This is a genomic window from Nonlabens spongiae, assembly GCF_002117125.1.
Taxonomy (GTDB): domain Bacteria; phylum Bacteroidota; class Bacteroidia; order Flavobacteriales; family Flavobacteriaceae; genus Nonlabens; species Nonlabens spongiae.
On record NZ_CP019344.1, the window covers coordinates 2162175 to 3084920 of the forward strand.

Sequence of the window (922746 nt, forward strand, 5' to 3'; positions counted from 1 at the left end):
AGGGATTCAGCTCTTATGTGGGCGAAAGCCAAGACAGCATCATAAAATTTGAGCACAGCGGTAATTTCGCATTGGTCGATCGCGAAGGTTACATACGTTCCCGTAAAGATGAATACGGCAACTGGATCATGGTATATCGAGCCGTGCAAGAAAACGTAAATGATCTCGAGCCATTGCTGCCTGAGCTTATCGCAGATGCAAAAACACTTTTAAATAAATAACTATGTTAGAAAAAAGAGGGCCAGCCATCATTCTAGCAATTTCAATCGTCGTTCCTATTGTTGTACTTATTTTGATGTATTTGCCCGAGCGTTACAATTTCTTGAATCTCGATGCCGGTACGCTCCCTTTGTTTCATGCGGTTCTCAATGGAGCGACTGCCTTATTATTACTAGCGGGTATAACATTTATCAAGTCAGGCAAGAAAGAAAAGCACAGAGCTGTCATGACATCAGCTTTTGTGATCAGTGCTGTGTTTTTAGTGAGCTACGTGATCTCAAAGATTAGCAATGATCCTACACCGTATCCAGAAGACGCGCCCCTACGTGGTTTATACCTCTTTATTTTGATTTCCCATATTGTTTTGTCAGGGATCATCTTACCCCTGGTTCTGTATACGATGTATTTTGCATGGAATAAAAAATTTGCGAAACATCGTAAAATTGCGAGATGGACCTTCCCGATTTGGCTCTATGTGGCTGTGACAGGTGTGGCAGTTTATCTTTTCATGCAGCCCTATTATTAAGTGTAAGTTGAAGTACATGATTAAGTCTAAGAAGATAGACCTCAAGACAACATTGTCGATATGAAAAAGCTATTTTGTTTTTTATTGCTGGTAATTTTTTCCGCTTTCGCGAAAGCGCAATGTGCCATGTGCCGCGCCGTCATAGAGAGCAGTGGAGACAACGCAACTGCTGAAGGTCTCAACAACGGTATCACCTATCTTATGGCATTTCCTTATATCATCGTAGGCGGAATCATCTACATGATCTACCGAAGCACGCAAAAACCAGCAAAAGAGGTTACTGAGTAGCGATAAATTTTTGAAAAAAAATCTCTCTAAAAATTTTCTTAACATAGTTTTAAGGTAGGTAGGTGTAACATGGTAGCAATTTTGAGGTCTGTTTAACATGCAGTCTTCGGACAATTCAATGCACTAACCATGATTGAAATAAAAAACCTGCACAAATCCTATAAAACAGGGAACAATTCATTGCACGTACTTAAAGGGATCGACTTCTCTGTTAAGGAAGGTGAGCTGGTTTCCATCATGGGTTCATCTGGATCAGGAAAATCCACATTATTAAATATTTTAGGAATGCTTGATGAAGCAGATGAAGGTAGCTACGTACTCGATAATGTCCCTATCAAAAATCTGAATGAGAAAATTGCCGCAAAATACCGCAATAAATTTTTGGGGTTCATTTTCCAATCTTTCAACCTGATCAGTTACAAAACTGCAATTGATAACGTTGCCCTACCTCTGTACTATCAGGGCGTAAGTCGTAAAGAGCGTGATGAGAAATCCCTACACTATCTTGAAAAAGTAGGACTGGCAGACTGGGCAGACCATTTACCCAATCAACTTTCTGGTGGACAGAAACAACGTGTTGCCATCGCGCGAGCACTTGCTAGTGACCCAAAAGTCCTTCTTGCCGATGAGCCTACCGGAGCTCTAGATACCAAAACATCTTATGAAGTCATGGACTTGATTCAGGGTATTAACGATGAAGGGCGCACCATTCTAATCGTGACACATGAGCCTGACATTGCAGAAATGACCAAGCGCATCGTAAACCTAAAAGATGGTCGAATTATCGATGACACTTTAGTCAATCAGATCAAAGCTGCCGCTCATGTTTAATCTAGAGCGCTGGCAAGAAATATTTGAGACCATACGCAAGAATAAATTGCGTACTTTTTTAACCAGCCTCTCAGTAGCCTCAGGGATATTCATTCTTGTAATCCTACTTGGGGTTTCTACAGGTATTGAAACGGGTGTACGCACCGAGTTTGAGCAAGATGCTACCAACAGAATTCAGGTAAGTGTACGCAGTACTACAAAAGAATATAAGGGACTTAATCCAGGCAGGAGACTACAGTTGCGCAATTCAGACTATGAAAATCTAAATGCTAAATATGCGGAACAAATCGAGTACAAAACTCCGCTTTACAACATCTGGTCTGGACAGGTTAATTATAAAAACCAACAAGGGAACTATCGCATAGAAGGAGCATCTCCAGATCAGCAATGGATTGAAAATGCTACCATGACCAGTGGCCGCTACCTAAATCAAAGCGACATAGATAATTCTAGAAAAGTAGCCGTGATAGGTTACCAGATGAAAGAAGATCTTTTTAAAGATGAAGACGCTATAGGAAAAACTATCATCCTTAACAACACTGTAAACTTTACGGTAGTAGGTGTTTACACAGATCCTGGAGGAACTAGAGAGGAAACAAGACTTTTTATACCCATTACTACCGCACAAAAAGTTTTCAACGCCGGAGAAAATCTCAATAGAATTGCATACACCATTAAAATGGCAGACACCTTTGACGAGACAGTCGCGCTAAGCGCTGCAATGCGAGAAGCTATTGAACAAGATTTGAGAACGCGTTTTCAAGTTGCTCCTGACGATCGTGTTGCCATAGGGGTTTATGACACTCTAGAAGAAGCAGAAAAGGTATTTGGATTGATCGCTACGATACGATCGGTTTTCTGGTTTATAGGAATTGGTACTATCATAGCTGGTGTAGTGGGCGTGGGTAACATCATGCTTATTGTAGTTAAAGAACGGACTAAGGAAATAGGAATAAGAAAAGCGCTAGGTGCATTGCCCAGTGAAATCATCTGGATGGTGTTGCATGAATCTATTTTCATAACAAGTATTGCCGGTCTTATAGGTCTGTTCCTGGGAGTCGGTTTATTAGAAATCGTATCTCCACTTGTGGAGACTGATTTTATCAAGTATCCTAAGGTAGATTTCAATACGGCAATCACCACTGTAATCATACTGGTTGTAGCTGGTGCACTAGCTGGATTCTTCCCGGCTCGTAGAGCCGCTCACATTAAACCCATAGAAGCTTTAAGAGACGAATAATATGTTTGGTAGAGATCGATGGAACGAGATACTAGAGGCGCTCAATTCAAATAAATTGAGAACCATACTTACGGCGTTTGGGGTTTTCTGGGGAATATTTATCCTTGTGATTCTACTCGCCTTAACTAATGGGTTGAGGAATGGTGTTTCTGCAGACTTTGGTGATCGCGCCACAAATACTATGTTTATGTGGGGACAAAGTACCTCTATGGCTTATAAAGGGATGAACAAAGGTCGCCGTGTTCAATTCAAGCTCGCCGATGTAAAAGCGTTAAAAAACGAGATTCCCGATCTTAGAATTGTTTCACCACGCTTACAATTAGGTGGCTTCCGTGGAGCAAATAATGTCACCAGAGGTGACAAGACAGGAGCTTTTCAGGTGAATGGAGATTATCCAGAGTTTAAACAACAGCAGCCCATGGATATTCTCAAAGGCCGCTGGATTAATTACTCTGATATTGACAAGGTCATGAAGACCGCTGTAATAGGCACTGGAGTTGAAAAAGGCTTATTTGATATAGGTGAAGACCCTATAGGCCAGTACATCAGTATTCAAGGAGTGAATTTCAAGGTGGTGGGCGTTTTTGATAACCCAAACAGTCAGGGAGACAGCGAGGAAGAAGCTAACAATATCTTTGTGCCATTCACCACTTTTGGAAAAGCGTTTAATTCTGGGGACAACGTGGGGTGGATGGCGATAACTGCTCATGACCACGTAAGTATGACAGATTTGAAATCGCAAGTACTTTCTATAATGCGTGAACAGCGTGGTGTCCATCCTGATGACCAGAGAGCTATAGGAAACTTTGACCTTGCAGAACAATTTGCAAAATTCACCGGATTGTTTGACATTTTAGGTTTTGTGGGATTCTTCGTGGGTGGTTTGGTCTTGCTTTCTGGCGGTATTGGGATTAGTAATATTATGCTCATTGTTGTAAAGGAAAGAACTAACGAGATAGGTGTAAGAAGAGCTCTTGGGGCAACTCCTTGGAATATTAAAGCTCAGATATTGCAAGAATCTATCGTATTGACACTCATCTCTGGACTAGCTGGGATCGCATTTGCCGCTGGAATGATTTGGATCATGAATTACTTACTAGCTCAAGCAGGAGACGTGGACAACTTTGCAAACCCCACGGTTAACATTAACGTGGTTTTTATTGCTTTATGCATATTGATTTTAGCTGGATTACTGGCCGGCTTTATCCCCTCTTCTCGTGCAACTAAAATGAAACCAGTAGACGCTTTAAGAACTGAATAACACAAGTAACTACCATTAATACATGAAACGTACAGGAACCATCATCACGTTGTTGATCATTTTTACGGCCGCAGCCGTAGGAATCTGGTATATATATTCTAAAGATCTAGAAGATCCAGAAGTATATCAAACTGAAACCGCTAGCGAGCAAACCATCATTAAGGAAACGGTCGCAACCGGTAACATAGTACCCAAAGAAGAAATTAACATCAAGCCCAATATCTCAGGAGTTATTGATAAAATTCACGTGGAGGCAGGTGAATTTGTTGAGGCAGGAGATCTAATTGCAGAAATCAAGGTTGTTCCTAATATCAACTCTTTGACGAGCGCTAAGAACAGCATTGCGGCGCAGCAAACATCTGTGGAAACGGCGCGCCTTGCCATGGAAAATCAAAAAGCGATTTATGACCGTCAGAAAACGCTTTTTGACAAAGGAGTGATTTCTGCAAACGATTTTGATCTTGCCCAAAATAATTACAATAATGCCGTACAGCGGTATAAGCAAGAACAAGTCGCTCTGAGGGGGAACCAACAGAATTTTGATATTATAAAGACCGGTACCACCTCTGGTTTAAGCGAGTATGCAAACACAAATGTTCGTGCCACCGTTTCTGGAATGGTTCTGGACGTACCGGTAAAAGAAGGTAATCAGGTCATTGAAGCAAATAACTTTAATGAAGGTACTTCTATCGCAACCATTGCAGATGTTACCAAAATGATTTTTGAGGGTAAGGTAGACGAGAGTGAGGTAGGTAAGATCAAAGAAGGTCTCCCGCTTGAAATTACCGTAGGCGCTTACGATAACCGCAAGTATGAAGCAATTCTAGATTACATCGCACCTAAAGGTGTTGCAGAAAATGGTGCCATTCAGTTTTCTATAAAAGGAACGCTTAAAGAGATAGAAAAAGACAGCGCTTTTGTAAGAGCTGGTTTGAGTGCAAACGCAAGCATCATTCTCGATAAGGCAGACAGTGTACTTTCTGTTAAAGAAGGGCTTATACAGTACGATCCTGAAACTAAACAACCCTATGTAGAAATTGCAATTGGCGACCAGACCTTTGAGCGCCGCGATGTAACTTTAGGATTGAGCGATGGTATTTACGTAGAAATCAAGGATGGGATTTCTAAGGAGGATAAGCTCAAAATCTGGAATCCACTTAAGGCTCCACAGGGCCGTGGTGGATATGGTGGCTAATTTTGTAACAAAAAATAATTTCTCGACACAAACAACCAGAGTACGATTATGAAAAACTATATAATTTACGGATTAGCTTTTTTGGGTCTCGCTTTCACGCCTGTCCGCCGGAGCAAGCACAACAGCTATTACTATCTCGCTTTCGCGAAAGCGTGCCTATTCATACTATTTTTAGGAATTAGCGTAGGAGGAAAAGCGCAAACCACACAAACCATTGAAAGCAACGCCAAGAAGTGGACGTTGAGAGAATGTGTAGAATATGCTCTTGACAACAATATCTCAATCAAGCAAAGTGAACTGGATCTAGAAGCTGCAGATGCTGACAAACTTGATGCGTTAGGAGGTTTATTGCCTACTCTTAACGGTAGCGCGAGTGTTTCAGAAAATACTGGTTTGAGTTTCAACCCGGTTACTAACAATGCTCAAACTACCACATTTTTATCGGTAACTGGTAGGGTTAATGTAGGTTATAATGTTTTTGATGGTTTAAGAAATATCAGACAAGTGCAAAGGGCTGACATCGCTAAGCTTGCGAGTCAGTACCGCCTTGATAAAATGAAGGATGACATTTCTTTGTTTGTGGCAAATAATTATCTCCAGATACTTACTAACAAGGCTAATCTTAAAACCCTCGTAGCTCAAAATGAGGTAACTCTTCAACAAATAGATCAAACGCAAGAATTAGTTGATGCTGGGCAGTTGCCTCAGGGTGATTTACTGGAAATCCAAGCTCAAGATGCCACGGAACAGCAGCAGATCATTGCCGCAGAAAATGCTGTGACTATAAGTAAAGTAAGCCTGGCCCAGCTTCTATTACTGGATGACTATGCAAGTTTTGACATAGTGGATAGCGATTTTGAAATCATCGACGAGAGTTTTTCAGAAAAACCAGTGAATGAATTAATTAATGCAGCCGAAGAAAATCGCTCTGAAGTCATCATCGCCGAAAAAAATGTCGAGCTCGCAGAAAAAGATCTTCAAATTGCCAGAGGAGCTTATTACCCTACAATTAGCGCATTCTTTGGATATGATACGAGATATACAGACGCCACCTCTTTTGATACACGCCTGGCTGATCCTGATAATCCTACCACTACACGTGAGATAGGATTCGTAGAAGGTACAGGCCAGAGCGTTTTAAGTGAAGTTCCTAACACTGAAACTGTAGTAGTAGGTGCAGATCCATTTGTAGAACAATTGTATCTCAACGATGGTATAGGATATGGCTTTTCTCTCAATGTACCTATTTTTAATGGTTTTAGTGTACGCAGTCGAGTGCAACGCAGTAAAGTAAATCTAGAACGTACCAGATACCAGCTGGAGCAAGCAAAGTTAGATCTGGAAAGCAATGTGTATCAAGCTTATGTTGACGCTCAAGGTTCAAAAAAGGCATATGAGGCAGCACAAAAAGCACTGGAATCTCAAGAATTAGCATATGATTATGCTGAGGAGCGCTATAATGTAGGCCTTACTAATGCGTTTGACTTCAGTCAGAGTAAACTCCGTTACAACAACGCAAAAATCAGCTTGAACCAGGCTAAGTTTGACTACTTATTTAGACTTAAAGTTTTGGAACTTTATTTTGGGGTAGAACCAAGTGAATTGAAATTATAAAATTATGAAAAAAACGGTAATCATTCTAGCAATTATAGCAGTGCTTGCAGTAGCTGCCTATTTTGTATTCTCCTCAGGGAATAAAGAAGATGGGACGCTGGTGGAAGTAATGCCGGTAGAAACAATGAATGTAACCGAAACGGTAAGTGCGACCGGTAAAATTAAACCTGAAGTTGAGGTAAGCATCTCTCCTGAGGTTCCAGGTGAGATCATTGAATTACCTATCAAAGAAGGTCAAAAAGTGGAAAAGGGTGATATTCTCGCCCGTATCAATCCTGATTTATTACAATCCAGCGTGAGCAGGTCTCGGGCAGGATTGGCAAACGCACAAGCTGGCTACCAGCAGGCACGCGCTTCTCTTGCCGAAGCAAAAGCTAATTACCAGCGCAGCACCAAACTTTTTGAAAAAGGTGTTATTTCGCAAGCAGATTATGACACGGCTACCGCAAACTACGAGCGCGCTCAAGCCGCTGAACGTTCTGCTTACTATTCTGTACAAAGCGCTGGGGCAACGGTAAATGAATCTACTGATAATTTGGGCCGTACCACAATATACGCTCCCATGACTGGAATCATTTCCCTTCTAGCGGTAGAATTAGGTGAACGCGTTGTAGGAACCCAGCAAATGGCAGGAACTGAATTGCTCAGAGTAGCAGATCTTTCTCGCATGGAGGTGGAAGTAGATGTCAATGAAAATGATATTGTAAAGATAGAGGTAGGTGACGAGGCCATTGTAGAAGTAGATGCCTACTTGAAAAAACAATTCAGAGGCCAGGTTACTGAAATCGCAAACACCGCTAGTGGACAACTGACGGCTGACCAAGTAACAAACTTCAAAGTAAAGGTGCGCATTTTACCAGAAAGCTATCAAGACCTGCTTGAAGGTAAAGGTGAAAATTACAGCCCATTCAAGCCAGGTATGACCGCAACCGTGGACATCATCACAGAAGTAGCTGAAAATGCTATTGCAGTGCCCATCAGCTCTATTGTGGTAAAAAATGATACGACTGAGAAGAAACGCAGAAAAGATATCAGCATAAACGCAGAGAAGTTTGAATGTGTCTATCTCGCAAAAGATGGAAAAGCTGATTTACAAGTGGTCACTACAGGTATTCAAGATGATAAAAACATCGTAGTACTTTCAGGACTTGAGAAAGGTGATCAAGTCATCACTGGACCATATCGTACTGTTACAAACATCCTAAAATCTGGGAAGAAAGTACGCAGCAAAAAAGATCGCTCCTCACGCGATGTAGAAACTGATCAAGAAGAGGTATCAGAAGAAGATTAAGCATGCACATTCTTTGTATAGAAACTACATCTACTAACTGTAGTGTTGCGCTCGCTGGCGAAAGCGGGAACTTTTCAAACTCCCTCGGTATTTCTAATTGCATCGATCTCATAGAAGATCAGAGTGACAATTACTCTCACGGTGAAAGGCTGCATGTTTTCATAGAGCAGATTTTAAACCGCAATGAAATTCAGACTAAAGATTTGAGTGCTATAGCTGTGAGCGCTGGACCTGGCTCCTATACTGGATTGCGCATAGGCGTTTCAGCGGCAAAAGGTTTGTGCTACGCCCTAGACATACCATTAATCTCGATTGATACACTCACCGCCCTCTCTTTTCAGAACAATTCTGATATTGAAAAATGCATCACTTTTCTTGATGCCAGGCGTATGGAAGTATATGCGCGAGTATTTCAAAATAACCTACCGCAGACTGAAGTTGAGGCTGTTGTTTTAGATCAAAATAGTTTTTCAGAGTATTTTAACGAGCCAACGGTTATTCTAGGAACAGGAGTTTCCAAGTTTGAAGATATCATCGAAAATCAGAATGTACGTATTCAAACCTCTCGCCCTACAGCTTTAACCATGTGTGACCTTGCAGTGGAAAAATTCCGTAATCAAGAGTTTGAGAAAGATGTTGCCTACTTTGAACCCTTCTACCTGAAAGAGTTCAAAGCTGGTTGATTCATTCCACAATCTTATTCTTACGTAAAAATCTGTTAAGAACTAATTCTTTAGCGGATAACATTTCTCCCTATTGAGCGTTAAATTTATAGAAAAAAGCAGATCAAAACTCTTAACTATGAGCCCTAAAGTGCGCGTCTTTCTAATCTACGGGATCAGTTTCCTAGCAATTTTTCTGATCGTACGATTTATTACGGTTCAGTTTGTGGAAGAAAGCATCTGGACTACGATCATCCCTATAGGAGCAAGCATGATTTTTTCTCCAAAACCACACGTAGAGCAATCTCAAAGTGGTAAGGAGTACGGGTTAAAATCTATTTTTTCAAAAAAGATAATTAGGTTCTAACTATAAAAATTCAGGCTATGGATCTCAAAAAAAGAATTTTCAAAATCCGAATGATCAAATTGGTTGCTCTAGCTACGGTAATTATGACCAGCGCAGCTCTGATCTATTTTATATGGAAACATCAAGGAGCATCGTTCAGCCCTAATGACTGCCTGATTTTATTATCTCTAGCTGTATTTGTCTTATGCGGTTTGCTGGGAATCAATAACAGTGAACGCAAGCTGTACAATTTGAAAAACGATATGGATTATAAGATTTAGGAATTAAGGTCAATCCTGATATTCTTACCTAATTCAAATTTTTCGACACTTTTTAGATAAACTCTTTTTTCTTTATAATCAGCTGCTATCAAATAGTCTCTACCAGTCCAGAAACTTTTCTCAACCTCGACTTCTATCCCGCCTTTTTCAACTTCAACCAGTTGATGTGGATACAAAATCAGTGTCTCCTTTTTTCCAAAAAGTGATCCGTCCAACTCTGTGACCTCATCAAAAAGGGATGCACAATACACGTTTTTTGGATCAGAATACACCTTATGAGTTGAGCGGTAGTCTTCTATTTTTCCTGAGCGCAGGATCAATGTCTCATCTGTAAAAGAAAGCACATCATCTTTATCGTGAGTGGCGATGATGCAACTTATCTGATGCGCTTCAAGATATTCAAACAGTCTACGTCTCAAATCATTCTTTCTAAAATTGTCTATATGCGAGAAAGGCTCATCCAGCAGCCACAATTTGGGCTCTTGAGCTAAAGCCTTTGCGATGGCGACTCGCTGTTTCTGACCTCCTGATAGGTTCTTAACTTTACGAGAACCGTAAGCTGCAAGATCCACGACATTCAGCAATTCATGAATCCGAGATTCACGATCATCTGTTTGAATGGACAGGTGTTCACCTACGTTTTCAAATACAGTGGTATAGGGCATTAATTCAAATTCCTGTGGCACATATTTCATCATCTCATGACCTGCGATGAGCGTGTCCTCAGCTCCTTTCAATGGCTCACCGTTCCACATCACTTCTTGCCTATCATACGGCAATAAACCATAGATGAATTTAAGCAAGGTCGTTTTTCCACAACCGCTTTCTCCCATGATAGCGAGAGAATGACCTTGGTCTAAGTCTATGGAAATATTCTTGAGCAGCTCGATGCGTTTATCACCAGTTTTGGTAGCAACGCTATATGAAATATCTCTTACTTGCAGCATCACTAAACTATTTCCTCAGACCCCTTACGCATCTACAATTCCCATTTTACGCAATAGAAAACTGGCATTCATGTTTGTCGCCACGCCATCTTTAAACTTGTAGTCAAAAGTCAACTCATCGTTAGTGATATCTGCATCAAAGAAGTAATTGGAGATTTGATCGTACTCATTTGCTACTTCTGTAAGGCTCAAATCGTGTGTAGCTATGATTCCTGTGGCACGCTTTCGCGAAAGCTTCTCTATCAATCGCCGTGATCCGTTTGCTTTATCCTGGGAATTGGTTCCCTTAAGGATCTCATCGAGGACTATGAAATAGGCTTCTTGCTCAATCTTATCGACAATGTACTTCAATCTCTTCAGCTCGCTGAAGAAGTAGGATTCATCATCCGTCAGGGAATCGCTGGTACGCATGCTGGTGATCAATTTTGTAGGAGCGTAGGAAGCTGATTTTGCATAAATAGGTAAACCCACGTTAGCAAAAACGATTTGTGTGGAAACCGTTCGCAAGAAGGTACTTTTCCCAGCCATGTTTGCACCCGTGATAATAAAAAACTCGCCAGATGAAATATCAATTGTGTTACCGATTGCCTTCTGTGGATCAAGTAAAGGGTGGATGGCTTCCTCTGCTTTCAAGTGAAAATCGCCTGTTTCAATCTTTGGAAAAATGTAATTGGGATGGTTGAAGGCAAAATTGCCCAGGGAATTCATCGCATCGATTTCAGCGACGACTTCCAGCCATTGTGTAAGGTGTGTCTTATTCTCTTCCAGCCAGGATTCTATGGTTTGTACCTGTTTCAAATCCCACAACCCGAAGCCATTTGCCAAAATTCCAAACAGCATATTATTCCTCTGATCCAGCCTACCGATAGCAGCCGAGAGCTCTTTCAATCGAGCAGAAGCCGGCTTGCCATCAGTCAAAATTTGATCGCGTTGCTCCTTAAGCAATTCACTTGAAAATTCTTGTTGCTCGATCTGCCGCAGTAAACTGGAGTATTGATTGAAAAACAGTTCTAACTCACTAATTTCATTGCTGAATTGCGTTATTTTTTTAACATAACGACCTGTAATCGCTAGTCCTAGAAAAAAGCCTGTTGAAAAAATATAGCCGTTGACAAAGTCTAAAAAGTAAGCAGTAGCTAGAAGGATATTCAGTGTAAAAAACAGCCACGGCAACCAAGAAAATATATTCGGAACAAATGAGCGATGTTTCTTCAACCAGACGGCAATATCACTTGGACTTTGTTTGTTTTCCAGCAATGTTGCTGTAGCAGAATATTCCTGTCTGAAATCAAGCAATTGAGTCAACTCCTTGACGGCTTCCTGCTTTTTTGTAATTTCAAAGATGTCGTTGCTATTGAGCTTTCGCGCAAGCGTAATTATCCCTTCACGAGTGACGCTGCGATTAAGGTATTGAAAAATCGACCCTCTACCGAAAAGATCAATATCCCGATTGTATTCATGATCATCTTCAAGAAACCTGGAGCCGTCATCGCGGTGCAGAAAATCTCTTTTCCCGATTTTAATTTCTTCATTTTGAATGTCGATCAGAGCTTGTTTAAAATCACGATCGCGTTTTAAATCACTATGCCTAGAAACCAAAAAAAGAAAGATCGCCAGCGTTACAACCACCGCTATTACTACCAGTTGCCAGTTTTCCCATAAAAAATATACGGCAGCACCACCGGCAAGAAATACCAGCAGTCTTATAAGACTGGATACTCGTAACTGTTGCTGTAACTTGTTCTTTTCGAGCGTGAATTCTTCTGCTCGCTTTTGATATAATTGGATAAGGGTATCGTTCACTTAAAGGTTTTTGAGTAGATCGCGATCTTTTTTAGGCAATTTTGCAACGATGAGATCATAGGAATGATCGATCCATTTGAAAACGGCATCATCTTGCATATCGCGATTGATGCATATGGTATTCCAGTGTTTTTTGTGCATGTGATAGCCACCGGTAACGGTTTCTCCGTACTCGGCGCGCAATTCAATTGCTGTTTCTGGATCGCACTTGAGATTTACAGATGGCGCTCCGTTTTCCCATTTCTCGAGACTGGTCAGACAAAACATTTTGTTCATGACTTTATAAACCAACGTATCGTTATCAAATGGAAAATGAGAGGTCACACCTTTCTTAGACTCACAGTAGTCTTGAAGATCGGTTATGAACACTTTTTTTCTTTATTGCGTTCTTCAATAAGGACTTCAGGATCAATCTCTAAAATCTTCCCGTCCTTTTCAACTATTACAGGAGTTTTTTTGTATTTCTTGAATTCAAGCATTCTATCGAAAGCTAAATCGAGACCCTCAATAATCTTATCTAATTGGTTTGAATTATTAGTTTTCTTCATAATACTTTTCATATAAGAGCTCCCCAAGACTATAGTTTCTAATCTTCAACTTTTTTTCATGAGATCTGGCAATTTCATCAGCATTTACAAATTCATGACAATCCAAAATTTCCGGTAAAACTGTATAGGACGCGGTTGTCTTGCCCGAACCATTGCAGCTAGCTATGATGTATAAATTCTTATCCATCACTTTGACTTAGTTTTTTATAGTCACCAGCTCCATCAATCACCATCGCGCTGTAATCAAGTTTCCAGCCTATGGTTGCGGCAAGGCCTTCCATCATCTGGATCGCTCCCAGAGCTTCTTGCTGGGCGGCTTTCATAAGGCCGCTTTCTGGAATTTTATCTACAATATGCTGTTTTGCACTGCGGTTTGCTTCTGTAAGATCATCGCTGGTGAAGGAATTTGCCCAGCCTTCATACTTGTCGTAATAACTGAAGTCAGTCTCGATGCTCAAGACTTCAGGTTGCGGGAAATTTGTGAGCTTGATCGTTTTATTTTCTGTATCGCTGGACATCTCGATTTTTGATAGGTCAAAGCCTATATGCGCTTTGGCATTTACTAAAATGATTGCTTTTTTCTTACCGAGTAAAAAATTGGCAATCTTATCCTTGACATTCTGGTAATGGTAGATTTCAGAGAAGTCACCCTCGACCGTTATGAATTTACATACCGACCTGATTTTTTCCATGAGCACGACGCTCTGCTGGTGGCGGTCCTCTTTCTTACCAAGATTTCCAAAAAGCCTAAAAACAAAAAACGCAACAACAGCTCCGGCTGCAAGACCTATGAAGAGTAATTCCATGCCGCTAATTTACGATTAAACAGGATGTCTACTTTGCTGAGATCTCCGAGGTCTGGTCAATATCAAATTATTTGGTCGCATATAAAATAGGTCTTGATGGCACCGCATCATTTTCTATAGGCGCCAGCTGTAGATCCATCACATAAATGCCGTCCTCGACTTCTTCGGGCACGTAAACCAGCTCCGTGATGGTAGCGTCCAGACGCTGGTCTCCAGAATAATCCCAAAATGCCTTATGGGCCAATAGTTTACCATCGTCCTTCTCTTTGTCTACGCTGGGAAGGTCTATGAGAAGATGATGTATTCCGCTTTCGCGAAAGCGTAACGCCACCTCCTCCAGCAAATACGGCGGATTTGTATTTGAGTAATTGCGACTCAATTTTTCATCGCCATTGGGCAACGTGCGTATGATCACCGCCTGAACGCCATTTTCAAGCTCAGCTATCAAATCATTTGAAATGATCAAGTCATCACCTCTTTGTTCAGGCTGCACCGTGATCAATTGAGCTTTAAAAAAAGTACCAGATTTGAGCACATCGTGAACGCTGTGAAATTCCTCAGTTATGTGCCCAATGCACTCGGTATGCGTCCCATGGCTGTGCGGGTTAAAAAACACGTCATTAAAATTAGTCGAGCCACCTAGAGCGACTTTACCCACGTAACCGTCTACTTCAACGTGTGTGATTTTGGGCTGGTCTATGTACCACGCTCCCACTCCAGCATCGTGCTGAATGGTCGTACTGATGTCGATGGGTGCTGATAAATTTATATTCAGAGACTCATCGCCTAGTTGCAAAGACGTTTTCATAGGTTCATTATTACAGGAGATCATGCTTATTGTGGCAAGTATCAATATCAGATTTCTGGTATTCAAAAGTCGAATTTGCTCAAATTTAGGTTTTAAAATCGAAAGGTGTTTGAGGCTATGAAATGCTTCTGCCGATTTAATCTGATCGCTGGATCTTTGCAATTATTTATTAATGAGTAGTCACTTTCATTTGAGCGTTCATAAATAATTGATTGAGCGTAAGCGATTACCATAAAAAACAGCGTTATAATAATTAATTTGCGCTTCATGTTTCAATTTTCATGACTGACAGTCGCCGTACAAATTTTTTCTGGGCTCTAGTAGTGATTGCAGCGGGTGGAGGGCTATTTCTACTGGCGCAACCCTACCTACCCGAACGGCTGTTTTCTGAGAAAATGAGCGGAGCCGCAATTGTCATGGACAGCCTTATGCTGGAAGCCATGAACACCTCGCAAGTTGCTCAAAATGAGATCTCTGAGCAAGATTCTGTAGATGTTTCGACCCAAACTTCAGAAAATTCTACTGAACCCATCTTAAATCAACCTAAAGCTCAAGTTATCAAAAGACCGCCTTCTGAATTCTTGAGTGTCTATGATTATGATTTCAACAAGGAACTGGAGGTCGATAGTTTGGGGTTGAGAATGATTCCGCTTTCGCGAAAGCAAAAAAAATACACCGGCTACAACCACCTCAATTCGTTTTTTGAGAAGTTAAATGCCCTAGAACAAGACAGCATCTCAAATGTACGAATCGCATATTATGGTGATAGTATGATCGATGGGGACTTGATTGTGCAAGATCTGCGTAGTGCGCTACAGGAAAAATTTGGCGGTCGTGGTGTAGGCCTCGTTCCCATGCAATCAGAAAGTGCTCGCTCACGATATTCGGTAAAACATAAAACTACCGGATCTTGGAAGGATATAAGCTTCATGAAAACGCGATCAGATAGTTTGGATTTTGGGGTGAGCGGAGCAGTTTTTAATGCAGTCGATTCTACTTCGGCAGTTAGTTTCAAAGCCAGCGGCATCAAACATAGTTACCGACTCTACTCACCAAGATTGTACTACGGAAAAGGAAATGATAGCGCTGTGGTGTATGTGAAAAGTGAAAAAGACAGCGTTGCTCGATCCTTACCACTTAACAGATCTGGAAAACTCAATAAAATCCTCCTTGATCCCGCAGCAATCAAGAGTCTGGACATTAAATTTAAAAATGCCGAAACTGTTCCCCTTTATGCTGTAGACTTTTTTGACGGTCAGGGAATCACTATAGACGGTTTTTCACACCGTGGAAATTCAGGAATGCCGCTGAGTCTATTGAAGAAAGACTTGATGCGAAAATTCCAGAATGAGCTGGATTACGATCTGATTGTGCTTCAATTTGGAGCCAATGTTTTGAGTACCTCCACCTCACAATTCAACTGGTATGCGCGCCGCATGGAGCGCGTGATCCAGCACCTCAACGAGCTATTTCCAGACACGCCGGTACTGGTAATGGGAACTCTGGACAAAGGAACTAAAATTAAAGAAGAGGTTAAAACAGATTCCACCGTGGTACGACTTCTAAGCGCTCAACAGCGGTACGCGGCAAACACAAACAGTGCGTTTATGAACCTCTTTGACCTTATGGGAGGCGTTCATTCCATGACGGCATGGCGCGATCACAAACTTGCCAATGGAGACTACACGCACCTCAGCCCTAAAGGTTCCAGAAAAATGGGACGCATGATTTATGATGAATTGATGAAGGGGTATGCCGCTTTCGCGAAAGTTGAAAAAGAAGACGAAGTTGAAAGCGAATTTGAAATTGAAACTCAAAATCAAATTGATGACTAAAAGACGGTTTGAAGAGGCTCTCTGGTCAATGAGCATCTCGACTCCGCTCGATGACCACGGAGCCGAAATGCCCAGAGAGAAAATGAATAAAATGTGCTGTTTGATCATAGGGTTTTTAGCAAGCTTCTTGTCAATTGCACAAACTGAATTGCAAATCAATCCCAAACTGATCGATTCTACTTTTCTAGAGATAAAATATGATCGCGTGCTGCACCCATTTTTTAAAAAACTGGATTCACTTAAAAACGGTCAGATCACCCAGCTTACTGTGGTTCATATAGGCGACTCCCATGTACAAGGACCTTATTTCCCTCAATATACTCGCGAGGGATTGCAACAAGTTTTTGGAAATGCCGGTCGTGGCTTTGTATTTCCCTATCGTGTTGCAAATACAAATGGTAGCGTAGATGTCAAATTCAAAAGCGATGTGGACTGGAAATCTATGCGCAACGTAAAAAGTGATGGCAGCGATGATGTGGGATTGAGCGGGATTAATTTTGAAACAATTGAACCTGACTTTCTACTGGAAGTGAATCTGGATGAAAGCGTCGAGGATACACGTATCGTCAAAATACTATCTCAACACCCTGAGCGGTTCAAATTGAGTCTCGCCAGTGAAAAAGACATTATTAAAACAACAGTCCGATTCAAAAATTACACGGTCAAAAGTGGTGAGTATCTTGGGAAGATCGCAAGTAAGTTTGGTACCAGCGTTAGTGCGATCAAAAAGCTGAATGGGTTTAAAAATGACAATATCAATGCGGGTCAATCTATAAAAATTCCAGTTAAGCAAGGTGGTGAGAAAAATTCCAAAAACGTAAACTTTTCAGATCTCAAAAAACTCGTGGATAGTAGCTACTACCTGCCGCCAGGAAATAATCAATTTTACATAAGACCCGCTACAACTGCTGAAAGATATGTGCTGGATGGTCTCAGTTTTTCAAATAACGAAGTTGGGATTCTATATCATGCAATTGGTGTAAATGGATCTAAATTTAGTGACTATAATAAATTCCCTAGGTTTTTTGACCAGCTCGCCGCATTAAAACCAGACTTGATCATCATCTCTCTGGGAACTAACGAAAGTTTTTATACCAACTATTCTGTTGAAAAGCTCAGAAAAGATATGGATGCCTTTAACCGTAATTTGTTGAGGCGCAACATCACCGGAAATATTTTACTTACCAGCCCGCCTCCATCCATTAAAAATAAACGTACAGCAAATGAAACTGCTACCGAGTATGCTTATGAAATGGGAGTTTTTGCCAATTTAAATTCATGGGCATTTTACGATTTGCACTCAGTTTCAAGAGCCAGCAAAGCCATGGAAGATTGGTACAAAGCAGGCCTTACGGCAAGGGATAAAATCCATTTTTTAGAAAACGGTTATAAACTTCAGGCGCAATTGCTGGTGCAAACTTTGTTGGAATCATACAACGCTTATAAAAATTGAATGTAGTACAGGACATCTGGCAATGGTTGAGCTACGATCCGCAGCGACCGCTGCTGTTTAACAGTAGTGCTTTTCTGTATCTATTTCTAGGGTTCTACCTACTTTACATTCTTTTGCTGGACACCCGGCGTGCGCGTATTTTTTATGTGATCGGTTTCTCGCTGTTTTTCTATTATAAATGCAGCGGCCTTTACTTTTTCCTTCTCATATTTTCTTCGTTTGTTGATTATTACATCTCTGAACAGATTTATAGAAGTGATAACCCAACCCGTAGAAAAGGTTTATTGATTCTATCGTGCATCATCAACCTAGGACTGCTCGCCTACTTCAAATACACAGGCTTCTTAACCGAAAACTTCAACGCGATTTTCTCGGGAGATTTGAGCTTTGGAACCATTTTTCTGCCCATCGGGATCTCGTTCTACACGTTCCAGACCATGTCCTACACTATTGACATTTATCGCCGCAACATTCAGCCGGCTCGTAATGTTTGGGATTTTATGTTTTTCGTTTCGTTCTTCCCGCAATTGGTGGCTGGACCTATCGTACGTGCGGCAAATTTCATACCGCAGATCTATGAACGGGTTACGCTTTCGCGAAAGCAACTCTCCTACGCACTCTTCCTCATCATGGGTGGCCTGATTAAAAAAGCCGTGATTTCAGACTACATAAGCGTGAACTTCGTCGATCGCATCTTTGAATTCCCAGACAATTACAGTGCTTTTGAAAATCTGCTGGGTGTTTACGGTTACACACTGCAGATCTATTGTGATTTCTCGGGTTATTCTGACATCGCGATAGGTCTAGCGTTACTCATGGGATTTGAACTCCCACCTAATTTTAGAACACCATACCAAAGTGCGAGTGTTACAGAATTCTGGCGACGCTGGCATATCTCATTATCCAGCTGGTTGCGGGATTATCTATACATCTCTATGGGCGGCAACCGCAAGGGAAAAATCCGCACCTACTTCAATTTGTTCATGACGATGTTACTGGGAGGTTTGTGGCACGGCGCCTCATGGAAATTTGTGCTCTGGGGAGCTATGCACGGGACGGTCCTGGCGGTGGAAAAAGCATTTGGGATAACAAGGTTTACAACGGCAGGAGGCTTCGGCTCCGCTCAGCCACCTCTAAAACGAAGTATCAGAACGTTGAGCAGAGCCGAAACGCGACTATTAATCAACCGTTTCATTTTAGGAATCATCACCTTTCACTTTGTAGCGTTTTGCTGGATCTTTTTCAGGGCGAGCGATTTTGCCAATGCTATGGAAGTGATTCAAAATATAGGCGAGCTGCAATGGAATGCTTCTCAATTTTTAGAAATCCTGAAAGGCTACCAGAACATCACAATTTTATTGCTGCTGGGATTTGCGTGGCATTTTGTTCCACAAAAAGTCCAGGACTGGCAACTGAGAGTATATCATAAAACTCCGCTAGTGGGGAAAGTAGCGCTGTTTGCGGCTATCATTTGGTTGATCAGCGCAACGGCTACGAGTGGCGTGCAACCATTTATTTACTTTCAGTTTTAAGCGGGTTTTGGAAATCTTGCTATCAATAAAGCTGGCTAACGAAAATAGTTGTCATGTTCAGATTGAGAAGATTTTTGACATAGACGTGCCAACTATGTATGAGCTAATTTTTATTCACTCAAGTCACAAAACGAGTCTGAATTCAACTGTATTTATTTTCTAACTGATCAACCAGGCTCGATATTTCATGATCAATTTCATCCTTTTGAACATAAACGGGTGCTGCTTGTCTCACCCCACAATCTTGAATCGCACAGCGTTCACAGGTAACACCCACATTCTGTGTTTTCAAGTTATCGTCGTCCAGAAATTTTATTTTTTTACGCAGTTGGTTATTGATTAGAAGACCTAGACTTGTACTTCGGTAAGTGTCTTTTTTAAAAGGGTCAGCCGTAGCGGCAGATATGACTAGGTAACTTGACCCGTGATCTGGATAATGGGAGATTTGCGCATCAAAAACAATAGCATCCTCCTGTATAGCAATTTTTTGCAGTACTCTTAAGGATACCCAGCGACGGCAATAATGCTCGTCAGATTCATTAGATCTTGGGGAATGGTGATGGGTGAGGTGTAGTTCTTTGTTCAGTGAGAACTGACTACTCTCCTTTTCATGTGTAAATCTTAGAAAAAACAAGTTTTTAAGGTTGAATGAACTGGGTAAAATATTAGTCAATCGCTGGAAATAGGTTTCTGGCGAGGTACCGGTTTCAACAAGCGTGTTTTTAAAAAGTTCTAAATCAAATTCTTTCTGGCTAAAAAATGCTCCAAGTTCCTCAGTAATTTTCTCCTTGGGTAAAATCAGAGCTCCTGCAAAATAGCTGGCATAAAAATTATGGAGCACCTGGTCAAAACTCTCAAATTTTATCCAAGGAAAGGTGTTCAAACGATCCGCTATTTCTAGAAAATTATAAGCTAACTCTTTAGCATATATGAAATTAAGTTGGGAGCGATCTACTTCTTCAGTAAGTAATAGCGTTTTGGATTTAGGTATAAATACCGATCTGAGCTTCCCAAGCAATTTATACTTTTCAAGCTCATTCTTGATAATGCTGTAACCATATTCTTCAACAAGAATTTCCTCGAGTTCTGTAGATTTAATTACCCGATCAAGATCCAAATGATAAGACTTTGAGAAGTCCAAGACCTTCTTCTCCAGATCAGGAAAATAATTATTGTTTGCCTCTTGATAGGATCGCAAGGAAGCAAGGTAAAAGCTCTCCTTACTCAAATTGTAGGACTGTGCAATCTCAATAATTGTACTTATAAAAGCATTGACTTTAGCAGGCGCATTTGAGACAATATCAATAAGGGTAGATTCCTTAATCCCAAAAAGCTCCAGCGGTATTTCCTTGAGGATATTTGATTTGAGCAGATCGCCCACAGGAGCAAGGTTTTTATCCAGCTTAAGAGATACCATTTGATCATAAGGAACATCGAGTTTATCAGAAAGGATGGCGATCTTATCAGGTTTGGGATATTTTTTCCCGTTCTCTATCTCATTAAGATAGGACTTTGACATACCGGTCAGTTTAGACAATCCAAAAAGAGAAAGCTTACTCTCGTTCCTAATCTGACGGAGCTTCAGCCCAAAAATCAATTTTATGTATTCTTCGTCCATATCACAAATATAAGCCTATTGCGAACCAATTCAGATTTGAGAATTTATACATTTTTGCGAACGTTCGCTTGTAGAAAACGTTTTTATGATTTAATATTGAAGCCTAAATAACAAAGTCATGGTAGAAATGGTTGCACAAAAAGATTTACGCTTTCGCGAAAGCGTAACAAATCACTATCCCGAACTCTTGAACCCTCAGGCTCAAAAATTTCTGGTAGCGCTTCATAAAAAGTTCAACGGCGAGCGTCTTAGATTGTTAAACAACCGAAAGAAACAGCAAGAATATTTTGATGCAGGTAATTTCCCATCATTCCCGGCAGAGACTCAAGCAATAAGAAATGGAAACTGGACGGCTGCAACCACGCCAAATGATCTTCAGGACCGTAGAGTAGAAATCACAGGTCCTGTGGATCGTAAAATGGTAATCAATGCGCTTAACTCTGGCGCAAGAGCCTTCATGGCCGATTTTGAAGATAGTAATGCTCCCACTTGGGATAATTGCATGCAGGGTCAGATCAATTTACGAGATGCTAATTTGGGCACCATAAGACTCGAGGATGAGCGTAGAGGCAAAATTTATGAACTCAACAAGAAAACTGCCGTATTACTCGTAAGACCTAGAGGCTTACATCTAGATGAGGCTAATCTTGAGATCAATGGAACTAGCGCTAGTGGGAGTTTATTTGATTTTGGACTTTATGCCTTTCACAATACTAAAACATTGATGGAAAAGGGCTCAGCTCCCTATTTCTACCTACCCAAACTAGAGCACTATCTAGAAGCTAGATGGTGGAATGAGATTTTCACATTTACCGAAAAGTTCTTGTCCATACCTCATGGCACACTTAAGGCAACTGTATTAATTGAAACAATAACCGCTAGTTTTCAACTGGACGAGATCATTTATGAATTGCGCGATCATATCGTGGGACTCAATTGTGGACGCTGGGACTATATTTTTTCTTACATCAAAAAATTCCGTAACCATCATGATTTTGTAGTGCCCAATCGCGATCAAGTGACCATGACCAGTCCATTTATGGATGCTTATTCCAGGCTAGTCATCCAAAATTGTCACAAACGAGGAATTCATGCGATAGGCGGTATGGCTGCACAAATACCTATCAAAAATGACGAGCAGGCTAATAAAAATGCTTTTGAAAAAGTCAGATTAGATAAGGAACGTGAGGTGATGAATGGGCATGATGGAACCTGGGTAGCCCATCCTGCGCTGGTACAGGTTGCTCTCAATGAATTTGATAAGCACATGCCCAACCCAAACCAAAAAGAAATAACAAGAGAGCAAGACGTGATCACAGAATCAGATCTTGTTGCACTCCCAGAAGGAACAATAACTGAAGATGGGGTGCGTAAAAATATTAATGTAGGCATCCTTTATCTTGAAGCTTGGTTGAGAGGTTACGGTGCAGTAGCTCTATACAACCTCATGGAAGACGCAGCAACCGCAGAAATATCCAGGACTCAATTATGGCAATGGTTGCATAATCGAGTCAGGCTGGAAGATGGCAGAATATTCTCAACAGATCTTTATCAATCATTGTTTGATGATGAGCTGGAATCTATCAAGAAAATTTCTTTTTACCAGAGTTCAGAAAGCCGTATCGAGCTAGCGAGCAGGCTGTTTGATGAAATGATCCGTTCTCAAGAATTTGAAGAATTCCTAACGCTCAAAGCACAACCTTATCTATAAAAATCCCAAGCGTACTGGCATACGCCTGGGAGTTAACTATTAATTATCCATAACTAATAATCTAAACACAAAGAAATGAAAAATCTATCACAACCCGATTATGCAAGCGCAATATCAACCGTTCAGGCATTGAAAGAAAAGTTCGGGAGCAGCTGGAATAACTTAAATGCTGGAGATGCTGCGCGCATGATGTTGCAAAATCGATTTAAAACGGGATTAGACATTGCTCAACACACAGCAGCAATCATGCGTGAAGATATGGCTGCCTATGACGCTGATCCACTAAACTACACCCAATCACTAGGTTGCTGGCATGGTTTTGTGGCACAGCAAAAAATGATCGCTATTAAAAAGCACCACAAAACCACTCGCAAGAAATATCTGTACTTATCGGGATGGATGGTAGCGGCTTTGAGATCAGAATTTGGTCCACTGCCAGATCAATCGATGCATGAAAAAACAGCCGTACCTGCTTTGATTAAGGAGTTATACGACTTTCTCAAACAGGCAGATGCTATTGAGCTCAACGATTTGTTTAGAAGAAAAGACGCTGGAGAGGATGTACAAGACCTGATAGACAATTATGAAAGTCATGTTGTTCCCATAATTGCAGATATCGATGCAGGGTTTGGTAATGAAGAAGCTACTTACCTGCTCGCTAAAAAGATGATTGAAGCAGGAGCTTGTGCAATTCAAATAGAAAATCAAGTTTCTGATGCAAAGCAATGTGGGCATCAAGATGGAAAGGTCACAGTACCTCACGAAGATTTTATTGCAAAATTGAAAGCGGTACGGTATGCTTTTTTAGAATTAGGAATTGAAGATGGCGTGATAGTCGCGCGAACTGACTCAGAAGGTGCGGGCTTGACCCAAAAATTACCCGTGAGCCAGAATCCTGGAGACCTTGCTTCACAATATTTGGCTTTTGTAGAAACTGAAGACATCACTTTTGACTCTGTCAAGGAAGATGAGGTTTTATTGAAACGAGATGGGAAAATAGTACGCCCGGTGAGATTACCTAACGGCTTGTATAAATTCAAGCCGGGTTCTAACATAGACCGCGTAGTACTGGACTGTGTAACCAGTTTGAAAAACGGAGCTGACTTACTCTGGATTGAGACCCCCACTCCCGACCTCGAACAAATTGCATACATGGTAGATCGTGTACGGGCTCAAGTGCCTAATGCAAAACTAGTTTACAATAACAGCCCTTCCTTCAACTGGACATTGAATTTCCGTCAACAAATGTTCAAGAAAATGAAATCTGAAGGAGTGAACATGAGTAACTATGATGAAGATAATTTGATGAGTCCGTTATATGACAATACGGAGCTATGCAAGAGAGCAGATGAGAAAATCCAGTCGTTTCAAAAAGACGCAGCAGTAAAGGCGGGCGTTTTCCATCACCTCATCACATTGCCTACGTACCACACTACAGCCCTTCACATGAATGACTTATCCCAGGGATATTTTGGGAAAGAAGGAATGCTCGCCTACGTAAAGAATGTCCAGCGTCAAGAAATCAGAAAAGGTGTAGCCTGTGTAAAACATCAGCGCATGGCTGGATCAGATCTCGGTGATGATCATAAATCATTTTTTGCAGGTGACAAGGCTCTAAAGGCAGATGGGGCTAACAACACCTCAAAACAGTTTGATAATGAAGTAGATAAAGTACAGTTGTCGCAAGCTGTATAAGGAAGATAGTTTTTTGTATGAACCGTCATTATTTCTAGGAATAGTGGCGGTTCTTTATTGTGAGCATTTTCCCATTCATAATAATATTGCCCTGAATAAAATGAAGAACTTAAAACTCATCTAACCCTCACCACTAGTGTAATTCTTATTTTAGCCGTTTTATAATAGACTCAAACCACTAGAAAGAATATGAAAATTATAGTTCCCATGGCTGGTCGTGGCTCTCGATTGAGACCACACTCACTTACCGTTCCTAAACCACTTATTCCAATTGCAAATAAGCCTATCGTTCACAGATTAGTGACTGATATCGCTGCAATACTCGATGAACCGGTGGAAGAAATTGCTTTCATATTAGGAGATCCAGCGTTTTTTGGTGATGATGTAGTAGAAAGTCTCACGGAACTTGCGGAAGATTTAGGTGCTAAAGCCAGCATCTACCGCCAGCTGAATCCGCTGGGGACGGGACATGCGATCATGTGTGCAGAGCCATCACTCTCTGGAAAAGCGGTAGTAGCTTATGCTGACACCCTAATCAGAGCCGATTTTCAACTTGATCCAGCCGCAGATGCCGTGATCTGGACGAAACAAGTAGATCGTCCTGAGGCTTACGGTGTGGTAAAACTGAACGAGAAAGAAGAGATCGTAGAATTGGTCGAGAAACCGCAAACTTTTGTGAGTGATCAGGCCGTTATTGGAATCTATTATTTTAAAGAAATAGGCGATCTTAAAAAAGAATTGCAGTATGTAATCGATAATGACATCATTAACGGCGGTGAATATCAGATCAACGACGGTATCAAACGCATGATGGCAAACGGTAACATTTTCAAAACCGGAACCGTAGATGAGTGGATGGATTGTGGAAACAAGCAAGTTGCAATTGAGACCAACCAGCGCATTTTGGATTTCATGGTCAAGGATAAAAGTGATGAGCTAGAAACCAGTCCAGAAATTGATAATTCTACGATTATCCAACCTTGCGTGATTGATTCCAGCGCTGTCATCAAAAACAGTACGGTAGGTCCTCACGTCTCTATAGGTGCGGGAAGTCTTATCGAGAACTGCTCCATCAGCAACTCACTCATTCAAAACCACTCTACAGTTAAAAATGCCAAACTTGACGAGGCAATGATCGGTAATCACGTGAAATATGATGGTAATTTTTCCAAAATCAGCATAGGTGATTATACCACGATGGAATAAGAATTTTTACTGTGAAGATTTGACTAAAGACCGCTGCGCTTGATGACTTAGGACTAAAGACAGTGATAATTTGTCAAATCTTTGTAATTAACTGGTTACATTGATGTAGGCTTTATAACGGCATTGATTTTGAACCTTTAAAATCGTTAACTAATCTTGAAAACAAGAATGTTATCTTTATCCATTAATCTGCTATGATCAAAAACCTCATCCTACTTTCCTCGCTACTGCTTACCGCACCCCTTTTTGCGCAAGAAGAGGTCGCTGAGCAGGAGGTTAATGTGGATGATTTGGGTAATGTAAACGACGAGTTTAAGGAGACTTTCTTCAATGCATTGGCTGAGAAAGGCAAGCAAAACCACGATCGTGCCATCACCCTACTTGAGCGCTGCCTGGAGTTGCAGCCGTCAAATGCTGCGGTTTTGTTTGAATTGGGTAAGAATCATTTGAGTAATAACGCTTTCGCGAAAGCGGAAGATTACCTTCTACGTGCCATAGACAGCAAAGGAGAAAACGAGTGGCTGCTCGACACCTTGCTTGAGGTCTATCAAGAAAACAACGATCAGGATAAGGCGCTGGAAACGCTCAAAAAACTCGTCGCGATCAACGAGAATTATGAAGAACTCCTACCCTTGCAATACATTAAAACCGGCCAGCCTGACAAGGCACTGGAGGTACTGGAAGGTTTGGATAAACGCATAGGAGAAAGTGCAAATAGGAATTTACTTAAACGCCAGCTGCGATCCCAATTTCCCGGCAAAGAACCTATTCTGGATGAGCAGGCGCTTCTTGATCAAATCGAGCAACAACCAGAAAACGAAGAGGCTTATATAAAGCTGATCTATCTCTACGGGAAGCAGAATGAAAGCGACAAAATGTTGCAAATCGCTGCGCAAATGGAAGAAAATCTACCGCAAAGCGACAAGGCACAACTGGCGCTCTATAAAATTTATTTTGACCAGGGAATGGTTGAAAATGGCATGGAGAGCATGCAACGCATATTTGAGTCAGACGAGTTTGATCTAGAGACAAAAATCAAGGTGCTCAACGACTTCATCCAAGTTGAAAACGTGGACGCGACAGACAGCTCACTGCTTGAAAAAGCAATCACTAATTTTTCTGCCGAGGTGGATGACACACAGGCTATGAAGGTTTTGGGAGATTATTACTTAAAACGCAAAGATCCCAGCAACGCTATCGCCTTTTACGAAAAAGGATTAGAAACTAATCCTGACGATTACGACCTGATCAAGAACGTCGCCTTGTTATCCATAGATTTAAAGGATTATGATCGTGTAGAAAACCTTACTTCCAGCGCTCTGGAGCTTTATCCTGCTCAACCTTTACTTTATCTGCTCAATGCGATTGCACAAAATCATCTTGAGAATTATGATGACGCGATCATGCAATTGGAAATGGGCTTGAGCTACCTCATAGACGAGCCTAAAATGGAGCAAGATATCTACCAGCAACTCGCCAGAGCCTACGAGAAAAAGGGCAACACAACTAAAGCCGCAGAAATGCGTTCTAAAGCAGAGGCACTCAGCAAAACATGAACTTGAAGCGATTTTTTATATTCTTATTTTTTGGACTTCTCATTGCGAGTTGTAACCCAAATCTCAAACCCTCAAATAAAGCAAACGAGGCCGCAAAAAAAGCGCGCGTGGTAAAATCACACGAGGCCAGTTTTGCCGATTTTAAAACCCTCAAAGCACGAGTGGGAGTCGATTATCAGGACGATAAGCAGTCACGCTCCATCACCATGAGCTTGCGTATGGAAAAAGGTAAACACATCTGGATGAGTGCAAGTTTACTGGGTTTTACACTTGCAAAGGTTCATATCACTCCAGACCGTGTTCAGTTCTATGAAAAGCTCAACAAGCGTTACTTTGATGGAGATTTTAGGCTGATCAGCGATTTTTTAGGAGAGGAACTTGATTTTGAACAACTAGAAAAAGTGCTCATGGGTCAGGCGGTAGAACCCCTTTTGAATTACGATTACAGCATTGCGGAAAATAGCTACGTCTTCAGAGCTGACGGTGCTTTCAGCAAGTTGTTCAGGATACGCCCCAGCGATTTCAAACTCTCCCAGCAAGCGATTTCAAAGCCTCAAGAAAACAGTTTCTTGATGATTAAATATCCTGAATATCAAGAGGTGGGCAAGATTACCATTCCGCAGGTGATCAATATTGATGCAAAGCGCAACCAGCGGTTTTCAAAGGTAAATCTGGATTTCAATCGTGTGGAGCTGGATGAGGATTTGAGCTTCCCATTTGAGATCCCAGATGGTTATACAAAAATTGAGTTGTAGATGAAAAAAGCTGCGTTGTTTATCGGACTGATTTTGATGGTTTCCGCTTTCGCGAAAGCGCAGACCCGAGCAAGCCTCGAGAAAAGAAAAGCTGAAATACAGTCCGAAATCAATCAATTCTCACAACTGCTGAAAACCGTAAAAAAAGAGGAAGCCACGATGCAGTTGCGTGTGGAAACCACGAAGAAAAAGATCGCCAGCACTCAAGAAATCATCAATATCACTAACAAGCAGGCTAATCTAATCACGCGCAGTATTAATGAGAACAAAGCGCAGATCAAAAAACTAGACGAAGAGGTCAAGGAACTCAAGGCTGATTATGCTGAGATGGTGGTTAAGTCCTATAAACGCAACAATGAGCGCAGCCGGCTTATGTTCCTGCTGAGTTCAGAAAACTTTCTCCAAGCCTACAAGCGCATTCAGTATCTCAAGTCTTATGCAGATTATCGTAAGAAGCAAGCAACTGAAATCAAGGAAAAATCTGACTTGCTGGTTGAGAAAAACAAGCAGCTAGACGAGGAGCGCAAAGAAAAAGAAACGATTCTTGCTGCCAATAAAAAGCAAAGGGAAGAGCTCAAAGAGGACAAGAAAGAACAAGAAGCATTACTTGCTCAAGTGCGTGAGAACGAGTCCAATTATGTAGCCAGCATTGAGAAAAAAGCAAAAGAACGCGCTGATATAGACCGAGAAATCAAAAAGCTGATTGAAGCCGATATCGCGAGGTCTAATAAAGGAAAATCCACGACCACCGCAAAAGCGACAAAATTCTTCCTCTCACCTGAAGCAAAAGCACTTGCGGCAAACTTTAAAGGGAATCGCGGTAAACTCCCTTGGCCTGTGGAGCGAGGTTTTATAAGCATGCGCTATGGAACGCAGCCCAGCCCTATCGTCCCTCAGGTTAAAATCAAATCCAACGGCTTGAGGTTTCAAACTCCTGAAGGCGCAAAAGTGCGTGCCGTTTTTGATGGCGAGGTGGTTCATGTATTGAGAAACAAATATGGAATCCTTTCCATTCATGTGCGACACGGTAACTACACCAGCATCTACAATAACCTGAAATCAGCCACGGTGAGTAAAGGTGATAAAGTGTCCACCAGCGACACACTAGGAGAAGTCTTTACCGATCGCTCTGGCGTGACTGAACTCCAGTTTGTTTTACTAGAAGAAAGCCAGACGCTGGATCCAGCACGATGGATTTTGAAAGGGTAATTAACAAATCTGTACAATTTTTTGTACATATATTTGTACGTATTAAACATTCGTTATGCTGATCGCTTCCATTTCAGATTTTAGAAAAGACCTGAAGTCATATTTAGATCGAGTAGTTTCAAATTTTGAAACCTTGATTATAAATCGCGGAAAAGACAAGGGAATTGTCGTGATGTCTCTTGATGAATACAATTCTTTGATGGCTACAAATCACGAATTATCATCTAGAACTAATGAAAAACGTCTTGATCAGTCGATCCAGCAATTGAGAGAAGGGAAAGTAGTTGAGAAAAACCTGATTGAGGAGTAAAATGAGGTTAATTTTCAGTGAATTAGCTTGGGAGGATTACCTCTATTGGTTGAAGACAGATAAAAAGCGACTCAAGAAAATCAATGATCTGATCCGAGCCATAAAGCGTGAATCATTCACAGGTATAGGAAAGCCCGAACCTTTAAAACATAAATATAGCGGATTCTGGTCCAGAAGAATAGATCAAGAACACAGACTCATTTATCAAGTTACGGAGAATGAGTTGCTAATTGCAAAGTGTAGATTTCATTATGACTAATCCTCAAACAAAGCCCTTAACTCTGTAGCTTCTGAAGCCTTCATTTTTCCTGCAAGTACCAGACTCAATTGCTTTCTGCGCAGCGCGCCGTCATATCTATTTTTCTCTTCTTCAGATTCTGGATGGATCGCAGGAACCTGTACGGGCTGTCCCGTATCATCAACTGCGACAAAACTGTAGATTGCCTCATTTGCTTTAGTGCGCTCGCCACTCTCACGATCTTCTGTCCATACGTCCATGTGAACTTCCATAGAGGTTTTAAAGGCGCGTGTTACTTGAGCCTCAATCGTTACAACACTTCCCAGCGGCACCATCCTATTAAATGCCACGTGATTTACTGATGCCGTTACCACAATTCTTCTACAGTGTCTTCTCGCGGCGATACTAGCGGCACGATCCATACGAGCAAGCAATTCTCCCCCAAAAAGATTATTCAATGGGTTAGTCTCACTAGGCAGCACCATGTCTGTTACCGTTGTGAAAGATTGTTTTGGCGTTTTAGTCTCCATCAGGTTGAAAATTTTTGCAAAGGTAGAACGGTAAAAAAAGTCTTAAAAACTATTGGCAAAACATTGATAAGATAGCTTGCTATATCGATAGAGCTATAATATTTGAAGAGAAATCTTATGTGGTACGCTTTTGCGAAAGCGTAATAATTTAAAGACTTATTCAAAACTTCTAGCACTGAGAAGCAAATCAAAACATGAATATCTAGGTAAATAGCCGTAGCCCTTAGCTCCTACTTTATTGTATTTTTGAAAATCAATCTACCGTTGTTTGGGATCCATCAAAAGACTTTTTCAGCACACGTTTATTTATGGTCTTGCAACCGTACTGCCTAAGTTGCTGACGGTGTTGCTCACTAAACTATTGACCAAATACCTTCCTGGAGAAATTGAGTTTGGCGAGGTTTCCATCATCTTTTCTTATATCATTTTTGCCAATGTGATTCTGACCTACGGTATGGAAACGGCGTTTTTCAGGTTTCAGAACGATGAACGATATCGAGAGAAAACAACTTCTACCGCAATGGTTTCGCTGTTTGGGACCACGGTTTTGTTTGTTGTGCTGGCTTATTTATTTCTTGAGCCTATCTCTGGAAGCACGGAAATCGACGCCCGATATTTAAAATGGGTGATTCCGGTGATTGCCTTGGACACCTTAATGGTAATTCCATTTGCCAAGATGCGAGCAGATCAAAAGCCAAGAAAATATGCCCTGATCAAGATGCTGAACGTGGTGCTATCAGTAGGTACGACGGTTTTATTTTTTACCGCTTTGCCCAGCTTTCCAAGTGTTGCGCAATACCTGCCCGAAGATCGCATAGAATTGTTTTTTATCGCATTTCTCGCTGCTAATTTGATCACCTTCATACTTATTTGTGGTGTTTATTTCAGTTCTTGGGCCTTTGATCGTGTGTTGTGGAAGAGAATGTTGTCTTACGGCTGGCCTATTTTGATAGCAGGATTAGCCTTTGCGGTCAATGAAACGGTAGATAAAATCCTGCTCCAAAAATTCCTTCCTATGAGCGAAGCAGATGCTGAGGCTACCGTGGGGATCTATACCGCTGGATACCGGCTGGCGGTGGGAATGACGCTATTTGCCCAAGCTTTCAGATTGGGAGTCGAGCCTTTCTTTTTTAGCCAGTCTGGGGATAAAAATGCTCCTGCACAATATGCGTTAATTACTAAAGCCTATGTCGCTCTTGGAGTCATCGCATTGTTTGCCTATGTGTTGCTCGTAGATCTGATCCGACCACTTCTGGTGGATGATGGTTTTATTACCGCCATGGATATTGTACCTGTTATCTTGATTGCCTACCTATTTTCTGGGGTGTATCAAACTTTGAGTGTTTGGTATAAAATCAACGACAAGACTTATTACGGCGCGATCATTTCTTCTATTGCCGCGGTGCTGACTATCACTCTGAACATCATTTTCATACCCAAATACGGCTATTACATAAGTGCAGCAGCAACCTGTGCCGCTTACGGCTTGATGATGTTAATATCCTATTTATGGAGCCGCAAACACTTTCCCATACCGTATGAAGTGGGGAAACTAGTTGGGTTTCTCCTACTTGGAATCGGTGCGACGATCTTTTTCTTCTATTATATCAGAGCTGAATACGGCGTGGAAACCTTGGAAACCTATGGGATAGGCTCAGCCATGCTATTGCTCCTTGCAGGCATTGTGTTGTATGTTGAGCGTGGATCTATATATTCCCTAATCAAAAAACGAAGCTAATGAACGTAAAAATTATCAATAAATCAGATCACGCCCTACCACATTATGAAACAGAGGCAAGCGCTGGAATGGATCTGAGAGCGCATCTCGAAGAAGACGTTATATTAGAACCTCTTGAGCGTGCCATTGTAAAAACAGGACTGTTTATGGAACTGCCGGTGGGACTGGAAGCTCAAGTACGTCCGCGTAGCGGTTTGGCTGCAAAATCTGGTATTACTGTTTTGAATGCACCTGGAACCATCGATGCAGATTATCGTGGAGAAATAGGTGTGATTTTAGTCAATTTATCGAAAGAGCCATTTACTATTCAAAATGGAGATCGCATCGCTCAGATTGTCATCGCAAAACATGAGCGTATCAAGTGGCATAAAGTAAATGAATTAAACACAACGGACCGCGGAGAAGGCGGTTTTGGGAGTACGGGAGTAAAATAATATAATGATTATGAGTAAATACCTATTGATTATTTCGATTGTTTTGAGTTCTTTTTCAAACGCTCAAATTATCGAAAATGACAGCATCCCAAAACGATCAAAATTTGATATCTCTTGTGAATGTATATCAAAGATTGATCGCTCTGAAGAAAGAGAAAAGCAATTTGAGAGCGTAGGAGATTGTATAAGAGAAGCTATAACTCAAAAGCAAATGTCTGAAGGGCTTGCCGAAATAATGAAGAAAGTTTCAGACACTCTTAAGTCTTATGAAAAATCGGAAAAGGATATCGATACCCTCATCGTAAGTGATGATTCTCTAAGCGAAAAACTTATCATCGATGCATCAAAAGGCTACGATGAGTTAGAACGTCAACTCATCAATGATTGCGGAGCGATGAACAGTCTGTTGAATGACACAGCAGAAATAAGCAGTGAAAACTCAGTAAGTAAGGATAAAAAAGCATTGAAAGCTTATAATAAAGGTTTAGAATATTATCAAAAAGGAAATTTTGAGAAGGCTCTTGAACATTATAAAAAAGCGGTCAAAGAAGATAAAAAGTTTGCATTTGCTTGGGATATGGTAGGTATAAGTCATCGCCAGCTTGGGAATTACAAAGAGTCTGTAAAAGCTTATAAAAAATCCTTGAAGATCGATCCTAGAGGAAAAATGCCTCTTCAAAACCTTCCCATCGCATATAGGATGCTTGATGAGTGGGAAAAAGCAGCAGACTATTATAGAGAACTGATTAGATTTTATCCTGATGATCCAGAAGGTTATTATGGATTAGGTCAGTGCGGTAAAATTTTGAAAGATTATGATATGGCCTTAGATAATATGATTCAAGCGTATATCAAATATCAGGATACTGGTTCACCTTACGTGAAAGACGCCGGAACAGAACTCAACGCTATATACAGTTTACTTATTGATAGCGGTGAGGAAGATCTTTTCATGCGGTATGCTGAAAAGTACGGCATGACAGTAAACAAAGACTAAGTTCAACAGCAAGCAAACATTAACGCACTTAATTCTTGCCACTTATAAGCTTATCGTATCTTTGCCACTCAATAAAAGCGATTGTTATGTACGCAAATTATATCTTAGCTGTACCTGGAGTCTGGAGCATTATCCTTATTGTGGTGGTGGTACTTTTACTTTTTGGAGGTAAGAAAATCCCAGAATTGATGCGTGGTCTAGGTGGCGGTATCAAAGAATTTAAAGACGCTACTAAAGAAGATAGCGATAAATCAAATAAAAAAGTCGAGGAGTAAAATCCTCTTTTTACAAAACAAAAAAGGTGCTGAAATTTCAGCACCTTTTTTGTTTACCTGTCTTACGACTTTCAATTCTAGTTGTTAGCTTCATTAAGTTTTCCCTCGAGGGGAATGTCCGCAGGAGCAGGGGTGTTCAAAGCTTATTCTTTTGAAACTTCTCCTCCAAATCGCGCACTTCTCAATATCGCTTCCAGTTCAAAAAGATAATTTCTTTGAATACTGTTAGGCGCACTTACGTAACCTTCCAGAATAAGCCAGTTGTTTCTGTCTTTGTTATAGACCGTGTAATTGATAAAAGGTCCAGCCATAAACATATTTACGACCTCCCAATTTCCTCGGGTCTCAAAGGCAAATCTGCCATCGATCTGAGTCTCGTTGAGTAATGGAGTAAAATTCGCTTCGGTTTTGAACAAGCCGCCCTCATCTACGGGAATTTTTTCGCCACCTACTCGATCACGTACTTTAATAATATCTCTTATCGTATTACTGTCTCGTTTCACCTCAGCATAGTCCACCTCATAGATCATGATGTCCATAGTCCCGGCTTCAATACTCTTTCTCAACCAAAAGAAATCAGGGTCATCTTGAGCGGCATATCTATACGTGCGCGGTACCGTAATATCAATACCAAAACGCTCCTTGATTCGATCCGTGTTCAGCTTTGTTTTATTCATAAGGTAGTTTTTCCAGGCTACCTCGCCTCTTGAATAAACGTCCACGATGTTATCTCCATTCTCTGAAATCACCCGAGCGATTTCTTGACTATTTGAACCTTTGATTACAATACCTATTTGGGGATTGGCATATTTGTCCTTCTTCACAGAAACTCCAGCACTGTCTGACTGCTCTATGATCAAATAATTGCGGTTTTTTAGAAGCAGACCGTCAAAGGCTTTTGGTTTTATGTGATTCAGCGTGAAAAGTGGTTCCTCGCGCACGATACCGTCTATAGGACGTGCTAATACATTCCTTATACTATCTCCTACGACTCCTTCCCAATCTTTATTTGTGGCCACAACTAGAACATCATTGAGACGACCGGCACTATCTTTTAAAACAACAGGTTTGTCATCACAACTTATCATTAGAACAAATAAGGGGAGCAGCAGTAGTAATTTCTTCATGATCAGGTTATTTCAGTTTCAGCACCATGCCGGGCTGTAGGTCTTTTGATTTTTGCGGATTCAATTTCTTCAAGTTCGCAATACTTGTGCCATAAGCTTGTGAGATCTTCCAGAGGCTATCTCCTGTTTTTACGGTATGCGACGTGGCATCATCAGATTTTTTGATGGTTTGAGTTGCCACGGGCTTTCTGGGATGAATGTATAACCGCTGACCTATTCTCAAATTATTGCTGCGCAACCCATTCCATCGCTTGATCTGACTCACGCGCACTCCGTACTTTCGGGCTATTTTGCCCAGGTAATCACCCTTCCGCACGGTGTAGCGCACGCGGTCTGGCGCTTTGAGTAGCTCTGGTAGTGGTTTTTCCCTTTTTTCAAATTGCGCTTTCGCGAAAGCGTAAACACTATCCTCATTGCTTACAAATCGGCCGGCAGCATACAACGGCAATCGTAAATTATAGTTTTTACCCTTGATCACCGGAATGATGTCCAATTTGTAGCTGGGATTGTGGAACTGGATGACTTCCAGATCCTCATCAGTAAACTGGGCAACATGCTCCAAGGTAATCATTTGCTTCACGCGTATGGTATCTGTTGCAATACTTTTAACCGTGGGACGCGCAGGCTGGAAACCGTGTTCCTTAGCATATTTAAAAAGATACATGATCGACTGGAATGCAGGTACGTAGCCCGCTGTTTCACGCGGCAAATAAGGCCGCAAATTCCAGTAATTCTTATAACCGCCGCTGCGACGTATAGCTTTGTTCACATTTCCCGGCCCTGAGTTGTAGGCAGCAAGAGCAAGATCCCAGTCGCCGTAGATGTTATACAGACTGCGTAAATATTTACAGGCGGCCTCTGTCGCTTTGAGGGGATCCATGCGCTCGTCAACATAGCTGTTGACCTCCAGCCCATAATTGCGACCCGTGGTAAACATAAATTGCCAGAGGCCGGTGGCACCTACCCTGCTTTTAATACGTGGATCCAAGGCACTTTCTACCACCGCAAGGTATTTCATCTCAAGGGGTATGTCATACTTATCCAGATATTCCTCAAACATGGGAAAGTAGTAGTCGCTCAGCGTCATCAATCGCTCCAGATAAACTCGCTGATAGCCCAGTTTTTTATTGATCAGCTTCTCCAGAATAGGATTGTAATCGATTTGGAAAGGCGTTTCTGCATTAATTTGTTTCAATCTTGCTTTGAGCGTATCGGTAGGCAGTTTTTGAGTAACTATCTCGCTATAATCCATCTGCACGATTTCGTCGTGCATATAGTCGTACAGATCATTGTTGTAAAGCTCCGTGAGAAAATTTTCCTCATAAGCATCTACCTCGGGATAGGTGAAGCGTTTCCACGAGAGACTATCCACCACAAGTGAGTCTATTTCTGTTTTGAGAACGGGAAGTTCTCCACCCTGAGAATCTGTCGTGATATCGAGAACAGTATTCTCTTGCTGCTCAACCTGAACCGTATCTTGTTGTACTTGTGAAAAAACAACCGCACTAGCCCAAAGAGCAAGTGCGGCTGGAATCCATTTCTTTATTTTCAAATCTTGTTTTTTCTGTATCGATTTATAAGTTTTAAGTGGCTACAATATTTGAACCAATTTCACTATCTCTTGCTGCAATAATATTACTCGCCTTTAATCGCAGCAATCCCTGGCAGCGTCTTTCCTTCCAGCATTTCCAGCATGGCACCGCCACCGGTTGACACGTAGCTTACTTGATCGTCAAAACCAAATTGCTTCACCGCCGCAACAGAATCACCACCTCCCACTAGGGAAAAAGCTCCATTTTCAGTAGCCTTTGCAACGGAACGACCCAAGGCCTTAGTACCCTCAGCAAATTTTTCCATTTCAAATACTCCCGCAGGACCATTCCATAATATCGTTTTTGCACCGAGCAGAACACGGTCAAAATTGTCTCGCGACTTCTCGCCTATATCCAGTCCCATCCAGCCTTCAGGAATATTGTTTATCGGTGCTTTGTCAATCGTTGCCTGTTCTGAAAACGCGTTTGCCGTTACGACATCTACTGGCAGGTGGATTGCGGTATTGGTCTCTTTTGCCTTTTCTAGAATTTCTAGTGCCAGATCTTGTTTGTCATCTTCTACTAAGGAATCACCCACCTGGCCTCCTAGCGCCTTGATGAACGTGTAGGCCATACCGCCGGCAATGATCAAATCATCTACCTTTTCAAGAATATTCTCGATCACGGTAATTTTTGAAGACACTTTTGCACCACCCAATATCGCTACGAGTGGTCGCTCGGGAGTTTCCATGACTTTTTCAAGGCTGCTGATTTCCTTTTCCATGAGCTTCCCAAAACATTTCTGCTCGAAGTATTCTGCGATGATCGCCGTGCTGGCGTGAGCCCTATGTGCGGTCCCAAATGCGTCGTTGATGTACACGTCGCCTAGTTGAGATAACGCTTTCGCGAAAGCGTGGTCACCAGCAGTCTCCTCACTATGGTAACGCAGATTCTCTAATAAAAGAACCTCACCCGGCTGAAGGTTATCAGCGGCCTGTTGCGCTATTTCACCCGTACATTCAGAACAAAACTTGACCTCAACACCTAGAATATCACTTGCGGTAGACACCACATGCTGAAGGGAAAACTCTTGCTCTTTATTTTCAGGTCTTCCCAAGTGTGACATTAAGATGACAGCTCCACCATGCTCCAAAACGTGAATAATGGTATCTTTTGCAGCTTTGATACGCGTGATATCAGTCACTTCTTGCTGTTCATTTAACGGCACGTTGAAGTCAACTCTTATCAAAGCTTTTTTACCTTCAAAATTTATATTTTCTAGCGTCATTTTTATTGGTTATCGTGTTTTCAAGCAAATATAAAGCTTATATGGGTTCTTATATTTGCAGCATGCGCTACTCCCAGATCATAGGTCTCGATTATGTCAAAAAGCACTTGCAGACCACGGTCGAGAATGATCGTATTGCCCACGCCCAGCTTTTTGTAGGACGCACCGGTAGTGGAGTCTTACCACTCGCTATAGCTTATGCGCGCAACGTGCTTTGTTCTCAAGGCAATGAAAACTGCGATGTGCAAATGGATCGCATCATGCATCCAGATCTGCATTTTTCATTTCCCGTGGCATCTACTCCTGCTTCAGGTTCAAAACCTACTTCTGATCAGTTCATCGCAGAATGGCGCGAGTTCTTAACCGAGTCACCTTACGGTGCACTTCAAGACTGGTATGAAAAAAGTGGGATTGAGAAAAAAAATGCTGAAATAAGAGTTGTAGAAGCGCAGGCGATCATGAAAAAATTGAGCCTCAAATCTTATGAAGGCGGGAATAAAATCCTCATCGTTTGGGGCGCCGATAAAATGAATACAGAGGCTGCCAATAAATTACTCAAAATCATTGAAGAGCCGCCTACCGGTACTATTATCCTTTTGCTAGCAGAAGACGAGGAGCGCATATTGAATACCATTAAATCCCGTTGCCAGATTCTTCATGTTCCCAAATTAAGTACGGCAGACATTGCAAATGGACTGGTAGAGCGTCTAGGCATGAGTGCTTCAAGTGCTCAAACGGTAGCGCGTCAAAGTAATGGCGACTTTCAAAAAGCCCTCCAACTACATGAGCAAAGCAGTGAGGATCTTGAATTTGAAAAGTGGTTCATCACATGGGTGCGTACAGCGTTTCAAGCTAAGAAAAAACCGAGCGCCATAACCGAGTTACTCAACTGGGCAAATGACATCGCCAGCCTTAACCGAGAAACACAAAAACGTTTTTTGAATTATTGTTTAGAGTTCTTCCGCCAGGCAATGTTGCTGAATTATAAAGCTCATGAAGCGGTTTATTTAAAACCTGGAAATAATTTTGAGCTTGCCAAATTTGCACCTTTTGTATCTGGAAACAGAGCGGTAGAAGTATATGAGCAAATCAATACTGCTATTTATCACATAGACCGCAATGCTAGCGGGAAAGTAGTACTAAGCGATCTAGCGATAGGACTGACGAGAATTTTGCATAGTAGGGAGGTTTAGCTTTAAAGTTTTATTAATCAATTCCACAAATTAGAGTTTATTCCGAGAGAGGTTTAAACTCAATCTAGATATATTTGCACCGTGAAGTTTCTAGTATTTATCATATCTATTTTTCTACTAGGTCAAAGTTTAAGTTACTGTCAGGATGAATCTGCAGGCCAGGATGTGGTTATAGAACACTGTGGAGATCATGATGACAGTAACAAAAATGGCGATCCTTGCTCTTCTATCTGCGCTTGTAGTTGTTGCCTAATTGTTTCTTTCAGCACAACAGAAACTACGATTTCAAACCCCATAATTGAATTCTTTTTGCTTGAAAGGTCTGATGCCATCGAAATAGATTTACCCAGCCAATTTATTTCTGGCCTTCTTCAACCTCCCCAATTCGCATAGTTAAATTAACCGATTGCTCAATTTCTAGCTATTTCAAATTAAACTAGAGATTCATTCATTTTTTATTTCTTATTAAAAAAATGCCTTTGCAGGCATCTCAATCTATGCGATATTCTAAAATCATATGGATCAGCTTATGCATGTTTCACTTACTTATCAATGCAACTCCAGTTCATACTCAAGCTGATTCAAATCAATCTAACAACTTATATATCAGCGTTAAAGACGCTACTGATCAACAACCCATACTAGGAGCGAGTATTTATATTCCAGAACTAGAAACAGGAACAACAACTAATGTTTCTGGTGAAGCTACCTTTAGCAATCTAAACAAACAGACATTTGAGTTGCAAATAAGCTACATAGGTTATAAAACCTACATGACCGATGTAGATCTCTCACAAAAAAATCGGATTGAAATTCTACTCCAACCTGAGGAAAATGCGCTGTCCGAAATCGTCATTCAGTCCACTCGAGGCACTAGAACTTTTGCGAGAACTCCTACTAGGGTTGAGTTCATAGGTGGTGAGGAACTGATAGAAAAAGCATTGATGAACAGCACAAATATTTCTATGGTTTTAAGGGAAAGTACAGGAATTCAAATGCAACAAACCTCTCAAAGTAGTGCCAACCAAGTTATAAGGATTCAGGGGCTTGATGGCCGTTACACACAGTTGCTCAAAGATGGTTTTCCCTTATAAGGAGGCTTTGCAGGAGGTTTGAGTATTATGCAAATACCACCTCTTGATCTTGCCCAATTTGAAATTATCAAAGGAAGCTCTTCCACGCTTTATGGAGGTGGGGCCATTGCGGGACTTGTAAATATGCAGTCCAAACGACCACAAAGAGAGGCAGAACTTGATTTGATGCTGGTGGGAACACAGGCTTCTGGAGCTACAGTAAATACATTTTACTCTAAACGTAATGATCGCTGGGGAACGACTCTTTTTGCATCTGGAAACTTACAGAAAGCCTATGATCCCGATGATAATGGTTTTTCAAACCTACCAGAAACTAAGACGATTACCGTGAACCCACGCCTATTTTATTATCCATCAAATCGGACTACATTTTGGTTAGGTTTGAATGGAACTTTTGATGATCGATTAGGTGGAAGTATAGAAGCTATCGACAATGATGCTAACACCTACAAAGAACATAACATCTCTCGTAGATTGAGTTCTCAAGCAAGTTTCAGAACATCATTTTCAGACCGCTCATCGCTCGAAGTTAAAAACAGCATCAATCATTTTGATAGAGATCTTCATACCAGAAATTACCAATTTACTGGAACCCAGATTAATTCATTTACCGAAGCGAGCTACACACTTTCAACAAACCGCACCGACTGGGTTTTTGGAACTAATCTTTATACGAGCAGCTTTGACGAGCAAGACACACAATCACCTAGAGATCAAAACGATACCACCATCGGTGCGTTTATAAATAATGTGCATGATCTTAATGAGCATTTTATACTTGAAACGGGATTCAGAACTGATTACGCAGTAGATTGGGGCGTTTTTGCACTTCCAAGAGTTTCCCTACTTTACAAAAGCGATGGAGCTTTCACTAGTCGGTTAGGTGGTGGATTAGGGTATAAGATTCCTGATATTTTCACTGAAGATGCTGAGCGTGTCAATTTTCAAAACGTATTAGGTATTGATAAAAATCAGTTGGAAGCTGAAACAAGCTATGGAGTCAATTTGGATTTTGACTATAAATTTTCGCTAGGAGGTAGAACTACGCTTTCCATCAATCAATTGTTCTATTTAACAGCTATCGAAAACGGATTGACACTCAATAGCACAGATAATGGGTTTTTAGAATACAGAAACGCCCCAGATTTAACCATGAGCCGTGGAGCAGAAACTAATGTAAAGATCAAGTTTGGTGATTTTAAATGGTTTTTGAATTATGCCTTTATCGATACGCAGCTTAATTATTTAGATGGCAATCCTCAAATACCGCTCACGGCAAGACACAGTGCTGGAAATATCGTGATGTATGAAACTCCCGAGTGGCGTCTAGGATTTGAATCTTATTACTGGGGAAAACAGTTGCTTTTTAACGGAACAGAATCTGAGGATTTTATAACCCTAGGCTTTCTAGCCATGCGAAATTTTGAATGGGGTGGTCTTTACATCAACTTTGAAAACTTTACCGATCGCAGACAAGATCGGTTTTCACCAGTGGTAGAAGGCACATTAACAAATCCTCAATTTAATGAGCTCTATGCACCTAATGATGGTTTTATTTTTAGTGCTGGTATCATTTGGAAACCCTTTGGGAATGAGATGGAGCATCATGATGATTGAGACGTGAAAATTGGTCATACCTGACTAGCACTAAGCCAGCATAAATCTTCATTACATCTACCTTATTTTTGCACCAATTCTAAACAGCTATGGCAAGAATACTCACAGGGATACAATCTACAGGAACACCGCATCTAGGGAATTTATTAGGTGCGATCATTCCGGCAATTGAAATGTCTAAGAAAGCAGAAAACGACTCCTTTTTGTTCATTGCAGACTTGCATTCCCTTACCCAGATAAAAGATGGGAAAACGCTCAGAGAAAATACCTATTCTACTGCAGCGGCATGGCTTGCCTGTGGCCTTGATGTAGAAAAAAGTACTTTTTACAGACAAAGTGATGTGCCACAAGTGACAGAATTGAACTGGTATCTAGCTTGTTATTATCCTTACCAGCGATTGACGCTGGCACATAGTTTTAAGGATAAAAGCGATCGTTTGTCTGATGTAAATGCGGGATTATTTACCTATCCCATGCTCATGGCTGCAGATATTCTTTTGTATGATGCAGAGGTCGTTCCGGTCGGCAAGGATCAGCTTCAACATATTGAAATTACAAGAGATGTTGCGGGTCGCTTCAATCACCAGATGGGAGAAACTTTTGTTGAACCACAAGCAGAAATTCAGAAAAACACCATGCTCATTCCAGGTACTGATGGTGACAAAATGAGTAAGTCCAAAGGAAATATCATCGACATTTTCCAAACCGATAGAAAACTTCGCAGGCAATGTATGTCCATCGAGACCGACAGCACGCCGCTTGAAGAGCCTAAAAATCCAGACACCTGTAATGTTTTTGCACTCTACAAGATCATTGCATCAGCTGAAAAAGTGAATGAAATGCGATCCAATTACCTTGCTGGTAATTATGGATACGGGCATGCAAAACAAGCGTTATTTGAAGCCATAGTGGAACGTTTTTCAGAAGCCAGAAGCAAATACAACCACTTTATGGAAAATAAGCACGAGATCGATGAAGCACTTGCTCGAGGCGCTGAAAAGGCTTCTGGTATCGCAAATGAGGTTCTTAAGCGCGTGCGGAAAAAGGTTGGATACTAAGAATATTTGAGGTGACTTTGATTGCGCTCAGACACCCGGGTGAAATAACAAATCAAGCAAACGGCGCTTCGGCTCCGCTCAGCGACCATTTGTTTTCCAGAATAGACTAGGAAAAAAGCCCGCCCATCTCTGCATCGATCTTGTTGATGATACCACCCAGGTCTTCAGGGTTGTTCACAAAGTCGATGTTGTCCACATCAATGATGAGTAGATTCCCCTTATCGTACCCGTGAATCCAGGCTTCATAACGCTCATTAAGGCGACTCAGGTAGTCGATGCTGATCGTATTTTCATAATCACGACCGCGCTTGTGTATTTGGCTCACAAGATTGGCGATGGAACTGCGCAGGTAGATCAAAAGATCTGGAGCTGCTACGAGTTTTTCCATGAGTTCAAAAAGCGAACTATAATTATCAAAATCGCGCTGAGACAATAATCCCATCGCGTGTAGGTTAGGCGCAAAAATATTGGCATCCTCATAGATCGTGCGATCTTGAATGATCTTCTTGCCACTCTCACGTATTTCAAGCACCTGGCGGAAACGGCTGTTCAGAAAGTAGACTTGTAGATTAAAAGACCAGCGCTCCATGTCTGTGTAAAAATCCTCGAGGTAGGGATTTTCCAGCACGTCCTCAAATTGAGGACTCCATTTGTAGTGTTTGGCAAGTAGTTTTGTGAGGGTCGTCTTGCCAGCCCCTATATTTCCTGCAATGGCAACGTGCATATCTAGTCTTTCTCTGGATTAAGCGGGTAAATCGTGATTTTTTTACCGTCCCAAATATAAAGTTTTCCAGCCTTTAGATACAAGGATTTGACCTCTTGTGCATCGTTGAGGCTTGTTTTAGTTCCGCTTTCGCGAAAGCGGAAATCCTTTCCAAAAACATAACCTATAACCTCATCTTCATGAATGACTATAAGTTGCTCAAAATCATAAGCTACATGATCTGATTGATCAATGGCAAGAACTCCTGTACGGCTGCCGTAACTGTTGTAGCTATGCACCGCACCCGCCGATTTTACATGGCAAAAATTATAGTCTGTATGCAAGCGGTCCACGGTGACCTTCATGGTGGGCGTAGAAACGACAACCGTGTTGTTCACATAATTGAAGAGCTGCAACCTGTTCTGATCTAAGTCATGCAACCATAGCCGACGCTCACCCGCTAACCGCACGTGCTCAATGTAACGGTAGGGTTCCAAATCACTTAAGACAATGCGTTGGTTCTCGTTCATGCGATTGTCCAGAAGCACCACGGTTTGCGTGTCTTTATAAAACAATAAGATCTTCAAAGGATTGATCAAATCCACGGTAGTAAGATCGCCCAACTGAACGTCGTAGAACTGCAACCGCTGCTTGCCCACCTGCTTATACAATGTGTTGTTCACAGAGTAATAAAGCGCTTCAAAATCATCCACGCCGTAGAAATCATCTGCCTTTAAGGCAAAAAAGTTTGATTGAGCCCGGGTGCAGAAGCAGGTAAGTACGAGAAAAACTGAAATCCAACGCATCGCTGAAAAGTACAACGATTAAATCAGATGATTATTGAAATAATTAAAGTAAGTGGACATGCCAAGTATTTTTCTTGGGATGTTTCCAAAGAATCCGAGAGGAATAATAGTTTCAGTTAAACCTCCGAGGTTTGGTTCAATGTTACGAACCAGACTTGACCGGTAAAGCTCGCAGTCTCTTTAGGGCAAAACCTCGGAGGTTTGATCAGGGTTGAATCAAGCTTCCCCACTCCGTATTGAGACATACCAACACGGATAGTTGGCAAGTTAGCTATAACAAATTCTAAGGCACCATTAATTTATAGCCATACCCACGCACGTTGATGATCTCGATGCGGTCATCTTTGGCCAATTTTTTACGAAGGCGCGTAACAAAAACATCCATGCTGCGCCCAGAGAAGAAATCATCATTACCCCAGAGTTTTTTGAGGACGAAGCTGCGATCGAGTACTTTGTTTTTCTTTTGCAAGAGGTGGTACAGCAAATGCGATTCACGGTGGGTGAGTTTTACTTCTTCATCATCCTTGTAAGTTAGTCGTTGTTTGGGAAAGTTGAAGCTGTAATCTCCTATCGCATAAATGGCAGCCGTTTTTTGAACTTCTTGTCTGTTGAGTAGGTTTTTGATGCGCACGATCAACTCTTCCATGGAAAACGGCTTTTTGAGATAATCGTTCCCACCTACATCAAAGCCTTCCAAAACATCTTCGGTTTGGGATTTTGCAGTCAAGAAGATGATTGGGATCTGCTCATTTTCTAGTCTGATCTTTTTAGCGAGTGAAAAACCGTCCAGCTCTGGCATCATCACATCCAGTACCAGTGCATGCGGCTGGCTCTCTTCAAATGCTTTATAGGCCTTTGCCCCATCATTGCACAAGCGTACTTTAAAACCCCTGGTTTCAAGGCTTTCTTTTACGATCATACCTAGTGCCGGTTCATCTTCTGCGAGGATAATGTCTATTGCTTCATTATTCATAGGGCAAGGTTATTTTGAAATTGGTGTTAGGTTTAGTCTCCAGTTCTATGGTCCCGTTGTGTTTTTCAATAATGGCTTTAGTATAGAATAATCCGATACCAAAACCTTTCACATTATGCTGGTTACCGCTTCCTACACGGTAGAATTTATCAAAGATACGCTTAGCGTGTTTTGCGTCGAGACCAGATCCATTATCGGTCACGTTGATCAAAAATTGAGCATCTGATTGGGCTAGTGTGATGGTAATGCGGTCACCTCCATATTTAATCGCATTATCAACCAGATTGTTGATGGCGTTTTCAAGATGAAAAGCATCGGCCATGATGGAGGCTTCTTTTACAAGATGGTTAGAGAACGTAATTTCTTTTGTGGTCTGGCTGGAAAAGCGGTGCGTGATCAAAGTGAGTAACTCCTCAAGATCTGTATGGCTTTTTTGCAGGGCAAGATCCTTACTGTCCAGCGTTGCCGTTTCAAGCAATTTTTCTACCATGATGTTGAGTTTAGTCAACTGGTCGCGCCCCATGGCGAGATACCTATTTGTTTTCTCCACATCGCCACTGTCTGTAAAACTTTGCACTCCCTCAAGTGCAGCTCCAGCAGTTGCTATAGGCGTTTTGAACTCATGAGTGATGTTTGAGATCAAATCATTTTTCATGCGGCTCAGCTCCTTCTGATTGTTGATCACAACCAATAAATAAAACAAACAAAAAATAACACTCCCTACCAGCAAAAAGCTCAAGAGAATCCCAGTTAGATTTCGTTTTAAAATCTGCATGGTGAGATTTCCATAGTTTACAATGACCTCTTGATTTTTCTTTAGGAGGCTGCTATTTGCTTTGGCACTAAATGGAAGCTCGGTTAGAGGGTCTATTTTAAGATCGTTTTCGCTTTTTTCATCATTAGCAACCAGCGTGTAATCAAGATCAATTTTCTTACTTTTCAAATTGCTGTGAAAAATGCTATCAATAACTGCTAGATCGACGGTATCGTCGGTCATGCTAACCACGATACGACTGGTCAGGCTGGTCAGCTCTTCTTGAAGTCTGGCAGTCTGCTCTTGACTGGTCACCTCAGGTACAAAACTGGTAACAATAGTATCACCTGTTTCCTCGTTTATATCGGTTTTGGTGTACCCGAAACTTTCTAAAAAACTATCCCTTTTTACTTGAGAACTGTCTTCATTAATAATGGGTAGACCGAAACTCTCAAGCTCATTTTCTCTTGTTTGTTTAAACCGTTCCTGAAACTTTTTCAGAGAATCCATATCAGCTCCCTTTAAAACGGTCAGACCTTGTCTGCTTTCAAATCTTATACCTTTCAGCGTTGCAGCTTTACCGCCGTTTTCTTCATTTGCTAGATCGATTTGTTCAAAGACGTCATCTATTGCTCCTTCCTTAAGACTTCCCTCAAAAAAAATCCCAAGCGTATTGTCCTTTGCCTTTTTGGTGAAGTACTGATCCACGCTTTGATCTAGTGTAGACTGGACATCTGTGACCAGTTGCTGTTCAGATTCCCTATAAGTTTTATAATTCCAGTAAAGTTGTATGCATAACGTTGTCAAAATCACAAACGTGATCAAAACAAGCAAGTACATGTATTTACGGTCTCTCATATTTCAAAGGTGCGCCTATTTCAGCATTGTAAAAAACGGCTTAACAGATGTTAACCCTGCTTAACTCGTTTGTATTCAGAATCCTCTCATCTTTGAATCATCAAAAAACAAACATCATGAATAATTTACTACTTAGTTTGATTTGTTTTGTTCTCGCTTTCGCGAAAGCGGAAACAGCACAAGCACAACAAGACTTCAAAGGAGTTGCTACTTACCAAAGCAAAATGATCTTCAAAGAAAAAGAGAAAGATGGTGACAGCGAGGAAAAAGCCAAAGCCAATTCCAAAATGAGTCCAGAGATGCAGGCCGCCATGAAAAAAGCGCTGGAAAGTGCCGGACAAGCAGAATTCACCTTAAGCTTCACCAAAGACGAATCACTTTATGAGAAAGTGGAAGAGCTCGCAAAACCAAAGCCCAGTTCAGGAATAACCATCCAGATAACTGGCGGTGGTGGAACCTATGGAACTACCTATAAAAACCTAAAAGAAGGGGTTTTTAAGCGCGAGGACCAGATCATGACCAAAGAATTTCTCATTACTGATGAGCTGGAAGAATTCAACTGGGAAGTGACTGGCGAGACCAAGCAAATAGGAAATTATATGGCAATCAAAGCTGTGCTCAAACCTAAGCCTAAAACCGAAGAAGAACTCGCAGAGGAAAAGAAAAAGGAAGAAGAAGCCAAGAAAAAAGAAGAAAATGGAGAGAACGATGGACTCTTCAGTATGATCGAGGTAGAGGCAAAAGAAACTACAGCATGGTTCACACCCCAGATTCCAGTAAGCAATGGTCCTGGAAAATACCACGGGTTACCAGGTCTCATCTTAGAACTTAATGAAGGTAACACGGTGATTCTATGCAGCAAGATCGAGCTCAATCCAGAAAAATTCGAATTGAAAGAACCTAAATCAGGCAAGAAAATAGGTTTAGAAGAATTCAGAGAGCTACGTGACAAAAAGCAGAAAGAACTGATGGAGCGGTTCAAAAGCAAAAAAGGCGGTGGAGTATTCTTTGGCGGATAAGTTAAAATAAAGTTAACTAACGAAACTATTTACAGCTTAAACAGTCTCATAGGCGCATATGCAAATCATATTTTAAAGAAAATCAATTATGAGATTTCTAGTTTCAATTTTTGCCTTGATCGTGAGCTTGAGTGGAGTCGCTCAAGAATTTTATGGAGAGGCTACCTATATGTCAAAAACCACCATGGATACTAGCTGGTTACCAGAAGGTCGTGAGATGTCACCACAGCGCAGGAAACAAATTGAGGAGCGCATGAAAAAATTTGGTGAGAAAACCTACGTACTCAAATTCAATCGCAATGAGAGCATTTATAAAGAGGAGCGCGAGCTATCTGCACCAGGCGGTGGCGGTAGAGGCTGGGGAAACATGATGGGAACTGCCATGGGCGGTGACAAGTATAAAAACCTAGCTGATGGACAATGGGTGGAGCAAAGAGACATGTTTGGAAAAATGTTTCTTGTAAAAGACTCAATCCAGCAAATGGAATGGAAGATCACTGGAGAGACAAAGCAAATAGGTCAGTATCAAGTGATCAAAGCTTTAGGAACAAAGAAAAATGATGAGCTGGACTGGTCCTCTTTCAGACGCCGCCGCCCTAATAATAACGAAGAGAAAAAGAAAGACAGCGTTGCCCTGGCGGAAGGAAAAATGGACGAGGTCTTCAAACAAGATCCTACTACTCAAGTTACGGCGTGGTTTACACCACAAATACCAGTTCAGCATGGACCGGGAGAATATTCAGGATTACCAGGACTCATTCTGGAAGTAAATGCGGGTAGAACTACGCTACTCTGCAATAAGATCGTTGTCAATCCTGAAGAACAGGAAGAAATAGATCCAGCCGAAAAAGGTGAAGTGGTAAGCGAGGAAGAATACAATTCCATGTTCAAGAAAAAAATGGAAGAAATGAGCCAGCGATGGAGAGGTCGTGGTCGCGGCCGTAGATAAATTTAAAGACACACATTTGTGCGAGAACGTTTACCTAACCAAAGGTTCTCGCATTTTTTACATCCCAAAATCAAAATGAAAAAAACTCTACTCATTTTCCTTGCCTTGATTTGCCTTGTGGGCACTCTCAAAGCACAATCCGTCAAAATAACGGGTGTTGTTGTGGACAGCCTAGGGCAACCACTTCAGATGGCAAACGTAATTGCCTATCAAAAAGATAAGAATCTTGGTGCATTTGGTATCACAAATGATGCAGGCCGATACCAACTTTTGGACCTAAAAAAAGACAGTACCTACGTAGTGAAGGTTTCCTTTTTAGGCCTTAAAGCAGTTGAAGACACCATTAAAAATATTCAAACTGACCTAGAGCGCAACTATGTTCTGCTAGAGGGCCCTGATGAACTCGATGCGGTCAATATCGTTTATGAAATGCCCGTTTCCATTAAAGGAGATACCATCGTTTACAACAGTGATAGCTTCACTAATGGAACGGAGCGTAAACTGGGCGAGGTACTCCAAAAACTACCTGGTGTAGAAGTCAATGAGGATGGTGATGTACAAGTAGAAGGTAAAGCCGTGGAGAAGATTAAAGTAAATGGGAAGGATTTCTTTGAAGGGGATACTCGATTAGCCACTAAAAACATACCCGCAAATGCCATTGATAAAGTCGAAGTACTTAGAAACTACAACGACGTAGGTCAGTTAAAAGGCCTAGGTAATGATCAAGACCGTATTGCCATAAATATTAGACTCAAAGAAGGAAAGGAAAATTTCTGGTTTGGTGATGGAACTGCCGCGGTAGGTTACGGAGGATTAGACGAGCGTTACCTTATCCAGCCTAAAGCTTTTTATTACAGTGATAAACTTTCAGTTAACATCCTGACTGATCTAAATAATTTAGGACAACCTGCTTTTACCAGCAGAGACTATTTCAGATTTGTTGGATTCAGAAGAGGAAATACTCAAGATACAGGAGGCGGAATCAATGTAGGTACTGCCAGCGCTTTTTCCCCTATTCAGGTAAGTAATGCAACAAATGTAGAAACCAAGTTTGCTGCGGTCAACAGTATATGGAACGCTTCAAAAACTTTGGATATTAAGACGTTTGGTATTTTCAACCGAACAGATTCTGATGCCGCTTTCATCAATCAAAACATTTTTATCGATAGTGGACTCGAAGAAACGCGAACTCAAAGTACACAAGAGGAAGTAAATTCTGCATTATTTAAGCTAGGCGCAGACTTTAAGCCAAACGAAAATCTCACGCTGGACTACGACGGGCAATTCAGTATTACGAATGAGGAATCTATGACCCAAAGAATTTCTCAATCGCAGAGAGGAACTGAAGAAGTTGATGAATTGCGTAATCAAAATCCTTACACCTTTGATCAATCTTTGAATGGATATTACACTCTAGGTGAGAAGAATGTCTTTTCCTTAGAAACTCGATTTTTAAATCAAGAAGAAGATCCATTTTTCAATGCCTCAAGAGATTTATTGGGAATAGACGATCCTGCCCCTTTTAATGAACTAGGACTAGAAGAAGCCGACCCATATATCCTTAATCAAAACAGACTGGTACGCACAAATAAGTTTGATGCAAAACTGGACTACTGGTATGTGCTTAACAAAAAAAGCAATCTTAACGTCATTACTGGTACAACGATATCAAGTCAGGATTTCAATACCAGCATATTTCAAACGCTAAACGATGGCTCAACTAATTCACTAGACAGCGATACAGTAGGTAACGATGTTGATTTTGATTTCAGGGATTTGTATGCAGGTCTTAGATATAAGTTTATTACTGGAAAATTCACTTTTACACCAGGTCTTATTGCGCATAGCTTTCAGACAAAGGACTTTCAGAACAGTTCAGAGAATAAAATCAATACAGAGCGCGTCTTACCAGAGCTAAATATCAGATACGACCTACGTAGCTCGCAGTCTCTAACCTTAGATTATAATCAAACTGTTCAATTTAATGATGCAGATTCCTACGCTGAAGGTTTAATACTTTCAGGGTTCAACGGTTTGAGAGTTGGAAATAATCAACTAGAGGGCGTCATAAATGACCGTATTAGATTGCGTTACAACGACTTCAACATGTTCAACTACCAGTTTGTAAATGCTAACGTTACTTACACTAAAACTAGAGATGCTATTCAAAGCAATACGATTCTGAGAGGCATTAATACTGTGAGTCAAAGTATCAATTCTGTATTTGCAAATGAATCACTTTCTGGTGGTGGTACTTACAGCAGAGAGATCAAAAAAATTCAAACTGGCTTGTCTGCAAATGCTTCTTATAACATCTTTAATAACGTTATCAACGGTGACAATCAAGAATCTGTGAATTTTAATCATAGCTATTCCATATTCGGTAGATCTAACTTTCAAAAAGGAGTGAACTTTAATGTGCGATATACACTGGGATTTGCTGATAACGACAACGGTCAGTTTACCAATGAATCCACTACTAATACAATCAACTTAGATGCAGACTGGCAGATAGGTAAAAGATGGTTCCTTCAGGCAGATTATGATTATAACATTTTCAGAGCGACAGGAGATGTTGAAAACACATTTGATTTCTTGAACGCCACATTAAGATATCAGAAGCCTGAGTCAAAATGGGAATACTCTTTGATTGCAAGAAATATACTGGATCGTGATGCTCGAGTAAACAACTCGTTTGGTCAGATTGTTTCCAGTACTTCCAGCACATTTGTGCTACCACGATACGTGTACTTTCAAGTACGTTTTGATTTATAGAATTAGCCTTTTATCAAATCACATTAGAGCAGCCTTCGGGCTGCTTTTTTGATATAACAATTTTGATGGTTTCTGCTTTCGCGAAAGCGTACTAACTCAAATTCAACATAAACAGCTCACTTGCGATACCGTCACTTAAAAACTTCCCTTTGCGGGTGACTTGTAAAACATCGCCATCCAAAAATAGATAGTGATCTTTCAAATAGTTTTGTGCTTGGGACAAAAGATATTCCTTGAATTCTAAACCAAAATCCTGCTCGATTCTATCTAGGGAAACACCATAAATCGTACGCAGGCCTGTCATGATATATTCATTGTAACGATCTACGGTAGAAAGTTCTTCTATCTCAATAGGTAAAGTATCAGCCTCAATGGCCTTCATGTATTTGACATTATTGTTGATGTTCCAGCCTCTTCTTTTTCCATCAAAACTGTGCGCGCTGGGACCAATTCCCAAATAACTTTTACCGGTCCAGTACGCAGTGTTGTTTTTTGAAAAATATCCTGGCTTCCCAAAATTTGAAAATTCATAATTTGTAAAGCCTTTATCAGCCATCACTTCCAGCAAAATATCAAAATGACGCTGTGCTGTCTCATCCTTAACTTGAGGAATAATTCCTTTTTCGATAAAAGATTTTAACGGAGTATGATCCTCTACCGTTAATGCATAGCTGGAAATGTGAGGAACTCCTAATTCAATTGCTGTTTGGATATTTTCTCGCCACTCCTCATCGCTCAAACCAGGTATTCCATAAATGAGGTCGATTGAAATATTTTCAAAAGACTTTTTGGCGAGTTCAATGCATTCTCTAGCCTCATTTTGGTCATGCGCCCTGTTCATGAGCTTGAGATCCCGTTCATAAAAGCTCTGGACGCCTATGGACAATCGGTTTATGGAGGATCTTGAGAGGTTTTCAATTTTTTCAGGTGTCAAATCATCTGGATTTGCTTCTAGAGTAATTTCAGGATTTAAGACCACTTGATAATTATCGTAAACCGCGGCGATGATTCTCTCGACCTGTTCCACGGTAAGCACACTGGGTGTTCCCCCACCAAAATATATGGTCTCAACAGTTCCTGGCTGCTCATCTTTGCGCAATTTCAGTTCCTTAACTAGGGCATCTACCATACGTGATTTGTACTTATCACTCGTGCTGAAATGAAAATCGCAATAATGGCAAGCTTGTTTGCAAAAAGGTATGTGGATGTAAATTCCGCTCAAAAGTTCAATTTATCTAAGTGCAATATTAACAGTAAAATTTTTGGACTGCAGGATGTCAAAATGGTGGTAAAATGTAATTTTATACTTATACAATACGACTAGAGTTTTAACGTTATATGCTTGAGAATAAGCGACTAAATTTCGTATGTTGGCATCGTTTATGCACTATTGTGAATAAATTAAGAAATTTTATGAATCGATACATATCTGTTGTTTTTTGCATTGCTGTTTTTATGACTTGCATGCCTTTGAAATCCGCTTTCGCGAAAGCGAACTTAAAAACTACCCCCCTCAACCTTGAGACGAGCAATGATGATGGCGGTGAAGAACTTGCAGCAGAAGTAGTTACTTATCAAAATCCCGCCCTTCAGCTCGCCTTACAAGATCAGATCATGGCAAATCCTAGATGGAGCGCTCTTATCAAACAGAAAAGAATGTCTATAAGTCTTGTGGACCTCAACGACATGAGCGACATACATTATGCAGCCATAAATGGCGATCATATGATGTATGCGGCCAGCATGCCCAAGATTGCGGTACTCTATGCCGCTTTTGATGCTATTGAGGAAGGCGATCTACCGTTTACCAAAGAAATTCAGAAAGACATGTGGCTCATGATCTCAAAATCAAACAATGCTGCGTCTACTAGAATGATCGACCGAGTTGGTTTTCAACGCATTGAAGATTTAATGTGCAATCCTGAAAATCCATTTTATGATAAAGATGGCGTGGGTGGTTTATGGGTAGGTAAGCGCTATGCCGCTCAGGGTAAGCGTAATCCTGAACCCCTTAAAGGTTTAAGCCATGCTGCCACCACAAGTTCTGTCGCAAAATTATACTATCAACTAGCTACTGGCCAGCTGATTAACGAGAAGCGTAGTGAGCAGATGCTTAAATATCTTAAAGATCCTAGCTTACATCACAAGTTTGTAAATACGCTGGACCGTATCGCCCCAGAGGCGACGCTTTTTAGAAAAAGTGGCTCTTGGAGAAACTGGCACTGTGACTCGGTTATGGTTTATGATGAAGCTCGTAGCAAACACTATATTCTTGTAGCGATGGTAGAACACCCTAATGGCGAAAAGATTATAAGAAATTTAGTACGCCCTGCCGAACTTGCTCTGGATCAAAGTGCTATTTTGGCACCGACCCCAGACTCAAATGAAACAGTTATCACAGCAGGTACATAAGTTTTTTGATGTAAGAGAGGGAGAGCTTTCCATAAGTCTATGGATGTTCTTTTACATCTTTCTGGTCATTTGCGCATTACTGATAGTTAAACCTACAGTCAATGCGCTTTTTTTATCTGAACTGGGCGCTGACGCTCTCGCTGAAGCTTTCATAATTACTGCGGTTGTTGCGGTCATTTTAAGTTATATCTATAACAAGTCACTTGAACGTTATGCCCTGCGACATGTCATAAGGACTACATTATATACCTTCTCAGGAATATTTGTAATAATGGGTGGCCTGGTGGCTCTAGGTCTAGTAAGTGGACTAGTCGCTTACCTATTCTACATATTTGTAGGAATGTTTGCATTACTGGCTACGAGTCAGTTCTGGGTGCTGGCAAACGTTGTTTTTAATGTACGTGAAGCCAAGAGGCTTTTTGGTCTTATAGGATCAGGCGGAATTCTAGGCGGTATTGTGGGAGGCTACCTCACTTCATTGCTTGCGCAGAGTTTAGGGAACAGCGTTCTGATTGTTATGGCTGGTATCATGATCGCTTCTTGCGTTTTTATATTTAAAAAAATCTGGAAGGATCGGGTACAAAATCTGAGCAAGTACAAACGTAAAGAGCGCGCTACCGTTTCTACAGAGTCCAGTATCAATCTCATTTTCAAATCGCGGCACCTCTCCTTTCTCGCAGCAACCATAGGGCTAGGTGTGCTGGTAGCAAAATTGATCGATTATCAATTTAGTAATATCGCCTCCACACAAATACCTGATGCTAAGGATCTGGCGGCATTTTTTGGGTTTTGGTTTTCTACATTTAACATCGTTTCTCTGGGTATACAGCTATTTGTTACTCGGCATATTTTGGAACGTACAGACATAGGAATCAGTCTTGTGGTTTTGCCACTAGGGGTCATTGCTTGTTGCCTACTTTTATTGGTCTTCCCTGAATTATGGATTGTTATAATATTGAAAGGTCTGGATGGAAGCCTGAAACAATCGTTGCACAAAAGCTCCGTAGAACTTCTAGCCCTTCCCATTCCCAGCGATGTTAAAAACAAGACTAAAACCTTTATTGATGTGGTTGTGGACAGTCTTGCAACAGGTCTGGCGGGCTTGTTTCTCATTTTTATCATTAGAGGTTTACAACTACCCTCAGAGACCATTACCGCACTCATTATTTTCCTCGTGGTAGCTTGGGTATACATCGTCTATCGCGTGAGGGATACGTATCTAGGAACTTTCAGAGAAAGTATTATGAGTCGCGAGGCTTTGGATAAAAGAAAGCGATCCACTGCTCAGATCAGAAAAAACATGCGGTTAATATTTGAAACTGGTTCAGATCAGGATATTCTAAATATGCTAGAGCGTGTTCCAGAAGTTGCACATTCCAGCCTAGTTGATCCAGTCAGAGCTTTGCTGATGCATGACAATTTGAAAATCAAGGCAAAAGCCGTCGAACATATAGAATTCCTCACTAATAGACCTATTCCTGAAATTCAGGATTTGTTGAAATACCGTGATAATGATCTAATAATTGCGGTTATGGATTATCTCATCTCCCAAGATCGTATAGCCTATCACTTTTATGAGAACTATCTCAACGACGAGGATGATTTTACAGCCACGGCTGCTCTTCTCGCCCTCGCCAGAAACGCAAAAGACAATCCTAAACTTGCCGAAAAGTATAATCTTGAGCTAAGAGTCAATATTTATATCGATGAGCTGGAAAGCTCTGACAGCGACCTAAGAATTCCTGAGATCATACGATTGATTGAGACTTTGGGATTTGTAAAGGATTCTCGATATCACGGCATTATTGAGAGATATCTGAACCACCAGAATCCGCTGCTTAAAACTGCTGCGATTAATGCGGCTGGAACGCTAGCCCTAGATCGCTTCTTGCCTATTCTGTTCAGGGAGCTTGATGATTTCAGCTTTCGCGAAAGCGTAACAACAGCAATAGCTAAATATGGTAACCATATCATCCCGAGACTGGAAAGGAAATACTTGGATCAGAACGAATCGATTCAAGTCAAGCTTTTGATTCCTGAAATAGTTGCGTCCATTAAAACGGAAAGATCTTTTAGAACACTCGTTAGAATGTGTTTAAATGGTAATTTTAAAGCACGGACACGCTCTAGCCAATTGCTCTATGAATGGCGAGAGAGTGGTTGCCCTTATAAAATCCGGTCTAGAATATTACGTACGGCGGTGAATAAAGAGGTTAATCTTCACAAGCTGCTTTTGAACAATTATTTTTCTCTGAAAATTATAGAGCGTTCTGCCTTGAATCCAAATAAGGTTATCTCACTCCCAGAGAAAACGGCTCGTACTCATTTGATCAATCAAATCAAAGCAGCAATGGATGAAGGTTTGAAACGCATTTTTCACTTGCTGTCTCTTTTTTATGAACCAGAAGATGTATTTATCGCCTATCGTGGTCTTGTAAGCAATAGAAGGGAATCTAAATTAAATGCGCTGGAATACCTAGATGGACTGCTTGGACGTAATTTGAAAGGTTTGCTTTTCCCTATCATTGAAAGCGGTATCATCAATGCAGATCTGGATTCAGATGCCTACCACTCAAAGGTAGATCTGATGAACGAGGAAACATGTTTTAAGACTTTGGCAGATATAGGGGATCAATCTATCAACTTAAAATTGCTAGACCTTATTGAATTTGTGGAAAAGGATTACTCGATTACGGTACTCCGCGCTTTCAGATCTTCTGGCAATGAGGCTATAGCCGTAAGAGCCATGGAACTACTGGACGAGCGCAGACCCGATTCAAAAACTGCATAAAAAAACGGTCTCAAGTTTAATCTATAAAACTTGAGACCGTTTTCTTTTATTTAGTAACTCTATCTTCTAGTTAAGAAGAGAATCTAGTGCTTCTGTATAAGCGTTTTTAGGCGCTACACCTACTTGGCGGCCTACGACTTCACCGTTTTGGAAAATCAAAACCGTAGGTATGTTTCTTACGCCATACTTAGCGGCAAATTCTTGGTTTGCATCTACATCCATCTTACCTACGACTGCTTTTTCAGCATACTCGTCTGAGACCTCATCAATGATGGGACCTACCATTCTACATGGACCACACCATGCTGCCCAAAAGTCAACCATTACTGGTTTATCACTTTGCAAAACTGTTTCTTCAAAGTTTGCATCTGTTATTTCTAAAGCCATAATTTCTAATTATTAAAGTACAAAAATATCGAAAAAAGCAAGCATGACAGCCACCGCTTCATATAACTTACTTATATCTTCATAGATCAGGACACTCCATAATTAATCCCAAGATCATCTAGCATATTCAACAAATCTGTGGTGACATTTACTTTGGTAGATTTACTGTTCATATTGATCAGGATTTTTTCCTCGTGATCTTTTAAACAAAAGGAAAGATGATGATCGCCCTGATGCGATTCCATGGTCTGTTTTAAACGCTCAATAGTAGGTTCAAGTACTTCATTTACATGAAGCTCAATCTCTATTTTTTTTGCACTCGATGCCATGACATCTTGTAATTGTTGCATCTGTAAAAATTGGATGCGTGGATCACGTGGTTTGCCCGTTTTCTTATCCATCCAACCTTGTTGAATTTTCACTTTGCAGTATAGAAAGGTATTTGGAACCAAGAAATGCCTGAACTTCAAATAATCCTCACCAAACAGCCTGAACTCGTAAGTTTCTTCATAATCCTCTATTGTAAAAGCTCCCCAAGGCTTGTTTGACTTACTCACAAGATGCTTAGTTTCTGTAACTACACCACAAAAAGTCAACTCCCTGTTCACCAAACTTTGCAGATCATTCAGCGAGGCTAAGTTTGAATTGCAGAAGAACTCAATTTCTTTTTTATAATCATCCAGCGGGTGACCTGAAATATAGATTCCTACTACTTCTTTCTCTCGCTTGAGTTTCTCCATGGTTCCCCAGTCCTCGCACACCGGTAATTGTGGTTCTGGAATCTGAACCTCGCTGGCCTCACCAAAAAGACTTACTTGAGCACTGTTTTCATTCTCTTGAAACTTCTGAGCATATTTGATCACCTGTTCCAAGAAAATCTGACCGTTTTCAAATTGGTGGAAAAATTGCGCCCTATTCTCACCTCCTAAACCATCGAATCCACCACTCAACGCCAGGGCTTCAAATGACTTTTTGTTTGCCGCGCGTAGATCAATGCGTTTTGCCATATCAAAAATGCTGTGGTAAGGTGCTTCTTGCCTGTTTTCAATAATCGTCATCACCGCACCGTGACCCAAGCCTTTTACAGCACCCATCCCAAAACGAACGGCGCCTTGAGGGTTTACTGTAAATTTATAGTTGGATTCATTCACATCAGGACCTAATACATCAAGCCCCATACGTCGACACTCGTCCATGAACTTGGTTACGTCCTTGATGTTATTCATGTTATTAGATAGCGTCGCTGCCATGAATTCAGCAGGGTAATTGGCTTTCAAATAAGCAGTTTGATAGGCAATCCAAGCATAGCAAGTACTGTGTGACTTATTAAATGCATAAGCAGCAAAAGCTTCCCAGTCTTTCCAGATTTTCTCTAAAACCTCGCGTGGGTGACCGTTTGCCTCGCCACCGTCAAGGAATTGTGGTTTTAGTTTTTCTAGCAAGGCAAAGATTTTTTTACCCATCGCCTTACGCAAGACATCTGCATCACCTTTTGAGAAATTGGCTAATTTCTGGCTTAAAAGCATCACCTGCTCCTGATAGACCGTAATACCATAGGTTTCTTCAAGGTATTCTTCCATGGCGTCCAGATCATATACAATTTCCTTGCGGCCGTGTTTACGATCAATAAAATCTGGGATATATTCCAGCGGTCCCGGACGGTACAGCGCGTTCATCGCGATCAGGTCAGCAAACTGGGTGGGCTTGAGCTCGCGCATGTATTTTTGCATACCGGCACTCTCATACTGGAAGATCCCCACAGTTTCTCCTCTCTGGAACAGTTCATAGGTTTTGGCATCATCCAGCGGTATGGCCTCGATGTCCAATTCAATGTTGTGCCGCTCTTTAATAATTGCTATGGTATCCTTGATCTGACTCAACGTCTTCAATCCCAAGAAGTCCATCTTTAGAAGACCGGCACTTTCTACGACCTCATTGTCAAACTGGGTCACATAGAGCTCAGAGTTCTTTGCGGTGGCGATCGGGACAAAATTTGTCAGCGCATCTGGTGTGATGATTACTCCACAAGCATGTACTCCCGTATTCCTAACCGATCCTTCTAGAATTCTTGCTTGTTTGATCGTTTCTGCAGCGAGATCGTCACCTTCTGAAATTTGAACCAGCTCCTCCACCATGGATGAATCATCTCCACGAAATTTTGAACTAATCTCGTTAGGCGCTAGAGCGAAAATCTTTTTCAACTTGGCAAAATCAGGGATCAATTTCGCCACGTGGTCGGCCTCATTGAGCGGTAGATCGAGAACACGAGCGGTATCCCGAATAGATGACTTTGCCGCCATGGTGCCGTAGGTAATGATTTGCGCTACCTGATCAGAGCCGTATTTGTCGATCACGTAGTCCATGACCTTTCCACGGTTCTCATCGTCAAAGTCGATATCAATATCGGGCATGGACACACGATCAGGATTCAAGAAACGCTCAAAAAGTAGATCGTAATGAATAGGGTCTACATTAGTAATCCAAAGGCAATAGGCCACTGCACTTCCCGCAGCCGAACCACGACCGGGACCTACGGCAACTCCCATATTGCGTGCTGCTTTGATAAAGTCCCATACAATCAAAAAGTAACCAGGGTAACCTGTCTTTTGAATGGTGTCCAACTCAAAATCAAGTCGCTCTTTAATCTTTGGAGTAATTTCTCCATAGCGTTTTTTGGCACCTTCATAAGTGAGGTGACGCAAGTACGCATTCTCACCACGCTTCTTATCATCGATCTCATCTTGTGGATCGATAAATTGCTCGGGAATCTCAAAAGCCGGAAGCAAAACATCTCGCGCCAGTTCATAAGGCTCTACCTTATTAATTACTTCCTTGATGTTCAGTATAGCCTCTGGAAGATCCTTAAAAATCTCCTTCATCTCATCGCTGGACTTGAAGTAATATTCTTGATTGGGCAGTCCATAGCGATAGCCGCGACCGCGACCTATAGGTGTTGCCTGCTTCTCATTATCTTTTACACAAAGCAAAATATCGTGGGCATTAGCATCTGCCTTGTCTATGTAATACGTATTGTTTGAAGCGACCATTTTTATGTTATGCTTTCGCGAAAGCGTAATCAACACCTCATTTGCACGATCTTCATCTTCTTGACCGTGACGCATGATCTCTACATATAGATCTTCCCCAAACTGTTCTTTCCACCAAAGCAGCGCTTCTTCAGCCTGATTTTCACCTATGTTGAGGATCTTTGAAGGTACCTCGCCGTACATGTTACCAGTAAGAACAATCAGGTCTTCTTTGAACTGTTCAATGAGTTTTTTATCTATACGCGGCACGTAGTAAAAGCCGTCGGTATAGGCCTTGCTCGCCATTTTTGCGAGGTTGTGGTAGCCGTTTTTGTTTTTGGCAAGGATTACGATCTGATAACCATTATCCTTATGACTGCGATCGTGCATGTCTTCACAAACCTGAAACTCACAGCCTATGATGGGCTTGATCGGTTCTTTCTCACGACCTTCTTCTTGATCTGCAAGGCTCGCGTTATGCGCCTTTACCGCTTTAACAAAGTGGAAGGCACCCATCATGTTTGCATGGTCGGTCATCGCGACGGCGGGCATATCGTTTGCCGCAGCAGCCATGACCAAATCCTGAACGCTGGCGGTGGATTGTAGTATGGAAAACTGACTGTGATTATGAAGATGGGCAAAGGGCGCATCGCTGATCTCATTGAGGTTTTCCTTGATCTCAGCTTTGGAAATTGCGGGTGTGTCGTCCGTCTTGAGCTTTTCTGAGGCTTTTTTGAGATTGATATGCTCAATGCCTACGGGCTGGATGGTGGAGGGGTTGCTTTCGCGAAAGCGTGCAAAATAATCGGGCTGTACACCTAATTGCTGCGCAGTATATTGCTGCTTACGGATGAGTTCCAAAAAACAGCGAGTGGTCGCCTCAACGTCTGCCGTAGCGTTGTGCGCCTCATCAAAAGGCTCATTGAAAAGAAACTCGTGAAGCTCCGTAAGTGTAGGCAACTTGAATTTACCACCACGCCCGCCTGGAATCTGGCAGAGCTGTGCGGTATGCTCCGTACAGGTGTCCAGTACGGGAATTTCCTGGAGTTTATTGCCTATTTGGGTGCGTTCAAACTCGGCACCGGTAACATTGAGGTCAAACTTGAGGTTCTGACCTACGACAAATTTTGTTTTCTCGAGTGCCAGATTGAACTCGGCGAGCATTTCCTCGAGTGCGATACCTTCCTTCTCAGCAAGTGCGGTAGAAATTCCATGAATGCGCTCTGCGTCATAGGGAATGTCAAAACCATCTGGACGGATCAAATAATCCCGATGCTCGATCAAGCGCCCCATCTCATCGTGCAACTGCCATGCGATCTGTATAACGCGTGGCCAGTTATCGATGTCTTTATAGGATGCGTCCCAGCGTTTGGGTAGACCGGTAGTCTCGGTATCAAAAATGAGGTACATAGGCAAAGGGTTGTGGTGCAGACACTTGAAGCGAGACTAGATTTACATCTGTCTCGCTTCGAAATTATAAAATCTGATGGCCTTTGCCTAAATTTTTAACGCAGAGTAGTCTTATGGTTTTGAACAAATAATCCCACTCAATTTCTCGAGTGGGATCTTCATCAACTAAATCAACTTAACTAACCTATGCGATGTCTTCCATCTGCTCTACTTTGTTCAATGCAGATTGAATGTTGTCTCTATGTTTTGTTAGTACGTTACGCGTTGAAGCTGGTAGCGTGCTATCGTTAATTACTTCGTTATATTCCTCTACAGCAGCTTTTTCACCTCTGATAGCTTCTTCTAGAACAGACTCTTCATTATCAGTACTAAAAGTGGATTTAATATTCATCCATGCTCTATGTGCATCTCCAGCTACGGAAGTTCCTTTATCTGGTTCCTGACCAAAGCTTTTGATTTCGTCTTTCAATTCATGTCCAAAATTGTATCGTTCCTGCGCTTGAGATGCGAAAAAATCTTTAAGACGAGTACTTTTCACATTTTCCTTAGCGGTTTTGTAACCTGCTTCAGCGTCGTAATTTTTCTCAAGTAAATTGTTTAGTTTATTGGAAACTTCTTTTGTATAGCTCATTTTTTCTAGTTTTTTAAGTTACCCTAAAACTAAGAGTATAATGCAGTCCAATTTGGCTTGTTAATAGGATCTTCAAATAAGTTTAGCACGTTATTTACAGTTAAATACTAAATATTTGATTTGTGCTAAATTCCTTAACCAAGTCGACCTTGGTTTTAACAAAAAATGCCCGATGAAATTTAATCACCGGGCACTCTGATATTATCAAAACTTAGCACTACATTTTTATATCGCTGTTCTCTGGTAATTCCTCAAATCCCATATTGTACAGGGCAAATCCATAGATATCGGTCCATTCTTGAATTTGTTGCTCTGTTGACTTACCTGCTCCGTGACCTGCATCAGTTTCTATTCTTATAAGAGTAGGGTTCGATCCTTGCTGCTTTGACTGTAGCTCTGCAGCAAATTTGAACGAATGCGCTGGAACTACTCTATCATCATGGTCACCTGTTGTAATCATAGTTGCTGGATATTCCACTCCATCCTTGACATTGTGAATAGGAGAATAGCCTTTCAAGTATTCAAACATTTCCGGGCTTTCTTCAGCAGTTCCATAATCGTAAGCCCAACCCGCACCAGCGGTGAATTTGTTATATCGTAGCATATCCAAAACACCTACCGCTGGAAAAGCTACACCTGCAAGATCTGGTCTTTGAGTCATAGTAGCGCCTACCAGCAGCCCACCGTTTGAACCACCTTGAATGGCGAGGTAATCTGTCGAAGTATAATTATTTTCCTTTAACCACTCTCCTGCGGCGATAAAGTCATCAAATACATTTTGCTTTTGCATCTTAGTTCCGGCATCGTGCCATTTCTTACCATACTCACCACCACCACGTAAGTTAGCAACGGCATAAACACCTCCCATTTCCATCCACGCCGCTCTTGTAATCGAGAATGATGGATTCAGCGAAATATTGAAACCTCCATAACCATAAAGTATGGTGGGGTTTTTACCATTTAGTTCGAGTCCTTTTTTATGAGAAATGATCATAGGAATCTTGGTACCATCTTTTGATTTGTAGAAGACCTGCTTACTCTCATAGTTTTCGCTGTTGAACTTGATTTCTGGCTTTCTAAACAGTTTTGAACTCCCTTCTTCAATGCTATATTTATAAATGCTAGAAGGTGTAGTATAATTTGTGAAACTATAATACAATGAGGTATCATCCTCCTTAGCACTAAAACCACCTACATTGCCTATTCCAGGGAGTTCAACCTCACGTACTAAATTCCCCTCGTAATCATATTGCTTAACTTGAGAAACAGCGTCAACCATGTATTCAGCAAAAATGTAGCCTCCTCCCGTAGATGGTGATAAAACATGATCTGTTTCTGGGATCAAATCTTTCCAGTTAGCTGGACTAGGATCTTTTAGGTTAGTGGTTACAATTCTTTGATTGGGAGCATTGTAATCTGTTACTAACCACAGTTTATCACCCTCGTTGTGCAGTAAATAAGTATTAGTATCAAAATTATCTACCACGGGAATGAAGTCTCCCTTGCTATCCAGTTTCTTGATAAACATTTTATTACCATTTGTAGAAGTGCTGGCGGATATCACAAGATACTTTTGATCGTCTGTCACACCTCCACCTATGTAGCGGTATTTCTGGTCTGGTGTGCCACCAAAAACTACTTTATCCTCAGATTGCGGTGTGCCCAATTTATGATAATACAATTTATGCTGATCAGTCATGGCGCTCAACTCGCTCCCATCTGGTTTGTCATAACTGCTATAATAGAACCCGTCAGTGCCTTTCCAAGAAACCCCAGAGAACTTTACATCCATTATGGTGTCGCCCAGTTTTTGCATGGTTTTGGTATCGAGGGTAATAATCTTTCTCCAGTCGCTACCTCCCTCACTGATCATGTAGGCAAACAAAGAACCGTCTTTAGAAAAGCTAGACCCTCCTAGCGACGTGGTCCCTTTTTCACTAAAAGTATTTGGATCTAGAAAGACCTCCGCTTTTGAAACGTCTTCATCGTTTTTATGACGATAGATCACACTTTGGTTTTGGAGTCCATCATTCTTATAAAAATAGGTGTAGTCACCTTCTACAAATGGAGCGCTAACCTTTTCATAATTCCAGAGCTCGGTGAGTCGGTTTTTTATGCTTTCGCGAAAGCGTATATCTGACAAGTAATCTTGAGTCACGGCATTTTGTGATTTTACCCATGCTCCTGTTTCCTCACTCATGTCATCTTCAAGCCAGCGGTAGGGATCTGCGACCTCGTTGCCGTGATAGATATCTACCGTATCCACCATTTTAGTCTCTGGATACTTTATCATTTTATTTTCTGCTATTTGATTTTCTGACATTTCTTTGTCTTCATCTTTACAGGAAACGATTGCGAGAATTGCAAGCGCAGGTGCGATCCATTTTTTCATTCTTATCGATTTTAGAACTGGGTTTATTTGACCTTCTAAAGATAGGAAACTTGAACTAGCTCGTCACCAGCTCATTTGCTATCAAGTACGATGCTATCTGAACTGCATTTGTGGCGGCGCCTTTGCGTAGATTGTCTGCAACGATCCACATGTTTAATGTTTTTTCTTGTGAGTGATCACGTCTTATGCGACCCACAAAAACATCGTTCTTACCATGAGCAGTCAAGGGCATAGGGTACAAATTTACATCTGTATTATCTTGAACGGTTACCCCTGCAGTCTCAGAAAGAATTTTGCGCACTTCGTTTATTTCAAAATCCTGCTCAAACTCTACATTTACTGACTCTGAATGCCCTCCCATTACAGGGATACGCACAGCTGTTGCAGTTACGGCAATGGATCTATCTCCCAGAATTTTTTGTGTCTCGCGGACCAATTTCATTTCCTCCTTAGTGTACCCGTTTTCCTCAAAGACATCACAATGGGGCAATGCATTTTCATGTATGGGATAAGGATAGGCCATTTTATCTTTGATGCCGGCTGCCTCGTTTTGTAATTGCTGTACAGCGGCCACACCAGTTCCCGTGATAGATTGATAGGTAGAAATTACGAGCCTTTTAATTTGGTACTTTGTATGAAGACCAGAGAGAGCGAGCACCATCTGGATGGTACTGCAGTTTGGATTGGCTATAATTTTATCAGATGGTTTAAGTTGGTCGGCATTAATTTCAGGAATAACGAGAGGTTTGTCCTGGTCCATACGGAATGCAGATGAGTTGTCGATCACCGTAGTTCCAACTTCGGCAAACTTAGGAGCAAACTCTTTACTTACATCACCTCCTGCTGAGAAAAGAGCTATGTGTGGTTTTTTTGCGATAGCATCTTCCATCGAAACACATTTTAATGCCTTTTCTTTGAAAATTATTTCTTTACCTACGGATTTAGATGACGCGACTAGAATAAGTTCTGTCACGGGTAAATTTTCCTCCTCAAGGACTTTCAACATTACCTGACCCACCATACCAGTAACTCCTACAACTGCAATTTTCATGATCTTAGAATTAAGCTCACAAAAATATTATGGAGGGTCTAGTTCATAGGAGTCTTAAGAGGTTTTTATGAGATACTATTTTACGATGCGCATATCCTCTAACTTCACAATTTTACTGCTTCCATTCTTTGTTTTCAGCACAACCACAGCTTGTCGATCGCTGATACCAAACATGCTGTCATCAAGCATATGTTGAGACTCGTCAAATACTACCAAAATCTGAGGGTTCTTATTCCCAATTTTACTGATCATAGAGGACTTCATCTGCCTGAAATAAGCATAGTCAATCTCGACTCCCTCAAACATAAGTGCTGAGAGATACATTCTGTAGACCTTAGTATCTTCAGCAGCGGCGTCTTGTCCGGTCATGATGTATGGTTGCTCAAATCTCACTCCCCAATCACGACTATCAAAGACCAAGCCCTTACTGGTTTTATAATTTTGATTAGAACACGAAACAAAAAATATAGTTAGTACTGTAAACACTATGGTAGACGCTTTCATGACCTGGAGGAATTGATTCAATTAAAGATAAATAAAAAAGCGAGGGACTACCTCGCTCTTTATCGAATAAATAAGATTAATCGTTAAACGCCCGCTTTAGTATAGAATGGAACTCTTATGTCTTCTATTTTGATTATTTTCTGTGCTTGGAGAACCTTGATGATAATAACCGCTTGATCTGGTTCTAAATCGTAAGGAAAATCTGTGAGCTGATTCTCCATTATATCAAACCAGATTCTATAGCGAGGTTTCTCGCCATCTACAAACTCAACAGTTTGACTATGCATGCCATCAAAGTACACTTTTTCAATTTGAGAGTTTTTGAATAAATTGGCCGGGAGATAAAGTTTCTTTTGATTTTCACTACATGACTGACTCACTTCAGAAGTAATTAGAAAAGGTCGCTCTAACTTTTTATCCTTTAGCCAGTCAGTACTTTTAAATGTTAAACCTTTATGGTTTTGATAATTCCTTGCTGGAGCACAAGATCCCAATGTTAGTACTACCGAGATCATAAATAGAAAGGAGCGCATTACATATCAATTTAGGGACTGTGAAGATAGTAATTTCCTTTACAGAACCTAGTTAAATCCTTATATATCAGTTAAATTACATGAATCTTACTATTCAAAGAGTCCTAGTGTATTTTGTCGATATTCTAAGCATAACATCAAAAAAAAGCAGAACGATTGTTCTGCTTTTTAAATATTTCTTTGAATTAAAGTTAATCATTTAAGGCTTCAGCACCTCCTACGATTTCTAGAATTTCATTAGTAATTGCAGCCTGACGAGCTTTATTATATGTAAGCTTCAACTGATCTCTTAACTCGGTTGCATTATCAGTTGCCTTGTGCATAGCTGTCATACGTGCTCCATGTTCACTGGCCCATGAATCCCTTACAGCTTTATACAGTTGCATTTTGAGTGATTTAGGAATCAACTCTTCGATTATCTCAATCTTGGATGGCTCAAAGATGTAATCCATCTCTTTTTGCTTTTGCAAGGCCTCAGCATCTTGAGCTACTGGTTTAAGTGGTAAGAAATCCTCCGTACGGACGATCTGTGTAGCGGCATTCTTAAAACTATTGTATACGAGAATGATTTTATCAAATTCATTTGTCGCAAACAACTCCATTAATTCTTCAGCGATAACGGCAACATTTTCAAAGGAAATGTCATCAAACAGATCGCTTTTGTTAGATAGAACTGTTCCATCCTTACTCACGAAGTCGTTAGCCTTTTTACCTACGGTCATGTAGGATACCGCAACTCCCTTCAATTCATTTTGATTGAGACGGATCAATTCTTTAATAATATTAGAATTGAATGCACCCGCAAGACCTCTATTTGAGGTGACGGCCACAACAAGCGCTCTTTCCACATCTCTTTGCTCAGCATAAACGCTTCCAGCGTCCCCTTCAAGAGTTGAGCTTAAGCTCTGTAGTATTTCGGTAAGCTTATCAGAATACGGACGCATCGCTGTAATGGCATCTTGTGCCTTCTTGAGCTTTGCCGCACTCACCATCTTCATCGCAGATGTGATCTGCATAGTTGAAGATACTGAGGAGATTCTGTTTCGTATTTCTTTTAAATTAGCCATTTTTTCTAATTAAGAATTTAGAGTGCTGAATTAAGAATTGGTTGATTTAATAATACTAACGAGCAACCTGATAATTTCATCGAGCTGCTTATAGTAATTCTCAATTTTATAGTCTCTTGTAACATCTAAAACGTCCAACCAAAATTCTACTTCTTCAGCCTCCTTTAGTGCAATTTTTAACTTATTTGCAAAGTCTTTAGTACTCGAACCTCTTTGAGACTCTCTAGTATTGGCACCTATACTTGTCCCAGCCCTTAAAAGCTGAGACGCGAGTTCATAATCTTTGTTTTCTTTCAGTTTATCACTTAGAAATACAATCTGACAAGCAAACTCAAAAGTTTTATCAACTACGGCATTATTTCTTTTACGATATCCCATTTATAAATTCTGAATTCATAATTCAGCATTCATAATTAGTAACGTGAAGAAAGATCCTTTGCAACAGAAGTAAGCGTGTCTATTACTTCATCTGTCAATTTACCAGACTTGATGGTATCAAGAACACCTCTATGCTTAGCATTCAAAAGCTCTAGATAGTCCTTCTCAAACTCTTTTACTTTTTCAACTGGCACATTTCTCAACAAGTTCTTAGAACCAGCATAGATAATTGCCACCTGATCCTCTACTGTGTAAGGATTGTTTTGAGCTTGTTTCAAGATCTCAACGTTACGCTTACCTTTCTCGATGATGTTAAGTGTCGCAGCATCTAGATCACTACCAAATTTCGCGAAAGCTTCCAATTCACGATACTGAGCTTGATCAAGTTTCAATGTTCCCGATACCTTCTTCATGGACTTGATCTGAGCAGATCCACCTACACGAGATACAGAAATACCTACGTTAATCGCTGGACGCACACCCGAGTTAAATAAGTCAGACTCGAGGAAGATCTGTCCATCAGTAATCGAGATTACGTTAGTTGGGATATAAGCTGATACGTCACCCGCTTGTGTTTCAATAATGGGCAGAGCCGTTAGCGATCCACCTCCTTTAACTAATGGCTTCAAGCTCTCAGGCAGATCGTTCATATTTTGAGCAATAGCATCATCATCAATCACTTTTGCAGCACGCTCTAATAGTCTTGAGTGAAGGTAGAAAACGTCACCTGGATACGCTTCACGCCCTGGTGGACGGCGTAGCAATAATGACACCTCACGGTAAGCTACCGCTTGCTTAGATAAATCATCATACACAATAAGTGCAGGACGACCTGTATCACGGAAGTATTCCCCTATCGCCGCACCCGCAAATGGAGCATATACCTGCATAGGAGCTGGGTCAGATGCATTTGCAGCAACGATAGTAGTGTAGGCAAGAGCTCCAGCTTCTTCAAGAACTTTTGCAATGTTTGCCACGGTAGAAGCCTTTTGACCTATTGCAACATAGATACAGTAAACAGGCTCACCAGCGTCATAAAATTCTTTTTGGTTGATGATGGTATCAATACATACTGTAGACTTACCTGTCTGACGGTCACCGATAACCAACTCACGTTGTCCTCTACCTACTGGAATCATTGCGTCGATAGACTTGATACCGGTTTGCATAGGCTCTGTTACAGGCTGGCGATAGATTACTCCAGGAGCTTTACGCTCAAGTGGCATTTCATACAATTCTCCAGAGATAGCACCTTTCCCATCGATAGGCTCTCCTAGAGTATTTACAACACGACCTACGATACCTTCACCCACTTTAAGGGAAGCAATACGCTGGGTACGTTTTACGGTATCACCTTCTTTGATCTGTGTAGATGGTCCCAATAGAACGACACCCACATTATCTTCTTCAAGGTTCAGTACGATTCCCTCAAGACCGCTTTCAAAAGAAACCAGCTCACCATACTGGGCGTTAGAAAGACCGTAAACGCGAGCGATACCATCACCCACGGTAAGAACGGTTCCCACCTCGTCTAGAGAAGCGGTGGCGTCAAAACCTGATAATTGTTGCTTGAGTATTGCAGATACTTCTGCTGGATTTACCTCTGCCATCTTTTGTTTTTTATTCTCTTTATTGTTTTACGCTTTCTTATAGCTTCAAGCCCGGTAAGAGCTCATTAATAGTTTCGCTTTCGCGAAAGCGTAATTTTTTAATAATCTATTTAATAACTAGCAAATGTTCTTTTAAGCTCACCGAACTTATTCTGAACACTTGCATTAATTTCTTTATCACCTACGCGTAACACAAAACCACCTATGATGCTAGGATCAATCTTCTTTTGCAAAGTGATTTCTTTACCGGCTAGCTCTTTAGCCTTGGCCAAAACTTTCTTTTCTAACTCAGGCGTGATTTCTACAGCTGTAGTAACCGTTGCAATCTCACGTTTGTTCATCTCCTCAAAAAGCACCACGTAACTCATGGCAACGTCCTGAAGAATTTCTGATCTATTGTTCTCGACAAGAAGATTAAAAAGACCTTGAGTCAATGCATTTGAGCCCTTGAAAACTTCTTTGAGACCTGCCTTTCTTTTAGCGGCATTGATCAACGGACTAGTCAGGAAGTTTTGAAGATCCTTGCTTTTTGAGATGGTAACCATCACGTTTTTCATATCCTCGTTTACAGCAGCGGCTTCATTCTTGTCCACAGCAAGGGAAAGAATGGCTTTTGCATAACGAGAAGCTGCTCTGGATAGTCTCATGTTCTAGATATTTGCTTCAGCGAGCATTTTATCAATTAGCGCAAGTTGAGCATCTTTTTCAGACAGTTCCTTACGCGTCACTTTCTCTGCGATCTCCACAGAAAGTTCTGCTACTTGAGATTTGATATCTGCAAGGGCTGCTTTTTTCTCGGCCTCAATAGCTTCTTGAGCGTTTGCGATGATCTTGTCTGCTTTTTCTTGAGCCTGAGCAGATGCGTCTGCGATCATTTGCCCTTTGATCTCGCGTGCTTCCTTAAGCATCTCATCACGCTGCATTCTTGCTTCTTGAGCCGCAGCCTCATTTGACGCTTCTAAACGAGCCATTTCCACCTTTGCCTGCTCAGCAGATTTCAATGCGCTCTCGATTCCTTCTTCTCTTTCACTAAGAGCAGCAAGTATAGGCTTCCATGCAAACTTACCTAGCAACACGATCAAGATGATCAGTATGATCGCCTGCATGATAAACAGCCCTGGGGAAAAATCTTCTAACATAATAATTTTTGTAAATTAAAACTGAAAATGGAATAAAACACAACTTGCAACCAACCGTTACAAGTTGTGTTTCAAGATTACTGGCTCTTTCTTAAAGTACTTGACCTAAGATAAGTGCACCAAAACCAAGTCCTTCAAGAAGTGCTGCGATAATGATCATTGCAGTCTGGATTTTTCCAGCTGCTTCTGGTTGACGAGCGATAGCTTCCATCGCTTTTCCACCTATCATACCAAGACCGATTCCACCACCGATAACGACAAGACCTGCTCCAATTAGATTGTAATTTGCTACTACAGTTTCCATACTCAGATTTAAAAATTAATAAAAATTTACTAGATAAAACGTTCTCTTACTTCATCAACATCATCCTCTGGCATGTGCTCATGCTCCTCGTGATCATGCTCAGCAACCGCCATACCTATGAACAAGGCAGACAACATCGTGAAAATAAAGGCCTGTAGAAATGCAACAAGCAATTCAATGACCATGATAAATAATGATAAAAATAAGGATACTCCGGTTGATCCAACGGCTCCAAACTGGTCTTTAAGCGTGATCATCAAGGCGATCAAACTCATCAAAACAAAGTGTCCAGCGGTGATGTTTGCAAAAAGACGCATCAATAGTGAAAAAGGCTTGATCAATAAGAAACCTATCAATTCAATGACAGCTAGAACAGGCTTAAAGATCACGGGAATACCAGGCATCCATAGCATGTGCATCCAGAAGTCCTTGTTTCCACTTACCAGATAGATTACTAAAGTAAATACCGCTAAACAAGCCGTTACCGCAAGCTGTCCCGTAATATTGAATCCGAGTGGCGTCAATCCCAAAAGATTTGCAATCCATATTAAAAAGAAAACGGTCAATAGATAGGGCATGAACTTCTTATGCTTTTGCTCTCCTATATTAGGACGTGCGATCTCATCTCGTATATAGATAACCAATGGTTCTAACACACGGCCAAAACCAGTAGGAATCTGTTTCCTCTTATACTGATTTGCCAGTCGACCGAAAAGAAAAACTAACAACAAACCAATTACTAGCACTCCGAAAATGGATTTAGTGATAGAAAAGTCTAGAAGTTTTGCTGCATTAGTAGGATGATGCTCTGAGTCAAAAGCAACGCTTGTTGCACCGTCTTGCAGCTCATAAATCTTGCTGTGCAACTTCACCAAAGTCACTCCCCCAGCATCCACTTTAACTTCTCCCGCATCATCGTGATGAAATTCAGAAGACATAAAAACTCTTAAGCCCTCACTTGACCAAACAATAACTGGTAACGGAAAACCTACGTGCTTACGCTCCCCAGCATCGTTTGTATAAGAAAATAAATGAAAATCGTGAGAGTCTTTTAAGTGATGGGCAATGTATTCATTGATTTCCTTGCCTGTATTGATCTTGCCACCATCATTATCCATGACCTCTTCATGCGCTGGGCCAGCCTCGCCATCTGTTAAATCTTGAGCAGAAACACCTGCGAAAGAGAGAAATGCTACTGTAAAAAAAGCTAATTTAAAGTACGCTCTAAACATGAAATATACCTTATAAAGTTAGGTCTCCTAATTCGGGTGCAAATGTATGACAAAAAAGAATGTAAAAATCAGGCGGATACAGTTAAAATTTTAAGTGATGTCAAATCACACAAAATCCTATAATTAACTATCGTTAAGCCACTTGAGTACAATACCTATCTCAGCAAAAAGAAACAAGAAATAAGGGGCAAGAAAGCCTAAGACTTGGCGGAGGGTAAGTTCAAGTTCATTGTCGATCAATTCCGGAAAAAAAATCAAGATCGCACCAAACTTCATAAACACCAAACCTAGAAAAACATATCCTAAATTATTTGGAGAAATACGCGCTGTAAACTTGAGCGCAGAAACCGTTAAAAATGTAGCTATTCCTAAAAAGAGATAGGTATCAAAAATGCTGATCACAGCATTCTCCACAATTAAATTATGAACAAAATAACCAATACCTGTTAGAACTGCGGTAACCAGAAATGCTTTGAGGTAAAAATTCATAAACTAAGAACCTAAGCCGTTTTTCCAGCCTTCTTACCTCCCTTAGTTGTATCCAGTTTCTTAACACCCTGATTCATGGTACAACTACCATTAAATTCAGTCCCTGGTTCCACCATGAGTTTTCCTGTAACCACCTCTCCGTTCACTACAGCTGTTGCTTTTAGGGAAAGTAAGTTCTCAACGGTCATATCTCCCTCAAAAGCTCCCTCTATATCAGCATTACTGCAAACCAAAGTTCCTAATATCCTACCTTCCCTGCCTATAACAACTTTACCCGTTGTCTTAAGGCTACCTTTAAGCAACCCATCAATCCTGAAACCACCCTTACTGGTGATATCACCTTCTATTTCGGTGCCCTGACCTATCCTGTTTTGCGATGCGTTAGTAGCTTTTTTATCCACTTGATTTTTAGATTTAAGCATGGGTTTGGTTATTTGTTATTTACTAGATAATCGTCAAGCTTTTTGTAAGCTTGGATGACTTGATAGTTTTTTGTCGAGACGATCACGAAAGGTAAGTCAATTTTAAAATCGCTTTTTTCAAGCAATTCAGCGACTCCCTCAGCAGATAGTTGAGATCTCATATCGTGAATCAATAGAAGATTGTCTTTTTTATCATAGACATCAATAGAAACTGGAAAACTGTAATTGTTCATCACAAAAACACTGTCGATCTCACCTTTGATGCGTTTTAAATCGTCATTTTGTGCACGATCAAATCGATACATTAACTTGAAATCTGTAGATTTTGATGCGTCCACAAAGCCATTTGAAATGCTCAAGCTTTTAGATTCATTGACAAGTTTCTGAGCGGCCTTACCTTCTTCTGAATTGGGAAAACTCATGGCTACATAATCCAGATTCTTACGGTATTCTTCAACTCCATATAACCTACCCGAAGCATAAGCTTTTAATAATTGCATTTTTGGCAATATGGGGTTACCATTGAAAATAGTCTCGTAGCGATCTACTTCGGTGATGACAAAGTCGTAATTACTGCTCTCATATTGACGGTAAAGTCTACTATAGATAGCTTCTGGACTGCTTTCGTCATCGATTTGAGCATCTGGACTACGCAAGATTTCTGCATAGCGTGTATCAGGGTACTCAGTTAGTATTAGGTTTTTGAAATATTCCGCTTTCGCGAAAGCGTCATCACCACCTTCTTTATAGATCAAATAAAGATTATAGTATGTAGGGAGTTCAAGCTTTTCTTCTGGATCGTAGGTCAATAACTTGTCAAAGCGCTGAATCGCAAGATCATTACGTTTAAATTTCTCTTTATATATAACGCCGAGTTGGTAATAGGCAAAGTCCCGAGTCGCTGCAATACTATCGAGCGCCACGGGATCAGTAATGAGTTGATCGGTATAATAGGCGACGGTATGTTCTGGCTTGAGTTCTTCCTCTAGGATTTCTTCATCTAATACATCTTCCTCATCAGGCAGGTCGTTTTTTTGTCTTTTGCTGCGACGCCAGTTATCTGCCAGTTCCCGCCTTCCCCATTTTCTCTGGAAGGTTTGTTTTCCCTGCGCCACGGTTTGAGGATTGTAAAAATAGAAGCTGTTCCCTTTTGATCTCGTGTTATCAAAACTAGGCCCCAAAGATGGCGGTGCTGTTACAGACCGGCCGTTCTTCTTAGTGTTCTGAGACCTCATGCTATTGAAGTTCTGAACGCCAGCTTTATTCTGAGCCTCGTTTGCGGCTGCTATTTCTGCTTGCTCTTCCAGCCTCTTTTCTTCAGCTATGAACTCGTCTATGTAGGTTTGGTAATAAACAGTACGCTCTGCCTCGCTCATTGCGTTTACCGCAAAAATGCTATCTGCACTACGTCTTCTCAATTCATAGGTGATAACGTCTTCAAGGTTTTCACGCTTTTTTTTGACGCCTCTATGCTCCTTAGTACGCGGCTCGTAAAAGGTTAGTGCACTGTCATAATACTTCCCAGCTCGCACATATTCATCTTTATCAAAATTAATACTGCCTAAGGAAGAGTAATTATTTGCTATCAAATAACGATCCTTAGGACCATTGGATCGCAATGAGAGGTTATAAAATTCCTCGGCTGCCTGTGTATTCTCGAGCTGTTCATATAAAATTGCTTTGCGAGAATAGATGTCATCAAGCCAGGGACGGTTTTCTCTATTTTCTGCAAGCTCGTCCAGCAATGTAAGAAGTTGGTCCCTATTCAACGAATCTTGATCTTGTAACTTGACTTTTTCTATGAAAGCATTGAGATAATAATTGCGTGGAATCTTGCGGTGCATGTCAATAACACGATCAAAATAAACGAGCGCACTATCCTTTTCACCAGCTCTGGCATAAAGCTGTCCCGCAATAAATTTATAGCGACCCTCTGTATCCTTGTTTTCAGTCAAGTTTGCTGCTTTATACATGTAGACCAAGGCGCTATCCAACATTTTCATGTTGAGATAGGCCTGCGATAAAGTAGCATTGAGCGTTGCCAGATCTTCTTGCTCAATATCGCTGCGGCTGGAAGCAAGGATTTTATTTAGGTTGTAAATCGCAGTCTCGTTGTTGTCGAGTCGCATATTTACTTTTTCTCGCCAGATGTTTGCCGAAAGCGTTTGATCGCTTTCCGGCATGAATTGCAATATGTAGTTGAATGCTTCTAAAGCCGGAATGAACCGCTGATCGTAATATCTAGCTTTTCCAAGCAGCAGATAGGCTTCATCAATTTGTGGATTGTATTCCTCTTGATCGATGAGCATGCTGTGCTTTTGTACCGCTTTAATTGCTTTATCTTCTGCACGTTCAAAGCTGGAATTTTTAGGCTTGGCACCAGGAGCCTGCATTTCCTCGATGACTTCAAAACGCTCTACTGGCAAAACTTCCCAATAGTTGTCCTGGTAGGTCTGCTCAAGAGACTGCAAACCTTCTTCTAAGGCTAGTTTACCATTGTAGAGCACATTATATTTTGTGCTTAGGGCATGAAGATTACGACTCGTAAAACTATTGGATTTACGACTACACCCTACCACAACAAGTAGTAATGCCATCACAATACCGATATTTTTACAATAGATTTTCAAAATGATTACTTTATAATGACAAACTTAAACGTCCAGCGTTTATTGCGTAGCGGGTAAAAATACAGTTTTCTCAAGAGACAATCTTAACAGAAGATGTGATTAACAGATAACAAAAAAGGTTCTGAAACATCAGAACCTTTTTAAATAAGAGTTGATTTGAATTTATTTGACAACTATTTTCTCAGTGTGTTCTAAGTTTTCGCCTTTGAGCGTAACAAAGTAAACTCCATTGGACATTTCATTCATACCGGATAAGGTGATTCTAGCAGAGCTTCCCGTATTCTCGGAAACAGATCTGATCAACTGGCCTACACTATTATACACATTCAGCTGAACATCTTGATTGCTTAGAGCCGAACCTAGAGCTATATTTAATTCATTCCCGTTTACCGGGTTAGGGTAGAATGAAATCGAATCTGAAATTGCAGGCTCTAAACCTAAGGTTACTGTTTCAAATATAAGCTGGAAGCGGTCTGTTGCCACAGATTGAGAATTGTTAGGATCTACGGTAAAGTTGTAAGTAGTCGTCGTAGACGCACCCCCTTGAATAATTTCCGTCATGGTGTTGTTGAGATTGTCTTTGATATAAGCTTTTAAACCTGGTAGAAGGTCCAAAGTGACTTCAAATTGATAATCTGTGTTCCTATATTGAGTAAGGCTTAGGTTAACAACTTCATCAGCGATAGGTTGAGGTCTCCTTTCAATTGCTAACAATTCATTGTTTCCTTTGTCTATTGCGAGATTTTCATCAAGGTTTTGCCACTTACGAGCATCATCAAAATCAAGCGCAAGGTTCTCGGTAGCATCGAATTTCATCATCAAGCCATCTAGATTCGTAGGAGTTGATGATCCTGATGCCACGCCTAAAAGTCTAAGGTTTAGGTATGCAGCATTAGTGGGATTTGAGAAAATTCCAATGTTTTGAGTGCTTGCGGTAGTTTTATCATCTTCATTGAATTCAACCGAGGCAGATGCTCCTGACTCTAATAAAAATACAGCTTGTCCAGGGTGCAAAATATTTGCTGCATTACTTGCCGTACCATTAGTATTTGCTCCCGAAGAAATTTCTACATATGTATAAGCCCCTTGTGTCCCAAGGGTAGGATCATAATAATACATGTCTGCTGCTATAGAGTTCCTAGTTGTCGCACTCATGTCAACTTGAGCTTGATATGGGTTTCCAATTCCCAGATAATTACCTGTACCAGTTCCATTAATGGTTACTGGTCCTTCAATCAATGTACCAGTTGATCTCAAAGTTACATCTGTAACGGTACCAGTATTTGAAGAAAGGTCAAACGTTCTATTACCTCTTATCAGAAGGCGGTAGAATGTTCCAGCATCCAATATTTCAGCTCTTGTGTCCGAAATAGGTAACCAGCTGTTTGTAGAAGCTTCATATTCAAACATACTCGGATTTCCCGATATCGTTTCATCATGACCTGTTGTAGGGTTCACACTTCCCACAGATCCTATTGTACCTGTGATTTGAGTACCAAATCCGTTCGAATTATCTCCACTCTCCTGCCATGCGTCAAATACGCTTTGACCACTAACCGATGTAGTAAGAAATCTGTAAGCTCTATTACTCGCTGGTATATAGCGCTCTACGGTCACGTTTCCTGAAATAGAAGATGATAAAGGATTATGCTCCGCAAGTGCAGCGGTATTTTGAACCCTACTCCTAAATGTCAATCTATCATTTGTAGTAAAAACCCCAGAGGTTAAGAACAGCCTTCCAAATATTCCTTGATCACCGTTTAGTATCACCCCATTTGAATTATTGATTTCAAGATTTCCAATCTGACCTTCACCGGAAATTTCTGAGGTTGATGTACCAGACATTATCAATCTATTACCTCCACCACTAATTTGTCCTGAATTGTGCATATAACTCATAACAGTTACTGAACCACCTGCAATATCAAGGTTAGAACCAGAAGCGATAATTAGATCGCTCGTAACGAAGGCTCCGCTTTGTGTAGCAGTACCGTCCTTGATTATCACCGTACTAGAAGAGTCGCTGGCTCCTACAGGACTGTTGTTCCAAGCTCCACTTTCGTAAACAAAGGCTTCTCTAACTGTAACATCATCTACGAACCATCCGGCACGATTTTGAGAACTGTCTGAAGTCAACCTAAACCTCAATCTCATCGTAGAACTGGAATAACCAGATAAATCAAACGTCTCCCTTTTCCACCAGGTGGTATTATCTGGGGTTGTATCAGTTGTTCCCCATAATTCATAAGAATCCTCATGGAAATAACCTCTACTGTCGTAATCACTAGACTGACCTAAGTATGCAGATGCTGGTAAAGGACTGTATGTATTTCCTCCATCAGTAGAAATCTCAACAAAACCTTTGTCATATGTTCCTTCAAGTTTAGCAATATGCCAAAACTGTAGAACAGCATCTGGTGTACTTGATAAATCAAAAATCGACGTTTGCTGAAGAATATTGGTATTGCTCGATCCGTGGGCATTGGTAGCGCTTTGAGAACCAACTTTGAAATAAGAAGTGTTCACCACCCAATCGGTAGAGTTCCCTGGCGCATTATCAAACATTGTTAAACCAGATTCAAAACTCTCGTTAATTGGTAATGCAACCGTATTTGGACTTGTCATAAAGTCAAAGGGACCTACCCATGTACTCTCATCCCCTCCACCACAATCTGCTCTTACATAGAATTCATAATCGGTATTTGATGATAGGCCTGTCAGGTTATAAGGATTATCACTTGTATTGTTAATCATTGTTCCTGATCCCTGTGTAAATCCATCTGCTCCCCACTCAATATCCCATAAAGTCTCAGAATCTCCAGCAGTCCAGCCTAGATCCGCAGAAGTCGCGGTGATGTTTGAAACCGATAGAGCAGAAGGTGCAAGACACGAAGGTGGTGTCACACAATTTAAAGTTATACTAATAGGATCGATCGATGGATCACTTGAACATGTTACGCTACCATCAGAATTGATCGCTAATGATATCTGACCTGTTGTGCTCACTACTGGGTCTAGTCCAGCAGTATCGTAAACACCATTTGACGTTGTCCCAAAAATCAAATTACCCGTTCCATTCAGACCATCGTATACTAATATCTCGTCATAAGTATCTTCTGTATTTCCTGAATTAAAAACTATTTCTGCCCAGTCTCCAGAACTCGCCTCAAAACTTGCCAAGACTTCAATGGTACTGGTTTGTGAATAACAGAGTCCGGTTACTGTATCACCACAGGCGATATCAGTTGAAAAGCTAAAAGGTCCTGTCCAAGAGCTATCACTTCCTCCACAGTTGGCTCTTATGTAAAAATCATATGAAGTTCCTGAAGAAAGTCCAGAAAGAGTATATGGATTATCTGAGGTATCGTTAATCATCGTTCCCCCTCCTTGGGTAAAACCACTCACGCCCCATTCTATATCCCAAATCGTCTCAGAGTCGCCGGCTGTCCAGCCTAATTCTGCAGAAGTCGTAGTAGTGTTTGTTGCGGTTAGAGAAGTCGGTGGGAGACATGCAGGAACAGGTTCCATTTGAAGATTGTCAATTCCCAGATCATAGGAACTAAATCCTGCACTTGTGGTTCCTACTACAATGAAATAAACCGAAGAAGTTCCATTCAACGCAGCGGGCACGTTGTAGGTGTAGTTATACCAACCTGTACTAGGTACAGTTGGAGCAGTCGTAGTTAATGAAAATAAGGTTTGAACCAGAGTAGCACCAGTTAAAGAAGGTGAAGAGTTAAAATAAATCTCATATTTATCATCACTATCAGCACTGCCATGTCTGTGTAACCAAACATTAATTCTAAAATCATCAGTCTCTCCGCTCAAGTCATACTGCTCTGAGTAAAAGTTAGCCGTAGAACTAGAGAAATTCTTCTGCATCCAATAATCACCAGCGTAAGCACCAGTTATATCTCCACCACTTCCAAACTGTCTATTCCAATCAGTTGTGTCTGATGTAACCTCTGATGAATTGCAATTATTTGCGGTTTCAAAATCATCTAAACTTGGAAACGAAGTTGTCGGAACGCAGGTTGTAATAAAATTAAACGGCCCAGCCCATGAGCTTTCATCACCACCACAATCTGCCCGAACATAGAAGTCATATGAAGTTCCTGAAGAAAGTCCAGAAAGAGCGTATGGATTATCTGAGGTATCGTTGATCATAATTCCCCCTCCTTGGGTAAAACCGCTCACGCCCCATTCTATATCCCAAACAGTTTCTGTACCTCCTGCAGTCCAGCCTAGATCAGCACTTGTTGGTAGAACATTAGAGGCGGTTAATGCGGTAGGAATAGGGCAGGCCGGTGGAATAAAACTTACCTGTAACGAAGCATCAATAGTTACAGAATCGCCCGCAAAAAAGTTGTCATCATCTATTGATGTAATTGTAATAGCTGTTACGGTCGTTACATCTATAGTGGCTCCATTAAAACTAGAAATATCTAGACTTGTGACATTACAATTATCTGTTGTGGTTTCAGTACCTCCGGCGTGAGTCACGCTAATGTTGTAGGAGTACCAGTTATTACAATTAGCAGACGTATTTGTAGTAGTTAAAGAGAGACCCGTAATCTCACCTCCTCCAGCACAAGGGAAAGAGGTAAAACTCACAACTACTGGATCGTTATCTAAACCTGATTCTGATAAGGTTTCTGTACAAGTCTGAGCGTGTAATTGATAAATCGAGAAAAGTAAAACTAAACAAAAGAGTAGATTTCGTTTCATATTGGATACAATTTAGTCAACTAACCTACAACAATTAATTGACAAAACATTAACAATAGATTTTTGTTTCGTGATAAATTCGACGAGTGGTTTTCTCAGAACTAAGGTGTCTTAAATATTTTGAGAAGCTTTCCCGCTTTCGCGAAAGCGAGATTACAAAACCACTCACAATAAAAAAGGCGACCCAATCTGGTCGCCTTGATATGCTAAAAACTGGAGCAAGATCAACCCACTACAAAATTCACGATCTTGCCAGGTACCACAATCGTTTTACGGATCGTTTTGCCTTCCAGTTGCTCCTGAACTTTTTCATTTTCCAAAACCAATTTCTCTAATTCATCCTTAGAAACGTCTACTGGCAAGTCGAGGGTAAATTTCATCTTACCATTAAAAGAAATAGGATAGGTTTTGCTGCTCTCAACGAGATACTTTACCTCAAAGACTGGGAACTCAGCATAAGCGATGCTCTCCTCATGACCCAGCAGCGACCAGAGCTCTTCTGCAATATGCGGCGCGTAGGGAGAAACGAGTACAGCCAGCGGCTCCAGCACCTCCCGGTGGTTGCATTTTTGAGCGGTGAATTTGTTCACGGCAATCATAAAACTACTCACGCTGGTATTGAATGAAAAATTCTCGATGTCTTCACGAATTTTTTTGATGGTTTTGTGCAAAGTTTTCATGCTTTCTGGTGAAGCTTTTTTATCACTTACATTAAAACCATTCTCATTATGATACAGCTTCCATAGTTTTTTAATAAAACCGTAAACTCCAGTAATTCCTGCTGTGTTCCAAGGCTTAGCCTGCTCCAGCGGACCTAAAAACATCTCGTATAAACGCAAGGTATCAGCCCCATATTGATCGCATATATCGTCTGGGTTGACGACGTTGTATTTGGACTTGGACATTTTTTCTACCTCGCGGGAGACTTTGAAAACGCCCTCTTCATTAAGGATAAATTTCTTGTCTTGTGCATCTACTCTCCAAGTTTGAAAAGCTTTTACGTCAAGTTCGTTTGAATTGTTCACAAAAGAAACATCAGTATGCAGCTTTCTACCGGATTTAATTTTCCCATTGTATTTGATCCCTTGAGAGATAAAAACACTTTCAGTTTGATCTTCGATTTCGATTTCGAGTTCTTTCACAAAAGCACTCTCTCCCAAAATCATCCCCTGATTGATCAGCTTTTTAAAAGGCTCGTCCACAGTTACTTTTCCTATATCTTTTAAGAACTTCACCCAAAACCTAGAATACAACAAGTGACCCGTAGCATGCTCACTACCTCCTATATATAGATCTACATTTTGCCAATATTCCTGCGCTTCCTTAGAGAACATTTCACTATCGTTGCTGGCATCCATATACCTGAACATGTACCAAGAGCTTCCCGCCCAGCCAGGCATGGTGTTGAGCTCTAGGGGGTAGATCTCTGCAACCTCACCCCATCCCTCTCCGGCGGAGAGGGAGTTACTATCCATGTTTTTTAAACTTGGGCGTTGGGATAAGGTTTTTTTGATTTCACTAAGCACAGTTTCAGTATCATTAAGAACCTGATAATTAGAAAAACGAATCATCTTAAATCCTTTTTCAAGCTCTAACATATTAGTTCTCGCCTCATCTTCTTCTTTCTGATTTTCATGAATTTCACCGTCAACTTCAATAATCAAACGTCTATCCAAGCACACAAAATCTACGATAAATCGATCAATGGGATGCTGTCGTCTGAACTTATGATCAGCAAGTTTTCTGTTTCTGAGTTCTTGCCAAAGTTTATCTTCTGCTGCGGTCGGGCTTTTTCTATTCTGTCTAGCTTGAAGGGTATGCTTTGATTGTAGTTCTGGTATGGCGTGGTTGTACCTCTCCCCAGCCCTCTCCGAGGGAGAGGGAGTTTCGTCGTCATCAACCATCGGTTGCTGATGAGCTCCCCTCTCCGCCGGAGAGGGGCTGGGGGTGAGGTCTTCCGGGTTGTCCACCACCTTATTCTCTCTCGCATCCCAGTACCATTTCTTTGCTCTTCCCAGTGGCGGCGCACCGTCCTCAGTAGGTAAGTATTCATCAACTTCGGGCAATTCCAGCGGCAAATGCTGGCGGTCGATCATTTGCGGCAAACCGTCCATATAATATACTGGAAATGGCTCTCCCCAGTAACGCTGTCTGGAGAATACGGCATCGCGCAATCGGTAATTGGTTTTGCCTTTTCCAGCACCTACTTCTTCCAGCTTTGCGATAGCAGCCGCCATCGCCTCTTTATAGCTCATTCCGTCTAGGAAATCGCTGTTGGTTATCGTGATGTTTTCCTTAGAAGCATAAGCCTCCTCGCTCACATCCACATCTTTGAAAATGTTTTTGATCGGCAGCATGCCTTCCTGACCTGAAAAATAATTGGCAAATGCATGGTCGCGCTCATCACCGCAGGGAACGGCCATTACCGCTCCGGTTCCATAACCTGCCAAAACATAATCGCCTATCCACACCGGGATCTGCTCTCCGCTCAAAGGATGCGTCGCATAAGCTCCGGTAAATACTCCAGAGATGGTTTTCACATCGGCCATGCGCTCGCGTTCTGATCGGGCTGCAGTGGCTTTTTTGTAGGCTTCAACGGCCTCGCGTTGCGCATCGGTCGTGATTTGATCGACCAGCTCGTGTTCTGGAGCGAGCGTCATGAACGTGACACCATAAATGGTGTCTGGGCGGGTGGTGAATACGGAGATTTTTGGCCTCTCGGCTTCGGCTCCGCTCAGCCACCTATCATTTTGCTCACTATTTGGATTAAGTTCAAAATGAACCATAGCTCCTACAGATTTTCCGATCCAATTGCGCTGAATTTCTTTGATGCTTTCGCTCCAGTCCAGATCTTCCAGACCATTGAGCAATCGCTCTGCGTAAGCCGATATACGCATCATCCACTGACGCATTTTTTTACGCTCCACGGGATGCCCACCACGTTCTGAAACGCCGTTTACGATCTCGTCATTGGCAAGTACGGTTCCTAAGGCTGGACACCAGTTCACTTCAGTATCGGCGAGGTAGGTTAGGCGGTAATCGAGCAAAATTCTTTCTTGCTCTACTTCCGTCATGGCGTTCCACTCTTCAGCGGTAAATTGTCTCAGGTCATCGTCTGTGGCAGCGTTGATGGTGGTTGTTCCGCTTTCGCGAAAGCGAGATACTAACTCACTTATAGGAAGCGCACGGTCTGCATCCTTATCATACCAGCTCTCAAAAAGCTGAATAAATATCTCTTGAGTAAACTTATAATAATCTGGATCACTGGTCTTTACCTCACGGTCCCAATCAAAACTGAACCCGATGCGGTCCATCTGCTCCCGGTAGCGTGCAATATTGTCGCGCGTCGTGATCGCTGGGTGCTGACCGGTCTGGATGGCGTACTGCTCAGCCGGCAAGCCAAAACTATCGTAACCCATGGGGTGCAAGACGTTGTGGCCGGTATGGCGCTTGAAACGCGACACAATATCGCTGGCGATGTAGCCTAGCGGGTGACCCACGTGCAACCCGGCACCGCTGGGATAGGGAAACATATCGAGTGCGTAGAATTTTGGCTTATCAGAATGGTTGTGAGCCTTGAAAGTCTTGTTTTCGGCCCAGAATTTTTGCCATTTTTTCTCAATCTCCTTGTGGTCGTAAAGTAACATGTGCGCGTTTTGTGAGGTGCAAAAATAGAGGATTGAATTGTGGTTTACTAAAGATTAGTAAGTGTGTCATGCTGAACAAGTGAAGCGTAGATTCAGCATCTCAAAAATCAAGATGGAAAATAGAAAAACTATTAAGTTTTGTCTTGCTGAGGGAGTGAAACGACTCCCGTACAGCTGTCGGGACAGCATCTCAAGGATCGGGACCTTAGAAGTCAAATTTTGATTGTGAGGTCAAACAAGAGACTCTGTCCCGATAGCTATCGGGACCCTATTTGTCGCGTTCAGAGTGACAGATCAATAACTAATACACGTTGTCATGCTGGACAAGCATAGCGCAGATTCAGCATCTCATAGATAGGGACCTCCAAATTAAAATTTTATTCTAGAGATTAACAATCAGACCCTGAATCCCTCATTTTTCGGGTTCAGGGTGACAAATAAAATTTTGAATGAGGACTTTAGTACATTTGTTTTTCATTTAAGCATAAGACTTTATGGCTTCACAGTCCAGTTATCAGAAACGCCGGGTATTCAGTTCCTACTTTTGGGTGGTCATCAGTCTGTTTCTCGTGCTTTTTATGCTGGGTATTTTGGGACTGTTCTTACTCAACAGTCAGAAACTCGCCGATTATTTCAGGGAGCAAGTTCCTATGTCCATCTATTTTAAGGACACTGCCAAACAGGTAGAAATGGAGCAGCTGGAGAAAACACTTCAGATGGCTGATTATACTAAAAGTGCCGTATTTGTAAGTGCTGAAGAAGGTGCGCGCCGTACTCAAGAAGACCTGGGCGAGGATTTTGTCGCCACACTTGACGGTTTTAATCCGATTCCAAATTCCATAGACCTGCGTCTCAATGCCAGTTTTGTCACCGCCAGCGAGGTCCAGCAAATCGCAGATGACCTGGCTGAAAAAGAATTTGTCCAAGAAGTGATTTTTGACAAACCGCTGGTAAGTTTGCTTAATGACAATGTGAAGCGCGTCACGTTCTGGATGCTGGTCGTCGCCGGAATCTTTGTTTTGATTGCCTTTTTACTCATCAATAGCTCGATTAGATTGAGCGTTTATGCCAAACGATTTACGATCAAAACCATGCAAATGGTGGGCGCCACCAAGGGTTTTATCAGGAGACCGTTTATTGGCACGAGTGTCAAACTGGGACTGATCGCTGCATTTCTAGCTTTAGGACTTCTAGCCGTAGTGATTTACTATGCAGACCAATACATCCCAGAATTAAATATATTATCTGACTATCAAACCCTAGGGATTTTATTTGCTGGAGTACTGACGTTTGGAATCCTCATCAGTCTATTGAGTACCTTTTTTGCTACCACACGCTACCTGAACTTGAGGACTGACGAATTGTATTATTAACCAATCATAACGTGCGCCAGACAATTAATTAGCTATTTAATTGTTTACTTTGCAAATCCCTTCTGAATCAAGAGGTCATGAAAAAAAGCAATCAGAACACCGAAGCTCAAAACAAGCCCGAAGAACAAAATCTAGAGCCAAGATTTGAATTTTTGTTCAAAAAGAAAAATTACACATGGATGATTATAGGTCTCGTAGTCATCGCTGTAGGTTTTACACTTATGGCTGGCGGTGGAACTGATGATCCCAATGTCTTTAATGAAGATATTTTCTCATGGAGACGCATTAGGCTCGCACCTACTCTGGTGCTGATAGGCTTTGGGATTGAAGCTTATGCCATTTTATTGAATCCGGATAAATAGACTGATTTCTTGGAAACTCTAGATGCCTTTATTTTAGGTTGCATTCAAGGACTTACTGAATTCCTACCCGTATCCTCCAGCGGGCATATTGAACTGGGAAAAGCAGTTTTGGGAACTGAAATTGCTTCTCAAGAAGAAAATTTACTTTTTACCGTTGTCGTTCACTTTGCCACCGCGCTCAGTACAATCATTGTCTTTAGAAAAGATATTATAGAGCTTTTAAAAGGTTTATTATCCTTTCAATGGAATGAGGAGAGCCAGTTTGCCTTTAAAATTGCGCTTTCCATGATCCCGGCGGTTTTTATAGGTCTTTTCTTTGAGGACTACCTAGAATCTTTATTTGAAGGTCGCGTGATTTTAGTTGGCTTTATGCTGATCGTCACTGGTCTCCTGCTTTTTCTAGCGGGTCGCGCAAAACTGACCGGAAAAGATGTAGGTTGGAAAGATGCCGTAATTATAGGGGTATCTCAAGCGATCGCCATGTTACCAGGTGTTTCCAGAAGTGGAGCGACTATTTCTACCTCGGTTCTATTAGGTAACGATCGTACTAAAGCCGCACGTTTTTCCTTTTTAATGGTGGTACCGCTCATTTTTGGAAAAATCGCTAAGGATATTTTAAGCGGAGATATTGTAATGGAATCGCAATCTAGCATACCGCTTGTTATAGGTTTTGCGGCAGCTTTTGTGACCGGATTATTGGCTTGTACCTGGATGATCGCGCTGGTCAAAAAGGCAAAACTTCACTATTTTTCCTACTACTGCTTTGCGGTGGGATTGATCGCAATCGTTGCTGGATTGATGCAGTAGGAGGTCCTCACCCTAATTGCCTTCCTCTCACTTCATTTCTCTTCGTTCGTCGGAGGCAGAACCGAAGGAGAGGGAGTTGACTTTAACCCAAGGTTGAAGATCATATACTTATTATAAATTACATGCTTAAATTATCTGCTTATTCAAAAGAATATTTCAGCATCGATGAAAAAAGCTCCCTCTCCCTTGGAGAGGGCTGGGGTGAGGTACATCATTCAATCACTCCACTCGCCATCATATAATTTACGATAGCCTCTTTCATAAGTAGCGATTGCTCGCCTGCCTTAAGCGATGGCAAATTTTCTTTGAGTTCGTAGTGGGGCCATTTTTCATCGTCAAAATGCGAGAACTCATAATAGCCATAAGGTTCCAGCACTCTGCAAATGGCGATGTGCATCAATTGTAGTTTTTCATCTTTCTTGAACTTACGGTGCAACTGTCCCAACTCTTGAACACCTATGATGAAAAGAATTGCATCAAGATCCATCTCCTCACCGTCACCAAACCGCTCCTGAAAAAACGCCACCGTGTGCACCCAGCGTTCTTTTAATTTTTCATCTCTAGTCATGGGGCAAAGTTAGCAAACTAGGTTGTTGACCTATAGAAAACGACCACTTTCCGTACAGAACAAATTATCTTTGTTTTAAAGCGACTCCATGAAACTCTACCTCGTCCCCACACCCATCGGTAATCTTGCAGATATGACCTACCGCGCGGTAACTACGCTTATGGAGGTAGAGCTCATACTGGCCGAGGATACGCGCAACAGCGCGAAGCTCTTACAACACTACGAGATCCAGACGCCCATGCTATCGTACCACATGCACAACGAGCATAAAATAAGCGACTCCATTGTCCAGCGTATTCTAAATGGAGAAACCATGGCACTCATCACAGATGCCGGATCACCAGGAATAAGTGATCCTGGGTTTTTGCTTTCGCGAAAGCTTCTAGAACACAACATCGCGATAGAGGCGCTTCCTGGCGCCACGGCTTTTGTGCCAGCACTGACTGTGTCAGGTTTACCTTGCGATAAGTTCGTTTTTGAAGGATTCCTTCCCGTCAAAAAGGGTCGAAAGAAAAGGCTGGATTTTCTTAAGGAAGAACCACGATCTATGGTGTTTTATGAGTCGCCACACAAGCTGCTCAAAACTTTAAAAGATTTCCAAGACACCTTTGGCGCTGACCGACATATTAGCATTTCGAGAGAAATTACCAAAATGTTTGAAGAGCATTTCAGAGGCTCTATAGCTGAAGCAATCTCACATTTTAATGCAAAAAAGCCCAAAGGTGAGTTTGTTATTACGCTTCAGGGATTGACTTAGAAAATCGTTATTGAATCGATTTGATCACCGCAATCATATCTTTTTCAATAGTCTTTCCTTTATCTTTATTGTACCATTTTTGAAGCTCTTGTTTGAATTCTGGTGACAAAGCTCCTTTAGCAGCCTTTTCATCGGCAACCATTTGCGTGGCTGTGGAGGGTCGAGGTCCCCAAGATGCGATAGGCTCAAAACTCTCTGAATTGTAAATGATCAATTTTGCAATGGACTTGCTTCCGTTAGTCAAAAACTCGTTCATCAGAGCTTCATTTTCATCCCTTAGAACCAGCTTCAAATCGATCGAACCAGCCTCAGCAATTTTATTGAGAACGGGAATCACATGAGCCGCATCTCCACACCAGCTTTCAGTAATTACCAAGAAAGAAAAGTTAGGCGATAAACTTTCTAAAAAATCTTGCGTTTCAGGCGACAGCTCTACTTTCTTATCCAGTCGTTTCATACGCTGGTGGTTGAGTGCCGTGTAATTTGCTAGCGCTTCAGTCACCTCAGCGCCCGTATTTGAATTATTCAGCACGTGACCTTCTACAAGAGCTCGGTATTGTGAGTATGGAATGGCATCTTTAAGTGCTTCTTTAATAATGTTCTCTATCTTCATATTACAAAGATAGTTTGCAAGATAAATTGGTTCCTGTAACAAAAATCACAAAGTCAAATTATTGTTTCAGGTGATTACTTCTAATCTCAGAATCTACATGGGGCACAAAGGGGGAGGCCAAAAATGAATCACCAATTATTTGAGTGATCACTAACCATCTAAATCAAAAAAACCGGTGCAAAACACCGGCTTGATAAAAATTTATAAAGGCATATTAGTCTTCAAAAGCCTCATAGCTGAACTTCTGCCCTCCAACGCTCGCATCAGCCATGATACCTGCTTTCGGTTTAGCAAAAACAGCCACACCGTCTTTATATTTAGCATTCACCGCTTTTCCTGATTTCAAAACAACGGCAGAAACTCCAGCAGCAAATTCAAAATTCCCGTCTTTAAAGTTTTTCAGGCTTTCCTCATCCTCAAAGAAGATAACTTCCATGATCGCTTGACCACCAGCCTGCAAACCGACGCTCAATTTCTTGAGTCCAGCTTTTCCAATTGCCACACCATTTTCATAAACGATCCCATTTCCTGATGCTCCACCTATGATCAGACCACCTTTACCTACATTTGGGAAAATGACATATCCTGCTGAATCATCAAAAAACGGAACCAGTTTCTCATACGACGCTATCAATTCTGATTTGGCCTCAGCAGCGTCCTTCGTCAACTCCTGTTCTTTTTCTGTCTGTGCAAATGCTGTTACTCCGATCATCATCAGTAACATCAAGCTTACTTTTTTCATTCGTTTCATAGTTTTTCAATTTTCTTTTGCCCAAAACTAGAATTGTATTTAGGGATTCCCTCTCAAGGAAGTAGTAAAGTTCTCTTTATAAAATGCGAAAGATTATCTATCACATTACCGATCGAATATTTCCCTAAACTTAATGGTGAAACGGTCGAGCAGTCTTAGATTTTGAATGCTGATATTTGCGATGTCAAGCGTCAATAAAATTCAACACACACTGCACCACCTGTCTTAAGTCAGCGGGTAAATGATCTTTATCCCAAGGGTGCGATGCTCCAAAAACATGGTCAGTGCCCCTTAAAATTCTCAGTTCGCTTTTAAGGCTTGCTGCCTTTAAATCATGAGAATCTTGTACTGCTACTGTGGGGTCTGCATCGCCATGAATGATGAGATGAGGTACTTTAAGGTTTCTCGCAGCTTTGATGATATTTAGCTGATCGCTGTTCCTTTGAAAATCTTCATAAAATTGATAGTAAAGCGGCATTTCTTGCTGCGTGCGGCCATTTTTAATGTAATACACACCGTTTTGCTTCCATTTTTGCAACTCTTCCCCTTGCGGAAATCGCTGGTCATAATGTGCCACAGAAGCCATGGTGACTAATCTCGTCACGCGATGATCTTTTGAAGCAACTATTGTCGCTATCCCGCCGGCACGAGAATGACCGATTAACGTAATATCGTTGGTTGCTGGCAAATCAGATTGTTTCAACCAATCCAGCACTCTTTTTGTATCCCGCAATTCAATGCTGTAGTTGTTATTCCCGAATGCCTCGAGATCTGGAAAATCAATAGGTTGCTCTTTAGTGCCGCCATTGTGCGAATAATTGAATTTTATGAAAAGATATCCCGCTTTCCCTTCGACTCCGTGGTCATTGAGCGGAGTCGAAATGCTCAGGGATCGCGCGAAAGCGAGACCCATCAGATCCCATGCTCCCCAATCTTTAAATCCTTTGAAACCATGACAGAAAATAATCACAGGCAGATTTTCAGAAGTTTCCTGATATAAAGTGTCAATTAAAATGGGCCGACCATTTTCTCCCTCTATCTCTATATTTCTAGTAACATTCATTTTCATTTAATTTTTTAATTTTTATGTCAGTTCGAGTTTGTGAAATTCGACGACAGGAGAATTTCACAAGTATCGAGAACCAACTTAATCGAAAACTTCAATACTTCTCGATACAGTTCAAAGCCTGCTTAGGGCAGACTTTGATCCACTCGAAGTGACAATATCCGAATTTATCTCTGTCAGTTCGAGTTTGTGAAATTCGACGACAGGAGGATTTCACAAGTATCGAGAACCGAAACGATCTAGAAATCAGTACTTCTCGAAGAGACAGTTGTCAAACCTCTTTTTCTTCAAGAGGCTTTTCAGGATCAAAAAGTTCTATCAACAAGTTTTGCAACTGCTCTTGAAATTTCTCAAGAATATCACGTGTCACGGGCTCATCATGATATCTATTCTTATGTTTTAACGAAAAGGACAAAAAACCACTCTGAAAATTCTTGAAGCTGATCATCCCTGCCGTCACCTCATCTTGATCTGGTTCATTCGTTAAATAAAGATAAGAGTACATAAGAATCTGGAAAGCCTTGGACTTACCATAATCTTCAAGCAATAAATCATACCCACCTGGATCCAGACCTAAGTTCCCTTTCTCAACCTTACCTGATTTATAGTCGATAATACGAAGCACACCATCTAGTTTATCAATACGATCTACGGTACCGTGTAGTTTAACAACACCTATTTGTGACACTTCAATTTGAGTGGATAGATGGCGTTCTGTACTCAAAATGATCAGCTCTCGACCTTCTTTTACCAGATCGTGGTCCATTGTGATCATTTTGGAAAGAAACGAATCTGAAACCTCATAGATAATACGGTTACGACCTGTAAGCTTTCCCTTAGATGGATAGATCTTTTTATAAGCGAGATCAAGCTCAGCCTTTTTGCGCTGTCGCATCTCTTTGAAATCATTTTCACGAAGCGGTTTATTTAGATGCTGTGCGTAAAGTTTATCCAAAGCCTCGTGAATGATAGACCCCATAGTGTTCAACGCCATATTTTCTTCGACTTCTTCAACTTCGTTGATGCTGAGAATCTTTTGCCTATAAAAATCCAGCGGATTGCGCACATAGCTGGTGAGCGCGCTGGGACTAAAACCCTTCTGAGCAATGTCTTCTAATCTGGTAAAATAGGCTGGGGTTTTATTGAGCGTTATCAATTCAGAAGTAATGGCTTCATTTTTATAAATGTAATTGACTTCCTTAATTTCATGTGCCGTATCCTGTCCTGTAATCAATTGGGTCAAAAACCTGCTTTTTTCTGAAGAACCCAAGCCACCAGTTTCTGTATTATAAATAAATGTGGCATTTTCTGATCGATGAAGCAACCTATAAAAGTGATAGGCATAAACGCTGTCCTTATCTGAATAGGTAGGCAGACCAAAACGCTTTTTCATATCAAAAGGAATGTATGAAGCCGTGCTTTTTCCCGCAGGCAAGGTTCCCTCATTAACGGAAAGCATGATCTGATTTTTATAATCCAGCGCTCTGGTTTCCAGCAGACCCATGATCTGGAGCCCTTTGACGGGTTCTCCTATAAAATCAAGTTTTTTAAGAGGAAGCAACTGCCTAAACACAAAGCTCAAGATGCGCACATCTTCAATCTTGTGTCCGGACTGCAGTAAGTTTTCAACGCCTCCCAAAACTTCTCTTAAACCCTGCAATTGCTCAAGCTCTAAGGAGCGATTACCTTCTTTAAAATAGAGCTCCTTTAACTCAAGTATCATGTTCTCTAAAGTCTCAAGAATAGATGGTATATCGTTTTTAGTTTTTAATACGTTGAAGAGCGCATTCCCTTCATTCAGCTCCAAGTCTTCAGGCGTTACGTAAACTAGGTTGCCTTTTCTGATCTGTGCCTTGTAATTCTTTTTATCTTTTTCAATAAGAGAATGAGTATATGGAGATTCTAGAAACCGAATGAAACTTTTGAAGTAAAAACCTGCTTCATTTTTCTCTACGATGAGCTTTATAAAGTCTAAAACAAATGCTGCAATGGGCAACTTATCCAAACTCACACCCATGGTTACGTTATAAGCGGGAATGTTGTCAGGAAGTGATGTGAGCAAAGGCAGTAACAAATTTTCATCGGCTAGGACGACGATTGTATTCTCAATTTCTTCGGGTGGTAATTCAGCAAGTTTTCTAGCAGCGACTTGAACCATACCTATAGTTCCATTTATACCAGCGATCTCAATTTTTTTAGGCACTTCAAACTGATTAGAAACCATGTTTAGAGGGTTGTTTTTATAGTATTTCCAATTCTTTTTGAATGAAGAAATAAATTTTCCCGCGTCGTGATACGGTCGGTTCAAAAAATAATCATCTGTATCCCAATAAATGAGAGCTTTCTGATCCTTTAGCAATTGCTGGATGATCTCTGATTCTGCTGTATTTAAAGCATTTAAACCGAAAAACACTATCGGGTATTCATTAAAAACAGTGTTTAGTTCCCTGGGAAGTTGGCTTGAATTTGATAGGTTTTCATAAGCCATGCGATAAGCCAGGCCTTGATAGAGCGTGCCTTTTGTGAGGCAGCTTTCGCGAAAGCGAGAATAATACCCACCCAGTCTTTTCCAAAATTTTAAATAACTAGAAATCATGGTTGTGGGCTCACCACCTAGCGACCAGTGCCAATCTTCCAATTCTTTAACGTTACCTAGATAGTTGAAGAAATCATCAGGAGCAACCAGATAGCGATCCAATTCATTAAAATCCTTGATAATGGTAGGTGCCCAACCTAAGAAATCGTCGTAAGTTACCTGTTCGTCTTGAGGCTGTACTTCTAGATAACTTTCATAAAATAAAGGCATCAAATCCAGGTCAGGAACAATTTCCATACCTGAAAGCTCAGCGATAAATTCTTCCACACTATAGATCGCCGGCAGAAAAATGGGCTTGGAAATCATCGTTGCCAGTGCTTTTGTCAAGAAGGTCGCCACCCTGCGCGAGGGTACGACATAAGTAAGCCGGGTTACGTCTAGATTATTTTGGTTTAAGTCGTTAAGAACTTGGCTGATGAAAGAGTTGTCGGTCATTGATTAGAAACTAATGACCTTAAATATAAGACAGAAAAAACCCACCGCTACGGGTGGGTTTCTTAAAAGATATGTTGAGAAATATTATTTCAACTTGAATGTGAATTCAGATCTACGAGAAGCTTGGTACTGCTCTTCTGTACAGTCATTGTTAGCACAGTCAAATACTGAATTTTCCTCACCGCGGCCTACTCCGTTCAACCTAGAAGCGTCAATACCTTGTTCTGTAAGGTACTTCACGATCGATTGAGCTCTACGCTCAGTAAGGTCTAAGTTATATTCCTTGCTACCACGTACATCAGCATAAGCCTCTGCTGTAAGTTGCATGTTAGAATATTGCTTCAACAAGTCTGCAATCTTGTCCAGTTCAAGTGCGGCATCTGGACGTATGTTGTCTTTGTCAAAGTCAAATAAGATATTTTCTAGAACGATTTTAGGTAGTGCAGGCTCGATAGGTGTCAACATAACTTCTACCATTGCATCACCATTCTTCATTACGTCAAGTTGAGCCTCTCCGCTTTCAAACTTCACTTTTGTACCTCGTGCGGTAATCATTTGTTCTCCTACGATCATAAACATAGCCTGACCATCTTCATCTGCTGTCTGGCTAGGCATGCTGTTGCCTTCTGAATCGGCCACGCTTAGAATAGCCGCTGGAATAGGCTCTCCAGTTTCAGCATTTATAGCTACCACAGTAACCTCGATTTCAGGAATGATTTTCTTAAGGGTATAGATATCATCACTTCCTTTTCCACCTTCACGGTTTGATGAGAAATAACCTTTATCATTTTCTACGTCATAAGTGTAGGCTATATCATCAAGATTTGAATTTACAGGCGCACCTAAATTAGACACTACGCCATCTTTATACATGAAGATATCCATACCACCTATTCCTAAGTGACCGTTACTTGAGAAGTAGAGTGTTCCATCATCTGCAATAAATGGGAAGCTATCTTTCCCAGAAGTGTTTACTTCAGGCCCTAAGTTTTCTGGTTCATAAATGATTCCGTCAACAAGTGTAGCCTTATAAATATCTGACTCACCGTAACCTCCTGGTGCCTCGCTGGCAAAGTAGATGGTTTTACCATCTTTAGAAATGGAAGGGTGACCCACACTGTACTCTTTAGAATCTAATTCTGTAACTTGGATATCTCTCCACTCGCCATTAGCATTCAAGGCACGATAGATGTTCAATTTACTCTGACCGTCTTTTGCTTTATTGAAATCACCATCAAAGTAATCTACTCTAGTAAAAAACATGAAACGCTGATCAGGAGTCATATCTAGTGTACCTTCATGGTATTTAGTGTTGACATCACCTTTCAAAAGCTGTGGTTCTCCTAAGCTATCATTTTCTTGAATCTGAACTTCGTAAATATCTAAATATGGCTGCTCGTTCCAGCCGTATTTTTTACGCTCTTGGTTACGAGCACTTGAAAAGTAGACCTTGTCACCGATGATTATGGAAGCAAAATCACTAGCCTCAGAGTTAATATCAAAAGTCACTGCCTCGTATCCAGGCTCCATACTCAAGATATCGTCGATGTAATTTTTGTTAGATAAATACAATTTTGCACGTTTATCGTCTGGAGCCGTAGCAGCAAATTGATCCATGATCGTATTTGAAGTATCATATTTTTGATTAGACTTCAAAGTTTGTGCATAGCGGTACAAAGTTTCTGCATCAGAATTTTCCTTTACTGCACGTGCGTAATATTGTTCAGCACTTTTATAGTCGCTATTGTAGTAGTATGAGTTTGCAAGATTTGTGTAAACGTGTTGTGTACGCTCCCCTCGCTCTATCAATTTTTCATACTCTTCAGCGGCATCTACATAACGTAATTGAGAGTATAGCCTATCTGCTTTTTTAGTCGATTTGCTTTGTGCGTTCAAGCTACCTACAGTAGCAATCAAAGCAAAAATTAAAACATATATTTTTTTCATGATGGAAGTGCTGTATTATTAGAAGAATCGTGGAGATTGCATAACCTTACGTGGGAATGAAAGATCGAAGCTTAAGAAAACCTCATGAGAGCTTTGAGACGCAAACGAGATGTCAGAAACTACACGGTCATAAGCATAGCCCATTCTGATATTCCTCGTGAGGTAAAAGCCTATCAAACCACTGAATGAGTCTTCATAACGATATGAAACACCCAGTTCAACTCTTTGACTGAACAGAAAGTTTGTATTAAGATCAAAACTTACAGGTGATTCAAAGGCACCTTTCACTAAGAAGTGAGGTTTAAACTTGACACTTTCTGAAAGGTCAAAAACATATCCACCAGTAAGGAAATAATGCTGTGTTTCATTACCGATGTTTCTACCATTGTCATCTAGGTGAGTTGCGTTAAGCATATTAGGTACAGAAAATCCTACATAGTAATTATCACTGTAGAAAAAAGCACCAGCTCCTAGATTCAAACTATTCTCACTAAAGGTTTCATTCAACGGATCGCTAGGCTCTAGCAATTGAACATCCCCTAGTTGATAGAAGCTTACCCCTGCCTTTAAACCCAGGGCAAGCGTGGTAGATTTACCTGTTCTCAATCGATAAGAAAAATCTCCGTAGACATTTTGCTCTTTAAATGGTCCTAATTGATCTGATATAAAAGACAATCCTACACCCACATTTTCTCCAATGGGGCTACTACCCGCAAGAGTGAAGGTCTCTGGAGCACCATTTACACCAGACCACTGCTGGCGATAGAGTGAAGTTACTGTGAGTAGATCATTAGTCCCTGCATAGGCAGGATTGATCACATTTTGATTGTACATGTACTGGGTATACTGAGGGTCTTGCTGCGCTTGCATCGTAAGCGAGCCCACCAGCATTGCCGCCACTACTGAGAGTAAAAGTTTTTTCATCCTCAAAATCGGGATTAAGGGGTTAATTACATAGTCAACTTACATTTTAAACCTATTATCAAGTTCAGGGAATAAAAGTTTGAACAAGGATAACAACTTTCTTAAAAATAAGCTAAACAATCTTTGATTATTTCATAGCAGTTTTCTTAAAAGATCTTAAATTTTACCACATTGACATCGATACTTTCAATCAACCCTCAGTTTCTGCGCAAGATCATATAGACCGGAAAATGATCGCTATAGCCGCCTTTATACCTGTTTCCTACAAAAGTGCGGGCAGGTTGACCGCGATAGCGACCTTTCCACTGACGCAGCGTAATATCGTCAAAAATGTTTGCTTTGTAAAAATACAGATGATCGGGATTATCATTTTCAAGACCAGCAGATATGAGAATCTGATCAAATAGATACCATTTGAATTTATGGCTGACTGTTCCACGACGTAAATTTTTTAAAGATTGCGTTACATTTTTGAAACCCGCAGCACATAATTCTTGTAGACTCTCATCTTCTGGCTCGTCATTAAAGTCTCCCATGATCACCGTCTGTCCCTGTGCAGCGGTTGTAGAAATTTTTTGCAGCAACTGGCGGGCTACTTCTACCCGTTTTGAATTAGTACAATCTGCTCCGTCGCGTCTTGACGGCCAGTGATTGACGTAAATATTTATAGAAAATCCCGCCAAAGCACCTCTTACATATAAAATGTCCCTGGTAGTGTCCTTTACACCTCTGTCATCTTCTAGGTAAACATGCAGAGCTTCTGACCGCTCGACCTTGAAATAGCGTCTATCATAAAGTAATGCCGTATCGATTCCGCGCTCATCGGGACTGTCGTAATGCACATATCCGTAATCTCGCCCCTTAAATGCGGGCTGCCTCAACAAGTCTTCTATCACATTATTGTTTTCAACCTCTGCAACGCCTATAATGTGAGGCAGTCTACCTATTTCATTATAGCCTATTTTTCCTATGGCTCTCGCCATGCGATCTAGCTTTTTACTGTATCGGGAGCGAGTCCACTGCAGCCTACCATCTTCGGTAAAATCTGCATCCAGTATGCGCTTGTTGCGTGTGTAATCAAAGAGATTCTCTAAATTATAAAACGCAAGGGTGTATTGCTCAAAAGCCTGTGAACTCAGCATAAATGTTTAAGATTGGAATAGAGCACCACAATATATAATAGAACTGTTATTCAGTAGTTGTTTTCTCAAATTACTTAATACTCACGCGCATAATTGCCTTGAATCAAGATACATTTGCTATTGAGTTGGTTTTTGATTTTTACGCTTTCGCGAAAGCGTACTTAATTCAAACCCTTTTCAAAAAACTGAAATTTCTACAATGAACCGTCCATTAGTTGTTTTAATTCACGGATTTCTAGGCAGTGCGCACCAATGGGATGTGATTGGGGACGAACTCTCTAATCATTTTGAGGTGGTAAGATATGAGCTACCCGGTCACGGCAATCGCTTTGCTGAAGTTTTTGAATACTCTATTGAAGATCTTGCCGATGAAGTTTACGCAAAAATTGAAAACCACCTCTCAGAATCTATTCATGTAATAGGCCATAGCATGGGTGGCTATATTGCCGCGGCACTCACGGGTCGACATCCAGAAGTCCTCTCAAACACTGTTTTAATCAATAGTATCACCGGTCCAGATTCATCAGTTAGGATTAAAAATCGCAATAGATCATTACGTATGATCGATCGTTATCACAAAGCATTTGTAAGTATGGCGATCAGTAATTTGTTCAATGCTAGTGAACATAATAGTCACTCTGAATCGATCGAATTAATGAAAAATCAGGCTGCCCAAATTCCCGAAACAGCCGTCAGAAATGCCATCATAGCTATGCGGGATCGCAAAGGCTGCACAAATGAATGGCCAGACTCTATACGATTAACGTATATTTTTAGCAAAAACGATCCTATCATCGATGACGAGATCATTTCAAATGAGGCTCGATTTTTAAACGCAGATCTTCATGAGCTCGATTCTGGACACATGGGAATCATAACCCACCCGAAACAAATCATTGAGATTTTAAAACCTATTCTCCAGTTTCATTAAAACTGTTCCAGCCCAGAGCCTTGATTTCTACTTGCTCACCACCGCGCGTCACGAGATGCATACCGCTCGAGGCAGGCAATGCATGACCTATGACGGTTAGGTTGGGATTGCCTTTGATCTTTTCATAATCGTTTTGAGAAATGGTGAAGAGCAGTTCATAATCCTCACCACCACTTAAAGCAATAGTCGTGCTGTCCAGATTAAATTCTTCACACGCATTGATCACCGTGGGATCTAGAGGGATCTTCTCTTCATAAATAGTCATTCCCACCTCTGAACTTTTACATAAATGTATGATCTCAGAGCTCAAACCGTCTGAAAGATCAATCATAGCGGTAGGTTTAACATCGAGTTTCCTGAGCAACTCTGGTATATCCTTACGAGCTTCAGGCTTGAGTTGACGCTCAATAAGGTAAGTGTAAGCCTCGATGTCTGGCTGGTTTTGAGGATTTTCTTTAAAAACCGCTTTTTCTCTTTCTAGGATCTGCAATCCCATGTAAGCAGCGCCCAGATCTCCAGAAACCACGAGTAGATCGCCATCCTGAACTCCTGATCTTTTAGCGATGTCTTCCTTCTTTTGCTCGCCCAGTGCGGTTATAGAAATTATGAGACCAGAAGTAGACGCTGTGGTGTCTCCACCTATCAAGTCCACCCCATAAATCTTACAAGCCAGTTTCACACCCTCATACAACTCCTGAACTGCTTCTACAGGAAATCTATTAGAAATTGCGATAGAAACGGTAATCTGTTTTGCAACGGCGTTCATGGCATAAACGTCAGATAGATTTACGATGACCGCCTTATAACCTAAATGTTTGAGAGGTACATAGCTCAAATCAAAGTGTACGCCTTCCACCAGCATATCAGTGGTGATCACGGTGGCCTCGTTATGATGGATCACTGCAGCGTCATCACCTATGCCCGTAAGTGTACTTTCATTACCGATCTCAAGGTTTTGGGTAATATGGTCGATCAGCCCAAATTCTCCCAATTGCTCCACGGGAGTGCGTTGTGGATTTTTGTCTTCTATCATACTGCAAAAATAAAAGTCTTAGGGCGCACTCTCTTTAAAATCAAGCCAAGAAAATAGTATTGCAGTGATCTATAACTAAATACAATATACTCATTTAAGAATACCATTAATCAATCGACTAAGCCCTAAGCTGTATTGTATATTTGTATTTATTCAAATTATTATGATGATAAGTGTTTCAGAAACTGCAAAAAGTAAGCTTGCCCAACTCATGAGTGAGGAGGGATATGCAATAGATACAGATTTTGTGCGCGTGGGAGTTAAAAGTGGCGGTTGCAGCGGTCTATCTTATGATTTGAAATTTGACCGTGAATCAACTGATACTGATAAGATTTTTGAAGCTAACGAGGTGAAAATCGCAGTCGACAAAAAGAGTTTTCTTTATCTAGTAGGCACCACCCTAGAATACAGTGGCGGCCTTAATGGAAAAGGATTTGTCTTTAACAATCCCAACGCTCAGCGCACATGTGGCTGTGGAGAGAGCTTCAGTTTATAATAAAGTTTTAGGATTGTCACGCTTTCGCGAAAGCGGAAACAAAAACTAAGAAAAGAAATGTCAAAATATACAGAAGAAGAATTACAGAAAGAACTGGAGACTAAAGAATATGAGTATGGTTTCTATACTGATATCGAGTCAGACACGATCCCAGTGGGGTTGAGCGAAGACGTCATCAGGGCAATATCTGCAAAAAAAGATGAGCCAGAGTGGATGCTGGAATGGCGACTTGAATCCTACAGGCACTTTGTTTCCATGCACGAGCCAGAATGGGCAAACGTGCATTATGAAAAGCCAGATCTTCAGTCCATATCTTACTATTCTGCTCCAAATAAAAAACCGAAATACGACAGTCTAGATGAAGTTGATCCAGAATTATTGGAAACCTTTAACAAGCTGGGTATCTCACTAGACGAGCAAAAGAAACTTGCCGGAGTAGCTGTTGATATCGTGATGGATTCTGTTTCTGTAGCGACAACATTTAAGGAAACGCTCGCTGAGAAGGGGATCATCTTTTGCCCCATTTCTGAAGCCATTCAAAAGCATCAAGAGCTGGTTAAGAAATATCTGGGAACGGTAATTCCACAACGGGATAATTATTATGCAGCGTTGAACAGTGCCGTTTTTTCAGACGGTTCTTTTTGCTATATTCCAAAAGGTGTGCGTTGCCCTATGGAACTAAGCACCTACTTCAGAATCAATCAAGCCGGTACCGGACAGTTTGAACGTACCCTAGTCATTGCAGATGAAGGTAGTTATGTGAGTTACCTTGAAGGTTGTACGGCACCCATGAGAGATGAAAATCAGCTGCACGCAGCTTGTGTGGAACTGATTGCTCTAGATGGTGCCGAGATTAAGTATTCAACGGTACAGAACTGGTATCCTGGAAACAAAGAAGGTAAAGGAGGCGTCTACAACTTTGTAACAAAAAGAGGACTTTGCGAGAAAGATGCAAAAATCTCTTGGACCCAAGTAGAAACCGGTAGTGCGGTAACATGGAAATACCCCAGTTGTGTGCTCAAGGGAGATAATTCAGTAGGTGAGTTTTATTCTATCGCTGTAACTAACAACTTTCAGCAGGCTGATACGGGAACTAAAATGGTGCACTTAGGTAAAAACACTAAGTCTACTATTATTTCTAAAGGTATAAGTGCTGGAAAGTCTCAAAACAGTTATCGTGGGCTGGTTCAAATACAACCTCGTGCTAAAAATGCACGTAATTTTTCACAGTGCGATAGTTTATTGATGGGTAACGAGTGTGGGGCGCATACGTTCCCGTACATTGAAACAAAGAACAACAGCGCCAAAGTCGAGCATGAGGCCACTACCAGTAAGATTGGTGAAGACCAGATATTTTACTGTAATCAACGTGGGATCGATACGGAGAAGGCCATTGCATTGATCGTAAATGGTTTTTCAAAGGAAGTCTTGAATAAGCTACCTATGGAATTTGCAGTGGAGGCCCAAAAGCTTCTTGAAATCAGCCTAGAGGGATCAGTAGGATAAATCACAAGTCATTATCATGAAAAAGTTATTTTCTGTTTTGCTGGTGCTATTAATACTAGCCAGTTGTAAAAACAACTCCTCAAAACAATCAGATGAAGAAATAACCGAAATTCAAGAAGTCAAAGAAATTCCAGTTCCTGAAGGTCAGCAACGCTATGAAGGAGATTTTGTTTATGCGGTAGACGCAGCTGTGCTCACGGCAAACAATAATTTCTATGCCGTGAAGATCGATTCCATGATGAAGAAACTTAACAGCATAGCTGAAGCTCTCAAGGAAAATGAATATGATGCCGTTAACGTGGTCATACACGGTATCGAAGAACCTAATCCCATGCGAGTGGAAACCGGAGAGGGTTGGGAAAAAATGATCACCATCAAAAAAATTATTGAAGTAACGCCTGCAATCAACTCGCAGGTAATCACTACAGGAAACCGTAAACTTCCTAAAAACGACACAAAGTAATTATGTTAAGGATAAAGAATCTACACGCCTCTATCGAGGACAAGGATATTTTAAAAGGTATCAATCTTGAAGTCAACCCGGGTGAGGTTCACGCGATCATGGGACCTAATGGCTCAGGAAAATCCACTCTTGCGAGTGTGATCGCAGGTCGCGAGGATTATGAAATGACACAAGGAGAGATTGTACTTGAAGGTGAGGACATCAGCGAGATGGATCCCGATGAACGTGCCCACAAAGGTGTTTTCCTTTCATTTCAATACCCGGTAGAGATTCCTGGGGTGAGCGTGACTAACTTCATGAAAACTGCCATCAATGAGACCCGCAAGGCTCAAGGCAAGGAAGAAATGACCGCAAAGGATATGCTCAAGTTGATACGCGAGAAATCTGAGATGCTTGAGATAGACCGTAAATTCTTATCACGTTCACTTAATGAGGGATTCTCTGGCGGTGAAAAGAAGCGTAACGAGATCTTTCAGATGGCCATGCTGGAACCTAAGCTTTCTATTCTGGATGAAACAGACTCAGGTCTGGATATAGACGCATTGCGTATCGTTGCAAATGGTGTTAACAAGCTTCGTAGTGAGGATAATGCGACGATTGTGATCACGCATTACCAGAGACTTTTGGACTACATTGTTCCTGATTACGTACACGTTCTCTACAATGGGAAGATCGTTAAATCTGGCGGCAAGGAGCTAGCTCTTGAGTTGGAAAAACGTGGATACGACTGGATCAAGGAAGAGGCTGCGACAGTTTAGAAAATAGGCAGTAAGGATTAAATGGAGTACGCTTTCGCGCCTGCCTGCCTGGCGAAAAATACAGGCACGACAGGCAGGAAAGCGTAACAAAAATCAACAGTATGAGTTTCAAAGAAAACGTTCTTTCCTCTTTTATGGCGCTTGAAAATCAAGTGGATACGGAAAGTTATGTACACGGTATAAGAAATAGAGCTCTGGGGGAGTTTGAGAAAAAAGGCCTTCCACAGAAGAAGGACGAAGCTTATAAATACACCTCACTGAAATCACTCTTCAATAAAGAGTACACCATGTTCCCCAAACATGAGAGCTCTCTAGAATATTCAGACATACAGAAGTATCTAGTTCATAACATTGATACCTACCGGGTGGTATTTATCGATGGAGTTTACAGCTCTTACCTTTCTCAAACTACGCACGATAAATATGATGTTTGCTTGATGTCCAGCGCATTGACAAATCCTAAGTATGCGGAGGTCATAGAAAAATATTACGACAAGATTGCTGGTAAAGATGGGGTAGCCTCCCTTAATACGGCTTTTGCTAAAGAAGGAGCTTATATCAAAATAGGCGATGACATTTCGGTACGCAAGCCTATTGAAGTGGTTTATTTCACAACTGGTAAAGAGAACAATCTCATTGTCCAGCCGCGTAATCTAGTGGTTGTGGGTAGAAATTCTCAAGTACAGATTGTTGAACGCCACCAGAGCTTAACGAGCAATGCTGTATTTACCAACTCTGTAACTGAGATTTTTGCTGATCGAGATGCCGTAGTTGATTATTACAAAATCCAGAACGACAAGCTGGAAGCTTCCTTAATAGATCATACAAGCGCTGAGCAACAACATGGAAGTGAAGTTAGGCTTCACACCTTTTCATTTGGTGGTGCGCTTACGCGAAATAACCTCAACTTCTATCAAAAAGGGCAGCATTGCAACTCTCTTTTAAATGGTGTTACTATTATTGAAGGCAAGCAGCATGTGGATCACAGTACACTTGTTCACCACACTGCAGAAAACTGCACAAGCTATCAAGAGTACAAGCAAATCTTTGATGATAAATCTGTAGGTGTATTTAATGGAAAGGTGCTTGTAGATAAAGTTGCCCAAAAAATTAATGCCTTCCAGCAAAATAATAACGTTTTAATAAGTGATAAAGCAACCATCAACGCAAAGCCGCAATTAGAAATTTTTGCTGATGATGTAAGCTGCTCGCATGGTTGTACTATAGGACAACTGGACGAGGACGCTTTATTCTACATGCAATCTCGTGGCATACCGCTTAAAGAGGCCAGAGCTTTACTCATGTTTGCATTTGCAAATAGCGTTTTGGAAAGCGTGAGAATTCCCGAAATCAAAACTAAGGTGACAAAATTGATCGCTAAGAAGTTGGGAGTGGACATTGGGTTTGACTTATAATTAATTTTATCGTTGAACAACGTTTTCATTAAGGTATTTACCTTAATTTTAATACTCATTGTATAAATATTATCATTTTTACTTGCCTATTATGGTTTTTGAACTAATATTTGACCCGTTAATCAACAATTAATATTATGAAAAAACTATTACTTACAGCAGTTATCGCGCTTTGTGGACTAGGTCTAACTAATGCGCAAGAAATTGATTTTGGAGTTCAAGCAGGTGTGAACTTTGCAACTTTTAACGGAGATGATATTGAAGATGCAGATGGTAGAACAGGAATCAACGTTGGTGTTACTGGAGAGTACATGTTCAACGATTCTTTTGCTTTATTTTCTGGTGTTATCTACTCCATGCAAGGATTACAGGCTGAAGAAAATGGGTTTGAGGAAAAAATTAAGTTGGACTATTTAAATGTTCCTATTTTAGGAAAATTCTATCTTGGAGGATCTGGTTTCTCTATTGATGCTGGTCCACAAGTGGGCTTCTTAATCAATGATGAATATACTCTTGAAGGCAACGGTGAGGAAGTTTCTGAAGAGACTGATGCTGAAAGTATAGATTTAAGCGTTGGTGGTGGTCTTTCTTACAAATTTTTGGAAGGCACTACTCTAGAAGGCCTTTCTGTAGGAGCGAGATACATGCAAGGACTATCCGGAATAGGTGAAGATGTAGACATATTTAACTCTGTTTTGTCGATCAACCTCGGATATAGATTTTAATACGAATCAAACTGATTTCAAAACGCTTGATCAAATGATCAAGCGTTTTTTTATTGTGATAATTTAAAGTACTTCCCTCAACCGCTTTACAACTCGTGATATTTTAATCGAATTGGTCACTTTCAAATAGCCTTTGACTTTCTCGTTCCCAAAAACAGAAGTCGGCAGTAAAGGAAACTTTTCTCTGTCTGCACAAATTTGATTCTCATCAGGTTGAGCATAAGGAGCAAAACCTGCGTAGGGATGTGTATTTCCCCATAACGTTATCGTAGGTACATTAAATAGTGCAGCAAGATGGCCGTTCCCGCTATCCATGGCAATCATGGCGTCGAGATTAGAAATAACATCCAGCTCTTCTTCAAAGGTAAATTTCCCAGCCATGTTAAAGACCTGAGAAGTGGTAGCCGCAACAAGGTCTAGTTTTCTCTCTTCTTGTTTTCCGCCACCTATCAAAATGATCTTCACATCAAATTCACTGGCAATACGTTGTGTAATTTTACGAGCGCGCTTGACTGTTAGAGCCTTTGTTTTATGCGCTGCAAATGGAGCAAAACCGATCCATTTAGTCGACTTCTCTCCCAGGACTTCCTTTATTTTTTGAGATAGATCCCGTCTAGATAAAAATGCATTTTTCTCTAGCTGAAATTGAAATCCAGCTTTATGGAATACCTGCAGGTAACGTTCTGTTGTATGGGCTAAAGGTTGGAAAAAATTGGGGTCTTTGACAAGTCTTTTTTTCTCTGAACGGCCCTTATCGATGGTAAATATTCTTGCTTTTTTGGTTAGACCTCGCACAACCTTAGTTCGCAAAACATTATGCAGATCTAGAAAAGTTTCTATTTCCAGCGCATTGATCTCTCGAGATAATCTTACTAATCCAGGCAAGCCCTTATGACGTCCCTTTAAATCTGCTTCTATGAGATTTACCTGTTCCAAATCTCTAAAAAGCGCAAAAAATCGCTTTTGTGTCAGTAGAAAAACCTCAATTGATGGATACGATTTATTCAGTGCCAGAAGCACAGGCACCACCATGGCTACATCTCCCATTGCGCTAAGACGGGAGACTAAAATCCTTCTAGGAACAACTGGCATTTACTCGCTACTTGCTGTTGCGCAATACTGGATTTAGCTCGTCGTCATTGTACATTTTCATCTGCTTATAGACTTTCATGTGCTTTTCACCATTTGAGATATCTTCCAGCAATTGATCGAGAGCAGAGCTCAAATCTTTACGTTGTTCCAGTAAAACCTGAAGTTTTGCATCACACGCAATTCTATGGTCCTCACTAGCATCTTGCCGAGTTGCCTCCAGATGCATGTGATAAATCTTCAAGGCAAGAATGGACAAGCGATCTACAGCCCAGGCGGGACTTTCTGTGTTAATGGTCGCATCATCCTTAACCGCGACATCGCTATATTTTTTGAGAAAATAGCTATCTATATATTCTACCGTATCGGTTCTGTCTTGATTGCTAGCGTCAATTTTCCTTTTGAGTTTCAGAGCTGCTTCAGGCTTAATATTAGGATCCCTTATGATGTCTTCATAGGCCCACTGGACCGTATCAATCCAGCATTTACGATACAATAAATGCTCGATGAGCTCTGAATTACGATCGTAGGGATTGTTGAATTCCTGATCGACAGAGTCAATCTCCTTGTATTTTTTAATAACCTCCTGAAAGATAGTATTTGCCTTCTCTGAAAACATAAGTCATTTTTAGATTACAAATATAAAGAGATCTTGACCGGCTTTCAGGCACCGCAACACTTTAGGGGTTGATTAAGTTTTCCTAAAAACTTTTGGCAAATCCCAAAAAATGATTAATTCCATTTATTATGTATTATTTTTGCCGTTCCAATAAGAATTTGAAACAAGATGAAAGAAGTTTTTGAGGCAATTGCATGGTTTCACGAGGAGGTTCTCTTCGTTCCTTTTGATGCGTTGAGAGAATTGGAAAATGATAACTGGTGGCTGGCAAATACAATAACCTGGATATCTATTATCATACTATGTGTTGCTGTAGGCTACTGGATGAAGCAGCTTCGCATCTTTGAGCAAAATGGTGAAGAGGACAAAACTCAAACTGCTCACTCCTTCCTAGGAAAGAATCAGCAGTAAGATTTACAGAATTGAAATAACGAGTTTATAGGTCAAAACCTATATCCTTGCGATAATAGATCCTATCGTAATGCAATTTTGAGGCATTGTGATAGGATTTTTTTAGTGCCTCCTTGAAATCATCTGCAAAGCTGGTAATAGCTAAAACGCGACCACCGCTGGTAACTACTTTGCCTTCATCTGCCAGAGTGGTTCCCGCGTGAAAAACGATTGATCCTTCCACCTTTTCAAGCCCACTGATCTCCTTACCTTTTTCATAAGCCTCTGGATAACCGCCTGAGACGCACATTACGGTTGTTGCAGATCGTGGATCGATTTCTAGATGTTGTTTGGAGAGTTCCGCTTTCGCGAAAGCGTGCAAATGTTCCAGCAAATCACTTTTTATACGCGGTAAGACCACTTCAGTCTCTGGGTCGCCCATGCGCACGTTGTATTCAATCACATAGGGATTTTTGTTCACGATCATGAGTCCTATAAAAATGAAGCCTTTGTATTCTAAATCATCTGTTTTCAGACCGTCCACCGTAGGTTTTACAATATTATCCTCAATTTTTTGCATGAGCTCATCATCTGCAAACGGGACGGGTGATACCGCTCCCATACCGCCCGTATTGAGGCCTGTATCTCCCTCACCTATTCTTTTATAATCTTTTGCGGTAGGAAGGATTTTATAGCTATTTCCATCTGTCATGACGAAGACGCTCATCTCAATACCATCTAGATATTCCTCAATCACAACCTTATTAGACGCAGCGCCAAATTTTCCAGAAACCAGCATGTCTTCCAGAGCTTGCTTAGCTTCTTCTCTATCTTGAATAATCAAGACGCCTTTACCTCCCGCGAGGCCATCAGCCTTGAGCACGTAAGGGGGCGTAAGTCGATCAATGAACTCCATACCTTGCTTAAGAGTCGAGGCGGTGAAGCTTTCATAGGCGGCGGTAGGAATGCCGTGCTTTACCATAAATTGCTTTGCATACTCTTTAGAACCTTCTAGGTGCGCGGCTTCTCTTGAGGGACCTATGACATTTACGTGATGGAGCTCCTTATCTGACTTGAAGAAATCATAAATGCCTTCAACAAGTGGTGCTTCTGGTCCAACAACGACCATTTCAATTTTAGATTCTATACAGAATTTTTTAATGCTGGGGAAGTCAGTTACGGAAAGGTTGATGTTTTCAGCAATTTTTGCGGTTCCGGCATTTCCCGGAGCCACATAAAGCTGGGTCAATAGCGGACTATTGTTTATAGAATGAGCAAATGCGTGTTCTCTACCTCCCGCACCCAGTATCAAAACGTTCATAAAGCAATGGTTTAATGAGTAACAAAAATAGCAGTTCCCGTTAGCAGAATTGGTACATTTGTCCACAAACCTTGTGGTAATTTGGACTTATTTAAAAGCGTTTTAAAACTTAAAGGGTTCCCTATAGATCAAGCGACTGAACGACTTCAGGAGATCCAATCCATCCCTGATAGCGCATACGCCGAATATCTTGAAAATAGAAAAAACGACATTCTCAAGTTTCATTTTGAAAATAACGCCTATTACAAGAATATTTTAGGCGGACAGCTTCCTAAAATCTGGAACGATGTCCCCATTCTGACCAAAAAAGATCTACAAGCTCCTTTATCAAATAGGCTATCTAAAGGATACGAAAAAGGGGTTTATGTGAATAAAACTTCTGGCTCTAGTGGTACACCATTCATTTTTGCCAAGGACAAGTTTTCACATGCCTTGACTTGGGCCTACATTTTAGATCGTTACAATAATTACGATATTGATTTTGGGAAGGCTTTACAAGCTCGATTTTATGGAATCCCTCTTGATTTTGTAGGTTATAGAAAGGAAAGGCTGAAGGATTTTCTAAGTCATAGATATCGCTTTCCTGTTTTTGATCTATCTGATAATGTCCTGGATGAATATGTCAAGACCTTTGCGAAGAAGTCCTTTCAATATGTTTATGGATACACCAGTTCTCTTGTACTTTTTGCTAAATACTTGAAATCAAAAAATCTTGTTCTAAATGAAGTTTGCCCAAGTCTTAAGAGCTGCATCGTGACTAGTGAGATGTTGTTTCCCGAGGACAAAAAATTGCTGGAGGAGAGCTTCGGTGTATTTGTAATCAATGAATATGGTGCGAGCGAACTGGACCTGATCGCCTTCACTAATAAAGATGATGAATTTGAACTGAATAACCAGACGTTGTTTATTGAGATCGTAGATGATGATCATCAGCCCGTGCCTCACGGTACGACTGGAAATATTATTGTGACCTCTTTATATAACAAGGCACATTCTATGATACGATATGCCATAGGAGATTTAGGAATAATAGACCCTGCAAGTACCGCCAAAAACCAAATTTTGAAAAAATTAGTAGGTCGCACTAACGATGTTGCCGTTCTCGCTAAAGATAAAAAAGTCCCGGGACTCACTTTTTATTATGTCACCAAAAGTGTCATAGACGACACAGCAAACATTAAAGAATTTATTGTTGAGCAGTTAGCTGTCGATGAATTTAAGGTGACCTATACGGCAGACCAAATTATAGGATCCGGAAAAGAAAAAGCGATCAAAGAGGCTTTGGAGAAATATGTCGGCACTGGTTTGAAGATCTCAATAGTAAAAGTAGATCAACTTGATCGTGGGGCTCGAGGCAAGCTAAAACAATTTATTTCTCATTTGTAATGGAAAGGAGAGAAATACTCATCATTTCAAATTACTACCCTCCAGAGAGTGGTGCAGCTGCCAATAGAATTCAAACGCTGGCTCAGTCTCTTAGAGATCATGGTATTGATACTCAGATAGTCTGTCCGTTACCTAATTATCCTACTGGGCAAGTCTTCAGAGAATTTAGAGGCAAATTATGCACAAAAACTACAGAAGATTCTATCACTGTAAACCGACTATGGTTGTGGCCCAGTAAGTCTGAAAATAAGTTAGTGCGCTTGTTTAGCATGCTATCATTTGCTCTCAGCCTCAGTTTGTATTTGATTTTCTCAAAAACTCCCAAAAAAGTTATTATTCAATACTCACCTGTTTTTGTAGGATTTGCTGGTGTTTTTTGGTGCTGGATTCTAGGTAAGAGGATCATTTTGAATGTTTCGGACTTATGGCCATTGGCGGGTCTTGAAATGGGATTATTGAATAAAGGAACTTATTATACCCTGCTTGAAAAGATGGAATCTTTCTGCTATCAAAAAAGTGATCTAATTTTAGGACAGTCAGAAGAAATCTTAGAGCACGTTAAGAAACAAACAAAAGAAAAAGAACTTTTTCTCTATCGTAACTACCCCACTTTTGCACCACCTCAACCGGTTGACAAACCGATCAAAAAACCTATTAAAATAGTTTATGCTGGACTGGTAGGTGTTGCTCAAGGACTCTCTAAGATATTTTCACAGATAACAATTCCGGATCATGTTGAATTTCATATCTATGGTGATGGACCAGATATGAGTTCCTTAGAGAATCTCAAAAAAACACAAATTACGTTTCACGGATCAGTATCTCGAGATGTTCTACATCAAGAACTGCAAAATTATGATCTTGCGTTTGTCCCGCTTATAACACGCATTTACGGATCAGTGCCTTCTAAAATCTTCGAATATTCTAGGTTGGGTTTGCCATTACTTTACATGGGCGGTGGAGAAGGTGGTGATGTTGTGAAAAATAATGAAATAGGTTGGGTTATTGAGGTAGGCAACTATAAACAATTGGAGCGCTTTTTAGAGCAGCTTGATCAGAAATCATTTGAAGGGATGGCTAAAAGTCAAATTCAAAAAAGAGCAGTAGGAAGTTTTGATTTTAATGATCAATTCAAAAATCTAGTAGAGAAGCTTTAGTAGGCTTTATCCTCTCCGGTAAACACATTTGAGACAGTCTTGAAAATAATCTTTAGATCCATACCCAGGCTCCAGTTCTCGATGTAGAATATATCATTGCGTACCCGACCTTTAATATCTTCCTCTGTTTCAACCTCACCTCTGTAACCACTTACTTGGGCTAAACCTGTAATTCCAGGCTTAACAAAGTGCCTTACCATGAATTTATCGATGCGTTGTGCGTACATATTTGTGTGGCTTACCATATGAGGTCGTGGGCCTACCACGCTCATGTCGCCTATTAAAACATTGAAAAATTGAGGTAGTTCATCGATACTGGATTTTCTTAAAAACCTCCCGATTTTGGTAATGCGTTTATCTCCTCTAGTCACCTGATTAAGGTGCGCAATTTTATTGGGTACCATAGATCGAAACTTGTAACAAGTAAACTCACGGTAGTCCAATCCATTTCTTTTCTGCTTGAAAAAGACAGGTCCTTTAGATTCAAGTTTGATGATTAGTGCAATAATAGGAATCAACCACGAGAGTAAACCTAAAATGACTAAGACCGAGAATAAAATATCAAAAGAACGCTTAAAAATTTTATTAGCGAGATCATCTAAAGGTATTTCTCTTAGACTCAGGACTGGAGTCAATCCGTAATAGTCATAATTCAATTGCTTGGACATGACTGCCTCAGTGTCTGGAATAAACTTTAGCGTGCGTAGATTATTGTCTGCAAAGTCGGTAAGGTCCAGAAGTTGATTATTGCTCAACTCCTTCACACTACAGAATATCTCATCAATGTTCTGTTCCAATACAGTTTCCATAAAACTCATTAGATCAAAATCACCTTGCTTGACATCGATGAAATCTTTAGAACGATAACCTAAATCATCATGAGTGGTAAAGAATTTATGAAGACGTTCTGTTTCTGAGTTTTTACCCAGTATGACCACCGTACGGTAATTACCCCCTAGAGCACTTCTATAATTTTTCAGAAAGAAAAACAACGATAATTTAATGAGGGCAATAGCACCCATGGTTGTACCGAAATAATTGAAAATGAAAACACTTTCTTGATCGATCTTATAGAAATAACCAAAAAATGCAAAGACCACAAATAAGAAAAATAAGCCTTGTTTCACGATTTTAATGAGTAAGGTACTCAGCTCCGTATTACGCCTGATTTTATAGAAGTCGATCTGCATGGAGATCACTACCCAGCAAATTCCTACAAACAAACCGAACGTGAAAATTTCAACATCTTCATGAAAGAAAAAGTAGGCTAGGGTAATAATTACTGCAAGATCAACAACGTAGGAAATGGGTTTGATAAAACCCGAAAACCGCTTGTTGCTGTATGCAATCTTATCTTCTGATATGTTTAGCAAAGTCCTTGTGCTCACGTTTTCCCAGTTCTTCCTTTGAAAGGGATTTAAAATATTCAAAGGTTTTCTTCATTCCCTCCTCACGAGATGTCTTAGGTTCCCAGCCCAGCAGTTGCTTAGCTACTGATATATCCGGTCGCCTTCTTAAGGGATCATCTTGTGGTAAGTCTTTAAAAATGATTTTTTGATCTGTCCCGGTCAGTTTTACAATCTCTTTGGCAAAGTCTAAAATAGTAATCTCATGTGGATTACCTATGTTCACGGGATCTGAATAATCGCTGTGCAATAAACGATAGATTCCTTCTACCTGATCATCTACAAAACAAAAGGATCTCGTTTGACTTCCATCTCCAAAAACCGTTAAATCCTCACCTCTCAAGGCTTGTCCCATAAAAGCCGGGATTACACGACCGTCATTGAGTCTCATGCGCGGTCCATACGTATTAAAAATACGCACGATACGAGTTTCTAACCCGTGAAACCTATGATAGGCCATAGTCATGGACTCTTGAAAACGCTTTGCCTCATCATAAACGCCGCGAGGTCCTATAGTATTTACATTACCGTAGTATTCTTCACTTTGTGGATGCACTAATGGGTCACCATAGACCTCACTCGTGCTAGCAATGAGCAGCCGCGCATTCTTGTTCATGGCAAGGCCCAACAAGTTATGCGTACCCAATGAGCCTACTTTAAGCGTCTGAATGGGAATTTTCAGATAATCTATAGGGCTTGCTGGACTGGCAAAATGCAAGATGTAATCCAGCTCTCCAGCAACATGTACAAAATTGGACACATCGTGGTGGTAAAATTCAAATTGCTCGAGAGCAAAAAGGTGTTCAATATTCTTAAGGTCTCCCGTGATGAGATTATCCATTCCTACAACACGATAACCTTCACCTATGAATCGATCACAAAGGTGCGATCCCAAGAAACCAGCCGCTCCAGTGATTAAAATCCTTTTGCTCATAGCATATCTTTAGGCTGCAAATATACTGGATAAACCGCTGTCTTAGGATTTGGTTAACAACCTGCTCGCCGGTAAATCTTGAGGAGCGTTTGAGGGAGTACGCTTTCGCGAAAGCGTAACAATTAAAAGCATATTTCTTACTAAAACCTAAACAATTTCTAACCCGCAACATTTAACTTCGGAAACCAATATCTTTGTTTCAATCTAACACTATTTATGCTAGAACAGGACGATCACAATTACGAGAAGGCTATACTCATAGGGGTGGTAACCCAGCAACAAACTGAGGAAAAACTCGAAGAATACCTCGACGAACTTGAGTTTCTTGCCTATACCGCAGGAGCGACAGTTTTAAAGCGATTCACGCAGAAAATGCAGCATCCCAATCCCAAAACCTTTATTGGTTCTGGTAAAATGGAAGAAGTAGCCGCTTATGTGGAAACGCATGATGTAGGGACAGTGATTTTTGATGATGAGCTCACTCCTGCTCAGCAGAAAAACATCGAGAAGATCCTGAAATCAAAGATCATCGATCGTACTTATTTGATTTTGGACATTTTTGCCCAGCGTGCTCAAACCAGTTATGCGCGTACACAGGTGGAACTGGCGCAGTACGAGTATCTGTTACCCAGACTTGTAGGTTTATGGACACACCTTGAGCGCCAAAAAGGAGGAATCGGGATGCGTGGTCCTGGAGAAACCGAGATCGAGACTGACCGTCGTATCGTGCGCGATCGTATAAGCCTGCTCAAGAAAAAATTGGTCACGATCGATAAACAAATGGCGACTCAGCGTGGCAATCGTGGCAAGTTGGTGCGTGTAGCGCTTGTGGGTTATACTAACGTGGGGAAGTCCACACTCATGAACGTGGTCTCAAAAAGCGATGTTTTTGCGGAAAACAAATTATTTGCGACACTTGACACCACGGTGCGTAAAGTAGTAGTAGGCAACCTGCCTTTTTTGCTGACTGATACGGTAGGATTTATCAGAAAACTACCTACCCAACTCGTAGAATCTTTCAAATCAACGCTCGATGAGGTTCGTGAGGCCGATTTATTATTACACGTCGTGGATATTTCCCACGAGTCTTTTGAAGACCACATCGCGTCAGTAAATGGAATTCTGGAAGAAATTGAAGCGCTGAGTAAACCTACGGTTATGGTTTTCAATAAAATCGATCAGTACAAAGCGGAAGCTTATGACGAGACCGACCTAATGACCGAGCGAACCACAGCGCATTACTCGCTGGAAGAATGGCAAAAAACCTGGATGGCCCGCGATGTCGATGCGATTTTCATCTCGGCTATCGAGAAGGAAAATATGGAAGACTTCAGAAAACTGGTCTACGACAAGGTGCGCGAGATTCATGTACAGCGCTTCCCATACAATTCATTCTTGTATCCTGATTATAGCGAGGAGGAGTAACGCAACCTTTTGTGGATTAAGGCATCTTGATGGAAACTTTATCCATGAAAGCCACACTACTTTTCTATAGATTTCTATATCTCACCCTGCCTTTATGTGCATCTATGTGTTGTCCTGAAGAGGATCAGATTTTTTATGAACGATTCTCAAAGGAAACTGATCCAGTCAGCATTATTGAAAATCAACAAGCGACTTACAATGTAGGAGATACGCTCTTTGTAAACACTTCAATAGCTTTTGAACAAGATTTTGATGGTCAGCAGTTCAATTTATTGGAGATGAACTCTACGCAGGAGGAAAGATACGGTTACTTCAATCTAGTTCTTTATTGGCAAAATGATTTTGGAACCTCAACACCCATAAACATTTTAGATGAAAACTTGGTTACTTCTTCAGGTTCTTCAGAAGTTTATGACGATCGTATTTTCAACACGATGACGATTGATCCTAATGGTTTTAATCACAGAATAGGAATTATTTTGAGAGAGACGGGAACGTATAAACTCGGCGGATTTATCAACGGGAATAATGAACCTTTACTTATAAGCTACAACTTTGACACTACGGACAAAATTTTTCAGATCTACGCGCCGCTAGACGCATCATCTGTAGATGGATTTTATGAGTTTAGGGTGGAATAGTTCAGAGTGAATGATATTTATAGTTATTGATTTTTACAAAATATTATTAATACGTTAAGTTGTATATCTTTATCACTTATAAAAATCAATCAAAATGAAGTTCGCAAAAACTATTCTCTTTCCCATTATCTTATTGTTTACTATTTACTCTTATTCACAATTTCCACCTAAATCATTTGATGGTAAAGTGATTTTTAATGATGGTACTGAAAAAAATGGTAAAGTTAGATTCCCTATCATGGAAACTGATGTAGTGATAGTCTTGAAATACGTCGATGGTGATAAAGATAGAATCCCAATTGAAGAAGTTAAGTTTATTGAGGTGTCTTATGGTAAAGGAAACAAAGCCCTTCTTTCAATAGGAAAATCCACTAAGTATTCTAAAAGAAAAAAAGACTTTGTTTGGCATAAACCTGGATATGGTGGTAAAAGTTGGAGAAATGTTGGTCATGTTTTTGGTATTCATGATGATTTAGTTCTTACTAGGCATGGAGCATCATATGAAATAAAGAGGAAAAGAGGCGAGGAACAATTTTTTACCGTCTATAATGCTGGATATTTCTCATTTATATCCCACATGGATGACGAGAAAATGATTCCATTGTCTGATATTCAATCGAAGAAAGAAAAGATTAGATTAAGAGCAATAAATTATTTTTTCACTTCAGAGGAATGTAGATCCATTATCATTGAAAAACTGACCAAAGATGTAACTACCCTAGATGGAATTAATGAAATAATTCAAGAGTATGCAGATTGTAAAAACTCTAAAAATGATTAGAAATTTGAAAGCTCTCTCGTTTCTGATTTTCGTTCTATTGACTTCAAGTGTATATGGACAATTTGGTGAACTTTGCGTAGACTGTTACCCTAGTGTTGAGGTGGGAGGGGTTAATTCCAGTATAAACGGTTTTGATAATACCAGTTCCAAAACAGGGTTTTATATCGGCTATTTTAATTATAGGTGGATAAGTGATTCTTTCGCTTTGAGAGCTGGTGGAACTTATCAAAATCTAGGTGTACAAATAGATGATGCTGAAGACAATTTTATTATCCATTCTATAAATTTTCCGGTAAGTCTGCATTATACCTATCAAAATAAGTTCCAAGGTTTCATAGGTGGTGAGCTTGGTACAAACCTGTTCGGCTCTTATCCTGAATCTAACGAGCCGTCTAATATTACAGGTGCTAATGATGTCGACATACGAGAAGTTGTTTCTTTTCTGGATGCCAGCATATTCCTTGGGGTTGGTGTGATTATATCTGATAACATTGACATCAACCTAAGATACAACCTAGGCGTGACCGATGTCAGAAGTCAAGAATTCAACACAGAAGGTGAGGAATGGAATGAAAACTGGTTGACTTTAAGCATAGCTTATACTTGGAGGGATTGATCTGTGACGGTCAGGTCGTAGATTCCAAAACCTTTGTCAAATATTAAATCATCTCATCATGAAAAATTTTAAATACTATTTCTCGCTACTGGTTTTACCATTGTTTCTTGCATGCAATACTGATGACGATAACAATTCTGAACCTGAACCGGAGCCCATTGTTGCCAATGCCAGGGTGTTGTATAGAGGTTTTTGTGGAGCAGGTCATTACTATGTTGAAATGAATGACGTTCCTCTAGACAGCTTGCCTAATGGCCAGAGATACCCCTTCTATACTTTTCTCGATTGGCCAGAAGAATTTTGGATTGATGACCTTGAGGTATTTGTCGATTATAGAAATAAACTCTCTGGAGAGGAACGAGCTTGTCCCGCCGTAGGTCCCCAACCTCATAGATTTGTTGCTAGAGAAGTCTTGCTGCCTACAGCCACAGAATAAATCACCCCACCCTCAACTCCACCACAAAGCCCTCGTGGCTGCGCACGTTCATGACGTGACCGTCTTCAAAAATGAGGTACTGCCCTTTGATTCCTTTTAAGATGCCGCTGTGTTCAGGGGTTTTTGTAAGGTTGACAGATTTGACCTTTTTTGGGTATTGCTCTACCGGGAAATGGATGAGCGTTTCTTCGTTGACTTCGACGATGTGCTCTTGAGCCTCTTTGGGAATGTGGGGGAGTATGCTTTCGCGAAAGCGTAACAAATCCACATCTTCAATTTTATTGGTCAGCATCGTGCGCCAGTTGGTTTTATCGGCTACATAGTCTTTTAGGGCAACTTCTGTGATTCCAGCGAGATAACGGTTAGGCGTTTCGGCGATGATGACAGCCTCGTGTGCGCCTTGATCAATCCAGCGTGTGGGAATCTGGGACTTGCGGGTCACGCCTACTTTTACATTGCTGCTGTTTGCGAGATAAACGATGTGCGGTTGCAGCTGCACGCGTTTTTCATATTCCAGATCGCGATCTTCTTCATCGAGATGGGCGCGGCTCAGTTCTGGTTTCATAATCCAGTCACCCGCTTGCGGAATCTGGGAAAAGCAATCATAACAAAACCCCTGTCGCCAGATCTTTTTATCCAGACCGCAGTTAAGACACTCATTTGCCACGTGTTTGAGGCTAATTTTTTGATTCAATAGGGCGTTGACATGCACAAAATCATCCCTGAAAACCTCGTAATATTGGACGGTTTCCTTAAGTTCTGTTTGCATCTTGCGCAGCGTGCCCGTTATAACCATTTTAGTATCTTTATCTTTTACAGAATTTAACTTAGCTCAAAAATACCACTAACCCCTCACCTAAATGGCAAATGCCCTGCTCAATTCCGTCGTATCATGGTTTCTCAAGAAACGCATACACGATATGGAGCTTTTTATGAAACACCCACAAGAGCTGCAGTTTAATGTGCTCTATGATCTGGTGTATTTTGCTCGGTACACAGAATACGGTAGAAAATACGGTTTCTCAAGCATCAGATCCTACAAGGATTTTACGGAGCGCGTCCCACTGACGGACTATGAAGGCTCCCGTGCCGATATAGAACGCAGCAAAAATGGCGAGGGAAATATCTTTTGGCCTACCGACATTCGCTGGTTTGCCATGAGCAGTGGAACCACAAATACCAAAAGTAAATTCATACCTGTAAGTCAGGAATCGCTGGAAGATTGCCATTATGCCGCAGCAAAAGACCTGCTGTGTATGTACCTCAACAACAATCCTGACTCTAAACTCTTCAAAGGTAAAGGACTGCGGCTGGGTGGAAGTAAAAAACTAGACAAACGCGCCGGCACCGCCGCTGGGGATCTGAGCAGCATTTTGATAGATAACATGCCCTTCTGGGCAGATTATAGTTCCACGCCCGGCAATGAGATTGCTCTTCTTGCCGACTGGGAAGTAAAAATGCCAGCGATCGTTCAGGAAACGATTCATGAAAACGTGACCAGTCTGGCAGGCGTACCTTCTTGGATGATGGTTCTGCTCAACAATGTTTTGGAGACCACTGGCTACGACCATATTCTTGAAGTGTGGCCGGCGATGGAAGTATTCTTTCATGGTGGCGTGAGCTTTGAGCCCTATGCCGCACCTTTTAAAAAGCTACTACCAGCAGACCACATCAAATATTACGAGACCTACAACGCCAGTGAGGGTTTCTTTGCGATTCAAGATACTAACGACAGTAAAGAGCTGTTGCTCATGCTGGACTACGGGATTTTCTATGAGTTCATTCCCATAGACACTTATGGAACTCCGCAAGAGAAGGTGATTCCGCTGGACGAGGTTGAGCTGGGTAAAAACTATGCAGTGATTATTACCACAAACGCTGGTTTATGGCGCTACAACGTGGGTGATACGGTGCGGTTTACCAGCCGCGATCCCTATCGCATCAAGGTCACCGGTCGTACTAAACATCACATTAATGTTTTTGGTGAGGAGCTGGTGATTGAGAATGCAGAGAACGCTTTAAAAATGACCATCAAAGACTATCCTTGCACCATTAAGGACTATACTGTTGCTCCCATTTTTATGGAAGGCAAGGAAAAGGGTGCTCATGAGTGGATGCTGGAATTTGGCGAGGAGCCCGATGATTTTTACGCTTTCGCGAAAGCGCTAGACCTCAACCTGCAACACGTCAATAGCGACTACGAGGCAAAAAGATATAACAATACCACACTGCGGGAACCCGTGATCCACAAAGCGGAACAAAACGTTTTTTACAACTGGCTCAAGGAAAAAGGCAAGCTGGGCGGTCAGCACAAAATACCTAGATTAAGCAACAGTCGCGAGTATCTGGAAGAACTACTCGTGATACATCGTAAACAAAACGACCAAGTCACTTTTTAAAATAAACATCATGGCTATTCAAGCACCTTTCAACCTCAACAAATGGATCGATGATAATCGAGAATTGCTCAAACCACCCGTAGGCAATAAAAATCTTTATGTAGACTCTGGCGATTATATTGTTATGATCGTGGCGGGCCCTAATGCGCGGAAAGATTACCATTATAACGAGACGGAGGAACTTTTTTATCAGCTTGAAGGTGAGATTGAAGTTCATGTGCAAGATGAAGGTGAAAAGCGCACCATGAAATTAGGTCCTGGAGATATGTATCTGCACCCAGCAAAAGTGCCGCACTCACCGGTACGTCATAAAAACAGCATAGGACTTGTGATAGAACGCAAGCGCGTGTCAGAAGATGCGGTAGATGGGCTTCTGTGGTTTTGTGACAATTGCAACCATAAGCTTCATGAGACGTATTTCAAACTGAATGATATCGAGAAGGACTTTTTACCGAGGTTTAAAGAGTTTTATGGCTCAAAGGAACTGCGCACCTGTAATAATTGCGGAACGGTGATGGAAGTGGATGAGCGGTTTGTGAGTTAGGCAATTCAGAATGACGAATTCTGAATTCTGAATTAAACATGAATATAATATGTCTCTTGAGCGTAGATTTTTAGAGTTGATATCCAAATACTCTACGGATTCTGTTTATAATCAATCACTCTGGGACCTGATTGTCGAGAAATACAGTGACTCTTCCAGACACTATCACGATCTGACACACCTTGAAAACATGTTCTATCATCTTGAACCTGTTCAAAGCCAAGTAGATGACCTCGATTGTTTGAGTTTTACCATTTTTTATCACGACATCATTTATAAAGCAACGACATCAGATAACGAGCATAAAAGTGCTAATTTTCTAGAAAAAACACTCGGGAAAACCAATTTTGCTGACATTGCTCATTGCAAATGTCAAATTGAAGCTACCAAAAATCACGAATTGTCTGGAAATGCAGATACAAATATCCTTTTAGACTTGGATTTGAGTATTCTTGGAGCTAGGCAGCAGGATTATGAATGCTACACTACAAACGTGCGCAAAGAATTCAAGATCTATCCTGATTTCATGTACCGAAGAGGGCGCGCCAAGTTTCTGAAAGCTATGCTAGGCAAACAGAATATTTATAAGACAAAATTTTTCATTGAGCGATTTGAGTCTAAAGCTAGAGAAAACCTGAAGCGAGAACTGGAAATTCTAAATTCATAATTCAGCATTCTCAATTGAAACCATGAACCTCAACCAAGTCACTATACCGGTCAGCAACGTAGGAAAATCCATCGTGTTTTATCAAACATTAGGGTTAAAACTGATTGTGCAAGGGTTACCAAGATACGCGAGGTTTGAATGTCCTGATGGTAATGCTTCTTTTCCCTACATAAAGTAGATCATAAGATAAAGCCTATCGGAACTTACATATAATATGAATGTGATGATCTGGATTCAAAAGTGAAAGATCTAATGAAAAAAGGAATTGTATTTCACGAAGATCCTGAAGATTGCAGCTGGTTTTGGCGAGAGGCAAGATCGCGCGATCCAGATGACAATCAGATCATTATATATTTTGCCGGTGAAAACGGTTTGAACCCACCTTGGAGAATTGAGAATTAAATTTGAATAATTAAGTTTTTGGATCTCGTTTGAAAATGCGGATCAAATTAAAAATCATTGCACAAAAAACAACCCACAAAAATCCAGCTATAAATCCGCCTGCGATATCGGTTGGGTAATGAACGCCCAGGTAAATTCTGCTTATTCCTATACTCAAAATTAAGATTGTGAGAACAACGGCGCTGATCCATTTTACGGTTTTAGACAGCTTGAAGTGAAAGATCAAATAAATTATAAACCCATAAAAAGCCATCGCCATCATTGCGTGGCCACTTGGGTAGCTGAGCGTCTTGACCTCTACAAGATGTTCTACAGAGGGTCTCGCACGGTTAATCATTTGCTTTAAGATCAAATTGGAGCTCAGCGCTAGGATCAAAACTGCAGAAATCTGAATCACATATTTCCAGTTCTTGAAAACCACGTAAAATAAGATCGTACAGATCACAAATACTATCAAATAGCCCAGCGCATCACCTACCTCTGTCACAAACGTAAAATAATCCGTGAGCCACGGTGAGCGGTATGATGTGATGAATTCACTGATCGACTGATCATAATGTGCAACCGCATCATCACGTACTGAATCTGTAAGATTTACAAAAAGATGAATTCCTCCCACAAAAACAACAAGCGCCACGATACCGATCAGGATATACGGCAGCTGCTCAGAGTATCTTCCAGAGGTTTTCTTGAAAAACTCTTTAAGGTATCTAAGAACTTGGATCAAACTTTTAATCATAACTTATTTTCAGAGCGTTGAACACCTACTGGCGATCACCCTCATTACGTAAAATCAGGGATTTAATACAACCGCTTCAATATCCATAACCGGAGCGTTAGTCGCTGACTCTTCGTTGATAGAATGTGGTGGTGCTGTAAAAACGGTGTCGTACAGCTTTCCGTTCTGGAAGTAGGTAAGAATGAACTCGTTCTCAAATCCAAAAACCTCTGGCATGATCAATTCTACCTTGATTGATGATTTTGCAGCTACCACTTTGAAAGCGTGTCTAAAGGTTGCTGTCTTGCGTCCATCATCGTGTTTCCCACGGCTCATGATCATCACAGACTCCATCGCTTCTCTTGAATCATTGACGAGGTAGACGTTCCAATCGTTTGACGAGAAGTCCTCGTTCCATTCCTTAGCAATGGCTATATAAACATTTTTAACCTTGGGAATTTCAATGTCTTTTTTCATGATTTTATCCTTTGAACTTAGCGTAGATATAAAGTACAACAGCTGCTAGAACTCCAAAACCAATGAGCATCACACCCATAAAAAATTCAAGAACTTCAGCTATAATAGAAATCGCTCCAACTACAATGAAGACAATAAAAAGAACAAAACCCCATAGATATTTTTTCATAATTTCAATTTTTTGGTGATGGAATCGATGAGCGCATGGGTGTTATCTATTCTATTCATTTCTTCTTGACTCATAAAAACATCAAGCCCAGAGTTGGTTCCAAACCCATCGTTGTAATCCTGCGGCTGCTCACTTTTTTCTAAGATGCAGGGATACTGATATTTAGGCAGCCACTTGGACCAGTACTTTTTCTCAAACTCGTCTATATGAAGAAATTCCAACTGTAGATCAGGGTTTGATTTAATTACGCTTTCGCGAAAGCGTGCCCAGTCTTCATTCTCCTTAAATATTCCGTAAGTCAGATCACATAAACGGCACTGGTAGGTTTTGGGACTCAAAATTTTGTGAGCACTATCCAGCCAAGCGTTGAACTTCCCGGAATTTGCGTTATACACAAAAATGAGCCGGCGTGCCAACCTAGATCGCGTTTGAAAACTGCTTGAGGAAGCGCACGTCGTTTTCAAAAAACATGCGTATGTCTCCTATTTGATACAAAAGCATGGCGATGCGCTCCACGCCCATACCAAAGGCAAAACCACTGTATTCTTCTGGATCGATCTTACAATTCGTCAAAACCGCGGGATCTACCATACCACAACCGCCTATTTCTAGCCAGCCCGTACCTTTTGTGATGCGGTAATCAGTCTCGGTTTCCAGTCCCCAGTAAATATCTATTTCTGCACTAGGCTCCGTAAACGGGAAATAAGATGGGCGTAATCTGATCTTACTTTTCCCAAACATCTGCTCGGTAAAATAAAGCAAGGTTTGCTTCATATCTGCAAAGCTCACGCCTTTATCAATATAAAGACCTTCCACCTGATGAAAAATACAGTGCGATCGTGCACTAATTGCCTCATTACGGAACACACGGCCAGGCGATATAGTCCTGATAGGCGGCTGGTTGTTCTCCATGTACCTCACCTGAACGCTGCTGGTGTGCGTGCGCAGCAAAATATCTGGATCAGTCTGGATAAAAAATGTATCCTGCATGTCGCGCGCCGGGTGGTGCTCTGGCAAATTAAGAGCGGTAAAGTTGTGCCAGTCGTCTTCAATCTCCGGTCCCTCGCTTATATTGAAACCTATGCGGGAGAACACATCGATCATTTGGTTTTTCACGATGCTTATAGGGTGTCTGGATCCTACTTTAATAGGGTTGCCAGGTCGTGTGAGGTCATTGATCAGTTTTTGATCTTGACCGCTGTCCTCTACCTGATCTTTGAGCTGTGCTAACTTATCGCTTGCTTTTTGCTTAAGCTCGTTGATCGCCTGCCCAAAAGCTTTTTTCTGCTCTGCAGGAACTTCCCTGAATTTGGTAAACAAATCCTTGATAGTTCCCTTACTGCCCAAAAACTCGATACGGAACTGCTCCACAGCCTCCTTTGAGTCGGCTGTAAACTGCTCAACGCGTTCTAATTGCTCTTTTACCTTATCTAACATGCAAAAAAATATAGGGGGACAAATTTAAACCAATTTACGCTGTTCACGTGATTCTGCACCCACCGATTTCTCTTGATCCAGATAGATGTACCGCATCAGGAAAAAGACGGCAACTCCTCCCAGTGTATGCCATAACCAGTGGGTTCCCATCCAGAACATATCGAGATCCTGTAATCGATCCAGCGTACGGAAGCTCACCGCCGCAATAAAGGACAAAATTGACAAAATGATATTTCCAAAATACCTCCATTTAATACTCTTGCCATAAAAGACAAGCGGTAACACTACTGCAGCTCCAGTTCCCACATATCCCAGCGATGTACTGAACCGTGCAGGAAAATCCAGCCAGCGCGGCAAAATATTAAGCAAGATCACCACAAAGAGCAAAACAATCTTGCTGAGTAGCGTAGTTTTGGCACGAATCAAGAAATAAATACTACACGCCAGACAGAGTAACACGATAGGTACCCAGTCCATGAGCAGCCATATTTCTGCGCTGCGGGTCGCATGATACACCGTTCCACCTATAAAACCGATGAGGTACACCGGCATACAAATCGTAAGAAACAAATGTTTTTTATCGCTCTTGTAAATGAGGTAGGAGAAATATAAGATGGTCGCAAGAAAAATAAAATTACTGACCGTATTGAAAGGTTCCACGGGAAAACGATTCATCACTGTTTCCTTATAAATAGGACCGCTGTCTTGTATTTCTTGAAACCAGTTATTCATCATGATTTTGGGATGACTCAAAGTTCGCGAGTTACAATTCTATTTTGAGTTAAAATGTTTTTAAATAGGTACGCTTTCGCGAAAGCGGAACAATTTGAAGTTCTGTCATGCTGGACAAGCGTAGCGGTTCCCGTACAGCTGTCGGGACACCATCTTTTTGTACAAGACTTCTGATGCTCAACAAATCGAAACATGTATTAAGAGACCCTGTCCCGATAGCTATCGGGAATCACATAGCGTCGCATTCAGAGTGACAAGATGAATTTGCTCATTTTTGATAACTTCTAGTCGCAGTCACTTTGATCAAAGCCGTAAATTTTTATGTTTGTAGCGATGAATATTGCTGAATACATCTCAGAATTGCTGTATCGCCATGAGTGTGTGGTGATTCCAGGTTTTGGCGCGTTGATAACACGACGTGTTCCCGCGCAGTATTTTCAAAGTACGCACACCATTTACCCGCCTAAAAAAGGTTTGAGCCTTAACGCTCAGATCACACAAAGCGATGGTCTGCTAGAAAACTACATCGCCAGCGACTTGAGTATCCCATTTTCTGATGCGCGCCTTGAGGTGGAAAGAGCCGTTCAATCGCTCAAGAATCAAATGGACGAGGACGGCAGTGCCACACTTTATAAGATCGGTCGCTTTACCCTTAATGCTGATCAAGGGATTTCATTCACGCCTATGTATGTGTTGAACTACTTGCCCGAAGCTTTTGGGTTGAGTACGCAAGAATTGATCGCAATTCAAAGTGAAGTTGTCCCGCAATCTGAAACACAAGTTGAGGAGCAAGAAGATCAAGTTCCCGTAATCCCCATGCCGATTCAGGAAAAGGATCAAGAAGAAACCACTGAAAAATCTACGCCTTGGTTGCGTTATGCTGCCGCTGGTGCGGTGCTTTTAGGTTTGAGTTATATAGGTTTTAGAGGATACGAGAACCAAAAGCAGCAAGAAGCCCTCGCCATCGAGCAAAAGGCTGACAAACACCTTCGTACCAGAATTCAGGAAGCTAACATTTTTATAAGCGATCCTTTACCGAGTATTGAGCTTACCGCGGCGCCTCAGATCAAGAATTTCCACATTATCGCAGGAGCTTTTAGAGAACCTGCAAACGCTGCAAAGCGCGTGCGCCAACTCAAAAACAAAGGGTACAACGCAAAAGTAATAGGCGTGAACTCTTATGGATTGCACAATGTCGCTTTTGACAGCTACGCCACCCGTGAAGAAGCTTCAAACGCTCTTACCGAAATCAAAAATTTGGGCTATGATTCGGCTTGGATGTTTGTAGGGGAGTTGCCGGAGGAGTGAATTTTCCCATTAGTTTCTGCTTAAACCGAAAAATCATTTCTAACGTTAAAATTCTCACTTACGCCTTATAATTTGCATATATGCAAATTATAAGGCATATTTGCAAACACAAAGTTAGTTATCTGTGGCAAACTGGAATGATAAGGTGAAAAGGTTGCTCAAATCAGAATTGGTTAAACGAGGGGTTTCTCATGCTGAACTAGCCGATCTTTTGCATAATTTAGGAGTTAAAGAATCTAAATCAAGCATTGACAGTAAGATAAGCAGAGGGAGTTTTAGTGCAACATTTTTAATTCAATGTTTAATTGCGATAGGTTGTGATAAGATTGAAATTACCAGTTACGAGACAGAAATACTTATGGCAGCAGAGCCAGAATCAAAATACAAAATCGAAGCATAGATCATGACAAAAGTTAAGTTTATTGATTTGTTTGCCGGAATGGGAGGAATTAGGATAGGGTTTGAAAACGCATTCAAAAGTTTGGGGTACGAAACAGAATGTGTTTTAACCTCTGAAATCAAATCATATGCGGTTAAAACGCTTGAACACAACTTTGATAACGATTTCTTTGGTGGAAACATTTTTGATATTCCAAATGAATTCATACCAGATTTTGATTTTCTTCTTGCTGGCTTCCCTTGTCAGCCATTTAGTGCGGGTGGGAAACGTCAAGGGTTTTTGGATACCCGCGGCACTTTGTTTTTCGAAATAGAAAGAATTTTAAAGGAAAAAAAACCTCACGGCTTTATTTTGGAAAATGTTGAGGGTCTTGTTAAACATGACCTAGAGGACAAGAATGATAAAATTGGACGTACATTAAAAACAATTCTATTTAAACTTGAGAACGAATTAGGATATCAGGTTTCTTGGAAAGTTTTAGACTCTTTAGATTTCGGATTGCCACAGTCCAGAAAAAGAATTTTTATAGTAGGGACAAGAGGCGAAAAAGTATCATTGAGTGTTGAAAGTGTTAATTATAAGCCTTTGAAGTCCATATTGGAGAAAGGATTAGAACCTTTAGATACAAATTTTACCCAGAAATTGCTCAGCAATTTTGAATTGGAAGATTTGTATGGAAAGTCAATTAAGGATAAAAGAGGAGGTGAAAACAATATTCATAGCTGGGACATTGGTTTAAGAGGGCCCGTTTCTGATGACCAGATTATTTTATTGAACCAATTATTTAAAGAGCGAAGGAAAAAACATTGGGCGGAAGAAATTGGTATAGATTGGATGGATGGTATGGCATTGACCTTAGATCAGATTGCAACATTTTCTAATTTCAAACACCTAGAAGAAATGTTAGAGGACTTGGTTAGAAAAGGATATTTACGCTTTGAACATCCTAAAAAATTAGTGAAAGAGCAAACTTCGCAAGGTTTTAGAAAGTACCGTGTTTATGACGAGACCAAACCTAAAGGTTATAACATAGTAACAGGTAAACTAAGTTTTGAGATAAATAAGATACTTGACCCAGAGGACATCGCACCGACTATCGTGGCAACTGACGCTTCCAGACTTGCTGTTCCTGATAATGGAGGACTAAGAAGACTTACAGTAAGAGAAGGTCTCAGACTATTCGGTTATCCTGAATGGTATGAGCTCCCTGTAAAGAAAAATGAAGCTTTTGACCTTTTAGGCAACACAGTAGCAGTACCCGTAGTGGAACATGTTGCCAGCAGATTAGCTATAAAATTTCAAAGTTCATTAGACTATTCTACAACAAGCATTTCACCTGTATATTCTTCGTAATTTTTTAGTACTTTATTCAACCAATGTCCATTTTTGAAACGTGTTTGTGGATATTGATATCTTGTATTGTTTAACGCAGAAAGAAATTCTTCTTTTGAATTGAAGGGCTTAAATTTAGAACGCGTTGAATACCAGACGCTGGGTCTGATGTTATAAATTACATTTTTCTTCTCCTGTACCTTCAATGGGTATGTACTACTTGGACACGCTAACTCCCATATTTTTTTCAACCATACATTCTTGATTCCGATTTGTCCATCAATCATTTGATAAGATAGGATTAAGTAATCTGAATCTAGACGATACGCATGAGTCAGTAAAGAGTTGCAATAAGAATCGAAATTTGCAAGATCAAAACCTGGACCTCTATCAAAGTCGAAAGACTTAACCTCAAGAAGGCCTTTTGTAAAATCATCTGGGTTCAATAAAAAGTCAGGAAAGGATTGAGAATTATTGTTTTCAACAAAATCAATAGAATTCTCAGTAAACCAAGCTTTAAGCCATTCCTGAAGTAAATTTCCAACAGAATCTTTAGTCTTGATCAAGATGCTTAAGTCTTTTACCGTAAACTTGATGTTTCCAGTTTCTCCAATAATTCCATAGTCATTTACCAGAGCGTCATAAAGCTGTGAGGCAGATAATTTCATACTTTACAGTCTTTCTACAAAGTCCCCCTCCTCGCCTGCTCGCGCTCAATCGCCTCAAACAACGCCTTGAAATTCCCAACGCCAAAAGACTGCGCTCCCTTGCGCTGGATTACCTCAATAAACATGGTGGGGCGGTCCACTACGGTTTTAGTGAAGAGTTGGAGTAAGTAACCTTCTTCATCGCGGTCTATAAGAATACCGTGCTTTTTAAGCACTTCAACGTCTTCATCAATGTCGCCTACGCGCTCTAATAAATCATCGTAATACGCATCTGGCACGTAGAGAAATTCTACACCACGATCGCGCATCGCGCTTACAGTTGCGACGATATCATCGGTGGCTACGGCGATGTGTTGCACGCCAGGACCATTGTAAAAATCAAGGTATTCCTCGATTTGTGATTTTTTCTTTCCTTCGGCGGGTTCATTGATGGGGAATTTGACGCGGCCGTTACCGTTACTCATTACTTTACTCATGAGTGCGGTGTAGTCCGTAGAAATGTCATCGTCGACAAAAGAAATGATTTGTGCAAAACCCATAACCTCGCCATAGAACTTACACCAAGTGTTCATCTCATTCCAACCAACATTTCCTACCATGTGATCGATGAACTTCAAGCCTACTGGCTCTGGATTGTAGTGTGATTCCCATTTTTCAAATCCGGGAAGGAAAATTCCATTGTACTCATCACGTTGTACAAACATGTGAACGGTCTCACCATAAGTATAAATTCCTGAGGTGATCACTTTTCCGTTTTCATCTTCGTGAGTTTGTGGTTCTTGGTAAGGTTTTGCTCCTCGTTTGGTGGTTTCTTCAAAGGCTTTGACTGCATCTTCTACCCATAAGGCGACCACTTTTACCCCATCACCGTGCTCATTAATGTGTCTGTTTAATTCTCCATCTTTCTGAAGAGGCGTTGTTAGGACCAATCGTATTTTACCCTGACGCAACACGTAAGAAACCCGATCCTTCAAACCAGTTTCAAGACCTGCGTAGGCCTCAGACTGGAAACCAAAAGCCGTTTTATAGAAATGGGCACTTTGCTTTGCATTACCCACATAGAGTTCTACATAATCCGTTCCCAAAAGCGGTAAAAAATCTTCGGCTTCTTGAAACAGTTTTTTGAGTCCGTATTCAGTGTTTTTTAAATCGCGTAAGTTTTTTATTTCTGCAGGCATGAATGCTGTTTTTTGTTAAGATACTAAATTTAATTGTCAAAAATAACTTCTTCGGGTGGTTCTGGAGTGGAGAGGGTATCAGGTTCCGCATCAATGTCTTCTATATCATCTTCATAGATCCAGTCATCAGTACTTTCTTCTAGAACGCCATCATCTTCACCATAAATTCGTTGCTCAAATTGGTCTGGATTTCCTATGTTCTCCCAATCTCCATCCATTATAGAATAGAATATGCTTCCAAAAAATAGAGCCAGAATAAGAAAGCCGATTGTTACCAATGATGAGAGAACTACACTTATTATATTCAAGATACGCCCATTCTGGACGCTTCTAAAAGTGGCTTGACTGTACTTATCTGGATTAGATCGATAAATTTTAAGACTTCGATTTGCTTGTACAAGTCCTATAATACCTAGAATTAGAGTAATGATAGCGATAACTCCGTAACACCAGCATAAAACTAGAAAAATAACTAATGATACTATGCCCAGCGTAAGCGCCAGAGGATCTGCTGGTAATTTTTGACCTTCATACGGATGCTTGTTTCCGTAATTATTGCCTTGGGAAGTGGGGTTTTCCATGAATATGATTAAATCTTAATTTAAAATAGAATCCGTTTCTATGGATTCTGGTTCTGGATCTTCCTCGTACTCCCAATCATCTTCTGTAGTTTGATAAGTATCTTCAGAAGCATCTTCAGAATCGTACTCTTCCATAGAGTCCATTTCAATACCTTGTTGCTCCATTATTTCTTCCAGAAGATCACGATCCAAGAAAGCAAAATTCATGATCATACTCAAAATACCTAAGACAACTACAACTGCACTAACGATCAACATCACTAGGTTGAAGGTTTTTGCGCTTTGGACTTTTCTCAAACTATTTGGATCAAAATCTTGAGGTGATTCATTGTATCTACGGATCGAACTGTTTGCCAATACCAAACCAATTATACTCAGAATCAATGAGATGTAGTAACCACCTACACAACAACATATTACAAAAAGACATAGCGCTATAATTGCCAGCGTCATAGAGGTGGGATCTGCAGGTAGTTTTGCATTAAGATGATCATTCCCGAATCCACCTTGATTAGATTGCATCCTTTCAGGATTGTTAGAGTTTGCATTATCAAACCCAGAATTAGTAGAATTTTCCAATGTTTTATTGATTTAGTAAGTAAATATTAATCTTTTTATTCCAGCCAGCTCTTATGATAGCTGTCATCAGCAATCGCGAGTCCGTCTTTTGTCACTTTGAGCGGTTTAAAGGTATCTACCATTACCGCAAGTTCCTCGGTTTCTGTTTGACCTATACTGCGCTCTACCGCTCCAGGATGTGGCCCATGGGGGATTCCTGCCGGGTGTAGACTTATGTGTCCCGCTTCTATATCATTACGGCTCATAAAGTCTCCATCTACATAATAGAGTACCTCATCGCTATCAATGTTACTGTGATTGTAGGGTGCCGGTATACTTTCTGGATGGTAATCGTACAACCTAGGTACAAAACTGCATACTACAAACGCATCAGTCTCAAAGGTTTGATGCACTGGTGGCGGCTGGTGTATGCGACCCGTTATGGGCTCAAAATCATGAATGGAAAAAGCGTATGGAAAATTATAACCGTCGTAACCTACCACATCAAATGGATGGGAGGCATAAACCATGTCAAAAATCTCGTCTTGCTTTTTTACCTTCATCAAGAAATCGCCCTTTTCATCGTGCGTTTCAAGTGTTTCCGGTCTGCGCAAATCGCGCTCACAAAAGGGCGAGTGCTCCAGCAACTGACCGAACCAATTGCGGTAACGCTTAGGTGTGTAGATCGGTCTGCGGCTTTCTACGATGAAAAATCGGTTCACCTCTGTATCAAAATCGATCTTGTAAATAATCCCGCGCGGGATTAATAAATAGTCTCCATATTTAAACTCGAGATTCCCAAGATGGGTACGCAAGACGCCAGATCCTTTATGCACAAAAATCAGCTCATCTGCATCTGAGTTTTTATAGAAATAATCTTTTGTGGATTCTTGTGGTGCAGCCAGAATGATGCTCACATCACTATTAGTCAATACTGTTTTGCGGCTCTCCAGATAATCTGGAGCTGGCGTGATTTGAAAGCCCTTTAATCGATAGGATTTCAAGTGGTTTTCAAGTGCAATTTCAGGCGCAACGCTGTAAGAACCTTTGATTTCCTTCACCATTGTGGGGCGGTGCATGTGATAGGAATTTGTGGACATTCCATCAAATCCTATAGTCCCAAAGAGCTGCTCGTAATAGAGCGATCCATCAGGTTTCTTAAAAATCGTGTGTCGTTTGGGTGGAATTTTCCCCAGCTTATGGTAAAAAGGCATCTTCAGGTTTTGCTATTCTGTAAATTTCGTAAAATTCTACAAATGCACCCAGTTAGTTAGAAGTATTTCTTTTGTGAACTACTTATTTTAGATAGTACGCTTTCGCGAAAGCGAGATCTCAACAAACCGTATCAATCTTTTGAAGTTAGAACCTAAATCCTATTACCACAAAAACCTCAGCATCATCACGCTGTGGAGAAAAGCTGTACTTCAATTCTACCGGACCTAGAAAAGTCTCTATTCCATAACCCAGAGCATAGCCCGTATATCGCGCATTTGTAAACCAGTCGTCTTGTTCAAAAAGCTCATCTTGCACACTGGCGAGATTGACATGAAAAGAAAGGTGGTTTTTTGGAAAAAGCTCGTAATCCAACTCTCCCAAAAATTTAATCATAGTGTCACCACTTATGTCAATAAAATCATAGCCATAGAAAGGGACGTAATTTGAAAAACGCTGATTCCCATAACCTCCAAGGTAAAAATTTAAGGAGGGTCGCTCTGGATAACCTATAGTCACTCCCACATGTCCCTCAGTACGCAAACTGAATTTCCCATAACTGAAGGCACGTCCCACCTGTAATTCTGCGATAGAGAACTTATTAAAATCCTCTTTGAATTCTGTATTCAGGAAATAAAAGTTAAAACCTCCTTTTATAAACCATCCGGAACTCGCATAAATGGGATGATTATAACTATCGTATTCCAAGTCTCCAAAGATGCTGGTTGAACTGCTCCTGTCAAAGATCGTACGCTGCTCTTCTGGATCATTTGTGGCTAGCGTTTCTGTGAAAAGGTTAAAAGACTTGAGTTCCAGTCCGGAGGTGAGGTTAAACCGGCGATCAATTTTTGTACGGAAAAACAATCGCTGATTGTACTCGCGGTACCTCAGGTCTATATTATTGACATTGGGAAATTCAGCAGGGGTTAGACCCTCAATGAGTTCAGTGCTCACATCTTTTGTGAACCTGTGGGAATCGCTGTTAAAACCTATAGACCAGTAAATGTCCAGATTCACATCGTAATTAAAATTGTACCTAAGATTATCTCCCACGATGAAGTCTATCGAGCCCATATCTTGATTGAATAAGATATTTTTACGAGTGAGATTAATGAGGGCTCCACTTTTAAAAAGCTCATCATAATGCAGGCTCAAATTCAGTGAATTTTTTACATCTGTCTCAATAACGTTAATCTGTAATTGATTTCCTCTATTAGTCAGATTTATAGAATAATTGATTTTGGTAAAGTTTTGAGTGGCCTGCAAATTGTTGATCCCGTTGCGCAAATCCTCAAAATAGATGTATCCAGGAGCCTTCAGTTTGAGCCTACTGGTCACGTAATTGTCTGAATAGTTTGAATTACCACTTACTGAAACAGAATTGATATAAATGCCCTCACGTCCAGTACCTAAAAGTAGTTCTTTTTTATATCCCGTACTCAATTTCTTTAGATCATCTGCATGATCAATGGTGGCCTTCTCACCTGAAGTAATGATATCACGTCCCTCATCAAATGATACTACCGTAAACTTTTTAATATCTGGATGAATGTATATGTCTGTTTTAGGACGTTTCTTTTCCATGTCTTGAATCGTACGGAAATTGTTGATCTGTGTCAAAATATCGAGAGCACCTGAAAGCTCATTACGGCTTTTATAATCGTCTTGTACGTCGACTCCTATGATAAAGTCCATTCCTTTTTCTCGAAGCTTCTCAACAGGATAGTTATCTGTCACGCCACCGTCAGTCAGCAGCCGTCCATCAATTTCTACGGGAGCAAAAATACTGGGCAGCGCGCCACTGGCATTTACTACTCTAGGCAGGTAACCGTTTTCTAAAACGATCTCCTGACCGTTCTCAATATCTGTAGCGATGCAAAAAAATGGGATAGGTAATTTGCTGAAATCCTGCTCATCTCTAACGTGTACTAACAACCTTGAAAGAAAATTATAGACGTTCTGACCCTTACTCAAGCTGCTAGGCAATTCCACCTTAAAATCCTTAAAAGGTAAAGTCACGGCATAACGCTCAGATCTCAAGCGCTCTTTAAGTGTCCTAGCTCCTCTAGGAATATCGTCTGAGATGAGATCGTCAAAATTGGTTTTTTCAAAAATCGAGTCCAACTGCTTACCTGTGTAGCCGCTAGCATATAAGGAACCTATAATCGCTCCCATGCTCGTTCCAGCAATGTAGTCGATCTCGATACCCAGCGAGTCAATAACCTTCAATGCACCGATGTGTGCTAAACCCTTTGCGCCACCTCCCGATAACACTAAACCAACCTTGGGATCTTTTGATGCTTTCTTGACATCATCTTGAGAAAAAGATAAAATCCCCATCAATAGAAACGATATAAAGAAGGCTTTCTTCATCAGGTAGTAGTGGTATTGTAGTGATCTATGATTTTTTGGGCACGAGAAGTTCCTACCACTTCTTCTAGTTCTTTGAAAGGTGCTTTTTTGATGCGTTTTACACTTCTGAAATGCTGTAATAACTGAATGGTCGTTTTTTCACCTATTCCTGGAATGTTATCTAGTTCCGTCTCAATGGATTGCTTACTGCGTTTGTTTCTGTGGTGGGTAATCCCAAAACGGTGCGCCTCGTTACGCATTTGCTGAATCACCTTTAGGCTCTCAGAGCGTTTATCTAGATATAAAGGGACGGGATCATTTGGATAAAAGAGTTCTTCTAATCTTTTTGCAATACCAATGATGGGAACTTTTCCTCTCAGACCCAATCGATCGAGCGCTTTAACGCCACTTGAGAGCTGACCTTTCCCTCCATCTACGATGACAAGTTGTGGTAATGGCTGGTCTTCCTCGAGCAGCCTTCTGTAGCGTCGGTACACCACTTCTTCCATGCTGGCAAAATCATCGGGACCTTCTACGGTTTTAATGTTGAAATGCCTGTAATCGCTTTTGCTGGGTTTACCGTCTTTGAAAACCACGCAAGCCGCGACAGGATTAGTTCCCTGAATGTTTGAATTGTCAAAACACTCCATGTGTCTGGGCTCTTCATCCAGTCGTAGATCTGCTTTCATTTGGGCCATGAGACGGTTTACGTGTCTGTCTGGATCAACGATTTTGATCGTTTTAAATTGTTCTTGACGGTAGTATTTTGCATTACGCTCTGAAAGCTCGATGATGCGTTTTTTATCTCCTAATTTAGGAACAGTAACTTTGAGCTCTTCACCTAGATCTACCTCAAAAGGTGTATAGATTTCTCTAGACTGAGAATCAAATCTATTGCGCAACTCAATAATTGCTAGCTCTAACAACTCTTGATCTGATTCATCAAGTTGTTTTTTCAGTTCCAGGGTATGTGATCTGGTTATTGCTCCATGATTGATCTGGAGGTAGTTCACATAACCAGCGCCTTCATCACTTACAATAGTAAATACATCCACATTTGAAATGTTGGGATTCACTACGGTTGACTTGGCCTGGTATCTCGTAAGAATATCCAACTTCTCTTTGATGCGTTGAGCATCTTCAAACTCCATTTTTTCTGCATGCTCTTGCATGAGTTCTGTAAAGTACTGGACAGCTTGTTTGAAATCTCCTTTTACGATCCCTCTTATAGCCTCGATACTGCGATTGTAGGCAGCCTCGCTTTGTAGTCCCACACAAGGCCCTTTACAGTTTCCTATGTGATACTCAAGACACAATTTGAATTTACCTGCATCGATTTTTTCTTGTTGCAAGTCATATTTACAGGTGCGTATGGGATAAAGCGATTTTACAAGTTCTAGCAGCGTTCTTACCGTTCTTACACTCGTGTACGGGCCAAAATACTCACTACCATCCTTAATCATTTTACGCGTAAGGAAAACTCTGGGGAAACGCTCGTTTTTAATGCAAAGCCACGGATAGGTCTTGTCATCTCGCAACATGATATTGTACCGTGGGTTGCGACTTTTGATCAAACTATTCTCCAGTAACAGGGCGTCAGTTTCTGTGTTTACCACAATATGTTCAATGCGATGGATGTTTTTAACCATCGTACGTATCCTGAAACTATCGTGACTTTTTGTGAAATAGGACTGAACGCGCTTCTTCAGCTTCTTTGCTTTCCCTACATAAAGCAACCGATCTTTTTTATCATAATAGAGATACACGCCAGGAGAGAGCGGGAGCGTTTTGATCTGTATGTCGATAGGCGGTTGTTTCATAGCCTTTCAAAGGTAGTCAAGATGATTGAGATAATCACGTTAATGCCCCCAAACCCCCAAAAGGGGCTTCGCTCATGAGAAATGGTTCAAGAATAATCTCAGTAATGCACAACATCTCTCGCTTTCGCGAAAGCGTAACAACAAAAAAGCCCTGAACAATACATCCAGGGCTTCCTAATCAATTTGAATTATGCTTAAACGTACATCACAATAGGATTCTCGATATACGACTTGAATGTCTGTAGGAACGCTGCTCCCGTTGCACCGTCCACCGTTCTGTGATCGCAGGCAAGAGTTACTTTCATAACGTTTCCTATCACCATCTGACCGTCCTTAACCACAGGTTTCTGTACGATCGCACCTACTGACATGATTGCCGAGTTAGGCTGATTGATAATGGAGGTAAATTCAGTAATTCCAAACATTCCCAAGTTAGAAATGGTGAATGTACTGCCTTCCATTTCCTTGGGCTGTAGCTTTTTGTTACGAGCTTTACCGGCAAGCTCCTTCACTTTTGCGCCTATTTGCTGCATGCTCATTTGATCTGCAAACGGCAATACAGGAACCAGAAGACCATCTTCAACTGCGACAGCAACCCCTACGTGAATGTGCTTAGCAACAATTGTATTTTTATCAGTCCATTGCGTGTTTACCTTAGGGTGTTTTCTAAGTGCCATCGCCGCTGCCTTGATCACCATGTCATTAAAACTGATCTTGGTATCTGGAAGCTCGTTGATCGCCTTGCGGCTGGCAATAGCATTATCCATATCCAGATCGAGTCCCAAATAATAATGAGGCGCTGTAAATTTAGACTGACCCAATCGCTTGGCGATGGTTTTACGCATTTGGGAATTAGGTATCTCCTCAAACGATTCTTCTCCCACTGGCTGGTATGAAGGTGCACCAGCGGCTGAACCTGAATTAGCAGAAGGTGTATAGTTTTCAATATCGCTTTTTACGATACGCCCATTCTCACCAGAACCTTGTACATCGCTCAGTTTGATGCCTTTTTCTTCAGCCATTTTCTTAGCAAGAGGCGAGGCAAAAACACGACCGGAATCGTTGCTTGAACTTTGCTTTTGGGCAGGTTCCGTAGTTTTCTTTGGTTCTGATTTTTGAGCTTTAGGCTCTTCTTTCTTCTCCTCTTTATTTTTTTCTTTAGGCTCCGATTTTCTGGATTCTTTCTTTTCTGTTTTGGCAGGTTTATCGGCAGAATCAGTATTGATGTTTGAGACATCAGTTCCTTCTGGACCCAGAATGGCTAGCAAGGCATCCACCTTTGCGGTTTCACCTTCTTGAATTCCTATCTTAAGCAGTGTACCACTTTCAAAAGACTCAAATTCCATGGTGGCTTTATCGGTCTCAATTTCAGCGAGAATATCGCCTTCTTCAACTTGATCACCTTCTTGTTTTAACCAGGTGGCCACCGTACCTTCTTCCATGGTATCGCTCAAGCGTGGCATGGTAACAATTACAACACCTTCTGGCAAGTCCTCACTCCCGCTTGCATCATCATTTGATTCTTCAGATTCAGATTCTTTCTCTGAATCGTCTTCATCTGACTCCTGATCTTCTGAGTCATCTTCAGAGTCAGAGTCGGTGTTCTCTTTCTTGTTCTCTGAATCATCATTAGAATCAGATCCCTTACCATCCAGCAAGTTAGAAATGTCTTCTCCCTCTTCTCCGATTATGCAGAGTAATTGATCTACGGGAGCCGTCTCACCTTCTTGAACACCTATGTGAAGAAGCGTTCCCTCAGAAAAGGACTCAAACTCCATAGTTGCTTTGTCAGTCTCGATTTCGGCAAGGATATCGCCTTCTTCAACTTTATCTCCTACTTGCTTTAACCAAGTTGCCACCACACCTTCTTCCATGGTGTCGCTCAGCCTGGGCATGTTTATGATTTCTGCCATCTAATTAAAGTTTTGCGGGTAAAAATGGGTAATCTTCTTGCTCGTATACTGCATCGTACATCACAGAAGTTTCTGGGAATGGTGACTCCTCTGCAAACTTCTCACATTCTGCGACGCGTGATTTTACTCTCTTATCGATCTCCTTGATATCAGCTTCTGCAACATCGTGCTCGCTCATCAAGCGTTCTTTCACCTGCGTGATAGGATCAATTTTTTGATACTCAGCCACCTCATCTTTAGTACGGTATTTTTGAGCGTCACTCATGGAGTGCCCTCTATACCTATAAGTCTTCAATTCTAAGAATGTAGGACCTCCACCGTTACGCGCTCTCTCGATGGCTTCATGCATCGCTTCAGCCACCTTTTCAGGATCCATGGCGTCTACTGGTCCACATGGCATCTCATAACCCAGACCCAGCTTCCATATATCAGTATGGTTTGCAGTACGAGCCACACTGGTACCCATGGCATAACCGTTATTTTCTACACAAAATACAACCGGTAGATTCCATAACATGGCGAGGTTGAATGTCTCATGTAAAGAACCCTGACGCGCCGCACCATCACCAAAGAAGGTAAGTGTAACATTGTCACGATCGTGATACTTGTCACCAAAAGCGATACCCGCTCCCAGAGGAATTTGTCCTCCCACGATTCCATGCCCTCCGTAAAAACGGTGCTCTTTTGAGAAAATATGCATGGAACCACCCAGACCTTGAGAGGTCCCGGTAGCTTTACCGTAGAGCTCAGCCATTACACGCTTGGGGTCTTCTCCCATTCCTATAGGCTGTACGTGGTTACGGTAGGCCGTGATCATTCTATCTTTAGTAAGGTCCATGGCGTGGAGCGCTCCTGCTAGAATCGCCTCCTGACCATTATAAAGGTGTAAAAAACCTCTTACTTTTTGTTGAATGTAAACCTGTGCGAGCTTGTCCTCAAACTTTCTCCAGAAGAGCATCTCTTCGTACCAGTTGAGCAAAACGTCTTTTGTGACTTTTTTCATTGATCGTATTATTTGTAATCAAGAGCCTTCTCAGTGCCATTTTTCAGGAAGCGGTGGTCTTTTAGGTTACGCTTTCGCGAAAGCGAGAACCCATCAACCACTAACAGCCTACAAACACGTACCGTTCAGGCAAAAAACGAATAACAAAAGTAGACCAAAATAAGAGAAACAAAAACACCTATTGCCTTAAAAAGCTCTTATAGTTTGAGCTGAAATGCAGGTAATTGCGTAAGAAAACGTTTGCGTATTACAAATAATCCCTGTCAAAAATCAGTGGCAGCAGATCACTGATCGAGCCTGCACGCATGACAGCGCCTTGAGTTCCCATGAAAAGAATTTCAATAGGTTGTTGTTGATTATTCTCAAATTCAGCAATGGATTGACGGCAAGAGCCGCAAGGCGGTACGGGTTTGTCAAAGCTTCCATCAAGCGGTCCAGCTGTGATAGCCAGCTTCTTGATAATCTTACCTGGATGGTTTGCTCCTACCGCAAAAATAGCCACTCGTTCGGCACATAATCCTGAGGGATAAGCGGCGTTTTCTTGATTATTTCCTTCTACGACCGTTCCGTCTTCAAGTAATATGGCACAACCAACGCCAAAATTTGAATAAGGCGCATAAGCTCGTAATCTCGCCTCTAGGGCTTGACGTAACAATAATTGATCGTTTTGAGGAAGCTCTTCTATACCCTCAAAGTGATCCAGCGTAGTATGTAGGTTTATTTTTTTGATACTAGTACTCTAAATACTCATCACCAAACTTGAACGTGAGTCCAAATCTCAAAGTTCCTTCAAGTGGGCTTTTGATGCGGCTAGTCGAGAATAGATAGGAAAGATCAATACCTATGCTTGAAAATTCAAAGCCCGTTCCCAGGGCAAGAAATTTACGCGCCCCCTTTTCATCAGACTCGTTGAAGTAGCCCGTGCGCAATGCAAATACGTCATCATAAGTGTACTCTGCACTCAGTGCCCAGGTGAACTCCTTTAATTCTTCAGAAAATCCTCCTGGCGCATCGCCAAAAGATTGGAAAATTCCATTGATGAAGGTCACATCATCATCTTCACCCTCAATGATTTCACCATTTTCATCTCTGATAGGTGGCGTGGGAACAAGTAGCTTATTAACCTCAGCAGTAACGCCTATTTTACTGTAGCCGTCATTAAGAATGAAATCAAAACCACCTCCCAATGCTAAGTTAGTTGGTAAGAAGTTTTCTTGACCACCTTCATCATATTGAATCTTAGGTCCTATGTTGCTAAGATTAAATCCACCCCTCCAGCGACCATTAAAATCTGCGTAAGCTGTTTCTTCAGATTGATAATAACCTGAAATATCCACGGCAAAGCTATTTGCTGCACTGGCATCGTTATCTACTCCTTGAATGCGTAAATCAGATCTTAAAAAACGACCCGTTACAGCCATACTAAATTGCTCAGCCAGTTTCAAAGAATAAGTTGCGTCGAGTATGAACTCATTAGGATTTTCTGTTCTGCCTGGATCATCCGGTCCAGTTGTTAGATTAATTTCCCCTAGGCTAAAATACCTAAGACTTGCAGCGAAAGCTCCTTGTTCATTGATACGGTTTGAGTAAACTAATTGAGCAATCGCGATATCGTCCACAAGATTCCCTAGATAAGGCGTATAGGCAACACCGAAATTCTGTTGTCTTAGCGAGAAACTATATTTAGCTGGATTCCATTGTTGAGACCAAGCGTCTGAGCTAGTTGCTACCCCCATATCACCTAGACCCGCTGCTCGAGGATCTCCGGCGATTCGCAAAAATGGCAGAGCTGTGGTAATTACTCTAGTATCATTGTTAGTCTGTGCATTGCTACGTCCCACAAAGGCAAATGCCGCTGCGATGCTTAGTACTAAAATCTTCTTCATCGATGATTTTTAAGGGTTGCAAATATAATTAAAGGATGACCAACTTCTCGATCTTGCTAGCGCTTTGGTTTGTTAACGTGGATTTTACGTGAATCTTATACACATAAACTCCTTTTCCCAGTCGTTGTCCAAAATCATCTCTGCCATCCCAAGTGATTTCTCTTGAAGTGAAACCTGTGGTGGTCACATTTTGAACTGTACTCCATACGACCTTTCCAGAAATGGTCATCACCTGAACCTGCACGTCCAGTGGCTCAAATGGTCTATTATGATTGAACCAGAACTCAGTGTAATTATTAAATGGATTTGGATAATTTAGAACTTTCGTAAGCTCTACGCCTTCAGACTCAGACACTACAAATTGAATATCTGACTCGACACTATTATTATGAGTATCCCACGCTTTTACCGTAAGTGTGTGAAGACCCGGCTCAATGTCTCGTAATGGGAAATAAACCTGTCCACTGGTAAAGTCATCTACTGCAGCCTCGTAATAATCATTCAGAATAAATGGATTTGCATCATCACCATCAAGAACTCCAGTAATATCGTGGCCTATGCCGCTAGAGGTATTGATTCCATTATCATCATTGAGCAGTGCAAGTAAAAAAGGACTGTCATCTGTAATTCCACCATTCACAAAATTAGTATCGTTCATATAAAGCTGGATTTCTGGCCCTACATTATCCTCTGGAGCGTTCCTATCGATTCCCCCTATAAGGATGTCTTGAGAGAAACCATTCTGGTCTTCTGCAACATTATTACGCTTTGCATAAAAAGACACCCTACCATTTCCTACTGGTATTTGAGTATCTCTGGGCATCACAAAGCTGACTTCAAAGCTTCCATCTTCAACCGTCGCCTGACCTCTAAACAAAACCTCCCCTTGTTGTTCAAAATCAATTTTAATCAAGTCACCCGCGTCGTCTCTTATATTATCATTTGCAAGGGTTTCACGATCTATAGCTTTATCAAACAGGGTAATGTTTGCAATACCTTGGTAATTTTGAATACGGTTACCATCCAGACCACGCACCTCACCGCCTAACGTCACATTAGCTAAAGCCTGTAAAACATCAGTGTTAGAATCTATCGGGTTTCCATTGATGGTTGTTAGAACTATTTCAGGTTTTGGTAAGGCAATCTTTAGTGCTGGATCCCCTATAAAGGCGATGACTCGCTTATTGCTGTCGCTGGCTAGACTCGGATCGACCTTGGCCAGCCGTAAAGCCTCTGCCATGGACACGGGCTCAACGTTATCATAAGCAAAAAGATACTCATCCAGAACCTGATTAAGCCCTGCACCGGTACTGATAAAAATCAATCGATTTGTCGCGACCGTCCCGATTGATCCACCTCGTGGATTTAAATAAAGTTTTTCCCCACCACTTACTCTGAGTGGATTATCATATCGACTGAAGTCACAGGTTACAGCGATCATCAAGGGTAGCCTGTCGGGATGGCGGTAATCCTCAACTCCAGACTGGGTAATAATAAATTCCCTTGCCAGTCCATCTTCATTCCCGTGTCCGAAATAATTGATTACTAAAGAGCCTAATTCAAAAGCATTTTCAATATCTTCTACCGCATCTGGATAGCGTGGCCCGCCAGCGCTTGAGACTTGATCATAACTGTCCAGTAAGATTTTCTGAACGTTGTAAACAGGACGATTTCGTGTAATCTCATCTCCCAGTTCATTCACATTTACCTGGAGAATTGCATCACCACTTTCATCCACATCATCTCCTATAAGCGTGACTCTGTTTCTCCACGCATCAAAAGCAGGTTCACTAGTGTATCTAACGATCTTGTCCACCATCTCCCTAGCTTCAGTCTGATTGCTTACAATCATTCTACCCACGGCTAGATCCATGAGACTGTTAGATAGTCTTCCCTCACCATCATCCATCATTACAAAAAAATCATCTGTACAATAGCTGCTTACTAATGAAGAACTATTTGATGACAAGAAGGTAGGAACGATATTATCTCTTATAGTAATACGGTTCTTGTAGTCAAAGCTCGCATCACCAAACATATTTAAATATCTTACTCTACGCGATGGATCAGAAGCGTTGTCGTAGATATATTTAATAAAATTTCTAATAGCTGCAATATCTTGAACACCTTCTGAGAACTCTCTGTAAATGTCTGAGAGCAATACCACCTTTGTATTTAAGTTATTGTTCTCGATGTGATAGTTTGCAAGGCGCTGAGCTTCTGATCTCAAAAAGCTTGGCGTAACAATTATGTAGTCCAAGTCTTTGAAGTCTCCATTGCGATCTAGAAAAATAGTTCCTTTAAGATTAGAATTTGACACTCTTGCATCAGCCGGAACTGATGGCGTAATGAAGTCATTGTTTGCTACGGTGTGAAATAGATTTTGACTCTCTGGATCTACTTTGATTATAAAATTACTCTCAGCATCGTTGTTGGGATACGTAGTAATATTCCAGCGATCTGTAATGTCCCAGATTTCATTTATGACTGCTGCATTTGTGATTTCAAACTCCACAGGACCAGCAGAACTAGCCACATCGAGGTTTCTGAATTGAAATTGACCTAGGCTACCATCAAGGCGCTGCGGGACATCCAGCCAAATATAATCCAGATAAGCTCTTGAACTGGGGTTTCCATTATTTTCATAAGATACCTCAACGGTCAGCTCACCATTAGATGTCGTTAGATTATTATTTACAACAACAGTATGACTTCCAGCTATATTCCTAGAAGATCCATTCAAATTTCTTAAGCCCAGTAAATTTCCTGAACCTATAGCTTGACCATTTAAATTTGAACTGAAAGATGTAGTAACATCACTTACCGCAGCAAAAGCTACTCGAGCTCTGGTAGGCTGTTCAGCGACCACATTTTCTGCATTAAAAGTGAAACTTTGTTCTGGTTCAAAACCAAAACTTTCCCCTACCCAGCGACGTCCCAGCTGTCCATAATTCACCTGATCGATTTCATGGTGTTTTCTTGAGTGGTAATAGTCATAACTAGCTACCGCATTTGCTGATGGCAACGGACTGTTAGATATTCTTTTGCCTTCTGCTCCTTGAATGTTTATGTAATAATAAGACTCGTCAGTATAGGGGTTTATGAAACTATCGTTCTCACTTACGTATTCAGAATCAGTAGCTGTTCCGTAAAATAAAACCGCATCACCGCTGTCAAAATTACCGTCCTCTTCCCCTATAACCCTTATGGCAAGTTCTGGTGGATCAAAGAATTGATCCTCACCATTGATCAAGGATAGCGAGGTTCCTCCATGCCCATATACTTTTATACGACGTGGGTCTAAACTGCCTACATCAATACCTAAATTAGAAAGAAAACTACGGGTCATGCGTTGCACTCCAGTTTCAGTAACTCTCACGCGATACCACTCACCTATAGCCAGCACCGAGTTTCCATATTCTCCACCTCTCTTAAAATTTTTGGTTTGCAAGAGAGCTTCGTAGGAATAGTCAAACGACAATAACCGGCGATAAGAGTTTCCGTCCTTATATATAGGAGTAGCCGTAATGATTTTATAGTTACGCTTTCGCGAAAGCGTGTTCCTCACAGAAATCTGTAACGAAGAAGGAATATTGTTCAACGCCAAGTCCCTCAACTCAGATTTTATTATCCGTTCAGACTGTACATTCTTAACCTCAAACGTTGAGGGATCAACTAACCCTCCTTTTTCTATCACCTTAGAAAATTCCAAAGTCTCGCCATTAAAAATCATCCCATTTCTGAAGCCAGGAACAACTGTTGTATTAGAACCTATGGTATAGGACTTAGCCTCAGTCCAGTCTAGTCTCACTGTACCATTTTGTGCGCAAATGTAGAGTGATGATAATAGCGATATTAAAACAAGGTAGGATCTCATAAATAAGGTAACGAGAATAGCTCTGTGTTATTATGGGTATGGATAGATGTTAAAGTTCAAATCTATGATAATATCACAGGAGACAAACCGTTTATCTATTTGAAATAGTAAAATTTTAGGTAATTATCAACAGATAAAGTTTTGATTTATACCGAAAATATTATATTGCACCTCTTTTTACAAACATTTTCAAGATGAACAAATTCACAGCCTTGAGATCTTTATCAGCCGTTCTAGCAGCAATCGCGCTAGTTGCATGCGGTGGCGGTAATGATTACACGACCACTTCCAGAGGAACAGGATGGGATGTAACTGGTAGAGATGGTGGTTTTGAGCTTAAGACTAAATATAAAGAACAGGAGACAGGTCCTGGACTTGTTTTTGTTGAAGGCGGAACTTTCACCATGGGTAGAGTCAAAGACGACCCAATGCACGACTGGAATAACACTCCTAATCAGCAGCACGTACAGTCATTCTATATGGATGAGACTGAGGTGACTAATGGGATGTACGCTGAGATGTTATATTGGATCAAGGAAACTTTCCCACCAGAGGATGAAGAATATAGAAATATTTACAATGGAGCCGTTCCAGATACATTAGTTTGGAGAAATAGATTAGGTTTTAACGAGCAACTTGTAAAAGACTATCTGAGACATCCAGCTTATCAAAACTATCCTGTAGTAGGTGTAACTTGGATCCAGGCGGTTGAATACGCTTCTTGGAGAACTGATCGTGTGAACGAGAAAATATTAAACCGTGAGGGTTATACATCTAAAGACGCCCTAACTAATCAAGAGCCAGGTTCTACTTTCAATACTGAAACTTATTTGAACGCACCTACATTAACTTATGGTGGTGACGAAGAAAAGATCAAAGGAGGGAAACGTTCTGAGCAATTACAAAAGCAAAGAGAAAAACGCGTTGCAAAGAGTGGTGATGGCACGGGAGAAGCAACTGGACTTTATGTTACCCGTTCAGAAGGAATTATTCTACCAGACTACCGCCTTCCTACAGAGGCTGAGTGGGAATATGCAGCACTTGCTCTTGTAAGCGTTAGAGAATACAATTCTTACAGAGGACGTAAGAAATTTCCATGGGATGGTCAATATACGCGCAGTGGTAGCCGTAGAAATCTAGGTGAACTTGTTGCTAACTTCAAACAAGGTGATGGTGATTATGGTGGTATCGCTGGATGGAGTGATGATGGGGCAGACATTACAGCTGAGGTTAAAACGTACAAACCAAATGATTTTGGTATTTATGAAATGGCAGGTAACGTTTCAGAATGGGTAGCAGATGTGTATCGCCCAATCATAGATGATGATTTCAGTGACTTTAACTACTATAGAGGTAATGTCTATACTAAAAATAAAATAGGTCCTGATGGAATGATAGCTGTTGTAAGCGCTGACTCTATTCCTTACGATACTTTATCAAATGGAAAAGTAATAGCTAGAGCTTTACCAGGTGAGATTCAAGAAATTCCTATCACAGAAGAGGAGTCTCGTTTTAGAACCAACTATAACCGTAGTGACAACGTAAACTTCAGAGATGGAGATATCGAGTCTAGTAGATACTTCGGTGATTCTAATAAGGCTCTAGCTGAAGAAAACAGAATGTACGACAGTCCAGTGAGACAAGTTGAGGTGGATTCTCTAGGAATTAACGCTAAAATTGATCCTTCTGCAAAAAGAACTACCCTCATTGACAATCAAGTAAGAGTTTACAAAGGTGGTTCATGGAGAGATAGAGTTTACTGGTTAGACCCAGCTCAAAGAAGGTTTTACCCTCAAGACATGGCTCGTGATGATTTAGGCTTCCGTTGTGCTATGTCTAGAGTAGGATCAAAATCTCAAAAAGGCAAACGCCCAAGAGGATAAATTCTATTAAACAATTTTTAAATGCCCTTCTTTTTTCAGAAGGGCATTTTTTTTACATTTCATTTATGAAAAAGCTATACGACCTATTCATCAATTCTAAAGGCATAAGCACAGATACTCGGTCGCTTGAAAAGGGGCAATTCTTTTTTGCGTTGTCAGGAGAAAATTTTAATGCAGATGCTTTTGTTAACGAAGCTTTGAGCAAAGGAGCTTCACATGTGGTGTGCACAGATCCCAATTTTAATAATAACCCTCAAGTTACGGTGGTAGAAAACGCTCTGACAACACTGCAAGAACTAGCAGGTTACCATCGCCAGAATTTCAGCTTTCCGATAATTGCGTTGACTGGTAGTAATGGGAAAACAACAACTAAAGAGCTGATCCTAAATGTACTTTCCCAAAAACTAAAGGTCAAAGCCACTATAGGTAATTTCAACAACCATATAGGAGTACCTTTAACGCTTCTAAGTTTTCCAACCGATCTTGACGCAGGAATCGTAGAGATGGGCGCTAATCATCAAAAAGAAATAGCAGAGCTGTGCAAGATCGCTAAACCTGACATCGGGATGATAACAAACTACGGTAAAGCACATATGGAAGGCTTTGAAGGCATTGAGGGAATTAAGAAAGGAAAAAGTGAGATGTATGATTTCTTACGCGAGAATTCTGGCAAAGCGATTGTTGCAACTTGGGATCAAGAGCAAGAGATGAGGTCTCAAGGTATAGACAGATATTTTACCACCTCAAAAGCAAATCTCAACAAGATTGATCCCTTTATCAATTTGGACTATGAAGATATAAATGTCTCAACCCACCTTACCGGTGCTTATAATTACCATAATATTCTATTTGCCATCACCATAGGTGAATACTTCGGATTATCATCTGAACAAATTAAAGACGGTATAGAAGGTTATATACCATCAAATAACAGGTCTCAAATTATCAATAAAACTGATCTCAAAATCATACTGGATGCTTACAACGCTAACCCTAGCAGCATGAGTGTCGCATTAGAAAACCTTGCTAAACAGGATGTCGATCATAAAATTGCTATTCTCGGCGACATGTTTGAATTAGGAGAATATAGTCAGGAAGAGCATCAAAAAATAGCCGATCTTTCTGAGACTCTTTCTATAGATCGTACTATTTTGATTGGTCAGCAATTCTACAAGACCATAGGAAACCAAGAAAGATTTGAAAACTTTGAAGATTATTCTAAGAGGTATAGAAACCATAAACTAAAAGGCTTAATTTTAATAAAGGGCTCACGAGGCATGAAGCTCGAGAGATGTCTTGAATTATTTGATTAAAAAAATCGGTTTTTTAATGTTTGAATTCTATAAAATTGTTACATTTGCAACCGCTTTAGAGCAAAAGGTACCTTAGCTCAGTTGGTAGAGCAAAGGACTGAAAATCCTTGTGTCCCTGGTTCGATTCCTGGAGGTACCACAAAAACCCGATCACTTGATCGGGTTTTTTGTTCAAAGCAATAAAAATGTGGGATTAGCTCAGTTGGTTTAGAGCGTTACGTTGACATCGTAGAGGTCGCTGGTTCGAATCCAGTATCCCACACTATCTAGAAAAAATGATTCTAGCCATAGACATAGGCAACACCCGCAGCAAAATTGCCTTGATGGATTCTGAAAATCCTTTAGGAGTCCTAACCCTACCGCATCAAGAACTTATTGAGCAAATAGAAAACTTATGCTCAGAGAAGAAAATTCACACGGTCGCTCTATGCTCAGTAAATATGATCGATGCTACGCTTTTAGATAGACTGGCAACTATAGCTGATATTTTCCAAGTGAGTATAGATAACAAAATGCCATTTTCCAATAATTACAAGAGTAACACTTTAGGAAATGACCGCATTGCTTTAGTCTCTGGAGCGATGGGAATGAGCCAACCTCATGAGCCATTACTGATCATTGACGCAGGAACCTGCATCACCTATGACTACTTAGACACAGAACAAGTGTATCAAGGAGGTGCGATATCTCCAGGACTATCAATGCGATACAAAGCCCTACATACTTTTACAGCTAAACTGCCGTTAGTAGAAGCAACAAATAAACCATCAACCATCGGTACAACAACTATTGAATCGATTCAAAGCGGTGTTCAAAACGGAGCAGCCATGGAAATAGACTCGATGATAGATTTCTATTTGAGTAGAGATCCAAATCTTAAGATTTTCCTAACAGGAGGCGACGCTCCGCTATTGTCCGAACAGTTAAAAAATCGTTTCTTTGCCGCTCCTAATTTGACACTTAGCGGGATATATAATTTGTACCAGATCAACAAGAACACATGATTAGAAGTTTTCTTTTTACGATAGCCATTATGATAGGATTTCTAGGCTACTCGCAATCTCGTACATCCTCACCCTACTCATTTTACGGTATAGGTCAGCAAACCTTCAAAGGGACTATTGAAAATAGAGCTATGGGAGGTTTGAGCACTTTTACAGACAGTATTCATGTCAACCTGAGAAACCCAGCAGGTTACGGTAAACTCAGGCTTACCACCTATACTGTGGGAGCTGTACATACAGAAACCTGGGCGTCAACTGATGATCTCAATGGTACTTATGACGCGACAAGTATTGAGTATGTAAGCATAGGTATACCGCTGGGGAAGAAATTTGGTATGGGCTTCGGTGTCATTCCTTTCAAATCAGTAGGATACGAAATAGGTGACCGCACTGAAGACACGTACACTAACTTCTTTGGTGAGGGAAGTGTCAATAGAGCCTATTTCGGATTAGGTTATACTCTTTCTGATGAGATAACCCTAGGTGGTGAATTTAGGTACAACTTTGGAACAGAGCGCAATTCATCAAGCGTTGCTTTGTCAAACGTTCAGTTTGGGACTAATCAGACTAACGAGGTTGATTTCTCAGGTGCATCTTTCAATTTTGGCTTGCATTATCAAAAAATGCTCAACGATAAATACGAGATTCAAGCCAGTGCCATTTACAGTCCTTCAAATGACTTAACCGCTGAAGGGAACAGAAATACAGGCCTTTTTAGACTGAACAGTGATTTCTCTGAAACCTTATTCAATGTGCGCGAGGGAGAGAGCTTCCGCGAGAAGCTAGAGCTGCCATCGAGCCTGACGGTAGGTTTTAATTTTGGGAAGCCATTAAAATGGTCTCTAGGTGCAGAGTACAGCTTTCAAGAGGAAAGCTCATTATCCTCTCGCAGCTTTGTGCCTAACGGCGCAAACTTTACCTCGGCAAGTTCTTACCGTTTGGGTGGATTTCTTGTACCTGATTACAACAGCATCACAAGCTACTGGGATCGTGTTACTTATAGAGCTGGTTTACGTTATGAAGAGAATGGCCTAAACATCAATGGTCAAGACATCAATGAATTTGGCATATCTTTTGGGATGAGTCTACCCGTGGGACGCAGATCTGGTTTTTCAAATGCGACTTTCGGCCTTGAATATGGGCAAAGAGGAACAACCAGTGGCGGGCTGATCAAGGAAGATTTTTTATCTCTAAGTATAGGTCTCTCGTTAAACGATCGCTGGTTCCAAAAAAGAAAATATAACTAAGAAATAAATTGACATGAAATTCAAGAATTCTATAGTTCTCGTTGTAGCTGTTTTTAGTTTCGCTTTCGCGAAAGCGCAAGACGATATGCAATGCCGACAAATGTTGAGCATCTACGCAGAAAACGCAAAAGCTAAGCTGTACGATGAAGCATATAAACAACTTCCCCAACTAGTAGAAAACTGCCCAAAATTGAGTGCAGCGATCTACCAGTACGGCGAGCGTATCTATGAACACCGTTTGAAAAAGAAGGTAGGTACTGAAAAGGAAAATGCTGACGGCTTAATCAAAATGCTTGATGCACAAATCACCATGTTTCCTGACAAGGTAAACGATGCTAAAAAGACCATAGAAAAAGCTATGGCTATGTATAAATACAACATCGGCACGCACGATGAGGTATTTAATATTTTAGATGGTGTCTTTAAAAATGACCGTGAGAACTTTACAGATCCACGAGGAATGATGACGTACTTCAAACTTGCTGAGGAGCGTTACAATGAAGGTAAAATGACCCTTCAGGAACTGTTTGACATTTATGATGCATTAACTGAGCAAATTGATTCTTTACTAAACGAGCGTTCTGAAGTCATTCAAAAATTGAATGAAAAAGAAGCAGAAAGTGAACTCACTGATAAAGAAAAGAAAGAAATCAAGAATCAGGAAATCAACCTCAAAAACTATGGAATCGTAAAAGGCTCAGTAAATGGAACGTTAGGCGCTCTAGCTGACTGTGACAAATTAATACCTCTTTATGATGTAGAATTTGAAAACAAAAAAACAGATAAAAACTGGTTGAGTAATGTACTGGTAAGACTTCAAAAGAAAGATTGTACTGATGACCCACTTTACATCAAGTCTGTAAAAGCTCTTCATGACATCAATCCTAGTGCAAAAACAGCTTATGGTCTAGGTAACATTGCTGAGTCAACTGCTGAGAAATTCAAATACTGGGATCAAGCAATTGAACTAGGTGTGGATAACGATTTAAAATCTGCTATTCACTACAAAAAAGGTAACGTTTATAAAGGTCAAGGTGCCTATTCAAAAGCAAAGAGAGAATATATTCTTTCTAATCAGGCTAAGCCTTCTTTTGGGATGCCTTACCTGAAAATTGCTGAAATGATCGCAAAAAGTGGAAATAACTGTGGAGCTACACCTTTTGAAAAGAGAGCGATCAACTGGTTGGCGGCTCGTTATGCGCGTAAAGCAGCAGCGGTAGATCCATCAATAAGAAGCACAGCAAACAAATATGCTGAAAGTTATAATGGTACTGCTCCAAATACGAGCGAAATCTTCATGGATAAAAAATATAACCAAGGAGACACCATTACCTTTAACTGCTGGGTAGGAGAATCAGTACGTATACCATAAGATGAATTTTACAAAACATCCAAGTTTTATCATGATCACGGCACTAGCCGTGATCTGTTTTTTGGCATCTTGTGAGGGCAACCTCAAAGAAGTCCAGAAGATGGAGCTTTCTTCAAACGAGCCTATCGGAGAAGCAGAAAACATGCTGTTGAAGTATTCTGATAGCGGCTCAATCAAAATGACTTTGAAAGGAAAAAAAATGCTAGACTTTAGCAATGACGCTTTTCCCTACACGCATTTTCCAGAAGGTATCTACGTAGAGCTGTTCAATAAAAAAGACACTACAAAAACCACTATCGTCGCAGATATCGCAACTGTATATGACATGACAGACATCATCGACCTTCAAGGCAACGTGATTGTAAAAGATAGTGACGGTAATACCTTGATGGGAGAACAGTTGTTTTTTAATCAAAGCGATAAATGGATTTTCACAAACGATAGATTCCGTACCTTTCTTGTAAATAATGACACGGGTGGGGAATTTGGTAAAACCTCAGGAATACGATTTGATGCAGATCAGGATCTCAATAATGCACAAGTAGGTGAACCAGACGATCAGTTCATTAACAACAATACAAATGAGTAAGTTTTTTAAATATTTTGAGTACGCATACATCGTTTTTGCACTAATTTTCATCGGTACAGCGATATATGAGTATAATATCTCTCCCAACAGATCCTACATGCTTTTTGCGATGGGGATCGTGGCAATACTTATGTTTTTCTTCAAAAGACGTTTTAGACGTAGATTTGAGGAGCGTAACAAATAAACTCGCGTGACCGAGCAAATCATCACCATTATTGCGATGCTCATATTGAGCGCTTTTTTTTCTGGTATGGAGATCGCTTATGTGTCTTCAAACAAGATTCATATTGAGCTGGAAAAACGCCAGGGAGATATTATAGGTCGTATATTAGGTAGACTTACGGCCAGACCGTCCAAGTTTATCATTACCATGCTTATAGGGAACAGCATTGCACTGGTAATCTACGGCTTTGCTATGGGTGATTTGCTCACGCACCAACTGGCTCAGCATTATCCCTCTCTCGCATACGGTTTTGAAGGTTTACTTACCCAAACCGTAATTTCAACTCTGGTAATTTTGCTAACGGCAGAATTCCTGCCCAAGGTGTTCTTTCAAATCTACTCAAACGAGCTGCTCAAGTTCTTTGCTTTACCAGCATATCTGTTTTACATATTGTTCTCGAGTTTATCGTGGTTATGCATTAAGATTTCAGACTTTTTCTTGAAGACCTTTTTTAAGACTGATGGAGACCCCATTCAGCTCACATTTTCCAAGATGGAACTGGGGAACTACATCACAGAACAAATGGAAAGCGCCCAAGAGCAGAAGGAAGTGGACAGCGAGATCCAGATTTTTCAGAATGCTCTCGACTTTGGTGGGTTGAAGGCTCGTGAGGTTATGGTGCCGCGTACTGAGATTGTGTCGGTTTTACTGGAAACCAGTATTAAGGATTTAAGCAAAAAGTTTGTCGCAACGGGTCTGTCTAAAATTGTAGTACACAACGAGACCATTGACGATATTGTAGGTTATGTGCACAGCTTTGATCTGTTCAAAAGTCCAGAAGAAATCAAGGATATTCAGCGTACGGTAATCAATGTCCCAGAAACCATGCTTGCAAAAGATGTGCTGAATCTATTGATCAAACGTCACAAAAGCATCGCGATCGTGCTGGACGAGTATGGAGGTACCAGTGGGTTAATCACCGTTGAGGATATCGTTGAAGAATTACTCGGAGAGATTGAAGATGAGCATGACTCAGACATCTTTATCGATTCTCAAATCTCTGAAACAGAGTACAAGTTCAGCGCCCGATTAGAAGTAGATCAGGTAAATGAGAACCACAAACTAGACCTTCCAGAAAGTGAGCATTATGAGACTATAGGTGGTTTAATTGTTCATGAAACCGAAGGAATTCCTAAGGAAGGCGAGGAAGTCAGTATAGAAAACTACACCTTTACCATTCTCGAGACTTCTAACAATAAGATCGATTTGGTACATCTTAAAATCGAGGAACCCGATTAAATTATAGCGACCTGTTCTAGTGAAAAGATTTTTGAGGATCTCGCTTTCGCGAAAGCGTAAAAGCCACTCGCAACAGTTCATAATTTGTACTTAAGCTCTTGATTGAGGCGCTCGCTTCATACCAGAAGCAGATACCTATCGTTAAAATCAAACAGAGTGGGTTCATGAACCTTTAATAATTAGGCGGAAAGGGTTATTTTCGCCGTCTTAAAATTTCTTAAAAAATGGCAGTATTAGGCAAAATCAGAAGTCAAGGAGCGATCTTGATCCTAGTGATCGCGCTTGCCCTATTTGCATTCATAATTCAAGGAGTACTTACCAGCAGTGGTCAGTCGCAAAGTGATGCGATAGGATATGTGGGTGATGCTGAAATCAACCAGAGGACCTTTGCACGCATGGTGGATAACACTCAACGTCAAAGAGGCGGTCAAATGACCACTATTCAAGCTGTAAACAGTGTTTGGGAACAAATGGTGCGTAGTGCCGTGCTTGACGAGCAAATGGAAGCCGCCGGTATCGAGGTGACTGATGAAGAAGTTGCTGAAAGAGTGAAAGCTTCCTACCGCAACAATCCACAGTATCAAAACGCTGATGGTAACTTTTCTGAATCCAAGTTTGCTGCATTTGTAAAGCAAATGGAAACCGGAAATGCTGATGTATGGAATGATTACATCCAGCAAATGGCTGATGCCGCTAGACAAGAAAAGTTCTTCAATCTATTGAAATCGGGAATCGTAGGAACAAATGCTGAAGGTGAGATGGATTACCGCATGGCAAACGACAATCGCAGTTTCCAGTACGTACAGATTCCATATTCTTCTATTCCAGACTCAACGGTTGAAGTAACTTCTGGAGAGATACAGAAGTACATGAACGATCACAAAGAACAGTTTAAAACTGATGCACAACGTGACATCGAGTATGTTCTTTTTAAAGATGAGGCTTCAACTGAGGATCTAGCTGAAATGAGAAAGCAACTTTCCCTAAGAAAGTCCATGGACAACTCAACTTATAACGTTAACACAAATCAAGCTGAGGAAATCCCTTCTATACAAGATGCAGAGGACAAGCAAAATTATGTGAACAGGTTCTCAGATGTTCCTTACGATGGAACGTGGATGGTGGAGAGCAAATTATCCGCTGCACAAAAGAATGTAGGAGGCGATTTTGAGAAGGGAAGCGTTTTTGGTCCCTACCAGGATAATGGTTACATGAAATTATCCCTTGTTGAAGACAAGAGAACCATCATGGACAGCGTGTACAACCGTCACATTCTTGTTGCTTATGCTGGTGCACAAAGATCTACGGCAACACGTACAAAAGAAGAGGCTCAAGCAACTGCTGATAGTATATTTGATCTGATAGGTCAGAGTAAATCTAAGTTTGACTCTAAGTTTGAGTATTTTGAAGAAAATACGGAGCTTGCAAAAGGTGAAGATCTTGGCTGGACAGTGTATACTAAAAATGCCAATTCACTTGCCGAAGGTTACCGCAACTTCTTATATGAAAATGAAGAAGGAACGATCGGTATTGCAGAATCTACTTTTGGTTACCACATCATCAGACTGGATGAGACTACCAGCCCAATTGATCAGATCAAGCTTGCTACGATTGCTAATAAGATCGGTTCTTCTAAAGAAACCGGGAAGAAATTATTTACCAAGTCTGTGAAGTTTCAACAAGCTGCTGAGTCAGGTGACTTTAATGCTCTAGCTGAGGAAAATGAAGTTATTGTAAAGCCGGTAAAAAACTTGAAGCCGCTGGATGAATCTCTGCCAGGAGTAAAGAAAAACCGTCAGATTGTAAAGTGGGCTTTTGATGGTGAGCGTGAAATAGGTGACATAGAGCGTTTTGAAACTACTGAAGGATACATTATCGTAAAACTTACCGCTAAGCGCAAAGAAGGTATCAAAACGACCCAAGAGGCTAGCTCAACTGTTACTCCTATTCTTAGAAAAGAAAAGAAGGCAAAAATGATCATGGATAAGATCACTAACACTGAACTTCAAGCCATCGCAACTGCTCAAGGGCAAACGGTTAAAAGTGCCAGCAAAGTAAACCGCAAGAATCCAGACATTCCAGGTCCAGGTTCTGAGCCTATGGTTGTGGGAACTGTTTTTGGTTTGGATCAAGATGAGACTTCTAAACCTATCGCAGGTGAGAGCGGTGTATTTGTAGTAAAAGTTACAGCTATAGAAGATGCACCAGACCTACAGAACTACAGTTCTAATGCTAAGCAAATCGCTACAAGAACAGCAAACCAGTCTACAACGCAACTCGTTGAAGCCTTGAAAAAGTCAGCTGAAATTGAAGACAATCGCGATGAGTTCTATTAGAATTTACAACCTCTAGAATACATGAGCCTCATAATTAATTTATGGGGCTTTTTTATTGAATTTTTTAGGTAAAAATCTGTTAATCAGATTAAATACACTCTAAAGTATAATACTTTTCACCCAAATTAATTCATTATGAAAAAGTCAATTTTAAGCATTCTATTTCTTTCATTAACCCTTGTTTTTGCTGTAAGCTGCCGAGACGTGGATGATAAAGAAACCGCTCAAGAAGAGGAAGTTGAAGCGCTTATCGAAGATGCTGATAACGTAGAGGTAAAAGAAGATAAGCTAAAACTTGAAAGCCCAGACGGATCTGAAATTAAAGTAAAATACGATGAAAACGGAGAAATTGAAAAGGTAAAGACTGACGATAACTCGTAATCTTCAACATTTTATTTAAACATCTGACGTTCCAGTAGAAAAGTGGTCAAGACTACATTGAAGTTTTGATTAATATCTACTGGAACGTATTTTATTCTATACTGACCACAGCGCACTTTTAATTCGTTGAAATAACGAGTTACCGCTTCTCTGTAAGCATCTTTTACATTATCTGCATAAAGATTGATCTGCTCTCCAGTCTCGACATCAGTATACTTTGTAGGTTTGTTTGAGAAATCAAAATCAATTTCAGTAAACTTGTCGTAAGTGTGAAACAATACCACATCGTGTTTGTTATACTTTAAATGCCGCAACGCCTCAAACATCTCGTCTTGAGCTTTATCGCTTTGAAACATATCTGTGAATAGAAAGACGAGAGATCTGCGTTTTAAATTTTCAGCGATCTGATGAATATAGGCATAGGTATCGGTATTGGATTGTTTTTTTTCATCGTTCAAAACCGCGCTCAGTTCGTGCAGTAACATATTATGATGGCGATCGCTACCTTTTTCTGGAGCAAAATACTCGTAGGAATCTGAATAGATACTGAGTCCCACCGCATCACGCTGCTTTTTTAATAAGTTCATAACTGCAGCACATGCCAAAGCGCTAAAACCTATCTTATTTAGCTTATCTAAACTTTGTGTTTTGAGTTTGGGATAATGCATGGAGGCACTATTGTCTAAAATGAGATGACACCTAAGATTAGTCTCCTCATCATAACGCTTTGTGTATAGTTTATCTGTTTTGGCGTAAAGCTTCCAATCGATGTGACGCGTACTCTCGCCCGGATTGTAGATTTTATGTTCTGCAAACTCGGCACTGAAACCATGGAACGGCGACTTATGCATACCGCTTATAAAACCTTCTACTACTTGGCTTGCAAGTAGGGCGAGATTTTGAAAACCTGTGGTATTGTTGAGTTGCTTATTGAAATCCATGATCTGGATAGATTAATTTGAATGGTTACGCTTTCGCGCCGTGCCGTCGGCAAGCCTATGGCGGCCGATGGAAAGCGGAATAAATCAAAAGCTAAGACCCTTGAGAAGGCTCTTGAATGTTCTGACGTTTAGCGCGTTTTTCCCAATTCTTACGAGCCAATAACTGCATATCTTCTACATTATCGCTCTCATCCATGATCTCAAGTCCCAACATGGTTTCTATAATGTCCTCCATAGTAGCTACCCCTTGAACATTTCCATACTCATCTACCACTAGGGACAAATGCTCCTTTGTAGCGATCATTTTTTCAAAAAGCTTTGGTATGGGCATATCAATCGGCGCAATGGCAATCTCTCGTTTAAGGTCTTTGAGCGTTTCTGCAGGCTTATCATGAATGATATCTTCTAGGATATGGTCTTTGAGAACATACCCCTTTACATCATCTCTATTGTCGCCATATATAGGAATGCGAGAGAATCTAAGTTCCTTGTTCTGCTCAAAAAACTCTTTGATCTTAGTATCTTGTTGTGCCATAAACATTACCGATCGTGGTGTCATCACATCCTGCACTAGAATATTATTGAAATTCATCAAACTCTTGATGTACTGCCCCTCACTAGGTTCAAAAACACCATCTTGGTGGGCGGTTTCAGTAATAGCGACAAAATCCTCGCGTGTCATTGTATTCATGTGAGCGCTTTTTCCTATTGCTTTAGTGGTGAGCTGCAGCAACCATAATATCCCGGAGTACTTAAGAAACACTACCATGATTTGCAACACTCTCGTGGAAAATCCAGCAAGCGATTGCCAGTAGGTGGCGCCTATCGTTTTAGGGATGATTTCTGAAAGTACCAAAATTAAGACCGTCATGATTCCAGAAACGACACCTACCATAGGAATTCCCCATAAATAATCAGGATAGCCTTCCTGAACGATCGCTTCTGCTTGAACACCCACGAGAATCGCACCTACCGTGTGTGCGAGCGTATTGAGGGTAAGAATCGCGATAAGAGGCTTATCTACATCTTCTTTAAGGCTTCGCAACGTGTCTACATAACTGGCACCTTCTTGTTCTTTTACTTTGATGAACGTGGGATTGATACTTAGAAGAACTGCCTCAAGGATGGAACACAAAAAGGAAAAAAATATCGATATGATCGCATAGATGATCAGTAAGCCCATGGGTTGTTTTTTTGTAAAAATAGGGAAATGGCTGTGAGAATACTCACACCTTAATGTTTCTTGAACATTTTAGGGATCAGTTCATTCCACGTTCCTTCTGGATGGTCTCGTAAGCCTCTTGGACTTTTTGGAATTTTTGCTGCGCACCTTTTCTATAGGCTTCATCCATATCCATCAACTTATCGGGATGGTATTTCTTAGCCATGCGGCGGTAGGCTTTTTTGACTTCGTGATCAGGAACGGTCTTGTCAATTTCCAGGATTTTGTAGGCATTGTCCTGATCTTTGACAAACATGGCCTTAATGGAAATAAAATCCCTTTGAGCCAGTCGTAAATAACCCGCTATGTTTTCCAGAACCCGTACCTCTGGATCGCTTACGTGTCCATCAGCTTGAGCAATGCCAAATAGGAAGTGTAATATCTGAAGACGCGACTCGTATCTGGTTCTGGCGTTTAAATATTGGCAGATTCTAGCGGCATTTACCTCACGCTTTTTTACAACGTCATTAAACGTTCTAAAGATAGCATTGGCTCTTTCTCTACCGTACGAACTCACAAAATACTGACGTACGTAATTCAGTTCTGTCTGGCTCACCTTACCATCGGCCTTTATGACGACTGAGGTGAGAGAAAGTAGATTCAGCTCAAAATCTTGCGGACTCACATTTACACTACGCCTATACCTGTCCTGCCCCATAGATTGATAGGTGTCACGTGGTGAGCTATCTATAAAAGAAGTGTATATCCAGCGCAGGATAAAAAACAGAACGATGTAACCTAGAAAAGACATGAATTAATTTACAGAATGTGGATAGTCAATAGGTATGCCGAGATGGGGACATGACATTCAAACAAACAATATTCTTTTTATATCAAACAATTCTTCAATTGCAATCACTTAACACCCCTTGTCCTGCGGACATTCCCCTCGAGGGGAAAGAGAGGTTTGGTTGATACGAGAACCCTGACTTAAACGTGACACTTTGTCTAATTTTTCTTCTTTTTAAACACGGGAACGCTGGAACAAGCTTCTCCATACATGACTGAGCGCGCCACTTTCTGCAGTTTTTCCGTAATCATCATGTACGCCGATATGGGAACCGGTTTGTTAGAACAACCTTTGATGATTACAGGCAATCCTTCAAATTCAGAAACGTCCAGATCGTTGATGATCTCTTGATGCAAAATGGTTTCTAAATCTTCAAGGGAGCCATAAACTACTTTTTTAGCAACACCGGTAAGTTGTGATTGGAGCAACATCCACGCCCACTGCGGGATGATCGCATCTGTACTGCAATTTATGGCAACGTAATGATCTTGATATGCAGTGAAGTCTGTTGTTTTTATGCTTTCGCGAAAGCGGGATTCTACCAGCACTATTCCCTCCATCAACCATTGAGATATATCAATGACCGAGCGCTGACCTGCAGGATAAAAATCCTCTAGATCAAAGGTTTTGAGTTTGGAACTCGCTACACGATTAATGATTTCTTCTGCCATGATGCCTACAGCATTCCTAATTCTAGTTTTGCCTCCTCACTCATCAAATCTTTGTTCCAAGGCGGGTCAAAGGTGATTTCTACTTCAGCATCATTTACTTCTTTAAGACTTTTTACCTTTTCCTCAACTTCCAGCGGTAGGGTTTCAGCCACGGGACAGTTAGGTGAGGTAAGCGTCATGAGTATCTTCACGTCTGCATCGCTGCTGACCATGACGTCATAAATCAAGCCCAGTTCATAAATATCTACGGGAATTTCAGGGTCAAAAATGGATTTGAGCACCTTTACAACCTTTTCCCCTATTACTTGTCCATCTACTTCTTCCATAATGTTTTAGTTAAGCTGTGCTTGATAAGCCACAGCGTACATTTTAAGTTGTTTGATCATTGACACCAATCCGTTTGCTCGGGTGGGTGACAAATGCTCCTTCAAACCGATCTCATCTATAAAACCGGTATCAGCGGCGATGATATCAGCAGGTTTTTGTCCCGACCATGCGCGTACCAAAATTGCGATGATTCCTTTAGTAATGATCGCATCACTATCTGCCGTAAAAACGACTTTTTCATCTTCTAATTCTGCGTTTACCCAGACTTTAGACTGGCAACCCTTGATGATTTTATCTTCTGTTTTGTATTGCTCATCAATTAGTGGCAAGCTCTTGCCTAGATCAATCATGTATTCATAGCGCTGCATCCAGTCGTCAAACATGGTAAACTCATCGATGATTTCTTCTTGTATTTCTTGAATACTCGCCATAGTTATTTGTCTTCTGCTTTTGTAGCCTTGATGATGATCTTTCCAGACTCATTCATCATATGGAGTTCACCTTGTGAAAATCTGTAGCTTTTTACATTGGCTAATTGTTCCATATAGGCTCTCTCGATGTCACGTTTTTCTTGGCAGTACATTTTTGTGGACATGATAGGTCCTACCTCGATATTGTTGCTGCCAGCGTTTGTAATATCTGCGCCATAGGTGTTGCAAGAGTTGTTACCTCCTACTCTCAAACCCTCTTGATTCTCTATGTTCAAGGTGATGCCGTGACCTGACATGTCCTCACCAGAAACCTCGATCACATTATAATTCCCTTCAAGATTTTTCTCCTCGCAGGAAATTAGGCTTAAGCTTAGTATCAAAACAAGACTCTTAATTGCATTTTTCATAATGATGTTATTTAGGACAACATGATAACTGCTCGTTGCAAAGCCTGTACCATGACGTCTATTTCTTCTTTGGTATTGTAAAAGGCAAAACTGGCTCGTATGGTTCCCGGAATCTGATAACGATCCATAACCGGTTGGGCACAATGATGCCCAGTGCGTACAGCTATTCCTAGTTTATCCACGATAGTCCCCAAATCATAAGGATGGATATTACCCACATTAAAACTGATTACCGCTGCCTTCTTGTCTACATCGCCATAAATTACCGCACCGTCAATCTCTTTGATTTTTTGGGTTCCGTATTTTAGGAGCTCATCTTCATAAGCCGCGATATTTTCCATCCCTACTGATTCTAGATAATCGACCGCTGCTCCAAGGGCAATACCTCCAGCGATATTAGGGGTTCCCGCTTCAAATTTATGAGGCAAACCCGCATAAGTGGTATGTTCAAAAGTGACTTGATCGATCATCTCACCACCGCCTTGATAAGGAGGCAATCTATCCAACAGTTCTTCTTTACCGTATAAGATACCGATTCCCGTAGGACCACACATTTTGTGACCTGCCATAGTGTAAAAATCGGCGTCCAAGGCTAGAACATCTACTTTCATGTGCCCGCAGGATTGCGCGCCGTCGATCAATACTAAAGCTTTGTGTTCATGAGCCTTCTCTATGATTTCCTCAATGGGATTTTGAACACCGAGCGCATTGGAAATATGGTTTACGACCACGAAAGCGGTTTTTGAGTTCAAGATTTTCGCGAAAGCGTCCATATCCAACTCGCCATTATCCAGAACGGGAATCACTTTAAGCGTTGCTCCCACCCGCTCGCACAACATTTGCCAAGGAACAATATTTGAGTGATGTTCTACCGCGCTCACAATAACCTCATCGCCTTCTTTTACAAAAACGTGTGCGCCAGAGGCAACCGCATTTATACTGTGCGTATTCCCTGAAGTAAAAAGCGTTTGCTTGGTTTCAGGAATATTGAAAAAAGCCCTCACTTTCTCACGAGCCTCCTCAAAAAGATCTGTCGCCTCCTGACTGAGTGCATGAACGCCACGATGGATATTTGCGTTGTATTGCGTGTAATACTCGGTGATTTTATCGATTACCTGTCGCGGTTTTTGCGAGGTTGCTGCGTTATCAAAATAAACCAATGGATGACCATTCACCTTGCGGTTGAGTATGGGAAAATCGGCTCGTATTTTATTGATATCTAGCATAGGTACAAAGGTAGGGAATGGGGATGAGGGATAGGATTTTAGTTTATTAAGAATTTGGTTTTTATAATTTTTCCGTGGCTTGATTCAGATTGAGATACAAATAGGCTAGATCTCCTTTTAGTTCAATAAATTTTCCAGTATTGAAACCGATATTTAAGGTGGTTCCGTTACTTTGAGAAGTGGACACATTTCCACTACCTAATGCATAAAAAATAACAGGTTGATCTTGCACCCATTGATGATATACTGTCATACCCGTGAAGCCACCCTTATTGATTTTAATTTTCTCACCTTTTGGGATCTCATATCTGAAAAATTTATCGGATTCTAAAATGATTTTTTCTCGATTGATTTTAAACTTTTGAGTTCTAGAATCGTTTCCTAAAAAATAGAGAACATTTGTTTCTCCATGTGAGTTGTTTTGCTCCAAATCTTTTAAACTAACTGCATAGAGGTCCATTGTAACAGATATACTCTCATTTTTGTTTGTAAAGTTTTTCAGTTTGAAGGCATTTGCTGAAAAATCATTTGCAGATGATTGCAAACCATTCACTACCTCATTGAAATTAGAGGCGACAACTTGCACCGTGCCAACAAGGTGATAGCTATCCAGATCGGTTTTCTCATGAATAAACGAGAGTCCGCGTTCTTTTATATTCGGAATACTATCTGATTTGTGGATTATTTTTATTTCTTGTCCCGAGGCAAATGCCATCAAAAAACAAAATATAGTGGAGTGAAATAGTTTCATATTATTAATATTTTAAGCCTCATCAAAATTCAACCGCACCTTAGCCGATTTAGGGTAAGCCTGGCATGCCAGGGAATAGCCTTCTTCGAGCTCGCCGTCTGTGAGTATTGAGTTTTTCGCCAACATCACATCACCTTCTTCGATCAGACAAATACAAGAGCTGCAAATACCGCCCTGGCAAGAGTAAGGCGCGTCTATATCGTTGCGGAGCATGACGTCGAGCAAGTTCTCGTCCCTTTTCATGGTAAATGACATCTCTTCATCGTCCAGAACGACTTCTATTTCAGACAGGTGACTGTCCTCGGTGATTTCAACTTTTGCGTCGCTTGCTGAAAATAACTCAAACTTGATTTCATCTTTCGGCAGATACTCTTTTTCAACCAGATTATCAGTTACCTCATGAATCATTTCTTCTGGTCCGCACAAAAAAGCAGTATCAAATTCCCAGCCTTTGCAGTCTTGCTTTAAAAAGAAATTGAGGTTCCCTCTATTGATTCTCCCAAATAACGCTTCGTCCCGTTCTTCTCGACTAAAACAGTATTTGAGAATAAACCGATCTGGATAAGCATCTTTTAGATCATTGAGTTGCTCGTAATATATGGTTTGCGCAACGCTTTGATTTCCGTAAATCAACGCAACTTTATGTTCTGCCGAACTCTTTAGGGCACTCTTTACAATAGAAATTATCGGAGTAATACCGCTTCCAGCAGCAACGGCAAGAAAGGTTTTTGATTCAGCTGATTCTTCTAAGACAAACAAGCCCTCAGGAGCGGCAACAGCCAGCATTTCACCAGCTTTCAATTTCATCGCGTAATTTGAAAACACTCCGTGCTCCACCTGTTTTACCACCACGCTAATCCCAGCATCACCACTGGTACTCGAGATGCTGTAGGCTCTGCGTACTTCGCTACCGTTGATGTCTGCTTTTAGAGTTAGATACTGACCTGAGGTGTACTTGAACTCGTCAGCTAGTTCTGACGGAATATCAAACCAGATTTCTACGGCTTGAGGTGTGACTCTGGTAACTTCTTTTATTGTAAGGTTATGGAAAATCATATCGCTTTTTCAATGGTTGCAAAAATAAAGAACCTATAGCGAGTAGGTCGTAATAGCAGCAGACAAGGTCTTAAAATGATCTTAAAGATTCTTTTAGTAACAAGTTCAATTCTTCAACAAAAAACATAATTTTAGTTTTTTGTAACATTTTATGAATCAAGATCACTAACCTAAAAACTACCCGATCCATGTTCAAATATTTCATCAGTCTAGAGTGGAAGAGTTTTTTTAGATCTGCCGCTTTCAAGCAAAACCTATTCTTTAAAATTTTTATTGGATTTTTTGCCGTTCTATTTTTAATAGAATTTGCCTTCATAGGCGCTGGAAGCTATTATCTAATTGAAAATGGAATAGAAGACGGCGATCTCGTGGCACGTAATCCGTTTAGGTTGGTCAATCGGTTTTTAATCTACTGGTTTGCTACAGATCTTATCATGCGATATTTCTTTCAAAAAATGCCGGTGACCAATATTAAGCCGCTTCTTTATTTGCCGTTTTCTAAAAGCAAGATCGTAAAATATGCACTTGCCAAAACCAGTATTTCCTTCTTCAACATTTTACCGGCTTTCTTTTTTGTGCCGTTCAGCGTCGTGTTGCTCATAGAGGGATATGATCCCATAGGCGTTTTAGGCTGGCATCTTGCTGCGTTGGGTATTACCTATTCCTTCAATTTCCTGAACATTTTCCTTAACAATTCAGACAAGATCTTTTACCCCATCGCTGCGATTGTGGTGGCAGCAGCTTTTGCGCAGTATCAAGGCTATTTTGATATCACCGTCTATACGGCACCTATTTTTGACTTTTTCTTTGATCAGCCGTGGAGCTGTTTGATCCCGCTGGGGATTGCAGTAGTATTCTGTGCAGTGGCTTACCGCTATTTCCTAGGTGAGCTTTATCTGGACGGCGGTTTAAGCATCAAAGCCGAAGAAGCCAGCTCTGAAAACCTCGATTTTCTAGATCGCTTCGGAAAAATTTCTACCTATTTAAAGAACGACATCAAGCTCATCAAGCGTAATAAAAGGGCTCGTACGACTTTTATCATGGGTTTCTTTTTTATCCTATATGGACTACTCTTTACAACCGGACTTTACGGTGACAGTAGCTTTGGGAAAATTTTTGCTGCGCTGTTCTGTACGGGAGGATTTCTGTTCAGTTTTGGTGGGCTGGTTCCATCGTGGGACAGCAGCTATTTCAAGCTCATGATGTCCCAAAACATTCCCTATCGAGAATATTTGCTGAGCAAGTGGTGGCTCATGGTTATTGTAACAGCCATCAGTACGGTTTTGAGCGTGTGGTACGTATATTTTGGGATCGAGTGGTTGTATGCGATACTCGCAGGATCCATTTACAACATCGGGCTCAATGCGTCTGTTGTTTTGCTCAGTGGCGCATTTGTCAAGACTCCTATAGACTTGACCAGCAACAAGAAAGCCTTTGGTGATTCTAAAGCTTTTAACGTCAAGACTCTCTTGCTAGTCATCCCTAAAATGGTGCTGCCGATCGGGATTTACTACGCATTTGCGCTTCCGTTCAACAGCGAGGCTGGTTTCATCGCCATTGCAGCTACGGGTTTACTGGGGCTTGCTTTCAGGAACTTGATGTTTAAATGGATTGAGAATATTTACAAAAATGAAAAGTACGATACCATAGCGGCTTACGCACAGAAGGATTGATAGTGCTACTCTGTAAAGAAACAAGAGTCAAGAAACAAGAAATAAGACGATAGCATATTTGCTTGATTAATTAAATAAAAATCTCGCTTTCGCGAAAGCGGGAACACAACAGAAACAATACAAGATATGATCACGATTAAAAATCTTAGCAAACAATACACGGATGTGAAAGTTCTGGACATCGATCATCTGGAGATCAATACGGGTGGAGCGATAGGTCTGGTAGGAAATAATGGTGCGGGTAAAACGACCCTATTTTCCCTACTGCTTGATCTTATTGAGCCCACAACGGGTCATATCGTTTCAAACGGAGTACGTGTGGATGAGAGCGAAGACTGGAAACCGTTTACCAGCGCATTTGTGGATGAGAGCTTTCTCATAGGCTACCTCACGCCAGAAGAATACCTCTATTTTATAGGAGAGCTGCGCAACATGGATAAGGCAGCCGTGGATCAAGTCATTGCCGATTTCTCTGATTTCTTCAACGGTGAGGCGCTGGGGCAAAAGAAATACCTGCGCGATCTTTCTAAAGGAAACCAGAAAAAGGTAGGGATCGTTGCGGCGCTTTTGGGAAATCCCAGCGTAGTGATTCTTGATGAGCCATTTGCCAATCTTGATCCTTCCACACAAATACGCCTCAAAAAAATCATCAAGCAACTTGCTGATGATCCTAAAGTCACCGTACTCGTTTCCAGCCACGACCTCGTCCACGTTACTGAAGTCGCACAACGCGTCGTGTTGTTAGAAAAGGGCAAAGTAGTTAAAGACATCGTCAAGACTGAAGGTACATTCCATGAGCTGGAGACCTACTTTAAGGGAATTTCTGAATCTTATGCGCCGGTGATGGCTGAGGAAGAGTGATGGCGTAACTGCTTCATTTAAAAACATCTCATATCAGTAAGGGCAGATTTAAATCTGCCCTTACTGATATAAAAACCCTCCACCGATACGTTAAAGCTTCAGTAGGCCCGCATGTGCTTGCCTCGACTACCCTCGGCATAAACTTCTTGCCAAGCTGGGAATATTAATTTGACTGTAAATTTCTTGGAAATAAAAAAGACCCTAGCTTTTGCTAAGGTCTTCGTTGTGGGCCCACCTGGGCTCGAACCAGGGACTTTCTGTCCCGATAGCTATCGGGAGAGTCAGATATCTCTTGTTTGTTTAATTACTCTTTGTCTCATATCTTCATACTTAAGAAGATTCTGAATGTATTTTCTGCTCTTCATGCTCTTGATTTTTCGTTCTAGCCTAATGGAATGGGCATAGTCTTCGCATTCCAAACGCAGGATCAACTTCCAGTCGCTTGTTTGAGATGTAAATCTTTGAGATCCATATTTGCCTGAATTATGAGCAAGAACTCTATCGTTCAGTTTTTTATGACAAGCACCTATATAATATTTATTCAATTTTTCACTTTCTAGAATGTAAGTCCATGCCATTGGGTAAAAATAAAAAAAGCTCCAACAATACGTTGAAGCTTTTGTGGGCCCACCTGGGCTCGAACCAGGGACTTTCTGATTATGAGTCAGATACTCTAACCAACTGAGTTATAGGCCCTATTCTATAATCTCATTTATTTAGTGACCGAAAATTAAAAGCAGCCAAGTATTTTAAACCTAAACATCAAAGAAATCACTATAGCGTTTCTTAATTAGTTCCGTTAGGACTTTCTGTCCCGATAGCTATCGGGAGAGTCAGATACTCTAACCAACTGAATTATAGGCCCGATAAGAGATTCCTACAGGATGCTCTCATCTAAAAAGTCTGCAAATTTAAGATTTAAATGCTCACCCGCAAATTATTCAGCGATTTCCTGACATAATTCTACCAGAACTCCGTTACTAGACTTAGGATGAACAAAGGCGATAAGTTTATTATCAGCGCCTTTTTTGGGTTGCTCGTTTAGAATCTGGAACCCTTCTTTTTTGAGTCGCTCCAGCTCTGCATGGATGTCCTCCACAGCAAATGCCACATGGTGAATCCCCTCGCCCTTTTTCTCAATAAACTTGGCGATCGCGCTGTCATCGCTTGTGGCAGCTAAGAGTTCGATTTTGTTTTCACCACTTTTAAAAAAACTGGTGGTGACGTTTTCGCTCGTGACCGCTTCTTCTTTATAAGGTGGCCTGCCCAAAAGTTTTGTATAGGTCTCGTTTGCCCGCGCCAGATCACGCACCGCGATTCCCAAGTGCTCTATTTTCCCAAACATAAGAAGTCTTTAGTTTCAAAAATAATAGGAAACTGCCGCCCGCCCAATCGATTATTGAGATAAAGCCCAAACGGCAACAACCTTCCTTTTAGTAACTTTGCACCATGGAAGAAAGCAACAGACAGAAGAAAATTGCAGGGATATTGCAAGAAGATATGAGCTCCGTCATCCAAGAGGTGATGCGTAAAAACGGTGTCAAAAACCTGATCATATCTGTCACAAAGGTAACCGTGACACCTGATCTGGGCTATGCAAAAGTCTTCCTTTCTGTTTTTCCGGCTGATAAAGCCAAGCAAATCGTCCAAGAAATCAAGGATATGAGCGGTCAGATCAGGCATGAGATCGCCAGCCGTGTGCGCCATCAGTTCCGTCGCATGCCAGAGCTACAATTTCACAACGATGACTCGCTGGAATACATGGACACCATCGACCGGGAGCTCAAAGGCGAAAACAATCCTATCGTGAATCCAGACATTCTACCCAGACGCAAAAAATCTTAGTGAATTTTTCCCTCTACATCGCTAGGCGCTACCTGGTTTCAAAAAATGGTCGCAACGCGATCAACATCATCAATATCCTCAGTTTCATCATCACGATCATCGGCACGACGGCGCTGTTTATCGTGCTTTCGGGATTTTCTGGACTCAAGGATTTCAGCACCAGTTTTTCCAGTTACTTTGATCCGGATCTCAGAGTATCCAGCTATGAGGGAAAGAGTGTGGAGGTTCCGCTTTCGCGAAAGCGAGATCTTCAACAAATACCGGGAGTCGAAGCGGTCAGTCTGACCATAGAAGAAAAGGTGTTCTTGAGTTATGAGGATAAAAATGAGATTGCATTCATAAAAGGAGTGGATGAGAGTTTTTCTCAAATCATCCCAACCGATTCTATTTTGCTCTATGGTACCTGGCTTACTGATAGTGATATGCAGATCGTAGCCGGTAGCGCGATTGCTTCAAAATTATCACTCACAGTCAGTAATTATGGATCGTTCTTACAAGTCATGGTTCCCAAACCGGGTCGTGGTGCCATTAACGAGCTGAACATTAACCGAGCTTTCATCTCAATGGATATGGTCGCTACGGGAATTTTCACGGTCAACGTGGAAAGCATCGATAGCAAATACATTTTTACCCGTCTCGACGCAGCGCAGAACCTGCTCAACTACCCTGAAGAAAAAGCTACTGCCGTAGAAATCAAACTCCTCCCAACAGCCAATGAGGATAAAGTGCGTGAGGAAATTGAAAAGTTATTTGACGAGCAAGTCGTGATCAAGAATAAATACCAAATGAACGACGCGCTCTACAAGATGCTGAATTCTGAAAATCTTGCGGTGTATCTGATTTTTACTTTGGTATTGATTATTGCTTTGTTCAATGTCGTCGGGAGTATCATCATGATGATTTTGGACAAGAAAAAGAACCTCAAAACCCTGCTCGATCTAGGTGCAGAGGTTACTACCCTACGGAAGGTCTTCTTCATTCAAGGATCACTCATGACCGTTACTGGCGGAATCATAGGAATCGTGATAGGAACCTTTTTTGTGTATTCTCAGATCGAGTACCAGTACATCTATATTGCGCCAGGAATTCCCTATCCTTTTGCGTTGCAATGGGAAAACTTTGTCATCTCATTCATGACGATTGCCGTATTAGGAATCATTGCTAGTTATATAGGCTCACGACGTATCAACGATCGCTTGCTGGCTCAGGCAAAACTATAATCACCAAATTCCTGTAGCACCTCATCAAAAGCAGCGAAAACTCCCTCAGGATCATCGCTGGTGACCATTTTCATGCGGTATTGTTTGAAGTTGGGAATACCTTTAAAGTAATTGGTATAATGGCGACGAGTTTCAAAAACGCCTAGTTGCTCACCTTTCCAGTCGATAGCCATTTGTAAGTGCCTACGGGCTACTTCTACACGTTCTTTCATCGTAGGTTTTTCCATGTGTGTGCCATTTTCAAAGAAGTGCTTCACCTCTCTAAAAAACCAGGGATAGCCTATACTGGCTCTACCTATCATCGCTCCATTCAGGCCATATTTGTCACGCATCTCGACAGCACGTTCAGGCGTGTTCACATCACCATTCCCAAAAACTGGAATGTGCATGCGTGGATTGTTCTTGACTTCGGCAATAGGTGCCCAATCGGCATCGCCTTTATACATCTGTGCGCGAGTACGACCATGAATGGAAATCGCTTTGATTCCTACATCCTGAAGGCGCTCGGCCACCTCAACGATTCTGATGTTATCGTGATCCCATCCAAGACGTGTTTTTACGGTTATGGGAAGTTTTGTGTGCTTTACCATGGCTTCGGTAAGAGAAACCATCAAATCAACATCCTTGAGAATTCCTGCACCGGCACCTTTAGAAACTACCTTTTTAACGGGACAACCAAAATTGATATCAATGATATCTGGATTAGTACGCTCCACAATCTCCACAGACTGCAGCATAGAATCGAGATTCGCACCAAAAATTTGAATTCCCACAGGACGCTCCGTCTCGTAGATATCGAGCTTCATTGTGCTTTTTGCCGCATCGCGTATGAGTCCTTCACTAGAGATAAATTCTGTGTAAACGACGTCAGCACCATTTTCCTTACACAACGTACGGAAAGGTGGATCGCTCACATCTTCCATAGGCGCAAGCAAAAGCGGGAAATCAGGCAATTCTATATCGGCAATCTTTACCATTTTGCAAAGGTAGCTTATGATTTGAATTTAAAATAAAGAGTTTCTGTATCCCAAAAAAAGCTTCAGGGCTTTTCTCTTACTCCATCGAGAAGCTTCTCATTTAATCGTTCATCAGAATCTGCTGAAGATTTATGCAACACAGATATGTCACCCGTGGATTCTAGAACCACCGCAAACACCTGATCGAAATTCAGCACATTTGCCTCGCGCAGTTTGGCAATAAGCTGAGTTCTTTCAATGCGGCCATGTGCAAGATTGTCTTCGAGAATTTCATTTCCTTTCATCAATAAAAGAGGTTTGTTTGATATAGCACTGCTCAATGCTGGTATTTTGCGTTGAAGAAATGAGAAAATCCAAGTAAGAAGTAATAAACTGCCTATCGCCACACTTCCATAAACTATGGATGTTTTACTCGTTAATGTAGAGGATATAATGCTACCTATCGCAACAGTAAAGGCAAAATCATAAGCGGTAAACTTTGCAAATGACCTTAATCCAATAATTCTTGTAAAAACAATTACAACAATAAATATTAAGAAACTGCCCACTAAGGTTTCCCACAACGGGTCACCACTTTTGTATATCCAATCCATGTTTTTTGATTTAGAACCCTAAACTAGTTTAAATCAAAATGGATTAGTTATAAGACTATGGTAAATAGTGTGTTCTGAAAACAGAACTTCATGTAAAGAAAATCGCATTTTCTTATCACGTTTCGATAACGTGTAAAGATTTTTCAATTTTCTTTACACGTTGTGTGATGATTTGAGGAGTCGCTGTGAACTTAAGGTCGTAATTGCAAAGGTTTTGAATCAGAGATCAGAAACGACAAAGTTTTAATTCTATCTCGATTGTGCCACTGTGTGCTACTGGTCCATTTAAACTAGAGCTTATTTTCCTTAGAAAAGTCCGCCAGTCATCGTGCAACCCACGGTTGGTGAAAAGCGGTTAAAACAAACGGTCAAGAGCTATTCTGAATTCAACTTTCTGAATTCTAAATTCGCTGGAGCCATTCCTTCATACTTACTCGACTTTCCAGATAGTTTCTGAGATCTTTAATCGCAACGCGCTCCTGCGTCATGCTATCTCGATCACGTACGGTAACCGCTTGATCTTCTTTGGTATCGTGATCGATTGTAACACAGTAAGGCGTTCCAGCCGCATCTTGTCTACGGTAGCGACGGCCTATAGCGTCTTTTTCATCGTACTGAACCTTGAGAGACCACTTGAGATCGTCTATAATTTCTTGAGCGATTTCTGGGAGTCCATCTTTCTTTAGCAAGGGTAAGATTGCTGCTTTTACCGGTGCTAACACCGCAGGAATTTTCAGAACGGTACGCTCGCTCCCATCTTCTAACTGCTCATCTTCCAGAGCGCTTGAGAAAACGGCAAGGAACATCCTATCCAAACCTATAGAAGTCTCGATCACGTAAGGAACGTAGTTTTTATTTTCCTCATGATCAAAAAACTGCAACTTTTTGCCACTGTGCTCCTCGTGTGCCTTGAGGTCAAAATCAGTTCTAGAGTGAATTCCTTCCAGCTCTTTAAAACCAAACGGGAAATCAAACTCAATATCTGTCGCGGCGTTTGCGTAGTGGGCAAGCTTCTCATGATCGTGGAAACGATACAGTTTTTCATCGATTCCCAGCGATTTGTGCCATGCCATGCGCTTTTCCTTCCATACCTCAAACCATTCCAACTCTGTACCAGGTTTTACAAAGTATTGCATCTCCATCTGTTCAAACTCCCGCTGGCGGAAGATAAACTGACGCGCTACGATCTCATTCCTGAACGCCTTACCAGTTTGAGCGATCCCAAATGGAATCTTCATCCTACCCGTTTTCTGAACATTCAAGAAATTGACAAAAATTCCTTGGGCCGTTTCTGGTCTCAAATAAAGATCTGTTGCGGTATCTGCGCTGGCACCTAGTTTTGTACCAAACATGAGATTAAACTGGCGCACATCGGTCCAGTTTTTTGATCCAGTTTCTGGATCTGCAATTCCCAGTTCTTCGATGAGTGCCTTCACTCCTGCTAGATCTTCTGCCTCCAGCAAACGAGCGAGTCGCTCCACAGGTTCCTGAGCTTTTTTGAGATATCCCATCACTCGCGGATTAGTCTCACGATACATATCTGCATCAAAAGAGTCGCCAAATCGCTTTGCAGCCTTTGCCACTTCTTTTTCGGCTTTTTGACGGTATTTTTCTGCGTAGTCTTCTACCAGCACATCAGCGCGGTAGCGTTTTTTACTGTCTTTATTATCGATCAAAGGATCATTGAAGGCATCCACGTGACCGCTCGCCTTCCAGGTCGTAGGATGCATAAAGATGGCTGCATCTATTCCCACAATATCCTGGTTGAGCTGTGTCATCGCGCGCCACCAGTATTCACGTATGTTGCGCTTGAGCTCAGCACCATTCTGACCGTAGTCATAGACCGCTTGTAATCCATCGTAGATTTCGCTGGACTGGAACACATAACCGTATTCCTTTGCGTGTGAGAGTACCTTCTTGAACTTGTCTTGATTGTTATTTGCCATAGCCGCAAAAATAGAAAAAGCTGTTGCTTGAGAAGATGATTATTGAATATTTCGCTTTCGCGAAAGCGAGATATCTCTACCTAAGCGATACCACTTGAGTGGCTAGTCTTTCACTATCCCTAAAAAGGTTGATGCGGTAATTTCCTGACTCTCGCATTTCTTTAGGCAGATCGATCATTTCACAAATCTTAAGTTCCTCACCTTTATAGTTGAACTGGACTTCTTTTGAATAAGTGAGTTCTTGATCGCCAAATTTGATCTTCTTCCTTGCACCTACCACATTGTTTTCTGGATTGATGATTTGAAGATAAAGGGTCTGAACTCCTTGTTCTGCAAGAGTGTTGTTTGGCAAGGTGAAGCAAGTGTTCAAAGCATCCACTCTACGTGCGCGGTCGTTTTCTACCTGTCTTCCCGAGCTGCGTACAATATAGGATTTGGTCTCAAAGTTTACCGGCATCAGTACTGCCGCTTTATTCATGTTGTCTGTGAGCATGTTAATGGAATCGCTCTTTTTGATACTGGTAATGACCTCTGTGTTGAGAACTTGAAGTGTACTGTCGTTTTTAGCAACCAGCTGGGCATTTTCACTTTTTAGAACGGCAAGTTCTTCTCTCAACTCGTCCCTTTCCACCTTGATTTTGGCAAACTCACGACGCAGTTTTGCGAGTAATTCAACGCTTCCCTCAAGCCTGTCCACACTGTCGACTAATCTATTGATGCGCTCGCGGGCGTCTTCAAGATCGTTTGAAAGTAATGTTCCTTTTTCAAGCTCTAGGGCATATTCATTTGAAATATTGTCCAGCTCCTTTTGAATTTCCATCTTCTCGTCAGTCAGCGCTTCCATGATATCCTCATTTTCATTAAATGTGGAATAGCTCCAGATGGCAAGAGCGGCGAGCATAAGAATAAGTACCACTACAAGAACTTTGTAAATACGATTATCGCTGGAAGATGTCATGCGTGATCTTTTTATATTTATACAAAAGTAAGAATTTTGATCGCGCTCATAAAGAACTCATTCAGTGACCTGATGCACCTCTTTTATCCTGAGGTTTGTCAAGGTTGCAGCACTTCGCTTTTTAAAGGTGAAAATGTGTTGTGTTTTACTTGTAAGGCTCAGCTGCCTATCGCATATCAACATCTAGATGCAGATGACAAGGTCAAGGAACTTTTTTATGGGCGTACTGAAATTGCTCATGCTCGTAGTTTGTTTTTCTATGAAAAAATCGGGATTGTCCAGCAGCTGACCCATGCGTTAAAATATCAGGGACAAGAACAAATAAGCAGCTACTTGGGTAAAATGATGTCTGAACACATGAAAACTGACCCGGGATTTCAAAAAGTGACTCATGTGCTCCCAGTTCCTGTGCACCCCAAACGCTTGAAGAAACGCGGCTATAATCAGGTGGATGGTTTTGGAAAAGAGATCGCAAAAGCCCTTAATGCCAAATATTTACCGAACCTACTCGTTAAGACTAAAAATACAATCAATCAGGCCAAGCTGGGTCAGGTGAAACGTAGTGATGAAACTAAATCTATCTACACTTTGAATGAACCGGAACGAATTCCTGAAGGTACGCACCTTCTCATCGTAGATGACGTTATCACAACGGGAACTACTTTAAGCTTATGTACTCGCGAGCTGCAAAACATTCAAGGTATCAAACTTTACGTAGCCACTATGTCAATATCTATTTAAGCCAGCTAACCGCAATTAAATTCAAGACCTTAACTTGCACTTGAAATGAAAAATGTGAAAAAGAATCTAGCTTTTCTATCCAGCGTTGCATTAATGATGCTCCTGCTGGTGCAATGTGCCAAAAGAGGTAGTCCCAGCGGCGGTCCCATAGATGAATTGCCGCCTATAATTGTGAGTGTTTATCCTGAAAACTATTCTACCAATTTTGAAGCAAAGGAAATCACCATTAGATTTAACGAGTACATTAAATTTAAAGATCTGCGCAAGCAACTGGTCATTTCTCCCCCCATGGAATATCCGCCTATTATTTTGCCTCAAGGTGGTGTAGGAAAAGAAATTACGATACGTATTCAAGATACCTTACTAGAAAATACAACGTATGTGATCAATTTTGGCCAAAGCGTGGTGGATAATAATGAAGGAAATCCCTATCCGTTTTTGAAATATGTATTTAGTACGGGTGATTATGTAGATTCCTTGAAACTCAAAGGACAAATCAAAAATGTACTTGAATTTGAAACCGACGAATTTGTAAATGTATTGCTTTACGAGTTGGACTCTACCTACACTGACAGTGCCGTCTTCAAAGAGCAGCCGCGCTACATTCTTAATACGCTGGATAGCTTGACCACATTCACCATGGAAAACCTCAAAGAGGGAACTTATCAAATGGTGGCACTCAAAGAGGAAAACAGCGATTATAGATACGATCCTTCTAGAGAGAAAATAGGTTTCTATCCAGAACCTATTACACTACCTTCTGATGAAACCTACGTTATCAATTTGTACAAACAAAATTTAGATGCAGAAATTGAAAATGCCAAGCATGTTTCTGAATTTAGAATCGACGTAGGTTATAAAGGGTACTTAGATAGTTTGAAAATCGAGCCGGTCGATAAAAATTTACTTTATGAAAGCCGTATCACCAAACTAGACGCCACTGACACTTTGCAATATTGGTTAAAGCCAATACCTCAAGTCGACACCTTGAGACTTAATGCGTCTCTGGGAAATTTTCAAGAAGAGTTCAAGGTCACGATTAAAGACAGTTTAAAAATCGACACTCTGAGTATCAATTCAAAAGCAAACGATTATCAAAAAAAGTTTTTCAAGAATGGGTCTATAATTTCAGCTACCACACCTATTGAATCTGTAAATGAAAATTTATTTGAGGTGATTGATAAAGACAGTACAGCTGTTCCTTTTACTTTGAAAATCGACAGTTTGAGAAATTTTGTACAAATCGATTACAAAGAAGAAGAGAGCCAGCGCTACCAGATGAAAGTCTTCCCAGGCGCCATCACCGATTTTTACGGATCAACCAATAAAGACACTTTAAGCCTGAATCAAGTCACCAAGGCAAATAAAGAATTTGGAAATATTTATATCCAGACAACTAATGGAGAAGAATTTCCCGTCATTGTCCAAATCGTCACCAAAGATTTAAAAGTCGTTGCGCAGGAAGTGATTTCTACTAACAAAGAAATCGCTTTTGAATTGATGAACCCCAATACCTATTATATCAGGTGGATTTATGATACCAATAAAAATGGACGCTACGACCCTGGGAATATTCTCAACCGCGAGCAACCAGAACGGATTCAATATTTAAGGAAGGAAATCAATTTAAAGCCAAATTGGGACGTAAATGAGATTATAAGTCTAGAGTAAATGCGTCACGATCTCCCAGAAAACGTAACTTCTCACGGTATTTTTCAATTTCCGATTTTTTAAGAATTACTGTTTTTACCCCATCGGTTTCCCAAGGGTGATCGATCATCTCTTTACCTAATATATTGTAAACTTGAGAGTGACCGTTATAATTCATACCCGTTCCATCAGTCCCCACACGATTAACGCCTATGCTGTAAGCCATGTTCTCAATGGCGCGGGCTTTTAACAATGCGTCCCAAGCATTTACACGAAGCACGGGCCAGTTTGCTACGTAGATCACCACATCATAATCTTGAGTGTTTCGTGCGTAAACTGGAAATCTCAGATCGTAGCAAATTTGCAGATTGAACTTCCAGCCCAGGTATTCTGCCATGACAGGTTTGCCACCTTTGTCATAAACCTTTTGCTCGCCCGCTAGTGTAAAAGTGTGTCGTTTATCGTAGATAAATAAATCTCCCTCAGGCGTTGCAAATAGGCCTCTGTTGACAAAACTGCCATCGCTTTTTTTAAGCATGGAGCTTCCGTAGATCGCAAAGTTTCCTTCGGCAGCTCGGGTTTTTAGATACGTGTAAATTTTTTCATCACTTGCAATACCTTGCGGCTTCATAGAGAATCCCGTGGTGAACATTTCAGGGATGATTACTAGATCGGTCTTTCCCTTAAGCTGCTTGAATTTATCTGAAAAAGCAGCAAGATTTGCCTGAGGATTCTCCCATTCTAAGGAAGTTTGTATCAGACTTACTCGCAGCTCGTTTTTACCCTTCATAGCGGTAGTTTCTATTGTTTTTTTTCTCGCTTTTTCTCCTTTTAGCCTCCAGTCTCTTGCGTTTTACGGCTTTGGGAATTCCTGTTTTCTTGCGGGCCTTTATAGGTTTTCTCGCTTCTTCCAGTAAGGCAAACAGCGATTGGATCACGCGTTCTTTATTGGTGGCCTGGCTGCGTGAACTCTGATCAGAAAGGATCAACACGCCATCATTTGTGAGCCGGTTGTTTAATCTGGCGATGATTCTTGAGTGTTCCGCTTTCGCGAAAGCGAGACTATTCAAAACATCAAAGTACAGTTGCACCTTTGTCGCCACTTTATTCACATGATGACCACCAGCACCGCTGCTGGCAACCGCTTTAAAATGGAACTCTTTTTGAATTTGATCTCTATCCATTCAACTGGTGTGCGGGTTTGAGCAGATCGTTCACCGTCTTGACCGGATTGAAAGTTTTGAGCGGCATCTCTAAGAAAATGCTGTTCCACTCAGACATGCCACCGTTCCAAAGACCTGGAAGTTCCTGCGCCTTGATCTCTTTACCCTTGCTTGATTTATAGGTGATAAACCCAGTGTCTGGATCGCTGTACTCGTGTAAATTGTATTTATTTCCTTTATGGTCACGCACGCTGCACACAATATCCACCGGATTGAAGTGCGTACCGCTGCGAGCAATTTTTTGCTGCGAGCTGCTGTTCTTGTCGACTTGAACGCCCTCGACAATCTCGATGGAAATCTCACCAAATTTATCCTCAACCCAGAACGGGCCGCCACCAGGTTCCCCCTCATTTTTTACCATCCCGCAAACCCGTAATGGGCGGTTGAGCTTGTCAAATAGGTATTTGTGCTGGTACTCCGTTTTGTATTTAAAGTAATCTCGAGGAAAAACGGTACAGAGGTCATTTTCTAGAAATTTCTCCATTTCTTTTTGTAGCTCGTCGCTAACATTGCTATTATCCAGTTTTTCCAGATAATCAAAAACCTTTGAACGCTTTTTCAAAAGATAGCCGGCAAGGATTTTTTTATAATCGCAGATCTCCTTTTCCAAACTGGAAACCGTAACATTATCAATATTCTTTACAAAAATGAGGTCAGCATCTTGTTTATCCAGATTATCGAGCAGCGCCCCATGGCCAGCGGGCCTAAAAAATAGGGTGCCATCATCCAGCACGATGGGATTGTTTTCCTCATCTACCGCGACTGTATCGGTATGCGGTTGCTGGAAGGAATAGGTCACATCAAAACTGATTCCCGTTTTTTGTTCCACGTGTTCCTCAATGCGCTTAAATTCTTCCTTGAAGTCTGATTTAAACGCGGGAGCAATTGTGAAGTGGAGGCGCGCCTTTCCCGTACATGAGGCGTAAATCGCAGCCTCAAAAAGATGCTCTTCAAAAGCCGTGGCGATGTGGTCTTTGTATTTGTGAAATGGAACAAGACCTTTGGGCATCCCGCCGTAATTGAAGCCGTTTTTTTCCATCATTTCACGTACAAACAAAAACTTTTGCTCTCCTTCATCCTTTGACCCCCAATCAGAATATTTCTGCTCGAGGGATTTTTTCACCTCAGCATAAAAGGGAAATTTTTCCAGCGCCGTGAAGAAAGTGAAAAGCTGATCTACCTTATTCTTATTGATATACGAGTTAACCGATTCTTTTTTAGGATCATAATTAGAAAGAAACTCATGTAAGAATTTGAACATGCGCGTGGCGGCACCGCTGGCTGGAACAAATTTTAAGATGTCTAGATCATCTTTCTGGCTGTCATATTGATCTTTGAGCGCCTCAATGTCAACTGACCTGAGACTCACGATTCCATCATCGATGATTGCTGCCCGATTCAGTCGTAAAGTGGGGAAGCCCTCTTGAAATCGGCGTATCTGTTCCTTGAGTTTTTCTTGAGAGATTCCTTTATCTTCAAGTTGTTTTTGCTGGGTGTCAGTTAGTTTCATTTAAAAGTTTGTTCTATGATTTGGATAGCGTTTTCCAGTCGCTGTTCTCCAGTTCCGGTAACGATTCCATAGTTTTTGTCAAATTTCTTGAGCGCGTCCTCAAATTGGTTAAAAATATACGCTCGATCATCGGGTCGGTCCCTAATGTCGTCTTTCTGCCAAGGTATGTCAACCTGCATAAGTAAATACAGGTCGTACTCAGATAATGCTATGACCTGCTCCAATTCTTCAGGTGCCACGTTGAAATAAATATGACTGTAAACCCAAGTTTCCAAAGCATCTGTATCGCAAAATAAGAATTTGTGGGCTTTTTTTGCAGCCTCATTTTCTAAACGTCGCTGACCACGCGTAATAGGCATTAAATCCTCTAGAGCGCAAACGGTGCCGGTTTGATCCATTTTTTCTTGCAGATATTCCCTAGCAAATTCTGGAATGTAGGTGGTGTGGTAGTGTTTTGCAAGCTTTCGCGAAAGCGTACTCTTACCTGTACTCTCTGGTCCAAAAAGTACTACTCGCTTGCCACTAAATTCCTTCTGAGGTGGTGTTTTTTCCATTCAACGAAGCCTACGTAAGCCATATAAGCGAGAAAAATATAGAGAATAGCGCTAAAACTGTAACCTTTAATAAAATATAAGGGAATCGTGATTATATTTCCTACCAATAAAACCAGCCAATGTTCCAGCTTGCGCAGAGCCATTTGCCACATTCCCACAAAGAAAATTCCCGTGGTAAAAATGTCTATGTAATTGAGATAGGAACTGAGCATACCTAAAAGCTGGTACACGACATAAACACCTATCACTGCACCTAGGAAGATCATCAGGGATTGCAGCCATTGCTCTTGAGAAACTCGTGTCACGGGAATCGCTTCCTCACCCAAATCGCTGCTCCAGTTGTACCAGCCGTACAGACTCATGATGAAATAATAAGCGTTAATAATCATATCGCCTGGCAGTTCCCATTGAAATAATAAATAAACATAAATTCCTGTCCCTAAAATACCAAATGGATATACCAAGACACTATTTCGTGCAGAAAATATTACGCTAACAATGGAGCAAATAACTGTCAATATCTCCAAAACAATATGCAGAGTAGAATACTCCTTATATTGTCCAAAAATGTAATCGATTATTTCCATGTCTGTTTATGCCCACCAACCCCCTGAAGGGGGCTTTAATTTGTGTTATGAACTTTCCTGTTAAGATCTTGAGCGGCTAGCGATTAGCAAGCGGCTTGTTGCGTACAGCTTAATGCCTAGAACCTAAAGCCTAAGTCAAAAATGCGGCTCGTAATCATGACGGTCAGTTTTGACCACTTTCATGTAAAAAAGAACGGCTTGTGTTTCCCTCATGCTCTCCTCCATTGCCTCGCTCAAAAATTGCATCATGGGTTTAAAGTCGCCATAAATCTGCGTGCTTAGTGGGTTTTCAAGTATCTTAAATTCAGAGTCGCGCAGTTTCTTGATGAATTTTATAATGTGTTCTTCATAATCTCCTTGGAGCGGAGACATGGTTAATTCTATGGATGCTTTCATGGGTTTAGTTAATGAGTTTATGAGTCTTTGAGTTTGTGAGGTCTAAGGTTCTTCTGTTTTGTAAAGGATCAATCTTCTTTCTTGTAGCCCTCGTAATAGTAAGATTGCTCGATTCCTTTGAAAATGATTTCTCTATCGTTGACTTTTGATGTCAGGTTCTCAGATAGTAACGTTCTTAATTCCAGATCATTTATAGGGCTGCGCTCCATGGCTTGCAAATACAAGATTTTATCTACAAACTGCCAGTTAACGACTTTTCTAAGTTTCTTTTTCAACATCATATCCAACCAAATTCTCATGGATCTCCCATTACCGTCCATAAAGGGATGGGCAATATTCATCTCAACGTATTTAGCAATGATGGTTTTAAAATCATTTTCAGGCATCTGTTCAATCTTCAATAAAATTTCCTTGAGGTACAAAGCATTCGCAAACCGGAAACCACCTTTAGAAATATTCTTCTCTCGGATGACGCCGGCATGATCATACAGGTCATTAAATAGATAGCTATGGATTTCTTGTAAACCTCGTGTAGATCCTACTTCAATGCGGTCTATTTTACCCGACTCAAATAAATCATAAGCCTTCTGCAAGCTTTGTTTATCGATGTTTTTCATACTGATTAAACTACTTAGTTGACGGGATTGTATTCTACCGGCATGAATACATCAATGCTAAAATCCAAATAGTAAAAGTGAATCGAGTCTTTTACATCAAAATCACCATTTTTATTTGAATCCTCGATAGTTCTATAATAAAGACGATTATTTACATCCCATATTTGATAATCAATAAGTTCATGGTTAGGTGGGCTAATTTTTTCAAAGCCAGTACCATCTATATCACTAATGTATAGAGATTCAACATCATTATAATTCAGTACCTCGTCTTGATTAGTGTCTTGGTCATTGATTTTATAAATTAAAAACTGCTTCTGAATGTTGTTATTAATTTCACTAGCGTAACGAATTGAATTAATATTTATATAGGCGTCTGTTAATGGATACAAGTCCTCTGTTCCGAGCTTCTGAAATTTAATATTATTTATATCGCCAGTTATCTCAAGCCCGTTGAAATTTGAAATTTTGAACTGTCCATAGCCATAACTAGACTTACTTAACCCATATCGGGTTTGACTTTTCGGTATTCTAAATTCGCCTATTAGATGCATCAAATACTCAGTACTGTCAATATGAATAGGATTTGATGCTAGAGGTACATAGGTTGAGTCTATGCCTAAGGTCTGCTCCTTGTTTTCATCCTCATAGGATATTTTCGGCTTTTTTTCAGATTCACATGAGATGATGGAGAAAATTATAAGTACAGAGTACAAAAATTTGATTGATGGTCTCATTCTAGAACTATTTATTTAGTCTTAATCAAATCTACCTGTTCATAATTTAAATATCAAGCCAACTCAGATTTTCTTCAATCGCTGTGCCCACCACGACCATTCTGGCGCCGGCATCAAATTTTGATTTAATGGCTTGCTTAGTGCGCAAGCCACCGCCTACGATTGTAGGTGTGTTCACTCGCTGTTGTACCGCCTTTACAATTTCATCGGTAACTGGTTGTTTTGCGCCGCTGCCCGCCTCGAGATAAATCAATTTATTACCCATAAACTGACCTGCCAAAGCCGTTTTAACCACCTCATCAATATCTTGCTGACTCATGGGAGTTGTATTAGAAACACGCGCCACCGCCGACTCATTTTTGCCATCAAGCAACAAATACGCGGTGGGTATTACCTCAATCCTTGCCTCTTGAACCTTATAAGCTGCGGCCACCTGTTCACCGATGAGGTAGTCTGGATTGCGACCAGAGATCAAGTTGAGGTACAGGATCGCATCTGCGGCGCTGGAAACTTGTTTGTGCGAGCCTGGGAAAAGTATAATAGGTAGTTTAGTCGATCCTCTCAGGTGTTGTGTCCACTTGTCAAAATCCACGTTTTCCATGGTACTGCCGCCTACCAGCAAAACTATTTGGTCTACGTCAAACTTCTTGATAATTCTGGAGCTGTTAAGAGATAACGCTTTCGCGAAAGCGGAAACCTCTTCAAATCCCATCTTTTCAGGATCTACCAAAATCCCTAACGTGCGCTCAACTGAAGTGATTAGGTCGTAGATTTTATGCATCTTTAGGGAGGATATAAACCATGGTGAAGCCTTTCATTTCAAGAAAAAAACCGTCAAAATCCAAACGGTCCTCTTCAAAATGGAGCGAGCAAGCTATAGTTTCTTGATCTATATTAAACCGATCCACTTTGCAGTGTGCCTTAAATCCAAGGCCTTTTGTGCCGTATAATTTATACATGGATTCTTTTGCACCCCAAATAACAGTCAACTCGCGGGTGGGATCCTCAATAGCGTTGAGATATTGACTCTCGTGATCAATAAATTTAATCGCAATTCGCTGAATCTTGTCCCGTTGCTTCTCAATATCAATTCCGGTAGGTGAATCACTTATCACAATCCCTGTAAAAGTAAAACTATGCGTAATGGAAATGTGGCGGCCGTCTTTGAGATAGGGTTTCCCATTCTCTGAATAATATAGATCGTTATCAGCGTAGCCCGCCTCCCGCAACAAATGCCTGATGCTTAAAAACCCCCTGCGGTGCAGTTCAGAACTCATGGTAAGCAACCGATTCATGGAGTTTTGAGACAACTCAATGTCTGTTCTAAGCCATGCTTCACTCTCCACAATCTCCCAGATGTATACCGCGGTATTACTCCTGTTGTTAAGTGTTTTGTAAAGCGGCATAAGAAGGCTTGTTTTTTCGTAGCTTTGCAACCGCAATTTAACAAATAATTAATGCCTCAACGACTTGATAGTGAGGGTTCACTTGAGGTCAGGCGTATTAAAACAAGCAAATGAGCACAGAAACGATTCCTTACGTTCCTTACAAAGTAAAAGATATTTCCCTAGCCGAATACGGCCGCCTGGAAATTGAACTTGCCGAAGCAGAAATGCCCGGTCTAATGTCCCTAAGGGAAGAATATAAAGACGAGCAGCCACTTAAAGGCGCTCGCATCGCTGGTTGCCTTCACATGACTATACAAACTGCGGTTCTAATTGAAACTCTCGTTGCTCTGGGAGCCGATGTAACCTGGTCTTCTTGTAACATTTTTTCTACACAAGATCATGCAGCAGCAGCAATTGCAGCAGCTGGAATACCGGTTTATGCATGGAAGGGAATGAGTGAGGAAGAGTTTAACTGGTGTATCGAGCAGACATTGTTTTTTGGGGAAGAGCGCCAGCCGCTTAACATGATCCTAGATGATGGTGGAGACTTGACTAACATGGTTTTTGATGAATATCCAGAACTTGCCAAAGGCATCAAAGGTCTTTCTGAAGAAACAACTACTGGAGTTCACAGATTGTACGAGCGCATGAAAAACGGTACGCTAGTTATGCCAGCGATCAACGTAAACGACTCAGTAACCAAGTCTAAGTTTGACAATAAATACGGTTGTAGAGAAAGTGCAGTAGATGCCGTACGTCGCGCTACAGACACTATGCTTGCCGGTAAGCGTGTGGTAGTTTGTGGCTATGGTGATGTAGGTAAAGGTACTGCAGCTTCTTTTAGAGGTGCTGGATCTATCGTAACGGTTACTGAAATCGATCCTATCTGTGCCCTTCAAGCAGCTATGGATGGTTATGAAGTTAAGAAGCTGGAGACTGTCGTAGGAAATGCAGATGTAGTGATCACTACTACAGGTAATAAAGACATCATAAGAGGTGAGCACTTTAAAGCGATGCGCGACAAAGTGATCGTTTGTAACATAGGACACTTTGATAACGAGATCGACGTAGCTTTCTTGAACAAAAACTACGGAGATACTAAAGTTGAAATCAAGCCTCAGGTTGACAAATACACGATCGACGGGAAGGACATTATCCTTCTTGCAGAAGGTCGTTTAGTGAATTTAGGTTGTGCAACGGGTCACCCGAGTTTTGTAATGAGTAATTCATTTACGAACCAAACGCTTGCTCAAATAGAGTTGTGGAACCACTCTGACAAGTACAAGAATGAAGTATACATGCTTCCTAAGCACCTTGATGAAAAGGTTGCAGCGCTTCACCTTGAGCGTATAGGAGCAGAACTTACTGAACTGAAAGAATATCAAGCTGACTACATAGGTGTTAAAGTTGAAGGACCTTTCAAGCCAGAATATTACAGATACTAGAACAGTAGGGCTGGAGAGGATGACAGACCGCTGGGCTTCGACTCCGCTCAGCCACCAGCTGAAAGACAAAAGACGAAAGACAATTTTATGGTGTTCAGATTTTGGTCTCTGCCAAAGTTGAAATTTTTATAAAGTTAAAGCATTCAGGTTTTCTGTCACTTTCTAAAAGCTAAATATTAGATCGCCGCTTTTTTAAAGAGCGGCGATTTTATTCACAACCTCTTTAATTTAACTGATTTTTAATTGGTTGTGTGAGAATTTTAGCCTATTATGCCAAAATTATTAATTTGCTAATTTATTAGCGGATAATTATAGAATTAATGAAAGATAAAAAACAATGGGTAGAAGAAGCTAATGAATGGTTGAATGCCAGCATGAGCAACATGTCCACCAGTGATCGTGTACATTCTTCTAGACGCGGTAAAGAGCTCATTTTGGGCATTAACGAAATCTATAAAGAAACTAAGGATCCAGAGTTAATGGAACTTATGAAAGAACTGACTGCAAAGAAGCAGAAAGTTGAAAAGAGACTGAAGGGAATCAGAATGTAGATTTGGTAACCTTTTTTGAAAAACCCCTCAAGTTGAAAACTTTGAGGGGTTTTTTTAATGAATAGATCAACTTCAAATCATTGAATTACGATCTGTACCGTTTCCATTTGATTAGAGCCATGTGAAATCTGCATAAAATAGTTTCCTGGACTTAGACCTGAAACGTCTAACGTATCACCTAATCTATGGCTCACATTCATTACCGTATTTGATGAATCGTCATAAATTACTACCCAAACATAATAGTTGCAATAGGGTTCTCCACTTGGATCTAATATTTGATCGTTGCACAATCCCATAAAAGTCCATAGGGATTCATCTTTTTTATCAATAAACATATCGTCATCAGCTGGATTTGGGAAAATCCTAAAATTGATACTGTCAGCTCCAGATGGTGGGGGTGGAGCACAATTGGTCCCGCATACATCTAAATTAACTGTATATTCTGTCCATTCTCCTGGTCCACAGTCGTTCACATATCGTATTCTAAATCTAACGGTCTCGTCACATTCAGGGAAAAATACCACTTCTCTCAAGGAGGTACCTGATCTTGCATTACCATCCCAAGCAGCGTTACCTTCCAGATACTCCCACTCTAAATAATCCACTTGTTCTGGAAAAGGAACGTTGATCAATGAAAATGCCTGAACATCGCAATAGGTATGTGATGGAGGATACAAACCTAATACCGCAAACCCATGAGTGACCTCAATAAGATCACCACCACTTTTGGGAACTCCCGCCCATACATTTTTACTGATTCTAGTATCAGCAGCTGTGACCCCACAATCAGGATAGTCTCCAAAATTAACGGATAAAGTATGGTTACCGTTCAACCATTCTTGTACCTCCACAACGTTAGGCAGGCTGGGGTCTGGAGTCGTGATAATGCCTGGATAATTCCAATTGTATTCTGGAGCGCCGGCTGGTACCGAGAAGATGGCTCTATCACAGAATTCATCTGGGCCAGTTATTTCCCAATCTTTTATTTCACATGCTAGAGCACAGGATTCTACAGAAGGATTATCTGATAACTCATCTATAAGCCAATTACCGTTTTGTAGGGTAAACTGTGTATGAGCTTGACTTATTAAAGGGTTAGCATGGAAGTTATCAAAAGGAATGTTCTTTGGTGCTGGCGGCGGCATTGTTGCGTCATATCGTTTGAACAAATCTATTGGATCAATAACAACATTCCCTTCTCCTACATCAAGACTGCTGTAAACAGGAATAAAACTAAATCTGGTTTGTAAAACATAATCATCTAGTTCTGCTGGTAATGTAGCAAAAGCATTAATATCATAAATACCACCATTTGAACTATCTAAAGCTAACATGTCATTAGTAGAATAAAATGCGCCTTGATCGATAAAATGTTCCTCAACTGTAAACAATCCCAATATCGTTTTCTTGATAAATACTTTTCCTTTATATATTCTTTCTATTTGTTGTGAAGGAAGAGCCTTACATGTAAATTCTGCCTTTATATCTGTATTGGTGGAAAGTAGAGACGATAAGACCCTGCCTGGATTTAGTGACAAGCCATTAGCGATGGCAAGTCCTATATTAGTCAGAAAAAATGGCAAATCAATCTTTTCATTTGCTTTAATTAAATCTGCTAAAGGTTCATAGTCTAATTGTGTACCACAGTCTGTTGAATTAGTAATTGCGATGTTACGGATGTTATCTTGCTGTGGGTAGCCTAAATTCTGATACTCTGTTAAAAAGCTATCGTGCAGCGTAGAACTAGGATGTGACAATCCCTGACCAGTACCATTTATCTGATAGATTAGCATCTGTTGAGCAGCTGGTGATTCAAGAATAGCAAGAGTCTCTGATAATTGATCATCGCTCAAATCGTCTAGATCTGCAATGTTTATATTTATCAAACTAAAGAAAACTGGTAAGGATATCTGCTCTCCTACTAAGTGACGAACTAGTGCTTGTACTGACAATGGAACATTTGCACCCTGATGAGGGCTATCATGGCTTATGTACAATTTAGTTTCATGAGTCTCACCATTGATCTCCATATCTCTTAATGCATATCGAGCAACCAGACCACCCATACTAATACCCAGTACCGCGTTTTTCTCTGTTCCTGTTTTTAAATCATTGACCTGCCGTATCACCTCTTCTACCATAAGCGCATTGCGCTGGATAAAATCTGTCCCATTTACATAATCAATAAAGACCAGATCATAATCTTCATCTTCAATGGCTTCATTTAACGCTGTTCCTGTGTCATCAATAGATATATCAAAACCTCCGACACCACTACCATTAATTAAATCATCATAAATGAAAGACCCTTCTGGATCAAAACCTTCAACTACTATTAAGGGTTTAGTGATTTGTGTGCGACCAGGAGCTAACTCTATAGTCACTCTACCGCTAGCACTTGCCCCTTGCCATGCTGCACCTGTAACCAGCTGTCGATTCCAGAACAATCCATTCCCATCAAAATCTAGGGTTGTATTTGGATTAACGTAATCTACTTTTAATTGTGAATGACTTTTTATACTAAGCCCATTGTCATAAATGAATTCTACTTTAATATCCTTTTCACCACCTGAGGAATAGTTTACTACTACATCTGCATCTAGTTCTATAGATCGGAAGCCTAGGCCATCATTAAAATCTATCTTAACGCCTTCAATAGATAGATTAATATTAGAGTAAATCAAAGCACTAGGTAACCTGAATGTAAAAAAACTACCCCTAATATCATTATTTAAAACAGTACTGGCAAATACCTTTTTTACTTCATAGGGATTCCTACCATTGCGATCATAAATTTGTTCATTTATGACGGATACATCTCCATTTGAATATGCATTTTCTTTGTACTGCTGGTATTCATAATGTTGTACACCTAGTAGCACATCTACATTTGAATTATCTATTTGATCATTTAAATTAGATTTAAATGCCTGTGGTGATAGCATCCCTGCGGCGGTATTACCTACTCTCATAGTATATAAAGAATTATAAAGACCTATAAATTCGGATTTACTCACGGCATTTGTTGTATTAATAGACCCATCTGCCAGTTCCATATTTACAAATCGTATCCCAAAATCCTTTAAATATCCAGTAGTCACCTTATTGGGATCAATATTTTTGAAAATATGATCCATACGGCTGGCATAGTCATTGTTTTGTGCCATTAACAGCATAGCTGTCAATAACATGATAGTAGTCATTAGTTTTTTCATAGTTGTTTTAGTTTTTATTGATTAAGGTATGTATTGCAAATCAAAGCGGCCATCGGTTATCTGAACTTGTTCACAACCATCTGTAGAAGTTGTGAATTCAAATTTTCCTGAAATAATAAAGTTTGTTGAATCTATTTTCGAAAAAAATACATTTCCTGTAATTGTTTCTTCATAGTCATAAAAACAATTGGAAGAACTTATTATCTGAATACGTGAACGGTAATTTGAGAAGTCGGTTAAATCGTATTGAATATTTTCACCTAAAGGATTTAAAAGAATTAATTTTATTCTTATTTCGGTATTATTGAACTCTGGCTCTGCACCAAACTGAAGAAAACCACCTTGATAAATAGCAAATTGTTGTGTAGTATTCGTAACATTTATTGGCTCACCATTTAGAAGAAATCCAAAGGTGTTTTCCCCAGTCATAGTAGCTGGTGGTAGTTGTGAAATGGGGTCTTGTGAATTGTCATCGTCATTTTTATCACAGGATAAAAGCGCTAAACAGGAAATTAAAATTAGAAGTATGTTTTTCATGATGTAAATATTAGGCTTCTTACTTATTAAGATGTCAGTTAGACTTTAAGGTTGCGTTATTGTTTGTTTTCGCGCCTGCCTGCCAGCAGGCAGGAAAGCGATATTCAATTTGTAAGTTGTTGTTTAAGGTTCCATCAGTTCAAAAAAACTACATATGATTGGAATAATCATTGTTTTGTGCTATCAACAGCATAGCAGTCAATAACATGATAGTGGTAGTTAGTTTTTTCATAGCGTTTTTATTTTTTAGCTCTTATCGGGTGAATACGGTATCGAACCGACCGTTGGTTACTTGGTAAATCATACCTGTCTCGGAATTTGTGACAGTAAACTCAAACGTTGCGGAGACAATGTTTGAATTTAAATCCAATTTGTTGACTACTATTCTACCAGGGTTACTTGATTGCGTCTCAAAATTGTTTTGCGCATCAATAAACACATCAGCACTAAAATTGTTTGATCCAACTTCGACAAGCGAGTAAGAAGAGGATTCTTCAATTGAGATATTTAGGGATCCTATTCCAATGCCTTGTATTGACGATTCGAATTGAGCAGAAATGTTAAAAAAATACTCCCCATCTACGAGCTGGTAAAAACAGTTAAAATTGCCGCTATTGTCAACAAACGGCTCACCATTTACCAAGCAACCAAAAGTTCCAGCGCCGTTTTGAGTGATGGGTGGAAGACAGTCTATTCCCTGGCAGGCGTTGTCGTCATCACTGTCGCAAGAATTGAATAAAGTAATAAATGAAATGAAAAGGATAAGCTTTTTCATGATATAAAGATTGAGGTTATTTACCTAGTAGATGTGAATTTAAGGTTATGGTTGCTTTATTGTTTGCTTTCGCGAAAGCATAAATTTCATATACTAATCAAGTAGAATTCCAGAAGATATACTATTCTTTTATAGGTTATGAAAATAGGGTTGATTGAGTTCTTCCATTGGTTATCAACACTTATTTGAGCTAATGCTAAAAAAGGTAGAATTGCAAAAAGTAATAGTAGTTTTCTCATTGATGGTATTTTTTATTTGTGATTTCATCTAGTGAAGAAAGAGTCAAATCTTCCTTCGGTTATTCTGATAACTTCATTTTCTGGACTTAAAAGCGACCCTTCAAATTTTCCAGAAATTATTTGATTGTTTAAATCAATTTTAGTGATGCTAACCATTCCTGAACCTGGAATAGAAGTTATATTGTCCGTTAAATTCGAGCCGGTATAAAAGCTTATAAAATAAAATCCATTAGAGTTTGAATCATTGAAATCATAATCGAGATTATAAACTCCTTCAGTAATATTCAATTTGTCCGCGCCAACACCCATGGAAGAAACTATACCAACTTCATCATTACCCTGTATTCCAAAAAAATATTCTCCATCCACCAGTTGGTAAAAGCAATTAAAATTACCGCTGTTGTCTACAAATGGCTCACCGTTTACCAGACAACCAAAAGTACCTGCTCCTGTTTGTGTGGCTGGTGGTTGGCAGTCAATCCCCTGACAATTATTATAGTCATCGCTGTCACAGGAAGAAAAAAAAATAAATAATATAGAATATAGAGTATTTTCTTCATATCATTAAAATTTTATCGTGTCTGCTTGAATAGGGGCTGGCTGGCACGTTGTACTCACTTTTTTAAAGTGTCACAGGTTGTAAATCATTTCTAAAATTAAATCATTTACTCGATAAAACTAGTTATTAATCAGATTATTAACAGTTTCGTATTATTGGGCATCAATTTTCATAGATTAAAATTTCCAAATTATTTAATTGATATGAGTTAAAAAATGTAATCTTGACCATATTAAAGATGTAAATCAAAACGGTTGGGATTACTTAAAAGATAGAGTGTAGTGTATCTCATTAAAATACAGAAACCCTATCTTCGTTATCTAACAAACTACCTCGACCATGAAGCGATTGTGCCTTTTGATTTTTGCAGCTGTAACTCTTGCATCTTGCACGACTGATTTTCCTAAAAAATCAATCGAGACAGCGTCATTAAATGGTTTTATTGAAGGAGGTAATGCCGGTGGGGTTTATGGTGAGGCTGGTCTTAAAATTACAAAGGACAGCATCCAAATGACGGACTGGCCCATGTCACGACTCACTGATAACTTGAACACCATTCTAGATCGCGAATTTGAAGATCTATCTGAATTTCCCGGTTTTTATACCATCCAGATCGCCAATGTAGGAGAGCTGGAGCAAGTTGAGTTTTGTGATTCAATTGCAAGTATTCTAGTTGAAAACAAGCTGCTCAAATAGTGAGTGAAATCAAATCCGTAAGACCCTTCATTGGCGCTAAAAACTACAATGTATCGCGTGCATTTTATAGGAAATTAGGGTTTGAAGAGTATGTCACTTCTCCAAAGATGTCCTATTTCTCTAAACAACGTTTTGGATTTTACCTTCAAGATTATTTTGTGGAAGATTGGGTCAATAACTCCATGATCTTTCTAGAAGTAAGAGACGTTCAAAAAGAGTACAATCGCATTCTCGCACTCAACCTGCAAAATCAATTTCCTACAATCAAGCTAAAACCAATTGTAACCAACGATTGGGGCAGCGAGTTCTTTCTCCATGATCCCAGTAATATATTGTGGCATATAGGGAGTTTCAATTCTTAGTGCAGTTGTTTGAAAATTTAATTGGGTTTCGAGAGCGCTTCGACATCCCGATAGCTATCGGGACAGCATGACACCTCAGCAATCACAACTAGATCGAGCCCTGAGGTTCTCGAAGGGCGGCGTTGACATTCTCAATAACTAAAACGGGCTTCGAGTGCCTCAGCCCTCATATTAAGATCGAGCACTGAGGTACTCGAAGGGCAAATCCAAAAAATTTAAAAGATCACATAGGTAACTCCCCTCTCTCCTGCATCCGACGACTGAGGTAAGAAGGAGAGGAATGCAAGAAAGGGGATGGGGGTGAGGCATAAAAAATCCCAACCCGATCAAAAGATCAAGTTGGGATCAATAAGATTTAAGTGGAAGCTTTATTAAGCTTCTGCTGGAATGATGCTTACAAATGAGCGGTTGTTACGCTTTTTTGTGAATTGCACTTTTCCATCAACTCTTGCGTGTAATGTATAATCTTTTCCAGCATATACATTCTCACCTGGATGGTGCTCCATACCACGCTGGCGCACGATTATGTTACCAGCGATAGCCTCTTGACCACCAAAGATTTTTACACCCAGTCGTTTCGATTCTGATTCTCTTCCGTTCTTAGAACTACCTACTCCTTTTTTATGAGCCATGATATTTTATTTAGCTCCCACTCGAGGCGGGACAAATTGAACTTTTACTCTTCTTCACCTTTTGCAGGCTCTTTTGCAACCGCTTCTTTCTTGTCAGCTACTTTACCTTTGGGAGCGTCATCTGCTTTCTTTGCCTTAGGCTTAGCTGCAGATTTTTTTCCTCCACTAGTAATTCCAGTAATCTCTATTTGAGTAAGATACTGTCTATGACCGTTTTTCTTTTTGTAACCTTTACGTCGTTTCTTCTTAAAAACGATCACTTTGTCACCCTTAAGGTGTCCCAGAACTTTTGCTTCAGCAAATGCTCCTTCTATAGCTGGGGCGCCGAGGGTGATGTTGTCACCGTCACCTAAAAGAAGAACCTTGTCGATGTTAAAACTAGCACCTTCATCTTCTTTCAAGCGATGTACGTACAACTTCTGATCCTTCTCGATCTTGAACTGTTGCCCTGCTATCTCTACGATTGCATACATAACTTTGAATTAACTATTGATTTTAGGGCTGCAAATATACCTCTATTCCAAAACTCTACAAACTTATCAACAAATTTTCAATAAAAGTTTGTACGTTCATCTAGAGGCCACTCTTACAGTAGATTGAATTAAAACTTCTAGCATTCATTTTTATTGTTCCGCTTTCGTACTGCGCCGTCGGCAAGCCTATGGCGACCGATGGAAAGCGAGAACAGATAAACCTAAGCTTTATGATTCATGGGTTTTTGCTCTGCGCGCACCTGACGGGTATTCCATGATCTCTTATAAATGGGCAGGATGCACAGCGCGCTCACGATCGTAGTTGCAAGACCTGATAGGAATATGAATAACAAGATGGCAACATTTACACCACTACCAGCGATTTCTACCTGTTGTCTAATCTCGGCACCCAGGTCAGGGTTAATTTCGTAAAGGTAGATCGCCATAAAAACGGTAAATATGAGTGTGCCTATGAATCCTGAAACCAGCGCTGCCTGAAACCCTTCCATATATTTAAATTTTTCCTTCTCGTGTTTGTAAACGTCACGCACGGCTAGGAACAGACTCCCAGCGGTAAGAACGGCATTGAAAAACGAGAAATAGACATTATCTGCCAGTCCTAGAAGGTCGAGCAAAATAAAATATGCAATAAGGGTAATGGCTAGGTAGACTCCGTATTTAAAGGTATTCATTTGGTTATATTAAGTGTTTTCAAGTAAAAGTAGAATTTAGTGTCCTTATTTTCCCAATATTTGAAATTACTTTAACGGTATTGCGCTTTCGCGAAAGCTAACTTTACCAAAATAATTGTAACATCATCATAAATTTTCATACCTATGATGAATAATAAACAAATCTAAACCCAATGAAAAAATTAGTCTTGAGTCTGGCTGCCGTCTTAGCAACGGCAACCAGCTTTGCCCAAGAGGTGGAGTTTACCGAGTACGACCTTGATAACGGGCTACACGTGATCCTACATCAAGAAAATAGTGCTCCAGTGGTCACTACAGCAGTGATGTACCAGGTAGGAGCAAAAGATGAAGAGCCTGGAAGAACCGGTTTTGCCCACTTTTTTGAACACCTATTATTTGAAGGAACAGAAAACATCGAGCGCGGTGAGTGGTTTGATATCGTAGCGGCAAACGGTGGTAGCAACAACGCAAACACTACTCAAGACCGTACATACTATTACGAGACGTTCCCTTCTAATAAACTAGAAATGGGCTTATGGATGGAAAGTGAGCGTATGCTACATCCTAAAATCGAGCAAATAGGTGTAGATACCCAAAATGAGGTTGTCAAAGAAGAAAAGAGACAGCGCATCGATAATGCACCTTATGGGGCTATTATATATCGTACAGGAATTGACAAGCATTTGTTCAAAAAGCACCCGTATGGTCAGTCAGTAATAGGTTCTATGGAAGATTTAAATGCGGCGAAACTGGAGGAGTTTCAAGCGTTTAATGATAAATATTACAATCCTAACAACGCCGTGCTAGTTGTTGCAGGAGACATAGATATCGATGAAACTAAGAAGATGATCGAGGATTACTTTGGTCCTATTCCTAACAAGGCGCCAGTTCCACAACGTGTGAACATCAAAGAAGACCCGATTACTGAGACACGATATGAAACCGAGTATGACGCAAACATCCAGATTCCTGTAAAAGTCTTTTCATGGATTACACCTAAAAATACAAGTAAAGATGCCTACATCATGGACTATATAAGCTCTGTACTTACTGGTGGTAATAGCTCTAGAATGTATAAAAGAATGGTTGAAGAGGAGCAGTTCGCACTTCAAGTACTTGCCTTTAACCAAGCTAACCAAGATTATGGAACTTATACCATGGGTGCACTTGCTAAGGGCGATGTGGAATTAAGCAAACTTGCCGAGGTGATGGATGAGGAGATCGTAAAACTTCAAACTGAATTGATCTCTGAACGTGAATTCCAAAAACTACGCAACCAATTTGAAGCTCAATATGTAAGTTCTAACTCTCGTGTAGAAGGAATCGCTGCTTCGCTAGCAAGTTACTACATGCTTCAAGGAGATACTGATCGTATCAACAAAGAACTTGATATCTACAAAAGCATTACAAGAGAGGATATCAAACGTGCTGCTAATCAATACTTGAAGCCAAGCAAGCGCCTTGAGCTTGATTATCTAGCCGGTAGCGCTCCAGAAGAAGGTGCTGAAGGCGATGTAGAGGATATCGAGATCAAGGATATGAAAATGCAGGTTAACACGATTTACTTTGAGGACGACAAAGACGCTATTACTCCTAGTGCAGAGAAAGAATTGACTCGTGTAGCAAATATGATGATCAAGAATCCAGGAATGGAAATACTTGCAGAGACTTATACCGACACTCGTGGTAGTGCTGATTATAACAAAGACCTCTCTCAACGTAGGGCAAATAATGTGAAAGCATTTCTTACCATGAAAGGTGTCGAGGACAGCCGTATCAAGGCGGTAGGTCGTGGAGAAGACAATCCTGTAATAGACTGTGAGTCAAAAAAATGTACTGACGAAGAGTACGAGCAATCCAGAAGAACTGAATTTACCGTTACCAAACAATAATGATGATGAACAAGAAATTTATATATATGATCGCCTTACTCTTTATAGGAGTAACGGCAACAGCACAAATAGATCGATCGCAACCTCCTAAATCAGGTCCCACTCCTGAAATCAAATTAGGAAAGCCTTACACCTTTGAACTTAAGAATGGTATGCAGGTACTTGTGGTAGAAGATCGCAAGCTTCCTACCATCAGCTTTAGTTTGAGCCTAGACAATCCACCTATTGTTGAGGGAGAAAAAGCAGGTGTAGTTTCTCTTGCCAGCTCCATCATGGGTAAGGGAACTACTGAAATGTCTAAAGAAGAGTTCAATGAAAAAGTTGATTTTCTAGGAGCTAACCTATTTGTGAGTATGAGTGGTGGTTACGCAGGTACACTTTCAAAATATACTGAAGAAGTTTTTGAAATGTTTGCTGATGCGGCTTTGAAACCTAATTTTACTCAAGATGAACTAGACTTTGAAAAATCTCAACTTATTGAGAGCATCAAATCTGGAGAAAACAGCGCCGCTGCGATTGCAGGTCGTGTAAGAAGTGCTCTGGCTTACGGTAAAAATCACGCTGCTGGTGAGTTTGCGACAGAAGAAACCATCAATAATGTAACCCTTCAGGATGTAGAGAATTATTACAATAAGTATTTCTCTCCTTCAAATGCTTACATGGTGATAAGCGGTGATATCAAGGGTAAGCAGGCTAAGAAACTGGTCAAGAAATACTTCAAAGATTGGGAGGCAAAAGAAATTGCCATGCCACAATTACCTAGAGTAACCGATGTGGATCAAAGACAAATCAACTTTGTAGATGTGCCTAATGCGGTACAAACAGAGCTTGCGGTAATCATGGTTTCAGATCTAAAAATGAATGATCCAGATTATCACGCAGCAGTTGTTGCAAACTATATTTTGGGAGGTAGTTTTGGTTCGTACCTCAACATGAACCTGAGAGAAGAAAATGGGTACACTTATGGAGCTCGTACTTCCTTGGGAACTGGTAAAAATTACAAGTCTACGTTCAGAGCTACCGCAAAAGTACGTAACGAGGTTACTGACAGTGCAGTAGTGGAGACCATGAAGGAGATCAAACGAATCAGAGATGAGTACGTAGATGATGAAATGCTTGCTAATGCAAAAGCAAAATTCTTAGGGAACTTCATCATGCAGTCTGAAGATAAGTCAGTAGTGGCAGATCGTGCAGTGCGCATCAGGACTATGGATCTTCCTGAAGATTTCTACAAGAACTTTATCAAAAACATCAACGCGGTTACAAAAGAAGATGTGAAGCGTGTGGCTAACAAATATATCAAGCCTGAAAAAGCTCGTATCGTACTTGTAGGTAAAGCTGGAGATGTTCTTGAGAACCTAGAGAAAATGCAAATCGATGGCCGTCCCGTGCCTATCAAATTTTACGATAAGATGGCTGAGCCCACAGAGCGTCCGTCTACAGTTGAAATTCCAGCTGGTTTAACTGCTCAAGATGTTTTGGATAGTTATATCAAGGCAATAGGTGGTGAAGAGGCTGTGAGTAAGATCAAGTCGACTGATATGTTTGCCGTTTATACAAGCCCAATGGGAGAACTTGTTCTTGAAATGAAAAGAGCAAATAATGATAAGTTTTTACAAACCGTTCAAGTAGCTGGTAACGTAGTTCAAAAGCAGGTTTATAAAGACGGTAAAGCATTGATGAGCGCTCAAGGTCAGACAAGGGAATTAGAGGGTGATGAGAAAATGGCTGTAGCTGCTGAGGCTTTGATGTTCCCAGAGCTTACCGCTGCAGATAAAGCAGAGCTGGTTAAAGCAGAGCGCTTTGACGATAGCAACGTCTACATAATCAAATGGAGCGACACAAAAAATCGTTATTATGATATTCAGAGCGGCTTACTCTTAGCTGAAGAAAACATCATGAAAACTCCACAAGGAGAAATGTCAAATGTTTTGAGATTTGAGGATTATAAGGAAGTAGAGGGAGTTAAATTCCCAATGATGTTAAAACAAGATATGATGGGACAAACCCTTTCATTTGAAGTAAAGAAAATGGATGTGAATTCAGGTCTTTCAGATAAAGACTTTGAATAATTTATCCAAATTTTAATGATCAACCCGCTGCCTCAACGCAGCGGGTTTTTTATTTTGTTACGCTTTCGCGAAAGCGGAAAACCTAATCCACCATCTTTAAAGATTAGTTTTCAGCAGTCCTTATAAGCTCATAATAGAGTTTCAGCAATTGACTACTTTTAAGACAGGAATTCATAGTAGATTTCCTTTTTTAAAAAGATCATCCTGCGATTTTTAGTGCTCATTCTATTTTTTGTAAGCGGTTTAGTGACCGCTCAGCAACCTGTATCTATACATCTCACAGAAAAAGATGGTTTGCCTGACAAAGAATTCTATGGAATTGCAGAAGACAACAGTGGCTTTATATGGCTCGCGGGCAACAAAGGCTTAACACGTTTTGACGGTAAAAATTTCAAAACCTACTCCCATCCTAAAAAACGAGGACTATCTGTTTTTGAAATTAATATTGATGCCCAGAATCGAGTATGGTGCATTAATATCTCTGGACAGGTGTTCTACGTTGAGAACGGCAAGATGGTGCTCTTTAGGGATTTTAAAAATGAGTTGAAGGGACAGCTTCCTCAATTGACCGTTGCTAGCAATACAGTAGTTTTACGGACCTCACGTCAAGTTCTGGTGGTTGATATAGCTTCAAAAGAATTAAAATCCATTGATTACGATCTTTATGAATTGAACACTTACCCGTTTGTTTTTAATGATCAGATCATATTATCTAAGGATAAGAACCTACATTTTTCTACTGAAAAACATCAAAAGGTGTTTAGAGAAACTCCACCATTTTTTGAAAAACTCAATGGTCAGGGCTTAATCAATAGGTCTGTTGAAATTGATGATAATTTTATTTTGACCTGCTTTACATCACTTCGTGAGAGTCCGCAATTTTATAAGTTTTCTAAAAATAAAGTGATCAAGATCAATTCAGAAGTCCTAGATCATTTAAGAGTCATTCAAAAAATTAAATACATAAAGGATAAAATCTGGATCTGTACTACTGAAGGAATCTACTCTCTAAAAATCACAAATAAATCTATCGAGATAGAAGATGCTTTTTTTAAAAAAAATCATACTACAGATATTGTCATGGATCGTGATGAAAATTATTTTATCACTACACTAAATGATGGCGTTTATGTTATTCCTAACCTACATATAAACAAATTAGATCTACCAGAAAAAATTAATAAAACTACCGCCCTTGCGAGTATAGACTCCACTCTTTACATAGGTTCTAAGGGCGGTGCAGCTGCAAAGTATAAGACCTTAAGTAAGGCTGTAGAATTGATTGATTTTGAAAACAAAGAGCCTATTAATGATATAGCTGTTGATACATTTAAAAATCAAGTGAGCTTTGTAAAAAAATTGCAGACTGTAACTCTGGATGCTTATGGAAAAAAGGTGTTGCCTGTGACTAACCAAGGCTCCATTAAAAAATTAATCTTTTTAAATGCAGATAGTTTGATGCTTGCTTCCTCTGCCAGATCGAGTATCGCGCCTATCTATCATGAATTTAACAGAGACTCTACAACGTACAGTATATTTAAAAGAGGATACACTTGTATTTATGACCACACTACGCAAAGTAAATACTTCGGTCTGGTGGATGAACTGGTCAAGGTTGATCAAGAGTTCAAGATAAAAAAACTAGTGCGGCAAAATGGTCAGGATGTATTGACTAAATCCATGGCACTAGATAAAAACGGAAACTTATGGGTCGCCACTTTTACCCATGGACTGCTTAAATTCAATAACGACACGCTTATCAACTCCTGGGACATTTCTAACGGGCTGTTGTCAAATAATCTAAACGCCATCGCTATTAACAAGCCCTATTTATGGATTTCATCAGACGCTGGAATACAGCGCCTCCACACAGAAACAGGTGAATTTAAAAACTTGACTAAAGAAGATGGTGTGCCCTATTATTCTGTGCTGGATATAGAGCCCTTAAGTAACCAAATCTACTTCTCTGGCGGTGACTATATCTTTCACGTAGATCAAGAGAAAGTATTTAAGGAGTTTACGCCTGTGGATTATTATTTCACGGAAGTCTCTATTAATGGGAGCGTCGTGCCCATGAACACTACATATATTCTAGATGAAAAAGAAAGTGAGGTTGAAATATCCTATTCGGGTACTGGCTTACGTGCTATGTCTAGTGGTAGTTATGAGTACTGTCTCAAGGGACTTTCTAATGAATGGATTCAAATAAATCCTGGAGTAAATTCTGTATTCTTCAACTCATTGCCTGCGGGTGATTATGAGTTCAGATTGCGTCCTACCTCTGGTAATTCTAAACAGGCGACTTTCAAAACAATCAATCTTATCGTTACAGTCCCGTTTTACGAAACTTTTTGGTTCTGGGGACTTGTTGTTCTTAGTGCTGTACTGATCATTTTGTACTTGCAATTTCGTAGGGCTCGCTTTCGCGAAAGCGAGAAAAACAAACAGCTCCTATCTCTCAAAAGAGAAAAGGAATTTATCAACCTAAAACTGGAAAACCTGCGCTCACAAATGAATCCACATTTTGTATTCAACGCTCTCAATTCCATTCAAGAATATATCTTGAAAAACCAGCGTTCACAAGCCGGTGAATATCTAGGCAAATTTGCCGATCTTATAAGAACTTATTTAGATCACAGCGTCAAGGGCCGCATTTCATTGCAGGAAGAAATAGACAGTCTCAAAATGTATCTAGAACTGGAGCAATTGCGATTTGAAGATCGATTGTCTTACAAAATTGATATCAATGTCAATGAAGATGCCACCCGTATTTGCATCCCTACCATGTTAATTCAACCGTATGTTGAAAACGCTCTGAAACACGGACTGCTCCATGTGGAAGGTGAGCGTAGGCTTTCTATTCTCTTCTGCGATGCCGAAACCGATAAGGAGGCCATAATCTGTTCAATAGATGATAACGGTATAGGTAGAAAAAAGGCTAGAGAACTTCAAGAGAAAAAGCGCCACAAACCATTTGCCACAAAAGCAACTGGAGACCGCATTTCCTTGCTTAACTATGTACTGGAAAAGGAAGCCAGCGTACATATTACTGATAAATATGATGGAGAAAAACCTCAAGGGACTATCGTGTGTATCAAAATACCATATACCCTAGAAGTATGAAAGCACTCATAATAGACGACGAACCCAAAGCTCGGGAGGTATTGCAGATTTTACTGGAAGATTATTGTCCAGAAGTTACAGAGATTTTTAAGGCGCCCAATTTATTAGATGGCGTAGCAAAGATTAAAAGTGAACGACCACAACTGGTTTTTCTAGATATAGAGATGCCACAGCACAGCGGCCTAGAAATAGCAGATTTTATTGATAAAGAACACTTTGATTTTGAGATCATATTTACGACGGCCTATAGCGAGTATGCCCTCCAAGCTTTTAAGCTCAACGCAATAGATTATCTATTGAAGCCTTTGAGACCGGAAAAGCTTAAGGCTGCGCTTAAAAAGGCCATCGAGCATAGAGGTAAAACCCGACTGTCAGAACGGTTAATGGAACTCAAAAACAGTTTTAGGGAAGCTAACTTTTCTAAAATTGCGCTCCCTTATTCAGACGGGATCAAGTTTGTGGAATTTGACCGCATAATTGCAGTAAAAGCAGACGGGATGTATACCGAATTTCACCTGATGGATGAAGAGAGAATACTGGTCAGCAAGCCCCTCAAGCACTTTACCGATATTCTTGAAGGGGTCAAAATGTTCTACAAACCGCACCGTTCCTATCTTATTAATTTGAAGCATATCAAGGAGTATATACGTAAAGACGGTGGTTATATCTTGATGGAAGGCGGTATAGATGTACTGATTTCAAAGGATAAACGTGAAGAGTTTCTTTCCATTGTGCAAAGTATTTGATTCATTACTTGAGCTTTATAAGTTCAAAATGAAGATTCATAAGTTCTCGTAAAAATCGGCTGCTCTATTGCTACAGTTTTGTGATTGAATTAAAAAACCATTTCAATCATGAAAAAAACTTTACTAATTATCTCGTTCATACTGAGCATTTCAGCCAGTGCTCAGATCTATGTTAATGCCAGCGCAACTGGAGCAAATAATGGAACCAGCTGGACAGATGCTTATACAGATTTACAATCTGCACTGACAGCAGCAACAAATGGTGATAATATATGGATAGCAGCAGGCAGATACACACCAGGCACAACAACTACATCATTATTTAATCTTAATGTAACTGGAATAAATTTATATGGTGGTTTTAATGGAACAGAGTCTATTTTAGCTCAAAGGGATCCCGCGGTAAATCAAACCATTTTATCTGGTGATTTGAACGGTGATGATACCGGTGTTGATTTTACAGGTGCAAATAGATCAGAAAATGCTGCAAGAGTCTTAGTAGTAAATAATCCTAGCTGCTTGATTGACGGTCTTACAATTTCTGGTGGTCACGCGGTAGGTACAAATGGCTCATCTGAAGAGGGAGCCGCTCTATTCATAAACAATTCTAATTTTACTGTAAGGAACTGCTCTATCGTTGATAATGTTGTGTCTCGGGCTGGAGTGATAAGAGCCTTTGGTCAAGCGGGAGGCTTGTCTATTGAAAACACTATTATTTCTAACAATTTAGGTGATTTTGCAACGGTGTTATATTCTAGAGTTCCTGGAGGCACTATAAATCTTAAAATGGTGAATTGTTTAATTACAAATAATACTAAAAGAAATGTTACCACAGCTGCTCCTGCTCTCATGTGGTTTAGACAGAATGTAAGTGGTACTATAAACGCTACATTGACTAATTGTACTGTGGCAGATAACATATCTGAGACAGCTGCTAATACATTACTCATATCAGGTACGCGTACAGGAGGTAGCAATATGCGTTTAGTAGTGAATAACTCCATTTTTAAAGATAACATCCGCATTTCGGGAGGAAGTTCAACAATGATGAATTCAATAGGTAACGGCACAAGTCAGTTAAGTGCAACTTTGTATGCAGTAAGAAATTCTATTGATGAAAGCGCATTTAGTAACATAGTAAATAATGGATCAACCAGAATAAACAATAATAATTTAAGCAGTGATCCTCTATTTTTAGGTAGTGGAGACTATACATTAAGTCCTTCTTCGCCAGCCGTTGACGCAGGTGACAATACTCTTATACCTACTGGCACTACCTCAGATCTAGATGGAAATAGCAGAATAGCCGGTAACGCTGTGGACATGGGTGCTTACGAGAGCGCAGGACAAGCTGCTCCTGTTTACGTAGATATCAATGCAACTGGAACTAATGATGGTACCAGCTGGACAAATGCCTATACAGACCTTCTCACTGCCTTAAATAGCACACAAGGTAGTCGTGATTTCTGGATTGCTGCTGGTTCTTATATACCTGGAACGGCGAGAACAAATTCTTTTCAACTCAATAGAGATGGAACAAAACTCTATGGTGGTTTTAATGGAACGGAGACTATGCTATCTCAGCGTGATGTAGCAGCAAATGAAACCATTCTATCTGGCGACATTAATGGCAATGACGGGCAATTTACTTTATTTAACAGTGCAGATCGCAATGAAAATATCTTAAATATTCTCAACATAACTGCTGACAACTGTTTGATCGATGGCATCACTATATCTGGCGGGCAAGCAAATGATGCAGGTAGTAATGCCACCCAAGAAGGTGCAGCTATTAGGTTGATTACAGGGAACTTTACTATTGAAAATTGTAAAATTGAAAAAAATGCAGTACAGCGTGGTGGAGTTATTCAAGCTATCGATGTAAACGGTATTCTCTCTATTTCAAATACCATAATGTCCCAAAATCTAGGAAGATTTGCTCCATTACTTTATGCTCGTGCAGCAAATGCAGAATTTACCATAAATATAGAAAATTGTCTTTTTGTGGATAACCAAAAGCAAGGAATAGGTTCTCAAGACAACGTAGGTTTTTTCTGGTACAGACAAGATAACTCTAATACTATCAGGCTTACCTCAAATTTCCGCAATTGTACTATCGCAAATAACACGGCAAATCTTTCAAATGGTAACACCATGGTTATTTCAGCTTCAAGAAATGCAAGTGGAGGAGCAATTAATAATTTACGAATATTCAATACCGCTTTTCACAATAACACAAATATTACATCAGGGACAAATGATCTAACTTCGGTTGGTAATGGAACCACACAGGATGCCGCAAGTATTTATGAAATACGCAATAGCATCGATCACAATGCATTTAGCAACATAGGAAATAATGGGAGCTCAAGGATTAACACAAACAATTTAACAGGATCGCCTATGTTCACTAGCAGTACTGACTATACTTTACAGCCTGGATCTCCAGCGATAGATGCAGGAGACAATCAGTACGTAACAGTCACTTCAGACCTTGCAGGAAACAATCGTATTGCAAACAACGTAGTAGATATGGGGGTGTATGAGTTTGGATCCACCGCGGGAATTGAAGATGAGTTAATTAAAGAAGTCAAAATGAAAATCTACCCTAATCCCGTGAGTGATGTACTAAATGTGGGTGGTGATCTCGCTTTCGCGAAAGCGGAAATTTTTAACCTACAAGGTCAGCAAGTTGCCACTGCGATGTCTAGTCAAATATCTGTAGGACAACTTCATTCAGGCATTTATTTAATCAGGGTAACGACCGTGAGTGGTCAACAAGTTACACAGCGATTTATCAAAAAATAGGGGGTTTGATAGATCAATGTTAATTCTCAACATACTTTGAGATTCAGAAGCAACCGGTTCCTAGCTACTTGGAGTCGGTTGTTTTTTGTTGCTAGTTACGAGAATAACCGCAAAAATGATTACGGCGGTAGACAAGACTTGCCATACGTTGAATTCCTCACCATCCAGCATTCCCCAGCTCAATCCTACGACAGGCATCAAATAAGTGACGCTACTGGCAAAAACCGGTGAGGTAATTTGTACGAGTTTGTTGAACATGATTTTGGCAGCTACGGTTCCAAAAAGACAAAGCACTAAAATATAACCTAGGCTTTTAAGAACAAGCTCTGACTCAAACTCCAGATTCTGCCCATCGGCAAAAAAGAAAACTCCAGCAGCAAGTGGAACGATGAAAATAAAATTACCTGTTGCGATCGCAAGCGGCTTCACGTCTTGAAGATAACGCTTGATGATATTCACATTAGTCGCGTAGCAGGCACAAGCAATAAATACTAATCCCGCAAAAAGGTAATTCTGATCAGGATTATTCTCCATACCCGCTAAAACAAGACCTACCGCACCCAGCAAACCTATGATGACTCCTGTTAATTGTATTCTGGAAAACGCTATACCAAATATAACTGCACCCAAAATGAGGGTAATGAGTGGCACCGTGGAGTTGAGTATTGCACTTATGGCACTGTCTATTTCAGTTTGTGCATAGGCAAATAAAAACGCTGGAAAAAAGGTTCCCAAAAGACCAGAGACAAACAGCCAGCCGTAGTACTTTTTATCGGTTTTAAGAAAGGATTTGTAGCCTATCAATACTAAAATTATTCCAGAAATAATAGTTCTGATCGCGCCTACTTGCAAAGGTTGCAGGGTGAGTCCGTGCTCAGACTGACCTAAAGCTTTTTTTATAAGTATGAATGAGCTACCCCATATCAGGCTCAAAACGACGAGGTAGACGTACTTTAGTTTTGAAGAATCCAATGATCAAATTATAAGTTTTGCAAACTTATGACTGATTCACTGCGGAAAGTTGAAATCTGAGCATAAAAATCTAATTCTTCCACTCCTGCGATTCCAGCAAACGCACCATGTCTTGCTTTACGTAATCTACCGCTGCTCGCAACTAACCAGTGTAGACCGTTTAGTTCTAATGGATGCAGCCTGTGACTAACAAAGCTGTCCTTATTGAATAAGGATTTTTTGAGATTGCTGGCCTTTCTCTGTCTGAAGATTTACTATATAGATTCCAGCAGAAACAAGTGGTAAGGATATGTCTTCTGTACCCACGGTGTTGAATGAGTGGTGCACGATCTCTTTACCCAGTAAGCTATAGATCGCCACCGCTTTCTTGCCATCTTCTAGTCCCGTGATACGCAAGTTATTATCGTTTGTAGTAAAGATTTTAATATTTGCTGTGGTTGTACTACCCGTTCCTAGTGTAGTATTGCTCATCTGGATAAAGAACCTTCCCGTTGCGTTCATATCGCTGTCCAGCGCTACGGAATATCCCGCACCACCCTGTTCCAATAGGGTAAGGGTCTGATTTAGCCGATCTTCCAGGTAAACGTTGAGTCCCGTAGGTAAATTTTCCGTACCAATGGAGAATTCAAGTAGATCACCCGCACCCGCTATTACGCCCACGGGTATAACGTTGTTCTCCATATTATCTCTGGAAAGAGTCTGTATTGCCAGTCGCATGTCCTGATCGTTTGCGACCAGTCCCGTAAAGAGTTCAAGATGGTTTGTAGCGTCTGCAAATAGGGTAGAGTCATAGCCATTGTCAAAACCTGTAGTTCCTCTATTATCAAAAAACACTTTTGTGGCGACGTGCTCGCCAGCGCTACTCATAGTTAACTCAAAACTGGTGATCGCGTTGCCACTTTTGAATGTGTCTGTCGCATTATGACTCTGGTTGCTGGTGGCAAAACTGACATTACCATTACTTCCCGCCTCCACAAAAAACCCCTGTGCGGGCGCGATCTTTATACTGTTGATCAGATTAAAGGTTTCATAGTCCGTACCGTTCCATAACCATACAGTATTTTCACCCAGTACACTGGTATTGTTATTCAGGAATGTGGTGGCATCCAAATAACTGGTAAAAGGATTCCCCAGCAGGTTGAAACTGGTACGGGTACCCACGGTAACAGGGACGGTTACCGTGCTGGAATTGATCGTTCCCGTAATGTTTACATTGCTGGCTGCGGCCAGTTTAATAGATATGCCTCCTCCCGAGGGAATAGGGCCCGTACTGTCTTCATTAGCAAAGATATAAGCGGGACCCGTGTTGTTTGAGTAGAAACCCACGCCTATGTTAGACCCGGTTCCAGTAGCCAGGTTTGTACCTGCTATAATATCTTCCTGCGTCTCGCCGGCAACCGGAGCGGCTATAAGGTGCCAGTCAGTATCTGGTAGGTTTCTTGTGTATTTGACGCTGGCATTTACCGTGGCATTTGCGATAAGGGACGATCCCGACTGCATCACGATGCTGTCAACCGTTAATGGTGTATCGATAGTGGGATAATTGGTCACGCCGTTGCCTGGTATCACGATAACGTCTGTCGCTGCGGGCGCGGTATTGTTAAAATAGTTTCCGCCCGCAATACCATCGTTGCCATTAACTCCTGTCCATAGTTTAATATTGCCCTGGTTTTCTAAGGCTCCCATATCTACGGTGGTATCAAAAATACGGGTGTTTCCCGCAGCATCTGTCGTGATACCAACGGGTACGGCCGCATTGCTGGCGGTATTGATCACTGGAGAGCCGGGCAATAACCTAAAGTCGTCATTTGATGGATCGATAAATTTTGGATCCTGATTATTGATACCGTCGGTGCCCTGAAAGCTGCTGTTTTCTTGAGTAAGTGAATAAGTTACGGTAAAATTGGCAAAACCTAAAGAACTCCTACCCATATCAGCTCCTGCCACGTTGGTATTGCCCCTGAAAGAGTTGTTCCAGAAGACGCAGTTATCCACAGCTACGTCAGTACTGCGTATGGCTAGTGCGCCAGCATTCAGGCGTCCCTCGTTTCCATAAAAGGTACAATTTGAAAACGTAGAGTCATCGGCAAAATTAAATTGAATGCCCCCTCCACCTAATGTTCCAGCTCCGTTTGATCCTAAGTTTTTAGCAATTAGACAGTTCGTGGCATCAAGTCGACCTTCAACATAGATACCACCACCACTACGAGCAAAATTTTGAAGAACCTTACAGTTGGTAAGTTTGAGATCCATATCCTCAATATATATCCCGCCACCCATTCCTTTATCAACCTCTATACCATTGACCATGAAATCATCAAATAGATCTGCATTCCCACCGTTAATGGTCACTCCATCGATAATATTTGTGCCGGCGCCGCTCGTACCTACCACGATATGATAGGCGTTTTCTGCATTGTTTGCAAAACTGAGTGTACCACCTGCACCGGTCACTACATCATCGTTATTGAAGTCCCCACTCAAGACCGTTTCATGAGCCCTATTGCCTAGGTCTCTCTGTGCTAGGCTCTGCCCACTGGCAAAACCCCCATACAGTTCTACATAGTTGACTAGAAGAAAGGCGTTATCCCTGTCCTGATCCGTACCAAAATTTACACCGTCCTCTGGACTGTAAAGGGGTTTATAGGTTCCGCCCGCTATGTGGATCCTGAGTCTGTTTGAGTCGGTATAATTACTCTCGCTACCTTTTGCAAATAGCAGGGCATCAGCGAGTTCTGGTAGGGCGTTTGTCCAAGAATTCCCGGTTTCATTGCCTCCAGTCACTTTTTTATCCACATACAGGATATTATTTGCATCTGGAGCGATAGCCTCGGTAAACGTAAGCTGAAAGTCCTCCTCATCATAACAGGCCGCGTTTAAATAGCCGTAGATATAAAGTGTCACGGGATAGACTATAAACTGTGAAACCTGAATGGTCTGACCCGGTGCAAAGGCGGTACCCCTACCACGTGATGCCGTATAATACATTTCATTGCCAGTCAAATTAGATCCAGTAATGGCAGGAAAGGTAAAGGTGTTGGTTTCGGTCTGGTCTGCCAGGTCATCTACATCAACGGTGCACGGCGGGATTACGGCAAAATCATCAAAACCTATATCACCGTCAAAACTATTGCCTGTAGTACCCGTAAACCTGAACTGAACCGTCTCGCCTAGGTAAGAGTCCAGGTTGGTCTCACTGCGTTGCCATAGATCCACGTTGTCGCTGAAAGGCGCAATGATCTGCGTCCATGAGGGGTTTGAAAGGGTTCTGATATCCACTTCCAGACTACCTATATTTGAACCTAGCATATGGTACCAGAATATCATCTGTGAACCTGCCTGAGCGCCGTCCAGGCTTATGTAGGGGCTTGTCATAACGGCAGTCCTACCCGCAGATCCACCAGAAGCCTCCAGATAGAGGTAGGTGCCCTGTCCTGGCACTCCCGTGGTATTATCTGCACTGGGCCCAGTGCCACCAGAACCCGTATTGTCAGTATCAGTAGTCCAGTCAAAGCTGTCCCCACCCTCATTAGTCCAGTCCTCAGACAGGGCATAGGATGGTTCTGAACTTGTAGGGCCTGTGGGGAAATTATCAAAGTCTTGAATATAAGGTATGGTTTGAGGAGGTGGTGAATTAATCGTAAGATCAAGATTAACCCCTTCATTAGTGCAATCATTTTCGGTAGGCTTAACGTGTGGACGTTCATTTACCGCATTTGCCGTAAGGTTTATTGAAAAAATCAATAACAGGATTTGGATTAATTTCATTGTTTCTTAATTACTTGTTTGCATAAGCTACATCGTTGTTGCACGGTGTAGAAATTTTATTATGGATAGTGTTGATGTGCGTTACGCTTTCGCGAAAGCGTAAAAACCACAATATTTATCTCTCATACCCTGATAATCCACAAGATAACTAAGTCCTAGACAGAAAGATGTTAAAACCTCGTACTTCCCAAAAAATTGTGAAGTATGGGAAAATTCTTGCTTGCATAGTAGTATATCATTAAGGCAATAGGATTTTGTTTAAAATTGTAGTAGGGACTTTATTTTATGGTTCGATTGCTAGTTCTTGTTTGACTATTTTTTCTACCGGTAATTCTAACTGCGCAGGCAATAGATATTTTGCCTGTAATTTAAAACGAGCAGCAGTTTAAAAAGTCACCAATATTTTTGATAAACGTTTTGATCGATATCATGACCAAAAAGTCAAACTCAAGTCGAGTTTTAAAGATTCTATCTTTGCGGTACAGCAGTGGGCTAAGAAAAACGGTAGTCAAAAGCAGGGGCTCGATGCTGATTTCCAGGTGTTTCTTGCCTACAACCAGATGATTAAAAATGATAGTATCCTTGCCACGGGAAACCAGTTGCTGATCGACCAGAAGTTTCTAAAATTTCCGGAATCTGTGTACGTGGCAAAGGAAGTATCCAGTACTTGTGCGTAAAAGGGTTTTTTTATCGTAGACAATTGAAAACCTTTCCACTCATCAAGTCATTACTTGAAAAATATGAAGCAGAGAATCCAGAATATTATGATAGTGACCTTGCCCTGATTTATTATAACATAGGCGATTATGACAATGCAAGGAAAGTTTTAAAGAACAGTTAGCAAATTCTCAAGGGATTAATGACTTGTTCAGGACAGCAAGCACGTACAACAACATAACACAACCCATAAAAAAGAGAATCGCGATTCCCACGCCTTGAACAATTACCGTAAATCGCTGGAGCTGCTACGACATGATAATGCAGAAGATCACTTCTTCAACAAGGCCTATCGAGTTCATTTTACTTACGTTGTTACCTCAAATATCGCAAGCCTCAATCTTAAAAAAGACGAACGGGATGGAGTGGAAAAAGCTTTCAAGACCGAACTTGAGTTTGTCAAGGAGGCTTAAGAGCCCAGAATCGTATTGCAGGGCCATCTCAATATGGTCGAGCTGTATCCCTTTCAAAATGATGTTGAACGAGTTCAGGAGTCGCTGGATAGTGCATATAGCTATCTTAAACTCTATAAAATTCCCTCGCTCAGAGCTGATGTTATTAGGCTTGAGGGAAAATATCTTTTGATAATGGGCAGGATAAAAGAGTCGCAAAATCTTTTTTTACAGGCTTTTATCATTACAGACTCGATCTAGAGAGCGATAACCCTCAATAATTTTAAAGAGGCCGCGCTGGAATATGACCTTGTGACCACCCAAATAGAACTCCAGGATTTCGAGAAACTACCGGATCAGACCTCGAAGACCAACTTTTTACTTTGGATCATTACGGCCATAACCCTACTTGCATTTCTAATTTTTGTAAACCGCTGCGATGCAACAATTGATAAAGGTGAACAATGCTGTCAGTAGTGAATCAGGCCAAACATTTGTTTTCAAAAGCAAAAAGGACTTACATCATCTGGAAGTAGCTTAGATTTTCCATTTACAGTCTGAAAAAACTATGTTCACATTTACACCTAAGATCGCTATTTTTCTCACCGAGCAAAACTAGAAGCCGGGCTTAAATCTATTAATAACAGGTTTCTAATGCGATGTCACAGGCGCTAAGCTTTAAACGTCAAGAATATTGAAAAACTGTATGGATTCAATGCAATTCTCCTGAATGAGGCAATTATACCTCTGTCATCTTCGTACAGACAAAAAATCGTAGATAATTAAGATAGACCTCTTAATTCTTCCACTCCAGCGATTCCAGCAAACGCACCATGTCTTGCTTAACATAATCTACCGCTGGATAGATAGAGTCGTAATTTGGTTTTGAATAAAAATAAAGGGCTCCAGTAAGGAAATGCTTGGTGCTGTCGGTCACATAAAACTGAGCATTGCTGGCGGCATCACCTTCCACCTCATACATCATTCCGTAGGTTTTCTTTATAGGATTGACAAATGGAAATTCTGCAATAACATCTGCTTTGCGGTTGTGGTCGTAACTTAGTTTCTGACCGTCTATAAGCAGCTCCCTTAGATTGTCCTCAACCGGTTTATAGGTAATATAGATCGTAGCCTCCATTTGAGGATATTCAATCTTCATGGAACAGTCACGTTTAGAAAGTACGCGAGCATAATCATTTGCTTCAAATAAAAAAGGGCACTGCTCTCGAGAAACAGCTCCGTAATCACCCCTATTGTATTGCAAGGCGAGTTGGGCAGCTGGTTTAGGTAGAACATCTCCATCCTTGCAAGATGCGCAGAGTATTATTACCGACAAAGCAATCAAAACAAATCTCAAGGCAGGGTACATTTTACTTGTTTTATGCGTTTCTTATCCATGGCTTCAATGATAAACGTGTAACCATGAAAACTTATTTTATCAAGCTTTCGTGGAAACGAACCTGTCTGCTCCAGTAAAAATCCGGCGAGAGTTTCTGATTCCCCTCGATATTCATTAAATAGTGCTTCTTGTTCTTCTTCAAAATCTAGTACTCGATAAAAATCTTTAAGCGGAGTAATAGCTTCAAAAATAAAGTTCTTATCATCTAGTTTTGAGTAAATAATATCCTCCTCGTCAAACTCATCGCTTATATCGCCTACAATCTCTTCAATAATGTCCTCCATGGTGATCAAACCGCTGGTACCACCATATTCATCAACTACTATGGCAAGGTGTTTCTTTTCTTCTTGAAATTCCTGCAAGAGATCATCAAGCTTTTTGTTTTCTGGAACAAAATAGGTCTCGCGTAACAACTTAGTCCACTCATAATTCCTGCGATCTATATAAGGAAGAAGATCCTTTACGTAAAGTACACCGGTAATCTGATCAATGCTTTCTTTGTAGACGGGAATACGGGAATATCCATGCTCAATCACCAGAGGAATGATCTCTTTGAACTCCAGCGCTTCGTCCAGCGCAAAAACGTTAGTACGGTTACGCATCACATTTTTAGTATCTGTATTACCGAAGCTTACGATACCTTGTAAAAGCTGTTGCTCCTCATCGGTAGTGTCTTCATCGTCAGTAAGTTCTAAGGCCTGTGATAGATGGGATACGGTAATGTTTGAACTGCGATTACCCAGTCTGTCGTGAATCTTGAGCGTAACATAACGCATGGGCAAGCTCATAAAGCTGAACAACTTATCCAAAACATTAAGCGGTATCGCCATAAAATTGGCAAATCCCACTGGGTTACGATTGGCATACACCTTAGGAAATATCTCTCCGAATAGCAATATTAAAAAGGTGACTACCACCACTTCAAGGATGAATCTCAAGTCAATCTCCAAGATAAAACCAAGATCTAAGCTTACTGGTTCCAAACCAGCAAACCAAACTTCAGAAATGATCCCAAAAATCAGTACAGATGTAATATTGATCGCATTATTAGCAATAAGAATAGTCGCCAGCAACTTTTTAGGCCGATCCAATAATTTTTCAACCAGCGACCGCTGGCTGAATTCTAGATTTTCATCTTCTAGCTCATTGCTGGTGAGACTGAACATAGCGACCTCTGCACCACTTATTAAAGCACTACAGACCAGTAGAAGTATAAAAAATATGAGGTAAAGCAGCGTGCCGTCTGTAAGTATAGAAGGCATGAGCATCAATAAACTACTAGGGTCGGGATCCAAATTCTAATATATTAAAATGGCAGATCGTCCTCATCGTCATCACTAATGGGGGCGTTGTACGTCTTCTGCGGTTCTTGGCTCTGTTGCGGTTGTTGACCTTGCGGGCGCTGCTGGTTCTGTTGATACTGTCCAGAATTAGAGTTGCCTTGTTGCGGGCGACTGTTTTCATTTTTGGGAGTCAAAAAAGTAAATTCTTGGACCTGGATTTCTGTTGTGTAACGTTGCTGGCCGTCTTCCCCTTGCCACTGTCGGTTTTTAATACGGCCTTCTATGTAAACCTTATCACCTTTGCTCAAATATTTCTCACAAACTTCAGCTGCTTTATTGCGTACCACGCAGTTGTGCCACTCAGTATTTGACACGCGTTCTCCTGTAGTTCTGTTTACGTACTCCTCATTAGTCGCAAGTGGAAATCTACCTATGCAACCACCATTTTCAAAGTACTTCATCTTCACCTCGTCGCCCGTGTGGCCTATGAGAATGACCTTATTTACTGTTCCTGCCATGATTCGTCTGTTTGGTTAAAATTTGCTTTTAAAAAAGTGTGTAAATATACGTAATTGATCAGGCATGAATAAGAAACGGTTTTTTACAAAATTTATAGAATCTTACTCCTTAGTTATATTCCAGAACTCACGCATGAACCGCTCGATCAGTACGTGAACCGGTTTTTCTGCGGCTTCGTCACGGGTTATGGCATTGGGAATTTCTGTTTCTGTCTCGATCACCCAGAAGTAAGCGTGAACCTTTCTATGAGATAATTTATGAACGATGGGATCTTGATTGTATACGCTTTCGCGAAAGCGTACTCCACCTAACAACTCCTGAAAAACTTGATCTTCACGAAGTTCATGAAACAGAAGGTTGCCTATAGACTCAACAAAGGGAAATTCATAAAGTCCTGCCCAGATTCCAGATTGAGGCCTTTGCTGAAGAATGGTTTTGTTTTGTGGGGTGAGAACCACGAGATAGTGATGAAAGAGGTTCTTGACCTTTGTCTTTTTCACCTTTACGGGTAGTTCATCTACTTTACCCATATTAAAAGCAACACAATCAGTTTGGAAAGGACAGGAGTTACAAAGCGGATTCTTAGGTGTGCAATGCGTAGCGCCAAATTCCATGATCGCCTGATTATAGGTCGCAGGATCTTTTTTGGAAATTAGCATTGTGGCGAGTGCTCTGAATTCTTTTTGACCTGGAGTAGTATTTATGGGGCTACTGATTCCCATAAGCCGAGACAAAACTCTATAAACATTACCATCTACCACGGGAACTACCTCATCATAACAAAAACTGGCAATCGCAGCAGCCGTGTATGCCCCCACACCCTTTAATGTAAGCAAATCTTTGTAGCTGGTCGGAAATATACCACCGTCTTCAACTACTTGTTGAGCTGCTTTATGCAGGTTTCTTGCGCGGCTGTAATAGCCTAAACCCTGCCATAATTTGAGGACCTGTTCTTGTGGAGCCCTAGCGAGATCATCTACCGTAGGGAAGGTTTCTATGAAGTTCAAGTAGTATGGAAGTCCCTGATTAACACGAGTTTGTTGTAAAATAATCTCACTGAGCCAGATTTTATAGGGGTCCCTTGTTTTGCGCCAGGGAAGTGATCGATGGTGGTTTTTATACCATTCTAAAAGCCGTGCTGATATTTCCATGAAGAAGGCAAGATAAGGAACGACTTCTTATCTTATTAAATTTTAAACAATTAGGGATTTATGATATTGATGAAAAGACTATCTTTGCGCCCTGTTTAAAGAAAAAGAATAATTAAACTGTAATTTTAAAATGACTAAAGCAGATATCGTATCTAAGATTTCAGAGAAGCTGGGAATGGAGAAAACAGACGTGCAGGCAACTGTCGAGTCTTTTATGGATGAAGTGAAGGAATCTCTGGAAACTGGAGAGAATGTGTACTTGAGAGGTTTTGGGAGCTTTATCGTTAAAACGAGAGCAGAGAAGACAGGTCGCAACATTTCTAAAAACACGACTATTAAGATTCCAGCACACAACATACCAGCATTCAAACCTGCAAAAGTGTTTGTAGAAGGAGTAAAACAAAACGTAAAAGTTAAGTAAAATATAAGAGATATGCCAAGCGGTAAAAAAAGAAAAAGACATAAGGTAGCAACACACAAACGTAAAAAGCGTCGTCGCGCTAATCGTCACAAGAAGAAAAAGTAGTCCAGTACTACTTTTTCTTTTTGCACTGTTCTTTGAAATAGGGCTGCATGTACAGCTCGCTCGGGTTGCTCAAACAAATCAAGCAACACATTACATTCAATAGCTAGGTCACTGCCTTAAGCAGTAGTCCTATGCATAATAATACAGGAATTATGGATAAAGAAATTATTATCCGTTCCGGTGCTTCAAAGATTGATTATGCTATTACTAAAGGTAGCAGGTTAATTGAACTCTATCAGGATGAAGAAGAGAACAAGTTTGCGGTAAGCGATATTTTTCTAGCAAAGCCTAAAAAAGTCCTATCTGGTCTTAATGCAGCATTTGTAGATGTAGGTTACGTGAAAGATGGATTTTTGCATTATCACGACCTAGGCCCAGGTTTTCTTACCCAACAAAAATTTACCAAGCAAATCATAGCAGGCAGGCGCAAAAATTTTGCCCTCAAAGACATTAAATCTGAAAATCTACTGGACAAGGGAGGTTCTATCGATAAGGTGGTCGTACCCGGTCAACCAGTACTGGTTCAGGTAGTTAAAGAGCCTATATCTACTAAAGGCCCTCGCCTCAGTGCAGAGCTTTCCATACCCGGTAGGTATGTGGTACTAGTACCTTTCTCTGATCGGATCTCCATATCTCAAAAGATTGAAGATCGTGAAGAAAAAAGCCGGCTTAAAAGATTGGTAAAGAGTATCAAACCTGAAGGCTTCGGAGTAATCGTACGCACGGTGGCAAAGGGTAAACTGGTAGCAGAACTGGACAAGGATCTTCAAAATCTCGTTTCTAAATGGGAACAGATGTGTGCAAAAATCCACAAATCAAAGTTTCCCAATAAAGTCATGACTGAGTTAAGCAGGACTAACTCACTCATGAGAGATGTATTCAATAGTACATTCACTTCTATAGTAGTTGACGATCAAGAGGTTTTTAATGAACTCAAGGATTATTTGAGAAATATTGCTCCAGAGAAGGAGTCTATCGTGAAGTTTCATAATGCGCGTACACCCATTTTTGAGAAGTACGGAATTGAACGACAAATTAAGACATCTTTCGGTAAGACCGTCAGTATGAGCAAAGGTGCTTATCTCGTGATTGAGCATACTGAAGCGATGCACGTGGTAGACGTCAACTCAGGAAACAGATCAAACAAGGCGGACAGTCAAGAGGAAACCGCTCTTGAAACAAACTTAATTGCAGCTACAGAAATGGCTCGACAGTTGAGATTGCGAGATATGGGAGGTATCATAGTCATCGATTTCATAGACATGCGTAAGGCAGAGAACAGAAAAAAACTCTACGAGCATATGCGCAATGAGATGGCTGATGATCGTGCCAAACATAAAATTCTTCCACCTAGTAAATTCGGTCTGATACAGATCACAAGACAGCGAGTCAGACAAGAAGTAAACATCAAGACTAGAGAAGAAAATCCTAATGGTAATGGCGAGGAAATTCCAGCACCTATCACGGTAATTCAAAGAATTACTGAAGATTTAGAAAGACATATAAAGTCTGGTGTAAAGAGAATCACCTTAAATGCCCACCCTTTTGTGGCAGCATTCATTACCAAAGGTTATCCTTCAGTCAGATCCAAATGGTTTATGAAGCACCAGAAATGGATTAAAGTAATGCCAAGAGATGCCTATACCTATCTTGAATATAAATTTAAGGATAAAGACGGTAATGAGCTCTCTTAGATATAAACGCCTTCAGACGTCAAGTTTGTGGGCGTTTTTTGTTTAGTTTTTTGAATTATAAGTGCGTTCTCAAATTCTTATCTTAGCGTCACAATAACTCTCTATGAAAAAAATAGTTTTAGCCCTTACCACGGCTTTTATAGCAGCTAGCTGCAACACTTCTCAAACAGCCGTAAATAGCTCTCAAAAAAATAATACTCCACTTTCAACCTACTGGCAACAGCATGTCGATTATGAAATGGACGTTGATATGGATGTGAGTGATTTTAATTACACGGGATCTCAAAAGCTGGTGTATACAAATAACTCTCCAGAGACTTTGGACAGGGTTTATTACCACTTATTTTTCAATGCCTTCCAGCCTGATAGTGAAATGGATACCCGATCTAGAACCATCAAAGATCCAGATCGACGCGTACAATCTAGAATCAAGGCTTTAACGGAAGATGAGCAAGGACATCTTCACGTAATGAATATGAAGCAAGATGGAGTTGCTTTAAGCCCTCAAGAGGAGCGAACTATTTTAGTCGTACCACTTGCTAAATCTCTTGCCCCAGGAGAGTCAACTACTTTGACATTAGATTTTGAAGGACAAGTCCCTCTTCAGGTCAGAAGAAGCGGTCGAGACAATGCTGAAGGTGTAGCCCTCTCTATGACACAATGGTTTCCGAAAATGGCGGAATTTGACAAATATGGATGGAACACCAGTCCATATATTGCCAGAGAGTTCCATGGAGTTTGGGGAGATTTTGATGTAAAAATCACCATTGACAAAGAGTACACTATAGGTGGTACAGGATACCTTCAAAATCCTAAAGAAATAGGTCACGGATACGACACTCCTAATTCTGGTCCCGCTCAAGGCGAAAACGGGAAACTTACATGGCACTTCAAAGCTCCTATGGTTCACGACTTTGCATGGGGAGCTGATCCAGATTACGTACATGATATATACGAGGGCGCTAATGGAGTAAAGTTGCATTTCTTTTATAAAGATCAAGATGAAATCAGAGACAACTGGAAAAAACTCCAGCCCATAACTAATGAGTTTTTGATGTTTTTCAATAAAAACGTAGGTAACTATCCATACAAGCAGTATTCTGTTATTCAAGGTGGAGATGGAGGAATGGAATACGCTATGTGTACACTTATCACTGGTAAAAGATCATTTGGAAGTCTCGCAGGAGTTACGGCTCATGAATTTGCGCACTCTTGGTTCAATCATGTTTTGGCGACTAATGAATCTAAGGACGAGTGGATGGATGAAGGTTTTACAACTTACATTTCTACACTTGCGGAACAGGCCGCTGCTGGAGTTGAGAAGGAAAACCCGCATGAGCGTTCTTACCAGACCTATGTTTACTTAGCTAACTCAGGAAATGAACAACCTGCCACCACACACGCTGATCGTTATGACACTAATCAAACCTATGGTATTATTGCCTATTCTAAAGGAGCTGTATTCCTCGCTCAGCTAGGTTATGTAGTAGGAGATGATGTACGTGATCAGATTATAAAAGAGTACTACAACACCTGGAAGTTCAAACACCCAGACCCAAATGACTTTAAAAGAGTCGCAGAAAGAGTCAGTGGATTTGATCTTGAATGGTATCTGCGTGATTTTATGATGACCACAAACAAGATTGATTACAGTATAGAAGGTGCTGAAAAAGATGGGAACAATGTAGCTGTTACGCTGGAGCGAAAAGGTCTTATGCCAATGCCTCTAGATGTAGAAGTTACTATGAACAGTGGTAAAAAGATGATGTATTATATCCCGCTTGAGGAAATGAGAGGTGAGAAATCCGTCTCTTCAGATACTAAAATCCTAGCTGACTGGGCATGGGCTTATCCTACCTACGAGATGGTTTTAGATGGAATCAACTCAAACGACATTAAATCTATCAGTATCGATCCTAAAGGCATGATGGCTGATGTGGATAGGGAGAATAACAGCTGGGAAATGGGACAATAATTTCCCCAACCTAGATCTTCATTATAAATCTAATCATAAGCCGTCTTCAATTAATTTTGGAGCGGCTTTTATTTTACAGAATGAATCATAGCTTAGGAAAGTCAAAAAAACTCAAGGGTAAAACAACTATAGCCCGCGTTTTTAAAGATGGAAAAAGTGTCAGAAAAGGCCCTTTGAGGATGGTGTACGTGCTCAACCCAAACGGTAAAGAATCTTCTGAGCATCAAATAGGTTTTGTAGTACCTAAACGCTTTGTCAAAAAGGCCGTTGATCGCAATAAAATGAAAAGGCTCATGAGAGAAAGCTATCGATTGCAACAAGAAATCATTCAAACCTTAGACAGTCAATATATTCAGGGCATGATTATGTACCAATCATCTAAACCAATGGAGTTTGAAAAAATGTTCTCGCTCATGAGAAAATTGCTGAATGAACTAACAAAAAGAGCCTCCTGAGTTTTCGGCTTACTATTTGCAAATCCCTCAACCGATATCACTTAGATATTGGTTAACCTAATTTTTGCATTATCTTTAAGTACCCTTATTTTAATATGATGAAACATTCTCCTAAAAAATCTTCATCCAGAAGGATTTTTATTCCCGTACTTTTATCTGTTTTTTTTCTATCGCTAGCTAGTTTCAAGAACGACTTTTTTGAAATAGCAAAACAGATTGAGATCTTCACTGAGATGTATAAGCAGCTTAACATGAATTATGTGGACGATACCAATCCCGGAGAACTCATGGAAAGCGCCATAGATGGCATGCTCGATGACCTAGACCCCTACACGCGATACTGGACGGAACAAGAAGTGGAACGTTCAAAAATCAACCGTAGAGGTTCCTATACAGGTATAGGTGCAAACGTAAGTACAAGAGAGGATAAAGTAATCATTGTAGAACCGTGGAAAGATTATCCGGCAGACAAAGCTGGTTTAAAAGCAGGTGATGAAATAATCCAAATCGACGATCTGAAAATTACAGATTATAAAGAAAACGCCGGTGATCTGCTTAAAGGTTCTCCGGGCTCAGGAATACAGCTGATCTATAAGAGACAAGGCAAGGAATATCAAACATCTTTGAAACGAGCAGCGGTAGAGGTAAAAGCGGTTCCATTTTACTCTATGGCTACAGAAAAAATAGGTTATGTAGTACTTTCAAAATTTAATGAGAAAGCATCTACAGAAACCAGAAGAGCCATCAAAGAACTGAAATCTCAAGGAGCTGAGAAAATAATTTTGGATCTGAGAGGAAATCCTGGAGGTTTACTTAGTGAGGCTGTGAACGTTTCAAATCTTTTTATACCTAAAGGTAAGTTGATTACTAGTACACGTTCTGCAGTAGATAAATACAACAAAACCTATCTAACTAAAAAAGAGGAGGAATTTGAAGGTATGCCCATCGCAGTTTTAATCAATGGGCGTAGTGCCAGTGCCAGTGAGATCGTTAGTGGAAGCATTCAAGATTATGATCGAGGTGTGATCATAGGGGCAAGAAGTTTTGGCAAAGGACTGGTTCAGCGTCCTAAAGAACTATCCTATGGTACGCAAGTAAAAATAACAATTTCAAGATATTATACACCATCTGGTCGTTGTATTCAAGCGCTGGATTACTGGAATAGAGATGAAAATAATGAAGCGGTAAGAACCAAGGCAAAAGATTACAACGCCTTTGCCACGGTTACTAATAAACGTACGGTTTTTGACGGTGGTGGTATCAACCCTGACATAGAACTGGCCAGCACAGCTTATTCACCAGTCACTACAGCGCTCTTACAAGAGAATGCCATATTTGACTACGCGACGGAGTATTACTACAATCATCAACATGAGGATCTTTTAAAGTTTGAGTTTTCTGATTCTGATTTCAACGACTTCGTTAAATGGGTAGAAGATCGTGGATTTGACTTTGAGACGGTTACGGAGTCCGCTTTCGCGAAAGCGTACCAAACAGCAGTAGAAGAAGAGCTTGAGGACGACATTAAAGCTACTTATAGCGATATGGTTAAAGCAATCAATAAGGCCAAAAAACGGGACATAAAGGATAAACAACCTGAAATTCAAAGCTTGCTCAGCGATGAAATCGTTAAGCGATACTTTTACCGTGATGGCCTTTATAAGTACCAAATAGAAAACAATCCTGAGATCAGAGAAGCAATTAATGTATTGAGCGATTCCTCCAGATACAACAAAATATTAGGTTATGATTAGAGTCTTATCAGCAGTACTTACCATGCTGGTAATGCAAACCTGTTATGGCCAGCTTACAGAAACTCATTCAATCTATTTTGATCTAAATCAACATAGGTTTGAAAAATCAGAAGGGGTGGCGCTCAATGCATTTTTTGATGATTTGCTCTATAAACCAATCTTGGACGTTAAAATTTTTGGTTACTGCGATGATCGTGGTTCATATGACTACAATCTTAAGTTATCTAATAAACGTGTGGAAACCGTCTCAAAATGGTTGCAACAGCATAAAATAGCTTTAGATCATATCACAAAAACGATAGAGGGTCGTGGTGAAGTTGCGCTTCTGACCGATAGCGAAGACAGCATTTCTTCAGAAAGAGCACAAAATAGGCGAGTCGACGTGGTGTTTTACTTAAAGCAAGAAATCGCAAACCAACTGGCGGTAAAAAAGCTTAATAAAGAAGAGTTAAGTACTAAAGAACTCAAGGTAATCGACCGCTATGAGAAAGAGGTTGTTGATGCCGTTTTCAAAAAGAAGTCTATCGCCTCTATAGAATTACCGGAGATAGAGGAGAGCAACGAATCTTTATCTGAAGATGAATATTTAGTCATTCCCACTAAAATCGATCCGCCCATAGACAACTCTCAGGAGCCCTTCAAGTCTTTACTTAGTAAAAAACTGAAAAAAGGACAGATAATTAGGCTAGAAAATATATTGTTTAAAAAGGGTAGATCTACAATTTTGGCAGAATCTCAACCTCTTCTGGATCGCGTTGCCGAGATACTTAATGCTCGTAAGGATATTAAGTTTGAGATTCATGGCCATGTGTGTTGTATCAATCCAGTTTATAAAGATGCTTATAACAGGGATACTAAAAAATCCAATTTAAGCGAGGATCGAGCACGGGCAGTTTTTAAAATTCTTAGAAGTCGTGGAATCGATCACAAGAGAATGAAGTTTATGGGATTTGGAAGAACTAAACCTTTAGGAGGTATTGATAAACTCGATCGCCGCGTCGAACTTCTAATTACTGAGATAGACGAAACACGTCAATAGTACGAATTATAGATTTCATATATATGTTTAGCTGGTTTAATAGTATTTACCTATCAAATTCAGCCTTATTACAGTTAAATTTAGATCGAAAGTGGACTTTAATTAGGTAAGAGTACTTTTATCACGAGATCGTAGCTCTCAAGCCTTAAAATCGCGTTTTTTCAAGATATAGGCAATCGAGCTATATTCCTGATTGAATAAAGCACGCAAATTAGACCACAATCCTAAAATAATTCCGGTAATAAAAGGTAACGGCATTTTTTTATAACGTGCTGATAGAATACTTACGTACAAACTGTCAAACCAAAGTGGTTTTTCTTCAAGTAGCTCAAATTTGTCATTGAAGAAATTTGTTACTGCCTGTCGATTGAAGTGAAATAAATGCCTAGGCACGTCGTAGGCGGCCCAGTATTTTTTAAAGAATTTTGCGTCCCACGAGTCATAATTAGGTAACGCTAGAATTAAAATTCCATCAGGCATTAACAAATTTTCTATCTGGCGTTTCTGAGCGATAATGTCGGGAACGTGTTCTAATACGTGATACATGCTTATCAGCCCATACAAATCCTGCTCCTCGTTTTCAAGGCTTGATTTAAGATGGACGCCCTGATCAAGAGCGATTTTTCTTGCCTTTGAATTGGGCTCAAAACCCTCAGCATCTAGACCGGCAATCTTTAATTCTTTTACCAGATCTCCAACTCCAGCTCCAATATCCAGCACAGGTTTTCGACCAGCATATTGAGCAATAAGTTTTGACTTTGATTTGAGATTTACCGCTTTCGCGAAAGCGTAACAACGAGCAAAAAAGGAGTCCGTTTTCTTAGAGTGCGATAAATATTCATCGCTCTCATAGTAAGAATCTAGATTTTCTGGGACTGGCAAAGTCTTGAGAATTTGCGTATCAGAATCTTTCAATAGCTGAAAATCTTCACCAGAAAGAAAATAATCTCGAAGTTTGAGAATGGGTCGGTCGAAGTTCAAATTAATTTGTTTCACGTGAAACTATCTACCCATGTGAACCAAAAGCACCGAAATATCACTAGGCGTCACACCCGAAATACGAGAAGCTTGAGATACTGTTACCGGTTGAATTTTAGTTAGTTTTTCACGAGCTTCATAAGATAAAGAGGCTAGATTTTTGTAATTATAGTTAGGTGGAATTTTGACATTCTCTAGGCGATGAAGCTTATCAGCATTATTTTTCTCCTTTTCAATGTATCCAGCATATTTGACACGTATCTCCACTTGTTCCAAAATGTCCTCGTCTAGATCGTGTTCCTCGATATAATTCTGGAATTGAGGAAGCGTCTTCATATCCTCGGTTGTGATCTGTGGTCTAGAAAAGACTTTATATAACTTGTCGTTTTGTTTGACGGTAGCGGTTTTTTTGCGTTCCAGCAGTTCATTGATCTCTTTGAAATCATAACTAGTATCTTTGAGGAACTCAACCATATGATTCGCTTTTTCTTGCTTCTCCTCCACTCTTTTTAGGCGAGCTTCGGGTATAATTCCTAACTCAACCGCTCTGGGCGTGAGACGCAAATCTGCATTATCTTGGCGTAATAAGGTCCTATATTCTGCTCGGGAAGTGAACATGCGATAAGGTTCTTCGGTACCTTTTGTGATAAGATCATCGATTAGAACACCTATATAAGCCTCGTCACGGCCTAATATAAATTCTTCTTCTTCTCTAATTTTTCTGACGGCATTAATTCCTGCCATCAAACCTTGAGATGCAGCCTCCTCATAACCGGTGGTACCGTTTATTTGACCAGCGAAATACAGATTATCAACCGATTTGGTTTCAAGTGTGTGTTTTAACTGCGTAGGAGGAAAATAATCATACTCAATAGCATAACCAGGACGGAAAAATTTCACATTTTCAAAACCTGTTACAGATCTAAGCGCTTTAAATTGGACATCTTCTGGAAGTGATGTGCTAAAACCGTTGACGTATACTTCACATGTGTTCCAACCTTCGGGTTCTACAAAAATTTGGTGACGATCCTTATCTGCAAAACGGTCAATCTTATCTTCAATACTTGGACAATATCTTGGACCTATAGATTGAATACGACCATTGAACATAGGGCTGCGATCAAAACCTTCCCTCAGTAAATTGTGAACTTCAGGACTTGTGTAGGTCATGTGACAATCACGTTGCAGACTCAAAGGTGTAGTGATACTAGAATAACTAAATTTTGAAGTAATAACATCACCAGGCTGCGGAATCATTTTAGAATAATCTAGAGATCTACCATCAACGCGTGGAGGAGTTCCCGTCTTCATTCTGCCAGATTCAAAACCAAGGGCAATTAATTCTTCTGTGATTCCAGTAGAAGCTCTTTCACCGGCTCTACCACCTCCAAATTGTTTTTCTCCTATATGGATCAAACCATTTAAAAAGGTTCCATTAGTCAATATGACCGCCTTACTTCTTATTTCCAATCCTAAAGAAGTGCGCACACCTAGTAACTTATTATCGTCAACAATTAATCCAGAACACATTTCTTGATAGAAATCAAGATTCTCGATAGATTCTAGTTGCAGTCTCCATTCTTCGGCAAAACGCATGCGGTCGTTTTGAGTCCTAGGCGACCACATTGCAGGACCTTTAGATTTATTAAGCATTTTGAATTGAATAGCGCTCTTATCACTTACAATTCCTGAATACCCGCCAAGCGCATCAATTTCTCGCACAATCTGACCCTTAGCGATTCCACCCATTGCTGGATTGCAAGACATCTGTGCGATATTCTGTAGATTCATGGTAACCAAAAGCGTTTTGGCCCCCATATTGGCAGCAACAGCAGCAGCCTCACTACCAGCGTGACCTGCTCCTACTACTATTACATCATATTCCTTTTCAAACATAGCTATTGTTTCACGTGAAACATTTGCATCATTTCACTCTCCTTCTCGCGCATTAGATTCTTTTCGTGTAGAGTTTTATCCCCATAACCCATTAAGTGTAACAAGCCATGAACTATAACGCGACGCAACTCATCAGACTCATCCACATCAAACACAGCAGCATTATCTTTTACTCGATCTGTGCTGATATAAATCTCACCTTCAAGCATTCCTTCTGAGGAATAATCAAAAGTGATGATATCTGTGTAAGTGTCGTGATCAAGAAATTGCTGGTTTATTTCTAAAAGATAGTCATCTGAACAAAAAATGTAATCTAATTTTCGAATCACATTATTTTCTACTGAAGCTACTTCACATAACCAACGACGATAATTCCTAGCATCAATATGAGTAAAATCATTCTGATAGTGAAAACTAATCATCGTCCTTAAAATATTCCTTTACACGCTCTTTAAATTGCGGCTGCAAAGGTAATACTTGGCGGTTTAAAATCTCCTTGGTATTAAAGTACTTAGCAGGATCAACGTTGAGCTTGTTAATCGGATTTGAAAAGCTGTCGTTTCCACGTTCCGCTTCTCTCTGATCTTCTTTACCCTGAAACAATCCAGCATCTTTTAGTTTCAATAATTCGTGAGTGACCTGCATCATACGCTTTTCCACATCACGGTCATAGCCCCTATCGATCAATCTGCGCTCTACATCTTTCATGCGGTCCGTGATGTTACCCACTTTTCCTTCTAAACCTTCTTTACGGATCATATCTTCCAACTGATTCCGCAACTCTTGTTGTTGCTTATAGATCTCGTAAATGCGGGCGCTTTCCTCTTCAGACTCGCGGTAGGTATTCTCGTCAGAATCTGTATTTCCTTGACCACTACCGTTACCCGAACCGTTGCGGCTGTCCTTTCCACCTTGTTTTCCGTTCTCGCCCTGTTGACCTCCATCTTCTCCACTCTGACCAGACTGACCGGACATTCCAGATTGTCCTGACTGACCAGATTGTCCTTGCTGTCCTTGTTCTCCCTCCTGACCGGGCTGACCCGAACTACCAGGCTGCACGGCTTCACCTTCTTCACCAGGCTTCTTCCCATCCTTTCCTTGCTTGGAAAGAGATTCCTGCTTTTGAATAATATCAGATAATTGGAAACCGCCACCTTGACCCTGACCGGGCTTACCCATACCCTGACCGGACATACTCATGGCATTATTCATTTGATCTAATGAATTGCTAAGCATAGCAGCAAGCGTATTGGCACTTTTCAAGGCAAACTGTTGAGAGGCTGAACCTTGTTGCATTTCAAATTCACCAAGTTGAACAAGGGTTTTGTCTAAATAATAATAAATATCAGTAATCTCTTTATTGATATCTTGACTGATTTTGGGATTACGAGAAGCCAATGCAAACAAGCTGTCATCAACATGCTTGAAAGCCTTTTCTAAATCCTTTTGAACCCTCAATTTTTTTCCGAAACTCGGACTGCTCTTTGTGATTTCTTGAACTCCCTCTATAAGATTCTCTTGTTCTACAGAAAATGTTACAAGATTATCGAGAATCTGTCTGAGCATTTCCGCATCTTCTTGCTGACCCTGCATACTCATGCTTTGCGACTGTGCTGCCATTGCTTGGGCTTGCTTTTTCATCTTTTTGGCAGCGTTTTTCTGTTTTTTGCCCGCTTCTGATGACTTCTGTTCTTGCAAATCTTCACTAGCTCCCTGTTGATCTTCCTTAATCTCGTCACCATCCTCCGGATCAAATTCTAGATCCATGGGTTTTTTCAAGTCCTCATTTTCCTTACCTAGTTCTTCAAGTTCCTTTTCCCATTTCTTATACTCTTCGTTAAGTTTATCTTGATCTTCTTTTTTGTTATCTGAACCCTCCTTCTCTGATTGCTGTTCTTGTTTCTCAGCAATGTCCATGAGTTTACGGCCCAGTTGCTCAAACTTTTGCTCCACATAATAGCGCTTTGTGAGCTCCAGTAATTGCTCTAGCGTGCGCTTCTGTTGCTTGGACTTCTTCTGGGATTGCTCAATTTTATCCTTGAGTTCTTCCTTGCTGAGTTTATCCTGATATTTCTGAAGTTCTTTGAGAAGCTCCTCATTTTCTTTGATTTCTTCTATGCTTTTCTCCATGCGATCCTTCAGCTCATTTTTCATGGGATCATCTTCAGCATTGTATTTTTCAAGATTGTCTTTAACCCGCTCCATTTGCTGGCGCATGAGTTGCTCTTGCTTTTCTTGATTTTTTAAAGCATTCTCGAGCTTCTTCTGGTCGTTATAAGTTCTATTTTTCTTCTCGATCTGTTCCTTGGCCAGTTCTTCTAGCTGTCGATCTTGTTTTTCTTGCTCAGACAGCGCATTCTCAATATTGGAAAGGGATTCTCGTTGTTTTTGAAAAAGTTGGTCCTCTTCCTCACTTTTATCCACCTTACTGAAGGAAAATACTTCAGACCGTGCGGTTTTGAAATTATTTACCACATCATTATCAGTTGCCTCAAAATAGAATTGATAGGTGTTGCCGCCCTCTAACACTAACCGATCTGGAAAGGTGTAGAAGAATTGGTCAAAAATCCCCTTGTTAGACCGTAGCGTCAATCTTTTCTTACTGGCTTGATCATTTTGTTTATAATAAATAAGTGATATAGAGCGCAGACCATAATCATCTGCCGCTTGACCTTTGAAATACATAATGTTTGTATCGATCGAGTCTTGCTTCATGGCTACTTCAATCTCGGGATATTCATCACGGGTTACATCGAGCTTGAAAGACAGTCGTTCGTGATCTTTGATATTATCATTTGAGGTAGAAATGGCGTAACGAGTGGGTTGTAATACCGCTTTCGCGAAAGCGAACTCATCACCAGCCCTATCAAAAGCAATGACCGTATCCTTCTCAACAAAATCCACAGCCGTTGCGTTGCGAGCCGAAAGTTTCCAACTCACCCGCGTTCCCTGCGGTATCGTAGCATTACCGGTGCTGCGCACGACCTCATCCTTTTTGCCCGTATGCGCTGGATAGTCCAGAACGAGTTGGAAGTCTTCAATTACAGGAACAGCACCCACAGTCACTTGATAATCAGTACTGCGTACCTCGTTGCCCTCAAGATAGAATTCAAAATTCTCAGTAGGATTTTCAAAAACAAAGCTGTAGCGGTCTGCCGCCTCTTGATTCAGGTAAAAAGTTTTACCCTGATAGTGAATGCTGACATTTTCAGGTAGTTTCTCCCCTATTACCTGTACGTCCATTCTCAAATCCTTTTGCTCCAGCGTTTGAAGCTGTTCATTCATTACCTTGAAAGTAAAGGGTGCTGGCGGAGTGTACTCGGTTTTGTAGTCTGCAACACGGGTAGCGCTGCTGGTGATCACATCATTGTTTCCCGTGAAAAATAAAGCTGCGACAATTATCACGGGAATCGCCAAATATTTGAGATAAGAGCTGTTCTTTTTAAAATCAATAGCTCGTTTGAAGGGAATAGGTTTGAGTTCTGCGCTTTTTTGATTGATACTCGCCCAGGTGAGTTCGTTATCGCCACCTTGAGCGTGTAATTGTAGAATATTAGTTAGTTTATCGCTCACCTCTGGAAAGTGATTCCCGATCATGGAACTCGCCTGTCTGAAATCAATTCCAGAAAACAACCGATTCAACCGTAACAGCGGGATAGCAATAAATTTTATGAGCAAACCTAACTGTACACCTACAAACAAAAGCAGCAAAATCAATCTACCCGTGCTGTTGAACCAAATAAAATGTTCCAAAACCACCGTAAATAGAAAATACAATAAGCCCAAGGCAAGAAAAAGTATCACGCCTTTGATCAACTCGTTCTGATAATAACGGCTGATGAACTTCTTGAGTTTATGCTCTATGATCTGGTAGTCTGTCATGCAATTACAACTGTTATGTAAATATAATGGATAGGATGTATCTTTATTGACTCTGTTTTAGATTGTTCCTTAAACTTGCGCTGTGCTAAACGACCTCAAATACCTTACCGCTTATCTGGTTCCCGTCTTCTGCATCATCGGGATTGCTTTAAAAGGTGGGTTTTTATTTCTGACACCCGTAATCATTTTTGGTTTAGTGCCGCTGCTGGAACTGGTTATGCCTCAAGTAACAGATAATCTTGAAGAAGATGAACGGTCTAGGAAACTAAGCACCAAGTTCTTTGATGTGCTGCTTTGGTTGAACTTGCCTATTATCTATGGTGTTTTGTTCTACGGCATCTATAGTTATGCTTTCTCACCCTACTCTACAGCTGAAACAATTGGTTTGATCTTTTCTTTAGGTATCGTTACTGGTAGTAACGGCATTAACGTGGCGCATGAACTAGGCCATCGTCAAGAGAGTTGGGAACGGTTTTTAGGCAAGGCATTATTGCTACCCAGTCTTTACATGCACTTTTACATTGAGCATAACTACGGCCATCATCAGAAGGCTGCCACGGTGGACGATCCTGCGAGCGCCCGATATAATGAAAATATCTATGCATTCTGGCTACGATCCGTTCCCAATCAGTACATCAATGCGTGGAAGATTCAAAGACAAATACTCAAATCTCAAAACCAATCGTTTTTCTCTCTTAATAATGACATGTTCTGGTATCAAATCATTCAGTTCAATTACTTACTGATTGCTGGATTAATTTTTGGTTGGCAGGTCAGCTTGTTGCTGATCGCGGTGGCGATTGTGGGTTTCACGCTGCTGGAGATTATCAATTATCTCGAGCACTATGGATTGCAGCGCAAAAAGAAAAAATCTGGACGGTATGAAGTGGTGCGACCTGTTCATAGTTGGAATTCCAATCATGCCCTTGGTAGAATCCTCCTTTACGAACTCACCCGTCATAGTGACCATCACTTTAGAGCGAGCAAAAAATTCCAAGTACTTGATCATCATGAGATCAGCCCGCAGTTGCCTTACGGTTATCCTACAATGATGGTGATTGCACTGTTTCCACCATTGTGGTTTTCTTTAGTGAATAAGAGAGTGCCACGGGAGATGGTTTCTTTTTGAAGGGTTATGTTTAATTGCCGATTCCTAATTAGAATTTAGGTACCGTTTTTGTACCTTTGCAAAATAAGTCTGCGAAACACGAAAGTCGACTCCATGTCGTTATTTCATATACTTGAAATTAGTGTTTTGGTGGGCTTATTTTATTTTTGGAAGTTAAAGGATTCTTTTTATTATCGTAGTAGTTCATCCAATCTCCGTAATTTTCAGTATCGTACAAATCAACTACAAGGCTAATCTGATCCCTCAGGAAATTATAAAACCTCATTTCTCCTTTTTCAAAAACCCTTTGAACTGACCAGCAGTAATAGTCTGCTAGATTTAATAAAGGGTCTTTAGTAGGATAATTTACATTAAAAACAACGTTAGTTTTTACCTCTGTATTACCTTTTACTCTTGAAAACCTCTGTTTAGCTTTCAAGAAAGCTAATTCCAAATTATGATTTTTGGTGCTTTTGCCTCTTTCAGAAATATGCAATACAAGCTTTTGATGTTTAGTGAGTTTATTTTTAAGTAAATGAGACAATAGGTCTGCATAGAAATATTCTTCTTTGCCTTTGTGTTTAGTCTCATATCGTTCTATATTTTTTCTACCTACCACAGCCTCAAAACTACAATTGATAGTTTTCATTAAATCAAACATCTCTTTTCTTATTTCTCCTATATCGTCCGTGGCGTGCAAATAATAACCAGTTTTTTTAATCTTTTTCACAACACTAGGAACATGATAAAATTCATCATTAGTTATTTTATTTTGAAGAGAATTGATTTTATCTCTCACCTCATCTAACGGGTCTTTGATCTTCACCATGCCTAAAATAAAAACGTTTGAAACGCCGTTAGATCCAATAATATTTCTTTTACCTTTTCCATAAAATGTGGTATCACCTGCTTCATCTAAAAATCGGTGAAAATCCATTAACTTAGGCTGTTCCATCCTGAAATTTTACCTTTAAAATATCGATAATCTCTGTCGCATTTTTTTCTGTTTTTAGCTGCTTTGATATTTTATCTACATGCCAAGCTATGATTAAATCATTTATTTCCACCGCATACCGATCAGCTATTCTATTTATCAAATCCCATGGTGCAGATCTCCTTCCATTTTCGATTTTACTTAAAATAGCAACATCAATATTTAATAAGGAAGAAGCTTCACGAAGAAGTAAACCTTTATTGATTCTTAAAGATCGAATCATTTGACCGAAAGAATTTTCCATAAATTTATTTGACAATATTTGTCAAATATAGTGTTTTTCTAACAACATCTTACTCGATTAGCCCAAGCTGTCTTTTTATCTTTGCCGGCAAATAAAATAGCTATGAGTCAGCCCGTACGTGTAAGATTTGCTCCCAGTCCTACCGGTCCTTTGCATATAGGTGGTGTAAGAACCGCACTTTTCAATTATTTGTTTGCTAAAAAATATAACGGAACCTTCGTTTTACGAATCGAGGATACAGATCAAAACCGCTATGTAGAAGGAGCTGAAGATTACATCAAGGAAGCTCTGGACTGGTGCAACATTCCTTATGATGAAGGTCCTGGACGTGAGGGTGAATATGGCCCCTACCGTCAGAGCGAGCGTAAAAATCGCTACCGTAAGTACGCTGAAAAGCTAATTTTGAACGGTGCTGCCTATTATGCTTTTGATACTCCAGAAGAACTGGACGCAGCCCGTAAAAAAGCCGAAGGAAACAAACAAACCTTCATCTACAACCATAAAAATCGGGATGAGTTTAAGAACTCCCTGACGTTATCCCAAGAAGAGGTAGATCAACGTATCTCAGCAGGAGACGATTACGTTATACGCTTCAAGCCTGAACTTAAAATGCTGGGAATGTTTGATGAGATACGTAAGGGTATCGAGATCGACACCAGCCTTTTGGATGATAAGGTGCTTTTTAAAAGCGACGGCATGCCTACCTATCACTTGGCAAATGTGGTGGATGATCACGAGATGGAAATCACCCACGTGATACGTGGCGAGGAATGGCTGCCCAGTATGGCGCTGCACGTTTTGTTGTATGAAAGTTTTGGTTGGACCGCTCCTAAATTTGCGCACCTGCCACTTATTCTTAAACCTACAGGGAAAGGAAAACTCTCCAAGCGCGATGGAGATAAAATGGGCTTCTCCGTTTTTCCGCTGGACTGGGTAGATCCTAAATCAGGCGAGAAAAGCAGCGGATTCAGAGAAGATGGATTCTTACCAGAAGCGATGGTTAATATTCTAGCATTTTTAGGCTGGAATCCAGGAACGGATCAAGAAATTTTTACTCAGGATGAATTGGTTTCGGCATTTAACTTGGATAAAGTAAATAGTTCTGGAGCCAAGTATGATCCTGAAAAGGCAAAGTGGTTTCAGCAGCAATGGTTTGTGCAGCAAGATGATGCTGTTGTAGGTGCCGCTTTCGCGAAAGCGTTACAAGCTAAAGACATCTCCTACCCTTCTCAGGAATATGTTGACACAGTCTGTGGATTAGTAAAGGAAAGAGCCGTCTTTGTAGATGATTTGTTTGACCTCTCTTTATTTTTCTTTGTAGCACCATCTGAATATGATGTAAAGAATGTCAAAAAATGCTGGAAGGATGATACAGGAGAAATCATGACACAAGTTGCTGAACTTATCGAAAATTCTGAGGTGGAAACCGCGACAGAATACGCAGATCTCGTTAAAGGCTGGATCAAAGATCAAGATATGGGCTTTGGTAAAGTGATGATGCCTTTGCGATTGTCTTTAGTAGGAAGCCTCATGGGACCTGATGTATTTGAGATCGCGTCCATGATAGGGAAAGATGAAACGGTAGATCGCATTAAAAAAGCTGTTTCTGAGCTGTCTTAGAAATGTAAATGTCACTTTGAAATTTTCTTGTCACTCTTAAATCGAGAGCATCGAGATATTCAGAATCTCTATAAGATGACTCAATCTCAAAATTTTTAGGAGACTAAAAAGAGATTCTCAATCGTCGCAGAGCGCCGTTCAGAATGACAAATCACATTATAGTGAGTTTGAATTTGTAACAATTCTCATATCTTCCACACCTATAAACTGCTAATCATTAATTTATAAATTATGGGAGGATATTTAATAGTTCCAGTATTGTTGGTTCTAGGCTTCTTTTTATTGTTAGGAACCTTTTTCACCGTCAAACAACAAACGGCTGCGGTGGTGGAGCGTTTCGGTAAATTTACGAGTATGCGACACTCGGGCCTGCAGCTCAAGATTCCTTTAATAGATCGAGTTGCTGGGAGAATCAACCTTAAAATCCAACAGCTCGATGTGGTTGTTGAAACTAAGACTAAGGATGATGTATTTGTTCGTCTGAAAGTTTCTGTTCAGTTTGAGGTAATCAGATCAAAGGTGTATGATGCCTTTTACCGACTTCAAAATCCGCATGATCAGATCACGTCTTATGTTTTTGATGTGGTACGTGCAGAGGTCCCTAAAATGAAGCTTGATTATGTTTTTGAGAAAAAAGATGACATCGCTATCGCTGTAAAGCGTGAACTTAACGAAGCCATGCTGGATTACGGTTACGATATCATTAAAACGCTTGTAACAGACATTGATCCTGATGTACAGGTAAAGGCAGCGATGAACCGTATTAACGCCTCAGAACGCGAAAAAACCGCTGCAGAATACGAAGCTGAAGCAGAAAGGATCAAAATCGTTGCAAAAGCACGCGCTGAGGCAGAATCAAAAAGACTTCAAGGTCAAGGTATCGCTGATCAACGTCGTGAGATTGCAAGAGGTCTAGAAGAGTCAGTGGACGTATTGAATAATGTGGGGATCAACTCTCAAGAAGCAAGTGCTCTTATTGTGGTAACCCAACATTATGACACTCTACAATCTCTAGGTGAAGAAACAAGTTCTAATTTGATTCTACTACCTAACAGTCCACAGGCCGGTAGTGATATGCTCAACAACATGATTGCAAGCTTTACCGCTAGTGCTCAAATAGGTGAAGAAATGAAGCGCGCAAGAGCTGAAAAAGAGAAAAAGGAACGCCCCAGAAAACGGATCGATACCTCAAGAATTGATCTAGAAGAAAGCGAGGATACCGAAGATTTTGACGCATAGTAACCGCGTATTGATAGTATGAAAAAATCCGCTGGTGATTGCTCACCAGCGGATTTTCCTTTTTCCTAGCAATTTAATTTTATTTTCCTCCTTTTAAACCCACCATTTTATTTACAGCCTTTAGAATAACTGCCTTTTTAGCGATAGAACCTATAATGTTGGTAACAATAGAAATAGGGCTCAAACTCTCCTTAACTTCATTCAAATTGAGCTTCATGGTCTCCTTATGAACCTCTTGCTGAAGTTTTAAGTATTTAAGATCTCTCTCTACCTCTTCAAAATTACTATAAGTCCTCATACTGGGTTACGGTTAAATCTTCATTATTATTGAAGAATTGTTTACTCGTTTTTCTTAAAATAAGCGTTTCTAGTTTGCTCTTAAGCGTAAACGCTAATACGATGGTTACGATGATATAGAAACCACCTACTATTGCATATCCACCTGCAAGACTTCCTATAGCTTCTCCTATAACAATACTGCCAGCAACACTTAAGAAAAGTAAGGCGATCAATAAAAAAAAGGCCAAAACGAGGTTGTAGCTTATCGATACAGCTCCTTTTGTACCCTTTTTATAAAGATCTAGTTTATGGTAGTTAATGGTAGACTCAATGTAGTCTTGAGTGGCATTTGTAAATTCGGTAAAATTTTCAGTAATACTTTTTCCCAAGACGAAGTCTGTTTTATACGTTTACAGATGCAGATGTTGTTTGAGCAGCATCCTTAACTGATTTTGGTTTCTGTAATTTTGCATTTTGCTCACGCAATTGCTCTAATTTTTCTTCAAGAGCGACGATAGCGTCGTCAGCTTTGTAGCTTGCGCTTGAAAGTGCTGACTCAATGCGCTCACTTACCGTTCCTTTCCAGTCTGTCGCCTTGTGCTTAGCAGTATTGGAAAACTGATTAACCCTTTCTGATACATCAGCGTAGGTTTTACGAGCCTGGGCATCGATATCTCTCTGAGCTTTTTTAGCTTGTTTCTTAATTTTTTTTCTGGTCTTTTCCCCACTTTCTGGTGCGTAAAGAAGACCAAATGCAGCTCCTATTGCAGCTCCTGCCGCAAGCGCTACTATAGCATTTGATGATTTAGACATAATTCTTTCTTTAAATGGACTACAAAGATATTTTAATAGATCGCAGCTGTCGTTAAATACAGGTTAACCTTAAAAAAACTACTATTAATTCAATCTTAAAAAAAGAAACAATCTACCAAATAATGTTAAAATGAGCCGAGTATTGCAATTTGATAACACTATTGTGTTGATGTTAATCTCGCTTTCGCGAAAGCGGGATAATCACAAGCATCGAGACATCGATAATGAAACTCTGAATCGCTCCTACCATCGCGTTCAGAGTGACAGTTACATTTTTTGAACTTGTCATACTGGTCAAGCGCAGCGCGATCCAGTATCTCCTTAATCGGGTCTTTAATACACTATTAATTTGCTTCAATCTTTGCCCAAGTATCTCTCAACGTTACCGTGCGATTGAAAACCATTTTATCCTCAGTAGAATCTGGATCTACGCAGAAGTATCCCAAACGCTGAAATTGCACCGTTTCTCCTACTGGTAGATTTTTAAGTGATGGCTCTCCATAAGCTGTAATGATTTCTAGAGAGTCGGGATTAATGAATTCCATAAAATCCTTTTCCTTATCAGTATCAGGAGATGGGACTGTAAACAATCGATCATAAAGGCGTACTTCAACAGGCAAAGCGTGTTGAGCACTTACCCAATGGAGGGTTCCCTTAACACGGCGCATACTGGCCTCTGTACCGCTACCACTTTTTGAATCTGGATCATAAGTGGCGTGGATTTCAGTAATATTCCCATCCTCATCTTTGATACAGCTTTCACCTTTGATGATGTATGCATTTTTTAAACGCACTTCCTTGCCTATGGTTAAACGGAAGTATTTTTTATTTGCCGATTCCTTAAAGTCATCACGCTCTATGTATAATTCCCTCGAAAATGGCACTTCACGATAACCACGAGACTCATCCTCTTGACTATTTTCTGCCTGGAGCATTTCCTCCTGACCTTCAGGATAGTTTGTGATAACCAGCTTCACAGGATCAAGAACACACATCACCCTGTTTGCATTTTTGTTGAGATCATCGCGCAAATGGAATTCTAGGTGATTCATATCCACAAGATTGTCCCTTTTACCTATACCGATGCTTTTTGCGAAGTTTTTGATCGCATTAGCCGTATACCCGCGTCTTCTCAAACCAGAGATAGTCGTCATGCGAGGGTCATCCCAGCCAGAAACCACACCATCTTCTACCAGTCTTTGCAACTTACGCTTGCTGGTTACGGTATGAGAAACGTTTCTACGAGCAAATTCACGCTGTTTAGGGCGTACTTTACTCTCATCTACCACTTGATCCAAGAACCAATCATAAAGCTCTCTATGGGGCAAAAATTCTAGCGTACAGAAGGAATGAGAGATTTGTTCCAGATAATCACTCTCACCGTGAGTCCAGTCGTACATAGGATAGATTTTCCAATCTTCTCCCGTGCGGTGGTGGGCTTTATTAACTACTCGGTACATAATGGGATCACGCATGAGTAGATTGTTGGACTTCATGTCGATTTTAGCTCTCAGAACATGCTCACTGGCTCCATACTTTCCATTTTTCATTCCCTCCAGCAATTCTAGATTCTCTTCAACACTGCGGTCGCGGTAAGGACTTTCAGTTCCTGGTTCGGTGAGGGAACCCTTTTGTTCAGCTATTTGCTCGCTGGTTTGTGAATCGACATAAGCTTTTCCATTTTTGATCATTTCTACCGCCCAGTCATAAAGCTCTTGAAAATAATCTGAAGCATAGCAAAGGTTATCCCATTTATAACCCAACCATTCTACATCCTTTTTTATGGCTTCTACATATTTTGCCTCTTCCTTTGCAGGATTTGTATCATCAAATCTCAGGTTTACGGGTTTATTGTACTTCTCACCCAGTCCAAAGTTGAGACAGATGGCACTCGCGTGACCTATATGCAGATATCCATTAGGCTCTGGCGGAAAACGGAATCTCAATTTATCCTCAGCCAGACCATTTTTCAAGTCTTCATCTATGATTTCTTCAATGAAATTTTTGGGAGTTTTTTCCTCGCTCATCACAATCAATTTACGCGACAAATTTAGGGTTTATTTCATGGCTTGTCTCCATGCTTTTATCTTTGTAACATGCATAAAATACAACTCAATAACGTACGTGTCTTTACCAATCACGGTTGTCTTACTGAAGAAGAACTCATAGGAAGTGAATACCGTGTGGATCTCGAGGTAGAAACTGACTTAAGCAAAAGCGCTCAAACCGATAATCTAAGCGATACCGTAGACTACGTTTCTCTCAATAGGATCATCAAAGAGGAAATGGCGGTGCGCTCAAAACTATTGGAACAAGTCGCGCAGCGCATTCTCAATCGTATTTTTAAGGAAGAGTCCATGGTACAAACTGCCGAAGTAAAAGTGGCAAAAGTTAACCCTCCTATAGGTGGTGATGTGGAAAGTGTCGTGATCGTGATGAAACAAAATCGTTCCTAACAAATCTGAAGTCAAAAATCAGAAGATCCGTTGTTTTTGGAGTTAATAGCGCAACCTTTTTAAAAATCCTGCATCTAACTGATAACCAAAAGGCTATCAAAATGAAACACCTACTTTTTTTCATGTCACTTTGTATTGCGTTTGTAGGTTGTTCAGAAGGTGATGACAACCAGCGTCCTACTTCAAGTAATTGTGACATGAATGTTGTTTTAAGCAATGCTCAATTCCAAAATGCACCGGCAGACCAGATTTCAATTGATGAATTGATTATAGACGGTGATTGTTTAAAGATTAGTTTCAGCTCCAGTGGTTGTGATGGAAACAGTTGGGAGGTGAAATTGATAGATTCTGAGACCATCGCCGAATCATTTCCACCTCAACGTGATATTAGGCTATCCCTGAGAAATATCGAAGTTTGCCAAGCGATAATCTCAAAAGAAATTTCTTTTGATATCTCTAATTTACAAGTAGATGGTAACCAAGTGTTTTTGAATATTGCTAATAATGGCGCGCGTATTCTCTATGAATATTAAGCAATTCTTATCGCGTTAAGGATTGAGAGAAAAGCCCACAGTCCCGATGTGTCGGGACGAGGACTTGCAGCGAAAGCCTGACCGCAGGGAAAGCCCTAATCAAAAGCTTAAATTATCCTCAATACCACAGAATGTGATAAACCTGAATTTTTGCAAGGTAGATAGGCTATTTTTATTATTTTTGCGCTCCTTACAAGGTACCATGGCCGAGTGGCTAGGCATGGGTCTGCAAAACCTAGTACAGCGGTTCGAATCCGCTTGGTACCTCAAATGAACCTCTGTGAAAACAGGGGTTTTTTATTTTTCTGGATTTTGTGACTCCTCCCGATTAATTTCATCCAGTCCTTCTAGAGAAGGATCCACAGGTTCAACCTCAGGCATGATATGGATTTCCTTAGTCAGCTCATCTGTGGCATCAGGGAATACACCTTTGAAAATAAGAACACCTCCACATATTCCCATAATGATGGCGATGATGCGCTTCAACCAGAAAATTCTAAAGGGGGTTAGGTATCTATTGAGACTTTTGGCAAGTAAAACTTTACCTATATCAACAACTAAATAGGTAACTAAAACAGTGGAAAAGAATATGACTATACGGCTTTCATCATTATCAAGCTGCGGACTGAAAACCACTATAAGTCCCAGCCAAAAGCCCAAAACCCCAATATTTATAAAATTGAGCAGAAATCCTTTAATGAACAGCTGGGCGTAATTTGTTTTTTTTACTTCCAGCACCTCAGTTTCTACCTCTTTTAGATAAGTTTTTTTAGTGCGTACAAAAGATATTACACCGTAGATCGCCAGTATGGATCCTCCAAAAATGAAGAGGCTGGGATCGTCCTTAAGCTTGTCCAAAATACTGGCAGTCATAAAATAGGCTACCAGGAGAAAAATAATATCGGCTAGAATTACACCTAGATCAAGGGACAAGGCAGCTCTAAAACCTTTAATAGCAGCAGTCTCGAGTAATGCAAAAAATACCGGTCCTATCAAAAAGGCCATGATAAAACCTAAGGGGATCGCTTTTAAAATGTCTGCCAGCATTAAGGAAACTCTTGTTGCTCAAAGGTAGGCAAAGCATAAAGCAACTCACAAATTTGCTGAAGATCTATTTAATCCACAAAATCGATGTTTCCACCTAAAAAACGCTTTTTCTTTCTTTGAGAAGGATTGCCGTAAACTGTGACATTACCACCAGCTCTTACCGCAACATCTACAGATTTTGAAGCATATACTTCTACCTCGCCGCCTGCTTGTACCTTTACTGTAACATGATCTGATTCTAGGCGTTCATTTTCTGCAATACCGCCAGTGTTGACGATTAAATTTTGGTGTTGAGAAGTCCCTTTGAGTTCTAAAATACCGCCAGTTACCGCTCTTAATTCAAGATTTTCTACCTTGAGACCCGCCTCTACCCTTGCTCCCTCCTGTACCCTGATCTCAAGTCTGGACTGTTCAATGAGTTCGTTTGATAAAATCTGTGCGCCTTCATTCCCATCAATGATTTCTAAATCTGTGTAATAGACATAAACAAAAGTATCCTCACCGTGAAAAATCATGTCAGTCTCCATGCGTATTTTGAGCATTCCGTCTTTTTCTATAAATTCTACCTGATCAGCATCGCGTCCTTTGATTAGAATTTTAGGTGTTTCTGATTTTACAAGATTTACCGTTATGAGATCAAATACCTTAATGGTATGAAATGGTTTAAGATCGATTTCTCTATTTGATTGCGCTTGCGCGAAAGCGAGACCTGCAAAAACTAATGATAGGAAGAATAAACTCTTTTTCATAATGTAAGTTTGGCTTAAAGATGCTGAAAACTTGGGATTGTTACAAAAAGAAAGCGATGACTATTTCTAATCACCGCTTTCCCACTAACCAACCAAAAAACTTTATGAAAATTACTCTTAATCTTCGTTATTATACATTTCAAATCCCGTGCCAAAAACTATGCATGCATAGTTAATTTTAAGATTCTGAATCGACTGGGAGTAATTCTAAAGAATAGATACAGTAACATTAAAATGGTTGCGTCAGGAATTGAATTTAATGACGATATCCTTTCCAAGTACCGCCATATCTATATTCTGGAAGATTCATGAATTTCTCCGTGCAAGTTTTACAGCAAAAAATCCACTCCTTCCCTACTCGTATCTGAATGCGATAAAGTGTGGTATGTTCTTCTTTGCAATTATGACAGGTTTTTGTTTTCATGAATCATAGAAACCAAACTTCTTCTTCAATTTACCTTTTATCGTATTGGAATGCTTTATTGCATTTCTCAGAGTTTCTAAAAATGTCTGAGTTACATCTCCAACGTACGCATCTAAATTTGAATTTAGTTCTAACTCAAGGTCATAAATTTGTTCTTGCCTTAAATTAGAACAGTCTACAAACGAATCATAGTTTAAAAAGTCATGATCAGAAGCTGAAATTGGAACTTGTAAAGCCATTAGATCTACATGCCAATGGATTTTTCTATTCGGTTTTGAATTGATTAGAACAGATACACAAGATATCGATGATCTATCAACGCCTACGATAATAAGATACTTCAATTTTGGTGGATTTGTATCCACTAAAAAAAGCTTAAGAACCATGCCTATTTTAAGATGCACGAGTAATCAGACTGCTTTTTTGTAATTCTAAAAATTCTAATAAATACGAGATAGTATCATCGGTTGCACCCGCTGCCTTTGCTATTTCATAAGTACTCATGTTAGTATTTTTGTCAGCAGAATTCCAAGCTAAATCATGAGATTTTTCTGTAAGTTCAGTAAAGCTAAGGTGATAATTTTCATCAAAACTCTCTTCTAGGAACTGAATATCAGATTGTGATAATTCATCAGGATCATAATGAGACTTTGCCGATACCTTATGGTCATTCATTAACTCTAAATGAGAAGAAAGAAAAGGTATATAATCTGACATATAATTGTCGTTTCCTTCTAAGGTTTGGATAAAGCGATAAGCTATTGAGGGAACAGGACCATACTTCATAGCTACATACCGATCTGTAGTCAATGGTCTACCATACGTGGCTAAACTTTTCTTCTCAGCAAAGTACATCATCTTAAAAAGTTTGTGTCTGCCAATAGGTTTTTCAGCCCTGTTCAATAGAAATAAAAGTGAATGAAGAATTACTAAATGTTCTTCGATGATTGACTTCATAAGTGCAAAAGTAAATGTATTTCTTTCAATAACAATAATCTAGCACTAGTCTGGTTTCCCCACCATCCAGAAATCAAGATGTTTCTTTACTAAATCTGCATTTTTGACGCGTACATAGACCTCATCTCCTAGAGTGTAGGTATTTTTTGTACGACGGCCTACTACGGCAAAGTCCTCTTCTACGTACTCATAGCTATCATCATCCAGATCACCCAGTCGTACCATTCCCTCACATTTGTTAGAAATGATCTCCACGTAAATTCCCCAATCTGTCACACCAGAAATTACACCTAGGAAATCCTCGTCGGCGTGGTCTTTCATGAACTTGATCTGCATGTACTTGATCGAGTCACGCTCAGCCTTAGTAGCAAGGATTTCCATGTTTGTGGAATGATGGCATTTCTCTTCATATTCCTCTTCACTGCGGCTTTTACCACCGTCCAAATAATGTTGCAGTAGTCTATGCACCATAACGTCTGGATAACGTCTAATGGGACTGGTGAAATGAGAATAGTAATCAAACGCCAGCCCGTAATGTCCAATGTTTTGAGTAGAATACTCAGCTTTAGACATGGTTCTGATCGCAAGCGTGTCCACCATGTTTTGCTCTTTATTCCCTTGAACGTCTTTCAATAACTTATTTAAGGACTTCGTAACCGTTTTGCGATCTCGTAAGTCAAGTCTGTGACCAAATTTTGTTACCACCTTGGCCAGTGCACTCAATTTCTCGTCATTTGGCTCGTCGTGGATACGATAGACAAAAGTTTTCTTTGGCGACTGTTTTCCGATAAAAGCAGCCACTTTACGATTTGCCAATAACATGAATTCTTCAATCAACTTATTGGCGTCCTTGCTGGTCTTAAAGTAGACTCCGGTAGGTTCTGCATTTTCATTGAGTGTGAATTTAACCTCAGTTTTATCGAAACTCAAGGCTCCGTCACGCATGCGTTGCGAGCGCATTTTTTTGGCCAGCTCGTCTAGTTTTAAAGTAGCTTCTACGATCTCGGGTTTTATGGTGGTACGCTTTCGCGAAAGCGAGATCTCTTCAGGAATAATTCCCTCTTGAGTTTCTATGATATGTTGCGCTTCTTCATAGGCAAACCGCTGGTCTGAATGGATCACCGTGCGGCCGAACCATTCTTTATGAACCTTACATTTTTCATCCATTTCAAAAACCGCAGAAAAACACAACTTATCCTCATGCGGATTCAAACTACAAACGCCATTTGATAGTACCTCAGGCAGCATGGGAACCACACGATCTACCAGATAAACGGAAGTAGCTCGCTCATAAGCTTCCTCATCCAGAGGTGTGTCAGGCTGAACATAATGAGAAACATCAGCAATGTGAATCCCAATTTCGTAACGACCATTTTCCAACTTTTTGAAAGAAAGTGCGTCGTCAAAATCTTTTGCATCAGCCGGATCTATGGTATAAGTGAGTGTATCACGCATGTCACGACGCTTGCTGATCTCTTTTTCTGAAATAGTCTTGTCCAGTTTCTGGGTAAACTCCTCCACCCGCTCTGGAAATTCATAAGGTAGACCGTACTGAGCTAAAATTGCATGAATCTCTGTGTCATGTTCACCCGGATCACCCAGTATCTCTTTAACGCGACCATTAGGCGAGTCTTGTTTGTCATTCCATTCCACAAATTCTACAAGTACCACTTGACCATCTTTGGCACCATTGATCTGACGACCGGGAATAAAGAAATCTGTAGTGATTTTAGGGTCGGTTACTTTAACAAATGCAAATTTTTCAAGCACCTCGATCTCACCAACAAATTCTGTCTTGTTGCGCTTAATTACCTTAGTGATCTCTCCCTCTGGTTGCTGTCCCCTGCGGCGGTGGTACACATATACTTCTACTTCATCGCCATGCAATGCCTGGCCTACACTACGTTTAGGGACCATGATATCTTCCTGGAGCTCGTTTGTGATGACGTAACCAGTACCACGAGAACTTATATCTATAGTACCGGTGTAATAATCGATGGCTTTAATGATCTTGAACTTACCTCGATCAACTTCTTCAATTTTGCCTTTCGCTTTGAGCTGGTGTAACTTTTTTATTACTTGGTTCCGGCCACTGGAATCTGTGATCGATAGCTTGCCACAGACCTGTTTATAGTTGAAATTCTTATTTGGATCTTGTTTTAAAACGTTAAGTACACTCTGGGAGAGGTTCTTGAACTTAGTCTTAGACTTTCTATTTTTCTTTTTTTTCATATGAATCAAAGTTACAGGAAAGAAACCTGATAAAACACCTTAATAGGAAAGCTTAAGAATTTCAATTAGATTTACTTATGACCATATCAAAATTCAATAACGCAAAGAAAACATCTCGTTAACACAGTATTAAGAAAATAGTATAACTTTGTAGCCGTTATCTCGTCCTTTAGATAGATTGCTATGAAGGTTAAAAATTCCTACTACACGACACTTTTGTTCATGGTCATTTTTGCCGTGGGCATTCTGGTTTTGTATATTCTTACCCGAGATATTCTCAGCAATTCAAGTGCAGCTCTCGATGAGCTACCTTCCAGCGCTATAACTGCGATGGCTTAAGTTTTACTCCCTATTCAATTTTAAATAGCCTTACAAAATTTGAAAGCATAATTGCTTTTGATTACTTGCTAGGTGTTATCGTTATCAACACTTATAAACACATAATTTCTTTTCTTCTTTTTTAAAAAAAATAAAATGATGATTATGATATGCTGTGAATTGCGGTAAAAAATCTCGGTGAAAAATTTGGATTTCTTTAAGAATTGAAGTTATCCAATTTTATTGACATGTTATCTCAATGTTATATCACTGTAAAGTAGATTATTATCATTTTTACCTTGAGTTTCTCAACAGTTATTCAATTCTTCTATTCACAGTAGATTGTTCAGAAGCATCATGATCTGGTCATGTTAATTACAGTGTGAAACTACCTCATAACTTTTTTTCAAATAAGTGAGTTATTTTTTGGTGATCTTAAAGATTTGATCAATGGTAAAAAGCTTTCAATATTCAAAATCTTTTTTATGATCACTTATTCACACCTTATCGGCTACTCATAAAATGTAAAAAGTATGAGTTGTTAATAACCTAGTTTTACCGTTCAAACCCATTACTTTTGTGAAAAAGCAAAACTTATGAAGATAAGTCTAGGTAATGATCACGCCGGTCCAGATTACAAAAAAGCTATTGTAGAGACGTTAGAAAAAAGAGGCTATCAAGTAAACAATCATGGTACTGATTCTTCTGAAAGTGTAGATTATCCAGATTTTGCTCATCTTGTGGCTCAAGATGTAGAAAATGGAGTTGCTGATCTAGGCGTAGTTATATGTGGTAGCGCTCAAGGAGTTTCCATGACAGTAAATAAGTACTCTGAAGTACGTGGAGCTGTATGCTGGAACAAGGAGATTGCAGAACTTTCTAGAGAACACAATAATGCCAATGTTATTTGCATACCTGCACGATTTACATCAATTCCACAGGCTGTTAGTATGGTGGAAACTTTTTTAGATACTGATTTTGCAGGTGGTAGGCATGAACGCAGGGTAGGAAAAATTTCTCGTTAGTAAGTTGTATTTGTTCTCGCTTTCGCGAAAGCGGAATTATCAAATTCATGAACAGAAAGGAACTTGAACAGGAATATATAAATCTAGGGAACGTGTTGTCGACGTATTATCCCAATAAAAGTTTCCAAAACCACTGTTACTGGCGCATAGCACTAGATAATACTCTACATGAGCAATGGAATAAACAAATAAGCTCGCCAGCTTATAAGAATTTGACCGACGAGCAACTTGTAAATACTATAGATTTATTAAGACTATATATTAAGGACGAGGAATTACTTGAAAAACACAATCGACTGTCCTTGATATATAGAGGGAAAATTAGTGTTTCTTAAATTTAAGTTTTTCAGATCTTCCCTTTTTAAATATGTTATTGCTGTTATAATACCCGGCGCGCAATCTCTTTTGTTCTTCAGCGGGTAGTTTTATGATATCCTGACACTCGTTGCTGCAACAACTATCATATTGTTTTTTACATTCCTCACACTGTATGAAAAGTAAATGGCAAGCATCGTTCTCACAGTTTGTATGAGTATCGCATGGAGCGCCACACTGGTGACAGTTTGCTATAACCTCATCCCCTATGCGTTCTGAAAGACGGTGATCAAAGACGAAGTTTTTACCTCTGAATTTATTTTCAAGACCCTTTTCAGTCACCTGTCTGTGGTATTCAATAATTCCCCCTTCAAGCTGATATACATTTTCAAAACCGCGGTGCTTGTAGTAAGCACTAGCTTTCTCACATCGTATACCACCGGTACAGTACATAACCAGTTTTTTCCTAGATTTATGTTCTTCAATTTCCTTTTCAATGATAGGTAAGCTTTCGCGAAAGGTGTCTACATCAGGCGTCCAGGCATTTTTAAAATGACCGATTTCAGTTTCGTAGTGGTTGCGCATATCTACCAGTATGGTATCTGGATCGTCGATAAGATTATTGAACTCCATCGCATCTACGTGTTTACCTTTATTGGTCACATCAAAGGTGGAATCGTCAAGACCATCAGCGACAATTTTAGGTCTTACTTTGACTTTAAGTTTTAGGAAACTCTCATCATCTTGTTCTCGTGCTATGTTGAGACGAACATTTTTAAGGAAATGTATTCCGTCTAAAAATTCTTTGAATTCTTCAAAGCGATCAGCTGGTATGGAAAGCTGGGCATTGATACCTTCATGAGCGACATAAATACGGCCTAAAACTTCTAATTGATCAAAAGCAATAAAAAGATGGTTTCTAAAAAGTTCTGGATTACCTAAGTGCGTATACTGATAGAAGGAAATAGTAAGGCGCTCCTTACCTGATTCCCTTATTAATTCTCTACGTTCTTCAGCACTTAATTTATTATACAGTTGCATGCTATATGTAATTAAGATTTGAGGCGACAAAGATAGTTTGTTCTCATAAGTAACCAAAAGTGGTAATAGAAACACTTTAACGATGGAATATGTATTTTATCTAATAGTTAATAGCTAGTTAATAAAAGTTTAATGAAATACTTACATTCAGCATCTTAAAATCCTAACGTTAAACTTAAATCTCTCTTATATGAAAATTAGATTACTCTATTGTATGATGATTTGCACCGCCTATCTGGCAACAGGGCAAATCATAAATGAAGACTTCAATGGAAGCGCAATTCCCGCGGGATGGACTACCCAGCAAGTAGCTGGTACTGCAAACTGGGAATTTGGTTCGGGTGATATGCCTACCGGAGCAGACTTTGCGACAAATGCTGCGATAATCAATCCTGATGCAAATGGTGCAGCTGGACTAGATGAAGCATTTCTTTTAAGTCCGATTGTAGACACTACACCATTAGTAAATGGTATAGAAATCAACTTTGATTATGCCTTACAAGATTTTGCTGGTGATGGAGATCTCGATGCTGATGTATTTGACGGTACAGCTTGGGTAAATATTTTCACCACAACCGTTGATGAAGTTGGATCTTTAGGATTTACTGACATTACTCAATACTCCAACGCAAATTTTCAAGTTCGTTTTAGATATGATGATGATGCAGCAGGAACTTCAATTTGGGGAGCTGGTATTGACAATGTTGTCGTACGTGAGCTTCCTACATGTGTAAGTCCTTCTGCTGTTACAGCAGACAATGTTACTGGTACTTCGGTAGACTTAAGCTGGACTTCTAGTGAAACGGAGTGGGAGGTAGAGATTGTTGAACAAGGCACATCGCCTAATGGTACAGTTACTGTAGGTAATTTAACGACTACTTCTACAACAATAAATAGTGGTTTAGTTCCGGGAACAATTTATGAGGCTTACGTACGTGCCGTTTGTAGTGCTACAGACATAAGCTTCAATAGTCAACCAGCGACTTTTAGAGTGCCAGGACCTGGTGATGCATGTGCAGAACCTATTGCCTTAACGGTTAATGCTTTTGGAGATTGTAGTACTGTCTATAATCTAGATTTTGCTAATTCCGTGGATCTGGGAACATCTTCTGCGACTTGTGATGCTGTCGGAACAAACACAGGAAAATGGTTTGATTTTACCGCACCAGCATCTGCTTCAATCGTTATGACATCAACAGGTACTACTGTAGAATTCGCATTATTTGATGGTTGTGGAGGTACGCAATTAGAGTGTGTAAGTTCAGCAACAACTGACTCTGGGATTATAACTGGATTAACGCCTGGTAATAATTACAAATTAATGGTATGGAAAGATGGTACTCCTACAGTCACTACAGACATATGCCTTCAAGCAGGTCCCACTTGTCTAGAACCTACTGCTCTTGACGCTGCAAACGTTACGGATACTACAGCAGATTTAAGCTGGACTTCTGGTGGAAGTGGAGAAACTGCGTGGGATATTGAGGTAGTAAATATTACAGCTGGTCAAACAGTTACTGGAACTCCACAGTTCAATGGTGTTAACAACCCTTATCCTTTAACTGGATTAACACCAGCAACAGTTTATGAATATTATGTGAGAGCTAATTGTGGTGGTGGTGATACCAGTACTTTTGGTGGGCCTTTCCAGTTTAGAACGGATGGTCCGTTAGACAACTGTGCTACAGCTCAAACCTTAACAGTAGAAGCAGATTGCGCAACAGCAACGCCTTATTCACTTGATCTGGCAGCTGCAGGTGATCTTGGTCCAATTAGTGGATGTGATACCGCAGGTGTAAATACTGGTGGCTGGTTTGAATTTACTACAGGTACCGTAACTACCATTACTATCAATACTTCGGTGGCAATGGAAATCCAGATATTGGATGCTTGTGGAGGAACTGAAGTAGCTTGTGAATCTTCATCTTCTAGTCATATTATCTCTGGCTTAATGGCCAACACAAACTACAAAATGGCGATGTGGGTTGATGGTACAAATAGTAGTACCACTGATATTTGTATTGAAGAAGGTCCTACCTGTTTTGTACCTACAGATCTTGATGTTGCAAATGTTACACAAACAACGGCTGACCTTTCTTGGACTGCGCCTACACAAGGTACTACACCTGTAGGATATAATGTTGAAGTAGTAACTGCAGGAACTCCTCCTACAGGAACTCCTACAGATATTAATGTTGTTTCTGGATTTACAAAATCAGGATTGTCTTCAAATACGCAATACGATATTTACGTTTATGCTGATTGTGGCAATAATGACATAAGTGATGCTGCAGGGCCAGAGTCTTTTACAACTTCTGCCAGCTGTGGTGATACAGTTTATGATTCTGGAGGACCAAGTGGAGATTATTCAATTACGTCAGTAGAAACATATGTTTTCATACCAAATTCTGTAAATGACTTAGCTCAGCTTGAATTTCAGCTAGTTGACTTGGAGACATGCTGTGATGAAATATTAATCTATGATGGTTTGGATACTAATGCACCGCTAATTGATGGTGACGTACCTAATGTAGATGTATCTGCTGGGGATTCTCCGATCATTTATACGGCTACTAATGCCGATGGTGCTTTAACTCTAGTATTAGACTCTGACATCTCCATAGTAGGTGCTGGTTTTGAAGTTTTATTCAATTGTGTAGCTCGTCCTGCTTGTGAAAATCCATCAGATTTAGCTGTGACTGTTATTGATGGCACTTCAGCAGAATTTTCTTGGACAGCAGGATTAAGCGGTGAGACACAATGGGATCTTGCCATCGTACCAGAAGGTGCAACTGCCCCTACAAGTCCTACAATTAATGATGTAACGACAAATCCTTATACAGATAGCACACTTACACCTGGAACTCGTTATGATGTTTACTTGAGAGCTGATTGTGGGTCTTCTAACAGTGCATTTGTGGGACCAGTAAGCTTCAGAACTCCAGGTCCAGGTGATACAGCTGACACTTCCATAGGTCTGACAGTAGAAACTACTTGTGATGCTACTACTCAAACAGTACTTGATTTTACTAATGCTATTGATTTAGGAGATGTTGCATCTTGTGCATCGGCATTTGCTGAAAATAGAGGCGCTTGGTATCAATTCAGACCTAATAGAAATACTTCGGCAGTTTATTTAAACTCTTCAGAAGATGTTCAATATGCATTATTTACAGTGGACGGCTCTGGAAATGCAAATGTTGAATTTGCATGTGGAACTTTAACAGGGGGAACGCAATTAGAAGTTGGTCAGCTAAACTTTAGAGATGATTATAAGTTGGTGGTTTGGGATGACTCTGGAGCTCTAACCAGTACTAATATCTGTATTGAAGATGGACCTTCTTGTCCTACTCCGATTGACTTAGGAATAACTAACGTAACTCCTACAACGGCAGATTTTATATGGACTCCAGGTTCTTCAAATCAAACTTCGTTTGATGTTGTGGTTACAGTACCAGGTGGGGATCCAAGCGTTCCAGCTGACGTACTTCAATCAGGAACGGTTACGACAAACAGTTTTATGGCTACTGGTTTAGTAGTAGGTGATAGCTATGATTTCTATGTTACTGGAGATTGTGATCCAGCCAATGCTGGAACTGACGTAAGCATGATGGCAGGGCCATTGCAATATACTCAAGTAGGTCCAGGTGAATCTTGCGCAGCTGCAATTAGAATGACAGTAGAACCTGACTGCGCAACCGCAACTCCTTATACGGTTGATTTCTCAACTGCTGTAGATATAGGGACTAATGTAGCTGGCTGTGATACGGTAGGTGTTAATACAGGTGTATTTATAGATTTTGTGGTACCGGCTAATGGTGGAGTCATTGTAAATATGACAGGAGCCACTATGGAGTATGCGCTATTTGAAAGTTGTGGAGGAACAGAAGTTCTCTGTTCAGCAACTGCGAGAAATACTACTGGAATCATCTCAGGATTAATTCCTGGTGCAGTGTATAAAATGGCACTTTGGAAAGACGGAGCCACTTCAGGCACTTCCGACATTTGTGTTCAAGAAGCTCCCTCATGTCTACCAGTAACTGATCTTGATGTAACTAATATCACTTCAAGTGGTGGAGATGTAGAATGGAATTTAGGGGATTCTTCTCAAAATCTCTTTGAGATTGAGATCGTTGATGCTGGGCAGCCTCAAACAGGTGCCAACATCATTACTGGTGTGACTTCAAGCCCTTTCACGGTTAATACATTAATGCCATCTAGTTCATATGATGTCTATGTAAGAGCTGACTGTGGTGGTGGTGATTTCAGTGACTGGACAGGTCCTGTTAACTTCGACACAGCATGTGTGGCCATAACTCCAGATTACGCAGAGAATTTTGACAACTATGTTCCTCTTTGTTGGTCAGAGGCTGGTGATGGTGATCTTGCTAATGGACCAGATCCTAGTACTTCAACCTCTAACTGGATTGCAGATGGATTTGCAAATAATGGAACCTCAGGATCTGCTCGTATTGAAATTTGGTTAACAAATGATGTGGAGTGGTTAATCACTCCAGAATTTGATTTATCAGCTGGAGGATATGAGGTCAACTTTGATGTTGCATTAACACCGTGGTCTGGAACCGGTCCTGATGTTATTAATCCAGATGATCAAGTTCAATTTCTCATGAGTGAAAATGGTGGTCCTTGGACTGAACTGATAGTATGGGATGAAAACAATGTGCCTAGCAATACAGGTGATGTAGTTAACCTTCCAATTACTTCTACAAGCTCAAGTGTGAAGTTTGCATTCTTAGCTACTGAGGGTCCAACCTCTGGTGGAGATGTGAACTTTTATGTAGACAACTTCCAAGTTAGAACTCCACCGAGTTGTTTTGAGATTTCAAATCTAGTGGTATCAGGAACGACCACGACTACTGCTGATATCTCATTTGATTCTGGGAATATGAACTCATCAGGTAATTTTGAATATCAAGTTGTGCCTGCTGGTGATCCAGCGCCTACTGGTTCCGGTATCGCTATTTCAGATCCTGCTGTAACAAATGGAAGTTATTCATTCACTATAGGTGATGGTGTTACCACTGGACCGGCGTTAAACTCCTCAACTGCCTATGACCTATATGTTAGAGAAATATGTGGAGCTGGTGATGCAAGTATTTATAATTTTACAGCTGTAAGTTTTAATACAGAATGTGCTGCTATTCCTGCTCCTTATTTTACTGATTTTGAAAACTTTGCTGCTGATACAGAATTTACTGAACAAAATTGTTGGTCACAAAACTTACCTAATGATTTTGAATGGCAAATAGATACTAATGGAGGTACAACTTCTGGAAGTACTGGTCCATCTGGAGCATTTAGCGGTTCTGCATTCATGTATTCTGAGGCCTCTCTCCCTGCTGGAGATGGTGACATAGCAATAGTTAATAGCCCCTTGATAGATCTTGGTGCACTTTCAAATCCAGAGCTATCATTCCAATATCACATGTACGGAGAAACCATAGTCTCTTTAACTACTGAAGTGTCGACAGATGGCGGTTCCACATTTACTCAAGTGGATCAGTTAGTTGGAGAACAGCAAACCTCTAGTGCAGACCCATGGCAACTTAGGAGTATTGATTTATCTGGATTTTCAGGTCAGCAAATAATTGTTAGATTCTTAAGTGAAATTACAGTTAATGCTGCTGGAGATGCCTTCTATGGAGATGTTGCTATCGACGATTTCAGAATTGATACAACTGCTAGCACTCCTGGTCTTGACCAAGCTTCTAAAATCAGTTTGTATCCTAACCCGGTGTCAGGAGATATCTTGAACCTTGATATGGGAACTAATGTAACAGGAGACGTGAATATTATGATTCACAATGCACTTGGTCAAATGGTTCGCAGAGAGAACATGAGATCTTCATCTACTATTGAATTAGATGGAATGAGTACTTTAAGTGATGGAATGTACTTTATCACGGTTGATGCCGGTGGTAAGCAACAAACCATTAAATTCTTAAAAGAGTAATTCTAACTATTAATAACAGAAAGGGGATGATGAAAATCATCCCCTTTTTTATTGGCATTAATTATCATTTGAAGGTATTTACTGATAAACTTTTGTTAGTAAATGTCATTTTGGTATTTACCTAACATTTTTGACATTGATATGTGGGTAATTTTGAGTACTAAAATTCCGATAAATGGCTACAAAAATACTTACCTATATTCTGATTATTAGTACCTTAAGTGTATATGCTCAGAACTGCAACAATCCTATCGTACCGGATTATTTTGAAACTTTTGATAACTATTTACCTAATTGCTGGGAAGAAGCAGACGAAGGTAGTCTTACCAATGGGCCCATGTTTTTAGGACTGTCAGACTGGACTCAAGAAGAGTTTGCTCATGAACTTGACGCGGGATTAGGTGCTGTTAATATTAATATTAGAGATCTTGGCGTGAGTGACTGGTTATTGACTCCTACATTTGACCTCTCTGCTGGTGGTTATGAACTTCTAGTTGATGTTGCCTTAACTAATTTTGACACTACATCTGCAGATCAGATGGATTCTGATGATGAGGTCATTCTAGCCTATTCTTTAGATGGTACAACTTGGAATGCTTTAAAGACATGGAACAATACTAATCAGCCAGATGAGTTAGGAGAAATTTACTTTAATGAGCTTGTTAACCTTAATGGCCAGTCTCAGGTTAGATTTGCATTTTACGCATCCAGTGGGAGTATTGATGAAGGGCAGGATTACGACTTTCATATCGATAACTTTTCTGTAGCTCTTCCACCTACTTGTTTTGATATATCAAATTTGGTGGTTACAGATGTAACCAGTACCTCAGCAACTATAAATTTTGATAGTGGGAACGAATTCTCAAATGGTGACTTTCAATATGCAGTGACTCCTCGACTGCAAGGATTCCCATCAGCACCCACAGCAGATTTGACCGACCCATCGCTACCTCAAAATTTCCCAAATGCTACCTTTACCATAGGTAATGGATCTACTACGGGACCCGCTCTTGACCCGCATACAACTTATGATCTTTATGTCAGAGAGCAGTGTTCTACTGGTGATTTTGGTGATTGGTCTTTTCCCGTAGTTTTTACTACTAGATGTAATGATATCGCATCTTCTTATCCCGTAAACATAGATTTTGCTAATCATATTCCAAATGATTGCTGGTCAGAATCGCCCTCGGGTGATTTATCTACAGGTCCGGTAAACACAGGGAACTCAGACTGGAGAGGAGGAAGATCTTATACTGATATTTCAGGTACAGTTATTCCTAGTAACGCTATTAGACTATATCAATCTGATGATAATGAATGGCTCATGTCAGAGATTTATGATTTATCAGGTTCAGATAATGATTTTCTTACCGTAGATGTAGCTGTGACGAGTTATCAAATCAATGGTACTTCTTTTGAGTCCAATACTAGTAATATGGGGAGTGATGACCAGATTTATTTGTTGGTAACAGAAGATGGTGGTAACTCCTGGACCGTTTTAGATCTTTGGGATGTAAATAACAGACCACTTTCAACGGGATCTCGTAGCAGCTATAATATTTCTGCTTATAACGGTTTGACACAATTTGCGTTTTACGCTACTGATGGTGATGTAGATGACATAGGAATTGATTTGGATTTTCACATAGGTCAATTTATAATTGATGCAACAGCTAGTGTAGAGGCAGCCTCATTGGAAAATTCAATATCAATTTACCCTAATCCAGCTGAAACAGGCAGCATCTATATGGACATCAGTAATTTGAATAATCAAATTGACGCACAAATTTTTGATAATATGGGCAAATTAATTTCTGCGAACAGTTTTGAATCTGGATCAAGATTAGAGCTAATTAATGTTGACAACTTAGCTCAGGGAATGTACTTTGTGAAAGTAAGTAGTGGAGAGGAATCCCATACATTGAAATTTATTAAGGGCTAATCTTTGGATTTGACTCTCAAAAATTAGGGTTACTATCAGGGTAGCCCTTTTTTGTTACGCTTTCGCGAAAGCGGAATTGTTAGTACTTTATCGTACAACTAGAAGATATAAAAGCTAGGGATTATTATTTTTACGTAAAATTTAAAAGATGGCAGACGATAAGGAAAAAGCAGCAAAACAAAAGGCTCTTAAACTCACATTAGATAAGCTTGATAAGGCCTACGGTAAAGGAACCGTAATGAAGATGGGGGATCGTCAAGTTGTTGATGTAGATTCCATTTCTACTGGGTCCTTAGCTCTTGATGCAGCTTTGGGCGTAGGGGGTTACCCTAGAGGTAGAGTTGTAGAGATTTATGGTCCAGAATCGTCTGGTAAAACCACACTCACACTTCACGCGATCGCAGAATGCCAAAAGGAAGGAGGTATTGCTGCATTTATCGATGCAGAGCACGCTTTTGATCGTTTCTACGCAGAGAAATTAGGTATCGATCTTGATAATCTCATCATTTCACAGCCTGACAATGGTGAACAAGCGCTCGAGATTGCTGAAAACCTTATTAGATCGGGCGCTATAGATATTATAGTAATCGACTCTGTTGCAGCCCTGACTCCTAAGAGTGAGATAGAAGGGGAGATGGGAGACAGTAAAATGGGGCTCCATGCGAGGTTGATGTCTCAGGCTTTACGTAAAATGACTGCTACTATTTCAAAGACAAACTGTACGGTGATATTCATCAACCAGTTACGTGAAAAGATAGGAGTAATGTTTGGAAATCCAGAAACTACTACAGGTGGTAACGCACTGAAGTTTTATGCATCCGTAAGATTGGACATAAGAAGATCAACCCAGATCAAGGACAGCTCTGGAAATGTTTTAGGTAACAAAACACGGGTTAAGATTGTCAAAAACAAGGTGGCACCGCCATTCCGCACGGCAGAGTTTGATATCATGTACGGTGAAGGAGTCTCAAAACTAGGTGAGATCATCGACTTAGGTGTAAATTATGAGATCATCAACAAAGCAGGATCTTGGTTCTCTTATGAGGATACTAAGCTGGGTCAGGGACGTGATGCGGTGAAAGCTATTTTAAAAGACAATCCAGATCTAATGGATGAACTGGACAAGAAAATAGCAGAAGCTATGAAAGCTGTTGAATCTTAGTAGTTTAAGGGATTTAAAATGCTTAAAACACTCTTTTGGAGTGTTTTTTTGTTTCCAAACGCAACCATTTGCATGATCTAGCATCTTGGTAATATGAGTAGAAAAGTATTTTTGATTTTATTGATGGTCGTAGGGCTCGCAGGATGCAGTCTGGACGACGATAATCGTCCCAATGTAGTTTATGGCTATGTTGGGGTTGATGCGGTCGATGTACCTGATTCATTTGAACTGGGCGAGACCTACGAGATTGAGGTAGACCTTACCTTATCAAATCCCTGTCTTGATTTTGCCGGTTTTGACATGATCAGAGCTGAAGAAAACACTAGAATTGTAAGAACCGTGGTCGCTCAGTATGAAGGAACAGACTGTGATCAGGAGGAAGCTAGACAAATTACAGAGATATTTGAATTCCAAGTAATTTTTACTGAAGATTACACATTTAAATTTCTGAATGGTGTTGATGAAAATGGAGAAGAAACATTTTTGGAATTTGTAGTACCAGTTAATTCCTAATTTCCATGCGTGGCGCTTAAGCAGCTTATAGAAAATTGCAAGAAAAACGATAGAAAATCCCAGAAGGAAATTTATGAGCTGTACGCAGCTAGACTTTATGGGAGCTGCTTGAAGTATGCCGCAACTGAAGAGGATGCTCAAGACGTTTTGCAAGATTCTTTTATCACGATATTTAAAAAGATCGATCAGTATAAAGATAAAGGGTCATTTGAGGGTTGGTGCAGGAGGATCGTGATCAATAAGGCTCTAGGAAAGTATCGCAAGAATAAACTGCATACGGTAGGTGAGGAGCGTTTGATCAACATAGAGGCAGAGGTTGAGGTTAAGGAAGTAGATGATCTAGCTTTGGACGATCTCTTAAAATTTGTTAGGGATTTACCAGAGCGATACAGATTGGTTTTTTCGCTTTATGTTTTGGATGGCTATTCACATAAGGAAATAGCACAAATGATGGAAATAAGTGAGGGAACATCTAAGTCTAATTTGAGTAGGGCTCGAGGCCTGCTTCAGGATAAAATTATAGAGTGGCGAGATAGCAATCGCAGCAGCGCCATTTAGTTATGAGTGATAAAAAGAACATAGACCGTCTTTACCAAGAGAGGTTTAAGGAATTTGAACCTACTCCACCTGCTGACATGTGGAGTAAAATCGAGAAAGAACTTCCCAAGGAGAAAAAGCGCAGAATCACACCATTCTGGTATTATGGTGGTATCGCTGCCGGCTTAGCTCTTTTATTAAGTCTTTTTCTTTTTCAACAGGATAATGATCCTAATATTACAAAGGATCAATTTGTCAAAACTTCAAGTGCTACCGAAGAGCAATCTCAAGATAATTCCCAAACTGAGGCAGTTGCCTCTGAAGAAGATGTACCCTCTAATTCCAGCACGCCTTCACCACAGAACCTACGAGATGTGTCTCAGTCAGATGCCGGTGTAACGAATGCGAGTGTTGCGAGCCAAGAAAACAATCGCTCACAGAATTCAAATAATGTGGTTGGAACCGCTCAGGTCAACAAAAAACCTGCTCCTACCGGAAATCGATCAAATCCATCAACTAAAACAAACAAATCATCAACCATTAATTCAAGTACAGATTACGCGGCTTTTAACCTGCCTAAAACCAGCCGTGATAATCATAGGGAAACTAAAAATGAAATTGTAGAGACTCCCGTTGATGAGAGAACCAGTATATCGGCTACAACAAAGAATGAGCAGTTCAAAAAGTCAGATGTCGTTGGGAATAAAACTAAGATAGAGAAGGAAAATCAGGATGCATTAACGGTGTTTAATGAAAAGGAACAAGATTCATTGGCTAATGAATTGGTCAAGAACGCTGTTGCTTCAGAAGAAAGCAAGTCAGATTCTCTCGATGTTCAGCAAACCAACTCCAGAAAATTCACAGGAAGTACGCTCATTGCTCCAGTGTATTCAAATTCATTGTCTGGTAGCTCGATCAATACCGCCGTTGCAGATAATGCCACCCAAGCCGGTTATAACCTGAGCTACGGTGTTTCCTTAGCTTATGATCTTAATGACAGGTGGAGTTTGAGAACCGGAATTCATAAAACTGATGTATCCTATAATACCGGTGATGTGCGTTATGCGAGCAGTGACCCTACTATTGATGGACCGTTTGCAACAGCTTTTGACGCCTCAGCAGTTATGGATCAGGGTTCACTCCCTACGGTTACCAGCTCGATGCCTTTTGCTCCAGATCTTGTTTCAAATGCATTTTTGGGTCTTGATGGAGAGCTGTCACAGCAGCTGGGATATATAGAAGTACCACTTGAAATGCGCTACAAACTCATTAATTCTAGATTAAACCTAAGTGTTGCCGGTGGTTTTAGCGCTTTGTTCTTACAACAGAACCAAGTTCAGATTATAGGAGACAATCGTAGATTGGATCTGGGTAGCGATAATAACTTCAGAGACTTTAATCAGAGTGCAAACTTTGGTTTGGGATTGGATTATGGACTTACAGATCGATTGGGGATCATGCTGGAACCTATGTTCAAATACCAATTTAACGCGCTCTCAAACGATCCTACAGGCTTTAGGCCCTACACAATTGCTGTGTACAGTGGTCTGACCTATAAATTTTAACGGTGGCTGTCCAGCATTGCGGGCAGTAACTGTTCTTATGAAAAAGAAAGCATTGGGTTTACAAACTCGATATTGCAATGATGACGAAAAGCCGCTCCTGTGCCATGGGGCGGTTTTTTAATTCTAGCAACTTTGGTTTATTAAGTAGCGTTTTTCAGATCGTGAAGTATGATGTTTCTTACGCTTTCGCGAAAGCGTACTTTATCTTCTTGTAGATTCATACCTTTAGTGGGAACGCTCTTATGGACAATCGCTCGCATCCTACCCATGCTACCCTTAAAGAACGTGAACGGAAAACGCTTTTTATTATCCAGCAATGTGACCGGCAACACTGGTATCTGATGCTCAATCGCCAGTCTAAAAGCACCGTCCTTAAAAGTGTCGAGTAGAATATCTTCATCATCAGGTACACCGCCCTCGGGAAAAATGCAGATTCCTACACCATCGTGTAAGCGCTGTCGTGCACGATCAAATACAGCCTTCCTACTTCTCGCATTGTTGCGATCCACGAGTATGCAGGTACGTTTATAGAAAAAGCCAAAAATGGGAATCTTAGCCAGTTCAGCTTTGCCTACAAAAACGAATGGATTACGCGAAATCAGCAACATCATCATGATATCAGTCATGCTGGTATGGTTTGCCACGAGCATATAGCTCTGTTTAGGATCCATTTTCCCTAATCTTTTCACTTGAGGATAGAATCCCATCCCGTAGATAATGATTGCCGCCCAGAATCTAGCAATTGCAAAAAAGATATGATAGGTTTTCTCAGAAATGGTAAAAACAACAAGTATGGGAAATAAAACAATAATGGGAACGCCCATAAGCACATAAAACCACACACGGTATAAGGGCATCAAAATATATCGCAGCCAGCTCATAGGGCTTAAAAATAGGTTTTATAGGTGGGTTAATGGTTCAATTCAAGGGTCATTTCCTGATGCGGGATACCGTCCTCAAGATATTTTTTTCCTGTTTGTACAAAACCTAGGTCCTTATAAAATTGATCTAAATAACATTGAGCTGAAATATTTATAAGTTTATGACCTCTAGATTTCAAAACCTCGATGCTTTTTTGCATGATTTCAACACCTAGGCTTTGTTTTCTGAAATCTGGATGAACAACTACCCTACCTATACTAGCCTGTTCAGTATAAGTTTTTGGATCAAATACTCGTGTGTAGGCCACCAGTAGATTGTCCTTGAATCCTAGAATATGTAAAGCTTGTTGATCGTAATTATCTATATCTTGATACACACAATCTTGTTCCACAACAAAAACCTGTGAGCGCAATCTTAAACTCTGATATAATTGATTCAATGATAGCGCTTCAAATTCTAGAACTTTGATCTCCATACTAGAATTGTTTGGGAACATTCTTGAATTTAGGTGGCTCAACACCTATGCGTATGTCTGTGATTATTTTCTCTAACATCTCACCAAAATCCTCCTCACCCTTAGCCATACATTCTTGACGGTAGTCATCTAGATCGTTGAGAGTCTCATCTTTATCTTTCTGGTCATACTCATTGATTTCCCTCCATATTTCCATCAATTGCTTTTTGGGATCTATGGCAGTTTTGAGTTTATGAATGATGATGGAAGCTTCTTTTTTCATGCTAATTTGATTAGTTCGCTTTCGCGAAAGCGTAACAATATTACAAACTCATACTGATCACGAGCTTAAAATAAAAACAAATATCTACTGAAAAGAAATGCCCAGATGGAATATCTAGGCACTTTCTCATGTTTGATCAGTGAGCGATTTACATTCTCACATCTTCTGTCTCATAGTTGAAAAGGTAGTCCACATCAAGCTCTTGAACTTTCCCTAACATGCTCAAAGCCTTCATGTCTACATCTTCCTTATTACCTATAACCATTACGTTATAATCCTCACCGCTGATGTTTTTCTGAAAATATTCTCTCAGGTCAGCTAAGGTCATGTCCTTAATGGCATCGTACATTTTTTGACGATTGTCCTCAGAAATTCCTCTTTTCTTCAAGCCTTCATAAGTCCAGAAAATATTTGATTTAGTCACTCGATCTGCAGCAATTTGCTTTAGAGTACTTTCTTTTGCCTGATCAAATTGTTCTTGAGCTTCTGGCATCTCTGTCATGATTTCCATCATCGCATCAATGGCTTGGGGCATTTTGTTAGCCTGAGTTCCTATGTAGGCCATAACGTAATCGCTTTTCCCTTTTTCTGAAGCCTGTTGATAAGAAGAGTAAGCAGAGTAGGCAAGTGATTTAGACTCCCTGATCTCTTGAAATACGATGGATGAAAGTCCACTACCGAAGTAGGTATTGAACAATCTAGTTGCAGCCATTTGCTCAGCATCAAACTCTTCTCCTTTGGCAAGCAATACCATCTCGCTCTGAACCATGTCGTAGTCTACAAAGTATACGTTGCCACCTGTTTCTTGTTCTTGATATTCACGCTTTTCAGGATACGATTTGAGATCAGTAGGTATCTTATGATGGGTGTCTACAGCAGCTATGGCGCTTTCTTTATCTTTTCCATAATAGAAGATGCGGTGTTCATAATTTCTCAGATCTTTCACTTTTTGGACAAGATCAGCAGGATCCATGGCGCGCAGCTCAGCTTCGGTATATATGTTTCTCAATCTGGAATCTTCGCCATATTTTCCATAGTTCATCAAACCGTTAAAAAGAATGTTTCCTTTTTGAGTTTTACCATCCAATCGATTCTTCATGATTTGATCAACGTATTTATCGTAAGATTCTTGATTAGGAACAGCATTATCCCATAAGTGCTCTACTAATTCAAGACCTGGCTCAAGATTTTCCTTTAAACCTGACATACCGATCACGGTGCGGTCTGGACCTGCATTCACGTAAGAATTGATACCTAATTTGTAAAATTCCTGCTTTAGTTCTTCTGGAGAATACTTTTCAGTTCCCAAGAAATCCATGTAACCAGCAGCGAGGCTCATTTGCTTATCGTGGTCACTTCCCATATCTAAGATCATATATAAATTGAATAAGTCATTAGATGGATTCTCGATGTGGGCAAATTCAAGACCCGACTCTGTCTCAGTAGTCTTGATCTCTTTTTTATAATCTACAAATTGTGGTTTGAGAGATGGCGTTTCCATCGTGTTGAAGTTCTTCAACCACGCAGACTCTTTACCACGATTCAGCTCGATAGGTGTGATGCCAGGATTCTCGACTTTTGCGATATCAGGATCTGTTCCCTGAACTTTGTGAACTTCTACATAATTGTTTTTGTACGTTTCATTCGCAAATGCTACCACGTCTTCTTTAGTGATTTCCTTCATTTTGTCCAGCATTTCCAGACGGCTGGGCCAGTCTTGAAAACCTATAAATGCATCTAGATAAGCATAAGCCGTAGCTGATCCATTTTCATATTGCTGGATTTGTGACTTTCTGAGATCATTTACTACAGCCTCAATCAGCCAATCCTCAAACTCACCCTTTTTGATCTTTTCTATTTGCGCAAGTAATAAATCCCTAACCTCGTCGAGACTTTGATCTTTTTTAGGGTAGCCGTAAAGCAAGTGAAATCCATAATCGTTATCAAAGTTTGTAAATGATGATGCTTGCTGCACCATTTGCTTCTGGTTAAGATTCAAATCGATTAGTCCAGCTTGAGAGTTGGCAAGCATATAATCAATCAGGGTTACCATCACCTCGTCATCTGAACCTTTTCCTTCAGTTCTGAAGGCTACATAGATGTTTTCTGCTGTTGGCCCCTTTACTACCGTTTTAACTGGTGCAGTCAGCTCAGGTTGATCCTCAAAAGTAGGATGTGTTACTTCTTGATTTTCATAGTGACCGAAGGCCTCATCTACTTTCTTAATAGTTTGATCAAAATCGATATCTCCTACGAGTATTACAGCCATATTATTGGGTACATAATACTTATCAAAATAAGCGTTGATCGCTTCCATCGACGGATTCTTGAGATGCTCCGCAACGCCTATTGTGGATTGTGTTCCATATGGATGACTAGGGAATAAACCAGCTAGGACAGCTTCATATTGTTTGCGACCATCACTGTCTTGGCTTCGGTTGAATTCTTCAAAAACAGCTTCCAGTTCTGTGTGAAACAAACGCAACACCACTTGACTAAAACGCTCACTTTCAATAGACAACCACTTGTCCAACTCGTTACTAGGAATTTTGTTGACATAAACGGTTTGCTCGTTTGAGGTGAAGGCATTAGTACCCTCAGCACCTAAGGAACTAACCATTTTGTCATACTCATTGGCAATGGAGATTTTTGAGGCCTCGTAAGAAACACTGTCGATCTTGCGGTAAATTTTTTTCTTTGCTTCAGGATCTTGTGTCGCCTTGTGCTCCTCATAGAGATCAGAAATTTCCTGAATCAATACTTTTTCTTTCTCATAATCCGTCGTGCCTATTTCATCAGTTCCTTTAAAGACCATGTGCTCTAGGTAGTGCGCTAGTCCTGTATTATCTGCAGGGTCGTAAGTAGAGCCTGCGCGTACGGCGATAAGGGTCTGAATTTTAGGTTCTTCTTCGTTTTTACCCATGTAGACTTTCAAACCATTGTCCAGTGTGTAAAGTCTCAGACCAGTAGGATCGTCTCTGAAAGTCTCGTAGGAATAACCGTTAGAGTCCTCTTGAGTAGAAGCGGCATAAGCCATTTCTGGTTCAGCGGGCATTTCATCTTTACAGCCGGTCAGTACCGCAGCTGATAGAAAAAAAGCCGATAAGTGTCTTAGTTTCATTGATTTGGTTTTATCGTTTAAATCGCAACGTAAAGTACGTCACCATATTGTTAAATAAGAGTAGGTTTATTCCTCTTTGTTACATCGTATAGCAATAAATTCCAGAATGATTTCCTTTCTACCAAGGTGAACATAACAGTAGAATCAGGGTAGCTACATTGATAGCTAAACCAACATAGTTTCTCCAATTTTTGAGTTCTTTCCTATAGATAAAGGACATTACTAAATAACCTATGAAAACACAAGGAACGCTCAATATGGTAGGAATGGTAAACATTTCAAAGAAAACCCTAAATAACGCATGATCGATCCATATACTTGAGAATTGATGCGCTAAAGCGATATAGTAGAGATAAATACATTGCCACATGCTCAAATAAAACGCAACCTTCAACAGTAGTTTCTTAACCATCGTTTTTCTGTTGTTCAATAAATTTGACATCCCTGGTGTTTTTCTGAACGGCAATTGCAGCAAACAAACTCAACAAAAAGGACATCGCATAGAAGCCTTTCTCACTCAGCCATAAATCTGCATTCCATAAGCCTATAGTAAGCAATACAATCGATGCGAGCGTAGCAAACCAGCTTATACCATAGTATAAATCAGTCACGGCAAGACCCTCTTGTTTATCGCGTACCGATTTTTGTACAGAGATCACCGAAAACAGCCCAAATAACAAAATCGTAAAGTAGTACCCTTTTTCATTCAGTTCCATGGTGGCGTTCCACAACCCTATACAATAGGAGACCATTCCTGTTATTAATGCCACCCATGATGCACTGATGAACGCGGGTGTAGGCTTCCCGTCAAACGTTGATTTTACTTCCGGCTTGTTCTTTTCAAAAATTTCATGCGTTTCCATAATTTGAATTTTGAATTACGGTACAAACATCAGCGAGAACTTTGCATCATAAAAACCTAAATCCAGTAAATACTAACGACTTATTTACGTAAATAATTTTATAAATTGCTATTAATAAGATTGTTGAATGAATAAAAATGATGATTTAATCAGATTGATTCAAGGTTTGAATGAGGCAGAGGCGGTTGGGTATCTCGCTTTCGCGAAAGCGAGAACTAAAAGAACTGATGCCCGACAAATCAAATTATTCAACTATTTGAGAAAAGGTCCTCAGAGCGATTTGAGTACGAAACTCTATGGCAAAAAAGGTAATAATGCCTACTACGCTCTTAAAAGTCGCTTGCAACAAAACCTTGTGCAATACCTAGCCATTCAAGGTTTTGAAACCGATCAAAGAGCAGAAATGGAAACGTTGCGTTTGTTGCTGGCCGGTAGAAAGTTGCTTCAAAGAGAATGCTATAGCCTAGCCAGAAAGACCTTGAAAAAAGCCGAAAAACTTGCCAAAGATTCAGAAGAATTCAATTTGCTCCATGAGGTATATCTGACCATGATCAGCGCTGCACACTTAATGAAAATAGATGCAGGTAAGTTGAAGTCTGCCTGGGAGGCTAATCGGGTCTTAATCGATAAAAATGACCGGCTCGCTTTGCTTTTCATGAATTTTAAAACGAATCCAGACGCTCAGCGATTAAAGACATTAAGGAAATTATCCTCAGAGCTTGAGATAGAAATCAGTTCTGATCTGAGCGTTAAAAGCCTTTTTGAGATACTGGATTTGTATACAGACGCGGCATCTCGAGAAGGAAATTATCATCTTATAACTGCAGAATTAGAGATGGTGGAAAAAGCGTTGACCTCAAAACATCCATCGCTTTTGAACACCCATAATTATTATGATTTACTATTCTTACTTGCGTTATCTTTTTCAAGAATTACTCAATTTAATCGCGCACTTCACTACCTCTCTTTGTTACAAAAAAGTGACCAACAATCTAAGTCAAGAACTGAGGAAGTCATAATGCTTCAGGCGCTATGCAATAATTATTTAGGAAAGGCAATGGAGGCGATAAAATGTCTTGAGCATGCTGCACTCGATCGTTTAGATGCTAAATGTCTATTAGCATCATTTTATTTGCAACAAAGGCAACCAGAAAAAGCCTTGCGTCAACTGAATAAACTCAAACATCAAGACCTCTATTATGAACGACATTACACCGTACAGCTGGTTGTAAAGAAAAACCTTTTGTTGCTATTGATTTATGTAGATCTTAAAATGGAGAACCTTGTAGACTCACAGCATAGAAAGATTCAGCGCAAAAGAACAACTCTTGAAAAGATAGGGGAGGAGCGTATCTTGGATTTTCTCAGGCTTATTTTAATAAGTAATGAGAATAGGAATGCTTTATTAACTAAATCCTTCAGCGATAAGCTGGAAGAGTTAACTATTTCCGATTTTGCTGAAGATGTCTTTGCCATGAGTTTTTACGCTTGGCTCAAATCAAAAAGCGAAAACAGACCTCTTTATGAAGTAACACTAGAGCTTGTTCAAAATATGACTTAATCGTGAATTGTTAAGCCAGGGTAAAAAGTTTACCCGGCAGCGGCTTTACCACACCCTTGAGTTCCATTCCCATAAGCATGGAAGCTACTTTGTGGACCGGCATTTGCAAATCCATCGCGATGATGTCCAGCAGTTCCTTATCTGCCTTTTTTAGGTATTTGAAAACTTGTTTTTCCTCGTCGTTAAGTTCTACGAAGAGTTGTTTCTGGATAGCGATGTCTTGCTTTTTTTCCCAACCCAAGATATAGGCGATGTCTTCGGTTTTAGTGAGCATGTGGGCCTTGGCTTGTTTGATCAACTCATTGCAGCCTATGGAATATTTATCGTTTACCCGGCCTGGTACGGCAAAAACCTCGCGGTTGTAATCACTTGCTAGATCAGCCGTGACCAGTGAACCACCTTTTGACGCACTTTCTATGACCACAGTTGCTTCGCTTAAACCCGCGATGATGCGGTTGCGTCCCAAAAAGTTCTTGCGATCAAAGGAGTCAGAGTGCCAGAAGTCTGAGATAAAACCACCATTTTCCATCATCTGCTCATTGTAGGCCTCGTGATTGCGCGGGTAGGTTTGATTGAGACCGTGAGCCAAAACGGCAACAGTCTGTAGCTTATTTTCTATTGCTAGTTTATGAGCCAGGATGTCTACACCATAAGCGTAGCCACTCACGATAATGGGATTGAGAGGAGCGATCTCACTGATGAATTTCTCTAAGAAAGCCGCAGCGTTTGTGGTGATCTGGCGTGTGCCTACAATACTCAAGACATATGGATTGTCCAGCTCAATTTTCCCTTTCTCAAAATAGATGATGGGCCCGTCTGGACAGTATTGAAGTCTTTTAGAGTAGTCATCGTTATAATAAACTCTGTATTTTATGCGGTGCTTCTCAATGAATTCCAGTTCCTTTTCAGCTTTTTTAAATAGAAATGTCTTATTCTCAATGAACGAGGCTTTCTTATCGCCCATTCCCTCGAGCGCTGCGATGGATGGCTTGTCCTGTTCAAAAACAGCACTCGCACTCCCGAATTCCCTGATGAGCTTTTTAGCTAGAATGTCACCTACTAGTGGTGCTTTTTTCAGTGCGAGAAGGGAGAGGAGCTCGGTTGGGTTCATGTGATAGTAATAGCTTTTTTTGAGTTTCGCTTTCGAGAAAGCGTTATTCCTCCCTAAAGCTTCTAAGGACTTTTTCATGAGACAGAATCATATCATATTTTTTTGGAATCTTAAAATTGTTGAGAAACAGAAAGCCCAGAAACAACGCAAAGTAATAAACTCCTTGTTCTCGTTCGATAATATTTTCTGCCAACATGAAAATACCTATAAATATGAGAATACTTGTACCTAAGTGGTTTTTTTGAGTCAATCCAGTATAGAGTAAGGAAAAAAGGTATATTGCAAAGACAAGAAGACCTAAGAAGCCTATTTTGAGATAAAGCCCTATGTATTGATTATGTGAATTGTAGGAATTTAATGCCAGTGTTTGATTTTTACCTTTATAACAGTCTATAAGCTTCTGTTTTCCATCTCCCACACCATAACCGAATAGACCTGCCTCAGGAGCCAGTTCTATAGCACAGACCTGAATGGTCTTTTTGATTTCTGCATATTCAATTTCTGATGAGTCCTTAACAAAAAATAGATCAGCAAATCTTTGATTAAAATCTTTAGAAAATGAAATCAAGCCTACTATAATGGTTAAGGCAGCTGCAAATAGAGTCCAAACCTTATAATGATTAATTTTAAGTGAGTAAAGACCAAAGGCTACCAAGAAAGACAGAATTGCTGACTTAAAAGATAGAGAAATCAATATAGGTGCAAGGGCGCACATTAAAACAACCAATAAAAGCTGTCGCCAAAATTTAAGACTAGACCAAAATAAATGTACCAATACCATCAAAGCGAGGGCAAGATGAAAGCTATAGTACAAGGCCTCCATCCCAACGAAAAGATTGTTTTTAAGCAAGCTCTGTCTAAATAAATCTGTCGACCAGAGTGTATCTCTAAATTGATAGATAGTAATCAAGCTGAGTAACAGAACAGAAAGCACATAGACAAATAGAAACTTATTGATAAAAACTTTAAATGCTGCGATAAGTTTAGGCGTCCACAAGGATAAACTTAATGGTACAACAACTAGTGGCAAGCTGGTGGTTACCTTTTTGACGCCGTATTCAAAATCTTCTGTATATAATAAACTGAATGCGAGAAAAATAAAAATTGAGCATCCCAACAGCAAAAACCGTAGATTGACTACTCGATCTTTGTTTAATAAAAAGTTCAAAAAACTCAGAAGTAAAAAGATCGCTAGCAGAATATTACAAAATAACCTGGGAACGACTGGAGTGAAAAATAATAGAGCCGTGGCAATCAAAATAAATTTTTCTAAAGTGGAAAAATTCATCTTACCGGATAAAAATATCTTATTGAATAACTTGCTCATAGTTATAAAGGAGAGAACAAAGTAAAGCTAGTAACTTTGCTATCACAATTAATTAGGTGGAAAAATTAAAAGTACTTCACGTTATAGAAGCCTTGGGCGGCGGTGTATACAGCTATTTTACTGATCTTTCTCATGTTATGGGAGCTGACAATAGGCTGGAAGTATTCATTGCCTACAGTAACAAACGTAAGGAGATCAATCCTGATGATGTATCAAAAGACTTTCAACCTAATTGTAAGCTTATCTTACTCGATCTGGTCAAGGAAATCAATCCTTTAAAAGACTTGCAGGGGTACCTAGAAATAAAAAAGTGTATAAAGAGAGTCCGGCCGCATGTAGTACATTTTCATAGCAGCAAGGCAGGTATTTTAGGCCGCTTGGCCATAAGATCATTTAAAAGCACACCATCCTTTTACACACCTCATGGTTATGCATTTCTCAGAAAAGACGTGAGCGATAAAAAGAGTAAGTTTTTCAGAGCTCTTGAAAAGAACTTTGCAAAATTTTCAAAAACCAAGACTATCGCTTGTGGAGATACTGAGTTTGAAATAGCAAAAAAGTTTGAGGAGTCGCCATACTTAATAAGAAATGGCATCAGGCTGGAATTAATGCCTGAAAAGATTGAACGAACAAATTCAAAGCGTTTAATTGTTGGAACTTTGGGTCGTATTAGTCCCCAAAAAAACCCTAAACTTATTAATCAATATATTTCTTTATCCCCTGAAATCGATTTTTTATGGATTGGTGACGGTGAATTAAGTGGCTTACTTACATCTCCTAATATTAAAAAAACTGGGTGGTTTACTGATAGAACAAAAGCCTTACCTCACATGTTGAAACTCGATATATTTATACAAGTATCTCTGTGGGAAGGGTTACCTATAGCTATGATTGAGGCCATGGCCATGGGTCTGCCGGTCATTGCGTCTAATGTGATAGGCAATAAAGATCTGGTTGATCATGGTAAAACTGGGTTTTTAGTTGACAATGATAATGATTACCTTATAGCTTTGAATACTTTGAAGGATCAGAAGATTAGATTTGAGATGGGTAAAGCTGCTAAGAAAAAAGTTAGAGAGCTATATAATTGTAATAAAAACTTCAAGCAATTGGCTGATCTTTATATAGACGCTGTTTCAAATATATAGATGAGAAAATACTTAACCACAATGCACTAAAGGTTATACCGTCATATCTGATTAAAAAGTCATCAGTCAAATTAGATGCCGCAAAAAGGATAAAGAAAAATATGATCAGACTATTCTTAAGCTTAACACCTAAATATAAGATCAAAAGCATGAATGTTATAGTCCCCAGCAAACCCAAAACTCCAAATTTGAGTAGAAAATCTATATATTGATTGTGAGTAGGAAAACGGTATTTAGCCAGAAACTTTTGATTCGTATCTATATATGCTTGATTAAGTTCATCTTTCCCATCAGCCGCACCTACTCCTAGCCAAATATCTCTCTTAGCTCTCTCTAAAGCGGTATTCCATATACTTACACGTGTAACTAGACTACTATAAACTGTTATCTCCGGCCTATCAATTTCATCAAGCTTATTTACTTTATCCATATGAGCAAATGCAACTTGAGTAAATTTCTTCTCTGTGTACGGGAACGCTTTCGCGAAAGCGTAAAAACCTAATGCTGAAAATATAGTTACGCAAATGCTTGTAAAAGCAATCTTCCGAAGGGATGTTTTTTTTGATAACTCGAAAATAGTGCTGGAAAGCAGGCCTACAAAAGCCAAAACAATTGCAAGTCGTGTGTTGATTATAAGAAGTATAGCTATGGAATTTAAGAACATTACGACCTTAACCGCCAAAGAAAAAGTTACATTTCTTAATGAAGAAGTTATCAATAGATAAAATAGCGTACAGACGAGAAATGCGACATGCATATTCAATGCAGGAGCGTGAACGGTGGTGCTATTGGCAAATTCGTAGCCCATTTCCCACAGGTGTTTACCGTTGATGTATTTGTTTACATGATCTGTTTTGATTATTGTGAATCTTAAGAGAAGCACATTCAAGATAAGTAGGAAAATACAGGAATAATATTTGAGAATTCTACGTAATTTAATTTGCTTGAAGTAACCGAGGATCACGAGAGGTAACAACAGTAGACTCGAGCGTTTCTCTAAATGTTTAAAACCTTCTATAATACTATCGTTGTTCCAAATATACAGGATGTCGAGCAAAAAAGGTATTGAAATAATCAAGAGAAGCTTGAGATTCTCTCTTGTGAAAGCAAACTTTCTTATGAATAGCAAATGCATGGCTATGAACAAAATCAAAAGAGGTGTTCCTACCTTTCTGAAGACTAAAAGTGATGCAAGTACTGCAATTATAATATCATATCTGTCAGCCAGAAAGCTCCTTACTTTTTCAAGCATCTCTCCACTTTAATTTATAGATCTTGTGAGGTCGTTTGATAAATCCTTGATCATAATACACCGCTAGCCAAATGAGAGGAAGTATTCCTATCTTGTGTCTAATAGCACTTCCTAAATCAGGTTCAAATATACCTTGAGCAATGAAATATGCGAAAACTAAATGAAAAACCCATCGTTCATGTTTCAAGTCTTTGTTTCTAAGAACCTTGGAGTAGAAATAAATCAAAAGAATAGTAAGACTGAGCTGCCATATTAAGAAGGAAATAACTTGAGGCTTATTGATGAACCTGATTCCGTTAAAGGGTAGGTTTACCGTAAAAAAACCGTAGAATATACTGATCGATTCTCCCAAAGGATTTGTCGGATAAATAGGCGACTGAATCATGGTATCAGCATTCTCCTCTCCAGTGTTTAAGCGACTGAGATTATGTTCTTCTCGAGACATTTGAGAAATAAATTGACCTTTTAATAGGCCGTGTGATATTGAAATAAACGAGGCTATTAAAAGACCGGAAACTAGAACAGTCAAAACCTTACCTTTTATTTTAACATAACCTATTAAATTCAAGGCAAATGCTAATAGAGGTAGTAACATGTAATAAGGTCTAAAAAACACTCCGAAGATCACAAATAATAAGGAAGAAAATATAACTTTCTTAATAAGTGAAAAGTTCTTAGTAAAGATATTAGCGATAATAAAAATAAAAAGGAAGTTTATAAATTCTTTAGAAGGGAAAGAAATAAAAAAGGCTATCAAGAAAAGTCCAATCCACATGATTAGGTTGCGTAAATTGATCCTTTCAAAAGAATTATGAACCCCCAACTTGAACAAGCAGTATAGAAGTATTGGAATCTGAATTAACGCTACCAGATAATATTCTAATTTGCCCAAACCTGTGGCCGCGTAAAATTTCATTGATAGCGGGTATGACCCTATCCAACCTTCTTCGCCGTATGGGTCATTTGCAATTAAAAAAGCATCAGCAAAAAAATGCTGAGGAAGTAAAAAGGTCAATAAGATGCCGATTGAAGTTATTATGATCGAAAACGATACGAAATAGAAAAGACTAACTGAGCACTTCAATTTTTTAGTTTCTGCTGGCATTAATTCAATTACAAAGGAATATAGTTATAACGGTGGAAATATACGCTTTATCAAAATGAGATGTGTTTTCAATCAAATCCATCTACAAAAGGGGATAAATTGTCGTCTTTTATCTCGTAAGTTTAAAAGAGTCTTGAATACACAGAATTACCATGTCATTTCTTCTTTAGATTTGCTCATGAAAATATAAACGATTCAGCATGATTCAAAAGTTAGAATGGGATAGTGATTTTTTTGGGATTGATGTTGCAAATTGGCAAATTCCAGAAAATGCTAAATTGAGTAGTGCCGATATCGAATTCAATCTAAAGTCTTTTGATCTGATATATTTAATCTCTAGCAAACCTTTAGAGATGCTGAATAAACATCTAGTTGATGTAAAAACTACGTATACTCAGAAAATTGATACAAATGATCTAAATAAAAAAAATACAGGAAGACAGTTTATTGTTTTCGACAAGTTCAATCATAATGTTGATGATCTATTAAAAATAGTTTTGGAAAGTGGTGAATACTCAAGATTCAAAAGGGATGACAAGTTTGCTAAGGGTAAATTTGAAAGCATGTATTCGCAATGGATGCAAAATGGAATTGAAGAGAGAGAAAATTCAAGAATTTATGTTTTATTGAGCGATGAAAAGGATATCGATGGGTTTATACAAATTAAAGTTAAACCTAAAAAAAAGGTCATTATTGAATTAATTGCGGTTGCTCCACATGCCAGAGGGCAAGGCGTGGCAAGTCGCTTACTTCAAAACACAATAAAATTAACTCAGGATAAGAATCTTTCATCGCTAGAAGTCGTTACACAAGATCAGAATATAGCAGCAACTAATTTGTATGTTAAGAATGGCTTCAGGTTGCAGAAAAAAGAATATATATACCATCTATGGAAAAGCTAATACCATTCAATAAACCACATTTTACTGGGAATGAAACAGTTTACATTAAAAATGCGGTTGAATCTGGCAAAATTTCTGGAGATGGAATCTACACGAAGAAATGCCATGAATTTTTTGAAAGTTTGATGGAATTCAATAAGTCATTGCTGACCACATCTTGCACGGATGCTCTGGAGATGGCGGCAATTTTAATTGGTATCGAGCCAGGTGATGAGGTAATCATCCCATCTTACACTTTTGTCTCTACTGCTAATGCCTTTATATTAAGAGGAGCCATTATTAGGTTTATAGATAGTAGGGAAGATCAACCTGGCATGGATGAGCGCTCCATAGAGAGCCTCATAAATGAGAAAACTAAAGCCATTGTTCCCGTCCACTACGCTGGTGTGGCCTGTGATATGGATCTAATTATGGATATAGCAGAAAGGCACGATCTTTACGTAATAGAAGATGCGGCTCAAGCTATCGATAGTTTTTTTACCTACAGAAATGGTAAAAAAGCTAGACTAGGCTCAATCGGCCATCTTGCCGCATTTAGCTTTCATGAAACAAAAAATATTATCTCTGGTGAGGGAGGTTTACTTGTGGTTAATGATCAAAAATTTGCTACCCGAGCTGAAATAATCAGAGAAAAAGGAACCAATCGTTCTGCATTCTTCAGAGGAGAGGTGGATAAATACGGTTGGGTCGACAAGGGCAGCTCTTTCCTTCCATCAGATATAATTGCGGCTTTTTTATATGCACAGTTGGAAAACTTGGAATCGATTCAAAACAAACGTCTCGAAATTTGGAATAGATATGATCATTCATTCCATCACATGAAAGGTTTTGAAAGTATTTTTTCAAAACCAATTATTCCAAATTATGCGACAAACAATGGTCACATGTACTATTTGATTTGTCGTTGCAAAAGCATTAGAAAACGCTTATTAACGCACTTAAAGCGAAGAAATATTCTAGCAGTCTTTCATTATCTGTCTCTGCACAACAGCAAATTTTATAGAGCAAAACATGACGGAAGGGAGCTTCCCAACGCTGATAAATTCTCAGATTGTTTAGTTAGATTGCCCTTTTATCCCGACTTGACTAGAGAGCAGCAAAATAAGGTTATAGACGCTATAGGAGATTTCGTTAATGAATTTCATTAAATCCTCGATTTTATCTGGTATTTCTACCATCGTCAAGTTAATTAGCAATCTCGTTATAACTAAGCTTGTGGCCTTTTTATATGGTGCAAAAGGCATGTTTCTACTGGGCAATTTGGCAAATTTCTTAACTTTTGCCAGAGTTCTGGCTACGGGAGGTGTTGAACAGGGAGTAGTCAAATATGTAGCTCAAAACCAAGGTAAACCAGATCGTCAAAAACTGATCGTAGCTAATTCAGTTCATTTAGCCCTGATCAGTTCTACCGTCTTGGGTTTATTTTTAATTCTGTTTAGGGATAGTCTCAGTTCATATGTTATGATGAGCAGGGAATTTAATTATTTGTTTTTAGTTATCGGGTGCACTTCGGTGTTTTTTTCCATCAACCTTATTTTTTTAAGTATTCTCAATGGCTTGAAAGAATTAAAGAGATTTATAATTATCAACATAGCTGGTAATTTGTTTGGTTTAGCGATCACTCTAATTTTGTTGTATTTTTTTGATCTAGAGGGAATTTTACTAGGTTTTTGTATTAATCAATCCATTGTCATCGTTCCCACAATTTTTTATGTTTATCGAGATTGGTGGATCAGGGCCTCGTTAAAATTCAACTTTCAATGGTCCCTACAAAAAGATCTTTTCAGGTATTCAATAATGGCCATAACAAGTGCGATAACAGTTCCTCTCACTTTTTTTTTGATAAGAAGATTGATAAGCCTTGAATTGGGAAGTGAAGCTGCTGGCATGTGGGAGGCTCTGGTCCGGATATCTGCAGCATTTTTAATGGTTTTGGCGGCTTCTTACAGTACTTATCTCTTACCTACATTTTCTGCTTTGAAAGGGAAAAAATTGAAGCACGAATTGATGAATATCTATAAAATTGTTATACCTGTAAGTATGGTCGGAGCATCTATGCTATATATTTTTCGTGATTTTGTGATTATAATTCTTTATTCTGAAGATTTTTTACCTATTTCAAACGTTTTTATCTTCCAAATGTTAGGCGATGCAATCAAGGCAATTTCCTTGATCACGGGATATCTTATTTTATCCCGTGGTATGGTAAAAGCGTTTATCGCAAATGAGATTTTACAAATGGTAATTTACTTGGGACTCACTTACACATTGATAAATAATTTTAAAATTGAGGGTGCCACAATTGCTTATTTCGTCACGGCATTAAGCTGTTTCATCTATCAATTAGTTTTATTCAGAAAAGTTTTATGGCAGCAAAATTAAAAATCCTACTGTTAGGGGAATACAGTAATTACTTCAATAATTTAGCATTTGGGTTAAGAAAATTAGGACACAACGTCGTACTAGCTAATAATGGGGATTTATACAAGAACTATGATCGTCAAATAGACATTTCTGGTTTTAGTGATAACCTATACATCAATACCTTTACACGGATTATTAATGAAAATCTGAAAGTTAGACAGATGAAGGGTTTTGATATCGTTCAGATCATCAACCCTAACGTTTTTGCAGCCGTTGCAAACAATCTACAGTTGTATAAAAAAATTTTTAGAAACAATGGCAATATTTTTTTGAGTGCCGTGGGCGATGATTACTTCTGGTGGAAGGCTTATCGTGATGGTAAATTTAAAAAATCACCACATAGTGGGTTTCTACGCGACAGGAAAAAAGATAAAGCGCACTGGGAAACTCATATGGGACTAAGAGACGCTAATGTATTTCTTGCAGAGAATGCAAAGGCGATTATTCCAGGAAGTATCTCTTATGCTATACCCTATAAGCAGTTCGAAAACTGTGCACCCATAATACTTCAGCCAATTCCTTTGGAAGGAATAGAGCATAATACATTAGACCATACAAAAGAGGAGCGATTGAATGTTTATCATGGTGCACAACTTGGTAGGTACGGATTTAAGGGGACTGATCGAATTGACATAGCTTTTGAAAATCTTAGTAAACATGAGAGAGACGACCTTAACCTCATACGTACGGACAGTATTCCGTTTAAAGAATATTTGAAAATGCTAGCGTCTAGCCATATTTTAATAGACCAGACAAACTTCATCGAGCCCACTATGAATGCACTCACCACTATGTTGATGGGTAAAGTAGTATTGGGGGGTTGCGAACCCATATTTATGGACTACCATAGATTAAGAGAACCACCTCTCATCAATATAAACGATGATCCTGCTTCCATTGTAAATGCGGTATTAGATTTAGCAAATGACCGTAGTAAAATGAACACCATTTCCGACACGGCACGGGAGTATGTCATCAAAAATCATGATGCTGTACTCATCGCGAAGAAATTTATAAATTGCTGGGATAATTATTCCTAAGCTCATCAAAAAGCCAATAGATATGTTAAATACCGATAAAGACCCGATAAGCCATCCCAATTTTCTTGAAGATGAGTTTTCCTATGAATGGCATATGAGTCGTAACGAGAGATATGCTTTCATAAAGCTTTTAGAAAAGATTAAACCAAAAACAGCGATCGAAATAGGCTGTTTTAAAGGTGGAAGTCTCGAAGTCCTGAGCAAGTATTGTGAAAAGGTATATTCGTTTGACATTATGCCCTCTGTCAAGAAAAACCTTGATGCTGCTTTTCCCAATGTTGAAATTATGATTGGAGACTCAGCGAAGCTTGTTCCTGACGTTATAAAAAAGATCGATCAAGACCCTGAAGAACAATTAGAATTTGTTCTAATAGATGGCGATCATTCCTACAAAGGCGTTCAGCGAGATATAAGGGCGGTTTTAGAACATAAAATTAAAAATAGGGTTTTTGTAGTTTTTCATGATAGTTTTAATCCCATCTGTCGCAAAGCTATTTTGAACATCAACTATGACGAATATCCTCATGTTCAATATGTTGAGCTCGATTATATAAGTGGTCTGTTCTTAAAGAGCGAGAAAATTTATAGAGAGATGTGGGGCGGTCTTGCTCTCATGGTTTTGGACAAAAAACCCAGACAAGGGAAATTAAAAGTAAGCCAGTGCCAAAAATTGATGTTTGATGCAATTTACTGGAGATCTATCCATCCTGTGAGGGATAATTTGCTTTTCCTTAAACCTTTAATGAAAAAGATGCTAAAGCGTTGATCTAATGAATTTGTCTAGCAAAGACACGAATATTATCTGATGTAAGTTTTGTACATCATCCTAACCCCTTCCTCCAGCTCCACCTCATGCTTCCATCCCAGCTCATGAAGCTTTGTAACATCAGTAAGTTTTTTAGGTGTACCATCCGGTTTAGAGTCATCCCAGATTAGACTTCCTTTGTAACCTATTATGTTCTGTATTATTTCAGCTAGGTTTTTGATGGAAACGTCAACCCCTGTTCCTATGTTGATATGGGTATTGCGTACTTCTTTTTTGCCTTTTGAAACATCCACAAAGTTCACTTCATTCATAACGTGAATACAGGCACTCGCCATATCGTGTGACCAGAGGAACTCTCGCATAGGAGTACCACTGCCCCATAATGTGATGTGATTTTCTGTAATACCGTGTTTTTGTAATTCCGCTTTCGCGAAAGCGAGATCCACGACAGTATCATCTTTAGAAAAACGCTGAAAATCTGCTACTAAATCATCGTGCCGACCTTCCATCAATAATTTCCCCAGATGCATCTTACGTATCATAGCCGGCAATACATGCGACTTTTCAAGATCAAAATTATCGTTAGGCCCGTACAGATTAGTAGGCATAACCGATAGAAAGTTTGTACCATATTGCAGGTTGTAGCTCTCACACGTTTTGATCCCGGCGATTTTTGCAATCGCATAAGGCTCGTTAGTATATTCTAATTCACCAGTAAGAAGACTGTCTTCAGGCATGGGCTGCGGCGCCATTTTTGGGTAAATGCATGTACTACCTAAAAATAAAAGCTTTTTGACACCCGCTTTGTAGCTCTCATGAATCACATTATTCTGAATCATGAGGTTTTTATAGATAAAGTCTGCTCTATAGGTATTGTTGGCAACGATGCCTCCTACACTGGCTGCCGCCAGAAAAACGTAGTCTGGTTTCTCTTCTTCAAAAAAACACCTTGTAGCCGCTTGATCTGTTAGGTCAAGTTCTGCATGGGTGCGTTTTATGATGTTTGAATAGCCTAGCTTTTCAAGCTCTGTAGTAATAGCGCTTCCTACAAGGCCCCTATGACCAGCCACATAAATTTTAGATTCCAACTCCATTACTCAAAGTAATTGTTGATGCGGTACCCTCCTTCTTTAAGGTATTGCTCACGAGACATGAGTTTAAGATCGCTTTGCATCATGTCATCAACCAGTTCGTTCAGTTGGATTTGAGGTTCCCAGCCCAGCTTTTCTTTGGCTTTGGTAGGATCTCCTATAAGCAAGTCGACCTCAGTAGGTCTAAAATATCTGGGGTCTACGGCCACAACTTCCTTTCCAACCTCTAGCTCATATTGTTTGTTTGAACAGGACTTTACGTAACCTTTTTCTTCAACTCCAGTCCCTTTAAATTCAAGCTCTACACCTATATGGTTGAAAGCCATGCGTACAAAATCCCGCACGCTGGTAGTTTTACCTGTTGCAATAACCCAGTCTTCAGGCTGGTCGTGCTGGAGGATCATCCACATCATGCGCACGTAATCCTTTGCGTGACCCCAGTCGCGTTTTGCGTCAAGATTACCTAGATAGACTTTGTCTTGAAGGCCCTTGGCAATTTTTGCCGTCGCTCGAGTAATTTTTCTGGTAACAAAAGTTTCTCCTCTCACAGGTGACTCATGATTAAAGAGAATTCCGTTGCAGGCAAACATGCCATAAGCTTCACGGTAATTGACGGTCGCCCAGTAGGCGTACATTTTTGCTACTGCGTATGGTGAACGTGGATAGAATGGTGTGGTCTCGGTTTGAGGAATTTCTTGCACCTTTCCATAGAGTTCAGAGGTAGAAGCTTGATAGACCTTAGTTTTCTTTTCCATGCCCAGTAACCTAACAGATTCTAGAATCCTCAAAGAACCTATCCCATCTGCATTTGCAGTATACTCAGGCATCTCAAAGGAGACTTGCACATGTGACATCGCCGCAAGATTGTAGATCTCGTCTGGTTGTACTTCTTTAATGATTCGGGTCAAGTTAGTGGTGTCTGTAAGGTCACCGTAGTGCAACTTGAACTTCACTTCACTCTCATGTGGATCTTGGTACAGGTGGTCTATCCTATCAGTATTGAATAGGGAAGCCCTTCTTTTGATACCATGGACTTCATAGCCCTTTTTAAGAAGAAACTCACTTAAATAAGCTCCATCCTGACCGGTAACACCTGTAATTAAAGCTACTTTTTTACTCAAGTTTTTTAGTTTTTATAATGACTTACTACTTTATCAAGAGCCTCGTCAATAGTTCTGATTGTATAATTAAATACCTGACTCGTTCTAGACGTATCCATAACGCTGTACTCAGGTCGCTTTGCCGCAGTTTTAAATTCACTCACGGCACTAATTCTTTTATTTAGGTTGAGTTTCTCATTTATCGCTTTCGCGAAAGCGTACCATGTCCATTCACCCGTATTTGTGAAATGATAGATCCCGTAATGTTCAGGATCATTTGAAACCAGGTGTCGTACAAAATCAGCAACTGACAGAGCACTCGTGGGCGATCCAGTCTGTGTATCAACAATACTCAATTCTGATTGCTCAGATTCTGCTACCCACCTAAAAAAGTTCTTACCGTGGGGTGCGTATAACCAAGAAATTCGGAACACATAGAATTTACCGCTAATTCGTGTAATAGCTTTCTCACCAATCAATTTACTGTAGCCATAAGCATTGATAGGGTCAACTGTGGCATCAGTGGTATAAGGTTGAATAGCCGATCCATTAAAAACATAGTCTGTTGAAAAATGAATCAAAGTCGAGTTATACTGGTTACAGATTTGGGCTAGCTTCTCAACGCCAGACCCATTTACTGCTATAGACTTTTCTTTCTCTTTTTCTGCTAAATCAACAGCAGTGTATGCAGCGCAATTGATCACATAATCTGGTCGTAGATTTCTGAGAGTACGATCCATTTCATGAGGGCAGGTAAGGTCAAAATCTTTTTTTGAAACAGCTACTACCTCATGATCTGTAAGCGCTTGTCCAATCGCCTGACCCAGCATTCCTTGAGCGCCTGTGATCAAAATTTTCATATAGGGTTGGTTTTTAGCGCTTTTGATAATTATTCAAAGCTTTCCATAAAACGGGAACTAAGGCAATTAAAAGACCTAGGCCGAAGAATACTATTGCTAAAACAACTTTATGGTTAATATCCTTAATTTTACCACGCTTTACAAACTGTGAAACGATGTTTATAGTATTCTCATAATACTTCTTCTCCAACCTATTCTGATTAAGTCTTATTTGAATATCTTGTTTTTGCTCAAACAGATCCTTCAGAGAAGTAGTTGTTTTTTGATCGCCTAGATATAGGTTCGTATTTACACCGCCGTCATCTTTATCTTCTTTCCTAATAGCCTGTTGTACACTATTGATAATGCTGTCAAGCTCTGTAAGTTGATAGCGGAGCACTTTGATATCAAAATTTACGTTCTCAATCCTAGCTTCCTTTTCAGCTTTAATGGCACTATTTTCTCTTACTACAACTGCTTTTTCTGCAGCTGTCATTACCGTCTCTCGATCGGTACCTACAACATCTACAAGATAATACTCGTAATCGATCTCGCGCTTGGAATTTTTAAACCCTTCAAATGAATAATTCACTAGCGCAGTACTGTCCGTGTTTTTGGTAATCTTATCATACTCAATAAGAAGTTCATTGTCAGTATAGCTAGGATTAATTTCAAACTTTTTTATTTGAGCAGCCTGTTCAGCACTTATACCGAGCTCTTTACCTAGTTTTTCAAACTCTTCTTCGCCAACTAACGAATTATATAATTCCACGTTAGCTATAAGTTGAGAGGAGCTACTGAAGTAAGGCTTCACTCTGAGCTCTGCGGAATAAATTTCTTCAGATTTAGAGTCTAAATAATATCCCAGTCCAGCGCCTATGATAATCATAATCGCAAGTAAAATAATATTGTCTTTTATAAATATTAAAAACAACACGAAAAAATGGAAAATGGCGCCTAAGAACTTCCCGATGGAGCGGAAAATGTTCTTCACACCATCACCGAGGTATTTGAACACAGGAACTAAATCTACCTCTTGTTCCTGCTGCTGTTGTTGATTCTGATCCATTAAATATCAATATTTCTCAAGGGTTCAAAGATAACTAAGTCTAGGTAACGTTAAGCTTTTGCAAAAATTATCTAGAACTGTTCATGAGCTGGTTCGAGAATTTGCTCCAGGATCTTTTCAGTAATCACGTAGACGGGTTTCACTCCTGTGAGCCCCAGACCGCCGCTGGCGAGTGTATGTCCAGTCTTCATAGGGTTGTCACTTGCATAATAAGCATACCTTACCTCAACCTTTTTTCGTATGCTTCGGCGCACTCTGGAGGCTGCCTGTATGGCTTTTTGATAATGTGCACCTTCCATTTCTAGTCCTATAACCTTCCAGCTCGAGTCATAGAAAAACTTGAGTAAGTCTTTGTTTTGAAGTGAGGTTCCCAATACGGTCACCATACTTCCAGATACTACGCTTATCCCTTCTGTTTTAAGATCTTTTTTTGAGAGCTTGTTTTTAAATGGATAATTATCCGCCGTTCCTTCAAACACGTGGGCATTTGGAACCATTATATCACCTTTATCTCCTTCAAGAATTCCCGCCTTACCCATTATATTGATAGAATAAACGTTCATTTGTTCGGCTTTCTCATCAATGTAAAATGGTTTGAGTAACTCATCCATAGTCTCATAAGCCTGCTCCCCAAAGGCATAGTCCATTACGATTATAACAGGCTTTTTATGGTTCTCGCTTTCGCGAAAGCGTGCTCCCACAAATCCTACGTTTTTGAAATCGCATTTAGCGGTATCAAAAATCTGTACATCTATATTAGTCCCACTCTCGTCTAATAGCTCATACATGCCATTATTGAGAGCTGTTTTCTTGACCATATCTCTAGACTTCTTGCCGCTCGCTGTACTGAGTCCAGCAAAAACCTCCATGCGATCTTTCTTTGCCATTTGAGCTGCAAGCGCTTGAGGGCCATAGAAGGAGTTCATGACACTGTGCAGGTTTGCACTGATTATGTGAAGCGGTCTTTCAAAAAGGTCTTTCTCCCATAGAAACTTCTTGATACGCTCTGCCCAGCGCTCACCGTGGATATGGTGTCCCAGTCGCTCACGCAGCACAGGTGAGAATGTGACTAGGCGTTTTTCCTCATCAAGAATTTCCTTCCTGGCGAGAGCACCTAAGTGATAAATGACGCTTAGGAATCTATTGGGATTATCAGCTGTGGCAAACTTTGGATACACTTCCATGACCTCTTCATAAGTGCGTCCCAAGATATTAGCTACATGAATCACCGCGACTTCCTTTTCATTTTGGGTAAGCTTTTTCTTGGCTACAGAATCTTCTAAGCATTTCCAGTCGCGAGTAGTATTGCCATGATCACCTACAATTACCTGTTTCATGATTTTATGTGACTCGATCATAAGAAAGGTTAGGTGAGTGAGTATATCATAGATCTCAGAACGACCGCGCGTGATCTCGATGTTCATTTGATGCTTATCGATGCGATAGCAATTGCGACGTCTTTTTGCGGGAATAATGGGAGTGAAGTGCGATCTTGCGTACCCTTCATCGCTAGTAAGATTAATGTAGGTACACTCCTCGATGCCTGTAGGTAGTCGATCCATGACATACAGCAAACCGCTCAATTCAGATTTTGCCTCAGCGATAGAGCCATATATTTCTGGGCGTAATGCAAGTAGAGATTCTCTAAGACTTTCACCACTCACACCCATGGGTTTATAAAAACCCCTATTGAAAAGATGTCTCATAGTAATGTAGAGACGTTCTATGGCGCCTGTGCTTTCTTGCGCCCTGGTGCGTGGTTCCGGATTGATTATCGGCATACTGTTTTTAAAGCACAAAGATAATGAGATCGTAAACCATCTCAATAGTGGCTAGCTTTACCTATTCTTTAAGCTGAGATAACTCATGTAGTTTACCTGCAATCTTTCTGTCATTAGATAATCTTGGCAGTTTATTCTGCCCGCCCAGTTTTCCTACAGACTTCATATATTCCTTGAAACCACCTTTTTTGACTCTTGTGATGACAAGTGGTCGCAAGACTTTTCCAGCTATAAGATCGTCGTAATAACTATTCTGATTTCTCATTTCCAGATCAAGCAGTTCAGAAAAGCGATCGAGGTCATCTTGATCCTCAGCAAATTCTATGAACCACTCGTGATAGGGTAAGCCTTTCTCAGGTGAAAGTTGAGGCGCTACGGTAAACTCATTAATGCTAATTCCAGTTTCTTTTTGAGCTGCTTTCATGGCTTCTTCTACCTCTTTCCCAATAACGTGCTCACCACTCGCACTTATAAAATGTTTGATACGCCCTGTAACCACAACTCGGTAAGGGTCAGTTGAGGTAAAGGCAATTGTGTCTCCTATGTTATAGCTCCATAACCCAGCCGTTGTAGAGATGATCAAAACGTAATTGACACCTGTTTGCACTTCTGCAATGGTCAATCGTGGAGCATTTTCTTCAAAAAATCGATCTGCAGGTATAAACTCATAGAAAATTCCGGCATCGAGCAAAAGCAGCATACCTTTCTCCGTTCGAGAGTCTTGGTAAGCAAAAAAACCTTCACTTGCAGGGAAGAGTTCAATGCTATCTACATCGCGTCCTATGAGTTCTTTGAATTTGGCCCGGTATGGCTCAAAGTTGACACCGCCGTAAATAAATAGATTGAAGTTAGGGAACACTTCTCCCACCTTTCTACCGGTGCGCTGAATGATGCGTTCAAAATACATCTGGACCCAGCTTGGGATTCCAGAAATAACGCTCATGTTTTCTGGTAAGGTCTCGTCTATGACTGCTTCTACTTTAGATTCCCAATCTTCAATGCAGTTGGTTTCCCAACTAGGCATCCTGTTTTTCTGTAGATAATTAGGCACAAAATGAGCCACTATACCGCTGAGACGTCCTAGTTTGATCCCATTGATTTCTTCCATTTCTGGAGAGCCTTGCAGAAAAATCATCTTTCCGTCCACAAACTTTGCATTTCCAGTCTCATGGATATAGCTGAGTATCGCATTACGTGCAGCTTTTATGTGCTCAGGCATGGATTCTTTAGTCAGCGGTATATACTTGGCGCCACTTGTAGTTCCAGAGGTTTTGGCAAAATAGAGAGGCTTCCCAGGCCATAATATGTTCTTTTCACCTGCTACGACTCGATCTACATAGGGTTTGAGTTCTTCATAATCTCTAACAGGAACTTTTTGAACAAAGTCTTCGTGCGAGCTGATGGATGCGAAATCGTGATCTTGACCAAAAGTTGTATTCTGAGCCTTAGAAATAAGATCTTGAAAAACCTTTTCTTGGGCTCTCACAGGATTTTGAGCCCATTTTTGAGTCTGCTTGTGGACTATTTTGGCAAATATCCTTGCGGCAAAAGATTTAATAGACATTATTCAAAACTTATAAAATTAAGGGGATCAAGCGGGTAGCCGTCACTCCAGAGTTCAAAGTGCAGGTGTGGTCCCGTCGTCAAATCTCCCGTATTACCCACAATACCGATCACCTCTCCCGATAAGACTTGATCATTCTGTTCCTTGCTCAGAGAGGCTGCGTGTTTGTATACAGTGATCAAACCGTAGGAATGTTCTATTAAAATGGTATAACCCGTATCTGCCGTCCATCCAGAAAAAATTACCGTACCGTCAGCAGCGGCTTTTATGGGGGTTTTAGGAGGTGTCACCACATCTACTGCAAAATGTTTTATACTCTCGTCATAGACTTGGGTAACCTGACCTTTTACGGGTGGGAAGAAAACGAAATTTGTTTTTGCAGTTGCACCGGCAATCACATTAAACCGGTCAGCGGCTTCCACTTCTTTGCGCAAAAGACTGTCGGCAGCAATGGGAGTAAGGTCGGGATTTTCTTCTTGGGTCTCTACTCTGGCAACGCTATCGATTTTGCGGTATTCTTCTGATGTTATGTTTCCATTAAGTACCATTTTTATACGCTCATATTGAGCATCGTTAGCTTGAAGCTCCATTTTCAGAGAATCTGCCTCTTCATACAATTCTTGAGCCTGTCGTCTTAAATCTGCGCTGCTATAGCCAGGTATATACTCTCTAAGTGGAGTGTAGGCAATAAGCAAGGCTGTAAGGGCTATTAATACTGCAGCAATAAAAGTGATTACGATCACAACATTTAATTTACTGAGCTTAAGACTTATGCGCTCTTCAAATGTGTCATCGTTTAACACAACCATGCGATAACGGTGTGTCCAGCTTCCCTTTTTCTTCTTCTTTTTAGCCATTACTCTATTGACTTAACAAATATAGGATTTTGCACTCGAGCTGATAGTTCAACTCTATTTGAAGAAATTTGTTGCTTAAAATGAGTTTTAAAGGTTCTGAGGAGTTTGTAGTGGTTTACGCTTTCGCGAAAGCGTATCTATCTTCTAACATATCCCAGCTTTTTTAGATCTTCTATGTCATCTACTTTTGCAAGATTGCCACGATCTAGTAGAACACCCGTGTTTGAAATTTCCATCACATCTTCATAATAATGATCTGTGAGTATAATACCCTTAGTAGCAGACCATTCTAGGATTTTATCTTTTACAATTACCTTCATGGAAGGCTCCAGCATCGAGAAAGGCTCATCGAGTAGAAGAAAATCATGATCCAAGTTTGCGATGAGTAAAATCTCCAGATATCTAAATTGACCAGCGGAAAGATTTCCCACCTTTTCCATGTCAAATGAGGACACTTTGGGTGCGTAAAAAACTTTTTCCTGATCTTCTAGCCTAGTAAGACACATCGGGATTAAATCTCTTACCCTTAGGCTTTTTGGTAGGAAGGGCTCTTGTGGTAAGTAGGCGATTCTATTTGAACCAACTATCTTATTCCTTGATATAAACTTACCATCGATATGAACCGTTAAACAATCTGTCTTCAAAACACCAAAAACGCTTTTGAGCAAGGTAGACTTACCGACTCCATTTTTACCGTAAAGTCCTATCACATCACCTGTTTTACAAGATATTTCCACCTTATCCAATAACAGGTTTTTCCAAAACTATGGCTGAGGTTCTGAATTTCTAAGAGAGCCATATATCAATGAGTTTATATAGGATAAATACACTGAGAGCAATAACAATATTCATTAAAAATAAATTCAAGATAAGCTTAGAACGTGTCCAGCCCAGATTGCGGTACAAATTATACTGAGCTCTAAATAGGTATTGATAACATACAAGACCGAATACTGTTCCCAAAGTCCCAAAGCAAAAGATGGCGTAGCTAATATCTCCTATGGCTCCCAGAAAAAAACACAATGGTAAATTGAAGGCATTGATGTCCTTGAGAAAATTTTTGAATGCGGGATGTTTGAGCACCTTGAATTTTATTTAATGATACGTATTTTTTAGGAGGTATTAATGAGCAAATTTTTCATTTCTCATATAGGTTCTGGTTAAACAATCCTTAATGATCATAGAGCCTTTGATCAAAAATTTATCTTTGAGCGGTATGAAAAAGACATTTTCTTTTATTCTCTTAATCAGCACGCTAGTTAGTTTTTCACAAGAATTTTCTGACGATAAAATCAAGGATATGATCAGTTCCTATCGGGATCTGGATCGTGGTCCTTACAAGTCCATCAATTGGTTCTGTCCTGACGGAAGCATTCGCGATGCAAAAGATCCATGCCCCAAGGAAATAGGAGAAGGAATCCAACACGCGAGTTACCGTCCAGAAGTCAAAAAACTTGCCCAGCAAAGACACATTTATTTAAGTGAAATTTTAGCCTCCAATGATATTTGGGACTTTTGGGATGGTAATAACAACCATTCAAGAGTCAAACAATACCAACTTCAGAAATTTCTGGAAGCTAGTAATAACGGTTGGGTTCAAGAACGCTCTAAATTCTACCGAGGTGCCGTGCAGCGAGAAGATGAAGAAGAATGGGGTCGCAAGTTTTACTATACAGTACTGGGTGATAACGACTTGATCGAGCGTGACTTCTTTCTCCTCAGGGAAAGCCTCAGAGACTTACCGCACGATGGGGATACCAATCTAGCTCAGGAGATACGTAGTGACAGCAAGATACTAGCAGAGAAATATCCCAAGTTCATGGATTTGCGTATCAAGATTCATGGGAATCCACAAGCGCAAGATATCAAGGCGACTCAAGACTGGCTGAATGAGAATCGAGATAAATTAAAATCTGAGGACATTGGAACCTTTGAAAAACTCATAGCAAACATGCAGGAGTTTTTTGAACCCGTTTCCGTATCCAACCTCAAGGATATGGTTCAGGACTGGCCGGCAGAAAGCTACATAAGAACCCAAACCGAATACTTCTCATCCCGATACGATCAAGATACAGAACCCAGAATTCTCGTTCCTGCTGCGGCAAACCTCATGTGTGACATTCGCGAAAACATTAAGCAAGATCGCAGGGGAACGCGTCGTACCAGCGCCTTGGAGCTGAGCCTAAGATTGGAAGAGTTGATTTTTCAACAGTCCAGCAACTGGCAACCCCAAGATATCAGAGGCTATCTCGATAAGATTTTTGCTTTAAGCCAGGCGCTGGCAAGTGCCGGTTACACGGAGCGCTGGGAATGGGAACAGGTACAGCCCCAAATATTTTATACAGAAGGAAAACAAGCAGCTGCCTCAGAGCTGTTGAGAATTGTGAACTTGGGTCGCAGTCAGGTAGAGTGGGGAACCGGTATGGTTTACGCCATCTATGGAGATGTTGTTGAAGAGTATTCTCGTTTTGAGCCTTTGGCATATGGATTTTACGATGACCGCATTCGCTCCTCGTTATTGTTACCACTTGGTGACACAGTTGGTCAGGTGGGAGCACTTATCAATCGGCAGATTGATATGGTGAGCGATGTACAAGGTGTTGAGAATATCAGCACAGTACGTGGTCTTAACGCTGGGTATGTTAAAGGTGTTTTGCAAGTCGTTTCTGGAAATGCTGAGGACATGGAAGTCGATCCCAATAAGATCTACATTTTTGACCGACCGCCCAGCGATTTGAAGCCGGTCGCGGGTATCGCAACGGTTTCAGAAGGGAATCTTGTGTCGCACGTACAGCTTCTTGCCCGCAACTTGGGAATTCCTAACGCTGCCATCACCATTGACAACCTCAACGATCTCAAAGCTTATGACGGTAAGGAGGTCTTTTATGCCGTGAGTCCAAAGGGAACAGTGGTTTTGAAATCTGCTTCTAAGATGACTGACGATGAGAAAGAGCTTTTTGCGGTGTCTAAAAAGGAAAAGAAAACCATCCGCATACCAGAGGACAAATTAAAACTGGATGGTAAGCAGCCCATCGACATGAGCATTGTGGACAGTGGTGATAGCGGTATTTTGTGTGGCCCCAAAGCAGCAAACTTAGGTCAGCTTAAGAAGCTTTTTCCAGAGCACGTTGTGAACGGTATCGTTATTCCGTTTGGCGTTTTTAAGGATCACATGGATCAAAATATGCCGGGCGCTTCGGGTAGTTACTGGGATTTTTTAGTTTCCGCTTTCGCGAAAGCGGAACAAATGAGAGCCTCTTCCACTCCTGAAGATGAGGTGATCGCCTATCAGCTGGGTGAACTAGAAAAGTTACGGAACGCCATTGCCAAAATGCCGTTGAAAAACAGCTTGATTTCATCTCTAGAAGCTGACTTTAAACGCAATCTGGGAGGAAGCATGGGACAGGTACCTGTATTTCTACGCAGTGATACAAACATGGAAGACCTAGAGGAATTTACAGGAGCAGGCCTGAACCTTACAGTTTTTAATGCTGTAGACCGCGATAAGATCCTCAAGGGAATAAGGGATGTATGGGCGAGTCCCTACACGGAGCGCAGTTTCAAATGGCGCCAGGCTTATCTTGAGAACCCAGAAAATGTCTATCCATCCATTCTGATTATCCCGACCGTGGACGTGGATTACAGCGGTGTTTTGATCACTAAGGATTTTATCAATAACAATAACAAAAGTATTACCGTGGCGATGAGCCGTGGCGCGGGTGGCGCTGTAGATGGACAGAGTGCCGAGACTTACATCATAGATGAATCTGGAAATTCTAGATTGATATCGCCCGCTAGGGAAAACAAGATGCGCAAACTACCATCTACTGGTGGTTCTGTTATGGAACATGTAGATTTTGATCAGCGTGTGGTAAGTTCAGAAAACCTTGAGAAAATCCACGATTTTGCAAAAGAAGTCCATAAGATCATGCCGGGTTCAAAAGATGGATCTTATAAAGGCGCGTGGGATATTGAATTAGGTTTTAAAGACGACAAGCTGTACCTGTTTCAAATACGTCCTTTTGTAGAAAATTCCCAAGCTGCAAATTCTGAATACCTCAATTCCATTGACGCACAAGCTAAGCTTGACACCCAGTTATTACTCAACAAAAACATTTACGAGTGAAGATTTTTCGCAATTCCATAATTCTAATTTTTACCGCAGTGCTAGTCATGGCATTTTATCCCATCGACGGTTACGAGCGTACGGGAATCAAACGCCTTAAGAGATTAGAAAAAACGCTGGACAGCACCATCACTGAATATTACCTCAAAAAAGGAAGCTTTAAATCATATAAAGAAATCACCTTGTGGCTTTGTGAGCAGGAAGATAGCGTTCCTGAAATAATGACCGTTGATCAGGATTTTCAGAAAGAAATGATGCAGTTGTTTCCCAGCCGTGCAGGTTATGGAATCACGGTTCTCGACATGACTGATCCTGACAACATGCGCTATGCAGAAATGAATGAAGATCGAGGTTTCCAGCCGGGATCCGTGGGCAAGATTGTAGTTGCTACCGCTTTTTTCAACGAGATCAAAAATCTATGTCCCGAAGATATGAGTGTGCGCACGCGCTTGATGAAAGAAAAGGTTGTGCGATCTGGAAATTGGGGACTTTACGATCACCATACCATCCCGATTTACAATGTTGAGAAAGATTCTTACGTAAAACGTACTGTGGTAGCCAGCGATGAGTTTACCTTATATGAGTGGCTGGATCACATGTTGAGCGTGAGTAACAACGGTGCAGCCAGTATTGTGTGGAGAGAAGCCTTGCTCATGAACATCTTTGGTGATAAATATTTTGGTCTGACCCAAGAAGAAGCCGACAAATATTTTGAAACCGCAGATCGTCGGGAATTAACTGACCGTGCAATAAACCTAGTCAATCAACCCTTACGAGATCTAGGGATCACTCATGATGAGTGGCGCTTGGGAAGCTTTTTTACAAACGGTGCTGATAAATACGTGAGCAGTAAAGGAGGAAGTATAGGAACTCCTAAAGGATTGATGAAGTACTTCATAAAACTTGAAAAAGGCGAAGTAATCGACCGTCTCACGAGTCTAGAAATCAAAAGATTGTTGTACATGACTGATAGGCGTATTCGCTATGGTGCGAGCCCTCGACTTGATGAGGCATCCATCTATTTTAAATCTGGTAGTTTATATAGTTGCGATAAATCTAAGAGCACGCCTTGCGGCAAATATGCAGGAAACCGCTACAATTATATGAACAGCGTGTGCATAGTAGAACATCCTGATGGTACCAACTATATTGTGTGTCTTGAAAGCAATGTGTTAAGCAAAAACAGCGCAGGAGCCCACATGTATCTTGCCAGCGCGATTGATAAAGCGATACGAGCCAAATACGAAACCGAAGAGGAAAAAGAATAGATTCTTTTCTTTGATTACTCGCTTTTTAACACCTCGGCATCATTTTTTAGTATTCTTATGAGAGCTAGCCAGCCCTTGAGATAGTAACTTGAAAACAAAAAATGAATAAAGTAATATATCTTAAGAAAAGACCAGAAGGAAAGCCTCAATTATCTGATTTTGAGATTAAAGAAGATCAAAAGCCGGAGTGTGGCGATGGAGAATTATTACTTGAGACACTATATGTTTCTGTAGATCCTTATTTGAGAGGGCGCATGCGCGATGAAAAATCTTATATCGAGCCCTTCAAACTTGATCAACCTCTTGAATCTGCCGTGGTGGCTAAAGTAACTGAGAGCAAAAATGACGACTTCAATTCTGGTGATTATGTAATGGGAATGTTGCAATGGAAACAAATCCAGACTCATAGCGGCAAAGGTCTTCGCAAAGTAGATAAAGACTTGGCACCGTTGAGTGCTTATCTGGGAGTCTTAGGAATGACAGGTTTGACCGCTTACTTTGGACTTTTAGATATAGGGGAACCCAAAGAGGGAGAAACCGTTTTGGTTTCAGGTGCCGCTGGAGCGGTGGGTTCAATCGTTGGACAAATTGCAAAAATCAAAGGTTGCAAAGCGATAGGAATCGCAGGTAGTGATGAGAAAATAAATCTGATCACTGAGAAATTTGGCTTTGATTCTGGAATCAACTACAGTGAAACAGATAATATGACAGCTGCCATAGGCAATCATGCTCCAGATGGTGTGGATGTGTACTTTGATAACGTAGGAAGCTACACACTAGACGCGGCGATGAATAACATCAATCGTTTCGGAAGGGTGATCAACTGTGGAGCGATTTCTTTATACAATGAGACGGAGCAACCTACAGGACCTAGACTGGAAACCACTATCGTTAAGAAAAGTATTAAGATGCAGGGTTTCATCGTGAGAAATTACGAGGATCGTTTTGAAGAAGGTGTTCAACAGTTGGGTAAATGGCTCAAAGAAGGTAAACTAAAACATGAGGAAACCATTGTAGATGACTTTGACCAGATACCTCAAGCCTTTATCGATCTATTTGATGGTAAGAATAAAGGTAAAATGGTTGTTAAAGCTTAGGTTTTTGAACTAATCACAGCCTCGATTCCTTTCTTGTAATTCAAAAGATGGGTAGTCGAGGCTGTTTCAGTACTTAAAAGGTTCAAGCCTAATTTTTTCATCACAACAACAGCCCATAAAGAATAGGGACACGCTGTGCTTTTGACTTTGTGCTTAAGATGTTTAAGAGTGTCGCTTTCGCGAAAGCGAAACAAAATTCTCAATGGTTGTAACATATCAGCAATGATGCAGTCCAACTGTAAACCGTATTTTTACGGAGGACAAAGTCTGTGTTCACATGCTCATTTACCTAAGGGTTTTACAAGAGAGTTTCTTTTTTGCGCTTAATGCCTTGCGTACTAATATTTTGCGCACATTTCTGTCGTTGCTGGGAGTGAGCATAGGTATTTTTGCGATTATAGGCGTTCTGGCAGCTATCGACTCGCTGGAAAGTGAGATAAAAGACGGTTTGAGTTCACTGGATATAAGTACTATTTACGTGTTGCGATTTTCTTTTGGTCCAACTGATCTAGAACCTTATCAGTACGAAAATTTTCCTAACGTTTCCTACGATGAATTTGAGATGTTGCAGCGCAGTATGCCTGAAATGGGTGCGATAACCTACACCGTTTTTTCTGGTGCTGAGAATATCAAATACGATAATAAAACTGCAACTGGCGTCAACATCGTTCCCGCGACTGAAACCATGTATGAGCTGGATGGGCTGAAAATTGAAGAAGGTCGTTTCTACAATGAGTCTGAAGCAAACAGCGGAACACCCGTTGTGGTGATAGGGAGCGAGGTGGCCAATAGTCTTTTTGGAGATTCTTACCCTATTGGTCGCAAGGTGCGGCTTTACGGGAATAAGTTTACCGTGATAGGTGTCCTAAAAAAAGAAGGACAAGGAACGCTGGGTCCTTCAAAAGATGGTTCGGCTTACATACCGGTGAATTTTGTGAGAAAGATCTACGGTGATAATAATCGCTCCAGAGTTTCTGCATTGATCATGAAACCTAGAGAAGGAGCTGATCAAGATGAATTTATCGCTTCCATGGAGCAAAAGCTCAGAAATTATCGCGGTCTTAAAAATGACGAGATAAGTACCTTTTTTGTGAATCCGCTGAAGGGTTTCACTGATTTTCTGGACCAGGTTACCAGCACACTCACACTAATAGGTGCGGTAATCGCCAGTTTCTCGATGCTGGTAGGAGGATTTGGTATTGCAAACATCATGTTTGTGAGTGTGAAAGAGCGTACCAATTTAATCGGGATTCAAAAATCCCTGGGCGCAAAAAATAGGTTTATTTTATCACAGTTCTTATTTGAAGCCATCATATTAGCATTGTTTGGAGGGCTTTTCGGATTGTTGTTTGTCTGGTTGGGAACTATTGTTGCCAGTGGTCTCACAGAAGATTTTGAATTTGTTTTATCCACTCAAAACATTATCTACGGAGCGACCTTCAGCGCCTCTGTAGGCCTGATTGCCGGCTTGATTCCTGCGATAGTGGCTTCACGCTTGGATCCTGTGGAGGCGATTAGGACCGGGATGTGATAAGGCTTATTAGACCTCCGAGGTTTTCAAAACCTCGGAGGTCTGTGCATACAGATAAATTCAATTCCATTTTCTCTAACTAGATTTGTCACAAACAAATCCGCTCGTGTCCCTTTCTATAGAACGATTTTCTGCCAATGCAAAATTCCTGATCACGGGTGAGTATGCCGTACTTGCAAATATCACCGCGCTGGCCGTACCGCTTAAGAGGCAACAGCATCTTGAGATTTCCTCGCGTGACGATCAGAAGTTTACCTGGAAAAGCTATGATGCCGATGGGAGTTTATGGTTTGAAATAGAATCCGATCTTGGGAAAATTAAATCTTCTCAAAAATTTGACGACCCCACCGCTGATAAACTTTTGGCGATTCTCAGACACGCCTCATCAATGAGTTCCAGAGACATCCTTAATCAAGGTTTTGATGCAGTCACCACGCTAGATTTTAATCGCAAATATGGAATGGGCACCAGCTCCACACTTATCTCCCTGATCGCTCAATGGGCTGATTGCGATGCATATCAACTTCAGTTTGAACACTTTGGCGGTAGTGGTTTTGATATCGCCTGCGCCACCGCAAAAACTCCTATTCTTTACAATTACAACGATGCTGTTCCTATCGTGAAGCCAGTCATTTTTAATCCTGCAATTAAAGATCAGCTGTTCTTTGTATACCTGAATCAAAAACAAAACAGCCGCGATTCTATTGCCAAGTTTGACCCTCGTAAACTGACTCAAGAGTTGAAAAATGAGCTGAACCAAATGCCCAATCGATTTGTTCAGACGGCTGATTCCGTCGAGGATTTCAGTAAGACGATAGAAAGACATGAAGAAATCATCTCAAACCTCGTAGGATTGGAACCCGTCAAAAACCGCCTTTTTCCTGATTATAAAAAAACCATGAAATCGCTGGGCGGCTGGGGAGGTGATTTTATACTTGTAGTGGGGGATAGTGGTGATAGAGCACGCTTTCGCGAAAGCGGATACAGCCACATCTATTCTTGGGACGATCTAGTCCTAACAGATTAATTAAATTCCAATTAACGCCTATTTGGCAGAAATCCTCCGTTTCTAGCTGTTTCTTAGAACACTGAAATCATAACCAAAAAAGTTAGGTGAAAAAGGAATTTGAAGACCTTATTGGAAAAGCAGCAGAATCTGAAGAAGGCATCACGCTTACCCGCCGAGATATTTTACACAAATATGATGGCTATAAGCGTCGATCCAGCAAGGTAGTGTGGCGCATCAATGAAGAATTGGGCCGTCATGGATTGAAGGTAAAGCCCAGTTTGCAGGCTGGAGAAATGGACGATGAGGTCAAAGTGATGCCTACCAAAAAAGCACGCATCGACGACCAGCAAATTTCAAATCTGGGAAATGAAGAATTTGATCCCATCACAAGACTTTCTGAACTCAATGCCGCAAAAACGAATCCTGTATGTGTCCACCCAAACGATGAGCTGACTAAGGCTACTTACCTCATGTGGCACCATGGATTCTCCCAGCTCCCGGTAATGCTCAATCATAAAAACATAAGCGGAATCATCAACTGGGAAAGTATCGCAAAAGCTAAAATCACAAACCCTGATGCGGATAGGGTGGAAGACGTGATGAGTACCGATTTTACTTTGCTGGACCTTGACATGCCGCTGTTTCAAGCCATACGTGAGATCATTAAAAAAGACGTTGTGTTTGTTAAAACGGCGGATCGGGAAATAAAAGGGCCTATTACCGCCCATGATATCAACCTAGAATATTTGGATCAAATCGCTCCATTCATCCATCTAGAAGAAATTGAAAATATGCTGCGTATGTTGCTGGACGGTAAATTTGAAATGAAGTTCTTGAATAAATGTGCCAACTATGAAGGCAAGGAAATGCAACCTACCTCACTTAGCGATCTCAATTTTTCAGATTATGGATTTATTTTAGGAAATGAACAAGTCTGGGAAACCTTGAAATTACCCTTTCATCAAACCTCCTTTATCGCCGACTTGCACAAAGTGCGCGAGATCAGGAACAATGTAGTCCATTTCAGATCTGGAAAAATAGACGAGGAGCAGCTGGAACTGCTTGAAAAAACTTCCAGATGTTTGCAAGAGGTGATTGTGAAGCACGGGTAGGAATTTATAATTTTTTATATCTTGTAAAAAAGTCGTCATGGATATTCAAGCAACAAAACTTCAATTGATTGAAATGCTACTCAGAACCGAGAAACAAGAGGTTTTGAATCGTCTTTTATCTGTTTTCAAGGACAATCAAGCAGATTGGTGGGATGAATTATCTATAGAAGAACAGCATGTGGTTCAAAGAGGCATTGAACAAATGGAAAATAACCAGCTTGTTGATCATAAAGATGTCATGAAGAAGTTCGCTTAATGAAAATTAAATGGACCATTCAAGCATCAAATTCACTTGAGGATTTGATAGACTATCTTGAAATCCATTGGTCAACGCGTGAGATTAAAAATTTTGAAACAAAACTTGCAAAGACTATATCAACAATTACCGACCATCCAAAAGTTTTCCCTACAAGCAAAAGTTTTCCAAGACTATGAAGAGCCTTGATAGACAAGAACAACTATCTGATTTATCGCTTTGATCAAATTCATCAACAAATTATAATTGTTCATTTCAGAGGAACAAGGCAGAAACCTCTCTAAAAATGATAAAAAGCATCCTCGATATGCTCCGTTTTTGTACCCGCTTTGTTTTTGATAATGGCAAAAATATCAAAGCGAACTTCTAGGTCATCTTCGCCATACAACTCCATGAAATGATCAGCAGTTTTAACCAGTCTTTTGATTTGTGCGGGTTTCAAAAAATCCTGAGGCGCTCCAAAATCAGGAGTGGAACGGGTCTTAACTTCCACAATCACGATCGTATTTCCCTTACGAGCAATAATGTCGATTTCTCCTTTTTGAAACACGTAATTCTGGACCAGAATGTCATAGCCGTTTTTAAGTAAGTGCGCTACCGCAAGCTCTTCTCCTTCTTTTCCTAGATCGTTGTGTTGTGCCATTATTTTTTAATCTCTTTAGCTATATATGACTTTTCTGCACATTGAGGAGATGTCCACAGGTCGGTAGTTGTTTTATTGAGTAAAAATAATATCATTTGAATCAATTAGAATTTCCATCTCCATTCCCAACTTCAAGCTAACATTATTCTCCAAGTGCCCAGCTGGAAAATCAAAAATCACGGGATAGTCATAATCTGCTGTAAGATCTTGAATGATCTCGAGCGCATTTTTCCCAAATGGGATTTTATGATCATTCATATCAGTCATTCCACCTACTAATAAAGCTTTCAGACCGCTGAATTTCCCAGCTCTTTTTAGCGAAAACATCATCCTTTCTATGTGGTAGAGGTATTCATCGATTTCCTCAATGAAAAGAATACCGCCCGTAAGATCCGGCAAATCTTCTGAACCTAGCATACTGTAAAGAATGGAGAGGTTGCCGCCGTGCAACTTTCCCCTGATTTTTTGAGGTGAAAGGTTTTGGTTGTTTCTGAGTTCAACTCGGATTTCTTCATTGAAAAGAGCCTTTCTAAAGCTCGCTTTCGCGAAAGCGGTCCTCGTATCCACTTCCAGCGGCATAAAAGCATGAATGCTGGGCAACCCAGCTTTCTGCATTTTGCTGTGGATCAAAGTCACGTCTGAATAGCCGATGATGGGTTTGATATACTTTTTGTCTTTTTTACGGTGCGCTTCGACTCCGTGGTCGTTGAGCGAAGTCGAAATGCTCAGCGACCTTTTTCTCGTAAAATTCGTGCGGTGACTAAGTGGAGTCGAAGCCTCCGCCATTTGCACAAAATCCAATCCTTCCAAAATCTGAATACTCCCGTAACCACCACGCGCGATCCAGATTGCTGCTACTTCTGGGTCGTTCCACGCCTCGATAAAATCTTCCATCCGCTCCTGCGCCGTACCACCGAATTGATAATGTACCTTGCCAATGGTATTGCCATAATCTACTTTCAACCCGATGGATTGCAGATAGCTTTCGGCATTTTTAAGTTCAGACTTCTGAGCGCTACGTGCGATGCACAATATGCGCACTTTATCGCCTTTTTGTAAGGCGCGCAAATTAAATTGGTTGGGTGGGGTGATCAATTCAGTTCTTTTTGAAGCTCTTTGAGCAATTGGTCATATTGCCCCCTCAATTCCTGTTCTCTCAATACTACATCGGTCATTGAAATGGCGAGAAATCTAACCACACGGTCAATGTCTTGCAACGGATCCTGATTCATAAACCCGGTCATCATGTTGTCGTGGTAACCGTTATAGAATTTTTGCAAGGTGTAAACTTGGTTGATCTGCTGGATTTGTGGCAATGACAAACCGTTGATCAAGCCGGTTTGAGTCCCAGTTTCATAAGCGCTATCCATAAGTGGAAACATCCTGATGCCTTTGAAGAACTTAGGTTTTCTAGGCGTTTTTGAGGAATCAGCCTCGTAAGAACGAGCCACATAGCTCTGAACGCTGTCGCGCAGCATGATATGATAATCGTAGACGTTATCTAATCTTGATTTATTGGTTTCAACTTCAGCAATGAGGTTTTGTACGAATAGCTCCGTTTTTTCTTCGTTTCGTGAGCTTTCTGCCCAGCTGGAGACGAGAAAGCCTAAAAACACTCCTATCATCACAGGTATGATCTGGAAGAGGAGCTCGCCTATTTTACGTTTGGTTGAGTTTTTCATTCAAAATGGGTTTGGACTCTGTTATTGTTTAGACTTTTCAATCGGCATCCATTGATATTTGAAATAAACCTAGGATAAATATAGGTAACCTATAGAAATCACATTCAGCTAGATTTTAAACATCGTAAATTTGCAGCTTCAATTGAGTTTTCTATGAGCGATAACAAGCGATTTACCATAACAGCAGCGCTTCCATATACAAACGGTCCAGTACACATAGGCCACCTCGCCGGTGTGTACGTCCCAGCCGATATTTTTGCGCGCTACCAGCGTCTTAAAGGAAATGATGTAGCCTTTATGTGCGGTAGCGATGAGCATGGCGTACCTATCACGATCAAGGCAAAAAAGGAAGGAATCACGCCGCAAGAATTGGTAGATCGTTATCACAAAATCATAGGAGACAGTTTTGAGGAATTTGGGATCTCTTTTGACAATTACAGCCGTACCAGCGCACATATACATCATGATACAGCTCAAGATTTCTTTAAAAAACTAGAAGCTGATGGCAAATTTGTCGAGCAGGTAACTGAGCAACTCTACGATAAAGAAGCTGATCAGTTCCTCGCCGATCGTTTTGTGACAGGAACTTGTCCCAAATGCGGGAATCCTGACGCATACGGTGATCAGTGCGAGAACTGTGGTACCAGTCTCAATGCCACTGACCTAATCAATCCCAAAAGCGCCATAACCGGAAACACGCCAGAGCTGCGAGAAACCAAGCACTGGTTCCTGCCGCTAGATCAGTACAGCGATTGGCTCAATGAGTGGATTGTTGAAGGACATGCACAAGACTGGAAACCTAACGTGACCGGTCAGGTAAAAAGCTGGATTAACGATGGATTACAGCCGCGCGCGGTAACCCGCGACCTCGACTGGGGAATTCCCGTTCCCGTTAAAGGCGGCGAGGGCAAGGTGCTTTACGTTTGGTTTGATGCGCCCATCGGTTATATTTCTGCGACTAAGGAATGGGCAGCAAAAACTCATAAAAATTGGGAAGATTACTGGAAGGATGAGAATACCTCTCTGGTACATTTCATCGGGAAGGACAACATTGTTTTCCATTGCATCATTTTCCCAAGTATGTTGAAAGCACATGGCGATTACATCATGCCTGAAAACGTTCCAGCAAACGAGTTTCTGAATCTGGAGGATCAAAAAATTTCCACTTCACGTAACTGGGCGGTCTGGTTGCATGAATACTTAGAGGAATTCCCGGGTCAGCAAGATGTTTTACGCTATGTTCTCACGGCAAACGCACCAGAAACCAAAGACAACAATTTCACCTGGAAAGACTTTCAGGCGCGTAACAATAACGAGTTGGTTGCCATTTTCGGGAACTTCATCAACCGTACGCTGGTGCTCACCCACAAATATTACAATGGTGTCGTGCCAGAACCTAACGAGTTCAGCAGCGTAGATCTGGAAGTATTGAATGAGATCAATGCGTATCCCGCAAAACTGGAACAGAGCGTGGAGCGATACCGCTTTCGCGAAAGCGTAACAGAACTCATGAACCTCGCCCGTTTAGGAAACAAATACCTAGCCGATGAGGAGCCATGGAAACTTATGAAAACTGATCCCGAGCGCGTGAAGACGATCATGTTTGTAAGCCTACAGATCGCTGCATCGCTGTCGGTTTTAAGTGAGCCATTCCTACCACATGCTTCAGAGAAATTAAAATCAATGTTGTGTCATGCTGATCTTGAATCAGCATCTTTTCAATGGAACGAAGTAGCCAGTCAACAAACGCTCATTCCCACTGGACATAAAATCAACAAAGCCGAATTGCTATTCTCAAAAATTGAAGACGCCCAGATCGAGGCGCAACTAGAAAAACTCGAAGCCAGCAAAGCAACAAACGCTGCCGAAAAATCCCAAATCATGCCACAAAAAGACGAAACAACTTACGATGATTTCATGAAAATGGACCTGCGCGTGGGAGAGATCCTTACCGCAGAAAAAATGCCAAAAACCGATAAACTAATGGTCATGACCGTGGATACGGGAATTGATAATAGAACCATCGTTTCTGGTATCGCGCAACATTACACAGCTGAAGAGCTCGTGGGCAAAAAAGTAACTGTTTTGGTCAATCTTGCGCCAAGAAAACTACGCGGCACCGTTTCTCAAGGAATGATTTTACTAGCCGAGGATCCAGACGGGAAATTGGTTTTCGTAAATCCTGATGATGCGAGTGTTAATGGGGCGGTGATTGCTTAGAGGTATTAGAGACAAATATGAGACCTCCGAGGATTCAAAAACCTCGGAGGTCTAGAATAAAAAAGCAGGATCAATTAAAATGATCCTGCTTTTTCAATTTTAAAAATTACTTCTATTTATCCTTTTCTGAGTCGTTTGTTTCAATTGATTTAGGATTTCGGTTATCCTTGTTGGTAACGCCTTTTGCGTGTGGGATTGGGTGTTTACCTAATTTCTCTTCAAAATTGGGTGTCTTAATTGCCATAACTTTATTTTTTCTTTTCAAGATAGTGTAAAGACTATGTCTTAAACGAAACACTAACAATTCCTTGATGCAGTTCTGGCAAAAGTTTAAGGTATAACTTTGTGAAACAGATGTTTTGTTTAAAATCAACGAAATTGACGAGACCTCTGAGGTAATTCAAAACCTGATTGGTCCGGAAACTCACAAAAATGAAATTTTTAAAAACTCTAGCTGTTTTTCTATTCATGGTTACGGCAGTTCAGTCTCAGCCTAAAACCGCTCACCGGGAAGGGCAGTCGGTACAGGCTGGAAAATCCTATTTTTTATATGGGAACAATGTGAGTTTGCGTGAAGCTCCCGATCAAGAAGCAGATAAGATGGCCGCACTTGCCGCAAATGAATACATTGAAGTACTTGAAATAACTGATAAGACCTATTTCGTTTATGGAAAAGAGTCGCCGTGGATAAAAGTGAGAGCAGCCGGAGGATTAGAAGGCTACTTGGTCTCGGGACTTCTAGCGTTGGGCTCTCAAAACTTAGCCGATGGCAGCAGACTCCTCTACACCAGAGCAATCAGTGATGAAGCCCTCTACCATCAAATCAAAATACGTAGAATACGTAATAAAAAAATCTACGAATTGGGCACTTACAATCTCGCCAACGCTAGTTTTGATTTAAAGCTTCACGACAGCCGCGGACTCAAAAATGTAGATCATGTTATTGAAATCGACTTTCTGGCAGAAGCATGCGGCGAGCAAGGAGGACGTATGTACTTTACGATGAACCTAGACGAAGAAGAATTACTGCCTTTGGGCACATACAGCAGTGTAGGCGATGGAGGGGTTTTTCACTCAAATGAGAATCTCATCTTCCCAGCAGACTCACTAGGCATGGATGGCATGCTGATTTATGAGGGAGAACAAGGCGAGGAGAACGCTAATACTGAAGAGTATCGTACGGTTTCTAAGCGTAAAATGTATGTATGGGCAGAAGTAGAGTCTGGCAAGAAAATCACACCATTCACATACAACTAGGTTTACCTTCTACCTTACGCTGCTGATAACATTGAGGGAAAATCTTATTTGAGTTGGGAAAATTGAATCGGTTGGGCATCGTTCTTTCCAATTAGATTTGTTCAAAAGTAATTATTATGAAAAAGCAGGCACTGCTGGCAGCGGTTATCCTCTTGATAATCGCCTGCCAGAACAAGCCAAAAAATAAAGAAACTCTTGATGTAAGTTCAGAGCCAATAGAAAAAACGACAACCGTTGATCTTTCGAGATACCCTGAGCCACTTCAAAACGTATTTGAGGCGCACGGCGGTCTGGATCGCTGGAAATCCATGCAAACGATCACATTTACCATGGGTGAGGAAACCCACACCAGCGATTTGAACTCTCGCGATATAAAGGTTGAGAACCCTGATTATACCTTGGGAAGTGAGAAAGGAAACGTTTGGATTGCACAAGACAGCGCTATCATGTCACCGCAACGCGTAAAATTCTACCACAACCTCATGTTTTATTTCTACGCCATGCCTTTCCTACTGGCAGATGACGGAATCATTTATAGTGAGGCAGGTCCGCTTAATAAGGATGGAATCAGCTATCCCGCCATTAAAATAGGCTATGAGCAAAACGTGGGCGACTCTCCAGAAGATGAGTACATCTTGTACTACCATCCAGAGACCTATCAGATGACTTGGCTGGCTTACACTGTCACTTTTGGAAAAAATGAAAAGTCAGACGATTTTCATTACATCAAATACGATAAATGGCAAAAAGTCAATGGTCTCCTTCTGCCCAAAATGCTTGACTGGTACATCGTGGAAAATGGCTTGCCCACCACCTCCAGGGGTAATCCCAGAATCTTTGATAAAGTAGATGTGGATCAAGCGCCCATGGATGATGCATTCTATACAATACCTAAAAATGGTGAGCTAGTAGAATAAATCTGAGTGTTTGGTTTTAATCGTCCTGCAATTTTTGGCGTTCTGTTTTTGCATTCTTAACTTGCTCGATCTCGTGAGTAAAGTGTGATAAAGTGTTACGCTTTCGCGAAAGCGAGAACTCAAAAAATCATTGCATGAAATACGATCCCATAAATCCCAAATTGTTCATCAAGAACCGTAAAAATTTCATGGAGAAAATGAAGCCCTCCAGTCTTGCGGTTTTCAATTCAAATGACATTTTTACGACCGGAGCTGACAGCACCTTGCCGTTCAAACAGCATCGAGACATCTTTTATTTGAGCGGTGCAGATCAGGAAAATACGGTTTTGGTCCTTTTTCCAGATTGTCCAGACCCGGCGCACAGGGAAGTGCTTTTTGTCACAGAAACTAACGATCACATCGCGGTGTGGGAAGGGGAGAAGCTCACAAAGGAAAAAGCTACCGAGATCACGGGAATTGAGACCGTATACTGGCTCAAGGAATTTGACAAAAAGTTTTTTGAGATGATGACGCAATGCGATACGATTTATTTCAATACAAACGAGCATTACCGCCAGGCAGTGGAGCTGGAAAGCCGTGAAGACCGATTTATAAAGAAAACCAAAGCTCAATATCCAGCGCACAACTACGCAAAATCAGCGCCTATTTTACAGCGATTGCGTGCGGTAAAAGACCCTATTGAGATCGACTTGATCCAGCAGGCTTGTGATATCACCAATGCCGGTTTCAGGAGAGTGCTCAAGTTCTTAAAACCTGGCGTGATGGAATATGAGGTGGAGGCAGAATTTCTGCACGAATTTATAAGACGCCGCAGCGATGGATTTGCCTATACGCCCATTATCGCGAGTGGAAATAATGCTAATGTTCTGCACTATATTCAGAACAACCAAGAATGCAAAGACGGCGATTTGATGCTGATCGATGCGGGAGCAAGCTATGCCAATTATGCCAGCGACATGTCAAGAACCATACCCGTAAATGGTCGCTTTACAGAAAGACAAAAACAGGTTTACAACGCCGTACTGAAGGTTAAGGATGAAGCTACCAAAATGCTCGTGCCGGGAACGATCTGGAAGGATTATCACGTTGAGGTAGGAAAGTTAATGACCAGCGAGTTGCTAGATCTAGGACTGCTCGACAAAGCCGATGTTCAAAATGAAAACAAGGACTGGCCCGCTTATAAAAAATACTTCATGCATGGGACTTCACATCACATAGGTCTGGACACGCACGACTATGGAATTCTTTGGGAGCCTATGCAAGCTAGTAACGTTTTTACCGTAGAACCGGGAATCTACCTTCCTGATGGAGGCTTCGGAATACGACTGGAAGATGATGTAGTGATCCAAGAGCAAGGAGAACCCTTCAACTTAATGCGCGATATTCCTATTGAAGTGGAGGAGATTGAGGAGTTGATGAATAGGTAATTAAGCTCAAGACTAAGTTGAAGTTTAAGCTCAAGTAGATTCTTTCTCTTGATTATTAATCTCTCGTTCTTTTTTTTCGATTTCTCTTGCCTTAGATAGTGCTGAGGCTACAAGGCCTGCAGGTATGGTTACGATTCCCACTCCAATTAAGAGGATGAAGAACGTAAAGATCTTACCTCCAGCAGTTACAGGGTAGACATCTCCGTAGCCTACGGTAGTTAGAGTAACCACAGCCCACCATGCGCTATGCGGCACAGAAGAAAACACTTCTGGTTGTGCTTCATTTTCAAAATAATAAATTCCGGCTGATGCCAAGAATATAAAAATTGATGTCGTAATCAGAAAAAGTATGACCTCTTCTTTGACAAGCCTTGCTGCGATATTGAAGCGCCGCAGGGCTTTGTTGTAACGGATCAATTTTAAACTTCTGAAAACTCTAAATATCCTAAATGCACGTACGGCTCTGGCATCAATAAATCTTGACAAATAGAATGGTAGAATAGCAATCAAATCGATAATTCCATAAAAACTAAAAATATATCTCAAAGGATTTTTTGCTACCCAAATTCTTATCAAGTATTCCATTGAGAAAATTACAATACAAACTACTTCAAACGACTTGAGTAAAGAATTCAGCCAAATGGGATTATTAGGTAGTGTTTCAATACAGTAAGCTACAAGAGAAATAAGGATCAAAAATTGAATTGTGAAATCAAATATTTTACCCTTGCGAGTTGAGTTGTCCTCAACGATGGATCGTAGTTTCTCCCTCATTTTGAATCTTTATAAGTCGTAATAAGGATTTAAACTTAAGCTTAATTTTCAACTTCACCTTCTCAAACCCACTCCCTCGGCTCTCTCAAAACATTCAAAAGTTTCTCCTCTTCACTCCCAGCTTCGGGCTGGTGATCGTAAACCCATTGCACATGTGGTGGGAGGCTCATTAGAATGCTTTCAATACGTCCATTGGTTTTTAGACCAAACAATGTTCCTTTATCGTGAATTAAGTTGAATTCCACGTAGCGACCACGGCGTATTTCTTGCCAATCGCGGTGATCCTCGTTATAAGAGAGTTCTTTTCTTTTTTCAACAATAGGCACGTAGGCGTTTAGGAAATGTGCTCCCATATCTTTTTGAAATGCCAGCCAGTCGTGCATAGAAAATTCATCTGTAGCGCGGCGGTAGTCGTAGAAGAGTCCGCCGATGCCACGAGCCTCACCACGGTGTGCATTGTGAAAATATTGATCACATTTTTGCTTGAAATCGGCGTAGTCAGCGCAATCGTGACGGTCACAAGCATCCTTGCAAACCTGATGAAAATGCATGGCGTCTTCTTCAAACAAATAATAGGGCGTCAGGTCCAGCCCACCGCCAAACCAAGAATCTACCACAGTTCCATCTTTCTCGTACATCTCAAAGTAACGGAAATTGGCATGAACTGTAGGCACCATCGGGTTCTTTGGGTGAATCACCAGACTTATTCCCGTCGCATAAAAATCGACATCGCCCACCTTAAAATACTGCTGCATTGCCGGAGCAAGAGGCCCATGAACTTCACTAATATTGACTCCACCTTTTTCAAAAACGGCTCCATTCTCAATCACACGAGTACGCCCGCCACCGCCTTGCTCGCGCTCCCATAGATCTTCTTTGAAAACGGCTTTACCGTCTATATTTTCAAGGGTTTGGGTGATTTCATCTTGAAGGTCTCTAATAAATTGGTGGAAATCCTCTTTGATCATTTAAAGGTCTTTGCTGCAAATTTAAGGGGAAAGATGTTCTGAAAGCTATGATTTTAGTCAGGACTCATCCATTGCAGATGGTGAAGTTTAGGTGTTACGCTTTCGCGAAAGCGGACTACTTAAAGAAATCAAACAACTTCAGTAAGGGAGGATTTAAAACCGCCCTTACTTGACTATGAGGTTTTCTAGCTTAGAGATCTTTATCCTGATATACGGACTCGATTTTGATCTTCGGCCTTAAGGTTATCCCCTGTTTTTTCAAACAACCGCCGCTCCCGCAATAGCTCCAGAGTCGTCTTGCTAGCCGCAGTTGCAGAAATAGGCAAAACGATGATCACGCCCAGCACTGGAATTAGCGCCATCAACATAAAAACAATCCCGTTACCGATAGCGTAACCTCTGGATTTTTTCACAAAACGTACACTCTCCCGATAATTAAAATGACGCTCCAGCGTGTAATCCATATTACCAAATCCCGCATAATAGGATTGTACTAAGAAAATAAGCGGAGTGGTCACAAAATTGACCAGCGGTATCAACGATAGCAGCAGTAATGGAATGGTGATGAGCAGCTCGTAGATCAGGTTGCGCACGTTGATCCTTAGACCTCTCACCAGCTGTTGAGCATTACTGGTTTTACGCTGTTTGATCTCTTCATGAAATTCTGGAAAGAGATGCCGCTCCATTTTTTCTGAAACGGGAGACATAAACGGCGAACTCAACGCCATGACGATGTGTTTGTACAAAATCAAACCCAGCACCAGTATGGAAAGCCCACCTACAAAGGTTGCGATGGCTTCAACAGTTTCAGCACCAGTTTCAAAGGGATAAAAACTGGCCAGCCACCGTCCTATATTATCAGCTAGTTTATAGATACTGGCAAATACGGCAACAGCAATAAAAAAGCTTATCGCCATGGGAATGAGAAAATATTTCCAGAGCCCCAACTCAGATATTAGCGGAAACGCTCGCGAGTAGGCAGATAGTCCTTTAAAGATATTTTTGATCATGAGATAAACTTACAAAAGCGATCTGATAACTAAGGTAATAATCGTAAGGTCAAAAATATCCCTTCAGCCGCGGCGGAGAGAGGAAGGCGTTTTAAGCTATCTGGCAAGGCAAATGCAGCACTCAATATCTTTTTACGCCAGTTGCTGGTGCGATGTGTGCTTCATAATAGGACATAAGTGGTAAACGTAATAGAACCTATTCCACCTATTTGAAACAGCATCATAAGTACCAGCTGTCCGGGAACAGTGAAATAATCAGTAGTTCCCACGGTCAAAAGTCCCGTGGTGGAAATGGCTGATGTGGAAGCAAAAAGATTGTCGATCCAGCGGTTATCGCCATTATGAAACCAGGGTAGACAAAGCAGTAAAAAGCCTATAGTGTTATAAACGGTAAACCCGTAAACGAGATTTCGCTGAGGAGAAAGGCTCAACAAAAACTTGTTGTATTTTCTAAGATAGAGTATCATGAACCATATTCCTTCACGGCATCCACGAAGGCTTGAGCATTTTCAACGGGTATATTAGGCAGAATGCCATGTCCTAGATTAACGATATAACGATCCTTGCCAAAAGCATCAATCATCTCGTGAACCATTTTCTTGATCTCAGCCGGTGGGCTGAAAAGGCGCGACGGATCAAAGTTACCTTGCAGGGTGATCTCGCCACCACTCAAATAACGAGCGTTACGGGCGCTACACGTCCAGTCCACACCCAGCGCACTCGCACCACTTTTGGACATTTCGTTTAAAGCAAACCAGCAACCTTTTCCAAAAACGATAACTTCTGTATAAGCTTTTAAAGCATTCACAATTTGCTGTATGTATTTCCAAGAAAACTCCTGATAATCTACCGGACTCAACATACCGCCCCATGAGTCAAAAACCTGAACAGCGTTCACACCATGCTTTACCTTTAATTTAAGGTATGCAATGGTCGTATCTGTAATTTTTTGAAGCAGTTCATGAGCAGCTTCAGGTTGGGTAAAGCAAAATTCTTTGGCTTTATCAAAGTTCTTACTCCCTTGACCTTGAATACAATAACACAAAATGGTCCAGGGCGATCCCGCAAAACCTATTAAAGGCACGCGATCGTTCAATTCCCTCTTAGTCAGGTCAATAGCATCGTACACATAACTCAAAGCATCTGCTACGTCTGGAACATTAACACGATCCACATCTTTTTGAGAACGGATGGGATTAGGCAGCCATGGACCCACGCCTGGTTTCATCTCTACCTCTATATCCATCGCTTGAGGAATCACGAGAATATCAGAAAACAGTATCGCAGCGTCGGGACCTATTTGATCAATGGGCATGACGGTGATTTCGGTAGCCAGTTCTGGCGTGCGACAACGCGTGAAAAAATCATATTTTTCCTTCAGCTTCATGAAATCGGGCAAGTAGCGACCTGCTTGTCGCATCATCCACACCGGTGGTCGTTCTACACTTTCTCCTCTCAGGGCCTTAAGAAACAGGTCGTTCTTGATCATTTTTTAATGCATTTATCGCGGTTACCAGTACATTTTCTACCGTGGCTTTTTTGGCTACGATTACGTTTTTGAAATAGTCTTGCGCAGTTGCAGCCGTGGTATTGCCTATACAAACCGCAATGGTTGAAGGCTCTAAATTGTTTTTTGATGAGTTCGCTTTCGCGAAAGCGAGAACCCCACGAGGGCTGTAACACAAAACCGCTGCAAAAGTACGATCAAACGACTTTGAAACCGCAGCAGATCGATAGGCGACTTGCTCCTTTAACTCAATATTTTTAGACCGTAACAGATCGGGCAATTCGTCTCGTCGATGATCGCCACACAGGTAATCAAAACGGAGTTCAGAATGATGGTTGATAATGTGTTCCGCCAAATCCCTCGCATTATTTGCAACATGTTTGATATCAAACTCATTGAGCAGGCTGGCAGTTACCGTCCCTACCACAAACACGGGCTTCTTTTTTTCTATCTCATGCAACGCCGGAATCGCATTTTTGCTGGTGATGATAATCGCGTCACCAGTGAGATTTTGATCCAAGACTTGAGTGGTTATTTTAAGAATATCAAAATGAACCAGACCCACACCTGAATTGAGGACAAGCTCTTTCTGGGCTTCTGTCAATTTTTTTGTGGAAAGGATCGTGGGCAAAGCCGTTGTGGGTTTATAACAAAGTTAAACTTTCATTTTCAAATATTATTTTGAATCGGATTTAAGAGACCTCCTATTAAAATTAACCTTGAGACTGATAGTCTATCGTCTTCCAGCTTCTGTTTTTAAGTGGAGCAATCATTTCAATCGCTACTCAAGTCTTTCATCTTTTGCCTTTAAGCGGAGCGGTCTTCTGTCCATATTCTAGGTTCGTATCTTTGCAACTCAAATTCATTTTCATGATCTTATCCATGACGGGCTACGGTAAAAGTGTATCCCATCTAGACGACAAAAAAATCACGGTTGAGGTGCGTACCTTGAACTCTAAAAACCTGGACCTCAACCTAAGACTCTCCTCTGAACTCAAAGAACTGGAACTTCCCTTACGACAAATGGCTGCTCGTAATCTTAAAAGAGGAAAAGTGGATGTAGCAGTTCATTTTGAAAATACGGGTACGGCTGGAACACCTAAGTTGAACCTTGAGGTTTTGGTAAATTACATGGATCAGCTGGGAAATATTAAAGGGATTTTGAGAGGTAATCACAATCATGATATCGAGCTGCTGGAGATGGCTACGCGTTTTCCAGATGTTTTTGATTCTAGCGCTGAGGAACTTTCAGAGGATCATAAAAGCGAAATCGTTGATACGGTAGAAAAAGCCATAGAATTAGTCAATGAATTCAGAGCTCAAGAAGGTAACTCGCTCCAGTCTGACTTTCAGTCTCGCATCTCTAGTATAAAAAACCTGCTGGATCAGGTAAAGGAAATGGACAAAGAGCGTCTCGAGGATGTAAGAACAAGACTTGAAAAAGCGGTTCAAGAAATCAAGGAACGTGTAGACGAGAACAGGTTTGAGCAAGAACTCATCTACTATCTTGAGAAATACGATATTACTGAAGAAAAAGTGCGCCTTGCAAATCATCTAGACTATTTCACGGAAACCATGGAGCTCCCTGAATCCCAAGGTAAAAAGTTAGGTTTCATAAGTCAAGAAATAGGCAGGGAGATCAATACCATAGGGAGCAAGGCAAATCACGCAGCTATGCAACAGCTTGTTGTTCAAATGAAAGACGAGCTGGAAAAAATTAAAGAACAGCTATTAAATGTGCTTTAATGGAAGGATCTGGTAAACTCATCGTCTTTAGTGCTCCATCTGGTGCAGGAAAAACCACACTGGTGAGACATTTGTTAAAACAAGATGAATTGAATCTGGCATTTTCTATAAGTGCGGCATCCCGCTCGCCAAGAGCAGGTGAAACAGAGGGTATTGATTATTACTTTTTGGGGATTGAAGGGTTCAAGAAACGAATCAAAGCCAATGATTTCCTAGAGTTTGAAGAAGTATATAAAGATCAATTCTACGGAACTTTAAAAGCAGAAGTCGAGCGGCTCTGGGCTCTTGGTAAAAATGTGATTTTTGATATAGACGTAGTGGGAGGGCTGCGACTCAAGAAAAAATTTCCAGAGCAAACGCTGGCAATTTTTGTAAAGCCTCCTTCCATCAATGAGCTTCAGATACGTTTAAAAAATCGAAAAACGGAAAGCGCTGAAAAGATTGCCATGCGCGTTGCCAAAGCAAGTACAGAGATGGCGACAGCACCTCAATTTGATGTCATCATCAAGAATGATGATTTGAAACGCGCAAAAGCTGAGGCAATTGAGGTGGTGAAAAAGTTTATTCAGGATTAGAAATATGAAGATTGATAAAAAAACCGCTCTTTATTTCGGTACATTTAATCCTATACATATAGGTCATCTAGCTATTGCTAATTATCTGGTCGAGCATAGTGATCTGGATGAACTATGGATGGTGGTAACGCCTCACAATCCGCTTAAGAAAAAAAATACGCTTCTGGACGACTATCAAAGGTTACACATGGTAAATCTCGCCGTGGATGATTACGATAAGATCAAGGCGAGTAATATTGAATTTGGTTTGCCACAACCTAATTATACGGTAAACACCTTAGCGCATCTCTCTGAAAAATATCCTGATAGAAAATTTGTCTTGATTATGGGTGAGGACAACCTCAAAAATCTGCATAAGTGGAAAAACTACGAGGTGTTGCTTGAAGACTATGAGATCATCGTTTATCCTCGCGTCTCGACTGGAGAGGTACGGCCAGAATTTCAGAACCATCCTAAGATCACAAAGATAGATGCGCCTATCATGGAAATTTCTTCCACCATGATAAGAAAAGGAATCAAAGACGGTAAGGACTTAAGGTATTTTATGCATCAAGAAGTAGATCGTTATATTGACGAGATGCATTTCTATAAATAGGAGCAAAAAAAAACCGCCTCCAAACGAAGAATGTTTGCAAGGCGGCTTCCAACCAACCAAATTTTATATCGTTTAACCGATATTTGATATAGTGTTTCCAGAAAACTCTGGATAATTTCTTCAATTTGCAGGAAAGTATTTTTGATTTCTTTCCCAGAACGTTTGTTTGAGCTTTTTATTTAATTCTCTAACAACACTTCAAATATCACACTATTCTGTGATTTTGCAACAATTTGTGTGCGTTAAATCTTTGCTAATTGAGACATTTAATATAAGTCATTGAAATACAGCAATTTATTTACGTAACATCTACTGAATTCATCACCTCCATCATTGACCAAATACACTAACGTACTGAGATCAATGATTTTAGCTAATATGGTTTAAAGACATATTAGGAAAATTTTTGTAAGAAAAGGTAAGAATATATAATACTCGGCTACAGATTCTAAGTTTCGTCAGCTTCATTTTGCTCATCTCTCAAGCGTCTATCGATATTTTCAGCCTCCTCTAGAATTTTAGGAAGTATCAAAGGAGCCATGGGTTTAATGTGGGAATAAATCAAGCTATCCTCTTTAATTTCCTTGTCTATAATATGAAACTCACCACTTGCAGAATTGATAAACATCAGTATGACACTCGCAAGAAATGCCATTTTCAAGGTTCCAAAGGCGCCACCTGCCATTTTGTTCAAAAAACTGAGTTGAACAGTCTTGATAACTTTCGTTATCAGTTTACCCACGTAGGTTATGACAAAAATGATCACGATGAAGGTGATGATAAAACTAGCAATAGCGATATAGGTCTCCTCCCATTCAAATTGCTGGCGCAACCAGTCCCCAGCGTAATTTGAAAAGTAGAGAGATCCATACACTGCGGCAATAAGCGCGATAATCGAGGTCAACTCTACAAAAAAACCATTTAGGTAACCCTTCCACAGACCTATGAGCAGAAGTATACAAATTGCAATGTCTAGCCAGTTCATGCGGCTAAGATAAATATAACCTAAGGCTTCCCATGTTAGTAGCTATGAAATGCCTTCGTTATGTCCTAACTTTCGCTCAAAATCGTATCTAATGAGATTTCTATACATTATTGTATTTCTTGGCTTGATCGCCTGCAACGGCAAAAATGAACAACCTACAAATAGTCAGATTGATCACAAAGAGCTAACAAAGCATCCAGAAAAGGTAGCCGATTTTGCCATCGTAATACACGGCGGCGCTGGAACAATCAAGAAAGAGAACATGACGCCTGAGCTGGAAAAACAGTACAACCAGAAGCTTACCGAAGCCGTAGAAGCTGGTCACAAAATCTTGACCGATGGTGGCACTGCCATGGATGCCGTTGAAGAAAGCATCAGAATCATGGAAGACTCACCGCTTTTTAACTCAGGCAAAGGAGCCGTTTTTACTCATGATGGTGTGAATTCGCTCGACGCGAGTTTCATGGATGGTTCCACACTTAACGCTGGAGCCGTTGCAGGCGTAACCACGGTAAAAAATCCTATTTCGCTTGCACGAAAGGTCATGACCGATTCAAAACACGTTCTATTAAGCGGCTCTGGTGCTGAGGAATTTGCCGCCTCCCTAAAAGATGAGAAAATCGAGATTGTTGAGAATAAATATTTTTTCACCCAAAATAGATATGACGTTCTTCAAAGAGTGATCACTAGAGGAAAGAAGACTCAAAAGCAAAATCTAAAACAAGTATATAACTCTGAAATCAACCCTACTCAAACTAATTTTGTTGAGAATGAATATGAAAAAACCTCTTCTGATCTAGCTTCTCAAGATCCATTCATCAAAGATTCCAAGTATGGAACCGTGGGTTGTGTCGCACTTGACAAAAACGGCAACATCGCCGCTGGAACCAGTACGGGAGGTATGACAAACAAAAAATACGGTCGTATAGGTGACTCTCCTATCATTGGAAGTGGAACTTATGCAAATAATGCTACCTGCGGAGTTTCCAGCACGGGACATGGTGAGTATTTCATCCGCGCCCAGGTCGCCTACGACATCAGTGCACTTATGGAATATGGCGGCTTGACTTTAAAAGAAGCGACTGATGAGGTGATACAGAAAAAACTCGTAGATCTGGGCGGTACCGGCGGTATCGTTGCATTGGATCATTTGGGGAATATCTCCATGGAATTTAATACAGCAGGAATGTATCGAGCCTATAAAACGGACAATAATGAGACTGTAATAGGTATGTATCGAAATTGATTCATAAGATGAGAAAGAGACTTTCATTTCTTGTGGTACTTATTTTATCAACCCTAATCGGACTATTGATTCATTTTTGGGATTCATTTCTTTCAGATATAGAACGTATGGCATTTTGGATCTATCCAACGAACGAGGATAGAATCGGAGAGCTAATCAAATTAATTATAAGTATAGTAGGTGGCATTTTGGTAATCATTGGTTTGAAAGCTGCACTGATCCGAGCAAAAGCTAGTCAGGAAGCTATAATGGTTCAGTCAAAAAGCATCGTAAACCAGACGCATCAAATAGAATTAAGTAAAAACAACCAACTCAATGAGCAGTTCAAAAATGCGATTGAGCACTTGGGATCGAAAGAGGAGCCTATAGTTCTAGGAGGAATTTCCGAACTCTTTTTTCTCGCCAATGAAAGTCAGAAATTTCAAGCTGTAGTTTTCAACATCCTCTGTAGTAAACTTAGGAGTGAAGCAAGTACTACTAAACACGCAGAAAATATTAACTCTACAATTGTACGTACAATCTCAGATTACGTGCTTGATGATATTTTCAAAGGCTTAACGGGTGATTTGAGCTACAGTAACTTACATTCTGTGAGTTTCGATGATAAAAACCTGGTTGGTTGGGACTTTAGTTATTCTTATATGCCCATGTTTATTGACAAAGCAACTTTTGAAAATTGCTCATTTACGGTTGCTGATTTTGGATCAACTCGTGCTAGCGAAGTTGTTTTTAAATCTTGCATTTTGCATAAAACTCAAATAAGGAATGCAAAGTTTAGCAAAGTTCAAATTTTGGGAAACAGTACAAATATGCTGTCAACCACTATGATTGATTCTGAGTTTGATGAGCTTATTCTTTCTGGCAACTTTTACAAAGCAAAGTTTTTGTCCTGCCAATTCAGCGACTCAAATTTCATGAATTCGGATTTCATTGATGTTAAGTTTATCGCTTCGAGTTTTAAGTCTTCAATATTTGAAAAATGTAAGCTATACAAAATAAATTTTTCTGCTTGTGGATTTGTTGATACAGTCATTTCTAGCGACGTCCAAAACTGTAAATTAAGGGCATAAAAAATTCTTATAAATGGTATGTGTTAAATCTAGAAGAGCAAATCGCTAATTCCAAAAACTCCAAAAACGAGTTAAAGGGATTTACTCATGTTAATGGAGACTATTTTGACAACGAAGAAGGAATGTTTGATGCCGAAGATGCTGCGTATGTTCGACAAGTTTACAAAATTGCTCTAGAAGAATATGAAGAATTAATTTATAGAGATAGAAAATGAAGATTATATCCTATAATGTAAACGGCATACGTGCCGCGATGAAAAAAGACTTGATCGGTTGGTTAAAATCTGCTGATCCTGATGTTTTATGCCTGCAAGAGATTAAAGCTATGGAGGAGCAGGTGGATAAGGACGCTTTCGCGAAAGCGGGATATTCATACCAGTACTACTACCCAGCACAGAAAAAAGGCTATTCTGGCACCGCGATCCTTGCCAAAACCGAACCCGATCACGTAGAATACGGTACGGGAATCCACCTTATGGACAGCGAGGGCAGAAATATACGCGCCGATTATGGTGACCTATCCATCATGTCCATGTACCTACCCAGTGGTACCAACGATGCGCGCCTGTCCTTGAAGTTTGAGTACATGGAATTGTTTCTACAATATTCTAAAGAATTGCGGGTACAACGACCTAATCTTCTTGTTTGTGGTGACTATAATATTTGTCACAAGGCCATCGACATTCACGATCCCGTACGTCTTAAAAATACCTCAGGATTCTTGCCAGAAGAGCGCGAGTGGATGGATCGTCTAGTCGCTAGTGGTTTTGTGGACACCTTCAGAATGTTTAACGATCAGCCTGACCAGTACAGCTGGTGGAGTTATCGTGGCGGCTCGCGTGCAAGGAATAAAGGCTGGAGACTCGATTACCATATGGTGAACGACACGCTTAAAGACCGCGTTAAAAGATCAGTCATTTTAAGCGAAGCAGTTCACAGCGACCACTGTCCCGTGCTGGTGGAGATCGATTGAAATTCACGAAAAGAACTTGAAACTACCCTTGCGCTGGAAGGGACTGGGTTATGAGAAGTTTCAAAACGTTCTCGACTATCGCTATAACTGACATTTCTTGAACAGGTTTCTCGTAATTAAATCTAGACCTCCGAGGTTTTAAAAACCTATGAGGTCTTATACCACCTGCTGGTCTAAAACTTGTCTCTGACGAGCACAAGATTTAGGAGGAGAATGTATTCACTAAACTCTCATAGAATTAAATAGCTCCTCTTTCTACTTGAGAGGGGCTGATGGAGAGGTTAACATCGCCTCAAACTCCTCAATTCCCATTGCATTCTCAACTCGATAGCTTCCTATGGCGGTGCGTCGCAAAGCGCTAAGGTGACCGCCGCTGTTGACCGCTTTCCCAAAATCATTTGCCAGCGATCTGATGTAAGTTCCTTTACTGCAATTAACTTTGAAATCAACCTTTGGTAAATCGATGTTGGTTAGTTCAAAATCATGGATAGTTACTGTGCGCGCTTTGATTTCGGTCGTCTCACCGGCACGAGCAATGTCGTAGAGTCTTTTGCCGTCTTTTTTAATGGCTGAGAAGATAGGCGGCTTTTGCGGGATTTCACCAGTAAATTGCTCGGTTGAATTTTTCAAAAGCTCTTCAGTAATGTGATCTACGGGATAAGTCTGGTCGACTTCAGTTTCTAGATCGTAACTGGGAGTCGTAGCTCCGAGAGTGATGGTTCCTGTGTATTCTTTTTCTTGAGCTTGATAGGTGTTGATGTTTTTAGTTTCCTTACCGGTACAAATAATGAGCAATCCGCTTGCCAGTGGATCCAACGTGCCCGCGTGACCCACTTTAATTTTTTTGATATTGAACTGTTTACGGATCAGCCAGCGCACTTTATTGACTACCTGAAAAGAAGTCCAGTTCAGAGGTTTATCGATCAGTAAGACTTGACCGTCGAGGTAGTGGTTATTAGTCATCAAGAATTTTCTTGAGTTGGACTTCAAGATTGGGAATTATCTCTGTCACCATATTCCAAACAGAAAGCGCATTAACACCCTCATATTGATGTGCTACATAATTGCGCATATCCTTAGCGTCGCGATAAGGAATCTCATCATGCTTGTTTTTGAACTCAGGTGATATGCCTCCAAGTTTTTCGCCCAAATTGCCAAAGTGCATCAAAACAGCATCGATAATAACATCTTGGTTAGAAAACTCCTCATAATTTAATCCTGCCGTATACTTTTTGATCTTTTTAATCGACGCGACCGCGCTCTCTAATTTATGCAGATCTTTTGACATCACTATATATTTTAATCAAATCAGGGTGAATGGAATTCATAAATTTTGAGGAGGCTGCACCTGTATCGACGAGGTCGACTTTAATACCGATTAAAGATTCTAGTTTCCTGATTGCTCGCACAATCTCAAAAAAATTAACCGCATCGTGATAATCGATCAAGATATCAATATCACTTTCAGGATGTTCCTCACCACGCGCATAGGAACCAAATATGGCGATCTCCTTTGGGTTTAGTTCCTTCAGCGTTTCAATAATTGCAAGTTTGAGTTCTGGTGACATATTTCAAAGATAGGAATTTGCTTTGTTCTGGTTGAGCTTTTAGTTATTGCGCTTTCGCGAAAGCGAAACTATATCTAGGCAAACACAATTACTAGGTCCCATTAATTTTTCCCTACCGTATCTTTAAGCCTGCAAAGAAATTCTACATGAAACGTATTTTACTATCTACCTCTTTTTTGATCTCATTTATTGCTTTTGCTCAAGTCCCGCCAGCGACACCTGCACAAGACGTGCTAGACGGCTTGGATAAAATTGAGCAAATGAAAAAAGAGTCTCTGGTAAAGAATCTCGAGTTTATAAACATAGGCCCTACCATCATGTCGGGTAGAGTAGTGGATCTGGATGTGAATCCGCAAAATTCAGCGGAGTTTCTAGTCGCTTATGCCAGTGGCGGACTATTCCATACTACAAATAATGGAACCAGCTTTGAACCGCTTATGGATAATGCGGGTACGGTTAATCTGGGCGATATCGCCGTAGACTGGAACTCTAAAACCATCTGGGCGGGAACCGGAGAAAATAATAGTAGTCGCAGCAGTTATGCTGGAATAGGCCTACTCAAATCCACCGATTGGGGAAAATCCTGGAGCGCGCCCATGCTTCCTGAATCGCATCATATAGGCCGCATTTTAATCAATCCAAACAATATTGATCATGTCGTAGTTGCAGTAACAGGGCCTCTTTATTCAAAAAATGAGAATCGTGGTATTTACATTACAAAAGATGGCGGTAAGACATGGAACAAAACACTTTTTGCAACAGACATGGCTGGTTTCATTGATCTAGTTCAAGTTCCAGGCGATTTTAATACGCTTTTTGCCGCGAGCTGGGAAAAGGACCGTAAGGCCTGGAATTTTGATGGTGATGGAACCGCCAGTGCCATCTATAAAAGTACTGATGCTGGAGAGACCTGGAACAAGATCAGTACGGAGCAGAGTGGATTCCCTACGGGAACTGGTGTGGGGCGCATAGGTCTTGCTGCCTATGATGCCAATACCATTTATGCGATTCATGATTCACAATTTCGTAGAGACGCTTCGACTCCGCTCAGCGACCGTAAAGAAAAGGAGGCTGAGCGGAGCCGAAGCCTAAAGAAAGACGACTTCCAAGGCATGACCATGGATGCGTTTTTGAAACTGGATGATAAAACACTCAACGCCTTTTTGAAAGAAAATGGGTTCCAAGAAAAATACCGCGCCCAAAACGTCAAAAACATGGTGCGCAGCGGTGCCGCAAAACCAGCCGATCTCGCAAAATATCTAGAAGATGCAAATACCCAGCTGTTTGACACACCCGTAAAAGGAGCTGAGCTCTACCGCTCTGATGATGGAGGAAAGACCTGGAAAAAGACTCATGAGGGACAGATCGACGATCTGTTTTACAGCTACGGTTATTATTTTGCTCAGGTACGCGTAGATCCTAGCGACAAAGACCACATTTATGTAATGGGTGTACCAATCGTAAAATCTGATGATGGTGGTAAGACGTGGGAAAGCATCTCAAAAGAAAATGTTCATGCCGACCATCATGCGCTATGGGTGGATCCTAATATGCGTGGTCACTTAATCAATGGGAATGACGGTGGTGTGAACATCACTTATGACGATGGAGAAACCTGGATCAAAAACAATTCCACCAGCGTGGGGCAGTTTTATGCCATTAATTATGACCATGAGAAGCCTTATAATGTTTATGGTGGACTTCAGGATAATGGAGTTTGGGTAGGAGCACACACATCACGCAATGATCGAGGCTGGATGCAGAATGGTGGCTATCCCTGGGAATTTATCATGGGTGGCGATGGTATGCAGATCCAGATCGATTCCAGAAATTCAGATATCGTCTACACAGGATTCCAATTTGGAAATTATTACAGAATCAACCGTGAAACCGGCGATCGCATTTATATCCAGCCAAAACACGAATTGGGTGAAGCTCCCTACCGCTTTAACTGGCAAACACCTATCTTGTTGAGTCCGCACAATCAAGATATTTTGTATATAGGAGGAAATAAACTGCACCGATCGCTCAACCAAGGTGATGACTGGACGGCGATCTCTCCAGATTTGACACAAGGCGGGAAAAAAGGTAATGTCGCTTACGGCACATTGACAGCCATAAGCGAGTCGCCTTTTCAATTTGGAATGATTTACACAGGATCAGATGATGGACTCGTTCAACTTACCCAAGATGGCGGTGCAAGTTGGAATAAACTTAAAGGAAACTGGCCTGCAAATCTATGGGTGAGCCGAGTGGTGGCTTCAGCGCATGAAAAAGGGACTGTTTACGTTACATTTAACGGTTACCGCTGGGATGATTTTACTCCTTATATATATAGGAGTACAGATTACGGGAAGACTTGGAAGAATATAGGAGCCAACCTACCCGCTAGTCCGGTAAACGTTATTGTCGAGCATCCTAAAAACAAAAACGTTCTTTTTGTAGGAACTGATAATGCTTCTTACGTCTCGATGGATCAGGGTATAAGTTGGGAAATTCTCGACGGTGACATGCCCCCAGTTGCGGTACACGACATGAAGATTCAGCCAGAGGCCAATGATCTCTTGGTGGGAACGCACGGTCGCTCTATTTATTTGGCAAATCTTGATGCGATCGATTTATTTGAAGGCGTAAAAGCTGATCAATTTATGAGTGCTGAGAATTTCGCTTTCGCGAAAGCGGGAAAAATAAGAGCCTCGTCCAGCTACGGTAGCAAACGCACCTGGAGCAAAAATTATTACGAGCCGAGCGTGGAGGTTACCTTCTATAGCCCTAATGCAGGAACCATAACTATGGAAATACTTAATGAGGATGGAAAAGCTCTCAAAACCGAAAAGATTGAAGCCGATAAGGGCTTGAACTTTTATAAGTATAACGCTACGGTTGATGAATCAAATCTGAAACGTTTTGATAAAGACAGCAGACCAGAGGAAGCTCAAAATGGCAAATATTATTTACCCAAAGGCGAGTACACCATCAAGTTAAGTATGGGAAAAATGAGTAAAAGTCAAGAGCTGGTGGTTGAGTAGGTTTCTAAAACCAGCTTTATTGCTCCTCAATCACAAAAAAACCATCGTTGCCCTGACCTTGATAGAGCGGCATGAATATGCGAGCGTCCCAAATGCTTTTGACGTCTTCTCCATTATTGTGGGCAAGCAGTTCGCCTTTTGAAATTTTTTGAAAGTTTTCAAATCCAGGTATCATTTTAAAATCATCATCTGATTGGATCTCGTGTCGATGGATGATCTCAAAGGTTTTTTGGTTAGGAGGGTCGTTTTCAAGACTTTCAATACAATCTGGATAGGTCGCTATTTCTGTAAGATCGAGGTCGCAGGCATTTTTTAATATTAGCCAGATCATACTCTCATGATGACGCTTTGAATCCGGGTGGTCGTGTTGTCCTGCCTCAAAAGTGAAACCGGTCAGGCCTCGATCGGTAAAATAGTGATCGATGCTACCGTTTACCATATCGCTGAAACCACGCACAATGTAAGTGGGAAACTTATGAGCCCAGGGGTCATTATCACCCTTAACTTGAACGCTTATGTAGGGAACGCTTTGCGATGAAGTGGTGTGACAGTCAAGAAAGTAAGCTTCTTTGCCATTGTGGTTTTCCAGCTCTTTGTCTAGAATTTCAATAATTTCCATCATTTCAGTTTCCTCTCGCGTCTCGTGAAAGGTTTTTTCAATCTTCTCTTTTGTCCACGTGCGATTCAGATCCTCATCAATAAAGCGTCTGTCATTTGCCAGTGCGTTGAGATTACCGCGCAAACCGACTAATGTTCCTTTTATCTTTGGTTTAGCAGTTTGCAACTGAGTAAAAACTTCTTCCAGCGCCTGAACACCGCTAGGTTCATTACCGTGAACGGCAGCTGTTATAAAAACGAGTGGCCCAGCATCACCGCTGGTGTATTTGTTTATGATTCTTTCCATTAATTTGTTTGAATGATTTGTTTTGAAGATTTTTTGCTTACCCTTCGACGCCGCTCTCAGACCGCCGCATAGTGACCACGCAAAAGCGAACTAATCCATCGTAGCAAGTTGCTTGTTTGTTAAGGCACCTTGATATTGCTGACGGTAGTGGATTTTTCTTTCTATAGCTTCTACCACGTTTGAAGCGAAGTTGGGCATACCCACTTCTTCAAAATAGTCCATCCCACCGGGACTAAGCAAGTTGATCTCGATAAGCTTGTCATCAATAATATCCAGTCCTACAAAAAACAATCCGTCTTTGATAAGTTTTGGAGCAACGATGTCTACAATTTCTTGCATGGCAGGAGTAAGTTCTGTGGTAGCGGCACTTGCTCCCAGCGCGAGATTGCTGCGGAACTCACCCTCAGAAGGTACGCGTCTTAAAATTCCTTTTTGACCATCTTTTTCCATAATTCTACCATTGAGTAATAGCACTCGCACATCGCCATGTTTTACATCTGGTAAAAATTCTTGAGCAATAACATAACCTTCTCTGAGGATTGTTTCAATAATTTGATTGGTGTTTTTTTCATTCTTATCGATCATGTAAACATTCTGTCCTCCCGAGCCTTCCAGTGGTTTTAAAACCATTTTATTGCCCATTTGTTCATAAAATTCCATGAGTTTTTCACGATCACGGGTTACGATACTTTTAGGCTTAATGTATTCAGGCAGGCTTTCAAAATACAACTTGTCAATGAAAGCATTAGCTAGGGTATGGGCATCATTGAGGACGAGAACCCCTAAGTCTTGAACCATTTGCCCGAAGCCTATTCCAGAAAACTCTGCCCATTGCCGCTCATCAGGTTCCTCGGTAGGATTATTTCTTAGGAAAAGCACGTCTAGATCAGTTGCTGCGATAGTCTCAAAATCTTTTTTCTGAATGTACTCCAGCGTTTCTTGAGGATTACGCTTTTTAGCACCTTTAGATATCTTGACTGCTTCAATGTCTACATTCCCATCGCTATGCAGGGTAAATCCTCCCACATTGCAAATGTATACCTCATGTTTCCGGTCATGGGCTTCTGTAATAATTCTTACACTGGTGCCACAACCCTCTTGGTCTATGCGGCTTAATACAAAACATATTTTCATTTCTTGATCATTTGGGCGAGGTAGGTACCTGCATTAATTTCTTTCATTTGGTTTTTAAAACAATTCATTTCTAGATAGCGAGGCTTGATAGCTGGTTTAACGAGCACTTTGCGCTCCACTAGTTCTTTAATAATATTCACGTGATGAAGGGCAAACTTTCCAGCTAACAAAAGCTCGAGATCACCGCCTGTATTGAGGTAATGCCTTAGTTGTACAAAGCCTTTGAGATAAACAATATCCTTGAGAAAACCGCCACCTTGAAACATTCTGGAAACTATATTGAACGCCCTTTCCTTGCTAAAACCATGAGTGTTTTTAAGTAGGTCAAACATCTCAGTAAAACTACATCCTTGTACAAGAGCATCACCCGCAATTACGCGACCCGCAAGAGTACGAAGTCTATTGGCCGTGAGTGAGCCACATAAGAACTCAGCCATTACCGCAAGGCCTTCTTGCATCGTATCATAATCGGCAAGCCCGGTTCTTAGTTGGGATAGCGGTTGTTTAGATCCATTGTAATAAGTAAGTACGTGAGTACCTATCTCGTGCTGAAGCAAGGCATTGGCATCGAGTTGTGTCAATTTTGTATTTAAAGGAAGGTAGAATTCACCTTGAGATACCATCATAATATTGAGATCATCTTTCAAGTGAACCTTCCCCTCAAATTGAGGATCTTGTTTTTTGAAATAGTTAAACTCTTTAAAGGCGAGCTCTTTGAATTGTTGAGCGTTCATCAACTCGTCAGAGTTTCCTTCTGGCTCTTCTACAAGTACTGAGAGAATGTCTTCAGCCTCTTTTTTGAGATCTTTATCTACACCTTGAAAAAGCCTGATGCTGCTGTAGAAAAAATTGCGCGTTCCACGTTCCTTGAGCATGGACAGCTGTTTTTCCAGTTCTTCTCGCTTCTCATTATAGAGAAATGCCAGCGCGGGATCGTCGATCTCATCTATACGTAGATTGAATAATTTACGCTTGAGCTTATCGGGATCAATGGGGAGGAGTCTGTAATGATAATCAGGCACCTCTTTGAAGCCGCTTTCAAAAAATGTTTTTCTGATCTCATTAATATTTACAGGGGCTACCAGCATGAGTAGGCTGTAAGAAGACTCAATAGCGGTAAGTTCCTCATCTATTTTATAGAGTTCCTTATGCACGCTGCGCTTACCCAGTGCTGTATAACTGGGAATTCCCGAGGTAGTCTGCACCCTGACAAATTCAAATATTGCCTTTTGAAGCGCACGTGAAAAGTGGTCTCTAAATCTTCTGAAGAAAACCGGAAACAGGGTTCCATTTGCATTGCGATAAACGGGCGGCACTTCTACATGAATGAAGGCAGCACCGCACTTTAGAATATCGTCTTCATCACAGGGAATTACGTTAACGCCGTCAATGTGGACTTCATCACTGTCCACGGTAACTCCTAGATAAGGCGCATTTTCACTTACCTTAATTTTATGCAGCTCATGTTTTAAAGCCTCGATGGAAGCAGGTAAACCAGATTTGGGAGCGTGAATCTTAAAATCTGTCGAGCCTTTGATGCCGCTATAAATGTCTACAAGCAGAAAGGCATTGTGCTTTCTCGTCATTGTTTCGCTGAGCTTGTTGATCAGCACACCGTAGCTGTAAGCCTCCGTGTTGCCAATAATCAAAAAGGAGGCACCACTTTTCACCAGCCTTCTTGTACCGGCATCATTTGTCTTGTTACGATATATGTATAGAAATGGCAAGGATGGCTCAAAGTGAATGAAGCCCCCTTCAGGTATTTCATAGATACTTCTCAATCCATTCTCACAGTTGGCCACCAGATTATGTAGAAGCTTGCTGTCTGTTTCAGTAGTTGCGGTACTCAAATTTCCAAAACTTTAATCATGGAAGACAAAATAATGGGTTTGCAGAACTTCGGCTTTGTGTTTATAGATACTTTAGTATAATCCATGGCAACTGACTGTTGAATTTTACGCTTTCGCGAAAGCGTAAATAGCACACCTACACGATTGAAAGGTTTGCTCATCTACCACTACTAAATGCTTGTGGGCACATTTAAATTATGTAGATTTAATCCAAATAAGTTTGAGTGGGTTTGCTTTTAACTATTACGATTGAAATTCAAACGGTTGACCGCTATCTTTGCGACAAATTAAAAAAGGATACATGAGCGCATTAGTAAAATCATCGCTTGCACGTAAATGGGTCATGGCCCTCTCGGGTTTGTTTCTGGTCATCTTCTTGACGCAGCACTTTGTGATCAACATCACATCAGTCATAGCTCCAGACACTTTTAACGAGTGGTCTCATTTTATGGGTTATAATCCACTGGTGCAGTTTGTACTGCAGCCCATTCTATTAGGTGGCTTGATTGTACATTTTATAATGGGTATTGTACTTGAGATTCGCAATAACAGAGCACGGCCTATTAAATATGTTGATTTTAGAGGTAATGAAAATTCAACTTGGGTTTCCCGTAATATGATCATCACAGGACTGGTGGTTCTAGCATTTCTGGGACTTCATATGTATGATTTCTGGGCACATGAAATTGCTTATAAATTCATTTACGCAGAACCAGAATCACCTACACGTTACTATGCCGAGACCGTTCATAAGTTTGAGCCTATATGGAGAGTAGTACTTTATGTGTTATCATTTGTGTTACTCGCCATGCACCTATGGCACGGCTTTAATAGCTCGTTCCAATCCATGGGAGTGAAGAGTGTCAAGAGAGGCGATGGGCTCAAGAAATTTTGTTATGCGTGGTCGGTGGCGATCCCAGCAGGATTTATATTTATCGCGTTGTACCACCATTTTGTAGGACTACAATAAGAATATTATGGCAGTATTAGATTCTAAAGTACCTAAAGGACCACTTTCAGATAAGTGGACATTACATAAAAATACAATCAACTTAGTCAACCCTGCAAACAAGCGTAACATAGACGTGATTGTTGTAGGAACAGGTCTTGCTGGAGGTTCTGCCGCAGCGACACTTGCAGAGCTAGGTTATAATGTTAAGACATTTTGTTACAATGATTCTCCTAGACGTGCACACAGTATAGCGGCACAAGGAGGGATCAACGCTGCCAAGAACTATCAAGGTGATGGTGACTCAGACTACAGATTGTTTTACGACACTATTAAAGGAGGAGATTATAGATCTCGCGAAGCCAATGTTTACAGACTGGCTGAGGTTTCTTCAAACATTATAGACCAGTGTGTAGCTCAAGGAGTTCCTTTTGCTCGTGAGTATGGTGGGTTACTTGATAACCGCTCCTTTGGTGGGGTACTGGTTTCCAGAACGTTTTATGCTGCGGGTCAGACAGGACAGCAGCTGTTACTAGGAGCTTATTCGGCTTTGAACAGACAGATCAACCGTGGTAAAGTACAGCCGTTCAACCGTCATGAGATGCTTGATCTAGTGGTAGTAGACGGTAAGGCGCGAGGAATTATCGCTCGCAACCTGATAACAGGTGAGATTGAAAGACATGGCGCTCACGCTGTAGTTATTGCTTCTGGAGGTTATGGTAATGTATTTTTCCTATCAACTAATGCGATGGGAAGTAACGTAATGGCAGCCTGGAGAACCCACCGCCGTGGAGCTTTCTTTGCTAATCCATGTTACACGCAAATTCACCCGACTTGTATACCCGTTTCTGGAGAACACCAGTCTAAACTGACTTTGATGTCAGAGTCTCTAAGAAATGACGGGCGTATATGGGTGCCTAAGAAAAAAGAAGATGCAGAAGCAATACGCGCCGGTAAAAAACGCGGTGTTGATCTTCCAGAAGAAGATCGCGATTACTATCTAGAGCGTCGTTACCCAGCATTTGGTAACCTCGTTCCACGTGATGTTGCATCTCGTGCTGCAAAAGAGCGTTGCGATGCTGGTTATGGAGTAAACAAAACAGGTCAGGCGGTTTATCTAGACTTTGCCGAAGCCTTTGAGCGTTATGGAAAAGTGGAAGCTCTAACCAGTGGTAACAAAAATGCTAGTAAGGAGGAAATCATCGCTTTGGGTAAAAAAGTGATTGAGAAAAAATACGGTAACCTTTTTGATATGTATCAAAACATTACCGACGATAATCCCTACGAGGTTCCTATGAAGATTTTCCCAGCGGTGCACTACACTATGGGTGGTCTTTGGGTAGATTATAATTTACAAACTACCGTTCCCGGATGTTTTGCAGCTGGAGAGGCTAATTTCTCTGATCACGGTGCCAACCGCCTGGGAGCAAGTGCCTTGATGCAAGGCTTAGCCGATGGATATTTTGTTTTGCCTTATACAATAGGCGATTACCTAGCTGATGAAATCAGAACGGGTCCTATCCCTACAGATACGCCAGAATTTGAACAAGCTGAAAAGGAAACCAGAGCTCGCATCGAGAAATTGATGTCAGGTGAAGGCAAACATAGTGTAGATTACTACCACAAAAAGCTGGGTCTGATTATGTGGAACAAGTGTGGTATGTCCCGTAATGCACAGGATCTTCAGAAAGCCATGGATGAGATCAAGGCTTTACGTGAGGACTTCTGGCAAAATGTACGTGTCCCAGGAAGTCCAGATACTAAAAACCAAGAACTGGAAAAAGCAGGCCGTGTAGCAGATTTCCTTGAACTAGGAGAACTATTTGCAAAGGATGCTTTGACTAGAAATGAGAGCTGTGGAGGTCACTTCCGTGAGGAGTATCAGACTGAAGAGGGTGAGGCATTGAGAGATGACGAGAACTTCACGTTTGTAAGCGCATGGGAGTATAATGAGAACCCTCGTGATGCTAAGCTTCATAAAGAAGACTTGGTGTTTGAGAATGTGGAATTGAAGACAAGGAGCTATAAATAGTTAACAGGAAACTGTTAATGGTAAATGGTTATCACTCATGTATTGCTAGATTTTTTCGCTTTCGCGAAAGCAATGTTATTTGAATTGGAAAGCAAGTGAGATGGCTGGAATAAGTTCTTTTAAAGATCTAGAGTGTTGGAAGAAGGGAAGATTTTTGAGAATCAGAGTCAGCGAAGTGATTAAAACCTTTCCACTAATTGAAAAGTATGAATTGATCTCCCAAATGCGAAGAGCTAGTAGATCAGTTACACATAATATTGCTGAAGGCTATGGACGTTTCCATTATCAGGAAAACATTCAGTTTTGCAGAACAGCAAGAGGCTCATTGACCGAGCTTCAAGATCAAATAGACTGCGCTAGATGTGAAGGCTATATTGACGAGAAAATAGAAAACGAATTAAATGATATGGCTCTTGATACGCTCAAGATTTTGAATGGCTATATCAACTATTTGAAGAAAATAAAAGGTTAGTGGCGATTGACTATTAACAGTTAACCATTAACCAATAACTAGAAAGTTATGAAATTAACACTTAAAGTTTGGAGACAAGCCGGTCCAGAGGCCAAAGGAAAGATGGTTACCTACCCAATTGATGGAGTTGATGGTGATATGTCCTTTCTTGAAATGATGGATATTCTTAACGAAGATCTGATCGCTAAAGGTGATGAGCCGGTAGAATTTGATCATGACTGTCGTGAGGGAATTTGTGGATCGTGTAATATGATGATCAACGGTGAACCTCACGGTCCACAAAAGTTAATCACGACGTGCCAGCTCCACATGAGAAAATTCAATGATGGGGATACAATCACAATTGAACCATGGAGAGCAAAAGCGTTCCCAGTAATTAAGGATTTGATAGTAGATCGATCAGCATTTGACCGTATTCAGCAGGCTGGTGGTTATGTATCTGTCAATACTTCGGGAAATACTCAAGATGCTAATGCGATCCCGATCGAGAAAGAAAATGCTGACGAGGCATTCTGGTCAGCAACTTGTATAGGTTGTGGTGCTTGTGTAGCAGCTTGTAAGAATGCCAGTGCTATGTTGTTTACCAGTGCTAAGATTTCTCAGTATGCCCTACTCCCTCAAGGAGAAGTTGAGGCAACGCAACGTGTTCAAAACATGGTGCGCCAGATGGATGCAGAAGGATTCGGAAACTGTACAAATACCGGTGCATGTATGGTAGAGTGTCCTAAGGGTATTAAATTAGAAAACATAGCCCGCATGAACCGCGAGTACTTAAAAGCTGAAACGATAGGATAAATTCGTTTTTTTTTTACCTAAAATATTGAAACCCAGATCAAATTTGATTTGGGTTTTTTGTTTTATGATAAATCTTAGAACTTAAGAGATCAAAGCTTCTTAGATTGAAACATGACCGAGTACACTCCAGAAGAACCTATTAAAGTCCCCAAATTCTCTGAGGAGGCTGGCTTTTATACCACCAACCAACGATCTAAACAAATGAGCAAGATACGTGGCAAAGACACGAAACCTGAGATCAAGCTGCGTAAGGCGCTGTGGGCAAAAGGCTATCGCTATCGTAAAGACTTTAAAAAATTACCGGGTAAACCAGATATCGCTATGCCCATTCACAAGACAGTCATTTTTGTGGACGGCGAGTTTTGGCACGGATATGATTGGGAAAACCGCAAACACAACATTAAAAGCAATCGCGATTTTTGGATCCCCAAGATTGAACGCAACATGCAACGTGATGGAGAGGTCAATCACTTACTGGAGCAGAAAGGCTATAAGGTATTTCGGTTTTGGTCAAAGGAGATTTTGAAAAATCTAGATGCGGTGGTGCAGGAGATTGTAGCTCATATAGAGTTTCATAAATAAGGGCAGGATTTAACCTGCCCTTACTTATCACCAGGAGAAGTTCTCCTCTCCACCTTCATCCGACGAGCGAAACACCACGAGAGGAATGCAACTCGATCGCGAAGTCAATTATTTGCTAGAACAGAAAAGCTACAAGGTTTTTAGATTTTGGTCAAAGGAGGTTTTGAAAAATCTGGATGCGGTGGTGCAGGAGATTGTAGCTCATATAGAGCATCATAAGTAAGGGCAGGTTTAAACCTGCCCTTACTTATCACCGGAAGAAGTTCCCCTCTCCACCTGCATCCCACCAGCGAGAGAGATGCATTAAGGGCTAAGGAGTTTGGCTAATCCCTTAAATATTCCTGAGCATCTACCACATTATATAAAGGACTATATTTCATAAACTCATGGAAAAATGCAATGTGTGTAGCTCCTTGTAGTATTAGTATACGATCGTCAGGCTGGATGTCTAGTCTGTTGATGTTAGCAAACATGCGCAAGTTGCGTTTGTAGAAATCGGCGGCGACGTCTGCTCCTTCAAAGTTACCGTCCGTATTCACATAAGTAAGTAAATCAGCATTTGCGTGTTTTAAGAAACTGATGTATTCTGGAGTGTTGGTGAAGCGGTATAGTTGCTTGGTAGTCGCTTGTTTTTCCAGCTGGGCAGCTTTTTGCAAAAATGGCATAAGCTGACCGTAGTATTTTGATACCGCTGGTGTACCCATAGAATCGGCCATCTGACCTATGCGACCGTAATCATACCCCATTTTATGATCTATAGCGATCAACTCTGCCTCGCTGTGACGGGCAATTTGAAAAGCGAGTAAACCTACCTCACCGTGAAAGGTGCTGACTTTTTGCAGATTCTTAAGGTAAACTTGGTAAAGGGAGTCCATTTCAGCTTGTTGTTCTGGAACCACTTCTACGAGAATTTTTGTGGGTTTGAAGTTCTGAGCAATCTCTTTTGCAAGTTCTGCAATTTCTATTTGACGATGAGGGAGGCTAGCGTCATAGCGGCTTTTATTGGCGTCACTGGTTGCACCCATGTGCCAAGTTCCTAGCAGTAACACATCTGCTCCATCAAATTGAAAGGCTTTTTGAGTTTCTTCCAGAAGCTGTTGTTCATTAATGTTTTGAGCGTTAGTAAAGTAACTGATGAATTGTAAGGCGATAAATGTAGTTAGGATCGTTTTCATGATTTTAATTTTTGATTACGAGCCAAAACTAGAATCACGCCATCGCAGCAAAGACTCTAATCGATGAGTCCTGAAATTTCATCTATGAAATAAGAAGAGAATCTGGGAATCCATTTTACAGATAGAATCCCCTATTTCATCGATGGATCGACTTATAATCAAATTTGAGTTTATAAATTCACTGTATGAAATTAAAATTGGGACGTTTTATTGCCGCTTTTTATGCCTTCTTTCTTCTTATGGAAGTGCTGAGAGAGCTCTTGCGGTCCTCAAAATATGTAGATCAATTTGTGAGTGAGCCGTGGGATATGACACTGCTCGTTCTGCAATCCTCGGTTTTATTTTTGGCTTATGCGATTTGCACCTATTTGTATTTATACTATCAATATCAGAAACGAGCTAAGTGGTTCCATGTTTTGGCGGTGTTTGCGATCGCACTGGGAATCATAGGGCTCAGGTATCTGGTAGAAGAGGTGATTATTAAATCCATTACCGGTTACGGCAACTACTATGAAGGCACCACCGCTTATTACTACATCGCTGACAATCTGTATTATGCGATTCTTTATACGCTTTTTGGGGTCGCCTATTTTTTCATTTTTTATGGTCAGTTCAAGGAAAGACGACAGCGCCAACTGGAATTAGAGAACAAGAAAACCGAGCTTTCATTCTTGCGCTCTCAGGTGAATCCGCATTTCTTGTTCAACATGCTCAACAATATCTATTCCTTGATCAACATGGGTTCTGATAAAGCGCTTCTGGCGACTGATCGACTTAGCAAACTGTTGCGTTACAGCCTTTACGAGAGCGATGAGATGGTAACCGTGGAACATGAGGTGCAGTCCATTCATGACTATATAGCACTTCAGGAATTACGCTTTCGCGAAAGCGTACAAACCACCATCACCCTAGACCCGCAAAGCATTCACCACAAGATATTGCCGTTTGTACTCATGCCGCTGGTAGAAAATGCCTTCAAACATGGTGAAGTTACTGATGCCAATCATCCCGTAAGGATCGCTATCAAAGCGATGGGAGAATATCTTGATATCACGATCAGTAATAAAATTGCCGACAAAAATAAAGACGAAGTAGGCGGTATAGGCGTTGAGAATCTTGAGAAACGCCTACAACTTACCTATGGTGATCGGCATGTTTTTGAACGCAACATAGAAGATGGTCAGTTTATCATCCATATAAAATTACCTACGCAATGATCAAAGCTGTTTTACTCGATGATGAGCCGCTTGCGCTGGATTTATTAGAAAGTCATATTTCAAAAACCGATGGCATTAAGGTCGTGGGTGCTTTTACTAATCCTATCGAGGCGCTGCAAGAACTGGGAAAACTAAGTCCCGATGTGGTGTTTTCAGACATACAAATGCCTGAATTGAGTGGCGTTCAGTTTACTAAAATCATAGGTTCAAAAACCATGGTCGTTTTTACCACGGCTTACGATCAGTATGCGCTTGAAGGATATGATCTCAACGTGGTGGACTACCTGCTCAAGCCTATCAATCTAGAGCGTTTTCAAAAAGCGGTAGAGAAAATCAAGTCTAGATTACAGAAGGCTAGCACAGAACCTGAAAAGACTCCCGATTACATTTTTGTCAAAAGTGAGTACAAAACCCTCAAGATCAATCTAGCGGATATCCATTATATTAAGGGAATGGCAGATTATGTACAGATTGTCACAGCTGGAGATAAAATCATGACGCTGGAAAATCTCAAACATTTTGAAAAAACCCTGCCTTCAAGCAATTTTATGCGTGTTCACAAGAGTTACATAATCGCCATGGATAAAATTGAATTTATCGAGCGCAACCGTGCAGTACTTTTGGGAGATTACATTCCCGTGAGTGAGACTTATAAAAAAGTGTTTTTTGAGCGGGTAGGAGGGTGAGATTATTATTTAGCGCTTTAAAGTAGCCGAATTACATGTAATATGGCTAATTGTTAAAAATTTCTTGATGCAAAATTCAACCTAGTTACTGTCATATATTTGTAACCACATTACACATCTTTACACATGGTTACTAAAAATCATTACACTATAGGAGAAGCCGCGGAATATCTCGGTAAAAATCCAGAAACGTTACGCAGGTGGGATCAAGATGGTAAGCTAGTTGCACTTAGAGAGCCGAGTAGTAATTATAGGGTGTACAGCAAGGAACAACTAGAATCATTTAGTCCGTTCGAATCGAAAGAACAATTGGTTTCAAATTATGTAGAACCTAATAATGATTATCAAGTTCTTGAACTGTTTGCAGGTGCTGGCGGTTTTGCGATTGGGATGGAAAAAGCGGGTTTAAAATGTATGGCTCTCAATGAAGTCGATAAATGGGCTTGTCAAACTTTAAGAAAGAACAGACCAAACTGGAACGTGCTGGAGGGAGATATAAGGGACTTCAGCTTTAAAAAATATCGAGGTCAGGTTGATCTAGTAACAGGAGGATTTCCTTGTCAGGCATTTAGTTATATTGGAAAAAAATTAGGCTTTAAGGACGCACGCGGAACTCTTTTTTATGAGTTTGCAAGAGCGATAAAAGAAGTAATGCCTCCTATCTGTTTAGGAGAAAATGTAAAAGGACTAAAAAACCATGACGGAGGTAAGACGCTTGCTGGGATGGTTTCAATACTAGATGAGATCGGTTACGATGTTGTTGAGCCGCAAGTACTGAAAGCGATTAATTATAATGTTCCGCAAAAAAGAGAACGATTGATTTTAGTGGGAATTCGTAAGGATGTCTCTGCAATATATGAATATCCGTCGCCCAATGATAAAATTTTCAACCTTGAGGACGCTTTAAAAAAAGGGGATTTGTTTGATTCTGACGTCCCAATATCAAAAGGGTCTTCTTATCCCGAATCAAAGAAGAAGTTTCTCGATTTGGTTCCTCCAAAAGGTTATTGGAGGGACTTGCCTTTAGAGATGCAAAAAGAGTACATGCAAAAGAGTTTTTATCTCGGCGGCGGTAGGACTGGAATGGCAAGACGTATAGGCTGGGATGAACCATGTTTGACGCTTACATGCAGTCCTGCGCAAAAACAAACAGAACGCTGCCATCCGGATGAGACCAGACCCTTTACAACGCGAGAATACGCAAGGATTCAAACATTTCCTGATGACTGGGAATTTGCTGGGTCAATTTCTCAGATCTATAAACAAATAGGTAATGCCGTGCCCATAAATTTAGGCAAGGAGATAGGCTATTCTGTGGTACGTTTTTTAAATGAATATAATTCAAAGTGATCTATCGATATAAAACAATTAGGATTGTGTTGAACGATAGGATAAATGTTAGACTCCCATACGAGATAAAGATAAAGGACTATTTTTATCGAAGACTCATTTTACAACGTGATAACTTCGCGGTTGAAAACGTACGGAAATAGATGAAACAACAAGACGAGCAAAAGGTTAGAGACGGAATTAAAAAGGTAGTTTCTGAGTTAATGGACAGAGTCATGCATAAGGTTTTGATTAAGGACCCATTCATAAAGGAAAAACATCATTCCAGTAAACCACTATATGCTGCACTTGTTCCAGACGAAATTTTTAAAGGATCTCATTTTGAGAGACGTTTTGTAACACCGTTTGGGGGTGTTTGGGAAAAATTAGCGCATGTAGTCGCTAATGATTACCACGGTTGCTGTGAAATGGGAAAGATTATCAATGGGGAAATTGGAGCAGAAAGATTAAGAAGAATACAGGAAACCTTGAACAAGTTAGAACACAAGAAAAAAGGTAAGAGCAAAACAAAACCTAATTGGGATGCAGAACTTCATTATATACTAGAAGGTGGGGGTAATCTCATACCTACAAGTGTTGTGTGCGATGTTTACGTGCATAACATTAAAAACAATAAAAAATATGCTTTTGAGCTTAAAGGTCCCTTGCCTAATAGTGACCAGACAAAAGTGAGTAAAGAAAAAATGTTCAAGCTCCTAGCGATGAGTTCTCCCAAAGTAGATGCTGCATTCTACGCATTGCCATATAACCCTTATGGTAAAAAAGCAGACTACAATTGGAGTTTTCCAAAGAGGTGGTTCGATATGAACCATGACAGATCTGTGCTCATAGGCAATGAATTTTGGGATTTTATTGGTGGAAAGGACACTTACAAATACTTCATAAATGAAATAAACAGTCTAGGAATGAAATATAGGGAAAGGATTTATAGGGAGTTTTTAGGAATCGAACCACCAGAAGGTTATAAGGATATAAAACTTCAATAAAAAATGACTGCAATGAAAAACACGTTCACATTTATTGATTTATTTGCTGGAATTGGTGGCTTTAAAATGGCACTAAGTAATAACGGTGGAAGATGTATCAAGTATAGTGAGATAAACAAAGATGCTATCGATAGTTACTGTAAAAACTACGACGAGAGCCCAAGCAATAATTTAGGGGATATTACTAAAATCAAACAATTACCCACCCACGATGTTTTGACTGCGGGAGTTCCCTGCCAAAGTTGGTCAATAGCAGGAAAAAATCTGGGATTTGACGATGATCGCGGTCAATTATGGAATGACACGATATACCTTTTGAAAAAATCTCAACCAAAGGCCTTTATTTTTGAAAACGTAAAAGGTCTGGCGGATCCTCGAAACAAAGAATCATTTCTTTACATATTAAATAGAATAAAAGAGGCTGGATATTATGCGAAACATTTCATCATCAATTCCTATGATTATGGAGTTCCTCAAAACCGAAAGCGTGTTTTCATAGTAGGCTTTAGAAACAAGACTTATTCTGATAAATTTCAACTACCAAAACCTTTCAAAAGCAAAATAAAACTTTCCGATATTTTAGACGTTAAGCTACCCGATGTCGAAACTGGTACTCAAAAAGATTTATTTGGCAATGTGAATATGTCAAGACAAATGAGTCTTTCGAGCAAAAATGGGTTCAACGATTATTTTTTGTTCAACGATCTCAGAAATGGTCAGTCCACGATTCATTCATGGGACATTATTGAAACTTCTGATAGACAAAAGGAGATTTGTTTATTACTATTGAAAAACAGGCGCAAGAGTCAATATGGGATTTTAGATGGAAACCCACTATCCTTAGAGCAATTCAAGACTTTAGACGATTCTATTACCCAGAAAGAACTGTCCAGCTTAGTTGAATTGGGGATATTAAAAGAAGAAGAATATCGTTTTGAAATAAATGATTTCACAGAACAAGAGTTGACTTCCGATGAGAGTGAACTTCTTTCGAGAGAGCATAATGCTTGTCTGATCATAGTTGATTTGAAGACATTTAGACCATTCAAGGTCAAGAAAATTCCGATCAAGGATACCTTAGAGTCTTTGAAAGGAAAGGGCATAATCAAATGCTCTGAGATTCGATATGATTTTAAAAATTCAAAAATTAGTAGTGGTTTATTTGGAGTCAATAGGGTTTTTCTTCCAACTTCAGATGTATTTCCAACGCTAGTAGCGAGTGATACTAATGATTATGTAACTCTGACTCATTTAAACAAAGAGAATCATGAAAAATATAAGAAGGATTTTCTTGAAAAAATTTATTTCTCTGAGAATTATCGAAAGATAACCAAGGAAGAAGCTTGTGCGATACAAGGTTTTCCGAAAGACTTTAAACTTCCAGAATCTAGGGTGAGGTGGATGAAGTTAGTTGGAAATAGTGTTTCTGTTTCGGTAATAGATATGCTTGCTAAGGCAATTATTAATACAGGTATTTTTGAGGAAAATGAGGTTAGTGAAAATCAAAAAGTAAAATCTAAGACTAAGTTAGTCTTCACTAGAAATACGGGAGTCAGCGTAGCTGAATTAAGCTAAATGAAATAAAATTCACTCCATGCTCAAATCAAAACTCCCCCACCTCCCAGAATCCATATTTGCCAAAATGACCAAAATGGCGATCGATCACAACGCCATCAACATGTCACAAGGCTTCCCCAGTTTCTCGACAGATCAAGAGTTAAAAGATTTACTTAGCAAAGCGATTCAAGAGGATAACAATCAGTATGCTCCTATGACTGGCATACTGGATCTGAGAATCAAAATCTCAAACCTTGTGAGCAAACTCTACGGTGGCACTTACAAACCCGATGGCGAGATTTGCATCACCCCAGGAGCTACTCAAGGAATCTACACTGCCATTCAATCAGTAGTACAGAAGGGCGATGAGGTTATTATCATCACTCCAGCTTATGATTTATATGCACCCGCAATCAAGTTGGCTGGAGGCAGAGTAGTAGAAGTCGCCATGGAGTTACCCAGCTTCTCAGTCGACTGGAATAAAGTAGAAGCGGCAGTAAGTTCAAAAACAAAATTGATCATTGTAAACACACCCCATAATCCTTCTGGAGCTATTTTTTCAGAACACGATTGGAAGCAGCTAGAGCAAATTGTAAATAAACACGATTTGTACGTTCTGAGCGATGAAGTCTATGAGCACATGGTTTTTGATGGGAAAAAACACTTGAGTGCGGCTTCTAGACCTTTATTGCGGGATCGCACTTTTATCACGTGTAGTTTTGGTAAGACTTTTCATGTTACCGGTTGGAAATGTGGCTACTGTCTAGCGCCAGAACCATTGATGAAAGAGTTTCTAAAGATTCATCAACAAGTTGTTTTTTGTGTAAATAGACCCGTTCAACATGCCATGAGTGCTTATTTGACGGATTCTAAAAACTATCTAGAACTCGGAACTTTTTATCAGCACAAACGAGATTTATTTTTAGAACTGATTAAGGACAGTAAATTCAAATTTGTACCTACACCTTCGACTTATTTTCAGTTGCTGGACTTTTCTGAGATTACAGATGAATCCGACGTGAAATTTGCTGAGAGACTGACCCGCGAGTTCAAAGTAGCAAGCATTCCTATTTCTGTGTTTATGAATGGTACAGATCCACAAATGCTGCGCTTTTGTTTTGCCAAAAAAGATGAAGAGCTCATTGAAGGAGCTGAAATCTTATTGAGATTATAGAATACCTGCTCAATCTAACTATTGCTCGATCAATACATTGAAGCCTTAAAACATTTAAAACCTATTTATTTTTTGAGTTAAAAATTAATTGTTCGCTTGATTTTTAACACTTGATGAGTCAACTTTAATGTTCATATCTGCTAACTTTAAGTATTCTTAAAATCAATCCCCCATGATAAAATACTTTACGATCCCCCTATTTTGCTTGCTGGTATCATGTGCCTCACAAAAAACTGATGTTGATTCAGTTAAGGTTGATGATTCAGATTATAATATGAGTGATATCTATGCTCAAAACTGGATGGGTGGCGCGCCCGGCTCAAGTACTGGCACAGATTTATACATCCCTACCCGACTTCTAGGGGACCCAGTAGAGGTACATCAAGTAATTTACAAGGGTAAATCAACCACTCAAGCAGAATATACTGATATTTCAAGAGCAACCGTAGTTGCACATTTCAAAGATGGTCAGAAAGATTCTCAAATGACTGAAAATCCAGAGGGGGAATATGGCAATGAACTTCCCATTATGAATCCAAAAGCCAAAAATCTCAAAGACGATGAAGCACTTATCGTTTTTTCTAGAAATGGAAAACGATATGAGAAAGTTATAAAGAATGTAAAGCAGAAACCAGCTTTACCTTATCCTAGCATGCCTTCAAATCAATCTAATTAACATTTCAGACTTTGGAAACTACGATTGGGTAGATCGATTTTCTGAAAACTTACCTCATGCCTCACTTTTGAATCATCAAATTGTGAGGCATGAAACTTTTTACACTTTTTCCATTATTAATTCTAAGCTTTTTAAGTCAAGCTCAAACCACTATTTCTGGCGTCATAACAGACACAGATAAAAACCCATTGCTGGATGTCAACGTCTACCTAGACGGAACTTACGATGGCGCCACGACTGATATTGAGGGAAAATTTTCTTTTACCACAATTGAGACGGGAACGCAAGTTTTAGTTGCAAGTGCCGTAGGTTATGAAGAATACAGACTCGAGGCTGACGTAGCGGCGATGGGCTCTTTAAAGTTACGCTTTCGCGAAAGCTTAAACGAATTAAACACTGTCATACTAAGTGCAGGTTCCTTCAGCGCAGGTGATAGTTCTAAAGCCAGCGTTCTCAAACCTCTAGATGTGGTCACTACCGCAAGTGCAGTAGGTGATTTCGTAGGTGCTCTACAGACGCTTCCTGGAACTACGGCAAATCCAGATGATGGAAGACTGTTTGTAAGAGGTGGTCGTGCAGAAGAAACTCAAATATTCATAGACGGCAACCGCGTGTTTAGACCCTTTACACCTACCACGGGAAACCTGCCCACTCGAGGACGATTTTCACCATTTTTATTTGACGGAATCACTTTTTCTACAGGTGGTTACAGCGCTGAATACGGTGACGCACTTTCCAGTGTACTCTTGCTCAACACGACAGATTTTCCAGAAGAAGAAAAAACAGAAATAGGCATTATGACGGTAGGCGCTAGTTTGGGAAATACTCAAATTTGGGGTGATAATAGTGTGAGTGTTAATGCGGGTTACATCAATCTAGAACCTTATAATAATATCATTCCACAAAACAATAGGTTTACTGATGCTTTTGAGAGCCTCAATGCCGAAGCTGTGTACCGACACAAGTTCAAAAAAGGAATGTTCAAAGCCTACAGTGCATTTTCTTATAATGATTTTGCCATAATTCAAGACGACATCAATGTAGCCGATGGTTTTCCCGTGGCGATAACTAACAATAATTATTACGGGAATCTCAACTATTTAGGTGATTTATCAGACTCTTGGAAAATAGAAACTGGACTAAGCCTTGCACACGACACTAACGATTTGGAGTTTGGAGAAACGGGTATTGATGCGAGTGAGAACGCAATACACGCAAAATTACGTCTTCAGAAACGCTATAATAATTACTTCAAGTTCAATGTGGGAGCTGAGCAGTTTTTGATTAATTACAACGAAGACATCGCTTTTGAACAGAACAATTTTACCACCGGGATCGATTACGGACTCACCGGTACTTTTGCCGAGGCCGAGATATTCGCATCAAAAGATCTAGCGTTCAAGGCTGGAATACGTGGTGATTATTACTCTGCCAATGAGAAATTCAAGATTTCTCCACGTTTGAGCGCAGCGTTCAGTCTGTCTGAGAGCAGTCAGATCTCACTCGCTTACGGTAATTTTTACCAGATTGCCCAAAACAACATTCAGCAATACAGTCCAGACCTTGATACAGAAAACGCTCAGCATTTTATAGCCAATTTTCTATACAAGAAAAACAACCGTATGCTTCGTTTAGAAGGATATTACAAGTCTTATGATAACCTAATCACCTTTGACACGGCAGTACCTCAATTTGGTACCGAATTTTCAAATAATGGCGATGGGTATGCCAGTGGTCTGGATATCTTCTGGAGGGATGAGAAATCGGTTAAGAATCTGGATTACTGGGTGAGCTATTCTTATCTGGACACAGAGCGTTTGAGTCGCAATTTTACTGAAAGTGCCACTCCTAATTTTGCCACAGACCATAACTTGAGTGTAGTAGGAAAGTATTGGGTTGATGATTTGAAATCTCAGGTAGGGCTAGCATTCAACTACGCGAGCGGCAGACCGTTTACTAATGCTAATCAGGAGGGTTTTTTAAACGATAAAACAAAGTCCTTCCAAAGCCTCGACCTCAACTGGGCCTACTTGATCGATGATCAGAAGATTTTGTATCTATCGGTGAGCAATGTTCTGGGAAGGGATAATGTCTTCAACTACCAGTACAGCAATACACCTGATGCTCAAGGTAACTTTGACCGTCGTGCTATAGGTCAGGCTGCAGATCGTTTTTTCTTCGTCGGTTTTTTCTGGACCATAGGAGGGAGCGATAACCAATTGGATGATCTGTAGAAACAAAGTCACTAGTAACGGGAACTATTCAATTCTTACAGTCCATACTAAGAAAATAACAGTTCGGTATATCTCGCTTTCGCGAAAGCGTAACCACCCATAGTTTTACCTCAAACATTAAAAATCACGATCATGAAAACACTTACCACTCTTCTTCTAATCCTTATCGCAAACCCTGCAATGGCACAATCTAAATATGAAAAAGCCATGATGAAAGGAATGGAGCTCATGCAGCAAGACTTGACTCAAGCGGCAGCGCATTTTGAAAGAGTCTCAGCAGCAGAAAAGGACAACTGGCTACCTACTTATTATGCGGCGCTGGCCTATACAAACAGTTCCTGGGGGCAGCATTCAAAAGAACAGACGCTCAACTACATGAAAAAAGCTCAAGAATTGATAGACGAGGCTGAAATGCGTTCAGAAAACAATCCTGAGATCTTGGTACTTCAGGCTATGCTCAATACGTGCTGGATAACTTATGACGGCGCGGTGTACGGCATGAAATTATCGGCTCCCACGACAGCCATTTATGAAAAAGCACTCGCTATGGCTCCAGAAAATCCTCGAGTAGTGAGTAACCACGCACAATGGATGATGGGGTCTGCAAAATATTTTGGTAAAGATGTCACGCCTTATTGCGGGAAACTTCAAAAAGCGGTTGAGCTATTTCAAAAAGAAACTCAAAACGGTTTTGAGCCCTCATGGGGAAAAGAACGCGCCATTCAAGCACTGGAGCAGGATTGTAAAGGGTAAATAAGCTAATGTAGTGCTCCCTCTCCCTTGGAGAGGGTTGGGGTGAGGCCACCGCAAGAGTAAAAACACAAGATTGAGCAATTGCAAACAATCTTTAGTTCTCGTAACTTTAATGCGGATTTGTTTAACCAGCCGCGTCATGAGATATTTTTTAGCCCTACTCACCCTTTTTTTAACCATTACCTCTTGTTCTGAAAAGACTGAAGAAGAAAAAAAAGAGGAACAACGTAACGAGTTTTTTAAGTTTAGGGCTCATATCTCAGAAGTTACGGATAACCTAATTTCTACAAGCGAGCCCATCACCATACGACTCAATGAACCTGTAGAAGGTTGGATACCTGGACAAGAATTATCTGAAGATCTTTTTGAAACAGACCCTAGTGTGCTTGGAAAGGTTAAAGTGATGGACGCTAGGTCTCTTTCTTTTATACCATCAGAACCCTTAGAGCAAAACACGGAATATGAGGTAAAATTCCATCTGGGTGATATTATCGAGGTAGGAGAAGATCTACAAACTTTTACGTTTAGGGTCAGCACCATCAAACAAAATTTTATCGTTCGCACAGAAACAATCGCAGCTTACGATCGGGAGTTTCAATATCTGGATGGATCAATTTCAGCAAGTGATCTTATGGAATTGACAAACGCCAAAAAACTGGTTAAAGCTAAGCTCAATGGTAAGGACCTACCCATCAAATTCAACGAGAACCCAGATTTAAGCAAATATTTTTCATTCAAAATAGACAGCATTAGAAGGCCCGTTGATAACGATACATTGCTTATAGAGTGGAGTGGTGATGCTATCAAAGTTGATGATCGAGGCAGTTACAAAGTTCCCATAACGGGAAAAAACAACTTCTCCGTCACAAGCATTCAGACCGTCACCAGCGGTTCCAAACATATTCTCGTCACTTTTTCTGATCCCATAAAAAAAGGACAGAATCTGGATGGTCTGGTCAGCGTCTCAGGAGTTGAAAAATTACAGCTAGAAGTTGATGAGAACGAGCTTAAGGTTTTTCCCGCTACTTCCATAAAAGGGACAGTTCAAGTTGATGTTTTTAAGGGAATACAAAGTGTAGACGGCTACAAACTTAAAATGCCTTTCTCCCAGCAAATTGCATTTGAACAAATTGCACCTACGGTTTCTCTGGTAAAATCAGGAACCATTCTTCCCTCATCAAGCCGGTCAAAAATCAATTTCAAAGCTGTGAATCTCAACGCTGTTGAGGTCTGGGTGTATAAAGTATATGAGGATAATGTCTTGCAGTTTCTTCAGAATAACAATTTGGATTCAGACTCAAATTTGAGACAGGTGGGACGGCCCATCGCGAGGCAAGTCATTGACTTGAGAGAGTCTGGAAAAGATGTATCTGTCTACAACACTTATTCGTTAGATCTAAAGGATATTTTACAGGCTGATTCCGGAGCTTTATATCGCGTAGAATTCAAATATCATTATGAATACAGCGCCTATAATTGTGCAGGTAGTACGGCGGTTACCGTTGAGGAAAAGAAGAAAATAGATTTTGATGCTCCTTTAGAAACGACTAATTGGGATACTTATCAGAACTATTATTACTACTATAATGATTATGATTACGATTACAACTGGCGTGACCGAGAAGACCCTTGCACACCATCTTTCTATCGTGACAAATCGATTACTACTAATATTTTGGCGAGTGATCTTGGGATCATTGTAAAGAATGGAAGCAACGGTAGATACACTTTTGCCATAAGTAATATTGTCTCTACAGAGCCTATAGGGGGAGCAGAAGTTCAGCTTTTCAACTTCCAGCAGCAAGAAATTGCAAAAACCGCTTCTAATCAGCAGGGGATTGCCGAGATCAAAACGGACTCCAGAGCTTTTTTTGCCAAAGTAAGCCACGGCGGTCAGGTCAACTACGTTCGCCTTGACGACGGAAATTCTCTACCGGTAAGCAAGTTTGACACTTCAGGAAAGAAGCTGGAAAAAGGATTGAAAGGTTACGTTTATGGTGAACGAGGCGTATGGCGACCAGGAGATAATATTTATCTCACTTTCGTCTTGAACGATAAGGACAACCCACTGCCTAGTGACCATCCCGTAAAACTCAAGTTCAGGGACCCGAATGGCAAATTGATCAGCACAGAAACACTTAAGTCAGGTTTAAACGGCTTTTATCAGTTTGATCTGGGAACAGATGATACCGCACCTACTGGAAACTACAGCGCAAGCATTGAGGTAGGAGGTGTCACTTTCAATAAAACGATCAAAGTTGAAAATATAAAACCCAACCGTCTTAAAGTCGAGCTTGATTTTAAGGATGAGGTAATCAAGAGCGGCGGAAACAACTCGATTGATCTTTCCTCACGATGGCTGCATGGAGCTACGGCAAAATCGCTCAAGGCAGATGTAACGGTCAAGCTTTTACCTACCACTACAAATTTCAATAAATACGACAGCTACACCTTTGATGATCCGGGTAAGTTTTTGGATGTTCAAGAGCAAGAAGTCTTCAACGGCCGTCTCAATTCTGAAGGAAAAGCAACCCTGAATTTTGAGCCCAATATCAGCGGTGAAGCGCCAGGAATGCTGAAAGCTTATTTTTTGACTAAAGTGTATGAAAACGGTGGCGATTTCAGTACTAATGTGGCGACTCAAGAATACTCTCCGTTTGAATCCTATGTAGGTATCGACACGCCTCCTGGCGACAAACAACGCGGCATGCTGCAAACCGATACCAAACATAAAATAGACGTCGTAACACTTAATGAGGACGGATCGCCTAAAGCAGTTGAAAATCTAGAGGTTAAAGTCTATAAGGTGAACTGGAGATGGTGGTGGCAGAGCCAGTCGGGCAGCCTCTCACGCTACGAGGCGCGTAATTACCGCGATCAGGTTTTGAGCACTACGGTAAGTACCAGCAATAATGGAAAAGGTCAGTTTGAGTTTGAGCTGAAATATCCAGACTGGGGCAGGTATTATATACGCGTTTTGGATCCCAATTCAGGGCATTCTACAGGTAAAATTGTTTACGTGGACTGGCCCGGATGGGCAGGAAAGAGTAAAAAATTGGATCCAGAAATGGCCTCCATGCTTGTTTTCAATGCAGATAAGGAAAAATATACCGCTGGAGAAACGGCTCGCATCACATTCCCTTCGGCTGCTGGAGGTCGCGCCCTGGTAAGTGTTGAAAATGGAACTGAGGTTCTAGAAGCACAATGGGTGGACACATCAGCAAAACAAACCCAAGTCGATATCCAGACCAAAAAGAGTTTTGTTCCTAACGTTTTTGTGAACATTACCTATTTACAACCGCACGCCAATACCGCAAACGATTTACCCTTGCGTATGTATGGAGTCATTCCGCTTATGGTGGAGAACAAGAACACGCATCTAGAACCCGAGATCAAGATGCCGAAATCCTTGCGACCAGAAAGCGAAGTAAATATCACGGTGAGTGAGAAAAACAATCAATCCATGACCTACACGCTTGCTGTGGTAGATGACGGTTTGCTGGATTTAACTAATTTCAAGACACCTAACGCATGGAATTCCTTCTATGCCCGCGAGGCACTGGGTGTAAAAACCTGGGATATCTACGATGATGTGATCGGTGCTTACGGTGGGCGAATCGACGCGGCCTTTGCCATAGGTGGTGATGGCAGCGCAGATGCCGCAAAGGCTAAAAAAGCCAATCGTTTCAAACCCGTAGTTGTGCATTTGGGTCCTTTCTATCTCCCAGCTGGCGAGAGCAAAACCCACACGATTAAGATTCCTAAATATGTAGGGTCGGTGAGGACTATGGTTGTTGCTGGAAATGAAGACAGCGAGGCTTATGGAATGGCACAAGAAACCACGCCGGTGAAAAAACCCTTGATGATGCTGGCATCGCTTCCGCGAAAGCTGACTCCGGGAGAGACGGTGAAATTACCGGTAACTGTTTTTGCTATGGAAAAATCGGTTAGGGATGTTTCCATCAAACTCAAATCATCGCCCTATTTTGAATTGCTCAACGGTGATACCCAAATGCTTTCATTTATCGAAACCGGTGACCAGATGGCTTATTTTGAAGTCAAGGTAAAAGAGAAAATCGGTATTGCAAAAATTGATCTCAGCGCTTCCAGTGGCTCAGAAAAAGCCAGCTACAGTACGGAAATCGATGTGCTCAATCCTAATCCATTTACCACGGTTTCAAACCGCATTTCTGTAGAAGGCAACAGTTCTCAAGCATTGACTATTGAGCCTTTTGGCGTGCTGGGAAGCAACAGCGCCACGCTTACGTTCTCAAACATGCCTCCACTGGATTTGGGTAGACACTTGAATTATCTGATCCGGTATCCGCACGGTTGTGTGGAGCAGACCACGAGTGGTGCATTCCCACAGCTTTATCTGCCAGATTTTGTCGAGCTATCTTCTGAGAAGAAACAACGCATTTCCCAAAACATAAAAATGGCGATCAACCGCTTGAACAGTTTCCAGCAGCCCAATGGTGGTTTCTCCTACTGGCCGGGTTACGGTCGCGCAAACGACTGGGGAACAAGTTATGCCGGGCATTTCTTGATCGAGGCAGAGCGTGCGGGTTACAGCCTTCCGCTCTCTTTTAAGAGCAACTGGATCAGGTACCAGAAAAAAGCAGCAAAGGAATGGCGCAATGATAACGGCAACGACCTCATTCAGGCGTATCGTTTATATACCTTGGCGCTTGCTGGTGCCGCAGATCTTTCTTCTATGAACCGCTTTCGCGAAAGCGGAAACCTTTCCAACGACTCTAAACTACGACTGGCAGCCTGCTATGCGATCGTGGGGCAGAAAAAGGCAGCTGAGTCGCTTGTCCAAAGCGCTAACATTAATTTCTCGCCCAGTCGTAACGATTACCGCACGTACGGTAGTCCACAAAGAAACAGGGCGATGGCGCTGGAAACTTATATTTTGACTGACAACAGGGAAAAATCTAGAGATCTCATGGAGACGATTGCCAAGCGCCTCTCAGCAGACGATTACCTGAACACTCAGGCGATTTCTTACAGCCTGATTGCTGTGGCGCAATACGCTAAAAAATATGCCAAAGATCCTGTTGAGGTAAGCTACGAGCTCAACGGAAATAAAGAAACACTCAAAACCGATAAAAGCACAGCCCAGCGCGACCTTGAAATTGAAACGGACGATGTCCAAGTGAAAATTTCAAATGCCTCAAGCGAGATGGTTTTTGTCAATTATTCGGTGACCGGGAAATTACCTGTAGGTCGTGAACAGCCCGCTCAGAGCAATTTAAAGGCCGTTACCACTTATGCAGATCGAGATGGGAACCGAGTGGATATCAACCGCTTGAATCAATCTACCGAGTTCATCGCTACCACAACGATAACTAACAAATCCAGCCTGAATGTCAATGATTTGGCTTTTACGCGTTTTCTACCATCGGGTTGGGAAATTGTGAACACTCGCTTCACTGATTATGGAGATAACACTGGCACGACTGGAGTTGAATATACTGATATCAAAGACGATCGGGTGAACTACTACTTTGACCTGAATGCCGGCAAAAGCATCACACTCAAAACGGTCATCAACGCCAGTTACCTCGGTAAATATTACTTGCCGGGAACGCAATGCGAAGCCATGTATGACGAAGAGTACCTCGTACGTGAAGCTGGCCGCTGGGTGGTCGTGGAGCGGTAGGTGAGATAATAAACGTAAGAATTTTTATGGATGTAAGAAGTCAAGTCGCACAGGCATATTGAGAACGTAAAAGAATCAGTCTACTTCTTGAGTTTTCAAGAAGATATATTCTTTCTTTTTATCAGTATGGATAAAATTGACTTTGGAATTTAAGAACGCCGTGCTATGTTTTTTGACTTCCTTTTTCTTTTTAAGATCCTCATTCACCTCCTGCTTATCTACATAGGTAAAAGTAGTTTCTTGAGATTCATCATGTTGTTGTAGATTCAAATTTTTGTCTATGACAAATTTGATAGGCTCTAGATCTTTCTTGATCGTATAAATAAACTCATCGCTACCCGATGGGCCAAAACCATTCATGCTCCTGATCATGTTTTGTTGCTGCATCAGCATCATTTGATTTTGCATCATCCAGTGATGGTGCCACCACCAGTAATTATAATATTGATAAGTATTTTTGTTAACCGCACTCAAGCTTATTTCTACGTTTCCGTTTTTGAGTTGGTTTGCAGTCACGGTAGGTGCATTGCTTCCCCTTTTTGCCATTTTTAGAAGTTTATCGAGTCGATCGGAGTCCTTAATTAGACTGCGCAGATCTTGATCTAGGGACACTGACTTTAATCGCTGGCGACTTTTTAAGTCCATTATATTCACCTTCATATCTTCCTTACTGTTGGAAACATGAAATAGTTTCCCATCTCTTACAAAAGAATTAGTGTTACGGACTTCGTCTACAACGTCTATATTCAAATCGCTTGAAGAAAGTTTACCATCATTCGTTATGGTAATGAGCTCAATATTTTTGGAATCATCATCAGTTTGATGTACGATTAAAATATTTCCATTTATTAAATACGCTTGAGATTCCTTTATCGAACCATATTTGGAATAATCTTCTAGATCAACGACTTCCAGACCACCATTGATCATTTTTTTGTACTTCTTTTCATTCTTTTTGTCTATAGGAATAGAATTTACTTCAATCCCGCCACTCGCGCCTATGATCGTTTGATCAATCTCCTTAGTTTTTCTATTGTACCCCAGCATGATAGTAGAGCCATTATTCTTGAAAATGGAAAGCGGCTTGTCGGCAACGGCTATTTCGTTCTGCGCGATGATATTATCTTGATTGAAGGCGATGACCTTGAGTTTATCTTTCGCATAAAATGTTTGAACGACGGTACCATCTACAGCAGTGTGAACGGAGATACATTCTGCTTTGTCTTTAAATGAGAAAGAAGATAGGCTTGTAACACCACCATCTGCATCGACCTTAAAATTCATGAAATCAAAGTTTCCATCGTCCTTATTTTTTAAAATTGCTTGATGAAAGGAACTGCTTTGATCGAGTTTCGAAGAAAAAGTGGCTTGTAATTTTGTGTTTTCAGGAATTTTGATCTTGTCATTTTCGGTAGGTGGATTAATCAACATAACACACAATGCGATCAGGGAAAGGAAGGTTTTCATAAAATCATTTAAAGTTCAAATATAATGCTTAAAGGTTTGCTGTGTTTATTACGCTTTCGCGAAAGCGTAACTTCTAATTTTCATTATTCAGCCGATTATTTTTACACTTTCATTAACTGGACTAAACGTGTGCGCTTGCTAACTTCTCACAAACTTTAAGCTATGTCGATTTTCTCCAAGATAAAAGGAACCATGAACCTACTGAAGAAGGTGGATCTGGATCAACTTGCCGAACTCAACCAAAAGATTGATCTCTCAAAAGTCATGGAAACAGTAGGCAATCTGGACGATCGGCAGCTGGCAGGCCTGATGAAAATGCTGTCTACCAAAAAGAAAAAAGGACAAAGCAAACTACCTCCCATAGATGGTGATTTCTACGATCTGAGCTTAAAACTGAATGAAAAGCAGCGTGAAATCCAGCTCAAGGTGCGTAATTTTATGGAAGATGAGGTGCAACCCATAGCAAACGATTACTGGAACCGCGCCGAGTTTCCACACGACTTGATTCCTAAAATGGCGAAGCTCAACATCGCTGGAATCGCCTACAAAGGCTACGGTTGTCCGGATATGGACTTCATAACAGAAGGAATCATCGCCGAGGAAATCGCAAGAGTAGATGTTTCTATTTCCACATTTTTTGGCGTACACAGCGGCCTGGCAATGGGATCGATCTATCTATGTGGTAGCGAAGAGCAGAAGCAAGAATGGCTGCCACAAATGGCGCGTATGGAGAAGATAGGCGCCTTTGGACTTACAGAACCCGATACGGGCAGCGGAATCGCAGGCGGTATGGAAACGACCTGTCGTAAAGAAGGCGACAATTGGATCCTCAATGGTCAGAAAAAATGGATCGGTAACGCCACTTTTGCAGATGTGGTCGTGATCTGGGCACGTGATGAGGACAGCGGCAGAGTGAAAGGCTTTCTCGTCAGAAAAGGTAACCCCAATTTTCATGCAGAGAAAATGCCTGATAAAATGGCATTACGTACGGTTCAAAATGCCGTCATTACGCTAACTAATTGCGCTGTTCCCGAGAGCGATCGTCTTCAGGAAGCCAACTCCTTTAAAGACACTGCAAAAGTACTGCGCATGACGCGAGCCGGCGTAGCCTGGCAAGCGGTAGGATGCGCACGTGGTGCATATGAAAATGCATTGAAGTATACGAAGAAGCGAGAGCAGTTTGGTCGACCTATCGCCAGCTTTCAGTTGGTTCAAAACCATTTGGTCGAGATGATTTCTAACCTGACCAGTATGCAAACTTTGTGTTTTCGCTTGAGCGAAATGCAGGATGAAGGAATTCTCAAAGATGAACACGCCTCGCTTGCCAAGGTCATTTGTTCCATGCGCACTCGCGATATCGTTTCCCGCGCTCGCGAGGTCATGGGCGGTAATGGTATTTTACTGGAACACAACGTCGCTCGTTTCGTCGCCGATGCCGAGGCCATCTACAGCTATGAGGGTACCAAGGAAATCAATAGCCTGATCGTTGGAAGAGCAATCACGGGTTATAGTGCTTTTGTGAGTTGAGATTGAGAATAAAATTAAGCTACTTTCATGAATTGTTTTTCAATCAAGGACTTCATGATTTTTCTCTTGATTCTCTCTAATAAATCTACGGTCAAATTATATTTTGTCTCAAATACTTCTTTAGTAAGACCAGCTTTCGATTCACCATGAGCGATCTTATTTCTAATGTTTAACAGTTGATTGATTTGACCGTTCTCTTCTCTAAATAGATTATGATCCATTCCTAAGCTGTATAGTAATTTGCTTAATACTTTGGGTTTTAAATTTGATTCAGTATCAATAATATTCGGTGAGACAGTTACCTTAAGATTTAAGCATTCATCCAGCTTTTCAATAAACTCAACATTTCGAGCGAAACTGTGTAATTTAGAATCATCTGGAAGTAACTTTCTAAATATTCGAGATTTACTATTTGGATTCTTCAAAGCCTTAAAAATATCATTCAATGAACTTACCAAAATATTGGAATTAACTTCACGACATTCCAAATTCATATCGTTTATTGAACGAATGTAAAGATTAAAAGCGAACTTAAAAAACCCTTCAAAATGAGAATAAAGCATCAATACGGCTGATCTACGAAGGATCCTTCTATCTTTTTCTTCTGTTAAAAGAGAAATCTGATTTTTCAAAAATCTCAGCTCGCTTGTTCTCCAGCTCAATTCAGTTTCAATTTCCGTCCATAGTAAATCAGTATTCATATAATATTTTTACGAACAAAGTTTATACGATTCTCTAAAGGCCCTTTAGAGTTTTTTCCACCGCCAGAGGTATAAGAAATAAAATCATCGTCCATTTTTATTTTATTGATCCTATCAGCCAAAATGGAAGTGTCTTTTTGATTTATCCCTAGCAATTGCTCTAGCTTATTTTGAATACCCACAGAAAAAGCTTCAAACTGGTAAACTCCGACAGAACTAGTCACATCAGTTTTGTTCTTATTTGCATAGCCAAAGGCTTTTTCTGACATAGAATCATTCAATATTTTAAAAGTTCTCTCGAAATCTGATTTATTTTGATCGTAGTCAAATTCTATTTCACCAGAAGTTACACCCTCCATATATTCAGTTAAAAAATCCCTTACATCATGAACAAAGTTTTCTCTCCAATTCTTTAAAGCAAAAAATCGTAACACCAACTCATGATCAAATGATCCTAAAATTTGATCCTTGGTTAATCTTTTGGTTGTCCCTTTAAAATCTGAATTTTTAGCAAGTTCTATAATGAAGTCATTAAACTTTGAGTCTAACAAGCGAATAGTACAATTTCTCATTTGTTGATCAGTAAGAAGAACACCTCCAGTATTGAGCCTCTTAAACATATGGTATTTGAATTTAGGATTGCTGCCCTTTCTTACCACCTCTACTCGTACAAACGATCTTTTCAATCTAATTTGAAGTGCCGTGGGAAGATCTGCGTAGGATTTGCCGTTTAATTCCGTAACAATATCGCAGTCGATAAGTGTTAGAGCATCTCCCATCTTAATCTTAGGATCCAAGTGATCAGCCTCTAAATTTCCTCTAAAATGTAAGTAAGAGGATATTCTTTGTAGTCCATCGATTAGCACATAAGTACTATCCTCTTCTTCAACCACATAAATAGGAGGTACAGGCATCTCCAACAAAAGAGACTCGATAAATCTACTTTGCGATCCCTCGCTCCACCTAAAAAGTCTTTGATAATCAGGAGAGATATTCAATTCTCCAGCGACTTTCATATCAAGTATTTCATTTAGAGACAAATCAAGACTTTGAGTATGAACCTTATCTATTTTAGACTCAATTGCATCAATTAAATTTACAGGATTACACATTTTAAATCATTTTATAAAACATAATACACTTTCTACAACAGTTTTTTTGTTACGATACTTTTTCGAGGAGGTATGTAAATTTGCCATTGTTCTTGAACTGGGGAAATCAAATCTTTTTTTTAACGTTAAGCCATTGGATTCGGCTAACTCGACAATGTTTTCTTGCAAATCATTATGAATTTCTTTGTAGTAAGAATCTTGTACAACTAAAACCATTCCACCATTCTTTCGTAAAACTTTTTGCTGGTGTTTCAAGGATTGATTTACCGAACTATAATATTGCCGGTGGGTTTTATAGTAATATGAGCTGGAGGCTTTGGAAGGATGTTTCTTAAGTTGATCAAGAAAAAATTCAACTTTGTCACCTAAATATTCGTTATGGTGGAATGATTTTTTTGAAATAGTTGAACTACCAATCATATGGTTTCTCAATTCATTGAACATCAAATGTGTAAAATTCAAATAAGCTAATTCTATCTGAGTTGAAATTGCATAATCTATTCTCGTACAATACGGTGGCGAGGTGATAATCAAGTCAATTTTATTATCCTCAATACCAGTAGAGCTTGAGCTACCTACAGAAAGCTTAACTGATGCATTTGAGAATTTAGAGCTATCATAGTGAGATTTTTCAGTTACGTCATAAATGCTTTGTTCAAAGATTTTTATAATCCTGTTTGCAGATGGATTAATTCTTTGAAACTTGCTTTTAGGTTTTTTTATCCATGTTGGATTTGATGACTTAAATACGGTTGTCAAATTCCTTATAGATACAAGAACAGCAGTATGTATCAAAGCTGAATAACTAGAAATATTATTTACGAACTCATTAATATTCTCGTTAGAATGTAGCGATAAGAGATCATTTATAATTTTTTGCAAAAGTCTAAGGTGTCCAGTTGCTCTAGGCTGAAACCATATTAATAACGGGTCTTCATTCTCAATGCAATTAAGATAACTCTCTTTGTGAAAACGATTGATGATATTTTTAGTTAATGCTATAATTGAGTCTTTTTCGCTGCTCGGAACTAAATCAGCTTTCGCTAACATTATCATAACTGGGTTAATGTCTATTCCATAACAGTTAAAGCCTTTTTTGGATGCTTGGCTAGTTGTGGTTCCAGAACCGTTCCACGGATCTAATACAATACCATCATTTTGTATTAAGGTAGTATCAAGTACCGAATCCACAAACTTTGGATTATACCCTGCGTAATACGGGTAGATGGAATTGACTGAAGAGTCTAATTTAGGATTTTCGACATTGGTATTTTCAAACATGACTCAAAGATAAAATTTACTCAAATCTGAATGGATACTTATATGTAATAATTGTTATCAAACTTATCACCTCCCCAACCCCTTCCTCAAAACCTCTTTAATCCCTTCCAAGTTCTCCGTAAACTCCATCATCTGACTTAGGATTTGAGACATATTGTTGCCACCCAATCCTTTCAGCTTGTTGTTTTTCTGGAAGATGGTTTTGATCTCGTTCCAGCGTTGTTGCTCTGCGTCAGATAGGTTATTGATCAGCTCTTTGTACTTCAAAAGGTTCGCTTCTGCCGCGCTGGTAAGGGTTTGTGACTCGCTCTCGTAGTGAGATTGCAGTAGTGTTTGCAGTTCTTTATCATTCATGATGGGAACGACCTTAGCGACTAACTTATTCATATCGCGGTAAGATCCTTGCAGTTTAAAAGCTGGTTCTGTGCGGTATTCATCTTCCGTTCCCGCACTGTCTATGTAGGTTTCATTCACTTTAAGCACCGTATTCCTGATCTTGACCACTTTTTCCAAAACAGCCACATAATCTGCAATTTCCTGGGTACTATGATTGCCTTGTAGTTCATTATCAGAAGTTCCGTTCTCTACCCGATCCAGCAATGTATACACATCATCAAAATTCCTATTGCTTAACTGATGCAGCACAGGATTACTCGTCAGCGCGTTCTCGATCAAACTCAGTTCAAACAAGTGCGCAGTATCGCCTATGATATCTCCTAGGTTGTAGATGTCGGCTCGGTTAGCGAGCATGTCTGGGATCTGGAATTTGTCGCCACTCTCTGTGTAGGGATTTCCCGCCATAATGACGCAGAATTTCTTACTGCGCAGATCATAGGTTTTGGGTTTTCCATTAAACACTCCTTCAATCTTACGCGTACCATCAGACAAACTGATGAATTTTTGTAAAAACTCAGGATTACAATGCTGGATATCGTCCAGATATAACATCACGTTGTCACCCATCTCAAAAGCTAGATTCAACTTTTTCAACTCCTCACGAGTCGCAGCATTATTGGCCGCCTCTGGATCGACTGATGTTACTTCGTGCCCGATTGCTGGTCCATTGATTTTCATAAAAATCAAACCTAATCGGTTGGCGACATATTCCATCAAAGTGGTTTTACCGTAACCAGGAGGAGAAATCAGCAACAACAATCCCATACGGTCGGTACGTTTGTTATCACCCACGGTTCCTAATTGTTTCGCAAGGTTGTCCCCTATCAGCGGGAAATACACCTGATCGATCAACTTATTCCGCACAAAACTGCTCAAAACGCGTGGTCTGAATTCTTCCAGTCGCAATTGCTCTTTGAGTTCTTCCGTTACCTCGTGTTTTGCTTTTCTAAAGGCGTTGTAGGCGGGCACTTGTACGCTGGTAAAATGTTTCAATACTGCCACAAACTGGTGGTAGTGGAAAAGAAATGTTCCCTCGTCCAGTGTTGCATGCGCTCCTTTCAAATTCTTGATTTCTTCATCGGGCGATATAGCGATGTTCTCTGCGGCCACTTGCTCGCCATACAAGAGGTTTGCGACGCATTCGTCGATGTAAGCAAGCTTTGATTCTGCAATCGCTTCGACTCCGCTCAGCGACCGTAAGCTTGACATTTTCTTCTTGTCATCAGCAGTTGACTGAGCAGAGTCGAACTCACCCGAATTGGACGAGTTTTTTCTCGCTTTCCCTTCGACTCCGCTCAGGGACCGCGCGAAAGCGGAAACCCACAAACGCACCAGTTCCACTTTTGCAGCCTCTGACTTGCATTTTTCCAAACTAGCTTTAAAACGCTGCTCGGCATTTTGCTCAGTTATTCTTTTTTCAAAATCCTCACGTAATTTCTGAGCCTCATGACTCACCATGAAATGATCGTTGTCTTTGAGCTCGTAGAAGAGGTATTCTGCGATTTCACGGTAGCTTCGGCTCCGCTCAGCCACCTTAGTATTTTCCTTATCCGAAAGCTTAGGCAAATGAGACGGTCTCTGAGCGGAGTCGAAGAGCCCGTCGAACTGATCAGCTATCTTACTTATAACTACATCATACTCCTGACTCTCTGGAAAAACTTCCAAAACTTCTCCAGCACTTTTAATCATTTCATCGAACTCCTGCTGGGTTTCCTGCGATAAACCATTCCAAAAAATCTGAGCCGACGCTCGAACCTGTGGCGGATAAATCAACAAGCCCAAATCATGGTGCTTGTGCAAAAGCGTTTTCAAAATCAACATCGCATCGTGATCGTGAACTCCTTTCACGTATCCCGCGCTATAATTGCCGCCAGCGGTTTCTTGAACCACTTTCAACAAATCTTCATCTGATTTTGATCGCAAGACCTCCTTATCTGCCGACTCAAAAATGGAATAGGCGAGGTAGCTGGATCGATACACGCTATCATTTTCTGAAACCAGATCTTGGTTCCACAAATGCTTGCTGGCGGTTAAAACCTCATTATGTAATTCCTGATAAAAATCGGTTCCCGTGAGGTGGTAAAAAAGCGCATCATCTTTATAAACAATGGTCAGGTCTAGCTGCTGTTTATTGACACCAAATTTATGTTTCCCCAGCTTGATGATGTTATCGCCGTCCTCGTAAAGCTCGTTTTTGTCCTTGAGCTTGCGCAGCGCATCTTCTCTCGAAGTTTTCAAAGCAGTCTCGATCGCCTCAGCTTTTCCTGCGTCTTCCAGCTCACGCAGCTGCACGACGATGTCGCGCACTTTGTTGATCATCAGATCGCTGGCAAAATACCCATTGATTTCAGTAGCGGTTTCTAGGGATTGGGCGCGTTTTTGAACACCTTTGATGATACGCTCAGCGGCGTTTTGAAGAGCAATCGCCTTTTTGTTGCGCGCCTCGACCAGGCTGTTTTTGCGGTTGTCAAAAGCCGCATAAACTTCCTCGCGCTTCTCGATGATCTCGGTAATGTACTCGTCAAAATCGGCAAATCGTCCCTCCAGTTCTTCCAGCTGGATCGCGATCTTGTTCAGAAATTCATCGCACTTTTCGGGTGTATTAGCAATGTCCAGATAATTGATGATACTCTGGTCGATCAGCTTGAGTTGCGCGGCAAAATCGGCTTGAGCTTCTTTTTTACCTACGCTTTTGATCTTGTTCTTGATCGCTGCTTTCACCTGATTGATCGTGGCAAAAATCAGCGAGATATTCTCGACAATGCGAGTCGATTGAGAAGTGTCCTCAATATCCAGATTACTCACGATCTCGATAAGGAGTTCCAGATCCTCAGCAATTTGATTCACTTCTTTCTCCAGCGCCTTGATCTCAATCACCTTACCAGCTTCGGCAAGGGCTTTTTCTTTTTGGGCTATAGCCTCATGATACGGCGACAGCGCTTTCTCATCCAGCAAAAAGGTTACCGCACGCCTTGAAATGAGCTCGTTTTGTGCAATGATTTGCTCCTCAATTTCTTTGATAAAACTTTCATCCACATACCGCACCTCGTACAACCCGATCGCTTCGCCACGCAAGGTGCGCAGTTGCGTGAGTAATTGCACAAAGTCATTGATCGTCTTGAAGCTGGTGCTTTTTATTTTTGAGATTAAATCATCTCGCTTTCGCGAAAGCGTGCTCGTTTCCTGCGCTGCTTTTTTACGAAGTTGCTTGACCTTTTCAAACTCATCGATCGCAGCATTTGACGCTTTGTTGATCTCTTGCAACGGCAAGTTGAGTTTCTGGGTCTCGTCCTCGTTAAGCCAGTAATAAGCATCAAGAATATCCTTGCTGGCATCGGCAATATCGTCGTAAAGGCCCTCGTAGCTGTCTTGTTTGTTGAGCAGCGTGATGAGTTCCTGCGCCTCTGCCATCGCCTTTACGATATCCTTGTTGCCTATCTTATAAAGCATCGTGTCTTGGTGCTCAGACGGCATAACGTCGCTTTTCATAAAGGGCGTTTGCCAAATCTGCATCATGTGGTGCTTAGTCTGCTCTTCCTCACTACGGAAATAGCACAGCTCCCCACCTTCCAGAATCGTGAAACCGCTACAGCGTATGGGCGTTTTTACCACCTGATCGATGACGTTGTACTGCATGAGCACGTAGTCGCCTTTTTCTAGATTGTAAAAAATATAGAGGTGGTCCTCACCATTAGGTGACGCGATGCGCTTCAGGAATTTGAGATCGCTCGATACACTGGGAAAAACATTATACTGGCCCGTTTGAAGGTAATAACCATCTGGAAAAATTATTCCTTGATCGTCTGGCAACAAAACCGCCGCCTGTGCGATGCTGTCAATCTTTTCCACCTCTTTGATCTTGTGGTTGTATACAAAATAGCGCGGCGTTTCCTGAAAAGGTTTGATTTCTAAAACCACCAGATTTCCAAGATCGGCGTAGCGGTATTGCCCGTCGTCCAGCGTCTGGTCGCGGTGTTCCACATCTTCACGGTAGATTCCCTGACCGTCTTCTGTATTATCTTCTATTTTGATAGTTAGATCACCACCTATGGTTTCCACAAAAACCTTGTCGGCAATAGAGACGTGCGCATGTTCACCGTAGCGCTGATCATCACGGCCCGCTTCTTTCCAGTTGAAGCCATACTGTGCCGGAAACCGCACTTCATGCTCGCTGCGATTGTCGATGTAACGCAATCGATCGCTCTCGATCAACCATTTGAACGACTTGACATCAGTCACGCTGTCACTCAGCTGAAACACCATGTGCAGGTAGTTCCCGATGATCGCAAACCTTGCAAAAATGGTATTTCTATAGTATTTGTAGAGATTCTGGAAGTCGGTTTGAAAAGTTGGGTTGTTGATGATTTCCAGACCTGTTGCGCTTTCGCGAAAGCGTAGATCGTTTTCTGATCCTGCGGCGGACGCTTGCGAAGCGTCGCTACGTCGTTGGGGCGCAACGCTTGCGCCCTCATTTCCTTTACCATTTTCTGATCCCGCAGACGCTTGCGAGGAAGACGCTTGCGAAGCGCCCCTGCCATCACCATTACCAAATTCGTAAACGCTAAAAACATCACTCAACGTGATCTCTGTACGCAAACCAAAATGCACGTTGTATCCAAAAATGCTGTACTTGCCTATGGTCACGATGTCGCGCGCGATGCAGTTGTGCTCCGTATTCACCCGGTCGTTTGCGATCAGCTGCGTCTCAAGCGATCCGAAAACCTTTTTACGCTCTTCATTTAGTGCAGAAAGTCTCTTTTGCAGATCATTTTTCTGCTTCAAGAGTCTGCTCTGGATGATCTCGTAGGTTCCTGAGTCGAGGCTTGATACTTGGTTAGGGCGATCGCCTCCGTTGGGGCGCTTCGCAAGGTCCCTATCAAGATTTATATCTTTATCTATGGGCGCTTGGGAAGTGCCTTTACTGCTTTCCTTCATATTTCTTTTTGCTTTTCGTTGGGACGCATCGCATGCGTCCTCGAGGTAGATGACGCTAGCCCTGCGTCCGAGCGCTCAGATAGGGGCGGATGCGATCCGCCCTTACTGATATGGATATCTCGATCCCGTTGGGGCGCATCGCCCTCCAGTTGGGGCGCATCGCATACGCCCTTTATTAAAAGAGCTCTTTGAGCCTGTAGAGGATTATCTCTGATATACTGCTCGATATTTTCATAAGCTCGATCGCTTCTGATTATGTGCTCGTAGTAGTTGCGCGTCCATATAGTTTTCTCGCCATCGATTTGACGGGCTAAAGATATTTCGATTCGAGATAGACGATCGTCGTACGAGGACGCTTGCCAAGCGCCCTTTTCCGATACCCTTTTTATCGTAGCTTTCGCGATAGCCAAGACCTGACGAGTTACCGTTCCTTTATAGCCCCTGATGATCGTGCTGAGCGATTTGACTTTGGTCAAATGGTTTCCAGCTACCGCTCCAGCGCGTCGCTCTCTTTCAGTCTGATCAAGCTCTGGTTGATCGCTTGTTTCTTTCAAGCCGATGATCATATGAACGTGATCAGGCATGATGATGTATTCTCCGAAATGAACTTCAGGCCTTAAGTCAAGAGTTCTACGCCATTCCTTATCAGCAATTTTCCCAAACTCATTCAATTCAACGTTTCCATCTATGATTTCACCGAATAACGGCAACCGATTACGCGTAGTTATCGTCAGGAAATACCGGTAAGCTCCCGCGTAATCGTGCGATTTAAGCCTTCTAGATCTACGATGGAATTTTTTCATTTTTAAAATAAAAAGAGATAGGTTGGGACGCTTGGCAAGCGTCCCATAAGATATCTACTTGGATTAATTTTCTTAATCTAGGAAAATGAAATCTTTTTCTAGGGCGGATGCGATGAAATTATTTCAAAAGGCGTTTGCCAAGCGCCTCTATCAACGTAATTCTTTTAACGTTTTCCCAGAAATCCCAAGACCTTGAGCCATATTCAATAGGTTACTGAGCATGGTTTTTTCCTCGCGATCACCCGATTGACTCTGTAAATTGTTCAAAAGATTTGCGATCGTGAGATTTTTGATGTCCTCGCTGCTGATGTTGTATTTATCAGCAAAATCACGCACTTTCTCCAGTAAATTTCCTTTTACATCATTGCTGCCTAAAATGGCATCTTTTACCTCGCTTACGGTTTCAGAATGGCTGACCAGTCTATCGTAACCTTTCGCTTTGGTAATCTGACCGATGATCTGCTCAAAGAACATGGTCTCACCACCCACAATGTCGATTTTGGCTGCTTTAAGCGCATCGCCTATAACCTTTGCCTGCGCATCTGCAATATCCTTCTGGATGTTGATCTGAGCGAGATCTACCTGAAGCTCTTTATCGAGTTTCAATTTGAACTCTTCGTGCTCTTTTCCTACACCGTCGAGTTTCTTCATCGCTTCAGCTTTCTCTTCGATACCAGCAGCATCTGCCATGGCTTTTTCTTTGATGACTTCAGCTTCTGCAAGACCGTCTTTGCGTTTAGCCTCTGCTTTTGCACTAATTCCGCTGGCTTCAGCCTCGGCCTTTTTCTGAATGATTAGGGCATCTACAACTCCTTGTCGCTCGCTGGCTTCGGCTTTTGCGTGCATTACTTGAGCTTCAGAAAGTCCTACGGTAGCCTCTTCCTTGGCTTGTGCTTCGGCAAGAATTTTTCTGGCTTCAGCTTGTTTCTCGCTGGCCTCTTTGTGGGCAAGTGCCTCGATATTGATCTCTTCGGCTTTTTGTTTTGCCGCTTCCTTGCTGGCTTCTGCCGCTTTAATGGTCTTGATCAAATCATCCTGAGCTTTTGCCTCAGCATTTGTGATGGTTACTTGCTTGATACGGTCTGCAGTTTTGAAAGCCTCGATGTCTTTCATATTTTCCTGCTCTTCTACCACACCTTTCTCCAAGATCACTCGATCGCGGATCACGTCTTGAATATTCTTTTTCTCAACTTCAACGACTTTTTCTTTCTCGATCTGAGCAAGGGTCACGATACGCTCGCGCTCGGTCTGCTCTAGTGCTCGATCTTTTTCTACGCGCTCAGTCTCAACCGCATCCGTACGTTGCTTGTTTTTCTCGGCAACGATGATCTGGCGTTGCATGTTTTCTTCAGCAACTTTTACTTTCTCTTCGGTAGCAATGCGAGCGGTTTCTGACTTAAGGCGCTCTTCTTCGGCTACTTTCAAGGTTTCAGCTTGCTCGCGAGACATGATGTTTGCGATCTCACGTTTTTGCTGTTCTTCTTTTTCAGCTAATTGTTTGTCGAGTTCTAGAATGGCCTCGCGCGCCTCCACATCTTGCTTGCGGATGGTTTTTTCTTCATCGCGCTTGATAAGGTTGGCTTTTACATTTTGAGCAGCGGTAAGATCTGTGATCTTTTTGATACCCTCAGCATCCAGAATGTTGTCTGGCTTTAAATGAGAAACCGATGTTTGCTCTAAATAGTCGATCGCACAGTCTTCCAGCGTGTAACCGTTCAAGTCTGTCCCGATAATGTCCACGATCTCATCGCGGAATTCGCGTCGTGCCTCGTACAAGTCGATAAACTGAAACTTTTTACCTACGGTTTTAAGTGCTTCAGAGAATTTGGCTTCAAAAAGGTCTTCCAGCGTCTCGATGCGTGAGGCACGTTGCACCCCTATGGTTTGGGCTACTTTCTTGATGTACTCGACCTCGTTGTTGACGCGTACGAAAAATGCCACTTTGATATCGGCACGTAGGTTGTCCTTACAGATCAGTCCCTCAACGCCCATACGCTCGATCTGAATCTTCTTGACCGATATGTCCATGGTTTCCACACGGTGGAATACGGGAACGACATAGAGTCCTTTGTCGGTAGCGACTTTTGTGCCGCCAAAACCAGTACGCACCAGGGCTTGTCCCTGATGAACTTTTTTGTAAAACATCGCGATGATCGCGAAATAAACGATGATGAGAAAGAGAATAATCCCTAGTCCCGTTACGATGATTGGTAAGATTCCGTCCATATTTGATTTAAGTTATTGATTTAGTTTAATTGTTTGTTTTTCTACTGATTTGACATGTCGAGCGCTAGTCGAGACAGGCTTAGTTTCTCGATCTTAAAACGTTCTCGACTGTCGCTCGAACTGACATTTTCTACTGATTAGAACTATACATTTTAAAATGCCAAGTTTATTGCATAATCAACTATAATATATAAGCCTATAATCGTGCAAAGAATTAAAAAAAGAATCATTGCAAAACATCCGTATTCTGATGCTTTATCTTTCCATGTGATTTTATATTCAACTTGCTCTGATTCATACTGTGATTTATCTATTAATCTAATATTGTTGAAATAAAAATGTCCATTATCATAAAGCCATTCTTGACTGAGTTCCAGCATCCTATTATCAGGAGTTACTGAAATACTTGCTTCAAGTAAATCTGCAGCATACCGTATAAGACCCTCTTTATTAGCGTGTATGTCAGATTCACTAGGATCTCCTCCGTACTGATGAAATGCAAAGAAAGCCTCTTTATCCTCAGTATTCTTTCTCAAAATCCTGGTTACTTGTGTCAAGTCTTTTTCTTCGAGATCAAGATTTACTGACATAGAAATAGTTTTTATCTGGCGATTGCTTGATGATGAGTACGCTTTCGCGAAAGCGTAATTCTGATCCGTCCAATGATTTTACATAAATATTCATGGAATTACCATCTGCCACGACCTCTGCATTACCCATTTTTTCACCTGAGATCGTACAAAGCAATATCGCATCACGACCGAGGAAATCTACGGCTTTATCGCCATCCTTATTTAAATTCTTGAAAAAAGACTTGAAAGGTGTGGTGAAAATTTTAGTCAGTATCAATGCGGGAATAAAAGCTGCCAAAACGATGATAAACCCAAAACTGCTGTCGTAGCTGCCAGTTACGGCCGTGACGAGCACGCTGATCATCCACCATAGGAAAATCCAAACCGTGAACGTGAACATAAACGGCAGACCCACAAAGTTGAAATAGATCAAGATGACCTGCCACCACTTGAGATCGCGAGCACGACGGGTGCGTACGTGTTCCTTATCCACCTCGGCATTTGCGACGTCTTGGAAATCCATGTTGCCACCCTCGATACCGCTGTCTAGGTCGACATCTGCATCGACATCGATGTCCACATCTACATCCAGATCAAAGTCAATACCGCTGACCATGGTTGCGATCCAGTACAGGATCAGGATGATCAGTAGTATAGTCAGCGTGATGTTGACTTCAGAGAATAGTATGTTGAGGTAGTTTTCCAATTTAGGTTAGTGTTATGGTTTTGATTTATTCTGTCACGCTGAGCGCTTCGACTTACTTTGACTCCGCTCAGCACAAGCCGCTCAGCGACCACCTGTCGAGGCGCTATCTTTATATATTTAAGCTTCTCGATATCAACCCGTCTTCGACAGGTTAAGACTGACAATTAGATTTCAAGCATCTTTTTTAAGCCCCAGTTTTGCCTTCAAAGCTTCAAGATCGTCTTCGACTTTAGCGTCCTTAGTATCTGCTGCGGCGTCGATCTCGTCGTCTATACTGTCTTTTGCGCTGGCGAGGTCTCCATAAGCTTCGGCTAGTGCCTCGTCTTGGGCGACTTTTTCTTTCATGCGTTCCAGCATACTTACGGTACCGGCGTTGTCCAGCTCTGCCATTTGTTTATTGACATTCTTAGTGGCGTCGCTTACTTTGACGCGGGCTTTGAGCGTTCTGAGTTCGTTTTCCCAGTTAGAGATGTTGCTCTTGATACGATTGATGGTCGACTGCAACTGCTCCACGTTTTTCTCAAACTTGGCTGTTTCTGCCGCGGCGCGATCCACGTTTTTCTGAGCGTCTTCTTTTTTGGCTAAAGCTTCTTTAGCAAGTCGATCAGCCTCTGAACCATCCAAGTCACCAGCGTGTGCTTTTTTAAGAATGAGAATGGCTTTGCTCTCATAATCCTTGACCTTGGCCTCAAATTCTTCTTTGTCGTTTTTAGAGCGTATGGCTAGAGCGCGTACTTGCGCCATCGCTTCAACACTTTTATTGAGATCTTCTTTCATGTCCCTGATGCCCTGCTCAGTCATTTTGATAGGGTCTTCCATATTGTCAATAGAAGCGTGCGCTTCTGCCTGACCTATTTTGAAAAGTCTTTTAAATATATTCATGGTTTCTTTTTTTTAATATTTTGAAAATTTGATGATCTGATCTGAGTACTCGCTTAGCAAAAGACTTAGCGAGTTCAACGTTCCTTCCAATTCATTGAGATCTAGGTTCTCGATCTGTAGCGTGTCTCTGAAGATCACTTTGCTACCGCTCTCGTCCAGAGCAAAGGCACCGTGAATGATATCTCTGTTCTTTTGTAACAGGCTTTTGAAAACCTCCTCGTTTTTATTGTTGATCTTGAAAATGTATTGTTCCATAATCAAGATGGGAGGAGCGATTCCCAGAATCAGGTTTTTGACTCCCACACTCTCCCTCTCTATAACGAGTATTCCACTGCTGGGGTTTTCTCTTGTGATATAATAATTCAGGTCGAGTAGGTAGTCTTTAATTTGGTTGAAGTAATTTTTCATGGATAAGATTTTGACAGGTTTAATATTACAAAAACTTGCAGGGTTATCCCACGAGTATTTGAAGAACTGTCTCCACGAAGTAAATCATAATGGCTGTCATAGGTATAAAGTTTAAAAGGTTAGTAACAAAAATGTTGAGGAATATTGCTCAAAATTTTGGCTATGGGAAATTAAATAGCTAATTTCGTTAGTGTAAATATATACAAAATATTTTAATTGCAAATAAAATTAGCAAAAAATGTCCTTTTTTGGAAAAAATATTAAAAAGATAAGAGGAGTTAAGGGTCTTAGTCAGCAGGCATTTGCCGACCTATTTGACTTGAAACGCGGTACTCTAGGGGCTTATGAAGAGGGCAGGAGCGAACCAAAGATCGATACCATCATCAATGTTGCTAACTATTTTAGCATTGCAATTGATGATTTGCTAACAGCAGAACTGACCGTGAACCAGCTCCTCCGCTTCAATGACAAGCTCACCTTAAGTCCAGAAGACCTGGAACGCGATCAATTTGCCGAGGTGCCGTGCATCACAGAGCGCACCACCGACTCCTATATAGAATACTACGATAATGAGGCTTTTATCAACGATCTGCCTAAATTGAGTTTGCCGCTCAATCCAGAAAAAGACTTTCGTGGTTTTACTGTGAACAATCTGGAAATGACTTCTCATGATAAAGGATTGTATCCCAAAGATGTGGTCATAGGAGAAAAGGTTCCCAGCAGCGTTATCAAAAAATTGAACAATGGGACCGTAGTTTTATGCCTGTGTGATGAGGCGCTTATTTTGCGAAGGCTCTATTCCACACCTAAAGGAATAGTTTTGCGCGCCGATCATAAAAATTTAGATGATATAAAGATCTCGCTCAAAGACGTCAGGGAAATGTGGCGTGTGCGTTATGTTTTCTTCCGTCGCATGCCTGAGTTCTCAACAGACTTTGAAGATAAACTCGCATTTTTAGAGATGCAGATGCGGGAATTGAGGGAAAGATAGATTGAAGTGATAAGTAAGGAGTATTAAGTACAAAGTATTAAGACGCTTAGGTTTCTCGCTTCACTTCGGATACATGGTCGCTGAGCGGCTTGTGCTGAGGGGAGTCGAAATAAGTCGAAACGCTCAGCGCAAGTCGCGAAAGCATTACTTTTAAAAGTTATTGATGAAAACCACCCTTCCTAACAATTTGAAAACCAGAGCGGCTCTATCAAATATGATTGAATCTGGATATTATAGCGGATTTATCAAAATGAATGCTTTTGAGATGAGTGAAAAGAAAATTGTCAATAATTTTTCTGTAAAAGGAAGATTAGAGTCAGATGACCGTTTTGTTGTCAAGGCTGGATATTGTGCTCCGCTGAATTTCCTATATAAAATAGGATTGGCATCAATCATTTTTATCAGCCTTTATATGTATTGGCACTGGATCAGTTTATTGATAAGTATCACTATCTGTGCGATATTCTTAACAATATACCGCATGAGATGTAGTAAAGAAATGGATCGTTTTTTTGAAGTTTATGTGAGATGTAAAATATGATTTCTTTTTCCTAATCATAAGAAATAGATTTGTCACTCTGAATGTGATGTTAGGAGCGTTCCGATAACTATCGGAACAGAGTCTCCTTAATGCTATCTCAATGCCACTAGCTTCTGAAGTTCCGATTAAGGAGATGCTGTCCCGACAGCTGTACGGGATTCGCACGGCTCCGTTCAGCATGACAGAACAAAACTGTCACTCTGAAAACGAGGCACGAGGTATTCAGAGTCTCCATATTGATGTCTCGATGCAAATGAATATTGAAGTTCCAATCAGTGAGATGCTGAATCTACGCTGCGCTTGTTCAGCATGACAGATATTATTTGTAGTTCTCGATATTTAAATCCAGTGCCCAGCCATTGCTTAAATCCTTCCATTCTGGATTATCTTTTTCGATAAGATCGATTTTCCAACTGCGTCGCCAGTTTTTCAGTTGCTTTTCTCGATTGATTGCATCATTGATATATTGGAAGTCCTCAAAATAAACTAGTTTGTTACAATTGTACTTCGAAGTGAACCTGCTGCCAATGCCTAGCTTGTGACGCGCGACTCGATCTTCGAGCCCTCCAGTAACGCCTATGTAGATGACACCATTGGGTTTGTTTGTCATTATGTAGACAGAGTAGTTGTGGAAGCTACGTTTTGGCATGCTGGAAAATTAAAAAATCTCAGTCTAATAGATTTGGAAGTCCCGATCTGGAGATGCTGTCCCGACAGCTGTACGGGAGTCGCACGGCTCCGTTCAGCATGACAGAACAAACTGTCACTCTGAAACCGAGGCACGAGGTTTTCAGAGTCTCCATAATGATATCTCGATGCAAATGAATATTGAAGTTCCAATCAGTGAGATGCTGAATCTACGCTGCGCTTGTTCAGCATGACAGATATTATTTGTAGTTCTCGATATTTAAATCCAGTGCCCAGCCATTGCTTAAATCCTTCCATTCTGGATTATCTTTTTCGATAAGATCGATTTTCCAACTGCGTCGCCAGTTTTTCAGTTGCTTTTCTCGATTGATTGCATCATTGATATATTGGAAGTCCTCAAAATAAACTAGTTTGTTACAATTGTACTTCGAAGTGAACCTGCTGCCAATTCCTAGCTTGTGACGCGCGACTCGATCTTCGAGCCCTCCAGTAACGCCTATGTAGATGACACCATTGGGTTTGTTTGTCATTATGTAGACAGAGTAGTTGTGGAAGCTACGTTTTGGCATGCTGGAAAATTAAAAAATCTCAGTCTAATAGATTTGGAAGTCCCGATCTGGAGATGCTGAATCATCGCACGGCTCCGTTCAGCATGACAGAACAAAACTGTCACTCTGAAAACGAGGCACGAGGTATTCAGAGTCTCCATATTGATGTCTCGTTGTAAATAAGTATTGAAGTCGCGATCTGGAGATGCTGAATCGTCGCATGGCTCCGTTCAGCATGACAGTATAAAAGATGCTGAATCTGCGCTGCGCTTGTTCAGCATGACAGAGATAAAAACTTTTTTAAATCTCCACGTAACATTTTCAAAATCTCGGTTCAAAAGGGTAAACAATACATTATGAAAACTCTTTTAACCTTAGGATTTATCATCCTTTTCAGTTTTACCAATCAGGCTCAAGCCATAAAAGCCACCGTAAAAGGTACCGGTGATCCTATATTGCTCTTAGCCGGGTTTGCCAGTACCAGCGATGTGTGGCATCCGCTTGAAGACCGGTTTGCTGAATCGCACGAGTTGCACCTAGTTGATTATGCGGGATTTGGGAAGCTGCCGGCTGTGGAGATGCCTTTTCTAGACAAGGTGAGAAACGAATTGATCAATTATGTCCGCACAATTGACGATGAGAATCTCGTTATCATAGGTCACAGCATGGGTGGAACTCTGGCGGCATGGCTTGGGGCACAGCCAGATCTCAAGATCAAACAGATCATCATCATTGATGGTTTGCCCGCCACAGGTGCGCTCATGTTTCCAAATGTTGATCTGGCGACGCTTACCTATGAAAATCCCTATAATGATCAAATGATGGCGATGGATGATTCCGCTTTCGCGAAAGCGATATCTCCCATGGCAGCAGGAATGGCAAAAGCTTTTGAACATCAAAATGCAATCAAACAAGATATCCTAAACACAGACCGAAAAACCTACGTGTATGGCTATACGGATTATCTGAAATTTGATGTAAGGGAGGATTTAAAACAGATCGACATTCCAGTCACTATATTAGGAGCAGCAGGAATGTTTGGAGAAGAAATGGCTACAAACACATATAAAAATCAGTACGAGAATTTAAAAGAGTATACTTTTAAAATGCATCCAAACTCAAAGCACTTTATCATGTACGACGACCCCAGCTGGTTAAATGCTCAAATTGTTGAAGTTCTAAAAACGGAATAACGTGAGCCAAAAAACAGAATTCCAAGAACTCTATTCTAATTTCAAGGAAAAGGTGTACCGGCTCTGTTTGGGATATCTCAAAGGTCATGAAGCACTGGCGGTAGACCTGACTCAAGAAGTATTTATCAAGGTTCACGAACATTGGTCAAGCTTCAAAGGGAACTCGTCAAGAGCCACCTGGTTGTATCGCATCGCAGTAAATACCTGTTTGAATCAGCTGCGTCGAGATAAGAAGTATAAAAAGGTGAGTCTGGATCAACTTCATGACCGTGCAGTCTTTCAAGAGTCTAAAGATAACAGCACCCACAATTTTACAGAACTCTACCGTTGCATCAACAAGCTGAATGCGGTGAACAAATCCATCATATTACTGGAACTGGAAGAGGTTCCACAACAAGAAATCGCCGAAATTATAGGAATTAATCACGGTGCGGTGCGCACCAGAATCAACCGCATCAAAGACCAACTCTCAAAATGTATCAACTATGAAAGATCTTAATACCCTCACCGAAGGCTGGAAAACCCAAACGGCTAGTGACTTACTCCCCGAGCAATTCCAAAGCATTAAGAATAAACAGAGTTACACCATAGTCGTTCTATCGATAACTATGGTGATACTGATCGCATTTGCGATCTGGGTTTTTAATCCAGAAGTGCTTGTTTTTAATATTGGTATGGCTTTAATGATTATAAGTTTAGTAGTGCGCATCATTTTAGAAATGAGCTCCATAAAAGAGAATAAAAGCTTAAAGCTAAATGCGAGTCTTCACCACTATTTTGAGAAAATTCAAGAGTACCATCAAAATCGATTGAAAACACATCAAGTCTGGACACCAGTCCTACTTGCTACCTATTGGCTAGGCTTTGTACTACTCATTCCTACTTTTAAAACGAACTTGTCTGATTTCATGTTTCAATATGTATGCTGGAGCAGTATACCCATCGCAGTCGTGATGGTATGGTTGATTGCAAGGGAGGTAAAGAAGGAAAAATTGGTGTTGAGACAAATCAAGTCTGATTTGAGCAAATAACCTTTTAAAAAATAAACCGTAACCTAGAATACGGAGGTTACGGTTTATCTATGAAGTTGCTCAGATATCTATATCAAATTACCCGTAATTCCGCTCCACAAGTTCTTTGAACTTTGCTTCATAGGCATCTTTTCCATCCCAGTTATTATACTCGGGCTTAACCATGTTATCTATAAAGTTGTTGGCTTCACTAAGGTTTGGTATGGTGTTGAGTTGCGATAGAACGCGATTGAAATCATCTGTGCTGCCGTTAAATAGGTGCTTGACAAATCCTATGCGGTCATTCATCCCGATTTTCATTCCTTGATTCAATCGGTCATTCAACGATTTTGGGCGTTCAGAATTATCATTGACCTTGCGCTCAAAAACCGGCATATCTTTAAAATCAGCGGTGATTTCGTCAAAGTCATTTTTATTGTATTCTGGCTTAGGCAAGACTTCATCCAGGTCCAGTTTTTTCTGTTCTGCTTGAGGGGGTTCTTCTTGAGTTGTTTCTTGTGGTTTAGAAGCGGTCGTTTCTTTATTGACTTTTTCGATCAATTTCTCCCAAGGTTCTTTCTCGCGCACCACTTTTTTAGGAGCAGGTTCTTCTTGAGTCGCTTCGGGCTCAGGGATTTCTTCTTGTTGTTTCTTCTCTGGAGTTTGTACATCTTCATCCGGCATTTCTACGACCATTTTTTGAATGGTAGAAATACCGGGTAGGTCCATTTCTTCTCGTTCATCCTCATCTGCAGGGACAAAGAGTTCGCTCAGGTCATTACGTCTAAAAGCGTGGTGAACTTCTTCTTGAGCGTTTTCCATTACTTTTTCTACTCGATCTGAGACTTCACCTACATTTTCTTGAGCTTCAGCAAATGCTTTTTCCAATCGCTCCTCAACTTCTCTGTTGCCGGCGGTAGGTTGTGCGTCTGCAAAATGTTTTTCTGTAAAAGCAAGCACCGTGAGTTTTTCATAAAGTTCTTTTGCGATGGCTTGCAGCTCAGTTACGTTCTCCTTGTTTTTGAGTTGAAGTATGCGATGGGCAAGGCTGGTAAGATCTGCGGCTATTTTCTTTTTCATGAGGTATGTGTACGGTGGGTTTATTTGTATTTTTGGGCTTTTCAGGCTGGAAAGACCAGCTATTTTTCAGGTTGTAAATTACAAAATGTTTCTAGAAAATACCGTAAACCACAAAGAGCAATTTGGCTGGATCGAGGTTATCTGTGGCTCCATGTTTTCTGGAAAGACAGAAGAACTCATACGTCGCTTGAAGCGCGCCCAGTTTGCCCGCCAAAAGGTAGAGATTTTCAAACCCGCCATAGATGTGCGCTATGATGAGGAAAAAGTAGTTTCCCATGATGCAAACGAGATACGCAGTACACCTGTTCCCGCTGCGGCAAATATTCCTCTACTCGCAAATGATTGTGATGTAATCGGGATAGATGAAGCGCAGTTTTTTGATGACGAGATCGTTGCGGTATGCAACAATCTGGCAAATCGTGGCATAAGAGTGATCGTCGCAGGTCTTGATATGGACTTTAAGGGAAATCCCTTTGGTCCCATGCCGGCACTCATGGCAACTGCAGAGTATGTTACTAAGGTACACGCCGTGTGCACTCGCACAGGTAACCTTGCGCAATATTCCTATCGTACCACGCCAGACGAGAACATCGTCCTACTGGGCGAGAAGCAAGAATACGAGCCGTTGAGCAGAGCTGCTTACTACAAGGCGATGAAGGAGCAACGCATCAAACAGGACCAGAAAAATATGGATGCTCAGAACAAAAACGCATCATAATTTGAAGCTACAGGGCACACGATTAGAAGTTAACCTAAAATCGCTCGCGCATAATTTCCGTTATTTAAAAAGCAAGATCCCGCCGGGAACTTTATTCATGGCAGTGGTGAAAGCAAATGCCTACGGCCATGGAGCTGTTAAGGTGGCACACAAACTTCAAGAGTTAGGAGCAGATTATATCGCCGTGGCATATGTAAGTGAAGGGGCTCGACTAAGAGATAACGGCATCACGGCGCCTATTTGCGTGTTTCATCCTCAGGTTCACGAGTTGGAATTATGCATTGAGCGCTGTTTAGAACCGGTGCTTTACAGTATTGATGTGCTGGAGGAATTTCTCGCTTTCGCGAAAGCGAAAAACCAAAAAAACTATCCCGTACACGTAGAGTTCAACACAGGCATGAACAGGCTGGGAATCGAGGCTGATGACCTCCACAAAGTCCTCAAAATAATAAAAGATCAAGACTCCATAAAAGTGCGTGGCGTGCAGTCCCACCTGGGCGCAAGTGAAGACCTCGCTGAGGATGAATTCAACAAAAACCAGATAAGCCTTTTTCATAAAACAGCAGATGCGTTTGAAAAAGGTCTGGGCTATACCATTATAAGACATGAGGCAAATACCAGTGGTATATTGAATTATAAAGAGAGCCACTTTACTATGGTGCGCTCTGGAATAGGGCTGTACGGTTATGGGAACGACCCAGAACATGATAAGTATTTGAAGCCTATCTCCAGTCTTAAAAGCAACATTTCTCTGATCAGAACCATTGAAGAAGGGGAAAGCGTGAGTTACAACCGCAAGTTTTTTGCTCCTAAGAAGATGACTTATGCCGTGGTTGCTCTAGGTCACGGCGACGGCATACACCGCATACACGGTATGGGTAACATGGAGGTGGAAATAAATGGAAGAAAAGCGCCCACACTAGGGATTATATGTATGGACATGTTTATGGTAGATGTGAGCGACATAGATTGCAAGGTGGGCGACGAGGTAATCATCTGGGATGAAAATCATCAGACTGCGCAAACCGTTGCAGAAAATGCAGGTACTATCTCTTATGAAATCCTAACCGTTATTTCAGACCGAGTCCCGCGATACTATTTACAGCGTTGAAAAACAGTTCTTAACGCTTTGTTAATTTGGAGCACATTTGTAAATTGCGCCCGTGAACACTAAATCAAGAAACAATGTTTAAAGAGTTTAGAAAATTTATCATGACAGGTAACGTGATCGACCTTGCGGTTGCCGTTATTCTTGCTGGCGCCGTGAGTGCGGTAGTAAAAGGTTTTGTGAGTATGATCATGATGCCTATTATAGGATACTTCTCAGGAGGAGTGGACTTTAAAGACAAGAAAATCATTCTTTCTGAAGCTATTATAGGTCCAGACGGTGCAGTCACTAAACCTGAAAATGCTATTTTATACGGTGAATGGATCAACACGATCATCTCTTTGATCATTGTAGGTTTTGTTCTTTTCATGATCGTTAAGGCTTACAATCAAGTTCGTAAGAAAAAAGAAGAAGCTAAGCCAGCAGGTCCTACAAAAGATCAGCAATTACTTATGGAAATACGCGATGCTTTAAAGAATCAAAATAGTTAATAGTTTCGATCCTCTTAAAATATATAAAGCTGCTTCATTACTGGAGCAGCTTTTTTTTGCAAATAGATGAAGGTAGGCCCAACAAATAAATTTGGACGATCTTATTTGCTGATTCTAAAGGTAATCACAGGAATACTAGAAGCATTAACCATGTTCCCAGTATGGCTTCCACCAAAAAAATGACTTAATCCACGTCTTCCCTTTATCCCTATTCCTACAATATCACCTTTAATATCTTGGGCAAAATTGAAGACGCCTTTCTCTATAGTTTTGTCGTTATAGATACTATAGTCTTCAGGTTCTACCGCCGTTTTTTGTAGATATTCTTTCACTTTTTCCTCAGCCTGTCGCGTAGTCAGAAATTTTGACGGTGTGTTTACATAGAGTAGGTGTAGCTTGCAGTTTGTCGCTTTCGCGAAAGCGTCTGCCTTTTTAAGAACGCTCACAGATTTAGGATTGAGATCCGTTGCAAAGACAAACTCGTTCACGTCCAATCTTTTCTTGCGATCCTTAATAATGAGCACTGGAATCTCAGAATTGCGCACCACTTTTTCTGCATTGGAACCAATATATCGATTCTTGATGCCACCCGTTCCGTGGCTTCCCATCACGATGAGGTCGCAGTTGTGCCGTTTGACCATATCCATGATACCGCTGTAGGTAGCGCCGGTCTCTACATCACCATGTATTCTTACTCCCTCTAGAAAGTCTAACTTTATTAAATCGTCAAATCTTTCACGGGCGATTTTCATAAAAAACAAGGCTTCAGGGAGCGTGCCGTCTGAATCATTTGCGAGGTGCAGGGGAAGATCCAGTAGATGCAAAAGGTATATCTCACCGTTATTTTCTTTAGCAATGTCAGCGGCTACTCGCAGGGCATTTTCAGCCTCTGTAGAAAAATCTGTGGGGACAAGAATTTTTTTCATGGTAAAGGGGAGTTAAGTGCTCCATAAAGATAATAATTTTAAAATCATTTATTTAGGGCGGTGCTAGGTTTGATAAACCTTTAATTTGTTTTATATTTGCAGCGTATTTGGAAAAAAGACGAGGGGACAAAAGTCCCCTCTTTTTATAGACTATGTTGAAAGAGAGGGTAGAGGAGTTGCTATCAGCAGCATTTGAAGAGCGAAAAGATCTGTTTTTGATTGACTTGAAAATAGGGTCGGCAAATGACATTCATGTATCCATCGACGGTGATGCAGGTGTTAAACTCTCTGATTGTATATTTATTTCACGGGCTGTAGAGCATAATCTAGACCGCGATGAACTGGATTTTTCAATAGAGGTAACCAGTGCGGGTGCCACAGCACCTCTTGAGCAGCCTAGACAATTTTCCAAACACATAGGCCGTACCCTTGAGGTAGAGGACAAGGAAGGTAGAGAGGAGAGGGGTGTTCTAGAAGCTGTTTCTGCTAAGGGTATAGAGTTAAAATGGAAAGCGCGTGAGCCTAAACCTATAGGTAAAGGGAAAGTAACCGTAGAGAAAAATTGGAAAGTGGATTTTGAGCAGATAAAAAAAGCCAAAGTCGTTATAACATTTAATTAAATAGAGTATGGAAAATCTCGCATTGATCGAGTCTTTTTCTGAGTTTAAAGATGATAAAATGATAGATCGCGTCACCTTGATGGCGATCCTTGAAGATGTTTTTAGAAGTGCCTTGAAGAGAAAGTTTGGAGAGGACGACAACTTTGATATTATCATCAACCCTGACAAGGGGGATTTAGAAATTTGGCGTAATCGTGTGGTGGTTGCTGATGGCGAAGTGGAAGATGAGAACTCAGAGATCTCACTTTCTGAAGCCCAAAAAATCGAGCCTGACTATGAAGTAGGTGAAGATGTAGCAGAAGAAGTGAAGTTGATTCAGTTAGGTCGTAGAGCAATACTTGCATTGCGTCAAAACTTGATTGCAAAAATCCATGAACATGATAACACAAATATCTTTAAGCAATTCAAAGAGCTTGAAGGTGAGCTATATAATGCAGAGGTACACCATATAAGACATAGAGCGATTATTTTGCTTGATGATGAAGGAAATGAAATCATCATGCCTAAGGATCGTCAGATTCCTTCTGATTTTTTCAGAAAGGGTGAAAATGTACGTGGCGTGATTGAAAGCGTAGAATTAAGAGGTAATAAACCTAACATCATTCTTTCTCGTACATCTCCTAAGTTTTTGGAAAAACTTTTTGAGCAAGAAATCCCGGAAGTTTTTGATGGGGTTATTCAGGTCAAAGCAGTAGTTAGAGAACCTGGAGAGAAAGCTAAGGTGGCTGTCGATAGTTATGATGACCGTATTGATCCAGTAGGTGCTTGTGTAGGAGTAAAAGGATCTCGTATCCATGGCATCGTAAGAGAGCTAGGAAATGAGAATATTGACGTGATCAATTGGACTACAAATACACAGTTGTATATTGCCAGAGCCTTGAGTCCTGCAAAAATCGTTTCCATGACGGTAGATGAGGAGAACAAGAAAGCTGAGGTGCGATTGAATCCTGAGGAAGTTTCTAAAGCAATAGGACGTAGAGGGCATAATATCAGATTAGCTGGTAAGCTTACTGGTTATGAGATAGACGTGATCAGAGAAGGTGTGGAGGAAGATGTAGAGCTTACAGAGTTCTCTGATGAGATTGAAGGCTGGGTAATTGAGGAATTCAGAAGAATAGGCCTGGACACGGCAAAAAGTGTTCTAGAGCAAGACGTTGCTGACTTAATAAAACGTACCGATCTAGAGGAAGAAACCGTGATAGAAGTGGTAAGTATCCTCAGGTCAGAATTTGAAGATTAAATTTAAAGTCAACCCATAACCATTTTATGGCTGAAGTAAAAAACATGAGACTCAACAAGGTCCTTAGGGAATTTAATATTTCTCTAGACAGGGCTGTGGAACATCTTAGCTCCGTAGGAATCGAGATCGAAGCTCGACCTACGACAAAGATTGACGCAACTGTATATAAAGCCCTTGCAGATGAGTTTCAAACTGACAAGAGTAAAAAAGTAGCCTCTAAGGAAGTGGGAGCCGAGCGCCGTAAGGAGCAGGAAGAATTACGCTTGCAAAGAGAGAAGGAGCAGGAGGAAAAGGAGAAAAAACGCCAAGAGATCATTAAGGCTAAAGCTGAGCTAAGTGGACCGAAGCAAGTGGGTAGTGTGGATCTCGATGGAGGTAAAAAAGCTCCTGTTAAAGAAGAGACTCCTGAACCTGAAACCCCTGTAAAAGAGGAGGACCAGCCGGTTCAAGAAAAGAAAGAAGAAAAACCCAAGGAAGCAGCTGAAGAATCAAATGGTTCAAAAGAGGTTTCTAACCGTCCTAAAGTTAAGGGTACGACTATCAAAGGTAAAATCGATCTTGACGCTGCCAAGTCTAAGCCTAAGAAAGAGGATACGCCTAAGAAGGAAGAAGCTCAGCCTAAAAAACAGGAGACTGAAAAGAAAGAAGAAGTAAAAGCTAAGCCTGAAGAGGCTACCTCAACCCCTCAGAAAGAAGAAGCTAAGACTGCAGAAGACAAGGCTTCTGACGAGCCTGAGAAAATCAAGACCGAGTACAAAAAGCTAGGTGGTCTTAAGGTGACTGGTCAGAAAATCGACCTTTCAAAATTTGCCAAGCCCAAGAAAAAAGACAATAGCCGTGGTAAAAGAAAGAGAATTTCTAAACCCGGTTCAGGTGGTCCAGGAGGACGTCGTAAAGGAGGTCAGCCACGCAAACCTATAGTCAAGGCTGAGCCTACAGAAGAAGAAATCCAAAAGCAAGTAAGGGAAACCTTAGAAAAACTTCAAGGTAAATCTTCAAAATCCAAAGCGGCACGATACAGACGTGACAAGCGTGATAGCCACAGGGAAAAAGTGGAGGCTGAACAAGCTCAAGCTGAAGAGAAAACACTTCAAGTTACAGAATTTGTAACGGTAAGTGATTTGTCTACCATGATGGATGTCCCGGTGAATCAAGTAATCGGTGCATGTATGTCACTGGGTATGATGGTTACCATGAACCAGCGTCTTGATGCTGAAACCATGAGTATCGTAGCTGAGGAATTTGGTTATGAGGTAGAGTTTGTCAATGCAGATATTGAAGAAAGTATCGCAGAGACTGTAGATAATGAGGAAGATCTTGAACCGCGCGCGCCTATCGTTACAGTAATGGGTCACGTAGATCACGGTAAAACATCACTTCTCGATTATATTAGAGAAGAGAATGTAATTGCAGGTGAGAGTGGTGGAATTACACAGCACATCGGTGCTTACGGTGTACAATTGGATAATGGTCAGAAAATTGCATTTCTTGATACTCCAGGTCACGAAGCGTTTACAGCGATGAGAGCGCGTGGTGCACAAGTAACCGATATTGCGATTATCGTAGCAGCGGCAGATGATGATATCATGCCACAGACTAAGGAGGCTATTTCACACGCACAAGCAGCGGGTGTACCTATTGTTTTTGCAATTAATAAAATTGATAAGCCTACGGCAAATCCTGATAAAATTAAAGAAGGCCTTGCTCAAATGAACCTTCTTGTAGAAGACTGGGGTGGTAAAATTCAATCACATGACATCTCTGCAAAGTTTGGTACAGGTGTCAAAGAGTTGCTTGAAAAAGTACTGCTTGAGGCTGAACTCCTAGACTTAAAAGCAAACCCAGATAAACCTGCAACCGGAACCGTTGTGGAAGCTTATTTAGATAAGGGTCGTGGTTATGTTTCTACAATTCTTGTTCAAGCCGGGACTCTTAGGGTAGGAGATTATGTTCTTGCCGGTCCTAGACACGGTAAGGTGAAAGCTATGCAAGATGAGCGTGGAAATGATGTTACTGAAGCAGGGCCGTCAACTCCTGTATCGATTTTAGGTCTGGACGGAGCGCCACAGGCCGGTGATAAGTTTAATGTATTTGAAGATGAACGCGAAGCTAAATCTATTGCTGCTAAGCGTACACAACTTCAAAGAGAGCAATCGGTTAGAACTCAGAAAACACTATCACTCGACGAGATAGGAAGACGTATCGCTCTAGGTGACTTTAAAGAATTGAACTTGATTCTTAAAGGTGATGTGGATGGATCAGTTGAGGCATTAACTGACTCGTTCCAGAAACTTTCTACTGAAGAAATCCAGGTTAATATTATTCATAAAGCAGTAGGTGCGATTACAGAAAGTGATGTGCTACTTGCTAGTGCTTCAGATGCGATCATAATTGGATTCAATGTACGACCACAGGGTAATGCTAAAGCAATTGCTGAGCAAGAAGAGGTAGATATTAGATCTTACTCAATTATCTATGATGCTATCAACGACCTTAAGGATGCGATGGAAGGAATGCTTTCACCAGTGTTCAAGGAAGAAGTTACCGGTAATGCAGAGATTAGACAAACCTTCAAGATCTCTAAAGTGGGAACTATCGCTGGTTGTATGGTGACTGACGGCAAGATCTATAGAAATGGAGGGGTAAGAATCATCAGGGAAGGAATCGTAGTTCATACTGGAGAGCTAACTGCTTTGAAACGTTTCAAGGATGACGTCAAAGAAGTTGCTAAAGGTTATGAATGTGGTATTCAGATCAAGAACTATAATGATATCAAAGAAGGAGATGTGATAGAATGTTTCAGAGAAGTAGAGGTGAAGAAAAAGCTCTAGTTCGCTAGAAAATTGATACAATAAAAAACGGCGCTTGAATGACTCAAGCGCCGTTTTTATTTTCGTTGAAATTGGTTTAAGGCTTCATCACAATCGCATTTGGGAATTGTTCTCTAACGATTATTAAAGCTTGATCTGCTTCAAGACGATTTCTGAATTTCCCCACTCTTACGGCTAGATTAGGAGATTCCCAAAAAAGATCGCATTTCCATCCTAAAGCAAGGGCCTCATAATCCCTCTTCATTTTTGTCGCTTTTTCTCTATTACCATAATAGAGTTGAATCGTATAACGATCTTTCAATTTTCCAGTCTGATCCAGTTTTTGTTTCGTTTCTATCAGCTCCGTCAGAGTATTCGGTTCAATTTTTTTGGAATTTTGACCCTGAGAAATGAAAGGAATTGATGTGAATAACAGACATATAAGTAGGTTCAGTGACAATAGTTTTTGCATGATAATAAGGTATTACGCTTTCGCGAAAGCGAGATCTATTTAGACTAATTATAAATTAATTTCTTCAATTATAGCAAGGCATTTGTAAGCATCTAGTACTTATTTTTGCAATTGCATTAACATACGGTAAAACACCGTAATTATTGTGCCAAAGTTATTGTAATAATCTCGATAGAAGATGATAAATAGGAAATTACATTTTTCCAACTGGTCGCTCGTTTTAGCTTTTGTATTTATAAGTCTGTCGTCTTTTGTGCATGCGCAAGAAGATGCAACGTCAGATGGCGAGTCAGCTATGCCGGTTGAAGCTTCTGCTACTGAAGATGCAGCCGCCGCAAGCTCTACAGGTGATGCTAAGGCTGGAGAAAGTCTTTTTAAAGCAAACTGTGCATCATGTCATAAGCTTTACAAGAAGGCAGTTGGGCCTGCATTGCATGGAGTAACAGAGCGTCGCGATCGTGAGTGGTTGTATAAGTGGATCAAAAATTCTGCTGCGCTTATTGCGAGTGGCGATCAAGAAGCGGTTGAGCTTTATAATGAGTGGGGTCAATCTAACATGAATGCTTTTCCACAGCTTTCAAATACTGATATAGACAACATCCTTGCTTATACGGACACGCCAAAGCCAGAGCCTGTCGCTGCTCAAATTGATGGAGGTGGAACTCAATCTGGAACTGTCGATAACGGAATGACAAACAACCTGATACTGGGAGCGCTTGCGATTGTACTTGTTCTTCTTGTGGTGCTGTTAATCGTGGTGAACAAAACTTTGAAGCGTTTTGCAGAGGCAAACGGTATTCAAACAGATTTTGTTGATGAGAGCGCGCCAGCTCGCACTCCTATCTGGAAAGCGTTTGTGCAGAATCAGTTTTTAGTATTAGTTACAGCTATTTTCTTATTGCTTGCGAGTGCCTATTTTGCTTACGGAGCATTAATGAGCGTAGGTGTAGATCAGGGTTATGCTCCGGTACAGCCTATTCATTATTCCCACAGAATTCACGCTGGTACTAATCAGATCGAGTGTAAGTACTGTCACTCAAGTGCTATGAAGTCCAAGCATTCTGGCATACCTTCCTTAAATGTTTGTATGAACTGTCACAAATCGATTGCTGAGGTGGCTCCAGAAACCTATCAAGAAGGTATCAATGAGTACGGTATCGATTACAATAAAGAGATTCAGAAGCTTTATGCTGCAACGGGATGGAGTGAAGATGAGCAGGCGTTTGTGGGTGAAGAGCAGCCTGTAAGATGGGTGCGTATTCACAACTTGCCTGATCTGGCGTACTTTAATCACGCACAGCATGTAAATGCTGGAAACATTGCCTGTCAAACGTGTCACGGTCCTGTTCAGGAAATGGAGGTGATGTATCAATACTCTCCGTTAACAATGGGATGGTGTATCAATTGTCACCGTGAGACAAACGTTGATCTTCAGGGTAATGGTTATTATGAAGAAATTCACAGAGAGCTTTCAGAAAAACGCGGCGGTCGTCAATTGACCATTGCTGATTTGGGAGGTTTGGAATGTGGTAAGTGCCACTATTAATTATATAGTTATAGACATTTATGGCTACAAGTAAAAGATATTGGAAAAGCACCGCTCAACTCGAGGATAATAACGAGATCGTAAAAGATCTTGAGCAAAAGGAGTTCGCTAATCCCATTCCTACTGAGCAATTCTTAGGTGATGACTCTGCTATGGCTGAGTCTAAAACCTCTAGAAGGGATTTCTTGAAATACGTTGGGTTCAGTACGGCTGCTGCGTCACTCGCTGCGTGTGAGGGCCCGGTGATCCATTCGGTACCCTATGTAAATCAACCAGAACAGATTGTTCCTGGAATAGCTAACTACTATGCGACCACCATCGCAAACGGTTATGACTTTGCAAGCGTTCTTGTAAAGACGAGAGAAGGTCGCCCGATAAAGATAGAAAGCAATCGCGATGCAAAATATCGTGGAAATGCAAATGCTAGGGTGCACGCCTCTGTACTTTCATTATATGACACGCAAAGACTTCAAGCGCCTTTAGTAAAAGGAGCTGAATCTAGCTGGGATAAACTTGATGGTGAGGTAGCTCAAAAGCTTAATCAGCTGGGAGGTAAAGAGCTTGTTGTTCTTACTGCTACTCATGCCAGCCCTTCCATGTCTAAAATCATAGAAAAGCTCAAAGCTAAGTACGGCAACGTGCGCGAAGTGGTTTATGACGCAGTAGGTGAAGACGCCGCTCTGGATGCTTTTGAAGGAAAATATGGGACTCGCGGTCTTGCTGACTATGATTTTACTGATGCAGAGTGCATCGTATCTATAGGCGCAGATTTTGTAGGTGATTGGCAAGGTGGTGGCTTTGATAAAGGTTACAGTGCGTCTCGCATCCCAAAAGATGGAAAAATGTCTCAGCATATACAGTTTGAGGCAAACATGAGTCTTTCTGGTGCTAATGCAGACAGAAGATACCCAGTAAAACCATCTGAACAGAAAGCGATAATTGCAGCGCTTTATTCTAAAATTGCAGGCGGGAGTTCTCCTTCCTTGCCGGCTAAAATTGAAAAAGCTGTTGAGCAAGCTGCTATTGCTTTGAAGAGAGGTGGTAGCAAATCTGTGGTGTTATGTGGTCTTTCTGATCGTGCTGCACAACAGTTGACACTATCCATTAATGAAGCGCTTTCAAGTACTATTATTGATACTGAGGAGCCTATCATGACGAGACAAGGTAGTCGTATGGCTGTTAAGAACCTCCTGCGAGAGATGAATTCAGGTAGCGTAGGTGCTGTTTTTGTACTGGGTGTAGATCCTGTCTATGCTTATGAAGATAGTGACGCTTTCGCGAAAGCGTTCTCAAAAGTGCCTCTCAAAGTATCATTTGCAACTCGCAAAGATGCAACAGCTGAACTTTGTGACTATGTAGCAACCACACCTCATTATTTAGAGTCTTGGGGTGATACCATGATCAAAAAAGGTCATGTTTACCTAACACAGCCTACTATTAAGCCACTCTTTGACACGCGTCAAGCACAAGAAACGCTGTTAAAGTGGAGTGGTGATAATACATCATACAGAGACTTCTTGAAAAGCTCTGCTCAGGCAGATGGTTCTAACTGGAACAAATCTTTACAAGACGGTTTTTATAAATCAAATGCTGACTTCATTGCTAACGACCTCGCTCCTCAAATGAGTGACGGCATGGCTTTAAGCGAGCTATCTAACGCTAAAGGAAGCAATGATTTTGAACTAGTTCTTTATACCAAAACTGCGGTAGGTGACGGTAAGCAAATCAATAACCCATGGTTGCAGGAATTGCCAGACCCTATCACGCGTACGACATGGGATAATTACATGACCATTTCTATAGCTGATGCAGAAGAACTAGGAATTGAGAATTATAACGTAGCTAACGGTGCTCTAGACGGTAATTACGCTGTTGTGAGTATGAATGGCGTAGAGCTTACGTTACCCGCCTTGATCCAGCCTGGTCAAGCAAAAGGTACCATAGGTATTGCTCTAGGTTATGGACAAAAGAATGGTGTTCAAGAGGAAATGCAAACTGGTGTTAATGCTTACCCACTCTATAAGGATGGTGTCAATATACAGAGCGTAAAAGTTTCTGCAACTGCTGATGTTCATGAGTTTGCTTGTACACAGCTGCAGAATACCATGATGGGTCGTGACGTGATACGGGAGACTGATCTTGCAACATATCGCTCTGGAGATAAGGATGAGTTCAATCCGATGCCTGAGGTGTCATTGAACCACATCCCAACTAATGTGACAAGTCCTGATGTAGATCTATGGGAAGGTTTTGACCGTTCTGTAGGACATCACTTCAACATGTCAATTGATTTAAATGCGTGTACCGGTTGTGGTGCCTGTGTAATCGCTTGTCATGCGGAAAATAACGTGCCTGTTGTTGGTAAATCTGAAGTGCGTAAGTCCCGTGACATGCACTGGTTGCGTATCGATAGGTATTATTCATCTACAGATAGTTTTGAAGATGATGAGGCTAAAAAAGATGGTTTCTCTGGATTGTTTGGAGACAATGGATCTCTAGGAGGATTTGGTGAACTTGAAATTCCAGCTGAAAATCCACAGGTAGCTTTTCAGCCTATTATGTGTCAACACTGTAATCACGCTCCGTGTGAAACAGTTTGTCCGGTAGCGGCAAGTGCACATGGTCGTCAGGGTCAAAACCACATGACTTATAACAGATGTGTAGGTACAAGATATTGTGCAAACAACTGTCCATATAAAGTACGCCGATTCAACTGGTTCCTTTACAATGGAAACGATGAGTTTGACTATCACATGAACAACGACCTAGGTCGTATGGTAGTAAATCCTGATGTGACTGTACGTTCTAGAGGGGTTATGGAGAAATGTTCTATGTGTATGCAAATGACACAGATGACCATTCTTGAAGCCAAGAAAGAAGGTAGAATGATTAAGGATGGCGAGTTTGCTACAGCGTGTTCAAACGCTTGTATGGAAGGAGCCATCAAGTTTGGTGATATTAATGATAAAGAATCTGAAATTTACAAATTAAAGCAGTCTGACAGAGCTTACCACTTGCTGGAAGAAGTTGGAACAGAGCCTAATGTATTGTATCAGGTTAAAGTAAGAAACGTATAATTAACTAGGAAATTAATCAAGATATTATGGCTCATTATGAAGCGTCCATAAGAAGACCTCTGGTTACTGGTGACAAGACCTATGGTGATGTTACTAGAGATATCGTAGCTCCAGTTGAAGGAGAGGCAAATAAGCAGTGGTGGCTGGTTTTTTCAATCGCACTGATCGCTTTTCTTTATGGACTAGGCTGTATCATCTACACCGTTTCTACGGGAATAGGTGTTTGGGGATTGAATAAAACCATCGGTTGGGCATGGGACATTACCAACTTTGTATGGTGGGTAGGAATTGGTCACGCTGGAACACTGATTTCTGCGGTATTGCTACTTTTTCGTCAAAAATGGAGAATGGCGATCAACCGTTCTGCAGAGGCGATGACGATTTTCTCGGTTATACAAGCAGGTTTGTTCCCAATTATTCACATGGGTCGTCCATGGTTGGCATACTGGGTATTACCTATCCCTAACCAATTTGGTTCTTTGTGGGTAAACTTCAACTCACCTCTTCTTTGGGACGTATTTGCAATTTCAACTTATCTTTCTGTATCCCTGGTTTTTTGGTGGACAGGATTGCTTCCTGACTTTGCAATGATTCGCGACCGTGCGATCACGCCTTTCAATAAGAAGATCTACGGAATCTTATCATTTGGATGGAGTGGTAGAGCAAAGGATTGGCAACGTTTTGAAGAAGTTTCACTTGTTCTTGCAGGTCTCGCAACGCCACTTGTACTTTCTGTACACACGATTGTATCCTTTGACTTTGCAACTTCTGTGATTCCTGGATGGCACACTACGATTTTCCCACCTTACTTCGTTGCAGGTGCGGTATTCTCTGGATTTGCTATGGTAAACACGCTTTTGATTGTAATGCGTAAAGTGGTCAACCTTGAGAATTACATCACGATTCAACATATCGAATTGATGAACTTGGTCATTATGATTACGGGTTCTATAGTAGGTGTAGCATACATAACCGAGCTTTTTGTAGCATGGTATTCGGGAGTTGAATATGAGCAGTACGCATTCTTGAACAGAGCAACGGGACCTTACTGGTGGGCTTACTGGTCTATGATGACTTGTAACGTGTTCTCTCCGCAGTTCATGTGGTTCAAGAAATTAAGAACCAGTATCATGTTCAGTTTTGTGATCTCAATTGTGGTGAACATAGGGATGTGGTTTGAGCGTTTCGTGATTATCGTTACTTCTTTGCACAGAGACTACATTCCGTCTTCATGGACAATGTTTTCACCTACATTTGTTGATATAGGTATTTTCATTGGGACAATAGGATTCTTCTTTGTACTCTTCTTACTGTACTCTAGGACGTTCCCAGTAATTGCACAGGCAGAGGTGAAATCGATTTTGAAGTCTAGTGGAAGTAAATACAAGACTTTACGAGAAAATAAAATGACGTCTAACACTGCTAATTCATCAGGTGACCCGATTGCTCACCCTAGCAAATAGACCAGAGATATTATGGCAACACACAAAATACACGCCCTTTATGCTGATGATGATGTCTTACTCAGAGCGGTAAAACTGATCAAGGAGCAGAAGTATCATATTGAAGAAGTTTTTTGCCCATTTCCAGTACACGGACTTGAAAAAGCTATGGGTATTGCAGACACGAGACTTGCTATTAATGCATTCCTCTATGGTCTGGTTGGATTATCTGTAGCTACGGTAATGATGAATTACATCATGATTGAAGACTGGCCGCAAAATATAGGTGGAAAGCCTAGTTTTTCTTACCTACAAAATATGCCGGCTTTTGTACCGATCATGTTTGAGCTTACAGTTTTTTTTGCTGCTCACTTAATGGTCATTACTTTTTATTTGAGAAGCCGCTTGTGGCCCTTCAAAAAAGCTGAGAATCCAGATGTGCGCACCACAGATGATCACTTCCTAATGGAGATTGATGCATACGGTGAGGATATAGATTCAATCACAAAATTCATTTACGATACAGGCGCGACAGAGATAAGCCTTATCGATAATAAAGACGATCATTAATGAAGAAGTCGTATTTAAATTTATTATATGTCTTTATTGCAGCAGCACTCGTGGCTTGCGGCGATGGTCAAGATAAAGAGGTAGATGCTAGTTCAGATCGTTCTGTACAGTATTTCCCAAATATGTATCAAGACGTAGGCTACAGTACCTATGGTGAAGGAGAGATCTTTCCAAACAATGTCGAGGCACAGAAGCCAGTTGAGGGTACTGTGTCGAGAGGCTGGATGCCTTATGAGTACGAGGATACTAATGAGGGTTACGCTTCCGCGAAAGCGAACTTAAATAACCCACTTCCCTACACGGAAGAAAATGTTACCGAAGGGCAGGTGCTTTATAATATCTACTGTGCTATATGCCATGGAGAAAAAGGAAAGGGTCAGGGACACCTAGTAAAAACCGAAAAGATTTTGGGTGTTCCTAGTTATGACGCTCGTGAGATTACGCAAGGTTCTATCTATCACGTAATGTACTATGGAATCAACTATATGGGATCCTATGCATCCCAGACTTCTATTGAAGAGCGCTGGCAGATAGCTCACTATGTAGACAAACTCACCAAAGAGCTTAAAGGTGAGCCATCTAGAGAATTTGAGGAAGGAAATAATGATGGACTTTTTGCAGCTTACGATCAGGATATGAACCCTGAGAACACTAAGGAAGAAGATAAAGATTCTGAAGTCGAGCAACCGACTTTGCAGCCAGGAGAGATTGAGGAAATGCAGGAAGAAACAAATACAAATACTAGCGGCGACCAGTAGGTCATAGAAGTTTATATATATGTACACTCTTACAAGCAAATTGAAGATTTTCGCGATAGTACTTATGGTATTAGGTGCGATTCTTACGGTAGCTGGCTTTTTAACGGTGCCCAGCGATGAAGACATTGAGCATATGGTCGCTAATCATGGTATAGAACATCATGAAGGTGAACATTATAATAAAGTAGGCGAAGATCATGAAACCATGGTTCATGGAAGTGAATCGCACCCCATGAACAGTGTCCATGGAGATAATCATCACGGTGATGAGGCTCACCACGGTAGCGATACTGATGTGGAGCACGTAACCCATCAGGTTCATAATAGACCATGGTCGGCGGTATATGTAGCTGCATTCTTCTTTTTCATGATTGGCCTTGGTGCTCTTGTTTTTCTGGCTCTACAGAAAGCTGCGCAAGCTGGTTGGTCTGTTGTCCTTTTCAGGGTAATGGAAGGAATTAGTGCTTATATATTGCCTGGTGGAATCATCATGTTTATCTTGCTGCTTCTCGCTTCATTCCATATTACCCATATCTTCCATTGGATGGATCCTGAGGTGATTGACCCTTCTAACCCTCATTATGATGAGCTTATTGCTGGTAAAACTGGTTTCTTAAATGTTCCCTTCTTTTTAGCTCGAGCAGCAGCCTTCCTAATAGGTTGGAATCTTTACCGATGGAATATCAGAAAGTTCAGCTTGAAACAAGATGAGGAGCCTAAGGACAATGTATGGTACAAAAAGGGCTTCAAGCATTCTGCTATGTTCTTGGTATTTTTCTTGGTGACTGAATCAATCATGGCTTGGGACTGGATTATGAGTTTTGATCCCCACTGGTTCTCAACACTTTTTGCATGGTATATTCTTGCGGGCATGATGGTAACCGCCATTACTACGATAGCTATCGTAACCATCTTCTTGAAGAATTGTGGATACCTAGAGTACGTTAACGACAGTCATATTCATGACTTGGCTAAGTTCATGTTTGGTTTTAGTGTTTTCTGGACTTACCTATGGTTCTCACAGTTTATGTTGATCTGGTATTCAAACGTCCCTGAAGAGGTGACTTATTTTGTAACTCGTATAGAAGATTACAACTTAGTATTCTTTGGTATGGTAGCGATTAATTTCTTACTTCCTGTATTGATATTGATGAATTCTGATTTCAAACGTAGAAATTGGTTTGTAGTTACTGCTGGGCTATTTATAATAATCGGCCACTATTTAGACATATATGTCGCGGTAATGCCAGCGACAGTTGGTAAATCTTGGTTTATAGGATTACCAGAAATAGGAGCATTCTTGTTGTTCGGTGGGTTATTTATTTTAACAGTGTTCTACACGTTAACTAAAGCACCTTTATCCGTCAAAGAAGATCCATATTTAGGTGAGAGTAAACACTTCCACTATTAAAATTTTATAAGAGAAATACACTGTAATGACAGCATTTTTAATAATTCTTATTGCAGCCTTACTCGTAATATCGATTTGGCAGATTTCTAAGATTGTAAGTTTAGGTAAAGCACCGGAGCCAGATACTGAAATGGCTGAAGTTGCAAATGATCAAGACAACAAACGCAACGGTCAGGGAATGCTCATCTTTGTGATTGCCATGTATATCATGATGATTGCATGTTTCATAGCATATCAAGACTTCTTCTTACCAGATGCTGGTTCTGCTCATGGAGCTGAATATGACAACTTACTTCTACTTACAACAGTCATCATTATGATTGTTCAGGTGTTGACACAAGGTTTACTTCATTACTTTTCTTACAAGTATCACGGTAAAAAGGGACAAAGAGCACTTTTCTATGCAGATAATGATCGTTTGGAGTTTATCTGGACAGCAATTCCAGTTGTAGTGCTCGCAGGTTTGATCCTTTGGGGATTATTCTCTTGGAATGATATCATGGATGCCTCAACAGATGACGATCCACTAATTGTAGAAGTATATGCTTATCAGTTTGGTTGGAAAGTCCGTTACAGTGGAGCAGATAATATTCTTGGAGACGCAAATGTGCGATTTATAGAAGGTTCCAATCAGTTAGGTATTGATCCTACTGACGCTGATGGTATGGATGACAAAGTTTCTAATGTAGCCATTCATTTGCCTGTAGACCGTCCGGTACTTTTTAAATTTAGAAGTCAAGATGTGCTTCACAGTGCTTATATGCCACATTTTAGGGCTCAAATGAATGTAGTTCCAGGAATGGTTACACAGTTTAAGTTCACTCCTACAGTTACTTCTGAAGACTTCCGTTCCACAGAATTTATGACTGAAAAGGTTCGTAAGATTAATGAAATTCGTCGACAAAGAAGTGAGGAATTAGTAGCCAACGGTGACGTTGCTTTAGACCCTTACGAGTTCGAGTATTACTTGTTATGTAATAAAATATGTGGATCCAGCCACTATAACATGCAAATACCGATCATCGTTGAAAGCCAAGAGGACTACCAAGAATGGTTAGACTCACAACAAACATTTGAAGAAACTTTAGCGAGCACAGAAAATTAAGATTATGGGACAAGCTATTGCGGTTGCAGATCACAGTCACGATGAACACCACCACCATCACAAAGAAACTTTTGTAACTAAGTATATTTTCTCTACAGACCATAAGATGATTGCTAAGCAATATCTTATTACAGGTTTGATCATGGGAGCTATAGGTATTCTCATGTCTATCTTGATGAGAATGCAGCTAGCTAATCCAGGAGAACCTAGCGTTGTATTCAGTGCATTACTTGGTAAATGGGCTCCTGAGGGAGTTATGGATCCTAGTATCTACTTGGCTCTAGTAACAATCCACGGTACCATCATGGTATTCTTCGTATTGACGGCTGGACTGAGTGGAACATTCTCTAACTTCTTGATCCCCCTTCAGATCGGTGCTCGAGATATGGCGTCAGGGTTCCTAAATATGGTTTCTTACTGGTTGTTTTTTCTCTCATCTGTTATTATGCTATCATCTCTTTTTGTAGAGATGGGACCAGCGGCTGCGGGTTGGACGATCTATCCACCCTTGAGTGCACTTCCTGAAGCAATGCCTAACTCAGGTATGGGTATGACATTATGGTTGGTTTCCATGGCAATTTTCATCGCATCTTCGTTACTTGGTTCTTTGAATTATGTAGTTACAGTAATTAACATGAGAACTAAAGGAATGTCGATGACTCGTTTACCATTGACAATCTGGGCATTTTTCGTTACTGCCATCATTGGTATTGTCTCTTTCCCAGTTCTTCTATCTGCAGCTTTGATGTTGATCATGGATAGAAGTTTTGGAACTTCATTCTTCCTTTCAGATATTTATATTAAAGGAGAAGTATTAGCTAATCAAGGTGGGTCTCCAGTTTTATTTGAACACTTATTCTGGTTCTTGGGGCATCCTGAGGTTTATATTGTATTACTTCCAGCATTAGGTATTACCTCAGAGATTATTGCTACAAACTCTCGTAAGCCGATTTTTGGTTACCGTGCGATGGTCGCATCGATATTAGCAATCGCATTCCTATCGACAATCGTGTGGGGCCACCACATGTTCGTATCAGGTATGAATCCCTTCTTAGGATCTGTATTTACCTTCACTACATTGTTGATTGCAATTCCTTCAGCAGTTAAAGCATTTAACTATATCACTACACTTTGGAAAGGTAATTTGCAAATGAACCCGGCGATGCTGTTCTCCATAGGTTTGGTATCAACATTTATTTCTGGGGGTCTTACAGGAATCATTTTAGGAGATAGTACACTCGACATTAATGTCCACGACACGTACTTTGTAGTTGCTCACTTCCACTTGGTAATGGGTATATCTGCACTCTATGGTCTCTTTGCTGGTGTGTATCACTGGTTCCCTAAGATGTTCAATAGAATGATGAACAAGAATCTTGGGTATGTCCATTTCTGGCTTACAGCAATAGGTGCTTACGGAGTTTTCTTCCCGATGCACTTTATAGGTATGGCTGGTTTGCCACGTAGATATTATGAGAATACAAACTTCCCTTACTTTGACGATTTACTAGACACGAATAAGTTAATTACGTATTTTGCAATCGCTACTGCGTTTGCTCAGTTGTTCTTTGTATACAACTTTGTAAAATCGATTTTCTACGGTAAAAAAGCTCCGGCTAATCCATGGAAGTCTAACACACTTGAGTGGACTACAGGAGATAAACACATCCACGGTAACTGGGAGGGTCCTATTCCTCATGTGTACCGTTGGGCTTACGATTACAGTAAGTTGAATGACAACGATGAATACGTGATTCCAGGGCAGGATTATGCTCCTCAGCACATTCCACTCCAAGAGGGAGAAGAGGAATTGAATCACTAATAAATAAGTTTGATAGATATTAGAAAGGCTCGCAATTAAGCGAGCCTTTTTGATTTTGGTAAGTACGCTTTCGCGAAAGCGTAACAAAAAAAAATTACTTCGTACCTCTGGGAGGATATTCCTTTTTTATGATAAAATCGATCGCGTTGAGAATATCCTTTGTAGAAGGTCTTGCAAAGGGCATGCTTTGTACGGATGAGAAATATAATTTGTTGTTTTTATCAATCAAAAACACCCCAGGTTCCGAAAATGTTGCCGGTTCTTTATCGCTAATACTTTCAGAAATGAAGAGTCCAAATTCTCTAGCCTTCTCTTCGCTAAGATCATAAGCTATAGGTAAAGAGGTTACATCCCATTCATTTCCAGCTTTTTTTGCGCGCTCCTCGCTATCCATACTTATAGCGCAAAGATTCACACCTCTTTCAACGAAGTCTTCCAGATGATCTTGGACTTCGCTTAGTTGTTTTTTACATACTGGGCAATGCAGGCCGCGGTAGAAAAATAGAAGTGAAAAATTCTCGGGATTTTGTTCTTCCAGTTTATATCGCGCATCATTGATGAGCGGTAGATCTAAACTGGGCATAGAAGTTTTAGGTTTCATGTTTTTCTTTTTAATCTAAACAATGATCTTATTGTATGCCATTAATTCCCTCTTAAATAACACTACTCTAACTGAAACAGATTGATTTCATGTAATCGTAGCGATGTACTGTGACTTATATTTGACTCATGATTGAACATCTAGACCCTTCAGGCGACCACTTCTCTAACGAGGAGCATGACATAGAGCGCGCGTTGCGTCCCCTTAGTTTTGGTGATTTTGCTGGACAAGATCAAATTCTTGAAAATCTTGAGGTGTTCGTCGAGGCAGCAAACCAGCGTGGTGATGCACTAGATCATACTCTTTTTCATGGTCCTCCGGGATTGGGTAAGACAACTCTTGCCCATATTCTAGCCAATGAGCTGGGAGTAGGAATTAAGGTAACTTCTGGTCCCGTTTTGGATAAACCTGGTGATCTTGCCGGTTTGTTGACTAACCTTAATGAACGCGACGTACTCTTTATTGATGAGATTCATCGATTAAGTCCTATCGTTGAGGAGTACTTGTATTCTGCGATGGAAGATTATAAGATCGACATCATGATAGAAACGGGTCCCAATGCCCGTACGGTGCAAATCAATCTTTCTCCTTTTACGCTAATAGGAGCTACGACTCGCTCTGGTTTGCTTACAGCGCCTATGCGAGCACGATTCGGTATCTCATCGAGATTACAATACTACACAACAGAACTTTTGTCTGCGATCGTTGAGCGTAGTGCAGAGATCTTAAACGTGCCTATAGATCAAAATGCAGCCATCGAAATTGCTGGTCGCAGTAGAGGAACTCCACGTATCGCAAATGCCCTCTTAAGACGTGTGCGCGACTTTGCCCAAATTAAGGGAAACGGGAATATCGATTTAGACATCGCCCGATTCTCACTCAAGGCGCTTAATGTGGACGCTCACGGATTGGACGAAATGGACAATAAAATCTTGAGTACCATCATCGATAAATTCAAGGGAGGTCCTGTAGGTCTGACGACTCTTTCAACGGCTGTTTCAGAAAGTGCTGAAACCATTGAAGAGGTCTACGAACCTTTTTTGATTCAGCAGGGATTTATAGTGCGCACACCTCGTGGCCGGGAGGTTACAGAAGCAGCATATAAACATTTGGGGAGAACAAAATCGGCTTCACAGGGTGGTTTGTTTGATGTATAGTCTTTGAAGGGCTTGGATTTCTAAACTCTAACGCTGCAGGAGTAAGTTCTAAAATTGAATATGTACATAGATAGGTGAGTGAAGTAATAAAAATGTGACCATGAGTAATATTCCTGAGGTTTCTACCCTAGATTTTCTCCTACAGACCAGGGAGATTTATAAGAATCCGCTGCCGTTTCATCGAGAGAACTTCAAGAAGTTAGGTTACACTTTTAAAATAACGCCTAAGCCTGGACTCAAAATTCACTTTACCTGCGATGAGCGCATCGTGAAACACATGTTGCAGAAGAATCAGCGCAACTACGAGAAATCACCACTACAAACAGACGATCTAGGTAAATACATCGGGCATGGTTTGCTTACTGAAAATGGAGAGAAATGGCGCGCTAACCGGAAATTGATTCAGCCGGCATTTTATAAGAAATCGCTCATGGTTTTACTGGAAACCATGAATGATACCATTGAAAAGGAACTCTCGAGAATCCAGCCTGAGCAAGAGCTTGATGTCTTTCCTGTATTCAACGATTTGGCATTTAAGGTAGTGGCTAAAAGTCTTTTTGATCTTCCTGATATCGATGAAGCCATCGATAAGCTACAGCATATCACAGAAGAAGCTCAAAAAATGTTGATCAAGGAACTGCGTATCCCTTGGATGAAATGGTACTTTGACCGGGAGTGGCTGGCAGGAAAAAACAGTGTCCCTCATCACATAAGAATGGTGGAGGAGGCGCGAGACATCTTGAGGGAGATCATTAGAGACCGCAAAAGTTCGCAAGCACAACACGATGATCTATTGAATCTACTGCTTCACTCCACTTATGAGGACGGGAGTAAGATGGATGAAGAGCAACTTATTGATGAGATCCTAGTACTTTTTATTGCTGGCCATGAAACTACTGCAAATGCGTTGAGTTTTGCAGTGCAGCTGCTCGCTCACAACCCAGAGACCCAAGAGAAGGCAATTGCTGAACTCAGAGGAAATAAAGGCGACTCAATTTATGAGTGCCTAGTCGATCTACCATATTTAAAGCAGTGTGTGGAAGAAACCTTAAGACTCTACCCACCGGCTTATGTCACCGATCGGGTGACGCTGGAAGATGATCTATGTGAAGAAATCGAACTTAAGGCCGGCAGCACTTGGCTCATCTCGTTCTATGAATTGCACCGCCGTGAGGACTTATGGCGCGAGCCAGAAACGTTTGATCCAGAACGCTTCAGTCCTGAAAATGCAAAGAATCATCGTGACTACTATTTCCCATTTGGCGCGGGTCCCAGAATGTGTATAGGTAACAACTTTGCGATTTATGAAATGGTCATGGTTTTGGCGCAGTTGCTTCAACGGTATAAAATTCAACCTGTCCAGGATGAGATTGAAATATTCCCATTAATCACTTTGAAGCCTAAAAACGCAGTGGTGAAGTTTCAATCCCGCTAGATTAAGAAGTATTTTAATCTAAAGAATCCTTGGAATTAAAAACCACTTTTTAGACATGCCAACACGAATAGTTGGCATGTCCATTACATAATACTTTTTCGCATTAACATGCCAAGTATTTTTCTTGGCATGTTTTAATCGAAGTTGTAATCAAGCTCGTGAGATATTAAGATCTCGCTTTCGCGAAAGCGTAAACATCATGATCTTATTACCACCGCAATAGGTTTCACCTCATAAAAACACGATTTACAGTCGCGATGACTACTTTTGTTGACTTATATAAAGCGATACCATGAGTCAAGAGAGCAAACGTAGAGAAGCACTGGTTTATCACGCAAAACCGCAGCCGGGTAAGATTAAAATCGTTCCCACAAAAAAATACAGCAGTCAGCGTGACCTTTCTCTTGCCTACTCACCAGGTGTTGCAGAACCTTGCATCGAGATTGCAAAGGATAAGGCAAACGTTTATAAATACACGACTAAAGGAAATCTTGTCGCCGTCATATCAAATGGTACTGCAGTTTTAGGTTTAGGAGATATAGGTCCCGAGGCTTCAAAACCTGTAATGGAAGGAAAGGGTTTGCTTTTCAAAATTTTTGCCGACCTGGATTGTTTTGATATTGAAGTAGATACTAAAAATATTGAAGAATTCATTAGTACCGTAAAGAACATCGCTCCCACTTTTGGCGGGATCAATCTGGAAGACATTAAAGCTCCCGAAGCCTTTGAAATAGAACGCAGGCTAAAAGAAGAGCTGGATATTCCTGTAATGCACGACGACCAGCACGGAACCGCTATAATTTCAAGTGCTGCACTATTGAATGCCTTAGAGTTGGCAGAAAAGAATATTGAGGACGTTAAAATTATCGTTTCTGGAGCGGGAAGTGCGGCAATCTCTTGTACAAATTTGTATGTGAAATTAGGTGCTCGTCCAGAAAATATAATGATGTTTGACATCGATGGACTGATTACTAAGGATCGCACTAATCTTGTTCCGGAGCAAATGCTTTTTGCTAGAGACATGGATAAAATTTCTCTAAGAGAAGCCCTAGTAGATGCTGATGTTTTTCTAGGACTCTCCGTTGGGAACATAGTCGATGCAGAAATGCTCAAGTCCATGGCTCCTGATCCTATCGTTTTTGCGATGGCTAACCCTACACCAGAAGTCGATTATGATCTTGCGATCGCGACTAGATCTGACCTTATTATGGCAACGGGTCGTAGCGACCATCCTAATCAGGTGAATAATGTACTTGGGTTCCCATTTATTTTTAGAGGAGCGCTAGACGTGCGTGCTACAAAGATCAATGAAGAAATGAAAATGGCCGCTACCAAGGCTATCGCACAGCTTGCTAAAGAACCTGTTCCCGAGCAAGTAAATATTGCATACGGTGAGCTGAAACTTAACTTCGGTAGGGATTATATCATTCCTAAACCTTTTGATCCGCGACTTATTGCTACCATACCACCAGCCGTAGCAAAGGCTGCCATGGAAAGTGGCGTTGCTCGAGAACCCATATTAGACTGGGCACGGTACGAGGAACAATTGCTTTCCAGAATGGGATCAGATAATAAATTGGTTAGATTGATTCTCAATCGCGCCAAGACCGATCCTAAACGCATCGTATTTGCAGAAGCTGATAATCTGGACGTGCTCAAAGCTGCTCAGATCGTACTTGAAGAAGGTATAGGAACACCTATACTTTTAGGGAGAAAAGAGATTATTGAGGAGCTTAAGAAAGAGCTGGAATTTGACCAGCCCTGTTTGATTATCGACCCCAAGTCTGACGAAGAGAGCGAGCGTAAAGAACGTTATGCAACTGAGTTCTGGAAACTGCGTCGTCGCAAGGGAGTAACTCAATTTGACGCCAGCCGAATTTTAAGACAGCGCAATTATTTTGCTGCGATGATGGTTAAAGTAGGAGATGCAGACGCGTTGATTACCGGTGTGGCACAATCGTATCCAAAATCTGTACGTCCTATGATGGAAATCATCGGGAAGTCTCCGGGAGTCGATAAGATCGCTACTACTAACCTAATGATCACCGCAAAAGGTCCTTTGTTCATTTCAGATACCTCGATCAACATAGAACCAGATGCCCTAGAACTTGCCAAAATTGCTCAAATGACTAGCCGCACGGCTGCTTTATTTGGAATTAAGCCGGTAATGGCGATGGTTTCTTATGCAAACTTTGGATCTTCCAAACACGAGCACGCGACAAAGGTGACTGATGCCGTTAAATATCTACACCAGTACTATCCATCTCTTGATGTGGACGGTGAGATTCAAGCCGATTTTGCTTTGAATCCTGAGTTGCTGGAGAAGAAATTCCCGTTTTCTAAATTGGCCGGTAAGAAAGTAAACACCTTGATTTACCCTAATCTTGAGAGTGCAAACAGTACTTACAAGCTACTCAAAGAGCTCAACGATAATGATTCTATAGGGCCTATCATGATGGGAATGCAAAAACCCGTTCACATTTTACAATTGGGAGCTAGCGTGGACGAGATCGTAAATATGAGTGCCGTGGCGGTCATTGATGCCCAGCAAAAAGAAAAACACTACAAGGAGAAGGGAGCGACCATTTAGTAAATTAAAGTTATTCCTTCTTTAATCGGTTTACCCTAGACCTTTACTGTTAACAAAACTTTTAAAATTCATATTATCCTTACATTTGAGCCGCTTAAAAAAGCAGTGATATGATTGCGCAACTGCAAGGGAAACTGGTAGAGAAGAATTTAACTGATGTGATCATCGATTGTGGTGGTGTAGGATACTTTGTCGAGATCTCGCTGCACACTTATTCTAATATTCCCGAAGGTGAAAATGTCAAGGTTTTCACCCACCATCTCGTGCGAGAAGACGCACATCGACTTTTTGGTTTTGTGGATAAGACAGAGCGTGAGATATTCAGGTTATTGATCTCAGTTTCTGGAATAGGAGCAAGCACTGCGCGTACCATGTTGAGCAGTATGGAACCAGACCATATCGCTCATGCCATTGCAAATGGAGATGCAAAAACCATCCAGAGTGTTAAGGGAATAGGTGCAAAAACGGCGCAGCGGGTCATCATAGACTTGCGGGATAAAATCATACAGGTACTTGACAATCCAGAATTAACAGTCGTTGCAAGCAATACTGGCCGCGAGGAGGCGTTATCTGCATTGGAGACTTTGGGGTATTTACGCAAACAAGCGCAAAAAGTTGTGGACAAGATTCTGTCCAGCCAGCCCGATGCCTCTGTGGAACAACTGATTAAAGAAGCATTAAAACAGCTATAGGATTTGGCATACAGTAAGATGATGGTGAGATTTGCTCCCTGGGTTTTATGTTTTTTTTATCTCGCTTCCGCGCTTGTCCGCCGGAGTAAGCACAGTAGATTTAGTTATTCCGCTTTCGCGAAAGCGTGCCTATTCTTAATATTCTTCTTGGGAATCAGCATAGGAGGGAATGCGCAAGAAACACCCACTACACCACAGGATTCTACCTCTACAGGCTCTAAAGTAGGTAAACTAAGGCTGCCTGACCCTCCCAGCATCACGACAATGTACAATTACGATCCCAATCTAGATCGTTACATTCTGGATCGTAGGTTTAACGGGTACAGTATAGGATATCCATTTATGCTGACACGTGATGAGTACTCAAAAATGGTTCTCAAAGAGAGTATGAATGCATACTTTCTTGAAAAATTTAAAGCTGTTCAGGGCAAGACCGAAGAGGATAAGGAAAACCAGCGCGATCTGATCCCTAATTTTTACGTCAATTCAGACCTTTTTACAAGCATATTTGGTGGAAATGAAATCGATCTCGATCCACAAGGTAGTGTTGAAGTAGATCTTGGGATTTTATTTAATCGTACTGATAATCCCAGTCTGTCACCTCGCAACCGTCAAAACCTCACATTTGATTTCAACCAGCGTATCAATCTAAGTATGGTGGGTAAAGTAGGTACCAGACTTCAGGTAAATGCAAACTACGATACGCAGAGTACCTTTAATTTCCAAAACCTTGTAAAACTGGAATATACGCCTACTGAGGACGATATATTGCAAAGTATCGAACTCGGTAATGTAGCCATGCCGCTCAACTCGCAATTGATACGTGGGTCTCAGAGTCTTTTTGGTGTAAAGGCTGAGTTGCAATTTGGTCGTACGCGTATTACAGGAATTTTTTCTGAACAGCGATCAGAAGCTAATACAGTGCAAGCTGCTGGTGGAGCTTCTTTTAATGAATTTGACTTTTTCTCGCTGGATTATGATGAAAATAGGCACTTTTTCCTATCTCATTATTTCAGGGATACTTATGATGATGCACTGGCAAATTATCCATTCATCAACAACAACATTCAAATTACACGTGTAGAAGTTTGGGTGACTAACCGAAGCAACCGTACGGAAGATGTTAGGAATCTGGTAGGACTTCAGGACTTAGGAGAGTCTGATCCAGAAAATATAGGTCTGGGAGACGGTACTCCTCCCTCTGGCTTCATAAATGTTCCACCTGGAAGTTTCCCTGATAACGCAAATAACGATTTCAATCCGCGAGGTCTTACGGGAACGGCCCAAACAGTGCTGAATCAGCAAATAAGAGATATAGGGACTGTAGGACAAGGGTTCAACTTACCATCCAACTCAGTAAGTGAAGGTGTGGACTATGTTTCAATTGAGAGCGCGAGACAGCTAGACCCAAGAGAATATACCTTGAACACTCAACTCGGTTACATATCTCTAAGGCAAAAACTTAATAATGATGAGGTCCTAGCGGTAGCTTATCAATATACCGTGGGCGGTAAAGTATATCAAGTAGGTGAATTTGCTAATGATGGAGTTAATGCTACTGAAGTCACTGAAGCGGCAGGACAAGAGCAGCCAGTTGTAGTGAATAATCAAAACCTAGTGGTTAAAATGCTTAAGAGCAATCTAACCAATGTAGGTGAGCCCAACTGGGACTTGATGATGAAAAACATCTATAATCTGGGAGGTTCTCAATTATCACCAGAGGATTTTAGGTTGAACATTTTTTATCAGTATCCACCTGAATTGAATTATATAACGCCTGCACCAGGTTCAATGGCAAACCCAGCGTTACCATTACCAGAAGGCGTTGAGGAAACTACCCTGCTACGTGTTTTTAATCTAGACCGATTGAACCAGCAAGGAGACCCACAACCTACGGGAGATGGATTTTTTGATTATGTGCCCGGTCTCACTATTGATCAAGAAAATGGGCGCATCATATTTACAACGGTAGAACCTTTTGGTAAACATATATTTGATGAACTATCTACAGGTAGTGAGGTTTATGAGAACCCAAATTCTTATAATGCCAATCAGGCGCAGTATGTTTTTCAAGAAATGTATGAAACTACAAAAGCTCAAGCTTTAGAGGCTGCCGAAAAAAATAAATACTTAATCAAGGGAGAATATAAATCTTCTGGTCAAGAAGGAATCCCGATAGGCGGATTCAATGTAGCAAGGGGTTCAGTTGTTGTAACGGCTGGTGGTCGCACTCTTCAAGAAGGGATAGATTATACAGTAGATTACAATGCGGGTAGGGTAATAATTCTGGATCAAGCTTTATTGAATTCCAGTACCCCAATTCAAGTTCAAACCGAAAATAATTCTGTTTTCAACCAGCAGACCAAACGATTTACTGGGATCAATGTTGAACATACTTTTAGCGAGGATTTCGTGGTGGGAGGAACTTTACTTAATCTCAACGAAAGGCCTATCACTCAAAAAGCTACCTATGGATTTGAGCCTATTAATAATACGATAATAGGTACTAATCTCAATTATAGTACAGAAGTTCCATTCTTTACAAGACTTGTAAATAAATTACCTAACATCGATACCGATGTAGAGTCCCGATTATCTGTACGAGGAGAGTTTGCTTACCTGTTTCCAGGAACCCCAAATGGCGATAATTTCAACGGTCAAGCCGCAGCCTATGTTGATGATTTTGAAGGTTCACAGACTACCATTGATATTATGAACCCCAATGCTTGGTCGCTTGCGAGTACCCCAGTAGATTTTGAAGGGGTTGATCCAGGAGAACCTATTTTGGCAAATGGCTATCGTAGAGCGAGGCTCGCATGGTATGCAGTAGACCCTATTTTTTATGGAAATCAGCGTCCAGATGGGATAACAGATCAGGACGTTTCTGAATACCGAACCCGTCGTGTATTAATTAATGAGATTTTTCCTAATGTAGATATACAACAGGGACAACAACAAGTGATCAATACACTGGACTTAGCCTATTATCCAGATGAGCGCGGTCCTTATAATTATAATCCTGCCGCAGCAGGTACAAACACGTTGCCTAATCCAGAAAATAACTGGGGAGGAATCGTGCGCCAGTTTTCAAGTACAGACTTTGAACAGACAAACGTAGAATATATCCAGTTCTGGGTTCTTGACCCTTACGTTAATGACCCTACAATGTCTGATGGTAAAATCGTTCTGAACCTCGGGAGTATATCAGAAGATGTCTTGAAAGATGGCCGTAAGCAATTTGAGAATGGTTTACCTGAAGACGCTGGTGAGGCTCTTACCACCCGCACTGATTATGGAAAAGTACCTTCCAATCAATCGCTGGTCTATGCGTTTGATACAGCTGGAATAGAACGTAACAATCAAGATATAGGTTTAGACGGGCTGAGCGATCTAGAAGAAGTGGCTCGTTTTCCTCAGTTTGATTCTGCTGATCCTGCAGCTGATAACTATGAATATTTCCTGGCTGCTTCTGGTGATATCCCAGAGCGTTATAAGAGGTTTAATAATACCCAAGGCAACTCACCCACAGATGTTGGGCAGAACGATCGAGGCAGTACAACCCTACCAGATGTAGAAGATATCAATAGGGATAACACCATGAACACTATTGATAATTATTATTCTTATGAGGTGAACTTCCGTGATGGATTACAGGAGGGCGACCAATATGTTTACAATATTTTGCCTACACGTCAGGTGGAGCTTCCTAATGGGCAGCAAATTGAAGCAAGATGGATACAGTTTAGAGTTCCCCTGCGACAGATAGAAGATCAAACAGTAAATCCAGGTTATTCAAGAGTAGGAAATATCAACGATTTCCGCGCGATACGTTTCATGAGAATGTATCTTACTGGTTTTGATACTGATGCTTATTTGAGATTTGGAACGTTAGAATTAGTAAGGGGAGATTACCGACAGTATACCCAGAATCTGGCAGATGAAAATGCCATGCCTAATGATAATACCACCTTTGAAGTACAAGGGGTAAATATCGAGAACAACGCGACCAGAGATCCGGTAAATTATGTCTTGCCACCAGGTGTGGAGCGTGAGGTGTTGAATACTCAAAATCAGAATATTCGTCAGAATGAACAATCTCTGGCTCTAAGGGTTTGTGAGCTTGCTCCACTAGATGCTAGAGCTGTATTCAAAAATGTACGCATCGATATGCGACAGTATGAAGATCTGGAAATGTTTGTCCATGCTGATCGAGGTGGGTTCCCTACCAATTTGCTGGAGGATGATGAGTTAGAAGCCTTTGTAAGAATAGGATTGGACTTCACTCAGAACTATTATGAAATCAGACTACCTCTTAAGGTCACACCTGCTGGTGCTGGTACACCGGGAGAAGTATGGCCAGACGCAAATGATTTCAAAATAGACCTATCGCTGCTTCAAGAAATCAAAGCTAGAGTTTTAGGAGATCCTTCTTTACTCGTTAATGAATTGAACTTCTTTGATCAGTCTCAATTAGACTCTAGTTCTGGCGCTGAACCTAATCAACATCGTTATGGAATTATAGGGAACCCTAATTTTGGTGATGTACGCGCCATGATGATAGGGGTACGTAACGCTTCTGATGGCGATGTGTGTGGTGAAGTTTGGTTTAATGAAATGCGTTTGTCAGGCCTTAAAAATCAAGGTGGCTATGCGTCGATTATCAATCTCGACACCAATTTTGCGGATTTTGCGACCATCAACGCAAATGGATCGAGAAGTACCATCGGCTTCGGTGCTATTGAGCAAGGGCCTAATGAACGCAGTAGAGAAAATGTGACTGCTTATGATTTCACAACAAATATGAGTCTGGGAATGTTATTGCCTCAAAAATGGGGCGTTAAGCTTCCTTTCTCTTACAGCATTGCAGAAGAAACCATCACCCCACAATTTGATCCTCAATTTGAAGACATTGAACTAGAGAGTCGACTCGACAATGCCGCAGATGATGCAGAGCGTGATGCGATCAGAGAGCAAAGCGAGGAATATACTAAAAGACAAAGTGTCAATTTAATAGGTGTGCGCAAGGAAAGAACTGGCGAGCGTAAACCCATGCCTTACGATATCGAGAATTTTACCTTTTCAGGTTCCTATAACCAGACAGACCAGCGCAGTTTTGAGATTGAAGAGTTTCAAGATCAAAGTACTACGGTAGGTGCTCAATATGCCTATGCATTTCCTAAAGCAGAAGTTTCTCCGCTAAAGAAAGTGAAGTTTTTTGAAGGCAATTACTGGAAGTGGTTGCGTGACCTCAATTTCAATTTGCTGCCTAACAACTTTACAGCAGCAGTAAACATTCAGAGACAATATAATATCCAGAAGTTCCGTGATTTATCTCTTGATACAAATCCTGTAGATCTAGATGGAGACGGTATACCTGATGCACAGAACATAACGCTCGATCCACTTACTAATCGCAATTTCACCCTGGATAACAGTTACTCGATCAACTGGGATTTAACAAAGTCGCTCAAGCTCAACCTAGCCGCAAACAATAACCGTATCATCCGCAGCTACATTGATGAAAATGACGTGGTAGATGAGAGCTACACATTGTGGACTGACTTCCTAGACGACGGGATCGCAGACAATCACTCACAGCAGTTTACCGCGACCTATCAGTTACCGTTTGATAAGTTTCCTTTTCTCGCTTTCGCGAAAGCGAACTACTCATACACTGCAGACTTTAACTGGACTCGTAACCAGCAACAATTTCTTGATCTAGGTGATATCCCGAATCTAGGAAACAGTATTTCAAATGCAAATAACCACGTCCTGAATGGGACACTGGATTTTGAGAAGCTGTATCAATATATAGGTTTTGAGAAACTCAAATTTGGCGCAGCAGCAAACACCTCGCGTAGTAGATCGAGAAGCAGGTCCAGAAACCGCAATAGCAACAGACCACCTACCGGTCAGCAGGAAAATAATGACGAGAACAAGCCGAAGATTCCTAAAAAGAACGTTGGAAATCAATTGTATAATACGTTTGTAGGGCTCGCAACTGCGGTAAAAAGAGTTCAGATCAACTACTCTCAGAATAATGGTACCTTCCTACCAGGTTATACTCCAGACGTAGGTTTTATAGGAACGTTGAAGCCCTCAGCTGGATTTGTTTACGGTCAGCAAGAAGATATAAGACAAGAGGCAGCGCGTAGAGGATGGTTGACTCTATTTCAAGATTTTAATCAGCAATATCAAGAGACGGAATCCCGTAACTTTGATTTCAATATCAAGGTAGGTTTGCTCAAAGATTTATCCCTGGATCTCACCGGTAATAGAATTTATCAAGAGACTTATGCAGAGAACTACCGCGTTGATCCTACTGATTTGACATACCAGTCACTCACCCCTAATACATTTGGTAACTTCAGCATATCGACTGTTATGATCGGGACTGCGTTTAACAAGAGCACTATCGATGATTCAAAAACCTTTGATACCTTCAGATCAAATAGACTAGAAGTTGCAGAGAAACTCGCCAGAGATTTTTACGGAAATGATAACTTTGAGCGTGATGACTTAGGCTTTCCTCTAGGTTTTTCACGTAACAGCCAGCGCGTACTATTGCCTTCATTCTTATCTGCATATGAAGGAAGGGATGTAAGTAAACAAGATAACAATCCATTTAAGGACATTCCATTACCTAACTGGAATTTAAAATATACGGGATTGATGAATCTGAATTGGTTCAAAAAACGATTCAATAGATTCTCCATCAACCACGGTTACCGTTCTTCATTTACAGTAAACCGTTTCCAGACCAATCTTGATTTTGTTGCTGGGAATCCTAACCTGAGTTATCAGAACCAACTCGATAATACGATTAACGCTAGTGGTGATTTCAAATCGGCTAATCTCTACTTCAATATAAATCTAGCAGAACAATTCAGTCCACTCATAAAGATTGATTTTGAAACAAAAAGAGGCTTTACCATAGCTGCAGAGGTTATTAGAGATCGTGCCGTTTCTTTAAGTTTTGACAATAATCTCCTCACTGAAATCAATGGAAACCAATACAATCTAGGAGTGGGATATCGCATTAAGGATTTAAGGTTGCGTACTAATTTTGGTGGGAGAAGCCGTATTATTAAAAGCGATCTGAATCTGGGATTAGAAGGAAGCGTGCGTGAGAATATAACCATCGTGCGTTACTTAGATCTGGACAATAGTCAAGCGACAGGCGGTCAAACCATTTATGGGTTGAAGTTCAATGCAGATTATGCTTTTAGTAGAGCTTTGACAGCGATATTCTACTACGATCATACCTTTTCTGAGTTTGCCATTTCTACCGCGTTTCCTCAAACGACTATACGAAGTGGAATTACACTAAGGTATACTTTCGGAAATTGAGAAGCTTGAACGTTGACTTCATCTTTTACAACTCAACAGCTAGTAATTCCATTTCATAAATAGTACTTTTACCCTTTTAAATTGTACACATGAATATTCCAGCAGATTTAAGATACACTAAAGATCACGAGTGGATCAAAATAGAAGGAGGTACCGCAACAGTAGGAATCACTGATTTTGCTCAGGGAGAGCTAGGTGATATCGTTTATGTTGAGGTAGAAACCGTTGATGAAACCCTTGATCAAGAAGAGGTCTTTGGAACTGTTGAAGCTGTGAAAACAGTTTCAGATTTGTTCTTGCCACTTACTGGTGAAATTGTGGAATTCAATGAAACTCTAGAAGATGAGCCAGAGTTAGTAAACTCTGATCCTTATGGAGCTGGCTGGATGATCAAGATCAAATTTTCTGACGCATCAGAAATAGAAGAATTATTGTCAGCTGATGCCTACAAAGAGTTAGTAGGATAATACATGTCCAGGCTGCTCAGTTTTTGCGCCCCTCTGTTAACAACGGTCGTGATCTATGGATCACTTACGGCAAATCCTGATGTACCTATTGTATTTGAAGACTACACTGATAAAATCTATCATTTAATCGCTTATCTTTTACTGATGCTATCCTGGTTTTTATTCTTTAAGAACCGGTATCTGTCGACCCAATTCTCTGCAAAAAGAATGTTATGGACAGATTTATTGACATTTGAAAGGAGCATTGTTATTGGAGCAGCTACTCTATGCTTTGTCATAGGCTCCGTGATTGAACTGGCTCAAGGTTATTTAGTCAAAAATCGATCTATGGAGTGGGATGATATATTGGCAAATACAATTGGCATCTTATTTGCAACAGTAATTTTGTTCTTAATTGATATGCTTTTCATCAAGTCTTCAAAAAAGAATGCTTTATAAATCATCAACTATTACCTATTTTTAGCCTTTAAATCATAATCTATTATGGAAAAAAAGAAATCAGAGTCGGCAGACTTGAGAAAAAACATAACGCTTTATGCCCTGACAGGGTTAGCGTTTATGCTTCTCGTGGCTTGGCAAGGTCTTGAATATGAGACAGTAACTATTGAAGAAGAGCCAGAAGTTGTAGTTTATGAAGAGCCAGTAATTGAGGAAGAAATCCCTATTACTCAAATGTTAGAAACACCTCCACCTCCACCTCCACCGCCACCAGCTCCTGAAGTAATCGAGGTAGTTGAAAATGATGTGGAGATTGAAGAGGTGATCATTGAAGACACTGAAACCGATATCGAAGAAGAAATCGTAGAGGTAGAAGACGTAGCTGAAGAGGCTGGACCTGAAGAAGTAATTGCTGATGTCCCTTTTGCCATTATTGAAAATGTGCCGATCTACCCTGGTTGCGAGGATATGAAAACAAACGCAGATCGTAAGAAGTGCATGAGTGAGAAAATCACGCGATTTGTAAACCGTGAGTTTGATACAGGTCTTGCCAACGAGTTGGGTCTTGATGGTCGTCAAAAAATTAACGTTCAGTTCAAGATTGATTCAAAAGGAAATGTAGTAGGAATCCAAAGTGCTGCTAAGCACCCTAGATTGAAACAAGAAGCAGCTCGTGTAATCCAAAAGCTGCCTAAAATGACTCCAGGGATGCAACGTGGTAAGCCAGTAGGTGTAATCTACGCACTACCGATTATCTTCCAAGTACAAGATTAATTTCTTATAATAGAATATTATAGAACCCGAGTCGCAAGGCTCGGGTTTTTTGGTTTTAGGGTCAGTTTGTTTTGAGCTTCCTAAGTGTAAGTCATATAAATCTAATTTTGAAGTTTAATCCCTTGAGTTACCGATGAGATTAAATTTTATTAATTCGGTTCAAAATCAGCCTGATACACAAAACGGTACGACCTTTGAGAATGGTTTAAAATAATAACATTTAAACCATTAATTATGAGCAATTTTAACAACACGGGTGCTGCAACACCCAGAGAGTTGGATCGTGTAGCTTCAAAAAAAGCGATTAACACAAAGGTGAACAAGACCGTCAATTTTCTTTTAGGCTTCTGTTTATCGGTTCTGACCATTTACTTAATTGTAGAGCTAAACACTCAGGTTAAAGAAAACACGACTTCCACCTATACCACCAAAACCCTCAAAACGGAGTCAAACATGGGCGAGTACCGCATTGCTAAAAGCGAGCCTAAGCAAACGGTTAAAAAGGCTGTTGAGAAAAAACCAACTCCTCCCGTCGAGCACAAAGTAGACGTTACCAAACCACCAGTAATCGATAACACCGCAGATGATAGCTTTGCTGACCAGCTCAATGCCGTAGAATCTGGACCAGATGATAGTTCTCCTATAGAAACAGGTATTTCTGATACAGTCGACTCTAAACCTTCTGGACCAGCCACCTCAAACGTAAATATCGTTTCAGAAGTTCCTTTATTTCCCGGGTGTAGCAGTAGTCTAGATCGAGAAGATCGCATTGAATGCCTAAATCTAAAAATGGGAAAATTTGTCCAGCGCTGGTTTGATACAAGTCATACAGATAATTTGAATGGTCGCGATCAAGTGCGTATTTCAGTCATGTTCACCATTAATGTAAATGGAGAAATACAGGATATTCAGATCCAGGCGCCTAATAAGGAACTAGAACGAGAGGCAAGACAAGTGATTTCTAGATTGCCGAAAATAACTCCTGGTAAAATGAATGGCGAGCCGGTGAATGTGACCTATACGCTACCCATTGTGTATCGAGTTAATGATTGATCGCCCAGATCAAATAACATATTCAATTTCCAGAGCCTTCTTTTTTAAGAGGGCTCTTTTATGACACAAAAGTGTCAATATTTTAATTCAAAGTATCTTCGCACCACATCACGTAGATACTATGAAAAAATTACTTTTCTGTTTCGCTCTTATATTTTCCCTCGGTTTGTACGCGCAGGATGATAATGAGCGCTATCCCGTTTTTCCAGATTGCGAGAACTTGGCAAGACTTGATCTTGAGAATTGTTTCTACCAGAACCTTTACAGCGAACTCTACGCAAATTATGAATCACCAGAAGGTGTGGTGGCAGGTAATTCAGAAGTAGTCGTGCGGTTTGAGGTGGATCAAGAAGGTAAATTTGTACCTATAAGAATTGATGGAGCGACCGCAGCCTATAAACAAGCCGTCCAAGACGCTTTTGAAAAGCTGCCGCAAATTAAGCCGGCGACCTATAATGCAGATCCTATCTTCATGCCTTTCATCTTGAGGGTTCAAGTTCCTTTGAAAGAAAATGGTAGGTTTACTGATGTAAGGTATAAGTCTCAAGCACAAGAATCTGAATATGAAGAGATGCGTGAGGATAGTATCGCTTTCGCGAAAGCGGCAAACAATTACAACAACATCTTATCCAACCAGTATGACGGGCAAGAACTAAGGTCTGAAGCATTGATACCGCTATCCTACCAAAGATATCACCGCTACGAGGCCGGCATGAATAAAATAGGGAACAACGCTCATACAGCAGTCAAGCCCTACACATACAAATATGTTTCTCAATACTTTGATCTCGAGGCAGAACGTGAGAGCCTGTTAAAGGACAAAACAACCTGGCTGGGTAAAAAATGGCACAACGAGCATTTTTTTGAAGTTGCTGGTAAAGACTATTGGTTTGTTCTCGATCCGGGTGTTGATTTACAGGTGGGTCGCGATAATGATCAAGATATCACCACCTATAACAATACAAGACTGGTGTACCTCAATGGGGGAATAGGTAAGCAAATAACCTTTGGCGCTACGATTCAAGAGTCACAAGCTCGTTTTCCAGGCTATTTTGAGGGTGAAGTACGGTTGCGCAGAACTCCTACAGGTACGCCAGGTGTAGTACCTGGTCGAGGAATTGCAGAAGATGGAGGTGAGAATGTCTTTGATTATCCCGTCACCACAGGATACGTGAACTTTAAGCCCAGCAAATATTTTGATTTACAGTTGGGTCACGGTCAGAACTTTATAGGTGATGGATACAGGTCTCTGGTCCTAAGCGATAATTCTCAACCCTACCCTTATTTTAAGTTGAACGCAAAATTCTGGAAGCTGGATTATACCGTTCTATATACCTCGTTGCAAGACGTGAATACAGAGGAAACCTCTACGAGATCATGGTTGCAAAAGTATATGGTTCACCATTATTTGAGTTACAACGTCACGGAACGTCTCAATATTGGCGTTTTTGAAAGCGTGTTGTGGCGCAGGGACGATAAAAGGGGATTTGATTTAAACTATGTAAACCCGTTGATATTCTATCAAACTATAGAACTGCAAACAAATAGTAGAGGTGGAAACGCCATGCTGGGCGCAACAGCAAAATATAAGTTTACTGATGAGATCACGGGCTACGGTCAGCTTGTTTTTGATGAATTGAGAACCTCATCTGTATTGAGTGGCGATGGAAATTACCGGAATAAAAATGCCTTTCAACTGGGCGTAAAATGGCAAAATGCCTTGGGAATCGACAATTTGATGCTGCAGGGAGAATTTAACCGGGTAAGGCCATACACGTACTCGCATAATACGATTGTACTTAATTATGGAAATACAAATCAAGCACTGGCACATCCCTGGGGAGCCAATTTTAACGAGCTCATATTTATAGGGAGATATGTAAAGGATCGCTGGTATGGAATAGCAAAAGCTATTTATGGAAACCGCGGTTATGACCGACTTACTGCAGGAGATACTGCTTATTATGGAGGCAACATTTATCGCTCAGAATTTGACAGAATTTCTGATAATGGAAATACTGTAGCGCAAGGAAATAAAACCGATTATCTTTTTGGACAACTAGAGGCAGGTTATGTAATCAATCCAGCAAGCCGATTGAAGGTTTTCGGGCAGTTGATCTACCGCAGTACGAGTCCTGAAATAGATAACGTACGTGTGGTTGATGAGTCTACACTTTGGCTCAATGTAGGTATTAGAACAGATATCATGAACTGGTCGTTTGATCGATAGAGTTCCTAATATTTTTATAGCAAGCTTAGCATAAGTTATTGAGGCTTCATAGTAATTTTAGTCTCTAATTCTAAAATTATTCTGTCGATATGATGGGTTACTATATAATCATCGGGCTGGTCATGCTGGTCAGCACGCTGGTAAGTCAAAAATTGAAGTCTAAGTTCAGACACTATTCAAAACTACGATTGCGCAATGGTATGAGCGGCAAGGAAATCGCTGAAAAGATGTTGCGTGACAATGGCATAACTGATGTTCAGGTCATTTCAACAAGAGGTCAGCTTACTGACCACTATAATCCCAAAGACAAGACCGTGAACCTGAGTGAGGTCGTTTATCATGAACGCAACGCCGCTGCCGCAGCAGTCGCTGCCCACGAGGTAGGCCACGCTGTACAACATGCTACAGCTTATAACTGGCTGACCATGCGTTCAAAATTAGTTCCTGTAGTGAGTGTTGCCTCTAGGTTTTCTCAGTGGGTCATTATAGGAGGTATCGCACTACTTGCTGCCAATGCATTTTTTGGGACCTATGTCTTCCTTGCTGGTATCGTCCTTTATGCCTTGGGAACTTTATTTGCCTTTATCACTTTACCTGTAGAATATGACGCTAGCAAGAGAGCGCTGGCATGGCTGGAAGAGCGCAATATGGTCACAAGAGAAGAGCATGATGGCGCAAAAGATGCTTTAAAATGGGCGGCACGTACTTATTTAGTTGCTGCCATAGGGTCTTTAGCCACACTTCTTTACTTTATTTCCATTTTTATGGGAAGTAGAAGATCCTAACACTACAAACTCAAAGTATTATAGCCTGTGTAGGTGACTTCGCTTTCGCGAAAGCGAATACCATATTCTTCTAGTTCTTTTAAAATAGGACCGTACACATTTTCTGATAAAGGAATCTGCACGCCGGGCTCGGTAAATTCCCTGTTCAAAATACGAAGTGCTGCCATACCAACGGGTAGTCCTACGGTTTTTGCCATGGCGGTTTCACGATCACCATCACCCAGGCAAACCATGGTGCTATCTATTTGCTTGCGTTTGCCATCGAGCTCGTAACCAAATTTATGATACATTACGATCATGTCTTTTTCGCCTTTTTTCAGCGTCCATGAATCCTCAAGAATTTTTTGAAGAAACTGTGCCGGAGTGGTATTTTTAAGTCCTGTTTTCTTTTGTGGATTGAAAAGGTCCAGCTCCTCCAGCTTCTCCCACATGATGTCATCTTGATCAATGCGCAACTCGTGACGCATTTTGAGTTCTACACTATCAGTAGGTGAATAAGGGAGAAAACTGTTCACAAAATCACGGTAACTCATGTTCTCAGAATCCTCGAGCGCATAAGTGTCGTCTGTCATACCCAGCTGCACAAACATGTTCCATGCTTTACTGAAACCAGGTCTGCGCATGGTTCCTCGGTATAAAGTGTTGATGTCCTCTAATCCATAAGCCTCTCGATATTTAAGACTGTTGCGATTTGCATAGGCTTCAAAGCGACCGTAGCCTTCCACATCCAGAAACTCGGTTCTACGAAAAAGGCGGTGGTAAGGAATGTATTTGTATTTTTTTTCTTGGATAAATTTTGCTGCACCACCCTGACCTGCTACCACAACGTTCCTAGGGTTCCATGTGAATTTATATTTCCATAGGTTATCATCATGTTCAGGAGCTACAAGTCCACCGGTAAAGGATTCAAATAAGAGCATTTTTCCATTTTCTGACTTGATGCGATCTATGACCTGCATGGCACTCATGTGGTCGATACCTGGATCGACTCCTATTTCATTCATAAAAATGAGTCCTTTTTCTCTTACATATGCGTCAAGATCTTGCATTTCAGGACTTACATAACTTGCAGTTACCAGATTTTTACCCAATTTTACACAATCACGAGCAGCTTCTATATGAAATCTGGCGGGTAACATGGAGATAACCATGTCAGCATTATCTATTGCGGCATAACGTTCTTCTGCATTGAATACATCTAGAGCAATTGCAGTTGAGTGTGCATTAGCTCCTAATAATTCCTGAGCCTGGTCTTTGTTGAGATCACCTAATGTGATATGAAGTTTTTCTTCTGAGGCTTTAGATAATAAATAATTGATGAGTACTCCGGTAGATTTTCCCGCACCGATAACTAGAATATTGCGCATACTTAATTTGTAGTTTTGCCGAAGTTATGATTTAATAAGAATAAGCACTAATGGAGCGTAAATTTATTTTGGCAGGAAGCATTTTTATGATAATTGCGGTAGTTTTTGGAGCGCTAGGCGCACACGCGCTTAAAGAGATTTTAAATTCAGAGCAACTTGGCAGCTTTGAAACGGGAGTACGGTATCAGGTCTATCACGCCCTTGCTCTTTTGATTTTTTCTCAAGTCAACCTAGGTTCCTTAAGGACTCAGAAGTTGATATTATATGGTTTTGTGGCAGGTATTTTACTATTTTCCTTCAGTATCTACGGGCTTGTACTTTCACCGCTAGTGAATTTAGACATCAAATTTCTAGGACCGGTTACACCTATAGGAGGTCTTTTGCTGATAATTACTTGGGGATTCATCATTTTTAAATCTATTAAACATAAAGGCAGAAATTATTAGCCGTGGGTTAAATAAGATGCATATTTTTGCATAAACTCTTTTAAAAACCACATGATGGGTTCAAATGCCTTAATTACGAAATCGATTTCGTTAGAAAAGCTCGGAATTAAAAACTCCAAAATCAATTACCAATTATCGCCAGAAGAACTTCAACAGCGCACCGTCTCCAGTTATGGAGGGGAAGAGACTGATAACGGAACTCTAGTTATCAATACAGGTGAGTTCACAGGTAGATCTCCCATGGACCGCTTTATCGTCAAGGATAAAGTCACCGAGGAACGAATCTGGTGGGGAAACATTAACATACCCTTCGAGTCTTCAAGATTTGACGCTTTAGAGAAAAGGGTTTTGGAGTATTTAGATGGAAAGGAACTTTTTGTGAGAGATGCTTATGCCTGTGCACATGAAGATTACAGAATGAATTTAAGGGTTATCAATGAGTACCCCTGGAGCAACATGTTTGCCTATAATATGTTCATAAGACCATCTGAAGAGGAATTAAACGGTTTTGATCCAGAATGGACAGTAATCAATGCTCCAGGTTTTATGGCAGATCCAGAACGCGATGGAACACGTCAACATAATTTTGCGATTCTGAATTTTTCTAAGAAAACTGCATTGATCGGTGGAACCGGATATACAGGTGAAATCAAAAAAGGTATTTTCAGCGCACTAAATTTTATTCTACCAGTATTTAAAAATACTTTACCTATGCACTGCAGTGCAAACGTAGGGGGAGATGGAAATACGGCCATATTTTTTGGATTGAGCGGAACTGGTAAGACAACACTCTCAACTGATCCAAATAGAGAATTAATAGGAGACGATGAGCATGGCTGGACCTCAGAAAACGATGTTTTTAATTTTGAAGGAGGCTGTTATGCTAAAGTAATCAACCTTGATCCAAAAGGCGAACCTGAAATCTTCAACGCTATTAAGCCCGGTGCAATCTTGGAAAATGTCAAACTGAATGATGATAAATCCGTAGATTTTGCAGATACCAGCATTACTCAAAATACACGAGTGAGTTACCCTATCTATCATATTGACAATATAAAAGAACCATCTGTAGGTAAGAATCCAAAAAACATCTTTTTCCTAACGGCTGACGCTTTTGGTGTTTTGCCTCCTATATCGAAATTGACACCAGGTCAGGCTGCTTACCATTTCATTAGTGGCTATACTGCAAAGGTTGCTGGTACAGAAGCTGGCGTAAACGAGCCATTGCCTAGCTTCTCTGCTTGTTTCGGTGCGCCATTTATGCCACTTCACCCTACCGTATATGCAGAGATGTTGAGTAAAAAAATGAAGGAGAATGGAGTTACGGTTTGGCTAGTTAACACCGGCTGGACTGGAGGCCCTTATGGGGTAGGACACCGCATGCCTTTAAAACATACTCGAGCCATGATCAATGCTGCATTAGATGGATCACTGGAAGAGGCAAATAAAGGGAACTACCACATTCATTCCATGTTTGGTTTACATCAACCTAGAACCTGTCCTAATGTTCCTACAGAGGTGTTGAGTCCTCGTAAATCATGGAACAATGACAAGGGTTATTATGAAACTGCTGAAAAATTGAGACAATTCTTCATGAAAAACTTTGAGCAGTTCAAAGATGAAGCCTCAGAGGAGACACTTGCTGGGGGCCACCTATTAAACTTTAGGAAAGAGCTCCATATCTTTCTATACAAAAAATGTCTCGTGATTCCACGAGACATTTTTTGTTTTAGATTAAATCTGAGTGACTATTTTGCTGACTTGATATAGTTTTCAATAGCCATTGTCATAGAAGGTGATTCTGGAGTGGGTGCCTGTATGTCCACACGCAATCCCATATCTTCAGCAGCTTTCATGGTTGTATTGCCAAACACGGCAATACGTGTCTGTTCTTGAGTGAAATCTGGAAAGTTTTGAAAAAGCGATTCAATTCCACTAGGACTGAAGAATACGAGAACATCATATTTGACGTCAGCAAGATCAGATAAATCGCTTATCACAGTTCTGAAGAAAACACCACTCTTCCATTTAACACCTACTTTATTAAGTTCATCTGGAACGGTATCTTTAAGTTTATCAGAACTAGGGACTAGAAATTTCTCATTCTTATGTTTTTTGATCAACGGTATTAATTCTGGAAACGTGCGTTTACCCACATAGATCTTACGCTTTCTATAAACAACATATTTCTGTAGGTAATAAGCAACCGCCTCACTCTGACAGAAATATTTAAGGTCATCTGAAATTTTATAGCGCATTTCTTCAGCAACTCTGAAAAAATGGTCAACGGCATTTCGACTGGTTAGAATAATCGCTGTGAAGTCCTTTAAGTCGATTTTTTGTTCTCTCACCTGCTTAGAAGTGGCTCCCTCAACATGAATAAATGAGCGGAAATCAATTTTAACCTTGGTTCGATCCACAAGGTTTTGATAAGGAGAATTTTCCATTTTAGGTTCAGGCTGGGAAACTAAAATTGTCTTCACTTTCATAATCTCGCTTTTTTTGAGAAATCAGCCTATAAGTATCTTAATGAAAACTAAATAGGGTAGAATTTCAAGGGTGCAAAGGTAAACAATATAATGATACGGTTTAATACCAAATAATGTTAACGACCTGAATATGATGGTCATTGCATTTAAAACCCACGCCACTAGTACGATCCCAAAAAAAATATCCTGGGAAAATTCACCTCCAGACACTACAAAAACAAGGAAGGTCAACCATATGAAATACCCTAATAAGCCGAAGTGATAGCTTTTTAAATAACTTAGTGCATTGTATAAGTCTTCAATTTTGAGAAGGTTGGAAATTAATTTTGATAAATAATGCTTTACCAAATGAAAGATGATGAAAGCTACAAAAACTAAGAGAAATCCCTTGAGATCATCTTCATAATTTAAATCATTCCGTTTAAAATAGCTGAAAATGACCAGTGCGGCTGCAAGCAAATAGACAGTCAGCCTACCATAGAGTGATAAAGTGACCTTAGGTAACTCTTTGACTTCTTTCAAAAGTGTATCTACTTTTATGGAATAGCGATACCACGTGTTCAATATTCCACGTGAAGAACTGTATTCTGATACACATATTACGAAAAACGCAACTGCCAAAATCAGTAGCATCCAGTCACCTCCATTCGTTGCTCTAATTGCAGTTTGCAGCATGCGTGCAAAAATAAGACACTTTAAAAACCGTTGTACATTCAGCTCGGTTAATTGGTTATTTTTGCCACCCCATGAAGGATACACTTGTTATCATCCCTACTTTCAATGAACATGAAAACATTGAATTAATCATCAAGGCTCTATTAGATCCTTATTCAGATCTTCATGTCCTGGTGGTAGATGATAACTCTCCAGATGGTACTGCTACGATCGTCACAAATTTACTTACTGACTATAAAGGTCGTTTATACCTTGAATCCAGAAAGTCTAAAGACGGCTTGGGAACCGCTTACATCCACGGTTTTAAATGGGCTCTCAAGAGAAATTACGATTACATCTTTGAAATGGATGCAGACTTCTCCCATAATCCAGAAGATGTGCCGATACTTCATAAAGCCTGCATTGAAAATGAAGCTGATCTCGTTATAGGCAGTAGATACGTCACTGGCGTTAACGTCGTTAATTGGCCCATGTCTAGGGTGCTTATGTCTTATTTTGCATCAAAATATGTACAGTGGATCACAAGAATGGACATAAAGGATACTACCGCTGGATTTGTGTGTTATAGGTCTTCGCTTTTGCGAAAGATCAACCTAGACAAGATTAAATTCATAGGATACGCATTCCAGATTGAATTGAAGTTCAAGTCGTACCTCTTGGATGCCAAAATTGTTGAAGTCCCAGTAATATTTACAGATAGGAGCAGAGGTAAGTCAAAGATGCATGGAGGTATCATTCAGGAAGCAATTACAGGCGTTTTATTTATGAAGATCAAAAGCCTTTTTGGAACTTTGCAGATATGAAAAAGACCCTAATCAAAAACGCTAAAATCGTTAATGAAGGCATCCTAATGGAGGGTGATGTCTTCATAGAAGGCGATCGTATTAAGGAGGTCGCAGAAAGTATCAGCGCAAAAGATGGTAATACCCACATCATCGATGCAGAGGGTAAACACCTGCTTCCTGGAGTTATAGATGATCAAGTGCATTTTAGAGAACCGGGATTGACTCACAAGGCGACCATTGCTTCAGAAAGTGCCGCTGCGGTAGCTGGAGGTATTACCTCCTATATGGAAATGCCCAACACCAACCCACAAACTATAACAGTAGAAGAGTGGGAAAATAAAATGAAAACCGCCGCCAGCGATAGTTATGCAAACTATTCCTTCATGTTTGGTGGGTCAAATGATAACCTAGACGAAATCCTTAAAATGGATACCTCTAGAGTCCCTGCCCTCAAAATATTCTTAGGTTCTTCTACTGGGAATATGCTGGTAGATAATCAAGAAATCCTCAAGAAGATTTTCTCAAATGTCAAGCTGCGCATTGCTCTCCATTGTGAGGATGAGGCTACGATAAAAAAGAATCTTCAAAAGGCTATTGATAAATATGGCGAGGAGATTCCTATGGACCAGCATCCTATAATTAGGGATGTGGAGGCTTGTTATTTAAGCAGTTCAAGCGCTATTAAACTCGCAAAACAAACTGGAGCTCGTATTCATGTATTTCATTTATCCACGGGTAAAGAGACTCAGCTTTTTGGGAATAAATTACCTCTCAAAGAAAAGCAGATCACTTCAGAGGTTTGTATTCACCACCTGTGGTTTACAGATGAGCAATATGCAGCAAAAGGATCTCACATAAAATGGAATCCAGCCGTAAAAAGTTCCAAAGACCGTGATCAATTATGGAAGGCGCTGCTTGACGATCGCATAGATGTAATTGCAACAGATCATGCGCCGCATACTCTAGAGGAGAAAAAAAATCCTTACTTGAGTTGTCCCAGCGGTGGGCCTCTAGTTCAACATGCTCTACCTGCAATGTTGCAATTTGTTCACGATGAGAAGATCACTATCCAAAAAGTAGTTCAAAAAATGTGTCATAATCCTGCGATACTTTTTGACATAAAGGATCGCGGATTTATAAGACCTGGCTACAAAGCAGATTTAGTACTGGTAGATACTAATAATCCATGGACTGTTACTAAAGAAAATGTTCTTGCAAAATGTGGTTGGTCCCCATTTGAAGGAGTGACTTTTAAGAGCCGTATCACGCATACATTTGTAAATGGAAATATTGCCTATCAAAACTTCAAGGTAACAGAACAGAAGTTTGCAGAAGAGCTAGCTTTCGACCGATGAGAAACCCTTGGCACATAGTGATTATATTACTGGCGTTACATTCTTGTCAAAATATAGAGCGTACTGAGAAGCCAGATCCATTTTTTGGAGAAGATAAGATGTCTGATATATTGGTAGACATGTATCTCATTGAAGGTACTCAAAGTATAAATAGGCGCTCATTTTTAAATACGGGAATAAAACCTGATTCTTTTCTTTACGATAAGTATGGTATGGATAGTTTGAGCTATCAAAAAAACTTTTACTACTACGCAGACAGGGCAGACGAGTATGTCCAGCTTTTAGAACTGGTCCAGACTAAACTTGAGAAAATCAAAAAAGATGTGCTGGAAGAAGGAAAGCTAAAAGTAGAGGAGCAACGTCTTAAAGACAGCCTCAAAAGGATGAAGGATAAAAACGAAAAGAAACCTTCTGATTCTCTAATACAACTGGATAAAAAATTACTTAAGGTAGACGCTTAGCTTTATAATAGCTTGAGATGCGATCGATACTTCGATCCAGAGGTGTGAAATCTTCTTCCAGAAATTGAAGAATTTTACTGTTGTCGTAATTGGTTTTTGATATCAAACTATGAATCACTGAGATCTTGAATTTTTTGTTGAGTCCTAGGATATAACCTATATAACTTATTACAGAAACAAAGTAAAGAACTACTTTACCTAGCCTGATAGAGGGAGTTTTCTTCCCAAAAGATACCGCAATAGCGCTCAATAATTTCTTGTATGATAGGTTTTCAGAAACAAGTATGAATCGCTCATTTGTGATATCTGCATTCATAAGTTGATGCATGACTTTTACCACATCTCTCACGTCTACAAAGCCACTACTTCCTGAGGTGTAAAATCTATTTCCTTTGAAAGACTTTTCAAATAGCTGTCCAGAACCCTCATTCCAGTTGCCTTCCCCTAGAATAACTCCAGGGTTGACTATCACTACATCCATTCCCTCCTGAGTCGCACGCCATGCTTCCATCTCAGCGCCATATTTTGAGATCGCATAATCTGTATTAATACCATCAAGATTAAAAAAATCTTCTTCAGTTGTTGCGCGATCTCCCACAGGTTCTCCTAATGCCGCGATACTACTCACATGACAGAATTTTTCAACTCCATGTGCCAGCGCAACATTGATTACATTTTCAGTTCCGGTGATATTTATGCGTTTCATCACATGAAAAGAAGAAGCACTTAACGTTGCTGCACAGTGATAGACGTGTCTCACACCCTTAAAAGCACCTTCTAGCGCTGGTAGGTCCAGAATATCAGCCTTTTTCCAGATGAAGTCATCGACCAGTTTACTGTGGCTGGGATCATAGCTTTCAAAGACCTGTCTTGTTTTGTCTATGCTTTCCTTTTCTCGGTATAGCGCGATGGTGGTGGTTGCGCTTTCGCGAAAGCGATACAATAAATGAGACCCGACCAGGCCTGTTGCCCCAGTTATTAAAACCATGCTGTAAAAGTAAGCAATACCTCGATGTCCATACCACAGAAAATAGTCAAAGCTATATCTTTGCGGGTCTTAAAAAGACTTTGAGATGGCCTATAATTTTGTAGAAGAGTTGAGATGGAGAGGTATGATTCACGATATCATGCCAGAGACTGAGGAATTGCTTAAAAATGAGGTAGTGACGGGCTATATAGGTTTTGATCCTACGGCTGACTCCCTGCACATAGGGAGCATGGTTCAGATCATTTTGTTGATGCATCTACAAAAATCTGGGCATCGTCCCATCGCTCTTGTGGGTGGTGCTACCGGTATGATAGGTGATCCCAGCGGTAAGAGCGCAGAGCGCAACTTGCTTACTCAAGATATTTTAGACAAGAACATACAAGGTGTCAAAAAGGTTTTGAGCAGATTCATCGACTTTGAAGGTGGTGAGAAGGAAAATCGAGCTTTGCTAGTGAACAATTATGACTGGATGAAAGATTTCAGCTTGATAGACTTTGCACGCGATATAGGTAAGCACATCACAGTAAATTACATGATGGCCAAGGACTCGGTAAAAAAGCGTGTTGCCGGTGAAGGAGAAGGCATGAGCTTTACAGAGTTCACCTACCAGCTCTTTCAAGGTTATGATTTCTTGCACCTTTATGAGAAGGAAAACTGTAAACTTCAAATAGGCGGTAGCGACCAGTGGGGAAATATTACTACGGGTACCGAATTGATCAGGAGAAAAGTGCAGGGTAAAGCTTATGCACTAACCACACCATTGATCACAAAGGCAGATGGGACTAAGTTTGGTAAAACTGAACAAGGAAACATCTGGCTGGATGCCGATAAAACAAGTGTCTATAGATTTTACCAGTTTTGGTTCAACGCTACGGATGAAGATGCTAAGAACTTCATTAAAGTGTTTACTTTCCTAGATAAAGAAACAGTTGAAGAGCTGATTAAAACCCACCAAGAAGCTCCAGGAAGACGCCAACTGCAGAAAAAGCTTGCTGAAGAGGTAACCGTGATGGTACACGGTAGAGAAGCTTTTGACAATGCAGTTGAAGCCTCATCTATATTATTCTCTAAAAAAGTAAGTCCTGAGCAATGGAGTAAAATGGATGCAGAGACCTTATTAGATATTTTTGAAGGAGTACCACAAACTGAAATTGATCGCAGTATTGTAGAAGAAGGTCAAGACATTGTTACGTTTTGCAACGAGACCACCGGCTTTTTAAAATCAAATGCTGAGGTACGCCGCGCGTTAAAGGAAAACAGTTTGAGCGTCAATAAAAATAAGATCGATGCAGATAAGATGATTACAGCTGATGATATCATTGCTGGGAGTTTTGTACTTCTCCAGCGAGGAAAACGATCTTATTTTCTGGTGGTTCTAAAATAAAATCAGCTAGGTACGGCCATCAAGTTACAACCTCTCACGTCAGACTGGTCAAAGCGTCCCAAGACCTCAAAAGTTCCGCTTTTGTGGGTTTTACATAGATCTTGTGTAGCGACAAAGGGGCATGAGTTATAATTTGCTAGATCGATTACGTTTAATCCTCCCGTTTTGCCATGATCTATGATTTGTAGAGGGTCGTTTGTATCTCTTGCGACCACTTTCATCCAGGATGGTGTTGTAAAGTGTAACCCATTAAACGCATAGGCTTGAGAAAGTAGCTCCGTCATACCGTATTCACTTTGAATTTGGGCATTGGGAAAAGATTTTCTCAGTATGCCGTGAAGTTCTTGCTTCACGATCTCTTTGCGCAAGCCTTTCATACCACCAGTTTCAATAATCGTGAGGTTACTGACGTCGCTTGGGAATTTTTCGGCGAGCTCTAGTAAGGCAAAGGTCACGCCTATGAGGATGATTTTTTTTGAAGATGATTTTAGAAGGTTCAGCTTTCGCGAAAGCGTAGACAACTCATCCAGATAAAATCCACTGTGTGCATTTGTGCTTTTATCGATCCAGCGTTGTGCCATGTAAACCAGTGAAGAGCCGGTTCGCTCTAAATAATGTGGTAATAATGCCAAAACAACATAATCCTCATGGTTTCCATAAAATGATCTGAAACTCACGTCAAGACTCTGATCATAAACGGATAAATTTGTAAGATAATGTGTTGAGGTGTTGCTCCCAGTCGTACCGCTACTGGTAAATTCTTTTTCGACCGTATCTGTCTCTGTTGAGATCTTGAACTTTTTGAAAAAGGAAATAGGTAAGAAAGGTATTTGCTCCAGACTATCGATACTACCCACATTTAAATGGGAACAGTAGGTGTCGTAGATAGGATTGTGATCCCGTTGATATTTATAGATATCAAGCGCTAGTTTTTGAAACTCACGATCACTAGCTATTTCAAAAATGGGAAATTGCAACGCTGTAGGTTTAGGACAAAAGTATATAAAAAAGCAGCGTGACTATAGAGCCACACTGCTTATGTAAAAAGTAGGTTTAAGATCTTACTTAACGATCAATTTACGAGTTTGAGACTGCTCTCCCTGAGTAATTGTTACCAGATATACACCTGCATCAAGAGCTGACACGTTAAATGTTCTACTTACATCCTTCACGTTAAGTACTTGTTTACCTAGTAATGAATATACAGATACATTAACACTCTCATTGTGAGCTGTTTCAATGTTTACCGTGCTACCACTAACTGGGTTAGGATATAACTTGAAGCTTACATTATCAAAGCTATCATTTGAAAGGGTAAAGTCGTTTGCAGCTCCAGGGGTACCAAGGTCACCATCTCCATAAGCACTTGTGGCAGTACCCCAATTTGCTCCATCATCATTGAGAGCAGCGGCATTAGGTCCAGTCACGACACTTTGAGCTAGTTCCATACTTGCACCATTAGGATCTGGAAATGTAGCACCATTATCCCATTCTACCTGATCTATAGTAGTTCCACCACATTCTAATACGATGTCATCTGTACCATTGCCTAAAAAATAGTTTCCTGAATACTCGTAATCTACGTTGACACCGCCATTACTTGCAAAGTCAGCATTATTACCTAGGACAACATAACCGTTTGCTGGTACAATAACTGAAGAAGCGATAGTGTGTTCTTCACTTGTGGAAGAAGAATCTTTTAAGATGAAGCTTTGTAGATCGATACTTGCAGAAGAAGTATTGTAAACTTCAAAATATTCTCCATCACTATCACCTACCGCAGAAGGGTTTTGCATGATCTCTGTAATGATCAAGTTACCTACGTTAGGACAGTTTGCAGCTGGGAATACCTCTCCAGTTACAGTGAGTGTCGCAGTATCTCCATTTGCAGAAGCACTTACGTCTTCACTGTATTGACCCGCAGTTTGACCTGCGGCTAGTCTGATGAAAACATCTACAAAATCCACTTCGCCATTTCCATCAACTGGTACGTTCACAGTTTGCGAGAAAGTCCCACCTGTAGTCAGTGAAATTTCAAATGGAGCTGGCACACTTACAACTACGTTAGCGTCAGTTAAAAATCTACCACCTATTGCAAAAGCATCTTCTGATGAAGGTCCATTCCCTTCATTGTAAGTCAAACCATCTGCATTTCCTGAAATGAACACATCTGGATCATTAGGAGACACCTGGCCCGCTACTGTTACAGTTTGAGTTGTAGCGCCACCAGACACAAAAGTTATGTCCTCAGTGTATGTCGCTGACTGCAATCCTCCGGCAAGTCTTACATAAATTGTAGTAGCTGCAACATCACCAGCTTGCTGTTGAAGGGTAATGCTCTGTGAGAAAGTACCGCCTGAAGTTTCAGAAATCTCAAAATCAGTTGACGGTACAGTTATTACGATATCAGCAGTCAAGTTACGACCTGAAACTGACAGCGTACCCTCATCAGAAGGTCCCTGAGTTTCAAAATAATCAAGACCTGTTACTGGACCACTTACGTTAATTGTAGGATTTGTATTTGCTGTAGTTGAGTAAGTGCCTACTCCACCTATCAAAGTTTCATATGTTTGAGCTCCACTTTGACACGTACCTAATCCATCTAAGACTCCTGCACCACCAAAGGTCCAGTTTGCCTCGTTGAATCCAGCATCAGGACCAGTACCGTCTATTCTCTTTGCAAAGGAGTCTGAGTATTCCCATGACTCACCTGTACCACGAACTCCCGAAACTCCAAACTGATCCACAACATTCATTTGAGCATCTACAATTCTCAGTCTATCGTCACCATTAACGCTCATCGTACCAGTAGTAACAATATTTGCATTAGATAGGCTTGGGAATTCACTAGCAAGGGCAGTTGCGCTACCTGAAGTGGTAATGTATACGAAATCATCGATTACGGTTCCTAATCCAGAAAGAGAAAATGAATTTCCGAAACTAGTATTGGAATTAGTCTCATTCTCAAGAGAATAGTTAGAAAAATCAACTGCGCCTTGAGCATAAATTTCAAGGAGCTTTGGATTTCCACCACTACAGTCACCATCCACAATGGTAGTAATAATAGGTTGTTGGGCAAAAGTGGTTGCTGAAACAAGAAGCAGCATCCATAAGTAAATTTGTTTCATAATAATTGAAATTTTTACAAATATAGGAAGACGGTCTCGCAGTAACTGTTCAAGAAATTGTATTTAATGTTATAATAACATTTAAATTTAGAGTATTGTAGGTGGTTGTTTCGCTTTCGCGAAAGCGAGAATTTACTTCTGTTGTATAGAAATTGAACCTAGATTTTAAAAAGAATAGATTACGCAGCCTTGACCATGGGTTAACCGTATGCTAACACACAATCGTAATTTTCTATTTAATTTTAGAGTTTAATGTTTAAGTAATAAATGAGCGAAGTCAAAGCGAAAATCCTACTGGTAGATGATGAACCAGATATCTTAGAGATTGTCAGTTACAACCTCAAAAATGAAGGTTATCAAGTTTTCACCGCTGAAAACGGTGAGAAAGCCCTGAAAAAGGCAAAGAAACACCACCCTGATCTGGTAATACTAGATGTTATGATGCCAGTTATGGATGGAATTGAGGCGTGTGAGCGTATGAGAAAAATGCCTGAGCTGGACGGCACTATCGTTACCTTCCTTACTGCTCGAGGTGAGGATTATAGCATGATCGCTGGATTTGACGCAGGGGCAGACGATTATATTACTAAGCCTATCAAGCCTAGGGTTCTCGTTTCAAAGGTAAAATCTCTACTGCGTAGAAATACAGGTAGTAATCAAAGCGATTCAAATGTTGTTAAAGTAGGTGACCTTGTTATTGATAAGGACCAGTATAAAATCATTTATAAAAAGGACGAGATCCTACTTCCCAGAAAGGAGTTTGAGCTATTATCACTTTTAACTTCAAAGCCAGGAAAGGTCTTCAAACGTGAAGAAATCCTTGAGATCGTATGGGGTAATGAAGTCGTAGTAGGGGGGCGGACCATAGACGTGCATATTAGAAAATTGCGTGAAAAACTAGGAGATAAGAAATTCAAAACGGTGAAAGGAGTAGGCTATAAGTATGTCAAATAGTCCTGTAGGTAATCGCCGTAGCTATCGTTTTGCTTTTAGATCTTCCTTCTACATTACTATCGTTGCTACCGCAATCATATCATCATATTCTTATTTAGTTTTTGATGAAATGCCTGCTGTTGGAATTTTGGCAGCTGTGTCAGCCATATTTCTTAGTTCGTTTCTCATCATTCAATTTAGAGTACAACGTTTCATATATAGGCGGATCAAAAAAATATATGAAGATGTCAGTTTGCTAGAAGAATCCACCTTTGACGATAAAAAAATCGCCACTGACATGAAATCTCTTACGAGGCAGGTGGAGCAATTTGCTCGAAAAAAGAAAATTGAGATTGAAACACTTCAAGTAAGGGAAGCATATAGAAAAGAGTTTTTAGGTAATATCTCGCATGAGTTGAAAACCCCTTTATTTACAGTCCAGGGTTATATAGATACCTTGATCGATGGGGCGCACAAGGACAAGGTAATCCGTAAAAAATATCTGGATCGAGCTCAAAAAGGAGTAGAACGTCTTACCTATATTGTTAATGACATGGATATGATCACTAAGCTAGAGGTGGGAGATCTAAGTTTAGATAAGGAGCGTTTTGACATAGTGGCCCTCATATCTCAAGTTTTTGAACAATTTGAGATGAAATCTGCCAGAAAGAAAATCTCACTCGTATTTGATCTAGACTATAAAGAGCCGATATATGTCTATGCAGATAAAGAGCGTATCCAGCAAGTTATTGCAAACCTCGTCGTGAATTCCATTAAATACGGTAAGGAAAATGGTACCACAGAAATTGCTGTTGAAGACTTGATCAACAATAAGGTTATCATAAGGGTTACGGATAATGGTGAGGGGATTAAATCAGAATTTATTCCTCGACTGTTTGAAAGATTCTTTAGAGTAGATCGTACGGGTTCACGCAAAGAAGGTGGTTCAGGTCTGGGCCTAGCAATAGTAAAACATATTGTCGAGGCTCATGATGAACGTATTTATGTAGATAGTGAATTGGGTATAGGTTCTGAATTTTCATTTACCCTTGAAAAGGCTTCTTCCAGAGTAGAAGATATCGACGTTGAGGTTGAAAAAGACTGACTGATAGAAAACCCATTATAATCATCGACTTTACTAAGCAACTGGATAGTAAATTCATCTTGTGAAGAATATGGGGCGATTTTTTTGTCCTCTAAATATTCAGCGAGATATTCTTGTTCAAATTGCCCTGGAGTCGGTATGAAAAAAGCTTTCTTACGCAGTTGATGCAAATCCATTATAGTTGAATAACCACTTCTACATAAGACAATCTTACTACGATCTAAGGCTTTTTGAATTCCAGAAGCAGTCAGATAATTATAATAGGTAATTTTACCTACTTTTTTTACTTTTTGTTTTCCTTGCATTTTACCTGAAACAAATAGCACTTTACCAGTATAACCTACTAATTGTTTGCGTAACTTATTTTCTAATACGGTACGTTGTGGTTCAGGTCCAGACAATAGAATCAAAAGATCATATTTAAATTTTGTTGATTGGGTATACGATAGTCTTGATAGTGGTCCTATGTACACTTTGTCAATTTTTAAATTTTCAGAATTACTTAGCCTTCCGGCAAGAGTATTTTCCTCATAATCTGGAATCCAGCAATAATTAAACTTCTTGATAAAATGTGCGTGGAGCTGTGTGCTTAACCACGTAGTACTTCCACTCAGCACATTAAGTTGATGTGTTATGAAAACAGTAGGGACTATGTCAGAAAATAAACCTAGTCTGTTATCAGATATGACAAGGTCTATTGCGTACTCTTGAATAATAGTCTTCAGCCGGGTGTGCTCACTTCTTAGGGCGCTCCAGATTTTAGGTGAATCCTTGAGCAATTTCAATTTAAAGTGATTGCCGTTAAGTGGATATGAAATATTATAAGAAGGTAACTCAACAAATGTTAAATTAGGAAACTCCTTTTTTAAATAGAGTAGCGCATTACCATCACTTGCGATAATAGGATTGTTAGCTGAATCGATGATGGCTCTAATTATGGGAACACATCTCGTAGCATGACCTAATCCCCAGTTCAGAGGAGCAACTAAAATATTCTTATTCATATGCATTTATAAATATACAAAGGCACATGTATCCAGTATATTTGTACAGCGTTATTGAACTATTAAATAAATGTTTTGGGAAGTAAGAATAAATTAAAGCGATTCAAAGAAAATGAAACATTTGATAACGTCATTCAACCTACCAGGGAAGAAGTTCTTGAGGGGTTTAAATTAAAAGGACGCTGGCAACAAGAATTTGGCAATACTAATCCCATCTGCCTGGAGCTAGGATGTGGTAAAGGAGAATACACAATTGCGCTTGCGCGAAAGAATCCAAACATCAACTACATAGGAATAGATATCAAGGGAGCGAGATTCTGGCGTGGAGCCAAAACGGCTCTGGAAGAAAACTTACCTAATGTGAGATTCTTAAGGACACAAATAGAATTGGTCGATTATGTGTTTGGGCATGAAGAGATTAGTGAGATATGGATCACATTTCCTGATCCCCAAATTAAATATCAACGTACTAAACATAGAATGACTAACCCTGATTTTCTTGATAAATACAGAAAGATTATCAAGAAAGGAGGGTACATGAATTTAAAAACTGATTCAGAATTCATGTTTGGTTATACTTTAGGCCTATTACAGGGGCTTGGGGAGGAGATTTCATATGCTCATCACGATATTTATAAAAATAACGAGGCTCCTGAAGATGTTGTCGGAACTCAAACATTTTACGAACAACAGTATCTAGAACAGAATAAAAAGATTACCTATCTTAGGTTCAAATTGAGAGCTTGATTTCTTTGCAGCATATTGTATTGGGTTTTCTGGTAGGTTTTGTGGGGATCATTCCTCCTGGGCTTTTGAATCTTACAGCAGCAAAAATCAGAATCTCTAAGAGTTTTGAGTCTGCCATATATTTCATAGTTGGAGCCTGTATCGTTGTGGTAGGTCAAGTTTATCTGGGCGTTTTCTTTTCACGTCTTATCACAGAAAATGAGCACGTTCTGCAAATTATGGAGCGTTTTTCAGTTATCATTTTTTTAGCCATTTCTATATTTTTCTTTGTAAAAGCCGTGAGATATATAGAACCGGCCAAAGCGAATATCGATGATAAAACTCACGGTGCTAAAATGATTAGTCAGGGTATGCTTCTATCTGTACTGAACATTTTTCCTGTTCCTTTCTATATTGGATTCAGTTCATTTTTAGCTAGCAGAGAGTTGTTTAGCTATAGTTTTCCTTATGCTCATTTATTCATTCTGAGTGCGGCTGTTGGAACCTTCGCAATGATGTTTTTATATGCAAAGTATATTGAAAGATTAGGTTTCAATTCTAACAAGTTTGCTAAGAATACCAATTACATAATATCTCTTTTAACTTTAGGTATTGCCATTTTTACGGCGATAAGAAGCTTTTAAATGGAGAAAGACTTTTTTTTACGAGTTTATGAGGTAGTTGCTCAAGTTCCTTGCGGAAGAGTTACAAGCTATGGTTTAGTAGCTCGATATCTAGGAGCTCCGCGAAGTAGTCGAGTAGTAGGATATGCGATGACAGCTGCTGTTGATAGAGATGATATTCCTACTCATAGAGTAGTTAATAGAATAGGTGTGCTGACAGGTAAACACCATTTCCCAGGCACTAACCTTATGCAACAATTACTTGAGAGTGAAGGTGTCAAAGTTGTAAATGATCAAATTCAAGAATTTGATCAAATCGTTTGGGATCCAACTATTGAACTGAAAAATACGTAGCTTATAAGATAGAGGATGTAATTCTGAGGATGTAATTCTAGAAGAAATCCAAGTAATAGACGTAACCTATGTTAACCCACCAGATCCAGTCATTCGCTCTGTTGTTAGGGTTGTCTGGGCTCAGCCCATCTACATAGTTATCTAAATAGTAGTGCCATTTTGAACTTAGAATGAGATCATTAGATCTATTGATCTTATATCTAAATCCTATATCTCCTACCACAGATATCGTGCTACCAGGAGAGGTGTCTATACGATCGAGAAATGTGGAAAATGTGGTGACCGGGTTGTTTAACGGTCCCAGTGTACTTGTTGCTTCAGGAGCAAAATTTACGTAATGCACACCTAAACTTACAAAAGGAGAAAATTTACTTTGTCCCGCCTCAAAATCTCTAATACTGTTAAAATGATATTCTAGACTAGGTCCTATTTCAAAAACCTTAGCCTTACCTTCCATCTCTCTGAGTTGGCGACCCCCTAAACGAGGAGACTCAGATGTAGGACCATAATTATTTAAGGTGGTAACATGATAGCTGATTTCAGTCCTTATTTTAAAATGATCATTAAAATAAGAATCAAAAGCGTAGGGAAAGTTTAGATAGTGTACAAATCCTCCGCCTATTCCAACGTTCCCTGAATTAGTGTCAAAATCACCACGCTCACCATAATCACTTTGAAATGCCACAGGGCCAAAGAATACACCTATCTCATGGGTGTATCCATTCTGTGCCTTACTGCTATTTGTAAAACAGGTAAAGACTAACAGAATTGCAATAAAAATTTTCATTGGGTTATTCATTGCTTTTGGCTTAAGTAAGTCGCAAATATAACAAAATCAGTTACAGACAAAAGTTATGCCTATCTTATCAAACATATTTTTAGATGAAATACATATCGATTTACGGCTAAATTCCACTTTATGATATTTAGTTAAAAAATAACTAGGCATAAAATTACCTGAAAAACCTTAGATGTATATTTGCCGTATAATTATTTAATAGATTTTTATCTCATAATCTACAAAAAATGAAGCAAAACATTCAAGATTTTATCGATTTGATAAAAGACAAGAATCCTAATGAGCCTGAATTCATTCAAGCGGTCACTGAAGTCGCAGAAGCCGTTATTCCCTTTATTGAAGATAATCCTAGGTATGCAAATGACAAATTACTTGAGCGTATGGCTGAGCCTGAGCGTGTAACCATGTTTAGGGTGCCGTGGACTGATGATAACAATGAAGTTCAGGTAAATCGCGGATACCGCATACAGATGAACAGCGCAATCGGACCTTATAAAGGAGGTTTGAGATTTCACCCGTCTGTAAACTTGAGTATTTTGAAGTTTTTGGCATTTGAACAAGTTTTTAAAAATAGCTTGACTACACTACCCATGGGAGGTGGTAAAGGTGGCTCAGATTTTGACCCAAAAGGAAAATCTGACCGTGAAGTGATGCGTTTTTGTCAATCCTTTATGGTAGAACTTGCAAGAGTTATAGGCGCTGATACTGACGTACCTGCTGGGGATATAGGAGTAGGAGGAAGAGAGATAGGTTATCTATTTGGTTACTATAAAAAGCTCAGAAATGAATTTACTGGAATCCTTACTGGTAAAGGTCGTAGTTATGGCGGGTCTTTGATTAGACCAGAGGCTACTGGATATGGAAACGTCTATTTTGCGGAAAATATGCTGAAGACCAGAGGTGAGTCCATTCAAGGTAAAACCGTAGTGATATCTGGTTCAGGTAATGTAGCTCAGTATGCGGCAGAGAAAATCCTACAATTAGGAGGGAAGGTGGTAACCATGTCAGACTCTGGAGGTTATATTCACGATGAAGATGGTATCGATGGTGACAAACTTGCTTTTATCATGGACCTTAAAAACAACAAGCGCGGTCGTATTCATGAGTATCTAGATGAGTATAGCAACGCAACCTATCACGAGGGTGAACGCCCATGGTCGGTAAAATGTGATATAGCACTTCCCTGTGCAACTCAAAACGAATTAAATGGAGACGAGGCAAAAACTTTAGTTTCTAATGGATGTATTTGTGTAGGTGAGGGCGCAAACATGCCTTGTACTCCAGAAGCAATAGAACATTTCTTGGACAAGAAAATTTTGTTCAGTCCTGGGAAAGCATCAAATGCAGGTGGTGTAGCAACTTCTGGATTAGAAATGTCTCAAAACAGTTTAAGATACAGCTGGACTGCAGAGGAAGTGGATAACAAGTTACACGGAATCATGAGCGATATTCATGAAGCCTGCGTGAAATATGGTAATGATAAAGATGGCTTTGTTGATTACGTGAAGGGAGCAAACATAGCCGGTTTCGTTAAAGTTGCAGATGCGATGTTAGCACAAGGTATTGTGTGATCTCGCTTTCGCGAAAGCGTAATTAATTTAAAACACCTTTGAATCACATAGATTTGAAGGTGTTTTTATTTTTGCCTATCATAAGATTGCTATAACTACGTTCTTGTTAAATGAAATATCTCTTTTTTTTTCTGCTGCTGGCCACATCTCTTTCTAGGGCTCAAGACTTTTCTGAATCGTGGGAGGGTTATTTCTCGTTTTCACAGATCGTTGATGTAGAAAGTGGCGATGGGAGCATTTACGTAGCTGGCATTAATGCCATTAAAATCATTGATCCCGTCTCAAACAGCTCAGAAACACTCTCAACTATAAATGGACTTCTTGGAGACGAGATCAGCACCATTTTTTATAGTACGAGTAAGGAGAAACTTGTAATAGGTTACAGAAATGGAACTCTACAAATTCTAGACAATAACGGTGATCTGACTACCGAGGTGGCAATCACAGACAAACAAACCATATCAGCCGAAAGAAAGAGGATCAATGGATTTTTTGAGAGAGGTGACCTGCTATACATGGCTACAGAATTTGGTGTGGCACTCTACGATCTTGAGCGATTAGAATTCAATGACACCTATTTTATAGGAGATGGAGGGAGCCAGGTAAGAGTCTCTGGGTTAGAGTTTTTTGAAGGTCAGCTCTATGCTACAACCATTGATTCGGGAATTTTAAGAGCAGATCTAACCGACCCATTTCTTTTGGATTTTTCAAATTGGATCAGGGTAATTGGTTTTCCTTGGGATGCAATTGTAGAATTTAATGAAGAATTGCTGGCGATTAACATCAATCCGTTTATTTGGGAATTGAATAATGACAGATTTGTAAGAACACCTGATAGAATAGCTACGAGAGCTCTTGATTATGCCCAAACTGGTCAGTACCTTTTTTTACTTTCTGCTAATCAAATCAAGGTTTATGACAGGAACTTTACTGAAGTTACCATAATAGATGGACTTGATGGCGAGCAGTATAAGTTCACAAGTATGACTCAAAGTGGAGGCGATTTATATGTAGGTACTGAACAAAACGGTCTTTTGAGAATCGACTTTTTGAACACACTTGATTTTGAATTTATTGAAATAGACGGACCGCTTAAAAATGGAGTGTTTTCCGTAACCACAGGAGAGAGTGGGGTATGGGTAGGTTTTGGGAATTATGATATTTTCTACAATCCTTTCCCTCTAGAGAGTTATGGGATAAGTAGGTTAAGAGAAGAGCAGCCTTGGGATAATTATAGCTTTGAGGATATACTTATGCCTAGAAGTGTCAGTAGCATTTTAATCAATCCCTCTAACCCTGAACAGGTATTTATAAACTCTATGAGGGATGGTGTAGTGAATTTTGAACCAGAGGTTAATGTATTTGATTATAATGAAACTAATAGCTCGTTGACACCGCTGACAGGTGAGGTTGATCATTTCCGTATACCTAGTAGTGGAATTGATCCTCAAGGTAATTTTTGGTTTGTTAATTCTATTTCAGAAGAACCACTTCACCGACTTGCTGAAAATAGTCAGTGGACCGGCTTCGATTTTGATGACGAGTTTCCTGATTTATTTGCCGGTATTTCATCAACAAAGGTTGAATTTGACACAGCTGGTCGAGTTTATTGGGGAACAGTGAGCAGAGGTTTATTTGCATTTGACCCAGCGACTGATCAAGTAGGACAACTTATAGATGAAGTAGGACAAGGAAACTTAATCAATCCATATATAGGAGCACTGCGTATTGATCAAAATAATACTTTATGGATAGGATCCACCTTGGGATTAAGAGTACTCTCAAATCCTTCAAGTATATTAGATGAAGAGGTAAGGGATTCACGCCCCATAATAATTGAAGATCAGAATGGAATCCCCAGAGAACTTCTTGCTGATCAGGCAATCTTAGATATTGAAGTTGATGGAAATAATAATAAATGGGTAGCCACCTCTGATTCTGGAGCTTATTTATTCTCTCCCAGTGGACAAGAAACGATATTTCAGTTTACAAAAGACAACTCACCCTTGCCGGTAAATACGGTAAATGATATATCTATAGACTTCAACACTGGGAAGGTGTATTTTGCAACAGATGGCGGCCTTGTATCCTTTCAAGGAGCTAGATCCAGCGCTCCGAGAGAAGATCTTACAGAGGTTTTTGCATTTCCCAATCCAGTCCGACCTGGTTTTGATGGAAATGTAATCATCGATGGGTTGACTGATAGAGCTCGCGTAAAGATTACAGATGTTGAAGGTAATCTAGTTTACGAGGCAATTTCACAAGGAGGAAGTATTCCATGGGATACACGTAGTTTTTCTGGTAATAAGGTGGCAAGTGGGGTCTATTTTTTATTAGTAAACACAGATGACACCATCGAGACCACTGTATTCAAGCTTATGATCATTAGATAACTGTGTTAGTAAGAACTCCAGCTCTCGTAATTTCAAAACTTAAATATGGTGAAGCTGATATAATTGCACGCATTTTTTCTCGGGAGCTGGGAATGCACTCTTATATGGTTAAAGGTGTTCTCAAATCTCGAAAGGGAAAACTACGCATTGCTCAATTCCAGCCATTGACACAAGTTATGCTTGAATCTGATCATAAGAATAAAGGCTCTCTTGAGTATTTAAAAAATCTTCAGGTGGACTACCCCTATGAGACTATAGATCGAGATATATACAAAAGTAGCATCATCATGTTTTTCTCTGAGATACTTACTCAGTTGCTTAACGAGCAACCGGCTGATGAAGAGCTATTTGACTATCTACAAAATGCATTCAAATACCTTGATCAAGCAGATCATATCTCAAATTTTTCAATTAAAGTTTTACTAGATCTTACAGCCTATTTTGGTTTTCAGCCTCAGGGTGAGCTTAGTGGCGCGTATTTCAATTTGATAGACGGAAACTTTGATAATGATGGACTACAGCCACATCACTCTACTGATATCGAGGCATCACTTCTCAAGGCTTTCATCGGCATGAATTTTGATAAGGTTGAGCAAATTAAAATGAATAGGGAAGAGCGTTCTCGGTTACTCAATCTATTGATTGACTATTTTCAGATACATTTGCACGCCTTTAAAAGACCCAGTTCCCTTGATATTTTGAAACAACTGTTTGACCGTTGAGAAGAATTTTATTATTCCTTGCCTTATTTTGTTTTGTTTCACTGCTCGCTGCCCAGTCTGTAAAAGTTATGGATCGCTTTAGCGGTGAGCCTGTGGTGTCAGCGCTCATTTATAATAAATCAAAAAAAACAGTTGCATATACTGATGTATTTGGAAATGCGAGCTTAGATGCCTTTGAAGATCAGGAAGCAATCTATTTTAAAAGTACCAGCTATGTAACGGCTCATTTTTCAAAGAATGAATTAGATAAGCTTAAGTGGACGGTGCGCATGATGCCAGATGGAGAAGCGATGGATCCCATTGTTCTCTCTGCATCAAAATTTGAGCAAAGAAAACAAGATATCCCCCAGAAGATCATATCCCAATCCAGAGAACAGGTTCTCAATCAAAACCCACAAACCAGTGCTGATCTTTTGCAGCAATCTGGCCAGGTCTTCGTCCAGAAATCCCAGCAAGGTGGTGGTAGTCCCATGATCAGAGGTTTCTCAACAAACCGTCTTCTACTTACGGTTGATGGCGTGCGCATGAACAACGCTATTTTCAGATCGGGAAATCTTCAAAATGTCATATCTATCGACCCCTTGAGTATCGAGCGTACTGAGGTAATTTTAGGCCCGGGCAGCGTTGTTTACGGGAGTGATGCCATAGGAGGTGTGCTTAATTTTTATACTACACAACCTAAATTTTCTCAAGACTCCACCGCTTTTCATGGAAATGCACTTTTGCGCTACGCAACCGCAAATCAAGAAAATACGGCTCATGTTAATCTCAAATATGGTCGTAAGAAATTTGCCAGTGCTACCAGCATCACCATAAACTCTTTCAACGATTTGAGAATGGGTAGTCACGGCCCGGACGATTATCTGAGGGAGTCATTTGTTATACGCAACGGTGATGAGGATGTTCTGGTCTCAAATCCAGATCCTAGAGAACAGGTCCCGACTGGTTACAGCCAGATCAATCTGTTACAAAAATTTTCGTTTCAAGATAACCCCAGATGGCGGTATGACGCTTCACTCATTTACACAGCGACCAGTGATGTGGATCGTTATGATGCATTAGACCGCTTTCGCGAAAGCGGAAACCCCAGAAACGCCGAGTGGTATTACGGGCCACAGAAATGGTTGTTTCTTAACGGGAAGATTCACCACGAAGCTGACAACTATTTTTATGATCGTGCGGTCTTTACCGCTGCTTTTCAAAGATTCAATGAAAGTCGCATCACGAGGGATTTTCAGGAAATAGATAGGTTTAAGACTGCTGAAGAAGTAGATGTTTACATCGCTTCTATAGATTTTGAAAGACACGACGAGAAGAAGAACACGCTCTTTTACGGTGGAGAGTTTGTGCATAACCGTGTAGATTCAGACGGTAGCCTTACTAATATTATCAATGGAGCTACTGCAGATGCGGCATCTCGTTACCCTGATGGCTCTTCATGGAGATCACTAGCGTTTTATGCAAACTATCAGTGGAGGTTGAGAGATGATCTGACGTTGCAATCTGGTTTAAGGTATAATCATATATGGATCGACGCAGATTTTGACACACCATTTTTTGATTTCCCATTTGAAAAAGCCCATGCTGACACGGGAGCACTAACTGGCGCCCTAGGTGCGACCTATAGACCAGGGAACAGTTGGGAAATCCGTACAAACCTGAGTACAGCTTTCAGAGCACCTAATATTGATGATATTGGAAAAATCTTTGATCCGAGCCCGGGCACGGTCGTAGTTCCTAACCCAGATATTGAGGCTGAATACTCTTACAATTACGAGGTGGGAGTGAGTAAAAAATTCTTTGACCGATTTGATGTGGATATCGCAGGCTACTATACGTATTTGAAAGACGCTCTAGTAGTTAGAGACTTTAGCCTAAACGGTCAAGAAGAGATCGTTTACCAAGGCGAACTAAGTAGAGTGCAGGCTGTCCAAAACGCTGAAGAGTCTATGGTTTATGGACTGGAATTAGGTCTGAACTTTAAGGTAAATGAATTCCTACAACTTGCTGGTCATTACACGGTCGTAGAAGGAGAGCAAGAGGAAGAAGATGGCGCAAAGGTCTCTGTGAGACATGTGGCTCCAGATTTTGGAGATGTTCATGCGATCATCGACTTAGGAAAATTAGATCTTGACGCTTTTGCGGTGTTTAACGGTAGCATAGACTTTGAAGATTTAGCTCCCAGTCAGCAAAGCAGGCCCTACCTTTATGCTCTAGATACCAATGGCAATCCGTACTCCCCTAGTTGGTACACCTTGAACTTGAGATCTAGATATGCCATTAACGACAGTCTTGCCGTAACCGCAATTGCTGAAAACATTACCGATCAGCGCTATCGAACCTATTCTTCAGGAATTGCTGCAGCGGGATTTAATTTTATTGCTTCAGTAGATTACCGATTCTAGAAAACTGATCATGTCGCCACTCGAAATTAAGATTCACGATCAAAATTTTGTGCTACACCCATCGGGAGCGTGTTTTTGGGAGGAGCAAGACGTGGTGCTATTAGCTGATGTGCATTTAGGCAAGAGTGCCCACTTCAGGAAACACGGTATGGCAGTTCCTTCCACCGCAGACGATGTAGAGTATGACAAATTAAATGCGGTGATTGAGTATTTTAATCCTGACAGTATCTGGTTTTTGGGAGATCTGTTCCACTCTTATCAAAATGCAGAGTGGCACTATTTTGAACAATGGGTGCGCATGCAGCAAATTGAAATCGTTCTTGTAATGGGAAACCATGATATAATTTCTCGTGATCATTTCAAAGCGCTGGGAATTAAAACTTATGATATTCTCAACGCTGGAAAATTCTATTTTACGCACCATCCACAAGAAGTAGCAGGAAGATTTAATTTTTCAGGTCACATTCATCCTGCGGTAAAATTGCAGGGAGTAGGTAGGCAAAAAGTAAAATTGCCATGTTTTTTTCAAAGCGAGACCGGCATGATACTGCCTGCATTTGGAGATTTTACAGGAACGTATTGCATGACTCCAGTTAAAGGTAATAAGATTTATGCCGTCGCAGATGATGAGGTGGTGGAGTGCTGTTAAACCGCAGGGATTGCCGCAATTAACTTTCTGGTATATTCTTTTTTAGGATTTTCGTACAGAGCATCGGCCTCATTGATTTCTTCTATTTTGCCTTTGTTCATGACGACGATGCGATCACAAAAGTATTTGACCACTGCAAGATCGTGAGATATGAATAAGTAGCTGAAATCATAAAGTTCTTTAAGTTCATTCAACAAATTCAAAACCTGAGCCTGAACACTTATATCCAGAGCGCTCACACTTTCATCACAAACAATTAACGACGGTTCAAGAGCAATAGTCCTGGCGATACCTATACGCTGTCTTTGTCCACCGCTGAACTCATGTGGATATTTATAAAAGGAATTTTCAGCGAGCCCTACTCGATTGATTAAGGTTTTGGTTTTTTGTTCTCGATCTTTTCGATTTTCACCTATCCCATGCCATTTCATGGCCTCCATAATACAGTTGCCCACGGTAACCCTAGGATTCAATGATGAGTAGGGATCTTGAAAAATAATTTGAAGCTCTTTGCGCAAAGATCTCATCGATTTCTTATCCAGCCTGGCTATGTCCTGTCCTTTAAATAATATACTGCCTTCACTGATTGATTGCAGTCCTAGAATCATATTTCCCAACGTACTTTTTCCGCAGCCACTTTCTCCTACAAGACCGAGACTTTCTTTAGGGTAGAGCTGAAAACTCACATCACTTACAGCTCTGAAATAATCCTGTTTTTTGAAAAGCTGTTTTTTCAACGAGTAGTCTTTGAAGACATTCTGAACCTCTAAAATGGGTTGTTGATCATAGATCTTCCTGAGTCTTAATTTTCGTGCCTCGCTGGTAATTTCCCTAAAACCTGTGTTGTTTTCAAGAAAATCCTTTACAGTAGGTAAGCGCTCTAAACGTTCACTGGTTTTGGGTCTTGAGGCTAGTAGAGCTTTAGTATAATTTGCCTGTGGACTGTTGAATACTTGTTTGGCAGAGCCTATTTCCTCAATTTGCCCTTTAAACATAACCATAATTCGGTCTGCGATATTTTGCACGAGGGCAAGGTCGTGAGATATGAAAATAATGGACATACCATACTCGTGCTGCAATTCCTTCAGCAAATTTATGATTTCCTGTTGCACGGTTACATCCAGTGCCGTTGTGGGCTCATCAGCGATCAAGAGTTTAGGTTTACAAGCAATAGCCATGGCGATCATCACGCGTTGCATCTGACCGCCACTTATCTCATGCGGGTATTTTTGAAAGGTTTTCTCTGGATCGGGAAGTTTGACTTTTGCAAAAAGATCCAGCACCTCACTTTTACGATGCCTTTTGTTTAGATCGGTATGCAATTCAAGAATCTCGCTTACTTGAACACCGCAGGTTTTGGTAGGGTTGAGCGAGCTCATGGGTTCTTGAAAGATCATGCTTATCTCGCTTCCGCGAAAGCGTGCTAAAGATGAACCCTTTTCTACAGTTATGACTCCAGATTTAGATGAAAAGTCCTCTCCCAAAACCTCAAACCGATCTGCTGTAATATTTAAGGTTTGTGGTAATAGACCCATTAAAGATTTGAACGTAATAGATTTACCACTCCCAGATTCTCCTACCACGCCTAGAATTTCATTTGAAAAACACTGAAACGAAATGTTTTTAATGAGTTCAAGATGCTGCTCTCTTTGCGGGACCTTGATACAAAGTCTCTGAATATTACATAAGATTTTATTTGTGGACAATCTCATGATCTTTTAATAAGTCCTCATTTCTCAGGCGCAAAATTACTTGCGCTACAGCAATGACGTCTTTCTCGCAGTATACGACGATACGTTCAATATCTTTTTCTTTGTAGAAAACATCGCGCACCTGGGAACCATCGATGTCGTCCTTAGGTGACGGAATTTTCAAGACACTCGTCAGTAACTTCAAGCTTGTGAAATGCTTGTAATCGCCAAATTTCCAGAGTTCTAAGGTGTCTAGATGGGGGACTTCCCAAGGCTTTTTACCGAAAAGATTTAATTTTTCTGGTAAGCTCATACCATGAATGAGCATGCGTCTTGCAATAAATGGAAAGTCAAACTCTTTACCATTGTGAGCACATAATAGGTGATTACGGTTTGAAAAATGATCATTAAGCAAGTTTGTAAACTCTTCAAGCAACAACTTTTCATCTCCATAGAAGCTACGTGTTCTGAACTCTCGCTCACTGCGCTCTGCAAAATAGCCTACTGAAATGCATATAATTTTTCCAAACTCAGCCCATATACCAGCGCGATCGTAATATTCCTCCGGGCTGTACTCATCCCGTCGTAAGTACTGCGTTTTTTTTGCGTAGAGCTCTTGAAGATTCTGATCTAATTGACTAAAATCTTCATGCTGCGGAACTGTTTCTATATCTAGAAACAAAAGATTTTGTAAGCCAATTTTACTGATCATACCCTACATTTCTAATTCTCCTTCTACCGCGTTGTCATCATCTAACGGATCTCCTTCTTGAGAATTTTTATACTCATTACAATTAACTGTGATGCTGAGGTCTTCAGGCTCTTTGAAAGATTCCTTAGAGATGTCTAGCCTATCATCTGCATAGGCATTTTTCATAAATGTACCCCATATAGGTAATGCCATTGAGGCACCCTGTCCATATCTAGTGCTGGAAAAATGAACTGAACGGTCCTCACCGCCTACCCACACTCCGGTTACCAGATTAGGAACCATACCCATGAACCATCCATCTGAATTGTTCTGTGTAGTACCGGTCTTACCGGCAATATCGTTTTTGAAATTGTAAGGATAGCCAGTCATAATCTCCTTATACAAGGCTGTTTTTTTGAGATACTCGCTATCACCTCTCAAACGAGTCCCACTACCGCCGCGAGTTACACCTTCCATCAATTTAACGGTCACATAAGCCGTTTCTTCATTCATTACATCCTTGCTCTCTGGAGTGTATTGATATAACAGAGTACCATTTTTATCTTCAATACTAGTTACTAGTACAGGTTCATTATAGATGCCTTGATTAGCAAATACAGCATAAGCCCCTACCATTTGAAATAAATTCACATCTGAAGTTCCCAGAGCAAGCGATGGAACAGCATCAAAGTTGCTTGTATCTATGCCTAGCTGACTTACTCGATCTATAACGGCTTGAGGCCCGACTTCATCCATTAATCTCGCTGAGATCGTATTTTTTGATTTAGCTAGAGCTTGTGTAAGCGTTAAAATATTACCGTAATCCCCACTAGAATCTCCTGGAGTCCAGTCTTTAGTATTTCCCCATTTCCCTGCTGGTATAGTATACTCACCATCAGGAAATTCCTTACAAGGCGAGTAATTTAGAAGGTCTATCGCGGTCGCATACAAGAACGGCTTGAATGTAGATCCAGGTTGTCTTTTTCCTTTCTCAACGTGATCGTATTTGAAGTACTTATGATTGTAACCGCCCACCCAAGTTTTTACATGACCCGTTTGCGGCTCAATGGACATCATACCTGAGCGCAGGTGCTGCTTATAATAAAGAATGCTGTCTCGCGGAGTCATGAGCGTATCCTTCTCTCGGTTTTCAGACTTCCAGTCAAAAACAGTCATTTCTGTTTTTTTGTCAAAGCTTTTCTCGATTTCTTCATCGCTCAAACCTTTAGCTTTCAAAAGCTTCCAGCGTTCAGAACGTACCATAGCTCGTTTAACCACTCTGTCAATCTGCTTTTGATCCAAATCAGAAAATGGAGCGGTTTTGTTACGCTTCATCTGGTGGTCAAATTCTGCCTGGAGATTTTCCATGTGGGCAAGCATGGCATCTTCTGCATGCTTCTGTAATCGGTAATCGATGGTAGTGTTAACCTTAAGGCCATCGTTGTATAAGTTATAGGGTTTTCCCGTATCCTTATTAACATTCTCACGAGCCCAATCGGTAAGCCAGCTACGTAGGTATTCACGGAAATAGGTTCCCATTCCCTCATTGTGACTTGCAGATTGAAAGTCTAGTTTTATCGGAATTTGTTTGAGGCTGTCTTTTACTTCTTCGGTCATTTTATCATTACGAACCATTTGTACAAACACCTGATTACGCCTCATCAGAACATTCTCTCGACTTGCTTCAGTACGTCTAGGATTAAATAGAGCTGGATTTTTGAGCATGGCTACAAATACCGCACTTTCAGATACGGTTAGATCTTTGGGTTCTTTATCAAAGTAAATATTAGCCGCAGATCTAATTCCTATGGCTTGATACAAAAAGTCAAATTCATTTAGGTACTGAGTAAGAATCTCTTCTTTAGTGTATTGTTTTTCCAAGCGCGTCGCGATGATCCATTCCTTTATTTTCTGGATGATACGGTCTACAGTATTTCGGCTGGGTTCTTCAGTGAAATAAAGTTTGGCTAATTGCTGCGTGATGGTACTTGCGCCTCCTCGCTGACCTAAAAAAACTGCTGCACGAGTCGTTCCATAACCGTCTATACCGCTATGATCAAAAAAGCGCTCATCTTCAGTTGATACTAATGCATCGATCAGATTTTGAGGCAGGTCTTCATACTTTACGGGTTTTCTATTGTCTGTATAGAAGGAGCCCAGTGTTCTACCGTCTGCGGTAACGATTTCTGTAGCGAGTTCTGTTTGTGGATTTTCCAGGGCGGTATGGTCTGGCAAGTCACCAAAAACTTCCCACGCGGCCAGCATAAATAGTAGCACTACCATTCCTAGACCCAGTCCTACCAGTTTCCAAAACAGCAGAATATTCTTTCTGTTGTTTTCAGGTTTATTATTTTTCCCCTTAGCCGCAGTCTTCTTTTTACTCGTTGCCATCTGACTGATTTTGTTTTTCAATACTGTATCCCACGTTGAGAATGCCCTCTAGTTCAGTAACTCCTTTTACCTCTCCGTTTTTTCTGGTAGCGTGACTGAGTATGAGTTGATAGGTTCCGCTTTCGCGAAAGCGTACACCTTCCTTAAGCCACAACTTGTTTTCAAACACATCTCTTGAACCTTTGCCCAGAAACTCTCCTTGAGGGTTTGCCATGAGGTATTCCAGCGTATCTACAACGGTCTTGCCTTCAGGAAATTTTATCTGTGAAATTAAATAAATGTTATTGAAAACATATTTCTCAGAGTTCCTAAGATTGATAAACAGGTTGTAATCGTTGATCGTATCAGGCGGATTGAATGAGAATACAACGGGATGATCTAAACGCCATTTTGCAGTATCAAAAGCTTGGGAATCACTCATCACGTGTGATTCATCACAAGATGATAAAGCTATTGTAACAAGCAGGATAAAGGAAAATTGAAATTTCATTTACGACTTGTTTTGATTCTTAGGATTAGATCTTTTCCTACGGTGTCTATTATTTTGATTCTGCTTTTTACCTGCAGTTTGCTTGTTGTCTGAATTATTAGATTTACTGGTACTGGCCCCAGGCTTATTCCTCTTTTTCTTGCGTTTGTTGCGGCTGCGCTTGGGTTTGTCAAAACGTGTTAGACTATCTTGTCCTACCACATTCTCAAAACTTACATCTTCAACTTCCAGCTGGATTGCATATTGCTCAATGCCAGCTACCTTTTCTTTTGTTTTATTCTTTTTGACGATTTCATGAACCTGATCTGTCGTTAGGGAGTGCCAGTTGGTCCATTCGCCTTCATAACAATACCACATTATTCCTTTGAAAATGTCCACTTTCTGGCACAGGGCAACACCTTTTTCTGTGTAGAGTTTTTGGTTCTGCTTAGGGAAATCTTTGAGAGCATCAAGATAAGTATCTAGCTCATAGTTGAGACAACATTTGAGTTTACCGCATTGACCAGCAAGTTTTTGAGGATTGAGCGATAGGTTCTGGTAACGTGCTGCACCCGTTGTTACAGATCTAAAGTCCGTAAGCCACGTACTACAGCATAACTCTCTACCGCACGATCCTATTCCACCTAATCTTGCTGCCTCTTGACGTAGACCTATTTGCCTCATCTCAATGCGGGTTCTGAACGTGCTGGCATATTCCCTGATAAGCTCACGGAAGTCCACACGTTCATCAGCCGTGTAGTAAAAGGTGGCTTTAGAACCATCGCCCTGAAATTCTATATCTGAAATTTTCATTTTCAGATTGAGCCTGATGGCTATTTCCCGAGCCTTGATTTTCATGGGTTCTTCACGCTCCCTAGAGGCTTGCCAGGTGTCGATATCCTTTTGATTAGCAATACGGTAAATCTCAGGGAAATGCTCACCTTTGGTTTTAGCTCGTTTGCGTTTCATTTGAACCCGTACGAGCTCTCCCGTTAACGTTACTATACCGATGTCGTGACCGGTTTTAGCTTCTGTAGCAACAACATCTCCTATCTTAAGGGGTAGGTTTTCTGAATTTTTATAAAATTCTTTGCGGGAATTTTTAAACCTAACCTCAACAAAATCAAAAGGTTCTTGCCCTTCTGGGAGTTCCATATTTGACAACCAATCAAAAACCGTAAGCTTGTTACAGCCCGAGGTGCCGCAAGTACCATTATTTTTACAACCGCGTGGAGCATCACCACCAGTTCCACAACTACTACAACTCATTATCCATTATATATTGAAACCCATATATTTATAATACTGGGTTGACGAATTCTGTAATTGGTAAAGATAGGAAATATTAAAGGCAGGCAGTAGTGCTCCTAAACACGGAATAAAATAAAATGCAAAGCCTCGGTTTCCCGAGGCTTTTTATGAGATTGTAAAAGGTACTAAAATACTAGTCTGCTAGAACAATAGCTTTATTGTCTTTCATTTCTAGTACGCCACCGCTGATATGAAAATTAGTTGTGCCATCTTCTTTTAGAAAGTGGTTTGAATTCTCTTCAGTAAGGTTAACGTTTCCAAAAATCTTGACAGAACCTTCAGTAAGAAGAGAAACTACGGGAGCGTGGTTGTCGAGCATTTGAAACTGACCATTTACTCCGGGAACAGAAACAGACTCTACCTCTCCTTTAAAAATGGTATGTTCCGGTGTTACAATTTCTAAAACCATGATAAACTTTTATCAGTTTCTTTATTATGCTTCAGCAAGCATCTTCTCTCCAGCTTCAATAGCTTCTTCAATGGTTCCTTTCAGGTTAAAGGCACTTTCAGGTAGATGATCCAATTCACCGTCCATGATCATATTAAAGCCTTTGATCGTATCTTTAATATCAACAAGAACTCCTTTAAGACCTGTAAACTGTTCTGCAACGTGGAAAGGTTGAGAAAGGAAACGTTGTACACGTCTTGCACGGGAAACGGCAAGTTTGTCTTCTTCTGACAATTCTTCCATACCTAGAATAGCGATGATATCTTGAAGCTCCTTGTAGCGTTGCAATAACTCTTTTACTCTTTGAGCACAGTCATAATGCTCGTTTCCAAGAATTTCTGGAGTCAAAATACGTGATGTGGAGTCTAGAGGATCCACCGCTGGGTAGATACCTAGCTCTGCAATCTTACGAGATAATACAGTTGTTGCATCTAGGTGAGCAAACGTCGTTGCTGGTGCAGGGTCGGTAAGGTCATCCGCAGGTACATATACCGCTTGAACAGAAGTAATGGAACCTCTTTTAGTAGAAGTAATACGCTCCTGCATCGCACCCATCTCTGTTGCAAGTGTAGGTTGATAACCCACGGCAGATGGCATACGGCCTAGAAGTGCAGATACCTCAGAACCAGCCTGTGTAAATCTAAAAATATTATCAACGAAGAAAAGAACGTCTTTACCTTGTCCATCGCCAGCTCCATCACGGAAGTATTCTGCAATGGTAAGACCAGAAAGGGCCACACGAGCACGAGCTCCTGGTGGTTCATTCATCTGTCCAAAAACAAATGTCGCCTTACTTTCCTTCATCGCTTCTTTATCAACTTGCTGCAAATTCCAGCCTCCTTCTTCCATAGAATGCATGAAATCATCACCATATTTGATAATTCCTGACTCAAGCATCTCACGGAGTAGGTCATTTCCTTCACGAGTACGTTCACCTACACCTGCAAATACGGAAAGACCACCGTGTCCCTTTGCGATGTTGTTGATCAGCTCTTGGATAAGTACCGTTTTACCTACACCAGCTCCACCGAATAGTCCAATTTTCCCACCTTTTGCATAAGGCTCGATAAGGTCGATTACTTTGATACCTGTATAAAGAACTTCTGTAGAAGTAGATAATTGATCAAAATCTGGTGCAGATCTGTGGATCGGCAAACCATTTTCTCCACTCTTAGGCAAGTCTCCTAAACCGTCGATGGCATCACCTATTACATTAAATAGGCGACCATAAACATTTTCGCCTATTGGCATCTGGATAGGGTTACCGGTTGCACTTACAGCGGTACCACGGCTCAAACCATCGGTTGAGTCCATTGATATAGTTCTGACGGTGCTTTCACCTATGTGTGATTGAACCTCAAGTACAAGCAAAGAACCATCGCTTTGAGTAACTTCAAGTGAATCATAAATTTTAGGGAGTGCGCCATCCGCACTATCAAACGTTACATCTACCACGGGTCCTATGATCTGTGATACGCTACCTGTAATCTGAGACATTTATCTAATGATTTAAAGCTTAAAATGTTACGACCTTTAAGGGTCGTTTTTCAAGGCGCAAAGATACTGCATTGAAGCTTACAATAATAGACCGATTTTCAAAAAAAATCAGTTTAACAATATTGGATCAAAATTCCTGTGTTTTCTGGTGATTTGTGGAATTTACGCTTTCGCGAAAGCGTAAATAAAAAAAAGCCTCAACGAGAATGTTAAGGCTTGATTACAAATAAACTTGTGGTAAACTATTCTACAGTAACAGATTTTGCCAAATTACGAGGTTGATCCACGTTTTTCCCTAATTGTACTGCTATATGATAAGACAATAGCTGTAAAGGAATAGTCGTAAGCAACGGTGTTAAGAATTCAGTTGTGTCAGGAACCTCAATCACGTGATCAGCAAGATTGCGCACGTCTACATCACCCTCAGTGACGATCCCTATAATTTTACCACTTCTCGACTTAATCTCTTGAATATTGCTCACTACTTTTTCATAATGACCTTTGCGGGTAGCAATAACCACAACGGGCATATTCTCATCAATCAAAGCAATGGGACCATGTTTCATCTCAGCAGCTGGATAACCCTCTGCGTGGATATAACTTATTTCTTTAAGTTTCAAAGCGCCCTCTAAAGCCACTGGGAAATTAAAACCTCTACCTAGATACAGGCAATTAGATGCGTTTTTATAGGTATTTGCGACTTTTTCAATATGCTCGTTTGATTCTAGTGCTTTTTCAACCTTGGCAGGAATACTTTCCAGTTCTACAAGGTGTTTGTGCAACTCAGAATTTGAAATCTTGCCTTTTTTCTTTGCTAGCTGTAAAGCTATTAGCGTTAAAACGGTAATTTGTGTGGTAAATGCTTTTGTGGAAGCAACGCCTATTTCTGGGCCTGCGTGAGTATAGGCACCAGCGTGGGTCTCACGTGAAATGGAACTGCCAACTACATTGCATACCCCAAATACGAATGCTCCACTTTCTTTAGCAAGTTTGATTGCAGCCATTGTGTCTGCAGTCTCACCACTTTGGGAGATGGCGATAAGTACATCCTCTTTATCTATCACAGGGTTGCGATATCTAAATTCTGAAGCGTATTCTACTTCTACAGGAACGCGAGCAAGTTCCTCAAATATATATTCAGCAACCAGCCCGGCGTGCCAGCTTGTCCCACAAGCAACGATAATAATACGCTTAGCGTTGAGGAATTTGTCCATGTGATCATCAATACCGGCCATTTTAATAATGCCTTGATCAACAAGCATCCTGCCTCTGAATGTGTCAGTTATCGCGTCAGGTTGCTCATAGATTTCCTTAAGCATGAAGTGATCATAACCTCCTTTTTCAATTTGCTCCAGATTCATTTGAAGTTTTTGAACATATGGATCAACGAGACTATCATCGTTGATTTTTCTGATCTTCATTTCCTTATGCGTACGGATAACTGCCATTTCTCCATCTTCAAGGTAAACGGCATCTTTGGTAAACTCTAAGAATGGTGAGGCATCGCTAGCGATAAAAAACTCATCTTCACCGATGCCTATGGCAAGTGGAGATCCTAAACGGGCCACTACAATCTCATTAGGTTTGTTACGATCAAAAACCGCTATCGCGTAAGCTCCGATTGTTTGATTCAGGGCTATTTGAACAGCTTTGCCCAGTTTGACCTTCTCATTATTCATCACATCTTCAATCAAATTGACTAAGACTTCTGTGTCAGTGTCAGATTTAAATGTGAAGCCTCGATTAGTCAACTCCTGCTTAAGTGGCTCGTAGTTTTCAATAATTCCATTATGAATGATCACTAGATCACCACTATTTGAAAAATGAGGATGTGAGTTCACATCATTTGGTACTCCGTGAGTTGCCCAGCGGGTGTGACCGATACCTATACAACCCTTAGTATTTGTTTCAGTTTCAAACTTTTTTTCAAGGTCGGCAACTTTACCTTTTGTTTTATTGAAATTGAGATCAGTACCATCATACAGCGCTATACCAGCACTATCATAGCCGCGATACTCAAGCCTTTTTAAGCCGTTGAGAACGATGGGATAAGCTTCCCTATGCCCAATGTAGCCTACGATTCCACACATAATATTGTCTTTTAGTTGGGAGTTGAATAATAAATGGTCAACTTAGGTCTTTTATCAATCTCTGAAGATTGAGAACCGTGTAGTACTGTTCCCTCATGAGAAATAGCACTGCTCTGCAATACCCTTTCGATTTCGATGGGAGTAATTTGATCTTTTACTAGTGATGTGCCTAAAGCACCCGTATTTTGACTTATCGCAAGAGCTAGACGAGCATTGCCAAGTTTTTCATCTATAGGAATATCATCATTTAATGCCTCACTGATTACTGCGTTCAAATGGTTTGTAATACGAATTTGATATTTGATACCAGCTGAAGTTTCATCGTTGTCATCAATTCTTTCTAATCTGCCTAAGTGAGCTAGATTATTATCAATGCCACTAAGCTCATTAACGATATTATAGTCAGCCAGCAGCAGACCTGTATCAAAATTATATATGATAATACGCTCAGGCTCGGTTCTTCCACCACTTACAACATCCTGATCCACATAGAATGTTAGGATCGCATCATTTATTAATGTTCTGTTCGATATGATTTCTTCTAGGGTATCGGCTATACCATTATCGTCCAGGTCTTCTCCGAATAGGTCTAAAAGTCCCAAACTTCCTGGACCACCTTTGAGATACAGGTTTTCTGAACCATTTTGCGGCTGAAAACTTTGTTCTATTTCTGTTTGTATGTTCGGTGTTATCTGTGAATCAATATAGTTCACGGAGATGGCAGAACCTACGTTGTTCTGATGTAGGTCAAATCTAAACTCCGAAGCTATTGGTTCTTCTGGATCTGTTAGAGTCACATCAATCGAAAAGATAATGGATGCTTCTTCCATGTTCAAATAAACCAAGGTTGGCCCACTTCCTGAGGGTATTTCCGCAACTATATATATACCTCTGAAGAAGTTTTTGAAATTTGTAGCACTTCTATAGGCAACAGGTTGATTAAATAAAATATCACTCCAATAAGCTTCGCTATTAGAAATGCCATCGGAAGATAAAAGATCAAGTCTCAATCTAGGAGTTTTTCTAGCTACTGTATCTTGATCCTCTGTAATAATTACTTCACTTGGATCTATTGGTACGCCTACTTTTTCGAAAAGAATCTCAGGGTTTGAACTGATAGTTACATCTTCGATTTGATTTTTTTGATCTGAATAATAAATTGCATTTTCAGATAGGTCTTCAGAATCAAAATTGTTCAAAAAAAACTTGTTTCTAAACACCTTGAGATTAACTAAGCCAGAGCCGTAGACAGAATCTAATTCGTAGGACGTCTCTTCTCCGTCCACACCTGTAGCTCTTGAAAAGTAAGGAATCTCCAAATATGCACTTTTAAGCACTGGAGGAGTCTGATTATCATCAGTACCGGTAAAATCAGGATTTAAAAACGATGGCACCGCCTGTGAAACTATGGAATAAGTAGAGCGACCGTAAACAGGGTCTTCATAGGTTCCTAATTTATACGAACCAAAATTATTAGTTTGAACAGGGTTTACTGGAGTAGAAAAAGCTTTAACATCTACTTCCCTAGATCTAATTGTTTCGTTAGGATCAACTCCGACAATCGTATCACCCAAATTATCAATATCGTCATCACAAGACCACAATACTGCCGTAATTGAGCATAAAATCAATATGCTCCACTTTAAATTTTTCATGCAATTTTTCTTATTCTTCCTCTTCTTCTAAAACTTGAGACAGATAGAAATTTTCATAGGCATCAGCAAACTCTTCAGGGCTGTAATATTTAAGGACTGGTTTTTCTTGAGCATCAATAAACCCGTCTAATTCTTCAGATAGGTCTTCACTACCTTTAATGATTGCATCACTGTTAGCTATAGCGCTTTTCATGATGTTATTATAAGTAGCTTCTTCAAAAGGTGCAATCATTTCCTCGTCTAGCGCATCATACCTTAATTTCTCGATCATCTCTGCATCTAACGCTCCTTCAAAAGATTGATTGTAAATAGATGTCACTATTTTGCTATCCTCAAATAAAGGATCATTTCCATAATAGTTTTTAAGGTATAGGGGTAGCAATCCGGCTAGCCAGCCGTGAACGTGAATGATATCTGGTGCCCAGTTAAGTTTTTTGACTGTTTCGATAACCCCTTTTGCAAAGAAAATCGCGCGTTCATCATTATCCTCAAAGAGGTCGCCGTTTTCATCAGTTAGGGTTGCTTTTCTTTTAAAATAATCTTCGTTATCAATAAAGTAAACCTGCATTCTTTCTTTTGGGATGGAAGCTACCTTGATGATAAGGGGCATGTCTAAATCATTGATGATTAGGTTCATACCGCTTAAACGAATCACTTCATGAAGCTGATGCCTTCTTTCGTTTATGTTACCGAATCGCGGCATGAAGATACGGATCTGTCCGCCACGATCATTCACCATTTTAGGTGCAAAATAAGACATGGAAGATGCCTCAGTTTCTGGTAGATAGGGGATGACTTCTGACGATACGTATAAAACTCTTTTTTCCTTCATAAATTGATTTCTAATGCCTTGTTTTTAGCAAGTTGCAAAAATAAGTAAAATCTTGCACATTAACTCTTAAAGCTTATGTTTGTAGGCTGTCATTATTTGAGATTATGGTTTTCAAAAGCAAAAATGAAGTTGCAATAAAGATCAAAGCCCTGGCAAGTGAGGATTTAAGCATAGGCTTTGTACCCACCATGGGAGCTCTTCACGATGGGCACATTGCTTTGATGAAAACAGCTGCTCTTGAAAATGACGTTCTCGCAGTAAGCATTTTTGTAAATCCCACCCAATTCAACAATTCAACTGATTTGGATAAATATCCTCGTAATGTGGGGAAGGATATTGAACTCATATATTCACATTTTGATAAGGAGCAAACCATTATTTACACTCCTGATGTTGATGATGTTTACAGCGATCAAATTATAGCAAAACACTACGCTTACGGTGGATTAGAAAATAAAATGGAAGGAGCCAGTAGACCTGGTCATTTTGATGGGGTAGGTACCATATTAGAATTTCTTTTTCATCTCTTTAAACCCGCTCGAGCCTACTTTGGGGAGAAAGATTTTCAACAGCTCCAAATCGTCAAATCGCTCAGAGAACAATTGGCTCTGGATCTTGAAATTATAGGTTGTCCTATAAGCCGTGAGGACTCTGGACTGGCGCGTAGCTCCAGGAACGGCAGGCTCACTGATTTGGGATGGATTACCGCTGCAAAAATCTACCAATCGCTATTGCTGGCAAAGGAGATGTATGCCTCTGGAAAATATGACCGCATTCAAAAAACGGTTGAACAGACCTATGATAAAATTGAAAATTTAGATCTGGAATATTTTACCATCGCTAGGGAAGTTGATCTAGAAACAGCACCTCCTGCTGAGATGCCGCAAAAAGGTCTTCGTGCTTTTGTAGTAGCTCACGTAGACGGCGTGCGTCTTATCGATAATATGAAGCTGTCTTAGTTCTATTTTATTGATAGGTACGCTTTCGCGAAAGCGAAATAATATTCCATTCACATCAAGTTAAAGGCTATCACTACATTGATAAGCTACAATTCATAGGATCAATTTAATAATTATACATAACTAAGGAGAATTGTATCTTTGCAACATGTTGATTACAGTCGTAAAATCCAAGATCCACAGGGTGAAAGTTACAGGCGCAGACCTGAATTACATAGGTAGCATCACAATTGATGAAGACCTTATGGATGGCGCAAACATCGTAGAGGGTGAAAAGGTTCAAATCGTTAATAACAATAACGGAAATAGATTAGAAACCTATGCCATTCCTGGCCCTAGAGGAAGCGGTGAAATAACCTTAAATGGTGCGGCTGCCCGCCTTGTATCAAAAGGAGATGTTTTGATCCTTATAACTTACGCGCAAATGACCATGGAAGAGGCAAAGGGCTTTAAGCCTACCTTGCTTTTTCCTAATGAGGAGGATAACACCCTTACCTAGAATTGAAAAACAAGCTTTTCAAAGTTTTAAAATGGGTTGTGCCTTTATTACTTGGTGCTTATCTCGTTTACCTTCCCTATTCCAGCTTCACAGATGAAGAAAGAACAGTAGTTTACAACAGTATAAAAGGAGCTGATTACTCATACGTGATTCTTAGTGTAATCATGGCGTTAGCGAGTCATCTTTCAAGGGCCTGGCGCTGGAATTACATGTTGTCTAAGTTTAAGAATCAGCCCAGCTTTTTGACTAATGTTGCTGCAATAGGCACGGGTTACATAGTGAATTTGTTTGTGCCCAGAGGAGGTGAGGTCGCTCGTGCTGGAGTGATTCGCAAAACTAATGGGATTTCCATGGATAGAGGTCTGGGAACGATAATAGCAGAGCGTGTTCTTGATCTCATTGTATTGCTCATTATTACCTGCATCGCCCTGTCGCTGGCAGCAGAAGAGCTTCTACCTTTTTTTTCTGAACGTTTAGAGGTATTACTCAATGAGACAGACATAAGAACTCTTGCTGTGTTCCTAATAGTTGTGGTTGTTCTTTTTGTAACATTTTACTGGGCAGCAAAGAGATTCAAAGTCTTTCAGCTAATTAAAAATTTTATCAGTGGATTGAAAGAAGGCTTCCAGACCATTTGGACAATGGAAAAGAAAATGCTTTACTTACTACATACATTATTCATTTGGGCGATGTATGTCCTCATGTTCTATGTATGTTTTCATTCATTGGAAGGATTTGATAGCATTGCGTTACCAGCTGTCTTATCTGCTTTTGTAGCCGGGAGTTTCTCAGTAGCTTTTGTAAACGGCGGCTTTGGTGCATACCCTTATCTTATCGCTCAAGTGCTACTGTTGTTTGGGTATTCTGAGATTTTAGGGACGAGCATAGGTTGGATATTATGGTTGTCACAGACCTTGCTGGTGATCGTTTACGGTTTGATTTCTTTGATGCTTATTTCATTTAATTCCCGATTATTTGGTAAATGAATTACATTTATAGGCAAATTTCCAATCCATGAAAAAAATTACACTAACCTCTCTCGCATTATTTTTTTGTGCACTTGCCTACTCTCAGGCTTTGTATCGCACTTATCCTAGTGAGATACTTGATGAAGAGCGACAAGTAAAAATTTTAAAACCACGCAGTTATAACAAGAATCCAGATAAAACCTATCCGTTAGTTATTGTACTTGATGGGGATTATTTGTTTGAACCGGTTGCTGGTAATGTAGATTACCTTTCTTATTGGGATCAAATGCCTGAATCTTTTGTAGTAGGAGTAAACATGAAAGAAAGTAGGTATGATGATGCTGCCATAGACTACAAAACTGGACTGCCCGGTGAGCGAGGTCAGAAATTCATGGATTTTCTCATGGAATTAAGAGGTACCATGATGGAAGAATACCGTGTGACACCTTTTACAGTAATAATAGGTAAGGATATCACGGCAAACTTATCAGCTTACTATTTGCTCAGGAAAAAAGTTCCAGTTAATGCTTTCATTCAAATAGCACCAGAATACTCAAGACTGGTTGAAGAAAACCTAGTTCGTAAAATGGGTGATCAGCAAGAGTATACCTATTTTTATGTAGGCACTCCAGAGACGACTGACGTGGATGGTACTTTCTTTGACACGATTACAGACTCACTCTTCATAGGTCGTGAGAACCTTAACATGAAACATGAGCAGATTGCAAACAGCAATAAATATTCTGTTGCCGTTGATGCTATTTCAAGAGGGCTTCAATACTCTTTTCAGGAATACGGCATGATCGATGAGCAGGCGCTATACAAAGCTGGTGTGGAGGAAGACGTACAAATAGCTGCAGAAGAGGAAATGATGGAGGAAGATATGTTAGATGAAGAATCTGATGAAGATGCAGAGGACAAAAAAGAAAAAAAGAAGAAAAAGAAAAAACGTGATAAGTCTAAGGTAAGCGTTGTCAAAGTACTTCAAGAGAAATACAAATTCATAGAAGAGGTTTATGGCATTCAAATGAAATTAAGACTTATCGACATAGCGACGATCGCATCTTTTCTTAAAAACCGTGAGGACTGGGATGAGATGATCAACTTAGGTAGTCTTACTTCAAAGGAATATCCTGAACTTGCCTACGGTCCTTATCTGCAGGCCTTAGGTTATGAGGGAATAGGGCGCATACCTAGAGCAATAGACCTGTTGAATGAAGCTTATACTCTTGAGCCAGCTGCCGGTATCACTCAGACTAACGTTTTGGATAAACTAGAAATTTTAAAAGCCGAGGAAAGAAATTAATGGCCAAAACCAAAACCACATGGTTCTGTCAGAATTGCGGTGCTCAATACGCAAGATGGCAAGGACAGTGCAATTCTTGTAAGGAGTGGAATACCATAGTTGAAGAAGTTGTAGAAAAGAGAGAATCACGATCCTGGAAACAGGAGGGAGACGAGGGCACGCTTTCGCGAAAGCGTAACAACAAACCCACACTGATCTCGCAAATAGACGCAACCGAAAGTCCACGACTCAACACTGCAAATGCTGAATTCAATAGAGTGCTGGGCGGAGGTCTCGTGCCTGGCTCAATCACTTTGTTAGGTGGTGAGCCTGGCATCGGAAAATCCACTTTATTACTACAAGTTTGCTTAAATCTACCCTTTAAAACGCTGTACGTATCGGGAGAGGAGAGTGCGCAACAAATCAAAATGCGCGCAGACCGAATCAAAAAAGATGCATCTGACTGCTATATTCTGACAGAGACCAAAACGCAAAAAATTTTTAGACAAATTACAGAGTTGGAACCAGAAGTTCTGATTATAGATTCCATTCAAACTCTACAGACAGATCATGTCGAGAGCACCGCGGGAAGCGTTTCCCAGATCAGGGAATGTACGGGAGAGCTTATCAAGTTTGCAAAGGAGACGGCAACACCAGTGCTGCTTATAGGTCATATTACTAAAGACGGGAATATCGCTGGTCCTAAAATCTTAGAACACATGGTGGACACGGTTTTGCAGTTTGAAGGAGATCGCAATCACACCTATCGAATTTTAAGATCGCTGAAAAATCGTTTTGGGAGCACGCATGAAATAGGTATTTACGAGATGCTTGGTCACGGCTTGCGAGAAGTGGCAAATCCGAGTGAAATATTGATCTCCAACAAAGATGTTGCACTTAGTGGTACGGCCATAGCGGCAACTATGGAAGGCATGCGACCGCTTTTGATTGAAGTGCAAGCGCTTGTCAGCACGGCAGTCTACGGAACGCCACAGCGCAGCGCCACAGGTTACAACTTAAAACGGCTGAATATGATCTTGGCAGTTTTGGAAAAACGTGCAGGTTTCAAACTCGGGCAAAAGGATGTTTTTCTAAATATAACGGGTGGGATTCAGGTCAACGACCCAGCAATAGATCTTGCTGTTGTCGCAGCAATTTTATCCTCAAACTTTGATCTAGAACTTTCGTCAAGTCATTGTTTTTGTGCTGAGGTAGGTCTGGCAGGTGAAATACGACCCACATCGCGATTGGATCAACGCATCAACGAGGCAGAAAAACTAGGTTTTGAGAAAATATTTGTTGCTCCTGTAAAGCAGAAATTCAATAATAAGGGCATTCAGATACACGCTTTTTCAAAGATTGAGGAATTAGTAAGATATTTGTTTTCCTAAAATTCGATTATGAGGTTTTCTGTTTTTTTGATTGTGGCTTTATTGATGGTTTCCTGTAATGAGAATGTGGAGCCAGCAAAAAAAGAAACCACAAAGCGCTTTGCAGATGTTGATACGTCTACAAATGAAGTCGTGCACATGAGCGATTTGAATGACAATTATCACTCCCTTCAAGATGTGATTGCTAGTCATAAAGGGAAGTTAGTCTATATGGATATCTGGGCGAGCTGGTGCGGTCCCTGCAAAGCAGAAATGCCTGCGTCACATCAACTTCAAGAGAAGTATAAGAACAAAGATGTTGATTTTATCTACGTATCCATAGACCGTAACAACAAAGCCTGGGAAAGCGCTACGCAACAATTCCAGTTGACCGAAAACAGTTATCTCGCTCGTAATTACCCAAAGGCAAAACTTTTTCAGACAAATAACGTGAGTACTATACCTCGCTATATGTTGTTTGATAAAAATGGACGTCTAGTTGATAGTAATGCCAGTCGCCCCAGTTCCACGAGAATAAGTGAGGTGATTGACGCATTTCTATCAATATAGATTTGCGTAAGGGTAAACTCTTTTTTTTCATTTTTGTGCTTGCTGTTGCAGCGACAGGAATCTATCTCTTCTATAACCACCCCAGTTATTTTGACTTTATTCTAAAACCCACAGCTCGAGAAATTCTTTATCGCGACTTGACCGAGCAGGAGCAAATACTTCTTGAAGATCAGAAAACTGCTGCACTTAAAGAAGTTACGTCAATAGGCGATGGAATGGCAGAACGCGTTTCGAATTATGGGAATGGCAACTTCTTTGCTGGCTATCGAGTAGAGTTAAAAATTGGTGAGAATCTTAAGATTTCGATACAACGAGATTCAACAGAATTTAAACCTGAAGAAGTTGATCGGCTATTGGTAGAAATTTACCACAATGAAAATCTGGAAATTCAAAAAAAGCCGTGGAGCAGCCAAGTCTATTATGATTCTGAAGGAGATGAAACAATTACAGTAGTTATTCAGTATGCAGATTCCAGTCATTTTGAGTCTGATATTATATTCCAAAAACAGGCAGAATACACCTTCCCTCTAGCTGAAAAAGATAATGATGCCATCCAGTCCTTTTGGGGAGCGTCCAGAGGTGGAGGCAGTCGTTCCCATGAAGGGATTGACATATTTGCGCCACGAGATCATCCCATTGTTGCAGTGACTGATGGACGGATCAGCTCTGTGAGGGATCGAGGATTGGGCGGCAAACAAATCTGGCAAACCGATTCTAAAAATGGTCAGTCGATCTACTATGCACATCTTAACGGTTGGAATGTGGAGCAGGGCGATCGGGTCAGAAGAGGCGATACCATAGGCTACGTGGGAAACACGGGCAACGCGCGCACCACGCCGCCGCATCTACATTTCGGAATTTATAAGTCTGGAGGTGCGATAGATCCGCTTTCATTTGTTTATCAGTATGGTGTTCCAGAACCTGGGAACGATGAACTTGTTCAGGAATTTGCAAGAGCCAATGGCAACGCGGCTAATCTCAGAACAGGTCCCAGTACCCAGTTTGATATTATTCAAGATGTCAAAACAGAAGAGGTGAAAATTTTGGGACGCAACAGCGACTGGTATCACGTGCGTACGCTAGACGGTAAAGCTGGTTTTATACACAAGAGTGTTTTGGTTTTTTAATTAAATTTTTTTGATCTCGCTTTCGCGAAAGCGTAATTAAAAAAAAGCTTATTCCGTTTATAAAGACACAAGTCACGTTACTAAAGTTTGGAAACCTAGGACTGCTCTCTAAAATTCAATTACGTAAGGAAAATTAACTTCTCAAGACTGATTGAGGTAAACGCCTCAGGCGCAATTCCGTTATATTTGCAGCCCATTTTAGCTTATATGAAGAACATACGTAATTTTTGTATCATCGCTCACATCGACCATGGAAAGAGTACGCTGGCAGATCGCTTGCTAGATGCCACGCAAACGGTGACCCAGCGTGAATCAAAGGCGCAGCTACTGGATAACATGGACTTAGAACGTGAGCGAGGGATCACAATCAAGTCCCACGCGATACAAATGGATTACACCGCTCCTGATGGCGAGAAGTACATTCTTAACCTGATCGACACGCCGGGTCACGTAGATTTTTCTTATGAAGTCTCTCGTTCTATTGCAGCTTGTGAAGGGGCACTTCTTGTGGTAGATGCTGCACAGAGTATACAGGCGCAGACTATTTCAAATCTTTATCTAGCGCTGGAAAATGATTTAGAAATTATTCCTGTATTGAATAAAGTAGATCTGCCTAGTGCAAATCCAGAAGAGGTTACTGACGACATCGTTGACTTGTTAGGCTGTGACCCTAGCGAGGTCATTCCGGCGAGTGCAAAAACAGGTATAGGGATTCAAGAAATTCTCGATGCTATTATAGAGCGCGTTCCTGCACCTAAAGGAAATCCAAACGAGCCACTTCAAGCACTCGTTTTTGACTCGGTTTATAACCAGTTTAGAGGTGTTGAGACCATTTTTAGGGTAATTAATGGATCGATTAAAAAAGGTCAGCACATAAAATTTGTAGCTACTGGCGAGAGTTATCATGCTGATGAAATAGGTACGCTCAAATTAAACCAGGTACCCAAAAAGGAGATAGGTGCTGGTGATGTAGGTTACCTAATCACGGGAATCAAAGAAGCCAAAGAAGTAAAAGTAGGGGACACCATCACAGATCATGAAAATCCCACAAAGAATGCTATTTCTGGATTTGAAGACGTAAAGCCTATGGTTTTTGCGGGCATCTATCCAGTAGATACTGAGGATTATGAGGATTTGCGAGCCAGCATGGAGAAACTGCAGCTCAATGATGCATCATTGGTATTTCAGGCAGAGAGCAGTGCTGCGCTAGGTTTTGGTTTCCGATGCGGATTTTTGGGAATGTTGCATTTAGAAATCATTCAAGAGCGACTGGAGCGTGAATTTGATATGACCGTTATTACCACGGTTCCTAACGTGTCGTACCATGCTTATACAAACAAAGAGCCTGACCAGATTATTATCGTCAACAATCCTAGCGATATGCCAGAGCCTTCTACGCTCAACCGCGTGGAAGAACCCTATATCAAGGCAACCATCATTACCAAGTCTGATTATGTAGGGAACGTGATGTCGCTTTGTATTGAAAAACGTGGTATCGTCACCAATCAGAATTACTTGACGACAGAGCGCGTGGAATTGACCTTTGACATGCCGCTGGCCGAGATCGTTTTTGATTTCTACGATCGCTTAAAAACCGTTTCAAGAGGTTATGCTTCTTTTGATTACGCTCCTATTGGTATGCGCACTTCAAAGTTGGTACGTGTAGATGTTCTCTTGAACTCACAGCCGGTCGACGCTCTGAGTGCTTTGATTCACTTTGATAATGCCTACACTATTGGTAAAAAAATGGTGGAAAAATTAAAGGAATTGATCCCAAGACAGCAATTTGATATTCCGGTCCAGGCAGCGATAGGATCAAAAATCATCGCTAGGGAAACCATTAAAGCTTTACGTAAAGATGTTACCGCAAAATGTTATGGTGGTGATATTTCCCGTAAACGTAAACTTCTTGAAAAGCAGAAAAAAGGTAAGAAACGCATGCGCCAGGTAGGAAATGTCGAGATTCCACAACAGGCATTTATGGCGGTGTTGAAGTTGAATGACTAGTAGCTTACAAATAGAAATAGTAAAGAAGGTGAGACTTGTCAGTTCTCACCTTTTTTATTTTGTTCAATATAAAGTAACTCGATCCAAGAAAAGGACTAAGATTTACCATTGTCAACATATTGAACGCGCTAACGTTCTCATGTTATCGAGAAATTCCCAATTTACCGCATACCGCATACCGCATACCGCATACCGCATACCGCATACCACATACCACATACCGAACTCTTACTGCATCACCACCTCACCGGTTTCTTGCTCTACGATTTTTTTACCTAGATAAACCAGCATCTCTCCCGGTTCCACATCCATTTTGAGAGACATGGAAGGAATGATGTCGATAGTTTTTTCTCGTTTTACAAATAGCGGGATGATATTGCGATCAGTCTTTGTGATCTCGATAAGAGCCTCGTAATGCTCTTGTGATTTGATTTCCAACTCGTGGATCTCGCCGTGGTGACGGGCTACTTCCATCATATTGACATAATCATCTGTGCTGGAGAAAAGTCCCTGGGCAGGATTTTCATTTGGGTTTTTAACCTCAGTGTTATGCACAAGCCGGTAAGAACCGTGTTCTCCATACTGATCACCCAGACGATCTATGGCAAACTCATTGATCTCTGAGTTGCCCGTAAGTGCCAATAGATAACCTATGTTGCTAAATTCTATATCATCAGACAAGGCATCGCTATAAACGTCTGCGACGATGGCTTCAAGACCCTCATCCTTTGCGATGCGCACATTATTTGCATTGCTATCCACGAGTACGACGCTGCGGTCGTTTTTTTGAAGGTATTGTGCAATGAGTCTTGAAAATTTAGAGGCACCTACGATCATTATACCGTTAGATTTTTTAAGGAAAACGCCTACTATTTTTGCAAACAAACGCGCCGTTGTTGCATTCAAGAGTACGGTTCCCAATACAATCATGAATACTAGCGGCGTGATATAACGGGCTTGATTTGCCGCTTCAAAATTACCCACGCTCTCAAATTGTGCGACCAATTTTGAACCAAATAGCGATGCAATACCGGCTGCAACAATTCCTCGTGGTCCTACCCATGATATGAATAGTTTCTCATTAAGCTTGAGACTGCTGTTTACCGAGCTTGCAAAAACACTCAATGGTCTCAAAACAAAAGCAACGATCACAAAAAGTACTGCGGTTTCCCAACGATAGATCAAGTAGAGGTCTTCCATATCAATATTGGCTGCCAGCAAGATGAAGAGTATGGAAATAAGTAGGACACTCAGCGATTCCTTAAAATATAGCAGCTCTTTTAGGTTGGGGAGATTGATGTTTCCTAAAACCATTCCCATCACCACGACAGAGAGAAGACCAGATTCATGAGCAAAAGTCTCACTCAAAACAAACACCCCTAGAACCGCAGCCAGCGTAAACACGTTCAGCAGATAATGTGGTATCAGACGTTTTTTGATACAAAAGGACAAAGCGTGAGCAAAGGAGAACCCAAAGGTGAAACCGAACAAAACAATCTTACCAAATTCCTCCAGAGCGGTTACGGTAAATTCAGAACCCGCACCTGCGCTAATGAATTCAAAAACCAATACTGCAAAAAGTGCCCCAATAGGATCAATGAGAATACCTTCCCATTTCAAGATGGAACTCACATCTTTTTTAAGCGGTATGTTACGCAAAATAGGAGTGATAACGGTAGGTCCAGTAACAATAATTAGAGCGCTGAATAGCAAAGCAATTTCCCAGTCAAACCCAAAAAGATAATGCGTTACCACACCAGCACCTATAAAGGTGATAATCACTCCTACAGAAATGAGTTTGCCTATAACACCACCTGTATTAAGGATCTCTGTGCGTTTAAGCGTCAGACCCCCTTCAAAAAGTATGATACTTATCGCCAGCGAAACAAAATAAAAGAGGCTCTCACCAGGGAAAAGTCCACGTTCATCCAGCCAGATGGGTTGGATCAATTTGGAATTGTCTTCAGTATATAGAGTTGCGATTGGGCCTACAAGTAGTCCTATGATAATCAGTGGTAAAATCGCGGGAATCTTGAATCGCCAGGCGACCCATTGCGCCAGTATTCCCAAAATTATAATTCCTGCCAGTTCCAGCATTCGGTAAAAATTTTTGGGGAAATTACAATCTTTTTATCAAGGCGTGATAATTCTTACGCTTTCGCGAAAGCGTAAACCCCACAATTAAATAGAATTTTAACACTATCGAGGTAAGAGACTGTTAGTAAATTAAATTGCCGGTAGCCCTTCATCCCAACTTAAAATAATGCAAACTTCATGAAAGAAGGCAGTATTTTTTTGCATTTTTACCAGCTATGAATATTCATCCCGTAGAGGCCGGCAATTTTAAACTAGATGGAGGCGCGATGTTTGGTGTGGTGCCTAAATCGCTCTGGCAACGCACTAATCCTGCAGATTCAAATAACATGATTGATATGGCCGCCCGCTGTCTTCTTGTGGAAGATGGTGACAGGCTCATTCTCATGGATACTGGAATGGGAAACAAGCAGAGCGAGAAGTTTTTTGGGTACTACTATATGGATCACAAGTACGACCTGGACAGCTCACTTAAGAAGTTGGGCTTTTCACGTGATGATATTACTGATGTGTTTCTGACCCATTTGCACTTTGACCATTGTGGTGGTGTGATTCAAAAAAGTGGTAAGGGAGATTATTATGAGCCCGCTTTCGCGAAAGCAAGAATCCACTCAAACTCTTCACACTGGGACTGGGCCGTCAACCCGAACGCTCGTGAAAAAGCCAGCTTTCTCAAGGAAAATATTCAACCAATTAAGGAGAGTGGACAACTCAACTTTGTGGATGAAGGTACGGCAGATTTACCTTTTGAACTGTTGTACGTGGATGGTCATACTGAAAAACAGATGATTCCTCATTTAAAAATAGACGGTAAGACCTTCGTCTACATGGCAGATTTGTTACCTACCGCGGGTCACGTGCCACTGCCATACGTCATGGGATATGACACTAGACCACTGCTCACTCTGGATGAGAAGAAAAAATTTCTAGATACAGCAGCAACTGAGGGGTATTACTTAATATTAGAACATGATCCTAATAATGAGATCATAACTGTTAAACATACTGAAAAAGGGGTGCGACACGACCGCACTTTTACATTTAAAGAACTTTTAGACTAAGATGAACATGAAGAATCAAATAAGAAGAATCGCTGGAGTCGCTATTGCTGCCTTGATTGTAAGTTGTGGTAGTACAGGAGCTATAGTTTCACCACCCATAGAAAATATAGACGCTACTCCTTTAAAGACGACTGAGCTCACATCAGTCGAATCAGAAAACTGGAAAGATTATGATCTTGTGAGAGATACGATTCCGGGAATGAGTGTTAATAGAGCATATGAAGAAATCTTAAAAGGAAAGAATGGGAAGACTGTAATCGTAGGTGTAATCGACAGTGGTATCGATGTAGGTCATGAAGATTTAGATGGTGTTATCTGGATTAATGAGGATGAAATACCAGGAAATGGCAAGGATGACGATAACAATGGATATGTAGATGACGTTCATGGATGGAACTTTCTGGGTGATATCGTCAAAGAGAATTATGAGTATGAGCGTATTGTTAGAGACAAAAGCAAATTACCACAAGACATCGTGACTAAAGCTCAAAAGGAGTACGATGAGAAAGTAGCAGAGGCAAAGCAAGTTACCTCAAGATACCAACAGATCCTACAACAGATCAATGCCGTAGACCCTATCCTAGAGAAAGAAACAGGAAAGAAAGACTATACTAAGGAAGATGTCGCTGCGATCAAGTCTGATGAAGAAACGGTTCAGAACGCTAAAGCATTTGCTAACTACATCTATGGCTTGGGGGTAAGCAGTCTGGACGATGCCCGCAGTGAACTGGAAAATCTCATTGAGACTAATAATGCTCGCTTGAATGGAACTGCACTAACCACAAATTATAGAGCTGACATTTTGAAAGACGACCCGTACAAATGGGATACTGGTATTTATGGCAACAACAAATATTCAGGTCCAGATCCTGAAATGAAAGATGCTCGACACGGTACTCACGTTGCTGGGATCATCGCCGCTGAGCGTGATAATGGTATGGGAATTAATGGGGTTTCAAACAATGCTCGTATAATGGTATTGAGAGCGGTACCAGATGGTGATGAATATGATAAGGATATCGCTAAGGCCATTAGATACGCCGCTGATAATGGAGCCAAGGTCATCAATGGAAGTTTTGGAAAATATCATTCAACAAATCCAGAGTGGGTATGGGATGCTATAAAATATGCCGCAAGTAAAGATGTGTTGTTTGTCAATGCAGCTGGAAACGAAGCTTTAAATACTGACGAAACTCAAGTTTATCCACAGGATCAGGAACTTGCTGGAACTGAGGTTGCAGATAATTTTATCACCGTTGGAGCTTTAAATTTTGAATACGGAAGTGATATGGTCGCTAATTTTTCTAACTATGGAAAAAGCTCTGTTGATGTTTTTGCGCCAGGTGTTGCTATTTATTCAACGGTTCCTAATGATAATTATGAGAAACTAGGTGGAACTTCAATGGCTGCTCCCGGAGTGGCGGGTATCGCTGCCGTGATTAGGTCTTATTATCCTAAACTCACTGCAGCTCAAGTAAAACAAGTTATCATGAATAGCGGACTCCCTACGCAGGCAAGAGTAAAAGTGGGTGGAGAAGAGGTGCAATCGTTTCAAGAGTTAAGCGTTTCAGGGAAAATGGCAAATCTCTACAACGCGCTAATAATGGCTTCAAAAATGTAAGTTGATAGCGTCAAAACTTTCGTGAACATTTTATCGTATATATTTATATGATAGACACTTTTTAAATGTCTTTAATCGAGTTTAACGCTTTAATTAAGCTGGCGACAGATAGTTAACGCATAAATTACTTTGTAGTTCAATATTAATTTTTACTTTCGCGGTTCATAAGTTGCTAACTATGTTAATTTCAAATTTATACTTGCATGTATTGTTGTTGGTTCAGGGGCCACCCTCCCCACCACCACCAGGTGCGCCTACTCCTCCGGGTTTGAGAGTACCTATTGATGAGAATATCTGGGTACTTGTGTTAGCAGCAGTAGCAATTATAGTTTATGCAGTTGCTAAGAAGAGATTTAAATTCAGTTAAGCTCTAAAAGTCTTTTTACATACTTTCCTATTACATCAAACTCTAGGTTTACTCTGTCACCACTTTGCATATGTTTGAATCCTGTATGTTCAAAAGTATAGGGTATTATAGCTACTGAAAACGATGATTTTTTGGAGTTCACGACGGTAAGGCTGACTCCATTAATGCAAATGCTTCCTTTTTCAATAGTTACGTTTTTCAGATCAGGATCATACTCAAAGGTGAAAATCCATGAACCATCTTCATTCCGCACTTCCTTGCAAGTCGCTGTTTGATCTACATGTCCTTGAACAATGTGGCCATCCAGCCTTGCATTCATAAGCATAGCTCTTTCAAGATTGACAGTATGACCTTCTTTTAAATCTCCTAAATTGGTTTTTTGCAAAGTTTCATCGATCGCCGTAACAGTATAAGAGTCGTCATGTATTTCAACTACTGTCAGGCATACACCATTATGCGCGAGACTTTGGTCTACCTTTAGTTCTGGGGCCAGGGAAGACATAACTTTGAAATGGATGTTTGATTGATCTCTTACAATCCTTTTAATTGTGCCGGTATTCTCTATAATTCCTGTAAACATAGCTCTTATTGATGTACTTTTATAACCCCAAAAATAAGTCTAAAAACACGGTACATGAGTAAGAGTAAGAATATAAGAGTAGGTATAAGTATGGGAGACCCTAATGGGATAGGAGGGGAAATCATACTTAAAGCTTTTGAAGATTCTAGAATGCTCGAATTGTACACTCCAGTGATCTTTGGCAGTACTAAATTGTTGACTTATTACTCAAGGGTGTTTAATCTCACCACTAAGTTTCACGGTATACAAGATGCTTCACAGGCAATAGAGGGTAGGATTAACGTGGTTCGCCTAATCAAGGAACCATTTAAAGTTAATTGGGGAAGTGTGCAAAAGGAAGCTGGTGAGCTTTCTATTAAGAGTTTGAAAAGCGCCGTCTTAGCTTTAAAAAATGATCTTGTAGATGTGCTGGTTACCGCGCCTATAAATAAAGAATCTATTCAGTCAGATGAATTCAACTTCCCGGGACATACTGATTACTTAAATCAAGAACTTGAAGGAGATAGCCTCATGTTTATGGTAACTCCGGAACTGAAGGTAGGTCTTTTGACAGATCATGTTCCATTACGAGAGGTCGCTCAAAATATTGATTCAAAGCTCATCAAGAAAAAAATAGGTACGATCAAAGAGTCTTTGAGGAAGGATTTTAAAGTTGCTAGGCCTAAAATTGCAGTGTTAGGAATTAACCCGCATGTAGGTGACAATGGGACTATAGGTCGTGATGATCAAGATAGTTTGATCCCTGCTCTAGAGGAGTTACGTGTGGATGGGAATATCATTTTTGGTCCCTACGCTGCAGATTCTTTTTTCGGAAATAGAAAGCATCTAGAATTTGATGCTATTCTAGCAAGTTACCACGATCAGGGATTAGTGCCCTTTAAAACCTTGAGTTTTGGGAGGGGAGTAAATTTCACCGCTGGACTTTCTCATGTGAGGACCAGCCCAGATCATGGTACTGGATTTGACATTGCAGGTAAAGGTATAGCAAGCCCTAGTTCTTTTATCTCTGCAATACATACCGCCGCAGATATTTTCAAAAACAGAAAAGAGTATGCAAGACTCACAGAAGATGTACTCAAAGTAAATACCCGCAAGCGTAGATAGTTTTGGTCTAAGGATCTAGAATAATAGCTCATTTAGATATAACTTTTTTCTTTTCAATTAAATCCAATTCTTTTTTTATCTTTGCACGCTCTTTGTAAAAGAGATTGTTATGGAACTCAAAGCTTTTGAAATACAATTTGTAGGTTTAAAAGCAGGGAAGCATGAGTTTTCTTTTGAGGTTGATAACACGTTTTTTGAAAATTTTGGTTTCGACGAGTTCAATAGTGCTGATGTAGCGGTGACTGCTTTTCTGGACAAAAGATCCACGTTGATGGATCTTGAACTGACGGCAAAAGGAGCCGTAAATGTTGATTGTGACGTGAGTAACGTGCCTTTTGATCATCCTGTAGATGCTCAATTGGATCTGGTAGTGAAGTTTGGTGAAGAATTCAACGATGAAAATGAAGATCTTCTCATCTTGCCGCATGGTGAATTTAAGTTCAACATCGCTCAGTACGTTTATGAAATGATTGTGCTGTCCATGCCTGCAAAAAAAGTGCATCCAGGCATTGAAAATGGAACGCTTGAATCAGACATCTTAGATAAACTGGATGAATTGAGTGTAGATCAACCCAATGACCAAAATGAAGATAAAGAAGTCGATCCCAGATGGGACGCATTAAAAAAGTTTAAAACGGATAATAATTTATAGCCATGGCGCATCCTAAGAGAAAAATCTCTAAAACAAGAAGAGATAAAAGAAGAACGCACTACAAAGCTAGCGTACCTACGATTGCTACTGACTCAACTACTGGTGAGGCACACCTTTATCACAGAGCTCACTGGCATGAAGGTAAGTTGTATTACAGAGGTAACGTCCTTATCGACAAAACCGAAGAAGTAGAAGCTTAGTATTTCAAAATATACCTCGATAAGAGTAGTTTCTTATCATTTTCTCAATAAATGACACGTTTTATTAAAAGCGTGTCATTTTTTGTAGTTTATACAGGATTTTTAGTAGCTTTCCCAGCTCTAAATAATTTAGAAGTCTCTTATATGAGTCAGTTAACAGCCGCAATAACAGCGGTAGGTGCTTATGTGCCTGATTATAGGCTTACTAACGCCATTTTAGAAACAATGGTAGATACTAACGACGAGTGGATTACCACTAGGACGGGTATCAAAGAACGTCGTATTTTAAAAGAGGAAGGTAAGGGAACCTCTTTTTTAGCAATTAAGGCAGCTCAAGATCTAATTGATTCTAGAGATATAGATCCTACGACTATTGATTTAGTCATAGTCGCTACAGCGACACCAGATATGCCAGTGGCATCCACGGCAGCTTACGTCGCTACAGAAATTGGTGCTAAAAACGCTTTCTCCTATGACCTACAGGCGGCCTGTTCCAGTTTTCTTTACGGAATGAGTACAGCCAGTAGTTATATTGAATCTGGACGTTACAAAAAGGTGCTGCTTATAGGTGCCGATAAGATGTCCTCGATTATAGACTATACAGACCGCACCACTTGCATCATCTTTGGAGATGCAGGTGGTGCGGTTCTTTTTGAGCCCAATCATGAAGGTTATGGGTTCAAGGATGAGATTTTACGTACTGATGGAGTAGGTCGTAACTTTTTGAAAATAGAAGCAGGTGGTTCCATACTTCCTGCATCTGAAGAGACAGTGAAAAACAAACAACATTTTGTGTTTCAAGATGGTAAAAATGTATTTAAGTACGCTGTCTCAAATATGGCAGATGTCTCTGAAAAAGTTGTCAAACGCAACGATTTGTCAAATGATGACATTAATTGGCTCGTCCCACATCAAGCTAACAAAAGGATTATAGACGCAACTGCCAGAAGAATAGATCTATCTGAGGATAAGGTCATGGTGAATATTCACAAATATGGGAATACAACTAGCGCCACATTACCTCTATGTTTAAAAGAATATGAGTCTCAACTCAAAAAAGGGGATAATCTGGTTTTTGCCGCCTTTGGTGGTGGCTTTACCTGGGGATCTATATTGTTGAGTTGGGCTTATGATAGTTAATATAAAGAACCATTAACCCTATGGAACTAAAAGAAATTCAAAACCTCATTAGATTTGTCGCAAAATCTGGCGCAAGTGAGGTTAAATTAGAAATGGATGATGTAAAGATCACCATTAAAACGGGTGGTGATGAAGTCACTTATGTAACCCAGGCAGCGCCTATGCAAGCCGCTCCTGCTCCAGCACCGGCACCAGCTCCTGCTCCAGCACCGGCAGCTCAAGCTGCTCCATCAGCCCCAGTCGCTAGTAGTGATAACGATAAGTATGTAACTGTAAAGTCTCCTATAATAGGAACATTTTATAGAAAACCAGCTCCCGAGAAACCTATGTTTGTTGAAGTGGGTGATTCTGTAAAAGAAGGTGATCCACTTTGTATCATTGAGGCAATGAAGCTATTTAATGAGATTGAAAGTGAGGTTTCTGGTACGATCGTTAAAGTATTGGTAGATGATGCAACACCAGTAGAGTTTGATCAGCCACTTTTCTTGGTGGATCCATCTTAAGACTATCTTTTAGTATAGACTTTGAAGGTGTTACGCTTTCGCGAAAGCGAGACTATCAAAAATTCCCTTTACATAATTAAGGAGATAAAGAGCGATAATGTCCGGGCGAAACACGATTTACTCTACAATTAAAACATCACATCATGTTTAAAAAAATATTGATAGCAAACCGTGGTGAAATCGCCCTGAGGGTGATACGTACCTGTAAAGAGATGGGTATCAAAACAGTAGCGGTTTATTCTACTGCTGATGCTGATAGCCTCCACGTAAAATTTGCTGATGAAGCAGTTTGCATAGGTCCACCGCCCAGTAACCTGTCTTACCTTAAGATGGCTAATATTATAAGCGCCGCCGAGATCACAAATGCTGACGCTATTCACCCTGGTTATGGATTTCTTTCTGAAAATGCTGACTTCTCACGTATCTGTGAGGAACACGACATAAAGTTTATTGGGGCTAGCGCAGAGATGATTTCTAAAATGGGAGATAAGGCCACCGCAAAAGCCACGATGAAAGCGGCAGGTGTTCCTTGCGTTCCAGGAAGTGACGGAATTATAGAAAGTTTTGAGCAATGTCAAGAAATTGCTGAAGAAACTGGTTATCCAGTTATGCTTAAAGCCACCGCTGGTGGCGGAGGTAAGGGAATGCGCGCCGTGTGGAAGGCAGAAGACCTCAAAGAAGCTTGGGAAAGTGCACGCCAGGAAAGTAAAGCTGCCTTTGGCAATGATGACATGTATATGGAGAAGCTCATCGAGGAGCCGCGCCATATCGAGATACAGATCGTAGGAGATCAGTACGGTAAGGCATGCCACTTGAGTGAGCGTGACTGTTCTGTACAGCGTCGCCACCAGAAACTTACTGAAGAGGTCCCTTCTCCTTTTATGACTAAGAAGCTGCGTAAGGAAATGGGTGCTGCCGCTGTAAGGGCCGCAGAATATATTGCCTATGAAGGAGCGGGAACGGTTGAGTTCCTTGTAGACAAACACCGTAACTTCTACTTTATGGAGATGAATACCCGTATACAGGTAGAGCATCCCATCACGGAGCAGGTTATAGATTTTGACTTGATCAGAGAGCAAATCTTAGTTGCTGCGGGAGTAAAAATCTCTGGTAAGAATTATGAGCCAGCGCTACACTCCATCGAGTGCCGTATTAATGCAGAAGATCCTTACCATGGATTCAGACCCTCACCAGGCAAGATTACTGTTTTGCACGCGCCAGGAGGACACGGAGTACGTCTCGACACGCACGTTTATGCTGGTTATTCCATACCGCCTAATTACGACAGCATGATCGCTAAGTTGATCACCACTGCTCGCACCAGACAGGAGGCCATTGATAAAATGAAGCGTGCACTTGATGAATTCTACATAGAGGGAATCAAAACTACGATACCTTTCCACCGTCAACTTATGGAGGATAAGGCATACGTAGAAGGAAATTACACCACGGCTTTTATGAATGACTTCAAAATGAAGCCTGAGAACTAGATTTATCATCAAAGACTCAAAGCCCAAGTTCACTATCTGATCTTGGGCTTTTTTGTTGAATTTCGCTTTGACTTCGACTCCGTGGTCATTGAGCGGAGTCGAAATGCTCAGCGACCGCGCGAAAGCGTATTAAAATAAAAATCTCCAACCAAGTATATCTGGTTGACCATAGATGCTTGGGAGTCTTAGGGTAATAAAATAATTAACTATTTTTTCTGTTTTATCTAAATGCGCTGGTACATCCTATTTTTTCTTTTGGCAATAGGCTATTCTGGATACTCGCAGGATTATGGAAACGTGGTTTCTAAAAGAGTAAAAGTCAGCGACAGCATCAGGTTGGACTCAGTGAGTATTAGCCCGCGCTACTTTCAATTGAAATATCGGGATGGGACTCTTGTGGATTCTACATTGTATCAAATTGACTTTTCTAAAGCCCTTATCCGTTTCCAGCCTAGCCTTTCTGAGGCGATGGATTCACTCGATGTGCAATATCAAAAGCTACCCGATTTCCTTACCCGCACATATCAATCTGGTGATCCTGCTGTGATTCTTGATAATGAAAGTCAGCTTGAGAAACTTGTAGCATCGCAAAAACCACGTTCCACAAATACATTTGTGCCATTTTCTGGGTTGAATGTTTCTGGAAGTATTTCTCGTGGTTTCAGATCGGGAAATAATCAAAGCGGCGTGGTAGATTCTGAGCTGGATCTGCGGGTGACCGGTAAGCTTAATGATCGAGTCTCATTGCGTGCATCCATACAAGACGCTAATGTGCCGCAGACTCAAAACGGTTATTCCCAGCGACTGGATGAATTTGATCAAATATTTATTGAACTTTTCAGTGAGGACTGGAACATCAGAGCAGGAGACGTAGATCTCGTTCAAACCGATTTTCAGTTCAACAGTTTTACAAAACGAGTTCAAGGAATTTCGGGAACGATCAATTTTGGCAGTGAGGATCATCGAGCTTATGCCTCAGCGGCTGGAGCGCTGGTACGTGGAACTTTTAATATCTCGAGATTTACCGGTCAGGAAGGCAATCAGGGACCGTATAAATTGACGGGACAAAATGGAGAGCTTTTTATTCTGGTTGTCTCGGGCAGTGAGCGGGTCTTTGTAAATGGTGTGCCTCTTACCCGTGGTGAGAATGCAGATTATGTAATCGATTACAATGCGGGAGAAGTGCGATTTACCCCCACTTTTCCCATTACAAGTGAAATGCGTATCTCTATAGAGTATCAATATAGCGAGCGCAACTTTACCCGCGTCATAGGTTTTGCAAATGGCGGTTACAAAAGTGAAAAACTACAGATCGACACCTATGCCTACACAGAAAGCGACGCAAAAAACCAACCGCTGCAACAAAACCTGACGGAAGAACAAGTAGCCATTCTCGCCCAGGCCGGCGATGATGAAAGTCTCGCAGTAGCTCCCAGCGCAGTGCCTGACTCATTTTCTGAAAATAAAATCCTCTACACAAGATCTGTGATTAATGGCCAGGAAGTATTTACATTTTCCCAAGATCCCAACGAGGAATTATTTAATGTCAGGTTCAGCTTCGTAGGGCAGGGAAATGGGAACTACGTATTAATCAATGATCAGGCTATCGCAAATATTTATGAATACGTAGCTCCGGTAAATGGAATACCGCAAGGAAATTTTGCTCCTGTCGTGCAACTTTTTGCCCCAGAACAGCTGACCATTTTTGGAGCAAAAGCAAATTATCAGCCATTTGAAAAAACCATTATTGCTACTGAAATAGCGGCAAGTAACAATGATCTCAACCGATTTTCTGAACTTGATGACGAGAATAATAGAGGTATCGCAGCTAAGTTAGGAGTTGCACAAACTTTGTTCGAGGATAAAGACAACGTGTCACTCACGGCAAGAGCTAATGTAGACTACGTTCAAGAAGATTTTCAAAACGTGGAACGGGTTTATAACATTGAGTTCAATCGGGATTGGAACCTGAACAATGAAAGCGGCAGCCAGCTTTACTCTACAACAGGTCTCGATTTTAAAGTTGATTCGACCTTCACCACCAGTTATGAATTCCAACTGCTCGAGTTTTCTGATTCTTATTCAGGAAACCGTCACCGATTAGTTGGACTCTTGAGTACGCCGGGCTGGAAAGCTCGCTACAACGCAAGTCTTCTGAATTCAGAATCAAACACATTATCGACAGAATTCAATCGTGCAGATGTAGATGTGGTAAAGAAAATCAAGAAAAACTACGCTGGAGCACGATTTGGAATGGAGGATAATAAACAAAAGCTGGTAGCAACAAATCAATTTACGGGAGAATCGCAGCGGTTTTACAATTATGAAGTGTATGTAGGAAGAGGCGATACTACCTCAACTTTTGTTGAAGTAGGTTATCGACGACGCATTAATGATAGTTTGAGAAGCAATGAAATTCAACGAGTAAATGCTTCAAACAATTACTACCTCAAGTCACAACTCCTAAAAGATCAGGTAAGCAATCTTGCGATATATGCCAACTATCGCAGGCTCAAAAGTGAAATGGAAAATGTAGAAGATGAAGTGTCGTTCAATTCCAGAATTCTATATAGACGCAAGTTTTTTGAAGGCAAAATACTATCTAATACAACCTACGAGACTAACAGCGCCAGCATTGCTCGACAAGATTTTACCTATGTGAGTGTCAATCCGGGACAGGGAACCTTTACTTGGATCGACTATAACAACGATGGTGTACAGGAATTGAATGAATTTGAAGTGGCTCAATTTCAAGATCAAGCAAGTTTTGTAAGGGTGTTGCTTCCCAATCAAATTTTCCTCCCCACACACCAGAATAAGTTTTCTCAGACTTTAACCTTGCAACCTGCGTCGTGGTCGCAAGAAGAAGGTTTAAAAAAGATTCTATCACAATTTTATAATCAAATAGGTTACACCATAGACCGCATGGTTTTGCGAGAGGGAGATGCTTTTAATTTAAATCCCTTCAGAAGAGCTGATGACCAGCAAGGTCTTAATCTTAGTTTCAGGAACAGCCTATTTTTCAATCGAGGCAAGCAGCGCTACACCACAAATTACACCTACCTCAGTACGGAAACCGAAAATTTGCAAAGCATAGGCAGTATAGCTAGTGAACTGGAAAGTCACCAGCTCAGTTTTTTACATAAGATTGCAGAGCAATGGTTGATCACTTTCAATGCGCAAATAGGCTTTAATTCCAGCAGCAGCGAGAATTTCCCCAATCGGAATTTCAAAATCGATGAAAATCTCATTAAGCCACAAATTTCCTATTTGTTCAACGACAGTAATCGCATCGATCTATTTTTTGAATACCAAGACAAAAAAAACGAAGTAAACGATCTCGCAACCCTCTCACAAAGTAACCTAGGCGTTACCTGGTCTTTTAATGAAAGCCAGAAATATGCGATCAACGGTGAGCTGCGATACGTCAACAATGTATTTGAAGGTGTCGCTTTCTCCCCAGCTGGTTTTCAGATGCTGGAAGGGCTACAACCAGGCTCTAACTTGACTTGGAATCTGTTATTTCAAAAAAAGCTGACCAGTTACCTGGATCTCAACCTCAATTATAATGGTCGTGGGACAGAGAGCAGTCGCACTGTTCACAATGGCAGCGTACAGCTCAAAGCTTATTTTTAGGCCTGATCGCTAGCGTGCCATTCCGCATAGCTGGTTTCTGTTTCCCTGAGTCTTAGGGAAAAAAGCTCAAGATGCTCGGGTAGACGTGATTTGATTTTCTCGGCAAAATCCAGAATCATCATCTCGCTTGTAGGCTGGTAATCGGCGAGAATCACATCATGACCTCTGCCTCTCAGTTCTTCAGCAAGTTCTACGTGAGGGGTGTTTTTGTTAAAAACAGTAGCATGATCAAAAGGATCCACAATTTCTTCCTTGACGATTTTCTTCAAGTCGCCAAAATCGATCACCATTCCCAGCTTCACATTATTAGTGTCAGAAATAGGAGTGCCAATCACGGTAACGGCTAATTTATAACTATGTCCATGCACATTACGGCATTTACCGTCATAGCCGTGAAGCGCGTGACCGGTTTCAAAAGTAAATTCCTTGGTGATGCGTACCTTTTTCATCTTCTGTTCTTAAAAAACTTATTGTAAGCCACCACAACTACGAGAATGATTGCAATTAAAAGAAAGATACCGGTCCCACCCATAAATCTTGAAATGGAAATAAACCAGTTTTCGTCGTCTATTTGAAGCAGCATAGCAAAATTTTCCGCAAAGATACTGAGTTATATACAGTTGATTTCAAGTAGCTCATTCAATTGTAGTTGTTTTAGAGTGTTTCCGCTTTCGCGAAAGCGAGATAAACATTCAGCTCCATTGAACATGAAATACAACCGAGAAATTTTTATAAAATTCATTTGCGCATTTTCTGAATTGTTTTATTTTTGCACCCGCAATAGTCCCATGGTGTAATGGTAACACTCCGGTTTTTGGTACCGTCATTCTAGGTTCGAGTCCTAGTGGGACTACAAAACAACCCTCTTAACTGTCTAGTTTTGAGGGTTTTTTGTTGTTTTGTAATACGTGCTTTCCCCTTATATTCCCCCTTGAAGATCAGTTAAGGGCTTTTTAAGCTGTTTTATTTCGATTGAACGCAATAAAAAAACCTCCCCAAAATCGGAGAGGCTTCAATGACCAAAAATAAGATATTCAAATATAGCTATTATAGACCGCGATAGATACCGTTTTCATCGATATCTTTCACGTAGCTGGATTTAGGAATATATCCTTTCTCAGGATCATAATCGGCAAATCTGAACGGTGCCAGAACATGACCGTAAGAGCTATCGATCATGCTACTATCTTTAAAGCCGTTCAACATCTCGCAAAATTTATTGATCCGATGGTATTCGTTATTCTGCACTTCGTGTCTGGTGTAAGTGCTGAACTCATCAGTTAGAATCTCATCAATTTCAGGACTTAGCGCAACCTTGCCGTTTTTGACCTCAAAATATTTAGAGACGAACATTCTGTTATTGAAGGAATGATCCATGACCGAAACATCTATTCCCAGAGCGGAAAGATTAAACTCATCCGTTGCGTTTGGGAATTGGTAGGTCTTGCGAAGCTTTTTCATGACCGCTTCTTTACGGTTTAAAGCGGATAATATTTCTACGGCCGTGCTGTCCGTAATTTCGCCTAAGATGCTCCTGGCAATCCTCAGTACATCGTTGTAAAAATTTAACTCCCTGTCAAGGTCTGTTTTTCTGGTTTGAACTCTGAATTTGTCGATATTCAGTAAAATCGGTTCGAATTGTTGTTCTGTAGTTTTCATGTTTGTTAAAATTAAAATTGATTTTTGGTCTAAATATTTGCTCCATCAACTATGGAGTTTCTTTTTGAAACGCTGGAAATGATATCTTCAACGGACGTTATCGGAGACGGTAAAGAGCTAACCGCGTCCTTAAAAGATGCTGCCATGCGGTCATAATCAACTGCTGGCACTCGATTAGGTCTTTGAGTGTTTGACTGCACGAATGATCTGGTTACAATCCCGCCATCTGCAAAGTAATTGGGTGTCGAAGCTGTACGGCTGTTTAGGTGCATATTGTTGAAGTCCATGAACAAGCGCGCTGCATTGCGATTCATCACTCCAATCAGTTCCCCTTGTTCCGCTTCAAATGCAGTTCCATCTTCGCCTAGAAACTTTGTTCCGCCTTGCGAATGACGCTTACCGCCTATACTGAACAATGCTCCTTTTTCGGCTTTTTTAATGTCTCTGATTGCTTTTGCTCCTTCAGCAACCGCTAGACCTGTGCTAATTCCCGCCTGTACGGTGTTTATTGTTACCCATGGCTGACCAAACGTCAAAGGAGATGCTGCGATAGCTTTAGTGTTTGCAATTCCCGTCTGGCTTACAATCTGTGAAATAGCTGCTGCTTTATCCGCAACGACCGAAGCTATCGCAACTGATTTGCCCAATGCGCTTTCTTGATCCAATAATCCAGAGACGCGATCTAAATAGCTTTTACCAACGGCTAACTTGTACTGTAGAGATTCTTCCCTAAGCTGTTTGTCCATTGCTGCATATCTGGCATTTATCAAGTTCACATCTGCACCGGTGATTTCAGCTTCTTTGATTTCTTGCTGTCGTTGTCTCTCAAGTTCGTTTCTACGGTTCTCAAGATTCATTAAGAAGTTTTCTTCACCGAGAATGCGTTTGTTCTCAAGGTCAATTAGATCCGCTTCTTTTTCCTGCTCTTTCTGAGCGGTTTTCAGCTCCTCATTTTTGATTCTGTTCTGCTCATTTATCTCGTCAATCTTCTCGTTGTATTCAGTTTCATTGATTTCTCCCTGAATAAGTCTAGCCTTGTGATATTGCTGCTGTTTTTCCTTAATGCGTTGCAAACGATCCTCTTCGGCTTTTACGACTTCATCAGTCAATCGGGTTTCGGCATCTATTCGGCTCTGGTTAGCATTCAGGTAGGCTTGCAATTCTTGAGATGCTGCCTGAACTGCAACTTCTGCGCGTTGGCTTGCCAGTTCATTTTTAAGCCTTAGAAGTTCAGCATCGTATTCAGTCTCGGTAACATTTCTGTTTTTAAGATTTGCCTTGAGGATATCGACCTCTTTTTTGTAAACATCCTCAGCGACTTTGAGCTGTTCTTCAAGTGTCTTTTTACGGTGCCCCTGTTGCTGAATGAATAATTGAAGCTGCGCTTCTTGTTCGGCTATCGCCTTGTCTGCAATCTCTTTTTGCTGTTGTGCAGCTTCTTTTTGCAACTGAACGCGGTTTGTTAACTGCTCCGATTCCTGACCAGTTATCCTTTCGCGAATGTCCGCAATGGCTTCAAGGGCTTCGGCTTGTGCGTCCAGAGCTTCTTGAGTTCTACCTTCTTGCTCAATTCGGATATTGTTTACTTCAAGATTGAGCTGTGCGATTCTCAATTCTTCTTCTAGCTGTTTTTTGAGGGTTTTCCCTAATTCTTCATTTGCAGCTACTCGCTCCTGAATGCTTTTGCTTTCATCGTCGCGGATTTGTCGCAACTTCTCAGCTTCTCTTTGATAGTCCTTTTGAATTTTCCCAGACTTGCGCTGCTCGTTTCTTAAAAACGCTTCCGCATCCGCTAATTCTTTGGCTTGTGCGCTGCTTTCCTGAACCTCAATATTGAACTTTCGCAAAGCTGCTGCCTGTTCTTCAAAACCTAGCAATTCAAGTCCTGAAGCTATCGCATCAATTCCCTTGAAAATCGCTTTTTCTGCCAGTTCAAAACCTTTCACAATCCCATCGATAAGAAATTCGCCCAACGGTTCCAGAAACTTCAATAGTTTGTTAGTGATTCCAGAAAAACCGCTAAACGCCCTCATGAGTTTGTTAGTGGAATCCTCGCTTCGGTTCAATGCGCTTTTGACTAGCGCAAACGCTCCGACCAGTACGGCCAGAATTGCACCGATAGGGGTTGCGATAAATGCAAGTGTCGCCTTGGTCATTCCCCACATTCCAGTTGCAGCACCTTTCAGACCACCTTTAACCAAGTTCAGCGCGCCTCCAGATTCTTCGGATTTTTGAACCATGCCACTCAGACCACCGCTAAAAATACTTGTACCTTCAAACGCTTCTTTTACCCCTTCGGAATAACGTCCGATATTTGTAGAGGTATCGCCTATGCCTTTGCGAAGTTCTACGGTGCGGTCTTTCAGTTCTTTGTGCTTTGCTGCTAACTGTTCTGCCTGAATGGAATTTTCACCGTACAGTTGTTTAGTCTCAGACCATCGCTTGTTTATTATCGATAGCGCGTTTTCCGCTTCTTTGACCGTTTTTATTTCTTTGCCCTGAAGTTCTAGGAGTTTACCCAGTTGTGTTTGACTCGCGTTGTATTCACGGTTTAACGCCTTGGTTTCAGCTTGCAGCTCTACGTATGTACGAGATGAAGTGTCGCCAGACTTTTTTAGTGCGTCTAGTGATTCCTTGCTGCGGTCTAATCGCTTCTTTAATTCCGTTTGACTTTTGAGTACCGCATCCACGTCGATATCCAGCTCGAAGATTTTTATTTTTGACATCTGTAGTTTCTTGTATTAGGTTAATGATTTCGTTTTCCAGTTCTTTTTTTAGCTCGGCATCACTTGAGCAAATAACAAAGTTTTTTTTCCATCGCTCATGGAAGTAGGGCGTTGTGAAGTACCTGACTATGTTTGCTATCTCAAAATCGGATAGGTTCGTTTCGTTTGCTGCCCAGTCGATAGCGGTAACTATGACCGCGTTAACGTTGTATTTTTCCTGAAGGTCTACTTCTTTACTCATTTTGACCCTCCTTTCCGTATCGGTGCATTTGAATTGATTTTAGTGTTGAGGTTGTTTTCATTTTTCGGCGTTTTTTCGGCGTTTTTTCATGTCAGGTTTTGTAAGGTTCATCTTGATTTCAATGTTAAGTTTTGACAAGTTCTGATGAATTATCTTTTCATTTACCCTTTGGGTAATCTTTGGGTCAGACATCACCCCAAACTCACCCTTCTTTTCGTAGTATTTACGTAGTAAACCCCATTCGGGCAATGATTGGATTTGAGTTTTAAACCTTAATATTTGCTAACAACCTTGAACCGCTGTTTTCTTTTTATTCTACTCATTACACGGCTCAAATCACTCATTGTCAATATCTAGCAATTTCCCATACCGCACGTGAACGGTTAGGCTTTGGAAATGAATGACTTTGTTAGCCTGATTTTTCTTTGAATTGACAGTTACACGATTACCAGGCGCGAACGGTGTATCAGCATCACCATAAATCTTTACGACTTCACCTTCATTATTTTTCAGATGTGCAACGCAATTATGTTTTGCGTAAAGGTGATCGTCTTCGCTTTCGAGAATATCTATTAAAACTCCTTCTTTGATTATCACGGTGGATCCGTCTGGCATCACTCTTTGACCTGTGTATTTTTTATCATCGTCAACGCTTACACGGTCGCCAATATCTGGCGTATCGTCTGCATCTAGTTCATAGAAGTCCAGTTCATCAGCATTGGCATCCTGAACGATCTTGTTTTGAGTTTTGAGGTTCGCAATGCTGACGAAAATTCCGTTCAGCTTTGAAAGTCTTTGCTTTTTAGTGAGCATGGTTTTAAAATTTGATGAGTTTACATTTTTCTTTTTGAGCGGAACTTTTTTCTTTTTTTAAAAGCTTGCGCTCTGGTTGTTTAATAGTTGGATTGGAAGAGAAAAAACAAGATCGTTTTTGATAAAAAACTCCTCTTATTCTAGTTTTATAGTATAGATTATTAAGTAGCTTATTAATGTATATTATTATAGGTGCCGTAAATGTTTTGAGAATGTGACGACAATGTTTTGTTGATTTGATGAAAAAAACCATGGCTAACCATACCCTTAAAGCGATGCTTCCAGAGCAATTGAGTTGAATTCTCTTATTATAGGTGCTGTTATGGTACTGTAATGGTACTGTTCTCATTTCCCTTGATTTATAGATGCATTCTGAATCTTTAATAAAGCGCGCTCCCTTGCATCTTTGACCTCTCTTTGAGCTTGCTTCTCTTTGGTAGTTTTACGGTTCACCTCAGCGCAATAAACCAGCTTGTCAAGGTTCATCTTATCGCTTTTGATAGCTACATAAAAACCTCTGGTGTAGTAGGAGTAAACCAGTACGTTCCAATTGTCTCGCAGTTCGTTTTTAATCTTCCCTAACTGATATTTATTGCAGTAGGGTTGTAAGTCATCGGAAATCCCTTGAAAGTTGTACTTCCCTTCAGTTCTTATCGATTTGGCTTTGCCATCCATTCGCGAAAGCCAGTATTTATTGGTAACCTTACAATACGGCTTGTCCTGAATGATGCTTTTGAAAGCTAGAAAACCCAATAAGCAAACCTTTTGAAAATCAGATTTTTCAGTATTCATGTAGCTTATTAAGTGATCTATATTTATACCTACAAATAGGCTTTCATCTTCATGGTATTGCATTAATTCACGTCCCCTATTTAATCGCTCAGAATTGTATTTTGCCTTCAATCCGTAATAGCTCATGGCTATTGCAAAACCTTTGCATTCGTCCTCGTTTATAGTCCATTCGAATCCTTCTTGATCGTAGTATTCATCAATTTTTTTAGCGATTGCGTAATAGAGAACATCTTTGAGCACACTTCTCGTATCGCTCATAAATCCGCGTAGCATGACTAAAGGAAAGTTTATGTATTTGATATCTTCGGTCATTACTTATGCTCCCTTAAAAATTTGCGATACCAGTTTGTAAATTCCGTGAAGTCCCGAACAATTACATAAATCCCTCCAGCTCGTTCTATATCTCTTTGATATTGCTTTTGCGCTTCGCTCTGGCGGTCGTTGGTGTACTTACACTTAATCTCAATCTTTACGCTTACGCCTTTGATGAGCGCATGAAGATCGCTTGTACCTGCACGACTACTACCTTTAACCCACCGTTCACCATCTTTTGTCTTGAGTAGCATTCCCGTGCTGTTCACGCGCTCGACAAATCCGCCAGTTAGTTCGATACAGTCCTGAACGCATTTAGTTAGGGAGTTTGTATCACGGTCGCTATACCTCGTTTTTACTGGATAAGGAAATGAGGGATTTGCTTCTACCTTCTTTTTAAAAGCGAAGTCCTCAAACTTTTTTAAGCTCTCAGGCTTTTTGTATCTCGTCTTTGCCATAAAACTAGCTGAGGTTAAAGCCTATGCGCTTGTAAAGTCTGATTTTCAAACGCTCGTTTATCGGCTGGCAATGTTCCAGAGATTTTGATAATACCCGGACGCGCTCAATACGATCTTTATTTGCCCTTTGATTTTTCATAATAGGGCGTATCTTTGTCGTTCTACACACGTAGCCACGTGTATAGTTTGAACAATTAAAGGACATCGTTGAGGTGTCCTTTTTTTTTGTGAAGTGGTTAAGCAGCCCACATCCCTAAAGTTCAACTAGGGATTCATGTACCTCATCTACCTTGTAGAAAACGCGCCCACCTTTGCCGTAGGCTTTTAGCTTGCCCTGTTTAGTCCAGTTGTAGATAGTAGCTAACGTACAACTGAATAAATCTGCAACCTCTTTGCGTGTGTAGTAGATTTTGTTTTTGTGTGAAGTTTGGATTGTACTCATAACAAATTTTAGTTATGACTATGATCCATTTGAGAATGTCTAATATCTTTGTAACTCCTACATTACTGGCTATCGTGAAGTTTCAAATGGATCGGTAGCCTTTTATTATTTGATAAAATTATTACCTTTTTTAGCTAATTTGAAACTTAGAAGTTCTTAATATCTCTTGTTTTTATTAGATTAAACAATTGAAATACAGTATTTTATATTGTGTGGTTCAAGTATATTTGTATCATGCAAATATTTTAATCAGTTGATAATTAAGGTGTTAAATAATAAGAATTTTTTTTTATTACGAATTGTCAGTGAGATATCTTTTCAAAGTATTATCAGAGAGTTCAAGTAAAAATCTTTCTTTGAGAATGCTATGTACATCTTTGTTTGTTGCCTGTGAATATTCAACTAATAGTTTTTTAAACTTTTTTATAAAAGTCTTTTTTTGGTCAATGTCTCTAAGATTCATTTTTAAAGGGGGTAATACATCTTCTTTGATAAGAAATTTTCTGTGTTCTCTTTTGTCCAACTGATTTAAAAACGCAATCAAGGTTTCCATTTTAGAATTTTTAAATCTTTGTTCATAGTGAAGTATAAAGAATCCAATGTTAGAAATGGTGAGGAGTGATTGAATTGAACCAGATTCAATGTTACAATTTTTCAAAAATGCCTTAAATGAATAATTACCATTTTTTGACTTTAATAAATTTTCAATCTCAACTTTCATTGCTTTCAATTCCTTAGGTTTCAGATAGCGGAACTGATTAGGTCTTATCTTTTTTCCTATCAAACTTTTTACCGAAGTTGTCAATATTCCGTATGCCATTTACTCAAAGTCAATTCTAGTAACATGAGCTTCAAATTTTGAACTCCGTTGTTCTTTAATATCATAATTCAGCATTTTACGCGGATATAGAAGATATTGGTTAAAATCTATATCGTCGCAGATTACATTTTCATCAAGTGAAAAAACTGATATTCTTTCGCTAGCGTTAGGATGTAAACCGTACAACTTACGATCAAGTTCCCTTCTTGATACGTGTTGCTTGCCGTCTTTAATTGTGATAATTGTGTGCATAGTTTGAATTTTAATTTTTGCTTTCTTTTTTCTCTATAGCTTTATCGAACTTAGCTAATTCGTTTTCAATCTGTTCTACTTGCTTATTAACGTCTTCGCATCTTGAGGTGCCGAAATATTCAATTCGATTTTTTCTATCCTCTGTACTCATAAATTTTACAAAGTCTTCATCTGGGTATTTTTCATTTTCTTCCATAATGATCTTTTGATATTCCATAGTTTGAATTTTAATTAGTTCCTGTATTCTTAATTACGTTCATCTTAGCCGTTTTTTCGGCTTTGCGCTCCAATAGCCTGTAATGATCTGCTATTTGCTGCACATAGTCAATGCTAGGCTTTCCGATATATTTCAATAGCATTTTTTCCGTGCTGTGTCCTGTGATCTGAAGTATTAAAGGTGTCGGCATGGTTCCGTAGTAGTTGCTGGCATAAGAGCGTCTACATACATGGCTAGAGATAAGATCATGCTTTGGGAATGTACCTAACTCCCTCTTTTTTCCCTTGCCGGTACTTTTACGGCCATGCGTTGGAGTGTCTATTTCAGCAAGTTCAGCTATCTCTTTCAGGTACTTATTGAATTTTGAAAGCGATATTTTATGAGGGAAACCACTCTCAATAACTTCCCTGGCTTCTTTTGGTAGCGGAATAATAATTGCTTTGCCAGTCTTTTGCTGGGTCAATTCAATTACTTCAACTCCGTTTCTAACAGTGTAATTTTCGGCTGTAAGGCTCAATAAGTCAGATCCGCGCTGACCTATATGACATCCCAGTACTAGCCATTTTCTAGCATTGATGAGGTAATTTTTATCTATTCGGGTTTTCTGTATCTGGCTCAGTTCCTCAAAGTTGAGATAAAGCGGTTTTTCATTTGTGATTGTAGGAGCTACAAATGCAAATTGAGTGTTATCAACTTCAATGTTGTTACCTAGTGCATCCTTGCAAACTGTTTTAGTATCTCTTATGATCTTGAGCGCATAATTTTTAGAATACCCTTGATCTGTTAGCATCCAGTCTGCGAACCGTTCCAGAAACAACTTGTTAACATCTTTGATTCTGTAATTTTTGTCGCCTTGGTAACGCTTAACCATATTTAAGAGGTTGCGATATGACTTTAAACGACCTTCGGACAAGCCATAACCACCACGATCATTTTTTCTTAGATGTGAGGTATCGATAATGCGCTGCACATAATCAGTCAGATAATCGCTTATCTCTTCATTTTTGGAAACTTCCCCTTTGAATGATGCAATTCTATTTTCTAGCCACTTACTGTCAATCAAATTGGCTGGGGTTACTTCCAGATTATCAATAACCTCATCTCTAAGTTTTGTCAATTTCTTTCTTAATGACTTAGCATCTGCATCTCTAATTCTGTCTTTAACAAATCCACGCTCCCAAAAATCAGGATCGATACTATAACCTGTACTTTTTAGGCATTCGTATTTATCGCCATCTTTTATGCGTAAATAAATATTGTGTTTAGAGCCTGATCCGCTCTTTGTGCGATAGGTAACTGTAGCCATTTTGAAAGTTTGAACGATACAAAAATACGAAAGGGGGATATATTTCCCCCTATTTTCCCCCTAATTTCTGACCTTATTATATTTTATTATACTTTATGATATTGTCTATTTACAAGTAATAGACTGAAAACAAGGTACTTTAGCAGGTAAATATTTAGTTTTATGAGAGTTACGTTTTTATAGGTCATAGTCCTAGTGGGACTACTTCTAAATCCCGATTCAGTTTTGAGTCGGGATTTTTTTATGCAGATTATTTAAACCATTGCCGCGACACCGTGGTAGTGTTCCAGCTCAAAATCAATCGATGTAGTTCTTACTTTCCCCTCATATTTCCCTTATTTTTATACCAAATTATAATCTATGATCAATAGAACCGTAAAAAATGCCGTGGAGGCTTTACAAGGTGTAAAAAGCGGTATGACCTTGATGGTGGGCGGTTTTGGCCTATCTGGTATCCCTGAGAACAGTATCAGCGAGTTGGTGAAACTAGGAGTTGAGAATTTAACTTGTATTTCAAACAATGCTGGTATAGATGATTTTGGGCTCGGGCTACTGCTTCAGGGCAAACAAATCAAAAAGATGATTTCTTCCTATGTAGGAGAAAACGATGAGTTTGAAAGACAGATGTTAAGCGGCGAACTAGAAGTGGAGTTGATTCCTCAGGGAACACTCGCTGAACGATGTCGTGCCGCGCAAGCAGGTATCCCGGCGTTTTACACTCCTGCAGGTTACGGAACTGAAGTCGCTGAGGGAAAGGAATCCAGAGACTTTGATGGTAAACCACATATTTTGGAGCACGCCTTCAAAGCCGATTTTGCCTTTGTAAAAGCTTGGAAAGGCGATGAGGCTGGTAACTTGATTTTCAAGGGAACGGCGCGTAATTTCAATCCGGTGATGTGTGGTGCGGCTACGATCACGGTCGCTGAGGTGGAGGAACTGGTGCCGGCAGGAGATCTGGACCCCAATCAAATCCATATTCCAGGCATATTTGTAAAGCGTATTTTCAAAGGAGAGCGCTATGAGAAAAGAATTGAACAAAGAACCGTTAGAACCAGAGACTGATGTTAGATAAGATAGGAATTGCAAAACGCATAGCAAGAGAGGTAAAAGATGGCTATTATGTGAATCTGGGAATAGGAATTCCCACGCTGGTGGCAAATTACGTACCCGATAAACTTGAGGTTGAATTTCAGTCTGAAAACGGTGTTTTAGGCATGGGACCATTTCCTTTTGAAGGAGATGAAGATCCAGATGTAATCAATGCCGGTAAACAAACCATTACTACACTTCCAGGAGCGAGTTTCTTTGATAGCGCGATGAGCTTTGGAATGATCAGGGGCCAGCATGTAGACTTGACCATTCTTGGAGCCATGGAAGTTGCAGAAAATGGTGATATAGCTAACTGGAAGATTCCTGGTAAAATGGTAAAGGGAATGGGAGGAGCCATGGATCTTGTGGCCAGTGCAGGGAACATCATCGTCGCGATGATGCATACCAATAGAGCAGGAGCCTCAAAACTACTTAAAAGATGCAGCCTACCGCTTACAGGTGTGAACTGTATCAATAAAGTGGTCACTAATCTAGCAGTTCTAGAAGTGACTGATAAGGGCTTCAAGTTGCTAGAACGCGCACCGGGAGTGAGTGTGGAACAAATAAAAGAAGCTACAGAGGGAAATCTAACTATTGAAGGCGATATTCCTGAAATGGTAATTTAATCTCTAAACGCCCCATTTAGATATGACAACAAAAAAGGTAATTTTTAAAATAATGCTGCTCTTTCTGCTGGTAGGATGTAAATCTGCCCAGCAGAAACAGGAAGATCGTATGGCCGAGAAATTGCGGCAAATGGCCACGATCAGTATTCCCACATCCAGCTCCATCCAGCTGGCTGATGATGTCGCTTATCTGGCCAGTGATGAACTTATGGGGCGCGACACAGGTTCTGAAGGCATCGAGAAAGCAGCTACTTATATAGAAGATCGATTCAAACGTCTGGACATCAAGCCTTTTTACGATACCTATCGTGATAATTTTGAGATAAAGGAGAAGCCGGCCTTTAACGTTGTTGCCATGATGCCGGGTTCAGATGGTAAGCTCAGCAAAGAAATTGTCGTAATAGGAGCGCACTACGATCACATAGGTCATATCGCCGCTGTGGAAGGAGATAGTATTGCCAATGGTGCAAATGATAATGCCAGCGGCACCGCAAATGTTTTGGCCATCGCTCAGATCTTAAAAAAATTGGATTTCAACCGACGTACTGTGGTTTTTGCCCTCTTTTCTGCCGAAGAAAAGGGCCTTCTAGGTTCGAAACATCTCGCAAAACGTATGAAAGCCGAAGGTCATAATGTGGTAGCAATGCTCAACTTTGAAATGACTGGTGTGCCCATGAAAGACAGTCCTAACATCACTTATTTGACGGGTTATGATATGTCTAATATGGGAGAAATTTTTAATGCGGCAAATACAAAACGTGTCGCGACCGGTAAACTTGCCAAAGCCGAAGAATTCAACCTTTTCAAGAGATCAGATAATTATCCGTTTTACGCAGAATTCAATATTCCCGCGCAAACCTTCTGCACTTTTGATTTTACCAACTTTGCCCACTATCACAAGGTAGGGGATGAGCCCAGCGAGATCGACGGGCGCCACATGGCCGATGTCGTGGACGCACTCATGCCTGGTGTACTCAACGTATTGAATAAAAACGAACTCAAACTTACTACTAAGACTAATGGCTAAACGCATTGTAATCACTGGTACCAGTCGAGGTATAGGCTTTGAATTGGCGCAACTTTTTGCAAACGAGGGTCATGAGGTAATGGCGCTTTCGCGAAAGCGAGAACCTATAAAATCTCTAAACAACGATAAGATTACGGCTCTAGAATTAGACCTGTCTGATGAAGATAGTATCGCGGAAATTTCAAAGCAGCTTCAAGAAAAATGGGATCGTGTGGATATCTTGATTCATAACGCCGGGATGTTAGTCAATAAACCTTTTGAGGAGTTGACGTCGTCTGATTTCAGGAAATGTTATGAGGTAAATGTTTTTGGAGTGGCGAGCTTAACGCAACAATTGTTGCCGCTCATGGATTCCAGCTCTCACGTGATGGCGATCAGTTCCATGGGAGGAATTCAGGGAAGTGCAAAATTTCCGGGACTAGCAGCGTATTCCAGCGCAAAAGGGGCTGTCATTACCCTTTTCGAACTCTTGGCAGAAGAATACAAAGAAAATGGCCCATCATTCAATACACTCGCTTTAGGAGCCGTTCAAACCGAAATGCTAGAGGAAGCCTTTCCTGGTTACAAGGCACCACTTTCAGCACTTGAAATGGCAGAATACATTAAGGATTTTGCAATGACCGGCAACAAATTTTACAACGGTAAAGTTTTGGAAGTTAGTTCCAGTACGCCTTAATATTATATCAATAAGTGAGCTGTTACACTGAGCTCGGTCCCTGAGCATTTCGGCTACGCTCAATGACCACGTAGCCGAAGGGTGTCGAATTGTTGTCTCAATGATTTAAATTATTCAGTAATCTCCTTCAGATTCTGAATGGTAGCAATCTGATCCTCTGATTTGAAAACAAAGCTTCCCGCAACGAGAACATCTGCTCCGGCTTCTTTAAGTTGAACAGCATTTTTGTCGGTTACTCCACCGTCAATCTCGATAAGGGTTGAAGCACCTTTGTTTTCGATTAAAGCTTTTAACTCTCTGACTTTATCGTAAGTGTTTTCGATAAAGCTTTGCCCACCGAAACCTGGATTCACACTCATCACACAAACGAGATCTATATCTTGAATGGTATCTTTCAAAAGATCCAAACTTGTATGCGGATTCAAAGCCACACCGGCTTTCATGCCGTGTGATTTGATGTTTTGAAGGGTGCGGTGTAAATGTGTGCATGCTTCGTAATGGACGGTAAGAATGTCGCAGCCCAGATCAGCAAAAGTTTTCACGTAACGATCAGGATCCACAATCATTAAGTGGGTGTCTATCGTTTTATTTGCGTGCTTGGCGATATCTCTCAATACGGGCATTCCAAAAGATATATTTGGAACAAAAACGCCATCCATGATGTCGATATGGAACCAGTCAGCCGCCGAATTGTTGACCATTTCAACGTCACGTTGAAGATTGGCAAAATCTGCTGCTAAAATAGATGGGGCAATAAGAGTGGACATGAGCGATCAATTTGCTGCGAAAATAAGAAGTTTATAGACTTTATAGATCGAACGAAGAGATCGTTTCCTCCTTGAGGCGATGCGCTGAGCGAAGTCGAGGTGGGAATGTTCGCGGTCGCTGAGCGGAGTCGAAGCGTGGTCGCTGAGCATCTCGACTCCGCTCAATGACGACGGAGTCGAAGCGCCGGACAAAGTATGTATGATATTAAATGCATTAATCCCAAACCACTAATCCACCTCATACTCTTTCAATAAATCGAGGTTGTATAATCCAGCGCTTTAATATCTGTAGCTTCTAAGTCGACTTTTGGTGCTTTACCTGCTTTTTCAGCTTCCAGCCAGCGTAAAACACATAAGCACCATTTATCGCCTGGCTTTAATCCTGGGAAATCATAAGCTGGAATGGGATCTGAAAGGTTATTGCCACGAGATTTGGTAAAGTCTAGAAACTCTTGAGTCATCACAGCACAAACAACATGAGTTCCTTGGTCTTCTTGCGCGGTACGGCAATATCCACATTTCGACTACGCTCAATGACCGTCCCGCCAGTAACCAGTCATAGGATCGGTGCAGCAGGATTTGAGGGGTCTGTTGAGGATGTTTGATTTGTCTTTAAGCATCTGATAATTTACCAAAAAAGATCATACGTATCGAAGGCTCCGTCTTAAATTTAACTTCCAAATTATATTCAACCCATTATGATTAATGGATTACCTTTTAAATCAAAATCATTTCTCTCTGGATTTCTCGTGTTATTTCTAATGCTATCTGCATGCACTAGAATGATCTTGAATTCAAGAGCCACCCATGCCCGTGAATTAAAAGTGTTTGAAAAAGATGATCAAAAAGTGGTCTACATTGGTACTACCCATCTTGCAAAACCTTCTTTTTTCAAAGAGGTCAGACAACAGGTAGATTCATTGAGAAATGAGGGATTTGTCTTTATTAAAGAAGGAGTTTCTATTAAAGAGGGGACGTCGGATAAAGAAGTCGATACGCTCAGGAGAAAGCTGCGACAATTGATAGGACTTACCATAGGTGATTATTCTAACAAGGAAAATAAATCACTTCCTAAATTATACACGAGTGGGGACTACATTATGCAAACCGATTCATTACTGGGTCTAAATTCAACTGATAAGCGCGTGGATCTTACCTACAATGAAATGATTGCAGCACACGAAGAAAAGTATGGTGAGATCATCCTTACTGAATGTGATTGGAAAACTGATTTATTTGATAAGTATGATTGCCGTGACGGTAATGCCTACAATCAAAGTTTTTATGTGGTCGACATCTTGCGAACCGATCTTATTGTTGATTACGTTTTAAATACAGAGGCAAAAAAAGTAGCGGTTATTTACGGTGCCGGTCATTTTAAATGGTTCTATCCTGATCTAATTAAAAATGGCTACGAGTATAAGAATGAGAAATTGAATTTTAGATAAGTATCATTTTAAATTCATCTATTTGAATAGTTAGTTAGGGTTTTATTTACTATGAAATATCATGTGAGCAGGAAGAATTTTTGAGCTAAAATTGGCTTAACCTTGGCAATTTGTAAATTAATTAGACAGTAATTTTTGATGGTTAAATCAACATAATAGAGATCTTAATAATCTCAACTTTTACTTTGATTAAAGTTACTCACATTGAGTTGATGAGTAACTGAAATCTTAATACTGTTTGTAATATTTATAGTGTCACTTTTAAATTTTTAAGGATGAAAAATATAATCACATTGACAATTTACATATTTTCAATTATTACCCTAGCTCAAAATTATAAAGTACAAATCAATGATAATGAACTTGTTTTGCACAATGATTTTTCAATTGAAGGCCGATTAAACTTGACAACAGAAAATGCTACCGTAGGTGCATTTAGATTTGAAGATGGTCAAGTGATTACATCGGATAGCATAATTGCAAATTACGATCGAACTAAACTTTTTATTGATGATAGAACATATAAGTTTAAAACTCCCGCATTTTCTTTAACTAATATGGTTGTCGATAAAACTTCGCGAAAGTCAAAAGTGTTTGAATTATTTCAGGAATCTCAAAATATTTTGCAGTTGAATTCAGAAATAACTTTAAATGATAAAAATTATGATGTTTTGAAGTCTTGGGCTTTATTTAAACAAATGATCGATATGAAAGAAAGTAAAAACATTGATATAACCATGCCTATTTTAATTGGCGTAGTCGCTGGTATTTTGACAACTTCAAATTAGAAATCTTATTATTATGTACAAACTAAAAATCCCTCTAACTAAAAAGCTAGAGGGATTTTTTATTGGTAAGCTTTCGCGATGGTCACTGAGCATTTCGACTCCGCTCAATGACCACGGAGTCGAAGTGAAGCGAAAACATATTTCAACTATTCCTAGTCATCAGACTTATCGCGTCTAGGGCGGTCATCTCTGCGGCGATCGTCTCGGCGTCCTCCACCGCGGCGGTCATCGCGACCACGACCACGATCGTTGCGATCATTGTTGCGGCGTGGTGGACGCTCTTCCCAACCTTCTGGTTTAGGTAAGACAGCCTTACGAGAAACTTTCTGCTTTTTGGTACGTGGATCTACACCCATGTATTTTACATCAAGTTCATCGCCTACGCTCAATACGGTAGAAGGATCTTCAATACGCTTGTAGTCAAACTCACTTACGTGTAGCAAGGTTTCCTTTCCAGGCTTGAATTCTACTACCGCACCAAAGTCGAGCATCTTCACCACCTTAACGGTGTAGATAGAACCTACCTCTGGTTCAAAAATGATGTTGTTGATGCGCTCTTTTGCAGCGTTGATCTTATCACGATCCGTTCCAGCGATTTCAATGATTCCTTTACCGTCTGCTTCTTCTATGTTGATGACGGTATCGGTTTCTTTCTGCATCTCTTGGATGATTTTTCCACCAGGTCCTATCACGGCACCGATGTACTTCTCATCGATCTCCATAGATTCCATCTTAGGAGCATGTGGCTTCACATCTTCACGTGGCGCTTCAATCGTATCAGTAAGTTTACCTAGGATGTGCATACGACCGTCTCTGGCCTGCATCAATGCATTGGTAAGGATTTCATAAGAAAGTCCTTTTACCTTGATGTCCATTTGACAAGCGGTAATACCGTCTTCAGTTCCCGTTACTTTAAAGTCCATATCTCCCAAGTGATCTTCATCACCTAGAATGTCTGAAAGAACTGCATAGTTATCACCTTCTGTAATCAATCCCATCGCAATACCTGATACAGGCTTCTTCATAGGAAGACCAGCATCCATAATTGCCATGGTTCCCGCACAAACGGTTGCCATAGAAGAAGAACCGTTAGATTCCAATACTTCTGAAACAACTCTTACGGTATAAGGCAATTCATCTGGCAGCATACGTTTCAAGGCACGCTGGGCTAAATTACCGTGACCCACCTCACGACGAGAGGTCCCACGTAGTGGACGTGCCTCACCAGTCGAGAATGGAGGGAAGTTGTAGTGTAGATAAAAACGCTCCTCACCTTCTTGAGAAGCCATGTCGATGATATTGGCATCGCGCGAAGTTCCCAAAGTAACCGTAGCAAGTGCCTGAGTCTCTCCACGAGAGAAGATGGCACTACCATGAGTAGATGGAAGGTAGTCAACTTCACACCAAATGTCGCGTATATCTGTAGTCTTACGACCATCTAGACGGATTCCCTCTTTAAGCAATACGTCACGTACCGCTTTTTTGTGGGTTTTGTTGAAATACTTAGAAATCAGATCACCTTTTTCATCTTGAGTCTCCTCGTCAAAAGTAGCTTTGATTTCTTCCTTCAATTCGCTAAAAGCAGCGCTGCGCTCATGCTTGGCACTACCTTTTTTAGCGATGTCATAAATTTTATCGTAAGCAAGTTCAGCAACTTTAGCCTCGATATCAGCATCTTCATCCTCACCTTCGTACTCACGTACTTCTTTGCGGCCTACCTGTTCTACAAGAGCAAGCTGCGCTTCACATTGAACTTTGATCGCTTCGTGAGCAGCCTTGATCGCGTCGAGCATTTCCTCCTCGCTGATCTCGTCCATTTCACCTTCTACCATCATCACGCTGTCAGCACTCGCACCGATCATCATATCGATGTCAGATTCTTCAAGTTGTTCAAAGCTAGGGTTGATGACAAATTCTCCATTGACTCTACCTACACGTACTTCTGAAATCGCGCATTCAAATGGGATGTCAGAAAGTTGGAGTGCGGTTGAAGCTGCAAGACCGGCAAGAGCATCTGGCATCACGTTCTCATCATGAGACATGAGCTGGATCATTACCTGAACCTCTGCATGATAATCTTTTGGAAAAAGTGGGCGCAACACACGGTCTACAAGACGCATGGTAAGTACCTCACCATCGTTAGGTCGTGCTTCACGTTTGAAGAATCCGCCTGGGTATTTACCGGCAGATGCAAATTTCTCACGGAAGTCTACCGTAAGAGGTAAAAAGTCAAGTCCAGTTGATTTGTAGCTGGACACTACAGTTCCCAGCAGCATCGTCTTGCCGCAGGTAACTACTACAGATCCGTGTGCTTGTTTTGCCAATGCACCGGTCTCAATCGTGATGTCAGGACCGTTGTCGGTCTTGATCACTTGTTTAAAAACTTGTGGTTTCATGCTTTTAATTTAAACGTTTTCTCAAGTTGTGTGTGGTGAGAAGGCGTCTTAATAAACTCGAAGATGAACTCGAAGTCGAAGCTTGAAACAGGATCATTTCTGATCTTTGATCCAAGACCCCTGCATTTAGACTCCGCTCAATGACCGCGGAGTCGAAGGGCATCGACATAGAGGTCACTTTCAATTCACTCCATGAAAAACCAGCTTTTTATAGTTCCGTAAAAATACGGATAAGAACGTCGCGATTTAGTTTGCGCTTTCTTTTTCTCGCTTTCGCGAAAGCGAAAAAAAGAAGTTTATATTGAGTGTCAGGCTGAGCCTGTCGAAGCCCTTGTCGAAATACGAAAGCGTAAACAGTCTGTAAATCTCTGTTAAGGCGCAACGCTTGCGCCTAATAAAAAAGGGGACAAAATTGCCCCCTGTTCTTTTACTTTCTGATACCTAGTTCCTTGATCAGCTCACGGTACGCAAGAATATCTTTTTTCTTGAGATAGTCAAGCAAAGAACGGCGCTTACCTACTAGTTTCACAAGACTACGCTCTGTGTTGAAGTCGTGTCTGTTGCTCTTGAGGTGCTCCGTAAGGTGATTGATACGGTAGGTGAAAAGGGCGATTTGCCCGTGGGTGTTACCCGTGTCGTTTGCGTCTTTCCCGTACTTAGAGAAAATCTCCGCTTTTTTTTCTGCACTTAGATACATGCCAAAATTATTTGATAATGAATATTATGTACGCCAGATTATCTGACTTTTTTGGAAAAACTGCTCTCCAAAACGGCTGCAAAGATAGCCATTTATTCTGTGTCTCAGCTATTGATGAATTTTAATTTACAAATGCCAAGTTCCAAGTTCCAAGATCCAAGATCCAAGATCCAAGTTTTAAATTTCGATTTCGATTTCGATTTCATCTTCAACTTCAACTTCAACTTCAACGTTGCAAATCAATAGCACCAATAATTTTTTGATGAAAAGCAAAAGGCAAAAGGCATCTCTTTATTCTCCCCAATAAATACTATCATTGCTTCTAGAATATATCCCATGCAAAAAACTGATCCCTCACTGGACTGCCTCATCATTTTTACTCGTAACCCAGAACTGGGCAAAGGGAAACGCAGGCTCGCTGCAGATGTGGGTGATGAAGCTGCCCTCGAGATTTACAAGTTTTTACTGGATCATACCCGGTCTATAACCAAGAACCTTAACGTGACTAAACAGGTGTGGTATAGCGAGCGGGTTCATCTAGACGATGATTGGGACAACGCTGTTTACGAGAAATATGCTCAGCAGGGAGATGATTTGGGCGCTCGCATGCATCACGCCATCAGCGAGGCACTCAAAACTCACGACACGGCGATCATTATAGGCTCAGATCTTTATGACTTGAGTCAGGAGGATTTGGAATACGCTTTCGCGAAAGCGAGACAACACAAAGCCGTCATAGGTCCAGCAGAAGACGGTGGCTACTACTTGCTGGGCTTCCGGAAAAACATCGTTGAAGGTATCTTTGAGGACAAGAAGTGGGGTAGTGACAGCGTTTTAGAAGCAACACTAGCTGATCTAAAGCAAGTGGATTATTACAAATTTAAGGAGCGTAACGATGTAGATTATGTAGACGACATCGCATACACGCCTGCCTTTCAACCCTTTTTAAAAAATTATCATGCTAACTAGACAACAAATAGAACAAAGTGCCGAATTTCTAATCAATAAAGGTTTTGACCAACCCGAAATAGGAATCGTACTGGGAACAGGACTGGGGAAACTCGTGGACAGCATTGAAGAGCCGGTAGTAGCTCATTATAATACGATCCCCTCTTTTCCACTAGCGACGGTGGAGTTCCATAGCGGCAAGTTGATCTACGGGATGATGGGAGGTAAGAAAGTTGTTGTAATGCAAGGAAGATTTCATCTATACGAGGGTTATGATTTTATAGACATTACCTATCCGATTAGGGTGATGCATGAGTTGGGAATCAAAAAACTCCTTGTATCCAATGCCGCTGGAGCCGTAAACCTTAAGATGAAAAAAGGCGATATGATGCTTATAGAAGATCATATCAATTTGCAGGGAGGAAGCCCACTGGCTTTTAAAGGCGTCAACCAGTTTGGAGAACGTTTTGTGGACATGAGTGCTCCTTACGACACAGCGATGAACGGAATTTTGAAAAATCTCGCTAAGGAACAAGGTGTTACCTTACATGAGGGAGTTTATGCCAGCGTAGTAGGGCCACAGCTGGAAACCCGTGCAGAATACAGAATGCTGAAAAACATGGGGGCAGATGCGGTAGGAATGAGCACGGTTCCAGAAGTAATCGTTGCAAATCACCTGAGCTTACCGGTCTGTGCCGTCTCAGTGCTAACTGATGAATGTGATCCAGACAATCTAGAACCGGTAAATGTTCCTGAAATCATAGCCATTGCAGAGAAAGCTGAGCCACGCATGGTTGCTTTGTTCAAAACGCTCATAGAAGAACTTTAAGAGAATTTTCTACGTATATGGGATGTGTGGCAAATACTTTATGAACTATTTGCCATAAGCCAAGTGCTTTAATTCTACATCTTTGATACATGAAAAATTTATTCTCGATTACTTTGATTTGTCTAGCGCTATTTTCATCCTGTATAGGAAGTGGTGATTTACATTATGCTCAGCTCCAGCAGGGTGAGGAAATTTCCTCACAAAAAGGGATACTAGACCATTCTGAATGGGATGGCTTGCTCAAAAAGTATGTAAATAAAGCTGGTTTTGTGGATTATGATGGTTTCCAAAAGGACCGTCAGAAACTCAAAGATTACCTAGAGTATCTCAATCAAAATGCTCCTCAAAAATCTTGGGGATTAAACGAGCAGTTTGCGTTTTATATCAATCTATACAACGCTGCGACGGTTGAGATTATCCTGGAAAACAATCAGCCGGCGAGTATCAAGGATATAGGTTCTACGGTGAATCCGGTTTGGATTCAAGATTTTATTAGGGTCGATGGAAAAGAATATTCCCTCGCCGATATTGAAAAAGGGGTACTTCAAAAAATGGGAGATCCTAGAATCCATTTTGCGATTAACTGTGCCAGTTATTCCTGCCCCAAACTTCAAAATACCGCTTTCACGGCTGCCAATGTAGATGAGCTTATGGATAAATCAGCTAGAGAATTTGTGAATTCAGATAAGAACGACTTGAGCAATTCTAGTAATCCTAAGTTGAGTAGCATCTTCAAATGGTATAAAGGTGATTTTACAGATTCAGGAATGACGTTGATAGAGTACGTTAATCAGTACGCAGACAAAAAAATTAATGAAGGCGCTCAATTAGATTTCAAAGACTACGACTGGTCCTTGAACAAACAATGATTCCTCATTTTTGAAGATTCTTAAAACCTTAGTCAATACATTTGCGTAAATAGCTGTGTGTTGATCAGTATAATTATTCCAGTGCTTAATGAGGAGGATTCCATTCTTTCCTTACTGGATCATTTAAATTCCAATGCCTCGTTTGTTCGTGACTGCGAGATTATTGTGGTGGATGGAGGGAGCACAGACCATACACGCGAAATAATAAGTTCCTATACTACTGATAAACCTGCAATTTCTTTAACGTTAGTAAATAGCCCAAAAGGTAGAGCCAAGCAATTACATGAAGGGGCTTTAAACGCAAATGGAAACATCTTCTACTTTCTCCACGCCGATAGTTATCCGCCGAAGAATTTTGACAATCATATCAGAAAAGCTATAAAATCTGGTAATCCAGCCGGATGCTTTAGAATGAAGTTTGACTCTTCTCATTTATGGTTGAAGATGATTGGTTGGTGGACGCGATTTAATTGGAAAGCCAGTCGTGGCGGTGATCAATCACAATACATCACAAGGGATTTATACAAGGAGATAGGCGGTTATGATACCAACTTACCTATCTACGAAGATTATGACATCATCAACAAACTCTACGAGTTTAAAAAATATCACGTAATCCCAAAATGGCTCAAAACCAGCGATAGAAGATATCGAGAAGTAGGCGTTATGCGATTACAATGGTATTACCTCCAGATTTACTATAAAAAATACAGAGGCGCTACGATTGAGGAAATTCTAGCTTTTTATAGGGGGAATTGTAATTAGCATTTAAACACGTATATTTGTTTTAAATGCACGTGTCATGAAAACAAAGCTAACCCTAACTGTAGAGAAAGACGTTATTGAGCAGGCAAAAGAATACGCTAAAAATACCGGAGTGAGCCTTTCCGAATTAATTCAAGAGTATCTGACGCGCATAACTGGTAAAACAGAAAAAGGAGAACATGTTGCAGAAACTTCGAGTATTTACAGAAAATACGCAGGTATAGCAAAATCCGATTTAGATCCGGTCAAGGACAGAGAAAAATTAAGGGACATCCGATTGGAAAAATATCTTAAGTGAAATTTTTTGTTGACACAAATGTCATACTAGATGTATTTCTAGGTAGGGATCCGTTTGATGAGGCGGCGATTCAAGTTTTTGAAAAAATTGAATTTGATGGCTGGGAGCTTTTCACATCTGATAACGCGATCACAACATCCTATTTTTATTTAAAGAAACAAATCGGTTCTAAAAAAGCTAAAACAGTAATAATTGACTTTCTTCAAGAAATAAAAATCCAATCTGTTGGGCGTCTACAGCTATTAGTGGCGGCTCAGAGTAATTTCAAAGATTTTGAGGATGCCGTGCAATATCAGTGCGCCTTGTCTATTGGAGGAATTGATGGCATTATCACTCGAAATAAAAAAGACTTTAAAAACTCTCACATTCCTGTTTATACTCCATTTGAAGCTTTAGAGCTTTAACTCACTCGTTCGTCAACTCTCTAAACATCGCCTCAAGGTTTTTATTACGCTTATTGAGTGAGAGGATTTTGAGTTCATGATCGTGGGCAAAGTCAAATACCTCGCTGCGCATGTCTTTTTCGGTTTCAAAGCGTAATTGATAGTAAAAGCCAGATGCAGTTTTGATATCGACGGCTTCCCTCACGTGATTGATCTGCATGAGTAATTCCGGCTCGACTTTATAGTCAAATTCTACCTCGATTTCTTGAATCTTGTCGCTCTTGAGATTGACGAGGTAGTCGTCTGCTACGATCTTTCCTTTATTGATAATGATTACACGGTCACACATGGCCTCAACCTCCTGCATGATGTGGGTAGAAAGCATGATGGTAGCATTTTGCCCTACCTTTCTTATAAGTTGGCGAATTTCCACCAGTTGGTTGGGATCCAGTCCTGTAGTGGGTTCGTCTAGAATCAGAACCTCTGGTTTGTGAAGCAGCGCATTGGCAAGTCCTACACGCTGTTTGTACCCTTTAGAAAGTTCCTTGATTTTCTTGCTTTCGTGGGACTGTAGACCAGTTTCGATAATAACTTCTTTGACGCGACTTTTTCGATCTGCAATTTTATAGATCTGCGCGCTGAAGTGCAGATACTCCTTCACGTACATATCTGGGTAAAGCGGATTGTTCTCCGGCAGATAGCCTATACTACGTTGTACCTTTCTCTGTTCCTTTTTTACATCAAAACCGTTGACAGATGCAACTCCGCTATCGGCGTTCAAATACGTAGTAAGAATGCGCATCATGGTAGATTTACCCGCACCATTAGGACCTAAGAAACCGACAATTTCCCCTTGTTTGATACTGAAGTTGACCTCGTCTAGCGCTTTCTGCTGGCCGTACGTTTTGGTAATATTTTCTACATGAATCGACATGAAAGTAAAGATAAGGATTATAGTGGTTACGCTTTCGCGAAAGCGTAACAATCAAATCCCTTCGACGCATTTTCATAATCTTTGAGCCCTTCAAATACAAAAAGAAAGATAATTTTCAGCTTGACGTACTGATTTCCAAATTTCTATTTTACTTTTACCGCAATTATGATGAATTCATCAACTTATTTCTGGTACGGTTACTTTTACTTCCAAAGCGAAGCAGGGACGGTATTGTAATAAGTGAAAAAATATTATAACTAAAAGTCCTGATCTCATCAGGACTTTTTTTTTGAACGATATGAAAGTAGCGATTCAAGGTATCAAAGGCTCTTATCACCATCAAGTAGCAGTGGCATTATACGACGAGACTGAGCTTGTAGAATGTACGAGTTTTAACGATCTGGCTTCAAGCGTGGCAGCCGGCAGTTCTGATTTGGGTATTATGGCGATAGGTAACTCTATCGCTGGGAGTATTTTGCCTAACTATAACCTCATCAAGGATCAAGGTCTTTTTATTACGGGTGAGTATTACTTAAACATCAACCACCAGCTTGTGGCGGTTCAGGGTCAAAAGCTGGAAGAAGTTAAAGAAATCCAGTCCCATCCCATGGCGTTGTTGCAATGCGGGATTTTTCTAGAAAACCTGCCCGCTATAAAGCTCGTAGAAACTGATGATACAGCCGCAGCTGCTTTCAGAATCGCGCGTGACCGCAAGAATGGTGTGGCAGCTATCGCCAGTAAAATCGCTGCTCAAGAATACAATCTGGAAATCATCGCCAGTGATATTCAAGATGTGACAAATAATTACACACGGTTTGTAGTACTCAGCAGCAAGGACGATATCAATCAAGAAGCAGATAAAGCTACACTCAGCTTCATCACGGGACATGAACCCGGGAGCTTGATGAAGGTTCTTGATGTCTTTGCCAAGTCTAAAATCAACTTGAGTAAAATCCAGTCCATACCGATTGTGAATCAACCATTCTTGTTCTCATTTGTGGCAGATGTGGAGTTTCAAGAACTGGGAGTATTCTTTACAGCAACGAAAAAACTGGCGGCGGTAACCCAGTCTCATGAAATTTTAGGAATCTATAAATCACAAGCGATATGATTCAACCAGCAAATAAAATAAGCCAAGTTCAAGAATACTATTTCGCCACAAAATTGAGGGAAGTACGCGCCATGATTGCCGAGGGTAAAGAGGTCATTAATGCAGGGATAGGCAATCCTGACCTGAGACCGCCTCAAGGTGTGAATGAAATCCTGTTTCAGTCCTTACAGGATTCTAATGCGCACGGTTACCAGAGTTATCTGGGGTTGCCAGAACTGCGGGAAGCAATTTCTCAATTCTATAAAAAGCATTATGAGGTTGGGTTAGATTCGAGTTCAGAGATTGTCCCGCTTATGGGAAGCAAGGAGGGAATTCTTCATATTTCTATGGCGTTTCTTAATCCAGGCGATCAGGTTCTGGTACCAGATCCTGGATACCCAACCTATGCCAGCGCAACAAAACTTTGTGAGGCGACACCTGTATTTTATGATTTGCTTCTTGAAAACAACTGGCAGCCGGATTTTGCGAAATTGGAGCAATCGGATTTGAGCAAAGTGAAACTTATGTGGGTCAACTATCCCAATATGCCCACGGGAGCGCCTGGTGATCTAGAGGTGTTTGAAAAACTTGTCGCTTTCGCGAAAGCGCACAATATCTTAATCATTAACGATAACCCATACAGTTGTGTAGGTTATGAGAAGAAACAGAGCATTTTGCAGGTGGATGGCGCAATGGAAGTTTGCCTAGAACTCAACAGCATCAGTAAGACATTCAATATGGCTGGCTGGCGTGTGGGAATGTTGCTGGGAAAAGGAAATTATTTGAAAGAGGTACTTAAAGTAAAGACAAATATGGATAGCGGGATGTTTTATGCCGTTCAAAAGGGAGCCATTGCCGCTTTAAACACACCCATTGAGTGGCTTGATCAGCAAAATGAACTTTATGCCGCTCGCAGATTGCAGATGATTGAAATCGCTCGCGCTCTTGAATTAGAGCCTGAAGTGCGACAAGGCGGTATTTTTCTTTGGTGTAAAATGAAGAATTCGCATGATGATAAAGCCTTTGTGGATCAACTGCTCAAAGACCGACACATTTTTGTAGCTCCGGGAAGCATTTTTGGTGAGAATGGTCGCGGTTATGTGCGCTTTTCGCTTTGTGTCAATCAAGAACAAATCACTACGATGAAAAGAAGAACTTCAAAAGTTCCAGTCCATGGATAAAGCAATACTTATAGGCTGTGGTCTTATAGGTGGTTCCATGATGCGAGATCTCAAGTCGCACTTCCCAGAAATCACCATCTGTGGTAGGGATCGATCTTCTGAGAACCTGCAACTGGCGACGGAGCTGGGTATTATAGATCGTGAAGTTGAAGAGGCAGACTTTGCAGATGCTGATCTTGTAGTCGTGTCCATTCCTGTGGATGCCTCTACAACTGTCGTTCGAGAACTGCTGGATCAAATAGGTGAAAACACTTTGATTATGGATGTAGGATCGACCAAGGAACACATTTGCACGGCGGTATCTAATCACTCAAAGAGACACCAGTTTCTAGCGGCTCACCCCATCGCCGGGACAGAATTTTCTGGCCCTCAAGCTGCTTTAAAAGACTTGTTCAAAAATAAAACCATGATCGTTTGTGAGGTGGAAAAAACAGCTCACAGATTTCAAGATCGCGCAAGGGAACTTTTTGATATACTGAGAGTTCGCGTACGATACATGACTCCACAGTCTCACGATAGGCACATCGCCTTTGTCTCACACCTTTCCCATATTTCCAGTTTCATGCTAGGCAAAACGGTGATTCAGGAGGAACAGGTAGAGCGGGATATTTTCGACCTTGCAGGAAGCGGATTTGAGAGCACGGTCAGGCTGGCAAAGAGCTCACCTGCCATGTGGACGCCTATCTTTGCGCTGAATAAAAAGCATGTGCTGGATAGTCTGGATGGTTATATTGAAAACTTATCTCGCTTTCGCGAAAGCGTAAAAAACGACGACTACAAAACCATTTTTCAAGAAATGGAACAAACAAATAGAATTAAGGAAATACTTGAAGGAATAAGCAATGGAAAATAAGAAGGAATATAGAAACTGGCTCGACGCACACAAATTGGACCACCCACTTGTAATAGCAGGCCCTTGTAGTGCAGAAACGGAAGATCAAGTTTTGAAAATTGCGCATCAACTTAAAGATGATGATGTGACCTACTTGAGAGCGGGAATCTGGAAGCCCAGAACACGTCCCGGGAACTTTGAGGGAGTAGGAGCCATAGGTTTAAAATGGTTGCAACGCGCCAAAAAAGAAACGGGTCTTCTCACAGCTACTGAAGTTGCTAATCGTACTCATGTGGATCTTGCTCTAGAACACGACATCGATCTATTATGGATAGGAGCTCGTTCTACGGTAAGCCCTTTTATCGTTCAAGAAATTGCAGATGCACTGGAGGGAACAGATAAAGTAGTTTTAGTAAAAAACCCGGTCAATCCAGATCTTGCCTTGTGGATAGGTGCCGTGGAGCGATTCCATACAGCAAATATCAAAAATCTGGGAGTGATCCACCGTGGGTTCAGTACTTATGATAAATCAAAATACCGTAACAATCCAGAGTGGCAAATTGCGGTAGATTTCCAGACGCGCTTACCTGACATACCGCTTATTTGTGATCCTTCACATATCACGGGTAAACGCGATATGATTTTTGACGTGTCGCAAACTGCACTAGACCTCAATTATGATGGTTTAATGATCGAGACGCATTACGATCCGGACAATGCATGGAGTGATGCTGCTCAACAAGTCACACCAGAAACTCTGCTCCAGATGTTCAAAGACCTGCGCATAAGAAAGGAATATGATGATGAGGCTGGTTTCCAAAATAAACTGGGTCAGCTGAGATCACAGATCGATATTCTCGATAATACCATCATAGAGACGCTAGGAAAACGCATGAAAATTGCTGACAGCATAGGTGGTTTGAAGAAAGAACGTAATGTAGCCGTTCTTCAGTCCAAAAGGTGGAATGAGATCCTGGGCAAGATGATTTTGCAAGGTGAGGAATACGGCTTGAGCGAGGAATTTATTCTCAAGGTTTTTAAAGCTGTCCACCAAGAATCCATTAATCACCAGGAGAAGGTAATTAAAGGATAATTATTTAATCTAAACTTCACAGACTCATCAGGCTTCTGCATTTACATTTATGAAATGGAGAAGTTTGATGTTTTTGTTTTTGGTACGGGAACGGCTGGAAAGTACGTTGCAGACCGTTGCGCTAGAAATGGCAAGAAAGTAGGGATTATAGATAATCGCGAGTATGGTGGGACCTGTTCGCAAAGAGGTTGTGACCCTAAGAAGCTTATGCTGGCCAGCATGGAAGCCTATGAGTTTGGAAAAAACATGACTGGCAACGGAATCAATAATATTCCTGAGATCGATTTCAACGCCGCGCATAAGTACGCAAAACGTTACGTGAGCGATATACCCTCAAACACGGAGGAAATGCTCAAGAATGATGGTGTCGCCTGTTATCACGGCGATGCACACTTCGTAGATGAACATACTATTGAATTAGACGGTGAGCAGATTCAGTCTGATATTTTTGTAATTGCGACTGGGCTCAAAACTAGGCCGTTGGGAATTCCTGGTGAAGAATTTACGCTGGAATCTGGCGACTTTTTCGCGCTTCAAGAGGCTCCCAAATCAGTTGTTTTTATAGGTGCTGGTTATATAGGCATGGAATTCAGTCACATGCTCAATAGGTCAGGATCTAGAGTAACGTTGATTGAGAGAGATAATCAGGTGATGAAACCTTTTGAGGCTTTCACCGCAAATAAGCTGGAAGCTGCGAGTAGAGATCAAGGGATCAACATCATTAAAAACGCCCAGGTTTCCAGCATAGAGAAAAGCGGCAATCGTTTTATCGTTAATTATGCTATGGAGGACGGTACGCACCAAATCACTTGTGACACTGTTTTTAACACGGCAGGGCGGGTTCCGTCCGTTGACGCTCTGAAACTTGAGAATGCAAATGTGATTACAACCGATTCTGGAGTGAAGGTAAATGAGTATTTGCAAAGTACCAGTCAACCTCACTTTTATGCCTGCGGTGACGTATCTAACAAAAACCTACCGCTTACCCCTTTAAGCAGTAAGGAAGCTAAGGTGGTACTGAACAATATTCTGAACAAGAAAGAAAAATTTAAGTTTCCTACGATTCCCAGCGTTGCATTCACCTTACCCAATTGTGGTGGTATAGGAATGACCGAAGAAGAAGCCAGGGAAGCTGGACATGATTTTGAAATTCACGAGCGCGATGCCAGCGACTGGTTCAATAATCAGCGTATCAATGCAAAGCACTATGCGTTTAAAATCCTGGTAGAAAAGAGAACAGAGCAAGTTTTAGGCGCACATATTCTGGGACATGAGGCCGCTGAGCAATTAAACATTTTTGCGGTGGTCATGAAAGCTGGTATGAAATGGAGTGATCTCAAGGATACCATATTTACCTATCCGAGTTGGGGAAATGATATTTTGAGTATGTAATTTTGAGGTTGAGCCATTAAGAAAACCCGCTTGCAAATTATTTCTCATGAATCACCAGATCAAAGTAGCACTAGCACAAATCGCTCCCGTATGGCTGGATCGAGCAGCGACAACGGCAAAAATTCTCAATTACCTTGAAAAAGCTGCTGATCAGGGAGCTGAGTTGGTGGTTTTTGGAGAGGCTTTATTGCCGGGTTATCCGTTTTGGCTGGCGTTGTTGGATGGTGCTGCTTGGAACAAAAAAGAGGTAAAAGAGCTGCACAGGCACTATGCACTAAATGCTGTTGATATAGAGCGAGGAGATCTTGATGAGGTTTGCGCTTTCGCGAAAGCTAGAAAAATTTCCATCTATCTAGGAATTATTGAGAAACCACAAGATCGTGGAGGCCACAGCCTGTATGCGAGCATGGTGTACATCAATCAAGCTGGCGAGATTAAAAGTGTGCATCGCAAGCTGCAGCCCACTTATGACGAGCGACTCACCTGGTCACCAGGCGATGGTAATGGACTAGTTACCCACAAATTGAAAGATTTTACGGTAAGCGGCCTGAACTGCTGGGAAAACTGGATGCCGCTGCCCAGAGCGGCTATGTATGCTCAAGGTACTAATCTACATGTGGCGTGCTGGCCGGGTAGCGATCACAATACTAAAGACATCACTCGCTTTATAGCGCGAGAAGGTAGGTGTTTTGTACTTTCAGTTTCCAGTTTAATGACCAAAAACGACTTTCCCAAAGGCACCCCATACTATGATCTGCTGACTGCAAATGCTCCTGAATTCTTAACCAACGGAGGTAGTTGCATCGCTGGACCCGATGGGGAATGGATCATTGAGCCGCAGATAGGAGAGGAGAAACTCATCTTTGCTGATCTTGATTTACATCGCGTTTATGAAGAGCGTCAGAATTTTGATCCCGTAGGCCACTATTCCAGACCTGATGTTACTCAATTATATGTTAATAGAGAGCGGCAGAGTACTGTGAAACTAGGTTGATTTCGAGACATACTTTTTTATTTGACGTATGTTTTTGGTAAAATAGTGGTAATAAATCATTGGTACTGTAGGCTCTACAATTCAGCTATCTTTGCAAAAAATTGAAGCCATGAGTAGAGGAAGCGATAAAAGCAGAAATGGAGGCAAGCCAGCTGGACAAAACAAAGGTCCTAAAAAGGGAGGTACACCTAAATCAAACACGCGAGGAGGTAAAAACCAGATCATAGGAACTTCTAGGTCCGGGAAGCCTGTGACTAAAAAGGAATATATCGCTCGTAAAAAACGTGAATCGGCTCCTTTCAAGAATGACTCAAACGAGATACGACTCAATAAATACATCGCAAATTCAGGACTGTGTAGTAGGAGAGAAGCTGATATTTATATCAAAGCAGGAAGCGTTACCGTGAATGGAAAACCCGTGACAGAAATGGGTTATAAAGTCAAACCTGGTGATGAGGTAAAGTTTGATAATCGCTCGATCCAACCCACTAAGAAAGAATATTTCTTGTTGAATAAACCCAAAGGTTTTATCACACCTAAAAAGGGAGAACCGTCTTCAAAAACGGTTTTTGACATCATGGAAAGTGCTACGAGTAATCCGCTATATTTTGTAGGTTCTTTGAACAGACCTTCATTAGGACTCATGCTTTTCACCACTGATCTTGAAATTGCTAACAAGCTGAATAATCCTAATCAAGATATGCGTAAAATTTACCATGTAACCTTGGATAGGAGTTTTAAGCATGAAGATCTCGTAGCTATTCGCAAAGGCGTAGTGATTGATCGAGAAGAGATTAAAGTAGCAGAGGTGAATTTTGTGGAAGGTGGTAGAAATAATGAGATAGGAATTAAAATCCACTCTGGGAAAGACAATATTGTGTTACGCATTTTTGACCATTTAGGGTATGAAGTCAAAATTTTGGATCGAGTGGTTCTGGCAAATCTCACTAAAAAAGATTTACCTAGAGGGCGCTACCGGCGTCTAACTGAGCAAGAAATTATCAACTTAAGGATGATACCCTAAGGTTAAGCTCAGCCTGCATATATTTTAATAGACAACTTTGAGGCACAACTATTGTTTATGTATCTTGAAACTTTAAAATGATAGAAATGAAAAAATTACTGGTATTTACATTCTTAATTATTGGGATTACTGCAAATGCACAGTATAAATTCACAAAAGCTGTACTCACTCTCAATGATGGTAAAACCCTCGAGGGTGAAGCTCGACTTATTAGAAAAGGCTACGGATTCAATTCCACTATAAGTGAAGTTACTTACAGAGCAGGAAAAGGTGCAAAAAAAACCAAATATGATGCAAAGGAAGTAGATCATATCATATTCACTAATAAATACATGCAAGAAGTGGATGGCGTAGAGATGACAAAAACTAGTTTTGATCGCTATGTACCGGTAGACACTAAGAGGTATGGGAATCCTATTTTTCTGCAAGAAATCATGAAAGATAAACTCAGCCTATATGCTCAACCTGTTAAAAATTATAAGAGTAAGATTTCTACAGATATATTTCCTGCAAATTTGGGTGAATTCACAATAGTATATATAAAAAGGGAAGATGCTAGTGCAGAGTTGATTACAGTTTTAGGCCTTGAAGGTGTGATACAGGAAAAGATAGCAGTGGATTATTTATATCCATGCCCTTTGACACAGCAGTATGTGATGGATCAAGGTGGAAACATCAATGCCGTAGAACTGACTAATTTTTATAATAAGAATTGTAATTAATACTAGGTTTATAAAGAACACTTATTTAAGCTTCAAATCATTGCTCGAGGGTAATGGTTTGAAGCTTTTCTTTTGAGATGAAAAGTAAAATTCGTAAACCAAATAGCTTACTACAGATAAATATTGAACAGCGATTAACCACATATTTTCTTTAAAATCATCCTGAGAATATGCAAAATAGCTCAGGAAAACTAGAAGACTCCACAGGACCATAAATCTAAATCTTGTAAAAATGGAAAATAGCAGTGGTATGGTCAGGTACCAAGGATGGACTGTGGTGGACAGCAACAAGTAAGTAAAAAAAGAAAACACGATGGATTCTAATAAAATCTCTGGATATTGATTTTTGCGCACGAGAGCCATAAGCCAAACCACGAGGAATGTAATAATAGGTAAGATTTTACCTGCGGTCTCAATGATGTTATATCCAGTGATTTCAAAGCCTACCGCCCTGACTATATAATATATGCTGGCGTTAAACTCAAATTTCCCAAACCACAAACCCACACTTGAACCATACTTATTTACAAGCTCTTCTGATATGAAAGGGAAAAACCCGCAAATCACAACAAAAGAAATATAGAGGTAATACCACACCAGTTTACGCCAAGGCAAACTCCTTATAAGCAGTGGCAACGTAATCACGGGCATTAATTTTAAAAGGATTCCATTGCCCATCATCCAAGCTGACTTCACACGATCTTGTCTGAACAAGAAGTATATAGAGAGCAACAGAAAAGATGCCATTACACCCTCCCAATGCAAGTTCCCGGTAAGTTCAATAATTGTAAATGGGTTTAAATAATAGAGCATGATTAAAAAAGCTGGACGACCCAGCATTTGCAGTAATCGTACCCCATAAAAAAACACCATGACATCAGCTGCTATGATGATTAAGCGCATGCTCACCACAGTCGCCAGCAAGTTATCGCCTCCTATTGCAGCAGCGACCGTAAAGAAAAACTGATTGAGTGGTGGGTAGTTTGTATAATTACCACTGGATAGTGTGCCCATGTTATCATAAAGATAGTTAGCATGTGGTATGTGGGATACATCACCATTAATGACCTCATCAGGTAAGATGGTGTACGGATTAAAACCATTTAGTAGTTGGTGACCGTCCCAGATAAATCTGAAAAAGTCCTGACTTAAAGTGGGTGTTTCAAATAGAAACACGCCTCTCAGAGCTATTCCTATCAAAAAAAGAGCAGTAATACCTCCTGACCATTGCCATTTTGAAATTGCGAGTTTGTCAAAAAGTGACAATCCTTTTTTCTCATGTTGACGGTAGACTTCGTAGATAATACCTAGAAGGACAAATAAGATGGTGTAGGTGAGGGCTGTTAGGGTAAATTGCTTTCGCGAAAGCGAGACAAAAAAAGCATATAGAAAAACACTGGCGATACTTACCAGCCCTAAAATATTTGAAGATTTGCTGGACATCAAGTCTTGTCTGTGAGGCTACGGAAAAATACAAATCCGAATCCTATAAATAACATCAAGTGGAAAGGGAAGAGTCCGAAATCACCTCCCTGATCGCCTACTATAAATGCGGAATACATACCAAACGCAAAATAGAGCATCAAAATACCTTCAAGTATAACATGCGGGCTGAGGTTCTTGCGTAAATACTTGTTTGCGCGCCAGTTGCCTCCTACGGCTGCCAGATTAAATTTAGGTGTGCGCACAAATTCGCTGCGTTTTCCTAGGTGTCCTTCAATCACAGCGATGCTGTTGTGCAATGAAAAGCCCATCGCAATCGAGAAAAAAGTAAAAAACATGCCTATGTAACTCACAAAATTCTTGAAGCCACCACCATAGGTACTGCGGTACATGAACCAGTAGCAAATAAAGAAAATGATAGTGCTCAATACAAAGAAACTCATGACAATGAAATACGTCTTGAGGTGAGCATATTCATTTTTGATGTAAAGCATGGGAATACTTAAGATAGCAACGATGAGCACGTTGAGAAACATGGTGCTGTTTAAAAGGTGTAAGATTCCATGCAGCTTTGACTTAAACGAGAGATCAGAACCTATGACCCTCTTGAACATTTTTCTGAAGTTCTCTGCCCCACCCTTGTTCCAGCGGAACTGCTGAGAGCGTGCTGCACTTATGACTATGGGAAGCTCAGCGGGTGTGGTAACATCTTCAAGATACCTAAACTTCCATTTTTTCAATTGCGCCCTGTAACTCAAATCTAGATCTTCTGTAAGGGTGTCTCCCTCCCAGTTTCCGGCATCCAGAATGGTTTCCCTACGCCAAATCCCTGCGGTTCCATTAAAATTGATAAAGTGACCTTTTGAATTTCTCCCGGTTTGTTCCAGCGTAAAATGAGCATCTAGCGCAAATGCTTGAACCTGAGTAAGAATAGAAAAATTACGATTAAGATGTGCCCAGCGAGTCTGTACTACGCCTACTTCTTCATCAGTGAAATAAGGAACAGTTTTTTTGAGCCAGTCGGCATCTGGTAGAAAGTCGGCATCAAAGATCGCGATGACCTTACCCTTAGCGGCCTTAAGTCCCTCTTTTAATGCACCGGCTTTAAAACCCGAGCGGTCTGTCCTGGTAATGTGTTTTATATCCAGCCCTAATTGCTGTAAACGCTCTACATGTAAGGCGGTACTCTCAAGGCTCTCGTCAGTCGAGTCATCCAGTACTTGTATTTCCAGCTTTTCTCTGGGATACTCGATTTGTGCGATATTATCCAGCAAACGCTCCATAACATATAGCTCGTTGAACACGGGAAGCTGTATGGTAACGTAAGGAATTTGATCTTCAGAGAGTTCTTGAAAACAGATTTTATTTTGTTTCTGTTTTTTGGCAGACAGATAGTTGATAAGTAGGTTCAGCTGTGCCAGGGCATAAAACAAAATCATGATCAGGGAAGCCGAATAAATGATAATACATAACCATTCCAGTATCATTTCTTAAACCCGTATTTGAATATCCATGTTAAAATTTTAACACCTGCAAAGATAGCACCTTTGAGCGTGCCTGAAACCTTTGAAACCCCTATTCTATTGCGGTATCGCACGGGAATTTCTGTGTATGAAAAATCTTTCTTGAGTGCTTTTAGTTGCATTTCTACTGTCCAGCCATAAGTTTTGTCTTCCATATTGAGCTCAAGCAATTTTTCATACTTAATGGCTCTAAAGGGGCCTAGATCAGAGAACTTTGATCCAAACATGAATTTCATTAATGTAGTAGCTAGCCAATTTCCAAAAATTTGTGGAGTGGTCATGGACCCGCTTTCGCGAAAGCGAGACACCCTTGCACCTATCACAAGATCAATGTCATTTTCTAGAATAGGTTGAACCAATTCAGGAAGATGCTCTGGATAATCGCTATAATCGCCGTCAAGGAAGACGATGATATCAGTTTGAAAGCGTGATCTTTCAATATAGTCCAAGGCTTTTAGGCAGGCGTAGCCATATCCCGGGCGAGGCTCTTCAACCACGGTGGCACCCGCTTGTCGCGCGTTTTTTACGGTAGCGTCAGTGGAATTATTGCTACAAACTACAATTTCTTCGACTACATCAGGTATGTCTTTAATGACATGCTGGATACTATCTTCCTCGTTGAATGCGGGAATGACAACTCGTATGATGGGCGGAGTGTTCAAATTTTTAATACTTTCAATTCAATCACCCGAAAATTTTTGATCAGAAGAATCTCTTTTTTATTGTAGAATTACTTCTTACGCATGTATACACTCACGGGAACACCGGTAAAATCAAAGTTTTCACGCAGTTTATTCTCAAGGTATCTTTTATAAGGATCACGGACATACTGAGGTAGGTTACAGAAAAATGCAAACTGGGGTTGCGAGGTGGGCAATTGCATTACATATTTAATTTTTACAAATTTCCCTTTTAGCGATGGTGGTGGATATTGCTCAATAAGCGGCAACATTACCTCATTCAATTTACTAGTTTTTATTTTTTTGCTGCGGTTTTTGTAGACTTCTACCGCGGTTTCTATGGCTTTGTAAATACGTTGCTTATTAAGAACCGACATGAAAATGATCGGTACGTCAGTAAAAGGTGCGATCTGTTCACGTACCATGGCTTCATATTCTTTGGCTGTATTGGTTTCCTTGTCTACAAGATCCCATTTATTGACTAAAATGACTATGCCCTTGCGATTGCGCTCAGCGAGCCAAAATATGTTCTGAACCTGACCGTCAAAGCCTCGAGTAGCATCTAGAACCACCATCACCACATCTGCATGCTCGATGGCCCTCACACTACGCATCACGCTATAGAATTCTAGATCTTCCTTTACCTTTTTCTTGCGACGTATTCCTGCCGTATCTATCAAGTTAAATTCAAAACCAAAACGGTTGTAACGGGTATGAATACTATCCCGAGTCGTACCAGCAATATCAGTTACTATGTAACGGTCTTCACCTATAAGGGCGTTAATAAAAGAAGACTTCCCAGCATTGGGTCGACCTACCACGGCAAATTTGGGCAGCTCTTCATTGTCTTCTTCAACCGTGTCAGGCAACTTATCTACCAAAGCATCTAGCAAATCACCAGTTCCATTTCCATTGATACTAGAAATAGAATAATAGTCGCCTAATCCTAGATTATAAAATTCATAGGCATCTTGTTCTCGCTGATGGTTATCTACTTTGTTGACCACAAGCATCACAGGTTTCTTGACACGTCGCACAAGTTTTGCCACGTCTTCATCCATTGCGGTAACTCCATCCTCAGCATTCACCATAAACAGGATAACGTCTGCCTCATCTATGGCAAGTTCTACCTGTTTATCGATTTCTGCCTCAAAAACATCATCTGTGCCTATCGCATAGCCACCGGTATCGATCAGCGAAAATTCCCGACCGTTCCAGTCACTTTTGCCGTAATGACGATCTCGTGTCACGCCGCTCACCGCATCAGTTATCGCTTCCCTACGCTGAATTAATCTATTGAACAGGGTAGATTTCCCTACGTTGGGACGTCCCACGATAGCCACTATACTCATAACCACAATTTAAGGGGGCAAAGGTACTTTATTTTAGGCGGGTAGGGGTTTTCATGTAAAGATGATAGTTGACTTTTTTGAGTGATAAATTGATCTGAGATTTATTGTGGTGTTACGCTTTCGCGATCCCGATAGCTATCGTGACGAGAATACTTAAACCAAATCTTCAATTTACACGATTCAAGTCCAGCTAAATATATAGCTAAATAATTGTACACGAGCTGCTAATAATTAATTTTGCGCCCAATTTTGTATAACTCCTGAAACCAGAACGCCTCCATTTTATTGACGTAATTAGAGCACTTGCTATCATTTTGATGCTTGAAGGGCACTTTATTGACACGCTTTTAGATCCCGCTTACCGCGATACCGGGTGGGTTTATGATGTCTGGAAATATGTGAGGGGTATGACCGCCCCTACTTTTTTCACCATCACCGGATTCATTTTTATTTACCTTTTGATGAAGGCTCGAGAAAAGGATAAGGATTCAAAAAGAATCAAAAAAGGCGTAAAAAGAGGTTTGCTGCTCATCGCTTTGGGTTATTTGCTGCGAGCACCATTCCTCAGCTGGATGTTTGGAGACTACAACAACTATTTCCTAGTGACTGACGTGCTTCACATTTTGGGAGCCTCATTACTTATTTTAATTACAATCTATAAATTATGTGCAAAAAATTTTACTGCTCTTGCGGCTGTCTGTTTGCTTGGCTGGGCATCGATATTTTTCATGGAGCCGCTATATCGGGATTTTGATTTCAGCATTTTGCCACTTGCGATAGCCAATTATTTTACTAAGGTAAATGGATCGGTTTTTACGCTGTTGCCTTGGATAGGCTACGTATTTTTCGGCGCTGCATTGAGCTACTTATTTATAGTATTTGAAACACAAAAGCATTTTAAAAAGCTGTTTGTGGTAGTCGGAGGGGTTGCGGCTTTATTTCTGATATTCCAGAGCTCAGAGGTTTTGAATGACATCTATCTCCTAACCGATATCTTGATGTTCAAAAAAATGGCTTATTTCAACTACCTATTTCCTAGACTTGGTAATGTTCTACTGCTCTTTACCGTTTTATACAGCTTTAATTCTCAGATAAATTTTTCTCTACTTTCCCAGATTGGGCAACGTACATTGTCTATTTATGTGTTTCATTTCGTTTTGCTGTACGGTAGCTTCACCGGTTTAGGGTTGCGACAGCTTATAGGTCAAACGCTCGATCCATGGCAAGCAGCAATGGGAGCGGTCTTTTTTATTGTACTCATCAGTTACGTGAGTTTGAACGACTTCGGTAGCAACCATTTTATTTACAAAAAATGGAAGCGGTGGTTGAGAGTATATCTATACAGATTTAATAAGAGGTTGGGTATTAACTAGCTCTTTCTCGGGAAAGATGTCCCGCAGTTAAACTTTCTATTACTTATCTTTGCAACATGTTGTGGATCAAAAATATCGTACTCTCGCTGCAGTGCTTTTTAGTGCTGGCATCGGGCACTTCATTTACGGTCTATAAGCATTTTTGCCTTTCGGCACTTAAAGATATTTCGGTCATTCTCCTAGCTGACGGTTGTGGGATGGAAATCATGTCTCGCGATAGCCAGGGTTTTTGTGAAGTTTTAAAAACGCCTTGCTGTCATGATGAACAGGAACTTATCGATGGTCAGGACACGCTTAAGATAGATTCTTCAACTCCTGAGCTTTCTAAGGCTGCCTTTTATTCAGCGTCCACGGCTTTTGGTAATAGTTTCCAAGCTCTGCCTGTTGTTAGTCAGCTTTTCATTCCATTTCCCAATCCGCCACCTCGACATTCACAACCTTTATTCATTGTATTTGAGCAGATCATAGTGTAGGGATTATTGAACTTCAGTAAAATTCAATAATCTAAATATCTATACACTATGAAAATATGCCTTTGGGTGGTTTTTGTGGTTCTCGCTTTCGCGAAAGCGTACCCTCAAGGCCCTCCCATCACAGCAGATAAACCCATCATGCTGGGCGGTAACAGCTTCACGATGAAGACGCTTACCGAAATACGAAACACCGAACGCGGAACCGCAGCCTACGTGCCCGTTATGTTGCATTACCTACCTACCGCAAACAGCTTAGTGGCGCTGCACGTGCCGCTCATAAGTTATGACCTTAATGGTATTAACGGTACTGATCTTGCAGATATGAAGGTCATGGGGAAATACCAATTCTATCGAAAGGATGGAACGGGTAAAACCTTTAGAATGGTTGCGAAAACCTTACAAACCCTTCCTACTGGTGCAGAGATTGATCTCGTGGATATCTCTACAGGAAAATACAGTGGGTATTATGGAGTTGTTTCAGGATATGAAACACTTAAATATGGGATCAGTACCGAAGTAGGGTACAACTGGATGCCTGATGGCACGCTAGATGAGTTTCGCACGAAGCTAGGTTTTGGTTTGCCTTTGCTCAAACCACAGTACCCTAACAAACAGCTTAATCTCTATTTTGAATATTCCAGTATGTGGTTGCATGAGCGCGACTGGTACCAATTGCTGTACGCACAAGGAGTCCAGTATGCAATGAAGAATATTACGCTGGATCTGGCATTACAATTGCCTTTAGTACAAGACGTTTCTGCAGGTCGGGAACTCAATTACTCCTTATTTATAGGAGCACGTTACACTTTTTGAGTTTCTAAAGAGAAGAAGCAAGAAAATAGAGGAAAGATGAAAGAATGAGGGCAGAGGTACTCGAAGCCCGCTTTTTTCAAAACAAATAAATAATTAGGTCGCTGAGCATTTCCATTACGCTGAATGACCACAGAGTCGAAGCGACATTAGACAAAAAATAAAAACATGAAAACAATAAATAAAACAATTTGCCTCATCTTGATGATGGTGATGGGCATGAGCTTACAAGCACAAAATAATAATAGAGATCTAGTCGAGGTTCAGGTAGATGGGCTAGGCTGTCCCTTCTGTGCCTATGGACTTGAGAAAAAGTTTAAAGAGTTCAAGGGTATCGATGACATTGCTATCGACATTGAGACTGGAGACTTCTCATTTACCTATCCCACGGAAAAAACGATCTCCATGAAAGCTGTTTTAGATCAAGTCATCAGAGCGGGTTATACCCCTAACGAAGCAAAAATCACGAGAGCAAACGGAGCAGTGGTTACTACAAAATCAGTTGAGGAATCTAAAACTATTGATATGGAAGAAGTTTCATTTTACGTGAATGGAACCTGTGGCATGTGTAAATCCAGAATAGAGAAAACCTTGCTGGGGCTGGATGGACTCGCAGTTGCTGAATGGGACAAGGAAAAGAAAGAGGTCACGGTTTTTCATGATCCCAAAAGACTCAGTGTTGAGCAAATGCAACAATCTCTACTTGCGGTAGGACATGACACAGACGATGATATGGCAACTGACAAGGCTTATAAAAACTTGCCACCGTGTTGTAAATATAAAAGAGAGGTAAAATGAAATATATACTTGTTATAGTAGCCTTGATTTTCTTGGGTTGTAAAGAAACTCAAGAGCAGTCGGTTACTCAAGATGTTGCTCCTGAATGGGAGTATTCACGCACGATTACTGTTGATGGGGTCAATCCCATAGGAATCACAACCTATGGAAACTCTTTTATTCTAAGCGATGGCGATCATAACAGAATTGTTTATGTAGATACTGCCGGCGCAATCCTTAGAGAAAGTGATGGTTTTGAGCGACCTATGCATATTGATTACGGTGCGTTTGCTGATCAAAAGTATCTTTTGATTCCTGAGTACGGGAAGGACAGCGTGGCACAGATGTACGGCAAGCAAAAGAACTATCTTGAGTTGAATGATTCTCTAGATGCGCCCGCCGCAGCAGCTATTTCTAAAGACCATATCGCGATCGCTGATTTTTATAATAATAGAATTTTAGTGAAGAGTAAGGATAGTCTGTGGAGTTTTGGAGTAGAGGGTAAGAATGATGGCGAATTCTATTACCCAACAGATGTTCAGATTTTTGGCGATCAAATTTTTGTTGCAGATGCCTATAATCATCGTGGGCAGGTTTTTGACCTTTATGGAAAACACCTAGCTACTTTTGCTGAAAACGACTCCTTAAATGCAGCTACAGGGATTTACAAATCAAAAGGTCAAATCGCTTTAACTGATTTTGAGAATGATCGAGTCATGATTTATTCAAATAATTTTCAGAAAAAGCAGGCTTTAAGTGAAAACGTCCATAAACCTACTGATGTGCTGATAATTGGGGACAGCTTACTCTATATAACAAATTATAGGAATGGCGAGTTAGTAGAGTATAGAATGCAAGAATAATTTTCTGAATTTATTTTCGCTTTCGCGAAAGCGGAATTATCAAAGGGCGGTATAGTTAAAGAGGCTATGCCGCCTTTTATTTTTCACGGTCGATAACGTAATCTACCATGAGTTGAAGAGAGCTCTTATACTCTGAATCGGGATAGGTATTCAAAATCTTGAGAGCCTCGTACTTGTACTCATACATCGACTTTACTGCGTAGTCTAGCCCACCGTTTTGCTTAACGTAGGCAATCACTTCCTTGACCCGTTTCTTGTCGCGATTGTGTTTTTTAATACTGTTGATGAGCCACCTTTTATTTTTATCATCTGCCGTGTTGATGGAGTGGATCAAGGGGAGCGTCATTTTTTGTTCCTTGATGTCAATTCCAGTGGGTTTCCCAATGCGCTCGTTACCATAATCAAACAAGTCGTCTTTGATTTGAAAAGCAATACCGATGAGTTCGCCAAATTTGCGCATTTTTTCCACATCCACACTTTCTGGAGCTACTGCGCACGCTCCTAAGCTACAGCATGCTGCTATGAGTGTAGCCGTTTTCATACGGATAATATCATAATAGACATCTTCTGTAATATCTAGACGTCTGGCCTTCTCGATTTGTAATAGCTCGCCTTCACTCATTTCACGTACGGCAACACTTATGATCTGCAGCAGGTCAAAATCTTTATTATCGATACTCAATAAGAGACCCTTTGAAAGCAAGTAGTCTCCTACCAGCACGGCAATCTTGTTTTTCCAGAGCGCATTAATAGAGAAGAAACCACGCCGCTTAAAGCTGTCATCTACTACGTCGTCATGAACAAGTGTTGCGGTGTGGATAAGCTCGATAACGGAGGCACCACGATATGTACGGTCATTTACCTGGCCTTTACCTATCATTTTAGCCACGAGAAATACAAACATGGGCCGCATTTGTTTTCCCTTCCTGTTAACGATAAAGTGAGTGATCCTATTAAGGAGCGGTATTTTGGACTGCATGGAAAGACTGAACTTTTGTTCAAAAAGTTCCATTTCATGCGCGATGGGCTGCTTGATCTGCTCCGTTACTTTCACGAGGTAAAGATAAGGCTGGTGTAAATATTAAACGATCAGAAAGCTAGAGTTATGTTTACTTACGCTTTTTCTAGTGGCTTAATTTAGATTTCAGATGATATTCTATGAATAACATTTTGATATGCCTAGGATTTGATTAACTTTAGCCGGATTTTAAAACAAAAATTATGAAAAAAATTACTTTGATTTTAGCTCTTTGCTCTTTTTCAATGAGCTTCGCACAAATTACCTTTAGCGAGGATTTCCAGGGTCTTGCTCCCGGTGATCCACTCCCTGCCGGTTGGGCGCTTTTTAATGTAGATGGCAATACAGCAAACGCTAATGTCAACCCTGCTTACTCAACTGATGCGTGGGTTGTGACTGCTGACCAAGATGATGCAAATGATATCACTATACAAAGCACAAGTTGGTATGATCCACCGGCAGCGTCTGATGACTGGGTTTTTACTCCAGCGATCACTCCTGTAGCTGGGGATGTCTTGAGTTGGACAGCGAGGGCTCAAGATCCTACTTTTCCTGATGGCTATGAGGTGTACGTTTCTACAGCTCAAACTACGGCAAGTGCCTTGGGAACCACTCCTATATTCTCTACTGCAGCTGAGAATCCTGCCAATACCACTCGGACGTTTGATATGACACCTTTCGTAGGACAAACAGTTTTCATCTCTTGGAGAAATATATCAAATGATCAGTTTTTGTTAGTGCTTGATGATATTTCAGTTAGAGTACCGCTTGTCGCAGATGCTACTCCTGTTGCCAGTAACATTCAATATTCACAGATTCCTCAAGCCCAAGGTTCTCCACAGGGAACTAGTGTTGAAGTATTCAATAATGGTGATACTCAAGTGACAAATGCTCAAGTTACACTTAACGTTATTGATCAGTCAACATCGACGACTGTCTACACAGAAACAACGGCAGCGCAAACCATCCCTGCGGAAAGTAGTGTAGTATTTACTCCTACTGGTTTCTTCCCGGCTGCAGAAGGGGATTACACTTATGAGTTCACTGCAACCATTGCAGAAACTGATGAGGTTCCTGGTAACGATACTTTGACCCAAACATTAACTGTAAGTGACGATATTTATGCGCGTGACAATAACACCATTGATGGTTCTCTAGGGGTAGGTGCTGGTACTGCTGGCGAATTTGGTCAGCAATTTGATATCACGACGGCGACGACTTTGACTTCTATTTCAGGTCTAATTCGCAATACAGATCTTTCGCGCGATGGAGTTGTAACAACATTCAATATTTACGATACTTTTTTAGGGGTGCCTAATGTCTTGATTGCAACAAGTGATCCTTTTACCATTAATGGTGCTGATGTGTTATATACAGCCGCCCTTCCAGCTCCTGGTCTGCCACTTGCTCCTGGAACTTATATCGCTGTCGTTGTTGAAGATACTGCGGTTGACAACATCACGGTAGGTACAAGTAACGAAGTTTTTACACCCGGAACGACTTGGGCGCAATTTACTGGTACACCATGGGGTAACAATGAAGATTTTGGTTTTGAGGTTAGTTATATCATAAGAGCTAACTTCAACAATGTCCTTTCAATTGATGAAAATGGTGATGCAGCTGAATTTAAAATATCACTTTACCCAAATCCCGTAAAGGATAGAATCTATATCAATAATTCTAACTCTGCTCGTCTGGATAGTTATAATATTTATGACACAACAGGTAAGCAACTGTTGAGCGGTGATTATACCGAGGCTCAAGGAATCAATGTTGAGAATCTTTCTTCTGGTATGTATCTAGTTCAGATCAAAGGTGAGTTCGGAGAATACTCACAGCAGTTTGTGAAAGAGTAGTATTTCAAATAAACAACTATATTGTGTAGTTCGAAGCCATCTCAATTGCGAGATGGCTTTTTTTTTGGAATTTATTGTTGAGTATACGCTTTCGCGAAAGCGAAACTTGTCAATTACTCTTTGTTAGCTAATTGTCCACATGCAGCATCGATATCCTTACCTCTGCTACGACGTACGTTTACAATAATATTGTTTTTCTCAAGTTGTCGCTCATACATATCGATTGACTTCTTTGAGGCTTGCTCAAAGCGAGGATCGTCAATAGAGTTATATTCTATGATATTGACCTTACAAGGGATCAGTTTGCAGAATTTTACGAGTTCATGAACATCTTCCTCGTTATCATTGATTCCTTTCCAGACCACGTACTCATAAGTAACCCGTGATCCAGTTTTTTCATACCAGTATTTAAGCGCCTCCTTAATATCAGTTAACGGAAATTGTTTGTTGAAAGGCATGATTTTCTCTCGCTTCTCATCTATGGCGCTGTGCAGAGATAAGGCAAGGTGAAACTTAGGCTCTTCATCAGCAAGTTTCTTGATCATTTTAGGCACTCCACTCGTAGATACGGTAATGCGCTTGGGAGACATATTTAAACCATCTGGGCTGGTGATTTTTTCAATAGACTTGATAACGTTGTTATAGTTCATGAGTGGTTCCCCCATTCCCATAAAAACGATGTTTGATAGCGGTCTGTTGTTGTACAACCTACTTTGCTGGTCTATTGCTACCACCTGATCAAAGATTTCATCAGGATTAAGGTTACGCATGCGCTTAAGTCTTGCAGTAGCACAAAATTCACAGTTCAAGCTACAGCCCACCTGAGAAGATACGCAGGCCGTAGATCGTGTGTCTGTAGGAATCATAACCGACTCTACGGTCAGGCCATCGTGCAGTTTCACGGCATTTTTAATGGTCCCATCTGTACTGCGTTGCATTTTGTCAACTCTTATGTGATTGATTACAAAATGCTCTTTCAGGAAGTCTCGCGTTTTCAAAGAAATATTTGTCATGTCTTCAAAATCATGAGCGCCTTTCTTCCACAGCCAGTCGTATACCTGATTGCCTCTAAATGCAGACTCTCCGTGAGATTTGAAAAATGACCTCAGTTCCTCTAGAGATAATGATCTTATATCTTTTTGCTTAAAATCCAAAAACTTACAAATGAAAAACGCTGCAAAACTAAGGTTTTACAGCGTTCTTTACTTTAATATAGATAAACTTATTCTTTAACCACCTTTAAAACAGTTGTAGCATTTTCTGCCGTGACTTTAATGAAGTAGATGCCGCTCGCATATTGTGATAAATTAATTGTGTTAGAGCCTGCAACGACTTCTGAGGACTTGATCATTTTTCCTGATAGGGTAAGAACACTGTATTTAGCGTTGCGATCAGTTTCAAGGTTTATGATTCCGCTTGTGGGGTTGGGAAACAATGAAATTTGAAATGGACTTTCAACGTCATCTACTCCAAGTGTGTTTTCAAAGCTTCCGTCTAAAGTTGTAGCACCACTATTATCAGGATCTAGCCATTCTCTTAGCCTTCTTGCAGAATTGAAACCCGAACTCCAACTGACACTCATTTTTCCATACCAGTCCTCTTGATTGTTATCATTTATTCCTGAACAAGCTGCTCCACCACCCAGTAATTGACCTACAATCCGACCTTGTGGATCTATGAGACAACTACCACTACTACCACCTTCAGTAACTCCATAATCCCAGTTGGCCACCCTCCAGCATTGAATACCAGATACAGTTATGGATGAGACAGTGCGGTCATATCGACTCAGTTTCATAATATCCCCAGATGGATGATGCATCCCTAATTGAGAACTTGAGGGTACAGGGGAATTGTTCCAGCCTGCATAATAAAGATTCCAGCTAGAAGGTGGAGTTTGATTAAGCTCGAATAGTGCTACGTCACTAGCATATCGATTTGCCCTCAAAGTCATTCCAGAGACAATCCTTGAGGAAAAGGTCGGTCCTTGAGTATTAGAAAAAGTTGCACAGTCAGGCGTGTTTGTGAACCAATCAAAACCGACAGCCCAATTATTACTAGGATAGTTAGAGCCAAATCCATCAGGAACATTACCTAAACAATGATTGGCTGTTAAAAAATAAGGAGTTCCATCTTCTCTTACGTTATTAACCAGCGTACCGGTACAGGATGTACTACCTCCGACTATTATAACTCCTACAGCATGTCTATAGTTATCGCGTACATTAGTCCAATCTACTCCATTAGTGCTTCCTAAGTTAGGATCACACATAACATCTACATTACAGGCTCCTGAATCATTCAAAGCCTTTTGATATTTAATTGTGGGATCAGCAAAAGGTTTATAGCCATGAACTACTTCACTTATAGAAATACGCCCTAAATTTTTGACGTCCTTAGGCTCGTAATATTCTAGCCAGACATTATCACCATGAACGACCCATGTTCCTAACACACCATCATCTTGATTTTCTTTAAATGTATAAGGCCCGATTTTACTGGAGCGATCATCAGAGTAAATATATAGCTCCCCACCTTCAGGCAAACTATATCTATTCATAAGGAAATTTAGAGATCTAGCTCCAGCAGAATAAATGTTTAGAGTCCATATCCGATCACCATTTTTTAATTCTGTCCACTTTCCTGAATTAAATAAGTTAAATGACACATCAATATTCTCTCCGAATTTGTAAGGCTTTTTAAATTCTTCAATAAGAGCTAGACTATCCTCTCGAATTAGTTTGGCTTCATCTACAAATGGCATTATTTCCGTCTCTTGTTCAAAAGAGATTCCTAAATCCCAGCTTTTTGGGTTCTTATCATCAGATACCTGAGCTGAAGTAAATAGTATGATATTTGTGAAAAATACAATTGTAAGTAAAAGTCTTAACTTCATAAGAGTAGTTTAAAATAAAAAGCCCCTAAATGTAAACATTTAGGGGCTTTTTATAACAGTTTCTAGTAATTAATATATAATTAGCATGGCGTCACCGTAAGTACTGAAATTGTACTCCTCCTTAATAGCGAGCTCATAGGCCTTTTTTAAGAGATCGTAACCAGCGAATGCCGCGGCTTGCATCATGAGAGTAGATTTAGGCGGATGGAAGTTTGTGATCATCGCATCTGCAATCGCAAATTCATAACTCGGGAAAATAAATTTATTAGTCCAGCCATCAAATGGATTCAAATGACCATCACTGCTTACACTACTTTCCATGGTTCTCATGGTGGTAGTTCCCACTACACAGATTTTCTTTTTGTTATCAATTGCCTTGTTGACTATGTCGCAAGTTTCTTGAGTGATAAAAGCTTGCTCGCTGTCCATTTTATGCTTACTGAGATCTTCTACTTCTACCGGAGCAAAAGTACCCAGACCTATATGCATGGTAACTGATGTGCGTTTTACTCCTTTAATCTCCATACGCTTAAGCAAATGTTTAGAGAAATGTAGACCTGCTATAGGAGCTGCCACAGCTCCTTCATTCTGAGCAAATATGGTTTGATAGCGTTCCTCATCATCTTCTTCAACATCACGGTCTAATTCTTTGGGAAGCGGTGTTTCACCAAGATCGTTGAGCGCCTTTCTGAATTCTTCATAGCTTCCATCGTATAAGAACCTTAAAGTCCTACCTCTCGAAGTGGTGTTATCGATAACTTCAGCTACGAGACTCTCATCTTCACCAAAATAGAGCTTGTTACCTATACGTATCTTACGAGCTGGATCTACAAGCACATCCCACAGCTTAGTTGTAGGGTTAAGTTCTCGTAAAAGAAACACCTCAATCCGGGCATTGGTTTTTTCTTTGTTACCATAAAGTCTCGCAGGGAAGACCTTAGTGTCATTCATCACAAAAACATCATCTTCCTCAAAGTAGTCTAAGACATCCTTGAACATTTTATGCTCAATTTCACCCGTCTTAGGGTGTAGCACCATAAGTTTTGACTCGTCTCTATTAAGTGGCGGATGTTTGGCAATGCGCTCCTCTGGAAGGTCAAAGCCGAACTGTGATAGTTTCATTCAGAATTATTTGAAATAAGCAGCAAAGATACAATTCTGAGATAGGGGTTGTCAAGTCTTTTCACGTTTTATATGACAGAAATCCCTACACCGTAGCATTTTAAGTCTTCCCAAAATGTAGGATAGCTCTTGGAAACGACACCCGCATCTTTGATAACAAGAGATGTCTTTGCACAAAGTGGAGCAAAGGCCATTGCCATCCTATGATCATGGAAAGTGTCAACTATGACATCTTTCTTGAAGCTTTTAGATCGATCATGACGCATTTTGATATCGTTGTGGCTTGTGGTGATCTCGTCCCGATAGCTATCGGGATTGCGAAAGCGGGAACCCACCATCTTCATTGCCTCAATACGGTCTGTTTCCTTGACTTTTAAAGTATGCAAACCTGTAAAATGAAGATCTATGCCAAGCCCCAGACAAGTGGCAAAAACTGTTTGTGCCTGATCAGGAATATCTGTGAAGTCCAGATTTAGTTGCTCTGGCAATATCTTTTCATACTTACGCAAATGCAACGTCGTACCTTCAAAATATGTGCGGACTCCAAAATGCTGATAGATCTCCACGATCTTTGAATCTCCTTGCAATGATGGATTTTTAAAGTGATTGAGTTTCATCTCAAAACCAGGCTCTTGCAACGCTGTCCAGCTGTACCAGTATCCTGCACTGCTCCAGTCAGATTCTACTGTGTATCGACCTGTAATTCTCGAGCTTTGCATTTGCACAGTGACAAATGTGGCATTTTTGTTTTCATTCCACCCTACCGAGACGCCCAGGTTTTCTAGAATCGCACAGGTCATCTTCAAATAGGGAACAGAGGTTAGGTTTTTGATCTCAAGCTGCAGGCCGTTTTCCAGAGAAGCACCTATAAGCAGGAGAGCCGTTAAAAATTGACTGGAAACGCTACCATCTATCTCAAGCTTTTCACTTTTTAATGATTGACCGTGAATTTTGAGAGGTGGAAATCCTTCCTTTTCAAGATAAGTAATTTGAGCTCCCAGTTTGTTGAGTGCTTCCACAAGAATGCCTATGGGACGTTGCTTCATGCGGTCACTGCCGGTCAAAATCACTTCTTTGCCTGGCTGTGCCGCAAAATATGCGGTACCAAATCGCATGGCAGTGCCTGCATGCCCTATGTCTAAAACCTTATTTTGACTATTTAATACTTTATCGAGATATTTTGTGTCGTCGCTTGTAGAAAGGTTTTCGATCTCTATAGATTCAAATAGTTTTTTAAGAATCAAAAGCCTATTGCTCTCACTTTTTGATCCACTTATGGTGAGTTGCTTGAGATCGTAGAGCTGCGCAGCTTGATGATCCAACTTTAAATCCATGAGCTACTTAAGTTTTTCATTGCTATGATGGCGATCGTGGTCTCTTTCTGTTTTGAGTTGCAGTTTTTTTGCAAATGCAGCTTCTAGATCAGTATCAGTTTGATTTGCCAGACACAATACTACAAACATAACATCTGCCAGCTCTTCTCCTAAGTCTTTCTGTTTATCGCTTTCCTTTTCGCTTTGCTCGCCATACCGGCGTGCAATGATTCTCGCTACCTCACCTACCTCCTCTGTTAGCTGGGCCATATTAGTCAGCTCATTAAAGTATCTAACGCCGTGGTTTTTGATCCAGTCGTCAACTTGTTTTTGGGATTCTTTCAGGCTCATTATTCTTTATCTTTTGAATCTATTACTATGGTGACCGGCCCATCATTGACCAATTCTACCTGCATGTCTGCTCCAAATACGCCTGTTTTTACTTTATTACCTGTTCCTGAAGATGTGGCTTCGTCATGGTCGCTGAGCGGAGTCGAAGTGCGCTTTCGCGAAAGCGTATCCACAAAAAGCTCATACAATGGTATCGCAACTTCTGGTCGTGCAGCTTTGATATAGCTGGGTCGGTTTCCCTTTTTGGTACTGGCGTGCAACGTGAATTGAGAAACGACTAGCGCCTCACCGTCTGTGTCTTTTATGGATAAATTCATTTTGCCCTCTGTATCGCTAAAGATCCTCATATTGACAACCTTGTTCACCAGCCAGTCTACATCTTCTGCTGTATCGTCGTGCGTGATTCCCAAGAGAATCAGCAATCCTTCTTGGATGGATGAAAATACATCACCATCGATAGAAACGCTAGCGCTTTTTACCCGTTGAATGACTAATCTCATAAATGCGCACGGTGTTTGTCGGCTCGGTAGTTCTCATCTTCATCGCTGATGAGCTGCAAGTAGCTTTCATAGCGGGAGTAGGCAATCTCACCGTTTTCAACGGCTTCTTTGACGGCACATTTAGGCTCTTCTAGATGAAGGCAGTTGTGGAATTTACAGTCTTGCTTTCGCTCAAAAATTTCTGGGAAATAATCACCCACTTCTTCTTTTTCCATGTCCACCACGCCAAAACCTTTTATTCCAGGTGTGTCGATCAATCGGGCATCAAAATCCAGATCAAACATCTCTGCAAAAGTCGTGGTATGCTGCCCCTGTTTATGCTGGTCGCTTATTTCTTTGGTTTTGAGATCGAGACCGGGTTGAACTGCATTAGCTAGCGTGCTTTTACCTGCACCACTATGACCACTGAACATACTGGTTTTACCGGTCATTTTCTCTTTGACCAGCTCAACGTTCTTACCAGTTGCAGCGCTTATTGCTATGCAATCGTAACCTATGTTTTTATACAGATGCATCATCACGCGCACGGCATCCAGCTCAGTCATTTGTGTAACTTCTTCTCCCGTCTCGGGATCAATCAAGATTTCGCTGGGTTCATCGTCATAAGTATCTACTTTATTGAAGACTAGAACCACGGGAATGTGATAGGCTTCTGCCGTTACTAGGAATCGATCGATAAATGAAGTAAACGTGGGCGGATTATTAATCGTAACCAATAAAAAAACCTGATCAATGTTTGCCGCAATGATGTGGGTCTGCTTAGAGAGATTGACTGATTTACGCACGATGTAGTTCTCTCGCTCCTCAATCTGACCTATAATTCCTATCTCCTCGTCACCTTTTTTCTCAAGCGAAAACTGGACCTTGTCGCCCACCGCAACGGGATTAGTGCTCTTGATACCTTTTAATCTGAATTTTCCCTTTATGCGACAGGAGTAGAAAACACCGTCAGCCCCCTTCACCTCATACCAGCTGCCTGTAGATCTGTAAACGGTTCCTGTCATAAAAGGATAAGAAATTTTGGTAAAGGTATTGCATTCTCCCTATTTCTTTGGATTCTGCGATCCATAGAATCATTTTTAAATTAATCTCAAACCTAAAGGAATACCGTATAGGTCGATTTATCTTTGCCGCCCATGGGTTTTACAAGAATTCTAGAACAGTTTGAGCAAATGCCTCAAACAAAGCGACTTTATGACTTAGTTTCTAATAATCAAGGTCTTAACGCGATTGCAGGTCTTCAGGGAAGTGCGCTTTCTACCGTGCTTTGCGCTGCTTTTAAAGAGGTGCATAAGCCATTTCTAATCATTGCAAATGATAAAGAAGAGGCAGCTTTTCATTTGAATGATCTGGAGCGCATGGTAGGCGAGGATCGCGTGCTGTTTTACCCGGGTAGCTACAGAAGACCCTATCAAATCGAGGAAACCGATAATGCCAATGTATTACTGCGTGCCGAGGTGCTCAATCGCATCAATTCCCGTAAAAAGCCAGCCATAATCGTTACATATCCAGACGCTCTTTTTGAGAAAGTAGTGACCCGCAAGGAACTGGAGAAAAACACACTCAAGATAAGTGTGGGCGATCAGATCAGTATTGATTTTGCAAACGAAGTACTTTTTGAGTACAAGTTCAAAAGGGTAGACTTTGTCACTGAACCAGGCGAGTTCTCATTGCGAGGCGGTATTCTGGATGTATATTCTTTCTCAAACGATGAACCCTACCGTATCGAGTTTTTTGGTAATGAGATTGACTCCATTAGAGTTTTTGATGTGGAGACGCAACTTTCCAAGGACCAAATCAAGAAAATTTCTATAATCCCAAATGTCGAACACAAAAAATCTGAAGAGTCTCGGCAGAGTTTCGTGAAATACATTTCCTCAAATACGGTAGTGTTTTCTACAAATTTAGAAATGATGTGGGGGCGTATGGATTCGCTTTTCGCGAAAGCGGAACAAGCATACAACAAGTTGCAAGGCGAAATACGACAGCTCACCCCAGCAGAGATCTTTGCTGATGCCAAGCTGCTGAAAACGCAATTAAAAGAATTCAACGTATTTGAATTTGTCAATGCAAACGGGTCTATAAACTATCAAACTGTACCACAACCCTCATTCAACAAACAATTTGATTTGCTGATCGAGAATCTTAAGGAAAATGAGGAGAAGGGGTATGAAAACTACATCTTTTGCAGTACCGATCAGCAGGCTAGGAGATTCAGGGATATTTTTACTGACATGGAAGCTCAGGTGGCTTACAAGACGGTCACAATGCCTTTGTACCGTGGTTTTATAAGCCATGATTTAAAAATCGCCTGCTATACAGATCATGAGATTTTCCAGCGCTATCATAAATTCCACCTCAAGAACGGCTACGCAAAAAAACAGGCTCTCACGCTCAAAGAACTCAACACACTCGAGATAGGGGATTTTGTCACCCACATAGATCACGGGATCGGAAAGTTTGGCGGATTGCAAAAAATCGACGTCAATGGTCAGAAGCAAGAGGCGATCAAATTGATTTATGGGGAGCGCGATATTCTATATGTAAGCATTCACTCACTGCATAAGATTACCCGTTATGCAGGGAAGGATTCCAAACCACCGAAGATTTACAAGCTGGGTAGTCCCGCGTGGAAAAAACTGAAGGCAAAAACCAAGAAAAAGGTCAAGGAGATTGCCTTTGATTTGATTCAGCTTTACGCGAAAAGACGTTCTCAAAAAGGATTTCAATACGCCCCAGACGGCTATTTGCAAGATGAACTGGAAGCGAGTTTTATCTATGAGGACACGCCTGACCAGAGTGCAGCAACAGAGGCCGTCAAAAAAGACATGGAAAGTGACCGTCCCATGGACCGGCTGGTGTGTGGCGACGTAGGTTTTGGTAAAACCGAGGTGGCGATACGTGCAGCGTTTAAAGCTGCGGTTAACGGGAAACAGGTTGCGGTACTCGTTCCTACTACCATTCTTGCTTTTCAGCACGCAAAGACTTTCAAAGAACGACTCGCAGATCTGCCTGTAAGAGTAGATTACCTCAACCGTTTCCGTACAGCAAAGGAGCGTCGTGGTGTACTTGAAGATCTTGAAAGCGGTAAAATTGATATTATCATCGGGACACACCAGCTGGTGAATAAATCGGTGAAGTTTAAGGATTTGGGACTGTTGATCATTGATGAGGAGCAAAAATTTGGGGTAGCTGTCAAGGATAAGCTCAAAACCTTGAGAGCAAACATTGATACGCTTACACTCACTGCGACTCCTATTCCTAGAACCCTACAGTTCTCGCTTATGGCAGCTCGGGATTTGAGTGTGATCAAAACACCGCCACCTAACCGTCATCCCGTGGAAACTAAAGTGGTGCGATTCAGCGAGGAAATCATAAGAGATGCGGTAAGCTATGAGATATCTCGAGGTGGCCAAGTCTTTTTCGTTCACAACCGTATTGAAAATATTAAAGAAGTGGCAGGCATGATCCAGCGATCGGTTCCAGAAGCAAAAATCGGTATCGGGCACGGGCAAATGGATGGGAAGAAACTGGAAGAGTTGATGCTTGCTTTTATCAACGGCGAGTTTGATGTTTTGGTTTCGACCACGATTATAGAAAGCGGCCTCGATGTTCCCAATGCCAATACCATCTTCATCAACAATGCTAATAACTTCGGACTCTCAGACCTACACCAGATGCGAGGTCGAGTAGGGCGTAGCAACAAAAAAGCATTCTGTTATTTCATTACGCCACCCTATGATGTGATGACCGATGAGGCCAGAAAACGTATTCAAGCGCTAGAAACCTTCTCAGAATTGGGTAGCGGATTCAATATTGCCATGAAAGATTTGGAAATACGTGGTAGTGGAGATATTCTGGGCGGTGAACAAAGCGGATTCATCAACGAAATCGGTTTTGATACCTATCAAAAAATCCTTGCCGAAGCCATCGACGAGCTCAAAGAAAACGAGTTTGCCGATCTCTACGAGCAAAAAGAAGATAAGCCCCACGTTACGGAGGTCAATATTGATAGTGATTTTGAACTCTTGTTCCCAGACGATTATATAAATTCGATTACCGAGCGACTCGCGTTGTATTCAAAATTAAATGAAATAGAGGACGAAAAAGGGCTGGAAGCTTACAGAAATGAACTGGAAGACCGTTTTGGCGAGCTACCCGACGAGGCCGAAGACTTACTGACCAGCGTGCGTATCAAGTGGCTGGCAACTTCCATAGGCTTAGAAAAAATCGTCATGAAACAAGGCCGCTTCATAGGCTATTTCGTGGCAGACCAGCAAAGCAAATTCTATCAGAGCGAGAGTTTCTCCCGAGTTTTAAAAGCTGTTCAAAACAATCCCGGCAAGCTCAAAATGAAAGAAAAACAAACCCGTGCCGGTTTGCGATTGCTACTCACTGCAGAAAATGTCAAGAACGTGGATCGGGTGTATGAGATTTTGAAGGTGGTGGCGCCGAAAAGCTCAGAGATGGAAAAAGCTTAACTTAGGAAAATGAATTTTTTCAGACTCATTTTTATAACCATGGTTTTTGTCTCCTTAAAACCGCTGCATGCTCAGAAGCTTGATAATAATATTGGCATTAAACATGTTCAAGGCGTTGTAATTGATTCAGACGGCGAGCCTGTGTTGGGTCAAACGGTACGAATATCAGGGACAGAGCGATACTCTATTTCTGATTTTGATGGAAAATTTTGTATCAGCGTTCCTAAAGGTTTTGATATTTATTTATCTGTTCCGTGCTGTTACAATCCAATGATTTTAAAATTGGATTCAGAAGACAATGAAATTAAAGTTGATCTCGGTTCAAAAAAACTATGGAGGAAATCAAAAAGGTATTCTAGAATTTATCGTAAAAGAATATCTTCTCAGGAAGAGATTTTTACTCGATTCTACAAAACTTCTCTTGGAATACCAGAACAAATGACTTGTGAAACCTCAAGGTGAAACATCTGATAAGCCAACCCGCAAAATCATCCACGTAGATATGGATGCCTTCTACGCATCTGTTGAGCAGCGTGACCATCCTGAATTGAAAGGTAAGCCTATTGCCGTGGGCGGTAGCAGCAAGCGAGGCGTTGTAGCTGCGGCGAGCTACGAGGCCAGAAAATACGGCGTGCGCAGCGCCATGCCCAGCGTTACCGCAAGTCGTCTGTGTCCCGATCTGATATTTGTCAAGCACCGTTTTGATGTGTACCGGGAGGTCTCGCAGCAAATCCGAGAGATATTCCACGATTATACCGATCTGGTAGAGCCGCTTTCTCTAGATGAAGCCTATCTGGATGTCACCCAAAACAATTACGACTACCCCAGCGCAACCATTATCGCCTACGACATACGCCGGCGTATTTATGAAGAGACGGGACTTACCGCCAGCGCAGGTATTTCCATCAATAAGTTCATCGCAAAAGTCGCCAGCGATTACAACAAGCCCAACGGTCAGAAAACCATCACGCCAGATGAGGTGACCGAGTTTTTAGAAAAATTGGAAATCAGAAAATTTCACGGCATAGGTAAGGTCACGGCCGAGAAGATGTATCAGCTGGGAATATTTAAAGGCATGGATCTCAAGCAGAAGCCGCTGGAGTTTCTGGTGGAGCATTTTGGAAAGAGTGGCGCGCATTACTACAACATCGTGCGCGGCATTCACAACAGTCCCGTAAAGCCCAACCGCACCCGTAAATCCTTGGGAGCCGAGCGTACTTTTTCTGAGAATATCTCTAGCGAACTCTTCATGAAAGAACGTCTGGAGCAAATCGCCGAAGAAATAGAAAAACGACTTTCCAAAACCGATATCGCAGGAAAGACCGTTACGCTTAAGATCAAATTCCGAGATTTTAAAACGCAGACCCGCAGCAAGACCCTAAACGAATTTATCCATAGAAAAGAGGATATTCTCAAAATTGCCGTGCAGCTTATGGAACAAGAACGCTTTCGCGAAAGCGTACGACTCCTAGGCATCACCCTCAGTAATCTGGATAATGAAAAAACCGAGGAAGAAAAGCAAGTAGAGGTGCAGCTAGGGTTTGGGTTTTAGGCGAGCTGCTGGGATTTATTTGAACTTGTAGTTCAGCCCGAGACCAAATACTTCACGTATTTGAAAACCAGTTACTGCATTATCATCGTAGATCGCCTGAAAAATCAGGTTGGTGCTCAACCAGTCGTTGACTTTCATATTGATATTTGTACTGTAATTGATATCTACATTTTGAGGATCTTCTCGATAGTTTGAATATAATAAAAGCACATTGTCCATGGTGATATTCTCTGCAATGGTGAAGTTGTAGATCGCATTGACGCTGGCACCAAATTCAAAGTGGCTGCTCTCTCCCGCATCCACTCCAAAGTAATCTCCATCCACATAACCCTCACGAGTGGTAAACATGTCGTCCACCACGATCAAACGACCAGTTGCAGGAGCAATATTTACGGTGAAATCATCGTCTTCTCTGTACAAAATACCAGGACCGGCCTGGAAAAAACCAGGAGAAAGAAAATGTGTGCGCTCCGTTCTGATCTCGTTGCCTTCTTCATCTTCGCTAAATCTGTAACCCTTTGCAAACTGTGTCAATGCGTTGAAGAAAAAGGAGTAGGACCAGCTACTGTCTTTAGTGATCTTGTAACCATATACCGAGTTGAACTCGATGCGATCATTTGTTTTACGAGAGAACTCTGAATCATCTGTTTTTGTCAAACCAAATTCTAGGATCAATTTATTATCCCAAGAATGGCGATCGCGCTTGTAATTGAAATCATAATTGATTCCAGCATTACCAGCAATATTTGAAGTTCCACCACCTTGCCACTCGGCATTAAAAGCACTCTGGTTAAAGAGAAACTGAAAGGTTCCTTCTGAGTTCCATCCTTCTTTTTCCTCCTCTTCATCTGAGTTGTCTTGAGCAAATGCAGCGATGCAGAATAAAAATGCTGCTGCGAGAGATAAAGTTTTTTTCATGGCGTGAAAGTTTCGCGCAAAATTACATGCTTTTGTTAAAATGAGGATTGTTTTTTGAGTTGTAATCGGGCTTAGTGAATTTATAGGTCGCGCGATCAAACCCTTTTCGTTTAACAGCAAGCTGCCAAACATTTTTACACATTCCTCTCGCTCCGCTCGTCGGATGTGAGGTCTAAAGGGAAAAGCTTAAGCTCCCTCTCCTTTGGAGAGGGCTGGGGTGAGGTTAAGAGGGCTGATCGCTTGTGCTGAGCGGAGTCGAAGTAACCAGAGGGTTTTACGGTTGCTTCCTAAACAAAAACTTAAATACTAGAGATTTGTAATGATAGAAGGCTGATTCAATCCTCCTTGTAACTTTCCTTCAAGATATAAATATCCTCAATAAGTGCCTCAACATCCTCCACGCTGGTACCATCATAAGAACGACCTCGTAAACGGCCTTCTTTATCCACAAGCAGGAAGTTCTCTGTGTGGACCATGGCATATTCACCGCCATGTTTTGGTTTTTTTGCTGCGAGATAGGATTTTCGGGCAAGATCATAAATTTGTTTGCGGTCGCCGGTAACCAGATTCCATTTTGAGTCCATGATGCCTTTTTTCTCGGCGTACTTTTTAAGAACTTCCACGCTGTCTATTTCTGGAGTGACGCTGTGGGACAGGATCAATACCTCGGGATCATCCTTAAATTCTTCCTGGACCAGCATTAGGTTTTCAGTCATCATAGGGCAAATGCTGGGGCAGGTTGTGAAGAAGAAGTCGGCTACGTAAATCTTACCTTCATAATCGGCTTGCGTGATGGTGTCACCGTTTTGATTCATCAGTTCAAAAGGAGCGATTTTGTGGTATTTTTTTACAAAAAGCTTGCTGTCGTCTACGAGGCTGGGATCAAACTCATCGGGTTGTAATATAGCGAGGGTTTTTTCAGGAGTTAGCGCATATTGAAATGCTGCCAAAATCGACCCACAAAGAATGACCATAAAGAGGATGCGCCACTTATTTTTGTCCAGAAATTCCCTCATTTTCACTACTTTGTTGCAAATTTAAATACCACGGGCGCGATTAGTGGTCATTTTTCCCAAAACCTAACGATTATGTGTGTAAGAGTCTTTGTTGTTTTTTGTGTTCTCGCTTTCGCGAAAGCGTACCCACAACAAGCCCTATCCCCAGAAGATTCAGATCGCGAATTCATGGAAGTTGCGTGCCAGCACAGATTGAGAATCGCCAACCCAGTAACCGATGGTACGACCAGCGAGACCTCAAGGTACGACTTGCAGTATGTCCGACTGGAACTGCAGCCCGATGTGGACTCACCCGCGCTTTCAGGAACCACGACCTTACATTTTGAAGCTGAAACCGATTTGACTCAAGTAGTGTTTGATTTTGCCTCAAACATGAGTGTAACCAGTGTTTTGCAGCGTGGACAACCACTTTCTTTCTCGCACACCGCAGCCGATGAGTTGATTATAGATTTAAACGCCACGCAAATGATGGGTGTGCTGGATTCAGTAAGCATTACCTATAACGGGAATCCTATTTCAAGCGGTTTTGGGAGTTATGAGCAAACCACGCATAACGGCGCTGGAGTGGTCTGGACACTTTCTGAGCCCTATGGTGCCAAGGCATGGTGGCCCACAAAACAAGACCTGACCGACAAAATTGAGCTCAGCGAGGTCATTATAGATGTAGCCGCCGGGAATACAGCAGTTTCAAACGGATTTTTACAGTCGCAAACGCCTATCGCAAATGGGAACAGATTCCACTGGCGTCATGAATATCCCATCCCGGCGTATTTGATCGCTTTTGCAGCGACGAATTATGTGAAATATACTGATGTGGTCAGCAACATGACGTTTCCGCTGAATATAGATAATTATGTATATCCAGAGGATTTAGCAACGGCGCAGGCAAGCACGGCTATCACCGTTCCCATGATGGAGTTTTTTGAGCAGGAATTTGGTATCTATCCATTCAGAAATGAGAAGTATGGTCACGCGCAGTTTGGCTGGGGTGGCGGTATGGAGCACACGACCATCAGTTTTATGGGGAATTTCTCCAGAAACCTGATTGCTCATGAGCTGGCGCACCAGTGGTTTGGGAATAAGGTGACCTGCGGGAGCTGGCAGGACATTTGGCTCAATGAGAGTTTTGCGACCTATGCCTCTGGAATGGTGGTTGAAGAATTTGACAATGATGCTGCCTTTGCTAACTGGCGGGCATCCATAAACGACAATGCAACCTCATCTCCAGCTGGAAGTGTTTACGTGCCGGCTCAAGACACTTTGAGTGTTCCTCGCGTTTTTTCAGGAAGATTGAGTTACAGAAAAGGCGCGATGGTGCTGCACATGCTGCGCAGAAAATTGGGAGATAACGTATTTAGAGATGCTTTGCAGAATTTTCTGAATGACCCGGCTTATGATTTTGGCTACGCAAAAACAACCGATTTTAAGTCCAGTGTGGAACAAAGTTCTGGAACGGATCTTACCGAGTTTTTTAACGACTGGATCTATGGTGAGGGTTATCCCAGTCACGAGGTCTCGTGGAGATCTGGAAACGCGACTGTTTCTATACAGATTAATCAAACGCAGAGCCACCCAAGCGTGGGTTATTTTAACGTTGATCTACCGTTGAGGATTGTGGGAGCACAAGGTCAAGAAATGGAGGTGACCGTCTCACCTACTTCTAGCGGTCAGACTTTCAGTTTTATGCCACCTTTTCCCGAAGTGGTAGATGTTTTAATAGATCCAGAGACCCATACGATTAGTAGAAACAATGTATCCACCTTGAGTACAGAGCGTGTAACTCTGGAGCATTCTGTTACGCTTTTTCCTAATCCAGCCAGGAATTCATTTACTATTCAAAGTCAAACTCAAGAACTCAGAAAGGTTGCGATTTATGAAACCAGCGGTCGTTTGATTGAAGAAGAGCACATTACGGATTCTACTTCCGTTACTCGCAACACACCCCAGAACTCGGGAATGTATCTTGTGAAAATCACTACGGAAAGTGGAGAGGTCCACAAAACCTTAATCGTGCGCTAAAAGCAAATCACGGAACTTGTTAGGTGGTTTTTAAGCCCTATTTTTGCCGCGTTTAATTCCACAGCATTATGCACCCTACGGTTGTATTGATCATCAATTTTTTAATGAGTCTTTCCCTACTCATCGTTTTACATGAGTTAGGCCACTTTATACCTGCCCGTTTATTCAAAACCCGAGTAGAGAAGTTCTACCTGTTTTTTGACATCAAGTTTTCATTGTTTAAAAAGAAAATTGGTGAGACTGTTTATGGTATAGGCTGGTTGCCTTTAGGTGGCTATGTGAAGATCTCTGGGATGATCGACGAGAGCATGGACAAGGATCAAATGGCCGAAGAGCCCAAGCCTTGGGAATTCCGTTCTAAGCCGGCATGGCAACGTTTGATCATTATGCTGGGTGGTGTGATCGTGAACGTGATTGTGGGATTTATCATCTATATCGCATTAGTTTTCAATAATGGAACGCCCGTCGCCTATGCAACTGATTATGAAAATGGTTTTGGCTTTCCAAAAGTTTTAGAAGAAGTAGGTTTTCAACAAGGAGATCAGCCGCTTTTAGTCAATGACGACACGCTTACTGTTGCGAGTATGCTCAACCACCGACTCATATTTAGAGATGTGAAAGAAGTAACCGTGATCAGAAATGGCGAGCCAGTGGTCATTTCCATTCCTGACGATATAGGCAGCAGGTTGTTTGAAGCGGGAGTGGGAACTTCATTGTCACCTCGTCTTCCTTTTGTCATTGACGAGGTCGAAGAAGGTAGTTATGCTCAAGAGTTGGGCATGGAACCAGGTTCTACTATTAAAAGTATAGCAGGTTATCCGGTAAACTATCAGTCAGATGTTCACTATGCACTTAACGATGTCGTTGAAGACGATGAAGATTTTGAGGTTGTTTTAGAAAAAGAGGGTTCAACAAAAACGGTTACAGCTACAAAGAATGAAACTTTTAGAAAGGAAAAGTTTGGTATTGTGATGAAATACACTGATGAGGTTATTGATGATTTAGAACTTTCTAGACGAGAATATTCATTTGCAGAAAGTGTCACAGCTGGTATTTCCAGAGGTTACTGGACTATGCACGATTATGTAGTCCAGTTTAAATACGTTTTTACTAAAAAAGGAGCAAGCCAGCTGGGTGGTTTTGGAACGATTGCAAAGTTGTATCCTGATACTTTTGATTGGACGGCATTTTGGGCGACTACTGCATTCATTTCATTTATCCTAGCAATTATGAATATCCTTCCCATTCCGGCGCTTGACGGTGGCCATGTGATATTCTTGCTCTACGAAATTATCACAGGTAGAAAACCGGGAGATAAATTCCTCGAGCGTGCTCAGATCGTGGGGATTGTCATACTTCTGGCGCTCATGCTCTACGCGAACGGTAACGACTTATTCAAGGCGTTGTTTGATTGATAGGTATTGTATTAATCCTATTAAAGAACTTGATTTTTTACCCATCGGTAAGAACTAAGACTATCTTTGCATTTATATGAAGCGTAAACTATTCTCTATACAAAACTTATTGTCCGTCATTATTTTAATTGCGTGGAATGGTTATGCTAATACTGGTAATTTCAATGGTAAAACTGTAGGTGATCTAAGCGCAGAGTATAACAATCTGTTTACTCCTGCGAGTTATGCGTTTTCCATTTGGGGTTTGATATTTTTGATGCTTTTGGTGTTCGGGATTTATGGAGTTTATTCCGCTTTCGCGAAAGCGAGTACCGCAGTACCCAACAAGACAGATTCAGATTACCGTACGGACTTTGTGACCACAACAGCTCCATGGTTCTTGATGGCCAATATTTTTTGCAGCCTATGGGTTGGACTCTGGCTGGAGGAAATGATAGGGCTTTCGGTGGTGTGTATGTTAGGGATTTTGATCTGTCTGATTGCTTGTATTATTAAATTGGACATGGAAATCTGGGATGCGCCATTCCCGATTATTGCTTTTGTCTGGTGGCCTGTTTGTTTGTATTCCGGTTGGATAAGCGTTGCGATAATTGCTAATGTGAGTGCCTGGCTCAACCATGTTCTAGACCTCTCGCAGTCTGTCGAGATAGGGGTTACTGTAATCATGATCTTAATCGCCTCTATCATAAACTTAGCGATGGTGTTATTTTATAATATGCGGGAGTTTACTATGGTGGGAGTCTGGGCTCTGGTTGCAATTTTTATAAGGCACCATGGAACGCTGGACTCGATTGCATATGTTGCACTTACTAAGGCTATCATGCTAACTCTGGCAGTCACATGGCATGGGTATAAGAATTTCAAAACAAATCCTTTGTTGAAATTTCAACAGTGGAGGATGGATAAGTAGATCATAGATTATATCAATCCATTTTAAGTAAGCCGTACTTGATGAGACAATAAGCAGTTCTAACGGCATCTTTCCAGCCAATTTTCTTACCGTCTCTATAATTTCTATAGTGGTAAGATATCGCAACCTCTTCAATATTTAGGTCAGAGAGGCGAGCCAATTTAGAGGTAACCTCTGGTTCAAATCCAAAACGTTTTTCTCTCAACTTCATGCTTTTAAGTACATCTAATTTGATGAGTTTATAACAAGTTTCCATATCAGTCAGCTGCTGGCGATTTATGGTGTTTGATAGATATGTCAGCAATTGATTCCCCAGATAATGCCAGTATCGATTTCTTCTTGAGGAATCCTGATCTTTAAAACGAGAACCGTAAACGGCAGCCGATTGAGATTCCTGCATCTTTTGCAGTAGTAGGTTGAAATCTTTTGGATTGTACTCTAGATCAGCATCTTGAACGATGATTGCATCTCCAGTTGCTAATTTTATGCCTTCCCTGATGCAGGCTCCTTTTCCTGTGTTTTTTGGCAGTCTTTTGTTGATCACCGCTACATCTTGAACAGAGTCTTTAAAATTCAAGATGATCTTTTGAGAAGTGTCCCATGAGGCGTCGTCTACTATGATGATTTCTTTGTGGATGTTATCAATCAGATCTACATTCAAAACAGCGTTTAACAAAGTGGAGAGTGTGCACTCCTCATTGTAAACAGGTATGATGATGGACAGTCTACGGAGCTTCATCTACGATTTTGAGTTTTTGATTCTTTTCGTAAAAAGCTCGTTCGATCACTTTTCCGTCTTGATCTTTTTTGACAGCAATTCCATTCAAACTTCCTTCAGTCCATGTTCCAGTTAGAGATTCTCCATTCTCAAAAATCACTGTCCCATTGCCGTGTCTCAAATTGTTTTTCCAATAGCCCTCAAATCTTTGACCATCTTGCCAAACATAGATTCCGTAACCTTCCCTTTTGTCGTTATTCCAATCACCTGTATATCCTAACTCAGGTCTGAACTCAAATAAATATGTGTCTGGACTTTCTAATTTATAGGTCTCCAAAAATTTTTCAGGATATCGATCTATTAACAGTTTCAAATATCTAGTCGTACTACTGAAGCCTAATTTTTCTAATACTACATAATCTACTTGATGATCGATTAGATATTGAAGGTGCAGATCCTGATCTGCGATTTTATTGATCTTCATTACTTTTTTACCTGAGTGTAAATGGAAAATCCGCTCCTTATTGGTGTAGATTAGATCATCAGCCTTGAGGTTTGTTTTAGTCCATTCGGCGACGTTATAAAAATTGAGATAATTTGCTGGGATTTTACGTAGTGAGGTTTCATTGAAATAGGTTATGCTGCCAAAACCGTAGACACAAATCCAGCAAATAAGGACTACGGCTCCGGCTGCTGAGGTTTTTAAGCTTTTAGAAGATATGAGTAGTCTCGTAAAAAACTGGACAGATTGAAAAATGCCAAGTACTAGAAATAGAAGTAAAACTGGTATTAGCGGCATAATAAATCGAGTCCCGTACCATACGATGGGCCAAACCAACAAAATAGAAAAGTAAGCAATGGCATAAAAAACAAGTACGGGAAACAATTTGTAAACTCTAATTGCGCCTACTATCATTATTACTGCGAGTGTAATTCCTATCAAGTAATCCGCAACATCATATTGTAAATCTGTATAAAATACTTCTTCAGTTTTTAATAGGGCAGCTGGCAACTCTGTTAGAATGTATCGTTCCAGATTTATTAAAATTCGCTCAGTCAGATCTGTAAATTTCACATTTCCCAGTTCCGGCTGATAAGGGTTTTTCAGTAATAGTTGACTCGTGTAGCTATTATCGCTCAGTTGCTTATTTCTGATCCACCAGGGTGTATACAATAAAATGACTCCTAGAGTATAAAATCCCGCCTGCTTGAATTGTTTCCTAATTAACAAAAGCGCTAAAATTCCTGCCACTAAACTGATGCCAATGCTTCTAGTGTAAATGCAAATTGCACTGATAGCTGATAAAATCAAGATCCTTAGCAGGCAGTTTTTGTTTTGATGCAGTTCTAAATTTCTAAACTGCCATAAAACAATGAAGCTGCAAAAAACGTAGAGCAACTCACTCATTACCAAGCTTCCATAAACTAGCATGTGTAGATTAACGGCGATCAATATGGAAACGAGAACTGCCTTGGTTCTGCTTTTTAATACTTTGGCAAATAATATGAAGCATAGAAAAACACTTCCTAAAAGAAGCAAGCCGTTAGCAATTTTATAATGATCCAGCTGGTCAAAACTGAGAACATTCAGAGCGGCAATAAAAATAGGATAGCCTGGTGGGTAATGCTTGTGCGCTGCGCTCATTGGCTCGTGTACATCTACATAACCTGACCCTTCGGCTAGAGCATTTCCCAATATGATGTAGTGCGCATTATCGCCTATCGGGCTCAGTTTAGAATTGTAAGATGTAAGGTAAAACACCGTGAAAATGGCTCCTAATAGAAACAAATAAGAAACTATGGTCGGTCTGTTTTTTTGAAGCCTGCTCAGCATACTGCAATATAAAACTTTCGACAAAGGGTAACCTAGGTTGATTGCGAGTGAAATTTAAGCTGAGAAACGTGGTGGGTTTTATGAGTTCGCTTTCGCGAAAGCGATACAATTTTCCACTGCGATCAGCCATAACAATTTCAGAAGGTCAAATACGAGACTCTAATTGTAACCCATCCACTACCTTTGTACTATGGCACATAAAGCAGGTTTTGTAAACATCGTAGGAAATCCTAATGTGGGTAAAAGTACCCTCATGAATGCGCTGGTGGGAGAGCGATTATCCATTATCACCTCAAAAGCACAAACGACACGGCACCGCATACTGGGAATCATCAATGGTGAGGATTTTCAAATGGTGGTGAGTGATACACCCGGAATTATCAAGCCTGCGTACAAACTTCAGGAAAGTATGATGGAGTTTGTAAAAAATGCCTTTGAAGATGCAGATTGTATACTTTACATGGTGGAACTGGGCGAGAAGGCGCTTAAAAATGAAGCTTTTGAAAAACGCCTAACCTATGCTGAGGTACCGGTCTTCGTTCTCATTAATAAAATAGATAAAGGCGACGAGCAGCAACTTGCCGAGGCTATGGAGCACTGGAAAACCCGCTTGCCACACGCAGAGATTTTTGCGATATCGGCTTTGGAGAATTTTGGTGTTCCACAATTGCTTTCAAGAATCGTAGACATATTACCAGAATCACCCGCATTCTACCCCAAAGATGCTTTAACTGATAAGCCCGAGCGCTTTTTTGTCAACGAGAGCATACGCGAGAAAATTCTTATGCACTACAAAAAGGAAATTCCCTATGCCGTCGAGATCGAGACTGAGGAATTTTTTGAGGATGAAGACATCATACGCATACGCAGCATCATCATGGTCGAGCGCGAGACCCAGAAGGGAATCATTATAGGTCACAAAGGGAGTGCAATCAAACGTGTGGGAACTGAGGCCCGTAAAGATTTACAAAAGTTTTTTGGCAAGCAGGTTCATATCGAGCTGTATGTGAAAGTCAACAAGAACTGGCGTAGCAACGAGCGTCAGTTGAAACGTTTCGGATACAAAGGGGATAATAAGTAATCCATAATCTTATTGATCTGTTCATTCAAGCCAGACTTTTATTAGACTTTGGTGCATGAATAGTTGTTTGCTTTCATCCTTGGTTGGGCTTCGACACCCTTCGACTCCGTAGTCATTGAGCCCAGTCGAAATGCTCAGGGAACAAACTCGGTATGATACTCAGCATGAACTTCAATCTCGCTTTCGCGAAAGCGAGACTACAAAATCAAAAACTTGTCTTAGCTTCTAATTAAATTCCCCTCTAGAGGGAGGGCAAGGAAGGGTGTTCGATCCAGTGATCAAGTTTTGAGTTCTCAACTTTTACTTCCCAAAAAAATAAACCTCTCAGACAACCATTTCAAAAACGTCTCGTCTATTTAAATAGAAAGCACGTAACTTGTGAAGGTGATTCAACTTTTTACTAACCAAAAGAAGCTTATTCAAAAAGCTGCAGAAGGCGACCGCAAGGCGCAGAAGCATCTTTATGAAAAGCACGCTCCCAAGATGCTAAGCGTGTGCCGCCAGTACGTGGCACCCGTCGAGCTGGCAGAGGAGATGATGCTCAATGGTTTCTTGAAGGCATTCACAAAGTTGGAGTCCTTTTCTCACGAGGGAAATTTTGAGGGCTGGTTGCGACGCATCATGGTGCGCGTTTGCATAGATCAATTGCGTAAAAATGATCCGTTCAAGTTTACAGACGAGATCGATGAACAGCGGGTAGGAGATTTTGAAGAGCTGGAAACAGGTGATGAAGAAATTCCTATGGATGTGTTGCAGCAATGCATCGACAACTTGCCAGAAGGATATAAGAGCATTTTTGTTATGTATGCTATTGACGGGCTCAAACACCGCGAGATTGCAAAGATGCTTTCCATAAGTGAGAATACCAGTAAGACGCAGTTTAGAAAAGCAAGACTGGTGCTACAACAAGAAATTAAAGAAATACAAAGAAAACGCTATGAAGCTTGATGAGATAAAGAGAGGTTTTGGGGAGCGCGAGATTCAGCCCAGTGCGGGATCGTGGAACAAGCTGTCGGCAAAGCTGGATAGAGAGGAAAAGAAAAGCCGTAAATCCTATCTCTACTGGATAGGTGCGGTGGCAGCGGCGATCGTGATGGCACTTATGGTTTATCCAGTACTAACAGATTCTTTTTCTACAGACCCCTTGCCTAGTGAACAAATGGTTGATGTTGATCAAGATACAATAATGGATCGTGAAAACGATCGAGCGCTTGCTGACGACAACAATCAGGATAGTGAGTTTTCCGTTGAAGAGCAAACAGAAAAAGCTGGAGCAGTCGATGAAAAAGAAGGATCGACAGGGTTTGCAAATGCACCTGCAGCCTCAAGTGTGGCGCAGGTGACTGCTCCGGTGACAACTGAGGAGAAGTCTGCTGTCCATCTTTTAAAGAATAAGAGAAAAAAAGCTCAAAATACTCCAGCTAGTCAAATCAAAAAACTGAAAATTGAAGCCATTGCTGGAGTTGAAATACCACAACAAAAGCCAGAAAACGCAAACATGATTACCGCCCAGCAAGAAGCTGGAGAACTACTCAATAGTTTACTGGGTGAATCAAAAGCTGAAACAATAGAGGTTGCCACGCACTCCATCAAGCCAGAGCAGTTGCTGCGTGAAACGGAATGGGATTTAGAAGCAGAACGGCGGGATCGTTTGAACCGCGGTATTAACCAAGGATTGGGAATGCTTAAAAATGAAGCCTTTGCACTTATAGGGGTAGATCAATAATATAAATATTCTAATCAACAGTAAAACAGTCGTTTATGTAAGCGTACAGCCACAACTGTATCAAAAAAGGAAAATCATGAGAAAAAAAATACTATTTACAAGCTTTATGATCCTGATGATGGGGCAAGGTTTGATTCACGCACAGGAGCCTGCCAAAAAAGGTAGCATGGAAGGTAATCTATACGTAGTAAGGGATACTCTAGAAGACGGCTCTGTTTCAGCATTTTTCTACAATTCAGAAAAAGATTATCTCAAATCGAAGAAACAGCGAGAACAAGAAATTGAGAAGCTTCGTGAAAAAAAGAAAGCCTACGAGGCTGAACAACGCAATCAACTGGCAGAAGATATCAAGCGCATCAATGATCGTGTGGATCAATACGAAAACTATACGAAAGAAATGGCTGGAGATGACAAAATGAAAACGGCTGAAATGTATGCAGAGCGCATCCAGAAACACAATGTCATGATTGATTCTCAAATAGAGTTTTATCAAGTGGCAAAAAAAATAGATCCAGTTGAGAACAGCACTTTTGGAATCGTTCAGAACTCAAATGGTGGTATGGAGTTCAAGATTGGCGAGAATTGGAGAGACCGTAGAAAAGAGGTGGGAACACATTCATTCCTAGCAATGGGCTTTGGTTATAATTTTATAAACGGTGACCAACTGGATATCAATGATTTCAGTTATTCAAATAACAATTACTTCTCTATAGGAATTTTATGGCAAACGCCACTCACTGAGAATCAGAAGCTCAGAGTTAATTATGGAGTGCAATACCAGACCCACGGCACGGAGCTAAATGGCGGGCGCATTTTCTCGCCAAACACAGACGACACCCAAATCATAGATCTAGGCTTCCAACCAGAAAAAGCCAAATTCAGACAAGATCAGTTTGTGTTTCCCGTGCAGTTGGAGTTTGGCGGTACAGAAAAGAAAGAATATGAAGATGGTCGGATACGCTATGAACAATGGGATAAATGGAAGTTTGGAATAGGAGGTTTTGCCGGTTTCAATACCAGTTCTAGGCTTAAACGTAAGTATGAAGAAAATGGTAGGGAGATCAAAACAACTATTGCAAATGCTTTTGAAAACGAAACCTTCATCTACGGTATAGACGCCTACGTGGGACATGATCAAATAGTAGCATTTGCACGCATGAATCTCAATGATATTTTTAAAGAAGGCTCAGTGGATGGTCAGTATATCGCATTTGGATTAAGATTACAGTAAGAATTAAATTTAGTTCAGTTTGAATTAGCCAGTGATTACGCCCTTGCCATGGGGCGTAGTCGCACTGATAAAAGTTTACAAAGTTTCAATTACTAAAAACAACTATTATGAAAAAAACAACCCTGTTGATTGCTGGATTCAGTATACTGTTTGCCAGTTTTTCATTTGCTCAAGAGAGCAATGATAAAAGCGATGATTCTCATGCGAATCGTGCACCTTACGATTTTCTCGATATTTTTGATAGTAGTCGTCGTGACAAGCAAGAAGTCATGACTCAGACCGAGTTTCTTTGGAGTTTTGGATTTAATCAAGCTCTTGGAGATGATAATGGCATAGGTGATGACTATCGTTTCTGGGGGAGTGGTTATTTTGATGTAGGTCTTGAATTTTCCACACGTTTGAGTAAAGCTAGCAACTCCCCCAGACTAACCTACGGTCTATCTCTTAGGTACAGTTCTTTACGCATAAGTGGTGATGATCGTCAATTTGCAACTCAAGATAATGTAACAACACTACAGCCTATTGGCGTAGATGCTGATCGATCTTCATTTGCTCAGGTTGGTTTCCATGCACCGCTTCATTTGGAATTTGGTAAAAGAGAGGTGCAAGAATATGATGATGGTATTAAGCGTTTTGGTAAGGGAAGTAATTTCGTTTTTGGAATAGGTGGGTATTTGGGATATATTACAAGTAGCACGCAAACTGTAAAATTTGAACGTGAAGGCCGTAATGTTACGGACACCAGAACCAATGACTTTGAAATCAACAATTTCAATTATGGGTTAAGTGCCTATGCAGGTTATGAAGATTTACAGCTTTATTTCTCGTACGGTCTTAATAATATCTTGAAAGACTCACCACTAGAACAAAATTATGTAACCCTGGGAATCAGGTTGAGAGGATAGTATCCTTTCCTTAATTTATTGAAAAGCTCCTTTTTAGGGGCTTTTTTTGTTCTCAGTTTTATTCTCGCTTTCGCGAAAGCGTAAACACTACAAACCACCGTACCAGAAAAGAGCAGAGCCAACTTCTATTGATTATTTTTACACATTCAAATCTCGAGTTTAAAAGATGATTTCCCGTACGACCGTTGATGCTGTTTTTGATGCCGCCAGAGTGGAAGAGGTGATCGGTGATTTTGTGCAGCTCAAAAAATCGGGATCTAACTTGAAAGGCCTCTCCCCATTTACAGAGGAGCGTACTCCTAGTTTTATGGTGTCGCCCGTGAAGCAAATCTGGAAGGATTTCAGTAGTGGGAAAGGCGGGAACGCAGTTTCATTCATCATGGAACATGAGCATTTCACCTTTCCTGAGGCCATACGCTACCTCGCAAAAAAGTACGGCATCGAGATTGTCGAGAACCAGCAAACCGAGGAAGAGAAACAAGTCCAAGACGACAAGGAATCTATGTTCCTGGTACTGAAATGGGCCGCACAGTGGTATGAAGATCAGCTTAAAACTGCTGAGGGAAAAGCTATAGGTTACAGTTACTTCAAAGAGCGCGGTTTTACAGATAAGACAATTCAAGATTTCTCTCTAGGCTACAATCCAGATGAATGGAGCGCACTCACTGATGCCGCTTTAAAAGCAGGCTACAAATTAGAGTATCTTGATAAAACTGGTCTGAGCATCGTCAAGGAAGCACAAGATGGTGGCACAGAAAGGAAATTTGACCGATTTAAAGGTCGAGTCATGTTTCCCATTAAAAGCATGTCTGGTAGAGTTCTGGGTTTTGGCGGTCGCTTACTCAAAAATGATAAAAAAGCAGCTAAATACTTAAACTCGCCTCAAAGTGAGGTATATGACAAGAGTAAAATTCTTTATGGAATCTATGAGTCTAAACAAGCAATTGCAAAAGAAGACTTGTGTTATCTAGTCGAGGGTTATACAGATGTAATTCAGCTGCACCAGGCAGGCGTCAAAAATGTAGTTTCCAGCTCAGGAACGGCACTTACCACACAACAGATAAGATTGATTCAGCGTCTCACGCCTAACATTACGGTGCTTTATGATGGAGATGCTGCTGGAATGCGCGCTGCAGTGCGAGGTACGGACCTCATTCTTGAAGCAGGAATGAATGTGCGCGTCTGTACATTTCCCGAAGGGGAAGATCCAGATTCCTTTGCAAAATCGCATACAGAGAATGAGATCAAAGAGTTCCTGAAAGGAAATGCAGTTGATTTCATCAGGTTCAAAGCAAATCTTTTGAAAGAAGAAGCTGCTGGTGATCCTATTAAAAGATCTGCGATGGCCCGCGACATCGTGAAGAGTATCGCAAAGATTCCTGATGCTATTTCTCGAGAAATCTATGTGCGGGAAAGTGCGGATATTTTAGGACTGGGAGAGCAAACCTTATTTTCTGCCCTGGCTCAGGTACGTAATGCTGAAATCAAGGAGCACAAGAAAAAAGAGCAGCGCAGCGCAGAGAAATCTGCGATGGTTAAGGTCGAAGAAACCGTTCAGCCTTCTAAAGTAGATAGACGCCAGCTGCTTGAGAGGGATATTATCAAGATCCTATTGCTATACGGTGATCGCACAGAGTTGTTTACCGATGAATATTTTCAGGAGTCTGAAAACGGTAAACTAATAACTGAAACGGTTAAGACAGAGTCTCCAGTATATGAAAAAATCTATATGGAGCTGCATAGCGATGAGATCGAGTTTGCAAATCAAGAATTTAGAAATATCTACCCAAAATTAATCGATATCATGCTTCTTCAAGGTAGGATCGATGTGAACGTGGTAATGTCTGAGTTAAGTGACGATGAAGCGAGAACAGTAGCCGATCTTATAATGAACGAAGATCGTTATCAACTACACAAATGGGATGAGAAACAAATTTTTGTAAAAACCAAAGATCAAACTGTCGCAACAGCGGTCATAGATACCATTCTTAATTTTAGGAGGTTGATTATCTCAGAGAAAATCAATTCTTTAATGGATCAATTGAAGGATCCACAGAGTGAGAGTGAAAGTGTCGAAATTCTTACCGAGGTTCAAGACTATAATAAATTAAGCCAGAACTTGGGATCTAGACTTAATAGGGTTATTTAATAAGATAATTGCATTAATCTGGACTGGTGAATCAAGTCTGCAATATTGTCCACATTTAATTTTTTGAGTAAACGAGTTTTATAGGTACTCACTGTTTTCTCATTGATCGAAAGCGCCTGAGCAATCTCTTTATTTCTTTTTCCTCGCGCAAGAAGATTGAGGACTTCAATTTCTCGAGTAGAGAGTTTTTTGAATTTAAGGACATCACTTTTGTGCTCATTATTATCTAAGAGACCTGTAATATTACTTGATAGGAATGTGCCACCCTTACTCACGGTAAGCAATGCCTCTCTAATATCTTCCACACTTCTCGTCTTTGCAATGTACCCATGAGCTCCTGCTTTAACTGCGCTTAGTGCATAGATTTCTTCAGGATGACAGCTTACTACAAGGGTTTTAAGTTCTGGGAAATTATTTTTGATTTTGCGTAGAGATCCCACACCATTTGCTCTAGGTAAGTCTATTTCAAGAATAACGATATCCGGTTGATATTCAGCAATTTTCTGTTCCAAATTTGCCCCATTATCTACATAACCTACAAATTGAAACTCCTCTTCATTCTTCACCATGCATTTCAGTCCCAGCCTGAAAATGGGATGATGATCCGCTAGCAGTACTTTCATGATATCAATTTATGACAAATATAAACTTCGATATATGTTTTCCTACAAATTAAACGTACGTATTAACCTACTTAACAGATCGTTATGTCACAATTAATAATTTATTCTATTAAATAGCAAAAATGAAATTAGAAAAAGGTAAGTCTTTGTTCTTGCGCTATGTGAGATATTTATATGGTATTTCACACACAGGTATTGGCTGCATTTTGTGTTGGTTACGAGTATTAAAATCTATAAAAATCTTAAACACTTTTTTTTCTCTTCCTACAAAATCATCCACTTTTTTTCCTTTGGAAACCTGTTCCATTGCCCATTCTAATTCATCATAACTAGCCCCTATCTGGTCTTCATCTGTAATTTCATTTCCATATAAACCATCGCTAGGAGCTGCCTTCATAATACTTTCAGGTACACTAACATGTTCACCTATTTTATATACTTGTGATTTGAGTAAGTCTGCAACTGGGCTCACATCTACGCCGCCGTCTCCATACTTGGTATAAAAACCTACTCCAAAATCTTCCACTTTGTTCCCAGTTCCTGCTACTAGTAAACCGTTGATCCCGCCGTGGTAATACAATGTAGTCATGCGTAGTCTCGCTCGAGTATTCCCTAGAGTCAGCGCTACTTGAGGTGTCATTTCCTCAGTAGGCATACTTTCTACAAAAGTGTCAAATATGGGCGTGAGGTCACTGCGCACATCCTTGACATTCTCAAACCGTTTACTCAGTTGCTTGATGTGTTCCTGGGCTCGGGTAACATGATCCTTATGCTGGTGTATGGGCATTTCTACACATAAGACCTCCAGTCCCGTCATAGCGCAAAGAGTTGAGGTAACGGCGCTGTCTATTCCACCACTTACACCTACTACGTAGCCTTTAACGCCTGCTCGCGTTGCATAGTCTTTTAACCAGTTAACGATGTGATCAGTTACTTTTTGAGTTTGCATAATTGTATTTTTGCAATGAATAAAGGAGTACCAATGATAAAAATAAAATATGTGTTGTCGAGTTATAGACCTGTGAATTATTGGCTACGTGTATTTTGTGTTCTCGCTTTCGCGATCCCGATAGCTATCGGGACGTTATCCTCATGCAACTCCTCAGAAAGTATAGAAAAGGAGATCGCAAAGATTCCCATTGATGCTGAGATGTATCTGTTTCACCAAGAATTTGCCCAGTCTGAGGTTGCAGATCTAGAGAAGTTGAGACAGCAATATCCACTGCTTGTATCAGATCGAGTGCCTGATAGTGTTTATGTTGCAAAAATGATGGGCAGGGATACCATCCAGAATATTCTGGAAGATGAGGTGAAGAAAGCTCAATTTGACTACGATAAAATTGAGAAAGATGTAAAAGACGTCATGCGTCATGTTTCTTATTACTTCCCTGATTTCAAAGAAACAGATATTATCACATTTATTTCTGAAGTGGAGTACGATTATCAAGTCGTGCCTCGCAAAGATGGTCTGTATATAGCGATAGATACCTATCTGGGAGCTGATAGCGAATTATATTTAGGAATAAGCAAATACATACGCAACCAGCTCAAAATTGAAAAACTTCCTGCTGATGTGGCTCTGGCGTACGCTAAACTCTTCGTTCCAAAAAACATGGAGCGCAGCTTGCTGGAAAACATGATCTATCACGGCAAGCTTCATTACTTGCAAAAGCTATTTGTTCCAGGACAAGATGAGGAACTGCTCTTTGGTTACACTAAAGAGAAATATGATTTCACTGTTGATAATGAACAACAGATGTGGCGGTATTTGATCGATGAAGAGTTGCTTTATGATACAGATAGTAGACTGTTGACACGTTTCATTTTACCGGCACCATTTTCAAAATTCTATCTGGAGGTAGATCAAAAAACACCGGGTGGCGTGGGACGCTATCTAGGTTACCGTATAGTTGAAGCTTATATGGAAAACAATACAGTGAGCATAGACGCGATGCTGGCAACTCCTGCAGAAGAGTTGTTTAAAAATTCAAAATACAAACCCGAGTAATGTCAAAAAATAAAAGATCAACTATCAAGATAGGTATAGAACTGGATGAAAACAAGGTTCCGGAACACATACGCTGGAGCGCACCAGACGGCGGCGTAGACGCAGCAGATGCAAAAGCCATGATGGTGAGCATGTGGGACTCGGTTGAGAAGGAGAGTTTCCGTATAGACTTATGGACCAAGGATATGCCGGTAGACGAGATGCGCGTATTCTTTCATCAGACCTTAGTTAGCATGGCTGATACTTATTACCGAGCGACAAGCGACGATAAGATGCGTGATACTATGATGGATTTTTGTGATTATTTTGCCGAAAAACTGGAACTGAAAAAAGGTTGATCACCAGTTTCTGAGATGAATCAAAAAGAACAATTGGTCGAACTTGCCTTTTACAAAATGCCATTCGGTAAGTTCAAGAATGTCTATTTGAGTGACCTACCTGAAGCCTATTTGGTTTGGTTCAAGAGAAAAGGTTTTCCCGCAGGTAAACTAGGCCGATTGCTAGAATCGGTTTATGAAATGAAAGTCAATGGGCTGGAAGGTGTTTTGAGGGAGGTGAGACGCCTGAATCCATGAGACTATAGCCAGTTGATCTACGAGCCGACTGAGTGTTCTATTAATTTCAATATATTTATAATATGAAAGCTGATTTAAATTCTGAAAAAGTATCCCTTATTCAATGGCTTGCTGCTGTTAATGATCAGGACATCATAGATCGCCTGATCGCCATTAGGGAACAGGATTCTAGTGTTGATGTGAAAGGAATTTCTTCGACAGAACGTAAATCTATCGAAAAAGGTATCGCTCAAGCTCAAAATGGACGTTTGAATCCTAATTCTAAGGCTAAAGAAATCTATGGAAAATGGCTATAAGATTCTTTGGACTGATCATGCATTGGAAGAGCTTGCTGAAACTTATGATTATTTAGAAAGTAATTTTTCGAGTAAGGAGTTGAGAAAGCTATCTAGAGAAATAGCCTCTACTTTGGATATTACTTCAATGGATCCAGAAATTCATCCTACTGCTGATGGATTCGAAAATATCAGGCGAGTAGTCATTCTTACATACAACACTTTATACTATCAAATTGAGGGTGAATCGATTATCATTTTATCTTTTTTCTCAAACAGACAAAACCCTGATAAAAGAAGCTTTTAAGCTACAAAGACTTATTTATCTCATTGATATAAGCTAGAACTTCATCGCGACCTGTGCTTTTTGTGGCACTAGTGACAAAATAAGGCGGAAACTCTTCCCATACTCCATCCAATAAGACTTGCCGGTATTGCTCGACATTTTTTTCGATTTGGGAGTCTTTGAGCTTGTCTGCTTTTGTGAAAATAATGGAGAAAGGAATTCCATTCTCACCCAGCCACTCCATAAACTCAGTATCGATTTTTTGTGGCTCGTGGCGTATATCTACCAGAACAAAACCGGTGACCAGCTGCCTTCTTTGTAAGAAATAATTAGTGATGAACTTCTGAAATTTTGCTTTGCTGGATTTTGAAACTTTTGCGTAACCGTAACCTGGTAAGTCAACGAGATGCCATTCCTTATTGATTAAAAAATGGTTGATCAATTGGGTCTTTCCAGGTTTTCCAGAGGTTTTGGCGAGGCTTTTTCTTCCCGTCAGCATGTTAATCAACGAAGACTTACCCACATTAGACCTTCCTATAAATGCGTATTCTGGGATGTTGGAATTAGGGCATTTTTTCACGTCTTGATTAGACATTACAAAAGAAGCCTGATTGATTTTCATAAAAGGAGAATTTTAAAATTTGGGGTGTTCATTCGTTAACTATCTTGCAAAAGATAAACATTTCAAAATTAGCTTTCTAGTTTTACCGGTATGATGAATTAGATACTATTTCTTCCATAGCTTTTTATTTCAATTCCGCTCCATAAGGCAGTCAATGAAACTAAAAGGAGTGAGAACAGGGAGGACAATGTCATTTCTTCATTATAAATCAATTGATAACCTAAACTCAGAAATAACAAGACGGTCAAAACAATCGAGATATAAAGACCAATTTTTCTCTCTCCAAAAGACTTAATTTTTTTTATGTGGGGATGATCTGTAGCTCTTTTTTCAAAATCGTCAACAAATTTGGATAAAGGGAGACTGTCGCAGAAATTATCGTTGCAAGTAAGTGGTAAAGTTTTGCCACTCTTCAATTTAAGTTTTAAACTAACTCCACTAAACCTATGAGTTTTGTAAGAGGTAAAATCATCGTAATAGAAAGCCTTATTGTCTATCTCAATTTTGTTCTTACCCAGAAATAAAACTTTGTTCTGAGTTGTCAAACTTTTACAGAGATAGTATATAGCAATAGAGAGCACAATTGATATAAATGTTCCCCATATCGATAATTCTAAAAGTTGAAAGAGAAAGTTAGAAGACAAAAAGAATAATGATACAGAAATGAATAGTAGAAAAATCTTCCAAGATTCAGTAACAGCTACATCATATATTTTGCCAGTCATTAATTTTTCCTACTGCCTACTGCCTACTGCCTACTGCCTACTGCCTATCGCTAAAATCCGCGCTTTTTGAACCAGCCGTGAAGAATCTCGTTGAATTCGTCAGGGTGCTCCATCATCGCTGCGTGGCCGCATTTGTCGATCCAAAACAAATCACTATCCGGCAACTTCTCGTGAAAAGTGGTTGCAACTTCCGGCGGTGTTACCGTATCGTTTTTACCCCAAATGATGCAGGTAGGCGTCGTCATTTTCGGTAGGTCCTTAGCCATGTTATGTCTTATGGCGCTTTTTGCAATGGCGAGTGTTTTAATGAGTTTGTTACGATCGTTGGCGACTTTAAAAACCTCGTCTACAACTTCCTTAGTAGCAATTTCAGGATCGTAAAAAACCTCTTGGCTCTTCTTTTTGATGTACTCGTAGTCACCTTTTCTGGGATAACTCTCACCCATGGAATTCTCATAGAGTCCAGAACTACCTGTGATCACTAGAGCTTTGATCTTTTCAGGGAAGAGTTTTGTAGTGACCAGCCCTATGTGACCTCCCAGGGAATTCCCCAGCAAAATCACCTCATCCCAGCCTTTATACTCGATAAAAGCATTGATATGCTTGGCAAATGTTCCCACACTGGTCTTGATCAACGACATGGTGTATAAGGGAAGTGACGGAACCACAACTTCATATCCCAGTGGTGGGAAATAATCAATCACGCCGCTGAAATTGCTCAGCCCTCCCATAAGCCCGTGTAGCACTACAATAGGAGTTCCCTCACCGCTGCTGTAGTATTCAAACTTTCCTTCCTTGATCGTTTCGTATGCCATAAATAATGGGTATCAACGCAAATATAGGCGATTTGGTTATAGAATATTTCCCACAATGGCAAACTTAAACTATGCAGCACATTATAAATCAAATGAACCACTCTTACTACCTCTAGACTTTTTAGAAATTTTGGGTTACAAAGATATCGTTGGATATTCCGCTTTCGCGAAAGCGTAACAAATCAAACTAGCAAATTTATAAGTTAAGATGAAATCGGTTCACCTCAATTATAAGACACTAATTCACCCACCTCATATCAAGTACCATTTTAGCGCATACTGAAAACTGCGCACTGGGATTGCAAACTGCCTACTTCCTCAATTGTTCATAACTCCCATAGTTATTCAGAAATGGATGCATTTATCAACAAAGTGGGAAATTGTGGTAAAATGTGGAAGCAAATTTCTATTTTTGACTAACTAGTTGAAAAAGCGCGTTTAAACCTTGGTCAATTTCATTGGGACATACGAGTGTAAGGCTGATGCAAAAGGTCGTTTTATGATGCCGTCTGGTATCAAGAAACAGCTCACGCCTATCATTCAAAATGGCTTTGTTCTGAAAAGAGCAGTATTCCAGCCATGTCTTGAGTTGTACCCCATGGCTGAGTGGAACAAACTCATGGAAAAACTCAATGGCCTCAACCGGTTCAATCGTAAGCACAACGATTTTATCAGAAGGTTCACGGCAGGAGTAAAACCAGTAGAAGTAGATTCAAGTGGCAGGTTGTTGATCCCTAAGGATTTGATACAGTTTGCAGGAATAAGCAAGGAAGTGACCGTGAGCAGCGCGGTAAACATCATAGAAATTTGGGATAAAACAAAGTACGAGAAAGCCATCGATGACGCGGCAAACGACTTTGCAGATCTCGCAGAAGAAGTAATGGGCGATGACACAAGTGAACTCTTATCATGATCCTGTTTTGCTACAGGAATCTGTGGATGGTCTCGCCATTGATCCGGCAGGGACTTATGTTGATGTGACCTTTGGTGGCGGCGGTCATTCCAGGGAAATATTGTCCAGATTGGGTCCAGAAGGGAGGTTGTTTGCCTTTGATCAAGATCAAGATGCTTTGAATAATGCCATCGACGACGAGCGGTTCATCTTAATCCACGAGAATTTTGGTTATATGAAGCGTTTCTTACGCTTTTATGGTGTTCAAAAAGTAGATGGGATTTTGGCAGATCTGGGTGTGAGTTCACACCAGTTCAACGAGGCAGATCGTGGTTTTTCCACCCGTTTTGACGGCAGGCTGGATATGCGCATGAATCAAGAGCAGGATCTGGACGCTTCAAAAGTTTTGAATACCTATTCTGAAGAAGAGCTCAATCGGATTTTTAAGGAATTTGGTGAGTTGCGCATCGCACCTAAACTCGCACGCATTATCGTGCAAGAAAGGCAAGATGCGTCCATTGAAACCATTGCTCAGCTCAAAGAGCTTTGTGATCCTCTAGTTCCGGCGCGTATCGAGCACAAGTTTTTGGCTCAGGTGTTTCAAGCGATCCGTATTGAGGTGAATAATGAAATGAAGGTATTGCATGATTTTTTGATTCAGGCAGGACAGTTGCTGCCTAAAGGGGGGCGTTTGAGCGTGATCAGTTATCACAGCCTTGAAGATAGACCTGTAAAGCGATTCATGCGCAACGGTTTGTTTGAGGGTGAGCCAGAGAAAGATGTTTTTGGAAGAGTGGAGGTGCCTTTCAAGAAAGTAGGGAAACTCATTACGCCTTCTCAAGAAGAATTGAAAAAGAATAATAGATCGCGTAGTGCTAAGCTACGTATCGCAGAAAAAATAATGGATTAGCATGGCGGCAAAGGTCTACGATTTTTTCAAGGGAAGTTTTCTGACAAATGATGATGCGCTCAAGAACTGGCGCTTCATTTTGTTTGCGGCCGCACTCGCCATGGTGATGATTTATACCGGCCACTCTTTTGAGAAAAAAGTGCACCGCATGGCGCAACTTACAGATCAAGTGAGTGAATTGCGCAGCGAGTATCTGGATGGTCAGGACCAGCTCATGTTTATACAAATGGAGTCCAGAGTCGCAGAAAATCTCAAAAATTCAGGAGTGGGACCTGCAGAACACCCACCGCTCAAGATTGTGGTGCGTTCTAAAATGAAAGATAAATAATGGCAACCAGCGATAAAAACATATTGACCCGCATGTATGTGATGGCCGCAATCTTTATCGTGGTCTGTCTGCTCATCGTAGGCCAGATTATGCACATTCAATTTGTGGATGGCGATAAATACCGCGCTCAAGCTGACTTGCGTATTTTCAAAAACGACACCATACCCGCAAATCGAGGCAACCTTTATGATGCCAATGGTCAGCTGCTGGCCACTTCGATCAATAAGTTTGACATCCGTTTTGATGCGGTGGCTCCCAGTGACAATGACTTTAATGAGTTGATAGGGCCTTTATGTGACTCGCTTTCGCGAAAGCTGAACAAATCAAAATCCTATTATTTAAGCAGACTCAGAAAAGCTAGATCCAATCGCAATCGCTACGTGTTGCTGGCTAAAAATATTAAATACAGCGATTATAAGCAGATCAAATCCTTTCCATTGCTGTCAAAAGGACCTTATCGCGGCGGACTCATTGTAGAGCAACGAGTGGTAAGAGAACATCCTTTAGGGAAAATGGCAGAACGCATCGTGGGTTATGACCGCCCGGGTAGCGCGCCAGTGGGTCTGGAAGGAGCATTCAGCCCATTTTTGCGTGGGAGCAACGGAGTACGCCTCAAGCAGAAAATCTCAAAGAGTCAATGGAAACCCATTAATAGTGCTAATGAAGTCGAACCTGTTGATGGATATGATGTTTACACTACGATTGACGTGAATATGCAAGATGTGGCACACCACGCCCTTTTGCAACAACTGGAATATTTTGAAGCCGATCATGGAACTGCCGTAGTCATGGAAGTAGAGACTGGTGAGATCAAGGCTTTGTCCAATCTGGGGCGAGGTAAAAGTGGTAAATACTTTGAGAAACGCAATTACGCAATCTGGGAATCTCACGAGCCAGGGTCCACATTTAAACTAATGAGTGTGATCGCCGCACTTGAAGACAAAGTTGTGGATACGAGTACCGTATTTGACACTAAGAATGGGAAAATTAGTTATTACGGGCGTAATGTGCGCGACTCTAAGTACGGTGGCTATGGGAAGATCAGTGTTGCCAAAGCCTTTGAGCTCTCTTCAAATACAGCGCTAGTTCAAATGGTTCATGACAATTATAAGAACCGGGAAGAGGATTACGTGGACCGACTTTACAGTATGAATCTCAACGATAGATTGGGATTACCGGTAGTGGGAGAAGGAAGTCCTATGATTCCGCATCCTGATGATCCTAACTGGAGTGGACTTTCTTTGCCATGGATGGGATTTGGTTATGGGGTGCAAATGACGCCTTTGCAAACCTTGACCTTTTATAATGCTGTTGCAAATAATGGGGTTATGGTGAAGCCGCGACTCATCCGTGAGGTACGGTCTAAGGACAAAATCATAGAAAAGTACGATCGCGAAATAATTAATCCGGCGATTTGTACGCAGAGTACGATCGACAAGGTTAAAGTAATGATGGAGAACGTGGTGCGCAGAGGAACAGCGGACAACCTTTACACAGAAAATTTTTCCATGGCAGGTAAAACTGGTACTTGTCAGGCAGAATACTGGATCAAACCAGGAAACTACATCGCGTCATTTGCCGGCTATTTCCCAGCTGACAAGCCTAAGTACAGTTGCATCGTAGTTATTCATAAGCCAAATGTGGAAAAAGGCTATTACGGTAACATCGTTGCTGGTCCGGTATTCAAAAAAATCGCTCAAAAAATCTATGCTGATAACCCACGCATGGATAAGGTGGAGCTTTCCGAAAGTCAGCTGGCCAGCGTAGAGCAATCTCAATCAGAATACTATAAGAAAGTACAATCCAGCTCTACTCAAATTCCCAATTTAAAAGGAATGGAAGCGATGGATGCCATTGCCATCATCGAGAATTTAGGAGCAAGTGTTAAGGTAGTAGGAACAGGTAAAGTGGTGAATCAAAGTTTAAAGCCGGGTTCAAAAGTTTCCAGTCAAGATCAAATAATCATCAACCTTTTATGAAAAACCTGCAAGAGCTTCTTTACAAAGTCCCGCTAGAAACTGTTGTGGGATCAACGCAAGTTGAGGTGGAAAACATTCACTTTGATTCAAGGCAAGTGGGTGATGGTGATGTGTTTATTGCGCTGAAAGGGACAGCTTCAGACGGTCATGATTTTATAGAAAAAGCAATTGATCAAGGTGCGCTAGCTATTGTTCTTGAAAATTTACCAAAAGAAACTCACGAGAACATCACTTATATCAAGGTAGAAAGTTCCCATAAAGCATTGGCGAGGATGGCTGCCAATTATTTTGAGAACCCTTCGCGAGAATTAAAGTTAGTCGGCGTAACTGGGACAAACGGTAAAACCACTACGACAAGTTTGTTATACAGCTTATTCAAAGATTGTGGTTTTAAGACAGGATTGATCTCCACGGTTCATGTACTTGTAGATGAAAAAACGATCCCAACCAAGCATACGACTCCAGATCCAATAACAATCAATTCTTACCTGCGTGAGATGGTGGACGCTGGTGTTGATTACTGTTTTATGGAGGTGAGCAGTCACGGAATTGCTCAAGAACGAGTGGGCGCATTGCATTTTGCAGGTGGCGTTTTTACTAACCTTTCCCACGATCATCTTGATTACCACAAAACCTTCGCTGAATACCGTGATGTGAAGAAGCGGTTTTTTGATGAATTACCCGCGTCATCATTTGCTTTGACTAACGTGGACGATAAAAACGGCAACTACATGTTGCAGAATACCAAGGCAAAAAAACTGGGTTACGCCTTAAAAACCATCACCGATTATCAGGCAAAGATTATAGAAAATCAATTCGGTGGTTTATTGCTGAAAATCAATGAACAAGAAGTGTGGACTAAGATGATCGGTAGGTTCAATGCTTATAACATGCTGGCCATCTACGGAGCTGCCATTGAATTAGGGCTCGAAAAAGAAGAGGTGCTCGTCGCCATTTCAAAACTCAAAGGTGTTTCCGGTAGGTTCCAATATTTCACAACAGCAAAGGAAAAAATCACTACCATAGTTGACTATGCTCATACTCCAGATGCCCTTGAAAATGTGCTGGAGACTATAAACGCCATACGCACTAAAAATGAAACGCTGATTACCGTTGTAGGCTGTGGAGGTGATCGTGACAAGACTAAGCGTCCTAAAATGGCTCAGATCGCAGCTTCATTAAGTGATAAAGTTATTTTAACCAGCGACAATCCGCGTACTGAGGATCCTCAAGAGATTCTCGATGATATGGAGAAAGGTGTCGAGCCGCAGGATTTTAAAAAAGTGCTCAATGTGCTTAACAGAAAGCAGGCGATCAAAACCGCAGCTCAAATGGCTCGTGAAAATGACATCATTCTCATAGCTGGTAAGGGCCACGAGACCTATCAAGAAATAAACGGTGTACGACACGATTTTGATGACAGAAACATTGCCATGGAACTCTTAAACCTCTTAGATAAATAACAATGCTGTATTATCTCATAGACTATTTAGAACAAGAGTTCGGCTTGCCAGGAGCGTCGCTGTTTAGTTACATCACGTTTAGGGCAGCGATTGCATTTATCATGTCTCTGGGTTTTTCTACCATTTATGGAAAGAAGATCATACGCTATTTGCAGAAACAGCAAGTAGGTGAAACGGTAAGAGATTTAGGGCTGGAAGGTCAGGCGCAAAAAGCAGGAACGCCCACTATGGGAGGTTTGATCATCATTTTTTCAACGTTGATCCCTGTTGTTCTTCTAGCGGCCATCGACAATATTTACGTAGTCATGCTGATCATTACCACGATCTGGATGGGTTTGATCGGTTTTACAGATGATTACATTAAGATTTTTAAGAAAGACAAAGGTGGCCTACACGGTAAATTTAAGGTAATCGGTCAGGTAGGTTTAGGTGCAATCGTAGGAGCTATAATGTACTTCCACCCGGGTATAACGATCAAAGAAGAAATCAGAAATCCGGAACAGCAACAAGAGGCATTGCTGCAAACTTCTCCAGTAGAATTTACCGAAGCAAAGCAGTCCACAAAAACCACTATTCCTTTCGTAAAAAACAATGAACTGGATTATTCCAGAGTTTTTGAATGGATCAGTCCTGAACTGGTAAGCTGGTCTTGGCTCATTTTTATTCCAATAGTTATCATAATCGTGACGGCGGTTTCAAACGGAGCTAACCTTACTGATGGAATCGATGGACTCGCGGCGGGCACCAGCGCTATAATCGTGATCACGCTGGCATTGTTTGCCTGGATCTCGGGTAATATCATTTTTGCAGATTACCTCAATGTCATGTACATCCCTAATTCTGGGGAAATGGTGGTGTTTATAGCTGCCTTTGCCGGTGGGCTAGTAGGTTTTTTATGGTACAACACTTATCCCGCTCAAGTTTTTATGGGAGATACGGGAAGCTTGACCATAGGCGGAATCATAGCCGTACTGGCCATCGCTACACGCAAAGAATTATTGATCCCGATCCTGTGTGGTGTTTTCTTGATGGAAAATTTATCGGTCATGATGCAGGTGAGCTGGTTCAAATACACCAAAAAGAAATTTGGAGAAGGACGTCGCATCTTTTTGATGTCACCACTTCACCACCATTATCAGAAGCGTGGTATCCACGAGAGCAAAATCGTTGTGCGCTTTTGGATCGTGGGGATTTTACTCGCCATCATCAGTATTGTAACCCTTAAAATCAGATAATGAAAGGGTTGGAAAACATACATAAAATCGTAGTTCTTGGATTGGGAAGGAGTGGCGTGGGTGCTGCCGTCTTGGCTCAGAAACATGGTTTTGATGTTTTTGTAAGCGATGGAGGGGGTGGAGGTTCCGCTTTCGCGAAAGCGTTACAAGAAAAAGATATTTCCTATGAGACCGGCGGTCATTCCATGGATAAAATCCTGCAAGCCGATCTTGTGGTGAAAAGTCCTGGAATACCTGATACGGTTGAAGTGATCAAAAAGATTCATGAGGCTGGAATTCAGATCGTTTCTGAGATTGAATTTGCTTCAAGGTTTACAGAAGAAACGCTTATTGCCATCACAGGAAGCAATGGAAAAACTACCGTCACCAGTTTTACAGGCCACATGCTTAGAGAGGCTGGACTGGAACTGACCGTAGGAGGAAACATAGGCGAGAGTTTTGCCGCTCAAGTTGCTGAAGGATCTGCGCAATATCGAGTGCTGGAAGTAAGCAGTTTTCAGCTGGATGGGATCGATACGTTCAAGCCGCATATCGCGGTATTGCTCAACATAACGCCAGATCATCTGGATCGATACGATTACAAATTTGAAAACTACATCGCGAGTAAAATGCGCATCGCGATGAATCAAGATGAGAACGATTACCTCATCTATAACGCTGACGATCCCGTGATCGTAGAAGCTATAAAAAAAAGAAAGATCAAGTCGCGCCTTGTTCCTTTTTCGCTTGAGCGAAAACTGGATTACGGATGCTACTTAGAAGATAACAACATCACAATAACATTAGATAACAACACAATTTCCATGTCAACAGATCATTTAACAATCAAAGGACGCCACAACACGGCAAATGCAATGGCTGCCTCAACCACGGCCAAGTTGCTCCAAATCAGAAAGGAAACCATAAGACAAAGCATGCAATCCTTTCAAGGGGTAGAGCATAGGCTTGAGAATGTATTGAAAATCAATAAAGTGCAATACATTAACGACTCTAAGGCCACCAACGTGAATGCCACCTATTTTGCCCTCGAAAGCATGGAGCAACCTACAGTTTGGATAGTAGGGGGAGTTGATAAGGGTAATGATTATTCTGAACTCTACAGCTTAGTTAACAGAAAGGTTAAAGCCATCGTTTGTTTGGGAACAGACAACTCGAGAATCGTAGAAGCTTTCGGGAACTGTGTGGAGCAAATGGTAGAAACCAGCAGTATGGAAGACGCCGTGCGTGTAGCCTACAAACTTTCTGAGGCTGGAGATAACGTTTTGTTGAGCCCGGCATGCGCGAGTTTTGATCTCTTTGAAAATTACGAAGACCGTGGTCGCCAATTCAAAAATGCAGTAAGAGGATTATAAAATTGAAGATCAAAGATTACATAGCGGGCGATCGATTTCTATGGGCATTAGTGCTCGTGCTTTTACTGTTTTCATTTTTACCGGTATATAGCGCCAGTACAAACCTGGCGTATTTAGGACATGGGACCGGTAATACAATGAAGTTTTTGGTGAAACATTTTGCTCATGTGATCATTGGTTTGTTTTTGCTTTATGCAGTACATAAAATTCCCTACAACTATTTCAAGGGATTGAGCATTTTATTGCTGCCTATTGTGGTAGTGCTATTGATTTTTACAGCAGTTCAGGGCGGTACTATGGGCGGTGCAAACGCTGCCAGATGGATTACTATTCCCGGTGTGGGCGTACAGTTTCAGACCAGTACGTTTGCTGCTGTGGTATTGATGGTTTGGGTGGCAAAATACCTGACCAGCATCAAAGATAAAACGATCACTTTTAAGCAATCTGTTTTACCTCTTTGGGTACCAGTAGGAGTCGTTTTGGCGCTGGTTTTACCTGCCAATTTCTCAACAACAGCGTTGATCTTTTCCATGGTTTTATTGTTATGTTTTGTAGGTGGTTATCCCAAAAGATATCTCGCAGGAATCCTCGGCATTGGAGTTGTTGCTTTAGGGCTATTTGTTTTGACAGCAAAAGCTTTTCCAGGCCTCTTCCCCAATCGGGTGGATACGTGGGTTTCCCGTATTGCAAGCTTTTCAGGAGAAGGTGATGCTGATACAACTTATCAGGTAGATAAAGCCAAAACAGCCATTGCTAAAGGACACATTTTTGGAGAAGGTCCTGGTAAGAGTACCTCAAAACATTTCCTACCACAATCCTCAAGTGATTTTATCTACGCGATAATCATTGAAGAATTCGGTTTGATCGGTGGTGTGTTTGTGTTGATGGTATATATGCTGTTTTTGTTTCGACTGGTCATTATCGCGACCAAAACCGAGACCGTATTCGGCAGATTACTGGTGATAGGAGTAGGTTTCCCGATTGTTTTTCAAGCTTTGATTAATATGGCTGTGGCCGTGAACCTTATGCCCGTTACTGGTCAGACTTTACCATTTATTAGTAGTGGTGGAACTTCTATACTCATGAGTTGTATGGCAGTAGGAATCGTGTTGAGCGTGAGCAAACAGCGTCAAGAAGTTAAAGAACAAAATTCACCAGCTGAAGAAGAAATGAACCCCCTAAACGTTTTAAGTGAAGCCATATAGATTCATCATATCAGGCGGTGGAACAGGAGGTCATATCTATCCCGCGATCTCGATTGCAAATGAGTTACGCAAGCGTTACCCAGATTGTGCAATCTTATTTGTGGGTGCCGCAGATCGTATGGAAATGGAAAAAGTGCCGGCAGCTGGTTATGAAATCAAAGGTTTGTGGATCAGCGGCATTCAGCGCAGTTTGAGCCTTAAAAATCTCATGTTTCCTTTTAAAGTGATTAAAAGCATTAGAGATTCTTATAAGATTTTAAAAGAATTCAAACCTGATGTCGCTATAGGAACTGGAGGTTACGCCAGCGGGCCTTTGTTATATGCGGCGCATAAAAAAGGGATTCCCACATTGATCCAAGAACAAAATTCGTATCCGGGAATCACAAACAAACTGCTGTCTAAAAAAGTAGATAAGGTCTGCGTCGCCAGCGATGGACTCGATCGATTTTTTCCAGCCAGCAAGATCACATTAACCGGTAATCCTGTAAGGCAAGATTTGCTGAATCTTCAAAATTTGAGAAGCGAGGCAGTCGCAGAAATGAATCTCGATCCAGAAAGAAAAACTTTGCTCGTTCTGGGCGGGAGTTTGGGAGCTCGACGCATCAATCAGCTTATTGATGAGCATCTAGACGTACTCAAAAATGATGTTCAGATCATCTGGCAATGCGGGAAATTTTATTTTGAAACCTATAAAAATAAAGCTCAGGATGGCGTTCAAGTGCATGCGTTTTTAAATCGTATGGATTACGCCTATGCCGCAGCCGATTTTATTATTTCTCGTGCTGGAGCTAGCTCGATTAGTGAATTAGCTATAGTCGGGAAACCGGTAATTTTTATTCCATCGCCCCATGTGGCAGAGGATCACCAGCGCAAAAATGCAGAAGCCGTTGTTAAGAAAGACGCTGCACTTATGATTACTGAAAACCAGCTGGAAGAGCAGTTCTTATCGACTTGGAACACTTTGATCCATGATCATGCATTACAAGAAAAACTATCAACCAACTTTAAAAAATTGGCACTCCCAAAAGCCACAGAGCACATCGTTGATCTCATAGAAAGCTTCCTCCATGCATCATAACTATTCACATTTCTACTTTTTGGGTATCGGCGGGATAGGTATGAGTGCACTCGCACGCTACCTTGTGCATTTGGGTAAAAAAGTGGCGGGATACGACCGCGTACGATCGCCACTTTGCATACAGCTGGAGAAGGAGGGTATTGATATTCATTATCAGGATGACTTTGATGCTATTCCGCCAGACTTTAAGAATCCAGAAAAATGTTTAGTGGTCTACACGCCTGCAGTTCCGGCAGGTTTTGGTGAGATGTTACGCTTTCGCGATCCCGATAGCTATCGGGACGGCTTCAAAATGATCAAACGTGCCCAATTACTCGGCGAGATCTCTAAAAAGACGACTTGTCTAGCGGTTGCCGGAACCCACGGCAAAACCACCACAAGCGCGATACTTGCGCATCTATTACATGAAACTGGAGTGAAAATGACCGCTTTTATGGGGGTATTTTGAATAAGTACGGTACAAATTTTATCCATACGGGTGATGAGGTGATCGTCGTGGAAGCCGATGAATACGATCGTTCTTTCATGCAGTTGAGCCCTGATATTGCTGGGGTTACCGCGATGGATGCCGATCATCTCGATATTTATGGAGATGTGAGTGAATTTGAAAAAACCTTTCACGATTTTGCCGCTCTCGTCCCAGATGGCAAGCTTTACACTAACGAAAAGGTCGACCTACCCAGTAAAAAAGTAGGTGTTTCAAACGGATTTATCCATGCGGAAAATCTAGATATCAAAAACGGATTATACCATTTTGATCTTTCAGTAGATGATCAGATTTATCGCAATTTCAAGTTTGCACTACCTGGTCATCACAATCTTTCAAATGCCTTGCTGGCGTTATCAATTGCTTTGGAATATGGTGTTTCCGTAGACGATTTGCGCGAACCATTAGCCACATTTCCAGGAGTCGAGCGCCGGTTCACCTACCGCATCAAAACCGATGATTTTGTGCTCATAGACGATTATGCACACCATCCTACTGAGATCCATGCAGTTCATGCGGCAACTAGAGAAATGTATCCAGAAGCGCAAGTTCATGTGATATTTCAGCCGCATTTGTTTACCCGCACTCGAGATTTTATGGAAGGCTTTGCACACAGTTTAGCAAAATTTGATAGCGTGAAATTGTTGGAAATCTATCCAGCTCGGGAGGAGCCTATCGAAGGTATCAACTCCAAAAAACTCTCAGATGAGATCAGGTCTATTTCAAAAAAGACTGATGTCGAAGTGATCCAGAAAGATGAGATTTACGCTTTCGCGAAAGCGATAAATACTCAAAAGACCACTCAAAACCAGCAACAAATTTTACTGATGCTGGGTGCTGGAGATATAGGTTTGGAAATCAATAATTTAGTTCAACAATTAAATGCGGAAAATGAAGAATAAGATTTTTTTCTTTTGCGCGATAATTCTCACGTGCATTTTTTACGGTTTCTCGGCAAAGCGATTTGAGAGTCGGTCGGTAAATAATGTAAACATCTTATTTACAGATAAAAGCGACCCGATTATCTCTGAACAAAACGTTGATAAGTTGTTGATACAAAGTAGGGATAGTGCTGAAATGCTGTTTCTGGAAAATTTAGATTTGAATAAGAGCGAGTCGCGCCTTGTTCAGAATGAAATGATCAGAAGCGCAGAGGTTTCCGTAACGCTAGACGGTGAAATACAAGCCGTAGTTGAGGCTCGCAGGCCTATTGCTAGAATTATGGGATCTCCAGATAAGTATTTGGACGACGACAATCTTTTGATGCCATTGTCAAAAGAATATACGGTGCGAGTGCCGCTCGTTTTTGGCTTTCAGGACCAGGATCAGGATGATCTGTACCAGCTTATTATGACTTTAAGAAATGATGAGTTGTTGTCAGAAAGTTTTAGCGATGTGCGCATCGATGCTGCGAGAGGATTTTTGCTATCGCCGCGAGCATTTGATTTTGAGGTGGTGCTGGGATCGGTAGAAGAACTTGATACCAAGCTAGTGAAGTATGAGGCCTTTATTGCAAAAATGGCTAAGGATAAAAAATTGAAGGAATTAGGGACGGTAGACCTGCGGTACAAAAAGCAGGTAGTTGCTACAAAAAATAAATCAGTATGAGCGCACGGGAATATGCGGTAGGTCTGGACATAGGAACGACTAAGATCGTTGCCATGATCGGTCGCAAGAATGAGTATGGAAAGCTGGAAATTTTAGGCGTAGGGCGTTCCAAAAGCCTAGGAGTTCACCGTGGCGTGGTGAACAATATCACACAAACCATTACATCCATACAGCAGGCCGTAGATCAGGCAGAGTCAGTCAGTGGTATTGAGATTAAAGAAGTTACGGTAGGAATTGCGGGTCAACACATACGCAGTTTGCAGCACAGCGATTACATTACGCGTGGCGACAGTGATGAAGTCATCAGCCAGGAAGATGTCAACAATTTGTGCAAGCAGGTTTACAAATTAGTCATGCTGCCAGGCGAGGAAATTATTCATGTCTTACCACAAGAATATAAAATCGACGGACAGTCTGAAATCAAGGAGCCTATCGGTATGTACGGCGGTCGATTGGAAGCTAATTTTCACTTGGTAATCGGTCAAGTGGCTTCTATAAAAAACATTTACCGCTGCGTTAAAAGCGCTGATCTGGACCTCAAGAAAATTACTTTGGAGCCACTTGCCAGCGCAGATGCTGTTTTGAGCCAAGAGGAAAAAGAAGCCGGTGTCGCTTTAATCGATATAGGTGGTGGGACCACAGACCTCGCTATTTTCAAGGACGGAATCATCCGTCACACGGCAGTCATTCCACAAGGCGGGAATATCATTACCCAAGACATCAAAGAGGGATGCAGCATTATCGAGAAGCAGGCAGAATTGCTGAAAACTAAATTTGGTAGTGCATGGCCAGGGGAGAATAAGGAAAACGAGATCGTTTCTATTCCCGGGCTGCGTGGTAGAGAACCAAAGGAAATCACGCTAAAGAATCTCAGTAAAATCATTCACGCTAGAGTGATCGAGATTCTAGAAACCGTATTTGTTGAAATCAAGAATTACGGTCACGATGAACCTAAAAAGCAACTCATCGCTGGTGTTGTGCTGACTGGTGGTGGTAGCCAACTCAAGCACATTAAACAGCTTGCAGAATATGTAACGGGAATGCCTAGCAGAATAGGCTATCCTAACGAGCATCTAGCAGGCGATAGCGATACTGAATGCACAAGCCCATTATTTTCAACTGCGGTAGGTCTCGTCATGAAGGGACTTGAAGAAACTTATGAAGAGGAGGCAGAAGAAGAGCCTGTGGTTGAAGAAGTAGATGTTCAAGAGGCTGTTTTTGAACCAAAAGAAACAGAAGAACCCGGACAAGAACCTGAACCTACCGAAGAAGAAGCACCTAAAATAACACAACCCACTAAGCGCAAAGGAATCTTTGACACGTGGGCGACAAAATTTAAAGAATTTCTGGACAACGCTGAATAACATGCGTTGCGCCAATATTGAAAAAGAATACTAGAAAAACCAGAACTATGAGCCAGGACGATCAAGACAGTATCATTTTTGACTTGCCTAAAAACACTTCAAATGTCATCAAGGTGATAGGTGTAGGTGGTGGTGGTAGCAATGCCATCAAACACATGTTCCAGCAAGGGATCAATGGGGTGGATTTTGTGATCTGCAACACAGATTCGCAAGCCTTAAACAACAGCCCGATACCTAATAAAGTACAATTGGGTGTTACCTTGACTGAAGGTCTGGGAGCAGGAGCAAATCCAGAAGTAGGAGAAAGAGCAGCAAGAGAAAGCATTGAAGAAGTGCGCGCCTTACTAGATACAACCACAAAAATGGTTTTCATCACTGCAGGAATGGGTGGTGGTACCGGTACCGGTGCAGCTCCTGTCATTGCAGAGATCGCTCAAGAAATGGATATTCTTACCGTGGGAATTGTCACGACACCTTTCCAATTTGAAGGAAAAGTAAGGAATGAGCAGGCGCAAAAAGGAATTGAGAAATTCCGCCAGCATGTGGACTCGCTGATCATTATCAATAACAATAAATTACGTGAGGTTTACGGTAATCTAGGTTTTAAAGCTGGTTTCTCAAAAGCAGACGAAGTTCTTGCTACCGCCTCAAAAGGAATTGCTGAGGTAATAACAAATCACTACGTCCAGAACATTGACTTGCGCGATGCAAAAACGGTACTTTCTAATTCGGGTACGGCGATTATGGGTAGCTCTCAGGCTTCAGGATCAAATCGTGCTCAAGAGGGAATCCTAAAGGCGCTGGATAGTCCGTTGTTGAACGATAATAAGATTACGGGAGCTAAGAATGTTCTGCTGCTTATCGTTTCTGGTGGGGATGAAATCACGATCGATGAGATCGGTGAGATCAACGAGCATATTCAAAACGAGGCGGGTCACTCGGCAAACATCATTATGGGTGTGGGCGAGGACGAGTCACTGGGAGATGCCATTGCTATAACGGTAATCGCCACGGGATTTAACATCGAGCAACAGCACGAGATCTCTAATACAGATTCTAAGCGCATTATCCACACGCTAGAGGAGGAACAACGCACCACAAAAGTGTTGAGTGATTCAAATGAGAAGGTGACGCCCGGTCGTTTGATTATGGATCTGGAAGAAGATGAGGAGGTTGATGAGAATGACGCTTTCGCGAAAGCGGATAAACAAAAATCTCCATCACAACAAAAAGTCATTGTCCATGAACTGGGTGAGGAAGAGGAGGAAACATTACCAAAACCGACACCTAATAACGACCTAATCAAAACCTCAGAGGAGATCAAAGATATCGAGATCAAAGATGAGGAGTATGTGGACCCAGCAGGCACGTTGTTCACGATCACAGATGAGGATGAAGTTCAAGAGCCGGTGGTCAATGAAGAGAAGGAAACGCCATTTTCGTTAGATTTTGACATGCCATTATCTCAAGAAAAAGAGCAGCCAGCTCAAGAAGAACGCCCTATTAAACACAATCTTGAGGATATTGAAATACGCAACGCAGAAGAACTACCCAATAAAGTAGAGCCTTCTGGAGTGAAGAAATACTCGCTTCAAGATTTTATGGAAGACGAGGAGGACGAGCCCTTTGTTTCGCAAAGAAAAGAGCCTACTAAAGTTTCTGAGCCAGAGATCAAGATCGTAAAAAAGCCACAGGTAAAGGCAGATCCATTAACCACGCCGCTGGATCCAGTTGAACCCATTGCAGATCCTACAGAGCTTCCTATCAACGAGGCAATCTTACGCAGGGCAGAGGAGCGCAAACGTAAACTGCATTTATACAATTACAAGTTCAAAAGCTCTGATAAACTAGATGAAATGGAGCGCCAGCCTGCTTATAAGCGTCAAGGCGTAGAACTGGATAGCATGCCAGAAGATCAAGTGAAGTCACGTACTTCAATTTCAACAGATGAGAATAACCAGTTAAAATTTAAATCAAACAACAACAGTTACCTACACGATAGAGCAGATTGATATGAGTTTAGAGAAAAAAATAATGCCCGCAATGAAAGATGCGATGAAGGCAAAAGACCAGACGCGCCTTGCTGCCTTGCGTGCGGTGAAAAGTGAACTGTTGCTCGCAAAAACTTCCGGTAGTGATGCAGAGCTAAGCGATGATGAGGAGATCAAGCTTTTGCAAAAACTTGTCAAACAAAGAAAGGACAGCGCCCGCATTTTTCAAGAACAGGGTAGGGAAGACCTCGCTGAACCAGAACTGGCTCAAGCTGAAGTACTTTCTGAATTCTTACCCGAACAGATGGGTGAGGACGAGATAAGAACCATCGTGCAACAGGTAATCACTGAGACTGGGGCAAGTAGCATGAAAGACATGGGTAAAGTCATGGGCCGCGCCAATCAATTGATGGCTGGAAAAGCTGAAGGCCGGATCATCAGCACTATCGTAAAAGAAGAATTGAACAAATAAGGATTAAGGCTAATTCTGGAAGAGCCACTATCTCGTAAGGGATGGTGGTTTTTTGTTTTTACGCTTTCGCGAAAGCGAGACTCTCAAAAGTCAATTACTCTTTATGAGAGAATGATTAAAGATGAAAAAATAAACAAGAATAGCTGTTTGTAGATACATGAAATTGTGAATTGTAAATAAATGATTGATAGATAAGATTTTACGATTGAGAATTCTATATTTGGAAGGTTGTTAACGTACCAACTAATAATTTTCCAGCTATGAAAACAAATTACTTGAAGACAGGACTGTTAAGCTTCTGCCTATTTTTAATACACCTTACGACAGCACAAAGCGATGTGCCGATTGTCAAAGGAGATCACCACGCAGAGAAGTCTAAGGAAACACTTTTAGTCTGGAGTGGTACTCTATCTGAAACCGATTACTGGGCCATCTATGAAGGTGGTTGTGGCGACAAATTACTCGGTACCACTAAACTTAATAGTTTTGAATTCTCTCCTAGCGAGACTGGCGTTACTCTGTTTGTAAGAGCAGAGAATGATCAAGGAAATCTTGCAGGAAATTGTGGTTCCTTTACCTATGATTTTAAGGCTTCTGAGACTTTTGCATTTGATCATTCTAAGTATGAAATAAAAAGTCTCGATGATGGTAAACAGTTGAATTTATCTGGTAATATCAATGGAACTTTTTGGTCTCCTGATAAGTCGTTGGCACTTGATCCAGATACTGGTTTCATCGATCCCACTGAATCAGAAAACGGAGACTATACGGTATACTTTTTTCCTAATAATAGTTATGGATATGTGACTTCAACCTTGAGCGTTAACAATGTCGCTGTTCTATCTATTTCTGGAACAACTCAAGCTGCAGAAGATACTACAGATGGTCTTTTTACCATTACCGCAGACAATACCGTTGCAAATGATACTAATGTCAGTTTCACCATTTCTGGAACAGCCACTGAGGGTGTAGATTATTCAAGTATCGGAAATAGTGTACTGATGCCTGCAAACTCTTCATCAATTACAATTCCCATAGATGTGATTGCAGACAGTAGTCTGGAGGGTAATGAAAATATCCAGATCACACTCACAGGCACAGATGATACTGATGTTACCGTGGGAGCTTCAAACACGGCTACTATCAACATCATAGATAATGATAACGCGCTCGTGATCCTAACGGATACCAGTGGAGATGAAGATGCTGGACCCATTACGGTTACTGCTACCTTGTCTAATCCCGTGCAAGGCGGGTTCACTGTCGATGTATCTACAACAAATGGTTCTGCTATTGCTGGTACGGATTATAATGCGATCAACGGGCAAACATTGGTTTTTTCAGGAACTAATAATGAGACACAGACTTTTCAAATTTCTCCTATAGCAGACACTGATCTTGAGGGTGATGAAACGGTAATTGTTTCCTTATCAAACCTTCAGGCCACGAGCCTTCCTGTAAATATCACAGATTCTGCCATCGTAACCATACTTAATGACGAAGTAGATTGTGGAAGCGCAGAGGCAGTAGATTTCAATATTCAAACCTACGACTCCAGTTGTGTAAATGGATCTTCAGGAGCAGCATCGGCAATTTTATATTATGAAGGATTTGAGACTGCACAACCTTCACCAAGTAACTATGGAGATAGCATAGACCCTATACCCGGTTTACCAGGATGGAGGTATGAAGGAGCGCCAAACGCTGGAGCTCGTCTCAATATTTTTTCTTCTGGAAATGCTAATAGAGCAAACAACGGCTCGTTTGCATTAGGACTTGACGATGGTAATTTTATTCCACATTCCATTATTTGGACAGTTGATTTATCTGCACAAGCGGGAGATGATGATATTTCATTTAGCTATTTCTTTTATAATTCAAATGATGAATTTACGATTGATGATCAAGTGACTGTAAGAGGTGATAGCAGCCAGCCTTGGGTAACTTTATCAGTTTGGAATGATGGCTTTACTAATACTTGGCAGGAGCGAGTGGTGGATTTAGATGCCGTTTTGAGCAATGCAGGTCAGACGATGACTTCGGCCACAGAAATACGATTTACACATTCTGACAATTTTGCCTTCCCCACCGATGGAGTCATCTTTGATGATATAAAAATCTTTAAAGAAGGTTACACCTATCAATGGAGCAACAACGAAACTACTGGTGTAGTACAAGACCTTGCACCAGGAAATTACACGGTCACCATCACTTCTCCTGACGGTTGTGTGGTAAATCAAGACGTCACGATCAATGGAACTCCGCTAGATGATGCGAGTTTTTCCTATTCCAATACAAATTATTGCCCCAACGATGCGCCCGAAACACCTACGATAACTGGGCTTTCAGGGGGTACTTTTACAGTCAATAATTTTGGACTTGATTTAAATCCGATTACAGGTGAAATTAATTTTGCAAATAGCCTAAGTGGCAGAAATTATGATATAACTTATACTACAAACGGATCTTGTCCAAATAGCTCTACAATACGAGTAACGATTGATTTCTTTGATAACGCAAATTTTAGGTATCCCTCTAATTCTGTGTCGACAAGTGATCCAGTACAATTTCCAGTTTCTATAGTTACACCAGGTGGAACATTTAGTTCAACTCCAAGTGGTTTATCAATAGATACTAACACAGGGCTTATAGATCCATCGCTATCTACAATTGGAGGCTATACGGTTACTTACACCACAAATGGGACTTGTCCCAATAGTTCATCTCAAACATTTGTAATAAGTAATGTTGATAATGTACCGCCAGTGGCACGTTGTCAAGATTTCTCAGGGAATCTAGATGCTAATGGTTTACTGGTAATTAATGATTTTGATATTGATGCAGGTAGTTCAGACGATGTGGGAGTTCAAAGTATTCAGGCTAGTCAGACTGTCTTTACTTGCGATAATCTTGGTCCCAATACAGTTACTTTAATTGTGACTGATACGAGTGGTAATCAAGATACGTGTACGGCAACAGTTACCGTGAGCGATATAGATGCTCCTGTAATTCAATGTGCAAATGTCACTTTAGAGCTCGACGCAAACGGTCGGGCCTCACTTGATACATTATACAATACAGGAGACAGTTATGATGTACAGCCCACAACGTTTGGTGAAGATGTGCTTAGTAATCCAACTGTTTTGAATCTTGGAGATGATCAAGTAGCTAGAAACTTACCGCTAGGTTTTGACTTTACTTTTTTTGGAAATTCTTATAATACATTTCAAGTTTCTTCCAATGGATTTATCGCCTTTGGTAACACGGTAGGTCCAGGCTGCTGTAGTGGTGGAAACCTTACTTCAGGTTTTGTCAATCCTAGTAATCTTATAGCACTAGGTTGGACGGATCTGAATCCGCGAGGGGCTCCGATAAATTATCAAACTATAGGAATAGCTCCTAATCGAGTTCTAGTTGTGGAATATGATAATATTCCATTTTTTGGCGGAGGTACCATTCTTTCTGGTCAAATCAAGTTATTTGAAGGAAGCAACCGTATAGAAATTCATACAGAAAACAATGGAAACACAGGCAGAACTCAAACACAAGGAATCGTTAATCAAGGAGGTTCTATAGGATTCCCAGTGCCTGGAAGAAATGCAACGACTTGGAGTGCCACCAGTGATGCCTGGTCATTCACACCTTCAAGTGTTTATGCCGTTGACAATTGTGAGGTAGATGTCTTAAACGTTTCTCAACGTGATTTTACATGCGCTGATTTAGGGCCTAATTTCATCACGATTTCAGCGACTGATAGTTCTGGTAATTCTGCTACCTGCAGCTTTTTTGTAACTGTCGTTGATAATCAGAATCCAGAGCCAGTTAACCAGACTCTACCTGATGTAGTTGCTGAATGTCGCGTGGATAGTTTAACCCCTCCACAAGTGACGGATAACTGTTCAGATCCGGTCATTATAACTAATAATGCCTCACTACCGATAACGGGTGTAGGAACCACAGTTGTGACTTGGATTTATAATGACGGTAATGGAAACTTCAACTTTCAAAATCAGAATGTCATTATTCAAGATACTACCCCACCGGTACCAGATGTTGCAAATCTGCCAGATATAAATTCACAGTGTTCTGTAGACAGTCTCACAGCTCCCACAGCTACCGAAACGAGTTGTTCAAACGGCAATATTTCTATTACAGGAACCACAAATGCCGCTTTACCTATCACTACTGCGGGAACTACGGTAATTACCTGGACTTATGATGATGGCAATGGTAATACGATCACACAAGATCAAAATATCGTCATCAGCGATACTACGGCACCTGTTCCAGACGTAGCTAATCTACCAAACATCAACGATCAATGTGTGGTGAGTAGCTTAACTCCACCCTTAGCGACAGATAACTGCGCTTCAAATGTGATCATTACGAGTAATGCAAATTTGCCTATCACATCCTCTACCCAAATTACGTGGACTTATGATGATGGAAACGGGAATACCACTGCCCAAATACAAAATGTTGTCATTAACGATGATACCGCTCCGACTCCCGATGTAAGTAATTTGCCAGATATTACCGCTTCATGTGAAGTAACGTCTCTTACCGCTCCTACAGCTACAGATAATTGTGGGGGTAATGTGACCGTGAGTAATGATGCTACTTTACCTATTGTCACTCAAGGCACCACAGTCATCACATGGACCTACCTTGATGGTAATGGTAACACCGCTTCTCAAACTCAAAACGTAATTATCAACGATACAACTGCACCAGTTCCAGATACAGCGAGTTTACCAGATGTAAATGCAGAATGTGAGGTTACAACCGTTTCAATTCCCACAGCAACTGATGCCTGTGCAGGTACTATAAATGGGGTTGCAGATCACAGTTTCCCAATTACTAGTCAGGGAACCACAATGATTACTTGGACCTTTAGTGATGGTAATGGGAATCAAGCCACACAAACACAAAATGTGATCATTAGTGATGTAAATCCACCAGTTTCGGATCTGACTACGCTCCCAGCTATTAATAGCGAGTGCGCAGTGACTACACTTACGGCACCTACCGCAACTGATACCTGTGTGGGAACCCTCTTAGCTACCACAACTGCATCATTACCCATTACGAGTACTACTACCATTACGTGGGAGTATGATGATGGAAATGGGAACAGCACCTCTCAAACTCAAGATATCATTGTGAATGATACCACTGCTCCGGTTCCCGATCTTACATCGTTACCAGATGTCAATGAAGTTTGTGAAGTGACCAGTCTGGTTGCGCCCACATCTCTAGATAATTGTGAGGGAGTGATAACAGCGACAAATAATGCTACTTTCCCGATAGGTCTTGGAACAACTCAGGTAATCTGGACATACACTGATGGAACAGGGAATAGTGTCACGCAGACTCAGAACATTATAGTTACGGATACTGACGCCCCAGTTGCAGATTGTCCGAGCGATCTGAGAATTGACTTGCCTTCTGGAACTACTACTTATATGTTGCAGGATTACACAGGTGGCTTAAATGCCACAGACGGTTGTACCTCTAGTACTGCCGGTCTGACCATCGTTCAGAGTCCTGCGGCTGGTACTATGGTTGCTGTACCTAGCACAACTCCTATAACCATTACCATAAGTGATGGAAACGGTAATGATCTCGTGTGTAGCTTTGAAGTACAAACTGATTTGACTGCGAGTATTGAAGAACCTTTGATTAAGGTAGATTTAGATATTTATCCTAATCCGACTTCTGGAAAGCTTACGATAAGTTCTAAAAATTCAAATATTGAATCTCTAACCTTGATAGATTTCAGAGGTAGAAGAGTGAACACTTGGAGCAATGTAAGTGCAGAAACTAAAACCATTGATCTCAGCCCTTACGAGAGTGCAATTTATTTCATCAGCATTAAAACAGATCTTGGAATCGTAAACAAGCGAGTGATTAAGAATTAAGTTGGCCCCAAATAGAAAAACCTGTCCGTTTCAAAGTGAAGTGGACAGGTTTTCTGTTTTAAATAGTTACGCTTTCGCGAAAGCGAGACCAATAAAATACTGATCTACTTAATTGTCCTTAAACAAATTGATGTTTTTTTGAAGCTCAAGAACCAGTGATTCATGAGCAGCCAATTCAATTTCCATGGTATATTCCCACTCTGATTGCTTTATTGCCGTGAAGATCTTGCCGTCTTTTCCAAGCAGATCCTTGAAATCGTACTCACGCTCCGTAAGGTCAAATGCAAGAGATACATCTTTTGGGATTTTAAATTTGAACTTTTTGCCTTTTTCACCATCAAAATTGGAGAGTACAATCAGATTCTGATCTTCATTCCAGCGTGCGAAAGAAAGCACTTTGTCATCATAGTTTTCGGTATTTTCTCTGTTGTAGGCATGTAAATCTGCATAGTCACCCATCATCGCTGGACTATCGATTGTAAGGTTCAGCAAATGTTTGTAAAAATCACGTAGAGCCAATTCTTCTTCTGTGGACTGACCGCCATCAAACTTCTTGTTGTTTACCCAGCGTACGACGCTGGGAACGCTCCCGTAATCGAAAATCGAAGTACGAGTAGGGTCGCCAAAACCTAAGTCCTCACTGCCATCTTCTCCCAGCTCCTGACCAAAATAAATCATCGTAGGTGCGGTACTTATCGTGGCAGATACCACCATGGCTGGTTTTCCAGCCTCTGCATTTCCAGCAAATCCATCGCTAGCAATACGCTGCTCGTCGTGGTTTTCTAAAAAGTGCAGCATGTGGTGCTCAATATCGCTCAATTCTTCTTGAATCGCTGGTATATGATCGGTTTTTCCGCCACGGTGCATCACATTACGGATCGTATCATAAAGCTGAACTTTATCGTAGAGATAATCCATTTTCCCTTTTTTGATGTAGTCGCGGTACAAGCTTGGGTTGTAAACTTCGGCAAGTAAGAATGCATCAGGATTTTCCATCTTGATGTGCGAATTCATATAGCTCCAGAATTCCACCGGCACCATCTCTGCCATATCATACCTAAAACCATCTACTCCTTTTCTGGTCCAATAAAGCGCTATATCCTTGAATTTTTCCCAAGAATCAGGTACATCTTTTCCTTTCCAGAAACTATAATGTTCCGTGTACTCTCTCTCTGAATAGACGTCTTCCAATTTATCAAAATCATAACTGCCATCAGGTCGCACACCGTAATTGACTTTTACGGTCTCGTACCAGTCATTCATGTTCGGTTGCGCGGCGCGGGCTCCATTACCGGTCCACTTAGCAGGATTCTCGTCAAATTTGCCATCAGCTAGTGTGTTTTGTTCACCTCCCAAGGGTTTGTAGTCATTTCTCCATTCTGGCACCTTAAAAGACTCGCCAGGCACGTAGTAGAAATTATTATCACGAGCATATTCCACTGTAGTATCATCATCTGCTCCAAAATCTTTTATTCCCTCTGGATTTGTGAGGCTTTGATAATTACGTGCGACGTGATTGGGGACAATATCTATGATCACTTTAAGGCCTGCATCATGCGAGCGCTTGATCAATGCCTCAAATTCTTCTAATCTATTTTTAACGTTAACAGCTAGATCTGGATTGACATTATAATAATCCTTAACCGCATAAGGTGATCCCGCACGACCCTTTACTACATCTGGATCATCTTTTGAAATACCGTATTCTGTATAATCTGTAATGACATCATGATGTGGGACACCGGTGTACCAGATATGCGTGACGCCTAAATCCTTGATTTCTTGAAGCGCTTTGGGCGTGAAATCTTCAAATTTACCGACACCATTTTCTTCTATCGTTCCCCACGGTTTATTTGTGGTATTTGTGTTACCAAACAGTCTTGTAAACACCTGATAGACGACTTTTTTACCCATTCTATCCTCGTGATCAATATTCACTTCCTGGTCGTTCTCCATTTGGTTTTTTACTGGTTTTTCTTCCTTGCAGGCTATCGTTGAGATGACTGCTAATGCGATGATTAGTTTTTTCATATTTCTTTTTTTTAGAGTGCGCTTGCGAAGCGCCCTTACGGTTGGGACGCTTGGCAAGCGTCCATTTCTGGCTCGATATTTAAACCTTTCCTGATCTTATAAAGTAAACGACAGCAATGACCGCAAAACCTACTCCGGTAACTACCGGTGGATTAAAGATGCTTTCGCGTTGAAGCCCCAGATATATTATAGCCGCGCTCAGAATAAGCATGGCGATGGCGGCGATGGTATACGTTTTTCTCATTCTTTGCTTTTTTAGGGCGCTTGCGAAGCGCCGTTACGTCTAGTTGAGGCGGATCGCATCCGACCTTAGAGTTTTTACGGTTGGGACGCTTGGCATCCACTTTCTTTCTTAAAGTTTGATCTTGATCTCTTTTTCCTTTGCTGTGTCCCAAGATAGATTTTTTATCGTAACTATAAATTTATCTTGATCATAAGACCAGTGGCTTCCCTTGATTCCTTTTATTTTCTTCGGTTGTTTATCAATACCGTGGATGATGAGATCCACGCTTTTCTCAGAGTTTTCAAAGTTGTCACCTATCTCAGCTTTGAAGTGTAGGTTGAGGGATCTCGCTTTCGCGAAAGCGAAATAATCCAACATCTCATACTCTTTTTTCTCATAAGCCTCCTGAGTCGTACCGTCGTCATTGTAAATTACTTGTCGGCTCACCTTCATCGATTTATGATGATAGTAATGCAGCTCAAAATCTGAATTGTCAAACTCCTTTGTGGACTGTAAATCCTTACTCATGGGAATAAAACTACCGGCACGGACAAAGGTGGGGATGTGGTTTTCGCTCAAGGCGAAATCGGAAAGTTTCTGAGTATCGTAAATCTTTTCAGTATAAAAATCAAACCATTTAGAATCTTCTGGAAGATCGATATCCATCTTCTTGATGCCCGGCTTCAAAACAGGCGCGATCAGAAAATTTTCTCCCCAGTAATAGGTTCTTGCGTTCTCCAAATCGTCGCCGTTCTCAAAAAATACGGGCCTCATAAGCGGTGTGCCTTCGGTATGGTTATCAAAAGCCAGTTGATAGTTATAGGGCAATAATTTGTAGCGCAGCTCAATGGCTTGTTTGGCAATTTTTTTGGCCTTTTCACTTCGGTAAATGGGTTCGCTGGGAACCTCTTCCTGAGCATGCGGGCGGTAGATAGGCTGAAAAACACCGTATTGCAACCAGCGGGTGTACAACTCGTCATCGAGATTAGCACCAGCAAAACCTCCAAGGTCACTATGCATGTAACCCAATCCCTGCATTCCCATTTGCAGGGCGATCTCGGGTTGCGACTGCAAACCTCCCCAAGTTCGATTCACATCACCAGACCAGGGAATCATCCCGTAGCGCTGGGTTCCAGAATAGCCTGCACGCATTAAAATAAAAGGTCTGCGGTCGGGATCTGCTTCTAGGCTGGCTTCGTAAACGAGTTTTGCCCAGTCGTGGCCGTAAATATTATGAACTTCATCTGCGGTTCCTGTCGCATGGAGTAATCCCGAAGGATGCACTTCTGGCTCTCCTAGATCGCCCCAGAATCCATTCACACCCATGTCAGAGAGCTCGCTGTATATATTCTTAAACCAGCTATTTCCCTTATCGCTATAAATGTCAATCAAGCCCGTATTCCCGAAGTAAAATTCGTACTGATAGGGTTTTCCTAGCGAGTCCACCGCTAAGATTTGTTCATTAACCGCTTCCTCCCAGCGGTCAGAGGTGGAGAGTACAAAAGGTTCTGTAATCAAGACGGTTTCTACATTGTTTTCCTGAAGCCCTTTGATCATTTTCTTAGGCTCTGGAAAGCTGTCTCGGTAAAAACCTAAATTCCCCATAGTCCCTTTGATATCTTTTCCGAACCAATACAGATCCAGAACAACAGCATCCAGCGGAATTTCTTCTTCCCGATATTTTGCAACCGTTTCCTCAACTTCCTGCTGTGAATGATACCCGAAGCGGCTGGCGAAATTCCCAAGTGCCCATCGTGGCGGCATGGGTTGCTTGCCGGTAAGTTCCACGTAGTTTTGGGTGACTTCTTTCAGATTATTTCCGGCAATTACTTGATAACGCATCGAGCCAGAAATGGTCCCATAGGTAATGGTGTTGTCACCTTTACTATCTAGGTCTAAAAAACCTATTGGTGCATTGTCAAAATGCACTGCGTAATTTTTGGAGGAAATCACCAGTGGTATGGTGTAGTTCATGAGTTCAGAACGCGTTTCATAACCATAATGCGCCCGATTGTACAGTTGCAAACGGTTGCCACGTCTATTCATACCGAGAGCTCTCGCACCACCGCCGTAGAGCACCTCGTTTTCATCAATTTTGAGTTGGATGGTTTTTAATGAATCGCGGTCTTCGTAACCTTTTGCCTCAGATACAAGTGGTTGACCTTTATAGATATAGTTTACTTGAAAGGGTTTTTTGGTAATTCTGACCTGCAACCAATCTTTAGAACCTAGTGAAAAGGAGTTTGAATCCTCCGTAATTAAACCTGCTACAGGGACCGCACCCAATACAACCGTGTGTGATTCTTGATTATTGACGTTAATCTCCCTATTCGGATAAAACTGTGTCTCAATGATATTTTCGCTTAGAACTTTAAAGGTGTACATACCGTCAGTAACATTGATGTTCAAGCGATCTGCTTCAGTTTCTGCTTCCACAAACTGACGTGAGGTATTTGTGATCTGAGCTTCCGCGACCTGTGCCGAGCCAAGTCGAGGTAAAGCAGAAACAAATACAACCAGCGCTAATAAATAATACCTCATATCAATCTAATTCAATAATCATTGATGATTTACCTCTCACATTAAGCGTTTCATCAATCACGATAGTCCTATCTGAAATAATTTCTTTTCCAGTGCTTGAAGAGTGTAACATTTCGCGGAAGCGGGACAGGTCCAGCGTCATCTTTTGAGGGTTGTTGTTGATGACGACCATGATTTTCTCATCATCGTTATGCCTGAAATACACATAGCAATTATTCTCTGGGACAAACTGTGTGAATTTACCAGTGTGGATTACGGGCTTTGACTTCCTATAATTCAATAGTTTACGGGTAAAATCTTGATAGCCCTTCTGTAATTTAGTCGGCTTGTCAAAAGCATTGTTCTCGTCACCATCCCAGCCTCCAGGAAAATCCCTACGTATATCACCGTCACCATCTGTATCGCGATTACCTCCCATGCCGATCTCGTCACCATAATAGATTTGAGGAATACCGCGCACCGTCATAATAAGCGTCATGGCTAGTTTATATTTTTCAAGATTTCCGTTGAGGAGCGCGTTTCCATTAATTCTATTCGTGTCGTGATTTCCTGCAAAAACCAGAATATTATCGATGTCTGAGTAAAGGAAATCATTTACGAAGTTCTCATATACTTTGATCATCCCTTTGTCCCAGCCTTGCGCGTCTTCATTGAAAACCGTCATGATTGCATCGTGCAGCGTGAAATCCATCACACTGGGGCAGCCAGAGTTGAAGTTCTGAATAGCGCCCACTGGTGAATCCTTCTGCCAATAAGCGATCTGTGCCTGATCGTGAAGCCAGGTTTCTCCCACAATATTGAAGTAGGGATATTCATTCATAATGGCTTTAGTCCATTTTGCGATTCCCTCTTTCTCATTATAACTGTAAGTGTCCACCCTAAAACCATCAAGACCCGCATACTCAATCCACCACAGCGAGTTCTGAATCAAATAATTCAATACCAGCGGATCGCTCTGATTCAAGTCTGGCATGGTGCTCACAAACCAACCCTTCTCTGCGTATTTCATGTCGTTATCACTCACATTAGGATCCATTTGCGTCGTCTGGCGGTAAGAAGAGTTGGCATATCCAGCAACTGGGTAATTTTTACCAGCATTGTCATCAAATTGGTGAATCCAGGTTTTAGAAGGTAGATCGCGCATCATCCAGTGCGTTGCGCCCCAGTGATTAGTCACATAATCCATGATCAGTTTCATGTCTTTTTTGTGCAATTCATCTGCCAGGCGTTTGTAATCATTATTGCTACCGTAGCGTGGATCGATTTTATAGACATCGCTCTGAGCATAAGTATGATAGGAATAACGCTGATCGTTATCTTCTAGCAAAGGCGTACTCCACACGGCCGTGGCTCCCAGGTCATGGATGTAATCTATATTATCGATGATCCCTTGAATATCACCACCGTGGCGACCTCCTTTGAATTCTCTGTCAGCTTTCTCAGAAAGACCTTCTACACTATCGTTTGACGGATCACCATTGGCAAAACGGTCTGGCATCAAGAGGTAGATGACATCGCTAGAGTCAAATCCTTTCCTCAATTTAGATTTGTCAGCTCTTTTTTTAAGCTCAATAGTCTTGTTGAGAACATCCAGAGGTCCCTTTGTAAGAGTGATTTGATAATTTCCAGGATCTTGATTTTGAGTATCCAAAGTGACAAACACATAATTGGGATTTTCGGTTTTTCTGACTTTCAAAACTGGCAAGTCTGACACGATGGTTTCGTAAGAGGCGATGTCCTTGTGATACATCATAAATTCCACTGCGCTGTGCTCCATTCCTGCCCACCAGTTGGGCGGCTCTATGCGCTCGATGGATTGTGCTTGTACCGCTTTCGCGAAAGCGAGAACAACAAAAACAATTGTAAAAATCTGTACTGATTTGAATTTTTGTTTCATGACTAAATTTTGGTTCTAAAAAGCAACAAAGGGCGCCTGAATTCTGATCAAGTCACCCTTTGAAAAGCTAATCAAATATCTATGTGGTGAATCATGATCTAGGCGTTCACCATATCAGGTTCTAGGGTTCTTTGTTCACCATTAACAATTACTTCTTGAGCATGTTTGCCCTCAAGTTTCACATCAGTTCCAGATTTAGAAACATTCACTTTTAGGATTTGATTTCTAAAATTGATTTTGAAGCTGAATCCATCCCATTCTTCAGGAAGTCGCGTGGTAAAACTTGGCTTACCGTCAATGATCTGCAGACCGCCGAAACCTTCTACGATACTCATCCACGTACCTGCCATACTCGTGATGTGACATCCTTCTTCAACTTCCTTATTGTAATCGTCCAGATCAAGACGCGAGGTTCTTAGATAGAATTCATAAGCCTGTTCCATGCGATCCAGTTTTGCAGCCTGTATGCTGTGGACGCAGGGTGAGAGCGAACTCTCATGAACGGTCAATGGCTCATAGAAATCAAAATGTTTCTCGAGTTCTTCTTTTGAGAAATGATCTTCAAAGAAATAGAAACCTTGGAGTACATCTGCCTGCTTGATGTAGCAGCTCCTCAAGATGCGATCCCAAGACCATTTCTGGTTGATAGGACGCTGTGACTTGTCAAGTTGAGAAACGGGAATGATCTCTTTATCCAAGAAACCATCTTGCTGTAAGTACACGCCTAATTTATCATCATAAGGCTCATACATATTGTCGGCAACTTCTTTCCAAGACATAAGCTCACCATCGGTAAGATTTGTTTTACCTATGATGCGTTCATAATCAGACGTGTAACCATCTTTTACCTTATTCAGGTGTTCCAGCGCCTGATTGATACACCACTTTGCTAAATAATTTGTGTACCAGTTGTTGTTGACGTTGTTCTCGTATTCATTCGGTCCAGTAACGCCCAAGATCATGTATTGCTGAGCGCGCTGTGAGAATGTAGCGCGTTGTTGCCAGAATCTGGCTATGGCGATCATCACTTCCAGTCCCATTTCAGGTACATAACTATAATCACCCGTATACCTCAAATAATTATGAATCGCAAAGACCATGGCACCGTTACGGTGTATTTCTTCAAAAGTGATTTCCCACTCGTTGTGGCTTTCCTCTCCATTCATGGTTACCATGGGGTAGAGGGCAGCACCGTTTTCAAAACCTAGCTTTTCAGCATTCTCTATCGCCTTGTCTAGTTGATCATAACGGTATTTCAATAGGTTGCGGGCTACTTGAGAGTCTTTGGTTGCCATATAAAACGGGATACAGTAAGCCTCTGTGTCCCAATAGGTCGAACCTCCATATTTCTCACCGGTGAAACCTTTAGGTCCTATGTTAAGACGACTGTCTTTACCTAGGTAGGTCTGGTTAAGCTGAAAAATATTGAAACGTATACCTTGTTGCGCTTTTAAGTCTCCTTCAATAGTGATGTCAGCCATGTTCCAGATATCTGCCCAGGCATTTTTCTGAAGATCAAGTAAAGCCTCGTAGCCGAGATCAGTTGCTTTATCAAGTACTGCACTCGCAGCATTAACTAGATTGTCTTCTGTATGGTTAAGCGTTGAGGTATATCCAGCGTATTTGATTAAAGTGGCGCTTTCGCCTTGAGCGAGCTGACTTTCCACCTTAAACCTGACTGATTTATCAGTCTCGTCATAATAATCAGCATATTGCTCGTGCTGTCCATTCTTATACAGTTCAGACTGCATGTAAGTCGCTACGCCGTAGTTGGTTTTGTTGGTTTTGCTTTGAATAAAAGCACGGTGATTATCTTTTGTGACTTCACCTATCTGCCAAAACGCATCATCCCAATTGCTGTCCTCATTTGTGATTCCAGCATCTAGGTAAGGCAGGTAACTTATAATCATGTTGCCACTCATGGCTTTAACCGTGTAGTGGATGACTCCCAGCTCGTCGTGGTCCAGGCTCAGGAATCTTCTTGCCGTTACCTCTATTACTTTATCATTTTGAAGTGTGGCTTCAAAAGATCGCTCGTACCAGCCTTGTTTCATGTTAAGTTCACGACGGTAGTTTTTTACCGCTTTCGCGAAAGCGAGATCCAAAACAACCCCATCTACATGAACATCAATCCCTATAAAATTAGGCGCATTGAGAACTTTTGCAAAATATTCAGGATAACCGTTTTTCCACCATCCTACACGTGTTTTGTCTGGATAATAAACACCTGCGATGTAGCTACCTTGAAAGGTATCGCCAGAGTATTGTTCTTCAAAATTTGCTCTCTGACCCATGGCTCCATTTCCTATGGAGAACAAGCTCTCACTGGATTTTACTAGTGAAGGTTTCCAGCCTTCTTCAATGATGGACCATGCGTTAGGTAAGATATATTCTTGGTTCATTTCTTCTTCTTCATTAATAATTCAGTGATGTAATTTTCTGGCATCTCGGTAAATGAGCTATAAACCGAATCTGCCTCGTGGAGCACATCTTGCTCTCCTAATCCTATGGAAATCATTCCAGCAGCATTTGCGGCTTGAACACCGGCAATGCTGTCTTCAAATACGACGCAATATTTGTGGGCAACTCCTAGCTGATCCGCAGCCGTGGTGAAAACTTCTGGATCTGGTTTTGCTTTAGTAACATTTGTGCCGTCTACGATCGTATCAAAAAGGTCAGAAATCCCGAGTTTCTTCAAAATAGGTCGTGCATTCTTACTTGCCGAGCCTAAAGCTATAGGTTGTCCCATTTCCCTCAATTCAAGCAAAAAATCGTGAACACCAGGCAGAATGTCATCAGTAGTGAGCGTATCTACCAGTGCGAGGTATTCCTCGTTTTTCTGAGCCATTTTTGAATTGAATTCCTCTTCGCTAAGTGTCGCATTACCCCAAGCGAGGATTTTCTTGAGCGAGTTCACCCTAGAAACACCTTTAAGTTGCTCGTTCTGTTCATGATTGAAATCGATACCTATGGATTTTGCCAATCGCTGCCACGCCACAAAATGAAATTTTGCCGTGTCTACGATCACACCGTCCAGGTCAAATATGAATCCTTTTTTATGCATTACTTACATTTTGTGTATCGTTTACTTTAAATGCCAAGAAACCAGCAACGACAAAACTGATTCCACTCACAATCAGGGCAAATATGGCTTGATCTCCATAAGCATATTTTACAAGCGGTCCACCTATTATTCCATTGATGATTTGCGGGATTACGATGAAAAAGTTGAAAATACCCATGTAAACTCCCATTTTTTTGGGAGAAATGGAGCCGCTCAACATTGCATAGGGCATAGACAATATGCTGGCCCAGGCGATTCCTATACAGATCATGGGAAGTATCAACCAAATGGGGCTAGGCATCACATAAATCAACAATAAGCCCAGACCACCTATTAATAAACTTATGGCGTGAGTGTTTTTTCTTGAAATTTTTGATGCGATAGATGGAAGCAAAAAGGCCACGATCGCAGATATACCATTGTAGATACCAAATAAAATTCCTACCCAGTTTCCTGCTTCATTGTACAACTCGCTTTCAGAATCACTGGTAGGTAATCCATAAATGTGCTGGGCAATAGCAGGTACTGCAAAGACCCACATTCCAAAAAGCGCAAACCATGAGAAGAACTGAACCCAACTCAACTGTTTCATGATTTCCGGCATTTTTTTAAAATCTTCAAAAATGTCGGTAAGTTTAGCTTTGGGTACCTCACCACTTTCGAGCAAAGCATCCTTATGTGCTTTTTCATCGTCAAATTGTGCTAGCTCTTTTGGAGAATATTCCTTAGTAGTTACTATGGTGACTATTATTGAGAACACTAAGACAGCCGCACCTATAATAAAAGCCCAAATCAAATTTTCTGGAACAGAACCCTCTTCAGCTGTTTTCTCAAAACCAAACCAATTAACCAGCGCCCATGGCAACCATGAACCAACCACTGCTCCTATACCTATAAGTACCGTCTGGATGCTGAAACCCTGTGTTGCCTGTTCATCACTTAGGTTATCTGCAACTAGTGCCCTAAATGGTTCCATGGCTACGTTAAAGGAGGCATCCATGATCATAAGCATACCCGCACCTATCCATAGGGCAGGAAGAAAAGCAATAAAAATATCAGCTTGAGGAATAAATATCATTCCTATAGAAGCGAGCAGAGCACCTACCAGAAAGAATGGTTTTCTACGACCAAATCTTGTCCAAGTGTTATCGCTATAATGACCAATGATCGGCTGGACTATAAGTCCCATAACGGGAGCAATAAGCCAAAACCAGGAAAGTTGATGCACATCTGCACCGAAGGTTTGTAAAATACGGCTGGCGTTTGCATTCTGAAGAGCAAACCCCATTTGAATTCCTAAAAACCCGAAACTCATGTTCCACATTTCCAAGAAACTCATGCGTCTCTTTTGCATATCGTTACAATTGATTACGATAAGCCTTATGACTTATCAAAACTTATGGTGTGTGAGAAGAAAATAAGTTTTGATATACTTTAGGAACTCAAATTCCTTAAAGTGTAAAATTATAAAATTAAGGAGTAGACTCTCTTTCTATAAGCGATGTTTTTACTATAACGGTTTCGTAGCTTTCTGAATCACTTTCCTTTTTTTCAAGACGTTCTATAAGCTTTGCAGCAGCGATTCCGCCCATTTCTTCACCTTTTTGTCCTATAGTCGTTAAGGTAGGGCTGGCATATTTAGACAACATGCCATCTGTAAATGCTACGATGGCAATATCATCTGGTATGGATCTGCCATGTTTTTGAAGGGCTTTGCTGGCAGTCACAGCAAATAATTCATTAACAGCCAGTATGCCGTCAAAATTATTGCCTACTACAAACTTTTCGATCTCGTTTTCGCAAGCATCGGCGTTTTCAATTTTGAGTACTTGGTGATTTTCACATTCATAGCCCCTTTCTGTAAGTGCCTGTTTGAAACCTTGTGTACGCAATCTCCCTACGCTTACATAGTCTACCGTGGTGATGAGTCCTAGGTTTTTACGCCCTTTGCGCATTAAGAAATCTGTTGCGCTATGCGCAGCGGCTACATCATCAATAATGATCTTGTCGCAAGCGATATCATTTGTAACGCGGTCAAACATGACGATGGGCATACCTTGGTTAGTCACTTCCCTTAGATGGTGCAAATCGTGCTTGTCCATGGTTTCTTTAGATAGACTCATGATGAATCCATCTATACTACCATTGGCTAGCATTTCCATATTAACGACTTCTTTGTCAAAACTCTCGTCCGAAACGGTAATGATAACCTGATAGCCGTTTTCGTTTGCCACACGCTCGGCTCCCGAAATAACTGTCGCAAAAAAGTGGTGTACAATTTCGGGAATGACTATTCCTATTTTCTTAGTTTTCTGATTTTTTAGACTCAGAGCGATGCTATTAGGCTTATAATTTTTGGATTTTGCGTAATCCTTGATCTTGCTGCGGGTTTCCTCACTTATTTCATAGGAATCCCGCAAGGCCTTAGATACCGTGGATATTGATACGTTTAAATCTTTGGCAATTTGTTTAAGAGTAAGCTTTTGCGCCATGGGCTTGTATACTGTTGTGGGTGACTTGGGTTTGTTACGCTTTCGCGAAAGCGTAACTTATAAAACAGCAATTCTTTTTAGGACTACGGTTCTATGATATGCTAAATATACCGCTAAAATTTAGGACTATAAAAACGAAAACGTTTTCGCATTTCGTTGCGCTGGAAACTCCCTCTTAACATTCTCTTTACATAGTTTTGTTGCGTGTGAGAAGAAAATATTTTCATTAACAACTATTAAAACACAGTAATGAACAACAAAATCAAAACAGTTATTCTGTTATTCTTGTTACCACTGTTTGCCTTTGCGCAGAGTGTTGTGACTGGTGTCGTGACTGACAAGGACAACCTCCCTGTTCTGGGCGCGACGGTGTTAGTTAAAGGTACGCAAAACGCTACCTCGACTGACTTTGATGGTAAGTACACCTTGTCTAATGTGCCGGAAGATGCGGTCATTGTTATTTCCTATATAGGTTATGCTACACAGGAAATTCCTGTAAATGGTCAATCGACCATCAATGTAACTCTGGCAGATGATACTTCTGAGCTTGATACCATCGTTCTGATAGGTTATGGTAGTACAACTAAGGAGAATGTGACTGCTGCGCAGACTACCGTGGATGAGGAAGAGTTCAACAAGGGGGCTATCGTTTCTCCAGGTCAGCTTTTAGCTGGTAAAGCCGCTGGTGTGCAGGTAACTGCTGCAACCGGTAGTCCAGGTGAAGGTCCCAGGATCCGAGTGCGTGCAGGTTCTACTTTGAGTGCTAGTCAAGATCCACTTTATGTGGTTGACGGTATTCCGCTAGATGCCGCAAATGCAAACCTGAACTCTATAAACCCTGCTGATATCGCTGATATTACCATTTTGAAAGATGCCAGTGCTACTGCTATTTACGGTAACAGAGGTTCTAATGGGGTGATTTTAATTACTACTAAAAAGGGTAAGATGAGTAGTGATCTTAAAATTAGTTTCAGTACTCAGCTTGCGATCAATGAAAATACGGATGAGATAGATGTTTTAACTGGTGATCAGTTTAGAGGCATATTAAATGAATTTGGAACTCCTGAAGAAATTGCCTTGCTAGGAAACTTTAATACTGATTGGCAAGATGAGATATATACAACTGGAATTCAAGGGATTCATAACCTTGTTGTTGAGAAGGGTTTTGAAAAGACAGCAGTGAGAGCATCATTAAACTATACTAACCAAAATGGTACTTTAGAGGGGACTGGTTATGAGCGAGCTACGCTAAATGCAAACATTATTCAAAAACTATTGAATAATGATCTGAAGCTTACTCTAAATGTGCAAGGTGCTGCTGAGCAGCGTCGTTTTACTGATGGAGGAGCAATAGGTACTGCTTTGAGTTTTGATCCGACTCAACCCGTTTTTGATCCAAATGGTCCCAATGGATATTTTGAATATCTTCAAAATAATGGTAATGTGGATGAATTAGCTCCACGCAACCCAGTCGGTCTGATTAACAGTTTGACATCGGAGAATGACAACAATCAAATTCGCGCAACTTTAATTGCAGACTATAAGGTTCCTGGAATCGATGGGTTGAAGTTTGTAGGAACTGCGGGTATTGATTATAATGAATTTGATGAATTTTCTAGAAGAGATCCTAATTCAGGTGTAGGTCTAACTACAGGCGCTTTAAGAAGTAACGGTGATGGATATAGAGTAAACCAATTACTTAGAGGCCGTTTTGATTATAACAAGGAATTAGAGAGCATTTCAACTGTCATGGATTTAACTGTGGGTAGTGCATTTCAAAATTTCCAAAGAGAGTCTGTATTTAGAGGACAAGATGATAATGGTATAGCCATAGCTGATCAGATAGGTTTTAATAATAATCGTCTAATATCTTTCTTCGGTAGAGCTTCTTTTGATATTAATGATTTATTTGTACTGTCAGGTAGTATCAATCGAGAAGGAACTTCTAGGTTTTCACCTGATCAGCGTTGGGGTACTTTCTGGGGTGCCAACGGAGCTATCAAGCTTACAAATCTGGACTTTGTTCAGAATAGCGGTTTCTTGTCTCAGTTGAAATTAAGAGGAGGTTATGGTGTAACTGGTCAGCAAGAAATAGGACAAGATTTCTTATTTGTTCAAGGTAGAGTAGTACCAAGTAATGCGCAAGCTCAAGTTCAATTGGGAAGTCAATTTTACAATACTTTGCGTCCATCTTTAGCATTAGACCTCAAATGGGAGGAGACTTACCAGTGGAATGCGGGAGTTGATTTTGGTTTCTTTGAAGATCGTCTAACAATATCTGTAGATGGGTACACCCGTGATACAGAAGACTTATTTCAAGACGGTCCTTTGCCTGTGGGGTCATTAGGGAACCGTTCTTTACAGAATGTAGGAGCTACGCGTAGTCGTGGTATAGAGGTAGGGGCTGGTTTAGACCTTTTTAGAGGGGATGATTTCAATTGGAACATCGGTGGAAATGTTACTTTTCAGGAAATTGAGATTACTGATTTGACTCTAGGGGATGACGATCAACCTACGCCTATCAACACAGTAAGTGGAGGTGGATTCAATAATTTCATAGGAGAATGGGCAGTAGGTGCAGATCCAACAGTTTTCGTAGTATATCGTCAAGTTTATGATGCGAGTGGAAACCCTTTGGACGGAGTTTTCGTAGATAGAAATGGAGACAACGTTATTAACAGTGATGATAGGTACCGTTATAAAAAAGGAAATCCCGATGCTTATTTTGGATTTACTTCCAATCTCACTTACAAAAACTTTGATATGAGTTTCACGTTCAGAGGTCAAGTAGGAGGCTATAATTATAACAATGTTAGAGCAGGTCGAGAGAATATCGACTCTATCACTGAAACTACTACTCCTTTCTTGAATAATCCAACTAGTGGAATATTGCAGGATCGTTTTCAAAGTGCTCCATTACCATTGTTATTCTCAAGCCACTACATAGAAAGTTCAGATTTTGTCAGATTGGATAACCTCTCGTTAGGATACAGGTTTAATACCGACAAAGTAGGTATAAGAGCCTCGGTAACAGGTACTAACCTGTTTGTGATTACTGACTACTCAGGTCTTGATCCTGAAATTGCTGGAGGTATCGATGGAGCGATTTATCCTCGCTCAAGAGGAATTATACTTGGTCTTAATTTTGATTTTTAAAAAAAGCAAACATGAAAATTTATAAAACATTCATTCTTCTGTTTTGTTCTGCGACTTTATTTACGGCCTGTAATGATGCCTTAGATTTAGAGCAGCAAGGAAGGGAAAGCGTTGGTCAACTTGAAACTCTTGAAGACTTTGAAGGAAGGTGGGCAAAGCTATACGCTGGTCTGATTGTAGGAGGTCAGGATGGTGGTGACGGAAATGCTGATATTCAAGGAATTGATGGTGGATTCTCAAATTACGGAAGATTATTCTGGAAATTACAAGAGTTAACGACTGATGAGGCTATCATCGGTTGGAATGATGGTACAATCAAAGATTTGCACTGGCAAACTTGGACTCCTGAAAATGAGTTCATCGCTGCGATGTTCGCTCGTATAGGTTATCAAATCACCCTATGTAATTCAGTAGTTCGTGATTTTACAGATGGTGCTATTTCTGGAGCTCAATTATCTGCTTCGGAAGCTGAGCGCGTAAGAAGCTTTGTGACTGATGCAAGATTTTTAAGAGCGTACAGTTATTACCACGGACTTGATCTTTATGGAAGTTTTCCATTCACTACGGAAAATACAGCTGCTGATGGATCTGAACTTCCTGCCTTTATCACTAAAGAAGATTTATTCAATTACATTGAGTCTGAATTGATAGCTATTATAGGAGACCTTCCGTCAGGGCAGGCAGTGGAATATGGACGTATTAGTCAAGGAGCGGCGCAAATGCTATTGGCAAAATTATATTTGAATTCAGAAGTTTATACTGGAGTAGATCGATATGCTGATGCATTGACTCAAATTAATGCCGTCATCGGTCAAGGATATGAAATAGCTGATGTTCCTTATTCCAATCTTTTCCTTGCCGATAATGATTCAAATGGTGCTCAGGAAGAATTTATCTGGACACTCAACTACGATGGGGCAAATACGCAAACATATGGTGGGACTACTTTCCTAAGTCATGCCGCTGTAGGAGGGACTATGGATCCATCTAACTATGGTTTGGACTCAGGATGGGGTGGAATACGTGTGACTCCTGAATTTGTTGAATTGTTTGATGGTGAAGAAAATTCGGCTGATGGTAGAGAGAATTTTTACACTGACTCGCAAAATAAAAGTATTGCTGATGTGGGACGTTTTCAAGACGGTTTTGCCGTTGTGAAATTTCAAAACATCACTAGTAATGGTCTTCCTGGATTCAATCTGGAATTTGTTGATACTGATATGCCAGTGTTCAGATTGGCAGATGCTTATTTGATGTATGCAGAGGCAGTTTTACGAGGCGGCGGTGGTAGTCGTGCCACAGCAGTAGGATACATTAATGAATTGCGTGAGCGTGCTCATGGAGGTGCAACTTTTGCCAACATATCAGACTCAGACTTAACTCTTGAATTCATACTGGATGAAAGAGCACGTGAATTGCACTGGGAGGGTCACAGACGTCAAGACCTAATACGTTTCAACCAATTTTCTACTAATGGAATCTGGGAATGGAAAGGAAATGTCCAGAGTGGAATTACTACTCCTGCATTTAGAAACCTTTTCCCTATCCCTCTTTCAGAATTAAACTTAAACTCAAATCTCGTCCAGAACCCTGGATATTAATTTAATAATAAGCAACAATGAAAAAGTTTTCAATCCTTTTGATGGCATTACTTACAATTGCCACCATCTCGTGTGACGATAACGATGAAGAACTATTCATCGATGGACCAGAATCTCAGCTGGCATTCACTTCAACTGCTGCCTCTTCTTATCTTTTAACTTTTGATACAAGAGCAAATACAGCAGAGCGATTTGTTTGGTCTACAGTAGATTTTGCTACTCCCATAGCAGTAAACTATGAGATTCAAGCTTCAGCTGATCCAGCAAATTTTGATAATGCTGTAGTTTTGACATCTACAAATGAAAACAGTGCGGCTGTTACAGTAGAGAGGCTAAACGAGGTGGCGCTTACCCTAGGTTTAACACCTTTTTCTCAAGAAGCTGTAGCAGTTAGAGTTGTAGGTACCACTGCTGACGTCACTATGGAACCTATGGTAAGTGATGTTTTAAATCTTTCAGTAACTCCATATACTACTGAGTCACCTAAATTATGGATACCAGGAAACTATGCTTCAGCAAGTGGTTATGGTGCAGACTGGGATCCTGCGGACGAACAAACGCCATTTCTCGAAGCTGCTGATTTTGGTTCTACAGAATATGAAGGTTTCGTTTTCATGAATGTGGCAAGTCCTATGTTCAAATTCACTCCCGAAATGGATTGGGATGAAGCCTATGGAGATGCAGGTACAGGATTGTTATCAACCTCTGGTGGTGACTTAAGTGTTCCAGGCCCAGGATACTATTATATTACCGTAAATCTTGACCCAAATGGAGACGGTGATTTCTCTGATGCTATGTGGGAAGCTAGTGAACGCGTTTGGGGAATTATAGGTGCAGCAACCCTGCCTTCAAATCCTTCTGAATGGAATGATGAGCTTGATATGACATATGATGAAACTACAAAGTTGTGGACCGTAGAACTTGATATGCAAGCTGGTGAGTTTAAATTTAGAGCTCAAGACTGGGGAGGTACTACAGAACTTAGTTTGCAAGATGCCGCTACTAACACATTGATATTAGGCGGTGGAGATAACATGAGTGTTGCTGCTGCTGGTAGATATCGTGCTGAACTTGATTTAAGCACTCCTAGACAATATACTTATCAACTTATCTCAATCTAGTAAAATTTCAAATAATTAAAGGGCTGCATCTTGCGGCCCTTTTTTTTCTCAAAATTGAAACTATGAAAAAGTATTTACTTTTAATAATAGCTGTTTTAGTTACCGCTTTCGCGAAAGCGCAAGTAGTTATGCAGCCTGCTACAGCAAATCAAACGGATACCGTAACTCTGGTTTTTGATTCCACAGGAACCGAACTGGAAAACGAATCTGGAACACTATACGCCTACACCGGTGTCACTGTAAATGGACAGCGCTGGCAAAACATTATTGTACCTAGCTTTAATCAAAATAGCGGAGCACCACAATGGACTAATGTGGGAGGCAACATTTATGAATTAGACCTTAATACGAGTATCGAGGATTTTTATGGCGTCGCTCCCGGTGATGTGATTTCTGAAATATGTCTTGTAGTAAGAAACTCAGCTGCAAATGCTCAGACGAGACCGGATATCTTCATACCTGTTTTTGCTCCCGGTTTAAATGTAGCGATTACGAACCCTATAAGCAGTCAAATATTTAGTGTAGGTCAAAGCACAACGATTAGTGCAGATTGCTCGGTTAATGCAGCATTAGATATAAGTGTTAACGGTAGTTCTATTGCAACAGCAAATTCTAACAGCATAAGTTCAAATTACACCTTTACGGCAACTGGTAACTACACCATTTCTGTAACCGCAGACGATGGTAATAATACCGCTAGTGATGAGGTGAGTGTGTTTGTGCCTGGTAGTACTCAAAATGTGCCGCAACCATCTGGATTGAAAAACGGTGTTAATGAAAACGCTGACGGTAGTGTGACATTTTTACTCAGTGCACCACTAAAAGATGATGTGATGCTTATAGGTAGTTTTTCAAACTGGGAACTTCTTGAAGAGTATCAAATGAACAAAGACGGGAATGATTTCTGGATCACCGTTCCTGCATCAGAATTTACTCCCAATACTGAATTTATGTATCAGTATCTGGTTGACTTTGATATTCTCGTCGCTGATCCTTATAGTGAATTGATCCGGGATCCAGGTAGTGATCCTTTCATTAAACCGGGCAATTTTCCTAATCTACCTCCTTACCCAGCTGAAGATACCACAGGTGATGTGACTCTTTACACGTATCAAAAAACACCTTACAACTGGACTACAAACAACTTTGTGAGACCTGATAAGGAAAACCTAGTGATCTATGAGATCTTAGCTCGTGATTTTTCAGAAGAAGACAGCTTCCAGGCTATCATCGATCGCATCGATTATCTAGATGATCTTGGAATTAATGTTCTACAGTTCATGCCGGTCAATGAATTTGAGGGAACTGATAGCTGGGGGTACAACCCTAAGTTCCATGGAGCTCTTGATAAAGCTTATGGAACGCCTGAGAAGTTTAAAGAATTAGTGGACTTGTGCCACTCAAGAGGTATTGCCGTAGTGATCGACGTTGTTTATAACCATGCTTTTAGCCAGAGCCCATTGTGCCAGATGTGGTGGGATCCTAATGCCGGTACTTTCGGTCAACCTTCTGCTGAAAACCCTTATATGAATCAAACACCTACACACGATTTCAACGTAGGTTATGACATGAACCATGAAAGTCAGTTGACGCGTGACTATGTGAAGCAAACATTGGATTATTTTATCGAGGAATACAGGGTTGACGGTTTTAGATTTGACCTCTCAAAAGGGTTTACACAAAATGTAACCGTAGGTGATGTAGGTGCTTGGAATGCATATGATCAGTCGCGTGTTGATATTCTAAATGATTATAAGAATACCATATGGAACGAGCATGGGAATGATATCTACATGATACTTGAACACTTAGGTGGACAATCTGAAGAGAGTGCCTTGGCAAACTCTGGCTTCATGCTTTGGGGAAAAATGACTGATCAATTCAATGAAGCCTCTATGGGTCAGTCTGGAAATTCTGATGTTTTTAGATCCTATTTCACCTCTAGAAACTTTCAGGACCAGCATCTCGTTGCCTATGCAGAAAGTCATGATGAAGAACGTCTGATGCGCAAGAATCTGGATTTTGGTAGTACCGCAAATGGATCTCATAATGTTAGAGATCTGGGAGTGGCACTAGACCGCCAGGAAGCGATTGCGGCAATTCTTTATGCGATACCTGGGCCAAAAATGTTATGGCAGTTTGGAGAGATAGGTTATGACATAAGCATAAATGCAAGTGCTTCAAATCCATCATGCACTACCTGTCGTACAGATCGCAAGCCGGTCCCATGGACACTAGGTTATCAAAACGATCAAGATAGAATGCGCCTGTATCGAGTAACGGCAAACATGATTAGACTCAAAACTGAGTTTCCAGAAACCTTCAACAATACTAACAACAACCTCGATGTAGGTGGATTGTTGAAAAGAGTAAATCTATTCGGTCCTAATTTTGACGCAGTAGTAATGGCAAACTTTGAAGTTTTCCCACGTGGTATTAATGCAAACTTCTCACGCACGGGAACATGGTATGATTATACAAATAACAACGCTACGATTAACGTAACTGGAGGAAATCAGAATCAATCGATAGCACTTGCTCCTGGAGAGTATAGAGTCTTTACGTCTCAGCCTTTAAACGCTCCTTTGAGCAATGGATCTATTGACCAGATAGATACTGAGGCTATCACAATCTACCCTAATCCTGCAACTTCTGAATTTAGAATCAGCAGCGATGAGATAAGTGATGTGAGAATTTTCAATTTACGCGGTCAGCAAGTCAAGAGGTATGAAACATTTTCAAGCAGCTATGATGTGAGTGAGCTACCTAGCGGTATTTACATTGTTGAAATAGAGGCTAACAACATGATTACCTCTCAAAAACTGGTGGTGGAGTAGGAAGATTGACCTATTAGCCAAACGAACCGCAGGTGATGCTATCGCTTGCGGTTTTTTATTTTAAAAGTTTACTTTTATACTAGTTTAACGTGTTACATGTACCTACTGTGTTTGTCTCACAGAAAATATTATTTTTTTTTCATAAAAATGATTACTCCAAATCTTTTGAAGAGACTTACTGTTTTTCTAGGATTCTTTATGCTCTCTGGCTGCTTTGAGAAAGATAGAGGTAGGGGTATATCCATAAACATTAATGACTCTAAGAAACGAGGTGTATTCATAACAGAATACGAGATAAAACAAAAATTGATCTTAGGTGATTCTATCAGAATATCACCTAGCGAAGTCTGGCTTGAAAAAGTATGGAGGTATGACCCAGAGGATCCTAGTAATTCAATATCCAAGAACAATAATACTTATCAGGTTGTATTGACAGCTGAGAAGGAAACACCTTTTAGCGTTTCTGGTTTATCTTTCAAGTATACCATAGGCGTTAATAGCAACCAATACTTGAGGAAATGTGGTGAAACCTGTTTAATTGGTGACCTAGCTGAAAAGCCGGGAGATACTCTCCTATATAAATTGAAGAAAGGAGCCTATCCAAATGGAGATTATAAGAAGGAAGATATTTTTGCTGAATTGATGTTGATTAAGAAATAGTAATTGGTACCTCATAATCTATTTTTCAGCATGTCGATTATAATTAGAGGCTTAAAGGAGGTCAAATAAAAAAGACGGGATCGACCCGCCTTATATATTATCAATGGCCATGAAGCTATTTCTTAGTTTTTTTTTCGTACGATTTTAGATCAGTAGCAATAGGCTCGATTTCTTTGACCAAGTATATAAATACAGGGAAGTGGTCGCTGAATCCTCCTTGAAAATTACTACCTACAAAACTTCTGTAGGGATAACCTTTCCACTGTCCTCTTTTTACAGACATGAAACTAGGATTGTAAATATGCGCTTGCCAGTACTGGTACCCGTCTTGTTTAGCTTCGTGTAGAAAAGGATAAGTTACCATGATTTGATCAAAAAGGCTCAAACCGTCTCTATAAGCCGTGGTATTAAGGCCACCCTTAAACATGTTGTAGTAAGGATTGTAGATTTTTTGAGGCTTCATATCATCTCGCTCGTTGCGAGCTGCTAGAGTTTTTACGACGCTTTCATTAATGGGGTCGTCATTCAGGTCACCCATGGTTACGATTTTTGACATTGCGTTGATACTGTGCAAGCTGTCTATGATTTTCATATTTAATTCAGCAGCTGCAACACGCTTTCTGCGGCTACGCTCTTCACCACCTCTTCTGGAAGGCCAGTGATTTACGATAAAATGCATAGGATCACCATCTAACTCGCCAGAAACAACCAGTTGATCTCTGGTAAAGATCCGATCTCCATCTAGTTCATCATAAATCAATAATCTCCTTGCCTGTTCATTAGTAACTTTAAAGTCTTCTTTCTTATACAAGAGACCTGTATCTATCCCTCTACGATCGGGTGAATCGTGATGTACAATACCGTAATCAAACTCACGCAGTAATGGATGGCTGGCAAGATCTTCTAGTACCTTTCTATTTTCGATCTCACATACACCTATTATGGAAGGAGCCGTTTGAGCACGGTCGTTACCTAACTTACGCAGCACGCGAGCCATGTTAGTTAATTTCTTCTGATAAATTTCCTCGCGCAGCCCCTCTGCCATTTCCATGATCGGGCTGGCCTCGTCGTTTATCGTAGTGTCGTCCTCGGTGTCAAATAAATTTTCAAGGTTATAAAACGCTACGGTTTTAACCTTATACTGTTTAGATGACTGTTGTGCCTGTAGGGTTTCCGCTTTCGCGAAAGCGAGACACAGCAAGGCAATGAGCCAATTTTTCATAATATTACTTTTACTTTTCAGGTTATCTTTTTGTAAACATTTAACCAAATGCCGCGCCAAAGGTACGAGATCGAGTAATAAAGATTATTTTTGCCCCCCATTTCATAACGATTACTTAATATTTTCCTATGAGGATAATAAATGACAAACGAATTCTGGTAGTATTTTTTACGCTGTGGGCTTCGTTAACTATGGCTCAAGAATTAATAAAGGGTCGAGTGATTGATGACGTTACTGAGGAGCCTATCCCTGGTGTCATCGTAACTGTAGTAGGTCTGGATTTTGATGCCGAGACTGATGCGCAAGGTTATTTTGTGATCTCTGGCAATGTGCCAGTAGGTGATCAAAAACTAAGCATCATTTTCAACGGATATTATACTAAGATCATTCCTATTGTGGTGAGTCTTGAACAAGTAGTGAATATTGATCCGTTATATCTAGTTCAAGATAATGCCGAAGTTTCTCAATCTCAAGGAGTCATTTCCCTGACTGAAAATGATCTTGCAGATGATGAAAATGCTGCAAACAACATTTCGGGCTTGCTACAAGCTACACGTGACCAGTTCTTGCGTGCAGCAGCCTTTGATTTCAGTTCAACATTCTTCCGTCCTCGTGGTTTAAACAGTGAAGATGGTAAGGTGATCATTAATGGACTTGAGATGAATAAGCAATTCTCAGGCCGTCCTCAATGGAGTAACTGGGGAGGTTTGAATGATTTACAACGCAATCAGGTTTTTACCATGGGTCTTCAACCAGCTGATGTAACTTTCGGTGGTTATGGAGGTGTGCAGAGCATCGATATGAGAGCTTCACAGCAAAGACCAGGTACTCAAATTTCTTATGCATCTTCTAATCGTAGTTACCAAGGTCGATTTATGGCGAGTTATCGCAGTGGATTGCTAGAAAGCGGCTGGAGCTATGCAATATCTGCTTCAAGAAGAGCTGGTGATGAGGGCTACTTTGATGCTACTTTATACGATGCCAACTCGATAGGACTCTCAGTAGAGAAAAAGCTGAATGATTCTCACTCGATAAACTTTACTGGAATGTACGCCGCTAACCGTAGAGGTCGTAGAACTGCAGTAACTCAAGAGATTGTTGATCTGAAAGGTGTTGAGTACAATCCATTATGGGGTTTCCAGAACAACCAGCAACGCAACTCGCGCATTAGAGAAATTGATGAACCTATCCTGATGTTAAACCATTATTGGGACGTGACTGACAAATTCAGAATCAATACAAACGTGGGCTATCAATTTGGTAAAATAGGTAATACACGTATTGATAATGGAGGTACTACTCTTAGAGAAGTTAACGGTCAGTTTAGTTTTGAAGGGGGAGCAAGAAACCCAAATCCAGATTACTACCAGAACTTACCAAGCTACTTCTTGAGAAACGGATCTGAGCCTATTGATTTTCAATACGCATATCAAGCTGAACAGGCCTTTATAAATGATGGTCAGCTAGACTGGAATGCACTTTATGAAGCAAATAGAGTTACAGCCAGTCAAGGAGATAATGCTTTATATGTAATTCAGGAGGATCGTATAGATGATGATCAATTACAGGCAAATATTTTATTCTCTGCTGATATTTCAGACAATATTTTGTTCAATGGAGGGGTCAATTACCGTAATCTAAAGAGTGAAAACTATGCCTTAGTTCAGGATGAACTAGGTGGTAATGGTTTCTTAGATATCGACTTTTTCTCTGATGAAAGTGCTGCTGAAGTTCAAGATCAACTAGATGCAGCACAGTCAGATGTGAACAACCCTAATAGAATTGTGAGAGAGGGTGACCGTTACAAATACAATTACGATATCAATGCAGAAGTTTATTCGGCATTTGCTCAAGGTCAGTTCAAGTCTAAGTACATCGATTACTATGTAGCTGGAAATGTAAGTAGGACATCTTACCAACGTGATGGTAAATACGAGAATGGTAACTTTATAGGAAACAGCTTCGGGAAAAGTGAAGAGCTAGACTTTACCAATTTTGGTGTAAAAGGAGGAGCGACTTATAAAATCAATGGTCAGAATTACATTGATGCTAATGCTGCCTACATGACCAGAGCACCTTATATAAGAAACTCTTTCACTAACGCTCGTCAAAACAACAACACAACTACGGGTCTCGAGTCTGAAAGATCATATAGTGGAGACCTGAGTTATATCTTGAGAACACCTTCTCTAAAAATGCGTTTGACTGGTTACTATACGCAATTCCTCGATGGATCTGATATAGGTTTCTACTTCACTGAAGATTTAACAGGTCTACCTATAGACGATGGTGCGGCTTTTGTGCAAGAAGTAGTTACAAACATTGAGCGTAGAAATGTTGGTGTGGAAATGGGTGTAGAGTACCAAATGACACCTACCTTCAAATTGAAAGGTGCCGCGGCCATAGGACAAAATACATTTACTAACAATCCTGACCTTTACTTGACAAGTGACGATTTTGACGGTGAGTTAAGATTTGGGGATGGAACGGTAGCCTTAGAAGACTATCACGTAGCAGGTGGGCCAGAGACCGCGTTGCAATTAGGTTTTGAATATCGTGATCCGGAGTACTGGAATGTGGGAGTAACCGCAAACTATTTTGCAAATGGATATATAGACGTGAGTAACTTGAGACGTTCTGCAAACTTTATCCAAGATTACGATGCTCAGGTTTTTAACGATTATGACCCTGCGGTTGCAAATGAATTGCTGAGACAAGAGCAATTTGATGACTACCTTATCTGGAACGCAGTGGGAGGTAAATCTTGGAAAATAGGTGATAAATACATTGGTTTCTTTGCTGTAGTCAATAACATATTTGATATTGAATATAAAACTGGTGGATTTGAGCAATCACGTAACTCAAATTTCAGATCGGTAAGAGACGATCAAAACAACCCAACTGAAGTTTTTGCACCTAGATATTTCTTTGGAAATGGTGCGACTTACTATGTAAATGTATATTTAAGATTTTAAAAGCAACGATGAATTATATTAATAACGACAATATGAGAACTTTCAAAAAATTACTACTCATGATGGTGCTGGGAGCAGTAGCCTTTTCATGTGTTGAAGATGATGATTTTGCCGTGCCAGAGACTGCGCCGGTTAACGTCGACGCACCAGAAAACTTACAGCCCATGGCATTTGTTGTGGACCAGATTGAGCAAAGTAACGATGAGATGGTGACTTTTGAGACAGAAAACGTCTTTATGGAAGGTTACGTAATTTCTAGTGATCAAGCTGGTAACTTCTTTGAAGAGCTTGTACTTCAAGATGCTGTTGAAAATCCTGCTACGGGTATCAAAGTTTTAATTGATGTGAACCCATTATTTACTACTTATCAAGTAGGTCAGCGTGTATACGTTAGACTTGACGGGTTGACAGCTGGTTATTCTAATGGGGTCCCAGTTTTAGGAATTCAGGGCAATGGTAGTATTGAAAAAATTGCTCCAGCACTTCAGGATGAAGTATTTCTAAGAGATGATGATGTTTTTGACGTCGTTCCTACTGTGGTAACTACTAATGCAGATCTCACAAGAGATAGATTGTTGACGTTAGTTCAATTCCCTAATGTACAATTTGCAACTGCTGATGTAGGTCGATCTTTTGCCGCTGAGCCAGATGATCAATTTGATGGTTTGAGATTACTTCAAACTTGTGATGATTTTTTTGCAGCTCCCATAAGATTGGAAACGAGTACATTCTCTGATTTTAAAGCTAACCGTTTGTTTGATGGAAGCGGTTCTGTAACTGCAATCCTTGGACGTGATTTTGAGGATGATAATTTTGTTATTTCGGTTAACTCTTTAAGTGATTTTGATTTTGATCAAGATGTGCGTTGCAACTTTGACGTGGTTTCTTGTGGTACCGCCAGTGGTCCAGGTTCAAACACTATTTTGTTTGAAGACTTTGAATCTGAAAACTTTGGTACTGCTGAGCCAGCAGGCTGGACTAACTACATTCAAGATGGTAGCGTAGAGTTCACTGTTTATGATAGCTTTGGAACTAACGCATCTTTAGGAAGAAGTGTTAATATAGGTTCTTTTAGATCTGGTGATGCAAGCTCAGTGGCGTGGCTGATTACACCACAAATTGACTTTGACGCTCAAATGGGAGAGGTTTTCTCTTTTGATTCATCAAACAGTTTCTCAGATGGTAGCACACTTCAAGTGCTTTACAGTGCTGACTGGGATGGTACAGAAGCAAATATTGAAACAGCTACTTGGGAACCGCTTGCTGATGCAAATGTCGTTTCTGATTCTGAATTTTTTGGAAACTGGGTAAGTTCAGGTAACGTTTCTTTAGACTGTCTTTCTGGTGCGGGATACCTCGCGTTTAAATATGAAGGAAGCGGTGAAGAAGAAAATGATGGTACTTATGAGATTGACAATATCTCTGTGACGAGCAACTAATTGTTTGCCAAATAAGATCATATTAAAAGCTACTCTTGCGAGTGGCTTTTTTCGTTTTGATAGAAGCTTAACAACCATTATCACGTAATTTCCTACCTTTAAAATTAAAAATGGCAAGTTTTAAAGAACTTACTCAAGGTGAAACACCTGTACTCATTGACTTTTTTGCAACCTGGTGTGGGCCTTGTCAAACCATGATGCCTGTACTTGATCAACTCAAGAACGATATGGGAGAATCGGTTAAGATCCTTAAAATCGATATTGACAAAAATCCTGCAGTAGCGCAGAAATTTCAGATACGTGGTGTACCTGCATTTATGATTTTTAAGAATGGAGAGCAAGTATGGCGCGGTTCTGGGGTTCAGCCGTTACATGAACTGAAGGCAAAGCTTCAAAACGCTTAATGTAACGTTCTGACGCTTCTCCTTACTCATCTTTTAAATTCTCCTCATGAAAATCCTTTCGCTTTCATTTACGGTATTGCTCACTTTCATATGCTTTGAAAATTCTGCTCAGAACTTTGAAGGAACTTGGACTGGTGGTATTCAGGGATTGCCCCTAATTTTTCAGATTGATAAGACCGAGTCAGGTTACACAGCAAAAATGCAAAGTCCCAAACAGAGCAAGCAGTTCTTGCCTATGACTTCCGTCAGGGTACAAAGTGATAGTCTCATCATGAAATTAGACGCCTATACGATTGAGTACAAGGGACAACTTGTAGGAGAAACCATTTCTGGAATTTTTACTCAAGGCGGGATGCGTTTTAGCATGGAGCTTTCGCGAAAGCCGTTTGATCCATCATCGATGAAGAGGCCTCAAGATCCTGAGCCACCTTACGCTTACCAAGTAGAAGAAGTCTCGTTTTTAAATAAAGATGCTAATAATATCAAACTTGCTGGAACGCTAACCTTACCGCCAGGCATAAAAAACCCGCCAGTAGCGGTCTTGATTTCGGGATCAGGACCACAAAATAGAAACGAGGAATTATTGAATCACAGACCATTTCTGGTTCTTGCAGATCATTTGACAAAAAATGGAATAGCCGTTTTGCGATACGATGATCGTGGAGTAGGAGAGTCAGAAGGCAATTATGCTACCGCCACGAGTGAAGACCTGGCTACAGATGCCGCTGCCGCCGTAGCTTATCTGAAAAGTCGTAGCGACGTAGATGGTAATAAAATTGGACTGATAGGACACAGCGAGGGCGGTTTGATCGCTCCCATGGTAATTGCAGATTATCAGGACGATGTGGCATTTTTCATATCACTTGCTGGTCCAGGAGTTTCTGGAAAGGAAGTTTTGCTACCCCAACTCAAAAAAATCGCTATACTCAATGGCGCTTCAGAAGAACTGGCCAATTATGAGAACCAAATGTTCAAAACCGTTTTTGAGAAAATAAATAATCACCCAAAACTTTCTCAAGCTGAAATGTCAAAGGAAATAGAGGAAATTATTTCAGATTTTGTGGCAAATGGCAGCGAAGATTTCAAAAAAGGCTATAATCAAGAAACACAACAGAGCATCGCTCAACAGTTTTCTCAAGACTGGATGCGATTCTTCATCACTCACGATCCCACAAATGACCTTCAGAAAGTTGATGTTCCTACTTTATTACTCAATGGCTCTCTAGATTATCAGATTATTCCAGAACTCAACTTGCCTGAAATGGAAAAGAAAATAAAGAGCAATGGCAATGAAGATGTAACCGTTATTGAATTTGACGGGATGAATCACTTATTCCAAAACGCAACCACCGGTGCAGGGTATGAATATGAAATGATTGATGAAACCATTGCGCCAAAAGTCCTGTCGACCATTTCAGAATGGATCAATGAGCGGTTTTGAAAATAAACAATTTAGAAATAGATTTAGCAAATTGTATCTTTTGCACACCTCTAATCGTTAACGAACTTAGACCACTGCGCTCGATGATGACCGACCTAAGAGAGAAAATCATTATCAAGCTTGGAGCAATCATAATTCTGAATTCTGAATTCAGAAAATTACCTCCAGTGATCTTTCTTGAGATTTGTCGCGGCGATGATCACGTCCATTCTGGATATTTGACCTATTAATTTTCCTTCCTCAATTACTGGAAACCTGCGATGTCCGCTTTTTAGGAATCGGGCGGCAGCATCAAAGAGATCGGCCTCTGCATCAATGGTAAAGACTTGTGGGGACATGAGGTCTGAGACCTTACGATCTGCTACGGGCATATTATGATAGCGGCTGTCGCCTATGACTTGCATGAGGTCTGTATCACTTATAATTCCCACGAGATTATTGCTCTCATCTACTACGGGACCACCTGTGATGCGTTGTTTCAAGATGATCTCCATTACCTCGTTGATGGTTTGGTCCGGTTTAAACGTAATGAGTTTACGTGTCATGTAGTCCTTGACCCTTATCGCATCACGCTTATTAGTCTTTGCTTCTGACCTGCGTCCTGTAAAACTTTTGATTCCCATAGCTTGTAATTTAATTTCCCTCTAATTTAAGCATTTGAGATGATAAATTCAACCGGAAGGTTTTTTTAGAATGAAAATCACTGGTCTTTCTTGAAATTTTTTGAGAATCTACTTTCTTTAAGATATGACATGAAATGATACAGCTTACGCTTTCGCGAAAGCGTAACTACCCATTTACAACACATTTAAATCTGCGCATCCCGTTCATAAATTTATCGTAAGCTCGCTATTGCATCTTATCTTTGTAAGCGCAAGAATGACTTATGAAAATAGAGAAAAAAGATATTTATAAAGCGCTTGAAACCATATCAGTACCGGGAGAAGGGCAAAATATGGTGGAGAGTGGAGCAGTGAAGAATGTGGTGGTTTTTGGTGAGGAGGTCGTTGTTGATATCACTATTGACAATCCTAGTTTACAAGCTAAGAAAAAGATAGAAGTGTCCATACTTCAAGCTATTCACAAAGAAGTTTATCAAAAAGCCCAGGTGAAGGTCAACCTCAAAGTTGAGGCTCCCACAACGGCGGATAATAAGAATTTAATTAAGGGAAAACCCATTCCTGGAATAGATAACATCATTGCAGTGGCCTCGGGAAAAGGTGGTGTAGGTAAATCTACGGTTACGGCAAACCTTGCGGTATCACTGGCAAAAATGGGCTTCAGTGTAGGTCTTCTTGACGCAGATATCTATGGGCCTAGTGCGACAATCATGTTTGACGTTGTCAATGAGCGCCCACTTTCGGTAAATGTGGACGGCAAGTCTAAAATGAAACCGGTGGAGAGTTATGGTGTAAAAGTCCTTTCAATAGGATTTTTTACGCAGCCTGATCAAGCGGTCGTATGGAGAGGTCCTATGGCGGCAAAGGCATTGAATCAAATGATTTTTGATGCGGCTTGGGGCAAACTAGACTTCTTGATCGTAGATCTCCCACCTGGAACGGGTGATATTCATCTGAGCATCATGCAATCTTTGCCATTGACCGGTGCAGTTGTGGTAAGCACGCCACAAAACGTTGCCCTAGCCGATGCCCGTAAGGGTGTTGCGATGTTCCAGCAAGACAGTATTCAGGTGCCAGTTTTAGGTATCGTGGAAAACATGGCTTATTTTTCACCTCCAGAGCTGCCAGAGAATAAATATTATATATTTGGTCAGCACGGAGCTAGAAACTTGGCAGAGGATCTTGATATTCCGTTCTTGGGAGAATTGCCACTAGTGCAGTCTATAAGAGAAGCCGGTGATGTAGGAAGGCCAGCAGCGATGCAAGAAGGTACCCCCACTGAAACTGCGTTCACCGAAATCACAAAGCGAGTCGTAGAGGAGACCGTAAGAAGAAATGATAACCTACCGCCCACCCAAGCCATCAAAATCACGACGATGGCAGGATGCAGCGCCGTAAAAAAATAATGATGAAAACAGGAGAAGAATTAAAGGCTGTTGTGCTGGAAGGACTGGAAGAAATACGTCCTTTTTTACAGCGAGATGCCGGAGATATTGAGCTGGTTGATATAGAAGATGACAAGCACGTGAAAGTCCGTTTAATGGGTACGTGTGTGGGTTGTCAAGTGAACCAAATGACCCTAAAGTCTGGTGTGGAGCTGACTATCAAAAAACATGCACCACAAATAGAAAGTGTGACTGATATTTCTGGAATGACTGTAGAGGAAGAGTTCAGAGATATAGTTGATGAATAAATCAAAATAAATTAGTGTAAAGAGAAAAGCGCGATCGTGAGATCGCGCTTTTTGCTATTCTGTATTTAGGTACGCCTTTAATTTACACGTTCAAGTCTGATTTCTGTAACTGTAGTCGATTCAAAATCGGTATCAGTCTCCACCTCTTGTGATCTAATTCTGAATCCAGATTCGGAGAATCTATCCACATCATACACAAGACCTCCCTCACCTGTACTAGTCAAGGTTAAAGTTCGAGCAGTTGTATTTATTGAATATGTTCCCGAATCGTCTATAGGTATTATTACGGGATCTTCAACTTCCACTGGATCGCTGCCAGTTTGAGAGGTTTCAGTGATTCTAATATTACCTGAAATTGAATATGTACCATTATCGTTTAGGTTAAATCTGGTACCACTAAATGTGTCTCCTTCAATATCGACAGTAGTAGTTACCTGATTGCCCGTTGCTTGAAGTGTCTCGACAATAGTTTCATTTGATTCAAAAAATGTTAACGTGTAAGTGCCTGCAATATTTTCTTGATTGAATTCAAAACCTGGCCCATCATCATCGCTACATGATGAGATTACTACAGCAAATAAAGCGATAAGCGCAATTTTAAAATTTTTCATAATAATTGATTTATTTAGTCAAAAAAAACATAAACGATCAGAAAGACTGTCAGTAGATTGTGTTAAAAGTTATAATAATGAAGGGTTTATTACTTAAAAGCATTTTCTCCAGTAATATCCAGACCGGTAATCAGTAAATGAATATCGTGGGTTCCTTCATAAGTGATAACGCTCTCGAGGTTCATACTGTGACGCATAATGCTGTACTCACCTGTAATTCCCATACCGCCCAGTATCTGTCTCGCATTGCGAGCAATATCAATGGCGATTTCAACATTATTTCTCTTGGCCATTGAGATTTGTGCGCTGGTGGCACGGCCTTCTTCACGCAATACGCCCAGTCTCCAGGCGAGAAGTTGTGCTTTAGTGATTTCGGTGATCATCTCGGCAAGCTTCTTTTGTTGCAATTGGAATCCAGCGATAGGTTTGCCAAACTGCTTACGCTCCTTGCTATAACGCAGTGCAGTGTCATAACAATCCATTGCGGCACCTATCGCACCCCAAGCGATACCAAATCTAGCACTGTCTAAACAGCTCAATGGAGCGCCCAGTCCCGTTCTGCCCAGTAAAATATTTGCTTTGGGAACTTTTACATCTTGAAAGATCAGTTCACCGGTCGCGCTGGCACGCAATGACCATTTGTTATGGGTTTCAGGAGTAGAGAAACCTTCCATGCCGCGCTCTACGATCACACCGTGGATACGGTCATTTTCATCTTTTGCCCAAACCACGGCAACGTCACAAAACGGGCTGTTAGAAATCCAAAGCTTAGCGCCGTTCAAGATCACGTGATCTCCCGCATCTTTGAATCGAGTGACCATGCCTCCAGGATTGGAACCATGATCAGGCTCAGTAAGACCGAAGGATCCCATAAATTCTCCAGAAGCCAGTTTAGGGAGAAATTTTTTTTTCTGTTCCTCGCTTCCATATTTCCAGATGGGATACATCACGAGTGAAGACTGCACTGAAGCGGTAGAACGCACACCGCTATCACCACGCTCGATTTCTTGCATGATAAGTCCGTACGAGATTTGATCCAGTCCGGCACCACCGTATTCTTCTGGAATGTAAGGGCCAAATGCGCCTATCTCAGCAAGACCGGGTATGATACTCTTAGGAAACTTAGCCTCTTGCGCAGCTTGTTCTATAATAGGAGAAACATCTCTCTTGACCCAAGCCCGCGCAGTATCACGGATCATTTTGTGTTCATCGGTCAGTAAGTCGTCCAGTTGATAGTAATCTGGAGCTTCAAAGAGATCTGGTTTCATAAGTGTTTTTTTAATGTTGATCTAGGTCGTAAAAATAACGATACACTAACTCAAATGAAGCACACAAACTGTCAGATTTTGTCGATTTCACAATTTCAAGTAGAAATCCTTGAAAAGTTCATAGGCTTCAGGTGTGTATTGATGTCTTTTCTCTTCTAAGATAAGCGTATTAAATTCAGTAGGACTTGTGGTGTTCTCGTCCCGATAGCTATCGGGATCGCGAAAGCGGAATTCCATCAAACATCGCTTCACTTTACTATCCTCAGTTCCTTTTATATAAGTGATACGGCTGGCCTCTAGTGTAAAATGATTTGCTATTTCCTTAAGCTCTTTTTCACGATCGCTGGGAATAATACAGGCAAATGTGCCCTCGCGATGGAGTAGTTTGTAGACGCCATAAATGAGTTCTTCAAAAGGCAGGGTCTCATCAAAACGTGCCACTGATCGATTGTTTCTGACCTCTTCACTTAGTGATTTGTGATCAAAAAAAGGTGGATTGCTCACGATCAGATCGTATTTATCCAGATCTTCTTCATCCTGGCTGTAGAATTCCTGAAAAGAAGCGTGATAACAGAACAAGCGATCGTTCCAAGGACTGTTTTCAAAATTTGCAGTCGCCTCCTCATAAGCATTGTCATCCAGTTCAATACCTTCTATTTCGGCACGAGAAAAGCGCTGAGCAAGCATTAATGCGATCACACCGGTACCGCTGCCAACATCTAAGATTGAATATGGCGTCTGGTTCTTGCAGCACCAAGCTCCCAGTAGAACCGCATCAGTACCTAATTTCTGGGCACTGCGAGATTGCTCAAGGTCAAACTGCTTGAATTGAAATACAGACATAATGCGTTTTTATGAAAGATAGAGTTCAACTAAACCCTCAGGTGTGGCGACATGGATCTCCTTATTCTCCCGATCTACCTTTTTAATGAAATGATCGTTGAGAGGGATGAGCAATTGGCGATCGCCTTTCTGGACCTCAAACAAAACTTGTGAAGTGGAGTCATTTATGTACTCAATAATGCCTATATCCCCATGAACCTCATCGATCATCTTAAAACCAATGACCTCGTGATAGTAAAATTTGTTTCCTTCCAGCGGCGGTAGAAAACTAAGAGGGAGGTATAGTTCTTTTTTAAGAAGTGCCTCTGCGGCGGCTTCATCTTCCACGTCTTCAAACTTTACCCTAAGAAGCATGGATTTATGCAGCTGGCTGCTTGAAATAAAAAACGGAACCAGTTTTTTACCGATTGCGATAAAAACTGATTCCATTTCTAAAAAAGTTTCAGGTTCGTCTGTGTCAAGCTTGACCAGCAACTCACCTTTGAAACTGAATTTGTTGACTATGGTGCCTACGTAAAAACAGTCTTCTTTACGCACCATAGTGTTTTACTCTTCTTCTCCAGTTTCTGCCTCACCTTCTACAGCTGGCTCTTCAGTAGCTTCTGGTTCTGGAGTGTTAGCTTTAATACGAGCTTCATTTACTGCTTTTTCAGCTTCAAGAGCTTTTTGGGCAGCAGCGTCTGCTTCAGCTTGAAGGCTAGATGCTTTTCCAGCTATCTTAGCTTCTTTTTCTTCTAGCCAAGCATTGAACTTTTCTTCGGCTTGCTCTTCAGTAAGGGCACCTTTCTTAACTCCACCTTGTAAATGCTTCTTAAGAAGAGCTCCTTTATATCTCAACAAAGAGTTTGCAGTATCAGTAGGCTGCGCTCCGTTATTTAACCACTTAATTGCGCTATCAACATCTAGGTTGATAGTAGCAGGGTTAGTGTTTGGGTTGTAGGTTCCTAGTTTTTCTAGAAAACGACCATCTCTTTTTGAGCGTGAGTCTGCAGCTACGATCCAGTAAAAAGGTTTTCCTTTTTTACCGTGTCTTTGTAATCTGATTTTTACGGGCATAACATTAAATTTTTGGGTTCCCGACCCGGGTTATTAATTTGAGCCTGCAAAAATAGATTTTTTTATTTACTCTCACAGAAGTTTGTAAATTTATTTACATTTGGAAGATTATATAATTCCAAAATGATGATGAAGCCCCTTAAGTCGATTTTCCTTCTTGTTGTTGCTGTAGTTTTATGCAGCTCATGTGAAAAAAATCTTGATGTCGATAATACTCCCGCCATTAATGCTAATAGAAACGGTGAGTTCTTTGGAGCGGAACGTATGGTTGCAGTTCAGAATGCAGATGGATCGCTCACTATTACTGGAGTTAACCCACTAGAGCAGCTTGTCATCAACTTAGAATCATCTTCTTTGGGAACTTATGAACTAGGACCTGGACAACTCAACGAGGCTATCTATGTGTTTAACAATGCCAATGCCTTTACAACAAATAGAGGTGCGGGAAGAGGTAGTGTACGCTTGCGATCCAGTGATGCTCCTAATTCTATTACCGGTTCTTTTGATTTCGTAAGTTACCTACCCGGTCAAGCTGATTCTTTGTACATGCGTCAGGGTATCATATATCAAGTGCCTTTTGGAAATCCCTTGAATGTTGATACTCCAGGTGACGGATTTCAGGCCTCATTTAATGCATTGATCGATGGCGTGGGACTAAATCCAAGCGCCGTAGTGCCATTTGTAACTGGCGGAAATATTACCATAAGCGCTGCAAATGACCAGCGCCAGACTATATCTTTACTTTTTCCAGAGGATATCGCGGTGGGAACTTATGATCTGGCTACTTCAAATGATATTATCCTTTCTTACACTCCAGGTTCAACACCGTTGATAGCGGAGATGGGGACATTTGAAATTACGGCAATCAATACTACAGATGGAACGGTAGCTGGAACATTTAGCGCTACATTATCTAATGGGATAGAGATCACTCAAGGTGTGTTTAGTGTAGAGTATTAGGCTTTTATTAGATCTTTAAGAAGATCTTTTTGCTTTTATAATCGATCACTGCTTTTGATGCGATTAAGAAGTCAGCTCCTAATAATCCTTGTACTGATTTCATGCTCTCTCCTTTGAGCGCATTGTTGATGTGGGTCATGTCCATGCTCAAAAAGGTAAAATCCTCATCGCTCCAATCGCCTAATTCCAGATTATTACCGCTTGAAATACGAGGTCTAAGCACGCCGCTTGCTGTGCTTATTTGACGGTCTAAAAACTCTGTTTCTAACTGAAACTCTTTGTACATCTCTTGATTAATACAACTTGCGCTCGCACCAGTATCGATTATAAAACGTCCTTGATGGCCGTTAATTGAAGCTTTTGTGACGATGTGGCCGGTTTTATTTGCTAATCTCATGTTGTGAGAGATATAGCCTTGTGATAAAAGAAATGTTTTTAAAGAGCCCATGAGATTAAAAATGGCAAATATAGACCTAGGTCATTTGAGTAAGTACTAATTGAGTATTTTGTCAATAACTTGAGGTCTTTGAGTCCTAATTATACAGCTTATTTTTGCGCAATGATTTTGACGGATACGCATACCCATTTATACAGTGAGGCTTTTGATGATGACCAGAAAGAAATGATGCAGCGAGCTATCGATGCTGGAGTAGACCGGTTTTTTGTCCCAGCAATTGATTCCACGTACACCAGTTCAATGTTGCAATTGAAAAAAGATTTCCCTTCAAAGGTGCATTTAATGGCAGGTCTTCACCCTACTCATGTGAAAGAAAATTTTAAAAAGGAACTGGCTCATGTAAAATCTTTACTTGAGAAAAAGTCAATGGTTGCGGTAGGTGAAATAGGTGTAGATCTATATTGGGAGCAAAAGTATTTTTCACAACAGTTGGAAGCTTTTGAAACTCAAATTTATTGGAGTTTAGAGCATAACTTGCCTATTGTAATTCACTGCCGCGATGCCTTTGATGAAGTTTTTGAAGTGCTTGAGAATTTCAGAGGAAAATCAGTTTCAGGCATTTTTCATTGCTTCACGGGTACTCTAGAGCATGCTAAACTTGCAGTGAACCTCAATCTCAAGTTGGGTATAGGAGGAGTGGTGACCTTTAAGAATGGTAAAATCGATCAATTTTTAGATCAAATAAATATAGAGAATATAGTCCTTGAAACAGATGCGCCTTATCTCGCTCCAGTTCCGTATCGAGGGAAACGTAACGAGAGTTCTTACCTTTTAAAAATCGCTGAGAAGGTTGCTCAAATTTACTCGATGTCTCTTGAGGAAGTAGCTCAAATTACGACAGATAATTCTCGCAATATTTTCGGTGTCTAGTCTTTAAAACCTACTTTTGAAAACTATGTCTATTGATCAATTAAACTTTGATGATATACGCTTCTTTAACAATGAAGAAGTAAAGGTGAGCCTAAAGAGTGCGGTACGTCACCCTATGATCAAAGAGCTATTAAGCTATTCTTTTCCAGATCGTGACTATGAGGAGGTTAAAGAGATTGTAGCATCTTGCGAGAGCATCGATGATTTCCAGCGTGACGTGATTTGTAAAACGGTGGAGCGTTTGATTACTGACACCTCTTCGGGAATGACTACCTCTGGTTTCGATCGGTTAGATCCTGTTACCTCATATTTATATATTTCTAATCATCGGGATATAGTCCTAGACACGTGCCTTCTCAATTATACCTTATTTAGTGAGGGGCTTATACGCACTGCTAGTGCCATAGGTGATAATCTTGTTGAAAAGCCTTTTGTGAATGCATTGAGTAAACTCACCCGCAACTTTATTGTAAAGCGAGGTTTAGGGCCTAGAGAGACTTTAAAAAGCAGTAGAAAGTTGAGTCGCTACATACGCAAGCTTCTGAAAGAAGATAATAGGAGTGTCTGGCTAGCTCAACGGCAAGGACGTACTAAGGATGGGAATGATCTTACTGAACAAGGAGTGCTCAAAATGCTGGCTCTAGCAGCTGGAGATCAAACAATAGAAGAATATCTATCTAATCTTAGAATTGTCCCAGTTTCCATTTCCTATGAGTATGATCCTACTGATCAGCTGAAAGTTCCTGAATTGCTAGCCAAGGCGGCCAAAGAAGATTACATTAAATCTGAGAATGAAGATTTCAATAGCATAATGAGTGGTGCCTTGGGTCAAAAAAAACACATTCACATCACTGCTGGTGAAACCATTAACGTTCAAAATCTAGAAGCTCAAAGTACTAATCAAGTGTTGCAAAAGGTTGCTGCGCATCTGGATCAAGTCATTTGGAGTAATTACAAACTCTGGCCTACTAATTATGTAGCCTATGATTTGCTTCATAACACTTCAGACTATCAGGAGTTTTATTCTGAGCATAACAAAAATCAATTTGAACGCAGGTTGCGATTGAGAGTAGAGGTGGGGAATAGCCTAGCGGTGGAAAGTTTCCTTTCTATGTATGCCCAGCCGGTAATCAATAAGGAAAAACTCACCTCGCTTCATGAAGCCTAAGATATTGCTGATATATACAGGTGGAACCATCGGTATGATCAAAGATCCAGAAACCGGTGCTCTCAAAGCATTCAATTTCTCTGAGTTACTGATTCATGTTCCAGAAATTAAACTGCTGTCTTGTGAAGTGGAGACCTGCTCGTTTGATGAGCCTATTGATTCCTCAAATATGAATATCGCTTACTGGGATGCACTAGCCTCTGTCGTAAATGAAAATTACGAGAACTATCTAGGTTTCGTAATCTTACATGGGAGTGATACGATGTCGCACACGGGTAGTGCTTTGAGTTTCATGTTTGAGAATATCAAAAAACCGGTAATCTTGACTGGGAGCCAGCTGCCTATTGGCGATCTACGTACAGACGCAAAGGAGAATTTGATCACCAGTCTACAACTAGCCTGTTTGCAAAATGATGAACAGCCGTTGATTCAAGAGGTTTGTATCTATTTTGAGTACCAACTGTACCGGGCAAACCGCACTGCAAAGATGAATGCAGAGCATTTTGAGGCATTCAGTTCGCCTAATTATCCGCCCCTGGCTATCAGTGGGGTTAATTTAAAGGTCGACCGCGATTTATTATGGGGTGCTAGTAGTGATACCGCTTTCGCGAAAGCGGGATTAAGAAACAACCGTTACGTCACACATGAAGACGGTATGATTTATAGGTCTGGTCTGGATAATAATGTGGTCATTCTGAAACTGTTTCCAGGCATCTCACCAGAAGTGGTGGGTGCAGTCTGTAATATTTCTAGTGTAAAAGGAATACTGCTGGAAACCTATGGAAGCGGTAATGCTCCCACAGAGCCTTGGTTTATTGATATTTTAAGAAGTACTATTCAGCGAGGAGTTTATATCGTGAATATCACACAGTGCCGTGGTGGCGCCGTGGTTATGGGTAAATATGAGACAAGTATGATCCTGCGACAAATAGGGGTGGTGTCTGGTGCAGATATGACTACTGAGGCAGCACTTGCTAAGATGATGTATTTGCTCCATCATTGTGATGATCTTGCGACGTTCAAACTAGTTTTTGAACGATCTATTAGAGGCGAGGTTACTCCTACTTATTGAACCTCATGTTTGAGTAATTCTCTACGGTTATGATAGCTAGATGATATAAATCCTTATTTTTGCAATCCAAAATTTAGTGAGGTGGCCGAGTGGTCGAAGGCGCACGCCTGGAAAGTGTGTATACGGCACAACCGTATCGAGGGTTCGAATCCCTTCCTCACTGCTTAAAGCAAAGCCTGATTTTCGTGAGAAAATCGGGCTTTCTACTTTTAGAGCGTCAAATGCCTGAAAGGTATTTGTAAGCGGTAAAAGTAGAAAGCCCGAGATCGCCCTAGCGATATGAGGCTTTATTTTCACGAGCGGCTTGAACAAGGGATCACGCAGTAACCCCCATTTTTTGTAAACGGTAAAAGTAGAAAGCCCGAGATCGCGGTAGCGGGATCAGGCTTTATTTTCACGAGCGGCTTGAACAAGGGATCACGCAGTAACCCCCATTTTTTGTAAACGGTAAAAGTAGAAAGCCCGAGATCGCGGTAGCGGGATCAGGCTTTATTTTCACGAGCGGCTTGAACAAGGGATCACGCAGTAATCCCCATTTTTTGTAAGCGGTAAAAGTAGTAAGCCCGAGATCGCGGTAGCGGGATCAGGCTTTATTTTCACGAGCGGCTTGAACGAGGGATCACGTAGTAATTCTAAATTGTATAAACATTCAAGCATCAACCTTGAAACTCACCCTCAGCATTCCGTGGTCTAAAAAAATAGCTTTCACAAAAAGATCGAGTTTATCGAAATATAGAGGATATATAAATTTTCTAATTCTGCATATGGCTTCTGGTATGACTGTTGTGCCTAGTTTGTAAGTAGTTATCTGTTTCGGCAAAGTTAAAAGTGGTACTTAGACTTAATCTCGTGGCACTGTTCTTCTCATTTAACCCAATAGTTTATATATTTACCCCTTAACAAGAAATTAAAATCAAATCAATAAATCTAAAAATGAAACAATCACTTTCAATTTTGTTCTTGGCAGTAGTTATGATGCTAGGTTTTGCTAATACCGCTACCGCTTCTACAAACACTTATGCCGCTGCTGCAACAGCGACAACGATTATTCAAGATGCTGCACCAGATGCTGATGATAACAAAACTTTTCACCAAGTTTTGAAACAACGTTTCATTGAAGGTGGTCCTGTATTCATGTCTTTCGTACTTATCTGTTTGATCCTAGGTCTTGCAATCGCCATCGAAAGAATCATTTACTTAAACCTTTCTACAACCAATTCTAAGAAGCTTGCAGCTAACGTAGAAGATGCTCTTAGAAGTGGTGGTGTTGAAGCTGCAAAAGACGTTTGTCGTAACACCAAAGGTCCTGTCGCTTCTATTTATTATCAAGGTCTCGACCGTGCCGATGAAAGTGTAGAGGCTGCTGAAAAAGCAGTTGTAGCTTATGGTGGTGTGCAAATGGGTCAGCTTGAAAAAAACGTTTCTTGGGTATCTTTATTTATCGCACTTGCTCCCATGCTTGGTTTTATGGGTACGGTATTAGGTATGATTACTGCATTTGACAACATTGAAACTGCCGGTGCTATGGAGCCTGCTCTTGTTGCGGGTGGTATTAAAGTAGCGCTTCTTACTACTGTATTTGGTCTTATTGTGGCGATCATCCTTCAGATTTTTTACAACTACATCATTGCTAAGATCGATAGTATCGTTAACGATATGGAAGATGCTTCTATTACGCTTATCGATATTCTTGTTGCTTACAAAAACAATAAACTGTAATAGTTTAAACTCTTTAAGATTATGATCTTACATAAAATTTTAAAATATCTTGTCATTCTATTGAGTGTCATTGCTGCTGCATTCTTCGTTTATACGATTGCGAGCGGTGATGATGCTATTGAGATTGATGAGAATGGAATTCAAGGCTCTACCGTAGTGCCCTTGATGTACCTGTCGTATATAATGCTCGCAGTTATCGTTGCTGCTGTAGTTTTATTCCTTTTCGTGAATTTAGCTTCTAACCCAAAAGCCCTCAAAAAGAGTTTGCTCTCAGTTGGCATCTTTCTTGTTGTAGTTGGAATATCCTATATAGTTTTTGCTGATGGTTCTGATGCTGCAAATAATGCTATTGAGCTGGATAACGGTGAGTACTTGAGTGAGAGTGGGTCAAAGTGGATCGATGTTTCTATCTATACCTTTTATATACTTGCTATTCTTGCTGTTGGTTCAATTATTTGGTCAGGGGCTACTAAACTCGTTAAAAAATAAATTATGGCTAGAAGATCTGCACCAGAAGTAAATGCAGGCTCGATGGCAGACATCGCATTCCTCTTATTGATCTTCTTCCTGGTTACGACAACCATTGAAGTCGATAGTGGAATCGCTAGTAAACTGCCACCGCCGCTTGAGGATGAAGTTGAGCCGCCACCGATTAAAAAGAAAAATATCTTTCAGGTGCTAGTAAACCAGAACAATCAATTACTGGTGAATGTTGGTGAAAAGGATGAGGCTATTCCTACAGAGGTTGATAAACTTACTGAAATGGCCGTGGCTTTTTTAGATAATGGAGGTGGAACTGAACCACGTAATGCTTGTAATTACTGTCAGGGTGAAGGTGATCCTAATTTATCCGACAATCCTAAAAAGGCGGTTATATCTTTACTTAATGATCGTCAAGCATCTTACAGCATGTATCTTACAGTAACTAATGAGTTAGTTAGGGCTTATACGCAATTGAGAAATCGGGAGGCAAAGAGATTATTCAATGAAACCTACGAGTCTATGGTTCAAAGATTGGCTGATTGGCCATCTACGGATCAAGATTCTCCTGAATATGAAAAGCTAGATGAACAGATTAAGGAAGTACGAGAACTATTTCCTCGAAATCTTTCAGAGGCTGAACCGCAAAACAGAGAATAACTATGTCAAAGTTTAAAAAGAAAAAAAGTGGTGATTTGCCACCAGTTTCTACAGCATCGTTACCAGATATTGTTTTTATGCTTCTGTTTTTCTTTATGGTTGCAACAGTAATGCGTGAGGATGAGTTGATGATCAAGAACACGTTGCCACAAGCAAATCAGGTGGAAAAGCTTGAGTCTAAAAACAAATTGGTGTACATCTATATAGGAAAACCCACTTCTAGCTACCAAAATCAACACGGTACTAATGAAGTAGTCCAGTTAGGAGATAAAATTTCTTCCGTTTCAGAGGTGCAAACGTTTATTAATACAAAGCGTAATGCGATGCCAGAAGATGTTCAGGACGAAATGATGGTTTCTTTAAAGGTAGATAGAGACTCAAAGGTCGGTATTTTAACCGATGTAAAGCAGGAGTTGAGAGATGCAATGGCACTCAAAATTAATTACACTGCCAGTCAGGGTGATCCTATGATTAATATCAATAGAAGACAATAATTGTTTTGCTTTAATTGTATTCAACCGCCTGCTTTTTCAGGCGGTTTTTTTATGTCTATACCTTTTCAGTCTACAGAGTTTTTCATCCAATTCAACATATATTTACGTATGAAGAAAATCTTGCTTGCCATACTTTATTTAGCACCTATTTATTGCTGTATAGCTCAAGATTCTGATGATGCAGAAGATGACAACGCAATTCCCAACGTAGTTGATTCTTTATATCGAGAAGACCAATTTTATGTAGGTTTATCTTTCAACCTACTTACAAATACACCAAGCAATTTTTCTCAAAATGGATTCTCAGGTGGTCTCCATCTTGGCTTCATTAGAGACATGCCTATTAATGAACAGCGTAACATCGCAATCGGCGTTGGTTTGGGATGGTCTACAAATACGTTCAATTCTAACGTAGTTTTCTCTGAAAATCCCGAAGGGAATACCATCGTAGTAGTGAACCCTGACCGCGATGCCGTCGATAGCAATCGGTTCAATACAAATTTGATCGAGATGCCTTTACAGTTCAGGTGGCGCACGAGTACACCGACTAAGTTTAGCTTCTGGCGAATTTATACTGGGATAAAAGTTGGTTACCTGTACGCGTTTAGATCCTCGTTTCGTGGTGAGAATGGAAAAGTGAACCTAGGAGATCCAGACGGATTGAATCGATGGCGCTATTTTGCCACTTTAACCGTAGGTAATGGAAGTTTTAATGCTTTTGTGCAATATGGGCTTAACCCATTTTTCAATGATTTAAATACGGTTGAGAACGGAACTCTTGATTTACAGACGATCAAAGTAGGTATCGAGTTCTATCTACTATAAGTGCTGGAGTCTTAGGTCTAGGTTATGGCTTCAAGATAATACTGCGCCATTGAAAGTTGCGCAACAAGTCCTACTAAAAATCCGAAGTTCAATTCATGTCCCTTATGTGCTTTCATGTAAAGCCGGGAGCTAGCAGTTAGACCAGAAGCGATAATAATTCCTATAATGTAGTAAAGCATGGGAATGCCAGCGATAATTGCCATAGTTAATGAAAAACCCAGCATTCCGCCCATGGCCATGAGGTGAAGACTTATCTTGTACCTGACGATACTCAATACACCCGCTACTACCGTTGCAGCGAGAACTCCTAAGAAAAAATAGTACAGCGACAGATGAAGAAAGTCTGAAAAGACGCTTCTCAATAAAATAATGAGAAGCGCAGCGTATATCCCTAAAGGGATAATCCGTTCGCGCGGCGTTTCAAGATGAACACTACGTACTAATTTTAAAACTTTCAGAATCAAATAAATCAGCAGCGGGATGGCAGCGGTCAGTAAAGTGATTAAATACAGCTTGTATCTGGCTTGTTCAGGATCGTAGAAGTCCGCATAGTTGAAATACCATAAACTCACAAGTGCGGGTATAAAAATAGGATTGACGATAAAGCTCCAGAGCCTCAAAATCCTGCCCATACACTAGATTTCTTTACGCAAGCGTGCCACGGGAATGTCGAGTTGCTCACGATATTTTGCGATGGTTCTTCGAGCGATCAAATAACCTTTTTCTTTAAGGATACCTACTAGCTTTTGGTCAGTAAGTGGCTTTCTTTTATCCTCTTCTTGAATAACGGTTTCCAGTATTTTCTTTATTTCTCGAGTAGAAACTTCTTCACCATCAGAATTCGTCATGGATTCAGAGAAGAACTCTTTGATAAGTTTAGTCCCGTAAGGGGTGTCTACATACTTTGAATTTGCTACCCGGGAAACCGTAGAAACATCCATCTGAATCTTATCTGCAATATCCTTAAGGATCATGGGACGCAAGTTGCGCTCATCACCCGTCATGAAATATTCCTTTTGATATTCCATAATGGTAGACATCGTCATGAAGAGCGTCTGCTGGCGTTGCTTAATGGCCTCAATAAACCATTTTGCACCGTCCAGTTTTTGCTTAATGAACATAACGGCGTCCTTCTGAGATTTTGTTTTCTCCTTAGCTTCCTTATATCCTTTGAGCATATTTGAGTAATCTCTGCTCACATGCAATTCTGGAGCATTTCTGCCATTTAAGGTCAGTTCTAATTCTCCATCCTTAATACGGATCACGAAATCTGGAACCACTTGTTCCACCATACGCGTGCTGCCACCGGCGTACGAACTTCCAGGTTTGGGATTTAAATGCTCAATCTCGTCGATCGCATCCCGCAATTCATCTTCCGTGATGTTGTATTTGGCAATCAGCTTAGAATAGTGCTTCTTGCTAAAAGCATTAAAACTATCTCTGATCAATTTAAGTGCGAGTTCAGTGCTTGGAGTTTCTCGCTTTCGCGAAAGCTGAATCGTTAAACATTCCTGTAAACTTCTTGCTCCTACACCAGCTGGATCGAGGCTATGAACCACTTTAAGAACCTTTTCCACTTTTTCAACATCTGTATAGATATTTTGGGTAAAGGCGAGATCATCGGCTATGTCTTCCAGCGATCTGCGTATGTAGCCGCTATTGTCAATGCTTCCTACCAGATATTCTGCGATTTCAAACTCTTCATCATCTAGGCGTAAGGTTCTAAGCTGATCCCGTAAAGTTTGTGTGAACGACTTTCCCGAAGCATAAGGAATACTTTTCTCGTCATCGTCTGCACTGTAGTTGTTAGCTCTGGTACGATAATCTGGGACATCATCATCGCTTAGATAATCATCTACATTGATTTCTGTCTCGATGGACTCGTTGCCGTCTTCGTAGTCATTTTCATTTGAAAATTCATCAAAATCGTCTTCGCTCTTTTCCTTACCGCTATCGAGTGCAGGATTTTCCTCAAGTTCTGCTTTGACGCGCTGTTCAAAAGCCTGCGTAGGCAGTTGAATAAGCTTCATCAATTGAATTTGCTGAGGAGAAAGCTTCTGCGAAAGCTTGAAATTAAGCGACTGTTTAAGCATGGATTTCCAGTTGTAGGGTAAATGTACTAAATGCGGTATTTAGCTCAGCTGGATTTGTTAAAAAAATAACGTGGTTGCAATCTTATAATAGCGACTCAATCCATAAATCATTCTTGTCACTCTGAACGTGAGTGTACGAGCGTTCCGATAGCTATCGGAACAGAGTCTTCGTAGTGAAGTCTCGATAATGAAATCTCGAGACAAATGGAATCCAAAGTCCCAATCAAGCAGATGCTGAATGTCGCAAAGCTCTTTCAGCATGACAGACCAAATTAAAGAACTGTCACTCTGAACGTGAGTGTACGAGCGTTCCGATAGTTATCGGAACAGAGTCTTCGTAGTTTACACTCGATAAAAAACCTTGATACAAATGGATTTTGAAGTCCCGATCAAGGAGATGCTGTCCCGACAGCTGTACGGGACTGCGCTGGGCTTGTTCAGCATGACAAGAAAGAAATAAAATAATTATTCTCTAAAACTCTGCGTTGCCCGGTGTTCTCGGGTATGGAATCACGTCTCTAATGTTAGTCATACCAGTTACAAACATGACTAATCGCTCAAAGCCTAGTCCAAAGCCGCTGTGTACCACACTACCAAATTTGCGCATCTCCAGATACCACCACAGTTCCTCTTCTGGGATATTCATGTCGTGCATTTTCTGCTTGAGAACGTCGTATCGTTCTTCACGCTGTGAACCACCTACGATCTCGCCTATCCCAGGGAACAAGATATCCATGGCCCTCACGGTTTTCCTTCCTTCATCGTCGGCTTCATTGAGGCGCATGTAGAATGCCTTGATGGTCGCTGGATAGTCAAATAAAATGACCGGGCACTCAAAATGTTTCTCAACAAGATAGCGCTCGTGCTCAGATTGCAGATCAGCTCCCCATTGATCCACTGGGTATTTGAACTTTTTCTTTTTGTTAGGCTTGCTGTTTCTCAGGATGTCGATCGCCTCAGTGTATGAAACGCGTTTGAAGTTGTTCTTTAAAACAAATTTAAGCTTGTCACGTAAAGGCATGGGGCTGCGTTCTGCGGCATGCTTTTGCTTGTCTTCGTTTTCAAGGCGTTGCTCTAGAAACTCGATATCATCGGCACAGTTTTTCATGGCGTAGTCGATCACGTACTTCATGAAATCTTCAGCGAGATCCATATTTGCAGCTAGATCGTTAAAAGCTACCTCTGGCTCAATCATCCAGAACTCGGCAAGGTGGCGTGACGTGTTAGAATTCTCAGCACGAAACGTAGGGCCAAAGGTGTAAACCTGTCCCAGTCCCATCGCGTAGGTCTCTGCCTCCAGCTGTCCGGAAACAGTCAGATTTGCCTCTTTTTCAAAAAAGTCTTTACTATAGTCTACTTTTCCTTCTTCAGTAAGCGGCGGATTTTTCGGATCCAGCGTACTCACCCTAAACATCTCACCAGCACCTTCTGCATCGCTACCCGTGAGAATAGGCGTGTGCGCCTGATAAAAACCTTGCTCTTGAAAGTATTTATGCACGGCAAAGGATAATGCTGCTCGTACACGCATCACTGCGCCAAAAGTATTAGTACGCACCCGTAAATGAGCCTGCTCTCTCAAGGTGTCCAGTTTGTGCCTTTTGGGAGAAAGAACGGTTTTCTTCACGTCTTCAGGATCTGCCGTAGCGAGTATCTTGACCATAGAAGTTTGAAGTTCCACTCGTTGTCCAGAACCTTGACTTTCTACAAGATGTCCTTTAACCTCAACGGCAGCCGCAACATTTATGCTCTGCAAGATATCTTGGGCATGATTTTCTGGCTCGATCACACACTGTAGGTTGTTGATAGTGGAACCGTCGTTCAAAGCTATAAATCGGTCGTTTCTAAAGCTACGTACCCATCCTCTCACGGTCATTTCAATCAAGCTAGGCTCTGCCTGCAATATCTCTGCTATTCTTTTCATAGTGGAAACTTCGTCAATCGGCAAATATAATTTTAATGCAGCGTTTGAGCAATGATTACGCGAGTTGCGTGTGATACCTGCTTAGTTAAAAATGAAGTACGATGTGGTAGGAGGGTTACGCTTTCGCGAAAGCGAGATAATAAAAAAAAATATTGTTATGAAAAATCACTCCTCTTCTGAAAAATCTTCTTTAGCAATAAGAGGAATCGCCGGCTTACGTAGGGTTTTGCGATTTGCAATACTGCGTTCCAGAGATAATAACATGCTGGGAAGTAGAAGCAGATTGGCCAGCATGGCAAACAATAGGGTTGCACTCACAAGAGCTCCCAGAGCGACCGTACCGCCAAAACTGGAGATCGTAAAGGTCGAGAACCCAAAAAATAAAACGATACTCGTATAAAACATGCTCACTCCTGTCTCACGCAGCGCACCGTATACAGATCGTTTGATCTTCCATTTATTGGCAATGAGTTCCTGACGGTATTTTGCGAGGAAATGAATCGTGTCATCCACAGAAATCCCGAAGGCTATAGAAAATACCAAAATAGTCGATGGCTTGATGGCAACTCCTAGATAACCCATCAGTCCAGCGGTGATGATCAGGGGTAATAAGTTGGGAACTAGCGATACAAATATCATGCGCATACTCTTGAACATCCACGCTATAAATAGAGCGATGAGTATCACGGCGAGTCCCAGCGATAAAACCAGATTGTTGATCAGATAATTTGTTCCTTTTTGGAACATTAAAGCTTTACCAGTGAGAATCGTATCATAATCTTCAGGAGGGAAAATCTTATCGATCTCGGCAACCAGATCTTCTTCAACACGTTTCATACGATCAGTTCCCATATCTTTCATGAACGTGGTGATACGGGCATACTGACCTGTACTGTCCACATAACTCTGCATCATGGCAACATCGCCGCCACTTTCTTTGAGTAAGGGAGCCATAAATAGGCGTTCATTACTCGTGGGCAAATCATAAAAATCAGTATCGCCGCCGTAGAATGCTTGTTTGGCATATTTAACCATGGAGACGATGGAAAGCGGTTTGGAAAGCTCGGGCGTTTCAAGTATGTGTTCCTCGAGTTTGTTGAGTTTTTTGAGGTTTTTGGATTTTGACACACCTTCTTTTCTGCGCGTGTTGACCACGATTTCCAAAGGCATGATGCCGTCGAAGCTTTCTTCAAAAAACTTGATATCCTTAAAGAACTGTAGACTCTTGGGCATGTCCTCAATCATACTCCCAGAAACCTTGATCTGATACATGCCTACCATGCTCACCATAAGAACGACCACGCTCGATATATATATGGCGATGCGATGACGTCTGACCATACTTTCCGTCCAGGCTACAAAACCACCGATCCACTCTTTTCTCAAATGCTCGAGGTGACGATCTTTAGGAACAGGTAGGTAACTGTAGATAATAGGAATAATCAGCAAACTGATTAAAAAAATACTCACGATGCATATCGAAGCAACAATACCAAACTCTTTAAGAAGCGTACTCTCCGTAAAAATGAAGGTTGCAAAACCACTCGCCGTGGTCAGGTTAGTCATCAAGGTTGCGTTACCCACTTTTGTAATGACTCTTTGCAGCGATTTGGCTTGATTACCGTGATTTTTTATTTCCTGCTGGTACTTATTGATTAAGAAAATGCAGTTGGGAATACCTATCACGATAATGAGCGGCGGTATAAGTGCCGTTAAAACGGTGATCTGATAACCTAGGAAGCCTAGAATCCCAAAAGCCCACATCACGCCTATGATAACCGTAACGATAGAAATAAAAGTGGCTCGCCAGGATCTAAAAAAGAAAAAGAAAATCCCGGAAGTGATCAACAGCGCAGCGAGAAGAAAATAACTGATCTCATCAACAATGTTTTTTGCATTGAGCGTGCGTATGTATGGCATGCCCGATATCTTGATGTCAAGATCATATTTTTCAGAAAATTCATCAACAAGCGGTTGAAATTCCTGAAGGATGAACTCCTTACGAGTAACTGTGTTTACAATATCTTTTTTAAGATATACCGCGGTTCTAATAACACTGTCACGCTTAGAATAAATCAGATTTTCATAAAACGGCAGCTCGTTGTATAGCTTATTCTTGAAAGCTTTGAGCTCTTTATTTGAACTCAAGTCGCTTTCTAAAACCTCCTTCACCACAAAGCGATCATTATCCTCTGATTTTTTTAGGTCGGGTAGATTACCGGTAGATAAGACAAAATCAACTTCAGAAAAGTTTTCCAGACTGTCTCCCAACTTATTCCAAGCATTGAACTGCTGGTAGGTCCGTAGAGACTCATCAGGTAAACCAAGTATAATCAAATTTCCCTCCTCGCCGAAGCGGTCTAGAAACTCATTGTATTCCTCATTGATAGGGTGATCGTCTGGGAGTAAGTTGGCCTCAGTATGAGTAAACTTGATGTGTCTCCATTGAAATGCAAGAAATACGGTCAGAATAATGAGAACGCCCAGTATAACCTCGCGATTGCGCAAAATTGTACGTGCGACACCATTCCAAAACCTAAAACTCAGTAACTTTTGCATAAAATCTTGCGGGCTGCAAAGTTATCAATAAAAAAGGGTTCGGCAGGTTTTGTAAGAATTTAGAGTTCTAGATAGAACGTAAATTTCAGGGCTAAGTTATCGGCAAATTTTGGGAGGTTGTAAGCGCCATATCGGTAACTGGCGCTGAGCCCAAAACCAAAGATCAGTTTATTGATTTCTAATCCGCTTTCAAAATATCCATGTTCCAGTGTATCAAAATCGACATTCAAATGTTCTTGAGGATCGTCCAGATCGCCTATGGCAAATTTGGAGGTGAGCACGACTTCTGGTTTTAAAAACGAGGCAATATCTAGAGCGGGTAGCTTATGTCGCACCTGGGCAATCGCAATACGATCAGAGAAAAACTCATTAAAGTACATGGTCTCAAAACTGCGTCTTCCCGCTACGGAAAATCGTTGTAGGATCTCGTCTTTTGTAGGCGAGTTGGGGTATGCGTGGAACAAATGGGTGAGCGGGACCTGACCGCTGGCAAAATGACCCTCAACGAGAATTTCAGTCACGTGATCGTTACCACTATCCAATACATAACCTACTTTTCCAGATAGTTTGAGGTAGTCAAAATCTGAACCTACAACATTTGAGACTCCTTTAGTTATCTGTCCGCTGAGTACTGGATACCCTTTCTTAATACTTTGAAATCCTCTAGGCGTCCTCATGAAATCTTCGCGTGGACTCCATCTTACACCCAGTTTCGCTTCTGTAAGGACGTAGTTGTCAAATGCTCGATCGTCTGGTTGAAACTGGTAGGCAGTGGTTTGCTGTATACGCTTTCGCGAAAGCGAGACCTCTCCAAGAATATTTGCCATGGGGCGCTGCTGTACGCTAACTCCATAGTCGGTGAAAAGATAGAATGTGGGAATGTTGATCAATCGCGGTTCAAACAAGGAATAAACTCTTGCATCAGTAAGAAAAGCCTCTGCTGCAAACTCGTTAATATCTTCTTGTCTGTAGATACTTAACCAGGTGTTTCTTTCTTCATCAAGTCTATATCCAGCGCTAATCTTGTGTTTGAAAGCCCGGTCCTTAGTCCCATAGGCAACATAGCCGCCCAGTCGCCATTGCTCGCTGAATTTCTCATTTGTGGTACCGCCCACACCTAATCTGAAAGCTTCGTAATCATTATACTTCACCAAGTATTTCAGATCAAAGTCAAAGAATCCAACCGGATAATAACCTACTTTAAACTTGTCCAGTGTCTCCAGTTTCCTAGTTACGCGAGTTGCCGTGATCACACTATCCAGTTGCATGAATTGGGCGAGATCATCGTTAGAGAACGAATTTGTATCCCTAAACTGATTCCAGTAGGTCAACTCTTTTTGCGAGGCGCTTTCTAGAACCTCGATACGAGCTCCGTCAAAATCATAGGGTGCTGTGGTCTCCTTTTGATGATTGCTGTTGTAGGTGCGCATGATGACATAGAGATCATCGCTGGGTGCTGCGATCATTTTGGACTTTTCTTGTCCCACCTCGAGTCGCGCTCCGAAAAGCTCCAGCTCCTTGACTGTTTTCTCTTTTTTGATAAAGAGTTCTTGCTTCGTGGTGATCCAGGCTTCCAGCTCTTCATCCAGACGTAACTCGTGTACCGCGCTGATATTTAACGCGCCAAAATTTGTGTAATGCGCTCTGGCAACAGCTTTTGTTTGCTTATCAAAATAGAACTCTCCTCTGAGAAGATTGGGCGCATTTTCCTGCTCGTGATCTACACTGATCTTGATAGAAGGTCTACCGTTGATTATAGTGTCTTTCTCAATTTGATAGTTATACGTTTTAAGGCCTTTCTCACTCAGCGGATTGACATAGGTCTGATCGAGAATTACATAATCCTTGTCATAGATGTCCTGACTCTGGAATTCAATGGTGTAAATGGGGTAGACCGGCTGCTTGAAGCCACTCATATTAATTCCCGTGATGACCTCGCGCTCTCTTTCCTTTGGATCGTTAAAAAAAATGGAGGTTTTTTCTGAATAGAAAACTCCAGTCTGTTTCAAGGTTTTTCTGAGTTCCGTTTTTTTATAACCTGGTCCGGTTAGAGCTTCTGGGTCACCGGTGATTTTCAGATTTTGGTAGGAGCTGTACTGATACCCTGTATATTTAACCTGCGGGTCATTATTGATTCTTTGGTTAATGGACTGCTCTACCCAGTCCTTTCCAGAAATAGGTTCTTGGGCAAAAATGTTTGAGCCAAGACTTATTAAAATAAAAAAGAGAAAAATTCTCAACACAAATAAATTCTGTATCAAAAGTAAATAAGGGTTGAGGTCATAAAAATTGTGTTAAGATAAGATTATGAGCAGAGCTTTATACAAAAAAAAGCTGTTCCAAAATAATTTGAAACAGCTCGGAATAATTTGAGAACGAATTTTAAACCGTCATAATTTCTTTCTCCTTAACAGCGATCATCTCATCTATAGTTTTGATATGTTGATCTGTGAGTTCCTGGATGTCAACTTCCACATTTTTTTGCAGATCTTCAGAGATGTCCAGCTTTTTGAGTTCGTTCATAGCCACCTTACGATCGTTACGTACACCTATTTTTGCTTCTTCACCTTCTGCACGCGCTTGTTTAGAAAGATCACGTCTGCGTTCCTCTGTAAGTGGAGGGACATTTATGATTACACTCTCTCCATTATTCATGGGATTCAAGCCTAGGTTTGCGATCATGATTCCTTTTTCGATTTCAGGGATCATTTGTTTTTCCCAGGGTTGAACACTTATCGTGCGACCGTCAGGTGTATTGACATTTGCAACTTGGCTTAATGGAGTCTGGCTTCCATAATAATCTACCATCACGCCGCCTAACATTGCAGGACTTGCTTTTCCTGCACGTATATTGAGTAGAGACTTTTCAAGGTGCTTGATCGCCTTTCCCATGTCTTCTTTTGCGCTATCTACTATAAAATCTACTTCTTCGCTCATAACCTTTTACTTACTTAAGAGAAACAAATATATTATTGTTCGTGAACTTATTGAACCGTAGTCCCTATGTTTTCACCTTTAAGCAACTTCAATAAATTGCCTTGAGTGTTCATGTCAAACACGATAATAGGCAACTCGTTTTCCTGACTCAAAGTGAATGCTGTAGTGTCCATAACTTTCAAACCTTTCTTCAACACATCTTCAAAGGTGATGTGGTCAAATTTAGTAGCACTCGTATCCTTTTCTGGGTCAGCGGTGTAGATTCCGTCTACACGAGTCCCTTTAAGAATAACATCTGCCTCAATTTCAATAGCTCTCAAAACTGCAGCACTATCTGTTGTGAAATAAGGATTTCCAGTTCCACCACCAAAAATCACCACACGACCCTTTTCAAGATGACGTATTGCCCTTCTTCTTATAAAAGGCTCAGCCACCTCGTTGATTTTAATAGCAGTTTGTAATCGAGTTTGTACATCAGCATCTTCAAGGGCGCTTTGAAGGGCTAGACCATTAATTACGGTAGCCAGCATTCCCATGTGGTCTCCCTGCACTCGATCCATACCATTGCTAGCACCAGCGACTCCTCTGAAAATATTCCCACCGCCTATTACGATGGCAACTTGAATTCCTAGTTCAGTTACTTTCTTGATTTCTTCAGCATATTCAGCAAGACGAACTGGGTCGATTCCATATTGTCTGGTGCCCATAAGAGCCTCACCTGATAGTTTGAGAAGGATGCGATTGTATTTCATGTGTGGAGTTGAGTTTTGCAAATATAATAGTCTGGGAGGTGATGAGTCATTGAGTTTGTGAGTTTGTGAGTTTGTGAGTTGCTGAGCTTAGGAGCAAGAAGACAAATTACATTTATAGAGTCCTGTTGCGCTTACCTATCTTTGCAGGTTCCTAAAATTTTCATCATGTTTCAGCTAGGAAAAACCATCGTTTCTGATGATCTTATAGAGAAAGACTTTGTATGCAATCTCAATGCTTGTAAAGGGATTTGTTGCGTTGCGGGCGAGGCTGGAGCTCCTTTGGAACATGCTGAATTGGAAATTCTAGATCAGGAACATGAGAACATTAAGCCATACCTGCGCCCAGAAGGGATTGCCGCACTACAAGAGCAAGGCAACTGGATCGAGCGAGAAAACGGCGAGCTGGAAACCACTTTAGTAAATAATAAAGAGTGCGCTTATACCATTTTTAAAGATGATGGCACCGCGATGTGTGGTATTGAAGCAGCATATCGTGATGGTGCCACCGGTTTCTACAAACCGATTTCTTGCCATTTATATCCGGTCAGGATTCAAGAATACACTGATTTTAAAGCCGTGAATTACCACAAATGGCAAATTTGCGATGATGCTTGTGCGCTGGGTGAAGAATTGAGCGTGCCGGTCTATAAATTTGTCAAGGAGGCTTTGATCAGAAAATTTGGTCCAGAATGGTATAATGAGCTGGAGGAGATTGCTCAGGATTTTTCGTAGCTGACATCTCAGCTATCCGTGTAGGCATGTTTTCGCTGGACTGGATCTGAAAAAGCATCACGAACACCCTTTTTCCGCTACAGCGGACATTTCCACTTCGACTCCGCTCAGCGCAACGCCTCAAGGGAAACTCTCTAAAAGCGTTCTGCAGAAGTTAAACTTAAGATTTTGCTTTTTAGAAACATGTCATGAAAAATACTTGGTATGTTAGATACTTGTATTTTTATCACGCTTTCGCGAAAGCGTAAACAAAAAAACCGCTGACTTAAAATCAACGGTTTCAATTAACTGATTTCAGAATCTTAAGCCTCGCAGCTCGCACATTCTTTTTTCTGCTTGAATTTTTGGGCAGCGTTCATGCTGTGCTGGTAATACAAGGATTTTAAACCAAGTTCCCACGCGGTCATGTGGATTTTATTGATGTCCTTCACCGGCATATCTGGATGTACGATAATGTTTACCGATTGTCCCTGATCGATGTGGTTCTGCCTATTTGCCGCCTGATAGATGATATCCAACTGATCCAGCTCGCTGTAGGTCTTGAACACATCTTTTTCGTCCTGAGTCAAGAAATCAAGATGCTGCACAGAACCATCATGATCTCTGATGTCTCTCCAGACTTCCTTAGTATTCATGCCTTTTTCGGTCAGCAGTTCCTCTAGGTAAGGATTCTTGATCGTGGTCTTGATCTTGGCGATGTCTTTGACATAAATGTTTGACCAGATCGGCTCAATTCCTTGAGAAACCTGTCCCAAAATAAACGCCGAAGAAGTTGTAGGCGCAACCGCATTTAAAGTTGCATTGCGTCGACCGTAACCTTTCAAAGTTTCTGGCTCTCCAAATTTCTCTGCTAGTTCTGCACTTGCTTTGTACGAGCGCACCTTGATCTCCTTGAAAATCTCGCTGTTCAGATCATAAGCTTCTTTACTATTGAAAGCATAACGCTTAGACTGTAGGAGTGAGTGCCATCCCAAAGCTCCCAAACCTAAAGCACGGTTGTCTTTGGCAAAATTATAAGCACGCTCCATAAACAAGAACGTCTGGCGGTCCTCACGGCTTGGGCTGTCTCGGTAAACTTCCAGCTTTTCAATAAACTCCGTAATGATCGCATCGAGGAAGTAGATCATGGTCTCAACTGCATCAGTATCCTTCCACTTGTCGTAGTGAAGTAGGTTCACGCTGGAAAGTACACAAACGAAAGACCACTGATCATTGCTCGGCAACATGATTTCAGTACACAGGTTGCTCGCGTAGATCGGTAGGTTTTTATCCTTGAATACCTCTGGGCGACCGTTGTTAGCATTGTCTGTGAAGAAGATGTACGGGTAGCCCATCTCACCACGACTTTGCAATACTCTTGCCCAAATCTTACGTTTCTCCGTATCACCCGCCTTCATTTCTTCCAGCCATTTGCTAGTTACGGTAACACCGTGTGTTAGGTTTTGGATAGGATTTCCTTCCGTTCCTATTTCTAGAAATTCCTTGATGTCTGGATGCTCGATAGACAAATAAGGGGAGAATCTACCGCGACGCACAGACCCTTGACTCACAACGTCTACCATGCTTTCAAACAACTGCATGATGTGAACCGCTCCACTTGCTTCGCCGTTATTTTTAACAGGTGCTCCACGGTGTCTTATCTTACCGAAATACCCAGAAGTACCACCACCTAGCTTAGACATCATTCCTACCTCAGACTGAGTGTAGAGAATGTTCCCCATATCATCATCTACATGAGAGCCGAAACAGCTGATAGGCAAGCCTCTTTCTTTACCGAAATTAGACCAGACCGGAGACGCTAGAGAATAGAATCCACGACCCATATAATCGTAGAACTTATCGGCATATCCGTCTATTCCTAAGATTTGCTCCGCACGCTCAGCAATCTCTCTGATGCGCGATTCTGCCGATACCCCATCAGTCAGATAGCCAGCACCCAAAAACTTGCGGCTGTTTTCATTCAACCATGCAAAGGGTTTATCAGCATTGTGCTGTGCGATGGTTTCTTTTCTCGCTTGCTGCAGTTTTTCAGCTGCAGTGAGTTCTTTTTGTACTTGAATTTCTTGTTGTATAGCTTTCATAGGGGTAGTATCTTAAAATAGATCGTCTTCAGTAACACTTTTTGTCTTCTTGGAATAGTTCACACTGCGCTTCACAAAGAAGTCTCCATGTTTTGTGCCGATGATCTCATCGTCAAACCATTCTGTCTCGTTCAGTTGACTTTCATCTACCTCAAAAATGGGCGTACTGCCTATACTGGTAAGCGATCTATTAAATCTGTTTTTGATAAATTCTTTCACGACTTGCTTAGGTAGGAATTCTAGTTCTCCATTTTCAAAGATCCAGTCGATGATATCGTTCTCTGCATCATAAGCATCGCGACACATTTGCTGGATGGCTGCATCATACTCAGCAGTGAACCATTCTGGATGCTCGGTTTGAAGGATTTTGATGATATCGATGCCAAAGTCGCCGTGAATCTGTTCTTCTTTTGATGTTGCCTCAACCACATTTGAAACGCCTTTAAGCATGTTCTTGTGCTTGTTAAAAGCCATAATGATCAAGAACTGACTGAAAAGCGACACATGCTCGATGAAAATTGAGAACAAAAGAATCGATTCTGCATACTCTTTGTCACTATCGCTTTTTGCTCTTCTCAAAGCGCTTTCTAGATACTGAACGCGCTTCATGATTACAGGTTTCTTCTTAAGCGTCTTGAATTCTTTGTTGAGACCTAAAATTTCCAAAAGATGCGAGTAGGCATCGGCATGGCGTACTTCACTCTCCGCAAATGTTGCTCCCACGGCACCTATCTCCGGCTTGGGCATGCGGTGGTAGATGTCTCCCCAAAAAGACTTCACCGCCACCTCGATCTGTGAGATCGCCAGCATGGTGTTTTTAATCGCACTGCGTTCCGTATCGTCCAGTCTTGTTTTGAAATCTTGGATGTCACTAGTAAAATTATATTCTGTATGGATCCAGTAACTGTGTCTTATGGCAGGAACGTATTCATAAAGCTGTGGATATTCATAAGGCTTCAACGTGATACGCTTCTCAAAAATATCAGTCTTGCGCTCTAGAGCACGCTCGTTTCTATAAAGTATGTAAGCTTTTGCTGCTTCATGAAATTCTGTAGCCATGAGCTGCGTCTCTACGATATCTTGAACCTGTTCTACGGTAGGAATATAATCATTGTCAAGCTCCTTGCGACCCATCAAGGTTTTATAGACTTCAAGGGCGACATTTTGGGCATCATTCTCGGCTCCGTTATGGGTGGCCTGCATAGCTTTCAAAATAGCCTGGGTTATCTTGCTGAGGTCAAATTCTTTAAGGGTGAAATCGCGCTTTCTGATGTGTGTTACGTCCATGACAAGATGATTTTTGGGTTTTAGGTAGAGGTAAAGTTCCCCAAAAATGAAACACTTAATAAAACGGATGGATTCTTCTTTTCAAAAGTTTATCAACAAGCTTGGTGATAACTTCAACGATCTTAAAATCAGATATATAATAACCTGTTTAAACTTTTTTAATAGCTTGTTGATAATTGAAAAATACGCCCAAATAGCCTAGGCTAAGCGTAGAATAATTAAGTAAATTCCTACTTCGATTTTTACCGAAGAATTTAGATTAGCATAACATTGGTTTTTGTGAATAACTCCATTTCTCAGTTTGAAAAAATCTGATTTTGGATTCTAGCTGATCCATTTTTTCGATTCAAAAAGCTTCGATGTCTAGCGAGTTTTCAGAGGTGTGAAAAGTGTAGGTGATCTCGCTTTCGCGAAAGCGAGAACTTTTAAAAACCCACTGATGTCAATAAGCTTAATACCAAAGGTTTAAGATTTTTTTCTATTTTTAATGCTCGAACCAACGCATCCCATCGCATGTCCTACCCATTTTATAGGATTTTGTTTCTGTTCATCGCCGGAATCATTGCTGCCCGATTTAATGTAATACAATTTGAATTTGCGCAAATTTCAATAGGCATCTTTCTATTAATCATTCTGATCTCCAGATTTTTGAAGCCCTTGTGGGTGAAAAAGTATGTTTATGGTGGGTCGGTGCTGGCCTTCTTCTTTGGGCTAGGCAGTTTTTTGTCTTATCGTGCACAGCAGCTGCCTGAGCATCATTTCACAAATCAAGATGTGATAGGAGAGGAGCACCTGATCAAATTCAAACTTACTGATCGCTTGACACCCAATGAATTCAATTCTAGATTTTATGCCGATGTTAAAGAAATCAATGGCAAGCTTTCTACGGGCCGCATTTTAGTCCTTTTCAAAAGAGCCGATTCAGTTTCTTACAATGTAGGTCAAGAATTGCTCGTTTATGATGATATTAATGATGCTAGTGATGCACGCAATCCTGGAGATTTCAACTATAAAGAATATCTCGCCAGCATCGATGTTTACGGGCAACTTTATGTGGATTTACCCAATGTTTTTGAAGTCGTAAACTCCACTTCTGAAAACTTAGGTTTCTTAGACCGTTTGAGGGAAAATATTCTCAATGAATTAGCTCAATCTGGGTTACATCTTGAGCCTAGATCCATGATTGAAGCCTTAGTGTTAGGACAACGTCAAAACATTGATCCAGAAATCACCAAAAGCTTTAGAGATGCTGGAGTGATCCATATTTTGGCTCTGAGCGGATTGCACGTGGGAATCATATTGTTGATTTTGCGATGGCTTACTAGACCCGTATTACGATTGAAAAACGGGAACTGGATCCAGAGTGGGATTGTAGTATTTCTGCTATGGTGTTTTGCAATGATGACTGGGTTGTCGCCCTCGATTTTTAGAGCCGTGACCATGTTCTCCTTTGTGGCGGTAGGAATGAATATTAACAGAAAAGCATCTGTATTTCATTCACTTACCTTGTCCGCTTTTGTTCTTCTGTTTGTCGATACTCGCTTGCTTTTTCAAGTTGGTTTCCAGCTCAGTTATATGGCCGTTTATTCCATCGTTTTGTTTCAGCCTATACTGGCGCGCGTGTGGCCCTGGCGCAATAAAATCAAAGATTTCTTCTGGAACATTCTTACGGTTACGCTGGCTGCTCAAATAGGTGTGGCTCCTTTGAGCGTTTTCTATTTTCATCAGTTACCAGGATTGTTCTTAGTGGGAAACATGGTTTTGCTGCCTTCTTTACCGTTTATAATCGGTGCGGCGCTTTTACTGATTGTTTTGTTGCTGGTAAATGCTCCGTCGTCATGGTTAGTTTCAGCTTTAAATAATGCTCTTGAATGGATCATCAGCTTCGTAGGGAATATCAGTTCTTATGATACTTTTATTTTCAAAGATCTTTATGTAGAACTGTATGAGCTCATCTTGTTATACATAATCATTATTGGGATTGCACTTTATTTGAGACCCTATGTAAAAAGATCCCGCCGACAAATCATCACCTGGATGCGGCCGAACTGGATGTTGCATGTTTCTCTTACTGCTTTGGTTGTTTTAATAACTATAGGAATAATTATAGATACGACCTACAATGAAAACAAAGTGCTGCTTTTACATCAAGCGCGTGGAAGTGCCATAAGTTTGAGTAACAATGAGCACGCACATCTGCTCGTCGATCTGTCAAAAATGGACAGTTTACGCGCGCAAACCAGTCTTGAGCGATTAATTAATATTTCTCCGCATCGTGATAGGCAGCTGGACACGCTTCATCTTAAAAACGAATTCAGCTTTAAGGAAGTCTATTTGATACGGATCGATTCTACCGGTGTTTGGCATGCTGCACCTAAAAACCAATTGGTATTACTTTCCCACTCGCCCAAAATCAATCTGGAACGATTGATTGAAGAGCTCAAGCCCAAAGCCATCATCAGCGACGGTTCTAATTATAGGAGTAGCGTGGAACAATGGAAAGCTACTTGTGATGAGAATGGCGTACCTTTTTTTAATACTTATGAGGAAGGGGCGATTGATTTGCGGGCGTTGGCAGCAACTAGCCTTGTACTTCCTCAACATCAGCCATGACGCCGTTTTCGTCAAAAATTTTATCCTTGTTGCATTTTAAAAAGTGGTCGCAGTAGAGGCAAATGTTTTTGAGCTCATCGTTTTTAGCTTTTGCTTCTTCTTCACTCACGCCCAGTTCCAGTCCCATTTTTAGTGGCTCGCCATCGTTGAGCATTTTGAAGACAAAATTCTTGCTGGCACGATTGAGTACCTCGCTTACTTTTTGTTTTCTCGCATCACCCATCGGGAAGTGGGTTCCCGGGCAGCAGGGATTGATGCGCCAGAGCTGAATGCTTATTTCATTTGGGATGTCATCATAACCGCCTAAAAAATTACGCGCACCACTTAAAATCGTACAGAAGTTGTGATCGGGATCTTTCATCCAGATGTCGTGTTTCATCGCTTTGCCACGCGCCCAGTTACCTCCCAGCCACATTTCTTCACTCGCGCCCCAGTAGCCCCAGCTCAGCGAATTTTCGGCAAGATAATGTTCCCCTTCAATCAAGGGGTCTTTTTCAGTTCCCACCACGCCACAGCTCTCAAAAATATCGGCGAGTTCCATTAGGCGGCTACCCGCTTTTTTGTGATAACGATCTATGCTGGCGATGTCAAAACGACTGACTCCCTTATCGATAAGGGTTTGTAGTTTTTCCTCGTTGAGTAAATCACCATTGGTTTGGATCATAACTTGAGTAGCGTCTTGGTACTTTTCTTGGATCTTGTCCAGAATCGCATGCAACAATTTAATATCTGCCAGCGGTTCACCACCACTCAAAATAATCCGATCAATGCGATCTGGCATATTATCAATGATCGCCATGCAGTCGTCATGCGATATGCGCTTCCCAAAAGGGCTGCTGTCATTATAGCAATGGTCACAGTCATCGTTACACAATTGGGTAAATACCCAGTAAAGGGACTGTAAGTGGTTAAAATCTTTCTTCATGTTTTCTTGCATTTAGCAAAATAATGCTAATCGTAATATTCGATTTCACGTGTCCAAGTGGCGAAGTGTTCACCATTGACCCACTTCACTCTTTTGATCCAGTTTCCCTTGTGGTCAATTTCTTCGTCAAACCTCAAATCGTAATTTTTTTCCTTCCCATTTAAATCTATTGAGTGGTAACTCAATGATTGCAGGTGATTTTTTTTATAGGAGTAAGTTATATTGGTCTCTGAACAGGGTTTCTTCAATATAGCTGAACCCCAGCAATGTTTAAAATAACTTCTTAGCAAATTATCTTTGCCATCATATTCATAAGTCTCGAGATCTGTAATTACGGAGTCTTTGTTTTTAGTCATTTTAGAAATCAATCGACCATTTTTATAAGCATAGGACACAATTCGACTACTTATAATATTATTCAGACCACGTGGTATAGAATTATATATTTCCTTTACCAGATCTCCTTCAGAATTGTATTCTAAGACTTTTGACAGCATATCTCTTTTTGGATTTAATAGTATCAAACTGTCCATGTTGACATACTCTTTTATTTTAAATGGGAAATAAGATGCGATCTTTTTTCCATTTTGATATAAATCATGATGAACTAAGAGACTGTCCCCTTTCTGATAGCTTTTTCCCTTCGCAACCCGATTGCCATTATCGTCATACCAGAAAAAGGATTTTTCTTCCATGTCATTCTCGAATGAGTTTGTTTTGAATTCAAATAGTAATTTTCCGTTAGGTAAGTGTGCTCGATCAACAACCTCAAAATTCAAATCCTCGTATTTGGTTTTTTCGTAAGTGACATTTTTGTTCTGGTCATAAGAGTACATCGTATAAGATTTGGTATAGTCATTATGTATTGAACCAAAGTATCCGTTATCGACTGTATTCTTTACAATTAAATCTCCTAGCTCGTTGTATTCATAGTTATACGCTATGACAATATTTTGATTCGCATAATAATATTCCTCTTTGTAGATCTTACCCTCATCATCATAAATCTTGAGTGAATTACGATATTCTGCTTTTGGCGTATTGAACCAAACCTGAAACGCATTCGGATTTATCCAGAACTCGCGTTCCCATGAACTCCTTAAATACCCACCTTCAACACTTGCATCCAAATAAATCTGTTGTTCTCCTTCCCTAAAATCCGTCACTTTTTCTCTGACAGATTTCACCTTGCCATTGATTTGATCGTTGACACTTTGACCAGAGCAGGTAATAGAAAGAATGATAATTACTAAGAATACTATTTTCGAACTGTTCATAATTAATATTTCCAGCAAGATGAAGAAACAGAAAGCCTAATTTTAGCAAAAATGAGTGAAACTATATTATTGATTAGTAAAATCTCGCTTTCGCGAAAGCGTCACCCTCATCAAGCCACATGACTTGCAACACCATAATTCTCACGAGGTACTTCAAATTTACCAGTAGGCCGCTCGCCACTCAGCCATTCAATTAGATTATCGACGTAATTGTCCAAATGCGTGATTTGCTGGACACCGTGTTCAACTATGGGATCCAAAGTGGTAGCCATTAAGGTACCGCCGTATTGGTGGGTTTGCCAGGTGATGATCTCGCCATCAGGTTTCAACTGAATGGCGGTGGCCTGCGATGGCATGCTCACATAGGAACCATGCGTGTGCCAGCAGCTGTGCCGCTGACTCAAGCCTTGATAAACCGGGTGGCTAAAATCAGTCTCACTCACCGGCGGATTCTCAGGATCTTCCACCCACCAGTAATTATTGACCGGGCGATCCTCCCATTTCCCATCGATCCAATCCATGGATGAATCACCTTCTACAAATACCTTTTTTCCATTCTTTAAAAATTGGTAGATCAAGTCCTTGCGTTTGGAGAGTTCTTTCTGATTTAATTGAAACGGGATGATCAGGGCTTCCAAACCTTCCAGCGATTGCTCGTCAAAATCAAAGATATAGATCAGCTTGATCAGATGCTTATATTTTGGGGCGGTAGCAAAGGTGTAGTGGCTCCACACTCCATTAAATATCATTCCTATTTTTTTCATTTTGACATATTTTATGTTGTGAGTGGTAATTCCTTTTCCTGCTTTTTAGAAGCGATGAGTTTTATGACGTTTTTGAACAATTTAGGAAGATCACTCATGGAGCTTTTGTCATCTGTGGTTTGCCCGGTGGCATCAGCGAGTGGGCCGCTGGCAGTCATGAAGATCAATCCATTTGTTGTGTGCTCGTCCAGTACGATGATGGGACGATTCCAGGTGTCTTCTACCACGATATCAGCTTCTGGAGCGGCGTCTATGTAGCCACAAGCCCACCAGCCACTTATGCCGTGCGAGTAGATAAAAGAGTTGATGTCCACATCTTCAAAAATTCCATAACGGTCATTTTTGATTTTGTATCGCACGTCAATGGTTTTCTTAGTGTTGTCCATGATCCATTGATTGCCGGGAATCCAGCGGGTAAACCAGCCGTCCACGCAAATCAAAGCTTTCCCCTGATCCAGAAAGCTCTTTATTTTATCCTTGATTTTAAATAAGGCAATGTGGTCGCTGCCGTTGGGAACGACCAGCACATCATAGAGATCCAAGTCCGGATCAAAATGAGCGTCAATGGTTAATATATCATAGTTAACCTCTTCAATTGAGTTGAACTGGTGGTGCAAACCTTCCAGGCCATTTGATATGACTGCTGCTTTGATCATAGGTTATGGATTAAATTGTTTCCAGAATTCGGCTTCCTGACGCACGCCGCTGGTCTCGTCGTTATAGAATTCTTCTTGGGATTTATATTTCTTAAACACGCCCTTCTCAATTTTCCCAATGTGGTCTCCCATAATGAGTGCTTCCTTGAGATCGTGGGTTATGAAAAGCGAAGTAAGCCTATATTTTGCTGATACGCGCTTGAACAATTGTTGCATTTGCGTGCGTGTTTCTGAGTCCAGAGCGCCAAAAGGTTCATCCAGCAACAAAACTTTTGGGTTGATCACAAGAGCTCGAGCAAAGGATACGCGTTGTCGCTGACCACCAGACAACTGGTGAGGCATTTTTTTTGCGTGTTCTGAAAGGCCTATTTCCTCCAGCATTTCAGCGACTTTAGCGGTGATTTGTCCCTTGGGCTGTTTACGTATGCGCAATCCAAAAGCGACATTTTCCTCGATGTTGAGGTGCGGGAACAGCAACGGCTCTTGGTAAAGGTAAACGATGTTGCGCTTGTTAGGAGGCGTGTCGTTCATACGCTTTCGCGAAAGCGTAATTTCCCCACTATCTTCTCGCTCCAGACCGGCCAAAATCTTGAGCAAAGTAGTTTTGCCACTACCAGATTTACCCAAAACACTCAACACTTCATGCTCGGCTAGCTGGAAAGTCACGTTGTCCAAAACCTTCTCCGTACCGAAGCTTTTTGTGATGTTCTGTATGTCTAGCAGTGCATCCAAGGTTCTTAAATTACGGTTTCTGTGGCAAAAATGTATTTCTTGTTCAGCCAAATCAATATCATGGGCGGTACGATAAGCAAGCAACTGGCGAGGGCTGCGTAAAAGATATTGGCCTCGTTGACATAACTGAAAACTTTTACCGTCAAGGTCTGCACGCTTCCCACACCGATCAAATTAGTCAACCCAAACTCAAACCATGAGATCAAAAACGTCTGAAAAAAACACAGTAATAAAGCATTTTTAGAAACCGGGATCAACACCTTTTTAAAAGTTTGCCAGCTACTACTGCCCAAAGTACGGGACAATTCTTCCATAGACTTGATCTTATGGTTCCAGAAATTGTTCAGTATGATCACCGCAAATGGATAAGCGATAAAAACCTGGGCGAGCAACACTCCGGCCACGCTTCCAGAAAGACTGGCGTAGATGAAGTAATATTGTAAGGTTGCCGCGAGTATCACGGGAGACAATACGTAAGGAATATAGGCAAGTAGCATCAATTTATTGCGATATTTACTTTGCGCCAGTTGCTTGCTGGTTACAAATGCCAGCGCCGTGGTAGCAGTAGCGACAATGATAGAGATAAGAAGCGAGAGCAGAAATGTTTGCCACAACTCACTATCTGATTGCTGTAAAAAACTCCAGTTTTCCAACGAAAGCGATTTTGGTAATACCACCGGATACGGCCAGTTGCGACCCAAACTCAACACCACCAGAAATCCAATCGGGAACACGATCGATAGCGCAAAAAGTATTTGTAGAACTTTTTTCATGAGCTGCTGCTGGAATTAAAAAAGGTGGGTCTAGTCTTGTAAACCAGGGCTATGATACTTGCGATGAGTAAAATATAAATCACCGCGATGGCATAAGCCTGAGGGATATCTGCCAGATTGAATTTCTGTAGCTTCTGAACGATAAACACAGACAGCATCGATGGATTCTGACGTCCTAGCAGCAGCGGAATCTCATAGGTTCCCATGATGAAAATCACAAAAAGCATGATGGTAAACGCGCTTTTTTTCAATAAAATAGGTACAATCACCTTAAAAATAACCTGAGAAGGCTTTGCGCCCAATGTTATTGCCAGAGCTTTTAATTCTGCGATACGTTCATTTTGATACAGATTGGAGTACAGAATGATAAAGAACGGTGTGATCAACAGGCACAAACTAAATATGATCGAGATTCCGAATTCATCATTTGTCCAATCTGGAAATTGCTCCAGACTATCTATCCAGCCCATTTTATAGACCACCCTGCTCATGAATCCACTTTTTGATAATAATTGGAAACTAAAAAACGCCATCACGATTGCTGGAAAAGCCAGCGGTAAATAGGTGATGTAGGACAGTGATCCCTTATTCAGTTGTTTTATCCAAGAGATCACGATCCACAGAGAGAAAAATAGGGAAATTAGCATCACTACTAGAGCAATATAAAGGCTAAATCCCAGCGATTTCCAAAACGTCGTAGTGATCAAAGTTTCCTCCCAATGAGTAGTAGTGAATCCCTCACTTAAAATTCCTGTCAACCCCAAACTATACATTAAAGCATACCCTAAACCTAGCAGTACAGGTACTGCCGCAATAAGAATAAAAATTGCTATGGATAGTTTTTTGATCACACTGTTTCTTTCACTGTAATTTTAACCGTTGATGATTTCTTTTCTAAAGTCCTCGGCAAGGCGTATCATATATTCTGGTGCGAGTTCTTGCAAGGCGTTTTTCTGTATCTCTGATCTTTTGGGAGCATATTTTCTTGCCGGTATATTTTGAAATTTTGTCTTGAAATCTCCCGGTAATTTATCTAAGTCCAGTACGGTGCCATCTCCCCAAACCTCAGGATTCTGTTTTTTGAGCTGTGCTTCTGGTGAGATCATAAAGTTGATGACCGCCATGGCCGCTGCCTTGTCCACCGCATTTTTTGCGATGCCCAGATAGTGGCTGTTTTGAATGGTGCCAAATTCAGGAACGTAGGCTCTCGCGCTTTCTGGAAATAAGCCTTCGTTGATTTTGTTATCCACCTCTGCATCGTTGTTGCTCATGGTCATCAATAATTCACCGCTAGCAAACAGCTGGTGCATTTGAGCGACATCTTCAGGAAAGGTCTCGCCTTTTTTCCATAAATAGGGCTTCAATTCTCTCAGATATGCCCACAGTGCTTTACTATACTTTCCATATTTTTTCTCATTAAAATCACCAGCTAGGGCCTGCTCCCCACCAGCAATATCAATGAGTAGAGCTTTCATAAAGGTCAAGCCGGTAAATTGATTATCAAATGTGAATTTGTTTGGGTTCGCTTTCGCGAAAGCGAGCAATTCCTCACGCGACTGCGGCAACTGATCAGTTTTCTCGCTATCATAAATCAGCGTCATTTGAACGTTTCCCCACGGCGCTTCCATACCTTCAATAGGTTCTTGAAAATCTTTTCCTATGAAGGGATTGTCGAGATCCACAAATTGAGAATTGGGCAATTGGTCCACAAAAGGTCCATGAAGGCCATTGATCTGTCTCAATTGATAAAAGGTCTCGCCATTGATCCACATCATATCTACGTTTCCATCCTTTCCGGCCTGCATCTCAGTCATCAATAGTTGTACGATGGTGTTTCCCTGCCCACTAGAGATCTCAAGGTCTATGTCATACTTCTCTTTAACAGCTGGAGCAACGTAGTTTTTCATGTAATCGTTGATCTTGGGATCTCCAGCCCACATCATCATGTTGACGGTTTTACCTAGCGCCTCAGTCTCGATTTGCTGCCAACTTGCGTTTTTGAGATCGAGCTGCTCGTTTTTGCTGTCGCTTTTACAAGCTGCGAGCGCTAGGATCGTGATTAATATTATTATTTTTTTCATTTTTTCTTTTTGTGGGGCGGATGCGATCCGCCCTTACTTTTCCTCATTCTACTTTGCACCGCTTTCGCGAAAGCGTACCCTAAAAAATCATTTTGTGCCCGGGTCTCGATACATCGCTCCTACCGTCGCGACACTCGACCTAACGATCATCTTATACTTCAACTTCAACTTGTGCTTAAACTTAAGCTTAGACTTAATCTTAAAACAAATACCTCACACCAAATTGAAACTGTCTAGGCGGTCCAGCATTTCTCTGGATAAACCTGCCGCTGGCTGCGCTCCCTGCTTGGATCTGGTTTGATTGAGTTGCATTGTTGCTGTAACCGCTCAGGTTCTCCACATTAAATACGTTGAAAACATCTGCTCTTAATTCTAGCCTTTGATCACCTCCCAAGGCAAATTGATGCTGAACTCCCAAATCAAAATTAACCGACCACGGAAGTCTGTCATTATTACGACCCTCGCCTGGATAACGATCACTATTCCCTACATAAGCATCTCCAAAGGCAGAACCATCACCGTTTAAATCTGTAGTAAAAGGAGTGCCGTTTGCGTCTACGTAAGTAAGATTTCCGCTGGCATCAGTTACAGGTGTGAAACCTAGTTCAATAGGTTCTGGGATACGATTAATAGGCTGACCGCTCTGCAACAAACTCGCAAAGGTTATTGTGGTTCCTTCAAAAGGGTAGTAATTGAAAATTCCATTAATATTATGACGACGGTCGTTGATGGAAGGACCAAATTCTGTCCCGTATCTGTTGCCGTCTTGGGCTCTAAAGTTGATATCTTCTGTGTCGTTTTCTAAACTAGCGAGTGTATAGTTGATGCGGTAGGAATAAGCATCTTTACCTCTGGTTTTCTGAAGGTTGAAACTTGCAGCGTAGTAACGTGATTTACCACCGCTTTCAGTCATAACGACATTACGAGCAACTCCTGTCCTGCGCACGCCATTTATGGTCGCACCTCCATTATCAATAGCGATAGGTCGGGTGGCATCAGCTTCTGCTGGCGTTCTGATGATGGGATTGTCAGGATCTACTTCATAGTCTGATGCTGCGTTGAGGTTTCTCAATCTCAAAAGATCTTCACCACGATTGTGGATTAAGTCTACAAAGAACAGTTTATCATTTCCTATCTGTGTTTGATAACCTATCGCAAACTGATGAGAATACGGATTGTCATACCCATTCGGATTCAAAATTCTGCGCTCGTTTGAAAAAACGCCCTCACGATCTGCTTGCAACGTGCTTGCACCAGGACCGTTGAGGTAGGGAACGCTTGCTACATTTGCAGTTAAGTTTCCGTTGAAAGTAACTTGATCAACATCGGTATCGGCTGGCAAGATGCCTTGGTCTACAAACTCTTGAATCTGTGCTTTATAATCTTCACTGGTTGTATTTTGTTGTAGCGCGTCGCTGTACACGGTATAAGGAATCTTACCATAGCTCATGGCATATCCACCTCTTAAAACGCTTTTTTCATCAAGCTTATAGTTCAGGTTGAACCTTGGAGCAATATTGTTAGTGTCACCATCATCACCACCACCTACAGAAAGATTGTCGTAGTCATAACGCAATCCCAAAGTAATATTCAACCGCTCGTTAACTGACCACAAGTCTTCAGCATAAACTGAATAAATGGATTGGTCACGACCAAATGAAGTCGGACGCAGTTCAATGGAGTAATTAGTAACCTCAACGTCGCTAGGAATATCATTAATGCTCAGGCTGCCTCCCAGGTTTTGGGCGGTAAGGGCATCGAGTTGTGCCTGTGTTAAGTCTACGGTGTAAGAGCCATTGGGAACCCCACCACCAAAAAGTTCATGATCACCTCTTATATAATTGAACCCTCCTTTAAGGCTGTGATTTTCCAGATAATACTTGAATTTTTGCTGAAACTGAACGGTATTTTCGATTTCGTCAAATACAAAGCCTGGATGTCCTAAAATCGCCAGCGTCTGATCCAGTGGTCCTCTAACCACTACTTGAGGGCTGCCAGGATTATTAGGCATGGCATAATCCCAGCGGAATCTAGAATACTGTAGATTGGTTTCAGCAAATAACCCGCCTATAGAATATGAGTTTTTCAAGGCGATATTAATGCTGTTGCGTTCTTGAGTGTCTCCCGCACTTGGGAACGTAGCACCACCATCCAGGCCGCCACCTTGACGCTCGATGCCTACAAAGCCCACGTTTGCGCGCAACGAGCTTCTAAAATTGTCGCTCCACAGTTGGTCTATTTTTGCCGAAAAATAATTGAAGTAGTTAGTCCCTTCAACTGTTTCTGCAACACCTAGCGCAGGTGAGGTCAGTAAATTATCTTTTACATCGGTGGTGTGTTCAAGATTGATGTAGTAGAAAGTTTTATCCTTGACAAGTGCTCCTCCTACACCTACACCGGCTTGGTAACGAGCAAATCCTTCTTTCACTTGGTTACCCGATAGGTCGCGCTGTGCAAACTGGCTGGTACCATCGATTGCTGGACCGGGACGAGTGATGAAAAAAGCTTCTCCAGTAGTCTCGTTAGTTCCTGATTTTGTGGTGACGTCGATAACCCCATTTTCTGTAAGTCCGTATTCTGCGCTGTAGTTATTGGTTAACACTGTAATGTCCTTCACAAAACCAGCTGGAATATTAAAACGCTGACCTCCCAAGAAACGCTCATTGTTATCCATCCCATCGATAGTGTAAGATGCAAAAAGCGGGTTGGCACCATTAATACTCACATTAGGTGCCTCGGGATAGAATCCGGTGGCTTGAGTCACGTTAGGTAAACGGTAAAGTACTCTGGTGATATCACGTGCCTCCACTGGGATTTCTTGAATTTCTTCAGCCTCCAGTTCAAAGGAAACCTCTGCATCGCGTCTATTGATACGCGCGTTTTGGGCAGCGTTTAGGACTACTGCATCTAGCGTATTATCATTTTTAGGTAATAGCGATAAAATAACTGATGGGTTCTCATTAGATCTGATGTCCAGCTTTTCACTTGCCGCCTCGTTATACTGATCGTTCCCAGCAAAGCGCACCACGTAGCCATTGATCGACGGTAGGTTTTTGAAAATGGTTTTTCCTTTCTCGTCTGTTTGTTGCTCGATACTCAGGTTACGAGAAGCATTTTCTAGGATAATGGTCGTGTTTCCTACGGTTTCTGTAGTTGTAAAATCGATTACGGTTACCGTAAGATCTTGTGAAAAAAGGCACGCGCCGCATAGCAACATGACCCAAAGGGTAATTTGTTTCATTTAATTTAAGTAAAAGGTTTGATTAAAGGCGCATATAGCGCTGAAATGACAATGGTTAAGCCGCTAGTGGTGAGCCTTTATTACCTAGAATTTTAAGAGGAGTTCTCTTTTTGAAATTTGAAAAACTGATAACCAAATCATTCTCGATGTGAATCAACGACTTGAACAAATCGATCGTGATTTTACAGTTGAGATTGCCTGAATCTAGAATCTTTTTGAAGTCCTCAAATGCATCAAGATCGTGCAGTTTCTCTAAATAGAAAATAGTATTCCGCTGTTGACTGAGTAATCTCACGAGTGCCCGAGCAACTCTTTCTGAATGCCAGGGAAGATTCTCAAAACTGTCAAGGTGGGAGTGGGGTTGTCTCGCTTTCGCGAAAGCGTACTTATCAATACCTAAAAGATAAAAACCACCATCATGCGACTTTCCCAAAACCACTTGACCTTCTGATATGCGCTGCGACGCCTGCAAAAGATGAGTAGCAGAGAGTGCGGGTGTGTCAGTCCCGATGGAAACGACCTTTTCATACCCTTGATCAAAAGCAGATTGCAAAGCATGATCGTAACGCTCCCCAAAAGTTGTTCCTTGTTGCAGGTCTCGAGTATGCAGAATGTAGGGCAATCCAGTTTGCTGAACCACCGAAACGGTTTTCTCGATCAGAAAATCAAATGCTGTTTTTGCAGCATCCAGGTTCTTACGCCTTGCGTCATTTTTTGCGTCATCGGCAAAAATGAGGACGACTGTATTATGAGATTTCTCGTTCAAAGGCATGTTGATGGTACGAACTTAAAGCATCTTTTTAAATAAACGAGAAAAAAGGAGTGACGGTTTTACTACCCAGAAGGTTTTACTATGAGAAATTAGGAATTGTGAAGGTGCAATAAATAATTGCATTGATTTTAAGAAGTATAGCGACTGGTTGTGAGTAGTTTTGAGTTAATTATTTGAATTATGATCAAAATATTAGGTTTAGTCATGGCGGTAGGAGGAGCGATCGCCTTGATATTGGGAGTATTGGGCGTTTTCGGTAGTATTGCCATGGGAGCAGCTACATGGCCTTGTATAATTCTGGGTGTTATCTTCTTCTTTGCAGGCATTTCCATGCTCAAAAGACAAAAAGATACTGACGAAATTGAGGCAGAATCTTAATAATCAGTCAGCTTCTGGGGCGAGTTCTATTACAAGCCCTTCAAGATCTTCAGTAATGGGAATTTGGCAGCCAAGGCGGGAATTGTCTTTAACGTTTTCAGCTTCCCATAACATGGCTTCTTCATCATCATTGCGCTCGAGAATGTCGTGATCGCTTATGATATAACACTGACAGGTGGCACACATAGCCATACCGCCACAAACGGCTTGTACAGGCAATTCATAGGCTTTACAAACTTCCATGACATTCATGTTCATATCAGTAGGAGCTTCAACTTCATGACGCACGCCCTCGCGGTCTATGATGGTCATTTTAATATCATTCATCGACCGCTTCTTTTTGAGAAATCTTTTTTACGACTGCTTTTTCAGCAATTTTTTGTGATCCATCAAAACCACTTACACCACCTACCGTAGTGTATTTCATTACGTACCTCTTATCTGGAAAAATGCGTTGGTAGGCACTCTGGCACATTAACGTTGCCTCATGGAAACCACAAAGGATTAATTTTAATTTACCAGGATAGGTGTTTACATCTCCTATAGCGTAAATGCCTGGAATATTCGTTTGATAGTCTAGGGTATTATCCACTTTGATGGCGTTTTTCTCGATTTCAAGACCCCAATCTGCGATAGGTCCTAATTTAGGCGAGAGTCCGAATAATGGAATGAAAGCGTCACATTCAATTTCTTCCATGCGTCGCGCTTTGTCATTATGACGCACGATTACAGAGTCAACTTTTTCATCCCCTTTAATTTCCATGACTTCGGCTGGTGTAATCAAGCGCACTTTGTCTGCCTCGACTAGTTCTTGAACTTTCTCAACACTGTCCAGCGCCCCACGGAATTCTTCCCTGCGGTGCACAAGCGTTACTTCGCTAGCAACATCTGCTAAAAAAACGGTCCAGTCGAGCGCACTGTCACCACCACCGGCGATCACCACCTTTTTGTCGCGGTAGTCTTCTGGATTTTTTACCATGTAGACGAGCCCACGATCTTCATATTTTTCAAGATTATCTATCGCAGGTTTACGTGGTTCAAAGGAACCCAATCCACCAGCGATGGCGACCACTTTTGCTTTGTGTTGAGTGCCTTTACTAGTGGTAACGATAAAGCAATCATCTTCTTGCTTCTCGATGGTTTCAGCTCTCTCACCTAAAGTAAACCCAGGCTGGAAAGGCTCAATCTGTTTCATTAGGTTATCTACTAGATCACCAGCAAGTACTTCAGGAAAACCGGGAATATCGTATATAGGTTTTTTAGGGTATAATTCAGAGCACTGGCCGCCCGGTTGAGCTAGAGCGTCAATTAGATGACATTTTAATTTTAATAAGCCCGCTTCAAATACAGCAAACAAACCTGTAGGTCCGGCTCCTATAATAAGTAGATCAGTTTCAATTACTTCTCCGTTCATATTCCTTCAATTCTCTAAGCCTGCAAAGGTCGTATCTAACTTGATGTTATACAAATATCTTATGATAGCCTAACGCCCATATTTTTTTAATAAAATAATTTGTTCAATGACTTTGTTTCCTACAAAATGTTTTTTGATTTAAACAAACCACACACACTGAAAATTAAACTTTTAAGAAGAAATGACACTTGCAATTTTAGTTTTTTATCTTACATTTGTTACGTAAGTTATATCTTACATAGGAATTCTTAAAATCTAGCCATAATGAAAATTGCGCAAATTCCATCAAATGAAGTGGCTAGGCTTAGGGCGTTGAACCGTCTCAAGATACTCGATACCGTAAATGAGACACACTACGATACGATTACACAATTAGCTTCTTATGTGTGCGGGACTAAGAGTTCTGTGATATCCTTAGTAGATGAGAATAGACAGTGGTTCAAATCTACAATAGGTATTGACATTTGTGAAACAGGACGGGATGTAAGTTTTTGCGCTCATGCCATTAATAATCCCAAACATTTGATGGAAGTGCCAGATGCTACTCTGGATCCACGTTTTCATGACAATCCACTGGTTACTGACAATACTAATCCAGTAATCTTTTACGCAGGAGTACCTCTTAAAGATAACGAGGGTCATGCCATAGGCACCCTATGTGTTTTACACAATAAGCCTAAAAAACTCAAAAAAAAACAACGTAAAGCTTTACAGAGTCTGGCTCTTCAAGTAGAAGAGTTGTTGAAACTGAGAGCATTGAATAATGAGTTGGAGCTTTCGCGAAAGCATCTTAAACGTCACAATGATTTGCTCAAAGATTTTGCTGGAACGGTTTCTCATGACATGAAAATGCCGCTGGCTAACCTTATAGTCACTTCAGATTTGTTAAGCAAGAAATACGACGCTTTGCTGGATTCCTCAGGTAAGAAATACTTGAAATACTTAAAGCAATCTTCGCTCTCTCTGAGTGATTATATTTCTAACATTCTTACTCATTATGAGGCTTCCTCCTATGACCTGGATGATCGAGTAGAGTTTCATCTTAACGATTTACTAGAGGAAATCATGGATCTTCTCGATGTGAATCATGATTGTGAAATCAATTTTCCAGATGAAAACCTTTCTATCAACTGCAACAAAACCGCTCTAGAACAGATTTTTATCAATTTACTGGTAAACAGCATTAAGTATAATGATAAAGAAACGACGGTTATAAATATTACATCTGAAAATTCAGATACTTTTTACAGATTCAGTGTAAAGGATAACGGGAGAGGTATACCAGCTGACAAAATTGATACCATCTTTGAACTTTTTAAAACTTCAGGGGAGCCAGACCGTGATGGGAAAAAAGGGCATGGAATAGGCCTTACTACGGTAAAACAACTCGTTGAAGATTTAGATGGTTCCATAAATGTTCAGTCTCATGAAAAAGTTGGAACCACCTTTACTTTTACCATCAAGAAGTAATAAAAGTGAGATGCTTCAAAGCACAGTTTGATTACTTTATAAAAAAGTAAACAGATGATTTTACCAGAGCTCAACTTTCATGTTTTCAGAAATTTACTTGGGTAAGTCAAAAGTCATGTCATAAAAGTCAATCAGTTGGTACAGTTTATTTACATTTGCAATCGATTGAGGAAAGATTTGGCTGCTTGCGACCTCGTTTGGATTGTTTCTGAACACAAACGCTAAAACAGTGATTACTGCACGCAATTTCAGCCACATTTTATTTCTCTTTGAATTTCATATTAACTTGAAAGCGTGATGGTTTTTACGCTTTCGCGAAAGCGCATTAACTAAAATGTCATACCTATTTACCAGCGAGTCCGTAAGTGAAGGACATCCAGACAAGGTTGCTGATCAGATCAGTGACGCATTACTTGATAATTTTTTAGCCTTTGATCCGGAATCAAAAGTGGCTTGTGAGACCCTCGTGACCACGGGACAAGTGGTGCTGGCAGGTGAGGTCAAATCTGATACTTATGTCGATGTCCAAGCCATTGCTCGCGATGTGATCAACAAAATCGGTTACACTAAGGGTGAATACCAGTTTAGCGGTGATTCTTGTGGGGTAATTTCCTTGATTCACGAGCAGTCTCAAGACATCAATCAAGGTGTGGATCGCGATTCAAAAGAGGAGCAAGGAGCAGGTGATCAAGGAATGATGTTCGGTTACGCGACAAACGAGACTGAAAACTACATGCCGCTTGCACTTGATATCTCGCACAAGATTTTGATCGAGTTGGCTAAACTGCGTCGTGAGGATGATGCGATTACCTATTTACGACCTGATGCAAAATCTCAGGTGACCATCGAGTATAGCGACGATAACGTGCCCCAGCGCATCGATGCGATTGTGATCTCGACGCAACACGATCCTTTTAATGAGGATGATGATGCGATGCTTGCCCAGATCAAGAAAGACCTTATCGAGATTTTAATTCCGCGTGTCAAGGAACAACTGCCGCAATACGCGCAAGATCTATTCAATAAGGATATAACCTACCATATCAACCCGACTGGGAAGTTTGTAATAGGTGGACCGCACGGCGATACGGGCTTGACAGGACGTAAGATCATTGTAGATACTTATGGTGGTAAGGGTGCTCACGGTGGTGGTGCTTTTTCAGGAAAGGATCCTTCAAAAGTGGATAGGAGCGCTGCCTATGCCTCCAGACACATCGCAAAAAACCTTGTTGCAGCAGGATTGGCCACTGAAGTTTTAGTACAAGTTTCTTATGCGATAGGCGTTGTGAAACCAACTTCTATCTTGGTAAACACTTATGGAACCTCAAAAGTAAACCTGACCGATGGTGAGATTAGTAAAAAAGTAGCAGAAATTTTTGACATGCGCCCAGCGGCAATTGAATCACGTTTAAAATTGCGTAACCCGATTTATTCAGAAACGGCAGCCTACGGTCACATGGGTCGCACGCCACGAAAGGAGAAATTGGTTTTCAACTCGCCCTACAACGGTACGGTAGAAAAAGAGGTGGAACTATTCACTTGGGAAAAACTGGATCATGTGGAGGAAGTGAAAAACGCTTTTGATTTGTAATTAAATCAGTTTTATTTCAATGCAAAGCCCCAAGAAACCCTTGGGGCTTTTTTGTGTCCTGTGAAAATTTAAAAATTTTGTTGTAGCTTTAAACCATTCAAATATTAACCAACTAAGTCCATGAAGCATATTTTTTCTAGCCCAAGGTATTTTATTACTTGGGGGGGTCCTACTTGTCTTATTGCTAATAGTCTCCTGTCAACCTGATTTTGTTGAGGAAGATCCGGTTCTTGAGGAGCAGTCCAAAATGTCCATTACCCACACCTCACTAAGCCGTTTATCAAAATCAGCTCCTGAAGTGTACGACAGGTCGCTGTCCCTAGCTCTAAGTGATTCCAAGTTTACCAAAAGTGCTGGAGACAGCACGAGTCTGGTTCTGGACACGACCAATGTTTATATAACAGAGGGACTGGACTACAAAAACTATATCTTTAGGGTGGAGCCCGATGCAAACAGCCCGGCCGATGAACTAAAGAACCTGATGATCGTGCGGCTCAGGGACAGCCTGACCCATCAATATCTGGTAACCTACAAGATGCTGGATGCTGTAACCATTGATACAACTGATGTGAAGATTGAGGGTTTTTTTGCAGAAGACCTGAGTGGTCATGTTCCCATGAAGTGTGGTGGTACGGAGACGGTGATGACATGGGTAGAGGGCTATATGGTGTCCTATAATTGTACAAATGGTGGAGATCATTCTCCAGGTGAGTCATGTGCGCCTGGAGAAAGCAGGTGGGGCCAGGCCTACGAATATTTTGTGCCAGGACATTATGATGTACAGTTCATTGAACAAGAACCTTGCGATTCTTTTGAAGACCCTAACGCCAGTAGTAACACTACGGGCGCGGGAGACCCAAATGGTAGTGGTAATGAAGACGATGACGATGAGGACGATGATCCAGAAAGCATAGGCATAGATGTGGTGCCTAATAGAGAGTTGCCAGGGCCAGTGGATCCAGAATGTAAATATTTAATGGATTTGCTCAATGACAATTCTTTCAAGTCGCACCTGAGCGATTTACGTAGCTCTGCAAATAGAGAAGAATATGAAGAGATATACGAGTTTACCCGTGGCATTAATGACGCGACCGGGACACTGGACTTTTATTCTGATAGCGGCTCGGCCAGCAAGCCTACCGCACCAGTGAGAACCCTTGCCAGAAATGAGATCAGGGTTATTATGATTCATACACACCCTAAAGCCAGGCAGGGGTACTCCAACCATAGCATGTTTTCCTATACTGATATTGATATTTTCTTGAAAGACATCACGAAAGTGAATCTATCGGGTCAGGATAACAGTCAAATGACCAATATTATTGTAACCGTCGAGGGGGGAAAAATTAATATGTACGCCTTAAAAAAAGCCCCTAATTCAGATATAGCGAACAACTACCTCGCGCACCAGCAAAGCGTATTAGGGATGACGGAAGATGAGAGGAAGGATGAGCGAGATAATTATGAAGAGGCTATAAAAAATGCTTTTTATGATTTAGATCCTCAAAAAAAGATGGAATTCTATGCGTTGAGGCAATTGAAGAAAATGGGTCTTCATCTGTACAAATCTGATAACGAACACACCTCGTGGCAACGAATGACGCTTGAATCAGACCCATCGAAACCAAATGGTTTGAAATTAGGAAGTCCAGAATCCTGCGATTAAACTCAAAAAACTTAGAAACATGAAAACGATACTAACTATAATATTTGTGGGCACCTTTCTTACAGCTTGCAAGTCACAAACTTACCCGATAGAAAGAAGTTATCCAGTTTTTCCAGAATCAGGAATGATCTTTAAGGACACCAACAATAACTTTGATAAGTTTGAGGGCACTTGGGAGTATGTTGATGCTACTAGCAGGTTAAGAATAGTCTTAGAAAAAATAGAGGATTATGAGGACAACGGTTATTTTTCTGATGTAATTGTGGGCAACTTGATCTACGAGGAAAACGGTGTAGAGATTATCAACACCCTAACCAATCCCTCTACCTCTCAAGGATCTGACGATATTTATCATATTAAAATGTTTTCCATACCGAGGCCAAATCTTATAGTAGGTAGCTTTGAGGATCCCATACGCAGCAAGTGGACAAGATATACCCTGCGATTGATCCATGGTAGGGTGATATCCATGAACAATAGCAATGTTACCGAGCAACTGGAATGGGGGCTGCAGATCTATGAGTTTTATAATCCTGATGATGATCTAGATGCTGAACAGGCAATGCGGGTGCCAAGGGAAGTGATACTTACCAAGTTATAAGTCATTGGTATACATCTAGAATTGGGCCCCAAGAAATCTTGGGGCTTTTTTGCGCCTTGAATTTAGGTGGGCTGTCCCTTCCATTATCCTTAAATTTGAGGATCACTTATGGAAACATCAAATCTAGAGACTAAAATACTGGTTGCTGGCGCAGGACTTTGCGGTTCATTACTGGGTCTGCGGCTGGCGCAACGAGGCTATCACGTAGATATTTTAGAGAAGCGTCCCGACATGCGTACCAAAACCGTAGATGGCGGGCGCAGTATCAATCTTGCACTTTCGGATCGAGGTCTTAAAGGATTAGAGCTTGTCGGATTGGGAGACAAAGTTCGTGAGCTTTGCATTCCCATGCACGGCCGACTGATCCACGATAAAGAGGGAAATACCTTTTTATCCAAATACAGCGGTAGGGAAGGCGAGTATATCAACTCCATATCACGAGAAGAGCTCAACAAACTTTTGCTCAATGAAGCAGATCAATACGATAAAGTCCAGATTGACTTTGACGATGCGGTTACAGCCGTAGATCTTAAAAATGCTTCCCTGACCTATCACGATTCAGAAAGTGATACCGAGAAAACCTGGCAAGCCGATGTGGTTTTTGGGACTGACGGTGCTGGATCGGTTGTGCGCAAGACAATGGAAAAGCAGCGGGATTTTTTGTTTTCCCACAGCATCAATTGGTTACCACACGGCTATAAAGAATTGAGCATTCCGCCAACAGAAGATGGTGGCTGGCGCATTCATAAGAATGCGCTGCACATCTGGCCGCGAGGTGGTTTTATGCTGATCGCGCTGCCTAATTTAGACGGGAGTTTTACCCTGACGTTGTTTTTGCAGTATTCTGGCGAAGGGTATTCCTTTGATTCCATCAAGACTGATAAAGAGATACTAGATTTCTTCAAGAGTGAGTTTCCAGATGTGGTTCCTCACATTCCTGATTTGGTACAGCAGTTTCATGATAATCCTGCGCCGCCTCTGGGAACGGTACGTTGCGAGCCCTGGTCAGCTTATGATAAAAGTCTAATTCTCGGCGATGCTGCACATGCGATTGTACCTTTTTACGGACAGGGGATGAATGCCAGTTTTGAAGACGTTGCTGTGCTTGATGCCTTGATCGATGCACATGATTCTTGGGAAAAAGTAATGAACCAGTTCTCAAAACTTCGCAAACCCGATGCAGACGCGATTGCAGATCTTGCCTTGGATAATTTTGTGGAGATGCGGGACAGCGTCGCCCATCCCGATTTTCAGAAAAAACGGCAGATTGAGATGCGGCTGGAGTCCGCTTTCGCGAAAGCGAAATACCAATCAAAATATTCCATGGTTACTTTCCCAGCAGAACGCGTGAGCTATAAGGATGCATTAGTAAAAGGTCGCGCTCAGGACAAAGCGATATTGTGGCTGCTTAAAGAAAATCAGATTCAAGTTGATGATGATTTGCATGAACTTCTCGATAAGATCAATCAGAAAACGCAGGAGGTTATGTGGTTGAGAGAAAAATAATATTTGAAATATGTCAGTACTAAAAGATAAAGCAAAACCAAGAGGTAGGTACCCGCACATCAAGCGAGTAGGAGATTTTTTATTTGTTTCTGGAACCAGTAGCCGTAGGCCAGACAACACGTTTGCCGGAGTGGAAGTCGATGAGATGGGAACCACAAATCTAGATATCAAAGAGCAAACCGCGGCGGTTTTGGAAAATATCGATGCCATTTTACAAACAGAAGGAGCCTCCTTAAAAGATGTCGTAGACGTGACCACTTTTTTAGTGAATATGAATGATTTTGGCGGATATAACGAGACTTACGGTTATTACTTTGACCATAATGGACCCACGCGCACTACGGTGGCAGTTCATCAGTTGCCTCATCCTCATTTATTGATAGAGATAAAGGCTATGGCATACAAGCCGGTTTAAAATTAAATTACAAAAAAGAACTTATTTAAGTACTTAATGTATATTTGTGTTATGGAAGTAGTTAATTATACTGAATTCAGATCCAATCTTAAGCTATGGCTCGACAAAGTCATAGATGATGTAAGTTCCTTAGTCATCAAAAGAAGCAAGGGTAGAGATCTTGTGTTAATACCGCTTGATGAATATAATTCTCTGAAAGAAACAAATTATTTACTTTCAGGAGCTAACCGAGATATTCTCTTGAAATCTATTGAGAAGCTAGAAAAAGGCGAGGGTAAAGAAAAACAACTGATTGAATGAGATATATTTGGTCAGACGATGCATGGGAAGACTATTTATATTGGCAGAAAATTGATCGCAAAATTCTGAAAAGAATCAATGAGTTAGTAAAGATTTGTTCCCGAACTCCTTTTGAGGGCATAGGTAAGCCAGAAGCTTTACGTGGGGACTTGAGCGGATATTGGTCAAGAAGAATCACGAGCGAACACCGTCTAGTTTATAAATATTATGATGATAGCTTGCTCATTGCATCCTGTAGGTATCATTACAAAAAATAGCGTAGTTACGCATTCAAATGACCATCAAAAACTTCATCAACAATCAAGATCACATTCCGCTTTCTGGAATGTGGCTGGATAATTACGAGCCTGCTACTGGAAAGATTTACGGTGAGATCCCCAATTCTAATGAGGACGACGTGGAGCGTGCGGTTCAAGCGGCTGAAGAAGCTTTCCCAGCCTGGTCGCAGACTTCAATTGATGAGCGCAGTAAAATTATGCTGCGTATCGCTGACCTGATCGAAGAAGAACTGAATGAACTTGCGGTCGCAGAGTCAAAAGATAACGGGAAGCCTCTATGGTTAGCAAAAGCTGTGGATATTCCCAGAGCATCCAGCAATTTCAGGTTTTATGGGAATGCGATTACTCAGTACGCGAGTAAGTCACATGAAAGCGTAGGGAAAAATACCATCAACTTCACGTTGCGCAAACCTATAGGCGTGGTGGGTTGTATCTCGCCATGGAACTTGCCTTTATACCTTTTTACTTGGAAAATTGCTCCGGCCATTGCTGCTGGAAATTGTGTAATTGCCAAACCTAGTGAGGTCACTCCAGCAACCGCTTATTTATTGGGTAAAATTGTTGAACGAGCTGGTTTGCCTGCGGGAGTTCTCAACATCGTTCATGGAATGGGAGCATCTTGCGGGAGCGCCATTGTGAAACATCCCAAAATAAAAGCCATCAGTTTTACAGGTGGCACTACAACTGGTGCAGCCATTGCTGCTCAAGCTGCTCCCATGTTTAAAAAATTATCCTTAGAACTGGGCGGGAAGAATCCCAACCTCATTTTTGCCGATTGCGATTATGAAAAGATGCTTGATACAACGGTACGTAGCTCTTTTGCAAATCAAGGCCAAATTTGCCTTTGTGGGAGCAGAATTTTTGTAGAGAAAAAAATCTACGAGCGTTTCAAATCCGGTTTTGAAACAAAGGTGAAGGAACTTAAGGTAGGGAATCCCGCTGATGCGAGTACTAAAGTAGGAGCCTTGGTTAGCCAGCAACATCTGGAAAAAGTGGAAAGTTATATCGCTTTCGCGAAAGCGAACCCAAAAGAATACGCGATCCTCTCGGGAGGTTCCAGAGTCACAGTGAAAGATTTTGAAGAAGGATATTATCTAGAACCTACTGTAATCGAGGTATCTTCAAATGACTGTAAACTCAATCAAGAGGAAATATTCGGGCCGGTGGTAACTATAATGCCTTTTGAGGATGAGCAGGAAGCCCTAAAATTAGCAAATAGTACTCGATACGGCTTGAGCTCTACGTTATGGACCAGTGATCTGAATCGGTGTATGCGATTGAGCAATGCGATGGAATCTGGGATCGTGTGGGTAAATACTTGGTTGAATCGGGATTTGAGAACGCCCTTCGGTGGTGTCAAGGATAGTGGTGTGGGTCGAGAAGGTGGCTTTGAGGCACTAGACTTTTTTACCGAACCTAAAAATGTGTGTATCGAGTACCATTGAAAACAGTTTTCAACTGCTTTTAAATTTGTTTAAAATTTGTTAATTTAGAAGCAATTAAAGCTTGACGACATGACTGCCCGATCAAAACCCAATGTACTGTTTTACATCATTGCACTCGTTTTTCTATTGTGGAATTTAATAGGAGTGGGATTTTTCTTCACAGAAATGTTTGCTGAAGACATGATCGTAGCTCAGATGAATGAGCATCAGGAACGTATCTACGAGAATAGGCCTGCCTGGTACATGGGGAATTATGCGCTTGCTGTTTTTGCAGGACTCGTTGCTTGCATCGCAATGCTGTTCAAACATAGATCAGCAGTCTTGTTTGCAGCGATTTCTTTTTTAGCTGTATTGATTTCTACCGCTTTCAATTTCTCAGTAGGTGCCTGGGAATATGTTTCAACTGCAGATCTTGTCACCTTTCTATTAGTTCCTATCATGGGTTTTTTGCTGGCGTTATATACTTTGTATGCTCGCAAAAAAGGCTGGTTACGATAGGTGTGAATTAAACGATTTCAAATATTTCCTTTACAGCTCTGAAGGTATTGGCATGTGCTTCTATGATCGTTTTGATATCAGGTGAGTAACCGCCGCCCATGCTGCATTGGACGGGTATGAAACGACCTTTTTTAGTTCTCGCTTTCGCGAAAGCGTCTAAAGCAAAAACATCTCTTTCTTTACAACCTTGAGTACTCATCGATAATCGTCCTAGCTTATCACTTTCCAGAACATCTACCCCACACAGATAAAAAATAAAATCGGGTTGCTCTTGAGCAATAAGATCGGGTAGGGTGTGCTTGAGTTCTTTGAGGTAATATTCATCTCCTGAACCATCAGGAACTGCAATATCCATGTCGCTCTGTTCTTTTTTGAAAGGGTAGTTACCGGCGCCGTGCATGGAAAAGGTAAAAACAGAGTCATCGTGCTGAAAAATTTCGGCAGTTCCGTTGCCTTGATGTACGTCTAGATCTACAATTAATATTTTTTCAGCATAACCGTGATGCTGTAAGTACCGGGCCGCGATGGCTTGATCGTTGAGGAGACAGAATGCTTCGCCATGATCTGAGTAGGCGTGGTGTGTACCGCCCGCAATATTCATGGCCACTCTATATTCTACCGCTTTGAGACATCCTTCAATAGTCCCCTGCGCAATACGCAGTTCTCGATCGACTAGCTGCTCGCTCAATGGAAAGCCCAGTTTGCGTGCGGCTCTTCTATCGAGTGACAGATTCTTGAGATCGTCGAGGTAGTCTTGGGTATGCACTCTAAGAACATCTGCATCTTGACACAGTCTTGACGGTTTAAAAAAGTCAGCTGCTGTAGCCGTACCTTCATAAAGCAATTGCTCGGGTAGCAATTCATATTTGATCATGGGGAACCGGTGACCCTCTGGCAGTGGATGTTTGTAAATAGGATGAAAAGCTATAGGAAACAAGCGCTTTTTGATTCAAAAATAATATCTGAATAGCTCACACTTGAGTAGTTTCATATTATTAGGACTGCTTTTTAATTGAATTTACTCGAGACTTGTTGATTAAGACATTGACAAACAGCAATTTGAATAATTATCAAAAAGCATGTCGCTAAATTGTTTTTTGATACTACTTTTGCGCCGTCTCAAGGGGTGCCGCAAGGCTGAGATTATACCCGAGGAACCTGGGCAGGTAATGCTGCCAAGGGAAATAAACACCACCAGTCGCTCGAGAGGCTGGTACGTTTTGAGCATCCTCCAATTCTATATTAATAACCGAGTAAATGCCCCTTTTATTTGAACAAAACTGTTCTAATGAAACATTTATCTATGGTTGTAATTGTCGCAGGTTTACTTGCCTCGTCAATTAGCCAAGCACAAAATCAACAAGTAAAAGACAGCACTGATGCTGAAAAGCTAGATGAGGTACTGGTAAAGGCGGTACGTGTTGATGCAAACTCGCCCATCACGCACAGCAACCTGTCCAAAGAAGAGATTGCAAAACGCAATTTAGGCCAAGACATTCCCATTTTACTCAACTACCTACCTTCAGTAGTCACTACCACAGATGCTGGAGCGGGAATAGGTTACACTGGAATAAGAATAAGAGGTGTGAGCGCTCAGTCCACAAACGTAACTATTAATGGTATACCTTATTCTGACGCTGAGTCGCTGGGTACTTTTTGGGTGAACCTGGGAGATTTTGCGTCATCTGTTGAGAATTTACAGGTGCAGCGCGGTGTCGGGACGAGTACGAATGGTAGTGGCGCTTTTGGAGCGAGTATCAACGTGTTGACTGATGCTGTATCTAGAGAAGCATCTGGTGAGATTTCTAACTCTTTTGGGAGTTTTAATAGTAGAAAGCACACAGTAAAGTTCTCCACGGGCTTGATGAATGAGCATTTTGAGATTGCGGGTAGACTTTCTAACATCGCATCAGATGGTTATATAGATCGAGCGTCTACTGATTTGAAATCTTACTATTTACAAGGCTCTTACGTAGATGAAAATAGACTTATAAAAGCAGTCATGTTTGGTGGGAATAATGTGACTTATCAATCGTGGTTTGGAATTGATGAAGATCAACTTAAAGAAGATCGTAGATTTAATCCTGCAGGTCAGTATACTGATGAAGATGGTAACACTCAGTTCTACGATAATGAAGTGGACGACTATCGCCAGGACCATTATCAATTGCACTGGAATGAGCGCATCAACAATAGGTTATCTACAAACGTAGCGCTGAACTACACTTATGGTCGTGGATTTTTTGAGCAATATCGTGAAGATGACGATTTTGATACCTATGGTTTTGATCCTCTAACCGTCAATGGTAGCTTAGTGAATACCACTGACCTTATAAGACGTCGCTGGCTGGATAACGATTACTACGTTCTTAACGCAAACGTAAATTATAAGGGTAACCAGATGGATATTATCTCTGGATTTTCCTTTTCACACTACGATGGTGATCATTTTGGCGAGGTGATCTGGGCACGTTTTGCCAGCCAGAGTGATATCAGAGACCGTTATTACGATGGTAACGGGAAGAAGAATGATTTTTCCGCTTTCGCGAAAGCGACATTTAAAATCAACAATCAGTTCCAGTTATATGGTGATCTACAACTGCGCAACGTTAACTATGAAACCTCAGGTATCAATTCAAACCTCACTCAATTTAATGTAGACGAGAATTATCTTTTCTTCAACCCAAAATTAGGGGTGACCTATAATGTAGATGAGGAGAATGATTTTTACTTCTCCTATGCCCGAGCAAATCGTGAGCCTAACAGAGATGACTTTGAAAACAATCCTGAGATACAGCCTGAGCAACTCAATGACTTTGAACTGGGATGGCGTCACCGTGATGGCAACTTTAGACTTAATGCAAATTCCTATTTCATGCTGTATGACGAGCAGCTCGTATTGACCGGTGCGATCAATGATGTGGGAACTCTTTTACGTACTAACAGTGGGCGTAGCTATAGGTTGGGACTTGAAGTTGACGCCGTGATTCCTGTAGCTGATTTCTTTACCATCCAGCCTAATATCACGCTTAGCCGAAATAAAAATATTGACTTCATCAGGTCATTTGATGGCGAGTTTGAAAGATTAGGCGATACTGATATTGCTTACTCACCTGAGGTTATCTCTACTACTGCCCTGGTATTTGCTCCTTTTAAAGGTTTTCAAGCATCACTTATTGGAAAGTACGTAGGGGAACAGTTCATGAGTAATGTGGAGGCTGACCGATCTAAACTGGATGATTATTTTGTAAGTGACTTGAATCTAGTTTATAGCTTTCAGCCTAAATCTATTTTTAAAGAGATCGTATTTACAGGACTGGTAAATAATCTTTTTGATGAAGAGTATGTTTCAAATGGTTATTACTTCTCATTTGATGATGATTTCACTACCCCTGGAACTATTGTGACTCAAGAAGGAGCAGGTTTTTACCCTCAAGCGGGTATCAACTTCTTAGTAGGGGCTACTTTTAAGTTCTAGGAAATCGCAAAACAGCTTATTTATGCCTCGGTCGTAAATCGATCGAGGCATATTTTTTAATTAGAAACTGTAATGATATTACCACTGCGACTCACGCGGTAAGGCTTAAGGCCATACTCTCCATCTCCCGTGAGAGGTAAACCCAAAATAATGTCATAGCTATTCTCATCGTCAGCACAAGGGCAAGTAAGTTGCGTGCCGTCTAATCGCATACGGGAACAATCGCTTGGGCTGTGATTAGGATCGCTCAGCTCCCAAGCACGATATTGCTCATTTCCCTGGTGGTAGACAACAACTCCACGCAGGCCAGCATTAGGCACCAGCACGGCGTTTTGAGCAAAATTAAGTTGAGAGTACTGTGGTAAATTTGTATTGAGCTGCACCTGGAAAGATATGTCCACTAGAAAGGGATTCTGCCGGACGCTGTCATCGTCTTGACAGGCTAGAAAAGCAAACATCGCTATTAACAAAGAAAATTTACGCAAAATCATAAGTCTTGATCTATCAAAGGTATAACGCAAAACAGGTTTATTATTATATTTGACAAAAGTCCCACATCGCGATGGGATTTTTTTGTTTGATAGACAGAATTTTAAAGAATGATGTTTTGATAAGTTACGCTTTCGCGAAAGCGTAAACCTAAAAGGAACTATATGAGTAATGTATCTTATTATACAGAAGAAGGCTTAAAAAAGTTGAAGGATGAGCTACAACATTTGAAGGATGTGGAGCGTCCAGCTGCCTCTCAAGCCATTGCTGAAGCGCGTGACAAGGGAGATTTGAGTGAGAATGCAGAATATGATGCCGCAAAAGAGGCTCAGGGCATGCTGGAAATGCGCATTTCAAAACTAGAAGCTACCGTGGCAAATGCAAGGGTAATAGATGAGAACACCTTAGACCTGTCCAAGGTTTTGATTCACAGCAATGTAAAGATCAAGAACCAGAACAATAACATGGTAATGAATTACAAGCTAGTGGCACAGAGCGAGGCAGATTTATCTAAAGGACACATCTCTGTAGATTCACCCATAGGTAAAGCCTTACTGGGTAAACAGGTAGGTGATATTGCTGAGGCTCAGGTTCCAGTAGGTGTGATCAAATTAGAAATTTTAGAAATCTCCAGAGGCTCATGAGTTTGTTTACCAAAATTATATCAGGTGAGATCCCATCCTACAAAATCGCCGAAACGGAAGACTTCTTTGCTTTTTTGGACATCAATCCAAACGCTCCAGGCCATATTTTATGCGTGCCCAAACAGGAGGTGGACAAAATTTTTGATCTGGATGAGGACATCTATACAGGTTTGATGCAATTTTCGCGCAAGGTGGCTCACGCCATGCGTGAGGTAATGCCTTGTAAAAGAGTCGGGATGTCAGTCATAGGACTGGAGGTTCCTCATGTGCATGTGCATTTGATCCCGTTGCGCGATATGGAAGACATAAGATTCACCAGCAAAGTTTCTCTTGAAGAAACCGAGATGCTGGAAATCGCAAAAAAGATCTCAGAATCTTACAACGGCTTGTCTCAAAATTGATGAATCATAAGCTGCGATAAGGTTTTATGATAATGATTATGACTTAGACTTCAACATTGAGCTTTATCTTTGTGCTTAAAATTTAAGATATGTATCCACCAGAATTAGTACAACCCATGCGCGACGACTTAGGAAGCGCTGGTTTTCAACATTTATATACAGAAAAAGAGGTTAACGAGGCAATTTCAAAAGAAGGAACTACACTTGTTGTGGTGAATTCTGTATGTGGTTGTGCCGCGGCAAATGCGCGACCAGGTGCAAAAATGTCTCTAGAGAATGATAAAAAGCCTGATAATCTAGTAACCGTTTTTGCGGGAGTAGATCGTGAGGCTGTAGATACGGCAAGAGCGGCAATGGTTCCATTTCCACCCAGTTCACCGAGTATGGCCTTGTTCAAGAATGGCGAGTTAGTCCATATGCTTGAAAGACATCACATCGAGGGGCGTCCTGCAGAGATGATTGCTGAGAATCTTAAAGAGGCCTACAATCAGAACTGTTAAGCACCAAGAAAATAACTTGTTAAACCCTGCCAAATCTGGCAGGGTTTTCTTTTTATGCATGCATAAGAAATAAATCTCAACTCTGTCATTTACAGACTTCATCACTTTACCTTTGTAAGATGCAAAAGATTCTTGCTTACCCCTTACAATAGTTCATTTTCTATTGTTTTTTTTGTTTTTGCTGATTTTTCACCCCATTCAACTGATATGTCATGCGATAGGTGGACATGATCTCCATCAAAAAAGTGTTGCCGCGCTGAATTTTTTTCTAATGGGTTCTCAGCTTCCTTTATTCAATACATTTAGTATTGAGTTCAGTAAGGAATTACCTACAGGACCGTCTTATATTTTTGTCTGCAACCATCAGAGTATGTTTGACATCCCTCCGATGATCTATTATTTGAGGAAATACTATCCAAAATTTGTGGCTAAAAAAGAGCTCGCAAAGGGAATCCCGAGTATTTCGCTCAATCTCAGAATAGGAGAGAACTGTCCTATAGATAGAAAGGACCGTAAACAAGCTATAGCTGCACTAACGAATTTCTCAAAAAACGTAAACGAGAAAAATAGGAGCGTTGTGATTTTTGCCGAAGGTACGCGTAGCCGCACTGGAGAACCTAAACCATTCCAGCGTAGCGGTTTGAAAACTATTTTTAAATACGTTCCAGAAGCCGTGGTGGTTCCGGTCTCAATTAATAACAGCTGGAAAATAGATCGGTATGGCAGATTTCCTTATGGTATTGGGAATCATATAAAGGTTACTTGTCATCATCCTATACCGCTCAAGGATCGTAATCATGATGAAGTGATTGATCAAGCGCAAGAAATAGTTCACAAGGGAGTTATATTGTAAACCCTTCTTCATTAGAATCATATAAATCTAAACAATGATAAAATCCCTAAAAAATATACGCATTGAAGTAATGCAGTCACTTGAGGGAAAAGTTGAATCTTTCATGGATCAATTCTTAATTCCCGTTGAGAAAATCTGGCAACCTAGTGACTTTTTACCTGATAGTACAGCTGACAACTTTTTTGAGAAGGTCAGAGAAATTAAAGAACTTGCCAAAGAGCTTCCTTATGATCTCTGGGTAGCGCTAGTGGGCGATACCATTACTGAGGAAGCATTACCTACTTATGAGTCTTGGCTTATGGATGTAGAAGGTGTTAACCAGCATGAGAATAAAGGTAATATTTGGTCTAAATGGGTTCGTCAGTGGACCGGTGAGGAAAATCGGCACGGTGATGTATTGAACAAATACCTTTATCTCTCAGGTAGAGTAAACATGCGTCAGGTGGAGATTACCACGCATCACTTGATCAATGACGGATTTGATATAGGTACTGATAGAGATCCATACAAGAACTTTGTCTACACATCATTTCAAGAACTTGCAACCTACATCTCACATAATAGAGTAGCAAAGTTAGCAAGACAGTATGGAAACACTGCGTTGTCTAAAATGTGTCGCATCATTTCAGGTGATGAGATGAGACATCATCAGGCTTACTGTAAGTTTGTAGACGAAATATTCAAAGTAGATCCTAACAACATGATGGTTGCTTTTAAAGAGATGATGGTGCATAAAATCGTTATGCCAGCTCATTTTTTGAGAGAAACTGGCCAGACCATCAGCTCTGCATTTGAAGATTTCTCTAACAGTGCTCAACGCATAGGAGTTTATACATCTCAAGATTATATAGATATTCTGCAAAAACTCATTGATAAATGGGATATAGCGAGCATTGAAAACCTTAATGAAGAAGGTGAGAAGGCGCGCGACTATTTGATGAAATTACCCGCGAGGATGACCAGAGTTGCTCAACGGGTAAAAATACCTAGTGAAATTACTAAGTTCACCTGGGTCGAGCCAGCGGTAGTGGCTTCTTAATTAACAAATACATATATCTTAAAAGCTGATCTTTAAATGATAAGATCAGCTTTTTTGTTTTAGGAATTATTGTGTGTTATAGATTGATTACGCTTTCGCGAAAGCGAGACAAGGACCAGCGCTACTTGATTAATTCAAGAATGAACTTAAGGATGAGTCGCTGGTCTGATTGCATAAGTAATCCCTTAACTTTTTGAAATCTAAATTAAATAATCACCTCTCATCATAAGCTGAGGGATCATCAAGTTACTTAAATCTCGATCAATCTAGCTTAAAATAAAGTTTAACGTGATATGGTAACTTGAGTGTATATAAAATCTCAGTAATAAAGTAATAAAATAATTCCGATAAAAAAAAGCCGCTAGTTAAATCTAGCGGCCTTTGGGATATAGGTAAGGATACTTTTAGTTATCCATGTTCTCTTTTACAAGGTTGATCTCAACTCTTCTATTTTGAGCTCTACCAGCTTTAGTATTATTAGGAGCTATAGGTTTAGCCTCTCCGTAACCTTTAGAAGTCAATCTGAACTTGTCAACACCGTGACTTGTAAGATAATCTTTAACCGACAAGGCTCTTGAATCTGATAGTTTCTCGTTGTAAGAAGCACTTCCTGAGCTATCAGTGTGACCTTCGATAGTAAACTTAGCTTCTGGATACTCATTTAGTATTTCAACGATATCCATCAATACCTCTTCTGATTCTTTTTTGATGTCAGCCTTATTCAATTCAAATAAGATGGTTTTAGCATACTCATTCAATTGTTTCTGTACTTCTACCGTAGGCATAACTGGCTTAGGACAACCGTTCAATTCAGCAACACCAGCTTCATTAGGACACTCATCTTCTGAATCTTGAATACCATCTCCATCACTATCTGGACAACCATTGAATTTGGCAAGACCAGCCTCATTAGGACAATTATCATCACCATCAGCAATTCCATCACCGTCAGCATCTGGACAACCCATCAACTCAGCTTTACCAGCTTCATCTGGACATTTGTCACCTTTATCTAACACACCATCGCCATCTGTATCAGGACATCCATTGTTTTCCATTGGACCCGCTTCATTAGGACAGTCATCCTCAGAATCCTTTATTCCATCACCATCGGTATCAGGGCAACCATTAAATTCTTCTAAACCTGGAGTTTCTGGACACTCATCTTTACTATCTACGATACCATCTTCATCTGTATCAGTAGCTCCCCATGTGAATTTTATACCAGCAACATGCTGCCAGTGTTTAGGAAAAGCATCTTCAAATGCATGCTTGTAGGTTGTTTGAATATTGAACGCTACATTTTCTGTAACGGCGATATCAAAACCAAAAGTACCATTGAATGTTCCGAAGCCATCATCTTCTAACCATTGGTAAGAACCACCTACACCTAAATAAGGATTGAAAAGATAAGATCCGTTCCAAAGTTCGTTAAGATTATAGCGAAGACCACCATCTAAACTTACATAGGTAAGCTCATCTATTCTCGTTTCTCCAGCTCGGTCAATTTTGTTAATTGATCCAGCAGCTGTTGCTACTATACCATCTCCGATATAGTAACCTAATTCAAATCTAGTAGGTGCTGCTAAGATATTATAATGATCAACATTAAAAAATTCATCAAAATAACCACCTAAACCTTGGCTTTCTTCTCCCACTGGATATAAATCGATAGCATTTATACCAACTGAAAATGCCCATCGATTCTCATCGTTTTGAGCGTTCATTGTTGCTGAGCTCGCTATTATCAGAGCCGCAACTAGAAATTTGTACATGTTTTTCATGTGAAGTTTTTTACTATTTACAAAGAGCAAAATTAAACGTATCACTTACTTCCACAAGGATATTCGCATAATTTTATATTAATTTAATACGGATTTACCTATTCCATCACTCAATTATCCCCAGTGATTTTCCAATTTTTTCAAAAGCATTTAACGTTCTGTCGATGTGTTCCTTAGTATGTGCAGCGCTCAATTGAACTCTGATTCTAGCTTTTTCCTTTGGAACAACTGGATAGAAAAATCCGATAACGTAGATACCTTCTTCCAGTAAGGCATTAGCCATTTGTTGAGATAGCTTTGCATCGTAAAGCATTACAGGCACTATTGCGCTTTCACCATCGATGAAATCAAAACCTAGCTTTTTCAACCCGGCTTTAAAGTATCTTGTGTTTTCCTGAACCTTTTCAATCAGTTCTTTGCTTTCGTCGATTAATTCAAGCGCTTTGATTGAAGCTCCTACAATTGATGGAGCTAATGAGTTAGAAAATAAATAAGGACGACTTCTTTGTCTTAATATTTCTATGACTTCTTTATTAGCACATGTATAGCCACCCATTGCACCACCTAACGCTTTACCTAGGGTTCCAGTTACTATGTCTACTCTTCCTAGTACATTTTTAGCTTCTAGAGAGCCACGTCCTGTATCTCCTAAAAATCCAGCTGCGTGACATTCATCCACCATCACCAGGGCGTCATATTTGTCTGCGAGGTCGCAGATCTGGTCTAGTGGAGCGAGAAGACCATCCATAGAGAATACACCATCTGTTACGATCAGTTTAAAACGAGCGCCATCCTCATCAGCTTGTTGAAGTTGCTTCTCTAGATCAGCCATGTCGCCACTTGCATATCTATACCTACCAGCTTTACAGAGCCTTACACCATCTATGATAGAAGCATGGTTTAAAGAATCACTTATAATAGCGTCTTCCTTAGTCAAGAGCGGTTCAAATACTCCACCGTTAGCATCAAAACAAGCCGCGTAGAGAATCGTGTCTTCACAGCCATAAAAATCGGCTAGTTTTTGTTCCAGTTGCTTGTGGATATCTTGAGTGCCGCAAATAAATCTTACAGAACTCATCCCAAAACCATGAGAGTCCAGCGTTTCCTTAGCCGCTTTAATTACCTCTGGATGGGAACTCAATCCCAAGTAGTTGTTTGCGCAAAAATTCAGCACCTCGCTACCGTCATCAAGGGTAATTACAGCATCTTGCGGAGATGTGATAACACGCTCCGTCTTATATAATCCTGCTTCTTTGATCTCTTCAAGTTCTTTTTGAAGATGTTCTTTTATTGATCCGTACATAACTCGTTCTTTATGGTTCAAAGATAAAATTCAGCTCCCCTAGAGCCTTGCTTTAAATGATAAATTCTAGCTAATGGCTACGACCTCTATATCATCAGTATATATAAGGTAGGTTTCAAATTTATTGTAGCCTATTTCTTCAAGAGTTTTTTGATAGCGTTGCACTTGATAAACGTGTTCTTCTCTTTGCTCTCCCGTTTTAAAATCTATGATAGTGATTTTTCCCTGGTCTATATGCAATCTGTCGATAATCTGCTTACTACCATCATCTAGGAGTAAAGCCTTTTCTGTAAATACCTCTGCATCTGAATTAAAAAAGGCCTGAGTCTTTTTATGAGTGACCAGCTCCATTATACTGCAGCTAAAGCTATGCTTTTCCTCGTTGTTGAGATCACTCTCTTTTTCTATGATGTCTAAAACTGCCGGTACATCATCGGCATTTTTAACTAGTGATAAATAGTAATGGAGCCTATTTCCTGATGCTATAGAGGCATCTCTTCCCGTAGCCCAAAGCATTCCCTTTTTAGTCGATACCTCAATCTGCTTGGATTCATTGCTTCTTATTTGCTCTGTAATGATCTGGGCAGCTTGCTCTTCTTTAGGTGTACTTTTTCTGATTTCTATACCTGATAAAAACCTCTCGTATCCTTCAGCTGAATGTGATGAAAAGTCTTGAGAAAGTACAAACCTTTTCAATAACTGGCTCTGACTGGGGGAAGAGGCACTATTTCTAGGTTCCGGTTTTTCTTTGCAAGCTATATACAGTTGCTCCCTACATCGAGTAAAGGCGACATACAATAAGTTGATATGATCCATCTGGCTTTTCTGAGCCTGAATATGATAGACTTCGGGCAAGGGCTCTGGGTAAAGAGCAAGGTCTTTTTTTACCGGGATGAGAACTTCTTTAAAGCTATGAAACTCTTGATCGCTTACCGGTATCCAGGCTTGATCCCTTTTAGTGTCCATGAGCGGGCTATCTACATGAGGTGCAATAATTACTGGGAACTCCAGTCCTTTAGATTTATGGATCGTCATGATTTGAACGGCATCTCGATCGTGCATCGCCGGTACGCTCAGGCTGGAACGCTTGATATCCCAATACTCTAAAAATGCACTCAGCGACACATCTTTGCCCATTTCAAATTCATGGATCAGGTTCAAGAAAGTTTGCAATCTGGTGTCTGGTTCTTTATTTAAACCCAGTTTGAATGATAAAAGTTCAGCGCTTTGAAATAAACTCGCTTTCGCGAAAGCGGAAACCCCATCAACCTCTTCACCACAAACCTCATTTAAGAGCTTATCAAGCTCTAAATTCTTATTGCTTTCTACGAAGGAAGCAACGTCATCCATTTGAATATATCTAGCGTAAGCCAATAGAAAATCAAACTTGAGTTCCTGCTGCTCAGGATTGTTCAACAATCGCATCAAGCTGTCTAGTACCTGAACCTTCAATGAATGCTGGACAAGGAGACTATCTCCAGAAACCACCGCAATTTGCTGCGATATCAAATAATTTGCGATCTCATTTCCCTGCTTATTAGTGCGTACGAGAATGCAAATCTCACCCAGAGCAAAACCATTTCCTTGAGCTTGTAAAACCAGATCATGGACGTGAGTAGGGTAGATGCCAGCATCCTCATCATCCTGAAAATTTGCCTTGTCCAGAAAATCGATCTGAATGAAACCTCCTGGTCTTTTACGATTTTTTTGTTTCAAATGCTTTTGATAAAGCTCTTGATAAGCTCCATTTTCCAGATAATCGCTGTAAAATTCAAAAAAAGAATTGTTGAAATCAATGATGTTGTCATAGCTGCGCCAGTTGAATGCAAGACTTTCTTGCTTTTTCTCAAGCATAAACAGCTGTGGTACATTCAATAATTTTAAAAACTGATCCAGATCACCGCCACGCCATCTATAAATGGATTGTTTTGCATCACCCACTAGCATGAGCGATCCTCGTTTGCCGCTTGTCGTCTCCTGCTGTAGGGCGTTAGAAACCAGCGGCTCCATATTTTCCCATTGCATGGTGCTGGTATCCTGAAATTCATCGATGAAAAAATGTTTATAACGCTCTCCCAATCGTTCATAAATAAAAGGCGCTGGCTGATTTTTTACCTCACGTGCCAGCAAGCCGTTGAACTCGTAGATTGGTACAATCTTTTCATCATTTTTTATATTCTCAATTTCTTGGTAGATTTCGTTGAGTACAGATAGCGGCACCAGATTTTTGATCACGTCTTGCTTGAAGCTGAACATGCCCCAGTTTTCTTGGTATGCTTTCGCGAAAGCGGATAAATCTTCCTCCATCTCTTCAATTGAGGCTCTCGTAGAACCATCCATCTTTGCGGTATATAGGTCACCGGCAAGCAAATTCTTTACTGAAGCGGTATCCGGTTTTACCGAAAGATCTCCTTGAGAGGTCTTTACCACTAGATTGAAAGGGCTGCGTGAACCACCCTTGAAATCAGTAGCTGTTAAGTTTAAAGATGCCGCTTTTTCACGCAACATAGCAGCTGCTGACGCAAGATGGTTTTCAATATCTTCAATGTCTTGTTTTAATACCTTTTGCAGGGATTTAAAGTCTTTAGGCGATTTAGATTTGAGGAGTTCGAGATGTGAGTAATGATTCTCTTGGGCAATGAGTTCACCTACCTTCATGAGGTCATACTCGATATCCCAGCTCTTGCCCTCATTGATCTTGAATAGCGAAAAGCTGATCAACAGATCAGTCAGCTCCTTATCTTCACCAGCACGGGCGATCACTTTATGGACAGCTTTAGCGATAAGGTTGTTCACATCGAGCTCCACCTCAAAGCCATCAGGAAGTTTAAGGTCTCTGCTAAAGGTCCTGAGAATTCTATGATTGAAGGCATCTATGGTCACGATATCAAATGCCGAATAATCGTGCAACAGCCTGTTGTGTATGTTCTGAGCTTTTAAACGAAACGCCTCATCATCTAAACCCGTTTTTTCTTGTATGTGATTTGCAACAGCGCTTAAACTTTCTGGAATAAGTTCTTTCGTAAATTCAAAGAGATACTCTAAGACGCGTTCTTTCATCTCGGCAACTGCTTTATTTGTAAACGTTACCGCAAGAATGTTGCGATATGCATTGTGAGTAGGGGATTCAAAAAGGCGTGTGAGATAGTCTCGTGCCAGGGTAAAGGTTTTTCCAGATCCTGCGCTAGCGCTGTAAAAGGTAGTTGGTGCATTCATAGCGTTAAAGGTAGGAATTACAATCAGGAATTTAGAATTAAGAATGTTGAATTCAGAATGCAGAATTGTGATGTGAGGAGTTATGACTTCAGACTTATGAGGGCTGAGCTTCAGTGAACAACTTATAGAGTTTTTATGTTTCCTAAGCTCATAAATGAATTATGGACTCGTATTTGCGAGAATTTCGAGCTTGTTACTAATAATTTAAGAAGGATTTACCTATCAATTTTCTAAGATGACTGCTTACCTCCTAAAGCTTACTGCTTACAGCTCGGATCGCAAAGCGAGCCGATCAAAGCGAACTTTAATAACAAAATAACAGCGCTTTTTTCAAGATATCCTAACTGAGGGTTAATTTTACGTACTTTATTAACAGTCAAAAAAAAATAATATGTCATTTAAACTTCCAGATTTACCTTATTCACACGACGCACTAGAGCCACACATAGATGAGAAAACCATGAAAATCCACCATGGTAAACACCATCAGGGGTATACAGATAAACTGAATAGCGCTATTGAAGGTACAGACAACGAGGGTAAAACCATTGAGAATATCTTGATGAACCTAGATATGGATAATAAAGCTGTACGTAACAACGGAGGAGGTTTTTATAACCACCGTTTGTTTTGGGAGGTGATGAGTCCTGACGGAGGAGGAGAGCCGACCGGTGACCTTGCTGATGCAATCAATTCAGCATTTGGTTCTTATGCCGATTTCAAGAACAAATTTAGCGAAGCCGCCAAAGGACAATTCGGTTCTGGTTGGGCTTTCTTATGTGTCCATAAAGGTGGGAAAGTAGAAGTATGTTCTACTCCTAACCAAGACAATCCATTAATGCCTGGTGTAGGCTGTGGAGGTACTCCTATTTTAGGACTTGATGTTTGGGAGCACGCTTACTACCTAAACTATCAGAATCGCAGACCTGATTATGTCAACGCATTTTTTGAAGTGATCAATTGGGAAGAAGTTTCTAAGAAATACGCAGAGAATAAATAGAACATTTTCAAGCTGAAAACAAAAAATCCCCATCGCGCCAGCGATGGGGATTTTTTAATTAAGGTGTCTCGACCTAAAGCCCGTTAGCTTCTAAACGTTCAGAAATAGAAGCTAGTTGTGTTTCATAGCTTTCGACTTTTTGCTTTTCACTGTAGTTCAATTTCATGGACTTAAGATCTTTCAGAAAGCCCTCAGCAGTAGGAATATCTTTAAGTGCAATGTGGGCCTCCACAAGATTGAAGAGTATAGCCTCGGTAACTTTTGTGTCGATCCGGGCTTTTCTATCTTCAAGATCAGATTCTTCAAGAGCTGTTTTCCAGATATCAATTGCGTCTAGCAATAACTCGTTATCACCATTAATATCAAAACCTGCGTAGGCTTTTAGAGCTACCTCTTTAGCTTCTTCAAGATCATCGTATTCACCTTTTTTATTTTTTACATAAAAAACTTCTACAGCATTAACCTGCTGACTTATCCCGTAAAAGTCATTGATATAAGCGTTGATTTCTGAGAGATTATCACTAATAGTTTGCTTCTCGATGTTGAACATGTTAGGTCGAGACTTATCGTTATATTCCACATATTCTCCGGTCAAATCATAGATGCCAGAGTGTAGAGTCTCACCATTGTAAGTCAAAGTTAGTTCAGTAGGTCTCTTGTATTTAGTGATATAATAAGTGACATTACGGTTGAGATTTTTCTTAGCGCTTCTACTGTAATAACTTTCCTGCTTAACTTCTGTAGAGACATCCATTTTCTCAAAGTCATAGAAAACGACCTGACCAGTAAGCACGTCATCACCCTCTTCACTTTTATCATATCCATCAAGGCGCAAGTAAGAATCAGCGAGTACCTCACCCTTAAAAACTATAGAGTTAGATAGATTGGGCTTTTTATAATAAGGTTCAGCAGGTTTTCGATAATAGGGTTTTGAGGGCAGTTTTAATTTTGGCTTTTGATCTGACATCGCAAGTCTCTCCACTAGACTTAATTTCTTGAACTCTTCACTTTCTAATTTGAAATTTTCTCGAGCGGTCAGAACATCCTGGTCGTATTGCTCCATAGCCTGCTCGTGAAGAATTTTAGACTCTTCAACTAAGGCTGGATAATTGTCAAGCTCTTCTTGATATTTTTGTTTTGCAAAGTCTTCCAGCGCGCTATTGTCTTCAGGGTAAGGTGTTGAGACCTTGAAATTATAACCGGCAATGTTGCCATTGATAGGTTGCAAGGGTAAACGTTCTGTTGTATACTCTAACTTTTCAGACTTTACTCTTTGTCCTACAGCGGTAATTGTACTCATTAATGCGACTGCAAGTAAAAATTTTTTCATTTTGTGAAATTTTTCACAAAAGTAAAACATTGACTTATATCAATAAGCCCTTTCCTTATTCCCTTCAAAGAAATTAATATAAGCTCGATTAACAACACGATTTCCGCCAGCAGTGGGGTAATCACCAGTGAAATACCAGTCGCCTAAGTTTTTGGGACAAGCTTTGTGAAGGTTATCAACAGTCTGATAAATGACCTTCACTTCTGCATTGATTTCATTGGCTGCGAGGAGCTCTGCTATCTTATCTGAGATTTCTTGATCGGTGAATGGAGCGTAGATTTCCTTGACGTGATTTACGACATCTTCATCTTCAAAATCTTTTTGAGCGGCACACTTGTCATAAACTTCATTTACAATCTTATCATGAGTACCTCGGTCTTTATGTAGTGCGATGGCAGCTTTAAAAGCGATAAAATCTTCAAGTCGTGCCATGTCGATTCCATAACAATCGGGATAGCGTATTTGTGGGGCGCTGGACACGACCACGATTCGTTTAGGGTGCAGGCGATCCATCATTTTCAAGATGGACTTCTTGAGCGTTGTTCCTCTTACGATGGAATCGTCTATGATCACCAGATTGTCTTCGGGCTTCACAACGCCATAGGTCACATCATAAACGTGAGCTACCAGGTCATCTCTTGATGAATCTTCTGTAATGAAAGTTCTCAGTTTAGCGTCTTTGATCGCAATTTTTTCGGTTCTTAGCTTTCGCGAAAGCGTGCTATCCACCTGCTCCTTAGTCAGTTTTCCTTCACCTGCTAGAATATAATCTCTCTTCTGTCGATTAAGGACTTCATGTCCTTCTTCAATCATACCGTAGAAACAAGTCTCTGCAGTATTAGGAATATAGGAGAACACGGTGTGGTCTATATCGTCGTCGATACTTTCCATAATCGCTGGAAACAGCAATTTACCCAACTCTTTACGCTCCTGATAAATCTCTTTGTCACTACCGCGTGAAAAATAGATACGCTCAAAACTACAGGCTTTGCGCTCCAGCGGCTCACTGATTTGCTCTAAGGATACCGTACCGTTCTTCTTAATGATGATTGCCTTTCCAGGATCCAATTCTTTTACCTCTTCAAAAGAAGCGTTAAAAGCGGTTTGAATAACAGGTCGCTCGCTTGCAACCACTACGACTTCGTTGTCTTGGTAATAATAAGCTGGTCGGATTCCTGCTGGATCGCGCAATAGGAACGCGTCTCCATGTCCCATAAGTCCGCCCATGGCATAACCGCCATCCCAATCGCGAGCACTCTTTTTAAGAATTTTGCCGACGTTGAGTTCTTCAGCGATTTTTGGAGAAGCCTCTATTTTACTAAACCCTTTTGCTTTGAATTTTTTGTACAGCTTACGTACTTCCCGATCTTGAAAATGGCCTACTTTTTCCATAACCGTGACGGTATCGGCCATGTCTTTTGGGTGCTGACCCAGCTCAACCAACTTGTTGAAGAGCTTAAAAACATTGGTCATGTTAAAGTTACCCGCCATGATGAGGTTACGGTGCATCCAGTTGTTTTGTCTCAAAAACGGGTGGACGCTCTCTATGCTGTTCTTGCCAAAAGTCCCATAACGTACGTGACCCATCAGTAATTCTCCTATGTACGGGAGTTGTGCTTTTTGAGCAGCAACGTCGTCTTTGATGTCAGGATTTTCCAGTAATTCTTGATTGATCCGATCATTGATCTGTCCGAAAATGTCCTGAATGGGTTGCGCGGCATTGCTACGTACTCTTGAGATATATCGCTGGCCGGGTTTTACATCAAGCTTGATACTGGCAAAACCAGCACCATCCTGACCGCGATTGTGCTGCTTTTCCATCATCAGGTACATCTTATTGATGCCGTAAAAAGCTGTACCGTATTTTTCCTTATAGTATTCTAAAGGTTTAAGAAGTCTGATGAGCGCGATACCGCACTCGTGCTTAAGGGGGTCACTCATTTGAGTATTTTGAGACTTTAAAATTACAATTTACAATACTAATCACTGTCATTCTGGACTGGATCCAGAATCTGTTTACTTCAAGTTTTAGGTCTTCGACAAGCTCAGCCTGACAATTGGTAAAGATTGCTTACCGTGGGCTAGTTCAATTCAAATTTGGTCAAGGCTTTGAATTGTTCTAAACGTGTATTTATTTCATCTTTAGTGATGGATTGCATGCGCTCGGTTCCAAATTTTTCCACACAGAAGGAAGCAAAATTTGATCCATAAATGATCGCCCGCTTCATGTTTTCAAAACTATAATCACCACTAGCAGAAAGGAAACCTGCAAAACCACCAGCAAAAGTGTCCCCAGCTCCCGTAGGATCAAAAACCTCCTCTAGTGGAAGAGCAGGTGCAAAGAAAATGTTCTCTTCATGGAAGAGCAGTGCTCCGTGCTCACCTTTTTTGATTACTACATATTTAGGACCCATCTCTTGGATTTTACGAGCTGCGTTGACCAATGAATATTCGCCTGAAAGTTGTCTCGCTTCTTCATCATTTATGGTAATCACATCCACCTTAGCAATCACTTGGTGTAAAAGATCCAGCGCACTGTCCATCCAGAAGTTCATCGTATCCAGTATGATCAGTTTAGCAGCAGGAGTCTGCTCGATTACACCTAATTGAACGGCAGGGTGGAGGTTCCCTAGCATCACGACTTCGGCATCTTTGAAGTTATCAGGAACGACAGGGTTAAAATCAGCCAATACGTTGAGTTCTGTTGCTAGTGTGTCGCGGGTATTCATGTCATTATGATAACGGCCCGACCAGTAAAAAGTCTTACCGTCTTTAACCACTTCTATACCGTCTGTATTCATGCCGCGGTTTTCCAGCATTTCAAGATATTCTTGAGGAAAATCGCCACCTACCACACTTACAAGACCTACTTCCGTATTGAAATGACTGGCTGATAGTCCTATGAATGTCGCCGCTCCACCCAGGATTTTATCCGTTTTTCCGAAGGGTGTTTCAATTGCATCAAAGGCTACCGTGCCCACTACCACTAATTTGCTCATCTATTTATTTTTTGCAAAAATAGCGGTTTCATTTGAGGTAGAAAGAGTCTGCTCATTTACTTCGTGCCTTAGCCTTCTATTAAGACAAACGACCGCTACGCTTATTGACTTATGACGAAGGACTTGCTGTAAATCGACACATGATTAGCACTTTTTTAATTAGAAAACATTATCAGATTTTTAGGCCATTGTTTAAAGCGAGGCGAGGTTTATATTCCGCTTTCGCGAAAGCGGAAACATCGTAAATCACCTCCAGTTAATCAATGCACGTCTCACAATACGTACTCCTCAAATACTCATCTTCCAGCAACTGAAAAGTGACGCCATCTTCCAGCGCCGGGTCAAAGAGTTTACAGAATCGCGCCTTGTTCTTGTCAATGGCGTTTTGCATGATGGTGCGGTACTCCGGCTGTGCAGTGCGCTCCCGATCCACGATGGTCAGGTTGAGGTAATAGAAAAGGATATTCTGATCTACGGTGAGCTCCTTTGCCTTGGGATCGAGCAGCTCCACCGCCTTATCCACCGAGTCAAAATAGGTGAGATACTGCGCCAGGCTCACATAATCTGCATCGCTTAAACGGGCTTTTTTATAGTGATCGTAAATGTATTTTACGGCTTTGTCCTTTTCCTTGAACTTGTGCTCCTGCATGTAGTTCTGTGCCTTGATGATGTGCAGGTTGATCATGAAACGCTCGATGTGTGGCTTGATGATTCCATATTTTGTCAGTGCTTTAATGTCTTTCTCTAGTGTCTTTTCAGTAACACCTCCAGCCCGTGCACGCAACAACATGAAGTCCATGACTACCTTGTTATACTTGATTTTTTTGTTGCCGGGATCGAGTTTTTCTAATTCGTTCAAAGCGGTTTTAACGATCAGTGCCTGTCTATTATCAAAGAAGAACTCCAGCGATCTTGTACTGTTGTTGAAGGGGACGTACTTTTTCTGAACAGGTAGTTTCAGAGCTTCAAGATTGGACGGCTCGTTCTTTTCCAAAATCTTATCTACGAGGGTGTAGTAAATCTTTTTGGCCTCCTCCATGGATTCGTTCCCTAGATTGGCTTTGAAATCCACGATAAGTTCATCGATGGTTTTGTCTTTTAACAAATCGATCTTGTTCATCTTAAGCGTAACGATCGCCTTACGATGATCAGCAAGTATAGGTTCTAAATCGGAGCTGGTTTTGCCCGTGAGCGCCGCTTTGATTTGTTTTTGACTTTTGGTTGCCAGATCAGCATAACTGGTTTCTTTTACATCGTCCAGAAATTCTACCCAATTCTCAGCGGTTTCAATCTGTGTTTCAATATTGTCTGTCTGAAAAGATTGTAGGGATTGCACGATGCTCTCGGCACGACCTTTTTGTAGTTTTAGGTTGCCTTCAGTAGTTCCCTCAACTGATGCGTACGCCTTGATGTCAATTTTCTTGATGTTGTAATTGGTCAGTTCCAGCGAGTCATATAATGGCTTAATGTCCTCGGGAGCATAAGCGGTCTTATTCTTTTCGAAGGGTACGGTAAATTTCAGGGTCTTGAAACGCTCAATGGTCTCGGTATTCTCGCGAGATCTATTTTTATAAACGATGTCGTCCAGATACAATCCCATATCCATAAGTTCCCACGGGTAGCTCTCCAGGTTATAAAGCACGTAATAACTGCACAACTGTTTGTTTCTCAAGAAAAGGATGTTGAATTCCAGATCGTCGTTTTGCAACTCTGTGGGAACCATGCCTACGGGAACGCTAAAAATCTTTTCCTTCTCATCGTATTTTTTAGTGAAGGTTTTGGAATAGCTGGGTTTGAGCAACGTGCCTCTTATCTGAACATTTTCCGGCTTCGTATCACATGCATATCGGGACTTGGAAACGACGTCCACGGCAATACCATCGTCGCGACCCGGTAACAACCGTTTGATAAAATTCTCATCGGTTGTGGAAAGGTAGAGCCGCTGTCCTTTGCGCCTGATGCCAAACTTCACCTCTTTTGCCCTGCTGTTCAAAATTTGCAAAAACTGCTGACAATCTACCCGATTGGGATCGTAGGTGGTGTCTATGCCGTAGGGGTTTTGTTGGGCGAGGGTGATAGTTGATAGGAATAGGGTTAAAAGGAGTAGTGGTTTTTTCATGGTTGAAGGCTTTAGTTCTGAAGATTAAATTAAGGATAAAGAGATCTCATCCTACCATTGATATCCTACAGCAAACGTAAGTACCCGTTGCTTGGCTTCTGGGCTTATAGTGCCACTACCAGAGCCGCCTGGAAAATTTTGCTGATTCAAACCAGTAAAAGCTTCTGTTAATGCATTATCGTATTGAAGGCGTGTGAAGATATTTTTAGTCAAGAAACCTTCAACTCCAATTACCCCTGAGAATATCGGGTTCTGCGTGCTGCCTTGAGGTTCCTCTGTTAGAAAGCTGATCTGTGGACCTAGAAATATACCTATCCTATGTTTATAAGTATACTGCAGCATTAAAGGAATTTGTAAAACGTTCCACTCTCTATCACCAGAGTAACTGAGATTGATTACATCTCCTTCAATCGTCTCATCTAGATTTTTGACCCCTTGCTCTGAGTAGTTTACCCCTAATCTCAGGGAAAGACCAGAATCAGCAAAATTGAGTTTAGTAAAAGCTCCTACATTAAGGCCTACTCTCGCATCGCTACTTTCAAATTCTGAGAGATAAGCGCTATTGATGCCCGCATGTACGCCAAAATTCCAGCGTTCTGATGATTGGGCAATAGTTGTTTTGATAGTAAACAATGCTAGTGCTGTTGCTAAAAGGTAAATTTTTGAGTTCATAATTTTTGATGTTATTTCCTCCCAAAATCAGCCGGAATCTCGCCCCAGGCCTTGGTTTCCCATTTGAGAATTTTGTTTTTGTAGGAGTTATTTTGCAACCAACTCAAAGCGCGATCCATCAATTCAAAACTGTCCTTATTCACGGCGGTTTTTTGAAGTGTGGTTTTGACCGCTTTTTTACGTACCCAACTCATAGCGGTGCGGCTGTCACTATATATAGGACGATCGTCGCCGTGTTTTTTACATAGCGCTAGGACGTGCACGAGTGCGAGAAACTCTCCTATATTATTAGTGCTTTTTTTAAACGGGCCTTTTTTGAAGATTTCTTGAGCGTTATGAGTGTATACCCCTCGATATTCCATAGTGCCTGGATTGCCGCTGCATGCAGCATCCACCGCTAGGGAATTCAAGATAGGCTGTCCCACCTTTTTAACAAGCTCTGGGTTTATTGAAGGCTTTTTAGGCTTGCCCACATGCTGCCAATAGTTTCCGTTCAATGCTTCTTCGGCCTCTTTTTTTGTAGGGAACGACTTGTATTTTGCCTGTGGGTAATTCTTGATCTGCTGCTGGCAGGCTTTCCAGTTGTCATAAACGCCCGGGTTGTGTCCTTCCCAGACCGCGTAAAACTTTTTGCTAGCCATGCAATAGTTTTTCTATGGTTGCCGGTAAATGCTGGTGTTCCAGCTGGTGAATGCGACCTGCCAATGTAGATGGAGTATCACCTTCCATCACATCGCATTCAAATTGCGCAATGTATGCTCCTTTATCGTACTCTTCATTTACAAAATGGATGGTGATACCGCTTTTGGATTCCTTATTTGCCAGAACTGCTTCATGTACCGCAATTCCATACATACCTTTTCCGCCATATTTCGGCAGGAGGGAAGGGTGTAAATTGATGATCTGGTTCGGGAAATCGGTAATTAGAAATTCTGGGATCTTCCAGAGGAAACCCGCAAGAACGATCAAGTCGGGTTGTATGGATTTGAGTAGGGAATGAACGGGTCCCGCTTTCGCGAAAGCGTGCCTATTAAAACTCATCGCTGGAATTCCGGCCTTCTGGGCACGATCCAAAACAGGTGCCTTCTTCTTATTAGATAAGATCAAACTGACGCAGGTATTTTCAGAATCCTTGAAGTAGTCTAAGATAGCCTGAGCATTTGTACCGCTGCCACTCGCAAAAATGACAATATTTTTCACGTTAAATTTTTTGTGAGTCATAATTATGTAAAAATGCAGATTCTTAAAGAAGCTGCAAAGGTCTTGCTAATTATTTCAGGAATTCAAAAAATCCCTTAACCCCCTTGCTCAACCGCTCAGCTTGTTAAAATATAGACTCGGCAGATAAGAACTTCAAAAAATAAGGTTGTAAAGCAAAGTTTGTTATTTTTGCATTTCATTTAAAATCAAAATTAGAATATTATGTCAGACATTGCATCAAGAGTAAAAGCAATAATCGTAGACAAATTAGGCGTAGACGAGAATGAGGTAGTAACTGAAGCTAGCTTCACAAACGACCTAGGTGCAGACTCTCTAGACACAGTAGAGTTGATCATGGAATTTGAAAAAGAATTTGACATTCAGATACCAGACGACCAGGCAGAAAATATTTCTACTGTAGGTCAGGCCATTACTTATATAGAAGAAGCAAAGGCGTAATTAAATTTACATGGAACTTAAGCGAGTAGTCATTACAGGAATGGGTGCCCTTACTCCTATAGGGAATACCCTTGAGGAATATTGGGACGGTTTAAAAGCAGGTAAAAGTGGCTGTGCGCCCATTACCTATTTTGATACTGAACATTTCAAGACTAAGTTCGCTTGTGAAATCAAGAACTTTAACGTGACTGATTTCATAGACCGTAAGGAAGCTAGGCGCATGGATCGTTTTGCCCAGTACGCGCTGGTGGCAGGCGATGAGGCGATAGCTGACTCTGGACTCGACACCGACTCTATGGATAAAAATAGAGTCGGTGTGATCTGGGGTGCCGGTATAGGCGGTCTGGAGACTTTTCAGGAAGAAGTCAAATCTTTTGCAACGGGTAACGGTACACCGCGTTTCAATCCGTTTTTTATTCCTAAGATGATTGCAGATATTGCTCCGGCACATATCTCGATCAAATACGGCTTCATGGGGCCTAACTACACTACAGTATCAGCGTGCGCCTCGAGCGCAAATGCTATGCTGGATGCCATGAACTACATTAGGCTGGGTCACTGTGATGTGATCGTCACGGGAGGTTCAGAAGCTGCAGTAACCCAAGCTGGTATGGGTGGTTTTAATGCTATGCATGCCTTATCTACCCGCAATGAAAGTCCAGAAACGGCCAGCAGACCATTTGATGCTACCCGAGATGGATTTGTGCTGGGTGAAGGTGCTGGAGCGCTCGTGCTTGAAAGTTATGAGCACGCAAAAGCTCGTGGAGCAAAAATCTATGCGGAGGTTATAGGTGGAGGTTTCTCCAGCGATGCCTACCACATTACAGCACCAGATCCAGAAGGAAAAGGTGTGATCGCGGTAATGAAAAACACATTAGAAAATTCAGGAATCAATCCTGAAGATGTAGATCATATCAATACACACGGTACTTCTACGCCGCTAGGTGATGTTGCTGAACTCAAGGCTATCAAAGCCGTTTTTGGTAATCATGCTCCTAACATCAGTATCAATTCTACAAAGTCCATGACGGGCCACTTGCTGGGTGCTGCCGGAGCTATAGAGGGAATAGCTAGTGTCATGGCGATCAACAATGGTTTGATACCCCCCACCATCAATCACACTACCGTTGATGAAAATATCGACCCTTCACTAAGTCTCGTGTTGAATGAGCCACATAAGCGTGAAGTGAATGTTGCATTGAGTAATACATTTGGTTTTGGCGGTCATAACTGCTGTATCGCGTTCAGAAAGATCTAGTCGAGAATTTCCTAGATGAATAGGTTCAAAAAAATCTTTGTTTCTCGCAATTCAGAACACGAGAAGCTAGCAGCTTCTTTGCAAAAAATCACGGGTCTCAAGCCAAAGAATATTCAGCTTTACCTCACTGCATTTACGCACAGATCTATGGGCTTCAAGACCTCTGAAGGTCATGTGCTCAGTTACGAGCGTCTTGAATTTTTGGGAGATGCGATTTTAGGTGCTGTCATTGCAGAATACATCTATAACGAAGTTCCTGAAGGTGATGAGGGTTACCTAACAAAGATGCGCTCTAAAATTGTGAGCAGGAAACACCTCAACGAGCTGGGTCGTGATTTTAATCTTATAAAGTTTGCCAAAAGTCAGGTACCGGCGCAAAACTTTGGTGATAATATACACGGGAATCTTTTTGAAGCGCTCGTGGGAGCGGTTTATCTGGATCGCGGTTATGTGTATTGCAAGCGATTTATATGCAATAAGGTCGTAGAACCCTATGTAGATATTCAGAAGCTGGAAGGTCGTGTGATTTCTTACAAGAGTTTGCTTATAGAATGGTGTCAGAAAAACAAAAAGCGTTTTGACTACAACACATACGAGGATACTGGTGCAGATGAGGTGAAACATTTTGCCGTGAAACTGTCCATCGATCAGCGAGTGATTGCTAAGGCTAGAGCCACTTCTAAGAAGAAAGCAGAGGAGAAGGCCAGCAAACGCGCCTATTTTGCCTTACAAGACAAAATGGTGAGTAAGAGCTAGAAGGTTCTCGCTTTCGCGAAAGCGAAATTCTGAACAATCATTAAGTAGGAAAAAACCTACCAAAAAATCTTACTACTATCGATTTCGTATAATAATCTTATATATTTATCAAATCCGCAATAGGGTACGATGCTGAGTTCTTAAATTTGTGTAGTTGAACCCCCTTACACTTTATGCCATCATACACCTTGATAGATTGGGAAACTGAAATTGAGCCTTATACGCTCTTAGGGATCCATTCAACCATTGAGCCATACAGGCTGGCATATAAGATCAATAAACATCTTAAAACCCAATTTTCTCGTACAGAACGCGATCAAGATGTAACGATGCCTCGTTATGTATCACACTATCCGGTTTACAAACATGTAGACACTTATGAGAATACGACCCTGTATCTTATTCCCAATAAATTTACAGGGCGGTTGAAAGAAACATCGAGCTCCTTTGGGTTATTTGATGGAACGGAAGTTGATGAAGTTAAGACAGTTCTCTTGAAAGAGTTCCAAACGGTCGATTTTTTACTGAAAATAGAGAAAGAGGAAGAGTTTTTTCCAATCAAAAAGTGGGTCAACAGTCTAATAGAAATTCCCCATGTCATAAGCGCCTACAAACTGGATCGCTTCATGATCAAAAATCAAGATTATTTAATATTTGAATAATGCATCACATCAAAAAAACAAAAATAGTAGCCACATTAGGACCCGCAACTTCTACTAAGGAGGTTTTGGTCGGGATGATGGAAGCTGGAGTAAATGTCTTTAGAATCAATTTTTCCCACGCAGACCATGAGGCGGTGAAGGAGCGTGTGAAAATGATACGCGATATTAATGAAGAATATGGTTATTCTACAGGTATACTAGGTGACTTGCAAGGTCCCAAATTGCGTGTAGGGGTCATGAAAGAAGAAGTTGTCGTACAGCCTGGAGATAAAATTACTATTTCAACGGGAGAGCCATTCAAAGGAAATGCAGATCGTGTTTATATGAACTATAATCAGTTCCCTAGGGATGTAAAAGCTGGCGAGCGGATACTGCTCGATGATGGTAAACTTATTTTTGAAGTTGTCTCAACCGATGGTGAAAAAGATGTGGTAGCCAAAGTTATTCAAGGTGGTCCATTACGTTCTAAAAAAGGGGTGAACCTACCGCAGACTAACATTTCCCTCCCGGCTCTTACTGAGAAGGATGTAGTCGATGCAAAATTTGCCTGCGAACTTCAAGTAGACTGGATGGCCTTATCTTTTGTAAGACACAGCCGTGATTTGATGGAGTTGCAGGATTTGATTAAGGAACACTCTGAGAATAAAATACCTATTGTCGCTAAGATCGAGAAGCCTGAGGCCGTTAAGAACATTGACAAAATCGTTGCTTATTGTGACGGACTTATGGTGGCTCGTGGAGATCTAGGAGTAGAAATTCCTGCGCATGAGGTTCCTTTGATTCAAAAGCAGCTGGTTTTAAAAGCTAAAAAAGCGCGTATCCCTGTTATTATCGCTACGCAAATGATGGAAACCATGATCACCAGCCTTACACCTACCCGTGCAGAGGTAAATGACGTGGCCAACTCGGTAATGGACGGAGCAGACGCGGTTATGTTGAGTGGAGAAACTTCAGTAGGGCAGTATCCTATTCAAGTGATTGAAAAAATGGCAAGTATATGCCGTTCTGTTGAGGATAGTGAGCTCATTTCTGTACCTTATGAGGCACCTCACATTATAACCAAAAGATATATCACTAAATCTGTCTGTTATCACGCGGCAAAAATGGCTGACGAGATTAAGGCAAACGTAATCACAACGATGACATCTTCGGGCTATACGGCATTTCAGATCAGCGCTTGGAGACCGGATGCACATATTTTGACATTTACAAATAATAGAAGGATTCTTACCCAACTTAGTCTTTTGTGGGGTGTTAAAGCCTTTTATTATGACAAAAGTGAGAGTACTGATGAAACCATAGATGATGTAAACAAATTTGCTCAAGAAAAAGGTTTTGTTTCTAAAGGTGACTACCTGATCAACTTAGTTTCTATGCCAGTAATTGAAAAAGGTATGGTAAACACCTTGAGAGTTTCTGAAGTAGAATAAGATTTTCTAAAGGTAACTACTGAAAATCCCGAATTTTAAGTTCGGGATTTTTAGTTTCTATGAACATGAATTAATAATCAATAGTCTTGAAGGTTAAGCTTGCAAGCTCTATTTTTGCTATTCGTAATTATTCTAAATAGGTGTCAATTACTATTTCACAGCTCAAGCGAGGTCAGAGTGCTACTATCAAGGATTTTGATGTGGATAATGTGCCTTTAAAACTTCTAGAAATGGGTTGTTTACCGGGCAATACCGTGCGTATGATGCAGAGCGCTCCCTTCCAGGATCCTATATATCTCAACATTAACGATACCCACTTGGCCATACGTCGAGAGACTGCACAAAAAATCATCGTAGACCTACATGGTTGATTCTATAAATGTTGCGCTGATCGGTAATCCTAATACCGGTAAAACATCTCTATTCAATAGGTTAACCGGTCTGAATCAGAAAGTCGGGAACTATCCCGGTATTACAGTTGAGAAGAAGGAAGGTATCTGTAAGCTGGATCGTGGGCTCAAAGCTCATATCCTCGATTTACCGGGAACTTATAGTTTGAATTCGAGTTCGCTGGATGAAAGCATCGTCATTGAAACCTTACTCAATAAAAACGACAAGGATTATCCAGATGTGGCCGTCGTTGTTGCCGATGTCGAGAATCTTAAAAGAAACCTGTTACTTTTCACACAGATCAAGGATTTACAAATCCCTACCATACTAGCCGTGAACATGGCTGACCGTATGGATAGAAAAGCAATCTCTCTTGATATTGAACTTCTTGAAAAAGAACTGAAAACTAAGGTGGTACTCATCAGCTCGAGGAAGAATGAGGGAATTGATGACCTTAAAAAGGCTGTCATCAATTTTAAAAACTATTCGGCAGAAGCTTGTGTGGATGTAACCACCATCGATCAAACATACTTTGACCGACTCAAAAAGACCTTCCCTGATCAACTGGTTTATAAATTATGGTTGGTCATAACTCAAGATGTCAATTTCGGGAAAATTGATGATCAGCGGGATCTTGATAAGGTGAAGACCAAATCTTTCGAGATCAAAAGCAAAACGGAGCTCAAGAAGATGCAGCACAGGGAGACCGTACTCAGGTATCAGTTTATCAATAATACCTTGAATAAGGTGCTTAAGATTGATATTGCAAAGGCAAAAGACCTTCGTTCTCGCTTGGATAGAATACTCATTCATAAGGTCTGGGGTTATTTGATTTTCTTCAGTATACTTTTACTCATTTTTCAAGCGATTTATGACTGGAGCGGCGTTCCCATGGATTTCATTGATGAATCATTTGCTAGTTTGAGCGCTTGGGTAAACAGCATTCTTCCATCGGGACCCTTTACCAGTCTACTTGCTGAAGGTGTTATTCCCGGCCTGGGAGGAATTGTGATTTTTATTCCTCAAATCGCTTTTCTGTTCTTGTTCATTGCCATTCTTGAAGAGAGTGGTTATATGAGTCGCGTGGTATTTCTCATGGATCACATCATGAAAAAATTTGGTCTGAGCGGTAAGAGTGTAGTACCTCTGGTTTCTGGAACGGCTTGTGCTATTCCGGCTGTGATGGCAACCAGAAATATTGAAGACTGGAAAGAACGACTGATCACGATTCTTGTGGTTCCTTTTACGACTTGTTCCGCGAGATTACCCGTTTACTTGATTATCGTTGCACTTGTCATTCCAGAAGGAACTATTGCGGGCGGTTTTCTAAGTTATCAAGCGCTTACACTTATGGGACTCTACTTGCTAGGGTTTGGTACCGCGATCTTTTCTGCTTGGGTGTTGAACAAAGTGTTGCCTATCAGGCGCAAAGCGTTCTTCGTAATGGAGATGCCAGCCTATAAGATTCCGCTGTTCAAGAATGTGGTCATTACCGTGGTGGAAAAGACCAAGAGTTTTGTTTTCGGAGCGGGTAAGATCATTCTCGCGATATCTATCATACTTTGGGCACTCGCCAGTTATGGACCGGGTGATCAGTTTTCAAACGCAGAGCAAATTGTCACTGAGCAATATGCAGATCAGGCATTGTCTGACGAAGAACTGGATCAGAGGATTAATTCGCACAAGCTGGAGTACAGCTTTATAGGTTATATAGGAAAAGCTATTGAACCTGCCGTGCGTCCTTTGGGTTATGACTGGAAAATAGGAATAGCCATTGTCAGCAGTTTTGCGGCAAGAGAGGTTTTTGTGGGAACTCTCGCGACGATTTACAGCGTTCAGGGCGGTGAGGAAGATGAAGCCACGATCAAAGAACGCATGGCGGCAGAGCAAAACCCTATTTTGGGCGGTCCCGTATTCAATTTTGCCAGCGGTATTTCCCTGTTGCTTTTTTATGCTTTTGCCATGCAATGTATGAGCACGCTAGCTATCGTTAAACGAGAAACTAACGGCTGGAAATGGCCCGCGGTGCAGTTCGTCGGTATGACAATTATTGCCTACGTTGCGGCCCTGGGAGCTTATCAAATACTCGATTGATGGAGTGGTTGCAGTACATACTGGTTGCGATTTGTATTCTGGCAGCAGCTTTTTTTCTACTGCGCAAATACGTCTTCAAATCTTCCAAAAGCGAAAAAGCTTGCGGCAGTGATGATTGCGGCTGTCACTGAGTTTATAGTGACGAGAGGGAGTTTGCTTGTTACGCTTTCGCGAAAGCGTAAAATCCACCCACATTCTACAAATCAAAACCTTATTTTTACGTCAAAATGAATTTAGTAAAGGTATTTTGTGGATAAGCGACCTATAGGATTTTTTGATTCAGGAGTAGGAGGAACGAGCGTGTGGCAGGAAGTTGTGCAGCTGCTCCCGCATGAAGATACCATTTATCTTGCTGACAGTAAGCATGCTCCCTATGGACGCAAATCCAAAGAACGCATCATCGAGCTTTCTGTCAAAAACACCGAGTTTTTACTGGAACGGAATTGCAAGCTTATCGTGGTGCCTTGCAATACGGCAACGACTAATGCCATCAAATATCTGCGCGAGAATTATGATGTTCCATTCATAGGAATTGAACCGGCCATCAAGCCCGCTGCGCTAAATAGTGATACTAAAAAAGTGGGGATTCTCGCTACAAAAGGTACGCTGAGCAGCGAACTTTTCAACAAAACCCAACGCGAGTTTGCGATGGATGTGAATACCATCGAGATCGTGGGAACCGGGATCGTAGAGTTGATCGAGGCTGGTAGAAAGGACAGTCCAGAGATGCGCGATTTACTGATTGGAATTACAGAACCCTTTATGATTTCTGGAATAGATTATTTGGTCTTGGGCTGTAGTCACTATCCCTACATCAAACATATTCTCGCTGAACTGCTCCCAGCGCGAGTGCGCATCATCGATTCTGGTGTTGCCGTAGCTCGTCAAACGATGAACGTGCTTAAGAAACATCATCTTTTAAACCTGTCTGATGAGAAAGGCAGCCATTTGCTATATTCAAATTTAGACACTCAGACGCTTGAATCTTTGACAAGTGCGATTGAGAATAAAACGGTGTCCTATCTCAATTTTTGAGAGGTCGACCGTAGGCATAAAACACCAGTTTATACTTTGCATTGTTGCTAAGATCCCAGGATAGATTGAACCATCGCGAACTCAAGATATGACGGTACATGATATCATCTGATTCAGAACTTCTGCCAAATTGTAAAAACGGATTGAAAGCACCCATGGAAACGCGACGGGTATTGTTAAAGTCCCGCGTGGCAGAAAGATAGAATTCTGTTCCCACTTCGACTTCTGGAAACTCCATTACGATTTCCTCTTCAATTTCTTCAAGATCGTCAAATACAAAAACCGGAGTCAACGGATCTTGCAACCTGCCGTTCTCAAATTTTCTGTAGAGCTGGAAACGCAAGATGCCCTTTGGATCATATTTTCGCTTCATTGCTACTGGCAGAACGATTTTGTTAATGGATGATTTTTGTGGTACTCGTAGTTTGAAAGCACAGATTTGAGCGGTGTTCAGACTATAATTATGCCTGGATCTAGCTTCCTCATTGAGTTGAAAGTTTTTGCTGCGGTCAACTAAGATGACTTCATCTAGGACCTTGATATTGGGTTCAAGAAATATTGTCCTATCAAGATTCTTGATCTGCTCCCTTATTTCGAGATAACCCATTTGAGAAATGAGTAGGGAATCCGTTGGTTTTGCAACAAATTCTGCTTTTCCATTTGCGTCTGAGTAATAAAATTGTCTTGAGGTCAAATTGATGACGTTGACAAATTCCAATGGAGCTTTATCACTTTTATCCAATAAAGTCAAAGTGATTTTCTCCTGACAGAAAGCATAAGAACCTGCTAAAAGAAGGAAGCTCTGGAAAAGAAAAACAGAGAGGGGTTTATTCAAAATAGGAGAATAAAGTGGTTTTGCGACTAGGGCTCACCGGCAACTCGATGGAATCCAATTTTACGCTGCCTCCTTTGCCTTTCACATAAGCAGTAACATAGGAAGTGTTGATGAGGTAGGATTTATGAATACGACAAAATCCCTTATCGTTCAGAAGCTCGTCAAAATGTTTTAACGTTTTGGAAACCAATTTCTTATCGTTTTTCAAATGGATATGGGTGTAATTATCATCGGCAGCGCAGTAGATGATTTCTTTGATAGGTAACACCTCAAATCCTTCTTGAGTCGGGATGGTAATCTTGTCGTGTAATTGTTCCTTACCCGCTGTTTTTATTGTGAGACCTATATTGAGATCTTCTTCTTTTTTCTTGATGGATTTTACGATGTCCACCGCCTTGATCAGTTCATCAATCTCGATGGGTTTTAATAGGTAATAAGCCGCCTGCTGATTCAAAGCATCTTTGGCATATTGATCGTAGGCAGTAACAAAAACAGTTTCAAAATCTCTAGGTCCTAGCTTGTCCAAAAGGTCAAAAGCCGTTCCGTAAGGCATCTCTACATCCAAGAATAAGAGGTCGATTTCTTCTTTACGCAAAAGAGCAAGCGCTTCGTCCACGTTACTCGCCTCTTCGATAACTTCAATATCTGGACAGTATTTCTCTAGGTATCTTTTTAAGATATCCCGAGACACTTGCTCGTCTTCTACAATTATGGATTTTAAGTTCATGTATTAAGTTTAAGATGAAGTATAAGAATAAGTTTAATTTCAAAATCTAGAATAAGTTATTGTCACTCTGAACGCGACGATAGGAGCGATTCAGAGTCTCCGTATTTGTGTCACGATGATCGTCGGGAACTTCGTTTTACAGTTTCAGAATCGTAGGTCAAGTCTTATACTTCAACTTATTATCAAATTTTAGCGTGCCTGTTGCAATGTCCAAATCACTCATCAATCCATATCCCAAATTCATTCTTTGCTATATCGATAATCTCACAGAAGTAAGTAAGTTCATCGATGTTGGGATAGGCTTTTAGATAGTTAACAGGATTACTGAATTCTGTTCTGTTTATCACATTTCCGTATCTGACCTCAATTACAAAATAATCTCCATCAACGAACTGCAATGTTTTAGATTCAGACCAGTATTTTGTTTGAGGTATTCCCCTGAATGTGTCTTTCACTACACGTATCGGTTGCCTATTGTTCATTTTCCATCTGATTGCTTCCATGCTTGGTAAATCCATGGCATAACTTCTCAGAAAATTCTGAAAGACGTAATCAGGATCATTTTTTGACTTTAAAACAGTTTGAAATGATTGCGGGTTATCGCCTGTAAAGTATTCATAGAAAGTTGCAGTCCAACTACCATCTTTACTATACATCTCAAACACAGACGTATAATTTGTTATACCATAACTTTTATAGATTCTGATATGCTCTCGGTATTCTAAAGAATCAGACAAAGAAAGTTGCTCATTTATTAGGGAAAAATCTTGACTTGAGGCTGGCAAAAAAAAGCCTGTTACTAAAAAAATAATTATAGATCTTATCATCTATTGAAATTTGAATTCAAACTAAAATTTAAATCAAAACTGGAGGTGAGTAATATTTGAGTTTGAATTTAAGTTTAGATTTTGGTTTTACCATTCATCACAACCACAACCCTCGTCCCTACATCAGGACTCAAGCCGGCATCTTCCACTTTCATGTCGATGTGGTAATCATGGAGCTCATTGAGCAAGGCAACACGGTTCTCGATGTTTCCGAGACCTTTTGAGGTACGTTTTTTTTGATGCTCAGTTTTCAGGACTTTTGATTTTTCTCGACCTATGCCGTCATCTATGATCTCAACTTCAATTTTCTGAGCCGATAGCTTAGTGACTTTTACACTCAGCAATCCTTTTTCCTTTTTGTAACGTAAACCATGCCAAACGGCATTTTCTATTATGGGTTGCAATAGCATAGGTGGTACTTCAAGGTCAAGTTCTTTTACCTCTGGAGCGATCGTAACCTCGTAGTTAAACTGATCTTTGAATCGTTCATGTTCCAATTTTAAATAAAGCTTGAGCAATTCCAGTTCTTTCTGTAACGGAATGAAATCCAGCTCAGAATTCTCCAAAACGTTGCGCATGAGTTTGGAGAAATCGGCGAGGTATTTATTCGCGGCGCGCTCATCGTTCAAAGAAATGTAGCTATTCACAGAATTGAGCGCATTAAAAATAAAATGCGGATTCATCTGGCTGCGTAAGGACTTGAGGGCGAGTAGCCTATTGTTCACCTTTTGCTGTCGATTGTTGCGGTACATGAAAAATGCGAGCGAAATCAATAACAAACTAAGCGCAACGAGTGAGTAGATCACCCATTGTTGCCGCTGGTTGGTTTCCTCGGTGAGTTGATTTTCTGCATTGATCAAGGCCAATTTATTTTCAGTTAGGCGACGGTCTTTCTCTAGGTTGTCGATGCGATTCTGGCGAGCGAGGAGTTCTTTGGTCCTTCTTGCGTTTTCTTCCAGTTCATTTTCTTTTTCGGCGTAGAGTGCATCTACGGCCGCAACATACGTATCATTGTAATCCAGCGCTTTTCTGGAGTATCCACGCTTCCTGTAGATTTCGTAAAGTTCTCGAGAGGCTTCTTTTTGCACTTCGAGATCATTGTTTGCTTTAGCTTCTTCTAAACTGCTTTTGAAATATTCCAGCGCTTCGGAGTCTTTGTTGAGGTTTTTCAGCGCAGCACCTATTTTAAATTGCTCGCCTTGGACTGTCGGTTCTTCAGCGACCATATCTTGAACGATAACAACTTCTTCTAGATCTGCATCTTCTAGATAGCCATTTGTCATTTCAGACGATTCTGAACTAGCTGGTTCAAAGGCAGTTATTGTGTCGCTCGAAATGGTTTTTAAATTGGTTTTTTTCTCTTTTAAAGCGTTGATCTGGTCTATATTTTGACGCCTCAAATTGATCTCTTCCTCATAATTCTGGTTAGCATTATAAAATTGAGCGGCATTAGACTTTGCGGCGATATTTAGAACTGGGCTTGCCGCTTCAGACACGGTTATGGACTCATTGATCAGTTGCTGCGCCTCGACTTTTCGGCCTGCTTTATTGTAGACAGAGGCAAGCTCTGTTTTAAGATTTGTGGTAAGCGTTCTATTTTCTAAAACCAGCGGATTCTCCAACAATTCTCTGTAGGTATCGATGGATTTTTGAAAGCTGTTGATGGCTTCATAAACACTTGCGAGACCTTTAAAAACTGCAATACGCTGCTTGGGATCAAGTGATTTTTGGTTTCTTAGATCTTCAAAAATTTTTAAGGCTTCCTGATAGTTTCCGTTGCGTTGAAGAGCGTGGGCTTTTTTTATGGAAAGCGATAGCGACTTTTTATATTGAATCGCATCTTCATAGCTATCTGCGGCCAGATCATATTGCTGTTGCGTGATGTACAAATCTCCCAAAAGCTCATAAGCCTGGGCCTGCTCTGTATTTTTTAATTTTTTCGGATTGTTTGAAAGTCCTGCAATGAGCAGATCAGCTGTTTTTTGAGAGTCTTTTTTAAAGTAGAATCTCGCGCTGTCCATCGCCTGCGCAAAGCTCAAGTCTGCATAACGAGCCTCATCTTGATCCTGCACGCGTATCTCAAGATCGTCCAGACTTTTTATGCGATAATACACGGTTTCAAAACCCAGCCCACGTATCACGACCTCTTCTCCCATATTGGCAGGGATGGAAAAATAGCCACGCGCATCAGTCGTGGTGTACCTGCCCAGCCGTCCTTCTATATTCGCTCCAGAAATGGGAGTGCCATCCTCATTAAGTACTCGCCCCTTCAGCACCATGCTTGTGCGTGGCTCGGCGCGGTCTTGAGTGGATTGCCCACTTAAACCTATAGTGAACAGCAAAAAGAAAACAATAAAAATCCCTTTCATCGTGGGTAAAGCTACATATAAATAAATAGTCGGTTGTGTGTCATAGCTGGTTATAGCGGTAAAAAGTGGGTGTTTTTAACGCTTTCGCGAAAGCGTACTCACCACAAGCTTCTTTTCACTCATTCAGACAGCTCATTTACTCAATTTTAGTGTTCAACACTTTTTTATACCTCTAGTTTTGAGTTAAATAACGAAGACATGAAACGCATCTTAACTACATTATTGATCGTCGCTTCTATGAATTTAGAGGGACAACATCTTGGGAATTTTAATAATAAGGCGGCCTCCATGGATATTTCCAGGGCAAACATTGCGACCTCAATGGGTAACGCACCCAGGCACAATCCCAATTACCACCAGACGCAACTTAACCCGAGCAAGATATTGATGCACAACATTAAGGCACTCTATAATGTGGAGGCAACAGATTACACGGCGGTTTTCAACATCAACCAAATAGGAGAAACAGCACCGGAGACGACACGACTTATGAACGAGAAGATCGATCTAGTCAAAGCTGAATTAAAAAAGCAGGGATTTACCGGTCAGTTTGCGGTAGATATGATTTCCTTTTTGCCACAATACGAGATCGAGGTGACCAAAAAATTATTCTCCAAAACCTATACAGAAGTGCCCATAGGCTTTGAACTACAGCAAAACCTGATGATAAGCTACCGCAACGATGCCGATTTTCAAAAGATCCTAAAAGCATGTGCAACAGCCGAAATCTATAACCTCGTTAAGGTAGATTATTATGCGAAGAATCTAGAGGCGATCTATAACGAGTTACAGGAAAAAATCCTTGCTGAGGTGAAGAAAAAGAAAACTTATTATGAAGCTCTGGGCTTTACGATGGATGAATATTCAGTAGAAATGGCCGACAATAAATACTATCACATGCCCAAGGACTTCTACCGCAGCTACGTTGCCGCTGAGAACGTGAGCATGGATGCCTTGAAGAACCAAAAAAACGTTACTACGATAAAAAAACCAACCAGTTATTATTACGAGCCCATTTCGTACAACGGTTATGACATCGTGGTTAATGCCGATATTCAAAAGCCGGTCATCCAACTGGGAATGGATTTGACACTACGTTACACGCCCTTACCTCCTAAACCAGAGCCCAAATCAGAACCCAAGCCTGTTGAAAAACCAGATCCTAAAGTTTACGTAGTCTCACCTAACGGTCCGGTAGACATCAAACAGATTCCTAATAATTGATTGAACTTGTATCGAAATTATTAAAATGTGATAATGTTCAGACCTCCAAGGTTTTCAAAACCTTGGAGTTTTTTTGATTTTTGACATAAATATCCCTTTTCTACGGTTAGTATAAAGCCTCGCGGTATTAATAACTCTTGAGTCATTGTAAGCGAGGATTTGCCCCTAAACCGTATTTTTGAACTTCATTCAAAATCGCTAGAATTTGTCCGCCAAGTCGAAGAAGGTCACGCCCTTAATGCAGCAATACAACAAGATCAAGGCAAAATATCCTGATGCCTTGTTGTTATTTAGAGTGGGTGATTTTTATGAGACATTTGGTGAAGATGCGGTTAAAACGGCCCGTATTCTCAATATTGTTTTGACCAATAGAAATAACGGCGGTGAGCGCACAGAACTGGCTGGTTTTCCACACCATTCCCTGAATACCTATTTGCCGAAATTAGTGAGGGCAGGTGAGCGGGTTGCGATTTGTGACCAACTGGAAGATCCCAAACAAACTAAGAAAATCGTAAAACGAGGCGTCACCGAGTTGATCACACCTGGTGTTTCTTTAAACGACGAAGTTTTAAACTCCAAGTTCAACAATTTTTTAGCCTCACTTTCTGTACAGCGAGAACTTTATGGGGTTGCTTTTTTGGACATTTCGACGGGAGAGTTTTTAGTTTCTCAGGGTTCTAAGGAAGAAATAGATAAGCTGCTCCAAAATTTTAATCCGAGTGAGGTGCTGGTTAGGCGTAGTGATAAAAAGCAGTTGGCACAGACCTTTCCTTATGACCTACCTTTTTTTCATCTAGAAGATTGGGTGTTCCAGATTGATTTTGCAAGGGATTTATTGCTTAGGCATTTCAAAGTGAATTCCTTAAAAGGATTTGGAGTTGAAGGGATGGAACAAGCGCTTGTCTCAGCGGGTGCGGCTCTTCATTATCTTGAGGAAACCCAGCATCACAGAATTGAGCATATCGCCAATATTTCGCGTATTGAAGATGACAGTTATGTGTGGATGGACCGATTCACTACACGTAACCTTGAATTATATCATTCCCATAATCAGGGTGCGGTTACATTGCTAGAAGTCATCGATCACACTACGACTGCCATGGGAGGCAGAATGCTGAAACGCTGGATGGCTTTTCCTTTGAAGGATGCTGCTCAGATTAATAGAAGGCATGATGTAGTCTCCTTTTTCGCCTCGAGCGCAAAAGAAAAAGATGAAGTAGTAGAGGGCTTAAAACGCATGAGCGATCTAGAGCGATTGATTTCTAAGGTAGCTGTGGGTAAAATTTGCCCTAGGGAAGTCGTCCAGCTCAAGAATAGTCTGGAAGCGATAGTCCCGATCAAGGAAAAGCTTCAAGAAAGTAATAATGAGAGTTTGATCACTATGGGAGAGGGGCTTAATCCTTGCTCGCAATTGATACACTTAATTCAGAGCGCTATCGATGAAAATGCTCCAGTAAACATTCTAAAGGGTAAAACGATTGCTTCGGGATATAACGCTGAGCTGGATGATCTGAGAGGTCTTGCCACTTCTGGTAAGGACTATTTAGATAAAATGCTGGAACGGCATAGTGAAGAAACGGGAATCACCAGTCTGAAAATTTCTAGCAATAATGTTTTTGGATACTATATTGAGGTACGTAATACACACAAGGATAAAGTCCCTGAGAGCTGGATTAGGAAACAGACTCTAGTCAATGCAGAACGTTACATTACGGAAGAACTCAAGGAATACGAGAGTAAGATTCTGGGAGCTGAAGAACGCATCAATGCTTTACAGCAAGAGCTTTTTGACGCTGTAGTTCGGGAAATTGTTCCTTTTATCAAAACCATTCAGCAAAATGCACAGTTGATAGGTCAGCTGGATTGTTTAATCTCCTTTGCTCATCAAGCTGTGAGAAGCAATTATAAACGACCAGAAATTCAAGACACGGACGAGCTTGAAATCATAAATGGTAGACATCCCGTGATCGAAAAAATGCTGCCGCCAGACCAGCCCTATATCCCAAATGATGTGAGATTAGATCGAGAGTCTCAGCAAATCATCATGATTACGGGTCCCAATATGAGTGGTAAAAGTGCCATTTTGAGACAAACTGCGTTGATTGTTCTATTAGCACAAATGGGAAGCTTCGTCCCAGCCGAAGAGGTGCGCTTGGGGATTATTGATAAGATATTTACCAGGGTAGGAGCCAGCGATAATATTTCTCAGGGTGAGTCGACCTTCATGACTGAGATGAATGAAAGTGCCAGTATTTTGAATAATATCAGTGATCGCAGTTTGGTTTTGCTGGATGAAATAGGCCGTGGAACCAGTACTTACGACGGAATTTCCATCGCCTGGGCTATCACAGAATATTTGCATGAGCACCCCTCGAGAGCCAAAACACTTTTTGCTACACACTATCACGAGCTCAACGGCATGACCGATACCTTTGAACGCATCAAAAATTACAACGTTCAGGTTAAAGAACTAAAAGATAAAGTGCTGTTCATGCGCAAGCTGATTGAGGGAGGAAGTCACCACAGTTTTGGGATTCACGTGGCTAAAATGGCTGGAATGCCCCAGCCTGTCATACTCAAAGCCAAGAAAATCCTCAAAAATCTAGAAAAATCCCATAAGCAGGAAGATGCTAAGGATGCTCTCGATGCCACTCAGGAGATGCAGTTGAGTTTCTTCAATCTGGATGATCCACTTCTGGAAGATATTAAGAATGAGATCCTTCAGGTGGATATTGATACCCTCACTCCCGTAGAAGCTTTGATGAAGCTTAACGAAATCAAGCGCATGCTGGTAGGCAAGGAGGCAGGTCAGGCTTAAATTTATCAAGTTTTTCTTTGTGGAATAGGGAAAGTTATTAAATTTGCAATCCGTTTTTGAAACGGTTGTTCTTTTAAGAATATGCGAAAGTAGCTCAGGGGTAGAGCATCACCTTGCCAAGGTGAGGGTCGCGGGTTCAAATCCCGTCTTTCGCTCTAGTAAGTAGATGGATTCTTCTATTTTTTTATCATAGACGAGAGAATCAGCGGCAATGTCGCGGGTTCATTCCGATAGCTATCGGAACCCGTCTTTCGCTCTAGAAAAGCCGATTTGTTGATCGGCTTTTTATTTGAAAATCCAATTCATTCTTCCGCTGGAAGAGTAGGCTCGAGTGGTGGAATTGGTAGACACGTTGGACTTAAAATCCAATGGACAGTAATGTCCGTACGGGTTCAAGTCCCGTCTCGAGTACAGAGGCTCCTCATTTTGAGGGGCCTTTTTTGATTGTACCAATATTTGAAAGCTGCGTCAGTTGGAGGTTATTCAAGAAAACTTGAAGTAGAACGGGTTCATCCCGATAGCTATCGGGACCCGTCTCGAGTACAGAGGCTCCTCATTTTGAGGGGCCCTTTTTGATTCTACCAATATTTGAAAGCTGCGTCAGTTGGAGGTTATTAAAGAAAACTTGAAGTAGAACGGGTTCATCCCGATAGCTATCGGGACCCGTCTCGAGTACAGAGGCTCCTCATTTTGAGGGCCTTTTTTGATTGTACCAATATTTGAAAGCTGCGTCAGTTGGAGGTTATTAAGGAAAACCTGAAGTAATACGGGTTCATCCCGATAGCTATCGGGACCCGTCTCGAGTACAGAGGCTCCTCATTTTGAGGGGCCTTTTTTGATTGTACCAATATTTGAAAGCTGCGTCAGTTGGAGGTTATTCAAGAAAACTTGAAGTAGAACGGGTTCATCCCGATAGCTATCGGGACCCGTCTCGAGTACAGAGGCTCCTCATTTTGAGGGGCCCTTTTTGATTGTACCAACATTTGAAAGCTGCGTCAGTTGGAGGTTATTAAAGAGAACTTGAAGTAGTACGGGTTCATCCCGATAGCTATCGGGACCCGTCTCGAGTACAGAGGCTCCTCATTTTGAGGGGGCTTTTTTGATTTAGAACCCTACCAATACTCATGACGATCTAAGTCAAAGATTTTAGCCTTGAACTGGGGCTCGTTGGGAGCGTAAAATTTGTGATCGATTAGTTTCAGATTTTCATCAAAAATGATATAACGTGGGATGGATTCTAGTTTGATGAATTCGAGAAAATCTTTTACAGATTCTGAATCAACATCAAAGCGGTAACTAATTTTCCCTTCCATGATTTCAACATGGATTAGTTTCCACTTTTCAATATCCTTTGTTTTGTCAGTGCTTACATTAATGATCTCAAGACACTCAGGTAAAGTCATGTCATCAAGCTTTTTCATATTGTTCAAACAGGGTGCGCACCATGTAGCCCATAGATCTATCATGAAATATTTCTTACCACTTTTTTTTATGATTTGATTGATACTGAAAGTTGTGCTGTCTACATCTATAAATTTCACATTCTCAAGCAACTTTTTGAATTTGGTTTTACTTAAAGGCGTGATCATATTTTCTATAATATCTGGAGCGCTTTTGTAATAATCAGTTGTGCGAAGCCATTCTTTAGCTTTGAGGTATCGATCTTCTTTTTTGAAATCTTTTGAGCTCAAAACATTTACCAGACCATAGGAAAGATTTTTGCGATAAGCGTCAGTGAATTGATTTGTATTCAAACTATCAAAAGGAATGGTTTCAAGTCGGTCTTTTATATAGAGATAAATCATTCCAGAGGAAGGTTCTCGAGGGATGTAGATGTCCTCTTCTCTGATATGCTCTTCAACTTGTGGGTCATCTGGATTGATGAATTGCAAACTTTTATAGTAGAGAGATCATTGAATTTTCTATGTCCTTCAAAGGGTATCTCCTTTGCAATGTTATAATCTCCAGAGTTTACATAATTGCTTGCATTATATTGAAGGGCGAAACTGTTGTGGATACTGTCCAGAATAGAATAGAATAGAATTTTGAGTCGTCTCCCTTCCATCTGTGGACTAGAAATCTTAGGCTGTCGTAGCTGTTCTCCATTGCAGAGATGTCTAGTTCTGGTTCGCTTTCGCGAAAGCGTAACGCTTCACTTACTTTATCATAAACCAGATCTACTTGATCCACCGTATCAGAAACCAAGAACCTCAAAGCCGGTCGATCGAATTTGCTACCGTATAATCTGATGCCGTAATCAAACTTTGTTAAGGCTCTAGACCAGAAGATTTTATTTTCTAGCCAAAAATAATGATAATGTTGATGTGTTGTTGGAATGTTGGCAACTCGGTAGAGTTGTCAATATTTCAATAACATTTTCCATAGCTCTTTTTCCATCTGCTGGGTGCTCTTCTTCCATCTCCATTCACATTCCTTGAGATGCAGGTCGAAGGTCTTCTTCACTCCATTGAACTTTGCCAGCCTCCTTTTGGTGAAGCTCCAAAAGCTTTCGATCCCATTAATGTGGACGCCGTGCCTGTTTGAGAAGCTCTTGCTCTTGTCGATGCGGTAATGCTTGTTGTAACCGATGTCCAACAAGCCATTGTAACCTCTCCAACCGTCAGTAATGACAACGCTCTCCACGCTTATCTTCTTCTGGATGACCTTCCGCAGGGTGTCCCTCTTCGCATCGGGAACAAGCTCGGTATAGACCCTTCCGTCCCTCTCAAAAACACCGAATACCGGCTGTTTCCAGGTTCCCCTACCACGCTTTTGGGGCATGTTCCTGCCCCTGAGCCTTTTCGCCCCAAAATAAGCCTCGTCCAACTCGACCTCTCCAAAGAACAATCTCTTGTCCTCCTGCTGTTTCTTGAAGATGACCTCCCTAAAGAGTCGAAAATAACGGTTGATCGTCTTTCTGTTCAGCTTGAGGATCTCGGCCGTTTTGGTGGCATCAACATCGCTGCAAAAGCACCCAATTATTTTTTTGATTTTATAATCGCTAAGTTTACTATACTTTACGGGCATTACGGAACAAATCTATACATTTGTTCTGGTCTTAAGCCTTGTTAATTCATGTGGCCTCAATATAATTTGAGAAATGATAGAATCTTTTTCAGAATCATTTTTGAAACTCAGGTAAAGGTGTTTAGAGTATTTGTCGACCAGATTTATTCCAGTTGCCCTGTTTGCTGGTACCAGTATATTAATTGCGATACTGTCGTTCTTTACCTCGTTTTGAGGTTCAACGACTATTTGTTCCTGAACCTTATTGCTTTCCTCTTTCTTTGACTGACAAGAAATGAAAATAAAAAAAATGCAGATAATTTGAATAAATGGAGGACTGAAAAACTTCACGGTTGGTTGTATTGAAGAAATGAATTTCGTTTAAATATACAACCTCTATAGAAATACTGATTCTACCCTTGCTTTACATCCAGCGCATCGCGTAATGAGTTTCCGAGCAGCATAAAAGCCATGACCAGCGTCATGATGGCAAAACCTGGAACAAGTGCGAGGTAAGCTTTGTCGAGAATAATGTACTGGTAATGATCTTTGATCATACCGCCCCAGCTAGGCATAGGTGGTTGCGCTCCAAGTCCCAAGAAGCTTAAACCAGCCTCAATGAGTATCGAGGCAGCAAAATTTGCCGCACAAATCACGATTACGGGTGCCATGATATTGGGTAAAATATGTCGGGTGATGATGCGCCAGTCGTCATATCCCAGCGCCCGAGCAGCGGTCACGTATTGGAACTTTCGCGCCGTTATCACCTGACCTCGTACCACACGAGCAACTTCTACCCACATGGTGAGTCCCACGGCTATGAAAACGGTAAAAAATCCTTTCCCCAAAGCGATACTAATCGCAATCACCATGAGTAAAGTTGGTATGGACCAGCTCACATTAATGATCCACATGATAACAGCATCGATTCTACCGCCGTAATATCCAGCAAGTGCTCCCAGTAAAATTCCAATCACCAGCGAAATGAATACCGTTACAAATCCTATGGAAATGCTGATGCGTGCCCCCACCAGCATACGACTGAGCAGGTCACGACCATATTTGTCGGTGCCTAGCAAGAATGTTTTAGTATGGGTGTAGCTTTCGCGAAAGCGAGACAGTTCTATACCTCTCGCTTCTTCATACTTTAAGAGATGGTAAGCTTGCTCATTGCCATCCACATCAAAAGGCTGATAATAAATGCTACCGTTCTCCTGCTTGAGATTCTTGAAAGGAATCTCCTCAAACTCTGGCGTGCTACCGTTAAACCAAACCCATATAGAAGTGTCTTGGTTATTGTTCAGTGGCAACTGAAGCATATCTACAGTAAAGCCGGGTGGCTGGGAGTGAATGCTCAAATGCATCTGGTTTGCGTGGCGGGTGCTGTCTGGGGCTAGGATATAGGCAAAAAGCGCGCAGAAAGCATAGAATACGATCACGCAAAAACTAGTAACGCCCCAAAAATCCCTGCGGAATTTCTGGAGCGCTAGTTTCCATAACGAGCCGTTCTTACGAGCCATTAATTCTTAATCGTGTACTTATTATCCTTGTATTGCAAGTTATTCATGCGCAAGTCTTTTAAAATATTGATTGCTTCAGCAAGATAGATATCTTTTTTCAGGCTCTTCATCCAGCGATCTCTCTTTTCTTTGAGGACACTATCGCGTTGCGTTACGGCAATATCGTTTTTGAGCAGTTCAAACTCTAGATTATTTTTGTAATCATCGAGTTTCTCGTATTTCTCCGTTGTTTTATCCAGCTCTTTGATTCTAGCGGTGTAAGTGTCCAGATTAAGCGGGATGTCATGGTCATCTCTTTGAGCTGCGAGCCACTGCGCATTTTCATCTATCAGCTTAAAATTGTCATTTGCAGCGATACGCTCTCTAGATTTTTCAATGGTTTCTGCTAGGTTAATATAACCTTGAAACTTATCGTACTCTGCCGCTGGAATCTCGTCATAAGGAAGTGGGAACTGCTCATCGCGCTCGCCTACCTCTATATAACTGTATCTGTTAGGTGCCACGACATCACTTTTCACTCCTTCTAATTGTGTGCTGCTACCGTTAACACGATAGAATTTTTGAGTGGTAAGTTTGATCGCACCCAGATCACCCAGTTCATTGCTGCGTACCCATCTATTAAGGTCCTCAAAGTTTTGAACGGTTCCTTTACCAAAGGTTTGCTCGCTTCCCAAAATCACCGCACGGTCATAATCTTGCAAAGCTGCTGCAAGAATCTCAGATGCTGATGCGCTGAATTCGTTCACCATGATCACGAGTGGTCCTTCCCAGATTACATCACCATTGTCCATGTCTTTAAGAACTTGGGTCTGTCTATTTTTAAGAGCTACCTGTACCACTGGACCTTCTTCAATAAACAATCCAGCCATTTCTACGACTTCCCGCAGCGAGCCACCACCATTGTTCCTCAAGTCCAGAACAAGACCTTGCATCCCTTCATCTTTCAATCTCTGGATTTCCCTGCGTACATCATTTCCAGAGGCTCGACCGTTAGGATCTTCCATGTCAAAGTAGAACTTAGGCAGATCGATCAGTCCATATCTCAATCCATCTTCCATGGTCATGATGGATTTTGCGTAGGTGTCTTCAAGCTCAACCACGTCACGAGTTAATGTGAGCTCTTCAATTTTACCATCTACTTTTTTCAAGGTCAAGATTACTTTGGTTCCTTTGGGACCTTTGATCAATTCTACGGCATCTGCTATGCGCATGCCTACGATTGAAGTTGCGATCGTGTCGTTTTCTTGTTTTACTTTGAGGATTTTATCGCCCACTTCAATTTCTTGACTTTTCCAGGCGGGTCCACCAGAAATGATTTCCAAGACGCTTATGTAGTCCATCTTTTTCTGAAGGCGAGCACCGATTCCTTCCAGCTTTCCGCTCATGGAAATGTCAAAACGATCCTTGTTGCGAGGCGGGAAGTAGTTAGTATGCGGGTCAAAGTGCGTTGTGATAGCATTCATAAAGAGCGAGAAGTAATCAATACGCTCCACCTCATCACTGAGACTGAAGTTCTCATCCATATTGCGCTTTACCTCATCACGAGCGTCTTTCTCGATCTCGGTCATGGACTTTTGCTCTCCTTCTTCTTTGTCTTCTTGTTCTTCTATGCGGTCGTATACACTATTCAATACAGAGAGTTTGAGCATTTTTCTCCAGCGCTCAGTAAGTTCCTTTTTGTTGCTGGCATATGGCTGACTTTCATAGTCCATGTTAATCTCTTCATCAACAGTGAAGTCAAATGGCTGATCGATCAAAGATTTGTAGATTTTCTCACTGTCTTTTTGCCTTTTCAAATAACGCTCATAAACCAGATTGAATAGATCCACCTTGCTGTCCCTGATTTGATCATCGATCAGATACTGATAGGTCTCAAACTCGTCATAGTCCGCTTGGGTAAAATAACGCTTCCCGGGATCCATGTCGTTTATGAAATTGTCAAACACATCTTTTGAAAATTGATCTGTAAGATCTGATGGATTGTAGTGATTACGTTTCAACACGTGAGAAATCAGGTTAACGAGCAGTTGCTCTTTTTCTCGATCACCAGGATCTACCGTGTTAGTAAAACTGCAACTAGCGGTCGCTATAAGTAGCGTGAATATGGCCAGTGCAAAATTATTTTTAAGGAACTTCATAATCATCTTCATTTGTACATCTCTAGATATAAAAAACCATGCCATTATAGAACTCGGTAATGTAAGGCTGCTTTTGATCTGGAACGGGCTAATTTACTTAAATTTAACCCAACTATGCTGCATGCTTTGCTTAACGTGTGTTAACGGTAGGAATAACCTTTGCATAGAGTATGCGCAGTGTACATTTTGTAATTTGGCTCTTTGATGGTTCGCTTTCGCGAAAGCGAGATAAATAACAGCAATGTCAACAAAATCTAGAAACAGAAACCGCAAATAATCAATGGAAGAAAATAAGAAGCCGTTAATCCTAGTCACAAATGATGACGGCATCACTGCCAAAGGAATACGCGCCCTCATAGAAATTGCATCCCAACTGGGAGACGTGGTGGTCGTGGCTCCAGACAAACCGCAAAGTGCCATGGGACACGCTATCACTATTAACAACACGCTGTATTTGAAGGAGTTCAAACAGCATGATTACGATCATAAGGAATATATGATTAGTGGTACGCCGGTAGATAGTGTGAAAATGGCACGACACGAGATTCTGGGCAGGAAACCAGACTTGTGTCTGAGCGGTATCAATCACGGTAGCAACAGCGCGATCAACGTGATCTATAGCGGAACGATGAGCGCGGCGGTAGAGGCTGGGATAGAAGGAATTCCTGCGATAGGATTTTCGCTATGTGATTACAGCCCAGACGCCGACTTCTCACAATCCACCCACTTTGTAAAACACATCATTGAGCAGGTGCTTAAAAACGGCATGGCACCGGGAGTCGTGCTTAACGTAAACATCCCCAAAGCCCAAAAAGAAAATTTAAAAGGCATCAAAGTTTGCAGGCAGGCGCGAGCACATTGGGTAGAAGAGTTTGACAAACGTACCAATCCGTACGGCAAGGATTATTACTGGCTTACGGGTAAGTTTGTGAACAATGATAAAGGCGAGGACACTGATGAATGGGCACTGGCAAACAATTACATCTCCATCGTACCGACTCAATACGACCTCACGGCACATCACTTCATAAGCGAATTAAACACTTGGGATCTTGATAGTTAAAATTTTAAAGGGCTTTGTTCTGGGACTCATTGCCAATGTTTTGGGGAGTTACCTCTACATATCCATTTTTAGTAAGGAGAGTGTGGAATACACGATTGAGCAAGGAATAGAAAAAGGATTTATAGGAGGTATCATAGCACTTGGCGCTATTTTGAACCTGATCTTGTTCTTTTTTTTTGTTACCAAGAAAATAGGAAAATATCAAAAAGTCCCTCAATATTATGAAGCTCGTGGTGTTTTACTGGCAACGGTTATTGCCGCGCTTGCTGTTTTATATTTTGAATTCTGACGCATGAAATACTATCTCATAGCCGGCGAGGCGAGCGGAGACCTGCACGGATCGCTACTGATGCAGGAACTCAAACAGCAAGATCCCGAAGCAGATTTTAGATTTTGGGGTGGTGATCTCATGGAGCAGCAGGGCGGTACGCTGGTCAAGCACTACCGCGATCTTGCCTTTATGGGATTTGCTGAGGTTTTGTCAAACCTCCGTACAATCTTCAAGAATATCAAGCAGTGTAAACGAGATATTGAGAAGTTTTCGCCCGATGTAATTATTTACATTGATTATCCAGGTTTCAACTTTAGGATTATGCAATGGGCGCGCAAAAAGGGTTATCGCAATCATTATTACATCTCACCACAGATCTGGGCGTGGAAAGAGGGTCGCATCAAGTCCATCAAACGCGATGTAGACGAGATGTACGTGATCTTGCCTTTCGAGAAAAAATTCTACGAGGAGAAGCACCAGTTTCCAGTACATTTTGTCGGGCACCCTTTGATCGATGCCATCGCTCAGCGACCTCAAACAGATCATGAAGCCTTTCTGGAAAAATATAAACTGGACGATCGCCCTTTGATTGCCTTGTTGCCCGGTAGCCGTAAACAAGAGATCCGTAAAATGTTGAGCGTCATGCTCAAGATGGTAGATCGTTTCCCAGGTTACCAATTCATCATCGCTGGTGCACCTGGTCAGGAAACCGATTTTTATAAACCTTTTTTACAAAGTCATGACGTAACTCTCGTGATGAATGAGACCTACAAACTGCTGAGCTTGAGCCATGCGGCGATGGTCACCTCAGGCACGGCGACATTAGAGACGGCATTATTCAAAGTGCCCCAGGTCGTTTGTTATAAAGGAGGGAGCATTTCCTACCAGATCGCAAAACGCATTATCGATCTGGACTACATCTCATTGGTAAATTTGATCATGGACGCACCCGTGGTAAAGGAACTGATCCAAAAAGAATTTAATGAAAAGAGTCTGGAGAAGGAGCTTACTAACCTTCTGGACCCTACCTACCGCAACCGCATGTTTGCGAATTATTACGACCTTGAGAAAAAACTCGGTGGAACGGGAGCGAGTAAGGAAACAGCTTCTCTGATATATGAATTTATAAAATCATAGAATTTTGAAAATTAATACGCTTTCGCGAAAGCGGAACCTCAAAACACCCCTTTTAAGATATGCAGCACTAGGTCTGTTGCTAGTCTTTTCCATGCTTGCACTCACCTCATGCGGAAGTAAAAAACCTAAGGTAGTCACCACTAAAAAGGAGCGTGCTAGACTGGGCGGCAAACGACCAGTCGTAAATTATGATCGAGATGAAAAAGCCGTTACAAAAGAAGAAACCGAAACAACCTATGAAGAAAGCGCTCCCACCTCAGAAGACATTGCGATTGAAAAAGCGCGCACTTTTTTGGGAACTAAATGGAAATATGCGGGCAACGATGAGCGCGGGATCGATTGCAGTGGTTTGATCTGTACATCATTTGCGGCTGCGGGTAGAACCGTTCCACGTACTACCTGGACCCTGAAAGAAGCTTCTAATGAAGTCGATATTAACGAAGTAGTAAAAGGTGACCTATTATTCTTTGCCACGGGTAGCAATAAAAAAAGGCTCAATCACGTGGGTTTGGTTGTGAATGTCACACCTGCTGAGATTCAATTCATACACTCCAGTACCTCAAGAGGAGTGATTATCTCGAGTTTAAATGAACCGTTTTGGTTGGGTTCTTATCTGAGTGCTGGGAGATTGGAGGAGTGATTTAGTTGTAATCTTCAATATGTTCGATAATCAATGAAGAATAGAAATGTTATAACTTTTACAGTTTTTATTTTACTTGTTTCATGCAATTCCATTAATATTCCTGGAATGCGAAGAAACTTTCGTAAGTCGGAAGAGCTAGTTGAGGAGCTTTTTGGAAAAAATGGAAATGCATTTATGATCACTTCCACATATTCTAATTTTTCTCAAGTTTGGAGTTATGGATCGGATTATCGAGAGCGATATAATTTAACCAGAGGAAAGGTCACGCATAAAGAGAAAACAAAATCTACTTTTCTTTCAGAAAATCAAAAGCTAATGAATAATTTTGAAGGAATTGATCCTTTAAATTGCATAGAACTAGATGGAGGTTTGATATTGATTAGAATGGATTATAATGCTGACAGGGACACTATAAATTATAACGCTGTAAATTTCAAATGTTTATTTGAAAACTTTAATAATGAGGAGTTTGAGAGTAAGTTGGTAAATGATATCGAATTCATACATCCCACCTATCTACAATAACTCTCACCCCAACCCCTCAGCAATCTGTTTCAGCATTCTTTTATCAGTCAATTGAATGTTCTTGCCCTGAGTAGCAACCAGCTCTTCTTTCTTGAATTTAGTCAGCGTGCGTATGAGTAATTCGGTGGCTGTACCTACGATGTCTGCTATGTCGGCGCGAGTAAGTTGAAGTTTGAGAGAGCCATCTTCCGTCACACCAAAATTATCCTCAATATAAAGCAAGGTTTCAGCGAGTCGCTGGCGTACCGTTTTTTGTGCCATGTTTACGATCACGTCATCGGCAAATTTTAGGTCGCTCGCCATTTGCTTGAGAATGGCATTGGTGAAATGGACATTGTCTCTAAGAGGTTCGGTAATAGTATCTTTAGGAATAAAGCAAACCTCCATATCTTCGAGCGCTGTTGCAGAGAGATTAGCCTGTTCTTGAGTAATTACAGAGCGCTGTCCTAAAACCTCTCCTTTCGTGGCCAGTTTCACAATTTGATCCCGACCGTTATCGCTTAATTTACTGAGTTTAGATACTCCACTACGCACACAAAAAACACCATTGAGGCGATCGCCTTCTTGAAATATATTATCCCCTTTTTTGATGGTGCGTGCCTCTTTACTGTCAGACATGCGTTTCAGCTCTTCTTTTCTCAAAGCTTTGAGTGAATTCATCTGCCTGATGATGCAGTTCTCACAACGGGATTGATGGTGATCATGATTTGACATATTACAAATGTAACCAGCTCAAGACAATCTATAGCCTAAGCTTTTTCTTATTTTCCTAAATCAGGCCGGTCCTCATAGAAATCCTTGAAAGTCTTGTCCGTTTCATAATCATCTATCAGAACTTTGTACACGGCAAAAACCAAAAAGGCCTGACCAAAAACCGTGAGATAAAACACCCACCCAAAAGAAAAATCCATTGCGGCAAAAATCGTGACTGTTATAATGAGTAAAGTAGTAATGGCTAAAGCTGTCGTTCCGCTCAGTTTCATTTTTTGTTTTCAATATAAATGGATTTTCTATTTCCCATTGCCAATTATTTATTTAATCATGTTAATACCAGTTAAATAGCTAGCTGACTTTTGTCATCTTTTAAATCTGTACAAGCCTAGACCTTTGCTCTATAGATTTTGATCATGGAAAAAGGGAATTGCTTTCATTGTGGAGATAGTTGTGAGAAGGAGGTCATCCTTCACGACGGCAAAGACTTTTGCTGTAACGGCTGCAAGACCGTCTACGAGATCCTCAATGAAAGTGACCTTAGCTATTACTATGATCTGGAGACTACGCCTGGCACTACTCCTTCTCGTTTTGAAGGTAAGTTTGACTTTCTAGAAAACGAAATCATAGCAAAAAAACTTCTGGACTTTGATGAGAACCAAATCCAAGTAGTGTCTTTGACCATACCGTCCATTCATTGCAGCAGTTGTATCTGGGTACTTGAAAACCTGAACAAGCTTAATAAACATGTAAAATCTGCTCAGGTCAATTTTCCCAAAAAGACGGTCAGAATCACCTATTCCAGCGAGCAACTCAATCTTCACCAACTGGTCTTATTGCTGTGTAAAATAGGTTATGAACCCTACATCTCGCTAGACGATACCACCGGTAAAAGGAAAAAAAGCATTGACCGGAGCCTGATTTTCAAACTAGGCGTTGCGGGTTTTGCTTTTGGTAACATCATGTTTCTTTCCTTTCCCGAGTACTTTGAAGTGGGCGAGTTCTGGTTGGAGCGATTCAAGTCATTATTTAGATGGCTCATGTTTGCCTTTGCGCTGCCTGTAGTTTTTTATTCGGCGCAAGATTATTTGATCAGCGCTTTTAAAAGTCTGCGTAACAAGATGCTTAATATAGATGTTCCCATCGCTTTGGGCGTTTTGGTATTGTTTTTAAGGTCTACGCTGGAGATTGTCATGGACTGGGGTACCGGGTTTTTTGACAGCCTTGCGGGCTTGGTATTTTTTCTCTTGCTTGGAAGGTTTTTCCAGCAGAAAACCTACGCGTACCTATCTTTTGAGCGCGATTATAAGTCCTATTTTCCAGTTGCGGTAACGCGATTAGTGAAACAAGATTCAAATGAAGATGGAGGTTCTGAATTATCTCGCTTTCGCGAAAGCGAAAACACCACAGAAACCCAAACACAGGTCTATGATCTAGAACCCGGAGATCGTATTCTCATACGCAACGGTGAACTCATTCCCGTAGATGGGATTTTGATCAAGGGTAGTGCACTGATCGATTATAGTTTTGTGACTGGCGAGGCAGAGCCGGTGCAGAAGTCATCTGGCGAGATGCTGTATGCCGGTGGTCGCCAGCAAGCGGGAATCATAGAGCTGGAAGTCGTGAAGTCCGTGGAGCAGAGTTACCTGACCCAACTGTGGTCAGATGCTGTTTTTGAGCGCGACAAATCTACTTTTTACCAAAACATCACAGATAAAGTTAGCAAGCACTTCACGATAAGCTTGTTGAGCATTGCGGTATTGGCCACCTTATTCTGGATTTTTTACGAGCCATCCATGGCGCTTAATGTATTTACCGCCGTATTGATTGTGGCCTGCCCTTGTGCTATTGCCCTTGCTGCTCCCTTCACGCTGGGGAATGTGCTGCGCATTTTTGGGAGGCATAAGCTCTATCTCAAAAACAGTAGCGTAGTCGAGCAACTCGCCGAGGTCGATGCGGTCGTATTTGATAAGACTGGAACACTCACAAGCAACGAGCAGAGCGTGGTGCATTATGAGGGCGTCGCACTAAGCGATGCAGAGCGCAGCTTGCTTACCAGCACCTTACGGGCTTCTAACCACCCTCTTTCCCGTTCGATTTATGCTCTGCTCAAAGAAAACGAGATCCAGACACTCGACGAATTTGAAGAAGTGGTAGGGAAGGGCATGAGCGCCCGAGTTCATAATGATCATATCAAAGTAGGTGCATTGAATTATGTTTCAACAACACCAGTAATAGAACACCCACAAAAAAGTAATCGCACGACCGTCCACATAAGCACTAATAATCAATACAAAGGCTGTTATGTTTTCTACAATCAATACCGCGAGGGGGTGAGCGAGCTTTTTAAAACCCTGGGCGCAGATCAAGAACTTTACGTGCTCTCTGGTGACAACGATGGTGAGCGGGAATACCTGAACCAGATATTGCCTGCACAGACAAAATTTAACTTCAATCAAAAACCAGATGATAAACTATGGTTCATCAAGCGCCTGCAAGAAGAAAGTAAAAAAGTACTCATGGTAGGCGATGGTCTCAATGATGCCGGAGCGCTTGCCCAGAGCGATGTGGGAATTGCCGTATCAGAAAATGTGAACGTATTTTCACCAGCTTGTGACGGTATTCTAGACGCAACACGGTTTAGAGATCTGGCTGGATTTATCTCGCTTTCGCGAAAAGCGAAACAAGTCATCAAATACGCGTTTGTCTTCTCGCTATTCTATAACATCATCGGGCTGGGCTTTGCGGTCACGGGACAGCTCATGCCTGTCGTTGCAGCGATCTTGATGCCCTTGAGCAGCATTAGTATCGTAGCGTTTACGACGGTTTATACGTATTTCTTGGGAAGGAAATTTAATTGCCAGTCTGCACCCTGAACGACACAAATTAGATTTCAATAAATCAGCGAGAAAAATTCAGAACATGACAAAAGTCATAATCTGCCGTGTACACCACCTCTAATTTTACCCCATAATTTAAAGTCATGGAAATCATCTATATGTTACTAGCAATAAGCGTTTGTGTCGCGATTGTGTTTTTTGTGGCTTTTATCATTACCGTGAAGCGCGGGCAGTATGATGATGTCTACACACCCTCAGTACGTATGCTGTTTGATGATGAGCTGGTAAAAAACGAGTCTACTCAACTTGAGAATAATCACAAGGCAACGGAGCCGCAACCAATAAATGAATAACTAAATCGATTATGGAACTAGAGAAGTTTTATTATGACAACAAGATCGTGCGCAAATTCATTGTCGCGACCATGTTATGGGGAATCGTAGGGATGAGCGTAGGGCTTTTGCTCGCGTTCATGTTTTTATTCCCCAACCTGACCGACGGTATCTCCTGGCTCAGTTTTGGGCGTTTGAGACCCTTGCACACAAATGCGGTCATCTTTGCCTTTGTGGGTAACGCCATTTTTGCAGGTGTTTATTACTCATCGCAACGCTTGCTCAAGGCCCGCATGTGGAAAGACTGGCTAAGTAACTTTAATTTTTGGGGCTGGCAGGCGATCATTGTGGGAGCAGCGATAACGCTTCCCCTAGGTTACACCACTTCAAAGGAATATGCTGAGCTGGAATGGCCATTTGATATTGCCATTGCATTGGTTTGGGTTGCGTTTGGAGCTAACTTAATCGGTACAATATTCCAGAGAAGACAGCGTCACTTGTATGTTGCGATCTGGTTTTATTTGGGAACTTTTGTTACCGTTGCTGTTCTGCATATTGTAAACAGTATTGAGTTGCCTATTTCAGCATTAAAAAGTTATTCTGCTTATGCGGGAGTACAAGATGCGCTGGTGCAATGGTGGTACGGTCATAATGCGGTGGCATTTTTCCTGACTACGCCATTCTTGGGCCTCATGTATTACTTCGTTCCCAAAGCGGCCAATAGACCAGTGTATTCTTACAGACTTTCGATCGTCCACTTCTGGTCGCTCATATTTATTTACATCTGGGCGGGACCTCACCATTTGTTATACACCTCCCTACCTGGCTGGGCACAAAGTTTAGGGGTAGCATTTTCAGTGATGCTTATCGCTCCGTCGTGGGGAGGTATGATCAACGGTTTGCTTACACTGCGTGGGGCCTGGGATAAAGTACGCACCGATCCGGTTCTTAAATTTATGGTGGTTGCAATCACAGGTTATGGTATGGCGACTTTTGAGGGTCCTATGCTATCGCTCAAAAATGTAAATGCGATTGCACACTTTAGCGATTGGGTTATTGCCCACGTACACGTGGGAGCACTTGCCTGGAATGGATTCTTAACTTTTGGGATGGTGTATTGGTTGGTTCCGGTACTTTTTAAAACAAGTCTCTGGTCCAAGAAATTGGCAAACGCTCATTTCTGGATTGGTACGCTGGGGATCATTATGTATGCATTACCTATGTACGTTGCCGGATTTGTACAAGCCTCCATGTGGAAGCAATTCAACCCAGACGGTACATTGGTTTACGGTAACTTCCTGGAGACGGTAAGTGAAATCATGCCTATGTACTGGATGCGTGCGATAGGGGGAAGTATGTACATTGTAGGAGCTATCATAGGAGTTTACAATGTAATTATGACCGCTCGCGCCGGTAAAAAAGTTACAGACGAACTTGCCGAAGCCGCGCCACTGCAAAAAGTAACCAGTAAAAGAACGGCCTCAGAAGGCTACCACACTTGGTTGGAAAGAAGACCGGTGAAGCTGACCATTTTTGCCACGATAGCTATCTTAATCGGTGGGATGGTGCAAATTATACCATCTCTCACAGTCGATGATTATGTACCAGCGATTAGCAGTGTGAAACCTTACACACCGCTAGAACTGGAAGGTCGTGATATATACATACGAGAAAGCTGTAATTCCTGCCACTCACAGATGGTGCGACCCTTCCGTAGTGAGGTGGAGCGTTATGGAGAATATAGTAAAGCGGGAGAATTTGTGTACGACCACCCATTCTTGTGGGGAAGTAAACGTACCGGGCCCGATCTGCACCGTATAGGTCAGAAGTACAGCGACAACTGGCACTTGAACCACTTCTACGATCCGCAGAGTACTTCATCTGGTTCGATTATGCCTTCTTACAAATGGTTGATCACAAACGAGCTGGATAAAAGTAAAACTCAAGATAAGATGCAAGCCATGGTGACTCTGGGCGTGCCTTATTCACAAGAAGAGATTGACCGCGCACAGGAGTGGATGCTGGAACAGGGAGCTCAAATTGAGGAAAACCTTTATTCAGACCCAGACTTTGCAAAAACCTATGAAGCCGATAAGAAGTATGCCCAAGAAAATGGCGAGGAATTCATAGAAATGCGCAATAGGGAAGTGGTAGCCATCATTGCCTACCTACAGCGACTGGGGACCGATATAAAAGTCCAGCCCAAAGAAGAAACCGCATCAATTACTAAAAACCAATAGCCATGCTCAAATACGTAAAAGGGAGTCTAGAAAATATCGATGATGTGGAGATGTATCCCATCATATCGCTACTCATATTCTTCATCTTTTTTGTTTGCCTTTTTATATGGGTCATTACCGCAAAGAAGGCGCATATAGAAGAAGTCAGCAACATACCGCTGGCCAGTGATGAGGATTTGTTCAACCCAAATAATAGAGAATCATGAAAACCGGACCCATCATAAGAGTAATCATAATTGCCATTTTAGGATATCTCGTACTGGAATTCCTAGGCACAACGGGTGAGCAGTCCGTATTTGTAGAACAGCCCTGGCTTTGGGCAGTACTGGGTGTGATCATTGTTTTTCACATAGCTGCAGAGGCTTGTATCGGAGCATTGGAACGAGTGTTGTACCTTACGTTGAAACCTGAAGCTCGTGAGAGGTATGATAGAGAGTACGCTTTCGCGAAAGCGAACCAATTCAAATGGTTCAAAGACACCTATAAAAAACTCGTGGGTGGAAAACCTATTGAGCAAGAAGGGGAGATCATTCTGGATCATAACTACGATGGCATCAAGGAACTGGACAACAACCTGCCGCCATGGTGGGTGTATGGGTTTTACGCTACCATAGTTTTTGCAGCGATCTATCTGGTTCGTTTTGAGGTGTTCAATGATTACGATCAAGTTGAGGAATATGAAGCAGCCGTTGCTCAAGCAAAAATCGAGATCGAGGAATACAAGAAAACCGCAAAGGATCTCGTCGATGTAAATACAGTGCAACTGCTTACTGAAGTGAGTGATCTGAATGCCGGTAAAAGCATTTTTGAAGGGAATTGTGCCGCTTGTCATAAAGTCACTGGCGCGGGTGGTATAGGCCCTAACCTGACTGACGACCACTGGATCCTAGGTGGTGGTATCAAAAATGTCTTCAGGACTATCTCAGAAGGAGGTCGTGACGGTAAAGGAATGGTTGCTTGGAAATCTGATTTGAAACCTTCTGAAATGGCTCAGGTAGCCAGTTATGTGTTGAGTTTGCATGGAAGCAATCCGCCGGAGGCTAAGGAGCCTGAAGGTGAAATATGGCTGGATCCAGATGCACCGGTAGAAGAGGTTAAAGTTGAGGTGATTGATAGTACACAGATTCAGGTGATCATAGAAGATGAGCCTGTAACTGGAGACATTATTGAAGATTAAATGAAACATTATGATCACCGAACTAGCACAGAAATTAAAAAGCAGCGAGGTACCGCTGTTCACAAAAATCCATGAGCAGGACGGTACAACGATCACGGCAGTAGGTCTTAAAAGAGGCCTAATGCTCAAGAAAAGCGATTTCCCCAAACCCACGAGATTACTGGTCATTAAAGGTGAAATAGATTTTAATACCACAAGTGAGAGCAGGAGGTATGCCTGCTATGAAAGTTATGAGATTCCAGAAACCCCAGATTATAGCCTAGAGGCTTGGGACGATGCGATCTTTCTACTGTTCAATGAATCAACAACTATTTGAACTCATACATAGAGGATTAAAATTCTGAATTAGAAGAAATGGCTGAGCAAGGAAGAGAAAACTTTAGGGACAGTATAGGAACCTTGAATGAAGAGGGAAAGAGAGCTTGGGTATATCCTAAAAAGCCCGATGGGAAGTGGTATGAGTACCGCAAGTATGTGAGTTATGTTTTGCTGGCTTTCTTGTTCAGCGCGCCATTCATAAAAATTAATGGCAATCAGTTTTTGATGTTCAATGTGTTGGAACGCCGCTTCAATATTTTTGGTTTTCCATTCTGGCCGCAAGACTTTCACTTGTTTGTGATCTGTATGATTATAGGGGTTGTGTTTGTCATTCTTTTTACGGTCGCATTTGGTAGGTTATTTTGTGGCTGGGTATGTCCACAAACCATATTTATGGAAATGGTTTTTCGTCGCATCGAGTACTGGATAGACGGCGACCGTGGTAAACAGATACGTCTGGATAAAGCACCTTGGAATGCAGAGAAAATTAGGAAGAGAGCACTCAAATGGAGCATCTTTTTTGTGATCTCATTTTTGATCGCCAATGTTTTTCTCGCCTATTTGATAGGTAGCGACCAGTTGATAAGATACATCATAGATGGGCCGGTCAAACACTGGAGTACCATAATCTCGCTGTTGATTTTCACCGGAGTATTCTATTTTGTCTTTGCTTGGTTCAGAGAGCAAGTATGCATTATCGCTTGTCCTTACGGAAGGCTTCAAGGAGTGCTACTGGATAATAAATCCATTGTTGTGGCTTACGATCACAAAAGAGGAGAGAAAGAAGACGGCCGCGCCAAGTTTAGAAAGAAGGAAGATAGGGCGGCAACAGGGAAAGGCGATTGCATCGATTGTTTTGCTTGCGTTCACGTCTGCCCTACGGGTATCGATATACGCAATGGAACGCAGCTGGAATGCGTGAATTGTACCGCCTGTATAGACGCTTGTGACAGTATGATGGAAGCGGTGGACCTTCCCAAAGGCTTGATACGCTATGCCAGTGAGGAAAATATCGAGAAAAATAAGAAGTTTGAGTTCTCGCCCAGGCTCAAAGGATACACCGTTGTTCTTGGAATTTTGATCGCGGTACTTATCGGGATGCTGTTTTTACGCAATGACGTGGAGGCGCGTATTTTAAGATTACCTGGAACGCTGTATGAGCGTAAGGCTGAGAACATGATCAGCAATGTGTACACCTACAAATTAGTCAATAAAACGGTCGACGAGATTGAAAACGTGACCTTCAACCTTAAATCTCACAAAGGAACCATTACGGTCGTTTCTCACGATAGTTTTAGTGTTCCGGAGCAAGGACTGGCTGAGGGTACCTTATTTATAGAAATCAACGCGAGCGCACTGACTGGCGATAAAGATAGGCTGGAAATTGAGGTCTTGAGTGGTGATGAAGTCATTGAAACCACGACCACGGCCTTTCTAGGACCTAGGAGTTATAAGTAATTCCGCTTTCGCGAAAGCGGAAATATTCAATCACAATTAAGGAAGAACAATGAACGAAACCATAAAAAGAAAATGCTGCGGTGACTGTCGCAACGGAAAGTTAGGTACAAATCATGCTTGTCACAGAAGATTTGATGCAGAACAACTCAAAAATCAAGCTTTGAATTCAGAGCAAGAAGAAATTTAAAATCTACGATTATGAAAATCAATTGGGGATGGGGAATAGCGATAGGCATGCTGGCATTCATCGCATTCATCATGTACTTTGTGGTTACCATGAGTACCAGTAAAGAATTTGACCACGATCTCGTGACTGAAGATTATTATGCCAAAGAAATGGTGTATCAACAAGAAATCGATGCAGAAACTAACACCAGGAACCTGGATGAAGCTATTTTGAGCAAGAAAATCGCTGAAGGCTGGCAAATTGATTTTCCCAAATCACTGGAGCCTTCTAAAATTAAGGGAACACTTGCTTTTTATAGACCGTCTAACGAGAAACTGGATTTTGAAATAGCACTAAATCTTACTGATCAAGTAGTAATCATTCCAGAGGAACGCTTGCTAGGAGGACGCTGGAACATCACTATAGACTGGGAGTATGAAGGTAAACCTTATCTATACAAGGAATCCATAACCTATTGAAATGATCTGGTCGGCTTTACTTTTTGGGTTATTGGGAAGTTTGCACTGTGTAGGCATGTGCGGGCCTATTGCTTTTTTGCTACCACTGGATCGTAAGAGTAAAACCAAGCGGTTCTTCCAGCTTGTAGGCTATCACAGTGGTAGACTGTTGACCTACTCCTTGCTGGGAGCATTGATAGGCTTGGCCGGACGCAGTTTTAATCTGTTTGGGATCCAGCAGCAACTTTCTATCTTTATAGGAGTTGCTATGATCTTGGTAATTTTGATTCCGGCCAAAACGGTCGGCCGGTATAATTTTTCAAGACCTATTTACAGCTGGGTAGGTAAGATCAAGAGCAGTATGGGGAAAGAGCTCAAGAAAAAAGATCCGTTTAGCTTTTTTACCATAGGCTTGCTCAATGGTTTTTTACCTTGTGGGCTGGTGTATATGGCGATTTTTGGAGCGCTGGCAAGTGGCGGTTCAGGCTATGGAGCTGCTTACATGGCAGTTTTTGGTTTGGGAACCGTCCCGCTCATGACCACGGCTGCTTATATCGGTAACTTCTTAAAAGGAAGCATCAGACAGAAGATCCTGAAAGTGATTCCAGTCTTAGTAATGCTAGTAGGAATGCTATTCATTTTAAGAGGATTGGGTCTAGGAATTAAATACATCTCTCCTTCAGATCATGTCGCTGTAGAAAAAGTTTCAGCAACCTACAACTGTCATTGATATGAGAAAGAAACTGAAGTCTATGATTGATTCTTGTCTAGATCAGATAAGCTTTAAAGCCATTGATCTGTTGGTATGGAGCTCGATGTGGTTTACAGGTCAACTTTTGAAAAAATCTAAAAATTAAAATATGGAAACTACAAATCTTCCTTTAGCCAATTGGGGCAACGGCACCATCATGATAGGCGTTTTTGCGCTGGTATGTATTGTTTTAGTGGCTGTAATCTACAACATGGTAAACTCAAAACCCGCTGATCAGACAAACGATAAAACTACTGACCTTGATTCAGACTCTAAAACCCTGAACACATGATTTCTAAAATTCTTTTACAGAGTTCAGAACGCTGGGAAGATTTTGCCTTAAGCTATGGAATCTACGGTTTAGTCATTTTGATCATAGCGATATATCTCATTGTTAAAGTAAGAAAGGCTCGTAGGCATAAAAAACGCAATGAGAAATTGCGGAAAAAGTAATGCTTTAACTCAAAATCAAAAAATGTTGTCCAGCCGATTCTTGTTCAGTCATGACGATTGCATTACATTGAATGCAGGTGATTTTCATAAAATCATCTGGAATTCAAAAATTATAATAAAACATGAATTGGAGAAGATATAGCAAAGCCCAAATCAATCAGAATATAGAGGAAGCTCTTGAGCAAAACGTAAATTTCTATGACGACCTAGCTATGGGTGTACCCGCATCGCATCTGGACGGTGAGGAATTTGCCTCAAACTCTCAGATCCTTGAGGGCAGTACCTATCTCAAAACCCTCGTTGCTAATCCTAATCACATAGGGGTTCATACAGACGAGTCAGAATCTGAGAACTTTTTCTCAGGCACCCAAAAGTTAGAAGCTGAGGTCATAAAAGTCATTGGTGAAGATATTTTAAGAGCCGATGCAGAAAGTGTGGATGGCTACGTGTCCTCTGGAGGGACTGAGGGGAACATACAGGCATTATGGACCTACCGCAATTATTTCAGGAAAAGATATGATCTAGGAAAAGACTACAGCTCTATTGCAGTGATTTGTTCAACAGACTCCCACTATTCCTTTGATAAAGGAGCCGATCTTCTCAACCTCCATATTTTTAAAGTTGAGGTAGATCAAAACACCCGCAAGATCAAGCAGCAAAGCCTAGAGAAACAAATTGATAATTGCAAAGCTCAAGGAGTGGATAAGATAATCTTGATCTGCAACATGATGACCACCATGTTCGGATCAGTAGATGACTTGGATGATTATTGGAATAAGTTGAGTGCCGAGAATTTTGAGGTTAAAGTGCATGTAGATGGCGCATATGGAGGTTTTTTGTATCCCTTTACGGTTACTGATCAAAAATTGAATTTCAAAGACGATCGTATTACCTCCTTCTCGCTCGATGCACACAAAATGCTTCAAGCACCTTATGGAACCGGTCTCTTTTTGATCCGTAAAGGCAATTTGCATCACACTTTAACTGACACTGCGCAGTATGTTTCTGGAATGGATTGCACCCTCATAGGCAGTCGCTCTGGGGCAAACGCGATTGCAGTCTATAAAATCTTGTTCAATTATGGGCCTTTTGATTGGAAAGAAAAGGTGGATCGACTCGCCTACAGAACAAAAATGCTGGCGACCCATTTAACTAATTTGAAGGTTAAATTCATTCATTTTGAGGGGAGTAACATCATAACAATTCATAAAAATTACATCACACCTGAGATCAGCGGCAAGTACGGTCTCGTTCCAGATAATCACCATGATCCCAGTTGGTATAAAATCGTGGTTATGGATCATGTGAGAGGTGATAAGATCAGGAAATTTTTAGAAGATCTCTACCACCATCACGAGGTAGAATTTCAGCCACTAGTTTTCCCTTAAAAAATTATTTTTGTGTGACTTAGGTCACCCACTTAGGTGATTTCCAGATCTGTTTTTATGGTAGGAAAATGAAGATGATCTCGCTTTCGCGAAAGCGGAATCCATCAAGACAGAGCTCAGTCATTTATAAGCTGTATTAAGGGTATATTTGTCAGCTAACTTATTGAACCATTATTTATTAAACTAAAAGGAGAGCTCTGCAAAGCTCTCCTTTTTTGTTCAAGAAATTAAATCAATGGTTGGTAAGCTTACTTTTAAATCAAACCGTCATGGAGAACAGTTGTACTTTGGGCAATTTGCGTTGCAACCTTAAGTCAAAAGGCATACAAATGTTCCGGATGAAGGGTTTACCGCTTTCGGTCACGATAATGCGATCGTGAAATAGCTCAACCAGACCGTCTTTTTCCAGTTCCTTTAATTGAATAAGTACATCTGGGATTTGTGGAAAGCGTAGGTTTTGATCAGACCAGGATGTTTCAAACCGGCACATGAGGTTCAAGATGTGCTTGCGTATGATCAAATCTTCCTCGTTGAGTAAATGCCCGCGCAACAAGGGCAGCTTATCATTTCTAAGCGCAGCATAATATTCTTTCAAGGTTTTTACATTTTGTGCAAAACCGTACCAACTATCGCCTATGGCAGAAACGCCTAACCCCAGCATCACCTCAGTTTTTGAAGAGGTGTAGCCCATAAAATTGCGGTGTAAAGAACCATTCAGCATAGAATCGTGTAGCTCATCTGTCGGTAAGGCAAAATGATCCATACCTATCTCAACATATCCCGCCTCGAGAAGAAGCTGTTTGCCTATCTCATATTGCTTTCTTTTAACAGCCGCGGTCGGGAGGTCTTTTTCATCGTAGCCGCGCTGACCATTCCCTTTTATCCAAGGTACGTGTGCGTAACTATAAAATGCGATGCGATCAGGACGCAGGCGTATCGTTTGATTAATAGTGTGGATGACGTGATCTAGGTTCTGAAATGGCAATCCATAAATCACATCATGCCCTACCGATTCATAGCCGGCATCTCGTGCCATTTGAGTGGCTTGTTGAACATGCTCAAAAGGCTGGATGCGATTAATGGCTTTTTGCACCGTCTCGTTATAATCCTGAACGCCGTAGCATACTCTATTAAAACCGTATGATTTTAAAAGTTCCAAATGTTCCTTGCTGGTGCTGTTAGGATGTCCCTCAAAACTAAAGGCTGTTTGTGATGACGCTTTCGCGAAAGCAAATACACCATCAAGCAATTTACCCAAATTCTCAGCTGAGAAAAAAGTAGGAGTTCCACCCCCCAGATGAATTTGTTTTACGACTGGCTGAAAAGTGAGTTGGTTTAAATAAAGTTGAAATTCTTTCAGAACCGCATTGATATAGGGAATCTCGAGTGTATGGTTTTTTGTGATGCGTTTAGTACATCCACAAAAAGTACACATGCTTTCACAAAAAGGTAAATGAATATAAAGGCTGATTTCATTTGAGGAATCTTGGCTGGCGTGTAAATTCAAACTATTTATCCATCCTTCTTCTGAAAACGTAGTGTTGTCCCAGTAAGGAACCGTAGGGTAACTGGTATATCTAGGTCCAGCGACATTATACTTGGCAACCAATTGCGGATCAAATGCTTTCATAACTTCTTTGAAATCAAGTTACAAAACTAAAGGAGGCAGAGAGCGTAATTTGATGACTTTTGTCAGTCTTAGTTAATTTCATAAGCAGACCTCTGAGATTTTTAAAACCTCAGAGGTCTCAATACTAGTTCTTTTTTTCAAGTAGACACTTTTGAAAAGGTACGCTCCCACACCCGCTTCTTCCTTTTGAAATAAAAACTTCCCACAAATCCCACAGCCCCAGCAGACAATCCTACCAGAGCATAAAAGATTCCGTAGGAATTTGGGATATCAAGTATCAATGGGAGTCGGGTGAAAACCTCTGCCGCAAAGGCGCAATATAATCCTATGACGGACCAATACATCCACGACAAATGCTGGACTATGTAATCAGCTTTACGTTTTATGAGTAAGGGAGTCATTCCTAAGAAAAGCGTGATTGTACTGATGACCGCAAAGAAGTGAAGAATTCCGAAACGGCCATGAACTTTATAAATCATAAAAGCCGTGGCGCAAACGATCAACATGCTCACAGCATAAATATAGCCGATAATTTTGTGTAATTTGTTTCCTTTAGTTTTGGCTAAGACTAAGCTACCAGTAATAAGTGCTATTATCGCGGCGATGGTATGAAACCAGCCTATGAAATCTTGTGGCATGATCATGTTTTAATGTGAAAATGCATCTACTGGTACTTTATTCAAATATTATCTGACTGAGTTGTCAAAATATAGCACTCAACTGAAAATTATGTCATTTCTATGTAAGTCGTCAGGTGTCCAGCTCTCTAGTAAGGGCAGGTTTAAACCTGCCCTTACCGAAAAGCAACTCATGTTCTATTAATCAAGAAAGCTTTCCAAGCTAAACCCCTTAACTTTACACCAAAACTCGTGGTATGATACCTTCTTGGTTTTGGCGGTTGTTAATTGTGATGTGTGTGATCTGTCTTGGGATCATAGGTTATAAAATTGCGATGGGAGAGCGCAATCGGGCTTTTATCTGGTATTCGTTTTTGTTTTTGATGGCGATTTGGTTTGCGATCCGGCAGAATAAGGCAACAAAAAAGTAAATCATTACCTTTCAAGACTAGATGGCACTTTTTAAACGAGATCCTTGGATTCTGGATGTGTATCGCACCTACAGCGGCAAGCACCACTTGTACATAAGGGGTCGCGCCCTTGAAGATCAGCCACTCAAACATTTTGAACAGCAAACCCTCTATCAAACCATACGCAACACCTGGCGCACCTTTGCCACAGACGAGATACGCAATGCGCTGGTCGTCCTCACGCTCAAAAACGGAAAAAAGTTTGAGACTAAGGCTGATCATGAAGGTTATTTCTTGTTTGATATTCCCGTAGATCAAGACCTGGTTAAACAGACTGATGATGAGGGCTACTTGCCGTTTCATGTGGGATTTGATGAAGATAATTCCGCTTTCGCGAAAGCGAAAAAACAAAAACGCATCTCCCTAAATAAATTCCCTGGAGAATCCCTCATACCTCCCGATACCGCTGAGTATGGCGTGATAAGCGACATAGACGACACGATTATGCATACCGGCGTGACGAGTTTTCTCAAATTGCGCGTGGCGTTCAACACATTTTTCAAAAATTACGACCGCAGGTTGCCACTGAAGGGTGCGGCGAGTTTTTACCAGTTGCTGCACAGAGGAAAGTCTGGTGCCGCGCAAAATCCCATGTTTTATTTGAGTAACAGCCCGTGGAACTTGTACAAGTACTTGGAAAAGTTTCTCGATTTTCACGGATTTCCCAAAGGGCCAATTTTACTTCGGGATTTTCCCACGCCATGGGACCGCACGCCCAAACTCAAGAAGCCGCATAAAGAAAAACAGCTGCTCAACATTATTAAACACTATCCCGAAATGAAGTTTATTCTGATAGGCGATAGCGGCGAGCACGACGCCGATTATTACATGGCGGTGGCAGAGCAGTATCCAGATAGAATTTTAGCAATTTATCTAAGGTCGGTGAAGCACAAGAAAAAAGTGCTCCGCATCAAATCCCTCGCCGATGGCTTTACTATTTGTCCCATGCTGCTGGTTAATGAATCCAAGTTTGCCGTTGACCATGCTAGGGAAAATGGGTGGATCATTTGAAAAATTCCAAACCTCAAACATTCAAATTCCAAAATACAAGATTGCTGAAATATTATTGAATCTTTAGCGAGCCCCCTCGAGGGGGTTGGGGGTGTTACTGGTATAAACTCCAAGCTCCTAGCTCCAAGCTCCAAGCTCCAAGCTCCAAGCTCCAAGCTCCAAATTAAATAAAGAAATATCGCTTGCTGATAGTGAAGAGTGTATTTTGGAAAAAAAATTCAAATGCCTTGGAACTTGGTATTAGAAAAAATCGATTTCCTAACTCCTAACTCCTAACTCCTAACTCCTAACTCCTAAAGCACCCCACGCTGCTTTTCATAAAACGCATCGGCCTGTTGTTGCATGAGTTCGCGGGCAATTTTTCTTTTGTAATTATATAATTCCTGTTCTTCTGCGATGTCGGCATAGACGCGGTTGTTGACGTCACGATCTGTGGTGAGCAGAATCTCACGTTGTGCTTTTTGCTGGGCGACCCAACTGCGCACGCGGCCTTCACGTTCGGCAAGTTTTAAGTCATACTCACCGGCTGGAGCGATGAGTTTGGCTAGGATGGGGCTGGTCTCAATGGCTAGAAACAGCAAGAAAATGAAAAACGAGGTGAAAAATGGCAACTTGTTGAGCGCGGTAATGCGCGCCATGAGTCCATCGAAGTTGTCGATGATGGGCTGACTGCTTGCGATTTGCTGGTCTTGGGCGATTTTGGACTGGGCGATCTGAGCCTCGAGAGCAGCGATTTTATCAGCATTGGTAGCTTTTAGGGCTTGAAGTTCTGCTAATGCGGCGTCGTGTTTCTCACGTTTTTCTTGATACACGGGTCCTTTGCCCAGTTTTTTGGTGCCTGCCGTGCCTTCGGCCTCTGCGATGTAGGTAGCGTAGAGTGCGTTGACCTCGGCTTCCTTGATTGCTATTTCTTCTTTGAGTTGTTGTATCGCTTTCGCGAAAGCGGACTGATCACTAGCATACAGCGCTGCCACTTGCTCCTGATTATCGAGCGTCATGGCGTTTTTCTCCTCGAGCAACACTTGGTCGATTTCCTTTTCAAAAATCTTAAGTTCCAAAGGTTTTGAGATGACCACGGCAATGATGATAGCCAGCAACAATCTGGGAACGGCCTGAAGGATTTCACGCCAGCGACTGCCGCTTTTCTTGAGCGTACTCACGATATACCGATCCAGATTGAAGATCAAAAGTCCCCAAACCAGCCCAAAAGCTACAGCCGTCCAAATATTATCAAAAACGGTGTACAGCGCATGACCCGAAGCAATAAACGCCATGAACGCGGTAAAGAAAACGGTGGCGCCTATGCCGGCGTGCTTGTGGCGCTCGCTGGCACCGCACTCCTTGAGTAGGGAGGCATCTGCACCGCTGCACATGATAAAAAAGGACTGCATAACGTGGATTTTAATACTAACGCTGGATTACGTATTATGTTATGCAAGGTAGTGAAATGATTATTCACCTCTCCTTTCTTTTAAGCATTTGGTATCTCAAATAAACTAAACCAATTATTTTCTTGTAGATCCTGTTGCATCAAAGATCACATACTCTTTTTGGTTAGCGCGATCTTCAATTCCAGCAACGAGTTTACCATACATGGGTTGTAATTCTTCCATAGTGTGGGGTAGGTCTTTAGCGGCAAATAAAGCAGGTCTTCCATCTTCACTCTTTCCAACCTTAAAACCGAGTGTAAGCTCATTAGACGCTTCTAGCATTATAGTAGCGGGAAGAGTTTCCAATCCATCTAAGAAGTAAGCAGCTTCATTCCCATATCTTAATTTCATCGCTCTGAGGATAGTTGCGGCAACTGGATTTTTTTGCATTTGATCAGCATAATCTCTTGTGACCTTTATAACAGGAACTTTTACGTCTTTCTTATTTAAATCTTTAATGTAGGTAATGGTATCAGGGTACTTTTTGTTATTGGCAATTGAATTGTCCTTATTTTGTTGGAAATACTTCGTATTCTTCCAATCCTCTTTACCACGAGCTCGCAAATCATAGAAATAATAATTATTGATTCCGTTTTCTTTTTTCACTCGTAACGAATCTGAAACGAAATTTACCATTTTACGATACTGCGATGGGGCAAGTTCTTTTCCATTGTTATAGATCTTAGAGCCATTTTTAAGTGCCTGACCTATGTCTAGATTGTCCATCTCGGTTTTAGTGGGGACTACCAGCCTTTCACGGATGTCCCAGCCTTTTTCGTACCAGTTGATTTCCTCGCCATTTTGGTCAAAAATTTTGATGCCAGATTCGTCATTTGTGTAGCTATAAGTTTTTCCCTGTATCGTGATCTTGCCACTCGGGCTATTGTTATCAATATAAATTATATCATTCTTAGAGGGGGCAGATAATGAAATAATGTCCATAATATTGATATACTCGACACCATTTTCAAAGTATTTGGACAATAAGATTTTTTCGGGATCGATTTTTTTCAACTGATCCAAACTCATAGTATCTTTCGTGAGAATCTTCAATGTAGTACTCGTGGTGTCCATGGCTTTTACAGACTGTTGTACGATAAGCTTTTTATCATTGATTGCTTTTTCAGTCTTTTCTGGATTTCTAAGGAGTCGATCGAACTCTTTCTTAGGGTCCCATTTCATGAACGGTTCCATTTTATTTAGTTTCTGATCAATTTCCTTTCCGTTCAAAGTGAAAAGGCGTACAGTAAAATCATCTTGGATTTCATATTTATATTTAACTTGATTGTATACTGTAATACCTTTTTTTTGATATGGATTAACATCATAACCGAAGACATGATTCTCCTGATTTTCTGGAGCAACTTTGATCGAGTGATCAATAATCACAGCCTCCTCCTTTTCCTGACCACAAGAGTAAACGAGTGCTGCAACTACCGGAATTAATATCAAAATTCTAAGTATTCCCAGGTATGTTTGAGTAGTGGTTTTCATAATTGTAAATCGTTTTTTAATGATTGGAAAATTGTAAGTGTGAACTAAAGCGCTTGCTTTGGATCTTTCTAAATAAGAAAGTAAGCTCTGCTGATAAACTTTTAGGTCAAAGCCATTTTTCAACACAGCTTGATCTGCTAAGAACTCATGATTGAGCTTAATGGAATATTTATAGAGGTAGAGTAGAGGATGGAACCATAACACAATTAATAGGGTCTCAATAAACAATATGTCCCAACTGTGTCGCTGATCAATGTGCGCCTTCTCATGATTCAAAATATGCTCTGGCACATTAATTCCCTCAGGAATATAAATTCTATTTAGAAAAGAGCAGGGAACATCCAGCTCTTTTTTGCGGACTATTTTAATTGAATTCCATGTATTTATCGTGTCGTTTTTAGATACTTTTAAACTCATTAAATTTTTGAGAAATCTATAGATCATCAAAATAACTCCCACGCCATAAAGTACCCAGACTATATGTATCCACTCAAAGTGCGATTCATTTGAGGTTTCAATACTTGATGCATGTATCAGGTCTTGAGTGTTCTGTGGGGTTGAAGAAATGAATGGATCTAAGGGAAGATTAGGAATCTCAACCTGAGTGATGCGTACCACAATCACAGGAATAATCGCTGAAACAACTAAACTTCCCAAAAGATAAAACCGCTTAAAATGATGCCAGCTTATATTCTCTAAAGCGAGTTTGTAAAACAGCCAAAGGCTAAATAAAACAATTGAAAACTTGATGAGATATTCCATATCATTCCTTTTCTATCTGTTCATCAATAATCTTACGCAGCTCTTTCAACTCTTCTTGACTGAGTTCTGTTTCTTTTGTAAAAAATGAGGCAAACTGGCTGGCGCTGTCGTTGAAAAAGTTTTTGATGAGTCCATTTACCTGCTTTGAGAAATAGCGGTTTTTATCAATTAATGGATAATACTCTCTACTCTTACCATAAGTTTTGTATGCGATAAATCCCTTATCGGTCATGCGTTTGAGCAAGGTGGCAATGGTAGTGTTTGCCGGTTTGGGATCGGGATAACACTCCAGTAGGTCCTTCATAAATGCACGCTTCTGCTTCCAGAGGTGATTCATGAGTTCTTCTTCACTTTTTGATAATTTCATCTCTACAGATATAGAATTACATCTACAAATGTAGAATAAAATTTGAATTCTACAAGTGTAGAATGAATTCATTTTTACTTTTAAGCAGGAACGATCAGATAGCAAAGGTTTAAAGCCGTTGGTTTTTCTATATCATCATCGATTGTAAGGAGTCTCATTGACCCACCTGAAGCCTCTAGAAATTAGTGGGAACTTTTTGAGGTCTAGTCGCTGCATCTTAAACTTCAAGCTGTCTTGCCCGATTTTTCCTTTGAGTCTATAAGTTATACTCTCTAGTTTTTGGATGGCAAAATTCGGCGGTATGGAATCCGCATCTTTATGGTAGATGGTAGCTTTTTGAATATTCTCATCTATAATTAGATGGTAGGCGCTCACGCTGTCTCTGAATTTGATGTTGGCCTTATTTTTCTGCTCTATAATAACATATCGCCAATCCTGGCTAGAGCTTACTTCATCATTGTCACCTTCCTTTTCAAAATCAGATATTTCATAAATACCGTAAAAACGATATTTTTTCTGCTGGCGATCGATTTTGGGTTTTAAAATGAAAAAGCCCACAAACGTGATTAAGAATAAAAATAAGGCTGTGAATATCCCTTTTATTTTACCAATGTTGTGGTAAACCGCTGTGTGTTGAAGAGCGTGATATTTGACTTTGGGAAGAGCTCTGTTTGAACCAAAGAAAACATGAGACAACGATCTCCAGTCTTCGCTTAATAAAACCAGACTCATTAATACCAGATGCAAAGAAAAAATCTTCACGGGAATATCAAAACACAGGTTCATGACTGCGACATGTCCCATAACACCCAGAGTGAGTAGAGCGCCTAGTGTTTTAGTCCTCCTGAAGATAAGAAACAGCCCAGCAAAAACTTCAAGCAATCCCGTGAAAATGGTGTAAACTGGGTTGAACCCCATAAAGGTCCACGCCAGTCCCATGGGAGACATCTCGCCTACTTGTTGTACGAGTAAGGTAAGGCTAGGAGTTTGAAACTGAATCAAAAATACTTTTGCAAAACCGTACACCAGCATGACCGCCGCGACAAATAACCGCAACAAGCTCATGAACCAAAACCTCAGTTTTCTATGCGAATTTCTCTTGCGACCTATTAAACTCCATGCAATCACACCTGTAACCGCAAGAATGGCTTGCAGGAACACGGCAAGGTAGTCCATCGTGCGATCCCCACTACCACTGGAAACCCTACTCAAGTTTTCAGATAGACCGAATATCGATTCTCCTATCCACGCCAGCAATGGATCGATCAACCATCTTAAAAATAAAAAGGTTATAAACAGTGAGATAAATAAAAACAAAAACCTGAAGGCAAGTTTTGATAAGAGATTCCACTCTTCCGCTTGTTCAGGTTTTTGTTCTTGCATGGTATTCTATTAATTCCCTAGTAAGACCTGAAAATTAACAAAATGTTTCAAAATATGGTCTCGCTTTCGCGAAAGCGAGATCAAGACAAGAATAACTCTTGCTAGCTGGCTACATCTCCTAGCTATTCATCGCAGCAAAATGTTTGTAAAAATGCGGTATGGTCTCAATCCCCTTTAGGTAATTCCAGATCCCGAAATGCTCGTTAGGGGAGTGGATCGCATCGCTGTCCAGTCCAAAGCCCATGAGAATGGATTTTGAGTGCAATTCCTTCTCAAATAATGCCACGATAGGTATGGATCCACCGCTGCGCTGAGGAATAGGAGTCTTTCCAAAAGTATCTTCATAAGCCTTGCTTGCCGCTTGATAACCTACAAAATCAATAGGTGTCACGTAGGCCGTACCGCCGTGGTGAGGTTTTACTTTTACCGTGACGCTCTCTGGAGCCAAGTACTCAAAATGCTGCTTGAACAACTGGGTGATCTCTTTCCAATCTTGATCAGGTACGAGGCGCATGGATATTTTGGCAAATGCTTTACTTGGGATCACGGTTTTAGCTCCTTCACCCGTGTAGCCTCCCCAAATACCGTTTACATCTAGGGTAGGGCGTATGCTGTTGCGCTCGTTTGTAGTGTAACCACTTTCACCATGTTCTTTGTTAATGTCAAGCGCTTTATTGTAGGCCTCTTGGTTGAATGGTGCTTTAGCCATTTCTGCGCGCTCCTCCTTGCTCAGTTCCTCAACCTTATCGTAAAATCCTGGAATGGTGATATGATTGTTCTCGTCGTGGAGCTGTGCAATCATATCGCATAGAATGTTGATAGGGTTTGCCACTGCACCGCCGTAAAGTCCAGAATGGAGGTCGCGGTTAGGTCCGGTAACTTCTACTTCTACATAGCTCAACCCTCGTAATCCAGTCGTAATGCTGGGAACATCTTTTGAGATCATGCCCGTATCTGAAATGAGGATGACATCATTTGCCAATTTTTCTCGATTGCGCTCTAGGAACCAGCCCAGTGACTCGCTACCCACTTCTTCCTCGCCCTCGATCATGAATTTGATGTTGCAGGGGAGTTCATCGTTTTGAGTCATGTACTCCAGAGCTTTGACGTGCATATACATTTGCCCTTTATCGTCACAGGCTCCTCTCGCAAAAATGGCTCCATCGGGATGGGTTTCTGTTTCTTTAATCACGGGCTCAAAAGGAGGGCTGTCCCATAAGTTGATAGGATCTGGCGGTTGTACATCATAATGACCATAAACCAAAACCGTAGGCAACTTCTCGTCCACTATTCTCTCTCCATAAACAATCGGATAACCGGGCGTCTCACAAATTTCAACCTTATCGCAACCCGCTTTTTCAAGAGCCTCCTTGACTTTGTCAGCGGTAAGAATTACATCTTCTTTATAAGCTGGATCGGCACTGATGGATGGAATTTTGAGCAAGTCAATGAGCTCTTGGATGAATCGGTCTTTGTGTTGTTCTACGTATGGTTTTGTATTCATGAAAAGTGATTTGACGTAAAGATAAGAAGCTGCTGATTTTTTTTATGCCTAAGAATTTGTAATAAATGAAAAGTATGTATATTTGCCGTCCCTTAGGGAAAATACCAGTAAGCGGATGTGGTGGATCCCGATAGCTATCGGGAGGTAGACACGCTAGACTTAGGATTTAACCTAAGAAAAAGTGTTAAAATATTTAAAATGCGGATGTGGTGGAACTGGTAGACACGTCAGACTTAGGATCTGATGCCGCGAGGTGTGCAGGTTCGATTCCTGTCATCCGCACAAAAGCCGAAGAGAAATCTTCGGCTTTTTCATTTTAAAAAATGGGATTTTCTTCACGATTTTTGACCTTGGGTACAACATAGGTACAACATTTTACCTTTTTTCAGAACTGAATTGGCTTTAGTACTATATCCATTCATTTGATAACAAATCCTATTTTCTGTATTGAGGATTAATAAATTTTAGGTTATCTCAACCTCTGTTCTTCGTTTGAGGGGTTTATTATCATACAATATACACGCAAGGTAAACTCGTAAAATACTTCCATCAAAAGACTACGGCATAAAGCCAACGCTTCTTCCCCTACTCATTTATTCCGTTTCCTTTTGAGCCAAGATTTTATCTTCCGTTTGGTTTCTGCTCAAATATTGTTTAATCAAAAATTTGAGTATTATGACAACAAAAGCGAGTACCAAAATGAAGCGCAGTAGAGCGAAATCTACTGCCAAGAAAGAAGTAAACGGAAAGAAATCCGAAGTACTTCAAATTCAGAACTTACCATTGGGTAAAATCAAGCCTGACCTTGAACAGCCCAGAAAAACTTTTAATGATGATGCCTTGCAGCAGCTTTCTGAGAGTATCGAAAAGCACGGTGTGTTGCAGCCAATCACGGTAAGGCAACTAAATGGCCATTATATCATCGTGATGGGCGAACGCCGATATCGTGCGAGCAAGCTTGCAGGAAAAAAGACCGTACCCTGTATCGTAAGAACTTATGAGAACAATGATGTTCTGGAAGTTCAAATCATCGAAAACCTGCAAAGACAGGATGTTGAACCGACCGAAGAAGCCGATGCGATTGCTTACCTAAGTGAGAAGTATTCACCTACCGAAATTGCGAAGCGATTGGGTAGAACGGATAACTTCATCAGACAGCGTTTGAAACTGGCCGGATTAATTGATGGTTTCAAGCATTTTGTACGCAATGGCGAAATGACCATTTCCTTGGGCGTAGGCGTGGCACTTTTTGAACCGGAAGAGCAACAGATGATGTTGGAAACGATGGGCGAGGATTTTAATGCACATCAGATAAACAGGATGATTAAAGACCAGACATACTATTTGGAAAAAGCATCTTTTGATGTAGCCGATAAAAAATTGGTCCCAAAAGCTGGGTCTTGTGTTGAATGTCCTTTCAATGCCGCAAATCAAGGCAATCTGTTCGGCGAAGGAAAGATGGTCTGTACGAAAGCAGCCTGTTTTGAAACGAAGAAAAGCAAATCGCTCTTGAACCTGATTGAAAAATCCAAGAAAGAGAATATCCTTCTAATTCCTGAAATACGACAGTATTGGGCAGATGACGAAAACAATAAGCTCATTATATCCCAATTGGTAAAGAACGGATTGAAAGTTTATTTACTGGACGATGTTGAAATTATAGAGAATCCGATTGAGCCAACAATTGAGGCCATCAAAATAGAATATCAACATTACGATTATTCAGAAGATGAATTAAAAGCTGAATTTAAGGAAGCAATTCAGAACTTCGAAGAAGAATTGAAAAATTACAATTCAGCAACTGACAATGGATTTGTAAACGGCATCGTGTTCCATCCGGAGACGTACCAACACAAAATTGTCTTCGTCAAGATAATCGAGAAATCAAAAGATGACTCAACTGAGTATTCAGCACCATTGGCCAATAGGAAAATGGCAGATTGTACACCTGAGGAACAAATCGTTAAAATCAACGAAAGGGAAATCCGTAAGAAGCAGATTGAGAACAACAAACAGTTCGAGGAAGTAGTTCAGATGATTCGAGAGACTAAATACATCGATACGAAGAAGACACTTTCAACAGAAGAAATGGTGGCATTCTCGATATCGCTTTTTGAAAATAATGTGGACTATTTGAGCCAACAAAAGTATTTCACAAAGTTCTTGGGCAACACGTCCAAGATGACTAAGGTTGAAATGGTCGAGAATTTCAAGAAGAAATTCAAAAAGGAAACCTTTCACAAATTGATACGGTATATGCTAACCAAGCAAGTTCATTTTGGCGAAAGCAATCACGTAAATAATTTGACGAATATTTCATTCTACAATGCAATGCAAGGATATTACAAATCCAAGATTGCCAGTATTGAGAAGGAATATGCCGAAAAACGAGACAAGCGTGAAGCACGTTTGAAAGAGCGTATCGCAATTCTTGAAAAGAAAATTCAGGAACTCAACGATTAGCTTTTGTTGTTTTGAAGAAGGGTCGGCATTCGTGCTGGCCCTTCTTCTTTTTTATGATAGTGCCTAAAAAAATGTATTTATCAGGAAGGGGTTATCAATCAATAGTTAGCGCAAAGGTAAACTCGTAAAATACACCCATCAAAAGACTACGGCATAAAGACGTTGCGCACATCCCTCTTCTCATTTATTCCGTTTCCTTTTGAGCTGTGATTTTAGCTTCCGTTTGGGTACTGCTCAAATATTGTTTAATCTAAATTCAAAAGCTATGTATTTACAAAATTTGCAACAGGATGAAATCTTTGTTTCATCAGAAATGAAATCCTTAAGAACCTTGACCCAGATGGAATCCCGACGAGGGCTTGAAAATGCCATCATCTCAAATGGAAAAATCGTTAACGTGGTATCGAACAGTTACGGGCACATTCCGAATCAATTGTTCTTCAGGAAAGCTGAAGAAATGTTGACCGATGCACAACTGAACTTCCACAAACGAACTATTAACAAAAATGATAGATCGTTCATTACAGATTTTATTATTGACGATAAAAGCCAATTTACAGTCAAGAACGACAAGGACTTGATACTGCCGATGCTTCGGTTTAAGAACTCGTATGATGGTAGCGACAAGACCTCTGGCCATTTCGGGTTTTATAGAGAAGTGTGCTCAAATGGTCTGCACGTCTCTCAGGCAGAAATTGAGTTTTCCATCAAGCATAGTAAGAATAATACACACCTCATTATGCCAAGGCTAAAAAATCTTTTTGACAAGTTTCTGGACAATGAGTTCTATGCCATTACCAAGAAGTTCGATAAGATGAAAGATTTTAAAATCATCGACACACAAGAATTTGTAAAAGCAATTCTCGATAAAACAAAACTTTTTAGATACGAATGTAGCGACAAGAACAGCGACCCTTCAAAGAAGTCTCGTGAGGTTATCGAAATTTTAAATTATGAAGCCTTGTTGCTCAATGAAGAACCGAATCTTTGGCTGGGTTACAATGCATTCAATTCTGTACTTCATAATGTATTGAAGAAAAGCTTCGGCCTACAAGAACGGTTGGATAAAAAGCTGTTTGATGAAGTCTATGCTATGGCATAAATTAAATAAAGGTTTGTCCAGTACCTTAAACTGGATGACTAAATATATGATAAGCATTTACTTTCCCACTCAGCACATTCCCCTACATTCCACGGTTTCCTGCTGAAAAAGCAGGAATCCACTACATTTCGGGAAAAGAGCTTCACTACAGGGGTCTTGGACACCGTACCCGATTTCTACTTTTCATTTCGCTAACCCTGCCCGCTACGCTGGGAAGGGACGCTTCATTCCCAATCCGAAATAGGGAACGAAGTCCGCTTTTTTCATCGGAAAGCCATCACTTCGGTTTTCTTGACGGGATTTTCGGCGCGGTCTTCTTGAGCCCTCACTCGAAAATCCTTAAAAACCAAACCGCTGTCTTATACATTTTAAGGGGTTTATAATGGATAAAGCCTTTGTTGTTTTTCGGGGGCATCGAAAAACAGGCAGTGCATAACCAATTCTACACCTGCCCGTCCGGTCAGGCGGGTTAAACCCAGCCACTCATTTCGCTTAACTGTCGGTACGCTCAAATCGTAACCGGATTCAAAAGAATTGCTAATGCCCTTATGGAACTTGTCAAGACTGTACAAGTTTTAGTGAAAAATAAGGTATCTACTTCCTTGAATCCGCCTATGGCGTGATTACTACGTCGCAGACACACCTGATTTTATCCTAAAAGTCTTGACAAAACCCACTCTATCCATTGTGCGATGCACGAAAGAAAAGAACAAACACCCCTTAAAATTTAATCTGAATTGAAAAGGGAAATATTAATCAAGCCTGTAAAGGGCATTTAAAACAATGTATTATGAGTACTATTAGAAATCACGTACAGTTGATTGGAAACGTTGGTCAAGAGCCAACCATTACGAACCTTGAAAGCGGTAAGAAAGTAGCCCGCTTCTCACTCGCTACAAACGAGTACTACAAAGACGGCAAAGGCGAAAAGCAAACGGACACCAACTGGCATACCGTTGTGGCTTGGGGCAAGACCGCTGAAATCGTTGAGAAATATGTTGAGAAAGGAAAAGAAGTAGGAATCACGGGCAAACTAAAGACCCGAACTTACACCACGGACGATGGAAACCAACGCTATGTTACCGAAGTGGTAGCCGACGAAATCCTTTTACTCGGAAGTAAAGGCGATAAGTAATCTTAAAATGAAAGAGGGCGTTCCTCTCGAAAGTTGCGCCCTCTTTTTCATTATTCACACATTAAATATATGCACAATGAAAGCGAAAGTTAACGAATTAAAAGAGCGGTTGCAACATTTTACGGGAACAGAAATGTTCTACCAAATACCGCTATTGAAAACACGATTTACAGACGGTTTGAAATACCTTTCGGAAGTTGCCGAATGTTTTTGGCTCATTACCGACACATCCGTAATTGCAAAAAGTCTGATGAACCGAAGTGAATTTATCACTATCGATTTTAAAAGATTGCCCGAAGAAAAACAGGATTATTCGGGTTACGAAGCCGAGATAATTTATAGCGATGGCAACGATACTATTTTGGAAAAACACGGTTATCGTGCCACCGATTTTCCAATAGATGAGCTGCGGTTGTTTTTTGTAAATGATACGCTGATGTTACTAAGTGAATATTAAAATCTTCAGCTATGGTGTATCTTAATTTTACAGACTTGAGCGAGGAAGCTCAAAACCGACTTTTGGAAACGTCCAAAGAAGATGTGAAACGAAAATTTGGGGATAGCATTCGCAAATACGTTAAAGAAAATTATGGCTGTTTTGAAACGATGATAGAGGAAGAAGCACTTCGGAATTTATATTCTTACACCTATGTATTTAACATATGAAATTTTGAAACAATAAGGTAAACGCCTCTGAATTTTCAGAGGTGTTTTTGTTTGTAATTAATCCTACATCAAGAAAAAATCACTATCTTTATTTCGCTGAAATTCAGCATTCAAATTAAAGCAGGGTTATCCACTTTTCGACTTTCGCCGATAGCCTTACACATCGAAAAATAACATATCGGAAAATCATTTTCCCTGAAAATGGCAATCGGCTTTTTAGCCGGATTGTATGGATTTTTGTCACGCTTGCGCGTGACGAAAAGGAATAGCAAGAGGGTAACGGGCTGCGCCGCGTTACGTATTCCATTTTCGTTTTAATCCGTTGATTTTTAAATATTTAAAAACAAACAGGATTTAAAATTTCCAACAATTTACGTCAAATGGTCTTGGAAGACCAGTAAATAGGGATGGATTTACGTCAAATTTTTAAAAAAGCGGAAGGAAATGGATTCATTCATCACTATCAGGTTCAAACGAAAAACTGCCAAGCGGTTTCAAGAATTTTCAAAAATGCACTTTAAAACGCACACCGAAGCGATGGAAAACATCCTCGATTTTTTCCTCTATAACGAGATTTCCCCAAAGGAAAAATTAGGACCAACCGGACGTACTATCGAAGCTAAATTGCTCAAAAGAATCAATGCGGTCATCGCCATAATGCGTGATGTAGAAAAGACACAAACCAAGCCTACGGTCGCAATGTTGCAATCCCTTTTTGTGATGGAAGAACCCAACAAAAAACCATTGATAGTTGAAAAGAAATATGCCGAAGAAAAGAAAGAAGTACGCTTTCGCGAAATCGAGTCTATGAGATTCACGAACGAAGAGAGAGCGAAGCGGTAAAAGCGAAACATTAAGAATGAACTATAATTTTTTCAGCTATGTATATCACAATAACACCTCAAAAAATGGGCGGTAACTTTTCCAAAAGTTCAGCAGATTTTGTTGGGTATTTAGAGAAAGAAAATCAAGGTCTGGAACAACAGGATATGGAACATTTTTTCAATCAATATGGCGATGAGATTTCTGCTGAGGAAGTCATTAAGGAAATTGATGGGAATACCGCAAAATTGGAAAAACACGAACCAAGATTCTATTCAATTACCGTGAGTCCATCAAAATATGAATTACGAAAACTTCAGAACAGTAGCCGAGATTTAAAACGATACACCAGAGAGCTGATGAAAGATTATGTGGCTTCATTCAATAGGGAAATCAAAGGGCGACCTGTTAAAATCGATGACATAAAATACTATGTAAAAATAGAGCATCAACGCACCTTTAAGGGAACAGATTTTCAGGTAAAAGAGAACCAACCGTATGCTACGAAAATTCTTCAGCTAAAAACCGAAATCCGAAATGTAAAAGAAGGACGAGCTGAGGGGAATTTTAAAAAGATGAAAAAAGAAATAGCAAAATTGGAACGCCAAGCGCCCCACCAGCAAAATGGTAAACGGATTGTCCAGGGAATGCGAAAAGATGGAAACCAAAGCCATATCCATATTATTGTGAGCCGTAAGGATGCGTCCAACAGATTCAGTTTATCGCCCGGAAGCAAATACAAAGCATCCGATGTAAAGTTGAATGGGGAAACCGTAAAACGTGGTTTTGACCGAGACAAGTTTTTTGAAAGAGCAGAAAAATCATTCGATAAGACTTTTGGCTATAAACGAAACTTTGCCGAGACCTACAAAGCCCGAAAGGATTTTGTAAAAAATCCCAATCTCTATTTCGCCGCCTTGATGAAACTACCAACTAACGAAAAAGCCTTGGCTTTTAAAATGATAGCAAAAACCGGATTGCCCATAGTGCCAAATATTCCAGTTAGTCAAACACAGATTGCTCTTCGAGTTCTTAAACGGTTAAGACGTGGTGCTGAAATAGCAATTAAATCGAGTTCCATAGGAATTTAAAAGTTATGCAAATAGATAATCTCATAACGACACTTTCAATTATTGGTCTGGTCAGTATTGTTTTCTATCTGATGTTTCGGGTAAGTAGGTATGCATTCATCTTCAATTTTCTCGTGCTTGGTACGATGGTATTTTATTTGAACGAGGAAAACACATTGAATCTTATTACCCTCTATCTGGTTTGCCCTCTCATATTAATTAACATAGGAATGTATGTGTTCCTGCATAAAACTGACAAGCCGACAAATGGCGATTGCAAATATCAGGTCAGCTTTGCCACCACCAAGGGAATTTTCAAATTGGATAACATCAAACGGGGTGCATCCATCATCGGTTCTGCCGGAAGTGGAAAGACCGAAAGCGTTGTCTATGGATTTTTGAAACACTTCTGGAAAGAGAACTTCTGCGGAATCATTCACGACTATAAGGATTTTGAACTTACGGAAATGGCTTACCCGATTTTCAAGGATAGCGATATCCCGTTTAAGGTCATTTCCTTTGATAAAATCATCCACAGGGTAAATCCCATTGCGCCACGCTATTTAGAGAATGAGGAAAGCGTAAACGAAGTGTCAAGGGTATTAATCGAAAACCTTTTAGAGCAAAGAGAAAGTGGTACAACTGGCACGACAAAATTCTTTAACGATGCAGCTGAAGGTTTGATTGGTGGATTGATTTGGAAACTGAAAACCACCTATCCTGAGTTTTGTACTCTTCCACATTTGATTGCCATTTACCAATATCTGGACACGGATAGCCTTATTCAGTTCTTGGAAACCAATACCACATCGAGGGCAATGGCAGATGCTTTTATAAGCGGCAAGGATTCGGATAGGCAAACGGCTGGCGTAAAAAGTACTTTGGCCAATGCGCTAAAGCGAATTAGCACACAACGGATTTTTATGGCACTATCGGCAGATGAAGTTCCGCTTAATATCAATAGTTCAGAAAATCCAGCAGTAATTTCAATTGTGAACAATCCCAAATTTGAGACGTCCTATTCACCCGTAATTGCCACAATAATTCACACCATTACCAAGCAAATGAGTGTGCGAAATTCAAAACCATCATTTTTGTTGATGGAAGAAGCGCCTACCATCCGATTGTTGAATATGCACCGAATTCCGGCAACGTTACGTAGTTACGATATCGCTACTATTTACGTGATGCAGGACAAAATCCAAAACGATATGATGTATGGTGATAAGGCGAGCAAAGCGATATTGAGCAATCTGTCCTATCAATTTTTTGGCAAAGTTAACGACCCAGATACCGCTAAATATTACGAACGCTTTTTTGAAATTATAAAGAACCCGACCAAGAGTATAAGTCGAGGACATAATCTGGATTTTGATACACGCATTACCACGGGCGAAAAGGAAATTCCAAAGATTCGGGCAGATGTGTTTTTTAGATTAAAGCAAGGCGAGTTTATAACCTATGCAGATGGGAAAGATAAAAAGGTGCAATTCAAACTATCTAAAATCAACAGGCAACTACCACAAGAAGCCAAACAATATTCAAGTGCTGATATGAATGTTAATTTTGAGCGGGTTTATAATGAAGTGCGGTCGATATTTAGCTGATGTTATTCTTCCTCGCCTGACCTGTCAAAATTGATGTTACGAATAGATTTGTACGATTTCCAATAATTTTTATCAGTCATCAATCCTGGAATAATATCATCATAGCCAAACTCATAAGGATACTCTTCTAAGAGCTCAGTTTTATATTTAGAGATGTGTTTACCGTAAAACTGAATAATATCCTGATGATTTTTTACGATATTAAAAATGGATTGGGAAAGTAATTTAGCATAACGTTCCTCAGACTTGGACTGTTTGGTGTGGATGATTTCGTTTCGTAAGTTTTCAAGTTCTGTAAAAGACATCCACCAATTTTCTTGACTTGGATCCGATGTATTTAATATAGGGCGTATTATTTTTTTGAATTTATCACGAAGCGGAAATTTGCGCTCTATGGCTTCTTTAGAGTATATGGTCTTTACACCATTTGCTTCTGTTTGGTATTCCCATCCAAATGGAATACAGATGTTAGCGAAAGCTTCTAAAGCGGTATAGGCAAAGATTACCGCCTCAATTATTATCTCAAAATAATCATAATATTCTTTTTGGATTTCTAAAGACGGGAAGCTACCTGACCATTGCTTATGACGTGGCAGAATTACTTTGTCATAAAATTCGCGCGCCTGTTTTAAGCATCTTTCAGATATATTAGAATATAGGGCGACGTCATTTGGCTGAATCAACATCGTTTCTAAATGGTCAAAAACAAGTACCCAATTAGAATCAAAGATGAAGCGATGAGTAAAGTTATCCTGATTGAGCATTATATGAGGTTTCTTAACACGCCAATCTCTATCTTTTCTGTAGTTTTTAGTAATTTCCTTTCCCACTTCTAGTAAAGGATTGAGAACTTTCCAGCTATCTTCTGAAAAGGTTAAATACTTTTTATTGTTTCTTCTTGAGTATGAATTGTGAATCGTATTTTTCAACTCGCTCTCTTTTTCTTGATGTAGGTGAGCTATTGTCTCAAAAGCTGATGAAAGCATTGATACATAGTCAATATCCTTAGGTTTTGGATGAAATAGGAATTTTAAGACATACTTGTTTTCAAAGTTAAAATAGAGAGCAAAAGGCGCTAATGTCATACCTTCTATTTGTGACATACTTTTGAAAATATTTAAGAAGGAATCAAATTTTTCAAGAAAATCGGTGTATGCCTTCGATGTTTGAATCACCTTGTTTTCAATAAAAGGAACAGAGGCATATATATCAAAAAGTGATGCATTGTAAATCCAGTCTCTGTCTTCAATTTCTATATCATCTGCTGAAACTACATTGACAGATATTTCAACCGGTGCGTCTAATGCTTTCAATTTTTCAGTTAAGACTTTGTCTATATAAATTTTGAACTCTGGTCTATCTGCACTAAAAAGTAGGTGGCTATCAAAAATAGGAAAATTCATAATTGTTGCATATTATCAACAAAAATAGTAAATTTGTGGTAAATATGCAACAAAATGAATTCTAAGAAAACAGTTCTGTTACCAAAATATCAGAAAGTATTTGAGCAATTGGGCGAGAATATAAAGCTAGCACGAAAGCGAAGAAAGCTCACGGCTGAGCAGGTTTCTGAACGTGCGGGGATTAATCGGACTACGTTGTATAGAATAGAAAAAGGCGATCCAGCGGTTGCCATAGGTTCTTATTTTAATGTTTTCAGAGTTCTCAACTTGGAAGATGATTTTAAAAAGCTGGCAGTAGATGATGAATTTGGCAGAAAACTTCAAGACCTTGATTTATTATAAGAAAGATGGCAACAGGAAAATTTGACATATATGTTTTTGCTGATTGGGTAGGTCTTAAAGAACCAACACTAATAGGAACTTTATCGGCACATTTTGCCAAGGGAAAAAAAGCATTCAGTTTTAAGTATGATAAAGATTGGTTAAAAACCGATGCACAGAGATTGTTAGACCCGGACATTGATTTTTATTCTGGTCCGCAATATCCAACCAACAAAGAGAATTTCGGAATCTTTTTAGATAGTATGCCAGACACTTGGGGAAAGACTTTAATGAAACGTAGGGCTGCTCAAGATGCTAGAGCAAATAATGAAAAGGCTCGTACACTCTATGAAATAGATTATTTGCTTGGGGTTTTTGATGAAAGTAGGATGGGTGCATTGCGTTTTAAAACCGAACTAGAAGGTCCTTTTTTAGATAATGATGATAGAACGCCAACACCACCTTGGTCATCATTGGGCGATTTACAAGAAGCCGTCAAACAGTTAGAAAGTGACGAACAAAATGATGATATACGAAAATGGATTGCAGTACTGATTGCGCCAGGTTCTTCATTAGGTGGTGCCAGACCAAAAGCTAACATTTTTGATACCCAAGGAAATCTATGGATTGCCAAATTTCCGTCAAAAACAGATACAGTTGACAAAGCTGCTTGGGAGTTTTTAGCCTATCAATTAGCTACTGCATCGGGTATAGATATGGCAGATTCTACATTAGAGAAGATTAGCGGTCAGTATCACACATTCTTAACAAGACGGTTTGATAGGGACAATGGAAAACGCATTCACTTTGCATCCGCTATGACAATGACCGGAAATACCGAAGATTCCATTAGAGATTCAGCGCCAAGCTATCTCGAAATTGTAGAATTTATAGAAAAATATGGTGTGGATGTTGAGGCCAATTTGCATCAACTTTGGCGGCGTATCGTATTTAATATCGCCATTTCCAACACCGATGACCATTTACGTAATCACGGATTTATTCTAACAGAAAAGGGATGGATTTTATCGCCAGCGTATGATTTAAATCCATCCATAGAAAAAGATGGGTTATCTCTTAATATTGATATGGATGATAATGCGTTGGATTTTGATTTGGCCAAAAGCGTAGGGCAATATTTTCGCTTAAGCGAAAGCGAAATGGAAACCATTTTAGATAAAGTCCTTTCTGTTGTTAAGAACTGGAAAGAAGTGGCAAAGAGGATCGGTATTAAAAATGTCGAAATAGAATTGATGGCTGGGGCTTTTAAATAGTACTCATCACTTAAACAATATCAAAATTTTGAATGAATTATATTGAAATCAAAAATGAAAAACGACTACACCACGGAATAGTCCGGAAAACAGACCTAAATCTAAGGGCAGAATTTCCAGAATTACAGACTATAATTTATCAAGTTGAAGATGATTCTTTTGTGATTCAAATAAAGAACAGAAAAGTTGATTATCATAAAATTGAAGCTGAGTTTGAGAAATCTATCAAACCTATTTTGGTACCTATTAATCTGTCGCGTAAAAAACCAAAAGAAAAGTTTAAAATTCTATCATCCTTAGAAGATGTAGATATACCAAAAGGACTACAAGGCGTTCTAATGCCCAAATTTAGATGGGCAGATATGTTGATGTCCAAATTTCCTGGAATAAACTTTTATAAAATTAGTGATGAACCAGGCGTTGTGAATATCCATATCGCAAATTATTGGTATCAAAGTAATTCTATGAAAAAATATCAATTCCTCACTAAAAATCAGAAAGAAGACCTTGTTGAATTTCTGAAAAATTATAAGAGCGGTATAGATTTTAGAATTTATGTCGATGAGTTAGATAGTGCATCAGATCACAATGGACACTCAAAGGATGGCAGTTCAACGTACTACTGTAATCGAGTTGCTAGAAATATCCCAAAATTTGTCCAACGTGATGAGTCCTTATGGTATGATAATGTAGATAGTATCTTTGAAAGTAATTTTAAGAAAAAACAACTCTTTTTTTATAATCAGAACGAGTATTCGTGTTATGCTGACTTTAGTGTATATCCTAATATAGACTTAAGATATTTCCTTCTGCTTTACCAGCGGATTTATCTTTCACCGCCTATAGATAATAACTTAGGTGATTGGTTTAAAGCCCACTCTATGAGTCGAGCAGAATTCATAGAACTGATAATACGAGAAAGAATAACAATTCTATTAGTTCAGGATGTGTCTAGATACGACACTGATTTTTTAAATGAAGTCTTTTCATTAAAACCCGATGCTATTGTATCGAAGAGAGCAATAGCTTGTCTTCAACAGTGTGATATTATCGAGACTTCAGACAATTATCTTTTTGGTGATGGTGTTTCTATAAAAGAAATGAAATTTGTTAGCGAAATGCTTTCAAAATATATGAAGACTGATGCATCTTCTTTATTTAAAACCTTGGCTTGGCCGGTAGTTGCTAGACGTAAAAGTTTTGATGTATTGCAGATAGGTGGTGTTCTTAGTGCTTCGGTTTATGGTGTTAACAAGATTATTTCAAATCCACCTGAAACAAATATCAGCGAGGCCAGTGAATTTATGCTCAATGTGTTTTCCTACGCATCACATCTTTCAAGTTCACTAAATGCAACTTATTTTCCCGTTCGTGGCAAAGACGGATTCACAGATGCCACTTACACCGAACAAATGGGAACGCTATTGAACTTCTATAAAAAGGCAACAGTGGAAGGCTTGAAGAATTTTGTAGAAGGTCAACAGTACCTTATTAAAGGAAATACTTTTATTGAACCAATACAATTGTTGAAGATAAATGATTATCCACCTATTTTAGAATTTGAAGATGTGCTCAACAAGGAACTTGTCTTCCCAAGCAGTAAGAGACTTATGGAAACCTTAGCTAATCTTAATGGCGAGGAACAGCAAAGAAAAATAAAAATGTACAATGACGAAATCAATAAATTTTTAGGTACTCAAGAGAAAACAGGTTTGGTATTAGACTTAGGTACACAGACCTTAAATATAGCTATTGGATTGGCTAGTGGTGTTCCGACAGGTCCATTAACATCTCTTCTTAAATTAATGAGCAAAAAGCCAATGAAACGTTTAAATCCTGTCCGTGGTCTATTAGAGAAAGTTGAGTTAGCTATGAATCAAAATGAAGAAGATACTAGAAATATTCATTTTTTATCGAGAATTAATCGAGTAGCTAAATTAAAAGAATATTAAGAGATGAATAGAGCTGAGCGCATCAAAAAATATCAAGCCTTTATAGCACAAGAGAAAGCAGACAAATTGGAAAAGAACAAAACACTAATTGAAGCTTTTATTGGGTATTGTAAACAGTTTGACATTGACTTGAAATCTTCCAATTTTGATTATCTGCAAGGTCTCGGCATAACCTGTTATCTAGATAAAATCGTCCTTAAATTAAATGAAGATATTGAAGTTGATAAAGAAGGATTAATTGATTTTAATAGGCTTATTTATCAATTTGAGAGAAAAGTATAAGCTCAAGGTATTTTATTCAAACAAAATTATATAGTCTATGCAAGTAACTATTTTAGACGTAATTTTTATGAAGGAAATAACTTTGCGCCAAGATTCATTGACCGCTTTTGGTATCACGACTTCAAAGAAAATGAAGTTGGTATTGCACTAGATTTAAATAGGGTTTGTATCGATGTCGAGGGTTCAGAAACTATTGAACTCGATACTTGGTACGGTAGTAAATTCTCTGAAGATATTGCATCGATTAAGAATGATGTAGTCCATTTAAGACCACCTCAATATTTGGACGACTTTGAATTAGATTTCTTTTACGCAAGTGCTTTTGCGTTGGATATCTACTGGTATTCTTACGAAAACATAAAAGTATTCCAAGCATTAGAATTCAAACAGTCCAATGTCACAACAGAAATAGAGGGGAAATCATACTTTCCAGTCAGGTACGTACACGCAGAATACGATATGGATTCAAAATGCTTTCGTCATTTTGATGGTGCTCTTCAGTTTTATATCGAAGAAGAATATTATGAACGTAGGACGAACAATTTCAATAGTAAGGTCAAAGGTGAATACCAAGTGAAGAGCAAGTCTAAAAAATTGTTCAAAATAAATGGTAGGCTTACTGTAGAAGATTGGGTTGCATTTACCATTCATTTTTTTGCTATGAATCCTCTAATTCTTGAATATATTGAAGGTAAAGAACCTGACTTCCTAAAACCCACTCTCGATGCCATAAGGAAAGACAGACAAATCACATAAGCATATTTTAACGATGAAATTTGACAAAGAAGAAAAAACAAACGAAACTAAGGGTATGCTCTACGAAGCATACCTAAACAGAGGCTTATGTTTTGATAGGCGAAAAAGACGCGCCTCAAAGATGGAACTGCTCAATCTTATCAATACCGAAAATGGTAAGGGATTCAAGTTTCACGGAAGTGCCAGCAAACAACTTGCAGAATTGAAAAAACGACTTCAAGAATCTACACAGCTGATGATTAAATATCTTGATTTGGATTCCGTAAATGAACAGGCGTTACATAATTTTTTAAAAGAATTGGAATCTGCGAACAATTCTGATGATATCGTGCGGTTGGTTGATGAAGCGATTTACTTTACACAAGAAAACAAATAAAATATGGCAAAGAAAACAGACATTTTTATCAGCCATTCAGGCAAAGACAAGCAGATAGTAGATAATTTCATCGATTTAATATTGCAGGGTGGTTTGGGCGTTCACATAACCAACATATTTTGTACCAGTACGGATGGCACCAAAATAAAGTCAGGAACAGATTGGCGCAATTCTATTATTGATGCCCTGCAATTGGCAAAAATCAATTTTCTAATTATTACACCAAACTATAAAGAAAGTGAGGTCTGTATGAACGAGATGGGTGCCGGTTGGGTCACGTCCGCAGAGGTAATTCCATTGATTGTAAAGCCCATCAATTACAAAACGGTTGGTGTAATTCAAGAACCTATTCAAATTGAAAAATTACTGGATGAAAAAAGCCTTGATAGAGTGCGAGACATCCTTCAGGAGAAACTAAGCATTCCAGTTTCTGAAATTAAAAGTGACCGCTGGACGGCTAAGAAGAAAGAATTTGTCATAAAGACCAAAACTTACTTAAAGGACAATGAATTTAAGAAACCATTGGACCGAGAAGAATTTGAAGAATTGATTAAAGAAAAGGATGAACTGGAAACAACTTTGTCCAATCTCATCCAAGAGAAATCTATATTGGAAAGCCAAGTCGAAGAACTGAAAAGAGCCAAAGATAAGAGTGAAGTTGACAGTATTGTTAGAAAGTATAGTGATACCACCGATTTTGAGGTTTTTGAAGAATTAACGGGGAAAGTAGATAAGGCATTGTCAAGCTTTCATCCTATAATTGTCGGAATCATCTTTAAGTCCTACGCTGATAAAGATATCAATATCGAAGCTTTAGCGTATCGTGTTCAATTGGACGAAGCATTGGCCAATGATTTTATAAATGAAGAAATGGAAGCAAACTTTGGGAAAACCAAAAAAATGCAAAAGTTGGAAGCGCTCTTGGATGAACTGTCTTCATTTATGCAAAAGGATTTGCCGGTTGAGTTCGATGAACAATTTGATGACGAATATGAAGACGCACCTTTCTCTATAGATAACAAACTGTTTTGGGAAGATGTATTGGGGCAGACTTTATACTTTGACTAAGAGTAAACACTTCAAGCTATTGACTCAAAACACAAGATTATTTTAAGTAAGAATAATTCTGTTAATTTTTTACCCCAAATAATGCTATATTGTCTATCTAATTATAATTCAGAATTTTATGAAGTTTGAAGTTAATATGATAAATGTTCAGGATGGTGACGCCATAATTCTGATGTTAGAAAAAGAAAACCGAAATGCATTAATCGTCATCGATGGTGGCTACAATAAGTATTACGGGAAGATAAAACGCAGACTTGAAGAAGTACTACCAAGGTTTGGCAACAAGATAGATTTACTCGTCTGTACGCACTATGATAATGACCATTTGAGCGGTGTTGAGAACATCATCGAAGATTACCATTCTATTATACGGGAAATCTGGATTCATAAAGTTGAACATTCGCTGAGCGAACAAGAAAAATATCTAAACCAGGAAATCTCAAGACTTCAAGAATCAAAAGACGATGAAAAATCCATAAAAGAGTTCTCAGCGTTCGACAGTATGGATTTCGTATTGGAAGCGTATAAGGATTTAGTACGGGTCGTAGAAAAGATTAGAGCGTACGGACTTGAAGATATTACCAAGGAAGCAACTCGCGGCGATTTCTTGGCTGGTTTTGAGGAATTTTCAGTCATAAGCCCTACAAAGAAATATTATGATGATTATCTCGAAGAGCTGAAAGATGAGACTTACCTTAACGAAACAAAAGCGCTACTCTTAGAACATCAATCAGAGGATAGGTCAGAATTTGCAATGCCCAAGCTAACCGAAATAATGGAAGAAGAAATCGTTGCCAGTAATCCCTGCGAACATCTTAAAAAAAGTAGTAAGGGTGTATCAGCCACCAATATGGTAAGTATCGTCACACTCTTGAAAATTGATGATAGAAAACTGTTGTTCACAGGTGATTCCGGTATCGAGAGCTTTACGGACCAAGGGTTGCTTGACAAAAATATAAAGGATTTAGAATTTCTCGACCTATCGCATCACGGTAGCAAATATAATACTTCAAAAGAATTATTGGAATATTTTAATCCTGAAACGGTGTTCGTGTCAGCGAAAAACGGAAAGAATAGACCAAGCAAGAATATCGTTCGTTGCCTAAACGAAAAAAGGACTGGCGATAATGTATTCGTTACAAATAAAAATTTCGATACTTGGTATCTCAAATACACAAATTCTAAGAATATTTATAGAGTGACTATCTAAAGATGATAACTTTTAGATTTGGAAAAACTCAATTAAAAAGGCGATTTATCCTTTGAACCTCTCGCATCTGCCAACCATTTTCCATCCTGTTTGACGAGTTTAAAAATACCAGGTGTTTTGTCGTAGGCCGTAGTATATTTTACCCAAGCCACGTCGCCCATAATGGTGTCCTGCAAAACAGTAAAGTTGGAATCATCCTTTTGTATAACATTGAACATATTCATAGTGTTCATATAGTTAGAATAGGCCTGTGAAGTCGAGTTGGCTTTTAGGGTTTCTTCATCCTTTTCATAAAAACTTTCGATAACAATCTGGGCTGTAGCACTTGGTCCGGAAACTTTAGTTGTGGATTCGGCACACGAAAGGAACAGCACTACGAGCGAGAAAACAACAATTTTTTTCATAACAGTATTAATTTGGGTTATTAATATATCTGTGCGATAGTTTCATTTCAATATTTCGTTCACCATCCTTTTCATTCAGTTCTAAAATTGTCCTGCGGTCATTGGATAATGAAAACTTGGGCAACACATAAACGAACCGTGCCGTTTGACCTTCTACAATTTTTGAAGGCAGATTATGTTTATAAATCGGCTCTTGATACAAACGTTGTAGCGATTTTCTTTTTCCTTTCTGTCGTGTTTCAATCGAAAGATTCAAGAAATTCAAATCGTAATCCAAGGTGGAATTATTCTCAATCTGGATAACGAAGTACAGCTCTTCTTTATCAAAAGCTATATTCTCAACACTTAATACAATGCCTTCATTTCGCTTTTTGATTCGACCTATGCGCTGTTTTCTATTGAGAAGATACGAGCAGAATTTTTGGTAATAATAGGTTCTGTTATCTACACGCTCTTCAGAGGATTCAGCAAGAATTGAATCAGTCACAATCGGTTTTTCATTCCCGATACTATTGGATGCCGGAATGAAATAATTGAGCTTAGAAAGCTGTTTTTTATACCTTACAATATACGAAAAAATCGAACCATTTCGGTTAACTACCAGCAAATTACTTTCCTTTCCTGGCTTGGCTTGCAATAGGCCGAAATACTGTTCTTTTTCACGATTGTAGGTAAAGACAAAATTATCTGAACCAGTTATGCCTTGCCGAATAGGTTCTGGAAAGAATAGTGCAACATTCTTGGTATCGTTGGCATATATGGTATCTAATTTTATAGTTGTTTGCGCTTTCGCGAAAGCGAAAATAAATACGGTTAATATGGAAATTGTCACTTTCATAACTTGGGTTTTAGAATTAATCTGTAATTGTTCAGTACGGTTACTTTTACCCTTCGGTTAGAGCGCCTGAATACTTGGGTAAGTCCGCCAACTTGTGGGACACTCGGGATATTTATATCACCAATAACATCATCGAGCACCTCTCTCGTAGCTTCTTCCCTAAAGTTGTTCTCAACATAGATGCCCTCGCTACCATCTGACAAATCAAAGGCTTTGAGCTTTGTAGGATGGTGCTGTATGTTTTCAATTTCAATGAGCGCACGATTGGGCTGAAAGCTGATGAAACCGAAAACAGGTGTATTCTTAGGCATTTCTTTACCGTTGATTGTTGCAGCTTTGGTTAGGCGCATTCGTAATCTGGTATTCGCTTTTACGACTTGGTCGCCATCTACGACCACGTAAATAGTTTCATCTGTATTACCGATTATTGAAATTTCATTAGGTTTTGGCGAAGCGGCAAAAAACAATTGATGTTCCAATCCCAATTCTTTAGCTTCAATTTTTTGTTCCCTTTTTACTTCAGTAGAATCAATTTTTGATACCGCTTTGCGAACATTTCTTTTCTGTCCTAAGTTTTGGTATCGTTTCGATGAATATTGAATTTTGCCAGCTTCATAGATGCTATCTACAATACGCTCTTTTTCGCGTTCTGGTAAATCTGGGTCGTAGAACCCCAAGGAATCAATGAGCTTTTCATCGTAGATGCTGGGCGCGTTATTTTCACGAACTTTCTTTAAGTCATTTATAGCATCCAGTTTAGAGTCGTATTCTTTTTGGTTTTCCTCTAAATCTGGTACTAAGGTCTGCTTTAGGTTTTCAGTTTCAGCTTCATCATCGCCCATTACCATTATGGAATAGGAAATGAGGAATATGAAAATCACGGCTAATACCGCTGCAAATACTATTTTATTCTTTTCTACTTTCATAATCGTGGTTTTTTAAGTGCCAATTACCTGCCCGACGGCAGGCAAGTCGGCTCAATTTTCATCGTTCAGTTTCTTTAAATTGTTCTCGAAATAGTTTGTAATCAATAATCCGTGCGGATTGTTGGGAAAGTTTCGGTCAACCATAATCAGGTTTCCGGTAGAAACCAACTCGTAAGTGTCTATTATCGAACCTCTGTTGATTTCAAAAATGGTGGTCGTTGTGAAACCATACGAGCCTTCATTTTCATTTATCCTTGAATCGATGCTCAATACTTTTTGAACCAAGGAATACTGAAGCAATCTGTTGTAAACACCATCGGCTTTTTTCTGTCGGTAGAGATTGTCCACGGAACTGTTACCCAACCACAATGCCTTTTCAAGATTACGTTCATAATTACTGGCATCGATATTATAGAAGTAGTTGTGGAACAAATCCAAATGTGCGAGAGCTTCAACCCTAAAGTTTTCTTTTTGCGTCACGAGCTTCAGCGGAATGATACTGCCATCGGTATTAATGGCAAAAGCACTATTGAGCGCTTTTTGATTGGTGTTGAAAACCATCCAAACCGAAAATGTGCTGGACAGCAATGCACAGACAACGACTGCCAAAACGATAAACCGATTTAGTTTTAGGACGTTATAAATATTCTTATATGGTGTTTTCATTCTGATTGGATTTAATTGGTAAATAGTCTGAGAGTGAATGACGTGGCACGCTTATACAGTTTGAATTTCAAGAAAACGATAAATCCAACCGAACCTAATTGAACCACAGGTGCAAAAAAACCTTGACCTGTATCGGTTCCGAAAAGGTTTGTCCAAAAATTGGTATTGATTTCCGTATAAATAGCATTGATAAATACATTGACCAGAAAGAAGGCAGGCACCAACATATATACAGCCGCATATAATTTGAAAAATGTATAAGCAAGGGAACGGAATTTTTCAAAAACCGCTAAACTTATAACCAATGGAAAAAATGCCTGCATTATTCCCAACAGGAAAAAGCGTTCGGCTAAAAATAAAGGGTATATAAATAGGTCGAGAATCCAAAGAATGGTGCTTAAGATAAATGCTAATATTTTAAAGCCATACAACGGTGTTACCAATGCTTCGTACAAAAGCGTCATCGCTGAACTTGCAGCATCAAAAAGACTTACATCTTCCTCTAAAGGAATATCCTGCATTTGCAATGGAAGTAACGCAGGTGCTGTTCCCCTGTACTGTCCCTCGATGGCTACCAATATCCCATCAAAGAATCCTAACACCTGCGTTGAAAATATTACTAAAAGGACGATGGCAAAATTCTTTGCCAATTCGCTGGGACTCAAGCCCCAAGTATAACCGTCCTTATCGGCAATGCCTTCATTATACTTTTTTAAGATGTTGATCAAAAAGAACAGGACAGCAAGTGTTTTCATTCCTGCAATGGTATATTGTGAAAAGTTGCTTGCCTGTATGGTCTGGAACACCGTATCGATGTATTCCAACCCAATCCCTAAAAGTATGGTTGCGGTCATTATTAATAGTCTGTTTCTCGATTATTGACTTTATCCTGCATCTTTCGGAAGGAAATAATATCACGATAGCGTTTGGTTTTGGTTGTGATGCTGGACACCATTTGCTTTGATTCCTTCTCTTTTTCCTTGAGTACTTTTGCACGTTCGGCATCGCTCATTTTTAGGTAGTCGCTAGACAGAACTTCGTCAATAAAATCAACCGTTTCCAATGAGTTTTGTACAATGGCATCAAAGGATTCCACCACTCTACTGATTTCATCGGGTTTGATGTAAGGCGAATTCAAAATATCCTGCAAATCGGTTTGCATTACATTGATGAGTCGTTGATTGTTGTCTGCAATTTCTTGGACAGCATTAAGCTGTTGTACCACACTCGATACTTTCTCGATGGCTTCTTTTGCATCTTTCAGAAATTTCACAGACTTGATAAGTTGGCTCGTCTGTTTGGCAGATTCTACCAAGGATTTTACCAAGCTGATAAAGTTGGTGTTGTCATACACTGGCATTCCTTGGGCAGTAGCTTTGCTTGTCATAAATAAAGTCAGGGCTACGGTCATTACTAAAATTTTGATTTTTGTCTTCATAATATTTGTTTTAAGATGTAAATTGAATTATTGCTTTTTCCATATCGTAATGCTCGTCGTAGAGCTTCATAATTTCCTCATTTTCCTGTCCATCGGTTAAGTAAGCCGCATAAACTTCTTTTGGCACTTCTAACCGGAAAATGTTGCTTTCCCTACCGATTTTGATGAACATTTCGGTGTATTTCCGTGGGCCGGAAAGATTGTTTTTAATAGACTTTAGTTGGTTTAAATCGTGACTGGATAGATTGAGCCTTTTTACTAATTCATCATATCCCTTTTCATTATTCAAGCTGTAAATAACCTGTGTGTTTTCCAAAATACTCGCTGAAGTGGAATTGTTTGGAAGCTGATTGATGGATTGTAGAATAATCCCAATCGCACCGTTTTGTTTACGGATGGCTTGATAGTAGAACTCCACGCTTTCCAGTACATTTTCAAACTTCAGTTGCTTTGCAAACTCATCAAATAAGATAATGCCTTTTTCAGCACGGTTTTTCCAAATGGTTCTTTGGATGGCAGATTTAATCAGCTTCAACATTACGGACAGGATTTCCTTATTGTCCTTGACTTCATCGAGCTCAAAAACAATCAATCGTTTATCTTCGATTTTATAGGTTTGGTCTTCGCTTACTTCAAAAAGGAAGCTGTATAGACCATCGCCGACATATTCGGACATTACGTGCAAAAAGCTCGTTATGTTGAAGTAGTCGGGATGGATTTTTAGGGTATCTAAAAGGTCTTTTTGTTTCCTTTCTATAAAGCTGTAAAAACCATCTAACGAATGATTTTCTAAGGTGTTATTATAATAGTGACGCAATATCTTTTTAACCGAGACTGATTGTGCTTTTGTAACTTTTAAATCTGAAGCGAACAGTTCAAAAAGGAAAACAGATAGGTCTTCCAAACGTTCAGGTGTCAAGTCTTTAACATCGCTGATGTAAAATGGATTGATGCCTAAGTTTTTACCGCTTTCATATCTGAGAACCGTATATTTTTCAGGATAGAGCTTGGCGAATTTGGTGTAAGAACCACCTAAATCAATAATGACCAACCGTACACCACTTTCAAAATATTGGCGCAGAATATTGTTTGCCAAAAAGGATTTGCCTTCGCCTGTTGGTGCAAAAATGGCAAAATTCCGTGCCTTTATCCGTTTCTTTTTTTCATCCCAAACATCTTTTAGCACTGGAATGTTATGTTCTCTATCATTGAAGATGATTCCGGTGTTATCGGATTTGTAATTGGTATTGTTAATGAACAGACACAGAGCGTGCTTTAAATCTGTTACATATAAATCGTTATTTGAAAAGTTGGAAGAAAAGCAGCAGTAACTATTAAGAATATAGTTTTTACGCTCTTCGCCACGTGGATAATATGGGATGATATCCAGTTCCTTAAATTCGGTCTTGATTTTGGATGTGATTTTGTCCAGTTTTTTGGCTTCCTTTGCCCAATAGACAATATTGAGATGACCACGAATAATCCGTGCATTATCATCGGCATTGATTTGGTCAAGAATATGTTGGATTTTACCCAGAATCACTTTGTTCTGCGAACCGAAGTTGGAACTTTTATTCAATTCTTCAACTTTTTTATCGAGCAGCTTGCGCCACTTTTGTTTGTCATCGAGATATAGAATTTGATTGACAATATGATTTTCGTTAAGCGTAAGCCCTAAGCCATCAATAAACCCTTGATGAAACACAAAATCGTCAGAAGTGAATTTCTCATTGGTCTTGCTACTCTGTACACTTTCGCCAAAGCACAGTTCGCTATTGATGGCAAGGGCATCAAAATGGTTTTCGCCAATATTGACGCTTTTCTTATCCAATAAAATATCGGTGTCAAAACCTTCGTTGAAGCCATTAAAATAGCCACTTGTCAGTTTCTGAATCTCTTCCGATTTAAGTGGAAGGAATGCCATTTTTCGGCTATTATTAATGAAGGAAACAGAATCGCTTACCGAGTTGACGAAGCTTTTAATGTTGTCATCCAGTTCCTGTACAATTCCCTTTGAAACCTTTCGGAACGGATTGACATATTTTGGATTGTTGAGCGCTTTGTTTTTGGTCAAGATGAAAAACAAATAACATTTGTGTTCAATATGTCCACGACCTTTAAAATGCTCGTGTGTCGCCTTCTCTAAAAAAGTTTTATTCGGAAGTTGTTCAGAAGAATAGGATTTCTTCAGGTAGATATCTTGTTTGTGAACTACAGTACCAATCGGTAAAGATTTTAAGGCCTGAAACCAGGCACCGTGCATATCCTCAAAGTCTTTTTCCGATAAGGAATAGATTTCAGGTAGGTTACCTTCATAACACACTATCACATTACCATTATTGGCAAAAACGATATTGTCTTGAATTTCCACGATGGGTTGATATGCAGAAAGGTTCATCTTATTCATAATCGAAGCCAGAATTTCTTTTTTTACTGATGATTTTTGGGAAAGCCTTTGCCATTTGGAATAGCTGTGGATTGTGGGCTATTCGTGTCAGCGCCACATAAAGGGAAGCATTGAATACCAATACACCTATTATTATTCCAAAGCTAAAAGAGAATATGATGATGAGCAACGAAGCCAAAATGGAAACCATCATTAACGCAAACAGGGAAATGGGCAGCCCAAAAATGACCGCCCGTTTCCTGATGTTTTTATAGACCTCGAACCGTTTCATCTTTAGACTACGATTCCTATTAAGTATGTGAAGATGCCGACAACTGCGCCAGCAATAAGTACAAAGACCAGAACCCGTGTTATTCCTTTTTTCAGGTCAGCATTTTCGCCAAAGAAGTGTCCCGCATTAAAAAGGAAGCCAACCAAGAAGATAACACCTAATAGAATTGGAAATATGGTTCTGATGGTGTCGCCCACATCGTTAACTGAATCTTCAATGCCACCAATTTGAGCAAAAAGCGAAGTGGATAAGAGCGAAAGAATGGATGCTAAATAGTGTGATTTTTTCATAACGGAACAGTTTAAATTTTTGGTTCATTTTCGTTATTGGAAATTTACATATATTTGAACATAAATAACTGAAAATCAAATATTTGTGAATAAAATAATATTTGATATTGTTTGAATTCCGTTGCTATTATTTGGCATCAAATCCTATGGATTTTTGAAGGGAAGTTGTTGATAACCTGAAAATTGAAAATGAAAAATCTGCTCAAAAACGTCAGTTTTGTGATTTTACTTCTAAAAATGTGCCTCATTTTTGGGCAAGAAACGAGTGCTCAAAAACGAATTGTAATTGATGTTGGGCACGGTGGAAAAGATGCTGGTGCAATAGGTGTAAATGGCATCCAAGAAAAGAATGTGGTTTTGGCTATTGCAAATGCCATTTTGAAGCAGAATGATGATTTGGAAAACCCGCTCGATATTTATCTGACCAGGTATAGAGATACACTTATTTCTTTATCGGATAGAACGAAGCTAGCAAAAGCTCTAAAAGCTGATTTGTTTGTGTCGTTGCATTGTAATCATTCGGATAACCCTAATGCGAGAGGTGTGGAAGTATATGTGAGCAATAAGCAATCAAAATATCAAGATGATTCCATATGGTTTGCTTTTCGAATGCAAGATGCACTCAATACGAAGCTTGGTTTTGAGAGTAGAGGTGTGAAGTTTGCAAATTTTCAGGTGTTGCAAGAAACAATAGCTGAATGTCCTTCTGTGCTTTTGGAATTGGGTTTTTTGAGTAATTGGGATGAAGGTCATTACTTATCAAGTTCAAGCCACATAAAACGTCTAGCCTATTTGATTTTTAGAACCTTAAACCAATAAGATGAAAGAACTATTTAATGAAGTTTTTGTTTGTTTAAAGTCACTATTTCGTTTGTTATATACCGAATTAAAGCTTCTGCTTAACAAAAATGCGAATAACTGTAAATAACCCGTTGTGCTAGTTAAAATTAAAAAACAGATTAAAAAAAGACCGTGCATTTTGTTGATATTCAGTATATTAATGGTTCCTAATCTGTAATTCTGATACCATGCACGATCTACCTGCAATGTACAAAAAACACCTTTCCTACCTCATTGATCTCTACCAAACCGTCACGGTGGACGGAAACTTCATCAAGCGACCGGTCAACACGAAAATGAATGACCTGGAGGTCATGGCACTCGCCATTACCGGAGAGGCGGCCTCGATCCCCAGCGAGAACCTATTGTTTGCCAAGATAAAGAAGCACTTTCGCGAGGACTTTCCCATGCTGGTCGACCGCACCAGGTTCAACCGGCGCAGGCGCTCGCTCGAGCCACGCTTCAAGGAGTCCGCGGGACTCTTGGGCGACCGTATGGATGATGGCAGATCTGCCCTTCTGGTGGACTCGATGCCCTGTCCCATCGTGCACAACGCCAGGGAGCACCGCATGAAGATCTGTATGGAAGATCTGGGCACGGCTCCGAGAAAGGGCTACTCGGCGGTTGACCGCCGCTACTACATTGGATACAAGCTCCACCTGCTCATGAGTACGCAGGGCATCTTCCATGACATGGCAGTGACCCCAGCAAACGTACACGACATAAAGTTCCTGAAGGAAAGGCAGTACGACGGTAGCGAGGAGAGGCAGATCATCGGCGATCGAGGCTATATATCCAGGGAGCTCCAGGCAGATCTGTTCACAAGCTACGGTATAGAACTTCTCACCCCACCCAGGAAAAACCAGCTGGTCAAAAGCGCATTCTCGCCCGAGAGGAGAAAGAACCGTAAGTTTATAGAGACAAGGTTTTCACAGTTATGCTCCCAGTTCTCCATCAAGATCAACCTGGCAAAGAGCTTCAAGGGCTTCCTGACAAGGGTCTCAAGCAAACTGGCCGCAGTTGCCATGCTGCAGATGTTCAATAGGGAAAACAACAGACCAATAAATAGGATCAGGCATGCATGGAACTACTAGCACAACGGGTTGTAAATAAGGTAAATTCAATTAATTATATTTATAGGATTTTTCACTAAAAAAACGATTGAATATTAAAATTGAACGAAACAGATAAAATAAATTTTGACTTTGTAAAAGAGATTAAAGAACCCGGTGTTTATCAACTGCTTTTTCCTAAGAAAGAAGTAGGGTTGGCAGTTATGGTTTTATTTGAGAAAATTGAAAATAAATCACTGCCTGATGGAAAATTCATCGAAAAAGACCTTCACGATGCATTTGCACAGATAAGCAAACCAAATGAAAGGTATCCAAAGGAAATTTACAGTGCGCACATTGAAGAGCTTCAGGAATACTTTTTAGACTATAATCAAGAAACCCAAAAAATACTATTTTAAAGATTATGCCTATAGATTTTATACTTACGCAAAGGAAACCTTGGAAGGTAATTTTAGTCCTACTCATATCGAAAAGATTTGTAGTTTGCTCACGGCTTCATTAAGGCAAAGGGAAACCTTAGAGGATTTAAAATTTTGGCTCACATCCGAGTTCAGAAAATATGAACCCGACCTCAGAGAACAGGTAGATTTTTTGGACAGACAGATTATAGAATCGGTAAATAAGCTTAAAAATAATCCCACTAATTCCGATAAAAAATTTATTGATCTTCTAAAAGAAGTTGAAAACAACTTGGATAAAGCACAAGAGCAAAGCAGAGAACTTGCATCAGCATATAGCGAAACCAAAATTATACGATCAATCCTAGAAAAGCGAGAAGACACCGATTCTGAAACAGACGATTTAATTGCAGAGGTTCATTTCTTTATAAAATATCTCAACGAAAGGTTAGATTCCATTGATAGAAAACTAGATAGAATTCAACCAAAAATCAGACAGTTGTTCGCTATTTTAAACAGGCCACAGTTTAATAGTAAAATTGAAAAATTTCTACATTTCTTATTAGATAAAAGTACAGTCAATGGTAGGAAAGAAACACTTTTGCCAAAAAATATTAATAATCCTGCTTTGCATATAGATACACCCAACTTTACAATTATTGAGCGTGAAAGAGAATTGTTCCCTTCAAAACCAAAAAAACGAACTATTTACAAAACAAATAAAGTTAAGATTAAAGAAAATACGCAAGGTATTTTAAGGATACTCAGTCAACAGGATTTGATTAGGAAATGGGAACAACACATTATTGCCGAAATAGAATTGAGAGGAACTATTGACCTATCTGCAACTTTCTTTAAAATAATGGAAGAGACTAACGATGGACAAATAGCTGTAAGTGCAATTTACAGTTCAATTCAACAAGCACGTAAATCAAATGATTTTGATTTTAAAATGTACAAAATAAAGCAGACCAATAGTAAAATAGAACACATAAGTTTATGGAAAATGAACATACAGAAGATATAAGGGTACAATTTTTAAATCATCCGGACACCCAAGAACTATTTGCCTCTCTGGACTATATGTTAAAAGATGGTGTACATTTTCAAAGGGAAGGCAATCAGGCAAGGTTCTACAATTATATCTATTCAAACATTGATAGTTTAAAGGCATATTATCGATTTTTATTCAATGTTGAATTGACATTTGGTGGTACAGAAGCGAGTGGTTACTATTTTTTGGATTTTATTGGTTCCTCAAGAGGTAAGATAGATGCAGGACATAGACATCATATGAAAAGTGAGCACGTTATAATCGGGTTTGTTATTTACAAGATATTTTTCATTGACAACCAAGTTGATGTGGTTTCGGTAAAAGACCTACAAAAAAAGATAAGGATTGATTATGAAGATTTAAAACCTGGTATTTATAGGTTGATTGCAAAATCAAGGAACACCAATCCTGGTAATTTGAACGATGAAGCTATAGATGCAACCGTAGAATCAGCACTCAGGCAATTTAAAAAGATAGGTTGGGTAACGCTAAACGATGATGAGTTCGATTTGTTACCTGCTTTTGACAGGTTGATTGCCATTCACGAAGATTTAATAAACAATATGGACGAAACACTAAATGAATTGAGATGAAACGATACCCTAGAATAAAAAGGCTATCTACTTTGGGCATTGTGCATCATCAATCGTTTGATTATGATTTTAACCCATTTAGAACAGACTTTGTTGGCGAAGGCGGTTCTGGTAAGAGTATGATTGCAGATCTTTTGCAACTCATCTTTGTGGGTTCTGGTGCATTTCATTCGCCTACGGATAGTAGTGAGCCAAGAAAACCAAAAACAATGGTGCTGAGAACTTCTGGTAAAGGCACAGATATGGGTTATACCTTTATAAATATTGAACTTAAAAAAGATGCTTTTGTAGTTATAGGAATATATCTTGAAAGCATAGGAAGTTCGCGGTCTTTTATAATTCAACAAGGCGAAAAATTTGAACCAGAGGACGAGTTAGTTCCATTCAACCATCCTCTTGGTTTTTCAGATTTTTTAAAGGATAACAGTTTGTTGCCTATTGAAGATTTAAAAAATCACATATTCGATACTAAAGGATTTGTCTGTGAGTCGTGGACTCGAATGGATACATTTCACAAGCTATTGTTTAAAAATTTTATCATTCCAGTGGACTTATCCATCAACCAAGAATCCTTAAAAAGTTATGCTAAAATCATTCAAGCATTTTCAAGAGAGTCATTGGACATAAAGAAAAGCGAACGTATTCAAGAATTCCTTTTTGGAAATGAAAAAGAAAAAGAACTAAAGCACGAGTTTGACAAAGCTGTAGATGAACTGAGTGGCGATATCCGTCAATTTGAATCTAATAAAGATGAGATAGATAGGTTGACACATAAACAAACAGAACTGCAAGAACTGCTTAATCTAAAAAAGGAAAGGGATAAAGCTAAAACAGAATTTATAAACACAAAATACCATTATTTAAATTACCAGATATCATCATCTTATAATGATATGGTGCAAAGTTTGGATGCTTTTTTTAATAATCGAGATAAGTTGAGCGGACTTAGAAATTTTGCCGAAACCAAAGTTGAAAAACTAAAATTGAACACACCTGCTTTGGATGAGGAATTTGAAGAGGCCTCTAAAGAAAAATTATTATGGAAAGGGAAAAGCGACGACTTGAAAAAGTACTTTTCTTGGATGGAACATTTTGAAAAAAATGGACAAGAACTTTCAGAACATTATAACAACTATCATAAGAACAAACAAGACATTGAGCGAATAGAAGAGTTCAAATCACTCTTAAAGGAAAATGGTATTTACGTTTTCTTCGGAAAAAATGACAAACTCAACAAAAACACCATTCAAACTATCGCCGAAACCCTAAAAGGATTTGAGTCTTCACTCGAAGAAAAAAAGAAATTAAAAGTTCTCAATAATTTAGATGACGCTTCTTCGCTTGCACATTGGGCGTTAAACCTTAAAAGAAAATTGAGCCGGAAAGAAGAAAGTGTTGTACATAAATATCAAAACGATAACATTACCACCAAAGAACCAACAAATGGAATCAATTCACGTTACATTCCAGAACCAAAACTGTTAATTGAAAATCTACAGGTTACAAAGGATGAGGAAAATGGTTTTTGGTTGGATTTAGGTGGTGTGCGTGAATACATCCCTTATGTAAAAGATCCTATATTCGATACTGGTAATTCAGATAAAATCAAGGACTATTTTTTAAACCAAAGGATAACGTTAGAAAATGACATCAAAGATTTAGAAAAGGAACTAAAGAATTGGACAATCTTAAATAAAATGCTGACTGCACTCGAAAATCCATCAGCATATTTTTCGTCTTGGGAATTAAAAGATGTTAATGCCAAGTTTAATAAGCACGAGTTGTTTGAGGAAACCTCGGATGCTATTAAACGATATTTAAAACTTCTTGATGAGCACGAAAAGATTGATGACGGTCTAAAAAAGGCGAACAAAGCATACAGGCAAATAGACGAAAAGCGTACTGACAATTCTTCTCTAATTAAAGGATTAGAGACGAGCCTAAAAACAATTTCAATTCCTGAAATTAATGCTGATGTTCAGCAATTAATTACAAAATATAATTTTGAGACAAAAGATACGGGTGGTTTTAAAAACCTAAAAACTAAACTTAAGAAACAAAAGAATTTATATGATACTTTTATTTCTATTCTAACAGAAGAATCAAAAAATGGCATCGCAGTAGAGGACTTGAAAAATGCAGATAGAGAGATAGATGCATTTAAAATTGAATTAGAAGAATTAACTTCAGGGAGTTCTAAACTTGTTTCAGAAGCTAAAATCCAAGAAGCCAATATTTCATCAGATTTTTTGGAAGAAAAAAGCATATATCATTCCGAATGTCAAAAACAATATAGTATCAAATATGATTTGGTGGTCAAGGAATTTTTAAAGCAAAAGGAAAACCGTTATTTAGGAACAGATGATTTTAAACAGATTTGTTCAGAAATTTTACCACAAGAGATTTTTTCGGAAAAGGATTTAGAAGATGATGAAATAATTCCACGCATCAAAAAATTGCTTGACGATATAAATATCAAGAACAAAAAGCTAAACATTAGAAAACTTCAGAAGTTAACAAGTGTCGTTGACAAAGTGAATACCGAAGTAAGTGAACAAATATATTACTCTAAGAAAATAAGAGATTTTATTGATGCCGACGATAAAACAATTACAGGTGGCCACAGGGCAAAACTGTCTATTTACTTTGAAGGCAGTTATCCCAGAAGCTGGATGGAAGATTTTATTGAGAAAATACGTGAAGATATTAAGGTATCGAGCGATAACAACCTTTTTAATGACCTACAGGGCGTTTCTAATGAATTGGAAAAATACACGTCTCTCGAAGAAAAAATGCAAGAAGCTTTTTACAGATGTGGTGGCTCTAGGAATCTAAAGCCCAAGGTATGGGAATTGCTTAATCCTAAATCTTACTATGGACTCAATTTTACCATTCAGTCTTTACACGGAAAAAGAAACCCAGGAAGCACAAGCCAAACCTATGCAGCAATTGCACTTTTGTGTATTGCTAGACTTTCATTAATTAATAGGGATGCAAAAGATAAGGTTAGGGATGGAATACGATTTATGCCAATTGATGAAGCAGCTGGACTTGGAAGCAATTTTGATATGCTCTACGATATAGCAAAGGCAAATGATTACCAAATCATATCACTATCAATACAACCTTATAAAGTTGATATGCTAAACCAATACATTTATCTGCTGCATAACAATTTGGAAGAATCCGATAAGGTCAATTACGAACCAGTTCCAATTTTTGGCGATTTTGGCAATAACAACAACTAATTTATAAAGAACCTAATTCGCACCTAACAAGAATGAGAAAAAACGTTGAATGGAAGTATTTGATTGGTCTTAACCAACTGTATGAAAAAGATAAAACCCATCTAAAAATAGGTAACAATAGCTTTGTTAAACAAGTTTTGATGAAGCAAAAAAAGTTAATTAAACCTAAGATGGGCAATCCTAAAATTCTGGAAGCCAAGTATGGTTTTAAGGAATATTATGAAAAAGAGTTTTTGGATTATTTTGAATACTATTCTAATTTTTTTCAAAAAGCAGGTTTAGAAAGTAACGCCCATAAAACGTATAATGAAGACGACTTAAAAAGTTTAGCTTTCATTTTTTATCAAAAAGACGAACTTAAAAAGAATCTTACAACTGAATATACTTTTTCGGCAAGAGTCTTTAAAGGTAAAGGTGCAAAGTATTTAACAAATAGACCGAGTTTACGAAATGCGGTATTACAGCTTCTAGAAATAGACGAGTTCCCAGAAAAAGACCCAAAAAACGCACAATGGCGTTTTGTGGTGGATTGCGAAAACTCTAAAATGATTGTTATTTGTGAAAATTTAGCTTGCTTAAAAGTACCTTATGAATACAAGCAGAATAATATAGAACTGTGGCACGTTGGCGGTAACAATACCAATCCATTAAAAGCTATTCCATCAACAAAACTAAAGCTACCGCTCTTTTATTTTTGTGATTGGGACCACCACGGACTTTCTATTTTTTCAAGAGTTAAAAGTATCTTTCAAGAAAAAGACAAATCAATTACATTAATTGAGCCTATATCGTTAAGCGAAGCCTTACCTGTAGATTCGCCACATCATTATAGCAAATGGCGCAAAAAAGAATTTTCTGGATTAAAAAAAGATGATTTTTCAGAACAACAACAAAATAAAATATGTAGTCTAATTAATGACAATAATTGGGTTGAGGAAGAATCTATGGATTTATTATCCTCACTACGGAAGTTTGGTTTTATTCAATAAAACATAAAATATATGTTTGTTAAATTTTTATCTTTGGAAAGATAAACTGTCTTCTACAATGCAAGGTTACTTTTGTTAATAGCATATTTAAGACAATAAATTTGAAATGCCTTTACCTTAATGACATATATATTTATTGACGAAATACTAAATAGCTACGCCATTGATTTGGAAATCTTAAGAAGAAACACTAATCTAAACAGTATATCACTATTACAGCATAAAGGTGTTTTTCATTTTGACGACAATTTTTTTGGAAACCAAAATAGTGAAGCTGAAAGCATAAAGTTTGATGATTTTTTATCTAAAGCAAGAACCAATAATTCCTCATTGGTAATAACGCCAGAATATTCTTGTCCTTGGGCAAGTGTGAGAAACATTTTAGACGATGTAAATCGATTTCCCAATAGAGGTAAACTGTGGGTTTTAGGTTGTGAATCCATTACACCTGAAGAAGTTGTGACTTTTCAAGAAACTTATAATGGATTAGATAATATTGAGGTAGTTTATAACGATGTCATCGATGATGCACCAGGTGGTATATTATTAGACCCTTGCTTATATATCTTTAAGGCAAACAATCAGGAAGGACAAGAAAAGCTGATAGTTCTAATGCAATTCAAGACTCAACATATGGGTGTTTGGAACAACGATTTAGAACAGCAAAAAATTATTTCTGGAGAACATTTATATATACTTCGTAACTCGGAAGATTCAATAAATTTAGCGACAGTAATATGTTCAGATGCAATGATTTTTAATGGTGCAGCTATTTTTCCAAATGCACCGGGATTTTGGGATACGAGACCGTTTATAATCCTAAGTATTCAAATGAATCCAAAACCAAGTCACAGCGTATTCCGAACATTTAGAAATAATATATTAGAAAAATCAAACAAAGATGTTATATCCTTAAATTGGAGTTCTGAGGGAAGTGCAACTGGTATTCCTAATTTTTTTGCTCATTATTGTAAATCTAATATTGCTATTACAACAGAGCACATAATCAATGAAAGTCCTCTTGAGGAAAAATTAATTGATGATAACCACAATAAAGGTCTTTATTATTTATATAAAAAATCAGGAATACATAACTTCTATTTTACACCTGAAATTGAATTCTTTTATTTGAGGATTCGTAAGCCGGCAGTTGGGTTAACGCCATTACCAGTAAATCGAAGAAGAGGGCCTAAATTAGAGGAAATTTACACTTACAATGAGCAGTTAGAAATTTTCGAACCAATACCTAATACAACCGATGGGTTCCGAGATTTTATAGATAGTATCCAAATTCAAAGTAAAAATATAACAAGTGAGGGTTTAAGTGTTATAGATAAAGAGCGCCTAATTGCCCTTACTACTGGAGAACTTTCAAAGTTTAAAACAGGTTCAAATTGGCACATAGTAAATAAGCTCAAAAGTTTTTTATTGGAAGATACAGAAGCCATAAAAAGATATACAGTAACATTTGATAATGATGGTAAAGAATATCGTACTACTCAGATTGGAAGAGTCGAAGACCTCAATCTAAATATATTGACCAATAACGATTTATTCCCTGATATCATAGCATCATTTAAAGACAATTGCAATGAAGTTATGTTCTTTAACAAAAACGGAATGAAGTACAATTATAATTTAGTCAGTAATGACGACCAAATAGCAACCGTTGCATTTATAGGCCACAAATCAAAGGCTGATGCACAACAAATGTTATATAAACTCACAAAACTATTTCCAGCCGAAGATTTAACCAATAAAAGAATCGTAGTATGGTACAAGCCAAATATGATTGCCAATAATTATGCTTATGAAGCCACCGATGTACCAAGAATTACTTTAGAAAAACCAACTAATATTACCTCAATAACAAAATAATGACCTTAGAGAATATCAAAGAAATACTTCCTTCAGATTTTACAATCACAAGTTCAAGTGAAACAGGAAAGCAATTATACCTCAATCAAAAATATAAGGATGATATGGTTGCTAAATACATCTTTGATATCGATTATGAAAATGAAGATATTAATCTTAACGAGTTTCAAGAGAAGTACTTGTCTAAAGATTATTTTAATTCAGAAGGAAATCTTCAATGGAATTATTATTTAATCTTTCTAAGAAACGGTTTGCCTTCTGCAACTAAGAGAGACATTGAAAAAGACGAAACCTACGCCAGAAAATTTGTTTTTACTTTAGATGAACTAAAAGATTACTTAACCTATGAAAAAGCATCTTCAGCCGCAGAGGAAAATATTGTTGAGAAATGGAAAGCCCAACTAACTGAAGCCGATTTGCAAGAAGTGTTCAGTAATGAAAATTATGTAGATGCTGTGCCACGTTATATCGATAATAAAACTAAGGGTGTAGAAGTGCTTCAACCAGTAGATTCTAAACCAGATGAGACTCAAAATTTTGTTTTGGACGAAGTATCATCTTTAAAATTAAATGATGATTATCGAGATTATCCTGAAAAAAGAAATTTTGAATTCAGTAAAGTGAATCTTATTTCTGGCCCTAATGGTGTTGGGAAAACATCCTTAATGGAAGCTATTGAATTGGTGATTACAGGAAACAACGCCAGAAATGAAAATGATTTGCCTAATCCTGGCGCAATAGTAGCAAAGTATGATGTAGATTTAGATGAAAAAGAGGATGCCTTTGTAAACTCTATTCCAAAATTTAAGGCAAGAGACTACTATTGGTACAATACGCGATACAGCCAACGAGGGTCTAATACGCTTCATCATAGTTTTAACAGATACAACTTTTATAATAGCGATAGTGCCTATCATCTTTCCAATAATGCCAGTAGCAATGACTTAACCACTTACCTATCTGCCATTGCCCTTGGTACAGAGTTTGGCGCAATTAGAGATAGGGTAATTAAATTTAGGGATAGGATTTCAAAAAAGTTAGATAAGTTCAACGATACTACTAAACGCGAGGAAGCCATTAAGGCAAAAGCCAATGATCAAAAAGAAAGGTTAAAACAAATTTCTGACCCAGAGGAAGTATTTCAAAAATTTTTAACTGAAGTAAAACAATTAAAGTGGAAGGGATTTCTTCCACAGACTATAAATGATGAAACTAAAAAGTTTGAAGAAGATTATAGCGTTGCTTTTTCACTTCTCAATTCAATAATACACTCTAAAGCAGTAAAGGAATCTGATGTTTTGAAGAGAATATCCAACTTAGAAACCTTGAAATCTCAATTAAAAACCCTTGCAGTTAATAAAAAAGAATTGAATGGTAAAATTAAGGAATATCAAAAAATTGTAGTGGAAAGCGAATCAACTCTAACACGTATTGATAATGCGTTATTATATTTAAAAAAACCCAAATCTTTTAGAATTGCCACTATTGATGAGGACATCAAAACACTAGAAAAAAAGGTAAATAAAATAGAGACATTCCTTTCTGAAATTGAAGCACTCGATATAAGTAAAATAAGTGCTAACAACTCTACTTTTCAAGAGTTCAACAATACTCAAGATAACCTTTTGACTAATAAAAAGAATGAATTAAAGCGCAGTAGAGAACAGCTTCAAGTTCTAAAAAATGCCTTGGATAAGATAAATGCTTTAATGATAGATATTAAGTATTATGGGAGAGAATATATTGAAGCAAAAGAAAATCTGGACGCTTGCCCCTTATGTAATACACCACATACCAAGGCAGAATTAGAAGCTAAGGTGCATACTCAATATAATGATAAAGAAAGTGCGAAAAGCATCGAAATCTTCAATAAAAACATTAGTGAGCTTGAAAAAGAAATATCCGAAATCAATATTAAACTAGAACAGTCAAAAAGCTATGAAAAGTTACTTAAGGGCTACTTTACTGAAGAAGACCTGAAAGTAAAAATTTCAGAAGTGCAGCCCTTACTTGATACTGAAAAATCACAATTAGCCATTTCAAAAAAAGAATTAGACCAACTGAAGAACTTGTCTTTAGATTTAAGGTTAGAAGGATATAGTTTAGATGATTTTTTAAAACTTAAAAACACACTTTCTTCTAAATACCCAACTTTAGAATTTAAAGCTGAGAACAAATCAAAATTCGAAGATTTAAAAAACAATGCTCAGAAAAAAATTGATACGAATAGAAGTGAAATTGAAAAGGTAAATGAGCAATTATCTAAGCTTGACGAGGCGATTAGAGAGCTATTGGACGATAACTTTAGCCAAGATAGATACAACGAAGAAATTGATTTTCAAATTAAAGAATATCAATCTTATAGAGATTATTTTGTAAAACTCAGAACGTACATTGATTTTACTAAAGATGATTTTATAATTGAAATGAGGCATAGTTTAGAGAGTTTAAATAAAACCTTTTCAACTTTTAAAGAACAAAAAGTCAAGTTTGAAGAACTTACTCTAGCTAATAATCTTATTAAAGAGGCAGACAGTAGAATAGAAAAGCTAAAGCCTAAAAAGGCCAGGGCAACATCTGCTTTAAAAGTTTTGAATAAGATTATTTTAGAAGACAGTGAAGAAAAAGTATTAGTCGATTTTTTTCAAAAAAATGAAAATGAAATAAGTGAAATCTTTACAAGCATTCACGCACCAAAAGAATTTTCCAGACTATCATTTAGTTCAAATAAAATAGTTTTATATAAAAAAGACTTAGAGCAAGAAGTACCAATATCACAGATTAGTACTGGTCAACGAAGTGCGTTGGCACTTTCTATTTTTCTAGCTTTAAATAAAAAGCTCGCTAAAGGACCTAACCTAATCATTTTTGATGACCCAGTAACTTATACTGATGACCTAAACATTCTTTCATTTTTAGACTACCTTAGAAGTATGGTGATTAATGAATCTAGGCAGTTGATATTTGCTACAGCAAGCAATAAAATTGCTAGACTGTTTGAGAAAAAATTTGATTTTTTGAAGTCAGACTTCCAAAAGTTCGAGCTTTCAAGAAGTATAACTTAATATGGACTTTTTGTGTTTTAGCAAACGACTTATTCAATGCTATCTTTTCCTTTTCTTACCAATCTATTGCTAAGTTAAATAGTATATTGCCTTAAACCAATAAAAAAACGCTTCAGGGTTGCTCTTTTTCAATTTATTTAGCTTGGTGAATTGAGGGTTCTTAATCAACCAATCTTTAACCTCAAGCGGATTTTTAAACCTTTCGATTTCGCTATCAATACCAGCCTTAATCAGTTCAGATAGGTATGCAACTTTTGAAGCAGCTGTAATGGCTTCTTCAATATTGAATCTTACCAATGTAAAATTGGTAAAATTGCTTATTCCAGTTTGTAGATGTTTAAACTCATTAGATTTAGTGTTACGAGTAGAAAGAACATAACACGCTTCTCGGGTGTCTTCCAAAACCTGTTCTGAGGTTATGTCTAATTTTCTAAACGCTATTTCCTCTGCAACTACTTTTGTGTAACTGTTACGGACTGTTGCCAAGTCCGAAATATTATCCATTAAAAACGCTACGTCGAATAACTGTTTGATAATTTCAACTGGTCTTTCTTTGCTGTATAAAATTCCTGTGGTTTTTGGTGCAAAAGCAGTTAGTTTATCGCCTAAAATAGCATCAAACGTTGGCATTTTTACTGTTGTGATTTCCTCTTGTGTTTGAAGCCAGTTGTGAGCAATAGGAATTTCAGTAAGTTCAGGATAAGGATTTGGCGTGTATAGCACATCCAGTAAAATTGGCTCAACCCGTCCATCTACATTGCTTTTGTAGAACATCTTGAAATGATCAACTGGTGCATCTGGCGTGTGCTTTCTGTCATTGTCATCTTCCCAATGTATAAACGCTTCGATTTCCTTGCTTATAACTTCAAGGACAGATTCTATTTCGCTTTGGCTTTGCTCGGTAATAATATCGATGTCGATTGAAAATCTTTTAGGTTCTTCTGTTGCCAACAATAATGCAGTTCCACCTTTAAAAATAAAATCGAGTTTGTTGATTTTAAGTTGTTCCAAAAACAATAAGGCATAGACAACCTTTTCAATAAGTTTTGGGTCATACTTTTTACCTAGTCTTTTTTTTACTTCGTAAATCCACTCTGGTTGATATGTTGTTTCTTTAATCATTAAAATTAATGTTTGGCAATAAAATTAATTATTTGCCAAAGTTAAATTGCTTAAGTGTTCAACTTCCATCTCTCTATTGCGCCTGTGAGCATAGCGTTTCATTTTACTTTTGCTTATCTCAAACTTTTCGAATGCCGATCGGTAAATAAATTCCAATTCACTTTGTTGTGCACCAAATAAATTAGTGTCTATAAGCATATCGACCAACAATTTTTCAAGGGATGGGATAACGATATTTTCGATTTCGGCTAAAGGTGCTTCGGATACCAATTGTTTAAGGATTATTACGTCATCACTATTATGAATGTACAGTTCAAATGTTTCAGCATCTGGTTCTATAAAAACGGTTTTACCCTGGTCTTTCAACTTGTAAAAAATGGACTGTGCCACATCTTTTTCCAATTCAATTATGGTGTAAAACTTAAATGGTTGGTGGCGCATAAATTCGTTTAACCATAAAGTGTTCCATACACAGAATTCAATGAATGGATAATCTTTTTTTATTTTATTGTACAGTCGTTTTAATTTGGTATCAATAACTGGAATAAATCTATCTTTTCCACTTAAAGTGTATTTACCTCTGGATGGGTTTTTTAACACACCTTCTTTTTTAAGTTTAGACAAATACACAGTGATAGAACTTTCCTTTAAGTTTGGAAAATCTTTCTGAATAAGCTCTACCAGACTGGTTTTTGAAATAGCTTGCTGGTCAACAAAGTATGTTGGTATTTTATCTTTAATAGTTTGTTCCAGAACAATGATATTTTGAGTTAAACTTTGGCAAAATACACATTTTTTGCCAAAGTTTAATAGTGAATAGCAATTACTTCCGTTTATCCGTAGCCTTTGTATCAAAAGCAATCAAATTAAAAAGTTCCCGCATTCTGCTACGAACACGGTTTCCGTAGCGTTCTTCCAATTCTTCGGCATTGAGGTTGGTGGTTGCGTGGGTTTTTATTTTACGCTTTGTCTGTAGGTAAAGCTCGTATCGAGATAAGAGCACTTCGCCCATTACGTTTAAATCCTTTCCATAAAACCGACCAGCTGGCTCTACGCCCAAATCATCAAAACAGAAAAATTTGGAGTTACCATATTCTTCAATGGTTTTAAAACCGAGATGGTTAAAACTAAACGCTACATTCCGGCAAGGAATCATTTCATAAGGTCGTTGCATTGGAACGATATGGCGCAGCAATTTCATCAAGGTGGTTTTTCCACATCCTACAGGTCCAGAAAGTAAAATACCTTTGTCGATATCAATTCCGTTCTTTTCACAGTTCTCTTTGTCCTTGATGAAATAATGGCAGAGGTTACGTATGATAGCCGTGTCCTCATCGTAGATTCGGAAATTTTTTCCAAAGAGCATTTTTCCCTTGGCATTCAGGTAAATCAGGATTTTGTCAAAATCGTAGAGAACACTCTTGCCGTCAAACTTGCCAAGCGAATATTCCACGCCACCTTCGGTGATTTTAGAGGGGTTGTCCATAATCTTTGTTTTTAGTGGTTCGCAAGTTGTCCTTGATTTGGGACGCTTGTTTTTTGTTTGGTTTGTTTTCTTTGGCATATAACTCTGTCCTGCCCATCCAGTTAGTGGCCAAGGCTCGCCAATCTCGAATTTCTTTTCCATCGCTCGTTTGCCAATTCCGAGTTTCATAATACTCGAAGAATTTTTTTCCTTCATCAGCATTAAAACCTTTTTCAATAAAAAAATCAATAACGGCCTGCCAGCCCTTTGGTTGTTTTAGATTGTTTACTTGTTTGGTATTGTTTATAGTAGATACCAATGCTTGTCCACTCACGGGACGGTTTGAGTCCACCACTTGTCCATTTTTGGGACGGTGCTGTCCCACAACAGGTTCACGGATGGGATGGTACTCTTCCGCAAGCTGTTCTAATATGGGATCGTACCGTCCCATATCCGGTTCATCACTTGTACCGATAATGGCCATCTTGATTTTGCTTCCTTTGTAAGGGTTATTAGAAGGAAAATAGGTGAGATAGTTCCAAGAATCAAGGTTTGTCACACATCTATGGTAAGTGGATTTTGAGCCAATCTTGGCTACACGCATTAATTCTCGACGGTTCACATAAAATTCATCTGCAAATCGGCTACTGTTCCATTCTTGGAACAGTGCCATATAGAGACTTATATGCGTTGGATTGAGGCGGTCATCAAAAAAGAACTTTTCAAAAGCCGCATTAAGTAGCTTTATGTAGTTCATCATTTAAGAATTTAGCTTATGCTGTACACGATTTGATGTCATCACGTTTTGAATTTCCTCGGCATCGTAGTAGATGATGCCCCCAACTTTGGTGTATGGCAATGTTCCGTTGATGCGAAGATTCTGTAATGTTCCTGGACTGACTTGAAGCAAGTCCATAACTTCGGAAGATTTGAGATATTTTTTGAGTTTTCCAGTGGCTTGTTTGGAAAGAAGGTTTTTAATGTCATCGAGCAATTCTATTTTAAATTCTCGAAGATCGTCTGTGGTAATAATATTTGCTGGCATAATAGAACGGTTTTAAAAGAAAGGGGCTATCATTATCGCTTTCAACTAATTTAATAGCCCCTGACTTGATTTAACTCACGAGCTTTAGTATTTTAATAAAAAAGTGTTCGTGAATCTGTCGATTTGACTTTCGTTCTACAAATTTGGGATGATTTATTGGATATTAATCCCAAGTCATACCCAAGTTGGGTGTTTTTATATACTCATTTTCAATGGTTTAAATTAGTTTTGTTTAGTGGTTGTCCTGAAAATAGTATAAACCAAATGATAATAACTAAAATTAATTTTATTTTTTCCCAAGTAGTACCCAACTTGGGAAGAAATTTAACATTTAAGCGAAATGGATTTTATCCATCCGTTTCCTCCATTCTCCTTAAAAGTGTTGCTTTCAGTCTATCGATAAACTTGGTTTGGTCAATTTTCCGTTCTCTAATTTCGAGAAAAGTTCTATATACATTTCCAAGTTTTAGTTCAAAGATGTCTTCACAAGCCGAAGCCATTTCTTTAATCCCAGCCGTACCACTTTTTATCGCTCCTGAAGCCTGTAAGGCATAAATCAATTCAATTAGGTCTGTTTTTGAGGCTGTCCATCCAAGTCGCTCGCCATTTGATAAAGTATTCAGCTTATTCGGTACACCGTTTGACAGATCCCTTAAATAACTTAACTCTTCTACGTAATGACTGATTAATAAATCGTAGGCCATAATTTTGGCAATTGCATTATCGTGGCTTGTGGAAAATTCTGCATCGGTATAAAAATGAGATGTGTTTGACACCAGACTGATTTTATCGTTTCCTCGTAGAAAATAGAATTCATCCAAAAGTTCAGAATCCTCCCTGTAATATTTTATAAAATCTATATTTCGCCGATTGCTTTCTTGTAGTTTATTTATTTCTAAATCGATAAATTCCTGTTGAGATTTTATGGTGCCGGCAGGTCTGTTTATTAAAAAATTGTAGAGTTTGGCGTAAAACTTCAATCTGCTATAAACATAAGGTTTGTGCTTTTTAAAGAATATGATTTCATTTTGTTTGTCTTGAAATTCATTTTCCCTTACACAGATTCGCAGTTTCTGTAAGTATTGTCTTGAAATGGAAATACCTTGTTCAACATTATTGAAATCGTTGAGATTAGATTCCTCAACTGCTTTTATTTCCTCTTTGTAATTATCTAATATTTTATGAATCAGCTTATGCAAAATATTTGGGGCTTTAGATTTGGGTTAATTGTCAACAACTATGGTTATGTGCTTATTTTTTTATGGCGGGTTTTTGAAAAAGAATAAAAAACCAATAACAGCCAAAATAATGCTGCCAGCAATTATAAAAGGGTAGTAAAAACCGCCTGAAAGCAACCAAGTCCCTAAAACAGGCCCTAGAATTTGACCAACACTATTAGTAGAGCTCTGAATAGAAATGTTCCTGCCAGTATTTTGCTTTGATATTAATGAAACCGCAGAAAGTAAATTTGGGGTTACCATAGCACCTCCAGCAGCGAAAACAACGATTAATACATATACCAAGTATTCATTCTTAAAAAAAGGAAAGACAATTAAGGATAATCCAGATATAAACAACCCTAATGCAATTTGTTTCTTTGTCGATAAAAACTTCTCTCCATAAGTAGCGAACACAGGTTGTAAAACAGCCATTATTGAACCACATAGCATAAAACCAATACCTATTTGGTTACTGTTAAACCCTAATTCATCTTTCCCATATATTGAAAAGACGGTTTCAAACAGCGTTACTACAAATTGGATGACAAACGACAGAACCAGTAATACGGCAAAATATTTGGTAAATGTGAATCGCAACCTCACTTTTTGGGTTGTGAACTTATGTACACGTGTAGTGTTTTTTAACCATTTCATAACAATAAATAGGACAATCAATCCTAGTAGTGCTGCGAAAAGAAATGGCGTTGAAAATCGGTCTAAATGTAGCAGACCAAAAGAATATTGTAAATGAAGGTCAGTTTGTGAAAGTAACCCACCAATAACAGGACCAAAAATAACCCCAGAACTTATTGCAACACCAGACCAGGCCATTATCTTTGTTCTTCGTTTTTCAGAAGTAATGTCGCTCAAATATGCGTTGCTAACTGGAATAACTGATGACGTAAAAATACCACCAAAGATGCGAGCAACATATAGCATCGTTAATGATGTAGCAAGACCGGTAAGTAATTGCATAATTACAAAACCAATAAGGCCACAAATGATAATAGGTTTACGACCGTAATTGTCTGATAGCCTTCCCCAAACCACCACAAATAGTAATTGGAAAAATGGATAAATGCTTGTGAGCAATCCAATATGAAAATTGATAAGGTTTGTATCAAGATTGTCTTTTAATGCTAATCTTTCGGTATAGTAAGGAAGGGTTGGCAATAATATACCATAGCCCAACATCACTACAAATAAACTCAACAGGATTAAAAATATCCTGTTGAGTTTTTCTTTTTTGTCCATTTATTTTTTACCGATTTTTCGCTTTAATAGTTGCGCATTAATGGCCACTATAATCGTACTTAAACTCATAAATACCGCTCCTACAGCTGGTCCTAAAACAAAGCCTGAAGAATATAATACACCGGCTGCTAAAGGAATAGCCACTACATTATATCCTGTAGCCCAAATCAAATTCTGAATCATTTTATTGTAGGTGGCTTTTCCAAAGAGAATTAAGTTGGCAATATCCTGTGGGTTACTGTTGACCAGAATGATATCTGCTGTTTCGGCGGCAACGTCAGTACCTGAACCAACGGCAATACCAACATCAGCTTTTGCAAGTGCAGGCGCATCGTTCACGCCGTCTCCTGTCATTGCCACAAACTCTCCCTTACTTTCCAATTCTTTTACTATTTCCACTTTTTGATGTGGCAAAACTTCGGCGTAGTATCCATCCAAGCCGAGTTTATCGCTAACAGCTTTGGCAGTTCTTTCATTATCACCGGTAGCCATTAAAACTTTTATATTATTCTTTTTAAAGACTTTTATAGCCTCGGCAGATTCTGGTCTTATTTCATCGGCAAGTGCAATATATCCTGCCAGTTTTCCATCAATCAAGACAAAGACGACAGTTTCAGCGGCGTCACTATAGGCATCTTCGGGAATAGTTATTTTTTCATCCCTTAAATAACCAGGACTAACCACTTTTACTTGCTTACCTTCTACATTGGCCTCAACGCCTTTACCTGTAATTGCATTAAAGTTTTCAGGCTTTGGGATGGTCATATTATCTTCTTTGACTTTTTTAATAATACCTACGGCGATAGGATGTTCCGAACTTTGTTCCAATGCACTCGAAAGCCTTAAAATTTCTTCAGATGAATAAGTTTCGCTAACAGACTCAATTCGAGTAACGCCAAAATCGCCTTTGGTCAATGTTCCCGTTTTATCAAACAATAAAGCTGATATTTTTCGGGATTCTTCAAAAGCTGTCCTATTTCGAATTAATAACCCGTTTTGAGCTGAAACAGCAGTAGAAATAGCAACCACAAGTGGTATGGCAAGACCTAATGCGTGTGGACAAGCAATGACCATAACGGTAACCATTCTTTCTAAAGCATAGACAAATGGAAAGCCTAAAATCAGCCATACCGCTAATGTTCCAAAACCAATAGCCAAAGCGATATAGGTTAACCATTTTGCAGCCCTGTCTGAAAGATTTTGCATCTTGGATTTGGTTTTTTGCGCTTCTTCGACCATTTTGATGACCTTGTTGAGATAGCTATCTTTTCCAGTATGCTCAACCTTTACTTTTAAGGTACTGTTACCATTTACCGAACCACCAATAACCTTATCGTTTTCATCTTTTTTTACAGGTTTGGATTCGCCTGTAAGCATAGATTCGTTCAGGTAACTTGAACCGTCTACTATAATCCCATCAGCAGGAACTTTTTCACCTGGTTTAACCAAAATCACATCATCCTTTAGTAAATCTTCCAGAGGAATATCTTCAATAGTGTCTCCTTTAACACGATGTGCCTCGGCAGGCATCATGCTTACTAACAGCTGCAAGGCCTTAGAGGCGCCTAGAACGCTTTTCATCTCTATCCAATGACCTACAAGCATAATAGCAATAAGCGTAGCCAGTTCCCAGAAAAAATCGACACCTTCTAAACCAAACACCGTTGCCGAACTATAAACGTAAGCCACGGTAATGGCCATAGAAATAAGGGTCATCATCCCTGGTGCACCTTTTTTGATTTCAGACCAGAATCCTTTTAAAAATGGCCAACCACCATAGAAATATACGATTGTGGAAAGTGCAAAAAGGATATATGGATTTCCGGGAAGCAAAAACTCATATCCAAAAAAGTCCTGAATCATCGGCGAGAAGAACAGTATGGGAATAGTAAGTACAAGGGTTACCCAAAACCGTTTTCTAAAATCGGCAATCATCATTTTATGATGGTCGTGCCCGTGTTCTCCGTGCCCTGGATTGTGGCCAGAATGGTCTCCACCTTTGTGGTTCATTTTAGAATGGTCTTCTTTTTTGTGTTTCATCTTCGAATGGTCCATTTTAGAATGGTCCATTTCATCGTGATTGTGGTGTTCGTGATTTTCCATTATTGTCTTGTTTAAGTGTTATCGTAATTTTTTTCTCATAGCTTCCGAAATGTTTTCGGCATAGACGCCATAGGCATCTACCAAAAGTCCTTTAATCCCATTTTTTGATGAAATAGCATAAAGCACACTATTATCGTCGGTACTGCTCATACCCTCAAAACGATGCATCTCGTCAACATTAAAATCTTCTGGGTGTATTTCAATTTTTAGTGAGGCACACTCCAAACATTCTGGTTTTAGGTTAAAATCATATGTATAGCCATTTCCCTGTAAATCGTTTATGGCTTCAGAAAGTGTATCGTAATTTTTCATCTGTCTTTATTTATAGTTTATTGTAAAATAGCTGTTATCTGCTTCTGAAAATTTCTGAAAAGTCAATAAACCTTTTTCATTTAATTTTTCGATAACGGTATAATTGAGTTGCTTAATGCGAATTCCCCAGGCATAGGCCTTAATATTTATTTTTGATTTAATAGTGTTTTTGCCAGCTTCTAATTTTCGATCGTAAATTTTTATGATGCTTTTGGAACCAAAAAAGTTTAACAAGCCCGAGTCAAAACTCATTTCCAATTTAATATCTTTCAAGTTTTGTAAATCGTAGAGCTTTTTAAAATTTTCAGAAATGGTATTAATTTCGGTTTCTTTTGATTTTGGCTTGGAAAACGGAAAAGCCATTATCATTACATTGGCGTCATCTGGCTCACAACGGTAGGTAGTAGTGTATTTATCGGTTGATTGTTTGTTTTTGTCAAACAATTCTGTAACTACCTTTATTTCATAATATCCATTTTCCTTTATTGTTTCTCCAGCTTCAAAAGTTTGTTTATTGAGAAAATCACCTTCTTTATCAAAGTTTTCCCGAATAACAACTCTGCCTGAAATCTGCCCAATGAGCATTTCAGTTTGTCCAGTCATTGTGATGCTGAATAAAGTGATTAGTACTATAAAGCCTTGTTTTCTCATATATGGTGCATTAATTTTTTTACCTCTTTTGCCATAATATCACTTAAATCAATTCCATTTGAAGAGTGTGGGATGGTATTACAAGTCACTATTTTTTCTACTCCGGAATCCAATAAATCTTGATAGGCGTTTCCTGAAAAAACGGCGTGAATGCCTACACAAATAGGTGGTTTCATTCCTGCTTTTTTAAGATGTTGTACGGTTTCAATCATTGTTCGGGCTGTGGAAATAATATCATCTACCAAAATGGGTGTAGCATCTTTATATATATCCACATCGGGAACAGAGACTTCTACATCACGGTCACCGTGACGCACCTTTTGTAATACCGTAAATGGTGCTCCTGCATTTTTGGCGACTTCTGATACCCATTGTTCACTTTCAGAATCAGGTCCGATAAGTACCGGGTTTTCGATATTTTCTTTAATCCATTCTGAAATTGCGTCGGCAGCGTGAATCACTTTATTTGGAATTTGATACACTTCTCCCAACGAACTAATTCTGTGCAAGTGAGGGTCAACCGTGGTAATGCTATCGGCAAAACCTGATATCAATTTTCCGAAGAAACCAGAAGTCACTCCTTCACCTTCATTAAATACTTTGTCCTGCCGCATATACGCCAAATAGGGTGCTACCAAACAGGTACACATAGCTCCTAATGATTTGGCTGTGTGGCTTAAAAAATATAGTGACAACAGTTTTTCGTCCGGTTCGTGTAAGGTGCATACCAGTACCACACATTTATCTTTAACATCAGATAATATACGTGTGTACGATTCCCCATCAGGAAAATTACGCAAAGTGGCTTTGCCCACTTCAGCATCCATTTTTGTAGCCATAAGTTCTGTGAGTTCTTCATTTCCGGGAAGACTGAATAATATTGTTTTCATAGTTTTTTAAATTATAGTTATGATGTCGTTATGGTTGTTTTCATATTCCAAGGCATAATTAAGTTCACCTTTGGATTCAGCATATATGGTATAAAGCAGTTGGTTCTCTTCGATTTGTTCTCCCAAATGCACATTTAGAAGAATCCCTGCCGATTTAGATTGTGGTGCTCCAGAAAGCTTGGCCAGTTTTGCAATTTTACGGTTATCAATTCGTTGGAAAACGCCTGACTTTTCAGCTTTAATTTCAATTTTATAAGGTGCTAAAACTGGTTTTGAAAATTGACCTTGCGCCTTACAAATGGCTACGAATTTTTCATATGCTTTTCCAGATTTGAGAATTTTATGTGCGGTTTCCTGTCCCTTTCCTTTTTCTACTTTTCCAGAAAGTTCTAATAGTTCAGTAGCTAAAAGCAATGCTCTTTCTGTTAAGTCTTTAGGTGCATCTTCCTCATTTTTCAAAACTTTTAATATATCTATGGCTTCTAAAGTTGGACCGATACCCCTTCCAACAGGCTGCGTGCCATCCGTAACTACAACTTTTACATTCAACCCAACAGCAGTTCCAACGGTTTCCATATGATTTTTTAGTTTTTCTGCCATTTCGGTACTGCGAACCTTGGCGGTTTCTCCCACGGGAATATCAATGACCACGTGAGTAGAACCAGCTGCTGCCTTTTCAGAGAGTACTGAAGCGATGAGCTGACCTTCGCTATCAATATCCAAGGCTTTTTCAATTTTAATGAGCACATCATCGGCAGGACTTAACTGCGCTGTACCGCCCCAAACAAAACATCCGCCTTCTTTTTCTACTACGGTCTTTATTTCCTCGGAAGAGAGCGTAACATTGGTCAGTACTTCCATTGTATCTGCTGTGCCTGCTGGCGAAGTGATTGCCCGTGAGGATGTTTTTGGCATAGTAAGCCCATACGCGGCAACAATGGCAACTACCAATGGTGTTGTCCTATTGCCAGGCAATCCGCCAATACAATGTTTGTCGACCACGATATCCTTGTTCCAGTTCAGTTGCTTTCCGGAAGCAATCATTGCTTTCGTTAGGTCGGATATTTCATCAATATCCATTCGGTCGCCAGCACAGGCAGTAATAAATGCCGAAAGGTGGATGTTGGAATAATCGCCTTCCACGATATCGGTTATGATGTTGTTATAGGCCTTATAATCCAGTTTTTTGTTATAGATTTTTGCCCTGACGTGGCTTAAGGATTCAATAGGCTCTAAATGGGAAACATATAATGTATCGTTTGGGGAAACATTGAGTTTTTTCGCAGCAGCATCTGATAGTCCGATTTCATTAGGCAACAGAATATCAGAATTCAGGACATTAAGACTTGCTACGATTGATGTATTTGCATTGGATATTCTTATTCGGGTAAGTGCCTCAAACCCTTCTGAAATACAGACGTGGCAATCTTCGCGCATATACACTACATTTTCGTTTTGGGTATAGATTCCGAGATGTTTATATTTTAATATGTTTGAGTGTGTGTCCATATTTTATTGGTTGTTGTGATTTTTCGATTTATTCTATTTCTTCGATGGTGTATAATTGCGGAATTTCTGCATCCCACCCATAGGTTTCCTTGATGCCTTTTTGCAATGCTTCTGCACTCTCTTTTTCACCGTGTACAATGAAAATACGTTCGGGTTTGTTTTTTATCTTATCCATCCAGTCCATAAGTTCTGCGTGGTCTGCGTGTGCTGAAAGACCTTCAATTTCTGCAACTTCCATATCAAAGGGCACCCATTTTCCATACACTTTAAGTTCCTTATCGCCTTCCAATAATTTTCTGCCTCGCGTACCTTCAGCTTGATAACCCACAAAAAGCAAGGTGTTGTTGGGGTTTTGTGCCTGTGTTTCAAGGTAGTTTAGCATTCTTCCGCCTGTGAGCATTCCGCTTCCTGCAATCACGATTTTGGGTTTGTTATCTGTTCTTAATTCCATTGTTTCACGATAGCTGCTAACAACCGTAAAGTGCGAGCACATTTCGTCACATTCATTGTCTTCCAATCTGTGCCAATCCCGAGTTCTATGAAACAGTTCCAATACGTTGGCACCCATCGGACTGTCCATAATCATTTGTACTCTGGGGATTTTCTTTTCTTTCAATAATTTCCAAAAGATGAGCATCATTAGCTGGGCACGTTCTACCGAAAAACTTGGGACAAATAAGCTGCCACCTCTGTTGATGGTGTCATTGACCAATTTTTCAATTTGTGGAAGTGCTTCTACTTCGTCGGGATGAAGCCTTCCTCCGTAGGTGGATTCAATAAATAACACATCCGCTTTCTTTGGCTTTAAGGGTGGAAACAGTAACAAATCATTTGTTCTGCCTATATCGCCAGAAAACACGAAACGTTTTCCGCGTATATCTAACTCAATGTATGTGGCACCAAGGATGTGTCCGTTGTATTGAAACCTCGCTTTCACATCTTTGAGAATGGGTAGCCATTGCGAGGGTGGTACTCCTTTGAAGTAAGGGATTGTTTTTTCTACATCATTTAAATCGTAAAGTGGTTCCGCAGGACTGTGTTTGGAATAGCCCTCTTTATTGGCACGTTCGGCTTCTTGTTCTTGTATTTTGGCACTATCATTCAATATGATTTTTGCGATGTCCAAGGTGGGATTGGTACCATAGATGGGCCCTTTGAAACCTTGCTTTACCAATCTCGGCAGATAACCTGTATGGTCCATATGACCGTGGGTGAGCAAAACAGCGTCAATATCAGCAACATTAACGGGTGGATACTCCCAGTTTTTAAGGCGTAATTCCTTCAATCCCTGAAAAAGACCGCAGTCTATCAGTATCTTTCTATTTCCTGTATCTACCAGATATTTTGAACCGGTTACTGTGCCTGCTGCTCCTAAAAAATGGATGTTTATTTTGTTGTTTGTCATCTTTATAGCATTTAATTAGTGTCCACCACAGCAGGACGGTGTATTGCTTTGGTTTTGGCTCGATTTATATAATTTTGTTATCTCATTATATAGATTTCGTGAATCCTCTTTGATATAAAGTGCTACCTTCTTAATAGAGTTAGTTTCTAACTCAACCATATCCAATAGAATTTCTATGGCCTCGTCAAGCAATTTCGGGTCGTCTTCGAGAGCTTCGTAAAACGGCTCAAAATCTAATTGGTTCTGTTGTTGTGAATTTTCTTTTTTCATTTGACTTTTTTTTAGAATTATTGATTGTTGCATTGTTTTTTATTGATGTACTGAACATAATTTTTCTGAATCTTCAAGAATCTTTTTATGTCTTTTTTTATCAATTCCTATTTTTTCCAAGAGCTTCGGACTTTCGTGAAGCTCTTTACAGAGTACGATGCCTTCATCTAATAATTTTGTTTTTTCAGCTTTAGTAAGTGTTGTTAAAGCGGTTAAGGGATGTAGCCCAGATTTATCTATTCTGTCCTTGAGACCATTTCCTCTTGGATAATCCCAACTGCTTAAAAGCATTCCAACACATTTCCCGTACTGAATGGCATCGGTTGTGAAACGCGTATTGGTGTACACAGCTCCTTTATGAAGTTTAGCCTCGTGACCTTTTTGGTGTTCCCATTGCTTTTCTACGTCCAAAAACCGTGAATGGATATATAATGGGATTTTTACATTACAAAACCTGCCTTGGTCGCTATGGTATTTGCATTCAACCATATAGTGTTTGTTTTCTTTTTGGGCGATAACATCAACTTCGTGCTGTACACAATTACCTTGAACAATAACTCCCACCTTTGTGCTAAAGCCTTCCATCTCTAAAATCTTACCAACAAATTTTTCAAAAGGAAATCCTGATGGCCCTAATTCCATTATCGCTTTTTTTAGCTTGTATTTTGAGGCACTTACACGAGATTTACGCTTAAGCATTTTAAATGCCATCTGATAGATTTTTTTTGTGGTAATTCCATTATAGAGTTGACCTTCGACTTGTTCAACTATTTGCTGAATTAATTCTTCGCTCGCTTGTGAACGCCTTAAGGAATTGATAAGCTTATCTACATCAAAGGCTACCACATCACCTGAATACTTCACTATGTTGATTGGATTTTTCATTTTTTAATATGTATGGTCATTACAGGTAGAGAAGAATGGTTTGTAACACCTTCGGCAATACTTTTTGAAAATAGGCTCAAAAATCCCGTTTTTCCGTGGGTGCTCATTGCAATTAAATCTGCGGGCTGATGTTTTAAAAATGTATTGATGCCTGCCTCTACGGAAGACTCATTATGGACGCTCATTGAGAAGTTCTTCAGATTGGGGAATTTTTCAAGAAATTCCTTTACAGGATTTAAGCCAAGCTCTATGCTATTAAAGTCAGTTACTGTGTTTACTCGTAACAAATGGATTTTAGCATCGCATTTTTTGGCTATTGACAAGACTTCTTGAAATGGATGCGTGACATCCTCTTCAAAAGAAGAAACAAATAGAATGTCCTTGAAGGGAAACGTGACATCCTCTTCTTTGACAACGATAATGGGCGCATTGGCTTTTCGAACTATTTTTTCAACATTACTACCAGTAATTTCTCTAATGACACCTTTGGTTCCACTGCTGCCGGTAACGATGAAATCGTCATGGAAATGACCAGAATGTTCTAGAATATCTTTCTGTCCCGAATCAAATTGAAGAAAAGTTCGACATTTAAGCCCTTCGTGTTCCGCCTTTTTTTCCAGTTCCCGCAATTTTGATTTAGCGACACCTATTTCCTTTACGGTTTTGGGATACCTTTTTTCCTTTTGTTTATCCAGCTTTACCCAATCAACAGGTGTGGTCATTTGGTGTAAAAAGTGTATCTCAGCATCGTATAACTTTGCTATTTTGATACCAAGGTTTGCCGCTTTAGTGCAGTTTTTCGAGAAATCGGTAGGTACGAGTATGTTTTTCATAATTTTAGTTTTATTGTTTTTCTTATTGGGCGGTATAGCCACCATCGATAACCAGTTCGGAACCGGTCATAAATTTGGATTCATCAGAGGCCAGATATACAACTCCGTACCCTATATCGTCAGGTTCTCCCAAATGACCAATTGGATGTAAACTTTCCAGTTGTTTTTTGCCTTCTTCTACATCACCTTGAGCCTTGAGAAAATTCTCTACCATTGGGGTCCAGATATAAGCAGGATGGATAGAATTGATACGGATGCCATAGCCTTGCTTTGCACAATGTAGGGCGGCAGATTTTGTAAAAATGGTAACGCCGCCTTTACTTGCGTTATACGCAGGTAAATTGGGGTCACCGATAAGTCCTTCAATGGAAGAGAAGTTAATGATGGAACCACCTTCATCTGTTTTCCTCATACCTTTTATACCATATTTGGTGCCTAAAAAAGTGCCATTTAGGTTTATATCTATGAGGTTTTTCCAATCTTCAAGGGTTACATCTTCAACTGTTCCTCCGAGTCCTATTCCAGCAGAATTTGCTAAAATGTGTAATTTTCCATAAGTTTCAAGGGTAGTTTCAATAACGTTCTTCCATTCATCTTCTTTGGCAACATCTTGTTTAATGAATATGGCCTCACCACCGTCTTCTTTTATTTGTTGAACTACTTTTTTACCACCTTCCTCGTCTATATCTGACACGACTATTTTTGCTCCTTCTTTTGCCAATAGTTTAGCACTTGATTTTCCCAAACCAGATGCTCCTCCTGTGACAATGGCAACTTTATTTTTTACTCGTTTCATAATTTTAAACTTTAAGATTAAACGATTAATTATTAAGTTTTTATGGTTCAGGGAATCTCATTTCCTGAAACTTTTCCTTTTTCAAAACAATCCAGATTATAGATTGTAGTTTCTGCAATATTGGTCAATGCTGTTTCGGTCAAAAAGGCTTGATGACTTGTAATTAGTACATTATTGAAAGTCATTAGCCGTGCAATTACATCGTCCTGTAATATATTTTCGGAATGGTCTTCAAAAAACAACCCTTCTTCCTCCTCATACACATCGATGCCGAAATAGCCAATTTTTTTAGACTTTAGGCCTTCGATAACCGCTTTGGTGTCGACCAGTCCTCCACGACTTGTATTGATAAGCATTACCCCTTGTTTCATCAATGAAATATGCTTTGCATCAATCAAATGTTTAGTTGAAGCTGTAAGTGGAACGTGAAGACTTATGATATCGGACTGTTTGCAAATGGTCTCGCAATCTGTATAGCGAACACCATATAAATTGATAAGGTTTTCATCTTCAACTATATCGTGTACAAGGATATTACAGCCAAAACCGTGTAGAATTTTAACCAATACAGCGCCTATTTTTCCTGTTCCTATGACACCTACAGTTTTTCTGTTTAAGTCGAAACCTGTAAGTCCGTTTAAAGAAAAATTTTGTTCGCGCACTCTATTGTGGGCTTTAATCAGTCTTCGGTTTAATGCAAGTATCAAAGCCATTGTATGTTCTGCAATGGCATAAGGTGAATAGGCTGGGACACGGGCCACTTTTATATTCAATTCAGCTGCTTTTTCTAAATCGACGTGATTGAAACCTGCCGAACGTAATGCGATAAATTTTATGCCTAGTTTGTGTAAAATATCCAAAACTTCCGAAGAGGCATCGTCACTTGAGAAAAGTGCTATGGCCTTTGAACCTTCTGCCAATAAGGCGGTTTCCTTTGTTAGCCTAAATTCCAGAAAATTCAATTGATGTTTTCCTTTATTAGCGTTTTCAATGGAAGGCTTATCGAATTTATGTGTGCTGTATATTGTTGTTTTCATAATTTATGTTCCAAATAGTTCTAAAAGTTCGTGCAATTCTTTATTGACCTGATGTTGCTTGACCACCTCATTAAAAGGGGTTAAGTGCAATTGATTGTTTAAAATCCCGATCATTACATTCTTTTTACTTTGTAAAAGCGATTTTACGGCTTCCACCCCAAGCCTTATGCCCAACATTCTATCCAAAGCAGAAGGATTTCCACCTCGCTGTATGTGGCCAAGCTTTGTTATGCGTAAATCGACATTGGGATTGACTTCCTTTATTTTTGAAGAAACAAGTTCGGCACCAATTTCGTCACCTTCAGAAACTACGATTAGAAAAGCATCCTCGCTATCGTAATTTTTCACCTTACCCAAAAGGTTAATAAAGTCCGTACCGCTCTCCGGAATTAATATGGCGTCCGCACCAACCATCAATCCAGAATGAATACCGATGTAACCCGAATCCCTTCCCATTACTTCAACAATGAACACACGGTTATGGGATTCGGCAGTATCCCTTATTTTATCAATATTTTCAATGGCTGTGTTAACTGCAGAATCAAAACCAAGGGTGTAATCCGTACCCGAAATATCGTTATCAATAGTTCCGGGAATCCCTATGAATGGGATATCGCATATCTCTGAAAAAGCAAGTAATCCTTTAAATGTACCATCACCACCAATGGCAATTAAAGCGTCTATTTTGTTTACATTTAGAGTTTGCAAGGCTTTTTTTCGACCTTCCAGTTCGAGAAAACGTTTGCTTCGGGCTGTCTTAAGGATAGTGCCACCCTTTTGGGTCAGTTTTTGTAATTCGTGTGATTTTAATTGAACCAAGTCACCGTCTATCAATCCTTCATATCCTTTTCGAAAGCCGCTTACGTTTATACCATTTACTTCAGCCGTTTTTGTAATGGCGTACAAGGCTGCATTCATCCCTGGACTATCACCTCCAGAGGTAAATACACCTATATGTTTTATAGTACTATCCATAGTTATAAAGCTTCTTTTTTAAGAATTTCAATGTTTTTTATACCATACAACCTATTAAAAACCATACAAGCTGTAAGGTCACCCGTTACGTTTACAGCAGTCCTGAACATTCCCAACAATCTTTCTACACCAATAATAATGATGATGCCTTCGGCTGGGATACCAACACTTCCCAAAACAGAAGCGAGTATCACCACACCACCTCCGGGAATGGCAGGTGTGCCGATTGAAGCAGCAACGATAGTTACAATGACCACAATAATATTGAGTAAACTCATTTCCAGTCCATAGGCTTGGGCTATAAAAAGGGTTGTTATCGTTTGATAAAGTGCAGTACCATCCATATTGACGGTTGCGCCAATGGGAATGATAAAATTGCTAATGGTCTTGTCCACCTTTAATTTTTCTTCGGCTGTTTGAAGGGAAAGTGGCATCACGGCCGCAGAGCTTGTGGTTGAAAAGGCCAATAATTGAACGTCCCTTATTTTTTTTAAGAAATGCATAGGGTTTGCTTTTCCAAGAAGCACAATTAGCCCTAAATAGAAAATTACTAAGAATAACAGACCGAGCAAGACGACACCCACATAGTAGGTGAGGCCAGATAGAGAACTCAAACCAACACTAGAGGTAAGCTGTGCCATAAGTCCGAAAACAGCAATAGGGACTAATAACATAGACCATTTTACCACCGTCATACAGACTTCCTGAATGGCACTTAGAAGCAGCTTTACTGGGCGCAGTAAATCATTTTCAAGAGATAGCACAGCTACACCAATAATGATTGTGAAAATCACAATACTTAACATTTCACCACTTACCATAGATGCCAATGGATTTTCAGGAAGCAGGTTTGAGATGGCATCAGGAATCGTTTCAACTCCGAAGGAAAGCTCGGGTTCATCAGTTGAAACTGCCGTAATTTCATTATGCTCTTTTAGTGCTTGTTGATGAAGAAAACGACCCGGTCTAAAAATTTGGGATAGTATCGTACCAATGCTAACCGAAACTATTGTTGTGCCCAAAAAATATAGTAAAACACCACCACCTAATTTTTTTAAACTGTCCTTATCATTACTTGCGATTCCTGTGATGATGGAAGCCACAATCAACGGAATCATAATCATTTGAACCAGTTTCAGAAATAGTACACCGGGCAATGCCAGCCAATTCCCCGCGATATCTGCTGTTTCTTTAGAAATCCATCCATTTTGTGGACTCAATAACAGACCAAATCCAACACCTAACAACAAAGCAATGATTACTTTAAGCCATAGACGGCTTTCTACCAGTTTAAGGAGGTAGTGGTTAAGTGATTTTAATGATTTTATCTCTGTGTCAAACATTCTGTTGATTATGCTACACTAATTTTATCGTCCAAATAAACTTCCTGAACAGATTGTAATACTTTCACGCCTTCGCTAAAGGGCTTTTGAAATGCTTTTCTTCCCATTATCAGCCCAGAGCCACCAGCCCTTTTATTGATGACGGCAGTTGTTACAGCTTCGGACAAATCTGATTTGCCTTTGGAACCACCACCTGAATTAATCAGCCCTATTTTACCCATATAGCAATTGGCTACTTGCAACCTGCAAAGGTCAATAGGGTGGTCTGTGGTAAGGGTTTTATACATTTCATCATCATATTTTCCAAATCCTATCTCTTTGAAACCAAAATTATTGGTTGGTAATTTTTGTTTGATGATATCTGCCTGTATCGTTACTCCAATATGATTGGCTTGTCCGGTTACATCGGCCGATGCGTGATAATCTTCCTTGTTGGTTTTAAATGCCTCGTTCCGTGTATAGCACCATAAGATGGTGGCCATTCCCAGATTATGGGCTTCTTCAAAAGCTTCAGCTATTTCTTTTAGCTGTCTGTTGCTTTCTGCTGAACCGAAATAAATCGTAGCTCCTACGGCAATTGCTCCCATATCCCAAGCGGTTTTTACATTACCAAAGAGCGTTTGGTCATATTTATTGGGATAGGTGAGTAACTCATTATGGTTAATCTTAACGATAAAAGGGATTTTATGGGCATACTTTCGAGCGTTCAAGCCCAATACTCCAAACGTAGATGCCACACCATTACAACCCGCTTCGATAGCAAGTTTTATAATGTTCTCAGGGTCAAAATAATCCGGGTTCTTGTAGAATGAAAAGGTTGCGCTATGCTCAATGCCTTGGTCTACTGGAAGAATACTCAAATAGCCTGTGCCACCAAGATTGCCGTGGTTGTATAATTGGTTAAGGCTTCTTATTACCTGTGGATTTCTGTTGCTATTGACAAATACTTTTTCAAGACTATTTTTACTTGGTGTCTGCAATTCATCTTTTGTGATTCTTTCACAAACGTGATTCAAGTAGAAATCAGCTTTGTCTCCTAAAAGCTCTGTGATATTTATATCTGTTTTCATTTAAAAGAGGATTAATGAATTCCTAAGCTTTCATTGGTTTTGGCGATGGATTTCCCCCCATCTGTTTCAATTCCAGTTAGTGCTCTAATAGCATCTATGGTTTCTGGGATAACAATAGCTTGGTTGTCTACCACGTAGGCATAAAAGAGTTCGTCTCCCTTTACTTTCAGCATATCTTCCCAAAGAGCAACTTCATACATATCGCCCCAAGGTCTTCCCATATCCAGAAACATTTCCTTAATGGTGTTGTTAGAAACCAAGCCTTGGTCATACCGAATTAGTTTAATACGACTTGAAGTTTTGAAAGCGTTTAGCACTTCTTCCTTTGTCGCTTGCTTTTTCAATTTCACATTCCAGTAGTGCATATGGCTTAAGGTTTGCGGTACTTTTACTGCTGCGGTGATGACATCCAGTTCTGGGTCAACACTTTTAGCATCCGGACCTTGATGGCTTGGGATATCTTTTTCGGGAACCATCGTATTCATAATACCACCTAAATGACTTTCCCAAGGGTCTGTAGCTCTTCTTAAAAGTGTACCTCTGGCATAATCCAATAAATCGGCTCTTTTTAAAGCGGTCAAGGTTCTTAAAATAGACGTAGTATTACAGGAAACTACTCTTGTCGCATTCAAGTTTAGAGCGGATTTGTAATTATTTTCTGCACTAAAGGAATGCCCTGTGGTTTCGTGTTTTTCGCCACCGTGCAAAATAAATTTTATATTCTGTTCTTTATAAATCGCTACATTTTGAGCAGCAATCTTTTTAGGCGTACAGTCCACAACAAGGTCTGATTTCTTTAAAAGTTCCTGCATATTGCCTTTAACAGAAATCCCTTCAGATTTCATATTATCAGCTGCATCTTGAGTTGCTGCGTATATGTTGTAATTCTTTCTTACTGCATTTTGAATACGCCAATCGCTGATGATATCGCAAACGCCCGAAAGCTTCATATCATCTTGTAAATTGATGGCATCTGCCACCCTTTTTCCTATGACTCCGTATCCTATAACTCCTATTTTTTTCATATAAATTTTGTTTTAATTAGTTATTCTTCTGTGTTGTCGACTAATGATTTATGTTTGAAATTTCGAATAATTAGGCGGTTGCTTTTTTCATAAGTGAAATAGCTAACCGCCCAATTAAAACCAACCATCAATCTATTTCTAAATCCACTTATAGATAACAAGTGTACAATTGACCATAGCAACCAAGCGAAATAACCAGCAAATTTGAATTTGCCTAAATCGGCAACAGCCTTTCGTTTTCCTACTGTGGCCAATGAACCTTTGTCTTTGTATTCAAAAGGTTTTGCGCCTTCACCCTTAATAATTTTCAATAATACATTACCTAAATATTTGCCTTGCTGGATTGCTGTTTGGGCTACTTGTGGATGCCCTTTGGGTGTGTCTGTAGTAATCATTGCCGCTATATCGCCTACGGCAAAAATATTTTTGCAGCCTTCTACCATTAAAAACGAGTCAGTTTTTAAGCGGTTACCCCTAACCACGTGTTTTTCATCTATACCTTTGGGGAATTGTCCTTTTACACCTGCCGTCCAGATGAGGTTTCTTGCTAAAATCTTCTTTCCGCTATTCGTAGTAACCTCTGAACCGTCATAATCACTTACCGACTCGTTGAATAGTACTTTTACATTTAAGTCTTTCAGATACTTTAAAGTTTTTGATGATGCTTTGTCTGACATTGTGCTTAACAACTCGTCAATAGCTTCTATCAAATAAATGTTCATTATGGAAGCAGGGTATTCTGGATAATCCTTCTGTAGAATGTATTTGCAAAATTCAGCCAAAGCTCCTGCCATTTCTACGCCAGCGGGACCACCTCCAACAATAACGAAATTTGTTAGGGAATCACGTTCATCATCATCGCAGGTAATGGCTGCTTGTTCTAAGTTTTGCAGCATCATATGGCGAATGTTGAGGGAATCACGAATATCCTTCATCCCTAAGCTGTTTTGGGCTACGGAATCCATTCCGAAAAAATTTGTGGTCGTACCAGTTGCAAGTACCAGATAGTCGTAGTGGACTTTTCCTTTGGTAGTTGTTAATGTATTTGATGAGGGTTGAATTTCCTCGACTTCCGCCAAGCGGAACACTACATTTTTATATCCCTTAAATTGTTTTCTAAATGGAAACACAATGCTGTCTGGCTCCAAAGCACTCGTTGCCACTTGATAGAATAAAGGTTGAAATTGATGGAAGTTGTTTTTATCGAACAATACAACTTGTACTTCTTTATGTTTCAATTTTTCTACCAATGCCAGACCAGCAAAACCACCACCAATGATAACTACGCGAGGTAGGTCAGAATCTGGAAGGCAGATATTATCCGTTACCTTGCAGGCAGATGACATTATTTTCTTATGTGTGTGGCTATCTTTCATTTGTTAGTTGTTCATATTTCATTCACCCTTTATCTTTATCTCTTGCAATAAGTACCGAGCACTTGGCGTGGGTGGCTAAATATTGGGAAACAGAGCCTAAAAGTAAGCGCGACAACGCACCTTGACCTTGAGAGCCCACTACAATTAAATCTGCTTTCCAATCCTCGGCTTTTTCGAGGATGGCACTTTTGGGTAGTCCGCTCACAACGATAGTAGTTATGTTAAGAGCTTTGTTTTTGCTCTTTAGAACATCGCTGGCTTCCGAAACAATTTTATTACCTATTGTTTTAGCGCCACTTATGAAATCTTCGTAGTAGTTGTTCAAGCTTCCACCTGTGGCCATTAATTCTGGGCCAATCATAGTGGGAAACTCATATACAGTTATGATGCAGATTTCAGCATATGATGGTAATATCATTTTATTGATTTCATCTACAGCAGCTTTGCTAAAGTCTGAACCGTCTACTGCCAATAGTATTTTCATAATTTGAATGTTTTAGTTGGTTAAAATTCCTTTCGGTTTTATAAGTCTTCTCCAATACAAGTGTTCATATAATCCAGACCAGTACATACCAAAGGTGAAGGCGAACAGTAGTTCTTCTATGGGTACACCCAAGAAAAGAATATGGGTCAGGTTGTCAAGATTCCAGTACAGCTCCACATATTGAGGATAAAACGGAAGGATACTTCCGAAATAAATGAAGTACAGTACTGTAAACAAGATTCCTCCGACCCAAATCTTCTTATTTAAATCTGGACGGCAATAGAGTGTTGCCAAACCACCTATGAACAAAGCGATAATCCCACAATAAATGTGGTTGAGCGATGTAAATAGGGCGAGTATAAAAAAGACCAGTGCAGGCACAAATAGTATATAAATATGTAGCTTATGTCTTTGATGACCACGCTCGCTATGCGGAATTTTAACGAGGCTTCGTTTAAAAATAAGGTTGTAGAGTACCGTGCCAATCCCGCCAATGGCAAAAGAAAAGATAAGGCTCTCTATATCAAAACCTGTTTTTATAGCCAAATTGAACAGCGAAGGTGGAAACCAATATTCTGGAACAAACAAAGGTTCAGTTAAACCAAAAGGCATTGTTATAAGGCTCATTTTGAGCATCTCTTTTCTTGATTCTTTTCTCAACAGATAGATGATTGCCCAAAGCGCAAGAATTATAAGTGACCATATGAACCAGACGTATTGCATAAACCTTACTGTTTTTTAATTTGAGCGTTATAAAAAGCTGCGATACAAGCACCAATTAACCATCCCAAAATAAATGTTTGTACTATTCCTAATCCTGCTTCCCATAAGGGTACATCCATCCTAATAATGCTCGTGGTGTCTAAACCGTGCAATAGGCTGTTGAAAAAATCTATAGTGGCTTCTCGGCCTGCTGTTGCCATTACAATCATACAGCCCAAGTAAATTAACGCTCCGGTAAGCCCGAATGCGAATCCTAATTTCTTTACGTTTAATCGATACATAATTTTTAGTTTTAATTTAGTTGTCCGAGTTTATAATCTTTTTAGATTCTTCGAATTCTTCCTTAGATATTTCACCTTTTGCAAAGCGGTTTTTGAGAATATCGAGCGGGCTGTCCTTCTTAGTTTTTTGATAGGGAATATCTGTTGGGATAAAGAATATCCAAGCAATAAATATTATCCATATAATCCACCATATTAGGTGCATACCTCCAAAATGTCCGTCGTATAAATGCATAATTTTTGGTTTTAGTTGTTATTAATTTATTTCTGTAATTGTGTATCCGTTAAGTTTGCTGAGTTGCTTTTGTAATTCAGTAATTGAAAGTTTTTCTGTCATCGTGATAAACGTTGCGCCTTTTGGCGCCAGAAAAATTTCTGCCTTTTCGATATTGGGATGTTCTTCCAAAGTCTTCTTGACCCTTGCTACACATCCACCACAACTGATTCCGTTTATTTGAAATTTTTGCTTCATTGTGTTTTATTTATTAGTGATCTTGATGTCTTTTGTGTTCTTCTTTTGTGTTCTGTTCAGATTGATTGTTATTGCCATCCCGATGCTTACGATTATTGGGTCTTCCGTGCCGATGTGAACCGTGGGGCATAAATAAATGGATACCGAACATAACGAGGATGAAAATGAACAGAGAAGAACTGCTTCCTATACCAAACGATGGTGCTAAAAAAATAAATAGCAACGGTAGTCCACATCCGATGACCATCCATATCCAGTGACTGTTTTTCATTGTGCTTTGCTTTATGGGTTAGAAATTAGTGATGTTCAGAATGATTGTTTTCTGTTTCATTGTTCATATACATCATATCCATCCCCTTATCTTTCATCATCATAGAACAGGATTCCATACAATCTTCAGTCATCATTCCTTTTTCGTGCATCATTTTCATCATATTTCCCATCATTTTTCCATCGCCCATCATTCTGTTCATCATTGAATGCATCATTGTGCTATCCTTCATCATCATTTGCATACCCTGTCCATTCATCATAGAACCCATCATTTTTTTGTTGCCTTGCATCATTTTCATTGTTGCTGGATTTCCGTGCATACTTTCCATAAACTCGGCCATATATGCATCGTTCTCAACAATGCTATTAAAAACCTCTGTGCGCGTCTCAGGATTTTCCAGTAGTGCTTGCGTGTCTGTTTCTTGTTTGCAGCTGGTTAAGCTGAAAAGGCCAATTGCCAGTAAACCAATAAATAGTGTTCTCATTTTCTTTGTTATTTAATTAGACATAAATTTATTTTTAAACCCATTCCCAATAGCTAATTGGGTTATAGAGAGGGAATGGGTTATCAGCTATTAATCGGGCTGAATTTTTAAGTTTTTGTTTTAGTATAATATTTACTAATCGATTTTTTTGATTTGCCATTTAGAGTTGTTTCCTTTTACGGCGACCAAATTGGCCGAAATAAATTTTGATGTTATGGTTGGGGAACCACTATTTTTTATGTTCTGTGGCGAAACGTGTAAGGCCAGTTGTGTTAAGTGGTCCATCGTCGTTCCGGTTTTATCTATAACCACTTCAAAGTAATGATAGCTTACCACGTCCTTTTTGAAAATATCATTATAGCCAATGGTCTCTTTGTGTACCTTTAGTGCTATTGCCTTTTTGTTATTAAAATTGGTGGCGTTAAGAAATTGAGGTGCAATAACAGTTCCCCCTTCTTTATTTATATATCCATAATAGAGCACCCCACCCTTATGATGGGCAATCAAGCATCTATCGTCTTCAAAGATTGGGTAATTGGCGTTGTCTGTTTTGGTTACCACCAAATCATTTCGAAAATCAATGATTAATTTTCCTTCTTGGTCAATAAAACCCCATTCGTTCCCTTTTTTAATGGCGGCAACGCCATCTTTAAAAGGCGAGATGTAGTCTAAATTTTCTAAAGTTTGAGCTATTCCCAGATAAGGGATGAGCAGTAATGCGATGACAAATTTTTTCATTTTTGGTTTGATTTAATTTGTTAAAATTAATGACTGTTGCAGACCTTTATCTGCATAACTTTCGTTGATATCTATATAATTTCATCATAGAAATTCCGTTTCCAATTTCCTGTGTTCTTGTAATCTGTCATACTCATTCCCACCACTTCCTTAAACTGTCTGGATAAATGATTTACGCTGCTATAGTCCAATAGGTAACCTATGTCAGAGAAGGAATGTTGTTTAAGTTGGATAAGTTCTTTAACCTTCTCTATCTTCAATTTGATGAAATACTTTTCAATGGTTGATTTTTCAATGGTTGAAAATAGTTTGCTCAGTGTCTTATAGTCACGATGCAATGCTGAGGCCAAGAGTTCTGAGGTCTTCACTTTCATATCCAATGGTAGTTCAACAAGTTGCTCGATTAGTAGAATTTTGATTCTTTCAACCAGCATCTCTTCTTCATTTTCTACAATTTTGAAACTATTTGTGTGAAGCACCCTTGTTACGTTGTCCGTTATAGCAGCTTCATTTAGGTTAGGTGCTTCTACCAATAACCTTCCTAGCTCTAATGAGAGTACAGTAATATCTAATTCTTGTAGTTCTTGTTTTATAACTTTAAGGCATCTGCTACAAACCATATTCTTAATCCAGAATTCTTTTGGTGAGCTCATTATAGTATTGGTGTTACTATTGAGTATTCGGCTCAATAGTTTGTAAGGTTTTAACCTTACTGGGTTAATTTGATAAATTGTGTTGTTGGGTAATGGATACAACAATGTTTAGCCAGAAGTTGTTCTTTGACTATAATAGAGGATACAGATTGATATGATCAATCTGCAAGTAAGAAAATCAAATTAAATATGTCTCGTGAAGAACCTGTATATCCTTAGACAACAAGGGCGGCCTATATTGTTCAAAAGGAATGATGTTTTTTTCAAGCCCTTCAAATAGATTGAGGTAAGTGTAAAAAAAGGTGTTAAGAAAGAGTATATCTTCATACTCAAGTTGGGTCTGAGCCTTTTTTATGGTGTCATCACCTGTTTTAATCAAAGTTTGGTTGCTGCAGCAATCTTTTTCTTGAAGAGAAGTACACTGTTTTGTGTTTAAATCTTTTTTTTGAGCCTTGTCTGCACATACTTTGGCTTTTCCAAAGAGTGCCATATCAACCAATTTATTGCAGCAAAAGTGCATATCTACTGTAAATGAAGCTGTGCTAAAAAATATAGTAGCTGCTAAAAAGAAGGCCAATATTTTGGTAAAAAAAGATTTCACGTAATAAAATTAATGATTTTATATCAAAAATTTAAAAAAATGTTAAAAATTAGTTTATGTTATTATTTTTTGATTTATCATAAACTTTAATTTTACGCTACGAATTTAAAATAATCGGTTTTCAAAAAATATGACTTTTGTCATCAAATAAAGATTACTTTAAAATCCGTAACCGACGGCAAAATTGATTCCAAAAGGATGACCGGGACGTAAACCTGCTGGTACGCGAGATACAGGATATTCTGAATTAAATAAGTTTATTATGTTTGTTGATAGCATAAAATTTTCATTTAAAAAATATTGAACAGATAAGTCAAAGATGAAATTAGAATCTACTTTGAAGTTTTCTGGAATTGGTCCAGAACCAGCCTTGGTTCTAAATGCACCTGTATAGCGCGTATTTAGGTTTACTTCAAATTTCTTATTCTGTAGCCCTAAGGTTGCATTTAATTGGTTTTTTGCAATGTATGGTATTTCATCCCCTTTGGTAACCACCCCATAGATATCTTCGTTACTGTCAAAACTGGTCAGGAATTCGGTATCGGTAAGCGTATAGGAAATCGATAGAGGAAGTTTAAATTTCTCTGATGTATTGTATAGCAAATTGTAATTAAGCAAAAGTTCAAGGCCACTTACACGAACTTCACCTGCATTAAACTGGTCAAGACTTCCTGTGCCACCTGTCGCGGCCAAATCACTTCCCAACAGATTTTGATAATCATTGTAGAACCCGACAAGTTCCCCTGAAAAACCTTTGAAGCCAAATCGAGAACCCAACTCATAATTAATACTTTCTTCTGCATTTTGTCCCTGTGTATTACTTGGTGGCGAAAACCCTTTATGTACCCCACCGAAGACCGATATATAGTTATTGAATCTGTAGTTCGCACCTATGCCGGGAATCCATACATCTACTTTGTTCTCGCGAATAGCTAAATCCTGACCAGTTCTGTTTGGGTCGCTCGTGCCATAATCCGTTCGGGTAAGGGTTATATTTTCATAGCGCAAGCCAGGTGTTAAGGTCAGGTTCTCAATTTTAAGGGTGTACAAGAGGTGCGCCGCCAATGCTTTTGCACTGCTTATACGATTAGCGTCAGTTCCTTTTTCGGCCACCGTGGTTTGTATTAATTCTTGGTTTTGAAATGCGTACCTGTCCACCCACTGAAATCTGTCCTCGTCATCTTCGTGGTAGCGTATTCCCGCTTCCAGGGTTTGTAGCCAATCAGAACCCCATCGTAATTTGGCAATGGATTGAACACCATTTGAGGTGTATGTTCTGTTATTTGCTTTTATGCCCATAACATCGTCTTGGGTGTTTTCGTTTCCTAAAATGGTTTGGTATTCTAAGGGATAATCCTGTGGTGAGGACAGGATGTTACTAATGCTCACCCTTTCGCCTAAATTTACATCGTCCAATTTGTACCAATTGCGCTTGAATTTATTTAAGTAGCCGGTAGTACTTATATTTAACGAAGGGGATATTTGTATAAAATGGGTAAGTAGGTATTGTTGATGTTCGGCGTTCATTACATCTTCGGACGACGCCCTGTATCTTCTATAAGGGTTTTCTTCAAAATCTTCATCGGTCAATCCCAAGTAAGTTTCGTTTGCCTCTTCTTCAGAATATTGGATTTTAAATGTTAGAGACTGATACATTTTTGCATCTAAATTTGAGTTGACCCTAAACTTCGCCAAATAATCAGATTTATCAAATCCTGTATTGCCACCGCCATCTAAATCCTTAAAACCGTCTGAGCTGTAATTGAAATAATCCGTTACAAATCCAAAGTTTTGATAGCTATCACCAATGACTAATTGCGTGTTTTTTGAGCCATAATTCCCTGCGGCAATGGAAGCTCGTCCAGAAAATTCGTCAGGAATTCGGGAAGAAATCATATTAATGGCACCGCCCGTGGTGTTGGGTCCATATTGAATTTGACTGCTTCCTTTCAAGATTTCGACGGCCTGCATACGCCCAATAGTTGGGAAATAATAGGCGGCAGGTGCGCTGTAGGGTGCTGGGGCAATGAGAACGCCATCTTCCATCAAATTTATTTTTGCACTACGCTCAGGCGATGTACCTCGCAAACTTATATTTGGACGTAGTCCAAAACCATCCTCTTCGTAAATATTAATTCCTGGAACCGTTTGTAATACCCTATTGATATTTGTATATGAAAATTTTTTTAAATCCTCTTCGGAAATATAGCTCGCAGAACCTGTTTTGTTTTTAATCTCAAATTTACTGCCCAGTATGGTGTTAGCGGATACAATCACTTCTTTTAGGCGTTCCGTCTTTTGTTGTATAGTATCCTTTTTTTGAGGATTTGTTTGCGCCAATATATATGTAAACTGCAAGATAAATAGTAGGGAAAATAGAGTTCTCATTGGTAATAAATTATTTAGAATGATTTTAAATAGAAGACAAATGTAATGTACTGGTTTTAAAGAACCAATCTTATTTAGAATAATTCTTAATAATAATTTTAAAGTATTTTAAGCTCAATAACTTATCCTTAGAAAAAAATTATAACCATAAAAAACCCGAAACGTTATGCAAATTGTTTGTTAAATAAAAAGACTTTACTTAAAATTTTATACTTTTGTACAATTGATGAAGAAGATTTTTTTTAAAATAGCATCATTTTGTATGGCACTTTTAGTGTTATTCTCAACGTTTTCTTTTACGTTGGCAAGTCATTATTGCGGTGATGTTTTAGTTGATTCTTCTTTGTTTGGAAAAGTAGAAACCTGCGGTATGGAAGTTCAAAAAACTTCTACTTCTTCTAATTGTGATATTACCAAGAAAAACTGCTGTAGTGATGAGCAATTGCTTTTAGAAGGTCAGGATACACTAAAAATTTCCTTCGAAAAACTGGATAAAGAACAGCAAGTATTTGTTGTATCATTTATCCAATCGTATTTAGATTTGTTTGAGTATGAAAACTCAGATAACGAAGTATTTGTAGATTATTCCCCACCGCCCCTTATTAGGGACGTTCAAGTCCTAGACCAGACTTTCCTCATTTGATTTTTAAGTAATTAACTCTTACGTCCAACATTAATTTGTTTGGACTAAACCGCTTGCAGCTTGTTTTTTCAACAAGTATTGTTATTACTTAAAACTCATTTTTTTATGCTGAATAAGAGCATCAAATTTTTAATAGAAAATAAATTAGTAGCTGTATTGCTATTAGCCTTGTTTGTGGCTTGGGGCGTGGTAAACGCACCTTTTGAATGGAACACGGGCTCACTTCCCCGAAACCCCGTTGCCGTTGATGCCATACCTGATATTGGTGAAAACCAACAAATCGTATTTACGAAATGGGATGGACGTTCCCCTCAGGATATCGAAGACCAAATAACCTATCCATTAACAACCTCGCTACTTGGAATTCCGGGAGTTAAGACGATTCGTAGTTCTTCAATGTTTGGGTTTTCAAGTATCTACATCATATTTGAAGAAGATATTGAGTTTTACTGGAGCCGAAGCCGAATTCTTGAAAAACTAAATTCATTGCCAGCTGGGTTACTTCCTGAAGGTGTTAATCCTGCTTTAGGACCAGATGCGACTGGTCTTGGGCAAATTTATTGGTACACGCTCGAAGGTCGTGACGAAAATGGAAATGTGACTGGCGGTTGGGATTTGCAAGAATTAAGAAGCATCCAAGATTTCTATGTGAAATATGCTTTGTCATCTGCAAGCGGCGTTTCAGAAGTGGCTTCCATCGGCGGATATGTATTAGAATATCAAGTAGATGTCAATCCCGAATTAATGCGGCAATACAACATAGGCTTAAATGAGGTTGTAAAAGCAGTAAAGCAAAGTAATAAGGATGTTGGTGCACAAACACTCGAAATCAACCAAGCTGAATACCTCATAAGAGGGCTGGGATATATAAAGAAGCTGTCCGACTTAGAAAATGCAGTAGTTACATCAAAGGATTTTACATCCATCCGTATAAAGGATATTGCAAAAGTTACACACGGTCCCGCCACACGAAGGGGCATATTGGACAAAGAAGGCGCCGAGGTTGTTGGTGGCGTTGTAGTGGCACGTTATGGTGCCAATCCTATGGAAGTCATCAACAATGTTAAAGAAAAAATAAACGAGCTAAGTTCTGGGCTTCCATCAAAAACATTAAGCGATGGGAGGACTTCGCAATTAACCATCGTACCCTTTTATGACAGAACAGAACTAATCCAAGAAACCTTGGGCACACTTGATGAAGCGCTCACCTTGGAAATTTTGATAACCATTTTTGTGATTATCATAATGGTCTTCAATTTAAGGGCTTCCGTATTGATTTCCGGATTATTGCCTGTTGCGGTTTTGATGGTCTTTATTTCTATGAAACTGTTCAATGTAGATGCAAATATTGTCGCTTTATCTGGTATTGCAATTGCTATTGGAACAATGGTCGATGTGGGCGTTATCCTTTCAGAAAATGTCTTGCGGCATATTGATGAAAATGAAGAAAAGCTACCTATGAATACGGTAGTCTATAATGCGACTGCCGAAGTTTCTGGTGCCATCTTAACTGCAGTAATGACTACCATTATAAGTTTCATTCCTGTATTTACTATGATCGGTGCCGAAGGGAAATTGTTTAGACCATTGGCATTTACAAAAACGGCAGCACTCACCGCATCTCTTATTGTTGCCCTATTTTTAATTCCACCATTTGCGGCCTATTTATTCAAAAAGAGAAATTTAAAAACTTCTTTTAGTTATATGCTAAATGGAGCATTGATTGTTTTTGGCGTTTTAGCTCTAATTTTTGGCTATCCCCTTGGGCTGATTTTAGTCGCTTTTGGTGTTGTTGGCTTCCTTTCACTAAAGGAAAAGATTACGTCAAAACGCGCCAACATCATCAATATATTTGTTTCGGCTTTTGCTATCATATTCCTATTGGCGGAATATTGGAGACCACTGGGAGTAGATAGAAGTATCCTTATAAACTTAATCTTCGTTGGTCTTATCTGTTTTGGTCTTTTGGGTGTATTTACACTTTTTAGAAATTATTATGTTCGAATTTTAAATTGGGCATTACGCAATAAGCTGTTATTTCTTTCGATACCAACTGCCATTGTAATTTTTGGAGTGATGATTATGCGTAATACTGGTAAAGAGTTTATGCCTTCACTCAATGAGGGTTCATTCCTGTTAATGCCCACTTCAATGCCACACGCAGGTGTGGAGGAAAATAAACGCGTCCTACAGCAATTAGATATGGCCGTTGCGAGCATTCCAGAAATTGAAACTGTTGTCGGTAAATCTGGGCGTACAGAATCAGCATTAGACCCTGCACCGTTATCGATGTATGAAAATATTATTCAATATAAATCTGAATATATTTTAAATGAACATCGCGAAAGACAACGCTTTAAGGTAAACGAAGACGGCTTATTTGTTTTAAAGGATGGTAGTTTAGTGACTAACCCTAATAGTGAAATTGAAGTAGAAGATGATGAGTATAAAGCCTCAAAGATTACGAATCCATTCTCTGTAACAAGGGCACAGCTCATTCCAGATGACGATGGAGAATACTTTAGAAATTGGAGACCTGAAATTGAATCACCAGACGATATTTGGAAAGAAATCGTCAAGGTTACCAAACTTCCAGGTGTTACGTCTGCACCCAAGCTACAGCCCATAGAAACACGCTTGGTAATGCTACAGACTGGTATGCGAGCACCTATGGGAATTAAGGTGAAAGGACAGGATTTAAAAGAAATTGAGGCGTTTGGGGTACAATTGGAAGATATCTTAAAACAGGCCGAAGGTGTAAAAGAAGAAGCGGTCTTTGCCGACCGTATTGTGGGGAAACCCTACCTACTTATTGATATTGACAGAGAACGACTTGCGCGCTATGGTGTAACCATAGAACAGGTACAGCAAGTTATCCAGGTCTCTGTAGGTGGTATGGTGCTCTCACAAACGGTAGAAGGAAGAGAACGCTACGGCATTCGTGTGCGCTATCCCAGAGAATTACGTGCAAATCCAAATGACTTAAAAGACATTTATGTTCCTGTAGAAAAAGGGAGTCCGGTTCCGTTAAGTGAGTTGGCTACTATAAGATACGAACAAGGGCCGCAGGTCATTAAAAGTGAGGATACTTTTTTAGTTGGCTATGTGCTTTTTGATAAGCTGGATGGCTATGCAGAGGTTGATGTAGTGGAAAATGCTCAAGCACTTATTCAACAAAAGATAGATAACGGTGAGCTAATTGTACCAAAAGGAATTAACTATCGCTTTACAGGTACATACGAAAACCAATTAAGAGCCGAAAAAACGCTAAGTGTGGTCGTGCCCTTGGCATTAGCTATCATATTCCTGATTCTATATTTCCAGTTTCGTTCAGTAAGTACATCGCTAATGGTATTTACTGGTATTGCCGTAGCCTTTGCGGGTGGGTTCTTAATGATTTGGGGTTATGGACAGGATTGGTTCCTGAATTTTAGCTTTTTTGGAGAAAACCTGCGAGACCTGTTCCAAATGCACACAATAAACTTAAGTGTAGCTGTATGGGTTGGTTTTATCGCCCTGTTTGGTATTGCAACAGATGATGGTGTGGTGATGGCCACCTATCTCACTCAAACATTTGATAAAAACAAACCAACAGATAAATCTGCGATTAGAGCATCTGTAGTCGAAGCAGGGGAGAAACGAATTCGTCCCTGTTTGATGACGACCGCCACTACCATACTCGCTTTACTGCCCGTATTAACATCAACAGGAAGAGGGAGTGATATAATGATTCCTATGGCTATCCCATCTTTTGGGGGGATGCTCATAGCACTTGTGACCCTATTTGTAGTACCGGTTTTGTTTAGCTGGACAAAAGAATTTCAATTGAAAAGAACTATTAGATGAGATATATAATTGTAATAGCACTTGTTTTTATTGCTTTCGCGAAAGCTGATGCACAACAACTGGCATCCTATATTCAGGAAGCCGAAAATAACAGTCCAGAAATTCAAGCATTTGAGCTGCGTTACAATATCGCCGAAGAAAAAGTAAACGAAGCCGATTGGTTACCTAACACGCTTGTTGGCGCGGGTTATTTTGTTAGTGAACCCGAAACCAGAACAGGTGCACAACGTGCACGCTTTTCGGTATCACAAATGCTACCTTGGTTTGGCACCGTTACCGCAAGAGAAAATTATGCGAGTTCAATGGCAGATGCTCAATATGTGGATATTGTCATTGCGAAACGAAGATTAGCACTATCAGTATCGCAATCCTATTACAAACTATATTCAATCAAGGCAAAACAACTTGTTTTGGATGAAAACATTCAGTTGTTGGAAACCTATGAGCGTTTGGCATTGACCTCTGTAGAAGTTGGAAATGCCTCGGCTGTTGATGTGCTGCGGTTACAGATTCGGCAAAACGAACTGGTGCAGCAAAAGGAAGTATTGGAACAAGATTACTTAGCAGAACAAACGGTATTTAATAATTTATTGAATCGCGACGAAACACTTGAAGTCCAAGTACCACAAGAGTTGACTATTCCTGATGAAGAACCATTGGTCTCTAATGAGAACCTCAAACTCAATCCAGAGCTTTTAAAATATGATAAGCTGTACGAATCTGTTGAGCAGTCAGAAGCATTAAACCAAAAAGAGAGTGCGCCAAACATAGGTTTTGGATTGGATTATGTTCCGGTTTCAGAGCGTCCCGATATGAATTTTTCCGATAACGGAAAGGATATCGTGATGCCAATGGTTTCAATCTCAATTCCAATTTTCAATAATAGGTACAAGTCAATTACCAAGCAAAATGAATTGAGACAGTTAGAGATTACATCACAAAAAGAAGATAGGTTAAATAGACTTGAAACGCTTCTTGCACAGGCTCAGTACAACCGAAACAGTATGAAAATAAAGTTTAATGTTCAGTCAAAAAATTTGCAACAGGCTAATGACGCAGAAGAAATATTGATTAAGAACTATGAAACAGGTACGATAGATTTCAATGACGTATTGGACGTTCAGGAACTTCAGTTGAAGTTTCAGATAAACCTAATTGAATCCATTAAAGGCTATTATACAGAGTATGCTATGGTTAATTATCTAAGTAGTTAAGAATTGAACGAAAAAAGATAAATAATTTAATCACAATGCATTATAGTAATATGAATTTAAAAACAGAGAACAATGATTAGAAAAATGATGATGATAATTGTGCTTCTTATTTCAACAAAGAGTATAGCACAATTTGTAGCTAACAAGACTGAAGAAAATATAGATAATTGGCCAGAACGAGTCTATGACCTTACCATTGACTACGAGACTGTAAATTTTACTGGCAAAGATGTCAAGGCTATGACCATTAATGGTGGTATCCCAGGACCTAATCTTGAGTTTAATGAAGGTGAGTTTGCCATTATTAATGTGACCAATAAAATGGATGAGGAAACATCTGTACATTGGCACGGTTTAATTCTTCCAAACTTTTACGACGGCGTGCCATATCTAACTACACCACCAATTAAACCGGGTGAAACCCAACAATACAAATTCGCACTGAAACAATCTGGTACGTACTGGTATCATTCACATACAGGTCTACAAGAGCAAAGAGGCGTTTATGGCTCAATTCAAATCAATCCTAAAAAAACTGATTTAGAATATGACAAAGACTTGGTACTCGTCCTCTCAGATTGGATGGATGAAAACCCCAAGACACAGCTTAGAAACTTAAAGCGTGGCAATGAGTGGTATCTTATAAAGAAAAACCAAGTACAAAGTTGGGACAAGGTTATTGCCAAGGGAGCTGTAGGTGCAAAATTAGAAATGATGTGGTACAGAATGCCCGATATGGCAATTTTAGATAATTATTATGATAAGTTTTTTATTAATGGAGGGGCAGAACAGAATTATCCCGATTTCAGTCCCGGCGAAAAGGTTAGAGTACGATTTATAAATGCCGCAGCTGCTTCTTACTTCTGGCTCACGTTCGGTGGTGAAGATCCAATGTTGGTTTCAGCAGATGGTCTGGATGTTGTCCCCGTAAAGAAAAACAAAACACTAATCGGTGTTGCAGAAACCTATGACTTTATTGTAACCATCCCAGAAAGCGGAAAATTGGAAATACTTGCTACCTCACAAGATGGTTCTGGTCAGGCATCAGCTTATTTAGGAACCGGCAAAATTTTGAATGCGCCTAAAGTTCCAAAACCAGACTTGATAAAGCAAATGCAAGAAATGATGTCAATGGATATGAAAATGGGCGCACCTGCAGCCAAGTTCAATCCTTCAAAGAACGATTCCATTGAAAAGATGAAAAAATATGCGATGAAGATGGATGGAATGCAAATGGACGGAATGAATATGAAAGACGATAATATGAAGATGGATGGGATGCAGAAAGACAAAGATTCCACGAAAATGAAGCACGACGAAATGGCTCACGAAGATATGAAAATGGAAAGTGACAACGGGCAAATGAACGGCGGAATGAAAATGGGCTATATCGTGCCGCAAGACAAGGTTATTGGCGACAATATGAAAACAGGAGGAAATCCAGAATTTAACTATAACTATTTAAAAGCACCGGGAAACACTGAGTTTGAAGATGGAAAACCTGTGCGTGAAATGCTTTTCAACCTAACGGGAAATATGAATCGCTACGTATGGTCTATCAACGGTGTTCCGCTTTCTGAAACCGATAAAATTAAAATCAACCAAGGCGAAGTGGTTCGTATAACCCTGAACAATATGACGATGATGCATCACCCTATGCACCTACACGGTCACTTTTTTAGGGTGCTTAATGAAAATGGCGAGCGTAGTCCGTTAAAGCATACTGTAAACGTTGCACCTATGCAGAAAGTGGTTATCGAATTTGATGCCGTTGAGTATGGCGATTGGTTTTTCCATTGCCACGTACTTTACCATATAAATAGTGGGATGGCAAGGGTCTTCAGCTATGATACACCACGGGATGAAAGATTAAAAGGCTATCCACTTACTAATTTGACCACAGAAGCAGACCATATGTGGACTTGGGGAGAAGTTACTGGCGCAAGCCATATGACAGAATTGTTTTATACAGCAACCAATATACGTAACCAGTTCATAGTAAGAGGAGAATATGGTTGGAATGAAAATTTAGAAGCAGAGTTTACATACGAGCGTTGGCTCAATAGTTACTTCAGGGTTTTTGGTGGTGTAAATGTTGAAAATGAAGGCGAAGATAGTCTTGATGAGATTTCCACTACGGGTGTAGTCGGTGTGAGGTATCTACTTCCATTACTTATAGATTCCGATTTGAGAATAGATAATAAACTAAGACCAACAATCTCTTTCGCCACAGCAACAATGATATTTAGAAATGTTGCACTGTACGGTGAGTACGAATACCAAATGGACTTTGGTTGGGTTACAGATTTTGAGGAAGGAACTGATTTTAAAGAAGAAACTACTTGGCAAGTAGGTTTAGAGTTCGTTTTGAGTCGTGATTTCTCTTTGATGGGGAGCTATGACAACCGATTTGGAGCAGGTGGAGGATTATCGCTAAGATTTTAAGAAATGGCACAATACAAGAAAAATAGTTTGAGTTTAACCGGAGCGGTATCGCTTGGTACTGGTGTAATGATAGGTGCAGGAATATTTGCCTTATTAGGACAGGTAGCTGAGTTATCAGGGCAATGGTTTCCGTATGCATTTCTTGTAGGCGCTATCATTTCAGGATTTAGTGCATATACGTATGTGAAACTTTCCAATGCATATCCATCTGCTGGCGGTATTGCTACCTATCTAAAAAAGATATATGGTAAGGGTGCGGTAACAGCTTCTGGAGCGTTACTAATGGCACTTTCAATGGTCATTAATGAAAGTTTGGTAGCACGTACTTTTGGTTCGTACACGCTTCAATTATTCGATATAAATGACAATAGTGTTTGGGTGCCTATCCTTGGGGTAGTGCTGTTAATCGTTGCGTTTTTAATCAATATTTCTGGAAACAATATCATTGGCAAATCTTCCTTTGTAATGGCTATTTTAAAAATTGGAGGTATTGCAATTTTTGCCATTGGTGGATTATGGGCGGCAGGATTTTCATTTTCTGAAGTTGTCCCTTCAGAAAGTTTGACAGAATACCCCATTACCAATTATTTAGGAGCCTTGGCCCTTTCAATCTTAGCTTATAAGGGCTTTACCACGATTACGAATAGTGGTGAGGAAATCACCAACCCCAATAAAAATGTAGGGCGTGCAATTATAATATCACTGGTTATCTGTACCGTGGTATATCTACTTGTTGCATTTGCTGTTTCTTCTAACCTTACTATTGAAGAAATAATCAAAGCTAAGGACTATTCATTGGCCGAGGCATCAAGGCCTGCTTTCGGAAAGTACGGATTGTGGTTCACGGTGGGTATCGCAATCATAGCTACTATCTCAGGTGTGGTAGCAAGCATTTTTGCAGTGTCAAGGATGACTACAATGCTAACTCAGATGAATCTAATTCCCCATAAACATTTTGGGTTACCTGGTAAGTTGCAAAAACATATGCTCATTTACACCGTGGTTTTGGCACTTACAATGACCATTCTTTTTGACCTTACAAGAATTGCCTCACTAGGTGCTATTTTCTATCTAATTATGGATATAGGAATTCATTGGGGCGTACTTAAAAATATGAGAAAAGAGATAAACGCCCGTGCCTCTATTCTATATACTGCTATATTATTGGATTGTATTGTTTTGGCCGCGTTCTTATTGATAAAGGCTTCTAGCGACCTACTGGTCGTAATTGTAGCTGCAATACTGATGGTGTTGATTTTTTTAGGCGAAAAATGGTTTCTAAAAAATAAAAGTGAAGAAAAAGAAAAATAGATAGACGATTTATAAATTTCAAAAAATAATAAAATGAAAACAACAGTAAAACTTTTAATGGTAATAGGAATATTAGGAACATTCGTTGGTTGCAAATCAACTTTCAATGCAAGTGAAACTATGCAGGTTGAAGAAAATAGAAATGCTGTTTATGAAGAAATCATTTCAAACCCTGTTCAGTTTGCTGCATTCATAAGTGAGGCTCGAAAAAATGAAGAAGCCAAAATGATATTGATGAAATCCCATATGGAACAAATGGAATCTGGCAATATGAAAGTGATGATGCAGAAAAACCCTGAGATGAAAGAAAAAATGCAATCGCATATGCAAAAGATGATGGATGAAAACCCAGAAATGAAGGTGAAGATGCAAGAGAAGATGCTTAACATTATGATGCAGAGCGAAAAAGGGAGAAAAATGCTTATGGAAAAAATTCACGGTAATGATGAAATGAAAAAAGAGATGAAAAAAAGAATGTCACAAATGATGGATGAGAACCCGAAATGATGAAAGAAATGATGCAAAAGATGATGGAAAAAAATCCAGAAATGATGCAGAAAATGAAAGAAAAGATGAAGAATAAAGGGCAGTAAATTTCCGAAATCTATTGGCAATGAGAACAGTTTATTTAACAATTAAAAAGATATAGTTATGATGATGTGGTGGTGGATACTAATACCGATTGTTTTGATTTTAGCCATATTCCTGTTTAGAGGAGGAAGTTTGCGAAACTCTGGAAGTAAGGAAAATTCTATGGATATACTAGACAACCGTTTTGCAAAGGGCGAAATATCAAAAGAGGAATACGAAGAACAAAAACGAACGATTAACTCTAAAAACTAAGAAGATGAACTATTATTTCAATAAAACCCTGAATGAGGACTTTGACAAAGTAATGGAAAAGGTTACTGAGGAACTGAAAAAAGAAGGTTTCGGAATACTAACAGAAATCAATGTAAATGAAACGCTAAAGAAGAAACTTGATGTTGATTTCAGAAGATATCAAATCTTAGGTGCTTGCAATCCACCATTTGCTCATAAGGCTCTAGAAGCAGAAGATAAAATAGGTACGATGTTGCCTTGCAATGTTATAGTTCAACAAAAAAATGAAACTACAGTAGAGGTAGCGGCAATTAATCCGCTAGCATCGATGCAGGCAGTTGAGAATGAAAAATTAAATGATGTTGCCAATGAAATTACAGAGAGGCTCAAAAATGTTGTCAACCGATTGAAATAAAATATAGTATGGAAAATAGCGAGGACAAAAAACAAAGATTGCATAGTCAGAATTATACTGAGAGCCGAAACACATCTTACAGTATTGTTAGACGCTACGGTTCCATAACTTTTGATGAGGCACTAACACAGTTAAGAGATGTTTTAAAGGACAAAGGATTTGACATCATCGGAGAAATGGATGTTACGGACTATCTGAAGGACTATGACATCGATATGTCTCACCTAATAATTATGATGGTTTGTCATAAAGAAACGACTGCCAACTTACTGTCCAACGATATCCAAATGACCTCACTCGTGCCTTGTAAAATTAGCATCAAAGTAATCGAAGATGCTTCTTTAATCGAGGTTTCTATCGAAGACGTTGAGACAACTTGGGGCATCTCTGACAAATCCGAAATAGAAGAAATAGCAAAAAGCTTAGGACAAGATTTAAAAGAAATCTTAGACCATTTAGGTCCAAAACATTTTAAACTATAGATTAATAATTTAATTCAAAAACAATGAAAACACTATTTAAAACTTCAATTCTAACCCTTGCACTCATTGCAATTGTAAGCTGCAAGGAAAAACAAACCGTAGAAATTAACACCCCAGAAGAGGTGAAGGCGGCCAAGAAAAAAACCGCAGATATCGCAGACCAAGGTTTTATTGACGGAATGACGGGAAAAGTATGGCATAATTATCTTGAAATCAAAATGGCACTTGTAAGAGACGATGCAGAAAAGGCAAGATCCATAAGTAAGGATATGGCTGCCTCTTTTGAAGAGGAAAGGACGGAGCTGAAAAACTTAGCACAAGATATGGCCAATACCGATGACATTGAAGCCCTGAGAAAATTGTTCGCACAATTTACCGAAAAGGCTGGGCCAATGTTTGAAGATGCACTATCTGAAGGAACCATATACAAAAAATTCTGCCCAATGGCATTTAACAATGAAGGTGCCTATTGGTATGCTGATGTTAAAGAAATAACCAATCCCTATTTCGGAGATAAAATGTTGAAATGTGGGTCGGTAAAGAAAACTATTAATAAATAACCCTTAAATAAACAAAGATGAAAATGATTAGACGAAAATTAATTATACCCATAATCGCATTAGCTTTAGTTAGTGTTACTGCTTGTAAAGACGGAAATAAAAATGAACCGGCAGCACCAATGAGCAACGAGATGCATCAGGAAGATACAAATCACGATGATAATGACGGTCATCACGATGGTGCAGGTATGAATACGGCAATGAATGGACACGGTAACGCACAAGCGATTCTTAATGACTATTTCAATTTAAAGAATGCCTTAGTGGCAGACGATAATGGCAAAGCCAAAGGTTTGGGAGCAGCCCTCGCAACATCCTTAGGAAATTTTGACGCTTCACATTATACCGATGCCCAGCAATCCGAATTAAAGGATATTGTTGAGGATGCAGTTGAACACGCAGAACACATTTCAGAAAGTGATATAGCACATCAGCGAGAGCACTTTAAAGTTTTAAGTAAAGATTTAATAGATATGGTTGCTATAACAGGAACAGAGATGAAACTATATGAGCAGTTTTGCCCTATGTATGATGGCGGTACGGCGTGGTTAAGTACTAAAGAGGAAGTGCGTAATCCCTACTACGGTAGCAAAATGTTAACCTGTGGCAAAGTGCAGCGAGAAATCAACTAAATGAAAATAGTAAAAATCATAGCGATTGTTTTATTGGTGGTGTTTGTAGGTATTCAATTTATACCATCATCTCGTAACCAAAGTGATTCTGTACCCGAAACTGATTTTATGTTGGTTAATGATGTTCCAGAGAACATTCAAAACAAGTTACAGGTATCCTGCTATGATTGTCACAGTAATAATACGCAATACCCGTGGTATAACAAAGTTCAGCCTGTTGCTTGGTTTTTGGAAGACCATATTAAAGAAGGCAAGGCCGAACTGAATTTCAACGAATGGGATTCACTATCAACCCGAAGAAAGACCAGTAAGCTAAGGTCTATCATTAAACAGATTGAAAATGGCGAAATGCCTTTAGATTCTTATACCTTCATTCATAGAGACGCAAAGTTTTCAGAAGCAGAGGCAGAAGAAATAATCAATTGGGTAACACAATTAAAAAATAGCTTATAAATAATTAAAAAATAAAAAGATGAAAAAGTTAAAAATGAGTATAGCCACTATGTTATTGTTGGCAGTTTCTTTTATCAATGCACAGGAAAAGGAAAAAATGAAGATGGACCATAAAATGGACCACGGTAAAATGATGGATATGAACAGTGATGCAAAAGCAGAAGCAATTTTAAATGATTACTTCAGTCTAAAGAATGCCTTGGTGGCAGACGATACCAAAAAGGCAGCCCAAGAAGGTACAAAATTGGTAGCTTCTCTTAAAGCCTTTGATACCAGTAGCTATACCAAAGAACAGCAAGAAGAATTGGCCGATATTATAGAAGATGCTACAGAACACGCAGAACATATTGCTGAAAGTGCTATTGACCATCAAAGAGAGCATTTTAAAACATTGAGCAAAGATATAACGGATATGGTGGCGATTACAGGAACAAAGAACACACTGTACCAACAATTTTGCCCTATGTACGATAAGGGTAGTGCTTGGTTAAGTACAAACAACGAGATAAGAAACCCATATTACGGCAGTAGAATGCTTAAATGCGGCAAAGTACAAAAGACTATTCAGTAGATAATCCCTTCCCTAAGCATTTTTTGTTGTTCTGGTTTATTAGTTAACAGAATACATAAAATGTCCGGAATATCTTGAGTAGTCATTAAGTCCTGTCGTGGGAAGGAAAAATAGATGATGGTTAGTGTTAGTTCCTTCCCAGGTCAGGCAAAAATTTAAGTCCTAATAAGAGAGAGGGTGCATACTGTTTGGTTGGTTAATGAAACCCTTTCTCTTAATTAGGCACAACAGATTTTATGAAATAGAAAAGTTGATTTGGTTAGTAGCAGCCTGCACAAGGGAGAGGGATTAAACCCTTAAAATAATAACATCTCTCTTCCTATGTCAGGCAATTTAAAACTTTTGAAAAAGAGAGGTTTAGTGAAGAGTACTTGGTTTTGGGAGGTGAACATTTGAAATGGTTGATTGGTTAATACCAGTTTGCCTCTCATTATCAAGTATAAATTTAGGGTTTCAGCTTCATTAAAGAAAACTGAAAAATAAATAGGTAATGAAAGATTGTTGCAATACAGGTAATAGCAAAGCACAGATCAAAAACCCGTTAAAAAAGTGGTTCAATTATATCGTGTACGCTATCATAGCCAGCATAGTTCTTGGGACTTTGGTACTGCAACTAATTGGGTACTAATTAAAAACCGTAAGAGATGAAAACAAAACATTTTTTTTCAGCCATTTTGGTCATTGCCTTCTTAGGTAGTTTGACCAAAACCTTTGCCTTAAATGAAGAACGATATAGCCTTGATGCAACTGAATTATCGGCCAGCATAGCATCAGCTGTACAATCAGATTCCGTAAAAGCAGATTTTGATGCGTTTCCCAACCTACACCCTATGGTCGTACATTTTCCCATTGTACTATTGCTGTTAGCGGTGGTTTTACAATTGATACAGTTGTTTACCTTGAACCGGACAATGGATTGGGTCATCCTCTTAATGGTAGGGTCTGGGTTTATTGGGGCGTATGTCGCTGGAACATTTGTGCACCCGCATACAGAAGGACTTACCGAAATGGCAAAAAGCGTACTGGAACAACACGATAAATATGCCGATTGGACACTATGGTCAAGTGCCCTTGCAGCAGTTCTGAAAATAGTAAGCCTGTTTTGGGTCAAACTAAAGCGTGGTTTTGAAATAGCAGTTTTTGTAGTTATGGCCTTTTCGGCATATTCAGTTTCCGAAGCAGGACATTATGGTTCACAGTTGGTATATATAGAAGGAGTCGGTCCACAAGGAAATTATATTGAAACCGAAAGTGAAGAAGGTCACGAGGAAAGTGATGGGCATTCACATTAAACAAAGATTATGAGAAAAGGATTTATCATAACGAGCAACATATTGGTTTTGGCGGTAACAGCCATAATCATTTTATATCCATTGTTATGGTGGCTCGCATTGGTATTACTTCCTTTTTTGATTTTAGGACTATTCGATTTTTTTCAAAAATCAGATAACATTAGGCGTACCTATCCATTATTTGGCAGAATTACCAATTTTCTGGAAAAACAACGCCACGTTGTCCAAGAAACCGTTTTGCTTAATAGGACGGAAGGAAAGCCCTTTAACTGGATACAAAAAGAAATAGTCTATAAACGTGCTGCGAACGCTAATAAAAGTCAACCTTTTGGCACACAAATACCTTACGATGAAGTTGGTCGTGAATGGTTTAAACATTCCATCTATCCGGCAAAAGAAGTCAACGATGATTTTAGAGTAATATTTGGAAGTTCCAAGTGCGACAAACCCTATTCTGCAAGTATTCTGAATCTTGCGGGAATGAGCTATGGCTCAATAAGCAAAAATGCGACCTTAGCCCTTAATGGTGGTGCCAAAATAGCTGGTTTTGCCCAGAATACGGGTGAAGGTGGCTTTACACCCTATCATCAACAATACGGTGCAGATATTATCTTTCAGTTTGGAACTGGATACTTTGGATGTCGTGATGCAGAAGGAAATTTTGATGCCAAAAAATTCGCCGACATCGCAACCAACGATGTAGTGAAAATGATTGAAATAAAAATTGCACAAGGAGCCAAACCTGGGTTTGGTGCCATACTACCTGCAAAGAAAAACACAAAGGAAATCGCAAAATTCAGGGATGTTGAAAAGGGAACCGAAATTCTTTCGCCACCGCACCATTCGGCATTTGGAAACGATGAAGAAATGATTTCGTTTGTTGAAAAATTGAGAAAACTTTCCAATGGCAAACCAATTGGTATTAAACTATGTATTGGGCAAAAAGATGAATTTGAAAGAATGGTTCAATCTTTCGCTGAAAAGCAAAATTATCCAGACTTCATTGCCATTGACGGTGCCGAAGGAGGCACGGGCGCTGCCCATATGGAATCACTTCATTGGGCGGGTATGCCAATAAATGAAGCAATCCATTTTGCACATTCTATTTTAACAAAATACAAACTGCGTGATGAAATAAAATTGATGGCGGCCGGAAAAATTATATCTGCTTTTGACATCTATCGGATGCTTGCCCTTGGCGCAGATGCCTGCTATAGTGCCAGAGGAATGATGTTTGCCTTGGGGTGTGTGCAGTCCTTAAAATGCAATTTAGATACTTGTCCTACCGGCATAACCACAATGGTACCGTCAAGGGTAGCGTCATTAGTTGTGGAAGACAAGAAGACCAAAGTAGCCAATTACCATAAAAACACAATGGAAGCCTTTAAAGAGTTGCTGGGCTCAATGGGACTTGAAAATAGAATTGGCATACATAGAAAATACATTGTTAGACGTATAAGCGAAACCGAAACAAAGACATATGAAGAAATTTTTATAAAACCCTCAAAAAAATGAGTGACGAAAAGGACATAGAAACCACGGCTGCCTTTTATGGGCAACTTTTCAATAGTTCAAAGTACGTACTATTGGTAGTACTTATTGCTACAGTTATCGGGCTGTATGTCTTGCCTAATATTAATGCTACTTACGCAGTGATTATACTATTGGCCATAACACTAATAAAGATAGGATTTATCATAGCCTTATCCTTTAATCAATTGATGAAAATTATCGGACAGAGCCATTTGCTGAGCCACGTTTTAGTGTTATTCGGATTTTTAATTGTTCTGATTGTATTTTCATTTGCCATAGATTATGCGGCATTACATTTTTTTGATTCTACTCATTTTCAGATAAATAATAGTTCGGGAAATAACGGGCTGTTGGCATTTTTTGATATGTCCTATTTCAGTCTAATTACTTTCTCATCTGTAGGCTACGGAGATATAGTCCCAAAAACGGTTACAGCTAAAGCCTTGGTGGCACTTGAGGTGGCCCTCAGATTTTTTGTCCTTGTATTTGGTATCGCAAACGTGAATAGAATTCGAGTAAATAAATAACCCTTAATAACTAAAATTATGAAAACTCTAAAATTAACAACAATCCTAATGCTACTTACGTTTGCCACAGGCCAAATATTTAGTCAAAACGTAGATTTAGGCACCGAGAAAGAAGCTGTGCTAAAAGTAATGAAAACCTATAAAGATGCCCTGCAAAACCTGACGACTGAAGGTACCTTTGAGTTGTTTACAAAGGACTCGGAAGTTTTTGAATCTGGTGGTGTTGAGGGTTCCTATGCCCACTACATCGAACATCACTTAGGACCAGAATTAGGTCATTTCAAGAAATTTGAATTTTCAGATTATGTGATTGATGCAGAAGTAGACTTGCCCTACGCCTTTACTACCGAAACCTATATCTACACTATCGTTCTCAACCCCGATGATAAAGGCAATACCCGAACCATAAAGAAAAAAGGGGTGGTAACTTCTATCCTTAAGAAGATAGATGGGAAATGGAAAATAATTAAAACGCACTCTTCGTCAAGAAATACAAAGTAAAATTTTAACTGTGAGCGAATTCTTAAAACAATGGGGCGAAGCAGCCTATACGACTACCGGATTCTTCTGGATGGCACTCTGGGCTTTCATTTTGGGCTACATTATCAGTAGTATGATACAAATTTTTGTGACTGAAAAAAGGATGCAAAAAACAATGAACGAGAGTGAAGGTAAAAGTGTACTCTTAGGCACGTTTTTCGGTTTTATAAGCAGCTCGTGTAGTTTTTCGGCTTTAGCTAGTACAAAGTCCATCTTTAAAAAAGGTGCAAGCTTTGTGTCTTCCATTGCTTTTCTACTCGCATCGACCAATCTGGTTATTGAACTGGGTATTATCATTTCCATATTTTTGGGATGGCAGTTTGTAGTTGGCGAATACATAGGTGGAATTCTCTTAATTCTTATTTCGTGGATTTTAATACGAATAATCAATCCTAAAAAACTTATTGAAAAGGCGCGCAAGAATTTAGAGAACGAAGATGACGATGCGATGGATGATTCCAAGGAATGGAAAAAGCAGATACAAAAAGAAGATAGTTGGGCAAGGGTTGCCAAGAAATACAAGATGGAATGGCAGATGGTATGGAAAGACGTTACGGTTGGTTTTACCATTGCAGGAATCGTAGCAGCCTTTGTTCCCGATTCTTTCTTCCAAACACTATTTATCAATAGTGGTCAGGGTAATACAGACTTTACCTTTCTTGAAATATTGGAACATATCATTGTAGGACCTATTGCTGCATTTTTGACATTCATTGGGTCAATGGGTAATATTCCGTTGGCGGCATTGCTTTTTGGCAAAGGTGTAAGTTTTGCAGGCGTTATGGCTTTCATTTTTAGTGATTTGGTGGTCTTCCCTGTGCTACGCATCAACGCCAAGTATTATGGATGGAAAATGTCACTGTTCATTTTATTCTTACTGTTTACGGCATTAATCGGAACAGCTTTGGCTCTACATTACTCTTTTGACTTGTTGGGTATGTTGCCAGACCCATCACAAGTCAAAATACAGGACAAAGAGCATTTCAAAATAGATTATACTTTCTACTTGAATATGGCCTTCCTTGCAATTTCAGGGTATCTGATTTATTTGGGATTTTTCAAAAGAAAGGATGTAGAACACTCAATGAGCGAAATGGCACCGAAAAGTCCATTACTTGAAAGCATTTTAAAATATGCTGCCTATATCTGTTATATATGGTTGGCTGGTGGACTGATTGTAAAATTTTTCGTGAATTAAATTATAGATAAAGAGTAAAACAAAAACAATAATGGTCAACAGAAAAACAGCGAGATGGATTAGAAAGGCGCACCGCTACTTGGGTATCTTTTTAGGTATTCAGTTCTTGATGTGGACGATTAGCGGGATGTATTTCAGCTGGACGGACATTGACGAGATACACGGCGACCAATTTAAGAAAGAAGCACCTGTACAGACCTCATTTAATGATTTGCTCGGCACATCCCAACTCGCTACTAAAGAACCCGTCCAATCTTTGGAACTACTGGAAATAGCAAATGAACCTTACTATTGGATTAATGAAGCACAGCTTTATAATGCGAAAACGGGACAAGGGAAAAATGGAATTACTAAAGAAGAGGCGCAACAAGTTGCAAATAGGTATATGTTGAACGATTTGGAAATAGCAAAAATTCAATTAGTCCATTCTGTAGGAGCACATCACGAATATCGCGGTCGCCCACTTCCAGTCTATGAAATTTCTTATGAGACACCACAAAACTTAAAAGCCTATGTGGCGGTTGAGAATGGCGCTTTTCAAACGGTGAGACATAGGGACTGGCGCTGGTTTGATTTTCTTTGGATGACCCATACAATGGATTATCAGGGAAGGGATAATTTCAACACGTTGCTATTAAGGGCATTTTCACTTTTGGGATTGATAACAGTCTTAAGTGGTTTTGTACTATGTTACATCAGTTCCCCATCAATCAGAAAATTAAAGAAGAAGCTTAAATAGATAATAACTTAAAAACCAAAAACAATGGATTCAAAAGAAAACACACACGACGGAATGAAGAAAAATACTTACGGAAAGTTTATGGCTATGCTTGGGCTTTCATTTATAGCAATGTACATCACAATGTACCTAAATACCTACGAATGGGACCACGTTTGGTTTAGCCTTACAAGATTTTATATGGTTTGCCTCGGTATAGCTGCAATGGCAGTAATTATGTTGTCATTAATGCTAAATATGTATAAGAACAAGAAAAAGAACATAGCTATTTATTTGGGGAGTTTAATACTTTTTGTGAGTGCATTGGGTCTGGTACGCGAACAAAAATCAACTGTAGGTGACGTTCTCTGGATGAAAGCAATGATTCCACACCACTCTATTGCAATCTTAACAAGTAAAAGAGCCGACATAAAAGACCCAGAAGCCAAAAAACTTGCTGAGGAAATCATAGAAGCACAGTTGCGTGAGATAGCACAAATGAAAAAGATTATTTACAGATTGGAAAACAAAAAAGAGGAATAGTACTTGCGCTATTTCTTTTAAAACTAATATTATGAAAAAGAATTTAATATTTATTGGCCTTGCCTTAGTAGTAGGGCTATTGGGAGGATGGCTCATATTTGGAGGGTCTGGAAATGATGAACAGGCGATAAAGGACTTGTCCGATATGTCAGATTCGCACGATCATTCAGGTGAAAGTGCTGAGCAGATGTGGACTTGCTCAATGCACCCACAAATTATGCAACCCGAACCTGGCGATTGCCCAATCTGCGGAATGGACCTCATTCCAGCTGAGGCTGGAGCAGACGGTCTGTCTGCGGATGAGATTAAGATGACCGAAAATGCAATGGCACTGGCTAACATACAAACGTCGGTCGTAGGACAAGGTCAGATGGATAGTGGCACATTAAAACTATCTGGAAAGATAAAGCCCAATGAAGAATCCAACGCTGTGCAGGTCACCTATTTTGGTGGAAGAATTGAAAACCTCTATGTTAATACTACAGGAGAACGTGTAGGTGCCGGACAGCGTTTGGCAACTATTTATTCACCTGAATTAGTTTCTGCCCAACAAGAATTACTCACGGCTGCATCGTTGAAGGAATCACAGCCAGCACTCTATAAAGCTGTGAGGAATAAACTAAAGCTTTGGAAACTTTCTGAAAAGCAAATTAATGCTATAGAGACCGCTGGAAAAGTACAAGAAAATTTCCCTGTTTATGCAACCGTTTCTGGGACAGTAACGCATAAAATGGTAGAAGAAGGTGACTATGTAAAACAAGGACAACCCTTGTATAAAATTGCCAACCTCAATACGGTCTGGGCAGAATTTGATGCCTATGAGAATCAGATTGCTTCCTTGAAAGTTGGTCAAACCATTAAAGTGACTACCAATGCGTATCGCAATGAAGTATTTGATGCAAAAGTTTCATTTATTGACCCTTTATTAAATTCTTCTACACGAACCGTCGTAGTTAGAGCGGTGCTAAATAATAAAAATGATTTGTTCAAACCAGGAATGTTCGTCGAGGGTAAAATTGAAGGTGCTCAAGAAAGCACTTTAAGGAAAATAACAGTTCCTGCTACAGCTGTGATGTGGACTGGTGAACGTTCTGTAGTTTATGTTAAAACTAATCCTAACGAAGCTATTTTTGAAATGAGAGAAGTCTTACTCGGTAATGCCAATGGAGACACCTATACCATAATTGAAGGTCTTCAAAATGGTGATGAAGTGGTAACTAATGGCACGTTTACAGTAGATGCTGCTGCACAATTACAAGGCAAAAAATCTATGATGAACACTGCTGGTGGCAAAACAATGACCGGTCACGAAGGGCATTTAGGTATGCAAGGAAACAATTCTGGAGATAGTAAGGAGAATGCTGACCATTCAGAAATGAAAGAAAGGATAGCTGTTTCAAACAAATTTCAAGGCCAGTTAAAACAGGTGTTTGAGGATTATATTCTTTTGAAAGATGCTCTGGTTAATGATGATGCCAAAAATGCACAGCAAGCAGGAAAACAAATAATACAATCCCTGAAAAATGTAGATATGAAGTTGTTGTCCGATGAAAAAGCACATAACCATTGGATGACAATTCAAAAGGAATTAAATACTTCGGCAAATGCTATTTCAAGTAATACGGATATTTCAAAACAAAGAGGGCATTTTAAGCATTTGTCTGCGCATATGATAAGTAGTGTACAGCTCTTTGGGGTCAATGAAAATGTTTATATCCAGTTTTGTCCAATGGCAGACAATAATAAGGGAGCGTACTGGATAAGTTTAGAGGAAGAAGTCCGTAACCCATATTATGGCGAAGCAATGTTAACCTGTGGTGAGGTTAGAGATACGTTAAAATAATCAGGGTTAGAGTTAATTGGTAAAAGCGGATTCTTCAGCCTTTAATATTTTAAAGAGGAGAAAGATGATGAGTGAAAGTAGAAGAAATAGAAGAAAAAACAAGAAAAATACATATAAACAGAAAAATCCGATTACAAAAAAAGATAAGGTTATCGGAATTTCAGCGATGATAGGATTATTTATTGCTGCTGTAATACTAATCATATATCTAAATTTAGATTTTATTAGGCATTTTTTCAACCTATGAATAATACCATCCACATAAAAAATATGGTCTGTCCGAGATGTATATCCGCAGTTTCCCAAATTTTGGTAGGATTGAACATTGATTACAAAGCTGTCAAGTTAGGAGAAGTAGAATTGGTTTCGATGCTCAATGAATTCGAAAAAAAATCTTTGCAAAAAAAGCTACAAAATGCAGGATTTAGTTTGATTGACGACCGTAAAAGTCAGCTTATCGAGCAAATGAAGAATTTGGTAATTGAGAAGATACATTATTCTAATGAAAAGACCGAATTAAAATGGGCAGATATTGTTACTGGCGAACTTAACTTGGATTATAAATATTTAAGTTCCCTATTCTCGTCTGTCGAAAGCATCACGTTTGAGCAATACATCATCAACCAAAAAATTGAACGTGTAAAACAACTTATTGTCTATGATGAATTAACCTTGAGTGAGATAGCTTTTCAATTACATTATAGTAGCGTTGCGTACTTAAGCAATCAATTCAAAAAAGTAACGGGAATGACACCTACGCAGTTTAAGAAATCTGTGGACAAAAACCGAAAATCATTGGATGAGATTTAAGGTTTTTTACCACTTTTAATGGAACATTTTAAATCAATAGATAACCCGTTGTGCTAGTCAAAATTAAAAAATAGATTTGATAAAAGACCGTGCATTTTATTGATATTCAGTATATTAATAGTGTCAAATCTTTAATTCTGATATCATGCACGATCTGCCTGCAATGTACAAAAAACACCTTTCCTACCTTATTGACGTCTTTGACGGTGTTACCGTTGACGGAAACTTCAAAAAGCGACCGATCAACACGAAAATGAATGACCTGGAGGTCATGGCTCTTGCCATCACTGGCGAGGCTGCCTCGATTCCCAGCGAGAACCTATTGTTTGCCGAGATAAGGAAACACTTTCGCCAGGATTTTCCAATGCTGATCGACCGCACCAGATTCAACCGCCGCAGGCGCTCCCTCGAGCCACGCCTCAGGGAGTCCGCGGGACTTCTGGGCGATCGTATGGATGACGGCGAGTCCGCGCTACTGGTGGACTCGATGCCATGTCCCATCATCCACAACGCCAGGGAGCAGCGCATGAAGGTCTGCATGGAAGACCCGGGCACGGCTCCCAGAAAGGGCTACTCGGCAGTCGACCGCCGCTATTATATCGGTTACAAGCTCCACCTGCTCATGAGCACGCAGGGCATCTTCCACGACATGGCGGTAACCCCTGCAAACGTACACGACATAAGGTTCTTGAAAGAGAGGCAGTACGACGGTAGCGAGGACAGGGAGATCATCGGCGATCGTGGCTACATATCCAGGGAGCTCCAGGCCGATCTGTTCACCAGCTACGGTATAGAACTGGTCACCCCACCCAGAAGGAACCAGTTGGTCAAAAGGGCATTTTCGCCGGAGAGGAGAAGGAACCGAAAGTTCATAGAGACAAGGTTTTCACAGTTGTGCTCTCAGTTCTCCATCAAGATCAACCTTGCAAAGAGCTTCAAGGGTTTCCTGACAAGGATCTCAAGCAAACTGGCCGCAGTTGCCATGCTGCAGATGTTCAACAGGGAAAACAACAGACCAATCAATAGAATCAGGCATGCGTGGAACTACTAGCACAACGAGTTAGATAATATAATGATTTACCAATAAATTGAATTAAGATATCAAAATGAAATTTGACAGAAAGAAACATTGGGAAACAGTTTACGAAACTAAAAATCCAGACCAGGTAAGTTGGACCCAAGAAATACCAAAAACTTCACTGGAGTTTATACGTTCGTTCAAACTAAATAAAGATGCAAGAATTATAGACATTGGTGGTGGCGACAGTAAACTGGTCGACTATTTACTTGAAGAAGAATATAAGAACATTACTGTACTTGATATTTCAGAAAAAGCAATTGCGAAAGCTAAAAAAAGACTGGGAGAAAAGGCGAGTAAAGTAAATTGGATTGTAAGCGACATTATCGAATTTGAACCTGACACATCTTTCGATGTTTGGCACGACAGGGCAACTTTTCATTTTCTTACAACTGATGACCAGATTAAAAAATATATTAAGATAGCGTCAAAATTTGTACGTGGTTATTTAATAATAGGAACCTTTTCACAAAATGGACCAAAAAAATGTAGCGGACTTGAAATAAAACAATACAATGAAGAGGAATTAACATCGGAATTAAAAAAAGGATTTGACAAAATTCGCTGTGTAACAGAGGGCCACACAACACCATTTAATACCATACAGAATTTTCTGTTTTGTAGTTTTAAAAGACAATTAACTGTAAAGCCAGCAATACCTTCACCCACAAGCTAAAAGAACAGATGCGCATTTTGGCAGTTTAAGTTTTTACAAAAACACAAATCAAAACAAAAGAAACATAATGACTAAAATTTATCTATCATTTCACATTTGTATTTTAGCATTTGCTTAAATAAGAAATAATTGTAACTTTGCCTTATGAAAAATAATTCTTGCATAAGACAACAGGCAGATATTGAACAGATAAACCGTTGTAAAAAGACAGTTTCAGAATTAAACGAAGCATTTGATTATTTAGCAAATGGACTTTCATTGGTTGGAAATAGTGTAAGGCTGAAAATTCTTTACCTACTCTTTGAGGAAAAAAGACTTTGCGTTTGTGATTTAAGCGACATTCTCGGAATGAACATTTCTGCCATCTCTCAACATTTGAGAAAAATGAAGGATAGAAATTTATTGGAAACCGATAGAGAAGCCCAAACCATTTTTTACTCACTAACCCCTGAATATTCAACATTGTTAAATCCGTTTTTTGAAATACTCGATAAAAACAAAGTTTTAGAAACGATATGAAACGTGAGAACAAATTAATTGGTGTAGGTTTACTTGCTGCTATTACTGCTTCATTATGTTGTATTACACCCGTTTTGGCTCTAATTGCAGGAACAAGCGGAATTGCTTCAACATTTTCGTGGATAGAACCTTTTAGACCTTATCTAATCGGGCTGACAATTTTAGTTCTTGGTTTTGCTTGGTATCAAAAACTAAAACCTCAAAAAGAAATTGACTGCGAATGTGAAACAGACGAAAAACCAAAATTTATACAATCAAAAAAGTTTTTAGGAATTGTAACTGTATTTGCATTTATTATGCTGGCATTTCCATATTATTCATCCATTTTTTATCCAGATAATAAAAAAGAAGTAGTCATTGTAAACCAATCAAATATTCAAACTGTAAACTTTAATGTTCAAGGAATGACTTGTGCTGGCTGTGAAGAAAGCATAAAACACGCTGTAAATGAATTGGACGGTATTATAAATGTAACCCCTTCGTATGAAAAGGGAAGTACCTTCGTAGAGTTTGATAAGTCTAAAACCTCTAAGATAGCTATTGAAAATGCAATTAATTCTACAGGTTATAAAGTGACTGGCAAAAAAGAAATAGAATGAAAACTATATTAAAATCAGAAATTACTTGTCCGAAATGTGGACACAAAAAAGAAGAAGAAATGCCGACGAACGCTTGTCAATTCTTTTACGAGTGCGAGAATTGCAAGACGGTTTTGAAACCTAATGAAGGGGATTGTTGTGTCTATTGTAGTTATGGCTCTGTAAAATGTCCTTCTATTCAAGAGAAAGAAAGTTGTAATAATTCCAGTTGTTGCTAAACAATATAATTTTCAAATTATGAAATCGGAAGAGCACAAATTACCCACTGATTTAATCTTGGATATTAAATCCAGATTAAAAACTTTGAGTGGTCAATTAAACGGCATTGTTAAAATGCTTGATGAAGGAAAGGACCCCGAACAAATAAACATACAGTTCAAATCCATTGATAAGGGGATTCAAAAAGCACATTACTTACTGCTGGATGAAGTCTATCGAAAAGCACTTGCTATTGGAATTGTAAAGGCCGTGGACTCTTGCCCAGGCAATTGTGGCAATGAAGATAAAATTGAATATTTAAAAAGTGAATTCCCTAACTTGGAATTATCTGATTTGACCAATCGCTTAAAAGAAATCCAAACCATTGAAACCAGATTAAAAGACTACAACGAAAAAAAAGATTAAAAAAAGTTTGGTGACCCCCTACCTCACGTTCTCATCTTTGTTCCATTATTAATTTAAACTTAAAATAAGATGAAACGACAAATCGAGATTTTTACAGCAGGTTGCCCAGTATGCGAGCCTGTGGTGCAATTAGTAAAAGAAACAGCAGGAAAGGACTGCGAAATCACACTTCATAATCTGTCTGAGCAATGCGAAAGTAAAATCTGTGTTTCAAAAATGAAGGAATATGGGGTTACAAGAGTTCCTGCCATTGCTGTTAACGGAAAACTATTGAATTGCTGTACCAACATCAAAATCACAAGAGATGATTTGGTAAATGCAGGCATAGGAAGCTGTTAGGTATGGCAATTACTAAATTAAACAAAAAAGCATCTATGGGGACTGCTGTATTTTCAGCAGTTTCCCTTAAACTATGCTGCTGGGGCCCTTTGCTACTTACAAGTGTAGTTGGTATTAGTGGGAGTTCTGTCTATTTTTCTTGGCTTATTGCATTGAAACCTTATCTATTGGCCATAGCATTTTTGTCATTGGGATTGGCTTTTTATCAAGTTTATAAAAAAAAGAAAGTGGACGATTGTGGCAACTGTGAAACTGATAAACCATCATTTTTTAAGTCGAAATTCTACTTGTGGTTGGTTACAGCGTTTGTTGTTACAATGACATTGGTTTCTTATTATCCACAAATATTTCACCCAACGGCCACAAAAGGAATTGTTGCAACAAACAATACACATATTCAAACTGTAAAGTTGAATGTTGAAGGGATGGTATGCTCTGGTTGTGAAGAAAATATCAATCATTCTGTAAACAAAATTAATGGGGTTACAAATGTAACTACGTCTTTCGAAAGAGGAACTTCAATTGTAGAATTTGATACCACTAAAACGAATGTCGATGAGATAAAAAAGGTCATTCAATCAAAAGGGTATTTGATTACAAATAGTAGAGACTGATAGACACGTATCCATTGCGGTGATAAAAGATAAATTAAAAACGACTTATCCAATAGGTTAGTAATAATTTGTGAAGAGAAAATTCTACAAATCATTCAGCATATTACGTAACACATTAAGGTCTTTTAATCCTGAAATTTGTATCATACAAATAAGAATGGGTTTATGGAGACAATCAGCATATTTGAAACCAAAGAAAAGAATACTAAAAAAGGAGTAAAGGAATCATTTCCGGTTACGGGAATGACCTGTGCCTCTTGTGCAGCGAGTGTTGAATCTGTATTAAAACATACCGAGGGAGTATTTGACGCAAACGTCAATTTCGCGAACAGTTCTGTTATGGTAGAGTATGATGAGGGGTTGAACCCTAATCAACTTCAAAACGCGCTTCGTGAGGTCGGTTACGATATTATAATTGATGCCGAAGACCCTTCGGAAGTACAGCAAGAACTTCAGCAAAAGCATTATCAGGACATAAAAAACCGTACCATCTGGTCGGCGATACTTACGCTACCCATTTTTGTGTTGGGAATGTTCTATATGCAATGGGAACAAGGCAAATGGATTTCATTGGTATTGGCCTTTCCAATTCTTTTTTGGTTTGGGCGCAGTTTTTTCATCAATGCCTTCAAGCAGGCCAAACACGGTAAAGCAAATATGGATACCTTGGTGGCGTTGAGTACCGGAATCGCCTTCCTCTTTAGTGTATTCAATACCTTTTTTCCTGAATTTTGGTTAAGTCGTGGCATCGAGCCTCACGTATATTACGAAGCGGCTACCGTGATTATCACCTTTATTTCCTTGGGGAAACTATTGGAAGAAAAGGCAAAATCAAATACCTCTTCAGCCATTAAAAAACTAATGGGGCTTCAGCCTAAAACCCTTAAAATTATTGAGAATGGGGAAGAGAGGGAAATCCCTATTTCATCCGTACAGGTTGGTCAGACCATTTTGGTACGTCCCGGAGAAAAAATTCCTGTTGATGGCGAAGTTTCCAAGGGAAGCTCTTATGTAGATGAAAGTATGATTACGGGAGAACCTGTTCCAGTTCAGAAATCCCAAGGGGAAAAGGTGTTCGCTGGTACCGTTAATCAAAAAGGAAGCTTTCAGTTTACCGCTGAAAAAGTGGGTGGGGAAACCCTGCTTTCCCAAATCATTAAAATGGTTCAGCAAGCGCAAGGGAGTAAGGCACCCGTTCAAAAACTGGTCGATAAGATTGCCGGTATATTTGTTCCTGTGGTATTGAGTATTTCCATTGTAACCTTCATTGTCTGGATGTCTGTAGGAGGCGATAATGCCTTTTCACAAGCCTTATTGACCTCTGTAGCCGTTTTGGTTATCGCTTGCCCCTGTGCCTTGGGCTTGGCAACGCCTACCGCCATAATGGTGGGTATCGGCAAAGGAGCTGAAAATAATATTTTGATAAAGGATGCCGAAAGTTTAGAGCTCGGCCATAAAGTGAATGCAGTAATCCTTGATAAAACGGGTACGATTACAGAAGGAAAACCATTGGTCACCGATATACTCTGGAAGGATAAGCTTAAAAATCAAAAGCAATACAAGGAAATTCTCTTGGCTATCGAAGCACAATCAGAACATCCTTTGGCAGAAGCCGTAGTCAATCATCTGAAAGGGGAAAACATTGAACAAGCAGAAATTACTTCCTTCGAAAGCATTACAGGAAAAGGAGTAAAGGCGCAATCAGAGAATGGTTCAAAATATTATGTGGGCAACCATAAACTAATGGTCGAAAAGAATATTCAAATTGATGCTTCTTTAATGCAAACGGCAGAAAGTCTCGAAGAGAAGGCAAAAACGGTCATATTCTTTGGTGGCGAAAATCAAGTGCTCGCGATACTCGCCATAGCGGACAAGATTAAAGAAACTTCAAAAAAAGCCATAGCTACGCTTCAAGAAAGAGGCATCGAAGTCTTTATGCTCACGGGAGATAACAATAAAACGGCTTCTGCCGTGGCACATCAGGTAGGAATAACAAATTATCAAGGCGAAGTAATGCCTTCGGACAAAGCGGCTTTTGTTGAAAAATTACAGACGGATGGAAAGATAGTAGCAATGGTTGGCGATGGTATCAACGATTCGCACGCATTGGCGCAAGCCAATGTAAGTATTGCAATGGGTAAAGGTTCGGATATAGCAATGGATGTAGCAAAAATGACCTTGATAACATCAGATTTGCAATCCATCCCAAAAGCATTGGAACTGTCAAAAAGAACCGTGTTGGGCATACGTCAGAACTTATTCTGGGCATTTATCTACAACATCATCGGTATTCCAATTGCAGCGGGAGTTTTGTATCCCGTAAATGGGTTTTTATTGGACCCGATGATTGCAGGTGCAGCAATGGCATTCAGTAGTGTATCCGTAGTTGCAAATAGCTTAAGATTGAAACGAGTAAAACTTTAATAACAAATAAATTCAATACAATGAAAACTTTAAAATTTAAAACAAATATCAATTGTGGTGGGTGTGTATCAAAAGTAACCCCTTTTTTAAACAAACAAGAAGGTGTAGAAAGTTGGGAAGTAGATACCTCTAATCCTGATAAAATCCTAACCATTGAAAGCGATGGTGCAACCGAAGAAGATGTAAAAACGGTTTTGCAAAAAGTGGGATTCAAGGCTGAACCTGTAGATTAATACGTTTTTTTAAGATGGTCTATATTTTAATTTCTGTTGTGATTATTCTTTTTACTGTTCATTTTTATAGAAAAGCGAAACGTCATAGTGTAAAGCCATTTCCAGAGCATTGGCACAAATTATTAATGGACAATGTTCTGTTTTATAGAAATCTTTCAAACAATAGACAGCTAATTTTTCAGCAAAAAATAATGCAGTTTTTAAGTGAGGTCTATATCGATGGTGTGCAGCTTGAACTGGAAGAATTGGATAAGATTTTAATTGCGGCAAGTGCAGTAATACCTGTTTTTGGCTTCAAAGAATGGCATTACACCAATTTAAGCGGTATCCTTTTATATCCAGATTATTTTAATGAGGATATGCAATTTAGTAGTAAGGATAACGCACGGAATATTGGTGGAATAGTTGGGAATGGAAGGTTCGAGAAACAGATGATACTTTCCAAAAAAGGATTGTATCACGGCTTTAAAAATACAACGGATAAAAGTAATACTGGCATACACGAATTTGTGCACCTTATAGATAAGTTGGACGATAGAACAGACGGTGTGCCAGAGCGGCTAATGGAACATCAATATGCCATACCTTGGTTAAACTTAATCCATAAAGAAATGGAAGCGATAAATGATAACCACTCTGATATCAGAAAGTATGGAGGCACCAATCAAGCTGAATTCTTTGCTGTAGCTTCGGAATACTTTTTTGAACGTCCGGACTTGCTTAAAAAGAAACATCCTGAATTATACAGGATGTTGGTTAAATGTTTTAATCAGAAACTTATAGGTTCAATTGAAGTGTAGTACACCTTAAGAGGTACAGTTTGCTGTAGGACAATTCAAAAGTTAACAACGCTATCTAAAGCATCATCTGCTTCTTTATGGATAAAATTTGCCTGATAATTCAGTGTAGTTTTCAAGTCACTATGCCTATATAGTTTTTGTAACATTAAAGGATGAATAGAATCACCGGCAATATTGCCAAAAGTATGTCTGGCAATGTGCATTGTAATCTTCTTGTCAATTTTTGCTTTTTTGGCAATGGATTTTAAGTTATCGTTAAATTTTTTGGTTGCCGTTTTTCTTTTATTATAAATGTCTTTTGCATCATCCAGATTGGCCTTTTTCAATTCAGGAAAAACAAAATCGGTAGCGTGTTTTTTATCATCTCTGTAGAAATCTAAAATACTTAGAACCTTATCTGGAATTTTTAAGGACAGTAGTTTTGAGTTTTTATTCATTCTATAATGAAGCCTATTGTCGTATATGTCTGACCACTTTGTCCAGAGTACATCAGTAACCCGCATTCCTGCAAAATTGAAGCTAAATAGCCAAACATTTCTTGTATGAATTTCATTGTAGGTTAGATTATCTAAAGCTTCAATAGCTCTTACCTCAATAATATTCAACCCTATTTTTGTAGTCTCAGGAAACTTGATTTTAATTTTGTCACCACCGAAAGGATATAGTTCCCTACTGACTATTTTTAGCTTTATAGCTCTGTTGAATAATAAGCGGATTAGGACAAGTATATTCATTATTGAAGTCTCAGCTAGGCTGTGCTTAACCTTGAGGTATATCATCAATTTTTTAAGAAATCGTTCATCAATTTCTTGAAATGAAAGCTGTTTAGATTTGTGATATTTTACAATATAACTAATCAATGCGCTGTCCGTAGATAGACGGTTTAACTTTTCTGCAACTTCCAGTTCGTCCAGATGTTCTTGTGCCAGTTCAAAGAAAGTTGAGGAATTCCCTGAGGCATAAATTTCTTTTTTAATCTGGTTTGCTGAAGCATCTTTATATTCGGACTGTAAATCGATAAGTGCTTTATTGGCATCAGAAAGTTGTTGTGATAATAACTTGTTTAGGCTATCGGCATTTGAATTTGATTTTTTTACCCGAAGGTTTTTCTCGTCCCATTCCTCTAAATCGATATAATGACCAACATACTGATAGGTAGAGCGACGGTTTTTTGTGATTCGAATAGCTAATGGATATTGACCTTTAACGTTCGGTTTTTTACGAAGAACTATTTTTGCATTTGATGACATAATTGACCTTTTTTGAGTACGAAAGTCAAATCAGGTACAACATAGGTACAACATTTTGTTTTTTGCACAATTTCTGTTGTAGTCTTTCTATAAAGATACATATTTATTGGTCTTTTTAGGTACAACATAGGTACAACAAATGTTGATGTTAACTGATATTAATTGACTTTAAAGAAAATGACAAAACACATAAGTAATTGATAATGAGTGTTTTTGTGTTTCTTTGGTGCAATATACGCTAGACTTAGGATCTAGTGCCGCAAGGTGTGCAGGTTCGATTCCTGTCATCCGCACAGCAAGCCGAAGAGTGATCTTCGGCTTTTGTTATTTATGGCGTCGGTTTACATCATTTACTCAAAGAAACTCAATAGGTTTTACACGGGAAGCTGCCTTGATTTTGAGGAGCGATTGCGATTGCACAATTCTGGGTATTATTCAAAAAGCTATACTTCAAAGACTGACGACTGGACCGTTCACATTTTGATTTCTGATCTGGAATACGAGCAGGCAAGATCAATCGAGCGACACATCAAGGAAATGAAGAGCCGAAAATATATTTTGAACCTCGCAAAATATCCTGAGATAGTGGATAAACTGATCGTGGGATTCAGAGCTGGCTCGTGAAATTTTGATGCCGCAAGGTGTGCAGGTTCGTTCCGATAGCTATCGGAACCTGTCATCCGCACAGCAAGCCGAAGAGAGATCTTCGGCTTTTGTTATTTATGGCGTCGGTTTACATCATTTACTCAAATAAACTCAATAGGTTTTACACGGGAAGCTGCCTTGATTTTGAGGAGCGATTGCGATTGCACAATTCTGGGTATTATGCAAAAAGCTATACTTCAAAGACTGACGACTGAACCGTTCACATTTTGATTTCTGATCTGGAATACGAGCAGGCAAGATCAATCGAGCGACATATCAAGGAAATGAAGAGCCGAAACTATATTTTGAACCTTGCTAAATATCCTGAGATGGTAGACAAACTTATCATGAGATTCAGGGCTGGCTCGTGAAATTTTGATGCCGCAAGGTGTGCAGGTTCGTTCCGATAGCTATCGGAACCTGTCATCCGCACAGCAAGCCGAGGAGAGGTCTTCGGCTTTTGTTATTTATGGCGTCGGTTTACATCATTTACTCAAAGAAACTCAATAGGTTTTACACGGGAAGCTGCCTTGATTTTGAGGAGCGATTGCGATTGCACAATTCTGGGTATTATTCAAAAAGCTATACTTCAAAGACTGACGACTGGACCGTTCACATTTTGATTTCTGATCTGGAATACGAGCAGGCAAGATCAATCGAGCGACATATCAAGGAAATGAAGAGCCGAAAATATATTTTGAACCTCGCAAAATATCCTGAGATGGTGGATAAACTGATCGTGAGATTCAGAGCTGGCTCGTAAAATTTTTGATAGCGCAAGGTGTGCAGGTTCGTTCCGATAGCTATCGGAACCTGTCATCCGCACAGCAAGCCGAAGAGTGATCTTCGGCTTTTTTTATTTGATCAATCTATCTTTTTTTCTCGCTTTCGCGAAAGCGAGATATCACAAAGCTTATTGAAAGTATTTAGGTCATTTTCCAGACATGACAAATAAGGGAATGTCGCTGAACATCCCAAACTCCATCGCCATATTTGTGGAGAATAATTTAGAAAGAAAGCTGTGTTTACGGTTACCAAAAGCAAGCATACTGCTGTCCCGGCTCTCAATAAAGTGTCGCACGCCCTCTTTTACATCATGACCGGTAACATGATGAAATGTATGCGGAATGCCTTGAAATTGACCCTCTAGCCATTCTCTATTTTTAGATTCTGAGGTATTAAGTTCCTTTTCTTCTGCTACATGAAGGATACATAAGTGTCCTTGCAAGAAATGGATGACCTGCTTGAATTGCTCGATTTGATTTTTGTGGTATTTCAGCTTGTAATCTGTGGTAAGGACGACTTCGTGCGTATCCTTCACCTTGAAATCAAGAGGTACACTCAATATTGGGCATTCATCAACGTATTCCATGGTATGAATGGCATTACTACCAAAGGCTTTTTTCTCGTAATTTGAGGCTCCTTTAGTTCCCATCACGACTAGGTTGATCTGCTCTTTTTTGATCACAGATTTCATAGCATCATCAAGATCGTCTAATGAAGTAATGATTTCATAGCTATGATCTGTCGCACTAGAAGACGCTGTAATCCTTTTAACCGCTTCTTTTAAACCCTTGAGTGACTTGGATTTTTCGTTCTCAAGCTCATAATCCTTAGAAGTAGGGCTATTCAATGCAGCTCTATTGCCAAATTCCATCTTGTAGACATTAATAAAGAAAAAGATACAAGGCTGATATTTGAAGAGTTCTAAAGCATAGTCAATCGCATTATTTGCGTTTAATGAAAAATCTGTAGGGATAAGAATTTTGGTCATTTGTGGTGCTTTTTCATCAAAGATAAGCATCATTAAGAGGCTTTCAAATTAAATCTGAAGTGCTTGTGATAGCCATAAAACTATCGGGACGAACCCCTGACCATCCCGATGCAATCGGGATGCTCTTTTTCTTTCATTTTTGATCAATTCTTGAATTTTGACCCTGCTTTTCCATTTCTTAATCTGTTGTTCTCGATCCATGGCTTCTGATCTGATTTTGCAAGATTCAAAATAGACGATTTTCATATCCTTGACACTTGAAGTAAATCCGTTTTTACTCTGTAGATGTTTGGCGAGCCGTTGCTCAATATTTTACGTTGCACCGATATAATATCGATTCAATTTTTCAGAAAACAAGATATAAGTGAAGAATTCCATAAAACAAAAAAAGGCTTCCGTTTCTGGAAGCCTTCTGTGGGCGCGAAGGGATTATTAAAAATGATCCCTATTGCGAGACCGCTTATGCAAATAGTAAGATACTCGCTCACGCGGCTACTTTTTCATTTTAGGCATTCTAATGAGTAGCCTCATCACATGCCTAAAATAAAAAAACCGCATCTATTGATGCGGCTTTCTGCTTGATGTGGGCGCGAAGGGATTCGAACCCCTGACCCCTTGGGTGTAAACCAAGTGCTCTGAACCAACTGAGCTACGCGCCCGAATATGTTTTCACAGGTTTCGGAGTCCTGCTGCTCTGAACCATCCCGATAGCTATCGGGAGAGCTACGCGCCCGTAGAAACATTGTTTCTCTAAGCGGATGCAAATATAAACTCTTTTTTCATTGTACCAACTATCGAAAGAAAAAATATCAGATTATTTCTGCGACTACAAACGTGCTTCCCGTAGCAAGAACCATATCTTGAGATTTTGCCATTTTTAGAGCGCCCTGATAAGCTTCATGAACGCTGGAGTAGCTCGTAAATACTAAGCCACAGTTTTTTATTGCTTGTTGCAACGCCTCCACCGCCAGACCTCTAGGAATATCCGGTCGGCATATGTGATAGATTGCATGTTTTGGTAAAAGAGAAAGCACCGCATCTATATTTTTATCGGCGACCATGCCCAGCACGATGTGTAGGGTCTCAAACTCTTCTTTGTCCACTTGCGCCATAACCATTTTGATGCCCGCAACATTATGTGCCGTGTCACAAACTACTTTGGGTTGTAGCTGCAACACATCGTACCGACCTCGCAAACGGGTGTTTTTGACTATATTTTTGAGTCCGCTTTTCAAGTCTTCATCACTAACTGTAAAGTCGGACACCTTATTCAATTCCTGAATCACGGCCGTCGCCACTCGTACGTTGTCTTTTTGATAGGATCCTAAAAGATCGGTAGGGAGTGCTTGCTTTTGATGATTGACAAAAGTAACGGGAGCGTTTATTTTGTCTGCGCTTTCGCGAAAGCGAGACTTCAAATGACTTCTTTTCTCACCGATTGCCACTGGCGTATTTTCCTTGATAATGCCCGCTTTTTCTCCTGCAATTTTAACCAAGGTGTTTCCTAGAACTGCTGTATGATCCTTGTCAATATTAGTGATGGCACAAACCAGCGGTTTGATGATGTTAGTAGAATCCAGCCTACCTCCCAGACCGGTCTCGATCACCGCAATATCCACCTTCTGCTCAGCAAAATATTGAAACGCCATGCCCACGGTCATTTCAAAAAATGACAATTGATTGGCCTCCAAAAATTCTTTGTGTTTTTGGACAAAATCAACCACAAAAGCTTGCGAACACATCTCGCCGTTGATCTTGATGCGCTCTCTAAAATCCTTGAGATGAGGTGAAGTATAGAGGCCTACTTTGTAACCGGCTTCTTGTAGAACGCTGGCGAGCATGTGGCAGGTAGATCCCTTACCGTTAGTTCCCGCAACGTGAATCGTGGGAAAACGCTCATGCGGATTCCCAAGATGGTCGTCTAATAAAATGGTGTTGTTGAGATTGGCTTTGTAGGCTACTTTTCCCTGCCTTTGATACATGGGAAGCTGGTTAAACAGCCATGAAAGGGTCTGCTTGTAGTTCAATTTACTGTCCTACTTTGAAAACAACTTCTATGAATCCTATCTGGATCGGGTTTGCTTCAGGAGCTGGCGTAAATTTGTAGGTTTTAGCGCTTTGTTGTGCAGCTTCCAGTAAGCAAGCCGCTGTATTTGTACTACCGCGTTTACCAGGCGTGGCTTTAACCACACGACCCTGCCGATTTACCTCAATTTCTACTATGACCGTACCGGTCTCGAAGCAATCTGGTTTAACACCTTGTCCAGCAACTTTGCCACGACCACTTAAGCCGTAACCTTTACCGCCTTGTCCATTGCCAGGGTTGCCGTAATAGGTGTTAGCATAAGGATTTCCATTGAGCTGACCTTTATTTCCAGGTCCGTCACCTGGACCTTCACCGTCGTTGTTTTCCCCATCGACTTCTTGAGCGCCTTCCACATTACTGATGGCGTCAAGTACACTGCTAGATGGTTTGGGCTTAGGTTTTTCGATTGGTTTTTTGACTTCAGGCTTTTTAACCGGCTTTTCTACAGGTTCTGTCACTGTGGGATCTGACTCGATGGTCGGCGCATCGGTATTTTCTTGAGTTTGGACGTTGTCTACTGGCGAGGTTTCAGTAGGTTCTACTGGCTCTGGGTTGGACGGTGGAGTTACTTTAGTAGGTGCCGGCTGAAAATTGTTCCCGCTACCTACGTCAGTATTCCCAAAATTCACTGCGATACCGCTTTCTTGGGGTGGCTCAATAATATTGAGAACAGATACAAACCTGAAAACTGCAATCACTGCAAGTATCAATAATACACTCAGTATCATTGATTTTTTTTGCTCTTTTGTATCCAAATATCCCATAATCAATTAGGTTTTGTGGCAAGCACGCAGGTAATGTCGTTTCTGTTTGCGATATCCATAACCAGCACAGAATTACCTACTTCGCTACCCGTATCTGCTCTTAAGATGATAGACGGCTTTTCCTTGCCTTCAAGCAAACTCAAAATCTGTGCCTCCATTTCTTCAGGCTCGACTTTGGTTGCATTGACATAAAACTCACCTTCTTTTGAAATACTCACAGTAACTTTTCCTTGAGTCTTGGTTTTACCACTGCTGCTAGGCAATAATAAGTCAAGCGCTTGTGGTGTAATCGATGGTGAGGTCAAGAGAAAGAAAACCAGCAACAGAAACACGATGTCTGTCATGGAAGACATGGAAAACTCTGGACTTACCTTATTTCTACCTCTTAAATTCATAATTAAGCAGGTTCATTTAGTAAGTCGAGGAAGTCTACGGCATTTGCCTCCATCTGGTGCACTACCTTATCTGTTTTTACAACGAGGTGATTGTAACCTATGTAGGCGATAATTCCCACAATAAGACCGGCAACCGTGGTGATCATTGCGGTGTAGATACCACCGGCAAGATTCCCCATATCAGCAGAACCACCAGCCTCAGCAAGTTGTCTAAACGCGAGAACCATACCTATTACCGTTCCCAAGAATCCGATCATGGGCGCGGCACCGGCGATAGTTGCCAGGATACTTACGTTTTTCTCTAGTTTATAGACTTCAAGCTTGCCCGCGTTTTCAATCGCTTGATTGATGTCTTCAAGCGGTGATCCTATACGGCTGATACCTTTTTCGGTGAGTCGGGCGACTGGTGAATTTTCTTTGGCACACAGCATTTTTGCCGCATCTATGCGTCCGTTTGCTACGTTATCCTTGATCTGCAACATGAAATTGTCATCGATTTTGGAGCTTTTATTTATTGCCATTAATCGTTCAAAATAGATATAAAAGGCTACAAATAATAAGATGATCAATACTATGATGATCACGGTACCGGCGGTTCCGCCAGCTGTGATCAGGCTTAATAGGGATTCTGATTTCTCGTGAACGATCGGTTCTTCCACGATCTGTTCTGCAGTTTCTTGAAGGAATAGACTCATTTAGTCGCTAGTTGTTGATGGTGTTAACGTGCAAATAGTGTAAAAGATTGTGTAGGTCCTCAAACTCGCGCTTCGACTTCACTCGGCTAACTTTATCTCAACTCATTCGGCACTTCGGCTCCGCTCAATGACCTCAGTTTTGATAAAGCTTTTTTATAGTTACGCTTTCGCGAAAGCGAGACAAAAACAAACGCTTTTGAAACCAGTTACAAGTATAATCAATTCTACAGATAAATGTAGACTCCGGCGAGGCCAACCAATGTAAGAACAATCGTATAAGGCAATGCCATTTTTACCATTCTACCATAGGAAAGATTAATCACAGGGGCAAGGGCTGAGGTAAGCAAGAACAAGAACGCTGCCTGCCCGTTAGGCGTCGCTACACTAGGTAAATTTGTACCCGTATTGATCGCCACGGCAAGATGCTCGTATTGTTCTCTTGTGATTGTTCCAGCGTCGTAAGCGGCACCCACTTCGTTAATGTAAACTGTGGCTACAAATACGTTATCAGAAATCATGCTCAAGAAACCGTTGGCCAGGTAGAATATTGCTGGCTGGCTGCTCGGATCTTGATGTAATGCCCAGTCAATAATGGGAGCAAACAAATGCTGATCGTGGATCATTGCCACGATCACAAAGAATACAACGAGTAATCCTGTAAATGGTAATGCTTCTTCAAAAGCTTTACCTAAACTGTGCTCGTCAGTAATTCCCATAAAAGCCGTCTGGATAACAATGAGTCCTAGACCTATAAATCCTACGGGTGCGATGTGCAATGCAAGTCCAGTAATCAACAATATAGCTGAAATCGCTTGAACGAACAATGCATACTTTTCTTTATCCGTACGTTCTGCGTCTCGCTTCTCCATCCAGCCTTCAATAATCTGACGCACAACAGGAGGCATTTTTTGACCAAAGCCGAACGTTTTTGTCGTCTCTAGCAAAATTGTAGTCAAAATCCCTGCAAAAAGAACAGGAATCGTAATGACTGACATGACTTTAAAGAACTCAACAAAGTTCCAACCTAATTTTGCACCTATGAGTAGGTTTTGTGGTTCTCCCACAATTGTACAAACGCCTCCTAGCGCCGTACCTACCACGCCATGCATCACAAGACTGCGCAAAAACGCTCTGAATTTTTCTAGCGTTTCCCCACTAAGCTGCTCGCGGTCGAGGGTGTTATCGTGATCCAGGTCCAGATCGCTGGAATGAATTTTATGATAGACATTATAAAAACCTAGACCCACGCTTATCAATACCGCAGTCACCGTTAAAGCATCAAGGAAAGCTGATAATAAAGCACTTAGTACGACAAAAACAAGTGAAAGCACCAGCTTAGACTTGATTTTAGTAAACAGCTTCACGAATATGTACATGAGCAGCGGCTTCATGAAATAGATACCTGCCACCATGAAGACTAAAAGAAGAATTACTTCTAAGTTGTTGCTTACTTCTGCATAAACACCGTGCTCAGCGCCTGGATGACCTGGCGTGGTGAGTCCCAATGCCAAAACCTGAATCGCAAGCAAACCACCAGATTGTAGTGGGTAGCATTTAAGAGCCATCGCAAGACAAAAGATGAATTCACCTATGAAAATCCAGCCTAAAATCGTTCCAGAAATTCCCGCAAAAAATGCTACGGTATTAAATACCAGAAAGGCGAGCATGGTGTATTTGAACCAACTGGGACTGTTACCTAAAAAGTTTTTAAACATTATACGAGTTGTTTTAATGCAATTTCAAAAGCGGTTGCGCTTATGTGTTGTTTTGAACTGTTGTTGTTGAACGTATTTTGGATGGCGTTTCTTATGGTCATGCTGGTGTCGTTGAAAATGGCCTCATCAGTCATTTGAACGCGACGCTCCATGAAGTAGGCAAAGACTCGCGCCATACCACAGTTCGAAATAAAATCTGGAATCAGACTCACTCTGGAATCTGTATTTTCCATGATGGGACCGAAGAAAATTTCCTTATCAGCAAAAGGAACATTTGCACCACAAGAAATCACTTCAAGACCTGAATTGATCATGGTGTCGATCTGTTCCTGACTGATCAATCTTGAAGCTGCACAAGGGGCAAAAATTTCTGTTTCCAGCGACCAGATTTGTTTGTTGATATCCTCAAAAGACATCATGTTATCGGCTTTAAGCGCGTTTCCGTCTTTGTTGAGGAAAAGTTCGGTAATCTCCTCGTGCGAGAAACCGTCTTTATTGATCAATCCACCTGCGCGGTCAATGATACCTACGATTTTTGCGCCTAACTGAGAAAGATAGAACGCCGCAGCGCTCCCTACATTACCAAAGCCTTGAATGACGGCTCTCTTACCTTTTATATCTCCACCATAAATATTATAGTAGTGGTGTACGGCTTCTGCAACTCCGTAACCGGTAATCATATCGGCTACTGTGTATTTACGGGAAACATCTGGTGAGAACTCAGGGTTTTCTATAACCTTGATCACACCGTGACGCAACTGACCTATACGATTGATCTTATCAGCCTCAGTAGGGGAGAAGTGGCCATTAAAAACACCCTCTTGAGGATGCCATACGCCACTGTTTTCTGTAATCGGGATCACCTCGTGTATCTCGTCCACATTCAAATCCCCACCAGTTCCGTAATAACTTTTTAACAAAGGAGAAACGGCTTTATACCAGCGCTCCAAGACGCCTTTTTTGCGTGGATCTTGTGGGTCAAAGTTGATTCCTGATTTTGCGCCGCCTATTGCAGGTCCTGAGACCGTGAACTTGATCTCCATGGTTTTTGCTAGAGAGAGCACTTCGTTTTTATCAAGACCTTCTCTCATGCGAGTTCCACCGCCGGCAGCACCGCCTCTCAGACTATTGATTACTGTCCAGCCTTCGGCTTCTGTTTCTGGGTCATTCCAGTGAAAAACGATTTCTGGATCTGCGTTTTCATAGCGTTTAAGGAGTTCTTTCATGTCGTATTTTGGATGTCAGCAAATATAACGAGAGTAAAAATCAATTTGTTAAAATTTACAATTTCTTAAGGGTTGTAAATCGCTCCACTGCTGTGATCGCCCAGAGCCCCTGTCACTGACGCTAGACAATTGTTTGCATTGCGTAACTTGAGTACTCCCAAAAGAGCAAATACCAATGCCTCCTTGAATTCAACAATCATAGGATCTGGAATGACCAGTTGGATTTTTTTATAAGAATTTACCCTCTTCAAAAGATACTTATTATAAGCACCTCCACCGGTTACCAAAACTTTGGAGTTTTCTGAGAGGTTTTGCGCGATTTGGAACGCGGCGTGTTCCGTAAAGGTTGCGAGTGTTTCTTCAGGATTTTTGATGCTTTCGAGTATCGGGAAGATTTTCTCATTGACCCATTCCATTCCCAGGGATTTGGGGTGGGACTGATGATAAAAGGGTAGTTTGTTCAACTTTTTGAGCACAGCGGTTTGAGGAGTTCCCGCTTTCGCGAAAGCGCCACCCGCATCATACTCTTTACCCAGTTTCAAGGCATAATGATTCAAAACGACATTTACCGGGCAGATGTCGTAAGCCAATCGTACACCATTTTTCTCAAAACTCAGATTAGCAAAGCCGCCCAAATTCATGCAGCAGTCGTAATCTGCAAACAACAATCGATCGCCTATGGGAACCAATGGAGCTCCCTGACCACCCATCGCAACATCTTGAACCCTGAAATCACAAACGATCCTATGTTTTGTAATTTGAGCAAGTTCTGGCAGGTTTCCTATCTGATACGTGTAGCCATTTTCTGGTTGATGATGAATGGTGTGACCGTGTGAGCAGATGGCCAGTAGATTGGTAATTTTATAATCTGAGATAAATTCATTGAGAATTTTACCTAAATACTTAGTGTATTCCTGATCCAGTTGCTGCAACTGATCTGGATCACGATGCATCGCCTTTTTGAGGAGGTTCAATATTTCAGATGGATAAGGAACAGTTATCGCATTATGGATTGTAAAGCTCCATTGCTCTTTGCGTACTAAGGTAATGTGGGCAATATCCACACCATCTAGTGATGTGCCGGACATGACTCCTAGAACGTTATAGTACTGATGGTTGGTCATAAAAATTATATGGTGAACGGGTTAAATGCCTTAGTTTTGCAAAACTTAAAATTAACGGATTTAATATACATAGGAAATGGATTTTGGTCTTACTGAAGAGCATTTAATGATTAGGGACGCGGCAAGGGATTTTGCCAAGAATGAGTTACTGCCCGGAGTTATCGAGCGTGACACCCACCAGAGATTCCCTGCAGAGCAGGTGAAAAAGATGGGTGAGCTGGGTTTTTTAGGTATGATGGCTGATCCCAAGTATGGTGGTGGCGGTATGGATACCGTTTCTTATGTGCTGGTTATGGAAGAGCTTTCTAAAATTGATGCGAGTGCCTCCGTCATAGTTTCCGTAAACAACTCGCTCGTTTGTTGGGGTCTGGATACTTTTGGGACTGAAGCTCAGAAGGAAAAGTATTTGACGAAACTTACTACAGGTGAATCCATAGGTGCATTCTGCCTTTCTGAGCCAGAAGCAGGAAGTGATGCAACCTCGCAAAAAACCACTGCCATAGATAAAGGTGATCACTATGTTCTTAACGGTACTAAAAACTGGATCACAAATGGTAACAGTGCTGATTATTACCTCGTCATCGCACAAACCGATCGTGAGAAAAAGCATAGAGGAATCAACGCTTTTATCGTAGAAAAAGGCTGGGATGGTTTTGAAGTAGGTGTAAAAGAAGATAAGCTAGGAATACGCGGTAGCGATACACACTCTTTGATCTTTAATGACGTGAAGGTTCCTAAAGAGAATAGAATAGGAGAAGATGGATTCGGTTTCAAGTTTGCGATGAAAACGCTTTCTGGTGGTCGTATAGGTATCGCCGCTCAAGCGTTGGGAATTGCTAGCGGAGCTTATGAATTGGCTCGTGAATATTCTAAAGTGCGCAAAGCCTTCGGAACTGAAATTTGCAATCACCAAGCCATTGCCTTCAAACTTGCCGATATGCATACCAGCATAACCGCTGCACGTCACATGGTGATGAAAAGTGCTTGGGACAAGGATATGGGTAAGAATTATGACATGAGTGGAGCTATGGCAAAACTTTATGCTTCACAAGTGGCTATGGACGTTACTGTTGAAGCAGTTCAGGTTCATGGTGGTAACGGCTATGTAAAAGAATACCACGTAGAACGTTTGATGCGTGATGCAAAAATCACTCAGATATATGAAGGAACAAGTGAGATTCAGAAAATTGTGATCTCAAGAGGTTTACTTCAAGACTGACTCTAAAAACTCAGAACTTTTAAGCCGTTTTACTGCCAGGGTAAAACGGCTTTTTTGTTTGTGGTAAGTGAGAATTAAAAGATACTATAACCTTTAAGTTAAAGTATTTTACAGATAACATGCTATTTTACAGAATAATTAAAGGAGAATAGTACTTTAGCAGCATGAAAAAAATTGTTGTTACAGGAGGTCTAGGCTACATAGGGTCTCACGTTACTGTTGAGTTGCAAGAGCAAGGTTACGACGTAGTTGTCTTAGACAATCTTTCTAATACATCAATTGATGTATTGGATAATATTGGCCGCATCACAGGTAAAAAACCTGAATTTGAACAACTCGATGTGCGTAATAAACAGGCCGTTGCTGGATTTTTCGGAAAACATCATGATGTCGATGGGATCATTCATTTTGCAGCCTCAAAGGCAGTAGGTGAAAGTGTTGAAAATCCGCTTCTGTATTACGAGAACAATCTCAATTCTCTAGTTTATATACTTCAGAACATCCAAGATAAGCAGGTGAGCTTTATCTTCAGTTCTTCATGTACCGTTTATGGTCAGGCAGATGAATTACCTATCACGGAACAAGCCCCAGTCAAGCCTGCAGAATCTCCATATGGAAACACAAAACAAGTAGGCGAGGAAATCATAAGAGATACATGTAAGGTAGCTCCTAATCTTAAAGCAATCGCTCTGCGATATTTTAACCCCATAGGAGCACATAAAAGTGCCGAGATCGGAGAGCTGCCTCTGGGAGTGCCACAAAATCTTGTTCCTTACATTACCCAAACAGCGGCAGGGCTTAGAGAAGAATTATCTGTTTTTGGTGATGATTACCCGACTCGCGATGGTACAGCCATTAGAGACTATATACATGTTGTAGACCTAGCAAAAGCTCACGTTGCAGCTCTCCAGAGACTTATTGAAGATAAGGCTGAAACTAATTATGAGGTTTTTAATGTAGGAACTGGTACAGGTTCTACCGTTCTAGAAGTAGTAAATGCTTTTGAAAAATCTACCGGTCAAAAACTCAATTACAAAATTGTTGATAGACGCGCCGGCGATGTTACAGCAGCCTACGCACAAACTGATAAGGTAAATAAAATACTAGGCTGGAAGACCGAGTATTCTCTTGAGGACTCCCTCGCCAGCGCTTGGAAGTGGGAGAAGAAAGTGAGGAGGATTAGCTAGTCCGCGGTTTGCAGTAGGAGTTTTGAGCACTCAATTAATGTTGCAATAATATATCATATATCAAGTCGAGCGACAGTCGACACTGATTTTTAGATGGAGAAAGCCAATCGTTCTAGACTGCCGCTCGAACCGAAATTCGTCAAATTTCTCCAATGAAAAGCCTCCTCGAGGAGTTGGGGTGTTGGCAAGATTAAACTAGGTTAATTCAGGATACTACATTTTGTATTACAAAAACTCAGACACCTGCTCGTTTACCCATTCTAGAAACCGCTCGTCGCTCTCGTCAAAAGCATTGATGGTATGGCTGTCGATATCGATCTGCCCTATGTTTTTGCCATTCTTAAATAATGGAATGACGACCTCGCTTTTCACATGGATACTGCAAGCGATGTAATTATCTTGTGCGGTTACGTCATCCACCACAAAGTTTTTATTTGACACAGCTACCTGTCCACATATGCCTTTCCCAAATGGGATTACCGTATGGTCAGTAGGTTCTCCAGCCTGCGCTTTTAAGTGTAATGTAGGCTCAGTCTCATGTGCCATGTAGAATCCCACCCAGTTATAACGATCTAGATTCTTTTGAATCAAGTCGCAAATTGCTTGCATTTTTACCTGTGGTTGAAAATCAGGGTTTTTTGCGATTTCAGTGATTTTGGGTTTGAGATCTTCCTTCTTCATGGTCTGACATTTAGGACGACAAAACTACTCACGCACCTATTTTTTAATGACTAACTTTGTCTTAAATAATGCTATTTTGAGCAAACTCAAGCCTTATTATCCAGTATTCAAATTTGTAGGGATTTTTGCAGGTATCTACGTGATCTTGTCGTTGTTGTATTACCTCTACACGAGCCAAGACTGGACTGGGGTAAACTATCCAGATCCAGTCACTTCACACGTGAGTCACCAGACTAAGGAATTACTGCAGCTATTAGGTTACAACGCAACTATTGAAAACACGGCGCAACTCCCTTCCATCAATCTTTTCATCGATGGGAATATTGTTTTCAGGGTCATCGAGGGCTGCAATGCCATGAGTGTAAGCATTCTGTTTCTTGCTTTTGTTCTCGCTTTCGCGAAAGCGTGGAAAAAAACGCTCCTTTTCTGTTTATTTGGAGTCTTGGCGATTTATGCGGTTAATTTGTTCAGGCTCGTGCTACTGGCGGTAATTTTTGTAGATCATCCTGATTATGCGCATACTGCTCACGATTTGATCTTCCCAGCGATCATTTACGGAATGACCGTTTTGTTATGGATCTTCTGGATCAGAAAACCTAAGAACGCATGACGGTTTCCAGGCTCATATCGTTTGTAATGATCGCTTTGTTGCTGACCGGGCTGGTATGCGTTAGAGCTTTTGAGGTAGCGATTTTTCAAGATCCCTTGCAAAGTTATTTTTTAGGTGATTTCCAGAAATATGCCTTTCCTGAGGTCAATATTTTTAAACTGATTGCGCTGACCAGTTTTAGGTTTTTGATCAACACGGTTTTGTCGCTCTGGATCTTATGGTTTCTCTACAAAAAGAAGCGATTTGTCAATGCAGCCTTATGGGTGTACCTGTTTGCGTTTGTCATCTTAATGGCTTTATTTATTATTCTATTTCAAACGAGCGGCGACCTGGGGAAAATGGCATTTTTCTACACAAGAAGATTTTTGATTCATCCTGTAATTTTATTTGTGCTGGTGGCTGGTTTCTACTTTTTGAAAAGTAAGAAACGTCTGAATTTTGACTAATTCACCTTCTCTGTTACGTGATTTCCACCACTATCAAAATAACGATAAACCTGTCTCTCGCCATTTTCTTTGATAAAAATGTAGCTACTGTCATCTGAATCTGTAACTGGTGCCTCATCATTTAGATAGGCAATAAGGTTAGGAAACAAAGAAACGCTGCTTTTGATCTGTCTACGATAGGGTTCAAAGTCGGACGGTGCGTGAACAGCAAATAGTGCGCTGAACATACTGTTTCTCAAAACAGGATCTTTGATGACACTCTCATAAACCTGCCCGGTATATTCTAATCCTACATACCCTCCATGATCAGCTACTAAGACGATAAGCGCATTTTCATCATGCTTTTTAATCAAGGTGATCAATTCTTCAAGTTTAGGATTTACCTCCTCGAGATTTTTGAGGTATTCTTCACGCTCTTCGATCTTACCAAGTGTTTGCTTTTTTCCTGGAGTGATGTGACCAGGTTTCAGAATTTCTATAAAGGAAAAGTTGGGTTGGTCTGATTTTGTTTGACTCAGATAGGCTTTAAAATCTTCCATATAATTCAGATCGGCCCGGAATTTTGGGAAAAAATCTAAATCTTTAGATTGGATGTTATTAAGATTATACCCGCTTTCTACATAGTTCAATCGCAGATAATTGGAACTTGAAAAAAATGAAGTTAAGTAATCGTTGTTTTTAAAAGTTTTCAAAACCTGATTGGAACCAGAGATGATTTCCCGCGCGTAGGGAAGCTCATTATGCGTAAGATTATAATTATGATAATGATGGCTCGCTGTAAAAAGTGCTGCATTTGAACTCAGCGTAGAGCTATAATTACTTCTATACTCGTTATTGAAAATAAACCCTTCGTTTTCAAGATGGTTATAAAATTCCTTATTATCAAAAGAGTAGTAACTTTCTCTGAGCGTTTCTCTTCCAGGGTAACCATCAGGCTGGATGATATAGATATTAGGTTTTTTCTTGAAAGTTTGCTGATTCCATTTTTGATCGTGAATCCAATCATATTTATAATCAAAAACTTCTATAAAATAAGGAGTCCAACTCACTAGACCTATTAAAAACATCGCAGCTAAAAGCAGGGTAAAAGCTTTATAAAACCGCGATAAGAAAAACACTCCTATCATAGTAGCAATACCCAAAGCAATCAGAGCCTTCAAATGAAAGCCACGATACCTGATGAAAGAGATTGCAATAGAACTGATTATTGCGAAAACCAAGAAATAGAGCTTTTTACGATCCCAGTCGTTTTTCTTGAAGAAGTAATCCAGGACCAGAAGAATGATGCTGGGAATGGCAATAAAAAGCAAAGCAAGACCGCTAAGTTGTTCCACAGAATTAACTTGGAAAAAGTTATGTCGATACGTGTAAAGTATTAAGTATAGACCGGGCAAAACACTCGCCGTCCACCAGTAATGGCGGTCGCTTTTGAGATAATCCAGCAGCTTTTGCTTCATTTTTTCTGCATTAAAAACAGGGTGCGTTCTGTGCCCTCGATCTTTTCTGATTTTAGTATGGTGTAGAGTTGTTGGTACGCTTTCGCGAAAGCGTCAACTCCATAAAAATCAAATAAATGGCGCGCATCCCGCTTACTGTCCAAAATGAACTTTACCCAACTGTCGTCTCGATCTGGAAACTCGATGATGAGGTAGGGGCTGAGCCTTGCAAAAAAGGCTGCGCTCATCTCAAAAGGCACATTACCTGTGAGCGTGAGGTGGTGAATCAACGCCAGCGCCATACTCAAATCGGGCTGCCATGAGATCAAACGGTCGATGAATGAATCACGCTCTTGATTCTCAAAACCTATAGCCGGAGCAGGTTGCAAAAGATCCGTGACCAGCGAGTGGATCTTTCCAGACTTTAGGTGGTTTCTATAACATTGATCAACCGCGCTCTGATCGATGTCACAAACCATGACCTGGTCCATTTGATTCATGATTAGGTCACCAAAGGTCCCATCATTACCACCAAGATCCACGGCTTTTTTCAAACCTAGGTCGCTAGACCAATGTTCTATAAGCTGCTTTTTAAGCTCAAATGATTTCTGATCGTAGTTGATCTCATCGTAATAAGCGCTCCATTCTGTATTTTCTTTGAGCTCCATCTTTGAAATGTAGCCATCGAGAACTTTAAGGATTTTTACTTGATCCGATTTAGATAACTTGGCAAAAACGGCGATTCCTGAAGCAGATTTAAGTTTTGAGTTCCCGTCTTGAGCAAGCAGTTTAATGTGTGAATGCAAAACGGGATTGAACCTGTCTTTCATACCTAGATGCTGCTTGATCTCATTCAAATCACAGCCATTGATTTGATGCTGTAATGTCTTTAAATGTCTAGAACCATATTTCTGAGCCATAAATAAAGGTGCCAGAAAATGCTCACTGAATTGCTTCAACGCTCTCCAGGGTTGGTTCTCACGATACGGCTCGATGCTCAACGTGTCAATGAATATTGCTTTACCGTCATGAAAGGTCACGTTAAAAGCACTAGAGTCTTTTAGAGAACAGTTGTTTTCTAGCAAAAACAGTTGGATGCGCAGCGTGAGTTGAGCAGCATGTTTGTACTGAGTGTAACTCCACTCGTAGGGATAACTTATAAAATCAATTGGTTCTGGCTGGAGAATAATGGCATTTGCGTCTCTAGAGATTTCTTTGTGATCGACGAGCCAGTTTTTGGCTTGAAGTTTTTGATAAATGTTTTGCTTTAAGCAGAATTCATAATCCTCAAAAAACACGGGATTAATCTGGCGGTAAAGCTTCCCGTCTTTCTTAAATATAAAACCCGATGGATCCCGATAAGAAGCAGGATGTCTCATGACTTATCGTCTTCATCCTCGTTACTATAGGCCTCGTCAAAGCTATCTTTCTCTTGAGTTTTCATTCCCAACCAACCTTTGATGGTGGCGATTACCGTTTTGTAAAACAATACAAATCCCGCAAATGCGGCGATAGCGGCTTGTGTAATCATGGCTCCCAGCCCTGGATCAAAGTATAATACCATGCGGGCAATTTACAAAATATTAAGAGTCGGTCGATAATTGTGATTAATGAAAAAGCCAGCTCAAATAAGCTGGCTTTCTGACAAACACAAATAATTAAACATCACTCAAAAGTCGTCTCTCCTTCATTGGGATTGTACACATAGTCAAAAGTATAAACACGACTACCACTAGGGTCAGAACTGTCTTGATCACGGTAGTAACTTAAGATTTCCATTTTTGCATAGCGACCATCTCTAGTTCTAAATACTAGTATCTTCCCTGGAATTGGAGTTACAGTATGTGTAGTGAAATTATAATCATACCACCCGTCTGATCCACCAGTAGGGATCGCAAATGAGCTAGGAGCATCTTGGATAAATGTAAGTGTACTTACATCAGTTACACTTGCGAGCGTACCAGTGGTGATGGCTACTGCCGCATTTCCGTTTCGCGCAGGCTCATCGTTAGTTCCAGTCTGAGTACCTCCATTCACAGCGATTTTTAAACCTCGGAAAGCAATGTCCCACTCTGTATCACTCGTAGTTCTCATTCCCGTTGCGAAGTCAAATTTTGCGAATTCTCCGCTCTCAGGTTCTTGGTCACGTCCGCCAGTTTGTGGAGCTTCAAAGTTAGTTACTGTACTGGTTTTAATGTCTAGCCTATTGATGCTATCATCGTCATCGCTACATGAGGCAAAGCCAGTAAACAAAAGGGCAAGCGCCGCAAATTTTAAGGTTTTGATTGTCGTATTCATAGTTCAGGGTTTTGATTTTAAAAAGTATAATTGAGTTTAATAAATCCTTGTATTCCTGGATTGTTGGGAATGTTTCTATCCTTGTAATTAAACAGATTGTTAGTTCCCAGTTGCAGATTGAAATACTTAAAAAACGTCTTGCTTGCTGCTATGTTTGTGGTGAGGAATCCATCTACAAAACTGTTGTCATAGGTGTCGATAATGGAGTTGCCGTTAGTATCAAAAAGTGCGTACTTGCTGCGGTAAAGTAAGCGTAGATTGATGTCCGCTTTCGCGAAAGCGAGCTTATAAAACACCTTGAGATTTGCATTGTGTCTGGATCTATTTACAAGCCCAAAGTAATCTGAACGTTCCACCTGCACGGTTCGGTTAGTGGCTGGATCGCGTGCGAAAACCTCACCGTCTTTTACACGATCTTCTTGAATTTTGTCAAATGCATATAAAAGCTGGTAACCACCAGATAGACTAAGGTTCTTGTTGAATTGGTAACCTAGATTGATCTCGGCACCGGTAAAATAAACCTCATCAAAGTTGCGGTAGCTGAATACGTTTTGCCCGTTAAATTTTCTTGCGATGACCTGCGTATCGATCAGGTTACTGAAATCATTACGAAAAAAGTTAATCTCTCCATTCCATTTATCCTTACGATAGGTAGCACCTAGGTTGAACCCGATGCTGCTTTCTGCCTTGATAGGCTCGTCAAAAAAGCCTGCGGGAACGGTTCTATTGGCGATTTGACCTGCATCTTCCAGTTCCTGAAGTTTATCTGATGCAACATTGTAACCCAGTACGGTGTAACCCACTGCCGAGTTTGTGAAGTCAAAATACAACTGTCTAAAATCGGGTGCTTTGAAACCATAACCTATAGAGGTTTTCAATGCAATGGCATCGTTTAGTTCGTAGCGCAGCGCCAGTTTAGGGCTTAATTGATTGCTGTATTCACTGTGGTTGTCAAATCTAAAACCAGCAATCACATTCAATTTTTTTAATGGTTCCAAATCCCACTGGCCGTAAATATATTGAGAGTTGAATGCGACTTGCTCATCAAAATAGGTGCGATCTAGCTGGTCGTATTGATACCCAACTCCCGCAGTGACCGTTCCTGCTTTTTTTATGTTATAATTGACTCGGACTTCTGGTCGTATGAGGGTTTGGTCAAAACGGCTATCAAAAACCACATCATCTGAAATTTCACCCGTTATAAGTTCCTCCGCTCGATATTTGGTAAAATAAAATTCATATTCAAGGTCTAGATTCTCACTAGCCTCGTGGTTTAGTCTGGCGTGAGCGTTCCATTCCTGTTCTTCAGAATCGCCTGAGACCGTTTCAGTATCTGTGGTGAAGCCAGATTCTATGTTTTGAGTGTAAAAACGGGTAGAACTAAAAAGCTCTAGTTTGTCATTGAGATCTACATAAACACGACCGTTAAGCGTATAGTTTGCAAACGGATTCACGGTTTGTCCTTCGGTTTCGGGATTCAAATCATAGCCTTCACTAGAGAAACGATTTGCAAAAAATCCATAACGCCACTTGCCGAGATTTTGTTTCAGGTTGACATTTACATCTTGTTGACCGTAACTGCCATAACGGTATCCCACATCGCCTCCTACTTTGCGACTTCGTGGTTTTTCGGTAATGATGTTAATGACACCGCCCAGGGCATCACTACCGTAGAGTGAGCTGCTGGGACCTTTCACAACCTCTATTTGTTTAATGTTGCCTACGGTGATACGTCTTAAATCAAAATTTCCAGCGCTTCTTCCCACCAGTGGTACTCCATCGACTAAGATCAAGATATAGTCTGATGCGATACCTTGAATTTGCACGCCTTCAAAACCGCTTTCATCGGGTACGGTTACGATCCCGATTTGCTCGTTGAGAATCTCATCCAGTCTTACGACACCGGTTTGCCTGATCTGTTTTTTGTCAATTAAGGTAACCGGTAGTGGTAGAGAGCTTAACTGTCTTTCAGTTCGGGTAGCGGTAATAACAACCTCTTCAAGTTTTTCATTACTCAAAGAATCTATGGGCTGTTCTTGTGAGTACGCTTTCGCGAAAGCGAAAACGAGAAGCAAAAAAATAAATACAGTCTTTTTTATAAAGCTCATTCAGTAGAATAATTCTAAATAGCGGCGCAAATATATGTACCAATTTTTATTTAGAATGATTAAGGATAATTATATTTGCCAAAAATTTTAATTGATGAAAACCTTATTATCAAGCATTGTCTTAAGTGTAGTAAGTCTAGGAGCCTTTGCTCAAGACAAAATGGAACAAGATGCAGAAGCCATAAAGAAAATGTGTGGTTGCTATGAAGTGAGCTTCAATTTTGCCGAAACTTTTCAGCATGTGAAAGATTCATTGTACAAACCTTCAAAGAATAAAGTGACCGGTGGCTTGGAATGGGCACAACTGGTTACTGATGAGGACGGGATGATTCAAATCCAGCATTTACTACAGGTAGGGCCGCCATCACAACCTATGATTGTGAAGCACTGGCGCCAAGACTGGATGTATGAGAATCAAGATTTCTACATGTATAACGCAGATAATGAGTGGTCGTTTGTAAACAAACCAAAAAGCGAAGTTGAAGGTCAGTGGACCCAAAAGGTGTATCAAGTAGACGATAGCCCAAGATATGAGGGTAGTGCTACGTGGGTTCATGTAGATGGAAAAAGCTACTGGGAAAACACGACTCCAGCACCGTTGCCTAGACGTGAATACACCGTGAGAAGTGACTACAACCTAACCATGCGCGGCAACAGACAAGAAATTACTGAAAATGGCTGGATCCACGACCAGGACAATCAGAAAATCGTACGTGAGAAAGGCGCTGAGGATGTATTGATCGCGAGTGAAAAAGGTTACAATGTTTATAAAAGAGTAGATGATAGCCGCTGTGCAGCCGCGCAAGAATGGTGGAAAGAGAATTACGACAAGTGGGAAGCCGTGCGCGACACTTGGAGTGCGATCTATGGTAGAGATAAAGATCTTGTTTTAAAGGAAAAGCATGAGAACAAACGCTTGTACGACTATCTATTTAACGAGAATCTTACCGAAAAAAAGGAAATCAAAAAGACGATTGAGTCTTTTGTAGAATCACCTGCAAAGTAAAAACTGTACGAGCATCGGTCTCTTGACCGATGTGGTACTTAATTTGAGTGTAAAATAAAATTATGAAGAAGATTATAACAATTACCCTATTGCTCGCTGCGATTTTTTCTCAAGGGCAGGAAAATAAATTTTGGTCACGAGACTTTTGGAAGGCTTCACCTGATGTAGAAGAAGTAAAATCAGAGATAGCTCAAGGTACCGATCCAGTCGCTCTAAATGAAAATGGCTTTGATGCTGTTACCTATAGTATTTTAGAGAACGCGGACTTGTCGACTATTAAGTACCTATTGAGTATTAAGGGCAATGCCATAGACAAAATCACTCACGACGATCGTATCTATCTGCACTGGGCAGCTTATAAAGGGAATCTAGATTTGATCAATTATCTGCTAGATCAAGGGTCTGATGTGAATGCTTATGATGATAAAGGCCAGACTCCAGTCACCTTTGCGGCTGCGATCGGTAATTTTGACCAGCAAGTCTATAAGGTGTTTATAGAGGCTGGTGTGGATTTAAAGAAACATTTGAATAAGGACGGTCAAAACATTTTACTTGCCGCGGCTCGTAGGATTGACAGTGAGGAGAAAATGAAGAACCTACTTGATCTGGGAGTCGAGTTGTACAGCACAGATAATTCTGATAACAATCTCATGCATCAAGCGGTTCTTGTACGTAATCTTGATCTTTTAAAGCTTCTAAAGGATATGAAGTTTTCACCTAACGATCGTAATGAGAACGGTTATACTCCTTTACATTTCGCAGCGATGAAAAGTCAGGATCTAGATATTTTAACTTATCTAGTAGAACAAGGCGCTGATAAATCCATCACGACTGAATTTGAAGAATCGGCTTATGATCTTGCGTTGGAAAACGAATATTTGAAAGAAAATAAAGACCAACTTAACTTTTTGAGACCATGAGAAAATTTCAAATCGTACTGGCTGTATTGATCATCTCTTTAGGCAGCCTCGCATTTGTGGAAACTGAGGAGACCGTGGATTATAAATGCATGGTCCAGCTCAAAAACTATCAAGGTCACGGTGCCTATCTAGTAGTTTCTCTGCTCGATGAGAATGGAGAATATCTAGAGACGCTCCACGTACAGGGAAAAGATAGTGAGTGGTACAACGAGATCACAGAGTGGTGGGGGTTTTATGGTAAATACCGTCCAGATATCGATGCGATTTCAGGAGAGACCATTGCTGGTGGAGAGCGTAAAGTGACGACATTGAAGATTCCTAGTTCCGCTTTCGCGAAAGCGCAAACCCTAAGATTTGAAACAGCCGTCGAAGACCAGGAATACTACGAAGCAGATCTTGAGATCAAGCTTGATCCCTCAAAAAAGCTGGAATCAAAATACGACGGAACCGGCTGGATCAGGTATGTAAGAATGCTGCCAAACTAGAAATGGATTTATGACTCTTATGTTGGCAATACGCTCTGGGAGCACATTAAACACAATGTCCATCTTTCCCCCTTTATTGTCACCGACGAGCGCATGCGAGAGGATGACACGTCAGCAGGACAGGGGGGCTATCGAGCTGTTTCAATCGAGATAATCAAAACGAGAAGGAAACTCTAAATCGATGCACCTATCCATCTGGAGATATAGTCATTTTGTGCTGGCAGTGATGTCAGCACTTTTTGTGTTGATTCTTTCTGTTACTGGTGCAATTTTAGCGACTGAACCTCTATTTAAAAGTCACCAGATCGATGGATTAGAATCTCTTTCTCTGGAAGTGGCCATTTCAAACCTGAAAGAAAAACATGTTGAAATACTATCAGTCAAGAGAAGTGATCAGGATCAAATAATTGCCCAGCTTACTGATGAAGAGTTCAATATGGTGGATGCTTATATTGATCCTTTTACGGGAGACTCCATAGCTCTTATAGAAGATCAGCCTAAACTTTATAGCTGGACGACCGCATTGCACAGATCCTTGTTTTTAAAAACTACAGGTAGAGTATTGGTTGCCATTACCACACTTGCCTTATTGCTGATACTTACCACGGGAATCTTTCTTTTTGCTCAGCGGCAAGGCGGTTTCAAGATGTGGTTCAGTAGCGTGAAAGAAGGGAGTTTAAGTGAACGCTGGCATGTAATTTTGAGCCGCTGGTTCATGTTGCCCATATATGTTATCACGCTTACCGGTATTCTTTTATCTTCTGACACTTTAGGACTTATTGAGCAAAGTCCAGTTGAGTTGAATTGGTCTGCAGAACTCCCAGAAACTACTCAACCATCATTTTTCAAGGAAACTAGACTGTCTGAAATTAAGGAAGTGACCTTCCCTTTTTCAGAAGATCCGATCGATTATTACCACATCAAACTCGATGATCGTGAGGTTTTAGTAGAGCAAATTAATGGTCAGATTGTCGATGAGGTAATTTATTCCAGATCAGCTGGTTTGCTCAACTTGAGTAGGTCCTGGCATACCGGTAATAATCATCAGATTTGGGCAATTATTTTGGGATTGAGTAGTCTAGCAACTGTTTTCTTTTTAGTGACTGGGCTGGTAATTTATTTCAGGCGTAAGAAAAATGCCAAGATACTTTTCACGCCAGCTGCTCCAGAACATAGCGAAATCATGATCTATTACGGCAGTGAGAAAGGCTATGTGTTTCAACAGGCGCAGGCGTTTGCACTTTCCTTACAAGAGGTTGGCGAAAAGACTTTGCTCAAGGTAGGGCTGGCTCCTCTAGATGACTTTGAGATTCATGAGTCCTACAAGCAAATTGTGGTAATGACTTCCACTTATGGCGATGGTGACCCGCCCAGCAATGCTCAAAAATTTGAGAGCGTTTTTCAGAGTCTTGAATCAAAACAAACTAACTATAGCGTTGTGGCGTTTGGATCCAGTATCTATCCTAAATTTTGTGCATTTGGTAAAATAGTAGACCAGCTACTTGCAGAGCAAGGATTTCAACGGCAATTGCCAGTTGCGCTAATTGATGAAGAAAAGGATCCTGAACAGACTTTTGGGAAGTGGTCAACGCAATGGTCAGCCCAAACGGGATACGATGTAGGTATCGTAACTACGCAAAAAAGAAAACTCTTACCACTTAAAAATTTTACCGTAATCGAGCGAACTGCGTTAAATGTGGACGATACTTTTCTGCTGAAGCTGAAACCCTCGAGCAAGATCAACTTTCAAAGCGGTGATCTCTTGCAAATACAGGTTGAGGGAAGTGATAAGCGCAGGGAATACTCTATTGCCAAAGTAGATAACGACATCTTGCTAAGTGTCAAAATGCACGATTATGGGCTCTGCTCTAGGTATATGAGCAAACTTCAGGAGGGTGAGATTCTCAAAGCTTCGCTTTCCGTAAATGAACATTTCCATTTTCCAAAATCGGCATCAAAGGTTATTCTGATTGCAAATGGAACTGGAGTTGCTCCGTTTTTGGGAATGCTTGATGAGAATAGTAAAGCTGTTCCAAGAAGTTTGTTTTTGGGATTACGCTTTCGCGAAAGCGTAAATATCTACCAGAGCCACTTATCAAAGGCGCTTGAAAAAAATTCCTTATCGCAGCTGAAAATCGCTTACTCCAGAGCCGATGAATCACAATATGTTCAAGATCTCTTGAAAGAAAATCAGCACGACGTAGCTGCTCAGATCAAAGCTGGCGCGCATATCATGATCTGTGGATCACTCGCTATGAAAAATGATGTTTTAAAAGTGCTGGATGATATAGCTGTAAACCACAACCTTGCAGACACGCCACAGCTTGAAAAACAAGGTAGGTTGCGGTCTGATTGTTATTAGAACATTTAAAAATGAAGACCTCCGTGGTTTTGAACACCTCGGAGGTCTAATCACTCTATAATGGATATATAAAAAAAAACCGCCCCAATCGATTGACTGGAGTGGATTAGAAAATTCATTTCCAGATATTTTCTTGCCGTCGTTATTGTTTAGAAAGAATCTAAATAATAAATTTGTTACATGACTTGTAATGAAAAAACCATTTACAGAAACAAGATCGGGATCAGCTTTGTATCCCCATCAAGTAGTGAATATTACCGTGAACGCATTCACTTAATCATAAGACGCAATGGACTTCACTTAGACTCCAAAGAGTTCGCACATCTCAGGCGATTATGTTTAATGGCAATAGAGAGGGCAAAAGGTTGTGCCGATTGTCCTATAGCGAGAAAACACCCATGCCACATGCTAGAGACTCCTTTTCCACAGATAAGTCTGGCCTTCAGTTATGAGGAATTGTTAGAAGTTTCTGACCTTCTCGCGGGTACGTGGTTTGAGTTAGAATTGCAAAAAATACTGTCTGGACTTTGATTAATCCTGTATAGTTTAAAATTTTGATATGAAAAAACCGCTATGATTCAAGATCATAGCGGTTTAATACTTTTAAGTTGAACTTTTATCCGTTAGGATTTAAGATCATGTCGATACGTTGTACAAGATCCTGTAAATGGATGCGCGACAAACGATCAGAAGTTCTGCCTGCAGCTCTACGGGCATCGCGTTGAAGCGTTTGAAGCTCTGCACGCACGATAGGTCTGATGTCACTCTGTGCCACATCAACGGAACTTTGTCCTGCAAATCTTCTGAAAGCTGCTGGCAAGCTGCGTTGCTCGTTATTCATGATGTATTCAAGACGTTCTACGTAGGCTCTTTGAAGGTTTCTTCTGTATCTATCGATGCTACGACCTCTTGGTAGTTCTTCAAACAAACCTTTACGCAAGTCAGTCATCATTTCAAGAAGACCGTAACCTTCACGACCATTGACTTCTTCATTTTCCATAAGTCTTGCCATACGACCAAAATCAAGCAGGTTGTTCAATGTTCTTACTTGCATGCTGCGTATGCGCTCGATACCTCCATCGCTCTCGATCTTATTGAAGATTTCTTGATCAATCAACCATTCTGGAGTTTCAAAAAGCTGTGTATGCAAGAATTCCATGGCACGTTCTTGCTTGTCACGCGACGCGTGCTCGTAAACAGCACCTTCCTGACCGTAAGCTTTATAGGTTTCTTTTACTCCACCTATATTTCCAGTAACGTGCCCCATGTAACGATTGAACTGTCCTACAACCTGGCCGTACATTTCTTCTAGATCATCATAGTTCTCACCTTCTTTACCCGTCCATTCATTTAATTTAGGTACGATGCGCTTCAGGTTTTTGATACCGTACTCGCTAGCAAGCATGCTGTCGTCACCTAGGTCTTCTGTCTGGCTTGAGTAATCCACAACTCCAAACTGCTGACGACCGAAACGGTACATAGGATCTCCAGCTTTTTCAAGAATCCACTCGTCCAGGATTTCTTTTTCCTCTTCAGCAGTTTTGTTTAAAATAGGCTTATAACCCCACATAATGGCGTACTTGTCATAAGGACCTATGTTAGGCATCAAGGCTACATCACCATCCTCTGGCTGAGCCACATAATTGAAACGAGCATAATCCATAATGGATGGAGCCGTTCCGTATTTTTTAGTGAATTCTGGATCGCGTAGATCTTCTACCTTGTAAGCTACTGAGCTTCCCATGTTGTGTGGTAATCCCAGCGTGTGGCCTACCTCGTGCGCGCTCACAAAACGGATCAGGCGGCCCATGACTTCATCGTCAAATTTGGTTTTTTGAGCATCTGGATTTATGGCTGCAGTCTGTACAAAGAACCAATTCCGTAGCAAAGTCATTACATTATGGTACCAGTTGATATCAGATTCCAGAATCTCTCCCGTACGTGGGTCACTTACGTGAGGTCCGTTTGCGTTAGGGATGGGAGAAGCTAGATAGCGTACTGTTGAATAACGTACATCTTCTGGGCTCCAGTCGGGATCTTCCTCTTTAGTAGGAGCATCTTTTGCGATGATGGCGTTTTTGAAACCTGCAGCTTCAAAGGCAACTTGCCAGTCTTCAATACCTTGCTTGATGTACTTACGCCATTTTACAGGAGTAGCTGGGTCGATATAGTAAACGATTTGTTTTTTAGGCTCAACGAGCTCGCCGCGCATGAATTTCTCGCGGTCTTCATCTTTTACTTCCAGTCTCCAGCGATCAAGGTAGCGTACGGTTTTTGTCTTTTGCTCATCAAGACCATAGTCTTGCTGTCCACGGGCAAACCACCCTACACGCTGGTCAAAATAACGACGCTTCATAGGCTCATCTGGAAGCAGGATCATAGAATTGCTCATCTCAATAGAGATAGATTGCACGCTGCTGTTAGAAGGTGGCTCACTTGCAAAATAAGTCTTCACGTGTCTCGACTCGATATTGCGAGGGTAGGAACGCAGTGTGTCTATGTAGGAGCGGCTATCGTCAAGTCTTGTGATTTTATAATTTCTGCGTGCTCTCTGTGGAAAGCCTATCGCTTTAACATCTTTAGTAAAGAAGTCTGTAACATCAATGACCACATTATTGTTGACGCTATCTTTTTTTACCGCCTTGATCGGGAAGGAGTAAAGGATAGGCTCAAAGTTTGAATTTTCAACAGCGATACTTACCGGTAAAGAATCTGCTGCCACGATCTGGTGAGAGACTACGCGCAATAAAACATCGTCATTTTTACGTTGCCATCTCAGAGTCTGGGTGTTTTGCTTACCACCACCGAAACCAATTCCGCTTGCGGTTTTTGCGATTCTAGTAACCATAAGCATCTCTCTATTGAAGAGGCTGTCTGGAATCTCGTAGAAGTAATTGTCATCTACTTGGTGAACCGTAAAAAGCCCTTCATCGCTTTTGGCTTCTTTAGTGATCACTTTGCTGTAGGGCTTTATATCCCCTTTTTTACCCGGCTTTTTACTTGCCGAAGCGGTTTTTGCCGGTGCTTTCTTTTTCCCTTGAAAGACCGAGCAACCAGTAGTTAACGACACGGCAAGTGCCAGTGTAGCTACCATCTTAATCGTTCGCATGAATTGTTTTTTTTGTTATCGCCTAAATATATTACAGAATTCCTAAGAAATCCTTAATAGATCGTTAAGCAACAAGATGGTGCTGGTGTTGTTCTCGCTTTCGCGAAAGCGAGATAATTTAAGTTACATGGTTGTACTATAGTGTTACCCCTTAATGCAATACTTTATAAAATGTAATGTAAGATCAATATATTAGTGGCCAGTAAGTTGACTATTGAATATAACGATTTATAGCCTAAAGAACAATTCAAATGAAGCATCTCTACCTAATTTGTTTAGTACTGTTTAATGTTTCAGTAATTAACGCGCAATTCTACGGACCCGATGATTTCAGGATCAGTGATGCAGGAGGTTCTGGAAGTACTAATTCCACGGTTGAATTTCCAGATGTTGATTATGGATTCAGTAATCAGCAATTTTTGGCTGTTTGGTCGAGCGATGATACGGATCAGCCGGGAGTCATAGATAACGATAAGCAGATCTTAGGAAGGTTCATTGATCTCTCCGGCAATCTAATAGGATCTGACTTTTTAATCTCCTCCTTAAACCTTGGAAATACCAGCGAAAATGAGTTCCCGAGGGTAGCGTACAATAGTTCTGATGATAATTTCATGGTAGTTTATCAAGGAGAGCCTACTAATGGTGAGGACGAGATCTATGGCGTTGTTCTAGACCCTAATGGTATGGTTGTAAGTGCTGACTTTAGAATCACAGATTTTGGAGGTTCATCATCTTCTAGGGACATAAGAACCCCAGGTATAGCCTACAACCCAAATCTGAATGAGTTTCTAGTGGTTTTTATAACCTCTGATTTTCTTTCGTCTCCCACAGTGGTTGACATAGAGGGGCAAAGAGTAGGGCCTACTGGAAATCTGATTGGGAACAGGTTTTCTGTTTCAAGTATCAATACCGCTGAAGTGAATGGATCTATTCCTGACGTCATTTTCAATAATGATACTAATGAATATGTCGTTACCTACGTAGCATCGCCTATCTCAAATCAAGAGGGGCCGTATGCGACTATAGTAGCCCAGGATGGTCAGGTAGGCAGCACTACGGCACTTAGTACGAGAGGTTCTATATCGCCGTCGAGTTTTGGCAATAGATGGGTAAGAGCGGCGCACAATCCAGTTGATCATACATTACTTTTTGTCTTTGACATGGACAATTCCCGCTCTGGTGAAATTGATGTAATAGGGGCGATTTATGATAACGCTATGAATATTTTAGTGCCAGAATTTGATATTAGCCGTGTGGGAAATAGTGATACCCGATATGATGCCGCTACTCCAGATGTTACGTGGCTACCTTCTGATAACCTCTTTTATGTTGTCTACAGAGCAAATCCTTTTTTGTCAAATAGGTCGGAACGCGAGATATTCATGAATAGTGTATCAAGTACTGGGAGTCTGGGAAATAGACTTCAAGTATCTTCTGCACCTATAGATGAGGAGGGAAATGCTAAATTACCTCGTGTTGTTTCAAATGGCGATGGAGCATTACTCACTGTTTATGAAGCTGAGGATACCTCAACTACTAATATGATGGTTAATGGAGAATATGAAATATTCGGTCAACTTTATGGAACTCCCACGCTGTCATCTGAAATCGAGGAAATGATTGATTTTATTATCTATCCCAACCCTGCTGAAGATTATATTTATTTAACCGGGTTGACGAAGAATCTAAAAGAGATTAAAATCATCAATGAATTGGGTCAGACGGTTCTGAAAGAATCTCTGGATTTTGAGGTAATGAACCAGTTGAATATCGGCAACTTGACATCAGGTATTTACTTTCTTGAGGCTATGACCCCTTCGGGATCTGTAGTGTTTAAATTTGTTAAGATGTAAGTGTACAGTCATGGAATATAGAATTGAGTTCAGATATTTTTGATTGCTCTCGCTTTCGCGAAAGCGAGATAATTTTCATCCTACTTATTTTCAAACATCTATCCAGTAATATAGGCCTCGTGAGTTTTTTCAATAAATGAAAATTCCCACACAACGGTTATATTTGAGTATGAAACACCAGCTAACCGCCTTGCTGTTAATTTGTCTAAGTTTTATTGCAAGAGCCCAAACTACCGACCTAGCCATCACGCTGGAAGCACGTAATCTTACTGGAAACGCTATCTCACAAGCTCATATTTATGAGCGATACACCTATTTACTTACGATAAGCAACACCGGTGCGCCAGTGTCAGATGCAACTTTTAGTTTCAACTTAAGCTCCGTTGAGGAGATTGAAAGTGCAGTAGCTCAAAATATTTTGGGAGGTGCGACATCGCCTTCAAATATTGACATCAATCAATCGGCAGTTTCAGGTACTTTGTTAAATATGCCTAACTCATCCAGCGTTGAGATACTGATCACCGTGAGGGCAGAACCTACATTTCTAGGTGGAGCAACGGCTATGGCAACCGTGCAACCGCCTCCTGGAACTACAGATGTGAATCCAGCGACAAATGATTCTGTGATCAGTATCATCATGACGGAACGAGACATCATCTTTGATATCACGCAATCACAAATAGCTCCAGCTGGAGGAGCTGGCATTTCTAACTGGGGGGACACGGTAAGTTATGAAATGACGATTACTAATAACTCGAGCATCGAGTATCCTCTGGAAGATTTTGAGTTGTTTGTCAGTAATGTGAACAGAGCGGGATCTGCAATTTACACATTTATAGATCTGCAATGTAGTTCATCAAGTGGTATGAGTTGTCCCACACTGGATGGTTTGAGCACCGTCACCACTACAGATGTGATTGGGAATTTTCGCTATTATATCCATGGAGAGCCTGTTGTTTTTCCTTCTGGCGCATCTTTTACCATGCAGGTAAGTTATACTTTAGACGAGGGTGGTTGTGATCGAGATGCTAGAAATATCCCTCTGATCATGGGAAACAGGCTTACGATTATCCCTTTTCTCAATAACACAAATTTTATCCAGACCGATACTATTGAAACCGCCACATTAATCAATGATCCCTGCCAATGTGTGGATCTAGAAACTGAAGTCATAAGAACTTCTCCTACGGCTTCATCAATCAATGCTTGGACCGATGTGGTCACATATGAATTCACTTACTCAAACAACGGTCCGATAGAAGTGCCGGCTTTTGTTTATATGGTCAATGGGAGTACTGTAGGAACTGAGATTGAGATTCTGACCGCTGAATGTATATCAACTAGCGGTCCTGTAGACTGTAATGATTTCAATATTACCATCACACCAGACACGAGGTGGGTGACTAGTCAATTCCAATTTCCCCCAAATTCTAGTATCACCATACGAGTGACCGTTGTTTTTTCTCCTCCAGAATGTACTCAAGGAGGTGCGCTGCCTAATCTCGCTGTAAGGGGTGTGGCAACTGAATTTGACAATGATGTCTTAGAATGTGATTCTACAAATAATTCTGTAGCTGACCGTATCGATGGATTACCTGTAAACCCTTGTAATAATGATCCAGGTGATGGTGAACTTATTGAGTTGGAAGAGGTGCAGGTTTCACCTGTTCCTGGAGCTGGGCCCTACCCGTATGGTGAAGTGAGTTATGAAATAATTATGCGTAATACAGACTCAATAGCCCATCAGATTAGATTTAAAGATCTACAATCATCAGACGGTACGGGAATATTACGTTCTATAGATTGTATTGGAACTACGGGAGGAGCTTCATGTCCATCAAGTTTAAATGCTCGGATCGATCAGCCAAATCAAAATGGAGATACCTTTTGGGAAATTTTGGATGCTGATGGTTTTATGATGCCAGCAAATAGTTCTTTGACTTTTGAGAAAGTTATTGACTGGAGGCCTCCATGTCAAGATACTGTCTTCTCGGTTGCAGATAATTTGGTTATGGAAGCAGTGGATTCAAACCTAGACGTCATCGATACGGTCACGGCAAGCGTGGCGACACCCATGGTTCCTTGTGTAGATATCGTGGTGCAAACATTTCCGTCCATAACTTCAGCACCCATTAATACTGATTTTGAATGGGTTGTCGATATAACCAATTCAAATGTGAGCGTGGATGCAAGTGACCTGACTTTTAATAATTTAATGCATCCCGACTTTGAAATTACGGGTACGCCTATTTGTTCTGTTGTTAACGGTACGGCTAGTTGTATGCCTACTTTTAATATTAATGGAAATGCGATAGAAGCCGTAATTCCTAGCATGAGTTCTGGGTCTACCATACAAGTGCGTATTCCCACGAGAACGCCCAGTTATGGAGGGAGTTTTGAAAATAGGGCAGAGGTACAACCCGATTTTGAGGTGACAGGTGAGACTACACCCAGTTCTAATATATCGACATCCAGTCTATTTATATTAACGACTCAAACAAGCAAAGAGTTTGAGCCTTCTGTTATTAACTCTGGCGAGGTTTCTACCCTAACTTTTAACTTGCGTAACTCAGTGGGGTTGCCTGCTCAAAGCGGTATCAATTTTACCGATAATTTACCAGCAGGTATGACCATTTCTGGTGAGGCCTTTTGGGTCAATCAAAATGGTGCGTTGGGAACATTTACTGGTGTGGTTGGAGGAGATGCATTTGGTATTCAAGATTTGAGCTTTCCATCAGGTACTGATGAGGTTTCTTTTGCAGTAGAGGTGACTTGTACAGATCCTGGGATCTACATCAACGATTTTCAGAATTTCTCAAATCTCAATAACTTAGATGTTTCCACTGTATTTGCAAGCTTAGAAGTTCTTCCAGTGCTGGATCTTGCGATTACCAAAACCGTTGATATTCTTGATCCAGAAGTTAACGACACGGTAACCTTTACTATAGAAGTGCAGAATTTACAGACTGCAGGTGCTACCGGTGTAACCGTGCAGGAAAATCTGCCTAGCGGTTATACTTACGTTTCTCATTCTACAGATGTGGGAATTTATGATTCGTTAAGTGGTGTGTGGCAAGTGGGCGATCTCGCTGCAGGGGCGACTACTTCCATGCAAATTACGGTAAGTTTGAACATCCCAGGGGAATTTATCAATGTAGTTACGGTAGATAGCATCTCAACTTTCACAGACATTGACTTAGAAAACAATACTGCTGAAGCTTTCGCCAGACCAGATTGCATCGTGGTGCCAGAAGGATTCACGCCTAATGGTGATGGCCGCAACGATACTTTTGAAATCAGATGTATCAATTTGTACCCAGAGAGCGAACTTGTGATTGTCAATCGATACGGGAGCACGGTATATAAAGCCACAAATTATCAGAATGATTGGGATGGCACGCCCACTCAGGGATTATTGCACGATAGCGATAAAGCACTACCCACGGGTACCTATTACTGGAAACTGGACCTCAAGGATGGATCACAAGCTCGGGTAGGGTGGTTGTATATTAATTATTAGGTATTACGCTTTCGCGAAAGCGAGCTAAATTAACATACCTCTTTAGATTTTATCAAAACAGCTTTTCTATGATCTCTAAAAATTCGGCTTTGTTTTCACGACTAACCGGAATCAATTTACCATTTTCTAGAACGATATAATAACCATCTGTCTTACGCACTTCCTTGATGAACTTGAGATTGATAAGGTAAGAGCGGTGGGGCTTGTAGAAGTAAGGACTCTTGCTTAACTGTTCGGCAAACCTGCCTAGAGGCTTGCAGATATTTTCTTTGTTCCTGCCTTTGATAAAGACATCTGTATACATGCCTTGTGCCTGTAGGTATATGATCTCGTCGTATGGAACAAATAGAAAGCCTTTGGGCACTTCAAGGGCTATTTTGTCAAATTGTAAATTGATCATGTTTTTTTCCAACTGCGCCAGCCTATCGTTAAGCCTTGTGTTTTCATGATTTTTAAGTGCTCGTTCTGTGGCGTTGAGCAGCTCCACTGGATCTATGGGCTTAAGCAAGAAGTCAATGGCACTTGTTTTAAAGGCCTCTATGGCAAATTCATTATAGGCAGTAGTGAAGATGATCTCAAAATCGATTTCATCATTGCCAAAATGCTTCACGATATTTAAACCGCTGACACCCGGTAATTTTATGTCCAAAAATACCAATTGAGGACGCTCCTTCTTGATGATACGTACTCCGTCTTCTAGATTTTCTGCCTCAAGAAATGTGCTTTCTGGATATGCCTCGTTGATCAAGTTTCCGATCAAGTTGCGGGCGCGTGGCTCATCTTCTACAACTATATATTTCATGGATTGATGTTAGGAAGGTTGATGACGACCCTAGTTCCAGATGATAGGTTTTGCTCATCAAAAAGGTCGTGGATAAATACTTTTAGGTTTGCGTCATGGTACTTGTTCATAAGCTCCAGCCGATTCTTGTTTGCAATCATGCTAAATGACTCATGATGGACATCGTTTGATAGCGATTTAGCTTTTTCTCTTCCCACACCATTATCTTCAATGATGATTTCAATACCGCTTCCTTGCAGTCGCGAAAATGAGACCACCAATTTTTTCTCACCCTTTTTATGGTGCAATCCATGAGTGATGGCATTTTCCACATAGGGCTGAAGCAGCAGTGAGGGCACGGCGGCATTATCAAGATCAATATTATCTGCAATCACAATGGTATAAACGAAAGTATCGCCAAAGCGCTCCTTTTCAAGATCTAGATAAAGTTGTAATGCTTCAATTTCCCTGCGTAGGCTTATAAAGGCGCGACGACTGTGATTGAGGTACATGCGCATCAACCTAGAAAATCGCACTAGATAAGAAGAAGCAAGCAACTTATTATTAGACAAAATATAATCTTGAAGGCTGTTGAGGGAATTGAACACAAAATGCGGATTCATCTGCGAGCGCAGATTTTCCAATTTGAGTTGGGTCAGGTTCTTTTCTCTAGTTTCCCTCTCGAGCTCCTTTTGCATTTTGCGCTTTACAAATCTTCCTCTTAAAAAGTAGATTAGCCATAATATAATAGCTGCGCAGGTAATGCTTAGTCCTATGAACCACCACATTAGGAAAAAGGGCGTTTCAATTTCTATAGGTAGAATAAGAGGTGATGCGACAGCTCCTGTAAACAAATTTTGAAATCGAACCTTGATCTCGTGATTTCCTGGTGGTAGATCATTAATGGTTTTTTGAAAGTTTTTTTGATAATCGATCCACTCGCCTTTTTGATCTACAAGCGGTGTAAATCGATTCTGAGGGAATAAGGCGTCATCTACAAACTGGAGTTGCACACTTCTTGAATTATAAGCTATCCTTAAAGTTTTTAATGAATCTTCAGCATTTGAGTACGACTCAGATAAAGTTCTGAAGTTAGGAGCGATAATTTTCTGACTAAAGATGGATTTTGAAATTTTGAGAATCCTGCTGGAGGTAAGCACAAAAAGATAGTCAGAATCGGTCTGTAGCTCTGCAGCCTCACTCCATTTTATGGTTCCCTGAGCATCCACGCGGGATTCCTGATGGCTGATTAGGGATTTTTTTATGAGGCCGTTGTCCGTTAATATAAAGATCAGGTCTCCTTGAATGCTGAAATCCCTAATGTTGAAAATGCTGCCACTACCTTGAATTTTGAACTCTTCAACATTCCATTTGTCATTAGAAAATTTTGCACGTAAGAGTTGGCCATTTTCATCTAGAACAATAATCTCCTCACCGTAACTATAGGCTTGAAATTTTCGTGGCGTGATGGAAGATCCGTTGAAACCTAAAACCTTTTCAACACCTAAGTTAGAATTTAAAACTTGGAGCGATCCAGCAAATTCTGCCACGATTTTTCCAGGAATTAAAGGTTTAATTTGCGAGGAACGTCCGTTGATATGTTTAATGACTTTAAAATTCAAGTCTGTCTTGATCAGCTTGTTATAGGTAGCTATAAAATAGTTTTGTTCAACTTTGATGATATCCTTGACTCCTGGAAAAGAAGCTGTGATTTCACTTTTATTCCCATATAAATTATAGATGTCTTGATTGATCAAGAAAGCTTCGTTTTCATTTATTCTGATCAGTTTTTGATCTGACCTTCTTTTGATTTCAGTAGAATGAAACACACCATTTTCATCTAGAAAGAACAATCGCGCGTCGTCTACTATAAAATAAAGTCCATTGTCTTTGGTTAAAAAGTTCGTGATCAAATAATCAGCTCGATTGGGAAGGTTTATTTGTTCAATAGCAGTATTGGGCAATACGTAGATGCCATCTTTATAAGTGCTGATCCAAAGAGACCCATTTTCGTCTCTAAAGGCATCGGTGACCGTGCGATGTTTCAATACGTTTTTAATGTCATAAGAGCCGTCTTGTTTAAGCCGATAGATAAACAAACCTTTTGAGGTGCTGATGAAAATCTCCTCATTATGTGCATGCAGGCTTGTGATCACGAGATTCTTGATACCATTAAACGATTTTAAATGTCTTTCACTTTTTCCCAGCTCATAAACTTTTACCTCATCTTCATCATTTAGCATGATATGCCATTGATTGGCGTGCCTAAAAAGTTGCGCTCCCCCTGTTACTTTATCATGGCGTGAGTAGCTACGGATTAATTCAATGCGTTCATTCTTAAATTTATACAATCCATTTCCTTGGAAAAAATACCATGCATTATTGTAATGAACTAAATTAGATCTCAGTACATCTGGATCTGGAGTTTTATAAGATTCAATCTGCTCTTTATTTTTGATTAGGAAAATATTTTCCCGTTGTAAAACGGCAACCTGTCCAGCTTCTGTACTGATTAAAGGCATGCCTCCATCTATTTGAGGAGCAAAGGATTTAATAACGGAAAGGGAATCCTTTTTTAATAGCAACACCTGTTGCGCAAGGTTTGACATCCATACCTGACCTTTACGATCCACATTGAGATTGAATACCGCACGTCCCTTCTGGCCAGCAGCCCTATGCAATTCTACACCCTGGTCATTCATTCTTAAAAGACCATTTTCTGTCGCCGCGTATAGGTTCCCCAGGCCGTCCTTTTTTATGGAGTAAATCGTCTTGGCTGGCAATGCGACATAATCATCCAGTTTAAAGAGATAGGGTTGTATTTCTTGCGCCTGGACTAAAAAAGTGGTGAATAATAAAAAGTAGAGTGTTTTTTTCAACATGTAAAGCAATTGCGGCGACAATCTTAAAATTACCGCCGCAATGAATCATAAAATTACTGTAATATCAAAAAATACTCAAAACACATAATTTATTTTATAAATATTCTTTTCGTAGTGGTGTTGCCACCTTTGATTTCCACCTTGAGGATGTAAAATCCAGTTTTCAAGCCAGCGACCTCAATTTTGTTCTGGGTAGATCTTTTGACTACTTGACCGTGTAGGTTGAATAATTCCGCTTTCGCGAAAGCGAGATCACCACAATCCACGTAGATCATATCAACAGCGGGATTTGGGTAAACAGAGATTTTTGATAATTTGCTATTGTCCAATCCAGCCGTTGACCCAAATTCGTAAGCTCCTATATCTATAGAGTTGCCCACAATGCGGTTGTTGCCAGATAAATCCATGCTTGTATTACTCAATGAGGAGTTCCCAGAATCTATTAATATAGAGCCGCTCACGGGTCTAAAGTCTCCGTTTATTGCATCAACAAAAGATGGGTCTGATGCAAAAATAGTGTTGACTTCATCAGCATCTGGAATGGCTGTAAAAGCAACGTCAGTCACGTTAGAATCAAAGTCGTATAAATAGGTTCTATTATTGTTTTGATTGACTCCTATAGGAGTAATTGTAAAGCCTCCAGCATCTGTACTTCCATTAAAAACATTGTTATAGATTTCTATAGACATATTATTATTATTTGCTTCTGGTTGATCAAAATATATGGATCTAAAACTTTGAGTATTAAGATCTTCATTCCCAGCGATCGTGCAGTTAATCATTACAAAATTGAGGACACCCCCTAGTTCCATAACTCTAGCTTGAATGGCACTAGCATAATTAGGCTGAGAAGGACCTGGTAGATCATTTGATAGGTTTGATGCTATGACAGTATTTGTAATCGTTGCATCGAGAATACTTCCTGCCCTCGCACCTAATGTTATTCCACCTTGAGCGGTCAAGTTATTACGCACGATACAGCGATCCATGGTAAAAGTGCTTACACCCGTATTGATAGGTTCATAAAGCACTACAGATCCTCTAAATCGTGCTACGTTACCCTCAATAATACAGTTTGAAATTGTAAAGTCAGTCAGATCATTTCTTATCAGAATGGCTCCAGAACCGTTTAACGAGCTTAGAGAGTCAGCCCCCATGGCACCACTTAGGGTAATACCATCCACGATCACACCATTGACCTGTACATCTAATAATTTATTGATGTTTTCGCTGCGTGTAGCATTATCAGCCACCAGGACAGAGTCGTTATCGTTGAGATCGCCAGTTATGATGGTTAGGTTAGCCTCTGGATCTCGCTGGTTTACATTTGTTTCAGACCCGTTGAAACCTCCCAAAATACTTACTGTTTTGTCAATAGTCATTACAGGAATAGTTCGGTTAGTTGTGGTTGAGGTATACGTACCATCTGCAATCCATATTTCTGCATTATCATCTGCAATAGCTATAGCAGCTTGTAGGTTAGTCACTGCATCTGTCCAGCTAGTTCCAAATTGATTTCCTGTTGCATCAACATCTACGTAAACTCGAGATTGACGTGCGAGTCCAGGTTCATTACTTAGATTAATAGCATCACCTAGCGCTAGTTCTCTATTGTAGATACGTATATCATCGGTTGCGCTACGCAATCCGAACTGACTAACTATTGGTGATAAAATGAAAGGAGCACCAGCGCTCAATAAACTACCTGTAGAATTGACCACGTTAGAACCTTGAGCTTGAGCTATATTGCCATTGACAAGAACATTTACAGCAAAATTTGAAGTCCTTCTGGCTACGTTTACGACCACATGTGCCCATGCTGGTTGACTTAGAGCCGGATGCGTAAAGACTATGGTTTGATCTGCTGTCGTCGTTTTCACTCTAACTGCAAATTCGTTTCCCGCGCGTTTAGTAACTCTGACTCCTTCGCCCTGTGGGTCAAACATTTGCAGAATACCTTCTTCATTGTTGCCCACAATAGGATTTTCAAACAAGTACCAAAAACTGAAAGAAATCGTATTAGTTGCTTGATTTAAAACCAAACCGTTAAATTCTTCCTGACGGTTGCGTAAAGCACTGTTCATGTTACCGTCGCGGTCATTTCTCAATAACCATCCTGAACCTTGGGGCACCAAATCTCCTACGCCTGGATTTGCCTCATTAACAAACGAGCCACCCGTAAATTTATAGGTTGCAAGAGCACCACTTGGGATTTGAGCACATAAGAAACCAATGCTCAATAAATTGATAATAAGTAAAACTTTTTTCATGAATTGTTGATTTTGATGCAAAACAACTTTTTTAAAAAGTCTTACGGCGTTTTTTTTTCTAGAATGTCCGCTTCATTTTCTGAAAGGACGAATAAGTACAATTACAATCTACCCTTAATTGTTAAGTTCTTCTTAAATCAACAAATCATCCTCGATCCATTCTTTAAGCCATTTTGTGCTTGTTACATTCGCAAAAATTGAAAATTTTATGAGTCAAGTACAAGCAAATGACACCGTTAAAGTTCATTACACAGGTAAACTCAAAAATGACGGGAGAGTCTTTGATTCTTCTAGAGATCGTGAACCACTAGAGGCTAAACTAGGTCAAGGACAATTGATCCCAGGTTTTGAAAAAGGACTGATCGACATGAAGGTCAATGAGACCAAAACGATCGAGATCCCAATGAATGAAGCCTATGGAGATATCAAAAAAGAGCTTTTCCAAAAAGTTGAGCGTCAGCATTTGCCGCAAGAGATCAAGTCTGAAGTAGGTATGGGTCTCATGGCTACAAATCCTGATGGATCTGAGCGCCAGTTGAGAGTTGCAGATGTAAAGGATGATTTTATCATCGTTGATGCAAATCACCCACTAGCAGGTCAGGATTTAGTTTTTGATCTAGAAGTAGTAGGGATTAACTAAATCATCCAAAAATTCAGATACAAAAAAACCAGCGCGAGAGCGCTGGTTTTTTTATGGTTGGTTGGATAACAAAAATCAGATCAAATTATTTAACATCGTACTTTTTTACTGTTTCGCCATCTTTCATAATTGCGGCTCCCATCTGTCCTGCTGCAAGGTTGAGTACAATGTATTGTCCATCTGGTTTACCAGCTTTATACATGGAGGCAACCTCTAGTTTTCCTTCTTGAACCGGTACATTCTTATACATAAAATAATTAAACTGTGCGTTTTCCATATCTGGCGCCATAAAGATCTTTTCTACTCCTTCCCGCACATTTACCACTTGGCCAGGTTTCATATCCCCAAATTCCCAGATGGAGCTATCGCCTGCATCGGTACATGACATCTATTACCTCAAGGACATTAAAACCCAGATTAGAGACTGCATTTTGATAGGAGACAAGGGCTATCTATCGGCACAGATTCAGCTTGACCTTTTTAAGAGCTGCAAAATAAAACTCGATACCCCCATGAGAAAGAACCAACTGGACTATAAAAAACAGCCATACATCTTTAGAAAATCAAGGAAGCGTATAGAGACACTCTTCTCCCAATTGTGCGACCAATTTATGATAAGACGCAATTATGCCAAGTCCTTCAAAGGCTTTAAGACAAGAATAATATCCAAGATAGCAGCGCTGACCGTAGTTCAGTACATCAACAAACACATCTTTAGAAGGAACATTAACAATATTAAGATCAACATTATTTAAAATGCACAACGGGTTATAAAATAAAATAGCAACGACTAAAAGACATCATGCGATGAGTGCTTTATCTATTAGATCTTTACAAGCAAACATCACGATTAATTTTTGCTGCGATTCGTATCTGATTTCTGACTTAATCTTATTATAATCATGATTGTCGATAAGACTAGAGCAAATGTCATGAATAGCGTCATCACATTTCCCGCGAGTAGGTTTTCAATAAACACTCCTTTAAAGACTTCTGATGACACAAATAACACGATGACGATGTACCCTAAAATTTCGAGTTTGGTCAATTTCATTTGTTTTTCCGATTTGATTGTTTCCTTTTAATAAGAAAAGCGAAGAATAGAGCTATAAGCCCTCCAAAAATTGCAGCTTTTTAAATGTCAAAAGATATATCCATGGGTTGGTTTTATTAAGAAATTCTAAAATACTTGCTGAATTTATCTTATGCAAGCTCAATATCTATTTACTGATCAAATTTTTTAGAATTTTTGCTTTCGCGAAAGCGGGAATAAAAAAAGCGATCCTATCGCTAGGACCGCTTTTAAAACTATCAGATGGATGATCTTACATCATTCCGCCCATGCCGCCTGGCATACCCCCTGGCATACCACCACCAGCTGGCTCATCTTCTTTAATATCAACTAGAGCACACTCTGTAGTAAGGATCATTCCTGCAACTGATGCTGCATTTTCAAGAGCAACACGTGTTACTTTCTTAGGATCGATGATTCCTTCTTTAAGCATGTCTACGTATGCATCGTTTTTAGCATCGTAACCTTGGTTTCCTTTTGATTCAAGAATTTTAGCGATTACCACGCTACCTTCACCACCGGCGTTCTCAACAATGGTTCTCAATGGAGCCTCGATCGCGCGAGCAACGATGGCTACACCTGTTTCTTCATCGGCGTTTGCGGCTTTAAGTTTAGTAAGAACTGATTTTGCTCTTACCAAGGCTACACCACCACCGGCAACGATTCCTTCTTCAACGGCTGCACGAGTTGCGTGAAGTGCATCATCTACACGGTCTTTCTTCTCTTTCATCTCTACCTCACTAGCAGCACCTACATAAAGTACGGCAACACCACCAGCAAGCTTAGCAAGACGCTCCTGAAGCTTTTCCTTATCGTAGTCTGAAGTTGTGTTCTCGATCTGAGATTTGATCTGACCTACACGGGCTTTGATATCATCATTTGACCCAGCACCGTTTACGATTGTCGTGTTATCTTTATCGATATCCACTTTCTCAGCAGTACCTAGCATGTCGATGGTTGCGTTCTCAAGAGTGAATCCACGCTCTTCAGAAATTACAGTTCCACCAGTCAAGATCGCGATATCCTCAAGCATTGCTTTTCTACGGTCTCCAAAACCTGGAGCTTTTACCGCTGCAATCTTCAATGAACCACGTAGTTTGTTTACTACAAGAGTTGCAAGAGCTTCACCATCTACATCTTCTGCGATGATCAAAAGTGGCTTGCCTGTTTGAGCTACTGGCTCAAGAACCGGCATCAACTCTTTCATAGTAGAGATCTTCTTATCAAAGAGAAGGATGTAAGGGTTCTCTAACTCTGTAGTCATTTTCTCAGAGTTCGTTACGAAGTAAGGAGATAGGTAACCGCGGTCAAACTGCATTCCCTCAACTACATCTACGTAGGTATCAGTACCTTTTGCCTCTTCAACGGTGATAACACCTTCTTTACCTACTTTCCCGAATGCCTGAGCGATCAAATCACCCACCATATCATCATTGTTGGCAGAAATAGAAGCAACCTGCTTGATCATATCACTGCTGTCGCCTACTTTTTTAGTCTGCTTGTCAAGATCAGCGGTAATAGCCTCGACAGCTTTATCAATACCACGTTTAAGATCCATTGGGTTAGCACCCGCAGCAACGTTTTTCAAACCTTCTTTTACGATAGCTTGAGCAAGAACCGTAGCGGTAGTCGTACCGTCACCAGCGAGGTCGTTAGTTCTGGAAGCAACTTCCTTTACCATTTGAGCTCCCATGTTTTCGAGCTCGTCTTTCAATTCGATTTCTTTTGCAACGCTCACACCATCTTTAGTTACTGCTGGAGCACCAAATGATTTCCCGATGATTACGTTACGACCCTTAGGTCCTAGAGTTACTTTAACTGCATTAGCAAGTGCGTCTACACCACGCTTGATGCCGTCTCTAGCTTCTAAGTCAAATTTTATGTCTTTTGCCATTTTTATAGGTTTTAGGCCTTAAGCAGTAAGCTATAAGCTCAAAGTGCTTTAAGGCTAATTAGATTTAAGTTTTTGTTTTAGAGTGTAAATTTTTCTTTTGATGGTGTTGATGCTCTCATGAAGATCATCGCGAACACTAATGTCTATATAGTTTAAATCAGAAGATGACAATATCAAGTATTCCACTTCATTTGCAGATCCAAGTGCGATGCTCAAAAATCTATTGAATTCTGCATCTGACTCTCGACCACAGCCTTCTGAAATATTTGTAGGGATAGAAGTCGATGCTCTTCTGATTTGAGATGTCAAGCCATAAATCTCATCTTTGGGAAACCCTTCTGTCGACTTATAGATTTTCAAAGTAAGCTCATGGCTTAACTGCCAAATTGAATACTTCCTGAAATCTCTCATATTAGCCTAGTGCTTATTGCTTAGAGCTTATAGCATCAACGCTTTCGCGAAAGCGAGATCCAAAAGATTCCAATCAAAAATTATGATTTATACGATCGCTAATATGTCATCCTCACGCATCATGAGGTAATCGTTACCCTCAAGCTTGAGCTCAGTACCACTGTACTTACCATAAAGAACAGTGTCACCCACTTTTACGGTCATGTCGTGATCCTTTTTTCCTTTACCTACTGCTACCACTTTACCTTGTTGTGGTTTTTCTTTTGCTGTATCTGGGATATAAAGTCCAGAAGCTGTTTTTTGCTCTGCTGCCACCGGCTCGATAAGCACGCGGTCAGAAAGAGGTTGAATATTTACTGCCATTTTATAAGTTTTAATGATTAATCTGTTGCGCACTCTTCCATTTATGTGCCATTTACAGCTTACTGACAAATTGCCGCAAATGATCTAGGTCGCTGAAAAAATGACAAGCTGATATGTAGCATATTTGAAAAGAAAGCTCCCCTCTTTTTTTTGTATAAGACGACTGAGGTACGAGAGAGAAGAATGTAGAAGGGGCTGTGGCTATAGAGAAATCTATTTGCACTTCTCAATATGAAGCTCCCCTCTCTCTTGCATCCGACGATCGAGGTACGAGTGAGAGGAATGCAGGAGGGGTTGAGGGTGAGGCTGATAGGAGCCAGAGGTGAGGACAAGACACAAAAAAAATCCAGCCGTAAGACTGGATTTTTATCAATTGTGAAATGAGTTTTTCTAGATAGAATCGTTTGCTGCACCTTGGGTAGCTTCCGTTTCTTCACCGTCGAGTACAGGTGCGCTGTCTACTTGCTCTACCGCATCTGGATCAGCGATCTGACGGTTTGTAGTAGATGTTCCGCTAATCAACGTTGTGCTGGCAAGCAAAATCAATACTAAAAGAGCCGTAGCCAGTACCCAAGTACTCTTGTCTAGGAAGTCTCCAGTTTTTTTAACACCACCCAATTGTTGCGTACCACCACCACCGAAAGCACTGGAGAGACCGCCACCTTTAGGATTTTGAACCATGACCACTACTACCAGTAGAAATGATACTAAAACGATTAGACCTAAGAATATATAAAATGTCGTCATCTAGCTGTTACTTTGTAAATCCTTGATTTTCTGAATTTGGTCTGCAAAGAAACTACTTTTTTCTGGATGCTGCAATATTAAAATCTCGTATGATTTTATGGCTTTTGCATAGTTTTTCTGAGCCATATAGACTCCTGCCAAAGTCTCTGTCATAAGAGGTGCTGCAGGATTCTCAATCTCTATATCTACAAATTCAACTTTGCCTTTTGCAGGTTTGATTTTTGGCTTATCTGCGAGGAAACGATCGATGCGGGCCATTTTCTTTTTGCGTAGTTCCTCGTTAATATTAATTTCAGATTCTTGTGTAGCTGAGGTTTTTTCAACGGGTTCTAGACTGGTGAGTTTAAGCCACTCGCTAAAGCTGTACACATCATTTCTAGAAAAATCTAAGGGTTGCTCGTCTACTTTATTCTCTTTTTTCTTAAAAAGTTCTGGATCGTTCACTTTTGAATAAGCGCCGGTTTCATCAAGGTTTTCTGATTTTGCTCTTACCAACTCTGCGTCGACCTTAATGGAATTCAGCTGATTTTGCTTGATGCTTTTGCTGGTGTCATCTTGAATAAACTCGGGCGAAGTGATGAAATCAAAAAGCACAGACCGATCTGTGGTAATGGCAGCTGTTTTTTGAAGCTCTCTGTTGTATTGAGGGCTGTTTTCTAGCTTCAAACATTTTAAATACAAGCTTCTAGCTGCTTGAAAATAGGGATGTTCATCAACGATCTGAGCAAGTTGAGACAAATCGCTACCGGTGACTTCTTGCGGATTTTCAAACAAGTGTTGCAATCGCTCCATCCACTACCAGTTTGCTAAAGTTGCATTCACAATATCTTGAGTGATCTGTCCATAAATGACCTCCAGCGCTGTATCCAGCGTTGCCCCCTGCATGGCTTGATTTGCATCATAGTCATAAAAGAAACTGAAACGCTTTTCAAAACTGGCTTCGTCGTCTTTAGTATTGATGAATCTCACGTTTACCTCTATAGTCAGTCTATTTTGAGAGGCAAGATTGTCTGCTGTGGCTGTGATTGGGGCTATGTAATACCGCGTTATTTCTCCTTGATAGATATAGTCGCCATTTGCTGTTACGAGATCCAGACTGGTTTGCTGAACAATTAAATTTTGTAGTGCTAAAGTAAAAGTTCGCTCGATACCTGGTTCGACAAGAGTTGCCTCGTAACCAAAAAAATCAACTTGGAAGGTCTTGATATTATCAGGAATGGAAACACTAGTGAATCCATAGCTCACTCCGCACGATTGCAGTCCCGCAGCAATCAGCAATGATAAAACCAGTGCAGCTCTCCTAAAGATCATATTGCTTGATTTTACGATAAAGCGTACGCTCTGAAATACCAAGATCCTCAGCGGCAGCTTTTCTTTTTCCTTTATGACGTTCTAGTGATTTTTTGATCAGTTCAATTTCTTTATCCATTAACGAGAGTGACTCTTCTTCTTCTACTTCTTGGGCAAAATCATAGCGATCCGTACTTTCCACAGTTTCAGGTTCACTGTTGTCGTTTACAATAGCTGTGTTAGCATACGATTGGGGTGTGTCAATTGTAGTTTCAGAGTAACCGTTATCTATAATTTCTTCATAATCATCCACCGCACTTTCATTGCTGAAAACACGCTTGATCAGATTAGGATTTTCTTCTCTCACTTCGTTGGCATTACCTGAACTCATCAACTCGTTAGTCAGCTTTTTCAAGTCGTTGAGGTCGTTTTTCATGTCAAAAAGCACCTTGTAAAGAATCTCTCGCTCATTCGCAAAATCACTATCACCTTTCTTGCTTTCTTTTACAATCGCCGGTAGGTTTTTACCAGCATCAGGTAGGTAATTGCGCAAGGTTTGAGCATCGATCGCTCTATCTTTTTCTAAAACGCTGATCTGCTCAGCGATATTGCGCAGTTGCCTGATGTTCCCGCTCCAGCGGTAGTTGCTCAAAAGTGAGACGGCATTCTCATCCAGTCGCACGGTAGGCATCTTGTACTTCATCGCAAAGTCACTGGCAAACTTCCTGAATAACAAATGAATATCACCTTTACGTTCACGTAATGGCGGCAAGTGAATCTCAACCGTGCTTAAACGATAGTAAAGGTCTTCTCTGAATTTCCCTTTCTCAATCGCTTCAAACATTTTAACGTTTGTAGCTGCTACGATTCGCACATCTGTTTTCTGAGTGTTTGAAGAACCTACTTTTAAAAACTCTCCGTTTTCTAAAACACGTAATAAACGTACTTGAGTAGGTAGAGGCAGTTCACCGACTTCGTCCAAAAAGATCGTTCCTCCATCAGCTACTTCAAAATATCCCGATCGGGTAGTAGTGGCTCCGGTAAAAGCTCCTTTTTCATGGCCAAACAGCTCTGAGTCAATGGTTCCTTCAGGAATCGCACCGCAGTTGACAGCAATGTACTTGGCGTGTTTTCTAAAGGATTGAGAATGGATGATTTTTGGAATACTTTCCTTTCCCACACCACTTTCTCCAGTAACCAATACAGAAATATCAGTTGGGGCAACTTGCAAGGCTTTTTCAATCGCACGATTGAATCCTGCATCGTTACCTATGAGTTCAAATCTATTTTTAACCGACTGTACGCTTTCCATATTATTTCTGGGTTTCGTAAGTAACAGGTCCTTTCATATCGCTAAGACCGATCGGTGTTCCTATAAGTGTCGCACTAGTACAATCTGTCACTTCTACCATTACATAGTCACCTACTTTATAGTTCTCTTTTGGGAAAACGGTTACGTAATTCTGACTGTTTCGTCCGGCCCAGTGCTGATCTGATCTTTTGGATTCTTTCTCGATCAGACATTCCACCGTTTTGCCCACAAAAAACTGAGCTCGTTCAAATCCAGTTCTACGTTGAACGGCTATAATTTCATTGAGGCGTCTTTTCTTCACGTCTTCTGGCACATCGTCTTCCAGTTTTCTAGCCGCAAGCGTTCCTGGACGTTCTGAATAGGCAAACATGAATCCATAATCGTACTTCACATATTCCATAAGACTTAGTGTATCTTGATGGTCTTGCTCGGTTTCTGTTGGGAAACCTGCGATCATATCTTGCGAAATAGCACAGTTGGGAATGATGGCGTGAATACGATCGATCAATCGCATATATTCCTCTCGGGTATGCAAACGATTCATCGCTTTAAGAATGCGATCACTACCTGATTGTACCGGTAGATGGATGTAATTGCAAATATTGCGATGCTCTGCAATAGCATGCAACACATCATCACTTATATCTTGCGGATTGCTCGTTGAGAAGCGTATGCGCATGTGAGGTTGCGCTCTGGCAACCATGTGTAAAAGATTGGCAAAATCCACCGCCGTCGCTTGCTGCATGGGTGTGGCATTTTTGAAATCTTTTTTGAGACCGCCACCATACCATAAATAGGAGTCTACGTTTTGTCCTAGAAGTGTAATTTCCTTGAATCCCTTGTCGGCGAGTTGTTGTACTTCTTCAAGAATGGATTGTGGGTCACGACTACGCTCACGGCCACGCGTAAATGGAACTACACAAAACGTACACATGTTGTCGCAGCCACGGGTGATGGATACAAATGCGGTGACACCGTTAGAGTCCAGTCTTACGGGTGCGATGTCTCCATAAGTCTCGTCCTTACTCAAAATAACATTTACTGCGTCACGTCCTTCATCAACTTCAGCAACTAGATTAGGTAAGTCTTTATAGGCATCTGGTCCTACAACCATGTCTACAATCTTTTCTTCTTCCAGAAATTTTGATTTGAGACGCTCTGCCATGCAACCTAAAACCCCCACCTTCATTTTGGGATTAGCCTTTTGCTTGACTCTTTGGTACTTTTCCAGCCTCTTGCGCACGGTTTGTTCTGCCTTGTCCCTTATGGAACAGGTGTTTACGAGTACGAGATCTGCTTCTTCAATATTACTGGTCGTATTGAATCCTTGATCAGAAAGAATCGATGCGACAATCTCACTATCAGAAAAGTTCATCTGGCAGCCATAGCTCTCGATGTAGAGTTTCCTGCTGTTTTGCTCTTTTGATGTAAGTTCCAGGGTCGTTCCCTGCTGTTCTTCCACTATTACTTTTTCCATCCCTTTGCTCCGTTCTTAGAATCTGCAAATATACTTCAAGTTAATTTCAAGTGACACAATGGCAGTATTTTTAACGTTGCTGGAGGTTAGTGGTTGTTACGCTTTCGCGAAAGCGAAATTATTTAAATGCTTTTTAAACTTCTAAGTACGATGAAGAAACAAGATGTAAGACTCATGAGGCAAGACCTGTAGAATGTGTTCCGTCGCCTTAAGATTGAAACATATAATAAGGACACAGTCGAGTTTTCATTCCAAAAATGGATCAAGATGTGATCGTTCAAATTCCCGTTTTAAAACTTTGCAAATGCCGATATAAAAATTACATATACCTTTGCGAGCCAAAATTATTTCACCATGTCCAAAAATCTAGTCATCGTTGAGTCGCCAGCAAAGGCAAAGACCATTGAGAAATTCTTAGGCAAGGATTTTAAGGTGGCGAGTAGCTACGGCCATATCGCCGACCTGCCTTCTAAAGAACTAGGAGTAGACGTGGACAGTGACTTTGCTCCTAAATATGTAGTGAGCTCTGACAAGAAAAAGCTGGTGAGCGAGTTAAAAAAACAGGCCAAAAATTCTGACCTGATCTGGCTCGCAAGTGATGAGGACCGTGAGGGAGAAGCGATCGCATGGCACCTTGCTGAGCAGCTTGATCTCAAAAAGGAGAAGATCAAACGTATCGTTTTTAATGCGATCACTAAAAGTGCTGTGCAACACGCGATTGAGAATCCGCGCGGGATTGATTATGATCTCGTAAATGCGCAACAGGCGCGCAGGGTTTTGGATAGAATTGTGGGTTATGAAATCTCACCCATTCTCTGGCGTAAGGTTAAAGGTGGCGCCAGTGCTGGTCGCGTACAGTCTGTGGCAGTACGGTTGATCGTAGAGCGTGAAGATGAGATCATTAATTTTAAAAGTGAAGACTCTTTTAGAATTGATGCGGAGTTCACAACGGATAGCGGTGCGGTCGTAAAAGCAAAACTACCTAGCAATCTCAATTCGCTTAAAGAAGCGCAAGATTTCTTGGATCAGAATATCGATGCCATTTTTAAAGTGGCCGAGCTTAATAAAAAACCTGCCAAAAAATCTCCAGCACCACCATTTACAACTTCAACGCTTCAGCAAGAAGCATCTCGCAAGCTCTTCTTTAATGTAAGCCGTACCATGCAACTAGCCCAGCGACTGTATGAGGCTGGTCTCATCACTTACATGAGAACAGATAGTGTGAATTTGAGCAACGAGGCAAAAAAAGGAGCGGAACAGGAAATCAAAAACGCTTACGGAGATAAATTCCACAAGTCCCGCAATTATAAAGGGAAGTCAAAGGGAGCTCAAGAGGCGCACGAGGCGATCCGTCCAACAGATTTTTCCAAACACAGCGCTGGTAACGATCGAGACCAGATTAGATTATATGAATTGATCTGGAAGCGAGCTATTGCAAGTCAAATGAGCGATGCGCAGCTGGAAAGGACTACCGTTGCAATAGAAGCAGATAAACACGATAAGAGGTTTACAGCGAGCGGTGAGATTGTAAAATTTGAAGGTTTTCTCAAGGTGTATCTAGAAAGTACTGATGACGAAGATCTCGAGCAAGAAGGTCTATTGCCTGCACTTGAAGAACAACAAGAGCTTTTCAATCAAGCCATAACCGCAACTCAGCGTTTCACGAGACCACCATATCGTTATACAGAGGCATCTCTAGTGAAGAAATTAGAAGAGCTTGGCATAGGTAGACCTTCCACTTATGCACCTACCATTACCACGATACAGAATAGAAAATACATTGAAAAGGGCCAGTCAGAGGGTGAAGAACGTGGATATACTCAATTGACACTTTCTAATGGAAAAGTAAAGGAGAAACAACTTACTGAAAAAACAGGTTCAAACAAGAACAAACTTGTTCCTACAGATGTGGGAAGGGTGGTGAATAGTTTTTTGGTCGAGCATTTTGGAGAAATACTGGACTACAACTTTACGGCTAAAGTCGAGGAGTCCTTTGATAATATTGCAGAAGGCAAAGAAGAGTGGACTGATATGATGGACCACTTCTATAAAAGTTTTCACCCTAAAGTAAAAGACGTCGCCGAAAACGCTGAACGTGAAGTAGGGGAGAGAGAATTGGGAAAACATCCTGAATCTGGCAAGCCGGTGATCGTGCGTTTGGGACGATTCGGGCCCATGGCACAAATAGGTCACGCAGACGATGAAGAGAAACCTCAATTTGCAAGTTTACTTCCCTCTCAGTCGTTAAATACTATTGAGCTGGAAGAAGCTCTTGATCTATTCAAGCTCCCACGTACTTTAGGTGAGTATAAAGGCTATCCTATTGAGGTGAATCAAGGTCGTTATGGTCCTTATGTGAAGTTCAATGAAAAAACATTTGTTTCCCTTGAGAAGACAGATGATCCCATGACGATCACTGAAGATCGTGCGATGGAGCTTATTAAAGCAAAAGAAAAAGCTGATGCTCCGATATATGAGTATGACGGTCAACCTGTGACCAAAGGTGTGGGAAGATTTGGTCCTTTTATCAAATGGGCAGGAATGTTCATCTCAGTGAATAAGAAATACGATTTTGACAATCTTTCCAACGCTGATATTGAAATGCTCATAAAGGATAAAATTCAAAAAGAAAAGGACAAACTAATTGTAGATTGGGAAGAAGAAGGAATTCGCATTGAGAAGGCTCGCTGGGGCCGTCATAATATTGTCAAAGGGAAAACTAAAGTGGAGATCGGTAAAGAGGTTGACCCATTGAAGGTCTCTCTGGAGAAAGCAAAGGAATTACTTGAGAAAAAAGCTCCGAAAAAGAAAACGGCGGCTAAAAGAAAATCTACCACTAAACTTAAAACCGCTAAGAAAAGCTAACTATGGCTTTTGAGTTTTTAACGCCGGTAGGTTCTGATGTGAGTGATCATTGCGCAGATCTGCGGGATGGTCAGATAGGTCAACAATTAGATTTTTTTGTTGGTGGTGAACTTGAGCTTTCTTCTTACGATATTGCGATCGTGGGCTGTAGGGAAAACCGCAGGTCTCAAGATCTCGACTTTTCTGGTACGCAAGTGGAGTTAGTCAAGAATGTCTTTTACGATTTATACGCAGGGGACTGGAATTTCCAAATAATTGATTTAGGTTGCATCAATCCTGGTAATGAAATTGAAGATACCTATTACGCTATTAGAACCTTATCTGAAGCATGTCTTAAGCATAATACCATTCTTGTTGTTTTAGGAGGAGGTCAGGATTTAAATTATCCTATCTACAGGTCTTTTGATTCCACGGGAGCCATGGTCAACTTTGTTAACCTGGACTCCAAATTTGATCTGGGTGACATAGATGCTCCTTTAGATGCTGGAAACTTTGTCGGGAAAATGGTATCTGAGCAACCTTATAATTTGTTTAATTATTCAAACATAGCCTTTCAGACATATTATAATTCTCAAGAAGAGATCGACCTATTAGAGTCCTTATATTTTGACGCAATGCGATTGGGAGCTTTGGATGATGGTTCTACAGAGTCAGAGCCGGTTCTTAGGGATGCAGATGTTGTAAGTGTAGACATGAAAGTGGTTGAGGGTGGATATCTCGCTTTCGCGAAAGCGTTCCCAAACGGTCTCAACGGCAAACAAATATGCTCCCTCATGAGATATGCCGGGATCAGTGATAAGTCTAAAATCCTGTCCATATCAGAGTTGCCGGTAGAACTTAATAAACAATCCACTCATCTTATCGCTCAGATGATGTGGTATTATATAGAAGGTGTGAGTCACCGCATGGGAGAGCAGCCTCCTAATCTTGAGAATGGCTTTTTGAAATATACGGTACCTAATGAGAGGGAAGAGCTGGTGTTTTACAAGTCGCAATTGAGTAAAAGGTGGTGGATGGAATTACCTTTTTTTACGGGTCATAATAATAAGTTAAGACAATTCACGTTATTAGCCTGTGATGAAAAAGATTATCACAAAGCTCTTGAAAATGAGCTTCCTGAGCGCTGGATCAAAGCTCGAATGAAGAATGAGATATGAATTTAATAGATTGTTTCGTATCTTGAAATTTCATAAAATGTTGTACAATCCAAATATTATAAATAGGTTTACCACCTTAAACTGATCAGTTAGTAAAGAATAACTCTTATGAAAAAGTTAATAGTCTTGACAGCAGTAATCGCCTTGTTAGCGAGTTGTGGTAAGGGCGACAGAGGGCAGCTAGTGGGTGCCAAGGGTAAAAAATGGAATCCAGAGAAGCCTTACGGTATGACTTTGGTTCCAGGAGGTGCCTTCATTATGGGAAAAGCAGATGAGGATATTGCTGCTACCAACGATGCTCCTACAAAAACTGTTACAGTTCCTTCTTATTACATGGATGAGACTGAAATCACAAACGCAGAGTACCGTCAGTTTGTATACTGGGTTCGTGATTCTATATTCAAAACCAAACTGGCTCTTGCTGCCGATTTACAGGGTGCTCAGCCAGGTGATGGTGGTATAGGCGAGTATGCATTTCTTGATGCTGATGAAAGCGAAGATCTGACTCCATGGCAAGAGTATTATAAAAACAATTATGCTGATTTGAGTCTAGATGGTGAAGGTCGTAAGTTAAATCCAGATGTGGAGTTGATCTGGGAACAAGATGAAATACCAGATGAGTTTTATGCTGAGGTTTACGATTCAATGTACATTCCGTTTGAAGAGGCGTACAACGGTCAGCGCACCATAGATACTGAAAAAATAGTATTCACTTATACTGAAATGGATATGGAAGCTGCTGCAAGGAATAAGGGTTCCAAGCGTAGTGATTACATTACTCAAAAGAAAATTAAGGTCTATCCAGATACTACCGTTTGGATCAGAGATTTCAACTACAGTTATAATGAGCCTATGCATAATGATTACTTTTATCATGAGGCATACTCAGACTATCCAGTTGTTGGGGTGACGTGGACTCAGGCAAAAGCTTTTTGTCAGTGGAGAACACTTTACCACAATGCCTACAGAAAACAGAAGAATGTGGAGCGTGTTAACCAGTACCGCTTGCCTACTGAAGCTGAATGGGAATATGCGGCCCGTGGTGGTTTAGAAGGTGCAACTTATCCTTGGGGTGGGCCTTACGCTAAAAATGATAGGGGTTGCTTCTTGGCAAACTTTAAGCCGTTGCGTGGTGATTACGCAGCTGATCAAGCGCTTTATACAGTAGAGGCTGAATCATACGAGCCTAATGAGTATGGTTTGTACAACATGTCTGGTAACGTTGCTGAATGGGTTGATTCATCTTATGACGTGGGTTCTTATGAGTACATGTCCAGCATGAGTCCAGCGGTGAATGATAAGAATAACAGACGTAAAGGTGTGCGAGGAGGATCTTGGAAAGATGTATCCTACTTCCTTCAAGTAGGTACTAGAGATTTTGAATACCAGGATAGTGCTCGTAGCTATATAGGTTTCAGAACAGTACAATCTTATTTAGGAACTGACGTTACTCTTAATGCGTCAACTAACTAATAACTTTTAATTCAACTAAATTTAAACTATAACTTAACTTAATTAACAACATGGCACAATCTAAAAAAGTAAAGAAATTATTTAACATGGCGTACGGTCTAGGTGCGTCAATTGTAATCATCGGAGCATTATTTAAAATTGCTCACTGGGAAATTCCAATTGGAGGTGGTGCAAAAATTGGTGGTACGACATTATTGGCCATCGGACTTATTACTGAAGCAATCATTTTTGCGATTTCTGCGTTTGAACCAGTAAAAGATGAACTAGACTGGTCACTTGTGTATCCAGAACTTGCAGGTGGTCAATCTGTAGGTGGAAAGAAAGAAGTGAAGAAAACTCCAGAAGAGCAGCTTTCTGCTAAACTTGATAAGATGCTTAAAGAAGCTCGTATTGATGCTGAATTGATGAGTAGCTTAGGAAACAGCATCAGAAATTTTGAAGGAGCTGCAAAAGGAATTGCTCCAGCAGCAAATGCTATGACTTCAACTAAAAAGTATTCAGAAGAGATGTCTCTAGCGGCTTCTCAAATGGAAACGCTTAACGGTCTTTACAAAGTTCAGCTTGAGGCATCAGCAAGACAAGCTGAAGCTAATGCAGCAATCGCAGATAATGCTGATAAGTTGAAAGCTCAAATGGAAGGTTTGACAAATAACCTATCATCACTTAATGGAGTTTATGGTAACATGTTAGGTGCCATGAAAGGATAATTAGTTGCAACTAGTTATAATATTAATTTAAACAGCTAATTATAATTTAAGAGATTATGGCAGGAGGAGATTCGCCAAGGCAACGGATGATTAACCTGATGTATCTGGTTTTCATCGCCATGCTGGCATTGAATATGAGTAAAGAGGTTTTGAACGCTTTCGGTTTGCTTAATGTAAACATTGAAGAAAGTAATGAAGCGGCTACTGTAAAAAACCAGAATGCTATGGCAGGTTTGGCTCAGCTAGCTTCAGAACAACCAGCTAAGTATAAACCGCTTCAGCAAAAAGCGGAGCAGGTTGATAAAATTTCGAAGGACTATTACGCTTACCTTGATGGAATTAAATCAGAATTGGAAGGTACTGTAGAAGATCCAGAGGATTATGCGGTGATGGATAAGGGAGATTACTTAGATCAAGAATTTTTTAGAGGAGATGGTTATACCGATCGCGGTCAGGAGTTTTTGAATCGCATGACGTCTTATAGAGATAATATGCTCTCTGTAGTAGGTAATAACACTGCGTTGAAAAATGAATTGAACGAGAAATTCACACCGGCACCAGAAGAAGATAGAGATGGAAACGAAGTAGAGTATTTAAAGTATCACTATCAAGGCTTTCCACTTATTGCTTCGGTTGCTAAAATAACTTTACTTCAGAGTCAAGTTAAAAATACGGAGACTGAAGTATTAAGTGATCTTTTACAAGGTCAAATGGAAAAAGAGGTTAGTATGGATAACTATACTACTCTTATGGAGCAGCCCAAGTCTGCTTACTTCAATGGTGAGAAATTTGATGGAGAGATTGTTTTGGGTAGAAAAGATGCTACTTTAAAACCTAATCGTGTAGAGTTAAAGCTCGATGGCCGTGCCCTTTCTGAAAATCAATATTCTATTGAAGCTGGTCGTATTAAGCTTGATGTAGGTGCAGGAAACCCTGGTGAGCATGAGATCACTGGTGCATTATATTTTGAAGAAGGTGGTGAGGAAAAAGAGGTTGTGGTAAATCAAAGTTTTGCTACGATACCTAAGCCAGATTCAGCAACTATATCGGCAGATAAGATGAACGTAGTGTATCAGGCTGTTGATAACCCGATGACAATATCATTTGCTGGAATTCCAGACAATAATGTGACAGCTTCAGCTCCAGGGTTGAACAAAGTTTCTGGTAACAAGTATACTGTAAAGCCTCGTGGAGGGAAAGAGTTAGTAATAAATGTAACTGGTAAGCTGCCAGATGGTGGTACTGTTACTGATAGCAAATCATTCCGTATTAAGAGTTTACCACGTCCTACGGGAATGGTGAGTGGACAGTATGAGAACGTAAAGAAAACTCGTTCAAGTTTGGGTATTTCGACAATCTCTGCTGAGTTCTTGGATTTTGATTTCAACTTGAAGCCTCAAGTTACAAGTTTCTTGTTTCAGGTCCCTGGAAAGCCATCGATAACGGTTAATGGTAATAAGCTGGATGCTAGAGCTAAAGGTCTTTTAGCACAAGCAAGACGTGGTGATCTAGTTCAGATTGCAAACATCAAGGCGATCGTTCCTGGTGTTAACATCAAGAGTACATCTTCTGTAACAATTGAGATTACAGACTAATTATAATTATAATGCGCAAATTTTTAGTTTTATCGGGAATACTTCTTTCAGGAATACTTTCTGCTCAGAATAATCTTCTAAATGCAGAGTCTCCTGAGGATTTTTATACCAGTACAGATGAAGAGAGAGAGATCAACAACGATCAACCTTTAGAGTATGGGTATATCGCTAAACGTGATGTTCTTTGGCAACGAGTTGTTTGGGAAACGATTGACTTGGATGAGCGTGTTAATTTTCCGCTGCTCTATCCTCTTGATGACCGTTTAGGTGATGGTCGTCGTTCATTGTACCAGGTCTTAACCGAAGCTGCTAGAAATGATGAGATAAAACTGTACGGAGATTCTTATTTTACTCAGGCCAAAACTGCTGGCGAGGTAGAAGGTTCATTATCTCTGACCAGAATATCTGATCGTGGAACAGAAATTTTAAATGAAAATTTCATCGTCTACAACGACAGTGTGCCCATGATGGATATTGATACGGTTTACAACATTCCAGATTTTGATCAATATGTTGAGGAGACTAAAATAAATCCAAGTGATGTTAAATCTTATCAGATTCGTGGGGTTTGGTACTTCGATGCTCGTCAGGGTGAATTACGTTATAGACTCTTAGGTATTGCACCTATGGTAATAGACGTGGCTGCTAAGGCTGGTGTTACAGCTGACACAGGTGCTGAAGTTGCTTTATTCTGGGTCTACTACCCAAATGCACGGGAAATTTTACACGATGCCAAAGCTTTTAATTCCGGCAATTCGGCAAAACCTATTTCTTTTGATCATTTGTTAAATTCAAGGCGCTTTAATGCTGTAATCACAAAGGTTGATAACGTATATGGTGATCGAGAGATTGGCGAATATATTAGCGACAATTCTATGATGCGTCTCCTTGAAGCCGAAAGACTGAAAGAGGACATTAGAAATTTTGAATTGGAAATGTGGAATAACTAATTATTTAGATTCTTATATTAAAGCCTCGCAATCGCGAGGCTTTTTTGTTGGTCGTAGGTCAAGTTATATTTGTTCTGGGTTTCAAAGTCAGACTTCTCGAAAGGTTTAAGAAAACGTATGCCTTAATAGTCAACTACTACTACTAAGGCCGATTCAACTCAATTCTTCAAATGCAAGTGGATAATATCATTGTTGGTTCCGGTATTTCAGGCTGTTGTTTAGCTTGGAGATTTTATTTTAACAGTCGTTCTTTCGTGATGATAAGCGATCGATTAAAGTCTTCTAGTTCTGTTGCAGCTGGAGTTTATAATCCTACAATTTTGAAGCGGTTTACAAGTGTTTGGAAAGGCGAGGAGCAACTGGATTCTGCTATTCCATTCTATAAAAAAATAGAGGGGGAACTCAACGCAAAATTGCTTCACCCCATATCCATCTATCGACGGTTTCATGATAAAAGAGAGGTGGTTACTTGGTGTAAGAAATCCGCTAAGTCAGACTTGAGTCGTTTTATGGTTGACCAGCCTCTGAAAAATGTGCAGGTTCATGGAATAGATGCTCCTCATGGGTTTGGTGAAGTTACTGAGACTGGCTGGCTTGACACGGTCGCATTTATGGCTAAAACGATTGAGTTTTTTAAATCCAGAAATCAGGTGCTTCTCTCATCGTTTGATTACGATCAATTACAAGTTAAAGGTGAAAGCTTGAGTTATAATGATTTCACGTCTAACCAGATCTTCTTTGCAGACGGTTATAGAATAACTGACAATCCTTACTTCAACAACTTACCTATTCAAGGCAATAAAGGAGAAGTTCTTACTATCAAAGTGCCAGGTCTCAAATTAGATCACATTATTAAATCTTCCGTTTTTCTGATGCCTTATAAAGATGACTTGTTTTGGGTAGGTGCAACCTACGATCGCCACAATCTTGACTATAACGCATCCGCAAGCGGTCTTGAGTTTTTAACATCAAGATTGGAGCGTTTTCTAAAGTTGCCTTATGAAATTATTGATCACAAAGCAGGGATTAGACCTACTACTCAAGATCGGCGTCCATTTTTGGGAAGTCATGCTGATCATAAAAACGTGATTTGTTTTAATGGTATGGGAAGTCGTGCTGTTCTGATGGCGCCTTGGGCTGCATCGCAACTGTATGATCACGTTTTTCACGATAAGCCACTCCCGCCTGAAATCGACATTGCACGTTTTCAAGTTTGATTTGATCAATTCATATATACCATTTTATTATCCCAGAAAGGATAGGCATCTTTGCAGCAAATTTCTATCATGCTCAACATCCATGACCTTCATGTAAGCTTCGGCGGCGAATCTCTTTTTGAGGAGGTAACTTTCCGACTGAACCCTGGAAATCGTGTAGGCTTGATCGGTAAGAATGGTGCCGGTAAATCCACATTACTCAAGGTTATTTCTGGCGATGTTCCACACGACTCGGGTACCATTGCTGTTGAAAAAGAAGTGAGCATCGGTTTTTTGCGGCAGGACATTGATTTTGTACAGGGAAGAACAGTGCTTGAGGAGGCTTATACCGCTTTCGCGAAAGCGAGATCCATAGAAACCCAACTAGACAAGATCAACCAGCAACTTGCGGAAAGAACGGATTATGAAAGTGAATCCTACAGCCAGTTGATCACGGATCTATCTGATCTGACGCATGAATATGAAATCATAGGTGGGTACCACTATCAAGGTGAAACAGAGAAAATTCTGAAAGGTCTGGCATTTAAACCAGAGCAATTTGACATGCTCACCGATGAACTCTCTGGAGGTTGGCGCATGCGTATTGAGCTCGCTAAATTACTACTGGAGAAGCACGATATTTTATTACTGGATGAGCCTACAAATCACCTGGATATAGACTCTATCTTATGGTTGGAAGGCTTTTTACAAAATTACCCAGGAGCAGTGATGATCGTCAGCCACGATAAGATGTTCCTTGATAACGTGACCAATCGTACCATTGAGATCAGCTTGGGACGCATCTACGATTATCCTAAACCTTATACAAAGTTCCTCGCATTGCGTGCTGAAATGAGAGAGCAACAAGAAGCGACTTTCAAAAACCAGCAAAAGGAAATAGAGCGCACAGAAAAACTTATTCAAAAGTTCAAAGCTAAGGCGAGTAAGGCCACCATGGCACAGAGTCTTATCAAGAAACTGGACCGTATGGATGTGGTCGAGGTCGAGCAGACTGATAACGCTGCCATGAACATCAATTTTACCAAATCCATCCAGCCGGGTAAAATTGTTTTAGAGCTGGAAGATGTCAGTAAATTTTATGGTGATAAAAAGGTTCTTGACAATATAGACCTAATGATCGAGCGAGGTAAGCGTGTTGCGTTTGTAGGACAAAACGGTATGGGGAAATCCACGCTCGCTAAAATTATAGTGGGTGATGAAAAGGGTCAGGGAAACATCAACTTAGGGCACAATGTACAATTAGGCTACTTCGCTCAAAACCAGGCAGAGTATCTTGATGGTGAAAAAACGATCTTAGATACCATGCTCGACGCTGCAGATGATACCAATAGGGTGAAGGTGCGCGACATGCTGGGCTCTTTTCTTTTTAGGGGCGATGAAGTTGAGAAAAAGGTGAAGGTGTTGAGTGGAGGCGAGCGCAATCGATTAGCTTTATGTAAGCTCTTGTTACAGCCTTTCAACGTACTGATCATGGATGAGCCTACAAACCACCTGGATATTCAATCTAAAAACGTACTCAAGGCAGCCCTACTCAAATTTGATGGAACCTTGATTGTGGTCAGTCACGACAGGGAATTTTTACAGGGTCTGACGGAGCTCGTTTATGAGTTCAGGGATCATAAGATCAAGCTTTATCTAGGAGATATTGATTATTACCTCAATGAACGTAAAGCTCAAGACATGAGGGCTATTGAAAGAACCAGTGAGGTAGCTAAGACAATAGAGGTTAAAAATGAGGAACAGGCTCCTGAATTGACTTATGAGCAACAAAAGAAGCGTAAGTCCTTAAACAATAGACTCTCAAAAGCTGAATCTAGAATCAACGACCTCGAGTCTGAGATCAAGAAACTTGATCTAGAACTTGCTGCAAATTATGATGAGCTAGCGGCTCAAGATGGCTTTTTTGATAATTATCAAGAAAAAAAGAAGGAGCTGGATAAGTGGATGCTCAAATGGGAAGAAGTATCAGAAGAGTTGGATCAATTGTAGGTACAGCTTTAAGGTTTCTTTAGTAATTTGATATAGGGGTATGAGTAGTTTTGGCAAGTTCATCTGATAACTAAATTACCTTCTTATCATGCGTAAGTTCATTGTGATTCTCGTTTCCTTAGCCATCATTGCTGGCGCAGTTATAGGAGCTAAATACCTCATAGATAACAAAAAAGCTCCCGAGAAAAAAACTACCAAGGAGGTCAAAATCGTGGAAACAGACACGATTCAAAACAGGACTGTAGAAATTACAATTCCTTCAAATGGTAATCTCCAGGCTAAGCAACGCATTGAACTGTATTCTGAGGTGACCGGCGTTTTTCAGAATACGGGTAAGTTGTTCAGGGCAGGTCAGGAATATCGTAAAGGTGAGACCATTATTTCTATCAATAACCAAGAATTCTATGCGCAAGTTTTAAGCGCACGCAGCGATTTAAATAATCAGATCACTGCTATTATGCCTGATTTAAGATTAGATTATCCAGACTCCTTCCAGCAATGGCAAGAGTATCTAGATAACTGGAATCAAAGTTCTTCGACACCGGCCTTGCCTGAGCCAGTCAATGATAAAGAAAGATATTTCATAACTGGTCGTAATATTTATACGACATATTACAGCCTCAAGAATCTAGAGAATCGATTGGGGAAATTTACCATTAGAGCGCCTTTCAATGGAATTTTGACAGAAGCTATGGTTTCTGAAGGAACTTTAGTCCGTAACGGTCAGCAATTAGGTGAATTTATACAAAAAGGTACTTATGAAATGAGTGTTGCCGTTAGTGCTGAGTTTGGGGATTTACTTAAGTTAGGTGAGAAGGTAAACCTTACAAATGTAATGGGTACCAAGACTTATGAAGGCGAGGTTACCAGAATTAATGGTAAAGTCGATCAAGCGACTCAGACCATAACAACGGTTATTGAAGTAAGTGATCCTTCATTAAAAGAAGGTATGTACCTCTCAGCAAATCTCAATGCTCAGCAAGTGGAGAATGCGGTTGAACTCGACCGTGAATTACTTCAAGACGGTAATCAAATTTTCAGCGTTAGCGATGAAAAACTGAAGTTAATCAGCGTCACTCCAGTACATTTCTCTGAAGAAACCATGGTTTTGAAAGGTCTGGAAAATGGTACTGTCATCATCTCAAAAACAGTTCCAGGAGCTTATGAGGGTATGCTAGTCAAATCAGCAGATAAAGATGAGAGAGAGACTGTAGATGGTGACGCTTCCGCGTCGCGCCGTCGGCAAGCCTCTGGCGACCGAGGGAAAGCTGACACTTCTAACGCCGGTACTCAACAGTAATCATGAGAAAGGTACTCGCTTATTTCATCAAACATCATGTAGCTGTAAATGTGGTTATCGCTGCATTTATCATTTTTGGTATTATCGGGATGTTATCGCTCAAATCATCCTTTTTTCCTTTAGTAGAATCAAAGATCATAACGATTAACGTGGTCTATCCTGGAGCTTCGCCTCAAGAAATTGAAGAAGGTGTTATTCTTAAAATCGAGGACAATCTTAAGGGGATTGAAGGTATAGATCGTGTTACTTCGGCTTCGAGGGAAAACTCCGGAACCATTACAGTTGAAATATTGAAAGGCTACGACATTGATTTCATGCTTCTTGAAGTTAAAAATGCCGTAGACCAAGTCCCATCGTTTCCTATAGGAATGGAGCCGCTCATTGTGGCAAAGCAAGAATCGTCTCGTCCTACTATTGTTTTCGCTTTAAGCGGAAATAATGTCCCCCTTAAAACACTAAAAAGTCTGGCAAGGGATATTGAAAATGACCTGAGAGGGATGGATGGAATTTCCCAAATCTCTATTGCCGGTTACCCAGATGAGGAGATTGAGATAGCGGTCAATGAAAATACTTTGCTGGCGTATAATTTGACTTTTCAAGAAGTAGCAGAAGCTGTTGCAAGTTCTAACATTCTAACCACGGGTGGAAATATAAAAACAGATCGGGAGGAGTATTTAATACGGGCAAATAACAGGAATTACTACGGTGATGAACTTAATTATATTCCCGTGCGCACCACAGAACAGGGAACGACGGTTTATTTAAAAGACGTAGCCATTGTAAGAGATCGATTTGAAGAGTCGCCTAACGCTACTTACTTCAATCAAGAACGCGCTGTAAACATTACGGTTACCAGTACTAATTCTGAAGATCTAATCGGGAGTGCAGACAAGGTAAAAGAGTACATCGAGGATTATAACAAGCGATTCACTAACGTACAGCTCAATGTTGTTAGGGACCTGTCTACTACCCTCAATCAAAGAACGGATTTGCTTACAGAAAATGCGATTATAGGAATGGGTCTAGTGCTACTATTTTTATCTATTTTCTTGAATACCAGATTAGCTTTTTGGGTGGCTGCAGGTCTTCCGATAGCTTTTTTGGGTATGTTCATCTTTGCGGGTCAATTTGATGTGACTATAAATGTTCTATCTCTTTTTGGAATGATTATCGTCATAGGTATTCTCGTGGATGACGGGATTGTAATTGCTGAGAATATTTATCAGCATTATGAAAATGGCAAGGACCCCATTCAAGCTGCCGTAGATGGAACCATGGAGGTAATACCACCCATTTTAAGCGCGATAATTACTACGATTCTAGCATTCAGTACATTTTTATATCTGGATGGACGTATAGGTGAATTCTTTAGTGAAGTTTCGGTAATCGTTATTTTGACCCTCATTGTATCATTAGTTGAAGCATTGATTATCTTACCTGCACACCTTGCACATTCTAAGGCATTACAACCACGTTCTGATGAGCCTAAAAAAGGTATCGCCCGAGCATTTCAAAAAATGCGCAAGGTTAATGATTATGGAGACCGTGTAATGAACTGGATGCGTGATAACCTGTATGCACCTGCTCTTAGATTTACCATCAAATTTAAATTATTAGTTTTCGCCATATTCCTTGGAGCATTGATTCTCACTATAGGAGCTGTAGGAGGAGGAATTGTGGGAGTGACTTTGTTTCCCAGCATTCCCAGTGATCAAGTGAGCGTTACGCTCGAGATGCCTAATGGAACCGCGGAAAAAATTACTGATTCCATTATCGCGAGTATTGAAGAAAAAGCACAAATCGTCAATCGGGAATTCACTAAGGAATATCTCAAAAGCGCAGACTACCCAGACAGCGTTGAGTTGTTTGAGAACATAATAAGAGCGCAAACCTCGGCTTCTTCTGCAAATCTTTCTATTAATTTATTACCTGGAGAGTCTCGACCTGAAACCGTGACTTCACCTATGGTTGCTAATAGACTGCGAGAACTCGTGGGCCGCATACCGGGAGCTGAAAGCATCACCTTTGGTTCGGGAGGGAATTTTGGCGGCAGTCCGGTGGCTGTTTCCCTTTTGAGTAACAATATCGAGGAATTAAAGGCTGCCTCTGAGGATTTCAAGGAAATTCTTGAAAGTAATCCATTGTTGAAAGATATTACGGACAACGATCCCGCTGGTATAAAAGAGATCAAGATGCAACTTAACGATAACGCTTATGCTCTGGGTCTCAACTCCCAGAGTATCATGAGCCAGGTGCGCGCGGCGTTTTTTGGTCAAGAGGCACAGCGTTTCCAGCGCGGTCAGGACGAGATCAGGGTTTGGGTACGTTACGATCGGGACAACCGTTCCAGCATCAAAGACCTAGATGAATTGCGCATACTTACCCCTGCCGGTAATCGAGTTCCATTGAGAGACATAGCAAGTTATACTATTGAGCGTGGTGATGTAGTCATCAATCACCTTGAGGGGAGACGCGAGATTCTCGTGAGTGCAGATATGAAGGATCCTAAGGCTAGCGCTACTGATATACTCACTGATATTAGAGAAAATGTCGTCCCAAAACTTCAAGAGCGTTACCCTACCATCACACCAAATTATTTAAGTGGACAAGCTCGTGAAGCCGAGAAAATAAGTAGTAGTGCGGGATTTGTATTTCCGCTCGTCTTGCTTTTGATCTATTTTGTCATCGCCTTTACCTTCCGCAGTGGTACGCAACCTATTATGTTGATTTTGATGATTCCTTTCAGCTTCATCGCGGTCGCTTGGGGGCACTTTATCCATGGTTTTCCCGTGAATATTCTATCTATGTTGGGAATTATCGCTCTCATTGGGATTATGGTAAACGACGGCTTGGTATTAGTGGGTAAATTCAACAACTATATCAAAGATGGGCTTGAATTTGACGAAGCACTTTATGAAGCTGGAAAGAGTCGTTTCAGAGCTATCTTTCTTACTTCGTTAACTACTATCGCTGGTCTCGCACCCCTTCTGCTTGAAAAAAGCAGGCAAGCGCAATTTCTTAAACCTATGGCGATTTCCATTTCTTACGGGATCGCCATCGCTACACTTTTAACGCTGCTATTATTGCCTTTATTCTTAAGTTTTGGTAATAATATGAAAGTTTGGTTGCACTGGGCGTGGACGGGTGAGAGGCCAGAAACTAGTGATGTCACTTCCGTGGCAAAGGAGCAGGAACAAATTGAGGAATACAATGAGGAGGAATAGTCGCTATGTTATGTTGGTTTTTGTAGTTCTCGCTTTCGCGAAAGCGTACTCTCAACAAACGCCCTTGCCTATTTTGAGCCGTGAAGAAGCTAAAAGTCTCATGCTGCAAAACAATTACGGCATCCAGATCGCCGAAAACGAAGAGAATATTGCAGAAAATAATCAAAGTTTACTCAACTCAGGTTACTTGCCCATCTTGCAGGGAACTGCTGGAGCAGATATTGATGAGACAGACTCTCGTACAGAATTCGGCTCGCCCAATGATCCAGCTGACGAAAGGCGCGATCCCATCGTGATCAACGATGCTGAGACACGTACCTATAATGCCGCCATAGCACTGAATTACACGCTTTTCGACGGATTGGGAAGGTTGTATAATTTTAAGCGTCTTAAAGAGCAATACAACCTAAGCCAACTGCAGGCGCGTGAGACCATTGAAAATACCACGGTACAGCTCATGAGCGTCTATCTGGAAGTTGCCCGGCTGACGGAGAACTTGAATGTACTGAACGAAACGCTAGATGTTTCTAAGAATAGACTCACGAGAGTAGAATATCAGTTTGATTACGGTCAGGTCAGTAAACTAGAGGTTCTCAATGCAAAAGTTGATATCAATACAGATAGCGTAAATGTCCTAAACGCTCGACAGCAACTCGAGAATACTAAACGAGACCTAAATGTTATACTTAATCGAGAACTGGCCGTAAGCTTTGCCGTAGATACGACTGTTACTTTAATGAATGAACTGCGGTTAGAGAGCTTGCTCAATCAGGTAAATGAAAATAACGTGCGTTTGTTGCAAACCGCCAGTAATGTCCAGATTAGTGATTATGATATCAAGACGGCACGAGCACTCATGTTGCCTAGAGTAGGTCTGACAGGGTCTTATGGTTGGAATAGACAGGAGAATCCCCAAGGTCCATTCTTCCCTTCTAATACCCGTCAAAGCACAAGCTTGAGAATAGGAGCGAGTCTGACCTGGGATATTTTTGACGGTGGTTTGAGTATAACGGGTATACGTAACTCAAAAATTGCCTATGAGAATGAAATTCTTTTTAAAAAACAAGTAGAGCAAGAGGTAGATAGAGACGTGGCAAATGCTCTAGGTAATTATCGCAATGCAGTTGCTGTTTTTGAGCTTCAGGAGCAAAATGTGATTACAAACACAAACAACTTTGAGCGTACCGAGGAACAGTTCAAACTAGGTCAGGTAAATAGTGTAGAATTTAGACAAGCACAAATCAATCTTCTGAATGCAGAAACCAGTAGAAACCTTGCAAAGTACGACGCAAAACTTGCAGAATATCAATTATTACAATTTACGGGTCAGCTCTTAAATATAGTGTTATGATTGAACATTTCTTCATGTGTCCACATTGCTGGCAACAAATATCCATGCTGCTAGACCCTGCTTATTCACAAACCTATGTGGAAGATTGTGAAGTATGTTGCAACCCGATCGAGTTGCGTGTGGACTTTGAAAAAGGCGAGATGATAGCCTTTGAAGCTAAAGAATTGGGGCAATAAAAAAGCTGCCTCACTTCATAGTCCCAATAAGCTTGAACATGCTTTGTGCAATTCAGCTCTTTGTTTTTTGAAATCTAAAAAGTAAAACAGCTTCAAATTTCTCTAAGCGGAAAAATCAGATATTCTTATAATCTGCGAGATCTTCCATACGCTTGATTTTATTAACAGTTGCTTGGATCTCGTCTTTCTGGGCTTGTAATACGTTAACTATTGATGGAGGTAACTCTTCGCTATGGTTAAGAACTTCGTTGTATTCTTCTATAGCTGCCTTTTCACCTCGTATACATTCTTCGAGAATAGCTTCTTCCTCGTCACTGGTAAAGTTGAGTTTTAAGTTCAGCCAGCCACGATGTAAATCTCCTTTCACGCTGCTGTCCATTTTGGGTTCTAGGTTCATGTTTTTCATTTCACCGATTAATGATGCAGCATATTCCGTGCGACGCTGTCCCTGGTGGGCAAACCATCTAGCTAGATTAGGGTCGTGTTCGTCTCTTGCATTTTCTGCAGCATTTGCATAACCTTTTTGCGCGTCATAGGTTTTTTCTAGGATAGCATTTAGTTTCTGTTCGGTTTTTGGTGTTTCCATGAGTTTTTGTTTTAAAGATAGATTCTATCTCGATTATTTTTCATAAAACGGTGTGAGTTGACATGGATTTAACCCTAGCGAAATAATTCCCAAATTGTTTTGCTGGTAAAGTGAAATGTGTGTATATTTGTCCTCCCAAATGAAAAAGCAAAGTAATGGATTGCGACAAAATTTTTCATTTAGGATTATATCGCGAGGTAGAGCAGTAGGTAGCTCGTCGGGCTCATAACCCGAAGGTCGCTGGTTCGAGTCCAGTCCTCGCTACTAACAAAAGCTTCTGAGAAATCAGGAGCTTTTTTTGTTTTGGAATATGTTGGAATTTGTTGTTTATGTCCTATGGAGTCCTGCTCACGGTAAGAGGTATGTAGGTATGACCTCAAATCTGATCAAGCGATTTGCCTCTCACAACAAGCTCGGAACTAAGGGTTGGACGATTAGATACCGGCCTTGGAAAGTTGTACACGTTGAATTTTATGAAACTAAGAGAGACGCGCTTTTGAGAGAAAAACTACTTAAAACTGGAAAGGGACGTGAGTGGATTGATTCAAACGTTGATTTTAAATGAAAGCTCGCTGGGCTCATATCCGCCGCGGCGGACGCTGGTTCGTCCCGATCTATATCGGGACCAGTCCTCGCTACTAACAAAAGCTTCTGAGAAATCAGGAGCTTTTTTTTTGGTCTTTATTTTCGACTTATGAATACTTCAAATCAATCAAAATGCTTTAATTTTTATGATATGGGTGACGGTCAAATCCAACTTTCTAATGCATAAATTATTTCTATTAATAGCTATATCTATTTTATATTCTTGACAAAAAGCAAAAGAACCAAGTGACTCAAGTCTATCTACCGAGAAATAAGACCAATCCTTTAATAAAAAGGTTGTTGATTCTGCTAATGTTTCTTACCTGAGGTCAGGTGATTTTATGGTTGACGTAGAAGACTTTACCTCTAGTAGCTCTCAAATTTTTGATATCGAGGAAGGAGATATCAAAATAGAAATTGATACGGTTGTTTATAATATGCAGACCATTGAAAAGGTAAACAATATTTATCTTGCTATAGATCAGAATGCAAATTCTTACAGACAAATTGAAATAAGATACAACCGAAAATTTACAGTGCGCCTGTATGAACTGAGATTTGACAACGTCCAGTCAGCGAAGAAAATGTTTGGTATTTTCAAAACTTTCGGAATGACTAGAAAAGCGGATTTAGTCCCAGGTCTTACTTATACTAATGACTATGTACGGTTAGACAAAAATTCAGTCTACTGGTTGAACAGCCCTTGTATGGTCTCAATTTCCAACCAAACTAAACTAGTAGAAATATTCCTAAAAATCTTAGAATTAAAATCTATTTCTGACTAAGGATCTTCAATGTACTGTCAATGTGGGAGCCTATTCTGTACTTTGAGTGATGAATAATAAAATTTTTTGTTTGTGATATTTCAATTCCCCTTCACCCGTTCCCACAAGGTTTCTAGTAGAAGTCCTGCATCACGAGGTGCTTTTTCGGTTTCTTGGGCGGTGAGGACTCCGTTTTCTTCTTTGAGTAGGTAGGAAAATACAAATTGTTCCTTTCCATTTGCTACCGGCATCAACCCGAAACGTAAATCGTAGAAATACCAGTTGCCCTCTTTTTCTTCCATCAAATACCAACCTTGGCTGATGTAAATAAGCCGTTGAAGATTTTGTTGAGATTGTGGGTTTGTGAAGTTCGGTTCCCGCTTGCGGTTTTTTGGATAGCTTTTGAATGATATGGGTTTGCTGTCAAAAAACGAGTAATCGGCTATTAAGTAGGCATCTTGGGTATCTACGTTAGCATTCCACAAGATGGTATTTAATGCAGCAGGTCGTGTTGAAATTTCGTTGTAAGCAATATTTTGTTCTTTTAGAGCAGCTTCAAATTGACCGAGAGCCATCGACTTCAATAAGACGCTTAAAAGTAGGTAGCTGGAGCTTAGTACGATGCCTGTTAGGTTCATTCGCTTTCGCGAAAGCGTATCTCTTTTCAAAAACATCGCCCAAATTGTGCAGATCAAAAATGGCAACGTGTAAAGCGGGTCAATGACAAAGATGCTGTTGAAGGCGACCCGATAATCAAATGGATAAAAAATTTGTGTTCCCCAGGTTGTGAAAGCATCGAGTAAAGGGTGGGTAAAGATGCCCCAAAAGAACAGCCATGCCCACGATCTCCACCCGAGGTTCAATTTATGCTCCATGCGGTTTACAATCCAACCCAAAACGGGCGAGGCGATAACGGCAAATAATACACTATGACTGAAACCGCGGTGGATTTCAGTCGCGGTTATGGTATCAGTGAAATAACGGGCGATGACATCTAGGTCTGGAATTGTGCCGGCAATGGCTCCATAAAGCTGGGCCTTGTTGCCAGCCTTTCTTCCTAAAACGGCCTCCCCAACGGCAGCGCCCAGTACAATTTGTGTAAGACTATCCATAAAAAAAGCAGCTCTTTAAAGAACTGCTTTTCAAATGTATTAAAATATTGGGACTATGCAGATGGCATAACCACTGTGTCAATTACGTGTACCACACCGTTAGATTGCTTCACATCTGTCACGGTAACTGTGGAAGTATTTCCTTTGGCATCTTTCAACCTAACTTTACCATCTTTTACCATGGCAGTCAATTGTCCACCATTTACAGTTTTAAGGGTGGCCGTTCCGTTTCCATCTTTGATCATTTTTTGAAGATCAGCAGCCATAACATTTCCAGAAACTACATGGTAGGTGAGCACGCCTTTTAATTTTGCTTTGTTTTCAGCTTTCATGAGATTATCTACTGTACCGGCAGGCAGTTTATCAAATGCAGCATTTGTAGGTGCAAATACGGTAAATGGTCCTTCGCTATTCAGAGTCTCAACCAGATCAGCAGCTTTTACAGCAGCAACGAGGGTTGAGAGATCATCACTGGTTGATGCATTTTCTACGATGGTCATGTCATCATACATCATAGCTCCATTGATGCTAGTAGCACGTTCATCGCGCTCTCTTTTTTGGGTTTCTACCATGGCAAGGGAATCAGCTCGCTTTTGCTCCATTTCTGCTTCCTGTTTTTCCATTTCCATTTTTTCTTCTGCTTCCCGTTCTGCGGCTTCATCTTTACATGATACCATGAATAAGGTAGCTGAAAGAAATGCGATACTAAAAATTCTTGTGATTTTCATGTCTATTGTTTTTAGTTGAAGTGAATGTACCATAGAATGAACTCACTCAAAACTTTCTCACAATTACTTAAGCAGTAATTAACCCATAATTAACTAATTACAATGTAATAGTAGACAAATTTCTCAAATAACGGAATTATCATGATGCATAGGGTGAAGGAAGAATTTACCTTTTCTGAGGTAGTATGATTAAGCTCAGAACTACCTACGATGTCGATATTTGTAGGAACAAATAAAAATAAAGGTTATGAAAACTATTTATATAATACTAGCTTCTTTATTCATCAGCCTTCAATCTGCTAGTGCTCAGATTTTTCAATATAAAGATTCACTTGATATAATAGTCTTAGATCGAACTAATAAATATGAAGAATCGATTTATCAGCAAGAAATTAATGTCATACTTATGAGCGATGACTATAATATAAGACGGGAAATAAAAGATGCTCGGAGAAATTCCACGCTTAATTCTTTTACCCTAGAACGCTTGAACTATTTGAGAAATTTAAGAAGAGCTGCCAATTACAACGATAATGCTCTGGATTTCAGGAACCGAGTTCTGTCTGATACTCCGCACTTAGAACAAAGTTTAATCAATAATATTAAGCTGTATTTGATTTACGATAAAATTAGAAAGGATACCTTTCATGGTAGACTGAATGCCTTGCCTTCTATTTTATAGCTAACAATCTAAATAGTGTAGGATGGATTATCAATTTAATGACAATGAAGATTTAAAATGGTTTGAACTTCACTTAAATGATGCAATTGCTTTTATAGACTACATCGTTGCTCAAGAAACTATATACCTCACCCATACTGAAGTGCCTAAGGGTTACGAAGGTCAGGGTATAGGCTTCATAATTGTGAAAAGAGCTTTAAATGATATCAAGAGTAAGGGCTTGAAACTAGTTCCCTTATGTCCTTTTGTAGCAATGTATCTAAAGAAAAATCCTGAGTGGAAGGAACTGGTTTACCGAAATATTAATCATCATTGCTCTAATTGACCAGGTATTGTGGCAACTCGTTTTCGCGAAAGCGAGATTACCACGATCAATTTAATAGAAAAAGGACGGTAAATTTCCGTCCTTTTATGTTTGATTTGAGTCGATCTAAAAAAAGAGCTGGCCAAGTTACAATTTAACAAGTAGATCAAGCATAATCAACTTTTTGCCTTTGCCTCTTTTTTTTTAACCTCTTGTGGCTTCTCTAGAATTTGACTTTGAGAAACAACAGCATCTACTTTTTCTGTTTTGTTCAATTCCTCTTCTAGTTGAGTGAGCTGTTGCTGAAGTCTCATATTCTGGGCCTTGTAAGAAAGGAGTTCGTTGCTGGTAGCCTCGTAACTCTTTTGAAGTTGAGCAACGTCTTGATTTGCAGAACAGCTCAAAAACAAGAGCGGTAAAACTAGATAATAAGGTAGCAATTTAATATTCATCAGATAATTTTTTGGTTACCATGCATTTACGTAAGTAAGTGAAGCGTGGTTTTTAATTAGTGGGAATTTTAATTTTCTGGGGAATTTTGAGACTTCTCTAAGCCTAATTTATTGTTGAATTCTAAAGTTCTGATTGGGAATGGAATGTTGATATCAGCTCCGTCAAATGCTTTTTTGATGGCAATAACGGCTTCGCTCAATGCGATATGTTTGTGTTTTGCCCTAGTGGCATCTGCCCAGAATCGTAACATGAAGTTGATGCTACTGTCTCCAAATTCATTGAAGAAAAACTCCACCTCTTCACCATCTTTTTGTGGGTATTTTTCAGAAATCGTCTTAACGGCAAGATCTCTAACCTGCTCAAGGTCGCTCTCATAACCTACGCCACATAGAAGGATGATTCTCATGCGATCAGTTAAAGAGTAATTAAGTAAAGGGTTATCAAAGACATCTTTATTAGGTAATACCACAATATTGTTATCTGCTTGCTTAAGAATGAGTTTATCAAGTTGAATCTCTTGAACTTCACCTGAATATCCATTAGACTCAATCCAGTCACCGACTTTGATCTGCTTCCTGAAGGATAATATAACACCGCTCACTACATTTGAAAGTGAACCTTGCAGAGCTAGTCCTATAACAAGTCCTGATACACCAGCACCAGCGATGATACCGCTCACGACATTGTTGAGATCAAGCACGCTCATAGCAATGAAAATTCCACCTAGAACTACTACTATCGCAACACCCTTACCGGCAAGGCGCCTTACTGAAGCTTGAGAAACACGACTCCGTAATAACTTTCTAATTCCCTTATCTACATACTTACTAATTACATAAGCAACGATAAGAACTAGAATAGCAATACCTAGATTAGGTAGCATTTTCATAAATGAATTATACCATGAAGTGAGCTGGTCAAGTATGAGGGTTCCACTATCTTTTAGTTCAGTCGATTGCTCTGCTGCGGAATTATCTTGCATATTTTCAGTAAAATTTCTGCTAAATTAACAGCGGTCATGGTTAAGAGCTTGAAGATTAACAGGGTTTAACGTAAAGTAGCTTTTATCACTCTAGTATTTATGCAGAAATGATAAAATATTTAACAATTCACCCTCATTACCACAAATTAGAGACCTTGAGAATTAGATTTTCTAGATCGATCAACAGAATCGAGAAAACTCCCAGGCCGATGATGATTTTCAAAATAAAATGAATGAGGATGTATTCACGTTTACGCCGAGAGTTCCAGAGAAGTGGTAAACAAATAAGAAGCGCTCCTGCAATAAAGCAAAAGTAATAATCCATATAGCCTATGGAGAAATAGCCTATAAGCACCGCAATAGGTAAGGTTGTGAGGAACGTGAGAAGTGAGTAGAACTGTTTTGCTTTCTTTTCACCTAAAGCGACCGGTATTGTGTTGTAGCCTTGAACAAGATCACCTTGTAAATTTTCAAGATCTTTTATGATCTCCCGCATGGCGATAATCAAAAACAAGAAAAATCCATGTACTAAAATTACTTCATAGAAATTTCTAAAGTACATGAAAAGAACAAAGAAAGGGAGAACAGCAAGCAGCGCAGCTGTTAGATTTCCCAAGAATAATTGTCTTTTCAATTTATGAGAATAAAGCCACATAAGAGCAATATAGCCGGCATAGAAAAGCCCAGCTTTAAAAGCCACGATGAGTCCTAGTCCAAAGGCAAGTCCATTAACTCCAAAATAAACAGTCCATAAAGTGTTCCTGCTCACTTGATTTTCCAATAGTGTCTTTTGAGGTCTATTGATAAGATCTTTCTCGCGGTCGTAGAAGTTGTTGATGATGTACCCACCAGCAATTGAGAGCGCCGATGCAATAATCAGCAGCCAGAGTTTTGGGTCAGCCAGTGTATCGACGATGGGTTTCTCTGGAGCAATGATAAAAACAGCCGCCAGCAACTGTGCAAACCCCATCAGTACCACATTATACAACCGCACAGAGCTGAAGAGGCTCAGCGCTTTTACAAATAGTGATTTCTCACGCGCCGTTTCAGCAGGGGGATTCTGAGGATTTTGGGTCATGAATCAAAAATACATCTTGATATACTGCAAATACTATTCAGTCCTGAATTTTAATGCGCATGCTTTTACTGTATACTTTCAGCTCTGGATTATACATTCCTTCCATTCTGGCAAAACCATTTTCAAATACGCCCGCATTATTACACATTAATTCATATTCGATCACATAAGTTCCAGCTTGCATCAACTCAAAGTAAAAGTCGTGTCTATCATCACGTATGCTTTTGTAGTATGTAGTTCCATTGACCCGTGAGTGTTCTGAAAGCGTTTCAACGGGCTCAAGGCCAGACGCCCTCAAGTCTTTCAAATGGATATAACTCAGGTTTTTTGTGGTTTCTATCAAGAGTTTTACCTTGATTTTTTCACCCAACTCAAGAATGTCACCGTGTGTTAATTCCAACCATTGATTGGAATCATCCTTATGGTATAGCTTTTTGTTCACTTTTACATCATCATCTTCTAAAGCGTTGAACTCTTCAAGAGGAGCCATAAAATCCCAGTGAATCGCAGCGGTAGCAGGCTGATCAGATTTATTGTCGATTTTGAGTGTCTTGTAGGATTCCTGGATGTCTTCAATAGGTACATTTCCCGTGATGCTATTTAAAGCTTCCATTGAGCCTTGAGAAATATTTTGCTGCTCCGTGATGGATGTACCTCCCCAGTAAATTTTTGGCATCTGTATTTCGGTTGCTTTTCCTGAAGTTTCCAAAACCGCAGTACTCGCCATAACGGTCGCTTTAGTCGTTCCCCAGCTCGCCCATTCTTGTTTGTTCAACAGCCAGATTTTAAGCAATTCTACTGTATTGGTATCGTTGAGAATTTGAGAAAATGCTGTTATGGCCAGACTTTGGGTTTCTATAGCCCTACCGTACCAGCCTCTGTTGTTTTCGTGGAATTTCCAGTACATTCCACGTTCATCATTTTTGACAGCGATTTGTCGTAATCCTTGCAGAATGTTCTTTGCCTCTTTGTTGTGGCCTTCGTTGTGTAAAGTCATTGCCATGAGCAATTGTTCATAAATGCTGTAGGTGGCAAATTGTTTTTTCGCTTTCGCGAAAGCGAGATCCTTAACCCTCCCTAAGATATCTGTAGAGTCTGTCTTAACTTCTACATCTTTTTCCTGAGACCTGACGTAGAGGTAATCCCAATATGTCGTGCTGAATGTAAAGGATTCAACTCCCTTATTATATTGTTTATCAAAATCTTCCAGATATTCTTTCCAGTAAGAATCTAATCCCTGAAGTCCCTTCTCATACATGAAACTTGGGAATTCATCTTGAGTCAATAAATTTTTGTGCTTCAGAAAACTCAAACCATTCAAGATGTGTTGAGTGATGGATATATTAGGAGCGCCACCATCAAACCATGGGAAGAGACCATCACTATCCTGCATGAGTTTGAGACGCTGTAAATGACGGCTCTGCTGGTCTTGTACTTTTTCAGGTTCTAGATAGGAGACAAGACGCTCTAGTTTAACCTGTGGCGATGCCAGCTTATAATACCAGGGAGAACTGTTGATGGCTGATTGAAGCGGCTCTTCTTCTGGATTGGAGTTTTGATGGTTCTGTTTTATAAATTGGGCGATCTCTGGATCACTTTGAACTAGGTGGGCGGCTACAGCATTTGCATAGTACTTTGCAAAGGTTTGCTCAGAACACTGATGCGCATAATCCATGAGGTAGGGGAGGGCATATATGATGGCTATTTTAGGACTGCCCTGAAATTCAAAAGAGAGATTTTTTGAATCGTATTTGTTAATGTTTTCTCGAGTTAGGTCGGGAAGCGTAATTTCACCCGTTCCCTTACTGGCAATCCACGATCGAGTAGTGCGACTAACTAGGATTTTATTGGGTAACACAGGGATCACACCTTCTTCACCATCACTAAAGTTGCCTGCACTCGCTATGATTTTATAGGAAAGAGCAGGTAGGTTTTCTGGAACCTTAATTTTCCAACTTAAATTCTGACTTGATTTGTTTCCAATGCTCAAATTTTTAAGACTGGGACCTTCAATTATGTTCAGTTTTTTCATGTTTGAAGCATTGGAAAACTCTAATTTGCACAGGGCTTTAATGTCCTTATTTGTAAGATTGATGAGCTTAGCTTTGAGCACTAAATAATCTCCTTCTCTTACAAATCTGGGCTTATTCAAAATGATGTTGAGGTCCTTCTGGGTGACAACCTCTCTGGAAATGATGCTTGATTCTGCATTTTTATTATGTGCTAGCAACTGGAAGTTCCAGCGGGTGAGCATCTCGGGACTGGTAAATGTGAATTTCAAAGAGCCCTTCTGATCAGTATAGAGTTGAGGAAGAAAAAATGCCGTTTCATCTAGGTTTTTACGAGTCTCAACATTGGCGAGACTTTCTAGGTTAAGTAGCTCTTCATAATTGAATCCTTTTTTTGGAGTTATGATTATTACTCCGTTACTGCCTCGATTACCATAGATCGCAGTGGCATCTTCAGGTTTGATGACCGTCACCTCACCTATCGTTTCTCTACTGAGCAGCCCGAATTGCTTTTCAGTAATAGGTTTGCCATCAAAAACAATTAAAGGTTCAGTATTTTCATTCATAGAACTTACACCTCGTATTTGATTTAATGAATTTGCTCCCGGTTGACCTGTAGCTGTTTGAACAGTTACTCCTGGAACTTGTCCCATTAGGCGTTGAATGGCGTTAGAATTAGGTGGTGGTACGCCTAGAATTGTTCTGTAACCCGTTACCACAACCTCATCTAAAGATGTGGTCAACTGAATTTCTTTGTAGTTGCTTTTTCCTACAATTATTTGTTGTGAATCATATCCTGTATAACTTATAAGTATGGTATCGCCGGTTTCGGCACTGATACTAAAATTACCATCAAAATCTGTTGTTGTGAACGTTTGGGTATCTAAAATTTGAACAGTCGCTCCTAGGATAGGCAAGCCATCTGGACCGGTGACTACGCCAAGTAAATGAGCCCCTTTTTTGAGCTTTTTCTTGTCTTTGCGCTTCAATTTTAAACTTTCGAGATAAGAACGGTAGAGACTATGGTAATCTGCTTGTAGCAAACCGTGAAATACCCAATGAGGTCCTGAAGGCAGTGATAATAAACCGTAACCATATGAAGTGCCACCGCTATAATAAGCATAGCCGTAATAGTTTCTTAGAGTCATATAATATTTAAAGGGCTCACGTTTGTTATAGCGGTATGTATCTAAAGGTTTTAATGGCATCCATTCATTTTCTTTGAAGTCATCTAAGCTGGCATCATACATGCTTGCTAAAGCCTCTAGCTGAAATGGGGAGCCGTTTTCATTCTCAAGTTGAAAACTCCAAGTTTCTTCTTTTCCAGGTTGAAGTTTATTTCTAAGTGTTTCAGTTTTTATTCTGATAGCCCCTTGCTCTTCCCTTGTACGTTCTATAGATAACATTCCTGATCCGGTGGCACCTTTGCGTGTAGTCTCATACTTAAAATAGGTAATCGATCCTGGAACTTCTGAATAAGTGGTGCTGTGGGTGGTTTTACCTTTGTAAATAGTAAAACTCTCTTCTCTTAAATCTTTATCATGAGTAAAAACATACATACTCACGTAGGTACTATCTGCTGAGGTGAAAAAATCTATGTCGACACCTTCGTCCGTAAATCGATGATTCTCCATCGCCAGTAATGGCGTTAAAGGCTGATTCTTGTTGATCCAGAACGGTAAAGTTTTAGATGTTTTGAGAGGGCTTTTTTCAGCATCTACTGATAAGGTTTCCACCTCAATTCGATAGAATCCGTTTTTCCAAGATGAATCGATAGGCAATTCCGTTTGGACAGTTTCTTGATGCTCATAAACCTTAGAGAAAACAAGCGAATCTTTTTGCTTTGCAAAGTTAAATTTATAATTGAGGTCATCAGCGAAGAGAGAATCTAGTTTTTTTCTAGAAAGTCCAGTCTCACTCCATGGGTCATTAGTATTACGGTATTCACCTGTGGTTTTGTAGATTTTTATTTGATAAGACTTTTCAATTTTTTGCTTAGTCAAGTTCTCTGAGTAAAATGAAATTGAACGATTGTTTAGGCTGATTTCGGCTGGTGTTTCTAAAATCAATTCGTGCGCTTTGGAGCTTGCCTCGACAACGGTTTGTGCATCATGTTGTTCTCCATTGGCATCAAGCACTTCCACCTCGATCTTATAAGCGTAGTTTAGCTTCTGGTCGTTTTCTTTTTCTTTATAATTATTAGGCTCTGCAATAAAATCAATGATGTATTCACCCTTAGTATTTGTTGTGATGCTATCATTTTTGAAAGTCTTGCTGTCTATTTTATCATATCCGTACGAATATCTTAAGTTCCCATAATCATAGGATTTTCTATAAATCGAGTAATTTACCTGTGCACCGTCAATTGGGGCTCCCAAAAAGGCTTTAGCATTCACTTTAAGTTGAATGTTTGATCCTACTAGAAACTTGCGATCTTTTTCTTCAATAGTTACTTCAAAGGTGGGTCTTTTATACTCCTCTACTCTGAAGGTCTTAGCAGTATCCCAGCCATTTATGCCATCCACAATATCCCAAAATATCGTTTCCTCATCAGAATCAATATCAATGCTAAACTCGCCCAGTGCGACTCCCTCTGGAATCTCAAAACTTCCGTGAAAACTTCCATATTCATTAGTGGTTTGATAAATATCAAATATCTCTCTGCCATTTGCAGACTCGACGTAAAAATTTAATTCCTCATTGGGCAATACGCGAGTTGAGCCGTTTTCTTCAACAACGACAATTACTTTATAATAAACGGTCTGACCTGGTCGGTAGATACCTCGATCTAAGTAAACGTAAGTGGTTACTGTTTTTTCATCAACTTCTTCCTCTTTATCCTCATAGTTTGAATAAAGACTATAATTGTCAAGTAGTAATGAGTCTTTTCCTCTAATGAAAAGCAGGGAATGGCTATCATCAAAATCTTTAATATTAGCTATCGCCATTCCATCAAAATCGGTTACGACTTCTACAACTGGTAATTCTTCATCTTCTTGCATTTGAACCCTCACCCCTTTTAAAGGATAGCCTGTGAATCTCTCCAGAACTTTGAAGTACGCACGATCATCATCATAAGTAGCTTGTGGCAATATAGAGGTGACTTGCGCCTGTTCGTAATCGATCTTGGTAATATTTCCTGTTTTGTATTCAAGATATATAAGATAGTTTCCTTCACTTTTAGGAGCCTGCCATGGATAATTCAGCTGTTCTCTAAATCCATCGTGTTCAGTTTTTAAGTCAATCTCTACTATCCTTTCAAAACTGTTTTCGGTTTTAGCACTGTTATAAATTGCATCCGCAAGGGAATCTTCCAAATTTATGTAATCTGTTATACTTATGCGTTTCCAGAAAACTTTGAGGCTGTCAATGTTTTTGTGATCAATCTGTGCAATGGAATACTGTTCTGGGTATGATATAGGCTCAAACCGAATGTTTATGGAGCTTGATCTTGAAACCTCGAGAAGTGACTTGCATTGTCTAGCACCAAAGCTTTTTGGAAATTGTTCTATCGACTGTAGGGCTAGCTCAATTGCTTTTGCTCTATATTTTACTCTTAGCCTGTTACTTTCCTTTTTAGAATCTCTTCTTAAATATTGATCGACGTTGGCTTTCGAGAAAAAATGCTTTGCAAGCTGATAAGTTGCAAGAGTATGCTCGGGTTCATGAGAATATTCAGTACTTAGAGCTGAAAGGGATTCTTCATAGGTTTTGATGAGTTTGTCATCATTGTTTGTTGGAACAAAATTTATACGATCAATGACCACTTTGATATACGCTGCTTCTCTGTGAGTGAATAGGTGAATATTTTCTAACTGCTGATAAATCTCAATAATTTGTTTGAATTTTGTTTCAAAGGAATTTGATGGTTTGATTTTAGTCAAGTCGGGTTTCAGCTTAACTGCTTCTTGAAGGTAAATTGAATCTACCTCTGTACTCATAAAATAAGGGTTGATTTCGTCTTTGAGGTTTTCAATTGCTGATCGAGCTAGTAAATCATAGAGGGTAGGTTGCCACTTTTTAGTGTACAAAGTATCAGTAATAATCGCCGCATATTCATCGATAGAAATTTTACTAAGTTCTTCTGGATTCTCGATAGAGCTATCGTAAAGCTGTTTGATCTTCTGATTTAAATATGATAAATCCCATGCTCTATGATCCGTGGAATCAATTTTAATATCAAATTTTTCCCGCTCCCTTAAATTGCTTGACTCGCGATCCTTGAAATTTTCCAGTAGTTCTGCATAGATCATTTGATAAATGTTCCTCGATGGTGAGTTGCTTGTTCTAATAAGTTGCTGCAATTCACTTTCAACATCACTCAAGGCGCCGCTTGAATTAATCAAATCAAACTTAGCTTTGTAGATAAATGCTTTTATTAGTTGGCTTTCATTGTCACGGCGTTGTGCTTTGCGCTTAATTCTTTTGACGATCTTTTGTGCGTCATCAATTTTGTTTTGAACTTCAAGTAGTTCAACCTCCTCCCATTTTTTGTCAAAAGGTTTTTGAGCCATGGCAAGGCTACAGGTTAAACTGATAAGTAGTAAATAATAGAATTTCATAATAGTTGGTTTTTTAAGTGTCGATGTACACAAATATCACTGAAATTATATTCAAGGTATAGCTCCATTGAGTCAGTTAGTCCTATGGATGAGGTAACCGGATCATAACTTGAATTCTCAAAGTAATAAACAATTCGCGTCATTGAACCCGTCTTTAAGAAATATAAGTGATTCTTTGAGCATTTCAGTTGATACATTTGCCTCGATGAAAATGTTTTTTCTTATTACTTTACTCTTTGCAGGAAACTGTGTTTTTGCTCAGCCCGCTTTCGCGAAAGCGGAACAACTTTTCCAAAACAAAAAATATCAAAGAGCCTTAGCTAATTATCATAAACTTCAAGAAGCACATCCCCAAGATACCACGATTGTAGAGCGCATAGGCGATTGTCATGCTTACTTAAATGAATTTGAAAATGCCGCAGGGTGGTATGAAAAGTTAGTTGAAAGCAATGAGAAAAGCGCCAATTATAACTTCAAGCTAGGAGCCGCTCTCGCAATGCAGGCCAAAAATGCTTCTAAATTCAAAGCATTAACACTTTTGGGAAGTATTAAACACCATCTCAAAACAGCTGCTGATCTCGATCCGGAACATATAGAGGTGCGATACGCATTGGTCCAATTGTATTGTGAGCTGCCAGGTATATTGGGAGGCTCCTACAAGACGAGCAAAAAATATGCAGACCAGCTTTCAAAAATCTCAGAAATAGACGGCTGGTACGCTCACGCAATAATTAACGAGCATCGCAAGGACTTAAAGGCTGCAGAAAATTGTTTGAAGAAAGCATTGGAGATAGGAAACTCTATTACCGCATTTACCAAACTGGGAAAGTTGCAAGAGGAAAAGGTCAAGGATTTAGAATCTGCATACCGCACCTATTTAAAGGCAGCACAAAGATTTCCGACCCACCAGCCTTTTCAATCAGCTGTAGAAAGAATCGAGATAGATCTAGTCACTCAAAAATCACGATCTTAAAAAATAAAATTCATGAAAATCCTCCTGCTTTCTGACACCCACAGCCATTTGGATGACTGGATCATGAAACACGTTCAATGGGCCGATGAAGTGTGGCACGCTGGCGATATAGGTGATTTAAAGGTCACTGATGCGATAAGCGCGGTTAAACCATTGCAAGCAGTTTGGGGGAATATTGATAATGCTACCGCACGACAGCAATTCCCAGAACATAACAGATTTAATCGTGATGGACTGAATATCTGGATCACTCACATCGGCGGGTATCCCAGTCGGTACAATGCAAATGTTAGGGATTTGATACGTCAGAACCCACCAGATGTTTTTATTTGTGGACACAGTCATATTTTAAAGGTGGTCAGGGATAAAAAACTAGACCTGATCCACTTCAATCCTGGTGCGGCTGGAGTTCATGGCTTTCATAAAAAACGCACGATGTTGAGATTTGAAATCGTACAAGGGAAGCTTGAGAATCTTGAGGTGGTGGAGAAAGAGCGAGGTTAAAGCTGTATGCTTATTTTTCGCTTTCGCGAAAGCGAGATCATTCAAATTTTCTACAAAAAAAGCGGCACACCAGATCAGACGTACCGCTTTTAAAATTTAGGGACTTTTTTATCTCAAAATAATCTTTTTGGAAACCATGACTTTTGCAGAGTTGATCTGTAAAATATAAGTGCCTGCCGCGATCCCCTGAGTGTTCAATTTAAGGGTGTCGCTGGTGGAATCAATCACCTCTTTTCTTAATATCTCTTGACCCATAATATTATGAAGACTCAGAGTAACATCCCCTTCAGAAAAAAGCTGAGAGCTAATAGATATCTGTCCATTGCTTGAGGGATTAGGGTACAAATCAACGTTTGAATTTACATCTGCAATGGAAAGTGTTTGAAGGTTAAACCTCAATTCAAAACGATTGAGATCCATGCTGCCAGAAATTGAAGGGTCTGCTTGAAACTCTATAATGTTTTCTCCCTGACTCAAAACTGTAGATGTTCTATCAAGGTTATCCATTAACATTGCTGTTAGATTCATAGGTATATTAATATCGAGAGTCAATTTGAAATCCGACCGATCGTGACCAGATAAAAACAATGGTACGGTCTCGCTCTGCGATGGAAGTGCACGATGTTCAATACTCAAGTTTCTTCCTTGTGATTCTATATAAATGTTTTCATACTGATTGAACAATTTTGGTGCGTCCATATTATTCACTTCATTTTCACCGTCAAAATTGATCTTCAATTTATCTAATACCAACTCATTTGCATCAGTGAGAGTAATATCTACATAATTGGATATGCTAGGTATACTAAACGGACTGTTGGAGAAATTATTAACAGATTTAGCGGCCTCATTAAAAGTGAGTGAGGTATCTCCATTTGCAACAGTTAAAACAAAGAATGCCTGACCCGGCTGAATGAACTGTCTAGAATCTATGGCTCCAGAAACGTCCACGGTTTCATAAGCACCTGAAGTTCCTAGATTAGGATTCCAGATATAAACAAAGTTTGGATTAATGTTGATTTTTGCTAGATTTTCAAAATCTACTATTGCTTGATATGGGTTTCCTATAAAGCTGAATTCTCCTGCCTGTCTACTTAAAGCTCCTGAATCATTACCATTAACAACCTCTCCCTTAAATTCTACATCAGCGAGCTCTAAGCTCCCTTTTGTTCTCAAGATGACATTGCTGTTTACTGGCGGTACCGTGCCATTGTTAAGATCAAAGTTTCTATCACCACGTACTAAAATACGGTAGGCTTTTCCAGCTTGAAGTGTATTTGTGTCTGTATTAGATATAGCCTCCCAAGAATTATTAAGATGTTCATAGGTGAACATCGATGGATTTCCACTGATAGTCTGGTCAAAACCATTAGCTCCCGTAGTGCTTCCTGTGATGTGTGTTCCAAATCCTGCGGGTGTATTTCCATTTTCTTGCCAGTTCTCATAGATGGAACCTGTAGATGTAACCGCTGGAGTGATAAATCTAAATGCTCTACGCGAATTATTCAAAGCTGGAATAAAACGTTCTACAATAGCTGGGCCCGATAAACTACCTCCAGTATTTACCAAGAGTTGACCGTTACCGGTTGCATCGCTTTCAAAAACAATGTTTCCACCTGCACTGTTGTCAAGATTACCATCTAGCGTTAATACTTTTCCCGGTTTTATAGAAAGAGATTTTGAGTTGTTGATGGTCACGTCTCCAGTAATGGTAACATCACTGTCTATCGATATATCATTATCAATATACACAGTCTCGTTGTCTGTAGGGACCACGCCATTGCTCCACGTGCTATTTGAACCATAGCTTCCATCAGCTATTGAGGTGTTACGTGTCGTATTGATTTCAATACTCATTGATGGTATAATGTCTGCGCCGAAACCTAGCCAATTAAATGACTCAGCTCCAGAAGAATCAGTCATACTCAAAGGGGACGGGTTGATAATGAAGTCTGATGGAGGATTAGGAATAAAACCTACATTCATATTATAATTTTTCTCCTCTGAAACTCCCAACCACGGAACGTCACCTGTGTTAAATGTAGATAGCCCTCCTGAAAGAGAGGGGTTGGTAACAATGGATATATAATATTTTCCTGATGGTAGTGTTCCTAATGTATTACTTCCCATAGGGTCTGTAAAGTTATTGAAACTAGCTGTTCCATAGCTGCCATTGATTACAGTCGTGCCTAATCCAGTTAAGTTAGATTCAGCAAGACCTACTTGAGTGAGCTCAGTCCGATCGTTAATGACTCCATCATTGTTAGCATCATTAATACTGTATATGTGTGCGTAAAGAGTATGATTTGCAGCACCATTATAATTAGTTGCTATATAATAAACATAATTGATCGCACTTATCTCAATACCCGATCCAGAAGCGTTCTCAAGATTGAATACCGAGCCTAACTCCCACTCTTGGAACGGTCCGCCTCCCGGAAAAATTCGCCTTGTATATAAAGGATCACCGTTTGTATCTACTCCTACTTTTGATATATAATTGTTTGCTGTGATGTCAAAAAAATGAATGGCAGTATTATTTGAATTATCTGCATCTGTGCCATTAAATGTTGCTGTATAAGTCACCCTATAACTTCCCAACGTCATCCATGAAGTGTCATCTAAGATACCGGTCAGTGTAACTCCATCGTTTGGATCAATGCTTTGGGTAGCACTTAAATTTTGGGTGTGGACAGCTACCCAGCCATTAATATCATCTCCACGTTCTACTAGAAGATTGAGCGCTGGGGCATCGGATAAATCTGCTGTGATAGCACCAATGTTTTTGACATTGGCTCCAAAAGAAATATAGCGTGCATCTTGAATAATTTGACTGATTGGGAAAAATCGATTTCCCGTGATATGGACTTGATCACCATACTCAAAACCAACAGAGTTCCCAGAATTGAGTATATCTATTGTTAGATCAGCAGAGGTGGCAGGTTCAATACTTACATCATCTACAATTGCAAAATAATAATCTCCATCAAAGGTGAATTTGATCCTGCATTGAGAAAGGTTAGTCACCCCAGCAGTTGCATTGGAAAAAATTACACTCACCATTTCTTCAGTTTGATCGGCTGTCAAAGACCTGTAGTCAGCAGTAGTCCAGGTAGAACCGTCATCTGTAGATATAGAAACAGAAAGTTCACTAATTTGAAAATTTCTATAAAAGCTAAAAAACTCAATCTTCATCGCCTCATCTGCATGGCCAGTAAGATCAATTCGTGGGCTTATAAGTTCGCCTTTATGTGAAGAAGGAGAAGTCCCGGTGCCAAATGCCAGTTGCGTGCCATTATTGTCCATATAATCTGAATCAAATATGGCAACACCATTTGCCGCAGTGGGTGAAGCTACTGGTATAGTGCCGTTCCAGTAAGCCCCTTGGGAGTAACCTAATGTGCTGCGCGTCCAATATGCCGCTCCAGGTATATTTGCACCTCCATTATCATAAATAGATAAAGCGGTCCAGCTTGACACATTGTCTCCTGGGGAATAACTGCCTGCGTTTATAAATGCATTTGCAAATTGACCTTCAGAGGAACCGATCGCAGCTCCAGTACCCCAAATAGGTGTTGAAAGTGTAGAGGTGATGGGTTGAACATTATTAGGTGATGGTGGAGTATTCATTTCCTGATTGGAAGTAAATCGAGCAGAGCTTACACTAATTTGTTGAGCATGCATAAGCCCTGCAAACGCAAGTAAACAGCTTGTGAATTTCAAAATTCTCATAAAGTAATTGAATAGGTTAAAAAGGAGGGGGTGGTCAAATATACAATAATACAAGATTCCTCTTAAATTTTTAAAAAATTAGTGAGCTGCGCACCATTGAGAAAAATAGCCATAATGCCAGATTAATTGATTTCAAAATCAATAAATATTATAAGGAAGGTGAAGTTTAGAAGGCAATTTTCAAATGAACTCATAAACCATTTAAGAACTCATGGATCAGGGGGGATAAGGATATTCCAAAGGCTTTTTGTCAGGAATTCTTTTCGGAATTTACCGTGTTTTGCACTTAAGTATTTGGTTTCACACAATAATCTCTTTCAATTTTCTAGCTTTCGCGAAAGCGTAACACTCCCAACATAAACATTGATTGTGAATTTGATACAAATAAAAAAAACCTGCAAGGTGGCGCCTCACAGGTTTCACTAATATACTAAGATTCAAGCGTCTATCGCAATCGATCAGCTGATTTTACAAGCTGTTCATCCTTTCTTATTGCCTTGTTTGCCAAGACGATTAAAACGATAGATAGGATAGGAATGAACATCCCAATGCCTTTCTCAGCAACCGCCGTCGCTCCAGACATAGTTAGTGCTCGATACACGAAGACTCCCAGTAAAATTAAATTCAACATTAAGTTCAAACGATTAATCACCGTTTGCAGCTGTCTATTCTTATAAAGAAATATGGCAACTATTGACAGGATTGCACTTGTAACAAATGCTCCAAAGTATACATTCTCATCCATGGCAACTACCTCATTGCCCTCACCGTCAACCCATAAGCTCACCAGAAAAATGAGTCCACCAGAAGTTGCCGCTGCAAGTAAAAGATAAATGGTTTGAATGCGTTGTATCATAGTGTTTGAGCGATCAAAATCACACAGGGCAAAAATATGACATAAGAAGTTAAAAGGTATAGTTCATTTAAATAAAAACTGTATTATTGCAGCATCTTTGAGTTAACCTCCTCTTTATAGGTTGACTAACGAGTGAAATTTTTCAAGAGATTTATCTACTCTTCATTTCCCATCAATAATCACATTTTCTTTTACATAGCTACATGTTTCAAATCGATGATTTAAAAGCAAAAAAATTACCAGAACTACACGTAATTGCAAAGGAACTTAATGTTCCAAAATTCAAACAACTTAGAAAACTTGATTTGGTCTATAAAATTTTAGACCTTCAAGCGTCTAATCCAGAGGCTGTTAAGCAAATAGACACATCTGGTGATCAAGCTAAGCCAGACCAAACCCCTTCTGAACAACAATCTGACAGTAAGAAATCTACTGCCTCAGAAAAGGGTCAGGAGAGGAAACGCACGCGTAAGCCTCGAGTTCAACATGATGATAAGCAGAACAAGGATACCGCTCGACACAGTGATAATAAATCACAAGTTGACTCTAAGCCTAAAAGACAGCGCACTCAGAAGGAAGGTCATAAAGAAAAGGCTCAACAAAATTCTGCTAAGGATCAACAAAGAAATACAAAAGATAAATCTTACTCTGACTCAAGTAAAAATGAGCTGAGCAACGATAGTAAACAGCAGTCCAAGTCTGATAACTCCAACAATAACCGCAATAAGAACCAGCGTAACAATAATAACAACAGTAATAATAACCACGTTCCTAAGGGTAATAAGGACAACCGCAACCGCTACCGCGATCCTGATTTTGAGTTTGATGGTATTATCGAGAGCGAGGGAGTTCTGGATATGATGCCAGATGGTTATGGTTTCTTGAGAAGTAGCGATTACAATTACTTAGCGAGTCCAGATGATATTTATGTTTCTCAGTCGCAGATCAGATTGTTTGGTTTGAAAACCGGTGACACGGTTCTGGGAATGGTGCGACCTCCTAAAGAAGGTGAGAAATATTTTCCTCTCATTAAAATTTCTCAGATCAATGGATTAGATCCTAAGGTTGTGCGTGATCGTGTTTCCTTTGAACACCTTACACCATTGTTTCCAAATGAGAAATTCAATCTCGCGGAGCGTAGAGCATCAGTTTCTACGCGTGTGATGGATCTCTTTGCACCTATAGGAAAAGGCCAGCGAGGTATGATCGTAGCCCAGCCTAAAACGGGTAAAACCATGTTGCTCAAGGATATTGCAAATGCCATCGCAGCAAACCATCCAGAAGTATATCAATTGGTTCTTCTGATCGATGAGCGTCCAGAAGAGGTCACAGACATGCAACGTAATGTAGATGGAGAGGTCATCGCTTCAACATTTGACAAGGAAGCTCATGATCACGTAAGAGTTGCTAATATTGTTTTGGAAAAAGCCAAAAGAATGGTCGAGTGCGGTCACGATGTAGTGATTCTTTTAGATTCTATAACGCGTCTCGCAAGAGCTTACAATACTGTGCAACCAGCAAGTGGTAAAGTTCTTTCTGGAGGTGTAGACGCAAATGCGCTTCACAAACCCAAAAGATTTTTTGGTGCCGCCCGTAATATAGAGGGAGGTGGCTCGTTGTCTATCATAGCGACGGCGCTTACTGAAACAGGTTCAAAAATGGATGAGGTGATCTTTGAAGAATTTAAAGGTACAGGTAACATGGAACTGCAACTGGATCGTAACATTTCTAATCGTAGAATCTTCCCGGCCATTGACCTTACTTCATCTTCTACACGTAGAGATGATCTTCTTCTAGAAAAGGATGTCGTGCAACGCATGTGGATCATGAGAAAATATCTCGCCGATATGAATCCGGTAGAAGCTATGGAATTTATGTCCCAACGTATTAAGCAAACGCGTAATAACGAGGAATTCCTCGCGACTATGAACGACTGATTTTAACTTGATCGTTTTTTAAATTTTTTTCTAGTGAAGTATTTAATAACCATTATTGCTTTTGTTCTATTCAGCCTTGCTTCAACTGCACAAGAGGCAACTACTGAATCAATCGATAACAGATTTGATGAAGTTGTTGATGGTGCTAATGACTTTAAGGAATATAAGGTCATCAAAAAATCTGAGATCAACAATCTCAGAAGAGAAGTTGCAAAATACTCAACGAGTCTTAATGATAAGATTGCTCAATTGGGAGATACCATCACAGATCAACGTAGAACCATCAAGCAATTGAGAGATGAGGTTTCAACGACTGATCAGGAACTGGTAAACGTAAATGCCGAGAAGGATTCCATGAATTTCATGGGTGTCCAGACCAGCAAATCGGCTTATCATACTGTTGTATGGAGCATTATAGGAGTTTTGGCACTTGCGCTGGTGATTTTTATTCTCAAGTTCAAGAGCAGTAACACAACGACTCGCAATTCCTTGAAACAACTCAAATCAACGGAAGAGGAGCTGGAAGATCTACGTAAACGTTCTATCGAAAAAGAACAAAAACTAGGTCGTCAACTTCAAGATGAACGCAACAAACTGGCGCGTTTGAAATCTGAGAAGTAAAACTGAATACATTGAATTATTTTAAGGCTGGATTTGATCCAGCCTTTTGTTTTTTCCGCTTTCCATCGGCCGCCATAGGCTTGCCGAAGGCACGGCGCGAAAGCGAGAAGATTGATATGATCGGGAACAACTCCTTGAACTTAGATGGACCTCTGAGGTTTTCAAAACCTCAGAGGTCTTATTACTACGAGGCTTCAACTTCCTCCCTACAGTTGTCTGGATCGAGTTCAAATTCAAAGTCATTCTACTCCCACTTAACCTGCATGCGCTTGATACGATCGGAGAGTTTTTCACTACTTAGTTTTTCGCGTAAGCGGTCTGTAATAATCGGGAAGGAGAAGGGCGTGGGTTGTTCGCAAGGGCACCAAACGACTTCTTGCTTCTGGATTCTTTCAAGCGCTTCTCGTAAGCGGTATTCTTCTATGGCTTGTTCAAAAGTTTCGGTGTAGGCTTGCCGGAACAACAGATTCTCGGGCTCGTTGTCTCTAAAAACCTCAAATAACAGCTGACTGCTGTTTTGCAAGTGTTTGGTTTTGATCAATTTGTTAGGGTAACCGGTAAAAACAAGTCCAGAAATCACGGCGATATCCCGAAACTTTCTACGAGCCATTTCAGTAGCATTAACGCTGGCTTGCAGGTCATCAGTCAGCATTTCTGGTGTGAGTAAGTTGTTGTCCAAAACTTCTTGCATGTCAAATGGTTGATCACTTAAAAGTTCAAAGCCATAATCATTAAATGCCAGTGAGAATGTGATAGGTTTCAATAAACTGATGCGGTAAGCAAGAACTCCAGCCATCGCCTCATGCACAAATCGCCCTTCAAATGGATAAAAAACCGTGTGGTATCCTTCACGAGTTTTAAAAGTCTCGATCAGAAATTGGTCTTTTTTAGGGACAATGCTCTCCCGTCGCTGTCGCTTGATTATGTCCTTTAATGCCTGTGCTTCTGGAGTGTGTTTTTGACCGGTTTGAAAGTTGGCCATTTCTTCTCGCAACAGTTCCCCTAGCTGCGAACTCAAAGGCAGTTTACTCCCTTGCCAATTGCTTACTTTGGCCTTTTTCTTTTTGGCGATTTTTACTTGGGCCACCATCCCCTTCAACCGAACAAATTCGAGCGTGCGACCGCCCAGCACAAACACATCGCCACGATCCAACTTGCTGATAAAGTATTCTTCTACATTACCCACATAACCACCAGTCACAAATTTTACCGTAACCGTCGTTCCCGTCACGATAGTTCCCATTTGTAATCTGTGCCGCATTGCGATCGCTCGATCGTCAATGAAATATTTACCATCGGGTGCGATACTTACCTTTTTATATTCGTCGTAATTCTGGAGCGATGAACTGCCATAAACGATAAATTTTAGACACCAGTCCCATTCATCTTCAGTAATCCCTGCATAGCAAAAAGTTGATTTGATTTGTGGGAAAATCTCATCAGGGTAAAATCCACCAGAAACAGCAAGCGTACACAAATACTGAATGAGTACGTCGTAACACAAAATAAAAGGCAATCGATCTTCAACGGCTTGAGTGGTAACCGCTTTTTGTAGTGCGCTGGCTTCAATCAACTCCAGCGCATGAGTGGGTAAGAAATAGATAACGCTGGTCTCGTTAGGTCTATGGCCAGAGCGCCCTGCTCTTTGTAGAAAACGAGCGACGCCTTTAGGTCCGCCTACTTGAATAATGGTCTCTACTGGAGCAAAATCCACTCCCAGATCGAGCGATGAGGTACAGACACAAGCTTTTAAACTCTCGTTCCTGATCGCATTCTCGACCCAGATTCTCGTCTCTTTGTTGATCGAGCCGTGATGCATTGCCACCTCGCCTGCAAATTCAGGATGCTGGTGCATCAAAGCCTGGAACCAAAGCTCGCATTGCGCACGCGTATTGGTAAAAATAAGAGTGGATCTACTAGAATTAATAATCTTAACCACATCTTCCATCAAGTGCAATCCTAAATGCCCTCGCCAAGGAAACTTGTCCATGCTCTCCGGAATGATGGATTTGACTTGAATATCTTTTTTGATATTGGCTTTTATGAGTACACTTCGACTCCGCTCAGCGCGAGCGCTTTCGCGATCCCGATAGTTATCGGGACGAGATTTTAATACAACCTCGTTTTCAGGTGGCTGAGCATTTCGACTCCGCTTAATGAACGCGGAGTCGAAGTCACCGGTATCCACTCCCAGCAAAACATCTCTTGCTTGTTCCAAATTTCCAATGGTAGCGCTGATTCCCCAAATTCTTAGCTCTGGAGAAAGAGCTCGTAGTCTGGAAATGCCCAGTTCCATTTGCACACCACGCTTGGTTCCTAAAAGCTCGTGCCATTCATCGACTACAACGGCCGTACAAGTCTTGAAAATTTTTTCATGTCGTTTACTACCAATCAGCAAGTGCAAGCTTTCTGGAGTGGTGATGAGCAGATCAGGCATGCGTTTCATTTGAGCGGTACGCTCCTTACTACTGGTGTCTCCTGAGCGTATTCCCACGGTAAACGGCAGGTCAATTGCATCGACAAATCGCTGCGTGGCCTGCATGATTTCTTGAGACAGAGATCTCAACGGTGTAATCCAGATAGCCTTGAGACCCGCCTTAGGTTTCTTGTGGTAATCTGGATTTTCCTTAATATAATTTAGAACAATGGCGATCCAGAGTGCATAGGTTTTTCCGCTACCGGTAGGCGCGTTCAGCAATCCATGTTTGCCAGCCAGAAAAGCATCCCAAGTCTTTTTCTGGAAGGGAAAAGTGTTCCAACCCTGAGACTGAAAAAAATCATCGGCAATTTTATGGAGTTGTTTTTTTGTCATTTTTATTCAGGTGCATGAACAAAAACCATACAATGCTGCCACGGTAAATTGGAAATATTTTCTTGGAGGACAAAACCATTAGCTTCAAACTCTTTTACGGTTTGTTCCTCGCTCATTTTGTGGATGGTCTTGATGGGAATGTTAGAATCCTCAAGCCTATATTCAATCATATAAATTTGGCCATTATTTCGCAAAGCTTCTTTCATGGATGCCAGCATCTCCACTGGAAAACTAAATTCATGGTACACATCTACCATTAAAATTTTATCAACCGAATTTGCTGGGAGATTAGTCGTTTTTTCTGCGCCTTGAATGAGCTCGATGTTTTTTAAATCGAGCGCTTTCCTTTTAGTTTCAATAGCTTGAAGCATTTCAGGCTGGATATCAATCGCATAAACAGTTCCTTCTTTAGCAAGTGGTGCCATTTTGAATACGTGGTATCCAGATCCAGCGCCTATGTCAGCAATGTCGTCTTTTGGTTGAATGTTCATATTTTTGATGAGTAGGGAAACATTTTCTTCCTTTTCCCGCTCTGGACGCTCGAGCCATTCCATACCTTGAAATCCCATCACATGTGCAATCTCACGGCCTTGATACCATTTCCCAATTCCATTGATGCTACCACTTTTATAGACATATTCTGAATTTTGCTCACCATCGTCAATATTTTTTTCAAAACCAGGTGGTGTTTGCCCTTTGCAGCTAGTTGTGAAAAGTAAAATTGAAACTATAAGTGTTTTTATGAGACTAGATTTACTAATCATGTTTTTTGACTTAATCTTAGACTTGTTTTTAAACTTACTTCGGAATCATCGCTTTGAGGTCATCTAGTGTGTTAGCTTCCTCAATGGGCTTATCGGTACGCCAGCGTACGATCCTAGGAAAACGTGTCGCGACTCCGGATTTATGCCTTTTGCTGGGTGCGATACCTTCAAAGGCGATCTCAAAAACATGATGTGGAGTGACAGATCGTACCGGTCCGAAGCGTTCCAGAGTATTCCGTTTGATCCACGCGTCTACTTTTCTGAATTCGGCATCGGTTAGTCCAGAGTACGCTTTCGCGAAAGTGACCAGCTCACCATCATCCCACAATCCAAAGGTGTAGTCAGTATACAAATTGGCCCTACGACCGTGTCCTCTCATTGCGTAGGTCAACACGGCGTCGATGGTAAATGGATCAATTTTCCATTTCCACCAGTCGCCTTTCTTTCTTCCCACCAGGTAAGGACTATCCTTCCTCTTGATCATTAACCCCTCAGATCGTTTCTCAGTACTTAGTTCACGCTCAGCCGCAGCTTCTTCCCAACTACTAAAAGTCATGGTCTCTGATAATCTCAGGGGTAGTAAGCTTAAATCTGAACCTGCTTTCGAATCTGAATCTTCACTTTTTTCAATCTCGCTTTCACTTCGACTCCGCTCAGCGACCGCGCGAAAGCGAAATTTCTCATGAGCATCTGAAAAAAGCTTCTCAAGAAGTTCCCGACGTTCGACAAATGGCAATTCACGAATGTCCTTTCCTTCCCATTCCAGCAAATCATAGGCGTAAATCACTACGGGAACATCTTTGAGCAGTTTTTTACCCACGTTCTTGCGACCTATCCTGGTCTGCAGGTCATTGAAGTTCATGATCTTTCCATCCTTAAATGGTAAGATTTCACCGTCGATAACCGTTCCATTTGGAATAACCTCAAGGAATTTTTGAAGCTCAGGATACTTGTCGGTAACCAGTTCCTCACCGCGTGACCAAACGAAAAGCTCGTCGCCACGCACAATGGTTTGTGAACGTATACCGTCCCATTTGTGTTCCATGCTCCATTCCGAGACATTGCCTAAATCGTTTACCTCGTCCTCAATCGCATAGGCTAAGTAGAAAGGGTAGGGCTTGCCACGTCTTGCGACCTCATTATCCTCATAAACGAGTTCTTGGAAGGTGGTATTTTCACCTGTCCAGCTACCCATGAGTTTGTGAGCAAGAACGTCTTTATCGATTCCAGTTGCAGCAGCAAGCGCACGAGTCATCAACTTTTGGGAAACACCTATTCTGAAACTTCCCGTCAAGATTTTGTTGAATACAAATCGCTCATAGTAATTCAGCTTAAGCCAATTTTCCTGGAGATAGGAGCGTTTTTCATCTTCCGTTTTTTTTCTGAGATTAATGATATCGTGCACTACGTCGTGTAGCGATTTATCCATTGATTCGTTAGATGTAGGCAGTATAAGCGCAATAGTTTCTGCAAGATCACCTACGATGTGGTAGCTTTCTTCAAACAACCACATGGGTATCCCGCTAATTTCAGTCGCCCATTCTCTGAGTAAGGTCGTGTTCACCGGTCGTTTAGGACGCCGATGGCTTAAAATAGCAACGGTCCACAGTTTATCCTCGTCTGGTGCTGTTTTGAAGTATTCTGTGAGCGCAGCAACTTTGAGGTTGGTTTTGTTAGTCCCGTCTATGATGCGTATGAGTTCAGCAAATTCTTTCATGACTTTTCATTTGAATTTGAACCAGAACTTGAAAGCCTCTTTGAGGAAGATGCTGAACCTGAACTCGAACTTGAATCGTTCTCGACTACGCTCGAACTGACATTAATTTT

General features: G+C 40.4%; 822 protein-coding genes, 11 tRNA genes and 4 pseudogenes (1 of these 837 cut by a window edge). 447 read left to right on the forward strand and 390 right to left on the reverse strand.

Annotation, left to right across the window (positions count from 1 at the left end; genetic code table 11):
• The 12 genes from BST97_RS09955 to BST97_RS10010 all read left to right on the forward strand — a co-directional run.
• Nucleotides 1–221: the end of an SCO family protein gene (locus BST97_RS09955; protein ID WP_085767091.1), read on the forward strand. The gene continues 487 nt to the left of window position 1, outside the view; the window shows 221 of its 708 coding nt (coding positions 488–708); its start codon lies beyond the left edge, outside the window; its stop codon occupies nucleotides 219–221.
• 2 nt (nucleotides 222–223) lie between these two features.
• Entirely contained in the window at nucleotides 224–745 is a 522-nt protein-coding gene (locus tag BST97_RS09960; RefSeq protein ID WP_085767092.1) for a DUF420 domain-containing protein, read from the forward strand.
• 60 nt (nucleotides 746–805) lie between these two features.
• Complete coding sequence (locus BST97_RS09965) at nucleotides 806–1033, forward strand: hypothetical protein (protein ID WP_085767093.1); 228 nt, start codon at nucleotides 806–808, stop codon at nucleotides 1031–1033.
• A 129-nt stretch (nucleotides 1034–1162) separates the two neighbouring features.
• Complete coding sequence (locus tag BST97_RS09970; protein WP_085767094.1) at nucleotides 1163–1864, forward strand: ABC transporter ATP-binding protein; 702 nt, start codon at nucleotides 1163–1165, stop codon at nucleotides 1862–1864.
• Nucleotides 1857–3104 (forward strand): ABC transporter permease, encoded by a 1248-nt coding sequence (locus BST97_RS09975; protein WP_085767095.1) that lies wholly within the window; start codon nucleotides 1857–1859, stop codon nucleotides 3102–3104. Before BST97_RS09970 ends, BST97_RS09975 begins: the two co-directional genes overlap by 8 nt.
• Before the next feature lies 1 nt (nucleotide 3105).
• On the forward strand, nucleotides 3106–4365 hold the full coding sequence (locus BST97_RS09980) for an ABC transporter permease (RefSeq protein WP_085767096.1): 1260 nt from the start codon (nucleotides 3106–3108) through the stop codon (nucleotides 4363–4365).
• 22 nt (nucleotides 4366–4387) lie between these two features.
• Nucleotides 4388–5560 carry an efflux RND transporter periplasmic adaptor subunit gene (locus BST97_RS09985; RefSeq protein ID WP_085767097.1) on the forward strand — a complete coding sequence of 391 codons (1173 nt, stop codon included), beginning with the start codon at nucleotides 4388–4390 and terminating at the stop codon, nucleotides 5558–5560.
• A gap of 48 nt (nucleotides 5561–5608) precedes the next feature.
• Complete coding sequence (locus BST97_RS09990) at nucleotides 5609–7174, forward strand: TolC family protein (RefSeq protein ID WP_085767098.1); 1566 nt, start codon at nucleotides 5609–5611, stop codon at nucleotides 7172–7174.
• Between the two features lie 4 nt (nucleotides 7175–7178).
• On the forward strand, nucleotides 7179–8465 hold the full coding sequence (locus tag BST97_RS09995; RefSeq protein ID WP_085767099.1) for an efflux RND transporter periplasmic adaptor subunit: 1287 nt from the start codon (nucleotides 7179–7181) through the stop codon (nucleotides 8463–8465).
• A 2-nt stretch (nucleotides 8466–8467) separates the two neighbouring features.
• Nucleotides 8468–9148 (forward strand): tRNA (adenosine(37)-N6)-threonylcarbamoyltransferase complex dimerization subunit type 1 TsaB, encoded by a 681-nt coding sequence (tsaB, locus tag BST97_RS10000; protein WP_085767100.1) that lies wholly within the window; start codon nucleotides 8468–8470, stop codon nucleotides 9146–9148.
• Nucleotides 9149–9266: 118 nt separating this feature from the next.
• On the forward strand, nucleotides 9267–9494 hold the full coding sequence (locus tag BST97_RS10005; RefSeq protein WP_085767101.1) for a hypothetical protein: 228 nt from the start codon (nucleotides 9267–9269) through the stop codon (nucleotides 9492–9494).
• Nucleotides 9495–9511: 17 nt separating this feature from the next.
• Nucleotides 9512–9754, forward strand: coding sequence for a hypothetical protein (locus BST97_RS10010; RefSeq protein ID WP_085767102.1), 243 nt, complete (start codon nucleotides 9512–9514; stop codon nucleotides 9752–9754).
• Here the strand turns inward: BST97_RS10010 and BST97_RS10015 are convergent.
• From BST97_RS10015 to BST97_RS10045, 7 genes and pseudogenes are all read right to left on the reverse strand, one after another.
• Nucleotides 9751–10701, reverse strand: a complete 951-nt coding sequence (locus tag BST97_RS10015; RefSeq protein ID WP_085767103.1) for an ABC transporter ATP-binding protein — start codon at nucleotides 10699–10701, stop codon at nucleotides 9751–9753. The two genes, BST97_RS10010 and BST97_RS10015, sit on opposite strands and share 4 nt — an antisense overlap.
• Before the next feature lie 24 nt (nucleotides 10702–10725).
• A complete protein-coding gene (locus tag BST97_RS10020; protein ID WP_085767104.1) occupies nucleotides 10726–12504 on the reverse strand; it encodes a MutS-related protein in 1779 nt (592 codons plus the stop codon).
• Nucleotides 12505–12873: an MmcQ/YjbR family DNA-binding protein gene (locus BST97_RS10025; protein WP_085767105.1), complete on the reverse strand. Its 369-nt coding sequence runs from the start codon at nucleotides 12871–12873 to the stop codon at nucleotides 12505–12507.
• Nucleotides 12864–13052: a hypothetical protein gene (locus tag BST97_RS10030; RefSeq protein WP_085767106.1), complete on the reverse strand. Its 189-nt coding sequence runs from the start codon at nucleotides 13050–13052 to the stop codon at nucleotides 12864–12866. Before BST97_RS10030 ends, BST97_RS10025 begins: the two co-directional genes overlap by 10 nt.
• Nucleotides 13053–13116: 64 nt before the next feature.
• A pseudogene (locus tag BST97_RS16000) lies at nucleotides 13117–13242 on the reverse strand (zeta toxin); the annotation flags it as partial.
• On the reverse strand, nucleotides 13232–13858 hold the full coding sequence (locus BST97_RS10040; protein WP_085767107.1) for a DUF4230 domain-containing protein: 627 nt from the start codon (nucleotides 13856–13858) through the stop codon (nucleotides 13232–13234). The pseudogene BST97_RS16000 and the gene BST97_RS10040, both read right to left, overlap by 11 nt.
• A 67-nt stretch (nucleotides 13859–13925) precedes the next feature.
• On the reverse strand, nucleotides 13926–14666 hold the full coding sequence (locus BST97_RS10045) for a cyclase family protein (RefSeq protein ID WP_085768223.1): 741 nt from the start codon (nucleotides 14664–14666) through the stop codon (nucleotides 13926–13928).
• Between the two features lie 281 nt (nucleotides 14667–14947).
• Between BST97_RS10045 and BST97_RS10050 the strand changes: the two genes are divergently transcribed.
• The 3 genes from BST97_RS10050 to BST97_RS10060 are packed head-to-tail and all read left to right on the forward strand — an operon-like array spanning nucleotide 14948 to nucleotide 19486.
• Nucleotides 14948–16501 (forward strand): GDSL-type esterase/lipase family protein, encoded by a 1554-nt coding sequence (locus BST97_RS10050; protein ID WP_085767108.1) that lies wholly within the window; start codon nucleotides 14948–14950, stop codon nucleotides 16499–16501.
• Nucleotides 16494–17954 (forward strand): LysM peptidoglycan-binding domain-containing protein, encoded by a 1461-nt coding sequence (locus BST97_RS10055; protein WP_169711561.1) that lies wholly within the window; start codon nucleotides 16494–16496, stop codon nucleotides 17952–17954. Before BST97_RS10050 ends, BST97_RS10055 begins: the two co-directional genes overlap by 8 nt.
• Nucleotides 17951–19486 (forward strand): MBOAT family O-acyltransferase, encoded by a 1536-nt coding sequence (locus tag BST97_RS10060; RefSeq protein ID WP_085767110.1) that lies wholly within the window; start codon nucleotides 17951–17953, stop codon nucleotides 19484–19486. Before BST97_RS10055 ends, BST97_RS10060 begins: the two co-directional genes overlap by 4 nt.
• Before the next feature lie 142 nt (nucleotides 19487–19628).
• Here BST97_RS10060 and BST97_RS10065 read toward each other — a convergent pair whose 3' ends face one another.
• The gene (locus tag BST97_RS10065) at nucleotides 19629–21104 is read right to left on the reverse strand and encodes a helix-turn-helix domain-containing protein (protein WP_085767111.1); all 1476 of its coding nucleotides are present in this window, start codon (nucleotides 21102–21104) and stop codon (nucleotides 19629–19631) included.
• A gap of 118 nt (nucleotides 21105–21222) precedes the next feature.
• Between BST97_RS10065 and aceB the strand changes: the two genes are divergently transcribed.
• The 8 genes from aceB to BST97_RS10105 all read left to right on the forward strand — a co-directional run bounded on the left by aceB (nucleotide 21223) and on the right by BST97_RS10105 (nucleotide 29805).
• On the forward strand, nucleotides 21223–22815 hold the full coding sequence (aceB, locus tag BST97_RS10070; RefSeq protein ID WP_085767112.1) for a malate synthase A: 1593 nt from the start codon (nucleotides 21223–21225) through the stop codon (nucleotides 22813–22815).
• 75 nt (nucleotides 22816–22890) lie between these two features.
• Complete coding sequence (locus BST97_RS10075; RefSeq protein ID WP_085767113.1) at nucleotides 22891–24510, forward strand: isocitrate lyase; 1620 nt, start codon at nucleotides 22891–22893, stop codon at nucleotides 24508–24510.
• A gap of 189 nt (nucleotides 24511–24699) precedes the next feature.
• A complete protein-coding gene (locus BST97_RS10080; RefSeq protein WP_085767114.1) occupies nucleotides 24700–25716 on the forward strand; it encodes a sugar phosphate nucleotidyltransferase in 1017 nt (338 codons plus the stop codon).
• A 194-nt stretch (nucleotides 25717–25910) separates the two neighbouring features.
• Nucleotides 25911–27272: a tetratricopeptide repeat protein gene (locus BST97_RS10085; RefSeq protein WP_085767115.1), complete on the forward strand. Its 1362-nt coding sequence runs from the start codon at nucleotides 25911–25913 to the stop codon at nucleotides 27270–27272.
• A complete protein-coding gene (locus tag BST97_RS10090) occupies nucleotides 27269–28027 on the forward strand; it encodes a DUF4292 domain-containing protein (protein ID WP_407668575.1) in 759 nt (252 codons plus the stop codon). The genes BST97_RS10085 and BST97_RS10090 overlap by 4 nt, the downstream gene beginning before the upstream one ends.
• The gene (locus BST97_RS10095) at nucleotides 28028–29236 is read left to right on the forward strand and encodes a murein hydrolase activator EnvC family protein (protein ID WP_085767116.1); all 1209 of its coding nucleotides are present in this window, start codon (nucleotides 28028–28030) and stop codon (nucleotides 29234–29236) included.
• Between the two features lie 55 nt (nucleotides 29237–29291).
• A complete protein-coding gene (locus tag BST97_RS10100; RefSeq protein ID WP_085767117.1) occupies nucleotides 29292–29546 on the forward strand; it encodes a type II toxin-antitoxin system Phd/YefM family antitoxin in 255 nt (84 codons plus the stop codon).
• 1 nt (nucleotide 29547) lies between these two features.
• Nucleotides 29548–29805, forward strand: coding sequence for a Txe/YoeB family addiction module toxin (locus tag BST97_RS10105; RefSeq protein WP_085767118.1), 258 nt, complete (start codon nucleotides 29548–29550; stop codon nucleotides 29803–29805).
• Here the strand turns inward: BST97_RS10105 and BST97_RS10110 are convergent.
• Nucleotides 29802–30314: an acyl-CoA thioesterase gene (locus BST97_RS10110; RefSeq protein ID WP_085767119.1), complete on the reverse strand. Its 513-nt coding sequence runs from the start codon at nucleotides 30312–30314 to the stop codon at nucleotides 29802–29804. The genes BST97_RS10105 and BST97_RS10110 overlap by 4 nt on opposite strands.
• A 268-nt stretch (nucleotides 30315–30582) precedes the next feature.
• Here BST97_RS10110 and BST97_RS10115 point away from each other — a divergent pair, with 268 nt between their 5' ends.
• From BST97_RS10115 to BST97_RS10130, 4 genes are all read left to right on the forward strand, one after another.
• Nucleotides 30583–32052 (forward strand): lipopolysaccharide biosynthesis protein, encoded by a 1470-nt coding sequence (locus BST97_RS10115; RefSeq protein ID WP_085767120.1) that lies wholly within the window; start codon nucleotides 30583–30585, stop codon nucleotides 32050–32052.
• A complete protein-coding gene (gene dut / locus BST97_RS10120; RefSeq protein WP_085767121.1) occupies nucleotides 32052–32486 on the forward strand; it encodes a dUTP diphosphatase in 435 nt (144 codons plus the stop codon). The genes BST97_RS10115 and dut overlap by 1 nt, the downstream gene beginning before the upstream one ends.
• A 10-nt stretch (nucleotides 32487–32496) precedes the next feature.
• Nucleotides 32497–33483 (forward strand): tetratricopeptide repeat protein, encoded by a 987-nt coding sequence (locus BST97_RS10125; RefSeq protein ID WP_169711562.1) that lies wholly within the window; start codon nucleotides 32497–32499, stop codon nucleotides 33481–33483.
• Nucleotides 33484–33569: 86 nt separating this feature from the next.
• Nucleotides 33570–33758 carry a Sec-independent protein translocase subunit TatA/TatB gene (locus BST97_RS10130; protein ID WP_085767123.1) on the forward strand — a complete coding sequence of 63 codons (189 nt, stop codon included), beginning with the start codon at nucleotides 33570–33572 and terminating at the stop codon, nucleotides 33756–33758.
• Between the two features lie 143 nt (nucleotides 33759–33901).
• On the opposite strand, the gene BST97_RS10135 is transcribed toward BST97_RS10130, so the two are convergent.
• The 3 genes from BST97_RS10135 to BST97_RS10145 all read right to left on the reverse strand — a co-directional run bounded on the left by BST97_RS10135 (nucleotide 33902) and on the right by BST97_RS10145 (nucleotide 37705).
• The gene (locus BST97_RS10135) at nucleotides 33902–34885 is read right to left on the reverse strand and encodes a DUF4837 family protein (RefSeq protein WP_085767124.1); all 984 of its coding nucleotides are present in this window, start codon (nucleotides 34883–34885) and stop codon (nucleotides 33902–33904) included.
• Nucleotides 34886–34892: 7 nt separating this feature from the next.
• Nucleotides 34893–36431, reverse strand: a complete 1539-nt coding sequence (locus BST97_RS10140; protein ID WP_456152433.1) for a LysM peptidoglycan-binding domain-containing protein — start codon at nucleotides 36429–36431, stop codon at nucleotides 34893–34895.
• A gap of 89 nt (nucleotides 36432–36520) precedes the next feature.
• On the reverse strand, nucleotides 36521–37705 hold the full coding sequence (locus tag BST97_RS10145) for a phosphoglycerate kinase (RefSeq protein ID WP_085767126.1): 1185 nt from the start codon (nucleotides 37703–37705) through the stop codon (nucleotides 36521–36523).
• Between the two features lie 41 nt (nucleotides 37706–37746).
• Between BST97_RS10145 and BST97_RS10150 the strand changes: the two genes are divergently transcribed.
• Complete coding sequence (locus BST97_RS10150) at nucleotides 37747–38898, forward strand: DNA polymerase III subunit (RefSeq protein WP_245833541.1); 1152 nt, start codon at nucleotides 37747–37749, stop codon at nucleotides 38896–38898.
• Between the two features lie 188 nt (nucleotides 38899–39086).
• Here BST97_RS10150 and BST97_RS15820 read toward each other — a convergent pair whose 3' ends face one another.
• Entirely contained in the window at nucleotides 39087–39230 is a 144-nt protein-coding gene (locus BST97_RS15820; protein WP_157111605.1) for a hypothetical protein, read from the reverse strand.
• Nucleotides 39231–39431: 201 nt separating this feature from the next.
• On the opposite strand from BST97_RS15820, the gene BST97_RS16150 reads away from it, so the two are divergent.
• From BST97_RS16150 to trpS, 3 genes are all read left to right on the forward strand, one after another.
• Nucleotides 39432–39992 (forward strand): carboxypeptidase-like regulatory domain-containing protein, encoded by a 561-nt coding sequence (locus BST97_RS16150; protein WP_245833543.1) that lies wholly within the window; start codon nucleotides 39432–39434, stop codon nucleotides 39990–39992.
• A gap of 27 nt (nucleotides 39993–40019) precedes the next feature.
• A complete protein-coding gene (locus BST97_RS10160; protein WP_245833545.1) occupies nucleotides 40020–41609 on the forward strand; it encodes a TonB-dependent receptor plug domain-containing protein in 1590 nt (529 codons plus the stop codon).
• Between the two features lie 89 nt (nucleotides 41610–41698).
• Complete coding sequence (trpS, locus tag BST97_RS10165; RefSeq protein ID WP_085767129.1) at nucleotides 41699–42667, forward strand: tryptophan--tRNA ligase; 969 nt, start codon at nucleotides 41699–41701, stop codon at nucleotides 42665–42667.
• Between the two features lie 106 nt (nucleotides 42668–42773).
• Here trpS and BST97_RS10170 read toward each other — a convergent pair whose 3' ends face one another.
• From BST97_RS10170 to BST97_RS10185, 4 genes are all read right to left on the reverse strand, one after another.
• A complete protein-coding gene (locus BST97_RS10170) occupies nucleotides 42774–43391 on the reverse strand; it encodes a deoxynucleoside kinase (protein ID WP_085767130.1) in 618 nt (205 codons plus the stop codon).
• A gap of 2 nt (nucleotides 43392–43393) precedes the next feature.
• A complete protein-coding gene (locus BST97_RS10175) occupies nucleotides 43394–44176 on the reverse strand; it encodes a hypothetical protein (RefSeq protein ID WP_085767131.1) in 783 nt (260 codons plus the stop codon).
• Between the two features lie 283 nt (nucleotides 44177–44459).
• Nucleotides 44460–45149: a response regulator transcription factor gene (locus BST97_RS10180; protein WP_085767132.1), complete on the reverse strand. Its 690-nt coding sequence runs from the start codon at nucleotides 45147–45149 to the stop codon at nucleotides 44460–44462.
• Nucleotides 45142–46761, reverse strand: coding sequence for a sensor histidine kinase (locus tag BST97_RS10185; RefSeq protein WP_085767133.1), 1620 nt, complete (start codon nucleotides 46759–46761; stop codon nucleotides 45142–45144). The genes BST97_RS10180 and BST97_RS10185 overlap by 8 nt, the downstream gene beginning before the upstream one ends.
• 116 nt (nucleotides 46762–46877) lie before the next feature.
• Between BST97_RS10185 and BST97_RS10190 the strand changes: the two genes are divergently transcribed.
• The 3 genes from BST97_RS10190 to BST97_RS10200 all read left to right on the forward strand — a co-directional run bounded on the left by BST97_RS10190 (nucleotide 46878) and on the right by BST97_RS10200 (nucleotide 51504).
• Nucleotides 46878–47780 carry a GLPGLI family protein gene (locus BST97_RS10190; RefSeq protein ID WP_169711563.1) on the forward strand — a complete coding sequence of 301 codons (903 nt, stop codon included), beginning with the start codon at nucleotides 46878–46880 and terminating at the stop codon, nucleotides 47778–47780.
• A gap of 88 nt (nucleotides 47781–47868) precedes the next feature.
• Nucleotides 47869–48729: a GLPGLI family protein gene (locus BST97_RS10195; protein ID WP_085767135.1), complete on the forward strand. Its 861-nt coding sequence runs from the start codon at nucleotides 47869–47871 to the stop codon at nucleotides 48727–48729.
• A 75-nt stretch (nucleotides 48730–48804) separates the two neighbouring features.
• Entirely contained in the window at nucleotides 48805–51504 is a 2700-nt protein-coding gene (locus tag BST97_RS10200) for a carboxypeptidase regulatory-like domain-containing protein (protein WP_085767136.1), read from the forward strand.
• A gap of 91 nt (nucleotides 51505–51595) precedes the next feature.
• Here the strand turns inward: BST97_RS10200 and hemW are convergent, their stop codons facing one another.
• Complete coding sequence (hemW, locus tag BST97_RS10205) at nucleotides 51596–52726, reverse strand: radical SAM family heme chaperone HemW (RefSeq protein WP_085767137.1); 1131 nt, start codon at nucleotides 52724–52726, stop codon at nucleotides 51596–51598.
• A 242-nt stretch (nucleotides 52727–52968) separates the two neighbouring features.
• Here hemW and BST97_RS10210 point away from each other — a divergent pair, with 242 nt between their 5' ends.
• Together BST97_RS10210 and BST97_RS10215 are read left to right on the forward strand one after the other, a co-directional pair.
• Nucleotides 52969–53916 (forward strand): serine hydrolase, encoded by a 948-nt coding sequence (locus tag BST97_RS10210; protein WP_085767138.1) that lies wholly within the window; start codon nucleotides 52969–52971, stop codon nucleotides 53914–53916.
• Entirely contained in the window at nucleotides 53888–56707 is a 2820-nt protein-coding gene (locus BST97_RS10215; RefSeq protein WP_085767139.1) for an Npt1/Npt2 family nucleotide transporter, read from the forward strand. Before BST97_RS10210 ends, BST97_RS10215 begins: the two co-directional genes overlap by 29 nt.
• A 66-nt stretch (nucleotides 56708–56773) precedes the next feature.
• On the opposite strand, the gene trxA (BST97_RS10220) is transcribed toward BST97_RS10215, so the two are convergent.
• The 19 genes from trxA (BST97_RS10220) to BST97_RS16155 form a co-directional block, all read right to left on the reverse strand.
• On the reverse strand, nucleotides 56774–57094 hold the full coding sequence (gene trxA, locus BST97_RS10220; protein ID WP_085767140.1) for a thioredoxin: 321 nt from the start codon (nucleotides 57092–57094) through the stop codon (nucleotides 56774–56776).
• Between the two features lie 86 nt (nucleotides 57095–57180).
• Entirely contained in the window at nucleotides 57181–61530 is a 4350-nt protein-coding gene (gene dnaE / locus BST97_RS10225; protein ID WP_085767141.1) for a DNA polymerase III subunit alpha, read from the reverse strand.
• A 184-nt stretch (nucleotides 61531–61714) separates the two neighbouring features.
• Nucleotides 61715–62161 (reverse strand): ferritin-like domain-containing protein, encoded by a 447-nt coding sequence (locus tag BST97_RS10230; RefSeq protein WP_085767142.1) that lies wholly within the window; start codon nucleotides 62159–62161, stop codon nucleotides 61715–61717.
• 217 nt (nucleotides 62162–62378) lie between these two features.
• Nucleotides 62379–64553, reverse strand: coding sequence for a prolyl oligopeptidase family serine peptidase (locus tag BST97_RS10235; RefSeq protein WP_085767143.1), 2175 nt, complete (start codon nucleotides 64551–64553; stop codon nucleotides 62379–62381).
• 55 nt (nucleotides 64554–64608) lie between these two features.
• Nucleotides 64609–65604 (reverse strand): aspartate-semialdehyde dehydrogenase, encoded by a 996-nt coding sequence (locus BST97_RS10240; RefSeq protein WP_085767144.1) that lies wholly within the window; start codon nucleotides 65602–65604, stop codon nucleotides 64609–64611.
• Between the two features lie 75 nt (nucleotides 65605–65679).
• Nucleotides 65680–66024, reverse strand: coding sequence for a hypothetical protein (locus tag BST97_RS10245; RefSeq protein ID WP_157111607.1), 345 nt, complete (start codon nucleotides 66022–66024; stop codon nucleotides 65680–65682).
• Between the two features lie 167 nt (nucleotides 66025–66191).
• Nucleotides 66192–66641 carry a hypothetical protein gene (locus BST97_RS10250; RefSeq protein ID WP_157111609.1) on the reverse strand — a complete coding sequence of 150 codons (450 nt, stop codon included), beginning with the start codon at nucleotides 66639–66641 and terminating at the stop codon, nucleotides 66192–66194.
• A 191-nt stretch (nucleotides 66642–66832) separates the two neighbouring features.
• Nucleotides 66833–67708, reverse strand: coding sequence for an ATP synthase F1 subunit gamma (gene atpG / locus BST97_RS10255; RefSeq protein ID WP_085767147.1), 876 nt, complete (start codon nucleotides 67706–67708; stop codon nucleotides 66833–66835).
• Nucleotides 67709–67738: 30 nt separating this feature from the next.
• Entirely contained in the window at nucleotides 67739–68086 is a 348-nt protein-coding gene (locus BST97_RS10260) for a four helix bundle protein (protein ID WP_085767148.1), read from the reverse strand.
• 35 nt (nucleotides 68087–68121) lie between these two features.
• On the reverse strand, nucleotides 68122–69696 hold the full coding sequence (atpA, locus tag BST97_RS10265; protein ID WP_085767149.1) for a F0F1 ATP synthase subunit alpha: 1575 nt from the start codon (nucleotides 69694–69696) through the stop codon (nucleotides 68122–68124).
• Nucleotides 69697–69806: 110 nt separating this feature from the next.
• Nucleotides 69807–70343, reverse strand: coding sequence for an ATP synthase F1 subunit delta (atpH, locus tag BST97_RS10270; protein ID WP_085767150.1), 537 nt, complete (start codon nucleotides 70341–70343; stop codon nucleotides 69807–69809).
• Nucleotides 70344–70346: 3 nt separating this feature from the next.
• Nucleotides 70347–70835: a F0F1 ATP synthase subunit B gene (locus BST97_RS10275; RefSeq protein WP_211277426.1), complete on the reverse strand. Its 489-nt coding sequence runs from the start codon at nucleotides 70833–70835 to the stop codon at nucleotides 70347–70349.
• A gap of 91 nt (nucleotides 70836–70926) precedes the next feature.
• Complete coding sequence (atpE, locus tag BST97_RS10280; protein ID WP_085767152.1) at nucleotides 70927–71139, reverse strand: ATP synthase F0 subunit C; 213 nt, start codon at nucleotides 71137–71139, stop codon at nucleotides 70927–70929.
• A gap of 29 nt (nucleotides 71140–71168) precedes the next feature.
• Entirely contained in the window at nucleotides 71169–72371 is a 1203-nt protein-coding gene (gene atpB, locus BST97_RS10285) for a F0F1 ATP synthase subunit A (protein WP_085767153.1), read from the reverse strand.
• Between the two features lie 123 nt (nucleotides 72372–72494).
• Nucleotides 72495–72860, reverse strand: a complete 366-nt coding sequence (locus BST97_RS10290) for a hypothetical protein (protein ID WP_085767154.1) — start codon at nucleotides 72858–72860, stop codon at nucleotides 72495–72497.
• A gap of 11 nt (nucleotides 72861–72871) precedes the next feature.
• The gene (locus BST97_RS10295) at nucleotides 72872–73282 is read right to left on the reverse strand and encodes a bactofilin family protein (protein WP_085767155.1); all 411 of its coding nucleotides are present in this window, start codon (nucleotides 73280–73282) and stop codon (nucleotides 72872–72874) included.
• Between the two features lie 8 nt (nucleotides 73283–73290).
• Nucleotides 73291–75879: a type IX secretion system periplasmic lipoprotein PorW/SprE gene (gene porW, locus BST97_RS10300; protein WP_157111610.1), complete on the reverse strand. Its 2589-nt coding sequence runs from the start codon at nucleotides 75877–75879 to the stop codon at nucleotides 73291–73293.
• A 195-nt stretch (nucleotides 75880–76074) separates the two neighbouring features.
• Entirely contained in the window at nucleotides 76075–80640 is a 4566-nt protein-coding gene (locus BST97_RS10305; RefSeq protein WP_085767157.1) for a fibronectin type III domain-containing protein, read from the reverse strand.
• A 224-nt stretch (nucleotides 80641–80864) separates the two neighbouring features.
• Entirely contained in the window at nucleotides 80865–84287 is a 3423-nt protein-coding gene (locus BST97_RS16155; RefSeq protein ID WP_245833546.1) for a leucine--tRNA ligase, read from the reverse strand.
• A gap of 494 nt (nucleotides 84288–84781) precedes the next feature.
• Here BST97_RS16155 and BST97_RS10320 point away from each other — a divergent pair, with 494 nt between their 5' ends.
• The 3 genes from BST97_RS10320 (at nucleotide 84782) to BST97_RS10330 (ending at nucleotide 86829) form a co-directional block, all read left to right on the forward strand.
• A complete protein-coding gene (locus tag BST97_RS10320; protein ID WP_085767158.1) occupies nucleotides 84782–85660 on the forward strand; it encodes a cell division protein FtsX in 879 nt (292 codons plus the stop codon).
• A 77-nt stretch (nucleotides 85661–85737) separates the two neighbouring features.
• Nucleotides 85738–86022, forward strand: a complete 285-nt coding sequence (locus BST97_RS10325; protein WP_085767159.1) for a DUF3098 domain-containing protein — start codon at nucleotides 85738–85740, stop codon at nucleotides 86020–86022.
• Nucleotides 86023–86031: 9 nt separating this feature from the next.
• On the forward strand, nucleotides 86032–86829 hold the full coding sequence (locus tag BST97_RS10330) for an undecaprenyl-diphosphate phosphatase (protein ID WP_085767160.1): 798 nt from the start codon (nucleotides 86032–86034) through the stop codon (nucleotides 86827–86829).
• 211 nt (nucleotides 86830–87040) lie between these two features.
• Here the strand turns inward: BST97_RS10330 and BST97_RS10335 are convergent, their stop codons facing one another.
• Nucleotides 87041–87397, reverse strand: a complete 357-nt coding sequence (locus BST97_RS10335; protein ID WP_085767161.1) for a hypothetical protein — start codon at nucleotides 87395–87397, stop codon at nucleotides 87041–87043.
• Nucleotides 87398–87485: 88 nt separating this feature from the next.
• Here BST97_RS10335 and rsmI point away from each other — a divergent pair, with 88 nt between their 5' ends.
• On the forward strand, nucleotides 87486–88154 hold the full coding sequence (gene rsmI, locus BST97_RS10340; protein WP_085767162.1) for a 16S rRNA (cytidine(1402)-2'-O)-methyltransferase: 669 nt from the start codon (nucleotides 87486–87488) through the stop codon (nucleotides 88152–88154).
• Between the two features lie 7 nt (nucleotides 88155–88161).
• Here rsmI and BST97_RS10345 read toward each other — a convergent pair whose 3' ends face one another.
• The 7 genes from BST97_RS10345 to BST97_RS10375 all read right to left on the reverse strand — a co-directional run bounded on the left by BST97_RS10345 (nucleotide 88162) and on the right by BST97_RS10375 (nucleotide 97628).
• Nucleotides 88162–88767: a thioredoxin family protein gene (locus tag BST97_RS10345; RefSeq protein WP_085767163.1), complete on the reverse strand. Its 606-nt coding sequence runs from the start codon at nucleotides 88765–88767 to the stop codon at nucleotides 88162–88164.
• A 214-nt stretch (nucleotides 88768–88981) separates the two neighbouring features.
• The gene (locus BST97_RS10350) at nucleotides 88982–89518 is read right to left on the reverse strand and encodes a lipid-binding SYLF domain-containing protein (RefSeq protein ID WP_085767164.1); all 537 of its coding nucleotides are present in this window, start codon (nucleotides 89516–89518) and stop codon (nucleotides 88982–88984) included.
• 184 nt (nucleotides 89519–89702) lie between these two features.
• A complete protein-coding gene (locus BST97_RS10355; RefSeq protein ID WP_085768226.1) occupies nucleotides 89703–90581 on the reverse strand; it encodes an alpha/beta hydrolase family protein in 879 nt (292 codons plus the stop codon).
• A 274-nt stretch (nucleotides 90582–90855) separates the two neighbouring features.
• Nucleotides 90856–93615, reverse strand: a complete 2760-nt coding sequence (locus tag BST97_RS10360) for a PD-(D/E)XK nuclease family protein (protein WP_085767165.1) — start codon at nucleotides 93613–93615, stop codon at nucleotides 90856–90858.
• An 84-nt stretch (nucleotides 93616–93699) separates the two neighbouring features.
• Nucleotides 93700–95562, reverse strand: a complete 1863-nt coding sequence (locus BST97_RS10365) for an OmpA family protein (RefSeq protein WP_085767166.1) — start codon at nucleotides 95560–95562, stop codon at nucleotides 93700–93702.
• An 18-nt stretch (nucleotides 95563–95580) separates the two neighbouring features.
• Nucleotides 95581–96486, reverse strand: a complete 906-nt coding sequence (locus BST97_RS10370; protein ID WP_085767167.1) for a PorP/SprF family type IX secretion system membrane protein — start codon at nucleotides 96484–96486, stop codon at nucleotides 95581–95583.
• Nucleotides 96487–96683: 197 nt separating this feature from the next.
• On the reverse strand, nucleotides 96684–97628 hold the full coding sequence (locus BST97_RS10375; RefSeq protein ID WP_085767168.1) for an endonuclease/exonuclease/phosphatase family protein: 945 nt from the start codon (nucleotides 97626–97628) through the stop codon (nucleotides 96684–96686).
• A gap of 199 nt (nucleotides 97629–97827) precedes the next feature.
• Between BST97_RS10375 and BST97_RS10380 the strand changes: the two genes are divergently transcribed.
• On the forward strand, nucleotides 97828–98559 hold the full coding sequence (locus BST97_RS10380) for an alpha/beta fold hydrolase (protein WP_085767169.1): 732 nt from the start codon (nucleotides 97828–97830) through the stop codon (nucleotides 98557–98559).
• Here BST97_RS10380 and thiL read toward each other — a convergent pair.
• Nucleotides 98540–99592, reverse strand: coding sequence for a thiamine-phosphate kinase (gene thiL, locus BST97_RS10385; protein ID WP_085767170.1), 1053 nt, complete (start codon nucleotides 99590–99592; stop codon nucleotides 98540–98542). The genes BST97_RS10380 and thiL overlap by 20 nt on opposite strands.
• A gap of 166 nt (nucleotides 99593–99758) precedes the next feature.
• Here thiL and BST97_RS10390 point away from each other — a divergent pair, with 166 nt between their 5' ends.
• The 6 genes from BST97_RS10390 (at nucleotide 99759) to BST97_RS10415 (ending at nucleotide 104955) form a co-directional block, all read left to right on the forward strand.
• Nucleotides 99759–100088, forward strand: coding sequence for a HesB/IscA family protein (locus BST97_RS10390; RefSeq protein ID WP_085768227.1), 330 nt, complete (start codon nucleotides 99759–99761; stop codon nucleotides 100086–100088).
• A 57-nt stretch (nucleotides 100089–100145) separates the two neighbouring features.
• The gene (gene sufB, locus BST97_RS10395) at nucleotides 100146–101594 is read left to right on the forward strand and encodes a Fe-S cluster assembly protein SufB (RefSeq protein WP_085767171.1); all 1449 of its coding nucleotides are present in this window, start codon (nucleotides 100146–100148) and stop codon (nucleotides 101592–101594) included.
• Between the two features lie 16 nt (nucleotides 101595–101610).
• Nucleotides 101611–102057 carry a hypothetical protein gene (locus BST97_RS10400; RefSeq protein WP_085767172.1) on the forward strand — a complete coding sequence of 149 codons (447 nt, stop codon included), beginning with the start codon at nucleotides 101611–101613 and terminating at the stop codon, nucleotides 102055–102057.
• Between the two features lie 2 nt (nucleotides 102058–102059).
• Complete coding sequence (gene sufC, locus BST97_RS10405) at nucleotides 102060–102815, forward strand: Fe-S cluster assembly ATPase SufC (RefSeq protein WP_085767173.1); 756 nt, start codon at nucleotides 102060–102062, stop codon at nucleotides 102813–102815.
• 101 nt (nucleotides 102816–102916) lie between these two features.
• Nucleotides 102917–104230, forward strand: coding sequence for a Fe-S cluster assembly protein SufD (gene sufD, locus BST97_RS10410; protein ID WP_085767174.1), 1314 nt, complete (start codon nucleotides 102917–102919; stop codon nucleotides 104228–104230).
• Between the two features lie 137 nt (nucleotides 104231–104367).
• On the forward strand, nucleotides 104368–104955 hold the full coding sequence (locus BST97_RS10415) for a porin family protein (protein WP_085767175.1): 588 nt from the start codon (nucleotides 104368–104370) through the stop codon (nucleotides 104953–104955).
• Nucleotides 104956–105018: 63 nt separating this feature from the next.
• Here BST97_RS10415 and BST97_RS10420 read toward each other — a convergent pair whose 3' ends face one another.
• Both BST97_RS10420 and BST97_RS10425 read right to left on the reverse strand, forming a co-directional pair.
• The gene (locus tag BST97_RS10420) at nucleotides 105019–106047 is read right to left on the reverse strand and encodes a glycosyltransferase family 9 protein (protein WP_085767176.1); all 1029 of its coding nucleotides are present in this window, start codon (nucleotides 106045–106047) and stop codon (nucleotides 105019–105021) included.
• Nucleotides 106048–106054: 7 nt separating this feature from the next.
• Entirely contained in the window at nucleotides 106055–106663 is a 609-nt protein-coding gene (locus tag BST97_RS10425) for a DUF4254 domain-containing protein (RefSeq protein ID WP_085767177.1), read from the reverse strand.
• 168 nt (nucleotides 106664–106831) lie between these two features.
• On the opposite strand from BST97_RS10425, the gene BST97_RS10430 reads away from it, so the two are divergent.
• A complete protein-coding gene (locus tag BST97_RS10430) occupies nucleotides 106832–107074 on the forward strand; it encodes a DUF6341 family protein (protein WP_085767178.1) in 243 nt (80 codons plus the stop codon).
• 25 nt (nucleotides 107075–107099) lie between these two features.
• On the opposite strand, the gene purD is transcribed toward BST97_RS10430, so the two are convergent.
• Nucleotides 107100–108374: a phosphoribosylamine--glycine ligase gene (purD, locus tag BST97_RS10435; protein WP_085767179.1), complete on the reverse strand. Its 1275-nt coding sequence runs from the start codon at nucleotides 108372–108374 to the stop codon at nucleotides 107100–107102.
• A gap of 81 nt (nucleotides 108375–108455) precedes the next feature.
• Here purD and BST97_RS10440 point away from each other — a divergent pair, with 81 nt between their 5' ends.
• Together BST97_RS10440 and BST97_RS10445 are read left to right on the forward strand one after the other, a co-directional pair.
• Nucleotides 108456–109760, forward strand: coding sequence for a phenylacetate--CoA ligase family protein (locus BST97_RS10440; protein WP_085767180.1), 1305 nt, complete (start codon nucleotides 108456–108458; stop codon nucleotides 109758–109760).
• Entirely contained in the window at nucleotides 109760–110917 is a 1158-nt protein-coding gene (locus BST97_RS10445) for a glycosyltransferase family 4 protein (protein ID WP_085767181.1), read from the forward strand. The genes BST97_RS10440 and BST97_RS10445 overlap by 1 nt, the downstream gene beginning before the upstream one ends.
• Here the strand turns inward: BST97_RS10445 and BST97_RS10450 are convergent.
• Both BST97_RS10450 and BST97_RS10455 read right to left on the reverse strand, forming a co-directional pair.
• Nucleotides 110914–112305: an undecaprenyl-phosphate glucose phosphotransferase gene (locus tag BST97_RS10450; protein ID WP_211277427.1), complete on the reverse strand. Its 1392-nt coding sequence runs from the start codon at nucleotides 112303–112305 to the stop codon at nucleotides 110914–110916. The genes BST97_RS10445 and BST97_RS10450 overlap by 4 nt on opposite strands.
• Nucleotides 112268–113257: a UDP-glucuronic acid decarboxylase family protein gene (locus BST97_RS10455; RefSeq protein ID WP_085767182.1), complete on the reverse strand. Its 990-nt coding sequence runs from the start codon at nucleotides 113255–113257 to the stop codon at nucleotides 112268–112270. The genes BST97_RS10450 and BST97_RS10455 overlap by 38 nt, the downstream gene beginning before the upstream one ends.
• A gap of 216 nt (nucleotides 113258–113473) precedes the next feature.
• On the opposite strand from BST97_RS10455, the gene hflX reads away from it, so the two are divergent.
• From hflX to BST97_RS10480, 5 genes are all read left to right on the forward strand, one after another.
• Nucleotides 113474–114682, forward strand: coding sequence for a GTPase HflX (hflX, locus tag BST97_RS10460; protein WP_085767183.1), 1209 nt, complete (start codon nucleotides 113474–113476; stop codon nucleotides 114680–114682).
• 44 nt (nucleotides 114683–114726) lie between these two features.
• Nucleotides 114727–115323, forward strand: coding sequence for a hypothetical protein (locus BST97_RS10465; protein WP_157111612.1), 597 nt, complete (start codon nucleotides 114727–114729; stop codon nucleotides 115321–115323).
• Nucleotides 115324–115417: 94 nt separating this feature from the next.
• Entirely contained in the window at nucleotides 115418–116104 is a 687-nt protein-coding gene (locus tag BST97_RS10470; RefSeq protein ID WP_085767185.1) for a hypothetical protein, read from the forward strand.
• Complete coding sequence (locus BST97_RS10475) at nucleotides 116097–116720, forward strand: outer membrane beta-barrel protein (RefSeq protein WP_169711564.1); 624 nt, start codon at nucleotides 116097–116099, stop codon at nucleotides 116718–116720. The genes BST97_RS10470 and BST97_RS10475 overlap by 8 nt, the downstream gene beginning before the upstream one ends.
• A gap of 58 nt (nucleotides 116721–116778) precedes the next feature.
• Nucleotides 116779–117156 carry a hypothetical protein gene (locus BST97_RS10480; protein ID WP_085767187.1) on the forward strand — a complete coding sequence of 126 codons (378 nt, stop codon included), beginning with the start codon at nucleotides 116779–116781 and terminating at the stop codon, nucleotides 117154–117156.
• A gap of 1 nt (nucleotide 117157) precedes the next feature.
• Here the strand turns inward: BST97_RS10480 and BST97_RS10485 are convergent, their stop codons facing one another.
• Nucleotides 117158–117952: a DUF2797 domain-containing protein gene (locus BST97_RS10485; RefSeq protein ID WP_085767188.1), complete on the reverse strand. Its 795-nt coding sequence runs from the start codon at nucleotides 117950–117952 to the stop codon at nucleotides 117158–117160.
• Between the two features lie 64 nt (nucleotides 117953–118016).
• Here BST97_RS10485 and BST97_RS10490 point away from each other — a divergent pair, with 64 nt between their 5' ends.
• From BST97_RS10490 to BST97_RS16330, 4 genes are all read left to right on the forward strand, one after another.
• Entirely contained in the window at nucleotides 118017–119555 is a 1539-nt protein-coding gene (locus tag BST97_RS10490) for a GH3 auxin-responsive promoter family protein (protein WP_085767189.1), read from the forward strand.
• Nucleotides 119556–119565: 10 nt separating this feature from the next.
• Nucleotides 119566–120099, forward strand: a complete 534-nt coding sequence (locus BST97_RS10495; RefSeq protein ID WP_085767190.1) for a 3-hydroxyanthranilate 3,4-dioxygenase — start codon at nucleotides 119566–119568, stop codon at nucleotides 120097–120099.
• A gap of 49 nt (nucleotides 120100–120148) precedes the next feature.
• Complete coding sequence (locus BST97_RS10500) at nucleotides 120149–120766, forward strand: HD domain-containing protein (RefSeq protein ID WP_085767191.1); 618 nt, start codon at nucleotides 120149–120151, stop codon at nucleotides 120764–120766.
• A 252-nt stretch (nucleotides 120767–121018) separates the two neighbouring features.
• Nucleotides 121019–121168: a VOC family protein gene (locus tag BST97_RS16330; protein ID WP_317043414.1), complete on the forward strand. Its 150-nt coding sequence runs from the start codon at nucleotides 121019–121021 to the stop codon at nucleotides 121166–121168.
• Between the two features lie 10 nt (nucleotides 121169–121178).
• On the opposite strand, the gene BST97_RS10510 is transcribed toward BST97_RS16330, so the two are convergent.
• From BST97_RS10510 to BST97_RS10530, 6 genes are read right to left on the reverse strand one after another with little or no spacing between them, the layout of a single operon-like run.
• Nucleotides 121179–121907 carry a phosphatase PAP2 family protein gene (locus tag BST97_RS10510; protein ID WP_085767192.1) on the reverse strand — a complete coding sequence of 243 codons (729 nt, stop codon included), beginning with the start codon at nucleotides 121905–121907 and terminating at the stop codon, nucleotides 121179–121181.
• A 54-nt stretch (nucleotides 121908–121961) separates the two neighbouring features.
• The gene (locus tag BST97_RS10515) at nucleotides 121962–122363 is read right to left on the reverse strand and encodes a hypothetical protein (RefSeq protein ID WP_085767193.1); all 402 of its coding nucleotides are present in this window, start codon (nucleotides 122361–122363) and stop codon (nucleotides 121962–121964) included.
• 4 nt (nucleotides 122364–122367) lie between these two features.
• Nucleotides 122368–122532 (reverse strand): hypothetical protein, encoded by a 165-nt coding sequence (locus BST97_RS15825; protein WP_157111614.1) that lies wholly within the window; start codon nucleotides 122530–122532, stop codon nucleotides 122368–122370.
• A complete protein-coding gene (locus BST97_RS10520) occupies nucleotides 122529–122948 on the reverse strand; it encodes a GTPase (RefSeq protein WP_085767194.1) in 420 nt (139 codons plus the stop codon). The genes BST97_RS15825 and BST97_RS10520 overlap by 4 nt, the downstream gene beginning before the upstream one ends.
• Nucleotide 122949: 1 nt before the next feature.
• On the reverse strand, nucleotides 122950–123969 hold the full coding sequence (pheS, locus tag BST97_RS10525; RefSeq protein WP_085767195.1) for a phenylalanine--tRNA ligase subunit alpha: 1020 nt from the start codon (nucleotides 123967–123969) through the stop codon (nucleotides 122950–122952).
• A 24-nt stretch (nucleotides 123970–123993) separates the two neighbouring features.
• A complete protein-coding gene (locus tag BST97_RS10530; RefSeq protein WP_245833548.1) occupies nucleotides 123994–124722 on the reverse strand; it encodes a ceramidase in 729 nt (242 codons plus the stop codon).
• 300 nt (nucleotides 124723–125022) lie between these two features.
• Between BST97_RS10530 and BST97_RS10535 the strand changes: the two genes are divergently transcribed.
• From BST97_RS10535 to dcm (BST97_RS10545), 3 genes are all read left to right on the forward strand, one after another.
• Nucleotides 125023–126009 carry an HU domain-containing protein gene (locus BST97_RS10535; protein ID WP_245833549.1) on the forward strand — a complete coding sequence of 329 codons (987 nt, stop codon included), beginning with the start codon at nucleotides 125023–125025 and terminating at the stop codon, nucleotides 126007–126009.
• 124 nt (nucleotides 126010–126133) lie between these two features.
• Nucleotides 126134–126409 carry a DUF6471 domain-containing protein gene (locus tag BST97_RS10540; RefSeq protein WP_211277428.1) on the forward strand — a complete coding sequence of 92 codons (276 nt, stop codon included), beginning with the start codon at nucleotides 126134–126136 and terminating at the stop codon, nucleotides 126407–126409.
• A gap of 3 nt (nucleotides 126410–126412) precedes the next feature.
• Nucleotides 126413–127762 carry a DNA (cytosine-5-)-methyltransferase gene (dcm, locus tag BST97_RS10545; protein WP_085767198.1) on the forward strand — a complete coding sequence of 450 codons (1350 nt, stop codon included), beginning with the start codon at nucleotides 126413–126415 and terminating at the stop codon, nucleotides 127760–127762.
• On the opposite strand, the gene BST97_RS10550 is transcribed toward dcm (BST97_RS10545), so the two are convergent.
• From BST97_RS10550 to pdhA, 9 genes are all read right to left on the reverse strand, one after another.
• The gene (locus tag BST97_RS10550; RefSeq protein ID WP_085767199.1) at nucleotides 127723–128409 is read right to left on the reverse strand and encodes an NgoBV family restriction endonuclease; all 687 of its coding nucleotides are present in this window, start codon (nucleotides 128407–128409) and stop codon (nucleotides 127723–127725) included. The genes dcm (BST97_RS10545) and BST97_RS10550 overlap by 40 nt on opposite strands.
• A 14-nt stretch (nucleotides 128410–128423) precedes the next feature.
• Nucleotides 128424–129587, reverse strand: a complete 1164-nt coding sequence (hppD, locus tag BST97_RS10555) for a 4-hydroxyphenylpyruvate dioxygenase (protein WP_085767200.1) — start codon at nucleotides 129585–129587, stop codon at nucleotides 128424–128426.
• A gap of 29 nt (nucleotides 129588–129616) precedes the next feature.
• On the reverse strand, nucleotides 129617–130168 hold the full coding sequence (locus BST97_RS10560; RefSeq protein ID WP_085767201.1) for a CCC motif membrane protein: 552 nt from the start codon (nucleotides 130166–130168) through the stop codon (nucleotides 129617–129619).
• A gap of 15 nt (nucleotides 130169–130183) precedes the next feature.
• On the reverse strand, nucleotides 130184–130747 hold the full coding sequence (locus tag BST97_RS10565) for a hypothetical protein (RefSeq protein ID WP_085767202.1): 564 nt from the start codon (nucleotides 130745–130747) through the stop codon (nucleotides 130184–130186).
• Nucleotides 130748–130782: 35 nt separating this feature from the next.
• Complete coding sequence (locus BST97_RS10570; protein ID WP_085767203.1) at nucleotides 130783–131940, reverse strand: homogentisate 1,2-dioxygenase; 1158 nt, start codon at nucleotides 131938–131940, stop codon at nucleotides 130783–130785.
• A gap of 145 nt (nucleotides 131941–132085) precedes the next feature.
• On the reverse strand, nucleotides 132086–134311 hold the full coding sequence (locus BST97_RS10575) for a patatin-like phospholipase family protein (protein WP_085767204.1): 2226 nt from the start codon (nucleotides 134309–134311) through the stop codon (nucleotides 132086–132088).
• Nucleotides 134311–136110, reverse strand: a complete 1800-nt coding sequence (gene uvrC, locus BST97_RS10580; RefSeq protein ID WP_085767205.1) for an excinuclease ABC subunit UvrC — start codon at nucleotides 136108–136110, stop codon at nucleotides 134311–134313. Before uvrC ends, BST97_RS10575 begins: the two co-directional genes overlap by 1 nt.
• Before the next feature lie 194 nt (nucleotides 136111–136304).
• On the reverse strand, nucleotides 136305–138023 hold the full coding sequence (locus BST97_RS10585) for a pyruvate dehydrogenase complex dihydrolipoamide acetyltransferase (protein ID WP_085767206.1): 1719 nt from the start codon (nucleotides 138021–138023) through the stop codon (nucleotides 136305–136307).
• Between the two features lie 4 nt (nucleotides 138024–138027).
• The gene (gene pdhA, locus BST97_RS10590) at nucleotides 138028–139026 is read right to left on the reverse strand and encodes a pyruvate dehydrogenase (acetyl-transferring) E1 component subunit alpha (RefSeq protein WP_085767207.1); all 999 of its coding nucleotides are present in this window, start codon (nucleotides 139024–139026) and stop codon (nucleotides 138028–138030) included.
• Here pdhA and BST97_RS15830 point away from each other — a divergent pair.
• Nucleotides 139013–139189: a hypothetical protein gene (locus BST97_RS15830; protein WP_157111616.1), complete on the forward strand. Its 177-nt coding sequence runs from the start codon at nucleotides 139013–139015 to the stop codon at nucleotides 139187–139189. The two genes, pdhA and BST97_RS15830, sit on opposite strands and share 14 nt — an antisense overlap.
• A gap of 84 nt (nucleotides 139190–139273) precedes the next feature.
• Here the strand turns inward: BST97_RS15830 and BST97_RS10595 are convergent, their stop codons facing one another.
• From BST97_RS10595 to porU, 3 genes are read right to left on the reverse strand one after another with little or no spacing between them, the layout of a single operon-like run.
• On the reverse strand, nucleotides 139274–139756 hold the full coding sequence (locus tag BST97_RS10595) for a cytidine deaminase (protein WP_085767208.1): 483 nt from the start codon (nucleotides 139754–139756) through the stop codon (nucleotides 139274–139276).
• A gap of 1 nt (nucleotide 139757) precedes the next feature.
• Nucleotides 139758–140912: a type IX secretion system outer membrane channel protein PorV gene (gene porV, locus BST97_RS10600; protein WP_085767209.1), complete on the reverse strand. Its 1155-nt coding sequence runs from the start codon at nucleotides 140910–140912 to the stop codon at nucleotides 139758–139760.
• A 28-nt stretch (nucleotides 140913–140940) separates the two neighbouring features.
• A complete protein-coding gene (gene porU, locus BST97_RS10605; protein WP_085767210.1) occupies nucleotides 140941–144789 on the reverse strand; it encodes a type IX secretion system sortase PorU in 3849 nt (1282 codons plus the stop codon).
• A 194-nt stretch (nucleotides 144790–144983) separates the two neighbouring features.
• Between porU and gldJ the strand changes: the two genes are divergently transcribed.
• The 12 genes from gldJ (at nucleotide 144984) to BST97_RS10665 (ending at nucleotide 156376) form a co-directional block, all read left to right on the forward strand.
• On the forward strand, nucleotides 144984–146672 hold the full coding sequence (gene gldJ / locus BST97_RS10610; RefSeq protein ID WP_085767211.1) for a gliding motility lipoprotein GldJ: 1689 nt from the start codon (nucleotides 144984–144986) through the stop codon (nucleotides 146670–146672).
• Nucleotides 146673–146737: 65 nt separating this feature from the next.
• The gene (locus tag BST97_RS10615; RefSeq protein ID WP_085767212.1) at nucleotides 146738–147985 is read left to right on the forward strand and encodes a UDP-N-acetylmuramoyl-tripeptide--D-alanyl-D-alanine ligase; all 1248 of its coding nucleotides are present in this window, start codon (nucleotides 146738–146740) and stop codon (nucleotides 147983–147985) included.
• Between the two features lie 66 nt (nucleotides 147986–148051).
• Nucleotides 148052–148124: transfer RNA gene (locus BST97_RS10620), tRNA-Phe, on the forward strand.
• Between the two features lie 48 nt (nucleotides 148125–148172).
• Nucleotides 148173–148247, forward strand: a tRNA-Val gene (locus BST97_RS10625).
• Nucleotides 148248–148260: 13 nt separating this feature from the next.
• Nucleotides 148261–148989 (forward strand): type III pantothenate kinase, encoded by a 729-nt coding sequence (locus BST97_RS10630; protein WP_085767213.1) that lies wholly within the window; start codon nucleotides 148261–148263, stop codon nucleotides 148987–148989.
• The gene (locus tag BST97_RS10635; protein WP_085767214.1) at nucleotides 148986–150236 is read left to right on the forward strand and encodes a porin family protein; all 1251 of its coding nucleotides are present in this window, start codon (nucleotides 148986–148988) and stop codon (nucleotides 150234–150236) included. The genes BST97_RS10630 and BST97_RS10635 overlap by 4 nt, the downstream gene beginning before the upstream one ends.
• Before the next feature lie 13 nt (nucleotides 150237–150249).
• Complete coding sequence (locus tag BST97_RS10640; protein ID WP_085767215.1) at nucleotides 150250–151608, forward strand: thioredoxin domain-containing protein; 1359 nt, start codon at nucleotides 150250–150252, stop codon at nucleotides 151606–151608.
• A 1-nt stretch (nucleotide 151609) separates the two neighbouring features.
• Nucleotides 151610–152197 carry an LPS export ABC transporter periplasmic protein LptC gene (gene lptC, locus BST97_RS10645; RefSeq protein WP_085767216.1) on the forward strand — a complete coding sequence of 196 codons (588 nt, stop codon included), beginning with the start codon at nucleotides 151610–151612 and terminating at the stop codon, nucleotides 152195–152197.
• Nucleotides 152190–152381 (forward strand): hypothetical protein, encoded by a 192-nt coding sequence (locus BST97_RS10650; RefSeq protein ID WP_085767217.1) that lies wholly within the window; start codon nucleotides 152190–152192, stop codon nucleotides 152379–152381. Before lptC ends, BST97_RS10650 begins: the two co-directional genes overlap by 8 nt.
• Before the next feature lie 6 nt (nucleotides 152382–152387).
• Nucleotides 152388–153659, forward strand: coding sequence for a hemolysin family protein (locus BST97_RS10655; RefSeq protein ID WP_157111618.1), 1272 nt, complete (start codon nucleotides 152388–152390; stop codon nucleotides 153657–153659).
• A gap of 224 nt (nucleotides 153660–153883) precedes the next feature.
• Nucleotides 153884–155995, forward strand: a complete 2112-nt coding sequence (locus BST97_RS10660; protein WP_085767218.1) for a peptidylprolyl isomerase — start codon at nucleotides 153884–153886, stop codon at nucleotides 155993–155995.
• Between the two features lie 135 nt (nucleotides 155996–156130).
• Complete coding sequence (locus tag BST97_RS10665; protein ID WP_085767219.1) at nucleotides 156131–156376, forward strand: hypothetical protein; 246 nt, start codon at nucleotides 156131–156133, stop codon at nucleotides 156374–156376.
• Between the two features lie 11 nt (nucleotides 156377–156387).
• Here the strand turns inward: BST97_RS10665 and BST97_RS10670 are convergent, their stop codons facing one another.
• From BST97_RS10670 to BST97_RS10715, 10 genes are all read right to left on the reverse strand, one after another.
• Nucleotides 156388–157317 carry a DUF58 domain-containing protein gene (locus tag BST97_RS10670; RefSeq protein ID WP_085767220.1) on the reverse strand — a complete coding sequence of 310 codons (930 nt, stop codon included), beginning with the start codon at nucleotides 157315–157317 and terminating at the stop codon, nucleotides 156388–156390.
• Between the two features lie 91 nt (nucleotides 157318–157408).
• The gene (locus tag BST97_RS10675; RefSeq protein WP_085767221.1) at nucleotides 157409–158500 is read right to left on the reverse strand and encodes a CNNM domain-containing protein; all 1092 of its coding nucleotides are present in this window, start codon (nucleotides 158498–158500) and stop codon (nucleotides 157409–157411) included.
• Nucleotides 158501–158576: 76 nt separating this feature from the next.
• Complete coding sequence (locus tag BST97_RS10680) at nucleotides 158577–159290, reverse strand: molecular chaperone DjiA (protein WP_085767222.1); 714 nt, start codon at nucleotides 159288–159290, stop codon at nucleotides 158577–158579.
• Between the two features lie 197 nt (nucleotides 159291–159487).
• Complete coding sequence (locus BST97_RS10685; RefSeq protein ID WP_085767223.1) at nucleotides 159488–160000, reverse strand: DUF2480 family protein; 513 nt, start codon at nucleotides 159998–160000, stop codon at nucleotides 159488–159490.
• 5 nt (nucleotides 160001–160005) lie between these two features.
• On the reverse strand, nucleotides 160006–160326 hold the full coding sequence (locus BST97_RS10690) for an iron-sulfur cluster assembly protein (RefSeq protein WP_157111620.1): 321 nt from the start codon (nucleotides 160324–160326) through the stop codon (nucleotides 160006–160008).
• A 6-nt stretch (nucleotides 160327–160332) separates the two neighbouring features.
• Entirely contained in the window at nucleotides 160333–160758 is a 426-nt protein-coding gene (locus BST97_RS10695) for a SufE family protein (RefSeq protein ID WP_085767225.1), read from the reverse strand.
• A gap of 2 nt (nucleotides 160759–160760) precedes the next feature.
• Entirely contained in the window at nucleotides 160761–161165 is a 405-nt protein-coding gene (locus BST97_RS10700; protein ID WP_085767226.1) for an META domain-containing protein, read from the reverse strand.
• 11 nt (nucleotides 161166–161176) lie between these two features.
• Nucleotides 161177–162391: an aminotransferase class V-fold PLP-dependent enzyme gene (locus tag BST97_RS10705; protein ID WP_085767227.1), complete on the reverse strand. Its 1215-nt coding sequence runs from the start codon at nucleotides 162389–162391 to the stop codon at nucleotides 161177–161179.
• A 61-nt stretch (nucleotides 162392–162452) separates the two neighbouring features.
• The gene (locus BST97_RS10710) at nucleotides 162453–163142 is read right to left on the reverse strand and encodes a hypothetical protein (RefSeq protein ID WP_157111622.1); all 690 of its coding nucleotides are present in this window, start codon (nucleotides 163140–163142) and stop codon (nucleotides 162453–162455) included.
• 12 nt (nucleotides 163143–163154) lie between these two features.
• The gene (locus tag BST97_RS10715) at nucleotides 163155–164198 is read right to left on the reverse strand and encodes a ferredoxin--NADP reductase (RefSeq protein ID WP_085767229.1); all 1044 of its coding nucleotides are present in this window, start codon (nucleotides 164196–164198) and stop codon (nucleotides 163155–163157) included.
• A 188-nt stretch (nucleotides 164199–164386) separates the two neighbouring features.
• On the opposite strand from BST97_RS10715, the gene BST97_RS10720 reads away from it, so the two are divergent.
• A complete protein-coding gene (locus BST97_RS10720) occupies nucleotides 164387–165871 on the forward strand; it encodes a DUF5687 family protein (RefSeq protein WP_085767230.1) in 1485 nt (494 codons plus the stop codon).
• Nucleotides 165872–165997: 126 nt separating this feature from the next.
• Nucleotides 165998–166732, forward strand: coding sequence for an ABC transporter ATP-binding protein (locus BST97_RS10725; RefSeq protein ID WP_085767231.1), 735 nt, complete (start codon nucleotides 165998–166000; stop codon nucleotides 166730–166732).
• A 281-nt stretch (nucleotides 166733–167013) separates the two neighbouring features.
• Here BST97_RS10725 and BST97_RS10730 read toward each other — a convergent pair whose 3' ends face one another.
• The 3 genes from BST97_RS10730 to mce all read right to left on the reverse strand — a co-directional run bounded on the left by BST97_RS10730 (nucleotide 167014) and on the right by mce (nucleotide 168077).
• Nucleotides 167014–167310 carry a GIY-YIG nuclease family protein gene (locus BST97_RS10730; protein ID WP_085767232.1) on the reverse strand — a complete coding sequence of 99 codons (297 nt, stop codon included), beginning with the start codon at nucleotides 167308–167310 and terminating at the stop codon, nucleotides 167014–167016.
• Nucleotides 167311–167354: 44 nt separating this feature from the next.
• Nucleotides 167355–167428 (reverse strand) — tRNA-Ile (locus BST97_RS10735).
• 241 nt (nucleotides 167429–167669) lie between these two features.
• Complete coding sequence (gene mce / locus BST97_RS10740) at nucleotides 167670–168077, reverse strand: methylmalonyl-CoA epimerase (RefSeq protein ID WP_085767233.1); 408 nt, start codon at nucleotides 168075–168077, stop codon at nucleotides 167670–167672.
• Nucleotides 168078–168181: 104 nt separating this feature from the next.
• Here mce and rbfA point away from each other — a divergent pair, with 104 nt between their 5' ends.
• Nucleotides 168182–168577, forward strand: coding sequence for a 30S ribosome-binding factor RbfA (gene rbfA, locus BST97_RS10745; protein ID WP_085767234.1), 396 nt, complete (start codon nucleotides 168182–168184; stop codon nucleotides 168575–168577).
• Complete coding sequence (locus BST97_RS10750) at nucleotides 168577–169797, forward strand: ABC transporter permease (RefSeq protein ID WP_085767235.1); 1221 nt, start codon at nucleotides 168577–168579, stop codon at nucleotides 169795–169797. The genes rbfA and BST97_RS10750 overlap by 1 nt, the downstream gene beginning before the upstream one ends.
• On the opposite strand, the gene dusB is transcribed toward BST97_RS10750, so the two are convergent.
• The 4 genes from dusB to BST97_RS10770 form a co-directional block, all read right to left on the reverse strand.
• Nucleotides 169782–170774 carry a tRNA dihydrouridine synthase DusB gene (dusB, locus tag BST97_RS10755; RefSeq protein WP_085767236.1) on the reverse strand — a complete coding sequence of 331 codons (993 nt, stop codon included), beginning with the start codon at nucleotides 170772–170774 and terminating at the stop codon, nucleotides 169782–169784. The genes BST97_RS10750 and dusB overlap by 16 nt on opposite strands.
• Before the next feature lie 62 nt (nucleotides 170775–170836).
• Nucleotides 170837–171367 carry a DUF421 domain-containing protein gene (locus BST97_RS10760; protein WP_085767237.1) on the reverse strand — a complete coding sequence of 177 codons (531 nt, stop codon included), beginning with the start codon at nucleotides 171365–171367 and terminating at the stop codon, nucleotides 170837–170839.
• 401 nt (nucleotides 171368–171768) lie between these two features.
• A complete protein-coding gene (locus BST97_RS10765; RefSeq protein ID WP_085767238.1) occupies nucleotides 171769–173313 on the reverse strand; it encodes a glycine--tRNA ligase in 1545 nt (514 codons plus the stop codon).
• A 76-nt stretch (nucleotides 173314–173389) separates the two neighbouring features.
• The gene (locus tag BST97_RS10770) at nucleotides 173390–174271 is read right to left on the reverse strand and encodes a hypothetical protein (protein ID WP_085767239.1); all 882 of its coding nucleotides are present in this window, start codon (nucleotides 174269–174271) and stop codon (nucleotides 173390–173392) included.
• 72 nt (nucleotides 174272–174343) lie between these two features.
• Between BST97_RS10770 and BST97_RS10775 the strand changes: the two genes are divergently transcribed.
• Together BST97_RS10775 and BST97_RS10780 are read left to right on the forward strand one after the other, a co-directional pair.
• A complete protein-coding gene (locus tag BST97_RS10775) occupies nucleotides 174344–175012 on the forward strand; it encodes a ComF family protein (protein WP_245833550.1) in 669 nt (222 codons plus the stop codon).
• 54 nt (nucleotides 175013–175066) lie between these two features.
• Nucleotides 175067–176683, forward strand: a complete 1617-nt coding sequence (locus BST97_RS10780; protein WP_085768231.1) for an Ig-like domain-containing protein — start codon at nucleotides 175067–175069, stop codon at nucleotides 176681–176683.
• Here the strand turns inward: BST97_RS10780 and BST97_RS10785 are convergent.
• From BST97_RS10785 to BST97_RS10830, 10 genes are all read right to left on the reverse strand, one after another.
• Nucleotides 176667–177452, reverse strand: a complete 786-nt coding sequence (locus BST97_RS10785; RefSeq protein ID WP_085767240.1) for a nitrilase family protein — start codon at nucleotides 177450–177452, stop codon at nucleotides 176667–176669. The two genes, BST97_RS10780 and BST97_RS10785, sit on opposite strands and share 17 nt — an antisense overlap.
• Complete coding sequence (gene arfB / locus BST97_RS10790) at nucleotides 177442–177846, reverse strand: alternative ribosome rescue aminoacyl-tRNA hydrolase ArfB (RefSeq protein ID WP_085767241.1); 405 nt, start codon at nucleotides 177844–177846, stop codon at nucleotides 177442–177444. Before arfB ends, BST97_RS10785 begins: the two co-directional genes overlap by 11 nt.
• On the reverse strand, nucleotides 177839–179395 hold the full coding sequence (locus BST97_RS10795; protein WP_085767242.1) for a DUF4301 family protein: 1557 nt from the start codon (nucleotides 179393–179395) through the stop codon (nucleotides 177839–177841). The genes arfB and BST97_RS10795 overlap by 8 nt, the downstream gene beginning before the upstream one ends.
• Nucleotides 179392–179949, reverse strand: a complete 558-nt coding sequence (locus tag BST97_RS10800; protein ID WP_085767243.1) for an AAA family ATPase — start codon at nucleotides 179947–179949, stop codon at nucleotides 179392–179394. The genes BST97_RS10795 and BST97_RS10800 overlap by 4 nt, the downstream gene beginning before the upstream one ends.
• Nucleotides 179904–180536 carry a nicotinamide riboside transporter PnuC gene (pnuC, locus tag BST97_RS10805; protein ID WP_085767244.1) on the reverse strand — a complete coding sequence of 211 codons (633 nt, stop codon included), beginning with the start codon at nucleotides 180534–180536 and terminating at the stop codon, nucleotides 179904–179906. The genes BST97_RS10800 and pnuC overlap by 46 nt, the downstream gene beginning before the upstream one ends.
• Before the next feature lie 135 nt (nucleotides 180537–180671).
• Entirely contained in the window at nucleotides 180672–180932 is a 261-nt protein-coding gene (locus tag BST97_RS10810; protein WP_085767245.1) for a thiamine-binding protein, read from the reverse strand.
• Between the two features lie 68 nt (nucleotides 180933–181000).
• Nucleotides 181001–181549: a protein adenylyltransferase Fic gene (gene fic, locus BST97_RS10815; protein ID WP_085767246.1), complete on the reverse strand. Its 549-nt coding sequence runs from the start codon at nucleotides 181547–181549 to the stop codon at nucleotides 181001–181003.
• A gap of 14 nt (nucleotides 181550–181563) precedes the next feature.
• Complete coding sequence (locus BST97_RS10820; RefSeq protein WP_085767247.1) at nucleotides 181564–182286, reverse strand: hypothetical protein; 723 nt, start codon at nucleotides 182284–182286, stop codon at nucleotides 181564–181566.
• Between the two features lie 46 nt (nucleotides 182287–182332).
• Nucleotides 182333–183067: a geranylgeranylglyceryl/heptaprenylglyceryl phosphate synthase gene (locus tag BST97_RS10825; protein WP_085767248.1), complete on the reverse strand. Its 735-nt coding sequence runs from the start codon at nucleotides 183065–183067 to the stop codon at nucleotides 182333–182335.
• A complete protein-coding gene (locus BST97_RS10830) occupies nucleotides 183060–183692 on the reverse strand; it encodes a 4'-phosphopantetheinyl transferase family protein (protein ID WP_085767249.1) in 633 nt (210 codons plus the stop codon). The genes BST97_RS10825 and BST97_RS10830 overlap by 8 nt, the downstream gene beginning before the upstream one ends.
• Before the next feature lie 110 nt (nucleotides 183693–183802).
• On the opposite strand from BST97_RS10830, the gene ahcY reads away from it, so the two are divergent.
• Together ahcY and BST97_RS10840 are read left to right on the forward strand one after the other, a co-directional pair.
• Nucleotides 183803–185119 carry an adenosylhomocysteinase gene (ahcY, locus tag BST97_RS10835; RefSeq protein WP_085767250.1) on the forward strand — a complete coding sequence of 439 codons (1317 nt, stop codon included), beginning with the start codon at nucleotides 183803–183805 and terminating at the stop codon, nucleotides 185117–185119.
• A gap of 320 nt (nucleotides 185120–185439) precedes the next feature.
• Nucleotides 185440–185670, forward strand: a complete 231-nt coding sequence (locus BST97_RS10840; protein ID WP_085767251.1) for a hypothetical protein — start codon at nucleotides 185440–185442, stop codon at nucleotides 185668–185670.
• 77 nt (nucleotides 185671–185747) lie between these two features.
• On the opposite strand, the gene BST97_RS10845 is transcribed toward BST97_RS10840, so the two are convergent.
• The 4 genes from BST97_RS10845 to BST97_RS10860 all read right to left on the reverse strand — a co-directional run bounded on the left by BST97_RS10845 (nucleotide 185748) and on the right by BST97_RS10860 (nucleotide 190808).
• The gene (locus BST97_RS10845) at nucleotides 185748–188888 is read right to left on the reverse strand and encodes an alpha/beta hydrolase (RefSeq protein ID WP_085767252.1); all 3141 of its coding nucleotides are present in this window, start codon (nucleotides 188886–188888) and stop codon (nucleotides 185748–185750) included.
• A 21-nt stretch (nucleotides 188889–188909) separates the two neighbouring features.
• The gene (locus BST97_RS10850; protein WP_085767253.1) at nucleotides 188910–189425 is read right to left on the reverse strand and encodes a hypothetical protein; all 516 of its coding nucleotides are present in this window, start codon (nucleotides 189423–189425) and stop codon (nucleotides 188910–188912) included.
• Between the two features lie 253 nt (nucleotides 189426–189678).
• A complete protein-coding gene (locus BST97_RS10855; protein ID WP_085767254.1) occupies nucleotides 189679–190200 on the reverse strand; it encodes a hypothetical protein in 522 nt (173 codons plus the stop codon).
• Nucleotides 190201–190463: 263 nt separating this feature from the next.
• Complete coding sequence (locus tag BST97_RS10860) at nucleotides 190464–190808, reverse strand: hypothetical protein (RefSeq protein ID WP_085767255.1); 345 nt, start codon at nucleotides 190806–190808, stop codon at nucleotides 190464–190466.
• Nucleotides 190809–191337: 529 nt separating this feature from the next.
• On the opposite strand from BST97_RS10860, the gene BST97_RS10865 reads away from it, so the two are divergent.
• Nucleotides 191338–191694: a hypothetical protein gene (locus BST97_RS10865; RefSeq protein WP_085767256.1), complete on the forward strand. Its 357-nt coding sequence runs from the start codon at nucleotides 191338–191340 to the stop codon at nucleotides 191692–191694.
• A gap of 107 nt (nucleotides 191695–191801) precedes the next feature.
• The gene (locus BST97_RS10870) at nucleotides 191802–192056 is read left to right on the forward strand and encodes a VOC family protein (RefSeq protein WP_317043416.1); all 255 of its coding nucleotides are present in this window, start codon (nucleotides 191802–191804) and stop codon (nucleotides 192054–192056) included.
• 371 nt (nucleotides 192057–192427) lie between these two features.
• Here BST97_RS10870 and rpmA read toward each other — a convergent pair whose 3' ends face one another.
• The 3 genes from rpmA to BST97_RS10885 all read right to left on the reverse strand — a co-directional run bounded on the left by rpmA (nucleotide 192428) and on the right by BST97_RS10885 (nucleotide 193853).
• Nucleotides 192428–192688 carry a 50S ribosomal protein L27 gene (gene rpmA, locus BST97_RS10875; RefSeq protein WP_085767258.1) on the reverse strand — a complete coding sequence of 87 codons (261 nt, stop codon included), beginning with the start codon at nucleotides 192686–192688 and terminating at the stop codon, nucleotides 192428–192430.
• Nucleotides 192689–192732: 44 nt separating this feature from the next.
• Complete coding sequence (rplU, locus tag BST97_RS10880; RefSeq protein ID WP_085767259.1) at nucleotides 192733–193161, reverse strand: 50S ribosomal protein L21; 429 nt, start codon at nucleotides 193159–193161, stop codon at nucleotides 192733–192735.
• Between the two features lie 221 nt (nucleotides 193162–193382).
• Nucleotides 193383–193853 (reverse strand): DUF4199 domain-containing protein, encoded by a 471-nt coding sequence (locus BST97_RS10885; protein WP_085767260.1) that lies wholly within the window; start codon nucleotides 193851–193853, stop codon nucleotides 193383–193385.
• Nucleotides 193854–194026: 173 nt separating this feature from the next.
• Here BST97_RS10885 and BST97_RS10890 point away from each other — a divergent pair, with 173 nt between their 5' ends.
• The 5 genes from BST97_RS10890 to BST97_RS10910 all read left to right on the forward strand — a co-directional run bounded on the left by BST97_RS10890 (nucleotide 194027) and on the right by BST97_RS10910 (nucleotide 204494).
• Nucleotides 194027–195745, forward strand: coding sequence for an insulinase family protein (locus BST97_RS10890; RefSeq protein WP_085767261.1), 1719 nt, complete (start codon nucleotides 194027–194029; stop codon nucleotides 195743–195745).
• A gap of 26 nt (nucleotides 195746–195771) precedes the next feature.
• Complete coding sequence (locus tag BST97_RS10895) at nucleotides 195772–197817, forward strand: M16 family metallopeptidase (RefSeq protein WP_245833551.1); 2046 nt, start codon at nucleotides 195772–195774, stop codon at nucleotides 197815–197817.
• Between the two features lie 216 nt (nucleotides 197818–198033).
• The gene (locus BST97_RS10900) at nucleotides 198034–200940 is read left to right on the forward strand and encodes a sensor histidine kinase (protein WP_085767263.1); all 2907 of its coding nucleotides are present in this window, start codon (nucleotides 198034–198036) and stop codon (nucleotides 200938–200940) included.
• A complete protein-coding gene (locus tag BST97_RS10905) occupies nucleotides 200937–201686 on the forward strand; it encodes a LytR/AlgR family response regulator transcription factor (protein ID WP_085767264.1) in 750 nt (249 codons plus the stop codon). Before BST97_RS10900 ends, BST97_RS10905 begins: the two co-directional genes overlap by 4 nt.
• Nucleotides 201687–201794: 108 nt before the next feature.
• On the forward strand, nucleotides 201795–204494 hold the full coding sequence (locus BST97_RS10910; RefSeq protein ID WP_085767265.1) for a T9SS type A sorting domain-containing protein: 2700 nt from the start codon (nucleotides 201795–201797) through the stop codon (nucleotides 204492–204494).
• A 60-nt stretch (nucleotides 204495–204554) separates the two neighbouring features.
• On the opposite strand, the gene BST97_RS10915 is transcribed toward BST97_RS10910, so the two are convergent.
• Together BST97_RS10915 and BST97_RS10920 are read right to left on the reverse strand one after the other, a co-directional pair.
• Entirely contained in the window at nucleotides 204555–205466 is a 912-nt protein-coding gene (locus BST97_RS10915) for a DMT family transporter (protein WP_085767266.1), read from the reverse strand.
• Nucleotides 205467–205667: 201 nt separating this feature from the next.
• On the reverse strand, nucleotides 205668–209234 hold the full coding sequence (locus BST97_RS10920) for a T9SS type A sorting domain-containing protein (protein WP_085767267.1): 3567 nt from the start codon (nucleotides 209232–209234) through the stop codon (nucleotides 205668–205670).
• A 700-nt stretch (nucleotides 209235–209934) separates the two neighbouring features.
• Between BST97_RS10920 and BST97_RS15835 the strand changes: the two genes are divergently transcribed.
• Both BST97_RS15835 and BST97_RS10925 read left to right on the forward strand, forming a co-directional pair.
• Entirely contained in the window at nucleotides 209935–210075 is a 141-nt protein-coding gene (locus BST97_RS15835; protein WP_157111624.1) for a hypothetical protein, read from the forward strand.
• Nucleotides 210076–210169: 94 nt separating this feature from the next.
• Nucleotides 210170–210364, forward strand: a complete 195-nt coding sequence (locus tag BST97_RS10925; protein WP_085767268.1) for a hypothetical protein — start codon at nucleotides 210170–210172, stop codon at nucleotides 210362–210364.
• A gap of 775 nt (nucleotides 210365–211139) precedes the next feature.
• Here the strand turns inward: BST97_RS10925 and gldD are convergent.
• The 4 genes from gldD to mutY form a co-directional block, all read right to left on the reverse strand.
• The gene (gldD, locus tag BST97_RS10935; RefSeq protein WP_085767270.1) at nucleotides 211140–211712 is read right to left on the reverse strand and encodes a gliding motility lipoprotein GldD; all 573 of its coding nucleotides are present in this window, start codon (nucleotides 211710–211712) and stop codon (nucleotides 211140–211142) included.
• Entirely contained in the window at nucleotides 211697–213037 is a 1341-nt protein-coding gene (gldE, locus tag BST97_RS10940; protein ID WP_085767271.1) for a gliding motility-associated protein GldE, read from the reverse strand. Before gldE ends, gldD begins: the two co-directional genes overlap by 16 nt.
• A gap of 11 nt (nucleotides 213038–213048) precedes the next feature.
• Nucleotides 213049–213543: a single-stranded DNA-binding protein gene (locus tag BST97_RS10945; RefSeq protein WP_085767272.1), complete on the reverse strand. Its 495-nt coding sequence runs from the start codon at nucleotides 213541–213543 to the stop codon at nucleotides 213049–213051.
• Nucleotides 213544–213645: 102 nt separating this feature from the next.
• Nucleotides 213646–214695 (reverse strand): A/G-specific adenine glycosylase, encoded by a 1050-nt coding sequence (gene mutY, locus BST97_RS10950; RefSeq protein ID WP_085767273.1) that lies wholly within the window; start codon nucleotides 214693–214695, stop codon nucleotides 213646–213648.
• A gap of 130 nt (nucleotides 214696–214825) precedes the next feature.
• Here mutY and BST97_RS10955 point away from each other — a divergent pair, with 130 nt between their 5' ends.
• The 6 genes from BST97_RS10955 (at nucleotide 214826) to BST97_RS10980 (ending at nucleotide 222138) form a co-directional block, all read left to right on the forward strand.
• Entirely contained in the window at nucleotides 214826–215116 is a 291-nt protein-coding gene (locus BST97_RS10955; RefSeq protein ID WP_085767274.1) for an HU family DNA-binding protein, read from the forward strand.
• A 257-nt stretch (nucleotides 215117–215373) separates the two neighbouring features.
• Nucleotides 215374–216915, forward strand: coding sequence for an Rne/Rng family ribonuclease (locus BST97_RS10960; protein ID WP_085767275.1), 1542 nt, complete (start codon nucleotides 215374–215376; stop codon nucleotides 216913–216915).
• 103 nt (nucleotides 216916–217018) lie between these two features.
• On the forward strand, nucleotides 217019–218890 hold the full coding sequence (locus tag BST97_RS10965) for a M1 family metallopeptidase (RefSeq protein ID WP_085767276.1): 1872 nt from the start codon (nucleotides 217019–217021) through the stop codon (nucleotides 218888–218890).
• Nucleotides 218891–218970: 80 nt separating this feature from the next.
• Nucleotides 218971–219345 carry a ribonuclease P protein component gene (gene rnpA / locus BST97_RS10970; RefSeq protein WP_085767277.1) on the forward strand — a complete coding sequence of 125 codons (375 nt, stop codon included), beginning with the start codon at nucleotides 218971–218973 and terminating at the stop codon, nucleotides 219343–219345.
• Between the two features lie 98 nt (nucleotides 219346–219443).
• Nucleotides 219444–221099: a S41 family peptidase gene (locus BST97_RS10975; protein WP_085767278.1), complete on the forward strand. Its 1656-nt coding sequence runs from the start codon at nucleotides 219444–219446 to the stop codon at nucleotides 221097–221099.
• Nucleotides 221092–222138 carry an OmpA family protein gene (locus tag BST97_RS10980; RefSeq protein WP_157111626.1) on the forward strand — a complete coding sequence of 349 codons (1047 nt, stop codon included), beginning with the start codon at nucleotides 221092–221094 and terminating at the stop codon, nucleotides 222136–222138. The genes BST97_RS10975 and BST97_RS10980 overlap by 8 nt, the downstream gene beginning before the upstream one ends.
• A 138-nt stretch (nucleotides 222139–222276) precedes the next feature.
• On the opposite strand, the gene BST97_RS10985 is transcribed toward BST97_RS10980, so the two are convergent.
• Genes BST97_RS10985 through BST97_RS11000 form a run of 4 tightly spaced genes read right to left on the reverse strand, consistent with a single transcriptional unit; the run spans nucleotide 222277 to nucleotide 228894 of the window.
• Nucleotides 222277–223134: a class I SAM-dependent methyltransferase gene (locus BST97_RS10985; protein ID WP_245833553.1), complete on the reverse strand. Its 858-nt coding sequence runs from the start codon at nucleotides 223132–223134 to the stop codon at nucleotides 222277–222279.
• A 6-nt stretch (nucleotides 223135–223140) separates the two neighbouring features.
• Nucleotides 223141–225012 carry a tRNA uridine-5-carboxymethylaminomethyl(34) synthesis enzyme MnmG gene (gene mnmG, locus BST97_RS10990; protein ID WP_085767279.1) on the reverse strand — a complete coding sequence of 624 codons (1872 nt, stop codon included), beginning with the start codon at nucleotides 225010–225012 and terminating at the stop codon, nucleotides 223141–223143.
• Nucleotides 225013–225014: 2 nt separating this feature from the next.
• Entirely contained in the window at nucleotides 225015–225434 is a 420-nt protein-coding gene (gene ybeY, locus BST97_RS10995) for an rRNA maturation RNase YbeY (RefSeq protein WP_085767280.1), read from the reverse strand.
• Nucleotides 225427–228894 (reverse strand): DUF4175 family protein, encoded by a 3468-nt coding sequence (locus BST97_RS11000; RefSeq protein ID WP_085767281.1) that lies wholly within the window; start codon nucleotides 228892–228894, stop codon nucleotides 225427–225429. Before BST97_RS11000 ends, ybeY begins: the two co-directional genes overlap by 8 nt.
• A gap of 82 nt (nucleotides 228895–228976) precedes the next feature.
• On the opposite strand from BST97_RS11000, the gene BST97_RS11005 reads away from it, so the two are divergent.
• Nucleotides 228977–230023: an alkane 1-monooxygenase gene (locus tag BST97_RS11005; RefSeq protein WP_085767282.1), complete on the forward strand. Its 1047-nt coding sequence runs from the start codon at nucleotides 228977–228979 to the stop codon at nucleotides 230021–230023.
• A gap of 118 nt (nucleotides 230024–230141) precedes the next feature.
• Here the strand turns inward: BST97_RS11005 and BST97_RS11010 are convergent, their stop codons facing one another.
• Both BST97_RS11010 and BST97_RS11015 read right to left on the reverse strand, forming a co-directional pair.
• Entirely contained in the window at nucleotides 230142–230957 is an 816-nt protein-coding gene (locus BST97_RS11010) for a DUF3800 domain-containing protein (protein WP_085767283.1), read from the reverse strand.
• Nucleotides 230944–231240, reverse strand: a complete 297-nt coding sequence (locus BST97_RS11015; protein ID WP_085767284.1) for a helix-turn-helix domain-containing protein — start codon at nucleotides 231238–231240, stop codon at nucleotides 230944–230946. Before BST97_RS11015 ends, BST97_RS11010 begins: the two co-directional genes overlap by 14 nt.
• A gap of 102 nt (nucleotides 231241–231342) precedes the next feature.
• On the opposite strand from BST97_RS11015, the gene gltX reads away from it, so the two are divergent.
• Together gltX and BST97_RS11025 are read left to right on the forward strand one after the other, a co-directional pair.
• Nucleotides 231343–232860 carry a glutamate--tRNA ligase gene (gltX, locus tag BST97_RS11020; RefSeq protein WP_085767285.1) on the forward strand — a complete coding sequence of 506 codons (1518 nt, stop codon included), beginning with the start codon at nucleotides 231343–231345 and terminating at the stop codon, nucleotides 232858–232860.
• 231 nt (nucleotides 232861–233091) lie between these two features.
• Entirely contained in the window at nucleotides 233092–234099 is a 1008-nt protein-coding gene (locus tag BST97_RS11025) for an SPFH domain-containing protein (RefSeq protein ID WP_085767286.1), read from the forward strand.
• Between the two features lie 79 nt (nucleotides 234100–234178).
• On the opposite strand, the gene BST97_RS11030 is transcribed toward BST97_RS11025, so the two are convergent.
• The 3 genes from BST97_RS11030 to BST97_RS11040 are packed head-to-tail and all read right to left on the reverse strand — an operon-like array spanning nucleotide 234179 to nucleotide 235191.
• Entirely contained in the window at nucleotides 234179–234397 is a 219-nt protein-coding gene (locus BST97_RS11030; protein ID WP_085767287.1) for a DUF6327 family protein, read from the reverse strand.
• Nucleotides 234384–234767: a phage holin family protein gene (locus tag BST97_RS11035; RefSeq protein ID WP_085767288.1), complete on the reverse strand. Its 384-nt coding sequence runs from the start codon at nucleotides 234765–234767 to the stop codon at nucleotides 234384–234386. Before BST97_RS11035 ends, BST97_RS11030 begins: the two co-directional genes overlap by 14 nt.
• Nucleotides 234768–234780: 13 nt before the next feature.
• Nucleotides 234781–235191, reverse strand: coding sequence for a YtxH domain-containing protein (locus BST97_RS11040; protein WP_085767289.1), 411 nt, complete (start codon nucleotides 235189–235191; stop codon nucleotides 234781–234783).
• A gap of 130 nt (nucleotides 235192–235321) precedes the next feature.
• On the opposite strand from BST97_RS11040, the gene BST97_RS15840 reads away from it, so the two are divergent.
• Nucleotides 235322–235471 carry a hypothetical protein gene (locus BST97_RS15840; RefSeq protein ID WP_157111628.1) on the forward strand — a complete coding sequence of 50 codons (150 nt, stop codon included), beginning with the start codon at nucleotides 235322–235324 and terminating at the stop codon, nucleotides 235469–235471.
• A 64-nt stretch (nucleotides 235472–235535) separates the two neighbouring features.
• Here the strand turns inward: BST97_RS15840 and BST97_RS11045 are convergent, their stop codons facing one another.
• Nucleotides 235536–237218: a glutamine--tRNA ligase/YqeY domain fusion protein gene (locus BST97_RS11045; protein ID WP_085767290.1), complete on the reverse strand. Its 1683-nt coding sequence runs from the start codon at nucleotides 237216–237218 to the stop codon at nucleotides 235536–235538.
• Between the two features lie 69 nt (nucleotides 237219–237287).
• Here BST97_RS11045 and folB point away from each other — a divergent pair, with 69 nt between their 5' ends.
• The 3 genes from folB to BST97_RS11060 all read left to right on the forward strand — a co-directional run bounded on the left by folB (nucleotide 237288) and on the right by BST97_RS11060 (nucleotide 238447).
• Nucleotides 237288–237647, forward strand: a complete 360-nt coding sequence (gene folB, locus BST97_RS11050) for a dihydroneopterin aldolase (protein WP_085767291.1) — start codon at nucleotides 237288–237290, stop codon at nucleotides 237645–237647.
• Between the two features lie 101 nt (nucleotides 237648–237748).
• Nucleotides 237749–238180: a hypothetical protein gene (locus tag BST97_RS11055; protein WP_157111630.1), complete on the forward strand. Its 432-nt coding sequence runs from the start codon at nucleotides 237749–237751 to the stop codon at nucleotides 238178–238180.
• A gap of 196 nt (nucleotides 238181–238376) precedes the next feature.
• Nucleotides 238377–238447: transfer RNA gene (locus tag BST97_RS11060), tRNA-Cys, on the forward strand.
• A 30-nt stretch (nucleotides 238448–238477) separates the two neighbouring features.
• Here BST97_RS11060 and BST97_RS11065 read toward each other — a convergent pair.
• The 5 genes from BST97_RS11065 to rnr all read right to left on the reverse strand — a co-directional run bounded on the left by BST97_RS11065 (nucleotide 238478) and on the right by rnr (nucleotide 243589).
• Nucleotides 238478–239227: a LysE family translocator gene (locus BST97_RS11065; RefSeq protein WP_085767293.1), complete on the reverse strand. Its 750-nt coding sequence runs from the start codon at nucleotides 239225–239227 to the stop codon at nucleotides 238478–238480.
• Between the two features lie 68 nt (nucleotides 239228–239295).
• On the reverse strand, nucleotides 239296–239976 hold the full coding sequence (locus BST97_RS11070; RefSeq protein WP_085767294.1) for a head GIN domain-containing protein: 681 nt from the start codon (nucleotides 239974–239976) through the stop codon (nucleotides 239296–239298).
• Nucleotides 239977–240396: 420 nt separating this feature from the next.
• Entirely contained in the window at nucleotides 240397–240786 is a 390-nt protein-coding gene (locus BST97_RS11075) for a hypothetical protein (protein WP_157111632.1), read from the reverse strand.
• Nucleotides 240787–240793: 7 nt separating this feature from the next.
• Entirely contained in the window at nucleotides 240794–241357 is a 564-nt protein-coding gene (locus BST97_RS11080) for a Panacea domain-containing protein (RefSeq protein WP_085767296.1), read from the reverse strand.
• Between the two features lie 45 nt (nucleotides 241358–241402).
• On the reverse strand, nucleotides 241403–243589 hold the full coding sequence (gene rnr, locus BST97_RS11085) for a ribonuclease R (protein ID WP_085767297.1): 2187 nt from the start codon (nucleotides 243587–243589) through the stop codon (nucleotides 241403–241405).
• 183 nt (nucleotides 243590–243772) lie between these two features.
• Here rnr and BST97_RS15845 point away from each other — a divergent pair, with 183 nt between their 5' ends.
• The 3 genes from BST97_RS15845 (at nucleotide 243773) to BST97_RS11095 (ending at nucleotide 245267) form a co-directional block, all read left to right on the forward strand.
• Nucleotides 243773–243928 (forward strand): hypothetical protein, encoded by a 156-nt coding sequence (locus tag BST97_RS15845; RefSeq protein WP_157111634.1) that lies wholly within the window; start codon nucleotides 243773–243775, stop codon nucleotides 243926–243928.
• Nucleotides 243929–244503: 575 nt separating this feature from the next.
• Nucleotides 244504–244932, forward strand: a complete 429-nt coding sequence (gene rpiB / locus BST97_RS11090) for a ribose 5-phosphate isomerase B (protein ID WP_085767298.1) — start codon at nucleotides 244504–244506, stop codon at nucleotides 244930–244932.
• A gap of 47 nt (nucleotides 244933–244979) precedes the next feature.
• Nucleotides 244980–245267: an acetyltransferase gene (locus BST97_RS11095; RefSeq protein WP_085767299.1), complete on the forward strand. Its 288-nt coding sequence runs from the start codon at nucleotides 244980–244982 to the stop codon at nucleotides 245265–245267.
• Here the strand turns inward: BST97_RS11095 and trhO are convergent.
• The gene (gene trhO, locus BST97_RS11100; protein WP_085767300.1) at nucleotides 245254–246288 is read right to left on the reverse strand and encodes an oxygen-dependent tRNA uridine(34) hydroxylase TrhO; all 1035 of its coding nucleotides are present in this window, start codon (nucleotides 246286–246288) and stop codon (nucleotides 245254–245256) included. The genes BST97_RS11095 and trhO overlap by 14 nt on opposite strands.
• 190 nt (nucleotides 246289–246478) lie before the next feature.
• Between trhO and BST97_RS11105 the strand changes: the two genes are divergently transcribed.
• From BST97_RS11105 to BST97_RS11130, 6 genes are all read left to right on the forward strand, one after another.
• Nucleotides 246479–252262 carry a fibronectin type III domain-containing protein gene (locus BST97_RS11105; protein WP_085767301.1) on the forward strand — a complete coding sequence of 1928 codons (5784 nt, stop codon included), beginning with the start codon at nucleotides 246479–246481 and terminating at the stop codon, nucleotides 252260–252262.
• Between the two features lie 175 nt (nucleotides 252263–252437).
• Complete coding sequence (locus tag BST97_RS11110) at nucleotides 252438–254204, forward strand: T9SS type A sorting domain-containing protein (RefSeq protein ID WP_085767302.1); 1767 nt, start codon at nucleotides 252438–252440, stop codon at nucleotides 254202–254204.
• Nucleotides 254205–254352: 148 nt separating this feature from the next.
• A complete protein-coding gene (gene recA, locus BST97_RS11115; RefSeq protein WP_085767303.1) occupies nucleotides 254353–255366 on the forward strand; it encodes a recombinase RecA in 1014 nt (337 codons plus the stop codon).
• Nucleotides 255367–255459: 93 nt separating this feature from the next.
• The gene (locus tag BST97_RS11120; protein ID WP_085767304.1) at nucleotides 255460–255879 is read left to right on the forward strand and encodes a hypothetical protein; all 420 of its coding nucleotides are present in this window, start codon (nucleotides 255460–255462) and stop codon (nucleotides 255877–255879) included.
• A 9-nt stretch (nucleotides 255880–255888) separates the two neighbouring features.
• Nucleotides 255889–256437 carry an RNA polymerase sigma factor gene (locus BST97_RS11125; RefSeq protein ID WP_085767305.1) on the forward strand — a complete coding sequence of 183 codons (549 nt, stop codon included), beginning with the start codon at nucleotides 255889–255891 and terminating at the stop codon, nucleotides 256435–256437.
• A gap of 2 nt (nucleotides 256438–256439) precedes the next feature.
• A complete protein-coding gene (locus tag BST97_RS11130; protein WP_085767306.1) occupies nucleotides 256440–257981 on the forward strand; it encodes an outer membrane beta-barrel protein in 1542 nt (513 codons plus the stop codon).
• Between the two features lie 140 nt (nucleotides 257982–258121).
• Here the strand turns inward: BST97_RS11130 and BST97_RS11135 are convergent, their stop codons facing one another.
• The 5 genes from BST97_RS11135 to yiaA form a co-directional block, all read right to left on the reverse strand.
• On the reverse strand, nucleotides 258122–258838 hold the full coding sequence (locus tag BST97_RS11135) for a lysophospholipid acyltransferase family protein (protein ID WP_245833554.1): 717 nt from the start codon (nucleotides 258836–258838) through the stop codon (nucleotides 258122–258124).
• Between the two features lie 53 nt (nucleotides 258839–258891).
• On the reverse strand, nucleotides 258892–259338 hold the full coding sequence (locus BST97_RS11140; RefSeq protein ID WP_085768234.1) for a GNAT family N-acetyltransferase: 447 nt from the start codon (nucleotides 259336–259338) through the stop codon (nucleotides 258892–258894).
• Between the two features lies 1 nt (nucleotide 259339).
• A complete protein-coding gene (locus tag BST97_RS11145; RefSeq protein WP_085767308.1) occupies nucleotides 259340–259600 on the reverse strand; it encodes a hypothetical protein in 261 nt (86 codons plus the stop codon).
• Between the two features lie 148 nt (nucleotides 259601–259748).
• On the reverse strand, nucleotides 259749–262721 hold the full coding sequence (locus BST97_RS11150) for a M16 family metallopeptidase (protein ID WP_085767309.1): 2973 nt from the start codon (nucleotides 262719–262721) through the stop codon (nucleotides 259749–259751).
• A 404-nt stretch (nucleotides 262722–263125) separates the two neighbouring features.
• Nucleotides 263126–263584 (reverse strand): inner membrane protein YiaA, encoded by a 459-nt coding sequence (gene yiaA, locus BST97_RS11160; protein ID WP_085767311.1) that lies wholly within the window; start codon nucleotides 263582–263584, stop codon nucleotides 263126–263128.
• A 127-nt stretch (nucleotides 263585–263711) separates the two neighbouring features.
• Here yiaA and BST97_RS11165 point away from each other — a divergent pair, with 127 nt between their 5' ends.
• Complete coding sequence (locus tag BST97_RS11165) at nucleotides 263712–265145, forward strand: hypothetical protein (RefSeq protein ID WP_085767312.1); 1434 nt, start codon at nucleotides 263712–263714, stop codon at nucleotides 265143–265145.
• Nucleotides 265146–265155: 10 nt separating this feature from the next.
• Here the strand turns inward: BST97_RS11165 and dprA are convergent, their stop codons facing one another.
• Complete coding sequence (gene dprA / locus BST97_RS11170) at nucleotides 265156–266334, reverse strand: DNA-processing protein DprA (protein WP_317043418.1); 1179 nt, start codon at nucleotides 266332–266334, stop codon at nucleotides 265156–265158.
• Nucleotides 266300–267424: an O-antigen ligase family protein gene (locus tag BST97_RS11175; RefSeq protein WP_157111636.1), complete on the reverse strand. Its 1125-nt coding sequence runs from the start codon at nucleotides 267422–267424 to the stop codon at nucleotides 266300–266302. The genes dprA and BST97_RS11175 overlap by 35 nt, the downstream gene beginning before the upstream one ends.
• Nucleotides 267425–267639: 215 nt before the next feature.
• Here BST97_RS11175 and BST97_RS11180 point away from each other — a divergent pair, with 215 nt between their 5' ends.
• A complete protein-coding gene (locus BST97_RS11180; protein ID WP_085767314.1) occupies nucleotides 267640–268731 on the forward strand; it encodes a glycosyltransferase in 1092 nt (363 codons plus the stop codon).
• On the opposite strand, the gene BST97_RS11185 is transcribed toward BST97_RS11180, so the two are convergent.
• Nucleotides 268685–269983, reverse strand: coding sequence for an O-antigen ligase family protein (locus BST97_RS11185; protein WP_085767315.1), 1299 nt, complete (start codon nucleotides 269981–269983; stop codon nucleotides 268685–268687). The genes BST97_RS11180 and BST97_RS11185 overlap by 47 nt on opposite strands.
• A complete protein-coding gene (locus tag BST97_RS16005; protein WP_157111638.1) occupies nucleotides 269976–270578 on the reverse strand; it encodes a hypothetical protein in 603 nt (200 codons plus the stop codon). Before BST97_RS16005 ends, BST97_RS11185 begins: the two co-directional genes overlap by 8 nt.
• 710 nt (nucleotides 270579–271288) lie before the next feature.
• Here BST97_RS16005 and BST97_RS11195 point away from each other — a divergent pair.
• From BST97_RS11195 to BST97_RS11215, 5 genes are read left to right on the forward strand one after another with little or no spacing between them, the layout of a single operon-like run.
• Nucleotides 271289–271990 carry a GNAT family N-acetyltransferase gene (locus BST97_RS11195; RefSeq protein ID WP_085767317.1) on the forward strand — a complete coding sequence of 234 codons (702 nt, stop codon included), beginning with the start codon at nucleotides 271289–271291 and terminating at the stop codon, nucleotides 271988–271990.
• A complete protein-coding gene (rffA, locus tag BST97_RS11200; RefSeq protein ID WP_085767318.1) occupies nucleotides 271978–273138 on the forward strand; it encodes a dTDP-4-amino-4,6-dideoxygalactose transaminase in 1161 nt (386 codons plus the stop codon). Before BST97_RS11195 ends, rffA begins: the two co-directional genes overlap by 13 nt.
• Nucleotides 273125–274372 carry an O-antigen translocase gene (locus tag BST97_RS11205; protein WP_085767319.1) on the forward strand — a complete coding sequence of 416 codons (1248 nt, stop codon included), beginning with the start codon at nucleotides 273125–273127 and terminating at the stop codon, nucleotides 274370–274372. The genes rffA and BST97_RS11205 overlap by 14 nt, the downstream gene beginning before the upstream one ends.
• A complete protein-coding gene (locus tag BST97_RS11210; RefSeq protein WP_085767320.1) occupies nucleotides 274357–275454 on the forward strand; it encodes a glycosyltransferase family protein in 1098 nt (365 codons plus the stop codon). The genes BST97_RS11205 and BST97_RS11210 overlap by 16 nt, the downstream gene beginning before the upstream one ends.
• 22 nt (nucleotides 275455–275476) lie before the next feature.
• Nucleotides 275477–276220 (forward strand): class I SAM-dependent methyltransferase, encoded by a 744-nt coding sequence (locus BST97_RS11215; protein WP_085767321.1) that lies wholly within the window; start codon nucleotides 275477–275479, stop codon nucleotides 276218–276220.
• Nucleotides 276221–276252: 32 nt separating this feature from the next.
• Here BST97_RS11215 and BST97_RS11220 read toward each other — a convergent pair whose 3' ends face one another.
• The 9 genes from BST97_RS11220 to BST97_RS15855 form a co-directional block, all read right to left on the reverse strand.
• Nucleotides 276253–277314 carry a GDP-L-fucose synthase family protein gene (locus tag BST97_RS11220; RefSeq protein ID WP_085767322.1) on the reverse strand — a complete coding sequence of 354 codons (1062 nt, stop codon included), beginning with the start codon at nucleotides 277312–277314 and terminating at the stop codon, nucleotides 276253–276255.
• Nucleotides 277314–278432, reverse strand: coding sequence for a GDP-mannose 4,6-dehydratase (gmd, locus tag BST97_RS11225; protein ID WP_085767323.1), 1119 nt, complete (start codon nucleotides 278430–278432; stop codon nucleotides 277314–277316). Before gmd ends, BST97_RS11220 begins: the two co-directional genes overlap by 1 nt.
• A gap of 5 nt (nucleotides 278433–278437) precedes the next feature.
• Nucleotides 278438–279271, reverse strand: coding sequence for a dTDP-4-dehydrorhamnose reductase (rfbD, locus tag BST97_RS11230; RefSeq protein ID WP_085767324.1), 834 nt, complete (start codon nucleotides 279269–279271; stop codon nucleotides 278438–278440).
• Nucleotides 279272–279284: 13 nt separating this feature from the next.
• Nucleotides 279285–280319, reverse strand: a complete 1035-nt coding sequence (locus BST97_RS11235; RefSeq protein WP_085767325.1) for a hypothetical protein — start codon at nucleotides 280317–280319, stop codon at nucleotides 279285–279287.
• 71 nt (nucleotides 280320–280390) lie between these two features.
• Nucleotides 280391–282100 carry a DUF6909 family protein gene (locus BST97_RS11240; RefSeq protein ID WP_085767326.1) on the reverse strand — a complete coding sequence of 570 codons (1710 nt, stop codon included), beginning with the start codon at nucleotides 282098–282100 and terminating at the stop codon, nucleotides 280391–280393.
• A 61-nt stretch (nucleotides 282101–282161) separates the two neighbouring features.
• Nucleotides 282162–283664, reverse strand: a complete 1503-nt coding sequence (locus BST97_RS11245; RefSeq protein WP_085767327.1) for a GH3 auxin-responsive promoter family protein — start codon at nucleotides 283662–283664, stop codon at nucleotides 282162–282164.
• Nucleotides 283664–284521, reverse strand: coding sequence for a M23 family metallopeptidase (locus BST97_RS11250; protein WP_085767328.1), 858 nt, complete (start codon nucleotides 284519–284521; stop codon nucleotides 283664–283666). Before BST97_RS11250 ends, BST97_RS11245 begins: the two co-directional genes overlap by 1 nt.
• A gap of 137 nt (nucleotides 284522–284658) precedes the next feature.
• Nucleotides 284659–285258 (reverse strand): ATP-binding cassette domain-containing protein, encoded by a 600-nt coding sequence (locus BST97_RS11255; protein ID WP_245833700.1) that lies wholly within the window; start codon nucleotides 285256–285258, stop codon nucleotides 284659–284661.
• A gap of 49 nt (nucleotides 285259–285307) precedes the next feature.
• On the reverse strand, nucleotides 285308–285604 hold the full coding sequence (locus tag BST97_RS15855) for a hypothetical protein (RefSeq protein ID WP_157111640.1): 297 nt from the start codon (nucleotides 285602–285604) through the stop codon (nucleotides 285308–285310).
• A gap of 91 nt (nucleotides 285605–285695) precedes the next feature.
• On the opposite strand from BST97_RS15855, the gene BST97_RS11260 reads away from it, so the two are divergent.
• The 7 genes from BST97_RS11260 to BST97_RS11295 all read left to right on the forward strand — a co-directional run bounded on the left by BST97_RS11260 (nucleotide 285696) and on the right by BST97_RS11295 (nucleotide 294920).
• Nucleotides 285696–288647, forward strand: a complete 2952-nt coding sequence (locus BST97_RS11260) for a PEP/pyruvate-binding domain-containing protein (protein WP_245833555.1) — start codon at nucleotides 285696–285698, stop codon at nucleotides 288645–288647.
• Nucleotides 288644–289915, forward strand: a complete 1272-nt coding sequence (locus tag BST97_RS11265) for a serine hydrolase (protein ID WP_245833557.1) — start codon at nucleotides 288644–288646, stop codon at nucleotides 289913–289915. Before BST97_RS11260 ends, BST97_RS11265 begins: the two co-directional genes overlap by 4 nt.
• 101 nt (nucleotides 289916–290016) lie before the next feature.
• Nucleotides 290017–291012 (forward strand): NADP-dependent oxidoreductase, encoded by a 996-nt coding sequence (locus BST97_RS11270; protein ID WP_085767331.1) that lies wholly within the window; start codon nucleotides 290017–290019, stop codon nucleotides 291010–291012.
• A gap of 277 nt (nucleotides 291013–291289) precedes the next feature.
• On the forward strand, nucleotides 291290–292543 hold the full coding sequence (locus tag BST97_RS11280; RefSeq protein WP_085767333.1) for an ABC transporter permease: 1254 nt from the start codon (nucleotides 291290–291292) through the stop codon (nucleotides 292541–292543).
• 106 nt (nucleotides 292544–292649) lie between these two features.
• The gene (locus tag BST97_RS11285; protein WP_085767334.1) at nucleotides 292650–293570 is read left to right on the forward strand and encodes a GYDIA family GHMP kinase; all 921 of its coding nucleotides are present in this window, start codon (nucleotides 292650–292652) and stop codon (nucleotides 293568–293570) included.
• Nucleotides 293571–293656: 86 nt separating this feature from the next.
• The gene (locus BST97_RS11290) at nucleotides 293657–294664 is read left to right on the forward strand and encodes a CBS domain-containing protein (RefSeq protein ID WP_085767335.1); all 1008 of its coding nucleotides are present in this window, start codon (nucleotides 293657–293659) and stop codon (nucleotides 294662–294664) included.
• A 37-nt stretch (nucleotides 294665–294701) separates the two neighbouring features.
• Nucleotides 294702–294920, forward strand: a complete 219-nt coding sequence (locus tag BST97_RS11295; RefSeq protein ID WP_085767336.1) for a hypothetical protein — start codon at nucleotides 294702–294704, stop codon at nucleotides 294918–294920.
• A 280-nt stretch (nucleotides 294921–295200) separates the two neighbouring features.
• On the opposite strand, the gene BST97_RS11305 is transcribed toward BST97_RS11295, so the two are convergent.
• From BST97_RS11305 to BST97_RS11315, 3 genes are all read right to left on the reverse strand, one after another.
• Nucleotides 295201–295563 (reverse strand): YraN family protein, encoded by a 363-nt coding sequence (locus tag BST97_RS11305; protein WP_085767338.1) that lies wholly within the window; start codon nucleotides 295561–295563, stop codon nucleotides 295201–295203.
• Nucleotides 295564–295635: 72 nt separating this feature from the next.
• Nucleotides 295636–296658, reverse strand: coding sequence for a S66 peptidase family protein (locus tag BST97_RS11310; RefSeq protein WP_211277430.1), 1023 nt, complete (start codon nucleotides 296656–296658; stop codon nucleotides 295636–295638).
• Nucleotides 296655–297245, reverse strand: a complete 591-nt coding sequence (locus BST97_RS11315) for a hypothetical protein (RefSeq protein WP_085767339.1) — start codon at nucleotides 297243–297245, stop codon at nucleotides 296655–296657. Before BST97_RS11315 ends, BST97_RS11310 begins: the two co-directional genes overlap by 4 nt.
• Nucleotides 297246–297398: 153 nt before the next feature.
• On the opposite strand from BST97_RS11315, the gene metG reads away from it, so the two are divergent.
• The gene (gene metG, locus BST97_RS11320) at nucleotides 297399–299465 is read left to right on the forward strand and encodes a methionine--tRNA ligase (protein ID WP_085767340.1); all 2067 of its coding nucleotides are present in this window, start codon (nucleotides 297399–297401) and stop codon (nucleotides 299463–299465) included.
• A 112-nt stretch (nucleotides 299466–299577) separates the two neighbouring features.
• Here metG and BST97_RS16250 read toward each other — a convergent pair whose 3' ends face one another.
• The gene (locus tag BST97_RS16250) at nucleotides 299578–299709 is read right to left on the reverse strand and encodes a hypothetical protein (RefSeq protein WP_262497046.1); all 132 of its coding nucleotides are present in this window, start codon (nucleotides 299707–299709) and stop codon (nucleotides 299578–299580) included.
• Nucleotides 299710–299897: 188 nt separating this feature from the next.
• On the opposite strand from BST97_RS16250, the gene BST97_RS11325 reads away from it, so the two are divergent.
• From BST97_RS11325 to BST97_RS11335, 3 genes are all read left to right on the forward strand, one after another.
• A complete protein-coding gene (locus tag BST97_RS11325) occupies nucleotides 299898–300722 on the forward strand; it encodes an SH3 domain-containing protein (RefSeq protein WP_085767341.1) in 825 nt (274 codons plus the stop codon).
• Between the two features lie 116 nt (nucleotides 300723–300838).
• Nucleotides 300839–301639, forward strand: a complete 801-nt coding sequence (locus BST97_RS11330) for a DUF6503 family protein (RefSeq protein WP_085767342.1) — start codon at nucleotides 300839–300841, stop codon at nucleotides 301637–301639.
• A 134-nt stretch (nucleotides 301640–301773) separates the two neighbouring features.
• A complete protein-coding gene (locus BST97_RS11335; protein ID WP_085767343.1) occupies nucleotides 301774–303066 on the forward strand; it encodes an aminopeptidase P family protein in 1293 nt (430 codons plus the stop codon).
• A 30-nt stretch (nucleotides 303067–303096) separates the two neighbouring features.
• Here BST97_RS11335 and BST97_RS11340 read toward each other — a convergent pair whose 3' ends face one another.
• The 6 genes from BST97_RS11340 to BST97_RS11365 form a co-directional block, all read right to left on the reverse strand.
• Complete coding sequence (locus tag BST97_RS11340; protein ID WP_085767344.1) at nucleotides 303097–303840, reverse strand: ion transporter; 744 nt, start codon at nucleotides 303838–303840, stop codon at nucleotides 303097–303099.
• Between the two features lie 62 nt (nucleotides 303841–303902).
• The gene (gene hemF / locus BST97_RS11345; RefSeq protein WP_211277431.1) at nucleotides 303903–304808 is read right to left on the reverse strand and encodes an oxygen-dependent coproporphyrinogen oxidase; all 906 of its coding nucleotides are present in this window, start codon (nucleotides 304806–304808) and stop codon (nucleotides 303903–303905) included.
• A gap of 200 nt (nucleotides 304809–305008) precedes the next feature.
• A complete protein-coding gene (locus tag BST97_RS11350; protein WP_085767345.1) occupies nucleotides 305009–305818 on the reverse strand; it encodes an EI24 domain-containing protein in 810 nt (269 codons plus the stop codon).
• A 161-nt stretch (nucleotides 305819–305979) separates the two neighbouring features.
• Nucleotides 305980–306285, reverse strand: coding sequence for a TrkH family potassium uptake protein (locus BST97_RS11355; protein WP_085767346.1), 306 nt, complete (start codon nucleotides 306283–306285; stop codon nucleotides 305980–305982).
• Nucleotides 306282–307307, reverse strand: a complete 1026-nt coding sequence (gene hemE, locus BST97_RS11360) for a uroporphyrinogen decarboxylase (RefSeq protein ID WP_085767347.1) — start codon at nucleotides 307305–307307, stop codon at nucleotides 306282–306284. The genes BST97_RS11355 and hemE overlap by 4 nt, the downstream gene beginning before the upstream one ends.
• The gene (locus BST97_RS11365; RefSeq protein ID WP_085767348.1) at nucleotides 307282–307956 is read right to left on the reverse strand and encodes a uroporphyrinogen-III synthase; all 675 of its coding nucleotides are present in this window, start codon (nucleotides 307954–307956) and stop codon (nucleotides 307282–307284) included. The genes hemE and BST97_RS11365 overlap by 26 nt, the downstream gene beginning before the upstream one ends.
• 239 nt (nucleotides 307957–308195) lie before the next feature.
• Here BST97_RS11365 and BST97_RS11370 point away from each other — a divergent pair, with 239 nt between their 5' ends.
• From BST97_RS11370 to nadD, 3 genes are read left to right on the forward strand one after another with little or no spacing between them, the layout of a single operon-like run.
• Nucleotides 308196–309071: a YicC/YloC family endoribonuclease gene (locus BST97_RS11370; RefSeq protein ID WP_085767349.1), complete on the forward strand. Its 876-nt coding sequence runs from the start codon at nucleotides 308196–308198 to the stop codon at nucleotides 309069–309071.
• Nucleotides 309071–309646 carry a guanylate kinase gene (gene gmk, locus BST97_RS11375; RefSeq protein ID WP_085767350.1) on the forward strand — a complete coding sequence of 192 codons (576 nt, stop codon included), beginning with the start codon at nucleotides 309071–309073 and terminating at the stop codon, nucleotides 309644–309646. Before BST97_RS11370 ends, gmk begins: the two co-directional genes overlap by 1 nt.
• A 4-nt stretch (nucleotides 309647–309650) precedes the next feature.
• Nucleotides 309651–310241, forward strand: a complete 591-nt coding sequence (gene nadD, locus BST97_RS11380; protein ID WP_085767351.1) for a nicotinate (nicotinamide) nucleotide adenylyltransferase — start codon at nucleotides 309651–309653, stop codon at nucleotides 310239–310241.
• A gap of 448 nt (nucleotides 310242–310689) precedes the next feature.
• On the opposite strand, the gene BST97_RS11385 is transcribed toward nadD, so the two are convergent.
• Nucleotides 310690–311226: a CvpA family protein gene (locus BST97_RS11385; protein ID WP_085767352.1), complete on the reverse strand. Its 537-nt coding sequence runs from the start codon at nucleotides 311224–311226 to the stop codon at nucleotides 310690–310692.
• 91 nt (nucleotides 311227–311317) lie between these two features.
• On the opposite strand from BST97_RS11385, the gene BST97_RS11390 reads away from it, so the two are divergent.
• Genes BST97_RS11390 through BST97_RS11405 form a run of 4 tightly spaced genes read left to right on the forward strand, consistent with a single transcriptional unit; the run spans nucleotide 311318 to nucleotide 314515 of the window.
• Nucleotides 311318–312472, forward strand: a complete 1155-nt coding sequence (locus tag BST97_RS11390; protein WP_085767353.1) for an isoaspartyl peptidase/L-asparaginase family protein — start codon at nucleotides 311318–311320, stop codon at nucleotides 312470–312472.
• Nucleotides 312473–312480: 8 nt separating this feature from the next.
• Nucleotides 312481–313542: a pentapeptide repeat-containing protein gene (locus BST97_RS11395; RefSeq protein WP_085767354.1), complete on the forward strand. Its 1062-nt coding sequence runs from the start codon at nucleotides 312481–312483 to the stop codon at nucleotides 313540–313542.
• Nucleotides 313543–313562: 20 nt separating this feature from the next.
• On the forward strand, nucleotides 313563–313757 hold the full coding sequence (locus BST97_RS11400) for a hypothetical protein (protein ID WP_085767355.1): 195 nt from the start codon (nucleotides 313563–313565) through the stop codon (nucleotides 313755–313757).
• Nucleotides 313754–314515: an exodeoxyribonuclease III gene (locus BST97_RS11405; RefSeq protein ID WP_085767356.1), complete on the forward strand. Its 762-nt coding sequence runs from the start codon at nucleotides 313754–313756 to the stop codon at nucleotides 314513–314515. The genes BST97_RS11400 and BST97_RS11405 overlap by 4 nt, the downstream gene beginning before the upstream one ends.
• Nucleotides 314516–314770: 255 nt before the next feature.
• Here the strand turns inward: BST97_RS11405 and truB are convergent, their stop codons facing one another.
• Genes truB through BST97_RS11420 form a run of 3 tightly spaced genes read right to left on the reverse strand, consistent with a single transcriptional unit; the run spans nucleotide 314771 to nucleotide 316083 of the window.
• Nucleotides 314771–315478 (reverse strand): tRNA pseudouridine(55) synthase TruB, encoded by a 708-nt coding sequence (truB, locus tag BST97_RS11410; protein WP_085767357.1) that lies wholly within the window; start codon nucleotides 315476–315478, stop codon nucleotides 314771–314773.
• The gene (locus tag BST97_RS11415; RefSeq protein WP_085767358.1) at nucleotides 315471–315803 is read right to left on the reverse strand and encodes a HepT-like ribonuclease domain-containing protein; all 333 of its coding nucleotides are present in this window, start codon (nucleotides 315801–315803) and stop codon (nucleotides 315471–315473) included. The genes truB and BST97_RS11415 overlap by 8 nt, the downstream gene beginning before the upstream one ends.
• On the reverse strand, nucleotides 315784–316083 hold the full coding sequence (locus BST97_RS11420; protein ID WP_085767359.1) for a nucleotidyltransferase family protein: 300 nt from the start codon (nucleotides 316081–316083) through the stop codon (nucleotides 315784–315786). Before BST97_RS11420 ends, BST97_RS11415 begins: the two co-directional genes overlap by 20 nt.
• A gap of 146 nt (nucleotides 316084–316229) precedes the next feature.
• On the opposite strand from BST97_RS11420, the gene BST97_RS11425 reads away from it, so the two are divergent.
• The gene (locus BST97_RS11425) at nucleotides 316230–319112 is read left to right on the forward strand and encodes a VPS10 domain-containing protein (protein WP_085767360.1); all 2883 of its coding nucleotides are present in this window, start codon (nucleotides 316230–316232) and stop codon (nucleotides 319110–319112) included.
• A 16-nt stretch (nucleotides 319113–319128) separates the two neighbouring features.
• Here BST97_RS11425 and BST97_RS11430 read toward each other — a convergent pair whose 3' ends face one another.
• From BST97_RS11430 to BST97_RS15860, 4 genes are all read right to left on the reverse strand, one after another.
• Nucleotides 319129–320016: a M14 family metallopeptidase gene (locus BST97_RS11430; RefSeq protein WP_085767361.1), complete on the reverse strand. Its 888-nt coding sequence runs from the start codon at nucleotides 320014–320016 to the stop codon at nucleotides 319129–319131.
• A 90-nt stretch (nucleotides 320017–320106) separates the two neighbouring features.
• Entirely contained in the window at nucleotides 320107–321150 is a 1044-nt protein-coding gene (locus BST97_RS11435; protein WP_085767362.1) for an ATP-grasp domain-containing protein, read from the reverse strand.
• Nucleotides 321147–323000, reverse strand: a complete 1854-nt coding sequence (locus BST97_RS11440) for a flavohemoglobin expression-modulating QEGLA motif protein (RefSeq protein ID WP_157111642.1) — start codon at nucleotides 322998–323000, stop codon at nucleotides 321147–321149. The genes BST97_RS11435 and BST97_RS11440 overlap by 4 nt, the downstream gene beginning before the upstream one ends.
• Nucleotides 322997–323161, reverse strand: a complete 165-nt coding sequence (locus tag BST97_RS15860; protein ID WP_157111644.1) for a hypothetical protein — start codon at nucleotides 323159–323161, stop codon at nucleotides 322997–322999. Before BST97_RS15860 ends, BST97_RS11440 begins: the two co-directional genes overlap by 4 nt.
• 140 nt (nucleotides 323162–323301) lie before the next feature.
• On the opposite strand from BST97_RS15860, the gene BST97_RS11445 reads away from it, so the two are divergent.
• The 6 genes from BST97_RS11445 to BST97_RS16405 all read left to right on the forward strand — a co-directional run bounded on the left by BST97_RS11445 (nucleotide 323302) and on the right by BST97_RS16405 (nucleotide 328053).
• Nucleotides 323302–323970, forward strand: coding sequence for a succinate dehydrogenase cytochrome b subunit (locus tag BST97_RS11445; RefSeq protein WP_085767363.1), 669 nt, complete (start codon nucleotides 323302–323304; stop codon nucleotides 323968–323970).
• A gap of 7 nt (nucleotides 323971–323977) precedes the next feature.
• Complete coding sequence (locus BST97_RS11450; protein ID WP_085767364.1) at nucleotides 323978–325981, forward strand: fumarate reductase/succinate dehydrogenase flavoprotein subunit; 2004 nt, start codon at nucleotides 323978–323980, stop codon at nucleotides 325979–325981.
• 79 nt (nucleotides 325982–326060) lie between these two features.
• Nucleotides 326061–326453, forward strand: a complete 393-nt coding sequence (locus BST97_RS11455; protein WP_245833558.1) for a four helix bundle protein — start codon at nucleotides 326061–326063, stop codon at nucleotides 326451–326453.
• Between the two features lie 48 nt (nucleotides 326454–326501).
• Complete coding sequence (locus tag BST97_RS11460) at nucleotides 326502–327248, forward strand: succinate dehydrogenase/fumarate reductase iron-sulfur subunit (protein ID WP_085767366.1); 747 nt, start codon at nucleotides 326502–326504, stop codon at nucleotides 327246–327248.
• A gap of 111 nt (nucleotides 327249–327359) precedes the next feature.
• Nucleotides 327360–327830, forward strand: a complete 471-nt coding sequence (locus tag BST97_RS11465) for a very short patch repair endonuclease (protein ID WP_085767367.1) — start codon at nucleotides 327360–327362, stop codon at nucleotides 327828–327830.
• 85 nt (nucleotides 327831–327915) lie between these two features.
• Nucleotides 327916–328053: a DUF559 domain-containing protein gene (locus tag BST97_RS16405; protein WP_085767368.1), complete on the forward strand. Its 138-nt coding sequence runs from the start codon at nucleotides 327916–327918 to the stop codon at nucleotides 328051–328053.
• A gap of 100 nt (nucleotides 328054–328153) precedes the next feature.
• Here BST97_RS16405 and BST97_RS11475 read toward each other — a convergent pair whose 3' ends face one another.
• The gene (locus BST97_RS11475) at nucleotides 328154–329005 is read right to left on the reverse strand and encodes a DUF5694 domain-containing protein (protein WP_085767369.1); all 852 of its coding nucleotides are present in this window, start codon (nucleotides 329003–329005) and stop codon (nucleotides 328154–328156) included.
• Between the two features lie 185 nt (nucleotides 329006–329190).
• Between BST97_RS11475 and BST97_RS11480 the strand changes: the two genes are divergently transcribed.
• The 10 genes from BST97_RS11480 to BST97_RS11525 all read left to right on the forward strand — a co-directional run bounded on the left by BST97_RS11480 (nucleotide 329191) and on the right by BST97_RS11525 (nucleotide 345303).
• The gene (locus BST97_RS11480) at nucleotides 329191–330222 is read left to right on the forward strand and encodes a sensor histidine kinase (RefSeq protein ID WP_085767370.1); all 1032 of its coding nucleotides are present in this window, start codon (nucleotides 329191–329193) and stop codon (nucleotides 330220–330222) included.
• Entirely contained in the window at nucleotides 330219–330908 is a 690-nt protein-coding gene (locus BST97_RS11485) for a LytR/AlgR family response regulator transcription factor (protein WP_085767371.1), read from the forward strand. Before BST97_RS11480 ends, BST97_RS11485 begins: the two co-directional genes overlap by 4 nt.
• A gap of 126 nt (nucleotides 330909–331034) precedes the next feature.
• Nucleotides 331035–332258: a DNA (cytosine-5-)-methyltransferase gene (gene dcm, locus BST97_RS11490; RefSeq protein WP_085767372.1), complete on the forward strand. Its 1224-nt coding sequence runs from the start codon at nucleotides 331035–331037 to the stop codon at nucleotides 332256–332258.
• Between the two features lie 143 nt (nucleotides 332259–332401).
• Nucleotides 332402–333244, forward strand: coding sequence for a TdeIII family type II restriction endonuclease (locus BST97_RS11495; RefSeq protein ID WP_085767373.1), 843 nt, complete (start codon nucleotides 332402–332404; stop codon nucleotides 333242–333244).
• A 12-nt stretch (nucleotides 333245–333256) separates the two neighbouring features.
• Nucleotides 333257–334819, forward strand: a complete 1563-nt coding sequence (gene dcm / locus BST97_RS11500) for a DNA (cytosine-5-)-methyltransferase (RefSeq protein WP_085768240.1) — start codon at nucleotides 333257–333259, stop codon at nucleotides 334817–334819.
• Between the two features lie 19 nt (nucleotides 334820–334838).
• Nucleotides 334839–335975: a methionine aminotransferase gene (locus BST97_RS11505; RefSeq protein ID WP_085767374.1), complete on the forward strand. Its 1137-nt coding sequence runs from the start codon at nucleotides 334839–334841 to the stop codon at nucleotides 335973–335975.
• Nucleotides 335976–336147: 172 nt separating this feature from the next.
• Nucleotides 336148–336651 carry a hypothetical protein gene (locus BST97_RS11510; RefSeq protein WP_157111646.1) on the forward strand — a complete coding sequence of 168 codons (504 nt, stop codon included), beginning with the start codon at nucleotides 336148–336150 and terminating at the stop codon, nucleotides 336649–336651.
• Between the two features lie 89 nt (nucleotides 336652–336740).
• The gene (locus tag BST97_RS11515) at nucleotides 336741–338885 is read left to right on the forward strand and encodes a TonB-dependent receptor (protein WP_085767376.1); all 2145 of its coding nucleotides are present in this window, start codon (nucleotides 336741–336743) and stop codon (nucleotides 338883–338885) included.
• A gap of 132 nt (nucleotides 338886–339017) precedes the next feature.
• Nucleotides 339018–339638 (forward strand): hypothetical protein, encoded by a 621-nt coding sequence (locus tag BST97_RS11520; RefSeq protein ID WP_085767377.1) that lies wholly within the window; start codon nucleotides 339018–339020, stop codon nucleotides 339636–339638.
• Between the two features lie 139 nt (nucleotides 339639–339777).
• A complete protein-coding gene (locus BST97_RS11525; RefSeq protein WP_245833559.1) occupies nucleotides 339778–345303 on the forward strand; it encodes an alpha-2-macroglobulin family protein in 5526 nt (1841 codons plus the stop codon).
• 75 nt (nucleotides 345304–345378) lie between these two features.
• On the opposite strand, the gene BST97_RS11530 is transcribed toward BST97_RS11525, so the two are convergent.
• Nucleotides 345379–346770, reverse strand: a complete 1392-nt coding sequence (locus BST97_RS11530) for a hypothetical protein (protein WP_085767379.1) — start codon at nucleotides 346768–346770, stop codon at nucleotides 345379–345381.
• Between the two features lie 162 nt (nucleotides 346771–346932).
• Between BST97_RS11530 and BST97_RS11535 the strand changes: the two genes are divergently transcribed.
• Entirely contained in the window at nucleotides 346933–348297 is a 1365-nt protein-coding gene (locus tag BST97_RS11535; RefSeq protein WP_085767380.1) for an acyl-CoA dehydrogenase family protein, read from the forward strand.
• 14 nt (nucleotides 348298–348311) lie between these two features.
• Here BST97_RS11535 and BST97_RS11540 read toward each other — a convergent pair whose 3' ends face one another.
• The 10 genes from BST97_RS11540 to BST97_RS11585 form a co-directional block, all read right to left on the reverse strand.
• Nucleotides 348312–348998, reverse strand: coding sequence for an MAE_28990/MAE_18760 family HEPN-like nuclease (locus tag BST97_RS11540; protein WP_085767381.1), 687 nt, complete (start codon nucleotides 348996–348998; stop codon nucleotides 348312–348314).
• Nucleotides 348995–350110 carry a DUF262 domain-containing protein gene (locus BST97_RS11545; protein WP_085767382.1) on the reverse strand — a complete coding sequence of 372 codons (1116 nt, stop codon included), beginning with the start codon at nucleotides 350108–350110 and terminating at the stop codon, nucleotides 348995–348997. The genes BST97_RS11540 and BST97_RS11545 overlap by 4 nt, the downstream gene beginning before the upstream one ends.
• A gap of 6 nt (nucleotides 350111–350116) precedes the next feature.
• Nucleotides 350117–351391, reverse strand: coding sequence for a DNA methyltransferase (locus tag BST97_RS11550; protein WP_085767383.1), 1275 nt, complete (start codon nucleotides 351389–351391; stop codon nucleotides 350117–350119).
• 66 nt (nucleotides 351392–351457) lie between these two features.
• Nucleotides 351458–356722, reverse strand: coding sequence for a DNA repair ATPase (locus BST97_RS16165; RefSeq protein ID WP_245833560.1), 5265 nt, complete (start codon nucleotides 356720–356722; stop codon nucleotides 351458–351460).
• Nucleotides 356719–357525 (reverse strand): transposase, encoded by an 807-nt coding sequence (locus BST97_RS11560; protein ID WP_085767384.1) that lies wholly within the window; start codon nucleotides 357523–357525, stop codon nucleotides 356719–356721. The genes BST97_RS16165 and BST97_RS11560 overlap by 4 nt, the downstream gene beginning before the upstream one ends.
• A gap of 150 nt (nucleotides 357526–357675) precedes the next feature.
• The gene (locus BST97_RS11565; RefSeq protein ID WP_085767385.1) at nucleotides 357676–359751 is read right to left on the reverse strand and encodes a flotillin family protein; all 2076 of its coding nucleotides are present in this window, start codon (nucleotides 359749–359751) and stop codon (nucleotides 357676–357678) included.
• Between the two features lie 152 nt (nucleotides 359752–359903).
• The gene (locus BST97_RS11570) at nucleotides 359904–360341 is read right to left on the reverse strand and encodes a hypothetical protein (protein WP_085767386.1); all 438 of its coding nucleotides are present in this window, start codon (nucleotides 360339–360341) and stop codon (nucleotides 359904–359906) included.
• Nucleotides 360325–361029, reverse strand: a complete 705-nt coding sequence (locus BST97_RS11575) for an OB-fold-containig protein (protein WP_085767387.1) — start codon at nucleotides 361027–361029, stop codon at nucleotides 360325–360327. Before BST97_RS11575 ends, BST97_RS11570 begins: the two co-directional genes overlap by 17 nt.
• 171 nt (nucleotides 361030–361200) lie before the next feature.
• Nucleotides 361201–361911, reverse strand: a complete 711-nt coding sequence (locus BST97_RS11580; RefSeq protein ID WP_085767388.1) for a PspA/IM30 family protein — start codon at nucleotides 361909–361911, stop codon at nucleotides 361201–361203.
• Nucleotides 361912–361923: 12 nt separating this feature from the next.
• Nucleotides 361924–362319, reverse strand: coding sequence for a type III secretion system chaperone family protein (locus BST97_RS11585; protein ID WP_085767389.1), 396 nt, complete (start codon nucleotides 362317–362319; stop codon nucleotides 361924–361926).
• A gap of 238 nt (nucleotides 362320–362557) precedes the next feature.
• Here BST97_RS11585 and BST97_RS11590 point away from each other — a divergent pair, with 238 nt between their 5' ends.
• Nucleotides 362558–363310: a helix-turn-helix domain-containing protein gene (locus BST97_RS11590; RefSeq protein ID WP_085767390.1), complete on the forward strand. Its 753-nt coding sequence runs from the start codon at nucleotides 362558–362560 to the stop codon at nucleotides 363308–363310.
• A 163-nt stretch (nucleotides 363311–363473) separates the two neighbouring features.
• Nucleotides 363474–363851, forward strand: a complete 378-nt coding sequence (locus tag BST97_RS11595; protein WP_085767391.1) for a hypothetical protein — start codon at nucleotides 363474–363476, stop codon at nucleotides 363849–363851.
• Nucleotides 363852–364170: 319 nt separating this feature from the next.
• Here the strand turns inward: BST97_RS11595 and BST97_RS11600 are convergent, their stop codons facing one another.
• Nucleotides 364171–364500 (reverse strand): GIY-YIG nuclease family protein, encoded by a 330-nt coding sequence (locus BST97_RS11600; protein WP_085767392.1) that lies wholly within the window; start codon nucleotides 364498–364500, stop codon nucleotides 364171–364173.
• A 238-nt stretch (nucleotides 364501–364738) separates the two neighbouring features.
• The gene (locus tag BST97_RS11605; RefSeq protein WP_085767392.1) at nucleotides 364739–365068 is read right to left on the reverse strand and encodes a GIY-YIG nuclease family protein; all 330 of its coding nucleotides are present in this window, start codon (nucleotides 365066–365068) and stop codon (nucleotides 364739–364741) included.
• A gap of 335 nt (nucleotides 365069–365403) precedes the next feature.
• Here BST97_RS11605 and BST97_RS11610 point away from each other — a divergent pair, with 335 nt between their 5' ends.
• The 3 genes from BST97_RS11610 to BST97_RS11620 are packed head-to-tail and all read left to right on the forward strand — an operon-like array spanning nucleotide 365404 to nucleotide 367271.
• On the forward strand, nucleotides 365404–366240 hold the full coding sequence (locus BST97_RS11610; protein ID WP_085767393.1) for an alpha/beta fold hydrolase: 837 nt from the start codon (nucleotides 365404–365406) through the stop codon (nucleotides 366238–366240).
• Nucleotide 366241: 1 nt separating this feature from the next.
• Nucleotides 366242–366739 carry an RNA polymerase sigma factor gene (locus tag BST97_RS11615; protein ID WP_085767394.1) on the forward strand — a complete coding sequence of 166 codons (498 nt, stop codon included), beginning with the start codon at nucleotides 366242–366244 and terminating at the stop codon, nucleotides 366737–366739.
• Nucleotides 366726–367271, forward strand: coding sequence for a hypothetical protein (locus BST97_RS11620; protein ID WP_085767395.1), 546 nt, complete (start codon nucleotides 366726–366728; stop codon nucleotides 367269–367271). The genes BST97_RS11615 and BST97_RS11620 overlap by 14 nt, the downstream gene beginning before the upstream one ends.
• A gap of 78 nt (nucleotides 367272–367349) precedes the next feature.
• On the opposite strand, the gene BST97_RS11625 is transcribed toward BST97_RS11620, so the two are convergent.
• Nucleotides 367350–368330 (reverse strand): hypothetical protein, encoded by a 981-nt coding sequence (locus BST97_RS11625; RefSeq protein WP_085767396.1) that lies wholly within the window; start codon nucleotides 368328–368330, stop codon nucleotides 367350–367352.
• An 85-nt stretch (nucleotides 368331–368415) separates the two neighbouring features.
• On the opposite strand from BST97_RS11625, the gene BST97_RS11630 reads away from it, so the two are divergent.
• The 3 genes from BST97_RS11630 (at nucleotide 368416) to mscL (ending at nucleotide 370647) form a co-directional block, all read left to right on the forward strand.
• Entirely contained in the window at nucleotides 368416–369048 is a 633-nt protein-coding gene (locus tag BST97_RS11630; RefSeq protein ID WP_085768242.1) for a thymidine kinase, read from the forward strand.
• Nucleotides 369023–370159 carry an alanine racemase gene (gene alr / locus BST97_RS11635; RefSeq protein WP_169711567.1) on the forward strand — a complete coding sequence of 379 codons (1137 nt, stop codon included), beginning with the start codon at nucleotides 369023–369025 and terminating at the stop codon, nucleotides 370157–370159. Before BST97_RS11630 ends, alr begins: the two co-directional genes overlap by 26 nt.
• 74 nt (nucleotides 370160–370233) lie before the next feature.
• Nucleotides 370234–370647: a large conductance mechanosensitive channel protein MscL gene (gene mscL, locus BST97_RS11640; protein WP_085767397.1), complete on the forward strand. Its 414-nt coding sequence runs from the start codon at nucleotides 370234–370236 to the stop codon at nucleotides 370645–370647.
• Nucleotides 370648–370748: 101 nt separating this feature from the next.
• On the opposite strand, the gene BST97_RS11645 is transcribed toward mscL, so the two are convergent.
• Nucleotides 370749–371573 (reverse strand): universal stress protein, encoded by an 825-nt coding sequence (locus BST97_RS11645; protein WP_085767398.1) that lies wholly within the window; start codon nucleotides 371571–371573, stop codon nucleotides 370749–370751.
• Nucleotides 371574–371725: 152 nt separating this feature from the next.
• Here BST97_RS11645 and rimP point away from each other — a divergent pair, with 152 nt between their 5' ends.
• Genes rimP through infB form a run of 3 tightly spaced genes read left to right on the forward strand, consistent with a single transcriptional unit; the run spans nucleotide 371726 to nucleotide 376264 of the window.
• Nucleotides 371726–372193 carry a ribosome assembly cofactor RimP gene (gene rimP, locus BST97_RS11650; RefSeq protein ID WP_085767399.1) on the forward strand — a complete coding sequence of 156 codons (468 nt, stop codon included), beginning with the start codon at nucleotides 371726–371728 and terminating at the stop codon, nucleotides 372191–372193.
• Between the two features lie 7 nt (nucleotides 372194–372200).
• On the forward strand, nucleotides 372201–373433 hold the full coding sequence (gene nusA / locus BST97_RS11655) for a transcription termination factor NusA (protein WP_085767400.1): 1233 nt from the start codon (nucleotides 372201–372203) through the stop codon (nucleotides 373431–373433).
• A 26-nt stretch (nucleotides 373434–373459) separates the two neighbouring features.
• Nucleotides 373460–376264 carry a translation initiation factor IF-2 gene (gene infB, locus BST97_RS11660; RefSeq protein ID WP_085767401.1) on the forward strand — a complete coding sequence of 935 codons (2805 nt, stop codon included), beginning with the start codon at nucleotides 373460–373462 and terminating at the stop codon, nucleotides 376262–376264.
• A gap of 76 nt (nucleotides 376265–376340) precedes the next feature.
• Here infB and BST97_RS11665 read toward each other — a convergent pair whose 3' ends face one another.
• Nucleotides 376341–376715 (reverse strand): SPOR domain-containing protein, encoded by a 375-nt coding sequence (locus BST97_RS11665; RefSeq protein ID WP_085767402.1) that lies wholly within the window; start codon nucleotides 376713–376715, stop codon nucleotides 376341–376343.
• A 178-nt stretch (nucleotides 376716–376893) separates the two neighbouring features.
• Here BST97_RS11665 and BST97_RS11670 point away from each other — a divergent pair, with 178 nt between their 5' ends.
• Genes BST97_RS11670 through BST97_RS11705 form a run of 8 tightly spaced genes read left to right on the forward strand, consistent with a single transcriptional unit; the run spans nucleotide 376894 to nucleotide 388446 of the window.
• Nucleotides 376894–378261 carry a c-type cytochrome gene (locus BST97_RS11670; protein WP_085767403.1) on the forward strand — a complete coding sequence of 456 codons (1368 nt, stop codon included), beginning with the start codon at nucleotides 376894–376896 and terminating at the stop codon, nucleotides 378259–378261.
• A gap of 20 nt (nucleotides 378262–378281) precedes the next feature.
• The gene (locus BST97_RS11675; protein WP_085767404.1) at nucleotides 378282–381338 is read left to right on the forward strand and encodes a TAT-variant-translocated molybdopterin oxidoreductase; all 3057 of its coding nucleotides are present in this window, start codon (nucleotides 378282–378284) and stop codon (nucleotides 381336–381338) included.
• A 26-nt stretch (nucleotides 381339–381364) separates the two neighbouring features.
• Complete coding sequence (gene nrfD, locus BST97_RS11680) at nucleotides 381365–382801, forward strand: NrfD/PsrC family molybdoenzyme membrane anchor subunit (protein ID WP_085767405.1); 1437 nt, start codon at nucleotides 381365–381367, stop codon at nucleotides 382799–382801.
• Between the two features lie 12 nt (nucleotides 382802–382813).
• Nucleotides 382814–383350: a DUF3341 domain-containing protein gene (locus tag BST97_RS11685; RefSeq protein ID WP_085767406.1), complete on the forward strand. Its 537-nt coding sequence runs from the start codon at nucleotides 382814–382816 to the stop codon at nucleotides 383348–383350.
• Entirely contained in the window at nucleotides 383350–384108 is a 759-nt protein-coding gene (locus tag BST97_RS11690) for a c-type cytochrome (RefSeq protein ID WP_085767407.1), read from the forward strand. Before BST97_RS11685 ends, BST97_RS11690 begins: the two co-directional genes overlap by 1 nt.
• Before the next feature lie 19 nt (nucleotides 384109–384127).
• Nucleotides 384128–385519, forward strand: a complete 1392-nt coding sequence (locus BST97_RS11695) for a quinol:cytochrome C oxidoreductase (RefSeq protein WP_085767408.1) — start codon at nucleotides 384128–384130, stop codon at nucleotides 385517–385519.
• A 25-nt stretch (nucleotides 385520–385544) separates the two neighbouring features.
• Nucleotides 385545–386624 carry a cytochrome c oxidase subunit II gene (locus tag BST97_RS11700; protein WP_085767409.1) on the forward strand — a complete coding sequence of 360 codons (1080 nt, stop codon included), beginning with the start codon at nucleotides 385545–385547 and terminating at the stop codon, nucleotides 386622–386624.
• Between the two features lie 4 nt (nucleotides 386625–386628).
• Nucleotides 386629–388446, forward strand: a complete 1818-nt coding sequence (locus BST97_RS11705) for a cytochrome c oxidase subunit I (RefSeq protein WP_085767410.1) — start codon at nucleotides 386629–386631, stop codon at nucleotides 388444–388446.
• A 94-nt stretch (nucleotides 388447–388540) separates the two neighbouring features.
• On the opposite strand, the gene BST97_RS11710 is transcribed toward BST97_RS11705, so the two are convergent.
• Complete coding sequence (locus BST97_RS11710; protein WP_085767411.1) at nucleotides 388541–389047, reverse strand: peroxiredoxin-like family protein; 507 nt, start codon at nucleotides 389045–389047, stop codon at nucleotides 388541–388543.
• A 128-nt stretch (nucleotides 389048–389175) separates the two neighbouring features.
• Here BST97_RS11710 and ruvB point away from each other — a divergent pair, with 128 nt between their 5' ends.
• The 11 genes from ruvB to BST97_RS11765 all read left to right on the forward strand — a co-directional run bounded on the left by ruvB (nucleotide 389176) and on the right by BST97_RS11765 (nucleotide 408018).
• Nucleotides 389176–390204, forward strand: a complete 1029-nt coding sequence (gene ruvB, locus BST97_RS11715; RefSeq protein WP_085767412.1) for a Holliday junction branch migration DNA helicase RuvB — start codon at nucleotides 389176–389178, stop codon at nucleotides 390202–390204.
• 100 nt (nucleotides 390205–390304) lie between these two features.
• A complete protein-coding gene (locus tag BST97_RS11720) occupies nucleotides 390305–391639 on the forward strand; it encodes a cytochrome P450 (protein WP_085767413.1) in 1335 nt (444 codons plus the stop codon).
• 292 nt (nucleotides 391640–391931) lie between these two features.
• Complete coding sequence (locus BST97_RS11725) at nucleotides 391932–394229, forward strand: NADP-dependent malic enzyme (protein ID WP_085767414.1); 2298 nt, start codon at nucleotides 391932–391934, stop codon at nucleotides 394227–394229.
• A gap of 110 nt (nucleotides 394230–394339) precedes the next feature.
• Nucleotides 394340–394921 carry a Holliday junction branch migration protein RuvA gene (gene ruvA, locus BST97_RS11730; protein ID WP_085767415.1) on the forward strand — a complete coding sequence of 194 codons (582 nt, stop codon included), beginning with the start codon at nucleotides 394340–394342 and terminating at the stop codon, nucleotides 394919–394921.
• Nucleotides 394922–394924: 3 nt separating this feature from the next.
• Entirely contained in the window at nucleotides 394925–402271 is a 7347-nt protein-coding gene (gene sov / locus BST97_RS11735; protein WP_245833561.1) for a T9SS outer membrane translocon Sov/SprA, read from the forward strand.
• An 89-nt stretch (nucleotides 402272–402360) separates the two neighbouring features.
• Nucleotides 402361–402738: a glycine cleavage system protein GcvH gene (gcvH, locus tag BST97_RS11740; RefSeq protein ID WP_085767416.1), complete on the forward strand. Its 378-nt coding sequence runs from the start codon at nucleotides 402361–402363 to the stop codon at nucleotides 402736–402738.
• 3 nt (nucleotides 402739–402741) lie between these two features.
• Complete coding sequence (locus BST97_RS11745) at nucleotides 402742–403176, forward strand: VanZ family protein (RefSeq protein WP_085767417.1); 435 nt, start codon at nucleotides 402742–402744, stop codon at nucleotides 403174–403176.
• Between the two features lie 45 nt (nucleotides 403177–403221).
• On the forward strand, nucleotides 403222–403950 hold the full coding sequence (locus tag BST97_RS11750; RefSeq protein WP_085767418.1) for an energy transducer TonB: 729 nt from the start codon (nucleotides 403222–403224) through the stop codon (nucleotides 403948–403950).
• Nucleotides 403951–404184: 234 nt separating this feature from the next.
• Nucleotides 404185–405003 carry an energy transducer TonB gene (locus BST97_RS11755; protein ID WP_085767419.1) on the forward strand — a complete coding sequence of 273 codons (819 nt, stop codon included), beginning with the start codon at nucleotides 404185–404187 and terminating at the stop codon, nucleotides 405001–405003.
• Between the two features lie 121 nt (nucleotides 405004–405124).
• Nucleotides 405125–407233, forward strand: a complete 2109-nt coding sequence (locus BST97_RS11760) for an energy transducer TonB (RefSeq protein WP_211277432.1) — start codon at nucleotides 405125–405127, stop codon at nucleotides 407231–407233.
• Nucleotides 407234–407322: 89 nt separating this feature from the next.
• Nucleotides 407323–408018, forward strand: a complete 696-nt coding sequence (locus tag BST97_RS11765; RefSeq protein WP_085767420.1) for a zinc metallopeptidase — start codon at nucleotides 407323–407325, stop codon at nucleotides 408016–408018.
• A 2-nt stretch (nucleotides 408019–408020) separates the two neighbouring features.
• Here BST97_RS11765 and BST97_RS11770 read toward each other — a convergent pair whose 3' ends face one another.
• Nucleotides 408021–409385: a saccharopine dehydrogenase family protein gene (locus BST97_RS11770; protein WP_085767421.1), complete on the reverse strand. Its 1365-nt coding sequence runs from the start codon at nucleotides 409383–409385 to the stop codon at nucleotides 408021–408023.
• Nucleotides 409386–409435: 50 nt separating this feature from the next.
• Between BST97_RS11770 and BST97_RS11775 the strand changes: the two genes are divergently transcribed.
• Nucleotides 409436–409831, forward strand: coding sequence for a DUF423 domain-containing protein (locus BST97_RS11775; RefSeq protein WP_085767422.1), 396 nt, complete (start codon nucleotides 409436–409438; stop codon nucleotides 409829–409831).
• Between the two features lie 54 nt (nucleotides 409832–409885).
• The gene (gene pckA, locus BST97_RS11780; protein ID WP_085767423.1) at nucleotides 409886–411601 is read left to right on the forward strand and encodes a phosphoenolpyruvate carboxykinase (ATP); all 1716 of its coding nucleotides are present in this window, start codon (nucleotides 409886–409888) and stop codon (nucleotides 411599–411601) included.
• On the opposite strand, the gene BST97_RS11785 is transcribed toward pckA, so the two are convergent.
• Together BST97_RS11785 and BST97_RS11790 are read right to left on the reverse strand one after the other, a co-directional pair.
• A complete protein-coding gene (locus BST97_RS11785; RefSeq protein WP_085767424.1) occupies nucleotides 411580–412320 on the reverse strand; it encodes a uroporphyrinogen-III synthase in 741 nt (246 codons plus the stop codon). The two genes, pckA and BST97_RS11785, sit on opposite strands and share 22 nt — an antisense overlap.
• A gap of 21 nt (nucleotides 412321–412341) precedes the next feature.
• On the reverse strand, nucleotides 412342–412995 hold the full coding sequence (locus BST97_RS11790) for a DUF4271 domain-containing protein (RefSeq protein ID WP_085767425.1): 654 nt from the start codon (nucleotides 412993–412995) through the stop codon (nucleotides 412342–412344).
• Nucleotides 412996–413066: 71 nt separating this feature from the next.
• Between BST97_RS11790 and BST97_RS11795 the strand changes: the two genes are divergently transcribed.
• Genes BST97_RS11795 through BST97_RS11805 form a run of 3 tightly spaced genes read left to right on the forward strand, consistent with a single transcriptional unit; the run spans nucleotide 413067 to nucleotide 415596 of the window.
• Entirely contained in the window at nucleotides 413067–413798 is a 732-nt protein-coding gene (locus BST97_RS11795; RefSeq protein WP_085767426.1) for a polyprenol monophosphomannose synthase, read from the forward strand.
• The gene (locus tag BST97_RS11800; protein WP_085767427.1) at nucleotides 413795–415135 is read left to right on the forward strand and encodes a dihydroorotase; all 1341 of its coding nucleotides are present in this window, start codon (nucleotides 413795–413797) and stop codon (nucleotides 415133–415135) included. The genes BST97_RS11795 and BST97_RS11800 overlap by 4 nt, the downstream gene beginning before the upstream one ends.
• Nucleotides 415132–415596 (forward strand): DUF4296 domain-containing protein, encoded by a 465-nt coding sequence (locus tag BST97_RS11805; protein WP_085767428.1) that lies wholly within the window; start codon nucleotides 415132–415134, stop codon nucleotides 415594–415596. Before BST97_RS11800 ends, BST97_RS11805 begins: the two co-directional genes overlap by 4 nt.
• Here BST97_RS11805 and BST97_RS11810 read toward each other — a convergent pair.
• Nucleotides 415580–416584, reverse strand: coding sequence for an NAD-dependent epimerase/dehydratase family protein (locus BST97_RS11810; protein WP_085767429.1), 1005 nt, complete (start codon nucleotides 416582–416584; stop codon nucleotides 415580–415582). The genes BST97_RS11805 and BST97_RS11810 overlap by 17 nt on opposite strands.
• Nucleotides 416585–416669: 85 nt before the next feature.
• Here BST97_RS11810 and tyrS point away from each other — a divergent pair, with 85 nt between their 5' ends.
• Nucleotides 416670–417968 (forward strand): tyrosine--tRNA ligase, encoded by a 1299-nt coding sequence (tyrS, locus tag BST97_RS11815; protein ID WP_085767430.1) that lies wholly within the window; start codon nucleotides 416670–416672, stop codon nucleotides 417966–417968.
• Between the two features lie 2 nt (nucleotides 417969–417970).
• Here the strand turns inward: tyrS and BST97_RS11820 are convergent, their stop codons facing one another.
• Together BST97_RS11820 and BST97_RS11825 are read right to left on the reverse strand one after the other, a co-directional pair.
• The gene (locus tag BST97_RS11820; protein ID WP_085767431.1) at nucleotides 417971–418945 is read right to left on the reverse strand and encodes a LuxE/PaaK family acyltransferase; all 975 of its coding nucleotides are present in this window, start codon (nucleotides 418943–418945) and stop codon (nucleotides 417971–417973) included.
• An 84-nt stretch (nucleotides 418946–419029) separates the two neighbouring features.
• Nucleotides 419030–421096 (reverse strand): lamin tail domain-containing protein, encoded by a 2067-nt coding sequence (locus BST97_RS11825; protein WP_085767432.1) that lies wholly within the window; start codon nucleotides 421094–421096, stop codon nucleotides 419030–419032.
• Between the two features lie 267 nt (nucleotides 421097–421363).
• Between BST97_RS11825 and BST97_RS11830 the strand changes: the two genes are divergently transcribed.
• Complete coding sequence (locus tag BST97_RS11830; RefSeq protein ID WP_085767433.1) at nucleotides 421364–422050, forward strand: response regulator transcription factor; 687 nt, start codon at nucleotides 421364–421366, stop codon at nucleotides 422048–422050.
• Complete coding sequence (locus tag BST97_RS11835) at nucleotides 422040–423134, forward strand: sensor histidine kinase (protein WP_085767434.1); 1095 nt, start codon at nucleotides 422040–422042, stop codon at nucleotides 423132–423134. Before BST97_RS11830 ends, BST97_RS11835 begins: the two co-directional genes overlap by 11 nt.
• On the opposite strand, the gene BST97_RS11840 is transcribed toward BST97_RS11835, so the two are convergent.
• Nucleotides 423032–424138, reverse strand: coding sequence for a glycosyltransferase (locus BST97_RS11840; protein WP_245833562.1), 1107 nt, complete (start codon nucleotides 424136–424138; stop codon nucleotides 423032–423034). The genes BST97_RS11835 and BST97_RS11840 overlap by 103 nt on opposite strands.
• A gap of 75 nt (nucleotides 424139–424213) precedes the next feature.
• Between BST97_RS11840 and trmB the strand changes: the two genes are divergently transcribed.
• The 3 genes from trmB to BST97_RS11855 are packed head-to-tail and all read left to right on the forward strand — an operon-like array spanning nucleotide 424214 to nucleotide 425841.
• Nucleotides 424214–424885, forward strand: a complete 672-nt coding sequence (gene trmB / locus BST97_RS11845; protein WP_085767436.1) for a tRNA (guanosine(46)-N7)-methyltransferase TrmB — start codon at nucleotides 424214–424216, stop codon at nucleotides 424883–424885.
• Nucleotides 424882–425508 (forward strand): LysE family transporter, encoded by a 627-nt coding sequence (locus BST97_RS11850; RefSeq protein WP_085767437.1) that lies wholly within the window; start codon nucleotides 424882–424884, stop codon nucleotides 425506–425508. The genes trmB and BST97_RS11850 overlap by 4 nt, the downstream gene beginning before the upstream one ends.
• Nucleotides 425509–425841, forward strand: coding sequence for an MGMT family protein (locus BST97_RS11855; RefSeq protein ID WP_085767438.1), 333 nt, complete (start codon nucleotides 425509–425511; stop codon nucleotides 425839–425841).
• Nucleotides 425842–425878: 37 nt separating this feature from the next.
• Here the strand turns inward: BST97_RS11855 and BST97_RS11860 are convergent, their stop codons facing one another.
• Nucleotides 425879–426640 carry a THC0290_0291 family protein gene (locus BST97_RS11860; RefSeq protein WP_085767439.1) on the reverse strand — a complete coding sequence of 254 codons (762 nt, stop codon included), beginning with the start codon at nucleotides 426638–426640 and terminating at the stop codon, nucleotides 425879–425881.
• Nucleotides 426641–426867: 227 nt separating this feature from the next.
• On the opposite strand from BST97_RS11860, the gene gdhA reads away from it, so the two are divergent.
• The 5 genes from gdhA (at nucleotide 426868) to pdeM (ending at nucleotide 434380) form a co-directional block, all read left to right on the forward strand.
• Nucleotides 426868–428211, forward strand: a complete 1344-nt coding sequence (gene gdhA, locus BST97_RS11865; protein ID WP_085767440.1) for an NADP-specific glutamate dehydrogenase — start codon at nucleotides 426868–426870, stop codon at nucleotides 428209–428211.
• Nucleotides 428212–428321: 110 nt separating this feature from the next.
• Nucleotides 428322–430604 (forward strand): type IX secretion system anionic LPS delivery protein PorZ, encoded by a 2283-nt coding sequence (porZ, locus tag BST97_RS11870; protein WP_085767441.1) that lies wholly within the window; start codon nucleotides 428322–428324, stop codon nucleotides 430602–430604.
• Between the two features lie 2 nt (nucleotides 430605–430606).
• Complete coding sequence (gene recO / locus BST97_RS11875) at nucleotides 430607–431326, forward strand: DNA repair protein RecO (protein WP_085767442.1); 720 nt, start codon at nucleotides 430607–430609, stop codon at nucleotides 431324–431326.
• Nucleotides 431323–433731 (forward strand): TonB-dependent receptor plug domain-containing protein, encoded by a 2409-nt coding sequence (locus BST97_RS11880; protein WP_317043419.1) that lies wholly within the window; start codon nucleotides 431323–431325, stop codon nucleotides 433729–433731. Before recO ends, BST97_RS11880 begins: the two co-directional genes overlap by 4 nt.
• 10 nt (nucleotides 433732–433741) lie before the next feature.
• On the forward strand, nucleotides 433742–434380 hold the full coding sequence (gene pdeM / locus BST97_RS11885) for a ligase-associated DNA damage response endonuclease PdeM (protein ID WP_085767444.1): 639 nt from the start codon (nucleotides 433742–433744) through the stop codon (nucleotides 434378–434380).
• On the opposite strand, the gene BST97_RS11890 is transcribed toward pdeM, so the two are convergent.
• The 10 genes from BST97_RS11890 to BST97_RS11935 all read right to left on the reverse strand — a co-directional run bounded on the left by BST97_RS11890 (nucleotide 434377) and on the right by BST97_RS11935 (nucleotide 447455).
• Nucleotides 434377–436092 carry a dipeptide ABC transporter ATP-binding protein gene (locus BST97_RS11890; protein WP_085767445.1) on the reverse strand — a complete coding sequence of 572 codons (1716 nt, stop codon included), beginning with the start codon at nucleotides 436090–436092 and terminating at the stop codon, nucleotides 434377–434379. The genes pdeM and BST97_RS11890 overlap by 4 nt on opposite strands.
• Nucleotides 436073–436783 (reverse strand): 3'-5' exonuclease, encoded by a 711-nt coding sequence (locus BST97_RS11895; protein ID WP_085767446.1) that lies wholly within the window; start codon nucleotides 436781–436783, stop codon nucleotides 436073–436075. The genes BST97_RS11890 and BST97_RS11895 overlap by 20 nt, the downstream gene beginning before the upstream one ends.
• 3 nt (nucleotides 436784–436786) lie before the next feature.
• Complete coding sequence (locus BST97_RS11900; protein ID WP_085767447.1) at nucleotides 436787–439153, reverse strand: penicillin-binding protein 1A; 2367 nt, start codon at nucleotides 439151–439153, stop codon at nucleotides 436787–436789.
• Entirely contained in the window at nucleotides 439140–439643 is a 504-nt protein-coding gene (locus BST97_RS11905) for a gliding motility lipoprotein GldH (protein ID WP_085767448.1), read from the reverse strand. Before BST97_RS11905 ends, BST97_RS11900 begins: the two co-directional genes overlap by 14 nt.
• Nucleotides 439644–440891, reverse strand: coding sequence for a PSP1 domain-containing protein (locus BST97_RS11910; protein ID WP_085767449.1), 1248 nt, complete (start codon nucleotides 440889–440891; stop codon nucleotides 439644–439646).
• Nucleotides 440892–441066: 175 nt separating this feature from the next.
• Nucleotides 441067–441342 (reverse strand): F0F1 ATP synthase subunit epsilon, encoded by a 276-nt coding sequence (locus BST97_RS11915; RefSeq protein ID WP_085767450.1) that lies wholly within the window; start codon nucleotides 441340–441342, stop codon nucleotides 441067–441069.
• A 24-nt stretch (nucleotides 441343–441366) separates the two neighbouring features.
• On the reverse strand, nucleotides 441367–442878 hold the full coding sequence (atpD, locus tag BST97_RS11920) for a F0F1 ATP synthase subunit beta (protein WP_085767451.1): 1512 nt from the start codon (nucleotides 442876–442878) through the stop codon (nucleotides 441367–441369).
• 242 nt (nucleotides 442879–443120) lie between these two features.
• On the reverse strand, nucleotides 443121–444968 hold the full coding sequence (gene glmS / locus BST97_RS11925; protein ID WP_085767452.1) for a glutamine--fructose-6-phosphate transaminase (isomerizing): 1848 nt from the start codon (nucleotides 444966–444968) through the stop codon (nucleotides 443121–443123).
• An 11-nt stretch (nucleotides 444969–444979) separates the two neighbouring features.
• A complete protein-coding gene (locus BST97_RS11930) occupies nucleotides 444980–446623 on the reverse strand; it encodes a DUF4270 domain-containing protein (protein ID WP_085767453.1) in 1644 nt (547 codons plus the stop codon).
• A gap of 10 nt (nucleotides 446624–446633) precedes the next feature.
• Complete coding sequence (locus tag BST97_RS11935; protein WP_085767454.1) at nucleotides 446634–447455, reverse strand: glycogen/starch synthase; 822 nt, start codon at nucleotides 447453–447455, stop codon at nucleotides 446634–446636.
• A gap of 104 nt (nucleotides 447456–447559) precedes the next feature.
• On the opposite strand from BST97_RS11935, the gene panC reads away from it, so the two are divergent.
• The 8 genes from panC to lepA all read left to right on the forward strand — a co-directional run bounded on the left by panC (nucleotide 447560) and on the right by lepA (nucleotide 456240).
• The gene (panC, locus tag BST97_RS11940; RefSeq protein ID WP_085767455.1) at nucleotides 447560–448414 is read left to right on the forward strand and encodes a pantoate--beta-alanine ligase; all 855 of its coding nucleotides are present in this window, start codon (nucleotides 447560–447562) and stop codon (nucleotides 448412–448414) included.
• 148 nt (nucleotides 448415–448562) lie between these two features.
• Nucleotides 448563–448913 (forward strand): aspartate 1-decarboxylase, encoded by a 351-nt coding sequence (panD, locus tag BST97_RS11945; protein WP_085767456.1) that lies wholly within the window; start codon nucleotides 448563–448565, stop codon nucleotides 448911–448913.
• A 38-nt stretch (nucleotides 448914–448951) separates the two neighbouring features.
• The gene (locus BST97_RS11950) at nucleotides 448952–449899 is read left to right on the forward strand and encodes a lysylphosphatidylglycerol synthase transmembrane domain-containing protein (RefSeq protein ID WP_211277433.1); all 948 of its coding nucleotides are present in this window, start codon (nucleotides 448952–448954) and stop codon (nucleotides 449897–449899) included.
• A gap of 28 nt (nucleotides 449900–449927) precedes the next feature.
• Nucleotides 449928–451187: an alpha/beta hydrolase gene (locus BST97_RS11955; protein WP_085767458.1), complete on the forward strand. Its 1260-nt coding sequence runs from the start codon at nucleotides 449928–449930 to the stop codon at nucleotides 451185–451187.
• Nucleotides 451187–452557, forward strand: a complete 1371-nt coding sequence (gene radA, locus BST97_RS11960; RefSeq protein WP_085767459.1) for a DNA repair protein RadA — start codon at nucleotides 451187–451189, stop codon at nucleotides 452555–452557. The genes BST97_RS11955 and radA overlap by 1 nt, the downstream gene beginning before the upstream one ends.
• A 9-nt stretch (nucleotides 452558–452566) precedes the next feature.
• Complete coding sequence (locus BST97_RS11965; RefSeq protein ID WP_085767460.1) at nucleotides 452567–453106, forward strand: TlpA family protein disulfide reductase; 540 nt, start codon at nucleotides 452567–452569, stop codon at nucleotides 453104–453106.
• Nucleotides 453107–453108: 2 nt separating this feature from the next.
• Entirely contained in the window at nucleotides 453109–454233 is a 1125-nt protein-coding gene (locus tag BST97_RS11970) for a M23 family metallopeptidase (RefSeq protein WP_085767461.1), read from the forward strand.
• A 207-nt stretch (nucleotides 454234–454440) separates the two neighbouring features.
• Nucleotides 454441–456240: a translation elongation factor 4 gene (gene lepA / locus BST97_RS11975; protein ID WP_085767462.1), complete on the forward strand. Its 1800-nt coding sequence runs from the start codon at nucleotides 454441–454443 to the stop codon at nucleotides 456238–456240.
• 228 nt (nucleotides 456241–456468) lie between these two features.
• Here the strand turns inward: lepA and BST97_RS11980 are convergent, their stop codons facing one another.
• The gene (locus BST97_RS11980) at nucleotides 456469–458337 is read right to left on the reverse strand and encodes a cation:proton antiporter (RefSeq protein WP_085767463.1); all 1869 of its coding nucleotides are present in this window, start codon (nucleotides 458335–458337) and stop codon (nucleotides 456469–456471) included.
• Between the two features lie 215 nt (nucleotides 458338–458552).
• Between BST97_RS11980 and BST97_RS11985 the strand changes: the two genes are divergently transcribed.
• Complete coding sequence (locus BST97_RS11985; RefSeq protein WP_085767464.1) at nucleotides 458553–459395, forward strand: MBL fold metallo-hydrolase; 843 nt, start codon at nucleotides 458553–458555, stop codon at nucleotides 459393–459395.
• Between the two features lie 7 nt (nucleotides 459396–459402).
• On the forward strand, nucleotides 459403–461016 hold the full coding sequence (locus BST97_RS11990; RefSeq protein WP_157111649.1) for a S8 family peptidase: 1614 nt from the start codon (nucleotides 459403–459405) through the stop codon (nucleotides 461014–461016).
• A 359-nt stretch (nucleotides 461017–461375) separates the two neighbouring features.
• Here BST97_RS11990 and BST97_RS12000 read toward each other — a convergent pair whose 3' ends face one another.
• Nucleotides 461376–461963, reverse strand: a complete 588-nt coding sequence (locus BST97_RS12000; protein WP_085767467.1) for a riboflavin synthase — start codon at nucleotides 461961–461963, stop codon at nucleotides 461376–461378.
• 54 nt (nucleotides 461964–462017) lie between these two features.
• Between BST97_RS12000 and pdxA the strand changes: the two genes are divergently transcribed.
• The 7 genes from pdxA (at nucleotide 462018) to BST97_RS12035 (ending at nucleotide 470688) form a co-directional block, all read left to right on the forward strand.
• Nucleotides 462018–463067, forward strand: a complete 1050-nt coding sequence (pdxA, locus tag BST97_RS12005) for a 4-hydroxythreonine-4-phosphate dehydrogenase PdxA (RefSeq protein ID WP_085767468.1) — start codon at nucleotides 462018–462020, stop codon at nucleotides 463065–463067.
• 109 nt (nucleotides 463068–463176) lie between these two features.
• Nucleotides 463177–463719, forward strand: coding sequence for a YceD family protein (locus BST97_RS12010; RefSeq protein WP_085767469.1), 543 nt, complete (start codon nucleotides 463177–463179; stop codon nucleotides 463717–463719).
• Nucleotides 463720–463721: 2 nt separating this feature from the next.
• On the forward strand, nucleotides 463722–463919 hold the full coding sequence (rpmF, locus tag BST97_RS12015; RefSeq protein WP_085767470.1) for a 50S ribosomal protein L32: 198 nt from the start codon (nucleotides 463722–463724) through the stop codon (nucleotides 463917–463919).
• Between the two features lie 144 nt (nucleotides 463920–464063).
• Nucleotides 464064–465059 (forward strand): beta-ketoacyl-ACP synthase III, encoded by a 996-nt coding sequence (locus tag BST97_RS12020; protein WP_085768246.1) that lies wholly within the window; start codon nucleotides 464064–464066, stop codon nucleotides 465057–465059.
• Nucleotides 465060–465079: 20 nt separating this feature from the next.
• On the forward strand, nucleotides 465080–465562 hold the full coding sequence (accB, locus tag BST97_RS12025; protein WP_085767471.1) for an acetyl-CoA carboxylase biotin carboxyl carrier protein: 483 nt from the start codon (nucleotides 465080–465082) through the stop codon (nucleotides 465560–465562).
• A 143-nt stretch (nucleotides 465563–465705) separates the two neighbouring features.
• A complete protein-coding gene (accC, locus tag BST97_RS12030) occupies nucleotides 465706–467052 on the forward strand; it encodes an acetyl-CoA carboxylase biotin carboxylase subunit (protein WP_085767472.1) in 1347 nt (448 codons plus the stop codon).
• Between the two features lie 228 nt (nucleotides 467053–467280).
• Nucleotides 467281–470688, forward strand: coding sequence for a hypothetical protein (locus tag BST97_RS12035; RefSeq protein WP_085767473.1), 3408 nt, complete (start codon nucleotides 467281–467283; stop codon nucleotides 470686–470688).
• Here BST97_RS12035 and BST97_RS12040 read toward each other — a convergent pair.
• Entirely contained in the window at nucleotides 470685–471137 is a 453-nt protein-coding gene (locus BST97_RS12040; protein ID WP_085767474.1) for a 6-pyruvoyl trahydropterin synthase family protein, read from the reverse strand. The two genes, BST97_RS12035 and BST97_RS12040, sit on opposite strands and share 4 nt — an antisense overlap.
• Nucleotides 471134–471271, reverse strand: coding sequence for a hypothetical protein (locus tag BST97_RS15870; protein WP_157111651.1), 138 nt, complete (start codon nucleotides 471269–471271; stop codon nucleotides 471134–471136). The genes BST97_RS12040 and BST97_RS15870 overlap by 4 nt, the downstream gene beginning before the upstream one ends.
• A gap of 199 nt (nucleotides 471272–471470) precedes the next feature.
• Between BST97_RS15870 and BST97_RS12045 the strand changes: the two genes are divergently transcribed.
• Nucleotides 471471–471541 (forward strand) — tRNA-Gln (locus BST97_RS12045).
• Between the two features lie 194 nt (nucleotides 471542–471735).
• On the opposite strand, the gene BST97_RS12050 is transcribed toward BST97_RS12045, so the two are convergent.
• The 10 genes from BST97_RS12050 to BST97_RS12100 all read right to left on the reverse strand — a co-directional run bounded on the left by BST97_RS12050 (nucleotide 471736) and on the right by BST97_RS12100 (nucleotide 480726).
• Nucleotides 471736–472347, reverse strand: a complete 612-nt coding sequence (locus BST97_RS12050) for a hypothetical protein (protein ID WP_085767475.1) — start codon at nucleotides 472345–472347, stop codon at nucleotides 471736–471738.
• A gap of 29 nt (nucleotides 472348–472376) precedes the next feature.
• A complete protein-coding gene (locus BST97_RS12055) occupies nucleotides 472377–475073 on the reverse strand; it encodes a coiled-coil domain-containing protein (RefSeq protein ID WP_085767476.1) in 2697 nt (898 codons plus the stop codon).
• Between the two features lie 577 nt (nucleotides 475074–475650).
• A complete protein-coding gene (locus BST97_RS12065; RefSeq protein ID WP_085767478.1) occupies nucleotides 475651–476127 on the reverse strand; it encodes a hypothetical protein in 477 nt (158 codons plus the stop codon).
• 345 nt (nucleotides 476128–476472) lie between these two features.
• Nucleotides 476473–477231, reverse strand: coding sequence for a hypothetical protein (locus BST97_RS12070; RefSeq protein ID WP_085767479.1), 759 nt, complete (start codon nucleotides 477229–477231; stop codon nucleotides 476473–476475).
• Entirely contained in the window at nucleotides 477231–477689 is a 459-nt protein-coding gene (locus tag BST97_RS12075; RefSeq protein ID WP_085767480.1) for a hypothetical protein, read from the reverse strand. The genes BST97_RS12070 and BST97_RS12075 overlap by 1 nt, the downstream gene beginning before the upstream one ends.
• A 253-nt stretch (nucleotides 477690–477942) precedes the next feature.
• Entirely contained in the window at nucleotides 477943–478131 is a 189-nt protein-coding gene (locus BST97_RS12080) for a helix-turn-helix domain-containing protein (protein ID WP_085767481.1), read from the reverse strand.
• Nucleotides 478132–478423: 292 nt separating this feature from the next.
• Entirely contained in the window at nucleotides 478424–478951 is a 528-nt protein-coding gene (locus BST97_RS12085; protein WP_085767482.1) for a hypothetical protein, read from the reverse strand.
• A complete protein-coding gene (locus BST97_RS12090) occupies nucleotides 478952–479203 on the reverse strand; it encodes a hypothetical protein (protein ID WP_085767483.1) in 252 nt (83 codons plus the stop codon).
• Nucleotides 479204–479213: 10 nt separating this feature from the next.
• Nucleotides 479214–479420, reverse strand: coding sequence for a hypothetical protein (locus tag BST97_RS12095; protein ID WP_085767484.1), 207 nt, complete (start codon nucleotides 479418–479420; stop codon nucleotides 479214–479216).
• 10 nt (nucleotides 479421–479430) lie between these two features.
• A complete protein-coding gene (locus BST97_RS12100; RefSeq protein WP_085767485.1) occupies nucleotides 479431–480726 on the reverse strand; it encodes a phage integrase SAM-like domain-containing protein in 1296 nt (431 codons plus the stop codon).
• Nucleotides 480727–481086: 360 nt separating this feature from the next.
• Here BST97_RS12100 and BST97_RS12105 point away from each other — a divergent pair, with 360 nt between their 5' ends.
• From BST97_RS12105 to BST97_RS12120, 4 genes are read left to right on the forward strand one after another with little or no spacing between them, the layout of a single operon-like run.
• Complete coding sequence (locus BST97_RS12105) at nucleotides 481087–481788, forward strand: CoA transferase subunit A (protein ID WP_085767486.1); 702 nt, start codon at nucleotides 481087–481089, stop codon at nucleotides 481786–481788.
• Entirely contained in the window at nucleotides 481788–482441 is a 654-nt protein-coding gene (locus BST97_RS12110) for a CoA transferase subunit B (protein ID WP_085767487.1), read from the forward strand. Before BST97_RS12105 ends, BST97_RS12110 begins: the two co-directional genes overlap by 1 nt.
• 52 nt (nucleotides 482442–482493) lie before the next feature.
• Complete coding sequence (locus BST97_RS12115) at nucleotides 482494–483468, forward strand: M20/M25/M40 family metallo-hydrolase (RefSeq protein WP_245833565.1); 975 nt, start codon at nucleotides 482494–482496, stop codon at nucleotides 483466–483468.
• Nucleotides 483461–484144: an SDR family NAD(P)-dependent oxidoreductase gene (locus BST97_RS12120; protein ID WP_085767489.1), complete on the forward strand. Its 684-nt coding sequence runs from the start codon at nucleotides 483461–483463 to the stop codon at nucleotides 484142–484144. Before BST97_RS12115 ends, BST97_RS12120 begins: the two co-directional genes overlap by 8 nt.
• 110 nt (nucleotides 484145–484254) lie before the next feature.
• On the opposite strand, the gene rpe is transcribed toward BST97_RS12120, so the two are convergent.
• Both rpe and BST97_RS16410 read right to left on the reverse strand, forming a co-directional pair.
• On the reverse strand, nucleotides 484255–484911 hold the full coding sequence (gene rpe / locus BST97_RS12125; RefSeq protein WP_085767490.1) for a ribulose-phosphate 3-epimerase: 657 nt from the start codon (nucleotides 484909–484911) through the stop codon (nucleotides 484255–484257).
• Between the two features lie 248 nt (nucleotides 484912–485159).
• A pseudogene (locus tag BST97_RS16410) lies at nucleotides 485160–485531 on the reverse strand (DUF2237 family protein).
• 78 nt (nucleotides 485532–485609) lie between these two features.
• On the opposite strand from BST97_RS16410, the gene BST97_RS12135 reads away from it, so the two are divergent.
• The gene (locus BST97_RS12135; protein ID WP_157111653.1) at nucleotides 485610–486359 is read left to right on the forward strand and encodes a hypothetical protein; all 750 of its coding nucleotides are present in this window, start codon (nucleotides 485610–485612) and stop codon (nucleotides 486357–486359) included.
• Nucleotides 486360–486634: 275 nt separating this feature from the next.
• Nucleotides 486635–487147 carry a hypothetical protein gene (locus BST97_RS12140; RefSeq protein ID WP_085767492.1) on the forward strand — a complete coding sequence of 171 codons (513 nt, stop codon included), beginning with the start codon at nucleotides 486635–486637 and terminating at the stop codon, nucleotides 487145–487147.
• Between the two features lie 152 nt (nucleotides 487148–487299).
• Here the strand turns inward: BST97_RS12140 and BST97_RS12145 are convergent, their stop codons facing one another.
• Both BST97_RS12145 and rpsO read right to left on the reverse strand, forming a co-directional pair.
• Complete coding sequence (locus BST97_RS12145) at nucleotides 487300–489543, reverse strand: polyribonucleotide nucleotidyltransferase (protein ID WP_085767493.1); 2244 nt, start codon at nucleotides 489541–489543, stop codon at nucleotides 487300–487302.
• A gap of 427 nt (nucleotides 489544–489970) precedes the next feature.
• Nucleotides 489971–490240: a 30S ribosomal protein S15 gene (gene rpsO, locus BST97_RS12150; protein WP_085767494.1), complete on the reverse strand. Its 270-nt coding sequence runs from the start codon at nucleotides 490238–490240 to the stop codon at nucleotides 489971–489973.
• A 336-nt stretch (nucleotides 490241–490576) separates the two neighbouring features.
• Here rpsO and BST97_RS12155 point away from each other — a divergent pair, with 336 nt between their 5' ends.
• The 6 genes from BST97_RS12155 to BST97_RS12180 all read left to right on the forward strand — a co-directional run bounded on the left by BST97_RS12155 (nucleotide 490577) and on the right by BST97_RS12180 (nucleotide 494353).
• On the forward strand, nucleotides 490577–491209 hold the full coding sequence (locus tag BST97_RS12155; RefSeq protein ID WP_085767495.1) for a TIGR04282 family arsenosugar biosynthesis glycosyltransferase: 633 nt from the start codon (nucleotides 490577–490579) through the stop codon (nucleotides 491207–491209).
• On the forward strand, nucleotides 491199–492017 hold the full coding sequence (locus BST97_RS12160; protein ID WP_085767496.1) for a purine-nucleoside phosphorylase: 819 nt from the start codon (nucleotides 491199–491201) through the stop codon (nucleotides 492015–492017). Before BST97_RS12155 ends, BST97_RS12160 begins: the two co-directional genes overlap by 11 nt.
• An 89-nt stretch (nucleotides 492018–492106) precedes the next feature.
• Complete coding sequence (locus BST97_RS12165) at nucleotides 492107–492886, forward strand: DUF547 domain-containing protein (protein ID WP_085767497.1); 780 nt, start codon at nucleotides 492107–492109, stop codon at nucleotides 492884–492886.
• A gap of 57 nt (nucleotides 492887–492943) precedes the next feature.
• Nucleotides 492944–493651, forward strand: a complete 708-nt coding sequence (locus BST97_RS12170; RefSeq protein WP_317043421.1) for a TIGR04283 family arsenosugar biosynthesis glycosyltransferase — start codon at nucleotides 492944–492946, stop codon at nucleotides 493649–493651.
• 37 nt (nucleotides 493652–493688) lie between these two features.
• Entirely contained in the window at nucleotides 493689–493949 is a 261-nt protein-coding gene (locus tag BST97_RS12175; protein WP_085767498.1) for a DUF6364 family protein, read from the forward strand.
• Nucleotides 493946–494353: a type II toxin-antitoxin system VapC family toxin gene (locus BST97_RS12180; RefSeq protein WP_085767499.1), complete on the forward strand. Its 408-nt coding sequence runs from the start codon at nucleotides 493946–493948 to the stop codon at nucleotides 494351–494353. The genes BST97_RS12175 and BST97_RS12180 overlap by 4 nt, the downstream gene beginning before the upstream one ends.
• A gap of 1 nt (nucleotide 494354) precedes the next feature.
• Here BST97_RS12180 and gldA read toward each other — a convergent pair whose 3' ends face one another.
• Nucleotides 494355–495266: a gliding motility-associated ABC transporter ATP-binding subunit GldA gene (gene gldA / locus BST97_RS12185; RefSeq protein ID WP_085767500.1), complete on the reverse strand. Its 912-nt coding sequence runs from the start codon at nucleotides 495264–495266 to the stop codon at nucleotides 494355–494357.
• A gap of 298 nt (nucleotides 495267–495564) precedes the next feature.
• Between gldA and BST97_RS12190 the strand changes: the two genes are divergently transcribed.
• The 8 genes from BST97_RS12190 (at nucleotide 495565) to BST97_RS12225 (ending at nucleotide 503594) form a co-directional block, all read left to right on the forward strand.
• Nucleotides 495565–496377, forward strand: a complete 813-nt coding sequence (locus BST97_RS12190) for a prephenate dehydratase (RefSeq protein WP_085767501.1) — start codon at nucleotides 495565–495567, stop codon at nucleotides 496375–496377.
• Complete coding sequence (locus BST97_RS12195; RefSeq protein ID WP_085767502.1) at nucleotides 496374–497537, forward strand: pyridoxal phosphate-dependent aminotransferase; 1164 nt, start codon at nucleotides 496374–496376, stop codon at nucleotides 497535–497537. The genes BST97_RS12190 and BST97_RS12195 overlap by 4 nt, the downstream gene beginning before the upstream one ends.
• Nucleotides 497530–498390, forward strand: coding sequence for a prephenate dehydrogenase (locus BST97_RS12200; RefSeq protein WP_085767503.1), 861 nt, complete (start codon nucleotides 497530–497532; stop codon nucleotides 498388–498390). The genes BST97_RS12195 and BST97_RS12200 overlap by 8 nt, the downstream gene beginning before the upstream one ends.
• A complete protein-coding gene (locus BST97_RS12205) occupies nucleotides 498380–499462 on the forward strand; it encodes a bifunctional 3-deoxy-7-phosphoheptulonate synthase/chorismate mutase type II (protein ID WP_085767504.1) in 1083 nt (360 codons plus the stop codon). Before BST97_RS12200 ends, BST97_RS12205 begins: the two co-directional genes overlap by 11 nt.
• Nucleotides 499463–499516: 54 nt before the next feature.
• Nucleotides 499517–500854 carry a dihydrolipoyl dehydrogenase family protein gene (locus BST97_RS12210; RefSeq protein WP_085767505.1) on the forward strand — a complete coding sequence of 446 codons (1338 nt, stop codon included), beginning with the start codon at nucleotides 499517–499519 and terminating at the stop codon, nucleotides 500852–500854.
• A 46-nt stretch (nucleotides 500855–500900) separates the two neighbouring features.
• Nucleotides 500901–501848 carry a carbon-nitrogen hydrolase family protein gene (locus tag BST97_RS12215; RefSeq protein WP_085767506.1) on the forward strand — a complete coding sequence of 316 codons (948 nt, stop codon included), beginning with the start codon at nucleotides 500901–500903 and terminating at the stop codon, nucleotides 501846–501848.
• A gap of 109 nt (nucleotides 501849–501957) precedes the next feature.
• A complete protein-coding gene (locus BST97_RS12220) occupies nucleotides 501958–502872 on the forward strand; it encodes a pseudouridine synthase (RefSeq protein ID WP_085767507.1) in 915 nt (304 codons plus the stop codon).
• Nucleotides 502873–502958: 86 nt separating this feature from the next.
• Nucleotides 502959–503594: a hypothetical protein gene (locus tag BST97_RS12225; RefSeq protein ID WP_157111655.1), complete on the forward strand. Its 636-nt coding sequence runs from the start codon at nucleotides 502959–502961 to the stop codon at nucleotides 503592–503594.
• Nucleotides 503595–503615: 21 nt separating this feature from the next.
• Here the strand turns inward: BST97_RS12225 and BST97_RS12230 are convergent, their stop codons facing one another.
• From BST97_RS12230 to der, 4 genes are all read right to left on the reverse strand, one after another.
• Entirely contained in the window at nucleotides 503616–505037 is a 1422-nt protein-coding gene (locus BST97_RS12230; RefSeq protein WP_085767509.1) for a glycosyltransferase 87 family protein, read from the reverse strand.
• Nucleotides 505037–506524, reverse strand: coding sequence for a cellulose synthase family protein (locus tag BST97_RS12235; protein ID WP_085767510.1), 1488 nt, complete (start codon nucleotides 506522–506524; stop codon nucleotides 505037–505039). The genes BST97_RS12230 and BST97_RS12235 overlap by 1 nt, the downstream gene beginning before the upstream one ends.
• On the reverse strand, nucleotides 506521–507222 hold the full coding sequence (locus BST97_RS12240; protein WP_085767511.1) for a glycosyltransferase family 2 protein: 702 nt from the start codon (nucleotides 507220–507222) through the stop codon (nucleotides 506521–506523). The genes BST97_RS12235 and BST97_RS12240 overlap by 4 nt, the downstream gene beginning before the upstream one ends.
• A 68-nt stretch (nucleotides 507223–507290) precedes the next feature.
• Entirely contained in the window at nucleotides 507291–508592 is a 1302-nt protein-coding gene (der, locus tag BST97_RS12245; protein WP_085767512.1) for a ribosome biogenesis GTPase Der, read from the reverse strand.
• Nucleotides 508593–508876: 284 nt separating this feature from the next.
• Here der and BST97_RS12250 point away from each other — a divergent pair, with 284 nt between their 5' ends.
• The 5 genes from BST97_RS12250 (at nucleotide 508877) to BST97_RS12270 (ending at nucleotide 512888) form a co-directional block, all read left to right on the forward strand.
• The gene (locus BST97_RS12250; RefSeq protein ID WP_262497076.1) at nucleotides 508877–509965 is read left to right on the forward strand and encodes a DUF1624 domain-containing protein; all 1089 of its coding nucleotides are present in this window, start codon (nucleotides 508877–508879) and stop codon (nucleotides 509963–509965) included.
• Nucleotides 509966–510021: 56 nt separating this feature from the next.
• Entirely contained in the window at nucleotides 510022–510438 is a 417-nt protein-coding gene (locus BST97_RS12255; protein ID WP_085767514.1) for an HYC_CC_PP family protein, read from the forward strand.
• 48 nt (nucleotides 510439–510486) lie between these two features.
• Entirely contained in the window at nucleotides 510487–511251 is a 765-nt protein-coding gene (locus BST97_RS12260; protein ID WP_085767515.1) for a hypothetical protein, read from the forward strand.
• Nucleotides 511252–511416: 165 nt separating this feature from the next.
• Nucleotides 511417–512046 (forward strand): heavy-metal-associated domain-containing protein, encoded by a 630-nt coding sequence (locus BST97_RS12265; RefSeq protein ID WP_085767516.1) that lies wholly within the window; start codon nucleotides 511417–511419, stop codon nucleotides 512044–512046.
• The gene (locus BST97_RS12270) at nucleotides 512043–512888 is read left to right on the forward strand and encodes an NHL repeat-containing protein (RefSeq protein WP_085767517.1); all 846 of its coding nucleotides are present in this window, start codon (nucleotides 512043–512045) and stop codon (nucleotides 512886–512888) included. The genes BST97_RS12265 and BST97_RS12270 overlap by 4 nt, the downstream gene beginning before the upstream one ends.
• Nucleotides 512889–512964: 76 nt before the next feature.
• Here BST97_RS12270 and BST97_RS12275 read toward each other — a convergent pair whose 3' ends face one another.
• The gene (locus BST97_RS12275; protein ID WP_085767518.1) at nucleotides 512965–513942 is read right to left on the reverse strand and encodes a polyprenyl synthetase family protein; all 978 of its coding nucleotides are present in this window, start codon (nucleotides 513940–513942) and stop codon (nucleotides 512965–512967) included.
• A 167-nt stretch (nucleotides 513943–514109) separates the two neighbouring features.
• Here BST97_RS12275 and BST97_RS12280 point away from each other — a divergent pair, with 167 nt between their 5' ends.
• Nucleotides 514110–515762: a T9SS-dependent choice-of-anchor J family protein gene (locus BST97_RS12280; protein WP_085767519.1), complete on the forward strand. Its 1653-nt coding sequence runs from the start codon at nucleotides 514110–514112 to the stop codon at nucleotides 515760–515762.
• A gap of 113 nt (nucleotides 515763–515875) precedes the next feature.
• Here the strand turns inward: BST97_RS12280 and rlmN are convergent, their stop codons facing one another.
• The 7 genes from rlmN to rsgA all read right to left on the reverse strand — a co-directional run bounded on the left by rlmN (nucleotide 515876) and on the right by rsgA (nucleotide 522948).
• Entirely contained in the window at nucleotides 515876–516916 is a 1041-nt protein-coding gene (rlmN, locus tag BST97_RS12285; protein WP_085767520.1) for a 23S rRNA (adenine(2503)-C(2))-methyltransferase RlmN, read from the reverse strand.
• A gap of 68 nt (nucleotides 516917–516984) precedes the next feature.
• On the reverse strand, nucleotides 516985–518658 hold the full coding sequence (locus tag BST97_RS12290; protein WP_085767521.1) for a T9SS type A sorting domain-containing protein: 1674 nt from the start codon (nucleotides 518656–518658) through the stop codon (nucleotides 516985–516987).
• A 69-nt stretch (nucleotides 518659–518727) separates the two neighbouring features.
• Complete coding sequence (gene queA, locus BST97_RS12295; RefSeq protein WP_085767522.1) at nucleotides 518728–519780, reverse strand: tRNA preQ1(34) S-adenosylmethionine ribosyltransferase-isomerase QueA; 1053 nt, start codon at nucleotides 519778–519780, stop codon at nucleotides 518728–518730.
• 68 nt (nucleotides 519781–519848) lie between these two features.
• Nucleotides 519849–521114, reverse strand: a complete 1266-nt coding sequence (locus BST97_RS12300) for a 3-phosphoshikimate 1-carboxyvinyltransferase (RefSeq protein WP_085767523.1) — start codon at nucleotides 521112–521114, stop codon at nucleotides 519849–519851.
• 3 nt (nucleotides 521115–521117) lie between these two features.
• The gene (locus BST97_RS12305) at nucleotides 521118–521444 is read right to left on the reverse strand and encodes a nucleotide pyrophosphohydrolase (protein ID WP_085767524.1); all 327 of its coding nucleotides are present in this window, start codon (nucleotides 521442–521444) and stop codon (nucleotides 521118–521120) included.
• Nucleotides 521444–521944, reverse strand: coding sequence for a D-aminoacyl-tRNA deacylase (dtd, locus tag BST97_RS12310; protein ID WP_085767525.1), 501 nt, complete (start codon nucleotides 521942–521944; stop codon nucleotides 521444–521446). Before dtd ends, BST97_RS12305 begins: the two co-directional genes overlap by 1 nt.
• Nucleotides 521941–522948: a ribosome small subunit-dependent GTPase A gene (rsgA, locus tag BST97_RS12315; RefSeq protein WP_085767526.1), complete on the reverse strand. Its 1008-nt coding sequence runs from the start codon at nucleotides 522946–522948 to the stop codon at nucleotides 521941–521943. Before rsgA ends, dtd begins: the two co-directional genes overlap by 4 nt.
• Nucleotides 522949–523080: 132 nt before the next feature.
• Here rsgA and mfd point away from each other — a divergent pair, with 132 nt between their 5' ends.
• The 3 genes from mfd to dinB are packed head-to-tail and all read left to right on the forward strand — an operon-like array spanning nucleotide 523081 to nucleotide 527977.
• A complete protein-coding gene (gene mfd, locus BST97_RS12320) occupies nucleotides 523081–526425 on the forward strand; it encodes a transcription-repair coupling factor (RefSeq protein ID WP_085767527.1) in 3345 nt (1114 codons plus the stop codon).
• Nucleotides 526426–526434: 9 nt separating this feature from the next.
• A complete protein-coding gene (locus BST97_RS12325) occupies nucleotides 526435–526887 on the forward strand; it encodes a hypothetical protein (protein ID WP_157111657.1) in 453 nt (150 codons plus the stop codon).
• Nucleotides 526871–527977 (forward strand): DNA polymerase IV, encoded by a 1107-nt coding sequence (gene dinB, locus BST97_RS12330; RefSeq protein WP_262497047.1) that lies wholly within the window; start codon nucleotides 526871–526873, stop codon nucleotides 527975–527977. The genes BST97_RS12325 and dinB overlap by 17 nt, the downstream gene beginning before the upstream one ends.
• A gap of 15 nt (nucleotides 527978–527992) precedes the next feature.
• Here dinB and BST97_RS12335 read toward each other — a convergent pair whose 3' ends face one another.
• Both BST97_RS12335 and BST97_RS12340 read right to left on the reverse strand, forming a co-directional pair.
• Complete coding sequence (locus BST97_RS12335; protein ID WP_085767529.1) at nucleotides 527993–528895, reverse strand: DUF3078 domain-containing protein; 903 nt, start codon at nucleotides 528893–528895, stop codon at nucleotides 527993–527995.
• A gap of 335 nt (nucleotides 528896–529230) precedes the next feature.
• A complete protein-coding gene (locus tag BST97_RS12340; protein WP_085767530.1) occupies nucleotides 529231–529911 on the reverse strand; it encodes an SCO family protein in 681 nt (226 codons plus the stop codon).
• A 72-nt stretch (nucleotides 529912–529983) separates the two neighbouring features.
• Here BST97_RS12340 and BST97_RS12345 point away from each other — a divergent pair, with 72 nt between their 5' ends.
• From BST97_RS12345 to BST97_RS12355, 3 genes are all read left to right on the forward strand, one after another.
• Nucleotides 529984–531930, forward strand: a complete 1947-nt coding sequence (locus BST97_RS12345) for a M1 family aminopeptidase (RefSeq protein ID WP_085767531.1) — start codon at nucleotides 529984–529986, stop codon at nucleotides 531928–531930.
• Between the two features lie 68 nt (nucleotides 531931–531998).
• Nucleotides 531999–533345, forward strand: a complete 1347-nt coding sequence (rseP, locus tag BST97_RS12350) for an RIP metalloprotease RseP (RefSeq protein WP_245833569.1) — start codon at nucleotides 531999–532001, stop codon at nucleotides 533343–533345.
• A gap of 76 nt (nucleotides 533346–533421) precedes the next feature.
• Nucleotides 533422–534255, forward strand: coding sequence for a hypothetical protein (locus tag BST97_RS12355; RefSeq protein WP_085767532.1), 834 nt, complete (start codon nucleotides 533422–533424; stop codon nucleotides 534253–534255).
• 13 nt (nucleotides 534256–534268) lie between these two features.
• Here BST97_RS12355 and BST97_RS12360 read toward each other — a convergent pair whose 3' ends face one another.
• Together BST97_RS12360 and BST97_RS12365 are read right to left on the reverse strand one after the other, a co-directional pair.
• Nucleotides 534269–534994 (reverse strand): glycosyltransferase family 2 protein, encoded by a 726-nt coding sequence (locus BST97_RS12360; protein ID WP_085767533.1) that lies wholly within the window; start codon nucleotides 534992–534994, stop codon nucleotides 534269–534271.
• Complete coding sequence (locus BST97_RS12365) at nucleotides 534981–536807, reverse strand: MORN repeat-containing protein (protein WP_085767534.1); 1827 nt, start codon at nucleotides 536805–536807, stop codon at nucleotides 534981–534983. Before BST97_RS12365 ends, BST97_RS12360 begins: the two co-directional genes overlap by 14 nt.
• A 190-nt stretch (nucleotides 536808–536997) precedes the next feature.
• Between BST97_RS12365 and era the strand changes: the two genes are divergently transcribed.
• From era to dnaG, 6 genes are all read left to right on the forward strand, one after another.
• Entirely contained in the window at nucleotides 536998–537888 is an 891-nt protein-coding gene (era, locus tag BST97_RS12370) for a GTPase Era (protein WP_085767535.1), read from the forward strand.
• Between the two features lie 384 nt (nucleotides 537889–538272).
• Complete coding sequence (locus BST97_RS12375; RefSeq protein WP_317043422.1) at nucleotides 538273–538836, forward strand: RNA polymerase sigma factor; 564 nt, start codon at nucleotides 538273–538275, stop codon at nucleotides 538834–538836.
• Nucleotides 538826–539614: a hypothetical protein gene (locus BST97_RS12380; RefSeq protein ID WP_085767537.1), complete on the forward strand. Its 789-nt coding sequence runs from the start codon at nucleotides 538826–538828 to the stop codon at nucleotides 539612–539614. Before BST97_RS12375 ends, BST97_RS12380 begins: the two co-directional genes overlap by 11 nt.
• A gap of 76 nt (nucleotides 539615–539690) precedes the next feature.
• A complete protein-coding gene (locus BST97_RS12385; protein WP_157111659.1) occupies nucleotides 539691–540845 on the forward strand; it encodes a hypothetical protein in 1155 nt (384 codons plus the stop codon).
• A 107-nt stretch (nucleotides 540846–540952) separates the two neighbouring features.
• Nucleotides 540953–541750 (forward strand): porin family protein, encoded by a 798-nt coding sequence (locus BST97_RS12390; RefSeq protein ID WP_085767538.1) that lies wholly within the window; start codon nucleotides 540953–540955, stop codon nucleotides 541748–541750.
• Between the two features lie 166 nt (nucleotides 541751–541916).
• Nucleotides 541917–543899 carry a DNA primase gene (gene dnaG, locus BST97_RS12395; RefSeq protein ID WP_085767539.1) on the forward strand — a complete coding sequence of 661 codons (1983 nt, stop codon included), beginning with the start codon at nucleotides 541917–541919 and terminating at the stop codon, nucleotides 543897–543899.
• Here the strand turns inward: dnaG and BST97_RS12400 are convergent.
• Both BST97_RS12400 and nadE read right to left on the reverse strand, forming a co-directional pair.
• The gene (locus tag BST97_RS12400) at nucleotides 543896–544522 is read right to left on the reverse strand and encodes a LuxR C-terminal-related transcriptional regulator (protein ID WP_085767540.1); all 627 of its coding nucleotides are present in this window, start codon (nucleotides 544520–544522) and stop codon (nucleotides 543896–543898) included. The two genes, dnaG and BST97_RS12400, sit on opposite strands and share 4 nt — an antisense overlap.
• Nucleotides 544523–544679: 157 nt before the next feature.
• Nucleotides 544680–545471 carry an NAD(+) synthase gene (gene nadE, locus BST97_RS12405; protein ID WP_085767541.1) on the reverse strand — a complete coding sequence of 264 codons (792 nt, stop codon included), beginning with the start codon at nucleotides 545469–545471 and terminating at the stop codon, nucleotides 544680–544682.
• 33 nt (nucleotides 545472–545504) lie between these two features.
• Here nadE and gldB point away from each other — a divergent pair, with 33 nt between their 5' ends.
• The 5 genes from gldB to BST97_RS12430 all read left to right on the forward strand — a co-directional run bounded on the left by gldB (nucleotide 545505) and on the right by BST97_RS12430 (nucleotide 547687).
• The gene (gene gldB / locus BST97_RS12410; protein ID WP_085768251.1) at nucleotides 545505–546530 is read left to right on the forward strand and encodes a gliding motility lipoprotein GldB; all 1026 of its coding nucleotides are present in this window, start codon (nucleotides 545505–545507) and stop codon (nucleotides 546528–546530) included.
• On the forward strand, nucleotides 546530–546868 hold the full coding sequence (gene gldC / locus BST97_RS12415; RefSeq protein ID WP_085767542.1) for a gliding motility protein GldC: 339 nt from the start codon (nucleotides 546530–546532) through the stop codon (nucleotides 546866–546868). The genes gldB and gldC overlap by 1 nt, the downstream gene beginning before the upstream one ends.
• A gap of 15 nt (nucleotides 546869–546883) precedes the next feature.
• A complete protein-coding gene (locus BST97_RS12420; RefSeq protein WP_085767543.1) occupies nucleotides 546884–547105 on the forward strand; it encodes a DUF3820 family protein in 222 nt (73 codons plus the stop codon).
• A gap of 62 nt (nucleotides 547106–547167) precedes the next feature.
• Nucleotides 547168–547401, forward strand: a complete 234-nt coding sequence (locus tag BST97_RS12425; protein ID WP_085767544.1) for a hypothetical protein — start codon at nucleotides 547168–547170, stop codon at nucleotides 547399–547401.
• Nucleotides 547385–547687 carry a type II toxin-antitoxin system RelE/ParE family toxin gene (locus BST97_RS12430; RefSeq protein ID WP_085767545.1) on the forward strand — a complete coding sequence of 101 codons (303 nt, stop codon included), beginning with the start codon at nucleotides 547385–547387 and terminating at the stop codon, nucleotides 547685–547687. The genes BST97_RS12425 and BST97_RS12430 overlap by 17 nt, the downstream gene beginning before the upstream one ends.
• A 1-nt stretch (nucleotide 547688) precedes the next feature.
• On the opposite strand, the gene yihA is transcribed toward BST97_RS12430, so the two are convergent.
• The 3 genes from yihA to BST97_RS12445 all read right to left on the reverse strand — a co-directional run bounded on the left by yihA (nucleotide 547689) and on the right by BST97_RS12445 (nucleotide 549828).
• The gene (gene yihA / locus BST97_RS12435) at nucleotides 547689–548288 is read right to left on the reverse strand and encodes a ribosome biogenesis GTP-binding protein YihA/YsxC (RefSeq protein ID WP_085767546.1); all 600 of its coding nucleotides are present in this window, start codon (nucleotides 548286–548288) and stop codon (nucleotides 547689–547691) included.
• A 98-nt stretch (nucleotides 548289–548386) separates the two neighbouring features.
• Entirely contained in the window at nucleotides 548387–549013 is a 627-nt protein-coding gene (locus tag BST97_RS12440; RefSeq protein ID WP_157111661.1) for a hypothetical protein, read from the reverse strand.
• Between the two features lie 50 nt (nucleotides 549014–549063).
• Nucleotides 549064–549828, reverse strand: a complete 765-nt coding sequence (locus BST97_RS12445) for an alpha/beta fold hydrolase (RefSeq protein ID WP_085767548.1) — start codon at nucleotides 549826–549828, stop codon at nucleotides 549064–549066.
• 55 nt (nucleotides 549829–549883) lie between these two features.
• On the opposite strand from BST97_RS12445, the gene BST97_RS16255 reads away from it, so the two are divergent.
• The 16 genes and pseudogenes from BST97_RS16255 to BST97_RS12520 all read left to right on the forward strand — a co-directional run bounded on the left by BST97_RS16255 (nucleotide 549884) and on the right by BST97_RS12520 (nucleotide 572113).
• On the forward strand, nucleotides 549884–550006 hold the full coding sequence (locus BST97_RS16255) for a hypothetical protein (protein WP_262497048.1): 123 nt from the start codon (nucleotides 549884–549886) through the stop codon (nucleotides 550004–550006).
• A 267-nt stretch (nucleotides 550007–550273) separates the two neighbouring features.
• Nucleotides 550274–550741: a division/cell wall cluster transcriptional repressor MraZ gene (gene mraZ / locus BST97_RS12450; protein WP_085767549.1), complete on the forward strand. Its 468-nt coding sequence runs from the start codon at nucleotides 550274–550276 to the stop codon at nucleotides 550739–550741.
• Complete coding sequence (gene rsmH, locus BST97_RS12455; RefSeq protein WP_085767550.1) at nucleotides 550716–551630, forward strand: 16S rRNA (cytosine(1402)-N(4))-methyltransferase RsmH; 915 nt, start codon at nucleotides 550716–550718, stop codon at nucleotides 551628–551630. Before mraZ ends, rsmH begins: the two co-directional genes overlap by 26 nt.
• Before the next feature lies 1 nt (nucleotide 551631).
• Entirely contained in the window at nucleotides 551632–551958 is a 327-nt protein-coding gene (locus tag BST97_RS12460; protein WP_085767551.1) for an FtsL-like putative cell division protein, read from the forward strand.
• Complete coding sequence (locus BST97_RS12465) at nucleotides 551958–553937, forward strand: penicillin-binding transpeptidase domain-containing protein (protein WP_085767552.1); 1980 nt, start codon at nucleotides 551958–551960, stop codon at nucleotides 553935–553937. Before BST97_RS12460 ends, BST97_RS12465 begins: the two co-directional genes overlap by 1 nt.
• Nucleotides 553934–555400, forward strand: coding sequence for a UDP-N-acetylmuramoyl-L-alanyl-D-glutamate--2,6-diaminopimelate ligase (locus BST97_RS12470; protein WP_085767553.1), 1467 nt, complete (start codon nucleotides 553934–553936; stop codon nucleotides 555398–555400). The genes BST97_RS12465 and BST97_RS12470 overlap by 4 nt, the downstream gene beginning before the upstream one ends.
• A 2-nt stretch (nucleotides 555401–555402) precedes the next feature.
• Entirely contained in the window at nucleotides 555403–556635 is a 1233-nt protein-coding gene (gene mraY / locus BST97_RS12475) for a phospho-N-acetylmuramoyl-pentapeptide-transferase (RefSeq protein WP_085767554.1), read from the forward strand.
• The gene (gene murD / locus BST97_RS12480) at nucleotides 556635–557987 is read left to right on the forward strand and encodes a UDP-N-acetylmuramoyl-L-alanine--D-glutamate ligase (RefSeq protein WP_085767555.1); all 1353 of its coding nucleotides are present in this window, start codon (nucleotides 556635–556637) and stop codon (nucleotides 557985–557987) included. The genes mraY and murD overlap by 1 nt, the downstream gene beginning before the upstream one ends.
• A gap of 2 nt (nucleotides 557988–557989) precedes the next feature.
• A complete protein-coding gene (locus BST97_RS12485; RefSeq protein WP_085767556.1) occupies nucleotides 557990–559192 on the forward strand; it encodes an FtsW/RodA/SpoVE family cell cycle protein in 1203 nt (400 codons plus the stop codon).
• On the forward strand, nucleotides 559179–560270 hold the full coding sequence (gene murG / locus BST97_RS12490) for an undecaprenyldiphospho-muramoylpentapeptide beta-N-acetylglucosaminyltransferase (RefSeq protein ID WP_085767557.1): 1092 nt from the start codon (nucleotides 559179–559181) through the stop codon (nucleotides 560268–560270). The genes BST97_RS12485 and murG overlap by 14 nt, the downstream gene beginning before the upstream one ends.
• Nucleotides 560260–561659: pseudogene (murC, locus tag BST97_RS12495) on the forward strand (UDP-N-acetylmuramate--L-alanine ligase). The gene murG and the pseudogene murC overlap by 11 nt, the downstream one beginning before the upstream one ends.
• A complete protein-coding gene (locus BST97_RS12500; protein ID WP_245833571.1) occupies nucleotides 561649–562365 on the forward strand; it encodes a cell division protein FtsQ/DivIB in 717 nt (238 codons plus the stop codon). The pseudogene murC and the gene BST97_RS12500 overlap by 11 nt, the downstream one beginning before the upstream one ends.
• Complete coding sequence (ftsA, locus tag BST97_RS12505) at nucleotides 562362–563729, forward strand: cell division protein FtsA (RefSeq protein ID WP_085767558.1); 1368 nt, start codon at nucleotides 562362–562364, stop codon at nucleotides 563727–563729. The genes BST97_RS12500 and ftsA overlap by 4 nt, the downstream gene beginning before the upstream one ends.
• A gap of 47 nt (nucleotides 563730–563776) precedes the next feature.
• Nucleotides 563777–565741 (forward strand): cell division protein FtsZ, encoded by a 1965-nt coding sequence (gene ftsZ, locus BST97_RS12510; protein WP_085767559.1) that lies wholly within the window; start codon nucleotides 563777–563779, stop codon nucleotides 565739–565741.
• A 1-nt stretch (nucleotide 565742) separates the two neighbouring features.
• The gene (locus BST97_RS12515) at nucleotides 565743–566192 is read left to right on the forward strand and encodes a GatB/YqeY domain-containing protein (RefSeq protein ID WP_085767560.1); all 450 of its coding nucleotides are present in this window, start codon (nucleotides 565743–565745) and stop codon (nucleotides 566190–566192) included.
• Between the two features lie 260 nt (nucleotides 566193–566452).
• Entirely contained in the window at nucleotides 566453–572113 is a 5661-nt protein-coding gene (locus BST97_RS12520) for an HYR-like domain-containing protein (protein WP_085767561.1), read from the forward strand.
• A 108-nt stretch (nucleotides 572114–572221) separates the two neighbouring features.
• On the opposite strand, the gene BST97_RS12525 is transcribed toward BST97_RS12520, so the two are convergent.
• The 8 genes from BST97_RS12525 to BST97_RS12555 all read right to left on the reverse strand — a co-directional run bounded on the left by BST97_RS12525 (nucleotide 572222) and on the right by BST97_RS12555 (nucleotide 584361).
• Nucleotides 572222–574144, reverse strand: coding sequence for an alpha-amylase family protein (locus BST97_RS12525; RefSeq protein WP_085767562.1), 1923 nt, complete (start codon nucleotides 574142–574144; stop codon nucleotides 572222–572224).
• A gap of 79 nt (nucleotides 574145–574223) precedes the next feature.
• On the reverse strand, nucleotides 574224–574388 hold the full coding sequence (locus BST97_RS15875) for a hypothetical protein (protein WP_157111663.1): 165 nt from the start codon (nucleotides 574386–574388) through the stop codon (nucleotides 574224–574226).
• 108 nt (nucleotides 574389–574496) lie between these two features.
• The gene (locus BST97_RS12530) at nucleotides 574497–576908 is read right to left on the reverse strand and encodes a TIM-barrel domain-containing protein (RefSeq protein ID WP_085767563.1); all 2412 of its coding nucleotides are present in this window, start codon (nucleotides 576906–576908) and stop codon (nucleotides 574497–574499) included.
• A 1-nt stretch (nucleotide 576909) separates the two neighbouring features.
• Nucleotides 576910–578805, reverse strand: coding sequence for a glycoside hydrolase family 13 protein (locus BST97_RS12535; RefSeq protein ID WP_085767564.1), 1896 nt, complete (start codon nucleotides 578803–578805; stop codon nucleotides 576910–576912).
• Nucleotides 578806–578903: 98 nt separating this feature from the next.
• Nucleotides 578904–581207: a glycoside hydrolase family 65 protein gene (locus tag BST97_RS12540; RefSeq protein ID WP_085767565.1), complete on the reverse strand. Its 2304-nt coding sequence runs from the start codon at nucleotides 581205–581207 to the stop codon at nucleotides 578904–578906.
• Nucleotides 581204–581869: a beta-phosphoglucomutase gene (gene pgmB / locus BST97_RS12545; RefSeq protein WP_085767566.1), complete on the reverse strand. Its 666-nt coding sequence runs from the start codon at nucleotides 581867–581869 to the stop codon at nucleotides 581204–581206. Before pgmB ends, BST97_RS12540 begins: the two co-directional genes overlap by 4 nt.
• On the reverse strand, nucleotides 581862–583223 hold the full coding sequence (locus BST97_RS12550) for an MFS transporter (protein WP_085767567.1): 1362 nt from the start codon (nucleotides 583221–583223) through the stop codon (nucleotides 581862–581864). Before BST97_RS12550 ends, pgmB begins: the two co-directional genes overlap by 8 nt.
• A gap of 118 nt (nucleotides 583224–583341) precedes the next feature.
• Complete coding sequence (locus BST97_RS12555) at nucleotides 583342–584361, reverse strand: LacI family DNA-binding transcriptional regulator (protein WP_085767568.1); 1020 nt, start codon at nucleotides 584359–584361, stop codon at nucleotides 583342–583344.
• Nucleotides 584362–584610: 249 nt separating this feature from the next.
• Here BST97_RS12555 and BST97_RS12560 point away from each other — a divergent pair, with 249 nt between their 5' ends.
• The 5 genes from BST97_RS12560 (at nucleotide 584611) to BST97_RS12580 (ending at nucleotide 593736) form a co-directional block, all read left to right on the forward strand.
• A complete protein-coding gene (locus tag BST97_RS12560; protein WP_085767569.1) occupies nucleotides 584611–587517 on the forward strand; it encodes a SusC/RagA family TonB-linked outer membrane protein in 2907 nt (968 codons plus the stop codon).
• A gap of 11 nt (nucleotides 587518–587528) precedes the next feature.
• Nucleotides 587529–589118 carry a RagB/SusD family nutrient uptake outer membrane protein gene (locus tag BST97_RS12565; protein ID WP_085767570.1) on the forward strand — a complete coding sequence of 530 codons (1590 nt, stop codon included), beginning with the start codon at nucleotides 587529–587531 and terminating at the stop codon, nucleotides 589116–589118.
• Between the two features lie 17 nt (nucleotides 589119–589135).
• A complete protein-coding gene (locus BST97_RS12570) occupies nucleotides 589136–590239 on the forward strand; it encodes a SusE domain-containing protein (RefSeq protein ID WP_085767571.1) in 1104 nt (367 codons plus the stop codon).
• Nucleotides 590240–590301: 62 nt separating this feature from the next.
• Complete coding sequence (locus BST97_RS12575) at nucleotides 590302–593076, forward strand: alpha-amylase family glycosyl hydrolase (protein WP_085767572.1); 2775 nt, start codon at nucleotides 590302–590304, stop codon at nucleotides 593074–593076.
• A 147-nt stretch (nucleotides 593077–593223) separates the two neighbouring features.
• Nucleotides 593224–593736: a hypothetical protein gene (locus BST97_RS12580; RefSeq protein ID WP_085767573.1), complete on the forward strand. Its 513-nt coding sequence runs from the start codon at nucleotides 593224–593226 to the stop codon at nucleotides 593734–593736.
• A 115-nt stretch (nucleotides 593737–593851) separates the two neighbouring features.
• Here the strand turns inward: BST97_RS12580 and BST97_RS12585 are convergent, their stop codons facing one another.
• A complete protein-coding gene (locus BST97_RS12585; RefSeq protein WP_085767574.1) occupies nucleotides 593852–594958 on the reverse strand; it encodes an endonuclease/exonuclease/phosphatase family protein in 1107 nt (368 codons plus the stop codon).
• Nucleotides 594959–595149: 191 nt separating this feature from the next.
• Here BST97_RS12585 and BST97_RS12590 point away from each other — a divergent pair, with 191 nt between their 5' ends.
• The 4 genes from BST97_RS12590 to BST97_RS12605 all read left to right on the forward strand — a co-directional run bounded on the left by BST97_RS12590 (nucleotide 595150) and on the right by BST97_RS12605 (nucleotide 601217).
• Nucleotides 595150–597933 carry a TonB-dependent receptor gene (locus tag BST97_RS12590; protein WP_245833572.1) on the forward strand — a complete coding sequence of 928 codons (2784 nt, stop codon included), beginning with the start codon at nucleotides 595150–595152 and terminating at the stop codon, nucleotides 597931–597933.
• Nucleotides 597934–597965: 32 nt separating this feature from the next.
• Complete coding sequence (locus BST97_RS12595; RefSeq protein ID WP_245833573.1) at nucleotides 597966–599372, forward strand: DUF5689 domain-containing protein; 1407 nt, start codon at nucleotides 597966–597968, stop codon at nucleotides 599370–599372.
• A 110-nt stretch (nucleotides 599373–599482) separates the two neighbouring features.
• Complete coding sequence (trxA, locus tag BST97_RS12600; protein ID WP_085767576.1) at nucleotides 599483–599776, forward strand: thioredoxin; 294 nt, start codon at nucleotides 599483–599485, stop codon at nucleotides 599774–599776.
• 46 nt (nucleotides 599777–599822) lie between these two features.
• Nucleotides 599823–601217, forward strand: coding sequence for an alpha/beta hydrolase family protein (locus tag BST97_RS12605; RefSeq protein WP_085767577.1), 1395 nt, complete (start codon nucleotides 599823–599825; stop codon nucleotides 601215–601217).
• A gap of 158 nt (nucleotides 601218–601375) precedes the next feature.
• On the opposite strand, the gene BST97_RS12610 is transcribed toward BST97_RS12605, so the two are convergent.
• Nucleotides 601376–601840, reverse strand: coding sequence for a CBS domain-containing protein (locus tag BST97_RS12610; RefSeq protein ID WP_085767578.1), 465 nt, complete (start codon nucleotides 601838–601840; stop codon nucleotides 601376–601378).
• Between the two features lie 263 nt (nucleotides 601841–602103).
• On the opposite strand from BST97_RS12610, the gene BST97_RS12615 reads away from it, so the two are divergent.
• Complete coding sequence (locus BST97_RS12615) at nucleotides 602104–603243, forward strand: Mrp/NBP35 family ATP-binding protein (protein WP_085767579.1); 1140 nt, start codon at nucleotides 602104–602106, stop codon at nucleotides 603241–603243.
• 2 nt (nucleotides 603244–603245) lie between these two features.
• Entirely contained in the window at nucleotides 603246–603530 is a 285-nt protein-coding gene (locus tag BST97_RS12620; protein WP_085768254.1) for a NifU family protein, read from the forward strand.
• Between the two features lie 77 nt (nucleotides 603531–603607).
• Here the strand turns inward: BST97_RS12620 and BST97_RS12625 are convergent, their stop codons facing one another.
• The 5 genes from BST97_RS12625 to BST97_RS12645 form a co-directional block, all read right to left on the reverse strand.
• On the reverse strand, nucleotides 603608–604141 hold the full coding sequence (locus tag BST97_RS12625; RefSeq protein ID WP_085767580.1) for a hypothetical protein: 534 nt from the start codon (nucleotides 604139–604141) through the stop codon (nucleotides 603608–603610).
• Between the two features lie 89 nt (nucleotides 604142–604230).
• Complete coding sequence (locus BST97_RS12630) at nucleotides 604231–605409, reverse strand: acyl-CoA dehydrogenase family protein (RefSeq protein WP_085767581.1); 1179 nt, start codon at nucleotides 605407–605409, stop codon at nucleotides 604231–604233.
• 87 nt (nucleotides 605410–605496) lie between these two features.
• Nucleotides 605497–606252 (reverse strand): tRNA1(Val) (adenine(37)-N6)-methyltransferase, encoded by a 756-nt coding sequence (locus tag BST97_RS12635; RefSeq protein WP_085767582.1) that lies wholly within the window; start codon nucleotides 606250–606252, stop codon nucleotides 605497–605499.
• 9 nt (nucleotides 606253–606261) lie between these two features.
• Entirely contained in the window at nucleotides 606262–606789 is a 528-nt protein-coding gene (gene rimM, locus BST97_RS12640; protein ID WP_085768255.1) for a ribosome maturation factor RimM, read from the reverse strand.
• Nucleotides 606790–606798: 9 nt separating this feature from the next.
• Complete coding sequence (locus tag BST97_RS12645) at nucleotides 606799–607308, reverse strand: 30S ribosomal protein S16 (RefSeq protein ID WP_085767583.1); 510 nt, start codon at nucleotides 607306–607308, stop codon at nucleotides 606799–606801.
• Nucleotides 607309–607431: 123 nt separating this feature from the next.
• Between BST97_RS12645 and BST97_RS12650 the strand changes: the two genes are divergently transcribed.
• A complete protein-coding gene (locus BST97_RS12650) occupies nucleotides 607432–608268 on the forward strand; it encodes a DUF6252 family protein (RefSeq protein ID WP_085767584.1) in 837 nt (278 codons plus the stop codon).
• 7 nt (nucleotides 608269–608275) lie between these two features.
• Here BST97_RS12650 and BST97_RS12655 read toward each other — a convergent pair whose 3' ends face one another.
• A complete protein-coding gene (locus BST97_RS12655; RefSeq protein ID WP_245833574.1) occupies nucleotides 608276–608665 on the reverse strand; it encodes a retropepsin-like aspartic protease family protein in 390 nt (129 codons plus the stop codon).
• Nucleotides 608666–608827: 162 nt separating this feature from the next.
• On the opposite strand from BST97_RS12655, the gene BST97_RS12660 reads away from it, so the two are divergent.
• The 9 genes from BST97_RS12660 to BST97_RS12700 all read left to right on the forward strand — a co-directional run bounded on the left by BST97_RS12660 (nucleotide 608828) and on the right by BST97_RS12700 (nucleotide 616013).
• Nucleotides 608828–609595 carry a TatD family hydrolase gene (locus tag BST97_RS12660; RefSeq protein WP_085767586.1) on the forward strand — a complete coding sequence of 256 codons (768 nt, stop codon included), beginning with the start codon at nucleotides 608828–608830 and terminating at the stop codon, nucleotides 609593–609595.
• A 25-nt stretch (nucleotides 609596–609620) separates the two neighbouring features.
• Nucleotides 609621–610763: a 1-acyl-sn-glycerol-3-phosphate acyltransferase gene (locus tag BST97_RS12665; RefSeq protein WP_085767587.1), complete on the forward strand. Its 1143-nt coding sequence runs from the start codon at nucleotides 609621–609623 to the stop codon at nucleotides 610761–610763.
• Nucleotides 610753–611835 carry an asparaginase gene (locus BST97_RS12670; RefSeq protein ID WP_085767588.1) on the forward strand — a complete coding sequence of 361 codons (1083 nt, stop codon included), beginning with the start codon at nucleotides 610753–610755 and terminating at the stop codon, nucleotides 611833–611835. The genes BST97_RS12665 and BST97_RS12670 overlap by 11 nt, the downstream gene beginning before the upstream one ends.
• Before the next feature lie 75 nt (nucleotides 611836–611910).
• Nucleotides 611911–611998, forward strand: a tRNA-Ser gene (locus BST97_RS12675).
• A gap of 770 nt (nucleotides 611999–612768) precedes the next feature.
• A complete protein-coding gene (locus BST97_RS12680) occupies nucleotides 612769–613554 on the forward strand; it encodes a MotA/TolQ/ExbB proton channel family protein (RefSeq protein WP_085767589.1) in 786 nt (261 codons plus the stop codon).
• Between the two features lie 21 nt (nucleotides 613555–613575).
• Nucleotides 613576–614043 carry a hypothetical protein gene (locus BST97_RS12685; protein WP_085767590.1) on the forward strand — a complete coding sequence of 156 codons (468 nt, stop codon included), beginning with the start codon at nucleotides 613576–613578 and terminating at the stop codon, nucleotides 614041–614043.
• Between the two features lie 3 nt (nucleotides 614044–614046).
• Nucleotides 614047–614694, forward strand: a complete 648-nt coding sequence (locus BST97_RS12690; protein WP_085767591.1) for an ExbD/TolR family protein — start codon at nucleotides 614047–614049, stop codon at nucleotides 614692–614694.
• A 2-nt stretch (nucleotides 614695–614696) separates the two neighbouring features.
• A complete protein-coding gene (locus tag BST97_RS12695) occupies nucleotides 614697–615188 on the forward strand; it encodes an ExbD/TolR family protein (protein ID WP_085767592.1) in 492 nt (163 codons plus the stop codon).
• Nucleotides 615189–615296: 108 nt separating this feature from the next.
• Nucleotides 615297–616013, forward strand: a complete 717-nt coding sequence (locus BST97_RS12700; RefSeq protein ID WP_085768256.1) for a porin family protein — start codon at nucleotides 615297–615299, stop codon at nucleotides 616011–616013.
• Between the two features lie 17 nt (nucleotides 616014–616030).
• Here BST97_RS12700 and BST97_RS12705 read toward each other — a convergent pair whose 3' ends face one another.
• The 7 genes from BST97_RS12705 to pyrH all read right to left on the reverse strand — a co-directional run bounded on the left by BST97_RS12705 (nucleotide 616031) and on the right by pyrH (nucleotide 626275).
• The gene (locus tag BST97_RS12705; protein WP_085767593.1) at nucleotides 616031–616645 is read right to left on the reverse strand and encodes a hypothetical protein; all 615 of its coding nucleotides are present in this window, start codon (nucleotides 616643–616645) and stop codon (nucleotides 616031–616033) included.
• Between the two features lie 3 nt (nucleotides 616646–616648).
• On the reverse strand, nucleotides 616649–618106 hold the full coding sequence (gene rpoN, locus BST97_RS12710) for an RNA polymerase factor sigma-54 (protein ID WP_085767594.1): 1458 nt from the start codon (nucleotides 618104–618106) through the stop codon (nucleotides 616649–616651).
• Nucleotides 618107–618578: 472 nt separating this feature from the next.
• Nucleotides 618579–620027: an asparagine--tRNA ligase gene (gene asnS, locus BST97_RS12715; protein ID WP_085767595.1), complete on the reverse strand. Its 1449-nt coding sequence runs from the start codon at nucleotides 620025–620027 to the stop codon at nucleotides 618579–618581.
• 165 nt (nucleotides 620028–620192) lie between these two features.
• Nucleotides 620193–622586, reverse strand: a complete 2394-nt coding sequence (locus BST97_RS12720; RefSeq protein WP_085767596.1) for an efflux RND transporter permease subunit — start codon at nucleotides 622584–622586, stop codon at nucleotides 620193–620195.
• Nucleotides 622587–622645: 59 nt separating this feature from the next.
• Nucleotides 622646–624829 carry a DUF5686 family protein gene (locus BST97_RS12725; RefSeq protein ID WP_407668577.1) on the reverse strand — a complete coding sequence of 728 codons (2184 nt, stop codon included), beginning with the start codon at nucleotides 624827–624829 and terminating at the stop codon, nucleotides 622646–622648.
• Between the two features lie 139 nt (nucleotides 624830–624968).
• Nucleotides 624969–625523, reverse strand: coding sequence for a ribosome recycling factor (gene frr / locus BST97_RS12730; protein WP_085767597.1), 555 nt, complete (start codon nucleotides 625521–625523; stop codon nucleotides 624969–624971).
• Nucleotides 625524–625570: 47 nt separating this feature from the next.
• The gene (pyrH, locus tag BST97_RS12735; protein WP_085767598.1) at nucleotides 625571–626275 is read right to left on the reverse strand and encodes a UMP kinase; all 705 of its coding nucleotides are present in this window, start codon (nucleotides 626273–626275) and stop codon (nucleotides 625571–625573) included.
• Between the two features lie 165 nt (nucleotides 626276–626440).
• On the opposite strand from pyrH, the gene BST97_RS12740 reads away from it, so the two are divergent.
• A complete protein-coding gene (locus BST97_RS12740) occupies nucleotides 626441–627007 on the forward strand; it encodes a DUF3109 family protein (RefSeq protein WP_085767599.1) in 567 nt (188 codons plus the stop codon).
• A gap of 302 nt (nucleotides 627008–627309) precedes the next feature.
• Here the strand turns inward: BST97_RS12740 and BST97_RS12745 are convergent, their stop codons facing one another.
• Entirely contained in the window at nucleotides 627310–629088 is a 1779-nt protein-coding gene (locus BST97_RS12745; RefSeq protein ID WP_085767600.1) for a ribonucleoside-diphosphate reductase subunit alpha, read from the reverse strand.
• Nucleotides 629089–629100: 12 nt separating this feature from the next.
• Nucleotides 629101–630375 (reverse strand): ribonucleotide-diphosphate reductase subunit beta, encoded by a 1275-nt coding sequence (locus BST97_RS12750; protein WP_085767601.1) that lies wholly within the window; start codon nucleotides 630373–630375, stop codon nucleotides 629101–629103.
• Between the two features lie 513 nt (nucleotides 630376–630888).
• Between BST97_RS12750 and BST97_RS12755 the strand changes: the two genes are divergently transcribed.
• Nucleotides 630889–632988 (forward strand): ComEC/Rec2 family competence protein, encoded by a 2100-nt coding sequence (locus BST97_RS12755; protein ID WP_085767602.1) that lies wholly within the window; start codon nucleotides 630889–630891, stop codon nucleotides 632986–632988.
• Here the strand turns inward: BST97_RS12755 and BST97_RS12760 are convergent.
• From BST97_RS12760 to BST97_RS12805, 10 genes are all read right to left on the reverse strand, one after another.
• Nucleotides 632957–633913 carry a radical SAM protein gene (locus tag BST97_RS12760; protein WP_085768258.1) on the reverse strand — a complete coding sequence of 319 codons (957 nt, stop codon included), beginning with the start codon at nucleotides 633911–633913 and terminating at the stop codon, nucleotides 632957–632959. The genes BST97_RS12755 and BST97_RS12760 overlap by 32 nt on opposite strands.
• 26 nt (nucleotides 633914–633939) lie before the next feature.
• Nucleotides 633940–635190 (reverse strand): hypothetical protein, encoded by a 1251-nt coding sequence (locus BST97_RS12765; protein WP_085767603.1) that lies wholly within the window; start codon nucleotides 635188–635190, stop codon nucleotides 633940–633942.
• 110 nt (nucleotides 635191–635300) lie between these two features.
• The gene (locus tag BST97_RS12770) at nucleotides 635301–635954 is read right to left on the reverse strand and encodes a hypothetical protein (RefSeq protein WP_085767604.1); all 654 of its coding nucleotides are present in this window, start codon (nucleotides 635952–635954) and stop codon (nucleotides 635301–635303) included.
• 11 nt (nucleotides 635955–635965) lie between these two features.
• Nucleotides 635966–636610, reverse strand: a complete 645-nt coding sequence (locus BST97_RS12775; protein ID WP_085767605.1) for a hypothetical protein — start codon at nucleotides 636608–636610, stop codon at nucleotides 635966–635968.
• Nucleotides 636611–636613: 3 nt separating this feature from the next.
• Entirely contained in the window at nucleotides 636614–637342 is a 729-nt protein-coding gene (locus BST97_RS12780; RefSeq protein WP_211277434.1) for an ABC transporter ATP-binding protein, read from the reverse strand.
• Between the two features lie 5 nt (nucleotides 637343–637347).
• Nucleotides 637348–638115, reverse strand: a complete 768-nt coding sequence (locus BST97_RS12785) for an ABC transporter permease (protein WP_085767606.1) — start codon at nucleotides 638113–638115, stop codon at nucleotides 637348–637350.
• Nucleotides 638112–638966: an ABC transporter permease subunit gene (locus tag BST97_RS12790; RefSeq protein WP_085767607.1), complete on the reverse strand. Its 855-nt coding sequence runs from the start codon at nucleotides 638964–638966 to the stop codon at nucleotides 638112–638114. Before BST97_RS12790 ends, BST97_RS12785 begins: the two co-directional genes overlap by 4 nt.
• A gap of 21 nt (nucleotides 638967–638987) precedes the next feature.
• Nucleotides 638988–640196, reverse strand: a complete 1209-nt coding sequence (locus BST97_RS12795) for an ABC transporter substrate-binding protein (protein ID WP_085767608.1) — start codon at nucleotides 640194–640196, stop codon at nucleotides 638988–638990.
• Nucleotides 640197–640395: 199 nt separating this feature from the next.
• Complete coding sequence (locus BST97_RS12800) at nucleotides 640396–643437, reverse strand: TonB-dependent receptor domain-containing protein (RefSeq protein WP_085767609.1); 3042 nt, start codon at nucleotides 643435–643437, stop codon at nucleotides 640396–640398.
• A gap of 55 nt (nucleotides 643438–643492) precedes the next feature.
• Nucleotides 643493–644203 carry a TIGR04282 family arsenosugar biosynthesis glycosyltransferase gene (locus BST97_RS12805; RefSeq protein WP_211277435.1) on the reverse strand — a complete coding sequence of 237 codons (711 nt, stop codon included), beginning with the start codon at nucleotides 644201–644203 and terminating at the stop codon, nucleotides 643493–643495.
• Nucleotides 644204–644389: 186 nt separating this feature from the next.
• Here BST97_RS12805 and BST97_RS12810 point away from each other — a divergent pair, with 186 nt between their 5' ends.
• Entirely contained in the window at nucleotides 644390–644587 is a 198-nt protein-coding gene (locus BST97_RS12810) for a hypothetical protein (RefSeq protein ID WP_085767611.1), read from the forward strand.
• Nucleotides 644588–644590: 3 nt separating this feature from the next.
• Here the strand turns inward: BST97_RS12810 and BST97_RS12815 are convergent, their stop codons facing one another.
• Together BST97_RS12815 and BST97_RS12820 are read right to left on the reverse strand one after the other, a co-directional pair.
• Nucleotides 644591–644914, reverse strand: coding sequence for a 2Fe-2S iron-sulfur cluster-binding protein (locus BST97_RS12815; RefSeq protein WP_085767612.1), 324 nt, complete (start codon nucleotides 644912–644914; stop codon nucleotides 644591–644593).
• Nucleotides 644907–646001, reverse strand: coding sequence for an NAD(P)/FAD-dependent oxidoreductase (locus BST97_RS12820; RefSeq protein ID WP_085767613.1), 1095 nt, complete (start codon nucleotides 645999–646001; stop codon nucleotides 644907–644909). The genes BST97_RS12815 and BST97_RS12820 overlap by 8 nt, the downstream gene beginning before the upstream one ends.
• A 264-nt stretch (nucleotides 646002–646265) precedes the next feature.
• Between BST97_RS12820 and BST97_RS12825 the strand changes: the two genes are divergently transcribed.
• The 10 genes from BST97_RS12825 (at nucleotide 646266) to BST97_RS12870 (ending at nucleotide 655771) form a co-directional block, all read left to right on the forward strand.
• Nucleotides 646266–647471: a sensor histidine kinase gene (locus BST97_RS12825; protein ID WP_085767614.1), complete on the forward strand. Its 1206-nt coding sequence runs from the start codon at nucleotides 646266–646268 to the stop codon at nucleotides 647469–647471.
• Nucleotides 647472–647805: 334 nt separating this feature from the next.
• Nucleotides 647806–649062: a methionine adenosyltransferase gene (metK, locus tag BST97_RS12830; protein ID WP_085767615.1), complete on the forward strand. Its 1257-nt coding sequence runs from the start codon at nucleotides 647806–647808 to the stop codon at nucleotides 649060–649062.
• Between the two features lie 181 nt (nucleotides 649063–649243).
• Nucleotides 649244–650728 carry a hypothetical protein gene (locus BST97_RS12835; protein ID WP_157111665.1) on the forward strand — a complete coding sequence of 495 codons (1485 nt, stop codon included), beginning with the start codon at nucleotides 649244–649246 and terminating at the stop codon, nucleotides 650726–650728.
• Between the two features lie 19 nt (nucleotides 650729–650747).
• Nucleotides 650748–651329 (forward strand): DUF6705 family protein, encoded by a 582-nt coding sequence (locus tag BST97_RS12840; RefSeq protein WP_157111667.1) that lies wholly within the window; start codon nucleotides 650748–650750, stop codon nucleotides 651327–651329.
• Nucleotides 651330–651437: 108 nt separating this feature from the next.
• Entirely contained in the window at nucleotides 651438–652835 is a 1398-nt protein-coding gene (locus BST97_RS12845) for an FAD-dependent oxidoreductase (protein ID WP_085767618.1), read from the forward strand.
• A gap of 10 nt (nucleotides 652836–652845) precedes the next feature.
• Nucleotides 652846–653250 (forward strand): RidA family protein, encoded by a 405-nt coding sequence (locus BST97_RS12850; RefSeq protein ID WP_085767619.1) that lies wholly within the window; start codon nucleotides 652846–652848, stop codon nucleotides 653248–653250.
• A gap of 51 nt (nucleotides 653251–653301) precedes the next feature.
• On the forward strand, nucleotides 653302–653550 hold the full coding sequence (locus tag BST97_RS12855; RefSeq protein WP_085767620.1) for a type II toxin-antitoxin system Phd/YefM family antitoxin: 249 nt from the start codon (nucleotides 653302–653304) through the stop codon (nucleotides 653548–653550).
• Complete coding sequence (locus tag BST97_RS12860; protein WP_085767621.1) at nucleotides 653547–653807, forward strand: Txe/YoeB family addiction module toxin; 261 nt, start codon at nucleotides 653547–653549, stop codon at nucleotides 653805–653807. The genes BST97_RS12855 and BST97_RS12860 overlap by 4 nt, the downstream gene beginning before the upstream one ends.
• A gap of 17 nt (nucleotides 653808–653824) precedes the next feature.
• Nucleotides 653825–655273: an aldehyde dehydrogenase gene (locus tag BST97_RS12865; RefSeq protein ID WP_085767622.1), complete on the forward strand. Its 1449-nt coding sequence runs from the start codon at nucleotides 653825–653827 to the stop codon at nucleotides 655271–655273.
• Between the two features lie 69 nt (nucleotides 655274–655342).
• On the forward strand, nucleotides 655343–655771 hold the full coding sequence (locus tag BST97_RS12870) for a hypothetical protein (RefSeq protein WP_085767623.1): 429 nt from the start codon (nucleotides 655343–655345) through the stop codon (nucleotides 655769–655771).
• Nucleotides 655772–655778: 7 nt separating this feature from the next.
• On the opposite strand, the gene BST97_RS12875 is transcribed toward BST97_RS12870, so the two are convergent.
• Nucleotides 655779–656708: a histone deacetylase family protein gene (locus BST97_RS12875; RefSeq protein ID WP_085767624.1), complete on the reverse strand. Its 930-nt coding sequence runs from the start codon at nucleotides 656706–656708 to the stop codon at nucleotides 655779–655781.
• A 351-nt stretch (nucleotides 656709–657059) separates the two neighbouring features.
• On the opposite strand from BST97_RS12875, the gene BST97_RS12880 reads away from it, so the two are divergent.
• Nucleotides 657060–659249, forward strand: coding sequence for a TonB-dependent receptor (locus tag BST97_RS12880; protein ID WP_085767625.1), 2190 nt, complete (start codon nucleotides 657060–657062; stop codon nucleotides 659247–659249).
• Between the two features lie 56 nt (nucleotides 659250–659305).
• On the opposite strand, the gene BST97_RS12885 is transcribed toward BST97_RS12880, so the two are convergent.
• On the reverse strand, nucleotides 659306–659707 hold the full coding sequence (locus BST97_RS12885; protein ID WP_245833575.1) for a Rieske (2Fe-2S) protein: 402 nt from the start codon (nucleotides 659705–659707) through the stop codon (nucleotides 659306–659308).
• A gap of 195 nt (nucleotides 659708–659902) precedes the next feature.
• Here BST97_RS12885 and greA point away from each other — a divergent pair, with 195 nt between their 5' ends.
• From greA to BST97_RS12910, 5 genes are all read left to right on the forward strand, one after another.
• Entirely contained in the window at nucleotides 659903–660382 is a 480-nt protein-coding gene (gene greA / locus BST97_RS12890) for a transcription elongation factor GreA (RefSeq protein WP_085767627.1), read from the forward strand.
• Nucleotides 660379–660783, forward strand: a complete 405-nt coding sequence (locus tag BST97_RS12895) for an HIT family protein (protein ID WP_085767628.1) — start codon at nucleotides 660379–660381, stop codon at nucleotides 660781–660783. The genes greA and BST97_RS12895 overlap by 4 nt, the downstream gene beginning before the upstream one ends.
• An 89-nt stretch (nucleotides 660784–660872) precedes the next feature.
• Nucleotides 660873–661283 carry a BrxA/BrxB family bacilliredoxin gene (locus BST97_RS12900; RefSeq protein WP_085767629.1) on the forward strand — a complete coding sequence of 137 codons (411 nt, stop codon included), beginning with the start codon at nucleotides 660873–660875 and terminating at the stop codon, nucleotides 661281–661283.
• A 271-nt stretch (nucleotides 661284–661554) separates the two neighbouring features.
• Nucleotides 661555–662136: a lysophospholipid acyltransferase family protein gene (locus BST97_RS12905; RefSeq protein ID WP_245833576.1), complete on the forward strand. Its 582-nt coding sequence runs from the start codon at nucleotides 661555–661557 to the stop codon at nucleotides 662134–662136.
• Between the two features lie 34 nt (nucleotides 662137–662170).
• Nucleotides 662171–663175 (forward strand): acyl-ACP desaturase, encoded by a 1005-nt coding sequence (locus BST97_RS12910; protein ID WP_085767630.1) that lies wholly within the window; start codon nucleotides 662171–662173, stop codon nucleotides 663173–663175.
• 404 nt (nucleotides 663176–663579) lie between these two features.
• Here BST97_RS12910 and BST97_RS12915 read toward each other — a convergent pair whose 3' ends face one another.
• From BST97_RS12915 to BST97_RS12925, 3 genes are all read right to left on the reverse strand, one after another.
• A complete protein-coding gene (locus BST97_RS12915; protein ID WP_085767631.1) occupies nucleotides 663580–664959 on the reverse strand; it encodes an OmpA family protein in 1380 nt (459 codons plus the stop codon).
• A 106-nt stretch (nucleotides 664960–665065) separates the two neighbouring features.
• Nucleotides 665066–666262 carry a glycine C-acetyltransferase gene (gene kbl, locus BST97_RS12920; protein ID WP_085767632.1) on the reverse strand — a complete coding sequence of 399 codons (1197 nt, stop codon included), beginning with the start codon at nucleotides 666260–666262 and terminating at the stop codon, nucleotides 665066–665068.
• A gap of 66 nt (nucleotides 666263–666328) precedes the next feature.
• A complete protein-coding gene (locus tag BST97_RS12925; RefSeq protein ID WP_085767633.1) occupies nucleotides 666329–669478 on the reverse strand; it encodes a UvrD-helicase domain-containing protein in 3150 nt (1049 codons plus the stop codon).
• 391 nt (nucleotides 669479–669869) lie between these two features.
• Here BST97_RS12925 and BST97_RS12930 point away from each other — a divergent pair, with 391 nt between their 5' ends.
• Entirely contained in the window at nucleotides 669870–670478 is a 609-nt protein-coding gene (locus BST97_RS12930) for a superoxide dismutase (RefSeq protein ID WP_085767634.1), read from the forward strand.
• 73 nt (nucleotides 670479–670551) lie between these two features.
• Here the strand turns inward: BST97_RS12930 and BST97_RS12935 are convergent, their stop codons facing one another.
• The 7 genes from BST97_RS12935 to purN all read right to left on the reverse strand — a co-directional run bounded on the left by BST97_RS12935 (nucleotide 670552) and on the right by purN (nucleotide 678798).
• Complete coding sequence (locus BST97_RS12935; protein WP_157111671.1) at nucleotides 670552–671808, reverse strand: hypothetical protein; 1257 nt, start codon at nucleotides 671806–671808, stop codon at nucleotides 670552–670554.
• 39 nt (nucleotides 671809–671847) lie between these two features.
• The gene (locus BST97_RS12940) at nucleotides 671848–673749 is read right to left on the reverse strand and encodes an amidophosphoribosyltransferase (protein WP_085767636.1); all 1902 of its coding nucleotides are present in this window, start codon (nucleotides 673747–673749) and stop codon (nucleotides 671848–671850) included.
• Nucleotides 673750–673889: 140 nt separating this feature from the next.
• Complete coding sequence (locus BST97_RS12945; RefSeq protein WP_085767637.1) at nucleotides 673890–674807, reverse strand: PfkB family carbohydrate kinase; 918 nt, start codon at nucleotides 674805–674807, stop codon at nucleotides 673890–673892.
• Nucleotides 674808–675063: 256 nt separating this feature from the next.
• Nucleotides 675064–676926, reverse strand: a complete 1863-nt coding sequence (locus tag BST97_RS12950; RefSeq protein WP_085767638.1) for a hypothetical protein — start codon at nucleotides 676924–676926, stop codon at nucleotides 675064–675066.
• A gap of 51 nt (nucleotides 676927–676977) precedes the next feature.
• Nucleotides 676978–677598 (reverse strand): porin family protein, encoded by a 621-nt coding sequence (locus tag BST97_RS12955; RefSeq protein ID WP_085767639.1) that lies wholly within the window; start codon nucleotides 677596–677598, stop codon nucleotides 676978–676980.
• Nucleotides 677599–677609: 11 nt separating this feature from the next.
• Nucleotides 677610–678239, reverse strand: coding sequence for a ribonuclease H1 domain-containing protein (locus BST97_RS12960; protein ID WP_085767640.1), 630 nt, complete (start codon nucleotides 678237–678239; stop codon nucleotides 677610–677612).
• On the reverse strand, nucleotides 678232–678798 hold the full coding sequence (purN, locus tag BST97_RS12965) for a phosphoribosylglycinamide formyltransferase (RefSeq protein ID WP_085768260.1): 567 nt from the start codon (nucleotides 678796–678798) through the stop codon (nucleotides 678232–678234). The genes BST97_RS12960 and purN overlap by 8 nt, the downstream gene beginning before the upstream one ends.
• 222 nt (nucleotides 678799–679020) lie before the next feature.
• On the opposite strand from purN, the gene BST97_RS12970 reads away from it, so the two are divergent.
• The 8 genes from BST97_RS12970 to murI all read left to right on the forward strand — a co-directional run bounded on the left by BST97_RS12970 (nucleotide 679021) and on the right by murI (nucleotide 686882).
• Nucleotides 679021–679257 (forward strand): acyl carrier protein, encoded by a 237-nt coding sequence (locus BST97_RS12970; RefSeq protein WP_085767641.1) that lies wholly within the window; start codon nucleotides 679021–679023, stop codon nucleotides 679255–679257.
• A 10-nt stretch (nucleotides 679258–679267) separates the two neighbouring features.
• Nucleotides 679268–680515, forward strand: coding sequence for a beta-ketoacyl-ACP synthase II (gene fabF, locus BST97_RS12975; RefSeq protein WP_085767642.1), 1248 nt, complete (start codon nucleotides 679268–679270; stop codon nucleotides 680513–680515).
• A 15-nt stretch (nucleotides 680516–680530) separates the two neighbouring features.
• Nucleotides 680531–681271, forward strand: a complete 741-nt coding sequence (rnc, locus tag BST97_RS12980) for a ribonuclease III (protein WP_085767643.1) — start codon at nucleotides 680531–680533, stop codon at nucleotides 681269–681271.
• A gap of 173 nt (nucleotides 681272–681444) precedes the next feature.
• Nucleotides 681445–681933, forward strand: a complete 489-nt coding sequence (locus BST97_RS12985; protein ID WP_085767644.1) for an IPExxxVDY family protein — start codon at nucleotides 681445–681447, stop codon at nucleotides 681931–681933.
• Nucleotides 681933–683363 (forward strand): pyruvate kinase, encoded by a 1431-nt coding sequence (pyk, locus tag BST97_RS12990; RefSeq protein WP_085767645.1) that lies wholly within the window; start codon nucleotides 681933–681935, stop codon nucleotides 683361–683363. The genes BST97_RS12985 and pyk overlap by 1 nt, the downstream gene beginning before the upstream one ends.
• Before the next feature lie 140 nt (nucleotides 683364–683503).
• Entirely contained in the window at nucleotides 683504–683734 is a 231-nt protein-coding gene (locus tag BST97_RS12995) for a FeoA family protein (RefSeq protein ID WP_085767646.1), read from the forward strand.
• Nucleotides 683727–685847 (forward strand): ferrous iron transport protein B, encoded by a 2121-nt coding sequence (gene feoB, locus BST97_RS13000; protein WP_085767647.1) that lies wholly within the window; start codon nucleotides 683727–683729, stop codon nucleotides 685845–685847. The genes BST97_RS12995 and feoB overlap by 8 nt, the downstream gene beginning before the upstream one ends.
• Before the next feature lie 249 nt (nucleotides 685848–686096).
• Nucleotides 686097–686882: a glutamate racemase gene (murI, locus tag BST97_RS13005; protein ID WP_085767648.1), complete on the forward strand. Its 786-nt coding sequence runs from the start codon at nucleotides 686097–686099 to the stop codon at nucleotides 686880–686882.
• Here murI and BST97_RS13010 read toward each other — a convergent pair.
• The 4 genes from BST97_RS13010 to BST97_RS13025 all read right to left on the reverse strand — a co-directional run bounded on the left by BST97_RS13010 (nucleotide 686872) and on the right by BST97_RS13025 (nucleotide 691640).
• Entirely contained in the window at nucleotides 686872–687717 is an 846-nt protein-coding gene (locus tag BST97_RS13010; protein ID WP_085767649.1) for a peptidase associated/transthyretin-like domain-containing protein, read from the reverse strand. The genes murI and BST97_RS13010 overlap by 11 nt on opposite strands.
• Nucleotides 687710–688444, reverse strand: a complete 735-nt coding sequence (locus BST97_RS13015; protein ID WP_085767650.1) for a LytR/AlgR family response regulator transcription factor — start codon at nucleotides 688442–688444, stop codon at nucleotides 687710–687712. The genes BST97_RS13010 and BST97_RS13015 overlap by 8 nt, the downstream gene beginning before the upstream one ends.
• 215 nt (nucleotides 688445–688659) lie before the next feature.
• A complete protein-coding gene (locus tag BST97_RS13020) occupies nucleotides 688660–689271 on the reverse strand; it encodes a hypothetical protein (protein ID WP_085767651.1) in 612 nt (203 codons plus the stop codon).
• A gap of 74 nt (nucleotides 689272–689345) precedes the next feature.
• Nucleotides 689346–691640: a histidine kinase gene (locus tag BST97_RS13025; RefSeq protein WP_085767652.1), complete on the reverse strand. Its 2295-nt coding sequence runs from the start codon at nucleotides 691638–691640 to the stop codon at nucleotides 689346–689348.
• A gap of 198 nt (nucleotides 691641–691838) precedes the next feature.
• On the opposite strand from BST97_RS13025, the gene BST97_RS13030 reads away from it, so the two are divergent.
• The 4 genes from BST97_RS13030 to BST97_RS13045 all read left to right on the forward strand — a co-directional run bounded on the left by BST97_RS13030 (nucleotide 691839) and on the right by BST97_RS13045 (nucleotide 696093).
• Nucleotides 691839–692864, forward strand: coding sequence for an SIMPL domain-containing protein (locus tag BST97_RS13030; protein WP_085767653.1), 1026 nt, complete (start codon nucleotides 691839–691841; stop codon nucleotides 692862–692864).
• Nucleotides 692865–693069: 205 nt separating this feature from the next.
• On the forward strand, nucleotides 693070–695682 hold the full coding sequence (mutS, locus tag BST97_RS13035; RefSeq protein WP_085767654.1) for a DNA mismatch repair protein MutS: 2613 nt from the start codon (nucleotides 693070–693072) through the stop codon (nucleotides 695680–695682).
• An 83-nt stretch (nucleotides 695683–695765) separates the two neighbouring features.
• Nucleotides 695766–695837 (forward strand) — tRNA-Gly (locus tag BST97_RS13040).
• Nucleotides 695838–696007: 170 nt separating this feature from the next.
• Nucleotides 696008–696093 (forward strand) — tRNA-Leu (locus BST97_RS13045).
• Nucleotides 696094–696794: 701 nt separating this feature from the next.
• Here BST97_RS13045 and BST97_RS13050 read toward each other — a convergent pair.
• The 5 genes from BST97_RS13050 to BST97_RS13075 all read right to left on the reverse strand — a co-directional run bounded on the left by BST97_RS13050 (nucleotide 696795) and on the right by BST97_RS13075 (nucleotide 702346).
• Nucleotides 696795–697574 (reverse strand): TlpA family protein disulfide reductase, encoded by a 780-nt coding sequence (locus BST97_RS13050; RefSeq protein WP_085767655.1) that lies wholly within the window; start codon nucleotides 697572–697574, stop codon nucleotides 696795–696797.
• 79 nt (nucleotides 697575–697653) lie between these two features.
• A complete protein-coding gene (locus BST97_RS13055) occupies nucleotides 697654–697896 on the reverse strand; it encodes a hypothetical protein (RefSeq protein WP_157111673.1) in 243 nt (80 codons plus the stop codon).
• Between the two features lie 144 nt (nucleotides 697897–698040).
• Nucleotides 698041–698709, reverse strand: a complete 669-nt coding sequence (locus BST97_RS13060) for an IS1595 family transposase (RefSeq protein WP_085766954.1) — start codon at nucleotides 698707–698709, stop codon at nucleotides 698041–698043.
• Between the two features lie 392 nt (nucleotides 698710–699101).
• A complete protein-coding gene (locus BST97_RS13070; RefSeq protein ID WP_085767658.1) occupies nucleotides 699102–700208 on the reverse strand; it encodes an ABC transporter permease in 1107 nt (368 codons plus the stop codon).
• On the reverse strand, nucleotides 700208–702346 hold the full coding sequence (locus BST97_RS13075; RefSeq protein WP_085768261.1) for a carboxy terminal-processing peptidase: 2139 nt from the start codon (nucleotides 702344–702346) through the stop codon (nucleotides 700208–700210). The genes BST97_RS13070 and BST97_RS13075 overlap by 1 nt, the downstream gene beginning before the upstream one ends.
• Before the next feature lie 280 nt (nucleotides 702347–702626).
• Here BST97_RS13075 and surE point away from each other — a divergent pair, with 280 nt between their 5' ends.
• From surE to BST97_RS13100, 5 genes are all read left to right on the forward strand, one after another.
• On the forward strand, nucleotides 702627–703409 hold the full coding sequence (gene surE / locus BST97_RS13080; RefSeq protein WP_085767659.1) for a 5'/3'-nucleotidase SurE: 783 nt from the start codon (nucleotides 702627–702629) through the stop codon (nucleotides 703407–703409).
• A complete protein-coding gene (locus BST97_RS13085; RefSeq protein WP_245833577.1) occupies nucleotides 703399–703698 on the forward strand; it encodes a hypothetical protein in 300 nt (99 codons plus the stop codon). The genes surE and BST97_RS13085 overlap by 11 nt, the downstream gene beginning before the upstream one ends.
• 3 nt (nucleotides 703699–703701) lie before the next feature.
• On the forward strand, nucleotides 703702–704817 hold the full coding sequence (gene lpxB, locus BST97_RS13090) for a lipid-A-disaccharide synthase (RefSeq protein WP_085767661.1): 1116 nt from the start codon (nucleotides 703702–703704) through the stop codon (nucleotides 704815–704817).
• A gap of 4 nt (nucleotides 704818–704821) precedes the next feature.
• Nucleotides 704822–705457, forward strand: a complete 636-nt coding sequence (locus BST97_RS13095) for a C40 family peptidase (protein WP_157111675.1) — start codon at nucleotides 704822–704824, stop codon at nucleotides 705455–705457.
• Between the two features lie 108 nt (nucleotides 705458–705565).
• Nucleotides 705566–705985, forward strand: a complete 420-nt coding sequence (locus BST97_RS13100; protein WP_085767663.1) for a hypothetical protein — start codon at nucleotides 705566–705568, stop codon at nucleotides 705983–705985.
• A 3-nt stretch (nucleotides 705986–705988) separates the two neighbouring features.
• On the opposite strand, the gene BST97_RS13105 is transcribed toward BST97_RS13100, so the two are convergent.
• Together BST97_RS13105 and BST97_RS13110 are read right to left on the reverse strand one after the other, a co-directional pair.
• Entirely contained in the window at nucleotides 705989–706699 is a 711-nt protein-coding gene (locus BST97_RS13105) for a Crp/Fnr family transcriptional regulator (RefSeq protein WP_085767664.1), read from the reverse strand.
• A 47-nt stretch (nucleotides 706700–706746) separates the two neighbouring features.
• Nucleotides 706747–706968, reverse strand: a complete 222-nt coding sequence (locus BST97_RS13110; RefSeq protein ID WP_085767665.1) for a hypothetical protein — start codon at nucleotides 706966–706968, stop codon at nucleotides 706747–706749.
• 144 nt (nucleotides 706969–707112) lie between these two features.
• Here BST97_RS13110 and BST97_RS13115 point away from each other — a divergent pair, with 144 nt between their 5' ends.
• From BST97_RS13115 to BST97_RS13165, 12 genes are all read left to right on the forward strand, one after another.
• Nucleotides 707113–709572, forward strand: a complete 2460-nt coding sequence (locus tag BST97_RS13115) for a heavy metal translocating P-type ATPase (RefSeq protein WP_085767666.1) — start codon at nucleotides 707113–707115, stop codon at nucleotides 709570–709572.
• Nucleotides 709573–709679: 107 nt separating this feature from the next.
• Nucleotides 709680–709889 (forward strand): cbb3-type cytochrome oxidase assembly protein CcoS, encoded by a 210-nt coding sequence (gene ccoS / locus BST97_RS13120; RefSeq protein WP_085767667.1) that lies wholly within the window; start codon nucleotides 709680–709682, stop codon nucleotides 709887–709889.
• Between the two features lie 11 nt (nucleotides 709890–709900).
• Complete coding sequence (gene ccoN / locus BST97_RS13125; protein ID WP_085767668.1) at nucleotides 709901–712108, forward strand: cytochrome-c oxidase, cbb3-type subunit I; 2208 nt, start codon at nucleotides 709901–709903, stop codon at nucleotides 712106–712108.
• A gap of 2 nt (nucleotides 712109–712110) precedes the next feature.
• Complete coding sequence (locus tag BST97_RS13130) at nucleotides 712111–712314, forward strand: CcoQ/FixQ family Cbb3-type cytochrome c oxidase assembly chaperone (RefSeq protein ID WP_085767669.1); 204 nt, start codon at nucleotides 712111–712113, stop codon at nucleotides 712312–712314.
• Complete coding sequence (locus tag BST97_RS13135) at nucleotides 712311–713285, forward strand: cbb3-type cytochrome c oxidase N-terminal domain-containing protein (RefSeq protein WP_085767670.1); 975 nt, start codon at nucleotides 712311–712313, stop codon at nucleotides 713283–713285. Before BST97_RS13130 ends, BST97_RS13135 begins: the two co-directional genes overlap by 4 nt.
• A 10-nt stretch (nucleotides 713286–713295) precedes the next feature.
• Nucleotides 713296–713601, forward strand: coding sequence for a hypothetical protein (locus tag BST97_RS13140; protein WP_245833578.1), 306 nt, complete (start codon nucleotides 713296–713298; stop codon nucleotides 713599–713601).
• A gap of 38 nt (nucleotides 713602–713639) precedes the next feature.
• Nucleotides 713640–715061: a cytochrome c oxidase accessory protein CcoG gene (gene ccoG, locus BST97_RS13145; RefSeq protein WP_085767671.1), complete on the forward strand. Its 1422-nt coding sequence runs from the start codon at nucleotides 713640–713642 to the stop codon at nucleotides 715059–715061.
• A gap of 198 nt (nucleotides 715062–715259) precedes the next feature.
• The gene (locus BST97_RS13150; RefSeq protein WP_085767672.1) at nucleotides 715260–715706 is read left to right on the forward strand and encodes a FixH family protein; all 447 of its coding nucleotides are present in this window, start codon (nucleotides 715260–715262) and stop codon (nucleotides 715704–715706) included.
• Nucleotide 715707: 1 nt separating this feature from the next.
• Nucleotides 715708–716415: a sulfite exporter TauE/SafE family protein gene (locus tag BST97_RS13155; RefSeq protein WP_085767673.1), complete on the forward strand. Its 708-nt coding sequence runs from the start codon at nucleotides 715708–715710 to the stop codon at nucleotides 716413–716415.
• Between the two features lie 130 nt (nucleotides 716416–716545).
• A complete protein-coding gene (locus BST97_RS13160) occupies nucleotides 716546–716728 on the forward strand; it encodes a hypothetical protein (protein ID WP_085767674.1) in 183 nt (60 codons plus the stop codon).
• On the forward strand, nucleotides 716725–716889 hold the full coding sequence (locus tag BST97_RS15880) for a hypothetical protein (protein ID WP_157111677.1): 165 nt from the start codon (nucleotides 716725–716727) through the stop codon (nucleotides 716887–716889). Before BST97_RS13160 ends, BST97_RS15880 begins: the two co-directional genes overlap by 4 nt.
• A gap of 122 nt (nucleotides 716890–717011) precedes the next feature.
• On the forward strand, nucleotides 717012–718277 hold the full coding sequence (locus BST97_RS13165; protein WP_085767675.1) for an aminotransferase class I/II-fold pyridoxal phosphate-dependent enzyme: 1266 nt from the start codon (nucleotides 717012–717014) through the stop codon (nucleotides 718275–718277).
• 259 nt (nucleotides 718278–718536) lie between these two features.
• Here BST97_RS13165 and hemN read toward each other — a convergent pair whose 3' ends face one another.
• Together hemN and BST97_RS13175 are read right to left on the reverse strand one after the other, a co-directional pair.
• Nucleotides 718537–719907, reverse strand: coding sequence for an oxygen-independent coproporphyrinogen III oxidase (gene hemN, locus BST97_RS13170; protein ID WP_085767676.1), 1371 nt, complete (start codon nucleotides 719905–719907; stop codon nucleotides 718537–718539).
• A 137-nt stretch (nucleotides 719908–720044) separates the two neighbouring features.
• Entirely contained in the window at nucleotides 720045–720545 is a 501-nt protein-coding gene (locus BST97_RS13175) for a DUF2306 domain-containing protein (RefSeq protein WP_085768263.1), read from the reverse strand.
• A 431-nt stretch (nucleotides 720546–720976) separates the two neighbouring features.
• Here BST97_RS13175 and BST97_RS13180 point away from each other — a divergent pair, with 431 nt between their 5' ends.
• Nucleotides 720977–722005 (forward strand): App1 family protein, encoded by a 1029-nt coding sequence (locus BST97_RS13180; protein ID WP_085767677.1) that lies wholly within the window; start codon nucleotides 720977–720979, stop codon nucleotides 722003–722005.
• 293 nt (nucleotides 722006–722298) lie between these two features.
• On the opposite strand, the gene BST97_RS13185 is transcribed toward BST97_RS13180, so the two are convergent.
• The 5 genes from BST97_RS13185 to BST97_RS13205 form a co-directional block, all read right to left on the reverse strand.
• Nucleotides 722299–723396, reverse strand: a complete 1098-nt coding sequence (locus tag BST97_RS13185) for a DUF4407 domain-containing protein (RefSeq protein WP_085767678.1) — start codon at nucleotides 723394–723396, stop codon at nucleotides 722299–722301.
• Between the two features lie 114 nt (nucleotides 723397–723510).
• Nucleotides 723511–725691 carry a M56 family metallopeptidase gene (locus tag BST97_RS13190; RefSeq protein WP_085767679.1) on the reverse strand — a complete coding sequence of 727 codons (2181 nt, stop codon included), beginning with the start codon at nucleotides 725689–725691 and terminating at the stop codon, nucleotides 723511–723513.
• A 1-nt stretch (nucleotide 725692) separates the two neighbouring features.
• Nucleotides 725693–726058 (reverse strand): BlaI/MecI/CopY family transcriptional regulator, encoded by a 366-nt coding sequence (locus tag BST97_RS13195; RefSeq protein ID WP_085767680.1) that lies wholly within the window; start codon nucleotides 726056–726058, stop codon nucleotides 725693–725695.
• 135 nt (nucleotides 726059–726193) lie between these two features.
• The gene (locus BST97_RS13200; RefSeq protein WP_085767681.1) at nucleotides 726194–727441 is read right to left on the reverse strand and encodes a DoxX family protein; all 1248 of its coding nucleotides are present in this window, start codon (nucleotides 727439–727441) and stop codon (nucleotides 726194–726196) included.
• Nucleotides 727442–727559: 118 nt separating this feature from the next.
• Nucleotides 727560–728945 (reverse strand): dipeptidase, encoded by a 1386-nt coding sequence (locus tag BST97_RS13205; protein ID WP_085767682.1) that lies wholly within the window; start codon nucleotides 728943–728945, stop codon nucleotides 727560–727562.
• 200 nt (nucleotides 728946–729145) lie between these two features.
• Between BST97_RS13205 and BST97_RS13210 the strand changes: the two genes are divergently transcribed.
• From BST97_RS13210 to BST97_RS13250, 9 genes are all read left to right on the forward strand, one after another.
• Nucleotides 729146–729227, forward strand: a tRNA-Leu gene (locus tag BST97_RS13210).
• A gap of 393 nt (nucleotides 729228–729620) precedes the next feature.
• The gene (locus tag BST97_RS13215; protein ID WP_085767683.1) at nucleotides 729621–731408 is read left to right on the forward strand and encodes a ParB/RepB/Spo0J family partition protein; all 1788 of its coding nucleotides are present in this window, start codon (nucleotides 729621–729623) and stop codon (nucleotides 731406–731408) included.
• Nucleotides 731409–731673: 265 nt separating this feature from the next.
• Nucleotides 731674–732510, forward strand: a complete 837-nt coding sequence (locus BST97_RS13220) for a DUF932 domain-containing protein (RefSeq protein WP_085768264.1) — start codon at nucleotides 731674–731676, stop codon at nucleotides 732508–732510.
• 790 nt (nucleotides 732511–733300) lie between these two features.
• Nucleotides 733301–733645 carry a single-stranded DNA-binding protein gene (locus tag BST97_RS13225; protein WP_085767684.1) on the forward strand — a complete coding sequence of 115 codons (345 nt, stop codon included), beginning with the start codon at nucleotides 733301–733303 and terminating at the stop codon, nucleotides 733643–733645.
• Nucleotides 733646–733721: 76 nt separating this feature from the next.
• The gene (locus tag BST97_RS13230) at nucleotides 733722–734102 is read left to right on the forward strand and encodes a DUF6876 family protein (protein ID WP_085767685.1); all 381 of its coding nucleotides are present in this window, start codon (nucleotides 733722–733724) and stop codon (nucleotides 734100–734102) included.
• Nucleotides 734103–734113: 11 nt separating this feature from the next.
• On the forward strand, nucleotides 734114–734311 hold the full coding sequence (locus BST97_RS16170; RefSeq protein WP_072316413.1) for a hypothetical protein: 198 nt from the start codon (nucleotides 734114–734116) through the stop codon (nucleotides 734309–734311).
• 444 nt (nucleotides 734312–734755) lie between these two features.
• The gene (locus BST97_RS13240) at nucleotides 734756–735154 is read left to right on the forward strand and encodes a BfmA/BtgA family mobilization protein (RefSeq protein ID WP_211277436.1); all 399 of its coding nucleotides are present in this window, start codon (nucleotides 734756–734758) and stop codon (nucleotides 735152–735154) included.
• 38 nt (nucleotides 735155–735192) lie between these two features.
• Nucleotides 735193–736224: a MobB family relaxase gene (mobB, locus tag BST97_RS13245; RefSeq protein ID WP_085767687.1), complete on the forward strand. Its 1032-nt coding sequence runs from the start codon at nucleotides 735193–735195 to the stop codon at nucleotides 736222–736224.
• A gap of 5 nt (nucleotides 736225–736229) precedes the next feature.
• Nucleotides 736230–737810, forward strand: coding sequence for a type IV secretory system conjugative DNA transfer family protein (locus tag BST97_RS13250; RefSeq protein WP_085767688.1), 1581 nt, complete (start codon nucleotides 736230–736232; stop codon nucleotides 737808–737810).
• A 2-nt stretch (nucleotides 737811–737812) separates the two neighbouring features.
• Here the strand turns inward: BST97_RS13250 and BST97_RS13255 are convergent, their stop codons facing one another.
• Nucleotides 737813–739213 (reverse strand): hypothetical protein, encoded by a 1401-nt coding sequence (locus BST97_RS13255; RefSeq protein WP_085767689.1) that lies wholly within the window; start codon nucleotides 739211–739213, stop codon nucleotides 737813–737815.
• A gap of 54 nt (nucleotides 739214–739267) precedes the next feature.
• Here BST97_RS13255 and BST97_RS13260 point away from each other — a divergent pair, with 54 nt between their 5' ends.
• The 8 genes from BST97_RS13260 to BST97_RS13295 all read left to right on the forward strand — a co-directional run bounded on the left by BST97_RS13260 (nucleotide 739268) and on the right by BST97_RS13295 (nucleotide 746452).
• Nucleotides 739268–739555 (forward strand): helix-turn-helix domain-containing protein, encoded by a 288-nt coding sequence (locus BST97_RS13260; protein WP_085767690.1) that lies wholly within the window; start codon nucleotides 739268–739270, stop codon nucleotides 739553–739555.
• Between the two features lie 5 nt (nucleotides 739556–739560).
• Nucleotides 739561–740808 (forward strand): type II toxin-antitoxin system HipA family toxin, encoded by a 1248-nt coding sequence (locus BST97_RS13265; protein WP_085767691.1) that lies wholly within the window; start codon nucleotides 739561–739563, stop codon nucleotides 740806–740808.
• A gap of 32 nt (nucleotides 740809–740840) precedes the next feature.
• A complete protein-coding gene (locus BST97_RS13270) occupies nucleotides 740841–742760 on the forward strand; it encodes a hypothetical protein (protein WP_085767692.1) in 1920 nt (639 codons plus the stop codon).
• A gap of 3 nt (nucleotides 742761–742763) precedes the next feature.
• Complete coding sequence (locus BST97_RS13275) at nucleotides 742764–743042, forward strand: hypothetical protein (RefSeq protein ID WP_085767693.1); 279 nt, start codon at nucleotides 742764–742766, stop codon at nucleotides 743040–743042.
• 282 nt (nucleotides 743043–743324) lie between these two features.
• Nucleotides 743325–743798 carry a hypothetical protein gene (locus BST97_RS13280; RefSeq protein WP_085767694.1) on the forward strand — a complete coding sequence of 158 codons (474 nt, stop codon included), beginning with the start codon at nucleotides 743325–743327 and terminating at the stop codon, nucleotides 743796–743798.
• Nucleotides 743799–743811: 13 nt separating this feature from the next.
• Nucleotides 743812–744174, forward strand: a complete 363-nt coding sequence (locus tag BST97_RS13285; protein WP_085767695.1) for a hypothetical protein — start codon at nucleotides 743812–743814, stop codon at nucleotides 744172–744174.
• Nucleotides 744175–744177: 3 nt separating this feature from the next.
• Nucleotides 744178–745242 carry a TIR domain-containing protein gene (locus BST97_RS13290; protein ID WP_085767696.1) on the forward strand — a complete coding sequence of 355 codons (1065 nt, stop codon included), beginning with the start codon at nucleotides 744178–744180 and terminating at the stop codon, nucleotides 745240–745242.
• A gap of 118 nt (nucleotides 745243–745360) precedes the next feature.
• Nucleotides 745361–746452 carry a ComEC/Rec2 family competence protein gene (locus BST97_RS13295; protein ID WP_157111679.1) on the forward strand — a complete coding sequence of 364 codons (1092 nt, stop codon included), beginning with the start codon at nucleotides 745361–745363 and terminating at the stop codon, nucleotides 746450–746452.
• A 32-nt stretch (nucleotides 746453–746484) separates the two neighbouring features.
• Here the strand turns inward: BST97_RS13295 and BST97_RS13300 are convergent, their stop codons facing one another.
• The 9 genes from BST97_RS13300 to BST97_RS13340 are packed head-to-tail and all read right to left on the reverse strand — an operon-like array spanning nucleotide 746485 to nucleotide 753692.
• Complete coding sequence (locus BST97_RS13300) at nucleotides 746485–746856, reverse strand: hypothetical protein (protein ID WP_085767698.1); 372 nt, start codon at nucleotides 746854–746856, stop codon at nucleotides 746485–746487.
• 7 nt (nucleotides 746857–746863) lie between these two features.
• Complete coding sequence (locus tag BST97_RS13305) at nucleotides 746864–747694, reverse strand: DUF4138 domain-containing protein (RefSeq protein ID WP_085767699.1); 831 nt, start codon at nucleotides 747692–747694, stop codon at nucleotides 746864–746866.
• A complete protein-coding gene (traM, locus tag BST97_RS13310; protein WP_085767700.1) occupies nucleotides 747691–748620 on the reverse strand; it encodes a conjugative transposon protein TraM in 930 nt (309 codons plus the stop codon). The genes BST97_RS13305 and traM overlap by 4 nt, the downstream gene beginning before the upstream one ends.
• 51 nt (nucleotides 748621–748671) lie before the next feature.
• Nucleotides 748672–749286 carry a conjugal transfer protein TraK gene (locus BST97_RS13315; protein WP_085767701.1) on the reverse strand — a complete coding sequence of 205 codons (615 nt, stop codon included), beginning with the start codon at nucleotides 749284–749286 and terminating at the stop codon, nucleotides 748672–748674.
• Between the two features lie 11 nt (nucleotides 749287–749297).
• Nucleotides 749298–750140: a hypothetical protein gene (locus BST97_RS13320; RefSeq protein ID WP_085767702.1), complete on the reverse strand. Its 843-nt coding sequence runs from the start codon at nucleotides 750138–750140 to the stop codon at nucleotides 749298–749300.
• A gap of 2 nt (nucleotides 750141–750142) precedes the next feature.
• On the reverse strand, nucleotides 750143–750724 hold the full coding sequence (locus BST97_RS13325; RefSeq protein ID WP_085767703.1) for a conjugal transfer protein: 582 nt from the start codon (nucleotides 750722–750724) through the stop codon (nucleotides 750143–750145).
• Between the two features lie 10 nt (nucleotides 750725–750734).
• The gene (locus BST97_RS13330) at nucleotides 750735–753131 is read right to left on the reverse strand and encodes a TraG family conjugative transposon ATPase (protein ID WP_085767704.1); all 2397 of its coding nucleotides are present in this window, start codon (nucleotides 753129–753131) and stop codon (nucleotides 750735–750737) included.
• The gene (locus BST97_RS13335) at nucleotides 753124–753402 is read right to left on the reverse strand and encodes a hypothetical protein (RefSeq protein WP_085767705.1); all 279 of its coding nucleotides are present in this window, start codon (nucleotides 753400–753402) and stop codon (nucleotides 753124–753126) included. The genes BST97_RS13330 and BST97_RS13335 overlap by 8 nt, the downstream gene beginning before the upstream one ends.
• 2 nt (nucleotides 753403–753404) lie before the next feature.
• The gene (locus BST97_RS13340; RefSeq protein WP_008610937.1) at nucleotides 753405–753692 is read right to left on the reverse strand and encodes a hypothetical protein; all 288 of its coding nucleotides are present in this window, start codon (nucleotides 753690–753692) and stop codon (nucleotides 753405–753407) included.
• Nucleotides 753693–753881: 189 nt separating this feature from the next.
• Here BST97_RS13340 and BST97_RS13345 point away from each other — a divergent pair, with 189 nt between their 5' ends.
• The 9 genes from BST97_RS13345 (at nucleotide 753882) to BST97_RS13380 (ending at nucleotide 766830) form a co-directional block, all read left to right on the forward strand.
• Nucleotides 753882–754511 (forward strand): N-acetylmuramoyl-L-alanine amidase family protein, encoded by a 630-nt coding sequence (locus BST97_RS13345; protein ID WP_085767706.1) that lies wholly within the window; start codon nucleotides 753882–753884, stop codon nucleotides 754509–754511.
• 209 nt (nucleotides 754512–754720) lie between these two features.
• Nucleotides 754721–755626: an IS982 family transposase gene (locus BST97_RS13350; protein ID WP_085765538.1), complete on the forward strand. Its 906-nt coding sequence runs from the start codon at nucleotides 754721–754723 to the stop codon at nucleotides 755624–755626.
• Nucleotides 755627–755706: 80 nt separating this feature from the next.
• Nucleotides 755707–756003 carry a hypothetical protein gene (locus BST97_RS16175; RefSeq protein ID WP_245833579.1) on the forward strand — a complete coding sequence of 99 codons (297 nt, stop codon included), beginning with the start codon at nucleotides 755707–755709 and terminating at the stop codon, nucleotides 756001–756003.
• Between the two features lie 40 nt (nucleotides 756004–756043).
• Nucleotides 756044–757030, forward strand: coding sequence for a gluzincin family metallopeptidase (locus tag BST97_RS13355; RefSeq protein ID WP_245833581.1), 987 nt, complete (start codon nucleotides 756044–756046; stop codon nucleotides 757028–757030).
• Nucleotides 757003–757650, forward strand: a complete 648-nt coding sequence (locus BST97_RS13360) for a condensin complex protein MksE (RefSeq protein WP_085767707.1) — start codon at nucleotides 757003–757005, stop codon at nucleotides 757648–757650. Before BST97_RS13355 ends, BST97_RS13360 begins: the two co-directional genes overlap by 28 nt.
• Complete coding sequence (locus BST97_RS13365) at nucleotides 757647–760898, forward strand: rhoptry family protein (protein WP_245833582.1); 3252 nt, start codon at nucleotides 757647–757649, stop codon at nucleotides 760896–760898. The genes BST97_RS13360 and BST97_RS13365 overlap by 4 nt, the downstream gene beginning before the upstream one ends.
• A gap of 32 nt (nucleotides 760899–760930) precedes the next feature.
• Nucleotides 760931–761887, forward strand: a complete 957-nt coding sequence (locus BST97_RS13370; RefSeq protein WP_085767708.1) for a Wadjet anti-phage system protein JetD domain-containing protein — start codon at nucleotides 760931–760933, stop codon at nucleotides 761885–761887.
• A gap of 120 nt (nucleotides 761888–762007) precedes the next feature.
• Nucleotides 762008–763765, forward strand: a complete 1758-nt coding sequence (locus tag BST97_RS13375; RefSeq protein WP_085767709.1) for a hypothetical protein — start codon at nucleotides 762008–762010, stop codon at nucleotides 763763–763765.
• Nucleotides 763765–766830, forward strand: coding sequence for an AAA family ATPase (locus BST97_RS13380; protein ID WP_085767710.1), 3066 nt, complete (start codon nucleotides 763765–763767; stop codon nucleotides 766828–766830). The genes BST97_RS13375 and BST97_RS13380 overlap by 1 nt, the downstream gene beginning before the upstream one ends.
• 69 nt (nucleotides 766831–766899) lie before the next feature.
• Here the strand turns inward: BST97_RS13380 and BST97_RS13385 are convergent, their stop codons facing one another.
• The 33 genes from BST97_RS13385 to BST97_RS13550 all read right to left on the reverse strand — a co-directional run bounded on the left by BST97_RS13385 (nucleotide 766900) and on the right by BST97_RS13550 (nucleotide 796514).
• On the reverse strand, nucleotides 766900–767952 hold the full coding sequence (locus BST97_RS13385; protein ID WP_085767711.1) for a nucleotidyl transferase AbiEii/AbiGii toxin family protein: 1053 nt from the start codon (nucleotides 767950–767952) through the stop codon (nucleotides 766900–766902).
• A 24-nt stretch (nucleotides 767953–767976) separates the two neighbouring features.
• Nucleotides 767977–768807: a DUF6577 family protein gene (locus tag BST97_RS13390; RefSeq protein ID WP_245833583.1), complete on the reverse strand. Its 831-nt coding sequence runs from the start codon at nucleotides 768805–768807 to the stop codon at nucleotides 767977–767979.
• Entirely contained in the window at nucleotides 768776–769438 is a 663-nt protein-coding gene (locus BST97_RS13395; RefSeq protein ID WP_085767712.1) for a P-loop NTPase family protein, read from the reverse strand. The genes BST97_RS13390 and BST97_RS13395 overlap by 32 nt, the downstream gene beginning before the upstream one ends.
• Complete coding sequence (locus tag BST97_RS13400; protein WP_085768267.1) at nucleotides 769422–770174, reverse strand: hypothetical protein; 753 nt, start codon at nucleotides 770172–770174, stop codon at nucleotides 769422–769424. Before BST97_RS13400 ends, BST97_RS13395 begins: the two co-directional genes overlap by 17 nt.
• 3 nt (nucleotides 770175–770177) lie before the next feature.
• A complete protein-coding gene (locus tag BST97_RS13405) occupies nucleotides 770178–770462 on the reverse strand; it encodes a helix-turn-helix domain-containing protein (RefSeq protein ID WP_085767713.1) in 285 nt (94 codons plus the stop codon).
• A gap of 347 nt (nucleotides 770463–770809) precedes the next feature.
• Entirely contained in the window at nucleotides 770810–771661 is an 852-nt protein-coding gene (locus BST97_RS13410) for an RteC domain-containing protein (RefSeq protein WP_085767714.1), read from the reverse strand.
• A gap of 60 nt (nucleotides 771662–771721) precedes the next feature.
• Entirely contained in the window at nucleotides 771722–772936 is a 1215-nt protein-coding gene (locus BST97_RS13415) for an MFS transporter (protein ID WP_085767715.1), read from the reverse strand.
• The gene (locus tag BST97_RS13420) at nucleotides 772937–775039 is read right to left on the reverse strand and encodes a copper-translocating P-type ATPase (protein ID WP_085767716.1); all 2103 of its coding nucleotides are present in this window, start codon (nucleotides 775037–775039) and stop codon (nucleotides 772937–772939) included. It abuts the gene before it with no gap.
• A gap of 18 nt (nucleotides 775040–775057) precedes the next feature.
• Complete coding sequence (locus BST97_RS13425; protein ID WP_008616393.1) at nucleotides 775058–775351, reverse strand: hypothetical protein; 294 nt, start codon at nucleotides 775349–775351, stop codon at nucleotides 775058–775060.
• A gap of 6 nt (nucleotides 775352–775357) precedes the next feature.
• On the reverse strand, nucleotides 775358–776002 hold the full coding sequence (locus BST97_RS13430; protein WP_085767717.1) for a hypothetical protein: 645 nt from the start codon (nucleotides 776000–776002) through the stop codon (nucleotides 775358–775360).
• Nucleotides 775999–776892, reverse strand: a complete 894-nt coding sequence (locus tag BST97_RS13435) for a ribose-phosphate pyrophosphokinase (RefSeq protein ID WP_085767718.1) — start codon at nucleotides 776890–776892, stop codon at nucleotides 775999–776001. The genes BST97_RS13430 and BST97_RS13435 overlap by 4 nt, the downstream gene beginning before the upstream one ends.
• Nucleotides 776893–776898: 6 nt before the next feature.
• The gene (locus tag BST97_RS13440; protein ID WP_085767719.1) at nucleotides 776899–778401 is read right to left on the reverse strand and encodes a thymidine phosphorylase family protein; all 1503 of its coding nucleotides are present in this window, start codon (nucleotides 778399–778401) and stop codon (nucleotides 776899–776901) included.
• A 28-nt stretch (nucleotides 778402–778429) separates the two neighbouring features.
• Nucleotides 778430–779806, reverse strand: a complete 1377-nt coding sequence (locus BST97_RS13445) for an MBL fold metallo-hydrolase RNA specificity domain-containing protein (RefSeq protein ID WP_085767720.1) — start codon at nucleotides 779804–779806, stop codon at nucleotides 778430–778432.
• Nucleotides 779807–779821: 15 nt separating this feature from the next.
• Nucleotides 779822–780076, reverse strand: coding sequence for a hypothetical protein (locus BST97_RS13450; protein WP_085768268.1), 255 nt, complete (start codon nucleotides 780074–780076; stop codon nucleotides 779822–779824).
• Nucleotides 780077–780115: 39 nt separating this feature from the next.
• Nucleotides 780116–780961: an ATP cone domain-containing protein gene (locus BST97_RS13455; RefSeq protein ID WP_085767721.1), complete on the reverse strand. Its 846-nt coding sequence runs from the start codon at nucleotides 780959–780961 to the stop codon at nucleotides 780116–780118.
• A complete protein-coding gene (locus tag BST97_RS13460) occupies nucleotides 780958–781794 on the reverse strand; it encodes a universal stress protein (protein ID WP_085768269.1) in 837 nt (278 codons plus the stop codon). The genes BST97_RS13455 and BST97_RS13460 overlap by 4 nt, the downstream gene beginning before the upstream one ends.
• Nucleotides 781795–781816: 22 nt before the next feature.
• Nucleotides 781817–782590: an SDR family oxidoreductase gene (locus tag BST97_RS13465; RefSeq protein ID WP_085767722.1), complete on the reverse strand. Its 774-nt coding sequence runs from the start codon at nucleotides 782588–782590 to the stop codon at nucleotides 781817–781819.
• A gap of 47 nt (nucleotides 782591–782637) precedes the next feature.
• A complete protein-coding gene (locus tag BST97_RS13470; RefSeq protein WP_085767723.1) occupies nucleotides 782638–783627 on the reverse strand; it encodes a 2-hydroxyacid dehydrogenase in 990 nt (329 codons plus the stop codon).
• Between the two features lie 3 nt (nucleotides 783628–783630).
• Complete coding sequence (locus BST97_RS13475) at nucleotides 783631–784602, reverse strand: ATP-dependent 6-phosphofructokinase (RefSeq protein WP_085767724.1); 972 nt, start codon at nucleotides 784600–784602, stop codon at nucleotides 783631–783633.
• 2 nt (nucleotides 784603–784604) lie between these two features.
• Nucleotides 784605–785945, reverse strand: coding sequence for a dicarboxylate/amino acid:cation symporter (locus BST97_RS13480; RefSeq protein WP_085767725.1), 1341 nt, complete (start codon nucleotides 785943–785945; stop codon nucleotides 784605–784607).
• Nucleotides 785946–785953: 8 nt separating this feature from the next.
• Nucleotides 785954–787015, reverse strand: coding sequence for a class I fructose-bisphosphate aldolase (locus BST97_RS13485; RefSeq protein WP_085767726.1), 1062 nt, complete (start codon nucleotides 787013–787015; stop codon nucleotides 785954–785956).
• Between the two features lie 11 nt (nucleotides 787016–787026).
• Nucleotides 787027–788040: a type II glyceraldehyde-3-phosphate dehydrogenase gene (locus BST97_RS13490; RefSeq protein ID WP_085767727.1), complete on the reverse strand. Its 1014-nt coding sequence runs from the start codon at nucleotides 788038–788040 to the stop codon at nucleotides 787027–787029.
• A gap of 20 nt (nucleotides 788041–788060) precedes the next feature.
• Nucleotides 788061–789416, reverse strand: a complete 1356-nt coding sequence (locus BST97_RS13495; protein ID WP_085767728.1) for an NAD(P)/FAD-dependent oxidoreductase — start codon at nucleotides 789414–789416, stop codon at nucleotides 788061–788063.
• A gap of 22 nt (nucleotides 789417–789438) precedes the next feature.
• Complete coding sequence (locus BST97_RS13500; protein WP_085767729.1) at nucleotides 789439–789900, reverse strand: universal stress protein; 462 nt, start codon at nucleotides 789898–789900, stop codon at nucleotides 789439–789441.
• A gap of 12 nt (nucleotides 789901–789912) precedes the next feature.
• On the reverse strand, nucleotides 789913–790560 hold the full coding sequence (locus tag BST97_RS13505) for a lycopene cyclase domain-containing protein (RefSeq protein WP_245833584.1): 648 nt from the start codon (nucleotides 790558–790560) through the stop codon (nucleotides 789913–789915).
• Between the two features lie 68 nt (nucleotides 790561–790628).
• Nucleotides 790629–790904 (reverse strand): DUF5676 family membrane protein, encoded by a 276-nt coding sequence (locus BST97_RS13510; protein WP_085767731.1) that lies wholly within the window; start codon nucleotides 790902–790904, stop codon nucleotides 790629–790631.
• 16 nt (nucleotides 790905–790920) lie between these two features.
• A complete protein-coding gene (locus BST97_RS13515) occupies nucleotides 790921–791139 on the reverse strand; it encodes an SHOCT domain-containing protein (RefSeq protein WP_085767732.1) in 219 nt (72 codons plus the stop codon).
• 21 nt (nucleotides 791140–791160) lie between these two features.
• On the reverse strand, nucleotides 791161–791376 hold the full coding sequence (locus BST97_RS13520; RefSeq protein ID WP_085767733.1) for a heavy-metal-associated domain-containing protein: 216 nt from the start codon (nucleotides 791374–791376) through the stop codon (nucleotides 791161–791163).
• Nucleotides 791377–791672: 296 nt separating this feature from the next.
• Nucleotides 791673–792134, reverse strand: coding sequence for a hypothetical protein (locus BST97_RS13530; RefSeq protein ID WP_085767735.1), 462 nt, complete (start codon nucleotides 792132–792134; stop codon nucleotides 791673–791675).
• 135 nt (nucleotides 792135–792269) lie between these two features.
• Nucleotides 792270–792872, reverse strand: coding sequence for a WG repeat-containing protein (locus tag BST97_RS13535; RefSeq protein ID WP_085767736.1), 603 nt, complete (start codon nucleotides 792870–792872; stop codon nucleotides 792270–792272).
• Between the two features lie 71 nt (nucleotides 792873–792943).
• Nucleotides 792944–793525, reverse strand: a complete 582-nt coding sequence (locus BST97_RS13540) for a helix-turn-helix domain-containing protein (protein WP_085767737.1) — start codon at nucleotides 793523–793525, stop codon at nucleotides 792944–792946.
• 178 nt (nucleotides 793526–793703) lie between these two features.
• Nucleotides 793704–794126, reverse strand: a complete 423-nt coding sequence (locus BST97_RS13545) for an HYC_CC_PP family protein (RefSeq protein WP_085767738.1) — start codon at nucleotides 794124–794126, stop codon at nucleotides 793704–793706.
• A 159-nt stretch (nucleotides 794127–794285) separates the two neighbouring features.
• Nucleotides 794286–796514 carry a TonB-dependent receptor family protein gene (locus BST97_RS13550; RefSeq protein WP_085767739.1) on the reverse strand — a complete coding sequence of 743 codons (2229 nt, stop codon included), beginning with the start codon at nucleotides 796512–796514 and terminating at the stop codon, nucleotides 794286–794288.
• Between the two features lie 226 nt (nucleotides 796515–796740).
• Between BST97_RS13550 and BST97_RS13555 the strand changes: the two genes are divergently transcribed.
• The 33 genes from BST97_RS13555 (at nucleotide 796741) to BST97_RS13720 (ending at nucleotide 826818) form a co-directional block, all read left to right on the forward strand.
• A complete protein-coding gene (locus tag BST97_RS13555) occupies nucleotides 796741–797157 on the forward strand; it encodes an HYC_CC_PP family protein (RefSeq protein ID WP_085767740.1) in 417 nt (138 codons plus the stop codon).
• A gap of 105 nt (nucleotides 797158–797262) precedes the next feature.
• A complete protein-coding gene (locus BST97_RS13560; RefSeq protein WP_085767741.1) occupies nucleotides 797263–801003 on the forward strand; it encodes an efflux RND transporter permease subunit in 3741 nt (1246 codons plus the stop codon).
• Nucleotides 801000–802217, forward strand: a complete 1218-nt coding sequence (locus BST97_RS13565; RefSeq protein ID WP_085767742.1) for a TolC family protein — start codon at nucleotides 801000–801002, stop codon at nucleotides 802215–802217. Before BST97_RS13560 ends, BST97_RS13565 begins: the two co-directional genes overlap by 4 nt.
• A 72-nt stretch (nucleotides 802218–802289) precedes the next feature.
• Nucleotides 802290–804662: a multicopper oxidase domain-containing protein gene (locus BST97_RS13570; RefSeq protein ID WP_085767743.1), complete on the forward strand. Its 2373-nt coding sequence runs from the start codon at nucleotides 802290–802292 to the stop codon at nucleotides 804660–804662.
• Nucleotides 804663–804665: 3 nt separating this feature from the next.
• Complete coding sequence (locus BST97_RS13575) at nucleotides 804666–805973, forward strand: APC family permease (protein ID WP_085767744.1); 1308 nt, start codon at nucleotides 804666–804668, stop codon at nucleotides 805971–805973.
• 33 nt (nucleotides 805974–806006) lie between these two features.
• Nucleotides 806007–806480 (forward strand): hypothetical protein, encoded by a 474-nt coding sequence (locus tag BST97_RS13580; protein ID WP_245833585.1) that lies wholly within the window; start codon nucleotides 806007–806009, stop codon nucleotides 806478–806480.
• 246 nt (nucleotides 806481–806726) lie between these two features.
• Nucleotides 806727–806816, forward strand: coding sequence for an SHOCT domain-containing protein (locus tag BST97_RS16180; RefSeq protein WP_245833701.1), 90 nt, complete (start codon nucleotides 806727–806729; stop codon nucleotides 806814–806816).
• A gap of 4 nt (nucleotides 806817–806820) precedes the next feature.
• Nucleotides 806821–807210, forward strand: a complete 390-nt coding sequence (locus BST97_RS13590; RefSeq protein WP_085767746.1) for a DUF302 domain-containing protein — start codon at nucleotides 806821–806823, stop codon at nucleotides 807208–807210.
• Between the two features lie 8 nt (nucleotides 807211–807218).
• Nucleotides 807219–807692: a DUF302 domain-containing protein gene (locus tag BST97_RS13595; RefSeq protein WP_085767747.1), complete on the forward strand. Its 474-nt coding sequence runs from the start codon at nucleotides 807219–807221 to the stop codon at nucleotides 807690–807692.
• 23 nt (nucleotides 807693–807715) lie between these two features.
• Complete coding sequence (locus BST97_RS13600) at nucleotides 807716–808252, forward strand: DUF3347 domain-containing protein (RefSeq protein ID WP_085767748.1); 537 nt, start codon at nucleotides 807716–807718, stop codon at nucleotides 808250–808252.
• A gap of 17 nt (nucleotides 808253–808269) precedes the next feature.
• Entirely contained in the window at nucleotides 808270–808884 is a 615-nt protein-coding gene (locus BST97_RS13605; RefSeq protein ID WP_085767749.1) for a DUF3347 domain-containing protein, read from the forward strand.
• Nucleotides 808885–809337 (forward strand): heme-binding domain-containing protein, encoded by a 453-nt coding sequence (locus tag BST97_RS13610; protein ID WP_085767750.1) that lies wholly within the window; start codon nucleotides 808885–808887, stop codon nucleotides 809335–809337.
• Between the two features lie 19 nt (nucleotides 809338–809356).
• Nucleotides 809357–809908: a DUF3347 domain-containing protein gene (locus BST97_RS13615; RefSeq protein WP_085767751.1), complete on the forward strand. Its 552-nt coding sequence runs from the start codon at nucleotides 809357–809359 to the stop codon at nucleotides 809906–809908.
• 644 nt (nucleotides 809909–810552) lie between these two features.
• Nucleotides 810553–811200, forward strand: a complete 648-nt coding sequence (locus tag BST97_RS13620) for a DUF2231 domain-containing protein (RefSeq protein WP_085767752.1) — start codon at nucleotides 810553–810555, stop codon at nucleotides 811198–811200.
• Nucleotides 811201–811209: 9 nt separating this feature from the next.
• Entirely contained in the window at nucleotides 811210–812715 is a 1506-nt protein-coding gene (locus tag BST97_RS13625) for an FMN-binding glutamate synthase family protein (RefSeq protein ID WP_085767753.1), read from the forward strand.
• On the forward strand, nucleotides 812712–813260 hold the full coding sequence (locus BST97_RS13630) for an ion channel (RefSeq protein ID WP_085767754.1): 549 nt from the start codon (nucleotides 812712–812714) through the stop codon (nucleotides 813258–813260). The genes BST97_RS13625 and BST97_RS13630 overlap by 4 nt, the downstream gene beginning before the upstream one ends.
• 18 nt (nucleotides 813261–813278) lie before the next feature.
• Nucleotides 813279–813761, forward strand: a complete 483-nt coding sequence (locus tag BST97_RS13635; protein WP_085767755.1) for a YybH family protein — start codon at nucleotides 813279–813281, stop codon at nucleotides 813759–813761.
• Between the two features lie 10 nt (nucleotides 813762–813771).
• The gene (locus tag BST97_RS13640; RefSeq protein ID WP_085767756.1) at nucleotides 813772–814998 is read left to right on the forward strand and encodes a permease; all 1227 of its coding nucleotides are present in this window, start codon (nucleotides 813772–813774) and stop codon (nucleotides 814996–814998) included.
• A gap of 31 nt (nucleotides 814999–815029) precedes the next feature.
• Nucleotides 815030–815737, forward strand: coding sequence for a PepSY domain-containing protein (locus BST97_RS13645; RefSeq protein ID WP_085767757.1), 708 nt, complete (start codon nucleotides 815030–815032; stop codon nucleotides 815735–815737).
• A 24-nt stretch (nucleotides 815738–815761) separates the two neighbouring features.
• A complete protein-coding gene (locus BST97_RS13650; protein WP_085767758.1) occupies nucleotides 815762–816259 on the forward strand; it encodes a DUF305 domain-containing protein in 498 nt (165 codons plus the stop codon).
• Nucleotides 816260–816290: 31 nt separating this feature from the next.
• Complete coding sequence (locus tag BST97_RS13655; protein ID WP_085767759.1) at nucleotides 816291–818102, forward strand: efflux RND transporter periplasmic adaptor subunit; 1812 nt, start codon at nucleotides 816291–816293, stop codon at nucleotides 818100–818102.
• A 243-nt stretch (nucleotides 818103–818345) separates the two neighbouring features.
• Nucleotides 818346–818912, forward strand: coding sequence for a helix-turn-helix domain-containing protein (locus BST97_RS13665; RefSeq protein WP_085767760.1), 567 nt, complete (start codon nucleotides 818346–818348; stop codon nucleotides 818910–818912).
• Nucleotides 818913–819057: 145 nt separating this feature from the next.
• Entirely contained in the window at nucleotides 819058–819963 is a 906-nt protein-coding gene (locus BST97_RS13670; RefSeq protein ID WP_085765693.1) for an IS982 family transposase, read from the forward strand.
• A gap of 55 nt (nucleotides 819964–820018) precedes the next feature.
• Nucleotides 820019–820666 (forward strand): class I SAM-dependent methyltransferase, encoded by a 648-nt coding sequence (locus BST97_RS13675; protein ID WP_085767761.1) that lies wholly within the window; start codon nucleotides 820019–820021, stop codon nucleotides 820664–820666.
• Between the two features lie 144 nt (nucleotides 820667–820810).
• Entirely contained in the window at nucleotides 820811–821185 is a 375-nt protein-coding gene (locus BST97_RS13680; protein ID WP_085767762.1) for an ArsR/SmtB family transcription factor, read from the forward strand.
• On the forward strand, nucleotides 821182–821784 hold the full coding sequence (gene merTP, locus BST97_RS13685; protein ID WP_085767763.1) for a mercuric transport protein MerTP: 603 nt from the start codon (nucleotides 821182–821184) through the stop codon (nucleotides 821782–821784). Before BST97_RS13680 ends, merTP begins: the two co-directional genes overlap by 4 nt.
• Nucleotides 821781–822002 carry a GDCCVxC domain-containing (seleno)protein gene (locus BST97_RS16185; protein WP_085767764.1) on the forward strand — a complete coding sequence of 74 codons (222 nt, stop codon included), beginning with the start codon at nucleotides 821781–821783 and terminating at the stop codon, nucleotides 822000–822002. Before merTP ends, BST97_RS16185 begins: the two co-directional genes overlap by 4 nt.
• A gap of 19 nt (nucleotides 822003–822021) precedes the next feature.
• Nucleotides 822022–822408: a metal-sensing transcriptional repressor gene (locus BST97_RS13695; protein WP_085767765.1), complete on the forward strand. Its 387-nt coding sequence runs from the start codon at nucleotides 822022–822024 to the stop codon at nucleotides 822406–822408.
• 69 nt (nucleotides 822409–822477) lie between these two features.
• Nucleotides 822478–822747: a thioredoxin family protein gene (locus tag BST97_RS13700; RefSeq protein ID WP_027066246.1), complete on the forward strand. Its 270-nt coding sequence runs from the start codon at nucleotides 822478–822480 to the stop codon at nucleotides 822745–822747.
• A gap of 2 nt (nucleotides 822748–822749) precedes the next feature.
• Nucleotides 822750–823361 carry a cation transporter gene (locus tag BST97_RS13705; RefSeq protein WP_085767766.1) on the forward strand — a complete coding sequence of 204 codons (612 nt, stop codon included), beginning with the start codon at nucleotides 822750–822752 and terminating at the stop codon, nucleotides 823359–823361.
• A gap of 165 nt (nucleotides 823362–823526) precedes the next feature.
• Nucleotides 823527–825785 carry a heavy metal translocating P-type ATPase gene (locus BST97_RS13710; protein ID WP_085767767.1) on the forward strand — a complete coding sequence of 753 codons (2259 nt, stop codon included), beginning with the start codon at nucleotides 823527–823529 and terminating at the stop codon, nucleotides 825783–825785.
• A 20-nt stretch (nucleotides 825786–825805) separates the two neighbouring features.
• Entirely contained in the window at nucleotides 825806–826018 is a 213-nt protein-coding gene (locus tag BST97_RS13715; protein ID WP_085767768.1) for a heavy-metal-associated domain-containing protein, read from the forward strand.
• A 14-nt stretch (nucleotides 826019–826032) separates the two neighbouring features.
• Entirely contained in the window at nucleotides 826033–826818 is a 786-nt protein-coding gene (locus BST97_RS13720) for a M90 family metallopeptidase (protein ID WP_085767769.1), read from the forward strand.
• 35 nt (nucleotides 826819–826853) lie between these two features.
• On the opposite strand, the gene BST97_RS13725 is transcribed toward BST97_RS13720, so the two are convergent.
• Entirely contained in the window at nucleotides 826854–828068 is a 1215-nt protein-coding gene (locus tag BST97_RS13725; protein WP_085767770.1) for a site-specific integrase, read from the reverse strand.
• A 330-nt stretch (nucleotides 828069–828398) separates the two neighbouring features.
• On the opposite strand from BST97_RS13725, the gene BST97_RS13730 reads away from it, so the two are divergent.
• From BST97_RS13730 to BST97_RS13740, 3 genes are all read left to right on the forward strand, one after another.
• The gene (locus BST97_RS13730; protein ID WP_085767771.1) at nucleotides 828399–828692 is read left to right on the forward strand and encodes a GIY-YIG nuclease family protein; all 294 of its coding nucleotides are present in this window, start codon (nucleotides 828399–828401) and stop codon (nucleotides 828690–828692) included.
• 98 nt (nucleotides 828693–828790) lie between these two features.
• Nucleotides 828791–828928: a GIY-YIG nuclease family protein gene (locus BST97_RS16415; protein WP_085767772.1), complete on the forward strand. Its 138-nt coding sequence runs from the start codon at nucleotides 828791–828793 to the stop codon at nucleotides 828926–828928.
• 254 nt (nucleotides 828929–829182) lie between these two features.
• A complete protein-coding gene (locus BST97_RS13740; protein WP_085767773.1) occupies nucleotides 829183–829476 on the forward strand; it encodes a GIY-YIG nuclease family protein in 294 nt (97 codons plus the stop codon).
• A 168-nt stretch (nucleotides 829477–829644) separates the two neighbouring features.
• Here BST97_RS13740 and BST97_RS13745 read toward each other — a convergent pair whose 3' ends face one another.
• The 10 genes from BST97_RS13745 to BST97_RS13795 form a co-directional block, all read right to left on the reverse strand.
• On the reverse strand, nucleotides 829645–830520 hold the full coding sequence (locus tag BST97_RS13745; protein ID WP_085767774.1) for a universal stress protein: 876 nt from the start codon (nucleotides 830518–830520) through the stop codon (nucleotides 829645–829647).
• A gap of 15 nt (nucleotides 830521–830535) precedes the next feature.
• Complete coding sequence (locus tag BST97_RS13750; RefSeq protein ID WP_085767775.1) at nucleotides 830536–830796, reverse strand: GIY-YIG nuclease family protein; 261 nt, start codon at nucleotides 830794–830796, stop codon at nucleotides 830536–830538.
• Nucleotides 830797–831071: 275 nt separating this feature from the next.
• Nucleotides 831072–831146 (reverse strand) — tRNA-Val (locus tag BST97_RS13760).
• Nucleotides 831147–831296: 150 nt separating this feature from the next.
• On the reverse strand, nucleotides 831297–832469 hold the full coding sequence (locus BST97_RS13765; RefSeq protein WP_245833586.1) for a bifunctional folylpolyglutamate synthase/dihydrofolate synthase: 1173 nt from the start codon (nucleotides 832467–832469) through the stop codon (nucleotides 831297–831299).
• Nucleotides 832470–832515: 46 nt separating this feature from the next.
• Nucleotides 832516–833301, reverse strand: a complete 786-nt coding sequence (locus BST97_RS13770) for an energy transducer TonB (protein WP_245833587.1) — start codon at nucleotides 833299–833301, stop codon at nucleotides 832516–832518.
• Between the two features lie 38 nt (nucleotides 833302–833339).
• Complete coding sequence (locus BST97_RS13775) at nucleotides 833340–833732, reverse strand: ExbD/TolR family protein (RefSeq protein WP_085767779.1); 393 nt, start codon at nucleotides 833730–833732, stop codon at nucleotides 833340–833342.
• A gap of 2 nt (nucleotides 833733–833734) precedes the next feature.
• Nucleotides 833735–834427: a MotA/TolQ/ExbB proton channel family protein gene (locus BST97_RS13780; RefSeq protein ID WP_085767780.1), complete on the reverse strand. Its 693-nt coding sequence runs from the start codon at nucleotides 834425–834427 to the stop codon at nucleotides 833735–833737.
• Between the two features lie 224 nt (nucleotides 834428–834651).
• Nucleotides 834652–836142 carry a sodium/proton antiporter NhaB gene (gene nhaB / locus BST97_RS13785; protein ID WP_085767781.1) on the reverse strand — a complete coding sequence of 497 codons (1491 nt, stop codon included), beginning with the start codon at nucleotides 836140–836142 and terminating at the stop codon, nucleotides 834652–834654.
• Nucleotides 836142–837368: a Glu/Leu/Phe/Val dehydrogenase dimerization domain-containing protein gene (locus tag BST97_RS13790; RefSeq protein ID WP_085767782.1), complete on the reverse strand. Its 1227-nt coding sequence runs from the start codon at nucleotides 837366–837368 to the stop codon at nucleotides 836142–836144. The genes nhaB and BST97_RS13790 overlap by 1 nt, the downstream gene beginning before the upstream one ends.
• Before the next feature lie 65 nt (nucleotides 837369–837433).
• Complete coding sequence (locus tag BST97_RS13795) at nucleotides 837434–838492, reverse strand: anhydro-N-acetylmuramic acid kinase (RefSeq protein ID WP_085767783.1); 1059 nt, start codon at nucleotides 838490–838492, stop codon at nucleotides 837434–837436.
• Between the two features lie 76 nt (nucleotides 838493–838568).
• On the opposite strand from BST97_RS13795, the gene BST97_RS13800 reads away from it, so the two are divergent.
• Together BST97_RS13800 and galE are read left to right on the forward strand one after the other, a co-directional pair.
• On the forward strand, nucleotides 838569–839711 hold the full coding sequence (locus BST97_RS13800; RefSeq protein ID WP_085767784.1) for an acyl-CoA dehydrogenase: 1143 nt from the start codon (nucleotides 838569–838571) through the stop codon (nucleotides 839709–839711).
• Between the two features lie 164 nt (nucleotides 839712–839875).
• Nucleotides 839876–840898 carry a UDP-glucose 4-epimerase GalE gene (gene galE / locus BST97_RS13805; protein WP_085767785.1) on the forward strand — a complete coding sequence of 341 codons (1023 nt, stop codon included), beginning with the start codon at nucleotides 839876–839878 and terminating at the stop codon, nucleotides 840896–840898.
• A gap of 225 nt (nucleotides 840899–841123) precedes the next feature.
• Here the strand turns inward: galE and BST97_RS13810 are convergent, their stop codons facing one another.
• Entirely contained in the window at nucleotides 841124–841579 is a 456-nt protein-coding gene (locus BST97_RS13810; RefSeq protein ID WP_085767786.1) for a GAF domain-containing protein, read from the reverse strand.
• A gap of 76 nt (nucleotides 841580–841655) precedes the next feature.
• On the opposite strand from BST97_RS13810, the gene xrtF reads away from it, so the two are divergent.
• Together xrtF and BST97_RS13820 are read left to right on the forward strand one after the other, a co-directional pair.
• Nucleotides 841656–842189: an exosortase family protein XrtF gene (gene xrtF / locus BST97_RS13815; RefSeq protein WP_211277437.1), complete on the forward strand. Its 534-nt coding sequence runs from the start codon at nucleotides 841656–841658 to the stop codon at nucleotides 842187–842189.
• Nucleotides 842186–842635 carry an exosortase F system-associated membrane protein gene (locus BST97_RS13820; protein ID WP_085767787.1) on the forward strand — a complete coding sequence of 150 codons (450 nt, stop codon included), beginning with the start codon at nucleotides 842186–842188 and terminating at the stop codon, nucleotides 842633–842635. The genes xrtF and BST97_RS13820 overlap by 4 nt, the downstream gene beginning before the upstream one ends.
• On the opposite strand, the gene BST97_RS13825 is transcribed toward BST97_RS13820, so the two are convergent.
• The 5 genes from BST97_RS13825 to BST97_RS13845 form a co-directional block, all read right to left on the reverse strand.
• The gene (locus BST97_RS13825; RefSeq protein WP_085767788.1) at nucleotides 842632–844092 is read right to left on the reverse strand and encodes an alkaline phosphatase family protein; all 1461 of its coding nucleotides are present in this window, start codon (nucleotides 844090–844092) and stop codon (nucleotides 842632–842634) included. The genes BST97_RS13820 and BST97_RS13825 overlap by 4 nt on opposite strands.
• Complete coding sequence (locus tag BST97_RS13830) at nucleotides 844089–845450, reverse strand: nodulation protein NoeA (protein ID WP_085767789.1); 1362 nt, start codon at nucleotides 845448–845450, stop codon at nucleotides 844089–844091. Before BST97_RS13830 ends, BST97_RS13825 begins: the two co-directional genes overlap by 4 nt.
• Nucleotides 845447–845635, reverse strand: coding sequence for a hypothetical protein (locus BST97_RS13835; protein WP_085767790.1), 189 nt, complete (start codon nucleotides 845633–845635; stop codon nucleotides 845447–845449). Before BST97_RS13835 ends, BST97_RS13830 begins: the two co-directional genes overlap by 4 nt.
• 101 nt (nucleotides 845636–845736) lie before the next feature.
• A complete protein-coding gene (locus BST97_RS13840) occupies nucleotides 845737–846369 on the reverse strand; it encodes an HmuY family protein (RefSeq protein ID WP_085767791.1) in 633 nt (210 codons plus the stop codon).
• Nucleotides 846370–846386: 17 nt separating this feature from the next.
• A complete protein-coding gene (locus tag BST97_RS13845) occupies nucleotides 846387–848477 on the reverse strand; it encodes a TonB-dependent receptor plug domain-containing protein (RefSeq protein WP_085767792.1) in 2091 nt (696 codons plus the stop codon).
• A 94-nt stretch (nucleotides 848478–848571) separates the two neighbouring features.
• Between BST97_RS13845 and BST97_RS13850 the strand changes: the two genes are divergently transcribed.
• The 5 genes from BST97_RS13850 (at nucleotide 848572) to BST97_RS15885 (ending at nucleotide 853781) form a co-directional block, all read left to right on the forward strand.
• Nucleotides 848572–849483, forward strand: a complete 912-nt coding sequence (locus tag BST97_RS13850; RefSeq protein WP_085767793.1) for a DUF6607 family protein — start codon at nucleotides 848572–848574, stop codon at nucleotides 849481–849483.
• Between the two features lie 62 nt (nucleotides 849484–849545).
• The gene (locus BST97_RS13855) at nucleotides 849546–850403 is read left to right on the forward strand and encodes an ankyrin repeat domain-containing protein (protein WP_085767794.1); all 858 of its coding nucleotides are present in this window, start codon (nucleotides 849546–849548) and stop codon (nucleotides 850401–850403) included.
• Nucleotides 850400–850888, forward strand: a complete 489-nt coding sequence (locus BST97_RS13860) for a DUF2271 domain-containing protein (protein ID WP_085767795.1) — start codon at nucleotides 850400–850402, stop codon at nucleotides 850886–850888. Before BST97_RS13855 ends, BST97_RS13860 begins: the two co-directional genes overlap by 4 nt.
• A gap of 181 nt (nucleotides 850889–851069) precedes the next feature.
• Nucleotides 851070–853250, forward strand: a complete 2181-nt coding sequence (locus BST97_RS13865; protein WP_085767796.1) for a PepSY domain-containing protein — start codon at nucleotides 851070–851072, stop codon at nucleotides 853248–853250.
• Between the two features lie 180 nt (nucleotides 853251–853430).
• The gene (locus BST97_RS15885) at nucleotides 853431–853781 is read left to right on the forward strand and encodes a hypothetical protein (protein ID WP_157111681.1); all 351 of its coding nucleotides are present in this window, start codon (nucleotides 853431–853433) and stop codon (nucleotides 853779–853781) included.
• Nucleotides 853782–853866: 85 nt separating this feature from the next.
• Here the strand turns inward: BST97_RS15885 and BST97_RS13875 are convergent, their stop codons facing one another.
• The gene (locus tag BST97_RS13875) at nucleotides 853867–856359 is read right to left on the reverse strand and encodes a zinc-dependent metalloprotease (protein ID WP_085767798.1); all 2493 of its coding nucleotides are present in this window, start codon (nucleotides 856357–856359) and stop codon (nucleotides 853867–853869) included.
• A gap of 251 nt (nucleotides 856360–856610) precedes the next feature.
• Between BST97_RS13875 and BST97_RS13880 the strand changes: the two genes are divergently transcribed.
• A complete protein-coding gene (locus tag BST97_RS13880; RefSeq protein ID WP_085767799.1) occupies nucleotides 856611–858212 on the forward strand; it encodes a T9SS type A sorting domain-containing protein in 1602 nt (533 codons plus the stop codon).
• Between the two features lie 169 nt (nucleotides 858213–858381).
• The gene (locus tag BST97_RS13885) at nucleotides 858382–861732 is read left to right on the forward strand and encodes a T9SS type B sorting domain-containing protein (protein ID WP_169711570.1); all 3351 of its coding nucleotides are present in this window, start codon (nucleotides 858382–858384) and stop codon (nucleotides 861730–861732) included.
• A 52-nt stretch (nucleotides 861733–861784) separates the two neighbouring features.
• Here BST97_RS13885 and BST97_RS13890 read toward each other — a convergent pair whose 3' ends face one another.
• From BST97_RS13890 to BST97_RS13900, 3 genes are all read right to left on the reverse strand, one after another.
• A complete protein-coding gene (locus BST97_RS13890; protein WP_085767801.1) occupies nucleotides 861785–862534 on the reverse strand; it encodes a LytR/AlgR family response regulator transcription factor in 750 nt (249 codons plus the stop codon).
• The gene (locus BST97_RS13895) at nucleotides 862531–865395 is read right to left on the reverse strand and encodes a sensor histidine kinase (protein ID WP_085767802.1); all 2865 of its coding nucleotides are present in this window, start codon (nucleotides 865393–865395) and stop codon (nucleotides 862531–862533) included. The genes BST97_RS13890 and BST97_RS13895 overlap by 4 nt, the downstream gene beginning before the upstream one ends.
• Before the next feature lie 89 nt (nucleotides 865396–865484).
• Complete coding sequence (locus BST97_RS13900; RefSeq protein ID WP_085767803.1) at nucleotides 865485–867665, reverse strand: T9SS type A sorting domain-containing protein; 2181 nt, start codon at nucleotides 867663–867665, stop codon at nucleotides 865485–865487.
• 208 nt (nucleotides 867666–867873) lie between these two features.
• Between BST97_RS13900 and BST97_RS13905 the strand changes: the two genes are divergently transcribed.
• Entirely contained in the window at nucleotides 867874–868305 is a 432-nt protein-coding gene (locus BST97_RS13905; RefSeq protein WP_085767804.1) for an FKBP-type peptidyl-prolyl cis-trans isomerase, read from the forward strand.
• Between the two features lie 85 nt (nucleotides 868306–868390).
• On the opposite strand, the gene BST97_RS13910 is transcribed toward BST97_RS13905, so the two are convergent.
• Nucleotides 868391–868645 (reverse strand): hypothetical protein, encoded by a 255-nt coding sequence (locus BST97_RS13910; protein WP_085767805.1) that lies wholly within the window; start codon nucleotides 868643–868645, stop codon nucleotides 868391–868393.
• A gap of 19 nt (nucleotides 868646–868664) precedes the next feature.
• On the opposite strand from BST97_RS13910, the pseudogene BST97_RS13915 reads away from it, so the two are divergent.
• Nucleotides 868665–869060: pseudogene (locus BST97_RS13915) on the forward strand (transposase); the annotation flags it as partial.
• A 570-nt stretch (nucleotides 869061–869630) separates the two neighbouring features.
• On the opposite strand, the gene groL reads toward BST97_RS13915, so the two are convergent.
• From groL to miaB, 8 genes are all read right to left on the reverse strand, one after another.
• Nucleotides 869631–871271, reverse strand: coding sequence for a chaperonin GroEL (groL, locus tag BST97_RS13925; RefSeq protein WP_085767807.1), 1641 nt, complete (start codon nucleotides 871269–871271; stop codon nucleotides 869631–869633).
• Between the two features lie 54 nt (nucleotides 871272–871325).
• Nucleotides 871326–871682 (reverse strand): four helix bundle protein, encoded by a 357-nt coding sequence (locus BST97_RS13930; RefSeq protein ID WP_085767808.1) that lies wholly within the window; start codon nucleotides 871680–871682, stop codon nucleotides 871326–871328.
• Nucleotides 871683–871769: 87 nt separating this feature from the next.
• Complete coding sequence (locus BST97_RS13935; RefSeq protein ID WP_085768271.1) at nucleotides 871770–872045, reverse strand: co-chaperone GroES; 276 nt, start codon at nucleotides 872043–872045, stop codon at nucleotides 871770–871772.
• A 390-nt stretch (nucleotides 872046–872435) separates the two neighbouring features.
• The gene (secG, locus tag BST97_RS13940) at nucleotides 872436–872792 is read right to left on the reverse strand and encodes a preprotein translocase subunit SecG (RefSeq protein ID WP_085767809.1); all 357 of its coding nucleotides are present in this window, start codon (nucleotides 872790–872792) and stop codon (nucleotides 872436–872438) included.
• Complete coding sequence (locus BST97_RS13945) at nucleotides 872793–873584, reverse strand: hypothetical protein (protein ID WP_085767810.1); 792 nt, start codon at nucleotides 873582–873584, stop codon at nucleotides 872793–872795. It lies immediately after the preceding gene.
• Between the two features lie 3 nt (nucleotides 873585–873587).
• On the reverse strand, nucleotides 873588–874103 hold the full coding sequence (lptE, locus tag BST97_RS13950; protein WP_085767811.1) for an LPS assembly lipoprotein LptE: 516 nt from the start codon (nucleotides 874101–874103) through the stop codon (nucleotides 873588–873590).
• A complete protein-coding gene (locus BST97_RS13955; RefSeq protein ID WP_085767812.1) occupies nucleotides 874093–875394 on the reverse strand; it encodes a sigma 54-interacting transcriptional regulator in 1302 nt (433 codons plus the stop codon). Before BST97_RS13955 ends, lptE begins: the two co-directional genes overlap by 11 nt.
• A gap of 1 nt (nucleotide 875395) precedes the next feature.
• Nucleotides 875396–876871 (reverse strand): tRNA (N6-isopentenyl adenosine(37)-C2)-methylthiotransferase MiaB, encoded by a 1476-nt coding sequence (miaB, locus tag BST97_RS13960; protein WP_085767813.1) that lies wholly within the window; start codon nucleotides 876869–876871, stop codon nucleotides 875396–875398.
• Between the two features lie 354 nt (nucleotides 876872–877225).
• Here miaB and topA point away from each other — a divergent pair, with 354 nt between their 5' ends.
• The 12 genes from topA (at nucleotide 877226) to BST97_RS14020 (ending at nucleotide 894875) form a co-directional block, all read left to right on the forward strand.
• Nucleotides 877226–879736: a type I DNA topoisomerase gene (gene topA, locus BST97_RS13965; RefSeq protein ID WP_085767814.1), complete on the forward strand. Its 2511-nt coding sequence runs from the start codon at nucleotides 877226–877228 to the stop codon at nucleotides 879734–879736.
• Nucleotides 879737–879738: 2 nt separating this feature from the next.
• Complete coding sequence (locus BST97_RS13970) at nucleotides 879739–880893, forward strand: formimidoylglutamase (protein WP_085767815.1); 1155 nt, start codon at nucleotides 879739–879741, stop codon at nucleotides 880891–880893.
• Nucleotides 880894–881001: 108 nt separating this feature from the next.
• Entirely contained in the window at nucleotides 881002–882366 is a 1365-nt protein-coding gene (porK, locus tag BST97_RS13975) for a T9SS ring complex lipoprotein PorK/GldK (protein WP_085767816.1), read from the forward strand.
• A 50-nt stretch (nucleotides 882367–882416) separates the two neighbouring features.
• Nucleotides 882417–883073 (forward strand): type IX secretion system motor protein PorL/GldL, encoded by a 657-nt coding sequence (gene porL, locus BST97_RS13980; RefSeq protein WP_085767817.1) that lies wholly within the window; start codon nucleotides 882417–882419, stop codon nucleotides 883071–883073.
• Between the two features lie 56 nt (nucleotides 883074–883129).
• Complete coding sequence (gene porM / locus BST97_RS13985) at nucleotides 883130–884668, forward strand: type IX secretion system motor protein PorM/GldM (RefSeq protein WP_085767818.1); 1539 nt, start codon at nucleotides 883130–883132, stop codon at nucleotides 884666–884668.
• Nucleotides 884669–884679: 11 nt separating this feature from the next.
• Nucleotides 884680–885618, forward strand: a complete 939-nt coding sequence (gene porN, locus BST97_RS13990) for a type IX secretion system ring subunit PorN/GldN (RefSeq protein ID WP_085767819.1) — start codon at nucleotides 884680–884682, stop codon at nucleotides 885616–885618.
• A 170-nt stretch (nucleotides 885619–885788) separates the two neighbouring features.
• Nucleotides 885789–886835, forward strand: a complete 1047-nt coding sequence (locus BST97_RS13995; RefSeq protein ID WP_085767820.1) for an NAD(P)/FAD-dependent oxidoreductase — start codon at nucleotides 885789–885791, stop codon at nucleotides 886833–886835.
• 69 nt (nucleotides 886836–886904) lie between these two features.
• Nucleotides 886905–888824 carry an ABC-F family ATP-binding cassette domain-containing protein gene (locus tag BST97_RS14000; protein ID WP_085767821.1) on the forward strand — a complete coding sequence of 640 codons (1920 nt, stop codon included), beginning with the start codon at nucleotides 886905–886907 and terminating at the stop codon, nucleotides 888822–888824.
• Between the two features lie 88 nt (nucleotides 888825–888912).
• Nucleotides 888913–890124, forward strand: a complete 1212-nt coding sequence (locus BST97_RS14005) for an efflux RND transporter periplasmic adaptor subunit (protein ID WP_085767822.1) — start codon at nucleotides 888913–888915, stop codon at nucleotides 890122–890124.
• Nucleotides 890125–890126: 2 nt separating this feature from the next.
• Nucleotides 890127–893348 carry an efflux RND transporter permease subunit gene (locus BST97_RS14010; protein WP_085767823.1) on the forward strand — a complete coding sequence of 1074 codons (3222 nt, stop codon included), beginning with the start codon at nucleotides 890127–890129 and terminating at the stop codon, nucleotides 893346–893348.
• Nucleotides 893335–894699: a TolC family protein gene (locus BST97_RS14015; RefSeq protein ID WP_085767824.1), complete on the forward strand. Its 1365-nt coding sequence runs from the start codon at nucleotides 893335–893337 to the stop codon at nucleotides 894697–894699. Before BST97_RS14010 ends, BST97_RS14015 begins: the two co-directional genes overlap by 14 nt.
• Entirely contained in the window at nucleotides 894696–894875 is a 180-nt protein-coding gene (locus tag BST97_RS14020; RefSeq protein ID WP_085767825.1) for a CPXCG motif-containing cysteine-rich protein, read from the forward strand. The genes BST97_RS14015 and BST97_RS14020 overlap by 4 nt, the downstream gene beginning before the upstream one ends.
• A 115-nt stretch (nucleotides 894876–894990) precedes the next feature.
• On the opposite strand, the gene BST97_RS14025 is transcribed toward BST97_RS14020, so the two are convergent.
• Nucleotides 894991–895461 carry a ferritin-like domain-containing protein gene (locus tag BST97_RS14025; RefSeq protein ID WP_085767826.1) on the reverse strand — a complete coding sequence of 157 codons (471 nt, stop codon included), beginning with the start codon at nucleotides 895459–895461 and terminating at the stop codon, nucleotides 894991–894993.
• A gap of 191 nt (nucleotides 895462–895652) precedes the next feature.
• Here BST97_RS14025 and BST97_RS14030 point away from each other — a divergent pair.
• The 3 genes from BST97_RS14030 (at nucleotide 895653) to BST97_RS14040 (ending at nucleotide 896831) form a co-directional block, all read left to right on the forward strand.
• Nucleotides 895653–895725 (forward strand) — tRNA-Met (locus tag BST97_RS14030).
• A 46-nt stretch (nucleotides 895726–895771) separates the two neighbouring features.
• Nucleotides 895772–896026, forward strand: coding sequence for a GIY-YIG nuclease family protein (locus tag BST97_RS14035; RefSeq protein WP_085767827.1), 255 nt, complete (start codon nucleotides 895772–895774; stop codon nucleotides 896024–896026).
• Between the two features lie 361 nt (nucleotides 896027–896387).
• The gene (locus tag BST97_RS14040) at nucleotides 896388–896831 is read left to right on the forward strand and encodes a hypothetical protein (protein ID WP_085767828.1); all 444 of its coding nucleotides are present in this window, start codon (nucleotides 896388–896390) and stop codon (nucleotides 896829–896831) included.
• An 80-nt stretch (nucleotides 896832–896911) separates the two neighbouring features.
• Here the strand turns inward: BST97_RS14040 and BST97_RS14045 are convergent, their stop codons facing one another.
• Both BST97_RS14045 and BST97_RS14050 read right to left on the reverse strand, forming a co-directional pair.
• On the reverse strand, nucleotides 896912–897922 hold the full coding sequence (locus tag BST97_RS14045) for a metal-dependent hydrolase (protein ID WP_085767829.1): 1011 nt from the start codon (nucleotides 897920–897922) through the stop codon (nucleotides 896912–896914).
• A gap of 53 nt (nucleotides 897923–897975) precedes the next feature.
• Nucleotides 897976–898650 carry a fasciclin domain-containing protein gene (locus BST97_RS14050; protein ID WP_211277438.1) on the reverse strand — a complete coding sequence of 225 codons (675 nt, stop codon included), beginning with the start codon at nucleotides 898648–898650 and terminating at the stop codon, nucleotides 897976–897978.
• A 247-nt stretch (nucleotides 898651–898897) separates the two neighbouring features.
• On the opposite strand from BST97_RS14050, the gene BST97_RS14055 reads away from it, so the two are divergent.
• Both BST97_RS14055 and BST97_RS14060 read left to right on the forward strand, forming a co-directional pair.
• Nucleotides 898898–899332, forward strand: a complete 435-nt coding sequence (locus tag BST97_RS14055) for a hypothetical protein (RefSeq protein WP_085767830.1) — start codon at nucleotides 898898–898900, stop codon at nucleotides 899330–899332.
• 22 nt (nucleotides 899333–899354) lie between these two features.
• A complete protein-coding gene (locus BST97_RS14060) occupies nucleotides 899355–899657 on the forward strand; it encodes a GNAT family N-acetyltransferase (protein WP_085767831.1) in 303 nt (100 codons plus the stop codon).
• Between the two features lie 155 nt (nucleotides 899658–899812).
• On the opposite strand, the gene BST97_RS14065 is transcribed toward BST97_RS14060, so the two are convergent.
• From BST97_RS14065 to BST97_RS14080, 4 genes are all read right to left on the reverse strand, one after another.
• Nucleotides 899813–900088 carry a hypothetical protein gene (locus tag BST97_RS14065; RefSeq protein ID WP_085767832.1) on the reverse strand — a complete coding sequence of 92 codons (276 nt, stop codon included), beginning with the start codon at nucleotides 900086–900088 and terminating at the stop codon, nucleotides 899813–899815.
• Between the two features lie 68 nt (nucleotides 900089–900156).
• On the reverse strand, nucleotides 900157–901071 hold the full coding sequence (locus BST97_RS14070; RefSeq protein ID WP_085767833.1) for a mechanosensitive ion channel family protein: 915 nt from the start codon (nucleotides 901069–901071) through the stop codon (nucleotides 900157–900159).
• A 136-nt stretch (nucleotides 901072–901207) separates the two neighbouring features.
• Nucleotides 901208–902149 (reverse strand): geranylgeranylglycerol-phosphate geranylgeranyltransferase, encoded by a 942-nt coding sequence (locus BST97_RS14075; protein ID WP_085767834.1) that lies wholly within the window; start codon nucleotides 902147–902149, stop codon nucleotides 901208–901210.
• Nucleotides 902150–902186: 37 nt separating this feature from the next.
• Entirely contained in the window at nucleotides 902187–908720 is a 6534-nt protein-coding gene (locus tag BST97_RS14080; RefSeq protein WP_085767835.1) for an alpha-2-macroglobulin family protein, read from the reverse strand.
• A gap of 205 nt (nucleotides 908721–908925) precedes the next feature.
• On the opposite strand from BST97_RS14080, the gene BST97_RS14085 reads away from it, so the two are divergent.
• Together BST97_RS14085 and BST97_RS14090 are read left to right on the forward strand one after the other, a co-directional pair.
• Nucleotides 908926–909693, forward strand: a complete 768-nt coding sequence (locus BST97_RS14085; RefSeq protein WP_085767836.1) for a tetratricopeptide repeat protein — start codon at nucleotides 908926–908928, stop codon at nucleotides 909691–909693.
• A gap of 12 nt (nucleotides 909694–909705) precedes the next feature.
• Nucleotides 909706–910197, forward strand: coding sequence for a metallophosphoesterase family protein (locus tag BST97_RS14090; protein WP_085767837.1), 492 nt, complete (start codon nucleotides 909706–909708; stop codon nucleotides 910195–910197).
• A 108-nt stretch (nucleotides 910198–910305) separates the two neighbouring features.
• Here BST97_RS14090 and BST97_RS14095 read toward each other — a convergent pair whose 3' ends face one another.
• Both BST97_RS14095 and BST97_RS14100 read right to left on the reverse strand, forming a co-directional pair.
• Complete coding sequence (locus tag BST97_RS14095; RefSeq protein ID WP_085767838.1) at nucleotides 910306–913929, reverse strand: T9SS type A sorting domain-containing protein; 3624 nt, start codon at nucleotides 913927–913929, stop codon at nucleotides 910306–910308.
• 445 nt (nucleotides 913930–914374) lie between these two features.
• The gene (locus tag BST97_RS14100; protein WP_085767839.1) at nucleotides 914375–914785 is read right to left on the reverse strand and encodes a DUF4293 domain-containing protein; all 411 of its coding nucleotides are present in this window, start codon (nucleotides 914783–914785) and stop codon (nucleotides 914375–914377) included.
• 203 nt (nucleotides 914786–914988) lie between these two features.
• Here BST97_RS14100 and rho point away from each other — a divergent pair, with 203 nt between their 5' ends.
• A complete protein-coding gene (rho, locus tag BST97_RS14105) occupies nucleotides 914989–916722 on the forward strand; it encodes a transcription termination factor Rho (protein WP_085767840.1) in 1734 nt (577 codons plus the stop codon).
• Nucleotides 916723–916755: 33 nt separating this feature from the next.
• The gene (locus BST97_RS14110; protein ID WP_085767841.1) at nucleotides 916756–917343 is read left to right on the forward strand and encodes a hypothetical protein; all 588 of its coding nucleotides are present in this window, start codon (nucleotides 916756–916758) and stop codon (nucleotides 917341–917343) included.
• A 244-nt stretch (nucleotides 917344–917587) separates the two neighbouring features.
• Here BST97_RS14110 and BST97_RS14115 read toward each other — a convergent pair whose 3' ends face one another.
• The 3 genes from BST97_RS14115 to BST97_RS14125 are packed head-to-tail and all read right to left on the reverse strand — an operon-like array spanning nucleotide 917588 to nucleotide 922636.
• Nucleotides 917588–920155, reverse strand: coding sequence for a ligase-associated DNA damage response DEXH box helicase (locus BST97_RS14115; RefSeq protein ID WP_085767842.1), 2568 nt, complete (start codon nucleotides 920153–920155; stop codon nucleotides 917588–917590).
• 2 nt (nucleotides 920156–920157) lie between these two features.
• Complete coding sequence (locus BST97_RS14120; protein WP_085767843.1) at nucleotides 920158–920919, reverse strand: class I SAM-dependent methyltransferase; 762 nt, start codon at nucleotides 920917–920919, stop codon at nucleotides 920158–920160.
• A gap of 34 nt (nucleotides 920920–920953) precedes the next feature.
• Nucleotides 920954–922636 carry an ATP-dependent DNA ligase gene (locus BST97_RS14125; protein WP_085767844.1) on the reverse strand — a complete coding sequence of 561 codons (1683 nt, stop codon included), beginning with the start codon at nucleotides 922634–922636 and terminating at the stop codon, nucleotides 920954–920956.
• Nucleotides 922637–922746 lie beyond the last annotated feature (110 nt).

Coding starts and splice junctions, on each gene's coding strand:
- BST97_RS14040 (WP_085767828.1), top strand. CDS start 896,388: ATGGTTGACGTAGAAGACTTTACCTCTAGTAGCTCTCAAATTTTTGAT.
- BST97_RS12655 (WP_245833574.1), bottom strand. CDS start 608,665: ATGAGATTAGCAAATAAAACCGGCCACATCGTCACAAAAGCTTCAATT.
- BST97_RS10575 (WP_085767204.1), bottom strand. CDS start 134,311: ATGAAGAAAGCCTTCTTTATATCGTTTCTATTGATGGGGATTTTATCT.
- BST97_RS13385 (WP_085767711.1), bottom strand. CDS start 767,952: ATGATTAAAGAAACAACATATCAACCAGAGTGGATTTACGAAGTAAAA.
- BST97_RS12580 (WP_085767573.1), top strand. CDS start 593,224: ATGATTACTCCAAATCTTTTGAAGAGACTTACTGTTTTTCTAGGATTC.
- BST97_RS12815 (WP_085767612.1), bottom strand. CDS start 644,914: ATGAATGATATTAAAATGACCATCATAGACCGCGAGGGCGTGCGTCAT.
- BST97_RS13695 (WP_085767765.1), top strand. CDS start 822,022: ATGAAATCGGAAGAGCACAAATTACCCACTGATTTAATCTTGGATATT.
- BST97_RS12650 (WP_085767584.1), top strand. CDS start 607,432: ATGATGATGAAGCCCCTTAAGTCGATTTTCCTTCTTGTTGTTGCTGTA.
- BST97_RS14045 (WP_085767829.1), bottom strand. CDS start 897,922: ATGGATAGTCTTACACAAATTGTACTGGGCGCTGCCGTTGGGGAGGCC.
- BST97_RS11990 (WP_157111649.1), top strand. CDS start 459,403: ATGAAGAATCAAATAAGAAGAATCGCTGGAGTCGCTATTGCTGCCTTG.
- BST97_RS11825 (WP_085767432.1), bottom strand. CDS start 421,096: ATGAAACAAATTTACTTATGGATGCTGCTTCTTGTTTCAGCAACCACT.
- BST97_RS13250 (WP_085767688.1), top strand. CDS start 736,230: ATGCAAATAGATAATCTCATAACGACACTTTCAATTATTGGTCTGGTC.
- gldA (WP_085767500.1), bottom strand. CDS start 495,266: ATGTCGATTCATGTAGAAAATATTACCAAAACGTACGGCCAGCAGAAA.
- BST97_RS12080 (WP_085767481.1), bottom strand. CDS start 478,131: ATGAGTACAATCCAAACTTCACACAAAAACAAAATCTACTACACACGC.
- BST97_RS10630 (WP_085767213.1), top strand. CDS start 148,261: ATGATTCTAGCCATAGACATAGGCAACACCCGCAGCAAAATTGCCTTG.
- BST97_RS13800 (WP_085767784.1), top strand. CDS start 838,569: ATGGATTTTGGTCTTACTGAAGAGCATTTAATGATTAGGGACGCGGCA.
- BST97_RS11195 (WP_085767317.1), top strand. CDS start 271,289: ATGATTCAAAAGTTAGAATGGGATAGTGATTTTTTTGGGATTGATGTT.
- BST97_RS12870 (WP_085767623.1), top strand. CDS start 655,343: ATGACTGCCCGATCAAAACCCAATGTACTGTTTTACATCATTGCACTC.
- rsgA (WP_085767526.1), bottom strand. CDS start 522,948: ATGACAGGAACCGTTTACAGATCTACAGGCAGCTGGTATGAGGTGAAG.
- dtd (WP_085767525.1), bottom strand. CDS start 521,944: ATGAGATTAGTCATTCAACGGGTAAAAAGCGCTAGCGTTTCTATCGAT.
- BST97_RS13605 (WP_085767749.1), top strand. CDS start 808,270: ATGAAAATGATTAGACGAAAATTAATTATACCCATAATCGCATTAGCT.
- BST97_RS16005 (WP_157111638.1), bottom strand. CDS start 270,578: ATGTTACTACCTCTATTAGCATTTGCCTTGAATTTAATAGGTTATGTT.
- BST97_RS10175 (WP_085767131.1), bottom strand. CDS start 44,176: ATGCGTTGGATTTCAGTTTTTCTCGTACTTACCTGCTTCTGCACCCGG.
- BST97_RS11685 (WP_085767406.1), top strand. CDS start 382,814: ATGGCAACACACAAAATACACGCCCTTTATGCTGATGATGATGTCTTA.
- BST97_RS14005 (WP_085767822.1), top strand. CDS start 888,913: ATGCGTAAGTTCATTGTGATTCTCGTTTCCTTAGCCATCATTGCTGGC.
- BST97_RS09985 (WP_085767097.1), top strand. CDS start 4,388: ATGAAACGTACAGGAACCATCATCACGTTGTTGATCATTTTTACGGCC.
- BST97_RS11240 (WP_085767326.1), bottom strand. CDS start 282,100: ATGCCGATAATCAATCCGGAACCACGCACCAGGGCGCAAGAAAGCACA.
- BST97_RS11210 (WP_085767320.1), top strand. CDS start 274,357: ATGGCAGCAAAATTAAAAATCCTACTGTTAGGGGAATACAGTAATTAC.
- BST97_RS11405 (WP_085767356.1), top strand. CDS start 313,754: ATGAAGATTATATCCTATAATGTAAACGGCATACGTGCCGCGATGAAA.
- BST97_RS10855 (WP_085767254.1), bottom strand. CDS start 190,200: ATGAAAAAGCTTATCCTTTTCATTTCATTTATTACTTTATTCAATTCT.
- BST97_RS12785 (WP_085767606.1), bottom strand. CDS start 638,115: ATGAAAAAAGTTCTACAAATACTTTTTGCGCTATCGATCGTGTTCCCG.
- BST97_RS12665 (WP_085767587.1), top strand. CDS start 609,621: ATGTCTATTGATCAATTAAACTTTGATGATATACGCTTCTTTAACAAT.
- BST97_RS12335 (WP_085767529.1), bottom strand. CDS start 528,895: ATGAAAAAAACTTTATCTCTCGCAGCAGCATTTTTATTCTGCATCGCT.
- BST97_RS11350 (WP_085767345.1), bottom strand. CDS start 305,818: ATGATCAAAAATATCTTTAAAGGACTATCTGCCTACTCGCGAGCGTTT.
- BST97_RS11540 (WP_085767381.1), bottom strand. CDS start 348,998: ATGAATACTGATTTACTATGGACGGAAATTGAAACTGAATTGAGCTGG.
- BST97_RS10825 (WP_085767248.1), bottom strand. CDS start 183,067: ATGCATAAAATCTACGACCTAATCACTTCAGTTGAGCGCACGTTAGGG.
- BST97_RS11550 (WP_085767383.1), bottom strand. CDS start 351,391: ATGTTTGAAAATACCAATGTCGAAAATCCTAAATTAGACTCTTCAGTC.
- BST97_RS12935 (WP_157111671.1), bottom strand. CDS start 671,808: ATGAAAAAATTTTTACTTGCAGTCGCATTAATGAGTACAATTACCGCT.
- ccoN (WP_085767668.1), top strand. CDS start 709,901: ATGGAACTAGAGAAGTTTTATTATGACAACAAGATCGTGCGCAAATTC.
- BST97_RS13845 (WP_085767792.1), bottom strand. CDS start 848,477: ATGAGCTTTATAAAAAAGACTGTATTTATTTTTTTGCTTCTCGTTTTC.
- BST97_RS10150 (WP_245833541.1), top strand. CDS start 37,747: ATGGGTTCTTATATTTGCAGCATGCGCTACTCCCAGATCATAGGTCTC.
- BST97_RS12645 (WP_085767583.1), bottom strand. CDS start 607,308: ATGCCCGTAAAAATCAGATTACAAAGACACGGTAAAAAAGGAAAACCT.
- BST97_RS10980 (WP_157111626.1), top strand. CDS start 221,092: ATGATTAGAGTCTTATCAGCAGTACTTACCATGCTGGTAATGCAAACC.
- BST97_RS10085 (WP_085767115.1), top strand. CDS start 25,911: ATGATCAAAAACCTCATCCTACTTTCCTCGCTACTGCTTACCGCACCC.
- BST97_RS11030 (WP_085767287.1), bottom strand. CDS start 234,397: ATGAGGACTTATAGTAATTTTGAAGAGGTAGAGAGAGATCTTAAATAC.
- BST97_RS10200 (WP_085767136.1), top strand. CDS start 48,805: ATGAAAAAAACTCTACTCATTTTCCTTGCCTTGATTTGCCTTGTGGGC.
- BST97_RS13860 (WP_085767795.1), top strand. CDS start 850,400: ATGAGAAAATTTCAAATCGTACTGGCTGTATTGATCATCTCTTTAGGC.
- BST97_RS12305 (WP_085767524.1), bottom strand. CDS start 521,444: ATGAGCCTGAAAGAATCCCAAAAACAAGTTGACGACTGGATCAAAAAC.
- BST97_RS10840 (WP_085767251.1), top strand. CDS start 185,440: ATGAAAGATAAAAAACAATGGGTAGAAGAAGCTAATGAATGGTTGAAT.
- BST97_RS15825 (WP_157111614.1), bottom strand. CDS start 122,532: ATGAAAAAATATCTATGGGGTTTTGTTCTTTTTATTGTCTTCATTGTA.
- BST97_RS09960 (WP_085767092.1), top strand. CDS start 224: ATGTTAGAAAAAAGAGGGCCAGCCATCATTCTAGCAATTTCAATCGTC.
- trpS (WP_085767129.1), top strand. CDS start 41,699: ATGGCAAGAATACTCACAGGGATACAATCTACAGGAACACCGCATCTA.
- BST97_RS13420 (WP_085767716.1), bottom strand. CDS start 775,039: ATGGAAAATCACGAACACCACAATCACGATGAAATGGACCATTCTAAA.
- BST97_RS16250 (WP_262497046.1), bottom strand. CDS start 299,709: ATGGCAATTAAGACACCCAATTTTGAAGAGAAATTAGGTAAACACCCA.
- BST97_RS13450 (WP_085768268.1), bottom strand. CDS start 780,076: ATGAAAAAAGAAAATTCACAACAACAGAACCAATTAGATTTTGAGCCG.
- BST97_RS13100 (WP_085767663.1), top strand. CDS start 705,566: ATGCGAAGAAACTTTCGTAAGTCGGAAGAGCTAGTTGAGGAGCTTTTT.
- pgmB (WP_085767566.1), bottom strand. CDS start 581,869: ATGCATAAAAAAGGATTCATATTTGACCTGGACGGTGTGATCGTAGAC.
- BST97_RS10670 (WP_085767220.1), bottom strand. CDS start 157,317: ATGGATTTCAATAAGCAACTCAACAATACCACAGGTTTTCAAAATCTC.
- BST97_RS12930 (WP_085767634.1), top strand. CDS start 669,870: ATGTCATTTAAACTTCCAGATTTACCTTATTCACACGACGCACTAGAG.
- fabF (WP_085767642.1), top strand. CDS start 679,268: ATGGAACTTAAGCGAGTAGTCATTACAGGAATGGGTGCCCTTACTCCT.
- sufD (WP_085767174.1), top strand. CDS start 102,917: ATGAGTTTCAAAGAAAACGTTCTTTCCTCTTTTATGGCGCTTGAAAAT.
- BST97_RS12770 (WP_085767604.1), bottom strand. CDS start 635,954: ATGAAAAAAATAGGAATGATATTTAATGGAGTGTGGAGCCACTACACC.
- BST97_RS12625 (WP_085767580.1), bottom strand. CDS start 604,141: ATGAAAAATTTTAAAATTGCGCTTATCGCTTTATTTGCTGTAGTAATC.
- BST97_RS11700 (WP_085767409.1), top strand. CDS start 385,545: ATGACAGCATTTTTAATAATTCTTATTGCAGCCTTACTCGTAATATCG.
- BST97_RS11725 (WP_085767414.1), top strand. CDS start 391,932: ATGAGTCAAGAGAGCAAACGTAGAGAAGCACTGGTTTATCACGCAAAA.
- BST97_RS12090 (WP_085767483.1), bottom strand. CDS start 479,203: ATGCACACAATTATCACAATTAAAGACGGCAAGCAACACGTATCAAGA.
- panD (WP_085767456.1), top strand. CDS start 448,563: ATGTTGATTACAGTCGTAAAATCCAAGATCCACAGGGTGAAAGTTACA.
- tyrS (WP_085767430.1), top strand. CDS start 416,670: ATGGCCTATAATTTTGTAGAAGAGTTGAGATGGAGAGGTATGATTCAC.
- BST97_RS12260 (WP_085767515.1), top strand. CDS start 510,487: ATGAAAATATGCCTTTGGGTGGTTTTTGTGGTTCTCGCTTTCGCGAAA.
- BST97_RS10350 (WP_085767164.1), bottom strand. CDS start 89,518: ATGAAACGAATGAAAAAAGTAAGCTTGATGTTACTGATGATGATCGGA.
- BST97_RS12895 (WP_085767628.1), top strand. CDS start 660,379: ATGAGTTTGTTTACCAAAATTATATCAGGTGAGATCCCATCCTACAAA.
- porV (WP_085767209.1), bottom strand. CDS start 140,912: ATGAAGAAGATTTTAGTACTAAGCATCGCAGCGGCATTTGCCTTTGTG.
- tsaB (WP_085767100.1), top strand. CDS start 8,468: ATGCACATTCTTTGTATAGAAACTACATCTACTAACTGTAGTGTTGCG.
- BST97_RS13500 (WP_085767729.1), bottom strand. CDS start 789,900: ATGAAAATACTATTGGCAGTAGACGGTTCAGACTTTAGCAAAGCTGCT.
- BST97_RS13535 (WP_085767736.1), bottom strand. CDS start 792,872: ATGAAAAAATTTGTCATCGCATTACTGCTCATCCCTTATCTGGGAATA.
- BST97_RS11450 (WP_085767364.1), top strand. CDS start 323,978: ATGGCAGTATTAGATTCTAAAGTACCTAAAGGACCACTTTCAGATAAG.
- BST97_RS12205 (WP_085767504.1), top strand. CDS start 498,380: ATGGAAAATAAGAAGGAATATAGAAACTGGCTCGACGCACACAAATTG.
- dcm (WP_085768240.1), top strand. CDS start 333,257: ATGAAAAACACGTTCACATTTATTGATTTATTTGCTGGAATTGGTGGC.
- rpmF (WP_085767470.1), top strand. CDS start 463,722: ATGGCGCATCCTAAGAGAAAAATCTCTAAAACAAGAAGAGATAAAAGA.
- BST97_RS11810 (WP_085767429.1), bottom strand. CDS start 416,584: ATGGTTTTAATAACTGGGGCAACAGGCCTGGTCGGGTCTCATTTATTG.
- BST97_RS11525 (WP_245833559.1), top strand. CDS start 339,778: ATGAGATATTTTTTAGCCCTACTCACCCTTTTTTTAACCATTACCTCT.
- BST97_RS14125 (WP_085767844.1), bottom strand. CDS start 922,636: ATGAAAGAATTTGCTGAACTCATACGCATCATAGACGGGACTAACAAA.
- nusA (WP_085767400.1), top strand. CDS start 372,201: ATGGAAAATCTCGCATTGATCGAGTCTTTTTCTGAGTTTAAAGATGAT.
- BST97_RS10320 (WP_085767158.1), top strand. CDS start 84,782: ATGGCTTCACAGTCCAGTTATCAGAAACGCCGGGTATTCAGTTCCTAC.
- BST97_RS10665 (WP_085767219.1), top strand. CDS start 156,131: ATGAAAAAGTCAATTTTAAGCATTCTATTTCTTTCATTAACCCTTGTT.
- BST97_RS11515 (WP_085767376.1), top strand. CDS start 336,741: ATGAAACTTTTTACACTTTTTCCATTATTAATTCTAAGCTTTTTAAGT.
- rpiB (WP_085767298.1), top strand. CDS start 244,504: ATGAAGATAAGTCTAGGTAATGATCACGCCGGTCCAGATTACAAAAAA.
- BST97_RS14055 (WP_085767830.1), top strand. CDS start 898,898: ATGAAAACTATTTATATAATACTAGCTTCTTTATTCATCAGCCTTCAA.
- BST97_RS13645 (WP_085767757.1), top strand. CDS start 815,030: ATGGTCAACAGAAAAACAGCGAGATGGATTAGAAAGGCGCACCGCTAC.
- BST97_RS16185 (WP_085767764.1), top strand. CDS start 821,781: ATGAAAACTATATTAAAATCAGAAATTACTTGTCCGAAATGTGGACAC.
- BST97_RS10920 (WP_085767267.1), bottom strand. CDS start 209,234: ATGAAATTAATCCAAATCCTGTTATTGATTTTTTCAATAAACCTTACG.
- BST97_RS11145 (WP_085767308.1), bottom strand. CDS start 259,600: ATGAAAAAAGAAGCTTCCATCATCATTCATAAACTCAAAACTGCCATA.
- BST97_RS10160 (WP_245833545.1), top strand. CDS start 40,020: ATGCAAATACCACCTCTTGATCTTGCCCAATTTGAAATTATCAAAGGA.
- gcvH (WP_085767416.1), top strand. CDS start 402,361: ATGAATATTCCAGCAGATTTAAGATACACTAAAGATCACGAGTGGATC.
- BST97_RS11695 (WP_085767408.1), top strand. CDS start 384,128: ATGTACACTCTTACAAGCAAATTGAAGATTTTCGCGATAGTACTTATG.
- BST97_RS10470 (WP_085767185.1), top strand. CDS start 115,418: ATGAAGTTCGCAAAAACTATTCTCTTTCCCATTATCTTATTGTTTACT.
- BST97_RS09975 (WP_085767095.1), top strand. CDS start 1,857: ATGTTTAATCTAGAGCGCTGGCAAGAAATATTTGAGACCATACGCAAG.
- BST97_RS12515 (WP_085767560.1), top strand. CDS start 565,743: ATGAGTTTAGAGAAAAAAATAATGCCCGCAATGAAAGATGCGATGAAG.
- BST97_RS11150 (WP_085767309.1), bottom strand. CDS start 262,721: ATGAAACTAAGACACTTATCGGCTTTTTTTCTATCAGCTGCGGTACTG.
- BST97_RS12850 (WP_085767619.1), top strand. CDS start 652,846: ATGTCAGTACTAAAAGATAAAGCAAAACCAAGAGGTAGGTACCCGCAC.
- BST97_RS13710 (WP_085767767.1), top strand. CDS start 823,527: ATGGAGACAATCAGCATATTTGAAACCAAAGAAAAGAATACTAAAAAA.
- BST97_RS11665 (WP_085767402.1), bottom strand. CDS start 376,715: ATGCAAAAACTATTGTCACTGAACCTACTTATATGTCTGTTATTCACA.
- trxA (WP_085767576.1), top strand. CDS start 599,483: ATGGCAAGTTTTAAAGAACTTACTCAAGGTGAAACACCTGTACTCATT.
- BST97_RS11675 (WP_085767404.1), top strand. CDS start 378,282: ATGGCTACAAGTAAAAGATATTGGAAAAGCACCGCTCAACTCGAGGAT.
- BST97_RS11130 (WP_085767306.1), top strand. CDS start 256,440: ATGAGTGATAAAAAGAACATAGACCGTCTTTACCAAGAGAGGTTTAAG.
- pheS (WP_085767195.1), bottom strand. CDS start 123,969: ATGTTAGATAAGGTAAAAGAGCAATTAGAACGCGTTGAGCAGTTTACA.
- gldB (WP_085768251.1), top strand. CDS start 545,505: ATGATAAAAATAAAATATGTGTTGTCGAGTTATAGACCTGTGAATTAT.
- BST97_RS13475 (WP_085767724.1), bottom strand. CDS start 784,602: ATGGATAGTACTATAAAACATATAGGTGTATTTACCTCTGGAGGTGAT.
- BST97_RS11385 (WP_085767352.1), bottom strand. CDS start 311,226: ATGAACTGGCTAGACATTGCAATTTGTATACTTCTGCTCATAGGTCTG.
- BST97_RS13780 (WP_085767780.1), bottom strand. CDS start 834,427: ATGAGTCTATTCCTTCAAGAAACTGCAGAACAGATCGTGGAAGAACCG.
- yihA (WP_085767546.1), bottom strand. CDS start 548,288: ATGAAAATCAATCAGGCTTCTTTTGTAATGTCTAATCAAGACGTGAAA.
- BST97_RS13615 (WP_085767751.1), top strand. CDS start 809,357: ATGAAAAAGTTAAAAATGAGTATAGCCACTATGTTATTGTTGGCAGTT.
- BST97_RS12680 (WP_085767589.1), top strand. CDS start 612,769: ATGAAACAATCACTTTCAATTTTGTTCTTGGCAGTAGTTATGATGCTA.
- miaB (WP_085767813.1), bottom strand. CDS start 876,871: ATGGAAAAAGTAATAGTGGAAGAACAGCAGGGAACGACCCTGGAACTT.
- BST97_RS13285 (WP_085767695.1), top strand. CDS start 743,812: ATGAAATTTGACAAAGAAGAAAAAACAAACGAAACTAAGGGTATGCTC.
- BST97_RS11765 (WP_085767420.1), top strand. CDS start 407,323: ATGATGGGTTACTATATAATCATCGGGCTGGTCATGCTGGTCAGCACG.
- BST97_RS12885 (WP_245833575.1), bottom strand. CDS start 659,707: ATGTTTGCTTTTCTAGCCTGTCAAGACGATGACAGCGTCCGGCAGAAT.
- BST97_RS13540 (WP_085767737.1), bottom strand. CDS start 793,525: ATGAGCTCACCAAAAGAATTCTGGATTAAGAATATGGTTTGTAGCAGA.
- BST97_RS10720 (WP_085767230.1), top strand. CDS start 164,387: ATGTTCAAATATTTCATCAGTCTAGAGTGGAAGAGTTTTTTTAGATCT.
- BST97_RS10275 (WP_211277426.1), bottom strand. CDS start 70,835: ATGTTAGAAGATTTTTCCCCAGGGCTGTTTATCATGCAGGCGATCATA.
- yiaA (WP_085767311.1), bottom strand. CDS start 263,584: ATGGAAACGCATGAAATTTTTGAAAAGAACAAGCCGGAAGTAAAATCA.
- BST97_RS10430 (WP_085767178.1), top strand. CDS start 106,832: ATGAAAGAAGTTTTTGAGGCAATTGCATGGTTTCACGAGGAGGTTCTC.
- BST97_RS11595 (WP_085767391.1), top strand. CDS start 363,474: ATGAAAACCACCCTTCCTAACAATTTGAAAACCAGAGCGGCTCTATCA.
- BST97_RS13930 (WP_085767808.1), bottom strand. CDS start 871,682: ATGAGAGATTTCAGGAAGTATTCAATTTGGCAGTTAAGCCATGAGCTT.
- BST97_RS10055 (WP_169711561.1), top strand. CDS start 16,494: ATGACTAAAAGACGGTTTGAAGAGGCTCTCTGGTCAATGAGCATCTCG.
- BST97_RS12670 (WP_085767588.1), top strand. CDS start 610,753: ATGAAGCCTAAGATATTGCTGATATATACAGGTGGAACCATCGGTATG.
- BST97_RS12800 (WP_085767609.1), bottom strand. CDS start 643,437: ATGAAACAAATTACCCTTTGGGTCATGTTGCTATGCGGCGCGTGCCTT.
- BST97_RS11535 (WP_085767380.1), top strand. CDS start 346,933: ATGTCGATTTTCTCCAAGATAAAAGGAACCATGAACCTACTGAAGAAG.
- BST97_RS11460 (WP_085767366.1), top strand. CDS start 326,502: ATGAAATTAACACTTAAAGTTTGGAGACAAGCCGGTCCAGAGGCCAAA.
- BST97_RS13200 (WP_085767681.1), bottom strand. CDS start 727,441: ATGCAAGAACAAAAACCTGAACAAGCGGAAGAGTGGAATCTCTTATCA.
- hflX (WP_085767183.1), top strand. CDS start 113,474: ATGCTAGAACAGGACGATCACAATTACGAGAAGGCTATACTCATAGGG.
- hppD (WP_085767200.1), bottom strand. CDS start 129,587: ATGCCTGCAGAAATAAAAAACTTACGCGATTTAAAAAACACTGAATAC.
- BST97_RS13270 (WP_085767692.1), top strand. CDS start 740,841: ATGAATTATATTGAAATCAAAAATGAAAAACGACTACACCACGGAATA.
- rsmH (WP_085767550.1), top strand. CDS start 550,716: ATGACACAAGTGAACTCTTATCATGATCCTGTTTTGCTACAGGAATCT.
- BST97_RS13575 (WP_085767744.1), top strand. CDS start 804,666: ATGGCACAATACAAGAAAAATAGTTTGAGTTTAACCGGAGCGGTATCG.
- BST97_RS12810 (WP_085767611.1), top strand. CDS start 644,390: ATGATCAAAATATTAGGTTTAGTCATGGCGGTAGGAGGAGCGATCGCC.
- BST97_RS11080 (WP_085767296.1), bottom strand. CDS start 241,357: ATGAAGTCAATCATCGAAGAACATTTAGTAATTCTTCATTCACTTTTA.
- BST97_RS12775 (WP_085767605.1), bottom strand. CDS start 636,610: ATGATCAAAGCAGCAGTCATATCAAATGGCCTGGAAGGTTTGCACCAC.
- BST97_RS13775 (WP_085767779.1), bottom strand. CDS start 833,732: ATGAATTTAAGAGGTAGAAATAAGGTAAGTCCAGAGTTTTCCATGTCT.
- trhO (WP_085767300.1), bottom strand. CDS start 246,288: ATGCAACTGTATAATAAATTAAGTGCTGAAGAACGTAGAGAATTAATA.
- secG (WP_085767809.1), bottom strand. CDS start 872,792: ATGACGACATTTTATATATTCTTAGGTCTAATCGTTTTAGTATCATTT.
- BST97_RS13335 (WP_085767705.1), bottom strand. CDS start 753,402: ATGAAACGGTTCGAGGTCTATAAAAACATCAGGAAACGGGCGGTCATT.
- BST97_RS13315 (WP_085767701.1), bottom strand. CDS start 749,286: ATGAAAACACCATATAAGAATATTTATAACGTCCTAAAACTAAATCGG.
- gldJ (WP_085767211.1), top strand. CDS start 144,984: ATGAACAAATTCACAGCCTTGAGATCTTTATCAGCCGTTCTAGCAGCA.
- BST97_RS10100 (WP_085767117.1), top strand. CDS start 29,292: ATGCTGATCGCTTCCATTTCAGATTTTAGAAAAGACCTGAAGTCATAT.
- mraY (WP_085767554.1), top strand. CDS start 555,403: ATGCTGTATTATCTCATAGACTATTTAGAACAAGAGTTCGGCTTGCCA.
- BST97_RS13600 (WP_085767748.1), top strand. CDS start 807,716: ATGAAAACACTATTTAAAACTTCAATTCTAACCCTTGCACTCATTGCA.
- BST97_RS13610 (WP_085767750.1), top strand. CDS start 808,885: ATGAAAATAGTAAAAATCATAGCGATTGTTTTATTGGTGGTGTTTGTA.
- gdhA (WP_085767440.1), top strand. CDS start 426,868: ATGAAGCAAAACATTCAAGATTTTATCGATTTGATAAAAGACAAGAAT.
- BST97_RS14090 (WP_085767837.1), top strand. CDS start 909,706: ATGAAAATCCTCCTGCTTTCTGACACCCACAGCCATTTGGATGACTGG.
- BST97_RS12460 (WP_085767551.1), top strand. CDS start 551,632: ATGGCGGCAAAGGTCTACGATTTTTTCAAGGGAAGTTTTCTGACAAAT.
- BST97_RS14050 (WP_211277438.1), bottom strand. CDS start 898,650: ATGAAAATCACAAGAATTTTTAGTATCGCATTTCTTTCAGCTACCTTA.
- BST97_RS12280 (WP_085767519.1), top strand. CDS start 514,110: ATGAAAAAAATTACTTTGATTTTAGCTCTTTGCTCTTTTTCAATGAGC.
- BST97_RS15880 (WP_157111677.1), top strand. CDS start 716,725: ATGATTTCTAAAATTCTTTTACAGAGTTCAGAACGCTGGGAAGATTTT.
- BST97_RS12120 (WP_085767489.1), top strand. CDS start 483,461: ATGGCTAAACGCATTGTAATCACTGGTACCAGTCGAGGTATAGGCTTT.
- BST97_RS14095 (WP_085767838.1), bottom strand. CDS start 913,929: ATGAGAATTTTGAAATTCACAAGCTGTTTACTTGCGTTTGCAGGGCTT.
- BST97_RS13240 (WP_211277436.1), top strand. CDS start 734,756: ATGGATTCATTCATCACTATCAGGTTCAAACGAAAAACTGCCAAGCGG.
- BST97_RS12165 (WP_085767497.1), top strand. CDS start 492,107: ATGAAAAATTTATTCTCGATTACTTTGATTTGTCTAGCGCTATTTTCA.
- BST97_RS14035 (WP_085767827.1), top strand. CDS start 895,772: ATGTTGGAATTTGTTGTTTATGTCCTATGGAGTCCTGCTCACGGTAAG.
- ybeY (WP_085767280.1), bottom strand. CDS start 225,434: ATGATTAGTTTTCACTATCAGAATGATTTTACTCATATTGATGCTAGG.
- BST97_RS10615 (WP_085767212.1), top strand. CDS start 146,738: ATGAAAAAGCTATACGACCTATTCATCAATTCTAAAGGCATAAGCACA.
- BST97_RS12235 (WP_085767510.1), bottom strand. CDS start 506,524: ATGATACTGGAATGGTTATGTATTATCATTTATTCGGCTTCCCTGATC.
- BST97_RS11340 (WP_085767344.1), bottom strand. CDS start 303,840: ATGAGGGAGAAACTACGATCCATCGTTGAGGACAACTCAACTCGCAAG.
- BST97_RS12265 (WP_085767516.1), top strand. CDS start 511,417: ATGAAAACAATAAATAAAACAATTTGCCTCATCTTGATGATGGTGATG.
- atpG (WP_085767147.1), bottom strand. CDS start 67,708: ATGGCTAATTTAAAAGAAATACGAAACAGAATCTCCTCAGTATCTTCA.
- kbl (WP_085767632.1), bottom strand. CDS start 666,262: ATGTACGGATCAATAAAAGAACATCTTCAAAAAGAACTTGAAGAGATC.
- BST97_RS10510 (WP_085767192.1), bottom strand. CDS start 121,907: ATGATTAAAAGTTTGATCCAAGTTCTTAGATACCTTAAAGAGTTTTTC.
- trxA (WP_085767140.1), bottom strand. CDS start 57,094: ATGGCTTTAGAAATAACAGATGCAAACTTTGAAGAAACAGTTTTGCAA.
- BST97_RS11110 (WP_085767302.1), top strand. CDS start 252,438: ATGGCTACAAAAATACTTACCTATATTCTGATTATTAGTACCTTAAGT.
- BST97_RS10335 (WP_085767161.1), bottom strand. CDS start 87,397: ATGACTAGAGATGAAAAATTAAAAGAACGCTGGGTGCACACGGTGGCG.
- BST97_RS13465 (WP_085767722.1), bottom strand. CDS start 782,590: ATGAAACGAGTAAAAAATAAAGTTGCCATTGTCACAGGAGGAGCATCT.
- BST97_RS12705 (WP_085767593.1), bottom strand. CDS start 616,645: ATGGGCAGGATTTTGAGGCTCTGGAGCTTTATCGTCAATCCTATTTTT.
- BST97_RS13865 (WP_085767796.1), top strand. CDS start 851,070: ATGCACCTATCCATCTGGAGATATAGTCATTTTGTGCTGGCAGTGATG.
- pdeM (WP_085767444.1), top strand. CDS start 433,742: ATGTCGCCACTCGAAATTAAGATTCACGATCAAAATTTTGTGCTACAC.
- BST97_RS13550 (WP_085767739.1), bottom strand. CDS start 796,514: ATGAGAACTCTATTTTCCCTACTATTTATCTTGCAGTTTACATATATA.
- BST97_RS11000 (WP_085767281.1), bottom strand. CDS start 228,894: ATGACAGACTACCAGATCATAGAGCATAAACTCAAGAAGTTCATCAGC.
- BST97_RS10010 (WP_085767102.1), top strand. CDS start 9,512: ATGGATCTCAAAAAAAGAATTTTCAAAATCCGAATGATCAAATTGGTT.
- BST97_RS13060 (WP_085766954.1), bottom strand. CDS start 698,709: ATGCCCGTAAAGTATAGTAAACTTAGCGATTATAAAATCAAAAAAATA.
- nadD (WP_085767351.1), top strand. CDS start 309,651: ATGAAGATTGATAAAAAAACCGCTCTTTATTTCGGTACATTTAATCCT.
- BST97_RS13365 (WP_245833582.1), top strand. CDS start 757,647: ATGAAACGATACCCTAGAATAAAAAGGCTATCTACTTTGGGCATTGTG.
- BST97_RS11910 (WP_085767449.1), bottom strand. CDS start 440,891: ATGAGTTGTAGTAGTTGTGGAACTGGTGGTGATGCTCCACGCGGTTGT.
- BST97_RS13955 (WP_085767812.1), bottom strand. CDS start 875,394: ATGGAAAGCGTACAGTCGGTTAAAAATAGATTTGAACTCATAGGTAAC.
- BST97_RS13770 (WP_245833587.1), bottom strand. CDS start 833,301: ATGATACTGAGTGTATTATTGATACTTGCAGTGATTGCAGTTTTCAGG.
- BST97_RS12155 (WP_085767495.1), top strand. CDS start 490,577: ATGCAAAAAACTGATCCCTCACTGGACTGCCTCATCATTTTTACTCGT.
- BST97_RS11075 (WP_157111632.1), bottom strand. CDS start 240,786: ATGGTTCTTAAGCTTTTTTTAGTGGATACAAATCCACCAAAATTGAAG.
- BST97_RS14100 (WP_085767839.1), bottom strand. CDS start 914,785: ATGATACAACGCATTCAAACCATTTATCTTTTACTTGCAGCGGCAACT.
- hemF (WP_211277431.1), bottom strand. CDS start 304,808: ATGATCAAAGAGGATTTCCACCAATTTATTAGAGACCTTCAAGATGAA.
- BST97_RS11965 (WP_085767460.1), top strand. CDS start 452,567: ATGAGGTTTTCTGTTTTTTTGATTGTGGCTTTATTGATGGTTTCCTGT.
- BST97_RS12115 (WP_245833565.1), top strand. CDS start 482,494: ATGCTGCTCTTTCTGCTGGTAGGATGTAAATCTGCCCAGCAGAAACAG.
- BST97_RS14120 (WP_085767843.1), bottom strand. CDS start 920,919: ATGATTAGTAAATCTAGTCTCATAAAAACACTTATAGTTTCAATTTTA.
- BST97_RS13530 (WP_085767735.1), bottom strand. CDS start 792,134: ATGAGAACACTATTTATTGGTTTACTGGCAATTGGCCTTTTCAGCTTA.
- BST97_RS14060 (WP_085767831.1), top strand. CDS start 899,355: ATGGATTATCAATTTAATGACAATGAAGATTTAAAATGGTTTGAACTT.
- BST97_RS11135 (WP_245833554.1), bottom strand. CDS start 258,838: ATGCCCTTATACCGTGTGTGGTTTTATGTGCTTATGGGCGTTCCCATT.
- BST97_RS11670 (WP_085767403.1), top strand. CDS start 376,894: ATGATAAATAGGAAATTACATTTTTCCAACTGGTCGCTCGTTTTAGCT.
- BST97_RS12530 (WP_085767563.1), bottom strand. CDS start 576,908: ATGAGGTATTATTTATTAGCGCTGGTTGTATTTGTTTCTGCTTTACCT.
- BST97_RS12360 (WP_085767533.1), bottom strand. CDS start 534,994: ATGAAGCTCCGTAGACTGTCCATCATCATACCTGTTTACAATGAGGAG.
- BST97_RS11630 (WP_085768242.1), top strand. CDS start 368,416: ATGTTTCTAGAAAATACCGTAAACCACAAAGAGCAATTTGGCTGGATC.
- BST97_RS14115 (WP_085767842.1), bottom strand. CDS start 920,155: ATGACAAAAAAACAACTCCATAAAATTGCCGATGATTTTTTTCAGTCT.
- BST97_RS13265 (WP_085767691.1), top strand. CDS start 739,561: ATGGCAACAGGAAAATTTGACATATATGTTTTTGCTGATTGGGTAGGT.
- BST97_RS10640 (WP_085767215.1), top strand. CDS start 150,250: ATGAAATTCAAGAATTCTATAGTTCTCGTTGTAGCTGTTTTTAGTTTC.
- BST97_RS13325 (WP_085767703.1), bottom strand. CDS start 750,724: ATGAAGACAAAAATCAAAATTTTAGTAATGACCGTAGCCCTGACTTTA.
- dprA (WP_317043418.1), bottom strand. CDS start 266,334: ATGAAAAAGTCCTTAGAAGCTTTAGGGAGGAATAACGCTTTCTCGAAA.
- BST97_RS10685 (WP_085767223.1), bottom strand. CDS start 160,000: ATGGCAGAAGAAATCATTAATCGTGTAGCGAGTTCCAAACTCAAAACC.
- BST97_RS10040 (WP_085767107.1), bottom strand. CDS start 13,858: ATGGAATTACTCTTCATAGGTCTTGCAGCCGGAGCTGTTGTTGCGTTT.
- BST97_RS13375 (WP_085767709.1), top strand. CDS start 762,008: ATGACATATATATTTATTGACGAAATACTAAATAGCTACGCCATTGAT.
- BST97_RS13490 (WP_085767727.1), bottom strand. CDS start 788,040: ATGAAAAAAATAGGAGTTATAGGATACGGAGTCATAGGAAAAAGGGTG.
- BST97_RS11705 (WP_085767410.1), top strand. CDS start 386,629: ATGGGACAAGCTATTGCGGTTGCAGATCACAGTCACGATGAACACCAC.
- gmk (WP_085767350.1), top strand. CDS start 309,071: ATGGAAGGATCTGGTAAACTCATCGTCTTTAGTGCTCCATCTGGTGCA.
- BST97_RS10455 (WP_085767182.1), bottom strand. CDS start 113,257: ATGAGCAAAAGGATTTTAATCACTGGAGCGGCTGGTTTCTTGGGATCG.
- BST97_RS10465 (WP_157111612.1), top strand. CDS start 114,727: ATGAAAGCCACACTACTTTTCTATAGATTTCTATATCTCACCCTGCCT.
- BST97_RS13160 (WP_085767674.1), top strand. CDS start 716,546: ATGGAAACTACAAATCTTCCTTTAGCCAATTGGGGCAACGGCACCATC.
- BST97_RS13820 (WP_085767787.1), top strand. CDS start 842,186: ATGACGGTTTCCAGGCTCATATCGTTTGTAATGATCGCTTTGTTGCTG.
- BST97_RS13340 (WP_008610937.1), bottom strand. CDS start 753,692: ATGAAAAAATCACACTATTTAGCATCCATTCTTTCGCTCTTATCCACT.
- BST97_RS10760 (WP_085767237.1), bottom strand. CDS start 171,367: ATGGATTGGATATACAAAAGTGGTGACCCGTTGTGGGAAACCTTAGTG.
- BST97_RS14075 (WP_085767834.1), bottom strand. CDS start 902,149: ATGACCCAAAATCCTCAGAATCCCCCTGCTGAAACGGCGCGTGAGAAA.
- rsmI (WP_085767162.1), top strand. CDS start 87,486: ATGAAACTCTACCTCGTCCCCACACCCATCGGTAATCTTGCAGATATG.
- radA (WP_085767459.1), top strand. CDS start 451,187: ATGGCCAAAACCAAAACCACATGGTTCTGTCAGAATTGCGGTGCTCAA.
- BST97_RS12945 (WP_085767637.1), bottom strand. CDS start 674,807: ATGAGCAAATTAGTGGTAGTGGGCACGGTAGCCTTTGATGCAATTGAA.
- BST97_RS10215 (WP_085767139.1), top strand. CDS start 53,888: ATGAAACAGTTATCACAGCAGGTACATAAGTTTTTTGATGTAAGAGAG.
- BST97_RS12140 (WP_085767492.1), top strand. CDS start 486,635: ATGAAAAATATAATCACATTGACAATTTACATATTTTCAATTATTACC.
- BST97_RS13880 (WP_085767799.1), top strand. CDS start 856,611: ATGAAGCATCTCTACCTAATTTGTTTAGTACTGTTTAATGTTTCAGTA.
- BST97_RS13810 (WP_085767786.1), bottom strand. CDS start 841,579: ATGAAGAAGGAAGATCTCAAACCCAAAATCACTGAAATCGCAAAAAAC.
- BST97_RS12925 (WP_085767633.1), bottom strand. CDS start 669,478: ATGAATGCACCAACTACCTTTTACAGCGCTAGCGCAGGATCTGGAAAA.
- arfB (WP_085767241.1), bottom strand. CDS start 177,846: ATGGATAGAGATCAAATTCAAAAAGAGTTCCATTTTAAAGCGGTTGCC.
- BST97_RS12555 (WP_085767568.1), bottom strand. CDS start 584,361: ATGGCGCAAAAGCTTACTCTTAAACAAATTGCCAAAGATTTAAACGTA.
- BST97_RS11955 (WP_085767458.1), top strand. CDS start 449,928: ATGAAAAAAATTACACTAACCTCTCTCGCATTATTTTTTTGTGCACTT.
- BST97_RS13745 (WP_085767774.1), bottom strand. CDS start 830,520: ATGATGCTTATCTTTGATGAAAAAGCACCACAAATGACCAAAATTCTT.
- BST97_RS11890 (WP_085767445.1), bottom strand. CDS start 436,092: ATGAGATTGTCCACAAATAAAATCTTATGTAATATTCAGAGACTTTGT.
- BST97_RS13630 (WP_085767754.1), top strand. CDS start 812,712: ATGAGTGACGAAAAGGACATAGAAACCACGGCTGCCTTTTATGGGCAA.
- nhaB (WP_085767781.1), bottom strand. CDS start 836,142: ATGTTTAAAAACTTTTTAGGTAACAGTCCCAGTTGGTTCAAATACACC.
- BST97_RS10190 (WP_169711563.1), top strand. CDS start 46,878: ATGAATAATTTACTACTTAGTTTGATTTGTTTTGTTCTCGCTTTCGCG.
- BST97_RS15820 (WP_157111605.1), bottom strand. CDS start 39,230: ATGGCATCAGACCTTTCAAGCAAAAAGAATTCAATTATGGGGTTTGAA.
- BST97_RS13230 (WP_085767685.1), top strand. CDS start 733,722: ATGAAAGCGAAAGTTAACGAATTAAAAGAGCGGTTGCAACATTTTACG.
- BST97_RS10015 (WP_085767103.1), bottom strand. CDS start 10,701: ATGCTGCAAGTAAGAGATATTTCATATAGCGTTGCTACCAAAACTGGT.
- BST97_RS10810 (WP_085767245.1), bottom strand. CDS start 180,932: ATGAAAGCATCCATAGAATTAACCATGTCTCCGCTCCAAGGAGATTAT.
- dnaE (WP_085767141.1), bottom strand. CDS start 61,530: ATGTACCTCATTTTTGATACCGAGACTACCGGTCTACCCAAACGCTGG.
- BST97_RS16165 (WP_245833560.1), bottom strand. CDS start 356,722: ATGAAGGAAAGCAGTAAAGGCACTTCCCAAGCGCCCATAGATAAAGAT.
- BST97_RS10795 (WP_085767242.1), bottom strand. CDS start 179,395: ATGAAACTAACTGACACCCAGCAAAAACAACTTGAAGATAAAGGAATC.
- porU (WP_085767210.1), bottom strand. CDS start 144,789: ATGAGATCCTACCTTGTTTTAATATCGCTATTATCATCACTCTACATT.
- BST97_RS11560 (WP_085767384.1), bottom strand. CDS start 357,525: ATGAAAAAATTCCATCGTAGATCTAGAAGGCTTAAATCGCACGATTAC.
- BST97_RS11370 (WP_085767349.1), top strand. CDS start 308,196: ATGATCTTATCCATGACGGGCTACGGTAAAAGTGTATCCCATCTAGAC.
- rho (WP_085767840.1), top strand. CDS start 914,989: ATGTTTCAAATCGATGATTTAAAAGCAAAAAAATTACCAGAACTACAC.
- BST97_RS11485 (WP_085767371.1), top strand. CDS start 330,219: ATGATCAAAGCTGTTTTACTCGATGATGAGCCGCTTGCGCTGGATTTA.
- BST97_RS10105 (WP_085767118.1), top strand. CDS start 29,548: ATGAGGTTAATTTTCAGTGAATTAGCTTGGGAGGATTACCTCTATTGG.
- BST97_RS13635 (WP_085767755.1), top strand. CDS start 813,279: ATGAAAACTCTAAAATTAACAACAATCCTAATGCTACTTACGTTTGCC.
- dnaG (WP_085767539.1), top strand. CDS start 541,917: ATGATTTCCCGTACGACCGTTGATGCTGTTTTTGATGCCGCCAGAGTG.
- BST97_RS13135 (WP_085767670.1), top strand. CDS start 712,311: ATGAAAACCGGACCCATCATAAGAGTAATCATAATTGCCATTTTAGGA.
- BST97_RS11305 (WP_085767338.1), bottom strand. CDS start 295,563: ATGGCACAACACAACGATCTAGGAAAAGAAGGAGAAGAGCTTGCGGTA.
- BST97_RS13520 (WP_085767733.1), bottom strand. CDS start 791,376: ATGAAGCAAAAATTTCAAATAAACGGAATCAGTTGTGGTGGATGTGTA.
- BST97_RS12900 (WP_085767629.1), top strand. CDS start 660,873: ATGTATCCACCAGAATTAGTACAACCCATGCGCGACGACTTAGGAAGC.
- BST97_RS13825 (WP_085767788.1), bottom strand. CDS start 844,092: ATGAAGCAAAAGCTGCTGGATTATCTCAAAAGCGACCGCCATTACTGG.
- BST97_RS11690 (WP_085767407.1), top strand. CDS start 383,350: ATGAAGAAGTCGTATTTAAATTTATTATATGTCTTTATTGCAGCAGCA.
- BST97_RS10845 (WP_085767252.1), bottom strand. CDS start 188,888: ATGAAAAAACTAATGACTACTATCATGTTATTGACAGCTATGCTGTTA.
- BST97_RS12190 (WP_085767501.1), top strand. CDS start 495,565: ATGAAAGTAGCGATTCAAGGTATCAAAGGCTCTTATCACCATCAAGTA.
- BST97_RS10235 (WP_085767143.1), bottom strand. CDS start 64,553: ATGAAAAAATGGATCGCACCTGCGCTTGCAATTCTCGCAATCGTTTCC.
- BST97_RS10495 (WP_085767190.1), top strand. CDS start 119,566: ATGGCTATTCAAGCACCTTTCAACCTCAACAAATGGATCGATGATAAT.
- BST97_RS12630 (WP_085767581.1), bottom strand. CDS start 605,409: ATGAAACCAGATCTCTTTGAAGCTCCAGATTACTATCAACTGGACGAC.
- BST97_RS11805 (WP_085767428.1), top strand. CDS start 415,132: ATGAGAAACCCTTGGCACATAGTGATTATATTACTGGCGTTACATTCT.
- BST97_RS11895 (WP_085767446.1), bottom strand. CDS start 436,783: ATGATCAGTAAAATTGGCTTACAAAATCTTTTGTTTCTAGATATAGAA.
- BST97_RS12755 (WP_085767602.1), top strand. CDS start 630,889: ATGTCCTACCCATTTTATAGGATTTTGTTTCTGTTCATCGCCGGAATC.
- BST97_RS12525 (WP_085767562.1), bottom strand. CDS start 574,144: ATGAAAAAACTAATCATCGCATTAGCAGTCATCTCAACGATAGCCTGC.
- BST97_RS13305 (WP_085767699.1), bottom strand. CDS start 747,694: ATGAAAGTGACAATTTCCATATTAACCGTATTTATTTTCGCTTTCGCG.
- BST97_RS10905 (WP_085767264.1), top strand. CDS start 200,937: ATGAAAGCACTCATAATAGACGACGAACCCAAAGCTCGGGAGGTATTG.
- BST97_RS13935 (WP_085768271.1), bottom strand. CDS start 872,045: ATGGCAGTAAATATTCAACCTCTTTCTGACCGCGTGCTTATCGAGCCG.
- BST97_RS15845 (WP_157111634.1), top strand. CDS start 243,773: ATGAAGGTTAAAAATTCCTACTACACGACACTTTTGTTCATGGTCATT.
- BST97_RS11105 (WP_085767301.1), top strand. CDS start 246,479: ATGAAAATTAGATTACTCTATTGTATGATGATTTGCACCGCCTATCTG.
- BST97_RS13890 (WP_085767801.1), bottom strand. CDS start 862,534: ATGAAATATATAGTTGTAGAAGATGAGCCACGCGCCCGCAACTTGATC.
- BST97_RS16330 (WP_317043414.1), top strand. CDS start 121,019: ATGAAAAAAGGAATTGTATTTCACGAAGATCCTGAAGATTGCAGCTGG.
- BST97_RS13165 (WP_085767675.1), top strand. CDS start 717,012: ATGAATTGGAGAAGATATAGCAAAGCCCAAATCAATCAGAATATAGAG.
- BST97_RS11795 (WP_085767426.1), top strand. CDS start 413,067: ATGAAGGATACACTTGTTATCATCCCTACTTTCAATGAACATGAAAAC.
- BST97_RS11465 (WP_085767367.1), top strand. CDS start 327,360: ATGACCGAGTACACTCCAGAAGAACCTATTAAAGTCCCCAAATTCTCT.
- merTP (WP_085767763.1), top strand. CDS start 821,182: ATGAAACGTGAGAACAAATTAATTGGTGTAGGTTTACTTGCTGCTATT.
- BST97_RS15840 (WP_157111628.1), top strand. CDS start 235,322: ATGAGCCGAGTATTGCAATTTGATAACACTATTGTGTTGATGTTAATC.
- BST97_RS11205 (WP_085767319.1), top strand. CDS start 273,125: ATGAATTTCATTAAATCCTCGATTTTATCTGGTATTTCTACCATCGTC.
- BST97_RS13895 (WP_085767802.1), bottom strand. CDS start 865,395: ATGTTGAAAAAAACACTCTACTTTTTATTATTCACCACTTTTTTAGTC.
- BST97_RS11585 (WP_085767389.1), bottom strand. CDS start 362,319: ATGAAAAATTACTTCAACCAAATTAAAGACTACCTACTCGACCTGAAT.
- BST97_RS11010 (WP_085767283.1), bottom strand. CDS start 230,957: ATGGAACAGCCTAAGTTAATGGATTTTCACCGATTTTTAGATGAAGCA.
- BST97_RS11645 (WP_085767398.1), bottom strand. CDS start 371,573: ATGAAAAAAATTCTTGTCCCCACAGATTTTTCTACAGAGGCTGAAAAT.
- BST97_RS13970 (WP_085767815.1), top strand. CDS start 879,739: ATGGCTTTTGAGTTTTTAACGCCGGTAGGTTCTGATGTGAGTGATCAT.
- BST97_RS13900 (WP_085767803.1), bottom strand. CDS start 867,665: ATGAAAAAAGTTTTACTTATTATCAATTTATTGAGCATTGGTTTCTTA.
- groL (WP_085767807.1), bottom strand. CDS start 871,271: ATGGCAAAAGACATAAAATTTGACTTAGAAGCTAGAGACGGCATCAAG.
- ccoG (WP_085767671.1), top strand. CDS start 713,640: ATGGCTGAGCAAGGAAGAGAAAACTTTAGGGACAGTATAGGAACCTTG.
- BST97_RS10570 (WP_085767203.1), bottom strand. CDS start 131,940: ATGCCTTTTTACCATAAGCTGGGGAAAATTCCACCCAAACGACACACG.
- BST97_RS12970 (WP_085767641.1), top strand. CDS start 679,021: ATGTCAGACATTGCATCAAGAGTAAAAGCAATAATCGTAGACAAATTA.
- BST97_RS11480 (WP_085767370.1), top strand. CDS start 329,191: ATGAAATTAAAATTGGGACGTTTTATTGCCGCTTTTTATGCCTTCTTT.
- BST97_RS12440 (WP_157111661.1), bottom strand. CDS start 549,013: ATGACTGGCAAAATATATGATGTAGCTGTTACTGAATCTTGGAAGATT.
- BST97_RS10170 (WP_085767130.1), bottom strand. CDS start 43,391: ATGCACGTTGCCATTGCAGGAAATATAGGGGCTGGCAAGACGACCCTC.
- ftsZ (WP_085767559.1), top strand. CDS start 563,777: ATGAGCCAGGACGATCAAGACAGTATCATTTTTGACTTGCCTAAAAAC.
- BST97_RS10850 (WP_085767253.1), bottom strand. CDS start 189,425: ATGAAAAACATACTTCTAATTTTAATTTCCTGTTTAGCGCTTTTATCC.
- rbfA (WP_085767234.1), top strand. CDS start 168,182: ATGGAAGAAAGCAACAGACAGAAGAAAATTGCAGGGATATTGCAAGAA.
- BST97_RS14025 (WP_085767826.1), bottom strand. CDS start 895,461: ATGGAAACACCAAAAACCGAACAGAAACTAAATGCTATCCTAGAAAAA.
- BST97_RS13945 (WP_085767810.1), bottom strand. CDS start 873,584: ATGGAGCGATTGCAACACTTGTTTGAAAATCCGCAAGAAGTCACCGGT.
- BST97_RS10355 (WP_085768226.1), bottom strand. CDS start 90,581: ATGAATGTTACTAGAAATATAGAGATAGAGGGAGAAAATGGTCGGCCC.
- BST97_RS10675 (WP_085767221.1), bottom strand. CDS start 158,500: ATGGGCTTACTGATCATCTATGCGATCATATCGATATTTTTTTCCTTT.
- BST97_RS13290 (WP_085767696.1), top strand. CDS start 744,178: ATGGCAAAGAAAACAGACATTTTTATCAGCCATTCAGGCAAAGACAAG.
- BST97_RS12605 (WP_085767577.1), top strand. CDS start 599,823: ATGAAAATCCTTTCGCTTTCATTTACGGTATTGCTCACTTTCATATGC.
- BST97_RS13105 (WP_085767664.1), bottom strand. CDS start 706,699: ATGTCAAATCATGATCACCATCAATCCCGTTGTGAGAACTGCATCATC.
- BST97_RS12225 (WP_157111655.1), top strand. CDS start 502,959: ATGAAAAAATTACTGGTATTTACATTCTTAATTATTGGGATTACTGCA.
- BST97_RS12135 (WP_157111653.1), top strand. CDS start 485,610: ATGATTAATGGATTACCTTTTAAATCAAAATCATTTCTCTCTGGATTT.
- BST97_RS10785 (WP_085767240.1), bottom strand. CDS start 177,452: ATGAAGGGTAAAAACGAGCTGCGAGTAAGTCTGATACAAACTTCCTTA.
- BST97_RS12855 (WP_085767620.1), top strand. CDS start 653,302: ATGGAAGTAGTTAATTATACTGAATTCAGATCCAATCTTAAGCTATGG.
- BST97_RS12595 (WP_245833573.1), top strand. CDS start 597,966: ATGAGAACTTTCAAAAAATTACTACTCATGATGGTGCTGGGAGCAGTA.
- BST97_RS13020 (WP_085767651.1), bottom strand. CDS start 689,271: ATGATAAGATCTATAATTATTTTTTTAGTAACAGGCTTTTTTTTGCCA.
- folB (WP_085767291.1), top strand. CDS start 237,288: ATGCATAAAATACAACTCAATAACGTACGTGTCTTTACCAATCACGGT.
- BST97_RS13655 (WP_085767759.1), top strand. CDS start 816,291: ATGAAAAAGAATTTAATATTTATTGGCCTTGCCTTAGTAGTAGGGCTA.
- BST97_RS13440 (WP_085767719.1), bottom strand. CDS start 778,401: ATGGACACACACTCAAACATATTAAAATATAAACATCTCGGAATCTAT.
- BST97_RS12400 (WP_085767540.1), bottom strand. CDS start 544,522: ATGAAAGTACTGCTAGCGGATCATCATCCCATTTTCAGGCTGGGACTG.
- BST97_RS13560 (WP_085767741.1), top strand. CDS start 797,263: ATGCTGAATAAGAGCATCAAATTTTTAATAGAAAATAAATTAGTAGCT.
- BST97_RS10800 (WP_085767243.1), bottom strand. CDS start 179,949: ATGGAAAAAACACCACCTCAGAAGGAATTTAGTGGCAAGCGAGTAGTA.
- BST97_RS13650 (WP_085767758.1), top strand. CDS start 815,762: ATGGATTCAAAAGAAAACACACACGACGGAATGAAGAAAAATACTTAC.
- BST97_RS13425 (WP_008616393.1), bottom strand. CDS start 775,351: ATGAAAAATTACGATACACTTTCTGAAGCCATAAACGATTTACAGGGA.
- BST97_RS15875 (WP_157111663.1), bottom strand. CDS start 574,388: ATGAGAAAAACGTATACCATCGCCGCCATCGCCATGCTTATTCTGAGC.
- BST97_RS10185 (WP_085767133.1), bottom strand. CDS start 46,761: ATGAGAGACCGTAAATACATGTACTTGCTTGTTTTGATCACGTTTGTG.
- BST97_RS11510 (WP_157111646.1), top strand. CDS start 336,148: ATGATAAAATACTTTACGATCCCCCTATTTTGCTTGCTGGTATCATGT.
- BST97_RS10345 (WP_085767163.1), bottom strand. CDS start 88,767: ATGAAGATAGAGAACATTATTAAAGAAGCACTTAAAGATGCCATTCCA.
- BST97_RS11165 (WP_085767312.1), top strand. CDS start 263,712: ATGAATAAAAATGATGATTTAATCAGATTGATTCAAGGTTTGAATGAG.
- BST97_RS10710 (WP_157111622.1), bottom strand. CDS start 163,142: ATGAAACTATTTCACTCCACTATATTTTGTTTTTTGATGGCATTTGCC.
- BST97_RS12765 (WP_085767603.1), bottom strand. CDS start 635,190: ATGAACAGTTCGAAAATAGTATTCTTAGTAATTATCATTCTTTCTATT.
- BST97_RS12325 (WP_157111657.1), top strand. CDS start 526,435: ATGAATTTTTTCAGACTCATTTTTATAACCATGGTTTTTGTCTCCTTA.
- BST97_RS15860 (WP_157111644.1), bottom strand. CDS start 323,161: ATGAGCAAACCTTTCAATCGTGTAGGTGTGCTATTTACGCTTTCGCGA.
- pyrH (WP_085767598.1), bottom strand. CDS start 626,275: ATGAAATACAATCGCATCCTTCTCAAACTATCAGGTGAGGCTCTTATG.
- BST97_RS12695 (WP_085767592.1), top strand. CDS start 614,697: ATGTCAAAGTTTAAAAAGAAAAAAAGTGGTGATTTGCCACCAGTTTCT.
- BST97_RS12660 (WP_085767586.1), top strand. CDS start 608,828: ATGATTTTGACGGATACGCATACCCATTTATACAGTGAGGCTTTTGAT.
- BST97_RS11770 (WP_085767421.1), bottom strand. CDS start 409,385: ATGCGCAATATTCTAGTTATCGGTGCGGGAAAATCTACCGGAGTACTC.
- BST97_RS12380 (WP_085767537.1), top strand. CDS start 538,826: ATGAAGCTTGATGAGATAAAGAGAGGTTTTGGGGAGCGCGAGATTCAG.
- BST97_RS10110 (WP_085767119.1), bottom strand. CDS start 30,314: ATGGAGACTAAAACGCCAAAACAATCTTTCACAACGGTAACAGACATG.
- rnr (WP_085767297.1), bottom strand. CDS start 243,589: ATGAAAAAAAAGAAAAATAGAAAGTCTAAGACTAAGTTCAAGAACCTC.
- mobB (WP_085767687.1), top strand. CDS start 735,193: ATGTATATCACAATAACACCTCAAAAAATGGGCGGTAACTTTTCCAAA.
- BST97_RS11530 (WP_085767379.1), bottom strand. CDS start 346,770: ATGAAAACCTTCCTTTCCCTGATCGCATTGTGTGTTATGTTGATTAAT.
- BST97_RS11580 (WP_085767388.1), bottom strand. CDS start 361,911: ATGAATATATTTAAAAGACTTTTCAAAATAGGTCAGGCAGAAGCGCAC.
- mscL (WP_085767397.1), top strand. CDS start 370,234: ATGTTTAAAGAGTTTAGAAAATTTATCATGACAGGTAACGTGATCGAC.
- BST97_RS10290 (WP_085767154.1), bottom strand. CDS start 72,860: ATGAATTTTTACCTCAAAGCATTTCTGGTTACCGCAGTTCTAACAGGT.
- BST97_RS10180 (WP_085767132.1), bottom strand. CDS start 45,149: ATGAATAATGAAGCAATAGACATTATCCTCGCAGAAGATGAACCGGCA.
- BST97_RS09995 (WP_085767099.1), top strand. CDS start 7,179: ATGAAAAAAACGGTAATCATTCTAGCAATTATAGCAGTGCTTGCAGTA.
- BST97_RS10535 (WP_245833549.1), top strand. CDS start 125,023: ATGTTTGTAGCGATGAATATTGCTGAATACATCTCAGAATTGCTGTAT.
- gldD (WP_085767270.1), bottom strand. CDS start 211,712: ATGTACCCTGCCTTGAGATTTGTTTTGATTGCTTTGTCGGTAATAATA.
- BST97_RS13255 (WP_085767689.1), bottom strand. CDS start 739,213: ATGAATTTTCCTATTTTTGATAGCCACCTACTTTTTAGTGCAGATAGA.
- accC (WP_085767472.1), top strand. CDS start 465,706: ATGTTTAAAAAAATATTGATAGCAAACCGTGGTGAAATCGCCCTGAGG.
- BST97_RS13510 (WP_085767731.1), bottom strand. CDS start 790,904: ATGTATCGATTAAACGTAAAGAAATTAGGATTCGCATTCGGGCTTACC.
- lptC (WP_085767216.1), top strand. CDS start 151,610: ATGAATTTTACAAAACATCCAAGTTTTATCATGATCACGGCACTAGCC.
- BST97_RS10425 (WP_085767177.1), bottom strand. CDS start 106,663: ATGTTTTCAGAGAAGGCAAATACTATCTTTCAGGAGGTTATTAAAAAA.
- BST97_RS13110 (WP_085767665.1), bottom strand. CDS start 706,968: ATGAAACTGAGCGGAACGACAGCTTTAGCCATTACTACTTTACTCATT.
- fic (WP_085767246.1), bottom strand. CDS start 181,549: ATGAAAAACATCGATAAACAAAGCTTGCAGAAGGCTTATGATTTATTT.
- BST97_RS10865 (WP_085767256.1), top strand. CDS start 191,338: ATGAAGCGATTGTGCCTTTTGATTTTTGCAGCTGTAACTCTTGCATCT.
- BST97_RS10125 (WP_169711562.1), top strand. CDS start 32,497: ATGAGTAAATACCTATTGATTATTTCGATTGTTTTGAGTTCTTTTTCA.
- ruvA (WP_085767415.1), top strand. CDS start 394,340: ATGATTGCGCAACTGCAAGGGAAACTGGTAGAGAAGAATTTAACTGAT.
- BST97_RS13295 (WP_157111679.1), top strand. CDS start 745,361: ATGAAGTTTGAAGTTAATATGATAAATGTTCAGGATGGTGACGCCATA.
- BST97_RS13875 (WP_085767798.1), bottom strand. CDS start 856,359: ATGCGAACGATTAAGATGGTAGCTACACTGGCACTTGCCGTGTCGTTA.
- BST97_RS12575 (WP_085767572.1), top strand. CDS start 590,302: ATGAAAAAGTATTTACTTTTAATAATAGCTGTTTTAGTTACCGCTTTC.
- BST97_RS12290 (WP_085767521.1), bottom strand. CDS start 518,658: ATGAAGTTAAGACTTTTACTTACAATTGTATTTTTCACAAATATCATA.
- BST97_RS13030 (WP_085767653.1), top strand. CDS start 691,839: ATGAAACGCATCTTAACTACATTATTGATCGTCGCTTCTATGAATTTA.
- BST97_RS11335 (WP_085767343.1), top strand. CDS start 301,774: ATGAAATACGATCCCATAAATCCCAAATTGTTCATCAAGAACCGTAAA.
- BST97_RS10050 (WP_085767108.1), top strand. CDS start 14,948: ATGACTGACAGTCGCCGTACAAATTTTTTCTGGGCTCTAGTAGTGATT.
- BST97_RS11620 (WP_085767395.1), top strand. CDS start 366,726: ATGAAAGATCTTAATACCCTCACCGAAGGCTGGAAAACCCAAACGGCT.
- porL (WP_085767817.1), top strand. CDS start 882,417: ATGGCACAATCTAAAAAAGTAAAGAAATTATTTAACATGGCGTACGGT.
- BST97_RS10260 (WP_085767148.1), bottom strand. CDS start 68,086: ATGGGATATCGTAAAAGAAATAATGCCGTAGTTGATAAAACTTTTGAG.
- BST97_RS12355 (WP_085767532.1), top strand. CDS start 533,422: ATGAAGCGTAAACTATTCTCTATACAAAACTTATTGTCCGTCATTATT.
- BST97_RS11565 (WP_085767385.1), bottom strand. CDS start 359,751: ATGGACGGAATCTTACCAATCATCGTAACGGGACTAGGGATTATTCTC.
- BST97_RS12635 (WP_085767582.1), bottom strand. CDS start 606,252: ATGTCTGTATTTCAATTCAAGCAGTTTGACCTTGAGCAATCTCGCAGT.
- BST97_RS14020 (WP_085767825.1), top strand. CDS start 894,696: ATGATTGAACATTTCTTCATGTGTCCACATTGCTGGCAACAAATATCC.
- BST97_RS11755 (WP_085767419.1), top strand. CDS start 404,185: ATGAGCAATTTTAACAACACGGGTGCTGCAACACCCAGAGAGTTGGAT.
- mfd (WP_085767527.1), top strand. CDS start 523,081: ATGGGTTTTACAAGAATTCTAGAACAGTTTGAGCAAATGCCTCAAACA.
- BST97_RS12365 (WP_085767534.1), bottom strand. CDS start 536,807: ATGCTGAGCAGGCTTCAAAAAAACAGACCGACCATAGTTTCTTATTTG.
- BST97_RS13330 (WP_085767704.1), bottom strand. CDS start 753,131: ATGAATAAGATGAACCTTTCTGCATATCAACCCATCGTGGAAATTCAA.
- BST97_RS11495 (WP_085767373.1), top strand. CDS start 332,402: ATGAAACAACAAGACGAGCAAAAGGTTAGAGACGGAATTAAAAAGGTA.
- BST97_RS12560 (WP_085767569.1), top strand. CDS start 584,611: ATGAACAACAAAATCAAAACAGTTATTCTGTTATTCTTGTTACCACTG.
- BST97_RS16180 (WP_245833701.1), top strand. CDS start 806,727: ATGGATATACTAGACAACCGTTTTGCAAAGGGCGAAATATCAAAAGAG.
- BST97_RS14080 (WP_085767835.1), bottom strand. CDS start 908,720: ATGAAATTCTATTATTTACTACTTATCAGTTTAACCTGTAGCCTTGCC.
- der (WP_085767512.1), bottom strand. CDS start 508,592: ATGAGTATAGTGGCTATCGTGGGACGTCCCAACGTAGGGAAATCTACC.
- BST97_RS12760 (WP_085768258.1), bottom strand. CDS start 633,913: ATGAAGAAAGATTTTAACCACTTACAGTCCCTTTACTGGGTATTTACC.
- BST97_RS11840 (WP_245833562.1), bottom strand. CDS start 424,138: ATGAATAAGAATATTTTAGTTGCTCCTCTGAACTGGGGATTAGGTCAT.
- BST97_RS11430 (WP_085767361.1), bottom strand. CDS start 320,016: ATGGAAAGAATCATAAACAAATACACCAGCGGTGATGCTGGGCCACTC.
- BST97_RS10230 (WP_085767142.1), bottom strand. CDS start 62,161: ATGAGCTATACAAAAGAAGTTTCCAATAAACTAAACAATTTACTTGAG.
- BST97_RS10415 (WP_085767175.1), top strand. CDS start 104,368: ATGAAAAAACTATTACTTACAGCAGTTATCGCGCTTTGTGGACTAGGT.
- BST97_RS13205 (WP_085767682.1), bottom strand. CDS start 728,945: ATGAATACAAAACCATACGTAGAACAACACAAAGACCGATTCATCCAA.
- BST97_RS10090 (WP_407668575.1), top strand. CDS start 27,269: ATGAACTTGAAGCGATTTTTTATATTCTTATTTTTTGGACTTCTCATT.
- nadE (WP_085767541.1), bottom strand. CDS start 545,471: ATGCAAACTCAAAAAGTAACTGATCACATCGTTAACTGGTTAAAAGAC.
- BST97_RS10005 (WP_085767101.1), top strand. CDS start 9,267: ATGAGCCCTAAAGTGCGCGTCTTTCTAATCTACGGGATCAGTTTCCTA.
- BST97_RS10325 (WP_085767159.1), top strand. CDS start 85,738: ATGAAAAAAAGCAATCAGAACACCGAAGCTCAAAACAAGCCCGAAGAA.
- BST97_RS11475 (WP_085767369.1), bottom strand. CDS start 329,005: ATGAAAACGATCCTAACTACATTTATCGCCTTACAATTCATCAGTTAC.
- BST97_RS13400 (WP_085768267.1), bottom strand. CDS start 770,174: ATGAACTACATAAAGCTACTTAATGCGGCTTTTGAAAAGTTCTTTTTT.
- BST97_RS10080 (WP_085767114.1), top strand. CDS start 24,700: ATGAAAATTATAGTTCCCATGGCTGGTCGTGGCTCTCGATTGAGACCA.
- BST97_RS13140 (WP_245833578.1), top strand. CDS start 713,296: ATGATCACCGAACTAGCACAGAAATTAAAAAGCAGCGAGGTACCGCTG.
- feoB (WP_085767647.1), top strand. CDS start 683,727: ATGGTTGATTCTATAAATGTTGCGCTGATCGGTAATCCTAATACCGGT.
- BST97_RS12345 (WP_085767531.1), top strand. CDS start 529,984: ATGTGTGTAAGAGTCTTTGTTGTTTTTTGTGTTCTCGCTTTCGCGAAA.
- BST97_RS13395 (WP_085767712.1), bottom strand. CDS start 769,438: ATGGACAACCCCTCTAAAATCACCGAAGGTGGCGTGGAATATTCGCTT.
- BST97_RS10475 (WP_169711564.1), top strand. CDS start 116,097: ATGATTAGAAATTTGAAAGCTCTCTCGTTTCTGATTTTCGTTCTATTG.
- ruvB (WP_085767412.1), top strand. CDS start 389,176: ATGATTGAACATCTAGACCCTTCAGGCGACCACTTCTCTAACGAGGAG.
- BST97_RS11095 (WP_085767299.1), top strand. CDS start 244,980: ATGAACAGAAAGGAACTTGAACAGGAATATATAAATCTAGGGAACGTG.
- BST97_RS12795 (WP_085767608.1), bottom strand. CDS start 640,196: ATGAAAAAAATAATAATATTAATCACGATCCTAGCGCTCGCAGCTTGT.
- BST97_RS12010 (WP_085767469.1), top strand. CDS start 463,177: ATGGAACTCAAAGCTTTTGAAATACAATTTGTAGGTTTAAAAGCAGGG.
- metG (WP_085767340.1), top strand. CDS start 297,399: ATGAGCGATAACAAGCGATTTACCATAACAGCAGCGCTTCCATATACA.
- truB (WP_085767357.1), bottom strand. CDS start 315,478: ATGACTAATAACCACTACCTCGACGGTCAAGTCTTACTGATCGATAAA.
- BST97_RS12340 (WP_085767530.1), bottom strand. CDS start 529,911: ATGAGGGAATTTCTGGACAAAAATAAGTGGCGCATCCTCTTTATGGTC.
- topA (WP_085767814.1), top strand. CDS start 877,226: ATGTCCAAAAATCTAGTCATCGTTGAGTCGCCAGCAAAGGCAAAGACC.
- BST97_RS11045 (WP_085767290.1), bottom strand. CDS start 237,218: ATGAGCGAGGAAAAAACTCCCAAAAATTTCATTGAAGAAATCATAGAT.
- porZ (WP_085767441.1), top strand. CDS start 428,322: ATGAAATATCTCTTTTTTTTTCTGCTGCTGGCCACATCTCTTTCTAGG.
- BST97_RS11610 (WP_085767393.1), top strand. CDS start 365,404: ATGAAAACTCTTTTAACCTTAGGATTTATCATCCTTTTCAGTTTTACC.
- BST97_RS11330 (WP_085767342.1), top strand. CDS start 300,839: ATGAAAAAGCAGGCACTGCTGGCAGCGGTTATCCTCTTGATAATCGCC.
- BST97_RS12160 (WP_085767496.1), top strand. CDS start 491,199: ATGCTAACTAGACAACAAATAGAACAAAGTGCCGAATTTCTAATCAAT.
- BST97_RS16150 (WP_245833543.1), top strand. CDS start 39,432: ATGTTTCACTTACTTATCAATGCAACTCCAGTTCATACTCAAGCTGAT.
- surE (WP_085767659.1), top strand. CDS start 702,627: ATGGAAGAAAATAAGAAGCCGTTAATCCTAGTCACAAATGATGACGGC.
- BST97_RS12910 (WP_085767630.1), top strand. CDS start 662,171: ATGATAAAATCCCTAAAAAATATACGCATTGAAGTAATGCAGTCACTT.
- ftsA (WP_085767558.1), top strand. CDS start 562,362: ATGAGCGCACGGGAATATGCGGTAGGTCTGGACATAGGAACGACTAAG.
- BST97_RS10485 (WP_085767188.1), bottom strand. CDS start 117,952: ATGGTTATAACGGGCACGCTGCGCAAGATGCAAACAGAACTTAAGGAA.
- BST97_RS11790 (WP_085767425.1), bottom strand. CDS start 412,995: ATGCTGCAAACTGCAATTAGAGCAACGAATGGAGGTGACTGGATGCTA.
- BST97_RS13175 (WP_085768263.1), bottom strand. CDS start 720,545: ATGCCACAAGATTTCATAGGCTGGTTTCATACCATCGCCGCGATAATA.
- BST97_RS09965 (WP_085767093.1), top strand. CDS start 806: ATGAAAAAGCTATTTTGTTTTTTATTGCTGGTAATTTTTTCCGCTTTC.
- lepA (WP_085767462.1), top strand. CDS start 454,441: ATGAAGAACATACGTAATTTTTGTATCATCGCTCACATCGACCATGGA.
- aceB (WP_085767112.1), top strand. CDS start 21,223: ATGGTAGAAATGGTTGCACAAAAAGATTTACGCTTTCGCGAAAGCGTA.
- BST97_RS11625 (WP_085767396.1), bottom strand. CDS start 368,330: ATGAAAAAGAAAATAGCCGCAGATCTTACCAGCCTTGCCCATCGCATA.
- dusB (WP_085767236.1), bottom strand. CDS start 170,774: ATGGTAAAGATTGCCGATATAGAATTGCCTGATTTCCCGCTTTTGCTT.
- BST97_RS12620 (WP_085768254.1), top strand. CDS start 603,246: ATGAAAACAGGAGAAGAATTAAAGGCTGTTGTGCTGGAAGGACTGGAA.
- BST97_RS12220 (WP_085767507.1), top strand. CDS start 501,958: ATGAGTAGAGGAAGCGATAAAAGCAGAAATGGAGGCAAGCCAGCTGGA.
- BST97_RS11935 (WP_085767454.1), bottom strand. CDS start 447,455: ATGAAGGAAAAAAGAGTTTTATACGTATCGTCAGAAGTCATCCCCTAT.
- mce (WP_085767233.1), bottom strand. CDS start 168,077: ATGTTTGGGAAAATAGAGCACTTGGGAATCGCGGTGCGTGATCTGGCG.
- BST97_RS13225 (WP_085767684.1), top strand. CDS start 733,301: ATGAGTACTATTAGAAATCACGTACAGTTGATTGGAAACGTTGGTCAA.
- BST97_RS13350 (WP_085765538.1), top strand. CDS start 754,721: ATGCACGATCTACCTGCAATGTACAAAAAACACCTTTCCTACCTCATT.
- BST97_RS12020 (WP_085768246.1), top strand. CDS start 464,064: ATGAGTCAGTTAACAGCCGCAATAACAGCGGTAGGTGCTTATGTGCCT.
- BST97_RS14065 (WP_085767832.1), bottom strand. CDS start 900,088: ATGAATATTAAATTGCTACCTTATTATCTAGTTTTACCGCTCTTGTTT.
- BST97_RS12825 (WP_085767614.1), top strand. CDS start 646,266: ATGAAAATTGCGCAAATTCCATCAAATGAAGTGGCTAGGCTTAGGGCG.
- BST97_RS11800 (WP_085767427.1), top strand. CDS start 413,795: ATGAAAAAGACCCTAATCAAAAACGCTAAAATCGTTAATGAAGGCATC.
- BST97_RS11605 (WP_085767392.1), bottom strand. CDS start 365,068: ATGCCAAAACGTAGCTTCCACAACTACTCTGTCTACATAATGACAAAC.
- asnS (WP_085767595.1), bottom strand. CDS start 620,027: ATGAAAAGAATAGCAGAGATATTGCAGGCAGAGCCTAGCTTGATTGAA.
- BST97_RS12300 (WP_085767523.1), bottom strand. CDS start 521,114: ATGGATTTAAAGTTGGATCATCAAGCTGCGCAGCTCTACGATCTCAAG.
- pdhA (WP_085767207.1), bottom strand. CDS start 139,026: ATGAAAAAAGTCACAAAAGACGTTTTGCTCAACTGGTACGAAGAGATG.
- BST97_RS11055 (WP_157111630.1), top strand. CDS start 237,749: ATGAAACACCTACTTTTTTTCATGTCACTTTGTATTGCGTTTGTAGGT.
- BST97_RS11915 (WP_085767450.1), bottom strand. CDS start 441,342: ATGGTTTTAGAAATTGTAACACCGGAACATACCATTTTTAAAGGAGAG.
- BST97_RS12430 (WP_085767545.1), top strand. CDS start 547,385: ATGGAAAATGGCTATAAGATTCTTTGGACTGATCATGCATTGGAAGAG.
- gldC (WP_085767542.1), top strand. CDS start 546,530: ATGTCAAAAAATAAAAGATCAACTATCAAGATAGGTATAGAACTGGAT.
- BST97_RS13220 (WP_085768264.1), top strand. CDS start 731,674: ATGTATTTACAAAATTTGCAACAGGATGAAATCTTTGTTTCATCAGAA.
- rpsO (WP_085767494.1), bottom strand. CDS start 490,240: ATGTATCTAAGTGCAGAAAAAAAAGCGGAGATTTTCTCTAAGTACGGG.
- rpmA (WP_085767258.1), bottom strand. CDS start 192,688: ATGGCTCATAAAAAAGGAGTAGGTAGTTCTAAGAACGGAAGAGAATCA.
- BST97_RS11745 (WP_085767417.1), top strand. CDS start 402,742: ATGTCCAGGCTGCTCAGTTTTTGCGCCCCTCTGTTAACAACGGTCGTG.
- BST97_RS12700 (WP_085768256.1), top strand. CDS start 615,297: ATGAAGAAAATCTTGCTTGCCATACTTTATTTAGCACCTATTTATTGC.
- BST97_RS12690 (WP_085767591.1), top strand. CDS start 614,047: ATGGCTAGAAGATCTGCACCAGAAGTAAATGCAGGCTCGATGGCAGAC.
- era (WP_085767535.1), top strand. CDS start 536,998: ATGGCACATAAAGCAGGTTTTGTAAACATCGTAGGAAATCCTAATGTG.
- BST97_RS10095 (WP_085767116.1), top strand. CDS start 28,028: ATGAAAAAAGCTGCGTTGTTTATCGGACTGATTTTGATGGTTTCCGCT.
- BST97_RS12100 (WP_085767485.1), bottom strand. CDS start 480,726: ATGGCTACAGTTACCTATCGCACAAAGAGCGGATCAGGCTCTAAACAC.
- BST97_RS13370 (WP_085767708.1), top strand. CDS start 760,931: ATGAGAAAAAACGTTGAATGGAAGTATTTGATTGGTCTTAACCAACTG.
- BST97_RS11325 (WP_085767341.1), top strand. CDS start 299,898: ATGAAATTTTTAAAAACTCTAGCTGTTTTTCTATTCATGGTTACGGCA.
- BST97_RS11280 (WP_085767333.1), top strand. CDS start 291,290: ATGCTCATTTACCTAAGGGTTTTACAAGAGAGTTTCTTTTTTGCGCTT.
- BST97_RS13430 (WP_085767717.1), bottom strand. CDS start 776,002: ATGAGAAAACAAGGCTTTATAGTACTAATCACTTTATTCAGCATCACA.
- BST97_RS12145 (WP_085767493.1), bottom strand. CDS start 489,543: ATGAAACCACAAGTTTTTAAACAAGTGATCAAGACCGACAACGGTCCT.
- rffA (WP_085767318.1), top strand. CDS start 271,978: ATGGAAAAGCTAATACCATTCAATAAACCACATTTTACTGGGAATGAA.
- glmS (WP_085767452.1), bottom strand. CDS start 444,968: ATGTGTGGAATCGTAGGCTACATTGGGCATAGGGAAGCTTATCCCATC.
- BST97_RS12565 (WP_085767570.1), top strand. CDS start 587,529: ATGAAAATTTATAAAACATTCATTCTTCTGTTTTGTTCTGCGACTTTA.
- BST97_RS11980 (WP_085767463.1), bottom strand. CDS start 458,337: ATGCTGGAACTGGCAGGAATTATAATTTTGGGAATACTGGCGCAATGG.
- lpxB (WP_085767661.1), top strand. CDS start 703,702: ATGAAATACTATCTCATAGCCGGCGAGGCGAGCGGAGACCTGCACGGA.
- BST97_RS13740 (WP_085767773.1), top strand. CDS start 829,183: ATGGCGTCGGTTTACATCATTTACTCAAAGAAACTCAATAGGTTTTAC.
- BST97_RS13580 (WP_245833585.1), top strand. CDS start 806,007: ATGAAAACAACAGTAAAACTTTTAATGGTAATAGGAATATTAGGAACA.
- BST97_RS10420 (WP_085767176.1), bottom strand. CDS start 106,047: ATGCCAGTTGTTCCTAGAAGGATTTTAGTCTCCCGTCTTAGCGCAATG.
- BST97_RS13765 (WP_245833586.1), bottom strand. CDS start 832,469: ATGTATCAAAGGCAGGGAAAAGTAGCCTACAAAGCCAATCTCAACAAC.
- BST97_RS11295 (WP_085767336.1), top strand. CDS start 294,702: ATGGATATTCAAGCAACAAAACTTCAATTGATTGAAATGCTACTCAGA.
- BST97_RS14070 (WP_085767833.1), bottom strand. CDS start 901,071: ATGCAAGATAATTCCGCAGCAGAGCAATCGACTGAACTAAAAGATAGT.
- traM (WP_085767700.1), bottom strand. CDS start 748,620: ATGAAAGTAGAAAAGAATAAAATAGTATTTGCAGCGGTATTAGCCGTG.
- BST97_RS10075 (WP_085767113.1), top strand. CDS start 22,891: ATGAAAAATCTATCACAACCCGATTATGCAAGCGCAATATCAACCGTT.
- metK (WP_085767615.1), top strand. CDS start 647,806: ATGTCATACCTATTTACCAGCGAGTCCGTAAGTGAAGGACATCCAGAC.
- BST97_RS13910 (WP_085767805.1), bottom strand. CDS start 868,645: ATGAAACCTGGCCAAGTGGTAAATGTGCGGGAAGGAGTAGAAAAGATC.
- BST97_RS10390 (WP_085768227.1), top strand. CDS start 99,759: ATGATAAGTGTTTCAGAAACTGCAAAAAGTAAGCTTGCCCAACTCATG.
- rfbD (WP_085767324.1), bottom strand. CDS start 279,271: ATGAAAATTTTGATCACAGGCGCTCAAGGAATGCTGGGTCAGGCGATT.
- BST97_RS12845 (WP_085767618.1), top strand. CDS start 651,438: ATGGAAACATCAAATCTAGAGACTAAAATACTGGTTGCTGGCGCAGGA.
- BST97_RS12215 (WP_085767506.1), top strand. CDS start 500,901: ATGAATCACCAGATCAAAGTAGCACTAGCACAAATCGCTCCCGTATGG.
- BST97_RS11355 (WP_085767346.1), bottom strand. CDS start 306,285: ATGATACTCTATCTTAGAAAATACAACAAGTTTTTGTTGAGCCTTTCT.
- BST97_RS12075 (WP_085767480.1), bottom strand. CDS start 477,689: ATGGCAAAGACGAGATACAAAAAGCCTGAGAGCTTAAAAAAGTTTGAG.
- rnpA (WP_085767277.1), top strand. CDS start 218,971: ATGAATCATAGCTTAGGAAAGTCAAAAAAACTCAAGGGTAAAACAACT.
- BST97_RS10240 (WP_085767144.1), bottom strand. CDS start 65,604: ATGAAAATTGCAGTTGTAGGAGTTACTGGTATGGTGGGTCAGGTAATG.
- BST97_RS10975 (WP_085767278.1), top strand. CDS start 219,444: ATGAAACATTCTCCTAAAAAATCTTCATCCAGAAGGATTTTTATTCCC.
- BST97_RS12940 (WP_085767636.1), bottom strand. CDS start 673,749: ATGAGTGACCCCCTTAAGCACGAGTGCGGTATCGCGCTCATCAGACTT.
- BST97_RS10690 (WP_157111620.1), bottom strand. CDS start 160,326: ATGGAAGAAGTAGATGGACAAGTAATAGGGGAAAAGGTTGTAAAGGTG.
- BST97_RS10635 (WP_085767214.1), top strand. CDS start 148,986: ATGATTAGAAGTTTTCTTTTTACGATAGCCATTATGATAGGATTTCTA.
- BST97_RS16415 (WP_085767772.1), top strand. CDS start 828,791: ATGGCGTCGGTTTACATCATTTACTCAAATAAACTCAATAGGTTTTAC.
- BST97_RS10305 (WP_085767157.1), bottom strand. CDS start 80,640: ATGAAACGAAATCTACTCTTTTGTTTAGTTTTACTTTTCTCGATTTAT.
- BST97_RS12535 (WP_085767564.1), bottom strand. CDS start 578,805: ATGAAACAAAAATTCAAATCAGTACAGATTTTTACAATTGTTTTTGTT.
- BST97_RS10380 (WP_085767169.1), top strand. CDS start 97,828: ATGAACCGTCCATTAGTTGTTTTAATTCACGGATTTCTAGGCAGTGCG.
- gltX (WP_085767285.1), top strand. CDS start 231,343: ATGAGTCAGCCCGTACGTGTAAGATTTGCTCCCAGTCCTACCGGTCCT.
- BST97_RS10210 (WP_085767138.1), top strand. CDS start 52,969: ATGCCTTTGAAATCCGCTTTCGCGAAAGCGAACTTAAAAACTACCCCC.
- BST97_RS13115 (WP_085767666.1), top strand. CDS start 707,113: ATGGAAAAAGGGAATTGCTTTCATTGTGGAGATAGTTGTGAGAAGGAG.
- BST97_RS12070 (WP_085767479.1), bottom strand. CDS start 477,231: ATGACCGAAGATATCAAATACATAAACTTTCCTTTAGTCATGCTACGC.
- rplU (WP_085767259.1), bottom strand. CDS start 193,161: ATGTATGCAATCGTAGAGATAGCAGGGCAACAGTTCAAGATCGAGAAG.
- BST97_RS11420 (WP_085767359.1), bottom strand. CDS start 316,083: ATGTCACCAGAACTCAAACTTGCAATTATTGAAACGCTGAAGGAACTA.
- BST97_RS11250 (WP_085767328.1), bottom strand. CDS start 284,521: ATGGCTAAAAAGAAGAAGAAAAAGGGAAGCTGGACACACCGTTATCGC.
- BST97_RS12610 (WP_085767578.1), bottom strand. CDS start 601,840: ATGGGAATCAAAAGTTTTACAGGACGCAGGTCAGAAGCAAAGACTAAT.
- BST97_RS10130 (WP_085767123.1), top strand. CDS start 33,570: ATGTACGCAAATTATATCTTAGCTGTACCTGGAGTCTGGAGCATTATC.
- BST97_RS12035 (WP_085767473.1), top strand. CDS start 467,281: ATGCGCTGGTACATCCTATTTTTTCTTTTGGCAATAGGCTATTCTGGA.
- BST97_RS13790 (WP_085767782.1), bottom strand. CDS start 837,368: ATGAAAGAACTCCTTAAACGCTATGAAAACGCAGATCCAGAAATCGTT.
- BST97_RS11985 (WP_085767464.1), top strand. CDS start 458,553: ATGAATATTCATCCCGTAGAGGCCGGCAATTTTAAACTAGATGGAGGC.
- BST97_RS13435 (WP_085767718.1), bottom strand. CDS start 776,892: ATGAAAACAATATTATTCAGTCTTCCCGGAAATGAAGAACTCACAGAA.
- ccoS (WP_085767667.1), top strand. CDS start 709,680: ATGGAAATCATCTATATGTTACTAGCAATAAGCGTTTGTGTCGCGATT.
- BST97_RS13480 (WP_085767725.1), bottom strand. CDS start 785,945: ATGTTTGACACAGAGATAAAATCATTAAAATCACTTAACCACTACCTC.
- BST97_RS09990 (WP_085767098.1), top strand. CDS start 5,609: ATGAAAAACTATATAATTTACGGATTAGCTTTTTTGGGTCTCGCTTTC.
- BST97_RS11040 (WP_085767289.1), bottom strand. CDS start 235,191: ATGTCTAAATCATCAAATGCTATAGTAGCGCTTGCGGCAGGAGCTGCA.
- BST97_RS12540 (WP_085767565.1), bottom strand. CDS start 581,207: ATGAACCAAGAATATATCTTACCTAACGCATGGTCCATCATTGAAGAA.
- BST97_RS13445 (WP_085767720.1), bottom strand. CDS start 779,806: ATGACAAACAACAAAATAAACATCCATTTTTTAGGAGCAGCAGGCACA.
- BST97_RS11425 (WP_085767360.1), top strand. CDS start 316,230: ATGAAACGTATTTTACTATCTACCTCTTTTTTGATCTCATTTATTGCT.
- BST97_RS10445 (WP_085767181.1), top strand. CDS start 109,760: ATGGAAAGGAGAGAAATACTCATCATTTCAAATTACTACCCTCCAGAG.
- BST97_RS15885 (WP_157111681.1), top strand. CDS start 853,431: ATGACTTGTAATGAAAAAACCATTTACAGAAACAAGATCGGGATCAGC.
- BST97_RS12585 (WP_085767574.1), bottom strand. CDS start 594,958: ATGAAAAATTGGCTCATTGCCTTGCTGTGTCTCGCTTTCGCGAAAGCG.
- BST97_RS12840 (WP_157111667.1), top strand. CDS start 650,748: ATGAAAACGATACTAACTATAATATTTGTGGGCACCTTTCTTACAGCT.
- BST97_RS12050 (WP_085767475.1), bottom strand. CDS start 472,347: ATGAAAACTACAGAACAACAATTCGAACCGATTTTACTGAATATCGAC.
- BST97_RS10585 (WP_085767206.1), bottom strand. CDS start 138,023: ATGGCAGAAATCATAAACATGCCCAGGCTGAGCGACACCATGGAAGAA.
- BST97_RS10145 (WP_085767126.1), bottom strand. CDS start 37,705: ATGACGCTAGAAAATATAAATTTTGAAGGTAAAAAAGCTTTGATAAGA.
- BST97_RS13565 (WP_085767742.1), top strand. CDS start 801,000: ATGAGATATATAATTGTAATAGCACTTGTTTTTATTGCTTTCGCGAAA.
- BST97_RS12570 (WP_085767571.1), top strand. CDS start 589,136: ATGAAAAAGTTTTCAATCCTTTTGATGGCATTACTTACAATTGCCACC.
- BST97_RS13850 (WP_085767793.1), top strand. CDS start 848,572: ATGAAAACCTTATTATCAAGCATTGTCTTAAGTGTAGTAAGTCTAGGA.
- BST97_RS11590 (WP_085767390.1), top strand. CDS start 362,558: ATGTCCTTTTTTGGAAAAAATATTAAAAAGATAAGAGGAGTTAAGGGT.
- ahcY (WP_085767250.1), top strand. CDS start 183,803: ATGAGCACAGAAACGATTCCTTACGTTCCTTACAAAGTAAAAGATATT.
- nrfD (WP_085767405.1), top strand. CDS start 381,365: ATGGCTCATTATGAAGCGTCCATAAGAAGACCTCTGGTTACTGGTGAC.
- BST97_RS11785 (WP_085767424.1), bottom strand. CDS start 412,320: ATGAAAGTGAAGACAATTTTAGTTTCCCAGCCTGAACCTAAAATGGAA.
- porN (WP_085767819.1), top strand. CDS start 884,680: ATGCGCAAATTTTTAGTTTTATCGGGAATACTTCTTTCAGGAATACTT.
- BST97_RS12000 (WP_085767467.1), bottom strand. CDS start 461,963: ATGTTTACAGGAATTATAGAGAATACCGGCACAATTAAAAGGATTGTA.
- BST97_RS12860 (WP_085767621.1), top strand. CDS start 653,547: ATGAGATATATTTGGTCAGACGATGCATGGGAAGACTATTTATATTGG.
- BST97_RS16170 (WP_072316413.1), top strand. CDS start 734,114: ATGGTGTATCTTAATTTTACAGACTTGAGCGAGGAAGCTCAAAACCGA.
- BST97_RS13675 (WP_085767761.1), top strand. CDS start 820,019: ATGAAATTTGACAGAAAGAAACATTGGGAAACAGTTTACGAAACTAAA.
- BST97_RS12055 (WP_085767476.1), bottom strand. CDS start 475,073: ATGTCAAAAATAAAAATCTTCGAGCTGGATATCGACGTGGATGCGGTA.
- BST97_RS12520 (WP_085767561.1), top strand. CDS start 566,453: ATGAAAACAAATTACTTGAAGACAGGACTGTTAAGCTTCTGCCTATTT.
- porK (WP_085767816.1), top strand. CDS start 881,002: ATGAAAAAGTTAATAGTCTTGACAGCAGTAATCGCCTTGTTAGCGAGT.
- BST97_RS16155 (WP_245833546.1), bottom strand. CDS start 84,287: ATGTTACTTTACGACCACAAGGAGATTGAGAAAAAATGGCAAAAATTC.
- BST97_RS10365 (WP_085767166.1), bottom strand. CDS start 95,562: ATGAAAAAAATATATGTTTTAATTTTTGCTTTGATTGCTACTGTAGGT.
- BST97_RS14085 (WP_085767836.1), top strand. CDS start 908,926: ATGAAAATGTTTTTTCTTATTACTTTACTCTTTGCAGGAAACTGTGTT.
- BST97_RS10765 (WP_085767238.1), bottom strand. CDS start 173,313: ATGGCAAATAACAATCAAGACAAGTTCAAGAAGGTACTCTCACACGCA.
- BST97_RS13670 (WP_085765693.1), top strand. CDS start 819,058: ATGCACGATCTGCCTGCAATGTACAAAAAACACCTTTCCTACCTTATT.
- BST97_RS13885 (WP_169711570.1), top strand. CDS start 858,382: ATGAAACACCAGCTAACCGCCTTGCTGTTAATTTGTCTAAGTTTTATT.
- BST97_RS13190 (WP_085767679.1), bottom strand. CDS start 725,691: ATGGAATATCTCATCAAGTTTTCAATTGTTTTATTTAGCCTTTGGCTG.
- BST97_RS12615 (WP_085767579.1), top strand. CDS start 602,104: ATGAAAATAGAGAAAAAAGATATTTATAAAGCGCTTGAAACCATATCA.
- pnuC (WP_085767244.1), bottom strand. CDS start 180,536: ATGGAAATAATCGATTACATTTTTGGACAATATAAGGAGTATTCTACT.
- BST97_RS15870 (WP_157111651.1), bottom strand. CDS start 471,271: ATGCTGCTTCAAATAGACGACGAAAACTGGTTTATTTCCATTTCAAGA.
- BST97_RS12230 (WP_085767509.1), bottom strand. CDS start 505,037: ATGTCCAGCAAATCTTCAAATATTTTAGGGCTGGTAAGTATCGCCAGT.
- BST97_RS13595 (WP_085767747.1), top strand. CDS start 807,219: ATGGAAAATAGCGAGGACAAAAAACAAAGATTGCATAGTCAGAATTAT.
- BST97_RS13130 (WP_085767669.1), top strand. CDS start 712,111: ATGCTCAAATACGTAAAAGGGAGTCTAGAAAATATCGATGATGTGGAG.
- BST97_RS11415 (WP_085767358.1), bottom strand. CDS start 315,803: ATGTCAAAAGATCTGCATAAATTAGAGAGCGCGGTCGCGTCGATTAAA.
- BST97_RS12470 (WP_085767553.1), top strand. CDS start 553,934: ATGAAAAACCTGCAAGAGCTTCTTTACAAAGTCCCGCTAGAAACTGTT.
- BST97_RS13320 (WP_085767702.1), bottom strand. CDS start 750,140: ATGACCGCAACCATACTTTTAGGGATTGGGTTGGAATACATCGATACG.
- BST97_RS11760 (WP_211277432.1), top strand. CDS start 405,125: ATGAAAAAATTACTTTTCTGTTTCGCTCTTATATTTTCCCTCGGTTTG.
- BST97_RS10870 (WP_317043416.1), top strand. CDS start 191,802: ATGTCCTATTTCTCTAAACAACGTTTTGGATTTTACCTTCAAGATTAT.
- BST97_RS10250 (WP_157111609.1), bottom strand. CDS start 66,641: ATGCGCTCCTTTCTATTTATGATCTCGGTAGTACTAACATTGGGATCT.
- BST97_RS10885 (WP_085767260.1), bottom strand. CDS start 193,853: ATGAATACCTTTAAATACGGAGTCTACCTAGCCATTACCCTTATTGCA.
- BST97_RS10375 (WP_085767168.1), bottom strand. CDS start 97,628: ATGCTGAGTTCACAGGCTTTTGAGCAATACACCCTTGCGTTTTATAAT.
- dut (WP_085767121.1), top strand. CDS start 32,052: ATGAACGTAAAAATTATCAATAAATCAGATCACGCCCTACCACATTAT.
- BST97_RS10065 (WP_085767111.1), bottom strand. CDS start 21,104: ATGGACGAAGAATACATAAAATTGATTTTTGGGCTGAAGCTCCGTCAG.
- porM (WP_085767818.1), top strand. CDS start 883,130: ATGGCAGGAGGAGATTCGCCAAGGCAACGGATGATTAACCTGATGTAT.
- BST97_RS13215 (WP_085767683.1), top strand. CDS start 729,621: ATGACAACAAAAGCGAGTACCAAAATGAAGCGCAGTAGAGCGAAATCT.
- BST97_RS13730 (WP_085767771.1), top strand. CDS start 828,399: ATGGCGTCGGTTTACATCATTTACTCAAAGAAACTCAATAGGTTTTAC.
- sufC (WP_085767173.1), top strand. CDS start 102,060: ATGTTAAGGATAAAGAATCTACACGCCTCTATCGAGGACAAGGATATT.
- BST97_RS13830 (WP_085767789.1), bottom strand. CDS start 845,450: ATGAGACATCCTGCTTCTTATCGGGATCCATCGGGTTTTATATTTAAG.
- BST97_RS12685 (WP_085767590.1), top strand. CDS start 613,576: ATGATCTTACATAAAATTTTAAAATATCTTGTCATTCTATTGAGTGTC.
- BST97_RS12195 (WP_085767502.1), top strand. CDS start 496,374: ATGATTCAACCAGCAAATAAAATAAGCCAAGTTCAAGAATACTATTTC.
- BST97_RS11505 (WP_085767374.1), top strand. CDS start 334,839: ATGCTCAAATCAAAACTCCCCCACCTCCCAGAATCCATATTTGCCAAA.
- BST97_RS10480 (WP_085767187.1), top strand. CDS start 116,779: ATGAAAAATTTTAAATACTATTTCTCGCTACTGGTTTTACCATTGTTT.
- hemN (WP_085767676.1), bottom strand. CDS start 719,907: ATGAAAGCATTTGATCCGCAATTGGTTGCCAAGTATAATGTCGCTGGA.
- BST97_RS13025 (WP_085767652.1), bottom strand. CDS start 691,640: ATGAAAGGGATTTTTATTGTTTTCTTTTTGCTGTTCACTATAGGTTTA.
- BST97_RS12040 (WP_085767474.1), bottom strand. CDS start 471,137: ATGAAAAAGGTACGCATCACCAAGGAATTTACTTTTGAAACCGGTCAC.
- BST97_RS11830 (WP_085767433.1), top strand. CDS start 421,364: ATGAGCGAAGTCAAAGCGAAAATCCTACTGGTAGATGATGAACCAGAT.
- BST97_RS10700 (WP_085767226.1), bottom strand. CDS start 161,165: ATGAAAAATGCAATTAAGAGTCTTGTTTTGATACTAAGCTTAAGCCTA.
- BST97_RS10895 (WP_245833551.1), top strand. CDS start 195,772: ATGATCGCCTTACTCTTTATAGGAGTAACGGCAACAGCACAAATAGAT.
- BST97_RS12740 (WP_085767599.1), top strand. CDS start 626,441: ATGTTTCAGCTAGGAAAAACCATCGTTTCTGATGATCTTATAGAGAAA.
- BST97_RS09970 (WP_085767094.1), top strand. CDS start 1,163: ATGATTGAAATAAAAAACCTGCACAAATCCTATAAAACAGGGAACAAT.
- queA (WP_085767522.1), bottom strand. CDS start 519,780: ATGAAACTATCACAGTTCGGCTTTGACCTTCCAGAGGAGCGCATTGCC.
- BST97_RS13260 (WP_085767690.1), top strand. CDS start 739,268: ATGAATTCTAAGAAAACAGTTCTGTTACCAAAATATCAGAAAGTATTT.
- BST97_RS12210 (WP_085767505.1), top strand. CDS start 499,517: ATGGAGAAGTTTGATGTTTTTGTTTTTGGTACGGGAACGGCTGGAAAG.
- BST97_RS12095 (WP_085767484.1), bottom strand. CDS start 479,420: ATGGAATATCAAAAGATCATTATGGAAGAAAATGAAAAATACCCAGAT.
- BST97_RS11395 (WP_085767354.1), top strand. CDS start 312,481: ATGAGAAAGAGACTTTCATTTCTTGTGGTACTTATTTTATCAACCCTA.
- BST97_RS10965 (WP_085767276.1), top strand. CDS start 217,019: ATGAAAAAAATAGTTTTAGCCCTTACCACGGCTTTTATAGCAGCTAGC.
- dcm (WP_085767372.1), top strand. CDS start 331,035: ATGGTTACTAAAAATCATTACACTATAGGAGAAGCCGCGGAATATCTC.
- rimP (WP_085767399.1), top strand. CDS start 371,726: ATGTTGAAAGAGAGGGTAGAGGAGTTGCTATCAGCAGCATTTGAAGAG.
- BST97_RS11220 (WP_085767322.1), bottom strand. CDS start 277,314: ATGGAGTTGGAATCTAAAATTTATGTGGCTGGTCATAGGGGCCTTGTA.
- BST97_RS12065 (WP_085767478.1), bottom strand. CDS start 476,127: ATGCTCACTAAAAAGCAAAGACTTTCAAAGCTGAACGGAATTTTCGTC.
- BST97_RS10660 (WP_085767218.1), top strand. CDS start 153,884: ATGGCAGTATTAGGCAAAATCAGAAGTCAAGGAGCGATCTTGATCCTA.
- BST97_RS13360 (WP_085767707.1), top strand. CDS start 757,003: ATGGAAAATGAACATACAGAAGATATAAGGGTACAATTTTTAAATCAT.
- BST97_RS13700 (WP_027066246.1), top strand. CDS start 822,478: ATGAAACGACAAATCGAGATTTTTACAGCAGGTTGCCCAGTATGCGAG.
- BST97_RS12550 (WP_085767567.1), bottom strand. CDS start 583,223: ATGCAAAAGAGACGCATGAGTTTCTTGGAAATGTGGAACATGAGTTTC.
- BST97_RS13555 (WP_085767740.1), top strand. CDS start 796,741: ATGAAGAAGATTTTTTTTAAAATAGCATCATTTTGTATGGCACTTTTA.
- BST97_RS11270 (WP_085767331.1), top strand. CDS start 290,017: ATGAATAAAGTAATATATCTTAAGAAAAGACCAGAAGGAAAGCCTCAA.
- BST97_RS10680 (WP_085767222.1), bottom strand. CDS start 159,290: ATGTCTTTTCTAGGTTACATCGTTCTGTTTTTTATCCTGCGCTGGATA.
- BST97_RS12385 (WP_157111659.1), top strand. CDS start 539,691: ATGAGAAAAAAAATACTATTTACAAGCTTTATGATCCTGATGATGGGG.
- BST97_RS12880 (WP_085767625.1), top strand. CDS start 657,060: ATGAAACATTTATCTATGGTTGTAATTGTCGCAGGTTTACTTGCCTCG.
- frr (WP_085767597.1), bottom strand. CDS start 625,523: ATGAGCGAAGAAGTAGATTTTATAGTAGATAGCGCAAAAGAAGACATG.
- BST97_RS12420 (WP_085767543.1), top strand. CDS start 546,884: ATGAATCAAAAAGAACAATTGGTCGAACTTGCCTTTTACAAAATGCCA.
- hemE (WP_085767347.1), bottom strand. CDS start 307,307: ATGATCAAGAACGACCTGTTTCTTAAGGCCCTGAGAGGAGAAAGTGTA.
- BST97_RS11900 (WP_085767447.1), bottom strand. CDS start 439,153: ATGGCAACGAGTAAAAAGAAGACTGCGGCTAAGGGGAAAAATAATAAA.
- rpe (WP_085767490.1), bottom strand. CDS start 484,911: ATGTCCACTCTTATTGCCCCATCTATTTTAGCAGCAGATTTTGCCAAT.
- BST97_RS10500 (WP_085767191.1), top strand. CDS start 120,149: ATGTCTCTTGAGCGTAGATTTTTAGAGTTGATATCCAAATACTCTACG.
- BST97_RS13415 (WP_085767715.1), bottom strand. CDS start 772,936: ATGGACAAAAAAGAAAAACTCAACAGGATATTTTTAATCCTGTTGAGT.
- BST97_RS10515 (WP_085767193.1), bottom strand. CDS start 122,363: ATGAAAAAAGACATTGAAATTCCCAAGGTTAAAAATGTTTATATAGCC.
- BST97_RS11315 (WP_085767339.1), bottom strand. CDS start 297,245: ATGAAAAACTCAACCAAACGTAAAATAGGCGAGCTCCTCTTCCAGATC.
- BST97_RS12110 (WP_085767487.1), top strand. CDS start 481,788: ATGTTAGATAAGATAGGAATTGCAAAACGCATAGCAAGAGAGGTAAAA.
- BST97_RS11120 (WP_085767304.1), top strand. CDS start 255,460: ATGAGTAGAAAAGTATTTTTGATTTTATTGATGGTCGTAGGGCTCGCA.
- BST97_RS11905 (WP_085767448.1), bottom strand. CDS start 439,643: ATGAAATTTCAATTTTCCTTTATCCTGCTTGTTACAATAGCTTTATCA.
- sufB (WP_085767171.1), top strand. CDS start 100,146: ATGTCAAAATATACAGAAGAAGAATTACAGAAAGAACTGGAGACTAAA.
- mnmG (WP_085767279.1), bottom strand. CDS start 225,012: ATGTTTGAAAAGGAATATGATGTAATAGTAGTAGGAGCAGGTCACGCT.
- lptE (WP_085767811.1), bottom strand. CDS start 874,103: ATGATCTTTAGGAGAGCTGCACTGGTTTTATCATTGCTGATTGCTGCG.
- BST97_RS11235 (WP_085767325.1), bottom strand. CDS start 280,319: ATGGATCAGAATCAACAACAGCAGCAGGAACAAGAGGTAGATTTAGTT.
- BST97_RS12820 (WP_085767613.1), bottom strand. CDS start 646,001: ATGAACGGAGAAGTAATTGAAACTGATCTACTTATTATAGGAGCCGGA.
- BST97_RS10045 (WP_085768223.1), bottom strand. CDS start 14,666: ATGAAAACGTCTTTGCAACTAGGCGATGAGTCTCTGAATATAAATTTA.
- dcm (WP_085767198.1), top strand. CDS start 126,413: ATGACAAAAGTTAAGTTTATTGATTTGTTTGCCGGAATGGGAGGAATT.
- BST97_RS10560 (WP_085767201.1), bottom strand. CDS start 130,168: ATGGAAAACCCCACTTCCCAAGGCAATAATTACGGAAACAAGCATCCG.
- BST97_RS13155 (WP_085767673.1), top strand. CDS start 715,708: ATGATCTGGTCGGCTTTACTTTTTGGGTTATTGGGAAGTTTGCACTGT.
- BST97_RS11015 (WP_085767284.1), bottom strand. CDS start 231,240: ATGGAAAATTCTTTCGGTCAAATGATTCGATCTTTAAGAATCAATAAA.
- BST97_RS12865 (WP_085767622.1), top strand. CDS start 653,825: ATGACCATCAAAAACTTCATCAACAATCAAGATCACATTCCGCTTTCT.
- BST97_RS13075 (WP_085768261.1), bottom strand. CDS start 702,346: ATGAAGTTCCTTAAAAATAATTTTGCACTGGCCATATTCACGCTACTT.
- BST97_RS12200 (WP_085767503.1), top strand. CDS start 497,530: ATGGATAAAGCAATACTTATAGGCTGTGGTCTTATAGGTGGTTCCATG.
- BST97_RS13380 (WP_085767710.1), top strand. CDS start 763,765: ATGACCTTAGAGAATATCAAAGAAATACTTCCTTCAGATTTTACAATC.
- BST97_RS13705 (WP_085767766.1), top strand. CDS start 822,750: ATGGCAATTACTAAATTAAACAAAAAAGCATCTATGGGGACTGCTGTA.
- BST97_RS13515 (WP_085767732.1), bottom strand. CDS start 791,139: ATGCATTTATACGACGGACATTTTGGAGGTATGCACCTAATATGGTGG.
- BST97_RS13715 (WP_085767768.1), top strand. CDS start 825,806: ATGAAAACTTTAAAATTTAAAACAAATATCAATTGTGGTGGGTGTGTA.
- BST97_RS12175 (WP_085767498.1), top strand. CDS start 493,689: ATGAAAACAAAGCTAACCCTAACTGTAGAGAAAGACGTTATTGAGCAG.
- BST97_RS10910 (WP_085767265.1), top strand. CDS start 201,795: ATGAAAAAAACTTTACTAATTATCTCGTTCATACTGAGCATTTCAGCC.
- atpD (WP_085767451.1), bottom strand. CDS start 442,878: ATGTCTCAGATTACAGGTAGCGTATCACAGATCATAGGACCCGTGGTA.
- BST97_RS12905 (WP_245833576.1), top strand. CDS start 661,555: ATGGGTTCTCAGCTTCCTTTATTCAATACATTTAGTATTGAGTTCAGT.
- galE (WP_085767785.1), top strand. CDS start 839,876: ATGAAAAAAATTGTTGTTACAGGAGGTCTAGGCTACATAGGGTCTCAC.
- BST97_RS10955 (WP_085767274.1), top strand. CDS start 214,826: ATGACTAAAGCAGATATCGTATCTAAGATTTCAGAGAAGCTGGGAATG.
- thiL (WP_085767170.1), bottom strand. CDS start 99,592: ATGATAGAAGACAAAAATCCACAACGCACTCCCGTGGAGCAATTGGGA.
- BST97_RS11390 (WP_085767353.1), top strand. CDS start 311,318: ATGAGATTTCTATACATTATTGTATTTCTTGGCTTGATCGCCTGCAAC.
- BST97_RS11710 (WP_085767411.1), bottom strand. CDS start 389,047: ATGAAACCTAAAACTTCTATGCCCAGTTTAGATCTACCGCTCATCAAT.
- BST97_RS11930 (WP_085767453.1), bottom strand. CDS start 446,623: ATGAAAAATTTAAAGTGGAGCATATTGATTTTATGCTCAATTACGGCA.
- BST97_RS11835 (WP_085767434.1), top strand. CDS start 422,040: ATGTCAAATAGTCCTGTAGGTAATCGCCGTAGCTATCGTTTTGCTTTT.
- BST97_RS11750 (WP_085767418.1), top strand. CDS start 403,222: ATGGAAAAAAAGAAATCAGAGTCGGCAGACTTGAGAAAAAACATAACG.
- BST97_RS13590 (WP_085767746.1), top strand. CDS start 806,821: ATGAACTATTATTTCAATAAAACCCTGAATGAGGACTTTGACAAAGTA.
- BST97_RS13720 (WP_085767769.1), top strand. CDS start 826,033: ATGGTCTATATTTTAATTTCTGTTGTGATTATTCTTTTTACTGTTCAT.
- BST97_RS12985 (WP_085767644.1), top strand. CDS start 681,445: ATGCCATCATACACCTTGATAGATTGGGAAACTGAAATTGAGCCTTAT.
- BST97_RS10945 (WP_085767272.1), bottom strand. CDS start 213,543: ATGGCAGGAACAGTAAATAAGGTCATTCTCATAGGCCACACGGGCGAC.
- BST97_RS13995 (WP_085767820.1), top strand. CDS start 885,789: ATGCAAGTGGATAATATCATTGTTGGTTCCGGTATTTCAGGCTGTTGT.
- BST97_RS13015 (WP_085767650.1), bottom strand. CDS start 688,444: ATGAACTTAAAATCCATAATTGTAGAAGACGAGCAAGTGTCTCGGGAT.
- BST97_RS13460 (WP_085768269.1), bottom strand. CDS start 781,794: ATGAAAAACATACTCGTACCTACCGATTTCTCGAAAAACTGCACTAAA.
- BST97_RS13680 (WP_085767762.1), top strand. CDS start 820,811: ATGAAAAATAATTCTTGCATAAGACAACAGGCAGATATTGAACAGATA.
- BST97_RS13300 (WP_085767698.1), bottom strand. CDS start 746,856: ATGAAAAAAATTGTTGTTTTCTCGCTCGTAGTGCTGTTCCTTTCGTGT.
- BST97_RS13195 (WP_085767680.1), bottom strand. CDS start 726,058: ATGAAATTATCAAAAAGTGAAGAAGAACTCATGAATCACCTCTGGAAG.
- BST97_RS13905 (WP_085767804.1), top strand. CDS start 867,874: ATGAGTCAAGTACAAGCAAATGACACCGTTAAAGTTCATTACACAGGT.
- BST97_RS13150 (WP_085767672.1), top strand. CDS start 715,260: ATGAAAATCAATTGGGGATGGGGAATAGCGATAGGCATGCTGGCATTC.
- purD (WP_085767179.1), bottom strand. CDS start 108,374: ATGAACGTTTTGATACTGGGTGCGGGAGGTAGAGAACACGCATTTGCT.
- BST97_RS14015 (WP_085767824.1), top strand. CDS start 893,335: ATGAGGAGGAATAGTCGCTATGTTATGTTGGTTTTTGTAGTTCTCGCT.
- alr (WP_169711567.1), top strand. CDS start 369,023: ATGCTCAGAACAAAAACGCATCATAATTTGAAGCTACAGGGCACACGA.
- BST97_RS11245 (WP_085767327.1), bottom strand. CDS start 283,664: ATGTCTATTAAATCTTTTGCCGCAAGGATATTTGCCAAAATAGTCCAC.
- BST97_RS12960 (WP_085767640.1), bottom strand. CDS start 678,239: ATGGCTAGCAAAAAGTTTTACGCGGTCTGGGAAGGACACAACCCGGGC.
- uvrC (WP_085767205.1), bottom strand. CDS start 136,110: ATGAAACAACCGCCTATCGACATACAGATCAAAACGCTCCCGCTCTCT.
- BST97_RS13855 (WP_085767794.1), top strand. CDS start 849,546: ATGAAGAAGATTATAACAATTACCCTATTGCTCGCTGCGATTTTTTCT.
- mutY (WP_085767273.1), bottom strand. CDS start 214,695: ATGGAAATATCAGCACGGCTTTTAGAATGGTATAAAAACCACCATCGA.
- BST97_RS11445 (WP_085767363.1), top strand. CDS start 323,302: ATGAGCGCATTAGTAAAATCATCGCTTGCACGTAAATGGGTCATGGCC.
- BST97_RS10820 (WP_085767247.1), bottom strand. CDS start 182,286: ATGAGACCATCAATCAAATTTTTGTACTCTGTACTTATAATTTTCTCC.
- BST97_RS11140 (WP_085768234.1), bottom strand. CDS start 259,338: ATGGAGATCAAAGTTCTAGAATTTGAAGCGCTATCATTGAATCAATTA.
- pyk (WP_085767645.1), top strand. CDS start 681,933: ATGCATCACATCAAAAAAACAAAAATAGTAGCCACATTAGGACCCGCA.
- atpA (WP_085767149.1), bottom strand. CDS start 69,696: ATGGCAGAGGTAAATCCAGCAGAAGTATCTGCAATACTCAAGCAACAA.
- BST97_RS11065 (WP_085767293.1), bottom strand. CDS start 239,227: ATGCTGGCAGACATTTTAAAAGCGATCCCCTTAGGTTTTATCATGGCC.
- BST97_RS13275 (WP_085767693.1), top strand. CDS start 742,764: ATGAATAGAGCTGAGCGCATCAAAAAATATCAAGCCTTTATAGCACAA.
- BST97_RS12720 (WP_085767596.1), bottom strand. CDS start 622,586: ATGCAAAAGTTACTGAGTTTTAGGTTTTGGAATGGTGTCGCACGTACA.
- BST97_RS13180 (WP_085767677.1), top strand. CDS start 720,977: ATGGCACTTTTTAAACGAGATCCTTGGATTCTGGATGTGTATCGCACC.
- BST97_RS12255 (WP_085767514.1), top strand. CDS start 510,022: ATGTTGTGGATCAAAAATATCGTACTCTCGCTGCAGTGCTTTTTAGTG.
- porW (WP_157111610.1), bottom strand. CDS start 75,879: ATGGCATTACTACTTGTTGTGGTAGGGTGTAGTCGTAAATCCAATAGT.
- BST97_RS13455 (WP_085767721.1), bottom strand. CDS start 780,961: ATGAAAAATCCAATCAACATAGTGAAGTATTCAGGTGATGTGGTAGCC.
- murD (WP_085767555.1), top strand. CDS start 556,635: ATGAAAGGGTTGGAAAACATACATAAAATCGTAGTTCTTGGATTGGGA.
- BST97_RS12955 (WP_085767639.1), bottom strand. CDS start 677,598: ATGAACTCAAAAATTTACCTTTTAGCAACAGCACTAGCATTGTTTACT.
- BST97_RS12500 (WP_245833571.1), top strand. CDS start 561,649: ATGAAGAATAAGATTTTTTTCTTTTGCGCGATAATTCTCACGTGCATT.
- rseP (WP_245833569.1), top strand. CDS start 531,999: ATGCACCCTACGGTTGTATTGATCATCAATTTTTTAATGAGTCTTTCC.
- BST97_RS12590 (WP_245833572.1), top strand. CDS start 595,150: ATGGCTCAAGAATTAATAAAGGGTCGAGTGATTGATGACGTTACTGAG.
- BST97_RS09980 (WP_085767096.1), top strand. CDS start 3,106: ATGTTTGGTAGAGATCGATGGAACGAGATACTAGAGGCGCTCAATTCA.
- BST97_RS11600 (WP_085767392.1), bottom strand. CDS start 364,500: ATGCCAAAACGTAGCTTCCACAACTACTCTGTCTACATAATGACAAAC.
- BST97_RS10360 (WP_085767165.1), bottom strand. CDS start 93,615: ATGACCGACAACTCTTTCATCAGCCAAGTTCTTAACGACTTAAACCAA.
- BST97_RS13495 (WP_085767728.1), bottom strand. CDS start 789,416: ATGAAAGATAGCCACACACATAAGAAAATAATGTCATCTGCCTGCAAG.
- BST97_RS12750 (WP_085767601.1), bottom strand. CDS start 630,375: ATGGACGTAACACACATCAGAAAGCGCGATTTCACCCTTAAAGAATTT.
- BST97_RS13835 (WP_085767790.1), bottom strand. CDS start 845,635: ATGGTATTATACTTTGATCCAGGGCTGGGAGCCATGATTACACAAGCC.
- BST97_RS12270 (WP_085767517.1), top strand. CDS start 512,043: ATGAAATATATACTTGTTATAGTAGCCTTGATTTTCTTGGGTTGTAAA.
- BST97_RS11070 (WP_085767294.1), bottom strand. CDS start 239,976: ATGAAAAAGAGTTTATTCTTCCTATCATTAGTTTTTGCAGGTCTCGCT.
- BST97_RS14000 (WP_085767821.1), top strand. CDS start 886,905: ATGCTCAACATCCATGACCTTCATGTAAGCTTCGGCGGCGAATCTCTT.
- BST97_RS10400 (WP_085767172.1), top strand. CDS start 101,611: ATGAAAAAGTTATTTTCTGTTTTGCTGGTGCTATTAATACTAGCCAGT.
- BST97_RS10370 (WP_085767167.1), bottom strand. CDS start 96,486: ATGAAAAAACTTTTACTCTCAGTAGTGGCGGCAATGCTGGTGGGCTCG.
- BST97_RS13345 (WP_085767706.1), top strand. CDS start 753,882: ATGAAAAATCTGCTCAAAAACGTCAGTTTTGTGATTTTACTTCTAAAA.
- BST97_RS10830 (WP_085767249.1), bottom strand. CDS start 183,692: ATGCCGCTTTACAAAACACTTAACAACAGGAGTAATACCGCGGTATAC.
- BST97_RS13725 (WP_085767770.1), bottom strand. CDS start 828,068: ATGTCATCAAATGCAAAAATAGTTCTTCGTAAAAAACCGAACGTTAAA.
- BST97_RS12085 (WP_085767482.1), bottom strand. CDS start 478,951: ATGGCATACGGAATATTGACAACTTCGGTAAAAAGTTTGATAGGAAAA.
- BST97_RS16255 (WP_262497048.1), top strand. CDS start 549,884: ATGGCAAACTTAAACTATGCAGCACATTATAAATCAAATGAACCACTC.
- BST97_RS12105 (WP_085767486.1), top strand. CDS start 481,087: ATGATCAATAGAACCGTAAAAAATGCCGTGGAGGCTTTACAAGGTGTA.
- BST97_RS10960 (WP_085767275.1), top strand. CDS start 215,374: ATGGATAAAGAAATTATTATCCGTTCCGGTGCTTCAAAGATTGATTAT.
- BST97_RS11545 (WP_085767382.1), bottom strand. CDS start 350,110: ATGTGTAATCCTGTAAATTTAATTGATGCAATTGAGTCTAAAATAGAT.
- BST97_RS11435 (WP_085767362.1), bottom strand. CDS start 321,150: ATGAAAATATGTTTTGTATTAAGCCGCATAGACCAAGAGGGTTGTGGC.
- BST97_RS10715 (WP_085767229.1), bottom strand. CDS start 164,198: ATGATTTTCCATAACCTTACAATAAAAGAAGTTACCAGAGTCACACCT.
- BST97_RS11720 (WP_085767413.1), top strand. CDS start 390,305: ATGAGTAATATTCCTGAGGTTTCTACCCTAGATTTTCTCCTACAGACC.
- BST97_RS11025 (WP_085767286.1), top strand. CDS start 233,092: ATGGGAGGATATTTAATAGTTCCAGTATTGTTGGTTCTAGGCTTCTTT.
- atpB (WP_085767153.1), bottom strand. CDS start 72,371: ATGTTTAGAGCGTACTTTAAATTAGCTTTTTTTACAGTAGCATTTCTC.
- atpE (WP_085767152.1), bottom strand. CDS start 71,139: ATGGAAACTGTAGTAGCAAATTACAATCTAATTGGAGCAGGTCTTGTC.
- BST97_RS13570 (WP_085767743.1), top strand. CDS start 802,290: ATGATTAGAAAAATGATGATGATAATTGTGCTTCTTATTTCAACAAAG.
- rnc (WP_085767643.1), top strand. CDS start 680,531: ATGAATAGGTTCAAAAAAATCTTTGTTTCTCGCAATTCAGAACACGAG.
- BST97_RS16405 (WP_085767368.1), top strand. CDS start 327,916: ATGCAACTCGATCGCGAAGTCAATTATTTGCTAGAACAGAAAAGCTAC.
- BST97_RS10550 (WP_085767199.1), bottom strand. CDS start 128,409: ATGAAATTATCTGCCTCACAGCTTTATGACGCTCTGGTAAATGACTAT.
- BST97_RS10030 (WP_085767106.1), bottom strand. CDS start 13,052: ATGAAGAAAACTAATAATTCAAACCAATTAGATAAGATTATTGAGGGT.
- BST97_RS13405 (WP_085767713.1), bottom strand. CDS start 770,462: ATGCCAGCAAATATTATTACCACAGACGATCTTCGAGAATTTAAAATA.
- BST97_RS13665 (WP_085767760.1), top strand. CDS start 818,346: ATGAATAATACCATCCACATAAAAAATATGGTCTGTCCGAGATGTATA.
- BST97_RS12745 (WP_085767600.1), bottom strand. CDS start 629,088: ATGAAAGCTATACAACAAGAAATTCAAGTACAAAAAGAACTCACTGCA.
- BST97_RS11215 (WP_085767321.1), top strand. CDS start 275,477: ATGTTAAATACCGATAAAGACCCGATAAGCCATCCCAATTTTCTTGAA.
- rpoN (WP_085767594.1), bottom strand. CDS start 618,106: ATGCTTAAACAGTCGCTTAATTTCAAGCTTTCGCAGAAGCTTTCTCCT.
- BST97_RS12915 (WP_085767631.1), bottom strand. CDS start 664,959: ATGAAAAACATGTACAAATTTCTAGTTGCGGCTCTGATAATAGCGAGC.
- accB (WP_085767471.1), top strand. CDS start 465,080: ATGGAACTAAAAGAAATTCAAAACCTCATTAGATTTGTCGCAAAATCT.
- BST97_RS12390 (WP_085767538.1), top strand. CDS start 540,953: ATGAAAAAAACAACCCTGTTGATTGCTGGATTCAGTATACTGTTTGCC.
- infB (WP_085767401.1), top strand. CDS start 373,460: ATGGCTGAAGTAAAAAACATGAGACTCAACAAGGTCCTTAGGGAATTT.
- BST97_RS10775 (WP_245833550.1), top strand. CDS start 174,344: ATGCACCTCTTTTATCCTGAGGTTTGTCAAGGTTGCAGCACTTCGCTT.
- BST97_RS13485 (WP_085767726.1), bottom strand. CDS start 787,015: ATGAAAACAGATATAAATATCACAGAGCTTTTAGGAGACAAAGCTGAT.
- recA (WP_085767303.1), top strand. CDS start 254,353: ATGGCAGACGATAAGGAAAAAGCAGCAAAACAAAAGGCTCTTAAACTC.
- BST97_RS10295 (WP_085767155.1), bottom strand. CDS start 73,282: ATGCTTAAATCTAAAAATCAAGTGGATAAAAAAGCTACTAACGCATCG.
- BST97_RS11520 (WP_085767377.1), top strand. CDS start 339,018: ATGAAAACACTTACCACTCTTCTTCTAATCCTTATCGCAAACCCTGCA.
- BST97_RS11570 (WP_085767386.1), bottom strand. CDS start 360,341: ATGTCAGTAAATCTTGATCTCGAAGAAAAAGACTTGACACAAGTAACC.
- BST97_RS10650 (WP_085767217.1), top strand. CDS start 152,190: ATGAGTAAGTTTTTTAAATATTTTGAGTACGCATACATCGTTTTTGCA.
- BST97_RS10890 (WP_085767261.1), top strand. CDS start 194,027: ATGAAAAAATTAGTCTTGAGTCTGGCTGCCGTCTTAGCAACGGCAACC.
- BST97_RS13620 (WP_085767752.1), top strand. CDS start 810,553: ATGAAAACAAAACATTTTTTTTCAGCCATTTTGGTCATTGCCTTCTTA.
- BST97_RS11855 (WP_085767438.1), top strand. CDS start 425,509: ATGGAGAAAGACTTTTTTTTACGAGTTTATGAGGTAGTTGCTCAAGTT.
- BST97_RS10730 (WP_085767232.1), bottom strand. CDS start 167,310: ATGGCATGGACTTACATTCTAGAAAGTGAAAAATTGAATAAATATTAT.
- BST97_RS12465 (WP_085767552.1), top strand. CDS start 551,958: ATGGCAACCAGCGATAAAAACATATTGACCCGCATGTATGTGATGGCC.
- pdxA (WP_085767468.1), top strand. CDS start 462,018: ATGAGTAAGAGTAAGAATATAAGAGTAGGTATAAGTATGGGAGACCCT.
- BST97_RS10725 (WP_085767231.1), top strand. CDS start 165,998: ATGATCACGATTAAAAATCTTAGCAAACAATACACGGATGTGAAAGTT.
- BST97_RS13185 (WP_085767678.1), bottom strand. CDS start 723,396: ATGCAGTCCTTTTTTATCATGTGCAGCGGTGCAGATGCCTCCCTACTC.
- BST97_RS11185 (WP_085767315.1), bottom strand. CDS start 269,983: ATGCTTGAAAAAGTAAGGAGCTTTCTGGCTGACAGATATGATATTATA.
- BST97_RS13625 (WP_085767753.1), top strand. CDS start 811,210: ATGAGAAAAGGATTTATCATAACGAGCAACATATTGGTTTTGGCGGTA.
- BST97_RS12425 (WP_085767544.1), top strand. CDS start 547,168: ATGAAAGCTGATTTAAATTCTGAAAAAGTATCCCTTATTCAATGGCTT.
- BST97_RS11260 (WP_245833555.1), top strand. CDS start 285,696: ATGATCATAGAGCCTTTGATCAAAAATTTATCTTTGAGCGGTATGAAA.
- BST97_RS11860 (WP_085767439.1), bottom strand. CDS start 426,640: ATGAATAACCCAATGAAAATTTTTATTGCAATTCTGTTAGTCTTTACC.
- atpH (WP_085767150.1), bottom strand. CDS start 70,343: ATGAGACTATCCAGAGCAGCTTCTCGTTATGCAAAAGCCATTCTTTCC.
- panC (WP_085767455.1), top strand. CDS start 447,560: ATGGTTTTCAAAAGCAAAAATGAAGTTGCAATAAAGATCAAAGCCCTG.
- pckA (WP_085767423.1), top strand. CDS start 409,886: ATGGGTTCAAATGCCTTAATTACGAAATCGATTTCGTTAGAAAAGCTC.
- BST97_RS10195 (WP_085767135.1), top strand. CDS start 47,869: ATGAGATTTCTAGTTTCAATTTTTGCCTTGATCGTGAGCTTGAGTGGA.
- BST97_RS10770 (WP_085767239.1), bottom strand. CDS start 174,271: ATGACATCTTCCAGCGATAATCGTATTTACAAAGTTCTTGTAGTGGTA.
- BST97_RS13070 (WP_085767658.1), bottom strand. CDS start 700,208: ATGGCTCGTAAGAACGGCTCGTTATGGAAACTAGCGCTCCAGAAATTC.
- greA (WP_085767627.1), top strand. CDS start 659,903: ATGAGTAATGTATCTTATTATACAGAAGAAGGCTTAAAAAAGTTGAAG.
- BST97_RS11775 (WP_085767422.1), top strand. CDS start 409,436: ATGGAGCGTAAATTTATTTTGGCAGGAAGCATTTTTATGATAATTGCG.
- BST97_RS13795 (WP_085767783.1), bottom strand. CDS start 838,492: ATGACCAACCATCAGTACTATAACGTTCTAGGAGTCATGTCCGGCACA.
- BST97_RS14010 (WP_085767823.1), top strand. CDS start 890,127: ATGAGAAAGGTACTCGCTTATTTCATCAAACATCATGTAGCTGTAAAT.
- BST97_RS13840 (WP_085767791.1), bottom strand. CDS start 846,369: ATGAATACGACAATCAAAACCTTAAAATTTGCGGCGCTTGCCCTTTTG.
- BST97_RS12950 (WP_085767638.1), bottom strand. CDS start 676,926: ATGAAAAAACCACTACTCCTTTTAACCCTATTCCTATCAACTATCACC.
- BST97_RS10695 (WP_085767225.1), bottom strand. CDS start 160,758: ATGGCGAGTATTCAAGAAATACAAGAAGAAATCATCGATGAGTTTACC.
- BST97_RS13470 (WP_085767723.1), bottom strand. CDS start 783,627: ATGAAAACAACAATATACAGCACACATAAATTCGATAAGCCTTCCATT.
- BST97_RS10490 (WP_085767189.1), top strand. CDS start 118,017: ATGGCAAATGCCCTGCTCAATTCCGTCGTATCATGGTTTCTCAAGAAA.
- BST97_RS10135 (WP_085767124.1), bottom strand. CDS start 34,885: ATGAAGAAATTACTACTGCTGCTCCCCTTATTTGTTCTAATGATAAGT.
- BST97_RS10705 (WP_085767227.1), bottom strand. CDS start 162,391: ATGCTAGATATCAATAAAATACGAGCCGATTTTCCCATACTCAACCGC.
- BST97_RS12445 (WP_085767548.1), bottom strand. CDS start 549,828: ATGGCATACGAAACGATCAAGGAAGGAAAGTTTGAATACTACAGCAGC.